This is a genomic window from Pseudomonas sp. BRM28, from assembly GCF_002939405.1.
Lineage (GTDB): Bacteria > Pseudomonadota > Gammaproteobacteria > Pseudomonadales > Pseudomonadaceae > Aquipseudomonas > Aquipseudomonas palmensis.
Genome location: NZ_PEFV01000001.1, coordinates 5,228,519 through 5,896,626 on the forward strand (window position 1 = coordinate 5,228,519; position 668,108 = coordinate 5,896,626).

General features: G+C 65.8%; 557 protein-coding genes, 1 rRNA gene and 17 pseudogenes (1 of these 575 cut by a window edge). 265 read left to right on the plus strand and 310 right to left on the minus strand.

Going from position 1 to position 668,108, the window contains the following annotated elements:
- Window positions 1-99, minus strand: the 5' end (the start) of a protein-coding gene (locus CR917_RS24105; protein ID WP_043862978.1) for a recombinase family protein. The gene continues 465 nt to the left of window position 1, outside the view; 99 of the gene's 564 nt are visible here — the first part of the coding sequence; its start codon is at window positions 97-99; the stop codon falls past the left edge of the window.
- Between the two features lie 297 nt (window positions 100-396).
- On the opposite strand from CR917_RS24105, the gene CR917_RS24110 reads away from it, so the two are divergent.
- Window positions 397-1,464 (plus strand): fatty acid desaturase, encoded by a 1,068-nt coding sequence (locus CR917_RS24110; RefSeq protein WP_104573066.1) that lies wholly within the window; start codon window positions 397-399, stop codon window positions 1,462-1,464.
- A gap of 187 nt (window positions 1,465-1,651) precedes the next feature.
- A complete protein-coding gene (locus CR917_RS24115) occupies window positions 1,652-2,797 on the plus strand; it encodes a serine hydrolase domain-containing protein (RefSeq protein ID WP_104573067.1) in 1,146 nt (381 codons plus the stop codon).
- Window positions 2,798-2,842: 45 nt separating this feature from the next.
- On the opposite strand, the gene CR917_RS24120 is transcribed toward CR917_RS24115, so the two are convergent.
- The 8 genes from CR917_RS24120 to gcvA (CR917_RS24155) form a co-directional block, all read right to left on the minus strand.
- Complete coding sequence (locus tag CR917_RS24120) at window positions 2,843-3,430, minus strand: NTP transferase domain-containing protein (protein ID WP_104573068.1); 588 nt, start codon at window positions 3,428-3,430, stop codon at window positions 2,843-2,845.
- Window positions 3,414-4,460 (minus strand): XdhC family protein, encoded by a 1,047-nt coding sequence (locus CR917_RS24125; RefSeq protein WP_104573069.1) that lies wholly within the window; start codon window positions 4,458-4,460, stop codon window positions 3,414-3,416. The genes CR917_RS24120 and CR917_RS24125 overlap by 17 nt, the downstream gene beginning before the upstream one ends.
- A gap of 53 nt (window positions 4,461-4,513) precedes the next feature.
- Window positions 4,514-5,863 carry a cytochrome c gene (locus CR917_RS24130; protein WP_104573070.1) on the minus strand — a complete coding sequence of 450 codons (1,350 nt, stop codon included), beginning with the start codon at window positions 5,861-5,863 and terminating at the stop codon, window positions 4,514-4,516.
- A gap of 24 nt (window positions 5,864-5,887) precedes the next feature.
- Window positions 5,888-8,146, minus strand: coding sequence for a xanthine dehydrogenase family protein molybdopterin-binding subunit (locus CR917_RS24135; RefSeq protein WP_104573071.1), 2,259 nt, complete (start codon window positions 8,144-8,146; stop codon window positions 5,888-5,890).
- Window positions 8,146-8,604: a (2Fe-2S)-binding protein gene (locus CR917_RS24140; RefSeq protein ID WP_043862972.1), complete on the minus strand. Its 459-nt coding sequence runs from the start codon at window positions 8,602-8,604 to the stop codon at window positions 8,146-8,148. The genes CR917_RS24135 and CR917_RS24140 overlap by 1 nt, the downstream gene beginning before the upstream one ends.
- Before the next feature lie 128 nt (window positions 8,605-8,732).
- Window positions 8,733-9,641, minus strand: coding sequence for a YncE family protein (locus CR917_RS24145; RefSeq protein ID WP_104573072.1), 909 nt, complete (start codon window positions 9,639-9,641; stop codon window positions 8,733-8,735).
- Window positions 9,642-9,810: 169 nt separating this feature from the next.
- Window positions 9,811-11,061, minus strand: coding sequence for an aspartate aminotransferase family protein (locus CR917_RS24150; RefSeq protein WP_054915403.1), 1,251 nt, complete (start codon window positions 11,059-11,061; stop codon window positions 9,811-9,813).
- Window positions 11,062-11,151: 90 nt separating this feature from the next.
- Entirely contained in the window at window positions 11,152-12,042 is an 891-nt protein-coding gene (gene gcvA / locus CR917_RS24155) for a transcriptional regulator GcvA (RefSeq protein WP_043862969.1), read from the minus strand.
- 334 nt (window positions 12,043-12,376) lie between these two features.
- Here gcvA (CR917_RS24155) and CR917_RS24160 point away from each other — a divergent pair, with 334 nt between their 5' ends.
- Complete coding sequence (locus CR917_RS24160; RefSeq protein WP_043862968.1) at window positions 12,377-13,777, plus strand: amino acid permease; 1,401 nt, start codon at window positions 12,377-12,379, stop codon at window positions 13,775-13,777.
- 90 nt (window positions 13,778-13,867) lie between these two features.
- Here the strand turns inward: CR917_RS24160 and CR917_RS24165 are convergent, their stop codons facing one another.
- From CR917_RS24165 to CR917_RS24180, 4 genes are all read right to left on the minus strand, one after another.
- Complete coding sequence (locus CR917_RS24165; protein WP_104573073.1) at window positions 13,868-14,455, minus strand: biliverdin-producing heme oxygenase; 588 nt, start codon at window positions 14,453-14,455, stop codon at window positions 13,868-13,870.
- Window positions 14,456-14,759: 304 nt separating this feature from the next.
- Complete coding sequence (locus tag CR917_RS24170) at window positions 14,760-15,449, minus strand: N-acetyltransferase (RefSeq protein WP_104573074.1); 690 nt, start codon at window positions 15,447-15,449, stop codon at window positions 14,760-14,762.
- A gap of 234 nt (window positions 15,450-15,683) precedes the next feature.
- On the minus strand, window positions 15,684-16,376 hold the full coding sequence (locus CR917_RS24175; RefSeq protein ID WP_104573075.1) for an N-acetyltransferase: 693 nt from the start codon (window positions 16,374-16,376) through the stop codon (window positions 15,684-15,686).
- Window positions 16,377-16,513: 137 nt separating this feature from the next.
- On the minus strand, window positions 16,514-17,227 hold the full coding sequence (locus CR917_RS24180) for a GNAT family N-acetyltransferase (protein ID WP_229589264.1): 714 nt from the start codon (window positions 17,225-17,227) through the stop codon (window positions 16,514-16,516).
- Window positions 17,228-17,596: 369 nt separating this feature from the next.
- Here CR917_RS24180 and CR917_RS24185 point away from each other — a divergent pair, with 369 nt between their 5' ends.
- The gene (locus CR917_RS24185; RefSeq protein ID WP_104573076.1) at window positions 17,597-18,790 is read left to right on the plus strand and encodes a sugar transporter; all 1,194 of its coding nucleotides are present in this window, start codon (window positions 17,597-17,599) and stop codon (window positions 18,788-18,790) included.
- A gap of 5 nt (window positions 18,791-18,795) precedes the next feature.
- Here the strand turns inward: CR917_RS24185 and CR917_RS24190 are convergent, their stop codons facing one another.
- Window positions 18,796-20,319: an FAD-dependent oxidoreductase gene (locus CR917_RS24190; protein WP_058541110.1), complete on the minus strand. Its 1,524-nt coding sequence runs from the start codon at window positions 20,317-20,319 to the stop codon at window positions 18,796-18,798.
- 112 nt (window positions 20,320-20,431) lie between these two features.
- Between CR917_RS24190 and CR917_RS24195 the strand changes: the two genes are divergently transcribed.
- Window positions 20,432-20,884: a GNAT family N-acetyltransferase gene (locus tag CR917_RS24195; RefSeq protein ID WP_104573077.1), complete on the plus strand. Its 453-nt coding sequence runs from the start codon at window positions 20,432-20,434 to the stop codon at window positions 20,882-20,884.
- On the opposite strand, the gene fdhE (CR917_RS24200) is transcribed toward CR917_RS24195, so the two are convergent.
- The 5 genes from fdhE (CR917_RS24200) to CR917_RS24220 all read right to left on the minus strand — a co-directional run bounded on the left by fdhE (CR917_RS24200) (window position 20,881) and on the right by CR917_RS24220 (window position 26,881).
- Window positions 20,881-21,771 carry a formate dehydrogenase accessory protein FdhE gene (gene fdhE, locus CR917_RS24200; RefSeq protein WP_043862961.1) on the minus strand — a complete coding sequence of 297 codons (891 nt, stop codon included), beginning with the start codon at window positions 21,769-21,771 and terminating at the stop codon, window positions 20,881-20,883. The genes CR917_RS24195 and fdhE (CR917_RS24200) overlap by 4 nt on opposite strands.
- Complete coding sequence (locus CR917_RS24205; protein WP_043862960.1) at window positions 21,768-22,415, minus strand: formate dehydrogenase subunit gamma; 648 nt, start codon at window positions 22,413-22,415, stop codon at window positions 21,768-21,770. The genes fdhE (CR917_RS24200) and CR917_RS24205 overlap by 4 nt, the downstream gene beginning before the upstream one ends.
- Entirely contained in the window at window positions 22,412-23,302 is an 891-nt protein-coding gene (gene fdxH / locus CR917_RS24210) for a formate dehydrogenase subunit beta (protein ID WP_269210608.1), read from the minus strand. The genes CR917_RS24205 and fdxH (CR917_RS24210) overlap by 4 nt, the downstream gene beginning before the upstream one ends.
- 19 nt (window positions 23,303-23,321) lie before the next feature.
- Window positions 23,322-26,372 carry a formate dehydrogenase-N subunit alpha gene (gene fdnG / locus CR917_RS24215; protein WP_078480172.1) on the minus strand — a complete coding sequence of 1,017 codons (3,051 nt, stop codon included), beginning with the start codon at window positions 26,370-26,372 and terminating at the stop codon, window positions 23,322-23,324.
- Between the two features lie 230 nt (window positions 26,373-26,602).
- Window positions 26,603-26,881, minus strand: a complete 279-nt coding sequence (locus CR917_RS24220; protein WP_116054465.1) for a YceK/YidQ family lipoprotein — start codon at window positions 26,879-26,881, stop codon at window positions 26,603-26,605.
- 171 nt (window positions 26,882-27,052) lie between these two features.
- Between CR917_RS24220 and CR917_RS24225 the strand changes: the two genes are divergently transcribed.
- A complete protein-coding gene (locus CR917_RS24225) occupies window positions 27,053-27,403 on the plus strand; it encodes a hypothetical protein (RefSeq protein WP_043862958.1) in 351 nt (116 codons plus the stop codon).
- Here the strand turns inward: CR917_RS24225 and CR917_RS24230 are convergent.
- The 11 genes from CR917_RS24230 to CR917_RS24280 form a co-directional block, all read right to left on the minus strand.
- A complete protein-coding gene (locus CR917_RS24230) occupies window positions 27,400-27,651 on the minus strand; it encodes a hypothetical protein (RefSeq protein WP_043862957.1) in 252 nt (83 codons plus the stop codon). The two genes, CR917_RS24225 and CR917_RS24230, sit on opposite strands and share 4 nt — an antisense overlap.
- 30 nt (window positions 27,652-27,681) lie before the next feature.
- Window positions 27,682-27,864, minus strand: a complete 183-nt coding sequence (locus tag CR917_RS24235; RefSeq protein ID WP_146095039.1) for a hypothetical protein — start codon at window positions 27,862-27,864, stop codon at window positions 27,682-27,684.
- A 59-nt stretch (window positions 27,865-27,923) separates the two neighbouring features.
- Window positions 27,924-29,009: a helix-turn-helix transcriptional regulator gene (locus tag CR917_RS24240; RefSeq protein WP_043862955.1), complete on the minus strand. Its 1,086-nt coding sequence runs from the start codon at window positions 29,007-29,009 to the stop codon at window positions 27,924-27,926.
- A gap of 118 nt (window positions 29,010-29,127) precedes the next feature.
- Complete coding sequence (locus CR917_RS24245; RefSeq protein WP_043862954.1) at window positions 29,128-30,186, minus strand: autotransporter outer membrane beta-barrel domain-containing protein; 1,059 nt, start codon at window positions 30,184-30,186, stop codon at window positions 29,128-29,130.
- Window positions 30,187-30,504: 318 nt separating this feature from the next.
- Window positions 30,505-32,670, minus strand: a complete 2,166-nt coding sequence (gene glgX, locus CR917_RS24250) for a glycogen debranching protein GlgX (protein ID WP_054915395.1) — start codon at window positions 32,668-32,670, stop codon at window positions 30,505-30,507.
- A gap of 102 nt (window positions 32,671-32,772) precedes the next feature.
- On the minus strand, window positions 32,773-33,075 hold the full coding sequence (locus CR917_RS24255; RefSeq protein ID WP_043862952.1) for a DUF2934 domain-containing protein: 303 nt from the start codon (window positions 33,073-33,075) through the stop codon (window positions 32,773-32,775).
- A complete protein-coding gene (locus CR917_RS24260; RefSeq protein ID WP_104573078.1) occupies window positions 33,072-35,876 on the minus strand; it encodes a malto-oligosyltrehalose synthase in 2,805 nt (934 codons plus the stop codon). The genes CR917_RS24255 and CR917_RS24260 overlap by 4 nt, the downstream gene beginning before the upstream one ends.
- The gene (gene malQ / locus CR917_RS24265) at window positions 35,873-37,945 is read right to left on the minus strand and encodes a 4-alpha-glucanotransferase (RefSeq protein WP_054915393.1); all 2,073 of its coding nucleotides are present in this window, start codon (window positions 37,943-37,945) and stop codon (window positions 35,873-35,875) included. Before malQ (CR917_RS24265) ends, CR917_RS24260 begins: the two co-directional genes overlap by 4 nt.
- Complete coding sequence (gene treZ / locus CR917_RS24270) at window positions 37,938-39,710, minus strand: malto-oligosyltrehalose trehalohydrolase (protein WP_256589754.1); 1,773 nt, start codon at window positions 39,708-39,710, stop codon at window positions 37,938-37,940. Before treZ (CR917_RS24270) ends, malQ (CR917_RS24265) begins: the two co-directional genes overlap by 8 nt.
- Before the next feature lie 13 nt (window positions 39,711-39,723).
- Entirely contained in the window at window positions 39,724-41,286 is a 1,563-nt protein-coding gene (gene glgA, locus CR917_RS24275) for a glycogen synthase GlgA (RefSeq protein WP_104573080.1), read from the minus strand.
- A gap of 430 nt (window positions 41,287-41,716) precedes the next feature.
- On the minus strand, window positions 41,717-42,373 hold the full coding sequence (locus tag CR917_RS24280) for an HAD family phosphatase (RefSeq protein ID WP_043862947.1): 657 nt from the start codon (window positions 42,371-42,373) through the stop codon (window positions 41,717-41,719).
- Between the two features lie 91 nt (window positions 42,374-42,464).
- Here CR917_RS24280 and lexA (CR917_RS24285) point away from each other — a divergent pair, with 91 nt between their 5' ends.
- Genes lexA (CR917_RS24285) through CR917_RS24300 form a run of 4 tightly spaced genes read left to right on the plus strand, consistent with a single transcriptional unit; the run spans window position 42,465 to window position 48,198 of the window.
- Complete coding sequence (gene lexA, locus CR917_RS24285) at window positions 42,465-43,082, plus strand: transcriptional repressor LexA (protein WP_054915390.1); 618 nt, start codon at window positions 42,465-42,467, stop codon at window positions 43,080-43,082.
- On the plus strand, window positions 43,082-43,699 hold the full coding sequence (gene imuA / locus CR917_RS24290; protein WP_104573081.1) for a translesion DNA synthesis-associated protein ImuA: 618 nt from the start codon (window positions 43,082-43,084) through the stop codon (window positions 43,697-43,699). The genes lexA (CR917_RS24285) and imuA (CR917_RS24290) overlap by 1 nt, the downstream gene beginning before the upstream one ends.
- Window positions 43,700-43,705: 6 nt before the next feature.
- On the plus strand, window positions 43,706-45,124 hold the full coding sequence (locus CR917_RS24295; protein ID WP_104573082.1) for a DNA polymerase Y family protein: 1,419 nt from the start codon (window positions 43,706-43,708) through the stop codon (window positions 45,122-45,124).
- Window positions 45,100-48,198 (plus strand): error-prone DNA polymerase, encoded by a 3,099-nt coding sequence (locus tag CR917_RS24300; RefSeq protein WP_218278986.1) that lies wholly within the window; start codon window positions 45,100-45,102, stop codon window positions 48,196-48,198. The genes CR917_RS24295 and CR917_RS24300 overlap by 25 nt, the downstream gene beginning before the upstream one ends.
- On the opposite strand, the gene CR917_RS24305 is transcribed toward CR917_RS24300, so the two are convergent.
- Window positions 48,199-49,020, minus strand: a complete 822-nt coding sequence (locus CR917_RS24305) for an aldo/keto reductase (RefSeq protein WP_104573084.1) — start codon at window positions 49,018-49,020, stop codon at window positions 48,199-48,201.
- Between the two features lie 206 nt (window positions 49,021-49,226).
- Here CR917_RS24305 and CR917_RS24310 point away from each other — a divergent pair, with 206 nt between their 5' ends.
- The 4 genes from CR917_RS24310 to CR917_RS24325 all read left to right on the plus strand — a co-directional run bounded on the left by CR917_RS24310 (window position 49,227) and on the right by CR917_RS24325 (window position 54,558).
- Window positions 49,227-49,925 (plus strand): CoA transferase subunit A, encoded by a 699-nt coding sequence (locus tag CR917_RS24310; protein WP_104573085.1) that lies wholly within the window; start codon window positions 49,227-49,229, stop codon window positions 49,923-49,925.
- A 36-nt stretch (window positions 49,926-49,961) separates the two neighbouring features.
- Window positions 49,962-50,618: a CoA transferase subunit B gene (locus CR917_RS24315; RefSeq protein WP_054915387.1), complete on the plus strand. Its 657-nt coding sequence runs from the start codon at window positions 49,962-49,964 to the stop codon at window positions 50,616-50,618.
- Between the two features lie 143 nt (window positions 50,619-50,761).
- Window positions 50,762-52,180 (plus strand): short-chain fatty acid transporter, encoded by a 1,419-nt coding sequence (locus tag CR917_RS24320; protein WP_104573086.1) that lies wholly within the window; start codon window positions 50,762-50,764, stop codon window positions 52,178-52,180.
- A gap of 149 nt (window positions 52,181-52,329) precedes the next feature.
- A complete protein-coding gene (locus tag CR917_RS24325) occupies window positions 52,330-54,558 on the plus strand; it encodes a TonB-dependent siderophore receptor (RefSeq protein ID WP_104573087.1) in 2,229 nt (742 codons plus the stop codon).
- A gap of 83 nt (window positions 54,559-54,641) precedes the next feature.
- Here the strand turns inward: CR917_RS24325 and CR917_RS24330 are convergent, their stop codons facing one another.
- Window positions 54,642-55,526, minus strand: a complete 885-nt coding sequence (locus CR917_RS24330; RefSeq protein ID WP_043862937.1) for a dihydrodipicolinate synthase family protein — start codon at window positions 55,524-55,526, stop codon at window positions 54,642-54,644.
- Between the two features lie 25 nt (window positions 55,527-55,551).
- On the minus strand, window positions 55,552-56,334 hold the full coding sequence (locus tag CR917_RS24335; RefSeq protein ID WP_043862936.1) for an aldolase: 783 nt from the start codon (window positions 56,332-56,334) through the stop codon (window positions 55,552-55,554).
- 161 nt (window positions 56,335-56,495) lie between these two features.
- On the opposite strand from CR917_RS24335, the gene CR917_RS24340 reads away from it, so the two are divergent.
- Window positions 56,496-57,044, plus strand: a complete 549-nt coding sequence (locus CR917_RS24340; protein ID WP_043862935.1) for a helix-turn-helix domain-containing protein — start codon at window positions 56,496-56,498, stop codon at window positions 57,042-57,044.
- On the opposite strand, the gene CR917_RS24345 is transcribed toward CR917_RS24340, so the two are convergent.
- Complete coding sequence (locus CR917_RS24345; protein ID WP_078480160.1) at window positions 57,041-57,592, minus strand: RNA 2'-phosphotransferase; 552 nt, start codon at window positions 57,590-57,592, stop codon at window positions 57,041-57,043. The two genes, CR917_RS24340 and CR917_RS24345, sit on opposite strands and share 4 nt — an antisense overlap.
- A gap of 136 nt (window positions 57,593-57,728) precedes the next feature.
- Between CR917_RS24345 and CR917_RS24350 the strand changes: the two genes are divergently transcribed.
- The gene (locus CR917_RS24350) at window positions 57,729-58,511 is read left to right on the plus strand and encodes an AraC family transcriptional regulator (protein WP_104573088.1); all 783 of its coding nucleotides are present in this window, start codon (window positions 57,729-57,731) and stop codon (window positions 58,509-58,511) included.
- A gap of 65 nt (window positions 58,512-58,576) precedes the next feature.
- On the opposite strand, the gene CR917_RS24355 is transcribed toward CR917_RS24350, so the two are convergent.
- Window positions 58,577-59,170, minus strand: a complete 594-nt coding sequence (locus tag CR917_RS24355) for a LysE family translocator (protein WP_104573089.1) — start codon at window positions 59,168-59,170, stop codon at window positions 58,577-58,579.
- 269 nt (window positions 59,171-59,439) lie between these two features.
- On the opposite strand from CR917_RS24355, the gene CR917_RS24360 reads away from it, so the two are divergent.
- Window positions 59,440-61,011, plus strand: a complete 1,572-nt coding sequence (locus tag CR917_RS24360; RefSeq protein WP_043862931.1) for a TerC family protein — start codon at window positions 59,440-59,442, stop codon at window positions 61,009-61,011.
- Here the strand turns inward: CR917_RS24360 and rarD (CR917_RS24365) are convergent.
- Both rarD (CR917_RS24365) and CR917_RS24370 read right to left on the minus strand, forming a co-directional pair.
- Window positions 60,974-61,861 carry an EamA family transporter RarD gene (gene rarD, locus CR917_RS24365; protein WP_043862930.1) on the minus strand — a complete coding sequence of 296 codons (888 nt, stop codon included), beginning with the start codon at window positions 61,859-61,861 and terminating at the stop codon, window positions 60,974-60,976. The genes CR917_RS24360 and rarD (CR917_RS24365) overlap by 38 nt on opposite strands.
- A gap of 50 nt (window positions 61,862-61,911) precedes the next feature.
- The gene (locus CR917_RS24370; RefSeq protein WP_173925067.1) at window positions 61,912-63,471 is read right to left on the minus strand and encodes an EAL domain-containing protein; all 1,560 of its coding nucleotides are present in this window, start codon (window positions 63,469-63,471) and stop codon (window positions 61,912-61,914) included.
- Window positions 63,472-63,876: 405 nt separating this feature from the next.
- Here CR917_RS24370 and hppD (CR917_RS24375) point away from each other — a divergent pair, with 405 nt between their 5' ends.
- The gene (hppD, locus tag CR917_RS24375) at window positions 63,877-64,953 is read left to right on the plus strand and encodes a 4-hydroxyphenylpyruvate dioxygenase (protein ID WP_054915379.1); all 1,077 of its coding nucleotides are present in this window, start codon (window positions 63,877-63,879) and stop codon (window positions 64,951-64,953) included.
- Window positions 64,954-65,020: 67 nt separating this feature from the next.
- Here hppD (CR917_RS24375) and CR917_RS24380 read toward each other — a convergent pair whose 3' ends face one another.
- On the minus strand, window positions 65,021-65,827 hold the full coding sequence (locus CR917_RS24380) for a CSS-motif domain-containing protein (RefSeq protein WP_043862927.1): 807 nt from the start codon (window positions 65,825-65,827) through the stop codon (window positions 65,021-65,023).
- Between the two features lie 140 nt (window positions 65,828-65,967).
- Window positions 65,968-66,672, minus strand: a complete 705-nt coding sequence (locus CR917_RS24385) for a type 1 glutamine amidotransferase domain-containing protein (RefSeq protein ID WP_043862926.1) — start codon at window positions 66,670-66,672, stop codon at window positions 65,968-65,970.
- A 147-nt stretch (window positions 66,673-66,819) separates the two neighbouring features.
- Here CR917_RS24385 and CR917_RS24390 point away from each other — a divergent pair, with 147 nt between their 5' ends.
- Window positions 66,820-67,281, plus strand: coding sequence for a nucleoside deaminase (locus CR917_RS24390; RefSeq protein WP_256589755.1), 462 nt, complete (start codon window positions 66,820-66,822; stop codon window positions 67,279-67,281).
- 23 nt (window positions 67,282-67,304) lie between these two features.
- Window positions 67,305-69,386: an ATP-binding protein gene (locus tag CR917_RS24395; RefSeq protein WP_256589756.1), complete on the plus strand. Its 2,082-nt coding sequence runs from the start codon at window positions 67,305-67,307 to the stop codon at window positions 69,384-69,386.
- On the opposite strand, the gene CR917_RS24400 is transcribed toward CR917_RS24395, so the two are convergent.
- The 14 genes and pseudogenes from CR917_RS24400 to CR917_RS24460 all read right to left on the minus strand — a co-directional run bounded on the left by CR917_RS24400 (window position 69,338) and on the right by CR917_RS24460 (window position 89,160).
- Window positions 69,338-70,306, minus strand: coding sequence for a lysylphosphatidylglycerol synthase domain-containing protein (locus CR917_RS24400; RefSeq protein ID WP_058540675.1), 969 nt, complete (start codon window positions 70,304-70,306; stop codon window positions 69,338-69,340). The two genes, CR917_RS24395 and CR917_RS24400, sit on opposite strands and share 49 nt — an antisense overlap.
- A complete protein-coding gene (gene clsB, locus CR917_RS24405) occupies window positions 70,303-71,514 on the minus strand; it encodes a cardiolipin synthase ClsB (protein ID WP_104573090.1) in 1,212 nt (403 codons plus the stop codon). Before clsB (CR917_RS24405) ends, CR917_RS24400 begins: the two co-directional genes overlap by 4 nt.
- A complete protein-coding gene (locus CR917_RS24410) occupies window positions 71,511-72,293 on the minus strand; it encodes an endonuclease/exonuclease/phosphatase family protein (RefSeq protein ID WP_043862922.1) in 783 nt (260 codons plus the stop codon). The genes clsB (CR917_RS24405) and CR917_RS24410 overlap by 4 nt, the downstream gene beginning before the upstream one ends.
- Complete coding sequence (locus CR917_RS24415) at window positions 72,290-73,918, minus strand: response regulator (RefSeq protein ID WP_088515376.1); 1,629 nt, start codon at window positions 73,916-73,918, stop codon at window positions 72,290-72,292. The genes CR917_RS24410 and CR917_RS24415 overlap by 4 nt, the downstream gene beginning before the upstream one ends.
- Window positions 73,919-74,035: 117 nt before the next feature.
- Window positions 74,036-75,088 carry a lipopolysaccharide assembly protein LapB gene (locus CR917_RS24420; protein ID WP_054915374.1) on the minus strand — a complete coding sequence of 351 codons (1,053 nt, stop codon included), beginning with the start codon at window positions 75,086-75,088 and terminating at the stop codon, window positions 74,036-74,038.
- 113 nt (window positions 75,089-75,201) lie between these two features.
- A complete protein-coding gene (locus tag CR917_RS28260; protein ID WP_370409184.1) occupies window positions 75,202-76,065 on the minus strand; it encodes a methyl-accepting chemotaxis protein in 864 nt (287 codons plus the stop codon).
- Window positions 76,057-76,776, minus strand: a pseudogene (locus tag CR917_RS28265) (HAMP domain-containing protein); the annotation flags it as partial. The gene CR917_RS28260 and the pseudogene CR917_RS28265, both read right to left, overlap by 9 nt.
- Before the next feature lie 129 nt (window positions 76,777-76,905).
- On the minus strand, window positions 76,906-79,365 hold the full coding sequence (locus tag CR917_RS24430) for a TonB-dependent siderophore receptor (RefSeq protein WP_058540677.1): 2,460 nt from the start codon (window positions 79,363-79,365) through the stop codon (window positions 76,906-76,908).
- 60 nt (window positions 79,366-79,425) lie between these two features.
- Window positions 79,426-81,657 carry a TonB-dependent receptor gene (locus tag CR917_RS24435; RefSeq protein WP_104573091.1) on the minus strand — a complete coding sequence of 744 codons (2,232 nt, stop codon included), beginning with the start codon at window positions 81,655-81,657 and terminating at the stop codon, window positions 79,426-79,428.
- Window positions 81,658-81,905: 248 nt separating this feature from the next.
- Complete coding sequence (locus tag CR917_RS24440; RefSeq protein ID WP_043862916.1) at window positions 81,906-82,964, minus strand: ABC transporter substrate-binding protein; 1,059 nt, start codon at window positions 82,962-82,964, stop codon at window positions 81,906-81,908.
- Window positions 82,961-84,109, minus strand: a complete 1,149-nt coding sequence (locus CR917_RS24445; protein ID WP_104573092.1) for an LLM class flavin-dependent oxidoreductase — start codon at window positions 84,107-84,109, stop codon at window positions 82,961-82,963. Before CR917_RS24445 ends, CR917_RS24440 begins: the two co-directional genes overlap by 4 nt.
- A gap of 183 nt (window positions 84,110-84,292) precedes the next feature.
- Window positions 84,293-86,116: an ABC transporter ATP-binding protein gene (locus CR917_RS24450; protein WP_054915370.1), complete on the minus strand. Its 1,824-nt coding sequence runs from the start codon at window positions 86,114-86,116 to the stop codon at window positions 84,293-84,295.
- Window positions 86,109-87,887, minus strand: coding sequence for an ABC transporter ATP-binding protein (locus tag CR917_RS24455; protein ID WP_104573093.1), 1,779 nt, complete (start codon window positions 87,885-87,887; stop codon window positions 86,109-86,111). The genes CR917_RS24450 and CR917_RS24455 overlap by 8 nt, the downstream gene beginning before the upstream one ends.
- Before the next feature lie 55 nt (window positions 87,888-87,942).
- Window positions 87,943-89,160, minus strand: coding sequence for an acyl-CoA dehydrogenase family protein (locus tag CR917_RS24460; protein ID WP_058540681.1), 1,218 nt, complete (start codon window positions 89,158-89,160; stop codon window positions 87,943-87,945).
- A 290-nt stretch (window positions 89,161-89,450) separates the two neighbouring features.
- Here CR917_RS24460 and CR917_RS24465 point away from each other — a divergent pair, with 290 nt between their 5' ends.
- The 7 genes from CR917_RS24465 to CR917_RS24495 are packed head-to-tail and all read left to right on the plus strand — an operon-like array spanning window position 89,451 to window position 97,744.
- Complete coding sequence (locus CR917_RS24465; protein WP_104573094.1) at window positions 89,451-90,506, plus strand: ABC transporter substrate-binding protein; 1,056 nt, start codon at window positions 89,451-89,453, stop codon at window positions 90,504-90,506.
- 15 nt (window positions 90,507-90,521) lie between these two features.
- On the plus strand, window positions 90,522-91,256 hold the full coding sequence (locus CR917_RS24470; protein ID WP_043860481.1) for a class II aldolase/adducin family protein: 735 nt from the start codon (window positions 90,522-90,524) through the stop codon (window positions 91,254-91,256).
- A gap of 10 nt (window positions 91,257-91,266) precedes the next feature.
- Window positions 91,267-92,442, plus strand: coding sequence for an LLM class flavin-dependent oxidoreductase (locus tag CR917_RS24475; RefSeq protein WP_104573095.1), 1,176 nt, complete (start codon window positions 91,267-91,269; stop codon window positions 92,440-92,442).
- A 10-nt stretch (window positions 92,443-92,452) separates the two neighbouring features.
- Window positions 92,453-94,027, plus strand: a complete 1,575-nt coding sequence (locus CR917_RS24480; RefSeq protein WP_104573096.1) for an ABC transporter substrate-binding protein — start codon at window positions 92,453-92,455, stop codon at window positions 94,025-94,027.
- On the plus strand, window positions 94,020-95,081 hold the full coding sequence (locus CR917_RS24485) for an ABC transporter permease (protein WP_104573097.1): 1,062 nt from the start codon (window positions 94,020-94,022) through the stop codon (window positions 95,079-95,081). Before CR917_RS24480 ends, CR917_RS24485 begins: the two co-directional genes overlap by 8 nt.
- A 12-nt stretch (window positions 95,082-95,093) precedes the next feature.
- Window positions 95,094-95,912, plus strand: coding sequence for an ABC transporter permease (locus tag CR917_RS24490; RefSeq protein ID WP_104573098.1), 819 nt, complete (start codon window positions 95,094-95,096; stop codon window positions 95,910-95,912).
- The gene (locus CR917_RS24495; RefSeq protein ID WP_104573099.1) at window positions 95,909-97,744 is read left to right on the plus strand and encodes an ABC transporter ATP-binding protein; all 1,836 of its coding nucleotides are present in this window, start codon (window positions 95,909-95,911) and stop codon (window positions 97,742-97,744) included. The genes CR917_RS24490 and CR917_RS24495 overlap by 4 nt, the downstream gene beginning before the upstream one ends.
- Here the strand turns inward: CR917_RS24495 and CR917_RS24500 are convergent.
- From CR917_RS24500 to argC, 6 genes are all read right to left on the minus strand, one after another.
- The gene (locus tag CR917_RS24500; RefSeq protein ID WP_104573100.1) at window positions 97,638-98,924 is read right to left on the minus strand and encodes a benzoate/H(+) symporter BenE family transporter; all 1,287 of its coding nucleotides are present in this window, start codon (window positions 98,922-98,924) and stop codon (window positions 97,638-97,640) included. The two genes, CR917_RS24495 and CR917_RS24500, sit on opposite strands and share 107 nt — an antisense overlap.
- A 60-nt stretch (window positions 98,925-98,984) precedes the next feature.
- The gene (locus CR917_RS24505; protein WP_054915361.1) at window positions 98,985-100,508 is read right to left on the minus strand and encodes a PLP-dependent aminotransferase family protein; all 1,524 of its coding nucleotides are present in this window, start codon (window positions 100,506-100,508) and stop codon (window positions 98,985-98,987) included.
- 85 nt (window positions 100,509-100,593) lie between these two features.
- Complete coding sequence (locus CR917_RS24510) at window positions 100,594-101,052, minus strand: GNAT family N-acetyltransferase (RefSeq protein ID WP_054915360.1); 459 nt, start codon at window positions 101,050-101,052, stop codon at window positions 100,594-100,596.
- A gap of 113 nt (window positions 101,053-101,165) precedes the next feature.
- Complete coding sequence (locus tag CR917_RS24515; protein WP_104573101.1) at window positions 101,166-103,529, minus strand: DUF262 domain-containing protein; 2,364 nt, start codon at window positions 103,527-103,529, stop codon at window positions 101,166-101,168.
- Window positions 103,526-105,301, minus strand: a complete 1,776-nt coding sequence (locus tag CR917_RS24520) for a DUF262 domain-containing protein (protein WP_104573102.1) — start codon at window positions 105,299-105,301, stop codon at window positions 103,526-103,528. The genes CR917_RS24515 and CR917_RS24520 overlap by 4 nt, the downstream gene beginning before the upstream one ends.
- Before the next feature lie 1,301 nt (window positions 105,302-106,602).
- Window positions 106,603-107,526, minus strand: coding sequence for an N-acetyl-gamma-glutamyl-phosphate reductase (argC, locus tag CR917_RS24525; RefSeq protein WP_100633949.1), 924 nt, complete (start codon window positions 107,524-107,526; stop codon window positions 106,603-106,605).
- A gap of 111 nt (window positions 107,527-107,637) precedes the next feature.
- Here argC and CR917_RS24530 point away from each other — a divergent pair, with 111 nt between their 5' ends.
- The 3 genes from CR917_RS24530 (at window position 107,638) to CR917_RS24540 (ending at window position 110,345) form a co-directional block, all read left to right on the plus strand.
- Window positions 107,638-108,522, plus strand: a complete 885-nt coding sequence (locus CR917_RS24530) for a LysR family transcriptional regulator (protein ID WP_043860492.1) — start codon at window positions 107,638-107,640, stop codon at window positions 108,520-108,522.
- A 74-nt stretch (window positions 108,523-108,596) separates the two neighbouring features.
- Window positions 108,597-109,316 (plus strand): GNAT family N-acetyltransferase, encoded by a 720-nt coding sequence (locus tag CR917_RS24535; protein WP_104573103.1) that lies wholly within the window; start codon window positions 108,597-108,599, stop codon window positions 109,314-109,316.
- A 177-nt stretch (window positions 109,317-109,493) separates the two neighbouring features.
- Window positions 109,494-110,345: a CAP domain-containing protein gene (locus CR917_RS24540; protein ID WP_043860494.1), complete on the plus strand. Its 852-nt coding sequence runs from the start codon at window positions 109,494-109,496 to the stop codon at window positions 110,343-110,345.
- 85 nt (window positions 110,346-110,430) lie between these two features.
- On the opposite strand, the gene CR917_RS24545 is transcribed toward CR917_RS24540, so the two are convergent.
- From CR917_RS24545 to CR917_RS24555, 3 genes are all read right to left on the minus strand, one after another.
- Window positions 110,431-110,898: a GNAT family N-acetyltransferase gene (locus CR917_RS24545; protein WP_104573104.1), complete on the minus strand. Its 468-nt coding sequence runs from the start codon at window positions 110,896-110,898 to the stop codon at window positions 110,431-110,433.
- 16 nt (window positions 110,899-110,914) lie between these two features.
- Window positions 110,915-111,874, minus strand: a complete 960-nt coding sequence (locus CR917_RS24550; RefSeq protein WP_058540720.1) for a DMT family transporter — start codon at window positions 111,872-111,874, stop codon at window positions 110,915-110,917.
- Between the two features lie 77 nt (window positions 111,875-111,951).
- Window positions 111,952-112,680, minus strand: a complete 729-nt coding sequence (locus tag CR917_RS24555; RefSeq protein WP_104573105.1) for an AraC family transcriptional regulator — start codon at window positions 112,678-112,680, stop codon at window positions 111,952-111,954.
- A gap of 171 nt (window positions 112,681-112,851) precedes the next feature.
- Between CR917_RS24555 and CR917_RS24560 the strand changes: the two genes are divergently transcribed.
- The 5 genes from CR917_RS24560 (at window position 112,852) to CR917_RS24580 (ending at window position 116,233) form a co-directional block, all read left to right on the plus strand.
- Window positions 112,852-113,985, plus strand: coding sequence for a GGDEF domain-containing protein (locus tag CR917_RS24560; RefSeq protein ID WP_104573106.1), 1,134 nt, complete (start codon window positions 112,852-112,854; stop codon window positions 113,983-113,985).
- Window positions 113,986-114,060: 75 nt separating this feature from the next.
- Entirely contained in the window at window positions 114,061-114,303 is a 243-nt protein-coding gene (locus tag CR917_RS24565) for a hypothetical protein (protein ID WP_054915353.1), read from the plus strand.
- A 17-nt stretch (window positions 114,304-114,320) separates the two neighbouring features.
- Window positions 114,321-115,109, plus strand: a complete 789-nt coding sequence (xth, locus tag CR917_RS24570; RefSeq protein WP_043860499.1) for an exodeoxyribonuclease III — start codon at window positions 114,321-114,323, stop codon at window positions 115,107-115,109.
- Window positions 115,106-115,831, plus strand: a complete 726-nt coding sequence (locus tag CR917_RS24575; protein ID WP_088515363.1) for a DUF72 domain-containing protein — start codon at window positions 115,106-115,108, stop codon at window positions 115,829-115,831. The genes xth and CR917_RS24575 overlap by 4 nt, the downstream gene beginning before the upstream one ends.
- 72 nt (window positions 115,832-115,903) lie before the next feature.
- Entirely contained in the window at window positions 115,904-116,233 is a 330-nt protein-coding gene (locus tag CR917_RS24580; RefSeq protein ID WP_043860501.1) for a hypothetical protein, read from the plus strand.
- On the opposite strand, the gene CR917_RS24585 is transcribed toward CR917_RS24580, so the two are convergent.
- Window positions 116,230-116,532 carry a hypothetical protein gene (locus tag CR917_RS24585; protein ID WP_043860502.1) on the minus strand — a complete coding sequence of 101 codons (303 nt, stop codon included), beginning with the start codon at window positions 116,530-116,532 and terminating at the stop codon, window positions 116,230-116,232. The genes CR917_RS24580 and CR917_RS24585 overlap by 4 nt on opposite strands.
- Window positions 116,533-116,645: 113 nt before the next feature.
- Here CR917_RS24585 and CR917_RS24590 point away from each other — a divergent pair, with 113 nt between their 5' ends.
- On the plus strand, window positions 116,646-117,116 hold the full coding sequence (locus CR917_RS24590; protein WP_104573107.1) for an FAD/FMN-containing dehydrogenase: 471 nt from the start codon (window positions 116,646-116,648) through the stop codon (window positions 117,114-117,116).
- Window positions 117,117-117,256: 140 nt separating this feature from the next.
- Here the strand turns inward: CR917_RS24590 and CR917_RS24595 are convergent, their stop codons facing one another.
- Window positions 117,257-117,733, minus strand: coding sequence for a hypothetical protein (locus CR917_RS24595; RefSeq protein WP_043860504.1), 477 nt, complete (start codon window positions 117,731-117,733; stop codon window positions 117,257-117,259).
- A 27-nt stretch (window positions 117,734-117,760) separates the two neighbouring features.
- A complete protein-coding gene (locus tag CR917_RS24600) occupies window positions 117,761-118,888 on the minus strand; it encodes a GlxA family transcriptional regulator (RefSeq protein ID WP_238596423.1) in 1,128 nt (375 codons plus the stop codon).
- A gap of 46 nt (window positions 118,889-118,934) precedes the next feature.
- On the opposite strand from CR917_RS24600, the gene CR917_RS24605 reads away from it, so the two are divergent.
- The 3 genes from CR917_RS24605 (at window position 118,935) to CR917_RS24615 (ending at window position 123,479) form a co-directional block, all read left to right on the plus strand.
- Window positions 118,935-119,924: an ABC transporter substrate-binding protein gene (locus CR917_RS24605; RefSeq protein WP_104573108.1), complete on the plus strand. Its 990-nt coding sequence runs from the start codon at window positions 118,935-118,937 to the stop codon at window positions 119,922-119,924.
- A gap of 66 nt (window positions 119,925-119,990) precedes the next feature.
- Window positions 119,991-121,109, plus strand: a complete 1,119-nt coding sequence (locus CR917_RS24610; protein WP_043860506.1) for an aryl-sulfate sulfotransferase — start codon at window positions 119,991-119,993, stop codon at window positions 121,107-121,109.
- 81 nt (window positions 121,110-121,190) lie between these two features.
- Window positions 121,191-123,479 carry a TonB-dependent receptor gene (locus CR917_RS24615; RefSeq protein ID WP_104573109.1) on the plus strand — a complete coding sequence of 763 codons (2,289 nt, stop codon included), beginning with the start codon at window positions 121,191-121,193 and terminating at the stop codon, window positions 123,477-123,479.
- A gap of 10 nt (window positions 123,480-123,489) precedes the next feature.
- Here CR917_RS24615 and CR917_RS24620 read toward each other — a convergent pair whose 3' ends face one another.
- Window positions 123,490-124,821: a PLP-dependent aminotransferase family protein gene (locus tag CR917_RS24620; protein WP_054915346.1), complete on the minus strand. Its 1,332-nt coding sequence runs from the start codon at window positions 124,819-124,821 to the stop codon at window positions 123,490-123,492.
- 105 nt (window positions 124,822-124,926) lie between these two features.
- On the opposite strand from CR917_RS24620, the gene CR917_RS24625 reads away from it, so the two are divergent.
- The gene (locus CR917_RS24625; RefSeq protein WP_054915345.1) at window positions 124,927-125,817 is read left to right on the plus strand and encodes a DMT family transporter; all 891 of its coding nucleotides are present in this window, start codon (window positions 124,927-124,929) and stop codon (window positions 125,815-125,817) included.
- Window positions 125,818-126,096: 279 nt separating this feature from the next.
- On the opposite strand, the gene CR917_RS24630 is transcribed toward CR917_RS24625, so the two are convergent.
- Genes CR917_RS24630 through CR917_RS24640 form a run of 3 tightly spaced genes read right to left on the minus strand, consistent with a single transcriptional unit; the run spans window position 126,097 to window position 128,996 of the window.
- Window positions 126,097-127,299 carry an MFS transporter gene (locus CR917_RS24630; protein WP_058540697.1) on the minus strand — a complete coding sequence of 401 codons (1,203 nt, stop codon included), beginning with the start codon at window positions 127,297-127,299 and terminating at the stop codon, window positions 126,097-126,099.
- Window positions 127,277-127,900 carry a glutathione S-transferase family protein gene (locus tag CR917_RS24635; RefSeq protein ID WP_043860541.1) on the minus strand — a complete coding sequence of 208 codons (624 nt, stop codon included), beginning with the start codon at window positions 127,898-127,900 and terminating at the stop codon, window positions 127,277-127,279. The genes CR917_RS24630 and CR917_RS24635 overlap by 23 nt, the downstream gene beginning before the upstream one ends.
- Window positions 127,901-127,937: 37 nt before the next feature.
- Window positions 127,938-128,996, minus strand: coding sequence for an NAD(P)-dependent alcohol dehydrogenase (locus CR917_RS24640; protein WP_058540721.1), 1,059 nt, complete (start codon window positions 128,994-128,996; stop codon window positions 127,938-127,940).
- A gap of 156 nt (window positions 128,997-129,152) precedes the next feature.
- Between CR917_RS24640 and CR917_RS24645 the strand changes: the two genes are divergently transcribed.
- Window positions 129,153-129,470 (plus strand): DUF2388 domain-containing protein, encoded by a 318-nt coding sequence (locus CR917_RS24645; protein ID WP_043860539.1) that lies wholly within the window; start codon window positions 129,153-129,155, stop codon window positions 129,468-129,470.
- 107 nt (window positions 129,471-129,577) lie between these two features.
- On the opposite strand, the gene aceE is transcribed toward CR917_RS24645, so the two are convergent.
- Complete coding sequence (aceE, locus tag CR917_RS24650; protein WP_104573110.1) at window positions 129,578-132,250, minus strand: pyruvate dehydrogenase (acetyl-transferring), homodimeric type; 2,673 nt, start codon at window positions 132,248-132,250, stop codon at window positions 129,578-129,580.
- 131 nt (window positions 132,251-132,381) lie between these two features.
- Here aceE and CR917_RS24655 point away from each other — a divergent pair, with 131 nt between their 5' ends.
- Window positions 132,382-132,828, plus strand: coding sequence for a MarR family winged helix-turn-helix transcriptional regulator (locus CR917_RS24655; RefSeq protein ID WP_088515354.1), 447 nt, complete (start codon window positions 132,382-132,384; stop codon window positions 132,826-132,828).
- Here CR917_RS24655 and CR917_RS24660 read toward each other — a convergent pair.
- Both CR917_RS24660 and mrdA read right to left on the minus strand, forming a co-directional pair.
- Window positions 132,817-133,887 carry a pyruvate dehydrogenase gene (locus tag CR917_RS24660; protein ID WP_256582875.1) on the minus strand — a complete coding sequence of 357 codons (1,071 nt, stop codon included), beginning with the start codon at window positions 133,885-133,887 and terminating at the stop codon, window positions 132,817-132,819. The two genes, CR917_RS24655 and CR917_RS24660, sit on opposite strands and share 12 nt — an antisense overlap.
- A gap of 101 nt (window positions 133,888-133,988) precedes the next feature.
- Window positions 133,989-135,881: a penicillin-binding protein 2 gene (gene mrdA, locus CR917_RS24665; protein ID WP_058540702.1), complete on the minus strand. Its 1,893-nt coding sequence runs from the start codon at window positions 135,879-135,881 to the stop codon at window positions 133,989-133,991.
- Window positions 135,882-136,161: 280 nt separating this feature from the next.
- On the opposite strand from mrdA, the gene CR917_RS24670 reads away from it, so the two are divergent.
- The 4 genes from CR917_RS24670 to CR917_RS24685 all read left to right on the plus strand — a co-directional run bounded on the left by CR917_RS24670 (window position 136,162) and on the right by CR917_RS24685 (window position 139,924).
- The gene (locus tag CR917_RS24670; protein WP_054915341.1) at window positions 136,162-137,382 is read left to right on the plus strand and encodes a putative DNA modification/repair radical SAM protein; all 1,221 of its coding nucleotides are present in this window, start codon (window positions 136,162-136,164) and stop codon (window positions 137,380-137,382) included.
- Window positions 137,379-138,224, plus strand: coding sequence for a TIGR03915 family putative DNA repair protein (locus CR917_RS24675; RefSeq protein ID WP_054915340.1), 846 nt, complete (start codon window positions 137,379-137,381; stop codon window positions 138,222-138,224). Before CR917_RS24670 ends, CR917_RS24675 begins: the two co-directional genes overlap by 4 nt.
- Before the next feature lie 178 nt (window positions 138,225-138,402).
- Window positions 138,403-138,933 carry a glyoxalase superfamily protein gene (locus tag CR917_RS24680; protein ID WP_088515352.1) on the plus strand — a complete coding sequence of 177 codons (531 nt, stop codon included), beginning with the start codon at window positions 138,403-138,405 and terminating at the stop codon, window positions 138,931-138,933.
- A gap of 97 nt (window positions 138,934-139,030) precedes the next feature.
- On the plus strand, window positions 139,031-139,924 hold the full coding sequence (locus CR917_RS24685) for a sterol desaturase family protein (protein WP_088515351.1): 894 nt from the start codon (window positions 139,031-139,033) through the stop codon (window positions 139,922-139,924).
- Here the strand turns inward: CR917_RS24685 and CR917_RS24690 are convergent.
- Window positions 139,907-140,530, minus strand: a complete 624-nt coding sequence (locus tag CR917_RS24690; RefSeq protein WP_236066322.1) for an AraC family transcriptional regulator — start codon at window positions 140,528-140,530, stop codon at window positions 139,907-139,909. The two genes, CR917_RS24685 and CR917_RS24690, sit on opposite strands and share 18 nt — an antisense overlap.
- A gap of 99 nt (window positions 140,531-140,629) precedes the next feature.
- Window positions 140,630-141,082: an Lrp/AsnC family transcriptional regulator gene (locus CR917_RS24695; RefSeq protein WP_043860530.1), complete on the minus strand. Its 453-nt coding sequence runs from the start codon at window positions 141,080-141,082 to the stop codon at window positions 140,630-140,632.
- 148 nt (window positions 141,083-141,230) lie between these two features.
- Here CR917_RS24695 and CR917_RS24700 point away from each other — a divergent pair, with 148 nt between their 5' ends.
- Entirely contained in the window at window positions 141,231-141,848 is a 618-nt protein-coding gene (locus CR917_RS24700) for a LysE family translocator (RefSeq protein WP_043860545.1), read from the plus strand.
- A 36-nt stretch (window positions 141,849-141,884) separates the two neighbouring features.
- Window positions 141,885-142,367, plus strand: a complete 483-nt coding sequence (locus tag CR917_RS24705) for a MaoC family dehydratase (RefSeq protein ID WP_054915335.1) — start codon at window positions 141,885-141,887, stop codon at window positions 142,365-142,367.
- Window positions 142,368-142,388: 21 nt separating this feature from the next.
- Here CR917_RS24705 and CR917_RS24710 read toward each other — a convergent pair whose 3' ends face one another.
- Window positions 142,389-142,886: a hypothetical protein gene (locus tag CR917_RS24710; protein ID WP_043860528.1), complete on the minus strand. Its 498-nt coding sequence runs from the start codon at window positions 142,884-142,886 to the stop codon at window positions 142,389-142,391.
- A 38-nt stretch (window positions 142,887-142,924) separates the two neighbouring features.
- The gene (locus tag CR917_RS24715; protein WP_054915334.1) at window positions 142,925-143,488 is read right to left on the minus strand and encodes a helix-turn-helix domain-containing protein; all 564 of its coding nucleotides are present in this window, start codon (window positions 143,486-143,488) and stop codon (window positions 142,925-142,927) included.
- Between the two features lie 123 nt (window positions 143,489-143,611).
- Here CR917_RS24715 and CR917_RS24720 point away from each other — a divergent pair, with 123 nt between their 5' ends.
- The gene (locus CR917_RS24720; RefSeq protein WP_104573111.1) at window positions 143,612-144,496 is read left to right on the plus strand and encodes a DMT family transporter; all 885 of its coding nucleotides are present in this window, start codon (window positions 143,612-143,614) and stop codon (window positions 144,494-144,496) included.
- Between the two features lies 1 nt (window position 144,497).
- On the opposite strand, the gene CR917_RS24725 is transcribed toward CR917_RS24720, so the two are convergent.
- Window positions 144,498-145,295 (minus strand): helix-turn-helix domain-containing protein, encoded by a 798-nt coding sequence (locus CR917_RS24725; RefSeq protein WP_104573112.1) that lies wholly within the window; start codon window positions 145,293-145,295, stop codon window positions 144,498-144,500.
- 105 nt (window positions 145,296-145,400) lie between these two features.
- On the opposite strand from CR917_RS24725, the gene CR917_RS24730 reads away from it, so the two are divergent.
- Entirely contained in the window at window positions 145,401-146,210 is an 810-nt protein-coding gene (locus CR917_RS24730; RefSeq protein ID WP_100633983.1) for a sulfite exporter TauE/SafE family protein, read from the plus strand.
- Here the strand turns inward: CR917_RS24730 and CR917_RS24735 are convergent, their stop codons facing one another.
- Entirely contained in the window at window positions 146,211-147,671 is a 1,461-nt protein-coding gene (locus CR917_RS24735; RefSeq protein WP_104573113.1) for a transporter, read from the minus strand.
- A 130-nt stretch (window positions 147,672-147,801) separates the two neighbouring features.
- Here CR917_RS24735 and CR917_RS24740 point away from each other — a divergent pair, with 130 nt between their 5' ends.
- From CR917_RS24740 to CR917_RS27840, 3 genes are all read left to right on the plus strand, one after another.
- Window positions 147,802-148,284, plus strand: a complete 483-nt coding sequence (locus CR917_RS24740) for an Lrp/AsnC family transcriptional regulator (protein ID WP_043860522.1) — start codon at window positions 147,802-147,804, stop codon at window positions 148,282-148,284.
- A gap of 138 nt (window positions 148,285-148,422) precedes the next feature.
- Window positions 148,423-149,154: a carbon-nitrogen hydrolase family protein gene (locus tag CR917_RS24745; protein ID WP_104573114.1), complete on the plus strand. Its 732-nt coding sequence runs from the start codon at window positions 148,423-148,425 to the stop codon at window positions 149,152-149,154.
- Entirely contained in the window at window positions 149,151-149,273 is a 123-nt protein-coding gene (locus tag CR917_RS27840) for a hypothetical protein (protein ID WP_256589758.1), read from the plus strand. Before CR917_RS24745 ends, CR917_RS27840 begins: the two co-directional genes overlap by 4 nt.
- 3 nt (window positions 149,274-149,276) lie before the next feature.
- Here the strand turns inward: CR917_RS27840 and CR917_RS24750 are convergent, their stop codons facing one another.
- Together CR917_RS24750 and CR917_RS24755 are read right to left on the minus strand one after the other, a co-directional pair.
- Window positions 149,277-150,323, minus strand: coding sequence for an LLM class oxidoreductase (locus tag CR917_RS24750; protein ID WP_104573115.1), 1,047 nt, complete (start codon window positions 150,321-150,323; stop codon window positions 149,277-149,279).
- A 22-nt stretch (window positions 150,324-150,345) separates the two neighbouring features.
- Window positions 150,346-150,981 carry a glutathione S-transferase family protein gene (locus CR917_RS24755; RefSeq protein ID WP_256589759.1) on the minus strand — a complete coding sequence of 212 codons (636 nt, stop codon included), beginning with the start codon at window positions 150,979-150,981 and terminating at the stop codon, window positions 150,346-150,348.
- Between the two features lie 129 nt (window positions 150,982-151,110).
- Between CR917_RS24755 and gcvA (CR917_RS24760) the strand changes: the two genes are divergently transcribed.
- Entirely contained in the window at window positions 151,111-151,998 is an 888-nt protein-coding gene (gcvA, locus tag CR917_RS24760) for a transcriptional regulator GcvA (RefSeq protein WP_104573117.1), read from the plus strand.
- A 10-nt stretch (window positions 151,999-152,008) separates the two neighbouring features.
- Here the strand turns inward: gcvA (CR917_RS24760) and CR917_RS24765 are convergent, their stop codons facing one another.
- From CR917_RS24765 to CR917_RS24785, 5 genes are all read right to left on the minus strand, one after another.
- Window positions 152,009-152,170, minus strand: coding sequence for a DUF2986 domain-containing protein (locus CR917_RS24765; protein WP_104573118.1), 162 nt, complete (start codon window positions 152,168-152,170; stop codon window positions 152,009-152,011).
- A 1,547-nt stretch (window positions 152,171-153,717) separates the two neighbouring features.
- Complete coding sequence (locus CR917_RS24770; protein WP_104573119.1) at window positions 153,718-156,183, minus strand: TonB-dependent siderophore receptor; 2,466 nt, start codon at window positions 156,181-156,183, stop codon at window positions 153,718-153,720.
- Between the two features lie 97 nt (window positions 156,184-156,280).
- Window positions 156,281-157,261, minus strand: coding sequence for a FecR domain-containing protein (locus CR917_RS24775; RefSeq protein ID WP_100634000.1), 981 nt, complete (start codon window positions 157,259-157,261; stop codon window positions 156,281-156,283).
- Window positions 157,258-157,773, minus strand: a complete 516-nt coding sequence (locus CR917_RS24780) for a sigma-70 family RNA polymerase sigma factor (RefSeq protein ID WP_256589760.1) — start codon at window positions 157,771-157,773, stop codon at window positions 157,258-157,260. Before CR917_RS24780 ends, CR917_RS24775 begins: the two co-directional genes overlap by 4 nt.
- 165 nt (window positions 157,774-157,938) lie before the next feature.
- Window positions 157,939-158,247 (minus strand): DUF6124 family protein, encoded by a 309-nt coding sequence (locus tag CR917_RS24785; RefSeq protein WP_100634002.1) that lies wholly within the window; start codon window positions 158,245-158,247, stop codon window positions 157,939-157,941.
- 157 nt (window positions 158,248-158,404) lie between these two features.
- Between CR917_RS24785 and CR917_RS27200 the strand changes: the two genes are divergently transcribed.
- From CR917_RS27200 to CR917_RS24795, 4 genes are all read left to right on the plus strand, one after another.
- A complete protein-coding gene (locus CR917_RS27200) occupies window positions 158,405-159,148 on the plus strand; it encodes a hypothetical protein (RefSeq protein WP_146095040.1) in 744 nt (247 codons plus the stop codon).
- A 304-nt stretch (window positions 159,149-159,452) separates the two neighbouring features.
- Window positions 159,453-160,046 (plus strand): hypothetical protein, encoded by a 594-nt coding sequence (locus CR917_RS27205; protein WP_146095041.1) that lies wholly within the window; start codon window positions 159,453-159,455, stop codon window positions 160,044-160,046.
- 126 nt (window positions 160,047-160,172) lie between these two features.
- A complete protein-coding gene (locus CR917_RS24790; RefSeq protein WP_146095042.1) occupies window positions 160,173-160,364 on the plus strand; it encodes a Plug domain-containing protein in 192 nt (63 codons plus the stop codon).
- A 116-nt stretch (window positions 160,365-160,480) separates the two neighbouring features.
- Window positions 160,481-163,927 (plus strand): DUF6531 domain-containing protein, encoded by a 3,447-nt coding sequence (locus CR917_RS24795; protein WP_256589761.1) that lies wholly within the window; start codon window positions 160,481-160,483, stop codon window positions 163,925-163,927.
- A 42-nt stretch (window positions 163,928-163,969) separates the two neighbouring features.
- On the opposite strand, the gene CR917_RS24800 is transcribed toward CR917_RS24795, so the two are convergent.
- The 3 genes from CR917_RS24800 to CR917_RS24810 form a co-directional block, all read right to left on the minus strand.
- Window positions 163,970-165,189 (minus strand): IS3 family transposase gene (locus tag CR917_RS24800; RefSeq protein WP_104571780.1). Its coding sequence is split into 2 segments (ribosomal slippage): window positions 163,970-164,841 and window positions 164,841-165,189, totalling 1,221 coding nucleotides; the frame shifts between segments, so codons are not numbered across the junction.
- A gap of 100 nt (window positions 165,190-165,289) precedes the next feature.
- A complete protein-coding gene (gene cheR / locus CR917_RS24805) occupies window positions 165,290-166,117 on the minus strand; it encodes a protein-glutamate O-methyltransferase CheR (protein WP_043861780.1) in 828 nt (275 codons plus the stop codon).
- Window positions 166,118-166,166: 49 nt separating this feature from the next.
- Window positions 166,167-167,096, minus strand: a complete 930-nt coding sequence (locus CR917_RS24810; RefSeq protein WP_043861779.1) for a chemotaxis protein CheV — start codon at window positions 167,094-167,096, stop codon at window positions 166,167-166,169.
- Between the two features lie 68 nt (window positions 167,097-167,164).
- On the opposite strand from CR917_RS24810, the gene flgA reads away from it, so the two are divergent.
- The 4 genes from flgA (at window position 167,165) to CR917_RS24830 (ending at window position 169,742) form a co-directional block, all read left to right on the plus strand.
- A complete protein-coding gene (flgA, locus tag CR917_RS24815) occupies window positions 167,165-167,917 on the plus strand; it encodes a flagellar basal body P-ring formation chaperone FlgA (RefSeq protein WP_043861778.1) in 753 nt (250 codons plus the stop codon).
- 175 nt (window positions 167,918-168,092) lie between these two features.
- The gene (gene flgM, locus CR917_RS24820) at window positions 168,093-168,404 is read left to right on the plus strand and encodes a flagellar biosynthesis anti-sigma factor FlgM (RefSeq protein ID WP_104573120.1); all 312 of its coding nucleotides are present in this window, start codon (window positions 168,093-168,095) and stop codon (window positions 168,402-168,404) included.
- A gap of 46 nt (window positions 168,405-168,450) precedes the next feature.
- Window positions 168,451-168,918, plus strand: a complete 468-nt coding sequence (locus tag CR917_RS24825; protein WP_043861776.1) for a flagella synthesis protein FlgN — start codon at window positions 168,451-168,453, stop codon at window positions 168,916-168,918.
- Between the two features lie 80 nt (window positions 168,919-168,998).
- The gene (locus CR917_RS24830; protein ID WP_043861775.1) at window positions 168,999-169,742 is read left to right on the plus strand and encodes a flagellar brake protein; all 744 of its coding nucleotides are present in this window, start codon (window positions 168,999-169,001) and stop codon (window positions 169,740-169,742) included.
- 137 nt (window positions 169,743-169,879) lie between these two features.
- Here CR917_RS24830 and CR917_RS24835 read toward each other — a convergent pair whose 3' ends face one another.
- The 3 genes from CR917_RS24835 to bkdR all read right to left on the minus strand — a co-directional run bounded on the left by CR917_RS24835 (window position 169,880) and on the right by bkdR (window position 173,362).
- Complete coding sequence (locus CR917_RS24835) at window positions 169,880-171,220, minus strand: MFS transporter (protein ID WP_043861774.1); 1,341 nt, start codon at window positions 171,218-171,220, stop codon at window positions 169,880-169,882.
- Between the two features lie 173 nt (window positions 171,221-171,393).
- Window positions 171,394-172,635, minus strand: coding sequence for a glutamine synthetase family protein (locus CR917_RS24840; RefSeq protein WP_173925107.1), 1,242 nt, complete (start codon window positions 172,633-172,635; stop codon window positions 171,394-171,396).
- Between the two features lie 235 nt (window positions 172,636-172,870).
- Window positions 172,871-173,362 carry a Bkd operon transcriptional regulator BkdR gene (gene bkdR, locus CR917_RS24845; RefSeq protein WP_043861772.1) on the minus strand — a complete coding sequence of 164 codons (492 nt, stop codon included), beginning with the start codon at window positions 173,360-173,362 and terminating at the stop codon, window positions 172,871-172,873.
- 199 nt (window positions 173,363-173,561) lie between these two features.
- Here bkdR and CR917_RS24850 point away from each other — a divergent pair, with 199 nt between their 5' ends.
- From CR917_RS24850 to lpdA, 4 genes are read left to right on the plus strand one after another with little or no spacing between them, the layout of a single operon-like run.
- Window positions 173,562-174,794, plus strand: a complete 1,233-nt coding sequence (locus CR917_RS24850; protein ID WP_043861771.1) for a 3-methyl-2-oxobutanoate dehydrogenase (2-methylpropanoyl-transferring) subunit alpha — start codon at window positions 173,562-173,564, stop codon at window positions 174,792-174,794.
- Window position 174,795: 1 nt separating this feature from the next.
- Window positions 174,796-175,854 carry an alpha-ketoacid dehydrogenase subunit beta gene (locus CR917_RS24855; protein WP_043861770.1) on the plus strand — a complete coding sequence of 353 codons (1,059 nt, stop codon included), beginning with the start codon at window positions 174,796-174,798 and terminating at the stop codon, window positions 175,852-175,854.
- Window positions 175,855-177,150 carry a dihydrolipoamide acetyltransferase family protein gene (locus CR917_RS24860; protein ID WP_104573121.1) on the plus strand — a complete coding sequence of 432 codons (1,296 nt, stop codon included), beginning with the start codon at window positions 175,855-175,857 and terminating at the stop codon, window positions 177,148-177,150.
- A 2-nt stretch (window positions 177,151-177,152) separates the two neighbouring features.
- The gene (gene lpdA, locus CR917_RS24865; protein WP_104573122.1) at window positions 177,153-178,535 is read left to right on the plus strand and encodes a dihydrolipoyl dehydrogenase; all 1,383 of its coding nucleotides are present in this window, start codon (window positions 177,153-177,155) and stop codon (window positions 178,533-178,535) included.
- 37 nt (window positions 178,536-178,572) lie between these two features.
- Here lpdA and CR917_RS24870 read toward each other — a convergent pair whose 3' ends face one another.
- Window positions 178,573-179,577 (minus strand): sensor domain-containing diguanylate cyclase, encoded by a 1,005-nt coding sequence (locus tag CR917_RS24870; protein WP_104573123.1) that lies wholly within the window; start codon window positions 179,575-179,577, stop codon window positions 178,573-178,575.
- Between the two features lie 316 nt (window positions 179,578-179,893).
- On the opposite strand from CR917_RS24870, the gene CR917_RS24875 reads away from it, so the two are divergent.
- The gene (locus CR917_RS24875) at window positions 179,894-180,436 is read left to right on the plus strand and encodes a hypothetical protein (RefSeq protein WP_078480290.1); all 543 of its coding nucleotides are present in this window, start codon (window positions 179,894-179,896) and stop codon (window positions 180,434-180,436) included.
- Between the two features lie 122 nt (window positions 180,437-180,558).
- Here the strand turns inward: CR917_RS24875 and rrf are convergent.
- A 5S ribosomal RNA gene (rrf, locus tag CR917_RS24880) occupies window positions 180,559-180,674 on the minus strand.
- 20 nt (window positions 180,675-180,694) lie between these two features.
- Here rrf and CR917_RS27845 point away from each other — a divergent pair.
- The 17 genes and pseudogenes from CR917_RS27845 to CR917_RS24945 all read left to right on the plus strand — a co-directional run.
- Window positions 180,695-180,853 (plus strand): annotated as a pseudogene (locus CR917_RS27845) (cytochrome C oxidase Cbb3); the annotation flags it as partial.
- Window positions 180,833-181,166 (plus strand): annotated as a pseudogene (locus CR917_RS28270) (RHS repeat domain-containing protein); the annotation flags it as partial. The pseudogenes CR917_RS27845 and CR917_RS28270, both read left to right, overlap by 21 nt.
- Window positions 181,167-181,579: 413 nt before the next feature.
- Window positions 181,580-182,272, plus strand: coding sequence for a hypothetical protein (locus tag CR917_RS27210; RefSeq protein ID WP_146095043.1), 693 nt, complete (start codon window positions 181,580-181,582; stop codon window positions 182,270-182,272).
- A 106-nt stretch (window positions 182,273-182,378) separates the two neighbouring features.
- A pseudogene (locus CR917_RS28275) lies at window positions 182,379-182,690 on the plus strand (hypothetical protein); the annotation flags it as partial.
- 340 nt (window positions 182,691-183,030) lie between these two features.
- Window positions 183,031-183,571 (plus strand): annotated as a pseudogene (locus CR917_RS28280) (RHS repeat domain-containing protein); the annotation flags it as partial.
- 358 nt (window positions 183,572-183,929) lie between these two features.
- Window positions 183,930-184,673 carry a hypothetical protein gene (locus tag CR917_RS27215; protein WP_146095044.1) on the plus strand — a complete coding sequence of 248 codons (744 nt, stop codon included), beginning with the start codon at window positions 183,930-183,932 and terminating at the stop codon, window positions 184,671-184,673.
- A 117-nt stretch (window positions 184,674-184,790) separates the two neighbouring features.
- Window positions 184,791-185,496 (plus strand): annotated as a pseudogene (locus CR917_RS24900) (RHS repeat domain-containing protein); the annotation flags it as partial.
- A 342-nt stretch (window positions 185,497-185,838) separates the two neighbouring features.
- Window positions 185,839-186,189, plus strand: coding sequence for a hypothetical protein (locus CR917_RS27220; protein WP_146095045.1), 351 nt, complete (start codon window positions 185,839-185,841; stop codon window positions 186,187-186,189).
- Window positions 186,190-186,215: 26 nt separating this feature from the next.
- Window positions 186,216-186,824: a hypothetical protein gene (locus tag CR917_RS27225; protein WP_146095046.1), complete on the plus strand. Its 609-nt coding sequence runs from the start codon at window positions 186,216-186,218 to the stop codon at window positions 186,822-186,824.
- A gap of 14 nt (window positions 186,825-186,838) precedes the next feature.
- Window positions 186,839-187,138: pseudogene (locus tag CR917_RS28285) on the plus strand (hypothetical protein); the annotation flags it as partial.
- A 7-nt stretch (window positions 187,139-187,145) separates the two neighbouring features.
- A complete protein-coding gene (locus CR917_RS24910; RefSeq protein WP_371920458.1) occupies window positions 187,146-187,880 on the plus strand; it encodes a DUF2345 domain-containing protein in 735 nt (244 codons plus the stop codon).
- The gene (locus CR917_RS24915) at window positions 187,877-191,536 is read left to right on the plus strand and encodes a DUF6531 domain-containing protein (protein WP_256589765.1); all 3,660 of its coding nucleotides are present in this window, start codon (window positions 187,877-187,879) and stop codon (window positions 191,534-191,536) included. Before CR917_RS24910 ends, CR917_RS24915 begins: the two co-directional genes overlap by 4 nt.
- A gap of 1,324 nt (window positions 191,537-192,860) precedes the next feature.
- Window positions 192,861-194,636: a DUF262 domain-containing protein gene (locus tag CR917_RS24925; RefSeq protein WP_104573102.1), complete on the plus strand. Its 1,776-nt coding sequence runs from the start codon at window positions 192,861-192,863 to the stop codon at window positions 194,634-194,636.
- Window positions 194,633-196,996: a DUF262 domain-containing protein gene (locus CR917_RS24930; protein ID WP_104573101.1), complete on the plus strand. Its 2,364-nt coding sequence runs from the start codon at window positions 194,633-194,635 to the stop codon at window positions 196,994-196,996. The genes CR917_RS24925 and CR917_RS24930 overlap by 4 nt, the downstream gene beginning before the upstream one ends.
- A 113-nt stretch (window positions 196,997-197,109) precedes the next feature.
- Window positions 197,110-197,568 carry a GNAT family N-acetyltransferase gene (locus CR917_RS24935; RefSeq protein ID WP_054915360.1) on the plus strand — a complete coding sequence of 153 codons (459 nt, stop codon included), beginning with the start codon at window positions 197,110-197,112 and terminating at the stop codon, window positions 197,566-197,568.
- Window positions 197,569-197,653: 85 nt separating this feature from the next.
- The gene (locus CR917_RS24940; protein WP_054915361.1) at window positions 197,654-199,177 is read left to right on the plus strand and encodes a PLP-dependent aminotransferase family protein; all 1,524 of its coding nucleotides are present in this window, start codon (window positions 197,654-197,656) and stop codon (window positions 199,175-199,177) included.
- Window positions 199,178-199,237: 60 nt separating this feature from the next.
- Complete coding sequence (locus CR917_RS24945) at window positions 199,238-200,524, plus strand: benzoate/H(+) symporter BenE family transporter (RefSeq protein WP_104573100.1); 1,287 nt, start codon at window positions 199,238-199,240, stop codon at window positions 200,522-200,524.
- Here CR917_RS24945 and CR917_RS24950 read toward each other — a convergent pair.
- From CR917_RS24950 to CR917_RS24980, 7 genes are read right to left on the minus strand one after another with little or no spacing between them, the layout of a single operon-like run.
- A complete protein-coding gene (locus CR917_RS24950) occupies window positions 200,418-202,253 on the minus strand; it encodes an ABC transporter ATP-binding protein (protein ID WP_104573099.1) in 1,836 nt (611 codons plus the stop codon). The genes CR917_RS24945 and CR917_RS24950 overlap by 107 nt on opposite strands.
- Window positions 202,250-203,068: an ABC transporter permease gene (locus CR917_RS24955; protein WP_104573098.1), complete on the minus strand. Its 819-nt coding sequence runs from the start codon at window positions 203,066-203,068 to the stop codon at window positions 202,250-202,252. The genes CR917_RS24950 and CR917_RS24955 overlap by 4 nt, the downstream gene beginning before the upstream one ends.
- 12 nt (window positions 203,069-203,080) lie before the next feature.
- A complete protein-coding gene (locus tag CR917_RS24960; RefSeq protein ID WP_104573097.1) occupies window positions 203,081-204,142 on the minus strand; it encodes an ABC transporter permease in 1,062 nt (353 codons plus the stop codon).
- Window positions 204,135-205,709 carry an ABC transporter substrate-binding protein gene (locus CR917_RS24965; RefSeq protein ID WP_104573096.1) on the minus strand — a complete coding sequence of 525 codons (1,575 nt, stop codon included), beginning with the start codon at window positions 205,707-205,709 and terminating at the stop codon, window positions 204,135-204,137. Before CR917_RS24965 ends, CR917_RS24960 begins: the two co-directional genes overlap by 8 nt.
- A gap of 10 nt (window positions 205,710-205,719) precedes the next feature.
- Window positions 205,720-206,895: an LLM class flavin-dependent oxidoreductase gene (locus CR917_RS24970; protein WP_104573095.1), complete on the minus strand. Its 1,176-nt coding sequence runs from the start codon at window positions 206,893-206,895 to the stop codon at window positions 205,720-205,722.
- A 10-nt stretch (window positions 206,896-206,905) separates the two neighbouring features.
- On the minus strand, window positions 206,906-207,640 hold the full coding sequence (locus CR917_RS24975) for a class II aldolase/adducin family protein (protein WP_043860481.1): 735 nt from the start codon (window positions 207,638-207,640) through the stop codon (window positions 206,906-206,908).
- A 15-nt stretch (window positions 207,641-207,655) separates the two neighbouring features.
- The gene (locus CR917_RS24980; RefSeq protein WP_104573094.1) at window positions 207,656-208,711 is read right to left on the minus strand and encodes an ABC transporter substrate-binding protein; all 1,056 of its coding nucleotides are present in this window, start codon (window positions 208,709-208,711) and stop codon (window positions 207,656-207,658) included.
- Window positions 208,712-209,001: 290 nt separating this feature from the next.
- Between CR917_RS24980 and CR917_RS24985 the strand changes: the two genes are divergently transcribed.
- The 14 genes and pseudogenes from CR917_RS24985 (at window position 209,002) to CR917_RS25045 (ending at window position 228,824) form a co-directional block, all read left to right on the plus strand.
- The gene (locus tag CR917_RS24985) at window positions 209,002-210,219 is read left to right on the plus strand and encodes an acyl-CoA dehydrogenase family protein (RefSeq protein WP_058540681.1); all 1,218 of its coding nucleotides are present in this window, start codon (window positions 209,002-209,004) and stop codon (window positions 210,217-210,219) included.
- 55 nt (window positions 210,220-210,274) lie between these two features.
- Entirely contained in the window at window positions 210,275-212,053 is a 1,779-nt protein-coding gene (locus CR917_RS24990) for an ABC transporter ATP-binding protein (RefSeq protein ID WP_104573093.1), read from the plus strand.
- Entirely contained in the window at window positions 212,046-213,869 is a 1,824-nt protein-coding gene (locus tag CR917_RS24995; RefSeq protein WP_054915370.1) for an ABC transporter ATP-binding protein, read from the plus strand. Before CR917_RS24990 ends, CR917_RS24995 begins: the two co-directional genes overlap by 8 nt.
- Before the next feature lie 183 nt (window positions 213,870-214,052).
- On the plus strand, window positions 214,053-215,201 hold the full coding sequence (locus CR917_RS25000; RefSeq protein ID WP_104573092.1) for an LLM class flavin-dependent oxidoreductase: 1,149 nt from the start codon (window positions 214,053-214,055) through the stop codon (window positions 215,199-215,201).
- Complete coding sequence (locus CR917_RS25005) at window positions 215,198-216,256, plus strand: ABC transporter substrate-binding protein (protein WP_043862916.1); 1,059 nt, start codon at window positions 215,198-215,200, stop codon at window positions 216,254-216,256. The genes CR917_RS25000 and CR917_RS25005 overlap by 4 nt, the downstream gene beginning before the upstream one ends.
- Before the next feature lie 248 nt (window positions 216,257-216,504).
- Window positions 216,505-218,736 (plus strand): TonB-dependent receptor, encoded by a 2,232-nt coding sequence (locus CR917_RS25010; RefSeq protein WP_104573091.1) that lies wholly within the window; start codon window positions 216,505-216,507, stop codon window positions 218,734-218,736.
- Window positions 218,737-218,796: 60 nt separating this feature from the next.
- Entirely contained in the window at window positions 218,797-221,256 is a 2,460-nt protein-coding gene (locus CR917_RS25015) for a TonB-dependent siderophore receptor (RefSeq protein ID WP_058540677.1), read from the plus strand.
- A gap of 195 nt (window positions 221,257-221,451) precedes the next feature.
- Window positions 221,452-222,105 (plus strand): annotated as a pseudogene (locus CR917_RS28290) (HAMP domain-containing protein); the annotation flags it as partial.
- The gene (locus CR917_RS28295) at window positions 222,097-222,960 is read left to right on the plus strand and encodes a methyl-accepting chemotaxis protein (protein WP_370409184.1); all 864 of its coding nucleotides are present in this window, start codon (window positions 222,097-222,099) and stop codon (window positions 222,958-222,960) included. The pseudogene CR917_RS28290 and the gene CR917_RS28295, both read left to right, overlap by 9 nt.
- Window positions 222,961-223,073: 113 nt before the next feature.
- Window positions 223,074-224,126, plus strand: coding sequence for a lipopolysaccharide assembly protein LapB (locus tag CR917_RS25025; RefSeq protein ID WP_054915374.1), 1,053 nt, complete (start codon window positions 223,074-223,076; stop codon window positions 224,124-224,126).
- Window positions 224,127-224,243: 117 nt separating this feature from the next.
- Window positions 224,244-225,872 carry a response regulator gene (locus CR917_RS25030; RefSeq protein ID WP_088515376.1) on the plus strand — a complete coding sequence of 543 codons (1,629 nt, stop codon included), beginning with the start codon at window positions 224,244-224,246 and terminating at the stop codon, window positions 225,870-225,872.
- Complete coding sequence (locus CR917_RS25035) at window positions 225,869-226,651, plus strand: endonuclease/exonuclease/phosphatase family protein (protein WP_043862922.1); 783 nt, start codon at window positions 225,869-225,871, stop codon at window positions 226,649-226,651. Before CR917_RS25030 ends, CR917_RS25035 begins: the two co-directional genes overlap by 4 nt.
- The gene (clsB, locus tag CR917_RS25040; RefSeq protein WP_104573090.1) at window positions 226,648-227,859 is read left to right on the plus strand and encodes a cardiolipin synthase ClsB; all 1,212 of its coding nucleotides are present in this window, start codon (window positions 226,648-226,650) and stop codon (window positions 227,857-227,859) included. Before CR917_RS25035 ends, clsB (CR917_RS25040) begins: the two co-directional genes overlap by 4 nt.
- Window positions 227,856-228,824, plus strand: coding sequence for a lysylphosphatidylglycerol synthase domain-containing protein (locus CR917_RS25045; RefSeq protein WP_058540675.1), 969 nt, complete (start codon window positions 227,856-227,858; stop codon window positions 228,822-228,824). The genes clsB (CR917_RS25040) and CR917_RS25045 overlap by 4 nt, the downstream gene beginning before the upstream one ends.
- Here CR917_RS25045 and CR917_RS25050 read toward each other — a convergent pair.
- Both CR917_RS25050 and CR917_RS25055 read right to left on the minus strand, forming a co-directional pair.
- A complete protein-coding gene (locus CR917_RS25050; RefSeq protein WP_256589756.1) occupies window positions 228,776-230,857 on the minus strand; it encodes an ATP-binding protein in 2,082 nt (693 codons plus the stop codon). The genes CR917_RS25045 and CR917_RS25050 overlap by 49 nt on opposite strands.
- Window positions 230,858-230,880: 23 nt before the next feature.
- The gene (locus CR917_RS25055; RefSeq protein WP_256589755.1) at window positions 230,881-231,342 is read right to left on the minus strand and encodes a nucleoside deaminase; all 462 of its coding nucleotides are present in this window, start codon (window positions 231,340-231,342) and stop codon (window positions 230,881-230,883) included.
- Window positions 231,343-231,489: 147 nt separating this feature from the next.
- Here CR917_RS25055 and CR917_RS25060 point away from each other — a divergent pair, with 147 nt between their 5' ends.
- A complete protein-coding gene (locus CR917_RS25060; RefSeq protein ID WP_043862926.1) occupies window positions 231,490-232,194 on the plus strand; it encodes a type 1 glutamine amidotransferase domain-containing protein in 705 nt (234 codons plus the stop codon).
- Window positions 232,195-232,334: 140 nt separating this feature from the next.
- Entirely contained in the window at window positions 232,335-233,141 is an 807-nt protein-coding gene (locus CR917_RS25065) for a CSS-motif domain-containing protein (RefSeq protein WP_043862927.1), read from the plus strand.
- A gap of 67 nt (window positions 233,142-233,208) precedes the next feature.
- On the opposite strand, the gene hppD (CR917_RS25070) is transcribed toward CR917_RS25065, so the two are convergent.
- A complete protein-coding gene (gene hppD / locus CR917_RS25070) occupies window positions 233,209-234,285 on the minus strand; it encodes a 4-hydroxyphenylpyruvate dioxygenase (protein ID WP_054915379.1) in 1,077 nt (358 codons plus the stop codon).
- A gap of 405 nt (window positions 234,286-234,690) precedes the next feature.
- Here hppD (CR917_RS25070) and CR917_RS25075 point away from each other — a divergent pair, with 405 nt between their 5' ends.
- The gene (locus CR917_RS25075; protein ID WP_173925067.1) at window positions 234,691-236,250 is read left to right on the plus strand and encodes an EAL domain-containing protein; all 1,560 of its coding nucleotides are present in this window, start codon (window positions 234,691-234,693) and stop codon (window positions 236,248-236,250) included.
- 50 nt (window positions 236,251-236,300) lie between these two features.
- A complete protein-coding gene (rarD, locus tag CR917_RS25080) occupies window positions 236,301-237,188 on the plus strand; it encodes an EamA family transporter RarD (RefSeq protein ID WP_043862930.1) in 888 nt (295 codons plus the stop codon).
- On the opposite strand, the gene CR917_RS25085 is transcribed toward rarD (CR917_RS25080), so the two are convergent.
- Complete coding sequence (locus CR917_RS25085) at window positions 237,151-238,722, minus strand: TerC family protein (RefSeq protein ID WP_043862931.1); 1,572 nt, start codon at window positions 238,720-238,722, stop codon at window positions 237,151-237,153. The two genes, rarD (CR917_RS25080) and CR917_RS25085, sit on opposite strands and share 38 nt — an antisense overlap.
- 269 nt (window positions 238,723-238,991) lie before the next feature.
- On the opposite strand from CR917_RS25085, the gene CR917_RS25090 reads away from it, so the two are divergent.
- Window positions 238,992-239,585 (plus strand): LysE family translocator, encoded by a 594-nt coding sequence (locus CR917_RS25090; protein WP_104573089.1) that lies wholly within the window; start codon window positions 238,992-238,994, stop codon window positions 239,583-239,585.
- 65 nt (window positions 239,586-239,650) lie between these two features.
- Here CR917_RS25090 and CR917_RS25095 read toward each other — a convergent pair whose 3' ends face one another.
- Complete coding sequence (locus tag CR917_RS25095; RefSeq protein ID WP_104573088.1) at window positions 239,651-240,433, minus strand: AraC family transcriptional regulator; 783 nt, start codon at window positions 240,431-240,433, stop codon at window positions 239,651-239,653.
- Window positions 240,434-240,569: 136 nt separating this feature from the next.
- On the opposite strand from CR917_RS25095, the gene CR917_RS25100 reads away from it, so the two are divergent.
- On the plus strand, window positions 240,570-241,121 hold the full coding sequence (locus CR917_RS25100) for an RNA 2'-phosphotransferase (RefSeq protein WP_078480160.1): 552 nt from the start codon (window positions 240,570-240,572) through the stop codon (window positions 241,119-241,121).
- Here the strand turns inward: CR917_RS25100 and CR917_RS25105 are convergent.
- The gene (locus CR917_RS25105; protein ID WP_043862935.1) at window positions 241,118-241,666 is read right to left on the minus strand and encodes a helix-turn-helix domain-containing protein; all 549 of its coding nucleotides are present in this window, start codon (window positions 241,664-241,666) and stop codon (window positions 241,118-241,120) included. The two genes, CR917_RS25100 and CR917_RS25105, sit on opposite strands and share 4 nt — an antisense overlap.
- 161 nt (window positions 241,667-241,827) lie before the next feature.
- Here CR917_RS25105 and CR917_RS25110 point away from each other — a divergent pair, with 161 nt between their 5' ends.
- Window positions 241,828-242,610: an aldolase gene (locus CR917_RS25110; RefSeq protein ID WP_043862936.1), complete on the plus strand. Its 783-nt coding sequence runs from the start codon at window positions 241,828-241,830 to the stop codon at window positions 242,608-242,610.
- A 25-nt stretch (window positions 242,611-242,635) separates the two neighbouring features.
- Entirely contained in the window at window positions 242,636-243,520 is an 885-nt protein-coding gene (locus tag CR917_RS25115) for a dihydrodipicolinate synthase family protein (protein WP_043862937.1), read from the plus strand.
- An 83-nt stretch (window positions 243,521-243,603) separates the two neighbouring features.
- Here the strand turns inward: CR917_RS25115 and CR917_RS25120 are convergent, their stop codons facing one another.
- The 4 genes from CR917_RS25120 to CR917_RS25135 form a co-directional block, all read right to left on the minus strand.
- Window positions 243,604-245,832, minus strand: coding sequence for a TonB-dependent siderophore receptor (locus CR917_RS25120; protein ID WP_104573087.1), 2,229 nt, complete (start codon window positions 245,830-245,832; stop codon window positions 243,604-243,606).
- A gap of 149 nt (window positions 245,833-245,981) precedes the next feature.
- Window positions 245,982-247,400 (minus strand): short-chain fatty acid transporter, encoded by a 1,419-nt coding sequence (locus tag CR917_RS25125; protein WP_104573086.1) that lies wholly within the window; start codon window positions 247,398-247,400, stop codon window positions 245,982-245,984.
- A 143-nt stretch (window positions 247,401-247,543) separates the two neighbouring features.
- On the minus strand, window positions 247,544-248,200 hold the full coding sequence (locus tag CR917_RS25130) for a CoA transferase subunit B (RefSeq protein WP_054915387.1): 657 nt from the start codon (window positions 248,198-248,200) through the stop codon (window positions 247,544-247,546).
- Between the two features lie 36 nt (window positions 248,201-248,236).
- Window positions 248,237-248,935, minus strand: a complete 699-nt coding sequence (locus CR917_RS25135; RefSeq protein ID WP_104573085.1) for a CoA transferase subunit A — start codon at window positions 248,933-248,935, stop codon at window positions 248,237-248,239.
- A 206-nt stretch (window positions 248,936-249,141) separates the two neighbouring features.
- Here CR917_RS25135 and CR917_RS25140 point away from each other — a divergent pair, with 206 nt between their 5' ends.
- Window positions 249,142-249,963 carry an aldo/keto reductase gene (locus CR917_RS25140; RefSeq protein WP_104573084.1) on the plus strand — a complete coding sequence of 274 codons (822 nt, stop codon included), beginning with the start codon at window positions 249,142-249,144 and terminating at the stop codon, window positions 249,961-249,963.
- Here the strand turns inward: CR917_RS25140 and CR917_RS25145 are convergent, their stop codons facing one another.
- From CR917_RS25145 to lexA (CR917_RS25160), 4 genes are read right to left on the minus strand one after another with little or no spacing between them, the layout of a single operon-like run.
- Window positions 249,964-253,062: an error-prone DNA polymerase gene (locus CR917_RS25145; protein ID WP_218278986.1), complete on the minus strand. Its 3,099-nt coding sequence runs from the start codon at window positions 253,060-253,062 to the stop codon at window positions 249,964-249,966.
- Window positions 253,038-254,456 (minus strand): DNA polymerase Y family protein, encoded by a 1,419-nt coding sequence (locus tag CR917_RS25150; RefSeq protein ID WP_104573082.1) that lies wholly within the window; start codon window positions 254,454-254,456, stop codon window positions 253,038-253,040. Before CR917_RS25150 ends, CR917_RS25145 begins: the two co-directional genes overlap by 25 nt.
- A 6-nt stretch (window positions 254,457-254,462) precedes the next feature.
- Window positions 254,463-255,080 (minus strand): translesion DNA synthesis-associated protein ImuA, encoded by a 618-nt coding sequence (imuA, locus tag CR917_RS25155; protein ID WP_104573081.1) that lies wholly within the window; start codon window positions 255,078-255,080, stop codon window positions 254,463-254,465.
- On the minus strand, window positions 255,080-255,697 hold the full coding sequence (lexA, locus tag CR917_RS25160) for a transcriptional repressor LexA (RefSeq protein WP_054915390.1): 618 nt from the start codon (window positions 255,695-255,697) through the stop codon (window positions 255,080-255,082). The genes imuA (CR917_RS25155) and lexA (CR917_RS25160) overlap by 1 nt, the downstream gene beginning before the upstream one ends.
- A gap of 91 nt (window positions 255,698-255,788) precedes the next feature.
- Here lexA (CR917_RS25160) and CR917_RS25165 point away from each other — a divergent pair, with 91 nt between their 5' ends.
- From CR917_RS25165 to CR917_RS25215, 11 genes are all read left to right on the plus strand, one after another.
- Entirely contained in the window at window positions 255,789-256,445 is a 657-nt protein-coding gene (locus CR917_RS25165; RefSeq protein ID WP_043862947.1) for an HAD family phosphatase, read from the plus strand.
- Window positions 256,446-256,875: 430 nt separating this feature from the next.
- Entirely contained in the window at window positions 256,876-258,438 is a 1,563-nt protein-coding gene (glgA, locus tag CR917_RS25170) for a glycogen synthase GlgA (RefSeq protein ID WP_104573080.1), read from the plus strand.
- A gap of 13 nt (window positions 258,439-258,451) precedes the next feature.
- The gene (gene treZ, locus CR917_RS25175; RefSeq protein WP_256589754.1) at window positions 258,452-260,224 is read left to right on the plus strand and encodes a malto-oligosyltrehalose trehalohydrolase; all 1,773 of its coding nucleotides are present in this window, start codon (window positions 258,452-258,454) and stop codon (window positions 260,222-260,224) included.
- A complete protein-coding gene (gene malQ, locus CR917_RS25180) occupies window positions 260,217-262,289 on the plus strand; it encodes a 4-alpha-glucanotransferase (RefSeq protein ID WP_054915393.1) in 2,073 nt (690 codons plus the stop codon). The genes treZ (CR917_RS25175) and malQ (CR917_RS25180) overlap by 8 nt, the downstream gene beginning before the upstream one ends.
- Window positions 262,286-265,090, plus strand: coding sequence for a malto-oligosyltrehalose synthase (locus tag CR917_RS25185; RefSeq protein ID WP_104573078.1), 2,805 nt, complete (start codon window positions 262,286-262,288; stop codon window positions 265,088-265,090). Before malQ (CR917_RS25180) ends, CR917_RS25185 begins: the two co-directional genes overlap by 4 nt.
- On the plus strand, window positions 265,087-265,389 hold the full coding sequence (locus tag CR917_RS25190) for a DUF2934 domain-containing protein (protein ID WP_043862952.1): 303 nt from the start codon (window positions 265,087-265,089) through the stop codon (window positions 265,387-265,389). The genes CR917_RS25185 and CR917_RS25190 overlap by 4 nt, the downstream gene beginning before the upstream one ends.
- Window positions 265,390-265,491: 102 nt before the next feature.
- A complete protein-coding gene (gene glgX / locus CR917_RS25195; protein WP_054915395.1) occupies window positions 265,492-267,657 on the plus strand; it encodes a glycogen debranching protein GlgX in 2,166 nt (721 codons plus the stop codon).
- A gap of 318 nt (window positions 267,658-267,975) precedes the next feature.
- Window positions 267,976-269,034 (plus strand): autotransporter outer membrane beta-barrel domain-containing protein, encoded by a 1,059-nt coding sequence (locus CR917_RS25200; RefSeq protein ID WP_043862954.1) that lies wholly within the window; start codon window positions 267,976-267,978, stop codon window positions 269,032-269,034.
- A gap of 118 nt (window positions 269,035-269,152) precedes the next feature.
- Complete coding sequence (locus CR917_RS25205; protein ID WP_043862955.1) at window positions 269,153-270,238, plus strand: helix-turn-helix transcriptional regulator; 1,086 nt, start codon at window positions 269,153-269,155, stop codon at window positions 270,236-270,238.
- A 59-nt stretch (window positions 270,239-270,297) separates the two neighbouring features.
- Window positions 270,298-270,480 (plus strand): hypothetical protein, encoded by a 183-nt coding sequence (locus CR917_RS25210; protein ID WP_146095039.1) that lies wholly within the window; start codon window positions 270,298-270,300, stop codon window positions 270,478-270,480.
- A 30-nt stretch (window positions 270,481-270,510) separates the two neighbouring features.
- Window positions 270,511-270,762 (plus strand): hypothetical protein, encoded by a 252-nt coding sequence (locus CR917_RS25215; RefSeq protein ID WP_043862957.1) that lies wholly within the window; start codon window positions 270,511-270,513, stop codon window positions 270,760-270,762.
- Here the strand turns inward: CR917_RS25215 and CR917_RS25220 are convergent.
- Complete coding sequence (locus tag CR917_RS25220; RefSeq protein ID WP_043862958.1) at window positions 270,759-271,109, minus strand: hypothetical protein; 351 nt, start codon at window positions 271,107-271,109, stop codon at window positions 270,759-270,761. The two genes, CR917_RS25215 and CR917_RS25220, sit on opposite strands and share 4 nt — an antisense overlap.
- Window positions 271,110-271,280: 171 nt before the next feature.
- Here CR917_RS25220 and CR917_RS25225 point away from each other — a divergent pair, with 171 nt between their 5' ends.
- The 5 genes from CR917_RS25225 to fdhE (CR917_RS25245) all read left to right on the plus strand — a co-directional run bounded on the left by CR917_RS25225 (window position 271,281) and on the right by fdhE (CR917_RS25245) (window position 277,281).
- On the plus strand, window positions 271,281-271,559 hold the full coding sequence (locus CR917_RS25225; RefSeq protein ID WP_116054465.1) for a YceK/YidQ family lipoprotein: 279 nt from the start codon (window positions 271,281-271,283) through the stop codon (window positions 271,557-271,559).
- A 230-nt stretch (window positions 271,560-271,789) separates the two neighbouring features.
- On the plus strand, window positions 271,790-274,840 hold the full coding sequence (fdnG, locus tag CR917_RS25230) for a formate dehydrogenase-N subunit alpha (protein WP_078480172.1): 3,051 nt from the start codon (window positions 271,790-271,792) through the stop codon (window positions 274,838-274,840).
- Between the two features lie 19 nt (window positions 274,841-274,859).
- Entirely contained in the window at window positions 274,860-275,750 is an 891-nt protein-coding gene (fdxH, locus tag CR917_RS25235; RefSeq protein WP_269210608.1) for a formate dehydrogenase subunit beta, read from the plus strand.
- Window positions 275,747-276,394 (plus strand): formate dehydrogenase subunit gamma, encoded by a 648-nt coding sequence (locus CR917_RS25240; protein ID WP_043862960.1) that lies wholly within the window; start codon window positions 275,747-275,749, stop codon window positions 276,392-276,394. Before fdxH (CR917_RS25235) ends, CR917_RS25240 begins: the two co-directional genes overlap by 4 nt.
- Window positions 276,391-277,281 carry a formate dehydrogenase accessory protein FdhE gene (fdhE, locus tag CR917_RS25245; RefSeq protein ID WP_043862961.1) on the plus strand — a complete coding sequence of 297 codons (891 nt, stop codon included), beginning with the start codon at window positions 276,391-276,393 and terminating at the stop codon, window positions 277,279-277,281. The genes CR917_RS25240 and fdhE (CR917_RS25245) overlap by 4 nt, the downstream gene beginning before the upstream one ends.
- Here fdhE (CR917_RS25245) and CR917_RS25250 read toward each other — a convergent pair.
- Window positions 277,278-277,730 (minus strand): GNAT family N-acetyltransferase, encoded by a 453-nt coding sequence (locus CR917_RS25250; RefSeq protein WP_104573077.1) that lies wholly within the window; start codon window positions 277,728-277,730, stop codon window positions 277,278-277,280. The two genes, fdhE (CR917_RS25245) and CR917_RS25250, sit on opposite strands and share 4 nt — an antisense overlap.
- A 112-nt stretch (window positions 277,731-277,842) precedes the next feature.
- Here CR917_RS25250 and CR917_RS25255 point away from each other — a divergent pair, with 112 nt between their 5' ends.
- Window positions 277,843-279,366, plus strand: a complete 1,524-nt coding sequence (locus tag CR917_RS25255; RefSeq protein ID WP_058541110.1) for an FAD-dependent oxidoreductase — start codon at window positions 277,843-277,845, stop codon at window positions 279,364-279,366.
- Window positions 279,367-279,371: 5 nt separating this feature from the next.
- Here the strand turns inward: CR917_RS25255 and CR917_RS25260 are convergent, their stop codons facing one another.
- Window positions 279,372-280,565, minus strand: a complete 1,194-nt coding sequence (locus tag CR917_RS25260; protein ID WP_104573076.1) for a sugar transporter — start codon at window positions 280,563-280,565, stop codon at window positions 279,372-279,374.
- A gap of 369 nt (window positions 280,566-280,934) precedes the next feature.
- On the opposite strand from CR917_RS25260, the gene CR917_RS25265 reads away from it, so the two are divergent.
- From CR917_RS25265 to CR917_RS25280, 4 genes are all read left to right on the plus strand, one after another.
- Complete coding sequence (locus tag CR917_RS25265; protein ID WP_229589264.1) at window positions 280,935-281,648, plus strand: GNAT family N-acetyltransferase; 714 nt, start codon at window positions 280,935-280,937, stop codon at window positions 281,646-281,648.
- A gap of 137 nt (window positions 281,649-281,785) precedes the next feature.
- Window positions 281,786-282,478, plus strand: coding sequence for an N-acetyltransferase (locus CR917_RS25270; protein ID WP_104573075.1), 693 nt, complete (start codon window positions 281,786-281,788; stop codon window positions 282,476-282,478).
- 234 nt (window positions 282,479-282,712) lie between these two features.
- Window positions 282,713-283,402: an N-acetyltransferase gene (locus CR917_RS25275; protein ID WP_104573074.1), complete on the plus strand. Its 690-nt coding sequence runs from the start codon at window positions 282,713-282,715 to the stop codon at window positions 283,400-283,402.
- Between the two features lie 304 nt (window positions 283,403-283,706).
- Entirely contained in the window at window positions 283,707-284,294 is a 588-nt protein-coding gene (locus CR917_RS25280) for a biliverdin-producing heme oxygenase (RefSeq protein WP_104573073.1), read from the plus strand.
- A gap of 90 nt (window positions 284,295-284,384) precedes the next feature.
- Here CR917_RS25280 and CR917_RS25285 read toward each other — a convergent pair whose 3' ends face one another.
- Window positions 284,385-285,785 carry an amino acid permease gene (locus CR917_RS25285; RefSeq protein WP_043862968.1) on the minus strand — a complete coding sequence of 467 codons (1,401 nt, stop codon included), beginning with the start codon at window positions 285,783-285,785 and terminating at the stop codon, window positions 284,385-284,387.
- Window positions 285,786-286,119: 334 nt separating this feature from the next.
- Between CR917_RS25285 and gcvA (CR917_RS25290) the strand changes: the two genes are divergently transcribed.
- From gcvA (CR917_RS25290) to CR917_RS25325, 8 genes are all read left to right on the plus strand, one after another.
- On the plus strand, window positions 286,120-287,010 hold the full coding sequence (gene gcvA / locus CR917_RS25290) for a transcriptional regulator GcvA (protein WP_043862969.1): 891 nt from the start codon (window positions 286,120-286,122) through the stop codon (window positions 287,008-287,010).
- A 90-nt stretch (window positions 287,011-287,100) separates the two neighbouring features.
- Window positions 287,101-288,351, plus strand: coding sequence for an aspartate aminotransferase family protein (locus CR917_RS25295; protein WP_054915403.1), 1,251 nt, complete (start codon window positions 287,101-287,103; stop codon window positions 288,349-288,351).
- Window positions 288,352-288,520: 169 nt separating this feature from the next.
- Window positions 288,521-289,429 carry a YncE family protein gene (locus tag CR917_RS25300; protein ID WP_104573072.1) on the plus strand — a complete coding sequence of 303 codons (909 nt, stop codon included), beginning with the start codon at window positions 288,521-288,523 and terminating at the stop codon, window positions 289,427-289,429.
- Between the two features lie 128 nt (window positions 289,430-289,557).
- A complete protein-coding gene (locus tag CR917_RS25305; RefSeq protein WP_043862972.1) occupies window positions 289,558-290,016 on the plus strand; it encodes a (2Fe-2S)-binding protein in 459 nt (152 codons plus the stop codon).
- Window positions 290,016-292,274, plus strand: coding sequence for a xanthine dehydrogenase family protein molybdopterin-binding subunit (locus CR917_RS25310; RefSeq protein WP_104573071.1), 2,259 nt, complete (start codon window positions 290,016-290,018; stop codon window positions 292,272-292,274). The genes CR917_RS25305 and CR917_RS25310 overlap by 1 nt, the downstream gene beginning before the upstream one ends.
- Window positions 292,275-292,298: 24 nt before the next feature.
- Window positions 292,299-293,648 carry a cytochrome c gene (locus CR917_RS25315; protein WP_104573070.1) on the plus strand — a complete coding sequence of 450 codons (1,350 nt, stop codon included), beginning with the start codon at window positions 292,299-292,301 and terminating at the stop codon, window positions 293,646-293,648.
- 53 nt (window positions 293,649-293,701) lie between these two features.
- Entirely contained in the window at window positions 293,702-294,748 is a 1,047-nt protein-coding gene (locus CR917_RS25320) for an XdhC family protein (RefSeq protein ID WP_104573069.1), read from the plus strand.
- Window positions 294,732-295,319, plus strand: a complete 588-nt coding sequence (locus CR917_RS25325; protein ID WP_104573068.1) for an NTP transferase domain-containing protein — start codon at window positions 294,732-294,734, stop codon at window positions 295,317-295,319. Before CR917_RS25320 ends, CR917_RS25325 begins: the two co-directional genes overlap by 17 nt.
- Before the next feature lie 45 nt (window positions 295,320-295,364).
- On the opposite strand, the gene CR917_RS25330 is transcribed toward CR917_RS25325, so the two are convergent.
- Together CR917_RS25330 and CR917_RS25335 are read right to left on the minus strand one after the other, a co-directional pair.
- Window positions 295,365-296,510, minus strand: a complete 1,146-nt coding sequence (locus CR917_RS25330) for a serine hydrolase domain-containing protein (RefSeq protein WP_104573067.1) — start codon at window positions 296,508-296,510, stop codon at window positions 295,365-295,367.
- A 187-nt stretch (window positions 296,511-296,697) separates the two neighbouring features.
- Window positions 296,698-297,765 carry a fatty acid desaturase gene (locus CR917_RS25335; RefSeq protein WP_104573066.1) on the minus strand — a complete coding sequence of 356 codons (1,068 nt, stop codon included), beginning with the start codon at window positions 297,763-297,765 and terminating at the stop codon, window positions 296,698-296,700.
- 297 nt (window positions 297,766-298,062) lie between these two features.
- Here CR917_RS25335 and CR917_RS25340 point away from each other — a divergent pair, with 297 nt between their 5' ends.
- On the plus strand, window positions 298,063-298,626 hold the full coding sequence (locus CR917_RS25340) for a recombinase family protein (RefSeq protein ID WP_043862978.1): 564 nt from the start codon (window positions 298,063-298,065) through the stop codon (window positions 298,624-298,626).
- A 56-nt stretch (window positions 298,627-298,682) separates the two neighbouring features.
- On the opposite strand, the gene CR917_RS25345 is transcribed toward CR917_RS25340, so the two are convergent.
- On the minus strand, window positions 298,683-300,176 hold the full coding sequence (locus CR917_RS25345; RefSeq protein ID WP_043862979.1) for a DUF1254 domain-containing protein: 1,494 nt from the start codon (window positions 300,174-300,176) through the stop codon (window positions 298,683-298,685).
- A gap of 33 nt (window positions 300,177-300,209) precedes the next feature.
- Window positions 300,210-301,664 (minus strand): DUF1254 domain-containing protein, encoded by a 1,455-nt coding sequence (locus CR917_RS25350; RefSeq protein WP_104573065.1) that lies wholly within the window; start codon window positions 301,662-301,664, stop codon window positions 300,210-300,212.
- Between the two features lie 175 nt (window positions 301,665-301,839).
- Between CR917_RS25350 and CR917_RS25355 the strand changes: the two genes are divergently transcribed.
- From CR917_RS25355 to CR917_RS25395, 9 genes are all read left to right on the plus strand, one after another.
- Window positions 301,840-304,014 carry a TonB-dependent siderophore receptor gene (locus tag CR917_RS25355; protein WP_104573064.1) on the plus strand — a complete coding sequence of 725 codons (2,175 nt, stop codon included), beginning with the start codon at window positions 301,840-301,842 and terminating at the stop codon, window positions 304,012-304,014.
- Between the two features lie 562 nt (window positions 304,015-304,576).
- Window positions 304,577-306,118: a class I adenylate-forming enzyme family protein gene (locus CR917_RS25360; RefSeq protein ID WP_104573063.1), complete on the plus strand. Its 1,542-nt coding sequence runs from the start codon at window positions 304,577-304,579 to the stop codon at window positions 306,116-306,118.
- A gap of 16 nt (window positions 306,119-306,134) precedes the next feature.
- Entirely contained in the window at window positions 306,135-307,169 is a 1,035-nt protein-coding gene (locus CR917_RS25365; protein ID WP_043862982.1) for a hypothetical protein, read from the plus strand.
- Between the two features lie 91 nt (window positions 307,170-307,260).
- Window positions 307,261-308,343, plus strand: coding sequence for an acyl-CoA dehydrogenase family protein (locus tag CR917_RS25370; RefSeq protein WP_256589753.1), 1,083 nt, complete (start codon window positions 307,261-307,263; stop codon window positions 308,341-308,343).
- Between the two features lie 36 nt (window positions 308,344-308,379).
- A complete protein-coding gene (locus CR917_RS25375; protein ID WP_043862984.1) occupies window positions 308,380-308,766 on the plus strand; it encodes an ectoine synthase in 387 nt (128 codons plus the stop codon).
- Window positions 308,767-308,814: 48 nt separating this feature from the next.
- Complete coding sequence (locus CR917_RS25380; RefSeq protein ID WP_104573061.1) at window positions 308,815-310,041, plus strand: MFS transporter; 1,227 nt, start codon at window positions 308,815-308,817, stop codon at window positions 310,039-310,041.
- 111 nt (window positions 310,042-310,152) lie between these two features.
- On the plus strand, window positions 310,153-310,785 hold the full coding sequence (locus CR917_RS25385) for a hypothetical protein (protein ID WP_104573060.1): 633 nt from the start codon (window positions 310,153-310,155) through the stop codon (window positions 310,783-310,785).
- A gap of 197 nt (window positions 310,786-310,982) precedes the next feature.
- Window positions 310,983-311,549, plus strand: coding sequence for a hypothetical protein (locus tag CR917_RS25390; protein WP_104573059.1), 567 nt, complete (start codon window positions 310,983-310,985; stop codon window positions 311,547-311,549).
- 412 nt (window positions 311,550-311,961) lie between these two features.
- A complete protein-coding gene (locus CR917_RS25395; protein ID WP_043862986.1) occupies window positions 311,962-312,945 on the plus strand; it encodes an LLM class oxidoreductase in 984 nt (327 codons plus the stop codon).
- A gap of 38 nt (window positions 312,946-312,983) precedes the next feature.
- Here the strand turns inward: CR917_RS25395 and CR917_RS27860 are convergent.
- From CR917_RS27860 to CR917_RS25420, 5 genes and pseudogenes are all read right to left on the minus strand, one after another.
- Window positions 312,984-313,163 (minus strand): annotated as a pseudogene (locus CR917_RS27860) (potassium transporter); the annotation flags it as partial.
- A gap of 197 nt (window positions 313,164-313,360) precedes the next feature.
- Window positions 313,361-313,663 carry a putative quinol monooxygenase gene (locus CR917_RS25405; RefSeq protein WP_043862987.1) on the minus strand — a complete coding sequence of 101 codons (303 nt, stop codon included), beginning with the start codon at window positions 313,661-313,663 and terminating at the stop codon, window positions 313,361-313,363.
- A gap of 228 nt (window positions 313,664-313,891) precedes the next feature.
- Window positions 313,892-314,992 (minus strand): low temperature requirement protein A, encoded by a 1,101-nt coding sequence (locus tag CR917_RS25410; protein ID WP_104573058.1) that lies wholly within the window; start codon window positions 314,990-314,992, stop codon window positions 313,892-313,894.
- A 98-nt stretch (window positions 314,993-315,090) separates the two neighbouring features.
- Entirely contained in the window at window positions 315,091-315,630 is a 540-nt protein-coding gene (locus CR917_RS25415) for a thioredoxin domain-containing protein (protein ID WP_012051936.1), read from the minus strand.
- 11 nt (window positions 315,631-315,641) lie between these two features.
- Window positions 315,642-316,184 carry a redoxin domain-containing protein gene (locus CR917_RS25420; RefSeq protein WP_043862990.1) on the minus strand — a complete coding sequence of 181 codons (543 nt, stop codon included), beginning with the start codon at window positions 316,182-316,184 and terminating at the stop codon, window positions 315,642-315,644.
- A 558-nt stretch (window positions 316,185-316,742) separates the two neighbouring features.
- Between CR917_RS25420 and CR917_RS25425 the strand changes: the two are divergent.
- A pseudogene (locus CR917_RS25425) lies at window positions 316,743-317,303 on the plus strand (GNAT family N-acetyltransferase); the annotation flags it as partial.
- Between the two features lie 338 nt (window positions 317,304-317,641).
- Here CR917_RS25425 and CR917_RS25430 read toward each other — a convergent pair.
- Both CR917_RS25430 and CR917_RS25435 read right to left on the minus strand, forming a co-directional pair.
- The gene (locus CR917_RS25430) at window positions 317,642-320,722 is read right to left on the minus strand and encodes an AAA family ATPase (RefSeq protein WP_104573057.1); all 3,081 of its coding nucleotides are present in this window, start codon (window positions 320,720-320,722) and stop codon (window positions 317,642-317,644) included.
- Window positions 320,722-322,536 (minus strand): hypothetical protein, encoded by a 1,815-nt coding sequence (locus CR917_RS25435; protein WP_256589752.1) that lies wholly within the window; start codon window positions 322,534-322,536, stop codon window positions 320,722-320,724. Before CR917_RS25435 ends, CR917_RS25430 begins: the two co-directional genes overlap by 1 nt.
- A 640-nt stretch (window positions 322,537-323,176) precedes the next feature.
- Between CR917_RS25435 and CR917_RS25440 the strand changes: the two genes are divergently transcribed.
- The gene (locus tag CR917_RS25440; RefSeq protein ID WP_078480193.1) at window positions 323,177-323,485 is read left to right on the plus strand and encodes a DUF3077 domain-containing protein; all 309 of its coding nucleotides are present in this window, start codon (window positions 323,177-323,179) and stop codon (window positions 323,483-323,485) included.
- Window positions 323,486-323,611: 126 nt separating this feature from the next.
- On the opposite strand, the gene CR917_RS25445 is transcribed toward CR917_RS25440, so the two are convergent.
- Window positions 323,612-324,580, minus strand: coding sequence for an AraC family transcriptional regulator (locus CR917_RS25445; protein WP_104573056.1), 969 nt, complete (start codon window positions 324,578-324,580; stop codon window positions 323,612-323,614).
- Window positions 324,581-324,683: 103 nt separating this feature from the next.
- Between CR917_RS25445 and CR917_RS25450 the strand changes: the two genes are divergently transcribed.
- Window positions 324,684-325,931: an MFS transporter gene (locus CR917_RS25450; RefSeq protein WP_104573055.1), complete on the plus strand. Its 1,248-nt coding sequence runs from the start codon at window positions 324,684-324,686 to the stop codon at window positions 325,929-325,931.
- Between the two features lie 94 nt (window positions 325,932-326,025).
- Here CR917_RS25450 and CR917_RS25455 read toward each other — a convergent pair whose 3' ends face one another.
- The 18 genes and pseudogenes from CR917_RS25455 to paaF all read right to left on the minus strand — a co-directional run bounded on the left by CR917_RS25455 (window position 326,026) and on the right by paaF (window position 345,326).
- Window positions 326,026-326,415 carry a hypothetical protein gene (locus CR917_RS25455; protein ID WP_146095038.1) on the minus strand — a complete coding sequence of 130 codons (390 nt, stop codon included), beginning with the start codon at window positions 326,413-326,415 and terminating at the stop codon, window positions 326,026-326,028.
- Window positions 326,416-326,543: 128 nt separating this feature from the next.
- A complete protein-coding gene (locus CR917_RS25460; protein WP_043862995.1) occupies window positions 326,544-327,410 on the minus strand; it encodes a transporter in 867 nt (288 codons plus the stop codon).
- Window positions 327,411-327,498: 88 nt separating this feature from the next.
- Entirely contained in the window at window positions 327,499-329,592 is a 2,094-nt protein-coding gene (locus CR917_RS25465) for a PQQ-dependent dehydrogenase, methanol/ethanol family (RefSeq protein ID WP_104573054.1), read from the minus strand.
- 235 nt (window positions 329,593-329,827) lie between these two features.
- On the minus strand, window positions 329,828-331,882 hold the full coding sequence (gene paaZ, locus CR917_RS25470) for a phenylacetic acid degradation bifunctional protein PaaZ (protein ID WP_104573053.1): 2,055 nt from the start codon (window positions 331,880-331,882) through the stop codon (window positions 329,828-329,830).
- A gap of 32 nt (window positions 331,883-331,914) precedes the next feature.
- Complete coding sequence (locus tag CR917_RS25475) at window positions 331,915-333,156, minus strand: OprD family porin (protein WP_043862998.1); 1,242 nt, start codon at window positions 333,154-333,156, stop codon at window positions 331,915-331,917.
- A gap of 31 nt (window positions 333,157-333,187) precedes the next feature.
- A pseudogene (locus CR917_RS25480) lies at window positions 333,188-334,756 on the minus strand (cation acetate symporter); the annotation flags it as partial.
- Window positions 334,747-335,055, minus strand: coding sequence for a DUF485 domain-containing protein (locus CR917_RS25485; protein ID WP_043863000.1), 309 nt, complete (start codon window positions 335,053-335,055; stop codon window positions 334,747-334,749). The pseudogene CR917_RS25480 and the gene CR917_RS25485, both read right to left, overlap by 10 nt.
- A 118-nt stretch (window positions 335,056-335,173) precedes the next feature.
- Window positions 335,174-336,250 (minus strand): 1,2-phenylacetyl-CoA epoxidase subunit PaaE, encoded by a 1,077-nt coding sequence (gene paaE, locus CR917_RS25490; RefSeq protein ID WP_043863001.1) that lies wholly within the window; start codon window positions 336,248-336,250, stop codon window positions 335,174-335,176.
- A 31-nt stretch (window positions 336,251-336,281) separates the two neighbouring features.
- Window positions 336,282-336,815 (minus strand): 1,2-phenylacetyl-CoA epoxidase subunit PaaD, encoded by a 534-nt coding sequence (paaD, locus tag CR917_RS25495; RefSeq protein ID WP_054915435.1) that lies wholly within the window; start codon window positions 336,813-336,815, stop codon window positions 336,282-336,284.
- The gene (gene paaC, locus CR917_RS25500) at window positions 336,802-337,566 is read right to left on the minus strand and encodes a 1,2-phenylacetyl-CoA epoxidase subunit PaaC (RefSeq protein WP_078480199.1); all 765 of its coding nucleotides are present in this window, start codon (window positions 337,564-337,566) and stop codon (window positions 336,802-336,804) included. Before paaC ends, paaD begins: the two co-directional genes overlap by 14 nt.
- A gap of 8 nt (window positions 337,567-337,574) precedes the next feature.
- The gene (paaB, locus tag CR917_RS25505) at window positions 337,575-337,856 is read right to left on the minus strand and encodes a 1,2-phenylacetyl-CoA epoxidase subunit PaaB (protein ID WP_043863004.1); all 282 of its coding nucleotides are present in this window, start codon (window positions 337,854-337,856) and stop codon (window positions 337,575-337,577) included.
- A gap of 25 nt (window positions 337,857-337,881) precedes the next feature.
- Complete coding sequence (gene paaA / locus CR917_RS25510) at window positions 337,882-338,871, minus strand: 1,2-phenylacetyl-CoA epoxidase subunit PaaA (RefSeq protein ID WP_054915436.1); 990 nt, start codon at window positions 338,869-338,871, stop codon at window positions 337,882-337,884.
- Window positions 338,872-339,100: 229 nt separating this feature from the next.
- The gene (paaK, locus tag CR917_RS25515; RefSeq protein ID WP_054915437.1) at window positions 339,101-340,417 is read right to left on the minus strand and encodes a phenylacetate--CoA ligase PaaK; all 1,317 of its coding nucleotides are present in this window, start codon (window positions 340,415-340,417) and stop codon (window positions 339,101-339,103) included.
- Between the two features lie 82 nt (window positions 340,418-340,499).
- A complete protein-coding gene (gene pcaF / locus CR917_RS25520) occupies window positions 340,500-341,705 on the minus strand; it encodes a 3-oxoadipyl-CoA thiolase (RefSeq protein WP_078480200.1) in 1,206 nt (401 codons plus the stop codon).
- Window positions 341,698-342,147 (minus strand): hydroxyphenylacetyl-CoA thioesterase PaaI, encoded by a 450-nt coding sequence (gene paaI, locus CR917_RS25525; protein WP_043863008.1) that lies wholly within the window; start codon window positions 342,145-342,147, stop codon window positions 341,698-341,700. Before paaI ends, pcaF begins: the two co-directional genes overlap by 8 nt.
- Window positions 342,140-343,714, minus strand: coding sequence for a 3-hydroxyacyl-CoA dehydrogenase PaaH (paaH, locus tag CR917_RS25530; RefSeq protein ID WP_104573052.1), 1,575 nt, complete (start codon window positions 343,712-343,714; stop codon window positions 342,140-342,142). The genes paaI and paaH overlap by 8 nt, the downstream gene beginning before the upstream one ends.
- Window positions 343,715-343,716: 2 nt before the next feature.
- Window positions 343,717-344,508 (minus strand): 2-(1,2-epoxy-1,2-dihydrophenyl)acetyl-CoA isomerase PaaG, encoded by a 792-nt coding sequence (gene paaG / locus CR917_RS25535; protein WP_043863010.1) that lies wholly within the window; start codon window positions 344,506-344,508, stop codon window positions 343,717-343,719.
- 44 nt (window positions 344,509-344,552) lie between these two features.
- Window positions 344,553-345,326 (minus strand): 2,3-dehydroadipyl-CoA hydratase PaaF, encoded by a 774-nt coding sequence (gene paaF / locus CR917_RS25540; protein WP_104573217.1) that lies wholly within the window; start codon window positions 345,324-345,326, stop codon window positions 344,553-344,555.
- A gap of 261 nt (window positions 345,327-345,587) precedes the next feature.
- On the opposite strand from paaF, the gene paaY reads away from it, so the two are divergent.
- From paaY to feaR, 3 genes are all read left to right on the plus strand, one after another.
- Window positions 345,588-346,184 carry a phenylacetic acid degradation protein PaaY gene (gene paaY / locus CR917_RS25545; protein ID WP_043863012.1) on the plus strand — a complete coding sequence of 199 codons (597 nt, stop codon included), beginning with the start codon at window positions 345,588-345,590 and terminating at the stop codon, window positions 346,182-346,184.
- Window positions 346,185-346,257: 73 nt separating this feature from the next.
- Window positions 346,258-347,181 (plus strand): phenylacetic acid degradation operon negative regulatory protein PaaX, encoded by a 924-nt coding sequence (gene paaX, locus CR917_RS25550; protein WP_054915441.1) that lies wholly within the window; start codon window positions 346,258-346,260, stop codon window positions 347,179-347,181.
- A gap of 66 nt (window positions 347,182-347,247) precedes the next feature.
- Complete coding sequence (gene feaR, locus CR917_RS25555) at window positions 347,248-348,156, plus strand: transcriptional regulator FeaR (protein WP_104573051.1); 909 nt, start codon at window positions 347,248-347,250, stop codon at window positions 348,154-348,156.
- 23 nt (window positions 348,157-348,179) lie between these two features.
- Here the strand turns inward: feaR and CR917_RS25560 are convergent, their stop codons facing one another.
- From CR917_RS25560 to CR917_RS25590, 7 genes are all read right to left on the minus strand, one after another.
- Complete coding sequence (locus CR917_RS25560; protein ID WP_104573050.1) at window positions 348,180-349,679, minus strand: aldehyde dehydrogenase family protein; 1,500 nt, start codon at window positions 349,677-349,679, stop codon at window positions 348,180-348,182.
- Between the two features lie 179 nt (window positions 349,680-349,858).
- Window positions 349,859-350,287 (minus strand): MarR family winged helix-turn-helix transcriptional regulator, encoded by a 429-nt coding sequence (locus CR917_RS25565; protein ID WP_043863016.1) that lies wholly within the window; start codon window positions 350,285-350,287, stop codon window positions 349,859-349,861.
- Window positions 350,280-351,365 (minus strand): uroporphyrinogen decarboxylase, encoded by a 1,086-nt coding sequence (gene hemE, locus CR917_RS25570; protein ID WP_054915444.1) that lies wholly within the window; start codon window positions 351,363-351,365, stop codon window positions 350,280-350,282. The genes CR917_RS25565 and hemE overlap by 8 nt, the downstream gene beginning before the upstream one ends.
- A gap of 27 nt (window positions 351,366-351,392) precedes the next feature.
- Window positions 351,393-352,079 carry a ribulose-phosphate 3-epimerase gene (rpe, locus tag CR917_RS25575; protein WP_043863018.1) on the minus strand — a complete coding sequence of 229 codons (687 nt, stop codon included), beginning with the start codon at window positions 352,077-352,079 and terminating at the stop codon, window positions 351,393-351,395.
- Between the two features lie 12 nt (window positions 352,080-352,091).
- Window positions 352,092-353,018, minus strand: coding sequence for an alpha/beta fold hydrolase (locus tag CR917_RS25580; RefSeq protein ID WP_104573049.1), 927 nt, complete (start codon window positions 353,016-353,018; stop codon window positions 352,092-352,094).
- Between the two features lie 58 nt (window positions 353,019-353,076).
- Window positions 353,077-354,654 carry a class I adenylate-forming enzyme family protein gene (locus tag CR917_RS25585; protein ID WP_104573048.1) on the minus strand — a complete coding sequence of 526 codons (1,578 nt, stop codon included), beginning with the start codon at window positions 354,652-354,654 and terminating at the stop codon, window positions 353,077-353,079.
- Window positions 354,641-356,257 carry a phosphopantetheine-binding protein gene (locus tag CR917_RS25590; RefSeq protein ID WP_104573047.1) on the minus strand — a complete coding sequence of 539 codons (1,617 nt, stop codon included), beginning with the start codon at window positions 356,255-356,257 and terminating at the stop codon, window positions 354,641-354,643. The genes CR917_RS25585 and CR917_RS25590 overlap by 14 nt, the downstream gene beginning before the upstream one ends.
- Before the next feature lie 451 nt (window positions 356,258-356,708).
- On the opposite strand from CR917_RS25590, the gene ccoN reads away from it, so the two are divergent.
- Together ccoN and CR917_RS25600 are read left to right on the plus strand one after the other, a co-directional pair.
- Entirely contained in the window at window positions 356,709-358,136 is a 1,428-nt protein-coding gene (gene ccoN, locus CR917_RS25595) for a cytochrome-c oxidase, cbb3-type subunit I (RefSeq protein WP_043863022.1), read from the plus strand.
- Window positions 358,137-358,146: 10 nt separating this feature from the next.
- Entirely contained in the window at window positions 358,147-358,359 is a 213-nt protein-coding gene (locus tag CR917_RS25600) for a cbb3-type cytochrome c oxidase subunit 3 (protein WP_371920445.1), read from the plus strand.
- Between the two features lie 272 nt (window positions 358,360-358,631).
- Here the strand turns inward: CR917_RS25600 and CR917_RS25605 are convergent, their stop codons facing one another.
- A complete protein-coding gene (locus CR917_RS25605; protein WP_058541135.1) occupies window positions 358,632-359,714 on the minus strand; it encodes an ABC transporter substrate-binding protein in 1,083 nt (360 codons plus the stop codon).
- Window positions 359,715-359,942: 228 nt separating this feature from the next.
- Here CR917_RS25605 and CR917_RS25610 point away from each other — a divergent pair, with 228 nt between their 5' ends.
- The gene (locus tag CR917_RS25610; RefSeq protein WP_043859916.1) at window positions 359,943-361,601 is read left to right on the plus strand and encodes a nitrite/sulfite reductase; all 1,659 of its coding nucleotides are present in this window, start codon (window positions 359,943-359,945) and stop codon (window positions 361,599-361,601) included.
- The gene (locus CR917_RS25615; protein ID WP_043859917.1) at window positions 361,585-362,079 is read left to right on the plus strand and encodes a DUF934 domain-containing protein; all 495 of its coding nucleotides are present in this window, start codon (window positions 361,585-361,587) and stop codon (window positions 362,077-362,079) included. The genes CR917_RS25610 and CR917_RS25615 overlap by 17 nt, the downstream gene beginning before the upstream one ends.
- 53 nt (window positions 362,080-362,132) lie before the next feature.
- On the opposite strand, the gene CR917_RS25620 is transcribed toward CR917_RS25615, so the two are convergent.
- Window positions 362,133-367,055 (minus strand): NEL-type E3 ubiquitin ligase domain-containing protein, encoded by a 4,923-nt coding sequence (locus tag CR917_RS25620; protein ID WP_104573046.1) that lies wholly within the window; start codon window positions 367,053-367,055, stop codon window positions 362,133-362,135.
- 69 nt (window positions 367,056-367,124) lie between these two features.
- Complete coding sequence (gene sohB / locus CR917_RS25625; RefSeq protein WP_054915449.1) at window positions 367,125-368,141, minus strand: protease SohB; 1,017 nt, start codon at window positions 368,139-368,141, stop codon at window positions 367,125-367,127.
- 197 nt (window positions 368,142-368,338) lie between these two features.
- On the opposite strand from sohB, the gene CR917_RS25630 reads away from it, so the two are divergent.
- From CR917_RS25630 to CR917_RS25650, 5 genes are all read left to right on the plus strand, one after another.
- The gene (locus tag CR917_RS25630) at window positions 368,339-369,049 is read left to right on the plus strand and encodes a histidine phosphatase family protein (RefSeq protein WP_104573045.1); all 711 of its coding nucleotides are present in this window, start codon (window positions 368,339-368,341) and stop codon (window positions 369,047-369,049) included.
- 55 nt (window positions 369,050-369,104) lie between these two features.
- Window positions 369,105-369,422 (plus strand): SCP2 sterol-binding domain-containing protein, encoded by a 318-nt coding sequence (locus CR917_RS25635; RefSeq protein WP_043859921.1) that lies wholly within the window; start codon window positions 369,105-369,107, stop codon window positions 369,420-369,422.
- A 178-nt stretch (window positions 369,423-369,600) separates the two neighbouring features.
- Window positions 369,601-370,668, plus strand: a complete 1,068-nt coding sequence (locus tag CR917_RS25640; protein ID WP_054915451.1) for a phosphotransferase family protein — start codon at window positions 369,601-369,603, stop codon at window positions 370,666-370,668.
- Window positions 370,669-370,696: 28 nt separating this feature from the next.
- The gene (locus tag CR917_RS25645; RefSeq protein WP_043859923.1) at window positions 370,697-371,464 is read left to right on the plus strand and encodes an SDR family oxidoreductase; all 768 of its coding nucleotides are present in this window, start codon (window positions 370,697-370,699) and stop codon (window positions 371,462-371,464) included.
- Between the two features lie 166 nt (window positions 371,465-371,630).
- Window positions 371,631-372,410, plus strand: coding sequence for a TSUP family transporter (locus tag CR917_RS25650; protein WP_043859924.1), 780 nt, complete (start codon window positions 371,631-371,633; stop codon window positions 372,408-372,410).
- On the opposite strand, the gene nudC is transcribed toward CR917_RS25650, so the two are convergent.
- The 5 genes and pseudogenes from nudC to gnd all read right to left on the minus strand — a co-directional run.
- Window positions 372,378-373,208: an NAD(+) diphosphatase gene (nudC, locus tag CR917_RS25655; RefSeq protein ID WP_058541138.1), complete on the minus strand. Its 831-nt coding sequence runs from the start codon at window positions 373,206-373,208 to the stop codon at window positions 372,378-372,380. The two genes, CR917_RS25650 and nudC, sit on opposite strands and share 33 nt — an antisense overlap.
- A gap of 30 nt (window positions 373,209-373,238) precedes the next feature.
- Window positions 373,239-374,051, minus strand: coding sequence for a crotonase/enoyl-CoA hydratase family protein (locus tag CR917_RS25660; protein WP_043859926.1), 813 nt, complete (start codon window positions 374,049-374,051; stop codon window positions 373,239-373,241).
- A 134-nt stretch (window positions 374,052-374,185) separates the two neighbouring features.
- Window positions 374,186-375,985, minus strand: a complete 1,800-nt coding sequence (locus tag CR917_RS25665) for a glycoside hydrolase family 15 protein (RefSeq protein WP_104573044.1) — start codon at window positions 375,983-375,985, stop codon at window positions 374,186-374,188.
- 10 nt (window positions 375,986-375,995) lie between these two features.
- The gene (gene zwf, locus CR917_RS25670; RefSeq protein ID WP_104573043.1) at window positions 375,996-377,495 is read right to left on the minus strand and encodes a glucose-6-phosphate dehydrogenase; all 1,500 of its coding nucleotides are present in this window, start codon (window positions 377,493-377,495) and stop codon (window positions 375,996-375,998) included.
- Window positions 377,492-378,478, minus strand: a pseudogene (gene gnd / locus CR917_RS25675) (phosphogluconate dehydrogenase (NAD(+)-dependent, decarboxylating)); the annotation flags it as partial. The pseudogene gnd and the gene zwf, both read right to left, overlap by 4 nt.
- Window positions 378,479-378,669: 191 nt before the next feature.
- Between gnd and CR917_RS27505 the strand changes: the two are divergent.
- Complete coding sequence (locus CR917_RS27505) at window positions 378,670-378,840, plus strand: DUF6026 family protein (protein ID WP_221181553.1); 171 nt, start codon at window positions 378,670-378,672, stop codon at window positions 378,838-378,840.
- On the opposite strand, the gene CR917_RS25680 is transcribed toward CR917_RS27505, so the two are convergent.
- Window positions 378,837-379,445 (minus strand): LysE family translocator, encoded by a 609-nt coding sequence (locus CR917_RS25680; RefSeq protein WP_043862636.1) that lies wholly within the window; start codon window positions 379,443-379,445, stop codon window positions 378,837-378,839. The genes CR917_RS27505 and CR917_RS25680 overlap by 4 nt on opposite strands.
- A 120-nt stretch (window positions 379,446-379,565) precedes the next feature.
- Here CR917_RS25680 and CR917_RS25685 point away from each other — a divergent pair, with 120 nt between their 5' ends.
- A complete protein-coding gene (locus tag CR917_RS25685; protein ID WP_104573042.1) occupies window positions 379,566-380,447 on the plus strand; it encodes a LysR family transcriptional regulator in 882 nt (293 codons plus the stop codon).
- Window positions 380,448-380,680: 233 nt separating this feature from the next.
- On the opposite strand, the gene CR917_RS25690 is transcribed toward CR917_RS25685, so the two are convergent.
- The 4 genes from CR917_RS25690 to CR917_RS25705 form a co-directional block, all read right to left on the minus strand.
- The gene (locus CR917_RS25690) at window positions 380,681-382,903 is read right to left on the minus strand and encodes a TonB-dependent receptor (RefSeq protein ID WP_104573041.1); all 2,223 of its coding nucleotides are present in this window, start codon (window positions 382,901-382,903) and stop codon (window positions 380,681-380,683) included.
- Window positions 382,904-383,143: 240 nt separating this feature from the next.
- A complete protein-coding gene (locus CR917_RS25695; protein WP_104573215.1) occupies window positions 383,144-385,582 on the minus strand; it encodes a TonB-dependent siderophore receptor in 2,439 nt (812 codons plus the stop codon).
- A gap of 84 nt (window positions 385,583-385,666) precedes the next feature.
- Window positions 385,667-386,641, minus strand: coding sequence for a FecR domain-containing protein (locus CR917_RS25700; protein WP_104573040.1), 975 nt, complete (start codon window positions 386,639-386,641; stop codon window positions 385,667-385,669).
- The gene (locus tag CR917_RS25705) at window positions 386,638-387,144 is read right to left on the minus strand and encodes a sigma-70 family RNA polymerase sigma factor (RefSeq protein WP_043860201.1); all 507 of its coding nucleotides are present in this window, start codon (window positions 387,142-387,144) and stop codon (window positions 386,638-386,640) included. Before CR917_RS25705 ends, CR917_RS25700 begins: the two co-directional genes overlap by 4 nt.
- Before the next feature lie 132 nt (window positions 387,145-387,276).
- On the opposite strand from CR917_RS25705, the gene CR917_RS25710 reads away from it, so the two are divergent.
- Window positions 387,277-387,723, plus strand: coding sequence for a GNAT family N-acetyltransferase (locus CR917_RS25710; RefSeq protein ID WP_104573039.1), 447 nt, complete (start codon window positions 387,277-387,279; stop codon window positions 387,721-387,723).
- Between the two features lie 79 nt (window positions 387,724-387,802).
- On the opposite strand, the gene CR917_RS25715 is transcribed toward CR917_RS25710, so the two are convergent.
- From CR917_RS25715 to CR917_RS25725, 3 genes are all read right to left on the minus strand, one after another.
- Entirely contained in the window at window positions 387,803-388,354 is a 552-nt protein-coding gene (locus CR917_RS25715) for a DUF4174 domain-containing protein (protein ID WP_043860195.1), read from the minus strand.
- A gap of 243 nt (window positions 388,355-388,597) precedes the next feature.
- Window positions 388,598-390,958, minus strand: a complete 2,361-nt coding sequence (locus tag CR917_RS25720; RefSeq protein WP_104573038.1) for a DNA polymerase II — start codon at window positions 390,956-390,958, stop codon at window positions 388,598-388,600.
- 54 nt (window positions 390,959-391,012) lie between these two features.
- The gene (locus CR917_RS25725; RefSeq protein WP_104573037.1) at window positions 391,013-392,227 is read right to left on the minus strand and encodes an MFS transporter; all 1,215 of its coding nucleotides are present in this window, start codon (window positions 392,225-392,227) and stop codon (window positions 391,013-391,015) included.
- A gap of 117 nt (window positions 392,228-392,344) precedes the next feature.
- Between CR917_RS25725 and CR917_RS25730 the strand changes: the two genes are divergently transcribed.
- The 5 genes from CR917_RS25730 to CR917_RS25750 all read left to right on the plus strand — a co-directional run bounded on the left by CR917_RS25730 (window position 392,345) and on the right by CR917_RS25750 (window position 395,950).
- Window positions 392,345-393,298, plus strand: coding sequence for a LysR family transcriptional regulator (locus CR917_RS25730; RefSeq protein ID WP_078480214.1), 954 nt, complete (start codon window positions 392,345-392,347; stop codon window positions 393,296-393,298).
- A gap of 36 nt (window positions 393,299-393,334) precedes the next feature.
- Complete coding sequence (locus tag CR917_RS25735; RefSeq protein WP_043860192.1) at window positions 393,335-394,021, plus strand: hypothetical protein; 687 nt, start codon at window positions 393,335-393,337, stop codon at window positions 394,019-394,021.
- Window positions 394,022-394,104: 83 nt separating this feature from the next.
- Entirely contained in the window at window positions 394,105-394,803 is a 699-nt protein-coding gene (locus CR917_RS25740; protein WP_058541146.1) for an AzlC family ABC transporter permease, read from the plus strand.
- Window positions 394,800-395,123, plus strand: coding sequence for an AzlD domain-containing protein (locus tag CR917_RS25745; protein WP_043860190.1), 324 nt, complete (start codon window positions 394,800-394,802; stop codon window positions 395,121-395,123). The genes CR917_RS25740 and CR917_RS25745 overlap by 4 nt, the downstream gene beginning before the upstream one ends.
- Window positions 395,120-395,950: an AraC family transcriptional regulator gene (locus CR917_RS25750; protein ID WP_058541147.1), complete on the plus strand. Its 831-nt coding sequence runs from the start codon at window positions 395,120-395,122 to the stop codon at window positions 395,948-395,950. Before CR917_RS25745 ends, CR917_RS25750 begins: the two co-directional genes overlap by 4 nt.
- A gap of 69 nt (window positions 395,951-396,019) precedes the next feature.
- Here CR917_RS25750 and CR917_RS25755 read toward each other — a convergent pair whose 3' ends face one another.
- From CR917_RS25755 to CR917_RS25775, 5 genes are read right to left on the minus strand one after another with little or no spacing between them, the layout of a single operon-like run.
- Entirely contained in the window at window positions 396,020-396,772 is a 753-nt protein-coding gene (locus CR917_RS25755) for an ABC transporter permease (RefSeq protein WP_054916072.1), read from the minus strand.
- Window positions 396,772-397,971: an ABC transporter substrate-binding protein gene (locus tag CR917_RS25760; protein WP_104573036.1), complete on the minus strand. Its 1,200-nt coding sequence runs from the start codon at window positions 397,969-397,971 to the stop codon at window positions 396,772-396,774. The genes CR917_RS25755 and CR917_RS25760 overlap by 1 nt, the downstream gene beginning before the upstream one ends.
- A complete protein-coding gene (locus tag CR917_RS25765) occupies window positions 397,937-398,785 on the minus strand; it encodes an ABC transporter ATP-binding protein (RefSeq protein ID WP_043860186.1) in 849 nt (282 codons plus the stop codon). The genes CR917_RS25760 and CR917_RS25765 overlap by 35 nt, the downstream gene beginning before the upstream one ends.
- Window positions 398,782-399,849 (minus strand): acyl-CoA dehydrogenase family protein, encoded by a 1,068-nt coding sequence (locus CR917_RS25770; protein WP_058541149.1) that lies wholly within the window; start codon window positions 399,847-399,849, stop codon window positions 398,782-398,784. Before CR917_RS25770 ends, CR917_RS25765 begins: the two co-directional genes overlap by 4 nt.
- 51 nt (window positions 399,850-399,900) lie before the next feature.
- Complete coding sequence (locus tag CR917_RS25775; RefSeq protein ID WP_043860184.1) at window positions 399,901-400,461, minus strand: carboxymuconolactone decarboxylase family protein; 561 nt, start codon at window positions 400,459-400,461, stop codon at window positions 399,901-399,903.
- Between the two features lie 106 nt (window positions 400,462-400,567).
- On the opposite strand from CR917_RS25775, the gene CR917_RS25780 reads away from it, so the two are divergent.
- Window positions 400,568-401,479: an AraC family transcriptional regulator gene (locus CR917_RS25780; protein WP_043860183.1), complete on the plus strand. Its 912-nt coding sequence runs from the start codon at window positions 400,568-400,570 to the stop codon at window positions 401,477-401,479.
- 127 nt (window positions 401,480-401,606) lie between these two features.
- Window positions 401,607-403,232, plus strand: coding sequence for a methyl-accepting chemotaxis protein (locus CR917_RS25785; protein WP_104573035.1), 1,626 nt, complete (start codon window positions 401,607-401,609; stop codon window positions 403,230-403,232).
- 53 nt (window positions 403,233-403,285) lie between these two features.
- On the opposite strand, the gene CR917_RS25790 is transcribed toward CR917_RS25785, so the two are convergent.
- From CR917_RS25790 to CR917_RS25840, 11 genes and pseudogenes are all read right to left on the minus strand, one after another.
- Window positions 403,286-404,254 (minus strand): LysR family transcriptional regulator, encoded by a 969-nt coding sequence (locus CR917_RS25790; RefSeq protein WP_104573034.1) that lies wholly within the window; start codon window positions 404,252-404,254, stop codon window positions 403,286-403,288.
- A gap of 54 nt (window positions 404,255-404,308) precedes the next feature.
- Entirely contained in the window at window positions 404,309-405,265 is a 957-nt protein-coding gene (locus CR917_RS25795; protein ID WP_058541152.1) for a peptidylprolyl isomerase, read from the minus strand.
- A complete protein-coding gene (locus CR917_RS25800; RefSeq protein WP_043860180.1) occupies window positions 405,262-405,738 on the minus strand; it encodes a YbjN domain-containing protein in 477 nt (158 codons plus the stop codon). Before CR917_RS25800 ends, CR917_RS25795 begins: the two co-directional genes overlap by 4 nt.
- Before the next feature lie 17 nt (window positions 405,739-405,755).
- Complete coding sequence (locus CR917_RS25805; protein WP_043860179.1) at window positions 405,756-406,415, minus strand: hypothetical protein; 660 nt, start codon at window positions 406,413-406,415, stop codon at window positions 405,756-405,758.
- Between the two features lie 24 nt (window positions 406,416-406,439).
- Window positions 406,440-408,122, minus strand: coding sequence for a putative porin (locus CR917_RS25810; RefSeq protein ID WP_104573033.1), 1,683 nt, complete (start codon window positions 408,120-408,122; stop codon window positions 406,440-406,442).
- Window positions 408,123-408,175: 53 nt separating this feature from the next.
- Window positions 408,176-408,850: an energy transducer TonB gene (locus tag CR917_RS25815; protein ID WP_371920444.1), complete on the minus strand. Its 675-nt coding sequence runs from the start codon at window positions 408,848-408,850 to the stop codon at window positions 408,176-408,178.
- Between the two features lie 8 nt (window positions 408,851-408,858).
- Window positions 408,859-409,284: a biopolymer transporter ExbD gene (locus CR917_RS25820; RefSeq protein ID WP_043860333.1), complete on the minus strand. Its 426-nt coding sequence runs from the start codon at window positions 409,282-409,284 to the stop codon at window positions 408,859-408,861.
- Between the two features lie 10 nt (window positions 409,285-409,294).
- Window positions 409,295-411,100 carry a DUF2341 domain-containing protein gene (locus CR917_RS25825; RefSeq protein WP_054916079.1) on the minus strand — a complete coding sequence of 602 codons (1,806 nt, stop codon included), beginning with the start codon at window positions 411,098-411,100 and terminating at the stop codon, window positions 409,295-409,297.
- A gap of 30 nt (window positions 411,101-411,130) precedes the next feature.
- Window positions 411,131-412,669, minus strand: coding sequence for a ShlB/FhaC/HecB family hemolysin secretion/activation protein (locus tag CR917_RS25830; RefSeq protein WP_088515468.1), 1,539 nt, complete (start codon window positions 412,667-412,669; stop codon window positions 411,131-411,133).
- A gap of 87 nt (window positions 412,670-412,756) precedes the next feature.
- Window positions 412,757-413,071: pseudogene (locus tag CR917_RS28300) on the minus strand (transposase); the annotation flags it as partial.
- A 531-nt stretch (window positions 413,072-413,602) separates the two neighbouring features.
- Window positions 413,603-414,229: a LysE family translocator gene (locus CR917_RS25840; RefSeq protein ID WP_078481895.1), complete on the minus strand. Its 627-nt coding sequence runs from the start codon at window positions 414,227-414,229 to the stop codon at window positions 413,603-413,605.
- A gap of 135 nt (window positions 414,230-414,364) precedes the next feature.
- Between CR917_RS25840 and CR917_RS25845 the strand changes: the two genes are divergently transcribed.
- A complete protein-coding gene (locus CR917_RS25845) occupies window positions 414,365-414,862 on the plus strand; it encodes an Lrp/AsnC family transcriptional regulator (protein ID WP_058541157.1) in 498 nt (165 codons plus the stop codon).
- A gap of 48 nt (window positions 414,863-414,910) precedes the next feature.
- Here CR917_RS25845 and CR917_RS25850 read toward each other — a convergent pair whose 3' ends face one another.
- The 9 genes from CR917_RS25850 to gspG (CR917_RS25890) form a co-directional block, all read right to left on the minus strand.
- On the minus strand, window positions 414,911-427,543 hold the full coding sequence (locus CR917_RS25850; protein ID WP_256589751.1) for a filamentous hemagglutinin family protein: 12,633 nt from the start codon (window positions 427,541-427,543) through the stop codon (window positions 414,911-414,913).
- Window positions 427,544-427,748: 205 nt separating this feature from the next.
- Complete coding sequence (locus tag CR917_RS25855) at window positions 427,749-428,891, minus strand: substrate-binding domain-containing protein (RefSeq protein WP_043860338.1); 1,143 nt, start codon at window positions 428,889-428,891, stop codon at window positions 427,749-427,751.
- Between the two features lie 349 nt (window positions 428,892-429,240).
- On the minus strand, window positions 429,241-430,446 hold the full coding sequence (gspF, locus tag CR917_RS25860) for a type II secretion system inner membrane protein GspF (protein ID WP_054916085.1): 1,206 nt from the start codon (window positions 430,444-430,446) through the stop codon (window positions 429,241-429,243).
- Window positions 430,446-431,864: a type II secretion system ATPase GspE gene (gene gspE / locus CR917_RS25865; protein ID WP_058541159.1), complete on the minus strand. Its 1,419-nt coding sequence runs from the start codon at window positions 431,862-431,864 to the stop codon at window positions 430,446-430,448. Before gspE (CR917_RS25865) ends, gspF (CR917_RS25860) begins: the two co-directional genes overlap by 1 nt.
- Complete coding sequence (gspD, locus tag CR917_RS25870) at window positions 431,861-434,212, minus strand: type II secretion system secretin GspD (RefSeq protein WP_058541160.1); 2,352 nt, start codon at window positions 434,210-434,212, stop codon at window positions 431,861-431,863. The genes gspE (CR917_RS25865) and gspD (CR917_RS25870) overlap by 4 nt, the downstream gene beginning before the upstream one ends.
- Window positions 434,209-434,727 carry a type II secretion system protein GspM gene (gene gspM, locus CR917_RS25875; RefSeq protein WP_104573128.1) on the minus strand — a complete coding sequence of 173 codons (519 nt, stop codon included), beginning with the start codon at window positions 434,725-434,727 and terminating at the stop codon, window positions 434,209-434,211. Before gspM (CR917_RS25875) ends, gspD (CR917_RS25870) begins: the two co-directional genes overlap by 4 nt.
- Window positions 434,717-435,664, minus strand: a complete 948-nt coding sequence (gene gspL / locus CR917_RS25880) for a type II secretion system protein GspL (protein WP_104573031.1) — start codon at window positions 435,662-435,664, stop codon at window positions 434,717-434,719. Before gspL (CR917_RS25880) ends, gspM (CR917_RS25875) begins: the two co-directional genes overlap by 11 nt.
- Entirely contained in the window at window positions 435,661-436,593 is a 933-nt protein-coding gene (gspK, locus tag CR917_RS25885) for a type II secretion system minor pseudopilin GspK (protein ID WP_100633789.1), read from the minus strand. The genes gspL (CR917_RS25880) and gspK (CR917_RS25885) overlap by 4 nt, the downstream gene beginning before the upstream one ends.
- A gap of 35 nt (window positions 436,594-436,628) precedes the next feature.
- Window positions 436,629-437,072 carry a type II secretion system major pseudopilin GspG gene (gene gspG / locus CR917_RS25890; protein ID WP_054916090.1) on the minus strand — a complete coding sequence of 148 codons (444 nt, stop codon included), beginning with the start codon at window positions 437,070-437,072 and terminating at the stop codon, window positions 436,629-436,631.
- 139 nt (window positions 437,073-437,211) lie between these two features.
- On the opposite strand from gspG (CR917_RS25890), the gene gspI (CR917_RS25895) reads away from it, so the two are divergent.
- Window positions 437,212-437,595, plus strand: a complete 384-nt coding sequence (gene gspI, locus CR917_RS25895) for a type II secretion system minor pseudopilin GspI (RefSeq protein ID WP_058541165.1) — start codon at window positions 437,212-437,214, stop codon at window positions 437,593-437,595.
- Here the strand turns inward: gspI (CR917_RS25895) and CR917_RS25900 are convergent.
- Complete coding sequence (locus tag CR917_RS25900; RefSeq protein ID WP_104573030.1) at window positions 437,582-438,013, minus strand: type II secretion system protein N; 432 nt, start codon at window positions 438,011-438,013, stop codon at window positions 437,582-437,584. The two genes, gspI (CR917_RS25895) and CR917_RS25900, sit on opposite strands and share 14 nt — an antisense overlap.
- Before the next feature lie 118 nt (window positions 438,014-438,131).
- Between CR917_RS25900 and CR917_RS25905 the strand changes: the two genes are divergently transcribed.
- Both CR917_RS25905 and CR917_RS25910 read left to right on the plus strand, forming a co-directional pair.
- Window positions 438,132-438,575, plus strand: coding sequence for a GspH/FimT family pseudopilin (locus CR917_RS25905; protein WP_104573029.1), 444 nt, complete (start codon window positions 438,132-438,134; stop codon window positions 438,573-438,575).
- Window positions 438,572-439,183 (plus strand): type II secretion system protein J, encoded by a 612-nt coding sequence (locus tag CR917_RS25910; RefSeq protein ID WP_043860349.1) that lies wholly within the window; start codon window positions 438,572-438,574, stop codon window positions 439,181-439,183. The genes CR917_RS25905 and CR917_RS25910 overlap by 4 nt, the downstream gene beginning before the upstream one ends.
- Here the strand turns inward: CR917_RS25910 and CR917_RS25915 are convergent.
- Genes CR917_RS25915 through CR917_RS25925 form a run of 3 tightly spaced genes read right to left on the minus strand, consistent with a single transcriptional unit; the run spans window position 439,176 to window position 441,307 of the window.
- A complete protein-coding gene (locus tag CR917_RS25915) occupies window positions 439,176-440,087 on the minus strand; it encodes a DUF4880 domain-containing protein (protein ID WP_196932333.1) in 912 nt (303 codons plus the stop codon). The two genes, CR917_RS25910 and CR917_RS25915, sit on opposite strands and share 8 nt — an antisense overlap.
- A gap of 39 nt (window positions 440,088-440,126) precedes the next feature.
- Entirely contained in the window at window positions 440,127-440,657 is a 531-nt protein-coding gene (locus tag CR917_RS25920) for a sigma-70 family RNA polymerase sigma factor (protein WP_043860351.1), read from the minus strand.
- Window positions 440,658-440,677: 20 nt separating this feature from the next.
- Window positions 440,678-441,307 (minus strand): STN domain-containing protein, encoded by a 630-nt coding sequence (locus CR917_RS25925; protein WP_229589303.1) that lies wholly within the window; start codon window positions 441,305-441,307, stop codon window positions 440,678-440,680.
- A gap of 138 nt (window positions 441,308-441,445) precedes the next feature.
- Between CR917_RS25925 and CR917_RS25930 the strand changes: the two genes are divergently transcribed.
- Window positions 441,446-441,766 (plus strand): hypothetical protein, encoded by a 321-nt coding sequence (locus CR917_RS25930; RefSeq protein ID WP_054916095.1) that lies wholly within the window; start codon window positions 441,446-441,448, stop codon window positions 441,764-441,766.
- Window positions 441,767-442,125: 359 nt separating this feature from the next.
- On the opposite strand, the gene CR917_RS25935 is transcribed toward CR917_RS25930, so the two are convergent.
- On the minus strand, window positions 442,126-443,424 hold the full coding sequence (locus tag CR917_RS25935; protein WP_054916096.1) for an ATP-binding protein: 1,299 nt from the start codon (window positions 443,422-443,424) through the stop codon (window positions 442,126-442,128).
- Between the two features lie 15 nt (window positions 443,425-443,439).
- Complete coding sequence (locus CR917_RS25940) at window positions 443,440-444,141, minus strand: response regulator transcription factor (protein ID WP_043859689.1); 702 nt, start codon at window positions 444,139-444,141, stop codon at window positions 443,440-443,442.
- Window positions 444,142-444,296: 155 nt separating this feature from the next.
- Here CR917_RS25940 and CR917_RS25945 point away from each other — a divergent pair, with 155 nt between their 5' ends.
- The 3 genes from CR917_RS25945 to mobA (CR917_RS25955) are packed head-to-tail and all read left to right on the plus strand — an operon-like array spanning window position 444,297 to window position 449,254.
- A complete protein-coding gene (locus tag CR917_RS25945; protein ID WP_043859688.1) occupies window positions 444,297-445,475 on the plus strand; it encodes an efflux RND transporter periplasmic adaptor subunit in 1,179 nt (392 codons plus the stop codon).
- 11 nt (window positions 445,476-445,486) lie between these two features.
- Complete coding sequence (locus CR917_RS25950) at window positions 445,487-448,615, plus strand: efflux RND transporter permease subunit (RefSeq protein ID WP_043859687.1); 3,129 nt, start codon at window positions 445,487-445,489, stop codon at window positions 448,613-448,615.
- Between the two features lie 60 nt (window positions 448,616-448,675).
- Window positions 448,676-449,254: a molybdenum cofactor guanylyltransferase MobA gene (gene mobA / locus CR917_RS25955; protein WP_043859686.1), complete on the plus strand. Its 579-nt coding sequence runs from the start codon at window positions 448,676-448,678 to the stop codon at window positions 449,252-449,254.
- Window positions 449,255-449,317: 63 nt separating this feature from the next.
- Here mobA (CR917_RS25955) and CR917_RS25960 read toward each other — a convergent pair whose 3' ends face one another.
- The 19 genes from CR917_RS25960 to CR917_RS26050 form a co-directional block, all read right to left on the minus strand.
- Entirely contained in the window at window positions 449,318-450,895 is a 1,578-nt protein-coding gene (locus CR917_RS25960) for a diguanylate cyclase (protein WP_104573213.1), read from the minus strand.
- 257 nt (window positions 450,896-451,152) lie between these two features.
- Window positions 451,153-452,985 (minus strand): long-chain-acyl-CoA synthetase, encoded by a 1,833-nt coding sequence (locus CR917_RS25965; protein WP_043859799.1) that lies wholly within the window; start codon window positions 452,983-452,985, stop codon window positions 451,153-451,155.
- Window positions 452,986-453,124: 139 nt separating this feature from the next.
- The gene (locus tag CR917_RS25970) at window positions 453,125-453,787 is read right to left on the minus strand and encodes an iron-containing redox enzyme family protein (protein WP_043859798.1); all 663 of its coding nucleotides are present in this window, start codon (window positions 453,785-453,787) and stop codon (window positions 453,125-453,127) included.
- Window positions 453,788-453,856: 69 nt separating this feature from the next.
- A complete protein-coding gene (locus CR917_RS25975; protein ID WP_043859797.1) occupies window positions 453,857-454,255 on the minus strand; it encodes an ester cyclase in 399 nt (132 codons plus the stop codon).
- A 38-nt stretch (window positions 454,256-454,293) separates the two neighbouring features.
- Entirely contained in the window at window positions 454,294-454,923 is a 630-nt protein-coding gene (locus CR917_RS25980) for a hypothetical protein (RefSeq protein ID WP_229589306.1), read from the minus strand.
- Window positions 454,924-455,258: 335 nt separating this feature from the next.
- Entirely contained in the window at window positions 455,259-455,705 is a 447-nt protein-coding gene (locus tag CR917_RS25985; protein ID WP_043859795.1) for an HIT family protein, read from the minus strand.
- Window positions 455,706-456,024: 319 nt separating this feature from the next.
- Complete coding sequence (locus CR917_RS25990) at window positions 456,025-457,029, minus strand: CDP-6-deoxy-delta-3,4-glucoseen reductase (RefSeq protein ID WP_043859794.1); 1,005 nt, start codon at window positions 457,027-457,029, stop codon at window positions 456,025-456,027.
- Between the two features lie 14 nt (window positions 457,030-457,043).
- The gene (gene dmpG / locus CR917_RS25995) at window positions 457,044-458,078 is read right to left on the minus strand and encodes a 4-hydroxy-2-oxovalerate aldolase (RefSeq protein ID WP_054916102.1); all 1,035 of its coding nucleotides are present in this window, start codon (window positions 458,076-458,078) and stop codon (window positions 457,044-457,046) included.
- A gap of 10 nt (window positions 458,079-458,088) precedes the next feature.
- The gene (locus tag CR917_RS26000; RefSeq protein WP_043859792.1) at window positions 458,089-459,030 is read right to left on the minus strand and encodes an acetaldehyde dehydrogenase (acetylating); all 942 of its coding nucleotides are present in this window, start codon (window positions 459,028-459,030) and stop codon (window positions 458,089-458,091) included.
- The gene (locus CR917_RS26005) at window positions 459,027-460,886 is read right to left on the minus strand and encodes a feruloyl-CoA synthase (RefSeq protein WP_088515453.1); all 1,860 of its coding nucleotides are present in this window, start codon (window positions 460,884-460,886) and stop codon (window positions 459,027-459,029) included. The genes CR917_RS26000 and CR917_RS26005 overlap by 4 nt, the downstream gene beginning before the upstream one ends.
- Window positions 460,887-460,990: 104 nt before the next feature.
- Window positions 460,991-461,773, minus strand: coding sequence for a 2-keto-4-pentenoate hydratase (locus CR917_RS26010; protein ID WP_058541174.1), 783 nt, complete (start codon window positions 461,771-461,773; stop codon window positions 460,991-460,993).
- 29 nt (window positions 461,774-461,802) lie between these two features.
- Window positions 461,803-462,774 carry a nitronate monooxygenase family protein gene (locus CR917_RS26015; protein WP_043861080.1) on the minus strand — a complete coding sequence of 324 codons (972 nt, stop codon included), beginning with the start codon at window positions 462,772-462,774 and terminating at the stop codon, window positions 461,803-461,805.
- 31 nt (window positions 462,775-462,805) lie between these two features.
- A complete protein-coding gene (hcaB, locus tag CR917_RS26020; RefSeq protein ID WP_104573028.1) occupies window positions 462,806-463,618 on the minus strand; it encodes a 3-(cis-5,6-dihydroxycyclohexa-1,3-dien-1-yl)propanoate dehydrogenase in 813 nt (270 codons plus the stop codon).
- A 10-nt stretch (window positions 463,619-463,628) separates the two neighbouring features.
- The gene (locus tag CR917_RS26025) at window positions 463,629-464,159 is read right to left on the minus strand and encodes a 3-phenylpropionate/cinnamic acid dioxygenase subunit beta (protein ID WP_043861078.1); all 531 of its coding nucleotides are present in this window, start codon (window positions 464,157-464,159) and stop codon (window positions 463,629-463,631) included.
- A gap of 10 nt (window positions 464,160-464,169) precedes the next feature.
- Window positions 464,170-465,519: an SRPBCC family protein gene (locus CR917_RS26030; RefSeq protein ID WP_043861077.1), complete on the minus strand. Its 1,350-nt coding sequence runs from the start codon at window positions 465,517-465,519 to the stop codon at window positions 464,170-464,172.
- Between the two features lie 38 nt (window positions 465,520-465,557).
- A complete protein-coding gene (locus CR917_RS26035) occupies window positions 465,558-465,911 on the minus strand; it encodes a non-heme iron oxygenase ferredoxin subunit (protein ID WP_043861076.1) in 354 nt (117 codons plus the stop codon).
- A complete protein-coding gene (locus CR917_RS26040; protein WP_104573027.1) occupies window positions 465,908-466,759 on the minus strand; it encodes a protocatechuate 3,4-dioxygenase in 852 nt (283 codons plus the stop codon). Before CR917_RS26040 ends, CR917_RS26035 begins: the two co-directional genes overlap by 4 nt.
- A gap of 4 nt (window positions 466,760-466,763) precedes the next feature.
- Window positions 466,764-467,060: an extradiol ring-cleavage dioxygenase gene (locus CR917_RS26045; RefSeq protein WP_104573026.1), complete on the minus strand. Its 297-nt coding sequence runs from the start codon at window positions 467,058-467,060 to the stop codon at window positions 466,764-466,766.
- 6 nt (window positions 467,061-467,066) lie between these two features.
- Window positions 467,067-467,882: an alpha/beta fold hydrolase gene (locus CR917_RS26050; RefSeq protein ID WP_054916107.1), complete on the minus strand. Its 816-nt coding sequence runs from the start codon at window positions 467,880-467,882 to the stop codon at window positions 467,067-467,069.
- Between the two features lie 294 nt (window positions 467,883-468,176).
- Between CR917_RS26050 and CR917_RS26055 the strand changes: the two genes are divergently transcribed.
- The 6 genes from CR917_RS26055 to CR917_RS26080 all read left to right on the plus strand — a co-directional run bounded on the left by CR917_RS26055 (window position 468,177) and on the right by CR917_RS26080 (window position 475,271).
- Window positions 468,177-468,758, plus strand: a complete 582-nt coding sequence (locus CR917_RS26055; RefSeq protein ID WP_043861072.1) for a TetR/AcrR family transcriptional regulator — start codon at window positions 468,177-468,179, stop codon at window positions 468,756-468,758.
- A gap of 447 nt (window positions 468,759-469,205) precedes the next feature.
- Entirely contained in the window at window positions 469,206-470,243 is a 1,038-nt protein-coding gene (locus tag CR917_RS26060) for a branched-chain amino acid ABC transporter permease (RefSeq protein ID WP_043861071.1), read from the plus strand.
- Window positions 470,243-472,009: an ATP-binding cassette domain-containing protein gene (locus CR917_RS26065; protein ID WP_052504234.1), complete on the plus strand. Its 1,767-nt coding sequence runs from the start codon at window positions 470,243-470,245 to the stop codon at window positions 472,007-472,009. The genes CR917_RS26060 and CR917_RS26065 overlap by 1 nt, the downstream gene beginning before the upstream one ends.
- A 5-nt stretch (window positions 472,010-472,014) precedes the next feature.
- Window positions 472,015-472,773 (plus strand): ABC transporter ATP-binding protein, encoded by a 759-nt coding sequence (locus CR917_RS26070; RefSeq protein ID WP_229589366.1) that lies wholly within the window; start codon window positions 472,015-472,017, stop codon window positions 472,771-472,773.
- Between the two features lie 48 nt (window positions 472,774-472,821).
- On the plus strand, window positions 472,822-473,958 hold the full coding sequence (locus tag CR917_RS26075) for an ABC transporter substrate-binding protein (RefSeq protein ID WP_043861069.1): 1,137 nt from the start codon (window positions 472,822-472,824) through the stop codon (window positions 473,956-473,958).
- Between the two features lie 32 nt (window positions 473,959-473,990).
- A complete protein-coding gene (locus CR917_RS26080; protein ID WP_054916110.1) occupies window positions 473,991-475,271 on the plus strand; it encodes an OprD family porin in 1,281 nt (426 codons plus the stop codon).
- Between the two features lie 215 nt (window positions 475,272-475,486).
- On the opposite strand, the gene CR917_RS28305 is transcribed toward CR917_RS26080, so the two are convergent.
- From CR917_RS28305 to CR917_RS26090, 3 genes and pseudogenes are all read right to left on the minus strand, one after another.
- Window positions 475,487-476,320 carry a methyl-accepting chemotaxis protein gene (locus CR917_RS28305; protein ID WP_371920459.1) on the minus strand — a complete coding sequence of 278 codons (834 nt, stop codon included), beginning with the start codon at window positions 476,318-476,320 and terminating at the stop codon, window positions 475,487-475,489.
- 30 nt (window positions 476,321-476,350) lie between these two features.
- Window positions 476,351-477,124: pseudogene (locus tag CR917_RS28310) on the minus strand (cache domain-containing protein); the annotation flags it as partial.
- A 145-nt stretch (window positions 477,125-477,269) separates the two neighbouring features.
- The gene (locus CR917_RS26090; protein ID WP_104573025.1) at window positions 477,270-478,157 is read right to left on the minus strand and encodes an SDR family oxidoreductase; all 888 of its coding nucleotides are present in this window, start codon (window positions 478,155-478,157) and stop codon (window positions 477,270-477,272) included.
- Window positions 478,158-478,270: 113 nt separating this feature from the next.
- Between CR917_RS26090 and CR917_RS26095 the strand changes: the two genes are divergently transcribed.
- The 16 genes from CR917_RS26095 (at window position 478,271) to CR917_RS26170 (ending at window position 494,665) form a co-directional block, all read left to right on the plus strand.
- The gene (locus CR917_RS26095) at window positions 478,271-479,248 is read left to right on the plus strand and encodes a LysR family transcriptional regulator (protein ID WP_088515457.1); all 978 of its coding nucleotides are present in this window, start codon (window positions 478,271-478,273) and stop codon (window positions 479,246-479,248) included.
- 42 nt (window positions 479,249-479,290) lie between these two features.
- Window positions 479,291-479,995, plus strand: coding sequence for a GntR family transcriptional regulator (locus tag CR917_RS26100; protein WP_058541363.1), 705 nt, complete (start codon window positions 479,291-479,293; stop codon window positions 479,993-479,995).
- Between the two features lie 152 nt (window positions 479,996-480,147).
- Window positions 480,148-481,080: a 4-hydroxyproline epimerase gene (locus tag CR917_RS26105; RefSeq protein ID WP_054916112.1), complete on the plus strand. Its 933-nt coding sequence runs from the start codon at window positions 480,148-480,150 to the stop codon at window positions 481,078-481,080.
- Complete coding sequence (locus tag CR917_RS26110; RefSeq protein ID WP_104573024.1) at window positions 481,077-482,192, plus strand: FAD-binding oxidoreductase; 1,116 nt, start codon at window positions 481,077-481,079, stop codon at window positions 482,190-482,192. Before CR917_RS26105 ends, CR917_RS26110 begins: the two co-directional genes overlap by 4 nt.
- Complete coding sequence (locus tag CR917_RS26115) at window positions 482,185-482,421, plus strand: 2Fe-2S iron-sulfur cluster-binding protein (RefSeq protein ID WP_088515459.1); 237 nt, start codon at window positions 482,185-482,187, stop codon at window positions 482,419-482,421. The genes CR917_RS26110 and CR917_RS26115 overlap by 8 nt, the downstream gene beginning before the upstream one ends.
- On the plus strand, window positions 482,418-483,674 hold the full coding sequence (locus CR917_RS26120; RefSeq protein WP_104573023.1) for an FAD/NAD(P)-binding oxidoreductase: 1,257 nt from the start codon (window positions 482,418-482,420) through the stop codon (window positions 483,672-483,674). Before CR917_RS26115 ends, CR917_RS26120 begins: the two co-directional genes overlap by 4 nt.
- Window positions 483,675-483,748: 74 nt before the next feature.
- Window positions 483,749-484,498 carry an AraC family transcriptional regulator gene (locus CR917_RS26125; RefSeq protein WP_043861061.1) on the plus strand — a complete coding sequence of 250 codons (750 nt, stop codon included), beginning with the start codon at window positions 483,749-483,751 and terminating at the stop codon, window positions 484,496-484,498.
- Window positions 484,499-484,746: 248 nt separating this feature from the next.
- Window positions 484,747-485,565 (plus strand): transporter substrate-binding domain-containing protein, encoded by an 819-nt coding sequence (locus tag CR917_RS26130; protein ID WP_043861060.1) that lies wholly within the window; start codon window positions 484,747-484,749, stop codon window positions 485,563-485,565.
- Window positions 485,566-485,575: 10 nt separating this feature from the next.
- A complete protein-coding gene (locus CR917_RS26135; RefSeq protein ID WP_078480793.1) occupies window positions 485,576-487,357 on the plus strand; it encodes an aconitase X in 1,782 nt (593 codons plus the stop codon).
- Complete coding sequence (locus CR917_RS26140) at window positions 487,350-488,015, plus strand: amino acid ABC transporter permease (protein WP_043861058.1); 666 nt, start codon at window positions 487,350-487,352, stop codon at window positions 488,013-488,015. Before CR917_RS26135 ends, CR917_RS26140 begins: the two co-directional genes overlap by 8 nt.
- Window positions 488,016-488,025: 10 nt before the next feature.
- On the plus strand, window positions 488,026-488,676 hold the full coding sequence (locus CR917_RS26145) for an amino acid ABC transporter permease (RefSeq protein WP_043861057.1): 651 nt from the start codon (window positions 488,026-488,028) through the stop codon (window positions 488,674-488,676).
- Entirely contained in the window at window positions 488,669-489,391 is a 723-nt protein-coding gene (locus tag CR917_RS26150; RefSeq protein WP_054916116.1) for an amino acid ABC transporter ATP-binding protein, read from the plus strand. Before CR917_RS26145 ends, CR917_RS26150 begins: the two co-directional genes overlap by 8 nt.
- A 116-nt stretch (window positions 489,392-489,507) precedes the next feature.
- Window positions 489,508-490,536, plus strand: a complete 1,029-nt coding sequence (locus CR917_RS26155) for a proline racemase family protein (protein ID WP_104573022.1) — start codon at window positions 489,508-489,510, stop codon at window positions 490,534-490,536.
- A gap of 124 nt (window positions 490,537-490,660) precedes the next feature.
- Window positions 490,661-491,578: a dihydrodipicolinate synthase family protein gene (locus tag CR917_RS26160; protein WP_043861054.1), complete on the plus strand. Its 918-nt coding sequence runs from the start codon at window positions 490,661-490,663 to the stop codon at window positions 491,576-491,578.
- 81 nt (window positions 491,579-491,659) lie between these two features.
- On the plus strand, window positions 491,660-493,051 hold the full coding sequence (gene abaF, locus CR917_RS26165; protein ID WP_078480790.1) for a fosfomycin efflux MFS transporter AbaF: 1,392 nt from the start codon (window positions 491,660-491,662) through the stop codon (window positions 493,049-493,051).
- Between the two features lie 27 nt (window positions 493,052-493,078).
- Complete coding sequence (locus tag CR917_RS26170; protein WP_104573021.1) at window positions 493,079-494,665, plus strand: aldehyde dehydrogenase (NADP(+)); 1,587 nt, start codon at window positions 493,079-493,081, stop codon at window positions 494,663-494,665.
- 58 nt (window positions 494,666-494,723) lie between these two features.
- Here the strand turns inward: CR917_RS26170 and CR917_RS26175 are convergent, their stop codons facing one another.
- The 4 genes from CR917_RS26175 to CR917_RS26190 all read right to left on the minus strand — a co-directional run bounded on the left by CR917_RS26175 (window position 494,724) and on the right by CR917_RS26190 (window position 500,965).
- A complete protein-coding gene (locus CR917_RS26175) occupies window positions 494,724-495,731 on the minus strand; it encodes an Ldh family oxidoreductase (protein WP_104573020.1) in 1,008 nt (335 codons plus the stop codon).
- A 218-nt stretch (window positions 495,732-495,949) separates the two neighbouring features.
- Window positions 495,950-497,785, minus strand: a complete 1,836-nt coding sequence (locus tag CR917_RS26180) for an NAD(P)/FAD-dependent oxidoreductase (protein WP_104573019.1) — start codon at window positions 497,783-497,785, stop codon at window positions 495,950-495,952.
- Window positions 497,786-497,934: 149 nt separating this feature from the next.
- The gene (locus CR917_RS26185; RefSeq protein ID WP_058541185.1) at window positions 497,935-500,007 is read right to left on the minus strand and encodes a PQQ-dependent dehydrogenase, methanol/ethanol family; all 2,073 of its coding nucleotides are present in this window, start codon (window positions 500,005-500,007) and stop codon (window positions 497,935-497,937) included.
- 34 nt (window positions 500,008-500,041) lie between these two features.
- On the minus strand, window positions 500,042-500,965 hold the full coding sequence (locus CR917_RS26190; RefSeq protein ID WP_052504233.1) for a transporter: 924 nt from the start codon (window positions 500,963-500,965) through the stop codon (window positions 500,042-500,044).
- A gap of 358 nt (window positions 500,966-501,323) precedes the next feature.
- On the opposite strand from CR917_RS26190, the gene CR917_RS26195 reads away from it, so the two are divergent.
- Window positions 501,324-502,814 (plus strand): aldehyde dehydrogenase, encoded by a 1,491-nt coding sequence (locus CR917_RS26195; RefSeq protein ID WP_043861048.1) that lies wholly within the window; start codon window positions 501,324-501,326, stop codon window positions 502,812-502,814.
- Between the two features lie 78 nt (window positions 502,815-502,892).
- On the opposite strand, the gene CR917_RS26200 is transcribed toward CR917_RS26195, so the two are convergent.
- Both CR917_RS26200 and CR917_RS26205 read right to left on the minus strand, forming a co-directional pair.
- On the minus strand, window positions 502,893-503,198 hold the full coding sequence (locus CR917_RS26200; RefSeq protein WP_043861047.1) for an NIPSNAP family protein: 306 nt from the start codon (window positions 503,196-503,198) through the stop codon (window positions 502,893-502,895).
- A 117-nt stretch (window positions 503,199-503,315) separates the two neighbouring features.
- Window positions 503,316-503,693: an SH3 domain-containing protein gene (locus CR917_RS26205; RefSeq protein ID WP_104573018.1), complete on the minus strand. Its 378-nt coding sequence runs from the start codon at window positions 503,691-503,693 to the stop codon at window positions 503,316-503,318.
- A 96-nt stretch (window positions 503,694-503,789) separates the two neighbouring features.
- Here CR917_RS26205 and CR917_RS26210 point away from each other — a divergent pair, with 96 nt between their 5' ends.
- Complete coding sequence (locus CR917_RS26210) at window positions 503,790-504,104, plus strand: hypothetical protein (RefSeq protein ID WP_043861086.1); 315 nt, start codon at window positions 503,790-503,792, stop codon at window positions 504,102-504,104.
- A gap of 97 nt (window positions 504,105-504,201) precedes the next feature.
- Here CR917_RS26210 and CR917_RS26215 read toward each other — a convergent pair whose 3' ends face one another.
- Both CR917_RS26215 and ggt (CR917_RS26220) read right to left on the minus strand, forming a co-directional pair.
- Window positions 504,202-504,669, minus strand: a complete 468-nt coding sequence (locus CR917_RS26215) for a YbaK/EbsC family protein (RefSeq protein WP_043861044.1) — start codon at window positions 504,667-504,669, stop codon at window positions 504,202-504,204.
- 76 nt (window positions 504,670-504,745) lie between these two features.
- On the minus strand, window positions 504,746-506,524 hold the full coding sequence (gene ggt, locus CR917_RS26220) for a gamma-glutamyltransferase (RefSeq protein WP_104573212.1): 1,779 nt from the start codon (window positions 506,522-506,524) through the stop codon (window positions 504,746-504,748).
- A gap of 234 nt (window positions 506,525-506,758) precedes the next feature.
- On the opposite strand from ggt (CR917_RS26220), the gene CR917_RS26225 reads away from it, so the two are divergent.
- Together CR917_RS26225 and CR917_RS27865 are read left to right on the plus strand one after the other, a co-directional pair.
- On the plus strand, window positions 506,759-507,946 hold the full coding sequence (locus CR917_RS26225; RefSeq protein ID WP_043861043.1) for an MFS transporter: 1,188 nt from the start codon (window positions 506,759-506,761) through the stop codon (window positions 507,944-507,946).
- A gap of 36 nt (window positions 507,947-507,982) precedes the next feature.
- Entirely contained in the window at window positions 507,983-508,447 is a 465-nt protein-coding gene (locus CR917_RS27865; protein WP_235384191.1) for a hypothetical protein, read from the plus strand.
- 90 nt (window positions 508,448-508,537) lie between these two features.
- Here the strand turns inward: CR917_RS27865 and CR917_RS26235 are convergent, their stop codons facing one another.
- A complete protein-coding gene (locus CR917_RS26235; RefSeq protein ID WP_043861042.1) occupies window positions 508,538-508,720 on the minus strand; it encodes a hypothetical protein in 183 nt (60 codons plus the stop codon).
- A 335-nt stretch (window positions 508,721-509,055) separates the two neighbouring features.
- Between CR917_RS26235 and CR917_RS26240 the strand changes: the two genes are divergently transcribed.
- From CR917_RS26240 to CR917_RS26250, 3 genes are all read left to right on the plus strand, one after another.
- A complete protein-coding gene (locus CR917_RS26240) occupies window positions 509,056-510,039 on the plus strand; it encodes a DUF1852 domain-containing protein (protein WP_104573017.1) in 984 nt (327 codons plus the stop codon).
- Between the two features lie 28 nt (window positions 510,040-510,067).
- Window positions 510,068-511,099 (plus strand): methionine synthase, encoded by a 1,032-nt coding sequence (locus CR917_RS26245; protein WP_043861040.1) that lies wholly within the window; start codon window positions 510,068-510,070, stop codon window positions 511,097-511,099.
- A gap of 85 nt (window positions 511,100-511,184) precedes the next feature.
- The gene (locus CR917_RS26250) at window positions 511,185-511,694 is read left to right on the plus strand and encodes a flavin reductase family protein (protein ID WP_054916127.1); all 510 of its coding nucleotides are present in this window, start codon (window positions 511,185-511,187) and stop codon (window positions 511,692-511,694) included.
- 20 nt (window positions 511,695-511,714) lie between these two features.
- On the opposite strand, the gene CR917_RS26255 is transcribed toward CR917_RS26250, so the two are convergent.
- The 3 genes from CR917_RS26255 to CR917_RS26265 are packed head-to-tail and all read right to left on the minus strand — an operon-like array spanning window position 511,715 to window position 515,187.
- Complete coding sequence (locus CR917_RS26255) at window positions 511,715-513,034, minus strand: aspartate aminotransferase family protein (protein WP_104573016.1); 1,320 nt, start codon at window positions 513,032-513,034, stop codon at window positions 511,715-511,717.
- Window positions 513,031-514,098, minus strand: a complete 1,068-nt coding sequence (locus CR917_RS26260; protein ID WP_104573015.1) for a phosphotransferase — start codon at window positions 514,096-514,098, stop codon at window positions 513,031-513,033. Before CR917_RS26260 ends, CR917_RS26255 begins: the two co-directional genes overlap by 4 nt.
- A 57-nt stretch (window positions 514,099-514,155) precedes the next feature.
- Complete coding sequence (locus CR917_RS26265; protein WP_054916130.1) at window positions 514,156-515,187, minus strand: ABC transporter substrate-binding protein; 1,032 nt, start codon at window positions 515,185-515,187, stop codon at window positions 514,156-514,158.
- Window positions 515,188-515,372: 185 nt separating this feature from the next.
- Between CR917_RS26265 and CR917_RS26270 the strand changes: the two genes are divergently transcribed.
- The 4 genes from CR917_RS26270 (at window position 515,373) to CR917_RS26285 (ending at window position 517,929) form a co-directional block, all read left to right on the plus strand.
- On the plus strand, window positions 515,373-516,107 hold the full coding sequence (locus CR917_RS26270; RefSeq protein WP_043861035.1) for an SDR family NAD(P)-dependent oxidoreductase: 735 nt from the start codon (window positions 515,373-515,375) through the stop codon (window positions 516,105-516,107).
- Window positions 516,108-516,174: 67 nt separating this feature from the next.
- A complete protein-coding gene (locus tag CR917_RS26275; RefSeq protein ID WP_088515149.1) occupies window positions 516,175-516,843 on the plus strand; it encodes a GntR family transcriptional regulator in 669 nt (222 codons plus the stop codon).
- A gap of 207 nt (window positions 516,844-517,050) precedes the next feature.
- Window positions 517,051-517,329 carry a hypothetical protein gene (locus tag CR917_RS26280; protein WP_146095037.1) on the plus strand — a complete coding sequence of 93 codons (279 nt, stop codon included), beginning with the start codon at window positions 517,051-517,053 and terminating at the stop codon, window positions 517,327-517,329.
- A 300-nt stretch (window positions 517,330-517,629) separates the two neighbouring features.
- On the plus strand, window positions 517,630-517,929 hold the full coding sequence (locus CR917_RS26285) for a hypothetical protein (protein WP_043861032.1): 300 nt from the start codon (window positions 517,630-517,632) through the stop codon (window positions 517,927-517,929).
- An 865-nt stretch (window positions 517,930-518,794) separates the two neighbouring features.
- On the opposite strand, the gene CR917_RS26295 is transcribed toward CR917_RS26285, so the two are convergent.
- Window positions 518,795-519,595 (minus strand): class I SAM-dependent methyltransferase, encoded by an 801-nt coding sequence (locus CR917_RS26295; RefSeq protein WP_043861030.1) that lies wholly within the window; start codon window positions 519,593-519,595, stop codon window positions 518,795-518,797.
- 1,570 nt (window positions 519,596-521,165) lie between these two features.
- Between CR917_RS26295 and CR917_RS27875 the strand changes: the two genes are divergently transcribed.
- From CR917_RS27875 to CR917_RS26315, 3 genes are all read left to right on the plus strand, one after another.
- Window positions 521,166-521,525, plus strand: coding sequence for an IS5 family transposase (locus tag CR917_RS27875; protein ID WP_256589791.1), 360 nt, complete (start codon window positions 521,166-521,168; stop codon window positions 521,523-521,525).
- A gap of 465 nt (window positions 521,526-521,990) precedes the next feature.
- A complete protein-coding gene (locus tag CR917_RS27560) occupies window positions 521,991-522,878 on the plus strand; it encodes a DUF2345 domain-containing protein (RefSeq protein WP_256589766.1) in 888 nt (295 codons plus the stop codon).
- Complete coding sequence (locus CR917_RS26315; protein WP_256589767.1) at window positions 522,875-526,804, plus strand: DUF6531 domain-containing protein; 3,930 nt, start codon at window positions 522,875-522,877, stop codon at window positions 526,802-526,804. Before CR917_RS27560 ends, CR917_RS26315 begins: the two co-directional genes overlap by 4 nt.
- On the opposite strand, the gene CR917_RS26320 is transcribed toward CR917_RS26315, so the two are convergent.
- The 4 genes from CR917_RS26320 to CR917_RS26335 form a co-directional block, all read right to left on the minus strand.
- Window positions 526,695-528,917 carry a TonB-dependent receptor gene (locus CR917_RS26320; RefSeq protein ID WP_104573041.1) on the minus strand — a complete coding sequence of 741 codons (2,223 nt, stop codon included), beginning with the start codon at window positions 528,915-528,917 and terminating at the stop codon, window positions 526,695-526,697. The genes CR917_RS26315 and CR917_RS26320 overlap by 110 nt on opposite strands.
- Window positions 528,918-529,157: 240 nt before the next feature.
- Window positions 529,158-531,596, minus strand: a complete 2,439-nt coding sequence (locus CR917_RS26325; RefSeq protein WP_104573215.1) for a TonB-dependent siderophore receptor — start codon at window positions 531,594-531,596, stop codon at window positions 529,158-529,160.
- Window positions 531,597-531,680: 84 nt separating this feature from the next.
- On the minus strand, window positions 531,681-532,655 hold the full coding sequence (locus CR917_RS26330; RefSeq protein ID WP_104573040.1) for a FecR domain-containing protein: 975 nt from the start codon (window positions 532,653-532,655) through the stop codon (window positions 531,681-531,683).
- A complete protein-coding gene (locus CR917_RS26335) occupies window positions 532,652-533,158 on the minus strand; it encodes a sigma-70 family RNA polymerase sigma factor (RefSeq protein ID WP_043860201.1) in 507 nt (168 codons plus the stop codon). The genes CR917_RS26330 and CR917_RS26335 overlap by 4 nt, the downstream gene beginning before the upstream one ends.
- 132 nt (window positions 533,159-533,290) lie before the next feature.
- Here CR917_RS26335 and CR917_RS26340 point away from each other — a divergent pair, with 132 nt between their 5' ends.
- Window positions 533,291-533,737, plus strand: a complete 447-nt coding sequence (locus CR917_RS26340) for a GNAT family N-acetyltransferase (RefSeq protein WP_104573039.1) — start codon at window positions 533,291-533,293, stop codon at window positions 533,735-533,737.
- A 79-nt stretch (window positions 533,738-533,816) separates the two neighbouring features.
- Here the strand turns inward: CR917_RS26340 and CR917_RS26345 are convergent, their stop codons facing one another.
- The 3 genes from CR917_RS26345 to CR917_RS26355 form a co-directional block, all read right to left on the minus strand.
- Entirely contained in the window at window positions 533,817-534,368 is a 552-nt protein-coding gene (locus tag CR917_RS26345) for a DUF4174 domain-containing protein (protein WP_043860195.1), read from the minus strand.
- Between the two features lie 243 nt (window positions 534,369-534,611).
- Complete coding sequence (locus tag CR917_RS26350) at window positions 534,612-536,972, minus strand: DNA polymerase II (protein WP_104573038.1); 2,361 nt, start codon at window positions 536,970-536,972, stop codon at window positions 534,612-534,614.
- Window positions 536,973-537,026: 54 nt separating this feature from the next.
- A complete protein-coding gene (locus CR917_RS26355; RefSeq protein WP_104573037.1) occupies window positions 537,027-538,241 on the minus strand; it encodes an MFS transporter in 1,215 nt (404 codons plus the stop codon).
- A 117-nt stretch (window positions 538,242-538,358) separates the two neighbouring features.
- Here CR917_RS26355 and CR917_RS26360 point away from each other — a divergent pair, with 117 nt between their 5' ends.
- From CR917_RS26360 to CR917_RS26380, 5 genes are all read left to right on the plus strand, one after another.
- Window positions 538,359-539,312 carry a LysR family transcriptional regulator gene (locus tag CR917_RS26360; protein WP_078480214.1) on the plus strand — a complete coding sequence of 318 codons (954 nt, stop codon included), beginning with the start codon at window positions 538,359-538,361 and terminating at the stop codon, window positions 539,310-539,312.
- Window positions 539,313-539,348: 36 nt separating this feature from the next.
- The gene (locus tag CR917_RS26365; RefSeq protein WP_043860192.1) at window positions 539,349-540,035 is read left to right on the plus strand and encodes a hypothetical protein; all 687 of its coding nucleotides are present in this window, start codon (window positions 539,349-539,351) and stop codon (window positions 540,033-540,035) included.
- An 83-nt stretch (window positions 540,036-540,118) separates the two neighbouring features.
- On the plus strand, window positions 540,119-540,817 hold the full coding sequence (locus tag CR917_RS26370; protein WP_058541146.1) for an AzlC family ABC transporter permease: 699 nt from the start codon (window positions 540,119-540,121) through the stop codon (window positions 540,815-540,817).
- Entirely contained in the window at window positions 540,814-541,137 is a 324-nt protein-coding gene (locus tag CR917_RS26375; protein WP_043860190.1) for an AzlD domain-containing protein, read from the plus strand. Before CR917_RS26370 ends, CR917_RS26375 begins: the two co-directional genes overlap by 4 nt.
- The gene (locus CR917_RS26380) at window positions 541,134-541,964 is read left to right on the plus strand and encodes an AraC family transcriptional regulator (protein WP_058541147.1); all 831 of its coding nucleotides are present in this window, start codon (window positions 541,134-541,136) and stop codon (window positions 541,962-541,964) included. Before CR917_RS26375 ends, CR917_RS26380 begins: the two co-directional genes overlap by 4 nt.
- Window positions 541,965-542,033: 69 nt before the next feature.
- On the opposite strand, the gene CR917_RS26385 is transcribed toward CR917_RS26380, so the two are convergent.
- Genes CR917_RS26385 through CR917_RS26405 form a run of 5 tightly spaced genes read right to left on the minus strand, consistent with a single transcriptional unit; the run spans window position 542,034 to window position 546,475 of the window.
- Window positions 542,034-542,786, minus strand: a complete 753-nt coding sequence (locus CR917_RS26385) for an ABC transporter permease (protein ID WP_054916072.1) — start codon at window positions 542,784-542,786, stop codon at window positions 542,034-542,036.
- The gene (locus CR917_RS26390; RefSeq protein ID WP_104573036.1) at window positions 542,786-543,985 is read right to left on the minus strand and encodes an ABC transporter substrate-binding protein; all 1,200 of its coding nucleotides are present in this window, start codon (window positions 543,983-543,985) and stop codon (window positions 542,786-542,788) included. The genes CR917_RS26385 and CR917_RS26390 overlap by 1 nt, the downstream gene beginning before the upstream one ends.
- The gene (locus CR917_RS26395) at window positions 543,951-544,799 is read right to left on the minus strand and encodes an ABC transporter ATP-binding protein (protein ID WP_043860186.1); all 849 of its coding nucleotides are present in this window, start codon (window positions 544,797-544,799) and stop codon (window positions 543,951-543,953) included. Before CR917_RS26395 ends, CR917_RS26390 begins: the two co-directional genes overlap by 35 nt.
- Window positions 544,796-545,863: an acyl-CoA dehydrogenase family protein gene (locus CR917_RS26400; protein ID WP_058541149.1), complete on the minus strand. Its 1,068-nt coding sequence runs from the start codon at window positions 545,861-545,863 to the stop codon at window positions 544,796-544,798. Before CR917_RS26400 ends, CR917_RS26395 begins: the two co-directional genes overlap by 4 nt.
- Window positions 545,864-545,914: 51 nt before the next feature.
- Window positions 545,915-546,475 (minus strand): carboxymuconolactone decarboxylase family protein, encoded by a 561-nt coding sequence (locus tag CR917_RS26405; protein WP_043860184.1) that lies wholly within the window; start codon window positions 546,473-546,475, stop codon window positions 545,915-545,917.
- 106 nt (window positions 546,476-546,581) lie between these two features.
- Between CR917_RS26405 and CR917_RS26410 the strand changes: the two genes are divergently transcribed.
- Both CR917_RS26410 and CR917_RS26415 read left to right on the plus strand, forming a co-directional pair.
- Complete coding sequence (locus CR917_RS26410; RefSeq protein ID WP_043860183.1) at window positions 546,582-547,493, plus strand: AraC family transcriptional regulator; 912 nt, start codon at window positions 546,582-546,584, stop codon at window positions 547,491-547,493.
- A 127-nt stretch (window positions 547,494-547,620) separates the two neighbouring features.
- On the plus strand, window positions 547,621-549,246 hold the full coding sequence (locus tag CR917_RS26415) for a methyl-accepting chemotaxis protein (RefSeq protein ID WP_104573035.1): 1,626 nt from the start codon (window positions 547,621-547,623) through the stop codon (window positions 549,244-549,246).
- Window positions 549,247-549,299: 53 nt separating this feature from the next.
- On the opposite strand, the gene CR917_RS26420 is transcribed toward CR917_RS26415, so the two are convergent.
- The 11 genes and pseudogenes from CR917_RS26420 to CR917_RS26470 form a co-directional block, all read right to left on the minus strand.
- Entirely contained in the window at window positions 549,300-550,268 is a 969-nt protein-coding gene (locus CR917_RS26420) for a LysR family transcriptional regulator (protein WP_104573034.1), read from the minus strand.
- A 54-nt stretch (window positions 550,269-550,322) separates the two neighbouring features.
- Complete coding sequence (locus CR917_RS26425; protein WP_058541152.1) at window positions 550,323-551,279, minus strand: peptidylprolyl isomerase; 957 nt, start codon at window positions 551,277-551,279, stop codon at window positions 550,323-550,325.
- Complete coding sequence (locus tag CR917_RS26430) at window positions 551,276-551,752, minus strand: YbjN domain-containing protein (protein WP_043860180.1); 477 nt, start codon at window positions 551,750-551,752, stop codon at window positions 551,276-551,278. Before CR917_RS26430 ends, CR917_RS26425 begins: the two co-directional genes overlap by 4 nt.
- A gap of 17 nt (window positions 551,753-551,769) precedes the next feature.
- Window positions 551,770-552,429 (minus strand): hypothetical protein, encoded by a 660-nt coding sequence (locus tag CR917_RS26435; protein ID WP_043860179.1) that lies wholly within the window; start codon window positions 552,427-552,429, stop codon window positions 551,770-551,772.
- A 24-nt stretch (window positions 552,430-552,453) separates the two neighbouring features.
- Complete coding sequence (locus CR917_RS26440) at window positions 552,454-554,136, minus strand: putative porin (protein WP_104573033.1); 1,683 nt, start codon at window positions 554,134-554,136, stop codon at window positions 552,454-552,456.
- Between the two features lie 53 nt (window positions 554,137-554,189).
- Window positions 554,190-554,864: an energy transducer TonB gene (locus CR917_RS26445; protein ID WP_371920444.1), complete on the minus strand. Its 675-nt coding sequence runs from the start codon at window positions 554,862-554,864 to the stop codon at window positions 554,190-554,192.
- Window positions 554,865-554,872: 8 nt separating this feature from the next.
- The gene (locus CR917_RS26450; RefSeq protein WP_043860333.1) at window positions 554,873-555,298 is read right to left on the minus strand and encodes a biopolymer transporter ExbD; all 426 of its coding nucleotides are present in this window, start codon (window positions 555,296-555,298) and stop codon (window positions 554,873-554,875) included.
- 10 nt (window positions 555,299-555,308) lie between these two features.
- Window positions 555,309-557,114 carry a DUF2341 domain-containing protein gene (locus CR917_RS26455; RefSeq protein ID WP_054916079.1) on the minus strand — a complete coding sequence of 602 codons (1,806 nt, stop codon included), beginning with the start codon at window positions 557,112-557,114 and terminating at the stop codon, window positions 555,309-555,311.
- Window positions 557,115-557,144: 30 nt separating this feature from the next.
- A complete protein-coding gene (locus CR917_RS26460) occupies window positions 557,145-558,683 on the minus strand; it encodes a ShlB/FhaC/HecB family hemolysin secretion/activation protein (RefSeq protein ID WP_088515468.1) in 1,539 nt (512 codons plus the stop codon).
- An 87-nt stretch (window positions 558,684-558,770) separates the two neighbouring features.
- Window positions 558,771-559,085, minus strand: a pseudogene (locus CR917_RS28315) (transposase); the annotation flags it as partial.
- Between the two features lie 531 nt (window positions 559,086-559,616).
- Window positions 559,617-560,243, minus strand: coding sequence for a LysE family translocator (locus tag CR917_RS26470; RefSeq protein WP_078481895.1), 627 nt, complete (start codon window positions 560,241-560,243; stop codon window positions 559,617-559,619).
- 135 nt (window positions 560,244-560,378) lie between these two features.
- On the opposite strand from CR917_RS26470, the gene CR917_RS26475 reads away from it, so the two are divergent.
- Window positions 560,379-560,876, plus strand: a complete 498-nt coding sequence (locus tag CR917_RS26475; RefSeq protein ID WP_058541157.1) for an Lrp/AsnC family transcriptional regulator — start codon at window positions 560,379-560,381, stop codon at window positions 560,874-560,876.
- 48 nt (window positions 560,877-560,924) lie between these two features.
- Here the strand turns inward: CR917_RS26475 and CR917_RS26480 are convergent, their stop codons facing one another.
- The 9 genes from CR917_RS26480 to gspG (CR917_RS26520) all read right to left on the minus strand — a co-directional run bounded on the left by CR917_RS26480 (window position 560,925) and on the right by gspG (CR917_RS26520) (window position 583,086).
- Window positions 560,925-573,557 (minus strand): filamentous hemagglutinin family protein, encoded by a 12,633-nt coding sequence (locus tag CR917_RS26480; RefSeq protein ID WP_256589751.1) that lies wholly within the window; start codon window positions 573,555-573,557, stop codon window positions 560,925-560,927.
- 205 nt (window positions 573,558-573,762) lie between these two features.
- Complete coding sequence (locus CR917_RS26485) at window positions 573,763-574,905, minus strand: substrate-binding domain-containing protein (RefSeq protein ID WP_043860338.1); 1,143 nt, start codon at window positions 574,903-574,905, stop codon at window positions 573,763-573,765.
- 349 nt (window positions 574,906-575,254) lie between these two features.
- Window positions 575,255-576,460 carry a type II secretion system inner membrane protein GspF gene (gene gspF, locus CR917_RS26490; protein ID WP_054916085.1) on the minus strand — a complete coding sequence of 402 codons (1,206 nt, stop codon included), beginning with the start codon at window positions 576,458-576,460 and terminating at the stop codon, window positions 575,255-575,257.
- On the minus strand, window positions 576,460-577,878 hold the full coding sequence (gene gspE, locus CR917_RS26495) for a type II secretion system ATPase GspE (RefSeq protein WP_058541159.1): 1,419 nt from the start codon (window positions 577,876-577,878) through the stop codon (window positions 576,460-576,462). Before gspE (CR917_RS26495) ends, gspF (CR917_RS26490) begins: the two co-directional genes overlap by 1 nt.
- On the minus strand, window positions 577,875-580,226 hold the full coding sequence (gene gspD, locus CR917_RS26500) for a type II secretion system secretin GspD (RefSeq protein ID WP_058541160.1): 2,352 nt from the start codon (window positions 580,224-580,226) through the stop codon (window positions 577,875-577,877). The genes gspE (CR917_RS26495) and gspD (CR917_RS26500) overlap by 4 nt, the downstream gene beginning before the upstream one ends.
- A complete protein-coding gene (gene gspM / locus CR917_RS26505; RefSeq protein WP_104573128.1) occupies window positions 580,223-580,741 on the minus strand; it encodes a type II secretion system protein GspM in 519 nt (172 codons plus the stop codon). Before gspM (CR917_RS26505) ends, gspD (CR917_RS26500) begins: the two co-directional genes overlap by 4 nt.
- Window positions 580,731-581,678 (minus strand): type II secretion system protein GspL, encoded by a 948-nt coding sequence (gene gspL / locus CR917_RS26510; RefSeq protein ID WP_104573031.1) that lies wholly within the window; start codon window positions 581,676-581,678, stop codon window positions 580,731-580,733. Before gspL (CR917_RS26510) ends, gspM (CR917_RS26505) begins: the two co-directional genes overlap by 11 nt.
- Complete coding sequence (gene gspK, locus CR917_RS26515) at window positions 581,675-582,607, minus strand: type II secretion system minor pseudopilin GspK (protein WP_100633789.1); 933 nt, start codon at window positions 582,605-582,607, stop codon at window positions 581,675-581,677. Before gspK (CR917_RS26515) ends, gspL (CR917_RS26510) begins: the two co-directional genes overlap by 4 nt.
- A 35-nt stretch (window positions 582,608-582,642) precedes the next feature.
- Window positions 582,643-583,086: a type II secretion system major pseudopilin GspG gene (gene gspG / locus CR917_RS26520; protein ID WP_054916090.1), complete on the minus strand. Its 444-nt coding sequence runs from the start codon at window positions 583,084-583,086 to the stop codon at window positions 582,643-582,645.
- 139 nt (window positions 583,087-583,225) lie between these two features.
- On the opposite strand from gspG (CR917_RS26520), the gene gspI (CR917_RS26525) reads away from it, so the two are divergent.
- A complete protein-coding gene (gspI, locus tag CR917_RS26525) occupies window positions 583,226-583,609 on the plus strand; it encodes a type II secretion system minor pseudopilin GspI (protein ID WP_058541165.1) in 384 nt (127 codons plus the stop codon).
- On the opposite strand, the gene CR917_RS26530 is transcribed toward gspI (CR917_RS26525), so the two are convergent.
- Window positions 583,596-584,027, minus strand: a complete 432-nt coding sequence (locus tag CR917_RS26530) for a type II secretion system protein N (protein WP_104573030.1) — start codon at window positions 584,025-584,027, stop codon at window positions 583,596-583,598. The two genes, gspI (CR917_RS26525) and CR917_RS26530, sit on opposite strands and share 14 nt — an antisense overlap.
- Before the next feature lie 118 nt (window positions 584,028-584,145).
- Here CR917_RS26530 and CR917_RS26535 point away from each other — a divergent pair, with 118 nt between their 5' ends.
- Both CR917_RS26535 and CR917_RS26540 read left to right on the plus strand, forming a co-directional pair.
- Window positions 584,146-584,589 (plus strand): GspH/FimT family pseudopilin, encoded by a 444-nt coding sequence (locus CR917_RS26535; RefSeq protein ID WP_104573029.1) that lies wholly within the window; start codon window positions 584,146-584,148, stop codon window positions 584,587-584,589.
- Entirely contained in the window at window positions 584,586-585,197 is a 612-nt protein-coding gene (locus CR917_RS26540; RefSeq protein WP_043860349.1) for a type II secretion system protein J, read from the plus strand. Before CR917_RS26535 ends, CR917_RS26540 begins: the two co-directional genes overlap by 4 nt.
- Here CR917_RS26540 and CR917_RS26545 read toward each other — a convergent pair.
- From CR917_RS26545 to CR917_RS26555, 3 genes are read right to left on the minus strand one after another with little or no spacing between them, the layout of a single operon-like run.
- Complete coding sequence (locus CR917_RS26545; RefSeq protein WP_196932333.1) at window positions 585,190-586,101, minus strand: DUF4880 domain-containing protein; 912 nt, start codon at window positions 586,099-586,101, stop codon at window positions 585,190-585,192. The genes CR917_RS26540 and CR917_RS26545 overlap by 8 nt on opposite strands.
- Window positions 586,102-586,140: 39 nt before the next feature.
- Window positions 586,141-586,671, minus strand: a complete 531-nt coding sequence (locus tag CR917_RS26550) for a sigma-70 family RNA polymerase sigma factor (RefSeq protein ID WP_043860351.1) — start codon at window positions 586,669-586,671, stop codon at window positions 586,141-586,143.
- Between the two features lie 20 nt (window positions 586,672-586,691).
- Window positions 586,692-587,321, minus strand: a complete 630-nt coding sequence (locus CR917_RS26555) for an STN domain-containing protein (RefSeq protein WP_229589303.1) — start codon at window positions 587,319-587,321, stop codon at window positions 586,692-586,694.
- A gap of 138 nt (window positions 587,322-587,459) precedes the next feature.
- Here CR917_RS26555 and CR917_RS26560 point away from each other — a divergent pair, with 138 nt between their 5' ends.
- Window positions 587,460-587,780 (plus strand): hypothetical protein, encoded by a 321-nt coding sequence (locus CR917_RS26560; RefSeq protein ID WP_054916095.1) that lies wholly within the window; start codon window positions 587,460-587,462, stop codon window positions 587,778-587,780.
- A gap of 359 nt (window positions 587,781-588,139) precedes the next feature.
- Here the strand turns inward: CR917_RS26560 and CR917_RS26565 are convergent, their stop codons facing one another.
- Both CR917_RS26565 and CR917_RS26570 read right to left on the minus strand, forming a co-directional pair.
- A complete protein-coding gene (locus CR917_RS26565; RefSeq protein WP_054916096.1) occupies window positions 588,140-589,438 on the minus strand; it encodes an ATP-binding protein in 1,299 nt (432 codons plus the stop codon).
- Window positions 589,439-589,453: 15 nt separating this feature from the next.
- Window positions 589,454-590,155 (minus strand): response regulator transcription factor, encoded by a 702-nt coding sequence (locus CR917_RS26570; protein WP_043859689.1) that lies wholly within the window; start codon window positions 590,153-590,155, stop codon window positions 589,454-589,456.
- A 155-nt stretch (window positions 590,156-590,310) separates the two neighbouring features.
- Between CR917_RS26570 and CR917_RS26575 the strand changes: the two genes are divergently transcribed.
- From CR917_RS26575 to mobA (CR917_RS26585), 3 genes are read left to right on the plus strand one after another with little or no spacing between them, the layout of a single operon-like run.
- Window positions 590,311-591,489: an efflux RND transporter periplasmic adaptor subunit gene (locus tag CR917_RS26575; RefSeq protein WP_043859688.1), complete on the plus strand. Its 1,179-nt coding sequence runs from the start codon at window positions 590,311-590,313 to the stop codon at window positions 591,487-591,489.
- A gap of 11 nt (window positions 591,490-591,500) precedes the next feature.
- Window positions 591,501-594,629, plus strand: coding sequence for an efflux RND transporter permease subunit (locus CR917_RS26580; RefSeq protein ID WP_043859687.1), 3,129 nt, complete (start codon window positions 591,501-591,503; stop codon window positions 594,627-594,629).
- Window positions 594,630-594,689: 60 nt separating this feature from the next.
- Window positions 594,690-595,268, plus strand: a complete 579-nt coding sequence (mobA, locus tag CR917_RS26585) for a molybdenum cofactor guanylyltransferase MobA (protein WP_043859686.1) — start codon at window positions 594,690-594,692, stop codon at window positions 595,266-595,268.
- 63 nt (window positions 595,269-595,331) lie between these two features.
- Here mobA (CR917_RS26585) and CR917_RS26590 read toward each other — a convergent pair whose 3' ends face one another.
- From CR917_RS26590 to CR917_RS26680, 19 genes are all read right to left on the minus strand, one after another.
- Window positions 595,332-596,909, minus strand: coding sequence for a diguanylate cyclase (locus CR917_RS26590; RefSeq protein WP_104573213.1), 1,578 nt, complete (start codon window positions 596,907-596,909; stop codon window positions 595,332-595,334).
- Window positions 596,910-597,166: 257 nt separating this feature from the next.
- Entirely contained in the window at window positions 597,167-598,999 is a 1,833-nt protein-coding gene (locus tag CR917_RS26595; protein WP_043859799.1) for a long-chain-acyl-CoA synthetase, read from the minus strand.
- Window positions 599,000-599,138: 139 nt separating this feature from the next.
- Window positions 599,139-599,801, minus strand: a complete 663-nt coding sequence (locus CR917_RS26600) for an iron-containing redox enzyme family protein (RefSeq protein ID WP_043859798.1) — start codon at window positions 599,799-599,801, stop codon at window positions 599,139-599,141.
- 69 nt (window positions 599,802-599,870) lie between these two features.
- Complete coding sequence (locus CR917_RS26605) at window positions 599,871-600,269, minus strand: ester cyclase (RefSeq protein WP_043859797.1); 399 nt, start codon at window positions 600,267-600,269, stop codon at window positions 599,871-599,873.
- A gap of 38 nt (window positions 600,270-600,307) precedes the next feature.
- Entirely contained in the window at window positions 600,308-600,937 is a 630-nt protein-coding gene (locus CR917_RS26610; protein ID WP_229589306.1) for a hypothetical protein, read from the minus strand.
- Between the two features lie 335 nt (window positions 600,938-601,272).
- A complete protein-coding gene (locus CR917_RS26615; protein ID WP_043859795.1) occupies window positions 601,273-601,719 on the minus strand; it encodes an HIT family protein in 447 nt (148 codons plus the stop codon).
- Window positions 601,720-602,038: 319 nt separating this feature from the next.
- A complete protein-coding gene (locus CR917_RS26620) occupies window positions 602,039-603,043 on the minus strand; it encodes a CDP-6-deoxy-delta-3,4-glucoseen reductase (RefSeq protein WP_043859794.1) in 1,005 nt (334 codons plus the stop codon).
- 14 nt (window positions 603,044-603,057) lie between these two features.
- Window positions 603,058-604,092, minus strand: a complete 1,035-nt coding sequence (gene dmpG / locus CR917_RS26625) for a 4-hydroxy-2-oxovalerate aldolase (RefSeq protein WP_054916102.1) — start codon at window positions 604,090-604,092, stop codon at window positions 603,058-603,060.
- A 10-nt stretch (window positions 604,093-604,102) separates the two neighbouring features.
- A complete protein-coding gene (locus CR917_RS26630; protein ID WP_043859792.1) occupies window positions 604,103-605,044 on the minus strand; it encodes an acetaldehyde dehydrogenase (acetylating) in 942 nt (313 codons plus the stop codon).
- Complete coding sequence (locus tag CR917_RS26635) at window positions 605,041-606,900, minus strand: feruloyl-CoA synthase (protein ID WP_088515453.1); 1,860 nt, start codon at window positions 606,898-606,900, stop codon at window positions 605,041-605,043. The genes CR917_RS26630 and CR917_RS26635 overlap by 4 nt, the downstream gene beginning before the upstream one ends.
- A 104-nt stretch (window positions 606,901-607,004) precedes the next feature.
- Window positions 607,005-607,787, minus strand: a complete 783-nt coding sequence (locus tag CR917_RS26640) for a 2-keto-4-pentenoate hydratase (protein ID WP_058541174.1) — start codon at window positions 607,785-607,787, stop codon at window positions 607,005-607,007.
- 29 nt (window positions 607,788-607,816) lie between these two features.
- Complete coding sequence (locus CR917_RS26645) at window positions 607,817-608,788, minus strand: nitronate monooxygenase family protein (RefSeq protein WP_043861080.1); 972 nt, start codon at window positions 608,786-608,788, stop codon at window positions 607,817-607,819.
- 31 nt (window positions 608,789-608,819) lie between these two features.
- The gene (gene hcaB, locus CR917_RS26650; protein WP_104573028.1) at window positions 608,820-609,632 is read right to left on the minus strand and encodes a 3-(cis-5,6-dihydroxycyclohexa-1,3-dien-1-yl)propanoate dehydrogenase; all 813 of its coding nucleotides are present in this window, start codon (window positions 609,630-609,632) and stop codon (window positions 608,820-608,822) included.
- A 10-nt stretch (window positions 609,633-609,642) separates the two neighbouring features.
- Window positions 609,643-610,173 carry a 3-phenylpropionate/cinnamic acid dioxygenase subunit beta gene (locus CR917_RS26655; protein WP_043861078.1) on the minus strand — a complete coding sequence of 177 codons (531 nt, stop codon included), beginning with the start codon at window positions 610,171-610,173 and terminating at the stop codon, window positions 609,643-609,645.
- Window positions 610,174-610,183: 10 nt separating this feature from the next.
- Window positions 610,184-611,533 carry an SRPBCC family protein gene (locus CR917_RS26660; RefSeq protein ID WP_043861077.1) on the minus strand — a complete coding sequence of 450 codons (1,350 nt, stop codon included), beginning with the start codon at window positions 611,531-611,533 and terminating at the stop codon, window positions 610,184-610,186.
- 38 nt (window positions 611,534-611,571) lie between these two features.
- Window positions 611,572-611,925: a non-heme iron oxygenase ferredoxin subunit gene (locus CR917_RS26665; protein ID WP_043861076.1), complete on the minus strand. Its 354-nt coding sequence runs from the start codon at window positions 611,923-611,925 to the stop codon at window positions 611,572-611,574.
- Window positions 611,922-612,773: a protocatechuate 3,4-dioxygenase gene (locus CR917_RS26670; RefSeq protein WP_104573027.1), complete on the minus strand. Its 852-nt coding sequence runs from the start codon at window positions 612,771-612,773 to the stop codon at window positions 611,922-611,924. Before CR917_RS26670 ends, CR917_RS26665 begins: the two co-directional genes overlap by 4 nt.
- 4 nt (window positions 612,774-612,777) lie before the next feature.
- Window positions 612,778-613,074: an extradiol ring-cleavage dioxygenase gene (locus tag CR917_RS26675; RefSeq protein ID WP_104573026.1), complete on the minus strand. Its 297-nt coding sequence runs from the start codon at window positions 613,072-613,074 to the stop codon at window positions 612,778-612,780.
- A 6-nt stretch (window positions 613,075-613,080) separates the two neighbouring features.
- Window positions 613,081-613,896, minus strand: coding sequence for an alpha/beta fold hydrolase (locus tag CR917_RS26680; protein WP_054916107.1), 816 nt, complete (start codon window positions 613,894-613,896; stop codon window positions 613,081-613,083).
- A 294-nt stretch (window positions 613,897-614,190) separates the two neighbouring features.
- On the opposite strand from CR917_RS26680, the gene CR917_RS26685 reads away from it, so the two are divergent.
- The 6 genes from CR917_RS26685 to CR917_RS26710 all read left to right on the plus strand — a co-directional run bounded on the left by CR917_RS26685 (window position 614,191) and on the right by CR917_RS26710 (window position 621,285).
- Window positions 614,191-614,772 carry a TetR/AcrR family transcriptional regulator gene (locus CR917_RS26685; RefSeq protein ID WP_043861072.1) on the plus strand — a complete coding sequence of 194 codons (582 nt, stop codon included), beginning with the start codon at window positions 614,191-614,193 and terminating at the stop codon, window positions 614,770-614,772.
- Window positions 614,773-615,219: 447 nt separating this feature from the next.
- Complete coding sequence (locus CR917_RS26690) at window positions 615,220-616,257, plus strand: branched-chain amino acid ABC transporter permease (protein ID WP_043861071.1); 1,038 nt, start codon at window positions 615,220-615,222, stop codon at window positions 616,255-616,257.
- Window positions 616,257-618,023, plus strand: coding sequence for an ATP-binding cassette domain-containing protein (locus tag CR917_RS26695; RefSeq protein WP_052504234.1), 1,767 nt, complete (start codon window positions 616,257-616,259; stop codon window positions 618,021-618,023). The genes CR917_RS26690 and CR917_RS26695 overlap by 1 nt, the downstream gene beginning before the upstream one ends.
- Window positions 618,024-618,028: 5 nt before the next feature.
- Complete coding sequence (locus CR917_RS26700; RefSeq protein ID WP_229589366.1) at window positions 618,029-618,787, plus strand: ABC transporter ATP-binding protein; 759 nt, start codon at window positions 618,029-618,031, stop codon at window positions 618,785-618,787.
- 48 nt (window positions 618,788-618,835) lie between these two features.
- Window positions 618,836-619,972, plus strand: a complete 1,137-nt coding sequence (locus CR917_RS26705; RefSeq protein ID WP_043861069.1) for an ABC transporter substrate-binding protein — start codon at window positions 618,836-618,838, stop codon at window positions 619,970-619,972.
- A 32-nt stretch (window positions 619,973-620,004) separates the two neighbouring features.
- Window positions 620,005-621,285, plus strand: a complete 1,281-nt coding sequence (locus CR917_RS26710) for an OprD family porin (RefSeq protein WP_054916110.1) — start codon at window positions 620,005-620,007, stop codon at window positions 621,283-621,285.
- Between the two features lie 215 nt (window positions 621,286-621,500).
- On the opposite strand, the gene CR917_RS28320 is transcribed toward CR917_RS26710, so the two are convergent.
- The 3 genes and pseudogenes from CR917_RS28320 to CR917_RS26720 form a co-directional block, all read right to left on the minus strand.
- On the minus strand, window positions 621,501-622,334 hold the full coding sequence (locus CR917_RS28320) for a methyl-accepting chemotaxis protein (RefSeq protein ID WP_371920459.1): 834 nt from the start codon (window positions 622,332-622,334) through the stop codon (window positions 621,501-621,503).
- A gap of 30 nt (window positions 622,335-622,364) precedes the next feature.
- Window positions 622,365-623,138 (minus strand): annotated as a pseudogene (locus tag CR917_RS28325) (cache domain-containing protein); the annotation flags it as partial.
- A gap of 145 nt (window positions 623,139-623,283) precedes the next feature.
- Window positions 623,284-624,171, minus strand: coding sequence for an SDR family oxidoreductase (locus tag CR917_RS26720; protein WP_104573025.1), 888 nt, complete (start codon window positions 624,169-624,171; stop codon window positions 623,284-623,286).
- Between the two features lie 113 nt (window positions 624,172-624,284).
- Between CR917_RS26720 and CR917_RS26725 the strand changes: the two genes are divergently transcribed.
- From CR917_RS26725 to CR917_RS26800, 16 genes are all read left to right on the plus strand, one after another.
- The gene (locus tag CR917_RS26725) at window positions 624,285-625,262 is read left to right on the plus strand and encodes a LysR family transcriptional regulator (protein ID WP_088515457.1); all 978 of its coding nucleotides are present in this window, start codon (window positions 624,285-624,287) and stop codon (window positions 625,260-625,262) included.
- Between the two features lie 42 nt (window positions 625,263-625,304).
- Complete coding sequence (locus tag CR917_RS26730) at window positions 625,305-626,009, plus strand: GntR family transcriptional regulator (RefSeq protein ID WP_058541363.1); 705 nt, start codon at window positions 625,305-625,307, stop codon at window positions 626,007-626,009.
- Between the two features lie 152 nt (window positions 626,010-626,161).
- Window positions 626,162-627,094 carry a 4-hydroxyproline epimerase gene (locus tag CR917_RS26735; RefSeq protein WP_054916112.1) on the plus strand — a complete coding sequence of 311 codons (933 nt, stop codon included), beginning with the start codon at window positions 626,162-626,164 and terminating at the stop codon, window positions 627,092-627,094.
- Window positions 627,091-628,206, plus strand: coding sequence for an FAD-binding oxidoreductase (locus CR917_RS26740; RefSeq protein WP_104573024.1), 1,116 nt, complete (start codon window positions 627,091-627,093; stop codon window positions 628,204-628,206). Before CR917_RS26735 ends, CR917_RS26740 begins: the two co-directional genes overlap by 4 nt.
- Window positions 628,199-628,435, plus strand: coding sequence for a 2Fe-2S iron-sulfur cluster-binding protein (locus CR917_RS26745; protein ID WP_088515459.1), 237 nt, complete (start codon window positions 628,199-628,201; stop codon window positions 628,433-628,435). The genes CR917_RS26740 and CR917_RS26745 overlap by 8 nt, the downstream gene beginning before the upstream one ends.
- Window positions 628,432-629,688 carry an FAD/NAD(P)-binding oxidoreductase gene (locus tag CR917_RS26750; RefSeq protein ID WP_104573023.1) on the plus strand — a complete coding sequence of 419 codons (1,257 nt, stop codon included), beginning with the start codon at window positions 628,432-628,434 and terminating at the stop codon, window positions 629,686-629,688. The genes CR917_RS26745 and CR917_RS26750 overlap by 4 nt, the downstream gene beginning before the upstream one ends.
- Window positions 629,689-629,762: 74 nt before the next feature.
- Window positions 629,763-630,512: an AraC family transcriptional regulator gene (locus CR917_RS26755; RefSeq protein WP_043861061.1), complete on the plus strand. Its 750-nt coding sequence runs from the start codon at window positions 629,763-629,765 to the stop codon at window positions 630,510-630,512.
- Window positions 630,513-630,760: 248 nt separating this feature from the next.
- Window positions 630,761-631,579 (plus strand): transporter substrate-binding domain-containing protein, encoded by an 819-nt coding sequence (locus CR917_RS26760; RefSeq protein WP_043861060.1) that lies wholly within the window; start codon window positions 630,761-630,763, stop codon window positions 631,577-631,579.
- 10 nt (window positions 631,580-631,589) lie between these two features.
- A complete protein-coding gene (locus CR917_RS26765) occupies window positions 631,590-633,371 on the plus strand; it encodes an aconitase X (RefSeq protein WP_078480793.1) in 1,782 nt (593 codons plus the stop codon).
- On the plus strand, window positions 633,364-634,029 hold the full coding sequence (locus CR917_RS26770; protein WP_043861058.1) for an amino acid ABC transporter permease: 666 nt from the start codon (window positions 633,364-633,366) through the stop codon (window positions 634,027-634,029). Before CR917_RS26765 ends, CR917_RS26770 begins: the two co-directional genes overlap by 8 nt.
- A 10-nt stretch (window positions 634,030-634,039) precedes the next feature.
- Entirely contained in the window at window positions 634,040-634,690 is a 651-nt protein-coding gene (locus CR917_RS26775) for an amino acid ABC transporter permease (RefSeq protein WP_043861057.1), read from the plus strand.
- The gene (locus CR917_RS26780; RefSeq protein WP_054916116.1) at window positions 634,683-635,405 is read left to right on the plus strand and encodes an amino acid ABC transporter ATP-binding protein; all 723 of its coding nucleotides are present in this window, start codon (window positions 634,683-634,685) and stop codon (window positions 635,403-635,405) included. The genes CR917_RS26775 and CR917_RS26780 overlap by 8 nt, the downstream gene beginning before the upstream one ends.
- A gap of 116 nt (window positions 635,406-635,521) precedes the next feature.
- Complete coding sequence (locus CR917_RS26785; protein WP_104573022.1) at window positions 635,522-636,550, plus strand: proline racemase family protein; 1,029 nt, start codon at window positions 635,522-635,524, stop codon at window positions 636,548-636,550.
- A gap of 124 nt (window positions 636,551-636,674) precedes the next feature.
- Window positions 636,675-637,592, plus strand: coding sequence for a dihydrodipicolinate synthase family protein (locus CR917_RS26790; protein WP_043861054.1), 918 nt, complete (start codon window positions 636,675-636,677; stop codon window positions 637,590-637,592).
- An 81-nt stretch (window positions 637,593-637,673) separates the two neighbouring features.
- Window positions 637,674-639,065, plus strand: coding sequence for a fosfomycin efflux MFS transporter AbaF (gene abaF / locus CR917_RS26795; protein ID WP_078480790.1), 1,392 nt, complete (start codon window positions 637,674-637,676; stop codon window positions 639,063-639,065).
- A gap of 27 nt (window positions 639,066-639,092) precedes the next feature.
- Window positions 639,093-640,679: an aldehyde dehydrogenase (NADP(+)) gene (locus CR917_RS26800; RefSeq protein WP_104573021.1), complete on the plus strand. Its 1,587-nt coding sequence runs from the start codon at window positions 639,093-639,095 to the stop codon at window positions 640,677-640,679.
- A 58-nt stretch (window positions 640,680-640,737) separates the two neighbouring features.
- On the opposite strand, the gene CR917_RS26805 is transcribed toward CR917_RS26800, so the two are convergent.
- The 4 genes from CR917_RS26805 to CR917_RS26820 all read right to left on the minus strand — a co-directional run bounded on the left by CR917_RS26805 (window position 640,738) and on the right by CR917_RS26820 (window position 646,979).
- Window positions 640,738-641,745, minus strand: coding sequence for an Ldh family oxidoreductase (locus CR917_RS26805; protein ID WP_104573020.1), 1,008 nt, complete (start codon window positions 641,743-641,745; stop codon window positions 640,738-640,740).
- Window positions 641,746-641,963: 218 nt separating this feature from the next.
- Complete coding sequence (locus CR917_RS26810) at window positions 641,964-643,799, minus strand: NAD(P)/FAD-dependent oxidoreductase (protein ID WP_104573019.1); 1,836 nt, start codon at window positions 643,797-643,799, stop codon at window positions 641,964-641,966.
- 149 nt (window positions 643,800-643,948) lie between these two features.
- The gene (locus tag CR917_RS26815) at window positions 643,949-646,021 is read right to left on the minus strand and encodes a PQQ-dependent dehydrogenase, methanol/ethanol family (RefSeq protein ID WP_058541185.1); all 2,073 of its coding nucleotides are present in this window, start codon (window positions 646,019-646,021) and stop codon (window positions 643,949-643,951) included.
- A 34-nt stretch (window positions 646,022-646,055) separates the two neighbouring features.
- Window positions 646,056-646,979, minus strand: a complete 924-nt coding sequence (locus CR917_RS26820) for a transporter (protein ID WP_052504233.1) — start codon at window positions 646,977-646,979, stop codon at window positions 646,056-646,058.
- Window positions 646,980-647,337: 358 nt separating this feature from the next.
- Between CR917_RS26820 and CR917_RS26825 the strand changes: the two genes are divergently transcribed.
- Window positions 647,338-648,828 carry an aldehyde dehydrogenase gene (locus CR917_RS26825; RefSeq protein ID WP_043861048.1) on the plus strand — a complete coding sequence of 497 codons (1,491 nt, stop codon included), beginning with the start codon at window positions 647,338-647,340 and terminating at the stop codon, window positions 648,826-648,828.
- A gap of 78 nt (window positions 648,829-648,906) precedes the next feature.
- Here CR917_RS26825 and CR917_RS26830 read toward each other — a convergent pair whose 3' ends face one another.
- Together CR917_RS26830 and CR917_RS26835 are read right to left on the minus strand one after the other, a co-directional pair.
- The gene (locus CR917_RS26830) at window positions 648,907-649,212 is read right to left on the minus strand and encodes an NIPSNAP family protein (protein WP_043861047.1); all 306 of its coding nucleotides are present in this window, start codon (window positions 649,210-649,212) and stop codon (window positions 648,907-648,909) included.
- A gap of 117 nt (window positions 649,213-649,329) precedes the next feature.
- Window positions 649,330-649,707, minus strand: a complete 378-nt coding sequence (locus CR917_RS26835) for an SH3 domain-containing protein (RefSeq protein ID WP_104573018.1) — start codon at window positions 649,705-649,707, stop codon at window positions 649,330-649,332.
- Window positions 649,708-649,803: 96 nt separating this feature from the next.
- Here CR917_RS26835 and CR917_RS26840 point away from each other — a divergent pair, with 96 nt between their 5' ends.
- Window positions 649,804-650,118 carry a hypothetical protein gene (locus CR917_RS26840; RefSeq protein ID WP_043861086.1) on the plus strand — a complete coding sequence of 105 codons (315 nt, stop codon included), beginning with the start codon at window positions 649,804-649,806 and terminating at the stop codon, window positions 650,116-650,118.
- A 97-nt stretch (window positions 650,119-650,215) separates the two neighbouring features.
- Here CR917_RS26840 and CR917_RS26845 read toward each other — a convergent pair whose 3' ends face one another.
- Together CR917_RS26845 and ggt (CR917_RS26850) are read right to left on the minus strand one after the other, a co-directional pair.
- Window positions 650,216-650,683, minus strand: coding sequence for a YbaK/EbsC family protein (locus CR917_RS26845; RefSeq protein WP_043861044.1), 468 nt, complete (start codon window positions 650,681-650,683; stop codon window positions 650,216-650,218).
- Between the two features lie 76 nt (window positions 650,684-650,759).
- Window positions 650,760-652,538 (minus strand): gamma-glutamyltransferase, encoded by a 1,779-nt coding sequence (gene ggt, locus CR917_RS26850; RefSeq protein ID WP_104573212.1) that lies wholly within the window; start codon window positions 652,536-652,538, stop codon window positions 650,760-650,762.
- 234 nt (window positions 652,539-652,772) lie between these two features.
- On the opposite strand from ggt (CR917_RS26850), the gene CR917_RS26855 reads away from it, so the two are divergent.
- Window positions 652,773-653,960 (plus strand): MFS transporter, encoded by a 1,188-nt coding sequence (locus tag CR917_RS26855; protein ID WP_043861043.1) that lies wholly within the window; start codon window positions 652,773-652,775, stop codon window positions 653,958-653,960.
- 36 nt (window positions 653,961-653,996) lie between these two features.
- Window positions 653,997-654,461: a hypothetical protein gene (locus CR917_RS27880; RefSeq protein WP_235384191.1), complete on the plus strand. Its 465-nt coding sequence runs from the start codon at window positions 653,997-653,999 to the stop codon at window positions 654,459-654,461.
- A 90-nt stretch (window positions 654,462-654,551) separates the two neighbouring features.
- Here the strand turns inward: CR917_RS27880 and CR917_RS26865 are convergent, their stop codons facing one another.
- Window positions 654,552-654,734: a hypothetical protein gene (locus CR917_RS26865; protein WP_043861042.1), complete on the minus strand. Its 183-nt coding sequence runs from the start codon at window positions 654,732-654,734 to the stop codon at window positions 654,552-654,554.
- A gap of 335 nt (window positions 654,735-655,069) precedes the next feature.
- Between CR917_RS26865 and CR917_RS26870 the strand changes: the two genes are divergently transcribed.
- From CR917_RS26870 to CR917_RS26880, 3 genes are all read left to right on the plus strand, one after another.
- Window positions 655,070-656,053, plus strand: a complete 984-nt coding sequence (locus tag CR917_RS26870) for a DUF1852 domain-containing protein (RefSeq protein ID WP_104573017.1) — start codon at window positions 655,070-655,072, stop codon at window positions 656,051-656,053.
- 28 nt (window positions 656,054-656,081) lie between these two features.
- Complete coding sequence (locus CR917_RS26875; RefSeq protein WP_043861040.1) at window positions 656,082-657,113, plus strand: methionine synthase; 1,032 nt, start codon at window positions 656,082-656,084, stop codon at window positions 657,111-657,113.
- Between the two features lie 85 nt (window positions 657,114-657,198).
- Window positions 657,199-657,708, plus strand: coding sequence for a flavin reductase family protein (locus tag CR917_RS26880; RefSeq protein WP_054916127.1), 510 nt, complete (start codon window positions 657,199-657,201; stop codon window positions 657,706-657,708).
- 20 nt (window positions 657,709-657,728) lie between these two features.
- Here CR917_RS26880 and CR917_RS26885 read toward each other — a convergent pair whose 3' ends face one another.
- The 3 genes from CR917_RS26885 to CR917_RS26895 are packed head-to-tail and all read right to left on the minus strand — an operon-like array spanning window position 657,729 to window position 661,201.
- Entirely contained in the window at window positions 657,729-659,048 is a 1,320-nt protein-coding gene (locus CR917_RS26885; RefSeq protein ID WP_104573016.1) for an aspartate aminotransferase family protein, read from the minus strand.
- Window positions 659,045-660,112, minus strand: coding sequence for a phosphotransferase (locus CR917_RS26890; RefSeq protein WP_104573015.1), 1,068 nt, complete (start codon window positions 660,110-660,112; stop codon window positions 659,045-659,047). The genes CR917_RS26885 and CR917_RS26890 overlap by 4 nt, the downstream gene beginning before the upstream one ends.
- A gap of 57 nt (window positions 660,113-660,169) precedes the next feature.
- Entirely contained in the window at window positions 660,170-661,201 is a 1,032-nt protein-coding gene (locus CR917_RS26895; RefSeq protein ID WP_054916130.1) for an ABC transporter substrate-binding protein, read from the minus strand.
- Between the two features lie 185 nt (window positions 661,202-661,386).
- On the opposite strand from CR917_RS26895, the gene CR917_RS26900 reads away from it, so the two are divergent.
- The 4 genes from CR917_RS26900 (at window position 661,387) to CR917_RS26915 (ending at window position 663,943) form a co-directional block, all read left to right on the plus strand.
- Window positions 661,387-662,121: an SDR family NAD(P)-dependent oxidoreductase gene (locus CR917_RS26900; RefSeq protein WP_043861035.1), complete on the plus strand. Its 735-nt coding sequence runs from the start codon at window positions 661,387-661,389 to the stop codon at window positions 662,119-662,121.
- 67 nt (window positions 662,122-662,188) lie between these two features.
- Entirely contained in the window at window positions 662,189-662,857 is a 669-nt protein-coding gene (locus CR917_RS26905) for a GntR family transcriptional regulator (RefSeq protein WP_088515149.1), read from the plus strand.
- Window positions 662,858-663,064: 207 nt separating this feature from the next.
- The gene (locus tag CR917_RS26910; protein ID WP_146095037.1) at window positions 663,065-663,343 is read left to right on the plus strand and encodes a hypothetical protein; all 279 of its coding nucleotides are present in this window, start codon (window positions 663,065-663,067) and stop codon (window positions 663,341-663,343) included.
- 300 nt (window positions 663,344-663,643) lie between these two features.
- On the plus strand, window positions 663,644-663,943 hold the full coding sequence (locus tag CR917_RS26915; RefSeq protein ID WP_043861032.1) for a hypothetical protein: 300 nt from the start codon (window positions 663,644-663,646) through the stop codon (window positions 663,941-663,943).
- 865 nt (window positions 663,944-664,808) lie between these two features.
- On the opposite strand, the gene CR917_RS26925 is transcribed toward CR917_RS26915, so the two are convergent.
- Window positions 664,809-665,609: a class I SAM-dependent methyltransferase gene (locus CR917_RS26925; RefSeq protein ID WP_043861030.1), complete on the minus strand. Its 801-nt coding sequence runs from the start codon at window positions 665,607-665,609 to the stop codon at window positions 664,809-664,811.
- Between the two features lie 1,570 nt (window positions 665,610-667,179).
- Here CR917_RS26925 and CR917_RS26935 point away from each other — a divergent pair.
- Window positions 667,180-668,035: pseudogene (locus CR917_RS26935) on the plus strand (IS5 family transposase); the annotation flags it as partial.
- Window positions 668,036-668,108 lie beyond the last annotated feature (73 nt).

Genomic DNA, 668,108 nt, shown 5'->3' on the forward strand with positions numbered 1-668,108 from the left:
AAACACCGCGTCGAAGGCATCGGGGCTGGCTGGGCTGGGTACGCTGGCGTCTGGTTTCGGTGAGGCGAGCCGGCAATATCTGATGCGATGCAATCTCATGGTGCCTCCTTGGCAATACTTGTACGGCGTCGTTTTATAACTGTACAACCTGTAACTAAATTAAAAATCCTTACACGTAACTGTCACGCTGAACCCACCCAAAATACACAGTTGCAAAGACTTTTACTTGCCTTATCATTTTGAAGCTTGAAAGGATCTTAACAAGCTTCACGCAAACAGTCGATTTGCGTTCATATAATGCGCGCATGCATTCACCTACCCGTTGTATAGCCCGAACAATTGACGCGGCCGGTTTGTCCTGGCGGGGGATTGTCCGACACAAACAGAGGATGAGGTATGAAAGTCTTGGAGGCAGCAATGGAACTTGAACGCCCCACTACCGATCAGCAAAAGATTGATCATGTTACCCGGCGTATTACCGAACATGGTAATTACCTGCGCCAGCGCTATCCGATCCTGCAACATCAGAATGCGCTGGGTGCAGGTGTCATGGCGGTGTCCCTGATCGGCATGGTGGTGAGTGGGGGGCTCTACCTGCAGGGGGCCATTCCTGCCTGGGGCTGCATTCTGATCAACGCGCTGCTGACCTCGTTCATTCATGAAATAGAACACGATCTGATTCATCGTCTTTATTTCAGAAAACAGCCGCTGGCGCACAATGCCATGATGTTTTTATGCTGGTTGGCTCGGCCGGGAATGCCCAGCCCCTGGTTAAGGCGAAGTTTGCACTTTCATCACCATAAAGAGTCAGGCACCGAGACGGATGTGGAAGCCTGGATCACCACCAGTGGCAGCCCCTGGGGTGTATTGCGGTTGTTGAAACTGGTGGACGGGTTCATCTTCGGTTTTCTCAATGCGGTATTTGCCCCAGGCTGGCGGGAGAAAGTCCGCTTGCTGGTCAAGATCGTCCGGCTCAATACACCCTTCGGGCTGTTGTACTGGGGTTGCTGGTATGTGTTTCTCGGCTACCACCTGTATGCCTGGCTTGGCGCGGTCAGCGGGCACGAGGTGCACAGTTCCGCGACCACCCTGGCGGTGATGGACGTGGTCAACAGTGTGGTCGTGATTCTGGTCGCGCCCAACCTGATCCGGCAGTTCTGCCTGTTTTTCATCAGTTCGAACATGCACTATTACGGTGATGTGGCACCGCGCAATGCGCTGCAGCAAACTCAGGTCATGAACGCCTGGTGGCTATGGCCGTTTCAATTGTTCTGCTTCAACTTCGGCAGCACCCACAGTATTCACCACTTCGTTGTCAGGGACCCGTTCTACCTGCGCCAGATGACCGCGCCTTATGCGCATCAAGTCATGGCCGAGGCCGGTGTTCGGTTCAATGACTTCGGCACCTATAAACGCGCGAACCGTTATTCCCTGGCACACACGCACACGCGCTCGCGTGGATGAACGTTCCATCAACCTGTGTGTTTGAGGGGGCGCCCCAGGGGGCGCAGTCGATAGTCAGGTTCACGAGCCAACAGTAATGCGTTCGGGTCTGTCAGGCGCCGAGACAATCATTGTCGCCTGGCAGGTCTGCTACGCAGCAACGTCGCTCGGTTACAGGGCAACATTTCAACGACGAGGAAGACGAGGCATGAAAGCGCAAGGGATATGTGCCCAGCCCTTCGAGGCGGTCCGGCAGGCCTTCGAAGCGATGTTCGATGATCCGCAGGAGCGGGGTGCCGGGCTCTGTGTGCAGGTGGACGGGGAGCGGGTCGTCGACCTGTGGGCCGGTGTGGCGGACCAGGAGGGCGGCAGGCCCTGGACGCACGACACGCTGGCCAACACCTTCTGTGTTGTAAAACCCTATGTGGCAGTGGCCATCCTGATGCTGGTCGAGGCGGGCCGGCTGGAACTGGATGCGCCGGTGGCCCGCTACTGGCCCGAGTTCGCCCGCAACGGCAAGGCCAGGGTCAGTGTGCGTCAGGTGATGAACCACACCGCCGGCCTGCCGGCGCTGCGGGGCCCCGACCATAACCCGATGATGTATGACTGGGAGCACATGGTGCGGGTGCTGGAAGACGAGCCGCTGTGGTGGGAACCGGGCACCGACCTGGGCTACGGCACCACCACCTTTGGCTGGATTCTGGGCGAGCTGATTCGTCGGGTGGACGGGCGCGACCCCTGCGCCTTCATCCATGAACAGATGCTGGACCCTCACGGCCTGGACGTGCACCTTGGGGTGGACGAGACGCAGTTTCACCGTATCGCTCGCTTCGACAGTGCCACCGGGCGCGTTGGCGACCCCTACTCGCAAGCGCTGCGCACGGTGGTGAAGACCGAGCCCTCGCATATCGCCACATTCGCATTCACCAACCCCGGCATGGTGCCCCGGCGCACCAGTGACCCGCGCTGGTGGGCCTATCGGCAACCGGGGGTGTGTGGCCATGCCACCGCTCACGGCCTGGCCGGTTTCTACAGTGCGCTGCTGGCGGGCCACTTCATCGGCCCTGAACTGCTCGACGAATTCACCCGAGAGCACAGTCATGGCATGGATCGGGTATGGATGCGGCCAATGCGCTACGGGCTGGGCTGCATGCTGGAGCAGCAAATCGACCCGGCGGCTACCCACGCCATGGGCCCGGACACCTTCGGCCATATCGGGCTTGGCGGCCCGATCAGCTTTGCCGACCCCGAGCGGCGCGTGAGTTTCGGTTTCGTCACCACGACCTCGGGCGGCCACAGCATGATCGATCCGCGCCCCGGCCGGCTGTCAGCCCTTGTCTATGCGGCGCTTTGAGCGCGGCGCCAGCGTGCAGCGGCAGTTGCGCGCGGGTGGCGTCGCTCACCTCGAGCCAGCCGGGATGTCCCGCGGCTGATCCACATCCCTGATGACGCCCGCATCTTCCACCGGCACCTGGACGCAGGCGTCGTGCGCGCCGCGCACGATGTCCTTGCCGCCCTGATCGCCCTGCAGGCATGCCAGGGCCGGCCAGAACTGTCGACCGAAGATCACCGGATGCCCACGCACCCCGTGATGCAGCGGCAGCACGATCTGCCGGGCGTTGTACAGGGCCTTCAACTGCTTGAGCGTCTGCCCCTGCACCCAGGGCATATCGCCCAGCAACACCGCCACGGCCGGGGCCGGTGACTGTTCCAGCGCACGCACCCCGGCTGCCAGGCTGCTGCCCATGCCCTGGTCGGCCTGCTCGGCCCACAGAACCCGTACCCGCCCGTCAATTGCCAGGTTCGCGGGATCGTCCCCGGGCCTGAGCACCACCCGGACGTCGTCGAACGCCTCCAGTGCCCGTGCCAGCGTGGCTGCCAGCAGCGTTTGCCCCGACGCCAGCCGTGCCAGGCGTTTGTCGCTGCCAAAGCGCCTGGCACGGCCTGCAGCCAGCACCAGGGCGATGCAGTCACCCTGGGTGCGCACAACACGATGCCTGAGTCAGTGGCGGGTGCTCCACCCGGGGCTGGGTCGGCCCCGCGCCGACAGCGCCGGGCAGGGGCACGCCGTTCTTCACCGCCAGCACCTCGGCCATCACGCTCACCGCAATCTCCCCTGGGGTCTTGCTGGCGATATAGAGCCCGATGGGCCCATGCAGGCGCCGCAGCGATTCCGGCGTCTGGCCAAAATGCCCGATCAAGCGCTGGCGGCGGCTCTCGCTGTTGCGCCGCGAGCCAATCGCCCCGATGTACATCGCCGGCCCGCGCAGCGCTTCGATCAGCGCCAGGTCATCCAGCCTGGGGTCATGGCTCAGGGCAATCACGCAGGTGCGAGCATCCACCGCAAACGCGCGCACCACGTCGTCCGGCATGCCCATCAGCTTCTCTACCCCGGCGACCGTCCACACGTCCATGTGCTCGGGCCGCGGATCACACACCGACACCTTGAACCCGTTGAACAGCGCCATCACCGCCACGTACTCGGCCAGCACACCGGCGCCGATCAGCAGCATCCGGTAAGCCGGCCCCAGCGGGTTGCTCATGCGCTGCCCATCGAAGCTGAACGGTGCATGGGGCTGGTCGGCCCGCACCGTCACCTCACCCGAGGCCAGGTCAAGCTCGCGGCGCATCAGTACTCCCTCATCGAGAAGCCCCAGCAATCGGCCCAGCGCCTGCGCGCAGGGTGCGAACTCCAGCACCAGTTCCAGGGTGCCGCCACATGGCAGGCCGAACCGGTGCGCCTCGTCCGCACTCACGCCGTAGCGCACCACCTGGGGCGCGCCGCCTGGCATCCCCGGCCCGCCATGGAGGCTGCTGTACCGGTCAATCAGGTCGTCCTCGATGCACCCGCCCGACACACTGCCCACCGCGCGCCCGTCCTGCCTGAGCACCATCATCGAGCCCACCGGTCGCGGCGACGAGCCCCAGGTGCGCACCACGGTGGCCAGCAGGCAGCGCTCGCCGCCGGCAAGCCACTCCCGGGCAGTTCGCAGCACCAGCAGGTCAATGCTTTCCATGGGGCGTCCTCGACAGGCGTTGCAATGGCATGGGGGCTTCCTGGTTGTGATGCTCAACGCATCTGCAAGATGATCGGGTTGCTGCTGGCCGGCCCGGTGTGCTCGCGCAGCTTGCCCACCGCCTTGGCCTCTACCGCGCCACCGTGATTGCCCCAGGTGCTGCGCACAAAACTCAGCACCTCGGCAATTTCCCGGTCCGACAGCTGTTCGCGAAATGCCGGCATGCGGTAGGCGTCCGGCACGCCCGCGGCGACGATGCGCTGCGAGCCGTTCAGGGTGATGTTGATGGCCGATGCGTCCTCCCTGGCCAGCGCCGAGGTGGCGCCGGCCAGGGGTGGCATCCACTCGGCCTGGCCGCGCCCGTCCAGGCCATGGCAGGTCGCGCAGCGGCTCACGTAGGTGCGCGCGCCGGGGGCCGTGGATGCGGCCGACAGCTCGCTCGCCTGGTACTGCCATGCCGGCCCGTCGCGGCTGGGGTCGCCGGGCAGCGACTTGAGGTAGTGCGCGATCGCGCCCAGGTCTTCGTCGCTCATGAACTGCGTGGAATTGTTGAACGCCTCGGTCATCGAGCCGTACACCACCGCGTGCCGGTTGCGCCCGTGCTTGAGGAAGCTGACGATATCCGCCTCGTTCCAGCGCCCAAGCCCGGTGTTGGGGTCGTTGCGCAGGCTCGGCGCATACCAGCCATCCAGCAGCCCGCCGGCCAGGTACGTCTTGCTGGCCTCGCTCAGGCCCTTCTCGTTGAAGGCCAGGCCGCGCGGCGTATGGCAACTGCCGCAGTGGCCCGGCCCCTGCACGATGTAGGCGCCGCGGTTCCACTGCGCATCCTGGTCCGGCTTGGCCGGGTAGGGCGCGGGGTCGGTGAACAGGCCGTTCCACAGCGCAATCGGCCAGCGCAGGCTCAGTGGCCAGGGGATTTCGCTGGGCTTGTTGGCCTGCGCCGCCGGGCTCACCCCGTGCATGAAGAAGGCATACAGCGCGCGGATATCGTCGTCACTGAGCTTGGCGTACGAGGGGTAGGGCATGGCCGGGTACAGCCGGCGACCGTCCGGGGTCACCCCATGGCGCACGGCGCGGTCGAAGTCGGCCAGGCTGTAGGCGCCGATGCCGGTGGCGCGGTCGGCGGTGATGTTGGTGGCGTAGATCGCGCCCAGCGGGGTGGCCATCTTCAACCCGCCGGTAAACGGCGCCGCCTCTGGCAGGCTGTGGCAGGCCACGCAGTCGCCCAGCCGCGCCACGTACTCGCCGCGTTGCACCAGGGCCGGGTCTGGCGGTGCGGCACTGGCCTGGGCAGCGAAGGGCGAGGCCGGTGTGCGGGTGACGTACCAGGCCATTGCGGCGGCCACCACGAGGCACAGCAGCGCGAAACAGCCCAGCGTTGTTGCGAGTCGACTCTTGGTCATGTGCGCGATGTCCCTGATCGAGGCCTAGCTGAAGGTGTAGCGCGACAGCGGCATGCTGCGGATGCGCTGGCCGGTCAGGTGCGCCACCGCGTTGGCCACCGCCGGGGCCACCGCCGGCAATGGCGGCTCGCCGATACCGCCCATCTTCGCGCCGCTCTCGACGATGCGTACATGCACCCGTGCCATGCGCTGCGCCGACAGGATCGGGTACAGGTCATAGTTGCGCGCGCGCGGCTGGCCGTTCACGTACACCGCTTCCTCCACCAGTGCCTGCGACAGCCCAAGCGACACCGCGCCATTGACCTGCGCCTCGATGATCGCCGGGTTGACGATGCTGCCGGGGTCGATGGCCTCCCAGATATCGTGCACCTTCACCTGGCCCTGCTCGATGGACACCTCGGCGATCACCGCCGCCTCCGAGCCGAACGGCGAGGCCATGGCCACACCCCGAGCGCGCCGCGAGCCGTCCTCGGCGGTGAACGGGCCACGCTTCCAGCCACCGGACAGATCGCCCACCGCCTGCAGCAGGTTGGTCAGGCGCTGGTTGTCGCGCAGCAGGTGCAGGCGCAGTTCGAACGGGTCCTGCTTGCCCTTGTCGGCCAGCTCATCGAGGAACGCCTCATAGAAGAAGTCATTCAGCGAGTTGCCCACCGAACGCCAGTAACCGAGCATCGCCGGGCCTTTCACATAGACCTGGGCGATACGTTTGCTGGGGATGGCGTAGGCCTTGCCCGACAGCCCTTCGAGTGCCGTGGGGTCGATTTTCTCGCCCTGCTTGCCGGCGATGGCTTCGGTGGGGCCTTCGGTGGCGCTGACTGCCTCGATGGCCACCGGCAGGCCCTGGGCGTCGAGTGCGGCGCGGAACTTGACCACGGCCATGGGGCGCAGCACGTCACGCAGAAACTCCTCTTCGCGGCTCCAGATCAGCTTGACCGGGCGCCCGACTGCCTTGGCCAGCAGGATCGCCTGCGGGTAGGGGTTGGCGCTGTCGTACAGGAAGTGGCGGCCGAAAAAGCCGCCCAGCAGCGGCGAATGCAAGGTGATCTGCGCCGGGTCCAGGCCGGTGCGCTTGGCCATGTCGGCGCGGAACATGTCGGGCGCCTGGTTGGGCAGCCACACCTCCAGCGTGCCGTCGGGGTTGAAGCGCGCCAGGGCCGAAGGCGGCTCCAGCTGCGCATGGTTGAGGAACTGGTTGTGGTAGGTGGCCTCCACCTGGGTGGCGGCGTCGGCAAAGGCTTTGCCGAAGTCGCCTTCATTCTCTTCGTCGCGGGCCGGGCCGGTGGCCGCGGCCAACTGGTCGCGAAAGGCGTCACTGGAAAAGTCCGCAGGCATCTGGCGCACCTTCGCGTCGGCCGATGCCTCCAGCCACTGCACCTGCACGGCCTCCACCGCGCGCTTGGCGTGCCACCAGCGCTCGGCCACCACGGCCACCGCACCGGGCAGCCGATGCACCGAATGCACGCCCTTCATGGCTTTCACCTGCGCCTCGTTGCGCAGCTCGCCCACGCGCATGCCCAGGCGCGGTGCATGCTGCACCGCGGCATGCAGCATGCCGTCGACCTTCACGTCGATGCTGTACACGGCCTTGCCGGTGGACTTGTCATAGGCGTCCACCCGTTGCACTGGCTTGCCGATCCAGCGGAACTGGCTGGGGTCGCGCAGCGTCACGCTGGCAGGGTCTGGCACGGGCAGGTCCATGGCCTGGGCTGCCAGTTCGCCATAGCCCAGCGTGCGCCCCGACGCGGCGTGTATCACCCGGCCGGGCTCGGTGCTCAGGTCGCCCACCGGCACGCCCAGGCGCTCGGCAGCGGCCTGCAGCAGCATGGCGCGGGCCAGGGCGCCGAGGCGGCGCATGGTCGGGTAGCTGGTGCGCACCGACATGCTGCCGCCGGTGATACGCATGCCGTTGTCCATCACCACGTACTGCTCGCCGGGCGGTGCGCTGTCGATCAAAAAGGTGGCGGGGTCGGCATCGAGCTCTTCGCCCACGATCTGCGCCATGGCCGTGAAGATGCCCTGGCCGCCCTCCATGAACGGGCTGAGCAGGCGGATGCGGCCGTCCGGGCGGATCTCCAGGAAGGCCGGCACCTGGGTGCCGGGCGCCGGTGCGTTGCCCGTGGCGGCCTGCACACGGCTCAGGCCCAGGGGCAGGCCGAAGCCCAGCACCAGTGCGCCCACTGCCGTGCCGGCGCTTGCCAGCAGAAAGCTGCGGCGGGAGATATTGACCGGCTCGCCCACAGGGAAGGGCTGGGCCACGCCGGTAACGCGCAGGCTGTCGTTCATCAGGCGTTCTCCTGCGCGGCGGCCACGTCGTGCACGGCGGCATGGATGGCGTTGTAGGTGCCGCAACGGCACAGGTTGACCATTGCGGCAGCAATCTGGGCATCGCTCGGGTGCGGGGTGTGCTTGAGCAGGGCGGTGGCCGCCATCACCTGGCCCGACTGGCAGTAACCGCACTGGGCCACCTGGTGCTTGACCCAGGCGCTGACCACGCGCTTGCCCACGGCGTCGGCCTCCACGGCTTCGATGGTGGTGATTTCGCGCCCCACCACGCCGGCCACCGGGGTCACGCAGGCACGCACCACGGCGCCGTCCACCAGCACCGAGCAGGCGCCGCACTGGGCCAGGCCGCAGCCGTACTTGGTACCGGTCAGGCCCAGGTCATCGCGGATCACCCACAGCAGGGGCGTGTCCGCGTCAGCATCGACCTCGTAGGTCGTCTGGTTGATTCGCAGTTGCATGGCTCACCCGTCATCAGTCGGTCAGGTCTTGATTTCTTATGGGCGTGGCCGTGCGCAAGGCGCAGGCCACCCATAGACGCTAGCACACGGGGCGGCGGGGGCCGTTGAAGGGGCGGGTCAGGTGACGATCAGCAGGGGCTGGCCAGGTCCAGCTTGGCCACGAAGGCGCCGGTGAAGAAGTCCACCACCTCGCCACGATGGCTCAGCACGTGGTCGCCAAACCAGTCAGCGGCCAGTCGCGCCTTGGGCATGATGGTGGTCTCGGTATGGCCGGTGGCGGTTGCGATGATGAGATTGCCGGTGAGCGTGGAGCTGTCGGTGGGCGAGGTCGGCAGGCACAGGTGGCTGCCGGATTCGTTGAACAGGATCCGGCCCGAGCCGACATGGCCATACGCACTGACGTCTTTGGTCCATACCGTTGCGCCCTCGCGGTCGCAGCACAACAGCCGGTTGTTTTCCCCGGTCACGAACAGGTACTGCCCGTCGCGGGAAAAGCGCAGGCTGCGCACCTTTGCCTCCAGCGGCACGCTGACCCTGCCGACTTCGCCGCTGGCGCAATCGACCGTCAGCACGCCATTGCGGGCACGCTCGTCGGGGGCCCAGAGCCTGCCCAGCAGCGGGTCGATGCTGCCGAACCTGGCGTCCACGTCACGCTCCACAGGGTCGCTGTGTTCACCGCTGTCCAGGTCGATGATCACCGGGCGTTTCTTGCCATTGGCCACGCTGACCAGCGCGTAGCGGGCGCTGGGGTCGAAGCGTGCCCAGTACGACAGCAGGTTCTGGGTTGCATGCAGCGGCGCGCCGTCGTGCACAAGGTTCAGCCGCGAGCGGCTGGCCCCGCGCACCACCAGCCACTTGACCCCGCTCAGCGCGATGCGGCGTTGGTCGCGCGCGATGTCCCACACGCTGTCGTCGGGCTGGGCGAAAGTCGGCCGGCTCAGGGTGCCGGTGTCGGGATGGTACTGCACGAGGCAGGGCGGGCGAACGGTGTCGTCCTTGTCGAAGAACACCAGGCGGCGCGGTACATCGATGTACATTGGGACTCCCAGGGCCAGCGTGCGAAACGATGCAGGATAAAGCCTGATTGCGCTGGGCAAAAGCACTTGTCGGCTGGCCAGCCTCCGTAACGCGCGGGCGCACGTACGGATTGCTGGCTATGGCATCAAGACACGGGATGGGAGGTCGTGATCAGCGGGCGGGTCAGTTTTATGACAGTTCTGCCAGGCAGCGCTCCAGGATATCCAGCCCGCGCTCCAGCACGTCTGCCTCGGCGGTCAATGGCGCCAGCAACCTGATGATGTGCCGCGCCTTGCCCGCCGGCATTAGCAGCAGCCCGGCCGCGCGTGCCTTCTCCAGCACCTCGGCCAGCTGCGCGGTGGCCGGCTTGCCTTGTGGCGTGACCAGCTCGATGCCGCGCATGGCGCCCACACCGGTCAGGCGCCCGAGGTACGGCGTCAACCCGCGGGCCTTCCACGCTTCATACCGCCCGACGATGGCGCGCTCCTGCAACTCGCCCCAGGTCGCCAGGTTGGCATCGCTCATCAGTTCCAGGGTCGCCAACCCTGCCGCACAGGCCAGCGGGTTGCCCGAATAGGTGCCGCCCAGGCCACCCTTGGGCAGGCTGGCCATCAGCTCGCGCCGGCCTACCACCGCTCCCAGCGGCACGCCGCCGGCAATGCTCTTGCCCAACAGCAGCAGGTCCGGCTCGATGCCCAGCCGCGGGAAGCCGAAGCGCTGGCCGGTGCGGCCAAAGCCCGACTGGATCTCGTCGATGATGATCAGGATGCCGTGTGCATCGCAGAACGTGCGCAGGGCCTGGGCAAAGGTGGGGTCCATTGCCAGGAAGCCGGCTTCGCCCTGCACCGGCTCGAAGATGAAGCAGGCCACTTCGTTGACGTCGATCTCGACGCTGAACAGGCGCTCCAGCGCCTGCATCGCCTGCTCGCCGGTCACGCCGTTGTCGGCGCTGGGGTAGGGCAGGTGGAACACCGGGCCGGGCAGCACGCCGACCTTCTGCTTGTAGGGCGCCACCTTGCCATTGAGGTTGAGCGTGGCCAGGGTACGTCCGTGGAAGCCGCCATCGAAGGCCACCACCGCCGTACGCCCGGTGGCGGCGCGCGCCACCTTCAGGGCGTTCTCCGCCGCCTCGGCGCCACTGTTGGTGAGCATGCCTGCCATCGGGTAGCTCAGTGGCACGAACGCCTCCAGGCGTTGCATGAACTGCACATAGGGCCCGTGCGGGACGGCGTTGAACGCCGCATGGGTCAGTTGCGTGGCCTGGTGCTGGATGGCGCTGACGATCGCCGGGTTGCAATGCCCCAGGTTGAGTACGCCGATACCGCCCACGAAGTCGATGTAGTGCTTGCCATCGGTATCCCACACCTGGGCATTGCGCCCGTGTGAAAGTGTAATGGGATGCACAATGGAAAGAGATCGGCTGATTGTTTCGTGCGTCATGGGCAAGTACCTGGGTGACGGAAGTTTTTATATATCTAAGCCAACATCCGGCAAACGCCACAAGCGAAATAAAGTCGAGCAATCATTCCGTCAAATCGTGATCCTGCCCTGTATCCACTCGACGAACGCCTTCACCTTCGGCACCTGCGCCGCATGCTCGGCATGGGCGATGAAGTGCGCGCCCTCGCTGGGCATGGTGTGCGCCCAGGCCACCACCAGCTTGCCCTCGGCCAGTTCTTCGGCCACCAGGTAGCGTGGCACCAGGGCGATGCCGCAGCCGGCCTGGGCCGCGCGGATGCACAGGTAGAAGGTGTCGAAGCGCGGCCCGTGGTAGCTGTGCTGGGACTGCAGGTCCTGCTGCAGGAACCACTCGTGCCAGGCCTCCGGGCGCGAGGTGCATTGCAGCAAGGGGTGGCGGGCGAGGTCTTCGGCACTGCGTGGCAGCGCTGCCGCGATCAGCTCGGGGTGACACACCGGCACCACCTCTTCATGGAACAGCTCGATGCAGGTGGCCCCCGGCCAGGTGCCCTGGCCGAAGAAAAACGCGATGTCGGCCTTGTTGTTGAGCAGGTCGAAGGGTTCCAGCTCGCTCTTGATGTCCAGATGGATGTTCGGGTGCTGCCGGCTGAAACCGTGCAGGTTGGGCACCAGCCAGCGTGCGCCGAAGGTGGGCTGGGTGGCCACGGTCAGCACCTGGGTCTCGCCGCCGTAGGTCAGGATGTAGCGGCTGGAGATGTCCAGCTGGGTGAGGATCTTGTTCACCTCGGCCAGGTACAGCGAGCCTGCAGGGGTCAGGTGCAGGCGTCGGCGCACGCGCTGGAACAGGTTGTGGCAGAGCATTTCCTCGAGTTGCGCCACCTGCTTGCTCACCGCGCTCTGGGTCAGGTGCAGCTCCTGCGCGGCGCGGGTGAAGCTCAGGTGGCGGGCCGCCGCCTCGAAGCATTGCAGGGTGGTGGTGGAGGGCATCAAACGCTTGGACATCGAGGGCACCGGGCAGATGAAAAGGACTGAGTTCATTCCATGGAGGAATCATGTGGTGATAAAAGGTCGTTTGTAAGCAGCCTGTTCGCAGATTAATACTGACCTGCGTCAATCATTTCAACTGCTAGTTTCGATGCCCCGAGGGACCGGGAAAAGTGCGTCCGAAACTTATCGAAAAGAGGCCGATCAGTACCCGTTACATTACGTTTGATGCCCAAAAAACAATAACGGCTCCTTACATTTCTGCTGCCGCACACTTTCCATGAAGACCTTGGCCTGACCTGCGCGGTCATCGCGCAACCAGGTGCAGCAGGCATTGGCCAGAGAGGCAACCATGTCGTCCCTACAAGAAAAACCGCAACGCTCGCTCAAGCACGGCCTGACCTCGCGTCAGGTCTCGATGATCTCCATCGCCGGCATCATCGGCGCCGGTTTGTTCATCGGTTCGTCCAACGCCATCGCCAAGGCCGGTCCGGCCATCCTCATCTCCTACATGATTACCGGCCTGCTGGTGCTGCTGGTGATGCGCATGCTCGGCGAAATGGCCATCGCCGACCCCAACAGCGGCTCGTTCTCCACCTACGCCGGGCGGGCCATCGGGCCATGGGCAGGCTTCACCATCGGCTGGCTGTACTGGTGGTTCTGGGTACTGATCATTCCGGTCGAGGCAATCGCCGGTGCCGACATCCTGCACGCCTGGTACCCCGACGTGCCGTCCTGGGCCTTTGCCTTCCTGATCATGATCGTGCTGTCGTGCAGCAACCTGATCAGCGTGAAGAACTTCGGCAAGTTCGAGTACTGGTTCGCCCTGGTCAAGGTGGTGGCGATCATCGGCTTTTTGGTGGTGTGCCTGATGGGGGTGAGCGGTGTATGGCCGCTGGCGCAGACCTCGGGCGTCGAGAACCTGTGGTCCAATGGCGGCTTCATGCCCAACGGCTTCGGCGCCGTGCTGGCCGGCGTGCTGGTGACCATCTTCTCGTTCTTCGGTGCCGAGATCGTCACCATTGCCGCCGACGAAACCGCCAACCCGAAAGACAAGATCCGCCGCGCCACCAACCTGGTGGTGTACCGCATCGCGATCTTCTACGTGTTCTCGATCTTCTTCATCGTCGCGCTGGTGCCGTGGAATGACCCGCGCCTGCTGCAGGTGGGCTCGTTCCAGCGCGCGCTGGAAATCCTCAACGTGCCGGGTGCCAAGTTCCTGATCGACGTGGTGGTGCTGGTGGCGGTCACCAGTTGCATGAACTCGGGGCTGTATACCGCTTCGCGCATGCTCTATTCGCTGGGCGCGCGCGGTGAGGCGCACCCGCTGACCAAGCGTATTTCCGGTAGCGGCGTGCCCACCGTGGCGGTGCTGTTGTCGACCCTGGCCGGGTTTGTCGGTTGCTTCGTGAACTTCGCCTTCCCGGGCAAGGTGTTCGGCTTCCTGCTGTCGACCACCGGGGCCATCGCGCTGCTGGTGTATCTGGTGATCGCCGTGTCGCAGCTGCGCATGCGTGCAATCGTCGAGCGCGAGGGCACCGAGCTGGCGTTCAAGATGTGGCTGTTCCCGTGGCTGACCTGGCTGGTGATCGTGGTGATTTCGCTGGTGCTGGGCTACATGCTGTTCAGCCCCGACTACCGCTACGAGACCTTGATGACGGCGGCGGTGACGGCGTTGATCCTGGGCATCGCGTTCTACCGCAAGCGGGCGCGTATCGAGCATCAGCCGCAGGCGATGACCGACCAGGGTTAGCGAGCGCTGCGCACTCGATCGCCGTCAAGGCCGGCTCCTGCAGGATCATCGTGACCCCTGCAGGAGCCGGCGAAGACGTCGCCACAAGCCTCAGCCGAAAATGTCGCGCACGCTGCTGCGATAGAACTCGAACGCCGCCAGCGCCCCATCCACCGCCTGGCGCTCCTGTTCCTCACTCAGCACCAGTGCATCGATCAACCCCACGAACTGGCGCCACTGCAGCGCACGCCCGTCCGGGTGCGGCGCCAGATGCCGGGCGCCACGCTGCGCGTCCAGCCCCAGTTGCTGGGTCTGCCTGAACAGAAACGCCGCCCCCAGGTTCGAGCCCTCGCTGCAGTACAGCCAGCCCAGTGCTTCAGCTGGCGCAGACAGCTGCACAGGGGCCGGTACACCGGGCACCGGCAGGCCAAGGTCGCGCAGGTCGGCCTGCACTGCCTCGAACCGCGACAGCGCCGCCAGCCCGGGCAATGTGCGGTTCAACTGCGCATCGCCATACAAGGCTTGAAGGCTGCCATGAAAGCGGTGCTGCACCTGCAGAAACAATGCATAGCGCTCGCGGCTCTCGAACGGTCGAACGCCCAGCAACAGCGTATCGACACTGTCGTGCTCGCGGCGGCTGGCGGCCTTGAGGCGTTGGCAGCGGCCGGTTTCGGGCGCAGGGGAGGCGGGGGCATTCATGGTCGGGGTCTCATGTCGGCAGTGAGCAGGCATTGGTAATGCCAATGCCTAGACTCTCTCGCGCCATCGTCGTTCCGTGCAGCACCCGGCCTGCCAGGCGAGCGTCTTCAATGCGTGGATCTGCAATGGAATCTTCATCCCGGGGCATTCGTCTCTGAACTGCATTCGTGGGCGTTATGGCCGGCGGATGCTTGCATGCGCTCCAGGTACGGTCAAGCGCCGCGCAGGGCGGGTAGATGCGGGGTTGAGCAGGGGTGTCGAGCAGGCCCCTGCACCCGCAGCGCGGGCGCAGAGGCTGGCAGGTTCATGCCGGTGCGGCGGCTGTCTTGACTGCCCGCGGCTTGCGCAGCTGTTCCAGGCGTGAACCGCTGTAGGTGGTCTCGCGGAAGAACTTCCAGCGCCCGAACAGGCAGTACACGTGCGCCACGCGCCCCTGTTCGTGATAACCCATGCGCAGGTGCAGCTTCATGGCCGGTACGTTGTGCGTCTCGACCACGTCCACCACCTTGTTGCAGCCCTGGGCCTGCATGGCCGCCCACAGGTTGACCTGGGCATCCACCGACAGCCTGGTGCCGAAGTACGACGGGGTCATCTCGCCGCCGAACTCGAAGAACTCGCCCTCCTTGACCGGGAAGGTGCAGCCGTAATAGTGACGGTCCAGGTAGTCGCGCTTGCTGCCCCAGATGAACGCCACCGCATTGTCGGCATCGTCCAGGTACATGTGCCCGGTGTGGCCTTCGCGGGCAAGCTCGGCCATGGTTTGCACACGGTCGCCGAAGTGGCGGGCAAAGGCGACGGCGTTGTCCTCGGTGATGGTCACCAGGCGCACCGGCTTGTGCGGTCGCAGGTTGTGCGGCGGTACCGCACTGACCAGGTCGCGCTCCATCCACAGCAGTTCCCAGTGATAGAACACATGGCGTTCCCAGAGGGTTCTGGCGACGCGGCGCAGGCCTTTTCTTCTGATCTTGTCGCGCAGGTTCTGCAAAGCACCCATGGTGCCTCCTTGCCGGATAGGGCAGATGAAACGGTGGGTTTGATGAAATCTTTTTCATGGTATAGCCCAGCGTTTTGACGGCGTGTCAAAAAGCCATCGCAGCGGTTGTTTCAAAATATGTGTAACAAGGGTGAACCGCTCTACACCGGAGGTTACCGGCATAGAGCAGTTGATCGGAAAGGTCTGACGCTTTTTTGACGATTTAATGGCGCCTGAATCAAGGCGCGGTTCTGCTCAGGCGATGAAGGTGTCAGGGGTCCGTGGCCGGGCCCGCGGCGCCAGGTGAGCGAGGCGCTTGCCGCTGTAGTGGGTGGTGCGCGAGAACCGCCAGCAACCGAACACTCTGTAGGCGTGGGTGATGCGACCCTGTTCTTGATAATCCAGCTGCAGGTGCATCTTCACCGCCTGCACGTTGTCCAGCGCCACCACATTGACGATGCGCGTACACCCCTTGGCCAGCATGGCGGACCACAGGTCGAGCTGGGCCTGGGTCGACAGGCCTGTACCGAAGTAGGCGCGGTCGACTTCCCCGGCAAACTGGAAGTATTCGCCCGGCTGCACCGGGAAGGTGCAGCCGTAGTAATGGCGGTCGTGGTAATCGCGGGTGCTGGCCCACACCATCGCCACCGCGTTGCCGTGGCTGTCCACGTACATGTGGCCGGTGTGGCCCTGTTCGGCGAGGTCGGTCATGGCCTGCACCTGGCCAGGGAAGTAACGGCTGAAGGCCTCGGTATTGTGGGGTGTTATCGCTACCAGGCGCACTGGCGGGCAGGTGCGCCTGCGTTGCGCGGCGACGGGCGCAAGGGGGCTGCGCTGCAACCACACCAGTTGCCAGTGCGAGAAGATGTAGCGGCGCCACAGCGGGCGAAGCGCACGCAGCAAGCCTTTTTGTCTGATACGCTGGTGGGCGATTTCGATCAATTGCATGAGAACTCCGACAGGTTTTATTCCAGGAGCTCCGATTAGGCGTCCACCGGCAGTTGCATGCCATCGGCCTTCTCTACAGCCCCGGTAAGCTGAAGGTCATGCGCGCTGCATGACCTTGCAACCCGGGGCGTAGGCGCTCAGGCGTCGGTGTCGTGCAGCTGCGGCGCCGGCTCGCTGTCGGCCTTGCGTCTGGCTCGCGGGGCCAGGTGGGCCAGGCGTGAGCCGCTGTAGTGGGTCACGCGGGAGAAGTACCAGCGCCCGAAGAACCTGTACGCGTGGGTGATGCGACCCTGTTCGTGGTAGTCCAGGTGCAGGTGCATCTTGACTGCCTGTGCGTTGTCCAGCGCCACCACCACCACGATGCGCGTGCAGCCTTTGGCGAGCATGGCCTCCCACAGCTCGGTCTGTACCCGCGTGGACAGGCCGGTGCCGAAGTAGGCGCGCTCGACTTCGCCGGCGAACTGGAAGTATTCGCCGGGCTGTACCGGGAAGGTGCAGCCGTAGTAGTGCCGGTCGTGATAGTCACGGGTGCTGGCCCACACCATCGCCACCGCGTCACCGGCTTCGTCCAGGTACATGTGGCCGGTGTGGCCTTCGCGTGCAAGGTCGTTCATGGCCTGCAACTGGCCGGGGAAATGGCGCGCGAACGCGTCGGTGTTGCTCGGGGTGATCTGGACGAGCCGCACGGGAGGGCAGGGGCGGGTGCGTTGTCGAGGCACCCTGGCCAACGGGTCGCGGTCCAGCCACACCAGTTGCCAGTGCTGGAACACGTGGCGTTGCCATAGCGGGCGCAAGGCGCGACGCAGGCCTTTTTGTCTGAGACGTTGGAGCAGTTGCGAAACTAGGCGCATACGGCCTCCTGGCAGATCCGGTACTCAAGGGACCCCGATTAGGCGTGTGTCGGTAAACCCTGACCATCGGACAATGCTGCAGCCCTTGTCAGGCTTTGCACTACTACGGGCTCATGACAAAGACACTGCATGTCCGTGGCAAGTTTCATCGGTGGGGCCGGCGCGGCGCGGCGAGCGTTATTGTCGCCCCCCCGACGCATGACGTACCATCGGGCCTGCGACCCGCACCTACCTATAACAACCTTCTGCAGCGCAACACCCAGGCCGCCGGCCCAGGGGTGGCTTTTGCCTGCGCGCCTTTTGCCGCGCAGGTTTCATTGAACCCAGGGTCGCGTCTGACGCGCCCGCCCCGGAGCCTTGCCCCGTCCGATGAACAACCCCGCAGATACCCGTAATGGCAGCTGGCTCAGCGTTTTCGCGCTGGCCCTGGCTGCATTCATCTTCAACACCACCGAGTTCGTGCCGGTGGCCCTGCTCAGCGATATCGGCCGCAGCTTCGACATGCCCACCGCCCAGGTCGGGCTGATGCTGACCATCTATGCCTGGGTGGTGTCGCTGGCCTCGCTGCCGATGATGCTGATGACCCGCAACATCGAGCGGCGCAAGCTGCTGGCGTTCCTGTTCGTGCTGTTCATTGCCAGCCATGTGCTGTCGAGCATGGCCACCAGCTTCGGCATGCTGCTGTTCAGCCGCATCGGTATCGCACTGGCACACGCGGTGTTCTGGGCCATCACCGCGTCGCTGGCGGTGCGGGTGGCGCCGCCGGGCAAGCAGGCCAAGGCCCTCGGGGTGCTGGCCACCGGCACCACCCTGGCCATGGTGCTGGGCATTCCGCTGGGGCGAGTGGTGGGCGAGGCGCTGGGCTGGCGCACCACCTTCATGGGCATCGCCGGGGTCTCGGTACTGACGTTGCTGTGGCTGATGCGCTCGCTGCCGCGCCTGCCCAGCCAGAACTCCGGTTCGCTGCGCAGCCTGCCGATGCTGCTCAAGCGGCCGGCGCTGCTCTCGGTGTATGCGTTGGTGGTGCTGGGCATCACCGCGCAGTTCACCGCCTACAGCTACATCGAGCCGTTCAGCCAGCAGGTCGCGGCGATGAGCGGCGAGATGACCACCATCCTGCTGTTGCTGTATGGCGGGGCGGGCATCTTCGGCTCGATCCTGTTCAGTCGCTACAGCGAGCGTTTCCCGCGGGGGTTCGCGATTGGCGCGATCGGCGCCATCGCCCTGAGCCTGTTGCTGCTGGCCCCGCTGGCAGTCAACCCGGCCCTGCTCTGCGCGCTGAGCATGGTGTGGGGCATGGCGATCATGTGTTTCAGCCTGGCCCTGCAATCGAAGGTACTGGTGCTGGCTTCGGATGCCACCGACGTGGCCATGGCCATGTTCTCGGGGCTGTACAACGTGGGCATCGGTGGCGGGGCATTGCTGGGCAGCCTGGTCAGTACCCACATGGGCCTTGGCGACATCGGCCTGGTGGGCGGCGCGGTCGCGGTCAGCGGCCTGGTGCTGTGTTGCGTGACCACCTACCGCTATGCCGGGGTGCTGGGCGCCGACAAACCGGCGTAAGCACCTCACCAGGGGCGCAGGCCCCGCTCGCTGAAGTAGCGCTCCACGGCGGCGGTGGAGGCCGAGGGTTCGGCCAGCGCCACGTAGCTGTCGGGGCGCAGCAGGTACAGCGCGTTGCGTGCCAGGCCGGCGGCCGTGCAGGCGGCCGACCAGGGGTAAACCTGCAGTGGCAGCTGGCGTGCGGCGCACCAGGCGCTCAGTTCCTTGCTGGCCAGGCCGTACACGTGCACCTGCCAGCCCAGGTGCGACAGCGCGCTGAAATTGTCGTGTTCCTGCGTCACCACCCAGGGCAGGCGGTCGCCGCCCTGCACATGGCCGGCGCTGCCGAAGCTCAGCGGCATCAGGCGGTAATTCAGGCCCAGCTGCGAGACCGTGCGAAACAGCAGGCTGCGCGCCTTGGCGAATGCCGCCATGCGCGGTATCAGCACCGGTGCCAGGCGGGTACGCAACAGGTTGGCGATGCTGCCATCGGCGGTAGCGAAGGTGAACACCTGGTCGGTGGTGGCCACCAGGCGCCGGGCGAAGGCCATGCGCTCGACCGGGTAGCTGTCGAGCAGGTCGTCGTGGGCCTTGCCCTTGAGTACGCTGCACAGCTTCCAGGCCAGGTTGATTGCATCGCCGATGCCGGTGTTCATGCCCTGGCCGCCGGCCGGGCTGTGCACGTGCGCGGCGTCGCCGAGCAGGAAGGCGCGCTGCTGGCGGAAATGCCCGGCCACGCGATGGTGTACGCGGTAGGTGGAAAACCAGTTGACCTTGAGCACCTGCAGTTGCAGGTGCTCGATGGCGCGTTGGCTGACATCCTCGAAACGCAGTTGCTCGGGGTGTTCGGCGCGTGCGTCGCGCACCGTGCCGATCAACCGCGCGCGGCCTGTGCCGGCCAGCGGGAACACCGCCAGAAAGTCCGCCTCGTCCAGGTCCACGTGCAGCTCGCCGTTCATGGGCGGGCCGCTGGCATCCACGTCGGCCACATAGAACAGCTGCTGGTAGGTGCCGCCGGGGAAGTCGACATGCAGGCCGTTGCGCACGGCCGAATGGGCGCCGTCGCAGCCGGCCAGGTAATGCGTCTCGCAGTCTTGCTCGCTGCCGTCGGGCAGGCGCAGGCGTGCGCTGACGGTGGTGTCGTGCTGGGTGAAACCGAGCAGTTCGGTGCTGCGTTCGACCTCCACGCCAAGGCCGCGCAGGCGCTCGATCAGCAGGTTCTCGTGCTGGTCCTGCGGGTAGATTTCGAGAAAGGGGTAGGGCGTGAGGTTGGCGCCGATGCTGTCCAAAGGCAGCCGTGCGGCGGGCTCGCCCTTGACCCAGAGGTTGGCGGCGGGCACCTGGTGGCCGGCGCCAACGACCGCGTCGGCCAGGTCCAGCTGGCGGTACAGCTCCAGGGTGCGGGCTTGCACGGCGAGCGCGCGGGAGGTGGTGCCGGCGGCGCTGGTCCTGTCGAGGATACGTACCGAGATGCCCAGCTTGCTCAGCCACAGGGCCAGGACCAGGCCGGTGGGCCCGGCGCCGATGATCAGGACGTCAGAGTGGGGCATGGCGCGGTCCTCCGGGAAGGTGCGGTGGCACTGACAAGTGTAGATGCAGGTGGCCACACCCCTCATCCAATTCGGTGTACCTTTGCATCCCCCCAACGCCCAGAGCACACCCATGATCGACTGGCTCAGCAACCACCCACACCACAGCGATACCCTGGCCCGCTGGCTGCACGAGCAGTTCGCCTACGAATACGCCGATGTACCGCTGGCCCAATGGCAACAGGAATTCGCCCATGGCCAGACTGACGGCAGCCTGTACAGCCTGCTGGCGCTGGATGACGGCAACCTGCTGGGCAGCGCTTCACTGGCGCGCGACGACCTGCCCCTGCGGCCCGACCTGAGCCCCTGGCTGGCCTGCGTGTTCGTCAGCCCGCAAGCCCGCGGCCAAGGCCTGGCCGAAACGCTGATCGAGGGCATCTGCACCAAGGCCGGGGCCCTGGGGCACACGCACCTCTACCTGCACACCCACGACCGCGCCGAGTACTACCACAAGCGGGGGTGGCAGTACCTCGAGCAGTTCCAGGCCTGGGGAAAATCACACTGGCTGATGCAGTACCCGCTCTAGCCCGGGAACAGAAACGGGTTCACGCCGCTGCGATCGAACCCCTGGCGCTCCACCTCGGCATCCAGCGCGATCGAGGCCAGGTCATCGGCCACCAGCTCAAGGTCGCGCTCGTGCTCGGGGTAGAACACTTTCAGGTAGCTGTGGCAGTCGTCGCAGCTCTCGGCCTTGATCGCGGTTTCATGGGTATCCAGCGACCAGTAGTCCAGGCTGCCGGTCTCTTCGCAGTTGCTGCACTTGAGCCGCACCATGTGCCAGCGGCTCTCGCACAACCCGCAGTGCAGGTAGCGCAGCCCGGCCTGGGCACCGGTCATGATCACGCTGGCCACCGGCGCCCCGGTGCACACCGGGCAATGCTGGCGCTGCTCGCCCACGCCGGCATTGCCGATGGCGGGCAGGTGCGCCGCCAGCTGGGTGAAGTACAGCGACAGGGCCGCCCACAGGAACAGCGCCTGACCGCTGTCGATCTCGCTGAAGCGGCCTGCCAGCAATGCATCGGCCGCCACGTCCAGGGCGGCCTCGCCCTGCGCACACAGGCCCTGCAGGGTGGCGTGTTCGATGTGCTCGCCAAGCCCGCGCAACAGTTGCTGCCAGTAGGCATCGCGCGGCAGGCTGGCCCAGGCCAGCGGCGCCTTGCCGGCGGCTACCCGCCCGGCCAGGCTGCTCACCAGCGTTGCCGGCAGCGGCAGGCGTTCGAGCAATTGCTGCTGGGCATCGGCCACCTGTGCCACGAACCGCAGGTAGTCGGCCATCGGGTGCCCCTCGGCCAGCTGACGCAGGCGGGTGGCGCGCTGGCGGTAGCGCTCGCCCAGGGTCGGCAGCAGCACGGCAGGTATTTCGCCAACGCCGGCGCTACGCTGCTCGGCAGGGGTCATCTGGATGCTGTTCATTGCTGCTTGCCACTCCCGCTCTGCTTGTTGCTGATCTGCCGGTACCAGCGGTCATGGTGGGTCTTGGCCCAGCTGCGGCTCACATACCCGGTGACCATGCCGCGAATCGAACCCTTGACCCAGAACGCCAGGTACGCATGGCCGATGATCAGCAGGATCAGGCAGATGCCGGCAATGGCGTGTACCAGCAGGCCGATGCGAATCGACGGGATGCTGAACCACGGCGCGAAGTAAGGCCGCCAGATCACCACGCCACTGACCAGCAGCACGCTGATCAGGCCCATGATTCCCCAGAACAGGATCTTCTGCCCGGCGTTGTACTTGCCGATCTGCAGCGCCGGCTCGTGCTCGCCGGCCAGCACCTGGCGCACGTTCCTGAACCACGCGAGGTCTTCACGCTCGGGCAGGTTGTACTTGACGAAGCGCACGAACAGGAACGCCAGCAGCAGGAACACCACCACCCCGAAGAACGGGTGCAGGATGCGCGCCAGCTGCGGGGTGCCGAACACGGCGTTGAGCCCGTTGAGCGACGGGAAGAACCACGACAGCCCCGACAGGGCCACGGCAAGGAAGCACAGCACCATTACCCAGTGGCTGGCACGCTCGATGAAGCGGGTGCGCAGGATCAGTTTGTCCTTGTTCATGCGTGGGTGTCCTCCTCGTGTTTCTCGTCGGCTTCCTCGACCTCGTTCGGCCCCACGCCTACGTAGTGGAACAGGGTGCCGGCCAGGGTAGCGAAGAAGGCCACGGCCGCCACCGGCTTGAGCCAGCCCTTCCAGCCATGGATGGCGCTGCTGATGCGCGGGTCGGTGGGCAGCTTGTGGTACAGGTGCGGCTTGTCGGCGTGCTGCAGCACGTACACCACGTGGGTGCCGCCCACGCCCTGCGGGTCGTAGATGCCGGCGCCGGCAAAGCCGCGGCCCTGCAACTCGGTCACGCGCTCGCTGGCCTGGTGCAGCATGTCCTGCTTGCTGCCGAAGTTGATCGCCCCGGTGGGGCAGGTCTTGACGCAGGCCGGCTCCTGGCCGACCGACACGCGGTCCACGCACAGGGTGCACTTGTAGGCCTTGTTGTCCTTCTTGCTGATGCGCGGCACATCGAACGGGCAGCCGGCGATGCAGTAGCCGCAGCCGATGCAGTGGTCGGACTGGAAGTCGACGATGCCGTTGGCGTACTGGATGATCGCCCCCGGTTGCGGGCAGGCCTTCAGGCAGCCCGGGTCGGCGCAGTGCATGCAGCCGTCCTTGCGGATCAGCCATTCGAGCTTGCCGCTTTCATCTTCGACTTCATCGAAGCGCATCAGCGTCCAGGTTTCGGCCGACAGGTCGGCCGGGTTGTCGTACACGCCGACGTTGTGGCCGACCTCGTCGCGCAGGTCGTTCCACTCGTTGCAGGCCACCTGGCAGGCCTTGCAGCCGATGCAGATGCTCACGTCGATCAGCTTGGCCACTTCGGCCTGGTGGTCGCGCGCACGCGGCGCCGGGGTCAGCACGTTGGTGGCCGAGCGCTTGATGATGTCTTGGGATTGCATGGACATGAAGTTCGCTCCCTCAGGCCTTTTCGATGTTCACGAGAAACGCCTTGTATTCCGGCGTGTGGGTATTGGAATCGCCCACCCCCGGGGTCAGGGTATTGGCCAGAAAGCCCTTGCGCGTGGTGCCTTCATAGCCCCAGTGGCAGGGGATGCCGATGGTGTCGACGTCCTGCCCGTCGATGGCCAGGCGGCGGATGCGCTTGGTCACCACGGCCTTGGCCTTGATGTAGCCACGCTGGGTGCTGACGCGCACCAGGTCGCCCTGCACGATGCCCTTGTCGGCGGCCAGCTTCTCGCCGATCTCGATGAACTGCTCGGGCTGCACGATGGCGTTGAGCCGCGCATGCTTGGTCCAGTGGCGGAACAGCTCGGTGATCGAGTAGGTGGTGGCCACATACGGGAACTGCTCACGGCTGCCCATGCGCTTGCGATCGCTTTCGTACACCCGCGCGGTGGGGCTGTAGGTCACGTTCGGGTGCAGCGGGTTGTTCGCCAGCGGGCTTTCGGTGGGCTCGTAGTGTTCGGGGAACGGCCCGTCGTTCATCGCGCCCACCGAGAACAGCCGGCCCAGGCCTTCAGGCAGCATGATGAACGGGTTGGTGTTGCTGCCCGGTGCAGCGGTGACGGCGAAGTCCGGCACGTCCACGCCGCTCCAGCGCGCCCCGTCCCAGCCAATCAGCTTGCGCTTGGGGTCCCACGGCTTGCCCTGGGGGTCGGCCGAGGCGCGGTTGTAGAGAATGCGCCGGTTCTGCGGCCACGCCCAGGCCCAGCCCGGGGTGCAACCCAGGCCGCTGTCGGCGTTGTCGCGCCGTGCCATCTGGTTGCCCTTTTCGGTCCAGGAGCCGGCGAAGATCCAGTTGAAGCTGGCAGTGGTGCCGTCGTCGCGCAGCTGCGAGAAGTCGTCGAGCAACTGGCCCTTGCGCAGAATCAGGTTGCCCTGTTCGTCGTGCAGGTCGGCCAGGGCGCGGCCGTTGGATTCCTTGGCCACTTCCTCGGGCTTGGGGTCGAACGGGTCGGCGTAGTCCCAGGCCATGTTGAGGATCGGCGCGGGGTTGGCACCGCCTTCCTTCTCGTACAGCTCGCGGATCTTCAGGAACAGGTGGCCGAGGATCTTGCCGTCGTGCCAGGCCTCGCCGGGCGGCGCAGCGCCGGCCCAGTGCCATTGCAGCCAGCGCCCGGAGTTGACGATCGAGCCGTCTTCCTCGGCAAAGCACGAGGAGGGCAGGCGGAACACTTCGGTCTGGATCGCCGCGGTGTCCACGTCGTGCTCCTCGCCGTGGTTCTGCCAGAAGCTCGAGGTCTCGGTGGCCAGCGGGTCGATGATCACCAGGAACTTGAGTTTCTCCAGCGCGGCCTGGGCCTTGTTCTTGTCCGGGAACGCCGCCACCGGGTTGAAGCCCTGGGCGATGTAGCCGTTGACCTTGCCCTCGTACATGCGGTTGCTGTAGTTGAGCACGTCGTAGCTGTCGTCCCACTTGGGCAGCCAGTCGAAGCCCCAGTCGTTGTCCTTGGTGGCCTTGTCGCCCCACAGGCTCTTCATCAGGCTGACGAAGAACTTGGGGGTGTGCTTGTAGTAGTTGACCTGGTCGGGCAGCACCGCGCTGGGCGTGGTCTGCTTGAGGTAGGTGGCCAGGTCGGTCTGCGCATCCGATGGCAGGTTCATGTAGCCGGGCAGGCGCAGCGAGAGCAGGCCCAGGTCGGTGTAGCCCTGGATGTTGGAGTGGCCGCGCAGGGCGTTGACCCCGCCACCGGCCATGCCGATGTTGCCCAGCAGCAGCTGGATCATGCCCGAGCCTCGGATCATCTGCGCGCCGTTGGTGTGGTGGGTCCAGCCCAGGGCGTAGAGGAAGGTGGCGGTCTTGTCCGGGGCACTGGTGGTGCCGAGGATTTCGCAGATCTGCAGGAAGTCGGCCTTGGGCGTGCCGCAGATGTTGGTGACCATGTCCGGGGTGTAGCGGCTGACGTGGGCCTTGAGCAGGTTCCACACGCAGCGCGGGTGGCTCAGGGTCATGTCGCGCCTGGCGAAGCCGTCGGCGTCCAGCTCGTAGGTCCAGGAGCTGCGATCGTAACTGCGCTTGGCCGGGTCGTAGCCGCTGAACAGGCCGTCGTCGAAGCTGTAGTCCTCGCGCACGATCAGGCTGGCGTTGGTGTAGGCGCGCACGTAGTCGTGCTGGATCTTGTCGTGGGTGATCAGGTAGTTGACCACGCCCATCAGGAAGGTCACGTCGGAGCCGGCGCGAATCGGCGAGTAGATGTCGGCCACGGCGGCGCTGCGGTTGAAGCGCGGGTCCACCACGATGACCTTGGCGCCATTGCGGATCTTGGCCTCGATCACCCACTTGAAGCCCACCGGGTGCGCCTCGGCGGGGTTGCCGCCCATGATCAGCACCACGTTGGCGTTCTTGATGTCGACCCAGTTGTTGGTCATGGCGCCGCGCCCGAAGGTCGGCGCCAGCGCCGAGACGGTAGGGGCGTGGCACACGCGGGCCTGGCTGTCGGTGCCCAGGATGCCCAGGGCGCGGGTGAAGCGCTGGTCCAGCGAGCCTGTTTCGCTGCTGGCGGCCGAGCTGCACAGCATGCCGGTGCTCAGCCAGCGGTTGACCGTGGTGCCCTTGTCGTTCTTCTCGATGAAGTTGGCGTCACGGTCGTCCTTCATCAGGCGTGCGATGCGCTCGATGGCGTGATCCCAGCTGATGCGCTGCCATTTGTCCGAGCCAGGGGCGCGGTATTCGGGGTAGAGCAGGCGTTGTTCGCTGTGGATGTAGTCCACCAGGCCCGCGCCCTTGGGGCACAGCGAGCCGCGGCTGACCGGGTGATCGGGGTCGCCTTCGATGTGGAAGATACGCGCCTTGGCGTTCTTGGCGCCGTCGCCAAGGCTGTACATCAGCACGCCGCAACCCACCGAGCAGTAGGTGCAGTTGTTGCGGGTTTCCTTGGCGCGCAGCAGCTTGTACTGGCGTGATTGGGTGGCCTGGGCCATGCCCGGGGCGAAGCCCAGGCTGGCCGCAGTGGCGGTGGCAGCGCCGACGGTGCACAGCTTGAAGAACTGTCTTCTGCCCAGTCCCATGGTTATCTCCTTGTACAAACGAGCTCCAGAATCGGCCGCGCACGCGCAGGCCCGCCGAGATCAGCGTCAGGATCGGTAAGTGGTATGCAGGCTAGTCACAGAGGGTGCGCGCCAAGACCCTTTCTATCGTGGGTGAATTGCGCGCATTCGGGGGCAGTTTATGCCCTTACTTAATTTGTGACTAATCGACCTTGTCGATGAACCTATAGAGGGATTCGATTGTTTGGCACTCAGCGCGAGAGGTCGGCGGGGATCATCGCGGTATCGATCACGATATCCACGGGCGCGGTGACGATAAACGCCAGCGGGCACACGATCAGCGGCCAGCAGAACTGCGCCGAGGTGGCGCTGAACAGGAACGAGAAGTTGTTGCGCACGCCCCGGTACATGCCTGGGGATGCACATTCGGCGCAGTACCCACCGCGCATCATGGTGCCGCAGCTGGTGAGGGCGAGGGTGGAGACGATGAGGGCGAGCGAGAGGATTCGGATGGTGCTGTTCCTTGGCACAGGGGGAGGGTCCGTTTTTCTGCGCGGCATTCTCTCACCGGGGGCCGGGGCAATGCTACAGTCGCTCCTTTTTCAATCAGCAGGCCAGGCCTCTTCGCTGGCAAGGCCAGCTTCTGCAGGGCCAGCGAAGAGCCCGGTGCTGCCGACACACAACCAACGGGAGAGACAACCATGCGCGCAGCAATGCTATTGGGTACGGCACTGGTGCTGGCCGGATGCGCCTCGTCGACGATGAACCAGGCTCGCCTGGGCGCACCGCACAAGACCTTCACCTCGGCCAAGGCCGAGCCGCTGGTGGCCGAGTGCATCCAGTTCGGTTGGCAGGACGAAGCCGTCTTCGGCGTGGATGCCAGCGGCTACCTCGACGCCGGCCCCAACGGTGGGGCCACGGTGTCGACACGCGATGCCGAATACTTCGCCGATGTGCGCGCCGAAGCCGGCGGCACGGTGGTCAAGTTCTACACCCTCAAGGACGATGCATTGGCCCAGCGGCGCATGGCGGCGTTGGCCACCTGCCTCTAGCCACGCCCCTCGAAACGCCCGGTGATGCGCTCGCGCCAGCTCAGCGGGCGCGCAACGTGTTCATGCGCGCCGATCTCAACCAGGGTGAAGGCGCAGCGCACGATATCGCTCACTTCCTGATCGGCCAACCGTGCGCAGGCTTCGCGGTGCGCCTGTGCCTGATCGCGACCTGCCAGGCTGTGCACCTCGAAGCCAAGGTTGCGTTTGGTGATATGCCAGTGGTGAAACACAGCGACAAAGCGGCTCATGTGCGCCCCGCAGTCAGATCAGGGATGGGGTCATGCATGCAGCTTGCCCGTGATGCGCTCTAGCCAGCTCAGGCGCCGGGGCGCCAGGGCAGTGCTGGCAATCTCGATCACGGTGAAGTCGCAGGTCTGATCGTCCTGGTAGCCCTGTTCATTGCGTATGTCGCCCGCTTCAAGGTGCGCATCGGCATGATTGTCGCTGTGTAGCGCGTGCACCTTGAAGCCCCTGTCCACGGCATGCCGGCTTCGCAAGTGAAACACCCCCACGAAGCGGCTCATGCCTGCGAAGCCCCGCGCTGTGCTTCAAGCGCCTCGATACGTGCCTGCAGGCGTTCGCGTTCCTGGCGTTCGGCGCCGATGTCCTCGAACACGCTGATCAGATGCTGCGGCTGGCCGTCCTGGCGGCGCTGCAGGGCGGTACGTGCACGTACCCAGATGTAGTGGCCCTGCTTGTGGCGCACGCGCTTTTCCACTTCGTAGCGCTCGATCTCGCCGGCCAGCAGGCGCTGCAGCAACTGCAGGTTGGCGGCCAGGTCGTCGGGGTGGGTCAGTTGCTGGAAGGTCATGCCGTACAGCGTTTCGGCGCTGTAGCCCAGCAGCTCGCAGAAGCTGCCGTTGACCCGCTGCCAGGTGCCGTCCGGGTCGATGTAGGCCAGCGCGCCCCAGGCCAGTTCGAAGATGGCGCGAAAACGTTCCTCGCTGTTGCGCAGTTGCTCTTCGGCGACCTTGCGCTCGGTGTTGTCCATGCTGATGCCGACCATCTTCACCGCGCGCCCGGCGCTGTCGCGCACCACCGTGGCGCGGGAGGCGATCCAGCGCATCTCGCCGTCGGGGCGATAGATGCGAAAGTCGCACTCGCAGCCTTCGCCTTCGAGCAGGGTCTTGCTGTACAGCGCCTGCAGCATCTCGACGTCCTCGGGGGGCAGGTGCACCCAGAAGTCTTCGTTGCGGATCACCTGCCAGCCGTACACGGCCTCGACGTTGGGCGAGTAGGTGAGTTCGTCGCTGATCAGGTTCCATTCCCAGGTCACGATGCGGGCGCCTTCCTGGGCCAGCTTCATGCGGGTTTCGCTCTCCATGATCTCGGCGGTGTAGCGCCGGCGCAGGTCGGTCATCGGCAGCTCCACCACCTGGGTCTGCTGCACGTCCTGCAGGGCTTCTTCGCCGTAGCGCAGCCAGATCCAGTTGACCTTGAGAAAGTCGGCCAGCTTGCGCAGGTTGGCATAGTCGATCTCGCCGCCGCGGGTCCATTTGTGCACGGCGGTGCGCGAGATCCCCAGGGCCGTGCCTACCGCCTGCAGCGTCAGCTTGTGGTGTTCGAGCAGTTCCTTGAGGCGAAAGGCGAAGCTGTTTTCGGTCATGCGCTGGGGTGTCCTTGGCGAGGGCATGGCCGGCCAGTATACATAAGCTGTCAACCTCAGGTTGACGGGGGTATGCGTGTCGCATCGCGGGCCTGACCCGCGATGCATTCAGCGCCGCTCACCAGCGCACACGCACCCCCAGATTGCCGATCAACCCGTTCAAGTCGTTGTCGTCCACGTCGCTGCTGTAATCGGCACTGACAAACAGCGCCACCTTGGGCGTCACCCGTGCCACCAGGCCCAGGCCCACCTCCACGGTGGTGGCGTTGCGTCCGCTGCTGATCTTGTCGACCTTGTCCAGGCTCACCGTGTCGGCGTTCGAGAAGTCGTACCACACGTTGGTGCGCACATAGGGTTCGATGGGCATGCCGCGCACCTCGTAGCGGGCCGACAGCTTCGCGCCCACCCGGCCGGTCCAGCTCGGCTGGCTGTCATAGGCCTGCAGGGTCTGGGCCTGGGCGTCGTTGCCGGGGTAGTACTGCTGGTTGATCAACTGCGCCTGGGGCTCGATCACCCAGTGCTTGCCCAGGCCGATGGGGAAGCCGCCCTCCACCGAGAATGTCAGCGCGTGGCCGTTGCCATCGAGCCGTTCGCCGTCGCTGCCGCGCCCGCTGGCGTCGAAACGGGTGCCCATGGCCACCGCATCCACATGCCAGCCCTGGTCATGCTGCAGGCTCCAGTACATGCCCAGGCTTTGCCCTTCCAGGCGCACGGCGTTCTGCTTGTCACCCAGCTGTGGCCGGCGATTGTCCAGGCCGCCCTGCAGGTTGCTGTGGCCCATGAAGATCCCGGCGCGGTGGGTGTTGCCGCCGGCGGTTTCCCGCACGAACAGGTCGGGGGCGATCTGCAGGTTCTGGTTGGGGGCATCCAGGCGTTGCGGGGCAGTCCTGACCGGGGTGGGAAAGAACTGCGCCCACTGGCTGGCAATGCCTTCGTCGCCGAACACCGCCGTGCGCTCTGCCAGGCGTTCGGAAAACGCCCCCAGCGTGCCCAGGCTCAGCCCCGACACGCTGGCCGGGACCAGCGACGGCAGCGCCAGGCCGTGTGCCGGGTTGAACATCGGGTCGTCGTCTTCCAGCCCCGCCGCCAGGCTTTCCAGCGGGGTTGCCAGCAGCAGCGACGTCGACAGTGCGTAGAAAACATACTCGAGCCCCGAAGGGCAGGGTGCGCTTTTCATGGCCGATCTCCTCTGTGTGTTACAGCCAAAGGTCTGGCCTGATGTCACGGGCTGTAAGGCAGGAACAGAGAGCGACCCAAACCAGCAAACCTGCCCCATGGCGCGCGCAAAGCCGCGTGCCAGAGGCCCGGAATGAAGTTGAACACGGTGGTTCTAGGTGTAGCTAAGGAGAGTCGCAGGCAGGCGTCAAGATTGTGTGATTATTTTGTGATGCCCGTGTTGGAGGGGGTAAGCGGTTGAAAAATAGCGGTTACTGAATGGGCATAGCCGCGTTGCGAATGACAACGCGGCTGGCTATTTCGAATGATTGCTAAAGCGTCAGGCATCCTCGTCCCGTTGCAGTTCCAACAGCAGCAACGAGCGTCCGGTGACGTTGAACACGCTGCCGAATTCCAGGCGCTGGGCCTTGCGCAGCTGCGGCCGGTCGGTGTCGATCAGGCAGTTCCAGTACTCGCCCTCGGGCACGTCGGGCAGGGTGAAGTCCACGCCGTCGTGGTGCGCGTTGACGATCAGCAGCAAGGTGGCGTCTGCCCCCGGGCGCAGGATGCCGCTGACCTGCGCGCGCCCGTCCATGAGCATGCCCAGGCAGCGCCCTTGCGGGTCTTCCCACTGTTCCACGCTCATCTCGCTGGCGTCCGGCGCCAGCCAGGTCACGTCCTTGACCCCGATCGCCTCGTTGTAGTCGCCCACCAGGAAGCGGCTGCGGCGCAGGATCGGGTAGGCCAGGCGCAGCTTGGTCAGGCGCTTGACGAACTTGAGCAGGGCGCTGCCTTGCTCGTCCAGGTCCCAGTTGATCCAGCCGATCTCGCTGTCCTGGCAGTAGGCGTTGTTGTTGCCGTGCTGGGTGCGGCTGAACTCGTCGCCGGCCACGATCATCGGCGTGCCCTGGGCCAGCAGCAGGGTGGCGAAGAAGTTGCGCATCTGGCGCTGGCGCAGGCTGTTGATCTCGGGGTCGTCGGTGGGCCCCTCGACCCCGTGGTTCCAGGAGATGTTGTTGTTGCTGCCGTCCTGGTTGTTCTCGTCGTTGTCCTCGTTGTGCTTGTCGTTGTACGACACCAGGTCGCGCAGGGTGAAGCCGTCGTGGGCGGTGATGAAGTTGACCGAGGCATAGGGGCGCCGGCCGCGGCGGTTGAACAACTCGCCGGAGGCGGTCATGCGCGCGGCAAAGTCGGCCAGCTGGCCTTCGTCGCCTTTCCAGAAGGCGCGCACGGTGTCGCGAAAGCGGTCGTTCCATTCGGCCCAGCCCGGCGCGAAGTTGCCCACCTGGTAGCCACCGGGGCCGCAGTCCCAGGGTTCGGCAATCAGCTTGACCTGGCTCAGCAGCGGGTCCTGGCGACAGGCCACCAGAAAGCTGTGCCGCTCGTCGAAGCCTTCGTGGTAGCGGCCCAGGATGGTCGCCAGGTCGAAGCGAAAGCCATCAACGTGCATCTCGCCTGCCCAGTAGCGCAGCGAGTCGGTGACCAGTTGCAGTACGCAGGGGTGGCTCAGGTCCAGGGTGTTGCCGGTGCCCGAGTCGTTGATGTAGTAGCGCTTGTCGTCGGGCATCAGGCGGTAGTACGAGGCGTTGTCGATACCGCGCATCGACAGCGTGGGGCCCTGCTCGTTGCCTTCGGCGGTGTGGTTGTAGACCACGTCCAGAATCACCTCCAGGCCGGCGTCGTGCAGGTGCGCAACCATCTCCTTGAACTCGGCGATCTTGCCGTTGGCCAGGTAGCGCGGGTGGGGCGCGAAGAAGGCGATGCTGTTGTAGCCCCAGTAGTTGTTCAGGCCCTTTTGCAGCAGGTGCTGGTCGTTGACGAAGGCGTGGATCGGCAGCAGCTCGATGGAGCTGACGCCCAGGCCCTTGATGTGCCCCAGCAGCTCGTCGTTCATCAGCCCGGCGAAGGTACCGCGCGCCGCTTCCGGCACCGCCGGGTGACGCATGCTGATGCCGCGCACGTGCGCTTCGTAGAACACGGTACGGTCCCACGGCACGCCCACGCGCTGGTCGCGGCCCCAGGTGTAGGCCGGGTCGATGACCTTGCACTTGGGCACGAACGGCGCACTGTCACGCTCGTCGAAACTGAGGTCGCCATCGGGGTGGCCGATGGTGTAGCCGAACAACGCCTCGGACCAGCGCAGCTCGCCGACCAGCTGCTTGGCATACGGGTCGATCAGCAGCTTGTTGGGGTTGAAACGGTGCCCGTTCTGCGGCTCGTAGGGGCCGTACACGCGGTAACCGTAGATCTGCCCCGGGTGCGCGTCGGGCAGGTAGCCGTGGTAGATCTCGTCGGTGTACTCGGGCAGTTCGATGCGCTCGAGCTCATGTTCGCCGCTGGCGTCGAACAGGCACAGTTCGACCTTGGTGGCGTTGGCCGAGAACAGTGCGAAGTTCACACCCAGGCCGTCCCAGGTGGCGCCCAGGGGGAAGGGCAGGCCCTCGCGGATGCGCGAAGGTTCAACGGCGTCGGGCTGGGTGTTGTGTTTGGACTTGGGCTGGGTCATGGCAATCCTTGTAGCGATCCTTGGGGGGCGAAAGGCGACGCACTGGGCGCCGGGGCAGCGTTGCGCTGCCCCGGGGCGGTAGTGACGCAAGGTACGGCGGCGTCAGGGCGTGGCGGGCTTCTTCGCGGTACGCGGCTTCTTTGCCGGGTCGGGCTTGGCCGCAGGGGCCGGCGGCTTGGCCTTGGACGCGGCGGCGCCGGGCTTTGGCTTGGCGCCAGGGGCTACCGGCGGTGCGCCTGGCGGGGTGGTACGGGGCTTGCGCGGGGCGGCCTTGGGCGCAATGGCCTCGGCTTCGGCCAACTTGCGCGCCATCTCCCAGTGGCGCTCCTCCTGGCCTTCGGGTTTACCTTCCGACTCCCAGATCTGGTAGGCGAATTCGCGGATACGTTTTTCCTCAGCACTCATCTCGACGCTCCTGATGACTCAGTCTGTTCTATGAAGAGATTGACGGGGAAGGCTTTGAGCGCAGTGCTCAGCCACAGCTCGTTAGAGGGTGTGACTGCGCCCTGGGCGAAAAGTCCCGTGCAATTGGCAGCGCACAAGGCGAACGGTAAAAGCACACGGGTATCGTCCCAGTTCTGTGCCGGGATCAAGGGTTGCGTGGCGTTGCCCAGCAGGCCCGAGGCCAGCCGCGGCACCACCACCACCGCACGTTGCGCCTCGCCGATACGGGCAAAGGCGAGCACCCGCTCGGCGTGTTTGCCGCGTACCTCCAGGGGTTGGTAGCGGCCGTGGCGAAACAGCTCGGGGTAGGCCCGGCGCTGCTCCAGCAGCTGGGCGATCAGGGCCTGCTTGACCCGCCCGTCCTGCCAGTGCCCGAGCAGTTCGGCGGGGGGCAGGCTGTCGTCCAGGGCCTGGCGGCGCGCGGCGTAGTCCACCGCGCGGCGGTTGTCCGGGTCGACCAGGCTCAGGTCCCAGCATTCGTTGCCCTGGTACAGGTCGGGCACCCCCGGCACGGTCATGCGCAGCAGGCTCTGCACCAGGCTGTTGAGCGCGCCCGGGCAGGCCAGGGCCTGCGCCGCCTCGGCCACCGACTGGCGCAGCTGCTGGCATTGCGGCTCCAGCAGCAGGGCGTCGATGAAGCGTGCGCAGGCCTGCTCGTAGGCCTCGTTGGGGGCGCTCCAGCTGCTGCGCAGCTTGGCCTCGCGCAGGGCTTTGCGCTGCCATTGGCGCAGGCGTTCGGCGTAGCCGCGCAAGGCGTGGGTGTCATCGCAGCGCAGCGTCATCGGCCAACTGCCGAGCAGGGTCTGGTACAGCAGCAGTTCATCACCGGCACTCGGTGCCACGCCATCGGCCAGTTGTGTGCGCAGGGGCGAGGCCAGTTCACGCCACAGCTCCACGCGCTGGCAGAACCAGTGGCTGCGTTCGCTGATCACCGCCAGGCGTGCGCGGCAGTCTTCGCCACGCTTGTGGTCATGGGTGGCGGTGGCCAGCAGGTTGTCGGGGAAGTGCGCCAGGCGTTGCTGGCAACTGGCATGGAAGGCCTCGGCCGGCGCGCTGAAGCGCTCGGCGTCGAAGCCCACGTCGTTGCGCGACAACAGCACCGCCGAGCGATAGAAGGCGGTGTCTTCGACGGCCTTGGCGGCGGTGGGCGAGGTCAGCTGCTGGAAGCGCACGCAGGCGTGGCGCAACTGCTTGCGCGCCCGCCCCGGGCCCAGCTCGCGCCAGGGCTGGCCGCCCAGCCAGCGCTGCAGGTAGTCCAGCAGCGGCCAGTCGGCTTCGCCCAGGCTCGAACGCGCATCGGCCAGGGCCTGCTGGAAGAACCCCTCGTCCATCGCCGGGCGCCCGCAGGCATTGATGTAGGTGCGGTACACCGGGTAGTGCTCCACCAGCGCCTGCAACGCGCGGCGGATGGCGCCCAGGGTCAGGTCGCGGCTCATGATGTCGTTGCGCGCCACCTGCAGCAGGGCCTGGGCCACCGATTCGAAGTCGCCGGCCAGGCTGGCATTGAGCACCAGCTGGCGGGCCAGGCGCAGTTCCTCGACGAACGCCGGGCGCTCGCTCAGGTCGTGCCACAGCGCGGTCAGTTCGGCTTCGCCCTGCGGGTCATGCTGCAGCAGCGAGACCTGGTTCATGAATTCGTAGCCGGTGCTGCCGTCCACCCGCCAGTCGTCGTGCAGGCGCTCGCCGGGGCCGAGGATCTTCTCCACGTAGATCGGAAAGTGCTCGAGCGCAGCGCTCAGCGGCCGGCGTGGGAGCAGGCCGTCGACGCGTCGGCGCAGCTTGCGGCAGTAACCGCGTGGGTCGGCCAGGCCGTCGATGTGGTCGATGCGCAGGCCGTCGACCAGGCCGCGCTCGATCAGCTCGAACACCTTGGCATGGGTGGCCTCGAACACCGCCGGGCGCTCCACGCGCAGGCCGCCCAGCTCGTTGACGTCGAAAAAGCGCCGCCAGTTGATGTCGTCACCGGCGGTGCGCCAGCTGGCCAGGCGGTAGTGCTGCTGTTCGAGCAGTTGATGCAGGTGCTCGAAACCGCTGGGGGTGCGCCCGTCGAAGGCGGCCAGCACCTGTTCGATGGCCTGGCCGATGCGCGGCTCGCGGGCCAGTTCGGCCAGGGCCTGGTGCACCGCCTCGACGTTGGCCGGGGCGTGGCGCTGGCCCTCGAAGGCGGCAAAGCGTGCCCCCAGCTCGCTCAGCTCGGGGTGGCCGCTGACGCACAGGATGCGCGCATAGTCCGGCGGGCTGATCGGGAAGCGGTGTTCGTGGTGCTCGATGTGAAAGCGCCCGTGGCGGGCGTCGAAACGCAGCGGGATTTCCCCGGCCTGCAGCACTGCGCCATAGTCGCTGGCCAGGAACGGCAACAGCAACTGGCCTTTGAGCAACGGGTCGGGCGAATGCCACTGGATGTCGAAGAACTCGGCGTAGGGGCTGCGCCGGCCCCAGGCCAGCAGGTCCTGCCACCAGGGGTTGTGTGCGCCGCCCACGGCCATGTGGTTGGACACGATGTCCAGGATCAGGCCCATGCCGTGCTGGCGCAGCGCGGCCACCAGGCGTTCCAGCGCCGCCTCGCCACCCAGTTCGGGGCTCACCCGGGTCGGGTCGACCACGTCGTAGCCGTGGCGCGAACCGGGCCGCGCCTGCAACAGGGGCGAGGCGTACAGGTGGCTGATGCCCAGCCGGGCGAAGTAGGGCACCAGCGGCACCGCATCGTCGAGGCTGAAGTCGGCATGAAATTGCAGGCGCAGTGTGGCGGTGAGGCTGTTCATCGGTCACGCTCGAAGGCTTGTTCACGGGCCTGGGCCAGCAGCTCGAGGCGTCGCGCCGCATCGCTGTCGTCCAGCAGCTGTGCGGCGGGCAACGCGAAGCGGCGGCGCCAGTTGGGGTGGGTGTCGACGGTGCCGGGCAGGTTGGGTTGTTCGTCCACGCCCAGCAGGTCTTCCAGCGGTACCAGCACCAGCGGCGCGCGGGTATGCCCGAGCAGGCGCAGGCTGGCGTCGATCAGGGTGTCGGCTTCGCTGCTGGTGTCGCCGTAGCTGCTGTGCAGCAGGCGACGCAGGCCCTGGATTTCATGCTGGCGGCTGTCGCGCCAGTCGCGCTCGGTGATCGCGTCGATCGCCCCCAGGCGCTGGCCCCAGTCGATGTCGCGAGCCTGCAGCCAGCCTGCCAGCGGGGGCAGGTCGTGGGTGCTGGTGGTGGCCAGGGCGTTGTCGGGCCAGTCGAGGATGGGGGTGAACTGCCCGGGCGGGTCCTGCTCGAACAGCAGCACACGCATGCCCAGGATCGCGCGGGCCGCGAGCTTTTCGCGCAGGCCTTCGGGCACCGTGCCCAGGTCTTCGCCGAGCACGATGGCCTTGTGGCGCACCGACTCCAGGGCCAGCAGGCGCAGCAGGTCGTCCAGTGGGTAGTGCAGGTAGGCGCCTTCGCTGGGGGCGGCGCCCTGGGGGATCAGCCACAGGCGCTGCAGGCCCATTACATGGTCGATGCGCAGGCCCCCGGCGTGGGCGAAGTTGGCCCGCAGCATCTCGATGAAGGCGCGGTAGCCGTTGCGGCGCAGGCCCTCGGGGGAGAACGCGCAGATGCCCCAGCTTTGCCCCGATCGGTTGAGGATGTCGGGCGGGGCGCCGACGTGCAGCTCGGCCAGCAGCTCGTCCTGGCGGCTCCAGGCCTGGCTGCCGGTACCGTCGGCCCCCACTGCCAGGTCGGCGATCAGGCCCACCGCCATGCCGCTGCCGCGCGCCGCTTCCTGGGCACGCTCCAGGCTGCGCGCGATCAGCCACTGGCAGAAGGCATAGAAGCCGATCTGCTCGACGTGGTCGGCGGCAAACGCGGCAATCTCGGCGCTGCGCGGGTCGAGCCAGGCGGCCGGCCACTGGCGCCAGTCCTGGCTTTCGCCGCGTTCGGCGGCGGCATCGAGCAGCGCTTCGAAGCGGCAGTGGTCTTCCAGCGCCTGGCCGCCGGCGTGGCGAAAGCTGTCGAAGTCGGCGCGCTGCGGTTGCTCGCCCTTGATAAAGCCCTGGTACAGCGCCTGCAATATCTGCTGGCGTGCCCCGGCCGCCCGTGGCCAGTCGATCAATGGCAGGCCTTCGAGCTGTTCGAGCTGGGCCTCAAGGCCCAGGGCCTGGACCGTGATGCGCACCGTGCGCTCGTCGATCACCGCCTGGGGGCTGGCATACAGGCTGTTCAGAAACAGCCGGCTGGACGGCGAATACGGGCTGTAGCTGGGGTGGTTGCGGGTGAACATGGCGTGCACCGGGCTGATGGCCAGGGCCGTGGCGCCACGCTCGGCGGCGCTGCGTGCCAGGCCCTCCAGTGCCAGGCAGTCGCCCAGCCCGCCGTCGCCCGGGCGGCGCAGGCTGTACAGCTGGGCACTCAGGCCCCAGCACCGTGGGTGCGGGGTGCCCAGCGCATCGGCCAGGCTGTAGCACTGCGCCGGGGCCACGGCCAGGGTGAAGGTGGTGGCGTCGATATGCAGCTGGTGATACCCCAGTGGCAGCCCTGGCGGCAGCAGGGCCTGGGCATCCAGCTGCAGCTGCTGGCGGGTGCCGTCCTCGTGCTGCACCTCGCAGCGGCTGTTGGCCGCGAAGTAGCGCGACAGGTCCAGCGGCTGGTGCTGGTCGACCGTCAGCAGTGGCGGCAGGTGACGGGAATCGTGGGCTTTTTCCAGGGCCTTGAGGCTGTTGGCGATGGCGATGTCGTCGGCGGCCGGGTGGCCAAGGGCGGCCAGGATGCGCCGCAGGACCGGTTCGCTGACACGCTGGGCGCGCCCGTTGGCGTCGATCCAGTCCACCGCCAGGCCAGCGCGTTCGGCCAGTTGCAGCAAGGGTAGGTCAGGCATGCACAGGCTCCGTGGGGCAGGAAGGGGTCAGGCTCACCACGCAGCTCAACGGCGGCAGGCAGGGTGGGCCCGGGGGCAGTTCGCAACTTTCGAACAGGTGCCGCTCGCGGGCCGGCAGGTCCAGGGCCAGTGGCTGCTGGCCGAGGTTGAGGTCGATGCGCAGCTCGCTGCCATCGCCCAGTTGCCAGCGGGCGCTCACGCCCTGGCCGTCGACCACCTGGGCGCCCAGGGCGCGGGTGCCCGGCAGGCGCGGGATGATGTGCTGGTGGCGCAGGTACAGCAGGCGACGGTACAGCGCCACCCACTGCTCGCTGTCCTCGCCCCATTGCGGTTGCGAGTCGAGGAAGGTCTGGGCGGCGTTCGGGTCGGGGATGCGCGCCCGTTGCTCGGGGTCGGCGAAGGCCTTGAACCCCTTGAACTCGGCGCGTCGGCCTTCGCGCACGGCGGTGGCAAGGTCGTCGTGGTGATCGGTGAAGAACAGGAAGGGCTGGCGGCACCCCCAGTCATCGCCCATGAACAGCAGCGGGATCATCGGTGCCAGCAACAGCAGCCCGGTGGCGGCGCGCAGGGCCTGGGGCGGGCACAGGCGCTCGAGCCGCTCGCCCAGCGCGCGGTTGCCGATCTGGTCATGGTTCTGCAGAAACAGCACGAAGGCACTGGGCGGCAGGTGGCCGCTGGCTTCGCCACGCGGTTCGCCGTTGCGGTCCGGCTGGCCCTGGAACACGAACCCCTGGCTCAGGCAACGCGCCAGCTTGTTCAGCGGCGCCTCGTGGTAATCGACGTAGTAGCCTTCCTGCTCGCCGGTCAGCAGCACGTGCAGGGCGTTGTGGCCATCGTCGTTCCACTGGGCGTCGTAGCCCTCCTGAAGCAGGTGCGCCTGGTTGCGCTCGTTCTCGAGGGTGAGCCACACCTGCCGGCCCGGTGCGGTGCTGGCGCGCACGCGGCGGGCCAGCTCATGCAGAAAGTCAGGGTCGTCGATGGCGTGCACCGCATCCAGGCGCAGGCCGTCGAAGCGGTAGTCGTGCAGCCACATCAGGGCGTTCTCGATGAAGAAGTCGCGCACCTGGCGGCGACGAAAATCGATGGCCGCGCCCCAGGGCGTATGCCGGTCTTCGCGAAAGAAGCCCTGGGCATAACGGTGCAGGTAATTGCCGTCGGGGCCGAAGTGGTTGTACACCACATCCAGCAGCACCATCAGCCCCAGCGCGTGGGCCTGGTCGATCAGCGCCTTGAGTTGCTGCGCAGTGCCATAGCTCGCTTGCGGGGCGAACGGCAGCACGCCGTCATAGCCCCAGTTGCGCTGGCCGGGAAACTGCCCGATGGGCATCAGCTCGATGGCGGTCACGCCCAGTGCGGCCAGGCGCGGCAGGTGCCTGGCCACGCCGGCGTAACCGCCCAGCAGGCCCACGTGCACTTCATAGATGACTGCCTCGTGCCAGGGGCGGCCCTGCCAGTCGGGGTGTTGCCAGGCATATTCGGTGCCCAGCACCTGGCTGGGGCCGTGCACGCCGTCGGGCTGGGCACGGCTGGCCGGGTCGGCGACCGACAGGTCGCCGTCGATACGGTAGCGATAGCGCGTACCGGCCGGGCAGGGCAGGCGCAGCACGAACCAGCCGTCGTCACTGCGCTGCATGGGTTGCGGGGCGGCGTTTTCACATTCCACCTCCACCTGCCGGGCATCGGGCGCCCAGAGGGCGAAGCGGGTGGTGTGGCTGTCCAGCATCACGGCCCCGTGGGTCGCGTGTTCCTGTGACCTGAAGGGCATACGGCAGTTCTCCTCAGCCTGCGTTGAGCGTGGCGCGCGTCACCAGTTCCTCGTACAGGTGGGCATAGGGTTCCACGGCCTGACACCAGTTGAATGGCTGGGTCATGGCCAGGCAGCGCATGGCATTGAGCAAGTGTTTCTTGCCGTATACGTAGAAGGCCCGCGAGAGTGCTTCGCGGTAGCTCTCCACGCTCGATTCGTCGAACAGAAAGCCGGTGACGCCATTCTCGATGGTGTCGGCCAGGCCGCCGGTGTTGCGCGCCACCGGCAGCGAGCCGAAGCGCTGCGCGTACATCTGGCTCAGGCCGCAGGGCTCGTAGCGCGAGGGCATCAGCAGAAAGTCGCTGCCGGCGAACATGCGCCGTGCGTCGGTCTCGTTGAAGCCGATGCGCACCCCCACGCGGCCCGGGAAGCGGCTGGCCAGCTCGCGCATGGCTTGTTCTTCCTCCGGTTCGCCGCGGCCGATGATGGCGATCTGGCCGCCCTGTTCGACGATGTACTCGGCCACCCCCAGGGTCAGGTCCAGGCCCTTCTGGTACACCAGGCGCGAGACCACGGCGAACAGCGGGCCGGTGGAGGGCTCCAGCTCGAACAGCTCGCGCACCTGGCTGCTGTTGGCCGCCTTGCCTTCCCAGTCGTTGATGCTGAAGCGGTGGGTCAGGTGGGTGTCGGTGGCCGAATCCCAGCTTTCGTCGATGCCGTTGGGGATGCCGCTGAGCAGGCCCTGCTGCGCCTTGCTGCCAAGAAAACCGTCGAGCCCGCAGCCGAAGGCCGGGGTGGTGATTTCCCGGGCATAGGTGGCGCTGACCGTGGTGATGTGGCTGGAGTAGGCCAGGCCGGCCTTGAGAAACGACAGCTTGCCGTAGAACTCCATGCCTTCCTGTTGCAGGGCGTGTTCGGGAATCGCCAGTTCCGGGCAGCAGCCGCGGCTGACCACCCCCTGGTAGGCCAGGTTGTGGATGGTGAACAGGGTGGGGGTGTTCAGGCCGCGCCAGTGCATGTAGGCCGGGGCCAGGCCGGCAGGCCAGTCGTGGGCGTGCACCAGATCGGGCTTCCAGTGCACCATGCCCTCGCCCGCGGCGATTTCGGCGGCGGCCAGGCCCAGGCGGGCGAAGCGGATATGGTTGTCGGGCCAGTCACGGCCATTGTTGGCGCCGTAGGGGGTGCCTTCGCGCTGGTACAGCTCGGGGCAGATCAGTACATAGATGACCAGACCGTCGGCCAGGTCCATGCGCCCGATCTTGCACGGGGGCAGTGCGGCATGGCCGCCCAGCTCGCCCACCAGGTGGATCGGGTTGTCGCTTTCGAGTACCTGCGGGTAGCCGGGGATCAGCACGCGTACATCGTGCAGGTGGCGCATGGCGCGGGGCAGGGCGGCGGAGACGTCGCCCAGGCCGCCGGTCTTGACCAGGTCGGCGATTTCCGAGGTCACGAACAGCACCTTGCGCTTGTTCGGGTTGCGCCGGGTATCGAGGGCAGGGGCCTTGGCTGTCGTGACGATCTGGGCAGCACGCACCTGCGCGCTGGTATCCGGGTTGAAATGCTCTACATGAGGTTCGACAGCGGCGCTGATCATACTTGTCTCCGTCCCTTGTTCTGCGGGCGTATCCCACCCGCTGCATGTCTGTACTGTTGTTCTCGCTATGTCATGTGATGCGGTGAAACGCCCCGGACACACGTGCAAGCGCTACGCCAGCCGGCGCTCCTGCCGATGGCGTGCTGACGAGTGGGGGGTGGGCTGCGCCTGGGTAACCAGAGTCGTTGGCCTACTTAGTTGCTGACCTACCGGGTTTGCAGAAGTTTCGACTATTTTCGATCGAGTTTTCCGGACGGTATCAGGTCGATTGAACAGTGTAGGAGAGGGGCGGGATAAATGTGACCCGTTGGTCATGTTTTGTGAATTGGCCGGCTCAGGGGTGCACCGACAGCGAACGTGCACCGCTCGAAGGTGACCCCCGATGGTGCACGTGCCAGCCTGGCTGGCGAAACCGGCGCGGTGGGTGGCTTCAGCCGCTCATCTGCGCAATCAGTTGCCACAGGCGCTCATCGTCGAAGTTCTTCACCACCAGCTGCGCACCGGCCTCCAGCAGCACCTGCGGCGCCTGGCTGGTCGACAGGCCCACGGTAAGGATCCCCGCGCGGCTCGCTGCCGTCACGCCCGGCACCGAATCCTCGAACGCCAGCGCATGGTCTGCCCTGGCCCCCAGGCGTTCCAGGCCGGTGAGGTAGGGCAGGGGATCGGGCTTGGCCCGTGCCAGTTCCTCGGCCACCAGCACATGCTCGAAGCGCTGGGCCAGGCCCATGGCTGCCAGCATGTGCTGCGCATTGGCCCGTGGCGCATTGGTGACCACGGCCATGCCGATGCCGCGGCGCTCGGCATGCGCCAGCAGGCGTTCGAGGCCGGCAGTGGGCTGCAAGGTCGGCGACAGCGCACGAAAGCGCGCCTCCTTGCGGTCGGCGAACGCCTCATGCTCGGCCACCGGGCGCCCGGGGAACAGGTAGCGGCACATGTCGGCGTTGGCCCGGCCACTGACGTGGGCGTCGAACTCGGCCTCGCTCAGTTCGCGACCCTGCTCACGCAGCAACTGCTGCAGTGCCTGCAAATGCAGGGTATCGGTGTCGGTCAGGGTGCCATCGAGGTCGAACAGCAGGGCTTCAAGCATGGGGCGCGGTTTCCATTGCACGGCGGGCCATCATAACCATTTTGCCGTGGCGATCAGCGGGGCTGGTCAGATAAACCCGAAAAGAGTACAAATGTGCTCCATGAACAGACTATCGCCCAAACGTGCCGCCATCCTGACCTTCATCCGCGACCGCATCGCGCAGCAAGGGCAGCCCCCGAGCCTGGCCGACATCGCCCAGGCCTTCGGTTTTGCCTCGCGCAGCGTGGCGCGCAAGCACATCCAGGCGCTGTGCGAGGCCGGCTTCATCGAAGTCACCCCCAACCAGGCGCGCAGCATCCGCCTGGCCGGTGCGCTGCGCCGCCCCGAGGTGCTGGAGATCCCGGTACTGGGCCAGGTGGCCGCCGGCCGCCCGATCGGGCCCGACGTGGACATCCACGAACAGCTGATGCTCGATGCGCACCTGTTCAGCCGTACCCCCACCTACCTGCTGAAGGTGCGCGGCGACTCGATGATCGACGACGGTATCTTCGACGGCGACCTGGTGGGCATTCACCAGCAGCCCGATGCCCGCGACGGGCAGATCGTGGTGGCCCGGCTCGATGGCGAGGTCACCATCAAGCGCTTCCAGCGCGCAGGCACGCACTACCGCCTGCTGCCGCGCAACCCGGCCTATGCACCGATAGACGTGGGGCCCGAACGCGACTTCGTGATCGAAGGGGTGTTCTGCGGCCTGTTGAGGCGCGACTGATGGGCGCGGTGGTCAGCCTCGACGGGCTGCTCGACGAGCGTCGGGTCTGGAAGGGGCGCCCGCTGGCCCAGCCCCGGGGCCTGCAACCCACCGGGCATGCCGCGCTGGACGCGGTGCTGCCCGGCGGCGGCTGGCCACCGGGTGCGCTCAGCGAACTGCTGCTGGCTGCCGAGGGCGCCGGCGAGCTGCACCTGCTCTGGCCGAGCCTGGCGCGCCTGACTGCCAGCGGCGAACGGGTGGTGCTGGTGGCGCCGCCGTTCATTCCGTACCCGCCCGCCTGGCTGGCAGCCGGTGTCGACCTGCGCTGGCTGTCGCTGATCCAGGCCTCCCGCATCGAGGCCCTGTGGGCCGCCGAGCAGTGCCTGCGCTCGGGCAGTTGCGGCGCGGTGCTGTGCTGGCCGCAGCAGGTCGACGACCGCGCCTTGCGCCGCCTGCAGGTGGCTGCCGAAACCGGCCAGACCCTGGCCTTTGCCTGCCGCCCGCAGCAGGCGGCACTCAACCCGTCGCCGGCCGCGCTGCGCATTGCCGTCGACCTGCACCCGGCCCAGTGGCGGGTGCTCAAGTGCCGTGGCGGGCTGGCCCCGGCCACCCCGATCGCCATGGCCGGGCGAGGGTGATGGGCGATGCTGTGGGCCTGCATCCTGCTGCCGCAACTGGCACTCGACAGCGTGCTGCGCGGTCGCGACGACCCCCAGGCACCGCTGGTGCTGCTCAGCGGCCCGGCGCAGCGGCGCGTATTGCAGGCGGTCAACCCGGCGGCCCGGGCCCTGGGGCTGCGCGCCGGGCAGAGCCTGAGCACCGCGCAGGCCCTGGCCAGCAGTTTTACCTGCGTCGAGCATGACCCGGCGGCGGTCGAGCAGTTGCAGCAATTGCTGGCCGCCTGGGCCTACCAGTTCAGTTCGCAGGTCAGCCTGCATTACCCACGCACCGTGTTGCTCGAAGTCGAATCCAGCCTGGGCCTGTTCGGGCCCTGGTCGCTGTTCGAGGCCCGCCTGCGCAAGGAGCTGGGCGAGCTGGGGCTGCGTCATCGCATCGTGCTGGCCAGCAACCCGGTGGCGGCGCGCATGCTGGCCAACGCCCATGACGGGCTGGCACTGAACGACCCCCAGACCACCCGCGCCGCCCTTGCGCAGATGCCCGTGGACCGCATCGGCCTGCCGGTGGAGGCCGCCACGGCCTTGTCGCGCATGGGCCTGCGCGACCTTGGGCAGGTGCTGGGGTTGCCGCGCGACACCCTGGCCAGGCGTTTTGCCGCCAGCGTGCAGGTGCACCTGGATCGCCTGCTGGGCCTGCGCCCCATGGCGCTGGCGTGCTACCGGCCGCCGGACCGGTTCGAGGCGCGCCTGGAACTCAACTTCGATGTGGAATCGCACCAGGCGCTGTTGTTTCCGTTGCGCCGGCTGATTGCCGACCTGGCGGCGTTCCTGGCCAGCCGTGACGGCGGCGTGCAGCGTTTTACCCTGCACCTGGAACATGCCCGGGGCGTCGCCACGCCGGTGGTGGTCGGCCTGCTGGCCGCCGAACGCGAGGCGGGCATGCTGTTCGAGCTGGCACGCGGGCGCCTGGAGCAGTTGAGCCTGCCCGCACCGGTGCGCAGCGTGCGCCTGGTGGCCGACGACCTGCCGGCGTTCGTGCCGCAACCGGGCGAGCTGTTCAATGCGCGGCCCCAGCAGCAACAGGGCTGGGAGCAGTTGCGCGAGCGTTTGCGTGCACGCCTGGGCGATGAGAGCGTGCGGGCTGTGCAGGCTTTTGCCGACCACCGCCCCGAGTGCGCCTGGCAGGCGGCAGGCGGCGCCCCGCCGCTGGCCCGTGCGCCGGGCGGGCCGCCGCGCCCGGGCTGGCTGCTGGCCGAGCCGCAGGCCTTGGCGCCCGAGGGCCTGCGCCTGCTGGCCGGGCCCGAGCGGATCGAATCCGGCTGGTGGGATGGCGGCGATGTGCGGCGTGACTACTACCTGGTCGAAACCCCGGCTGGCCAGCGCGGCTGGGCCTACCGGCCACTGGGCGAAGGCGGGCCGTTGTGGCTGCAGGGCTGGTTCGCATGAGCGTGGGCTATGCCGAGCTGCACTGCCTGTCGAACTTCACCTTCCAGCGCGGGGCCTCGAGTGCCCGCGAGCTGTTCGAGCGGGCGCACCAGCAGGGCTACCAGGCCCTGGCGATCACCGACGAATGCACCCTGGCCGGTATCGTGCGCGCCTGGCAGGCGGCCAGGGAGACGGGCCTCAAGCTGATCGTCGGCAGCGAGGTGCGGGTGCACGACGGCCCCAGGCTGGTGCTGCTGGTCGAAAACCTGAGCGGCTACCAGCACCTGTGTCGGCTCATCACCCTGGCGCGGCGCCGGGCGAAAAAGGGCGAATACCAGCTGCTGCGCGAAGACTTCGCCGGCCCGTTGCACGGCCTGCTGGCGCTGTGGGTGCCGGACGAGCCGTTGCAGGCCGGCCCCGGCCTGTGGCTGCGCGAGGTGTTCGGCGAGCGCCTGTGGCTGGCGGTGCAACTGCATCGCGGTGCCGACGACCATCAGCGCCTGCAACAACTGCAGGGGTTGGCCGCGAGCCTGAACCTGCGCACCGTGGCCTGTGGCGACGTGCACATGCATGCGCGTGGGCGGCGCGCGCTGCAGGACTGCATGAGCGCGCTGCGCCATCACAGCACCGTGGCCGGTGCCGGGCAGCACCTGTTCGCCAATGGCGAGCGGCACCTGCGGCCCCTGGCGCAGCTGGCCGAGCTGTACCCGGCCCACCTGCTTGAGGCCACCCTGGAGATTGCCCGGCGCTGCACCTTCGACCTCGGCCAGTTGCGCTACCAGTACCCGCGCGAAGTGGTGCCCGAGGGGTACACGCCGACCGGCTGGCTGCGCACGCTGTGCGAACGCCAGGTGCCGTGGCGCTGGCCGGGGGGAATCGAGCCGGCCGTGCGCCAGACCCTCGAACACGAACTGGCACTGATCGCCGAGCTGGGTTACGAGAGCTACTTCCTGACCGTCTACGACATCGTTCATTTTGCCCGTGGCCAGGGCATTCTGTGCCAGGGCCGGGGCTCGGCAGCCAACTCGGTGGTGTGCTTCGTGCTGGGCATCACCGAGCTGGACCCGACCCGCACGCACCTGCTGTTCGAGCGCTTTTTATCGCGTGAACGCGACGAGCCGCCGGACATCGACGTGGACTTCGAGCACGAACGGCGCGAAGAGGTGCTGCAATACGTGTTCAACCGCTATGGCCGCCACCGCGCCGCCCTGACGGCCGTGGCCAGCACCTACCATGCCGCCGGGGCGGTGCGCGACATTGCCCGGGTGCTGGGGCTGCCGCCCGACCAGATCAACGCCCTGGCCGATTGCTGCGGGCGCTGGACCGACCGCATCCCGCCGCCGGAGCGGTTGCGCGAAGCCGGTTTCGACCCCGACAGCCCGCTGCTGCACCGGGTGCTGACCTTGACCGGCGAGCTGATCGGCTTCCCCCGGCACCTGTCGCAGCACCCTGGTGGCTTCGTGATTTCCGAGCAGCCACTGGACACCCTGGTGCCGGTGGAAAACGCCGCCATGGACGAACGCACGGTGATCCAGTGGGACAAGGACGACCTGGACATGGTCGGCCTGCTCAAGGTCGATATCCTGGCCCTGGGCATGCTCAGCGCCTTGCGCCGCTGCTTCGACCTGGTGCGCTACCACCGCGGGCGCGAGCTGACCATCGCGACCCTGCCGCCGGACGATGTCCCCACCTACGACATGATCGGCCGTGCCGATACCGTGGGGGTGTTCCAGATCGAGTCACGGGCGCAGATGGCCATGCTGCCGCGGCTCAAGCCACGCGAGTTCTACGACCTGGTGATCGAGGTGGCCATCGTGCGCCCCGGGCCGATCCAGGGCGACATGGTGCACCCGTACCTGCGCCGGCGTAACAAGCAGGAGCAGGTGACCTACCCGTCGGATGCGCTGAAGAAGGTCTTCGAGCGCACCCTGGGTGTGCCGCTGTTTCAGGAACAGGTGATGGAGCTGGCCATGGTGGCCGCCGACTATACGGCGGGCGAGGCCGACCAGTTGCGCCGTTCGATGGCCGCCTGGAAACGTCACGGCGGCCTGGAGCCACACCGCGAGCGGCTGACCCGGGGCATGCTGAACAACGGCTACAGCGTCGAGTTCGCCGAGCGCATCTTCGAGCAGATCAAGGGCTTTGGCAGCTACGGGTTCCCCGAGTCCCACGCGGCCAGCTTTGCCTTGCTGACCTACGCCAGTTGCTGGCTCAAGTGCCACGAGCCGGCGATCTTCGCCTGTGCGCTGATCAACAGCTGGCCGATGGGCTTCTACAGCCCGGACCAGATCCTGCAGGACGCGCGCCGCCACCGCATCCAGATTCGCCCGGTGGATGTGCAGCACAGCCAGTGGGACTGCAGCCTGGAGCCGGTGGGCGGCGATGAACTGGCGCTGCGCCTTGGCCTGCGCCAGGTGCGCGGCTTTCGCCAGGACGATGCCCTGCGCCTGGCACAGGCCAGGGCGCAGCGGGCGTTCGGCGATGTGGCCGACCTGTGCCTGCGTGCCGGCCTGGATGCGCGGGCGCGGGCGCTGCTGGCCGATGCCGGGGCCCTGGGCGCCCTGGCCGGGCACCGTTATCAGGCGCGCTGGGAAGTGGCGGCGGTGCAGGCGCAACTGCCGCTGTTCGCCGGGGTGGAGCCGCCCCGTGAAGCGCCGGTGAACCTGCCGGTGCCCAGCGTGGGCGAGGACCTGTTTGCCGACTATGCCAGCGTCGGCACCACATTGGGCCCGCACCCGCTGAGCCTGCTGCGCCGACGCCTGAATGGCCTGGGCTGTCGCAGTTCGCAGGCCCTGGAGGGGGCCGAACACGGCGATGCGGTGAGCGTGGCGGGGCTGGTCACCGGGCGCCAGCGGCCAGGCACTGCCAGCGGCGTGACCTTCGTGACCCTGGAGGATGAGTTCGGCATGGTCAACGTGGTGGTGTGGCGCGAGCTGGCCGAGCGTCAGCGCCGGGTGCTGGTGGGCTCGCAGCTGCTGCGGGTGATGGGTACGCTCGAATGCGCCGACGGCGTGCGCCACCTGATCGCGAAGCGCCTGGAAGACCTCAGCCCGCTGTTGCACGGGCTGGATGTGCGCAGCCGCGACTTTCGCTGATCACACCATCGCCAGGCGCTGCTTGCGGGTGGGCGGCGGGAAGGCGCGGTCGATGGCGCGCAGGTCTTCGCTGCTCAAGGTCAGGCTGGCCGCGGCGGCATTGAGCTGCACATGGCGCTTGTCCACCGCCTTGGGGATCGCGATCACGCCGTCTTCACGGGTTACCCAGGCCAGCGCCACCTGGGCCGCGGTGGCGCCATGGCGTTCGGCGATCTGGTTGAGGGTCGCGTTTTTGAGCAGGCGTCCGGCCTGGGCCAGCGGGCAGTAGGCCATGGTTGGCAAGTGGCGCTTGTGGCTGTAGGGCAGCAGGTCGAACTCGATGCCGCGCTGCTCGGGGTTGTACAGCACCTGGTTGGTGGCGCAGGCCGGGTTGTCCAGCTCGCGCAGGTCATCGGTATCGAAGTTGGACATGCCCCAGCGCCGGATCTTGCCGGCCTCGCGCAGGCGCTCGAAGGCTTCGACGGTTTCCTCCAGCGGGTACTGGCCGCGCCAGTGCAGCAGGTACAGGTCGATATGGTCGGTGCCCAGGCGCTGCAGGCTGCGCTCGCAGGCGGCGGGGATGCCGCTGCGGCTGGCGTTGTGCGGGTACACCTTGCTGACCACGCAGACCTGCTCGCGACGCCCCTGGATGGCCTGGCCCACCACCCGCTCGGCGCCGCCCTCGGCATACATTTCGGCGGTGTCGATCAACGTCAGGCCCAGGTCGATGCCGTGCTGCAGGGCGGCGACCTCGGCTTTCTGCTGGCCGGGGTCTTCGCCCATGTACCAGGTGCCCTGGCCGATGACGGGTACGGTGGAGTCGCCGAGTTCGAGCGTACGCATGGAAGGCTCCTGCAAAGTGGGGAGGGTGGTCTACTGTCCTTTAGGGTTTTGTGGCGGGTCAAGCCTACCCGCGTCGACATTGATTTGAATAACCAATCAATCCATCAAAAAAACAAAATTAACAAATGAGTGGCCAAGGGTGAAGATGGCCCCAGACGCTCTCCGACGACCCTCGTCGGTTCTACAACTACAAAAGGCGAATCAGCATGGCCGGACTGGACAAGCGCGTAGCGACCTATGAAGAGGCCCTCGAAGGCCTTGCCGACAACATGACCGTACTGGCAGGCGGCTTCGGCCTGTGCGGCATCCCTGAAAACCTCATTGCCGAGATCAAGCGCCGTGGCGTGCGCGGCCTGACCGTGGTGTCCAACAACTGCGGCGTCGACGGCTTCGGCCTGGGCGTGCTGCTCGAAGACCACCAGATCCGCAAGATGGTCGCCTCGTATGTGGGCGAAAACGCCGAGTTCGAGCGTCAGCTGCTCAGCGGCGAGCTGGAAGTGGAACTTACCCCGCAAGGCACCCTGGCCGAGAAGATGCGCGCCGGCGGCGCCGGCATCCCGGCCTTCTTCACCGCCACCGGCTACGGCACCCCGGTGGCCGAAGGCAAGGAAGTGCGCGAATTCAACGGGCGCAAGTACATCCTCGAAGAAGCCATCACCGGTGACTTCGCCATCGTCAAGGGCTGGAAGGCCGACCACTACGGCAACGTGGTGTACCGCAACACCGCGCAGAACTTCAACCCGCTGGCCGCCACCGCCGGCAGGATCACCGTGGTGGAGGTCGAGGAGATCGTCGAGCCAGGCGTGCTGCTGCCTACCGAGATCCATACCCCGGGCATCTACGTCGACCGGGTCATCGTCGGCACGTTCGAGAAGCGTATCGAAAAACGCACCGTCAAAGCCTGACCCGACCCCGCGCAGAACAACAAAGAGAACCTGAGCATGGCACTTACCCGCGAACAAATGGCACAACGTGTAGCCCGTGAACTCAAGGACGGCTACTACGTCAACCTTGGCATCGGCATCCCGACCCTGGTGGCCAACTACGTCCCGGCGGATATGGACGTGATGCTGCAATCGGAGAACGGCCTGCTGGGCATGGGGGAATTCCCCACCGAAGCGCAGCTGGACGCCGACATGATCAACGCCGGCAAGCAGACCGTGACCGCCCGCACCGGCGCGTCGATCTTCAACTCGGCCGAGTCCTTCGCGATGATCCGTGGCGGCCACGTCGACCTCACCGTGCTGGGGGCGTTCGAGGTGGACGTGGAGGGCAACATCGCCTCCTGGATGATCCCGGGCAAACTGGTCAAGGGCATGGGCGGGGCGATGGACCTGGTGGCCGGTGCCGAGAACATCATCGTCACCATGACCCATGCCTCCAAGGACGGCGAGTCCAAGCTGCTGTCGCGTTGCAGCCTGCCGCTGACCGGTGCCGGCTGCATCCGCAAGGTGCTGACCGACCTGGCCTATCTTGAGATCGAGAATGGCGCGTTCATCCTGCGCGAGACAGCGCCGGGGGTGAGCGTGGAAGAGATCGTCGCCAAGACCGCCGGCAAGCTGATCGTGGCCGATGATGTGAAAGAGATGACGTTCTAGGCTGATAACCGCCTTGCCTGTGCTGGCCTCTTCGCCGGCAAGGCCGGCTCCTGCAGGGAACCACGCATTCCTGTGCAGGAGCCGGCCTTGCCGGCGAAGGGGCCTTCAGCCGTTCAAAAAAAATCAATAAGAAGGAAAATCCCGTGGCCGCCGAACTCCAAGACAGCCGCTCCGCCCGCTTTGCCCTGCGTTGCTCCAACTGGGCCGAACGCTGGTTCCCCGACTCCTGGGTGTTCGCCGCCCTGGCCGTGGTGCTGGTGTCACTGGCCGCCCTGGCCATGGGCGCCAAACCCCTCGATACCGCCACCGCCTTCGGTGACGGGTTCTGGAGCCTGATCCCCTTCACCATGCAGATGGCCTTCGTGGTCATCGGCGGCTATGTGGTGGCCAGCTCGCCGCCGGCGGTGAAACTCATCGACCGCCTGGCGCGCATTCCGAAGAACGGCCGTTCGGCCGTGTGCTGGGTGGCGCTGATATCGATGGTCGCCTCGCTGCTCAACTGGGGCCTGTCGCTGGTGTTCGGCGGCCTGCTGGTACGCGCCCTGGCGCGCCGTACCGACCTGAAGATGGACTACCGCGCCGCCGGTGCCGCCGCCTACCTGGGCCTGGGCGCCGTATGGGCCCTGGGCCTGTCCTCGTCGGCCGCGCAGCTGCAAGCCAACCCGGCCAGCCTGCCGCCGTCGATCCTGGCGATCACCGGGGTGATCCCGTTCACCGAAACCATCTTCCTCTGGCAGTCGGGCGTGATGCTGGCGGCGCTGGTCATCGTGTCGCTGATCGTGGCCTACGCCACTGCACCCGGCCCGCAGAGTGCCCGCGATGCCCAGGCCTGTGGCATCGACCCCAGCTTCAGCGCACCACCACCGGCGCAGCGCACGCGCCCGGGTGAATGGCTGGAATACAGCCCGGTGCTGACCCTGCTGCTGGTGGCCCTGGCGGCTGGCTGGCTGTACCACGAGTTCTCGACCAAGCCGGCCATCACCGCGATCTCGGGGCTCAATACCTACAACTTTCTGTTCATCATGCTCGGCGCCTTGCTGCACTGGCGCCCGCGCAGCTTCCTGGATGCGGTGAGCCGTGCGGTGCCGACCACCACCGGGGTACTGATCCAGTTCCCGCTGTACGGCTCGATCGCGGCCATCCTCACCCAGGTCAAGGGCGTGGACGCGCAAACCCTGGCGCACCATATCTCCACCTTCTTCGTGCAGATCGCCTCGCATGACACCTACGCCTTGCTGATGGGCGTGTACTCTGCGGTGCTGGGCTTCTTCATTCCCTCCGGTGGCGGCAAGTGGATCATCGAGGCGCCCTACGTGATGCTGGTGGCCAACGACCTGCAGTACCACCTGGGCTGGGCGGTGCAGATCTACAACGCCGCCGAGGCGCTGCCCAACCTGATCAACCCGTTCTACATGCTGCCGCTGCTGGGCGTGCTGGGGCTCAAGGCGCGCGACCTGATCGGCTTCTCGTTCGTGCAGTTGCTGGTGCACGTGCCGCTGGTGCTGTTCTTGCTCTGGGCGCTGGGCACCACGTTGCAGTACACGCCACCTGTGATGCCGTAGCGCATCCGGCGGGTAAAAAAGGCGATCTTCGGATCGCCTTTTTCATGCCTAAATTAAATCAATAAGCATTCGTATTAAGGGTGATCCGATGATGTCCCGCTGTGTACTTCTAAACGGAATTTCCCGTCGTAAACAAGGAGAAGGCCGCGATGTTCGCGCCGATTACCCGTTCCATGACGTTGACACTGGGCCAGTGCGGCACCGCCTGCAGCGCCGTCGCACTGGCTGACAACGAACCTCTGCCCGACGCCGCCCCCCAGGCGCTGGAGCTGGGTTCGACCAACGTGAATGCCCAGGGCCTGGGCAGCACCACCGAAAACACCGGGGCCTACACCACCGGCAGCATGAGCACCGCCACCCGCCTGAACCTGTCGATCAAGGACACCCCGCAGTCGATGTCGGTGCTGACCCGCCAGCAGCTGGACGACTTCCAGCTCGACAACCTCTCCGAAGCCATGGGCCAGGTGACGGGCGTGGTGGTGCAGCGCAACGACTCCGAGCGCCCCACCTACAACTCGCGCGGCTATGCCATCGACAACTTCCAGATCGACGGCATGCTCAACACCTTCTCGGGGCTCAAGTCCGACTCGGACACCATCATCTACGACCGCATCGAAGTGGTGCGTGGCGCCACCGGGCTGACCACCGGCGCCGGCGACCCGTCGGGCACCATCAACATGATGCGCAAGCGCCCCACCCATGAACTGGCGGTGAAAACCGGCCTGCGTGGCGGCAGCTACGACAACTACTACAGCTATGTCGACGTGGGCGGGCCGCTGGCCTTCGACGGTCGTCTGCGCGGGCGCAGCGTGCTGGCCTACCGCGACGCCCATTCGTTTCGCGACCGCTACCAGACCCAGCGCGAGGTGGCCTACGGCATTCTCGAGGGTGACCTGAGCGACGACACCGTGCTGGCGGTGGGGTACGACTACCAGAACAAGCATGTACAGGGTGCCTCGTGGGGCACCGTGCCGTACTGGAACGCCTCCGGTGGCAAGGCCAAGCTGCCGCGCTCGAACAACATCTCGGCGCCGTGGAGTTCGTGGCCGCTCAAGGACGAGACCGTGTTCGCCACCCTCGACCAGCGCCTGGGCGGCGACTGGCACCTCAAGGCGGCCTACACCTACCGCCAGAGCGAAACCGACGGCAAGGTGTACTTCGGTGGCCAGGGCTTCCCCGAGGCCGACCGCAGCGGCATGAATGCCTGGGTCAGCCACTTCATCGGCGACGAGAAAATGAGCGCCGCCGACCTCAACCTGGGCGGGCCCTTTGCGCTGCTGGGGCGCGAGCACGAATTCATGATCGGCTATGGCGAGTCGCAGCGGCGCAACAGCGCGCCGCTCAAGCGGCCCCTGGACCTGCCGCCCGGCTACACGACCATCCCCGACTGGAAGTACCTGGGCGGGGTAGACAAGTTCGCCGATACCGTGACCAACCTGGATGGTTCGCGCGATACCACGCAGCAGAAGGCCGGCTATGTCGCCACCCGGCTGAACGTGACCGATGCACTGCACCTGGTGCTGGGCAGCCGCTACGGCAGCTGGAAGGTCACGGGGCGCTCATGGGCATTCGATGCGGCGGGGCAGGTGGTGGAGAACCCGCGCTCCAGCCGCACCCACAATGACGTGTGGACACCCTATGCGGGCGTTCTGTACGACATCACCGACCAATACACCGTGTACGCCAGCTATACCGACATCTTCAAGCCGCAGAACTACAAGGATGTCGACGACAAGTACCTGGAACCGGTGGTGGGCAGCAACTACGAGGTGGGCCTGAAGGGCAGCCTGCTGGACGAGCGCCTGAACCTGTCGACGGCGGTGTTTCGCAGCAAGCAGGACAACGTGGCCGAGGTGGACGATTCCATTCCGGTAGGGCCCAACGGCGAGCAGTATTACAAGTCCGGCGGCAAGGGCAATACCGTGGAGGGCTTCGAGGCGGAGGTCGCTGGCGAGGTGATGGCGGGGTGGAACATGACCCTGGGCTACAGCTACACCCACTCGCTGGATGCCGAGCACAAGCGGCGCAACACCACCCAGCCGTTGAACATGGTGCGCTGGAACAGCACCTACAGGGTGATGGACAGGTTGACCGTGGGTGGGTCGGTGGATTGGCAGAGCGACATCTACCGCAGCGGCAATCGTCCGGTGGGGCGAGGCAGCGATGGCCGGATCATCACGGCGCCGGCTGACATTCGCCAGCGGTCCTACACGGTGGTGGGGTTGATGTCCCGTTACGAGTTCGACGAACACCTGTCGGCGTCCTTGAACGTGAAGAACCTGCTGGATACCAGGTACTACAACAACGTGGGGTTCTACAACGGGGTGTACTGGGGTGATCCGCGCACGCTGACGGTGAGCCTGGATTGGCGGTTGTAGCGCCCTGAAGCCGAGCCAACAGGGCTGGCGATGCATGCCCTGTTGGCCGTGGCAATCCCGTGCGCTGAGGCCGTGAGAAGGCCTTACCCCATCTGTTCGAGCAACCCGCGCAACCGCTCACGCCCGGCGTCATCCAGCCCGAACACCGGCCTGCGCGGCTCGCCCACCTCCAGCCCGGTCAACGCCAACCCTGCCTTCACCGTCGCCGGCAAGCCGCCCTTGAGGATGAACTCCAGCAATGGCAACTGCCGGTAGAACAGCGCCCGCGCCGCCTCAAGGTCGTTACCCAGCACGGCCTGGTACAGCTGCTGGTTGAGCGCCGGAATCAGGTTGGCTGCCGCCGTGCACCAGCCCGTGGCACCGGCCACGAACGCTTCCAGGGCCAACGGGTTGCAGCCGTTGTAGAACGGCACCTGGCCTTCGCCCAACTGCTGCAGCTTGTGCATGCGCTGGATGTCGCCGGTACTCTCCTTGACCATGGTCACGTTCTCGACCTGGCGCACGATGCGCATGATCAGCTCCACCGACAGGTCGGTGCCGCTGGTGGCCGGGTTGTTGTAGAGCATGATCGGCACGCCGATGCAGTCGCCGATGCTCTGGTAGTGCTGCAGGATCTCGGCTTCGCTCAGCTTCCAGTAGGCCGCCGGCAATACCATCACCGCATCTGCCCCATGGGCCTCGGCAAAGCGCGCGCGGCGCATGGCGCTGGCGGTGGTCAGGTCCGAGACGCTGACAATGGTCGGTACCCGCCCGCCAATGTGCGCCAGGCTGAACTCGGCCACCTGGTCCCACTCGCGGTCGCTCAGGTAGGCGCCTTCGCCCGTGCTGCCCAGGGGCGCGATGGCCTGTACGCCACCTTCGATCAGCCGATCGATGGAGCGGCCAAGGGCCGTCAGGTCGAGCTGGGTGCCGTCGGCGCTGAACGGGGTGATGGTGTAGCCGATGATGCCGTGAAAAGTCGTGGACATGAAAAACACTCCGCAGAAAACAGGTTCAGTTCAGGCAATCGGCATGCTGACGCAGGCACTGCCGGGCATAGTAGGCGAACGCCGCGCCGTGGCGCTTGGGGCGGGCGATCCAGTCGTGCGCTTCGCGCCCCAGCACCGGCTCGATGGGCTTGATCTGGCCGGCTGACATCGCCAGCAACTGCAGGCGCGCCGCGCGCTCGATCAACTGCGCGATCACACAGGCTTCCTCGATGCTGGCGCCGGTCGACAGCTGGCCGTGGTGCGAGAGCAGGATGGCGCGCTTGTCGCCCAGCGCCGCGCTGATCAGCTCGCCTTCCTCGTTGCCCACCGGCACCCCGGGCCAGCCTTCGAGAAACGCGCAGTCCTCGTACAGCGGGCAGAGGTCCATGTGCGACACCTGCAACGGTACCTCGAGCATCGACAGCGCGGCGATGTGGGTCGGGTGGGTGTGGATGATGCAGTTCACATCCGGGCGTGCGCGGTACACCCAGCTGTGAAAGCGATTGGCCGGGTTGGGCATGCCGCTGCCTTCGAGCACCTCCAGGTCCTCGTTGACCAATAGCAGGTTGCTGGCGGTGATTTCATCGAAGCCCAGCCCTAGTTGCTGGGTGTAGAAGGTGCCCGGTTGCGGGCCGCGGGCACTGATCTGCCCGGCCAGGCCGGAGTCGTGGCCGTTGTCGAACAGGATTCGGCAGGTCAGCGCCAGCTTTTCACGCACAGTCCACGTATTATCGGCAAGCGAGCCCTGCATCTGTTCCAGGGCCTGCTTGACCAGTTGGTCCTTGGGGAGTGCTAATGTCTTGGCCATTGGGGTTTCCTCGGTGGCGGATCGGACGTCAGGGCTGGCCCGCCCCGGTTGCTTGGAAGGTGAGCGGGGTGGTCAACCTTATGACACAAACAAGGCTATATGACACAAAGTGTCATTGGCAAGGGAAAGGTTGCCCATTGCACCGGGAATAGCGGCGTTAAATGTCTATCCGATTGAAAGTATTAAGAAAAAAACTTGGGCTGACGCTTGAGACGCTGGCCGAGAAAACGGCCATGACCAAGAGCTACCTGTCCAAGGTGGAACGGGGTCTGAACACGCCTTCGATTGCGGCGGCGCTGAAACTGGCGCGGGCGTTGAACGTGAACGTGGAAGAACTGTTCGCCGAAGACCAGCCTGCGCAGGCGCGCTACAGCCTGGTACGCCGGGGTGAGCGCCAGGCGTTGTCCGGCAGCGCCGAAGGGCCGGGCTACGCGGTGCTGGCCCAGCATATCGGCCAGCGCAGCCTGCTGCCGTTCATCATCTGCCCGCCGGCGGACTTCAGCGACTCGACGTTCAAGGAGCACCTGGGCGAAGAGTTCCTGTTCGTGCACGAAGGGCAGGTGGAAGTGGACTTCATGCACGAGCGGGTGTTGCTCGAGCGCGGTGATGCGCTGCACTTCAATGCCCAGACGCCGCACCGGCTACGCTCGGTCGGGGCGGTGCAGGCGCAGTTGCTGGTGGTGGTGCACGACGCCGACTCGCCGGTTTAACCGGGCTGTCGAATGAACGCAACCGGCACGTGGGCCGTCAGCCATACGCCATTGTCGGCCTGGAAGAACGCCAGGCCCTGGGCGTGCATTGCCGCTGCATCGATGTGCAGCAGTACCGGTGAGCCGTAACGCTGGCCGACCGCAATGGCCGTGGCAGGGTCGTGGGACAGGTGCACGTGGTGACGGTTGCCGGCGATCAGGCCCTGTTGGGCAATCGAGTCGAGAAAGCGCGTTGCCGTACCGTGGTACAGCTCGGCAGGCGGCGCCTTGGGCGCGTACTGGAGCTCGACCGTCGCTGTCGAGTGCCCCTGTACGGCGCGAATCCTGCGGCCATCGTCCGACAGGCCGAAGCGTTTCTTGTCGCTGCTGGCCACCACCGCCTGCAGGTGCGCCAGGTCCAGCGCGCGGCCCTGGCGGGCGGCGCCGGCAATCAGTGCATCGACATCGCCCCAGCCTTCGCTGTCCAGTTGCAGATCGATGGATTCGGGGGCGTGACGCAGCACGTAGCTGAGAAATTTGCTGGTTTCGGTGAAGCGCTTGCTGCTCATGCGGGTCTTCCTTGAACGGTCTGCGCGGCAGCTTATCAGGGCGCGCAAGCGGCGACGAGCGGTGCGCAAGGGGCAGTGGCACGCCCTGAAGCCTGATAGAGTGCGGGTTGTTCCACTGCCCACAGGCCCGCACGCGATGACCACCACCTCGTATTTCTGGCGTGACCCGGCGTTGCCCTTCATCGAGGCGCGCGGGGTCGCAGACGGTCGCAAGGTCTGCTATGCGCGCCATTCCCATGCCGGGTTTTCCATCGGTGCGATCACTGCCGGGCGTAGCTCCTACCTCAGCGGGCACACCTGGCGCGAGGTCGAGACCGGCACGGTGGTGATGATGAACCCCGGTGTGGTGCATGCCTGCAACCCGATCGCCGACCAGCCGTGGTCGTACCTGATGCTGTACGTGGACATGCCGTGGCTGACCCGGCTTGGCTTCGCACCGGTCGCTGCCACCCTGAGTACCGCCCCGGCCCTGTTCGAGGCCCTGTTGCAGCTGTACGACATGCTCATCGACAACCAGCGTGGCACGGCGTGCAAGGCGGCGGCTGCCGAAGCGTTCTTCGGCGACCTGCGCCAGCAGCTGGAGGCAGCGCCACCGCCGCTGGCCAGGCCGGATGCGCGGCTGGAGCGGGCGGCGGCATTCATTCGCGCACATTGCACCGAACCGCTCAAGCTCGAAGACATCAGCCAGGCGGCCGGCTTGTCCACCTCGTATCTGATCCGCACCTTCAAGCAGCATTACGGCCTGACCCCGCACGGCTTTGTGCTGGACTGCCGCGTGCAGTACGCCCGCGCCCAGTTGCGCCAGGGCCGGCTGATCGCCGAGGTGGCGCTGGAGGCCGGGTTTGCCGACCAGGCGCATCTGCAACGGGCATTCAAGCAGCACCTGGCTGCGACGCCCGGGCATTACCGCTCAGCCTAGGCGCTGTACGAAAAGCCTTGATACTCGGTGATGCTGCGTTGAAAACAGCCTGACCTTCGTCTTTTTCATACAGACCCCTGCATCAGGTACAGCGCACTCAGCACCAGCAGGGCGGCCAGGCTGCGATTGAACAGGCGCAGGCGCCGCGGGTTGTCGAGGTAGCTGCGGATCAGGCTGCCGGCCAGCGCCCAGCAGCCCAGCGAGAGGTAGCAGATCACCAGGTAGATCAGGCTGAACTGGCCCAGCAGGGCGGTTTCGCCCTGGCCCACGAAGGCTCCGATGCCCGCCACGCAGGCCAGCCAGGCCTTGGGGTTGAGCCATTGCATGGCAGCGCCGCGCAGCAGGCTGGGTGCGTGGGTATCACGCCCTTCACCGAGCGCGCCGTCGTCGCGGGACAGTTTCCATGCCATGTACAGCAGAAACAGCACCCCGGCCCAGTGCAGGGCAACGGCAAGACCTGGCCAGTGGCGCAGCACCTCGTGCAGGCCCAGGCCGATCAGTACCAGCAGCAGGATGAACCCCAGGGTGGCGCCGGTAACGTGGCGCATGGCCGGGCGCAAGCCATGCCGTGCGCCGGCGCCCAGGGCAACGATGTTGACCGGGCCAGGGGAAATGGAGGCGGCCAGGGCGAAGGCGGCCATGGAAAGGCTGAGGCTCATGCGGCAGATCCTTGAGGGGGAGGGTGCAGCGAGGGTAGGCGGGAAGGTCGGTGGGGTATTGAAGGAAATTGCCCTGTGCCGCAGCGGGTGTTTTGCCACAGATTGAAATAATTTCACGCTGTGAGAAAAGTCAGCTGAAATTGTAGGATCACCGTCCCTAATTGACCCAAGGTTGATATGACTTCGTTCTCGGAGCCTCCCAGTACCCGGCCGTCCTGGCCATCCTCCCTTTCCCGTCCCCGTGACGTTTCCCGCCTGAGTACCTGCCCATGGAATGGCTAGCCGACCCCACGGCCTGGCTGGGCCTTGCCACGCTGATCGTGCTCGAGCTGGTACTGGGTATCGACAACCTGGTGTTCATCGCGATTCTCGCCGACAAGCTGCCGCCCCATCAGCGCGACCGCGCGCGGGTGATCGGCCTGTCGCTGGCGCTGATCATGCGCCTGGGCCTGCTGGCCAGCATCTCGTGGATGGTGACGCTGACCGCGCCGCTGTTCGAGGTGTTCGACAAGAGCTTCTCGGGCCGTGACCTGATCATGCTGTTCGGCGGTGTGTTCCTGCTGTTCAAGGCCACCATGGAGTTGCACGAGCGTCTCGAGGGGCATGTCGCCCACCATCAGGGCCCGGCGCGCCATTCGGCGTTCTGGCCGATCGTGGCGCAGATCGTGGTACTCGATGCAGTGTTCTCGCTGGACGCGGTGATTACCGCCGTGGGCATGGTCGAGCACCTGTCGATCATGATGATCGCGGTGATCTTCTCCATCGGCATCATGATCGTCGCGAGCAAGCCGCTGACCCGCTTCGTCAACGCCCACCCCACGGTGATCATGCTGTGCCTGGGTTTTCTGATGATGATCGGCTTCAGCCTCACCGCCGAGGGCCTGGGCTTTCATATACCCAAGGGGTACCTGTACGCGGCAATCGGCTTCTCGATCCTGATCGAGCTGTTCAACCAGCTGGCCCGCGCCCGGCGCAAGCGCAGCCTGCAACAGCACCGGCCATTGCGCGAGCGCACCGCCCACGCGGTGATGCGCATGCTGGGTGGGCGCCGGTTGCAGGCCGACGAGGTGGGTGAGGACATCGCCGACCTGGTCGAGGATGGCGATGAACAGGTGCTGTTCGACCGCCGCGAACGGGTGATGATCAGCGGCGTGCTGAACCTGGCCGAACGCCCCATCAGAACGCTGATGACAGTACGCGCCAAAGTTGACTTCATCGACCTGGCGCAACCGCCGGAGGCGATCCGTACCGCGCTGATGCATTCGTCCTACTCGCGCCTGCCGCTGATTCGCCAGGGGCGGGTGGAGGAGCCGCTGGGCTTCGTGCACAAGAAGGAGCTGCTCAGGGAGCTGCTGGCCGGTCACGAGCCGGACCTGGAGCGCCTGGCGCGCACGCCGCTGAACCTGCTGGAGAGTTTCAGCATCCTCAACGCGCTGGAGCAGATGCGCAGCCAGTCGACCCACATCGCCTTCGTGGTCAACGAATTCGGCGACTTCACCGGCGTGCTGACCATGACCGATATCCTCGAGTCCATCGCCGGCGAGCTGCCTGATGCCAGTGAAGTCGAAGGGCCGGGCATCGTGCAGGCGCCGGACGGCTACCTGGTCAACGGCGCGCTGAACCTGCGCCAGATCCAGGCGCAGATCGGCTTTGCGGCCAAGCCCACCGAGGACTACCAGACCCTCGCTGGCCTGGTCATGAGCCTGCTCGACCGCCTGCCGCGGGTGGGCGATCAACTGACCTGGGGCGACTGGCTGATGACCGTCGAGGCCGTGCAGGAGCGCCGGGTGCGGCAGGTACGGCTTACACCGAACGCCGCCGCTGACGCAGCAGGTGCCTGACCCCCTCGAGCACCAGCACCACCACGGCCAGCCAGATCGGCAGGTAGGTCAGCCACTGGTCCGGGGCGATGCTCTCGCCCAGGATCAGGGCCACCGCCACCAGCAGCACCGGTTCCACATAGCTGAGCAGGCCGAACAGGCTGAACGCCAGCAGACGGCTGGCCATCACGTAGGTGACCAGCGCCAGGGCGCTGATCACCCCCAGGATCGGGATCAGCACATAGAGCTGCGGGTGGGCCAGCAGGTCGGCTGCGCTCAGCGGGCCCTGCACGATGAAGTACACCGAGGGCGGCATCATCAGGCACATGTCGGCCCACAGCCCGCCCAGGTGATCGGTGCGCAACTTGCGCCGCAAGATGAAGTAGAACGGGTAGCCGCCGGCCACCAGCAGGGTTTCCCAGGCGAACGAGCCATGGCGTATCAGTTCATGCCCCACCCCCACCACGGCGCAGGCCACGGCGACCTTCTGCAGGCGTGACAGGCGCTCGCCGTACACCACCCGCCCGGTCAGCACCATGGTCAGCGGCAGCAGGAAGTACCCCAGCGACACCTCCATGCTGCGCCCGTGCAGCGGTGCCCACAGGAACACCCACAGCTGCAGACCCATCAATGTCGAGGTACCCACCAGCCCCAGCAACAGCAGCGGGTTGCGCCGGATGCGCTGCAGTACGCCGATTGCCAGTGGCCAGTCCTTGGACAGCAGCATGAACAGCGTGATGCACGGCAGGGTCAGCAGCATGCGCCAACCGAAGATCTCCTCGCCGTCGAGGGGGGTGAGCAGGGAGGTGTAGTAGTACATCAGGGCGAACAGACACGACGCCATGACCGATGAAACGATGCCTCTGGACAAGGGGGCCTCGGGAGCACGAAGGGGTAGGGAAGTGGTGAGCGCGCATGATCTCAGGGGCGCGTCACCTGGGCAACCGGCTGTGTGCCCAATGCAGCCACGAACTCGGCCAACGGCATCGGCCGGGCGAACAGGTAGCCCTGCTGGAAGTCCACCCGGTGCCGGGCCAGGTAGTCGCGCTGGGCGATGGTCTCCACGCCCTCGGCGACGATGCCCAGGCCCAGCTTGCCCGACAGCTCGATGATGCTGTCGAGGATATGCAGCGACAGGGCATCGACGCCGATCATGGCCACGAAGCTCTGGTCGATCTTCAGGTAGTCGACCTTGAACTGGCGCAGGTAGCCCAGGCTCGACTGGCCGGTGCCGAAATCATCGATGGCGATCATCACCCCCAGGGCCTGCAGCCTTGCGAACAGCTGCTCGGTGGTGTCGCTGGGTACCACCAGCTTGCGCTCGGTCAGCTCCAGGGTCAGGATCACCCGGCCAGGCGGGAAGGCGGCGAGAAAATCGCGGCAGTCGTCATACAGGGCCATGTCCTGGCAGTGATCGGCAGTGATGTTGATGCCCACATGAAAGCCGTCGCCAAAGGTCTCGGCGTGGGGCGCCAGGCCTTCGGCCACGCGCTGCATCAGGCGCCGGGTCATGGGCACGATCTGGCCGCTGTGCTCGGCATAGGGAATGAACAGGTCTGGGCGCACCATGCCTTCGCGCGGGTGCTGCCAGCGCATCAGCACCTCGGCGCCGGCCCAGCGGTAGTCACCCTCGCGCACCACCGGCTGGAAGTACGGGATGAACTCGTCGGCCTCCAGTGCCCGTTGCAGCTCCACCCGTGGCGAACTGGCCCTGCGCAGCTGCCAGCGGCAGGCCGCGCCGGCCATCACGCCCAGCAGGGTTACCAGGCCGAACAGCCCCGGGTACTCGGCGCGCATCAGGCGCCAGGGCTCGCCAGCGGCATAACCGCTGTGCACCGAAAAACGATAGCGCTGCGAGGCCTGCTGCGTCGGCGCCACGGCAAACACCGGGGGCGGGCCCTGGTGCACCACGCCGTCTTCGCCCATCCAGTTGGGGCCTACCTGCAGCACCAGGGTGGTGCCCTGGTCGAGCAGCTCCAGGGCGCTGCTCAGGTGGTCGCCATCGACGGTGGTGATGGCGCCGTCGTTGCCCTTGCTGAGCCGGTAGGCCAGCAGCGCATGGCCGGGCGTCACCGAGTTGCCGTTCATCAGCCACAGGCTGCCATCCACATAGTCCTTGGCATCCACCGGCTCGCTGAAGTTGCCAAACAGCGAACTGCAGTACAGGTCATTGTCACGAAACAGGTTGCTGGAGCGTACGAACGAGCCGCGTGTCACCTGTTCGCGCAGCGCCAGCGTGGCCTCTGCGCAGGGTTGGCGGGTCAGGGGCAGCAGGGCCTGGGCGGCGCCGGCGATGTTGTCGAGGATGCGTTCGAAGTGCCCGGTGACCAGGGCGGCCGTGTTCACGGCCCTGGCCTCGAGCTCACGCTGTGCCTGCCAGTGCATGATCAGCACGCCGGACACCACCGGTATCGCCCCCACCAGCCATGGCAGCAGGGCTCGCAGGGTCCAGCGACCGGGGCGTTTTTTCGTGAGGGGCATGGTGTCTACCTGTGCGGGATGAGCGCGGATGATTTCAAGGGCAGGGTTTCCCTGGTACCCCTGAGCGCACAGCATAGCCGTTCATCGGCCCGTATACAGCTGGGGCGTCAGCCTGATGTACTGCAGGGGAGGCTGCCGCTGTCGGCAGGCCCGGGCACTAAAGTACTTACAATTTTTCTTACGCCCTGTAGAATCGCGTTACGCATACAATAATAAGGTCCTTCGCCACTGGAGGATCAGACGGCCGAGAATAGGTCCCATATGAAGTGTCATGGGTTCAAACTGATTTATGGTGACTACCTCGCCCGCAGTGTGAGGGGCATCTCCTGCGCGCCGCCACGTTCGCTCCACATCGACAGCAAGCTACCCCTGTGATTTGAACGCTTTGATGATGAGGAAACGAACATGGCAGATATCTTCGAAAACCCGATGGGCCTGATGGGCTTCGAGTTCATTGAACTGGCCGCACCTGTCCCGGGTACCCTGGAGCCGATCTTCCAGATCATGGGCTTCACCAAGGTTGCCAGCCACCGCTCCAAGGACGTGCACCTGTACCGTCAGGGCGGCATCAACCTGATCCTGAACAACGAACCCAAGAGCGTGGCGTCCTACTTTGCCGCCGAGCATGGTCCGTCGGTGTGCGGCATGGCCTTCCGTGTGCGCAATGCCCATGAAGCCTATGCCCGTGCCCTGGAGCTGGGTGCCCAGCCGGTCGAGATCGAGACCGGGCCGATGGAACTGCGCCTGCCGGCGATCAAGGGTATCGGCGGCGCGCCGCTGTACCTGATCGACCGCTTCGAGGAAGGCAGCTCGATCTACGACATCGACTTCAAGTGGATCGAAGGCGTGGACCGCAACCCGGTCGGCGCCGGCCTCAAGATCATCGACCACCTGACCCACAACGTGTATCGCGGGCGCATGGCCTACTGGGCCGGCTTCTACGAGAAGCTGTTCAACTTCCGCGAGATCCGCTACTTCGACATCAAGGGTGAGTACACCGGCCTGACCTCCAAGGCCATGACCGCCCCCGACGCGATGATCCGTATCCCGCTGAACGAGGAGTCCTCCAAGGGCGCCGGTCAGATCGAAGAGTTCCTGATGCAGTTCAACGGCGAGGGCATCCAGCACGTCGCCTTCCTCACCGACGACCTGATCAAGAGCTGGGACGCGCTGAAAAAGCTCGGCATGCGTTTCATGACCGCACCGCCGGACACCTACTACGAAATGCTCGAAGGCCGTCTGCCGAACCACGGCGAGCCGGTGGGCGAGCTGCAGTCGCGGGGCATTCTGCTGGACGGCTCGTCCGAGGCGGGCGACAAGCGCCTGCTGCTGCAGATCTTCTCCGAAACCCTGATGGGCCCGGTGTTCTTCGAGTTCATCCAGCGCAAGGGTGACGACGGCTTCGGCGAGGGCAACTTCAAGGCCCTGTTCGAATCCATCGAGCGCGACCAGGTTCGCCGCGGTGTACTGACCGCCGAATAAACGCGGTGCGTATGCAAAAAGGCCATCGAGCATTCCTCGATGGCCTTTTTTTGTGCCTGCGCCGGCCTCAACCGTAACGACGGACCGATGGCGCGCGGCGGTTGCGAAACAGCGTCCAGTACACCGCTGCCGAGGTCATGACGCCGACCAGCAGCAACGACGGGATGATGGCCTGGGCGTTGGACAGCATCGCCTGCCAGATATGGCCGTCCGGGTAGCCGCCATGGATGGTGTACCCGTAACTGGCGGACAGCACGCGGACATGCTGTTCGGAGTGATCGGGCAGCACGTCGTCGAAGGTGCTGCCCTCGCTCCACAGGTAATCGTCACCGAACTGCAGCACCAGGTTGGCGCTGGCCTTTACCCGCTGCATCGTGGCTTGCAGGGTCTTGGCGTCGACCAGGGCCAGCACGCCGAGCGGGTACTCCTGCAGGCGGTAATACAGGATGGCCGAGTCCGGGGTCACATCGTTGCCCGGCTCCAGGCGCAGGCGCTGGTTGAAGAAGCTGCCCGGGTCGACCAGCAGCTGGTATTCGCCGTGCACCGTGCTGCAGTAGGCCCGGTTCTCGCGCACCAGCACCAGCGAGCGCAGCTCGGGGCGCATCACCACTTCGGTACGCAGGCTGGGCAGGGCCCGTGGGCAGGGGAAGTCCGCCAGGTTGAGCACCTTGTTGCTGGCATTGTGCAGCGAGTCGAGGATGCGATCGATGTCCTGCTGGGTGTGCTGGATCGAGACCAGGGTCGACTCGGCCAGCATCTTTTCCACCTGCCAGCTCATGATCAACAGGCCGCACCCCACAGGGGTCAGGCCGATCAACAGGATGACCAGCAGTTCCAGCAGCACACGGCCAGCGCGAAATTTGTGACGGGGCATGATTCACCTATGTTGACAGAGCGGGCCGCAGGGGCGCGCGGGCATCTTGAGCGGATGCCGTTCAGCATAAGTGAGGGGCGTAGTTTGCCCTTGTAAGACGCGACGACATTGGCCGTGCTATTCGTCGACACTCCGGGGGGCTAGCCTGCCTTCGATGCGGCCAGTACTGCCAGCACCTGGCGTGCGACAGCGGCCGAGGAGGCGGGGTTCTGCCCGGTGATCAGGCGCCCCTCGCGCTGGTCGCGCACCACGTATTCCTGCCAGGGGTCCTCGGCCTTGCTGTACAGGCCACCGCGCGCGGCCAGTTCGTTCTCGGTCAGAAACGGCACCACCTTGTCCAGTTCGACCAGTTGTTCCTCGACGTTGGAGAACCCGGTAACCTCGCGGTCCTTGAGCAGCAGGGTGTTGTCACTGAGCTTGATGTTGAGCAGGCCGACCGCGCCATGGCACACCGAGGCCACCACGCCGCCGGCCTCGAAGATCTGGCGCGCCAGGCCCTGCAATGCCGTGTTGTCGGGGAAGTCCCAGATCACCCCGTGGCCGCCGGTGAAATAGATCGCGTGGTAGTCCTGCGCCTTGACCTGGTCAGGGGCCAGGGTGGCGCCCAGGCGGTTCATGAACGCCTTGTCGTCGTACCACTGCCAATCCAGGTCCGGGGCCATGCTCAGGCTGTGCGGGTCGATCGGCACGTAGCCGCCGGCAGGGCTCACATAGTCCACCTTGTAGCCGGCCTTCTCGATCACCGCAACGAAGTGCACTGCTTCGCCCAGCCACAGCCCGGTGGCGCGCTTGAGGCTCGGATACCTGGCGGTATTGGTCAGCACTACCAGTACTTTCTTGCTCATTGCAGCGTTCCTCTGGTGATCGGGCGCGGGGAGAGGTGGGGCGAAGCAAACCTATAGAGCATAGTCGCGGCCGCAAAACCCGCCATCGCCCAGGGCGTTGTGCTAGTTTCCACCCATACAGCCGCTGTCACAGGAGTCACCGCCATCATGTCCACACACCCCGACCCGTTCATGCAGGCCGCCATCGACGAAGCGCGGAAGAGCCTGGCAGAAGGTGGCATTCCCATCGGCTCGGTGATCGTGCACCAGGGCAGGATCATCGGACGCGGCCACAACCGCCGGGTGCAACAGGGCAGCGCGATACTGCACGGTGAAATGAGCGCGCTCGAAGATGCCGGGCGCCAGCCCGCCAGCGTGTACGCCGACGCCACCCTCTATACCACCCTGTCACCCTGCGCCATGTGCAGCGGCGCCATCCTGCTGTACGGCATCAAGCAGGTGGTGATCGGCGAGCACCACACCTTCCTGGGCGAAGAGGACCTGCTGCAGAGCCGTGGCGTGAACCTGCAGGTGCTGCATGACGCCACCTGTACCGGCCTGATGCGCAGATTCATCGAGGACCACCCCCAGCTCTGGAACGAAGATATCGGCGAGCAGTCCGAGCCTTGAGCCCCAAGGAAGCGCACCCGATCATGCACACCCCCCACTCTGAAGCGGCCCCGAACCTGTCGGGCGGCATGAGCGATGCGGTACGCCAGTTCGACTGGAGCCGCACCGCCCTGGGGCCGGCGCCGCAATGGCAGGCTTCGCTGCGCATCGCCGTGGACATGCTGCTGGCTTCCAAGTTTCCGGGTTGCCTGGTGTGGGGCCCCGAGCTGATCAGCATCCACAACGACGCGTTCGTGCCCTTGCTCGGCGCCAAGCCGGCGCCGCTGGGCAAGCCGCTGAGCGTGATCTGGAGCGACGTGTGGGACGATATCAGCGCCCTGGCGCAGCGGGCCTACGCCGGCGAAGCGGTGTTCATGGAAAACTTCGCGCTCGATACCGACCGCAACGGGGACGTGGAGCGGGCGTACTTCACCTTCTGCTACAGCCCGGTGCGCGACGAGTCCGGCCAGGTGGCGGGCTTTCTGAACACCGTGTTCGAAACCACCGAGACGGTCAGAAACGAGCAGGTGTGGCGCGAACGCGCCGATGCCTTCGAACAGAAGATCATGGAGCAGACCGCAGACCACGAACGCATCTGGGAGCTGTCCAGCGACATCATGATGCTGGTGCGCGAAGACCTGCAGATCTACGCCATCAATGCCTGCGGTCGCGAGCTGCTGGGCTGGGACGATTCGTTCATCGGCAGGCCGGTGCTGGAGCTGTGCCATGTCGACGACCGGCCGGGCATCGAAGCGGTGCACCAGCAACTGCGGGCCGGGCAGACCGTGCAGGGCTTCAAGTGCCGCTACCGTCACCGTGACGGCCATTACCGCTGGTTCAACTGGTCGATCGTGCCCAGCACCGGCATCTATACCGCCATCGGCCACGACATCACCCTGGACCAGGAGCGCGCCGCGGCCCTGGTGCAAGCCGAGGAACTGCTGCGCCAGAGCCAGAAGATGGATGCCGTGGGCCAGTTGACCGCCGGCATGGCACACGACTTCAACAACCTGCTGACCGGCATTAGCGGCAGCCTGGAAATGATCGAGCGGCGTATCGGCAGTGGCCAGCTGGACGGCCTGGATCGCTACATCGCCGCCGCCAAGGAGGCGTCCCAGCGCGCGGCGGTGCTCACCCACCGCCTGCTGGCGTTCGCCCGGCGCCAGCCCCTCGACCCGCGCCCGGCAGACCTCAATGCCCTGGTGCACGGCATGGACGCCCTGATCCGCCAGACCCTGGGCCCGGACATCGCCCTGCAGCTGAAGGTCGAGCCGCAGCTGTGGCGCACCCTGGTGGACGCCAACCAGCTGGAAAACGCCTTGCTCAACCTGTGCATCAACGCACGCGATGCGATGCGCGCCGGCGGGCGGCTGACCATCAGTACCGGCAATGAACGCTACGATGCCCGGGTCGCAGGCAGGGACGGCCTGCCCCCTGGCGACTACTGCTCGCTGACGGTCGAGGACGACGGCCAGGGCATGAGCCCCCAGGTGATGGAGCGCGCCTTCGAACCCTTCTTCACCACCAAGCCCGTGGGCCAGGGCACCGGCCTGGGCCTGTCGATGGTGTACGGTTTCGTGCGCCAGTCGGGCGGGCGGGTGTGGATCGAGGCGTCCGATACCGGCGGCACCCGCATCAGGCTGGTGCTGCCACGCTACTGTGGCGCCGACAGCCAGCCTGCAGCCAGCGTACCGGTGCCGGCCAAGGTCAGCGTGCCGGGCAAGGGGCGGATCCTGCTGATCGATGACGAACCGACCCTGCGCATGCTGATCAAGGAGGTGCTGCAACAGGAAGGCTACGACGTGATCGAGGCCGTGGATGGCCGTTCAGGCCTGGCGGCGTGCCTGGCCGGCCCGCCGGTCGACCTGCTGATCACCGACATCGGCCTGCCCGGCGGTTTCAGTGGGCGCCAGGTGGCCAGCGAGGTGCGCCGGCACAACCCGCAGCAGAACATACTGTTCATCACCGGCTACACCGATGAAGCCATCGCCCAGCGCGACACCCTCGAGGCGGGGGTGGAACTGCTGACCAAGCCGTTCCCGCTGGACCGCCTGCAGCGCAAGGTCAAGGCCATGCTTCAACGCGCCGAGTCGCGCGGGCCGGGGGCCGGCACGCCGGCGCCCTGACTGGCCACGCGCTCCAGCAGCAGGTAGACGACGCAGGCCACCAGCAGCGGCAGCAGAAAGTACAGTACGCGGTAGGCAATCAGCGCCGCCAGCAGGGTGCCCTTGGCGTACTGGCCCTGCAGCAGGGTGATGAACACCGTCTCCAGCACCCCCAGGCCTGCCGGAATATGCGTGATCACCCCGGCAATGCTGCTGATCATCAGCACCCCGACGATGCTCGGGTAGCCCACCTTGTCCGGCAGCAGGGTGTAGATCACCAGCCCCATCAGCAGCCAGTTGCATGCCCCCATGACGGCCTGCAGCAGTGCCAGGCGGATGCCCGGCAGCGTGAGCACCTGCCCGCGCACCTGCCAGCTGCGGCGCCTGGCGAACGCGCAGGCGCCCAGGTAGGCCGCAGCGGCCAGCAGCATCAGCACACCGATCACGCGCAGCCCGCCGGTGCCGATCTCCATCCCCGCCGGCAGGCGCGGCAGGCCACAGGCGAACAGGCTGCCGGCCACCAGCAGGTAGCCCAGCCAGTTGGTCACCAGGCCCAGCCCGAGCAGGCGGCTGATGGTCGGTACATCCAGCCCCAGGCGCGAATACAGGCGATAGCGCAGGGCAACCCCGCCCACCCAGGCACTCAGGTTCAAGTTGAACGCGTAGCACACGAAGGCCAGCGGCACGACCTGGCGCGCCGGCAGCTGGTGGCCGGTGTAGCGCCGCCCCAGCAGGTCATAGCAGCTGAACAGCACGAAGCTGCACGCCGCAATCGCCCCGCCCAGCAGCAACACCCCGGGCGGGTAGGACACCAGGGCGTGACGCACCTCGCCCCAGTCCTGGTTGCGCAGCAACATGAACAGCAATGTCGGTATCAGGATGAAGAACGCCAGGGTCAGGGCCCGGCGCGCCCATTGCCAGTGTGTGCCGGAAAGCTTCATGACAGCGGCTCCTGCAGCGCCGCTGGCGGCTGCAGCGGCTTGAGCCGGGGCTGGTGCGCAGGCAGCCAGCCGACGATGGCCGGGAACAGCCGGGTGAAGTGGAACGCCATGAAGATCAGCGGCGCGCGCCACCAGTAGCCGCGCAGCACCCGTTGCAGGGTCACCGGCTTGCATTGGCTGTTGGCCAGCGCCTGCAGGTGCTCGCCCAGCAGCTGGTTGAAGGCCTGGTCGCGGATCACCAGGTTGGCCTCGAGGTTCAGCGACAGGCTCAGCGGGTCGAGGTTGCTCGACCCAACCGTGGACCACTCGCGGTCCACCACCGCGACCTTGCCGTGCAGCGGGCGCTCGCAGTACTCGTGAATGCGCACGCCGTCGCGCAGCAGGTAGTTGTAGAGCATGCGCGAGCACAGCCGTACCAGCGGCATGTCGGGCATGCCCTGCAGGATCAGGGTGACGTCCACGCCACGCCGGGCCGCATTGCGCAGGGCCCGCAGCATCCGGTAGCCGGGGAAGAAATAGGCGTTGGCGATGATGATCCGTTCGCGCGCGGTGACGATGGCGCGCATGTAGTGCTGCTCGATGTCGGTGGGGTGCTCGGCGTTGTCGCGGATGCACAGGCACATGCGCGCCTGCACGCTGTCGGCACTGATCGGCGGCGCCCGGCGCCACCAGCCCCGGGGCCGCACAGGGCGGGCGCGCTGGGCGTCGAGCAGGGTCAGGGTGGCCTGCTGCAGGTCGGCCACGATCGGCCCCCGTACCCGCACGGCGTAGTCCTGCTTGGCCATCGGCCCGAAGTCGGCCAGGTGGTCGGCGCTGTAGTTGATTCCGCCGACAAAGGCAGTGTGCCCGTCGATCACCAGGATCTTGCGGTGCAGGCGGCGGAACAGGTTGGTGCGCAGCCCCAGCCGCCGCGGGCTCGGGTCGAACGCCTGCAGGTGCACACCGGCCTGGCTCAGCGCCAGCAGAAAGGCGCTGCTCAGGTCGGCGGTGCCATAGCCGTCCACCAGCACCTCCACCTGCACGCCGCGTTGCGCTGCCTCGATCAATACCTGTTGCAGCTGCTTGCCGACCTTGTCTTCGAAAATGATGAAGGTCTCCAGCAGCACCTGCTCACTGGCATTGGCAATCGCCTCGAAGGCGGCCGGGAAGTACGCCTCGCCATTGATCAGCAATTGCACCTCGTTATCCTCGCGCCAGTCGGCCTTCATAGCAGTACCTCCACGAACAGCGGCAAGTGGTCTGACAGGTGCGACCAGGGTTTGCGCCCCATCACCCGGGGTTGCCGGGCCTGGGCGTTGCGCACATAGATACGGTCCAGGCACAGCAGCGGCCAGCGCGCCGGAAAGCTGCGTGCGGGGCGCCCGTGGGCCTGGGTGAACACCTCCACCAGGCCGCAGCCGGCCAGGTGCTGGTCGGCGCGCTGGCGCCAGTCATTGAAGTCGCCCGCCACGATCACCGGCGCCTCGGCGGGCAGGCTGTCCAGCAGCCGGCACAGCAGGCGCAACTGCTTGACGCGCTGGCGCTCGTCCAGCCCCAGGTGCGCGCACACGGTGTGCAGCGGACGCTGGCCGGGTACATCGAGCACGGCGTGGAGCAGGCCGCGGCGCTCGCTGCCGGTCACGCTCACATCGAGGTTTTCGTAATGCCGGATGGCGAACTTGGACAGCAGCGCATTGCCGTGCTCGCCGTCCGGGTACACCGCGTTGCGCCCGTAGGCGTACTGCGGCCACAGGCTGTCGGCCAGGAACTCGTACTGCGGCACGTGGGACCAGTCCGGGTGGCGGCTGGCATGGCCACGGTGGCTGCCCAGCACCTCCTGCAGAAACACCAGGTCGGCGTCCTGGCTGCGCACGGCCTCGCGTAGCTCGGGCAGCACATAACGCCGGTTGAACGCGCTGAAGCCCTTGTGCACATTCACCGTAAGCACCCGCACGGCGTGCTCGGTGACCTGCCGGCCGGCCACCGGCGGGGGCTGGGGCAGGCTCATGGGGCGTTGCCCGGGCCGAGCATCTGCGCCACCTTGCGCGTCAGCTGGGTGAACTTGAATGGCTTGTTGATCATCTGCATGCCCGGGTCGAGAAAGCCCCGGCACGAGGTGGCGTTTTCAGCGTAGCCGGTGATGAACAGCACCTTCAGCCCCGGGCGCAGCTTGCGCGCGATCTCCGCCAGCTGGCGCCCGTTCATCCCCGGCAGCCCCACATCGCTGATCAGCAGGTCGATCGGCCGGTCGGAGCGCAGAACCGACAGTGCCAGGCTGGCGTCGGCCACCTCGCAGCACTGGTAGCCCTGCTCGGCGAGGGTCTCGTGGACCAGCTGGCGCACCGTGTGGTCGTCTTCCACGATCAGCACGCGGTTGCTGCCATTGGCCTCCGGCGGCGGGCCGGGGGCGGGCGCTGGCGCGCCCTGTACATCCCCCACATGACGCGGCAGGTAGAGCTCGACCTGGGTGCCATGGCCGATGCTGCTGTACAGCGCCACGTGCCCCTGTGACTGGCGACTGAAGCCATACACCATCGACAGGCCCAGCCCGGTGCCCTGGCCGATGGGCTTGGTGGTGAAGAAGGGATCGAAGGCGCGGTCCACGCTGCTTTGCGGCATGCCGCAGCCGTTGTCGTGCACGCTCAGCAGCACATAGTCGCCGCTGGCCAGCGGATGCCCGCCAGGCAACGGCTTGCCCTGGCGACGGTTGCCGGCGTGGATGCGCAGCTCACCGCCGTTGGGCATGGCATCACGGGCATTGCTCAGCAGGTTGTCGATGGCTTCGCGCAACTGCTGCGCGTCCACCTCGATGTGCCACAGGTCGGCGTCGAGGCTGACCTGCAGGTCGATCTGCGGGGTCAGCAGGGCGCGCAGCTGGTCGCCGTCCAGCAGGCTGGCCAGGCTGACCGGGCCCGCATCCAGCGGCTGACGGCTGGAGAATGCCAGCAGCCGGTGGGTCATGCTGGCGGCGCGCTGCACCGCCCCCAGGCTCATGTCGATAAGCTTGGGCAGGTCTTCCTGGCGGCCCTGGGCAAGGCGCCGGCGGATCAGCTCCACGCTGCCGCCGATGCCGGTAAGCAGGTTGTTGAAGTCGTGGGCCACACCGCCGGCCAACTGGCCGATGGCTTCCATCTTCTGCGTGTGGCGCAGCTGTTGTTCGTCTTCGCGCAGGTGGCGCAGTTGCTCTTCCACCCGTTGCTCCAGGTCCTGCAGGCGGGCCGCGCTGTACTGGGCCTGGTACTGGCGACGGCGTGCGCGCAGCGAAGCGTGGGTCAGGGCCAGCAGGCCGCTGGGCTGGAACGGGCATGCCAGCAGGAACAGGTTGCCCAGCGCCGTGTGCAGGTCGGCGTCCGGCGCCCGGGCCGGGCTGGTCAGCAGCACCACCGGCAGGTCCGACCAGGCGGGCTGGGTACGCAGGTAGTTGTGCACGGGCGACTGCACGAAGCCGCCCAGGGACTCGTCGGCGATGATGGCCAGCCCCGCGCCCTGGCCCAGGGCATCGGCCATCTCGTCCAGGTCGCGGGTGGCCAGCGCCTGTATGCCGGCTTCGTCGAACAGGTTCAGCGCCAGGCGGCTGAGGGTGGGCGGGGCAAGTATCAGTGCGCGTTCGCCGTTTGGCACCGAATTGTTCACGGGCGATCTCCTTTGATAACGCACAGCCAGGCGATTGCCTTTTTATCCATGCACTATCACTGGACACGCCACTTTCGGCGGGGTTCAAAACGCTTGCGGGAGCCCGGACGAGGGGCCTCAGAGGCCTTGCTGCACCAGCGGATCGTCCGGGTTCTGCTGCTCCAGCTGGGCCAGCAGCACCTGCACGTTCTGCAGCTGGCCGGTCTCTTTCCAGTAGCCGATCAGCAGCACCCGCGCCTTGCGGTTGGCCGGCTGGCGGGCGAGCAGGGTTTCGAGCTGCTTCTGCGCCACCTCGACCTGCTCCAGGCTGTGCAGGGTCAACGCCAGGGTATAGCGATACTCGGCGTTGTCCGGGTCCAGCGCCAGGGCCCGGTCGAACGCCAGCAGCGCGTATTCGTGCTGGTCGTGGCGCATCAGCCACAGGCCCAGCTCGTGTTGCAGGAAGGCCGAGTCGGGGTGGCGCTTGAGCGCCTGGGCCAGCAGCTCGCGGGAGGCATCGGCGTGGCCCTGGCTGTCGAGCAGGCGCACCTTGGCCGCCAGTGCCTCGAGGTCGTCGGGGGCCAGCGCCAGCGCTCGCTCCAGTGCCTGCGCCGCCTCGTCGTCATGGCCCTCGTGCACGTACAGCCGGGCCAGGTGCACCTGGGCGGCGGCATCGTCGAGCTGCTTGAGCAAGGCCTGCTGGTACTGCTCCAGTGCCTGCTGCAGCGGGCCGTAGTACAGGCCGACATCGTCCGGGCCCAGCCCCAGCAGCGCATCGACCGCGGCAAAGCGCACGCTCTGCTCGGGGTCTTCGAGCATCGGCCCCAGCAGCACGCTGCGCTGCGGCGCCGGCACCAGCGCGCTGATGCTGGCGATCGCCGCGCGGCGCACCAGCGGGTCGTCGTGGCTCAGGTCCTGGTCGGCCAGCTTCAGCGCCAGCGGCGAAGGGTAGTTGGGCAGCTCGGCATGCAGGCTGGCGCGGCGAATGCCCGACAGGTCGGCGCGCGCCAGTTGCTGGTACAGCACCCGCGCCGCCCCCGGCTGCCCTTCATGGGCCATGGTCAGCGCCTTGGTGTAGCCATGGCTGGGGGCCGGCGCGGGGGCCGGGGCGTCACCCAGCCAGCCGTAGCCCAGCCCGATGACGAGCAGCACGAGCAGGCTGAGCAGTGTATAGAGGCGCGGTTTTGACATGCGGCATCCGGGCAGGCGGGGTGGGGCAAGCTTGGGTCAGCCAGGAAACGGAGTCAATCCGTTTTCCCCCTTCACCTGCCCGCGCCCTGCGCCGCAGCCCGTGCCGCGAGCCGTCAGGTGCGAAAATGCACCACCAGGCTCTGCAGGTCGCTGCCCAGGCGCGCCAGTTCGACGCTGGAGCTGGCGATCTCGCTGCTGGCCAGTGCCGACTGGTCGGCGGTTTCGCGCACATGCAGCACGTTGCGGGTGATTTCCTCGACCACCGTGGTCTGTTCTTCGGCGGCGCTGGCGATGCGCAGGCTCATCTGCTGGATGTCCGAGACCTGCCGGGTGATCGCCGCCAGCGCATCGCCGGTGTTGCGCACCCCGGTCACGGTCGACTGGGTCTGCTCCACGCTGGACTGCATGATCTGCGTGCTCTCGTTGGCAATGCGCTGCAACTCGCCGATCAGGTGCTCGATCTCCTCGGAAGACTGCTGGGTACGCTGGGCCAGGCTGCGCACCTCGTCGGCCACCACCGCGAAGCCGCGCCCGGCCTCGCCGGCACGCGCCGCCTCGATGGCGGCATTGAGCGCCAGCAGGTTGGTCTGCCCGGCCACGGCCTTGATCACCCCGAGCACGCTGGCGATACGGTCGATTTCCTGGTGCAGGCGGCTCATCGACTCGGCCGACACCCCGACCTCGCCGGCCAGCGCCTCGATCTGCACGATGGCATTGCGCGAGATGCCCGAGGCGCCGCTGGCTTCCTCGTCGGCCTGGCGGGCCGCTTGGGCCGCGTCTTCGGAGTTGCGCGCCACGGCCTGCACCATCGAGGTCATCTGGTTCATGGCGGTGGCGACCCGGTCGGTGTCGCTGCGCTGGCTGTCGGTGCCGGCCTGGGTCTGGGTGGTGATGGTGGCCAGCTGGCTGGCCGATACCGCCAGTTGCGAGGAGCCGTGACCAATGCGCGTGATCACCTCGCGCAGACGCTGGCTCATGTCGCCGATGGCGCGCAGCAGCTGGCCCAGTTCGTCACGCCGATGGCTGTCCAGCTGCACGGTGAGGTCGCCGTGGGCGATGCGCTCGGCCGCCTCCAGGCTCTGGCGCAGCGGGCGCACGATCTGCCGGCCGATCAGCCAGGCGATCAGGGTGCCCAGCACCAGGGTCGCGACGGTCACGCCCAGCAGAATCGAGACCACCGTGGCCACGCTGGCGGCAGCGCGCTCCTCTTCCTTCTTGTACAGCACGTTGATGCTGCCCTGCAGGTCGGCCAGCAGGGCGTTGGCCTGCACCACCCGGGCGCTGTCGGGCGGGTCCAGGGCCAGGGCGGCCTGGTGGGTGGTGATGTAGCCCTGCAGGCCGTCGGCCAGTTGCTGCACGGTCTGCAGGTCTTCGGCGGGCCAGGCGCCGCGCTGCACGTCCTCGAGCACCGCGTTCAGTGCGCTGTGCAAGGCCTGCTGGTGGGTCTGGTGGGTGTCCAGGTGGGCGGCCTGGGGCGCCAGCGCGTACTGGTAGTTGGCCTCGCGGGCAAACACCGTTTCGTCGAACAGGGTGCTCAGTCGGTTGATCCGCTCGAACGAAGTCTTGTCGTTGTGCAACCCCTTGAGGCCGGTGGCGGCCAACCACACCGCCAGGGCCAGCATCAGCCCGAAGCCCAGTGCCAGTTTGCGGGTGACGGTGAGGTTTTCCAGTGAAAGTACGCGCAGCATGAACGCTCCTTAGAGTGGGGGGAACGTGGTTCCCGCCACACTATAGAAGCGCTGTCGCAGTGGATGAAGGCTAAGTGCCATACATCACGCCAAACGTTGATCCAGCTCAATTTTATTGTCGGACAAAACTCAGAAGTCGTAACTCAGGCTGGTGTAGTAGAACGCGCCCTGGGCGCCCTCGGGCGAGGTGATCGAGTACTTCTGCACCCCGTACAGGGTCTGGCCTTCGAGTTTGTCGGGGTGGCTGTCGAACAAGTTGATCGCACCCACCGAGACCTTCAGCCCCTGGTCGAAGCGGTAGCTCAGGTCCAGGTCGGTGATCCACTGCGCGCTGAAGGTCTGGTCCAGGTCGGGGTTGCTGGCATTGAGGCTCTGCCATTCACCGTAGCGGCGCTGGGTCAGGGTCACGCCCCAGTTCTGGTACAGCCAATTTGCGCTGAGGGTCAGCTTGGTGTCGGGGGTGCCGTGCTCGATCAGGCCCTGGGTGGCGCGCCCGACGATCTGGTTGCCGGCAATGCCGCCGGCATCGCGCAGTTCGGTGATGCGCGTGCGGGTCTTGGCGAAGCCGGCGTTCAGGTCCAGCCGGCCGTACTGCGCCAGGTCCCACTGGTACTGGCCGGCCAGCTCGATGCCGTCGGTGCGGGTGTCGGCAATGTTGGTATAGAACGCCGCACTCTGGATGTTGGCATACGGCGTACCGGCGAAGATCGGCCCCACCACGCTGGCCGGCAACTGGTCGGACAGGGTGATGCGGTTGTCGATGTCGATGCGGTAGGCGTCCACAGTCACCGAGGCGTTGGCCAGCGGGCGCCACACCAGGCCCAGGGAGTAGTTGGTCGACTCTTCGGGCTTGAGCGCGCGCCCGCCCAGCAGCGCGGCCTCGGGGCTGTCGGCACGCAGGGTGCGCTGCTGCACCTCGACCCAGTTGCCGCTGCCAGGTGGCTGCTCCACCACCTGCACGCTGAACGAGGACAGCCCGCTCTGCACCAGCGAAGGGGCGCGGTAGCCGGTGCTGAGGCTGCCGCGTGCGGCGATCTGCGGGGTGAAGTCGTAGCGCAGCGACAGCTTGCCGTTGGTGGTGTCGCCAAAGTCCGAGTAATGCTCCGAGCGCAGCGCCACGCCGGCCTGGAACTTGTCGGTGAGCTGCCCTTCGAGGTCGACATAGGCGCCGAACACCTTTCGCTCCAGCGACGCGGCATCGACGTTGGTGATGCCCGAGTAGTAACCGGGGATCGGCCGCCCGCTGACCGGGTCCAGGCTGCCGAACAGCGGCCCGTTCTGCCAGCCGGCCGCCTCGCCGGCGCCCAGGTGGTAGTTCTCCTTGCGCCAGGCCAGGCCCGCCGACAGGGTCAGCGGCCTGGCCAGCAGGTCGGTGGGGAAGTCGCGCACCCAGTCCAGGGTCAGGTTGGTCTGTTGGTTCTCGCGCTCGCCGGTGTAGATGCTCGACGGGCTGGCCGTGCCCCAGCTGGGGTTGATGGCGTTGCGGTCGGTGGACTTCAACGTGTCGTTGCCGTAGTTGGCAGCCAGGTCGAACGTGCCCAGGGTTTCGTCCTCCCAGCGCAGGCCGCCGGTCACGGCATAGTCTTGCAGGTTGTAGCGGGTGACCGGCAGGCGCCCGTCCGGGTAGCGGCGCAGCGCATCGCTGCCGTAGTTGCGGGCCAGGGTAGTGGGCGGGTCGAAGAAGCCGTCGGCGTCGGTGTTCTTGTGCGCATAGGTGGCAAAGCCATAGGCGGTCAGCCCTTCGCCCAGGCCGATTTCGCTGTTGGCCACCAGGTTGTACTGGTCCGAGACATTGCCCGAGCCCCAGCGCCAGGTGCGGTAGCGGTTGTTCTGCTCGCGTGGGGTATCGGTGCTGGTGCTGCCGGGGTAGAAGATCCGGTTGTCGGGGTTGGTGTCGCTGGCCGGGTCCTGGCTGCCGGCATCGAAGCTCAGGGTCAGGAAGCCATCGTTGGGCAGGGCCAGGCCCTTCCAGCCGCTGAGCTTGCGCTGCAGGCCGTCGCCCTTGTCGTAGCCGCCGAAGCGATAGCCCACGTTGCCGCCGTCGTCGTTCTCCTTGAGCACGATGTTGATCACCCCGGCGATGGCGTCCGAGCCGTACTGGGCGGCGGCGCCGTCGCGCAGGATCTCCACCCGCGACACCGCGCTGAGCGGGATCAGGCTCAGGTCCACGGCCGCTGCGCCACGCCCGTTGGCCAGGCCCTGGCGGGTCACGTTGGCGCTGGTATGGCGGCGCTTGCCGTTGACCAGCACCAGCACCTGGTCCGACGCCAGGCCGCGCAGCGAGGCGCCCTGGGCGATGGAGCCGGCGAACGCGCCCTGGGGCGACTGCGGGAAGCTGAACGAGGGCGACAGGGCGGTCAGCGCACCGGACAGGTCGCTGGCGCCGGTGTCCTGCAGCTTTTCGGCGCTCAGCACATCCACCGGGGCTGCGCTTTGCAGCGCGGTGACGTCGCTGCGGCGGGTGCCGACCACGACCACGGTATCGAGCTTGTCATCCGCGCCGGGTGCGGCCTGGGCAGAGCATTCGGGCACGGCAACGCTGCCGATGACCAGCGCGATGGCGCCGGCCAAGGGGGTGGGACGCAACATGGGGTGTACTCCTTGCAAGGCAGTTGAAGTGCGCCGGCAGCCTGCCGCCGGCGCGGTCGATCAGAATCGGCTGGTGACGCTGACGCCGACCGTGCGCGGGTCGCCGTAGGTCAGCACGTACTGGCCCTGGGGGCCGTTGGGCCGGCCGTGCACCTGGTAGCGGCGGTCGGTGAGGTTGTTGACGAAGCCGGTCACGCTGAGCTTTTCATCCGCGCTGAACCAGGTCAGGCGGCTGTTGGCCAGGGTGTAGTGGGGCTGGCTGAGGGTCGGCTCGGCGCTGCTCTGGCGGTTGGCCAGAAAGTACTCCTTGTCGCGAAAACTCACGTCGGCGCCGGCCACCAGCTTGCCGCCGATCGCCAGCGGGATGGTGTAGTCGGCGCCCAGCGACACCACGTTGCGCGGCGAGCGCACGAAGCTGTTGCCGCTGTAGTCGGCGGTCACTTCGCCGGTGGTGGGGTTGACGTTCTTGAAGTCGGTGTACTCGGTGTCCAGGAACGACACCGCCGCGCGCAGGTGCAGGTAGTCGGTGGGCTGGCCCTCGATCTCCAGCTCCGCGCCCTTGACCTTGCCCTTGGCACCGTTGGTGAGCGCGGTGGTGAGCACGCCGCTGTTGACCGTCAGCAGGTTGACCTGGATGTCCTGGTAGTCGTAGTAGAACAGGTTGGCGTTGACCGTCAGGCGGTGGTCGAACCACTCCGATTTCAGGCCCAGCTCGTAGGCATCGAGCTGTTCCGGGTCGACCGTGGTCAACTGCGCCAGGTTGCTCGACAGGCCGGTGTTGAAGCCGCCGGAGCGAAAGCCGTGGGCATAGCGAAAGAACACCCGCAGGTTGTCGTTGATGCGGTACTCGGGCGTCACATCGTAGGTCCAGGCGTCCCAGCGCTTGCTCTCGTCGCGGTTGCCGTTGGCGCCCGCAGCGCCCAGCGGCACCAGCGGGCCGTTGGCGCTGGTACGGGTGAACTGGGCCAGGTCCAGGTCGATGCTCTTTTTCTCGGTGGTCCAGCGCAGCCCGCCGGTCACGGTGAAGTTGTCGCTCAGGTCATAGGCCAGGTTGCCGAACAGCGCGTAGCTGTCGGTCTTGTGGGTGTAGTCGAGGCTGCTCAGGTCGACCCCGCCGATCTGGTTGGAGCCGGTGCCGTTGGGCGTCGGGCCCGGCGTCACGAAACGCCGGTCGGTGCTGTCGAGGGTTTCGTGAAAGTAATGGGTGCCGAGCATCCAGCGCAGGGTTTCCTGCTGCGGGGAGGCCAGGCGAAATTCCTGCGAGTACTGGTCGTAGCGGTTGTCGGTGTCGCTCGCGCCGTTGACCTCGTAGGGGGTGTAGTCGGCGTCGGTCAGCGACTGCTGGCGGATAGAGTCGTAGGCGGTGATGGAGGTCAGCCGGTAGTCGCCGATGTCCCAGTTCAGGGTCAGCGAGGTGCCGTCGTGGTCGAGTTTGGAGTGCTCGTCCACGTTCAGCTCGATGCGACGCTCCTGCGGGCGCTGGTAGCCGACGTTGTAATAGGTGCCCAGCGGCAGCGAACCGCTGCTGCCATCGCCCTTGAACTGGCGCCCGTGGAGCTTCCACAGCGCCTCCAGGTCCGGGTTGAGCCTGGCCAGGAACTGCACGCGCACGGCCTTTTTGTTGACGTCGCCATAGGTCTGGTCGTTGGTCAGGTTGTGGGTGAAGCCGTCGCGCTCCTCGGAATACAGCGACACCCGGCCGGCCAGGCGTTCGTCCACCAGGGTGCCGCCCAGGGCGCCGTTGAGGATGCGTTCGTTCTTGCTGCCAAAGCCGATGGTGCCGAAGCCGTCGGTGTCGAAGGTGGGCTTTTTCGAGATCACGTTGACTGCCCCCGCCGTGGTGTTCTTGCCGTACAGGGTGCCTTGCGGGCCGCGCAGCACCTCGATGCGCTCCAGGTCGAACAGCGGGCCGCCGCCGGCGACGGGGGCGTTGAGGTAGACGTCGTCGGCATAGATGCCCACCGGGTAGACCGTGGCGGCGCCGGTGTCGCCGGTGCCCAGGCCGCGGATGTACCAGCGCGGGCGGCCATCGCCATCGGGGTTCTTGGCCGAGGCGTTGGGGATGAAGGTGGTGATGTCGCCCATGGCGCGCACGCCGTCGGCGGTGATACTGGTGCCCTGGACCGCGCTGACCGCCACCGGCACTTCCTGCAGGGTTTCTTCGCGGTGTTGTGCGGTGACGGTGACGGTCTTGAGTGCCGGCGTGGTGCTGTCGTCGGCGTGGGCGGTGCTGGTGCCTGCGAGCAGCAGGCCCAGGCCGATGCCCCTGGCCAGTGGATGAAGCTGATGCATGGTGTGGCTCCCCGAGTGTGGCTGATACGGGGCTAGAGCAGGGTTTGTGCCATATTTGCAAGGTATTGATTTACATGGGGTTTATCGGGTGTTTCGGGGCGGGTTGCTAGTGGTGCAGCAGGGGGCTGTGGAATGCCTGCTGCTGCAGCAGCAACCGGTTTGAAAAGCTTCGCCAGCAAGGCTGGCTCCTACAGGGGGTGAGGCCTGTGTAGGAGCCAGCCTTGCTGGCGAATGGGGCGGCACGATTTTCAGGTGGCCACCCGCGACGTCGACCCGATCACCGCCTCCAGCACACTGAAATCGATCCAGTCGCGCACATCGAAGCGCCGCGCAATGAAATGCCACCGATGCAGAAAATCGGTGAAATCCTGCAGCGCCTCGATCGAGCGACTGTCCAGCGTGGTGCGCAGGCGCCGGTGCGCGTCCTCGCCATACGCCGCCGCCACCCAGTACTCGCTGGTGTTGAGCTCGCGCGCCAGGTAGCGCCGGGTTTCATCGGGGTTGGCCCAGGCCCACTGCTCGGTACGCAGCACCACGTCGACGATGCGCGTGCACGCGCCGAAATGCTGTTGCAGCAGGTTCAGGTCAACAGTCAGGGTGCGCGGCGTGCCGTTGTTGGAACGGATCAGCGGGTCGGGGTGCGAGCCGGTGTCGATCACCACCCGCAGGCCGAACTCGTGGGCCAGTTGCAAGGCCGAGGCCCCCTTGAGGAAGATCGCGTCGATGTCGCCGCGCAGCAACCCGATCAGTTCGTTGTTGCGCCGGCTCACCCGGTTCATGCCCAGGGTCACCGTGGCGCCATGCACATGGGTGACCTGCTCGTCGCTGTGGGTGCCGCCGTAGGGGTAGTCCACCAGCTCAACATCGGCCACGTCCAGGCCTTCGAGCCTGAGCGCGTTTTCCAGCCCGCGCAGGGCCTGGGCGCGGGTGAAGTCGATCTGCACGTTGGCCCACTTGGGCAGGCCGAAGCGGCGGTTCTTGAGGTCGCGCACGCTTTTCACGCCGCTGTCCTCGGTGGTCAGGATCAACTGCACCTCATCGGCCCAGCTCAGCCCCAGCACGCGGGTCTGCACGCCGCTGGCGTAGGCCCAGATCGCCGGAATGTTGCCGCCGTGGCGCACCGAGTTGGGCAGGTGATGGTCGTAGTGGGCTTCGCGCACTTCGCGCTCGCTGGACTCGCGCAGCGACTGGATCGAGGTGCCCAGCGGCTGGAACGCCTCGGCCAGGCGCCCGGTCTGCACGGCGATGCCAAGGCCGGTCGGCACCGGGCTGTGGGTGTACCAGAGGGTATCGAGAGGGGTGGTCATAGGGGCATCGGGTCCTTGATGGGTTGTCGTTGTTGCACCAGCGGCAGCACTTCCTGGCCGATGCGCAGGGCTTCTTCCAGGTGCGGGTTGCCGGCCAGGATGAAGGTCGAGAAGCCGGCGTCGCGGTACTCGGCCAGGCGTTCGGCGATGTTCTGGTGGCTGCCCACCAGGCCCACGGTGGGGCCGGGCTTGGCCTTGGCGAAACCGGCCCACAGGTTTGGCCCCAGAATCAGGTCGTCGAAGCGCTGGATGTTCTGGTGATAGGCGCTCTGGCGGGCGCCGCCGACCGAGTCGCTGGCAGTGCTGAAGGTGCTGGAGAGGGCGCTGGGCCTGCCGTCGAGCCTGTCGAACTGGCGGCGCAGGTCGCGCCAGGCGGCCTCTTCGGTTTCGCGGGCGAACAGGTCCACGCGCAGGCCGAAGCGCACCGTGCGGCCCTGCCTGTCCGCCAGCTCGCGCACGCGCTCGATATGCGGCCTGAGTTGCTCGATCGGCTCGGCCCAGTTCAGGTACACGTCGGCGTGGCGTGCAGCCACGTCCAGGGCCGGGTCGGAGAAGCCGGAGAAGTACACCCCCGGCTTGCGCACATGGCCCAGGTGCTCGGGCAGGGCGCCGTTGTCCAGTTGATAGACCTCGCCCTGGTAGCTGAAGTGCTCGTTGCGCCACAGGCCGTCGATGATGTCGAGAAATTCGCCGGTGCGCCGGTAGCGCTGGTCGTGGTCGAGAAAGTCGCCTTGTGCGCGCTGGCTGGCGGGGTTGCCGCCGGTGATGATGTTCCAGTCCAGGCGGTCGTGGCTCAGGTGCTGCAGGATGGCGGCCTGCTGTGCGGCGTAGGCGGGCAGGGTCCAGGCGGCCTGGAAGGCGATAAGAAAGCGCAGGCGGCGGGTTTCGCGGGCCAGTGCGGCGGCCACGATCCAGGGTTCGGGGCCGGTGGGCAGCAGGGCGCCTTCGAAGCCGGCCAGTTCGGCGGCCTTGGCCACCTGGGCGATGTAGTCGATATAGGTGAAGCCGTCGGGGCGGCCGTCTGCCAGCCGGCCGGGTGCGATATGGCCGTGCTGGTGGCTGAAGCTGCCACGGTTGTGCCGGTCGGTGCTCAATTGCGGCCCGTCGGTGCCCAGGGGCAGGCGCCAGAAGAATTCGGTGCTCATGGCTGTTCCTCGGTGAATGTGCCAGAGGTGGTGCAACCGTCATGCCACGCGGTGCGGGCCCGGTTTTGCGGGGGGTGGGAGGCTGCACTGCTGCCAGGGCAGCAGTGCAGCAGCAGTGGGTGCGGCGGTTGCAGCACCAGAGCAATGCCCCCCTGTGGGAGCGGGCTTGACCCGCGATTGGCCCTAACCGGCCCGCGCATAGCTGCGATGCAGCGCCGCATACGCCCCACCCCTGGCCAGCAACTGCGCATGCGGCCCTTGCTCCACCAGGCGGCCCTGGCCGATCACCACGATGCGGTCCGCCTCGCGAATGGTCGCCAGCCGATGCGCGATGATGATCGCCGTGCGCCCCTCGCACAGCCGACGCAACGCCCGCTGGATGCGTCGCTCGGTATGTACGTCCACCGCCGAGGTGGCTTCGTCCAGCACCAGCACCGCGGGGTCTGCCAGGTACGCCCGCACCAGGCACACCAGCTGGCGCTGCCCATGGCTCAGGTGCGCGCCCAGCGCCCCCACTTGGGTCGCGTACTGGTGCGGCAGGCGCTCCAGCACTTCATCGGCGCCCAGCTCGCGGGCCGCCGCGATCAGCGTCGCATCGTCCGCCCCCGGTGCTGCCAGGCGCAGGTTGTCGAGGATGCTGCCGGCAAACAGCACGTTGTCCTGCAGCACCACACCCACGTGCCGGCGCAACTGCTGCTGGCTCAACTGGCGAACATCGATGCCATCGAGCTTCACTGCGCCGCCGTCCACGTCATAGAAGCGCGTGAGCAACTGCACCAGCGTGCTCTTGCCATGCCCCGACGGCCCGACCAATGCCAGCACCTCGCCGGCCCGTATGTGCAGGTCCAGCCCGTCGATCACCGGCGTTGGCGCCTGACGCTCATAGGCAAAGCGCACCTGCTCGAAGCGCACCTCGCCACGCGCCCTGGGCAACGCCACGGGCACCTGCGGGTCGAGAATCTGCGGCGCGGTGTCCAGCAGCAGAAAGATCCGCTGCGCCGAAGCCGAACCGGTGGCATAGCGTTCGAACAGGTCGGTCAGCTCCTGCAACGGCCCCAGAAACAGCATCACGTAGAACAGGCTTTCACCCACCTGGCCTACCGTCACCGAACCCTCGGCCAGCCCGTAGCCACCCACCAGCACCAGCACCGCCATGCCCATCGCGGCCAGCAGCGCGGTGAACGGCGCGAACCAGCCCGAGCGCAGGCTGCCCAGAATCAGCGCGCGGTTGAAGTCGTCCAGCAGGCCCTGGTAACGCTGCAGGTTGGTCTGCTGCCGGCCGGTCTGCTGCAGCAGGCGCACGCCGCTGACGCTCTCCACCAGGTGGGCGGTGAAGCGGCTGCGGTTTTCCGCGACCTTCGCCCAGTTGCGCTGGGCGATACGCTTGAAGCCCCAGGTGGCGAGCAGCAGCAACGGCACGCTGCCGATCAGGCTGAAGAAGAACAGCGGCTCGATCAGCCACAGCATCACCGCCGCCAGGCTGCAGCGCAGCAGGGCGCCGAGCAGTTCGGGCGGGCCCTGGATCAGCAGCGGTTCAAGCGCGTCCACGTCGCGGTCGGCCCGCGAAATGATGCGCCCGGCGCGGGTGCGGTCGAAGTAGCCCACGCTCAGCGCCTGCACGTGCGCAAACACCCGCACGCGCAGGTCGTTGAGCACGCTGATCGCGGCGCTGCCGGCGATGTACTGCGACAGCCCCGCCAGCACGAAGCGCCCCAGCCAGCTTGCCGCCAGGCCCGCGCCCAGCCACAGCACCAGCGGCGGGTCCAGCAGCCAGGCGTTGCCGTCATGGATCAGCCCGTGATCGAGCAGCTCGCGCACGAACCACGGGCGCAGAAACACGGTGAACACCAGCACCAGCTCCAGGCCGATCACCCAGCCGATCTGCCGGCGCACCGGGCGCAGCAGCGGCAGCAGGCGCCGGAACATGCTGCGGTCCAGGGCCTTTCTTGCCAGCAATTCTTCTATCTCGATATCGCTCAGGGCAGTGCCCGCTTGCGGCTTAGCCATGCTCGATCCCCAGCAGTTCACGGTAGGTCGGGTTGCGTTGCAGCAGCTGCGCATGGCTGCCGCTGTCGGCGATGCCGGTACTGCTCAGCAGCAGCACGCGGTCGGCCAGTTGCACGGTGTTCAGCTTGCTGGCGATCAGCAGCAGGGTCGGTGCATGCCCATCGCTGCGGCGCTGGCGCAGGGTGTCGAGCACACGCTGTTCACTGATCGCGTCCAGCGCGCTGGTGGCGTCGTCCAGGCACAGGATGTCGGGGGCCGCCAGCAGGGCGCGGGCCAGGCACAGGCGCTGGCGCTGGCCGCCCGAGAGGGTCACGCCACGGTCGCCCAGCGGCGTGTCCAGGCCCTGGGGCAGGCGCGCCAGCACGTCCTCGGCGCTGGCCTGGCGCAGTGCATCGAGCAGTTGCGCGTCGCTGGCCGTGGGCGCACCCAGGCGCAGGTTGGCAGCCAGGCTGTCGGCGAACAGAAAGCTCTCCTGGGGCAGCACATGCACGCGCCGGCGCAGTTCATCCAGCGCCAGGGTGCGCACGTCGTGCCAGCCCCGTGCAGCGCTGCCCAGCAGCACGCGGCCCTGGTCGGCCTCGGTCAGGCGCGGCAGCAGGCTGGCCAGCAGGCTCTTGCCGGTGCCCGTGGCGCCCACCAGCGCGACCACCTCGCCGGGTTCTATCTGCAACGAGCACTGGCTGAGCACCGCCTGCCCACCGCCGGGCGCTGCCACGCCGACAGCCTCCAGCTTCAGGCCCAGCGGCCCCGGGGGCAGCGACTGCTGACCGCTGACGATGTGTACCGGCGCATCGAGCAACTGCCAGATACGCTCGGCCGAGGCGCGCGCGTCGGCGAAGGTCTGCATCACCCGGCCGATGCCTTCGATGCGAAACACCAGGGTGGTGGCGATCAGCAGCGAGGTCACCAGCTCGCCGATGCCGATGCGCCCCTGGGCCACCAGCTGCGCACCGACCACCAGGATCCACACATGCCCCAGCGCCACCACCGCCTGCGGCAGCGGTATGCGCGAGCTGGCGTAGGCCAGCGCCTGGCGTGCATGCCCGGCAAACACCTGCACCTGCGCGGCAAAGCCCTCGATGCGCTGGGCCTGCAGGCCGAACGACTTGATCACCCGTACCGCGCCGATGCCTTCGGCCAGGTCCTGGTTGACCCGGTCGTAGGCGGCGCCCACGGCACGGTCCAGTGCCACCAGGCGCTCGGTCTGGTGCACGAAGATGCCCAGCCCGAGCGCGGTCAGCAGCAGCGGCCCCAGGGCCAGCCACGGGTCGTACCAGGCCAGCAGGCCGACGGTGGCCAGCACCACCAACGGGGTTTCCACCAGTTGGCGCCAGAAGCTGATCAGCGCATCGCGCACCTTGTCCGCATCGCGGGTGGTGCGGGTGACCATCTCGCCCATGCCGTGCTGCCAGTGGTAGCCCAGGTGCAGGGCCTGCACCTGGGCCAGCAGGCGCTCGCGCAGGCGCGTGAGCAGCGCCTGGCCGAGCACCAGCGAGCCGATGGCCGCGGCGTACTGCAACACCGCGCGGCCCAGCGCCACCGCGCCTATCAGCCAGAACCAGTGCCAGGCCAGGCGTGCATCCAGGCTGCCATCGGCCAGGCGCACCACGGCGGCGCCGGCACTCACGTCGTTCAGCGCATGGCCGATCAGCCATTGCTGCCAGACCAGCCCCAGGTTGATGAAAACGAACAGCCCGGCGACCAGGGCGAAACGCCAGGGCATTTCGCGGTAGATCGCCAGGCTGCGCAGCAGCGGGTGTCGAGGGCTCATGGAAAACTCGAGACAAAGGGGAAAGCAGGCGCAGGGCAGGCCCCGCGCCCGGTGTTCAGCGGCTGGCGCCCGCGCTCTGCCTGGCGGCGAGAATGGCGGTGTATTCGCCCGGGTCAATGCCGTTGAGGTAGTAGTTGCCCACGTGGTGCAGGCGCCAGCGGATCGGGTCGTGGGTGGTGTGCACCCGCGCATTGCGCCAGAAGCGGTCCAGGTTCCATTTGCTCAGCGAGGCGCTGGCCCCCAGCAGCGAGAAGATGTCGCTGGAGATCTTCAGCGAGGCGGCATCCGAGTGCGCCCGCGCGGTGGCTACCGAGAGAATCAGCTCGTCCTGCAGGGCCTTGTCGTCGGGGGCCAGCTCGTGCGCATCGAAGGTCCGTGCGGCATCGCGCAGCAGCGATTCGGCGGCGCGCAGGGCCACGGCGTATTCACCGACCTGGCGGATGATGTGCGGCTCTTCGCTGGCGCGCTCCACCTCGCTCTCTACCCACGGGCGCGCGTGCTGGTTGAGGTAGTCGATGCCGGCCTGCAGGGCGCCGGCGGCGATGCCGGTGTCGATGGCCGCGTGCAGTATCTGCGGGAAGGTCAGCCCGGTGCGCTTCATCGGGCCCTGGCGGCGCAGCACATAGCGCTCGTCCAGCTCGATGTTGTCGAACTGCACCGTGCCGCTCACCGAGTTGTTCTGGCCGAATGCGTCCCAGTCGTCGAGCAGGGTCAGGCCCGGCGTGTCGCGGTGCAGCAGCACCCCGGCGCCGCCGTCGTCGCTGGCGGCGGTCAGCGAGATCCATTCGGCCAGGTACGAGCCGGTGGAGTAGAACTTGCTGCCGTTGAGCACCAGCTTGCCGTCTTCGCGGCGCTCGATGCGGGTCTTGAGGGCGAACTTGTTCTTGCCGCCGACCTCGGCCAGGGCGTTGCCCAGGCGCTTGCCGGCCAGCAGGTCGGCAATCAGGCGCTCGCGCACTTCATCCGGGTAGCCGCTGAGCACACCGCGCAGCATCACGTTGTGAATCTGCAGCAGTTGCCCGACACCGCCGTCGGCGGCGGACACGATGCGCACGGTCTCGACGATGGTCTGTACCGAAGCGCCCAGCCCGCCGAACTGCGCGGGCACGCCGATGGCGGTCAGGCCGCTGTCGGACAGCAGCTGGGCCTGGCGACGCGGCAACTGGCGGTTGTTGTGCCGGTCGCGGGCCAGCTCGGCGATCTGGCCGGCGATTTCATGGGCGGCGGCGATGGCCTGGGCGGCGCTTTCCAGGCGGCGGGGCGGGGTACTCATGCGGGGGCTTCCTTGAATGAACAGGTTTCAGGCCCTTGAGCAGGTTCTGTGCCACACACCGCAAAGCCTTGTGCCACAAGGACTGCGGCCAGGTACGGGCGGCGGGGTGCTGCTGGGGCAGCAGCGGGGCGCCGATTGTTGCTCTGGCAGCAGCAGGGCAGCTGCAACACTGCTGCCAGGCCAGCACCCGGTGTTCAGAAGGTCTTTAAAAAACCAACAAAAACAATGAGTTGGTGAGTTGGCACGGGCGCTGCAATGGCATGGCTACCTTCGCTTGATGGAACATGCCCATGTCAATCGCCGCTACCTTGCCGTTGCCTGCCGCACCGGCCCTCGAACAGATCTGGTTCACCCGCTGCCCGGTGCCGACCGCCTCCGGCATCGCCTACACCCTGGGCTGGCTGGGCGAGGAATTCGCCGCCGACGGCCTGCCGGTGGAGACCCTGCAGGAGGCCCGCCAGCTCGGCCATCACCACTACGATCACCAGTTGCCCGGGCTGTTTCGCGAGGGCGGCAACGTGCCGGCCCTGGCCGCCCGCGCCGCCGGTTCGCCCAGCCGCCTGATCGGCCTGACCTGGATCGAGGAATGGCAGACCGTCCTGGTACGCCCCGACTCCGGCATCCGCAGCGCCCGGGACCTCAAGGGCAAGCGCCTGGCGCTGCCGGCCTGGGGCGACAACCGCCCGGGCAGCATCGCCCGCGCCATGAGCCTGCATGGTTACAAGGGCGCGCTGAGCCTGGCCGGCCTGAGCTTCGACGATGTCGAACTGGTGGAAGTGGCGCTGCACAACCAGGATGACGCCCCCACCCCCGAGCAGGGCCTGCAGCGCCTGTGGTCGGGGCTGGACTACCTGGCCCGTGGCGAGGTCGACGCGGTGTACGTCAAGGGCGCCGCCGCTGCCGATGCAGCGCGCCGCCTGGGCCTGGTGGTGGGCATCGACCTGGACCAGATCAGCGACCCGCGTTACCGCATCAACAACGGCACGCCACGGCCGATCACCGTGCACCAGAGCCTGCTGGACAACCACTTCGACCTGGTGGTGCGCTTCCTCGCGCAGACCCTGCGCGCCGCCGACTGGGCCAGCCACAACCGCGAGGCGCTGCTGCGCATCCTGCAGGACGAGACCCGCGCCGGCGCCCAGGGCGTGGACGAAGCCTACCGTGGCGACTTCCACACCACCCTGGCCCCGGACCTCTCGGCCCAGCGCCTGGGCTACCTGGACATCCAGAAGACCTTCCTCAACCTGCATGGCTTTCTCGAAGCCGATTTCAACCTGGCCGACTGGGTCGACCCGCGTCCACTGCAAGCTGCCCATCAACTGCTGGCCCGGCGCGCCCGCGCCTGAACCAAGGAGTTCGCCATGACCGTACTGACCACCGAGCACCTGATCGACGCCGACCTCAAGGCCTTCATCGAGCAGGTGCTGCACGAGGCCGAACAGGCCTTCACCGTGTTCCGCGAAACCAACACCATCACCGCCGCCGGCACCGTGGGCTTCATCGAGCGCGTACCGGGCCGCGAGCTGCTGGTGTCGGTCAACTACCCAGGCCCGTGGGACTACCGCAAGCCGCTGCAGGCCACGGTCAGCGACTTTGCCGGCAACCTGGTGCATGGCCAGGGCAAGGGCGGGCTGGGCCGCTACACCCGGCTGTTTCGCGAAGACGCCGGCATCACCACGGTGTCCCACGTGCACACCCCGTACCTGGGCGCCTGGGCGCAGACCCAGCGCAGCCTGCCGTTCCACTACGTGCCGGTGCAGCGCTACCAGCTGGCCCGCGAGCTGCCGGTGTACATCGACCGGCGCCAGGACGAGGTCGACTTCATTCTCGAGCGCCTGGCCGAGAACCCCTACACCCCGGCGATTCTCGAAGCCAACGGCGGTGCGACCGTGTGGGGGCGCCAGGGCCTGCGCGCCACCGCCGAATTCATCCTGCTGCTGGAGGAGGGCGCGCAACTGCAACTGCTGGCCGAGTCCATCGGCGGCTCGCGCCCCTACGGCCCCGGCGTGCTCACCCAGCAATGGAACATGAGCAAGCTGATCGACCGCGCCCACGCGCTGGGCCTGGTCCCGGCCATCGACCGCCCACGCGCCTGAGGAACCTGCCATGGCCATCAAGATCCTGTGGTACCTCACCAGCCCCGACGGCCCCTACCCGTGGGAGCCCCAGGGGCGCTGGAAAACCGATTTCGCCCACCTCAGGCAACTGGCGGTGGCCAGTGACCGCCTGGGGTTCTACGGCGCCCTGCTGGGTTCAAGCCCCAACGAGAGCCTGGCGGTGTCGGCGGCACTGATCGATGCCACCGAGCGCCTGCGCTTTCTGGTGGCGCAGCACCCGGGCGAGCTGTCGCCGGCGGTGCTGGCCAAGTGGGCGCTGACCTTCGACGAGTTCTCCAACGGCCGCCTGCTGTGCAACGTGGTCAATGGCAGCGACGCGGGCCTGGCCACCCTGGGTGTGCATTACCCGCACGATGAGCGCTACCAGTTCAGCCTGGAGTACTGGCGCGCCTTCCAGCGCATCTATGCCGGCGACACCGGCGGTTTCGACGGCCAGTACGTGAAGCTCGCGCCACGCCCGGCTGCGGCGGCGCGCCATCCGCTGGGCGGCTGGCACCCGCCGCAGCGCCTGGCGGTACCCCTGTGGGGCGCCGGCACCTCGGACGTGGGCGTGGCGCATTCGGTGCAACTGCTGGACGTGTACCTGAGCTTTGCCGACACCCCGCCCCGGCTGGGCGACAAGTTCCGCCGCGTGGCCGCCGAAGCGGCGAAGTTCGGCCGCGAACTGACCTACGGCACGCGCCTGCAGGTCATCGTGCGCGAGACCGAGGCCCAAGCCTGGGTGCATGCCGAGAAGCTGCTGCAACAGACCTCCCTGGCCACCGCCCGCGCCGCCATCGAGCGCCGCCTGCCGCCGGGCCAGACCCTGGACACCTTCCACAGCGACAACGCGCAGGTGCAGCGCAACGTGCAGAGCATCCGCGACGGGCGCCTGCCCACTGCGCGCGAGCTTGAGATCTACCCCAACGTGTGGACCGGCCCCAGCCTGTTCGGCTTCGACATCCTCGGCCCGTCGTCCGGCACCTACCTGGTGGGCAGTGCCGAGCAGGTGGCCGAGCGCATTCGCGAGTACCAGCAGCAGGGCACCTCGGCGTTCATTCTCTCGGGCTTTCCGCTGATCGATGAAGCGCACCGGGTGGCCGACCTGCTGTTCCCGCTGCTGGAACTGGACCACGGGTTCGAGATCCCGCGCCTGGGTGCGCGCACCGCTGCCGAGCCGGCCTAAGGAGCTGCCCATGCCTCATGAATTCTCGCGCCGGATCTTCCTCGGCAACAGCCTGGCCGTCGGCGGCGGCCTGTTGCTGGGCTCCAGCCTGCTGGGCGGCTGCGATGCCGGCGGGCCTGCCAGCAACGCGGCGGCCAGCGCACGCCCGGGCACCCCGGTGCACGGCGGGCGCCTGCGCGTCGGCATCATCGACGGCGACCAGGCCGGCAACCTGGATGCACACAAGCCTTCCGGTGGCGGGATCATTCGCGGCTGGGCGCTGTACAGCAAGTTCTGGGAATGGAACGACGACGTCAGCACGCGCCTGGGCCTGGCCGAATTTGTCGAGCCCAATGCCGATGCCAGCGCCTGGACCATTCGCATCAAGCCGGGGCTGGAGTTCCACCACGGCAAGAGCATCGGCGCCGACGACATGCTGTTCTCGATCCTGCGCCTGACCGACCCGAAACTTGCCTCGCCATTTGCCGGGCTGGTGGGCGCCATCGACCGCCAGGCGCTGCGCAAGCTCGACGAGCGCACCATCGAGATCCGCTTCAAGCAGGGCCGCAGCTTCTTCCCGCTGGACGAGACCCTGATTGCCTTCGGCGGCATCGTGCCCACCGACTACGACCCAGCCAGCAACCCGGTGGGCGCCGGCCCGTACCGGCTTAAAAGTTTCGTGCCGGGCCAGCGTGCGCTGTTCAGCCGTTTCGAAAACTACTACAAGCCCAACCAGCCGTACGCCGACGAGCTGGAGATCATCGAATTCAAGGACCAGGTATCGCGCGTGGCCGCCCTGCGTGCCGGGCAGATCGACATCGCCAGCGGCGTGCAGGCCGAGCACAGTGCCTTGCTCAAGGCCGACCCGCGCCTGCAACTGGTGGTGTCGCCCACCACCTCGTTCAGTGGCTTCAACCTCAACACCGCCAAGGCGCCGTTCCAGGACGAGCGGGTACGCCAGGCCTTCCGCCTGCTGGCCGACCGCCAGGAGCTGGTGGGCCGTGGCCTCAACGGTTTCGGGCGCATCGCCAACGACCTGTATTCGCCAACCGACCCCACCTACAACCATGCCATCGCCCAGCGCCCCTTCGATCTGGACCAGGCCCGTTCGCTGCTGCGCCAGGCCGGGCAGACCGACCTGCGCATAGAGCTGACCACCACCGCCAACGAAATCAACGCTGCCCTGGTGTTCGCCCAGCAGGCGAAGAAGGCCGGGGTCCAGGTCAAGGTCACGCCGGTGGACGCCTCGGTATTCAACGGCCCGCAGAAGGAGCAGTGGCTGATGTCGCCCGGCTCGACACCGGCCCGCGGCTTTCTGGCCACCGGCCTGCACAACGATGCACCGCTGGCGATCTACAACCGCAGCAACTTCCGTGACGAGCGCTTCAGTGCGCTGTTCACCCAGGCCCTCGGCCAGCCGGATCTGGCGCAGCGCAAGCAACTGGTACACGAGGCGCAGGCCATTCAGCACCAGCGCGGCGGCCTGCTGATCTGGGGCTTCACCGACGTGCTGGACGCCGCCTCGAACAAGGTCGGCGGCCTGCACGGCGAACAGACCACCTTCGCCTCCTGGCGCTTTGACAGCCTGTGGTTGAACCATGCCTGAACCGTGCGCAACCTCTCATCGACTGCCGGCCTGGCTGCCCTGGTTCATCGGGCGCCTGGGCTACGGCCTGCTCACCGCCTGGGTCATCAGCCTGGTGGTGTTCATCGCCACCCAGGCGCTGCCCTCGGACCCGGCGCGGGTGATCCTGGGCCCCGACGCGCCGCTGGAGAGCATCCAGACCCTGCGCGAGCAACTGGGCTTGAACCGGCCGATCATGCTGCAGTACCTGAGCTGGCTGGGGCAGGTGCTGCACGGCGACCTGGGCATCTCGCTGGATTCGAACCAACCGGTGGCCGGCATCATTCTCGCGCGTTTTGGCAATACCCTGGCGCTGCTGGGCGGCGTGCTGCTGGTGGTGGTGCCGCTGGCGTTGAGCATCGGCGTGAGCCTGGCGCTGCGGCGTGACAGCCGGCTGGACCGCTGGGCGCTGTCGGCGCTGATCTTTCTCAAGGCCACCCCGGGTTTTCTGCTGGCCATCGGGCTGGTGCTGCTGTTTTCCATGCCACAGTTCAGCCTGCTGCCGGCGGTGTCGATCCTCGACCCGGACAAGCACCTGTGGCAGCAGCTGGAGTTTCTGCTGCTGCCGATCCTGGCCCTGAGCCTGTCGTCGCTGCCGTACCTGGCGCGGCTGGTACGCGCCTCGATGATCGAGGCGCTTGAATCCGACTACGTGAGTGCGGCGCGCCTGCGCGGGGTGCCCGAATGGCGCATCGTGTGGCGCCACACCTTGCCCAACGCGCTGGTGCCGGCGGTGCAGGGCGTGGCCCTGACCTTGCGCACGCTGATCGGCGGCGCGCTGCTGGCCGAGGTGATCTTCAGCTACCCCGGCATCGGCACCCAGCTCAACACCGCGATCCAGATGCGCGACCTGCCGCTGATCCAGGGCGTGGTGCTGGTGATCACCCTGGGCGTAGTGGCGATCAACCTGCTGGCCGACCTGCTCACCGTGCTGCTGACCCCCAGGCTGCGCACCGCGCGGCGGGCCACGCTGATCCAGCGCAACCGTCGCGGCATCCAGAGCTGGTGGCGCCGCCCGGCAGCCAAGGCCCCTTGAGAGGAAGAGAGCATGTTCAGTGCAAGTGTCTGGCGTGAGCCGCAAATTCGTCGGGGTGGGCTGGTGACCCTGGCCATCGTGCTGCTGGCGCTGCTGGGCCCGTGGCTGGCGCCGCATGCGCCCACCGACATGGTTGGCGGGGTGTACGGCCCGCCCAGCGGCGAGGCGCCGTTGGGGCATGATTTTCTGGGCCACGACGTGGTGTCGCGGCTGCTCAGTGGCGGTGTGTCGATCCTGTGGATGTCGCTGGCGGCCGCTGCCATTGCGCTGGTGCTGGGCACGGCGCTGGGGCTGCTGGCCGGGTTGTCGCGCCAGCGCCTGGACCAGGCCATCACCTGGCTGGCGGATGTGTGGCTGGCGTTTCCGGACCTGATCCTGGTGCTGCTGATCGTGTCGATGCTGGGGCGCGCGCCGTGGCTGATCGTGATGACCGTGGCAATTGCCTTTACCCCCGGCGTGATCCGCCTGGCGCGCGGCAGTGCGGTGGCGGTGGCCAGCCAGGAGTTCGTGGAGGCGGCGCAGATGATGGGCTTTTCGCGCACGCGGATTCTGCTGCGCGAGATCCTGCCCAACGTGCTCACGCCGCTGCTGGTGCACTTTGGCAACATGCTGACCTGGGGCGTGGGCATGTTGTCGGGCCTGAGCTTTCTGGGTTACGGCGTGGCGCCGCCGGCGGCGGACTGGGGGCTGATGATCAACGAGAACCAGGCCGGGCTGCTGGTGCAGCCGTGGGCGGTGCTGGCACCGGCGCTGCTGATCGGGGTGTTCGCCTACGGCACCAATATTCTGGCCGAGGGCATTGCCCGGCACAGTGCGGGAGAACGCAAATGAATGCGCATGCCTTGATGGCCTCTTCGCCGGCAACGCCGGCGCCTACAGGTTTTGCACCGTCTGTAGGAGCCGGCGTTGCCGGCGAAGCGTTGCGGGTCGAGAACCTGCGGGTCGAACTCGCCAGCGGCGCCGATATCATCGACCACATCCACTTCAGCCTGGCCCCCGGTGAAATCCTCGGCCTTGTCGGCGAGTCCGGCTCGGGCAAGACCACCCTGGCCACCGCGCTGCTGGCCCATGCCCGGCGCGGTGCGCAGATTGCCGGCGGGCGCATCGACATTGCCGGCGCGTCGCTGCTCGAGCTCAAGGGCGATGCCCTGCGCCGCGCCCGCGGCGGGCTGATCGGCTATGTCGCGCAAGACCCGGCCATGGCCCTCAACCCGGCGCTGCGCATCGGCAACCTGCTGCGCGAAACCCTGCAGGCCCACGAGCCGCAGCTTGCCCGCGCGGCCCAGGCCGACCGCCTGCAGCAGACCCTGGTAGACGTCGGCCTGCCCGGCGATCGCGAGTTTCTCAGGCGCTTCCCCCATCAACTGTCCGGCGGCCAGCAGCAACGGGTGATGCTGGCCCTGGCCTTCGTGCTGCGCCCGCGCCTGATCGTGCTCGACGAACCCACCACCGCCCTCGACGTCGGCACCCAGGCGCACATCCTGCAAACCCTGCGCAGGCTGTGCAAGGAGCAGGGGGTGGCGGCGGTGTACGTGTCCCACGACCTGGCCGTGATCAAGGACCTGGTCGACCGCGTGATGGTGATGTACGCCGGGCGCATCGTCGAGGTGGCGCAGCGCGAACGCCTGTTCGCGCGGCCCGCGCACCCGTACACCCTGGGCCTGCTGGCGGCGATTCCGGACGTGGCCCGCCAGCGCCCGTTGCAGGCGATTGCCGGCCATGCCCCGGCGCCCGGTCAGCGCCCGCAAGGCTGCGCCTTCGCCCCGCGGTGCGCGCGCCGCAGCGCTGCCTGCACCTCGCTGGAGCCGTCGCTGAATGCGCTGGACAGCGCGCAGCAGGTCGCCTGCCTGCACCCGCAACTGACCGCCGTGGCCGCGCCGGCGGTGGTGCCGGCAACGGTGCTCAGCTGCGCTGACACGCCGCTGCTGAGCCTGCGCGACCTCAACCTGAGCTACGACCGCCAGGTGCTGTTCGACCTGTCGCTGGACCTGTACAAGGGCGAATGCCTGGCGGTGGTGGGCGAGTCGGGCTCGGGCAAGACCAGCCTGGCGCGCACCCTGGCGGGGCTGGGCGATACCGCCCAGGCCGAGCTGACCTTCGACGGGCAGCCGCTGAGCCTGCTGGCGCGCCAGCGGCCCGCGGCCACGCGCCACCGTATCCAGTACATCTTCCAGAACCCGTACCGCGCCCTGAACCCGCGCCAGACCGTGGCGCAGTGCCTGCAAGCGCCGCTGGAGCACTTCTTCGGCCTCAAGGGCGCGGCCTGCCGGGCGCGTATCGACGCGGCGCTGGCACGGGTCGCGCTGCCCCCGGATGCGGCGCACAAGTACCCGCATCATCTGTCGGGTGGCGAGCGCCAGCGCGTGGCGATTGCCCGCGCGCTGGTGTGCGAGCCTTCGGTGCTGATCTGCGACGAGGTGACCTCGGCCCTGGACGTGTCGGTGCAGGCGGCGATCCTGGCGCTGCTCAAGCAGTTGCAGGGCGAGGGCATGACCCTGCTGTTCGTCACCCACGACCTGGGCGTGGTGCGCGCCATCGCCGACCGCGTGGTGGTGGTCAGGGAAGGGCGGATTGTCGAGCAGGGGCCGGCGCAGGATGTGCTGGACCACCCCCAGGCGGCGTACACCCAGGGCTTGCTGGCGCACTCGCCACGGCTGGGCTGAGCGGGCGGCCGGCGTGCATCAGCGCATGCACCAGCAGGCCGGTCAGCAACCCCCAGAACGCGCCGCCGATACCCAGCAGGGTGACATTGGCGGCGGTGGCCAGAAAGGTGATCAGCGCGGTCTCGCGGGTACGCGCATCGCCCATCGCGCTGGCCAGGCTGCCACCGATGGCGCCCAGCAGGGCCAGCCCGGCGAGGGTGGTGACGAAGGTGCGCGGCAGCACCATGAACAGGCTGGCCAGGGTCACGCCGAAAACCCCCACGGTGACGTAGAACACCCCGCAGGCGATGCCGGCGAGGTAGCGCCTGGCCGGGTCGGGGTGCGCGTCCTTGCCGGTGCAGATGGCCGCAGTGATGGCGGCCACGTTGAACGCATGGGCGCCAAACGGCGCCATCAGCAGCGACCCCAGCCCGGTGACCGTGATGATCGGGTTGGCGCTGGTGGTGTAGCCGTCGTTGCGCAGCACCAGCATGCCCGGCATGTACTGCCCGGTGAGGGTGATGACGAACAGCGGCAGCGCCACGCCGAACAGCGCGCCAAGGCTGAACTGCGGAGTTTCGAACACCGGCAGCGCCATGCTCAGGTGCACGCCGTGCAGGTCCAGGCGCTGCTGGGCCAGCAGCATGGCCAGGCCCGCCACCAGCACCCCGACCACGGCAAAGCGCGAGGTGAAGCGGCGCAGCACGGCGTAGGTGAGCACCAGCACGATCACCAGCAGCGGGTCGGCGCTGGCCCCGCCGAAGGCGTTGACCCCGAACTGCAGCAGGATGCCTGCCAGCAGCCCGGCGGCGATGCCGGCCGGTATCCAGCGCACCAGCCGCTCGAACACCCCCGACAGCCCCAGCAGGATGAAGCCGATGGCGCACAGCACGTAGGCGCCGATCACCTCGCCATAGGGTGTGAACGGCATGACCGTGGCCAGGAACGCCACCCCCGGGGTGGACCAGGCGGTGATGATCGGCGCGCGGTAGCGCCAGCTCAGCCAGGCCCCGGTCAGGCCCACGCCGATGCTCACCGACCACACCCACGAGGCGGTTTGCGCGGCGGTCAGGTTGCCCAGTTGCGCGGCCTGGAACACCAGCACGAAGGTGCCGCCATAGTTGACCATGACGCTGATCAGGGCGGCCAGGGTGGGTGAGACGAGGTCACGCGGGTGCAGGCGCGAAGCGGTTCGGTTCATGGGCAGGTCCTTGCGGGATGGGCTGGGGTGCCGAGCGTATCCGCGCCAGGGGTGGCCCGATCAGTCCACCTCGCTGGCCTGCGCCAGACCGCTGCGCACGCCGGGGCGCAGGGCCTTGGCCAGGCGTGCCACGGCACTGCCGATCTGGTGCGGGGTGAGCGCTGCGAAGCCCAGCAGCCAGCCGCCCTGTGCCGGCGGCGTGGCGTACAGGCGGCTGAGGCCGGGCAGGTGGATGCCCGCCCGCGCGGCCTGGCGGATCGTCTCGGCCTCGCTCCAGCCATGCTCCAGGCGGCACAGCATCTGCAGGCCGCCCGGTGGCAGCTGCGCGCTGGCGATGCCGCCCAGGTGCTGGTGCAGTGCCTCGGCCATGGCCTCGCGGCGCACGGCATACAGCGTGCGCATGGCGCGAATGTGCGCGGCGAAATGGCCGTCTTCGATAAACCGCGCCAGGGTCAACTGGGCCAGTTGCGGGGTGTGCCCGTCGAGCATGCTGCGCGCGTGGCTCATGGGCGCGACCAGGGCCGGCGGCAGCACCATGAAACCCATGCGCAGGCCGGGGTACAGCGACTTGGCGAAGGTGCCCAGGTAGATCGTGCGCTGCGCGTTGTCCAGGCCCTGCACGCAGGCGGTGGGCAGGCCGTCGTAGTGGAACTGGCTGTCGTAGTCGTCCTCGATGATCCAGCCATTGCGCTCGGCGGCCCAGGCAATCAGGTCCAGGCGCCGTTCCAGGGCCAGGGTGACGCCGGTGGGGTACTGGTGCGACGGGGTGACGTAGACGGTGTTGGCGCCGCTGCGGTCGGCACGCAGCAGGTCGGTGCGCAGGCCGTGCTCATCCACGGCCACGGGCACCACCTGCAGCTGGGCCATCTCGAAGGCCTTGCGCGCGCCAAAGTAACCCGGGTCTTCGAGCAGGATCGGCCCGCCGGGGTCGGCCAGCACCTGCGCGCACAGGTACAGCGCCTGGCGCGCGCTGCTCAGCACCAGCACCTGGTCGGCGTGCACCCTGGCGCCGCGTTCCAGGTTCAGGTAGCGGGCGATGGCCTGGCGCAGCGGCGCGGCACCCAGCGGGTCGCCATGCAGCAGCACCTGGGCGCGGTAGTCCTTCTGGGCCTGGCGTTGCAGGCGGTCCCAGGTGTCGAGGGGGAAGTTGCGCGTCTCGGGCAGGCCGGTGGCGAAGGCCTTGACCTGCTGCTGGTCGCTGACCCCGCCGCTGGCCAGGATCGCCGCGCCACGGGCGCTGAGGCCGACGGTGGCAGGCGCGTGCTGCGGCGCGCCGGTGCGCGGGGGGCGTGCACCCAGCAGACGCGGCCCCAGGTGCTCGGCCACATAGCTGCCCGAGCCTGGGCGGCGGCAGATGCAGCCCTCCAGCTGCAGTTGCACATAGGCCATCTCCACGGTGTCGCGAGACAGTCCCAGGGAACTGGCCAGGGTGCGGGTGGCGGGCAGGCGGCAACCCGGCGGCAGTTCGCCGGCAAGAATGAGTTCGCGCAGGGCGCGCTGTACCCGCACGCGCAGCTCCAGCGGGGCCAGCTCGGCGGCGGCCAGGCGGATCTTCAGGGTGTCGAGTTGAAAACTGTGGGCCATGACGTCTGTGCAGTGAAGAAGGGCAGGCCGGCATGCTGACCTGCCAGGGCCCGGCTGTCCATGCCTGCCCTTGAACGGGGGAAGGTTACAGCGCGATCTGGTAGAGGATCGTGCCGGGGTTGACGGCCACACGGTTGTACAGCTGCTGGGCGCGATGGTTGGTCTGGTGGGTGTGCCAGTACAGGCGTGTGCACTGCTGCTGGTCGGCGGCGGCCTTGACCCAGGCGATCAGGTGCTCGCCGGTACCCTGGCCGCGCATCTGCGGGGCGACGTAGAGGTCTTCGAGGTAGCAGTAGTGGGTGGTCGACCAGGTAGAGCGGTGGATGACCCAGGTGACCATGCCGACCAGCTCGCCGTCGTACTCGGCCACTGCGGCGAACACGGGCTCGTCGGGGTCCAGAAAGCGCTTGAAGGTGGTGGCGTTGACGGCTTCGCCCAGGTCGACCTGGTAGAAGTCCTGATAGGCCAACCAGAGCGGCAGCCAGGCCTCGAAGTCGGTGGGCTGGATGGGGCGGATGGCGAGTGATGCGGTACTGCTGGTCATCGCTGATGGTCCTCGTTGATGGCAAGGCTGCATGCCTCGCGACCTGCCCAAGCATAGGGGCAGGGCGCGGGCATCAACCGACCACTTGGAGGGCGGCGGGCAGTCCGCGTGCCTCAGGCCGCCAACACGCCGGCCAGCGCGACCAGCCGCTGTTCGACCGTGTCGCGGGGGCAGTGGCTCTGCAGGTAGCCGGCCTCGACGACAAAGTCGAAGTCCTGCTGCAGGGCATGGGCCAGGGCGTCGCGCCCGAGCAGTTCATCGACATCGATCTGCAGCAGGAAGCCATGCGGCGTGGAGGTGACATAGAGATGGGTGTGCACCTGCGGGCTGGGCCTGTGCAGCAGGTAGAAGTAGGGTTCGTCGGCACTGCCGGAAACCGGCACGTAGCCTTCGACCGACAGCGGTGCCAGTTGCGCCAGCCGCTGCGGGGTTTGCAGCCGTTGATGCAGGGCGAAGCTGAACAGCTCGGCATGGCTGCCACTCATGCGTTCCCTGGCCAGCAGGTACACCTGGTCGCGTTCGAAGCGCAGTTGGCGCAACGCGCAGTACCCGAGGGCCGAGGGGGTCTGGATCAGCACCTGGCGCCACGGCTCCCGCACCCGGGCCTGGTCGATGATGCGTTGCAACTGGGCCGGCAGCGGGCGGGTTTCGTCCAGTCGGTTCCAGAGGCAGAACAGCGTCACGCGCATGCCGTCTTCATTGGCCAGCAGGCGTTTCCAGGTGCCAGGGCCCGTGAGACCGTCGCCAAGGAACGAATGGTTGTAGCCGCGTTTGAGCAGGTAATCACCCTCGCTCAACAGCGCGCGCTCCCAGAGGAAGTCATCGATTGCGCGTAGCCCGTGGTCGTCGAACATCTGCTCGGCCAGCGCAAGGCTGCTGGCAAAGTGTTCCTGCCAGGTGGCGTGCGCGTGGCTTTGCAGCGCCCAGGCGGCGCTGCTGTGGTCGAGCAGAAAATCGATCTGGCCCTGGAAGTAGCCGTGCTGCTCGGCGTGTTCGAGCAGCGGCCGCCATTGGCTGTCGGCGACGATCAGTTTCGCCTTGGTGATTTCCTCGCGCACCTGGGTACCGCGAAAGCCGCCGACGGGCCTGTCGACGCTGGCAAAGTGCGCGAGGATGTCCAGCGCCTGCTCCAGCATTTCGCCGAGCCCGCTGACGCTGCGCTTTACATCGTCCGGCCCGTCGTAGCTGGCATTGACCGACAGGTTGACCACCAGTCGCATCCACTCGCCAAATGCCTGCGGTTGGCTGCTGCCATGGCGGCGCAGGAACATCGCATAGCCGCAGAACTGCACCAGGCGGGTGTAGTTCAGTGGCTGGTCGCTGATGGCGTGGTTGAAGAAGGCGACCTCGTCGAAGTAGTGCGCCGTGGGCAACTGGGTGGTGAAACTGTCGGGCCCTTCGCTCCAGGCCTCGAGCAGCAGCATCAGGGTTTCGGAAAACGCATCATCGAGCCAGCCGTTGTCCTCGTACACCTGGTAGCTCAGGCGCTGCTGGCGGTTGCGCAGCTTGAGCAGTTCGGCTTCGTAGCTCGGCGCATCGACGGCGCGGGTGGCCGCGGCGACCATCTGCAACAGGTTCATCACCGCCTGGTCGAACAGGCGCATGGTCGCGGGGGCCGAGGCGTCATTGCGGGCGTTGCTGAAGTTCCAGAAAAAATCCGCCCAGCGCGTGTCCATGCGCCAGGCGAAGAAGGTCGCGGTGCTGACCGGCTTGCCGTGCATCTGCCGGGGGTGACCGTCGAACTGGGTGTGCAGGTGCCGTTCATAGCGCGCCTTGAACGTCTCGAAGGCGGTCAGCGGCATGCCGCGGGCGTTCATCTTGATGTACAGGTCGTCGGCCAGGCCGAAGTCGTCCAGGTCGAGGATCTGGAAGCTGATCACCGGCTGCTGCACATCGATCAGGCGGGCAAAACGGGCGGTGGCGGCGTTGTGAAAGCGCTCGTGCATGGCCTGCAGCATGGTCAGGCATGACTGGATGGTGGGGTCCAGGCGCCAGTGGCGAAAGTACCAGGGCTGGTCGGTGAGGTGCTCGATCAGCGAGTCGTCGGCACCCAGCGCGGGCGAGGGCGCATGCTGGCTGAGGGCGTCGAAGAACTCGCTGCTGCTGGGCCTGACGCTGTAGGCGAATCGGGCGCTGCCGTTGGCGTTGCAGAACAGCTGGGCGAAGGCTGCCAGCTCACCGTCGCGTTGCGCCAGGTACCAGTGCAGCAGAAACAGCGTGGTCAGGCGCTGCTGGCCGTCGAGCGGGACGAACTGGCGCTGGGGGTTCAGCGTGCCGTAGACGAAGTCCAGGTTCAGCGGCAGGCTCGGGTCGTCGGGCGGCAGTGCCAGGGCGTGGGCCAGGGCACCGAGGAATTCGCTGCGCACCTCTTCGGTATCGGCCCTGCCCTGGGCGTAGTCGCGCTGGATCAGCGGGATGCGGGTGCCGGCGTAGCGCTCGAACAGCTGGCCGAAGATGATCTGGCTGTTGGCGCTCATGCGTGCTGCTCCTGCGGGTCGGCGAAGAAGGCTATCAGGGTGTGCAAGAGCGCAAGCGCGTAGCCCTTGCGGTCCTGTTCGCCCCAGAACAGCAGGTGCTTGACGTCAGGGCTGTAGCATTTGAGGAACAGGTTGCGCGTGCACAGCGGCACGAACACGCCGCCCTGGTCCAGGGCCAGCAGGCGCTCGCGCTTGACCGCGAAGATCGCGTTCTTGTAGCTGCGGTTGGTCTTCTGGTCGAGCAGCGTGAGGTTGCCGATGCTGTCGTCGACCTCCTGGTTTTCGCCGAACGCCTCCAGCACTGCCTGGTGGAGCGCGTTGAAAGCCTCATCGTCTGCACCCTTGGGGTCGCCAATGAATGCCTCCAGGGCCTCGCGCAGAGGCCGGGTTTCGGTCTTGTCCGGCAGGTGCGGCAGGCAGCGCTGCAGCCATTGCTGTTTTTCCTCGGCGCCGTTGAAGCGGTGGGCGGTGACCGAGCGCACATGTTCGATGTCCCAGCGCTCCTTCTTGAAGCTGTCGAACTGGAAGCGCACGTTCGATTGCGGGTTCTGCAGCAGGCTGGCGAGGTTGAACAGCAGCAGGGTCGCGCGAATGGCCGATCTGTCCCGCTGTGAGTAGTCCAGGCCGGCGAGGAAGGGCGAGAGCGCATCGGTAATGGCGTCGCGGGTAGCCGGCTGGGGCAGGGGCGAGCCGGTCAGTTGCATGAACACGCGCTGGCGCAGGCGCTGTTCGAACTGGCTCTTGGGCAGGCCTTGCGACAGGGCAAACAGCTCGGCCACGGCGACACCCTGTTGCACCAGAAAACCGATGATGTGGTAGAGCCGGCGGTCCTCGAACCATTCCTCCAGCAGCATGCAGGTGTTCTTGACCTGCTGCCATAGCGGTTGCGCCGAGGCGTCGGGGGCAGCCAGCCGGCGACTGTAGTGATGGAACACGGAGTAGCGCTGTCGGGCTGGCGCGCTTGCGCCTTCCAGCCGGGCTACCAGCTGGAACAGGAAGCCGATGCGGTTCTGCCCGGTGCTTGGCTGCTCGTTCAGGAAGTACCAGAGCGCGTCGTTCTGCAGGGCCTTTTCGAGTTGATCCCATTCGTGGGCGATGCGCAGTTGCTGGGGCGTTTCGCCCGAGGCGTCGTCGGCGTTGCGCTTGAGAAACAGCGCACGGATCAGCTCGTCGTCGGTCAGGGGGATCTTGCCGATGTTCAGGCGCGTGAAGGCGTCCACCGGGTTCTCGCTGGCGGCCAGCTCGTACCAGATGACCTTGGTGCGGTTGAGCAGGGTGGACTTGAAGTCGTCGACTTCGTTGTCGTGCTGATCGAACCAGTGCTCGATGCTGTGCATGGCCTGGTACAGGTGGAAGAAATCGACATTGCCGCGGGCCTGTTCGGCCGAGGGCTCGAGCAGAAAATCCGGCAGGTGCGGGCGGGTTTCGTAGCTGAGTTCGAACACCGGTGCGCGGTGTCTTTCGGTGAGCCGCTGGTTGAAGAAACGCAGAATCAGCAGCAGCGTGGTGAGGCGCTGCTGGCCGTCGACCACTTCATACTGGCCATTGTCGCGGGCCTTTAGCACCAGCGGCTGCAGGCAGTAGAAGTCGTCGTTCTGCGGGTTCTTGCGGTAGGCGAACTCGAGGATGTCTTCCAGCAGTTGTTGCACCTGCTCGGGTTTCCAGCGGTAGCCGCGCTGGTAGGCGGGGATCCAGAAGCGATTGACCGGGCTTTGCCTGTCCTCCCTGATCAGCTGGTGGACGGGCTTGGGCCGAAAATCGGGTGAGGTCATTGCAATGGTCCTTATTGCCGAGGGTGCGCAACAGCCGAGCGATGGCAGAGTGCCTTGGTGGGGCGAGGTTGGCAACGGAGTGGGCAGAAAAACCGCGTGGGCAGGTTTTGCTGGCGCTGCGCGCCAGATCGCGGGTCAAGCCCGCTCCCACGGCCTGGCGGCCAGAGGCAGAGTCTGCCCGAAGGGTGTAGGAGCCGGCGTTGCCGGCGAATGAGCGCGAAGCGGTCGCAAAGCCTGAGGGCGCGGTGTACCAGGCAGACCGCATGTGCAGGTTTTACTGGCGCTGCGCACCAGATCGCGGGTCAAGGCCCGCTCCTACGGCCTGGCGGCCAGAGGCGGAGTCTGCCCGCAGGGCGTAGGAGCCGGCGTTGCCGGCGAACGAGCGCGAAGCGGTCGCAAGGCCTGAGTGCGCGGTGTATCAGGCAGACCGCATGTGCAGGTTTTACTGGCGCTGCGCACCAGATCGCGGGTCAAGGCCCGCTCCCACGGCCTGGCGGCCAGAAGCGGAGTCTGCCCGAAGGGTGTAGGAGCCGGCGTTGCCGGCGAACGAGCGCGAAGCGGTCGCAACGCCTGAGTGCGCGGTGCATCAGGCAAACCGCATGTGCAGGTTTTACTGGCGCTGCGCACCAGATCGCGGGGCAAGGCCCGCTCCCACGGCCCGGCGGCCAGAAGCGGATTCTGCCCGAAGGGTGTAGGAGCCGGCGTTGCCGGCGAACGAGCGCGAAGCGGTCGCAAGGCCTGAGGGCGCGGTGTATCAGGCAGACCGCATGTGCAGGTTTTACTGGCGCTGCGCACCAGATCGCGGGCAAGGCCCGCTCCTACGGCCTGGCGGCCAGAGGCGGAGTCTGCCCGCAGGGCGTAGGAGCCGGCGTTGCCGGCGAATGAGCGCGAAGCGGTCGCAAGGCCTGAGTGCGCGGTGTGTCAGGCGAACCGCATGTGCAGGTTTTACTGGCGCTGCGCACCAGATCGCGGGCAAGGCCCGCTCCCACGGCCTGGCGGCCAGAGGCAGCATCTGCCCGCAGGGCGTGGGAGCGGGCTTGACCCGCGAATCGAGCGCGAAGCGGTCGCAGCGCCTGAATGCACGATGTATCAGGCAGATCGCGTGTTCAGTTTTACTGGCGCTGCGCACCAGATCGCGGGCAAGGCCCGCTCCCACGGCCTGGCGGCCAGAGGCAGCATCTGCCCGTAGGGCGTAGGAGCCGGCGTTGCCGGCGAACGAGCGCGAAGCGGTCGCAGGGCCTACATGCACAATGCAGGCTTTTGCTGCGAGGCCACCGCGCCAATCGCCAGGGAAGTGCCCCTCACTCACCCCCCATCATCAGGTCCAGATTCTGCACCGCCGCCCCCGCCGCGCCCTTGCCCAGGTTGTCGAACACCGCCGCCAACAGCACCTGCTCGCCATTCTCGAACACCATCAGGCGCAGGTCGTCGGTGCCGTTCATCACCTGCGGGTCCAGGTACGTCAGCGCCTTGGCCTGCTGCAACGAAAGCACCTCGACGTGCTGCAATTGCGCATAGTGTTCGGCCAGGCACGCATGCAAGCGCTCCCCGGTAACACCCGGCGCCAACAGCCGCAGTTGCACCGGGATGGTCAGCACGATGCCCTGGCGGAACGCCCCATAGGCCGGCATGAACATCGGCCGCTGGCCCAGCCCGCTGTACTGCTGGATCTCCGGCACGTGCTTGTGCGCAAGCCCCAGCCCATACGCCTGGTATGCCGGCGCCCCGGCCGCATCCGGCCCCTCGTACAGCTCGACACCGGCGCGCCCGGTGCCCGAGTAGCCCGACACGGCATGCAGGCTGGCAGGGTAGTCCTGCGGCAACAGGCCGGCATCGATCAACGGCTTGAGCAGGCCGATGGCCCCGGTCGGGTAGCACCCGGGGTTGCTCACCCGCTTGGCTGATGCAATGCGCTCGGCCTGCTGCGGGCTCATCTGGGCGAAACCATAGACCCACTCCGGGTGGGTACGGTGCGCGGAACTGGCGTCGATCACCCGCACCGCCGGGTTGCGGATGCTGGCTACCGCCTCGCGCGCGGCATCGTCGGGAAGGCACAGCATGGCGATGTCGCAGGCGTTGATCGCCTCGGCGCGGTGCTGCGGGCTCTTTCTGTGTTCGGCGGGCAGGGTCAGCAACTGCAGGTCGGTTCGGCCCTGCAGGCGCTGGTGGATCTGCAACCCGGTGGTGCCCTGGTCGCCATCGATGAATACAACGGGTGTGGCCATGAGTGTGCTCGCACGTGAAAAAGGTCAGGGCTTATCTTCGATGCCCGGTTAAGATAGGAAAAGTTGAATTTGACAAAGGTCAGGTTCAGTTTTACTGAAGAGGCAACACCCATGCGTGAAATCAGCCTGGACCGTTTGCGTACCCTGGTGGCGATTGCCGACCTGGGGTCGTTCGCCGAAGCCGCGCGGGTGCTCAACCTGGCGCCGCCCACGGTCAGCCTGCATGTCGCCGAGCTTGAAGCACGGGTGGGCGGCACCCTGCTTTCGCGCACCCGTGGCAACGTGCAGCCCACTGCCATCGGCGAAACCCTGGTGGAGCGCGCCCGCCGCCTGCTGGCCGACGCGCAGCAGGCACTGGACGACGTGCAGCGCCAGGTGCTGGGCCTGGCCGGGCGCGTGCGATTGGGGGCGTCCACCGGGGCGATTGCGCAACTGATGCCCCAGGCGCTGGAAACCCTGGGCCATGCACACCCCGGCATCGATGTGCAGGTGGCGGTGCTGACCTCGCGCGAAACGCTCAATAAGCTCGCCGAGGGCTCGCTGGACATCGGCCTGGTGGCCCTGCCGCAAAGCCCGGTGAAGGGGCTGAGCATCGAGCCCTGGCGGCGCGACCCGGTCATGGCGTACCTGCCGGCACGCTGGGACTGCCCGGCGCAGGTCACGCCCGAGTGGCTGGCGACCCAGCCGCTGATTCTCAACGACAGCAGCACCGGGCTGTCACGCCTGACCTCGGAGTGGTTCAACGCGGCCGGCCAGCAGCCGGCGCCGCGCATCCAGCTCAACTACAACGATGCGATCAAGAGCCTGGTGGCTGCCGGCTACGGCGCCACCCTGCTGCCCAACGAAGGCTCCACGCCGCTGGCCGATGCGCGCATCGTGATGCGCCCGTTGCAGCCGCTGCTGTGGCGCCAGCTGGGCATCGCGCACCGCAGCGGCGAGGTGGAGCGTGCCACCGGCCATGTGCTGCAGGTGCTGTGGGGCTTGAGCGCGGGGTAGGGCGGGGCCGCGCAGACCTGTAGAATCCCCGCCAGGACCGCAAAGGTCACCCTGTTTCCGGAGCCAGACGCCGCATGCCTGTCATCACCCTGCTGCAAACACCCCCCGACGAACCGATCAAGGGCCAGATCCTGCAGATGGTGGTCGACTACCTGACCGACATCAGCAGCGTGGCCCTGCCGCCGAGCAACCCGCTGTACAGCCTCTACCAGTACGGCATCGGCTATGAGGTGCACCTGTACCTGGAGGCCCTGAGTGGCGCGCGCGGCATCCCGGTGGAGCTGCTGGTGGCCACCGACGAGCAGGACCCCTCGCGGCTGCTGGGGTTCGTGCTGTACCTGCCGGTGCAGGACGACCCCCAGGCCTGCGCGGTGGCGTACATGGCGGTACTGGCCAAGCACCGGCGCCAGGGCATCGCCCGGGCGCTGCTGGGGCAGGTGCGCGAGCGCTACCCGCACGTGGAGCTGGCCTGCGCCGTGGGCAAGGTGGCGTATTTCGAGGCGATGGGCTTTCAGGTGCTGGGGGCACGCGGGCCGCAGGTATTGATGAACACCCGCGATCACGCCACCGAGGGGCTGCTGGCGGTGCTCGACGTGGCGCCGATCTACCGCACCCTTGAGGTCCAGCAGATTCACGCCTACCTGCTCAAGCAGCACGGCAAGCGGGCCATGGTGGACGCCGAAAAGCAGCGCGACCGTCATCTGGATCAACTCACCCGCCAGGCCAGGGCATTCGTGCAGCAGCGCCTTGGCGACACGGGCGCGCAGGCCGCTGCCAGCCTGCGGCTGGTGTGAGGGTAGGGGCGTCAACCGGTGGATTTGTGCGCAGGGCAAGGAACGCCGGCCGGCACTGCGCATCCAAGCTCGATAGCGACGCACAGGCAGGTATTGATAATGCGTCGCATCCCGTGGTGCTACGAAAGCAACACGAAATCACGCATCATGGGCGCAGTTTGTTCAAGGGAGAGTTACATGCACGACTTATCATCCAGGCTGCGTCTGGGCGCGTTGGCGCTGGGCATGCTTGTCACCACGCTGGCGGTGGCGAGCGACGAGACGCAACTGGTCGAGTCGATCAATGGCTATCGCAGCCAGTCGCAACGTTGTGCCGAGCAGGTGTCGCTGGAGCTGCCGCCGCTGGCCAGCGACCCGCGCCTGGTGCTCCCGGCCAACGGTGTCGGTGACTTGCAGCAGGCGCTGGTGAAGGCCTCGTACCCGATGGTCAGCGTGCAGGCCATCAGCCTGTCGGGGCCGCGCGATGCAGCGGCAGCGATGAAGGCGATCCAGGAGAGCTTCTGCAAGGTGGTGCTCGACCCGCAGTTCGTCGATGTGGGCGTGAGCCGCGAAGGGCGTGACTGGCGCATCGTGCTGGCGCGCCCACTGCTCAGTGCCAAGCTGGCGGAGTCGCAGGTGGAGGGGCAGAAGCTGCTCGATGCGATCAACAGTGCGCGGGCCCAGCCGCGCCAGTGCGGCGCCCAGGCCTATGCGGCCAGCGCGCCGCTGGCCTGGAATACCACCCTGGCAGAGGCCTCCCAGGGCCATACGCGGGCCATGGCCAACGGCAATTTCTTCGACCACCGCGACCGTGACGGGCGCATGCCGGGCGACCGCGCCGAGTTGCAGGGCTACAGCTATCAGCTGATCGGGGAAAACATTGCCGCCGGGCAGGACAACGTGCGCAAGGTGGTCGATGGCTGGCTGGCCAGTGCCGGGCATTGCGCCAACCTGATGAACCCGCAGTTCAAGGAGCTGGGCGCGGCTTATGCGGTGGACCCCAAGAGCGATGCGGGGATCTACTGGACGGCGATGTTCGGGACGAAGTGACAGCATCGCGGGTCAAGCCCGCTCCCACAAGGCACACCGCCATCCTTGTGGGAGCGGGCTTGACCCGCGAGAGGCCGGCGCCGACCTATACCAGTACCTTGGTCATGGGCACACACGCCAGGTCGATGCCCCGGGGTGAGTGATAGAGCGCTGTCGCTTCGCCCACATAACCACACTGTCGATAGAAGGCTGCTGCGTTCAGCGTGGCGTCCAGGTTCACCTGCGCCAGCCCCAGGTTGCGCGCCAGCGCTTCAAGAAACGCCAGCATCTGTTTGCCCAGGCCTTGCTGCATGTACCCCGGCAACACGAAGATCGCCCCGATTTCACGGGCATTCACATCCAGCATGCCGGTTGCCACCGGCTCACCTTCGATGCACCCCATGTAGAAGTGACTGGTCATAAGGCTGGCGTAGCCATCCTCGGCCGTGCCCGCCGTCCAGGCCAGCATCTGTTCTGCCGGGTAGGCCCCGATGCAGTGATGACGGACTGCCTCCCGACGTATGTCGTAGGCCACCTGGGCATCGGCGCTGGTAGCGGGTCTGATGGTGAGCATTTCACAGTCCATTGGTTCAGGAGGAGGTTGCGGTGGCACTGGCAGTATCGCTGCGGTGGCAGTTCAGGCACCAGACCACGCCACCGACCAGCAGCGCAATAGCAACCAGCTCCAGCGCACCGGGCAGCCGCTGTTCCCACAAAAAGCCGAACAGCAGCGCCGCCAGGGTTTCCACCACCAGCACCTGGCCGCTGAGCGCCAGCGGCAGCAGCCGGCTGGCCTGGTTCCAGAAGGCGCCGCCGACCACCGACGATAGCAGCGCCACGCCCGCGGCCACCAGCACGAAGTGAACCCAGGTTGCCGCGCCATGGGCCGCCACTTCAGGGCCCAGCACCGGGATCGCCAGCACCAGCGCCTGTGCGCCGGTCATCAGGCCCGTGAGCAAGGCCCAGTCGTGGGAGGACACGCCGCCGACCAGGGCCAGTCGACGGGCGTTGGCCACCGCGTACCAGCTCCAGCTCACCAGCGCGCCCACGGCGCACAGCAGGCCGGCTATCACCTGGCCGCTGCTGGTGCGGGTGTCGGCGCCGCTGTGCAACGCATCGAGGCTGATCAGGGCCACGCCGGCCATCGCCAGCGTCAGCGAGGGGATCAGCCGCCGCACAGGCACCGCGTTGGCGTCATGGCGCCCCGCCAGGGTCACCAGCACCGGGATCAGACCGACGATCAACGAGGTGGTGGCGATGCCGACCAGTTGCACGCCGCTGCCCACCAGCGAGTAGTACACCAGGTTGCCCACCAGGCTCAGCCAGAACAGCGAGACCCAGTCGGCACGGGTGAGCTGCGCGCATACCCGCTGCAGGCGCGGCATCAGCAGCACCAGCGAAAACAGCCCGTAACACAGGAACCGCAGTACCGCGAACTGCACCCCGCTCAACCCTGGGGTGAGTTCGGGGCCCAGGAAGATCACGCCCCAGCACACCCCGGCCGCCACGCCGTAGCCAAGCCCCTTTACCAACGAACGATCAGCGAACATCGCACCACCCCTGCCGTGAAAGGTGCCCAGCATGCGGGTTTTGCCAGTGGTGGTATTGGCGCCGACTGCGGGTTTTTTTACCCAGGCTGTTGCTGGCGCCTGCGGTAGGCGGCGGGGGTGATGCCGCCCACCCGCTGCATGGCGCGGGTGAGGGCGGCCTGGTCGCTGAAGCCGCTGCGCAGGGCAATCTCGGCAATCGCCAGGTGGCTGTCGCCCAGCCAGCGCTGCGCCTGCTCGATCCTTACGCGGGTCAGCCAGCCCTGCGGGGTGCAGTCATGCAGCTCGCGAAAGCGCTGATGCAGCTGGCTGAGGCTCATGCCCGCGACATGGGCCATGCGCTCGTTGCTCCAGGCGGCGGCTGGACGGGCGTGTACCTGGGCAATCAGGCGGTTGAGGCCGGGGTTCGGCTGCACCGGCAGGGCGGCCAGCGACGCCAGCAGCAAGGGCGCCAGGTGCGTTGCAGTGGCCGCCAGCTGGTCACGGCCGATGAGCTCGGCATATTCGATCAGGCGCCGGGTAGCGGGCGGGATGGTGACATAGGTGCGTTGCGCCAGCGCCGTGAACGGCTGGCCGTGCAGTGCATCGGGGGCACAGTCGAGCACCAGGAAGCGACTGCCGGGCTGCGCCAGCTGCGCGTGCTGCGAACCGGGCCGCACCAGCGCCGCCAGGGCATTGTCGATGCTGCCGCCACGGCCATCCACGTCGATTTCCATGCGCCCGCAGATGGGCAGCACCAGTTGCGTGAAGTCATGCTGGTGATGAGCGCTTTCAGCCTGATAGCTGCGAATATCGAGGTTCAAGACCAATGGTGCACTCCTGGCGTCAGACGTCGGCATGGCCGCCGTGCGCACAGGCTATCCTCGACCCTCTGAACATTCAATCGCACGTGCGCGCCCCAGCCGACAGCCGGCTGTTCGAGATGATCGCACAGTGCCACAATGCGGCTTACCAGCGCTTCACCATAGCGGGCATAGCCAATGGATCATCCCTTTTCGCACCCTGATGCCACTGTGGCGCAACTGGCCCGTACCGACCGTTTGCAGTTGCTGTTCCGTCAGTCGCTGACCGCGGTCTACGGCAGCTTTCTTGGCGCAGTGATGCTGTGCTGGCTGTGCTGGGACTACATCGAACACAACGTCGCGTTGAGCTGGATCGGCGTGCTGAGCGTGGCGACCCTGTCGCGCATCGTGCTGTTCACCGCTTACTACCGCAGCCCCGAGACCAGCCATACCCCCTCGCGCTGGGAACGCAGATACTGGGTCACCCTGGTGTTCAGTGCCGGCGTGTGGGGCCTGGGGGCGCTGGCGGTGATGCCGCACAACAGCCTGCTGGCCCAGGCGATCGTGCTGTTGTTCGCCGTGGGCATGTCGGGCAGCGCGGTGTCCTGCTATTACGCCTACCGCTCGATGACCCTGGCCGCCATCGGCCTGGTGCTGCTGCCCTGCACGCTGTGGCTGCTGTTTCAGCCCTCGCAGCTGCAGACCGGCATGGCCCTGGCGGTGCTGGTGTTTTCCTCGTTCATGCTGCGCGCCACCGGCAAGCTCTGCGCGGCGCTGGAGAAGGCGTTATGCCTGACCCACGAGATGGAACGCGCGCACCACATCGCCAGCAGCGCGGCGCAAACCGATGAGCTGACCGGCCTGAAGAACCGCCGGGCGTTCTTCGAACATGCCCAGCAGTTGTACTCCCACAGCCAGCGCGAGCAGCGCCCGCTGTGCGCATTGATGCTGGACATCGATCACTTCAAGCGCATCAACGACACCTACGGTCATCAGGTCGGCGACGAGGTGCTGCGCCAGATCGGCGGGGTGATCAAGGCCTCGTTCCGCGACACCGACGTGTACGGTCGGCTGGGCGGGGAGGAGTTCGCGGTGCTGCTGGCCGACACCCCGATGGACACGGCGCTGGGCATCGCCGAACAGTTGGCGCAAGCCATCGCCCAATTGCAGTTCGTGCACCACAGCGACGGCCGCCAGGGCATGACGGCCAGCTTCGGCGTGGCGGTGGCCAGTGCGGCGCACAGCGACCTGCACACCTTGCTCAACAGCGCCGACCAGGCGATGTACCGCGCCAAGGCCCAGGGGCGCAATCAGGTGGTGGCGGCCGACTGACCGCCTGTGCACTGCAACTGAACGTTCGGCCACGCCCGGCACTCACTAGAGCTGAGTGACCCAGAGGACAATGCCATGTCGGTTGACCGCAATACGCCTGAACTCAAAGCCTGGTATGCCGTGCTGGACGATCAGAGTTACCGGCTGGAATCGCCGGATGCCTACCACCAGGCCCTGGTCAGCCTGGCCCAGGCGCTGCTGGACGACGGTGCCATCGAATGGGACGACTGGCTGGCGCTCAAGGCCATGGCCGATGAGGCGAACACGCACGCCATCGAAGCGGCCGTGGAGGCCAAGGTCGACGACCCGGATACCTGATCGCCAGGGAGGTGCGGATGAAAACGCTGAAGATCGCCACATTCAACATCAACGGCCTGCGGGCGCGGCTGCCCAACCTGCTGGCCTGGCTGGAGCGGGAACAGCCCGACATCGCCTGCCTGCAGGAGCTCAAGGCGGTAGACAGCGCGTTCCCTGTGGCTGACTTCGAAGCCCTCGGCTATGGCTGCCTGCACCATGGCCAGGCGTCGTGGAACGGCGTGGCGATTCTGGCCCGTGACGCGCAACCGCTGGAGGTGCGCCGCGGCTTGCCGGGAAGCGAGGACGATACGCAAAGCCGGTATCTCGAAGCGGCGGTGCTGGGCATTCAGGTCGGCTGCCTGTACCTGCCCAATGGCAACCCGCAACCGGGGCCCAAGTTCGACTACAAGCTGGCCTGGTTCGAACGCCTGATCGCCCACGCCCAGGGCCTGGTGAACAGCGAGCACCCGGTGCTGCTGGCCGGCGACTTCAATGTGGTGCCCACCGACCTGGATATCTACAACCCGCGCTCCTGGCTCAAGGACGCGCTGCTGCAGCCCGAAAGCCGCGAATGCTACCAGCGCCTGCTGGCCCAGGGCTGGACGGACGCTATCCGCCACCTGTACCCGGACGAGCGGGTGTACACCTTCTGGGACTATTTTCGCCAGCACTGGCAGAAGAACTCGGGGCTGCGCATCGACCACCTGCTGCTCAACCCGCCGCTGGCCAGGCGCCTGAAAAACGCCGGGGTCGACGCCTGGGTGCGCAACGAAGCGCATGCCAGCGACCATGCACCCACCTGGATCGAACTCAAGGCCGCTCGATGAGCCCCTTGTTGCGCATCGGCTGTGCCGGCTGGAGCCTGCCGCGCGCGTACTGGCCGGCGTTCGCCGAGCAGGGCACGCACCTGCAGCGATATGCGTCGCGCCTGCCGGCCGTGGAAATCAACAGCTCGTTCTACCGCCCGCACCAGCCCGCCACCTATGCGCGCTGGGCTCAGGCGGTACCGCCAGGCTTCGCATTCTCGGTCAAGGTGCCCAAGCAGATCACCCATGTGCAACGCCTGCATGACTGCGCCGGGTTGCTGGATGCGTTTGTGCAGCAGTGCACGCAGTTGGGCGAGCGCCTGGGATGCCTGCTGGTGCAGACCCCGCCATCGCTGGCCTGCGAGCCGCAGGTGGCGCAGGCGTTCTTCGGTGCACTGCGTGAGCGCTACGCCGGCGCGGTGGCGTTCGAGCCGCGCCATGCCTCCTGGGCCGACGCCGGGGCGCTGCTCGAACGCTGGCGCATTGCCCAGGTGGGGGCCGACCCCAGCCCCATCGGTGCCGTGCAGCCAGGTGGCTGGGCCGGCTTGCGCTATTGGCGTCTGCACGGCTCGCCACGCCTCTATCACAGCGCCTATGGGCACGAACGCCTGGCACTGCTGGCCCAGGACATACGCCAGGCCCTGGAGGCCGGTGTGGAGTGCTGGTGCATCTTCGACAACACCGCCAGCGGCGCTGCGGTAGGCGATGCACTGGGCCTGCTGCAACTGCTGGAGGACACATAAGGCAATTTGCTGGCCCCGACGCCTTTTCATCCTTGGCAAACTCGCCGCCTTTCAACGGGTTAGGATGACTTCATGCGAGGTTTCGTGATGACCGTGGCCGTGTGCGCACTGGCCACCTTCTCGCTGGCGACGCACGCCAAGGCGCTGAACAAGAATGACCGCTTCGTGTGCAGCTGGGGTTCGGAGATTGCCGCCGGCGCGCAGCAGTCCAAGCTGTCCGGGGTCACGCTGTATGCCGCGCGCAAGCGCCTGCAATCGCGCAAGTTCCCCAAGCCGTGGATGCGCATGACGGCCATGGGCATTACCGAACAGACCTACAACAGCCGCTCGCGGCTCAAGCCGCCAGCCATCAAGCAGACCTACTACGAACAGTGCGCGCGCCATGCCATGGCGCAGCGCTAGGCGCCGAGCAGGCGCTCGATCCGGGCCAGTTCCCAGGTGCTGAGCAGGTAGACCGGGTCGGTGCCGTAGCGCAGGCCAGGCTCGTACACCCGGCCATCCGGGCTCTGGCAGCGCTGGCAGTGGTGCAGGTGGCCGTGTTCGACATCCAGGCTCAACTGCCAGCCGTCGATCTGCACCTGCATCACGCCACTGGCCGGTTGCGCCTGCAGGCACTGCAGGCTGGCCAGCCCCAGGGCGGCGTCACGTAGCTGCTGGCACACCTCGCGGGCGGTGAGGGTGTGGTCAGTGGGCGCGTTCATCCATACCTCCCGGAAAAAAGCGTCACTTTATGCGGTGGCGCGGGCGATGTCTTCGCCTGCCTGAGTCGCGCTATAGTCGCCGGCTTGTCGAAGCCCAATGAACGAGGTGTGGTGTGAGAGTGCTGATCGTGCTGTTGCTGGGCCTGATGCCCATCGTTGCCCAGGCGCTTGAGGTGGGCGAGCGCGTGGCCCCGTGGACCCTGCTCGACCAGTTCGAGCAGCCGTATACCCTCAACGACGACACTGCCCTGGTGCTGGTGGCGCGCAGCATGGAGGGTGGCAAGCTGGTCAAGGCGGTGCTGGAGGGGCAGCCCAAGGGCTACCTGGAGGCGCGCAAGGGTGTGTTTGTCGCCGACGTGCAGCGCATGCCGGCGCTGATCGCCAAGCTGTTCGCCATCCCGGCCATGCGCGACTACAGCTACCGCGTGCTGCTGGACCGCGAGGGGCGGGTGGCCTCGCGTTACCCGGGCGCCGAGGGCACGGTGCTGTTGCTGCAACTGGAGCACGGGCGCGTGACGGCCAAGCAGGAAGTGGCCGATGCACAGGCACTGCGCGAGGCGCTGGCCGAGGTGAAGGCGCGTTGAAGATCCCCGCTGAGTTCATCGTTCACGAAACCGCGCACTGGGATCGCGGGCCAAGCCCGCTCCCACAGAAGCAGCGCAAACCTGTGGGAGCGGGCTTGACCCGCGATCGGGTGCGCAGCACCAGCAGGCAACTACGCCCCTCACTTCACCGGATGCGCCGCCACCGCCACCTTCAACGCCTCGGTCACCAGCTCGATCAGCACCGGCCTGGCACTGGCCTGCATGGCCTTGCCGATGTCTGGCTGCTTGCTCATTACCTTGTCGGCATACTTGGATTCGCGACCTTCGCTGGCCAGTGACGCCAGCTCCTTCGCCGAAAACGACTGGCTGTAGGCCTCGACCAGGTGCTGGTCCCACTGCGGCTGGTACTTGGGCAGCAACCCCTTGATGGCCGCCGTCACGCTCTTTTCCGCTTGCTGGCTGCCGACCTGCGCAGTCAGCAGGCCGTAGGTGTTGGTGCGCATGGCCGCCGACAGCGCAATCGGCCCCAGGTTGGCCCCGGCCTGGCTCTTGACCACGAACTCGCGCGCCGCCTCTGCGGCCGGTGCCTTGGCATAGGCGGTGCCACCCAGTCCGCTCAACGCCAGCAGGGCAAGCAGGGTATACAGAACTTTCATGATCACTCCGTTCTCGACAATCCGAATCTACTGCGCCAGATGCTCCAGCGCGATGCCCGGCCGCTCCACATGGCGGTAGCCGGTCTGGCCGGCCACCGGCACGGGCACGCCCGGTTGCGGGGCCCTGGCCTGGGTACGATAACCCAGCGGGCTGGTGCCCAGCTCTTTCTGAAACACCCGGCGCATGCGTTCTTCGCGGCCGAAGCCGACGGTTTCGGCAATGCGCTTGATCGGCTCGCGGGTGGTCTCCAGCAGGCGGCACGCCGCTTCAAGGCGCAATGTTTCCACCGCCTGGGCCGGCGTGTCACCCGTGGCCGCCACATAGGCCCGGGCAAAATGCCGCGGGCTCATGCCGAACTGCTCGGCCAGGCGCTCCACCCGCAGGTCGCCATCCAGGTTGGCGGCGATCCAGGCATGCAGCCGGGCCAGGCGCACATCCGGTGCGGTGCGCAGCGCGTTGGACTGTGCCTGCAACGAGGCACTGAGTTGCGGTTGCCCGGCCGAGCGCCACAGAAACACCGTGAAGTAGCGTGCCAGCGCCAGGGCCGCGTGGGGGCCGAGGTCCTGCTCCACCAGTGCCAGCGCCAGGTCGATGCCCGCCGTGGCGCCGCCGCAGGTCCACAGGTTGGCGTCGTTCAGGTACAGCGCGTCGGGCTGGCACTGCACGCTGGGGTAGCGCGCCTGCAACTCGTCATTGAACTTCCAGTGGGTCACCACCCGACGGCCATCGAGCAGGCCCGCAGCCGCCAGCGCGAAGGTGCCGGTGCCCACCGAGCACAGCCGGCGAATCTGCCCATGGCGCCGGCGCAGCCAGTCGCACGCGCGCGGGTCTGCTTCCAGTGCGGCCACCCCAGGGCCGCCGGCCACGATCAGGGTGTCGATGTCGCGCAGCTCCAGGTCCAGCTGCGCCAGTGAACGGGTCATCACCTCGATGCCCGACACCGTGCTGATCAGGCCGCCCTCGGGCGAGGCCAGTACCAGGCGATAGGGCGGGTGCTGTGCGAACGCGCCGGCCAGCAGGCGCGGCACGGCGCCGAACACTTCCAGCGGGCCGGCCGCATTGAGCAGCAACGCATCGTCGAAACCCAGCACCACCACCGTGCGGGGCGCGGGTGGCGTGGCAGCAAAGGAGGGGTGTTTGGCATGGAGTTGCACGGGGGGCCTCGACATACTGGGTTCAACACGAAACAAGGGGACGACAATGCCGTTATTCGCTGCTGCTGCCAAGCACCTGCACGCCCGCCGCACCACCTTGCGCGCCGTGGCGCTGTGCGCCGGCATGGTGCTGGCCCAGGCCGTCAGCGCCGCACCTGCCGCGCTGCGGGTCGGCGACCAGAGCGGGCTGGTACAAACCCTGCTGCAGGCCGCCGGGGAGGCTGAGCCCCTGACCTTGCCCCTGAGCTGGCACCCGTTCCCGGCCGGCCCGGCCTTGCTCGAGGCGCTGAGTGCCGGGGCGGTGGATGTGGGGGTGGTGGGCAATGCGCCGCCGGTGTTTGCCCAGGCCGGTGGTTTCGACATCAGTATCATCGGCGTGGCCGACGGCGCTCAGAACAACAATGCGCTGCTGCTGCCACAAGGCTCGACGGTGCAACAGGTGGCCGACCTCAAGGGCCGGCGCGTGGCGGTGGCCAAGGGCTCCAGCGGCCACTACCTGCTGCTGGCCGCGCTGCGCCAGGCCGGGCTGAGCCCTCGCGAGGTGAAGATCGCCTATGCCAGCCCCATCGATGCGCAAAACGCCTTTGCCAGTGGCCACCTGGACGCCTGGGCGGTGTGGTACCCCTTTGTCGGGCAGGCCACCGCCCACGGCGCCCGGGTGCTGGTGGACGGCTCGGCCTGGCCCGAGACCGGCCTTAACTTCACGGTCGCCAGCGGCCAGGCCCTGGCCGACCCGCAGCGTGCTCGACAGCTGGGCGAGCTGATGGTGCGCCTGGCCAGGGCGCAGGCCTGGGCCACCGCCCACCCGGATGCCTGGGCCCAGGCGCTGGCAGGCAGCACGCGCCTGCCCCTTGAGCTGGTGCGCGAGATGCTGGCGCACCAGCACCTGCGCTATGTGCCCATCGACCCTTCGATCATCGCCTTGCAGCAACGCCTGGCCGATGCCTTCGCCGCCGAGCGCCTGATCCCAAAACCGCTGCAGGTTGAACAGGTATTCGATAGCCGTTTCAACAGTTTGCTGCCACAACCTGACTAAACACTTCAACTCGACCTGCCATGCCGACCTGCCGTCGGCAGGGCACCACTCACCCGGAGAAACGTCATGACTGCCCTGCACACCCCGACCCTCAAACGCCACAGGACCGGCCTGGTTGCCGTGGACCACGCCCGCAGCGCCGGGGGTTACACCCTGTTCGCACCGCAGACCGCCGACGGCAACGTGTTCCTGATCGACCTGGACGGCGAAGTGGTACACCGCTGGAAGCTGCCCCAGCGCCCCGGTCGCGACGCCGTGATACTGCCCAACGGCAACCTGGGCTACAACGGCAACCACCCCGACTCCCCCGAGCTGTTCCCCGGCTGGTCGGTATGGCACGGCGGCGCCTTCAGTGAAGTCACCGCGCAAGGCGAGGTGGTGTGGCAGCACACCGACCTGCTGCACCACCACGATGCCCAGTGGCTGGACAACGGCCACCTGTTGTACACCACGGTCGAGCCCCTGAGCCCCGAGCTGGCCAGCCGCGTGGTGGGCGGTATTCCCGGCAGCGAGGCGGCGGGCGGGGTGATCTATGCCGATGTGGTCAAGGAGGTGGATCGCCAGGGCCAGGTGGTGTGGGAGTGGCGCAGCTGGGAGCACCTGCGCCCCGAGGACTACCCGCTGCACGACACCTTCGAGCGCTACCACTGGCCCATGACCAACGCGGTGACCCCGGGTCGCGATGGCAAGGTGATCCTCAGCCTGCGCAGCGTGTCGTCGGTGATCGCCGTGCAGCGCGGCAGCGGCGAGGTGCTGTGGCGTCTGGGCCACGATCTGGTGGCGCAGCAGCATTGCCCGAGCGAGCTGGAGAACGGCCGCATCCTGGTATTCGACAACGGTATTTCGCGGCCACACGTGTCGATGCCGCACTCGCGCATCCTGGAGATCGACCCGCTGACCCGGCGCATCGAATGGCAGTACGCCGATACCCCCGGCTATGCCTTCTTCACCCCGTTCATGGGCGGTGCGCAGCGCCTGCACAACGGCAACACGCTGATCACCGAGGCCAACTTCGGCCGCCTGTTCGAAGTGACGCCGGCCGGCGAGGTGGTGTGGGAGTACATCAACCCGCATTTTGCCGCCTACCCCGATGCGGCCTCGCGCCGCTACCTGCCGGGCGAGAACAACGCGATCTTCCGCGCGCACCGTTACCAGCGCGACGACATTCCCTGGCTGAAAGCCTGAACACAGCGCACCAGCACCCACCCTCACGCTCACGCACACCACGCGCAGCGAGGTACCGCCATACCCCCAAAGGAATCGATGATGAAGCTGCCTTATCCACGCCCCCTGTGCCTGGCCGCACTGGGCCTGCTGTCACTGCCTGCGTCAGCCACTGAGCCGGCCCCCACCGACGCCCCGACCCTTGCCCCGGTGACGGTCGAGGCGCGCCGGCGCAGCGAAGAGGCGCAGCACGTGCCCACCCCCATGAGCGTGCTGGGCGCCCAGGCCCTGGAGGCCCAGCGGCTGTATCGCCTGCAGGACCTGCAACAGGCCATGCCCAGCGTCAACGTGGCGTTCATGAACCCGCGCCAGTCGAGCCTGTCGATTCGCGGGCTGGGCAACAACCCGGCCAGTGACGGCCTGGAAGGCAGCGCCGGGATCTACCTCGACAACGTCTACCTGGGCCGCCCCGGCATGGCCGTGTTCGACCTGCTGGACATCGAGCAGATCGCCTTGCTGCGCGGCCCGCAAGGCACCCTGTTCGGCAAGAACACCACGGCCGGGGTGCTCAACATCGCCACCCGCCAGCCCACCTTCACCCCGCAGGGCAACGTTTCGACGTCGCTGGGCGAGGACGGCTACCGGCAGGTGCAGGGCGGTGTGTCGGGGCCGTTGACCGACACGCTGGCCGGGCGGGTGGCGGCCTACCGCACCGACGAGAACGGCTACGTGGAGAACCGGTTCGACGGCGACACCCTGGGCGGCGGCCGACGCCAGGGCTTTCGCGGGCAGTTGCTGTTCAAGCCGCAGGAAGACTTCAGCCTGCGCTGGATCGGCGACTACAACGAGGAGCACTCCAGCGCCGGCACGCGCTCGCTGTTCAGCACCGGGCCGACCATCAACGGGGTCAACCGCTATGAGCAGCGGGCCCAGGCGGTGGGCGCGACGCTGGTCGACGGGCGCAGGGTCAACCTCGATGCCGACCAGCGTGTCACGGTGTTCCAGGGCGGCACCTCGCTGGAGGCGAACTGGGGGCTGGCCGATGGCTTCACGCTGACGTCGATCAGCGCCTACCGCTGGTGGGACTTCACCCCGCGCAACGACGACGAACTGAACGTGGACGTGATGCACAACGTCGGTCAGTCGGCCCGCGACAAGCAGTATTCGCAAGAGCTGCGCCTGGCCTCGCCGCTGGGTGAGCGGTTCGATTACGTGGTGGGCGGCTATTACTTCGGCCAGCAGATGCAGAACCGCGTGTTCACCGAATATGGGCCGCTGGCCGACACCTGGAACGGCACCCCGCAGGGCGCATTGAACGATGTGAACAGCGTGGGCCACGGCAGCATCGACACCGACAGCTTCGCCACCTTTGCCCAGGGCACCTGGCACCTGACCCCGCGCCTGGACCTGAGCCTGGGCCTGCGCGGTACCTACGAGCGCAAGCAGGCCAGGGTGACGCGCGATGCCCCGGTGGGTGGCGCGAGCGTGACGGGTGCAGCGGCAGCGGTAAGGCAGGGGCGTGTCGGCGCCTATGATTCGGGCGACCTCAGCCTCTACAGCTTCAGCCCGTCTGCGCTGGCCAGCCTGGCCTGGCGGGTGAACGACCAGGTGTTGGCGTATGGCTCGTTGTCCCATGGGGAGAAGTCCGGCGGGGTCAACCTCAGCGTGGCCAGCGCCCCGGTGGCCGGCGCCGACTCGCTGCTGATCGGCAGCGAACGGGCCAACGACGCCGAACTGGGCATCAAGACCACGCTGCTGGATCAGCGCCTGCAACTCAATGCCAACCTGTTCTGGACGATTGTGCACGGCTACCAGACCAACGCCTACGACGACGCCAAACTCACCAGCTACCTGACCAACGCCGGCAGCGTGCGCAGCCGTGGCCTTGAGCTGGACAGTACCTGGCGGGTGAGCCGTGGCCTGACCCTGAGCCTGAACGGCTCTTGGAACGATGTGCGCTACCTGTCCTACGACAACGCCCCATGCCCGGCGGAGGTGGCCTTGCGCCCCGGCGCCCCGGCCGCCTGCGACCTCAGCGGGCATAACGTGGTGGGCGCGGCCAAATGGATTGCCAACACCAGCGCCAGCTACCAGTGGGACCTGGACAACGGCCTGCAACCCTACGTGAACGGCAACTACGCCTGGCGCTCGCAGGCGGTGGGCACGGTGGACGATTCGCGCCTGGCGCAGTTGCCGGGGTATGCGCTGGTCAACCTGTCGGCGGGGGTGCGCGGCGACTGGGGCCAGGGCCAGTGGGACGTGTCGCTGTGGCTGAAGAACGCCTTCGACAAGACCTACTACACCACCCTGTGGAACTCGCCCAACGGCGCCTACACTGGGGTGCTGGGTACGCCGCGCACCCTGGGCATGAGTGCACGCTACGACTTCTGAGGCGTGGGCTTCAGGAGTACGCCTGCACCACCCAGCGTACCTTCGCCAGCGCCGCGCGCAGCGTGTCCAGGTCCACCGAGCCCAGCGCCAGCCTGAGTGCACGCGGCACGTGACTGGTGGTGGCGAACGGCTGTGCGGTGGACACCGCCACCTGTTCGCGCATCAGGGCGGCGGCGATCTGTTCGGCGCGGGCGTCATCGGCCAGCGGTAGCCACAGAAAATACGAAGTGGGGTGGGTGACGCAAGGCATGCCCGCCAGTACTTCGCGGGCGATGGCCTGCCTGGCCTGGGCATCGGCGCGCTTCTCGGCTTCCAGGCGCTCCACCGTGCCGTCCTCGATCCAGGCGCAGGCAATGGCGGTCATCACCCCGGGGGTATTCCAGGTGGTGGCGCGAATGGAGCGCTCCAGCGCGGCAACCTGGTGCGGCGGCGCGGCAATGAAGCCCACGCGCAGGCCGGTGGCGATGTTCTTCGACAGGCCTGACACGTACAGCGTGCGCTCCGGTGCCAGCTGGGCCAGGGGCGGCGGCGCGTCGTCGGCCAGGAAGGCGTAGGCGGCGTCCTCGATCAGGTGCAGGTTGTGGGTGCGGGCAATCGACACCAGTTGTTCGCGCTGCTCCAGGCTCATCACCCAGCCCAGCGGGTTGTGCAGCGTGGGCATGCTGTACACCGCGCGTACCGGGCGGCTGCGGCACAGCCGCTGCAGGGCGCCGAGGTCCGGCCCGTGGGGCGTGACCGGAATCGGCAGCATCTCGAGGCGCAACGCCTCGGCCAGCACCTTGAACCCGGAGTAGGTGAGGGCGTCGACCGCGATCACGTCGCCGGGCTGCAGCAGGGCCATCAGCACCACGGCCAACCCGTGCTGGGCGCCGCTGACGATCAGTACCTGCTCTGGATTCACCTCTAGCCCGCAACCGAGCAGGTGCCGGGCGATGCAGGCGCGTTCATGGGCGCGCCCGGCATGGGGCTGGTAGCGCAGCAGCGCCTCCAGGTCGCCGCTCAGTGCCAGCTGGCGCAAGCCGCTGCGCAGCAGGTCGGCCTGGCCGGGCAATGCCGGGTAGTTGAAGTTCAGGTCGGCCATGCCGGCGGCCACCACCTGCTGGTCGACGCCCAGGTCGGGCGGCAGCGAGGTTTCGCGCACGAAGGTGCCGCGCCCGGTCTCGCCGCTCACCAGGCCCATCTGCTCGAGTTCGGCATATACCCGTGACGCGGTGACCAGGGCCAGGCCATGGGTCGCGGCCAGGTGACGGTGGGTGGGCAGGCGGGTGCCAGGGGCGAGCCTGCCGTCACGAATGTCTGCGGCAAAGGTATCGACCAGGGCCTTGTAGCGCGAGCGAGGCATGTGCAGATGTATCCATGACGATTTTTTGATTGTGCTGATCGTCGGCCCTAGCATGGTTTTTGGCAAGCGTGCCCTTACCCCTGCAACCTGTCGAGCGTGACTTCAATGGAACAGACTCTCAAACCTCGTACCCTGGACGACGCCACCCGTGGCTGGATCAACGGCCTGATCGGCGTGGTGATTTTCAGCGGCTCCTTGCCGGCCACGCGCCTGGCGGTGCTGGAATTCGACCCGGTGTTCCTCACCGTGGCGCGTGCCGCCATTGCCGGTGTACTGGCGCTGGCCTTGCTGATGCTGCTCAGGCAACCGCGCCCGACCCGGGCTCAGGTAATGCCCTTGATCGTGGTGTCGCTTGGGGTGGTGGTGGGGTTTCCGCTGCTGACCGCGCTGGCCTTGCAGTACGTGACCTCGGCGCATTCGATCGTGTTCATCGGCATGCTGCCGCTGGCCACCGCGGTGTTTGGCGTGCTGCGCGGGGGCGAGCGCCCGCGCCCGGTGTTCTGGCTGTTTTCGGTGCTGGGGTGCTTGATGGTGGTGGGCTTTGCCTTGTCGCAGGGCTTGGCGGCGTCGCCCCAGGGTGACCTGCTGATGCTGCTGGCGGTGGTGGTGTGCGGCCTGGGTTATGCCGAGGGGGCGCGGTTGTCGCGGGCGCTGGGCGGTTGGCAGGTGATCTGCTGGGCGCTGCTGGTGTCGTTGCCGGTGATGCTGGTGCTGACCTGGTACCTGGCGCCGTCGACGTTTGCGGGTATCAGCCTGCCGGCGTGGGTGAGCCTGGGGTATGTGTCGCTGTTCAGCATGCTGATCGGCTTCGTGTTCTGGTACCGCGGCCTGGCCCAGGGCGGGATTGCGGCAGTGGGGCAGTTGCAGCTGCTGCAGCCGTTCTTTGGCCTGGCCTTGGCGGCGGGGTTGCTGGGCGAGCAGGTCAGCCCGGGTATGCTGGGGGTGACGGTGGGGGTGATCCTGTGTGTGGCGGGGGCGAGGCGGTGGGCGCGGTAGACGGTTGCGCCCAGCCTGGGCTTTTGAGCCGAACTCATCTGATCCGCTTTTTGCCTCGCTAGCTGCATCTGTTTCCAGATCAGAAGGGGGCAGACAATGTGGCCTTCGACAGCCGCACCCCCTCAGTTAGGAGCTCCCATGGGCAAGATGGCAATTTTTGTATTCGGCTTTCTGGTATTGGCCTTCGCAATCGGAGCACTGGGTACCATCTCCCCCCTGTAACCCCCGCCACACCCCGCACAGAACCAGGAAGGCGCCGAGACTCCCGCGCCTTCTTTTCTATTCTGTCACCAAGCCCTTGTTCACCCGCCACGCCAGCGGCAGCGTGAGCAGCAGCGTGGCCGCCAGCACCACCACAGCCGTGGGCACCCCGGTAACGTCCCCCAGCCGCCCGAACACCACCGGTGCCAGCGCGCCGCCACCGATGGTGCCGGTGTAGAACAGCGCGAAGGCCTGCTCGTGCTTGCCGGCAGCCGCCAGCTCCGGCACCACGCCATACAGCACCGACGAGGTGCCGTTCAGCGCCAGGCCCAGCAACGGCAGCATCACCAGCGTGGCCGAATACGGCAGCACCACCGCCAGCACGATCAACAGTGCAGTCCCCGCTTCGGTGAGCGAGACGGTTTTCAGCAGGCCGATGCGAGCGCCCAGGTAGCCGCACAGCAGCTTGCCGAAGGCCCCGCCCACGAACAGCAGCGTCAGCGCCAGGCCGATACCGGCGGTGCCGGCGCCCTTGAGCCTGAGCAGAAACGGCAGGAAGGTCAGAAACCCCATGCGCACCGCGCTGTCGAGCATGCCCAGCATCAGCAGGGCACGCAGGCCGCCCGGCGAGCCGTTTCCGGTGGCCAGCTTCGGCGCCTTGCCGCCCGCCGCCAGGGCCTGGGCCCGGGAGGGGATCAGCCACCACAGCAACACCGCCGCAGCCACCCCCAGCACGCCCAGCAGCGTTGCACCGGTACGCCAGCTGACGGCCACCAGCAGCACGCCCATCAGGCCCGGAATGACCGCCTTGCCGATATCGCCCGCGAAGTTGTAGTGCGACAGCGCCTGCTTGACCCCGCCGCCCGCCGCGTGGCTGTCGGTGATCATCGAGGAGGCCAGCGGGTGCTGGGTACTGGCGCCCAGCCCGCCCAGCATCAGCGCCACCAGCAGCACACCCAGGCCCGTGGCCTGGCCGGCGACCAGGTAGGCCACGCCGGCCAGCAGCGTGCCGCCCACCAGCAGGCGCTCGCGGCCAAAGCGCCGGGCCGCGCGGCTGGCCAGCAGCTGAAAGCCGGCCATCATCCCGGAATAGGCCCCGCGCAACAGGCCCACCTGGGCCAGGCTGAGGCCGAACTGCGCCTGCCACAGCGGCAGCAGCACGTAGATCACGTCGGTGAGCCCGTCGTGCACCGCGTGGGCGCTGCAGCCGGCCAGCAGCGAGCGGCGGCGCACCGAGGTTTCGGTGGTGACGGTGGCGTTACGGGGTACCGTTTCTTCCATGGATGACAAACCCTTCGCGTTCGGTCAGACGCTCGTAGTATGCCCGAACCGCTGCAAAATCCGGATGCTCCAGCGGGGTTTCGAACCAGCGATTGACCGACAGGCCGATGGCGATGTCCGCCAGTGAAAAGTCCTGGCCACTGACGTAGGCGCCGGTCGATTCGAGCTGGCGGTCGAGGATCTGCAGGTTGGTGGTCCACTGCCTGCATGCCGCCGCCAGTGCCTCGGGGTCCTGATGGTCGGGGGAATGGCGCACCAGCGACAGGAAGGGGTAGGTCCAGGACTTGTTGAGGTCGGTGGCCTGCCAGTCCATCCACTGGTCCACCCGTGCGCGCACCCGGGGCTCGGCGGGGTAGAGGTGCTGCCCGTGGTACTGGTTGGCCAGGTAGCGCAGGATGCTGTTGGACTCCCACAGCACGAAGTCGCCGTCCTTGATCACCGGCACCATGGCGTTGGGGTTGAGGGCCAGGAACTGCGGGCTGAAGGTGGACCTGAAGCCCGAGCCCCAGTCCTCGCGCTCGAAGGCGATACCCAGCTCGGTGCAGGCCCATAGCACCTTGCGTACATTGATGGAGGAAGCTTTGCCGAGTATCTGCAGCATGGGAGGCCCTTGTGGTTCGGTAGGGGAGTGAGGCGCGTCAGGCGCCGGTGGTGTCGTCGAGCGAAGCCATGTCGATCACGAAGCGGTAGCGCACATCGGAGCGCTGCATGCGTTCGAACGCCTCGTTGATCTGGTCCATGCGGATCATTTCACACTCCGGCAGAATGTTCTTCTTCGCGCAGAAGTCGAGCATCTCCTGGGTTTGCGCAATCCCGCCAATCGGCGAGCCGGCCAGGCGCCGCCGGCCGAGGATGAACGGCACGGTCAGTTGTTCGTCGATCGGCCCCACCTGGCCGACGATCACCAGGGTGCCGTCCACGTCCAGCAGCGACATGTAGGGCGACACGTCATGGCGCACCGGCACCGTGTCGATGATCAGGTCGAAGCTGGAGCGCGCGGCGGCCATGGCCTTGGCGTCGGACGATACCAGCAGCTTGTCGGCGCCCAGCGCCCGCGCATCATCGAGTTTGTCGGGGGTGCGGCTGAGCACCGTGACGTCGGCACCCAGGCCCGCCGCCAGCTTCACGGCCATGTGCCCCAGCCCGCCCAGGCCGATGACCGCGACGCGGCTGCCGGGCCCGGCATTCCAGGTGCGCAGCGGCGAATAGGTGGTGATGCCGGCGCACAGCAGCGGCGCGGCCTTGGCCAGGTCCAGGCCGTCGGGCACGCGCAGCACGAACTCCTCGCGCACTACAAGGTGCTTGGAATAGCCGCCGTAGGTGGGTTCGCGGGTGATGCGGTCCAGGCTGTTGTAGGTTTGCGTGTTGTTCTCGCGGCACAGCTGTTCCTCGCCCTTGCGGCACTGGTCGCACTGCTGGCAGGAGTCGACCATGCAGCCCACCGCCACGGCGTCACCGACCTTGTAGCGGGTGACCTGGCTGCCCACCTCGGTCACGCGCCCGACGATCTCGTGGCCGGGCACGATCGGGTAGCGGCTGAAACCCCAGTCGTCGCGGGCCTGGTGCAGGTCGGAGTGGCATACGCCGCAGTACAGGATCTGCATCGCCACGTCGTTGGGGCGCAGGGCGCGGCGTTCGAACTTGAAGGGTGCCAGCGGTGCTTCGCGGTGCTGCGCTGCATAGCCAATGGTGTACATGTTCACCTCTCGTCACGCTCGGGAATGGGGACCAGGGTTTCAATATAGCCAGCATGGCGGGCTTCGGTGGGCGGGTAGGGATATTGGCGGGAACTCTTGGCCTGGGGGGCCTATCCTAATGAATGTAGGTTCCCCCCCCATCACGGAGGCATCGTCATGCGCCGTTTACTGCTGGTTTCTTCCCTTGTGCTCTGCCTGCCTTTGGGCACGGCCCTGGCCCGTGTGGATGGTCGCGATGTCGCCACCTCCGCCGGGGTTTCCGCCTCGTTGTACTCGACCTTCAAGGACGACAAGTTGGTGATTCCGGCGCGCGATGATGCTTCGACGTTCATCGCCAGCGGCGGCGAAATTCGCGGTGTGTACCTGGAGTCGATGCTGCAGCGTATCCGTCAGCAGAACCCTGGGTTGCAGGCCAGTGACGAAGACCTGGCCAAGGCGATACTGACCCAGGATGAGCTGGGGGCGGGGCAGTAAGGCGCCGCAGGCAAGGTGAGCCCATCGCGGGTCAAGCCCGCTCCCACAGGGATCTTCATGGTCTTTGTGGGAGCGGGCTTGACCCGCGATGGGTACGCCGCGATCTATCAGACTGAAGCCGGATCAACCTTGCCAGGGTCGATGCCCAGCGCTTCGATCGCGCCGGCCACCACCTCGCGCTCGATCACCCCGTCCGCCGCCAGCGCATTCAGCGCCGCCAGCACGATGAACTGGCGGTCCACCTCGAAATGCCGGCGCAGCGCCTCGCGTGTGTCCGACTGGCCGAAGCCGTCGGTGCCCAAGGCCACGAAACGCCTTCCGCTCACCCACGGCCGGATCTGGTCGGCATGGATCTTCATGTAGTCCGTGGCCACCACCACCGGCCCCGCATGCCCCTGCAGCAGCGTTTCGATGTATGGCGTCTTCGGCGCCTGCAGCGGGTGCAGCAGGTTCCAGCGCTCCACCGCCTGCGCCTCGCGCCGCACCTCGGTCAGGCTGGTGGCGCTCCACACCTCGCTGCTGACGCCGAAATCACGCTGCAGAATCTCCGCCGCCGCCAGCACCTCGTTCAGTATCGAGCCGCTGCCCATCAACTGCACATGCCGCTCGCCCTGCGGCGGTTTTTCCACCGGCAGGCGGTACAGCCCCTTGAGAATGCCTTGCTCTGCGCCTTCGGGCATGGCGGGGTGGGCGTAGTTCTCGTTGAGCACGGTGATGTAGTAGTACACGTCCTCCTGCTCGGCATACATGCGGCGCATGCCGTCCTGGATGATTACCGCCAGCTCGTAGGCATAGGTGGGGTCGTAGGAGACGCAGCACGGCACGGTGGCCGACATCACGTGGCTGTGCCCGTCGTCATGCTGCAAGCCTTCGCCCATCAACGTGGTGCGCCCGCTGGTGGCGCCCAGCAGAAACCCCCGTGCGCGCGCATCGCCCGCCGCCCACAGCAGGTCGCCCACTCGCTGGAAGCCGAACATCGAATAGAAGATGTAGAACGGCAGGGTCATCACGCCATGGTTGGCGTAGGCGGTGCTGGCGGCAATCCACGACGAGGTGGCGCCGGACTCGTTGAGCCCTTCCTGCATGATCTGGCCGTCGGTGCTCTCCTTGTAGTAGCTGAGCGTGCCGGCATCCTGCGGCGTGTACAGCTGGCCCACATGGGAGTGGATGCCGATCTGGCGGAACAGCCCCTCCATGCCGAAGGTGCGTGATTCGTCGGGCACGATCGGTACGACGAGGCGGCCGACCTGCGGGTCCTTGAGCAGGGTGCCGAGAATGCGCACGAACGCCATGGTGGTGGAGATGGCACGGTCACCGGTGCCCTTGAGCTGGCTGTCGAAGGCCTCCAGGGCCGGCACCTGCAACGGCTCGACCCTGGCCTGGCGCGCCGGCACATGCCCGCCCAGGCGATCACGGGCCACCTGCAGGTAGCGCGCATCGGCGCTGTCGGGGGCGGGCTTGAGGTAGGGGATCTCGCCGAGGCGCTCATCACTCAGGTCCAGGCCGAAGCGGTCGCGGAAGGCCTTGACCGCCTCGTCGCCCATCTTCTTCAACTGGTGGTTGATGTTCTGGCCTTCGCCGGCTTCGCCCATGCCGAAGCCCTTGACGGTCTTGGCCAGGATCACCGTTGGCCGCCCCGTGTGACGCACGGCCGCCGCGTAGGCGTTGTACACCTTGACCGGGTCGTGCCCGCCGCGAGCCAGCTTCCAGATGTCGTCATCGCTCAGGTCGCTGACCATCGCCAGCAGTTCCGGGTACTTGCCGAAGAAGTGCTCGCGCACGTAGGCGCCGTTCTGCGACTTGTAGGTCTGATACTCGCCGTCCACGCACTCCATCATGCGCTGGCGCAGGATGCCGCTGCTGTCCCTGGCAAGCAGCGCATCCCAGCCGCTGCCCCACACCACCTTGATCACGTTCCAGCCGGCAGCACGGTACAGGCTCTCGAATTCCTGGATCACCTTGGCGTTGCCACGTACCGGGCCGTCCAGGCGCTGCAGGTTGCAGTTGACCACGAAGATCAGGTTGTCGAGTTTTTCGCGCCCGGCCAGCGAGATGGCCGCCAGCGACTCGGGCTGATCCATTTCGCCGTCACCGAGAAACGCCCACACCTTGCGGCCCTGGCGTGGGGTGAGGTCGCGGTCTTCGAGGTAGCGCATGAAGCGCGCCTGGTAGGCCGCGGTGATCGGCCCCAGGCCCATGGACACGGTGGGAAACTGCCAGAACTCGGGCATCAGCCGCGGGTGCGGGTAGGACGACACGCCATCGCGGTCGGTCTCGCGGCGAAAGTTGTCCAGCTGCGCCTCGCTCAGGCGCCCTTCGAGGTAGGCCCGGCCATAGATACCCGGCGCCGAGTGGCCCTGGATGTACACCATGTCGCCGGCAAACTGCGCGGTGCGCCCGCGAAAGAAATGGTCGAAGCCCACGTCATACAGCACCGCCGCCGAGGCGTAGGTGGCGATATGCCCGCCCACCCCCGAATGCTTGCCGGCGCGCAGCACCATGGCCAGTGCGTTCCAGCGGATATAGGCATTCAGGCGCTGCTCGGTGGCCAGGTCGCCGGGGTAGGGCAGTTCGCGCTCGGGGCCGATGGTGTTGACGTAGGGGGTGTTGACGCGGCCACGAAAGTCGCCGTGCAGCGACACGTCCAGGTCCAGCATCTGGTCGATCAGGAAGTGCGCACGCGAGCGCCCCTCCACCTCGACAACGGTGGCCAGGGACTCAAGCCATTCCTGGGTCTGCTCGGGATCTGGGTCGTTCAACAGAGGGGGCTGCTGTTGCATCGGTAATCCTCCTGCGGGGTTGTGGCGGGCAGTGCCGGCAGGTCTGCCGGGTAGTAGTTGCATTTGCAATTGATTCTAGGCATGCGCCCCGTATGATTGCAAATGCAATAACTTTGACCCGAGGAACCCTCATGGCTGCACCCACCGCTGACCTCTGGTTCAGCTTCATTCGCGCCCACCGCAACCTGATTCGCGAAATCGAACGTCGCCTGGCCGACCAGGGCCTGCCCGTGTACGCCTGGTATGACGCGCTGTGGGGCATCGAGAGCGGCCCCGATGGCTGCCGGCGCATGCACGAGCTGGCCGATGTGATGGCCATCGAGCGTTACAACCTGACCCGCCTGGTCGACCGCCTGGAGGCCGAAGGGCATGTGGTGCGCAAGAAGGTCGCGGGCGACGGGCGCGGCGCCCTGGCGTGCATCACCGACAGCGGCAAGGCGCTGCGCAAGCGCATGTGGGCGGTGTACAAGCAGGCAGTGGACGAGCTGTTTCTGAGCCAGTTCACGCCCGAGCAACAGTCGCTGTTCGCCCAGGCGCTGGAACAGTCGAGCTTCAAGGCCCGGGCGTCATTCGCCTAGGCCCAGCCGGGCCTGTGCGGCGGGTAGCGCCTGGGTGTCGAACAGGCCCTGGCCGGCCAGTGCCTGCAACGCGCTGAAGGCTATCCAGCGCCGATCCAGGCAGTTGCCCGGCGCCAGGCTGTCGGCGCCCAGTGCGGTGAAGGGCGCCGTGACATGCGGGGCAAGCTGGTCGGCGATGTGCTGGGCATAGCCGGTCACGGCGATCACCGGCGTGCTGGCCGACATCAGGCAGTACTGCAGGTAGCTCTTGCGTGGCGCGGCCTCGGGGTGCAGGCGGTTCCAGCGAGCGGCATCGTCGCTGTCACGGGCCAGGCGCGTGTAGCTGGGGCAACTCCACAACTGGCTGGCGATGCCCCAGTGCGTGTCGAGCAGCATCGCGGCGGCGCGCACCTCCCGGAGCATGGCGCCGGCACCCAGCAGGCGTACCTGGGGGCGGGCAGCGCTGGTGGGCTGCAACGGGTACATGCCCAGGAATGCATCGCTGCAATCGTCGTGTGCCGGTTCATCGGCTGCCGGCGGCTGGTCGTGCAGGGTCATGTAGTAGAAGCCGTGGCGCCCCTGTACGTACAGCTCGTCCAGCGCCGCCAGCAGGATGGCCTGGGCCTCGGCAGCGCTGGCGGGGTCGTACGGGCGGCACTGGGCGTTGGCCGACAGCCACAACGGCAGCCACGGGTGCGCGCCCTTGGGCCAGCGCGAGGCGGCCGATTCCAGGTCGTTGAACACGATGCCGCGGTGGCCGATCTGCTCGGCCAGCATCGACACGCGGGCCGAGCTCGGCGATTGGGTGAGGTAGATCAGCGGGCGTTCGCGGCTGGGCGCCTGCTGGCGAAACCAGATGCCCCAGGGGCTGACCACCTCGCTCGCGCTGTCGGCGCGATCATTGATCACCCACAGGTTGCCCGCCACGGCCGGGTCGTGCTCGATGCGGTGCACGGTCTGCAAAATCTGCAACAGCGGCGAGTGCGACGCTGCGCCGGTCGACGGCAGGCCGGCCTCGATGCTGCGAATGCAGGCGTGGGCGGCCAGTCGGGCAGGGGGGATGGCAGGCAGTGAATCCACGGGGCAGCTCCATGATCGGTCCTTGGCAGAAGCGCAAGGGATACTGCAATCTGATTGCAAATGCAATCAGATGCTGTCGACACGATCAGGGCGCTGCGCTTTCAGGTATGGGGCACCGCGGCGGCGGCTGCGTTGCCGGCGTACTGGGGCTTGAGGTGGCCTTGTTCGTCCAGCAGGTAGGCGTCCATGATTTCCCGGACCACCGGCCCGGCCACGCGCCCACCGGCCTCGCCGTTCTCGATCATCACCGCGATGGCGATGCTCGGGTGGTCGGCGGGGGCAAAGCCCACGAACAACGCGTTGTCGCGGTGGCGCTCCAGGGTCTTGTCGCGGTTGTAGCGTTCCCCCTGCTTGATCGCCACCACCTGCGCGGTGCCGCTCTTGCCGGCGATGCGGTACTGCGCCCCGGCAGCGGCGGCGCGGGCGATGCCGCGCGGGGCGTGCATGACCATCTGCATGCCCTGGTTGACCTGGTCCCAGGCGTGGCGGTCATGCAGCACGATGTCGGGCATGGGGTTGGGGTCTACCGGCGGCTCGTCGCCGATGCTCATGGCCAGGTGCGGGCGGTGCCACACGCCCTTGCTGGCCAGCAGGCTGGTGGCCTGCGCCAGTTGCAGCGGGGTGACCTGCATGTAGCCCTGGCCGATGCCCAGGATCAGGGTTTCGCCGGGGTACCAGGCCTGGCGCCGGTTGGCGCGCTTCCAGGCGGGTGAGGGCATCAGGCCGGGTGACTCTTCGAACATGTCCAGCGAGACCTTCTGGCCCAGGCCGAATTCGCTCATGTAGTCGTGCAGGCGCTCGACCCCCAGCTTGTGCGCCAGGTCGTAGAAGTAGGTGTCGTTGGAACGCATGATGGCGCTGTACATGTCCACCCAGCCGTCGCCGCTGCGGTTCCAGTTGCGGTACTTGTGGTCGTAGTTGGGCAGCTCGTAGTAGCCGGGGTCGAACACCCGGCTGGCCGGGGTGATCACGCCGCTGTCGAGGCCGGCGATGGCCACCTCGGGCTTGATCGTCGAGCCCGGGGCGTACAGGCCGCGCAGCACGCGGTTGAACAGTGGCCGGTCGATGGAATCGCGCAGCTCGGCGTACTGCCTGAAGCTGATGCCCTTGACGAACAGGTTGGGATCGAAGCTGGGGTTGCTGACCATCGCCAGCACCTCGCCGGTGGCCGGGTCCAGCGCCACCACCGAACCACGGCGATCGCCCAGGGCCTTTTCGGCGGCCAGCTGCAGGTGCGCGTCCAGGCTCAGGGTGATGTTCTTGCCGGGCACCGGATCGTGGTGGCGCAGCACGCGCATGATGCGGCCCTGGGCGTTGGTCTCGACCTCTTCGTAGCCCACCTGGCCGTGCAGCTGGGCCTCGTAGAAGTGCTCGATGCCGGTCTTGCCGATGGACTGGGTGCCACGGTACTCGGTGGCATCGAGGGTCTTGGCTTCTTTCTCGTTGATGCGCCCCACGTAGCCCACCGAGTGGGCAAAGTGCGCGCCCATGGGGTATTCACGAATGAACTGCGGCTCCACGTCCAGCCCCGGCAGACGGAACTGGTTGACCGCGATCAGGGCGATCTGCTCTTCGCTCAGGCCGAACATCAGCGTCACCGGCTCGAACGGCTTGCGGCCACGGCGCAGGTCCTTCTCGAAGCCCTGGCGGTCCTCCTCGCCCAGGCCCAGGATCTGCACCAGGCTGTCGAGCACCCTGGGCGTGTCGCCAGCACGCTCGCGGGTCATGGTGAGGTTGAAGCTGGGCTTGTTGTCAGCCAGCACCTCGCCGTTGCGGTCGTAGATCAGCCCGCGCTCGGGGGCGATGGGCAGCACGTGCACGCGGTTGTTCTGCGACACGGCGGCATGGTAGTCGTGCTGCACCACCTGCAGCACGTACAGCCGCCCCACCAGCACCGCCACCAGCACCAGTACCAGCAGCGCACACGCGATCAGCCTGCGGTTGACCAGGTGCGTTTCTTTCTCGTGGTCCTTGAGGGGGATAGGCTGGGGCATGTGCAGGCTCTTGCGGAAAACGGATACACCACCGGCCTGGGAGCAGGCAGTGAACGGGCGCGATGGCGTGAATGAACGGCGATCCTACGCAAGCTGCTGCGGTGCCTCAAGGCCGGTTGTCCGCAGGCGGGCGAGGGTGCGCCGAGGTTCCCCGGTTAGCGGGGCGCAGCGTTCATGAAGATTTTTTCATGAAGGCCGCGGCGGCCCGGTCGACAGGCTGCGCTTGCATGCGTGGCGATCTGCGAATACTGTATGGATAATCAGTATCGAGGTGAACCCCATGCAGCTCATCGCCAAGCTCGGCATCCTGGCCGATGCCGCCAAGTACGACGCCTCGTGCGCCAGCAGCGGCGCCCCCAAGCGCAGCTCGCGCGGTCGCGACGGCCTGGGCGCCACCGATGGCATGGGCATCTGCCACAGCTACACCCCCGACGGGCGCTGCGTGTCGCTGCTCAAGGTGCTGCTGACCAACTTCTGCCTGTACGACTGCCAGTACTGCGTCAACCGCCGCTCCAGCAACGTGCCGCGGGCACGCTTCACGCCTGAGGAGGTGGTGCGCCTGACCCTGGATTTCTACCGGCGCAACTGCATCAGCGGGCTGTTCCTCAGCTCGGGCATCATCCGCTCCGCCGACTACACCATGGAACAGTTGATTCGCGTGGCGCAGCTGCTGCGCGAAGAGCACAACTTTCGCGGCTACATCCACCTCAAGACCATCCCCGACGCCGACCCGCTGCTGATCGAGCAGGCCGGGCGGCTGGCCGACCGCCTCAGCGTGAACATCGAGCTGCCCACCGAAGCCAGCCTGCAGCGCCTGGCGCCGGAGAAGCAGGTGCGTACCATTCGCCAGGCCATGGGCACCATCCACCACGGCCAGCAGGCGGTGGCCGGTGAAGTCAACGCACCGCGCTTCACCCCTGCCGGGCAGAGTACCCAGATGATCGTGGGCGCCGATGCCACCGACGACCACACCATCCTGGGCAATGCCGAATCGCTGTACCAGGGCTATGGCCTGCGGCGTGTGTACTACTCGGCGTTCAGCCCGATCCCCGACAGCCCCACCAGCGTACCCCTGGCCGCGCCGCCGCTGCTGCGCGAGCACCGCCTGTACCAGGCGGACTTTCTCATGCGCGGCTATGGCTACAAGGCCGGCGAACTGCTGGGCGGCGCGGGCAACCTGGCGCTGGACATCGACCCCAAGCTGGCCTGGGCCCTGGCCAACCGCGAGGTGTTTCCGCTGGATGTGAACCGCGCCGAGCCGGCGCTGCTGGCGCGCATTCCCGGCATCGGGCTGCGCAGCGTGCAACGCCTGGTGGCGCTGCGCCGTGAACGGCGCATTCGCTATGACGACCTGATCCAGCTGCGCTGCGTGCTGGACAAGGCGCGCCCGTTCATCGTCACCAGCGACTATCGCCCGCCCCAGTCGGAAACCCGCAGCGGCCTGCTGCGCGAACGCCTGCGCGAGCCGCAGGCACCGGTGCAGATGGGGTTGTGGGGATGATCGCGCTGGACTGCGACGAGCACTTCGACACCTGGCGCGACCAGGCCCGCGTGCTGCTGGGCCACGGCATCGACCCCACCGAGGTGGTGTGGGCCCATGGCCCGGTGCACGATCTGCTGGCGGTGCCGGCGGTGTTGCCGCAGGGCCCCGGGCCGTTTCGCACACGGGTGCCGGCCGCCTTGCTGGATCAACTTGAGCAGGCCGCCCGCTACCGTGGCGAGCAGCGCTGGAACCTGCTGTATGAAGTGCTGTGGCGCGTGGCCCATGGCGACCGCACCGCCATGCTGGCGGGCGACCGGCTGGGCAGCGAGCTGCAGCGGCGCATCAAGCAGGTCAGCCGCGAGGCCCATCACCTGCATGCCTTCGTGCGCTTCGTGCCATTGCCGGCGGCACTGGCCGAGCAACTGCAACTGGACCTGGTGGCCTTCCATGAACCGGCCCACGACATTCTGCAAAGCGCCAGCGGCCACTTTGCCGACCGGCTGGGCCGCCAGCGCTGGCTGATCGCCACGCCACGCGATGGCATCCGTTTCGATGGCAGCACCCTGGACTACCGACGGCACTGCCCCGAGCAATGGCGCCAGTGGGCCTGCCACGCCGACGACCCTGGCGCCGAGCTGTGGCGCACCTACTACCGGCACACCTTCAACCCGGCACGGGTCAACCCCGATGCCATGCGCCAGCACATGCCGGGGCGCTTCTGGCGTCATTTGCCCGAAGGCCCGCTGATCGCGCGGCTGGTGGGCCAGGCGCGCCAGGGCAAGCAGCGCGACGGCCAGGCGCAGGAGGTGGGGCAGCAGGGCGGCAAGCGCATCGGGCGCGGGGATTCGCCAACGCGCTGAGGGCCGCCTTTCCATATGCCACCCTGGCTGTGTATGATCGGCGCGGGCCGATGCTGCCCGCCGCTCGCTCCCGTTGGGAAAGGTGAAAGCATTGCAGTTACCCCTGACGCGATCATTCTCTTGAACGTCGAGGCCTGGCAACGCGAGCCCCACACTGCCTCGGCACCAGGAGCACATGATGATCTCGATCGAACAGGCCAAACAGATGGCCAAGCGTCTGCGTACCGCCCTGCAGGCGCAGAGCCCGCCGCTGACCCACTCCGGTGCGCTGGAGCTGGTGGCGCAGCAGTTGGGCTACAAGGACTGGAACACCGCCTCGGCCCTGCTTGCCCCCGCCATCCCTGCAAGCGAAGTGAGCTTCGACAAGCCTATCCCCATCCTGCGCATGTTCGACGAAGCCAAGGCGCGCGAGTTCTACCTCGACTTCCTGGGCTTCAGCCTGGAGTTCGAGCACCGCTTCGAAGCCGACCTACCGCTGTACCTGGGCATCGTACGCAATGGGCTGCAACTGCACCTGTCCGAGCACCACGGCGACGCGAGCCCTGGCTCGACGGTGTTCATCCCCATGCACAACATCGAGCAATTGCGCGACGAGCTGCTTGCCAAGCGCTACGGCTATGGCCGCCCGGACATCGTCGAGCAGGGCTGGGGCAAGGTGCTTGAGGTGTACGACCCGTTCGGCAATCGCATTCGCTTCTGCCAGGGCTGACCGGCCTTTCCCCCCGGCTGAAGATGCGCCGTTTGTTCAAGCGGAGCAGGCTGCGGCTACACGAAACTCCAGGCTCTGACCTGCCTGGAGTTTCACGATGCGAACCCTGTACGCCCCTGTATTTTTCCTTGGATTCATCGGCTCGGCCGTGTGGCTGCTGGACGAGGGCGCAAGCCTTGGCTGGTTGCCGGTTCTGCTGTTGCTGGCGATTGGCGTGTCGCTGCTGTGCGAGCGGCTGTGGCCCTATCGCGAGCGTTGGAATGTAAGCCAGGGCGATGGCACCCGGGACGTGATTCACGCGGGGGTGAACGAGGCGCTCAACGCGGCCGGCATTGCCGCTATCCCCCTGATTGCCCTGGTGCTGCCCGATACCGGCCTGTGGCCGAGTGACTGGCCGCTGGCGCTGCAGCTGTTGCTGGCGTTGCCGGTGGCAGACCTGGGCATCACCCTGGTGCATTACGCCAGCCACCGCCTGCCGTTGCTGTGGCGCCTGCACGCCGTGCATCACAGCGTGACCCGAATGTACGGCTTCAACGGGCTGATGAAGCACCCGCTGCACCAGATGCTCGAAGCGCTGGGCGGCACCTTGCCCTTGCTGCTGTGCGGGTTGCCGCTGGATGTGGCGGCCTTGCTGGCGTTCAGCATATCCATCCAGCTGCTGTTGCAGCACAGCAACGTCGACATGCGCATCGGCTGGCTGCGCCATGTGTTTGCCTGGGCGCCGGTGCACCGGCTGCATCACCTCAAGTACGGCACCACGGGGGATGTGAACTTCGCGCTGTTCTTCAGCGTTTGGGACCGCCTGCTGGGTACCGCCTTGCACCTGCCGCACTATCACCTGGCGGACGACGACCTGGGTATCGGCGACTTTCCGGACTACCCGGTGGGCTACGGCGCGCAGTTGCGCCAACCCTTTCGCCGCGACCAGCCCGAGCATCCACCTGCCGTACTGCCCGATGCTCTGAGCCGTGCGCTAGTCCAGCAGCCTTAGGCGCAGGTGGCGCAGGGTACGGTCGGCACGGATGCCGAACTGCTGGCGCACGCTGCGTGACAGGTGGGCCGAGTCGGCAAAGCCTGCGCAGGTGGCTGCCTCGGTCAGGCTGCTACCGCCCAGTGCCAGCTGCAAGGCCACGCGCAGGCGTTGCCACAACACCAGGCGGCGCACCGACAGCCCCAGTTGACCGCTGAACAGGCGCTCCAGCTGGCTGAGCGACAGCGCCGCCTCACTGGCCAGCTGCGCGGCGGGCAGGGTGTTTTCATCCAGTGCACGCACCCGTTGCAAGGCGGTGGCCAGGCGCGGATGCAAAGGGCGCCGGGGCAGGGCGCGCAAGCGTTGGTTCAGGCCCTCCAGGTCTGCGCCGGCGTCTTCGCAGAGCTGGCGCAGCACCGGCAGTTCGAAAGCCAATGGCTCGGCAAACAGCGTGATCGCCGGTTGCTCGCTGAGAATCGCATGCGGCTGGCCGGAGGCAATGAGCAGCAGCGGCCCGCACTCGACCTGGCCCTGGATCGACGCCTGCACCGGGGCAGCGCAGGCGATCAACACCTGGTGGGCATAGTGGGCGTGGGCCTGGGTTTGCCCGACCTGCCCGGCCACCAGGCAGTAGTCGGTGGCCAGCCACAGGTCGCCTTGCCAGGGTTCGTTGGGTGTGCGGTGGATAGTGGTGCTCCTGAGTGAGGGTGAAGGCGGGCGGCGAGGTTACAACGGCAAGGGCCGGTCCTGCACCACGCGCTTCATCACCAGGGTGGAGGTGAGCCGCTGCACGTTGGGCAGCGACGACAGGCTTTCATCATAGAGCCGCTGGAAGGCCGGCAGGTCCTGGGTGATCACGTGCAGCAGGTAGTCCGGCTCGCCGAACAGGCGCTGCGCATCCACCACCTGTGGCAACGCCACCAGCGCGTTCTCGAACGCCTCGACCGCCGTGCGATCGCCCTCGCGAAGGGTGACGAAGACCATGGCGGAAAAGGTCAGGCCCAGGGCAATGGGGTCCAGTTTCGCCCGATAGCCCAGCAGCACCCCCGATTCTTCCAGGGCACGCACCCGCCGGTGGCAGGGGGAGAGGCTCAACCCCACCCGCTCGGCCAGTTCGGTGATCGAAAGGCGCCCGTCTTTTTGCAGTTCGGCAAGAATGTTCCGGTCGATGCGGTCCATCTGGAAGGATCTTCCCCTATTGGCCTATGTCGCGATTATCTTCGAAAGAAAATTCTAGCAAGATTTCATTATTGTTCCCTGCACCAATTTGCTTGTGGAGCAGGACGATGCAGCCAACCGTGTACACATCCCTGACGTGGGTAGCGCCATGACCCTGAGTGTTTTCGTGGCGTTCTGGGCGGTGTCGATGTTGTTCATCATCACGCCGGGTGCGGACTGGGCCTATGCGATATCGGCCGGGCTGAAGGGGCGGGTGGTATTGCCCGCCGTGGCCGGGCTGTTGTCGGGGCATCTGATCGCGACACTGATCGTCGCCGCCGGGGTGGGCACGCTGGTGGCGGGGCATCCGTTTGCGCTGTCGGTGCTGACGGTGGCCGGGGCCGGGTACCTGCTATGGTTGGGGATCGGCATGCTGCGGCACCCGACTGTGCCCCAGGCGGACCAGGTGCAGGTAGCCGGTGCGTGGCAGCGCTGGGCGGTGAAGGGCCTGTGTGTGAGCGGCCTGAACCCCAAGGTGTTCCTGCTGTTTCTGGCATTGCTGCCACAGTTCACCGACGCCACGGCGCCGTGGCCGGTACCGCTGCAGATCGTGGCGCTGGGGCTGGTGCATGCGCTCAGCTGCGGGGTGATCTACCTGCTGGTGGGCTTTGGTTCGCAGGCCGTGCTGGGCGCGCGGCCTGCGGCGGCGCTGTGGGTCAGCCGGGTGTCGGGGGCGGCGATGGTCATCATCGCGCTGGTGCTGCTGGGCGGGCAGCTACCCAGGTAGGCAGAATGTACGCGGCAATCGAACAGGGGGAGTGCCATGAAGAGCTTGAGAGCACGGGCCGTACAGGGCCTGGAGGTGGGGGCGCAACTGAGCGTGACCCGGTGCTTCACCGATGAGGACATCCGCTGCTTTGCGCAGCTTTCGCGGGACTACAACCCCGTGCACTACGATGCCGCCTCGGCCGAACTGCGCAGGTTCAGGTCGATCATCTCCCATGGCCTGCTGACGGCCAGCCTGGTGACCGAGATCGGCGGGCAGATCGGCTGGCTGGCGACCAGCATGAGCTTCGAGTTCAAGCGGCCGGTGTATGCCGGCGATGCAATCACCTGCCACTGGCTGATCGTGGACAAGGACGAGCGCGGGCATGCGCGGGCGCAGTTGAGCATCGTCAACGCGCAGGGCGAAACCGTGCTGGAAGGCATGACCACCGGGGTATTGCCGAACGCAGCGGCGCGTGAACGCATGGCGCAGCTGTTGGCCGAGGGCGACCCCGGCAACCTGGCTGCGGCAGGTGCCTAGGGCGCCGGCACGCGGCAGGGTTCAATTGCGAAAGTACAGCTCGTCCAGCTGGCGCCGACGGATCGCCACGTACTGCTCCCACACCTTGGGGAACTCCGCTTCGCGGATGAACGGGAAGGTGAGGTACACGAATCGCCCCTTCACCTGAATGTACTGGCGTGCACGCTGGAAGGCCGGCTGCTCGGTCAATGCGATGCTCTCGTCGTAGCCGTCGTGGTAGTGACGAATATCCACCCGGTGCGGGGCAAGCATGCCGCGGGCAAAGTCGATCACCCAGCCGGTGCCCACCGAGGTGCTCAGGTAACCGTAGACGCCATCCTCCGACAGCTGCAGGCACGCCTTGGCCTGCGTGCCGTCGTCATCGTTCACCAGCACGATCTGGTCATTGAAGTACTGGATGGATTGCCCCTGCGGCCCGTGCAGCACCAGGTTCCAGCCTTCGGCATCCATGCGGAACTCGCCCTGGTTGGCAAACTCGGCGATCCATCCGTTTGACAGCTCGATTCTGTGGTTGGTCATGGGGGTGGGGGTCCTGAGGGATAGGGCAGGCAGTTGCTTCAGCTGTGCTCGATCAGCATGACAGCAACGGTATCGGGCTCCAAGGCTTCGAACACATGGGGCTGGTTGGCCGGGTAGCGCAGGTAGTCGCCGGCATGCAACAGCACCGGTGCACTGGCCGGGCCTGCGCTGGCGGCCCCCTGGCACACGAATACATGCTCGAAAGTGCCCGCCGGGTGCGCCTGGGAATGGTGGGGCTGCCCGGGCTGGGCATGCACGCGGTACAGGTCCCGGCGTATGCCGGGCGGGCAGTCGGCGAGCAGGGTCGCCGCGTAGTCGGCGTCGTCGGCCTTGAGCGCCGCACCTTCGCCTGCGCGAATCACCGTGACCGTCTGCGCCGGCTGCTCGAAGAACCGCGTGACCTGAATGCCCAGTGCCGTGGCCAGCGCCCACAGGGTCTCGATGCTGGGGTTGCCAAGGCCGGACTCCAGCTGCGATAGCGTGGATTTGGCCACGCCGGCGCGGCGCGCCAGATCGCTGACGGACATCCCCGACTGCAAGCGCTCGCGCCTGATGGCCTGGGCCAGAATCATGATCGGCGCATCGTTCGATATAATGGTCATTTGTTCGTTATGAGTTGACTGGGAGAGAGGGCGGCGGACATTATGGCACCCACTTGTTCGTTTTGATGGATTTTGTTCGATGACACAGCCTTCTGTTTTTGCCTCGACGGGACACCGCGCGCCATGAATGCACGTTCACGCGGCACCCTCGAAATGGTCACCGCCATGTGCATTTCTGGCACTGTCGGCTGGTTCGTGGTGCAGTCGGGCCAGTCGCCTTCGTCGATGGTGTTCTGGCGCTGCCTGTTCGGCGCCGCCGTGATGGCCCTGGCGTGCTGGGCGCTGGGGGTGTTTGGCACGCTGCGCCCGACCCGCGCGCAGTGGGGGTGGATGCTGCTGGGTGGCGTTGCGCTGGCCTGCAACTGGCTGCTGCTGTTCAGCGCCTACAGCCAGGCCTCCATCGCGGTGGCCACGGTGGTCTACCACACGCAACCCTTCATGCTGGTGGGGCTGGGCGTGCTGCTGTTCGGCGAGCGGATTTCGGCCAGTGGTGCCGGCTGGTTGGGCCTGGCGTTTGTCGGCATGCTGCTGATTGTGACGGCCAAGACGGGGGCGGCCGGGGAAAACTACCTGATAGGTGTGATGCTCGCGCTGGCGTCGGCCTTGCTGTACGCGATTGCGGCGATCATCGCCAAGCGCCTGCAGGGCGTGCCGCCGCACCTGATCGTGCTGGTGCAACTGCTGGTGGGCGCGGCCATGCTCTGGCCCTGGGCGCAGGTGCCGGACATGACCGCACAGCCCCAGGCCTGGGCCTACCTGCTGACCATTGGCGCGGTGCATACCGGGCTGATGTCGACCCTGCTGTACGGCGCCATCCAGAAACTGCCCACGGCGCTGATCGGCGCCCTGTCGTTTCTGTACCCGGCGGTGGCCATCCTGGTCGACTGGCTGGCCTTCGATCACCCCCTCAGCGGGCTGCAGGCAGCCGGGGCGCTGGCCATATTGCTGGCGGCGGCCGGCATGAACCTGGGCTGGCGCCTGGGCTCAAAGCCGGCCCTGAATACCTGAGTTAGACCACCGCATGCCCTGGGCCGCACTGGTCGAGCGTGGCCAGGTAAACACTGGGCGGGGCGCCCAATTGGCGGTGGAACATGCTGGAAAAGGCGCTGGGGCTGTCGTAGCCCAGCTCCAGCGCGACCCGTGTGACCGAGGCGCCGGCCGCCAGGCGGGTGACGGCAGCCATCAGGCAGGCCTGCTGGCGCCAGGTGCCGAATGAAAGCCCGGTTTGCTGGCGGAACAGGCGGCTGAAGGTTCTTGCACTGCAATGCAGGGCACTTGCCCAGGACTCGGCGCTGGTGTCGATGCGGGGTTGGCGCAGGAAGTTGCGACATAGTTCGGCCAGCCGCGGGTCGTTTGGCAAGGGTGCGAACAGCGGCAGGTTCGGCGCGCTGCGCAGCTCGTGCAGTACCAATTGAATCAGATGCCCGTCGCGACCGTGTGTTTCATACAGTGCGGGTACGTGCGCCGTGGCCAGCAACAGGTGGTGGAGCAGGGGCGAGACCACCAGGGCCTGGCACTGCGAGGTATCACGCACCGGCTGCGCCGGCTCTATGTACAGGCTGCGGGTGCTCACCCCGCGCATAAGCACCTGGTGCGGCTTGCCGGCGGGTATCCACACCCCGCTACCGGGCGGAATCACCCAACTGCCGTCCTGGGTTTGGACCTCCATCAGGCCACTCATGCCATACAGAAACTGTGCGCGCCGATGCACATGGGTGGGCAGCAGTGTGTCGGGCGGGTAGTCGGTACCGATGGCGAGCACCGGGCGGGCGACGGCGTCGACGCTGGCGAGCGGAATATTGAGCATGTGAAGCACCTTGGCCGGAACGCGAGGATTATTGGCCAATTCGCGAGGGCTGGCCACATGTCTGGCCGTTAACGTGTGGCTTCCCCCTTGTGTTGGAAGCGATGCATGTTCTGGTTTCTGCTGTGTGCGTTCGGTGTGGTAGCCGGCGTGACGACTGTGCTGTTCGGCTTTGGTGGCGGCTTTGTGGCGGTGCCGCTGCTGTTCGCCCTTATCAGTGTGAGCCATGCGCCGGGGTCGGCCATCGGCGAGGCCGCGATGCATATCGCCGTGGCCACCTCCACGGCGGCGATGATCTTCGGCGCAGGCCTTTCGACCTTGCGCCATGCCCGTGCGCGCACCTTGCAGTGGCCGGTGGTGCGGCCGTTGCTGGGTTACGTTGCGCTGGGTGCAGTACTGGGCGCATGGGCCGCCACGCAGGTGCAAGGGGCGTGGATACGCTGGCTGTTCATCGGCTACCTTGGCCTGACCATTCTTGATGCCGTGTTGCGCCCGGGGTTTACCGTGAGCACAAGCGATGGCATGCGCCCGCTGGGCCGTCGAGCCAGCGCCGTGATCGGTGTCGGCATGGGCGCCGTGGCCGCATTCCTGGGTGTAGGCGGCAGCGTGATGAGCGTGCCGCTGATGCGCAGGCGTGGGGCGAGCATGGCCGTGGCGACGGCGTCGGCCAACCCGCTGTCGCTGCCGATGGCGATTGCCGGTACTGCCGCCTACGCCGTGCTTGCGTGGCGCACCGAAGTGCTGGGGCCCTGGTTTGCCGGCTATATCGACGTGCGTGCCCTGGCCGTGCTGGTGCTTGGCTCGTGGTGCGGCATTCGCCTGGCCGCGCCGTGGATCGGGCGCATGCCCGACGCGCTGCATGTGAAGTGCTACCTGGCCCTGCTGGGGGTGGTGCTGGTGGTGATGGTGGTTGCCTGACTAGCCCAGCCAGACGCTCAGCAACACCGCAGCCAGCGCGACCAGTGCCGTGTTGAGGCACACCAGCGCAAAGCCGAAGCGCACCAGTTCGCCTTCTTCACTGGTGCTGGTTCTGGCCAGGCCCAGGATCAGCATCACGATCGACAGCGAGCCCAGCGCCGCATGCCCCGCCGCGCTGTTCTGCGCCGCCGCGAGCAACAGGCGGCCGTGTTCGGGCAGCATGGCGATGGCGGGCATGAAGATCGCATTGCCGCCCACGTTCGAGCCGGTCATGTAGCCGGACAACCCGCCCAGCAGGGCGACCAGCAACGAGGCGGCGGCCGGTGCCAGGCCGGTCAGCAGCTGCATCAGGCCCGCCAGAAAGCCGGCCTTGACCATCAACTGCGACATGGCGAGAAAAAAGAAGATCGTCAGCAGGGGCCGCTTCGCCCGGGCCAGCAGTGCGGTGCCGATGCGGGTGCCCGGCACCGGCAGGGACGGTGCGCTTCGCGCGTGAAACCCCAGGCCCACCAGCACCAGGATCAGTGCCACGCCCGGCGAGGCAAGCGGCTTCCAGGTGACCTGGGCGCCCTGGACGACCCACAGGTTCTGCCAGCCGGTGATGGCCCACAGCGCCTTGAGCGCGACGATGCTGGTGATCAGCACCAGGTAAGGCCACGCCTGGCGCGGCCATTGTCGCGCCCCGCGTGTGCCGCCGTGGTTGTGCAGGCGCCACAGCCCGCTGGCCAGTACGACGGCTGCGCTCACCAGGCCCGCCGCCACGCCGGCTACCTCCGGCCCCAACCCGCGGCTGCTGCTATAGAGCACCCCCACGAATACCAGCCAGCCAGCGCCCAGCACCATCCATTCGCGCAAGGTGCGAACCTCGGCCAGGTACAGCGCCATCGCCCCGAGCGCGAGAAACACCGGTGCGCTGGTCAGCGCCGAAGTGGCTGCCAGCGCCGCAGCATCCAGCTGGGCCAGGGAAGCGCCGATCACCGATGCCAGGCCCAGCGTGCCCCACGGCATGATCGCCATGCCGGCCAACGCGATACGCAGCGCCACCCGGCGGTCGAACAGGCTGAGCAGCAGCGGCACGGTGGCGATCAACGACACGCCAAAGCCGGTCATGGCTTCGAGCAACGGGGCCAGCCCGAGCACGATGAACACCACCTGGTCGCCGCGCCCGAGCCCGAGCGAGCGTACCCACTGGCTGAATGCCAGGTTCACGCCCATGCGCTCGATGAAGATCACGAAGGCCAGCCCCGGTACGATCACGAACGCGGTGCTGGCAAACAGCACGGCAGTGTCCTGGGCGGCCGCCACCAGGCTGCCCAGGCGCCACGTATCGGCAGCACCGACCAGCCACAGCACCATTACCAGCAGCGTACCGGCGATGGCGGCGTGCACGGGTGGGCGGCGCAGCACCACCAGCATGGCCGTGACCAGCAGCACGGGCGACAGATGAAACAGTGCGAGCATGCGAGCAATATCCTGTGTGAGTCCCGACCAGGGCTGCGGCTGCAGGCTGGGGCTCGATAATATTTCTCGCCGTCAGATAAAGGGGCGCGGATTTCTGGTAGTTTTCGAGAAAATTTCTCGCAGGGTTTCCATGGCCATTCACGATGTAGCGGCTGAGCCGCTGGACAAGTTCGACCGCGCCATTCTTGACCTGGTGCAGCGCGACAACACCGTGCCGCTACGGTTGGTGGCCGAGCAGGTCAACCTGTCCACGGCGGCGGTGCAACGGCGCATCAAGCGCATGGAGGAGCGGGGCGTCATCACCGCCAATGTCGCCGTCGTCGACCCTACTGCGGTGGGTCGGCCGATCACCATCATCGTGGAGGTGATGGCCGAGCGCACCAGCCTCGATGCGCTGGAGGCCATGAAGGCGCACTTTGCGGTGCCTGAAGTGCAGCAGTGCTACTACGTCACTGGCGAGGTGGATTTCGTGCTGGTGCTGACCGTGGCCAGCATGCAGGAGTACCAGGCGTTGGCGCGGCGGTTGTTTGCCGAGAACGCCAATGTCACCTGGTTCAAGACCATTGTGGCGCTGGACCGGGTGAAGGTCGGGTTGCAGGTGCCCAGCCTGTAGGAGCGGGCCTTGCCCCGCGATCTGGCGCGCAGCGCCAGCAGAACCTGCGACGCGATCAGCCTGAAACACCGCACACTTTCCAAGGTAACGATGTTGGTGCAGCATAGGCCCGCGTCGACAAAGGGACATGAGACTCGAATGAAGCTTATCGCTGCGCAAATCTCGGCCACCCCGGGCGATGTCGAAAAGAACCTCGCCCAACACATCGACGCTATCCACGCCGCTGCAAGCCAGGGAGCCGATGCGGTGGTCTTCCCCGAACTTTCGCTGACCGGCTACGAACCCGAACTGGCCGGTGGCCTGGCGATGGCGCCCACCGACAGCCGCCTCGATGCGTTCCAGGCCTTGAGCGATCGCTACACCCTGCTCATCGCCGTGGGTGCGCCAACCCAGGGGAGGGAGGGCACCCAGATCAGCATGATCGCCTTCCAGCCAGGGCTGCCACGTGTGGTGTATTCCAAGCAGCTTCTGCACGCCGACGAACTGCCATTCTTCACGCCTGGTACCCAGCAGCAGGTGTTCCGCCAGGGCGGGCATGTTCTGGTGCCCGCGATCTGCTATGAATCCTTGCAACCCGCCCATGCAGACCAGGCCGCCGCGGCAGGTGCCCAGGTGTACCTGGCCAGCGTGGCCAAGTCGCAGAAGGGCGTGGACCTGGCCTGCAACCATTACCCGGCAATGGCCCGCAAGCATGGCATGACCGTGATCATGGCCAACTGCGTAGGCCCCGCCGACAACTTCATCGGTGCAGGCCAGTCCGCGGTCTGGAACCCGAATGGCGAGCGCGTCTGCACTGCCGACGCCACCCGGCAAGCCCTGATCGCATATGACACACGCACGGGAGAAGCGGGTACTGTCAGCCTGGCTTGAATCACCATCGCCACCCCAATTCGCTGACCACCGACCTGGTGGCCGCGCTCAACCCGGACCTGGACTTTGCCGAGGCGGCGGCCTCGGCTGTCGAAACGGGCTACCCCTGCGCCGGATAAGTGCTACCACCCCTGGGCCAGCGGCGCTGGCCCTTGCAAGGTGGGGAACAGCGGCAACACTTCTTTGGCCAATTCCTGAATGACCTCGTCAACCGGCCGCCGGGCCATCTGAATGCCCAGCGCCGCATGATTGACGCCCGCTGCCTTCCATTCGCCAAGCAACGCGATCAGCCCGTTGCGCCCGGTCTTGAGCACATACCCACCTTGCAACGGCGTGCGCGGGAAGTCGGGGTCTTCGTCCAGGTCGATCCACTCGTTGGTCATGTGCGGGCGAAACCCGCCGTTGGGGATCTGCGAGCGCCACGCCCGAACCTTTTCTGCCAGGCGAAGCGGGCCCTGCGCCGTGTGGGTGGCGTCCGGGTAGGTCAGCCAGCCATCGGCCTGCTCACCCAGCCACTGCAGGGATTGACGCGACGACCCCGTCACGATCAGCGGAATGCGCCCGGTGACCGGTTGTGGCAGTAGCTGCGTGCCGTTCGTCTGGCCCAGCGGCGAGCGGATGGTCGCAGGGCCCTGCGCCAGCAATTGCCGAAAGTAGTCCACGCTGTGGGCAAAGCGCTCACCGCGCTGGTCATGGGCCAGGCCGTAGGCCGGGAACTCCACGGCCCTGTCCCCCGACGCGATGCCCATCACCAACCGGCCGCCCGACAGGCGATCGAGGCTGGCGGCAGACTTGGCCAGGTCGATGGGGTGGCGCAAGGTGAAGATGGCGCTGCCGGTGACCAGCGCGATGTGCCGGGTATGGGCGGCCAGGTAGCCCAGGTACACGAAGGGGTCGAACACCTGGCCGGCATCGCCGAAGGCCGGGTCGAACAAGGGCACGTCGCGCACCCATACGGCAGCAAAGCCCAGGCGCTCGATCTCGCTCACACGCTGCGCCTGGGCGTGAAGCACCGCCATGTCGCCCTGGTAGAAGCGCAGTGGCAGAAAGATGCCCAGTGTCAGGTGATCGGCGGCGAACATGCGCCGGTAGCCGGGGTGGTGGGCGAAGGCTTCGGCGTTCGCGCCGCAGGTGACGGCGGGTGCAGTGGGGTGGGTCATGGTGTTCATGCCTGTTCCTTGGTGTCGGGGTTCATGGGCCGGTGGCAGGGGCGGGCAGGCGAATGCCGCGTTGCACCGCAGGGCGCTGCTCTACCTGCGCGTACCATTGGCTCAACCAGGGCTGCTGGCTGAAGTCGAAGCCCACCAGCTGCGCGATATGCAGCCAGGCGAAGGTGGCGATGTCTGCAATCGAATAGGTGGCGCCACCCAGCCACAGCTGGTTTGCCAGGTGCTGATCGAGGGTGACGAAGGTGGCTTCGGTGAGGGTCCTGTAGCGCTGGATGGCGGCAGGGTTGGGCACGCTGTCGAAGCATTCGAAGTGCACGCGCTGGCCCAGCAACGGCCCCATGCTGGCGCTGTGAAACATCAGCCAGGTGATGCATGCCCAGCGCTCGGGGGCGTCGTGGCCAAGCAACTGGCCGCTCTTGTCCGCCAGGTACAGCAGGATGGCGGCGGACTCGAACAGGGTGATGCCGGTGGCGCGGTCGATCAGCACCGGAATGCGACCGTGCGGGTTGAGCGCAAGAAACTCGGGCCGCTGGTGCTCGCCCTCATCGATGCGCACATGGCGCAGGCTGTAGGGCAGGCCCATTTCTTCCAGGGCGATGGTGATCTTGAAGCCGTTTGGCGAACTGTCGGTGTAGAGAATCAGGTCAGGATCGGACACAGGGCACATACCTCAGGCAGACTAATGCTTGTTGCGTGGTGTGGGTGCCATGCTAGTGAGTGATTGCCTGGGACAAAAACGATTAGTCCTGCGCTTTGACGTTAGATTTTCTAAACCAGGGAATACGCCATGGGCGCCGTTCTACCCTTGCTGGCGCTGCGCGCCTTTACCGAAGCTGCACGGCTGGGCAGCCTCAAGGCGGCGGCCGAGCACATGGGCGTCACCCCCGGCGCCATCAGCCAGCAGATCCGCCAGCTGGAAGACCGCCTGGGCGTCACGCTGCTGGTGCGGGGGCGGCATGGGGTGCAGCTCAGCGATGCCGGCGCACGTCTTTTCCCCGGGTTGTCGCGGGGCTTTGGGCAGATCGAGAACGCGCTACTCGAACTTGAGTCGTTCACCCACGAGCAAACGCTTACCATCAGCACCGTGCCGTCGTTCGCGTCCACCTGGCTGGTGCCGCGCCTGGGTGACTTCAGTGCCCGGCATCCTGACATCGAAGTGCGGGTGGAGGCGTCGGCAAGGCTGGTGGATTTCCAGCGCGAGCGCATCGACATTGCGCTGCGCCATGGCCTGGGCCAGTACCCGGGGCTGGAGTCGATCCCGCTGATGGCGCCGGTGCTGCTACCGGTGGCCAGCCCTCGGCTGCTGGCCGAGGGGCCGCCTATCAACAGCCCGCAGGATTGCCTGAACTACCCGCTGCTGCACGATACCGAGCGAGCGGATTGGCCGCTGTGGCTGCAGGCGCATGGCGTGGAGGCTGACAGCCGTAGCCAGCGCGGTGCCAGTTACGATGAAGACCTGTTGCTGCTGCGCGCGGCGGCGAGCGGGCAGGGCATCGCCCTGGTGCAGGACAACCATGCCCAGGAAGATCTGCACAACGGCAGGCTGGTGGTGGCGCTGGACAGGCCGTGGCCGTCGCGATTTGCGTACTACCTGGTAACGCGCAAAGAGGCCTTGAAGCGGGCGCAGGTGCAGGCGTTCATCGAGTGGATAACGCAGCAGGCGGGCGCTGCGTGACAGGTGTGGCTCAGCCTTCGGCGGCGGAGGTCGGGGTTTCGGCGGCTTCTGTAGCCAGCTTCAGTCGGTCGGCCTTGCAGATGTATTTGGGTTTGCTTTTGGGGGCCAGCTTGGCACTGGCCTTCTTGGCGTTGGCCTTGAGTATCTGCTTGATCTTCTTTTGGCGGTTCATGGTTCTGCTGGGCCTGTAGATGCTTGAAAGCGGTGCGATGGCGGGGAGGTTGCAGGTGTTCTGCAGAGCCTTGCCGGTATTGCCGGTGGGGCGAGTTTACTAAAGGTTGCGCTGCAAGCGTGAGCGTTGTGCGTGGGGGGCTTTGAGGGCGCGTTCGCAGGCTTTGCTGGCGCTGCGCGGCAGATTGCGGGACAAGGCCCGCTCCTACGGCCTGGCGGCCAGAGGCGGAGTCTGCCCGCAGGCCGTAGGAGCCGGCGTTGCCGGCGAACGAGCGCGAAGCGGTCGCAACGCCTGAGTGCGCGGTGTGTCAGGCGAACCGCATGTGCAGGTTTTGCTGGTGCTGCGCACCAGATCGCGGGTCAAGGCCCGCTCCTACGGCCTGGCGGCCAGAGGCGGAGTCTGCCCGAAGGGCGTAGGAGCCGGCGTTGCCGGCGAACGAGCGCGAAGCGGTCGTAAAGCCTGAGTGCGCGGTGTGTCAGGCGAACCGCACGTGCAGGTATTGCTGGCGCTACGCACCAGATCGCGGGGCAAGGCCCGCTCCCACGGCCTGGCGGCCAGAGGCGGAGTCTGCGCAGGGTGTAGGAGCCGGCGTTACCGGCGAACGAGCGCGAAGCGGTCGCAAGGCCTGAGTGCGCGGTGTGCCAGGCGAACCGCATGTGCAGGTTTTGCTGGCGCTGCGCGCCAGATCGCGGGTCAAGTCCGCTCCCACGGCCTGGCGGCCAGAAGCAGCATCTGCCCGAAGGGCGTAGGAGCCGGCGTTGCCGGCGAACGAGCGCGAAGCGGTCGCAACGCCTGAGTTCGCGGTGTATCAGGCAGACCGCGTGTGCAGGTTCTACTGGCGCTACGCACCAGATCGCGGGCAAGGCCCGCTCCCACGGCCTGGCGGCCAGAGGCAGCATCTGCCCGCAGGCGTAGGAGCCGGCGTTGCCGGCGAACGAGCGCGAAGCGGTCGCAAGGCCTGAGTGCGCGATGTATCAGGCAGACCGCATGTGCAGGTTTTACTGGCGCTACGCACCAGATCGCGGGGCAAGGCCCGCTCCTACGGCCTGGCGGCCAGAGGCGGAGTCTGCCCGCAGGGCGTAGGAGCCGGCGTTGCCGGCGAACGAGCGCGAAGCGGTCGCAAGGCCTGAGTACGCGGTGTATCAGGCAAACCGCATGTGCAGGTTTTGCTGGCGCTGCGCACCAGATTGCGGGTCAAGCCCGCTCCCACGGCCTGGCGGCCAGAGGCAGAATCTGCCCGCAGGGCGTAGGAGCCGGCGTTGCCGGCGAACGAGCGCGAAGCGGTCGCAACGCCTGAGTGCGCGGTGTGTCAGGCAGACCGCGTGTGCAGGTTTTGCTGGTGCTGCGCGCCAGATCGCGGGTCAAGCCCGCTCCCACGGCCTGGCGGCCCGAAACAGATCATCGAGCCATGCATAATCCGCTTCTGCCCGCAGGGCGTGGGAGCGGGCTTGACCCGCGAATCGAGCGTGAAGCGGTCGCAGCGCCTGAATGCACGGTGCAGCAGTCAATCTGCATATGCCGGCAATCACGCTGACCCCGGCGCATCATCAGAAGCTGTACTTCGCCGTAACCATCAAGTTGCGCGGGTCGCCAAACACGTCATATGGGCTCCACGTGGAGTTGCTGGCGATGCCCTGGTAGTACTTCTTGTCGAACACGTTGTTGATGTTCAACTGCGTGTCCAGATGCTTGTTGACCTGGTAACCCGCCATCAACCCGACCAGCGCATACGCCTCCTGCTCGACATGGTAGTTGCCGAACACATTGCTGCCCTTGTTGAAGGTCGCGCTCTGGCTATAGAGGTTGGCCCCCACACGCCACTGCTTCAGATCACCCTGCAACTGGTACGTGGTACTGGCCTTGAACATATGACGCGGCAGGTCGGTGTCGAACAGCCGGCCTTCCTTGGCCTTGTCGGCATCCTTCTCGTACTTGGCCTGGGCGAACGTATAGCCGGCGCCCACTTGCCAGTTGGGCGTCAGCGCACCATTGATCTCGAACTCGATGCCCTGGCTGCGCACCTTGCCGGCCGCTTCATAGCACCCGTAGCTACCCACCGGGATGACCTTGCACAGGCTTGCATCCGCCACCTCGGCCGCGCGGTTGAGCTGGTCGATCTGGAACAGCGAAGCACTGGCATTCAGCGCGCCGCCAAAATACTCACCCTTGATACCCACTTCGTAGTTTTCGCCGGTAATAGGCTCGATGCCTTTGCCTTGGCCGTCCTTCTCGGTCTGCGGCTGAAAGATATCGGTGTAGCTGGCATACACCGAATGGTTGTCGTCCAGGTCATAGATAACCCCGGCATAACGGGTGACGTTGCGCCCCACCTTGGTCTTGCCCGAGGTGTAGTACTGGTCGTTGATCTGGTCATAGATGGCCGTGGCGTCGTACCAGTCCAGGCGCGCACCGAGTATCACCTTCAGCGGGTCGGCCAGGTTCCAGCGCGTGGTGAGGTAGAGGCCTTCCTGATCGACCTTGTCGTCGATGGAGTAGATGTCCGGCACGTTCGGTCTGGCAAGGCCACCCGGGTTGAAGCGGTTGATGTCCGGCACATCGACGAACACCGTGCCACCGGTGGCTTCGGTCTTGAGCTGGCGCTTGCTGGCGCCGACCACCAGTTCATGCTCGCGCCCCAGCAGTGTGAACGGGCCTGTGGCGTAGACATCGTAGGTGGACTGATCGAAGTCGCGGTTCTGGTTGAAGATGCGCTGGCGGTAGGTGGCGTCGTTGTTGCGCTCCAGCACGCCGCCCATCATCTTGAATTCGGACCAGTTTTTCGACGCGCCCAGGTGAAGGCGCCAGTCGTTGTCGAAGCGCTGGTCGAGCTCGACGAACACCGTCTTGTTCTCGACGTCCTGGTGCGACCAGCTGTAGCCGAAGGTCTTGGAGCGAGAAAAACCCATGTGGCTGCCATCGGGGTTCACCGGCAGGCCGCCCCAGTTGATGTTGTTATTGTCGTTCTGGTCGGACGCGCCCACGGTCAGGGTGGTGCTGTCGGTGAGGTCGAACTCGCTGATGCCGTAGAACACCCCGCGCTCGCGCCCGGCGTAATCCTGATAGCTGCCCTTGTCGTTGTACGCGCCGACGATGCGGCCACGCACGCTGGCGCTGTCGTTCAGCGGGCCGGACACATCCAGCTCGCTGCGGTAGTTGTCCCAGCTGCCGGCGCTGCCGGTCACGCTGGCCTGGAACGCCTGGGTAGGGCGCTTGCGCACCATGTTGATGGCGGCCGACGGGTTGCCGGCCCCTTGCATCATGCCGGTGGCGCCGCGCACCACTTCGACGCGGTCATAGGGGGCCAGGTCGGCGGTGGCCACCCAGTCTGCGTTGTAGGTGGTGGGCAGGCCGTCGAACATCAGGTTGGTGATGGGGAAGCCGCGGGCGAAGAACTCGCTGTTGGCCGGGCGCGCGGCCGACAGGCGCAGCCCGGGCGTGGCCTGCACCACGTCGTCGAGGCTGCGCATGCCCTGGTCGTCCATGCGCTGGCGGGTAATCACCGTGACCGACTGCGGTGTTTCGCGCAGCGACAGCGGCAGCTTGGTGGCGGTCTGCATGGCGCCGGTGGTGTACGAACCGCTGTGCTCGGTGGTCGAGCCCAGGCCCAGGCCGCTGATGGTGGTGGCGCCCAGTTCCAGTGCATCTGCGCTTTGGCTACGGGCAATCAGCAGGTAATTGCCGCTGGCGGTGCGGGTAACCGTGAGGCCGCTGCCGGCCAGCAGGCGTTCGAGGCCATCCTGCACGGCATAGTCCCCACGCAGTGCCGGGGCGCGCTTGCCCTGCACCAGCGCCGGGTCGAACGGCAGGCTGATGCCGGCCACCTGGGCAAAGCTGTTGAGCGACTCTTCCAGCGGGCCGGCCGCCAGCTCGTAGTGGCGGCTGCTTGCCTCGGCGGCCTGCGCGGCCGCACTGGCCAGCGACACGCTGGTGGCACCGGCCAGCAACATACTGCGCAGGGTCAGTGCCAGCACGCTGCGCTGCAAAGGCCGGGTGGGGATAAAAGCAGAAGACATGGACGGCGTGCTCCTTTCGAATGACGAGGTGTATTGCATGTCTGTCGAAGAGGGCGGCAAAACCCGTAAAAGTTTTTGAGATTTCTTCTCATCAGCCTTACCGGGCGACGATACGGGTCCATAACGGGGTAAAGCGTTCCACCCGCACCGGCAGCGAATCGCTCAGGGCGCTGAGGGCCTGGTCGATGTCATCGAGCTGGAACACGCCCGACACCTCCAGGTGCGCGATGGCCGGGTCGCAGCGCAGCCAGCCGTGGCGATAGCGCGCCAATTCTGCGGTCAGCTCGCGCAGTTGCATGCGCTTGGCCACCAGTTGCCCGCGCGCCCAGGCGCTGGCGTCGAGTGTGCTGGTTTCGAACCGCTGGCTGCCGATTGCATCGATCAGGTATTGCTCCCCGGCGGCAACCATCACCGGCTGGCCCTTGCCCTGAATCGCCACCACCCCATCCTCGACCCGCAACCGCGTGCCGCTGGCTTCATCACGCACCGCAAAGGCCGTACCGATGGCCTGCAACTGCGCATGCCGCGTGCTGACCCAGAAGCTGCGACGCCCGCCCGCCGTGGCGGCGTCCTTGCCGGTGTCGATAAAGATTTCGCCGCGCCGCAGCACGATCAACCGGCGCTGGGCGGTGAACTGCACGTCCACTGCACTGGCTGTGTTCAGTTGCAGGCGGGTGCCGTCGTCCAGCAAAAACTGACGGCGCTCGCCCACCTCGGTGGCGTAGTCCGCGCCCCAGGGCACCAGCGTGCTGTCACGCATCGACCAGCCGGTAACGCCGCTGGCCAGCAGCCCCACGCCCAGCAGCTTGAGCGCCTGGCGCCGGCTGTGACGACCGCCTTGCAGGCGTTGCAGGGTGTCCCGCGCCACCGAGCCGGGCAGTGCGGCCAGGCCCTGGAAGGTGGCATCGCTTTTCTGCAGCGCTTGCCAGGCCACCTCATGCAGCGCGTGCGCCTGACGCCAGCGTTGGCAGGCCTCCAGCAGTTGCGGGTTGGCGCCGTCGGACTCGATGCGCACCAGCCAGCCGATGGCCTGGTCCAGCACGTTGTCGGGCAGTTCGGGCAATGGCGGGCGGCTCATCGCTGGGCCAGGTAGCAATGGCGAATGGCGCTGGCCATGTACTTCTCCACCGAACTCAGGCTTACCGCCAGGCGCTCGGCGATCTCCTTGTAGCTCAGGCCCTCCAGGCGCGACAGCAGAAAGGCCATGCGCACCTTGGGCGGCAGGCCGTTGAGCACGGCGTCCACACGGGTCAGGGTTTCCAGCAGTATCAGCTGCGACTCGGGCGACGGCACCTCGGCTTCGGGCAGGTGTGCGATGGCCTCCAGATACGCCCGCTCGACCCGCTGGCGGCGCACGCGATCCACCAGCAGCCCGTGGGCCACGGTGCTCAACCAGGCACGCGGCTGACGCAACTGCTGCAGCTGCTCCGGCTTGCCGAGGATGTGCACGAAGATGTCGTGGGCCAGGTCCGCCGCGTGGTCGCCGTGGCGCATGCGCTTGCGCAACCAGCCCAGCAACCAGGCGTGATGGTTGATGTACAGCGCACGAACATCGGCATGAGGGGTGCGGGAAGTGGATGGCGACGACACGGAAAACCTCAGCATGATAGCCAGGTGCATTTGAGAATTTGTCGCATCCTAGTGCCAGTGGGCCGTGGACAGCAAGGGGAGAGTGCGTGATGTTGGGGGGCAGGTGGGGTTTTGGTGGGCGGAGCGAGCTCGGTAGGCCGCGTGTGCGGCCCGTGTGTTGCGTCGTTACTCGGGTGTCGCGTTTGCTTCCATGCCGTCCAGCACGGTGTCGATCAGTACGGTGCTCATTTCCAGCGATTGCTGTGCGGCGATCAGCAGCGTCTTGAACTGCTCGTCGGCGCGTTCGCAGGCTTGGGCGGTGGTGTCCTTGGCGCATTGGATCTGGAGCGACAGGTGAACCAGGGCGTCTTCCAGTTCGATGCCTTCGCAGACTGAAAACAGGGGCGGGTGATTGCCGTTGCAACAGCCGAAGGCGGTGTAGATGCGTTTGCGGGGTTGAGTAGTAAGCGGGGGATTGGAGACGGTTTTGACCATTGTGCAGCTCCCTTTTTGAGTGGAACCGCCATCTGATGTTCAGGTGGCGCAGTTGCGCCTTTTGCATTAGCGGGCCGCGACGCCCGGTCGCTGGATTGACAGCGACGTCGCAAGATTAGCGGGGTTGGGGTGGGGATTCAAGGCGTTCTACAGCGGTATGCGCACCCCCCATGAAGCGGGAGCCGGATGCTTGTGCATTATTGCTCAGGCAGCAAGGCTGGATCCGCTCGATGCAACTGGCAAAGTTGACAGTTGTGACAAGCAAAATGACGTAGCAAGCTATCCAGGAGCACATAGCCGAGTGCCTTTCCTGGGAGCATCGATCATGAGTGCAACATCCTTCAGCGTACAACTCCAAAACGAAATGGAAGGTAAGATCAATTATTTCCACTACCAAAAGTTCGGCGACCCCGCCTCGGGTACAAAATCCGCATTAACATCGCCCCAAACTACTTATGACTTCAATCTCTACCCCGGCGGAAAGTTTATAGCGACGACCGCCGAGTCCTACCAAACGCAGCTTGAAGATCCAAAACTTCTTCGATTCAAATTTACAAATAATTCAGGTTTTCCTGTCGGGTTGCTCCGCGTATACGGTGAGCCCCCTTATCCCGACTGGGTAATAGCCGCGCTGGAGGACATTCCGGGGGACGAAAGTGAGGAAGACGTTCAATCTCAGCGCGAGTTAATAATCGATAGATACAACCAAATGGTTGGGGGGGTGAATACAGGACCGAAGCGGTTTCCAGGGGGGGTACTACGGCGCTGGATCGACTACGAACCTCGCCGTGGCGACCCCTCTAAATGGTACGCATGGCTGCTACGTCCAGGAAGGTCAACTAGTGTGGCGGTAATCGAAGGAAGCGTATGGGCGGTGAGCGAAGCAAAAAACGAAGACTGACCTTTTCCCCTGGCAGCGCAACGGGGAGCTTGGGTGCTGTACAGAACTCAAGTGACCCTAGTTCAGCTCTCGCGTCGTCAGCATTTTTAAGTAGTGCATGCGTTGAACAGAGGAGGGTGATTGCCGTTGCAACACCCTCCCTTTTTGAGTGGAGCTGCCATCTGATGTTGGGGTGGCGCAGTAGCAGTGCGCGAGGACCGTTCGCTGGATTGCCTGCGAGCTCGCAAGGTTTGCGGGTTGGGCGCGGGGCTTCTACACGCTCTACACCTGTATGCGCACCCCCCATGAAGCGGGAGCCGGATGCTTGTGCATTATTGCTAAGGCAGCAAGGCTGGATCGGCTCGATGCAACTGGCAAAGTTGACAGTTGTGACAAGCAAAATGACGTAGCAAGCTATCCAGGAACACAAAGCCGCGTGGCTATCCTGGGAGCATCGATCATGAGTGCAAAAATCTCCAGCGCAACATCCTACAGCGTACAACTCCAAAACGAAATGGAGGGTAAGATCAATTATTTTCACTACCAAAAATTCAACGACCCCACCACGGGTACAAAATCCCCATTGAATTCGCCCCAAACCATTTATGACTTCGTTCTCTACCCCGGCGGAAGGTTTATAGCGACGACCGCCGATTCCTTAACTGCGCCACCTGAAGATCCAAAAAATCTTCTATTCAAATTGACAAATAATTCAGATTTTGACTTCTGTCTGATTGAGCTGAATTCTACCGACGCTTCCATTAAGAAATGGCTCAACTCAGACAATCCTACGGAGCAACCCGCCTACAAGACAAAGTATAGACAGAGGCCAGTGTTGTCCAAACAGTCTGTGACGTTGGACTTCCCCAATGGAGGCCACTGGTATGTGGGCGAGATGCCAGATCGGAAACGCACATAGCCGCGCAATGGGGAGCTTGGCTTTGTAGAAAACTGAAGTGACGATAAATGCAGCGCTCGAGCTGTCAGCACCTGCCACATAAGTTCCAAACATTGGAGGTAGGCAACGCAAGTCAATGGGAAGTAGGTGACGTGCTGGATGGGGCGCTCTAGGCACTGTACGAAAAGTACTGTCTTAACTGTCGCCAGCACGTTCACCCGGGCCCCCGGCGTCAACCTGGGCTACATCGGTGGTCGCGCCGAGCAGGTGGTGTTCGTGCGCGGCTTCGACCGCCTGCCGGTGCCGGTGTATATCCGCGGCATCTACATCTTTATGTGACACATCCCACACAACTCCAGGAAGTTTCTCCATATCTGAGAATTCCTTGCCCTCGTACCCTTTGCCTTCATGGACCACCCAGGGCGCTTCGCCCCTGCCTAGGAAGGCTATTCCCGATGTCTGCTTCCCCCACCGGGTCCACGCCCAGCGAGCGTGAGATCCAGATTGCGATTGCCCCACTCGAAACCCTGCTCAGTGAAGACCTCGGCGCTGCCGCCGTCTCTGTCGACCACTGGCTGCGCGAGGCCACCTACGGCCTGGTGAACCTGCAACTGCTGCGCCAGACCGGCGAAAATGTGCCGGTGGTCTGTAATGCCCTGGCCGGTGTGGATGTACTGATCGACATCCTCACGCTGCTGGAAAGCCCGTCCCCCGACCCGCTCGACTGGGTCAGCCTGGGCATCAACCTGATCGGCGTCTTGCCGTTTCCCCCTGGGCTGGCCAAGGCGCGCATGGTGCTGCGCCCGGTGCTGCAATTGACCCGCCAGACCCTGCGCCGTCGCCCGGGGGCGAACATCGGCGCGGTGATCCTGGAGATCATCGACGGCCACCTGCATGCCAACATCCGCGGCGCCCTGGAACACTACGTACGCGAGGCGCTGGCCCAGTTGCCGGCCATGCTCGGCGAGGCCGCCGACACCGCGCGCCTGTTGTTCACCACGCTGGCCAGGGCCATAGAAGCCGCTGCCCGGGGCCAACTCGACGCCGCAGCCAGCCACCAGTTGTCACGCACCCAGATGACCCAGGCGGCGCTGTACGACTCGCTGCTGAGCACTGATGCCTGGCGCCTGGCGCTGTCGGCCTTGGCCAATGCCTCCGAGGGCAACCTCAAGGCGGCCTACAACCATGTCGCCAGCCACTTCGGCGAGGCGCTGGAAAGCCTGCTGCGCCCGCTGGTGCACACGCTCGACGGGTTGGCCGCGTCGGTGCCGGATCGCCTCGAAGCCCTGGGCGCCCCTGGCATGCAAAACAGCATTGCCTGGCTGCTGAGCCGCCTGCTGGAAACCGTGCTGGCACACCCCGCCAGGCGCGGCGTTGCCACCAGCATTCGCCCCGGGGTCACCCAGCAGGCGCGGCACATACACAGTGAAGGCCCGACCGAGGTGGTCAGCCGCCAGGTCAGGGCCAAAAAGGCCCCCAATACCGACAAGAATGGTATCTGTCCCTGTACCGGCCACAGCATCGGCCATGTGCTCGGCGACGAGACCGTCGTTCATCAGGACTTCGCGTTGTCCGGCCCGTTCCCGGTGGATTGGACCCGGGTCTACAACTCGCGGCTCGACGCGCTGGATAGCGGCACCATAGGCGCACGCTGGATCACCGAGTTCACCACCTGCATCGATGTGGTCGACAAGAGGCTGGTGCTGCATGACAGCGATGGACGCAGCCACGACTTCCCGTGGCTCGAGGTCGACACCTGGCACCACGACCCCATCGAATACCTGACCCTCAAGCGCACCCGTGCACAGCAGCTGACCCTGGTGCGGGGCCAGGAGCGGTTCGAAACCTATGCCCAGGTCGGCGAGCGCTTTTACCTGACCCACATTCGCCTGCGCAGCGGTGCCGGTGCCATGCTGCATTACGAGCATCGCCACAACGGCCAGCCGGTGCTGTCCGATATCAACACCTACCAGAACGACGACCCGAGCAAGGTGCACCTGCAACTGGGCACCCTGCTGGATGAGCAGGGGCATATCCAGGGTGTGTGGCAGGTGGTCGATGGCAAGCCGCTGCGCCAACTGTGCGCCTATCACTACGACGGCGCGGGTGACCTGGTAGCGGCTCAGGATGAAAACGGTGCCGCCTGGCACTATGAGTATCAGCATCATCTGATCACCCGTTACACCGACCGCACCGGCCGTGGCCTCAACCTCGAGTGGGATGGCACAGGCCCGCACGCCAAGGCGATTCATGAATGGGCGGATGACGGCAGCTTCGAGACCCGTCTGGCGTGGGACCCGAACATCCGCCTGACCTACGTCACCGACGCCCACGGCCAGGAAACCTGGTACTACTACGACGCCCTTGGCTATACCTACCGCGTCGTACATCCCGATGGCCGCGAGCAATGGCTGTTCCGTGATGCACGCAAGAACATCATCCGCCACGTGCACCCCGACGGTAGCCAGGACCGCTACAGCTTTGATGAGCGCAGCAACCTGCTGCAGCACATCCGTCCCGACCACAGCACGCTGCACTACGCCTACGACGACCATGACCAGCTGATTAAGATCCGCGATGCCGAGGGTGGCCTTTGGCTGCGCGACTACGACGAGCGCGGCAACCTGGTAGAGACGGTCGACCCGCTGGGCAACAAGACCGAATTTGCCTACACCCCAAGCGGCCTGGTAAGTGCGATCAAGGACGCCAACGGCAACCAGAAGGCGCTGGCCTACAACGACGCCGGGCAACTACTCGAGTACGTCGACTGCTCCGGCAAGACCAGCCAGTGGGCCTACAACGACTTCGGCCAGCTGGTGCAGTTCGCCGACGCAGCGGGCAACAAGACCGCCTATGAGTACAAGGCCGGGCAACTGTCCAGGGTCACCCACCCCGACAACACCGAAGAGCGCTTCGAACGTGATGCCGAGGGCCGTCTGCTGGCGTACCTCGACGCGCTCGACCGCTGCACCACCTGGACCTATTCCGGCGCCGGGCTTCTGGCCGAGCGCGTCGACGCCAACGAGCACACCCTGCGCTACCGCTGGGACAAACTGGGCCGGCTGATTGGCCTGGAAAACGAAAACACCAGCCAGGCGAGCTTCGTGTACGACCCGGTCGGTCGCCTGTTGCAGGAGACCGGCTTCGATGGCCTGACCACCCGCTATCAATACGACCCGTACAGCGGTCGCCTGGCCTCGACCCAGGTCGGCCAGCGCCGCATCGACCTGCGTTTCGACCCCATGGGTCGGCTGGCCGAGCGTACCGCCAGGCTGGGTGATCAGTCCCAGACCGAGCGCTTTGCCTATGACGGCAACGGCAGGCTGATCCAGGCGATCAACGCGGCAAGCCAGCTGCAGTGGTTCCATGACGAGGCGGGCAATCTGACCCGCGAGCATCAGCATTACCTGGGGTTGCAGCAGCCGATGGTGGCGGTGTGGACGCACAAGTACGACGTGCTCAACCAGCGCATCGCGACCGTGCGCCCCGATGGCCATACGGTCAGCTGGCTGACCTACGGCAGCGGCCACCTGCTGGGCATGAAGCTCGACCAGCACGACATGCTCAGCTACGAGCGCGATGACCTGCACCGTGAAGTGGCGCGCCGTCAGGGCAACAAGCTGATGCAGACCCAGGCCTGGGACCCGGCCGGACGGCTGCAGGAGCAACTGCTAGGCAGCCACGACGGCAAGTCCACGTTGCTCAAGCGTCAGTACCAGTACGATGGCGCCGGGCAACTCACCGACATTCACGACAGCCGACGTGGTCAGTTGGCCTACCAGTACGACCCTGTCGGTCGCCTGTTGCAGGCCACCAGTCGCCTGGGGGTGGAGACATTCGCGTTTGACCCGGCCGGTAACCTGCTGGACGAGAAGACGCAGCAGCTCAACCGCCCTGTCTAGTCCTGAAATAGGTTTACACCTGTTCAGGTAGGCCGATAGGCCTCAAAACGCCCGATGCACCGCATCGGGCGTTTTGTTTTTCAGGGCCATATGGGGCCGTTCTGTGTTGTAGATCTGCACTGCCTCATCAACCATCTGCCTCGCTTGCTCCAGATCTTCAGGTCTGCTTAACAGCAGCTCCATCTTGAGGATTCCGTTGATTCGCTCAGCCAGCGCGTTCTGGTAGCAGTCATACCCATCAGTCATGGAGCACTGAACGCCGTGCCGTTGGTGCAGTGACTGGTATAGCGCCGAGCAATATTGGATGCCTCGATCCGAATGGTGGACTAATGGCTGGCGACGACGTCGCTTTCGTAAGGCCTGCTTGAAGGCTTGCGCTACTGACTCGGCATGCAGGCTTTCATGGACGTGGTGACCAACAATTTTCCTGGAGTACGCGTCCGTTACCAGGCTCAGGTACAGCGGGCCGTTACGTGCGGGCAGATAAGTAATGTCGGCAACCCAGACGTGCTCCGGCCTTGTCGGAACGACTTGGCTTGGACCGGGCTTGATTAAGTTGGGATGGCGGTAGAAGCGATGAAAGCTCTGTGTTGTCTTGTGGTATGCCCGCTTGGGCAGTACCAGCAAACGGCGCTCTCCCAAGACCTGAAACAGCCTATCTCGGCCGACCTGGAATCGTTTGTCAGGTTGGCAATGCAGCAAATAGTGCAGCTTACGGGTACCCAGACGGGGCTGGCGCAGCCGGACTTGCTGAACAAACTGAACCACCCGATCTGCCTGGCGCTCTTTGCCATCAGCAGCTCGGTTGCGCTTGTAGTAAGCCTGTCGACTGATGCCTAGAAACTGACAAGCCCTGGCAATGCTCAGTCCTGCGACTTGACCTTGCGAGAGGACTTGCCGGATCGCTTTTTTACGACCGAGACACCATAGTCATTTTTCAGAACATCAACGACCGTTTCAAAGAACTGGGCCTTCTGGCTCATCAGCTCAAGCTGCTGCTCAAGCTCTTTGATTCGCTGCTCTGGAGTGAGCATTTTGGGGTCAGACATCGCGCAGCTCCTCTCGTCGCGGATCGAGGCCCCCTGGCTCCAATCCTGCCGACCGTGCTTACGCAACCATACCAGAACCGTCGACCGTCCCTGGATGCCATACCGCACCTGGGCCTGCTTGTAGGTCAGTTCGCCTTTTTCAATCTGATCAACCACCGCCAATTTAAAAGACAGTGAGTAATCACGCTGTGTGCGCTTTACACCTTGCTCCATCTGACTCTCCGGAAATTCGGGATGGGAGGTGTAAACCTTATTCAGGACGGGACAGCTGCATGAAAAAGGCCGGTGTCTCGCGACACCGGCCTTTTTCGTTTCACTTGGCCTGGTAGATGATCCCCGGGCTGCACTGCACCATCTGGTAATGGTCGGGCAGCCCGTTGAGCGCCTCGGACGCCCCCAGGAACAGGTAACCGCCGGGCTTGAGCGTGCCGTGAATGCGCAGCAGGATGTCCTTCTTCACCTGGGCGGAGAAGTAGATCAGCACGTTGCGGCAGAACACGATGTCGAACTTGCCCAGGCTCGCGTAGCTGTCGAGCAGGTTGAACGAACGAAACTCGACGCGGCTGCGGATCGGGGCCTTGACTGCCCAGCGCCCCGGCCCCTTGGGGTCGAAATAGCGTTGCAGGCGCTCCTGGGACAAGCCACGGGCAATGGCCAGGCTGTCGTACTCACCGGTCTTGCAGTTGGCCAGCATCGAGCCGGACAGGTCGGTGGCGACGATCTGCGCCCCCATCTTCAATTGCCCGATGTTGCTGCGCTCGAACTCATCGATGGCCATGGAGATCGAGTACGGCTCCTGCCCCGACGAACAGGCCGCCGACCAGATGCGCAGGCGCTGGCCAGGGTTGGCCTTGATCTGCTCGGGCAAGACCTTGTTCTTGAGCACCTCGAACGGATAGTTGTCGCGAAACCACAGGGTTTCGTTGGTGGTCATCGCATCGACCACCTGCTCGCGCAAGCCGCTGCGCGGCTGGGTCTGGATCCGCTGCACCAGCTCGCTCAACGATTTGATGCCCTGCTGTTCCATCAGCTTGTTGAGACGGCTGGAGACCAGATACTGCTTGTTTTCGCCCAGCAGGATGCCACAGGCTTTTTCCAGGAAGACCCGGAATTGTTCGAAATCCAAATTACCCGTAGACAATGATGCCGCCTCTTAAATCATGTGTAACGCCAGGGACGAGCCCTGGCCGTTAGTGGGTGGCCTTGATCCGGTCGACCACGCGTTGCGCCAGGTCATCCGGCCGGAACTTGGCGAGAAAATCATCCGCGCCCACCTTCTTGACCATGGCCTGGTTGAAGACGCCGGAAAGCGAAGTATGCAGGATGATGTGCAACTTTTGCATGCGCGGGTCGTTGCGGATTTCTGCAGTCAGGGTATAGCCGTCCATTTCCGGCATCTCGATGTCGGAAATCATCATCAGGAATTCCTCTTCCGGATGCTTGCCCTCATCGACCATCTTGCGCAGGTAATCCAGCGCCTGCCGGCCGTCGTTGAGCGCCACCACCTCGACCCCCACCGTCTGCAGGCAACGGCTGACCTGCTTGCGTGCCACCGAGGAGTCATCCACGGTGAGCACGCGCAGCGACACGGCCTTGACCTGCACTTCTTCGTCGACCACACCCAGGGAGATCGCCTCGGAGGTCGGCGAGACCTCGGCGAGGATCTTCTCCACGTCGATGATCTCGACCATCTTGCCGTCCACCCGGGTCACGGCCGTCAGGTAATGGTCACGACCGGTGCCCTTGGGTGGCGGATGGATCTCCTCCCAGTTCATGTTGACGATGCGTTCGACCGAGTGCACCAGAAACCCCTGGGTCTTGGTGTTGTACTCGGTGATGATCACGAAGCTCTTGCTGACATCTTCACTCAGACCGGGCATGCCGGTCGCCATCGCCAGATCCAGGATCGGGATGGTTGCCCCACGAATATTCGCCACACCGCGCACCACCGGGTTGGACTTGGGCATCACGGTCAGGTTCGGGCATTGCAGCACCTCCCGCACCTTGAACACGTTGATCCCGTACAGCTGCTCGCCATTGAGGCGGAACAACAGCAGTTCGAGACGGTTCTGCCCTACCAGTTGTGTGCGCTGGTTAACCGAATCCATTACACCAGCCATGCCAGACTCCTCGACCAAATGCTCGAGCGTCGTACCGCAGTCGGCACGCGCCTTGCTTTTTTAACTGTATGAACACGAAAACGACATTTTTCCGACGCCTGACCCGCCCCTTGCCCGGCATCCTTGCTGCGCTGTGCCTGCTGGCCCCCGGCGTTCGAACTCTGGCTGACGCTTTCACCTTGCCTGAACAGCTTATCGGTGTCACTCAGGGGTTTCTTGAATTCACGGTCGAGGATTACCTGGCGACCAGCCAGACCGAAGGGCGCTTCGAGATCCAGGTCAACAGCCTCGACCCGCGCCTGCGCATGCCACTGTGCGACCAGCAACTGGGCGCCACCCTGGAAAGCCCGGCGCAACCGCTGGGCAGGGTGACCGTGCGGGTGCGCTGCGATGGCAGCTCCCCGTGGACGGTGTTCGTGCCGGCCCAGGTACGGCTGTTTCGCAATGTGGTGACCGTGGCGCGTCCGCTCAAGCGCGACAGCGTGGTCGGCGAACAGGACGTGAGCCTGCGCGAGCGGGACGTGGGCATGCTCAACCAGGGCTACCTGACCAGCCTGGAGCAGGCCGTGGGCCTGAAGGTCATCCGACCGACGGTCATCGATCAGGTGCTCACGCCGCTGCATCTGGAGCAGGCCGAAGTGGTCCGCAAGGGCGATCATGTGGTCATCATCGCCCGCAGCGGCACGCTGAGCGTGCGCATGCCGGGAGAAGCCTTGAGCAAGGGCGGCATCAGTGAACAGATACGGGTACGCAATCTGAACTCCAAACGGGTGGTGAAGGCACGGGTCACTGGACCAGGGCAGGTGGAAGTCGCGATGTGAAGCGGGTCACGACGCCAGAACAAACAAGGCTGGCGGTCAGGAACCGCTTTTCCTAAACTGTGTCGAACCGGGTTGATGGGCTGGCCGCGCAAGCTGCACTGCATTTGCGTCTAAAGTTTCTTTCGGGTTGGCCGAAAACAAGGCAAGCGTCCAAACACCCAGAGGTTTTCTGATCATGGTCATCGACTTCAGTCGTTTGAATAATTCCCCGTCCGTGACGGGCGCCGTGCGCACTGGCAACAGCCAGGAAAGCACGGCCACTGTTCGCACCGCCACCAGCGCTACCGAGGCTGGCCAGAGCGGAGAAGCCGTACACCTGAGCCACGAGGCCCAGCAGTTGCAACAGGTCAGCGACAAGCTGCGCGATCAACCGGTTGTCAACAGCGCCCGCGTGGCCGAGTTGAAACAGGCCATCGCCGACGGCAGCTACCAGGTGGACGCCCAGCGCGTCGCCAGCAAACTGCTTAATTTCGAAGCCCAGCGCTAGCCCTCTGGCGCGCTGACTTCAGGACGCTAGAACCAAGAGCCAGCCAATGCACGACACTACTCTGCTGCAACTGATCGAAGATGATATTGCTCCAGCGCAACAACTGCTCGAGTTGTTGCAGGCTGAAGCCGTGGCCCTGCATGGCCGCGACATGCCCTTGCTGGAAAATATTCTGGCCCGCAAGCAATCGCTGGTGGTGCTGCTCGATCAAGGCGGACAACGACGTAGTGCGCTGCTTGCGAACCTGGGCCTGCCGCAAAGCCGCGAAGGTGTAGTGGCCATGGCCGAGCAATCGGACCTGGGCTCCCTGCTCATCGAGCAGCTCGATGTGCTGGCTGCGCTGATGAATGATTGCCAGGCGGTCAACGCACGCAACGGCCAGGCGATCCAGCTTCAGCAGTACACCACCGAAAACCAGATCAAGATCCTCATGGGTGGCGAATCACCGTCGCTCTACGATGCCCGTGGCACTACATCGCCGCTTTCAAAGCCTCGTGCACTCAGCCAGGCGTGACCCCCTCTATCAAGGCACGATTCATGCTGGCAGAATGCCAGCAATTGCCTGTGTCGTTTTTGCCTGGAGATTCATCAACCGTGTTCAATGACGAAGAAGCTCCTCAGCCTCCGAAGGTGCTGACTACGCCTTTGGAAATTGCCGCTCATTTGCGGATGTTGCTAGAGAGCCATGACCCACTGATCATCACGTTCCCCGAACGCAGCCAGCGCTTCCAGAGTTATGTGGTGGAGGTAGACCGGGACAGCAACAGCATGGCCCTGGACGAAATGATCCCGCGCGATGGCGAACGCTTCCTCGAAAATGGCGAACCATTCCGTATCGAAGGCTTCCATGACGGCGTGCGCATTGCCTGGGACTGCACTACCCCGCTGAGCATCAGCACCTCTGACGGCTCACGCTGCTACCGCGGCAGCCTGCCCACGGAAGTTACCTATCACCAGCGTCGCAATGCGTTTCGCGCAGCACTGAAGCTGTCGCAACTGGTCGACGTGATTTTCGACGGCGAGAAACTGCGTGGCGAGCACCCGCTCAAGGGCAAGCTGCTGGATATTTCGGCTACTGGCTGCAAGCTTCGCTTCGAGGGCGATATCGAGGAGCGGTTGCAGTTGGGCCAGGTCTACGAGAAGTTTGCTACCGGCCTGCCGCTGGGGCTTTCTCAGGTAATGGTCGAGCTGCGCCACCTGCACTATGAAGAGCGCTTGAACGCCACCTTCGCCGGCATTCGCTTTCATAACGTGACAGGACAGATGGCGCGCAAGATCGAAAGCTTTGTGTACCAGCTGCAACGTGAAGCGCGACGCTTCGACAAAGACGATTACTGATAGACATCACGCTTCACATTTCCAAGGGTTGCTACCCATTCAGCGGCAACGGATTCATCCGCAAAGGGGCGCCTGGCGCCCCGCCTGCCAGCGGAACTCAGACGCAGCCCTTCGCCACTATCTGCCCCCCACGCCACTCACACTTCTGGCGCAGGCTTGACAGGTTCGACGCCCTCAGCCTCCCCGGGCGTGCCCTCCTCCTCGGTATCTTCGGCACCTACCGGTGCCTGCATCTGATCCTGCACCACCTGCTCATCAACCCGCGGGTCGAGCGCCGCAGACAGCGGTGAACCTGCCGCCGGCATCGCTACGTGAAGCAATGGCGCATCCTCGACCTGATGCAGGTTGGTAACCGCTTTGGGACGGATGCGCCACACCAGCACCAGCGCGAAGAAACAGAAGAACGCGTAAAGCATCTGGTCGCCCAGGGTCTTCATCAGCACACCGGCCACCAGCGGCCCGATGCTCGCCCCCACGCCATAGGTCACCAGCAGCATCGCGGTGAGCGAGACCCGTCGCTCGCTTTCAACGTGGTCGTTGGAAAACGCCACCGCCAGCGGGTAGAGGCAGAACTGCAGCAGCGAGACCGCAAAACCGGTGATGAACAGCACCTCGAGCGGCACGCTAGGCAGCAGCGCCAATGGCAGGGAGGTGACGGCCAGCCCCACTGCCACACTGCGAATCAGCACGGCCCGGTCGTAACGGTCCGACAACCAGCCCAATGGCCACTGCACCAGCAGGCCGGCAAAGATGCAGCAGCCCATGAACACACCGACCTGTTCTGTACTGAGCCCCTGCTTGGAGGCGTACAGAGGCGCCAGACCATAGAACGACCCCACGATCAGCCCCGCCCCGAGTACCGTACTCAGCGACTGCGGGACGCGCTTGATGAAGAACCGCGGCTCCATGGGGGCCGGACGCAGCGGTGCGGGGTGGATGCGCCGGGTCAGGGCCACCGGAACCAGGCACAGCGCAAAGCACATGGCCACCAGCATCAGCAGCTCCAGGCCCAGCTGCGGGTGAACCACCAGAATCAGCTGGCCCAGTACCAGGCCCAGATAGGAGGCGATCATGTAACCGCTGAACACCGCCCCACGCTGCTTGGCGTCGGCCTGTTCGTTGAGCCAGCTCTCGATCACCATGTACTGGCACATCATGCCCAGGCCGACGATCACCCGCAGCAGCAGCCAGGCCGGCAACCAGCTGACCAGACCATGACCAAGCACCGCTGCGCCGACGATGCCGGCACACGTAGCGTAGGCGCGGATATGCCCCACCCTGGCGATCAGCCGGTGACCGATCTTGCCCCCCAGCGCCAGGCCGAAATAGTTGGCCGCCATCAGCGCACCGACCCACAGGCTGTCGACCTGATCGGCCGCCAGTCGCAGGGCCAGGTAGGTGCTCAACAGGCCGGAACCGATCAACATCATCAATGCGGCGAAATACAGCGCGCGAAAAGACTTCCAGATACTTCGCATCGACGTCCCTGAGGGCCCCTTGAGCAGGTGAAAAAACTGCTTGAAAGCATAAGTGAAAAAAACGCCGACGCGGCGGGCCGGGCATAAAAAAACAGGTGACAAACCATGATCTCGATCATGGCTGCCACCTGCCTCCGCTTACCCTGGCGCCAGGCGGCATTGCCGCCCCGCAGTTACGCCTGTGCCGCCAGCACGCGCCGCTCCCACGGGGTGATCTCGTCGAAGAAGCTGGTCAGTTCCAGGGTCTTGGACGCGATGTAACCTTCGATGAACTCAGTCCCGAACAGTTCCCTCGCCAACTGGCTGCGCTTGAGACGCTCCAGTGCCGCGTGCAGCGTGCAGGGCAGTGACAGGTTGTCGGGCACCTCGAATTCGCCCTGGATCGCCGGCGCCGGCTCCAGCTGCTGTTCGATACCGTACAAGCCGGCCGCCAGGCTGGCGGCGATGGCCAGGTAGGGGTTGGTATCGGCCCCGGGCAGGCGGTTCTCGACCCTGCGCGCTACCGGTGCGCTGGCAGGGATACGCAGGCCCGCAGCGCGGTTGTCCTGCGACCAGCAGGCATTGTTGGGCGATGCATAAGGGTGGCACAGGCGCTGGTAGGAGTTGACGTTGGGTGCGAACAACGCGGTGAAGTCGGCCATGCATGCCTGCTGGCCACCGATGAAGTGATAGAAGGCAGGAGTTGGCTGCCCCTGCGCATCGCTGAACACGTTACGGCCGTTGTCGATCTCGACCACGCTCTGGTGAATGTGCATCGAACTGCCTGGGGTTCTGGCCAGCGGCTTGGCCATGCACACCACATTCAGGCCATGCTTGAGCGCAACCTCCTTGAGCAGGTGCTTGAACAGGAAGGTCTGGTCGGCAAGCAGCAGCGGGTCACCGTGCAGCAGGTTGATCTCGAACTGGCTGACGCCCATCTCGTGCATGAAGGTGTCGCGCGGCAGGCCCAGGGCCTCCATGCAACGGTAGACCTCGCTGAAGAACGGGCGCAGGCCATTGTTGGAACTGACGCTGAACGCCGAATGGCCGTCCTCGCGCCGACCGTCCAGCCCGGTGGGCGGCAGGAACGGCTGGCTCGGGTCGGGATTGGGAGCGAACACGAAGAACTCGAGCTCGGTGGCCACCACTGGCGCCAGGCCGTGCGTGCGATACCGCTCGATCACCGCCTTGAGCTGGCCGCGGGTGGACAAGCCCGAGCTCTGTCCATCGAGCTCATTGGCATCGCAGATCGCCAGTGCCCTTGGTTCGTCGCTCCAGGGCAGGCGGTAGATATGCAGGGGGTCGGCCGCCAGGGCAAGGTCGCCGTCGTCGCTGCCATAGAAGCGTGCCGCAGGGTATCCGCCCATGATGCACTGCAGCAGCACGCCGCGTGCCATCTGCAGGCGCCGCCCTTCCAGGAACCCCTCGGCGGTCATCACCTTGCCGCGAGGCACGCCATTAAGGTCGGGGGTGACGCATTCGATTTCATCAATGCCCGTCAATCGCTCGGCGAGAGAACGTTGGCCATTGGTCGTCATGACTTGATCCTTGTTATTTTTAACAAGCCGCGAACGGCGACCCGAACAACATAGTCCGGGGGTGTTAAAAATATCAAGCACCATATAGTCCCGATCGCTGGACGAACGCCGCCAGCCAACCCGTAGAAGCTGTCTACACTGTGCCTGGCAGCGTAATACCGTTGGCCGGCAGCGGCAGCGCAGTCTTGTAGCGCACCTGCTTGAGGGCGAAGCTGGAGCGAATATTGGCCACCCCGGGCAAGCGGGTGAGGTAGTCCAGAAACCGCTCCAGGGCCTGGATGCTCGGCAGCAGTACACGCAGCAGGTAATCCGGGTCGCCGGTCATCAGGTAGCACTCCATCACTTCCGGGCGCTCGGCGATTTCCTCTTCGAAGCGGTGCAGCGATTGCTCCACCTGTTTTTCCAGGCTGACGTGGATGAACACGTTCACGTCCAGCCCCAGCACTTCGGGCGACAGCAAGGTCACCTGCTGGCGAATCACGCCAAGCTCCTCCAGCGCCTTGACCCGGTTGAAACAGGGGGTGGGCGACAGGTTCACCGAACGGGCCAGCTCGGCGTTGGTGATGCGGGCATTGTCCTGAAGGCTGTTGAGAATGCCGATGTCAGTACGATCCAGTTTGCGCATGAGACAAATTCACCTGCTTCTTGTTCTTTTGAAGAATGTTTATCCGCAAGCCCCCCCAAAGGCAATGAACTTGAGAAAAATATTCTTCCGCCAGCGGAATATGATGTAGGCAAGACTGACTCTCCGGTCACAAGCCGGGTTCAGTAGCGACCGCTTCAAAGCTCAACAAAAACACAAGACAGAGCGAGCGTAAAAAAGCATGAACGAGTACGCCCCCCTGCGTCTGCATGTGCCCGAGCCTACAGGCCGGCCAGGCTGCCAGACCGATTTTTCCTACCTGCGTCTGAATGACGCCGGTCAGGTCCGCAAACCCGCCATCGATGCCGAACCCGCCGGTACCGCCGACCTTGCCTACGGGCTGATCCGCGTGCTCGACGAACAGGGCCGTGCGCTTGGCCCCTGGGCCGAGGACATCGGCCCCGAAGTGCTGCGCCAAGGCATGCGCGCGATGCTCAAGACCCGGCTGTTCGACAGCCGCATGGTCGTGGCGCAGCGCCAGAAGAAGATGTCCTTCTACATGCAGAGCCTGGGCGAGGAAGCCATCGGCAGCGGCCAGGCACTGGCCTTGAACCGTAGCGACATGTGCTTCCCCACCTACCGCCAGCAGAGCATCCTGATGGCCCGCGACGTGTCGCTGGTGGAGATGATCTGCCAGCTGCTGTCCAACGAGCGCGACCCGCTCAAGGGGCGCCAGCTGCCCATCATGTACTCGGTGCGCGAAGCCGGCTTCTTCACCATCAGCGGTAACCTGGCGACCCAGTTCGTGCAGGCGGTCGGCTGGGCCATGGCCTCGGCCATCAAGGGCGATACCAAGATCGCTTCGGCCTGGATCGGCGATGGTGCTACGGCCGAGTCGGACTTCCACACCGCGCTGACCTTCGCACACGTGTATCAGGCCCCGGTGATTCTCAACGTGGTCAACAACCAGTGGGCCATCTCCACCTTCCAGGCCATCGCCGGTGGTGAGTCCACCACCTTCGCCGGCCGCGGCGTTGGCTGTGGCATCGCTTCGCTGCGGGTCGACGGCAACGACTTCATCGCGGTGTACGCGGCCTCGCGCTGGGCCGCCGAACGTGCCCGCCGCGGCCTGGGCCCGACCCTGATCGAATGGGTGACCTACCGCGCCGGGCCGCACTCCACCTCGGACGACCCATCCAAGTACCGTCCAGCCGACGACTGGAGCCACTTCCCCCTCGGCGACCCGATCGCCCGCCTCAAGCAGCACCTGGTGGCCATCGGGCACTGGTCGGAGCAAGAGCATCAGGCGGTGACTGCTGAGCTGGAAGCCGAAATCATCAGTGCGCAGAAGGAAGCCGAGCAGTACGGCACCCTGGCCGGCGGGCAGATGCCCAGCCCGGCGAGCATTTTCGAGGATGTGTACAAGGAAATGCCGGAACACCTGCGGCGCCAGCGCCAGGAACTGGGGATCTGACATGAACGATCACAACACCACTATCCAGTTGGAAACCGCCATGGCGACTACCACCATGACCATGATCCAGGCCCTGCGCTCGGCCATGGATATCATGCTTGAGCGCGATGACAATGTTGTCGTCTATGGCCAGGACGTCGGTTACTTCGGCGGCGTGTTCCGCTGCACCGAAGGGCTGCAGAACAAGTACGGCAAGTCGCGGGTGTTCGACGCACCGATCTCCGAAAGCGGTATCGTCGGCACCGCCGTGGGCATGGGTGCCTATGGCCTGCGCCCTGTGGTGGAAATCCAGTTTGCCGACTACTTCTACCCTGCCTCGGACCAGATCGTCTCGGAGATGGCCCGCCTGCGCTACCGCTCTGCCGGCGAGTTCGTGGCCCCGCTGACCCTGCGCATGCCGTGCGGTGGCGGCATCTACGGCGGCCAGACCCACAGCCAGAGCCCGGAGGCGATGTTCACCCAGGTCTGCGGCCTGCGTACCGTGATGCCTTCGAACCCCTACGACGCCAAGGGCCTGTTGATCGCCTCGATCGAAAACGACGACCCGGTGATCTTCCTGGAGCCCAAGCGCCTGTACAACGGCCCTTTCGACGGGCACCACGACCGGCCGGTAACGCCCTGGTCCAAACACCCCGCCAGCGCCGTACCGGATGGCTACTACACCGTGCCACTGGACAAGGCTGCCATCACCCGCCCAGGCAATGCGGTGACGGTACTGACCTACGGCACCACGGTGTATGTATCCCAGGTGGCTGCCGAAGAGACCGGCATCGACGCCGAGGTCATCGACCTGCGCAGCCTGTGGCCGCTGGACCTGGAGACCATCGTCGAGTCGGTGAAGAAGACCGGCCGCTGTGTGGTCGTGCACGAAGCCACCCGCACCTGCGGCTTTGGCGCCGAGCTGGTGGCGCTGGTACAGGAGCACTGCTTCCATCACCTCGAAGCCCCGATCGAACGTGTCACCGGTTGGGACACCCCCTACCCGCACGCGCAGGAATGGGCGTACTTCCCCGGCCCATCGCGAGTGGGTGCAGCATTGAAACGGGTCATGGAGGTCTGAATGGGCACGCACGTCATCAAGATGCCGGACATCGGCGAAGGCATCGCACAGGTTGAGCTGGTGGAATGGTTCGTAAAGGTCGGCGATACCATCACCGAAGATCAGGTGGTCGCCGACGTCATGACCGACAAGGCCACCGTGGAAATTCCTTCGCCGGTCACCGGCAAGGTGCTGGCCCTGGGCGGCCAGCCCGGTGAGGTCATGGCCGTAGGCAGCGAGCTGATTCGCATCGAGGTCGAAGGGGCCGGCAACTATCAGGAAGGCGCCGGCAAGCCGGCAGCAGCCACGCCGCCTGCGGTAGCTGCCGCACCGAAGGCCAGCGTACCCGAAGCCCAACCCCAGCCCGCCGTCGTGTCTACCCCGGCAGCGGCACCTTCAGGCAACGCACAGCGTTCACCGACGATCGTGCCACGTGAGGCCAACGAGCGTCCGCTGGCCTCCCCGGCGGTGCGCAAGCGCGCGCTGGATGCGGGCATAGAGCTGCGCTATGTGCATGGTAGTGGCCCTGCCGGGCGCATCCTGCACGAAGACCTGGACGCTTTTCTCGTTCAACCGAGCACCAGCAGTGCATCGGGCCCCGGTGGCTATGCAAGGCGTGACGACAGCGAGCAGGTGCCTGTGATCGGCCTGCGCCGTAAGATCGCGCAGCGCATGCAGGATGCCAAGCGCCGCGTCGCGCACTTCAGCTATGTCGAGGAAATCGACGTGACCGCGCTGGAAGAACTGCGCGTGCACCTGAACAAGAAGCATGGTGACAGCCGCGGCAAGCTGACCCTGCTGCCCTTCCTGGTACGGGCAATGGTGATCGCCGCGCGCGAATTCCCGCAGATCAACGCCACCTATGACGACGAAGCCCAGCTCATTACCCGCCATGGTGCAGTGCATGTGGGTATCGCCACCCAGGGCGACAACGGGCTGATGGTACCGGTGCTGCGCCATGCCGAGGCCGGCAGCCTGTGGAGCAATGCCAGCGAGATCGCCCGGGTAGCCAACGCCGCCCGCAACAACAAGGCCAGCCGTGAAGAGCTGTCCGGCTCGACCATTACGCTCACCAGCCTCGGCGCACTGGGCGGCATCGTCAGCACACCGGTGGTGAACACGCCGGAGGTGGCCATTGTCGGGGTCAACCGCATCGTCGAGCGGCCAATGGTGGTCAACGGCCAGATCGTGGTGCGCAAGATGATGAACCTGTCCAGTTCGTTCGACCATCGTGTGGTCGACGGCATGGACGCCGCGCTCTTCATCCAGGCCATCCGCGGCCTGCTCGAACAACCTGCCAGCCTGTTTGTGGAGTGACCATGCAGACTCTCAATACCACCCTGCTGATCATTGGGGGCGGCCCCGGCGGTTATGTCGCGGCGATTCGTGCCGGTCAACTGGGCATCCCCACTGTACTGGTCGAAGGCCAGGCACTGGGCGGCACCTGCCTGAACATCGGCTGTATTCCATCCAAGGCACTGATCCATGTAGCGGAGCAGTTCCACCAGACTTGTCAGCACAGCCAGCACTCCAGCCTGGGCATCAAGGTACAGGCTCCCAGCCTGGACATTACCCAGAGCGTGGCCTGGAAGGACGGCATCGTCGACCGCCTGACCAGCGGCGTTGCCGCCTTGCTGAAGAAACACGGCGTGACGGTGATTCATGGCTGGGCAAAGATCGTCGACGGCAAAACCGTCGACGTCGAAGGCCAGCGCATTCAGTGCGAGCACCTGCTGCTCGCCACAGGCTCCAGCAGTGTGGAGCTGCCCATGCTTCCACTGGGCGGCCCGATCATCTCGTCCACCGAAGCCCTGGCCCCGCAACGCCTGCCAAGGCGCCTGACGGTGGTGGGTGCAGGCTATATCGGCCTGGAGCTGGGTATTGCCTACCGCAAGCTGGGGGTCGAGGTAAGCGTGGTGGAAGCGCGCGAGCGTATCCTGCCTACGTATGACAGCGAGCTCACTCAGCCGGTAGCCGAGTCGCTGAAGAAACTGGGCATGACGCTGTACCTCAAGCACAGCGTCGAAGGCTTCGATAACGCCACCCAGTGCCTGCAGATCAGGGACCCGCATGGCGAACAGTTGACGCTGGAAACCGATCAGGTGCTGGTTGCCGTAGGACGTCGACCACGCACTCAAGGGTTCAACCTGGAAACCCTGGAGCTCAAGATGAATGGCTCTGCCATTGCCATCGATGAGCGTTGCCAGACCAGCATGCGCAATGTGTGGGCAATCGGCGATCTGAGCGGCGAGCCGATGCTGGCCCACCGCGCCATGGCCCAGGGCGAGATGGTGGCCGAACTCATCGCCGGCAAGCAGCGGGTTTTCGATCCGGTGGCCATCGCGGCAGTGTGCTTTACCGACCCCGAGGTGGTGGTGGCAGGCAAGACACCCGAGGCCGCACAACAGCAAGGCCTGGATTGCATCGTTGCGCAGTTCCCGTTCGCGGCCAATGGCAGGGCCATGACGCTGGAATCCAAAAGCGGCTTCGTACGCGTGGTGGCGCGTCGCGACAATCATCTGATCCTGGGCTGGCAGGCTGTCGGCGTGGGGGTTTCGGAACTGTCTACCGCGTTTGCACAATCACTGGAGATGGGCGCCCGGCTCGAGGATGTGGCCGGAACCATCCATGCCCACCCTACCCTCGGAGAGGCTGTGCAGGAGGCTGCATTGCGTGCCTTGGGGCACGCGTTGCACCTGTAGCCAGAACCACTGGGCGTCGATCATCGACGCCCAGGCATCAGGCGATCTGGTTCTTGCCGCCGGCCTTGGCGCGATAGAGCGCCTGGTCGGCACGGGCGACCAGTTGCTCCGGGCGCTCGCCGCCACGCCACTGGGCGATGCCAAAACTCAATGTGACGCGGTGCTCGCCAATTGGGGGCAACCTCAACACCTGCTGGCGGATGGCATCGGCTACCGCCATTGCTGCCTGCAGGTCACTCCCTGGCATCAACACCATGAACTCGTCACCCCCCCATCGGGCAAGCAGGTGCTCGGGGCCGACACACTTACGGATCTGTTCGACCACCTCTACCAGGGCGGTATCGCCACAGGCGTGGCCGTAACGATCATTGATCGGCTTGAAATCGTCGAAATCCATCAGGATCAGGCTCAAGGGCAAACGAAAGCGGCCGGCACGTTCGCATTCCTGAAGCAGGGCCTTTTCCAGGCGATAACGATTGGCCGCCAGGGTCAACGAGTCGCGCTCGGCCAGGTCACGGTTCTCATCGAGCTGACGTTTCAGTTGCTCGTTCACCCAGCACAGTTCCCGGGTCCGTTCGGCAATCAGTGACTCCAGCGAGCTGTTGCGCTGCTCCAGATGGGCAACCAGGCGCTTGCGGTCGTCGATGTTGCGGTGTGCACCGAACATCCTGGCCACCGAGCCATCAGGGTTGCGCGCAACCACATGCCCGCTGTCCTCGATCCACAGGTAGCTGCCATCCTTGCAACGGCAACGGTACTCCACCTGGTAGCTTGGCGCGCGCTGGCTCAGGTAGTCCTCGAAGCAGGCCATCACCCGCGGGTAGTCCTCGGGGTGAATGACGTTTTCCCAGGTGAACACCGTATTGTCCAGCGAGTGGCTGGGGTAGCCCAGCATGCGATACCAACCCGGGTTGCGATAGACATGGCCGGTGTTGGCGTTCCAGTCCCAGATGCCATCACTGACCAGGTCCAGGAGGGTTTGCAGTTGCTCTTGCCCCAGGTCGCTCAATGGCGCCATCACGCAAGCGGTATTCTCACTCATGGACACTCTCCCCTGTCCAGCAACTACGCCCCAGCTCAATGATGGTGCTGCCGATTGTTATGCGCCAAAGCCTGCGCGAAATTTCGAACAATATACTCGCGAAAGAATGGAAGCGGCAGGCGGAACCGACCGCACGTCCAACTGCAAGCCTTGGCTGTTGCCGCCTGCGGCAATCATCCTCCTCTTTGGGGCAACAGCGTGCCAGAGTAAACGGCCGAGCATTGCTGCCCCCTTGTAATACAGAGGGTTCAGAGCGTGAGGTAACTGGCACAGCCCTTGCTCTTCCCTGCTCTGCACAGTATCGGGAGACCTTCAGGTGAGCATCATCAATGATTATGGTTGGCAGGTAGCCGCTACCACTCAGCAACGTAGCAGTGTTTCTACAGACAGCGATGCTGTGCCGTATGTACCTGTTTCAGTTGCCATCCAGTCGACGTCCGACACGCGCGGGAGTGCCAGTCACTCCGAGCAGCGCTTTCACGACAACCAGCAAGAAGCGTTCGCAAAGTTCAAGGTCAGTCTGCAGAACCTGGAAGAGATCTTTGACACGAAGGAACCAGAGAGCACTGCCTTGCAAGAGTTTCGCGACTACATGGCACTGTCTCCCGAGCAGAAAATTCGCGAGAAGATGCTGCGCGAACTTGGGCTGAGCCTTGAAGAATACGAAGAGTTACCCCCTGAGAAGAAGGAGCTGATCGACAAGCAGATCGCTCAACGCATCAAGGAAGAAATGGAGATAAAAACCATGGCCAAGCTGCAACCGCCTCAACAGATGGATGCGGTCAGTGCACTGGCAGGTTCACAGACACTGTCGGCAGAAGGCACCAACGAAAAGGACAGGACGGACCCGCTGGCCTGAATCGTATTACGTAAAAAAACCACCTCCCAAGGTGGTTTTTTTATGCCCGCCTTGCAGGAAACTTTCAGCCCACAAAGACAAAACCCCTACCTGCAGATGCAGATAGGGGTTTCGGAATTTAATCTTGACGATGACCTACTCTCACATGGGGAAACCCCACACTACCATCGGCGATGCATCGTTTCACTACTGAGTTCGGGATGGGATCAGGTGGTTCCAATGCTCTATGGTCGTCAAGAAATTCTGTTGCCAGAAGGGATCAACGGCATGATGACCCTCTCGGGCGCCTGGCATAAGCTGCGCAGCGACCCGATCCTGCGCTTTCTGGTGGTGTCGCTGGCGTTCTACGGCATGTCGACCTTCGAAGGCCCGATGATGGCGATCAAGACCGTCAACATTGCCTGGTACCAGTGTGACCACCTGGGTACGCCGATGGAGCTGACCGACCACAACGGCGACGTGGCGTGGTCGGCGCAGTACAAGGCGTGGGGTGAGGCGAAACAAGAACGTTCGGCCTGGGCGAAACAGGTGGGGTTGAACAACCCGATCCGCTTCCAGGGGCAGTATCACGATCATGAGACCGGGCTGCATTACAACCGGTATCGGTACTATGATCCGGAGGTTGGTCGGTTTATTGGGCAGGATCCGATCAAGTATCTGGGCGGGGCAAACTTGTTTGCTTATGCCCCGAATCCAATCTTCTGGATTGACCCGCTGGGGCTGGCGAAGAAGCAACCGGTAAGGGAGGTCAATGGGTGTCCGATTATTGGTACGGGGCAGAAAACTGGTGGGGAAGGGCATGCGCAGATGTCGGAAGACATCGCGGAACAGATGGCCATGAGTGGGAATTATGAGCGGGTGGGTGTGAACGTTGCTGTTAAAACTGTGACTGGTGTTCCTACAGATCCGATTACACGTCCTGATGTGACGGGGCTGCGTAAGGATGGCAAGGTAGATATCGTTGAGGTGCCATCGCCTACCGATCAGTCACACAAGCTAAGAGCGAAGGGACAGAACACCTTGCAAGGCTTAGGTGATCGTGCTGGTGCATACAGAGAAACGGAAAAAACACGTCGGAGTAATTAAATGGTTACAGCTTACAATTTTCTAGTGGCTCATCCTCGGCCCGGCCACGATTTGAGTATGTCTATGTCGTACTCAGTGATGAAAGAGTGGATGCAGAAAATGGGAGGCAGGATTGATCGCTATGGCGGGAAAAATGGCGGTGTGATTAAGTTTAGTGAAGGAAAGTTAATTAAGGAGTTGGGAGGGGGCAAGATAGAATCGATTGAACTATATTCTGAGCGTATTTTGGAAAAGGGGGAGGTGCGTGAGACACTGAATTGTGAATGCTCTGCTGTACTAGCAAAAGATGTAGGTCTGGTTCTTTCAGTTTCTTCAGGAAGATCGAATATTTCAAATTTGGTAAATTCGTTTTTCGAGTATTCTGAATGGTGTGCGTCATTTGATTATGCTTACGCCTATTCCGAAAATCATGCGTATGGGTTTGGTTATGCGCAAGGTATACATACAGTTGATGAGAGTCACCCGTTAACATGGTCAGGCGGGGATGAGGTTATTATGTGGTTGAAGATGCAGTGGGCTGGAAAGCAAGATTTTTATATTCGAGATGTTTATGCGGTAAATCTATTTTCTCCTCGAAAATTGGGCGCGCTGCCTTCTAACAAACTGCATCAGCTTAAGTCTGCCATGGTTCGATATGGTGAATGCTCCGTCAAGGAGGGTTTCACTGTGTGGATATTGAACGAAAGCGAGCGAGAGATGGCTCGAAAAGAGCTCGCTGAAGTCGAGCTTCTGGCAGCGTGTATGGCATAGATTATTGAATCACCTTTTCAGGCTTGAATTGCTAAAGCGCACCATCGACCGCACGACGGCGTGCGGTCCCAGTATCTGGGGCCTTTTCGACTAACTGCACCACTACTACAACGATGACAAGCTCAAGGTCGAGTACAGCTATGACGCCCTCGGGCGACGGTTGCACAAGCATTCGACGGCGCATTACTGGAACAAGCCTCAGGTGGGGGCCGGCTGGAATGAGCTGGAGCGAGCCAAGCGCCAACGCGAGCTGAACTGCGGTTTCACCCTGTTCGGCTGGGACGGCGACACCCTCGCCTGGGAAAGCTCGCCTGCGCAGGATGAAGGTGGCACCGGGCGCACGGTGCACTACCTGTACGAGCCTGGCAGCTTTGTGCCTGTGGCACAGGCTCTGCGCAAGGCCCCGATACGGTTGTACAAGGAGCCGGACTGGAGCAACCGCCCCTACGACATCGACCAGGACCCNGGAAAGCTCGCCTGCGCAGGATGAAGGTGACACCGGGCGCACGGTGCACTACCTGTACGAACCCGGCAGCTTTGTGCCGGTGGCGCAGGCTCTGCGCAAGGCCCCAATACGGTTGTACAAGGAGCCGGACTGGAGCAACCGCCCCTACGACATCGACCAGGACCCTCTCNCCCGATACGGTTGTACAAGGAGCCGGACTGGAGCAACCGCCCCTACGACATCGACCAGGACCCGCTCTGGCAGCAAGCGGCCTCGCCACAACCCTTTGATGCGATTNATACGGTTGTACAAGGAGCCGGACTGGAGCAACCGCCCCTACGACATCGACCAGGACCCTCTCTGGCAGCAAGCGGCCTCGCCACAACCCTTTGATGCAATTGCCTGGTACCAGTGTGACCACCTGGGTACGCCGATGGAGCTGACCGACCACAACGGCGACNTACGACATCGACCAGGACCCGCTCTGGCAGCAAGCGGCCTCGCCACAACCCTTTGATGCGATTACCTGGTACCAGTGTGACCACCTGGGTACGCCGATGGAACTGACCGACCACAACGGCGACGTGGCGTGGTCGGCGCAGTACAAGGCGTGGGGTGAGGTGAAACAAGAACGTTCGGCCTGGGCGAAACAGGTGGGGTTGAACAACCCGATCCGCTTCCAGGGCCAGTATCACGACCATGAGACTGGGCTGCATTACAACCGGTATCGGTACTATGATCCGGCGGTTGGGCGGTTTGTTGGGCAAGATCCGATCAAGTACCTGGGCGGGGCAAACCTGTTTGCTTATGCCCCCAATCCAATCTTCTGGATTGATCCGCTGGGGCTGGCCAAGAAGCAGCCTGTACGGATGGTCAATGGTTGTCCAATTATTGGTACGGGGCAAAAGACAGGGGGCGATGGCCATGCGCAAATGTCGGAAGATATTGCGGAACAGATGGCGATGAGTGGGGATTATGAGCGGGTGGGTGTGAACGTTGCGGTGAAGACAGTTACGGGGGTTCCTACAGATCCCAATACACGTCCTGATGTAACTGGGCTGCGTAAAGATGGGAAAGTGGATATTGTTGAGGTGCCTTCGCCTACTGATAAATTCCGTGAGTTGGATAGCAAGGCTGAGAATACGTTAAGTGGCCTTGGAGCGCGAGCTGGTGATTACTCTAGAACACCTAGGACGATGAGGGTGAAGTAATATGGATGGTAAATGCAGTTTCTTGGTCGGAGATGCAGTGTGCACTCCTTTAGATGTTCTGCAGGATAGTCAGTATTTGAAACTATGGTTTGAGAGTATTGGGTCAAGAATAGATAGATTTGGGGGGGCGCGTGGTAAAGTAATAAAATACACGAGTTCTAGTTTTGAGAGAAATATAAGATTGATGGATTCGGTAGAGTTATTTTCGGAGCGGCTTTGGGCAAAGGGTGAGCAAGATGAACCATTCAACTGCGCATTTTCTGCTGTCCTATCAAGTGCCACAGGATTGCTGTTGGCTGCTAATAGCGAACAGGTTGATGTGACTGATTTGCTGGAATTTGTGTTGTTGTATGAGTTTTTTTATGCGAAATTTGGGTACATTTATTTATACCGAGAGTCACAGGTTTACGGTGCGGCGTATGGGATGGGGTACTATTCTCCAGATGAATGTCATCCAATGTTCTGGTCTCGTAGGAGTGAAGCTGGTAAGTGGGCGAAGGCAAAGAGAATGTCTCTTGATTATTTATATTTGAGAGATGTTTTTGATTTGAATTGTCTTGGTCAAAGTAAAATAAAGGCATTTCCAGAGGTTCAGCGTAAAGTTTTGGAGGATGTTGTTGGGCGGTATGGGGAAGTAGAAGAGCGTAATGGCTTTGTATGCTGGGCCTTGAGTGGAGATGCACAAGAGGCCGCAAGGGATGAGTTGATTTATCATGGTCTGTTAGCTTCGCATGCGATTGATTAAAAATGTAAGTTCTGATAGCGAGTTGGAGAGATATTAATAGGTCTTGAAAGGTTCGCCAATATGATTTGCGGGTTGAAGGGGGAGTTTAAAATTATAAAAATATAATTATGATCATTCTTCGACCCCGTAGGCCGCCTGAATTCCCGCGTGGCCAGCCAGGGTGACCAGCGCGAGGAAGAAACCTTTGCCTACGACGGCAACGGCAGGCTGATCCAGGCCATCAACGCCGCGAGCAAACTGCAGTGGTTCCATGACGAGGCCGGCAACCTCGTTCGTGAACACCAGCACTACCTGGCCACCGGCACCCCGATGGTCGCGGTGTGGCAGCACGAGTACGACGCCCTCAACCTGCGTACCTCCACCACTCGTCCGGACGGGCACAAGGTCAGCTGGCTGACCTACGGTAGCGGTCATCTGTTGGGCATGACGGTCGATCAGCATGAACTGCTGGCCTACGAGCGCGATGACCTGCACCGCGAGGTTGTGCGGCATCAGGGCAACAGGTTGAGCCAGACTCAGGCNGCCGATGGAGCTGACCGACCACAACGGCGACGTGGCGTGGTCGGCGCAGTACAAGGCGTGGGGCGAGGTGAAACAAGAGCGTTCGGCCTGGGCGAAACAGGTGGGGTTGAACAACCCGATCCGCTTTCAGGGCCAGTATCACGACCATGAGACGGGTCTGCACTACAACCGGTATCGGTACTATGATCCGGCGGTTGGGCGGTTTGTTGGGCAGGATCCGATCAGCTATGCGGGTGGGTTGAACTTATTCGTATACGCACCAAACCCTATTGATTGGATCGACCCTTGGGGGCTGGCGCGGATCAAAAACGCAGTTGAGGGAGATAGGCGGCATCAGGAGTTTAATGCGGAAATGAGAATTAAGCATCCAAATGCCACTATTCAAAGTGAATGCTACTTACGGGACTCGAATGGCAGATCTGTGAAGGATCCTGAGACGGGAGAGCGACGTAGAGTTGATACTGCAATCATTGAAGGCGGCGCTGCCACAACTCATGAGGTTACTAGTATGAGCGCAGATAAACGCGATCAAATTGATAAGGAACGTCGGATTCGCGAAGCCGGTGGGGTGTTTGTCAAAGATCGAAGTACGGGGGAATTGGTCCCTGTATTAGGAATTTCAACAGTTGAAAGGAGAATCTAAATGTATTCGGATTATACAGTCTGGGATATTGACGGCGTGTTGGAGGCGTATCGTGAAGTTCCTGAGTGGAGAGAAAGTGTAGAGATTGGTTATAAGTCGCTTTTTTTGTTTATGGAGAGAAATGGTCTTCTTAATTGTAAGGTGAGTAATGAACTGGGTGAAGTGGTTAAGCGCTCTATTAAAGCAAGCGAAATAACTGAAGAGGGACGACTCCTAACACGAGGGCCAAAAAATCCAGTGGGGAAATGGATGAGATCTAAGGGGGGGCAGAAAAATCCTCCCGACATGAAAATTCTAGAAAAAGCACTAGCAGAAATACGCGCTAGTAAGGCTGCTGAAAAAAAATCTTGACTTTATGAGGTTTCGAGAGGGGCGGAATGTGGTTACTAAGAAATGATGTTAGGTCGGGTGATGTTTTTTATATTCCGGACATGTCAAAAGATGGGCGTGTAGGCTTTGTTCTGGCACGGTTAATTGAACACGTCGAGTGCAATCTTGGTGCTCTGATAGAAGTATTCAAGAACTTCTATTTGGAACCACCGAAAAATATTCATGAGGTTGATTTATCAGAGAGATTGTTTCGCCCTATCTTATGCTCACTTCGGTTTTCCGAAATACCGAGGTGGAAGATTTTGTTCAGTGATCCAGAGTATGTAAGAGAGGATTCAAATTATAAGGATATAGTTATCGAGCTCCATTCAGCATGTTGGGTTGGTGGAAAGAGTGTTCCTAAAGCAATCGGGGATCGTGGTTTCTCTCGTTCTGCTAGTTGTGAGGGAGCGACTTGTTGGAGAATGCACCGTATTATTTTTCGTGTGAATGCGCATCTGTCAGGAATTCTAGGTGGCCAAGATCAATTTTTGATGGAAAAACTTCCTGAAAATATGAGGATTGGTAACAGCGAAGCTGAGCAGAAAGTTATTGGCTTAGCTAACGAGGTGGACACTTTGTTTAGATCGTGGTCAACCAGGAAGAGAACTAAATAGAAGGATGAGTGCATTTGCTGGGCAGCCAGGACGGCAAATCGACCCTGCTCAAGCGTGAGTATCAGTGCGACCCGATTGGCCGCCTGTTGCAGGCCACCAGCCGCCTGGGCGTGGAGACCTTCGCCTTCGACCCGGCCGGCAACCTGCTGGATGACAAGCACCACGAGCCGACGCGGCCGCTGGAGCGCACGCCCAGGCGTAACCGGTTGATGGACAACCTGCTGCGCGAGTATGCGGGCACGCATTACACCTATGACGAGCGGGGCAACCTGAGCCANGGGCGACATCGATATCAAAGCGCTGAAAGACAACATCAACCTGCTGGCCAAGCTCGACATCACTGCCAATGCCGACCGCATCACGCTGACAGCCAAGACCGAACTGGTGGTACAGGGCGGCGGCAGTGCCACCACCTACAACGCCAGCGGCATCACCCACGTGACCACCGGGCCGTACACCGCGCACGCGGCGAACTTCGCCCATGTGGGGCCCAAGAGCCTGGCCGGGACCTTCCCCGAGCCGCCCAAGCCGGGCAAGGGCAGCCTGGAGCTGTTCAACCTGTACGCCAATGCCAAGGGCATCCAGGCCGGCGATTACGAAGTGACCGATGCGCTGGGTACGGTGCTCAAGGGCAGCCTCGATGGCCAGGGGTTCAATGCCGTGTCGGGGGTGGCACCGGGGCCGGCGTGGGTCAGGTTCGGACGCGACCCGACCCCGCCGTGGACACCGAGCAGCTACATCGGTTTGGTCAACTGGCCGTTGCAGCTACCTGACCCCAGCCACTCGCCCACGGTAGTGGCAACGCTGGTCGACAAGCTGGTGCTGCCCAACGATGGCAAGGGCAGTCTTTTTGGCAGTGCCAGGCAACTGGTCAGTGCCGCCAGCTCTGCCCTGCCTGCTGCCTCGGTCGCCCTGGGCGAGGCCGACCAGGCGGGCGCTGCACTCAAGGGCGCCAGGGCCAGCCTGCCCACGCTGCCGGCCCTCTCACTGACCGACCTCAAGGCTCCAGGCCTGAATACCGTTACCGATCTGCTGCCAGGTGAACTGATCTCATGAGCGACAACACCCCCGCCAAACAACGGCCACCACAGGCCGCAGTCGTTCCCCTGGATCAGATCGGCATCGAGGACGTGAGTAGCGGCGCCGCCGTGTTCGACGCCTGGCTGCGGGATATCAGCGGTGGCTACGTCAACCTCGAGCGCCTCAAGGAGGTGGCTGAGGTGCTGCCGGTCATCGGCAACATCATCGCCCTGGTCGATGCGGTCGGCGACGTTGTCAACCTGGCCTCCAGCGACAAGCCCGACCCGCTCGACTGGGTCAGCCTGGGCATCAACCTGATCGGCGTGATTCCCACGCCACCGACCATGGCGGCTGCGCGCAAGAGCCTGCGGCCGATGCTGGTGCTGGCCCGTCAGGAAGGCAAGCAGATGCTCGGCGACTCGTTGATCGAGATCATCGTCGGCCACCTCAATGCCACCTTGCTTGGCGAAATCGATGCCTTTCTGGCTGACGCAGAAGGGCAGTTGGAGGCGATCCTCAAGGAGTGCGCCGACGTCGGTGAGAAGCTGGTCAACAACACGGCCAACGCGATCGATGCCGTGATTACCGGCAAGCTCGACAGCGCCGCGAATCTGGAGGCTGCCGGGCGCAGCGCCATTGCAGCAAAGAACGCGTTGCGTTCCGACCCCTCGGTGGTCTTCGAAAACGCCTTCGCCGCCCTCAGCGATGCCTACGCCGCGATGGGCAAGGGCGCCGCCAACATGATCATGCGCAATGCCGTGCCCGAGGGGGTACAGCATGAAGTGCTGGCCCGTACCCGGGCCCTGCGTAGCCTGGCGCCACAGATGCGTACGCAACTGATGAGCATGACCAGTGCAGCCAACCCGCAATCCATCGAGAGCATGCGCCTTATCCTGCACAACAGCAGTGTGCTCTGGCACAAGCGCAATCCCAAGGCACTCGGCAGCACGGTCAAGGGCGACAAGACCACCCAGGCCAGGCATCAGGATGCCAAGGGCGAGACCGAGGCCATTACCCGGCAGGCGTCGGCCAAACAAGCGGCCAACGACAGCAAGAACGGCACCTGTGCCAGCAGTTGCAACCGTATCAACTTCGCCCTTGGCAGCGAGTCGCTGGACCACACCGACTTCAGCCTGCCAGGCCCGTTTCCCGTCATCTGGACCCGTACTTACAATTCGCGTCTCGAGCGCCTCGACAACCCCAGCCTCGGTGCCCGTTGGCTCACCGAGTTCACCACCTGCATCGACGTGGTCGGCCAGGGCCTGGTGCTGCTTGACTTCGATGGGCGCAGTCACGATTTTCCAATGCCCGAAAAGGGCAAGCCCCACTACGACGCTGTCGAGTACCTCACCCTGGTGCGCACCGGCGAACAGCAACTGGTACTGCTGCGTGGCCTGGATCGCCGGGAGACCTATGCGCGCCATGGCGATCGTTTCTATCTGACGCACATTCAGCTACGCAGCGGCGCGGGCGCCATGCTGCACTACGAGCATCGCCACAACGGCCAGCCGGTGCTGTCCGACATCAACACCTACCAGGACGACGACCCCAGCAAGGTACACCTGCAACTGGGAACGCGGCTCGACGCGCACGGGCATATCCAGGGTCTCTGGCACGTGGTCGACGGCAAGCCGCTGCGCCAACTGTGCGCCTATCACTATGACGGCGCGGGTGACCTGGTGGCGGCTCAGGATGAAAACGGTGCCGCCTGGCACTATGAGTACCAGCATCATCTGATCACCCGTTACACCGACCGCACCGGGCGCGGTTTCAACCTGGAGTGGGACGGCAACGGCCCGCATGCCAGGGCCATCCATGAGTGGGCAGATGACGGCAGCTTCGAAGTGCACCTGGAGTGGGATGAGCGTATCCGCCTCACCTATGTGACCGACGCCCATGGCCAGGAAACCTGGCACTACTACGACATCCAGGGCTACACCTACCGCATCCGTCATCCGGACGGCAATTCGGAGTGGCTGTTCCGGGATGAGCGCAAGAACGTCATCCGCCACGTGCACCCCGACGGTAGCCAGGACCGCTACAGCTTTGATGAGCGCAGCAACCTGCTGCAGCACATCCGTCCCGACCACAGCACGCTGCACTACGCCTACGACGACCATGACCAGCTGATTAAGATCCGCGATGCCGAGGGTGGCCTTTGGCTGCGCGACTACGACGAGCGCGGCAACCTGGTAGAGACGGTCGACCCGCTGGGCAACAAGACCGAATTTGCCTACACCCCAAGCGGCCTGGTAAGTGCGATCAAGGACGCCAACGGCAACCAGAAGGCGCTGGCCTACAACGACGCCGGGCAACTACTCGAGTACGTCGACTGCTCCGGCAAGACCAGCCAGTGGGCCTACAACGACTTCGGCCAGCTGGTGCAGTTCGCCGACGCAGCGGGCAACAAGACCGCCTATGAGTACAAGGCCGGGCAACTGTCCAGGGTCACCCACCCCGACAACACCGAAGAGCGCTTCGAACGTGATGCCGAGGGCCGTCTGCTGGCGTACCTCGACGCGCTCGACCGCTGCACCACCTGGACCTATTCCGGCGCCGGGCTTCTGGCCGAGCGCGTCGACGCCAACGAGCACACCCTGCGCTACCGCTGGGACAAACTGGGCCGGCTGATTGGCCTGGAAAACGAAAACACCAGCCAGGCGAGCTTCGTGTACGACCCGGTCGGTCGCCTGTTGCAGGAGACCGGCTTCGATGGCCTGACCACCCGCTATCAATACGACCCGTACAGCGGTCGCCTGGCCTCGACCCAGGTCGGCCAGCGCCGCATCGACCTGCGTTTCGACCCCATGGGTCGGCTGGCCGAGCGTACCGCCAGGCTGGGTGATCAGTCCCAGACCGAGCGCTTTGCCTATGACGGCAACGGCAGGCTGATCCAGGCGATCAACGCGGCAAGCCAGCTGCAGTGGTTCCATGACGAGGCGGGCAATCTGACCCGCGAGCATCAGCATTACCTGGGGTTGCAGCAGCCGATGGTGGCGGTGTGGACGCACAAGTACGACGTGCTCAACCAGCGCATCGCGACCGTGCGCCCCGATGGCCATACGGTCAGCTGGCTGACCTACGGCAGCGGCCACCTGCTGGGCATGAAGCTCGACCAGCACGACATGCTCAGCTACGAGCGCGATGACCTGCACCGTGAAGTGGCGCGCCGTCAGGGCAACAAGCTGATGCAGACCCAGGCCTGGGACCCGGCCGGACGGCTGCAGGAGCAACTGCTAGGCAGCCACGACGGCAAGTCCACGTTGCTCAAGCGTCAGTACCAGTACGATGGCGCCGGGCAACTCACCGACATTCACGACAGCCGACGTGGTCAGTTGGCCTACCAGTACGACCCTGTCGGTCGCCTGTTGCAGGCCACCAGTCGCCTGGGGGTGGAGACATTCGCGTTTGACCCGGCCGGTAACCTGCTGGACGAGAAGACGCAGCAGCTCAACCGCCCAGCGGGCTTGACCCGCGATAAGGCCCTCAAGCCCGACCTCAGTTCGAACAGGCGGTGGCAACGGGGGATGCCTACTACCTGGCATGGCCGGTGGGCAGTGCGTGGCGCGAGAGTATCGAGCGGCTACGGGTGTACCTGCTGGGGCAGTTGCCGGCCTGAAAAACTTCGCGGGGCAAGCCCGCTCCCACANCAACCTGCTGCGCGAGTATGCGGGCACGCATTACACCTATGACGAGCGGGGCAACCTGAGCCATCGGTTGCACAACGGTGTGCAGGCCCGGTTCACCTGGGACCTGTTCGACCGTTTGCAGGCTTACAGCGACGACAAGCTCAAGGTCGAGTACAGCTATGACGCCCTTGGGCGACGGTTGCACAAGCACTCGACGGCGCATTACTGGAACAAACCTGAAGCCGGTACTGGCNTCGCGGGGCAAGCCCGCTCCCACAGGTACGGCGCTGGTTTCGAGAACGGCGCTGTACCTGTGGAAGCGGGCTTGACCCGCGATAAGGCCCTCAAGCCCGACCTCAGTTCGAACAGGCGGTGGCAACGNCTCTGGCCGCCAGGCCGTGGGAGCGGGCCTTGCCCGCGATCTGGTGCGCAGCGCCAGTAAAACCTGCACATGCGGTTCGCCTGACACACCGCGCACTCAGGCCTTGCGACCGCTTCGCGCTCATTCGCCGGCAACGCCGGCTCCTACGCCCTGCGGGCAGACTCCGCCTCTGGCCGCCAGGCCGTAGGAGCGGGCCTTGCCCGCGATCTGGTGCGCAGCGCCAGTAAAACCTGCACATGCGGTCTGCCTGATACACCGCGCCCTCAGGCCTTGCGACCGCTTCGCGCTCGTTCGCCGGCAACGCCGGCTCCTACACCCTTCGGGCAGAATCCGCTTCTGGCCGCCGGGCCGTGGGAGCGGGCCTTGCCCCGCGATCTGGTGCGCAGCGCCAGTAAAACCTGCACATGCGGTTTGCCTGATGCACCGCGCACTCAGGCGTTGCGACCGCTTCGCGCTCGTTCGCCGGCAACGCCGGCTCCTACACCCTTCGGGCAGACTCCGCTTCTGGCCGCCAGGCCGTGGGAGCGGGCCTTGACCCGCGATCTGGTGCGCAGCGCCAGTAAAACCTGCACATGCGGTCTGCCTGATACACCGCGCACTCAGGCCTTGCGACCGCTTCGCGCTCGTTCGCCGGCAACGCCGGCTCCTACGCCCTGCGGGCAGACTCCGCCTCTGGCCGCCAGGCCGTAGGAGCGGGCCTTGACCCGCGATCTGGTGCGCAGCGCCAGTAAAACCTGCACATGCGGTCTGCCTGGTACACCGCGCCCTCAGGCTTTGCGACCGCTTCGCGCTCATTCGCCGGCAACGCCGGCTCCTACACCCTTCGGGCAGACTCTGCCTCTGGCCGCCAGGCCGTGGGAGCGGGCTTGACCCGCGATCTGGCGCGCAGCGCCAGCAAAACCTGCCCACGCGGTTTTTCTGCCCACTCCGTTGCCAACCTCGCCCCACCAAGGCACTCTGCCATCGCTCGGCTGTTGCGCACCCTCGGCAATAAGGACCATTGCAATGACCTCACCCGATTTTCGGCCCAAGCCCGTCCACCAGCTGATCAGGGAGGACAGGCAAAGCCCGGTCAATCGCTTCTGGATCCCCGCCTACCAGCGCGGCTACCGCTGGAAACCCGAGCAGGTGCAACAACTGCTGGAAGACATCCTCGAGTTCGCCTACCGCAAGAACCCGCAGAACGACGACTTCTACTGCCTGCAGCCGCTGGTGCTAAAGGCCCGCGACAATGGCCAGTATGAAGTGGTCGACGGCCAGCAGCGCCTCACCACGCTGCTGCTGATTCTGCGTTTCTTCAACCAGCGGCTCACCGAAAGACACCGCGCACCGGTGTTCGAACTCAGCTACGAAACCCGCCCGCACCTGCCGGATTTTCTGCTCGAGCCCTCGGCCGAACAGGCCCGCGGCAATGTCGATTTCTTCCACCTGTACCAGGCCATGCACAGCATCGAGCACTGGTTCGATCAGCACGACAACGAAGTCGACGACTTCAAGTCCACCCTGCTCAACCGCACCAAGGTCATCTGGTACGAGCTGGCCGCCAGCGAGAACCCGGTGGACGCCTTCACGCGCCTGAACATCGGCAAGATCCCCCTGACCGACGACGAGCTGATCCGTGCGCTGTTTCTCAAGCGCAACGCCGACGACGCCTCGGGCGAAACGCCCCAGCAACTGCGCATCGCCCACGAATGGGATCAACTCGAAAAGGCCCTGCAGAACGACGCGCTCTGGTACTTCCTGAACGAGCAGCCAAGCACCGGGCAGAACCGCATCGGCTTCCTGTTCCAGCTGGTAGCCCGGCTGGAAGGCGCAAGCGCGCCAGCCCGACAGCGCTACTCCGTGTTCCATCACTACAGTCGCCGGCTGGCTGCCCCCGACGCCTCGGCGCAACCGCTATGGCAGCAGGTCAAGAACACCTGCATGCTGCTGGAGGAATGGTTCGAGGACCGCCGGCTCTACCACATCATCGGTTTTCTGGTGCAACAGGGTGTCGCCGTGGCCGAGCTGTTTGCCCTGTCGCAAGGCCTGCCCAAGAGCCAGTTCGAACAGCGCCTGCGCCAGCGCGTGTTCATGCAACTGACCGGCTCGCCCCTGCCCCAGCCGGCTACCCGCGACGCCATTACCGATGCGCTCTCGCCCTTCCTCGCCGGCCTGGACTACTCACAGCGGGACAGATCGGCCATTCGCGCGACCCTGCTGCTGTTCAACCTCGCCAGCCTGCTGCAGAACCCGCAATCGAACGTGCGCTTCCAGTTCGACAGCTTCAAGAAGGAGCGCTGGGACATCGAACATGTGCGCTCGGTCACCGCCCACCGCTTCAACGGCGCCGAGGAAAAACAGCAATGGCTGCAGCGCTGCCTGCCGCACCTGCCGGACAAGACCGAAACCCGGCCTCTGCGCGAGGCCCTGGAGGCATTCATTGGCGACCCCAAGGGTGCAGACGATGAGGCTTTCAACGCGCTCCACCAGGCAGTGCTGGAGGCGTTCGGCGAAAACCAGGAGGTCGACGACAGCATCGGCAACCTCACGCTGCTCGACCAGAAGACCAACCGCAGCTACAAGAACGCGATCTTCGCGGTCAAGCGCGAGCGCCTGCTGGCCCTGGACCAGGGCGGCGTGTTCGTGCCGCTGTGCACGCGCAACCTGTTCCTCAAATGCTACAGCCCTGACGTCAAGCACCTGCTGTTCTGGGGCGAACAGGACCGCAAGGGCTACGCGCTTGCGCTCTTGCACACCCTGATAGCCTTCTTCGCCGACCCGCAGGAGCAGCACGCATGAGCGCCAACAGCCAGATCATCTTCGGCCAGCTGTTCGAGCGCTACGCCGGCACCCGCATCCCGCTGATCCAGCGCGACTACGCCCAGGGCAGGGCCGATACCGAAGAGGTGCGCAGCGAATTCCTCGGTGCCCTGGCCCACGCCCTGGCACTGCCGCCCGACGACCCGAGCCTGCCGCTGAACCTGGACTTCGTCTACGGCACGCTGAACCCCCAGCGCCAGTTCGTCCCGCTCGACGGCCAGCAGCGCCTGACCACGCTGTTTCTGCTGCACTGGTACCTGGCGCAACGCGACGGTGAGCTGGCAGCCTTCGCCCAGCTGTTCTGCAACGCCAACGGCAGCGCCCGATTCGCCTACAGCGTCAGGCCCAGCAGCAGCGAGTTCTTCGACGCCCTCAGCCAGCATGCGCCCTCGCCCGCGCTGGGTGCCGACGACTCGCTGATCGAGCACCTCACCGACCAGCCCTGGTACTTTCGCCACTGGCGCCTGGACCCCACCATCCAGTCATGCCTGACCATGCTGCAGGCCATGCACGAGCGCTTTCACAACGCCGCCACCGCCCGTTTTGCCCGCCTGATCGATGTGCAGCAGCCGGTGATCAGCTTCCAGATCCTCGACCTGGACGACTTCGGCCTGGCCGACGACCTGTACATCAAGATGAACGCCCGCGGCATGCCGCTGACCGCCTTCGAGACGTTCAAGGCGCGCTATGAACGGCACCTGCACACCCAGTTCGACGGTCACCCCCGGCAGATGCACGGCAAGCCGGTCAGCACCGCGACCTTCTTCGCCTGGCGCATGGACACGCGCTGGGCGGATTTTTTCTGGAACTTCAGCAACGCCCGCAATGACGCCTCGGCCCCCGCGACCATGCGCCTGTTCGACCAGGCGGTGATGAACCTGTTGCAGATGGTCGCCGCGGCCACCCGCGCCGTCGATGCGCCGAGCTACGAAGCCGAACTGCTCAAGCTGCGCAACCGCCAGCAGCGCCTGAGCTACCAGGTGTACGAGGACAACGGCTGGCTCGATGATGCGTTTTCCGAAACCCTGATGCTGCTGCTCGAGGCCTGGAGCGAAGGGCCCGACAGTTTCACCACCCAGTTGCCCACGGCGCACTACTTCGACGAGGTCGCCTTCTTCAACCACGCCATCAGCGACCAGCCACTGAACTACACCCGCCTGGTGCAGTTCTGCGGCTATGCGATGTTCCTGCGCCGCCATGGCAGCAGCCAACCGCAGGCATTTGGCGAGTGGATGCGACTGGTGGTCAACCTGTCGGTCAATGCCAGCTACGACGGGCCGGACGATGTAAAGCGCAGCGTCAGCGGGCTCGGCGAAATGCTGGAGCAGGCGCTGGACATCCTCGCGCACTTTGCCAGCGTCGACAGGCCCGTCGGCGGCTTTCGCGGTACCCAGGTGCGCGAGGAAATCACCAAGGCGAAACTGATCGTCGCCGACAGCCAATGGCGGCCGCTGCTCGAACACGCCGAGCAGCACGGCTACTTCCAGGGCCAGATCGATTTTCTGCTCGACCACAGCAGCGCCGCCTGGGCGCTGCAAAGCCACGCGCACGCCACCTGGCAGGAACACTTTGCCAGCAGCCTTGCGCTGGCCGAGCAGATGTTCGACGACCACGGGCTACGCGCAATCGATGACTTCCTCTGGGAGCGCGCGCTGTTGAGCGAGGGTGATTACCTGCTCAAACGCGGCTACAACCATTCGTTCCTTGGCGACGGTCTCACGGGCCCTGGCACCTGGAAACGCCTGCTGGCCAATGAAGACGGCATGCGCGTGACGCTGTTCTGCCTCTGGAACCGACTGGACGAAACCCGCCCGCTGCCGGCCCAGTTGCAACGCATCATCGACCAGGCCCGGGTGCGGGAGCCGTGGCGCCAGGTGCTGATCCAGACCCCCTCGGCCCTCGGGTACTGCGCGTTGCGCCAACTGCGCTTCGAACGCGACCAGGTGTACCTGCTGGCCAGGGAACGCATGAGTGGCAGCCATGCCGAGCTGTTCAGCTTCGCCCTGCATCAACGGCTGCAAACCCCGCAGCGGCTGGCGCAACTGGCACCGCTGTCGGTCGAAGGCTACGTGCCGGTTTCCGGCAGTGCCGACGAACCCTACTTCTACCTGCTGCACAGGCCCAGCCCGCAGGTGCACACCCATCTCTATGTCACCTCCACGCCGCATGGCTTCCTGCTGCAGATCGATGTCGATGAACTGCTCGGGCGCGACGCCCTGGCCCATGCCCTGCAGCAGGACTTCGACTTTGTCGTCGAGGCCGGCTACCTGCAGAGCCACTGCCCCCGCGACACGGTCGAACAGCGGCTGGTCGCGCTGGCCGGCGTGTTGGCGGCCTGAGGCACGCGGACTGCCCGCCGCCCTCCAAGTGGTCGGTTGATGCCCGCGCCCTGCCCCTATGCTTGGGCAGGTCGCGAGGCATGCAGCCTTGCCATCAACGAGGACCATCAGCGATGACCAGCAGTACCGCATCACTCGCCATCCGCCCCATCCAGCCCACCGACTTCGAGGCCTGGCTGCCGCTCTGGTTGGCCTATCAGGACTTCTACCAGGTCGACCTGGGCGAAGCCGTCAACGCCACCACCTTCAAGCGCTTTCTGGACCCCGACGAGCCCGTGTTCGCCGCAGTGGCCGAGTACGACGGCGAGCTGGTCGGCATGGTCACCTGGGTCATCCACCGCTCTACCTGGTCGACCACCCACTACTGCTACCTCGAAGACCTCTACGTCGCCCCGCAGATGCGCGGCCAGGGTACCGGCGAGCACCTGATCGCCTGGGTCAAGGCCGCCGCCGACCAGCAGCAGTGCACACGCCTGTACTGGCACACCCACCAGACCAACCATCGCGCCCAGCAGCTGTACAACCGTGTGGCCGTCAACCCCGGCACGATCCTCTACCAGATCGCGCTGTAACCTTCCCCCGTTCAAGGGCAGGCATGGACAGCCGGGCCCTGGCAGGTCAGCATGCCGGCCTGCCCTTCTTCACTGCACAGACGTCATGGCCCACAGTTTTCAACTCGACACCCTGAAGATCCGCCTGGCCGCCGCCGAGCTGGCCCCGCTGGAGCTGCGCGTGCGGGTACAGCGCGCCCTGCGCGAACTCATTCTTGCCGGCGAACTGCCGCCGGGTTGCCGCCTGCCCGCCACCCGCACCCTGGCCAGTTCCCTGGGACTGTCTCGCGACACCGTGGAGATGGCCTATGTGCAACTGCAGCTGGAGGGCTGCATCTGCCGCCGCCCAGGCTCGGGCAGCTATGTGGCCGAGCACCTGGGGCCGCGTCTGCTGGGTGCACGCCCCCCGCGCACCGGCGCGCCGCAGCACGCGCCTGCCACCGTCGGCCTCAGCGCCCGTGGCGCGGCGATCCTGGCCAGCGGCGGGGTCAGCGACCAGCAGCAGGTCAAGGCCTTCGCCACCGGCCTGCCCGAGACGCGCAACTTCCCCCTCGACACCTGGGACCGCCTGCAACGCCAGGCCCAGAAGGACTACCGCGCCCAGGTGCTGCTGCATGGCGACCCGCTGGGTGCCGCGCCGCTGCGCCAGGCCATCGCCCGCTACCTGAACCTGGAACGCGGCGCCAGGGTGCACGCCGACCAGGTGCTGGTGCTGAGCAGCGCGCGCCAGGCGCTGTACCTGTGCGCGCAGGTGCTGGCCGACCCCGGCGGGCCGATCCTGCTCGAAGACCCGGGTTACTTTGGCGCGCGCAAGGCCTTCGAGATGGCCCAGCTGCAGGTGGTGCCCGTGGCCGTGGATGAGCACGGCCTGCGCACCGACCTGCTGCGTGCCGACCGCAGCGGCGCCAACACCGTCTACGTCACCCCGTCGCACCAGTACCCCACCGGCGTCACCCTGGCCCTGGAACGGCGCCTGGACCTGATTGCCTGGGCCGCCGAGCGCAATGGCTGGATCATCGAGGACGACTACGACAGCCAGTTCCACTACGACGGCCTGCCCACCGCCTGCGTGCAGGGCCTGGACAACGCGCAGCGCACGATCTACCTGGGCACCTTCGCCAAGTCGCTGTACCCCGGCCTGCGCATGGGTTTCATGGTGCTGCCGCCGGCCCTGGTCGCGCCCATGAGCCACGCGCGCAGCATGCTCGACGGGCACACCCCGCAACTGGCCCAGTTGACCCTGGCGCGGTTTATCGAAGACGGCCATTTCGCCGCGCACATTCGCGCCATGCGCACGCTGTATGCCGTGCGCCGCGAGGCCATGGCCGAGGCACTGCACCAGCACCTGGGCGGCATCGCCAGCGCGCAGCTGCCACCGGGCGGCCTGCAGATGCTGTGCCGCCTGGAGCATGGCTGGAGCGAGGCCGAGACGATCCGCCAGGCCGCGCGGGCGGGCATCCACCTGCCCGGCCTCAGCCGCCTGTACGCCACGCCGCCGGCACAGGGCGGCTGGCTGCTGGGCTTCGCAGCGCTCACCCCGCACCAGATCGGCAGTGCCGTGGCACGCCTGGCCAAGGCCCTGCGCCCCGGCGTGCGCAGCGGTCTGGCGCAGGCCAGCGAGGTGGACTGATCGGGCCACCCCTGGCGCGGATACGCTCGGCACCCCAGCCCATCCCGCAAGGACCTGCCCATGAACCGAACCGCTTCGCGCCTGCACCCGCGTGACCTCGTCTCACCCACCCTGGCCGCCCTGATCAGCGTCATGGTCAACTATGGCGGCACCTTCGTGCTGGTGTTCCAGGCCGCGCAACTGGGCAACCTGACCGCCGCGCAAACCGCCTCGTGGGTGTGGTCGGTGAGCATCGGCGTGGGCCTGACCGGGGCCTGGCTGAGCTGGCGCTACCGCGCGCCGATCATCACCGCCTGGTCCACCCCGGGGGTGGCGTTCCTGGCCACGGTCATGCCGTTCACACCCTATGGCGAGGTGATCGGCGCCTACGTGCTGTGCGCCATCGGCTTCATCCTGCTGGGGCTGTCGGGGGTGTTCGAGCGGCTGGTGCGCTGGATACCGGCCGGCATCGCCGCCGGGCTGCTGGCAGGCATCCTGCTGCAGTTCGGGGTCAACGCCTTCGGCGGGGCCAGCGCCGACCCGCTGCTGGTGATCGTGCTGGTGCTCACCTACGCCGTGCTGCGCCGCTTCACCTCGCGCTTTGCCGTGGTCGGGGTGCTGGTGGCGGGCCTGGCCATGCTGCTGGCCCAGCAGCGCCTGGACCTGCACGGCGTGCACCTGAGCATGGCGCTGCCGGTGTTCGAAACTCCGCAGTTCAGCCTTGGCGCGCTGTTCGGCGTGGCGCTGCCGCTGTTCGTCATCACCCTCACCGGGCAGTACATGCCGGGCATGCTGGTGCTGCGCAACGACGGCTACACCACCAGCGCCAACCCGATCATCACGGTCACCGGGCTGGGGTCGCTGCTGATGGCGCCGTTTGGCGCCCATGCGTTCAACGTGGCCGCCATCACTGCGGCCATCTGCACCGGCAAGGACGCGCACCCCGACCCGGCCAGGCGCTACCTCGCCGGCATCGCCTGCGGGGTGTTCTACGTCACCGTGGGGGTTTTCGGCGTGACCCTGGCCAGCCTGTTCATGGTGCTGCCGCGCACCTTCGTCACCACCCTCGCCGGGCTGGCCCTGCTGGGCGCCATCGGTGGCAGCCTGGCCAGCGCGATGGGCGATGCGCGTACCCGCGAGACCGCGCTGATCACCTTTCTGGCCACCGCCGCCAATGTCACCCTGCTGGGTATCGGCGGCGCGTTCTGGGGGTTGCTGACCGGCCTGCTGGTGCATGCGCTGATGCACGCCGGCCGCCCGCTCAGCCCAGCCGTGGCGAGTGCGCCAGCAAGCCCTGGGTGTACGCCGCCTGGGGGTGGTCCAGCACATCCTGCGCCGGCCCCTGCTCGACAATCCGCCCTTCCCTGACCACCACCACGCGGTCGGCGATGGCGCGCACCACGCCCAGGTCGTGGGTGACGAACAGCAGGGTCATGCCCTCGCCCTGCAACTGCTTGAGCAGCGCCAGGATCGCCGCCTGCACCGACACGTCCAGGGCCGAGGTCACCTCGTCGCAGATCAGCACCGAAGGCTCGCACACCAGCGCGCGGGCAATCGCCACGCGCTGGCGCTCGCCACCCGACAGATGATGCGGGTACTTGTGCGCCGCATCCGGGGGCAGCGCGACCCGTGCCAGCGCCGCGTCGATACGCGCCCGGCAGGCCGCGCCCTTGAGGCCGAAGAAGTGCTCCAGCGGCGCTTGCAGGCACTGCGCCACGGTCTGGCGCGGGTTCAGGGCGCGGTACGGGTTCTGGAAGATGTACTGGATACGGTGGCGCGTGGCCGCGGGCCGCTGGCGCGCCAGCAGGCTCAGCGGCTGCCCGTCGAAGGTCAGCTCGGCCTGGGCGGTATCGCCCAGCCCCGCCAGGGTGCGCGCCAGGCTGGTCTTGCCCGAGCCCGACTCGCCCACCACCGCCAGGCATTCGCCCTTGTACAGGTCCAGCGACAGGTCGAACAGCACCTGGCGGTCGTAGCTCAGGTTGAGGTCGCGCAGGCTCAGCAGCGGCGTGTCAGCGCAGCTGAGCACCGTTGCCGGCACCACCGCCGGCGCGGCCACGGCGGTCAGTTGCGGGTGCAGGCAGGCGACCTGCTGCGCGCTGTCCAGCGCATTCAGCGACGGCTCCAGCGAGGTGCAGGCAGCGCTGCGGCGCGCGCACCGCGGGGCGAAGGCGCAGCCTTGCGGGCGCTGACCGGGCGCCGGGGCATGGCCGGCAATCGCCTGCAACGGGCGCTGGCGGGCCACGTCCGGAATCGCCGCCAGCAGGCCCAGGGTGTACGGGTGCGCGGGCCGCGCGAACAGGCGTTCGCGCTGCGCCACCTCGACGATGCGCCCGGCGTACATCACCATCACGCGGTCGACCAGGTCCTTGATCACGGCCAGGTCGTGGGACACGTACACCGCCGCCACCCCCTGCTCCTTGCACAGCCTGCGCAGGGTTTGCAGGATGTGCGCCTGGGTGCCGACGTCGAGGGCGGTGGTGGGTTCGTCGAGCACGATCAGGCGCGGGCGCAGCACGAAGGCCAGGGCCAGCATCACCCGTTGCTGCTGGCCGCCGGACAGTTGATGGGGGAAGCGCCTGAGAAACTCGCGATCGCCGGGCAGGCCGACGTCTACCAGGGTCTGCTGCAGGCGGTCGGCCTGGGCCGCGCGGGCAAGCTGCGGCTCGTGGGCCTGCAGGGTTTCGCGCAGCAGGTTGCCGATGCGCAGCGCCGGGTTGAGGGCCATGGCCGGGTCTTGCGCGACATAGCCGATCAGCCCGCCGCGGGCGCGGCGCAGGGCATCGCCCTTGAGCTCGAGCAGCGACGCGCCGGCAATGTCGATGCGCCCGCCGGCAATCTGCGCACCGCGCCGGGCATGGGCCAGCAGCGCGGTGGCCAGGGTGGTCTTGCCCGAGCCGGACTCGCCGACAAGGCCGAGGATTTCACCGGGGGCCAGGCTGAAGTGGATGTGGTCGATGATATCGGCGCCGCTGGCGAGTTCGACCCGCAGGTTCTCGACCCGCAACGCTTCGCCGGCAACGCCGGCTCCTACAGACGGTGCAAAACCTGTAGGCGCCGGCGTTGCCGGCGAAGAGGCCATCAAGGCATGCGCATTCATTTGCGTTCTCCCGCACTGTGCCGGGCAATGCCCTCGGCCAGAATATTGGTGCCGTAGGCGAACACCCCGATCAGCAGCGCCGGTGCCAGCACCGCCCACGGCTGCACCAGCAGCCCGGCCTGGTTCTCGTTGATCATCAGCCCCCAGTCCGCCGCCGGCGGCGCCACGCCGTAACCCAGAAAGCTCAGGCCCGACAACATGCCCACGCCCCAGGTCAGCATGTTGCCAAAGTGCACCAGCAGCGGCGTGAGCACGTTGGGCAGGATCTCGCGCAGCAGAATCCGCGTGCGCGAAAAGCCCATCATCTGCGCCGCCTCCACGAACTCCTGGCTGGCCACCGCCACCGCACTGCCGCGCGCCAGGCGGATCACGCCGGGGGTAAAGGCAATTGCCACGGTCATCACGATCAGCCACGGCGCGCGCCCCAGCATCGACACGATCAGCAGCACCAGGATCAGGTCCGGAAACGCCAGCCACACATCCGCCAGCCAGGTGATGGCCTGGTCCAGGCGCTGGCGCGACAACCCGGCCAGCAGCCCCAGCGCCGTGCCCAGCACCAGCGCAATGGCAGCGGCCGCCAGCGACATCCACAGGATCGACACACCGCCACTGAGCAGCCGCGACACCACGTCGTGGCCCAGAAAATCATGCCCCAACGGCGCCTCGCCGCTGGGCGGGCCGTACACCCCGCCAACCATGTCGGTGGGCGCATGCGGCGCCAGCCACGGGCCCAGCAGCGCCAGCAGCACGATGGCCAGGGTCACCAGCCCACCCCGACGAATTTGCGGCTCACGCCAGACACTTGCACTGAACATGCTCTCTTCCTCTCAAGGGGCCTTGGCTGCCGGGCGGCGCCACCAGCTCTGGATGCCGCGACGGTTGCGCTGGATCAGCGTGGCCCGCCGCGCGGTGCGCAGCCTGGGGGTCAGCAGCACGGTGAGCAGGTCGGCCAGCAGGTTGATCGCCACTACGCCCAGGGTGATCACCAGCACCACGCCCTGGATCAGCGGCAGGTCGCGCATCTGGATCGCGGTGTTGAGCTGGGTGCCGATGCCGGGGTAGCTGAAGATCACCTCGGCCAGCAGCGCGCCGCCGATCAGCGTGCGCAAGGTCAGGGCCACGCCCTGCACCGCCGGCACCAGCGCGTTGGGCAAGGTGTGGCGCCACACGATGCGCCATTCGGGCACCCCGCGCAGGCGCGCCGCACTCACGTAGTCGGATTCAAGCGCCTCGATCATCGAGGCGCGTACCAGCCGCGCCAGGTACGGCAGCGACGACAGGCTCAGGGCCAGGATCGGCAGCAGCAGAAACTCCAGCTGCTGCCACAGGTGCTTGTCCGGGTCGAGGATCGACACCGCCGGCAGCAGGCTGAACTGTGGCATGGAAAACAGCAGCACCAGCCCGATGGCCAGCAGAAAACCCGGGGTGGCCTTGAGAAAGATCAGCGCCGACAGCGCCCAGCGGTCCAGCCGGCTGTCACGCCGCAGCGCCAGGCTCACGCCGATGCTCAACGCCAGCGGCACCACCACCAGCAGCACGCCGCCCAGCAGCGCCAGGGTATTGCCAAAACGCGCGAGAATGATGCCGGCCACCGGTTGGTTCGAATCCAGCGAGATGCCCAGGTCGCCGTGCAGCACCTGCCCCAGCCAGCTCAGGTACTGCAGCATGATCGGCCGGTTCAAGCCCAGTTGCTCGCGCAGGGTCTGGATGCTCTCCAGCGGCGCGTCGGGGCCCAGGATCACCCGCGCCGGGTCCGAGGGCAGCGCCTGGGTGGCGATGAACACCACCAGGCTGATGACCCAGGCGGTGAGCAGGCCGTAGCCCAGGCGCCCGATGAACCAGGGCAGCCAGGCCGGCAGTCGATGAGAGGTTGCGCACGGTTCAGGCATGGTTCAACCACAGGCTGTCAAAGCGCCAGGAGGCGAAGGTGGTCTGTTCGCCGTGCAGGCCGCCGACCTTGTTCGAGGCGGCGTCCAGCACGTCGGTGAAGCCCCAGATCAGCAGGCCGCCGCGCTGGTGCTGAATGGCCTGCGCCTCGTGTACCAGTTGCTTGCGCTGCGCCAGATCCGGCTGGCCGAGGGCCTGGGTGAACAGCGCACTGAAGCGCTCGTCACGGAAGTTGCTGCGGTTGTAGATCGCCAGCGGTGCATCGTTGTGCAGGCCGGTGGCCAGAAAGCCGCGGGCCGGTGTCGAGCCGGGCGACATCAGCCACTGCTCCTTCTGCGGGCCGTTGAATACCGAGGCGTCCACCGGCGTGACCTTGACCTGGACCCCGGCCTTCTTCGCCTGCTGGGCGAACACCAGGGCAGCGTTGATTTCGTTGGCGGTGGTGGTCAGCTCTATGCGCAGGTCGGTCTGCCCGGCCTGGCGCAGCAGCGAACGGGCCTGGTCCAGATCGAAGGGGCGCTGGGCGATGGCATGGTTGTAGGTGGGGTCGGTTGGCGAATACAGGTCGTTGGCGATGCGCCCGAAACCGTTGAGGCCACGGCCCACCAGCTCCTGGCGGTCGGCCAGCAGGCGGAAGGCCTGGCGTACCCGCTCGTCCTGGAACGGCGCCTTGGCGGTGTTGAGGTTGAAGCCACTGAACGAGGTGGTGGGCGACACCACCAGTTGCAGGCGCGGGTCGGCCTTGAGCAAGGCACTGTGCTCGGCCTGCACGCCGCTGGCGATGTCGATCTGCCCGGCACGCAGGGCGGCCACGCGCGATACCTGGTCCTTGAATTCGATGATCTCCAGCTCGTCGGCGTACGGCTGGTTGGGCTTGTAGTAGTTTTCGAAACGGCTGAACAGCGCACGCTGGCCCGGCACGAAACTTTTAAGCCGGTACGGGCCGGCGCCCACCGGGTTGCTGGCTGGGTCGTAGTCGGTGGGCACGATGCCGCCGAAGGCAATCAGGGTCTCGTCCAGCGGGAAGAAGCTGCGGCCCTGCTTGAAGCGGATCTCGATGGTGCGCTCGTCGAGCTTGCGCAGCGCCTGGCGGTCGATGGCGCCCACCAGCCCGGCAAATGGCGAGGCAAGTTTCGGGTCGGTCAGGCGCAGGATCGAGAACAGCATGTCGTCGGCGCCGATGCTCTTGCCGTGGTGGAACTCCAGCCCCGGCTTGATGCGAATGGTCCAGGCGCTGGCATCGGCATTGGGCTCGACAAATTCGGCCAGGCCCAGGCGCGTGCTGACGTCGTCGTTCCATTCCCAGAACTTGCTGTACAGCGCCCAGCCGCGAATGATCCCGCCACCGGAAGGCTTGTGTGCATCCAGGTTGCCGGCCTGGTCGCCGTCGATGATGCCGACGCGCAGGCGCCCGCCGTGCACCGGGGTGCCCGGGCGTGCGCTGGCCGCCGCGTTGCTGGCAGGCCCGCCGGCATCGCAGCCGCCCAGCAGGCTGGAGCCCAGCAACAGGCCGCCGCCGACGGCCAGGCTGTTGCCGAGGAAGATCCGGCGCGAGAATTCATGAGGCATGGGCAGCTCCTTAGGCCGGCTCGGCAGCGGTGCGCGCACCCAGGCGCGGGATCTCGAACCCGTGGTCCAGTTCCAGCAGCGGGAACAGCAGGTCGGCCACCCGGTGCGCTTCATCGATCAGCGGAAAGCCCGAGAGAATGAACGCCGAGGTGCCCTGCTGCTGGTACTCGCGAATGCGCTCGGCCACCTGCTCGGCACTGCCCACCAGGTAGGTGCCGGACGACGGGCCGAGGATGTCGAAGCCGAACAGGCTGGGGCCGGTCCACACGTTGGGGTAGATCTCAAGCTCGCGCGCAGTGGGCAGGCGCCCGTCGCGGATGCTCTGCACGTTGCGCTGCACCTGCGCGTTGTCGCTGTGGAAGGTGTCCAGGGTCTGGCCCGGCGGCAGGCGGCGCTCGATGGCGGCGCGGGCGGTGGCCAGGGAGGTCTGTTGCAGCAGCTTCTCGGCATGCACCCAGGCTTGGGCCTCGGTCTCGCGCACGATGACCTGCAGGCGCGTGCCGTAGGTCAGTTCGCGGCCGAACTTCGCCGCTTCGGCGGCCACGCGGCGGAACTTGTCGCCCAGCCGGGGCGGGGTGTCGGCAAAGCTCAGGTACACGTCCAGCAGTTGCACCGAATGCGCCACGCCCACGTCCGAGGTGCCGGCGCCCCACAGGGGTACCGCCAGGCGCTGCGGCGGGTGCCAGCCGCCCAGCGGATGGCGCGCCGCCGCAGCCGGGCGTGGCGCGAGCTTCACGTACTGGCCGTCGAAACCGCCGGTGTCGCCGGCATAGATGCGCTGGAAGGCGCGCCAGTACTCCAGGCTGAACTGGTAGCGCTCATCGTGCGGGTAATGCACACCCAGGGTGGCCAGGCCCGCGTCGCTGCCATTGACCACGTTGCACAGCAGGCGGCCGTTGGAGAACTCGTCGAAGGTCAGCGCCCACTTGGCCAGCACCGCCGGCGACAGCTCGCCCGGGTGCTGCGCCACCAGAAAGCGCAGGCGCTCGGTGGCATCGATCAGTGCCGCCGACACCGCCAGGCTCTCGTTGGGGCTTGAACCCAGCAGGGCGCCGTAGAACCCCAGGCGGTCACTGGCCACCGCCAGTTGCCTGAGGTGGGCGAAATCGGTTTTCCAGCGCCCCTGGGGCTCCCACGGGTAGGGGCCGTCGGGGCTGGTGAGGTACCACAGGATCTTGATGGCCATGGCAGGTTCCTCAGGCGCGTGGGCGGTCGATGGCCGGGACCAGGCCCAGCGCGTGGGCGCGGTCGATCAGCTTGCTCATGTTCCATTGCTGGGTGAGCACGCCGGGGCCGTAGGGGCGCGAGCCGCCGATGGACTCGGCCAGCAGTTGCAGTTGCGCGCCCTCCTCCAGCAGCAGGATGAATTCGGCGGTGGCGCGCAGGCCCTGGCGCCCCCACACGGTCGCACCGCCGTTGGCTTCGAGAATCGCCGGGGTGTAGGGGTTCTCGGCCAGGCGCTCGAGAATGAAGTCGACCTCGTCCTGGCGCCGGTCGATGTACACCGGCAGCTCGCGGGCCAGCTGGTAGCGCTGCACCGGCACGTAGTGGAACGGCAGGCTGCGCTGGGTCTGCGCCCAGGCGCCCAGGTACGGGGTGTGCACGTGGGACACCGTGGTGATGCCGGCGTCTTCGCGAAACAGCCGGGTGTAGCGGCCCAGCCCGCCCTTGCCCTGGCCATGCACCAGGTTGCCGGCAAAGTCGCTGACCGTGGCCTGCAGCGGCTTGCGGTAGTCCCACGGGCCTGGGTAGTTGACCGACACCAGCAGCTCGCGGCCCGGTACGCGCTCGATGAAGCCCACGGTGCCGGCGGCGGTGATGGTGTTGGTTTCGCGGAACACGGTGAAGGCCTGTTCGGCCTCGTGCAGCACCTGCTCGATGAAGGCCTTGAGGTCGGCGTCGATCAGGTGCTCGGTGGTCAGTACGGTCATGGCGAACTCCTTGGTTCAGGCGCGGGCGCGCCGGGCCAGCAGTTGATGGGCAGCTTGCAGTGGACGCGGGTCGACCCAGTCGGCCAGGTTGAAATCGGCTTCGAGAAAGCCATGCAGGTTGAGGAAGGTCTTCTGGATGTCCAGGTAGCCCAGGCGCTGGGCCGAGAGGTCCGGGGCCAGGGTGGTGTGGAAGTCGCCACGGTAGGCTTCGTCCACGCCCTGGGCGCCGGCGCGGGTCTCGTCCTGCAGGATGCGCAGCAGCGCCTCGCGGTTGTGGCTGGCCCAGTCGGCGGCGCGCAGGGTCTGCGCGAGGAAGCGCACCACCAGGTCGAAGTGGTTGTCCAGCAGGCTCTGGTGCACGGTGATCGGCCGTGGCGTGCCGTTGTTGATGCGGTAACGCGGGTCGCTGATCTGGTCCAGGTCGATGCCCACCACCAGGCCCAGGCGGCGCGCTGCATCGGCAGCGGCGGCGCCCTTGACGTACACCGCGTCGACCTCGCCACGGGCCAGGTAGTCCAGCCCCGACCACAGGCGCTGCAGGCCCTGCTCGGGGGTGGGGGCGTCATCCTGGTTGTGCAGCGCCACTTCCACCAGTTCGACATCGTCGAAGCTCAGGCCGGCCAGGCTCAGCGCGCCCTTGTAACCATGCAGGCTCATGGCGCGGGCGATGCTGCCCGGGCGGTTGTCGCCCCAGGCCGGCAGCGCCAGGCGCTTGCCCTTGAGGTCCCGGGCGCTGCGGATGCCGGAGTCGGGGCGTACCAGGACGGTCTGCCATTCCTCGATCCAGGTCAGGCCGATCAGGCGGCTGGGCGAACCGGCGGCGCGGGCGGCCAGGGCCGGCACGTTGCCGCCCTCGCGAAACAGCCCGGGCAACTGGTGATCGTAGTGGTGATGGCCGAGCTGGCGGGCCTCCTGCAGGGTCTCCACCGGCAGGCCGTCGGCGGCGAATTCCTCGCCCAGCCAGCCCAGGGTGTAGGCGATGCCGGAGGCGGTCGGCACCGGGCAGCGGGTGAACCAGATCTGTTCGAGGGCCGGTGCGGCAGGCAACGGCAAGGTAGCGGCGATTGACATGGGCATGTTCCATCAAGCGAAGGTAGCCATGCCATTGCAGCGCCCGTGCCAACTCACCAACTCATTGTTTTTGTTGGTTTTTTAAAGACCTTCTGAACACCGGGTGCTGGCCTGGCAGCAGTGTTGCAGCTGCCCTGCTGCTGCCAGAGCAACAATCGGCGCCCCGCTGCTGCCCCAGCAGCACCCCGCCGCCCGTACCTGGCCGCAGTCCTTGTGGCACAAGGCTTTGCGGTGTGTGGCACAGAACCTGCTCAAGGGCCTGAAACCTGTTCATTCAAGGAAGCCCCCGCATGAGTACCCCGCCCCGCCGCCTGGAAAGCGCCGCCCAGGCCATCGCCGCCGCCCATGAAATCGCCGGCCAGATCGCCGAGCTGGCCCGCGACCGGCACAACAACCGCCAGTTGCCGCGTCGCCAGGCCCAGCTGCTGTCCGACAGCGGCCTGACCGCCATCGGCGTGCCCGCGCAGTTCGGCGGGCTGGGCGCTTCGGTACAGACCATCGTCGAGACCGTGCGCATCGTGTCCGCCGCCGACGGCGGTGTCGGGCAACTGCTGCAGATTCACAACGTGATGCTGCGCGGTGTGCTCAGCGGCTACCCGGATGAAGTGCGCGAGCGCCTGATTGCCGACCTGCTGGCCGGCAAGCGCCTGGGCAACGCCCTGGCCGAGGTCGGCGGCAAGAACAAGTTCGCCCTCAAGACCCGCATCGAGCGCCGCGAAGACGGCAAGCTGGTGCTCAACGGCAGCAAGTTCTACTCCACCGGCTCGTACCTGGCCGAATGGATCTCGCTGACCGCCGCCAGCGACGACGGCGGCGCCGGGGTGCTGCTGCACCGCGACACGCCGGGCCTGACCCTGCTCGACGACTGGGACGCATTCGGCCAGAACAACTCGGTGAGCGGCACGGTGCAGTTCGACAACATCGAGCTGGACGAGCGCTATGTGCTGCGCCGCCAGGGCCCGATGAAGCGCACCGGGCTGACCTTCCCGCAGATACTGCACGCGGCCATCGACACCGGCATCGCCGCCGGCGCCCTGCAGGCCGGCATCGACTACCTCAACCAGCACGCGCGCCCGTGGGTAGAGAGCGAGGTGGAGCGCGCCAGCGAAGAGCCGCACATCATCCGCCAGGTCGGTGAATACGCCGTGGCCCTGCGCGCCGCCGAATCGCTGCTGCGCGATGCCGCACGGACCTTCGATGCGCACGAGCTGGCCCCCGACGACAAGGCCCTGCAGGACGAGCTGATTCTCTCGGTAGCCACCGCGCGGGCGCACTCGGATGCCGCCTCGCTGAAGATCTCCAGCGACATCTTCTCGCTGCTGGGGGCCAGCGCCTCGCTGAGCAAATGGAACCTGGACCGCTTCTGGCGCAATGCGCGGGTGCACACCACCCACGACCCGATCCGCTGGCGCCTGCACCACGTGGGCAACTACTACCTCAACGGCATTGACCCGGGCGAATACACCGCCATTCTCGCCGCCAGGCAGAGCGCGGGCGCCAGCCGCTGAACACCGGGCGCGGGGCCTGCCCTGCGCCTGCTTTCCCCTTTGTCTCGAGTTTTCCATGAGCCCTCGACACCCGCTGCTGCGCAGCCTGGCGATCTACCGCGAAATGCCCTGGCGTTTCGCCCTGGTCGCCGGGCTGTTCGTTTTCATCAACCTGGGGCTGGTCTGGCAGCAATGGCTGATCGGCCATGCGCTGAACGACGTGAGTGCCGGCGCCGCCGTGGTGCGCCTGGCCGATGGCAGCCTGGATGCACGCCTGGCCTGGCACTGGTTCTGGCTGATAGGCGCGGTGGCGCTGGGCCGCGCGGTGTTGCAGTACGCCGCGGCCATCGGCTCGCTGGTGCTCGGCCAGGCGCTGCTCACGCGCCTGCGCGAGCGCCTGCTGGCCCAGGTGCAGGCCCTGCACCTGGGCTACCACTGGCAGCACGGCATGGGCGAGATGGTCACCCGCACCACCCGCGATGCGGACAAGGTGCGCGATGCGCTGATCAGCTTCTGGCGCCAACTGGTGGAAACCCCGTTGGTGGTGCTGGCCACCGTCGGCCTGCTGGCCTGGTACGACCCGTGGCTGGCCCTGGGGCCGCTGCTGCTGACCGCGCTCGGGCTGGGCATCTTCGTGCACCAGACCGAGCGCCTGGTGGCACTGGACCGTGCCGTGGGCGCCGCCTACGACCGGGTCAACCAGGACCTGGCCGAAGGCATCGGCGCGGTACGGGTGATCAAGTCGTTCGGCCTGCAGGCCCAGCGCATCGAGGGCTTTGCCGCGCAGGTGCAGGTGTTTGCCGGGCATGCACGCCAGGCGCTGGCCTACGCCAGCTCGCGCATACCGCTGCCGCAGGCGGTGGTGGCGCTGGGGCATGTGTGGATCCTGGTGGTCGGTGCGCAGCTGGTGGCCCAGGGGCGCATCGGCATCGGCGAGCTGGTGACCTCGCTGCTGATCGCCACCACCCTGGTGTTTCGCATCGAAGGCATCGGCCGGGTGATGCAGACCTTCGCCGACGCGCGCGCCTCGGCCGAGCGTATCTGGCAGTTGCTCGATGCGCCGGTACACATCGTCAGCGGTCAGCAGTCGCTGCCCCCGGGGCCGCTGGGCCTGAAGCTGGAGGCTGTCGGCGTGGCAGCGCCCGGCGGTGGGCAGGCGGTGCTCAGCCAGTGCTCGTTGCAGATAGAACCCGGCGAGGTGGTCGCGCTGGTGGGCGCCACGGGCACCGGCAAGAGCCTGCTGGCCAGCCTGCTGCCGCGCCTGACCGAGGCCGACCAGGGCCGCGTGCTGCTGGGCAGCGCTGCACGGGGCTGGCACGACGTGCGCACCCTGGCGCTGGATGAACTGCGCCGGCGCGTGCATGTGCTGCCCCAGGAGAGCTTTCTGTTCGCCGACAGCCTGGCTGCCAACCTGCGCCTGGGTGCGCCCACGGCCAGCGACGCGCAACTGCTCGATGCACTGCGCCAGGCCAGCGCCGAGGACGTGCTGGCGCGCCTGCCCCAGGGCCTGGACACGCCGCTGGGCGACCGTGGCGTGACCCTCTCGGGCGGCCAGCGCCAGCGCCTGTGCCTGGCCCGCGCCCTGCTGGCGGCCCCCGACATCCTGTGCCTGGACGACGCCACCAGCGCGCTGGACGCGATCAGTGAACAGCGTGTGCTCGACACCCTGCGCCAGCGCCGCAGCGATGGGCATGCACCGACCCTGCTGCTGATCGCCAGCAAGCTGAACACCGTGCAACTGGCCGACCGCGTGCTGCTGCTGAGCAGTACCGGCATCGCCGACAGCGGCAGCCATGCGCAGCTGCTGCAACGCAACCCGACCTACCGTGAACTGCTGGGGATCGAGCATGGCTAAGCCGCAAGCGGGCACTGCCCTGAGCGATATCGAGATAGAAGAATTGCTGGCAAGAAAGGCCCTGGACCGCAGCATGTTCCGGCGCCTGCTGCCGCTGCTGCGCCCGGTGCGCCGGCAGATCGGCTGGGTGATCGGCCTGGAGCTGGTGCTGGTGTTCACCGTGTTTCTGCGCCCGTGGTTCGTGCGCGAGCTGCTCGATCACGGGCTGATCCATGACGGCAACGCCTGGCTGCTGGACCCGCCGCTGGTGCTGTGGCTGGGCGCGGGCCTGGCGGCAAGCTGGCTGGGGCGCTTCGTGCTGGCGGGGCTGTCGCAGTACATCGCCGGCAGCGCCGCGATCAGCGTGCTCAACGACCTGCGCGTGCGGGTGTTTGCGCACGTGCAGGCGCTGAGCGTGGGCTACTTCGACCGCACCCGCGCCGGGCGCATCATTTCGCGGGCCGACCGCGACGTGGACGCGCTTGAACCGCTGCTGATCCAGGGCCCGCCCGAACTGCTCGGCGCCCTGCTGCGCTGCAGCCTGGCGGCGGTGATGCTGTGGCTGATCGAGCCGCTGTTCTTCTTCAGCCTGATCGGCAGCGTGCCGTTGCTGCTGCTCGCCACCTGGGGCTTCAAGCGTATCGCCCAGCGCAACTGGGCGAAGGTCGCGGAAAACCGCAGCCGCTTCACCGCCCACCTGGTGGAGAGCGTCAGCGGCGTGCGCCTGCTGCAGCAGACCGGCCGGCAGCAGACCAACCTGCAGCGTTACCAGGGCCTGCTGGACGACTTCAACCGCGCGCTGATTCTGGGCAGCCTGCGCTCGGGCTGGTTCGCGCCGTTCACCGCGCTGCTGGCCGCGATGGGCATGGCGGTGCTGGTGCTGGTGGGTGGCTACGGGCTGGCCGAGGGTTCGGTGACGGTAGGCCAGGTGGGTGAAAGCCTGTTCTACGTGATGCTGTTTCTGGGGCCGTTGCAGGAGCTGACCGACCTGTTCGAACGCTATGCCACCGGTTCGGCTTCGGCGCAGCGGATCTTTCTGCTGCTGGACACCGCGCCGCAGATTCTCGACCCGCAGGTGCCCGTGGCGTTGCCCAGGGCGCGTGGCGAGGTGCGCTTCGAGCAGGTGCGCTTTGCCTATGAGCGTCAGGCGCCAACGCCGGTGATCGACGGGCTGGACCTGCACATACGGGCCGGCGAGGTGCTGGCATTGGTCGGGCCGTCGGGGCATGGCAAGAGCACGCTGGTGCAGTTGCTCACGCGCTTCTATGACGTGGACGGCGGCGCAGTGAAGCTCGATGGCATCGATGTTCGCCAGTTGAGCCAGCAGCAGTTGCGCCGGCACGTGGGTGTGGTGCTGCAGGACAACGTGCTGTTTGCCGGCAGCATCCTCGACAACCTGCGCCTGGCAGCACCGGGGGCGGACGATGCGACGCTGATCGCGGCGGCCCGCGAGCTGGGCGCCGATGAAGTGCTGGAGCGCCTGCCGCACCAGTACGCGACCCAAGTGGGGGCGCTGGGCGCGCACCTGAGCCATGGGCAGCGCCAGCTGGTGTGCCTGGTGCGGGCGTACCTGGCAGACCCCGCGGTGCTGGTGCTGGACGAAGCCACCTCGGCGGTGGACGTACATACCGAGCGACGCATCCAGCGGGCGTTGCGTCGGCTGTGCGAGGGGCGCACGGCGATCATCATCGCGCATCGGCTGGCGACCATTCGCGAGGCGGACCGCATCGTGGTGATCGGCCAGGGCCGCCTGGTGGAGCAAGGGCCGCATGCGCAGTTGCTGGCCAGGGGTGGGGCGTATGCGGCGCTGCATCGCAGCTATGCGCGGGCCGGTTAGGGCCAATCGCGGGTCAAGCCCGCTCCCACAGGGGGGCATTGCTCTGGTGCTGCAACCGCCGCACCCACTGCTGCTGCACTGCTGCCCTGGCAGCAGTGCAGCCTCCCACCCCCCGCAAAACCGGGCCCGCACCGCGTGGCATGACGGTTGCACCACCTCTGGCACATTCACCGAGGAACAGCCATGAGCACCGAATTCTTCTGGCGCCTGCCCCTGGGCACCGACGGGCCGCAATTGAGCACCGACCGGCACAACCGTGGCAGCTTCAGCCACCAGCACGGCCATATCGCACCCGGCCGGCTGGCAGACGGCCGCCCCGACGGCTTCACCTATATCGACTACATCGCCCAGGTGGCCAAGGCCGCCGAACTGGCCGGCTTCGAAGGCGCCCTGCTGCCCACCGGCCCCGAACCCTGGATCGTGGCCGCCGCACTGGCCCGCGAAACCCGCCGCCTGCGCTTTCTTATCGCCTTCCAGGCCGCCTGGACCCTGCCCGCCTACGCCGCACAGCAGGCCGCCATCCTGCAGCACCTGAGCCACGACCGCCTGGACTGGAACATCATCACCGGCGGCAACCCCGCCAGCCAGCGCGCACAAGGCGACTTTCTCGACCACGACCAGCGCTACCGGCGCACCGGCGAATTTCTCGACATCATCGACGGCCTGTGGCGCAACGAGCACTTCAGCTACCAGGGCGAGGTCTATCAACTGGACAACGGCGCCCTGCCCGAGCACCTGGGCCATGTGCGCAAGCCGGGGGTGTACTTCTCCGGCTTCTCCGACCCGGCCCTGGACGTGGCTGCACGCCACGCCGACGTGTACCTGAACTGGGCCGAGCCGATCGAGCAACTCAGGCCGCATATCGAGCGCGTGCGCGAGCTGGCGGACAGGCAGGGCCGCACGGTGCGCTTCGGCCTGCGCGTGGACCTGTTCGCCCGCGAAACCGAAGAGGCCGCCTGGCGCGACCTGCGCCGCCAGTTCGACAGGCTCGACGGCAGGCCCAGCGCCCTCTCCAGCACCTTCAGCACTGCCAGCGACTCGGTCGGCGGCGCCCGCCAGAGCGCCTATCACCAGAACATCCAGCGCTTCGACGACCTGATTCTGGGGCCAAACCTGTGGGCCGGTTTCGCCAAGGCCAAGCCCGGCCCCACCGTGGGCCTGGTGGGCAGCCACCAGAACATCGCCGAACGCCTGGCCGAGTACCGCGACGCCGGCTTCTCGACCTTCATCCTGGCCGGCAACCCGCACCTGGAAGAAGCCCTGCGCATCGGCCAGGAAGTGCTGCCGCTGGTGCAACAACGACAACCCATCAAGGACCCGATGCCCCTATGACCACCCCTCTCGATACCCTCTGGTACACCCACAGCCCGGTGCCGACCGGCCTTGGCATCGCCGTGCAGACCGGGCGCCTGGCCGAGGCGTTCCAGCCGCTGGGCACCTCGATCCAGTCGCTGCGCGAGTCCAGCGAGCGCGAAGTGCGCGAAGCCCACTACGACCATCACCTGCCCAACTCGGTGCGCCACGGCGGCAACATTCCGGCGATCTGGGCCTACGCCAGCGGCGTGCAGACCCGCGTGCTGGGGCTGAGCTGGGCCGATGAGGTGCAGTTGATCCTGACCACCGAGGACAGCGGCGTGAAAAGCGTGCGCGACCTCAAGAACCGCCGCTTCGGCCTGCCCAAGTGGGCCAACGTGCAGATCGACTTCACCCGCGCCCAGGCCCTGCGCGGGCTGGAAAACGCGCTCAGGCTCGAAGGCCTGGACGTGGCCGATGTTGAGCTGGTGGACTACCCCTACGGCGGCACCCACAGCGACGAGCAGGTCACCCATGTGCATGGCGCCACGGTGACCCTGGGCATGAACCGGGTGAGCCGGCGCAACAACGAACTGATCGGGTTGCTGCGCGGCGACATCGACGCGATCTTCCTCAAGGGGGCCTCGGCCTTGCAACTGGCCCACGAGTTCGGCCTGCGGGTGGTGATCGACACCGGCTCGCACCCCGACCCGCTGATCCGTTCCAACAACGGCACGCCGCGCACCCTGACTGTTGACCTGAACCTGCTGCAACAGCATTTCGGCGCGTGCACGCGCATCGTCGACGTGGTGCTGCGTACCGAGCAGTGGGCCTGGGCCAACCCCGATGAAACCCGGCGCTACCTGGCGCGCGAGCTCAACACCAGCGAGTACTGGGTGGCGGCGGCGTATGGCGAGGACGCGCACCGGCGCCTGCGCACCACGCTGGACAGTCGCTCGATCGAGGCGCTGCAGGATTTCACCGATTTTCTGCATCGGTGGCATTTCATTGCGCGGCGCTTCGATGTGCGCGACTGGATCGATTTCAGTGTGCTGGAGGCGGTGATCGGGTCGACGTCGCGGGTGGCCACCTGAAAATCGTGCCGCCCCATTCGCCAGCAAGGCTGGCTCCTACACAGGCCTCACCCCCTGTAGGAGCCAGCCTTGCTGGCGAAGCTTTTCAAACCGGTTGCTGCTGCAGCAGCAGGCATTCCACAGCCCCCTGCTGCACCACTAGCAACCCGCCCCGAAACACCCGATAAACCCCATGTAAATCAATACCTTGCAAATATGGCACAAACCCTGCTCTAGCCCCGTATCAGCCACACTCGGGGAGCCACACCATGCATCAGCTTCATCCACTGGCCAGGGGCATCGGCCTGGGCCTGCTGCTCGCAGGCACCAGCACCGCCCACGCCGACGACAGCACCACGCCGGCACTCAAGACCGTCACCGTCACCGCACAACACCGCGAAGAAACCCTGCAGGAAGTGCCGGTGGCGGTCAGCGCGGTCCAGGGCACCAGTATCACCGCCGACGGCGTGCGCGCCATGGGCGACATCACCACCTTCATCCCCAACGCCTCGGCCAAGAACCCCGATGGCGATGGCCGCCCGCGCTGGTACATCCGCGGCCTGGGCACCGGCGACACCGGCGCCGCCACGGTCTACCCGGTGGGCATCTATGCCGACGACGTCTACCTCAACGCCCCCGTCGCCGGCGGCGGCCCGCTGTTCGACCTGGAGCGCATCGAGGTGCTGCGCGGCCCGCAAGGCACCCTGTACGGCAAGAACACCACGGCGGGGGCAGTCAACGTGATCTCGAAAAAGCCCACCTTCGACACCGACGGCTTCGGCACCATCGGCTTTGGCAGCAAGAACGAACGCATCCTCAACGGCGCCCTGGGCGGCACCCTGGTGGACGAACGCCTGGCCGGCCGGGTGTCGCTGTATTCCGAGGAGCGCGACGGCTTCACCCACAACCTGACCAACGACCAGACCTATGGCGACGTCAACAAAAAGGCCGTGCGCGTGCAGTTCCTGGCCAGGCTCAACCCGGACCTGGAGGCGCTGTGGAAGCTCCACGGGCGCCAGTTCAAGGGCGATGGCAGCAGCGGTTCGCTGCCGCTGGGCACCTATTACAACGTCGGCTACCAGCGCCCGCAGGAGCGTCGCATCGAGCTGAACGTGGACGAGCACTCCAAACTCGACCACGACGGCACCTCGCTGACCCTGAACTGGGACATCGGCGACTACCGGCTGACCTCCATCACCGCCTACGACTCTATCCGCCAGCAGTCGCTGACCGACGCCGACTACACCCCCTACGAGGTCAACGGCGCGAGCGACACCGACAACCGCTACGACCAGTACTCGCAGGAATTTCGCCTGGCCTCCCCGCAGCAGGAAACCCTGCGCTGGATGCTCGGCACCCATTACTTTCACGAAACCCTCGACAGCACCGACCGGCGTTTCGTGACGCCGGGCCCGACGCCCAACGGCACCGGCTCCAACCAGATCGGCGGGGTCGACCTGAGCAGCCTCGACTACACCCACAAGACCGACAGCTACGCGCTGTTCGGCAACCTGGCCTATGACCTGAGCGACAACTTCACCGTGACCGGCGGGCTGCGCTGGACCACCGAGAAAAAGAGCATCGACCTGGACCTGGCCCAGTTCACCCGTACCAGCGCCAACGGCCCGCTGGTGCCGCTGGGCGCTGCGGGCGCCAACGGCAACCGCGACGAGAGCAAGCGCTGGGACGCCTGGACCTACGATGTGACGCCCGAGTACCGCATCAACGACAACCTGCGGGTGTTCTTTCGCTATGCCCACGGCTTTCGCTCCGGCGGCTTCAACACCGGCCTGTCGAGCAACCTGGCGCAGTTGACCACGGTCGACCCGGAACAGCTCGATGCCTACGAGCTGGGCCTGAAATCGGAGTGGTTCGACCACCGCCTGACGGTCAACGCCAACCTGTTCTACTACGACTACCAGGACATCCAGGTCAACCTGCTGACGGTCAACAGCGGCGTGCTCACCACCGCGCTCACCAACGGTGCCAAGGGCAAGGTCAAGGGCGCGGAGCTGGAGATCGAGGGCCAGCCCACCGACTACCTGCACCTGCGCGCGGCGGTGTCGTTCCTGGACACCGAGTACACCGACTTCAAGAACGTCAACCCCACCACCGGCGAAGTGACCGCCGACTACAGCGGCAACAGCTTCGTGCGCTCGCCGCGCAACGTGGTGTCGCTGGGCGCCGACTACACCATCCCGCTGGCGATCGGCGGCAAGCTGGTGGCCGGCGCCGACGTGAGTTTTCGCGACAAGGAGTACTTTCTGGCCAACCGCCAGAGCAGCGCCGAGCCGACCCTCAGCCAGCCCCACTACACCCTGGCCAACAGCCGCCTGACCTGGTTCAGCGCGGATGAAAAGCTCAGCGTGACCGGCTTCGTCAACAACCTCACCGACCGCCGCTACCAGGTGCACGGCCGGCCCAACGGCCCCCAGGGCCAGTACGTGCTGACCTACGGCGACCCGCGCACGGTCGGCGTCAGCGTCACCAGCCGATTCTGATCGACCGCGCCGGCGGCAGGCTGCCGGCGCACTTCAACTGCCTTGCAAGGAGTACACCCCATGTTGCGTCCCACCCCCTTGGCCGGCGCCATCGCGCTGGTCATCGGCAGCGTTGCCGTGCCCGAATGCTCTGCCCAGGCCGCACCCGGCGCGGATGACAAGCTCGATACCGTGGTCGTGGTCGGCACCCGCCGCAGCGACGTCACCGCGCTGCAAAGCGCAGCCCCGGTGGATGTGCTGAGCGCCGAAAAGCTGCAGGACACCGGCGCCAGCGACCTGTCCGGTGCGCTGACCGCCCTGTCGCCCTCGTTCAGCTTCCCGCAGTCGCCCCAGGGCGCGTTCGCCGGCTCCATCGCCCAGGGCGCCTCGCTGCGCGGCCTGGCGTCGGACCAGGTGCTGGTGCTGGTCAACGGCAAGCGCCGCCATACCAGCGCCAACGTGACCCGCCAGGGCCTGGCCAACGGGCGTGGCGCAGCGGCCGTGGACCTGAGCCTGATCCCGCTCAGCGCGGTGTCGCGGGTGGAGATCCTGCGCGACGGCGCCGCCGCCCAGTACGGCTCGGACGCCATCGCCGGGGTGATCAACATCGTGCTCAAGGAGAACGACGACGGCGGCAACGTGGGCTATCGCTTCGGCGGCTACGACAAGGGCGACGGCCTGCAGCGCAAGCTCAGCGGCTGGAAGGGCCTGGCCCTGCCCAACGATGGCTTCCTGACCCTGAGCTTCGATGCCGGCAGCCAGGACCCGGCCAGCGACACCAACCCCGACAACCGGATCTTCTACCCCGGCAGCACCAGCACCGATACCCCACGCGAGCAGAACAACCGCTACCGCACCTGGCGCTGGGGCTCGGGCAATGTCTCGGACCAGTACAACCTGGTGGCCAACAGCGAAATCGGCCTGGGCGAAGGGCTGACCGCCTATGGCTTTGCCACCTATGCGCACAAGAACACCGACGCCGACGGCTTCTTCGACCCGCCCACTACCCTGGCCCGCAACTACGGCAGCGATGCGCTGCGCCGCTACCCGGACGGGCGCCTGCCGGTCACCCGCTACAACCTGCAAGACTATGCCGTGACCGGCGGCCTGCGCTGGGAGGACGAAACCCTGGGCACGTTCGACCTGGCTGCCAACTACGGCAACGACACGTTGAAGTCCACCGACCGCAACGCCATCAACCCCAGCTGGGGCACGGCCAGCCCGTCGAGCATCTACACCGGCGAGCGCGAGAACCAACAGACCAACCTGACCCTGGACTGGGTGCGCGACTTCCCCACCGACCTGCTGGCCAGGCCGCTGACCCTGTCGGCGGGCCTGGCCTGGCGCAAGGAGAACTACCACCTGGGCGCCGGCGAGGCGGCCGGCTGGCAGAACGGGCCGCTGTTCGGCAGCCTGGACCCGGTCAGCGGGCGGCCGATCCCCGGTTACTACTCGGGCATCACCAACGTCGATGCCGCGTCGCTGGAGCGAAAGGTGTTCGGCGCCTATGTCGACCTCGAAGGGCAGCTCACCGACAAGTTCCAGGCCGGCGTGGCGCTGCGCTCGGAGCATTACTCGGACTTTGGCGACACCACCAACGGCAAGCTGTCGCTGCGCTACGACTTCACCCCGCAGATCGCCGCACGCGGCAGCCTCAGCACCGGCTACCGCGCCCCTTCGCTGGTGCAGAGCGGGCTGTCCTCGTTCAGCGTGCAGGTGGTGGAGCAGCCACCTGGCAGCGGCAACTGGGTCGAGGTGCAGCAGCGCACCCTGCGTGCCGACAGCCCCGAGGCCGCGCTGCTGGGCGGGCGCGCGCTCAAGCCCGAAGAGTCGACCAACTACTCCCTGGGCCTGGTGTGGCGCCCGCTGGCCAACGCCTCGGTGACTGTGGACGCCTACCGCATCGACATCGACAACCGCATCACCCTGTCCGACCAGTTGCCGGCCAGCGTGGTGGGGCCGATCTTCGCCGGTACGCCGTATGCCAACATCCAGAGTGCGGCGTTCTATACCAACATTGCCGACACCCGCACCGACGGCATCGAGCTGGCCGGCCAGTACCAGTGGGACCTGGCGCAGTACGGCCGGCTGGACCTGAACGCCGGCTTCGCCAAGACCCGCACGCGCATCACCGAACTGCGCGATGCCGGCGGCATTGCCGGCAACCAGATCGTCGGGCGCGCCACCCAGGGCCTGATCGAGCACGGCACCCCCGACACCAAGCTGACCCTCAGCGCAAATTGGCTGTACCAGAACTGGGGCGTGACCCTGACCCAGCGCCGCTACGGTGAATGGCAGAGCCTCAATGCCAGCAACCCCGACCTGGACCAGACCTTCAGCGCGCAGTGGATCACCGACCTGGACCTGAGCTACCGCTTCGACCAGGGGCTGAAGGTCTCGGTGGGTGCGATCAACTTGTTCGACAGCCACCCCGACAAACTCGAAGGCCAGACCCTGTACGGGGTGCAGAAGTACTCGATCACCTCGCCCGAGGGCGCCCAGGGCGCGTTCTACTACACCAGCCTGAGTTACGACTTCTGAGTTTTGTCCGACAATAAAATTGAGCTGGATCAACGTTTGGCGTGATGTATGGCACTTAGCCTTCATCCACTGCGACAGCGCTTCTATAGTGTGGCGGGAACCACGTTCCCCCCACTCTAAGGAGCGTTCATGCTGCGCGTACTTTCACTGGAAAACCTCACCGTCACCCGCAAACTGGCACTGGGCTTCGGGCTGATGCTGGCCCTGGCGGTGTGGTTGGCCGCCACCGGCCTCAAGGGGTTGCACAACGACAAGACTTCGTTCGAGCGGATCAACCGACTGAGCACCCTGTTCGACGAAACGGTGTTTGCCCGCGAGGCCAACTACCAGTACGCGCTGGCGCCCCAGGCCGCCCACCTGGACACCCACCAGACCCACCAGCAGGCCTTGCACAGCGCACTGAACGCGGTGCTCGAGGACGTGCAGCGCGGCGCCTGGCCCGCCGAAGACCTGCAGACCGTGCAGCAACTGGCCGACGGCCTGCAGGGCTACATCACCACCCACCAGGCCGCCCTGGCCCTGGACCCGCCCGACAGCGCCCGGGTGGTGCAGGCCAACGCCCTGCTGGCCGACCTGCAGGGCAGCATCAACGTGCTGTACAAGAAGGAAGAGGAGCGCGCTGCCGCCAGCGTGGCCACGGTGGTCTCGATTCTGCTGGGCGTGACCGTCGCGACCCTGGTGCTGGGCACCCTGATCGCCTGGCTGATCGGCCGGCAGATCGTGCGCCCGCTGCGCCAGAGCCTGGAGGCGGCCGAGCGCATCGCCCACGGCGACCTCACCGTGCAGCTGGACAGCCATCGGCGTGACGAACTGGGCCAGCTGCTGCGCGCCATCGGCGACATGAGCCAGCGTCTGCGCGAGGTGATCACGCGCATTGGTCACGGCTCCTCGCAACTGGCGGTATCGGCCAGCCAGCTGGCCACCATCACCACCCAGACCCAGGCCGGCACCGACAGCCAGCGCAGCGACACCGACCGGGTCGCCACCGCCATGAACCAGATGACCTCGATGGTGCAGGCCGTGGCGCGCAACTCCGAAGACGCGGCCCAAGCGGCCCGCCAGGCCGACGAGGAAGCCAGCGGCGCCTCGGGCATCTCGCGCAATGCCATCGTGCAGATCGAGGCGCTGGCCGGCGAGGTCGGGGTGTCGGCCGAGTCGATGAGCCGCCTGCACCAGGAAATCGACCGTATCGCCAGCGTGCTCGGGGTGATCAAGGCCGTGGCCGGGCAGACCAACCTGCTGGCGCTCAATGCCGCCATCGAGGCGGCGCGTGCCGGCGAGGCCGGGCGCGGCTTCGCGGTGGTGGCCGACGAGGTGCGCAGCCTGGCCCAGCGTACCCAGCAGTCTTCCGAGGAGATCGAGCACCTGATCGGCGAGTTGCAGCGCATTGCCAACGAGAGCACGCAGATCATGCAGTCCAGCGTGGAGCAGACCCAGTCGACCGTGACCGGGGTGCGCAACACCGGCGATGCGCTGGCGGCGATCACCCGGCAGGTCTCGGACATCCAGCAGATGAGCCTGCGCATCGCCAGCGCCGCCGAAGAACAGACCACGGTGGTCGAGGAAATCACCCGCAACGTGCTGCATGTGCGCGAAACCGCCGACCAGTCGGCACTGGCCAGCAGCGAGATCGCCAGCTCCAGCGTCGAACTGGCGCGCCTGGGCAGCGACCTGCAGAGCCTGGTGGTGCATTTTCGCACCTGACGGCTCGCGGCACGGGCTGCGGCGCAGGGCGCGGGCAGGTGAAGGGGGAAAACGGATTGACTCCGTTTCCTGGCTGACCCAAGCTTGCCCCACCCCGCCTGCCCGGATGCCGCATGTCAAAACCGCGCCTCTATACACTGCTCAGCCTGCTCGTGCTGCTCGTCATCGGGCTGGGCTACGGCTGGCTGGGTGACGCCCCGGCCCCCGCGCCGGCCCCCAGCCATGGCTACACCAAGGCGCTGACCATGGCCCATGAAGGGCAGCCGGGGGCGGCGCGGGTGCTGTACCAGCAACTGGCGCGCGCCGACCTGTCGGGCATTCGCCGCGCCAGCCTGCATGCCGAGCTGCCCAACTACCCTTCGCCGCTGGCGCTGAAGCTGGCCGACCAGGACCTGAGCCACGACGACCCGCTGGTGCGCCGCGCGGCGATCGCCAGCATCAGCGCGCTGGTGCCGGCGCCGCAGCGCAGCGTGCTGCTGGGGCCGATGCTCGAAGACCCCGAGCAGAGCGTGCGCTTTGCCGCGGTCGATGCGCTGCTGGGGCTGGGCCCGGACGATGTCGGCCTGTACTACGGCCCGCTGCAGCAGGCACTGGAGCAGTACCAGCAGGCCTTGCTCAAGCAGCTCGACGATGCCGCCGCCCAGGTGCACCTGGCCCGGCTGTACGTGCACGAGGGCCATGACGACGAGGCGGCGCAGGCACTGGAGCGAGCGCTGGCGCTGGCCCCCGACGACCTCGAGGCACTGGCGGCCAAGGTGCGCCTGCTCGACAGCCAGGGCCACGCCGATGCCTCCCGCGAGCTGCTGGCCCAGGCGCTCAAGCGCCACCCCGACTCGGCCTTCCTGCAACACGAGCTGGGCCTGTGGCTGATGCGCCACGACCAGCACGAATACGCGCTGCTGGCGTTCGACCGGGCCCTGGCGCTGGACCCGGACAACGCCGAGTATCGCTATACCCTGGCGTTGACCCTGCACAGCCTGGAGCAGGTCGAGGTGGCGCAGAAGCAGCTCGAAACCCTGCTCGCCCGCCAGCCGGCCAACCGCAAGGCGCGGGTGCTGCTGATCGGCTACTGGAAAGAGACCGGCCAGCTGCAGAACGTGCAGGTGCTGCTGGCCCAGCTGGAGCAGCAGAACCCGGACGATCCGCTGGTGCAGCAAGGCCTCTGAGGCCCCTCGTCCGGGCTCCCGCAAGCGTTTTGAACCCCGCCGAAAGTGGCGTGTCCAGTGATAGTGCATGGATAAAAAGGCAATCGCCTGGCTGTGCGTTATCAAAGGAGATCGCCCGTGAACAATTCGGTGCCAAACGGCGAACGCGCACTGATACTTGCCCCGCCCACCCTCAGCCGCCTGGCGCTGAACCTGTTCGACGAAGCCGGCATACAGGCGCTGGCCACCCGCGACCTGGACGAGATGGCCGATGCCCTGGGCCAGGGCGCGGGGCTGGCCATCATCGCCGACGAGTCCCTGGGCGGCTTCGTGCAGTCGCCCGTGCACAACTACCTGCGTACCCAGCCCGCCTGGTCGGACCTGCCGGTGGTGCTGCTGACCAGCCCGGCCCGGGCGCCGGACGCCGACCTGCACACGGCGCTGGGCAACCTGTTCCTGCTGGCATGCCCGTTCCAGCCCAGCGGCCTGCTGGCCCTGACCCACGCTTCGCTGCGCGCACGCCGTCGCCAGTACCAGGCCCAGTACAGCGCGGCCCGCCTGCAGGACCTGGAGCAACGGGTGGAAGAGCAACTGCGCCACCTGCGCGAAGACGAACAACAGCTGCGCCACACGCAGAAGATGGAAGCCATCGGCCAGTTGGCCGGCGGTGTGGCCCACGACTTCAACAACCTGCTTACCGGCATCGGCGGCAGCGTGGAGCTGATCCGCCGGCGCCTTGCCCAGGGCCGCCAGGAAGACCTGCCCAAGCTTATCGACATGAGCCTGGGGGCGGTGCAGCGCGCCGCCAGCATGACCCACCGGCTGCTGGCATTCTCCAGCCGTCAGCCGCTGGATGCGGGCCCGGTCAGCCTGGCCAGCCTGCTGGACGGCGACCAGCTGCGCGCCCTGCTGACCCCGCAGATCGACCTGCAGGTCAGCCTCGACGCCGACCTGTGGCACATCGAGGTGGACGCGCAGCAGTTGCGCGAAGCCATCGACAACCTGCTGAGCAATGCCCGTGATGCCATGCCCAACGGCGGTGAGCTGCGCATCCACGCCGGCAACCGTCGCCAGGGCAAGCCGTTGCCTGGCGGGCATCCGCTGGCCAGCGGCGACTATGTGCTGCTGAGCGTGCACGACAACGGCTGCGGCATGCCGCAAAGCAGCGTGGACCGCGCCTTCGATCCCTTCTTCACCACCAAGCCCATCGGCCAGGGCACCGGGCTGGGCCTGTCGATGGTGTATGGCTTCAGTCGCCAGTCACAGGGGCACGTGGCGCTGTACAGCAGCATCGGCCATGGCACCCAGGTCGAGCTCTACCTGCCGCGTCATGTGGGGGATGTACAGGGCGCGCCAGCGCCCGCCCCCGGCCCGCCGCCGGAGGCCAATGGCAGCAACCGCGTGCTGATCGTGGAAGACGACCACACGGTGCGCCAGCTGGTCCACGAGACCCTCGCCGAGCAGGGCTACCAGTGCTGCGAGGTGGCCGACGCCAGCCTGGCACTGTCGGTTCTGCGCTCCGACCGGCCGATCGACCTGCTGATCAGCGATGTGGGGCTGCCGGGGATGAACGGGCGCCAGCTGGCGGAGATCGCGCGCAAGCTGCGCCCGGGGCTGAAGGTGCTGTTCATCACCGGCTACGCTGAAAACGCCACCTCGTGCCGGGGCTTTCTCGACCCGGGCATGCAGATGATCAACAAGCCATTCAAGTTCACCCAGCTGACGCGCAAGGTGGCGCAGATGCTCGGCCCGGGCAACGCCCCATGAGCCTGCCCCAGCCCCCGCCGGTGGCCGGCCGGCAGGTCACCGAGCACGCCGTGCGGGTGCTTACGGTGAATGTGCACAAGGGCTTCAGCGCGTTCAACCGGCGTTATGTGCTGCCCGAGCTACGCGAGGCCGTGCGCAGCCAGGACGCCGACCTGGTGTTTCTGCAGGAGGTGCTGGGCAGCCACCGTGGCCATGCCAGCCGCCACCCGGACTGGTCCCACGTGCCGCAGTACGAGTTCCTGGCCGACAGCCTGTGGCCGCAGTACGCCTACGGGCGCAACGCGGTGTACCCGGACGGCGAGCACGGCAATGCGCTGCTGTCCAAGTTCGCCATCCGGCATTACGAAAACCTCGATGTGAGCGTGACCGGCAGCGAGCGCCGCGGCCTGCTCCACGCCGTGCTCGATGTACCCGGCCAGCGTCCGCTGCACACCGTGTGCGCGCACCTGGGGCTGGACGAGCGCCAGCGCGTCAAGCAGTTGCGCCTGCTGTGCCGGCTGCTGGACAGCCTGCCCGCCGAGGCGCCGGTGATCGTGGCGGGCGACTTCAATGACTGGCGCCAGCGCGCCGACCAGCACCTGGCCGGCTGCGGCCTGGTGGAGGTGTTCACCCAGGCCCACGGGCGCCCCGCACGCAGCTTTCCGGCGCGCTGGCCGCTGCTGTGCCTGGACCGTATCTATGTGCGCAACGCCCAGGCCCGGCAACCCCGGGTGATGGGGCGCAAACCCTGGTCGCACCTGTCAGACCACTTGCCGCTGTTCGTGGAGGTACTGCTATGAAGGCCGACTGGCGCGAGGATAACGAGGTGCAATTGCTGATCAATGGCGAGGCGTACTTCCCGGCCGCCTTCGAGGCGATTGCCAATGCCAGTGAGCAGGTGCTGCTGGAGACCTTCATCATTTTCGAAGACAAGGTCGGCAAGCAGCTGCAACAGGTATTGATCGAGGCAGCGCAACGCGGCGTGCAGGTGGAGGTGCTGGTGGACGGCTATGGCACCGCCGACCTGAGCAGCGCCTTTCTGCTGGCGCTGAGCCAGGCCGGTGTGCACCTGCAGGCGTTCGACCCGAGCCCGCGGCGGCTGGGGCTGCGCACCAACCTGTTCCGCCGCCTGCACCGCAAGATCCTGGTGATCGACGGGCACACTGCCTTTGTCGGCGGAATCAACTACAGCGCCGACCACCTGGCCGACTTCGGGCCGATGGCCAAGCAGGACTACGCCGTGCGGGTACGGGGGCCGATCGTGGCCGACCTGCAGCAGGCCACCCTGACCCTGCTCGACGCCCAGCGCGCCCGCCCTGTGCGGCCCCGGGGCTGGTGGCGCCGGGCGCCGCCGATCAGTGCCGACAGCGTGCAGGCGCGCATGTGCCTGTGCATCCGCGACAACGCCGAGCACCCCACCGACATCGAGCAGCACTACATGCGCGCCATCGTCACCGCGCGCGAACGGATCATCATCGCCAACGCCTATTTCTTCCCCGGCTACCGGATGCTGCGGGCCCTGCGCAATGCGGCCCGGCGTGGCGTGGACGTCACCCTGATCCTGCAGGGCATGCCCGACATGCCGCTGGTACGGCTGTGCTCGCGCATGCTCTACAACTACCTGCTGCGCGACGGCGTGCGCATTCACGAGTACTGCGAGCGCCCGCTGCACGGCAAGGTCGCGGTGGTGGACCGCGAGTGGTCCACGGTTGGGTCGAGCAACCTCGACCCGCTGAGCCTGTCGCTGAACCTCGAGGCCAACCTGGTGATCCGCGACCAGGCCTTCAACCAGCTGCTGGGCGAGCACCTGCAGGCGCTGGCCAACAGCCAATGCAAGCCGGTGACCCTGCAACGGGTGCTGCGCGGCTACTGGTGGCGCGCGCCGCTGATCTTCATGGCGTTCCACTTCACCCGGCTGTTCCCGGCCATCGTCGGCTGGCTGCCTGCGCACCAGCCCCGGCTCAAGCCGCTGCAGCCGCCAGCGGCGCTGCAGGAGCCGCTGTCATGAAGCTTTCCGGCACACACTGGCAATGGGCGCGCCGGGCCCTGACCCTGGCGTTCTTCATCCTGATACCGACATTGCTGTTCATGTTGCTGCGCAACCAGGACTGGGGCGAGGTGCGTCACGCCCTGGTGTCCTACCCGCCCGGGGTGTTGCTGCTGGGCGGGGCGATTGCGGCGTGCAGCTTCGTGCTGTTCAGCTGCTATGACCTGCTGGGGCGGCGCTACACCGGCCACCAGCTGCCGGCGCGCCAGGTCGTGCCGCTGGCCTTCGTGTGCTACGCGTTCAACTTGAACCTGAGTGCCTGGGTGGGCGGGGTTGCCCTGCGCTATCGCCTGTATTCGCGCCTGGGGCTGGATGTACCGACCATCAGCCGCCTGCTCGGGCTGGGCCTGGTGACCAACTGGCTGGGCTACCTGCTGGTGGCCGGCAGCCTGTTCGCCTGTGGCCTGCCGCGCCTGCCGGCGGGGATGGAGATCGGCACCGGCGGGCTGCGCGTGATCGGTGTGCTGATGCTGCTGGCCGCTGCGGCCTACCTGGGCGCCTGCGCGTTCGCCAGGCGCCGCAGCTGGCAGGTGCGCGGGCAGGTGCTCACGCTGCCGGGCATCCGCCTGGCACTGCTGCAGGCCGTCATGGGGGCATGCAACTGGCTGCTGATGGGGCTGGTGATCTACACCCTGCTGCCGGACAAGGTGGGCTACCCGAGCATCGTCGGGGTGCTGATGATCAGCAGCATTGCCGGGGTGATCACGCATATTCCGGCAGGCCTGGGGGTGCTGGAGACGGTGTTCATCACCCTGCTGCAGGGCCAGTACGCCAAGGGCACCCTGCTGGCGGCGCTGATTGCCTACCGCGTACTGTACTTTCTGCTGCCGCTGCTGGTGGCCTGCGTCGTCTACCTGCTGCTGGAGCGCGTGGCCAGTCAGGGCGCCGGCGTGCCGGCCCCCGGCCCGCGCGACTCGGCGCGTTGAAGCATGGCCTTGACCTTGCGCTGCAGGCGGTCCAGCGGGAACGGCTTGGTCAGCAGTTCCACCCCCGCCTCGAGGGTGTCGCGCTGGGCGATGGCTTCATCGGTGTAGCCGGTGATGAACAGTATGTTCTGCTGCGGGTTGTGCCGGCGCACCTCGCTGGCCACCTGGCGCCCACTGAAACCGCCGGGCAGGCCGATGTCGGTGATCAGCAGGTCGACCGGCGGGCCGGCCAGGCACGCCGCCAGGCCTGAACGGCCATCCACGGCCTCGATCACGTCGTAGCCTTCCTGTTGCAGCACCTCCTTGATCAGCATGCGCAGGGTCGGTTCGTCATCGATCAGCAGGATCCGCCCCTTGCCCGGCACGCTGACCTTGGCCGGCACCGGTACGCTGGCTGCAGGCTGGCTGTCGGCGCCACAGTAGCGTGGCAGCACCAGCCTGATGCGGGTGCCGCCGGTATCGGACGCCTCGATCCACACCCGCCCGCCCGACTGGCGCACGAAACCGTACACCATCGACAGGCCCAGGCCGGTGCCCTGGCCCACGGGCTTGGTGGTGAAGAAGGGTTCGAAGGCGCGCTCCATCACCTGGGGGCTCATGCCCTGGCCGTCGTCCTCGACCGTCAGCGAGCAGTAGTCGCCAGGGGGCAGGCCGTCCCTGCCTGCGACCCGGGCATCGTAGCGTTCATTGCCGGTACTGATGGTCAGCCGCCCGCCGGCGCGCATCGCATCGCGTGCGTTGATGCACAGGTTGAGCAAGGCGTTTTCCAGCTGGTTGGCGTCCACCAGGGTGCGCCACAGCTGCGGCTCGACCTTCAGCTGCAGGGCGATGTCCGGGCCCAGGGTCTGGCGGATCAGGGCGTCCATGCCGTGCACCAGGGCATTGAGGTCTGCCGGGCGCGGGTCGAGGGGCTGGCGCCGGGCGAACGCCAGCAGGCGGTGGGTGAGCACCGCCGCGCGCTGGGACGCCTCCTTGGCGGCGGCGATGTAGCGATCCAGGCCGTCCAGCTGGCCACTGCCGATACGCCGCTCGATCATTTCCAGGCTGCCGCTAATGCCGGTCAGCAGGTTGTTGAAGTCGTGTGCCATGCCGGCGGTCAACTGGCCCACGGCATCCATCTTCTGGCTCTGGCGCAGCAGTTCCTCGGCTTGCACCAGGGCCGCGGCGCGCTCCTGGTCCAGGGTGATGTCGTGGCCGATGGCGGTATAGATGCCGGTGCTGGGCACGATCGACCAGTTGAACCAGCGGTAATGGCCGTCACGGTGACGGTAGCGGCACTTGAAGCCCTGCACGGTCTGCCCGGCCCGCAGTTGCTGGTGCACCGCTTCGATGCCCGGCCGGTCGTCGACATGGCACAGCTCCAGCACCGGCCTGCCGATGAACGAATCGTCCCAGCCCAGCAGCTCGCGACCGCAGGCATTGATGGCGTAGATCTGCAGGTCTTCGCGCACCAGCATCATGATGTCGCTGGACAGCTCCCAGATGCGTTCGTGGTCTGCGGTCTGCTCCATGATCTTCTGTTCGAAGGCATCGGCGCGTTCGCGCCACACCTGCTCGTTTCTGACCGTCTCGGTGGTTTCGAACACGGTGTTCAGAAAGCCCGCCACCTGGCCGGACTCGTCGCGCACCGGGCTGTAGCAGAAGGTGAAGTACGCCCGCTCCACGTCCCCGTTGCGGTCGGTATCGAGCGCGAAGTTTTCCATGAACACCGCTTCGCCGGCGTAGGCCCGCTGCGCCAGGGCGCTGATATCGTCCCACACGTCGCTCCAGATCACGCTCAGCGGCTTGCCCAGCGGCGCCGGCTTGGCGCCGAGCAAGGGCACGAACGCGTCGTTGTGGATGCTGATCAGCTCGGGGCCCCACACCAGGCAACCCGGAAACTTGGAAGCCAGCAGCATGTCCACGGCGATGCGCAGCGAAGCCTGCCATTGCGGCGCCGGCCCCAGGGCGGTGCGGCTCCAGTCGAACTGGCGTACCGCATCGCTCATGCCGCCCGACAGGTTCGGGGCCGCTTCAGAGTGGGGGGTGTGCATGATCGGGTGCGCTTCCTTGGGGCTCAAGGCTCGGACTGCTCGCCGATATCTTCGTTCCAGAGCTGGGGGTGGTCCTCGATGAATCTGCGCATCAGGCCGGTACAGGTGGCGTCATGCAGCACCTGCAGGTTCACGCCACGGCTCTGCAGCAGGTCCTCTTCGCCCAGGAAGGTGTGGTGCTCGCCGATCACCACCTGCTTGATGCCGTACAGCAGGATGGCGCCGCTGCACATGGCGCAGGGTGACAGGGTGGTATAGAGGGTGGCGTCGGCGTACACGCTGGCGGGCTGGCGCCCGGCATCTTCGAGCGCGCTCATTTCACCGTGCAGTATCGCGCTGCCCTGTTGCACCCGGCGGTTGTGGCCGCGTCCGATGATCCTGCCCTGGTGCACGATCACCGAGCCGATGGGAATGCCACCTTCTGCCAGGCTCTTCCGCGCTTCGTCGATGGCGGCCTGCATGAACGGGTCGGGGTGTGTGGACATGATGGCGGTGACTCCTGTGACAGCGGCTGTATGGGTGGAAACTAGCACAACGCCCTGGGCGATGGCGGGTTTTGCGGCCGCGACTATGCTCTATAGGTTTGCTTCGCCCCACCTCTCCCCGCGCCCGATCACCAGAGGAACGCTGCAATGAGCAAGAAAGTACTGGTAGTGCTGACCAATACCGCCAGGTATCCGAGCCTCAAGCGCGCCACCGGGCTGTGGCTGGGCGAAGCAGTGCACTTCGTTGCGGTGATCGAGAAGGCCGGCTACAAGGTGGACTATGTGAGCCCTGCCGGCGGCTACGTGCCGATCGACCCGCACAGCCTGAGCATGGCCCCGGACCTGGATTGGCAGTGGTACGACGACAAGGCGTTCATGAACCGCCTGGGCGCCACCCTGGCCCCTGACCAGGTCAAGGCGCAGGACTACCACGCGATCTATTTCACCGGCGGCCACGGGGTGATCTGGGACTTCCCCGACAACACGGCATTGCAGGGCCTGGCGCGCCAGATCTTCGAGGCCGGCGGCGTGGTGGCCTCGGTGTGCCATGGCGCGGTCGGCCTGCTCAACATCAAGCTCAGTGACAACACCCTGCTGCTCAAGGACCGCGAGGTTACCGGGTTCTCCAACGTCGAGGAACAACTGGTCGAACTGGACAAGGTGGTGCCGTTTCTGACCGAGAACGAACTGGCCGCGCGCGGTGGCCTGTACAGCAAGGCCGAGGACCCCTGGCAGGAATACGTGGTGCGCGACCAGCGCGAGGGGCGCCTGATCACCGGGCAGAACCCCGCCTCCTCGGCCGCTGTCGCACGCCAGGTGCTGGCAGTACTGGCCGCATCGAAGGCAGGCTAGCCCCCCGGAGTGTCGACGAATAGCACGGCCAATGTCGTCGCGTCTTACAAGGGCAAACTACGCCCCTCACTTATGCTGAACGGCATCCGCTCAAGATGCCCGCGCGCCCCTGCGGCCCGCTCTGTCAACATAGGTGAATCATGCCCCGTCACAAATTTCGCGCTGGCCGTGTGCTGCTGGAACTGCTGGTCATCCTGTTGATCGGCCTGACCCCTGTGGGGTGCGGCCTGTTGATCATGAGCTGGCAGGTGGAAAAGATGCTGGCCGAGTCGACCCTGGTCTCGATCCAGCACACCCAGCAGGACATCGATCGCATCCTCGACTCGCTGCACAATGCCAGCAACAAGGTGCTCAACCTGGCGGACTTCCCCTGCCCACGGGCCCTGCCCAGCCTGCGTACCGAAGTGGTGATGCGCCCCGAGCTGCGCTCGCTGGTGCTGGTGCGCGAGAACCGGGCCTACTGCAGCACGGTGCACGGCGAATACCAGCTGCTGGTCGACCCGGGCAGCTTCTTCAACCAGCGCCTGCGCCTGGAGCCGGGCAACGATGTGACCCCGGACTCGGCCATCCTGTATTACCGCCTGCAGGAGTACCCGCTCGGCGTGCTGGCCCTGGTCGACGCCAAGACCCTGCAAGCCACGATGCAGCGGGTAAAGGCCAGCGCCAACCTGGTGCTGCAGTTCGGTGACGATTACCTGTGGAGCGAGGGCAGCACCTTCGACGACGTGCTGCCCGATCACTCCGAACAGCATGTCCGCGTGCTGTCCGCCAGTTACGGGTACACCATCCATGGCGGCTACCCGGACGGCCATATCTGGCAGGCGATGCTGTCCAACGCCCAGGCCATCATCCCGTCGTTGCTGCTGGTCGGCGTCATGACCTCGGCAGCGGTGTACTGGACGCTGTTTCGCAACCGCCGCGCGCCATCGGTCCGTCGTTACGGTTGAGGCCGGCGCAGGCACAAAAAAAGGCCATCGAGGAATGCTCGATGGCCTTTTTGCATACGCACCGCGTTTATTCGGCGGTCAGTACACCGCGGCGAACCTGGTCGCGCTCGATGGATTCGAACAGGGCCTTGAAGTTGCCCTCGCCGAAGCCGTCGTCACCCTTGCGCTGGATGAACTCGAAGAACACCGGGCCCATCAGGGTTTCGGAGAAGATCTGCAGCAGCAGGCGCTTGTCGCCCGCCTCGGACGAGCCGTCCAGCAGAATGCCCCGCGACTGCAGCTCGCCCACCGGCTCGCCGTGGTTCGGCAGACGGCCTTCGAGCATTTCGTAGTAGGTGTCCGGCGGTGCGGTCATGAAACGCATGCCGAGCTTTTTCAGCGCGTCCCAGCTCTTGATCAGGTCGTCGGTGAGGAAGGCGACGTGCTGGATGCCCTCGCCGTTGAACTGCATCAGGAACTCTTCGATCTGACCGGCGCCCTTGGAGGACTCCTCGTTCAGCGGGATACGGATCATCGCGTCGGGGGCGGTCATGGCCTTGGAGGTCAGGCCGGTGTACTCACCCTTGATGTCGAAGTAGCGGATCTCGCGGAAGTTGAACAGCTTCTCGTAGAAGCCGGCCCAGTAGGCCATGCGCCCGCGATACACGTTGTGGGTCAGGTGGTCGATGATCTTGAGGCCGGCGCCGACCGGGTTGCGGTCCACGCCTTCGATCCACTTGAAGTCGATGTCGTAGATCGAGCTGCCTTCCTCGAAGCGGTCGATCAGGTACAGCGGCGCGCCGCCGATACCCTTGATCGCCGGCAGGCGCAGTTCCATCGGCCCGGTCTCGATCTCGACCGGCTGGGCACCCAGCTCCAGGGCACGGGCATAGGCTTCATGGGCATTGCGCACACGGAAGGCCATGCCGCACACCGACGGACCATGCTCGGCGGCAAAGTAGGACGCCACGCTCTTGGGTTCGTTGTTCAGGATCAGGTTGATGCCGCCCTGACGGTACAGGTGCACGTCCTTGGAGCGGTGGCTGGCAACCTTGGTGAAGCCCATGATCTGGAAGATCGGCTCCAGGGTACCCGGGACAGGTGCGGCCAGTTCAATGAACTCGAAGCCCATCAGGCCCATCGGGTTTTCGAAGATATCTGCCATGTTCGTTTCCTCATCATCAAAGCGTTCAAATCACAGGGGTAGCTTGCTGTCGATGTGGAGCGAACGTGGCGGCGCGCAGGAGATGCCCCTCACACTGCGGGCGAGGTAGTCACCATAAATCAGTTTGAACCCATGACACTTCATATGGGACCTATTCTCGGCCGTCTGATCCTCCAGTGGCGAAGGACCTTATTATTGTATGCGTAACGCGATTCTACAGGGCGTAAGAAAAATTGTAAGTACTTTAGTGCCCGGGCCTGCCGACAGCGGCAGCCTCCCCTGCAGTACATCAGGCTGACGCCCCAGCTGTATACGGGCCGATGAACGGCTATGCTGTGCGCTCAGGGGTACCAGGGAAACCCTGCCCTTGAAATCATCCGCGCTCATCCCGCACAGGTAGACACCATGCCCCTCACGAAAAAACGCCCCGGTCGCTGGACCCTGCGAGCCCTGCTGCCATGGCTGGTGGGGGCGATACCGGTGGTGTCCGGCGTGCTGATCATGCACTGGCAGGCACAGCGTGAGCTCGAGGCCAGGGCCGTGAACACGGCCGCCCTGGTCACCGGGCACTTCGAACGCATCCTCGACAACATCGCCGGCGCCGCCCAGGCCCTGCTGCCCCTGACCCGCCAACCCTGCGCAGAGGCCACGCTGGCGCTGCGCGAACAGGTGACACGCGGCTCGTTCGTACGCTCCAGCAACCTGTTTCGTGACAATGACCTGTACTGCAGTTCGCTGTTTGGCAACTTCAGCGAGCCGGTGGATGCCAAGGACTATGTGGATGGCAGCCTGTGGCTGATGAACGGCAACTCGGTGACGCCCGGCCATGCGCTGCTGGCCTACCGGCTCAGCAAGGGCAACGACGGCGCCATCACCACCGTCGATGGCGACCACCTGAGCAGCGCCCTGGAGCTGCTCGACCAGGGCACCACCCTGGTGCTGCAGGTAGGCCCCAACTGGATGGGCGAAGACGGCGTGGTGCACCAGGGCCCGCCCCCGGTGTTTGCCGTGGCGCCGACGCAGCAGGCCTCGCAGCGCTATCGTTTTTCGGTGCACAGCGGTTATGCCGCTGGCGAGCCCTGGCGCCTGATGCGCGCCGAGTACCCGGGGCTGTTCGGCCTGGTAACCCTGCTGGGCGTGATGGCCGGCGCGGCCTGCCGCTGGCAGCTGCGCAGGGCCAGTTCGCCACGGGTGGAGCTGCAACGGGCACTGGAGGCCGACGAGTTCATCCCGTACTTCCAGCCGGTGGTGCGCGAGGGTGACTACCGCTGGGCCGGCGCCGAGGTGCTGATGCGCTGGCAGCACCCGCGCGAAGGCATGGTGCGCCCAGACCTGTTCATTCCCTATGCCGAGCACAGCGGCCAGATCGTGCCCATGACCCGGCGCCTGATGCAGCGCGTGGCCGAAGGCCTGGCGCCCCACGCCGAGACCTTTGGCGACGGCTTTCATGTGGGCATCAACATCACTGCCGATCACTGCCAGGACATGGCCCTGTATGACGACTGCCGCGATTTTCTCGCCGCCTTCCCGCCTGGCCGGGTGATCCTGACCCTGGAGCTGACCGAGCGCAAGCTGGTGGTACCCAGCGACACCACCGAGCAGCTGTTCGCAAGGCTGCAGGCCCTGGGGGTGATGATCGCCATCGATGATTTCGGCACCGGCCAGTCGAGCCTGGGCTACCTGCGCCAGTTCAAGGTCGACTACCTGAAGATCGACCAGAGCTTCGTGGCCATGATCGGCGTCGATGCCCTGTCGCTGCATATCCTCGACAGCATCATCGAGCTGTCGGGCAAGCTGGGCCTGGGCATCGTCGCCGAGGGCGTGGAGACCATCGCCCAGCGCGACTACCTGGCCCGGCACCGGGTGGACTTCCAGCAGGGCTACCTGTTCGCCCGGCCGATGCCGTTGGCCGAGTTCGTGGCTGCATTGGGCACACAGCCGGTTGCCCAGGTGACGCGCCCCTGAGATCATGCGCGCTCACCACTTCCCTACCCCTTCGTGCTCCCGAGGCCCCCTTGTCCAGAGGCATCGTTTCATCGGTCATGGCGTCGTGTCTGTTCGCCCTGATGTACTACTACACCTCCCTGCTCACCCCCCTCGACGGCGAGGAGATCTTCGGTTGGCGCATGCTGCTGACCCTGCCGTGCATCACGCTGTTCATGCTGCTGTCCAAGGACTGGCCACTGGCAATCGGCGTACTGCAGCGCATCCGGCGCAACCCGCTGCTGTTGCTGGGGCTGGTGGGTACCTCGACATTGATGGGTCTGCAGCTGTGGGTGTTCCTGTGGGCACCGCTGCACGGGCGCAGCATGGAGGTGTCGCTGGGGTACTTCCTGCTGCCGCTGACCATGGTGCTGACCGGGCGGGTGGTGTACGGCGAGCGCCTGTCACGCCTGCAGAAGGTCGCCGTGGCCTGCGCCGTGGTGGGGGTGGGGCATGAACTGATACGCCATGGCTCGTTCGCCTGGGAAACCCTGCTGGTGGCCGGCGGCTACCCGTTCTACTTCATCTTGCGGCGCAAGTTGCGCACCGATCACCTGGGCGGGCTGTGGGCCGACATGTGCCTGATGATGCCGCCCTCGGTGTACTTCATCGTGCAGGGCCCGCTGAGCGCAGCCGACCTGCTGGCCCACCCGCAGCTCTATGTGCTGATCCCGATCCTGGGGGTGATCAGCGCCCTGGCGCTGGTCACCTACGTGATGGCCAGCCGTCTGCTGGCGTTCAGCCTGTTCGGCCTGCTCAGCTATGTGGAACCGGTGCTGCTGGTGGCGGTGGCCCTGATCCTGGGCGAGAGCATCGCCCCGGACCAGTGGCTGACCTACCTGCCGATCTGGCTGGCCGTGGTGGTGCTGGTGCTCGAGGGGGTCAGGCACCTGCTGCGTCAGCGGCGGCGTTCGGTGTAAGCCGTACCTGCCGCACCCGGCGCTCCTGCACGGCCTCGACGGTCATCAGCCAGTCGCCCCAGGTCAGTTGATCGCCCACCCGCGGCAGGCGGTCGAGCAGGCTCATGACCAGGCCAGCGAGGGTCTGGTAGTCCTCGGTGGGCTTGGCCGCAAAGCCGATCTGCGCCTGGATCTGGCGCAGGTTCAGCGCGCCGTTGACCAGGTAGCCGTCCGGCGCCTGCACGATGCCCGGCCCTTCGACTTCACTGGCATCAGGCAGCTCGCCGGCGATGGACTCGAGGATATCGGTCATGGTCAGCACGCCGGTGAAGTCGCCGAATTCGTTGACCACGAAGGCGATGTGGGTCGACTGGCTGCGCATCTGCTCCAGCGCGTTGAGGATGCTGAAACTCTCCAGCAGGTTCAGCGGCGTGCGCGCCAGGCGCTCCAGGTCCGGCTCGTGACCGGCCAGCAGCTCCCTGAGCAGCTCCTTCTTGTGCACGAAGCCCAGCGGCTCCTCCACCCGCCCCTGGCGAATCAGCGGCAGGCGCGAGTAGGACGAATGCATCAGCGCGGTACGGATCGCCTCCGGCGGTTGCGCCAGGTCGATGAAGTCAACTTTGGCGCGTACTGTCATCAGCGTTCTGATGGGGCGTTCGGCCAGGTTCAGCACGCCGCTGATCATCACCCGTTCGCGGCGGTCGAACAGCACCTGTTCATCGCCATCCTCGACCAGGTCGGCGATGTCCTCACCCACCTCGTCGGCCTGCAACCGGCGCCCACCCAGCATGCGCATCACCGCGTGGGCGGTGCGCTCGCGCAATGGCCGGTGCTGTTGCAGGCTGCGCTTGCGCCGGGCGCGGGCCAGCTGGTTGAACAGCTCGATCAGGATCGAGAAGCCGATTGCCGCGTACAGGTACCCCTTGGGTATATGAAAGCCCAGGCCCTCGGCGGTGAGGCTGAAGCCGATCATCATCAGAAAACCCAGGCACAGCATGATCACCGTGGGGTGGGCGTTGACGAAGCGGGTCAGCGGCTTGCTCGCGACGATCATGATGCCGATGGAGAAGATCACCGCGATCATCATGATCGACAGGTGCTCGACCATGCCCACGGCGGTAATCACCGCGTCCAGCGAGAACACTGCATCGAGTACCACGATCTGCGCCACGATCGGCCAGAACGCCGAATGGCGCGCCGGGCCCTGATGGTGGGCGACATGCCCCTCGAGACGCTCGTGCAACTCCATGGTGGCCTTGAACAGCAGGAACACACCGCCGAACAGCATGATCAGGTCACGGCCCGAGAAGCTCTTGTCGAACACCTCGAACAGCGGCGCGGTCAGCGTCACCATCCACGAGATGCTGGCCAGCAGGCCCAGGCGCATGATCAGCGCCAGCGACAGGCCGATCACCCGCGCGCGGTCGCGCTGATGGGGCGGCAGCTTGTCGGCGAGAATCGCGATGAACACCAGGTTGTCGATACCCAGTACCAGCTCGAGCACGATCAGCGTGGCAAGGCCCAGCCAGGCCGTGGGGTCGGCTAGCCATTCCATGGGCAGGTACTCAGGCGGGAAACGTCACGGGGACGGGAAAGGGAGGATGGCCAGGACGGCCGGGTACTGGGAGGCTCCGAGAACGAAGTCATATCAACCTTGGGTCAATTAGGGACGGTGATCCTACAATTTCAGCTGACTTTTCTCACAGCGTGAAATTATTTCAATCTGTGGCAAAACACCCGCTGCGGCACAGGGCAATTTCCTTCAATACCCCACCGACCTTCCCGCCTACCCTCGCTGCACCCTCCCCCTCAAGGATCTGCCGCATGAGCCTCAGCCTTTCCATGGCCGCCTTCGCCCTGGCCGCCTCCATTTCCCCTGGCCCGGTCAACATCGTTGCCCTGGGCGCCGGCGCACGGCATGGCTTGCGCCCGGCCATGCGCCACGTTACCGGCGCCACCCTGGGGTTCATCCTGCTGCTGGTACTGATCGGCCTGGGCCTGCACGAGGTGCTGCGCCACTGGCCAGGTCTTGCCGTTGCCCTGCACTGGGCCGGGGTGCTGTTTCTGCTGTACATGGCATGGAAACTGTCCCGCGACGACGGCGCGCTCGGTGAAGGGCGTGATACCCACGCACCCAGCCTGCTGCGCGGCGCTGCCATGCAATGGCTCAACCCCAAGGCCTGGCTGGCCTGCGTGGCGGGCATCGGAGCCTTCGTGGGCCAGGGCGAAACCGCCCTGCTGGGCCAGTTCAGCCTGATCTACCTGGTGATCTGCTACCTCTCGCTGGGCTGCTGGGCGCTGGCCGGCAGCCTGATCCGCAGCTACCTCGACAACCCGCGGCGCCTGCGCCTGTTCAATCGCAGCCTGGCCGCCCTGCTGGTGCTGAGTGCGCTGTACCTGATGCAGGGGTCTGTATGAAAAAGACGAAGGTCAGGCTGTTTTCAACGCAGCATCACCGAGTATCAAGGCTTTTCGTACAGCGCCTAGGCTGAGCGGTAATGCCCGGGCGTCGCAGCCAGGTGCTGCTTGAATGCCCGTTGCAGATGCGCCTGGTCGGCAAACCCGGCCTCCAGCGCCACCTCGGCGATCAGCCGGCCCTGGCGCAACTGGGCGCGGGCGTACTGCACGCGGCAGTCCAGCACAAAGCCGTGCGGGGTCAGGCCGTAATGCTGCTTGAAGGTGCGGATCAGATACGAGGTGGACAAGCCGGCCGCCTGGCTGATGTCTTCGAGCTTGAGCGGTTCGGTGCAATGTGCGCGAATGAATGCCGCCGCCCGCTCCAGCCGCGCATCCGGCCTGGCCAGCGGCGGTGGCGCTGCCTCCAGCTGCTGGCGCAGGTCGCCGAAGAACGCTTCGGCAGCCGCCGCCTTGCACGCCGTGCCACGCTGGTTGTCGATGAGCATGTCGTACAGCTGCAACAGGGCCTCGAACAGGGCCGGGGCGGTACTCAGGGTGGCAGCGACCGGTGCGAAGCCAAGCCGGGTCAGCCACGGCATGTCCACGTACAGCATCAGGTACGACCACGGCTGGTCGGCGATCGGGTTGCAGGCATGCACCACACCGGGGTTCATCATCACCACCGTGCCGGTCTCGACCTCGCGCCAGGTGTGCCCGCTGAGGTAGGAGCTACGCCCGGCAGTGATCGCACCGATGGAAAACCCGGCATGGGAATGGCGCGCATAGCAGACCTTGCGACCGTCTGCGACCCCGCGCGCCTCGATGAAGGGCAACGCCGGGTCACGCCAGAAATACGAGGTGGTGGTCATCGCGTGCGGGCCTGTGGGCAGTGGAACAACCCGCACTCTATCAGGCTTCAGGGCGTGCCACTGCCCCTTGCGCACCGCTCGTCGCCGCTTGCGCGCCCTGATAAGCTGCCGCGCAGACCGTTCAAGGAAGACCCGCATGAGCAGCAAGCGCTTCACCGAAACCAGCAAATTTCTCAGCTACGTGCTGCGTCACGCCCCCGAATCCATCGATCTGCAACTGGACAGCGAAGGCTGGGGCGATGTCGATGCACTGATTGCCGGCGCCGCCCGCCAGGGCCGCGCGCTGGACCTGGCGCACCTGCAGGCGGTGGTGGCCAGCAGCGACAAGAAACGCTTCGGCCTGTCGGACGATGGCCGCAGGATTCGCGCCGTACAGGGGCACTCGACAGCGACGGTCGAGCTCCAGTACGCGCCCAAGGCGCCGCCTGCCGAGCTGTACCACGGTACGGCAACGCGCTTTCTCGACTCGATTGCCCAACAGGGCCTGATCGCCGGCAACCGTCACCACGTGCACCTGTCCCACGACCCTGCCACGGCCATTGCGGTCGGCCAGCGTTACGGCTCACCGGTACTGCTGCACATCGATGCAGCGGCAATGCACGCCCAGGGCCTGGCGTTCTTCCAGGCCGACAATGGCGTATGGCTGACGGCCCACGTGCCGGTTGCGTTCATTCGACAGCCCGGTTAAACCGGCGAGTCGGCGTCGTGCACCACCACCAGCAACTGCGCCTGCACCGCCCCGACCGAGCGTAGCCGGTGCGGCGTCTGGGCATTGAAGTGCAGCGCATCACCGCGCTCGAGCAACACCCGCTCGTGCATGAAGTCCACTTCCACCTGCCCTTCGTGCACGAACAGGAACTCTTCGCCCAGGTGCTCCTTGAACGTCGAGTCGCTGAAGTCCGCCGGCGGGCAGATGATGAACGGCAGCAGGCTGCGCTGGCCGATATGCTGGGCCAGCACCGCGTAGCCCGGCCCTTCGGCGCTGCCGGACAACGCCTGGCGCTCACCCCGGCGTACCAGGCTGTAGCGCGCCTGCGCAGGCTGGTCTTCGGCGAACAGTTCTTCCACGTTCACGTTCAACGCCCGCGCCAGTTTCAGCGCCGCCGCAATCGAAGGCGTGTTCAGACCCCGTTCCACCTTGGACAGGTAGCTCTTGGTCATGGCCGTTTTCTCGGCCAGCGTCTCAAGCGTCAGCCCAAGTTTTTTTCTTAATACTTTCAATCGGATAGACATTTAACGCCGCTATTCCCGGTGCAATGGGCAACCTTTCCCTTGCCAATGACACTTTGTGTCATATAGCCTTGTTTGTGTCATAAGGTTGACCACCCCGCTCACCTTCCAAGCAACCGGGGCGGGCCAGCCCTGACGTCCGATCCGCCACCGAGGAAACCCCAATGGCCAAGACATTAGCACTCCCCAAGGACCAACTGGTCAAGCAGGCCCTGGAACAGATGCAGGGCTCGCTTGCCGATAATACGTGGACTGTGCGTGAAAAGCTGGCGCTGACCTGCCGAATCCTGTTCGACAACGGCCACGACTCCGGCCTGGCCGGGCAGATCAGTGCCCGCGGCCCGCAACCGGGCACCTTCTACACCCAGCAACTAGGGCTGGGCTTCGATGAAATCACCGCCAGCAACCTGCTATTGGTCAACGAGGACCTGGAGGTGCTCGAAGGCAGCGGCATGCCCAACCCGGCCAATCGCTTTCACAGCTGGGTGTACCGCGCACGCCCGGATGTGAACTGCATCATCCACACCCACCCGACCCACATCGCCGCGCTGTCGATGCTCGAGGTACCGTTGCAGGTGTCGCACATGGACCTCTGCCCGCTGTACGAGGACTGCGCGTTTCTCGAAGGCTGGCCCGGGGTGCCGGTGGGCAACGAGGAAGGCGAGCTGATCAGCGCGGCGCTGGGCGACAAGCGCGCCATCCTGCTCTCGCACCACGGCCAGCTGTCGACCGGCGCCAGCATCGAGGAAGCCTGTGTGATCGCGCAGTTGATCGAGCGCGCGGCGCGCCTGCAGTTGCTGGCGATGTCAGCCGGCCAGATCAAGCCCATCGAGCCGGTGCTGGGGCGCGAAGCGCACGACTGGATCGCCCGCCCCAAGCGCCACGGCGCGGCGTTCGCCTACTATGCCCGGCAGTGCCTGCGTCAGCATGCCGATTGCCTGAACTGAACCTGTTTTCTGCGGAGTGTTTTTCATGTCCACGACTTTTCACGGCATCATCGGCTACACCATCACCCCGTTCAGCGCCGACGGCACCCAGCTCGACCTGACGGCCCTTGGCCGCTCCATCGATCGGCTGATCGAAGGTGGCGTACAGGCCATCGCGCCCCTGGGCAGCACGGGCGAAGGCGCCTACCTGAGCGACCGCGAGTGGGACCAGGTGGCCGAGTTCAGCCTGGCGCACATTGGCGGGCGGGTACCGACCATTGTCAGCGTCTCGGACCTGACCACCGCCAGCGCCATGCGCCGCGCGCGCTTTGCCGAGGCCCATGGGGCAGATGCGGTGATGGTATTGCCGGCGGCCTACTGGAAGCTGAGCGAAGCCGAGATCCTGCAGCACTACCAGAGCATCGGCGACTGCATCGGCGTGCCGATCATGCTCTACAACAACCCGGCCACCAGCGGCACCGACCTGTCGGTGGAGCTGATCATGCGCATCGTGCGCCAGGTCGAGAACGTGACCATGGTCAAGGAGAGTACCGGCGACATCCAGCGCATGCACAAGCTGCAGCAGTTGGGCGAAGGCCAGGTGCCGTTCTACAACGGCTGCAACCCGTTGGCCCTGGAAGCGTTCGTGGCCGGTGCCACGGGCTGGTGCACGGCGGCAGCCAACCTGATTCCGGCGCTCAACCAGCAGCTGTACCAGGCCGTGCTGGGTAACGACCTTGAGGCGGCGCGGGCGCTGTTCTACCGGCAGTTGCCATTGCTGGAGTTCATCCTCAAGGGCGGCTTGCCGGCGACGGTGAAGGCAGGGTTGGCGTTGACCGGGCTGGAGGTGGGCGAGCCGCGCAGGCCGGTGTTCGGGCTGGATGACGCCGGGCGTGAGCGGTTGCGCGGGTTGCTCGAACAGATGGGGTAAGGCCTTCTCACGGCCTCAGCGCACGGGATTGCCACGGCCAACAGGGCATGCATCGCCAGCCCTGTTGGCTCGGCTTCAGGGCGCTACAACCGCCAATCCAGGCTCACCGTCAGCGTGCGCGGATCACCCCAGTACACCCCGTTGTAGAACCCCACGTTGTTGTAGTACCTGGTATCCAGCAGGTTCTTCACGTTCAAGGACGCCGACAGGTGTTCGTCGAACTCGTAACGGGACATCAACCCCACCACCGTGTAGGACCGCTGGCGAATGTCAGCCGGCGCCGTGATGATCCGGCCATCGCTGCCTCGCCCCACCGGACGATTGCCGCTGCGGTAGATGTCGCTCTGCCAATCCACCGACCCACCCACGGTCAACCTGTCCATCACCCTGTAGGTGCTGTTCCAGCGCACCATGTTCAACGGCTGGGTGGTGTTGCGCCGCTTGTGCTCGGCATCCAGCGAGTGGGTGTAGCTGTAGCCCAGGGTCATGTTCCACCCCGCCATCACCTCGCCAGCGACCTCCGCCTCGAAGCCCTCCACGGTATTGCCCTTGCCGCCGGACTTGTAATACTGCTCGCCGTTGGGCCCTACCGGAATGGAATCGTCCACCTCGGCCACGTTGTCCTGCTTGCTGCGAAACACCGCCGTCGACAGGTTCAGGCGCTCGTCCAGCAGGCTGCCCTTCAGGCCCACCTCGTAGTTGCTGCCCACCACCGGTTCCAGGTACTTGTCGTCGACATCCTTGTAGTTCTGCGGCTTGAAGATGTCGGTATAGCTGGCGTACACGGTGTATTGGTCGGTGATGTCGTACAGAACGCCCGCATAGGGTGTCCACACGTCATTGTGGGTGCGGCTGGAGCGCGGGTTCTCCACCACCTGCCCCGCCGCATCGAATGCCCATGAGCGCCCCGTGACCTTCCAGCTGCCGTAGCGGCTGCCCAGCACCAGGTGCAGTGCATCGGTCACGTTCAGCCGGGTGGCGACATAGCCGGCCTTCTGCTGCGTGGTATCGCGCGAACCATCCAGGTTGGTCACGGTATCGGCGAACTTGTCTACCCCGCCCAGGTACTTCCAGTCGGGGATGGTCGTGTAGCCGGGCGGCAGGTCCAGGGGCCGCTTGAGCGGCGCGCTGTTGCGCCGCTGCGACTCGCCATAGCCGATCATGAATTCGTGCTCGCGCCCCAGCAGCGCAAAGGGCCCGCCCAGGTTGAGGTCGGCGGCGCTCATTTTCTCGTCGCCGATGAAGTGGCTGACCCAGGCATTCATGCCGCTGCGGTCGGCCTCGGGGAAGCCCTGGCCACCGAAGTACACCTTGCCGTCGGTTTCGCTCTGGCGGTAGGTGTAGGCCGCCTTGAGGTGCCAGTCGCCGCCCAGGCGCTGGTCGAGGGTGGCGAACACGGTCTCGTCCTTGAGCGGCCACGAACTCCACGGCGCCGAGATGTTGTTCGAGCGCGGCAGCTTGGCCTTGCCACCGGAGGCGTTCCAGTACGGCACGGTGCCCCACGAGGCACCCTGTACATGCTTGTTCTGGTAGTCGTACCCCACCGCCAGCACGGTGTCGTCGCTCAGGTCACCCTCGAGAATGCCGTAGGCCACCTCGCGCTGGGTCTGGTAGCGGTCGCGAAACGAATGGGCGTCGCGGTAGGCCAGCACGCTGCGCCCGCGCAGACGACCGTCGAAGGCCAGCGGCCCGCCCACGTCGACATAGCTGTAGTAGTTGTCGTAGCTGCCGCCACGCAGGCCGGTTTTCACCGCCAGTTCATGGGTGGGGCGCTTGCGCATCATGTTGATGGTGCCCGACGGGTCGCCGGCGCCGGTGGTCAGCCCGGTGGCGCCACGCACCACTTCGATGCGGTCGTAGATGATGGTGTCCGAGTCGGACTTGAGCCCCGAGAAGGTGTTGAGCATGCCGTCGATCTGGAAGTTGTCGATGGCATAGCCGCGCGAGTTGTAGGTGGGGCGCTCGGAGTCGTTGCGCTGCACCACCACGCCCGTCACCTGGCCCATGGCTTCGGAGAGGTTGTCGAGCTGGAAGTCGTCCAGCTGCTGGCGGGTCAGCACCGACATCGACTGCGGGGTGTCCTTGATCGACAGGTTCAGGCGGGTGGCGGTGCTCATGCTGCCGGTGGTGTAGGCCCCGGTGTTTTCGGTGGTGCTGCCCAGGCCCTGGGCATTCACGTTGGTCGAACCCAGCTCCAGCGCCTGGGGGGCGGCGTCGGGCAGAGGTTCGTTGTCAGCCAGTGCGACGGCGCTGCAGGCGGTGCCGCACTGGCCCAGTGTCAACGTCATGGAACGGGTAATCGGCGCGAACATCGCGGCCTTCTCCTTGTTTACGACGGGAAATTCCGTTTAGAAGTACACAGCGGGACATCATCGGATCACCCTTAATACGAATGCTTATTGATTTAATTTAGGCATGAAAAAGGCGATCCGAAGATCGCCTTTTTTACCCGCCGGATGCGCTACGGCATCACAGGTGGCGTGTACTGCAACGTGGTGCCCAGCGCCCAGAGCAAGAACAGCACCAGCGGCACGTGCACCAGCAACTGCACGAACGAGAAGCCGATCAGGTCGCGCGCCTTGAGCCCCAGCACGCCCAGCAGCGGCAGCATGTAGAACGGGTTGATCAGGTTGGGCAGCGCCTCGGCGGCGTTGTAGATCTGCACCGCCCAGCCCAGGTGGTACTGCAGGTCGTTGGCCACCAGCATCACGTAGGGCGCCTCGATGATCCACTTGCCGCCACCGGAGGGAATGAAGAAGCCCAGCACCGCAGAGTACACGCCCATCAGCAAGGCGTAGGTGTCATGCGAGGCGATCTGCACGAAGAAGGTGGAGATATGGTGCGCCAGGGTTTGCGCGTCCACGCCCTTGACCTGGGTGAGGATGGCCGCGATCGAGCCGTACAGCGGGAACTGGATCAGTACCCCGGTGGTGGTCGGCACCGCACGGCTCACCGCATCCAGGAAGCTGCGCGGGCGCCAGTGCAGCAAGGCGCCGAGCATGATGAACAGAAAGTTGTAGGTATTGAGCCCCGAGATCGCGGTGATGGCCGGCTTGGTCGAGAACTCGTGGTACAGCCAGCCAGCCGCCAGGGCCACCAGCAGCAGGGTCAGCACCGGGCTGTATTCCAGCCATTCACCCGGGCGCGTGCGCTGCGCCGGTGGTGGTGCGCTGAAGCTGGGGTCGATGCCACAGGCCTGGGCATCGCGGGCACTCTGCGGGCCGGGTGCAGTGGCGTAGGCCACGATCAGCGACACGATGACCAGCGCCGCCAGCATCACGCCCGACTGCCAGAGGAAGATGGTTTCGGTGAACGGGATCACCCCGGTGATCGCCAGGATCGACGGCGGCAGGCTGGCCGGGTTGGCTTGCAGCTGCGCGGCCGACGAGGACAGGCCCAGGGCCCATACGGCGCCCAGGCCCAGGTAGGCGGCGGCACCGGCGGCGCGGTAGTCCATCTTCAGGTCGGTACGGCGCGCCAGGGCGCGTACCAGCAGGCCGCCGAACACCAGCGACAGGCCCCAGTTGAGCAGCGAGGCGACCATCGATATCAGCGCCACCCAGCACACGGCCGAACGGCCGTTCTTCGGAATGCGCGCCAGGCGGTCGATGAGTTTCACCGCCGGCGGCGAGCTGGCCACCACATAGCCGCCGATGACCACGAAGGCCATCTGCATGGTGAAGGGGATCAGGCTCCAGAACCCGTCACCGAAGGCGGTGGCGGTATCGAGGGGTTTGGCGCCCATGGCCAGGGCGGCCAGTGACACCAGCACCACGGCCAGGGCGGCGAACACCCAGGAGTCGGGGAACCAGCGTTCGGCCCAGTTGGAGCAACGCAGGGCAAAGCGGGCGGAGCGGCTGTCTTGGAGTTCGGCGGCCACGGGATTTTCCTTCTTATTGATTTTTTTTGAACGGCTGAAGGCCCCTTCGCCGGCAAGGCCGGCTCCTGCACAGGAATGCGTGGTTCCCTGCAGGAGCCGGCCTTGCCGGCGAAGAGGCCAGCACAGGCAAGGCGGTTATCAGCCTAGAACGTCATCTCTTTCACATCATCGGCCACGATCAGCTTGCCGGCGGTCTTGGCGACGATCTCTTCCACGCTCACCCCCGGCGCTGTCTCGCGCAGGATGAACGCGCCATTCTCGATCTCAAGATAGGCCAGGTCGGTCAGCACCTTGCGGATGCAGCCGGCACCGGTCAGCGGCAGGCTGCAACGCGACAGCAGCTTGGACTCGCCGTCCTTGGAGGCATGGGTCATGGTGACGATGATGTTCTCGGCACCGGCCACCAGGTCCATCGCCCCGCCCATGCCCTTGACCAGTTTGCCCGGGATCATCCAGGAGGCGATGTTGCCCTCCACGTCCACCTCGAACGCCCCCAGCACGGTGAGGTCGACGTGGCCGCCACGGATCATCGCGAAGGACTCGGCCGAGTTGAAGATCGACGCGCCGGTGCGGGCGGTCACGGTCTGCTTGCCGGCGTTGATCATGTCGGCGTCCAGCTGCGCTTCGGTGGGGAATTCCCCCATGCCCAGCAGGCCGTTCTCCGATTGCAGCATCACGTCCATATCCGCCGGGACGTAGTTGGCCACCAGGGTCGGGATGCCGATGCCAAGGTTGACGTAGTAGCCGTCCTTGAGTTCACGGGCTACACGTTGTGCCATTTGTTCGCGGGTAAGTGCCATGCTCAGGTTCTCTTTGTTGTTCTGCGCGGGGTCGGGTCAGGCTTTGACGGTGCGTTTTTCGATACGCTTCTCGAACGTGCCGACGATGACCCGGTCGACGTAGATGCCCGGGGTATGGATCTCGGTAGGCAGCAGCACGCCTGGCTCGACGATCTCCTCGACCTCCACCACGGTGATCCTGCCGGCGGTGGCGGCCAGCGGGTTGAAGTTCTGCGCGGTGTTGCGGTACACCACGTTGCCGTAGTGGTCGGCCTTCCAGCCCTTGACGATGGCGAAGTCACCGGTGATGGCTTCTTCGAGGATGTACTTGCGCCCGTTGAATTCGCGCACTTCCTTGCCTTCGGCCACCGGGGTGCCGTAGCCGGTGGCGGTGAAGAAGGCCGGGATGCCGGCGCCGCCGGCGCGCATCTTCTCGGCCAGGGTGCCTTGCGGGGTAAGTTCCACTTCCAGCTCGCCGCTGAGCAGCTGACGCTCGAACTCGGCGTTTTCGCCCACATACGAGGCGACCATCTTGCGGATCTGGTGGTCTTCGAGCAGCACGCCCAGGCCGAAGCCGTCGACGCCGCAGTTGTTGGACACCACGGTCAGGCCGCGCACGCCACGGCGCTTGATCTCGGCAATGAGGTTTTCAGGGATGCCGCACAGGCCGAAGCCGCCTGCCAGTACGGTCATGTTGTCGGCAAGGCCTTCGAGGGCCTCTTCATAGGTCGCTACGCGCTTGTCCAGTCCGGCCATGCTGATTCGCCTTTTGTAGTTGTAGAACCGACGAGGGTCGTCGGAGAGCGTCTGGGGCCATCTTCACCCTTGGCCACTCATTTGTTAATTTTGTTTTTTTGATGGATTGATTGGTTATTCAAATCAATGTCGACGCGGGTAGGCTTGACCCGCCACAAAACCCTAAAGGACAGTAGACCACCCTCCCCACTTTGCAGGAGCCTTCCATGCGTACGCTCGAACTCGGCGACTCCACCGTACCCGTCATCGGCCAGGGCACCTGGTACATGGGCGAAGACCCCGGCCAGCAGAAAGCCGAGGTCGCCGCCCTGCAGCACGGCATCGACCTGGGCCTGACGTTGATCGACACCGCCGAAATGTATGCCGAGGGCGGCGCCGAGCGGGTGGTGGGCCAGGCCATCCAGGGGCGTCGCGAGCAGGTCTGCGTGGTCAGCAAGGTGTACCCGCACAACGCCAGCCGCAGCGGCATCCCCGCCGCCTGCGAGCGCAGCCTGCAGCGCCTGGGCACCGACCATATCGACCTGTACCTGCTGCACTGGCGCGGCCAGTACCCGCTGGAGGAAACCGTCGAAGCCTTCGAGCGCCTGCGCGAGGCCGGCAAGATCCGGCGCTGGGGCATGTCCAACTTCGATACCGATGACCTGCGCGAGCTGGACAACCCGGCCTGCGCCACCAACCAGGTGCTGTACAACCCCGAGCAGCGCGGCATCGAGTTCGACCTGCTGCCCTACAGCCACAAGCGCCACTTGCCAACCATGGCCTACTGCCCGCTGGCCCAGGCCGGACGCCTGCTCAAAAACGCGACCCTCAACCAGATCGCCGAACGCCATGGCGCCACCGCGGCCCAGGTGGCGCTGGCCTGGGTAACCCGTGAAGACGGCGTGATCGCGATCCCCAAGGCGGTGGACAAGCGCCATGTGCAGCTCAATGCCGCCGCGGCCAGCCTGACCTTGAGCAGCGAAGACCTGCGCGCCATCGACCGCGCCTTCCCGCCGCCCACCCGCAAGCAGCGCCTGGCGATGGTGTGATCAGCGAAAGTCGCGGCTGCGCACATCCAGCCCGTGCAACAGCGGGCTGAGGTCTTCCAGGCGCTTCGCGATCAGGTGGCGCACGCCGTCGGCGCATTCGAGCGTACCCATCACCCGCAGCAGCTGCGAGCCCACCAGCACCCGGCGCTGACGCTCGGCCAGCTCGCGCCACACCACCACGTTGACCATGCCGAACTCATCCTCCAGGGTCACGAAGGTCACGCCGCTGGCAGTGCCTGGCCGCTGGCGCCCGGTGACCAGCCCCGCCACGCTCACCGCATCGCCGTGTTCGGCCCCCTCCAGGGCCTGCGAACTGCGACAGCCCAGGCCATTCAGGCGTCGGCGCAGCAGGCTCAGCGGGTGCGGGCCCAATGTGGTGCCGACGCTGGCATAGTCGGCAAACAGGTCCTCGCCCACGCTGGGCACCGGCAGGTTCACCGGCGCTTCACGGGGCGGCTCCACCCCGGCGAACAGCGGCAGTTGCGCCTGCACCGCCGCCACTTCCCAGCGCGCCTGATAACGGTGCCCGGCCAGGGCGCCCAGGGCCCCGGCATCGGCCAGCAGCGCCCGCGCCCGCGCATCCAGGCCGGCACGCAGGCACAGGTCGGCCACATCGCCGAACGCCCGCTGCGCCCTGGCCTGTGCCAGGCGCAGGGCATCGTCCTGGCGAAAGCCGCGCACCTGGCGCAGGCCAAGGCGCAGCGCCAGTTCATCGCCGCCCACCGGCTCCAGGCTGCAGTCCCACTGGCTGTGCTGCACATCCACCGGGCGAATCTGGATGCGGTGGCGGCGCGCGTCCTGCAGGATCTGGTCCGGGCTGTAGAAGCCCATCGGCCAGCTGTTGATCAGCGCACAGGCGAAGATCGCCGGCTCGTGGCACTTGAGCCAGCAACTGGCGTAGGTCAGCAAGGCAAAGCTGGCCGCGTGGGACTCGGGGAACCCGTAGCTGCCAAAGCCCTTGATCTGCTCGAAGATGCGCTCGGCGAACTCGACGCTGTAGCCGTTGTTCAGCATGCCCCGGGTCAGCCGCTCGCGGTGTGGCTCCAGGCCGCCGTGACGTTTCCAGGCGGCCATCGAACGGCGCAACTGGTCGGCCTCGCCCGCCGTATAGTCGGCGGCCACCATGGCCAGCTCCATCACCTGTTCCTGAAACAGCGGCACACCCAGGGTGCGCTCGAAGACCTTCTTCAGCGCATCCGACGGGTAGGTCACCTGCTCCTGCTTGTTACGCCGGCGCAGGTACGGGTGCACCATGTCGCCCTGGATCGGCCCGGGGCGCACGATGGCCACCTCGATCACCAGGTCGTAGAACTCGCGTGGCTTGAGCCGCGGCAGCATGGCCATCTGCGCCCGTGACTCGATCTGGAACACCCCCACGGTATCGGCACGGCCGATCATGTCGTAGGTGGGGACATCGTCCGGCGGCAGGGTCGCGATGGTCAGCTCGCGCCCGCGGTGGTAGCGCACCAGGTCGAAGCAGCGGCGCAAGGCGCTGAGCATGCCCAGGGCCAGGATATCGACCTTGAGCAGGCCGACCATGTCCAGGTCGTCCTTGTCCCACTGGATCACCGTGCGTTCGTCCATGGCGGCGTTTTCCACCGGCACCAGGGTGTCCAGTGGCTGCTCGGAAATCACGAAGCCACCAGGGTGCTGCGACAGGTGCCGGGGGAAGCCGATCAGCTCGCCGGTCAAGGTCAGCACCCGGTGCAGCAGCGGGCTGTCGGGGTCGAAACCGGCTTCGCGCAACCGCTCCGGCGGCGGGATGCGGTCGGTCCAGCGCCCGCAGCAATCGGCCAGGGCGTTGATCTGGTCGGGCGGCAGCCCCAGCACCCGGGCAATGTCGCGCACCGCCCCGGCGGCATGGTAGGTGCTGGCCACGGCCGTCAGGGCGGCGCGGTGGCGGCCATAGCGGTTGAACACGTATTGCAGCACCTCTTCGCGCCGTTCGTGCTCGAAGTCCACGTCGATGTCCGGCGGCTCGTCGCGTTCACGCGATAAAAAGCGCTCGAACAGCAGGTGCGTGCGGGTCGGGTCCAGCTCGGTGATGCCCAGCACGAAGCACACCACCGAGTTGGCTGCCGAGCCCCGGCCCTGGCACAGAATGCCCTGGCCACGGGCAAAATGAACGATGTCGTAGACGGTCAGGAAGTAGCTCTCGTAACCCAGCTCGGCGATCAGTGCCAGTTCGTGTTCGAGGGTCTGGCGCACGGCCGGCTCGATTCCCCCCGGCCAGCGCCACGGCACCTGGCGTTCGCACAGCGTGCGCAGCCAGCCGGTCGGCGTGTACCCCTCGGGCACCACTTCGCGCGGGTACTGGTAGCGCAACTGGCCGAGGTCGAAGGTGCAGCGCCGGGCAATCTCCAGGGTGGCCTCAAGCAGGTGGGCCGGGTACAGCTCGGCCAGCTGCGCCAGGGGCCGCAGGTGCCGCTCGCCATTGGCGAACAGGTGCTGCCCGGCACCGGCCACGGTGCTGTGATGGCGCAGCGCGCTCATGCAGTCCTGCAGCGCGCGCCGCCCACGCGCATGCATGTGCACGTCGCCACAGGCCACGGTGCGCAGGTTCAGGCTCGCGGCCAACCCCTGCAGTTGTTGCAGGCGCTGATGGTCGTCGGCACCGCGATGCAGTTGCACCGCCAGCCACAGGCGCTCGCCGAACACCTCGCGCAGCCACAGGCCGGGGCCGGCCTGCAACGGCTCGTCCGGCACCCACAGCGCCAGCAGGCCGTGCAACGGGCCGGCGAAGTCTTCGCGCAGCAGCTGGTATTCGCCCTTTTTCGCCCGGCGCCGCGCCAGGGTGATGAGCCGACACAGGTGCTGGTAGCCGCTCAGGTTTTCGACCAGCAGCACCAGCCTGGGGCCGTCGTGCACCCGCACCTCGCTGCCGACGATCAGCTTGAGGCCCGTCTCCCTGGCCGCCTGCCAGGCGCGCACGATACCGGCCAGGGTGCATTCGTCGGTGATCGCCAGGGCCTGGTAGCCCTGCTGGTGCGCCCGCTCGAACAGCTCGCGGGCACTCGAGGCCCCGCGCTGGAAGGTGAAGTTCGACAGGCAGTGCAGCTCGGCATAGCCCACGCTCATGCGAACCAGCCCTGCAGCCACAACGGCCCGCCTTCGCCCAGTGGCCGGTAGGCCCAGCCGCGCTGGCCAGCCGGGGTTTCGACCAGGTAGTAGTCACGCCGCACATCGCCGCCATCCCACCAGCCGGATTCGATCCGCTCGGGCCCGGCCAGCAGGCGCAGGCCCTCGGGCGCCAAGGCCTGCGGCTCGGCCAGCAGCCAGCCCGGGCGCGGCGGCCCGCCCGGCGCACGGGCCAGCGGCGGGGCGCCGCCTGCCGCCTGCCAGGCGCACTCGGGGCGGTGGTCGGCAAAAGCCTGCACAGCCCGCACGCTCTCATCGCCCAGGCGTGCACGCAAACGCTCGCGCAACTGCTCCCAGCCCTGTTGCTGCTGGGGCCGCGCATTGAACAGCTCGCCCGGTTGCGGCACGAACGCCGGCAGGTCGTCGGCCACCAGGCGCACGCTGCGCACCGGTGCGGGCAGGCTCAACTGCTCCAGGCGCCCGCGTGCCAGCTCGAACAGCATGCCCGCCTCGCGTTCGGCGGCCAGCAGGCCGACCACCACCGGCGTGGCGACGCCCCGGGCATGTTCCAGGTGCAGGGTAAAACGCTGCACGCCGCCGTCACGGCTGGCCAGGAACGCCGCCAGGTCGGCAATCAGCCGGCGCAACGGAAACAACAGCGCCTGGTGCGATTCCACATCGAAGTTGAGTTCCAGGCGCGCCTCGAACCGGTCCGGCGGCCGGTAGCACGCCAGCGCCATGGGGCGCAGGCCCAGCAGGCGATCCAGGTGCACCTGCACGCTGGCGGCAAAACGCCTGGCCAGGGTGTCGCGCGGCAACCCCAGCACCTGCCCAAGGTCGCGCAGGCCCATGCGCGACAAGGCCGTGGCGGCCTCCACCGGCAGGCCGATGCGGTCCACGGGCATCTGCGCAAGGGCGGCGCGGGTGGTCTGGGGGTCGTTCAGTGCCAGCCCGTCATGGGCGTTGGCCAGCATGCGCGCCGCCACCGGGTTGCTGGCCAGCACGATGCGATGACGCAGCCCCAGCTCGCCCAGCTCCTTGCGCAGGCGGGCCTCGAACAGCGACCAGGGCCCGAACAGGCCCAGGCTGGATTCGACTTCGAGCAACACGGTGCGTGGGTAATGCAGGCTGACCTGCGAACTGAACTGGTAGGCCCAGGCGGCCAGCAATTGCTGCAACTGCTCGACCGCCGCCGGGTCATGCTCGACGCAGGTAAAACTGCTGGCCAGGGCCTGCGCGGTGCTCAGGCTCTGCCCGGCGCGCAGCCCCAGGGCCCGGGCCGCCGGGTTGACCGCCTGCAATACGCGCCGCTGCGCCGGGCCGCTGAGCAGCACCAGCGGTGCCTGGGGGTCGTCGCGACCGCGCAGCACGCTGTCGAGTGCCAGTTGCGGCAGCAGGATGCAGGCCCACAGCATCGCCCATCACCCTCGCCCGGCCATGGCGATCGGGGTGGCCGGGGCCAGCCCGCCACGGCACTTGAGCACCCGCCACTGGGCCGGGTGCAGGTCGACGGCAATGCGCAGCGCGGCCGGCGACGGGTTGAGTGCCGCCTGCTGCGGGCGGCAGGCAAAGGCCAGGGTCTGGCCGGTTTCGGCAGCCACCTGCAGGCGGCGCAAGGCGCGGTCGTCGACCTGCTGCGGCCAGCACAGCACCGCGCCGCAACTGCCCGAGCGCAGGCACTGCTCGGCGGCCCACAGGGCCTCGATGCGGGAGGCCTGGATCAGCGACAGCCAGCGCAGGTCGACACCGGCTGCCAGCCAGGCGGGCGGGTACGGAATGAACGGCGGCGCCACCAGCACCACCCGTTCGCCGCTGGCAGTCAGGCGCGCCAGGCTCGGCCAGAGCAGGTGCAGCTCGCCGGCGCCCTCGGCAGCCAGCAGCAGTTCGCTGAGCGCACCCGGTGGCCAGCCGCCGCCGGGCAGCACCGCGTCCAGCGCGGCATGCCCGGTGGGTTGCAGGCCCCGGGGCTGGGCCAGCGGGCGCCCCTTCCAGACCCGACGCTCGTCGAGCAGCCCGTCGAGGCTGACCACCGCGCCCATCAGTCGCGCCTCAACAGGCCGCAGAACACCCCTTCGATCACGAAGTCGCGTTCGGGCCCCACGTCTATCGGTGCATAGGCCGGGTTGCGCGGCAGCAGGCGGTAGTGCGTGCCTGCGCGCTGGAAGCGCTTGATGGTGACCTCGCCATCGAGCCGGGCCACCACGATCTGCCCGTCGCGGGCATCGGGCTGCTGGTGAATGCCCACCAGGTCGCCGTCGAAGATACCGTCGTCGATCATCGAGTCGCCGCGCACCTTCAGCAGGTAGGTGGGGGTACGGCTGAACAGGTGCGCATCGAGCATCAGCTGTTCGTGGATGTCCACGTCGGGCCCGATCGGGCGGCCGGCGGCCACCTGGCCCAGTACCGGGATCTCCAGCACCTCGGGGCGGCGCAGCGCACCGGCCAGGCGGATGCTGCGCGCCTGGTTGGGGGTGACTTCGATGAAGCCGGCCTCGCACAGCGCCTGGATGTGCTTGCGCGCCACGCTGCGCGAGGCAAAACCGAAGGCCTGGGCGATGTCGGCCAGGCTCGGGGGCTGCCCTTGCTGCGCGATGCGGTCGCGGATGAAGGTCAGGATGGCGGCACGTTTGGGCGATAGTCTGTTCATGGAGCACATTTGTACTCTTTTCGGGTTTATCTGACCAGCCCCGCTGATCGCCACGGCAAAATGGTTATGATGGCCCGCCGTGCAATGGAAACCGCGCCCCATGCTTGAAGCCCTGCTGTTCGACCTCGATGGCACCCTGACCGACACCGATACCCTGCATTTGCAGGCACTGCAGCAGTTGCTGCGTGAGCAGGGTCGCGAACTGAGCGAGGCCGAGTTCGACGCCCACGTCAGTGGCCGGGCCAACGCCGACATGTGCCGCTACCTGTTCCCCGGGCGCCCGGTGGCCGAGCATGAGGCGTTCGCCGACCGCAAGGAGGCGCGCTTTCGTGCGCTGTCGCCGACCTTGCAGCCCACTGCCGGCCTCGAACGCCTGCTGGCGCATGCCGAGCGCCGCGGCATCGGCATGGCCGTGGTCACCAATGCGCCACGGGCCAATGCGCAGCACATGCTGGCAGCCATGGGCCTGGCCCAGCGCTTCGAGCATGTGCTGGTGGCCGAGGAACTGGCACGGGCCAAGCCCGATCCCCTGCCCTACCTCACCGGCCTGGAACGCCTGGGGGCCAGGGCAGACCATGCGCTGGCGTTCGAGGATTCGGTGCCGGGCGTGACGGCAGCGAGCCGCGCGGGGATCCTTACCGTGGGCCTGTCGACCAGCCAGGCGCCGCAGGTGCTGCTGGAGGCCGGTGCGCAGCTGGTGGTGAAGAACTTCGACGATGAGCGCCTGTGGCAACTGATTGCGCAGATGAGCGGCTGAAGCCACCCACCGCGCCGGTTTCGCCAGCCAGGCTGGCACGTGCACCATCGGGGGTCACCTTCGAGCGGTGCACGTTCGCTGTCGGTGCACCCCTGAGCCGGCCAATTCACAAAACATGACCAACGGGTCACATTTATCCCGCCCCTCTCCTACACTGTTCAATCGACCTGATACCGTCCGGAAAACTCGATCGAAAATAGTCGAAACTTCTGCAAACCCGGTAGGTCAGCAACTAAGTAGGCCAACGACTCTGGTTACCCAGGCGCAGCCCACCCCCCACTCGTCAGCACGCCATCGGCAGGAGCGCCGGCTGGCGTAGCGCTTGCACGTGTGTCCGGGGCGTTTCACCGCATCACATGACATAGCGAGAACAACAGTACAGACATGCAGCGGGTGGGATACGCCCGCAGAACAAGGGACGGAGACAAGTATGATCAGCGCCGCTGTCGAACCTCATGTAGAGCATTTCAACCCGGATACCAGCGCGCAGGTGCGTGCTGCCCAGATCGTCACGACAGCCAAGGCCCCTGCCCTCGATACCCGGCGCAACCCGAACAAGCGCAAGGTGCTGTTCGTGACCTCGGAAATCGCCGACCTGGTCAAGACCGGCGGCCTGGGCGACGTCTCCGCCGCCCTGCCCCGCGCCATGCGCCACCTGCACGATGTACGCGTGCTGATCCCCGGCTACCCGCAGGTACTCGAAAGCGACAACCCGATCCACCTGGTGGGCGAGCTGGGCGGCCATGCCGCACTGCCCCCGTGCAAGATCGGGCGCATGGACCTGGCCGACGGTCTGGTCATCTATGTACTGATCTGCCCCGAGCTGTACCAGCGCGAAGGCACCCCCTACGGCGCCAACAATGGCCGTGACTGGCCCGACAACCATATCCGCTTCGCCCGCCTGGGCCTGGCCGCCGCCGAAATCGCCGCGGGCGAGGGCATGGTGCACTGGAAGCCCGATCTGGTGCACGCCCACGACTGGCCTGCCGGCCTGGCCCCGGCCTACATGCACTGGCGCGGCCTGAACACCCCCACCCTGTTCACCATCCACAACCTGGCCTACCAGGGGGTGGTCAGCCGCGGCTGCTGCCCGGAACTGGCGATTCCCGAACACGCCCTGCAACAGGAAGGCATGGAGTTCTACGGCAAGCTGTCGTTTCTCAAGGCCGGCCTGGCCTACTCCAGCCACATCACCACGGTCAGCGCCACCTATGCCCGGGAAATCACCACCCCGGCCTTCGGCTGCGGGCTCGACGGTTTTCTTGGCAGCAAGGCGCAGCAGGGCCTGCTCAGCGGCATCCCCAACGGCATCGACGAAAGCTGGGATTCGGCCACCGACACCCACCTGACCCACCGCTTCAGCATCAACGACTGGGAAGGCAAGGCGGCCAACAGCAGCCAGGTGCGCGAGCTGTTCGAGCTGGAGCCCTCCACCGGCCCGCTGTTCGCCGTGGTCTCGCGCCTGGTGTACCAGAAGGGCCTGGACCTGACCCTGGGGGTGGCCGAGTACATCGTCGAACAGGGCGGCCAGATCGCCATCATCGGCCGCGGCGAACCGGAGGAAGAACAAGCCATGCGCGAGCTGGCCAGCCGCTTCCCGGGCCGCGTGGGGGTGCGCATCGGCTTCAACGAGACCGACGCACGGCGCATGTTCGCCGGCAGCGACTTTCTGCTGATGCCCTCGCGCTACGAGCCCTGCGGCCTGAGCCAGATGTACGCGCAGCGCTTCGGCTCGCTGCCGGTGGCGCGCAACACCGGCGGCCTGGCCGACACCATCGAGAATGGCGTCACCGGCTTTCTGTTCGACGAATCGAGCGTGGAGAGCTACCGCGAAGCACTCTCGCGGGCCTTCTACGTATACGGCAAGAAACACTTGCTCAATGCCATGCGCTGCCTGGCCATGACCCAGCCATTCAACTGGTGTCAGGCCGTGGAACCCTATGCCCACCTGTACGAGGAACTGGTGACGCGCGCCACGCTCAACGCAGGCTGAGGAGAACTGCCGTATGCCCTTCAGGTCACAGGAACACGCGACCCACGGGGCCGTGATGCTGGACAGCCACACCACCCGCTTCGCCCTCTGGGCGCCCGATGCCCGGCAGGTGGAGGTGGAATGTGAAAACGCCGCCCCGCAACCCATGCAGCGCAGTGACGACGGCTGGTTCGTGCTGCGCCTGCCCTGCCCGGCCGGTACGCGCTATCGCTACCGTATCGACGGCGACCTGTCGGTCGCCGACCCGGCCAGCCGTGCCCAGCCCGACGGCGTGCACGGCCCCAGCCAGGTGCTGGGCACCGAATATGCCTGGCAACACCCCGACTGGCAGGGCCGCCCCTGGCACGAGGCAGTCATCTATGAAGTGCACGTGGGCCTGCTGGGCGGTTACGCCGGCGTGGCCAGGCACCTGCCGCGCCTGGCCGCACTGGGCGTGACCGCCATCGAGCTGATGCCCATCGGGCAGTTTCCCGGCCAGCGCAACTGGGGCTATGACGGCGTGCTGCCGTTCGCCCCGCAAGCGAGCTATGGCACTGCGCAGCAACTCAAGGCGCTGATCGACCAGGCCCACGCGCTGGGGCTGATGGTGCTGCTGGATGTGGTGTACAACCACTTCGGCCCCGACGGCAATTACCTGCACCGTTATGCCCAGGGCTTCTTTCGCGAAGACCGGCATACGCCCTGGGGCGCGGCCATCGATTTTCGTCGCCGCCAGGTGCGCGACTTCTTCATCGAGAACGCCCTGATGTGGCTGCACGACTACCGCTTCGACGGCCTGCGCCTGGATGCGGTGCACGCCATCGACGACCCTGACTTTCTGCATGAGCTGGCCCGCCGCGTGCGCGCCAGCACCGCACCGGGCCGGCAGGTGTGGCTCACCCTCGAGAACGAGCGCAACCAGGCGCACCTGCTTCAGGAGGGCTACGACGCCCAGTGGAACGACGATGGCCACAACGCCCTGCACGTGCTGCTGACCGGCGAGCAGGAAGGCTACTACGTCGATTACCACGAGGCGCCGCTGAACAAGCTGGCGCGTTGCCTGAGCCAGGGGTTCGTGTTCCAGGGCCAGCCGGACCGCAACGGCGAACCGCGTGGCGAAGCCAGCGGCCACCTGCCGCCCAGTGCCTTCGTGCTGTTTCTGCAGAACCATGACCAGATCGGCAACCGCGCGCTGGGCGAGCGGCTCGAGCGCCTGTGCCCGCCCCAGGCCCTGCGCGCCGCCACCGGGCTGCTGTTGCTGGCACCGATGATCCCGCTGCTGTTCATGGGCGATGACTGGGGGTGCCGCCAGCCCTTCCTGTTCTTCACCGATCACCACGACGACCTTGCCACCGCCGTGCGCGAAGGCCGACGCGCCGAGTTCAAGGGGTTCAAGGCCTTCGCCGACCCCGAGCAACGGGCGCGCATCCCCGACCCGAACGCCGCCCAGACCTTCCTCGACTCGCAACCGCAATGGGGCGAGGACAGCGAGCAGTGGGTGGCGCTGTACCGTCGCCTGCTGTACCTGCGCCACCAGCACATCATCCCGCGCCTGCCGGGCACCCGCGCCCTGGGCGCCCAGGTGGTCGACGGCCAGGGCGTGAGCGCCCGCTGGCAACTGGGCGATGGCAGCGAGCTGCGCATCGACCTCAACCTCGGCCAGCAGCCACTGGCCCTGGACCTGCCGGCCCGCGAGCGGCACCTGTTCGAAAGTTGCGAACTGCCCCCGGGCCCACCCTGCCTGCCGCCGTTGAGCTGCGTGGTGAGCCTGACCCCTTCCTGCCCCACGGAGCCTGTGCATGCCTGACCTACCCTTGCTGCAACTGGCCGAACGCGCTGGCCTGGCGGTGGACTGGATCGACGCCAACGGGCGCGCCCAGCGTGTCAGCGAACCGGTCCTGCGGCGCATCCTGGCCGCCCTTGGCCACCCGGCCGCCGACGACATCGCCATCGCCAACAGCCTCAAGGCCCTGGAAAAAGCCCACGATTCCCGTCACCTGCCGCCACTGCTGACGGTCGACCAGCACCAGCCGCTGGACCTGTCGCGCTACTTCGCGGCCAACAGCCGCTGCGAGGTGCAGCACGAGGACGGCACCCGCCAGCAGCTGCAGCTGGATGCCCAGGCCCTGCTGCCGCCAGGGCTGCCACTGGGGTATCACCAGCTGCATATCGACGCCACCACCTTCACCCTGGCCGTGGCCCCGGCGCAGTGCTACAGCCTGGCCGATGCGCTGGGCACCCCGCACCCACGGTGCTGGGGCCTGAGTGCCCAGCTGTACAGCCTGCGCCGCCCGGGCGACGGCGGGCTGGGCGACTGCCTGGCACTGGAGGGCCTGGCACGCAGCGCCGCCGAGCGTGGCGCCACGGCCCTGGCCATCAGCCCGGTGCACGCCATGTTCACCCGCAACCACCCCAGCTACAGCCCGTATTCGCCGTCCAGCCGGCTGTTTCTGAACAGCCTGTATGCCAGCCCCCAGGCGGTGATCGACGAGCGCACGGTGCGCATCACGGTCCAGGCCCTGGGCCTTGAGGCCCAGCTCGAACAGCTCGAAGGCCTGCCATTGATCGACTGGCCACGGGCGGCCGGGGCACGCCAGCAGATATTGCAGGCGCTGTACCAGGGCTTTATCAAGGGCGAGCAACCGCAGCGCGCCGACTTCGACAGCTTTCGCCACGCCGGCGGCCAGGCGCTGGAAGACCACTGCCGCTTCGAAGCGCTGCTCGATGCCGCCGCCGAACGCGGCGAAAGCCAGGACTGGCGCCAGTGGCCGGCCGCCTGGCTCGACCCGCGCAGCGCCGAGATTGCCGCGTTTGCCGCCGACCACGTCGAGCAGATCGGCTTCTATGCCTTCTGCCAGTGGCTGATCGCGCGCAGCCTGGAGCGTGCCCAGGAAGCGGCGCGCGGCAGCGGCATGGCGGTGGGCCTGATCGCCGACCTGGCAGTGGGGGCCGACGGTACCGGCAGCCAGGCCTGGAGCCGCCAGGACGAGCTGCTGGCCGAGCTGCACGTCGGCGCCCCGCCCGACATCCTCAACCGATCGGGGCAAAGCTGGGGCATCTGCGCGTTCTCCCCCGAGGGCCTGCGCCGCAACGGCTACCGCGCCTTCATCGAGATGCTGCGGGCCAACTTCGCCCACGCCGGGGGCCTGCGCATCGACCATGTAATGGGCCTGCAGCGCCTGTGGCTGATCCCCCAGGGCGCCGCCCCCAGCGAAGGCGCCTACCTGCACTACCCACTGGACGACCTGCTGCGCCTGCTGGCCCTGGAGTCGGTGCGCCACAAGGCCATCGTGCTCGGCGAAGACCTGGGCACGGTGCCCGAAGGCCTGCGCGAAAAGCTCGCGGCCCGCGCGATCCTGGGCATGCGTGTGCTGCTGTTCGAGCAGGACCCGCCCGGGCAGTTCACCCCCATCCTCGACTGGCCCGACAACGCCCTGGCCACCACCAGCACCCACGACCTGCCCCCGCTGGCAGGCTGGCTGCAGGCTCGCGACATCGACTGGGGCCAGCGCCTGGGGGCGATCGACGCGATCACCGAGCGCGACTGGCGCGACAGCCGCCAGCATGAAATCCAGGGCCTGCGTCGCCTGCTGCACAGCAGCTACGGCGACACCAGCAGCGAAGCCGACACCCTGATCGACGCCAGCCTGCGCCTGCTCGGGCATACCCGCGCGCCGCTGGTGCTGGTACCGCTGGAAGACCTGCTGGGCGTGGACGAACAACCCAACCTGCCCGGCACCGTCGACACCCACCCCAACTGGCGCCGCCGCTTCGCGTTGCCCGCCGCACAGCTGCTGGACGACAGCGATGCGGCGCGACGCCTCGAGCTGCTGGCCCAGGCCCGTGAACAAGCCTTCGAGCGTGACCGATGAACAGCCTCACCGCCACACTGCGCCTGCAATTTCATGCCGACTTCAGCCTCGACGATGCGGTGCCGCTGGTGCCCTACTTCGCCCGGCTGGGCATCAGCCACCTGTACGCCTCGCCCCTGTTGCAGGCGCGGCCCGGTTCGCGCCACGGCTACGACGTGGTCGACCCGACCCGGGTGAGCCCCGAACTGGGTGGCGAGGCGGCGCTGGAACGCCTGGTGGCCGCGCTGCGCCAGCACGGCATGGGCCTGATCCTGGACATCGTGTCCAACCACATGGCCGTGGGCGGCGCACACAACCCCTGGTGGCAGGACCTGCTGGCCTGGGGCCGGCGCAGCCCCTACGCCGAGTTCTTCGACATCCAGTGGCATTCGCCCGACCCGTTGCTCAAAGGCCAGTTGCTGTTGCCGTTCCTGGCCAGCGACTATGGCGCAGTGCTGCAGGCCGGGGAAATCCCGCTGCGTTTCGACGCCCGCCACGGGCGCTTTCACATCGAGCACCACGAACACCGCTTCCCGATCAGCCCGCCGGACTATGCGCGCATCCTGTGCGTCAGCGGCCACCCCGAGCTGAGCGAGCTGGGGGCACGCTTTGCCGCCTTCGAGGGCCAGCGCCACGCCCCGGCCAACGTCGAGGCGGTGCACCAGGCCCTGGCCGAACTGGCCCGCGAGCCGCGCATCGGCCAGGCCATCGAACAGGTGCTGGCCGCCTTCGACGGGCGCACCCCCAGCGGTTTCGAGCACCTGCATCAACTGCTCGAACAGCAGCACTACCGCCTGGCCAGCTGGCGCACCGCCGGTGACGACATCAACTGGCGGCGCTTTTTCGACGTCAACGAGCTGGGCGGCCTGCGCGTGGAGCGCCCGGCGGTGTTCGAGGCCACCCATGCCAAGGTGTTCGAGCTGATCGAGCGCGGCCTGGTCGACGGCCTGCGCATCGACCACATCGACGGCCTGGCCGACCCACGCGGTTACTGCCGCAAGCTGCGCCGACGCGTCGACGGCCTGCTCCCACGCCGGCCGCTGAGCGCTGCGCTCGAGCACTTTCCGATCTACGTGGAGAAGATCCTCGGCCCCGGCGAGCGCCTGCACGACGACTGGCGGGTGGACGGCAGCACCGGCTACGAATTCATGAACCAGGTCTCGCTGCTGCAGCATGACCCGCAGGGCGAAGCCGAACTGACCGCGCTGTGGCACGACCTGAGCGAGCGCCCGGCGTTCGTCGAGGAACTGCGCCTGGCCCGCCAGCTGGTGCTCAATGCCAGCCTGGCCGGCGACTTCGAATCGGTGGCCCAGGCCCTGCTGCAGGTGGCGCGCAACGACATCATGAGCCGCGACCTGACCCTGGGCGCCATCCGCCGCGCGTTGCAGGCGCTGGTGGAGCACTACCCGGTGTACCGCACCTACATCAATGCCTGCGGGCGCCCGGCGATGGACGAGGGGTTCTTCCAGCAGGCCCTGGCCGATGCGCGTTCGAGCCTGGGCGAAGCCGACTGGCCGCTGCTGGACTACCTGCAGCGCTGGCTGGGCGGCCAGCCCTGGCGCGAGCTGGGCCCGGGGCGGGCGCGCAAGCAGTTGCGCCACGCCTGCGTGCGCTTCCAGCAGCTGACCTCGCCCACCGCCGCCAAGGCCGTCGAAGACACCGCCTTCTATCGCTCGGCGGTGCTGTTGTCGCGCAACGACGTGGGCTTCGACGCCGAGCGCTTCAGCGCGCCGGCCGAGGCCTTCCATGCCAGTTGCCAGCAACGCCTGGCGCACTTCCCCGACAACCTGCTGGCCACCGCCACCCATGACCACAAGCGTGGCGAAGACTGCCGCGCACGCCTGGCGGTGATCAGCGAACGCAGCCACTGGTTCTGCCAGCGCGTGGAGCTGTGGCGTGAACTGGCCTCGCCCCTGCGCACACAACTGGCCGATGGCGTGGCACCGAGTGCCGGTGATGAACTGCTGCTGTACCAGACCCTGCTCGGCAGTTGGCCGATGACGCTGCGCTGCGATGACACCCACGCCTTGCGCGGCTACGCCGAACGCCTGCGCCAATGGCAGCGCAAAGCCCTGCGCGAGGCCAAGCTGCGCAGCAGCTGGAGCGCCCCCAACGAGGCCTACGAGCAGGCCTGCGCACGCTTCATCGACGCCCTGCTGCTGGAGCCGCAATGCCAGCAGCTGCGCCAGTCGGTGGCCGAGGCGGCGCAGGCCCTGGCCTGCCCGGGCGCGCTCAACAGCCTGGTGCAGAGCCTGCTGCGCATGACCGTGCCGGGGGTGCCCGACCTGTACCAGGGCAACGAATGCTGGGACCTGAGCCTGGTCGACCCGGACAACCGCCGCGCGGTGGACTACGCCGCGCGCCGCCAGGCCCTGGACGACAGCCTGCCCCCCGCCGAACTGCTCGGGCACTGGCAGGACGGGCGGGTCAAGCAGGCCCTGATCGCCCAGCTGCTGGAGCAGCGCCGGGCCTACCCCGAGCTGTTTCGCCACGGCCGCTACCAACCCCTGGAGGTACGCGGCAAACACGCCGAGCGGGTGCTCGCCTTTGCCCGTATCGGCGAGGCGCAACGTGCGGTGGTGGTGGTGCCGCGGCTGGCCTCGGGCCTGCTGGGCAACGCCACGCAACCCTTGATCCCGGCACAGAACTGGGACGATACCCGTGTGCTTTTACCGTTCGCCTTGTGCGCTGCCAATTGCACGGGACTTTTCGCCCAGGGCGCAGTCACACCCTCTAACGAGCTGTGGCTGAGCACTGCGCTCAAAGCCTTCCCCGTCAATCTCTTCATAGAACAGACTGAGTCATCAGGAGCGTCGAGATGAGTGCTGAGGAAAAACGTATCCGCGAATTCGCCTACCAGATCTGGGAGTCGGAAGGTAAACCCGAAGGCCAGGAGGAGCGCCACTGGGAGATGGCGCGCAAGTTGGCCGAAGCCGAGGCCATTGCGCCCAAGGCCGCCCCGCGCAAGCCCCGTACCACCCCGCCAGGCGCACCGCCGGTAGCCCCTGGCGCCAAGCCAAAGCCCGGCGCCGCCGCGTCCAAGGCCAAGCCGCCGGCCCCTGCGGCCAAGCCCGACCCGGCAAAGAAGCCGCGTACCGCGAAGAAGCCCGCCACGCCCTGACGCCGCCGTACCTTGCGTCACTACCGCCCCGGGGCAGCGCAACGCTGCCCCGGCGCCCAGTGCGTCGCCTTTCGCCCCCCAAGGATCGCTACAAGGATTGCCATGACCCAGCCCAAGTCCAAACACAACACCCAGCCCGACGCCGTTGAACCTTCGCGCATCCGCGAGGGCCTGCCCTTCCCCCTGGGCGCCACCTGGGACGGCCTGGGTGTGAACTTCGCACTGTTCTCGGCCAACGCCACCAAGGTCGAACTGTGCCTGTTCGACGCCAGCGGCGAACATGAGCTCGAGCGCATCGAACTGCCCGAGTACACCGACGAGATCTACCACGGCTACCTGCCCGACGCGCACCCGGGGCAGATCTACGGTTACCGCGTGTACGGCCCCTACGAGCCGCAGAACGGGCACCGTTTCAACCCCAACAAGCTGCTGATCGACCCGTATGCCAAGCAGCTGGTCGGCGAGCTGCGCTGGTCCGAGGCGTTGTTCGGCTACACCATCGGCCACCCCGATGGCGACCTCAGTTTCGACGAGCGTGACAGTGCGCCGTTCGTGCCCAAGTGCAAGGTCATCGACCCGGCCTACACCTGGGGCCGCGACCAGCGCGTGGGCGTGCCGTGGGACCGTACCGTGTTCTACGAAGCGCACGTGCGCGGCATCAGCATGCGTCACCCGGCGGTGCCGGAAGCGGCGCGCGGTACCTTCGCCGGGCTGATGAACGACGAGCTGCTGGGGCACATCAAGGGCCTGGGCGTCAGCTCCATCGAGCTGCTGCCGATCCACGCCTTCGTCAACGACCAGCACCTGCTGCAAAAGGGCCTGAACAACTACTGGGGCTACAACAGCATCGCCTTCTTCGCGCCCCACCCGCGCTACCTGGCCAACGGCAAGATCGCCGAGTTCAAGGAGATGGTTGCGCACCTGCACGACGCCGGCCTGGAGGTGATTCTGGACGTGGTCTACAACCACACCGCCGAAGGCAACGAGCAGGGCCCCACGCTGTCGATGCGCGGTATCGACAACGCCTCGTACTACCGCCTGATGCCCGACGACAAGCGCTACTACATCAACGACTCGGGCACCGGCAACACCCTGGACCTGAGCCACCCCTGCGTACTGCAACTGGTCACCGACTCGCTGCGCTACTGGGCAGGCGAGATGCACGTTGATGGCTTTCGCTTCGACCTGGCGACCATCCTGGGCCGCTACCACGAAGGCTTCGACGAGCGGCACAGCTTTCTGGTGGCCTGTCGCCAGGACCCGCTGCTGAGCCAGGTCAAGCTGATTGCCGAACCCTGGGACTGCGGCCCCGGTGGCTACCAGGTGGGCAACTTCGCGCCGGGCTGGGCCGAATGGAACGACCGCTTTCGCGACACCGTGCGCGCCTTCTGGAAAGGCGACGAAGGCCAGCTGGCCGACTTTGCCGCGCGCATGACCGCCTCCGGCGAGTTGTTCAACCGCCGCGGCCGGCGCCCCTATGCCTCGGTCAACTTCATCACCGCCCACGACGGCTTCACCCTGCGCGACCTGGTGTCGTACAACGACAAGCACAACGAGGACAACGACGAGAACAACCAGGACGGCAGCAACAACAACATCTCCTGGAACCACGGGGTCGAGGGGCCCACCGACGACCCCGAGATCAACAGCCTGCGCCAGCGCCAGATGCGCAACTTCTTCGCCACCCTGCTGCTGGCCCAGGGCACGCCGATGATCGTGGCCGGCGACGAGTTCAGCCGCACCCAGCACGGCAACAACAACGCCTACTGCCAGGACAGCGAGATCGGCTGGATCAACTGGGACCTGGACGAGCAAGGCAGCGCCCTGCTCAAGTTCGTCAAGCGCCTGACCAAGCTGCGCCTGGCCTACCCGATCCTGCGCCGCAGCCGCTTCCTGGTGGGCGACTACAACGAGGCGATCGGGGTCAAGGACGTGACCTGGCTGGCGCCGGACGCCAGCGAGATGAGCGTGGAACAGTGGGAAGACCCGCAAGGGCGCTGCCTGGGCATGCTCATGGACGGGCGCGCGCAGGTCAGCGGCATCCTGCGCCCGGGGGCAGACGCCACCTTGCTGCTGATCGTCAACGCGCACCACGACGGCGTGGACTTCACCCTGCCCGACGTGCCCGAGGGCGAGTACTGGAACTGCCTGATCGACACCGACCGGCCGCAGCTGCGCAAGGCCCAGCGCCTGGAATTCGGCAGCGTGTTCAACGTCACCGGACGCTCGTTGCTGCTGTTGGAACTGCAACGGGACGAGGATGCCTGACGCTTTAGCAATCATTCGAAATAGCCAGCCGCGTTGTCATTCGCAACGCGGCTATGCCCATTCAGTAACCGCTATTTTTCAACCGCTTACCCCCTCCAACACGGGCATCACAAAATAATCACACAATCTTGACGCCTGCCTGCGACTCTCCTTAGCTACACCTAGAACCACCGTGTTCAACTTCATTCCGGGCCTCTGGCACGCGGCTTTGCGCGCGCCATGGGGCAGGTTTGCTGGTTTGGGTCGCTCTCTGTTCCTGCCTTACAGCCCGTGACATCAGGCCAGACCTTTGGCTGTAACACACAGAGGAGATCGGCCATGAAAAGCGCACCCTGCCCTTCGGGGCTCGAGTATGTTTTCTACGCACTGTCGACGTCGCTGCTGCTGGCAACCCCGCTGGAAAGCCTGGCGGCGGGGCTGGAAGACGACGACCCGATGTTCAACCCGGCACACGGCCTGGCGCTGCCGTCGCTGGTCCCGGCCAGCGTGTCGGGGCTGAGCCTGGGCACGCTGGGGGCGTTTTCCGAACGCCTGGCAGAGCGCACGGCGGTGTTCGGCGACGAAGGCATTGCCAGCCAGTGGGCGCAGTTCTTTCCCACCCCGGTCAGGACTGCCCCGCAACGCCTGGATGCCCCCAACCAGAACCTGCAGATCGCCCCCGACCTGTTCGTGCGGGAAACCGCCGGCGGCAACACCCACCGCGCCGGGATCTTCATGGGCCACAGCAACCTGCAGGGCGGCCTGGACAATCGCCGGCCACAGCTGGGTGACAAGCAGAACGCCGTGCGCCTGGAAGGGCAAAGCCTGGGCATGTACTGGAGCCTGCAGCATGACCAGGGCTGGCATGTGGATGCGGTGGCCATGGGCACCCGTTTCGACGCCAGCGGGCGCGGCAGCGACGGCGAACGGCTCGATGGCAACGGCCACGCGCTGACATTCTCGGTGGAGGGCGGCTTCCCCATCGGCCTGGGCAAGCACTGGGTGATCGAGCCCCAGGCGCAGTTGATCAACCAGCAGTACTACCCCGGCAACGACGCCCAGGCCCAGACCCTGCAGGCCTATGACAGCCAGCCGAGCTGGACCGGCCGGGTGGGCGCGAAGCTGTCGGCCCGCTACGAGGTGCGCGGCATGCCCATCGAACCCTATGTGCGCACCAACGTGTGGTACGACTTCTCGAACGCCGACACGGTGAGCCTGGACAAGGTCGACAAGATCAGCAGCGGACGCAACGCCACCACCGTGGAGGTGGGCCTGGGCCTGGTGGCACGGGTGACGCCCAAGGTGGCGCTGTTTGTCAGTGCCGATTACAGCAGCGACGTGGACGACAACGACTTGAACGGGTTGATCGGCAATCTGGGGGTGCGTGTGCGCTGGTGAGCGGCGCTGAATGCATCGCGGGTCAGGCCCGCGATGCGACACGCATACCCCCGTCAACCTGAGGTTGACAGCTTATGTATACTGGCCGGCCATGCCCTCGCCAAGGACACCCCAGCGCATGACCGAAAACAGCTTCGCCTTTCGCCTCAAGGAACTGCTCGAACACCACAAGCTGACGCTGCAGGCGGTAGGCACGGCCCTGGGGATCTCGCGCACCGCCGTGCACAAATGGACCCGCGGCGGCGAGATCGACTATGCCAACCTGCGCAAGCTGGCCGACTTTCTCAAGGTCAACTGGATCTGGCTGCGCTACGGCGAAGAAGCCCTGCAGGACGTGCAGCAGACCCAGGTGGTGGAGCTGCCGATGACCGACCTGCGCCGGCGCTACACCGCCGAGATCATGGAGAGCGAAACCCGCATGAAGCTGGCCCAGGAAGGCGCCCGCATCGTGACCTGGGAATGGAACCTGATCAGCGACGAACTCACCTACTCGCCCAACGTCGAGGCCGTGTACGGCTGGCAGGTGATCCGCAACGAAGACTTCTGGGTGCACCTGCCCCCCGAGGACGTCGAGATGCTGCAGGCGCTGTACAGCAAGACCCTGCTCGAAGGCGAAGGCTGCGAGTGCGACTTTCGCATCTATCGCCCCGACGGCGAGATGCGCTGGATCGCCTCCCGCGCCACGGTGGTGCGCGACAGCGCCGGGCGCGCGGTGAAGATGGTCGGCATCAGCATGGACAACACCGAGCGCAAGGTCGCCGAAGAGCAACTGCGCAACAGCGAGGAACGTTTTCGCGCCATCTTCGAACTGGCCTGGGGCGCGCTGGCCTACATCGACCCGGACGGCACCTGGCAGCGGGTCAACGGCAGCTTCTGCGAGCTGCTGGGCTACAGCGCCGAAACGCTGTACGGCATGACCTTCCAGCAACTGACCCACCCCGACGACCTGGCCGCCAACCTGCAGTTGCTGCAGCGCCTGCTGGCCGGCGAGATCGAGCGCTACGAAGTGGAAAAGCGCGTGCGCCACAAGCAGGGCCACTACATCTGGGTACGTGCACGTACCGCCCTGCAGCGCCGCCAGGACGGCCAGCCGCAGCATCTGATCAGCGTGTTCGAGGACATCGGCGCCGAACGCCAGGAACGCGAACGCCTGCAGGCACGTATCGAGGCGCTTGAAGCACAGCGCGGGGCTTCGCAGGCATGAGCCGCTTCGTGGGGGTGTTTCACTTGCGAAGCCGGCATGCCGTGGACAGGGGCTTCAAGGTGCACGCGCTACACAGCGACAATCATGCCGATGCGCACCTTGAAGCGGGCGACATACGCAATGAACAGGGCTACCAGGACGATCAGACCTGCGACTTCACCGTGATCGAGATTGCCAGCACTGCCCTGGCGCCCCGGCGCCTGAGCTGGCTAGAGCGCATCACGGGCAAGCTGCATGCATGACCCCATCCCTGATCTGACTGCGGGGCGCACATGAGCCGCTTTGTCGCTGTGTTTCACCACTGGCATATCACCAAACGCAACCTTGGCTTCGAGGTGCACAGCCTGGCAGGTCGCGATCAGGCACAGGCGCACCGCGAAGCCTGCGCACGGTTGGCCGATCAGGAAGTGAGCGATATCGTGCGCTGCGCCTTCACCCTGGTTGAGATCGGCGCGCATGAACACGTTGCGCGCCCGCTGAGCTGGCGCGAGCGCATCACCGGGCGTTTCGAGGGGCGTGGCTAGAGGCAGGTGGCCAACGCCGCCATGCGCCGCTGGGCCAATGCATCGTCCTTGAGGGTGTAGAACTTGACCACCGTGCCGCCGGCTTCGGCGCGCACATCGGCGAAGTATTCGGCATCGCGTGTCGACACCGTGGCCCCACCGTTGGGGCCGGCGTCGAGGTAGCCGCTGGCATCCACGCCGAAGACGGCTTCGTCCTGCCAACCGAACTGGATGCACTCGGCCACCAGCGGCTCGGCCTTGGCCGAGGTGAAGGTCTTGTGCGGTGCGCCCAGGCGAGCCTGGTTCATCGTCGACGAGGCGCATCCGGCCAGCACCAGTGCCGTACCCAATAGCATTGCTGCGCGCATGGTTGTCTCTCCCGTTGGTTGTGTGTCGGCAGCACCGGGCTCTTCGCTGGCCCTGCAGAAGCTGGCCTTGCCAGCGAAGAGGCCTGGCCTGCTGATTGAAAAAGGAGCGACTGTAGCATTGCCCCGGCCCCCGGTGAGAGAATGCCGCGCAGAAAAACGGACCCTCCCCCTGTGCCAAGGAACAGCACCATCCGAATCCTCTCGCTCGCCCTCATCGTCTCCACCCTCGCCCTCACCAGCTGCGGCACCATGATGCGCGGTGGGTACTGCGCCGAATGTGCATCCCCAGGCATGTACCGGGGCGTGCGCAACAACTTCTCGTTCCTGTTCAGCGCCACCTCGGCGCAGTTCTGCTGGCCGCTGATCGTGTGCCCGCTGGCGTTTATCGTCACCGCGCCCGTGGATATCGTGATCGATACCGCGATGATCCCCGCCGACCTCTCGCGCTGAGTGCCAAACAATCGAATCCCTCTATAGGTTCATCGACAAGGTCGATTAGTCACAAATTAAGTAAGGGCATAAACTGCCCCCGAATGCGCGCAATTCACCCACGATAGAAAGGGTCTTGGCGCGCACCCTCTGTGACTAGCCTGCATACCACTTACCGATCCTGACGCTGATCTCGGCGGGCCTGCGCGTGCGCGGCCGATTCTGGAGCTCGTTTGTACAAGGAGATAACCATGGGACTGGGCAGAAGACAGTTCTTCAAGCTGTGCACCGTCGGCGCTGCCACCGCCACTGCGGCCAGCCTGGGCTTCGCCCCGGGCATGGCCCAGGCCACCCAATCACGCCAGTACAAGCTGCTGCGCGCCAAGGAAACCCGCAACAACTGCACCTACTGCTCGGTGGGTTGCGGCGTGCTGATGTACAGCCTTGGCGACGGCGCCAAGAACGCCAAGGCGCGTATCTTCCACATCGAAGGCGACCCCGATCACCCGGTCAGCCGCGGCTCGCTGTGCCCCAAGGGCGCGGGCCTGGTGGACTACATCCACAGCGAACAACGCCTGCTCTACCCCGAATACCGCGCCCCTGGCTCGGACAAATGGCAGCGCATCAGCTGGGATCACGCCATCGAGCGCATCGCACGCCTGATGAAGGACGACCGTGACGCCAACTTCATCGAGAAGAACGACAAGGGCACCACGGTCAACCGCTGGCTGAGCACCGGCATGCTGTGCAGCTCGGCCGCCAGCAGCGAAACAGGCTCGCTGGACCAGCGCTTCACCCGCGCCCTGGGCATCCTGGGCACCGACAGCCAGGCCCGCGTGTGCCACGCCCCTACCGTCTCGGCGCTGGCGCCGACCTTCGGGCGCGGCGCCATGACCAACAACTGGGTCGACATCAAGAACGCCAACGTGGTGCTGATCATGGGCGGCAACCCCGCCGAGGCGCACCCGGTGGGCTTCAAGTGGGTGATCGAGGCCAAGATCCGCAATGGCGCCAAGGTCATCGTGGTGGACCCGCGCTTCAACCGCAGCGCCGCCGTGGCCGACATCTACTCGCCGATTCGCGCCGGCTCCGACGTGACCTTCCTGATGGGCGTGGTCAACTACCTGATCACCCACGACAAGATCCAGCACGACTACGTGCGCGCCTACACCAACGCCAGCCTGATCGTGCGCGAGGACTACAGCTTCGACGACGGCCTGTTCAGCGGCTACGACCCGGCCAAGCGCAGTTACGATCGCAGCTCCTGGACCTACGAGCTGGACGCCGACGGCTTCGCCAGGCGCGACATGACCCTGAGCCACCCGCGCTGCGTGTGGAACCTGCTCAAGGCCCACGTCAGCCGCTACACCCCGGACATGGTCACCAACATCTGCGGCACGCCCAAGGCCGACTTCCTGCAGATCTGCGAAATCCTCGGCACCACCAGTGCCCCGGACAAGACCGCCACCTTCCTCTACGCCCTGGGCTGGACCCACCACACCAACGGCGCGCAGATGATCCGAGGCTCGGGCATGATCCAGCTGCTGCTGGGCAACATCGGCATGGCCGGTGGCGGGGTCAACGCCCTGCGCGGCCACTCCAACATCCAGGGCTACACCGACCTGGGCCTGCTCTCGCTGCGCCTGCCCGGCTACATGAACCTGCCATCGGATGCGCAGACCGACCTGGCCACCTACCTCAAGCAGACCACGCCCAGCGCGGTGCTGCCCGACCAGGTCAACTACTACAAGCACACCCCCAAGTTCTTCGTCAGCCTGATGAAGAGCCTGTGGGGCGACAAGGCCACCAAGGACAACGACTGGGGCTTCGACTGGCTGCCCAAGTGGGACGACAGCTACGACGTGCTCAACTACAGCAACCGCATGTACGAGGGCAAGGTCAACGGCTACATCGCCCAGGGCTTCAACCCGGTGGCGGCGTTCCCGGACAAGAACAAGGCCCAGGCCGCGCTGGAGAAACTCAAGTTCCTGGTGATCATCGACCCGCTGGCCACCGAGACCTCGAGCTTCTGGCAGAACCACGGCGAGGAGCACGACGTGGACACCGCGGCGATCCAGACCGAAGTGTTCCGCCTGCCCTCCTCGTGCTTTGCCGAGGAAGACGGCTCGATCGTCAACTCCGGGCGCTGGCTGCAATGGCACTGGGCCGGCGCTGCGCCGCCCGGCGAGGCCTGGCACGACGGCAAGATCCTCGGCCACCTGTTCCTGAAGATCCGCGAGCTGTACGAGAAGGAAGGCGGTGCCAACCCCGCGCCGATCCTCAACATGGCCTGGGACTACGCCGACCCGTTCGACCCCAAGCCCGAGGAAGTGGCCAAGGAATCCAACGGCCGCGCCCTGGCCGACCTGCACGACGAACAGGGCAACCTGATTCTGCGCAAGGGCCAGTTGCTCGACGACTTCTCGCAGCTGCGCGACGACGGCACCACTGCCAGCTTCAACTGGATCTTCGCCGGCTCCTGGACCGAAAAGGGCAACCAGATGGCACGGCGCGACAACGCCGACAGCGGCCTGGGTTGCACCCCGGGCTGGGCCTGGGCGTGGCCGCAGAACCGGCGCATTCTCTACAACCGCGCCTCGGCCGACCCCCAGGGCAAGCCGTGGGACCCCAAGCGCAAGCTGATTGGCTGGGACGGGGCGCGCTGGAGCGGCGTGGACGTGCCGGACTTCGCCGTCACCGCTGCACCGGGCAGCAACACCAACCCGTTCATCATGCTGCCTGAAGGCCTGGGCCGGCTGTTCTCGGTGGGCGCGATGAACGACGGGCCGTTCCCCGAACACTACGAGCCCACCGAAAGCCCGCTGGCGAACAACCCGCTGCACCCGAACGTGACCTACAGCCCCACCGCGCGGGTGTACGAAAGCGATCGCAAGCGCATGGGCAGCCGTGAGCAGTTCCCGTATGTGGCCACCACCTACTCGATCACCGAGCTGTTCCGCCACTGGACCAAGCATGCGCGGCTCAACGCCATCGTGCAGCCCGAGCAGTTCATCGAGATCGGCGAGAAGCTGGCCGCCGACAAGGGCATCGTGCAGGGCGACCTGGTGCGCGTCAGCACCCAGCGTGGCTACATCAAGGCCAAGGCCGTGGTGACCAAGCGCATCCGCCGCCTGGCCATCGACGGGCAGGACGTCGACACCATCGGCATCCCCTGCCACTGGGGCTATGAAGGCACCACGCGCAAGGGCTTTCTGGCCAATACCCTGACCCCGGGGGTGGGCGATTCCAATACCCACACGCCGGAATACAAGGCGTTTCTCGTGAACATCGAAAAGGCCTGAGGGAGCGAACTTCATGTCCATGCAATCCCAAGACATCATCAAGCGCTCGGCCACCAACGTGCTGACCCCGGCGCCGCGTGCGCGCGACCACCAGGCCGAAGTGGCCAAGCTGATCGACGTGAGCATCTGCATCGGCTGCAAGGCCTGCCAGGTGGCCTGCAACGAGTGGAACGACCTGCGCGACGAGGTCGGCCACAACGTCGGCGTGTACGACAACCCGGCCGACCTGTCGGCCGAAACCTGGACGCTGATGCGCTTCGATGAAGTCGAAGATGAAAGCGGCAAGCTCGAATGGCTGATCCGCAAGGACGGCTGCATGCACTGCGCCGACCCGGGCTGCCTGAAGGCCTGCCCGCAACCGGGGGCGATCATCCAGTACGCCAACGGCATCGTCGACTTCCAGTCCGACCACTGCATCGGCTGCGGCTACTGCATCGCCGGCTGCCCGTTCGATGTGCCGCGCATCAGCAAGAAGGACAACAAGGCCTACAAGTGCACCCTGTGCGTGGACCGCGTGTCGGTCGGCCAGGAGCCGGCCTGCGTCAAGACCTGCCCCACCGGGGCGATCAACTTCGGCAGCAAGCAGGACATGCTGCACCAGGCCAGCGAGCGCGTGACCGAGTTGCAGGGCCGCGGCTTTGCCGGCGCCGGCATCTACGACCCGCAGGGCGTGGGCGGCACCCACGTGGTGTACGTGCTGCAGCACGCCGACAAGCCGCACCTGTACCACAAGCTGCCCACCGACCCGCGCATCAGCAGCGCCATCCATGGCTGGAAGGGCTGGCTCAAGCCGGTGGCGGCCGTGGCCTTCTTCGCTACCCTGGCCGGCACCCTGTTCCACTACGTAGGCGTGGGGCCGAACGAGGTCGAGGAAGCCGACGAGAAACACGAGGAGGACACCCACGCATGAACAAGGACAAACTGATCCTGCGCACCCGCTTCATCGAGCGTGCCAGCCACTGGGTAATGGTGCTGTGCTTCCTTGCCGTGGCCCTGTCGGGGCTGTCGTGGTTCTTCCCGTCGCTCAACGGGCTCAACGCCGTGTTCGGCACCCCGCAGCTGGCGCGCATCCTGCACCCGTTCTTCGGGGTGGTGGTGTTCCTGCTGCTGGCGTTCCTGTTCGTGCGCTTCGTCAAGTACAACCTGCCCGAGCGTGAAGACCTCGCGTGGTTCAGGAACGTGCGCCAGGTGCTGGCCGGCGAGCACGAGCCGGCGCTGCAGATCGGCAAGTACAACGCCGGGCAGAAGATCCTGTTCTGGGGAATCATGGGCCTGATCAGCGTGCTGCTGGTCAGTGGCGTGGTGATCTGGCGGCCTTACTTCGCGCCGTGGTTCAGCATCCCGTCGATTCGCATCGGCCTGCTGGTACACGCCATTGCCGGCATCTGCCTGATCCTGCTGATCATCGGCCATGCGTACCTGGCGTTCTGGGTCAAGGGTTCGATTCGCGGCATGGTCACCGGGTATGTGAGCCGCAGCTGGGCCAAGACCCACCATGACCGCTGGTACCGGCAGATCAGCAACAAGCAGAGCGGGAGTGGCAAGCAGCAATGAACAGCATCCAGATGACCCCTGCCGAGCAGCGTAGCGCCGGCGTTGGCGAAATACCTGCCGTGCTGCTGCCGACCCTGGGCGAGCGCTACCGCCAGCGCGCCACCCGCCTGCGTCAGCTGGCCGAGGGGCACCCGATGGCCGACTACCTGCGGTTCGTGGCACAGGTGGCCGATGCCCAGCAGCAATTGCTCGAACGCCTGCCGCTGCCGGCAACGCTGGTGAGCAGCCTGGCCGGGCGGGTAGCCGCCGGCAAGGCGCCGCTGGCCTGGGCCAGCCTGCCGCGCGATGCCTACTGGCAGCAACTGTTGCGCGGGCTTGGCGAGCACATCGAACACGCCACCCTGCAGGGCCTGTGTGCGCAGGGCGAGGCCGCCCTGGACGTGGCGGCCGATGCATTGCTGGCAGGCCGCTTCAGCGAGATCGACAGCGGTCAGGCGCTGTTCCTGTGGGCGGCCCTGTCGCTGTACTTCACCCAGCTGGCGGCGCACCTGCCCGCCATCGGCAATGCCGGCGTGGGCGAGCAGCGCCAGCATTGCCCGGTGTGCACCGGGGCGCCGGTGGCCAGCGTGATCATGACCGGTGCCCAGGCCGGGCTGCGCTACCTGCACTGCGGGTTGTGCGAGAGCCGCTGGCACATGGTGCGGCTCAAGTGCAGCAACTGCGAAGAGACCGGCAGCCTGGACTACTGGTCGCTGGATACCCATGAAACCGCGATCAAGGCCGAGAGCTGCGACGACTGCCACAGCTACCTGAAAGTGTTCTACCCCGAGCACGAGCGCGACCTTGAGCTGGTGGCCGATGACCTGGCCTCGATCGCGCTGGATGCCGAGGTGGAGCGCCAGGGGTTCGATCGCAGCGGCGTGAACCCGTTTCTGTTCCCGGGCTAGAGCGGGTACTGCATCAGCCAGTGTGATTTTCCCCAGGCCTGGAACTGCTCGAGGTACTGCCACCCCCGCTTGTGGTAGTACTCGGCGCGGTCGTGGGTGTGCAGGTAGAGGTGCGTGTGCCCCAGGGCCCCGGCCTTGGTGCAGATGCCCTCGATCAGCGTTTCGGCCAGGCCTTGGCCGCGGGCTTGCGGGCTGACGAACACGCAGGCCAGCCAGGGGCTCAGGTCGGGCCGCAGGGGCAGGTCGTCGCGCGCCAGTGAAGCGCTGCCCAGCAGGTTGCCGTCATCCAGCGCCAGCAGGCTGTACAGGCTGCCGTCAGTCTGGCCATGGGCGAATTCCTGTTGCCATTGGGCCAGCGGTACATCGGCGTATTCGTAGGCGAACTGCTCGTGCAGCCAGCGGGCCAGGGTATCGCTGTGGTGTGGGTGGTTGCTGAGCCAGTCGATCATGGGTGTGCTCTGGGCGTTGGGGGGATGCAAAGGTACACCGAATTGGATGAGGGGTGTGGCCACCTGCATCTACACTTGTCAGTGCCACCGCACCTTCCCGGAGGACCGCGCCATGCCCCACTCTGACGTCCTGATCATCGGCGCCGGGCCCACCGGCCTGGTCCTGGCCCTGTGGCTGAGCAAGCTGGGCATCTCGGTACGTATCCTCGACAGGACCAGCGCCGCCGGCACCACCTCCCGCGCGCTCGCCGTGCAAGCCCGCACCCTGGAGCTGTACCGCCAGCTGGACCTGGCCGACGCGGTCGTTGGCGCCGGCCACCAGGTGCCCGCCGCCAACCTCTGGGTCAAGGGCGAGCCCGCCGCACGGCTGCCTTTGGACAGCATCGGCGCCAACCTCACGCCCTACCCCTTTCTCGAAATCTACCCGCAGGACCAGCACGAGAACCTGCTGATCGAGCGCCTGCGCGGCCTTGGCGTGGAGGTCGAACGCAGCACCGAACTGCTCGGTTTCACCCAGCACGACACCACCGTCAGCGCACGCCTGCGCCTGCCCGACGGCAGCGAGCAAGACTGCGAGACGCATTACCTGGCCGGCTGCGACGGCGCCCATTCGGCCGTGCGCAACGGCCTGCATGTCGACTTCCCCGGCGGCACCTACCAGCAGCTGTTCTATGTGGCCGACGTGGATGCCAGCGGCCCGCCCATGAACGGCGAGCTGCACGTGGACCTGGACGAGGCGGACTTTCTGGCGGTGTTCCCGCTGGCCGGCACAGGCCGCGCGCGGTTGATCGGCACGGTGCGCGACGCACGCGCCGAACACCCCGAGCAACTGCGTTTCGAGGATGTCAGCCAACGCGCCATCGAGCACCTGCAACTGCAGGTGCTCAAGGTCAACTGGTTTTCCACCTACCGCGTACACCATCGCGTGGCCGGGCATTTCCGCCAGCAGCGCGCCTTCCTGCTCGGCGACGCCGCGCACGTGCACAGCCCGGCCGGCGGCCAGGGCATGAACACCGGCATCGGCGATGCAATCAACCTGGCCTGGAAGCTGTGCAGCGTACTCAAGGGCAAGGCCCACGACGACCTGCTCGACAGCTACCCGGTCGAGCGCATGGCCTTCGCCCGGCGCCTGGTGGCCACCACCGACCAGGTGTTCACCTTCGCTACCGCCGATGGCAGCATCGCCAACCTGTTGCGTACCCGCCTGGCACCGGTGCTGATACCGCGCATGGCGGCATTCGCCAAGGCGCGCAGCCTGCTGTTTCGCACGGTCTCGCAGCTGGGCCTGAATTACCGCCTGATGCCGCTGAGCTTCGGCAGCGCCGGCCATGTGCAGGGCGGCGACCGCCTGCCCTGGGTGGTGACGCAGGAACACGACAATTTCAGCGCGCTGTCGCACCTGGGCTGGCAGGTGCACGTGTACGGCCTGGCCAGCAAGGAACTGAGCGCCTGGTGCGCCGCACGCCAGCTGCCACTGCAGGTTTACCCCTGGTCGGCCGCCTGCACGGCCGCCGGCCTGGCACGCAACGCGCTGTACCTGCTGCGCCCCGACAGCTACGTGGCGCTGGCCGAACCCTCGGCCTCCACCGCCGCCGTGGAGCGCTACTTCAGCGAGCGGGGCCTGCGCCCCTGGTGAGGTGCTTACGCCGGTTTGTCGGCGCCCAGCACCCCGGCATAGCGGTAGGTGGTCACGCAACACAGCACCAGGCCGCTGACCGCGACCGCGCCGCCCACCAGGCCGATGTCGCCAAGGCCCATGTGGGTACTGACCAGGCTGCCCAGCAATGCCCCGCCACCGATGCCCACGTTGTACAGCCCCGAGAACATGGCCATGGCCACGTCGGTGGCATCCGAAGCCAGCACCAGTACCTTCGATTGCAGGGCCAGGCTGAAACACATGATCGCCATGCCCCACACCATGCTCAGCGCGCAGAGCAGGGCCGGGTTGACTGCCAGCGGGGCCAGCAGCAACAGGCTCAGGGCGATGGCGCCGATCGCGCCAATCGCGAACCCCCGCGGGAAACGCTCGCTGTAGCGACTGAACAGGATCGAGCCGAAGATGCCCGCCCCGCCATACAGCAACAGCAGGATGGTGGTCATCTCGCCGCTCATCGCCGCGACCTGCTGGCTGAACGGCTCGATGTAGCTGTAGGCGGTGAACTGCGCGGTGATGCCCAGCACCACCAACGCATACACCGAGAGCAGCGCCGGCCGCTTGAGCAGCATCGGCAGGCTGCGCAGCGAACCGGAGTTCTGGCTGGGCAGGCGCGGCAGCGAGCGCATCAGCCACAGCAACGTCAGTACCGAGACCCCGGCGATGCCCATGAAGGTGGTGCGCCAGCCCAGCGCCTCGCCCACCACTCGCCCCAGCGGAATGCCCAGCACCATGGCCAGGGTGGTGCCGGTGGCCAGCACCCCGAGGGCCTTGGCCTGCTTGCCCGGCGGCGCCACCCGCACCGCCAGCGACGCGGTGATGGCCCAGAACACCGCGTGTGCCAGTGCGATACCGATGCGGCTGAACAGCAGCATGCCGAAGCTGGTGGCCATGCTCGACAGCACATGGCTGGCAATGAACAGCACGAACAGGAACGCCAGCAGCTTGCGCCGCTCGATGTTGCGGGTCATCAGCATCATCGGCAGCGAGGCCAGCGACACCACCCAGGCATAGATGGTCAGCATCAGCCCGACCTGGGCGGTGGGCATGTCGAAGCTGCGGCCGATATCGCTGAGCAGGGCCACCGGCACGAACTCGGTGGTGTTGAAGATGAATGCAGCCAGGGCCAGCGCGAAAACGCTGAGCCAGCTGCCATTACGGGTATCTGCGGGGTTGTTCATCGGACGGGGCAAGGCTCCGGGGCGGGCGCGTCAGACGCGACCCTGGGTTCAATGAAACCTGCGCGGCAAAAGGCGCGCAGGCAAAAGCCACCCCTGGGCCGGCGGCCTGGGTGTTGCGCTGCAGAAGGTTGTTATAGGTAGGTGCGGGTCGCAGGCCCGATGGTACGTCATGCGTCGGGGGGGCGACAATAACGCTCGCCGCGCCGCGCCGGCCCCACCGATGAAACTTGCCACGGACATGCAGTGTCTTTGTCATGAGCCCGTAGTAGTGCAAAGCCTGACAAGGGCTGCAGCATTGTCCGATGGTCAGGGTTTACCGACACACGCCTAATCGGGGTCCCTTGAGTACCGGATCTGCCAGGAGGCCGTATGCGCCTAGTTTCGCAACTGCTCCAACGTCTCAGACAAAAAGGCCTGCGTCGCGCCTTGCGCCCGCTATGGCAACGCCACGTGTTCCAGCACTGGCAACTGGTGTGGCTGGACCGCGACCCGTTGGCCAGGGTGCCTCGACAACGCACCCGCCCCTGCCCTCCCGTGCGGCTCGTCCAGATCACCCCGAGCAACACCGACGCGTTCGCGCGCCATTTCCCCGGCCAGTTGCAGGCCATGAACGACCTTGCACGCGAAGGCCACACCGGCCACATGTACCTGGACGAAGCCGGTGACGCGGTGGCGATGGTGTGGGCCAGCACCCGTGACTATCACGACCGGCACTACTACGGCTGCACCTTCCCGGTACAGCCCGGCGAATACTTCCAGTTCGCCGGCGAAGTCGAGCGCGCCTACTTCGGCACCGGCCTGTCCACGCGGGTACAGACCGAGCTGTGGGAGGCCATGCTCGCCAAAGGCTGCACGCGCATCGTGGTGGTGGTGGCGCTGGACAACGCACAGGCAGTCAAGATGCACCTGCACCTGGACTACCACGAACAGGGTCGCATCACCCACGCGTACAGGTTCTTCGGGCGCTGGTACTTCTCCCGCGTGACCCACTACAGCGGCTCACGCCTGGCCCACCTGGCCCCGCGAGCCAGACGCAAGGCCGACAGCGAGCCGGCGCCGCAGCTGCACGACACCGACGCCTGAGCGCCTACGCCCCGGGTTGCAAGGTCATGCAGCGCGCATGACCTTCAGCTTACCGGGGCTGTAGAGAAGGCCGATGGCATGCAACTGCCGGTGGACGCCTAATCGGAGCTCCTGGAATAAAACCTGTCGGAGTTCTCATGCAATTGATCGAAATCGCCCACCAGCGTATCAGACAAAAAGGCTTGCTGCGTGCGCTTCGCCCGCTGTGGCGCCGCTACATCTTCTCGCACTGGCAACTGGTGTGGTTGCAGCGCAGCCCCCTTGCGCCCGTCGCCGCGCAACGCAGGCGCACCTGCCCGCCAGTGCGCCTGGTAGCGATAACACCCCACAATACCGAGGCCTTCAGCCGTTACTTCCCTGGCCAGGTGCAGGCCATGACCGACCTCGCCGAACAGGGCCACACCGGCCACATGTACGTGGACAGCCACGGCAACGCGGTGGCGATGGTGTGGGCCAGCACCCGCGATTACCACGACCGCCATTACTACGGCTGCACCTTCCCGGTGCAGCCGGGCGAATACTTCCAGTTTGCCGGGGAAGTCGACCGCGCCTACTTCGGTACAGGCCTGTCGACCCAGGCCCAGCTCGACCTGTGGTCCGCCATGCTGGCCAAGGGGTGTACGCGCATCGTCAATGTGGTGGCGCTGGACAACGTGCAGGCGGTGAAGATGCACCTGCAGCTGGATTATCAAGAACAGGGTCGCATCACCCACGCCTACAGAGTGTTCGGTTGCTGGCGGTTCTCGCGCACCACCCACTACAGCGGCAAGCGCCTCGCTCACCTGGCGCCGCGGGCCCGGCCACGGACCCCTGACACCTTCATCGCCTGAGCAGAACCGCGCCTTGATTCAGGCGCCATTAAATCGTCAAAAAAGCGTCAGACCTTTCCGATCAACTGCTCTATGCCGGTAACCTCCGGTGTAGAGCGGTTCACCCTTGTTACACATATTTTGAAACAACCGCTGCGATGGCTTTTTGACACGCCGTCAAAACGCTGGGCTATACCATGAAAAAGATTTCATCAAACCCACCGTTTCATCTGCCCTATCCGGCAAGGAGGCACCATGGGTGCTTTGCAGAACCTGCGCGACAAGATCAGAAGAAAAGGCCTGCGCCGCGTCGCCAGAACCCTCTGGGAACGCCATGTGTTCTATCACTGGGAACTGCTGTGGATGGAGCGCGACCTGGTCAGTGCGGTACCGCCGCACAACCTGCGACCGCACAAGCCGGTGCGCCTGGTGACCATCACCGAGGACAACGCCGTCGCCTTTGCCCGCCACTTCGGCGACCGTGTGCAAACCATGGCCGAGCTTGCCCGCGAAGGCCACACCGGGCACATGTACCTGGACGATGCCGACAATGCGGTGGCGTTCATCTGGGGCAGCAAGCGCGACTACCTGGACCGTCACTATTACGGCTGCACCTTCCCGGTCAAGGAGGGCGAGTTCTTCGAGTTCGGCGGCGAGATGACCCCGTCGTACTTCGGCACCAGGCTGTCGGTGGATGCCCAGGTCAACCTGTGGGCGGCCATGCAGGCCCAGGGCTGCAACAAGGTGGTGGACGTGGTCGAGACGCACAACGTACCGGCCATGAAGCTGCACCTGCGCATGGGTTATCACGAACAGGGGCGCGTGGCGCACGTGTACTGCCTGTTCGGGCGCTGGAAGTTCTTCCGCGAGACCACCTACAGCGGTTCACGCCTGGAACAGCTGCGCAAGCCGCGGGCAGTCAAGACAGCCGCCGCACCGGCATGAACCTGCCAGCCTCTGCGCCCGCGCTGCGGGTGCAGGGGCCTGCTCGACACCCCTGCTCAACCCCGCATCTACCCGCCCTGCGCGGCGCTTGACCGTACCTGGAGCGCATGCAAGCATCCGCCGGCCATAACGCCCACGAATGCAGTTCAGAGACGAATGCCCCGGGATGAAGATTCCATTGCAGATCCACGCATTGAAGACGCTCGCCTGGCAGGCCGGGTGCTGCACGGAACGACGATGGCGCGAGAGAGTCTAGGCATTGGCATTACCAATGCCTGCTCACTGCCGACATGAGACCCCGACCATGAATGCCCCCGCCTCCCCTGCGCCCGAAACCGGCCGCTGCCAACGCCTCAAGGCCGCCAGCCGCCGCGAGCACGACAGTGTCGATACGCTGTTGCTGGGCGTTCGACCGTTCGAGAGCCGCGAGCGCTATGCATTGTTTCTGCAGGTGCAGCACCGCTTTCATGGCAGCCTTCAAGCCTTGTATGGCGATGCGCAGTTGAACCGCACATTGCCCGGGCTGGCGGCGCTGTCGCGGTTCGAGGCAGTGCAGGCCGACCTGCGCGACCTTGGCCTGCCGGTGCCCGGTGTACCGGCCCCTGTGCAGCTGTCTGCGCCAGCTGAAGCACTGGGCTGGCTGTACTGCAGCGAGGGCTCGAACCTGGGGGCGGCGTTTCTGTTCAGGCAGACCCAGCAACTGGGGCTGGACGCGCAGCGTGGCGCCCGGCATCTGGCGCCGCACCCGGACGGGCGTGCGCTGCAGTGGCGCCAGTTCGTGGGGTTGATCGATGCACTGGTGCTGAGTGAGGAACAGGAGCGCCAGGCGGTGGATGGGGCGCTGGCGGCGTTCGAGTTCTATCGCAGCAGCGTGCGCGACATTTTCGGCTGAGGCTTGTGGCGACGTCTTCGCCGGCTCCTGCAGGGGTCACGATGATCCTGCAGGAGCCGGCCTTGACGGCGATCGAGTGCGCAGCGCTCGCTAACCCTGGTCGGTCATCGCCTGCGGCTGATGCTCGATACGCGCCCGCTTGCGGTAGAACGCGATGCCCAGGATCAACGCCGTCACCGCCGCCGTCATCAAGGTCTCGTAGCGGTAGTCGGGGCTGAACAGCATGTAGCCCAGCACCAGCGAAATCACCACGATCACCAGCCAGGTCAGCCACGGGAACAGCCACATCTTGAACGCCAGCTCGGTGCCCTCGCGCTCGACGATTGCACGCATGCGCAGCTGCGACACGGCGATCACCAGATACACCAGCAGCGCGATGGCCCCGGTGGTCGACAGCAGGAAGCCGAACACCTTGCCCGGGAAGGCGAAGTTCACGAAGCAACCGACAAACCCGGCCAGGGTCGACAACAGCACCGCCACGGTGGGCACGCCGCTACCGGAAATACGCTTGGTCAGCGGGTGCGCCTCACCGCGCGCGCCCAGCGAATAGAGCATGCGCGAAGCGGTATACAGCCCCGAGTTCATGCAACTGGTGACCGCCACCAGCACCACCACGTCGATCAGGAACTTGGCACCCGGCACGTTGAGGATTTCCAGCGCGCGCTGGAACGAGCCCACCTGCAGCAGGCGCGGGTCATTCCACGGCACCAGCGCGACGATGAAGAAGATCGAGAACACGTAGAAGATCGCGATGCGGTACACCACCAGGTTGGTGGCGCGGCGGATCTTGTCTTTCGGGTTGGCGGTTTCGTCGGCGGCAATGGTGACGATCTCGGCACCGAAGAACGAGAAGATGGTCACCAGCACGCCGGCCAGCACGGCGCCGAAGCCGTTGGGCATGAAGCCGCCATTGGACCACAGGTTCTCGACGCCCGAGGTCTGCGCCAGCGGCCATACACCGCTCACCCCCATCAGGCACACCACCAAAAAGCCGATGATCGCCACCACCTTGACCAGGGCGAACCAGTACTCGAACTTGCCGAAGTTCTTCACGCTGATCAGGTTGCTGCACGACAGCACGATCATGATCAGGAAGGCAAAGGCCCAGGACGGCACGTCGGGGTACCAGGCGTGCAGGATGTCGGCACCGGCGATTGCCTCGACCGGAATGATCAGTACCCAGAACCACCAGTACAGCCAGCCGATGGTGAAGCCTGCCCATGGCCCGATGGCCCGCCCGGCGTAGGTGGAGAACGAGCCGCTGTTGGGGTCGGCGATGGCCATTTCGCCGAGCATGCGCATCACCAGCAGCACCAGCAGGCCGGTAATCATGTAGGAGATGAGGATGGCCGGACCGGCCTTGGCGATGGCGTTGGACGAACCGATGAACAAACCGGCGCCGATGATGCCGGCGATGGAGATCATCGAGACCTGACGCGAGGTCAGGCCGTGCTTGAGCGAGCGTTGCGGTTTTTCTTGTAGGGACGACATGGTTGCCTCTCTGGCCAATGCCTGCTGCACCTGGTTGCGCGATGACCGCGCAGGTCAGGCCAAGGTCTTCATGGAAAGTGTGCGGCAGCAGAAATGTAAGGAGCCGTTATTGTTTTTTGGGCATCAAACGTAATGTAACGGGTACTGATCGGCCTCTTTTCGATAAGTTTCGGACGCACTTTTCCCGGTCCCTCGGGGCATCGAAACTAGCAGTTGAAATGATTGACGCAGGTCAGTATTAATCTGCGAACAGGCTGCTTACAAACGACCTTTTATCACCACATGATTCCTCCATGGAATGAACTCAGTCCTTTTCATCTGCCCGGTGCCCTCGATGTCCAAGCGTTTGATGCCCTCCACCACCACCCTGCAATGCTTCGAGGCGGCGGCCCGCCACCTGAGCTTCACCCGCGCCGCGCAGGAGCTGCACCTGACCCAGAGCGCGGTGAGCAAGCAGGTGGCGCAACTCGAGGAAATGCTCTGCCACAACCTGTTCCAGCGCGTGCGCCGACGCCTGCACCTGACCCCTGCAGGCTCGCTGTACCTGGCCGAGGTGAACAAGATCCTCACCCAGCTGGACATCTCCAGCCGCTACATCCTGACCTACGGCGGCGAGACCCAGGTGCTGACCGTGGCCACCCAGCCCACCTTCGGCGCACGCTGGCTGGTGCCCAACCTGCACGGTTTCAGCCGGCAGCACCCGAACATCCATCTGGACATCAAGAGCGAGCTGGAACCCTTCGACCTGCTCAACAACAAGGCCGACATCGCGTTTTTCTTCGGCCAGGGCACCTGGCCGGGGGCCACCTGCATCGAGCTGTTCCATGAAGAGGTGGTGCCGGTGTGTCACCCCGAGCTGATCGCGGCAGCGCTGCCACGCAGTGCCGAAGACCTCGCCCGCCACCCCTTGCTGCAATGCACCTCGCGCCCGGAGGCCTGGCACGAGTGGTTCCTGCAGCAGGACCTGCAGTCCCAGCACAGCTACCACGGGCCGCGCTTCGACACCTTCTACCTGTGCATCCGCGCGGCCCAGGCCGGCTGCGGCATCGCCCTGGTGCCACGCTACCTGGTGGCCGAAGAACTGGCCGAGGGCAAGCTGGTGGTGGCCTGGGCGCACACCATGCCCAGCGAGGGCGCGCACTTCATCGCCCATGCCGAGCATGCGGCGCAGGTGCCGAAGGTGAAGGCGTTCGTCGAGTGGATACAGGGCAGGATCACGATTTGACGGAATGATTGCTCGACTTTATTTCGCTTGTGGCGTTTGCCGGATGTTGGCTTAGATATATAAAAACTTCCGTCACCCAGGTACTTGCCCATGACGCACGAAACAATCAGCCGATCTCTTTCCATTGTGCATCCCATTACACTTTCACACGGGCGCAATGCCCAGGTGTGGGATACCGATGGCAAGCACTACATCGACTTCGTGGGCGGTATCGGCGTACTCAACCTGGGGCATTGCAACCCGGCGATCGTCAGCGCCATCCAGCACCAGGCCACGCAACTGACCCATGCGGCGTTCAACGCCGTCCCGCACGGGCCCTATGTGCAGTTCATGCAACGCCTGGAGGCGTTCGTGCCACTGAGCTACCCGATGGCAGGCATGCTCACCAACAGTGGCGCCGAGGCGGCGGAGAACGCCCTGAAGGTGGCGCGCGCCGCCACCGGGCGTACGGCGGTGGTGGCCTTCGATGGCGGCTTCCACGGACGTACCCTGGCCACGCTCAACCTCAATGGCAAGGTGGCGCCCTACAAGCAGAAGGTCGGCGTGCTGCCCGGCCCGGTGTTCCACCTGCCCTACCCCAGCGCCGACAACGGCGTGACCGGCGAGCAGGCGATGCAGGCGCTGGAGCGCCTGTTCAGCGTCGAGATCGACGTCAACGAAGTGGCCTGCTTCATCTTCGAGCCGGTGCAGGGCGAAGCCGGCTTCCTGGCAATGGACCCCACCTTTGCCCAGGCCCTGCGCACGTTCTGCGATGCACACGGCATCCTGATCATCATCGACGAGATCCAGTCGGGCTTTGGCCGCACCGGCCAGCGCTTCGGCTTCCCGCGGCTGGGCATCGAGCCGGACCTGCTGCTGTTGGGCAAGAGCATTGCCGGCGGCGTGCCGCTGGGAGCGGTGGTAGGCCGGCGCGAGCTGATGGCCAGCCTGCCCAAGGGTGGCCTGGGCGGCACCTATTCGGGCAACCCGCTGGCCTGTGCGGCAGGGTTGGCGACCCTGGAACTGATGAGCGATGCCAACCTGGCGACCTGGGGCGAGTTGCAGGAGCGCGCCATCGTCGGGCGGTATGAAGCGTGGAAGGCCCGCGGGTTGACGCCGTACCTCGGGCGCCTGACCGGTGTGGGCGCCATGCGCGGCATCGAGCTGGTCACGCCACAAGGCAAGCCGGCCACCGCGCAGCTGGCCGAGGTGCTGGAGAAGGCACGCGCGGCCGGGCTGCTGCTAATGCCGGCGGGCAAGGCGCGGCACATCATCAGGTTGCTGGCGCCATTGACCGCCGAGGCAGACGTGCTGGAGCGCGGGCTGGATATCCTGGAGCGCTGCCTGGCAGAACTGTCATAAAACTGACCCGCCCGCTGATCACGACCTCCCATCCCGTGTCTTGATGCCATAGCCAGCAATCCGTACGTGCGCCCGCGCGTTACGGAGGCTGGCCAGCCGACAAGTGCTTTTGCCCAGCGCAATCAGGCTTTATCCTGCATCGTTTCGCACGCTGGCCCTGGGAGTCCCAATGTACATCGATGTACCGCGCCGCCTGGTGTTCTTCGACAAGGACGACACCGTTCGCCCGCCCTGCCTCGTGCAGTACCATCCCGACACCGGCACCCTGAGCCGGCCGACTTTCGCCCAGCCCGACGACAGCGTGTGGGACATCGCGCGCGACCAACGCCGCATCGCGCTGAGCGGGGTCAAGTGGCTGGTGGTGCGCGGGGCCAGCCGCTCGCGGCTGAACCTTGTGCACGACGGCGCGCCGCTGCATGCAACCCAGAACCTGCTGTCGTACTGGGCACGCTTCGACCCCAGCGCCCGCTACGCGCTGGTCAGCGTGGCCAATGGCAAGAAACGCCCGGTGATCATCGACCTGGACAGCGGTGAACACAGCGACCCTGTGGAGCGTGACGTGGACGCCAGGTTCGGCAGCATCGACCCGCTGCTGGGCAGGCTCTGGGCCCCCGACGAGCGTGCCCGCAATGGCGTGCTGACGGTCGATTGCGCCAGCGGCGAAGTCGGCAGGGTCAGCGTGCCGCTGGAGGCAAAGGTGCGCAGCCTGCGCTTTTCCCGCGACGGGCAGTACCTGTTCGTGACCGGGGAAAACAACCGGCTGTTGTGCTGCGACCGCGAGGGCGCAACGGTATGGACCAAAGACGTCAGTGCGTATGGCCATGTCGGCTCGGGCCGGATCCTGTTCAACGAATCCGGCAGCCACCTGTGCCTGCCGACCTCGCCCACCGACAGCTCCACGCTCACCGGCAATCTCATCATCGCAACCGCCACCGGCCATACCGAGACCACCATCATGCCCAAGGCGCGACTGGCCGCTGACTGGTTTGGCGACCACGTGCTGAGCCATCGTGGCGAGGTGGTGGACTTCTTCACCGGCGCCTTCGTGGCCAAGCTGGACCTGGCCAGCCCCTGCTGATCGTCACCTGACCCGCCCCTTCAACGGCCCCCGCCGCCCCGTGTGCTAGCGTCTATGGGTGGCCTGCGCCTTGCGCACGGCCACGCCCATAAGAAATCAAGACCTGACCGACTGATGACGGGTGAGCCATGCAACTGCGAATCAACCAGACGACCTACGAGGTCGATGCTGACGCGGACACGCCCCTGCTGTGGGTGATCCGCGATGACCTGGGCCTGACCGGTACCAAGTACGGCTGCGGCCTGGCCCAGTGCGGCGCCTGCTCGGTGCTGGTGGACGGCGCCGTGGTGCGTGCCTGCGTGACCCCGGTGGCCGGCGTGGTGGGGCGCGAAATCACCACCATCGAAGCCGTGGAGGCCGACGCCGTGGGCAAGCGCGTGGTCAGCGCCTGGGTCAAGCACCAGGTGGCCCAGTGCGGTTACTGCCAGTCGGGCCAGGTGATGGCGGCCACCGCCCTGCTCAAGCACACCCCGCACCCGAGCGATGCCCAGATTGCTGCCGCAATGGTCAACCTGTGCCGTTGCGGCACCTACAACGCCATCCATGCCGCCGTGCACGACGTGGCCGCCGCGCAGGAGAACGCCTGATGAACGACAGCCTGCGCGTTACCGGCGTGGCCCAGCCCTTCCCTGTGGGCGAGCCGGTCAATATCTCCCGCCGCAGCTTTCTGCTGGCAAGCGCCGGCACGGCAGTGGGCGCACTGGTGCTGGGCTTCGGCCTGCCCCTGGGCCTGAGCCGTGTGCAGGCCGCCACGGGCAACGCACCGGCGCCCGGCACCCAGGTGCCGGCCTTCCTGGAGATCCGCCCGGACGGCCGCATCCGCCTGCTCAGCCCGTTCATGGAGGGCGGCCAGGGCATCTTCACGGCCATGGCGCAGATCGTGGGCGAAGAGCTCGATGCCGACCCCGCCACCTTTTTGATCGACAGCGCACCGCCCGGCGAGCAGTACGTGGTGATGGACAACGGCATGCGTATCACCGGCGGCAGCATGTCGGTGCGCACCAGCTACCCGACCATGCGCCGCCTCGGCGCCCTGGCCCGCGCCATGCTGCTGCAGGCCGCTGCCGAGCGCCTGGGCGTGCCGGTGGGCGACCTGAGCACCGAGCCCGGCCGGGTGATACACGCCGCGTCGGGGCGCACGCTGGGCTATGGCGAACTGGCAGCCCAGGCCATGGACCTGCCCGTGCCAGACCCTGCCAGCGTGACGCTGCGCGACCCCAGCCAGTTCCGCTGGATCGGCAAGCCAGTGCAACGGGTGGACGCCTATGACAAGTCCACCGGCAAGGCCGTGTACAGCATCGACGTGAAGGTCGACGGCATGCTGCATGCCGCGGTGCAGCATGCACCGCGCCTGGGCATGCGCGTGGGCGAGCTGCGCAACGAGGCGCAGGTGAAAGCCATGAAGGGCGTGCATTCGGTGCATCGGCTGCCCGGTGCGGTGGCCGTGGTGGCCGAGCGCTGGTGGCACGCCAAGCGCGCGGTGGAGGCCGTGCAGGTGCAGTGGCTGGAGGCATCGGCCGACGCGAAGGTGCGCCAGATGCCTGCGGACTTTTCCAGTGACGCCTTTCGCGACCAGTTGGCCGCGGCCACCGGCCCGGCCCGCGACGAAGAGAATGAAGGCGACTTCGGCAAAGCCTTTGCCGACGCCGCCACCCAGGTGGAGGCCACCTACCACAACCAGTTCCTCAACCATGCGCAGCTGGAGCCGCCTTCGGCCCTGGCGCGCTTCAACCCCGACGGCACGCTGGAGGTGTGGCTGCCCAACCAGGCGCCCGACATGTTCCGCGCCGACATGGCCAAGCGCACCGGCCTGGACCCGGCGCAGATCACCTTGCATTCGCCGCTGCTGGGCGGCTTTTTCGGCCGCCACTTCCTGTACGACAGCGCCAACCCCTACCCGCAGGCGATCCTGCTGGCCAAGGCAGTCGGGCGCCCGGTCAAGCTGATCTGGAGCCGCGAAGAGGAGTTTCTGCGTGACGTGCTGCGCCCCATGGCCGTGGTCAAGTTCCGCGCCGCACTCGACGCCCAGGGCCTGCCGGTGGCCATCGAGGCAGTCAGCGCCACCGAAGGCCCCACCGAAGCCATCGCCGGCAAGCAGGGCGAGAAAATCGACCCCACGGCACTCGAAGGGCTGTCGGGCAAGGCCTACGCCATCCCCAGCAAACGTATCGCCCAGGTCTATGTGAAAGGCCCGGCGATGCTCGGTTACTGGCGTTCGGTGGGCAACTCGCTGAATGACTTCTTCTATGAGGCGTTCCTCGATGAGCTGGCCGACAAGGGCAAGCAGGACCCGTTCGAACTGCGCCTGCACCTGCTGCGCGACAACCAGCGCCTGACCAACCTGCTGCAGGCGGTGGGCGATCTGTCCGGTGGCTGGAAGCGTGGCCCGTTCACCGCCGAGGACGGCTCGCGGCGCGCTCGGGGTGTGGCCATGGCCTCGCCGTTCGGCTCGGAGGCGGCGGTGATCGCCGAGGTGTCCATCGAGCAGGGCCAGGTGAAGGTGCACGATATCTGGGAGGCCATCGACCCCGGCAGCATCGTCAACCCGGCGATCATCGAGGCGCAGGTCAATGGCGCGGTGTCGCTTGGGCTGTCGCAGGCACTGGTGGAGGAAGCGGTGTACGTGAACGGCCAGCCGCGCGCGCGCAACTATGACCTGTACCCGATCCTGTCGGCGCAGCGCATGGCACGGGTGCATGTACGCATCGTCGAGAGCGGCGCGAAGATGGGCGGTATCGGCGAGCCGCCATTGCCGGCGGTGGCCCCGGCGGTGGCCAACGCGGTGGCGCACCTGACCGGCCAGCGCATCCGCAGCATGCCGCTGTCGCGCTACACCTTCAGCTAGGCCTCGATCAGGGACATCGCGCACATGACCAAGAGTCGACTCGCAACAACGCTGGGCTGTTTCGCGCTGCTGTGCCTCGTGGTGGCCGCCGCAATGGCCTGGTACGTCACCCGCACACCGGCCTCGCCCTTCGCTGCCCAGGCCAGTGCCGCACCGCCAGACCCGGCCCTGGTGCAACGCGGCGAGTACGTGGCGCGGCTGGGCGACTGCGTGGCCTGCCACAGCCTGCCAGAGGCGGCGCCGTTTACCGGCGGGTTGAAGATGGCCACCCCGCTGGGCGCGATCTACGCCACCAACATCACCGCCGACCGCGCCACCGGCATCGGCGCCTACAGCCTGGCCGACTTCGACCGCGCCGTGCGCCATGGGGTGACCCCGGACGGTCGCCGGCTGTACCCGGCCATGCCCTACCCCTCGTACGCCAAGCTCAGTGACGACGATATCCGCGCGCTGTATGCCTTCTTCATGCACGGGGTGAGCCCGGCGGCGCAGGCCAACAAGCCCAGCGAAATCCCCTGGCCACTGAGCCTGCGCTGGCCGATTGCGCTGTGGAACGGCCTGTTCACCGACCCCGCGCCCTACCCGGCCAAGCCGGACCAGGATGCGCAGTGGAACCGCGGCGCCTACATCGTGCAGGGGCCGGGCCACTGCGGCAGTTGCCATACGCCGCGCGGCCTGGCCTTCAACGAGAAGGGCCTGAGCGAGGCCAGCAAGACGTACCTGGCCGGCGGGCTGCTGGATGGCTGGTATGCGCCGAGCCTGCGCAACGACCCCAACACCGGGCTTGGGCGCTGGAACGAGGCGGATATCGTCAGCTTCCTCAAGCACGGGCGCAACCGGCACGCGGTGGTGTACGGCTCGATGACCGAGGCGTTCAACAATTCCACGCAGTTCATGAGCGACGAAGACCTGGGCGCGATCGCGCACTACCTCAAGTCGCTGCCCGGCGACCCCAGCCGCGACGGGCCGGCATGGCAGTACCAGGCGAGCGAGCTGTCGGCCGCATCCACGGCCCCCGGCGCGCGCACCTACGTGAGCCGCTGCGCGACCTGCCATGGCCTGGACGGGCGCGGCCAGGCCGAGTGGATGCCACCCCTGGCCGGCGCCACCTCGGCGCTGGCCAGGGAGGACGCATCGGCCATCAACATCACCCTGAACGGCTCGCAGCGCATCGTCGCCGCGGGCGTGCCGGACGCCTACCGCATGCCGGCATTTCGCGAACAGCTGTCGGACCGGGAAATTGCCGAGGTGCTGAGTTTTGTGCGCAGCACCTGGGGCAATCACGGTGGCGCGGTAGAGGCCAAGGCGGTGGGCAAGCTGCGCGAGCACACCGGGCCGGCCAGCAGCAACCCGATCATCTTGCAGATGCGTTGAGCATCACAACCAGGAAGCCCCCATGCCATTGCAACGCCTGTCGAGGACGCCCCATGGAAAGCATTGACCTGCTGGTGCTGCGAACTGCCCGGGAGTGGCTTGCCGGCGGCGAGCGCTGCCTGCTGGCCACCGTGGTGCGCACCTGGGGCTCGTCGCCGCGACCGGTGGGCTCGATGATGGTGCTCAGGCAGGACGGGCGCGCGGTGGGCAGTGTGTCGGGCGGGTGCATCGAGGACGACCTGATTGACCGGTACAGCAGCCTCCATGGCGGGCCGGGGATGCCAGGCGGCGCGCCCCAGGTGGTGCGCTACGGCGTGAGTGCGGACGAGGCGCACCGGTTCGGCCTGCCATGTGGCGGCACCCTGGAACTGGTGCTGGAGTTCGCACCCTGCGCGCAGGCGCTGGGCCGATTGCTGGGGCTTCTCGATGAGGGAGTACTGATGCGCCGCGAGCTTGACCTGGCCTCGGGTGAGGTGACGGTGCGGGCCGACCAGCCCCATGCACCGTTCAGCTTCGATGGGCAGCGCATGAGCAACCCGCTGGGGCCGGCTTACCGGATGCTGCTGATCGGCGCCGGTGTGCTGGCCGAGTACGTGGCGGTGATGGCGCTGTTCAACGGGTTCAAGGTGTCGGTGTGTGATCCGCGGCCCGAGCACATGGACGTGTGGACGGTCGCCGGGGTAGAGAAGCTGATGGGCATGCCGGACGACGTGGTGCGCGCGTTTGCGGTGGATGCTCGCACCTGCGTGATTGCCCTGAGCCATGACCCCAGGCTGGATGACCTGGCGCTGATCGAAGCGCTGCGCGGGCCGGCGATGTACATCGGGGCGATTGGCTCGCGGCGCAACAGCGAGAGCCGCCGCCAGCGCTTGATCGGGCATTTTGGCCAGACGCCGGAATCGCTGCGGCGCCTGCATGGGCCCATCGGGCTCTATATCGCCAGCAAGACCCCAGGGGAGATTGCGGTGAGCGTGATGGCCGAGGTGCTGGCGGTGAAGAACGGCGTGCCCCTGCCCGGCGCTGTCGGCGCGGGGCCGACCCAGCCCCGGGTGGAGCACCCGCCACTGACTCAGGCATCGTGTTGTGCGCACCCAGGGTGACTGCATCGCCCTGGTGCTGGCTGCAGGCCGTGCCAGGCGCTTTGGCAGCGACAAACGCCTGGCACGGCTGGCGTCGGGGCAAACGCTGCTGGCAGCCACGCTGGCACGGGCACTGGAGGCGTTCGACGACGTCCGGGTGGTGCTCAGGCCCGGGGACGATCCCGCGAACCTGGCAATTGACGGGCGGGTACGGGTTCTGTGGGCCGAGCAGGCCGACCAGGGCATGGGCAGCAGCCTGGCAGCCGGGGTGCGTGCGCTGGAACAGTCACCGGCCCCGGCCGTGGCGGTGTTGCTGGGCGATATGCCCTGGGTGCAGGGGCAGACGCTCAAGCAGTTGAAGGCCCTGTACAACGCCCGGCAGATCGTGCTGCCGCTGCATCACGGGGTGCGTGGGCATCCGGTGATCTTCGGTCGACAGTTCTGGCCGGCCCTGGCATGCCTGCAGGGCGATCAGGGCGGCAAGGACATCGTGCGCGGCGCGCACGACGCCTGCGTCCAGGTGCCGGTGGAAGATGCGGGCGTCATCAGGGATGTGGATCAGCCGCGGGACATCCCGGCTGGCTCGAGGTGAGCGACGCCACCCGCGCGCAACTGCCGCTGCACGCTGGCGCCGCGCTCAAAGCGCCGCATAGACAAGGGCTGACAGCCGGCCGGGGCGCGGATCGATCATGCTGTGGCCGCCCGAGGTCGTGGTGACGAAACCGAAACTCACGCGCCGCTCGGGGTCGGCAAAGCTGATCGGGCCGCCAAGCCCGATATGGCCGAAGGTGTCCGGGCCCATGGCGTGGGTAGCCGCCGGGTCGATTTGCTGCTCCAGCATGCAGCCCAGCCCGTAGCGCATTGGCCGCATCCATACCCGATCCATGCCATGACTGTGCTCTCGGGTGAATTCGTCGAGCAGTTCAGGGCCGATGAAGTGGCCCGCCAGCAGCGCACTGTAGAAACCGGCCAGGCCGTGAGCGGTGGCATGGCCACACACCCCCGGTTGCCGATAGGCCCACCAGCGCGGGTCACTGGTGCGCCGGGGCACCATGCCGGGGTTGGTGAATGCGAATGTGGCGATATGCGAGGGCTCGGTCTTCACCACCGTGCGCAGCGCTTGCGAGTAGGGGTCGCCAACGCGCCCGGTGGCACTGTCGAAGCGAGCGATACGGTGAAACTGCGTCTCGTCCACCCCAAGGTGCACGTCCAGGCCGTGAGGGTCCAGCATCTGTTCATGGATGAAGGCGCAGGGGTCGCGCCCGTCCACCCGACGAATCAGCTCGCCCAGAATCCAGCCAAAGGTGGTGGTGCCGTAGCCCAGGTCGGTGCCCGGTTCCCACCACAGCGGCTCGTCTTCCAGCACCCGCACCATGTGCTCCCAGTCATACATCATCGGGTTATGGTCGGGGCCCCGCAGCGCCGGCAGGCCGGCGGTGTGGTTCATCACCTGACGCACACTGACCCTGGCCTTGCCGTTGCGGGCGAACTCGGGCCAGTAGCGGGCCACCGGCGCATCCAGTTCCAGCCGGCCCGCCTCGACCAGCATCAGGATGGCCACTGCCACATAGGGTTTTACAACACAGAAGGTGTTGGCCAGCGTGTCGTGCGTCCAGGGCCTGCCGCCCTCCTGGTCCGCCACACCGGCCCACAGGTCGACGACCCGCTCCCCGTCCACCTGCACACAGAGCCCGGCACCCCGCTCCTGCGGATCATCGAACATCGCTTCGAAGGCCTGCCGGACCGCCTCGAAGGGCTGGGCACATATCCCTTGCGCTTTCATGCCTCGTCTTCCTCGTCGTTGAAATGTTGCCCTGTAACCGAGCGACGTTGCTGCGTAGCAGACCTGCCAGGCGACAATGATTGTCTCGGCGCCTGACAGACCCGAACGCATTACTGTTGGCTCGTGAACCTGACTATCGACTGCGCCCCCTGGGGCGCCCCCTCAAACACACAGGTTGATGGAACGTTCATCCACGCGAGCGCGTGTGCGTGTGTGCCAGGGAATAACGGTTCGCGCGTTTATAGGTGCCGAAGTCATTGAACCGAACACCGGCCTCGGCCATGACTTGATGCGCATAAGGCGCGGTCATCTGGCGCAGGTAGAACGGGTCCCTGACAACGAAGTGGTGAATACTGTGGGTGCTGCCGAAGTTGAAGCAGAACAATTGAAACGGCCATAGCCACCAGGCGTTCATGACCTGAGTTTGCTGCAGCGCATTGCGCGGTGCCACATCACCGTAATAGTGCATGTTCGAACTGATGAAAAACAGGCAGAACTGCCGGATCAGGTTGGGCGCGACCAGAATCACGACCACACTGTTGACCACGTCCATCACCGCCAGGGTGGTCGCGGAACTGTGCACCTCGTGCCCGCTGACCGCGCCAAGCCAGGCATACAGGTGGTAGCCGAGAAACACATACCAGCAACCCCAGTACAACAGCCCGAAGGGTGTATTGAGCCGGACGATCTTGACCAGCAAGCGGACTTTCTCCCGCCAGCCTGGGGCAAATACCGCATTGAGAAAACCGAAGATGAACCCGTCCACCAGTTTCAACAACCGCAATACACCCCAGGGGCTGCCACTGGTGGTGATCCAGGCTTCCACATCCGTCTCGGTGCCTGACTCTTTATGGTGATGAAAGTGCAAACTTCGCCTTAACCAGGGGCTGGGCATTCCCGGCCGAGCCAACCAGCATAAAAACATCATGGCATTGTGCGCCAGCGGCTGTTTTCTGAAATAAAGACGATGAATCAGATCGTGTTCTATTTCATGAATGAACGAGGTCAGCAGCGCGTTGATCAGAATGCAGCCCCAGGCAGGAATGGCCCCCTGCAGGTAGAGCCCCCCACTCACCACCATGCCGATCAGGGACACCGCCATGACACCTGCACCCAGCGCATTCTGATGTTGCAGGATCGGATAGCGCTGGCGCAGGTAATTACCATGTTCGGTAATACGCCGGGTAACATGATCAATCTTTTGCTGATCGGTAGTGGGGCGTTCAAGTTCCATTGCTGCCTCCAAGACTTTCATACCTCATCCTCTGTTTGTGTCGGACAATCCCCCGCCAGGACAAACCGGCCGCGTCAATTGTTCGGGCTATACAACGGGTAGGTGAATGCATGCGCGCATTATATGAACGCAAATCGACTGTTTGCGTGAAGCTTGTTAAGATCCTTTCAAGCTTCAAAATGATAAGGCAAGTAAAAGTCTTTGCAACTGTGTATTTTGGGTGGGTTCAGCGTGACAGTTACGTGTAAGGATTTTTAATTTAGTTACAGGTTGTACAGTTATAAAACGACGCCGTACAAGTATTGCCAAGGAGGCACCATGAGATTGCATCGCATCAGATATTGCCGGCTCGCCTCACCGAAACCAGACGCCAGCGTACCCAGCCCAGCCAGCCCCGATGCCTTCGACGCGGTGTTTTACGATGCCCCTGCAGACACGGCCACCCACCGCGCAGGCTTTGAAAAGCTGCTGCGTTACCTGCAGTGCGGGGATACCGTGATCGTGGACAGCATGGCCTCGCTTTCGGCCAATACCGAGCAGTTGTGCAACTTCATTCGCCGCTTGATCGAAAAACAGGTCACGCTCAAGTTTGTGGATGAAAACCTGACATTCCGAGATGACGGCCGTGAAGTTGCGGGCCCCATCGTCGCGGCCATGGAGTTGCTTGCAGAGTTCGAGCGCGCGGCACTGCGCGAAAAACAGGCCGCCGGTATTGCAACTGCAAGAAATCGGGGTTCCTACCGAGGTCGAAAGAAGAAACTGTCCGACAATCAGGTTGTAAGTTTAATTGAGCGCGCCCGCGCGGGAGAAAGTAAATCCCGGCTGGCGCGTGATTTCGATATCAGTCGCCAGACGTTATATCGGTATTTGAAATCGACCTAGGGCTCTTCAGAAGAAGAGCCCTGGGTACTAGTTGTTCCAGGCCGCCTGGGCTACCCTCACTGCTTGACCAGGTCGCTCGGCTTCCAGCTCTGGTCGAAGAACGCCTGTTTGGGCCCATACAACCGCACGATCACCAGAAAGCCCTTGTCTGGCAGGGTCTTGATCCAGTTCTTGCCCTCGCCCGGCGAGGTGGGGCCGAAGTAGATGTCGGTGGAGCCGTCGCTGTTGGGCGTCGGCTTGTCCATCTGGTTGAGCGACGGGAACGGCTGGCCGTTGTCCAGGCCCGATGCCGTGAGGTTGTCGTAGGCGGTAACCGACCAGAACAAGGCCGCCGGCACGTTCGCCGGCAGGTTGAGCTTGTAGGTGTGGGCACCGTCGAGGAACTTGCCCTCGGCATCGCGGGTGGTGGCCGGGTATTTGGCACCGGCGCCGACCAGGTTCATCACCATGCCCGGGCTGTCCGAATAGGCCGAGGTGAAGAACGCCACGCGCTGCTCCAGGTTGGTGAAGGTGCCACTGGCCTGGAACTCGGTGTTCTCCCCGGCAAAGGTGTTCACGAACTGGCGATCCTTGTAGTACAGGCCGCCAGGCTCTTTGGGCAGCAGGTGGCTGGTGACCACCTTGCTCATCTTGAACGCGGTGCGCGCCGCTTCATCGAGCAACTTGCGCCGTTCGGCATCCGGGGCGAAGGGCTTGCCCTTCTCGATGCCCAGGGTGTGCAGGAACCCGCGCATGTCCATGTCGGCCGGGTCCACCGCTTCGGCGTCGATGAAGCGCGACAGCATGTCGAAGTAGCGACCGTCCTCGGGGAACAGCATGTTGATCGGTGCGCCGGTGGCATCGGGAAACTGCATCGCCAGTGCCGAGTCCTTCTTGCCCAGCGGATAGATCCTGGTGCGCTCGACCTCGGCCACCGGCACGCTGAGGTCGTTGGGGTCCTTGAAGAAGGTGCGCCAGAACAGGAACACGTTGTTGGTGCGCGAGCGATAGACGTAACCCTCGGTCGGCTCCGGGCCATTGTAGCCCGGCGGCAACAGCACGTAGGTGCCACCCTTGCCCTTGTCAGGGCCGGCCAGGCCCACGTCGCCGCGCCAGGTCTTGCCGTCGATGGTCGGGCCGACGATGGGGCGCTGGAAGAAGTCGTCGAACATGCCCTGCACCCCAGGCGGGGCTTCGACCACCAGCGGGCCGTACTTGGCCAGGTCCAGGTAGCTCATGGCGTAGACCAGGTCGGAGTTGGGCGTGGTCACCAGTGTCTTGGCGTTGATGCGTTTCTTCCAGGTGGGCAGGATGTTGTAGCCGGCGCCGAAGTGCTTCTCGGAGGCCTCCTTCATCGACCAGATGTTGATCGCCGGCAACGCCCACAGGTACGACTGCACGGCGCGCTGGAACACCAGCTCGTCGATGAGGCTGCGTGCGGTTGCTTCGGTCGGGAAGCCCTTTTCGAAGGGCTGGTTGGCCAGTTCTTCGTAACGGGTGGCGGCATTGGCCACGCTGCTCAGGGAAATGGCTACGGCCAGGGCCGTCACGGTGCTGCTCAAACGGTTCATGAGGTGTCCTCGTGGCGCGATGGGGTAATCCGTTCAGTTGACCTTGACCACGGCCGGCGGCGTCCACTGGCCGTTCATCGCCGCCGCCTGTGGCCAATAGGCCCGCACGTAGAGCGAGAAGTCGGCCCCCTTGGGCGCGGGCAGCCAGTTGCTCTCCTTGTCCGCGCCGGGCGAATCGCTTTGTACGTAGAGCGTCAGCGAGCCATCGGGGTTGGTCTTGAGCGACGTGTTCTTGGTACCCAGGGAGTAGCGCCCCAAGGGGTTTTCGGCGAAGAAGTGCTGCTGGTTGTACAGCGTCAACGACCAGAACCCCTTGACCGGCGGCAGCGCGCCCTTGGGGAAGGTCACGCTGTAGCGCTGGCCACCGTTGAGCCGGGTGCCGGAGGCATCCAGGTCCTGGTAGAAGTACTTGGTCTCGATCTGCTTGTTGACGAAGATGTTCGAACGGGCCACCGCGGTGCGCAGGAAATAATCGGTGCCGAACGCCGCGCCGTTGCTGATGGTGCTCCAGTGGTGGGGCAACTGCTGGCCGTAGTTGCGAAATTGCAGCAACGGCTTGACCACCTCGCTGTCAGCCTTCTGCGCCTCGTCGATCATGGCTTTCTTCAGCTCGGGATCGCGCTGGGCTATCTGCGCCAGCACCGTCAGTTGCGCATAGCGCGCCTCTTCGCCGGGCAGCGGCCTGGCATCCTTGAGAATCGCCGGCAGCTCGTCGAAGAAGGTTTCCGGGAACACCCAGCGGGTTTCCTCTTCACCCGCCGCCTCGGCCGGGAATTTCGGCGACTGGCTCCAGTCACGCTGCTTGGGCTTGCCGTCGTACTTGGACAAGGGGTACATGTCGATGCCCGACAGATAGTGCTGGATGGCCTTGCGATCGTCGTCGGTATCGTCCTGGAACACCCGTGGAATCACGAACCCGGTGTTGGTGCTGGCGCGGAACACCTGGGTGATGCCCTGTGGCACCTTGCCGTTCCAGTCCGGGCCCACCAGCAGGTAGAAGCCGGGCTTGGTGCCGTACATCTTGCCCAGCTCGGCAAAGCTGTCGGAGCGCAGGTCCACCATCTGGTACACCCAGAAACGGTCGCCGAAGTCCGGTACCTGGATCACCACGGGTTCGATGTCCAGGGCGATGCTGCCTGCGCCATACACCACATCCTGGTTGGGGCAGGCCACGAGCCGTTCCCCGGGCGAGATGTAGTCGGTGAGCATCGACAGGTGGTTGATCGGCGCCACAGGCACGATGCCGCCCATCAACCCCGCCTCGGGCAGGTCCTTGAACTTCTGCCGGCGGTTGAAGATGTTGGCCATGGGCCAACCCCAGAAGTACGCCTCCCTGGCCATCATCCGCACGTAGGTTTCCGTGACCTTCACATCCGCTTCGGGCCCGGAAACCTGCACTACCGGCTGGGTCTGTGCCTGGGCCGCTGTGCTACCGAACAGTACCGCGGTAGCGAGCAATCCACTGAAAAACAGGGGTGTCTTGTTCATCGGGTGCTTCCTTGCCTGTATGCCTGGGGGTGGGGTGACAAAAGGTGATGGTTAGAAACCTAGCAGAGGACGCGGCATCGGCCAGAACGCCGCTATTTATTGCGACACACCTTGACACATCATTTGGTAACGATTCTCATATGTATTATATTTATCACTACCACTGGGACCCTTCATGTCGCGCCCTACCCCGCCGCATTGCTCCGGCCTGCCCCGCAATCTGTTGGCCATGGCCATCTGCATGGCCACCCTGACCCCCGCCCTGGCCGATGACAGCTCTGCGACACCGCAGCCAGCCAAGGCTGCGACCCTGGAGCTGGGCGCCACCGAAATCGTCAACACTCAACTGGGCAGCACCACCGAAGGCACCCAGTCATACACCACCGGCGCCATGTCGACCGCGACCAAGCTGCCGCTGACCCTGCGCGAAACGCCCCAGGCCGTTACCGTGATTACCCGCCAGCGCATGGACGACCAGGCCATGACCAGCATCAACGACGTGGTAAAGGCCACCCCGGGGCTGTTCCTCGACTTCTCCAGCGGCCCTGGCCGGCAGACGTACTCGGCGCGCGGTTTCGACATCGACAACCTGATGTACGACGGCATCCCCAGTGGCTACCAGGGCTGGACCGTGGGCGCCCAGCCGAACCTGGCGATGTTCGACCGGGTGGAGGTGGTGCGCGGCGCCACCGGGCTGGTGACCGGTGCGGGCAACCCTTCGGCAGCCATCAACCTGGTGCGCAAGCGCCCGCTGGCCGAACAGAAGGTCACCCTCACCGGTGCGGCCGGCAGCTGGGACGACTACCGCGGCGAGGTCGATGCCTCCAGCCCGCTCAACGACAGCGGCACCCTGCGCGGTCGGGTGGTGACGTCCTACCGCGACAGCAACAGCTTCGTCGATGGCGTGGACGAGACCCACGGCCTGTTCTACGCCATCACCGAGGCGGACCTGAGCGACGACACCACCCTGACCCTCGGCTTCTCCAACCAGAAGGACAAGACCAACTACTTCTGGGGCGCCTCGATGATCGGCCTGGACGGCCATCACCTGAACCTGCCGCGCTCGTACAACCCGGGTACCCCCTGGGAGAACAAGGACCAGGAGATCAACACCGTCTTTGCCGAGGTACGCCAGCGCCTGGCCAACGACTGGAAGCTGCAGGTCAACGCCAACTATTCCGAGCAGAACGCGCTGTTCTCCGGCTCGTACCAGTCGCGCTGGGTCAACAACACGCTGGCACGCACCGTGTACCAGTCGGCCCACGATGAAAACCAGGCCGGCGTGGATGCCTTTGTCAGCGGGCCCTTCGAAGCGCTGGGGCGCACCCATGAACTGGTGGTGGGTGCCAGCAAGCGCATCTACGACATGACCACCCACAACTATGCCCCCTACGACCCCAACTGGCCGATCGATGCCGGCAAGCCGAACTTCACCCACACCGGCAACAGCCGCGAAGTGACCACCCAGGATGGCGTGTACCTGACCACCCGCCTGAGCCTGGCCGACCCGCTCAAGCTGATCCTGGGCGGGCGCCTGGACTGGTATGACTACGACAACCGCGATGGCGACGGCGACTACAAGGTCACCCGCAACGTCACCCGCTATGCCGGGCTGATCTACGACCTGGACGAGCATCACTCGGTCTACGTCAGCTACAGCGACATCTTCACCCCGCAGAGCAGCAAGGGCACCTCCGGCACCCCGGTCAAGCCGATCGTGGGCAAGAACTACGAGGTGGGCATCAAGGGCGAGTACTTCGAGGGTGCGCTCAACGCCAGCCTGGCGCTGTTTCGCATCGACCAGGAAAACCGTGCGGTGCAGGTGTTCGTGCCGAACTGCCCGCAGACCGAATGCTACGAGGCCTCGGGCGAGATCCGCAGCCAGGGTATCGACTTCGAGCTGCAGGGTGCGCTGACCGAGAACTGGCAGGTGGGCGGTGGCTACACCTATGCCCGCGTGCACACCCTCAAGGACGCCGCCAACCCGCAGAACGTCAACCAGCGCTTTGACACCGACACGCCCGAGCACCTGTTCAAGCTGACCACCACCTACCGCTTCCAGGGCCCGCTGGAGAAACTGCGCGTGGGCGGCAACGTGTCGTGGCAGAGCCGCCTGTACAACGACGTGGCGCTGGCCAACGGTGGCAGCTATCGCCTGGAACAGGGTGGCTACGCCGTCACCGACCTGATGGCCGGCTACCGGCTGACCCGCAACCTGGACCTGCAGCTCAACGCCAACAACGTGTTCGATCGCAAGTACTACTCGTCCATCTCCAACTCGACCAGCTACGGCGGCGACACCTACGGCACACCGCGCAACATGATGCTCACGGCCAAGTACAGTTTCTGATGTGAAGTGGCGCAGGGATGCGCCGTGTTGTTGTCTGTACGCAGTGCGCCACGCACGTCCTGCCGTTCGATCAAACCGTCCCTGCCCTTCAACCATTGCGCGTGGGTTTTCTGGGGCGACATCCTCAATCCGTGATGACTTAACTGTTGCGGTCCATCCGCTTTAGATAATGTCACCTTTCACTTCAATCAAAATATCTCGCAACTACTGAACGCCACTTAACACAATATCTGAATCAAACAAGCTATCAATCATAGGAAACTTCCTACCACTGCAGCAACCAACACCTCTCGACCAAAAACACCATTAACACTCAAAACTTAAGTACGTCACCGGGCAGTGACAAAATAACTTCTGCCCAGTCGCACCGCGACTTGACAGGCCTGCCCGCCAGATGGAAGTATATTTTTCATCACGTAGCCGCCCGGCACTTTTAAATAACCACCACCCCATAATAAATATAGAACTGCCTCGTCATCCGGAAGAGCCAAGGCTGATGAAAGCCTTGCTGCATAACAAACCGAAGTAACTGCCAACGTTGAGTCTGAAAGGATGTTCAGCCATGCAGCTTCTCCATCACGTCATTGCAGATAATGCTACTAAATACCCTACCAAGTCGGCCATTGTGCTGGATGGCATCACAACGCCTTATCAAGTGCTGCAACAGCATGCGGATGACGTCGCCTCCTTGCTGCAGACGGTGGGCATTGCAACAGACGACCGTGTGGGTCTGTACTCAGCCATTTCCGTCGAGCTGATCGCTGCTTATCTGGCCATCCTGCAAGTCGGGGCAATCACCGCTGCAACTCATCACACACTAAGTCGCGAGAAGCTGGTTCATCAGCTCAAGGATTCAGGCACGCGTGTGCTGATTACCGACTGTACCGAGGGTCTGCCGGATCTGATTGAGGAAGTCGGACTGGAGCTGATTTTGCTCACCGGTCCGGTATTCGCGGCTGCGCCAAAGGTCATCCGACTGGCTGATGCCATCGCCTCGTACAGGGATCAGAATGCCCCGGCCGCTATGCCGCTAGTCATGGACTCCGAGCAACCCACCTCGATCTTCTATACCTCGGGTTCGAGCTTCAATCCCAAAGGGGTGCTGGTCAATCATCGGATCATGCTAGCGGCCTGCAGCCGGGTCACCGAGTACCTGCAGATCAAACCCGACGACCGCATCCTCAGCTATTCGACGCTGGGTTCCGACTATGGCGTCTACAACGTGGTGATGCCGCTGTTCGCCGGCGCCACCAGCGTCATAGAAAGCCGCCCCGCCAGCACCGCCGACGATGTGCTCGCGGTTGTCGAGCGCGAGGCAGTCACGGCGATGCATGTCTTCCCCCCGGTATTTTCCCTGCTAGCCAATGCTGGCCCTGAATGGCAGGTTCGGGTCCCCAGCCTGCGCTACATTTCCAGCAGCGGACAGGCCTTGCACGTCCGCCAAATTCAGCAGGTACGCAATGTGCTGCCCAGGGTGAAGCTCTTTTCCAGCTACGGGCTCACAGAGTGCAAGCGCGTCAGCTACCTGCCCCCCGGGCAAATCGACGAGCGCCCAACTTCAGTGGGCAAACCCCTGCCTGGCATCAGCATTTGCCTTGTGGACGAACAGGGTCGAGCCATCGACCAGCCCGGCCAAATCGGTGAGCTGCTGGTAACCAGCGACTACCTGATGCTCGAGTACTGGAACATGCCCGAGGCCAATGCCAAAGCCTTCGTACACGATGCCTTCGGTCATTCTCGGATGTTCCGCACTGGCGATCTGTTCAAGCAGGACGCTCAGGGTTACCTCTACTACGTGGCCCGCAAGGACGATGTGTTCGCACGCAATATCTGGATGGTCAACCCGCTGGAAATCGAGCAGTGCCTGGCCGCGCACCCAGCGGTGGCCGAGGTGCTGGTTGTGCCTGTCGCCGACGAATCGGCCGGCCACGTGCCAAGGGCCTGCATCGTGCTTGCAGCGGGCCATGACCAGACCAGCGAGCAAGCTCTGCTCGATCACTGCAAAGCCCGGCTGGACTGGCACATGGTGCCCACCCACTTCGTATTCCTCGAAGCTTTGCCGAGAACCGACTCAGGCAAGTTCACCACCCAAGGACTGATCTGATGGCAGGAATGACAAAATGACCACTTGTACCCAGCCTCTACTGGACGACGCCATTCTGGACCAGGACCTGCAACAAAGCGCCATGCTCAAATTGGCCGGCCACTTCCATAGCCTGGCAACAGGCGCCAGCCAAGTGCCCTTGCAATCCCTGCACAGCCATCTGAAGTCGAAGATCGAAGACCCACGAGTCCTTGACTACCATGACCGCTTGATAGAGGGTGCGGGGCCACTCTTTTCTCATTTCCTCGCCAGTGTTCCATACATTCTCGAAGAGCTGTCCAGGGTTGGCGTAGCCCTGACCCGCCTGGCCCAGGCCCGCACCACAGAAGCCGGCCAGACCTTCAGCCTGTTCGAAGTAGATGCCTTTGATGGCAGTAACGGCCGTGCTCTGGCCGGCCATTCGCAAGGCCTGATCCGCAGCTTCACCTCATCTCCCAATCGGGCGAACCAGATCACCTTCGACAGGCACGCAGACCCGGCATTGTCGCGGTTCTATCCGCAGTCTTTCTTCAAGGTGTGCCCGCCCCTCTTGCAAAGCCCCGAATACGAGAGCTTCAACCTGGGTTTTGAGTTCATTTATGAAATGGCCGCGTTCCAGTTCTATAGCCGTGACCGCAATCGGCAAATCAGCCATATCAAGCAATTTCTCAAACCTGGGGGGTTGGCATTTTTTCTTGAGAAGCTTAACCACCCCGACCCTATGGAATACCTGCGTCGGGAGCGCATCAAGGACGAGGTGTTCAAAGCTCGCTACTTCAGCGAAGAAGAAATTCGCTGGAAACGCCAACAGATGCTCCAACAGATGCAAAACGGCCAGGTCACCTTGGAAGAGTTAGTCAGCACCCTCTCGACCCATTTCAATCACGTTCACCTCCTCTGGAGCAGCAGTAACTTCTGCGAATTCGTCGCCTCTGACGACCCGGAGAAAATCGAACACTTCCTCAGTCTGCTGGGCCCGGTGGTGCAACCCGCAGACTTCAGCTTTGAAAGCACGCGCCTGGGCGCCATTTCGTCCTCGCCGAGCGATGATGGGGGCTCGGGTAATGTTTGATTTCGCTGAACAGATGCCTCACCAGGCGGCCCTGCCCGCACTCTGTCAACGAGCCCGACAACACCTGCCAGGCTGGCGGGAACGAGCGAGCGTGGCAGAAAAAAACCGCCGCTTGAACAGCGCTACGTTCACCGAGCTGTTTGCTGGCGGTTGGCTGGACCTGCTGTCACCCCGCGCCCCGGCCACCAGCAGCGGGCACTGGCCAACACTGGTGGAGAGCGCGCGCATCGCAGCCATGGGCTGTGCCTCCACGGGCTGGATGCTGGCCCTGGTGGGCGGCCACAGCTGCATCGCTCGGCGCCTGCCTCCATCCTGCCAAGCCCGGCTATACGCCGAAGGCCCTCGACAGCTGTTCGCCTCAGCTTCCAACAGCGCAGACAGCCAGTTGTCATTCGAGGCCGAGGGCGTTCGGGTTAGCGGGCGCTGGCGCTTCAGCTCGGGCATCGAGAACGCCACGTGGTTGATACTCAATGCCCCCTGCCCGAACCACCCGGATGCCGAGCGGACCCCGCGTTTCCTACTGCTGGTCGCTGCGCACAAGGTCCAGAAGCTGGACAGCTGGGATAGCTACGGCATGGCGGCAACCGGTTCGCACGATGTGCTGGCCCACCAGTTGCTGGTGCCCCACGAACAGGCCTTCCCCTTGAACGAAATATTTGGCCAGCGCCCGCTCGCACCCGGCGCCGACTATATCGACGGGCTTCCGCTAGCACCCTACCTCACTACCTCCATCATCGGCCCGCTACTGGGTTGTGCCGAGGGCGCGCATGCCGAATATGTGGCGACCCTGGCCGGATCGCCTCTGTCCAGCGATCCACGCTACGCCGAAAAGGTGTCCCACTCCTCGGCGCAGCTCTACAGCGCCAGGCTGCTGTATGACTCGCTGATTTCCCGGTTGCATGACGCCGGTATTCGTAGCCACGCTCTGGACGCAGCGCAACTGTTGCTGCTCAAACGCGACCGCGCCTATCTGGCACGACAATGCGTGCAGGTGGTGCAGCGCCTGGTCGAGCGGCTGGGCGCCTCGTCGCTGGTGACTGGCAATCCGCTTCAGCGTCACTGGCGCGATATTCAGGCCATGGCCGCGCACCGCGACCTGGTCTGGAGCGACGCGATGCTGGCCTGCGGCAAAAACATCCTGCTTCCCGTCAGTACAAATACAGAACCGGCCTGACTCCTTCTTAATCCCTGCATTGCCAGAGAGGCCTATATGTTCGTTCGCAACAAATCCGACGTCGAGAAAACCCCGTACTTTGTCGAATGGGGCGCCGGCACAAGCCATCGCCTGCTCACCGAGCGGGACGCCATGGGTTTTACCCTGTGCCACACCTTGGTCCGTGCTGGCACTGAATCACTGCTGCAGTATCGCAATCACCTGGAGGCGTGTTACTGCATCGCAGGGGAAGGCGAAGTCGAAGACATGCAGGGTAATGTCTATCCGATTCGACCCGGTGACGTGTATGTGCTCGACCAGCATGATCGCCATTACCTGCGCGGGGGCAAGCAACAGGATCTGATTCTGGTGAGCGTTTTCAACCCGCCCTTGCGCGGTGACGAGCGACATAACCTCAACGACAACTCGGGCTCTGCCTATTGATGTAGCGGCATGCCGTCACGCCACGCCGCCAAGCGGCAGGAGGTTGTTGTGCGTAAGGACTACCTGGCTTTTTTCACCTCACTGTTCTTCTCTCGACTGGCAGACCAGATACTTCTGTTCATCGTGCCGCTGGTGGTGTTTCAGGTCACCGACAGTGCGTCCTGGGCCGGGCTCGCTTTTTTCGTTGAATCACTGCCACGCTTTCTGGCGTTTCCTGTGTGCGGGGCCCTGTGCGACAAGTTCTGCCCCATCAGGATCCTGCACATCAGCCAGATCTACCGAGCGCTTCTGTGCGTGCTGGCGGTGGTGTTCTACGCCCTTTTCGGCGGCATTGCCTGGCTGGTGGTGCTGTCGGCGCTGTGTGGGGTACTGACCACGCAGGGCATCATGGCCAGAGAGGTGCTGATGCCGCATATCTTCCAGCACTACAGCTACGCCAAGACCCTGGCCTACTCGCAGATAGCCGACCAGACCGGGCTGGTGCTCGGGCCGCTGGTGGCAGCGCTGTTACTGGAAGTCTGGGCCTGGCATTGGGTGGTGCTTGGGGTGGCCGTGCTGTTCTTGCTGGCCGACATCGGCATGCTGGTGTGGCAACGTCTAAGCCGCATCACGCTGGGAGTGTTCGAGCAGCATCAGGATATCTGGCTGCAGCCACTGCGCATCGCCTTCGGGCATATCCGCGCATTGGCGGAGCTGAAAAAGATCATCGTGCTAGCGGTTGGGGTCAACCTGATCGTCGGGGTCACCTTGGCCACCTCGGCGGCCATGGTGCTCGGCGAGTACAGCGCCGGCAAGGATGACTACGCAGGGCTGCAGACAGTTGGCGCAGTGACCACCATCGTGATTCTGTTTTTTCTCGCCCGGGTGGTGTTGTCTTTAGGTGTAATGGGGGGCGTGGCCTATTCGATGATCGTCGCAGGCGCGTTCATCAGCGCCTGGAGCCCAGATCTGATCGGTTACGTGGTGGGGTTTCTGCTGATCGTCGGCTTCGACAAGATGTTCAACGTCTACATGCGCAGTATCCGTCAGCGGGTCATCGCGCCTCAGGACTTTGGCAAGACGGTGGGGGTGATCACCTTGCTCAACAATCTGTCGCAGCCCCTGGCCGGCTTGCTGGTGGCATTGTTGGCTGCCCCTTTGGGCACGCAAGGGGTGATTCTGATGCTGGCTGTGTCGGCTACGTTGCTGGGTGCGGGGGCGCTGTGGTGGTTTGGAAAGGCACCGGGCCAGCTCGACGCATCGGCACTGGAGGCAGGCCAAGATCCCGGCAAGTGAGTGAGGGGGCGCATTGACTGAGGTTGATTTTGCTATTAGTTAAATTTACAACTCTATCGTGCACTGGCTAGAATCAAGTAAACTTTAAAAAACCATGCCCTGGGCGAGCTCATGAAAAGTATCAACATTGCATATATCCTGTTCGGCTCCGTGCTTTCTTTAAAAGTGATGGCGAGCGGGCTAGACGTCGAGCACACACTAATTGAGCATCGCTGGTACACTTTTGAAGACGTGATAGAAAAGAGAAAAATATACAACAGGGTGGATATTTCGCGAGGGTACATCGAATACCATTTCGAGGGTGATGAATATAAACCCAAGCAGCCAGAAGAGAAATTGACGCCCCGTCAAAAATTCTATTCCAACCATGGCAGCGTTGGAACCTACGCGGCTGCTGATTATGAGACCGCGCTAGACAAGGAGTGCATAGATGTTGTCTCCGGTTCTTTAGGATCATTTATAGGGGACTATGAAAATTCCAAAAGACCTGACAGACAAAAATACAAGCGTACCGTTGTTGGCATAAAATCCTTAATGTACAAAGGCCCTGAGTATAACTTCAAGAGCCCTTCATCCTGGTCGCCTGCAGCGTTGCCCAAGAACAACAAAAGTCTTCTTTGTGAAATCTATGAAGTCAAGAGCAAAGAAAGTGATGTGAAATACATTGTTTATGCTGCTTCAGTGGCAACCGCTATGTTTGACGAAATTCATACGGCCCCATTGCCAGGTAAAAAGGTCGAGTAATTAAAGGACTTCGCACTCATGCTGCGGCCCACTGCTGCGGCACTGGCCGAATGCGGCCCTTCGTGAATGGCTGCTATGGGTCGATTGCTGCCACACGTAGACTGAATAGATGTCAACCCTGACCCTATTCGCCGTCATCGAACCGCTGGGGTAAGCTTCGCGCCAGAGGCTTTACCCACCAAGGAGAATAAACGGCGATGGGCTTGTTCAGTCGATTGTTCGGCGATCGCTTCACACAACCCCCACCCGATGAACCAAGGTTGAGCGATGCCGCGATTATGCGTGAGCTTTATCCATTCGGTGCGCAACTGAAAACGTTCACCCAGGCCCTGTTGGCGCGGCTGCCTGAAAAGGAACGTGCGCGTCTCTTGAGAAGGGTGTCGCGCTATTACAACCTAGGTGAAGACCCGGCCACCGCGTTGGTCAGTGGTCTTTTGGACGCTGATAAAGGCCAGTTACTCAATAATCTGGTTCTAATGGCCGTGGACGTGCACGGCTTCGATGATTTCAAGTACCTGGCACCGAAACTGATTGAAGCCAGCGGCATTGACCAGATTTATGCCTACAAGCTGGAAGAGACGCCATCACTGATGCAAGTGCTGATCGATTTCGATCAATGGCTGACCGGGTTCGGGAAGCGCTTTCTGCATGTGGATACAGGCGGCGCCGATTATGTGGGTTGCATCATTGAGCAAGATTGCGTCGAAAACCTGATCTCGCTGGCTAAGCAGGCTGGCATCGACGCACGGCTCGATCCCTTTTGAGACACGTTGGCTGACCGCTATCGGCCAATAGCGGTCGTTCTGGAATGGCAGGAAACGACCGATAACTGCCTTCGATACGCGACTTTCGCCCACCAGCGGCTCGATTGTAAGAATATGGCGGAGAGCTGCAAAACCGCCTACGCTTATAGAATGATTCCTCGAACGCCTTGCCCATCTGGTGGTATAGAGCCGAGAGATCTGACTTCCTTTGACCGTCCGCTTAACACCCACCCGGACCAACCCGCGCCTATCGCCAGCAACTGCCCCCTGAGTCCGGTCCACACGACCAGCAGTACGGCGCAACGGGTAAAAGCCAGACCCAGTCCCCCCACCTGCTGTTCAAAAGCGACCGATGCCGCAGCACCTCTGGAAACGGGGGCGCTGTTCACGTTCTGCCATGAGGTCAATCCGTATGTATCGGCCGAGCACGATTCCTTACCAGCAGCATCGAGGGTTCAGCCGAACCTTCACTCAGGGGCATTTGAGCCTTGGATTATTCTTTCCCATGGAGGCGTTCGACGGGGACACTCCGAGCATGCTCAACCAGGTCACACTGGCTAAACAAGCCGAGGCGCTGGGCTTCTGCGCGCTCTGGTTTCGCGACGTGCCGCTTCGCGACCCTGGCTTCGGCGATGTCGGCCAAGTCTTCGACCCCTGGGTTTACCTGGGTTATATGGCCGCCCATACCTCGGAGATTGCACTTGGCACCGCCTCCATCGCCATCCCGCTGCACCATCCCCTGCACACGGCCAAGGCGTCTGCCAGCGTAGATCAGTTGAGCACTGGTCGCTTGATTCTGGGGGTTGCTTCGGGAGATCGGCCAGTGGAGTTTTCGGCATTTGGCGTCGATCCCGAAAGGCGCGGAGAGATCTTTCGAGAACACTACGAAGTGATTCGCCGCGCCCACAGCACCAGTTTTGAGCCCATCCACTGGAGCACTGGTGAAATGCAAGGCGCAGACCTGATTCCGAAACCGACCACCCAATTCATTCCAATGCTCGTGACCGGCAACAGTCGCCAGTCACTGGATTGGATCGCGCGTGAGAGCAACGGATGGATCAACTATCCACGCATTCCGAACATGCAGCGGCTGGTCGTGGAAGATTGGCGACTGGAGGTCACGAAACAATGTGGTTCTGTGTATAAGCCCTTTACTCAGTCGCTGTACATCGATCTCGATGAGAATCCGTCAACGCCACCCACACGTATCCATTTGGGGTTCAGACTTGGACGTTACCATCTACGTTTTTTGCTGGAGTCGCTTGAGGAAATCGGCGTGGACCACGTCATTCTCAATCTCAAATACGGCAAGCGCCCTGCGGTGGAAGTTATTGAGGAATTGGGTACGCACATCGTTGCGCAGTTCGGAGTGCAGCCGCGTCAGGCAGCTCATTGAACATCGGTCACTGCTACGCCGACGAATGCTCACTTGACGAAACCATAAGGTGTCACGGCGCGGATGACCTCCGGTTCTATATCAATGATGGAGATCTTCGCGCCATGAGCGACCGGTGCCCGGCAAACAATCTACCCTACCCAGCCTAAACCCGTGATGAGCACGTTGCCTTGCATATTCTGTGCGGCTTCCACGCCGTCCCTGGACACGATTTGCGCGCATATCCTTTCACTTATACCGAGCGCGCAAGCATGGCATGAATCCTGGACACGGCACTTTAGCCATGACATTTATCTTCAATACAAGTGTTTTGATTGATCACCGCCCGGAACAGCAGCAGGCCCAGGCTATCCTGATTTTCACAAAATACATCGTGGGCCTCCCAGTACTGACTGGAGCTTCCTATTGGGTTTGCTTAGCTGGGTAGCTTGGCCGCAAGGACGTCAACCTTCTCGATTGATGGCGGTTCGGCAAATAGCTCGGCAGCGTTTGCCATGAGCGCCGCCGCGACCTTGCCCGAAAGATGAGCCTGCCGGCCCGCTTCATCCGGGAATGCGTCAAAGATGCCAAAGGTGGACGGCCCCAAGCGGATTCCAAACCAGGCTGTAGTGGCTGGCTCCTCCTCCACTAACCGAAGGCCACCCAAAAGAAAGCTCTCTACATCCTTTTCTTTCCCGGGTTTTGCTTTTAGGCGAACGAACAACGCTACTTTGACCATGATGTGGCTCCTGTTGTTACGATGCGGCTGGCGCTATCAGATCGCGATAGCTAAGAGGGGCATCCGAGACTCTTAACTATGGTCGACGATACCAGGATTACAAACCCAAATAGACCAAGGGTAGCGGCGAGTAGCGCACGAGCAGTGAGAACGACGTAGTGGGCAGCATGTAACCGCAAGTCAGCCACTTGCTCACTTGGTCCCACCCTCTGGTCTGATAATGATGATTCAACGATATCTGAAATTTAGAAAAACATAAGAGATCATGGTTGCTGTCAGGCCGACCAATATGTACTCGACGCGGGGTAAAAACACGACTAACCCGCCCAAAGAAAACACTATCAACGTGTTTTGTAGGATGTATTCCCTTATTCTACTCACGGCTATGAAATAGCCATATTGCTTACCTAGGAAAAACAAGGCCATGCCGGTGATCGACATAATCTGGAAATCGCGTATCGCAATGTCGTTCAGGATCGCATGCCTAATCAAATTTGCCAGAAGTGCCAGCCCCATAAAAAGAAAAAGGTGCGAGTAGATTAAGGCGTGCCCACTCATCCTGCTTTGATGTTTGTTCAGCAAGTAAAAACTATCAAAATAGATCCACCAGATACTGCAAATCATGATAAATCCGGTGATGGCCGCCATCACATTATAATAACCCCATTGAATGTTAGATAAGCCTCCGGAAAGGCTAATAATTGACTCCCCCAATAAGATTAGGGTGAGTAGGCCTATGCGCTCAACCAAGTGCTCTGTGTGTGCTGGCAACGGTTTTAGTTTAGTCCAGAAAAATACAGGAAACAGAATATCAAGAACAATCCCAATATAAGCAACAAGGTAACGCAAGGGCGGGTCAAAAATAACGGATGAAAGGCTAATAACTGCGCTAACTAATAGGGCGAAGCCAAGCCTTGAGGAAAGTTCGCCGCGAGAACCGAGTTTACTAATGGATGAAATATACATAACACTGATGATTGCACGTATACCAGAATAGCAGACAATAATGAGCGGGTAGTTCACTTCCAAGTCTTCCCCGATCCGTGCCGATAGCACAATGAGCAGGAGCATTATGAATAATGTTGCCAAACGGTGAAGATTGCTGTCTGTATCGAACCTGTTGGAATAAATCGTGTGACTGGACCAGATCCACCACAACGGCACAAAAAGCAGTAAGAATGTCCATAATTGCTTATGTTCAAAGTGCCCATCATGAACATGTCCGAGAGTGTGCGTAACTTGACCTATCGTAACAACGAAAGTCAGGTCAAAAAACAACTCCAACCATGTGGCGTGTCGATTTTCTTCATAATACTTCAAAGATTTCATTAGTTGCCGGCTCCGTGCCCACCTCTTTAATGTAAAAGGAAGCTAACGTTGGTTTTTCCCCGGCTCCGATGTGGGTGATGCCAAGCCGATTTGGCTCTCTAGCGATTTCGTCCACGCACTAACAAAAGCTCAATCATCTGACTCATCCCGATGAACTCTGGAACTCCGTCATACCGAAGCCCGTCAATGTAAAACGCTGGGGTGCCATTCACGCCGCTGCGTACACCGCCATTGAAATCGGCTTGTATTTTGGGAATGTAAGTATCCTCTTGCATTGCAAGATCGAATTCCTCCCTGGAAAGGCCGTGTTTGAGAACGATGGCGCGATACAGCGGCAGGCCCAATCGATCCTGATTTTCGTACAATCCGTCGTGGGCCTCCCAGAAGAATCCTCGACTCCCGGCATACTCAGCGGTGACCGCTGCACCCAATGCATGGGGGTGAGCGGTGGTCAGAGGGAAGTTACGGAACACAAACAGCAAGTCATCGCGAAAATGCTGTTGCAGATTCTTGACCATCCAATAAGCTTCACCGCAATAGGGACATTCATAGTCGCCAAATTCGACCAAGGTGACCTTGGCATGCGCACTTCCCTGGCGATGGTCGTCGGCACTTACCGGGACTTTGAGAGTGGCCATCTAATCACCTGTTAATTTTTGGTTGGCGTGCTTTGTGGCGAATTCGCCAAAGCATCCAGCGCATCCAGAATACCGTCCGCACCAGGGTTGATTGCCATCGGGGAGACGTAGCTCCAGGCAACCATCCCGTCCTTGTCAATCACGAACAGCGCACGCTTACAAACCCCGAGCTGGGACTCGTACGCTCCATACTGTCGTGCCACAGCCCCTTTGGGCTCGAAATCGGCCAGCAGGCTGAAGTGAAAATTCCGATCTTTGGCAAAGGCCTGATGACACCAGGCGCTGTCAACCGAGATACCCAGTAGCGCCGCACCGTATTCTCTGAATGTGGGTAGCAACTGGTTGTACAAAGTCAGTTGGTCACCACACACCGAAGTCCAGTCAGCGGGATAAAACGCCAATATCACGGTATTTCCCTTTAGCTCACGCAGCGACAACTGTTGATCAGGGGTTGCTTGAAGAGTGAAGTCGGGCGCGACAGTGCCGGCCGGCAGCGGCCCCTGAACCCGGTCGCCATTGGTTTTTTGTGCATCATCGAACTCTAAAGTATTCATAGCTTGAACCTTGATAGATGGGTGGTTGGGACGTGCTCAGTGGGATGCGACGTGCCCGGCGGGATAACTCCATCCACCATCAAGGGGTTCAAAAAAAGACAACGCTACCTCGATCTCAGCCTGAGCCTGAGTGATTTCGGCAGCGAAACGTTCACGTTCCGCATCAAGGAACACAAGAAGATCCGCCGTGTAATCGCGGAATTGGATTAGGCCAGGTTGGCAGGGGAATGGTCAGATTCGCTCTGGCTCACCAATGACTATAGTCGTTGATGACGCTTACCGTAGTAGCTGAACGATTTTTCGCTACCCTCCAGTGCCAACAACACTCACGCGCTTATCTTGCTGCCATTTCAGGCGGCGTTTTAACACGATGATTTTGGCAGCTATTTCGCCACTTCAGACAAATTTACATCTGCTTTCTGGACGACAACTGCTGCCCCTTACGACAAGCAGAAATCGACCAGAGGCAGACACTGAAACCGCCTTCAGGTCTACAGAATGAAGGTTGCTATGGGAAATGCTCTGGACAAACGAGTCGTTGTCATTAGTGTGTTGATGTTGCAAGGCTTGCCTGAGCGCCAGCAAGAACAATTGATCCAAGCCATGAGACAGATCCAGACTCAATTGGGCGACGGTGATCATTCCTACATCCTGCGCGATTCACAAGCGGGCGATATGGGTATCGTTGTTCAGCAACAAGCGCAACTCTATGCCCGCGAATACGGTTGGAATATGGAGTTCGAAGCGCTGGTGGCGGAAATCGTCGCCAACTACCTTCGTGAGTTCGACCCGTCCTGCGAGCGATGCTGGATCGCGGAAAAAGAGGGCACAGTTATCGGTTCGGTCTTTGTCGTCAAACATGACCAGACGACCGCCAAGCTGCGGATGCTCTACGTTGACGCGAGCGCCAGGGGCATGGGAATCGGCAATCGGTTGCTGGAAGAGAGTATTCGGTTTGCGCGGCTCGCGGGCTACAAGCACATGATCCTCTGGACAACCAGTGTGCTTGTCGATGCCCGAAAGCTCTATCAGAAAGCAGGTTTCCATTTGGTCGAAGAAGAACAGGTACACAGCTTCGGAAAAGACCTCGTCAGCCAGACTTGGGCTCGGGAACTGTAAGTGTCGGGAGCACTGGCCGCGAGGGATCGAAATCTGCCAGTGCTGAACGGCTGCAATGGGTCGGGAGCGGTCAGTCCGGAGCGGCGGCTTTCGACCCAAAGCGGCCCTTCGCCGAGGTCGGCAATCGGCCAAAAGAAGCCGTCTGAGCCAGCAAGCAATTTTTTGTGTTAAGCGTACAAAAGGAAGCTAAGGAAAAAATTCTTTGCCTTAGCTTCATGCCGAATCTACCCTGTAAACGCGGCCAGCGATTCCGACTACGTGGCTGGCAGCGTCGCCCGGTTCCAATGCTCATCACGGCTTAGCAGGACGGCACTAGAGCGACCCTCGCTTGCTCTTTGTCACGAAGCTCGCGACAGTCGCAGTTCCTTAAAGTCATCCTGCAGGAATCGGAACTTGTGACGAAACAGCCCTGCAAGCTTGTTGTCCGCTGTTGCAAAGAAGATTTGACGCGAACCGCTGATTGCCAGATCTCGCAGGTGATCAAGGAATGACAACATGTTGATATCGTCGATGTGTGCCACCGGGTCATCGAAGAGCAAAATAGGTGGCCCTGACTGCAGGCGGCCATTCATTGCCAAGAACAGCGACAAGGCGAAGGCAGCCCGCTGGCCGGTACTCATTTGATGAAGCTGAACCTCTGCACCGTTGCTCCTGCGAATAATTACAAGCTTGCCTTGATCAGTCTTTAACTCAAACTCGTTGGGCATGTGGATGCTTGCAAATGTGCGGGCGATCTCCGCAGCGTTTTCAGTCAAAATCTGGTTGGTCAACTCCCCTCCCGAACGCTGTTGAGCAAGCTCCCCCAGCACTGCTTCGGCTTCAACTGCACGCCTTATTTGCGTGTCCAATTCGCCAATCTTGGTATCGAGCTCAGCGATGGTCGATGCCTCTTGATTGAGCTCCGTATCGTTTGAGGTCTCAACAGCTTCCGCTGTGGCGACGTTGATAAGCATTTGCCGCATTGTGGCAAGGTTGATACCAATCTGTTCGGCGGTCGATTCAGTATCGATTGTTAGGATCGAAGTTAAGGTCTGTCGAGCACCCAAAGCAGCATCCAAATCCTGAAACTGCTTTTTGACGGCCTGAGCGAACTGCTCGGGATCGTCTAGCACTTCAATCGATAAGCGAGCAGCCAAGGCTTCACTTTCTTGCCTTACCTCATTCAACTCCTCAATTGCGGAAGCTGAGGCAGCCTGAGTGGCATTTAGCAATTCTTTTTTATCAGCCTGAACTTGGAGCAGCGCATCTAGAGACGTTAATTCAGACAGTCCTGCGATCAGTAATTTTCGGGAAAGGTCTTCACTAGAAAGACCTTCTGCCGAGAGCAGATTGATTTTCGATAGGCTGGCATCAAGCTCGTATCGGTCTTGCTCCAACTTCCTTTTTTCCTCATCAATCAACCGGAGCGCCTCTTCGACGGTGATGAGCAGATCAGAATTGCCGAAAAACGATTTCACTGAAGTCAGAGTCGCCATAGTCACTTTGGCTTTAGCCAGCTCGTCGCTTTCGAACGTGATCGTCGCTTGCAACATCGCTGCGTGCTCCGATGTGCTGCCTTCAATATCTGACATCATGCGGGCAAGTAACTGACCTTCCTCAAACTCTGTTTTGCACAGCGGGCAATGATTAGGATCAACCTGAACTTGCAGTAATTCCTGGGCAGCTACCAGAAGTCGCTGCTTCAAAACGGTCATGGCGCTTTGGGTCTTTTCAAAAGCCTGAAGAGACAACCGCGCTGATTCAAGTCGGCGCCCAGACTCCTCTACTTGACCGGTTATCGAAGCAATCACAGCTGCCAGTGGCTGGTTCAGATACGTCTGGATCGGCTGCATATCGATGAGGCTGGGAGTGGTGGCTAATCTCGCGCTCGAAGCACGCACACGCCCTTGAAGATCCTGTGTATCTTGAATCAAACGTGAAAAGTCGGTGCGAGCATACGCCAGTAGTGACTCTGTTACGGCGATCGACTCCAAGGTGGCCTGCGCTTCCCTGTTCGCATTGGATTGCGCCAGCCGAGCGGCCTGGGCGCGCTGATCTAGCGCATCTGCTTTTCTGGCCTCGTCCTCCAGGCTTGCAAGGATCATTTGAGCGTCACTGAAATTACTGTGAAGTGCATCGATCGATGATCGCCGGATAAGCGCGACTGCGGATGTGGCCTTTTGAAGTTCATCCCTGAACGCCTCGAGGTGCCCCTTTTCTGCCGGTGGCTGAATCCAGCCCGACGCTCGGGTTGCCGTCAGTAACTCCAAGAACAAACTGTCAGACAGCTTGGGGATTGTTTTGAGATAGTCCAGGCGCTTTTGAGATGACTCTTTTAACCGCTGATTTGTAGAATTTTCTCGGCGAGAACCCTTCAGCTCGTCCTGCAACTGCGTAAGGACGCGGCGCAACCGATCCCCAAGCTGTTCTGACGCGGCGCCGAGCACCAACCGAGTTACATCTTCACCGATTTGATCCGAACTCGAAGTAACGCTGAGCTCGACGGCTGCGTCGGTGTCGAGAAAGTTAAACTTCGCAAAGCTGTGCTGAATAGTGGCGTTCTTTAGGTCGGTTTTGGCGTACCAGTTTGAGTGTCGCGCACGCAGGCGCGTCGTATTCGTGGTCGAATTTAACTTTTCTCCCGTATCCCCAAAATCCAGAACCACAGATGTTTTCGGGAGAACGGGAGATTCCCGACGATTCGTTCCGCAATAAGCGAACTCAATTGCCTCGAGCAGTGAAGTTTTTCCAACTCCGTTACTGCCGACTATCAGGTTGACCCGGCCAAGCTCATGAACCTTTTGCTCAGGGTGAGAGCGAAAACCTGTGATGGCCAGGCTCTGGATAAAATTATCGACTGCGGCCTCTTCGCCGGAAAGCAAGGAAACCGGAGAAACGGCCTTCCCCACCGTGTCGGTTGCACCAGCGACAATTCTGCGTACCGCCTCGGGAACCGTGATGTCACTGTCAAGGATGAAGTTCAGCTTATGCTGGGATAGCGCCTCCGACCATATTGTCGCGAGGTCGACGGGCATGGTTCTTACAGCCTGCGGTGTAGCGGCATCTGCAAGCAGTGGAGCGATCTCATCTTCTTGAATGACTCGCTTTCTAGCATATTCCCGATCTGCTTCGATCGTTGCTTTCAGCCGACCGAACTCACCACCTTGAGCCTCTTCATCACTGGTGACGAAGTACAGATAATGGCTCCAGCGCAGATCCGTCGAGACATCACTCGAGAAGTACATCCCGGAGAGAACGTCTTCCTGGTAACTCTTGAGAGAGGCCGCAGCTTGCGCAAGCTGATCATTCAGATCAAAGTAGCGCACGGCATAGTCACGCTCACCGAAACGGTCAACGCCTCGAAATATGCCATTTCCAACATGCTCAAGATCAGGGTATCGGTTCTTGAGCATCGCCTCGACACGTTGCGCATTGATCATTATCTATCCTCTGAAAAATCCACCGGAGACGCGCTGGCGGGTGTGTCGATGAGATTCATTCCCTCAGGGCCTCTAGCGCCGTATTGATTGTCCCTGCGGAACACGACACAAAGTCTGTCAGGAGCGCGTACGATGGCATCGTTCATGGCTTCGGAGTCCAGGCCTGCGCGTGCAGCATCAATGGACGCTTGTTCAACGAGCGCTAAGCGAAGCATACGGTGTGCACTTTCGATGGCAGCATCGTTCGCTTGGTCAGAGAGGTAGACAAGTGCCGCAGAACCGAGGCCACCGGACGTGGGTTCAATGTTGTGATGCGGAGCTTGTCGGCGCCACGAGAATTTGAAACCTTGGGCCAAGTCACGAACCGCCGCCGGCCAGGGAACGGCAGACTGGGCAAGCCCAATTGCATCGTGTGCGCGCTGCAATCTTTGAGTGCGATACGACACTCCAGGCCGGTTCACGTCCTTATCCTGATGGACTGTCACGCGGCGAATGGATTCTTCATCCCTATCGAGGCGCAGAGCATCCAATTCCTTAGTGGTGTACCACGTGGATGGTTTGCCTCGAGGCCCCATGAGAATCTCAATTGCACGCTCCACTGCAAGTGGGCTAGCCGTAGATGCTAGAAGTAAATCTGCACTGATCGACCGATACCCCACCAGCGCTTCGGCAAAACCGTCATTTGCGACGGAGCCGGGTAGCCAACTGCTGGTGTCCGCGTTCCAGGCCCAGCGCTCTTCAACCCTGATGAAGTTTTTTGTAACCAGTGCTTGCTCACCCGGAAACAGGAGCTTCTGCTTTTGCAGAAGAATGACCTGTCCTTCGTAGTTCAGGAAGAAGGCATGCCACCGTTGATCAAGCAGGCAGTAGTACAAACCACCACGATGAAGCTCATCAATCAGACCATCATCAGCGCTGAACTTTGCCGGAGGAGCATACCAAGCTGATCCTGCAACGTTGTTCCATTCAGAAAACCTACCTGCACCTTTGGCTTCCTTGACGTTCTGAGCCCAGTTCAAGCACAGAAGCTCTACGTGACTGTTCGATCCAACAGAACAAAGCCTGGTGCGATAGCTTGCATAATCAGCATGTGCTGGCTTGGGATTGAGCTGGATATGGATCAGAAGACAGTTAGTATGGAGGTGATCTACGTGCTCCGTGAAATCGAAGGCGTCGGAACATATGATGGAGGCAAGGCACATGTTTCCGACTGCACGATTGAAGACATACACCGCTTGCCCTAAACACAACGAGGATTGCTCTACATCCAGAGAGTCTCGACACGCGACAGTCTTTAGTTGTACTAAAAGCACTAGCACGGATTGACCATTTTGGTCATGAGCCCAGAAGACGTAGAGCAGTGGATCGACATAGCGTCGTTGCGCCGCCTGTCTTGGATCGAGCGGCTCATGAAGAAATACGCAATGGTCTGCAGCCTGAAAACGATTTCCCAAGTCCTGCAAAGCATTCGGGGAAATACTCTCGCATCCAAGCACCCATATAGAGCCTTGTGGCGGTCGATAGCGTCCGGCAACTATTTCCTCTACGACAGTCCAAGGAACACAGTATTCGGGGGCGACCACCAAATCCGCATGCTGTTGAACGGCGGACTCGAGAAAGCCGCTACAAAGGGCATGCCCAATCTCCCTGTCCGCATGGCCAATACGCTGTTCGTTGGCTTCAATCACGCCGGTAGGTTGGAGAAGGATAGCCCTATAGGGTTCGCGGGCTGGGTTTAGCGCCTGCAAGCTCATCAGCCAAAGGGGAATCGCTTGCTCCCGCAGCACTTGTTCTACTTCTACGATCCTTATCACCAACCAATCTCCCGGACCAGATGCCGACGAATAACTTTCGGTACACGCGAAGTGCTCAGGTGACTCAGCATCCTTCTGTCAGTCGAGTGTAACAAAGAGCAAAGGGGTTTCGCCGAATCGTGGAGTGATCGCTTTTGGCCGACTGCTGCCCTTGGCGAAGGGCAGCTTAGGGTCGTAAGCGGTCTTTCACCCAAGACCGCATACGGCCAGAATCTCTAGCTGCCGCAACAGACTGCAACGTATTGGTCAGCCTCAAGCGCAGGCCGCTCTGCGCGCCTTAAACCTTTGAATTCAAAAGCAAGCCAGATCGTCAAAATGAATGCATCAGCACTCAGACGGTAACGCCTCCTCCTTCCCTCTGCCAGAAACTTGAATCCCCACCCCAACCCCGTTAACCTTGCTCAGTCGCTGTAAATCCAGCGTCCAGGTTTGGTCACCTGAGATAAATCAAGGCGCACAAAGCGCCGCATCCGAATCAGTGGCGCTTTTTTGTGTCTGCTGTTTCGTGTTATGGCGGCTGTGCGTGGGGCGCATTCGTGCGCGCCGGGTTCCTTGATTCCCGGTTGACCAACCTGCGTACAGCCGCCACCCATCGTTTGGTCACGATGCTGGTCGGCTCCACCAATCAAGGAGCTGCACAATGACAAAAATCGTCCCTGATCCCCCACTCCCCAACACCCCGCGCAAACCCGCCTACACCTCCTTCGGCTGTTGCCACGGCGATCACCCTCCCCTGTTTTCCGTGCGCGAAGACATCAAGCTCGAAGATGCGCTGGTCTACCTGTCGATCATGATCCAGTGTGCAAGGGACACCACCGCACAAGCCTGCGAACGCGCCGATGAGCAGTTCAAAAGCCTGCTGATGGCCTCGCAACATTCGCTGGAATTGAGCAACGCATTGATCGAGTCGGTGCTTGATGGCATGGAGGCGAAAGCGGTCAGTAACTGATGACGCAACACACGGGCCGCACACGCGGCCTATCGAAAGCAAAGAGGTGCGAGCGACCGCGTTCGGCCTTGTCTCAAATAGTGCCAAGGCCGCCCAAGATGGCCCACTCGCCCATCCCACTCAGCTTCAGACGGCAGCCGACTGCCTCAACCTGCGACTCAACCCAGGCGTCTTACCCGTAACACGCTTGAACGCCCGACTGAACGCCGCCTGAGACGTATAGCCCAAACGCTGCGCGACCTCTTCAATAGGCAACCTTTCCAGCGTCAGCCACTGGCTGGCAAGCCGCATTCGCACTTCGGTGACGTAGCGCAGCGGGGTCATGCCAATCGTCAATTGAAAACGCTCCGCAAAGACCGAGCGGGACGTATTGCATTGCTCCGCCAACTGCTCGACGGTCCAGTCGCGGCCCGGCTGTTGATGCAGCGCCAGCAGTGCACCAGCCAGGCGCGGATCGCGCAGGGCGGCAACCAGGCCAGAGGCGTTACCGCAGGCGCACTCGACCCAACCTCGAACGACCATGGCGGCGACCACGTCGGCCAACCGCGCGAGGATGCCGGCGAAGCCGATGCGTGCGGCGCTGACCTCGCGCTCCATGGTGGTGAGAATCGGCACCAGCCCGGGGTAACGCTGGCCGCCGGCATCAATCAGCATCAGGCCCGGCATCAGCTTGCCAAGGCCATGCAGGCTGCCCAATTCGAACTCCATGCAGCCACTGAACAAAAGCGTGGTCGGCATGGCACCGACATCGGTTCCGGTGTCCACCGCGCTGACGGCGTCGCCCAGCGGCTCGCCGTCCAGAAGGTCGATTTGCTGCACGGGCACGTGTGTATCCGAGAGCAATTGATGGGCCGCGCCATGGGAGATGAAGACGGCGTTACCGGCGCACAGCGCATAGGTTGTGCCGTCTTCGATGCGCAGCACCGCGTTGCCGACCGCCAGGAAGTGGAACCAGGCATGCCCGGGTTTGGCAGCGAAGCCCAAGCCGAAGGCCGGGCCCGCCTGGATACGCCGGTAGTCGACACCGCGCAGGCGCATGCCGCGCAACAGCTCGTTGATGAGATCGGAAGAGAAGGCAGAGGGGTCCGTCGGCATGATTCAGGTGTTCTGGTCAAAAAATCGAGTTTTTCGATCATAGATCATCCGGGTTCTCGCGCCTAGACTGCGGGTCGCAATTGAAGATTGGGAGATCCGTGCAATGACTGACCTTGTTTGCAATGCCGTACCCGACAGCCGTCCCGGCGCCGGGCCGGATGCAGAACCTGCAACCCCCGCGTGGATGGCCGTGTTCTCGCTGGCCATGGGCGTGTTCGGCTTGCTGACCGCGGAGTACCTTCCGGCCAGCCTGTTGACGCCAATGGCGACCGAGCTGGGGGTATCCGAAGCGCTGGCTGGCCAGGCGGTAACGGTGACAGCCGTGGTGGCGCTGTTCGCCGGCCTGTTGGTGCCAGGCCTGACTCGCAGTATCGATCGCCGCTGGGTGTTGCTGGGTTTTTCCACGTTGATGATCGCGTCCAATCTGTTGGTCGCCGTTTCCTCCAGTTTCGTGGTGCTGTTGTTGATGCGTATCTTGCTGGGCATCGCGCTTGGCGGGTTCTGGAGCATGGCGGCGGCGGTGGCGATGCGTCTGGTGCCGGGGGCTTTGTTGCCGCGAGCGCTCTCGATCATTTTCAGTGGCATCGCCATCGGGACGGTGGTTGCGGTCCCGCTGGGTAGTTATCTGGGTGGGCTATATGGCTGGCGCAGCGCGTTCTTTGCAGCGGCGGCGGTGGGGGTGGTGACCCTGGCGTTCCAGTCAATCACGCTGCCGAGCCTTGCGCCGCGCCGCCCGGCACGCCTGCGCACGGTGCTTGAAGTATTGCTGCGCCCAGGCATTGCCATGGGGATGTTCGGTTGTGTGCTGGTGCACAGCGGCCACTTCGCGATGTTCACGTATGTTCGGCCATTCCTCGAAGGCACGACCGGCATTGGCCCGCAAGGGCTGTCGCTGATGTTGCTGGGTTTTGGTGTGGCGAACTTTGTCGGCACCCTGGTGGCCGGGTGGATGCTTGCTCGTTACCCGCTGGCCACCCTGGTGTCGATGCCCGCGCTGGTGGGCGTTGCGGCACTGGCGCTGGTCCTGTTGCCGGCGTCGGTGCCAGGGCAGGCCGTACTGCTGGCGGTGTGGGGCCTGGCCTTTGGCGGTGTGCCGGTGGCGTGGTCGAACTGGGTCGCCAACGCGGTCCCTGACCAGGCGGAAAGCGCCGGGGGCATGGTGGTAGCGTCGGTACAGTCGGCCATCGCCACAGGCGCAGCCGCGGGTGGGGCAATGTTCAGCCTCGGTGGCAGCGCAGGCGTATTCGTGGCGGCGGCCGTGCTGATGCTGCTGGCCGCGGTGCTGATTGCACTGCGGGTGCGAGTACCTTCGGTAGAGGGCGCTGTGCTGAACCGGTCGGCGCGCCACTGATGATTCAGCTCTGCGGCGCGATCCGCGATAGCGCCTTGCGCGCCGCCCTCCCCTTGGTCGATACACGCCAGGCGACGCGGCAGCGAAGAATCGGTCAGCGGCCCCGGGGGCTATCTGCGAGCCAGTAATAGTCTGGCCAGTAAGGCCAGACATGGCGGTCGCGATGCACATGCTTGAGCGACAGGGTCTGGCCCGGGTGAAAGTGATCAGCCGGGTACTGACCTGACAACAGAACGGTGCGCGTTGTTGCGATCAGCGACTGGCAATAGTCACGCGCGGCTTTGTCGGCCCCCAGCACCTGACTGTGCGCAATTGAAAAGCCGAAGGCCGTCATCGGATGCCCGTCATTTTTCAGCCGGGTGAAGACAGGGGTCGGCTGCCGATACTCGGCAACGGGAACGATCTTGCCACCCAGTTGGCAGGCAAACTCCTGGGCCAACAGCGGTGGGCAGACAAGCAGCAGCAGGCACAGTTTGAGCTTCATGTTCACGTCACAGTTCAAGTGTCCGGCCCGGCGCGTGGCGACTGACAGGCCCAAGCCACGCAGTCTAAGCCCGGCCATGGCGTGTGACCACACCGGGTGCCCCTCACCCGGTGTGCGTCAGGCTCGCCTCAGTAGATATACGCCAACCTGAACTGCAGCGAATGGTCGGTCATCGGCCCCGAGCGCACGTCCACATCCCGCCAGTACTGCCCCATTACCTGCCACTGCTTGCCCAGCATGGTGGTCGCCGACAGCCCGACGGTGCCGTTGTTGTGGCTGGTTTCCAGGGTCTGCCCGTCCAGCGTCTCGCGCGAGCCCCAGTTGTGCCGGTACGACAGCGCCACCGAGGTGGCCGGGGTGAAGTTGTAGCGCAGGTGGTTGTGCAGCTGGATCAGCGGGTCACGGTGCGCACCGGTGTCGCGCTGCTCCTGGTAGAACTCGGTCTCGGCGATCACGTCCCACGTCCAGCGTTCGTTGAAGCCGTGCACATAGCCCACCTGGAAGTCCGCCGCCCAGCGGTTGCCGCTCAGGGCAAAGCCCTGGTTCTTGTCGGCGCCGGTGGGCGCGGTGACGAACAGCGACCAGCCCAGGTGGCGGTTGCGCTCCATGTCGGCCAGGCTCCACACCGTGGCGCCGAAGGTGATGTCGCCCAGGCCGCTGTTCTTCTGGCCGGTGGCGCCGATTTCCTGATGGCCGTAGGGGATGATGATCTGCGGGTCCCAGATCAGGCCGGTGTTGAAGAACTCGGTGAAGTGCACCAGACGCAGCACGCCCACGGTCAGGTCCAGGTCGAGGTTGTCGGCGGCGCGCTTGCCGCCCATGTACGAGCGGTCGATACGCGGGTTCTGCTGGTACAGCAAGGCCAGGTCGGTGCCCGGTGGCAGCGCGGCATAGTCGCCGGAGTCGGGGCGTACATCGGCCAGCGCGGGGCTGGCGCACAGGGCAAGGAACAGCGAGCACGGCAATGCGCCGCCTTTGTGCAAAAGCGCTTTCATGGGGGTCACCTGTCTACCGGTTAATTGTTATTGGAACGGGTTGAGGCTGCCCCGCTCGCACGCCTGGCGAGCGGGGTCGAGGGGTGGCTTACTGCGCCGCAGTGGCGTCGGCGGCGGCGCGCAGGTCAAGGCTGCGCTTGATGATGTATTGCTGGATCAGTTGCATCTGCGGCATGTCCAGCACCCCGGCAAAGCTCGGCATGCCCTTGCTCATGAACGCACCGCTGACGATGCCGACGAAGGCCTGGTGCTTGTCCGGGCTCAGGTAGCGCAGGTCGGGGATCACCCCGCCGCTGGCGGCGTTGAGGCCGTGGCAGGCACCGCACATGCCGTTGAACAGGGTGCGGCCCTGGGCGATTTCATCCGCCGAGGCGGTCAGCGCGGGCACTTGCGGTGGCCGCACCGGCGCCTTGCGCGGCGGCGGCAGTTCGCCCTTGGCGCCGAGCTTGAACACCAGCACGCGGGACTCTGGCTGGACCTTGCCCTTGTCGGTCAGGCCGCCTGCGATCAGCGGCATGATGCCGCCCCAGCCGGCCATGAACGCCACGTACTGCTCGCCCTTGACCTCATAGGTGACCGGCCCGCCGAGCACGCCGGAGTTGGCGCGGTGCTCCCACAGCTGCTTGCCCTTGTCGGCGCTGAAGGCCATGACGCGGCCGTCCGAGGTGCCCTGGAACACCAGGTTGCCGGCGGTGCTGAGGGTGCCGCCGTTGCCGGACTCGACATAGTCGTGGGTCCAGGCGGCCTGCTGTTTGACCGGGTCCCAGGCAATCAGGTGGCCGCGCCAGGCGCTGCGGATCTGGTTGAACACTTTCGGGTCTTCCGGCAGGTCGGGCACGTCCAGGCCGAAGTTCACCACCGACTTGGTCGGCAGGAACAGTGGCTTGTCGGCGGCCTTGAGTTCGGCCACGGTGTCCTGGGCCGGAATGTACACATAGCCGGTGTTGGGGTTGTACGACATCGGGTGCCAGCTGTGGCCGCCGAGGAAGCTTGGCTGTATCACCTTCGGCGCCTTGGCGTAGTCGGCCTGGTCGGTGAGGATGGGGCGCCCGGTCTTGGGGTCCAGGCCGCTGGCCCAGTTCACCTGCACGAAGTTGTTGCCCGAGATGAACTCGCCGTTGGTGCGGTCGATCACGTAGAAGAAACCGTTCTTGGGTGCCTGCATCAGCACCTTGCGGGTCTTGCCGTCGATCTGGATGTCGGCCAGCACGATCTGCTGGGTGGCGGTGAAGTCCCAGCGATCGCCGGGCGTCACCTGGAAGTGCCACACGTACTCGCCGGTTTCCGGGCGCAGCGCGACGATCGACGACAGGTACAGGTTGTCGCCCTCACCCTGGCTGCGGAACTGGTAGTTCCACGGCGAGCCGTTGCCGGTGCCCACGTACAGCAGGTCCAGCTCGGGGTCGTAGGACATCGAGTCCCATACGGTGCCGCCACCGCCCCACTTGACCCAGCCATTGCCCTTCCAGGTTTTCATGGCCTTGGCCATGGCCTCGTTTTCCGGTGGCAGCGCCGGGTCGCCGGGCACGGTGAAGAAGCGCCAGGCCTGCTTGCCGGTCTCGGCATCGTAGGCGGTGATATAGCCGCGCACGCCGAACTCGGCGCCGCCGTTGCCGATCAGCACCTTGCCTTTGACGATGCGCGGGGCGCCGGTGATGGTGTAGCTCTTGTTGGGGTCCAGAACGGTGTCGACGCTCCACACCTCCTTGCCGGTGGCCGCATCGAGGGCGATCAGGCGCCCATCGAAGCTGCCCACGTAGACCTTGCCCTGCCACACGGCCACACCGCGGTTGACCACGTCGCAGCAGCCCTGGCTGAGTTTCTCCATGGGGATCTTGGGGTCGTACTTCCACAGCGGCTTGCCGCTGGCGGCGTCGAAGGCATACACGATGCTGAAGGCACCGGTGGTGTACATCACGCCGTCGACCACGATGGGGGTGGCTTCGGTACCGCGATCGATGTCGAGCTTCTGCGTCCAGGCCAGGCCAAGCCCGGCGACGTTCTGGTCGTTGATGCGGGTCAGCGGGCTGAAGCGTTGTTCGTCGTAGGTACGCCCGTGGGCGAGCCAGTTGGCGGCGTCCTGGTTGGCGTTGAGCAGTCGGTTGGCGTCGATGTTGCCGGGCGTGCCGGCGTGGGCGAGCGTTGACACGTAGAGCACGGCAAGCGGCATCAAGCGTTTCATTTTTTATTGTTATCCCGTTCTGGGTGGATCAATGAGTGGCGTGGCAGGCCATGACGGGATTAGAGCAAAGTCGGAGGGGGTAAAGCGCTTGCGTGTGTGCCAGGTATTTTTGTGTGCGTGCCATATTGCGGAGGCTGCTGCGTAGCCCATCGCGGGTCAAGCCCGCTCCCACAGGGACGGCGATAATCCTTGTGGGAGCGGGCTTGACCCGCGATCGAGCGCGCAGCGCTCGGCGTTACACCGGGCGCTTGAGCACCAGCGTCAGGATGTCGTAGCTGGCCACCAGCTCACCCAGCTGGTTGGTCACTTCCACATCCCACGCCACCACCCCTTGCGGCTGGCCCAGCGGGCTGGATTTGCCCTGATCGATCTTGCGCTTGCAGGTCAGGCGCGCCTGGATGGTGTCGCCAATGCCCACCGGGCTGATGAAACGCAGGGTGTCCAGGCCATAGTTGGCCAGCACCGGCCCCTCGCCCGGCGACACGAACAGCCCCGCCGCCGCCGACAGCACGAAGTAGCCATGCGCAATGCGTTTGCCGAACTGCGATTGCCTGGCCGCAATGTCGTCGAAGTGCATGTAGAAATGATCCCCCGACAGGCAGCCGAAGTTCACCAGGTCCGCCTCGGTCACGGTACGCCGATGGGTCAGCAGCGACTCGCCGATGCGCAGCTCTTCGAAGTGACGACGGAACGGGTGCACCTCGCTCTCGTACACCTGGGCACCGCGCACATACTCGCCGGTCACCGCCATCAGCATGCTCGGCGAACCCTGCACTGCCGCACGCTGCAGGTAGTGCTTGACCGCCCGCAGCCCACCCAGCTCTTCACCGCCACCGGCACGCCCAGGGCCGCCGTGCTTGAGCTGCGGCAAGGGCGAACCGTGCCCGGTGGACTCCGCCGCCGCCTCGCTGTCGAGGATCAGCAACCGACCGTGCCAGGCTGCAGCCACCGGAATGGCCTTGGCTGCCACCTCGCGGTCGGCGGTCACCAGGCTGGCCACCAGGCTGCCCTTGCCGCGCGCGGCCAGCGCCAGCGCTTCGTCCAGGTCGTGGTAGGCCATCAGCGTGCTCACCGGGCCGAAGGCCTCGATGTCATGGGCACCGCCATCGGCGTGCGGGTCGCGTGCCTGCAGCAGGGTCGGCGCAAAGAACGCCCCTTCGCTCACGCCCTCGCCCCGTGGCTCGAAACCATCGCTGGCGCCGAACAGCTGGTCGCAGCTCTGCAGCAGGCTGCGCACCCGCTCGCCCACGTCGCGCTGCTGGTCATGGGAAGCCAGCGCGCCCATGCGCACGCCCTCCACCGACGGGTCGCCCACCACCACCTTGCTCAGGCGCTCGCGCAGGCGCGTGGCCACGGCGTCCAGGTGCTTGGCCGGCACGATGGCGCGGCGGATGGCGGTGCACTTCTGCCCCGCCTTGGTGGTCATCTCGCGCACCACTTCCTTGATGTACAGGTCGAACTCGGCATCGTCCGGCTTCACGTCCGGGCCCAGGATCGCGCAGTTGAGCGAGTCGGCCTCGGCGGTGAACGGCACCGAGTGGCGGATCAGGTTCGGGGTCACCCGCAGCTTGGCCGCGGTATCGGCAGAACCGGTGAAGGTCACCACGTCCTGGCCTTGCAGGCGGTCGAGCAGGTCGCCGGTGCTGCCCACCACCAGTTGCAGGCTGCCGGCCGGCAGCAGGCCGGACTCATCCATCAGGCGCACCACCGCCTCGGTCAGGTAGCTGGTGGAGGTGGCCGGCTTGACGATGCACGGCATGCCGGCCAGAAAGGTCGGCGCGAACTTTTCAAGCATGCCCCAGATCGGGAAGTTGAACGCGTTGATGTGCACCGCAAGCCCCGCACGCGGCACCAGGATGTGGCTGCCGGCGAAGGTGCCCTGCTTGCCCAGCGGGATGGCCGGGCCTTCGTGCAGCAGGTTGCCCGAGGGCAGTTCGCGGCTGCCGATGCCGGCATAGGCGAACAGCGTGGCGTTGCCGCCCTCGATGTCGATCCAGCTGTCGGCGCGGGTTGCGCCGCTGTGGTGGGACAGTGCGTAGAGCTGTTCCTTGCGCTCGGCCAGGTACAGCGCCAGGGCCTTGAGCCGCGCGGCACGCTGCTGGAAGTCCATCGCCATCAGGCTGCGCAGGCCCTCACGGCGCGCATGCTCGATGGCTTCGGCAAAGTCGGGCCGCTCTTCATGGCTGTATGCCAATACGTGCCCGTCCAGGGCGCTGCGCAGCGGCTGCGCGCCATGCTGGCCGAGCCAGCGGCCGGCGATGAAGCTTTGCAAGGTTGGGGCAACAGACATGAGGTGTCCTCCGGTTCTTTTAAGGGGCGCGCTTACCACAGCGCCAGGGTGTAGCCGATGATCAGGCGGTTCTCGTCCAGGCTGTTGGTCAAGCCGTTGCCTGAGCGGAAGGTGACGTTGCGCCAGCGCAGGCTGACGTTCTTCAACGGGCCGCTCTGCACCACGTAGGTGATGTCGGTGTCGCGTTCGCGCTCGCGGCCGTTGTCCACGGTCGCGGTCCTGGCATGACGCCCGTCGGTGTAGCGGGTCATGAAGCTCAGGCCCGGAATGCCCAGGGCGACGAAGTCGTAGTCGTAGCGCAGTTGCCAGGAGTCGAGCCCGGCGCGGGTGTAGGTGTTGTAGGTCACCAGGTTGACGGTGTACGGGTCGCCGCCGTTGAGGAACGGGAAGGCGCTGTCGCCCGACATCTGCTGGAAGGTGGCACTGACCTTGTGCGCGCCGCTGGCCAGGGTGAACATGCCGTTGAAGTTGCGGTTGTCGATGCGCCCTGCCCGCTCGGCGCCGTCACCACGGCTGTCGAAATAGCGCAGGTCGCTGCGCAGGCTCAGGCCCTCGCCCAGCGGCTGGGTGTGCACCAGGCCGACGAACTGCTGACGGTAGATCTGGTCGAGCTTGGCGTAGTAGTAGGTCAGGTTCAGTTGCGGGGTGAAGGCATAGGTGCCGCCACCAAAATCGAAGCGGTCGCTGCTGGCCGCGCCGTAGCCGATGTCGTCGCGGCTGGACGAATCGCGCAGGTTGGCCTTGGTCAGCCGCCCGGCGTTGAACGTCAGGCCGTCGATCTCCTGGCTGGTCAGCAGGCCGCCCTGAAAGCTTGCGGCCAGCAGGCGGGTGTCGTTGTACACCACCACCGGCAGGATCGGCTGCAAGGTACCCAGGCGCAGCACGCTCTTTGAGGCGCGCAGCTTGGCGGTCAGGCCCAGCTCGCTGTAGTCGTCGGCCGGTTCCAGGCTGTCTGGCCCGAACGGCAGCAGCCCGGTGCCGCGCCGATCACGGCTGGAGTCGAGCTTGATGCCCAGTTGCCCCATGGCGTCGACGCCTACCCCGATCGGGCCATCGGTGAAGCCGGACTCGAACTTCACGGTAAAGCCCTGGGCCCACTCCTCGGCCTTGGATTGCGGCGCGTTGCTCTGGCGAAAATCGCGGTTGATGTAGTGGTTGCGCAACTCGACCTTGGCATGGCTGTCGTCGATGAAGTCGGCCAGGGCCGGCGCGGCGACCAGGGGCAAGGCGAAGCCGGCCAGCAGCGAAGCCGGCATGAAGCGAATGTGGTTCATTATTTTTATACCCGACAATCGTTTTGGTTTATTAGTGTTTGCTTGCGCCTGCGGCACCGATGCCGGTCATCGAGCGGATGAACTGCGCCAGGTAGCGGCCGCGTTCCTGCGCCGCCCGCTCCGAGGTGTCGGTGACCGAGAACACCCAGGCGCCCAGGAACGCCAGGCTCATGGAGAACAGCGCCGGGTTGCTATAGGGGAACAGCGCCGTTTCGTTGTGCAGCACGTTGACCCACACCGCCGGGCTGAGCACCAGCAGCACGATGGCCGAGACCAGCCCGCTCATGCTGCCGATCACCGCGCCACGGGTGGTCAGGCCCTTCCAGTACATCGAGAGGAACAGCACCGGGAAATTCACCGAGGCGGCAATCGCCAGCACCAGCCCGGACAGGAACGCGATGTTCTGCGACTCGAACATCAGGCCCAGGATGATCGCCAGCACGCCGATGGCCAGAGTGGCGATTCGCGACACGCGCATCTCTTGCTTCTCGGTGGCCTGGCCCTTGCGGATCACGCAGGCGTACAGGTCGTGGGACACCGCCGAGGCGCCGGACAACGCCAGCCCGGCCACCACCGCCAGGATGGTGGCGAAGGCCACGGCCGAGATGAAGCCCAGGAACAGGTTGCCGCCCACGGCCTGGGCCAGGTGCACGGCGATCATGTTGCCGCCGCCGATGATCGCGCCGTTGACGTCGCGGTAGCTTGCGTCGGTGCCGACCATCACGATGGCGCCGAAACCCACCATGATCAGCAGCAGGTAGAAGTAGCCGATGAAACCGGTGGCGTAGAACACGCTCTTGCGCGCTTGCTTGGCGTCACTCACGGTGAAGAAGCGCATCAGGATATGCGGCAGCCCGGCGGTGCCGAACATCATGCCCAGGCCCAGGGAAATCGCGTCGATGGGGTTGGACAGCAGCCCGCCCGGGGCCATGATCGCGGTGCCCTTGGCGTGCACCTCGGTGGCGGCGCTGAACATCGCCTCGGTGCTGAAACCAAAGTGCTTGAGCACCATGAACGCCATGAAGCTGGTGCCCGAGAGCAGCAGCACGGCCTTGATGATCTGTACCCAGGTGGTGGCGAGCATGCCGCCGAAGGTCACGTAGAACACCATCAGCACGCCCACCAGCATCACCGCATACAGGTAGCTGATGCCGAACAGCAGCTCGATCAGCTTGCCGGCGCCGACCATCTGCGCCACCAGGTACATCAGTGCCACGGTCAGGGTGCCCAGGGCCGAGGTCAGGCGCACCGGGGTCTGGTCCAGGCGGTACGACACCACGTCGGCGAAGGTGTACTTGCCCAGGTTGCGCAGGCGCTCGGCAATCAGGAACAGGATGATCGGCCAGCCGGCCAGCACGCCCAGGGCGTACAGCAGGCCGTCATAGCCGTTGAGGAACATCATCGCGGAGATGCCTAGGAACGAGGCGGCGCTGATCATGTCGCCGGCGATGGCCAGGCCGTTCTGAAAGCCGGTGAGGCCGCCGCCTGCGGTGTAGAAGTCACTGGCCGAACGGGTGCGCTGTGCGGCCCAGCGGGTGATACCCAGGGTGAACACGACGAACAGCAGGAACATGCTGATGGCTGTCCAGTTCATTTCGCGCACTCCTGGCGGACCTTGTCGTTGAGCGGGTCGAGCACGTTGTTGGCGCGGTACACGTAGATCCCGGTGAGGCCGAAGGACACCAGCACCACCAGTACGCCGACCAGCATGCCGACGGTGGTCACGCCGCCGCTGAGCGATTGCCCCAGGGTGCTGGGGGAGAACGCCACCAGCAGCACGAAGCCGTAGTAGATGACCAGCATGGCCAGGGTCAGCGACCAGTTCAGGCGCTGCTTGCGCCGTACCAGTTGCTTGAAGTCGGGGTGCTTGCAGATGCTGTCGATGTCTTCGGGGGTCATTGGGGCGCTCTCTTGGTGTTGTTGTTTTAGTTTTCAGGGCACACAGGTGTTGCGGTGTTCAGGCGGGCCTCATCGCCGTGTAGGAGCCGGCCTTGCCGGCGATGGGACCGACGCGTTATCAGACCTGATCGAAGTCCAGCACCACCCTGTCGCTGACCGGGTACGTCTGGCACGACAGCACATACCCCGCCGCCACTTCGTAATCCTCCAGGGCGTGGTTGCTGTCCATCTCCACCTCCCCTTCGATGACCTTGCACTTGCAGGTCGAGCACACCCCGGCCTTGCACGAGTACGGCAGCTCGGCGCCGATGGCATTGCCGGCATCCAGCACGCTGACGGTGTTGCGCGGCAGGTCGAAGGCCAGCGCCCGACCGTCGCTGATCACGGTGATCTGGCTGACGGCGGCGTCCAGCTGGCGTGCCGCCTCGCGGGCTTCACGCTTGCGTTCGTCGCCCGCCGCTGCAAACAGCTCGAAATGGATCTTCTCCCCCGCCATGCCATTGGCCTTGAGGCTGTCGCGCACGGTCTCGGTCATCGCCTGCGGGCCGCAGATGAAGGCGGCGTCCAGCGCCCTGGGGTCGAGCCAGCGCGAGAACAGCTGACCGCACTTGTCGGCGTCGATGCGCCCGTTGTACAGGTCCACGTCCTGCTGCTCGCGGCTGAACACGAAGATCAGGTTCAGGCGTTGCAGGTAGCGGTTCTTCAGGTCTTCGAGCTTGTCGCGAAACAGCGCGCCGGAGCTTGAGCGGTTGCCGTAGAGCAAGGTGAAGCGGCTGTCGGGTTCGCGCTCCAGGGTGGTCTTGATGATCGACAGGATCGGCGTGATGCCGCTGCCCGCCGCCACCGCCAGGTAGTTGCCGCGACGGGTCGGGTCCAGTGGCACATGGAAGCTGCCCGAAGGCGGCATCACTTCGAGGCTGTGGCCGACCTTGAGCACCTCGTTGGCAAACGCCGAGAAGCGCCCGCCGGCCACGCGCTTGATCGCCACGCGCAGCTCGCCGTCTTCCACGCCGCTGCAGATCGAGTACGAACGGCGCACTTCCTCGTCGTCCAGTTGCGTGCGCATCACCAGGTACTGGCCCTGGGTGAAACGGAAATCGTCCTGCAGGTGCGCCGGCACCTCGAAGGCAATCGACACCGCATCGCGGGTCTCGGCGCGCACATCCTTGATGGTCAGGCTGTGAAATTGACTCATGCTGTTCTCCCGCTGCACGGCGCCAGCGCGCTCAGATGCATTTGAAATAGTCGAAAGGTTCCAGGCACTCGCGGCACCGGTACAGGGCCTTGCAGGCCGTGGAGCCGAACTGGCTGAGCAGCTCGGTGTGGCTGCTGGCGCACACCGGGCACAGCACCTGCGGGCTTTCGCCCAGCAGGCTGCGCTTGCTGGCACTGCCCACGGGCGGCGCGATGCCATAGGCACGCAGGCGCTCGCGCCCCTGCTCGGTGATCCAGTCGGTGCTCCAGGCCGGCGTCAGGCGCCGCTCCAGGCACGGCGCGGCGAACCCGGCCTGCTCCAGCGCCTGGCGGATATCGCCCTCGATCACCTCGGTGGCCGGGCAGCCCGAATAGGTCGGCGTGACCACAAGGTGCAGGTGGCCGGCCTGCCAGTGCAGGTCGCGCACTATCCCGAGGTCGACCACGCTGACCACTGGCACCTCCGGGTCCATCACCTGCTCCAGCACCGTCCAGGCGTGGCTCAGGTCATCGGCCCGCAGTGCCCGCGCACCGTGGTCGCTGGCGATCAGCTCACCAGGTTGCATCGGGGTAGGCCCGTGGCAAAAACTGCATTTCGGCCAGCAGGATGCCCAGGTGCTCGGTGTGCATGCCGGTACGTCCGCTGAGGTAGAAGTGGCTGGCCGCAGGCGGCAGCGGCAGTTCGACCGAGGCGAAGGTGGCCTCGACCTGGTGCAGCCATGCCGCGCCGACCTGCGCCGGGTCGACGCCGATGCCCGCTGCGGCCAGGCGGGTTTCAGCCTCGCTGCCGCTGGCCAGCTCCACGGTGAAGCGCCACACCTGCGCGATGGCCGCGAGCATGCGCCGGCGACTTTCGTCGGTGCCGCCACCCAGGCGCTGCACCCATTCACTGGAGCGACGCAGGTGGTAGGTGACCTCCTTGAGCGCCTTGGCGGCGATGCCGGCGATGCGCAGGTCGGTGGAGTCGCACAGGCCCTTGAGCACCTGCAGGTGCCAGGCGTCGAACAGGAACTGCTTGGCCATGGTCACGGCGAAATCGCCGTTGGGCTGCTCCACCAGCAGCAGGTTGCGGTAGGCGCGCTCGTCGCGGCGAAACGCCAGGTCGTCGGCATCGCGGCCGTCGGCCAGCAGCTCGGCGGCGTAGTCCAGCCAGTTGCGCGCCTGGCCCACCAGGTCCAGGCCGACGTTCATCAGCGCCAGTTCTTCTTCGATGGCCGGTGCCTTGCCGCACCACTCGCACAGGCGCTGGCCCTGGATCAGGGCGCTGTCGCCCAGCAGCAGCAGGTAATGGATCAGATCGTCTTGGGTGCTGTTCATGGTCGACCTCACATGTGTCCGACTTCGTCGGGCAGCTCGTAGAAGCTGGCGTGCCGGTAGACCTTGTCGTCGGCCGGGTCGAATAGCGGGTCCTTCTCGTCCGGCGAGGAGGCCACGATCAGCGCCGAGGGCACCACCCACAGGCTTACACCTTCGCTGCGGCGGGTGTACAGCTCGCGGGCGTTCTCGATGGCCATGGCGTCGTCGGCGGCATGCACACTGCCCACATGCTTGTGGTTCAGGCCGTGCTTGCTGCGCACGAACACTTCGTAGAGGGTCCAGACAGACATCGTGTATCTCCCATCAGTCGCCGGTTCAGGCGGCGTTCTTGTTCTGTTGTTTGCGGGCGTAGGCGACGGCGGCTTCACGCACCCAGGCGCCGCTTTCGATGGCATTGCGTCGGGTGGCCAGGCGTTCCTGGTTGCACGGGCCGTTGCCCTTGAGCACGTCGAAGAATTCCTGCCACTGGATGGCGCCGAAATCGTAGTGGCCGCGCTCGGCGTTCCACTTCAGATCGGGGTCGGGGGCGGTGCAGCCCAGCAGTTCGAGCTGCGGGATGGTCTGGTCGACGAAGCGCTGGCGCAGTTCGTCGTTGCTCTGGCGCTTGATCTTCCAGGCCATCGACTGCGCGCTGTTGGGCGAGTTGTCGTCGCTGGGGCCGAACATCATCAGCGCCGGCCACCACAGGCGGTTGATCGCGTCCTGCACCATGTCCTTCTGGGCCTGGGTGCCGTGGCGCATCATGGTCAGCAGAATCTCGTAGCCCTGGCGCTGGTGAAAGCTCTCTTCCTTGCAGATGCGCACCATGGCCCGTGCGTAGGGGCCGTAGGAGGTGCGCTGCAGCACCACCTGGTTGACGATGGCCGCGCCATCCACCAGCCAGCCCACTGCGCCCATGTCGGCCCAGTTGAGGGTCGGGTAGTTGAAGATGCTGGAGTACTTGGCCTTGCCGCTGTGCAGCTTGGCGATTTCTTCGTCGCGATCGGCGCCCAGGGTTTCCATGGCGCTGTACAGGTACAGGCCGTGGCCGGCTTCGTCCTGGATCTTGGCCATCAGCTGCAGCTTGCGCTTGAGGGTCGGGGCACGGGTGACCCAGTTGCCCTCGGGCAGCATGCCGACGATCTCGGAGTGGGCGTGCTGGGAAATCTGGCGGATGAGGGTCTGACGGTAGGCGTCGGGCATCCAGTTCTTGGCTTCGATCTTGATTTCGGCGTCGATCTTTTCCTGGAAGGCACGTTCCTGGGGCGACATCTCGTCCAGGGACTTGATGCGTTTGACGCCGGTTTCGACAAGCTGTGCGTACATGTTCGGGCTCCCGCCTCAAGGCTGGTTGGGCATGGGAGTATTTATAAGCGATACACAATTCAATATCAAACAGCTTTTTAGTGTATCTAATGTTTTTTTGTATCGCTTTGCACTGAAAGCGGACCGCTACGCGCTCCATCGCGGGTCAAGCCCGCTCCCACAGGAACACGCTTTACCCAAGAACAAAAAAAAGCCCCGACCAGGTCGGGGCTTCGGCAGCCATCAGCTATCAGCTGGCCAGACGCTTGTCATACACATGACAGGCCTTGCCTTCCGAACGTTTCAGCGTGCCCAACGGCTGCAGCACAATGCGCGTGCTGATGCCGATGTAGGTCTTGATCTGCTTGCCCAGCTCGGCGGTCAGCAGCCTGCGCTGGGCCTCGTCGTAGTGCTGGCATTCGGCGCGCAGTTCCACGTGCACATCCACCGTGTCGAGATTTCCATCGCGATACAGATAAATCTCATAGCACTCTGAAAACTGTTTTATTTTCAGAACCTGTTCCTCGACCTGGGTCGGGAACACGTTGACCCCGCGCACGATGAGCATGTCGTCGCTGCGCCCGGTGATCTTGTCGATGCGCCGCATTGGCCGCGCGGTGCCGGGCAACAGTCGCGTCAGGTCGCGGGTACGGTAGCGGATCATCGGCAGCGCCTCCTTGCTCAGCGAAGTGAACACCAGCTCGCCCATCTGCCCGTCGGGCAGCACCGCACCGGTCACCGGGTCGATGATTTCGGGGTAGAAGTGGTCTTCCCAGAGGGTCGGCCCGTCCTTGGTCTCGGCGCACTCCATGGCCACGCCCGGGCCCATGATTTCCGACAGCCCGTAGATATCCAGCGCAGTGATACCCATGCGCTGCTCGATGGAGCGGCGCAGCTCGTCGGTCCACGGCTCGGCACCGAAGATCCCCAGGCGCAGCGCCAGCTTGTGCGGGTCCAGCCCCTGGCGCTCGATCTCGTCGGCCAGGTTGAGCATGTACGAGGGCGTGACCATGATGATGTCCGGCTGAAAGTCGTTGATCAGCTGCACCTGCTTCTCGGTCTGCCCGCCCGACATCGGGATCACCGTGCAGCCCAGGCGTTCGGCGCCGTAATGCGCGCCCAGCCCGCCGGTGAACAGCCCGTAGCCATACGACACATGCACCTTGTCGCCCTTGCGCCCGCCCGCGGCGCGGATCGAGCGCGCCACCACGTTGGCCCAGGTGTCGATATCGTTCTGCGTGTAGCCCACCACCGTCGGCTTGCCGGTGGTGCCGCTGGAGGCGTGCACCCGCACCACGTCATGCATGGGCACGGCGAACATGCCGTAGGGGTAGTTGTCGCGCAGGTCGGTCTTGGTGGTGAAAGGGAATCGGGCCAGGTCGTCCAGCGAACGCACCTCGTCGGGGTGCACCCCCAACTGGTCGAAGCGCTGGCGGTACAGCGGCACGTTCTGGTAGGCGTGGGACAGGCTCCAGCGCAGGCGGTCAAGCTGGTGCTGGCGCAGTTCATCGATGCTGGCGGTCTCCAGCGGGTCGAGTACAGCAGTGTTCAAGGCGGCCATGTTCATGTGTTCACTCTGATTCTTTTTATGGTTCAGCCCCTGACGGGCCCGAGTGTGGGAGCTGCACGGCTCCCGCTGTGTTGCCGGCTCAGGTTCGCTCGATGATCATCGCGATACCCTGCCCCACGCCGATGCACATCGTGCACAGCGCGTACCGCCCGCCGCGCTGCTCCAGTTCCACCAGTGCGGTGGTCACCAGGCGAGCGCCGCTCATGCCCAGCGGATGCCCCAGGGCGATGGCGCCACCATTGGGGTTGACCCGCGGGTCGTCGTCAGCCAGCCCGAGCTCGCGCAGCACCGCCAGGCCCTGCGCGGCGAAGGCTTCGTTCAGCTCGATGACATCCATGTCGGCCAGGTTCAGGTTGGCCAGTTCCAGCACCTTGCGCGTGGCCGGCACCGGGCCGATGCCCATGATGCGCGGCTCGACGCCGGCCGTGGCCATCGCCACCACCCGCCCACGGGCCTTGAGCCCGAAGCGCGCAGCCTGCGCCGGGCTTGCCAGCAGCAGCGCACAGGCACCGTCGTTGACCCCCGAGGCATTGCCCGCCGTGACACTGCCGCCCTCGCGAAACGGCGTACCCAGGCGTTGCAGCATCTGCAGCGTGGTGTCGCCACGCGGGTGTTCGTCGTGCTCGACGCGCCTGGGCTCGCCCTTGCGCTGGGCAATCGACACCGGCACGATCTCCTGCGCCAGGCGCCCGCTGGCCTGGGCAGCCGCCGCACGTTGCTGGCTGCGCAGGGCGAAGGCGTCCTGGTCGGCACGGGAAATGCCGAACTGTGCGGCGACGTTTTCGGCAGTCTCCGGCATCGAGTCGATACCATACGCCTTTTCCATCGCGGCGTTGACGAAGCGCCAGCCAATGGTGGTGTCGTACAATTGCGCCTGGCGCGAGAAGGCCTGTTCGGCCTTGCCCATCACCAGCGGGGCGCGTGACATCGACTCCACCCCGCCCACCAGCAGCAGGCCGGCTTCGCCACTGCGGATCGAGCGTGCGCCCAGGCCGATGGCGTCCATGCCCGAGCCGCACAGGCGGTTGACCGTGGTGCCCGGCACTTCCATCGGCAGGCCGGCCAGCAGCGCCGACATGCGCGCCACGTTGCGATTGTCTTCGCCGGCCTGGTTGGCGCAGCCGAACAGCACGTCGTCCACCTGCGACCAGTCCACCTGCGGGTGGCGCGCCATCAGCGCACGCAGCGGCACCGCGCCCAGGTCGTCGGCACGTACCGTGCTCAGCGCGCCGGCATAGCGCCCGATGGGGGTGCGCACGGCGTCGATGATAAGGGCGTCATTCATCTGCGGTCTCCTGGGCAAGCACTGTGCCTTGCACCTTGTAAGATTTGCCATGGAACAGCGCGATCAGCTGCCCGTTCTGGTTTTCCACACGCACGTCGTAGTTGCCGGTGCGTCCACCACGGCTCTGCTCGACGCAACTTGCATTGAGCGTGTCGCCCATCAGTGCCGGGGCGATGTAGTCGATGCTGCAGCCCAGGCCGATGGTGACCTGGTTGTAGGTGTTGCAGGCCACGGCAAACGCCGAGTCGGCCAGGGTGAAGATGTAGCCGCCGTGGCAGGTGCCATGGCCCTGGATCATGTCGGCGCGCACCGGCATGCTCAGGCGCGCCCTGCCCGGCGCGACGCTCAGCAGTTGCATGCCCAGCGCGAGGCTGGCGCGGTCACGGGCGAGCATGGCCTGGGCACATTGGCTGGCAAGCTCGGTGGCGTTCAGGTCAGTCATGCAATGCCCTCCCCTCGGCGACCGTGCGCCGCAGCAGCAGTGATGGCCGGTAGCGGCTTTCGCCGTAGGCGGCCTGCAGATTGTCGAGTACCGCCAGCACCTGCGTCGGGCCGATGGCGTCGGCCCAGGCCAGCGGGCCTTGGGGGTAGTTCACGCCCTTGCGCATGGCCAGGTCGACATCCGCCGCCGTGGCCACGCCCTGCAGCACCGCGTCGGCGGCTTCGTTGGCAAGCATGGCCACGGTGCGCATCACCAGCAGCCCCGGCACGTCGGCCAGCGGGCTGACCACCAGGCCCGCGGCCTGCAGCAAGGCCACGGCCTGGTCGCGGGCAGCGGGGGTGGTGTCGGCGGACCAGCTGATGCCGATGCGCCCGGCGGTGGCGTAGTCCAGCGCCAGGTCGAACAGCACGAGGTTGTGCAAGCCTTCGTCGCGGGCACGCTGGCTGGCCAGGCGACCGTCGGTCAGGGCCAGCACGGCGTCGCCCACGCGTATGACTGCGTGCCCGCATCGCGGGTCAAGCCCGCTCCCACAACGACCGGTGGGCGCGGGCTCGACCCGCGACGGGGCCCGCGACACCTTGATGCCGTGCGCCTCGATACGCGCCAGCAAGCCCTGCGCAACGCCCAGGTCGCCTTCGACTTCGCAGGCCTCGATGCGCAAACCACTGCGCAGCTCGCTGACCACCGGGCGCGCGGCCGAGGGCCCATAGTCATAGAACCCCTGCCCGCTCTTGCGCCCCAGCCGGCCGGCATCCACCAGCGCCGCCTGGATCAGCGACGGCTGGAAGCGCATGTCGCCGTAATAGGCATCGAACACCGAACAGGTGACCGCGTAGTTGACGTCATGCCCGATCAGGTCGGTCAGCTCGAACGCGCCCATGCGAAAGCCGCCGGCCTCGCGCATCAGCGCATCCAGCGTGGCGCACTCGGCCGCACCCTCCTGCAACAGGCGCAGGCTTTCGGCATAGAACGGGCGCGCCACGCGGTTGACAATGAAGCCCGGGCTGGAGCTGGCATGCACCGGCGCTTTGCCCCAGGCCCTGGCCGTTGCATACAGGCTGGCTGCTACCTGCGGCGCCGTGGCCAGCCCCGAGACGATCTCGACCAGCGCCATGACCGGCGCGGGGTTGAAGAAGTGCACCCCCACGAACCGCTCGGGCCGCGCCAGGCCGGCCGCGATGCGGGTGATCGACAGCGACGAGGTGTTGCTGGCCAGCACGCAGTCGGCCGTGCAGATTGCCTCCAGGCGCGCAAACAGCTCGCGCTTGGCGTCGAGGTTCTCGACGATGGCCTCGATCACCAGCCCCGCATCCGCCAGCTCGTCGAGCGCCTGCACCGCGTGCAGGCGCGCCAGGGTGGCCTCGCGCTGCGCGGGGTCGAGCTTGCCCTTCTCCACCCGCTTGCCCAGTTGCACACCCAGCCCCTCGATGGCCGCGCTCGCCGCCCCCGGGCGGCTGTCGTGCAGCAGCACCGGATGCCCGGCTTGCGCCGCCACCTGGGCAATGCCGGCGCCCATGGCCCCGGCACCGATCACCGCCACCACAACGCTTGTGTCCAGTGCGCTCATGCTCAGCACCCCTTGAACACGGGGGCGCGCTTGGCCATGAAGGCGGCCACGCCCTCGCGGTAGTCCTCGCTGCGCCCGGCCAGGCGCTGCAGGTCGCGCTCCAGGTCCAGTTGCTGGTCAAGGCTGTTGTCCAGGCTGGCATTGAGCCCTCGCTTGATCAGTGCCAGGCCCGAGGTGGGCTGTGTCGCCAGCTGTCGCGCCAGGCCCAGGGCCTCGTCGCGCAGGGCCTCGTCGTCGACGCAGCGGTAGATCAGCCCCCACTGCTCGGCCTGCTCGGCCGACAGCTTGTTGCCCAGCAGCGCCAGGGCCTTGGCCCGCGCCACGCCGACCAGCCGCGGCAGGAACCAGGTACCGCCCGAGTCGGGCACCAGGCCGAGTTTGCAGAACGCCTGGATGAAGCTGGCCGACCGCGCCGCCAGCACCAGGTCGCAGGCCAGCGGGATGTTCGCCCCGGCGCCGGCGGCCACGCCGTTGACCGCGCAGATCACCGGCAGCGGTAAATCGCGCAGGGCGCGAATCAGCGGGTTGTAGAATTTTTCGATGGACTCGCCCAGGTCGGGCATCTGCGCACCGGGCGCAACGTTGCGGTCGGACAGGTCCTGCCCGGCACAGAAGCCGCGCCCTTCACCGGTAAGCAGCAGCACACGCACCTGGGCATTGGCGCGTACCTGCTTGAGCGCCTCCTTCACTTCGGCGTGCATCTGCGCGTTGAAGCTGTTGAGTTGCTCGGGACGGTTCAGGCGCAGAAAGGCCACGCCGTCGTCTATGTCGAAAAGAATGTGCTCGAAGGTCATGACCAGTACCGCTCGCAAGGTTGAAGTAAAAGGGGCCGGCGCACTCAGCGGCCGGTGAACACCGGTGCGCGTTTTTCGCGAAAGGCATTGATGCCCTCGCGCCGGTCATCGGTGGCGGCCAGCACGGTGAAGGCGTGGCGCTCGAAACGCAGGCCGCTGGCAAGGTCGGTATCCATGGCCTTGAGCAGCGATTCCTTGGCCAGGCGCACGGCCAGCGGGGCCTTGCGCGCGATGGCCTGGGCGATCTGCACGGCGCGCTCGACGGTGAATTCGGGTTGGGTGATTTCGCTGACCAGGCCGGCCTGTTGCGCGGTGCGCGCATCGATGGGCTCGCCGGTGAGCACCATCTGCATGGCCATGGACTTGCCCACCGCGCGCAGCAGACGCTGGGTACCGCCGGCGCCAGGCATGATGCCCAGGTTGATTTCCGGCTGGCCGAAGCGCGCATCCACGCCCGCCACGATGATGTCGGCGTGCATCGCCAGCTCGCAGCCACCGCCCAGGGCAAAGCCGTTGACGGCCGCCACCAGGGGCTTGCTGAAGCGGCTGATCTGCTGCCAACAGGCAACACGCGGGTCGTTGAGGATGCCCACCGCATCGCGCTCGGCCATCTCGTTGATGTCGGCGCCGGCGGCAAACGCCTTGCGGCTGCCGGTGAGCACCACGGCGCGGCAGCTGTCGTCACGCTCCAGGCGCTCGAGTTCGGCTGCCAGCTCGCCGAGCAGGCGGGTGTTGAGGGCATTGAGCACCTCGGGGCGGTGCAGCGTCACCAGGCAGATGCCGGCGTGGGAGTTATCAAGCAACAGGGTGTCAGGCATGACGGTCACCGCACGGGCCAGTCGAGGCTGGCTGTTATTGTTGGGTCGAGGCCGATTGCGGCAGAGTATAGCCACAATACGATACACAAAATCAACATTACTGCGACTTGTCTGTGTCTATTTGTTTTCCATGCGTGCCAAATAAACCCAGCAAACACTGCGCTTATAGCGAGTAAAGCGCCAGGAAGCGATACATCGAAGCATTGCAAACAAGTAACAATACGTTATATTCGCTGTCATCCCCGTCCACAGGAAACCGACATGACCTGCTACAGCCTTGGCGGAATCACCCCGGTCATCGACCCCAGCGCCTACGTGCACCCTTCGGCGGTGCTGATTGGCGACGTGATCGTCGGCCCCGACTGCTATGTAGGCCCGCTGGCCAGCCTGCGCGGCGATTTCGGACGCATCATTCTCGAACAGGGCGCCAACCTGCAGGACACCTGCGTGATGCACGGCTTCCCCGACAGCGACACGGTGATCGAGCGCAACGGGCACGTGGGCCACGGCGCCGTGCTGCACGGCTGCCGCATCGGTGCCGATGCGCTGGTGGGCATGAATGCGGTGGTCATGGACGGCGCCGTGATCGGTGCCTGCTCGATCGTCGGTGCCACCGCCTTCGTCAAGGCCGGCTTCGACTGCCCGCCCCGCTCGCTGGTGGTGGGCTCGCCGGCCCAGGTCAAACGCAGCCTGAGCGACGCTGAAGTGCACTGGAAGCAGGGCGGCACGGGCGAGTACCACGCACTGACCCGGCGCTGCCTGGAGCAGATGGTGGAATGCAGCCCCTTGAGCCAACCCGAACAGGACCGCAGACGTGTCAGCGACAGTACGTTCCGCCCGAAAAACCACACGGCCTGAAGTGCCGGCGGCAACGCTGGCCTTGAAGGACAAACGGCAGTTATATTCCGGGGTTTCACCCAGCGGATCCTCCATGTCGTCGCTCGCGCCCCTCAATCAGCTCGTCACCCGTTTCCAGGAACAGATCCCGATCCGTGCCAGTTCGCTGATCGTCACCCTGTATGGCGATGCCATCGAACCCCACGGCGGCACCGTGTGGCTGGGCAGCCTGATCCAGTTGCTCGAGCCCTTCGGCATCAACGAGCGGCTGATCCGCACCTCGATGTTCCGCCTGACCAAGGAAGGCTGGCTGACCGCCGAAAAGGTCGGCCGGCGCAGCTACTACAGCCTCACCGGTGCCGGGCGGCGGCGTTTCGACAAGGCTTTCAAGCGGGTGTACAGCTCGGTGGTGCCGCAGTGGGATGGCTCCTGGCACCTGGCGATGCTCACCCAGCTGTCTGCCGACAAGCGCAAGCAGGTGCGCGAAGAGCTCGAATGGCAGGGCTTTGGCGCCATCTCGCCGGTGGTGCTGGCCAGCCCGCGGGCCGACCGCACCGACATCAACGCCACCCTGCTGGACCTGGACGCGCTGGAAGACACCATCCTGTTCGAGACCACCGGCCAGGACGTGATGGCCTCCCGCGCCTTGCGTGCCCAGGTGCGCGAAAGCTGGCGTATCGAGGAGCTGGGGGCGCAGTACAGCGAGTTCATCCAGCTGTTTCGCCCGGTGTGGCAGGCGCTGCGCGAGCAGGACAGCCTGCAGCCGATGGACTGCTTCATGGTGCGCCTGCTGCTGATTCACGAGTACCGCAAGCTGCTGCTGCGCGACCCGCACCTGCCCGACGAACTGCTGCCGGGCGACTGGGAGGGCCGCGCCGCACGCCAGCTGTGCCGCAACCTGTACCGACTGACCTGTGCCCCGGCCGAACAGTGGCTGAGCAGTGCGATGGAAACCGCAGACGGCCCGCTGCCCGATGCCAGCGAAAACTTCTACCGGCGCTTCGGCGGGCTGCGCTAACCTGCAGCGCGTGCCCCCAGCCATCACATGCACCCTAACAACAATGCCAGGTGTGAGGTGTGACCCATGAATACCGCTACTGCCCAGCAGCACTTCCAGCAATGGCTGGCCGACATCAACCATGCCTGCGGCGAGTTCGACGGTGCCGCGCTGGGGGATGCGTTCAGCGGTGAGATTCGCCCCCGCCAGCTGGGCGCCCTGCGCTTCAGTCACGTGAGCAGCTCTCACGCGCGGCTGCTGCGCACGCCGCGCGAGGTGCAGCGCAGCAGCGAACACAAGTACTTTGCGGTGTTCCAGCTCAAGGGCATGGCCAACATGGCCCAGGACGACGCCCGCGAAGTGCTGATGCCGGGGGACATCCTGCTGATCGACAGTGCACGCCCCAGCGACTTCACCTTTGGCGATACCTCCCAGCAGATCTCGCTGATACTGCCCCACGACCGGGTCGACCAGCTGCTGCGCTTCACCCCGGTGGAGATCGGGCGCAAGATCCCGGCCGGTTCGCCGGTCGCCCTGCTCGCCCAGCAGATGCTGTTGTCCTCGACCCAGCTGGACGAGGTGAGCCTGGCCGAAAGCGAAGCGGTGATCGATGCGCTGATCAGCCTGATGCGCCCGGCACTGTGCGGCAGCGACAGCAACCCCGACCCGCATGAACGCATCTTTCGCAAAAGCCTGGCGCTGATCGAGACGCACATTGCCGACGAGGCGCTGTGCCCGGAGATGATCGCGCGCGACATCGGCGTGTCGATGCGCGGGTTGTACCGGGTGTTCGCCAAGAAGGGCCTGGTGATCGCGCAGTACATCAAGAACCGGCGCCTGGACATCTGCGCCGAAACCCTGCGCAACCCGCAGTCGACCCTCAAGCTGTCGGCGCTGGGGTACACCTGGGGCTTCTCCAACAGCAGCTACTTCACCACTGCGTTCAAGCAGCGCTTTGGCGTGTCGCCCGGCGAGTACCGCAAGCGCTACAGCTGAGCGCCTGCGGCCTGCCAGCCGCCTCAGTGGCGGATGCACACCGACTTGGTCTCGGTGAAGGCGTCCAGCCAGTCGACGCCGAAATCACGCCCGGTACCGGATTGCTTGAAGCCGCCAAACGGCATGTTGGCATCGATCAGGGTGTGGCTGTTGACCCACACGGTGCCGGCCTCGATGCGCGGGGTGAGGTCCATGGCCGACTTGAGGCTGGTGGTCCACAGGCTGGCGGTCAGGCCATAGTCGCTGTCGTTGGCGCGGGCCAGCGCTTCTTCCACATCGGCCACGCGGGTCAGGCTCAGCACCGGGCCGAACACTTCGCTGCGGGTCAGGCGCAGGTTGTCGTCGGGGTTGAGGATCAATGACGGGCTGACGTAGTAGCCATTGGCATCCGGCGCGCTGGCACCGCTGATGATCTGCGCGCCCTGCTCGCGGGCATCGGCCAGGTAGGCCTGCACCGACTGCTGGTGCGCGCCGGAAGCCACGGCGTTGATCTGCGCGCTGGGATCCAGGCCCGGGCCTACGCTCAGCCCCTTGATCGCCTGCTCGAAGTCCGCTGCCAGGCGGTCGAACAGCGGCGCCTCGACATAGATACGCGAACTGGCGGCGCACACCTGCCCCTGGTTGAGGAAGCTGCCCATCATCAGGCCTTCGATCACCTGCTGCGGATCGGCGTCGGCCAGCACGATGGCCGGGTTCTTGCCACCCAGCTCCAGTGACAGGCGCGTCAGGCGGTCGACCGCCGAACGGGCAATGTGCTTGCCGGTGGCGGTAGAGCCGGTAAAGCTGATCTTCGCCACCCGCGGGTGGCTGGTGAGGGCGCTGCCGCATACGCTGCCGCTGCCGGTGATCAGGTTGAACACGCCGTCCGGAATGCCGGCCTCGGTGGCCAGCTCGGCCATGCGCATCAGGGTCAACGGGGTGATCTCGGAGGGCTTGATGACGATCGAGCAGCCGGCCGCCAGGGCGGGCATCACCTTCCACATGCCGATCATCAGCGGGAAGTTCCACGGCACGATGCCAGCCACCACGCCGACCGGCTCCTTGCGCGTATAGGCGGTGTAGCGGGCACCTTCGGGCACCGGGATCGACACATCCAGGGTGCGCCCGCAGATCTTGGTGGTGAGGCCGGCGGTGTAGCGCATCCAGTTCAGGGTACTGCCGACTTCGAAGGCGCGGGCGATGTTGATCGACTTGCCTTGTTCCAGGGTTTCGAGCTGGGCCAGCTCTTCACCGTGCTGTTCGAGCAAATCGGCGTAGCGCAGCAGGATACGCTCGCGCTCGGCCGGGGCGCGGCGCGCCCACACGCCACTGACGAATGCCCGATGCGCCGATTGCACGGCCTGGTCGACATCCTCGGCGCTGGCATCGGGGGTCACGGCAATGGGTTGGCCGTTGGCCGGGTTGAAGACGGTAAGGGTCTGGCTGGAGGTGGACGGCCGCCAGCCGCCATTGATGTACAGGCCGTGTTGGCGTCCGAGAAAACGCTGGACACTGGCTAGCAGGGGTACGGTGCCGGCAGTCATGAACACTCCTTTTGTTATGGTTGGGAACATCCCAGGAGAGTGTATGGCGCCGCCGCAGGCGGGATGTTTCGCTGGCTGCCAGGGTGGTTGGCGAGTGTGCCAATGTGGTGGGTGGTGTGGCTGTTCGCCAGCAAGGCTGGCTCCTACAGGAGCAGGCCTTGCTGGCGAATGGGTGCGGGTCAGCGCAGGCGGGTACGGATCCGGTGGCACACGTTGAGCACCTGCTCCACCTCGCCCTCGCCCAGGTCGATCTTGCACGCCATGTTGCTGAACACCTGCGCCGCCTCGGCCTTGAGCTCACGGCCCTTGTCGGTCAGCAGCAGGTTGCGTCGGCGCCGGTCGCTGGGGTCCAGGTACACGGTGATGAACCCCGCATCCGCCAGGCGCTTGACGATTGGCGTCAACGTGCCCAGGTCGAACAGGGTGAGCTCGCTCAAGGCGCTGATCGACACATCATCCTTGCCCCACAACCCGGCCATCACCAGCAGTTGCGGGTAGGTGACGCCACGTCGCTTGAGCGGTTCGGCATAGTCCCGAACCATGGCGTTGGCTGTCGAATACAGCGAGAAACACAGCATCTTGTCGAAGTCGAACGTCGGGTCAAGCATGCACACCTCCCGCGACGCGGCTGTAGTGATGCACCGCGTCGACCAGTACTGCAACCGCCTCTGGCGAAGTGGCCGGCGAAATGCCCTGCCCCAGGTTGAACACATGGCCGAAACCGGCCGCCGGTGGTCCGAACGTCTGCAGGGTGCGTCGCACCTCGCGGCGAATGCTCGCCTCGTCTGCCAGCAGCACGGCCGGGTCGAGGTTGCCCTGCAGCGCCACGCAGTTGCCCACCAGCTGGCGTGCCAGCGCCAGGTCACACGTCCAGTCCAGGCCCAGCGCATCGGCGCCGCTGTCGGCCAGCGGGCTGAGCCACTGGGCGCCACCACGGGTATGCACGATGGAGGGAATGCGCACGCCATGCTGGGTCTTGTGCAGGCGCGCCAGCACTTCACGCAGGTAATACAGGGAGAAACGCCGATAGGCAGCGTCGGCCAGCACACCGCCGAAGCTGTCCACCAGCATCACCGCCTGGGCGCCGGACTCGATCTGTGCATTGAGGTCGGCAGCCACCGCGTGACCGAGCACCTTGAGCAACCGGTGCAGCAGTTCCGGGCGACGGTAGAGCATCTTCTTGATCAACTGGCAGTCGCCCGGCGGGCCACCCTCGACCATGTAGCAGGCCAGGGTCCAGGGGCTTGCGGCAAAGCCCACCACCGGCACCTTGCCCTCCAGTTCGTGACGCACCTGGGCAAGGGTCTGGTAGGTGTGCTCCAGCGCCTCGGGTTCGGGCACGCGCAGGCGCTCGATGGCCGCCTCGTCACGCAAGGGGTGACGAAAGCGCGGGCCATCGCCGTTCACGCAGTACAGGCCCAGCCCCATGGCGTCGGGCAGGCTGAGCATGTCGGCGAACACCACGGCGGCATCCAGGCTGAAACGGCGCAGCGGTTGCAGGCTGGCCTCGGTGGCCAGGTCCGGGTTCTTCACCAGGTCCAGGTACGAGCCGGCCCTGGCACGCAGGGCACGATGCTCGGGCAGGTAGCGGCCGGCCTGGCGCATCAGCCAGACAGGCGTATGCGCCGTGGGTTGGCGCAGCAAGGCCTTGATAAACGTATTATTGTGCAAGGACGGGTAACTCATGCTGGTTCGCGAAATTCACTGCACAGCTCATGACTGGCGCCGCGGGGCGGCATCGGCAATCGTGCTGCGCAAGGCGTGGAGCGTGGCGCGGTAATCGGGCTGGGAAAAGATCGCCGTACCGGCCACGAACATGTCGGCACCGGCCGCAGCGACCTGGCCGATGGTGTGAAGGTTGACCCCGCCATCCACTTCCAGGCGGATGTCACGGCCACTGGCATCGATCAGCTTGCGCGCTGCTTCGATCTTGGGCAAGACCGCCGGGATGAACGACTGCCCGCCGAAGCCGGGGTTGACCGACATCAGCAACAACAGGTCGAGCTTGTCGAACACATACTTGCATTCCTCCAGCCCTGTTGCCGGATTGAAGGCCAGGCCCGCCTTGCACCCCAGATCCTTGATCAGTTGCAGGGAGCGGTCCAGGTGAACGGTGGCCTCGGGGTGAATCGAGATGTAGTCGGCACCCGCCTCGGCAAATGCCTGGATCATCGGGTCCACGGGGGTGACCATCAGGTGCACATCCAGCGGCGCGGTGATGCCGTAGCTGCGCAGGGCCTTGCAGAACTGCGGCCCCATGGTCAGGTTGGGTACGTAGTGGTTGTCCATCACGTCGATGTGGATGACGTCGGCACCGGCAGCCAGAACCCGCTCGGCTTCCTCGCCCAACCGGGCAAAATCGGCCGCCAGCATCGACGGGGCAATCCAGAACTCTTTCACACGCCTACTCCGTTACTCATTGGCTATTCGTCGCACCGGGCCCTGCTCGTTTTGCGCAAGGGCGGTGTTGATCTGTGCGATCAGGCTGTCACTTGCCGCTTCGAGATGAAAATGGTGCCCGCCATCATGCCAGTGCACACGGCTGGCCCAGGGCAACGCTTTTTTGCGCTTGTCGAATTCCGGGCCGGCAAACAGGCCCTGGCGCCCGAGCATCACATGCAGCGGGCAACTGATCTGACGCAGGAAGTCGCAGGCCTGACGCTCGGTCAGCTGCATCGGTTCGGGCAGCACCAGCCGCGGGTCGTGACGCCAGCGGTAGCCATCCCCCACGCTGAGCAGGTCGCGCATGGCCAGCAGGCGTGCCGAGGCCGGCGAGAGCAGGCCGTCGATACTGTTGCGCCGCTCGTTGACCGCCGCCTCGACGCTGCTGAACTGCACGCTGTCGGGGGCCGAGAACCCATGCAGGCGGGTGCGCAGGGCCAGGCGCATCAGGCGATGGGCCTTCTTCAGGTGCTCCACGGTGTCTTCTTCGGCGATGGTGAACGGAGCGCCCATGCCATCGAGGAAGATCATGCTGTCGATGGACTTGTTCATCGCCCCCAGGATCGACGCGATGCCGCTGCCCATGGAATGGCCGATCACCGAAAAGCGCTTCCAGCCCATGCACTCGACCAGGGTATTCATGTCGTCGGCATGTTCCCACAGATAGTAGCCACTGTCGGCACGCCGATGGTCCGAGCGTCCGTGCCCGGCGAGGTCCGGTGCCACCACGAAGCAATCCTTCAGGTACGGCGCCACCTGTTCGAAGGAGGCGGCGTTGTCCAGCCAGCCATGCACGGCCAATACCGGATGAGCCCCCTCCTCGCCCCAGACCCGCAGGGCAAACGTCTGCCCGTTGACGTCCAGGGTCTGGTCCCTGCTTTTATTGCCAAGACGCATGTAGATACTCCCTGCGTAAGCATTGTTTCGAGGTAACGGGCAACACCCGCAGCGCCTGTCAGCCGGCGGCCGCCAGCTGTGCCGAGCGTGCCGTGTGTTGCAACTGCTTGAGGTCGAACTTGCCGTTGGCGGTGCGCGGCAAGGTGAGCTCGATACTGATTGCCAGTGGCACCTTGTGCGGCTCGAGCCCGGCGCGGCAGCGTTCGAGCAACTGCTCGGCGCTGAGCGTGACGCCCTGGCTCAAGGTCACGAAAGCCCACAGCCCTTCGCCGGCCGCAGCATCCTCGACACCGACCACCGCTGCCGCGTCGATGCCTGCCATGGCGTAGAAGAAGTCTTCCACTTCCGCCGGGCTGACCTTCATGCCGCGGGACTTGATCACGTGATCCATCCGGCCTTCGAAATACAGGTAGCCGTCTTCGTCCAGGTGGCAGTAGTCGCCGGTATGCAGCACGCTCTCCCCGGGATAGGGGCCGGGCTTGAGCTTTTTCGCCGTGGCCTGCGGGTTGCGCCAGTAGCCGGCCATGACCGTGGCGCCGCGAATCACCAACTGGCCCACCTGGTGGGCCTGGTCGATGCGCTGGCCGTGCTCGTCGATCAGCCACAACTCGGTGTTGGGAATGGCGATGCCGACGCTGCCCGGCTTGCTGTCGATGTCCTCTGGCGGCAGGTAGGTGCAGCGCTTGCACTCGGTCAGGCCGTACATGGAGAAGATCTGCGCCTGCGGAAACAGCGCCTTCATCTGCGCAATGTGCGGCGGCTTGAGCGCCGCGCCGGTATTGGTGACCATGCGCACGTGCTCGAAACTGGCGTTGCGCTTGCTCGCGTACTCATGCAGCAGCATGAGCATGGTGGGCACGAACGGGATGACCGTGATCTGGTACTGGCGGATCTTCTTGATCAGGAAGATCGGCCAGGTGAATTCCTTTTCCAGTACCAGGGTGGCGCCCGCGCTCAGCGCCATGATCATCTGGTACAGGCCATAGTCGAACGACAGCGGCAACGAGCAGAGCACGTGGTCGCTGTCGTTGTAGCCCAGGTAGGTGTGCAGCGACGACAGCGCCGCGAGCATGTTGCGATGGGTCAGCATCACGCCCTTGGGCTCGCCGGTGGACCCGGAGGTATAGATGATCGCGGCCAGGTCCAGGTCCAGCGTGCCGCAAGGCACCGGAGCTCCGTTGCCCTGCATCAGCACACCCTCGAAGGTGCGTGTCAGCGCCGAGTCGGCCTCGCCGTCCAGCAGCACGATGGTGCGCAGGTACGGCAGGCTCGGGGTGTCCACCGACAGGCTGGCGAACTTCTCCGAGGTGGTGATCAGCACCGAGGCCTCGGCGTCCCGCACGATGTAGTCAAGGCCGTCGGCGTGGGTCTCCAGGCCGACATTGACCACCACGCCACCGGCCTTGAGCACACCCCAGAAGGCACAGATGGTTTCTACCCGGTTGCCCAGGCACAGCACCACCCGTTCCTGACGCTGCAGGCCACAGGCCTGCAAGCCCGAGGCCAGCCGCGAACTGGAATCGTCGAGGTCGGCATAGGTGTAGGTTTCATCGGCATAGATGACTGCCGCCTTGCGCGGGTACAGGCCGTTGCTGGCCTCCAGTACCTGCTGCAGGAGCACGCTAGACCGGCTCATACTGTACCTCTGGCTGGCCTTGCGAGGCGGTTTCGGGGGCGTTCTGGCGGTTGGCGTCGATGTACTGCGCCAGCGTCGTCACGGTATTGAAGTGCCCGGGGGCAATGGTGTCGGGGTTGACGAAGAAGCCTTCGATCTCGTCCTCCAGGCTGACCAGCAGCTCCATCGAGGTGAGCGAGTCGAGCCCCAGGTGGTCACGCAGGTGCGAGTCGGCACGCACCTCGGTACTGGCTGGCAGCTTGAGCACCACCCGCAGGATCTCGATCAGTTGCGCCTGCGTGGCGCCGCTGGCCGTCACGCCCGGTGCGCTGCTGGCAGCAGGTGCGCTGGCCGGGGCGGCGAGCATGTCGTCCAGCGCCACGTCGGCGTGGCTGTCGCGGATCTCCAGTGCGGTCTGACGGGCCCTGGCCAGGAACAGGCGGCCGTGGCTGACGATCACCTCGGCCGGGTGACCATGGCTGTGGAACAGGGTGGGCGAGGCCGTGGGGCCATAGGCACCGGAGGCCGTCACCGCCAGCAGGTCGCCTTCGCTCAGGGTCTCGATGCGCACGTCACGCCCCAGCAGGTCGTCGGGGCTGCACAGCGGGCCGGAGATATGGTACTCGCGCAGCGGCGCGCCATTGCTGCCGGTGGCGTGCACGATGCGGAAGTTGCGCTTGAGCACCTGGCCGCTGCCCGCCGCGGCACCGTGGCAGTTGGTGCCGCCGTCGGTCACGGCGAAGGTCTTGCCGTGGTTGTGCTTGATGTTGTCGACGGTGACCAGCAGCGCGCCGCATTTGCCGGCCACGAAACGGCCGGACTCGACGATGATGCGGGTACGCGGGAACTGGCGATGGAAACTGTCGAACAGCGGCGCCAGCAGCTGCTTGAGCTGACGGGTGTCGAGTTCCTTTTCGTTCTCGTAGTACTTGATGCCCAGGCCGCCGCCGACGTCGACCATGCTCAGGTCCAGGTCGTAGCGAAGGGTGAGGTTGCGGTACAGGTCGAGGATGTAGCTGGCATTGTCATACACCGACTGGGCGTCGAGGATCTTGGTGCCGTTGTAGACGTGAATGCCCTTGATATGCAGGTTGGGCAGCGCCAGGTACTGGCCGAAATTGGCCACTGCGGTGTCTTCCTCGATACCGAAGTGGGTCGGGCGCCCGCCCATCTTCCAGGGCGAGCCCGAGGCCGAGAAATTGGGATTGATGCGAATGGCCACCGGTGCGGTACAGCCCAGCGAGCCGGCCAGGGCAGAAAGCGCGCGCAGTTCGGTTTCGGATTCGACGACGATGGCGTACACCCCCACTTCCAGCGCCCGGCGGTGTTCCTCGGGCTTCTTATAGGGGCCCAGGAAAATGATGTCCTGGGGTGCAACGCCCGCCTTCAGGGCGATTTCCAGCTCGCCCAGCGAACAGACCTCGGTGTTGCCGCCGTACGAACGGATCAGCTTCACCAGCGACAGATTCGGATTGACCTTGAGCGCGTAGAAGATATCCACGCAGTCGGGCAAGGCGTCGCGCAGTTCATTGAAACTGCTGCGCAGCACCGCCTCGTCATACAGGTAGGTAGGCGTACCGAATGTCGCCTTTGCCTGGAGGACCAATTCTTTGGAAAGCTTCATCTGTTGCTCCCTTCGTTATTATATTTTCCGGTGCCGAATGCGTGCGCGGGATGCGCACCTGCGTCGTCCCGTTAGCCCTGGCGCGTTAAGTGTCGTATCGGATCGCGCAACGCCTGCAACAACGACAGAAAGCCCCTGCCTGCAAAACTTTGCGCGCAAAGTTTGTGAAATTCTCTACTGCGTTTCGCGGTGATGTCAAGATAATTCCAATGAACCCTGGCTGCGGCCGATGGTCACCCCGTTGACGGCGATTTAGGCCGCATAACAGCGTTCAAATGTCGCAGCTGTTACAGATCAGTAGCGCTTTTGCCCAATGAATACAGGGCTTTTATCTGATCCGTATATAAGGCCTGTTTCTGAGTCTGTTTTGTCTGCGGCAGGCTTTCTAGAGTCAGCGCCTGTGCTCGTCCCGTCGGGGGGTGGGCTAGGAAGGAAACGCGGATAAACAGCCATGAGTACTCATCAACAGGCACAGGCCTACAACTACAAGGTGGTCCGGCAGTTCGTGGTCATGACGGTGGTGTGGGGCATCGTCGGCATGGCCATGGGCGTATGGATCGCCTCGCAACTGGTCTGGCCGGAGCTCAACCTGGACCTGCCCTGGACCACCTTCGGCCGCCTGCGCCCCCTGCACACCAGCCTGGTGATCTTCGGTTTCGCCGGCAGCGCGCAATTTGCCGCCAGCTACTACGCGGTGCAGCGCACCTGCCAGGTACGCCTCTACAGCGACTGGCTGACGGCCTTCACCTTCTGGGGCTGGCAGGCAACCATCGTGATCATGCTGCTGAGCCTGCCCCTGGGCCTTACCACCACCAAGGAATACGCCGAGATCGAATTCACCGGCGCGGTGTGGATGGCGATCGTGTGGGTGGCCTATGGCGTGGTGTTCTTCGGCACCCTGCTGCGCCGCAAGGGCACGCACATCTATGTCGGCAACTGGTTCTTCGGGGCCTTCATCGTGGTCATCGCGATGCTGCACGTGGTCAACCACCTGTCGATTCCGGTCAGCTGGTTCAAGTCCTACCCGGTGTACGCGGGGGCCACCGATGCGATGGTGCAGTGGTGGTACGGCCACAACGCGGTCGGCTTCTTCCTGACCACCGGCTTCCTGGGGATGATGTACTACTTCGTGCCCAAGCAGGTCGGCAAGCCGGTGTATTCCTACCGCCTGTCGATCGTGCACTTCTGGGCGCTGATCACCCTGTACATCTGGGCAGGCCCGCACCACCTGCACTACACCGCCCTGCCCGACTGGGCGCAGTCGCTGGGCATGGCGATGTCGATCATCCTGCTGGCCCCGAGCTGGGGCGGCATGATCAACGGCATGATGACCCTCTCGGGCGCCTGGCATAAGCTGCGCAGCGACCCGATCCTGCGTTTCCTGGTGCTGTCGCTGGCGTTCTACGGCATGTCGACCTTCGAAGGGCCGATGATGGCGATCAAGACCGTCAACGCCCTGTCGCACTACACCGACTGGACCATCGGCCACGTGCATGCGGGTGCGCTGGGCTGGGTGGCGATGATCACCTTCGGCGCGCTGTACCACATGATTCCCAAGGTGTTCGGCCGCGAGAAGATGTACAGCATCGGGCTGATCAACCTGCACTTCTGGCTGGCCACCATCGGTACCGTGCTGTACATCGCCTCGATGTGGGTCAACGGCATCACCCAGGGCCTGATGTGGCGCGCCATCAACGACGACGGCACCCTCACCTACTCGTTCGTGGAGGCACTGGTGGCCAGCCACCCGGGCTTCATCGTGCGCTTCGTCGGTGGCGTGTGCTTCCTGAGCGGGATGCTGCTGATGGCCTGGAACACCTGGCGCACGGTACGCGTGGCAGACCCGAAACTGGCACTGGACAACGCGCAGATGGCGTAAGGGGCAGCGAATGAACGGCTGGGCATATGGGTTGTATTGCGTGACCGGACTGATGTTCTTCTACCTGATCACCAGCGCCTGCCTGAGGCGCCATAGCGACCAGGTGGATGACCAGGCAAGCCTCATACCCTTTGCCGATGACCCGGTGGTGGCGCGCCGGGTCGAGCAGGCCATCGGGCGACCGGTGCCTGCCGAGGCACCGGAGGCTTTGCTGAAGGCTTGAGGGTGGTGCTGTACCGGCATGTCCGCAAGAGCGGGTTGATTCGCTCTTGCGGCTTGGCCTATTGGTGACTGACCCAGTAAACCGCCGTCACGACCACCAGTACAATCAGGCAGAGTATCGCCCACGCATCGACACTGCTGTCCGGCTTGCTTGCCTTGCTTGGATTTCCCATTGCATTGCCTCTTGTTGTGGTTATGGGAATGCACTGCACCTGATGCAGTTAAGTCCAGCAATGCCCTTTGCTCAAGCAGGGTTTTTGTACAGCTCGTCGGTTAGTAGTCCATCGCGTCCTTCAGGAACGGGTATCGATACCCTGGCGCCTTGCCAACGGCGCTGAACCCCTTGAAATCCAGCCCATAGTCGCCCTGCTGTTCAAGCGTGAGCCAGCGCCGTGCCTTGACCGCATCGATCAGCTGAAGCACCGGCACCGGCCGCGGCCGGGCGAGCAACTGACCGATCGGCACGCCCTGCGCATCATCGTGCAGCAGCACCATGGCCCACCCGCCCAGAGAAAAGTGCCCGCCCATCAACACGCTCAATCGACCCTCGATTCGCGCCTGCAGGGCCTGTGGCGAACTGTTCACCGCACTGAACAGCACATCCCGGCCCGGCACCCGCCCGGCCTCCTCGAATGCCTGCATCGCGCCGAACGCCATCTCGTCATTGGCCGACCACACCAGCTGCGTACGCGGATAACGCGCACCCAGCAACTGCGCCTGCTCATAGGCGCGCTGGCGACTCCATTCCCCATACACCAGCTGGCGCAGGTGCACGCCGGGCAACTCGGCCAACGCCCGGTGCATGCCCTGCTCACGCAACTGCGCTGCCGGGGTGTGCTTCAACCCCGAGAACGCCAGCAGGTCCACGCCCTGCTCTAGGGCAGCGGGCGGCAACTGCTCGACCAGCGTCTTGAGCATGCGGTAGCCGGCCTCCTCGTCGTTGCCGGTCAGGGTGCCGAGGACCGGCGGATAACGGTCCGGATACTCGTGCACCTGCCGCGCCTGGTCGACCGTCAGGCCGTTGTTGACCAGAAACAGCCTGACCCCGCTGCCGCGCGACAGGCGGATGATCTCCGGCGCCACGTACTGCTCGTTGACCAGCACCAGGTAGTCCGGCCGCTGCGGCCCCTGAAGCGCCTGTCGCGCCTGATGCAGCACACGCTGGCGATCACGCCCGCTGTACTCGACTCGCAGGGACATGCCCAGGTTCTGCGCGGCGCCTTGCATGAAACGCGAGTAACTGACCCAGAAGGTCTCGTCGGCATTGCCCGGATTGAGAAACACCACCGAGGCCGCCTGGGCGCCACTCACCAGCGACAGGCCCAGCCACACCGACAGGCACAAGGCCTTGAGCATTCGAGTACGCTCCTGCAACGCAAAGCGCCGAGTATAACCGCGACGGCACGGGCAACGCTCAGGTGACAGCCAAACGCTAGCCAGTCTCACTTAGTCCATATAGTTCTTTTCATATGCAAAAACATCACTTTTGCGCATAAACGCAAACTGCTATCTTGCCTCGGCTCCGCCCCGGAGTGCGCGGCCGTGCGCGCGATTAGCTGCAAGCAGCCTGAGAACAGGACCCCTATGTACGTATACGACGAGTACGATCAGCGGATCATCGAGGACCGCGTCAAGCAGTTCCGAGACCAGACCCGACGCTACCTGGCCGGTGAGCTGAGCGAAGAAGAGTTCCGCCCCCTGCGCCTGCAAAATGGCCTCTATATTCAACGTTTTGCCCCGATGTTGCGGGTAGCCGTGCCCTACGGCCAGCTGACGTCGCGCCAGACCCGGATGCTGGCCAAAATCGCTCGCGACTACGACAAGGGCTACGCGCACATCAGTACCCGGCAGAACGTGCAGTACAACTGGCCAGCCCTGGAGGACATCCCCGAGATTCTCGCCGAGCTGGCCACGGTGCAGATGCACGCGATCCAGACCAGCGGCAACTGCCTGCGCAACGTCACCACCGACCAGTTCGCCGGCGTTGCCGCGGACGAAGTGATCGACCCGCGCCCATGGTGTGAAATCGTGCGTCAGTGGACCACCTTCCACCCCGAGTTCGCGTACCTGCCGCGCAAGTTCAAGATCGCCATCAATGGCTCGGCCAGCGACCGTGCGGCCATCGAAGTGCACGACATCGGCCTGGAGCCGGTGCACAACGCGGCCGGCGAACTGGGCTTTCGCGTGCTGGTCGGCGGCGGCCTGGGCCGTACCCCGGTGGTGGGCGCCTTCATCAACGAATTTCTGCCCTGGCAGGACCTGCTCAGCTACCTGGACGCGATCCTGCGCGTGTACAACCGTTACGGTCGCCGTGACAACAAGTACAAGGCGCGCATCAAGATCCTGGTCAAGGCCCTCACGCCGGAGGTGTTCGCCCAGAAGGTCGACGCCGAAATGGAGCACCTGCGCGGCGGCAGCACCACCCTGACCGATGCCGAAGTGCATCGCGTGGCCAAGCACTTCGTCGACCCCGACTACCTGGCGCTGGACAACCTCGACAGCCAGCTGGCCGAGCTCGACCAGCAGCACCCGGGCTTCGCCCGCTGGCGCACGCGCAATACCCTGGCGCACAAGAAGCCGGGCTATGTGGCCGTTACCCTGTCGCTCAAGCCGACCGGCGTGGCGCCGGGCGACCTGACCGACAAGCAGCTGGACGCGGTGGCCGACCTTGCCGAACGCTACAGCTTCGGCCAGTTGCGCACCTCCCACGAGCAGAACATCATCCTGGCCGACGTCGAGCAGCGCCAGCTGCACGCGCTGTGGCTGGAGCTGCGTGAAAACGGCTTCGCCACGCCGAACATCGGCCTGCTGACCGACATCATCTGCTGCCCGGGCGGCGACTTCTGCTCGCTGGCCAACGCCAAGTCGATCCCGATCGCCGAATCCATCCAGCGCCGCTTCGACGACCTGGACTACCTGTTCGACATCGGCGAACTGGACCTGAACATCTCCGGCTGCATGAACGCCTGCGGCCACCACCACGTCGGCCATATCGGCATTCTCGGGGTGGACAAGAAGGGCGAGGAGTTTTACCAGGTGTCCCTGGGTGGCAGCGCCAGCCGCGACGCCAGCCTGGGCAAGATCCTCGGCCCCTCGTTCGCCCAGGACGACATGCCGGACGTGATCGAGAAGCTGATCGATGTGTACGTCGAGAAACGTACTGAAGACGAGCGCTTCATCGACACCTACCAACGTATTGGCATCGACCCTTTCAAGGAGCGCGTCTATGCAGCGAATCATTAAGGGCAACCAGATCGTCGACGAAACCTGGCACCTGCTGCCCAAGGACGTCACCCTGGACGAACTGACCAACTGCGACGACTATATCGTGCCGCTGCACCTGTGGCGCGAGCACGCCCATGCCCTCAAGGCCCGCGACGGCGGCCTGGGCGTGTGGCTGGATGCCGACGAGGAAGCCGAGGAAATCGGCGATGACGTGGCCAGCTTCCAGGTCATCGCGTTGAACTTCCCGGCCTTCACCGACGGGCGCAACTACTCCAATGCGCGCCTGCTGCGTGACCGCTACAAGTTCACCGGCGAGCTGCGTGCCATCGGCGACGTGCTGCGCGACCAGCTGTTCTACATGAAGCGTTGCGGTTTCGACGCCTTCGCCCTGCGGGCCGACAAGGACCCGGTCGAAGCGCTGCAGAGCCTGCAGGACTTCTCGGTGACCTACCAGGCCGCCACCGACGAGCCGCAGCCGCTGTTCCGTCGACGCTGAACACCGCCCCATGAAAAAGGCCCCTTGCGGGGCCTTTTTTTGTGGCGTCGAATTTACAACCGGGTGACCTGGTCAGGCACGCTGTTCCAGATTTCTGCCGTCAGCGTCTCCAGCAACTTTTTCTCCTCCTTGGCCAGGTTGGCTTGCAGTACGTGGCTCTGGCGCAGGTACGCCGCTTCGGTGATGTGCCCGGCATCGGCATCTGCCTGCAAGGCCTCCATGCGGGCGTGCAGCGGCTTGGCGATGCGCTGATAGCGCTCGGCATACTGCACCTTCAGGTAGCTGACCCAGAAGTCGCGCTGGGCAATCGAAGCCTTGAGCACTGCCGGCGTCTCGCCCTCTTCGATCTCCTTCTGCGCAGCCTTGATATCGGCATCGCTGACCTGGGCAGTGGCTCGGTAGCGCATGGTGTTGGGCTGCCCCGGCAGCTCGAGCGGCTCGGTCAGCGCGGTACGGTAAGCCAGCCGCACTTCGACCTCGTCCACCATCGTGCCAGCACGCACACGTGCATCGATGACCCGCTGGGCAATCAGCTCGACCTGCTCCAGACGATACAGCCCGCGCGCCAGCTTCATCAGTGACCACTCGGCACCCAGCTGGGTACCCAGCGCCAGGGCCTGATTGATCAGCACCTGCACCTCAAGCTGGCTGAACACCAGGATCACCGCATCGCCACAGTTGCGCACGCTGTCCAGGGTCTGCAGTACCTCCTCGCGCAGCGCCGTGTTGGCGCTCACTGCCTTGATCAGCGCCCACACCCGCTGTTTGAGGTCGTCGTAGGTCTCGCGAAAATCGGACGTCTCCCCCAGGTCATCGAACAGCCGGAACAGTTCGTCGGTGCCCGGTTCGGCCTTGAGCGCATCCCACATCGCCTGCAGTTCGGCCGCCTGCACCGCATCTGCACCGGCAAGCCAGGCCGTGGCACCAGCAGCCATCGGCTCGGGCGCAAAATGGACGCGCAGGTTCGGCGTCACGCCAAAGCTGATACGCGTGCGCTGACGATAGACCGTCAGCCTGACCTGGCTGTCGGCATCGATCGGGTTGCCGTGCAGGCTGGTGACCCGATTGATCCTCAACACCCGATCGACACGCTCGGCTGCGGGCGCCAGCACGTCCTGCGGCACCACCTGAATGTTGTTGGCGCGCAGGTCGACCTCTTCGAGCATGTCAAGGTCCATCAGGCCGGTCGGCCAGGTACTGATGCCCGTGTGCTGCAGCCTGAGCCCGCGCAGGTCGACCAGGGTCGAAACATCGGGCGCGGTTATCAAGGGGTTGTGGTCCAGGTTGAGGATTCTCAGGCGAGCCAGTTTGGCCAGCACCGCATTGGCAGCAGCATCCATGACCAGGCTGTTGTAGCTGAACGTCAGCCGGGTGATGCGCGGTATGGCTTCCAGCGCGGCAGGCAGGGTGCTGAACAGGTTGTTGGAAAGGTTGAGCCAGCGCGTATTGGCAAACTGCTCGACAAAGGCTTCGGGCAATTCGCTCAACTGCATGTCGCGCATGAACAGCGACGCCACATGGCTGAAATCGGCACTCAGAATCGGCAGACCTTCAAGGCGCGTCTCCGACAGGTTGAGGGTGTAGCCGACGGTTCGCCCTTCAAAGGTTACCACCGGGCTGGTCTGGCGCCGCCAGCAACGCTCGATGCGATCGGCCGCCACCTCCCGGTGGCGACGGGTGGCGAAACTCACGGACTGATCGTTGCGCCAGGCGGTCAGCTCATCGATCAGCTTGAACAGTTCCTGGCGACGCCCCTCAAGCTTGACCAGCAGCTCCTCCTCACTGAGCCCCTCACCTAGCTCCTGCAAAAAGGCCTGCACCTCGTCCACCGCCAGGTCGGGGTACAGCGCCCGGGCCCGCTGCATCGGCGTCTGCGGCCTGCCGAACGGGCGCCGGCCACTGAGCGGATAACCGATCTGGCCATCGAGCATGCGCATTGGCGGCTTGAACCAGCGCGTGCGCGGACGCACGCCGATGCTGCTACGCACCGCAGCCGTATCCTTGGCGGCATTCTCGGCCAACATCAGGCGCAACGCGTCGGCCTGGTTGATGTTCAGGCCCAGCAGCACGCGCTCGCTGTCGGGCAGCGCATGCAGCATGGCGGCGCACAACGGCTCCACCCCGCCCAGCGCGTTATGCTCGCTGTCATAGGCCTGATAGCCTTCGTCCAGCCGCGCGAGAATACGCTTGGTGCCGGTGGCCGTGCTGCTCCCGACCGCCTTGAGCTCATCGCCCCACGGGCTGCCCTCACGTACCTGCAACAGCACATCGCCAGACCAACCCGGCAAGGCCTGCAACTGGTCCATGGCAACCTTCAGGCAGTCCAGGCGATCGGTGTAGCCCAGGTAGAGGCCCTCACGGGCACGCACCACGCGCACCTGCTCCGCCAGCCAGCGGGCCTGTTCGGCCAGGCGCAACGGCACCCGCGGCGGGTTGGCGGTGAGCTGCGCTCGCTCGCTGACGCTGGCACTCTCGACCAGCTCTCTGGCCTGCCGCCACGCCAGCCCGGCAAACTGCTTGCGTACCACCGCCATGCCCGCCACCTCCTGCACCGGGTCGGCGCGGTAGAGGCTGTCGAACACCTGGCTGCGGTTGACGCTGGCGTAAAGGGCATAGGCTTCACGCAATTGCGTCAGGCGACCAGCCTCGGTCCTGGCCAGGTAGGGGCCGAACAGGGCCTTCTCTTCCTGTTCGGTCAAGCCCTGCAGCAGCGTTGTCAGGAAGCGACCGTCGACCAGTTCCTGGCGCGTGATCGACAGGGTCCGGTTGTCGGCGCTCAGCGGCGTACCGTACTCCTTGACCAGCTGCCCGTCCTCCATCACCCGCACCAGCACACCGGCCGGCCAACCCGGCATGCGTGTGAGCAAGGCCAGGGGCAAGGCATCGAGCTCGGTGGCCAGTGGTTGCCCGTCGCGCATGGCCGCAATCACATCCGCCACCCTGCGGCTCATCTGCCAGCGCACCAGGCTGTCGCCGAGCAACGCCGGCAAAGGCTCGTTGTTGCTGTGCAGGCGGCGCAGGCGTGCCTCGTCGATGCCGGTGATGGCGGCCATGTTCAGCAGGTCCTCGTCACCCATGCCGTCCACCAGATGGCCCAGGCGCCGCCACAACGTCAGGCCTTCCCACTGCTGCGGGTCTTCGGCCTCGAGGCGCCAGGCCCCGGCGCCGTTGTGCACCACCGGCGGCTGGTAGGCGTCATCGCGAGGATGGCGGACCTGGTACTGGCCCGCTTCGGTGCCGACCACCTCGTAGGCGCGGCCCTGCACACGAATGTAGGTCTTGTCGCCCACGCTGTAGCGCCCCTGAAGGTCCGGCACGACCCCCGACAGATCGACATCCGCGGCATAGGGCTCCAGCTGCGGCTTCCACAGCCGGTACTGCCCGTTGGCCAGCCTGATCTGGACTGTGCCTTCCAGCAACTCGCTGCCCGGCCCGACGGCCAACGGCTTGAGGGCAAGCCCCAGGCCCACGGCGAATGCAATGTTCAGTGCCACCGACTGCAGGTGCGCCATGGCCAGCTCGCGATCACCCACCTCCCAGTCTTCGATGCCCTCGACCACCTCCCCGATCAACTGGCCGGCCGCCACCACCGCCATCACCTCCCCCAGCCCGGGTACGAAGAAGGCGGCGCTGTTGAGCACGTTCAGACCGATGCTTTCCCAGTACGCCAGGCGCGCCTCGCGGGCCGCTTCGTCCGCGTCGGCACTGGGCACGGCCAGGTGCCGCGCATCAGCCTTGGCCTTCTCGATCAGGCGTCGATGCTGCAACTCGAACAGGTCATCTTCCACACGGTGTTCACGCAGGTACAGGTCCGCCTCCAGGTTGGGCTGGCGCTCCAGCAGCCCGTGCTGGCCATCGACCAGGTGAAACAGATTGCTTTCCAGCAGCCCGAAGAAGCGCTCTTCATCGGCCCGGGCCACACAACCGCGCATGGCCTGCTGATAGGCGGGCGAAATCAGGTTGATGCGCAGGTCGCGCTTGAACGCCTCGATGCTCGGGTATTCCTTGAGCGGGTACAGGGGCGCGCCAGGCACATACACCAGCACAGGCTCGGTCTGCTCGCTGAGCAGGCGGTCGGCACTGGCCACCCAGATACCGGACAAGCCAATGCCGAACATTTCCAGGGTGCTGAACACCAGGGGCTTGCCGTTGTACTGGGCGGCACCGGTGCCATCGAGCCAGCCGAGCAAGGCGCTGCGGGCAGCCTCGCCAATCTCGCCCTTCATCGCCGCAATCCAGGTGCGCACGCGCAGGCGCGCCTTGTAGGCCTCGATGGACTGCCGGCGAACCCGATCATGGGTGGCCGGCGCCTCGTACACTGCAGCCAGGTGGTCCTGGTACTGCTTGCCCAGGTCCAGCTCATGGCACACACGGGCAAAGTCGCGCGGGGCCACCGCCAGCTTGCTGCTGTAAACGTAGCGATAGCGCGGCGCGTGCTCGCTGCCAGGTACCAGAGCCATGGAAAATGCGCCCTTGGCCGCCAGGGCCGTACCGGCGTCGAATTCGGCATCCCGGGCAAAGTTCTGCAGCGCCGCCTGCAGCAGGCTCTGGCGCCTGGGCACCACGCGCACCAGCGCACCCAGCAGTTCGGTGTCGTGGGTAACGTGCACGAATTCGTGGGTGTTGACGTCGTCGTCGCGCTGCAAGTCGCGCTTGAGCCTGGCCTTGAGCAGCGGCTCGGCGAACTCGACGATGCCTTTGAGGGGGCGCAGGGTACGCGCCAACGCGTCGGCGCAGGCGCGGGCGTGCTGCTGGCAGGCGAGCAGTGCCTGGCGCTGGTCCTCGCGGGCATTGCTGAACCAGGGCGCCGGCGCATCCCCTGCGCCCTGGTGCTGTTCGGCGCCCCAGGGCTGGCTCAGGGCCGCGAAACTTGCAGGGGTGGAGTGCTTGAGCCAGTCAGGCATGCGCTGATGGATGAAGGGGCCGTGCGGCCCCGGGGTGACATAGGTGTCGGTGGAATCGGTGGGAGTGGTCATGATGGTCCTCGGGGTAGATTGAACCCCAAGCAGACCCCATCATGACGCAGGTGAAGTGCTACATATTGCTCAGCGCCAGCGGCCCAGACGGCTCCACAAGCCCACCAGGGTGTTCTCGATGGAGGCGCTGGCAGCCAGGCCAACGCGCTCCTGCAGGCTCTTGCGTTCGGCAAAATGCAGGTGATACAGGTTCGAATCGCGAGCGCGTTCGCTCAGGTATTCGTCACTGGTGCGCAGCTCGTCCACCAGTTGCTTGTTCAGTGCCGCCACACCCAGCCAGACCTCGCCGGTGGCCACCTCATCGATGTGCAACTGCGGGCGGTAACGCGAGACGAAATCCTTGAACAGCTGATGGGTCACGTCCAGGTCTTCCTGGAACTTCTCGCGGCCCTTCTCGGTGTTTTCGCCAAACACGGTCACGGTGCGCTTGTACTCACCCGCCGTGAACACCTCGAAGTCTACATCGTGCTTTTTCAGCAGGCGGTTGACGTTGGGCAACTGCGCCACCACCCCGATGGAGCCCAGAATGGCGAAGGGCGCACTGACGATCCTGTCACCGATGCAGGCCATCATGTAGCCGCCGCTGGCCGCCACCTTGTCGATGCACACCGTCAGCGGCACGCCGGCCTGGCGGATACGCGCCAGCTGCGAGGAGGCCAGGCCATAGCTGTGCACCATGCCGCCACCGCTTTCAAGGCGCAGTACCACTTCGTCCTTGGGCGTGGCGAGGGTCAGCAGCGCGGTGATTTCATTGCGCAGGCTCTCGGTGGCCGAGGCCTTGATGTCGCCGTCGAAATCCAGCACGAACACCCGCGGCTTGTCCTCGGGCTTTTTCTTCTGCTGCTTGTCGCGCTTGGCCTGCTGCTTGCGCAGGGCCTTGAGCTGGGCCTTGTCGAGCAGACCCGACTCCAGGCGCTCGCGCAGGTCCTTGTAGAAATCGTTGAGGCGAGTCACATGCAACTGCCCCCCGGCCTTGCGCCGGCCCTTGCCGCGCAACCCGGCAATGGCCGACAACACCACCAGGAGCGCGATCACCAGGGTCGCGGTCTTGGCCAGAAAGCTGGCGTATTCAGCAAGAAAATCCACAGTAGCTCCTTAACATGTCTGCGCCCGTACGGCGCCAAACGTGGCCCAAGCATACCGGCGCGGCCACGCCTCCACCAGCGTGGGCAACGCCCCGAAACGCAGTTCAAACGACCTTTTCAAACGCTTGTATGTTTTTTCGTTGACAGGCCGCCATCGGCCACCTACCCTCGCCAGAACCTTCACTCCAGGCATACGACGTGGGCAGCATCTACCTCATTCGACATGGCCAGGCCTCCTTTGGTGCCGACGACTACGACGTGTTGTCGCCGACCGGCATTGCCCAGAGCGAAGCACTGGGCGATCACCTCGCCCAGCTGGGCCTGCGCCTGGATCGCTGCGTGGCCGGCGACCTGCGCCGCCAGCAGCACACCGCACGCCTGGCCCTGGCCCGCCTGCAGGCTACCGGCAGCGCGGTACCCAGCCTGGAAACCGACCCTGCCTTCAACGAATTCGACGCCGACGCCGTCATCCGCGCGCTGCTGCCCGGCCTGCTGCCGGACGAGCCCGAGGCGCTGCACATCCTGCGCAATGCCCGCAACAACCGCAGCGAGTTCCAGCGCCTGTTCGCCCTGCTGGTGCAGCGCTGGCACGGCGGCGAGCACGATGTCGACGGCCTGCAAAGCTGGCAAGGCTTCGTCGAGCAGGTGCACGACGGCCTGCAACGCCTGCTGCGCGAGGCCGGGCAAGGCGACAACATTGCCATCTTCACCTCCGGCGGCACCATCACCGCCCTGCTCCACCTGATCACCGGCATCACCCCCAGCCAGGCGTTCGCGCTGAACTGGCAGATCGTCAACACCTCGCTCAGCCATCTGAAGTTTCGTGGCCGCGAGGTGGCGCTGGCTTCCTTCAACAACCAGGCCCACGTGCAGTTGCTGAGGGTGCCGGCGCTCATCACCTACCGATGAGCACCGGCCTGTTGCGGCCCCAGGGTCGCTTACATCACTTAATAAGGAATACACCATGACCGACGTAGCTAAAGCCGTTCAAGCCATGCAAGAGAAGTTCAACCCTGCCGCCGCTGCCGGCCTGGACCTGGTGTTCGGCTTCAACATCACCGACGAAGACAAGCACTTCTCGCTGATCGTCAAGGACGGCACCTGCGACCTGCAGGAAGGCGAAAACCCTGACGCCAACTGCACCCTGGTGCTGGACAGCGAAACCCTCAAGGGCATCGTCAGCGGCGAAACCGACGGCATGCAGGCCTTCATGGGCGGCAAGCTGCGCGTCGAAGGCGACATGATGCTGTCGATGAAACTCAGCGAGCTGTTCCCGGCCTGAGCCTTGCGCTGATGCCGACCAGAACCGAAGCCTTGTGCTTCGGTTTTTTTTCGCCCGGCATCAGGGGTGGTGATCGTGGTGCAACACGCTGGCCTATAACACAGTCAAACACTTGTTCGGTTTATCCGCGAGAATTAGATTAAACAATAATCAGCGACTTTCAGAATAAGGGAAAAGCATGACGCTCACCGACCAGTCGACCCAGGTTCGCCCCGGCGAAGAACTCGATGCCGCCCTCATCGACCCTTATCTCAAGGCCAGCATTCCAGGCCTGAGCGGCACGCCGGTGATCAGCCAGTTCCCCGGTGGCGCGTCCAACCTCACCTACCTGCTCAGCTACCCGGACCGCGAGTTCGTGCTGCGCCGCCCGCCGTTCGGGCAAAAGGCCAAGTCGGCCCACGACATGGGCCGCGAGTTTCGCATCCTCAACCAGCTCAACAGCGGCTTCCCCTATTGCCCCAAGGCCTACGTGCACTGCACCGACGAATCGCTGATCGGCGGCGAGTTCTACGTGATGGACCGGGTCAAGGGCATCATCCTGCGCTCGGACCTGCCCCCCGAACTGGGCCTGGATAGCCAGCGCACCGAAGCCCTGTGCAAGAGCTTCATCGACCGCCTGGTCGAGCTGCACCAGGTGGACTACACCGCCTGCGGCCTGGCCGACCTGGGCAAGCCCGAAGGCTATGTGCAGCGCCAGATCGAAGGCTGGAGCGCACGTTATGAAAAGGCCCTGACCCCGGATGCACCGCGCTGGGAAGCGGTGATCGCCTGGCTGCGCGAGAAGATGCCGGCCGACCACCCACGCCCCGCCATCGTGCACAACGACTACCGCTTCGACAACGTGATCCTCGACGCCGACAACCCCATGCGCATCATCGGCGTGCTGGACTGGGAAATGACCACCCTCGGCGACCCGCTGATGGACCTGGGCAATACCCTGGCCTACTGGATCGAAGCCGGCGACCCTGCGCCCGTGCAACTGATGCGTCGCCAGCCGAGCAACGCACCGGGCATGCTCACCCGGCGCCAGTTCGTCGACTACTACGCCGAACGTGCCGGGCTGCAGATCGACAACTTCGACTTCTACTACACCTACGGCCTGTTCCGCCTGGCCGGCATCGTGCAGCAGATCTACTACCGCTTCTTCCATGGCCAGACCCAGGACAAGCGCTTCGCCCAGTTCGTGCACATGAACAAGCTGCTGGAGCACATGAGCCTCCAGGTCATCGGCAAATCCACGCTCTGACGCCCTACAACTACAAGGAACCCGCCCCATGTCCAAGACCCAGTTGTTCGACCTCGACGGCAAGATCGCCTTCGTGTCCGGCGCCAGCCGCGGCATCGGCGAGGCGATTGCCCACCTGCTGGCCCAGCAGGGTGCCCACGTGATCGTGTCCAGCCGCAAGCTCGACGGCTGCCAGCACGTGGCCGACGCGATCATCGCCGCCGGCGGCAAGGCCACGGCGGTGGCCTGCCACATTGGCGAGATGGAACAGATCGGCGCGGTGTTCGCCGGCATTCGCGAGCAGTTCGGGCGCCTGGACATCCTGGTCAACAACGCCGCCACCAACCCGCAGTTCTGCAACGTGCTGGACACCGACCTGAGCGCCTTCCAGAAGACCGTCGACGTGAACATCCGCGGCTACTTCTTCATGTCGGTCGAGGCCGGCAAGCTGATGCGCGAAAACGGCGGCGGCAGCATCATCAACGTGGCATCGATCAATGGCGTATCGCCGGGGGTGTTCCAGGGGATCTACTCGGTGACCAAGGCGGCGGTGATCAACATGACCAAGGTGTTCGCCAAGGAATGCGCCCCCTTTGGCATCCGCTGCAATGCGCTGCTGCCGGGGCTGACCGACACCAGGTTCGCCTCGGCGCTGGTCAAGAACGAAGCGATCCTGAACACGGCGCTGCAGCAGATCCCGCTCAAGCGCGTGGCCGATCCGAAGGAGATGGCGGGCGCGGTGCTGTACCTGGCCAGCGATGCGTCCAGCTACACCACCGGTACGGCGTTGAATGTGGATGGGGGGTTCCTGTCCTGATACCGCATAGCGGGTCAAGCCCGCTCCCACAAGGATCACCGCTATTTCTGTGGGAGCGGGCTTGACCCGCGATAGGGCCCTGACAGGCACGCACCATCTCCTTTACCATAGCGCCCCTCAGGCGCAGCTTTACCGTTCTGCGCCCCAGTCGAATAAGCCCAACACCATGCCCTTCGAACTCAGCGTAGATCTCACCACCCTAGCCATTCTTGCCGCCGTGGCCTTCGTGGCCGGGTTCATCGACGCCATCGCCGGCGGCGGCGGCCTGCTCACCACCCCCGCTCTGCTCACCGCCGGCATGCCGCCGCACCTGGTGCTGGGCACCAACAAGCTCAGCTCCACCTTCGGCTCGGCCACCGCCGGCTTCACCTACTACCGGCGCAAGCTGTTCCACCCCGCACAGTGGCGACATGCCCTGGTCGGTACCCTGGTAGGGGCCTTCATCGGCGCCATCGTTGCCCACTACCTGCCGGCCGAATGGCTGAACAAGATGCTCCCGGTGGTGGTGTTCGCCTGCGGCGTTTACCTGCTGTTCGGCGGCACGCCAAAGGCGCCGCTGGACGCCGATGCGCCGATCAAGAAGAAGTGGCAACTGCCCCAGGGCTTGACCCTGGGTTTCTATGACGGCGTGGCCGGCCCGGGCACCGGCGCGTTCTGGACCGTCAGCACCCTGCTGCTCTACCCCATCGACCTGGTCAAGGCCAGCGGCGTGGCGCGCAGCATGAACTTCGTGAGCAACGCCGCAGCACTGTCGGTGTTCATCTTCTCCGGCCAGGTGGACTGGGCGGTGGGCCTGGCCATGGGCTCGTCGCTGATGGTCGGCGCGTTCTTCGGCGCACGCACCGCCATCAGCGGCGGCAGCAAGTTCATCCGCCCGGTGTTCATCACCGTGGTGCTGGCCCTGACCGTGCGCCTAGCGTGGCAGCACTGGTTCGGCCAGGCCTAGGCGGCGCGCCACGTACAGGTCGATCAGGTAACGCGCAATCGAGCGGCCCGCCGGCAACGGCGGCAGCGCATGCACGCTGAACCACTGGGCATCCTCGATCTCGTCGGCCTGCATCACGATCTCGCCGCCGGCGTATTCGGCATGAAAGCCCAGCATCATCGAATGCGGGAACGGCCAGCACTGGCTGCCCACGTACTGGAGGTTCTTCACCTCCAGCGCCACCTCTTCACGCACCTCACGCACCAGGCAGTCCTCGGCCGACTCGCCCGGCTCGGCAAACCCGGCCAGGGTGCTGTACACGCCGGTCACGAAGCGTGGCGAGCGCGCCAGCAGTATCTCGTCGCCACGGGTGATCAGCACGATCATGCTCGGCGAAATGCGCGGGTAGCTGCGCAGCTCGCAGCCGGCGCAGTACATCGCGCGCTCCCACTGGATCTGCACCATCGCCTGCCCGCAACTGCCGCAAAAGCGGTGCTCGCGGGCCCAGGTGGCGATCTGCGCGGCATAACCAAGGAGGGTGTAGGTATCGGAATCGCCTTCCAGCATGAACTGGCGCAGGCCGCGCCAGCTGCAGCCCTGGGGCGCCTGTGCCGAGCGCAGTTCGAGCAGAAACACCGGCTGGCCGTCGAAGTGGCCGATGCCGTGCTCGCACACCACGTCCAGGTCCTGGCGCCTGAGCCAGTCCCGCGGGAACAGCGCGCCGTTGGCGTCCACCAGAAAGCCCTCGGCACAGTGGGCGACGGCCAGGCCGCCGGGGGTGTTGGGGTCCAGTACTGCAGTGGTCCAGCGCGCTGACATGTTGCGTTCCTTGAGGGTTCGCGACCGGGCTCAGTCGTCGAACTGCGGTTTCTGTTTGCTCATGCTGGCGGCCATCGCCACCCGCAGGTCGGTGGATTGCAACATGGCAGCGTTCCAGGTGGCAATGTATTCCAGCCCGTCGTCGATGCGGTGATCGCGCATGTAGCTGAGCATCTCCTTGGTGCCGGCCACGGCAATCGGGGATTTGCCCGCGATCTCGGCGGCAATCGCAAAAACCCCGTCCAGCAGGCTGGCCTGATCGTCGAAGGTGCGGTTGACCAGGCCGATCTGGCGCGCCTCGTCGGCGCCGACAGTGCGCCCGGTGTAGGCCAGCTCGCGCAGCATGCCGTCGCCGATGATGCGTGGCAGGCGCTGCAGGGTGCCGACGTCTGCGGCCATGCCCATGTCGATTTCCTTGATCGAGAACTGCGCATCGGCAGCCGCGTAGCGCATGTCGCAGGCGGCGATCAGGTCGATCGCGCCGCCCAGGCAGTAGCCCTGGATGGCTGCCAGCACCGGCTTGCGGCAAGTATCCACGGCATTGAACGAGGCCTGCATCTGCAGGATCTTGCGCCGCAGCAGGCGCGCGTTGCGGCCTACGTCCTTGCCCATTTCGTTGGCCACCGAGGCCAGCAGCATCAGGTCGATGCCGGAAGAAAAATGCTTGCCGGCGCCGCTGATCACCACCACGCGCACCGCGTCGGTCTCGTCGATCCACTGGAAGATCTCGACGATCTCGCTCCAGAACGCGGCATTCATGGCGTTGATCTTTTCCGGGCGGTTGATCTGGACGTGGGCGATGCTGTTCGACAGTTCGACCTTGAACGCGGTGTAGTCGGTCACGTGGCACTCCTTGGGCTGACGCGGGATGGGGTGGCTGGACTATATCGCAGACCATAGGCGGCGCTTGTGCCAAAGGCTGGGCTGTTGCTCCTGCACTGCAGGATCCGGCCTTGCCGGCGAAGCGGCCGCCGCAGTCACCCGCAGCGGGCCCTGTCGCGCACCGGACACTGCGCCCGGTGCAGGTTCAGCGCCGTGTTGATGATGCCGATATGGCTGAAGGCCTGCGGGAAATTGCCCAGCATGCGGCCACCTTGCGGGTCGTACTGCTCGGCCAGCAGCCCCACATCGTTGCACAGCCCGCACAGGCGCTCGAACAACGCCTGGGCCTCTTGCTGGCGCCCCAGCAGCACGTACACGTCCGCCAGCCAGAACGAGCACACCAGAAACGTACCTTCCCCCGGCGCCAGCCCATCGCAGCCGCTGTCGCTGTCGTAGCGGCGCACCAGCCCGTCATGCAGCAGGCGCTTCTCGATCTGCGCCAGGGTTGCCAGAAACCTCGGGTCGTCGGCTGGCAGAAAACCGGTCAGGGCAATCTGCAGCAGGCTCGCGTCCATCTCCTGCGAGCCATAGGCCTGCACAAAACAGCCCAGTTGCGCATCGACGCCCTGCTCGCACACCTGGCGATGGATCTGCGCGGCCACCTCGCGGTAGTGCGCAGCCTGGGCCTTGCCCTCCTCGGTCGGCTCGCTCAGGCTGGCCGCCCGATCGAACGCCACCCAGGCCATCACCTTGGAGTGGGTGAAATGCTGCTGCGGCCCGCGCACCTCCCAGATGCCCTCGTCGGGTTGGCGCCAGATGGTCTCCAGGTACGGCATGATCACCCGCCCGATCGCCGCACTGCGCGGCAAGCGCGGCAGGCCGCCGCGCATGGCCTGACACAGCGCATCGGCCACCTCGCCATAGATGTCCAGCTGGTGCTGCACCGCCGCGGCATTGCCCACCCGCACCGGCTGCGAACCGGCATAGCCGGCCAGCCAGGGCAGCTCGTACTCCGGCAGCCGGCGCTCGCCGGCCAGGCCGTACATGATCTGCATCTGCTCGGGGTTGCCCGCCACCGAGCGCAGCAGCCATTCGCGCCAGGCCTGGGCCTCCTCGAAGTAGCCCAGGTTCATGAACGCCAGCAAGGTCATGGTGGCATCGCGCAGCCAGCAGTAGCGGTAATCCCAGTTGCGCTCGCCACCCAGGTGCTCCGGCAGCGAGGTGGTGGCCGCGGCCACGATGCCGCCGGTGGGCGCATAGGTCAGCGCCTTGAGGGTGATCAGCGAGCGCTTGACCCGCGCCGTGTGCTCGCCCACCTGCGGGCAGCGCGCAGCAAACTCGCGCCACTTGTGCGCGGTGTCCAGCAGCGCCTGCTCCGGCTCGAAGGCCGGCTGCAACGGCAGGTGCGATGGCTGGTGGCTCAGGTTGAAGGTGTGGCGCTGACCGGCCTTCACGCTGAAGCGGCTGCCGGTATGGTGATCGCGTGCGTGGGTGCTCACCGTGCTGCGCAGGGTCAGGCGGTCCGGCCCGGCCACGGCGGTCAAGGTCAGCGGGTCGAGCTTCTCGACCCAGGGCACGCTGCTGCCATAGTCGAAGCGCATCACCAGGTCCATGTCGAAGGCCACCTCGCCCTCCAGCCCCTCGACGATGCGCAGCACGCTGTGGTGCGCATCGTCCAGCGGCATGCAGTCGATCAGCCGCGCACGGCCGCTGGCAGTCACGAAGGTGGTGTGCAGGATCAGGGTGTCCTGCTGGTACTCGCGGGTTACCTCCAGTGGCGCTTCGCGCGGCGCGATCTGCCAGCGCCCGTTTTCTTCGTCGCCCAGCAGCGCGGCAAAGCAGGCCGGCGAGTCGAAGCGTGGAAAGCACAGCCAGTCCAGCGAGCCGTCACGGCCCACCAGTGCTGCGCTGCGGCAATTGCCCAGTAGTGCGTAGTCTTCGATGGCGCCCGTCATGAACCTCCCGTCAACCAATGCTGTGCCAGACCCGCCGATCGCGGGCCAGCAGTTCGTCGGCCGCCTGCGGCCCGTCTTCCCCGGCCGCATACGGCTGCACCTCACCGCCCTGCGCCCAGGCGTCCAGGAACGGCTGCACCGCACGCCAGCCGTTCTCGATGTTGTCGGCACGCTGGAACAGCGTCTGGTCGCCCGTCAGGCAGTCGTAGATCAGGGTTTCGTAGCCCGTGGAGGGCTGCATCTTGAAGAAGTCCTTGTAGGCAAAACCCAGCTCGACGTTCTCCATGGCCAGGGTCGGCCCCGGGCGCTTGGCCTGCAGGTCGAACCACATGCCTTCATTGGGCTGGATCTGGATCTTCAGGTAGTTGGGCTTGGGCCGCTCGGCGTCGCTGTCGCGAAACTGCGCATAGGGCGCTGGCTTGAAGCAGATGGCGATCTCGGTGTCACGCACGCTCATGCGCTTGCCGGTGCGCAGGTAGAACGGCACGCCCACCCAGCGCCAGTTGTCGATCATCACCTTGAGCGCCACGTAGGTTTCGGTCTGGCTGTCGGGGTCTACACGAGGCTCCTGGCGGTAGCCGGCCAGCTTCTTGCGCCCCTGCTTGCCGGCGGTGTACTGCCCGCGCACCGAGTTCTTCAGGGCCATGGCCTTGGACCACGGGCGAATCGCACCGATCACCTTGGCCTTTTCACTGCGCACCGCGTCCGCGCCAAAGGCGGCGGGCGGCTCCATCGCCACCATCGCCAGCAGCTGGAACAGGTGGTTGGGCACCATGTCGCGCAGTGCCCCGGTGGTGTCGTAGAAGGCGCCACGGGTTTCCACGCCCACCGTCTCGGCAGCGGTGATCTGCACGTGATCGATGTAGTGGTTGTTCCAGAACGCCTCGAACAGGCCGTTGGAAAAACGGCTGACCAGGATGTTCTGTACCGTCTCCTTGCCCAGGTAGTGGTCGATGCGGTAGATCTGCTTTTCGCTCATCACCTTGAGCAGGCAGGCGTTCAGCGCCTCGGCGCTGGCCAGGTCCGAACCGAAGGGCTTCTCCACCACCACCCGACGAAAGCCGTTGGCCTCGTCCAGCAGCCCGGCCGCCCCCAGTTGCTGCACCACGCCGCTGAAAAAACGCGGCGAGGTGGCCAGGTAGAAGATCGCGTTGCCGGTGCGCCCCTTATCGATGCGCTCGGCGATGGCCTGGTAGGTGGAGGGCTCCATGAAGTCGCCGGTGAGGTAGCCGATGCCCTTGGCCAGGCGCTTCCACAGCTTGTCGTCCAGGCACCGGGTGGCGCCCTCGCCCTGGTCGCGTTCACGCATGAAGGTTTCCAGGCGCTCGGCGAATTCGCCGTCGGTGGCCGGGTTGTGGTCGACCCCGACGATGCGCATGCCTTTGTCCAGCAGGCCGTCGCGGTGCAGGTTGTACAACGCTGGCATCAGCAGGCGTTTGACCAGGTCGCCATTGGCGCCAAACAGGAACAGGGTACAGGCTGGTGCCGCTTCGACGTCGTGTTCACTCATTCGGGCTTCTCGACATGGCCACCAAAACCGAAGCGCATCGCCGACAGCAGCTTGTCACCGTAGGTGCCCTGCTGCTGGCGTGAACGAAAGCGCGCGAACAGTGCGCTGGACAACACCGGTACCGGCACCGCCTGCTCCACCGCCGCATCGATGGTCCAGCGCCCTTCGCCGCTGTCGGACACCGAGCCGCTGTAGCTGCCCAGCTGCGGGTCGGCCACCAGTGCATCGGCGGTCAGGTCCAGCAGCCACGAGGTGACCACGCTGCCGCGGCGCCACACCTCGGCGATTTCGGGCAGGTTGAGGTCGAAGCGCTGGTCGGCCGGCAGGCTCTCGCTGGCCTTGGTCTTGAGAATGTCGAAGCCCTCGGCATAGGCCTGCATCAGGCCGTACTCGATGCCGTTGTGGATCATCTTGACGAAATGCCCGGCGCCGGGTGGCCCGGCATGGATATAGCCCTTTTCGGCGCGCTCGCTGGGGCCGGTTCGGCCACGGGTACGTGGAATGTCGCCCTCACCCGGTGCCAGGGTGGCGAACAGCGGCTCGAGGCGTTCGAAAATCGCCTGCTCGCCGCCGATCATCATGCAGTAGCCGCGCTCAAGGCCCCACACGCCACCGGAGGTGCCGACGTCCACGTAGTGCAACTGGCGCTCGGCCAGGTGCTGGGCGCGGCGGATGTCGTCCTTGTAGAAGGTATTGCCGCCGTCGATGATCACATCGTCCGCCTCCAGCAGGTCGGCCAGTTGCGCGATGGTCTGCTCGGTGGCCTCGCCCGCCGGCAGCATCACCCAGACCGCGCGCGGCGCGTCCAGTTGCTGCACCAGTGCGGCCAGGTCGGCGGCGCCTGTGGCGCCCTCGGCCACCAGCGTATCGATGGCGGGCGCGTTGCGGTCATGCACCACGGTGTGGTGCCCCTCGCGCATCAGGCGCCTTGCAATATTGCCGCCCATGCGGCCCAGCCCCACGATTCCCAGTTGCATGTGCCGATGCTCCGTAAAGTGTAGAAAGCCTGCTCAGGCCTTCAAGGTTAGTCCAGGCAGGCCCGGGTTGGTTTCATCGACCAACGGCACGACAGCGATAAACAAAAAAGTTCCCATGACAGGAAAAAGAATTCAGAATCGCGGCCGATCGAGCGTCTACGCTCAAACCATGTACCAAACCAATTGCGAGGTGTGCAATGGGAACCTTGATGTCAGCGAGCCCACCCCAGACCCTTTACGTGAGCGTGCGCCGCGACGAACTGCGCCGCCTCAAGGAAGAACGCGACCAGTTGCAGCGTCAGGTGGCGCAGCTGAGCCTGCTGTTGCAACAGGCCCAGGGCAGCGACAAGGCCGTGGTCACTCTCTAGGCGGCCAGCAGCGCCCGCGCCGAATACACAGCGCCGGCCACCGCCACCAGCAACAGCACCAGCCCCGACAGCCGGGCCACCAGCGCCCGGTGCCGCTGCGCCAGGGCGCCGCGCATCAGCGCGATGTACAGCGCCAGCACCCCCAGGTCGACCACCAGCCACAACGCCGCCAGCACCCCGATGCTGGTGCCGAACGAGGCCGTGACGTGGATGAACTGCGGGAAGAACGCCACGAAGAACAGAATGTCCTTGGGGTTGGCGATACCCACCGCAAAGCCGTGCCACCAGCCACTTGCCCTGGGCGGCGGCGCATCCTCCACGGCTGGCGCACGCAGCGCCCCCAGCCCCAGCCAGGCCATGAACACGCACCCCACCAGCGCCACCGCATTGAGAACCACCGGGCTGAGTGCCAGGCTGCCGGCCAGGATCAGCGCAGCGGCGGCCACCAGCACCAGGGAGGCGGCATTGGCCCCCAGCGCCGTGCGTATGGCCGCCCCGGTGCCCGAACGCCCGCTGGTGCCGACCACCAGCGCCACCACCGGCCCAGGGGTGGCGATCAGAATGAGTACAGTGCCCAGGTAGGCCAACAGCAGCGTGGTGTTCAAAAGAGGCTCCTTTGTCGTCAATGCAGGTCAGGTGCAAAGTGTGCGCAGCTGCATGGCCCTTGAAAAACGCAAAATGCTCTGCCCTACTACGACAAATACTCATCATGGACTGCCCCTGGCATGGTTGAACGTCTGCCCCCGTTGTATGCACTGCGCGCCTTTGAAGTGGCGGCGCGCACCTGTTCGTTCACCCGCGCCGGGGAAGAGCTGGCGCTGACCCAGAGCGCCATCAGCCGCCATATCCGCACCCTGGAGGCCCAGTTCGGTTGCCGCCTGTTCGAGCGCCACGGCCCGCGCCTGCGCCTCACCGACGCCGGGCGGCGCCTGGCCGAGCAACTGGGGGCGGGCTTTGCCCTGATCGAACAGGCCTGCCAGCCGTTTCGCAGCGCTTCGCGCCACCTGCGCCTGAAGGCGCCCTCCACCCTGACCATGCGCTGGCTGCTGGGCTGCATCCAGCGTTACGCCCAGGCCGACACCGTGCAGCTGGCAAGCGTGTGGATGGACGTCGACAGCGTGGATTTTGCCAGCGAGCCCTACGACTGCGCGGTGCTGCTGGGCAATGGGCAGTTCGGTGGGCAGGTCGAGGTGTGCAGGCTGTTCGATGAGCGATTGATCCCGATCTGTGCGCCGGGGTTGCTGGGGGATGGCGTGTGGGATGCGCAGCGGCTGGCCGGGGTGGCGTTGCTGCACCCGTCCAATGACCGGCGGGACTGGCAGCGCTGGCTGCGCGGGGCGGGCCTGCTCGAGCAGGTCGACCTGCAGCGCGGCACGCTGTTCGATACGCTGGAGCAAGGGATTGCGGCGGCCATGGCCGGGCATGGCGTGTCGATCGGCGACCTGGCGCTGGTGAGCGACGATGTCCGCGCCGGGCGGCTGGCGTTGCCGTTCGAACAGGCGGTGGCAACGGGAGATGCCTACTACCTGGTGTGGCCGGTGGGCAGTGCGTGGCGCGAGAGCATCGAGCGATTGCGGGTGTACCTGCTGGGGCAGTTGCCGGCCTGAAAAACTTCGCGGGGCAAGCCCGCTCCCACANTCAAGCCCGACCTCAGTTCGAACAGGCGGTGGCAACGGGAGATGCCTACTACCTGGTATGGCCGGTGGGCAGTGCGTGGCGCGAGAGCATCGAGCGATTGCGGGTGTACCTGCTGGCCTCTTCGCCGGCAAGGCCGGCTCCTACAGACGGCGCAACCTTGTAGGAGCCGGCCTTGCCGGCGAAGAGGCCCGCAAGAGCGACCTCAGAACCGCGTCGTGGCACTCACCCCGAACGTCCTGCGATCCCCCCGCGCATCCCACGCCACATCGAACGGCAGCGGCACGCTGTCGGTCTTGTACTGCTTGTCGGTGAGGTTGTTCACGTAGGCGGTGAAGTCCAGGTCATATTGCCCGCCCACATGGTACGTGGCGCTGGCATTGCCCAATGTGTAGCCACCCTGCGACACGCTGTGGTCGGCCTGCGCGGTGGGCAGAAAGAAGATCCGGCTCTGGTAGCGCCAGTCGGTGCCCAGGGTGATGTCGTCGCCGTTCTCCAGCGCAATGCGATAACTGCCCCCCACCGCCAGTGTGCGCGACGGCGAACGTGCAATGCGGTTGCCCGAGTAGTCCACACCCCCCGATTCGAAGTCCTGCAACTCGGTGTGCAGTAGCCCCAGCGAGCCATGCAGTTCCAGGTTGGCCAAGGGCAGCGCCTGCAACTCGAACTCCGCACCGCGTATCACGCCCTGGCCGCTGTTGGTCAGCAGCGACACCACCTGCCCGTTGCGCACCGACACCGCGTTCACCTGGATGTCCGAATAGTCGTAGTAGAACACGTTGGCATTGGCGATCAGGCGCTCGTCGAACCACTCGCTCTTGACCCCCAGTTCGTAGGCGTCGACGTTCTCCGGCGCCACCACCGAGGCCTCGGCCTGCACCTGCGCCCCGCCGCTGAAGCCGCCGGAACGAAAGCCCTTGGCATAACGAAAGTACACCCGCGCGTTGTCGTTGAGCTGGTATTCGGGGGTGAAATCATAGGTCAGCTTGTTCCAGGTGCGTTTCTCGTCCTGCACCACCGTGGTCACCAGCGGCCCGCTGTAATGCTTCCACCAGTCGTTGCGGTTGCTGAAGTCGACACTGGCAGCATCCGGCGCGGCCACCCGGCGCAGGTCGATGTCCTTGGTTTCGCGGGTCCAGCGCAGGCCGGCGGTGAAGCTCAGGTCGTCGGTGGCCTGCCAGGTGCTGCTGCCGAACAGCGCGAAGCTGTCGGTCTTCTGGTCGATGTCGGTACGCCCGAAGTCGGCCACGCCGAAGGCCTGGTTGTAGGCTTCGGGGAACAGCGCATTGCTGTTGTGGCTGTCGAGCTGTTCGTGGAACAGGTGGGTGCCGACGATCCAGCTCACCGGCTGGTTCTTCGCCGACGACAGGCGCAGCTCCTGCGACACCTGCTTCCAGCGGTCGTCGTTATAGCCACGGCCGAACTCGTAGATGCTCATGTTCGGGCTCTGGGCCTTTTCGTGCACGTCGTCGAAGGCGGTGATCGAGTCCAGCTGCAGCTCGCCAAGGTCCCACTTGAGCGCCAGTTGCAGGCCGTTGTGCTCGATGCGGTCATCGGCCTTGCCGGTGAAGGCGACCTTGTCGGAGGCAGGCTTGGGCGCGGGCCCGAACAGCGTGCTGCCGCCCGGCCCGGCACCCCAGGCGCGGGCCACGATACCTTGCCCCTTGTAGTCACGGGCGTGCAGCTGCAGGGTGGCCTGCAGGTCGTCGTTGACCTGGGCCAGCAGTTGCAGGCGCAGGGCCTGGTCATGGATGTCGCCGGCAGTGTGGCCATCGACCTCGTTCTTGAGCTGGCCGTCGCTGCTCTGGTCGATGAACGCCACCCGCGCGGCCAGGCGGTCCTTGACCAGGGTATCGCCGTAGGCACCTTCGTACAGGCGCGAATTGTAGTTGCCCAGGTCGAGCTTGAAGTAGCCGTTGGCGCCGTCTTCGAAGCTTGGCTTGCGCGACACGAAGTTGATCGCGCCACCGGTGGTGTTCTTGCCCCACAGCGTGCCTTGCGGGCCGCGCAGCACCTCGACGCGCTCCATGTCGTAGAGCGGGAAGCCGGTGGCCACGTGCGGGTCGATGTACACGTCATCGGTATAGATGCCCACCGGGTACACGGTGGTCGAGGCCATGTCGCCCGAGCCCATGCCGCGGATGTACCAGCGCGGGCGCTGGTGCCCGGCGAACTCGGGGGCGATGGCGTTGGGCACGTTCTGCAGGGCCTTGCCGGCACTGAAGCCGCCGCCGCTGCGGTCGATCTGGCGGTCACTGACCACCGAGATCGCCGAGGGTACGTCCTGTACCGATTCTTCGCGCTTCTGCGCGGTCACGGTGACGGTGGGCAAGGCGTCGGCGGGCGGTGCGGCGGCCAGGGCGGCGGTGCCGTGCAACGTGGCGGCAATGGCCAGCGCAAGGGGTAGATAGGCGGTAGGGGCAGGCATGGCGGGGGTTCCGATAAGTCAGGGTAAGCGGACTATCGCAAGCAGCGTGCCAATGCTTTATGTAGTTGAATTATATGAATTTTATGGATTATTCGAACAGCGGCTGCTGACCAGGCAACAGTGTGGCAGCAGCGGGTTGTGTGCTGGGCATCAGGGCTGCTGCGCAGCCCATCGAGGGTCAAGCCCGCTCCCAAAGTGATCACCGCCACCCTGCAAGAGCGGGCTTGACCCGCGAAGCTTTTACCAGTCGTAGGTCAACTCAAGCGCCGCCGTACGCTCCTGACCGTAATAGCAGCCAAACGCATACACGCACGTCGACACATACTCCCGGTCGAACAGATTCTGCACGTTCAGGCTCGCCTGCAGGCCCTTCAACCCCAGCTGCGCCAGGTCGTAGTTGATCGTTGCGTCATACACCACGAACGACGGTGTCTTGAAGGTGTTCGCCGAGTCCCCGTAGTTCTTGCCGGTGTACCTGGCCCCTGCCCCTACTGTCAGCCCGGCCAGGCTGTCGTCGAAATGCCAGGCCACCCAGCTGCTGGCCGACCACGGTGCCTGCGCCGCGTTGCGGTTGCCCTCGTCGCCGTCGGCGCTCTTGGTGCGGAACGAATCCAGGTACGACAGCGCCAGCAGCAGGTCCACCTGCCCCACGCTGCTCTTGGCCTCCAGTTCGATACCGCGCGAGCGGATCTCGCCATCCTGGGTCTGGTACATCGGGTCGTCGCGGTCGGTGGTCAGCACGTTCTTCTGCTTGATCTGGTACACCGACGCCGTGATCAGGGTGTTGTCCTGCGGCTGGTACTTGACCCCCACTTCATACTGCTCGCCCTCGATCGGCTTGAACGAACTGGCACCACGCGCCGGTGAGCTCTTGCCCACCGACGGCATGAACGATTCGGCATAGCTCACATAGGGCGCCAGGCCGAACTCGGTGACGTAGGTCAGGCCCACTCGCTTGGTGAACTTCTTGTCCTTCTGCGGCACCTTGCGCTCTGCCGGGCTTTGCGCCAGCAGGTCACGGTTCTCGACCTCGGCCCAGTCCTGGCGCCCGCCCAGGGTCAGGATGAAGCGGTCGAAGCGGATCTGGTCCTGCACGTACAGGCCGGTCTGCTTCACCGTGTTGTCCCACTTGGTGGTCAGGGTCGGCACGCCGTCGGTGTGGTAGTTGGTGGGGTTGTACAGGTCGATGATCTCGGCGTTGTAGAGGTTGTAGCCCTGGTAGCGACGGGTGAACTTGCGGTAGTCCACGCCGCCCAGCAGGGTGTGCTCCAGCGCCCCGGTGCTGAACGTGCCCTCCAGGTTGTTATCGATGCTGTAGGTGGTGTTGTGCTGGCGCCAGTCCAGCTTGGTGCGGGTGGCGCGGGTATCGTCGACCACGCCGTTGGCATCGGTGACGAAGCGGTTCAGGTAGAAGCCGCGGTAGCGATCGTTGACGTCGATGTAGCGTGCACTCTGACGAAACTTCAGGTTGTCGTTGAACACGTGCGCCAGGTCGTAGCCGAACACCTGCTGGTCGCGGGTGTAGGCGTTCCAGTCGCTGTCGCCCAGGAACACGTCGCGGTCGATATGCTGGCCGCGGCTGTTGCGATACAGCGTGCCGATGACCGGCAGCGCCTGATAGTCCGCCGCGCCCTTGTCGCGCTGGATCTGCGCGTAGGCGGTGAACTCGGTCTGCTCGTTTGGCGCCCAGGTCAGGCTCGGCGCGATCAGCGTGCGCGACTCGTCGGCATGCTCGACCTGCTCGTTGCCGCTCTTGGCCAGGCCCACCAGGCGATAGCTCAGGGTCTTGTCGGCGTCCAGCGCACCGCCCACGTCGAAGGCACCCTTGACCCGGTCATAGCTGCCATAGCTGAGCTTGACCTGATGATGGTCCTCGGTGCCCGGGCGCTTGGACACCAGGTTGATCATGCCGCCCGGCTGGTTCTGGCCGTACAGCACCGAAGCCGGGCCCTTGAGCACTTCGATGCGTTCAAGCAGGTAGGGGTCGATCTGCGGCGCGCCGCCCAGGCTGCCGGCATACGGCAGGTAGGCGCCATCCAGGTACAGCAGGGTCGGCGCAAAGCCGCGGCTGCCGATCTCGTCGGCGATGGTGTTGCGGTCGGTGTAGCCGTTGGTACTCAGCCCCGGCGTATAGCGCAACGCCTGGGTCAGGTTGCGAGCGCCCTGGGTCTGCACCTGGGCGGCGGTGACCACGTTGACTGCCTGGGGGATTTCGAGGATCGGCGTGTCGGTCTTGGTGGCCGTGGCGCTGCGGGTGGCCACGTAACCTTCCACCGGGCCGCGCGCGTCTTCCAGGCTGCGGCCATCGATGGCGGTGGGCGCCAGGTTGAGCGCGGCGCCATCGCTCAACGGGTACAGGCTCCAGGTGCCGCCGCGGGTGCTGCCCAGCCCCAGGCCAGTGCCGGTCAGCGCCTGGCGCGCGGCCTGTTCGGCAGTGAAATTACCGCGTACCGCAGCGGCACGCTTGCCCTCCAGCAGCGCCGGGCTTACCGACAGGGTGTGCCCGCCTTCGCGAGAGATACGGCTGAGCGTCTCGCCCAGCGGCCCGGCCGGCAGGTCGAAACGGTGCACGACACTGCTGGCCGCGATGGCGTTGTCGGCCTGCGCAGGCATCGTCGACAGCGGGCCAAGGGCGATGGCCAGGGCCAGCAGCCCTGGGCGGAAAGTCATGTGTGACATGGTGGCAAGGTGCTCGTTGTAGGTTGGCATTCAACGAGCAAGACCGACGAAAACGCCAACCCCCTCACACCGGGTGCAAAAAAATCAGCGCGCCTCTATTCGGGTCAGCCAGCCGCCGTACTGCTCCAGGCGAATCGGCAAGGTCTCGGCCAATGCGTGCAGGGTGGCATCGCTGTCATCCAGGCTGAACACCCCGAACACCCGCACCTGCGCCGCCTGCGGGCTTATGCGCAGCAGCCCCGGACGATAGCGGCGCAGCACTTCGACCACCTCGCCCAAGGGCTCGTCGTGTACCACCAGTTGCCCGCTCTGCCAGTCGGCGCGGCTGCGCAGCGACACTGCTTCGGGGTGGATACCCTGCGCATCGAAACGCGCCGCCTGGCCCTGTTCGACAACGCTGCTGGCGCCCCCACGGGTGGTCAGTCGCACGCTGTGCTGCTGCACTGCCACCAGGCTGTGGTCACGGCTCTGGCGCACCAGGAACTGCGTACCCAAGGCACGCGCCTCGCCGTGCGCCGTGGCAATCACGAAGGGCCTCGCGGCATCGGCCGCCACCCTTACCAGCACCTCACCTTCACGTATCAGCACACGGCGCTGCGCAGCGTCGAAGCGAATGTCCACGGCGCTACGCGCGTTGAGCAACAGTTCGCTGCCATCGGCCAGGGTCACGCGCTTGCGCTCACCCGTGGCACTGTGCAGATCGGCAAACAGGCCTTCGAGCGGTGTCAGACGGTTGGCGATGCCGCCTGCACCCAGCCCCAGCAGCAGCATCGCCAGGCCGCCACCCAGCACCTTGCGCCGGCCGTGCACGGGCGCCGCCAGCAAGCTGCGACTGGCGGCCTGGCGCTGGCCGGGGCTGCGCGCCTCGGCTTCTTCGAGGCTGGCCAGCGGCTGGCTGAGCAGTGCATTGACCCGCTGCCAGGCGTGGCGGTTGGCCGGGCTGGCCGACAGCCAGGCTTCGAAGGCCTGATGCCGCGCATCGCCAGGCGGTACCGACTCCAGCCGCAGCAACCAGTCGACCGCCGACTGGGTGGCCGAATCCACCTTGGGCACGCTCATGGGCCCACCACGCTCAGGCAATGCACAAAGGCGCGGCGCAGGTCGCGCTCCACCGTCGCCAGCGACACGCCCAGTTGCTCGGCTATTGCCGGCTGCGACAGGCCTTCCAGACGATGCAGCACGAACGCCTGGCGCACCCGCAGCGGCAGGCCCGCCAGCAGACGGTCGATGCTCTCGATGGCCTCGCGCACCAGGGCCAGGTCTTCTTCAGAGGGGCTGAAGCTGTCGGGCAGCAAAGCCAGCTGCTCCAGGTAGGCGCGCTCCAGGCTGCGGCGGCGCCACAGGTTACGCAGCAGATGGCGCGCCACGGTGGCCAGGAAGGCCCGCGGCTGCTCCAGCTGTGGCAACTGCTGCGAGCCCAGAGCGCGCACGAACGTGTCCTGGGTCAGGTCGGCGGCATCCTGCGGGCAGTGCAACTGGCGATACAGCCAGCCGCGCAGCCAGCGGTAGTTGTCGCTATAGAGCGCGGTGAACAGGGCGTTGGGGTCTGAAGGCGTGGGCACGCTGGGCAAATCCGACACGAATGGTAATTTGTCTCATTATCATGTTGATGTTTTGCCATGAAAGCAATGCTGCCCTGCGACAACGCCTTGATTTAAGGTAGGCGCTTGCTGCCACCCACCAGGAGCCTGCCGATGATCCGCCCCGCCACCGCCCACGACGTTGCACCTGTACAGGCACTGATCGAGGCTGCCTATGCGCTGTACATTCCACGCATCGGTGCCAGGCCGGGGCCGATGCTGGAGGATTACGCCGCGCTGATCGCCCAGGGTCGGGTCGAGGTGTTCGAAGAGCAAGGTCAGGTGCTCGGTGTGCTGGTGCTGATCGCCCAGGCCGATGGCCTGTTGCTCGACAATGTCGCGGTAAGCCCGGCCGCTCAGGGCCGCGGGCTTGGGCGACAACTGATGGCGCATGCCGAAGCGCGTGCCCGGCAGCTGGGGCTGGAGGTGGTGCGGTTGTACACCAATGAAGCGATGAGCGAAAACCTGGGGCTGTATGAGCGGCTGGGTTATCGCGAAACCCACAGGGCCGTGCAGGCGGGGTTTCGGCGGGTGTTCATGGAGAAGCGGCTGGGCGGCTGAAGTGCCTGGCCGGCAAGGCCGACGCCTACAGGCGTAGCGCTGAACCTGTAGGCGCCGGCCTTGCCGGCGAAGGGGTGTCTCAGTCTTCCAGCGGCTTGGGCGGCGCAGCCGGCTTGGCGGGCTTGGCCGGCTTGGCATGCTTGCCCGGCTTGCCCTCTGGCGCAGGCTCGGCGGCGGGCGCTGCGACCGTCGGCGCCACAATGGCCTTTTCGCTGGCCGGCAACTGGTCGACCGCCGCGAAGATCTGCTCCGGCTCCACCGTGCCGTCATGCTCGATGATGTGCTTCTCGCCGTCCTTGCCCACCAGCACCACCTGGGTGCCCTTGCGCGCGCCCAGGCTGAGTTCGCGAATCAGCGCCATGGTGGTCTGCTGCTCGAGGTTCTTGTCGTCACGCTTGCCGACCATGCCCGCCACGCTGTAGAGCACCAGGTTGCGCTCCTCGAACTTGCTCTTGGTCGCCGGGTCCTTGAGGGCCTCGTTCAGGGTGCGCAAGGTCGGGTCGGCGGTGCTGGGGGCAATCACGATCAGGGGTCTGGACTTGCCCAGGTCAACGGCCAGGGGCGCGTCATCGGCGAGCAGCGGGCTGGCGACTGCCAGCAGGGTGGCGAAGGTCAGTGACCGAACAAGCATGTGCATCTCCTTCTTGTTTCCATGCACCAAAGACTACAGATCAAAGCGAAAGATCCGAGCGAGCCTAAACGACTGCCCGCGTGTGTGGACGTTTACAAAAGTAACTTTCGGTTTCAAGGGTAGCTGTGCATGTGCAGAGGATAGCTGAAGGTCAGGGATGTGTCGGGCCACTGGCCCCTTCGCCGGCCAGGCCGGCTCCTGCAGGTTCGCTCAATGGTGGTGTGCAGGGGCGCAACAGCCCCATCAGAACAACCCCATCTGCCGATCGATCAGGGTGCTGAAGTCATCCCCCACAAACGGCAGTATCGCATCGGCCACCGGCTGCAGCTGCCGGGTCAGGTAATGCTCGTAGTCGATGCCGTTGCGCCGGTTTTCCAAAGGCTCGGGCCCGGCCAGGGTCATCACGTAGCTGATCCACCCGCCATTCTGGTACTGGCGTGGCCGCCCCTGGCTGTCGTTGAACTCGTCGGCCATGCGTGCCGCCCGCACATGCGGCGGCACGTTGCGCTGGTAGTCGTCCAGGGGCCGGCGCAGGCGCTTGCGGTAGACCAGTTGATCGTCCAGCTCCCCGGCCAGGGTGCGCTGCACGTAGTCCTTCACATAGGCCTGGTGCGGCCTGCGCTCGAAAATGCGCTGGTACAGCTCCTGCTGAAAGTGCTGGGCCAGCGGCGACCAGTCGGTGCGCACGGCCTCCAGGCCCTTGTAGACCATCTCGTCGGGCCCGCCCTCGCGGTGCACCAGGCCTGCATAGCGCTTCTTGCTGCCCTCCTCGGCACCGCGGATGGTGGGCATCAGAAAGCGCTTGTAGTGGGTTTCGTACTGCAGCTCCAGCGCACTGTCCAGGCCGTACTCATCGCGCAGGTGCTCGCGCCACCACTGGTTGACCTGCTGCACCAGGGCACGCCCGATCTCCCCGGCCTGCGCCTCGTCATGGGCCCGCTTGAGCCACACGAAGGTCGAGTCGGTATCGCCGTAGATCACCGTGTAGCCCTGGGCCTCGATCAGCTCGCGGGTGCGGCGCATGATCGCGTGCCCGCGCATTGTGATCGACGACGCCAGGCGCGGGTCGAAAAAGCGGCAGCCACTGGAACCAAGCACCCCGTAGAAGGCGTTCATGATGATCTTCAGCGCCTGCGACAGCGGCGCATTGTGTTCGCGCTTGGCCTGCTCGCGGCCCTGCCACACGTGCTCGACGATGGCCGGCAGGCAATGCCGTGTGCGCGAGAAGCGTGCGCCGCGAAAACCCGGCACCGAGTGTTCGTCATCCGGCTCGCGCAGGCCCTCGACCAGGCCGATGGGGTCGATCAGGAAGGTGCGGATGATCGACGGGTACAGGCTCTTGTAGTCCAGCACCAGCACCGACTCGTACAGGCCGGGGCGCGAATCCATCACGAAGCCGCCGGGGCTGGCCTCGTCCGGGCGCCCGCCCAGGCTTGGGGCGACAAAGCCCTGGCGGTGCATCAGCGGTATGTACAGGTGACAGAACGCCGCCACCGAACCGCCGCTGCGGTCGGCCGGCAGGCCGGTGACCGTGGCGCGTTCGAGCAGAAAGGTCAGCAGCTCGGTCCTGGCGAAGATGCGCGTGACCAGCTCGCAGTCCTTGAGGTTGTAGCGCGCCAGGGCCGGCTTGTCCTCGGCGAACATGCGGTTGATTTCGTCCATGCGCTGGTACGGCGTATCGATGGCCTTGCCTTCGCCGAGCAGGGTCTGGGCGACGTTCTCCAGGCTGAACGAGGGGAAGCTCCAGGTCGCCGACCGCAGCGCCTCGATGCCGTCGATGATCAGGCGCCCGGCAGCGGCGGCAAAAAAGTGCGTGCGGCTGCCGTGCTCGCGCCATTCCATCACCTCGCCGCCGCGCCCCAGGCGCAGCGGCACCTGCAACTGCTGGGCATGGGCGTGCAGCACGCGCAGGTCGAACTGCACCAGGTTCCAGCCGATGATCGCGTCGGGGTCGTGCCGGGCCATCCAGTCGTTCAGGCGCTCCAGCAGCTGGGCACGGCTGGCGCAGTACTCCAGGTCGAAGTCCACGCCACTGGCGTCGCCGTTGGCCGGGCCGAGCATGTACACCTGGCGCTGGCCACAACCTTCCAAGGCAATCGAATACAGCTCGCCGCGCTCGGTGGTCTCGATGTCCAGCGACACCAGGCGCAGGTTCGGCCGGTAGTCCGGGGCCGGCTTGAGCTGGGCGTCGAGCAGCAGGCCGTCGGCATCGGGGCGGCCGCTGAACGTCACCGGGGCAGTGATGAAGCGCTCCATCAGGTAGCGCTCGGGCGGGCGGATGTCGGCTTCCAGCAGGTCGACGCCCGCGGCGCGCAGGCGTTTTTCCAGCTGCATCAGCTGGCGATGCTGGCGGCAGTACAGGCCCAGCACCGGTCGGTGGCGGAAGTCGCACAGCGCCAGCTCGCGCAGCTCGACGTCGCGTTCGGTGCGCAGCACCGCCTCGACATGGGCACGCTGGGTGGCGGCGACGAACGCCACCGACGTCTGCACGGGCAGGCGCAACTGGCGCGGGCCCTGGTCGGTCGCCAGCCAGAACTCCACGCATGTGCCCTCTGGCGTATCCCGCCAGTGCCGGGTCAGGACAAAGCCCTGTTGAACCTCCACCGCTGCAACCTCGTACCCCTGTCAATGCGCCGATTCTACCTGATAGTGCCGGGCTTACCCGGCATTGCGCCGCCCCAGCGGAAAACCGTGCCGGTGCGAACGCAGGGTCAGGGTCAACGCCAGCCCCACCAGCGCCAGCAGCAGCCACGGGAAACTCTGCACGCCCCAGTGGCTCAGCAGCACGCCGCCCACCAGCCCGGCCACGGCGATGGCCAGGTTCCACACGGTGACGATCATCGACTGCGCCACGTCCGCACCCTCGCCCGCCGCATCGGCACTGGCGGTCTGCAGCAGGGTGCCGGCGCCGCCGAAGCTCAGGCCCCACAGCGCCACACTGAAGTACACCAGCAGCGGCGCACCGGTAGCCAGGCCCAGCAGCACCGACGCCACGCCGAAACCGACCAGGCTGCCCAGCACCAGCCGGCGCAGGTGGCGGTCGATCAGCACGCCCACCACGCCAATCCCCACCAGCGCGGCGCAGCCGAACAGCAGCAGTACCGGGCCGGTGCTGCCGGCCATGCCGCCGGCCTGCAGAAACGGCACGATGTAGGTGTACAGCACGTTGTGCGCCAGCACCCAGGTGAAGATCACCGCCAGCACCGCGCTCACCCCGGGGGTGGCCAGCACCTGGCCGATGGCGGCACGCCTGCCGGCCGGCAGGCCGTCGAAGTCCGGCACGCTGAGCAGCACCCAGCCCATCAGCACCAGGGTCGCCAGCGACACCAGCACGAAGGTGCTGCGCCAGCCCAGCAGGTCGCCCAGCCAGGTGCCCGCCGGCACCCCCAGCGACAGCGCCAGGGGCGCGCCGATCATGGCCACCGCCATCGCCCGGCCCTGCTGGCTCACGCTGACCATGCGCCGTGCGTACCCGGCGATCACGCCCCACGCCAGGCCGGCCGCCACCCCGCACATGAAGCGCGCCACCAGGGTCAGGGTGTAGTGCTCGGACACCGCCGTCACCGTGTTGAACACCCCGAAGCCGAGCACCGCCAGCATCAGCACCCTGCGTCGGCGCCAGCCCTGGGTCAGGGTCACCAGCGGGATCGCCGCCAGCAGCGAGCCCAGCGCATAGGCCGTGACCAGTTGCCCGGCCATCGCCTCGCTGACCTGCAGGCCGCTGGCGATGTGCCCCAGCAGGCCGGCCGGCAGGGTCTCGGTGAGAATCGCGATGAAGCCGGCCATCGACAACGCCAGCAGGCCGGACAACGGGAACGCCGGTTCGGCCTCCACCCCTGCTGCGGCCTGGGCCGGGCAACTGCTCTGGGACATGGTGCAAACTCCTGAAATAAAAAAGTGACTGCACGGTAATCCTTCCCGCCACTGCGGAAAAAGACGGGTAGAATTCCGCACAATCCGGACACACCTGTCCGCAATCGGAGAACGACCATGGACAGCCTCAGCGGCTTCGTGGTGTTTGTGAAAGTGGCCGAAACCCGCAGTTTCGTGGCCGCCGGCAAGGCCCTGGGGGTCAGCGCCTCGGCGGTGGGCAAGCGCGTGGCGCGGCTGGAGAGCCGGCTGGCGGTACGCCTGTTCCACCGCAGCACCCGCAGCATCACCCTCACTGCCGAGGGCGCGCTGTTTCTGGAGCGCAGCCGGCGCATCCTGGCCGAAATCGAAGCCACCGAAGCCGAGCTGTCCCAGGCCAGCCAGGCCCCGCGCGGCAAGCTGCGGGTGAGCCTGCCCCAGGTCAGCAGCATGATCGTGCCGCTGCTCAGCGACTTCATCGGGCAGTACCCGCAGATCGAACTGGACCTGGACTTCAGCGACCGCATGGTGGATATCGTCGGCGAAGGTTTCGACGTGGTATTGCGGGCCGGCGAACCCTCCGATTCGCGTCTCAATGCCCGCCGCCTGGGCGACTTCCGGCATGTGCTGGTGGGCTCGCCGGCCTACTTCGCCGAGCACGGCACACCGCGCCATCCCCGCGAGCTGGCCCGTCACGCCGGGCTGCACTACCGCTTCCTGACCACCGGCAAACTCCAGCGCTGGCCACTGCGCCGCGCCGACAACGGCGCCGACCACGAGGTGCCGGTGTCGATGGTGTGCAACCACCTGGAAACACGCATCTGCTTTGCCATGCGCGGCCACGGTATCGCCTGCCTGCCGGACTTCACCATCACCCAGCAACTGGAACGCGGCGAATTGGTGACGGTACTGGATGAACACCTGGACCACGGCGGTTGTCTGTACCTGTTGTGGCCATCGGGGCGACAGATGTCGCCCAAGCTGCGGGTATTCATCGACTTCATGGAGCAACGGCTGTTTGCCCCGGTGCCGCCAACCGCTAGAATGCCGACCCAGGAGCCCCACCCAACCATGGATAGCCGGATACCGACATGACCAGCGCTGCCCTTTTTTCGCGGATGGAACGTTAACGTGTTTTCTGCCTGTCGCTACATCAGCCTGCTCTGTCTGCTGCCCGCCCTGGCCCTGGCCGATGAGGTGCGCATCGACCCCCACGCCGACCTGCTGTACCGCCAGGCCCTGCCGTTTCTGGAGCAGGCCGATGCACGCAGCCGTGCCCTGCCACTGACCCCCGAGCCCGGCGACCAGGAGCTGATCGGCGAGGTCGAGGCGCTGGGGCGCATCCTGGAACCGGCGGTGGCGCTGCTGCGCAAGGCGGCCGAACTCGACCACCCGGTGGCGCAGTACCGCCTGGCGCTGTTCTACATCACCTACCTGCCGCAGAACGACATCGCCAGGTCCGCCTGCCCGCTGCTCGAAGCCAGCATTCGCCAGGGCTTCGCCCCGGCCGCCCTGGGCATCACCACCTGGTGCCCGGCCTTCAGCGACAGCGCCGACTACCGCCAGGCGCTGGAACGCATACCGCTGAACAACACCCTGTACGCCCCCTATTACCCGCAGCCGGCGGTGCGCCTTGAATGCAATCGCCAGCAGCCCCAGGGGCTGAACATGCAGTGGGGGCGCCAGCGTGACTTCCAGGCCGAGGTCTACCGCCTGCTGGGCACCATCGACCCGGGCCAGCGCCTTACCTACTACCAGAAGGCCGTCGACATCAACGGCTGCCTGCCGGCGCAGCGACGCCTCACCAGCCAGCGCTGAAGTACGCGGGCACCGCAAGATCGTACAAGGCAAGCGCCCACGGCTCTGGCATCCTGTGCAACCGACCCCAAGCGTGTGTTGTCATGTCCCGTTCTGCCGTTGCCCGCACTGCCTACATCCAAGGCGCGATCGCCTGCCTGCCGCTGTCGCTGGCGGTGGCCCCCTGGGGGCTGCTGGCCGGTTCCATGGCCATCGAGGCCAACCTCACCCCGCTCGAAGGCCAGGGCCTGTCGGCCATCGTGTTCGCCGGCGCCGCGCAACTGGTGGCCATTGGCATGCTCAAGGGCGGCGCCAACCTGTTCTCGATCCTGCTCACCACCCTGCTGCTGACCTCCCAGCACCTGCTGTACGGCCTGTCGATGCGCCCGGTGATCGCCGACCTGCCGCTGCGCTGGCGGCTGGGCCTGGGCTTTCTGCTGACCGACGAATTCTTCGCCCTCACCAGCCAGTACGACCGCCAGCAGTTCAACCGCTGGTACGCGCTGGGTGTGGGCCTGACCTTCTACATTGCCTGGAACCTGTTCACCCTGGCCGGCATCGTGCTGGGGCGCAACATCCCGCACCTGGACCAGCTGGGCCTGGACTTCTCCATCGTCGCCACCTTCGTGGCGCTGATCGCGCCGCTGGTACGCAACCTGGCCACCGTGGTTTGCGTGGCGGTGGCCCTGTTCAGCTCGGTGCTGTTCAGCTACTGGCACTGGGAAACCGCGCTGGTGCTGGCCGGGCTGCTGGGCATGAGCGCAGGCTTCATCTGCCAGAAACTGACCGGAGCACGCACATGATCATGCTGCTGATCGTTGCCATGGGCCTGCTGGTGTTTCTCAACCGCTACGCCTTTCTCGAACCCCGCCTGCCGTTGCGCCTGAGTTCCAATGCGCGGCAGTTCCTGGGGTTTGCCGTGCCGGGCATGCTCACCGCCATCTGCGGGCCGATCGTGTTCATGCCTGACCACCAGCTCGACCTGAGCCTGGCCAACCCCTACCTGCTGGGCGCGATCGTGGCCGTCGTGCTGGTGCTGTGGACCCGCAGCGTGCTGCTCAGCATGTTGCTGAGCATGGGGTTGTTCTTCGTGCTGCGCTGGTGGTTGAACGGCGCCCCATGAAAACCGTGCTGCGTGAACAGACCCGCCTGTGGCAGGCCCAGGCGCTGGGCGACATCGAGATGCTGCATGCGCGCTACGTGCAGCAGCGCTTCGCCCCGCATGTGCACGAAGGCTACGTGATCACCATCATCGAGTCCGGTGCACAGCGCTTCTGGCACCGTGGCAGCGAGCACCTGGCGCCCGAGGGCAGCATGGTGCTGATCAACCCGGACGAGCTGCACACCGGTGCCAAGGCGCATGCCCACGGCTGGCGCTACCGTGGCTACTACCCCGAGCAGGAGCGCATCACCTCGGTGCTGGACGAGCTGGAGCTCAAGCGCGGCGGCCTGCCCATCTTCAAGGCCAGCGTGCTGCACGACCCGCAGCTGGCGCGTGCCTTCAGTGGCTTGCACAGCCTGGCCGAGCATGGCGCCAGTGCGCTGGAGCAGCAGACCGCCTGGCGCGAGGCGGTGTTGCTGCTGGTGCAGCGTCATGCCGGGGCGCGCGAGGCGCGGGCACCGGGGCAGGAGCCGCAGTCGGTGGCCAGGGCCAAGGAGCTGATGGAAAGCCGGCTGGCCTACCCGCCGTCGCTGGAGGAGTTGGCGCTTGCGGTGGGGTTGTCGCCGTTTCATTTTGCCCGGGTGTTTCGCCAGGCTACCGGCCTGCCGCCGCATGCCTGGCTCAAGCAGCGCCGGCTGAGCCGTGCACGGGAATTGCTCAAGGCTGATTGCCTGCCGTTCAACGTTGCGTTTGCGCTGGGGTATTCGGACCAGAGTCATCTGAACCGGCAATTCAAGCAGGCGTACGGCGTGACGCCGGGGGAGTATCGGCGGGCGTGTTCGATGTGAGGTGCCGGGCTGCCCCCACGACCTGGAGCCAATGCAGGAGCCGGCCTTGCCGGCGAAGGGGTCAGCCCCTCACCCATGCACCCAGCGCCGATGCAGCCCTCGCGCCAGTGCATCCAGCATGAAGCCCAGCACCCCGATCACCAGCACCATCGCCATCAGCTCCGAGTACGCCAGCCGGTCGCGGGTATCCAGAATGAAATACCCCAGCCCCGCACTCACCCCGAGCATCTCGCACGGCACCAGCACGATCCACAATATGCCGATGGCCAGCCGCACGCCGGTCAGCACATGCCCCACCACCCCCGGCAGGATCACCTTGCGCAAGGTCTCCCAGCGCGTGGCGCTCAGGCTGCGGCTCAACTGCAACCAGCGCGGGTCGAGCTGACGCACACCCGCCGCCGTGTTGAGCAAGATCGGCCACAACGCGGCAAACGCCAGCAGGAAGTAGATCGGCGCATCACCCACCCCCATCAGCATCACCACCACCGGCATCCACGACAGCGGCGAGATCATGCGCAGGAACTGGAACGCCGGGGTGGTCGCCGCGTCCAGGCGCCGGTAGCTGCCCACCAGCAAACCCAGCGGCACGCCCACCAGCAACGCCAGCACCAACCCCACCAGAATGCGCTTGAGGCTCACCGCCACATGCTCGTACAGCTCGGCATGCCCCAAAAGCTCCAGCAGGCTGGCAAAGGTGGCCTGCGGCGCAAACCGCAAGGCCAGCCCGTCACCGCCGAACAGCACGATCCCACCCCACCACAGCAACAACAGCACCAGCAGCCCGGCGATACCCAGGGCCGCGTGTTTGACTGGCTTGACCATCAGACCGCGAACTCCTCGCTGCGCTCGAAGCTGTCGGGCAAGCCGAAGGCCTTGAGCCCGCCGACGGCACCGATGGCGTTGCGCACGAAGCGGTCATCCACCAGGTCGCGGGCGGTCTGTTGCGGGTCCAGTGCGGCCAGGAAGCCCTTGTCGCCTTCGATCAGGGTGTCCTTGAGGCGGCGCACCAGTTCCTCGGTGTAGCTGGGGAACGGGTACGGCTGGAAGTCGATGCGCTGCTCGTCCCACTGCGCATGCCGGATCGCCCCGCTCTGCACATACTGTTCGCGGCTGTCGGCAGCCGGCGTGAGCACCCGGCCCAGCACCTCGGGGGCATGCGGGGTATAGCGATTGGCGCCACTCTTGGACAGAATCTGCGCCGCCTCGGCGCGGTGGTCGCGGGTCCACAGCTGGGCCTTGACGATGGCGTTGACCACCTTCTGCGACCACTCGGGGCGGTTGTTCAGGTCGTGCTCGTGCATGAACACCACGCAGCATGCATGGTTGCGCCACACGTCCCCGGTAAAGCGCTGCACGCGCCCGACCTTGAGTTCCTCGGCCAGGGCATTGAACGGCTCGGCGACGATGTAGCCGGCAATGCGCTTGCTGGCCAACGCCGGCGGCATGTCCGAAGGCGGCAGTACCACCAGGTTGACCTCGTTGGCCGCCACCGCAGCCGTAGCCGCCCGCGACACCGGCTCCAAGCCGTTATCACGGAACAGTTGCTGCACCACCACGTTGTGAATGGAGTACCAGAACGGGATCGCCACCGTCTTGCCGCCCAGCTGCTTCACCTCGGTGATGTCCGGGGCCACGGTCAGCCCCGAGCCGCCCACGTGGTTCCAGGCCACCACCTTGGCCGGCACCTTGCTGCCGTAACGCGCCCACACGGTCATCGGCGACAGCAGGTGGATCACGTTGACCTGCCCGGAAATGAACGCCTCGATCACCTGCGCCCAGCTGCGCAGCAGCACCGGGCGCTCGGCCTTGATGCCCTCGGCCTCGAACAGGCCGTTGTTGTGCGCCACCAGCAACGGCGTGGCGTCGGTGATCGGCAGGTAGCCGATGCGCACCGGCGCATCCGGCTCGGCGGCGGCACGCGCCTGCAGGCTGCTCAGCAGCGGCATCGCACCGGCGGCACTGAGCACCGCGCTGAGTTTGAGAAAATCACGACGAGTGTGGGTGAAGTCGTCCAGGCACATGGGCAGTCTCCGACGGCGTAGGCAAAGAATCGGTTGGGGAAGTGTGGGTGCGGCTCGCCCGCCGAAGGGTCTTGAGAATCTCGATGCGCAACGCGCCCAGCGCCTCGACCTGCTGCTCACGCGGGTGCGCCAGGTCGATGGGCCATTGGCCGAGGGTCCGCGCCGGGTGGTCGCCCAGTAGCAGGATGCGGTCGGACAACAGCAGGGCCTCGTCGATATCGTGGGTGATCAGCACCGCAGCGGTGCCGTGTTCGGCGATCACGCTCAGCAGCAGTTGCTGCATGTCGGCGCGGGTCACTTCGTCCAGCGCGCCAAAGGGCTCGTCCAGCAGCAGTACATGGGGCTGGCGCGCCAGGCAGCGCGCCAGCGCGGTGCGCTGGGCCATGCCGCCGGACAACTGCGCCGGGTAATGCTGGCGTGCATGCTGCAGGCCCACGGCGGCGATCGCATGGTCGATGCGCGCCTCGCGCTCGGCCTTGGCCAAACGCGGCTGGCGAGCGAAATCCAGGCCGAAGGCGACGTTGCTTTCCAGGCTCAGCCAGGGCAGCAGGCTGGGGTCCTGGAACGCCACCGCCACCCGTGGATGCGGGCCGTCCAGCGGCTCGCCGAGCAGGCTCACGCGACCATCGCGCGCCGCCTGCAAGCCGGCCAGTACCCGCAGCAGGCTGGACTTGCCCACCCCGCTGGGGCCCAGGATCGACACCACTTCGCCCGGCGCCAGGTCCAGGTCGAAGCCTTCGAGCAGGGTTTGCCAGCCCTGTTCGCGGGCGTAGCCCAGGCTGATACCGCGGGCCTGCAGTACCACCTTGCTCATGCTGCGCGTGCCTGGCGTTGCAGCTCGGCGCGCAGTTGCACCAGGCTCGGGGTCACGATCGGCACGAACGCCGACTCGCGCCAGCGCCGCGCAAAGCCTGCGCCGTACTCGCTCAGGTAGGCCTTGCCGCCGCTGGCCTGCAGCTCCAGTTGCAGCGCCTCGCCAACGATCTCGGCCAGGCTGATGCGCACCTTGAACAGCGACGCCGGGTTGCCCAGGAAGCGCCCGTCGAGCAGGCCGGCCTTGAGCTCGCTCACCACATCGGCCAGCAGCTCGCGCTGCGCCTCGAGGGTTTGCGCCAGCACCGAACGCACCCCCTGCAGGTGCCCCTGCGCTTCCTGCAAGGCGCGCCGCGCCAGGCCGATGGCCATGCCGCACTGCAGGCCCAGGAACGCCGGGCGCACCGCCGGCAGGAACTGCCGGGCATCCTCATGCAGCAGCCAGTCGCGGCCCAGGGCCACCTGATCGAAATCCAGCGCGGCGGTATTGCTCGACTGCAGCCCCATCAGTTGCAGGTCGGGGGAGCGCTGCACCCCCGCGATGCCGTCGGGGATCGCCACCACGAACGGTGCACCGCCTTCGGCGCGGTCGATGGCGGCGGCCACCACGAAGCCGCCCTTGCGCAGGTTGGTGACCCAGTGCAGGCGCCCGTTGAGCGCCCAGCCCTGCTCGCCGCGCGCCGTGGCGCTGACCTGCAGCGACTCGATGCCGGACAGAAACTTCATTGCGTTGGAGAGCCCGGTGGCACCGGCCAGCTCACCGCTGAGCAACGACGGCAGCAGGCGCTCGCGCAGGGCGCTGTTGGGGCTGTGCAGCAGGTATTCGATAAAGGCCCGCTGGCCCCAGAACACGAAGGCGGCGGCCAGCGAATAGCTGGCAACGCTGGCCACGGTTTCCACGGCGTCGGCCACACTGGCGCCGCTGCCGCCCTGACGCGGGTCCACACCCACACCCAGCACCTTGGCTGCGGCCAGTTGCCCCAGCACCTGCTGCGGGTCGCACCGGCCCTGGTCGAGCGCCTCGGCATTGGCCTCCAGCCAGTGCTGCAATACGGGATCAAGCATGTTCTTTCCTCCTTAGAACAGGGCGCCAGCCACACACTGGCGCCACGGGGCTCACTGAGCGTCGGCCTGCCAGCGATACTTGGCCAGCTCGTCATTGAGCGGCGTGCGCGCAAACACGTTGGCGAAATTGCACAGCGTGGCCAGGCTCACCCCCAGGATAACTTCCAGGGCATGGCCTTCGGTGTAACCGGCCTCGCGAAACTCAGCGTAGGTGGCATCGCTCACATTGCCACGGGTGGCAATCACTTCGCGGGCAAACTTCGCCAGGGTTTCGAGCCTGGGCGATGGTAACTCGCCGCGCGCACGCAGGGCCTGCACCACTTCTTCGGGCAGCTTGGCCTTGTTCAGCGCCACCGCCGTATGGCCGGCCACGCAGAAGTCGCAGCCGTGCTGGGTGGCGGCAATGAGCTGCACCACTTCGCGCTCGGCCAGGCTCAGCTCGGCCTTGCCATTGAGCGCCGAAACCGTCACATAGGTTTCCAGCGCGGCCGGCGCGTTGGCCAGCACGCCCAGCAGGTTGGGAATGAAGCCGGAATTCTTCTGCGCGTTCTCCAGGAACGGGCGCGCGGCTTCCGGGGCGCTTTGCACGGTGTGTAGAGTGATGCGTGACATGGCGTGGTCTCCTGCATACTGAAGGTGTTCGCCAAGTCTGTTGGTTATAAGAAAACCGATCCATATTCTACAGTCGCGATTACTTGCTCCTGAGTGTTTCCATTAGATGATTTCTTCCAGCGTTTTGGTCGATTGGTTATTAGAGCGTCTGGAACTGGACGCCAGCCTGTTCCATGTGGGGCGCTACTGCGGTGGCTGGCACGCCAGCACCCAGGGCCTGGCCCGGGCCAGCTTTCATGTGGTGGTGCAGGGCCACTGCTGGCTGCACATCGACGGCCAGCCCGAGCCGCAGCGGCTGGAGGCCGGCGAGGCGGTGTTCCTGCTGCGCGACCTGCCCTATCGCCTGTCCGACAGCGCCGACAGCGACACCGCGCGCTGCCAGCCGCGCATCCCGATGCAGGCACTCGACAGCCAGGCGGCGGATGGCGTGGGGCTGGTGTGCGGGTTCTTTCACTTCCAGCCGGGGCTGTCGTCGCTGATGGCCGAGTCGCTGGCCGACTGGATCATCCTGCGCACCGGCGACCCGTCGCTGCAGGCGGCGCGGGCGCTATTCGAACTGATCCTGGAGGAATGCCAGCGCACCCCCGCACCCTCCTCCACCCTGCTGGAGCGCCTGAGCCAGTTGCTGTTCTTGTACGTGCTGCGCCAGCAGGTGAGCGACAACCAGGACCTTGGCGGCCTGGTCGCCCTGGCCCGTCACCCCGCGTTCGCCCCGCTGCTGGAGCAGTTGATCGAACACCCCGAACAGCCCTGGTCGCTGGAGAGCATGGCCGCCTGCACAGGGCTGTCGCGCTCGGCCTTCTTCAAGCGTTTCAACGAGCTGGCCGGCCAGTCGCCGGGCCAGGTGCTGCTGGCGCTGCGCATGCGTCACGCCTGCCAGTTGCTCAAGGCCAACAACACCGTCGAGCAGGTCTGCGCAGCGGTGGGCTACCAGTCCATCGCCGCCTTCACCCGGGCGTTCGGCAAGGCCATCGGCGTGCAGCCCGGCGCCTACCGCCGCCAGCACGAGGGCCGCTGAAACAAAGGCTGTGCGGTAATCGAACAGAACCCGTCGTCGCCCCCTAAAGTCATGCGCCGCGCCTCCGATAGCAGCCTACCCACCGCACAGAGTGGGGGTATTTTTTACTGCCAGGAGTAATGCCCGCATGCTTGCCGACCTCAAGATCCGCACCGGAATGTTCTGGGTGCTGCTGCTGTTCAGCGCCACCCTGCTGTTTTCCACCGTCAGCGCCTGGCGGGCGGCGGTGGGCAGCGACGCGCAGATCAACGAGCTGGACCAGACCGCCCAGCAGTCCGACCGCCTCAATAACGCGCTGCTGATGGCGATTCGCGCCAGTGCCAACGTGTCGTCGGGCTTTATCGAGCAGCAAGGCGGCCACCTCGACAGTGCCAAGGCGCGCCTGGCCATGTCGCAAAAGCTGCTGGGCGACAGCCAGGCGCTGGTCGACGCCTTCGTCACCAACACCCATGAGCCGGCGCAAAAGGCCCTGGCCCAGGACCTGCAGCGCACCTTCGCCGACTACGCCAACGCCGTGGCCGGGCAGCGCGCCGCCACGCTCAAGGGCTCGCTGGACGACTACTTCACCGTCAACGTGGATGCCGGCAACGCCATGCGTGGCCTGCAGGCGCTGCGCCAGCAACTGGTGGCAGCCCTGGCCGAGCGCAGCCGGCAGATCATGGCCGAGTCCGACCAGCGCCTGGCCACGGCCCAGTGGCTGAGCGTGCTGCTGGGGCTGTTGACCCTGGTGCTGGCCGCCGTGTGCTGGGCCTTTATCGTCGCCCGTGTGCTACGCCCGCTGCGCGAGGCCGGCGTGCATTTTCAGCGCATTGCCGGGGGCGACCTGAGCGTGCCGGTGACGGTGCGCAGCCACAACGAGATCGGCCAGCTGTTCGCCGAACTGGAGCGCATGCAGCACAGCCAGCGCGATACCCTGGGGCAGATCACCGCCTGCGCCACGCAGCTGTCCAGCGCCGCCCAGGCCCTGGACAGCGTGACCGAGCAGAGCACCCAGAGCCTGCGCCAGCAGGACCAGGAGCTGGAACAGGCCGCCACGGCGGTTACCGAGATGACCACGGCGGTCGAGGAAGTGGCGCGCAATGCGGTGTCCACCTCCCAGGCGGCCAGTGCCTCCAATGCCTTGGCCGAACAGAGCCGCCAGCAGGTGGCCGACAACATCGACGGCACCCAGGCCATGGCTCGCGAAGTGGCGATCAGCGGCGAGCGCCTGCAACAGCTGGCGGTGCAGATTCGCGAGATAGGCACGGTGCTGGAGGTGATCCGTTCGGTGTCGGAGCAGACCAACCTGCTGGCGCTCAATGCCGCCATCGAGGCGGCGCGTGCCGGCGAGGCCGGGCGCGGGTTTGCGGTGGTGGCCGATGAGGTCAGGACCCTGGCCTACCGCACGCAGCAATCGACCCAGGAAATCGAGCAGATGATCAACAGCGTGCAACAGGGCACCCAGGCGGCGGTGGACTCGATGCAGGCCAGTACCGGCCGCGCGCAGTCCACGCTGGGCATCACCCAGGCGTCAGGCCAGGTGCTGGAGGGCATCTACACGGCCATCGGCCAGATCAACGAGCGCAACCTGGTGATTGCCAGCGCGGCAGAGGAGCAGGCCCAGGTGGCCCGCGAGGTGGATCGCAACCTGCTGAACATTCGTGAATTGTCGGGCCGCTCGGCGGCGGGCGCCGAGCAGACCCGCGTCGCCAGCCATGCGCTGTCGCAGCTGGCCACGCAACTGACCACGCTGGTCACGCGTTTTATCGTCTGAGGTGCGGCGCCGGTTCGCCGGCAAAGCCGGCGCCTACAGGGCACCGCGCCCCTTCAGAACCACTCCCGACGCTCCTCGAACGCGGCCCGGATCATGGTCACCAGCACCTGCACCAACGCCGCCTGCGCCGCACGCTCATGCACCGCCAGCCACACCGTGCGGCGCATCGGCGCCTCCAGCAACCCCGGCAATGCCAGCAGGCCACGGTCCAGCTGCGCCGCATAATGCGGCAGCAAGCCGATGCACGCGCTGCACTTGATCAACTGGCTGAACAGGCCGTAGCCCGGCACCCGCGTCACCCCCGCCTCGCGCTCGTTCAACAGGCGGTTCCACGGCGCCAGCGCCGCCACCTGGGCCTCGCCCTGCCACTGCACCAGCATGTAGTCGCGCAGGTCGTCCCGGCACACCGGCCGGTTGCTCTCGCGCGAATAGCGCTTGGCAATGTGCGGGTGATACTCCAGCTGCGCCAGGCGCGTCGGCGCCTCGCCGGCAAACCCCGGCAGCGGCACGCTGCCCGCCTCGTCATCGAGCCACAGCACTACATCGGCCTGCGCCAATCCCTGTGCATCCAGGCCGCTGACGTCCAGGCGGATCCCGGCGTTCTGGCGCACGAAGGCCACCAGGTTGCGCGCCAGAATGTCCTGCATGATCGGTTCGGCCACCGCCAGGTGCACCAGCACCGGCGCATCCAGCGCGGTCATGGCCTGTGGCTTGCTGCTCAGGCTCGACTGCAGCAACGCCTGCAACTGGCGCCCCTCGCGGCTGAGCACCAGGGCATGGCCGCGGTTGACGAACAATGGATACCCCACCCGCGCTTCCAGCTGCGCCAGCTTCTTGCGCAACAGGGTGGACTTGAGGTTGAGGCTGCGCGCAGCCTGCATGAAGCAGCCGCACCGCGCACTGGCCAGAAAACAGCTGAGCATCTGCTCGTCCTGCACCCAGCCCAGCCCGGCCCGCACCTTGGCCAGCGGCTCGGCCGGCGGATAATCGGGCACGTAGTGCGGCATATCGAACATCGGCATCCTCGCCTCCTGCCGGGCCCCGGCCAGGGCCCGCTCTTCCTTGATCGACGCCGCCTAGCGGCTGGCGTCCATGACCTGATTGAGCGCAGCGCCATCGATACTCAGCGTCGCGCTGTTGAACATGCCGTCCACGTAGGCCCGGGCCACCTGTTCCTGGCGCTGGGCCCGCAACAGGTCACGCAGGCTGTCGCGCACCTCGTCCAGGCTGGCCACACGCGGCGGCTGCACCTCGATGAGCTTGACGATGTGAAAGCCCGCCGCACTCTGCAACGGCTCGCTCACCGCCCCTTCCTTGAGCTGCGGCACCGCATCGCGCACCTGCGGCAGCAACTGGCTCAGCGGCTGCAGACCACTGTCGCCGCCACGCTGCGCACTCTCGCGGTCCTGCGAGTTGGCCCTGGCCAGCGCGGCAAAGTCGGCATTGGCAGCCTGGGCCTGCTTGCTCAGGGCCAGCGCCTGCTTGCGCACGCGTGCCACCGACTGCTCGTCCGGCACCGCCAGGAAGATCTGGCTCAGGTGATAGCGCGTGGGCAGTTGCAGGCTGGCCTTGCCGTTCTCGTAGGCCGCCTGCAGTTCAGCCTCGCTGGGATAGTCGGCCGGTACCTGGCTGACCGAGTTCAGGTAGTCGCGCAGCACGATCTGCTCCACCACCGCATGGGTCTGCGCCTGCACATCGGGACGCTCCGACCAGCCCTGGGCCTGGGCCTGCTGGTACAGCGCCTTTTCCGCCAGGCGCGAGCGAATCCAGCCCTCCAGGGCCTGGCGATTGCCGCTCAGTTCCTCGCGCGCCGGCGCCGGCAGCTTGGCGAACAGCGCCTTGAGCTCCTCCACGCTGACCTGCTGGTCGCCCAGGCGCGCCAGCGCCGGCCCCGCATCGCTCGCCACAGCGGCAACCGCCGGCGCTTTCGCGCTGGCTGCCACCGGGTCATCCCCCGTGCGCAGTGCCAACACCACTGCCACGCCCAGAACGGCCAGCGCGCCCGCGCCGGCCCACAGCGTACGTCGAGTCACGAAGCGCTCACCGCTTCAGCCCCGGCCACCGCCTCGTCCTGCACCTGGGCCACGTTGCGGCTGTAGTCGCGCAGGTACACGATGAACTCCTGCAGCAGGCGGTCCCACAGCACCAGGCTGCCCAGCAGGTGCTTGTGGCTGACGCCGTCGGCCACCATCACGTCCATCTCCATCACCAGGAACTCGCCCTGCACCGACAGCCGCGCGAAGCGGCGCGACACGTTCCAGCGTTCGGCCAGCCCGGCCGGCAGCTCACCCTGGATGCGCAGGGCGCAGCTGTAGGTGAAGTCGAGGAACTCGCCCTCGCGCTCGGCACGGTTGCCAAAGCGCACCGCATAGCCCACGCCCTGGCTGGCACTGAGCAGTTGCACCACGGCATTCTGCTCGCTGCGATTGACTCGGCAACCTGCATCCTGCAACAGGGTGGTCAGAGAGTCGGCGCTGACGGTTTCGATCAGTTGGTTGTCGCTCATGGCTTCGCTTCCTTGTGTCAATTGACTTGCGGTTTGCTGCCGCCCTGCGCGGCATCGAACTGGGTCTGGTACAGCTGATCGCCGTAGGCCTGGGCAAGTTCCTCGAACTTCACCCGGGCGCCCCCGGCAAAGGGTTGGCGCATCTTCATCACATCCGCCACATCGATCTTTTCGTAGGCCGCAAGAATCCCCTTGGCGACCCCGTACATCTGCTGATTCTTTGCCGAACACGCCAGCACCTGCTGCTCGCGCTCGGCCAGGCTGGCGGCCAGGCGCGCACGCTCGGCTTCCTTGGCCTTGGCCATGCCCAGCAGCTCGTCGTAGGCCTGCTTGTACTTGCCCAGTTGCGCGTTGCTGCTGGCCACCAGCGCCTGCGCCTGGCCGTGCAGGGCCTGCTGCTGGCCCAGCAGCTGCTCGGCCTGGCCACGGGCCTGGGCCAGTTGCGCGGTCAGTTGCTGCACCTGGGCCTGGGCCGCATCGCGTTGCTGCTCGGCGCTCTGGCGCGCCGCCGAAGCCTGCGCCTGTTCGCTCTGCAGCGCCTGCAACTGCTGGGTGGTACTGCGCAGCTGGGTGCGCAGGCGCTCTTCCATGCCTTCGGCCGCAGCCACCCCCGCCCAGCTCACGCCCAACGCCACCAGCAGGTACGAACAACAGGCCCGATAGGCTCGCTTGTTCATGCTCTTTCTCCCTGTGCGCGCCTGCTAGAAGCGCGTGTTGACTTCAAGTTGTAGCACATCGATATCGAACGGCGCGCCGTACACCGCCTCGGTACTCATCCAGCGCGCCGTGGCGTACACGTTCTGGTCCAGGCCGTAGTTGGCACCGAGGATGTAGCCCTTGGCGTTGGTGCCGCCCAGGTGGAACGAGGAATCGTTGAAGCCGTCGGGCAAGGCATCGGGCTGGATGTGCTTGTAGCCGGCGAACAGGTTCCAGTCGCCCTGCTTTTTCAGCTCCAGCGCGTTGCCCAGGGTGAACTGCACCATCCACGCATTGGCACCGCTCTTGATGTTGCCGTCGCTGTCGAGGTTGTTGGCCAACTGGCCGGCCGAACGCTTGCGCATCTCGCCTTCGTCGTAGGCCAGGTTGTGGATGTAGTTGGCCTGGCTGCGCAGCTTGAAGTCGTGCGGCAGCTCGGTGTCCCATACCGCGTTCAGGTCCAGCAGGTTGAACTCCGACGCCAGCCCCACGAACTGCGGCTGCGGGGTGGCGGCCGGGTTGGCCGGGTTGGGCGTGATGTCGCGCAGCAGGAACAGCGTGTTGCCCTTCTGCATGAAGGTCGGGCGGCTGCCGTCACTGTCGCAGCCAGGGTCGCCGTTCCACGGCTCGCATGCCCCGGAGCGTTCGCCGGCAATGTCGTCGAAGCGGTAGTAGGCCAGCGCGCCCTTGAGCCGGTTGCTGTCGTTGATCTGCCAGTTGGCGCCCAGCTGCGCGCCGTACAGCCACTTGTTGTCGCTGCTCTCCTTGTCCAGCCCGTTGCTGCTGGCGGTGTCGGCGCTGTACTCCACCGGGAACGCGCCGAGGGTCCCGAACAGGCTCAGGCTGTCGCTCAGCGGCTGGTTGAACAGGGCCGCCACGCCGTCGAAGTTGAGGTCGTTGGAATACAGCATGTCGGTGGACATGAACGGGTTGGCGATACGCCCGCCGGTCAGGGTCACGCGCTCGCTGGCCACCCAGCTCAGGTAGCCCTGGTCGAGCCACAGGTCCTTCTTGCCGAAGCCGCCGCCCAGGGTCTGGGTGGTGGACACCGGGCCGTTGTCGCTGCCGGTGCCGATGCGGATACCCGCCGTCCAGCTCGGCGACAGCACCGCCTTCAGGCCCAGGCGCGCGCGCAGGCGCAGCAGGTTCTCGCGGTCTTCGCGGGTATTGAGCAGCGGCGGCAGGTTGCGCCCGTTGTTGGGGTTGACGTCGTAGGGGCCGTCGGCGTTGAGCTTGGCGAAATCGATGATCTCGTTGCTGTTGTTGCCCGAGAAGTAGCGCGACTCGTCGCGCAGGCGCACGTCGCCATCGAAGCTGATGCGCGAGGCCCAGTCGGGGAAGGTGTTGGGCGCGGCCCAGTTCTCCTGCCTGGCCTGGGCCATCACCTCGGCCTTGACCTCGTCGCGGATCTGGTCGCGCACGATGGCCGGCACATACTGCACGCGCACCTCGCCATTGGCCGCCGGCACCGCCGCCACGCTGGCGCGGGCCTGCACCGCCTCGCTTTCGGCCTGGTCGATCAGGGCCTGGGCCTGGTCCTGCTTGAGCACACCCTGCTGCACCAGCAGGCGGATCAGGTTGATCGTCGCGTTCTGCGACGGCGCCGGGGTCTGCGCCACGGCCGGACCGACCGCCGCGGCGACCACCAGGCCGACTGCCAGGGTCAATCGGTTCACTGAGCACATCATGGATTTACCGCTCCTGTTGGTAAGTCGTGCGTCGTAGGGATCGGGCGCCGGGTTCATCCGCGGCGCCCCTGCAAGGCGATGCGCACCGGCAGGGTCAGGCTCGCCGGCGGGCGCTGGGTCATGGCCGGGGCGGCGCGCAACGCGGCCAGCACCTGGGCGTCCACCGCGGCATCGCCGCTGGAGCGCACCAGCTCGACGCGGGTCACCTCGCCGGTTTCGCTGAGCCAAACATCGCCCTGCAGGTTGAAGGTCAGGTTGCGCAGCTCGGGGTTGTCGCGCAGCAGGCGCTGGAAGGCATACGCCAGGAACTGGCCGTAGCTGCCGCTACCCAGCCCGCCACCGCCGCCGGCCATGCCGCCGCCCTTGCCGGCACCGATGTTGAAAGCGTCCCCGCCGGCCTGTGCATCGCCGTCGATCTGCATCGGGTTGGCCATGTCATCGGCCGGGCTCGGCGGCGCCTCCTCGGCCGGCTTGACCTCCTCGGCCTCGGGCACCGGCTGCGGCTCGACAATCTTCTCTTCCACGGGCGGCTCCGGTTCCTTGGGGGGCTCGGGGGGCGGCGGCGGTGGGGGGGGCGGCAGCGGAATGATCGCGGGGATCTTCGGTGCCTCGCGGCGCACCCCGCTCATGTCGTTGGCCCACTGCCACAGCAACCAGGCCAGGCCCGCGCCCACCAGTGCCACGGCGCCCCACTTGAGCAGGCGCCGGCTATCGAACTTCTGGTTCATGGGCATCCTCAACCCTGGTTCGGCTTGCCGGTCACCAGCCCGACCTGGGCCAGCTCCAGCCGACGCAACAGGTCGAGCACCTCGACCACCTTCTGGTACTGCACCGCCGCGTCGCCGCGCACGATGATCGGGAAGTCCGGGCTGCGCGCCTTCTCGCTGCGCAGGCGCTCTTCCAGTTCGGCCAGGGTCACCGGGTAGGCGTCGAGAAACACCTGCCCGGCATCGTTGACCGAGATCGCCTTGGTCTTGGGCTGGGACAGCGACACCGAGGCACTGGCCTTGGGCAGCTGGATCTGGATGCCCGACACCTGCGCGGTGGCGGTGAGGATGAACATCACCAGCACCACCATCAGCACATCCACCAGCGGGGTGACGTTGATGCTGTCGACGGCCGCGTCGTCGTCATCGTCGTGGGAAGCATTCATGGCTGCCATGGCGCTCTCCTCAGGCCGGTACGGACGGGTGGGCAGCGTGGGCAGCACGCCGGTGGCTGGCCTCGCCGGCCTGGCCTTCGCCATGCAGCTCGGCCAGGCGAGTGATGAACTCGTCGACGAACACGCGCATGTCGGCGCTGACCTCCTTGTTGCGGGTGATCAGGCGGTTGTAGCCAAACAGCGCGGGGATCGCGACGAACAGGCCCATGGCGGTGGCCAGCAACGCCGCGGCCATGCCGGGGGCGATGGCGTTGATGTTCACGTCACCGGCCATCGCGGTGCCCAGGAACACCACCATGATCCCCAGCACGGTGCCCAGCAGGCCGATGTAAGGGCCGCCGGCAATCGCGTTGGACAGGCTCGACAGCTTCGAGCCCAGCGCCTGGTTCTCGCGGGTGCGCACCCCGTCCATGGAGCAGCGAATGGCCTCGATGGTGGCCGCCGACACCGCCGAGGTGTCGAAGCCCTGGGCGCGGCGGGTACGGATCTCCTTGACCGCCACCAGGTACAGGCGCCACAGCGACGAGTGCGTCAGGCGCTCGCCCAGGGCGGTGTCGTCGGCGAACATCTCAAGGCGCGTGCCGATGTTGGCGAACTGCTCGCGAAACAGCCGGTTGGCCTGGCTGACGTGGTTGAGGGTGCGGTTCTTGCGTAGCATGATCACCCACGACTGCACCATCATCAGCACCAGCACCGCGATGATGATCCAGGCGTCCAGCGGCACCGCCTTGAGCAGAAAGCCCAGGCTGCCGAAACCGAAACCGGACTGCTCTTCATCCACCCCGTACACCACCAGGCGCGACTCGGCGCCCTGGGCCAGCGCGTCGGCCTGCAGCACCGGCACGGCGCGGGCGATGCGCGACAGGCGCAGCTCGTCCATCGCCCCCACGAACGGCACATAGGCGCCGGCTGGCTGACCCTCGGCCGGCGGCAGGTCGGCGCCGATGGCCAGGGTCGAATTGAACGCCGGCACCGCCGCGGTCAGGCTGGCGACCTGGCGCCCGTCCACCAGCAGGCTGAGCGTACCGCCCTCGCCCACCAGCGCCAGGTGTTGCCACTGGCCGGCATCGAGCACCTGGCCGGCAGCGCTGCGCAGGCCGTTGACCTCGACGAACGGCAGGCCCTGGCTCACACCCAGCAGCAGGCGGTTTTCGCCTTCATGGCGGGCCAGCAGCAACTGATCGCCCAGCAGCTGGTCCTGGCGTACCCAGGCGCTGAAGGTGAAGGCGGCGCCAGCCGGCAGTTGCAGCGACGGGCTGGGTGCCAGCAGCAGCGGCTGGCCGTTGAACTGGATGGCGCGACCGATGATGCCCTCGATGCTCGCCGCACTGCCCTGGGCCTGGTTGCCGTAGGGGCTGGCGTCACGCGGTGCGGCGCCGTCGAAGTGCATCAGCAGGGTGTAGTCGGCATCGAAGGCCGGTTGCGCATTGGCCGGCTGCGCCTTGGGGTTGCCGTAGTACATCCACAGGTCCTGGCGCTGGCCGCCCTGCACGTCCGGCACGTCGACCCAGATCAGCGCCATGCCCATCAGCGGGTCGAAGCTTTCGATCTGGTGGTTGAGCACGGTCTTGTCGTCGCTGGCCACGAAGCGGATGTCCGCGCCGTTTTCATTGACCCCGTCAAAGCTGAAATTGCCGGTGTGCAGGCGTACCAGCAGTGCCGTGCGGCCCAGCGACTGGGTCAGCGCCGCGCCCTGGGGCGTGGTGTCGACGGAAATCTGCTTGCGGAACTGCCAGTCGTCCTGCCACCAGGCACTGGCGCTGCCCGGCAGGGCAAAGCCCAGGCAAATGAGCAGGGTCAAGATGAGGCGTTGCATGGAATGTCTCCAGGGTCGATGCCGATGGGGTCAGAAGGTTGCCTGTACGCTGAAGTGCAGACGCGAGTGGTTTTTCTCGGTGTTCGCGCCGTCCTTGAGCGGCAGGCCCCAGTCCAGGCTGCCGGACAGCCAGTCGTTGAGGGTGGCGCGGGTGCCCAGGCCGACGCTGGCCAGGCTGAAGTGGTCGTCCTGCTCGGGCAGCGGGTCCTGCAGCGACAGCTGCGCGCCTTCGGCGAACACATAGAAGCGCCAGTCGCTGATGTAGCTGCCCACGTAGCGGCCCAGCGAGGGCGTGCGCAGTTCCTGGGAGAACAGCAGGCCGTCGTCGCCGGTGCGTTCGGCGGCCAGGTAGCCGCGCACCGAGGTGGCGCCGCCGGCAGCGAACTGTTCGTTGGACACCAGGGCCCCGGAGGCCAGTTGAAAGCCCAGCTTGGTTGCGCTCTGCCAGTCGCCGGCAAACGTGAAGGTGTAGTTCGCATCGCCCTTGAGCGCGGCGAAACTGGAGTCGGCGCGGTAGCGCTTGTAGTCGAAGGCCTCGTCGTCGCTGCCGTAGCCGAACAGCCGGCGTGTGCCGGCCACCAGGCTCAGGCCCAGCCCCAGTTGCGAGGCTTCGGTGTAGCGAAAGCCGTTGTAGGCCAGGGTGATCGGTGCGTACTTGAGCGGCACGGTATCGCGCTCGCCGCCCAGTTCGACCTGCTCGTCGAAGTCCTTGAAGTCGATGCCCACGGAAAACGAGTTGGCCCAGTTGCCGTCCGGCACCAGTGAGTAGATCGCCGACAGCCCGTAGGAATGGCCCTTGCCCAGCACGTTGCTGCCGCCCACGGTGGCCACGCTGCTGTCGGACTTGTAGCCGCTGGCCTGCAGGGTCCAGCGCGGGTTCAGGGGCGCGCTGTATGAACCGGACCACACCTGCGCGTTGTCGGTGTCCTGGGGGGCGGTGAACCAGGTCAGCGACACGCTGTGACCCAGTTGCCAGAGGTTGTTGTAGCCCACGGTGGCCACGCTGCGCAGCTTTCTGGTGTCGGCGCTGTAGTCGTTGTTCAGGCCGATGCTGGCGTGCCAGGGCTGCTTGTCTTCGACCTGCAGGTCGACGTCCAGGGTGCCGGGGCGCTGGCCTTCGCGCACCAGTGGCATCACCTGGCGCCCGGGGCCGCGGTTGAGTGCGGCCAGTTCGCCCTGGACCTTGGCAAAGTCCGGTACCTGGCCCTCGCTCAGGGCCGGCACCTGCTCGCGGATCTCCACGGGCGAGTAATGCCTGGCGCCGACCACTCGTACCCGGCCGACCCTGGTTTCGCTGACCTGCAGGTACACCACGCCGCCTTCGACCTGCTGCTCGGGCAGCTCGACGAACACCGACTGATAGCCCAGCGCCTGATAGCGTTTCTGCAGGGCCTCGCGGGCGCCTTCCAGATCCACCAGGGTCTTCTGCGGGCCGAGGTAGGGGTACACCGCCTCCTCGATGGCGCGGGCATCGAGCACCGTGTTGCCGCGCACCACGTACTCGTTGATGTCGACGCGACGCTCGGCCTGTTCGGCGCTTGCGTGGTGGGTTCCCAGGGCCAGCAGCATCACTGCGCCGGCTCGCCACCCGTTGAAAAACAAATGCTCCACACCGCCCCCTCGTTCAAGGAAATCCGTCTGGCCCAGGGCCGTGTCTTATGAATGGTTGTCTGCGCCGCCGTGACCGGCGTGGCGGGCCAGCCAGCTGTGCAGCTGGGCCAGGTTGAGGCTGAACTCGGGCATCTGCGCCAGGCCCGCGTTGCACACCTCGTTGACGATCGACTGCAGCAGGCGCGTGGCCTGCTGGCAGGCCAGCAGTGCGTTGAGGTCGTGGCTGAACAGGTTGAAGCTCCACACCCGCGACTTGAGTTCCAGGCCCACGAACCAGCGGAACAGCAGGTTGTAGTTGAGCTGTTCGTAGAGTTGTTTTTCGCTGGGGACCGAATACAGCAGCTGCAACAGCAGCAGGTGCATCAGGGTGTGCGGGGCGATGCTCATCGCGTTGCGCCGGGCCAGGTCGGCCAGCTCCTGCGCGTGGGCGGCCAGCAGTTCCTCGACCCTGGGCTTGAGCATCACCAGCGAATGGCCTGGCGGGATGCAGCTGGAGACTTCCTTGAGCGCGCTTTGCCAGTCGTCCTGGGACACGATCCACACCCAGGGTGCGCCGTAGCGGTACACCGACACCGGTTGCTTGCGCGCGGCTTCGACGATCTTCGCCAGGCGTTGATCGAGTTCCTGCATTCCGACTTTTGCGTAGCGTTCCATGGTTCCCATCGCTCCACTCCCTTCGTCCCTGTGCGGCTGCGCAGTGACTGCACATACCCATGACGGGGGTGGCGCTTTGCTACCGAACTTTTGTCACCAAAGCTTCATGAAGAGAGATGCAGGGCCTGGGCTATCCAGTGCCCTCAGGGTCGTGCGCCGCCTGCGCGGCGCTCGGTTTGAAGAGCGCCACAACTTCATCGACTGGCGCCTGCCGGGCCCGCCCCAACCGCCCGCCCCTCACCCCTGCTGCACCCAGACCAACCGAACCGCAAACCCCACCAGCAGCCCACCAAACACCCACTGCTGAACCTTCTGCGCCAGCGCGCGCTGCTCCAGTTGGCGCCCGACCCACCCGCCGGCCAGTGCATACACCCCATCGAACATCATCCCCATCACCACCAGCACCAGCCCCAGCAGCGCGAACTGCTCACCCACCGCCCCCTGTGCGGGGTGGATGAACTGCGGCAACAGCACCGAGCAGAACAGCAAGGCCTTGGGGTTGAGCAGGTTGGTCAGAAAGCCCTGCGCTATCGCCGCCCTCCACGTGCCCCGCACCGCTGCACCCCCCGGGCCCTGCACTGCACCCGCCACGGGCCTGAACATCTTCACCCCCAGCCACAGCAGGTAGGCCGCCCCGGTGTACTTGACCACCTCGAACGTCCAGGGCAGTACCTTGAACAGCGTCGCCAGCCCGACGGCGGCCAGGGTCACGTGGCACGCACGGGCAACCGCCAGCCCCAGCACGGTCGCCAGCGCCGCGCGGCGCCCCTGGCGCGCACCGGTCTGCAGCAGCAGGATCATGTCCGGGCCCGGCATCAGGTAGATCATCGTCAGGGCAGTCAGGTAGAGCAGTTTTTCGTCCATTTCAACGACCTCAGGCTGGGGCAACAGAGTGAAAATTCTATGCCGGAAGGTCGAGGCAGGTGCTTGCGTTATGCGCCCGCAACGGGGCTATTATTGGCAGGATGTACCAATTCGATACCTAGCCACAGGCCACTTATGCCAAACCACGACCCAACCTACCCCAAGCTGGACGGTTACGACCAACGCATCCTTGGCGCACTGCAGCGCGACGGGCGCCTCACCAACGTGCAACTGGCTGAAGAAATCGGGCTGTCGGCTTCGCCGTGCCTGCGACGGGTGAGGCTGCTGGAAGAAGCCGGGGTGATCCGCGGCTACCATGCCAGTCTCGAAGCCGAGGCAGTCGGCCTGGGGTTGACGGTGTTCGTGGGGGTGAAGGTCGAGCGGCACCATGAGGTCGAAGCGGAAAACTTCCGCCTGGCCGTGCTGGCCCTGCCCGAGGTGGTCAGCGCCTTTCTGGTGTCGGGCGAGTCGGATTTCCTGTTGCATGTGGTGGTGCCGGATCTGCGCGGCTATGAGCGGTTCCTGACCGACACGCTGCTCAAGCTGCCGGGGATCCGGGATATCCGCAGCAACTTCGCAATCAAGACGATCAAGCCGCAGGGGGCGCTGCCGCTGGGGCACCTGGGGCGGTAAGCGGGTAGCAACGACCGGCCCACCCGCCCCGAACCGAACCTGGCAACCCTACAGCACCAGATTCCCGCGCTCCTCCTCCGTCAACCGCCCCCGCGCCTGCTCATCCAGCGCCCCGGCCCCCAGCACCTGCACCGGGCTCTGCGGGTTGTACTGCGGCCCCAGGCTCGCGCCCTCCTTGCCCGGCACCAGGCGCTCGGTACCAAACCCCAGCACCTGCACGGTGATCACCGACGGCTGACGCTGGCGGGCCGCGGCCTGCTGCTGGCGCACCGCATCTTCGGCGGCCTGGGTCGCCGACGACGCCGCCGCACTCGCCGACGAGATCGCGCCGGTGTTCACCGCCGCCACCACCGGCATGCCCTTGGCATCACCCTGCACCTGGATGTTGGCCGCGTTCACCACCTGCAACGCGGCAATGTTGACGTTGCCCGACACCCGGATGCCCGCCTCCCCCGCATCGATGGTGCCCAGCGGCGCAATCAGGTCGATGTCCCCCGGCGGCACTTCCACCACCGGCGCCAGGGTGGCGATACCCGCACCGGTACTCGGCACCGTGGGCGACAGGCTGCTGTTGCCCCAGGTGTCGTACAGCCGGCGCGGCGGGGTGTAGACCACCGTGGTCTTGGAACCACGCCCGGCGTTGATGTCGCCCTCGGCCGACCAGCCCAGAATCGACCCGCCAAAGGTGGTCATGATGCGGCTCTGCCCCAGCAGGATGCTGCCACGCGCGTACAGCTGGATATCGCCGTTGCCCTGGGTGATCACCCCGGCGCCGGCCGGCGGCGCCTCGCCCTCCACGCCGAACACCTGCTGGCCACCGGGGGTGAGCATCTGGATCGCGCCCCCCACCTGGGTACGCACCCCGGCCCCGCCGAACATCAGGATGTCGCCGTCGTAGCGGATCGGGTTGCCGGCCACGTCCTGCTCGGGGAACAGCGCCGCGATCGCATTGCGCCCGCGCAGGTAGCTGCCCTGGCGCGGCCCGCCCACGGTGTTGTACTCCAGGCCGCCGGCACGCAGCTCGGCAAAGTACACCTGGCGCGCAAACACCGCCTGCTCGGTCGCCGGCAGGCTGGCGAACCGCGCCCGCGCCTGGGCCGCATCGCCCTCGAAGGCGTAGCGCTCGGCCAGCCATTGACGCAACTCCTCGGCGTAGGTCTTGGCCACCTTGCCCGGCTGCGCCGCCAGGCTCTGGTTGCTGTCGGCAAGGTTGGCCGGGTTCAGGTACAGCTCGGCAAAGCGCGCATACCCTGGCCCCTGGGCGCCCACACCGGCCTGCAACACCAGGCTTGCGCCGGGGCGGTTGTCGCCGGTGACGATGGCGCCCAGGCTGGTGATGGCCGCGCGGTCCTCCTGGCGCAGGTCACGCCCGGCACTGACGGTGAGCGTGCCGGGGCCGGCCACGTTCAGGCCACTGAACAGGATGTCGCGCCCAGCTACCACCTGCGAATGATCGGTGGCGTGGTTGTGCACGAACAGGTTGCCGCTGGACAGCGCCAGCGCACCGACGATGTCCGACATCATCGCCGGCACGTAGGTGGTCTCGCCAAGGCCGGTACCGCTGTACACGATGTCGCGCCCCGCCATCATCCACACCGGTGCGGCGCCCTCGTACCAGACGGCCCCATTGCGCGCATTGCCGAAGTTCAGGACCTCGCCCGAGCGCACCCCCACCAGGTCGCCGCTCACGGCGTAGATGCGCGCCGGCTGCAACTGCCCGTAGGCATTGGCGGTGCTGGTGCTGCCAAAGGCGAACAGCGGGAAGCGACCCGCTTCCAGGTCTGCCGCAATCCCGTCTGGCCTCTGGTTGCTGACGCTGTGGCCGTTGTAGCTGCCGATGAAACCCGGGTTGAACGGCGTGGCCAGGGCCGACGGTGCGGCGCCGGACTGGTTGATCGCATAGCCACCGGCGTAGATCGAACCCTGCGCCACAAGCTGCAACTGGGCATTGGCCGAAGGTGCCAGCAGCAACGAGTAGCCACTCGCGCCCTGCAGCCGGTTCTTCTCCCGGTACTGCGCGGAGTTCCCGTAGTACAGGTTGCCGGAGGCCGCCACCGCACGCAGGATCGACGGGTAGACAAAGCGCCCGTCGGTGGGCGAGGTATCCAGGCCGGACAGCGCATCACCGCTGACCGGCTGGGTCAATTCGATCAGTTGGGTGCTGGGGGTCAGGTCACCGCCCGCCGAGAACAGGTCGATGGCAGTGTTGGCCGTCCACAGGCTGAACCAGCTGTTGCCGCCCCCCGCCGCCGTGCCGAACGGCGTGGTGTTGAGCGTGGGCACACGGCCCGGGTCGGCCGCCGCCCCCAGCACCAGGTCGCCCCGGGTGCTCAGTTGCACCGTGGCGTCGCCGGGCACCACCACCAGGCCGCCTTTGGCGCTGGCCAGGGTGGCCTGGAACGGGTCGTAGGCGCGGGTTTCGTGGCTGTCCTGCTGTATCCCGAGCGCGCCGTAGGCACGGTCGATACCGCCCAGGGCCGCTGCCGACACCTGCAGGTTGCCGCGCAGGTTGACCAGGGTACCCTGCAGGTCATGGGCGGCCACGCCCAGTACATCGGCGTTGTCGCCACGCCCCAGGGCCGCCTGGGTCGGGTTGACGGCGCCGCCGACCTTCAGGTTCAGGTCGCCGCCACCGCCCAGCGTCAGGCTGCCATCGCGGCCCACGCGGCCGGTGCTGCCCACTGCCAGCTGCAGGGCCTGGGTACGTGCGCTGTCGTCCCACTGCGTGCGGTACTGGTCAGCGGTATTGCCGATCACATCGAGGGTGCCGGCCTGCCCGCCCACCGTGACATCGAGGTTGCCCCCGCCCAGGGTGCCGAAGCCGGTGAAGCCGGCCACCACACTGTTGCGCTGGTAGCGCACATAGGTGCCAAAGTTGATCCACCAGGCCGTGGGTATCTGCTCGTCTGCCGCCAGCGCGTTGCCACTGCCCTGGCGCCACAGCCAGTTGCCGACCTGTGCAGTGGGCAACTGGTAGGCCAGGCGGGTCAGGCTGCCATATTCGCGGCTGAGGGAGTTGCCCGTCAGGTTGTCCCCCACCGTCAACAGCAGGTTGCCACCCTGCTCCGGGTACCAGGCCTGATACAGGCTCTGCGCGCCGCCATCGACCAGCGCCTCGTAGCCGCCGAGAAACTCCGGCAGCACCTGCCCGTCATTGGCCTGCCCGCGTGCCAGTTGATAGGCGGCTGGCACCGGGGTCGCCGTACCGGCGGTGTACACGCCGAACAGCGTGGTCATGTCCAGGTTGCCGGCGGCGATCAGGTCCAGGTCACCGGTACCGGTACGCAGCACGCTGTAACGCGAGGCGCCGCCGGGCACCGTGTCGTGCTCGGTGTTGCCCGGCGCGGTCATCACGCACCAGGTGGGGAACTCATCGCACAGGGTGGGGTAGCCAATCGCATCGAAGTCGATCAGATCGCCCGGCCTGGCATCTGCGCCAAACCCGTCGATGCCTTCCTGGGTCCAGGCCAGGCCACCGCCGGCGGCCGGTGCCCTGGCGCACCAGGTGGGGAACTCGTCGCACAGCGTGGGGTAGCCGATGGCGTCGAAATCGATCAGGTCACCGGGCCTGGCGTCCACGCCAAAGCCGTCGATGCCTTCCTGGGTCCACACCAGGCCGCCGCCGGCAGCCGGTGCCCGGGCGCACCAGGTGGGGAACTCGTCGCACAGCGTGGGGTAGCCGATGGCATCGAAGTCGATCGGGTCGCCGGGCTTGGCGTCCACACCAAACCCATCGATGCCTTCCTGGGTCCACACCCAGCCGGCACTGGCGCCTACCGCCAGCATGCCCACGTGGTGGTCGGCCAGGCGCAGGCGCCCGCTGGCGTTCGGGTCGGCCAGGCGCGGGTCGGCCGCCGTGGTATCGGCACCGGCCACCACGCGTAGGTTCCACGACTGCGAACCGGCCGGCAGCATGCTGGCGACCGCCCAGTTGGTGCCCTTGCCCTCGCTGCGCAGCGCCACCGAGCCCACGCCCCCCAGCTTGATATCGGTGCGCGGCGGAATGATCGCGCCGCGTTGCAGCACCAGGTTGCCCGCCAGCAGCACCAGGTCATCGGCGCCACCGTTCAGCAGGTGGCCCGGATCGGACGGCAGTGCCACGCCTTTTGGCCAGGTCATGGCCGTGACAGGCGTGTTGACCACCAGCCGCGTGCCGGCACCCAGTTGCATGCCCGCTTCCAGGCGCAGCGGGGCCTCCAGGCGGGTGCCCGCCGCCAGTGCCTGGCTGCCGTCGGCGTTGTAGAGCGCCGCCGAGAGCACGGTGCCAGCCGGCAGCTCGATCGCGGCCGAAAGGGTTGCACGCACTGGCAGCACAGCGCCCGAGGCCAGCACGCGCGCCTGTATCGGCAGGTCGTAGTTGAGCACCTGGCCGGCCAGAAAACCGGTGCCCTCGTGCAGCTCGACCCCGCCGTTGGGCACCACCACCTGGGCGCCATAGGCCAGGCGCCCTTCCAGCAGCACCCAGCCGCCGTCGTCCTGGGTCTCGGGTGGCGGCGCAAAGCCGTCGTTGATGCTGCCCAGCACCTCCACGTCGCCACCGGCACGCAGGCTCAGGCTGCCGGCCTCGCCCGAGCCGTACACCGCGCCGGTCTTGTGCACGTTGGGGTTGAGGCTGGCATAGCGGTAGCGCGACAGGTCGAGGTCGCCGCTGACCACCAGGTCGCCGTCGGTGATCACTTCAAGCCCCGGGCGCAGGTGGAACTGCTGGGCGTAACCCTTGACCAGGCCGGCGAGCTTGCCATTGACCAGCGCCGTGTTGGCCAGGGCGCTGTCGATGAACTGCACGCTTTGCGCGTGGCGTGCGTCGAGGTAGGCCTGGTCGATCTGGACATAGGGCTTGCCGCTGACATGCGGGTCGACGCCCTGCGGGGCCGCATGATCGCGCGCCATGGCGAACAGGTCGATGCGCTGCGCACCAAGAATCGACAGCGCCTGCGAGGCGTCGATGGCGATGTCGCCATGGGTCGGGTCGTCGGCCCGCAGCCGCGGCGCATACAGCGCCAGGGTGCCGCGCTCGCGGCCATCGTGCTGGCCGGCGGCGCCGCCCAGTGGTGCGTCGGTGCCATGGCGCAGGTCGATACGCACGCCACGCGCCAGGGTCAGTTGCCCGGCACCGGCATTCAGCTCCACCGTAGCCCGGTTGGGGCTGTCGATGATCTTGCCGTAGCTGTCCACGCGCAGCACGCTGCCATGTGCATCGAGCACCGCGCCCTGGGCCAGGGTCAGGCCATTGCCGGCGGCCAGGCGAATGCTGCCGACACGCTCGCCGCTGGCATCGATCAGGCCGTTGACACGCAGATGGCCGTTGTCCAGCGACACCTGCACCTGGTTGGCGCGCACCCCGTTGCCGATCTGCAGGTCGCCCTGCTTGAACTGGAAGCGCCGGCTGCCATGCACGCCGCCGTCGTTCAGGCGCTGGTTGAGCGTGGCGAAGGCACTGCTCAGGTCACCGGCCAGCCCCTGGGCACGCAGGGTGAAACCCGCACCCGCGTAGGGCACCTGGGTGCCCCCGGCATCGTAGTGGCCGGAGCTTGCGCCCAGGAGGCGGCCTTGCAGGTCGACCTGGCCGGCACTGGCGTCCAGCGCCACCACCTCCAGGCTGCCGGCCTGGTTGTGTTCGGCGTGCAGGTCGATGATCGAGCCGGCCGCCTGGTGGATGTTGCCGTGCTGGCTGCGCAGGATCACGTCACCGCCCCAGCTGTACTTGTCCAGGTCGTTGAGGCTGACCTTGCGCCCGGCCAGGTCCAGTTGCGCCGCCTGGCCCAGGCGCAGGTCGCCCTGGCTGTCGAGGGTCAGCTTGCCGCTGGGCAGTGCCACGCGGGTGTCGAGGTCGATGCGCTGCGCGCTGAACGACCATTCGGCGCCCAGCGCCCCGGCCTTGAGCTGCGCGTCGGCGGTGCTCGGCGCCGCCCCCGCGAGCATCTGCAGGGCACCACCGACGCGCACCTGGTTGACCGAACCGGCTTCACCGGTCACCAGCGGGGTGCGCACCAGCAGGTTGCCGCCGCTGTAGCGGTAGCCTTCACCGGTCACATACTCGCCGCGTGACTGATACACCGACAGGCTGCCACGGTGGTTGGCAGTCAGGCGTTCGCTGGCCAGCAGCGCCACGTCGCTGAAGCCCAGCGCCAGGCGCTCGAACGCCGGCTGGCTGCTGCTCTGCGCCTGCGGGCCATACCCCAGTTCGATGCGCCGGGCTTCGATCTGCAGCCGCCCGCTGCCGGTGCCGGCACCGTTGCCGAGCAGGGCCGGCGCGGCCTGGGTGGCGCCACTCCAGATCAGGTTGCCGGTACGAATGCTGGCCACGTCAGTGGCCGCGCCATGCCCGTAGATCGCCGGGGTGCCCAGCACCAGGTTGCTCAGGCGCGACTTGCCGGTCGCCGGGTCGAGGGTGTCGAGCGCGGTGGTGCCGAAGAAGTTGAGGCTGTCCTGCACGGTCAGCGTCAAGGTTTCCAGGGCCGGCGCGCCACGGCGGGTATCGCCCTGCAGCAGGCGGTCGAGCACCTGCTGGTTGAGGGTCAGGCCGCTGGGCAGGTAGCCCGCCGCAGCGGCGGCGGCCAGGCTTTGCGCACTGCCGACGTTGATCGCGCCCACCGCCAGGGTCAGGTTGCGGGTGCCGAAGCGCACCTGGTCGTCGAGGCTGAAGCGGTTGTTGGTGGCGGCGGCAATGGTGCCTTCGGAATACAGCTCGGTCTGGCCGCTGCACCGCGTCAGGCAGCCGCCGATCAGGATGCTGCCCGGCCCGGTGATCGTCCCGCTGGGCGCTTGCGGCGCCAGCACGTCGACCCAGCCATTGGACACGATCAGCAGGCTGCTGTTGTGCGGGTTGTAGAGGTAGCCGTCGCGGCTGTCGTAGGCGGGTGCGCCCTGCCCGAGCGTATCGATGCTCGCGCCTTGCTCTATGTTGATGGCGCCGGCGATGCGCCCGGTAACCATCAGCACTTCGGCGGCCTTCAGGTGGGCGCCACCCTTGAGCACGATGCTGGTGCCCCTGGCATCACCGAACAGCAGCTGGTTGCCACCCTGCCCGTACACCCGCTGCCCGGCATGGCCGATGCGCAGGCTGCTGGCACCCAGGGCGTTGAGCTGCGACGCGGCAATGGCGGTTTCGCCGGCACCCGGTGTGGCGGGCGCGTTGTCGCCGTGGATCACCAGGGTGTCGCCGAACAGCACCGTGGCGATGCTGCCGTGGCCCTTGTCCGCCGGTTTGTTCAACAGCACGCCCTGCATGCTGAAGCCGGGCCGCGTGGTGTCGTTATGGCCCAGGTCCAGGGTCAGGCCCTTGGCATCGATGGGCAGCGCGGCACGCGGGATACCCAGGCGTGCGGCATCGTCGAGCAGGAACTGGCTGAAACTGGTTTCGTTGTACTGCGAGTACCGACGCAAGGTGTCGGCACCGGTCAGTATCAGGTGCTGCGACAGGGCATCGCCCAGCCCGCTGCCGGCGATCGAGCGCTTGCCGGTCAGGCCCCATGAGCCATTGCGCAGCGCCGTGGCACCTGCCTGCGGCGCGCCGACGCTGGCCTGGCCGTTGACCTCGACACGGTAGGCCCCCGGCAACAGCGCATAACTGGCCGGCAGCAAGGTGTAGGTGCCGGCGGGCAGGCCCGGTACCCCGGCGTCCAGGGTGATCTGCTGGCCCACCAACGGCATCGAACCCGATGGCTCGCCCGCCACCGCTTCGGGCGCCACGCTGGCCTGCACACCGGGCACGATGGCGTACACCGGGTTGTTCGCCAGGCCCGGCAGGCTGAAGCTGCCATCGGGGTTGTTGCGCACCAGCGGGTGATAGCGGGCATCGGTGGAGCCGCCGCGCCCGGAGATGAAGCCGGCGCCGCGCACATCGCCACCGCCGGACAGGTCGATTACCGCACCGGGTTCGACCGCGATGCTGCCACCGCCCAGGGTCACGTTGAGCCAGCCGTTGGGCAGGCTCTGGCCCAGCACCGTGCTGTTCAGCGACTGGCCGGCGAAGTTGTACACCAGGCCATCTACGGTGCCGCCATAAGGCATCACCAGGCCGGCGGCACTGACCGAAGTCAGGCTGCCAGGGCGCAGGGTCACTTCGCGGGTGCTGGCGGTGCCCAGTACCAGGGCGCCGAGGGGCGCGCGCAGCACGCCCTGCTGGTCGATGGTGTCGGCCTGTATCGACAGCGCGCCAAACAGCGAATAGGGCTGGGCAGGCGTGGCCGCGCTGCTGCGCGCAATCTTCACATGCTCGGCCTTGATCACTGCCACGGCATTGGTGCCAGGGTAGATCTGCGCCGCGCTCAGGGTCAGCGTGCCCGGCGCCACCAGCCGCGTGTCGTTACCGCCCAGTGTCTTGAGCAGGCGCAGATCGCCGCTGCTGTTCAGGCTGACCTGATGGAAGCCGCGTCGATCGATGCTCAGCGCTTCACTCACCCCCGTGCCGAACTTCAGGGTATTGCGTACGTCGATCAGCGCCGCATCCACCTGCAGCATGGCCTGATCGGCTTGCGACGAAAGCGCGATACCGATCTGATTGTTGGTGAGGCCCGGCCCGGCCGGCGGCAGGCTGGTGTACCCGGCCAGACGCACATGCGCAGCCGACAGGCGCACCCGGGTATCGGCGCGAGCCCCTTCGGCCAGCCCCAGTGCACCGGCATACAGGTGCAGGCTGCGCGCCGGTTGCAGCGTCACGTCGTCGGTAAAGCTGATCACGCCGCGACTGAACAGCGTCAGTGCATCGAACCCGCCCTGCGCCACCTGGGCCACGCTGAGGTGGCCATGGCCATGTTCCAGCTTACCGGCCTGGTTGGCGAAGGCTTCCCCGCGCGGGCTGATACGCAGCTCGCGCTGGCGGATGGCCTCGGCATAGGCCGGGGTGATCGGGTAGGTACCGCTCTCCAGCGCAAGGGTCAGGCTGCCGCCCGCCACGCCAGCGCCACCCGCCGCTGCGCGCAGCTCGCCGTCCACGTACAGGCCATTGATCGAACTCAGGCTGATGCTGCCGCCTTGGCTGGCCAGCCGAGTCGCGCCAACCCCGGGTACATCGACGCTCATCTGGCTGCCGGACGCATCCAGTACAGCGCCGCGCTCGACCACCACGAACAGGTCGGGGGCCAGCGCGCCACCCAGGTTGGGGTCGAAGGTGCTGCCGATGACGATACTGCCGCCCTGGCGCAGTTCGCCATAGCGCTCGCCACGCGCGTCCACGGCGGTGACGGCACGGGCCGATACGTCGAGCAGCGCCCCGGCGCCGACCCGGATCGCCCGTTGATGCGGCTCGAACCGCACCGCACTGGTCAAGGCCTCCTGCACAACAGTGTCAGCCAGGGTGATCTGCCCGCCGTGTGCCACCAGGCTGCCGTCAACCTGCAGGCCACCGGGGCTGCGCAACGTGATGGATTGCCCGTCATCGACCTGGATACGGCTGCCGCTGGCTACCTGCAGCCAGCGTGACGCCACCTGCTGGGCCGACTGGTCCAACTCGCTGCCCGCCTGCAGCAGCAGGCTGGCACCGGCGCGCTGGGTCAGAACGCCCTTGGCGGCGTTCTCCAGATACTGCGGTGGCGTCCACAGCTCCAGCGCCTCGGCCGCCGAACGGGCATCGCCACGCAGGCGGTACACCGGCCGCGTCACCTGCACCTGGCTGTCGGCCGCCACCTCCAGGCGCTGGTTGCCCACCACCTCGTAGCGGGCAAAGCCCTTGGCGAAGAAATCGCTACCCAGGTTCAGGCTGGCCGCCGGGGTGTCGGCGCCGATGCTCACGGTGTCGCCGCGCAGGGCCAGCGTGCCGGCACCCGTGGTGCCGTACCCGCGCAGCTCGCCGCCCAGCAGCAACTGCCCACCGGCCCCGCCCGAGGTCAGGCTGGCCAGGCTCAGGTCGCCACCGGCACCCCCGCGCCAGTTGCCGTCGGGGGTGCGCGCCGCGCCGCTTTCCACACTCAGCACACTGCCCTGGCCCAGGCGAATGTCGCCGGTGCCACGCAGGGCCAGCGAACCGCCGTCCAGCCAGGCCGACAGGTCGGCGGGCTGCGCATTGACGCCGTCCTGGCGCCGGCCGCTGGCCTCCACGCGAACCCCGTCGGCCACCTCGATACGCGCGGCCAGGCCGGCATTGCCGACCCGCAGGCTGTCCGAGCCGCGTTGCAGGTTGCCCAGCAGCAGGTCGCCGCCGTGGCTGACCAGGTCGGCGTTTATCTGCACCTGTGGCGCCAGCAGGCTCAGGCCGGCGCCGTCGGCCAGGTTCAGCGCCTGCTCCAGGCGGATGCTCTCATACGCGGCCACCTGCAGGCCGCCAAGCTCGCGCAGGCGCTCGGCCTCCAGGCGCAGGACGCCTTCGCGCTCGGCCTCGACCGGGGCGTCGAGGGTCAGTGAGCCGCCCTGCACCTGCGAGCCGATCACCACCTGGTGCAGGTTGCCCGCGCCGGCGTTGAGCACGCTGCCCGTGGCGGTGGGCCGGTAGTCGCCAACGATCAGCTGTGCGCCGCGGGCCTGGCTCAGCTGGCTTTGCCGGTAGCCGTCGAGGCCGGCCTGCGGGGCCTGCAGCTGGTGGTCGCCCTTGAAGGTTTCGCCCAGGATCTCACCGCCCAGCTGCGCATTGGCGGTGCCGACCACCAGCCGCCCGGCATCGCGGCCAACGGTGTAGCCGTTCTCCAGGCGCTCGCGCGGGGCGATCAGCGGGCTGTAGAAGTAGCGGGTCTGGCCCCAGCGTGCGCTGTGCTGCTCGTAGCCCTTGTACACGCCCTGGTACAGCACGTCGCCAGGGGCACGCGAGAGGTTGTACAGGCGCCCGTCGGCGCCCTTGAGCCAGGTCTGCTTGAGGTAGCCGGTGGCCACGTCCAGCGTGCCGCCCGAGAGGTTGACCAGCGAGCCGGCCTGGGTCACCAGGTCACCCCCGGTGAAGCTCACCGTGCCGCCCTGGGCCAGCCACTCGCCCAGCCCGTGGCTGCGCGTGCCGAGGTAGCCGCCCACTTCCAGCAGGCCGCCGGCGGTGTACCAGCGCTCGCCCTCGTAGCCGTTGGTGCCGGCGGCCACGTGCACCAGCTCGCGGATGTCGACCCACACATCGGTGCTGTTGAGCGCGCCGCTGTCGCGGTTGCCCGCCGCGTCGCGCTGCTCGTTGCCCTGGATGTTGACCTTGATGCTGTTGCTGTCCATGGCCAGCTTGACCCCGACCGCGCCCGCCACGTCCAGCACCGCGCCGTCGCGCAGCAGGCTGCGCTGGCCGGCACTCACCGCCACCTGGCCGCCGGTGGCCAGGGTCAGCGAGCCGCCCTGGAAGTCCACCGTGCCGCCACTGACGATCTCCACCCGCGACAGGCTGCGGTCATCGGCCACCGCGCTGAGGTTGTCGAACGCGCCGTTGCGCTGGTTGACCTGCCCGCCCAGGTCCTTGCGCACCGCCTCGCGCTGGCTGTCCAGTGCGCTGCCGGGGTTGGCGTCGATGACGATGGCAGTGGTGCTGCCGGCGGCCAGGGTCACGTTGCCGGTGCGGTCGCTGGCCGCGTTGAGCAGGTGGATGGTGCCGCGGTTGTCGATCGAGCTGGTGGCCACGGCCACGCCCTGCTGGCGCACCTGATGCCCGGTCAGGGTGATGTCGCCCTGGCTGGCCTGGATCAGCCCGCTGTTGCTCACCGTGCCGGCCGTGCTGCCGGCCTTCAGCGTGGTGGCTACCTCGTTGCCGCGGGTGGTGGAGTACGGGTTGCCCGCCGTGCCGACGCCCTTGCGGATGTAGAAGGTATCGCCCGCCGCCAGGGTCGCCTGGCCCTTGGCGTTGATCAACTGGCCGGCGTTCTCCACCTCGTGGCCCAGCAGCAGGGTGTAGCCACCGCCCTGGGTGGAGCTGGCCGGGGCGTGGGTCTGGATCAGCGCGCCGCGCTCGACCATGACCTTGCCGGCGGCATCGGTGAAGGTCGGCTGGCTGCCCAGGCTGTCCACGTACAGGCCGCGCTCGGTGAACTGCTGGTCGCTGATGGTGGCGGCGGCCGCCGTCAGGTTGCGCACGTTGATCTGGCTGCTGCCGCTGAACACGATGCCATTGCGGTTGACGATCATCAGCGTACCGTCGGCCTTGATCGTGCCCTGGATCTGGCTGGGCGCGACGCTGTTGCCGACGCGGTTGAGCAGTGCCCAGTTGGCGTCCTGCTGGAAGGTCAGCTGGGTGTCGCGGCCGACGTTGAAGGTTTCCCAGTTGAGAATCGCCTTGTCGGCGGTCTGCTTGATCGTCACCTGGGTGGTGCCGCCCTTCTGCGTCTGTACCGGAGCCTCGGCGTTGGTGAACAACGGCTTGCCATTGGCATCGAGCAGCGGGTTCAGGCCATTGCCGCCCAGGCCGTTGTGGATGCTCGAGGGCGCCGCCAGCGCGGCGGCGCGGCCGGCCGCCTGGGCAGCCTGTTGCGCGGCGATGGCGGCCACGGTGTTGTTGAGGTTTTGCAGCGAACGCTGCAACTGGGCATTGGCACGCTGCTGCTGGGCCAGCGGCGGTGGCAGCCCCGGCAACTGCACCGCACCGCCCTGCCCGCCCGTACCGCCGGCCTGCGGCGCGCTGCCCTTGGCCGCGAACCAGGCCGAACTGAACGCCGCAGGCGCCGCCTGCACGCTGCCGGCCAGGGCCAGCAGCGCAATCACCTGGGCCAGCGGCTTGAGCCGCAGCAGGGGCATATCGGCCTGACGGTGGGTACGGTGGGAGGGCGAAGCAGCAGTGCCAAGGCGCATTGCAATCAATCCTTTTCTGGTCCATCGCGGTAATGGGATGCCACACGCCGGTGCGGCCGGTGACCTATGACATAGGCGGTTGCACGGGCGGCAGACCGAACCTTTGTCACGCAAAGTTCATGTGATCGGTGGCGTTCTGAAACGCAAAAGCCGGTAACGGCGCGAGCCGTTACCGACGGGGTACAGCGACAGGCGTCGGCGCGGCTTAGGCCGGGCGACCCTGGGTGTTGCACACGCTGAGGTTGTTCACGCCCAGTGCGCCGGACTGGTTGGCGAACTGCAGGCGAACGGCGTTTTTCCAGGCTGGGCTCAACGGGATCAGCTTCTGCGCGATGATGGCCGCATCGTTGTTGGTGGTGGCGCCGTAATGACGGTTCAGGAAGGCGACGACGGCGGTGCCGTCTGCGGCGTCCTTGTAGCACTGACCGAAGATCAGGTTGGTGTAGGCAACGATGGAGTAGCCGGTGGCCGGGTTGGCCAGCACCGGGGCCCAGTTCTGCGGAATCGCGCGTGCGGCGGCGGTGGCCGGTGGCGCGGCGTTGGCCAGTGCAGTCTGCACGTTGCCGACGGTTGGCAGCAGGTTGTTGACGCGAGCGACCTTCGCGTTGTTGGTGGCATCCACGTCTTCAGGGCCTACATAGCCGATGGCGTCTTCGGTGCCGTACACCGAGGTCACGATATCGCCGCTCAGGGCAACACCCTGGAACGTGGCAGGCTCTGCACCGACCTGAGCGGTGGTGAAGGTGCTGCTGACGCCGAACTGGGTCGGGCACTGGCTGTTCAGGTGACGGGTGAAGATCTCGGAGGTGCCGCTGCTGCCGCTGCGGTAGAACACCTTGATGGCCTTGTTCGGGTAGCTGGCGTCGATCTGGTTCCAGTTGCTGATCGAACCCGAGAAGATCCCGCACAGCTGGGCGCTGGTCAGGTTCAGGTCGTTGACGGCAGTGCCGTTGGCCAGCTTGAGGTTGTACGGGATGGTGACCGAGGTGGCTGCCGACGGAACCTGGATCAGCGGGCCCCACTTGTTGGCGACGTCGTTGCCGGCGCTGTTGTGGTCCAGGTTGTAGGTGTTGATTTCCGCATCGGAAAGGATCGAGTCGCTGCCTGCGAAATCGACGGTCACACCGGCGGGCTTGTTGATATCGGCGGCACGGTTGAACAGGAAAGCCGACTTGCCTTTACCGCTGCCAACACCGGTGTAGGTGTCGAAACCGGCGCCCAGTACGCCTGGGGTGGTGTACAGGCCTTGTGGCAGGGTGGCACCGCCACCGACAACCGCTGCCATCGATTGAGCCGAAGCCAGTGCGGCAACAGCCAGCGAGGCTGCGATCATAGTGCGCTTAAACATGAAGAAGCTCCTTTCGTCGTGTTCGTACGTTGAGGTGAGTCGCGCTTGCATGTCACGATGGCGTGGCGCAGCGCCTTGATCCAGAGGGCTTGCTGGCCGATCCACGAGGCTTAGGTTGGCAGTGCGCGGTGACAGTCAGAGGAAAAAACATCGGGAGCTTGGCGGGGGATTTCTCGGGTGTTTTCAAGGCCGCAGTGCGGTCCTTCGCCGGCAAGGCCGGCTCCTACAGGGGTTGGTGTGATCCTGTAGGAGCCGGCCTTGCCGGCGAAGGCGTCAGCCGCAACACCGCAGCAACCTCCCGGATTCACCACCCGGCCGACTCGGGTGTTCACCCCGCGCAAGAAACAATTCACTGCACCAGCTGGTTGATCTCGATGATCGGCAGCAGCACCGCCATCACGATCAGCAGCACCACCGCACCCATCACCACGATCATCAGCGGCTCCAGCAATGCGGTCATGCCCATCGCTCGGCGCTCGATGTCCTTGGCCAGGCTCTGCGCCGCGCGGTCGAGCATCGGCGGCAGGTTGCCGGTCTTCTCGCCGCTGGCGATCAGGTGGATCAGCAAGGGCGGGAACACCTTCTCCACCGCCAGCGCCGACGCCAGCCCCACGCCTTCGCGCACCCGCGCCGTGGCCTCGCTCACGCACTGGTCGAGGCGGTCGTTGGCCAGGGTCTGGCGCGCCGCCTCCAGGGCCCGCAGCAACGGCACCCCGGCACTGCCCAGAATCGCCAGGGTCGAGGCGAAGCGTGCGGTGTTCAGGCCCAGCACGAAGCGCCCCAGCAACGGCAGGCGCAGCACCCGGCTGTGCCAGGCCAGGCGTGCCGACGCGCCGCGCAGGTACACACGCCAGCCCCATGCCCCGGCCACCAGCACGATGAAACACAGCCAGCCCCAGGCCCGGATGAAGTCGCTGGCGTTGAGCATCGCCAGGGTCAGCCCCGGCAGGTCCTGGCGCGCCTGGGTGAAGGCGCTGACCACCTGCGGCACCACGTAGCTGAGCAGAAAGATCACGATGCCGATCGACACCAGCCCGACCACGCCGGGGTAGATGAACGCGGTGAGGATCTTGCCGCGCAGGGTGTTGCGGTCTTCGATGTAGTCGGCCAGGCGCTCCATCACCTGGGCCAGGTCGCCGGACTCCTCCCCCGCCGCGATCAGTGCGCGGTAGATCTCGGGAAAGTCCCGCGGGCGCGCCGCCAGTGCGTCGGCCAGGCGCATGCCGCTGCGCACGTCGCCGCGCACCGCGCCCAGCACCTGGGCGATGTGCTTGCGTTCGGCCTGCTCCAGGGTCGCGCTCAGGGCGCCCTCCAGCGGCAGCCCGGCGGCCAGCAGGCTGGCCAGCTGGCGCGTGGTCCAGGCCAGGTCCGCATCCGACAGCTTGCTGGCGAACAACCCGCCGCCGGCACTGGCGGCAGGCTCCGGCTCGACCTGCAAGGCGCTCAGGCCCAGCCCGCGCAATTGCCCGATCACCGCCGCCGGGCTGTCGGCCTCCAGCTGGCCACGGCTGATGCGCCCCTGGGCATCGGCGGCTTCATAACGGTATCGGCTCATCAGGCGTCCCGGGTCACACGCAGGATTTCTTCCACGGCGGTACTGCCGCTGTCGACCCAGCGCTGGCCGTCCTCGCGCATGCTCAGCATGCCGGCCTGGCGCGCTGCGGCGCGCAGGGCCTGTTCGTCGGCGCCCTGGTGGATCAGGCCGCGAATCGGGTCATCGATGCAGAACAGCTCGTGGATCCCGGTACGCCCGCTGTAGCCGGTGTGGTTGCAGTTGGCGCAGCCATGGGGGCGAAACTGGCCGGGGGCATTCGGGTCGGGCTGACGGCAGTGCGGGCACAGCCGCCGTACCAGGCGCTGGGCCAGCACGCCGAGCAGCGCCGAGGCCAGCAGAAAGGGTTCCACGCCCATGTCGAGCAGGCGGTTGACCGCCGACACGGCGTCGTTGGTGTGCAGCGTGGCCAGCACCAGGTGCCCGGTGAGCGAGGCCTGCACCGCGATCTGCGCAGTCTCCAGGTCGCGGATCTCGCCGATCATGATGATGTCCGGGTCCTGGCGCAGGATCGCGCGCAGGGCCACGGCAAAGGTCATGTCGATGCGCGCATTCACCTGGATCTGGCTGATACCCGGCAGGTCGTATTCCACCGGGTCCTCGACGGTGAGGATGTTGCTGACGCTGGCATCGAGCCGCGCCAGCGCCGCGTACAGGCTGGTGGTCTTGCCGCTGCCGGTGGGCCCGGTGACCAGCACGATGCCGTGCGGCTGGCGAATCAGCACGTCCAGGCGGGCCAGCAGCGCCGGGGCCATGCCCAGGGTTTCCAGTTGCAGACGCCCGGCCTGCTTGTCCAGCAGGCGCATCACCACCCGCTCGCCATGCCCGGTGGGCACGGTGGACACACGGATATCGATGGGCCGGCCAGCCACGCGCAGGGCGATGCGCCCGTCCTGGGGCAGGCGTTTTTCGGCGATGTCCAGCTGTGCCATGATCTTGATCCGCGACACCAGCGCCGCGTGCAGCGCCTTGCGCGGCGAGACCACGTCGCGCAGGGTGCCGTCGACCCGGTAGCGCACCACCGAGTGGGTCTCGAAGGGTTCGATGTGGATGTCGCTGGCCTCGTCGCCGGCAGCCTGGGTCAGCAGCGCGTTGATCATGCGGATCACCGGCGCGCCGTCCTGGGTGTCGAGCAGGTCGGTGATCTCGGGCATGTCCTGCATCAGGCGGTCGAGGTCGACATCGTTCTCGGCCGCGCCGACCGCCGCTGCGGCGCCGCCGTTGTCGCTGTAGGCGCTGGTCAGCAGGCGGTCGAGCTCGTCTTCGCTGACCTGCTCGGCGGCCTGCTCGCCGAACTGGCGGCGCACCTCGCCCAACGCCCAGGCCGGGGTCGAGGGGCACAGGCGCAGCGGCGCGGCGTGCTCGCCGGCCAGCAGCACCACACGCTGGGCCTTGGCCCAGGCGTACGGCAGGCGGCTCACCGGGCAACCCCGACTTCATCCAGCGGCACGGCGCGGATCGCCGCACGCGGGGTGCCGATGGCCGCGCCCGCGCGCGGTACGCCCTGCTCGGCGCTGGGCAGCAGCGGCATCTGCGCGTCCGGCAGTGCCCAGGAATGGGCCGGCTTGAGCCCGCCCTGGGCACGGCGGATGAAATCGTAGCGGTTGAGGGTGATGCTGCGCCCCACCTCGGCATCGCGAATGATGTAGGGGCGCAGGAACACCATCAGGTTGGTCTTGCTGGTGGCGCGGCGCTCGTTGCGAAACAGCACGCCCACCCCCGGCAGGCTGGAAAGAAACGGAATGCCGTCGTTGGCCTGGGTGTAGCCGTCCTGCAGCAGGCCGCCGAGCACCATGATCTGGCCGTCGTCGAGCAGGATGCTGGTGTCGATGGCGCGCTTGTTGGTGACCGTGCCGGCGGCACTGGAGGCGCGTTCGTCGACGCTGCTGACCTCCTGGTAGATGTCGAGCTTGACCGTGCCGCCTTCGGAGATCTGCGGGCGCACGTTGAGCTTGAGCCCCACCTCTTCGCGCTGGATGGTCTGGAACGGGTTGTTGCTGGTGCCGCCGCCATCGGTGACGTACTGGCCGCTGACAAAGGGGATGGTCTGGCCGACGAAGATGCTCGCCGCCTCGTTGTCCAGGGTCAGCAGGTTGGGCGTGGACAACACGTTGCTGCCGCCCTTGCTGGTCAGGGCGCGGGCCAGCACCTTGAGGTCGAGCACCTCGCCGATGCCGGGGATGTTCACCGTGCCGTCCACCACGCCCACGCTCAGGCCGGGGGGCAGCGCGTCGATGCTGTTCCTGGCACCGCGATTGAACCCGGCACCGCCCAGGTTGGCGCCGCCGAACACGCCGTTCTTGCCCAGGTTGCCGGCCTGCCACTGGATGCCGAATTCGTTGGCGTCGTCTTCGCTGACCTCGACGATCAGGCTTTCGATCACCACCTGGGCGCGGCGCTGGTCGAGCAGGTCGATCACCTCGCGCAGGTTGCGGTACAGCGGGTCGGGTGCCGAAATCAGCAGGGTGTTGGTGGTGGCGTCGGCCTGGATGGTCACCCCGCCGGCGGAAAACGCGGTGTTCTGCTCGCTGCCCTGCGAACCGTTGCCATAGGCGTTGCCGGCCTGGCCGAGGCTGGCCCCGTAGGTGGCGGCTGGCGGGGTGGCGCTGGTGGTCTGCGCGGTGTTCGCCGCCGCGCCGCTGCCGTTCTGCTTGCCTGCCAGCAGGCCACCGCCGCTGAGCCTGGCGCGGGCGTCGTCACCGCTGCTGCTGTCGCTCTCGCCGGTGAGCAGCCCGCGCAGGGCCTGGGCCAGCTTGCCGGCCTGGGCGTTGCGCAGGTACACCACGTGCAGGTTGCTGGGGTTGTTCTGTGCGTTGTCGAGCTTGTAGATCAGGTCGCGGGCCAGTTGCGTGCGCTCGGGGCTGCCGGCGCGGATCACCACGCTGTTGGAGCGTGGGTCGCCGATCACGCTGATCTTCTGGGTGGGATCGTTGCCCTGGGTTTCGAGCAGCTCCGAGACCATGGCCGCGATGTCGCTGGCGATGCCGTTCTGGATCGCCACCACGTCGGTGTCGATGGCGCTGGGGATGTCGATGCTGTCGAGCAGCCGGGCCACACGCTCGAGGTTCTCGGCATAGTCGGTGACCACCACGGTGTTGTTGCCGGGGTAGGCGTTGATCGGGTTGTTGGGCGACACGATGGGGCGCAGCACCGGGATCACGTTGACCGCGTTCTCGTATTGCAGGCGGAAGGTGCGGGTGAGCATGCCGGTGCCGGCATCCTTGCTGTTGATCGGCCCGCCCAGCAGCTTGGCGTCGGCCTCGGGCACCACCTGGCTGACCCCGCCCACGTCGACCACGCTGAAGCCCTGCATGCGCAGGGCTGCCAGCAGCATGGCGTAGGCACGTGTGGCCGGCACCTCGCCTTCGGACACCAGGGTCAGCTGGCCCTTGACCCGCGGGTCGACCAGAAACTGGCGCCCGGTGGCCCGCGACAGGGCGCGCACCACGGCCTGGATGTCGGCGTCGACGAAGTTCAGCTGCACCGGCTGGTCGCCCAGCGGGTTGCCCGGTGCGGCACTGGCGCTGCCATCGCTGTGGGGCCTGGCGCGGTGGGCGGGGGCACGCGGGGTCGGGCGCTGTGGCTCGACCCGCGCCTGCAGGCCGTGGCGTTCCAGGCTGGTCGGCCCGGGCTGCACGTTGGCCAGCGGTCGGCCCAGCTCGCTGCTGGCCAGTGGCTGCGCAGGCTGCTGGCTGCAACCGGCCAGGGCCAGTGCCAGTACCAGGGGAGCCAGGCCGGCCAGTCGGCGCGGCAGTTGGGTGCACATCATGACGATTCCTTAGCGCCTTGCGCCTGGTCCAAGCGAACGATTCCGGAGAACGACGCCGTGGCCGAGGGGTCGGCCAGCGGGTCGCGTTGCAGGCGGCTGTGCACCACCGTCAGGCCCAGTTGTGCGGGGGCCTGCAGCAGCCAGGCGGTGGCGGCCTCGGCGGGGGCCTGGGCAAGATCGAGCTGCCAGCCGCCCTCCACCGCCTGAAGCTGGTAATGGCCGCTGAGCCCGGCGTGCTCCAGGCTCTGGCGCAGGGCCGGCGCCTGTTGCGCGGCGCCCGGCAGTGAGGGGGCGTGGGCGAGCAGGCCGTCGAGGGTTTGCGCCTGGCTGCGCAGCCTGGGCGTTTCGGCCTCCCAGTGGGCGATGCGCGCCAGTGCCGGCTGCACCAGCACCAGCCACCACAGCGTGGTGCCCAGCAGCAGTGCGGTCAGGGCCACGGCGCGGCGCTCGCGCGCACTCAGGCCGTGCCACCAGGGGCGCAGGCGGCGCAGGGGGTGCCGTGCCTTACTCAACATTGGCCACCTCCTCGCCCGTGGCGGTCGCCGGGCGCAGGGTCCAGCCGTGGTCGCTGCTGCTGGCCTCGATGCCCTGTGCCGCCAGCCGGGTTTGCCAGGCGTTGTCGGCCGGGGGCCGTGCGGCGCCGGGCAGTGGCTGCAGGTCGAGCACGCCGTCGTGGTAGGTCAGTTGCTCGACTGCGCCGGCCAGAAACGGCATGGCGCTGCCGGCGGCCTGCAGCAGGTGGTTGAAGGGTGCGACCGCGCCATTGTCGCCGGCGGCGAGCTGCTGGCGTACCTGTTGCAGCGGGTTGAGGATCACCTGCAACTGCGGGTAGGCAGCGCGTACCTGCTGGTGCATGTGCTGGCGCAGTTGCTGGCCGGTGTCGGCCAGCCGCGCGGCGTAGAGGTTCAGGCCCAGGGTCCAGATCATGGCGGCGCTGGCGCACAGGGCGAGTGCCCGTGGCCAGCCGTGCTGTGCGGCGCCAGGGGCGCGCAGGCCGCTGTGCAGGCTCGCCACCGGGCATGCGCCGGCCCTTGCCGGGGTCGGGTACAGGCCCCGGGGTTTGAGGCCGGCATTCGACAGCCACTGCGCCAGGCCCTGCAATGCCGCCTGCCCCAGCCATGCCACCGCCACCTTCCCGTCCGCTGCCCGTGGCCCGTGGGCGATATGCACGGCGCGCACATCGCCCAGTATCAGGCCCTGCGCCGCGCACTGCACCGCCGCCCCCAGGCGCGCTGCCGGCAACGGCGGCAGTACCAGCTCGGTGCACAGGCTGTCGTCCGGGTGCAGCCACGCCAGCACCTCGCGGCCCCGCGCCAGGCTCTTGAGCTGCGCCTGCGCCGCCTCGCCCTCGGCCTCGGTCCGGCCCTGGCGGTCCAGTTGCCGATAGCCGACCCGCGCCCCGTCCTCAAGCGCCGCCAGCCGCGGCAATGCCATGTGCAGTTGTGCCTTCATGCGCCCACCCGTGCCCAGACAACCTGTGCCAGGGGCGCCTGCCCGCGCAGCAGCAGCGCCTCCAGGCGCACCTCGCGCGAGCCGCTGCGGGCCACGCCGTGCAGGCGGAACCAGTCGCTGGTAATGCCCACCGGCACGCTTTCGAGCACCACGTGGGGCATCTGCAGGCGGTTGACGAAATCCCCGCGGTTGACGAACCAGCGCCCGCCGTCGCGCTCGGCGATCAGCTGGCGCGCCTTGTCTACGCTCAAGCCCGGCACCTGCGCCGCCAGCACCTCGGCCGACGCGGTGTTGCCATTGATCCAGGTGTTGGCCGGCAGCACCGTGGCCACTCGGCGCAGGCGCGCCAGCCCTTCGGCATCCAGCCCCGGCACGGCCAGCTGGTCGAGGCTGCGCAGCATCGGCCGGCGTGCCGGCACCGGGCGCGAGGCGGCACCCGGCGAGGTTGCGCGGCCACTGTCGAAGCCGTGCACCGCCTCGGCCACGGGCGCCTGCCGGCGCGGGTAGCCGTCGATCACCCGCGCCGCGATCGCCTGCGCCACCGGCGCGGCCAGGCCGATCAGTGCACACAGGCGCTCGAAGGTGGCCAGGGCCTGCGCGTCGGGTTGCTCTTCGACCACCAGGTTGCGCAGGTTGAACTTGCCCTGCTCGTCTTCCAGCCGGCCCTGAAACACCGCGCCGTGCTCGCCCACCGGCAGGCCGGCGATGGGGCGCGCCCAGCCCTGGTCGAGGCGTACCAGCGGGTCGACGCGGCGCTGCTCGGCCAGTACCTCACGGCTCCAGGCCAGGCCCGCCTGCAGCACGCCCTGCCCCTGGGCACGCTGCTGCAGGCTTTCCAGCTCACGGGTGAATACGCTCTGGCGGCTGATCATGCCCGCTGCGATCACCGCCACCACGGCGGCTATCAGCAAGGCACTGATGATCGCCATTCCGCGTTGCTGCGCGGACGGTCTCATCACGGCGCCTACAGCTGCCAGGAGCCGATATCGGCGTTCACGCCGTCGCCGTCAGGCTCGCCATCGGCGCCCAGCGAGAACACGTCGATCTCGCCGTTGGCACCGGGGTTGAGGTAGTGGTAGGGACGGCCCCAGGGGTCGTTGGGCAGGCGCTCCAGGTAGGCGCGCCAGGTGCCGGGCTTGGCCGAGGCGGGTTTTTCCACCAGTACCTTGAGGCCCTGGGCGGCGCTGGGGTAGCTGCCGTTGTCCAGGCGGTAGAGCTTGAGCGCCTGCATCAGCCCGGCGATGTCCTGGCGGGCGGCGGTGGCACGCGCCTGGTCGGGGCGGTCGAGCACCTTGGGCACCACCATCGCTGCCAGGATCCCGAGGATGACCACCACCACCATGATCTCGATCAGGGTGAAACCGCGTTGGCGACGGGGGGCAGAACGGCGTGGGCAGGTAAGCGACATCTCGGCATTCCTTGGCGGGATTCGGGGGCCGATTGTGGCAAGGGCATATGTCAGTGGTATTGAAAATCCTCGGGAGTTCCGGTCGCCAATCGGTCAGACAGACCCCCTAGGATGCAGCTTTGCCCACACCGAGATGCCCATGCGCAGACGCCGCCCGCAACAGGCCGGTTTTACCCTGATCGAAGTGCTGGTGGCGCTGGCCATCGTGGCCGTGGCGATGGCCGCTGCAGTGCGCGCGGCCGGGCTGATGACCCAGGGCAATGGCCTGCTGCGCGACAAGTCGCTGGCCCTGCTCTCGGCCCAGGCGCGCCTTGCCGAACTGCGCCTGGAAGGCCAGGCAACCCCGGGCCTGCGCCGCTTGGAGTGCGACCAGGGGCGCCTGCGCCTGCGCTGCGAGCAGCAGGTCGACAGCCGCCCCGGTGGGCTGCTGCAGGTGCGCCTGGAGGTGTTCGAGCGTGACCGTGAAGGCCCGCCGCTGGCGCGCCTGGAGAGCTGGCTGGGCCAGGCGCCTAGGGCCGAATGAGGCGCGGCAGCGCAGGGCCTTCGGGCAGTCGGGCGATGCCGATGCGGCTGCGCTCCCCGGCGCGTTCGATCACCAGCGCATCGGCTTCTATGGCCACCAGTTGCCCCCCCTGCGCCAGTTGCTCGCCCACCCGCACGGCCTGTGGCGCGCCGCCGTTGAGCGAGACGATGGCCACTGCACCGGCACTGCCGGCCAGCAGCCCGCTGAGGCTGATGTCGACCTGCGCCGGCAGGTTGGCGAACCACTGCCCGGCGGCGGCCGGGGGTGCCGATAGGGTCTGCTCCATGGCAGCCGGCACCGGTTGGGGGGTGGGCGTCCAGAGCAACGTGGCCCAGGTCGCGAGCCCGGCCAGCGCCGCGAGCAGCGCCGCGCCCTGGACCAGTTGCGGGGCAGCCACGGGTTTGAATGCTAGTGCCATGGGGAACGGTCTCCGTGTGGTTCCTGGCCCGAGCATACGCGCCGATTCTCACGCTTTTGTTTCACACGACGATCATCTTCGCCGTGCACGCTGTCACCAGCCAAGGAGGCATCGCCCCATGCAATGCAGCCATCCACAACAGGGCTTTACCCTGATCGAACTGATGGTGGTGCTGGTGATCGTCGGCATCGCCAGCGCCGCCATCAGCCTGAACATCCGCCCCGACCCGGCCAGGGCGCTGCGCGAAGACGCCGAGCGCCTGGCGCAATTGCTGCTGGTGGCCCAGAGCGAGGTGCAGGCCGATGGCCGCGCCCTGGTCTGGCAGGCCGACCGCGACGGCTACCGTTTTGTGCGGGCCGGCGCGGCGCTGGACGGCGACCCGCTGCTGCGCCCGCGCCCCTGGCAGGCCGCGCCGGTGACGGTGCAGCGCACCCCGCAGCGGGCCGTGCGCATCGACCCGGAATGGATCGGCGAGCCGCTGACCCTGCGCCTGGTCAGCGGCCAGCAGCAGATCGAGGTGCGCCGCGATGCCGCCGGCCGCGTCGAGGTGCACCAGCCATGAGGCGCCACCCGCAAGGCGGGTTCACCCTGATCGAGGTGATGGTGGCGATCCTGTTGATGGCCATCGTCAGCCTGGTGGCCTGGCGCGGGCTGGACAGCGTCAGCCGCGCCGACCGCCACGTCAAGGACAGCACCGAACAGGCCCGCGCCCTGCTGCGGGTGTTCAACCAGCTGGAGCGCGACCTGGCGTTGCGTGCCAGCAGCGAACTGGTCGAGCCGGTGCTGGCGGGCATGGACCCGCCCAGCGAAAAACCGCTGCCTGCGGTGCGGGTGCAGGCCAGCGACGGGCGCCCGGCGCGCCTGGAGCTGATTCGCAGCAGCGCCGCCGACGACGGCCTGATGCGCGTGCGCTGGTGGTTGCAGGGTGGCACGCTGTACCGCGCCGCGGCGCCGGCACGCGATCGCTTCCCGCTACCGGCGCCTGCCGGCCGGGTGGCGGTACTGGAGGATGTGGCTGAATTCAACCTGCGGGTGTGGGAGCCGGGCAAGGGCTGGCGGCACCTGACCGGCGAGGCCCGGGACAATCCGCCGGGGCTCGAGATCGAACTGCTGCGCCAGAGCGCGCAGGGCCCGCAGCGTTACCGCCAGGTACTGGGGCCGCTCAACTGAGCAGCACCACGCCACCGGGCAGTTCGGTGCAGCGTGCGCCGTAGGCGTCGCGGATCAGCTGCGCCACCCCTGGCAGTTGCGCCAGGCTGAAGCGCGCCTGCACCTTGCGTCGTCCCAGGCTGGGGTTGAGCAGCACCAGCATGCCGGGGCGGTAGCGGTTGATTTCGTCGATCACCTGGCTCAGCGGCGCGTCATGGAACACCAGCCGCTGCTCGCGCCAGGCCATTACCTGTTCGGCATCGAACGGCTGCGCGCTGCCGGCGCTGCGGGCGTCGTAACGCAGCTGCTGGCCGGCGGGCACGGGCAAGCTGCGGCCCTGCCAGAGAATCTGCACCTGGCCCTGCAGGCAGGTGACGCACACGGCCGAATCGGTGTGGCGCACATTGAAGCGCCCGGCCTGGGCCGACACCCAGGCCTGCCCGGCCTGCACCTGCACCGGGGCCTGGGCCAGCACCTCGACCTCGCCTTCGAGCAGGGCGATCGCTTCGCCGCTGCGGTTGATGCGGGTCTGGGTGTTGAGCTCCAGCGCGATGCCCTGGGTCAGGTCGATGCGACGCTGCTCGCCAACGCCGGTGTGAAAGTCTGCCGCTGGCGTGCCGAGCCCGTCCACCAGGTTGCTGCGCAGCAGCACGAAGGCTGCCGAGGCCGCCAGCGCGCCACCCAGGAACGCGCGGCGCCCCAGGGTACGCAGGGGCACCACGCGCTCGGCCTGGCGCGCCGCCGGCTCCAGCTGCTGCCACAGCTGGCGGGCCTGCTCGAAGGCCTGGGCGTGCGCCGGGCTCTGTGCGCACCACTGGCGCAGGGCGCGTGCGTCGGCGACGGTGGCGCGCCCGGAGGTAAGCAGCAGCAACCAGTCCTGGGCCTGGCTGTGCAGGCTGGGTTCAGCCGAAGTCTGGGGTGTCATGGTCTGAGGGGCCTGCATCAAAATGGCGCTGTGTATTGTTCAAGACGGTTTTCCCGCACCGGGACCGAACCGCTGGAACACTTTTCTTTCCAGCCGCGTGGCGCAGTAACCCAGTGCGGCCTTGAGCTCCTTCTCGACCATGCGCGTGGAGATGCCGAAGCGCTGGGCGATTTCCAGGTGCGAGGCTTCCTCCAGGCGCGCGGCAATGAAGATACGCCGGCGCCGTGCCGGCAGTTCGTAGAGTGCGCCGAGCAGGCACTGGATTTCCTGCTGGCCGCCGACGATGCGCGCCGGGTCCTGGTCTTCGGCCACCTGCAGCAGGTCTTCGACCTCGGCGCCGGTGAGCAGCCGGGCGTCGGCCTGGCGCCGGTCGGCGGCGATGTTCAGGGCCATGCGGTACAGGTAGGCGTTGGGCTTGTGCAGCGCGTGGGTGGCCTGCATGCGGTCGACCCGCAGGTAGGTTTCCTGGAGCACGTCGCAGGCCAGGTCGTCCGAACCCAGGCGGCGTTTGAGGCGCACCTTGAACTCGTCGTAAGAGGTCAGGAACAACGTGACCAGAGGTGTATTCATACTGCCTAGCCTCCATGCGATTAAGGGCAGTCCATGCGTGTATCGGGCAACAGCAGCAGCGTCACCGGTTGCGCCAGCGCCGAGGGCGGTGGCCGCTCCAGGCGCAGGGCACGCAGGCTTTCGACCAGCGCGCTGTCACGCCGGTGATCGCCGGTGGAGGCCAGCAGGCGGCTCTGGGCCAGCACCCCGCGGGCGTCGATCCATACCTGCACCGCGGCCCGGTAATGGCCTGGGCGTGCCAGCGCGCTGGCACACAGCGCCTGTTCCACGGCGCGTTGCAGCGTGCGCGCATAATTGCCGGCCGCGCCGGCCCCGCCTGTGGCACGCGGGTTAGGCGCGGCTGCCGGCAGTGCCACGCGCTGCACGGTGAAGGCCTCGGCGCCGCTGTAGCGGGCCATCAGCCCGGTGCCTTCGAGCAGCCTGCGCAGGCCGTCGCGGGCGCTGAACGCGCCGCTCAGCGGCATCGAGCGCTGGCGTGCGGTCAGCTCCCGGTCCACCAGTACCGCCATGCCGCTCTGCTGGCCGAAGGCGTGCAGCGCCTCGTCCAGTGGCTGGGCCGGTATGTCGAAACGGATCGGGCCTGCGCCGTGCACCGGCATCGCCAGCACGGCCAACAGCAGCACGGCGATTCTGGCAAGGCAGTGGCGCAAACCGGTGTCTCCCCCGAAAGTCGCCATCGTGGGGCCTGTGTATGAATCTGATGTGACAGCGGTAGGCAAAAAACCTTAACGATGTGGGAAGTCGCCTGGGGCTAGACTGGGGGAAACCGCTTCAGGGAGGGCATGGACATGGGCTGTCGAATCGCGGGGTTGTGGCTGGTTGCCGGTCTGCTGAGTGGCCTGTCGAGTGGCGTGGTGCAGGCGGGTCAGGACGAGGGTTGCATCGACGTGCAGGTGGGCCAGGCGCGGGCGCTGGCGTACGACTGCCTGACGCGCCAGTTGCAGAACGGCAACGGGCAGCGCGCGGCGCAGGCCAACCGCAAGGCGATGGAGGTGGATGTGAGCCGGCGCGCGCCGAACCAGCTGGGGTTGTTCAACCAGTCGGCCACGGGGCAGCGCATGGGCAATGCGTTCGGGGTGTCGGTGCGGCCGCAGCGGCCGGGGCCGTGATCGGCGCAGTTGCATTCCTGCAGGCCATGGTTCGTTGCAACCAATGTAGGAGCCGGCGTTGCCGGCGAAGCGCCGCGCGGGCGGCGCTCGGTTTTGGGAGCACCGGTGGATTCAAGACAGGCACCTTCCAGCCCGAATGAATTTCAAGGCTGATGATTGAAGGGGTGAGCGAGAAAACCAGCCAGCAATGGCGGTGGACGACTAGTGCCAACCGATGCCCTTGCAGCGCTCTCAGGATCGAGCGCCGCAAGCGCGGCGCTTCGCCGGCAAGGCCGGCTCCTACACGGGGCGGTATTGCCAGCCTCGGTGTGTTCGACACCCGATTGCAGTGAATCCACCTGACATCAGACTTGTCGCCCCTACCGCCCCCGCGGCAAGCAGATGCGAAACTGCGCCCCCCCCAACGCCGACTGCCCCACCGTCAGGGTGCCACCCTGCCCCTCGATCACCCGACGGCTGATCGCCAACCCCAGGCCAAACCCGCCCGTGGCACGGTCCCGACTGCGATCCAGGCGGTAGAACGGCTGGAAGATGCGCTCGCGCTCCTCCTGCGGAATGCCAATGCCGTCATCCTCGACGGTCAGCACGCACGCGCCCTTGGCATCCACGCTCAGGCGCAGCAGGATGCGCTGCCCGCAATAACGCATGGCGTTGCGGATCAGGTTCTGCACCGCCCGCGCCGTCAACCGCGGGTCCAGCACAAAGCGCGGCAGATCCGGCTCGGCACGCACCTCCAGGCTCACCCCGCGCCCATCCAGCTCTTCGGCATAGCTGCCCAGGATGCTGTCGACGAACTCGGGCAGCGCCACCTCCACCCGCTCGCCACCCTGGCCATTCTGCAAGCGGTTGTACGACAGCAGCTCAAGCACAAGCGCATCCAGCTCGCGCACGTGCCCCACCAGTTCCAGCAGGCGCTTGCGACTGGCCGGGGGCATTTCGTCGTACAGCAGCACCAGGCCGAAATCCAGGCGGGTCAGCGGCGTGCGCAGCTCATGCGACACCGCATTGAGCAACTCGCGCTGCTGGGTCAGCAGGCATTCGATATCCGCCGCCATGGTGTCGAACACCTTGGCCAACGCGCCGATGTTCGAGCGTGGCGAGATCAGCGTGCGCTCCGCCAGGTTGCCTTCGCCCAGGCGCTGCGCCGTGGCCTTGAGCCGCTGCAGGTCACGCCAGTGCGGGCGCACCCAGAACAGCAGGCAGCCCAGCAGCGCCGCACCGATCAGCACGGTGATGCCCCACGACAGCAGGTAGATGTCCGCCGGGTCCGGCGGGTTGCGCAGCACCACCATCCACTCGCTGTCCAGCGGCGCCAGGGCGGTTTCGTAATAGCCCCACTCCCCCAGGCGCACCACGTACTGGCCGGCCTGCAGGTGCGCCTGCTCCTCGGCGTTCAGGTCCAGGTCGGCGCGCCGGCGCAGCTCGATGCTGAGGGGGGCGAAATCGGTATTCAGCGCCTCGGCCACCTGGGGCCAGCTGTCGCGGTGCTTGAGGTGGAACTGGTTGACGATCAGGCGCTGCACGCCCCGCGCCTGGTCCTGGTTGTAGGCGATGTAGCGGTCATGGAACACATGCAGGATGAGTTCGGGGATCAGGAAGATCGACCCGGCATACGCGACGATGGTCACCAGATACAGGCGTACCAGAATTTTCAGCATGGCCGTGGCCGCTCCTCAGAATTCCCACTCGACTCGGCTGAACAGGTAGCCCTTGCCCCACACCGTCTTGATCTTGCGCGCCTCGCCGGCGCTGTCGTCGAACTTGCGCCGCAGCTTGGATATGGCCACGTCCACCGAGCGGTCGGTGCCGTTGAACTCGATGCCGCGCAACTGCTGCAGGATGCAGTCGCGGCTGAGCACGCTGCCGGCATTGCGCGCCAGCACCACCAGCAGGTTGAACTCGCCGCTGGACAACTCCACCGTCTGGTCGCGCCACAGCACGGTGCGTTCGGCCAGGTCGATGCGCAGCCCGCCGATCACGATCAGGTCGCTCTCGAGATGCGGCTCGTTGATGCTGCTGCGCCGCAGCAGGGTACGCACCCGCGCCAGCAGCACGCGCGGCTCGCACGGCTTGCTGACATAGTCGTCGGCGCCCATCTCCAGGCCCAGCACCTGGTCGTGGCTGTCGTCGCGGGCGGTGAGCATGAGGATCGGCAGCAGCAGCGATTCGGCGCGCAGCTGCCGGCACACCTGCAGGCCGTCCAGGCCCGGCAGCATCAGGTCGAGGATCACCAGGTCGGGTTTGCTGCGCCGCGCCTCTTCCAGCACGTGGTCCCCCCGCGCAATCACGCTGACGCTGAAACCATTGCGTTGCAGGTAGCTGGCGATCAGTTCGCTCAGGGCGCAGTCGTCTTCGACCAGAAGGATAGTGGGCATGGGTAGTTTGAAAGGCCGGGAAAGTCAGGCAGGATATAGCGCTTATTCGCAGGTCGCGAAATTCTTCACACTTTTTCACACTCGCCCTACATAGCTTAACAACTGCCTGTAGCGCGGCTGCCTTAGCATTGCCGGGTCATTTATGGAAGATCCGCATGCCCAGTTCAAGCCCCGTCCGTCTGCGTACCCTGGCGCCCCTGTTGCTGCTGAGCCTGGCCCTGGCCGGCTGCGACAGCAAGCCGCCCGCCGAAGAACAAGCCCCCAAGCCCGCCGTCAGCGTCGAAACCGTGCGCGAGCAACCCCTGGCCATCAGCACCGAGCTGTCGGGGCGCATCCTGGCGCCACGCATCGCCGAGGTGCGCGCGCGGGTGGCCGGGGTGGTGCTCAAGCGGGTGTACCGTGAGGGCAGCGACGTGAAACAGGGCGACGTGCTGTTTCGCATCGACCCGGCACCATTCAAGGCCGACTACGACAGCGCCCGCGCCAACCTGGCCAAGGCCGAGGCCACGCGCTTTCAGGCGCGCCTGCAGGACCAGCGCTACGCCGAGCTGATTTCGATCGACGCGATCAGCCGCCAGGAGCACGACAACGCGCGCGCCGCCGCCATGCAGGCCGACGCCGAAGTGGCAGCGGCCAAGGCCGCGCTCGAGCGTGCGCGCCTGAACCTGGGCTATGCCACCGTGACCGCGCCGATTTCCGGGCGCGTGGGCCGTGCCCTGGTGACCGAGGGCGCGCTGGTGGGGCAGAACGAATCGACCCCGCTGGCGATCATTCAGCAGCTCGACCCGATCCATGCCGACCTGACCCAGTCGACCCGCGAGATCAACGCCCTGCGCCGTGCCCTGCGTGCCGGCGAGCTCAAGCAGGTGGGCCAGGACCAGGCCCGCGCCACGCTGATCCAGGATGACGGCACCCCTTACCCGCTGGCGGGCAAGCTGCTGTTCTCCGACATCAGCGTGGACCCGAGCACCGGCCAGATCACCCTGCGCAGCGAGTTCCCCAACCCCGACCTGGACCTGCTGCCCGGCAGCTTCATCCGCGTGCGCCTGGAACAGGCGGTGCAGCCCAAGGGCATCAGCGTGCCGCAGCAGGCCATCCTGCGTGACAGCGCGGGCCTGCCGCGGGTGCTGCTGGTGGACGCCGAGCAGCGCGTGAGCGAGCGCGCCGTGGTGCTGGGCAGCGTGCAGCAGGACCGCTGGATCGTCACCGAGGGCCTGGCCCCGGGCGATCGCATCGTCACCGAAGGCCTGCAGCACGTGAAGGTGGGTGACCAGGTGAGCGTGACCCCCGCCACCGACACGGCTGCCCCCATCGCCCAGACCACCGCCCAGTGAGGCCCTGATCCATGCCGCAGTTCTTTATTGACCGCCCGGTGTTCGCCTGGGTGGTCGCGCTGTTCATCCTGCTCGGCGGTGCGCTGGCCATCCCGCAGTTGCCGGTGGCCCAGTACCCCAACGTGGCGCCGCCACAGATCGAGGTGTACGCGGTATACCCCGGTGCCTCGGCGCAGACCATGGACGAGAGCGTGGTCAGCCTGATCGAGCAGGAGCTCAACGGCGCCGATCACCTGCTGTACTTCCAGTCCACCAGCAGCCTGGGCAGCGCCACGGTAACGGCGACCTTCCAGCCGGGCACCAACCCGGAACTGGCCCAGGTCGATGTGCAGAACCGCCTGAAGATCGTCGAGTCGCGCCTGCCGCGGGCGGTGACCCAGCAGGGCCTGCAGGTGGAGAAGATCTCCACCGGGTTCCTGATGCTGGTGACCCTGACCGCCGACGATGACCGCCTAGACGAAACCGCGCTGAGCGACTTTCTGGCGCGCAACGTGATGAACGAGGTGCGCCGCGTACCGGGTGTGGGCAAGGCGCAGCTCTATGGCTCGGAACGCGCCATGCGTATCTGGCTCGACCCGCAGAAGCTGATCGGCTTCAACCTCACCCCCGAGGATGTGAACCTTGCGATTGCCGCGCAGAACGCCCAGGTGGCCCCTGGCAGCATCGGCGACCTGCCCGGCAGCCCGACCCAGGAAATCACTGCCAACGTGCTGATCAAGGGCCAGCTGTCGACGCCCCAGGAGTTCGCCGACATCGTGCTGCGTGCCAACCCGGATGGCTCGCGGGTCACCGTGGGTGATGTGGCGCGGGTCGAGATCGGCGCCCAGGAGTACCAGTACGGCACGCGCCTGAACGGCAAGCCGTCCACCGCCTTCAGCGTGCAGCTGGCGCCCGGTGCCAACGCCATGCAGACCGCGACCCTGGTCAAGGCCAAGATGGACGAGCTGTCGCGCTACTTCCCGCCCGGGGCGGTGTACGACATCCCGTATGACACCTCGCCGTTCGTCAAGGTGTCGATCGAACAGGTGATCAACACCCTGATCGAGGCCATGGTGCTGGTGTTCCTGGTGATGTTCCTGTTCCTGCAGAACATCCGCTACACGCTGATCCCGACCCTCGTGGTGCCGGTGGCGCTGATGGGCACCTTCGCGGTGATGCTGACGCTGGGCTTCTCGATCAACGTGCTGACCCTGTTCGGCATGGTGCTGGCCATCGGCATCCTGGTGGACGACGCCATCGTGGTGGTGGAGAACGTCGAGCGGATCATGGCCGAGGAAGGCCTGCCGCCCAAGCAAGCCACGCGCAAGGCCATGCAGCAGATCAGCGGCGCCATCGTCGGCATCACCGTGGTGCTGGTGGCGGTGTTCGTGCCGATGGCGTTCATGCAGGGCTCGGTGGGGGTGATCTACCAGCAGTTCTCGGCGTCGATGGCGGTATCGATCCTGTTCTCGGCGTTCCTTGCCCTGAGCCTGACCCCGGCGTTGTGCGCCACCCTGCTCAAGCCGATCGCCAAGGGCGAACACCACGTCAAGCGCGGTTTCTTCGGCTGGTTCAACCGCAAGTTCGAAGGCATGAGCAACGGCTACCAGCGCTGGGTGATGCACGCGATCCAGCGCAGCGGCCGCTACCTGGTGGTGTATGGCCTGCTGCTGGTGGCGCTGGGCTGGACCTTCAGCCAGCTGCCCTCCTCGTTCCTGCCTACCGAAGACCAAGGCTACACCATCACCGACGTGCAGCTGCCGCCCGGCGCCAGCCGCAACCGTACCGTGCAGGTGGCCGAGCAGATCGAGGCGCACAGCGCAGGCGAACCTGGCGTGGGCAACACCACGGTGATCCTGGGCTTCAGTTTCTCGGGCAGCGGGCAGAACGCGGCGCTGGTGTTCACCACGCTCAAGGACTGGTCCGAGCGCACCGCCAAGGACAGCGCCGAGGCCATCGCCGAGCGCGCCAACATCGCCTTCAGCCAGTTCAAGAACGCGGTGGCCTATGCGGTGCTGCCGCCCTCGGTGGATGGCCTGGGCACCTCGACCGGTTTCGAGTTCCGCCTGCAGGACCGTGCCGGCGTGGGCCATGCCGGGCTGATGGCGGCGCGTGACCAGTTGCTGGCCGAGGCCGCGAAAAGCCCGGTGCTGGCCAACGTGCGCGAGAGCGCCCTGGCCGAAAGCCCGCAGGTGCAGTTGCTGATCGACCGCAAGCAGGCCAACGCGCTGGGCGTGTCGTTCGACGACATCGGCACGGTGCTCAACACGGCCATCGGCTCGACCTACGTCAACGACTTCCCCAACCAGGGCCGCATGCAGCGGGTGGTGGTGCAGGCCGAGGGCGACCAGCGCAGCCAGGTCGAGGACCTGCTCAAGATCCACGTGCGCAACACCAGCGGCAAGATGGTGCCGTTGTCGGCCTTCGCCCAGGCGCAGTGGGTATCGGGGCCGGTGCAACTGACCCGCTACAACGGCTACCCGGCCATTGCCGTGTCGGGCGAGCCGGCACCGGGCTACAGCTCGGGCGCGGCGATGGCCGAGGTGCAGCGCCTGGTCGATGCCCTGCCGCTGGGCTTTGGCCTGGAATGGACCGGGCTGTCGCTGCAGGAGCAGTTGTCCGGGGCGCAGGCACCGATGCTGATGGCGCTGTCGCTGCTGGTGGTGTTCCTGTGCCTGGCGGCGCTGTACGAAAGCTGGTCGATCCCTACCTCGGTGCTGCTGGTGGTGCCGCTGGGCGTGCTCGGTGCGGTGCTGGCGGTGACCCTGCGCGACATGCCCAACGATGTGTTCTTCAAGGTCGGCCTGATCACCCTGATCGGCCTGTCGGCGAAGAACGCGATCCTGATCATCGAGTTCGCCAAGAGCCTGGTGGACGAAGGGCATGACCTGGTCGAGGCCACCGTACAGGCCGCGCGCCTGCGCCTGCGGCCCATCGTGATGACCTCGCTGGCGTTCATCCTGGGCGTGGTGCCGCTGGCGATTGCCACCGGCGCCAGCTCGGCGAGTCAGCAGGCCATCGGCACCGGGGTGATCGGCGGCATGCTCAGCGCCACGCTGGCGATCGTGTTCGTGCCGGTGTTCTTCGTGGTGGTGATGCGCGTGACCGGCTGGCGCCGGCGTGACGCCCAGGCCGACACTGCGGTGGTCGAACAAAGCTGATGGACAGCCGCGCGGCGGTCATGGGATGGTGCTAGCCCGCTTATGGACTGGAACCCTGCAATGACCGCCGCCGTACTTCCCCCCTGCTCCATTCTTTTGCTGGCCGGCGGCCGTGGCCAGCGCATGGGCGGGCAGGACAAGGGCCTGCTGTCCTGGCAGGGCCGCCCGCTGATCGCGCACGTGCACGCCGTTGTACGTGACCTGAGCGATGACCTGATCCTTTCCTGCAATCGCAACCAGCACGCCTATCGGGCGTTTGCCGACCAGTTGGTGGGCGATGCCGAGCCTGGGTTTCCCGGGCCGCTGGCCGGGGTGCTGGCCGGGCTCGCGGTGGCGCGGCATGCCTGGCTGGTGGTGCTGGCGTGTGATGCACCGCTGATCGAGCGCGGGTTGCTCGAGCAGCTGCTGAGCGTGGCGGTGACCGGGGACTGCGCGGCGATGGTGCGCCAGGGCCAGCAGTGGCAGCCGATGTTCTGCGTGATCCCGGTGCGCCAGCAGGCGAGCTTGCAGGCGGCATGGCAGGCCGGTGAGCGCAGCCTGCTGCGGGCGTTGCTGGAGCATCCGTTGCAGGCAGTGGAGTGTGCAGAGGAGGACCGGCGCCTGAGCAACTTCAATACGCCGCAGTGGTTGGGGCAATAAGGCTTTTTGTGTCGTCTGTGAGGGCCTCTTCGCGGGCCAAGCCCGCTCCTACAGAGGCTTGCTCTACCCCTGTGGGAGCGGGCTTGACCCGCGATGGGCGGCACCGCCCCCCTCGAACACCACACACCGATTACGCCCCGCCGCCTTGGCCGCATACAGCGCCTGATCGGCCGCCGCCACCAGCGTCAGGGGCGTTTCGCCCTGCCCCGCCATGCCTGCCACGCCGATACTCACCGACACCCGCCCGAACGGGCTGCCAGCATGCACGATGTTCAGCTCGGCCAACCGCGCCAGCACCGTCTCGGCCACCACTACCGCGCCCGCCACCTCGGTATTGGGCAGCACCATCGCCAGCTCTTCCCCGCCATAACGCGCCACCACATCCGTCGGGCGGCGCACGCACTCGCGCAGCAAGGCGCTCACCGCCTTGAGGCATTCATCACCGCCAATGTGCCCGTAGGCGTCATTGAAGCGTTTGAAATGATCGATATCGATCAGCAGCAACGCCAGCGGCTGGGCCTCGCGCTGGGCACGCCGAACTTCGCTGGCCAGCACCTCGTCGAAACGCCGGCGGTTGGCCAGCCCGGTGAGCGTGTCGTGGGTGGCCAGCACCGCCAGCTGCCGGTTGGTGGCCAGCAGTTCTTCGCGCGCCACCAGCAGCTGCGCATCCATCTCGGCACGATGGCGCATGTCACGGATCAGCAGCCGGCCAATCACCGCGATCACCCCCTGCAACGCCAGCACCAGCCCCACCGTCAGCCACGCTTCCATGCGCCAGGCGTCCAGGGCCTCGCGCTTGCCGATGGCCACGGTGGTCACCAGTGGCAGGTGCTCGTTCTTGCGAAACGCATACAGGCGCTCCACCCCATCCAGGCTCGAGGCAAACGAAGCCGTGCCCACCGAGTTTTCCACCAGGTAACGGGTGTAGATCGGCGACCGGGAAAAGTCGCGGCCCATGTCCTGCTCGCGAAACGGGTAGCGCACCAGGATGCGCCCACTGGTGTAGGTGAGCGCGATCGCACCGTCCTTGCCCACGTCGATCTTGCCGAACAGGCGCAGAAAGTTCTCCACCCCCAGGGTCACCGCGATCACCCCGGCGAACTGCCCCCCGGGCTGCTCGAAACGCCGGCTGACGGTGATCACCCAGTCCTGGGTGGAGCGGCTGCGGATCGGCGGGCCGATGAACACCTCGCGGGACGGGTTGTCGCGATGGTGGATGAAGAACTCGCGGTCGGCGCTGTTCGCACCGTCCGGAATCGGGCCGTTGGTCGACATCAGCCATTCGCCCGTCGGGCCATAGATGGTCAGCCCATGCAGTTGCGTCAGCAGTTCGTTCTGCTCCTCCACCAGCCCGGCCAGGCGCGCCAGTTGCTGCGGCCCGCCGCCATCGACTTCGAGCCGCTCGCTCAGGCCCAGCAGCATCATCGAACTCTGGCGGATGATGCCCTCAGCATAGGTGTCCAGTGCCTGGGTCAGGTTGAGGCTGTGTACCTGAACCTCGTTCAGCGCGCGCTGACGTGCAGCCCATATCTTCCAGGCCGTCAGCGATGCCAGCGATACGCAGATCACCAGCAACAGCAGCACGGCCAGGCGCACGTCACGCTTGTGCGGCAGCGGCACCGGCAGTAAGGGGGTCGACATCATGAAACGCTCCTGCGATGCCACAACTGAAGGCATCCTGCCATCAGCTGTACTCCGGAATGCCCTGTACCGCAAGGGGCAGAGCATCAGGCGCGCAATCAAGCGGTGGGGGTCACGACGGGCTGCTGCAGAATCCGGCAGGCAGAAGTTGCAGGGCAGTGAAGCTGAAAGTGGGACGCAAGGCCGCCCGCTCCAGTGAGCAGCCTTGCGCATGCATGCAGGCAGGCCTTGCGGTGCGCCGCTGGCGCGGTTGCCCTTCAGTAGCGGAACTTGCCGCCATGAATGTCCTGCAGCACCTGATCGGTCACCCGCACGTAGGTTTCGGTGCCCGGCAGCCAGGCATACACCGGGTCTTCGCCGGTCTGGCTGGGGTCGAAGGCTTCGCTTCTGAGCTTGGTCTTCTGGTACTTGAAGGTGCCGGTGGTTTCCATGCAGGTCTTGACGCGCAGGAACATCGGCACCGCGTAGTGAGGCATCTGGCTCTTGACGAAGCGCAGCAGGTCGCAGAAATCCAGCTGCTCCAGCGGCGCCGACGGGGTGATGGCGGCCATCCCGGCGCGACCGTTGGTGTTCTTGATTTCCACCCCGTAGGCCACGGCTTCGGCAATGTGGGGGTGCTGCACCATGATGTTCTCGACTTCGGTGGTGGAGACGTTCTCGCCCTTCCAGCGGAAGGTGTCCCCCAGGCGGTCGACGAACTGGGCATGGCCAAAGCCGATATCGCGAATCAGGTCGCCGCTGTTGAAGTAGCGGTCGCCCTTTTCGAACACGTCGTAGAGCACCACCTTCTTGCTCTTCTCCGGGTCGGTGTAGCCATCGAACGGGGCGTCGTCGTCGATCTTGGCCAGCAACAGGCCCTGACCGCCCTTGCCGACCTTCTGCATGAATCCGTCGGCGTTGCGCCGTGGTTCGCCGGTGTCGTGTTCGTACTCCACCAGCGACCAGGCGTTGATGGCAAAGCCGATGGTGTTCTCGAAATTGAGGATGTTGGTAAAGCCGATGTTGCCGTCACTGGCGGCGTAGAACTCGCAGACCCGCTCGATGTTGAAGCGTTTCTTGAAGTCGAGCCACACGCCCGGACGCAGGCCGTTGCCGATCATCTTCACCACCGGGTTGTCGCCATCGTTGCCGGCCGCAGGCTGATCGATCAGGTAGCGGCACAGTTCACCGACGTAGCAGATGGTGGTGGCCTTGAATTTTCGCGTGTCTTCCCAGAACTGGCTGGCGCTGAACTTGCGGCGGATGGCGAAGCCCGAGGCACCGGCCAATGCCGAACCCCAGCTCACGCACAGGCCGGTGCCGTGATACAGCGGCAAGGTGCAATAGACGATGTCATCGGGGCGCATGTCCAGGGCGATCATGCCGAAGCTGCCGTAGACCTTCATCCAGCGCCCATGCTTGAACACCCCGGCCTTGGGCAGGCCGGTGGTACCGGAGGTGTAGATGTAGAAGCAGGCGTCGTCGAGGTAGACCTGCTGGGTAGTCGCCGGATTGGCCGTAGCGTGCCCCTGACTGGCAAGGGTCAGGTTGACGTAGCCCTCGGGGGCGGTGCCGGCATCGCGCGTGGTGTCGGTGTCGGCCAGGAAAAAGGTGCGCTGCCTGTCGATGGCCACCTCGTCGCGCACCGCCTCGAACGATGGCACCAGCTCCTGGCCGACGATGATCGCCGACGGGTTGACCAGGCCCAGGCTGTGGATCAGCACGTTGTTGGTCTGCGAGGTGTTGAGCATGGCGCAGATGCCGCCGATCTTGCTCACGGCCAGTACGCTGACCAGCAATTCGGGGCGGTTCTCGATGAAGATGCCTACCACATCGCCTTTTTTCAGGCCACGGGCCAGCAGGTAGTGGGCGAAACGGTTGGCCCACTGGTTGACCTGTTCGTAACTGAAGCGCGTGTCCTTGTAGAGCAGCGCCGGCCCTTGAGGGTTGCGCGCAACCGCCTGTTCGAAGGCCCAACCCAGGCCACAGGGCTGATCGGCCTTGAGTTTGGAAACCTTGAGGCCCCTGACGAGCCGAGGAATGGCCCGAGTGATCGAGGGAATTTTGCGCAGCATCATGCCCCAGGTAATCATGTCGCTATTACTACTCATGGCACCTCCTGGTGGATTGACCGTGGCCGCCAGGCGGTTCGACAAACGCCATGACCAGCCAATCGTTTTTATTGTTGTGCACGCCATGTGAAAAAGTCCTCGCGCAGCGGGGTGCGCGAGGACGCCTGGTGCCGAACAATCAGAACTCGTCGGCGACCGACTCGAGGATCTTGCCCATCAGGTAGACCGTGGTGCGGGCCACTTGCTTGACCGCCTCTTTTTCTTCATCGGTCACGACCCAGCGGTCGATGGCGGCGTTGACCTGCTCGGAGTGCTTCTCGTCGATGATCGCGTGGGCGACGAAGAAGGTCAGTTGCTGATCGGTCAGCTTGAGATGGTTCTTGCACACGTCCATCAGGGGTTCGAGGTGCTCATAGCAGTCCTCGGCCCAGAAGCTGTAGCCCAGGCGCGGAATGATGCCGCGGCATACGGAAACGAAGTCCAGGTAGCCGTAGAACGCCTCGGTGGCCGGCAGCATCGGTTTCTCGAACTCCGACGGGTCCACGCCAATGGCGATCAGGTCGTTGTACGCCATGTTTTCGTGGCCCAGCTCTTCCAGCGCATGCTTCATCGCGAAACGCAGCAGGCCGACCTTCTTGTGGTCCTGGTTCCAGCACGCCACCGCCTGGTTGATCGCGTTGTTCTTGGTGTAGTGGTACACCTGGACAATCGACTTGATGTACAGCTCACGCTGCAGTTCGGGACGCTTCATCATCTGGAAGAAACGGCCGGCCTTGATCTTTTCCCATTCGGCGTCACAGATGGCTTTGAGCTCTTTGCGAAACGCGGTCACTTCAGTCATTTCACTCTCTTCCTTGGCGTGTTGATAAATCGTTCATGACACGTGTTATACGGTCAGGCGAATACGGCGTTACAGGCGCAGCACGGACTTGATGATGTAGATGAACTTGGAAAAGAAGCCCAGGCCTTCGATAGTGTCCCAGTGTTCCATCAGCACACCATTTTCAACACGGTAGATATCGATCACCTTGTAGTTCACCGTGAAGAACCTGTGCTTGGCCCAGTGCTTGGCATACAGGAAGACATAATCGCCTTCGGCGCAGACCCGCTCGATACTGGTACCCGACTCGGGGAACGTTTTGAAGAACTGCGTGAAGTAGGTCTTGAAGCCTTCGCGGCGCGGGGGAATGAACACGTTGTTGTGCTGCACGTAGTCCTCGGCAATCAAGGTATCGGCAACCGCCAGTTCACGCTGACCAAACATGCGCTCGTAAAACTCGATGACCACTTCTTTGTTCCTGGCTTCCATCTTGGATCAACCTCAATGTTGTCGTTATTGTGTGATGCTTATCCCGCCAGTGACTGCCTCGCGTGACGGGCGGCCAAGGTATGGCGAATCAGGTCATCGACGTCCTTCAGGTCTGCCGGGCAGCTGGGCAGGCCGAAGAAGGGCGTCACCGAGGGCATCAGATCGCCTTTGTACAGGGCGTAGTAATGATCGCCACGGGCCTTGATCTGGAAGAAGATGCCGTCCTGATCGAACACGAAGCTGTCGAACTTCGGCGCCAGCCGTGGCTTCACATAGGTGATGAACGTCTTGTAGCCGCCTTGCAGGGCCACCAGCGAGGCACCGGTCATGGCCAGCCCGTTGACCACGTTCTTGACCGGGGCATGCTTGTCGACGATCAGGCGTGAAAGTTCGACGCACTCGTGCTCGTAGTTGGGCCCGGAGAACTGCACCAGTTGTTCATGGCTGATGAACTCACCCGACTCGTGAGGGAACGGCGTAATACGCTGAGTGCCGATGATTTCACCATCATGATAAAAGGCAAACACATAGGAACGCGGGTCGTATTCATCCAGGCACACGGTATTGTCGACCGAGTTACCAAACAGCGTCTTGTAATAGATCTTGCGCTGCCCATACAACCGGCTACGGGCACGAGAAAGTTCGATGAATTGCGCAGGCGTTACCACCTGCCTGACCTTTACCTTGTCAGACTGGCACAACTCCTGGAGGACTGAATCATAGAAACTGTAGATGGCCGAACCGGCGGAATCATCCTTGACCAACTGCATACTTGCCGAAGGCAAGTCAGCCTTGTTACTGGCGAGTGACGGCATGAGAAATCCCTTCTTATTGTGATCTGTAGTATTCAACTCAGCCCAGCGCACGACTTAAGTTTCCACAGGACAATACATAGCTTCGCCTCCTTGCGTAGATAGCCATAGGTTGTTGATTTACGGGCTGCGCACAGCCAGACACTCACCCGCTAGTGGCGGGCGTGCCGTTGAACCAGAGCGAGGTACAGTCAGTTCGGTGGTAGCGAGGCCAAGGCTCGGCGGATCTGCTCGGCGCGCTCGCCCAGCACCTGTGGCGTGGCGATCGGGAGGTCCGCATGACCCAGGTTGAAACCGTCACCGACAAAGCGGGCCAGCACATGCAGGTGCGCGTGACCTACGGTCTGCCCGGCCACTGCGCCATCGCACAGCAGCAGGTTGATACCTTCACAGGGCTGTTCTTCGAGGCTCAGGCCGCTTTCACGCAGGGCGGCCGCCATCCGTTGACCCACACGCATCATGTGGCCACAGGTTTGAGGAGGGATATCACCCAGGCCGCTTGCGTGGGCCTTGGGAATGACCAGGACATGGCCAGGAGTGATCGGCTGAATCGAGAGAAAGGCCAGGCACTGCTCGTCTTCGTAGACAACGGCAGCCGGTGCTTCTTTCTTGGCGATTGCACAGAAAATGCAGTTCACGGATAGCTCCCTCTATTGTTGTAGGTGCAACCCCGGTGGAGGCATGAAGATCCGGGATGCTACAGGCTGCATTCCATTGCAGAGTTGACCGCGCAGCTTGTAGGAGAAATTACCCCTGGCCTTCCTCAGCTGTACACGGGAGTTTTGAAATTTTTTGTATCTGAATCCCGTAAATTTCCTAATGGTTTGATTTGAATGGGTTTTCCCAAGGTAACTTTTTGTATCCGGGCTGCATGGGTGCGTCACCGGCCAGGGCCATGAGGGCCGAGGACGGTGACGCCATCACCCACCCGCTGTGCGTGGGCTCGCCCGGCCTGAGCTACACGAACGCATCGGCATGAAAATGTGCGGGCTCCAGCCCCCGCTGCTCGACGAAATCGCGTCGCGCCGAGTCGACCACGATCGGCGCACCGCAGGCATAGACCTCGAAGTCCTTGAGGCTATGGAAGTCCTGCAGCACCTGGCGGTGCACGAAGCCGGTGGCACCCTGCCAGTCGCAGGCCGGGCCCGGCTCGGACAGCACCGGGGTGTAGCGCAGCCACGGCAACTGCGCCTCCCAGGCCAGCAGCTGTTCATGCCGGTAGAGGTCCTCACGGCGCCGCCCGCCCCAGTACAGGTACACCGGGCGGCGGTTGTCGCCGCGCTCGCGCAGTTGCTCGAGCAGCGCCTGCACCGGGGCAAAGCCGGTGCCGCTGGCCAGCAATACTATCGGCCGTTGGCTGTCGCGCAGGTAGAACGAACCGAACGGCCCCTCCATGCGCAGGATCGCCCTGGGCTGCAACGCATTGAACACATGCCCGCTGAACACCCCGCCCGGCATGTGCCGGATGTGCAGCTCAAGCTGGTTGTCGCGCGCCGCTGCGGTGGCCATCGAGTAGCTGCGCCGGCTGCCGTCCTTGAGCAGCACCTGCACGTACTGCCCCGGCAGGTAGGCGAATGCGGCGCCCGGCGCGAGCATCAGGCGCAGCACCGCCACGTCGTGGCTGACCTTGTCGAGGCTGGCCACGCGCACGCCCATCTGCTGGATGCCGATGCCGCGCAGCTCGGTGACTTCCGGCGCGTCGATGACCAGGTCGGAACGTGCCCTGGCGCAGCAGAACAGCGCCAGGCCCTGGGCCCGCTCGGCTTCGCTGAGCACTGCCAGCGGGCTGTCGGCGTGGTCCACCTCGCCGCTGAGCACCTGGCCCTTGCAACTGCCACAGGTGCCGGTGCGGCAGCTGTGCTTGAGCATCAGGCCATCGGCCAGGGCAGCGTCGAGCACGCTCTGCCCGGCGTTGACCGGGCAGCTCAGGCCGACCGGCTGGATCTGCAGGGTGAAGCTCATGTGCGTACCCTCCGTCACTGCGCGCGTCCGGCGGCGGCCAGCAGGTCCAGCGCCACGTCGACGATCATGTCCTCCTGGCCGCCGACCATGCGCCGCTTGCCCAGCTCGACCAGGATGTCGACGGTTTTCAGGCCATAGCGCGCCGCGGCGATTTCGGCGTGGCGCAGGAAGCTGGAGTAGACCCCGGCATAGCCCAGCGCCAGCGATTCGCGGTCGACCCGCACAGGACGGTCCTGCAACGGGCGCACGATGTCGTCGGCTGCATCCATCAGCGTGTAGAGGTCGGTGCCGTGGTTCCAGCCCAGGCGCTCGGCGGCGGCGATGAACACTTCCAGGGGCGCGTTGCCGGCGCCCGCGCCCATGCCGGCCAGGCTCGCATCGATGCGATCGCACCCCTCCTCCACCGCGGTGATCGAGTTGGCGACCCCGAGGCTGAGGTTGTGGTGGGCATGCATGCCGGTTTCGGTCTCGGGCTTGAGCACGGCCTTGAACGCGCGAAAGCGATCACGCACGTCCTGCATGTTCATCGCCCCACCGGAGTCGGCCATGTACACGCAGGTGGCGCCGTAGCTTTCCATCAGCTTGGCCTGGGCGGCCAGCTGCTCGGCCGGGATCATGTGGCTCATCATCAGAAAGCCCACGGTGTCCATGCCCAGCCCGCGCGCATATTCGATGTGCTGGCGGGCCACGTCGGCCTCGGTGCAGTGGGTGGCCACGCGCACCACGCGGGCGCCGGCGTCATATGCGGCCTTGAGGTCGTGCACCGTGCCGATGCCGGGCAGCAGCAGGGTGGTGATCCTGGCGTGGCTGATCACGTCGGCCACGGCCTCGATCCACTCCAGGTCGGTGTGGGCGGCAAACCCGTAGTTGAAGCTGGAGCCCTGCAGGCCATCGCCGTGGGCCACTTCGATGGAATCGACCCTGGCCTTGTCCAGCGCACGGGCGATGTCCTGCACGTTCTGCAGCGAGTACTGGTGGCGCACCGCGTGGCTGCCGTCGCGCAGGGTCACGTCGCTGATGTAGAGCTTCTTGGCGGGATTGAACGTCATGCGGGCATCCTCAGTTGTGCGCCATGGCCTGGGCCATGCGCTCGGCGGTCGCCATCGCGGCGGACGTCATGATGTCGAGATTGCCGGCGTAGGCCGGCAGGTAGTGGGCGGCGCCTTCGACTTCGAGAAACACCGAGGTCTTGAGCCCGCTGAAGCGGCCCAGGCCCGGGATCAGCAGCGGCGCCTGGGGCTCGATCACCTCGAACTGCACCTGCTGCTTGAGCCGGTAGCCCGGCACGTAGGCCTGCACCGCCTGGGCCATCTCGTGGATGGAGGCCTGCACGCGGGCCTGCTCGCAGGCTTCGGAGAGCACGAACACGGTGTCGCGCATGATCAGCGGCGGCTCGGCCGGGTTCATCACGATGATCGCCTTGCCCCTGGCTGCACCGCCGATGGCTTCGATGGCCTTGGAGGTGGTTTCGGTGAACTCGTCGATGTTGGCGCGGGTGCCGGGGCCGGCGGACTTGCTGGCAATCGAGGCGACGATTTCGGCGTAGTGCACCTTGGCCACCCGCGACACCGCGGCCACCATCGGGATGGTCGCCTGGCCGCCGCAGGTGACCATGTTGACGTTCAACTGCGCCAGGTTCTGCTCCAGGTTCACCACCGGCACGCAGTACGGGCCGATGGCTGCCGGGGTCAGGTCGATCAGGCGGATGCCGGGCTTGCGTGCGCGCAGGTAGGCGTCGTTGCGTACATGGGCGCCGGCCGAGGTGGCATCGAACACGAAGTCGATATCGGCGAACTCGGGCATGCGCGCCAGGCCCTCGACCCCTTCGTGGGTGGTGGCCACGCCCAGGCGGCGGGCGCGTTCCAGGCCGTCGGAGGCCGGGTCGATGCCGACCATCACGGCCATTTTCAGGTGCTTGCCGTGGCGCAGCAGCTTGATCATCAGGTCGGTGCCGATATTGCCGGAGCCGATGATGGCGACATTGAATTTTGCAGGGTTCATACGGCTTCTCCGTAGACTTCGGCGAGGAGGATGACGCTCGGGTCGAGGCTGTCGGCGTACAGGCGCTGCACGGCCTCGGCGCGCAGGCTCAAGGCGGTGCGCTGGTTGATGTAGCCCTTGTCGGTGATCTCGCCGTCGTTGAGGCTGGGCGGCGAATCGAGGATCACCAGGCGCACGGCATGCTGGGACGAGGCCGGGTATTCCCGGGCCAGTGCCTGCAGGCCCGCGCACAGCGCCAGGCGCACCTCGGGCTGCAGCGCCAGCTGTGCACCGCTCATGTGCTGGCCCTCGGCGCCGAGCAGGTCGCGCAGGGCCTGGGACGGGTAGACCAGCGCGCCGATCATGTCGCGGTCATGCCCGCCGATCACGCAGTCGCTGGCATACGGCGCCAGCGCGCTGACCAGGCGTGGGCGCAGCGTGCCCACCGACACCCAGGTGCCGCTGCTGAGCTTGAAGTCCTCGGTCACGCGGCCGTCGAACTGCACGCCCAGCTCGGGGCGCGCCGGGTCGACCAGGCGCCCGGCGTCGCCGATACGGTAGAAGCCCTCTTCATCGAACGCCGCCAGGGTGCTGGCCGGGTCGCCCAGGTAGCGCGGGAACACCGAGGGGCCGCGCACGCGCATCTCCAGCTTGTCGCCGGCCGGCACGAACTTGAGCTCGGTGCCCGGTACCGGCAGGCCGATGATGCCGGCCTTGTCGGCGGCAAAATGCACGCTGGTGACCACCGGCGAGGTTTCGGTGGAGCCCCATTCGGTGGCGAAGAACAGCGGCGTGTCGCGCACCTTCCCGGCACACGCCACCAGCCGGCTCCAGCTGCTTTGCGGCAGGGCGGCAGCGGCATAGAACAGCATGCGCAGGCGCCCGAACAGGGCCTGGGCCAGCGCCGGGTCGCGCTCCAGGTGAGGCAGCAGCATCTCGTAGCCGCGCGGCACGTTGAAGAACAGCGTGGGCCTGACCGAGCGGATGTTCTCCAGCGTACGGTCGATCTGCCCCGGCACCGGCAGGCCGTCGTCGATGTACAGGGTGCCGCCGTTGCGCAGCACCAGGTTGAAGTTGTGGTTGGCGCCGAACACGTGGCTCCAGGGCAGCCAGTCGAGCACGATCAGTTCGCCCTGCTCCAGAAAGCGCCAGCACTGGGCAATCGCCTGCTGGTTGGCGCAGAGCATGCCGTGGGTGTTGACCACGGCCTTGGGCGCACCGGTGGAGCCGGAGGTCATCAGGTAGCGCGCCGGGGTGTCGCCATCCAGGCGCGCGAAGGCGGCCATCACCGCCGGGGTCTCGGCCTTGTACAGGTGCGGCAGGGCCAGCGCACCGGGGATTTCCTGGGCGTTGCGCGCCGCCACCACCGGGCAGTCCGGGTCGACCAGGGCGATGGCGCGGCCATAGGCATCGCCGTCGTTGACGAATATCAGCCCCGGCTTGAGCACCTCGACAATCGCCTTGAGCTTGGCGCAGCCGCTGCCGGTATTGCGCGAGTAGGCCACCGAGATGGTCGACACCGGGATGCCCACGTGCATCGCCGCCAGGGTCAGCAGCGCCTGGTCCAGGTCGTTTTCCGAGAGCATCAGCAGCGGCCGGCCGGCTGCGATGTCCAGTTCCAGCAGGCCCTGGGCCAGGGCGCCGACGCGCTGGCGCACCTGCTCGTAGGTCAGGCTGAACCAGCCCGCGCCGCGCCGTTCGGCCAGGTAGGCACGCTGCGGCGCCTGCTCGGCCCAGTGTTCCAGCCACTGGCCGATGCAGCGCGCATAGGGTTGCAGCGGCTCGGGCGAGCTGAGCACGAAGCTGCCGTCGGCACGCGGTTCGTACAGCACCTGGGCGGGGGCCAGCTGGGTGGGGTCGTTGAAGAAGTCGTACATTGCACGCCCTCGTGAGCGCGGCAGGCCGTCGGCCCGCTGCTCACTGGTTTTATTGTTGTAGGTACCGGCGGTCGGTCAGGCCGCCGGGTTCAAGCCGGCACGGCTCAGGTGAAGCGACAGCTCACTTCGCCCAGGCGGGTCAGGCGCAGGCGCAGGCTGTCGCCCGCCACCACCGGCACCATCGGCCCCAGCGCGCCGGACAGCAGCACGTCACCGGCCTGCAGCGGGCGCCCGGCCAGGGCCATGGTGCGCGCCAGCCACAGGCAGGCATCCAGGGGGTTGCCCATGCAAGCGGCGCCCACGCCGATGGCGGCCTGGGCACCGTTCTTCTCCAGCAGCATGCCTTCCAGGGCCAGGTCCAGGCCGTGCAGGCTGACCGGGGTCTTGCCCAGCACGTAGAGGCCCGAGGAGGCGTTGTCGGCCACGGTGTCGACCAGGGTGATCTTCCAGTCCTCGATGGCCGAGTCGACGATCTCCAGCGCCGGCAGCACATGGTCGACCGCGCGCAGCAGCTCGCCCAGGGTGGTGTCGGGGTCGGGCAGGTCGCGCCCCAGCACGAACGCGATCTCGCCCTCGGCCTTGGGCTGGATCAGCCGCGTGCTGTCGATGGCCTGGCCATCGTGGCATTCCATGTCGGCGAACAGCATGCCGAAGTCGGGCTGGTCGACGCCCAGTTGCTGCTGCACCGCCAGCGAGGTGAGGCCGACCTTGCGCCCGCTCAGGCGCCGGCCGGCGGCCAGCGCGGCCTGGGTGGCGAGTTCCTGCACGGCGTAGGCGTCGTGCAGCGACTGGATGTCGAAACGCTCGGAAATGCGCCCGCACGGGGTGCGGGTCGAGCGGGCCTGGGCCAGCGCTGCGGCGGCGGCCTGAAGGTTGGGGTGGGTCATGGGGTTGCTCCTGAACGGGTCCGGTTGGCTTACAACGCGCGCGCGCGACTCTGGCGATAGCCCTGGTGCAGTTCGTCGACCAGCTCGGCCACGCTGCAGGTGCGGGTGATCTGGCCCACGCCCTGCCCCGCCGACCACACGTGTTTCCACGCCTTGTTGGCGGTGGCGATGTCGCCGGAGAAGTCGATGCTGGGGCGGGTTTCGCTGCGCGGGTCGATGCCGGCCTTGTCCAGCGACGGCTGCATCCAGTTGGCCAGCACACCGCTGACCGCCTTGGTGGTGGTCACCTGGTCCAGCGAGCACTCCACCAGCATGTCGCGGTAGGCGTCCTCGACCAGGCTTTCGTGGGTGGCGATCAGGCGCGTGCCCACCAGCGAGAAGTCGCAGCCCAGCACCTGCGCGGCATGGATGTCGCGCCCGTTGGAGATCGCCCCGGCCAGGCCCAGCGGGCCGTCCCAGAACTCGCGCACTTCGGCGACGAAGGCGAACGGATTGTAGTTGCCTGTATGCCCGCCGGCGCCGTTGCACACCAGCACCAGGCCATCGACGCCGGCGGCCACGGCCTTGCGTGCCAGGGCCGGGCTGATCACGTCGGCGATCACCACCCCGCCATAGGCGTGCACGGTGTCGAGCACGCGCTTGGGGCTGCCCAGGGCGGTGGAGACGATCGGCGGCTGGTAACGGCGCACCAGTTCAAGCTCGGCCTCGAAGCGGTCGTAGGTGCTGTGCACGATCATGTTGAGCATCCACGGCGCCCACTGCTCGCCACGCTGCTGCGCGGCGTCACGCTCGCCGACGATCTGTTCCAGCCATTGCTGCAGTTGCTCGACGGTGCGCGCATTGGGCGCCGGCAGGCTGCCGACGATGCCGGCCTGGCAGCTGGCGGCGAGCAGGCGCGGGCCCGACACCAGGAACATCGGCGCGGCCAGCACCGGCAGGTCGAGCCCGGCGAACAGGTTCAGGAGTTGCTGTTGCGGTGCACTCAGGCTTGTTGTTGTCATCACGCATCTCTCTTGTTCTGGTTATCAAGGCTCAGGCCTTGCGCGACCGCGTGGGGCCGGCGCTGCGAATCTCCCAGCCGCCATCGCTGTGGATGATGTTGGCGGTGGTCAACCCGGCATTCTCGCGCGAGGCCAGCAGCACGTAGTGCCCGGTGTGGTCCTCGGGCTCGGCAATCCGTTGCAGGGGCACAGCCTGCGCGGCACCGGCCTCGAACCCGGGGATCTGGTTGAGCGGTACGCTGCGGCTGTTCAGGCCATCCAGGCTTTTCATCGGCGTGTTGGTCGCCCCCGGCGCCACGCCGTTGACCCGGATGTCCGGCGCCAGCTCGTAGGCCAGCTGGCGGATCATGCCCACCAGCGCATGCTTGGCGGTGACGTACAGAATGCCACCACCGCCGGCATAAAAGGCACTGTTGGACAAGGTAAAGATCATGCTGCCACGGGTTTGGCGCAACGCCTCGATCGACGCCTGCGCGCCGAGCAGGTAGCCCTGCACGTTGGTGGCGAAGAGTTTCTGGAACGCACCCTCGAAATCAGGCGGGGCGATGCGGTCCAGGCGGGTGAAATAGTCGAACACCGCGGCGTTGCCGACGAAGGTGTCGAGCCTGCCGAACGCCTCCAGGGTGGCGGCCACGGCGCGCTGGTTATCCTGATAGCGCGCCACGTCGCCCTGCACGGTGATCACCGCATCGCCCAGCTCGGCAGCCAGCGCCGCCAGTTGCGCCGTGTCGCGGCCCATTACCGCGACCCTGGCGCCTTCGGCCACGTAGCGGCGCACGATGGCGCTGCCGATGCCGCCGGTACCGCCGGTGACCAGTGCCACCTGCCCTTTCAACCAAGCCATGTGCAGGCCCTCATAGGAACGTGTTGATGTTCTTGCACAGCAACATCGCGTTGGGGATCAGAATCTTGCGCTTGAGCAGCTTGAGGCCCTCGGCCTCCAGGCGCAGCACGTCCTCGCGCCGCCCGGCCAGCTGGGCGTGTTCGTCCAGGCCGCGGCTGCGCACGTTGACGAAGCACGAGTACGCCAGGTACTCGCCCGGCTCGGCGCCGGCATACACCTCAATGTTGCTGACCAGGTGCACGTTGCGCGTGGGCGGGTTCTCGGCCCAGGCCGAGGGCTGCTTGAAGCGCGCCACGCGGCGCTTGAGCTCGCGCATGCCGTCATCGAAGAAGGCCATGTGCTCCAGGCGGTAGGGCCCGGACTTGTCTTCGCGGCGACGGTTCTCGATGCCGGGCATCCAGTAGTGGATGGCTTCGCTCAGGCTCAGCAGCCATTGGTCCCAGCACTCGTTGTCGAGCAGGCGCGCCTCGCGCAGCAGAAACTGTTCGACCCGGCGGGCCTCGTCGATGGACACCGGGGTGTCCTGCAGTTGGTGTGTCATCTCGCCCCCCTCAGCGCAGCGTGCCGTTGCGGTCTGGTACGTCGGCCCAGGTCGGTGCCTGCAGCAGGTCTTTCCAGCGTTGGTAGAACGCCCGCGCGTTGCATTCGTTGAGCTGGCCCTTGAACACGTTGCCCGGCAGCTCGCTGTCGTCCAGGCGGGTGTGCATGCCCAGGCCCACGTACAAGTCCTGGTAGCGCGTGACCACGCCCCGGCTGGTCTTGGTGCAGTACTCCCAGTTCTCGCCGTCGTCCATCTCGAACACGCCGGTGGGCGAGAAGGTCATCATCGCGCCACGGCGCCATTTGTCCTTGATGTCCTGCGGGGCGTTCTTGTTGACGATGACCCAGGTGAACAGCTCGATCTTGTGCGGGCCACGCGGCTGCCAGATGCGCACGGTGTTCTGCCCCGGCAGGAACGAGAAGTTGGGGAACACGGTGAACGAGGAGATCGCGCCGATCAGCTTTGAGCGGAACTCGCCCAGGCGCTCGGCGACCTTGGGGCGCAGCACATGCAGGTACTTGTTGATGTCCTTTTCGCCCAGGGTGGCGGCGTTGCCGACCACGTCGGTGGCGAACTCGTAGCCGTGGCCGTTCCAGTTCACCGAGTAGGATTCGGGCAGTTCGCCGACATTGGCCACCGGGCCGCCGAGCATGGCCTTGGCCGCCGAGTCGTGGGTCCAGCCGCCGTGCAGGATGTCGCCGACGAAGTTTTCGGCGGCGATCTTCCAGTTGCACTCGATGGTGGAGCGGATGCAGCCGCCCAGGAACTCGCTGCCGCCCTCGTCCATGTCGAGCATCACGTCCATGTACCAGGTCATCGGCCCGAGGTACTCCTCCAGGGTCGGCGCATCGCTGGCAAAGGTGGCGAACACCAGGCCCTTGTAGCTGGCCACGCGGGCTTCGCGCAGGCCATGCCTGGACTTGTCGAACTGGCTTTCTTCGTAGCACTTGGATTCGTGCATGCCCATCAGGCGCCCGCCATCGGCGCCGAACGACCAGCCGTGGTAGTTGCAGATGAAACCGCGGGCGTTGCCGGCCTCGGCAAAGCACACCTTGTTGCCGCGGTGCGGGCAGGCATTGAGGAACACCTTGATCGAGGCGTCCTTCTGGCGTACCACCAGCACTTCGTCTTCACCCATCGAGGTGGTCAGGTAGTCGCCGGACCTGGGCAGCTGGGATTCGTGGGCGACGAACAGCCAGCAGCGCGCGAAGATCTTCTCCAGCTCCTGCTCGTAGATCGCCTCGTCCCAGAACACCTTGCCCGACAGGCGCCCCTCCTGCATGTCGCAGAGGCGGTCGAGGTTGCCCAGGGCGGGCGTGCTTTCGAGGGTTCTGAGCGGTATGTGCTTGTTGTTATCCATGGTTCAGACTCACAGGTATGCGGTTGGACGGCGCCCGGTCAGACCGGGCTGTCGGCGTCGGCCAGCGCCTCGTCGGCTTCCAGGGCCGTGTCGGCATACACCTCGCGGTCGGTGACAATGACCTTGTAGGTGCGCAGGTGCCGTTCGCAGGGGAAGGTCACGGCCTTGCCGCTGGGGATATGGAACTGGCCCCAGTGCACCGGGCAGGTGATCAGGTCGTCTTCCATGTCGCCTTCGGCCAGCGAGGCGGTGGCGTGGGTGCACATGTCGGTGGTGGCGTAGAAGGTGCCGCCCAGGTTGTAGACGCACAGGGCATCGCCATCGCCGTTGGCGACCTTCTTCAGTTCGCCCGGCGCCAGCTCGTCACGCTGGCAAAGCAGTACGCGGCTCATGCCGGCTCCTCGTTGTTGAGTTGCACAAAGCCCAGGCCGGTGACCCAGGCGGGCACGGCTTCATAGGCGATCACTTCACCGCGCGGACGCTCCAGGGCGGCCATGGCGCAGGCGAAGTTGCGGATTTCCATCGCGCCGTTGCCGGCCCGACGCAGGATGTCTTCGTCGCGGTAGGCGCACAGTGCCTGCAGGTCGCCGTTGACCCCGTGGGCAAGGATTTCGCGGTCGAAGTCCTCGGCCACCTGGCCCATCTCGACGGTGCCTACCCAGTGGCTGATGCCGCCGCTGCCGATGATCACCACGCGCTCGTCGGCGTCGAACGTCTCGACTGCCGCGCGCAGTTGCCGGCCCAGGTCGGCCGAGCGCTCCAGCGAGATGTACGGGTCGACGCCGCACGCCAGGTACACCGGGATGCTCGGCAGCTCACGGCCCAGCAGGGCCTCGGCCGGCTTGACCACCAGCTGGTGCGGGATCGAGAACGAATGGTCGACGGTGAAGCTGCGCGCCACGGTCCAGTCCACGCCCTGCCCTTCACCGTGATGGACGATGTGCTCGGCCAGCGCCTGGTGGTTGCGCACCACGCCCCGGTCCAGGCCCGGCAGGCGGTCGATGGGGCCGTCCACGTCGCCGGTGCCGATCACGTAGCGCGGCAGGCAATGGGGGCCGAACAGGATGTAGTGATCGCAGCCGACGATGATCACCGCCGTGGGCTGCAAGGCGGCCAGGCGCTCGGCGCATTGGGCATAGGCGCCCCATACGGCATCGCGTTGTGCGGCCGGTGGCGCTTCGGGCGCCACGAACATCACCGGGTCATGCGGCATCCAGAAGCCGCCCACTATCTTGCCCATCGGTTCACCCCTTGAGCGCGGCGGAAAACCCCGCGCCTTGTTCATCGGTACAGCCCAGGCGCTGCTTGTAGACGCGCATGCTGCATTGCGGCGAAAGCTCCTGCCAGAAGCCCATGGTCAGCATCGGGTTGACCCCGGCCGCCTGCAGGCCGGCCACGTCGAAGTCGAGGATCATCTGCGCCTCGTCGGGGGCCAGGGCAAAGCGCTGCACGAAGCCTGCGGCGTCTTCACGAAAGCGCTGCTTGGCCGCGCGCTCCACGCACAGCTGCCACAGCACCCGCTCCATCACGTTTCTGCTCATGCCGGACTACTCGCCGAGAAAGTCGCGAACCAGCGCGGCAAAGCGCCGTGGCTGTTCGCTCTGGACCCAGTGACCGCAGCGCCCGAACAGGTGCAGGTCGGCGTCGGCAATGCTGTTGGCGATCAGCAGCCCGCACTCCGGCGGCACCACACGGTCTTCACGACCGTGTACCACCAGCGTCGGCGCCACGATCTTGGCCAGCGCGGCGGCGGGGAAGCCCTTGACCATCGTCTGGCCTTCGGCGGCGGGCTGCGGGATCAGCTTGCGCAAGGCGGCCTGGGCACCGGGCCGGGCACTGGCCTCGTAGCGGGCCTGCACCATGGCGTCGGTGATCAGCGCCTTGTCGTAGGGGAACAGCTCCATCAGCTGACGCATGTTGGCCAGCGACGGCTCGTACTCCCAGGCACCGCGCAGGCCGGGGGTCTGCACGAACTCGCCGGCCGGGGTGCCGAGCAGCACCAGCTTGTTGACGCGCTCGGGGGCGAACACCGCCAGGCCGATGGCCAGGGCGCCGCCGAACGAGTTGCCGATGAAGGAGGCCTTCTGGATATCCAGGGCATCCATGATGCCGATCAGGTGGCTGACCCACAGCTTGATGTCGTACCGGGCGTCATCCTTGAACTCGGTGAAACCGAAGCCGGCGATGTCCGGCACGATCACCCGCCAGCGGTCGGCGAACACCGGCACGCTGGCGGCCCAGTTGGCCCAACCCGAAACACCCGGGCCCGAGCCGTGCAGCAGGAACAGCGGCTCGCCCTGGCCGGCCTCGTGGTAGTGGGTGTGGTGCCCTGCTGCGAGCAGAGTCTTTGCAGTTGCGCTCATGTCGGCCTCCGGTTTTTATTCTTAACATACAGTTGTGTATCTGCATGCTATTTACCGTTTTGACCTGAGTCAATGAAAAAACATGACTATTTTCAAATAATGAGCAACCGTACCTACACCTATGTACTGTCATGTATGGCAGGATGCGGACACCCGGCACTGGCCTTGTGGCCAATGCCGGCAATAGCTTCGCCGTTGCGGCGGGCGTTAGAATGACGGTTTGCTGCCAAGGCCAAGCGTCGAACCCTGCGCTGCCCTGGCGCTTATCCAGCTTGTTGGACAAGGCCCTACACAATGTCATCACGCACCAACCTCACGCGGGAAGATTGGATTCATGCGGCACAGGAAGTGCTTGTCACCAGCGGCGTCGACGCCGTGCGCGTCGACACCCTGGCCAAGGAACTGAAGATCACCCGTGGCAGTTTCTACTACCACTTCAAAAGCCGCGGCGAACTGCTCGAAGGCATCCTGGGCAACTGGCGCGCACGCGCCACCGAGGATGTGATCCTCAACCTGCGCACGGCCCACAGCTCGCCGCTGCAGCAGTTGCAGCGCCTGCTGGAGCTGCCTTCCCACGGCCAGACCGCCAAGGACGCCGCCTCGATCGAACTGGGCATCCGCGGCTGGGCGCGGCGCGACAAGCAGGCGCGCCAGGCCATCGACGAGGTGGACAGCCATCGCCTGAACTACATCGAGGGGCTGCTGATTCAGGCCGGCGTGCCCAGCGACGAAGCCCAGGACCGCGCCTACCTGATCTACGCCTACCAGATCAGCCTGTCGCTGCTGCACAGCGAAGACACCCCGCAACAACGCCTGGCGCGCAGCCAGCGCATGGCCGGCATCCTCCTCCCCGCGTGCAGCCACGCCCCGGCCTGAGCGCCTGTGCCGACCCGTTCGGCACATTGCAAATACACAAATGTATCTTTGTATATCCAATACCCGCCATCCAGCGGGTATTGGCACGCTCGTCTTGAAAAATATTTATTCAATAAATTCAAATAGATAATCGAATAAATCGGCGAATGCAGGCGCGCCGCTGCGGCGCCTGTTGACAAGCCGCCCACCTTCCCGCGTAGTCTATACATACACATGCACATGTGTATTTAAACGCCTTGCATGTTGCCCTGCCCCGGGCAGGGGCGCACCACAATAAGAATAGAAAACGAGTACTTCACTATGCACGCGCCTGCACGCTCTCGCCGGGTCCCGCCCTGCGCGCCCGACCCGTCACGCCCCCGGTACGGCACCGCCGCACCGACGCCGACCGCCCTCTGCGACCGGCATCCCACCTCCCCCTTGCCCACTGCTCGCTGAGGCCTGCCCATGGATTTCTCGATACTGGCGTTTCTTGCCCAGGACGGCCTGACCACGGGCGCGATCTACGCACTGGTGGCGCTGGCCCTGGTGCTGGTGTTCTCGGTGACGCGCACCATCCTGGTGTGCCAGGGCGACTTCGTCACCTACAGCGCCCTGACCCTGGCCACCCTGCAGCTGGGCCTGATGCCCGGCACCGTGTGGCTGCTGCTGGGCTGCTCGCTGGCCGCCTGCGCACTGGACTGCACCGACGCCGCACGGCGCCGTCAATGGCGCCGGCTGCCGGGCCTGCTGGCGCGCTACCTGAGCCTGCCGCTGCTGTTGTGGGCGGTGCTGGGCAACCTCGACCTGGCGAGCCTGCCGGCGCTGCTGCAGATTCTGCTGACCCTGGCCCTGGTCACGCCGCTGGGGCCGTTGCTGTACCGCCTGGTGTACCAGCGGGTGGCCGAGACCTCGGTGCTGTTGCTGTTGATCGTGTCGGTGGCGGTGCATATCGCGCTGGTGGGCGTGAGCCTGCTGATGTTCGGCGCCGAGGGCGTGCGCACCGAAGCCCTGGCCGAGTCGGTGTTCATGCTCGGCGAGCTGCCGGTGGGCCTGCAGAGCCTGCTGGTGATCGGCAGCGCGCTGCTGCTGATCGGCCTGCTGTATGCCTTCTTCGGCCACAGCCTGTACGGCAAGGCGCTGCGTGCCACTGCGCTCAACCGTACCGGCGCGCAGCTGGTGGGCATCCCCACCCAGCTGGCCGGCAAGGCCGCGTTCGGCCTGGCCGCGCTGATCGGCGCGATCTCCGGGGTACTGATCGGCCCGCTGACCACGCTGTATTACGACTCGGGCTTTCTGATCAGCCTCAAGGGCTTTGTGGCGGCGATCTTCGGCGGCCTGGCCAGTTACCCGATAGCCGCGGCCAGTGCGTTTTTCGTCGGCGTGCTGGAGAGCTTCGCCAACTTCGGCGCCTCGGCCTACAAGGAGGTCATCGTGTTCACCGTGGTGATCCCGGTGCTGCTGTGGCTGTCGCTGAAAAACCCGCACCTGGAGGAGCAACACTGATGGCCCTGCGACTGATCCCCCTGTTGGCCCTGCTGCTGGTGGCGGGCCTGGCGCCGCTGGTGCTGCCCGCGTTTCACGTGACCCTGCTCAACTACATCGGCCTGTACAGCCTGGTGGCCCTGGGCCTGGTGCTGCTGACCGGCATCGGCGGCATGACCTCGTTCGGCCAGGCCGCATTCGTGGGCATTGGCGCCTACGCCAGCGCGGTGCTCACCACCCAGTACGGCCTGTCGCCGTGGCTGGGCCTGCTGGCGGGGCTGGCGATCACCCTGGTGGTGGCCACCAGCCTGGGCCTGCTGACCCTGCGCCTGGCCGGGCACTACCTGCCCATCGGCACCCTGGCCTGGGGCCTGGCGCTGTTCTACCTGTTCGGCAACCTGCCGGGCCTGGGCGGCTTCGGCGGCCTGCAGAACCTGCCGAACATCGAGCTGCTGGGCTGGCAGATCAGCGGCTCGGCCGATTTCGCCGTGCTGATCGGGTTGTTGCTGGCGGCCAGCCTGTGGCTGCTCGACAACCTGCTGCACAGCCGCCAGGGCCGTGCCATCCGCACCCTCAAGGAATCGGCCGGGATGGCCGAGGCGATGGGCATCGATACCGCACGCAGCCGCCTGCAGGTGTTCATCATCGCCGCCCTGCTGGCGGCCCTGTCGGGCTGGCTGTACGCGCACCTGCAGCGGGTGGTCAACCCCACGCCGTTCTCGGTGGTGATGGGCATCGAGTACCTGTTCATGATCGTGCTGGGCGGCGTCGCCAGCCTGTGGGGCGCGCTGCTGGGCGCAGCGTTGCTGACCCTGATCAAGCAGGTGCTGCAGGACGTGCTGCCGCAGCTGTTCGGGCACGCCGACAACGTCGAGATGATCTTCTTCGGCGTGCTGGTGATCCTGGTGCTGCAGTACGCCCGCGGCGGCCTGCTGCCGGTGCTGCGCAGCGTGCTGCCGGCCAGCCGCCCGCGCACCCTGGCGCTGGATGACGCGCCGGCCCTGCCCCGGCGCAGCATGCCGGCGGCCGGCAAGCCGCTGATGGTGGCCCAGGGGCTGCTCAAGCAGTTCGGCGGGCTGGTGGCCAACAAGAACATGGGCCTGTCGGTGAATGCCGCCGAGGTGACCGCGCTGATCGGCCCCAACGGCGCCGGCAAGTCGACCCTGTTCAACCTGCTGTCGGGGGTGCTGACGCCCAATGCCGGGCAGATCACCTTCAACGGCCAGCGCATCGAAGGCCTGTCGCCGCGCGCCATTGCCCACCTGGGCGTGAGCCGCACCTTCCAGCACGTGCGCCTGCTGGGCGAGATGAGCGTGCTGGAGAACGTCGCCCTTGGCGCCCATGCCCGGGGCAAGGCCGGGTTGCTGCGCTCGATGCTGCACCTGGAACGCAAGGAAGAAGCCGCCCTGCTCGCCGAGGCCACGCGTCAGATCCAGCGGGTGGGCCTGGGCGAATACCTGCACACCCCGGCCGGCAGCCTGCCGCTGGGCCAGCAGCGCATCGTCGAGATCGCCCGCGCGCTGTGCAGCGACCCGTTGCTGTTGCTGCTCGACGAACCCGCCGCCGGCCTGCGCCATGGCGAGAAACAGGCGCTGGCGCAACTGCTCGAGCAGTTGCGTGGCGAGGGCCTGGGCGTGCTGCTGGTGGAGCACGACATGGAGTTCGTGATGGGCCTGGCCGACCACATCGTGGTGATGGAATTCGGCCAGCCCCTGGCCAGCGGCACCCCGCTGCAGATCCAGCAGAACCCTGCGGTGCTGGCCGCCTACCTCGGAGGTGTCGAATGAGTCGCCTGCTGGATGTGCGCAACCTGTCGATCAACCACGGCAAGGTCGAGGCGGTACGCAACCTCGACCTGCACCTGGAGGAAGGCCAGATCGTCAGCCTGATCGGCCCCAATGGCGCCGGCAAGACCACCCTGATGGCGGCGCTGATCGGCCTGCTGCCCTGCCAGGGCCAGGTGACCTACGCCGGCCAGGCGTTGCTGGGCCACCACGACGTGGCCCAGCGCATCGACCAGGGCATGGTGCTGGTGCCCGAGAGCCGCGAGCTGTTCGGCCTGATGAGCGTGGAGGACAACCTGCGCCTGGGCGCCTTCAGCCGCCACCGGCGCGGTTTTCGCGACCATCAGCAGACCCTCGACGAGGTGTTCGGGCTGTTCCCGCGCCTGCTCGAACGGCGCCAGCAGGCCGCCTGCACGCTGTCGGGCGGCGAGCGCCAGATGCTCGCCATCGGCCGCGCGCTGATGGCCAAACCGCGCCTGCTGATGCTCGACGAACCGAGCCTGGGCCTGGCGCCGCGGGTGATCGGCGAGATCTTCACCATCTTCGACACCCTGCGCCAGAGCGGCGTGTCGATCCTGCTGGTGGAGCAGAACGCCCGCGCTGCGCTGAAGATTTCCGACTACGGCTACGTGCTGGAGGTCGGCGAGATCGTGCTTGAAGGCGACGCCCAGGCGTTGGCCAGCAACCCCCGGGTGGTCGAAAGCTACCTGGGCCGCGCACCCGCGCCCACCGCCACCACGGAGGTGATCAGCGCTACCGGCACGTAGCGCCCCGCAGCACTTGCCACACCCATAAAAACAATATCAGGAGCTTGCATGAAACCTATTCTTCCCTTGCTGTTGCTGGCCACGCTGTCGACCGCTGCACAGGCCGACATGACCGTCGGCGTGATTCTCTCCACCACCGGCCCGGGGGCCTCGCTGGGCATCCCCGAGCGCAATACCGTGGCGCTGCTGCCCAGGGAGATTGCCGGGCAGGCCGTGAAATACGTGGTACTGGACGATGCCAGCGACAGTACCGCCGCGGCCAAGAACGCGCGCAAGCTGGTCAGCGAGCACAAGGTCGACCTGCTGATCGGCTCGACCACCGTGCCCACCTCGGCAGCAGTCGCGCAGATCGCCAAGGAGAGCCAGACCGCGCAGATCGCCCTGGCACCGTTCAGCCCCGCCAGCGGCGAGCAGAGCTGGATCTTCACCATCGCCCAGACCAACACCCTGATGGCCCAGGCGCTGATCGAGCACATGCAGCAGAACGGTGTGAAGACCCTCGCCTACATCGGCTACAACGATGTGTGGGGCGAAGACTGGCACAAGGTGCTCAGCGAAATGGCGCCGGCGGCAGGCATCACGCTGGTGCGCGACGAGCGCTTCAACCGCACCGACTCGTCGGTCAGCGGCCAGGCGCTGAAGGTGATGAGCAGCAAGCCCGACGCGGTGCTGATCGGCGCCACCGGCACCCCGGCGGCGCTGCCGCATACCGAGCTGCGCCGGCTGGGCTACAAGGGCACCGTGTACCACACCCACGGCGCGGCCAACAGCGCGTTCCTGCGCATCGGCGACAAGGCGCTCAACGGTGCGATACTGCCGGTGGGCCCGGTGGTGGTGTGGGACAAGCTGCCCGCCAGCCACCCCTCCAAGGCCATCGCCAGCCAGTACGCGCAGGACTACCAGGCCAAGTACGGCGACAACAGCCTGTCGCCGTTCGGCGCCTACCTGTACGACGCCATGCTGCTGGTGCAGGCGGCCACCCCGGCGGCGCTCAAGGGTGCCGAGCCCGGCACCGCGCAATTTCGCCAGCAACTGCGCGACCAGCTGGAGCAGACCCGCGACGTGGTCGGCACCCATGGCGTGTACAACCTCAGCGCCACCGACCATTTCGGCCATGACCAGCGCGCGCGTGCACTGGTGAGCGTGCAGGACCAGCAATGGGTCCTGCTGCATGCCCCTGAATAAACCCCCACAACAATAATAAAAAAGGTAGATCCATGAGCACTCTGAAACGGGTCAACACCACCCTCGCCCTCGGCACCCTGTGCGGGCTCAGCCCGGCACTGCTGGCCCAGGGTTTCATCGAAGACAGCAAGGCCACCCTGACCGCGCGCAACTACTACTTCGACCGTGACTACAAGGGCGAATCGGCGCAGTCGGCGACGCGCGAATGGGCCCAGGGCTTCATCCTGCGCTTCACTTCCGGCTACACTCCGGGCACTGTCGGCTTCGGCCTGGATGCCCAGGCCATGCTGGGCCTGAAACTGGACTCCAGCCCCGCGCGCACCGGCACCGGGCTGCTGCCGTTCGACCCCAGGGACCGCGACCCGCGCGACGATTATTCGGAGCTGGGCCTGACCGGCAAGGTCAAGGTCTCCAGGACCGAACTGCAGGCCGGCACCCTGGCACCGTTTTCGCCGATACTGTTCGCCAGCCCCACGCGCCTGCTGCCGCAGACCTTTCGCGGGGTGCAGTTCAAGTCCCAGGACATCGACAACCTGACCCTCAGCGGCGGGCGCCTGGACCGCATGAACCAGCGCGATTCCACCAACTACCAGAAGATCACCGTCGCCGCGCCCAACCGGCGCTTCAATGGTGCGGCCGAGTCGGACAGCTTCACCTATGGCGGCGGCGACTATCAGTGGTCCGAGCAGCTGGTGCTCAAGTACTACCATGCGCAGCTGGAGGACATCTATCGCCAGGACTACGTCGGCTTCGTCGACAACCGTGCGGTGGCGAACGGGCGCCTGAAGACCGATGTGCGTTACCACATCAGCGGCGAGGACGGCCCGGCCAGGGCCGGCAAGGTCGACAACCGTACCTTCGGCGTGATGAGCACCTACAGCCTGGGCGCACACAGCCTGGGGCTGGGCTACATGCAATTGAGCGGCGATACGGCGATGCCGTACATCGCCGGGTCCGAGCCGATGGTGGTGAGCGAGGGCGCATTGAGCAGCGAGTTCCTCAACCCCAAGGAGCGTACCTGGCAGGTGCGCTATGACTACGACTTCGTCGCCCTGGGCGTACCGGGGCTCAAGGGCATGCTGCGTTACCTGGACGGCAGCCGCATCGAATTGCCGAATGCGCTGGGCGGCAGCGGGCGCAGCGAGAGCGAGAAGGACATCGAGTTGTCGTACGTGGTGCAGAGCGGCACGTTCAAGAACGTTGCATTGCGGTTGCGCCATGCGTGGTACCGCAATGACTTTGCCTCGACTGCGGCGTTCAGGGATGACAACGAGCTGCGGGTGAACGTGGATTACACCGTGGCGCTTTGGTAACGCGCTGGCATCGTGTGTAGATGAACAAACGCCCCGGCTTGCCGGGGCGTTTTGCGTTGGCAGCGTCGAATCACCGCGGTACCTGTAGGAGCCGGCCTTGCCGGCGAACGGGCGCGCTGCGCTCGCGGGGCAGTCAGGCCGCCTGTGCCGGTCCTGCTGGTGCTTCGCACCAGTTCGCGGGGCAAGGCCCGCTCCTACACGTCCGTTGCCGCGCCCTACCCCGTAACCACCTGCCCCACCTGCTCCTCCAGCTGCTGCGCCAACGCCCTCAGCTCATCACACGACTGGCGCGTCTGCTCGATGGTGCGCGCGCTCACCGTCGAGGCGTCGTGGATGCGCGTGACGCTGCGGTTGATACCGTCTGCCGTGGCCGCCTGCTGCTCCGCCGCACTGGCAATCTGCAAGGTCATCTGGCTCACCGTGGACGCCGACGCATCGATCAACGCCAGCGCCTGCCCGGCCCGCGCCGAGGCGGCCACCGGCTGCTGCGCCGACTCGACGTTGGCGCCGATCTGCGCCGCCGCCTGGCTGGCACCGGCCTGCACGCGGTTGATGATCTGCTGGATCTCCAGCGTCGACTGCTGCGTACGCCGCGCCAACGTGCGCACCTCGTCCGCCACCACCGCAAAGCCACGCCCGTGCTCACCTGCACGCGCCGCCTCGATGGCAGCATTCAACGCCAGCAGGTTGGTCTGCTCGGCAATCGCGGTGATCACGTCCAGTACGCGCCCGACACTGCCCGAGTCGGTGGCCAGTTGGTCCACCACGCTGCGGCTGTGCTCCAGCGCCTCGGCCAGCGCACCAATCGCCTCACCGGCATCGCGCACCGTGGCGCTGCCGGCCGTGGCCTGTTGCTCGGCATCGCGGGTGGCGCTGGCGGCGACGCTGGCGTTGTGCGCCACGTCCTGCACGGTGCTGACCATCTCGCTCATGGCCGTGACCACGCTGTCGGTCTCCAGTTGCTGGGCCTGCATGCTGCGCTGCGCCGCCTCGGTGATCTGCCCCAGGCTGTCGCTGGTGCTGGAGATGCGCTGGCTGGCCTTGGCCATGCTGCGGGTGACGCGGTGCGCAGCCTCCACCAGGCGGTTGAAGCTGTGCGCCACCTGGGTCAGCTCGTCGAAGCCGTCGGTGGGCAGGCGCAAGGTCAGGTCGGTGTGGCCATCGGTGGCGCGGGCCAGCGCCTGCACGGTGTGGTTGAGCGGCCGAGTGATGCTGCGAATCAGCAGCCAGGCGCACAGCGCCATGCCGAGCAACGCCACCAGCACCAGCAACGCCGGCATGCGCAGCACCGTGTTCACTTCGTGGCGCACGTCCTGCGGGTGGATGCCGCTGGCCAGCACCCAGCCCCAGGGCTTGAACAGCACCACCTCGGACACCTTGAATTCCGGCGCCTGCCCGGCTGCCCGCGGGAACCAGTACTCGACCGTGCCGCGCCCCTGGGCCACGGCCCGGTCGATCATTTCACGGGCGAACGGCTTGCCGTTGACGTCCTTGAAATCGGCCTGCGACTTGCCCACCAGGGCGGGTGCCTTGGGGTGCATGAGCATGCGGTGCTGCAGGTCGAGAATCAGCAGGTAGTTGTCGCCCAGGTAGCGAATGCGGCTGACCATTTCTGCCGCCTGGCGCTGCGCCTCGGCGCGGCTCAGGTGGCCTTCCTCGGCCTGCTTCTCATAATGCGCCAGCAGGGTGGATGCGGTGTCCAGCGCAGTGCCGACACCGGCCATCTTCTCCTGCAGCAGGCTGCGTTGCAGGGTCAGCCCCAGCCAGCCACTGAGCAACACGACAAACAGGGTGATACCGATCACCAGCACGGTGATGCGGGTGCTGATACGCAGATGTCTCAACCCGATCATAGGGGGCAATACCTCATTTTATTGTTATGCACGACGGCGCAAGGCGCACCGCGCACAAACATACACTATTGTATTTTAAAATGAAGATTGACCCGCCTCTAATCTGGCATTTACCTCTTACAAAAAGATTCAGAAATGTATTCTATCAGTAGGCGAATGCAGCCCGGTGCTTGCGCACGAAATCCACCCAGCGCACCGGCTCGCGGCCGGTGATGGCCTGGAAGTTGTCGAACACCTGGTCGACCCCGGGGATGGTGCCGGCGGCCATGCGCGTGAAGTTGTCGTGCACGCAGCTCATGTAGGCCATCTCGGCGCCGGCGGCGCGCATGTTTTCGAGAAACACGTCGGGTGATTGCGCGTCATAGCGAAACGGCTGGCCGAGTACCTCGCTCATCACCTGTGCCACCTCGTCGTAGGACTTCACGTCGTAGCCCAGGCGGTAGGTCTGCCCGGCATGGCGCTGCGGGTGCAGCAGGGCCTGCGCCGCCACCCGCGCCACGTCTTCGCCGTCGACCCAGCTGAACCGCGTGTGGCCGGTGTACTGTTCGATCACGCCGTTGCGCACGGCCTGGGTGCCGTCGTAGCTGAGCAGGTTCTGCATGAAGCACTCCGGGCGCAGGTGGGTGAAGCTGAAGCCGCACCATTGCACATAGCGCTCCACGAACTGGTGCCAGGCCCAGTGGCCGATGGTGGCGTGGTCGTCGCCACAGGCCCCCAGGTGCACCACGTGCTGCACCCCGGCGTGGCGTGCGCGGTCGAGAAAGGCCTTGCTCTGGCGCAGCATGTCGACGCTGTAGCCGGTCACCAGCAGCACCCGGTCGACACCCTGCAGGGCCGGCGCCAGGGTGTGCTCGTGGTCGAAGTCCATGATCACCGTGCGGATGCCACGGGCCTCGAAGGGCTGCGCCTTGGCCGGCGAACGCACGGCGGCCACCAGTTCGATGGTGTCGTCGCCTTGCAGAAAGCGCAGGGTGTCGCCGCCGATCTGGCCGGTGGCGCCGGTGATGAGGACGGTGGGCTTGGTGTCGTGCATGGTCGCAACCTGTTGTGCAGTAGAGGTTGAATCAGGCTACTCGGGAACAAACGGCGTATTGGCGATATGTTTTACCGGGTAAAGTGACTGCAATTCATCAATGGGGTGGGCACATGTATTCTTCGGAACGCCTCAAGGGCATCGACGTGTTCGTCTGCGTGGCCGACCTGGGCAGCTTCAAGGCCGCGGCCGAGCGCCTTAACCTGACCGGCTCGGCAGTCAGCAAGAGCGTCGCGCGGCTCGAGGCGCGGCTGCACACGCGCCTGTTGGCACGCACAACACGGCGCGTGGCGCTGACCGAAGCCGGGGCGGCGTTCTATCGCACCTGCACCGGCGTGCTGGCCGAGCTGGAAGAGGCGGAGCTGGCGCTGAGCACCCAAGACGCCGAGCCACGCGGCCGGGTACGCATCGACCTGCCGGCGGCCTTCGGGCGCCTGCACGGGCTGCCGGCGATTCTGGCCTGCGTGCGCGAGCATGCGCTGCTGATGCCGCACGTGACCTTCTCCGACCGCTTCGTGGACCCGGTCGAGGCCGGCATCGACCTGTTCGTGCGCATCGGCGGGCCGCAAAGCTGGCCGGCGGCGGTGGGGCACCATTACCTGGGCTCGCAGCGCGTGGTGTTCTGCGCCGCCCCCGCGTACCTGGAGCGTCATGGCGAGCCCGGCAACGAGCTCGAACTGGAACGCCACAGCTGCATCGTGTACGGGCTCAATGACGGCATGGTCGGCCCGTGGCACTTCCCTACCGCCCGCCCCGGGCATACCGAGCGTCGGATCATGCCGGCACGCATGGCGGTGGGCGATGCCGAGGGCCAGGTGGCCGCAGTGCTGGCCGGGCATGGCATCGCACAGCTGCCGACCTGGCTGATTCGTCGTCAGCTGGAAGACGGCAGCCTGGTGCAGGTGCTGGCGCCGCTGGCCACCGACGGCCTGCCGATTCACCTGGCGTGGCTCAAGAGCCGGCAGGCGCAGCCCAAGGTCGCGACGCTGCTGACGCACCTGCGCCAGTGCCTGTCGGGGGACGGTTTCGAGCCGCCGTCGCCGTCATCGTGTGGCAACGCGTCGCGCTCCCGGGCGAACGTTTCCAGATAATTCGTATACCATATCCCTAAATCCCCTCGAATGATTGCCACCGTGAACCTACCCAAACTCAACGCGCCGGACCTGGGCAACACGCCCTCCACGTCCGAGATCATCACCCGGCACCTGCGCGATGCCATCGTGGCCGGGCACTTCGACGAAGACGAGCCGATTCGCCAGGACGACATCGCGCGTCAGTTCAACGTCAGCAAGATCCCGGTGCGCGAGGCGCTCAAGCGGCTTGAGGCCGAGGGGTTGGTGATGTTCCAGCGCAACCGGGGGGCGATGGTCACGCGCTTGTCGGACTTCGAGTTGGCGCAGATGTTCGAGGTGCGCATGTTGCTGGAGGACAAGGTGTTGCGCCTGGCCATCCCGAACATGACCGAGGCCACGTTCGAACAGGCCGAGCGCATCTGCCAGGAGTTCATTGGCGAGAACGACGTGGGGCGCTGGGCGCAGTTGAACTGGGAGTTGCATGCGTGCCTGTACGAGCCGGCGCAGCGACCGTTTCTGGTGAGCATGATCCGTTCGGTGAACGACAAGCTGGAGCGGTACCTGCGCATGCAGATGAGCCTGTCGGCGGGCAAGGAGCGTGCCGACCACGAACACCGCGAGATCCTCGATGCATGCCGGGCGGGTGATGTGGAGCGCGCGGTGGGCTTGCTGGATGAGCATATTGCGGGGGTGTGCGAGACCTTGCTGGAGCACTTGCCGATGGCCAAGCCCCACCCCGGTCTGGAGCCGGGCCAACAGGGCTGACCTCTCAAAACCCCCAGGCCATGGCGCGTTGCAACAGTTCGGACATGTCATGGCCCTATGCCGATTTCGTCATCCACACCGCGCAATTCCATCAAGACGCCACCCCCCACCAACCGCCACCCTTGCGTCCATACCCCCAACGGACGCGCCCCATGAAACGCATCACCGTGATCGACTCCCACACCGGCGGCGAACCCACGCGCCTGGTCACCGCAGGCTTCCCCGACCTGGGCCACGGCAGCATGGCCGAACGCAGGCAACAGCTGGCCGAACACCACGATCAGTGGCGCGCCGCCTGCATGCTCGAACCCCGCGGCAATGATGTGCTGGTGGGCGCACTGCTCTGCGAACCGGTCGACCCCAGCGCCTGCGCCGGGGTGATCTTCTTCAACAACACCGGCTACCTGGGCATGTGCGGCCACGGCACCATCGGCCTGGTGATCTCGCTGGCCCACCTGGGCAGGATCGGCCCCGGCACCCACACCCTCGAAACCCCCGTGGGCAACGTGCAAGCCACCCTGCACGACGACCACTCGGTCAGCGTGCGCAATGTACCCGCCTACCGCTATCGTCACGCCGTCAGCGTGCAGGTGCCCGGCATCGGCGAAGTGACCGGCGATATCGCCTGGGGCGGCAACTGGTTCTTCCTGGTGGCCGAGCACGGCCTGCGTATCAGCGGCGACAACCTCGACGCGCTCACCGCCTACACCGTGGCCGTGCAGCAGGCCCTGGAAGATCAGGGCCTGCGCGGCGAGGACGGCGGCCTGATCGATCACGTCGAGCTGTTCGCCGACGACCCCGACGCCGACAGCCGCAACTTCGTGCTGTGCCCCGGCAAGGCCTATGACCGCTCGCCCTGCGGCACCGGCACCAGCGCCAAGCTGGCGTGCCTGGCCGCCGACGGCAAGCTGCAACCGGGCCAGATCTGGCGCCAGGCCAGCGTGATCGGCAGCCAGTTCGAAGGCTCGTTCGAAACCGCCGGCGATCGCATCGTGCCGACCATTCGCGGCCGCGCGCATATCAGCGCCGAAGCCACGCTGATCATCGAGCAGGACGACCCGTTCGCCTGGGGCATCCGCCTGTGACCCAGGGCCTGGCCGCCGATGTGATCGTGGTGGGCGCCGGCATCATCGGCGCGGCCTGCGCCCAGGCCCTGGCCCGGCGCGGCCTCGACGTGCTGGTGCTGGATGCCGGGCTGCCCGGCGCCACCGCCGCCGGCATGGGCCACCTGCTGGTGCTGGACGACAACCCCGCCGAACTGGCCCTGAGCCAATACTCGCTGCAACGCTGGCGCGACATTGCGCGCAACCTGCCAGAAGGCTGCGCCTACCGCAGCAACGGCACCCTGTGGCTGGCCGCCAACGCTGAAGAAATGGCCGTGGCCGAGCACAAGCATGCCAACCTGCGCGCCCATGGGGTGATCTGCCAGCTGGTCGGCGCACCTCGATTGCGCGAACGCGAACCGCTGCTGCGCGAAGGGCTGGAGGGCGGCCTGCTGATCGAGGACGACGGCATTCTGTATGCCCCGGCCACCGCACGCTGGATGCTCGACCAGCCGCGCATTCGCCAGCGCCAGGCACGGGTCGCCGAGGTGGATGACGCCCGCGTGCGCCTGGACGACGGCCAGTGGCTGGCCGCCACGGCCGTGGTGCTGGCCAACGGTATCCAGGCCACCGAACTGTGCCCCGAACTGCCGATACAACCCAAGAAGGGCCACCTGCTGATCACCGACCGCTACCCCGGCCAGGTCACCCACACCCTGGTGGAACTGGGCTACGTGACCAGTGCGCACAACGCCAGCGGCCCGTCGGCCGCGTGCAATATCCAGCCGCGCCCTACCGGCCAGCTGTTCATCGGTGCCTCACGCCAGTTCGGCACCACCGACCCGCAGGTGGAAGGCTGGATGCTTGCCAGGATGCTCAAGCGCGCCACCGAATACGTGCCGGCGCTGGCCCAGCTCAATGCGATTCGCGCCTGGACCGGCTTTCGCGCCGCCAGCCCCGACGGCCTGCCGCTGGTGGGCCAGCACCCGCAACGCCCCGGCCTGTGGCTGGCGGTGGGGCATGAAGGGCTGGGCGTGACCACGGCCCCGGCCACCGCCGACCTGCTGGTGGCGCAACTGTTCGACGAACACCCGCCCCTGGCCGCACAGGCCTACCTGCCACAGCGTTTTCTCGGAGAACCGACCCATGCCTGAACTGACCCTGGACGGACGTGCCCTGCGCGTGGCCGAAGGCACCAGCGTGGCCGCTGCACTGGCCCTGGCTGGCGACGGCTGCACGCGTACCTCGGTGAGCGGCCAGCGCCGCGCACCGCTGTGCGGCATGGGCATCTGCCAGGAATGCCGGGTGAGCATCGACGGCCGGCGCCGCCTGGCCTGCCAGACCCTGTGCCGCGACGGCATGCAGGTGGAGACCCACGCATGAGCGCCCATGCCGACGTACTGATCATCGGCGCCGGCCCGGCCGGCCTCAATGCCGCACTGGCCGCTGCCCCCAGCGGTGCACGCATCGTGCTGCTGGACGACAACCCATGGCCCGGCGGGCAGATCTGGCGCGACGGCCCGCAGGCCAGCGTGCCGACGCAGGCACAGCGCCTGCGCGAGCACGTGGGCGCCTTGAACAATGTGCAGCACCACCTGCAGACCCGCGTGATCGCCGCCACCGGCCCGCGCCAGTTGCTGGTGGAAGACGCCGAGCGCGGCTGGGTGATCGACTACGACACGCTGATCCTGTGCACCGGCGCACGCGAACTGCTGCTGCCCTTCCCCGGCTGGACCCTGCCCGGCGTGACCGGTGCCGGTGGCCTGCAGGCACTGATCAAGGGCGGCCTGCCGGTACGCGACCAGCGCGTGGTGATCGCCGGCAGCGGCCCGCTGCTGCTAGCCAGCGCTGCCACGGCGCGGCACAACGGCGCGCAGGTGGTAGGCGTCGCCGAACAGGCAACCCGCGGCGCGGTGGCGGGTTTTGCCGCACAACTGCCGCGCTGGCCAAACAAGCTGCTGCAAGCGTTCGGCCTGTTCGACCGCCACTACCGCACCGACAGCCATGTGGTGGAGGCACTCGGCAGCGAGCGCCTCGAAGGCGTGCGCCTGCGCCAGCACGGCAAGCTGGTCGAGCTGGCCTGCGAGCGCCTGGCCTGCGGCTTCGGCCTGATTCCCAACAGCCAGCTCGGCCAGGCCCTGGGCTGCACACTCCACGGCCAGGCGCTGGCCGTGGATGCGTGGCAGGCCACCAGCGCGCCGGGCCTGTTCGCGGCGGGGGAATGCACCGGTTTTGGGGGCAGCGAACTGGCGCTGGTGGAAGGCACCATTGCCGGGCTGGCGGCCGTGGGCGACCGCCAGGGCGCCGCCCGCCACTGGCCGCAGCGAGCGCGCTGGCAGGGCTTCGCCAAGGCGCTCAACCACGCCTTCGCCCTTGCCCCGCAGCTCAAGCAACTGGCGCGCCCCGACACCCTGGTATGCCGCTGCGAGGACGTGCCCTACAGCAAGCTCGCCGGCCAGCGTGACTGGCGCGAGGCCAAGCTGAGCAGCCGCTGCGGCATGGGCGCCTGCCAGGGCCGGGTGTGCGGCGCCGCAGCGCAGCACCTGTTCGGCTGGCAGCCCTCGGCGCCGCGCCCGCCGTTCAGCCCGGCACGCATCGAGACCCTGCTGTGCCTGGACGACACCCCGCCCGCATGAAACGCAGCCCGGGGCTTTCGAGGCGGGCGCCGGATCTCTATGATCCCGAAGGTGCCCACCAGACCGCCAGCGCCATGTACGTATCGCTCAACAGCTTCCAGCCCTGCGACCTGCCCAGCCTGCTGAGCAGCCTGCAGCCGATCGCGCCGCTGCTCGATACGCTGAGCGACGTGGTGTTCTTCATCAAGGACACCCAGGCCCGCTACGCCTTCGTCAACCACACCCTGGCGCGGCGCTGCGGCTTCAGGCACAGCCACGAGCTGCTGGGGCTGACCGCCGACAGCGTGTTCCCCGAGCGCTTCGGCCCGCTGTACACCGCGCAGGACCGCCGCGTGCTCGACAGCGGCCGCGAGCTGGCCGACCAGCTCGAACTGCACCTGTACTTCGGCAACCAGCCGGTGTGGTGCCTGACCCACAAGCTGGCACTGTTCGACACCCAGGGCCAGATCGTCGGCCTGGCCGGCATCTCCCGCGACCTGCAGGCGCCCCAGGCCAGCCACCCCGGCTTCGATCGCCTGGCGGCGGTGGATGCGCACATTCGCGAGCACTTCGCACGGCCCGTGAGCCTGGCCGAGCTGACCGCGATTGCCGGGTTGTCTGCCGCGCAGCTGGAGCGCAACTGCAAGCGCGTGTTCCAGCTCACCCCGCGCCAGATGATCCACAAGGTGCGCCTTGAAGAAGCCTCGCGGCTGCTGCACCACAGCGACCTGCCGATCACCGAGATCGCCCTGCGCTGCGGCTACACCGACCACAGCGCGTTCAGCCGCCAGTTCCGCGCCCTCACCAGCCTGTCGCCAAGCCAGTACCGCGATACCCGCCGCTAGACGCAGTGTGTTCCTTTAGGGTGCGCCGCCGCGCCCACTGCTCCCATATGTAACACCGCCGGCACCGGGCAGCGTTTCCTGCGCACCGCCCGCCTGCCCTGCCGGATTCAACGCAAGTCCTCTGGCTCAAGGGCCGCAAAGCAATTGCATCGCCCGGGCAAAAACAGGCACGCGCATTGCTATAAAAATATCGTATACGAAATTCACAATACGCCCGCTACCAGCACCTTCCGACAAACGAGGCTTCCATGAAAAACCCCGCTTTTGTTGTAGCTCTCAGCGCTGTGCTCAGTACCTCCTTCATCGCCACCGCCCAGGCCGACAAGCTCGATGACATCATCGGCTCCGGCAAGCTGCGCTGCGCCGTGACCCTGGACTTCCCGCCCATGGGCTTTCGCGACGACGCCAACAAGCCGGCCGGCTTCGACGTCGACTACTGCAACGACCTGGCGAAGGTCCTCGGGGTTGATGCCGAGATCGTCGAGACGCCGTTCCCGGACCGTATCCCGGCGCTGGTCTCGGGGCGGGCCGACGTGATCGTGGCGTCCACCTCCGACACCCTGGAGCGGGCCAAGACGGTCGGCCTCACGGTGCCCTACTTTGCCTTCCAGATGGTCGTGCTGACCCGCGACAACACCGGCATCAACAGCTTCGACGACATCAAGGGCAAGGCCCTGGGCAACACCAGCGGCACCTATGAAGCCATCGCGCTGGAGAAGGACGTGAAGCAGTGGGGCAGCGGCAGTTTCCGCGCCTACCAGTCGCAGAACGACACCATCCTGGCCGTGGCCCAGGGGCACATCGATGCCACCGTGGTGACCAACACCGTGGCCGCCGCCACGCTCAAGTCGGGCAAGTACAAGAACCTGAAGATCGCCGGCAACGCACCCTACGTGATCGACTACGTGTCGCTGGGAGCCAAGCGCAACGAGTACGGCCTGCTCAACTACCTCAACCTGTTCGTCAACCAGCAGGTACGTAGCGGCCGCTACAACGAGCTGTTCGTCAAATGGGTAGGCACCGATATCCCGCCGACCGACCTGACCGTGCCGAAGGTCTACTACTGAGGTGCCCGGCATGCCCAGCCCTTCCACTGCCCTGAACGGGCGTAGCCTGGTCGATGGCGCGGCCAGTGGCGAGTTGCTGTTCGCCGACATCGGCCTGAGTTTCTGGGGCGGTGTCGACGCCTTCAGCGGCGAGGTCATCGACCGCCATCACCCGCTCAGCGGCGCACACCTGGCCGGCCGCGTGCTGGCCATTCCCAGCGGGCGCGGCTCGTGTACCGGCAGCAGTGTGATGATGGAGCTGATCAGCAACGGCCATGCACCGGCGGCACTGGTGCTGGCCGAGCCGGATGAGATCCTGACCCTGGGCGTGCTGGTGGCGCAGTTGCTGTTCGGGCGCTCGCTGCCGGTGCTGTGCATCGGCCAGCAGGCCTTTGCCGCCCTGCGCGGCAAGGCCTTTGCGCAGGTGCAGGGCGAGCGCCTGGTGCTGTTCGACCAGGCCCCCGCCGAGGCGCTGCCGGCAGCCCCCGCCAGCCCGCCGGCGGCGACGCGCCCGACCACCCTCACCCTTACCGACCACGACCAGGCCTTGCTCGCGGGCGACCTGGGCAAGGCCGCGCAGGTGGCGATGCAGATCGTGCTGCGCATGGCCGAGCTGCAGGGCGCACACAGCCTGGTGGACATCAGCCAGGCGCATATCGACGGCTGCATCTACACCGGCCCCGCCAGCCTGCGCTTTGCGCAGCAGCTGGTGCAGTGGGGCGCCAGGGTGCGGGTGCCGACCACCCTCAACTCGATTTCCGTGGACCAGCGCCGCTGGCGCGAACTGGGTATCGACGCGGCGCTGGGCGAACCTGCCAGTGCGCTGGGCGATGCCTACATGGCGATGGGCGCGCAGATGAGCTTTACCTGCGCCCCCTACCTGCTAGACAGCGCGCCGAAGCTCGGCGAGCAGATCGTGTGGGCCGAGTCCAACGCCGTGGTGTACGCCAACAGCGTGCTCGGCGCGCGTACCCTGAAGTACCCCGACTACCTGGATATCTGCATCGCCCTGACCGGCCGCGCGCCGCTGATCGGCTGCCACCTGGAGGCCCAGCGCAAGGCGCGGGTGCAGATCGACCTGCCGGCGCTGACCCACCTGGACGATGCGTTCTACCCGCTGCTGGGCTATCACATCGGCGCCATGGTCGGCAGCCGGATCCCGCTGGTGACAGGCCTGGAGCGTTTTGCCCCGACCCACGACGACCTCAAGGCCTTCGGCGCCGCGTTCGCCACCACCTCGGCGGCGCCGCTGTTCCATATCGCCGGGGTCACACCCGAAGCGCTGGACCCAGCCCAGGCGGTCAGCGCGGGCGAGGTGCTGCCGGTAAAACGCATTGCCCTGGCCGACCTGCTGGTGAGCTGGCGCGAGCTGAACAGTGCCCGTGACAGCCAGGTGGACCTGGTGTCGCTGGGCAACCCGCACTTCTCCCTGGGCGAGTTCGCGCACCTGGCACAGCTGTGCCGCGGGCGCACGCGCAACCCGGCGGTCAGCCTGGTGATCACCTGCGGCCGTGCGGTGCTGGAGCAGGCCCGTGACGCCGGCCACCTTGCCCCGATCGAAGCCTTCGGCGCGGTGCTGGTGACCGACACCTGCTGGTGCATGCTCGGCGAGCCGGTGATCCCGCCCGCCGCCCGCACACTGATGACCAACTCGGGCAAATACGCCCACTACGCCCCCGGGCTGGCGGGCCGGGCGGTGCATTTCGCCAGCCTTGGCGAGTGCGTCGAGGCCGCCTGCACCGGCAGCGCCAGCGGTCGCCTGCCGGCCTGGCTGCAGCCGGCCGCCCCACAGGAGAGCCCCGCGCATGTTTGACTACACCTTCCAATGGCGCTCGGCCCTGCGCGCCCTGCCCGACATGCTGGCCGGCGCCTGGGTCACCTTCGAGACCGCCGCGCTGTCGATGATCTTCGGCGTGCTGATCGCCCTGGCCTTGACCGTGATGCGTGAAGCGCAGCAGCCGGTGTTGCGCGGCATCGGCAATGCCTGGGTATCGATTGCGCGCAACACCCCTTCGCTGTTCCAGATCTACATCCTGTACTTCGGGCTTGGCTCGCTGGGGCTGCACGTGAGTTCGTGGTTCGCGCTGCTGGCCGGCATCACCTTCAACAACGCCGGGTACCTGGCGGAGAACTTTCGCGGCGGGCTCAAGGCAGTGCCGACCACGCAGATGCGCGCGGCACGCTCGCTGGGCATGAGCGCGTTCCAGGCCTACCGCATGATCATCGTGCCGCAGCTGCTGCGGGTGGTGTTCTACCCCTTGAGCAACCAGATGGTGTGGGCGGTGCTGATGACCTCGCTGGGGGTGATCGTGGGGCTCAACAACGACCTCACCGGCGTGACCCAGGACTACAACGTCAAGACCTTCCGCACCTTCGAGTACTTCGCCATTGCAGCGGTGCTGTATTACCTGATCGCCAAGCTGATCGTCGCGGTGGCCCGGCTGATGGCCTGGCGGCTGTTCCGTTACTGAGGAGCTGTCCATGTTTTCTACAAGCTTTACCTGGAACGACATGCTGTTCCTGCTCGACGGGGCCTGGGTCACCCTGCAACTGACCTTCTGGTCGATCATGCTGGGCTCGGTGGCCGGGCTGGTGTTCGGCCTGCTGCGTGCGCTGCTGCCACGCGCCAGCCTGCCGCTGGCCTGGGTGCTGGATGTGTTTCGCAGCGTGCCACTGCTGATCCAGTTCGTGCTGTTCAACTCGTTCAAGAGCATCGTGGGCCTGAACATCAGCGCCTTCAGCGTGGGCTGCATCGTGCTGGGGGTGTACGCCGCGGCGTACTTCACCGAGATCGTGCGCAGCGGTGTGCTGGCGGTACCGCCCAGCGTGCGCCGGGCCAGTCGGTCGCTGGGCCTGAGCTACCTGCAGGACCTGCGCTGGATCGTGCTGCCGATGGCCTCGCGGGTGGCCTTTCCGGGCTGGCTGAACCTGGTGCTGAGCGTGATGAAGGACACCGCGCTGGTGATGTGGATCGGCATCGTCGAATTGCTGCGCGCCTCCCAGACCATCGTCACACGGATTCAGGAACCCCTGCTGGTGCTGTGCATCGCGGGCCTCATCTATTACGTCATGAGCCTGGTGGTCGCACGCCTGGGCGCCCGACTGGAAAGAAGGTGGCAAGAAAATGATTGAGATCGACAACGTACACAAATCCTTCGGCGACCTGGAAGTGGTCAAGGGCGTGAGCCTGACGGTGAACAAGGGCGAGGTGGTGTCGATCATCGGCGGTTCGGGCTCGGGCAAGTCGACCCTGCTGATGTGCATCAACGGCCTGGAGCCGATCCAGAAGGGCAGCATTCGCGTGGATGGCATCGAAGTGCACAACCGCGCCACCGACCTCAACCGCCTGCGCCAGAAGATCGGCATCGTGTTCCAGCAGTGGAATGCCTTCCCGCACCTGACGGTGCTGGAGAACGTGATGCTGGCGCCGCGCAAGGTACTGGGCAAGAGCCGCGAGGAAGCCGAGGCTCTGGCGATCCAGCAGCTGACCCACGTGGGGCTGGGCGACAAGTTCAAGACCTTCCCCGGCAAGTTGTCCGGTGGCCAGCAGCAGCGCATGGCGATTGCCCGGGCGCTGGCGATGTCGCCGGACTACATGCTGTTCGACGAGGCCACCTCGGCGCTCGATCCGCAACTGGTGGGTGAAGTGCTGGACACCATGCGCATGCTTGCCGAAGACGGCATGACCATGGTGCTGGTGACCCACGAGATCCGCTTTGCGCGGGATGTGTCGGACCGGGTGGCGTTCTTTCGCAACGGGCTGGTGCACGAGATCGGCTCGCCGGACCAGGTGATCGGCAACCCGCAGCAGCCGGAGACGGCGGCGTTTCTCAAGTCAGTGAAGTAACCAGGGGCCTCATCGCGGGTCAAGCCCGCTCCCACACAGATCAGCCCATACCCTGTGGGAGCGGGCTTGACCCGCGATGGGCTGCGCAGCAGCCCCAATCAATCAGGAGCCAGGCAATGCGTTCATCAAAGGTGATACATGTAATCAGCTGCCACGCCGAAGGCGAGGTCGGCGATGTGATTGTCGGTGGCGTCGCGCCGCCACCGGGCGACACCCTGTGGGAACAGTCGCGCTGGATCGCGCAGGACGACACCCTGCGCAATTTCGTGCTCAACGAACCGCGTGGCGGCGTGTTCCGTCACGTCAACCTGCTGGTGCCGCCCAAGAACCCGGCCGCGCAGATGGGCTGGATCATCATGGAGCCGGCCGACACCCCGCCGATGTCCGGCTCCAACTCGCTGTGCGTGGCCACGGTGCTGCTCGACAGCGGCATCCTGCCGATGACCGAGCCGCAGACCCGCCTGGTGCTCGAAGCCCCCGGCGGCCTGATCGAGGCCGTGGCCGAATGCCGGGACGGCAAGGTGCAGCGCGTGGAGGTCAGGAACGTGCCCTCCTTCGCCGACCGCCTGGACGCCTGGATCGAGGTCGAGGGCGTGGGCTCGCTGCAGGTCGACACCGCCTATGGCGGCGACAGTTTCGCGATTGTCGATGCCCAGCGCCTGGGCTTCGCCATTCGCCCCGACGAGGCCGCCGACCTGGTGGAGGTGGGCCTGAAGATCACCCGCGCCGCCAACGAACAACTGGGTTTTGTGCACCCGCTCAACCCCGGCTGGTCGCATATCTCGTTCTGCCAGATCGCCGCGCCCGTCGTGATGGAGAATGGCGTGGCCACCGGTGCCAACGCGGTGGTGATCCAGCCCGGCAAGATCGACCGCTCCCCCACCGGCACCGGCTGTTCGGCGCGCATGGCCGTGTTGCAGGCCAAGGGCCTGATGCAGGTGGGCGAACGCTTCATCGGCCGCTCGATCCTGGGCTCGGAGTTCCACTGTCGCATCGATTCGCTGACCGAAGTGGCCGGGCGCGCCGCCATCTACCCGTGCATTTCGGGGCGTGCCTGGATCACCGGTACCCATCAGTTGCTGCTCGACCCCGCCGACCCGTGGCCACAAGGCTACCGACTGTCGGACACCTGGCCCGGCGCCTGATCGCTAAGCCCTTGATTCACAAACCCTAAGCAAAAAGACCAGCAAAAACCCCGAAATAACGCTGGTCTGCTTCACACACATAAAATATCGTATACGAAATACTAACAACCACCGGAGACAACCAATGAGCAAGCGCATCAACTGGAGTGGCGTGTTCCCTGCGGTCACCACCCAATTCAACGACGACTTCTCCATCAACCTGGAAAAAACCCACCAGGTGATTTCCAACGTGATCCGCGACGGCGTGTCGGGCCTGGTGGTGTGCGGCTCGGTGGGCGAGAACACCTCGCTGACGGCCGAAGAAAAGATTGCCGTGACCGAAGTGGCGGTGGATGCCTCGCGTGGGCGTGTGCCGGTGATCTGCGGCGTGGCCGAGTTCACCAGCGTGCAGGCCGCCAAGGTGGCCAACGCGGTGCGCAAGGTGGGCGTGGACGGGGTGATGCTGATGCCGGCGCTGGTGTACGGCTCCAAGCCGTTCGAGACCGCCGAGCACTACCGTTACGTGGCCAAGCATGCCGACGTGCCGCTGATGGTCTACAACAACCCGCCGATCTACAAAAACGACGTGACCCCGGACATCCTGATTTCCCTGGCCGACTGCGACAACGTGGTGTGCTTCAAGGATTCCTCCGGCGACACCCGCCGCTTCATCGACGTGCGCAACGAGGTGGGTGACCGCTTCGTGCTGTTCGCCGGCCTCGACGACGTGGTGCTCGAAAGCATCGCGGTGGGCGCCGAGGGCTGGGTGTCGGGCATGTCCAACGTGTTCCCCAAGGAGGGCGAGACGATCTTCCGCCTGGCCAAGGCCGGACGCTTTGCCGAGGCCATGCCGATCTACGAGTGGCTGATGCCGATCCTGCACCTGGATGCCCGCGCCGACCTGGTGCAGTGCATCAAGCTGTGTGAAGCCATTGCCGGTCGCGGCAGCGCGCTGACCCGTCCACCGCGCCTGGCCCTGCCAAAGGACGACCGCGAGTTCGTCGAGCAGATCATGGCCAAGGCCCTGGCCAACCGCCCTGAACTGCCGGATGTCGGCCTCTGAGTGAGTGCCGGGCGGGCCTCTCTGCGGGGCCCACCCGGCGCGCCTGTTTTTCTGTCTTGCGCCTGCACAGGAAACGCCAGCATGAGCACTGCACACCCCTCTCCCCGCGCAACCACCGCCCCGGCGGGCCTCAAGCGTGTGGTAGCGGCCGCCATGGCCGGTACCGTCGCCGAATGGTATGAATTCTTTCTCTACGGTACGGCCTCGGCACTGGTGTTCGGCCAGTTGTTCTTTCGCCAGACCGACAGCCCCATCGACGGCATCATCGCCGCCTTCGCCCTTTACGCCGTAGGTTTTCTGGCCCGCCCGCTGGGCGGCCTGGTGTTCGGCCACTATGGCGACAAGTTCGGGCGCAAGCGCCTGCTGCAACTGAGCCTGGTGGTGGTCGGCATCACCACCTTTCTGATGGGCTGCCTGCCCGGTTTCGACAGCATCGGCTACGCCGCGCCCATCCTGCTGGTGCTGCTGCGCCTGATCCAGGGGTTCGCCTTTGGCGGCGAATGGGGCGGCGCGATCCTGCTGGTGTCCGAGCACTGCCCGGACAACCGTCGCGGCTTCTGGGCCAGCTGGCCGCAGGCCGGCGTACCGGCCGGCAACCTGCTGGCCACGGTGGCGCTGCTGGCGCTGTCGAGCACCCTGAACGAGGAGCAGTTCCTGGCCTGGGGCTGGCGCGTGGCGTTCTGGCTGTCGGCACTGGTGGTGCTGATCGGCTACTGGATCCGCACCAGCGTGGATGATGCCCCGATCTTCAAGCAGGCCCAGGCCCGCCAGGCGCAGCACAAGGTGCAGCAGCTGGGTGTGGTGGAAGTGCTGCGCCATCACTGGCGTTCGGTACTGGTGGGCATCGGCGCCCGGTTTGCCGAGAACATCCTGTACTACACCGTGGTGACCTTCTCGATCACCTACCTCAAGCTGGTGGTGCACAAGGACACCTCGCAGATTCTGCTGCTGATGTTCGGCGCGCACCTGCTGCACTTCTTCCTGATCCCGCTGATGGGCTACCTGTCGGACCTGGTGGGGCGCAAGCCGGTGTACCTGACCGGTGCGGTGCTGACCGCGTTCTGGGGCTTCGTCGGCTTCCCGATGATGGACACCGGCAACAACTGGCTGATCATGGCGGCGATCACCCTGGGCCTGGCCATCGAGTCGATGACCTATGCGCCCTACTCGGCGCTGATGGCCGAGATGTTCCCCACCCATGTGCGCTACACCGCCTTGTCGCTGTGCTATCAGGTGGCGCCGATTTTCGCCGGCTCCCTGGCACCGCTGATCGCCATCACCCTGCTCAACAAGTACAACAGCTCGACGCCGATTGCCTGGTACCTGGTGGGCGCCGCGGCGATCTCCATCGTCGCCGTCGGCCTGACCCGTGAAACCCGTGGCAAGTCGCTGCACCTGGTCGACGCCGAGTCGGCCGAGCGGGTTGCCGCCAGCACCGACACCGCCAGCGCTCGCGGCAACTCGCTGGCCTGAGCCCAACCCTTTCAACAGGAGGTCTGCATGACCGAGATCATCGGCCACAACTACATCGGCGGTGCGCGCAGCGCGGCCGGCAGCATCACCCTGCACAGCCATGACGCCACCACCGGCGACGCCCTGCCGTACCGTTTCACCCAGGCCACCGCCGAGGAAGTGGACGCTGCCGCCCGCGCCGCAGCGGCGGCCTACCCGACGTTTCGCAACCTGCCGGCCGGGCGCCGGGCGGAGTTTCTGGAGGCCATAGCCGAGCAGCTGGACGCGCTGGACGATGACTTCGTCGCGCTGGTAACCCGCGAAACAGCCTTGCCCACGGCACGGATCAAGGGCGAGCGCGGCCGCACCAGCGGGCAGATGCGCCTGTTTGCCCAGGTGCTGCGCCGGGGCGACTTCTACGGTGCGCGCATCGACCGCGCATTGCCCGAGCGCCAGCCGCTGCCACGGGTGGACCTGCGCCAGTACCGTATCGGCGTGGGGCCGGTGGCGGTGTTCGGCGCCAGCAACTTTCCGCTGGCGTTCTCCACCGCCGGGGGCGATACCGCAGCGGCGCTGGCGGCCGGCTGCCCGGTGGTGTTCAAGGCCCACAGCGGGCACATGGCCACGGCCGAGCACGTGGCCAACGCGATCATTCGCGCCGCCGAGCGCACCGGCATGCCCGAGGGCGTGTTCAACATGATCTATGGCGCCGGGGTGGGCGAGGCGCTGGTCAAGCACCCGGCGATCCAGGCCGTGGGCTTTACCGGTTCGCTCAAGGGCGGGCGCGCGCTGTGCGACATGGCGGCGGCGCGGGCGCAGCCGATCCCGGTGTTTGCCGAAATGAGCAGCATCAACCCGGTGCTGGTGCTGCCGCAGGCGCTGCAGGTGCGCAGCGAGAAAATCGCCACGGAGCTGGCGGCGTCGGTGGTGATGGGCTGCGGGCAGTTCTGTACCAACCCCGGGCTGGTGATCGGGCTGCGCTCGCCGCAGTTTTCGGCGTTTGTGGCGCAATTGGCGGCGACGCTGGGCGAGCAGCCGGCGCAGACCATGCTCAATGCCGGCACCCTGCGCAGTTATGCCAAGGGCGTACAGGCGTTGCAGGCGCACCCTGGGGTGAGCCATCTGGCGGGCAGTGAACAACAGGGCAACCAGGCGCAGCCGCAGCTGTTCAAGGCAGAAGTGAGCTTGCTGCTCGACGGTGATGCGCTGTTGCAGGAGGAGGTGTTCGGGCCGACCACGGTGGTGGTGGAAGTGGCCGATGCGGACCAGTTGCACAGCGCGCTGGCGAGCCTGCATGGGCAGTTGACCGCCACCCTGATTGCAGAAGCCGACGACCTGGCGCAGTTTGCCCAGGTGCTGCCGCTGCTGGAGCAGAAGGTTGGGCGGGTGCTGTTCAACGGCTACCCGACCGGTGTTGAAGTGTGCGATGCGATGGTGCATGGCGGGCCCTACCCGGCCACCTCGGATGCGCGGGGGACATCGGTGGGGAGCCTGGCGATCGATCGGTTCCTGCGGCCGGTGTGTTACCAGAACTGCCCGGATGATCTGCTGCCGGCGGCGTTGCAGGATGGCAACCCGTTGGGGATTGTGCGGTTGGTGGAGGGGGTGCAGAGCCGGGAGGCAGTGGCAGGCTGACGGGCCTCTTCGCCGGCAACGCCGGCTCCTACAGGAGCTGGCGTTGCCGGCGAAAGGATCAGTTCAGCAATGCCTTGAGGTCGTTGTACAGCGCCTCGGGGATCTGCACGCCCTCCTCCAGGCTGCGCTTGCGCGCCTCGAAGCGGCGCTGTGACGGCAGCCGCGCACCCTGCCCCTCGATGCCCGCAAACACCGCCTCCGCCCGCGCCAGGTGCGCCTCGGCGCCCGCCCCCAGAAACCGCTGCGGGTCCAGCGCGAGGATCAGCTCGCCATGGTACGGCGAGGACTTGCTGCCCGCGTCATAGGCCAGCGACTCGGCACTGGTCAGGTCGCCGATCAGCGGCCCGGCAATCAGCTCGACCATCGCCGCCAGCGCCGAGCCCTTGTGCCCGCCAAAGGTCAGCATGGCGCCACTGTCGAGCACCACGTTCGGGTCGGTGCTCGGCTGCCCCTGGGCATCCACGCCCCAGCCTTCGGGGATGGCCTTGCCGGCGCGCCGATGCAGCTCGATGTCGCCGCGCGCAATCGCGCTGGTGGCAAAGTCGAACACGAACGGGTTGGTGCCCGCACGCGGCCAGCCGAACGCGATGGGGTTGGTGCCAAACACCGGCTGGCTGCCCCCGGCCGGCGCCACCCAGGCATGGCTGGGGTTGCACGCCAGCGCCACCAGGCCGGCCTCGGTCAGTTGTTCGATCTCGACCCACAACGCCGAAAAGTGCACGCAGTGGTTGATGGCCAGGGCCGCGATGCCGTTGCTGCGGGCCTTGGCCTGCAGCATCGGCAAGCCGGCCTGGAACGCCAGCTGCGAGAAGCCGCCAGCAGCATCCACACGCACGATCGAGGGCACCTGGTCGATCACCTGCGGCTCGGCCGCCGCCGACACCTTGCCGGCCTTGAGCGAGTTCACACAGCCGATCACCCGGTACAGCCCATGGGAGGCGCAGCCATCGCGCTCCCCGGCGACCACCGTGGCCGTCACCGCTGCGGCGTGCGCCGCGTTGAAACCGTTGTGCAGCAGGATCGACTCTGCCAGTTCATGGGCTTGGGTAAGGGTCAGTCGAATCATGGTCAGCTCCTTGGACAGACCGTCCATCGTGCCCCATCGACCGGGGCCGGGCTTGATCGATTCGGACCACGGGCATGACGAACTTGGCACAGTGGCCAACAGCCCCCGACGCATACCCAGGGAAGCTGTTCAGTTTGTAATCAAACTGACGCAGCCCTTGTGGTACGCAGCGTGTAGCGCTTTATCCACAGAGCTACCCACTTTTTTTGTGGATAGCTTCAGCGCAGTTCGACCGGTTGCAGGTCGGCCCAGGATTCCACCGGGCCGGGGTTGCGCGGGTCGCTCGCGCCGCCCAGGCACACGGCAATCTTGTTCACGGCATTGAGTGCGCTGGTGACCGCGCCCTCGGCCCAGCCACCGGTCCAGGACACGTCGTCGCCGGCCAGCACGAAGCCGTAGGGCGTGGCATCGCCCACCCCGGTCATGAACTGCGCGAAGAGCCTGCGCTGGTAGGCGTACTGCCCGGGCAGGTTCATCTTGAAGGCGCCCAGATAGTGCGGCTGGTCCTCCCAGTTGAACTCGACGAAGGTGTTGCTGGCACTGTAGTGCGCGGCGAGGTCCACGTTGGGGTAGATGGCCTGCAGCAACGTGGTGCACAGCTGGGCATGCTGCGGCGCCGGCCTGGCGCGGTCGCCCAGGAACTTCAGCGCATCGTCGTTCCAGGTGTACGACAGGAAGATGCCGCTGCCGCGGTAGCCGCTTGGCGCCTGCGCGTAATCGACCAGGTAGGTGCCACGGGTGAGGCCATCGGACAGCGTCACGCTCAGCGTGCGTTCCTGCATCGGCCCCGGTCGTTCGTGCCAGAAGGGCCGCCGGGTGGCCGCGAAGATCTTTGCCGACTGCATGTAGTGAGTGTATTTGACGGCCTCCCAGGTCGCGCTGGGCAGCAGCGCGTCCATGGCCTTAAGTTGTTGCACGTTGCCGCTGGCGCGCAGCTTGTCGAGCACCCGCAGGTGCGGGGTGTAGACCACGTGGCCGATGGTCAGCCAGGCACTGGTATCGCGCTTGAGGTCGTGGACCAGTACCGAGAACTCACCGTTCGCCAGCGGGCTGATATGCCGGACTTCCTGGTTGAACGGCTCGGCGAATACCTGGCGGGTCATCGACTCGACGCTGCTGTCGCCCTGGCCGTTGGCGCAGGGGTCGCCCAACGCAGTGGGCGATTGCGTCCACAGCGCCCTGGGCAGTGCATCGGCGCCCTGGTACATGAGCCGGTGGCTGGCATCCAGCCCGGTGTACAGCACCCGCAGCACTTCGAGGATGCTGTTGGGGTAGTCGGTGTTCCAGCCACCGGTGCCGAAGCCGATCTGGCCGAACAGGTTGATCTGCTCGCGGCTCCACCCCGACTCCTGCAGCAGCGCCTGATAGAAACTGACGTCGTCCCAGCTGCGGCCGGCGCCGCAGTGGACGATGGCATTCCACAGGCGCTTGATGGCTTTCTGGTCGATGCTGCCTTCGGTCATGGCGGTTTCCAGTTCATGGAAGTGGAACGGCGCGCCCGCCAGAAAGGTGTCGAAGAACTGCTCTTCGAGCTGCAGGTACTCCGGTGGCACGGGGAACACCGGGCTGTCGTGCTCGTAGTACTTCACGCGGCCCTGGTAGTCGACCACGGTGCTGACTGCGGCCGCTGTGCCGGGGTTGGGAAAGTCCGCCGACTGCGCGGTCATGCCCACCTTGTCGAAGTAGTGGAACAGCGCCTTGCCGGATACCGGAAAGCGCATGGCGCCCAGCTCGCAGATAACCTCGGCGCCGGGGTCGCCCATGACCCTGGAATACAGCCGCCCGCCGATGCGCTCGCCGGCCTCCAGCACCACCGGGTGCAGGCCCATCTTCAGCAGTTCGTAGGCCGCCACCAGGCCGGCGATACCGGCGCCGACCACCAGCACCTTGCGGCCCCAGCACTCGGGCGGCACGCGGCACAGCGGCTGGCCGGCGGCACGAGCGGCGGCGAGGTAGTCGGCGTAGTGGAACGGGAAGTCCGGGACCAGCGCGGTCACGTCCTTGTTGCGGGCAAGTGGCGTCCTGCGGGGGCTGCGCGAAGGGATGGCGGACATGGCAGTGGCTCCTGAGGTAGTCGGGTTCTTCCGTTGAAGTCACAAAGACTGCCAGCGATGTGACTACTTTCAGAAAAGACCAGATCGACCCGGAGCACCAACACGCACCCGACCGGCGGCCTGTGACGTACACAGGCCGCCGGCGCGATTCAAGGTGCGGCTTTGTGGCGCGCCATGTAGTCCTCGTACTCGCGCGACATCACGTAGAGCTTGATCTGCTCGACCTCCTCGGGCTTGAGCGAATCGTCGAACGACGGCATGCCCAGTGGCTTGAGCGCGCCCTGCAGGACGATCTGCTGGAAGTGCTCGCGGGTGGCGTCGCTGGACTGGCGCAGGTCGGGGATCAAACCGCCGCTGATGGTGCCCATGCCGTGGCACACGCTGCAGAACTGGCCATACAACTGCTTGCCGGCCTGCACCTGCTCGGGTGCTGCGGTGACGGGCTGGGGCACGCGCTCGACCTTGGCGGGCGCCGGGGCCGGTGGCGGCAACTGCGCCTTGCCATCGAGGGCGAACACCAGCAGGCGGCTGCGGTTCTTCATGCCCGGCAGGTTCATCGACTCGCCGCCGGTCAGGGTGGCCACGCCGCCCCAGCCGGCCATGATCGCCACGTACTGACGCCCGGCCAGTTCGAAGGTCATGGGCGCGGCAACGATGCCGCTTTGCGCCTCGAACTGCCACAGCGCCTCGCCCTTGTCGGCGGAATAGGCATGCATCTGCCCCGCCGCAGTGCCCTGGAACACCAGGTTGCCGGCGGTGCTCAGGGTGCCGCCGTTCCAGTGCGTGGGGTATGGCACCTTCCAGGCGGCCTTCTGTTTGACCGGGTCCCAGGCCAGCAAGGCGCCGCTGACCACGGCGGCCGGCACGTCGGTGGCGTCGGCAAAGCCGGCGGCGGTGTTGAATGCCTTGCGGGTGACGAAGTCCTTGCCTTCGTTGCGGTACACACCGGGCACTTCCTGGTAGGGGATGTACACCAGGCCGGTGCCGGGGTTGAACGACATCGAATGCCAGTTGTGCGCGCCGAAGGGGCTGGGCCACATCACGATGGGCTCTTTTTCGTAGCGCACCCCAGGGGCCTCGACCGGCCGGCCGGTGGCGAGGTCGACCTTCTCGGCCCAGGTGACCTTGCCGAACTTCTCGGCCGAGATCAGCTTGCCGTTGGTGCGGTCGAGCACGTAGAAGAAGCCGTTTTTAGGCGCCTGCATCAGGACCTTGCGCGGTTTGCCGTCGATGTTCAGCTCGGCCAGGGTGATCTGCTGGGTGGCGGTGAAGTCCCAGCTGTCGCCCGGGGTGACCTGGTAGTGCCAGGCCAGCTTGCCGGTGTCGGGGCGGATGGCGAGGATCGACGACAGGTACAGGTTGTCGCCACCGCCCGGGCTGCGCACCTCGCGGTTCCACGGCGAACCGTTGCCGGTGCCGACGTAGAGCAGGTCCAGCTCGGGGTCGTAGGCCATGCTGTCCCACACCGTGCCGCCACCGCCGAGCTTCCAGTACTGGTCGCCCTGCCAGGTCTTGGCCGCTTCGCGCAGTTCGGGGTGCTCGTAGGGCAGCGCCGGGTCGCCCGGTACGGTGTAGAAGCGCCAGGCCAGTTTGCCGGTGTCGGCGTCATAGGCCGAGACGAAGCCGCGCACGCCGTATTCGGCGCCGCCGTTGCCGATGATGACCTTGCCTTTGACCACCCGTGGCGCGCCGGTGATGCTGTAGGGCTTGGCCGGGTCGGTGGTCTGCTGGCTCCAGATGGCCTTGCCGGTCTTGGCGTCGAGGGCGATCAGACGCCCGTCCAGGGTGCCGACGTAGACCTTGTCGCCCCACAGGGCCACGCCGCGGTTGACCGCGTCGCAGCACGAGGTACGGGCCTTGACCTTGGCCACCTCGGGGTCGTAGCGCCACAGCTCCTTGCCGCTGGCGGCGTCGACCGCGATCACCCGGCTCCAGGACATCGAGGTGTAGATCACCCCGTCGTGGAACAGCGGCGTCGCCTCCAGGCCGCGGGTGTTGTCCAGGTCCATGTACCAGGCCAGGCCCAGTGACCTGACGTTGCTGGCGTCGATCTGTTTGAGCGGGCTGAAGCGTTGTTCGGCATAGGTGCGGCCGTGGCTGAGCCACTCGCCGCCGGCCTGTTCGGTGGCGCGGATGGCGGCCTCGTCCACCCCGGCGGCAAGGGCTGCCAGCGGGGTGGCCAGGCACAGCATCAGCAATGAAGTACGCAAAGGTTTTTTCATGTTCGGTGTCCTCGGTGATGGCTGCAGGTGCGGGTCAGAACACCTGCATCAGGCGTACGTTGAAGCGGTCGCCTTCCTTGAAACCGTTTTCCACCGACTGGTCACGGCCATAGTTGAACAGCAGCTGGGTCTTGGGCGTGACGAACCAGCCTGCGCCCACCAGAAACTTGGCGGTGTCGGGTTTGTCGTGCTGGTCGACGCCGTCCAGGCGGGTTTCGCCGCCCCACAACCTGGAGTAGCCCACGCGCAGGTCCAGGCTCGGGGTGAGCTGGTAGCGCAGGAACGCCTGGCCCTGGTACAGCGCGGACTGGCGCAGGGTCAGGCCGGCGGAGGTGGCGTCGTCGTTCTTGCCGAACCAGGTGACGTCGCCGATCAGGTCCAGCCACCACTTGTCGCCCAGGCCCTGGATGTAGCCGGCCTGCAGCGCGAACTTCCAGCGGTTCTCGCCGATGTTGAGCGCGTCGTCGCGGTCGTAGCGGCCGGTGGGCACGTAGAGGAACGGGGTGATGCCGAAATAGGTCTTTTCTTCCGGGCGCTCCACCAGCCACACGGTGGAGGCCAGGATCAGGTCGCCGATGCCGCCATCGCTCTTGCCCAGGCCCGAGGTGTCGCGCTTGCCTTCGAGCTGGCCGAAGGGCAGCAGGAACTGCGGGTCGATGGTGAACCCGCCCAGCTTCATGAAGTGCACGCCCCTGAGAATGCCGATGTCGGAGTTCAGCCCGGCACGCACCGGCTGCTTGTGGCCACCGGAGTACAGCGAGCGACGTTCGGCATGCTGGTAGTAGACCATGCCCAGGTTGGTGCCTTCGGGCAACGCGGTGTAGTCCCCGGCGTCCACATCCACGGCGTGCGCCTGGCTGCCCAGGCAGCCGGCGAGGCCCAGCGTCCAGGCCTGTGCCCAGCCCAATGCAGTACGACGGCGGTGTGCCGGCACGCTTGACAGTACGGTCTTGCTCATCGAGTCACCTGTTTATTGTTTTTGTCGGATGAGCCACCCAATGGGCGGCACACAGGCCGTAGCAGGCTTCGTGCCAACGAAATTAATCCATTGATATCAATTGGTTGCGCTTTGAGGGCGTCAACCTGCGGTGAAGTGCCCGGCTGCCACCTGCCCCGTTGCAGGCCCGGTTTGCAAGGCTTTGCGGGATTTCTCAGGGGCGTCTCATGTGTCTCACCGTTTGTCTCGACCTAATACGCACAGAACCGGCGAAAGCCCTCCAAACCCCTGAAAAACAAGTACTTTGGTAGTAGAAAAAAGCTGGCACAAGGGTTGCTGAATGCCTCGGGTTCCTTTCAATAACAAGAGAGCCACACCCATGACCCATGCCTTCCCGGTTCACAGTGATACCCAGGCGTTCGTGCAGCGCCAGCACCGCATGCTGATCGGTGCCGACTGGCGCGGCGCCAGCGATGGCGCCACGCTGCAACTGCTCAACCCGGCCAACGGCCAGGCGCTGGCCCAGGTGCCTGCCGCCACGGTCGAGGATGTCGACCAGGCGGTACGTGCCGCGCGCCAGGCGTTCGATGACTCGCCCTGGAGCCGCATGCGCCCGCGCGAGCGCCAGAACCTGCTGTGGAAGCTGGCCGACCTGATCGAGCGCGATGCCCAGGTGTTCGCCGAGCTCGAATGCCTGAACAACGGCAAGAGCGCGCAGGTGGCGCGGGTGATGGACGTGCAGATGGCCATCGACTCGCTGCGCTACATGGCCGGCTGGGCAACCAAGATCGAAGGCACCACGGTCGACCCGTCGCTGCCGCTGTTCGACGGCGAGTTCCATGCCTATGTGCGCCGCGAGGCGGTGGGTGTGGTGGGTGCCATCGTGGCGTGGAACTTCCCCCTGCTGCTGGCCTGCTGGAAGCTGGGGCCGGCGCTGGCCACCGGGTGCAGCGTGGTGCTCAAGCCGGCGGACGAGACCCCGCTGAGTGCGCTCAAGCTGGCCGAACTGGTACTGGAGGCCGGCTACCCGGCGGGCGTGTTCAACGTGGTCACCGGCGTGGGCGCGGTGGCCGGTGCGGCGCTGTCGGCGCACCCGCTGCTGGACAAGGTGACCTTCACCGGCTCGACCGAGGTGGGCAAGCTGATCGGCAAGGCGGCGATGGATTCGATGACGCGGGTGACGCTGGAGCTGGGCGGCAAATCGCCGACCATCATCCTGGCCGACGCCGACCTTGAGGTGGCCGCTGCCGGTGCCGCCAGCGCGATCTTCTTCAACCAGGGGCAAGTGTGCTGCGCGGGGTCGCGCCTGTATGTGCACCGCAAGCATTTCGACCGCGTGGTGGCCGATATTGCCGGCATCGCCAACGGCATGAAGCTGGGCAATGGCCTGGACCCGAGCATCGACATGGGCCCGTTGATCTCGGCCAAGCAGCAGGCACGGGTGGGCCGCTACATCGACATGGGCCGCGAGCTGGGTGCCAAGGTGGCGTGTGGCGGCGAGTACTACGGGCCAGGGTATTTCGTGCAGCCGACGGTGATTGCCGACGTCGACCAGCAGTGCCCGCTGGTGCAGGAGGAGATTTTCGGGCCGGTGCTGGTGGCGATTCCGTTCGACGACATGGACGAGGCGATTCGCCTGGCCAACGACAGTGCCTATGGCCTGGGCGCGAGCATCTGGTCCAACGACCTGGCGCAGGTGCACCGCATGGTGCCGCGCATCAAGTCGGGCTCGGTGTGGGTCAACTGTCACAGTGCGCTGGACCCGGCGCTGCCGTTTGGCGGCTACAAGCTGTCGGGCGTGGGGCGCGAGATGGGCGCGGCGGCCATCGAGCATTACACCGAGCTGAAGTCGGTGGTAATGAAGCTGTAGGCGGCAGTTGGGGCCGCTCTGCGGCCCGATCGCGGGTCAAGCCCGCTCCCACAGGAGGGGGCTTGCGCCGTGATGGGGTCAGCCCAGTACAGGGCGGAAGAAACTGCGCTCGTAGCTGATGATGCACCGGGTGTCTTCGGCGTACTTGAACGCGGCGATGCACTCGGCGTCGGTTTTCGATTGTTCGCGGTAACGTTCGTACGCTGCCAGGCTCGGGAACGAGAACATCGCCAGGGCGACGTTGTTGGCGCCTTCGCTGGGCAGGAAGTAGCCATGGTGCTGGCCGCCGAATTTCTCTACCAACGGTATCCACATGCGCCCGTAGGCTTCGAACTCTTGCAGCTTGTAGGCATCGACGATGTAGCGCAGGTAGCAGGTAACCATTGCAGCACTCCATGAAAGGGACCGGCAGCGAGCCTAGTGGGCGTCACGGGCGGGCGTCAATACGCGACAGGTGCAGCGAGCATCAGCGCTCGCACCGTTGAACCCGCGTGCAGCCCTTCAGCGGGTCGGTGCCGCCGGCGCCTGTTCGATGTGGCGCAGATGGCTTGAAGGCACCCAGCCGGCCTGCGCGTCGCGCGGCCTTGTGCACCAGGACCAGCCGTTGAGCGACCTCACGCAGAGCACTTCATCGCCAATGTCCACGTCCAGCTCCCTGGCGGTGTAGTCCTCGCGCGCGCGGCCTGCCTGCTCGCCCAGCCTTTCGATCACCTGCGCCGGCACCCAGCCACCCTGCTGGCCGGGCGTGGTGCAGAAGTACCAGTTGTTCCATCCTTCATCGCCCTGGTACACCTCCCCCACCTCCAGCACGGCCCCCTTGGCAAAGGTGATGGGCTGAGGGAATTCGCTGCGGTGCGCTTTAATCACGCGGTATTGCATGTGTCTTCTCCTTGGTGAACTGAAGCCGGTGCCCACCCAGCGGCGCGGCTGTGCGAAAATAGCGCCTTTGTTATCAACAGGTTGGAGATGTACGGTTTGGTTACACACTATTCGGCGAACGGCGCCAATGCCGCCTGCGGGCGTACCAGTCAGACCCTCAACAGCACTCAGGCAGCGGATCAGGTGTCGTGCAAGTCCTGCCTGCGCTCGCTGGCTGCCCCCGACTCGGCAGCCGTGGCCGCCAAGGCCAAGACCCCTTCGCTGGCCGAACTGCGCAAGCAGCGCCAGCAACAGGCCGCGCCGGCGCCGGTGCCCGCGTTCAGCGTCAAGGCCAGCTGGCAGGCCCGCCTGAGCAGCCAGGCCGACCGTTGCCGCCTGCCACGCGGTGCGCGCAAGCAGATCTGCGTGTGACCCCCGGGCAGGCCGGCTTGCTGTGGCAAGTCGGCCTGCCCGCCGCTGCCCTGCAACGGATAATCGAGCGGTTTTCATAACCGCGCGCCTGACGACTTCAGGCCAGTGGCTGGATCACGTCGACCCACTGCGCGTTGACCAGGGTGGCCAGGCGCTCGGGCTCGATGCGCACCGCCGCATTGACCGCACCGCCGGCGGGGAAGACCACCTCGAAGTCCTTCAGCGACTCGTCGCAGTACACCCGCAGCGGCTGGCTCAGGCCGAAGGGGCACACGCCGCCGATGGGGTGGCCGGTGTGCTGCTCGACCTGCTCGGCCTCGAGCATGCGTGCCTTGACGCCGAACTGCTGCTTGTACTTGCGGTTGCACAGGCGCGCATCGCCGCGTACCACCAGCACGATCACCTCCTCGCCCACGCGCAGCGAGAGCGACTTGGCGATCTGCCCCGGCTCGACCGCCAGCGCCTCGGCGGCCAGGGCGACGGTGGCGGTGCTGGACGCCAGTTCCAGCACCTGCAGGTCGGGTGAATGGTGGGAGAAAAACGCTTTGACTGACTGCAGACTCATCTTCGCTTGATCCTCTGAAAAAACAGCCCTGGCGGGATACCGTTGCGTACCCTACCAGCTTGGGCAGGCAAAAAACTCAGTCGCCCAACGCTACGCCCTCGCGACGTGGGTCGGCACCGGCCGACCAGCCCTGCCCATCACGCACGATGACCTGCGTGCCGCTGGTCATCTCGATGGGCGATACCGCATGCCCGCGGGCCTTGAGCTGCTCGATCAGGGCAGGGCCGACCAGCCCGGCCTCCACTTCGGTGCCGACGTTGCGGCTGCCGAAGTTGGGCAGGTCGACGGCCTGCTGCGGGTCGAGCTTCCAGTCCAGCAAGCCGATCAGCGCCTTGTTCACGTACTCGATGATCTGCGAGCCGCCGGGCGAGCCGAGGGCAGCCACCAACTGGCCGCTGGCCTGGTCGAACACCAGGGTCGGCGCCATCGAGGAGCGCGGCCGCTTGCCCGGTGCGATGCGGTTGGCCACCGGCTTGCCGTTCTCCTCGGGGATGAACGAAAAGTCGGTCATCTGGTTGTTGAGCAGAAAGCCCTTGACCAGCACATGAGAGCCGAACGCCGCCTCGACCGAGGTGGTCATCGACAGCGCGCCGCCCTGATCGTCCACCGCGACGATCTGCGAGGTGGAAATGCGCAATGGCGAGCGGTCAGGCGCCCACGCCAGGGGCATGCCGGGCGGCACACCGGCAGTGGCGACGCCCATGCTCCGATCACCGATCAGCGTGGCGCGCTGGGCCAGGTAAGCCTTGCTGGTGAGCCCTGGCACATTGACCGGCACCTGGTCGCTGTCGGCCAGGTACAGGGCGCGGTCGGCATAGGCCAGGCGCTCGGCTTCGGCAATCAGGTGCACGGCCTGGGCGGAGGGTTGCATGACGCCCCCGGGGCGAGCTTTTTCGGGCGCCATCGCGGCCAGGTCCAGTGCCGGTTTCTGGCGCTGCAGCGCCTCCAGAATGCCCAGCGTCTGCAGTACCGCGACGCCACCGGACGACGGTGGCGGCATGCCGCATACCGTCCACTGCTTGTACGGCCCGCATACCGGCGCGCGCACCTTGGCCCGATAGCCTGCAATGTCGCTCAGCGACAACGTGCCGGGGTTACTGTGGGTATTGACCTGCTGCACCATCGCCTCGGCGATGGGCCCGTGGTAGAAGGCGTCCGGGCCCTGGTTGGCGATGGCCTCCAGGGTTTGCGCCAGCTCGGGGTTCTTCAGCAGCGTGCCCACGGGCAAGGGCTGGCCCTGGGGCGTGAGCAGGTAGCGGGCCAGTGCAGGCGACTGCGGTATCGAGGTGGAGGCGGCAATCAGGGCGTGCAGCCGCGCAGACACGGGGAAGCCGTCGCGGGCCAGGTCGATGGCCGGCTGGAAAAGCGCGCGCCAGGGCAGCTTGCCGTGTTGCTGGTGCGCCATCTCCAGAGCCCTGAGTACACCGGGCACGCCCACCGAGCGACCGCCGATCTGGGCGTCCTTGAATCCCATCGGCGTACCGTCCGGCTTCAGGAACAGGCGGCTGTCGGCCCCTTGGGGCGCCGTCTCCCGCCCATCGAACGCCTGCACCTGCTTGCCATCCCAGTACAGGATGAAGGCGCCGCCGCCGATGCCGCTGGACTGCGGCTCCACCAGGGTCAACACCGCCTGCATGGCAATGGCGGCATCGATCGCAGACCCGCCCTTGCGCAACATCGCCTGGCCGGCGGCGCTTGCCAGGGGGTTGGCTGCCGCGGCCATGTGGTGCTGTGCCTGTACCGGGGCCATGCCTGTGCGGTAGCCCGAGGCGACTTCCGGGGCGGCGGGCAAGGCGGTGCTGGATGGCGCAGGCGGGGTTGCGCTGGTACAGGCGCCGAGCAGCAACGCTGCCATCGAGAAGCCGAGGGCGTGCATCAGGTGTTTGCGGGTGGTTGGGTAACCGGTCAAGACCAACTCCATTGAGCGTTTGGGGAACGCGGGCAATGGTAGCGTGATTGACGCGAGCAGGCCCGGTACTCACCGCGGCTTGTGCGGCGATTCCAATGCGCGTGCCCTGATTCTCGACGCGTAGGGTGCAGATTGATTAAGCTTCCCGCTTTAACGTTTCAGTTTGTTTCAAGGATTCAGATGACCATTCAGCAAGCGCCGCCACTCGCCTATTCCAGAGCCACCGTCGGCAAGATGGAAGCCGCCATGGCCCTGGGAAGTTTTGCCATCGGTACCGGCGAGTTCGCGATCATGGGGCTGATGCCCGACATCGCCAGCAACCTGCACCTGAGCGAGCCCCAGGTGGGCCATGCCATCAGCGCTTATGCCCTGGGCGTGATGGTGGGTGCGCCGGCCCTGGCGATTCTGGGCGCCAAGCTGCTGCGCAAGCACATGCTGCTGTTGCTGATGGCGCTGTATGCGATCGGCAACCTGGCCACGGCCTTCACGCCCTCCTTCGCCGGGCTGGTGGCGTTTCGCTTTATCAGCGGCCTGCCCCACGGCGCCTACTTCGGCATCGCGGCGGTGGTGGCCTCGAGCATGGTGGCCACCGACCAGCGCGCGGGCGCGGTGGCACGGGTGATGATGGGGCTCACCCTGGCGATGCTGCTGGGCAACCCGGTGGCGACCTTCCTGGGGCAGTTCTTCGGCTGGCGTGCGGCGTTCGTGCTGGTGGGCGCGATTGCGCTGTGCACCATCGGGCTGGTGTGGCGCTACGTGCCGCAGCGTCACGATGAAGTACGCAGCGACCCGCGCAAGGAGCTCCAGGCGTTTCGCCTGCCGCAGGTGTGGATGGCGCTGGCTATCGCCTCGATCGGTTTTGCCGGCATGTTCTGCGTGTTCAGTTACCTGGCGCCGACCATGCTGCAGGTGACCAAGGTGTCGCCACAGTGGATTCCATTCGGGCTGGCGGCGTTCGGGGTGGGCGGCATCATCGGCAACATCGCGGGCGGCAAGCTGTTCGACCGCCTGCAGTTTCGCGCGGTGGGGTTGGTGCTGGTATGGTCGATTCTCGTGCTGAGCCTGTTCCCCTTCGCGGCCAGTTCGCCGTGGGGCGTGCTGCTGGGCTGCGGGCTGGTCGGCACCATGATCGCACTGGCCGCCCCCTTGCAGATTCGCCTGATGGACATTGCACATGAAGCGCCGAGCCTGGCGGCGGCATCGAACCATGCGGCGTTCAACCTGGCCAATGCGCTGGGGCCATGGTTTGGCGGCATGGCGATTACTGCGGGGTTCGGCTGGACCAGTACCGGCTACATTGGCGCGGCGACTGCGCTGGTGGGGTTGGGGATCTACCTGGTAGCGCGGCGGATGAAGGGCGGGCACTGAGGGCCTGCCAGGTTTTGCCAAAGGAAAGAAACCAACGTGAACCAGCTTTCAATCGCCAGCTTCAAATCGAAGTACAGCCAGGGCTTCTACTCGACCTTCGCCATCGATGGCGCGCCGCTGGAAGTCTGGCTGCCAACACGAGACCCCGCTGCACAGCTTCATCTGGTGGCAGCGCATGCCGGCCTCTACGGCGAAGACGATAATGAACTGGTGTGGGACCGCAGCTACTCCACTGCCCCTGGGTGGACCACCCTGGTGCCGCTGCTGGTGTGCTCCGATGACCTGGACCTTAGCTGCACGGTCATCGTCGTGGAGCAACACGCCCATGAGGACCACATCCACTGGCGGCGCTTCGGCCTGCTGCACGAGGTGATCACCCTGGAGCAGCCCCGCGTCAGCTGGTTCGAGGCCGCTTGCACCGCCACCTTTGAACGCGCCGAATTCCACCGCACACTGGATGAATTTCGCCGGCTGGAAGGCGTGGTGATGGCCTGGGACTAGGGTCTGTATGAAAAGTCTTGAGACGAAGGTCAGGCTGTTTTCAACGCAGCATCATCGAGTATCAAGGCTTTTCGTACAGAGCCTAGGCCGCTATCGAAGCCTGGACTGTTCGCATGCAGCCTTGAGGCGCTGCATGGCATCGGGCGCCATGGGCGCGGTCACCATGGCGTGATAGTTCATGCATTCCCGGGTTTGCTGCTCAGCCGTGGGAGCGCCGCTGGAGGTACAGCCGGCGAGGATGAACAGCGCAAGGGCCGTGATCAGTGGTTTCATTTATATATCCGCAACAAGTGACGCCGTGGCCTTCAGCGCCTTGAGGCCTCAATGGTCACCATGGCCTGCGCGCATCTTGAAAAAGCGAACCTGCCGCTTATTGGCCAAGGTGGAAAATAATAATCAAAAGCCCTGCAGATGAGCATCATGAGGGTGGCTAACGTTCCCATGAAATCAATTCAATTTAACTCGTTCGATGCCCGGACATAAAATACGCCCCAATTAAGGAACACTTCAAGACGCCCGAGCAAAAAAACCTACAACGAATCAAACTTGCCGAAGAGGGCAAATGTAGATTCGGTTTTTATCTCGGACCATCAGGGCACCCGATTAAAATGAGCACAGCATTTACATTCTCGATCAAGCGTATTCGTTTCGACGAACATTATCGCCCCGCTGAAAACACCCGCACGACCACCAACTTCGCAAACCTGGCGAGGGGGCAGCGTCGCCAGGAAAACCTGCGCAACACCCTGACGATGATCGACAATCGTTTCAATGCCCTGGCGCACTGGGACAACCCGAAAGGCGACCGCTACAGCGTCGAACTTGAAATCATTTCCGTGGAAATGAACATGGATGTCGAGCACAGGGACACCGCCCTGCCGCTGATTGAAATACTGCAGACCACCATTGTGGATCGCAAAACACGCGAACGCATCGAGGGTATCGTAGGCAACAACTTCTCCTCGTACGTGCGCGATTATGACTTCAGCGTGCTGTTGCTGGGGCACAACAAGAACCAGCAGGGGTTCAGCACGCCGGATGATTTCGGCGAGCTGCACGGCAAGCTGTTCAAGCATTTTGTAAACTCGAGCACTTATAAAGAACACTTCAAAAAACCACCGGTCATCTGCCTGAGTGTTTCAAGCAGCAAGACTTATCAGCGCACCGAAAACCAGCACCCGGTATTGGGCACCGAATACCAGCAGGACGAATATTCCCTGACCGATGAGTACTTCCGGAAGATGGGCCTGAAGGTTCGCTACTTCATGCCTGCCAACAGCGTGGCACCGCTGGCGTTCTACTTTGCGGGGGACCTGCTTGGGGATTACACCAACCTTGAACTGATCAGCACCATCAGCACGATGGATACCTTCCAGAAGATCTATCGCCCTGAAATCTACAACGCGAATTCAGCAGCAGGTCGATCCTATCAGCCGAGCTTGAATCACCAGGATTACTCGTTGACCCGCATTGTCTACGATCGAGAAGAGCGCAGTCACTTGGCCATCGAACAGGGCAGGTTTGTTGAAGAGCACTTCATCAAGCCCTACCAGACCGTGCTTGAGCAGTGGTCCGCCCAATACGCGCTTTGATCATTCAGAACATACAAGGTCATCTATCGTGAAAAAACTGCTACCCACCTCCACTGCTGGCAGCCTGCCCAAACCGTCCTGGCTTGCACAACCCGAGACGCTCTGGTCGCCCTGGAAGCTGCACGGCGAGGAGCTGCTCGAAGGCAAGCAGGACGCCTTGCGCCTGGCCCTGCAGGAACAGCAACACGCAGGCATTGATATCGTCAGCGACGGCGAACAGACCCGCCAGCATTTCGTTACCACCTTTATCGAGCACCTGAGCGGAGTGGATTTCGAAAAGCGCGAAACCGTCAGAATTCGTGACCGCTATGACGCAAGCGTGCCGACCGTTGTGGGTGCTGTTGCCAGGCAAAAACCGGTGTTTGTCGAAGATGCCAGGTTTCTGCGCCAGCAGACCAGCCAGCCCATCAAATGGGCCCTGCCCGGCCCCATGACCATGATCGACACGCTGTATGACAGCCACTACAAAAGCCGGGAAAAGCTGGCTTGGGAATTTGCCAAGATCCTCAATCAGGAAGCCCGAGAGCTGGAGGCGGCGGGCGTGGACATCATCCAGTTCGACGAGCCTGCCTTCAACGTGTTCTTCGACGAGGTGAATGACTGGGGCGTGGCCACCCTGGAACGGGCGATCGAAGGGCTCAAATGTGAAACGGCCGTGCATATTTGCTACGGCTACGGCATCAAGGCCAATACCGACTGGAAAAAGACGCTTGGTTCGGAGTGGCGCCAGTATGAGGAAGCCTTCCCCAAGCTGCAGAAATCCGGCATCGATATCATCTCGCTGGAGTGCCACAACTCCCATGTCCCGATGGACCTGATCGAGCTGATTCGCGGCAAGAAAGTGATGGTGGGGGCCATCGATGTGGCGAACCACGCCATCGAAACCCCCGAGGAAGTGGCCAACACCCTGCGCAAAGCGCTGCAGTTCGTGGACGCCGACAAGCTCTACCCGTGCACCAACTGCGGCATGGCCCCTCTGCCCCGCGAGGTGGCGCGCGGCAAGCTGAACGCCTTGAGCGCCGGCGCGGACATCGTGCGCAGAGAGCTCTTGAACCGATAAGGGTGCAGGAGGGGTTGCAGCGCTGATCGAGCGGCTTGCCCCCTCCCCACCGCCTTTGGATCCGCCCCTTCAGCCAGGACCTACCATGTCACGTTCCAGTACTGCCATCGAGCCATTGCGCTTTCGCGAAGCGCTCGGGCACTACGCATCCGGTATCACGGTGATCACGTCGCAGATCGAGGAGGAGCCGGTCGGCTTTACCTGCCAGTCGTTCTATAGCGTGTCGATGAGCCCGCCGCTGGTGTCGTTCAGCGTGATGGCCGGTTCGGCCAGCTACCCCAGGATCCGCCAGGCAGGCCGCTTCGCGGTCAATATCCTGTCCGGTGAACAGGTCGGGATCTCCAACCAGTTCGCCCGACGAGGTACCGACAAGTGGCAGGGCGTGCAATGGCAGGCATCGCCACTGGGCAACCCGATCATTGCCGGCAGCCTGCACTGGCTCGATTGCGAGATCCACGCCGAACACGTCGCCGGTGATCACCTGATCGTGATTGGCGAAGTGAAGGCGCTGAACCTGCAGCAAACTGCCGCCACACAGCCCTTGCTGTACTTCAAGGGGCAATACTGCAACCTCGCCGCCCACGGTGCAGGCTGAGGAACAGGGGCCTGGCCTTCTCAACAAGCCCCTTGCATCGCGGTATCGACCGCTTCCACAAGCATCTGCGCATGCTCTTCGGTAAACGCCAGCAGCGGACGGATTTTGAGCACGTTCTGGTGCGGACCAGCGGCGCTGATCAGTACGCCCTGCTCGCGCATCGCGTTGACCACCTGGCGGGCCTGCCTGGCTGCGGGTGCCCTGGTGGCGCGGTCGGTGACCAGCTCAACCCCAAGGAACATGCCGGCCCCCCTGACGTCGCCGATCAGTTCATGGCGCCGGGCAAGCCGTGTCAGGCCGTCCAGCAGATAGCTGCCAATGTGATGGGCCCTCTGCTGCAGGTGTTCTTCGCGGATGACGTCCAGCACCGCCTGGCCTGCCGCGCACGAGACCGGGTTGCCGCCAAAGGTATTGAAGTAGCGCATGCTCCTGCCGAAGTGATCGACCACCTGGGAGCGCCCGACGATGCCGGCAATGGGCTGGCCATTGCCCATGGGCTTGCCGAGGGTGACGAGGTCCGGGCGCACGTTGTGCCTGGTATACCCCCACATGTTAAGGCCGGTACGCGCAAAACCCGGCTGTACCTCATCGGCGATGTACAGCAGGCCTTCGGCCTGGGCCAGCGCCACACCCTCGGCGATACAGCCCGCCGGCCCGGGCAGCACGCCGTCGCTGGAGAAGATGCCATCCAGCAGGATTGCCGCCGGGCGGATGCCGTGCGCCTTGAGGTCATCGATTGCGGCGCGCACTTCTGCGGCGAACATCGACGCCACGTTTTCGGCCCCCAGACGGTAAGCGTCAGGTGCGCGAACGGTGCGCACATGCACCGGGAGCACCATGGCGCTGCCAAGCGATGGTGAAAGCTCGGCGATGTCTGCGGTGACGCCGTGGTAGGCGAACCGGGTGATGATGACGCCGGTGCCACCGGTGCAGTGCCTGGCGATACGCAGCGCCAGATCATTCGCCTCGCTCCCGGAGCAGGTGAACATGACGCGATCCAGGTCATCGGTGAAGGTACCGAGCAACTGCTCGGCATAGTCGAGAATGCCCTCCTGCAGGTAACGGGTGTGCGTGTTCAGCACCTGCGACTGCCGATGCATCGCCTCGACCACCCGGGGATGGCAGTGACCGATGGAGGCAACGTTGTTGTAGGCGTCCAGGTAACGACGGCCCTGCTCGTCGAAGAGCCATACGCCCTCCCCTCGAACGGTGTGCAGCGGTCGCTCGTAGAACAGGCGGTATGCCGGGCCCAGTAGCCGCTCGCGGCGCTCGATCAGGCGTCGCTGCGATGCCGAAAGCCGGGTGGCGTCAGCTGACGTGAAGCCGTTGATCATGCTCATGCTCGATTTGCTCGCAGGCAGGCCGAAGCAATTCGGTCTTCTGTTTCAGCGCGAGGCAGCGCCGACAGTGCCTTCAGGTTTGCCCAGGCACGCTGGGTGTTTCGAAGGATGTACTGGCGATTGTCCGGATGCAGTTCGGCGCGCCAGGAGTTGATGCACAGGGCCAACGCCAGGCGCGTGGCCAGCAGCTCGGGCAGCAGCGCCAGCTCCTGCTGGTTCAGGGGGTTGCACTGGTGGTAGCCGACAATCACATCCAGGGCCGGCTCCAGTACATCGCCTACCTGCCCAAGGTGGTAGGAAGCGGCAACCGCGACCTCGTTGACCAGGGGCGCATGCACCATGTCACCGAAATCGAGGATGCTGCGCAGCACATCGGGGTTGTGGGCATCCACGATGATGTTGTGCGGGTTGGTGTCATTGTGAATGACCTGCTTGCGCAGCCCGGGGATGCTGGGCACCACCACCGACGCATACTGTTCGAGGCTGCGCTGCACCAGGCTTCGTCCGGGGCCGGGTTCGATGTGCACCAGCAGCGGTCGAAGGTGCGCGGCGTGCTGCATGTCCCACAGCAGCGCATGCCCGGCGGCGGGGTGGGCAAACCCTTGCAGCGCCACGTCAAGCCGGGCGATGGACTGCCCGATGACCCGGCGAAACGTCGGTGTGGGGTGACTCACGCAGTGAAGGGGCATGCCATCTTCGAAGGACAGCAGCCGCGCCAGCATGCGCTGCCCGTCGATCTCGACGAAGGTGGCGTACTGGCCCTCAAGCGAGGGGTGCACGCGCTGAACCGCAAGCCCGGGATCGCGAAGCTCGATTCTTCGCATCGCCTGGTTGTGGAAGTCGACCACATCGGGGTTTTCAAGCGGGTGGGAGAGCTTGAACAACCGGGATGAGCCGTCTTCGAGCATCACGCGGAAATTGAGGTCGCGCTCGCCGCCCAGTTTTTCGAGCGTGCCGCTCAAACCGAATTGCTGGCGCAGCACTGCACACGCCTGCGCATCGGTGACCCGTGCCGGAGCAGCTTCGAGCAGGCTGTCATCGACAGCCAGATTTTCAAGGGGCATGACTCGCATCCTTATACGGCCTTTGAATGGCGCCCCCGGTTTCAGGGGCGCCATGCATCACTTGTTGACCCAGGCGTTGAAGCGTTCCTCCAGATCCTCACCGTGGTCGATCCAGAACTCGGCGTCGGTGGCACGGGCGTTTTTCAGGTTTTGCGGGGCGGTGGGCAGTTTTTCGCCCACGCGCTTGTCCAGCAGGTCCATCGCGCCGGTGTTGCTGGGCCCGTAGGGGATGGCCTCGACGAAGTTCTTCTGTTGCATGGGCTCGCTGGCGAACGCGATGAAGCGCTCGGCCAGTTCCTTTTTCGGCGCCCCTTTCACGATGGCCCAGTGATCGAGATCGTAGAGGCTGCCATTCCATTGCATCGCAAACGACTGGCCTTCCTCCTGGGCAGAGGTGACACGGCCGTTGTAGGCGGAGGTCATGACCACGTCACCGGCGATCAGCCATTGCAGCGGCTGCGCGCCGGAGTCCCACCACTGGATGCTGGACTTGATTTCATCGAGCTTCTTGAACGCACGTTTGACACCCTCTTCAGTACCCAGCAGCGTGTAGAGGTCCTTGTTGTCTACCCCATCGGCGAGCAGCGCGAACTCCAGCGTGAACTTCGCGCCGCGGCGCAGGCCGCGCTTGCCGGGGTACTTCTTCAGGTCCCAGAAGTCGGCCCAGCCTTGCGGGCTGGAGGCGAGCTTCTTGGGGTCGTAGGTCAGCACGGTGGACCAGATGAAGATGCCGACACCACAGTCGCTGACGGCCGCAGGAATGAAGTCTTCCTTGTTGCCTATCCGGCTCCAGTCCAGCGGTTCGAACACCCCTTCGCTGCAACCACGGATGAGCTCGGGCGATTCGACCTCCACCACATCCCAGCTGGTTTTGCCGGTGTCGGCCATCACCTTGATCTTGGCCATTTCGCCGTTGTAGTCGTCGGCGGTGATGGCCACGCCGGTCTGGGCGGTGAAGGGTTTGTAGAACGCCTTCTCCTGCGCCTGGCGGTTGTTGCCGCCGAAGGACACCACGGTCAGCTTTTCAGCGGCATACAGCGGGCTTGCGATGGTTGCGAGCAAAAGTACAGCTGCGATTTTCTTATTCATGCGTCTCTCCAGGTCAGCTACGGGTCGTGGGCAGCTTTAAAGGGATGGCAGTTTTCTTGTAGTGGCAGCAATCGATCGAACGTGACGCTTCCCCGGTGGGGACGGGACGCATTAAAACACATAATAAATATGATGCATCATATTTTACGCTACACTTGCCCTCACCAATGAACAGGGAACCCGCCATGACCGATCAACGTACGCTGCTTCTCACCGGTGCCAGCCGGGGCATCGGCCACGCCACCGTGAAACATTTCAGTGCTGCGGGTTGGCGCGTGTTTACCGCCTCGAGGCAGGACCTGGGCGAAGGCTGCCCCTGGGCCGAAGGCATCGCCAACCACATTCACCTCGACCTGGGGAGCGTGGAGGACATACAGCGCAGGCTTCCGGAAATCCGGGAAAAACTCGGGGGGCGGCTGGATGCGTTGGTCAACAACGCCGGCGTTTCACCCAAAGGCCCGGATGGGGAGCGACTGGGGGTGCTGGAGTCCGACTACTCGACCTGGCTGAACGTGTTCAACGTGAACATCTTCTCGACGGCCCTGCTGGCGCGGGGGTTGTTCGAGGAGCTCAAGGCGGCAAAGGGCTCGGTGATCAACGTCACCTCCATTGCCGGTTCGCGGGTGCACCCGTTCGCAGGGGTGGCGTATGCCTGCTCCAAAGCGGCGCTGTCGGCGCTGACGCGCGAGATGGCGCACGACTTCGGGCCCTATGGGGTTCGGGTGAACGCGATCGCCCCGGGGGAGATCGACACCTCCATCCTGTCCGCTGGCACCGAGCTGATCGTGGAGCGATCGATCCCGATGAAACGCATGGGCAAGCCCGAGGAAGTCGCGGCGTTGGTGCATTTTCTCTGCACGCAGGGCGCTTCGTACGTCAATGGCGCAGAAATCCATGTAAACGGTGGGCAACATGTTTGAGTTACTCGATAATCGCTGCCGGTAGCCTCCCCTCTCCCGCCGGGCCTGCGCCGCACACGAGTACGCGATGAATTATCCGATTGAGCACCTGAAACACTCCTACCTTGGCAGCGGTATCTATGGCCTGCTGCGCGAAGCCCTGATTACAGGGCGCTTCCAGCCTAACGACCGGCTGCGCATACGCGACCTTGCCGAACAGCTGGGTACGAGTGTCACACCAGTGCGGGACGCGATTCTTCAACTGGCAAAGGAGCAGGCGCTGGTTCTGAAGACACCGCGGGACATTCGTGTGCCGGTACTGACTTCCAAGCAGTACCTGGAGATCAGGAGCATCCGGCTCTCGCTCGAGGGGTTGGCGGCCGAAACAGCTGCATCGCTGGCGACCGAGGAGCAAGTGGCGCGGCTGCAAACCTGCATTCAGAACAACCTGGTGGCGATCAAGGACAATGACTTGAGGTCCGCGCTGACCTTCAACCACGAGTTTCACTTCAGTTTGGCGGAAATCGCCGATATGCCGGTGCTGGTCAGCCTGCTGGATGGGTTGTGGATGCGTACCGGGCCGCTGATTGCCCGGGCCTACGGCGGGTTCAACGAGCGCATGGCGATTGATCATCACTGGGATGTGCTGGAGGCGTTGAAGCAGCGCGATGGTGCGGCGGCTCGCCTGGCGATCTGCAGTGACATTTTGGATGGGAGCCAGAAGATGCTGGAGTATGTTCAGATGGAGCATGACTGAAGGGGCGTGGTGCTGGCGATAACTCGGCATGCGACAGGCCGCATGCTGCAAGTGGCGCCGCTGGCGTTCTGAAACCGATTCTCACCCCTGTTCCGGCGTCCTGCCGACCGAAAAAATCCCCCTCCCCGTGCAATTCGTCGCCTCGGCTCGCCGCGCTCGCTCGACTGGATTACTGTATATACAAACAGTACCCATATGGTGGCGGAAATGACCCAAGACATTGAAGACTTTGACGGCTTCGGAGCGCCCACTGAGCTGGAGATGTGGAAGCACCAGGTGGTGCTCATTACGAATGAGGCCGAATACCTGACCCGAGAGCTGGGCAAGGCGCGCAGGAACATTGCCAAGCTTGTGGCGATGAACCAGGGGCTGACGAAGGACCTGCACGACCTGCAACTGAAATCGACAGGGCGAGTGCTCCCCACGAGCTGCGCACTCAGTGGCAGCCCGGCACAGGAAATCGCGGAACTTCATAAAAACTCATAAGGCGTGTCGTCACCGTAAAACTTAGCGGGAAAGGCAGGAAACTTACACGGTGCACGAACCCATTAAAGTGAGAGCGAAACTTTTTTTGAACAAGAAATAAATTGTAACAATGACCTATTGAAATATTTTAAATACCAGGAACCCAACCTTTATTGACCAAAAAATGTGAAGCCGTGCGTTTTTATAGCTGGATGGAAACCCAGTTCAATAAAACCTCACCCGATGGTAACGTATGCTTTCGCATTGCTCAGAATAATAAAAAACATGAGCAAACTTGTTGGTTGAATAAAGGATTAACGAATGACTATCGAGCGAGAGATTTTCTCGGCCCTTATCGCGCAGAACGCATTCCAAGGTGAAAAGCCGAGCGTACAAAGCTACGCCCAGCTAGCCGTAGACAAGGGGTTCAGAGCGCTTACGTCAAGGCAGCAGGCGGTGGTGAGCCCCTTCCTGAAGAAACAATGCGAGGGGATGAGAAAACCAAACGAAAAACACAACAACTGCCAAAACACGATAGCCGGTCGTGATCTGGTTGCAGCGCTTGAAAAAGCCGAAAGTTACAAGGGATGGCGCTGCGAAAGCTGCCGGAGTGCATCTTAAAAGCCAGAAAGCACCGTAAAAAGAGTAGCCCTCCAGAAAAGCTGTAAAGTAAAAAACACTATTGCACTCGCTACTCCTGACTGTTATTGCAGCAGGCCGCCATGGCCTGCTCGCAAGTTTTTCTTTTTAGGCCCTGATCAGCCCACCCGCCAATCGTCGTTCACTCGTCACGCACCTGAGCGCCTTGAAAAAATAGTGCACGAAACAGCCCGATTATTTTGCGCGGCTAACTTTTTTCAGAGAGAAAATAAGTGTCTATCTACCAGGCAGCACTACTGGTTGTGCGCCGGGTCATCGCTTACAGTGAGGCCAGCATCCTCGACAGCGATGTTCGGTGCGGGCGGGCTGGCACTCGTAGCCAGACCAATTAGCGGGCCTACCAAGAGCTGGCGAGTGCTTCAATGACGACGCTGCCCGTCAGAGCATCAACGCTTCCGGTGCAGTTCGGGTGACCAGGCGCTGCTCAGGACGATAACCCCGAAGATCACCAGGTACAGCCAGTATTGGCTCGGGTACGAGAAAGAGCCCACTTGGGCGACCACAAACACGCCGCCACCAACAACTAACCGCTGCCGACGCGTGAACCTCTGCCTGAGCGCTACCAGCTTGCTTCTCCACCCCATTGCCACGCTCCCTGTTTGGTCAGCGGCAAAGCATATCACCCCTATTCAATGATTCCGCCTCGCGCCAGATGCTCGACGCACCGCTGTGCGCTGAGCAGCTCATGGAGCTTGCGGAAGACAGGCAGGTGCCACGACCTCGGTATCAGGGCCAAGGGCGTGGCCAGAGAGATTTGAACGTATCGAATGTCATTGCAAAGACCGGATGTTGCTGGCTCCGCACTTTTAGCGGGGCCAGACAAAAGCTACCCCGGCTTGACGGAACACGTTGCGATGAATGTTGGCATGTAGTTGTCGATCAGAAATCGGGGCACCGGCTGAAAAGCTTCTTCGAAGCCTGTTAGCAGCAAGCCCGCCTCCAGCTGCCCGCTTATTTGCTCCGCTAACGTGTGACCAAATACGAATGCCTCACCTCTCGCTATCTTACCCTCAATTTCGTCAGCATTCAGATCGGTTATGTCTGCGTAAGGCAGTGTGAAGCGCGGTTTCATCAAACCGCTTTTAGCCAGGTCAGTAGAGCGGTCGAAAATGAATACTACCGGATTGTAAAAGCTGCTGAGCAGCTTTCCTCCCTTACCGAGTACGCGATAACATTCAGCCCATACTTTACGAATATCGGGCACATACAGATTCGAGATCGGATGAAAAATCAGGTCAAATGACTCATCATCAAATTCAGACAAGTCCTGCATATCTCCCAAGACCGTGCGTAGAGAAAGATCGTCTCGCTTTGCAACCATATCATCCAATGCCAGCTGATCGCGAGAGGCATCCATCACAACCACTTCAGCCCCCGCAGCCGCCAACACGGGGGCTTGCTGCCCTCCGGAAGCAGCTAGGCACAAAATGCGCTTCCCTTGCACATCGTTAAGCCACGCTGTCGGGAGCTCTGCGGGGATAAGTTGTATTTTCCACTCCCCTCTTCGAGCAGCTTGAATAACTTCGGCAGAAACTGGCTTCGACCAATCACAACCTTCGCGAGCAAGTCGATTCCAGACATTCTGATTATGATCATAAACATCTTTTGAGGAGAATCGGGCAGTCATCGTTACTTATCCCTACAGAAGAGAACAACGCCAAACAGTAAAGCAAGAAGGCTTTATTAGCCGTCACCATCGATCAATTCAAGGTAACAGGCCATATCAACTCAAACAATTACGTGCTTTGACTTTTGGCAAATCCGCAAAAAGCAAATACGCATTAATTATTCATTTCGGGAGAATCTCGATGCAAGATTAATTCAATGAAGACTTTTGAACATAACTGCCCAAGCCGATTCATGCAAGTATCACATTTCGGATACAAGATGGACTCTAGATAGAAACCAGGTCGGCAGCTACGAGATCATACGCACACACAGCGGTTACTCCAGCGCCAACTGCACCTCATCCAGCTCAAGTGATAGCGGTTCGAGCTTCAGCTGCGACTACCTCCTCCCCGCCTCCGCCACCATTTGCGACGTGGGGCTTATCCCACGTAAATCGAAATACTCCTGGACAACGAGCTGGCTGAGCTGACCGGCTAGAAGGTAGCTACCAGCGCGGCTGGCTTGAAGAGCTCCATTGGCACTTCACCGAACGCCGCAGCAGATGACTATTGGTTGGCAGCCAGTACGCCCGAATGAAACTGGGTATAACGCTTCAAGCCATGCTGTCCATGGATCTGGCGTATCTGACAGGACAGCGTCCTGCGGACGTGCGGGTGCTGAGGAGGAACTACATCGAGGGCGTTGCCCTGGGCGTGAAGCAGCAGAAGACACACAAAAAGCTGCGGGCCCTGCTTGAGGTTACGGATTAGAGCGCAGTTTAGTGGCCATGATCAGCATCATCCTGGCTCAGAATGAACAATAGGGGGGACAATGCGAAAGAAAAGAATTCCCAAGTATGTTTCCAAGGCCTTTTTCCCTACCCTCAGAAACGCAAAAAGCCCTGAATAATCAGGGCTTTAGAAGTGGCGGAAGCGTAGAGATTCGAACCCTTCTCTAAGGAGAGCCCCCTTATACGGGTGGTTCGCTCTTTTCACTGCTCACCTTGAAAACAAGCTTAACCCAATAAAACCGGGCCTTTCAAGCTTTTTCATTTTCTCGCCCAGAAAGACGCAACTAGTTGCAGCTTAGGGTGTTGCATCTTACCGAACGGCTAAACGCTTGACTGCGCCCCTCGGCATTAACGGAGCGCGAGATGATGGTCTTGGCTGGACATCTGGACATCTGCCCATCAGGTCATCACCTCGTTGCCAGCCCAATCGCGCACCTCTCAAAGGAAACGCTCCTAATCTATTCTCAGTAGCGTTCCATCGCGATAAGACGTACTGCTCTCGGCTGCTACACCCAGTTGGTTGAGGCCGCGATCCATTAAGTGTGGACTCCATCGGGGTTAAACCACCAACCCGGCTACCCCTCCCCCACCCCAGACAACAGGGAGAGATGTCTTGTCACGGCTTTCTTATAGATCCTCCCCTCCTCAGCCGAGGATCCCACTCTCAGGGCACTCATTGGGGCTGCCATGGGCTGAAATCAAGCTAGGCTCTGTACGAAATCCCGAGAAACCTAATCGGCGTCCCTCGGAAGCTGATTTTTTGTAAGGTTTCCAACCATCTACGGAAAGGAATCCTGTGATGGCAAAGCGTTACGAACTTTCGGATGAGGCTTGGGCTGTGGTTGCTGATCTCTTCACCGAAACCCATGGCCGGGGGCGGCCCCGCCTGAGCGACCGCCTGATGCTCGATGGCGTGCTCTGGGTGCTCCGCTCAGGTGCTGCGTGGCGAGATATGCCGGAGCGCTTTGGCCCGTGGTCAACGGTGTATCAACGGTTTCGGGTTTGGCGAAAACAAGGCACGTTCGATCAGATGCTCATACGCTTGCACCTGAGGTTCAATGAGCAAGGTTTGATTGATCTACAGACCTGGATGATCGACTCAACTGCTGTACGCGCAACCCGAGCCTCATCAGGCGCCGGAAAAAAAAAGGGGGCCTGACGAGCCTGCCGATCACGCTCTAGGCCGCAGTCGCGGTGGCCTGACAACCAAAATCCACATGCTCTGCGACGCCAACGGGACACCGTTGTGCTTCCTCCTCTCTGGCGGTCAAGCCAGTGACATCAGCTACGCCCAACCCCTGTTGGACGAGGTCAGCATTCCATTGAGCCAACGTGGCCGCCCGCGTAAACGCTGTAAATGGTTGCTTGCCGACAAGGGCTACGATGCCGAAGCGCTACGCCGTTATTGCGACCGATATCGAATGCAACCCGTCATCCCGCTGCGCTCGATGAAGCGCAAACCCAAGCCTGGCTTACCAAGGCTGTTTGATCGGCCCAAGTACCGACAGCGCAACATCATCGAGCGCATGTTTGACTGGCTGAAAGAGAACCGACGCATCGTGACGCACTTCGACAAGCTCGCGAAAAGCTATGCCGCTATGGTCTCGCTGGCTTGTTCCATGCGGTGTTTGCGACATCTCTTTTCGTACAGAACCTANCAAGCCCGCTCCCACAGGTACGGCGCTGGTTTCGAGAACGGCGCTGTACCTGTGGGAGCGGGCTTGACCCGCGATNGGGCGACATCGATATCAAAGCGCTGAAAGACAACATCAACCTGCTGGCCAAGCTCGACATCACTGCCAATGCCGACCGCATCACGCTGACAGCCAAGACCGAACTGGTGGTACAGGGCGGCGGCAGTGCCACCACCTACAACGCCAGCGGCATCACCCACGTGACCACCGGGCCGTACACCGCGCACGCGGCGAACTTCGCCCATGTGGGGCCCAAGAGCCTGGCCGGGACCTTCCCCGAGCCGCCCAAGCCGGGCAAGGGCAGCCTGGAGCTGTTCAACCTGTACGCCAATGCCAAGGGCATCCAGGCCGGCGATTACGAAGTGACCGATGCGCTGGGTACGGTGCTCAAGGGCAGCCTCGATGGCCAGGGGTTCAATGCCGTGTCGGGGGTGGCACCGGGGCCGGCGTGGGTCAGGTTCGGACGCGACCCGACCCCGCCGTGGACACCGAGCAGCTACATCGGTTTGGTCAACTGGCCGTTGCAGCTACCTGACCCCAGCCACTCGCCCACGGTAGTGGCAACGCTGGTCGACAAGCTGGTGCTGCCCAACGATGGCAAGGGCAGTCTTTTTGGCAGTGCCAGGCAACTGGTCAGTGCCGCCAGCTCTGCCCTGCCTGCTGCCTCGGTCGCCCTGGGCGAGGCCGACCAGGCGGGCGCTGCACTCAAGGGCGCCAGGGCCAGCCTGCCCACGCTGCCGGCCCTCTCACTGACCGACCTCAAGGCTCCAGGCCTGAATACCGTTACCGATCTGCTGCCAGGTGAACTGATCTCATGAGCGACAACACCCCCGCCAAACAACGGCCACCACAGGCCGCAGTCGTTCCCCTGGATCAGATCGGCATCGAGGACGTGAGTAGCGGCGCCGCCGTGTTCGACGCCTGGCTGCGGGATATCAGCGGTGGCTACGTCAACCTCGAGCGCCTCAAGGAGGTGGCTGAGGTGCTGCCGGTCATCGGCAACATCATCGCCCTGGTCGATGCGGTCGGCGACGTTGTCAACCTGGCCTCCAGCGACAAGCCCGACCCGCTCGACTGGGTCAGCCTGGGCATCAACCTGATCGGCGTGATTCCCACGCCACCGACCATGGCGGCTGCGCGCAAGAGCCTGCGGCCGATGCTGGTGCTGGCCCGTCAGGAAGGCAAGCAGATGCTCGGCGACTCGTTGATCGAGATCATCGTCGGCCACCTCAATGCCACCTTGCTTGGCGAAATCGATGCCTTTCTGGCTGACGCAGAAGGGCAGTTGGAGGCGATCCTCAAGGAGTGCGCCGACGTCGGTGAGAAGCTGGTCAACAACACGGCCAACGCGATCGATGCCGTGATTACCGGCAAGCTCGACAGCGCCGCGAATCTGGAGGCTGCCGGGCGCAGCGCCATTGCAGCAAAGAACGCGTTGCGTTCCGACCCCTCGGTGGTCTTCGAAAACGCCTTCGCCGCCCTCAGCGATGCCTACGCCGCGATGGGCAAGGGCGCCGCCAACATGATCATGCGCAATGCCGTGCCCGAGGGGGTACAGCATGAAGTGCTGGCCCGTACCCGGGCCCTGCGTAGCCTGGCGCCACAGATGCGTACGCAACTGATGAGCATGACCAGTGCAGCCAACCCGCAATCCATCGAGAGCATGCGCCTTATCCTGCACAACAGCAGTGTGCTCTGGCACAAGCGCAATCCCAAGGCACTCGGCAGCACGGTCAAGGGCGACAAGACCACCCAGGCCAGGCATCAGGATGCCAAGGGCGAGACCGAGGCCATTACCCGGCAGGCGTCGGCCAAACAAGCGGCCAACGACAGCAAGAACGGCACCTGTGCCAGCAGTTGCAACCGTATCAACTTCGCCCTTGGCAGCGAGTCGCTGGACCACACCGACTTCAGCCTGCCAGGCCCGTTTCCCGTCATCTGGACCCGTACTTACAATTCGCGTCTCGAGCGCCTCGACAACCCCAGCCTCGGTGCCCGTTGGCTCACCGAGTTCACCACCTGCATCGACGTGGTCGGCCAGGGCCTGGTGCTGCTTGACTTCGATGGGCGCAGTCACGATTTTCCAATGCCCGAAAAGGGCAAGCCCCACTACGACGCTGTCGAGTACCTCACCCTGGTGCGCACCGGCGAACAGCAACTGGTACTGCTGCGTGGCCTGGATCGCCGGGAGACCTATGCGCGCCATGGCGATCGTTTCTATCTGACGCACATTCAGCTACGCAGCGGCGCGGGCGCCATGCTGCACTACGAGCATCGCCACAACGGCCAGCCGGTGCTGTCCGACATCAACACCTACCAGGACGACGACCCCAGCAAGGTACACCTGCAACTGGGAACGCGGCTCGACGCGCACGGGCATATCCAGGGTCTCTGGCACGTGGTCGACGGCAAGCCGCTGCGCCAACTGTGCGCCTATCACTATGACGGCGCGGGTGACCTGGTGGCGGCTCAGGATGAAAACGGTGCCGCCTGGCACTATGAGTACCAGCATCATCTGATCACCCGTTACACCGACCGCACCGGGCGCGGTTTCAACCTGGAGTGGGACGGCAACGGCCCGCATGCCAGGGCCATCCATGAGTGGGCAGATGACGGCAGCTTCGAAGTGCACCTGGAGTGGGATGAGCGTATCCGCCTCACCTATGTGACCGACGCCCATGGCCAGGAAACCTGGCACTACTACGACATCCAGGGCTACACCTACCGCATCCGTCATCCGGACGGCAATTCGGAGTGGCTGTTCCGGGATGAGCGCAAGAACGTCATCCGCCACGTGCACCCCGACGGTAGCCAGGACCGCTACAGCTTTGATGAGCGCAGCAACCTGCTGCAGCACATCCGTCCCGACCACAGCACGCTGCACTACGCCTACGACGACCATGACCAGCTGATTAAGATCCGCGATGCCGAGGGTGGCCTTTGGCTGCGCGACTACGACGAGCGCGGCAACCTGGTAGAGACGGTCGACCCGCTGGGCAACAAGACCGAATTTGCCTACACCCCAAGCGGCCTGGTAAGTGCGATCAAGGACGCCAACGGCAACCAGAAGGCGCTGGCCTACAACGACGCCGGGCAACTACTCGAGTACGTCGACTGCTCCGGCAAGACCAGCCAGTGGGCCTACAACGACTTCGGCCAGCTGGTGCAGTTCGCCGACGCAGCGGGCAACAAGACCGCCTATGAGTACAAGGCCGGGCAACTGTCCAGGGTCACCCACCCCGACAACACCGAAGAGCGCTTCGAACGTGATGCCGAGGGCCGTCTGCTGGCGTACCTCGACGCGCTCGACCGCTGCACCACCTGGACCTATTCCGGCGCCGGGCTTCTGGCCGAGCGCGTCGACGCCAACGAGCACACCCTGCGCTACCGCTGGGACAAACTGGGCCGGCTGATTGGCCTGGAAAACGAAAACACCAGCCAGGCGAGCTTCGTGTACGACCCGGTCGGTCGCCTGTTGCAGGAGACCGGCTTCGATGGCCTGACCACCCGCTATCAATACGACCCGTACAGCGGTCGCCTGGCCTCGACCCAGGTCGGCCAGCGCCGCATCGACCTGCGTTTCGACCCCATGGGTCGGCTGGCCGAGCGTACCGCCAGGCTGGGTGATCAGTCCCAGACCGAGCGCTTTGCCTATGACGGCAACGGCAGGCTGATCCAGGCGATCAACGCGGCAAGCCAGCTGCAGTGGTTCCATGACGAGGCGGGCAATCTGACCCGCGAGCATCAGCATTACCTGGGGTTGCAGCAGCCGATGGTGGCGGTGTGGACGCACAAGTACGACGTGCTCAACCAGCGCATCGCGACCGTGCGCCCCGATGGCCATACGGTCAGCTGGCTGACCTACGGCAGCGGCCACCTGCTGGGCATGAAGCTCGACCAGCACGACATGCTCAGCTACGAGCGCGATGACCTGCACCGTGAAGTGGCGCGCCGTCAGGGCAACAAGCTGATGCAGACCCAGGCCTGGGACCCGGCCGGACGGCTGCAGGAGCAACTGCTAGGCAGCCACGACGGCAAGTCCACGTTGCTCAAGCGTCAGTACCAGTACGATGGCGCCGGGCAACTCACCGACATTCACGACAGCCGACGTGGTCAGTTGGCCTACCAGTACGACCCTGTCGGTCGCCTGTTGCAGGCCACCAGTCGCCTGGGGGTGGAGACATTCGCGTTTGACCCGGCCGGTAACCTGCTGGACGAGAAGACGCAGCAGCTCAACCGCCCAGCGGGCTTGACCCGCGATAAGGCCCTCAAGCCCGACCTCAGTTCGAACAGGCGGTGGCAACGGGGGATGCCTACTACCTGGCATGGCCGGTGGGCAGTGCGTGGCGCGAGAGTATCGAGCGGCTACGGGTGTACCTGCTGGGGCAGTTGCCGGCCTGAAAAACTTCGCGGGGCAAGCCCGCTCCCACANTCAAGCCCGACCTCAGTTCGAACAGGCGGTGGCAACGGGAGATGCCTACTACCTGGTATGGCCGGTGGGCAGTGCGTGGCGCGAGAGCATCGAGCGATTGCGGGTGTACCTGCTGGCCTCTTCGCCGGCAAGGCCGGCTCCTACAGACGGCGCAACCTTGTAGGAGCCGGCCTTGCCGGCGAAGAGGCCCGCAAGAGCGACCTCAGAACCGCGTCGTGGCACTCACCCCGAACGTCCTGCGATCCCCCCGCGCATCCCACGCCACATCGAACGGCAGCGGCACGCTGTCGGTCTTGTACTGCTTGTCGGTGAGGTTGTTCACGTAGGCGGTGAAGTCCAGGTCATATTGCCCGCCCACATGGTACGTGGCGCTGGCATTGCCCAATGTGTAGCCACCCTGCGACACGCTGTGGTCGGCCTGCGCGGTGGGCAGAAAGAAGATCCGGCTCTGGTAGCGCCAGTCGGTGCCCAGGGTGATGTCGTCGCCGTTCTCCAGCGCAATGCGATAACTGCCCCCCACCGCCAGTGTGCGCGACGGCGAACGTGCAATGCGGTTGCCCGAGTAGTCCACACCCCCCGATTCGAAGTCCTGCAACTCGGTGTGCAGTAGCCCCAGCGAGCCATGCAGTTCCAGGTTGGCCAAGGGCAGCGCCTGCAACTCGAACTCCGCACCGCGTATCACGCCCTGGCCGCTGTTGGTCAGCAGCGACACCACCTGCCCGTTGCGCACCGACACCGCGTTCACCTGGATGTCCGAATAGTCGTAGTAGAACACGTTGGCATTGGCGATCAGGCGCTCGTCGAACCACTCGCTCTTGACCCCCAGTTCGTAGGCGTCGACGTTCTCCGGCGCCACCACCGAGGCCTCGGCCTGCACCTGCGCCCCGCCGCTGAAGCCGCCGGAACGAAAGCCCTTGGCATAACGAAAGTACACCCGCGCGTTGTCGTTGAGCTGGTATTCGGGGGTGAAATCATAGGTCAGCTTGTTCCAGGTGCGTTTCTCGTCCTGCACCACCGTGGTCACCAGCGGCCCGCTGTAATGCTTCCACCAGTCGTTGCGGTTGCTGAAGTCGACACTGGCAGCATCCGGCGCGGCCACCCGGCGCAGGTCGATGTCCTTGGTTTCGCGGGTCCAGCGCAGGCCGGCGGTGAAGCTCAGGTCGTCGGTGGCCTGCCAGGTGCTGCTGCCGAACAGCGCGAAGCTGTCGGTCTTCTGGTCGATGTCGGTACGCCCGAAGTCGGCCACGCCGAAGGCCTGGTTGTAGGCTTCGGGGAACAGCGCATTGCTGTTGTGGCTGTCGAGCTGTTCGTGGAACAGGTGGGTGCCGACGATCCAGCTCACCGGCTGGTTCTTCGCCGACGACAGGCGCAGCTCCTGCGACACCTGCTTCCAGCGGTCGTCGTTATAGCCACGGCCGAACTCGTAGATGCTCATGTTCGGGCTCTGGGCCTTTTCGTGCACGTCGTCGAAGGCGGTGATCGAGTCCAGCTGCAGCTCGCCAAGGTCCCACTTGAGCGCCAGTTGCAGGCCGTTGTGCTCGATGCGGTCATCGGCCTTGCCGGTGAAGGCGACCTTGTCGGAGGCAGGCTTGGGCGCGGGCCCGAACAGCGTGCTGCCGCCCGGCCCGGCACCCCAGGCGCGGGCCACGATACCTTGCCCCTTGTAGTCACGGGCGTGCAGCTGCAGGGTGGCCTGCAGGTCGTCGTTGACCTGGGCCAGCAGTTGCAGGCGCAGGGCCTGGTCATGGATGTCGCCGGCAGTGTGGCCATCGACCTCGTTCTTGAGCTGGCCGTCGCTGCTCTGGTCGATGAACGCCACCCGCGCGGCCAGGCGGTCCTTGACCAGGGTATCGCCGTAGGCACCTTCGTACAGGCGCGAATTGTAGTTGCCCAGGTCGAGCTTGAAGTAGCCGTTGGCGCCGTCTTCGAAGCTTGGCTTGCGCGACACGAAGTTGATCGCGCCACCGGTGGTGTTCTTGCCCCACAGCGTGCCTTGCGGGCCGCGCAGCACCTCGACGCGCTCCATGTCGTAGAGCGGGAAGCCGGTGGCCACGTGCGGGTCGATGTACACGTCATCGGTATAGATGCCCACCGGGTACACGGTGGTCGAGGCCATGTCGCCCGAGCCCATGCCGCGGATGTACCAGCGCGGGCGCTGGTGCCCGGCGAACTCGGGGGCGATGGCGTTGGGCACGTTCTGCAGGGCCTTGCCGGCACTGAAGCCGCCGCCGCTGCGGTCGATCTGGCGGTCACTGACCACCGAGATCGCCGAGGGTACGTCCTGTACCGATTCTTCGCGCTTCTGCGCGGTCACGGTGACGGTGGGCAAGGCGTCGGCGGGCGGTGCGGCGGCCAGGGCGGCGGTGCCGTGCAACGTGGCGGCAATGGCCAGCGCAAGGGGTAGATAGGCGGTAGGGGCAGGCATGGCGGGGGTTCCGATAAGTCAGGGTAAGCGGACTATCGCAAGCAGCGTGCCAATGCTTTATGTAGTTGAATTATATGAATTTTATGGATTATTCGAACAGCGGCTGCTGACCAGGCAACAGTGTGGCAGCAGCGGGTTGTGTGCTGGGCATCAGGGCTGCTGCGCAGCCCATCGAGGGTCAAGCCCGCTCCCAAAGTGATCACCGCCACCCTGCAAGAGCGGGCTTGACCCGCGAAGCTTTTACCAGTCGTAGGTCAACTCAAGCGCCGCCGTACGCTCCTGACCGTAATAGCAGCCAAACGCATACACGCACGTCGACACATACTCCCGGTCGAACAGATTCTGCACGTTCAGGCTCGCCTGCAGGCCCTTCAACCCCAGCTGCGCCAGGTCGTAGTTGATCGTTGCGTCATACACCACGAACGACGGTGTCTTGAAGGTGTTCGCCGAGTCCCCGTAGTTCTTGCCGGTGTACCTGGCCCCTGCCCCTACTGTCAGCCCGGCCAGGCTGTCGTCGAAATGCCAGGCCACCCAGCTGCTGGCCGACCACGGTGCCTGCGCCGCGTTGCGGTTGCCCTCGTCGCCGTCGGCGCTCTTGGTGCGGAACGAATCCAGGTACGACAGCGCCAGCAGCAGGTCCACCTGCCCCACGCTGCTCTTGGCCTCCAGTTCGATACCGCGCGAGCGGATCTCGCCATCCTGGGTCTGGTACATCGGGTCGTCGCGGTCGGTGGTCAGCACGTTCTTCTGCTTGATCTGGTACACCGACGCCGTGATCAGGGTGTTGTCCTGCGGCTGGTACTTGACCCCCACTTCATACTGCTCGCCCTCGATCGGCTTGAACGAACTGGCACCACGCGCCGGTGAGCTCTTGCCCACCGACGGCATGAACGATTCGGCATAGCTCACATAGGGCGCCAGGCCGAACTCGGTGACGTAGGTCAGGCCCACTCGCTTGGTGAACTTCTTGTCCTTCTGCGGCACCTTGCGCTCTGCCGGGCTTTGCGCCAGCAGGTCACGGTTCTCGACCTCGGCCCAGTCCTGGCGCCCGCCCAGGGTCAGGATGAAGCGGTCGAAGCGGATCTGGTCCTGCACGTACAGGCCGGTCTGCTTCACCGTGTTGTCCCACTTGGTGGTCAGGGTCGGCACGCCGTCGGTGTGGTAGTTGGTGGGGTTGTACAGGTCGATGATCTCGGCGTTGTAGAGGTTGTAGCCCTGGTAGCGACGGGTGAACTTGCGGTAGTCCACGCCGCCCAGCAGGGTGTGCTCCAGCGCCCCGGTGCTGAACGTGCCCTCCAGGTTGTTATCGATGCTGTAGGTGGTGTTGTGCTGGCGCCAGTCCAGCTTGGTGCGGGTGGCGCGGGTATCGTCGACCACGCCGTTGGCATCGGTGACGAAGCGGTTCAGGTAGAAGCCGCGGTAGCGATCGTTGACGTCGATGTAGCGTGCACTCTGACGAAACTTCAGGTTGTCGTTGAACACGTGCGCCAGGTCGTAGCCGAACACCTGCTGGTCGCGGGTGTAGGCGTTCCAGTCGCTGTCGCCCAGGAACACGTCGCGGTCGATATGCTGGCCGCGGCTGTTGCGATACAGCGTGCCGATGACCGGCAGCGCCTGATAGTCCGCCGCGCCCTTGTCGCGCTGGATCTGCGCGTAGGCGGTGAACTCGGTCTGCTCGTTTGGCGCCCAGGTCAGGCTCGGCGCGATCAGCGTGCGCGACTCGTCGGCATGCTCGACCTGCTCGTTGCCGCTCTTGGCCAGGCCCACCAGGCGATAGCTCAGGGTCTTGTCGGCGTCCAGCGCACCGCCCACGTCGAAGGCACCCTTGACCCGGTCATAGCTGCCATAGCTGAGCTTGACCTGATGATGGTCCTCGGTGCCCGGGCGCTTGGACACCAGGTTGATCATGCCGCCCGGCTGGTTCTGGCCGTACAGCACCGAAGCCGGGCCCTTGAGCACTTCGATGCGTTCAAGCAGGTAGGGGTCGATCTGCGGCGCGCCGCCCAGGCTGCCGGCATACGGCAGGTAGGCGCCATCCAGGTACAGCAGGGTCGGCGCAAAGCCGCGGCTGCCGATCTCGTCGGCGATGGTGTTGCGGTCGGTGTAGCCGTTGGTACTCAGCCCCGGCGTATAGCGCAACGCCTGGGTCAGGTTGCGAGCGCCCTGGGTCTGCACCTGGGCGGCGGTGACCACGTTGACTGCCTGGGGGATTTCGAGGATCGGCGTGTCGGTCTTGGTGGCCGTGGCGCTGCGGGTGGCCACGTAACCTTCCACCGGGCCGCGCGCGTCTTCCAGGCTGCGGCCATCGATGGCGGTGGGCGCCAGGTTGAGCGCGGCGCCATCGCTCAACGGGTACAGGCTCCAGGTGCCGCCGCGGGTGCTGCCCAGCCCCAGGCCAGTGCCGGTCAGCGCCTGGCGCGCGGCCTGTTCGGCAGTGAAATTACCGCGTACCGCAGCGGCACGCTTGCCCTCCAGCAGCGCCGGGCTTACCGACAGGGTGTGCCCGCCTTCGCGAGAGATACGGCTGAGCGTCTCGCCCAGCGGCCCGGCCGGCAGGTCGAAACGGTGCACGACACTGCTGGCCGCGATGGCGTTGTCGGCCTGCGCAGGCATCGTCGACAGCGGGCCAAGGGCGATGGCCAGGGCCAGCAGCCCTGGGCGGAAAGTCATGTGTGACATGGTGGCAAGGTGCTCGTTGTAGGTTGGCATTCAACGAGCAAGACCGACGAAAACGCCAACCCCCTCACACCGGGTGCAAAAAAATCAGCGCGCCTCTATTCGGGTCAGCCAGCCGCCGTACTGCTCCAGGCGAATCGGCAAGGTCTCGGCCAATGCGTGCAGGGTGGCATCGCTGTCATCCAGGCTGAACACCCCGAACACCCGCACCTGCGCCGCCTGCGGGCTTATGCGCAGCAGCCCCGGACGATAGCGGCGCAGCACTTCGACCACCTCGCCCAAGGGCTCGTCGTGTACCACCAGTTGCCCGCTCTGCCAGTCGGCGCGGCTGCGCAGCGACACTGCTTCGGGGTGGATACCCTGCGCATCGAAACGCGCCGCCTGGCCCTGTTCGACAACGCTGCTGGCGCCCCCACGGGTGGTCAGTCGCACGCTGTGCTGCTGCACTGCCACCAGGCTGTGGTCACGGCTCTGGCGCACCAGGAACTGCGTACCCAAGGCACGCGCCTCGCCGTGCGCCGTGGCAATCACGAAGGGCCTCGCGGCATCGGCCGCCACCCTTACCAGCACCTCACCTTCACGTATCAGCACACGGCGCTGCGCAGCGTCGAAGCGAATGTCCACGGCGCTACGCGCGTTGAGCAACAGTTCGCTGCCATCGGCCAGGGTCACGCGCTTGCGCTCACCCGTGGCACTGTGCAGATCGGCAAACAGGCCTTCGAGCGGTGTCAGACGGTTGGCGATGCCGCCTGCACCCAGCCCCAGCAGCAGCATCGCCAGGCCGCCACCCAGCACCTTGCGCCGGCCGTGCACGGGCGCCGCCAGCAAGCTGCGACTGGCGGCCTGGCGCTGGCCGGGGCTGCGCGCCTCGGCTTCTTCGAGGCTGGCCAGCGGCTGGCTGAGCAGTGCATTGACCCGCTGCCAGGCGTGGCGGTTGGCCGGGCTGGCCGACAGCCAGGCTTCGAAGGCCTGATGCCGCGCATCGCCAGGCGGTACCGACTCCAGCCGCAGCAACCAGTCGACCGCCGACTGGGTGGCCGAATCCACCTTGGGCACGCTCATGGGCCCACCACGCTCAGGCAATGCACAAAGGCGCGGCGCAGGTCGCGCTCCACCGTCGCCAGCGACACGCCCAGTTGCTCGGCTATTGCCGGCTGCGACAGGCCTTCCAGACGATGCAGCACGAACGCCTGGCGCACCCGCAGCGGCAGGCCCGCCAGCAGACGGTCGATGCTCTCGATGGCCTCGCGCACCAGGGCCAGGTCTTCTTCAGAGGGGCTGAAGCTGTCGGGCAGCAAAGCCAGCTGCTCCAGGTAGGCGCGCTCCAGGCTGCGGCGGCGCCACAGGTTACGCAGCAGATGGCGCGCCACGGTGGCCAGGAAGGCCCGCGGCTGCTCCAGCTGTGGCAACTGCTGCGAGCCCAGAGCGCGCACGAACGTGTCCTGGGTCAGGTCGGCGGCATCCTGCGGGCAGTGCAACTGGCGATACAGCCAGCCGCGCAGCCAGCGGTAGTTGTCGCTATAGAGCGCGGTGAACAGGGCGTTGGGGTCTGAAGGCGTGGGCACGCTGGGCAAATCCGACACGAATGGTAATTTGTCTCATTATCATGTTGATGTTTTGCCATGAAAGCAATGCTGCCCTGCGACAACGCCTTGATTTAAGGTAGGCGCTTGCTGCCACCCACCAGGAGCCTGCCGATGATCCGCCCCGCCACCGCCCACGACGTTGCACCTGTACAGGCACTGATCGAGGCTGCCTATGCGCTGTACATTCCACGCATCGGTGCCAGGCCGGGGCCGATGCTGGAGGATTACGCCGCGCTGATCGCCCAGGGTCGGGTCGAGGTGTTCGAAGAGCAAGGTCAGGTGCTCGGTGTGCTGGTGCTGATCGCCCAGGCCGATGGCCTGTTGCTCGACAATGTCGCGGTAAGCCCGGCCGCTCAGGGCCGCGGGCTTGGGCGACAACTGATGGCGCATGCCGAAGCGCGTGCCCGGCAGCTGGGGCTGGAGGTGGTGCGGTTGTACACCAATGAAGCGATGAGCGAAAACCTGGGGCTGTATGAGCGGCTGGGTTATCGCGAAACCCACAGGGCCGTGCAGGCGGGGTTTCGGCGGGTGTTCATGGAGAAGCGGCTGGGCGGCTGAAGTGCCTGGCCGGCAAGGCCGACGCCTACAGGCGTAGCGCTGAACCTGTAGGCGCCGGCCTTGCCGGCGAAGGGGTGTCTCAGTCTTCCAGCGGCTTGGGCGGCGCAGCCGGCTTGGCGGGCTTGGCCGGCTTGGCATGCTTGCCCGGCTTGCCCTCTGGCGCAGGCTCGGCGGCGGGCGCTGCGACCGTCGGCGCCACAATGGCCTTTTCGCTGGCCGGCAACTGGTCGACCGCCGCGAAGATCTGCTCCGGCTCCACCGTGCCGTCATGCTCGATGATGTGCTTCTCGCCGTCCTTGCCCACCAGCACCACCTGGGTGCCCTTGCGCGCGCCCAGGCTGAGTTCGCGAATCAGCGCCATGGTGGTCTGCTGCTCGAGGTTCTTGTCGTCACGCTTGCCGACCATGCCCGCCACGCTGTAGAGCACCAGGTTGCGCTCCTCGAACTTGCTCTTGGTCGCCGGGTCCTTGAGGGCCTCGTTCAGGGTGCGCAAGGTCGGGTCGGCGGTGCTGGGGGCAATCACGATCAGGGGTCTGGACTTGCCCAGGTCAACGGCCAGGGGCGCGTCATCGGCGAGCAGCGGGCTGGCGACTGCCAGCAGGGTGGCGAAGGTCAGTGACCGAACAAGCATGTGCATCTCCTTCTTGTTTCCATGCACCAAAGACTACAGATCAAAGCGAAAGATCCGAGCGAGCCTAAACGACTGCCCGCGTGTGTGGACGTTTACAAAAGTAACTTTCGGTTTCAAGGGTAGCTGTGCATGTGCAGAGGATAGCTGAAGGTCAGGGATGTGTCGGGCCACTGGCCCCTTCGCCGGCCAGGCCGGCTCCTGCAGGTTCGCTCAATGGTGGTGTGCAGGGGCGCAACAGCCCCATCAGAACAACCCCATCTGCCGATCGATCAGGGTGCTGAAGTCATCCCCCACAAACGGCAGTATCGCATCGGCCACCGGCTGCAGCTGCCGGGTCAGGTAATGCTCGTAGTCGATGCCGTTGCGCCGGTTTTCCAAAGGCTCGGGCCCGGCCAGGGTCATCACGTAGCTGATCCACCCGCCATTCTGGTACTGGCGTGGCCGCCCCTGGCTGTCGTTGAACTCGTCGGCCATGCGTGCCGCCCGCACATGCGGCGGCACGTTGCGCTGGTAGTCGTCCAGGGGCCGGCGCAGGCGCTTGCGGTAGACCAGTTGATCGTCCAGCTCCCCGGCCAGGGTGCGCTGCACGTAGTCCTTCACATAGGCCTGGTGCGGCCTGCGCTCGAAAATGCGCTGGTACAGCTCCTGCTGAAAGTGCTGGGCCAGCGGCGACCAGTCGGTGCGCACGGCCTCCAGGCCCTTGTAGACCATCTCGTCGGGCCCGCCCTCGCGGTGCACCAGGCCTGCATAGCGCTTCTTGCTGCCCTCCTCGGCACCGCGGATGGTGGGCATCAGAAAGCGCTTGTAGTGGGTTTCGTACTGCAGCTCCAGCGCACTGTCCAGGCCGTACTCATCGCGCAGGTGCTCGCGCCACCACTGGTTGACCTGCTGCACCAGGGCACGCCCGATCTCCCCGGCCTGCGCCTCGTCATGGGCCCGCTTGAGCCACACGAAGGTCGAGTCGGTATCGCCGTAGATCACCGTGTAGCCCTGGGCCTCGATCAGCTCGCGGGTGCGGCGCATGATCGCGTGCCCGCGCATTGTGATCGACGACGCCAGGCGCGGGTCGAAAAAGCGGCAGCCACTGGAACCAAGCACCCCGTAGAAGGCGTTCATGATGATCTTCAGCGCCTGCGACAGCGGCGCATTGTGTTCGCGCTTGGCCTGCTCGCGGCCCTGCCACACGTGCTCGACGATGGCCGGCAGGCAATGCCGTGTGCGCGAGAAGCGTGCGCCGCGAAAACCCGGCACCGAGTGTTCGTCATCCGGCTCGCGCAGGCCCTCGACCAGGCCGATGGGGTCGATCAGGAAGGTGCGGATGATCGACGGGTACAGGCTCTTGTAGTCCAGCACCAGCACCGACTCGTACAGGCCGGGGCGCGAATCCATCACGAAGCCGCCGGGGCTGGCCTCGTCCGGGCGCCCGCCCAGGCTTGGGGCGACAAAGCCCTGGCGGTGCATCAGCGGTATGTACAGGTGACAGAACGCCGCCACCGAACCGCCGCTGCGGTCGGCCGGCAGGCCGGTGACCGTGGCGCGTTCGAGCAGAAAGGTCAGCAGCTCGGTCCTGGCGAAGATGCGCGTGACCAGCTCGCAGTCCTTGAGGTTGTAGCGCGCCAGGGCCGGCTTGTCCTCGGCGAACATGCGGTTGATTTCGTCCATGCGCTGGTACGGCGTATCGATGGCCTTGCCTTCGCCGAGCAGGGTCTGGGCGACGTTCTCCAGGCTGAACGAGGGGAAGCTCCAGGTCGCCGACCGCAGCGCCTCGATGCCGTCGATGATCAGGCGCCCGGCAGCGGCGGCAAAAAAGTGCGTGCGGCTGCCGTGCTCGCGCCATTCCATCACCTCGCCGCCGCGCCCCAGGCGCAGCGGCACCTGCAACTGCTGGGCATGGGCGTGCAGCACGCGCAGGTCGAACTGCACCAGGTTCCAGCCGATGATCGCGTCGGGGTCGTGCCGGGCCATCCAGTCGTTCAGGCGCTCCAGCAGCTGGGCACGGCTGGCGCAGTACTCCAGGTCGAAGTCCACGCCACTGGCGTCGCCGTTGGCCGGGCCGAGCATGTACACCTGGCGCTGGCCACAACCTTCCAAGGCAATCGAATACAGCTCGCCGCGCTCGGTGGTCTCGATGTCCAGCGACACCAGGCGCAGGTTCGGCCGGTAGTCCGGGGCCGGCTTGAGCTGGGCGTCGAGCAGCAGGCCGTCGGCATCGGGGCGGCCGCTGAACGTCACCGGGGCAGTGATGAAGCGCTCCATCAGGTAGCGCTCGGGCGGGCGGATGTCGGCTTCCAGCAGGTCGACGCCCGCGGCGCGCAGGCGTTTTTCCAGCTGCATCAGCTGGCGATGCTGGCGGCAGTACAGGCCCAGCACCGGTCGGTGGCGGAAGTCGCACAGCGCCAGCTCGCGCAGCTCGACGTCGCGTTCGGTGCGCAGCACCGCCTCGACATGGGCACGCTGGGTGGCGGCGACGAACGCCACCGACGTCTGCACGGGCAGGCGCAACTGGCGCGGGCCCTGGTCGGTCGCCAGCCAGAACTCCACGCATGTGCCCTCTGGCGTATCCCGCCAGTGCCGGGTCAGGACAAAGCCCTGTTGAACCTCCACCGCTGCAACCTCGTACCCCTGTCAATGCGCCGATTCTACCTGATAGTGCCGGGCTTACCCGGCATTGCGCCGCCCCAGCGGAAAACCGTGCCGGTGCGAACGCAGGGTCAGGGTCAACGCCAGCCCCACCAGCGCCAGCAGCAGCCACGGGAAACTCTGCACGCCCCAGTGGCTCAGCAGCACGCCGCCCACCAGCCCGGCCACGGCGATGGCCAGGTTCCACACGGTGACGATCATCGACTGCGCCACGTCCGCACCCTCGCCCGCCGCATCGGCACTGGCGGTCTGCAGCAGGGTGCCGGCGCCGCCGAAGCTCAGGCCCCACAGCGCCACACTGAAGTACACCAGCAGCGGCGCACCGGTAGCCAGGCCCAGCAGCACCGACGCCACGCCGAAACCGACCAGGCTGCCCAGCACCAGCCGGCGCAGGTGGCGGTCGATCAGCACGCCCACCACGCCAATCCCCACCAGCGCGGCGCAGCCGAACAGCAGCAGTACCGGGCCGGTGCTGCCGGCCATGCCGCCGGCCTGCAGAAACGGCACGATGTAGGTGTACAGCACGTTGTGCGCCAGCACCCAGGTGAAGATCACCGCCAGCACCGCGCTCACCCCGGGGGTGGCCAGCACCTGGCCGATGGCGGCACGCCTGCCGGCCGGCAGGCCGTCGAAGTCCGGCACGCTGAGCAGCACCCAGCCCATCAGCACCAGGGTCGCCAGCGACACCAGCACGAAGGTGCTGCGCCAGCCCAGCAGGTCGCCCAGCCAGGTGCCCGCCGGCACCCCCAGCGACAGCGCCAGGGGCGCGCCGATCATGGCCACCGCCATCGCCCGGCCCTGCTGGCTCACGCTGACCATGCGCCGTGCGTACCCGGCGATCACGCCCCACGCCAGGCCGGCCGCCACCCCGCACATGAAGCGCGCCACCAGGGTCAGGGTGTAGTGCTCGGACACCGCCGTCACCGTGTTGAACACCCCGAAGCCGAGCACCGCCAGCATCAGCACCCTGCGTCGGCGCCAGCCCTGGGTCAGGGTCACCAGCGGGATCGCCGCCAGCAGCGAGCCCAGCGCATAGGCCGTGACCAGTTGCCCGGCCATCGCCTCGCTGACCTGCAGGCCGCTGGCGATGTGCCCCAGCAGGCCGGCCGGCAGGGTCTCGGTGAGAATCGCGATGAAGCCGGCCATCGACAACGCCAGCAGGCCGGACAACGGGAACGCCGGTTCGGCCTCCACCCCTGCTGCGGCCTGGGCCGGGCAACTGCTCTGGGACATGGTGCAAACTCCTGAAATAAAAAAGTGACTGCACGGTAATCCTTCCCGCCACTGCGGAAAAAGACGGGTAGAATTCCGCACAATCCGGACACACCTGTCCGCAATCGGAGAACGACCATGGACAGCCTCAGCGGCTTCGTGGTGTTTGTGAAAGTGGCCGAAACCCGCAGTTTCGTGGCCGCCGGCAAGGCCCTGGGGGTCAGCGCCTCGGCGGTGGGCAAGCGCGTGGCGCGGCTGGAGAGCCGGCTGGCGGTACGCCTGTTCCACCGCAGCACCCGCAGCATCACCCTCACTGCCGAGGGCGCGCTGTTTCTGGAGCGCAGCCGGCGCATCCTGGCCGAAATCGAAGCCACCGAAGCCGAGCTGTCCCAGGCCAGCCAGGCCCCGCGCGGCAAGCTGCGGGTGAGCCTGCCCCAGGTCAGCAGCATGATCGTGCCGCTGCTCAGCGACTTCATCGGGCAGTACCCGCAGATCGAACTGGACCTGGACTTCAGCGACCGCATGGTGGATATCGTCGGCGAAGGTTTCGACGTGGTATTGCGGGCCGGCGAACCCTCCGATTCGCGTCTCAATGCCCGCCGCCTGGGCGACTTCCGGCATGTGCTGGTGGGCTCGCCGGCCTACTTCGCCGAGCACGGCACACCGCGCCATCCCCGCGAGCTGGCCCGTCACGCCGGGCTGCACTACCGCTTCCTGACCACCGGCAAACTCCAGCGCTGGCCACTGCGCCGCGCCGACAACGGCGCCGACCACGAGGTGCCGGTGTCGATGGTGTGCAACCACCTGGAAACACGCATCTGCTTTGCCATGCGCGGCCACGGTATCGCCTGCCTGCCGGACTTCACCATCACCCAGCAACTGGAACGCGGCGAATTGGTGACGGTACTGGATGAACACCTGGACCACGGCGGTTGTCTGTACCTGTTGTGGCCATCGGGGCGACAGATGTCGCCCAAGCTGCGGGTATTCATCGACTTCATGGAGCAACGGCTGTTTGCCCCGGTGCCGCCAACCGCTAGAATGCCGACCCAGGAGCCCCACCCAACCATGGATAGCCGGATACCGACATGACCAGCGCTGCCCTTTTTTCGCGGATGGAACGTTAACGTGTTTTCTGCCTGTCGCTACATCAGCCTGCTCTGTCTGCTGCCCGCCCTGGCCCTGGCCGATGAGGTGCGCATCGACCCCCACGCCGACCTGCTGTACCGCCAGGCCCTGCCGTTTCTGGAGCAGGCCGATGCACGCAGCCGTGCCCTGCCACTGACCCCCGAGCCCGGCGACCAGGAGCTGATCGGCGAGGTCGAGGCGCTGGGGCGCATCCTGGAACCGGCGGTGGCGCTGCTGCGCAAGGCGGCCGAACTCGACCACCCGGTGGCGCAGTACCGCCTGGCGCTGTTCTACATCACCTACCTGCCGCAGAACGACATCGCCAGGTCCGCCTGCCCGCTGCTCGAAGCCAGCATTCGCCAGGGCTTCGCCCCGGCCGCCCTGGGCATCACCACCTGGTGCCCGGCCTTCAGCGACAGCGCCGACTACCGCCAGGCGCTGGAACGCATACCGCTGAACAACACCCTGTACGCCCCCTATTACCCGCAGCCGGCGGTGCGCCTTGAATGCAATCGCCAGCAGCCCCAGGGGCTGAACATGCAGTGGGGGCGCCAGCGTGACTTCCAGGCCGAGGTCTACCGCCTGCTGGGCACCATCGACCCGGGCCAGCGCCTTACCTACTACCAGAAGGCCGTCGACATCAACGGCTGCCTGCCGGCGCAGCGACGCCTCACCAGCCAGCGCTGAAGTACGCGGGCACCGCAAGATCGTACAAGGCAAGCGCCCACGGCTCTGGCATCCTGTGCAACCGACCCCAAGCGTGTGTTGTCATGTCCCGTTCTGCCGTTGCCCGCACTGCCTACATCCAAGGCGCGATCGCCTGCCTGCCGCTGTCGCTGGCGGTGGCCCCCTGGGGGCTGCTGGCCGGTTCCATGGCCATCGAGGCCAACCTCACCCCGCTCGAAGGCCAGGGCCTGTCGGCCATCGTGTTCGCCGGCGCCGCGCAACTGGTGGCCATTGGCATGCTCAAGGGCGGCGCCAACCTGTTCTCGATCCTGCTCACCACCCTGCTGCTGACCTCCCAGCACCTGCTGTACGGCCTGTCGATGCGCCCGGTGATCGCCGACCTGCCGCTGCGCTGGCGGCTGGGCCTGGGCTTTCTGCTGACCGACGAATTCTTCGCCCTCACCAGCCAGTACGACCGCCAGCAGTTCAACCGCTGGTACGCGCTGGGTGTGGGCCTGACCTTCTACATTGCCTGGAACCTGTTCACCCTGGCCGGCATCGTGCTGGGGCGCAACATCCCGCACCTGGACCAGCTGGGCCTGGACTTCTCCATCGTCGCCACCTTCGTGGCGCTGATCGCGCCGCTGGTACGCAACCTGGCCACCGTGGTTTGCGTGGCGGTGGCCCTGTTCAGCTCGGTGCTGTTCAGCTACTGGCACTGGGAAACCGCGCTGGTGCTGGCCGGGCTGCTGGGCATGAGCGCAGGCTTCATCTGCCAGAAACTGACCGGAGCACGCACATGATCATGCTGCTGATCGTTGCCATGGGCCTGCTGGTGTTTCTCAACCGCTACGCCTTTCTCGAACCCCGCCTGCCGTTGCGCCTGAGTTCCAATGCGCGGCAGTTCCTGGGGTTTGCCGTGCCGGGCATGCTCACCGCCATCTGCGGGCCGATCGTGTTCATGCCTGACCACCAGCTCGACCTGAGCCTGGCCAACCCCTACCTGCTGGGCGCGATCGTGGCCGTCGTGCTGGTGCTGTGGACCCGCAGCGTGCTGCTCAGCATGTTGCTGAGCATGGGGTTGTTCTTCGTGCTGCGCTGGTGGTTGAACGGCGCCCCATGAAAACCGTGCTGCGTGAACAGACCCGCCTGTGGCAGGCCCAGGCGCTGGGCGACATCGAGATGCTGCATGCGCGCTACGTGCAGCAGCGCTTCGCCCCGCATGTGCACGAAGGCTACGTGATCACCATCATCGAGTCCGGTGCACAGCGCTTCTGGCACCGTGGCAGCGAGCACCTGGCGCCCGAGGGCAGCATGGTGCTGATCAACCCGGACGAGCTGCACACCGGTGCCAAGGCGCATGCCCACGGCTGGCGCTACCGTGGCTACTACCCCGAGCAGGAGCGCATCACCTCGGTGCTGGACGAGCTGGAGCTCAAGCGCGGCGGCCTGCCCATCTTCAAGGCCAGCGTGCTGCACGACCCGCAGCTGGCGCGTGCCTTCAGTGGCTTGCACAGCCTGGCCGAGCATGGCGCCAGTGCGCTGGAGCAGCAGACCGCCTGGCGCGAGGCGGTGTTGCTGCTGGTGCAGCGTCATGCCGGGGCGCGCGAGGCGCGGGCACCGGGGCAGGAGCCGCAGTCGGTGGCCAGGGCCAAGGAGCTGATGGAAAGCCGGCTGGCCTACCCGCCGTCGCTGGAGGAGTTGGCGCTTGCGGTGGGGTTGTCGCCGTTTCATTTTGCCCGGGTGTTTCGCCAGGCTACCGGCCTGCCGCCGCATGCCTGGCTCAAGCAGCGCCGGCTGAGCCGTGCACGGGAATTGCTCAAGGCTGATTGCCTGCCGTTCAACGTTGCGTTTGCGCTGGGGTATTCGGACCAGAGTCATCTGAACCGGCAATTCAAGCAGGCGTACGGCGTGACGCCGGGGGAGTATCGGCGGGCGTGTTCGATGTGAGGTGCCGGGCTGCCCCCACGACCTGGAGCCAATGCAGGAGCCGGCCTTGCCGGCGAAGGGGTCAGCCCCTCACCCATGCACCCAGCGCCGATGCAGCCCTCGCGCCAGTGCATCCAGCATGAAGCCCAGCACCCCGATCACCAGCACCATCGCCATCAGCTCCGAGTACGCCAGCCGGTCGCGGGTATCCAGAATGAAATACCCCAGCCCCGCACTCACCCCGAGCATCTCGCACGGCACCAGCACGATCCACAATATGCCGATGGCCAGCCGCACGCCGGTCAGCACATGCCCCACCACCCCCGGCAGGATCACCTTGCGCAAGGTCTCCCAGCGCGTGGCGCTCAGGCTGCGGCTCAACTGCAACCAGCGCGGGTCGAGCTGACGCACACCCGCCGCCGTGTTGAGCAAGATCGGCCACAACGCGGCAAACGCCAGCAGGAAGTAGATCGGCGCATCACCCACCCCCATCAGCATCACCACCACCGGCATCCACGACAGCGGCGAGATCATGCGCAGGAACTGGAACGCCGGGGTGGTCGCCGCGTCCAGGCGCCGGTAGCTGCCCACCAGCAAACCCAGCGGCACGCCCACCAGCAACGCCAGCACCAACCCCACCAGAATGCGCTTGAGGCTCACCGCCACATGCTCGTACAGCTCGGCATGCCCCAAAAGCTCCAGCAGGCTGGCAAAGGTGGCCTGCGGCGCAAACCGCAAGGCCAGCCCGTCACCGCCGAACAGCACGATCCCACCCCACCACAGCAACAACAGCACCAGCAGCCCGGCGATACCCAGGGCCGCGTGTTTGACTGGCTTGACCATCAGACCGCGAACTCCTCGCTGCGCTCGAAGCTGTCGGGCAAGCCGAAGGCCTTGAGCCCGCCGACGGCACCGATGGCGTTGCGCACGAAGCGGTCATCCACCAGGTCGCGGGCGGTCTGTTGCGGGTCCAGTGCGGCCAGGAAGCCCTTGTCGCCTTCGATCAGGGTGTCCTTGAGGCGGCGCACCAGTTCCTCGGTGTAGCTGGGGAACGGGTACGGCTGGAAGTCGATGCGCTGCTCGTCCCACTGCGCATGCCGGATCGCCCCGCTCTGCACATACTGTTCGCGGCTGTCGGCAGCCGGCGTGAGCACCCGGCCCAGCACCTCGGGGGCATGCGGGGTATAGCGATTGGCGCCACTCTTGGACAGAATCTGCGCCGCCTCGGCGCGGTGGTCGCGGGTCCACAGCTGGGCCTTGACGATGGCGTTGACCACCTTCTGCGACCACTCGGGGCGGTTGTTCAGGTCGTGCTCGTGCATGAACACCACGCAGCATGCATGGTTGCGCCACACGTCCCCGGTAAAGCGCTGCACGCGCCCGACCTTGAGTTCCTCGGCCAGGGCATTGAACGGCTCGGCGACGATGTAGCCGGCAATGCGCTTGCTGGCCAACGCCGGCGGCATGTCCGAAGGCGGCAGTACCACCAGGTTGACCTCGTTGGCCGCCACCGCAGCCGTAGCCGCCCGCGACACCGGCTCCAAGCCGTTATCACGGAACAGTTGCTGCACCACCACGTTGTGAATGGAGTACCAGAACGGGATCGCCACCGTCTTGCCGCCCAGCTGCTTCACCTCGGTGATGTCCGGGGCCACGGTCAGCCCCGAGCCGCCCACGTGGTTCCAGGCCACCACCTTGGCCGGCACCTTGCTGCCGTAACGCGCCCACACGGTCATCGGCGACAGCAGGTGGATCACGTTGACCTGCCCGGAAATGAACGCCTCGATCACCTGCGCCCAGCTGCGCAGCAGCACCGGGCGCTCGGCCTTGATGCCCTCGGCCTCGAACAGGCCGTTGTTGTGCGCCACCAGCAACGGCGTGGCGTCGGTGATCGGCAGGTAGCCGATGCGCACCGGCGCATCCGGCTCGGCGGCGGCACGCGCCTGCAGGCTGCTCAGCAGCGGCATCGCACCGGCGGCACTGAGCACCGCGCTGAGTTTGAGAAAATCACGACGAGTGTGGGTGAAGTCGTCCAGGCACATGGGCAGTCTCCGACGGCGTAGGCAAAGAATCGGTTGGGGAAGTGTGGGTGCGGCTCGCCCGCCGAAGGGTCTTGAGAATCTCGATGCGCAACGCGCCCAGCGCCTCGACCTGCTGCTCACGCGGGTGCGCCAGGTCGATGGGCCATTGGCCGAGGGTCCGCGCCGGGTGGTCGCCCAGTAGCAGGATGCGGTCGGACAACAGCAGGGCCTCGTCGATATCGTGGGTGATCAGCACCGCAGCGGTGCCGTGTTCGGCGATCACGCTCAGCAGCAGTTGCTGCATGTCGGCGCGGGTCACTTCGTCCAGCGCGCCAAAGGGCTCGTCCAGCAGCAGTACATGGGGCTGGCGCGCCAGGCAGCGCGCCAGCGCGGTGCGCTGGGCCATGCCGCCGGACAACTGCGCCGGGTAATGCTGGCGTGCATGCTGCAGGCCCACGGCGGCGATCGCATGGTCGATGCGCGCCTCGCGCTCGGCCTTGGCCAAACGCGGCTGGCGAGCGAAATCCAGGCCGAAGGCGACGTTGCTTTCCAGGCTCAGCCAGGGCAGCAGGCTGGGGTCCTGGAACGCCACCGCCACCCGTGGATGCGGGCCGTCCAGCGGCTCGCCGAGCAGGCTCACGCGACCATCGCGCGCCGCCTGCAAGCCGGCCAGTACCCGCAGCAGGCTGGACTTGCCCACCCCGCTGGGGCCCAGGATCGACACCACTTCGCCCGGCGCCAGGTCCAGGTCGAAGCCTTCGAGCAGGGTTTGCCAGCCCTGTTCGCGGGCGTAGCCCAGGCTGATACCGCGGGCCTGCAGTACCACCTTGCTCATGCTGCGCGTGCCTGGCGTTGCAGCTCGGCGCGCAGTTGCACCAGGCTCGGGGTCACGATCGGCACGAACGCCGACTCGCGCCAGCGCCGCGCAAAGCCTGCGCCGTACTCGCTCAGGTAGGCCTTGCCGCCGCTGGCCTGCAGCTCCAGTTGCAGCGCCTCGCCAACGATCTCGGCCAGGCTGATGCGCACCTTGAACAGCGACGCCGGGTTGCCCAGGAAGCGCCCGTCGAGCAGGCCGGCCTTGAGCTCGCTCACCACATCGGCCAGCAGCTCGCGCTGCGCCTCGAGGGTTTGCGCCAGCACCGAACGCACCCCCTGCAGGTGCCCCTGCGCTTCCTGCAAGGCGCGCCGCGCCAGGCCGATGGCCATGCCGCACTGCAGGCCCAGGAACGCCGGGCGCACCGCCGGCAGGAACTGCCGGGCATCCTCATGCAGCAGCCAGTCGCGGCCCAGGGCCACCTGATCGAAATCCAGCGCGGCGGTATTGCTCGACTGCAGCCCCATCAGTTGCAGGTCGGGGGAGCGCTGCACCCCCGCGATGCCGTCGGGGATCGCCACCACGAACGGTGCACCGCCTTCGGCGCGGTCGATGGCGGCGGCCACCACGAAGCCGCCCTTGCGCAGGTTGGTGACCCAGTGCAGGCGCCCGTTGAGCGCCCAGCCCTGCTCGCCGCGCGCCGTGGCGCTGACCTGCAGCGACTCGATGCCGGACAGAAACTTCATTGCGTTGGAGAGCCCGGTGGCACCGGCCAGCTCACCGCTGAGCAACGACGGCAGCAGGCGCTCGCGCAGGGCGCTGTTGGGGCTGTGCAGCAGGTATTCGATAAAGGCCCGCTGGCCCCAGAACACGAAGGCGGCGGCCAGCGAATAGCTGGCAACGCTGGCCACGGTTTCCACGGCGTCGGCCACACTGGCGCCGCTGCCGCCCTGACGCGGGTCCACACCCACACCCAGCACCTTGGCTGCGGCCAGTTGCCCCAGCACCTGCTGCGGGTCGCACCGGCCCTGGTCGAGCGCCTCGGCATTGGCCTCCAGCCAGTGCTGCAATACGGGATCAAGCATGTTCTTTCCTCCTTAGAACAGGGCGCCAGCCACACACTGGCGCCACGGGGCTCACTGAGCGTCGGCCTGCCAGCGATACTTGGCCAGCTCGTCATTGAGCGGCGTGCGCGCAAACACGTTGGCGAAATTGCACAGCGTGGCCAGGCTCACCCCCAGGATAACTTCCAGGGCATGGCCTTCGGTGTAACCGGCCTCGCGAAACTCAGCGTAGGTGGCATCGCTCACATTGCCACGGGTGGCAATCACTTCGCGGGCAAACTTCGCCAGGGTTTCGAGCCTGGGCGATGGTAACTCGCCGCGCGCACGCAGGGCCTGCACCACTTCTTCGGGCAGCTTGGCCTTGTTCAGCGCCACCGCCGTATGGCCGGCCACGCAGAAGTCGCAGCCGTGCTGGGTGGCGGCAATGAGCTGCACCACTTCGCGCTCGGCCAGGCTCAGCTCGGCCTTGCCATTGAGCGCCGAAACCGTCACATAGGTTTCCAGCGCGGCCGGCGCGTTGGCCAGCACGCCCAGCAGGTTGGGAATGAAGCCGGAATTCTTCTGCGCGTTCTCCAGGAACGGGCGCGCGGCTTCCGGGGCGCTTTGCACGGTGTGTAGAGTGATGCGTGACATGGCGTGGTCTCCTGCATACTGAAGGTGTTCGCCAAGTCTGTTGGTTATAAGAAAACCGATCCATATTCTACAGTCGCGATTACTTGCTCCTGAGTGTTTCCATTAGATGATTTCTTCCAGCGTTTTGGTCGATTGGTTATTAGAGCGTCTGGAACTGGACGCCAGCCTGTTCCATGTGGGGCGCTACTGCGGTGGCTGGCACGCCAGCACCCAGGGCCTGGCCCGGGCCAGCTTTCATGTGGTGGTGCAGGGCCACTGCTGGCTGCACATCGACGGCCAGCCCGAGCCGCAGCGGCTGGAGGCCGGCGAGGCGGTGTTCCTGCTGCGCGACCTGCCCTATCGCCTGTCCGACAGCGCCGACAGCGACACCGCGCGCTGCCAGCCGCGCATCCCGATGCAGGCACTCGACAGCCAGGCGGCGGATGGCGTGGGGCTGGTGTGCGGGTTCTTTCACTTCCAGCCGGGGCTGTCGTCGCTGATGGCCGAGTCGCTGGCCGACTGGATCATCCTGCGCACCGGCGACCCGTCGCTGCAGGCGGCGCGGGCGCTATTCGAACTGATCCTGGAGGAATGCCAGCGCACCCCCGCACCCTCCTCCACCCTGCTGGAGCGCCTGAGCCAGTTGCTGTTCTTGTACGTGCTGCGCCAGCAGGTGAGCGACAACCAGGACCTTGGCGGCCTGGTCGCCCTGGCCCGTCACCCCGCGTTCGCCCCGCTGCTGGAGCAGTTGATCGAACACCCCGAACAGCCCTGGTCGCTGGAGAGCATGGCCGCCTGCACAGGGCTGTCGCGCTCGGCCTTCTTCAAGCGTTTCAACGAGCTGGCCGGCCAGTCGCCGGGCCAGGTGCTGCTGGCGCTGCGCATGCGTCACGCCTGCCAGTTGCTCAAGGCCAACAACACCGTCGAGCAGGTCTGCGCAGCGGTGGGCTACCAGTCCATCGCCGCCTTCACCCGGGCGTTCGGCAAGGCCATCGGCGTGCAGCCCGGCGCCTACCGCCGCCAGCACGAGGGCCGCTGAAACAAAGGCTGTGCGGTAATCGAACAGAACCCGTCGTCGCCCCCTAAAGTCATGCGCCGCGCCTCCGATAGCAGCCTACCCACCGCACAGAGTGGGGGTATTTTTTACTGCCAGGAGTAATGCCCGCATGCTTGCCGACCTCAAGATCCGCACCGGAATGTTCTGGGTGCTGCTGCTGTTCAGCGCCACCCTGCTGTTTTCCACCGTCAGCGCCTGGCGGGCGGCGGTGGGCAGCGACGCGCAGATCAACGAGCTGGACCAGACCGCCCAGCAGTCCGACCGCCTCAATAACGCGCTGCTGATGGCGATTCGCGCCAGTGCCAACGTGTCGTCGGGCTTTATCGAGCAGCAAGGCGGCCACCTCGACAGTGCCAAGGCGCGCCTGGCCATGTCGCAAAAGCTGCTGGGCGACAGCCAGGCGCTGGTCGACGCCTTCGTCACCAACACCCATGAGCCGGCGCAAAAGGCCCTGGCCCAGGACCTGCAGCGCACCTTCGCCGACTACGCCAACGCCGTGGCCGGGCAGCGCGCCGCCACGCTCAAGGGCTCGCTGGACGACTACTTCACCGTCAACGTGGATGCCGGCAACGCCATGCGTGGCCTGCAGGCGCTGCGCCAGCAACTGGTGGCAGCCCTGGCCGAGCGCAGCCGGCAGATCATGGCCGAGTCCGACCAGCGCCTGGCCACGGCCCAGTGGCTGAGCGTGCTGCTGGGGCTGTTGACCCTGGTGCTGGCCGCCGTGTGCTGGGCCTTTATCGTCGCCCGTGTGCTACGCCCGCTGCGCGAGGCCGGCGTGCATTTTCAGCGCATTGCCGGGGGCGACCTGAGCGTGCCGGTGACGGTGCGCAGCCACAACGAGATCGGCCAGCTGTTCGCCGAACTGGAGCGCATGCAGCACAGCCAGCGCGATACCCTGGGGCAGATCACCGCCTGCGCCACGCAGCTGTCCAGCGCCGCCCAGGCCCTGGACAGCGTGACCGAGCAGAGCACCCAGAGCCTGCGCCAGCAGGACCAGGAGCTGGAACAGGCCGCCACGGCGGTTACCGAGATGACCACGGCGGTCGAGGAAGTGGCGCGCAATGCGGTGTCCACCTCCCAGGCGGCCAGTGCCTCCAATGCCTTGGCCGAACAGAGCCGCCAGCAGGTGGCCGACAACATCGACGGCACCCAGGCCATGGCTCGCGAAGTGGCGATCAGCGGCGAGCGCCTGCAACAGCTGGCGGTGCAGATTCGCGAGATAGGCACGGTGCTGGAGGTGATCCGTTCGGTGTCGGAGCAGACCAACCTGCTGGCGCTCAATGCCGCCATCGAGGCGGCGCGTGCCGGCGAGGCCGGGCGCGGGTTTGCGGTGGTGGCCGATGAGGTCAGGACCCTGGCCTACCGCACGCAGCAATCGACCCAGGAAATCGAGCAGATGATCAACAGCGTGCAACAGGGCACCCAGGCGGCGGTGGACTCGATGCAGGCCAGTACCGGCCGCGCGCAGTCCACGCTGGGCATCACCCAGGCGTCAGGCCAGGTGCTGGAGGGCATCTACACGGCCATCGGCCAGATCAACGAGCGCAACCTGGTGATTGCCAGCGCGGCAGAGGAGCAGGCCCAGGTGGCCCGCGAGGTGGATCGCAACCTGCTGAACATTCGTGAATTGTCGGGCCGCTCGGCGGCGGGCGCCGAGCAGACCCGCGTCGCCAGCCATGCGCTGTCGCAGCTGGCCACGCAACTGACCACGCTGGTCACGCGTTTTATCGTCTGAGGTGCGGCGCCGGTTCGCCGGCAAAGCCGGCGCCTACAGGGCACCGCGCCCCTTCAGAACCACTCCCGACGCTCCTCGAACGCGGCCCGGATCATGGTCACCAGCACCTGCACCAACGCCGCCTGCGCCGCACGCTCATGCACCGCCAGCCACACCGTGCGGCGCATCGGCGCCTCCAGCAACCCCGGCAATGCCAGCAGGCCACGGTCCAGCTGCGCCGCATAATGCGGCAGCAAGCCGATGCACGCGCTGCACTTGATCAACTGGCTGAACAGGCCGTAGCCCGGCACCCGCGTCACCCCCGCCTCGCGCTCGTTCAACAGGCGGTTCCACGGCGCCAGCGCCGCCACCTGGGCCTCGCCCTGCCACTGCACCAGCATGTAGTCGCGCAGGTCGTCCCGGCACACCGGCCGGTTGCTCTCGCGCGAATAGCGCTTGGCAATGTGCGGGTGATACTCCAGCTGCGCCAGGCGCGTCGGCGCCTCGCCGGCAAACCCCGGCAGCGGCACGCTGCCCGCCTCGTCATCGAGCCACAGCACTACATCGGCCTGCGCCAATCCCTGTGCATCCAGGCCGCTGACGTCCAGGCGGATCCCGGCGTTCTGGCGCACGAAGGCCACCAGGTTGCGCGCCAGAATGTCCTGCATGATCGGTTCGGCCACCGCCAGGTGCACCAGCACCGGCGCATCCAGCGCGGTCATGGCCTGTGGCTTGCTGCTCAGGCTCGACTGCAGCAACGCCTGCAACTGGCGCCCCTCGCGGCTGAGCACCAGGGCATGGCCGCGGTTGACGAACAATGGATACCCCACCCGCGCTTCCAGCTGCGCCAGCTTCTTGCGCAACAGGGTGGACTTGAGGTTGAGGCTGCGCGCAGCCTGCATGAAGCAGCCGCACCGCGCACTGGCCAGAAAACAGCTGAGCATCTGCTCGTCCTGCACCCAGCCCAGCCCGGCCCGCACCTTGGCCAGCGGCTCGGCCGGCGGATAATCGGGCACGTAGTGCGGCATATCGAACATCGGCATCCTCGCCTCCTGCCGGGCCCCGGCCAGGGCCCGCTCTTCCTTGATCGACGCCGCCTAGCGGCTGGCGTCCATGACCTGATTGAGCGCAGCGCCATCGATACTCAGCGTCGCGCTGTTGAACATGCCGTCCACGTAGGCCCGGGCCACCTGTTCCTGGCGCTGGGCCCGCAACAGGTCACGCAGGCTGTCGCGCACCTCGTCCAGGCTGGCCACACGCGGCGGCTGCACCTCGATGAGCTTGACGATGTGAAAGCCCGCCGCACTCTGCAACGGCTCGCTCACCGCCCCTTCCTTGAGCTGCGGCACCGCATCGCGCACCTGCGGCAGCAACTGGCTCAGCGGCTGCAGACCACTGTCGCCGCCACGCTGCGCACTCTCGCGGTCCTGCGAGTTGGCCCTGGCCAGCGCGGCAAAGTCGGCATTGGCAGCCTGGGCCTGCTTGCTCAGGGCCAGCGCCTGCTTGCGCACGCGTGCCACCGACTGCTCGTCCGGCACCGCCAGGAAGATCTGGCTCAGGTGATAGCGCGTGGGCAGTTGCAGGCTGGCCTTGCCGTTCTCGTAGGCCGCCTGCAGTTCAGCCTCGCTGGGATAGTCGGCCGGTACCTGGCTGACCGAGTTCAGGTAGTCGCGCAGCACGATCTGCTCCACCACCGCATGGGTCTGCGCCTGCACATCGGGACGCTCCGACCAGCCCTGGGCCTGGGCCTGCTGGTACAGCGCCTTTTCCGCCAGGCGCGAGCGAATCCAGCCCTCCAGGGCCTGGCGATTGCCGCTCAGTTCCTCGCGCGCCGGCGCCGGCAGCTTGGCGAACAGCGCCTTGAGCTCCTCCACGCTGACCTGCTGGTCGCCCAGGCGCGCCAGCGCCGGCCCCGCATCGCTCGCCACAGCGGCAACCGCCGGCGCTTTCGCGCTGGCTGCCACCGGGTCATCCCCCGTGCGCAGTGCCAACACCACTGCCACGCCCAGAACGGCCAGCGCGCCCGCGCCGGCCCACAGCGTACGTCGAGTCACGAAGCGCTCACCGCTTCAGCCCCGGCCACCGCCTCGTCCTGCACCTGGGCCACGTTGCGGCTGTAGTCGCGCAGGTACACGATGAACTCCTGCAGCAGGCGGTCCCACAGCACCAGGCTGCCCAGCAGGTGCTTGTGGCTGACGCCGTCGGCCACCATCACGTCCATCTCCATCACCAGGAACTCGCCCTGCACCGACAGCCGCGCGAAGCGGCGCGACACGTTCCAGCGTTCGGCCAGCCCGGCCGGCAGCTCACCCTGGATGCGCAGGGCGCAGCTGTAGGTGAAGTCGAGGAACTCGCCCTCGCGCTCGGCACGGTTGCCAAAGCGCACCGCATAGCCCACGCCCTGGCTGGCACTGAGCAGTTGCACCACGGCATTCTGCTCGCTGCGATTGACTCGGCAACCTGCATCCTGCAACAGGGTGGTCAGAGAGTCGGCGCTGACGGTTTCGATCAGTTGGTTGTCGCTCATGGCTTCGCTTCCTTGTGTCAATTGACTTGCGGTTTGCTGCCGCCCTGCGCGGCATCGAACTGGGTCTGGTACAGCTGATCGCCGTAGGCCTGGGCAAGTTCCTCGAACTTCACCCGGGCGCCCCCGGCAAAGGGTTGGCGCATCTTCATCACATCCGCCACATCGATCTTTTCGTAGGCCGCAAGAATCCCCTTGGCGACCCCGTACATCTGCTGATTCTTTGCCGAACACGCCAGCACCTGCTGCTCGCGCTCGGCCAGGCTGGCGGCCAGGCGCGCACGCTCGGCTTCCTTGGCCTTGGCCATGCCCAGCAGCTCGTCGTAGGCCTGCTTGTACTTGCCCAGTTGCGCGTTGCTGCTGGCCACCAGCGCCTGCGCCTGGCCGTGCAGGGCCTGCTGCTGGCCCAGCAGCTGCTCGGCCTGGCCACGGGCCTGGGCCAGTTGCGCGGTCAGTTGCTGCACCTGGGCCTGGGCCGCATCGCGTTGCTGCTCGGCGCTCTGGCGCGCCGCCGAAGCCTGCGCCTGTTCGCTCTGCAGCGCCTGCAACTGCTGGGTGGTACTGCGCAGCTGGGTGCGCAGGCGCTCTTCCATGCCTTCGGCCGCAGCCACCCCCGCCCAGCTCACGCCCAACGCCACCAGCAGGTACGAACAACAGGCCCGATAGGCTCGCTTGTTCATGCTCTTTCTCCCTGTGCGCGCCTGCTAGAAGCGCGTGTTGACTTCAAGTTGTAGCACATCGATATCGAACGGCGCGCCGTACACCGCCTCGGTACTCATCCAGCGCGCCGTGGCGTACACGTTCTGGTCCAGGCCGTAGTTGGCACCGAGGATGTAGCCCTTGGCGTTGGTGCCGCCCAGGTGGAACGAGGAATCGTTGAAGCCGTCGGGCAAGGCATCGGGCTGGATGTGCTTGTAGCCGGCGAACAGGTTCCAGTCGCCCTGCTTTTTCAGCTCCAGCGCGTTGCCCAGGGTGAACTGCACCATCCACGCATTGGCACCGCTCTTGATGTTGCCGTCGCTGTCGAGGTTGTTGGCCAACTGGCCGGCCGAACGCTTGCGCATCTCGCCTTCGTCGTAGGCCAGGTTGTGGATGTAGTTGGCCTGGCTGCGCAGCTTGAAGTCGTGCGGCAGCTCGGTGTCCCATACCGCGTTCAGGTCCAGCAGGTTGAACTCCGACGCCAGCCCCACGAACTGCGGCTGCGGGGTGGCGGCCGGGTTGGCCGGGTTGGGCGTGATGTCGCGCAGCAGGAACAGCGTGTTGCCCTTCTGCATGAAGGTCGGGCGGCTGCCGTCACTGTCGCAGCCAGGGTCGCCGTTCCACGGCTCGCATGCCCCGGAGCGTTCGCCGGCAATGTCGTCGAAGCGGTAGTAGGCCAGCGCGCCCTTGAGCCGGTTGCTGTCGTTGATCTGCCAGTTGGCGCCCAGCTGCGCGCCGTACAGCCACTTGTTGTCGCTGCTCTCCTTGTCCAGCCCGTTGCTGCTGGCGGTGTCGGCGCTGTACTCCACCGGGAACGCGCCGAGGGTCCCGAACAGGCTCAGGCTGTCGCTCAGCGGCTGGTTGAACAGGGCCGCCACGCCGTCGAAGTTGAGGTCGTTGGAATACAGCATGTCGGTGGACATGAACGGGTTGGCGATACGCCCGCCGGTCAGGGTCACGCGCTCGCTGGCCACCCAGCTCAGGTAGCCCTGGTCGAGCCACAGGTCCTTCTTGCCGAAGCCGCCGCCCAGGGTCTGGGTGGTGGACACCGGGCCGTTGTCGCTGCCGGTGCCGATGCGGATACCCGCCGTCCAGCTCGGCGACAGCACCGCCTTCAGGCCCAGGCGCGCGCGCAGGCGCAGCAGGTTCTCGCGGTCTTCGCGGGTATTGAGCAGCGGCGGCAGGTTGCGCCCGTTGTTGGGGTTGACGTCGTAGGGGCCGTCGGCGTTGAGCTTGGCGAAATCGATGATCTCGTTGCTGTTGTTGCCCGAGAAGTAGCGCGACTCGTCGCGCAGGCGCACGTCGCCATCGAAGCTGATGCGCGAGGCCCAGTCGGGGAAGGTGTTGGGCGCGGCCCAGTTCTCCTGCCTGGCCTGGGCCATCACCTCGGCCTTGACCTCGTCGCGGATCTGGTCGCGCACGATGGCCGGCACATACTGCACGCGCACCTCGCCATTGGCCGCCGGCACCGCCGCCACGCTGGCGCGGGCCTGCACCGCCTCGCTTTCGGCCTGGTCGATCAGGGCCTGGGCCTGGTCCTGCTTGAGCACACCCTGCTGCACCAGCAGGCGGATCAGGTTGATCGTCGCGTTCTGCGACGGCGCCGGGGTCTGCGCCACGGCCGGACCGACCGCCGCGGCGACCACCAGGCCGACTGCCAGGGTCAATCGGTTCACTGAGCACATCATGGATTTACCGCTCCTGTTGGTAAGTCGTGCGTCGTAGGGATCGGGCGCCGGGTTCATCCGCGGCGCCCCTGCAAGGCGATGCGCACCGGCAGGGTCAGGCTCGCCGGCGGGCGCTGGGTCATGGCCGGGGCGGCGCGCAACGCGGCCAGCACCTGGGCGTCCACCGCGGCATCGCCGCTGGAGCGCACCAGCTCGACGCGGGTCACCTCGCCGGTTTCGCTGAGCCAAACATCGCCCTGCAGGTTGAAGGTCAGGTTGCGCAGCTCGGGGTTGTCGCGCAGCAGGCGCTGGAAGGCATACGCCAGGAACTGGCCGTAGCTGCCGCTACCCAGCCCGCCACCGCCGCCGGCCATGCCGCCGCCCTTGCCGGCACCGATGTTGAAAGCGTCCCCGCCGGCCTGTGCATCGCCGTCGATCTGCATCGGGTTGGCCATGTCATCGGCCGGGCTCGGCGGCGCCTCCTCGGCCGGCTTGACCTCCTCGGCCTCGGGCACCGGCTGCGGCTCGACAATCTTCTCTTCCACGGGCGGCTCCGGTTCCTTGGGGGGCTCGGGGGGCGGCGGCGGTGGGGGGGGCGGCAGCGGAATGATCGCGGGGATCTTCGGTGCCTCGCGGCGCACCCCGCTCATGTCGTTGGCCCACTGCCACAGCAACCAGGCCAGGCCCGCGCCCACCAGTGCCACGGCGCCCCACTTGAGCAGGCGCCGGCTATCGAACTTCTGGTTCATGGGCATCCTCAACCCTGGTTCGGCTTGCCGGTCACCAGCCCGACCTGGGCCAGCTCCAGCCGACGCAACAGGTCGAGCACCTCGACCACCTTCTGGTACTGCACCGCCGCGTCGCCGCGCACGATGATCGGGAAGTCCGGGCTGCGCGCCTTCTCGCTGCGCAGGCGCTCTTCCAGTTCGGCCAGGGTCACCGGGTAGGCGTCGAGAAACACCTGCCCGGCATCGTTGACCGAGATCGCCTTGGTCTTGGGCTGGGACAGCGACACCGAGGCACTGGCCTTGGGCAGCTGGATCTGGATGCCCGACACCTGCGCGGTGGCGGTGAGGATGAACATCACCAGCACCACCATCAGCACATCCACCAGCGGGGTGACGTTGATGCTGTCGACGGCCGCGTCGTCGTCATCGTCGTGGGAAGCATTCATGGCTGCCATGGCGCTCTCCTCAGGCCGGTACGGACGGGTGGGCAGCGTGGGCAGCACGCCGGTGGCTGGCCTCGCCGGCCTGGCCTTCGCCATGCAGCTCGGCCAGGCGAGTGATGAACTCGTCGACGAACACGCGCATGTCGGCGCTGACCTCCTTGTTGCGGGTGATCAGGCGGTTGTAGCCAAACAGCGCGGGGATCGCGACGAACAGGCCCATGGCGGTGGCCAGCAACGCCGCGGCCATGCCGGGGGCGATGGCGTTGATGTTCACGTCACCGGCCATCGCGGTGCCCAGGAACACCACCATGATCCCCAGCACGGTGCCCAGCAGGCCGATGTAAGGGCCGCCGGCAATCGCGTTGGACAGGCTCGACAGCTTCGAGCCCAGCGCCTGGTTCTCGCGGGTGCGCACCCCGTCCATGGAGCAGCGAATGGCCTCGATGGTGGCCGCCGACACCGCCGAGGTGTCGAAGCCCTGGGCGCGGCGGGTACGGATCTCCTTGACCGCCACCAGGTACAGGCGCCACAGCGACGAGTGCGTCAGGCGCTCGCCCAGGGCGGTGTCGTCGGCGAACATCTCAAGGCGCGTGCCGATGTTGGCGAACTGCTCGCGAAACAGCCGGTTGGCCTGGCTGACGTGGTTGAGGGTGCGGTTCTTGCGTAGCATGATCACCCACGACTGCACCATCATCAGCACCAGCACCGCGATGATGATCCAGGCGTCCAGCGGCACCGCCTTGAGCAGAAAGCCCAGGCTGCCGAAACCGAAACCGGACTGCTCTTCATCCACCCCGTACACCACCAGGCGCGACTCGGCGCCCTGGGCCAGCGCGTCGGCCTGCAGCACCGGCACGGCGCGGGCGATGCGCGACAGGCGCAGCTCGTCCATCGCCCCCACGAACGGCACATAGGCGCCGGCTGGCTGACCCTCGGCCGGCGGCAGGTCGGCGCCGATGGCCAGGGTCGAATTGAACGCCGGCACCGCCGCGGTCAGGCTGGCGACCTGGCGCCCGTCCACCAGCAGGCTGAGCGTACCGCCCTCGCCCACCAGCGCCAGGTGTTGCCACTGGCCGGCATCGAGCACCTGGCCGGCAGCGCTGCGCAGGCCGTTGACCTCGACGAACGGCAGGCCCTGGCTCACACCCAGCAGCAGGCGGTTTTCGCCTTCATGGCGGGCCAGCAGCAACTGATCGCCCAGCAGCTGGTCCTGGCGTACCCAGGCGCTGAAGGTGAAGGCGGCGCCAGCCGGCAGTTGCAGCGACGGGCTGGGTGCCAGCAGCAGCGGCTGGCCGTTGAACTGGATGGCGCGACCGATGATGCCCTCGATGCTCGCCGCACTGCCCTGGGCCTGGTTGCCGTAGGGGCTGGCGTCACGCGGTGCGGCGCCGTCGAAGTGCATCAGCAGGGTGTAGTCGGCATCGAAGGCCGGTTGCGCATTGGCCGGCTGCGCCTTGGGGTTGCCGTAGTACATCCACAGGTCCTGGCGCTGGCCGCCCTGCACGTCCGGCACGTCGACCCAGATCAGCGCCATGCCCATCAGCGGGTCGAAGCTTTCGATCTGGTGGTTGAGCACGGTCTTGTCGTCGCTGGCCACGAAGCGGATGTCCGCGCCGTTTTCATTGACCCCGTCAAAGCTGAAATTGCCGGTGTGCAGGCGTACCAGCAGTGCCGTGCGGCCCAGCGACTGGGTCAGCGCCGCGCCCTGGGGCGTGGTGTCGACGGAAATCTGCTTGCGGAACTGCCAGTCGTCCTGCCACCAGGCACTGGCGCTGCCCGGCAGGGCAAAGCCCAGGCAAATGAGCAGGGTCAAGATGAGGCGTTGCATGGAATGTCTCCAGGGTCGATGCCGATGGGGTCAGAAGGTTGCCTGTACGCTGAAGTGCAGACGCGAGTGGTTTTTCTCGGTGTTCGCGCCGTCCTTGAGCGGCAGGCCCCAGTCCAGGCTGCCGGACAGCCAGTCGTTGAGGGTGGCGCGGGTGCCCAGGCCGACGCTGGCCAGGCTGAAGTGGTCGTCCTGCTCGGGCAGCGGGTCCTGCAGCGACAGCTGCGCGCCTTCGGCGAACACATAGAAGCGCCAGTCGCTGATGTAGCTGCCCACGTAGCGGCCCAGCGAGGGCGTGCGCAGTTCCTGGGAGAACAGCAGGCCGTCGTCGCCGGTGCGTTCGGCGGCCAGGTAGCCGCGCACCGAGGTGGCGCCGCCGGCAGCGAACTGTTCGTTGGACACCAGGGCCCCGGAGGCCAGTTGAAAGCCCAGCTTGGTTGCGCTCTGCCAGTCGCCGGCAAACGTGAAGGTGTAGTTCGCATCGCCCTTGAGCGCGGCGAAACTGGAGTCGGCGCGGTAGCGCTTGTAGTCGAAGGCCTCGTCGTCGCTGCCGTAGCCGAACAGCCGGCGTGTGCCGGCCACCAGGCTCAGGCCCAGCCCCAGTTGCGAGGCTTCGGTGTAGCGAAAGCCGTTGTAGGCCAGGGTGATCGGTGCGTACTTGAGCGGCACGGTATCGCGCTCGCCGCCCAGTTCGACCTGCTCGTCGAAGTCCTTGAAGTCGATGCCCACGGAAAACGAGTTGGCCCAGTTGCCGTCCGGCACCAGTGAGTAGATCGCCGACAGCCCGTAGGAATGGCCCTTGCCCAGCACGTTGCTGCCGCCCACGGTGGCCACGCTGCTGTCGGACTTGTAGCCGCTGGCCTGCAGGGTCCAGCGCGGGTTCAGGGGCGCGCTGTATGAACCGGACCACACCTGCGCGTTGTCGGTGTCCTGGGGGGCGGTGAACCAGGTCAGCGACACGCTGTGACCCAGTTGCCAGAGGTTGTTGTAGCCCACGGTGGCCACGCTGCGCAGCTTTCTGGTGTCGGCGCTGTAGTCGTTGTTCAGGCCGATGCTGGCGTGCCAGGGCTGCTTGTCTTCGACCTGCAGGTCGACGTCCAGGGTGCCGGGGCGCTGGCCTTCGCGCACCAGTGGCATCACCTGGCGCCCGGGGCCGCGGTTGAGTGCGGCCAGTTCGCCCTGGACCTTGGCAAAGTCCGGTACCTGGCCCTCGCTCAGGGCCGGCACCTGCTCGCGGATCTCCACGGGCGAGTAATGCCTGGCGCCGACCACTCGTACCCGGCCGACCCTGGTTTCGCTGACCTGCAGGTACACCACGCCGCCTTCGACCTGCTGCTCGGGCAGCTCGACGAACACCGACTGATAGCCCAGCGCCTGATAGCGTTTCTGCAGGGCCTCGCGGGCGCCTTCCAGATCCACCAGGGTCTTCTGCGGGCCGAGGTAGGGGTACACCGCCTCCTCGATGGCGCGGGCATCGAGCACCGTGTTGCCGCGCACCACGTACTCGTTGATGTCGACGCGACGCTCGGCCTGTTCGGCGCTTGCGTGGTGGGTTCCCAGGGCCAGCAGCATCACTGCGCCGGCTCGCCACCCGTTGAAAAACAAATGCTCCACACCGCCCCCTCGTTCAAGGAAATCCGTCTGGCCCAGGGCCGTGTCTTATGAATGGTTGTCTGCGCCGCCGTGACCGGCGTGGCGGGCCAGCCAGCTGTGCAGCTGGGCCAGGTTGAGGCTGAACTCGGGCATCTGCGCCAGGCCCGCGTTGCACACCTCGTTGACGATCGACTGCAGCAGGCGCGTGGCCTGCTGGCAGGCCAGCAGTGCGTTGAGGTCGTGGCTGAACAGGTTGAAGCTCCACACCCGCGACTTGAGTTCCAGGCCCACGAACCAGCGGAACAGCAGGTTGTAGTTGAGCTGTTCGTAGAGTTGTTTTTCGCTGGGGACCGAATACAGCAGCTGCAACAGCAGCAGGTGCATCAGGGTGTGCGGGGCGATGCTCATCGCGTTGCGCCGGGCCAGGTCGGCCAGCTCCTGCGCGTGGGCGGCCAGCAGTTCCTCGACCCTGGGCTTGAGCATCACCAGCGAATGGCCTGGCGGGATGCAGCTGGAGACTTCCTTGAGCGCGCTTTGCCAGTCGTCCTGGGACACGATCCACACCCAGGGTGCGCCGTAGCGGTACACCGACACCGGTTGCTTGCGCGCGGCTTCGACGATCTTCGCCAGGCGTTGATCGAGTTCCTGCATTCCGACTTTTGCGTAGCGTTCCATGGTTCCCATCGCTCCACTCCCTTCGTCCCTGTGCGGCTGCGCAGTGACTGCACATACCCATGACGGGGGTGGCGCTTTGCTACCGAACTTTTGTCACCAAAGCTTCATGAAGAGAGATGCAGGGCCTGGGCTATCCAGTGCCCTCAGGGTCGTGCGCCGCCTGCGCGGCGCTCGGTTTGAAGAGCGCCACAACTTCATCGACTGGCGCCTGCCGGGCCCGCCCCAACCGCCCGCCCCTCACCCCTGCTGCACCCAGACCAACCGAACCGCAAACCCCACCAGCAGCCCACCAAACACCCACTGCTGAACCTTCTGCGCCAGCGCGCGCTGCTCCAGTTGGCGCCCGACCCACCCGCCGGCCAGTGCATACACCCCATCGAACATCATCCCCATCACCACCAGCACCAGCCCCAGCAGCGCGAACTGCTCACCCACCGCCCCCTGTGCGGGGTGGATGAACTGCGGCAACAGCACCGAGCAGAACAGCAAGGCCTTGGGGTTGAGCAGGTTGGTCAGAAAGCCCTGCGCTATCGCCGCCCTCCACGTGCCCCGCACCGCTGCACCCCCCGGGCCCTGCACTGCACCCGCCACGGGCCTGAACATCTTCACCCCCAGCCACAGCAGGTAGGCCGCCCCGGTGTACTTGACCACCTCGAACGTCCAGGGCAGTACCTTGAACAGCGTCGCCAGCCCGACGGCGGCCAGGGTCACGTGGCACGCACGGGCAACCGCCAGCCCCAGCACGGTCGCCAGCGCCGCGCGGCGCCCCTGGCGCGCACCGGTCTGCAGCAGCAGGATCATGTCCGGGCCCGGCATCAGGTAGATCATCGTCAGGGCAGTCAGGTAGAGCAGTTTTTCGTCCATTTCAACGACCTCAGGCTGGGGCAACAGAGTGAAAATTCTATGCCGGAAGGTCGAGGCAGGTGCTTGCGTTATGCGCCCGCAACGGGGCTATTATTGGCAGGATGTACCAATTCGATACCTAGCCACAGGCCACTTATGCCAAACCACGACCCAACCTACCCCAAGCTGGACGGTTACGACCAACGCATCCTTGGCGCACTGCAGCGCGACGGGCGCCTCACCAACGTGCAACTGGCTGAAGAAATCGGGCTGTCGGCTTCGCCGTGCCTGCGACGGGTGAGGCTGCTGGAAGAAGCCGGGGTGATCCGCGGCTACCATGCCAGTCTCGAAGCCGAGGCAGTCGGCCTGGGGTTGACGGTGTTCGTGGGGGTGAAGGTCGAGCGGCACCATGAGGTCGAAGCGGAAAACTTCCGCCTGGCCGTGCTGGCCCTGCCCGAGGTGGTCAGCGCCTTTCTGGTGTCGGGCGAGTCGGATTTCCTGTTGCATGTGGTGGTGCCGGATCTGCGCGGCTATGAGCGGTTCCTGACCGACACGCTGCTCAAGCTGCCGGGGATCCGGGATATCCGCAGCAACTTCGCAATCAAGACGATCAAGCCGCAGGGGGCGCTGCCGCTGGGGCACCTGGGGCGGTAAGCGGGTAGCAACGACCGGCCCACCCGCCCCGAACCGAACCTGGCAACCCTACAGCACCAGATTCCCGCGCTCCTCCTCCGTCAACCGCCCCCGCGCCTGCTCATCCAGCGCCCCGGCCCCCAGCACCTGCACCGGGCTCTGCGGGTTGTACTGCGGCCCCAGGCTCGCGCCCTCCTTGCCCGGCACCAGGCGCTCGGTACCAAACCCCAGCACCTGCACGGTGATCACCGACGGCTGACGCTGGCGGGCCGCGGCCTGCTGCTGGCGCACCGCATCTTCGGCGGCCTGGGTCGCCGACGACGCCGCCGCACTCGCCGACGAGATCGCGCCGGTGTTCACCGCCGCCACCACCGGCATGCCCTTGGCATCACCCTGCACCTGGATGTTGGCCGCGTTCACCACCTGCAACGCGGCAATGTTGACGTTGCCCGACACCCGGATGCCCGCCTCCCCCGCATCGATGGTGCCCAGCGGCGCAATCAGGTCGATGTCCCCCGGCGGCACTTCCACCACCGGCGCCAGGGTGGCGATACCCGCACCGGTACTCGGCACCGTGGGCGACAGGCTGCTGTTGCCCCAGGTGTCGTACAGCCGGCGCGGCGGGGTGTAGACCACCGTGGTCTTGGAACCACGCCCGGCGTTGATGTCGCCCTCGGCCGACCAGCCCAGAATCGACCCGCCAAAGGTGGTCATGATGCGGCTCTGCCCCAGCAGGATGCTGCCACGCGCGTACAGCTGGATATCGCCGTTGCCCTGGGTGATCACCCCGGCGCCGGCCGGCGGCGCCTCGCCCTCCACGCCGAACACCTGCTGGCCACCGGGGGTGAGCATCTGGATCGCGCCCCCCACCTGGGTACGCACCCCGGCCCCGCCGAACATCAGGATGTCGCCGTCGTAGCGGATCGGGTTGCCGGCCACGTCCTGCTCGGGGAACAGCGCCGCGATCGCATTGCGCCCGCGCAGGTAGCTGCCCTGGCGCGGCCCGCCCACGGTGTTGTACTCCAGGCCGCCGGCACGCAGCTCGGCAAAGTACACCTGGCGCGCAAACACCGCCTGCTCGGTCGCCGGCAGGCTGGCGAACCGCGCCCGCGCCTGGGCCGCATCGCCCTCGAAGGCGTAGCGCTCGGCCAGCCATTGACGCAACTCCTCGGCGTAGGTCTTGGCCACCTTGCCCGGCTGCGCCGCCAGGCTCTGGTTGCTGTCGGCAAGGTTGGCCGGGTTCAGGTACAGCTCGGCAAAGCGCGCATACCCTGGCCCCTGGGCGCCCACACCGGCCTGCAACACCAGGCTTGCGCCGGGGCGGTTGTCGCCGGTGACGATGGCGCCCAGGCTGGTGATGGCCGCGCGGTCCTCCTGGCGCAGGTCACGCCCGGCACTGACGGTGAGCGTGCCGGGGCCGGCCACGTTCAGGCCACTGAACAGGATGTCGCGCCCAGCTACCACCTGCGAATGATCGGTGGCGTGGTTGTGCACGAACAGGTTGCCGCTGGACAGCGCCAGCGCACCGACGATGTCCGACATCATCGCCGGCACGTAGGTGGTCTCGCCAAGGCCGGTACCGCTGTACACGATGTCGCGCCCCGCCATCATCCACACCGGTGCGGCGCCCTCGTACCAGACGGCCCCATTGCGCGCATTGCCGAAGTTCAGGACCTCGCCCGAGCGCACCCCCACCAGGTCGCCGCTCACGGCGTAGATGCGCGCCGGCTGCAACTGCCCGTAGGCATTGGCGGTGCTGGTGCTGCCAAAGGCGAACAGCGGGAAGCGACCCGCTTCCAGGTCTGCCGCAATCCCGTCTGGCCTCTGGTTGCTGACGCTGTGGCCGTTGTAGCTGCCGATGAAACCCGGGTTGAACGGCGTGGCCAGGGCCGACGGTGCGGCGCCGGACTGGTTGATCGCATAGCCACCGGCGTAGATCGAACCCTGCGCCACAAGCTGCAACTGGGCATTGGCCGAAGGTGCCAGCAGCAACGAGTAGCCACTCGCGCCCTGCAGCCGGTTCTTCTCCCGGTACTGCGCGGAGTTCCCGTAGTACAGGTTGCCGGAGGCCGCCACCGCACGCAGGATCGACGGGTAGACAAAGCGCCCGTCGGTGGGCGAGGTATCCAGGCCGGACAGCGCATCACCGCTGACCGGCTGGGTCAATTCGATCAGTTGGGTGCTGGGGGTCAGGTCACCGCCCGCCGAGAACAGGTCGATGGCAGTGTTGGCCGTCCACAGGCTGAACCAGCTGTTGCCGCCCCCCGCCGCCGTGCCGAACGGCGTGGTGTTGAGCGTGGGCACACGGCCCGGGTCGGCCGCCGCCCCCAGCACCAGGTCGCCCCGGGTGCTCAGTTGCACCGTGGCGTCGCCGGGCACCACCACCAGGCCGCCTTTGGCGCTGGCCAGGGTGGCCTGGAACGGGTCGTAGGCGCGGGTTTCGTGGCTGTCCTGCTGTATCCCGAGCGCGCCGTAGGCACGGTCGATACCGCCCAGGGCCGCTGCCGACACCTGCAGGTTGCCGCGCAGGTTGACCAGGGTACCCTGCAGGTCATGGGCGGCCACGCCCAGTACATCGGCGTTGTCGCCACGCCCCAGGGCCGCCTGGGTCGGGTTGACGGCGCCGCCGACCTTCAGGTTCAGGTCGCCGCCACCGCCCAGCGTCAGGCTGCCATCGCGGCCCACGCGGCCGGTGCTGCCCACTGCCAGCTGCAGGGCCTGGGTACGTGCGCTGTCGTCCCACTGCGTGCGGTACTGGTCAGCGGTATTGCCGATCACATCGAGGGTGCCGGCCTGCCCGCCCACCGTGACATCGAGGTTGCCCCCGCCCAGGGTGCCGAAGCCGGTGAAGCCGGCCACCACACTGTTGCGCTGGTAGCGCACATAGGTGCCAAAGTTGATCCACCAGGCCGTGGGTATCTGCTCGTCTGCCGCCAGCGCGTTGCCACTGCCCTGGCGCCACAGCCAGTTGCCGACCTGTGCAGTGGGCAACTGGTAGGCCAGGCGGGTCAGGCTGCCATATTCGCGGCTGAGGGAGTTGCCCGTCAGGTTGTCCCCCACCGTCAACAGCAGGTTGCCACCCTGCTCCGGGTACCAGGCCTGATACAGGCTCTGCGCGCCGCCATCGACCAGCGCCTCGTAGCCGCCGAGAAACTCCGGCAGCACCTGCCCGTCATTGGCCTGCCCGCGTGCCAGTTGATAGGCGGCTGGCACCGGGGTCGCCGTACCGGCGGTGTACACGCCGAACAGCGTGGTCATGTCCAGGTTGCCGGCGGCGATCAGGTCCAGGTCACCGGTACCGGTACGCAGCACGCTGTAACGCGAGGCGCCGCCGGGCACCGTGTCGTGCTCGGTGTTGCCCGGCGCGGTCATCACGCACCAGGTGGGGAACTCATCGCACAGGGTGGGGTAGCCAATCGCATCGAAGTCGATCAGATCGCCCGGCCTGGCATCTGCGCCAAACCCGTCGATGCCTTCCTGGGTCCAGGCCAGGCCACCGCCGGCGGCCGGTGCCCTGGCGCACCAGGTGGGGAACTCGTCGCACAGCGTGGGGTAGCCGATGGCGTCGAAATCGATCAGGTCACCGGGCCTGGCGTCCACGCCAAAGCCGTCGATGCCTTCCTGGGTCCACACCAGGCCGCCGCCGGCAGCCGGTGCCCGGGCGCACCAGGTGGGGAACTCGTCGCACAGCGTGGGGTAGCCGATGGCATCGAAGTCGATCGGGTCGCCGGGCTTGGCGTCCACACCAAACCCATCGATGCCTTCCTGGGTCCACACCCAGCCGGCACTGGCGCCTACCGCCAGCATGCCCACGTGGTGGTCGGCCAGGCGCAGGCGCCCGCTGGCGTTCGGGTCGGCCAGGCGCGGGTCGGCCGCCGTGGTATCGGCACCGGCCACCACGCGTAGGTTCCACGACTGCGAACCGGCCGGCAGCATGCTGGCGACCGCCCAGTTGGTGCCCTTGCCCTCGCTGCGCAGCGCCACCGAGCCCACGCCCCCCAGCTTGATATCGGTGCGCGGCGGAATGATCGCGCCGCGTTGCAGCACCAGGTTGCCCGCCAGCAGCACCAGGTCATCGGCGCCACCGTTCAGCAGGTGGCCCGGATCGGACGGCAGTGCCACGCCTTTTGGCCAGGTCATGGCCGTGACAGGCGTGTTGACCACCAGCCGCGTGCCGGCACCCAGTTGCATGCCCGCTTCCAGGCGCAGCGGGGCCTCCAGGCGGGTGCCCGCCGCCAGTGCCTGGCTGCCGTCGGCGTTGTAGAGCGCCGCCGAGAGCACGGTGCCAGCCGGCAGCTCGATCGCGGCCGAAAGGGTTGCACGCACTGGCAGCACAGCGCCCGAGGCCAGCACGCGCGCCTGTATCGGCAGGTCGTAGTTGAGCACCTGGCCGGCCAGAAAACCGGTGCCCTCGTGCAGCTCGACCCCGCCGTTGGGCACCACCACCTGGGCGCCATAGGCCAGGCGCCCTTCCAGCAGCACCCAGCCGCCGTCGTCCTGGGTCTCGGGTGGCGGCGCAAAGCCGTCGTTGATGCTGCCCAGCACCTCCACGTCGCCACCGGCACGCAGGCTCAGGCTGCCGGCCTCGCCCGAGCCGTACACCGCGCCGGTCTTGTGCACGTTGGGGTTGAGGCTGGCATAGCGGTAGCGCGACAGGTCGAGGTCGCCGCTGACCACCAGGTCGCCGTCGGTGATCACTTCAAGCCCCGGGCGCAGGTGGAACTGCTGGGCGTAACCCTTGACCAGGCCGGCGAGCTTGCCATTGACCAGCGCCGTGTTGGCCAGGGCGCTGTCGATGAACTGCACGCTTTGCGCGTGGCGTGCGTCGAGGTAGGCCTGGTCGATCTGGACATAGGGCTTGCCGCTGACATGCGGGTCGACGCCCTGCGGGGCCGCATGATCGCGCGCCATGGCGAACAGGTCGATGCGCTGCGCACCAAGAATCGACAGCGCCTGCGAGGCGTCGATGGCGATGTCGCCATGGGTCGGGTCGTCGGCCCGCAGCCGCGGCGCATACAGCGCCAGGGTGCCGCGCTCGCGGCCATCGTGCTGGCCGGCGGCGCCGCCCAGTGGTGCGTCGGTGCCATGGCGCAGGTCGATACGCACGCCACGCGCCAGGGTCAGTTGCCCGGCACCGGCATTCAGCTCCACCGTAGCCCGGTTGGGGCTGTCGATGATCTTGCCGTAGCTGTCCACGCGCAGCACGCTGCCATGTGCATCGAGCACCGCGCCCTGGGCCAGGGTCAGGCCATTGCCGGCGGCCAGGCGAATGCTGCCGACACGCTCGCCGCTGGCATCGATCAGGCCGTTGACACGCAGATGGCCGTTGTCCAGCGACACCTGCACCTGGTTGGCGCGCACCCCGTTGCCGATCTGCAGGTCGCCCTGCTTGAACTGGAAGCGCCGGCTGCCATGCACGCCGCCGTCGTTCAGGCGCTGGTTGAGCGTGGCGAAGGCACTGCTCAGGTCACCGGCCAGCCCCTGGGCACGCAGGGTGAAACCCGCACCCGCGTAGGGCACCTGGGTGCCCCCGGCATCGTAGTGGCCGGAGCTTGCGCCCAGGAGGCGGCCTTGCAGGTCGACCTGGCCGGCACTGGCGTCCAGCGCCACCACCTCCAGGCTGCCGGCCTGGTTGTGTTCGGCGTGCAGGTCGATGATCGAGCCGGCCGCCTGGTGGATGTTGCCGTGCTGGCTGCGCAGGATCACGTCACCGCCCCAGCTGTACTTGTCCAGGTCGTTGAGGCTGACCTTGCGCCCGGCCAGGTCCAGTTGCGCCGCCTGGCCCAGGCGCAGGTCGCCCTGGCTGTCGAGGGTCAGCTTGCCGCTGGGCAGTGCCACGCGGGTGTCGAGGTCGATGCGCTGCGCGCTGAACGACCATTCGGCGCCCAGCGCCCCGGCCTTGAGCTGCGCGTCGGCGGTGCTCGGCGCCGCCCCCGCGAGCATCTGCAGGGCACCACCGACGCGCACCTGGTTGACCGAACCGGCTTCACCGGTCACCAGCGGGGTGCGCACCAGCAGGTTGCCGCCGCTGTAGCGGTAGCCTTCACCGGTCACATACTCGCCGCGTGACTGATACACCGACAGGCTGCCACGGTGGTTGGCAGTCAGGCGTTCGCTGGCCAGCAGCGCCACGTCGCTGAAGCCCAGCGCCAGGCGCTCGAACGCCGGCTGGCTGCTGCTCTGCGCCTGCGGGCCATACCCCAGTTCGATGCGCCGGGCTTCGATCTGCAGCCGCCCGCTGCCGGTGCCGGCACCGTTGCCGAGCAGGGCCGGCGCGGCCTGGGTGGCGCCACTCCAGATCAGGTTGCCGGTACGAATGCTGGCCACGTCAGTGGCCGCGCCATGCCCGTAGATCGCCGGGGTGCCCAGCACCAGGTTGCTCAGGCGCGACTTGCCGGTCGCCGGGTCGAGGGTGTCGAGCGCGGTGGTGCCGAAGAAGTTGAGGCTGTCCTGCACGGTCAGCGTCAAGGTTTCCAGGGCCGGCGCGCCACGGCGGGTATCGCCCTGCAGCAGGCGGTCGAGCACCTGCTGGTTGAGGGTCAGGCCGCTGGGCAGGTAGCCCGCCGCAGCGGCGGCGGCCAGGCTTTGCGCACTGCCGACGTTGATCGCGCCCACCGCCAGGGTCAGGTTGCGGGTGCCGAAGCGCACCTGGTCGTCGAGGCTGAAGCGGTTGTTGGTGGCGGCGGCAATGGTGCCTTCGGAATACAGCTCGGTCTGGCCGCTGCACCGCGTCAGGCAGCCGCCGATCAGGATGCTGCCCGGCCCGGTGATCGTCCCGCTGGGCGCTTGCGGCGCCAGCACGTCGACCCAGCCATTGGACACGATCAGCAGGCTGCTGTTGTGCGGGTTGTAGAGGTAGCCGTCGCGGCTGTCGTAGGCGGGTGCGCCCTGCCCGAGCGTATCGATGCTCGCGCCTTGCTCTATGTTGATGGCGCCGGCGATGCGCCCGGTAACCATCAGCACTTCGGCGGCCTTCAGGTGGGCGCCACCCTTGAGCACGATGCTGGTGCCCCTGGCATCACCGAACAGCAGCTGGTTGCCACCCTGCCCGTACACCCGCTGCCCGGCATGGCCGATGCGCAGGCTGCTGGCACCCAGGGCGTTGAGCTGCGACGCGGCAATGGCGGTTTCGCCGGCACCCGGTGTGGCGGGCGCGTTGTCGCCGTGGATCACCAGGGTGTCGCCGAACAGCACCGTGGCGATGCTGCCGTGGCCCTTGTCCGCCGGTTTGTTCAACAGCACGCCCTGCATGCTGAAGCCGGGCCGCGTGGTGTCGTTATGGCCCAGGTCCAGGGTCAGGCCCTTGGCATCGATGGGCAGCGCGGCACGCGGGATACCCAGGCGTGCGGCATCGTCGAGCAGGAACTGGCTGAAACTGGTTTCGTTGTACTGCGAGTACCGACGCAAGGTGTCGGCACCGGTCAGTATCAGGTGCTGCGACAGGGCATCGCCCAGCCCGCTGCCGGCGATCGAGCGCTTGCCGGTCAGGCCCCATGAGCCATTGCGCAGCGCCGTGGCACCTGCCTGCGGCGCGCCGACGCTGGCCTGGCCGTTGACCTCGACACGGTAGGCCCCCGGCAACAGCGCATAACTGGCCGGCAGCAAGGTGTAGGTGCCGGCGGGCAGGCCCGGTACCCCGGCGTCCAGGGTGATCTGCTGGCCCACCAACGGCATCGAACCCGATGGCTCGCCCGCCACCGCTTCGGGCGCCACGCTGGCCTGCACACCGGGCACGATGGCGTACACCGGGTTGTTCGCCAGGCCCGGCAGGCTGAAGCTGCCATCGGGGTTGTTGCGCACCAGCGGGTGATAGCGGGCATCGGTGGAGCCGCCGCGCCCGGAGATGAAGCCGGCGCCGCGCACATCGCCACCGCCGGACAGGTCGATTACCGCACCGGGTTCGACCGCGATGCTGCCACCGCCCAGGGTCACGTTGAGCCAGCCGTTGGGCAGGCTCTGGCCCAGCACCGTGCTGTTCAGCGACTGGCCGGCGAAGTTGTACACCAGGCCATCTACGGTGCCGCCATAAGGCATCACCAGGCCGGCGGCACTGACCGAAGTCAGGCTGCCAGGGCGCAGGGTCACTTCGCGGGTGCTGGCGGTGCCCAGTACCAGGGCGCCGAGGGGCGCGCGCAGCACGCCCTGCTGGTCGATGGTGTCGGCCTGTATCGACAGCGCGCCAAACAGCGAATAGGGCTGGGCAGGCGTGGCCGCGCTGCTGCGCGCAATCTTCACATGCTCGGCCTTGATCACTGCCACGGCATTGGTGCCAGGGTAGATCTGCGCCGCGCTCAGGGTCAGCGTGCCCGGCGCCACCAGCCGCGTGTCGTTACCGCCCAGTGTCTTGAGCAGGCGCAGATCGCCGCTGCTGTTCAGGCTGACCTGATGGAAGCCGCGTCGATCGATGCTCAGCGCTTCACTCACCCCCGTGCCGAACTTCAGGGTATTGCGTACGTCGATCAGCGCCGCATCCACCTGCAGCATGGCCTGATCGGCTTGCGACGAAAGCGCGATACCGATCTGATTGTTGGTGAGGCCCGGCCCGGCCGGCGGCAGGCTGGTGTACCCGGCCAGACGCACATGCGCAGCCGACAGGCGCACCCGGGTATCGGCGCGAGCCCCTTCGGCCAGCCCCAGTGCACCGGCATACAGGTGCAGGCTGCGCGCCGGTTGCAGCGTCACGTCGTCGGTAAAGCTGATCACGCCGCGACTGAACAGCGTCAGTGCATCGAACCCGCCCTGCGCCACCTGGGCCACGCTGAGGTGGCCATGGCCATGTTCCAGCTTACCGGCCTGGTTGGCGAAGGCTTCCCCGCGCGGGCTGATACGCAGCTCGCGCTGGCGGATGGCCTCGGCATAGGCCGGGGTGATCGGGTAGGTACCGCTCTCCAGCGCAAGGGTCAGGCTGCCGCCCGCCACGCCAGCGCCACCCGCCGCTGCGCGCAGCTCGCCGTCCACGTACAGGCCATTGATCGAACTCAGGCTGATGCTGCCGCCTTGGCTGGCCAGCCGAGTCGCGCCAACCCCGGGTACATCGACGCTCATCTGGCTGCCGGACGCATCCAGTACAGCGCCGCGCTCGACCACCACGAACAGGTCGGGGGCCAGCGCGCCACCCAGGTTGGGGTCGAAGGTGCTGCCGATGACGATACTGCCGCCCTGGCGCAGTTCGCCATAGCGCTCGCCACGCGCGTCCACGGCGGTGACGGCACGGGCCGATACGTCGAGCAGCGCCCCGGCGCCGACCCGGATCGCCCGTTGATGCGGCTCGAACCGCACCGCACTGGTCAAGGCCTCCTGCACAACAGTGTCAGCCAGGGTGATCTGCCCGCCGTGTGCCACCAGGCTGCCGTCAACCTGCAGGCCACCGGGGCTGCGCAACGTGATGGATTGCCCGTCATCGACCTGGATACGGCTGCCGCTGGCTACCTGCAGCCAGCGTGACGCCACCTGCTGGGCCGACTGGTCCAACTCGCTGCCCGCCTGCAGCAGCAGGCTGGCACCGGCGCGCTGGGTCAGAACGCCCTTGGCGGCGTTCTCCAGATACTGCGGTGGCGTCCACAGCTCCAGCGCCTCGGCCGCCGAACGGGCATCGCCACGCAGGCGGTACACCGGCCGCGTCACCTGCACCTGGCTGTCGGCCGCCACCTCCAGGCGCTGGTTGCCCACCACCTCGTAGCGGGCAAAGCCCTTGGCGAAGAAATCGCTACCCAGGTTCAGGCTGGCCGCCGGGGTGTCGGCGCCGATGCTCACGGTGTCGCCGCGCAGGGCCAGCGTGCCGGCACCCGTGGTGCCGTACCCGCGCAGCTCGCCGCCCAGCAGCAACTGCCCACCGGCCCCGCCCGAGGTCAGGCTGGCCAGGCTCAGGTCGCCACCGGCACCCCCGCGCCAGTTGCCGTCGGGGGTGCGCGCCGCGCCGCTTTCCACACTCAGCACACTGCCCTGGCCCAGGCGAATGTCGCCGGTGCCACGCAGGGCCAGCGAACCGCCGTCCAGCCAGGCCGACAGGTCGGCGGGCTGCGCATTGACGCCGTCCTGGCGCCGGCCGCTGGCCTCCACGCGAACCCCGTCGGCCACCTCGATACGCGCGGCCAGGCCGGCATTGCCGACCCGCAGGCTGTCCGAGCCGCGTTGCAGGTTGCCCAGCAGCAGGTCGCCGCCGTGGCTGACCAGGTCGGCGTTTATCTGCACCTGTGGCGCCAGCAGGCTCAGGCCGGCGCCGTCGGCCAGGTTCAGCGCCTGCTCCAGGCGGATGCTCTCATACGCGGCCACCTGCAGGCCGCCAAGCTCGCGCAGGCGCTCGGCCTCCAGGCGCAGGACGCCTTCGCGCTCGGCCTCGACCGGGGCGTCGAGGGTCAGTGAGCCGCCCTGCACCTGCGAGCCGATCACCACCTGGTGCAGGTTGCCCGCGCCGGCGTTGAGCACGCTGCCCGTGGCGGTGGGCCGGTAGTCGCCAACGATCAGCTGTGCGCCGCGGGCCTGGCTCAGCTGGCTTTGCCGGTAGCCGTCGAGGCCGGCCTGCGGGGCCTGCAGCTGGTGGTCGCCCTTGAAGGTTTCGCCCAGGATCTCACCGCCCAGCTGCGCATTGGCGGTGCCGACCACCAGCCGCCCGGCATCGCGGCCAACGGTGTAGCCGTTCTCCAGGCGCTCGCGCGGGGCGATCAGCGGGCTGTAGAAGTAGCGGGTCTGGCCCCAGCGTGCGCTGTGCTGCTCGTAGCCCTTGTACACGCCCTGGTACAGCACGTCGCCAGGGGCACGCGAGAGGTTGTACAGGCGCCCGTCGGCGCCCTTGAGCCAGGTCTGCTTGAGGTAGCCGGTGGCCACGTCCAGCGTGCCGCCCGAGAGGTTGACCAGCGAGCCGGCCTGGGTCACCAGGTCACCCCCGGTGAAGCTCACCGTGCCGCCCTGGGCCAGCCACTCGCCCAGCCCGTGGCTGCGCGTGCCGAGGTAGCCGCCCACTTCCAGCAGGCCGCCGGCGGTGTACCAGCGCTCGCCCTCGTAGCCGTTGGTGCCGGCGGCCACGTGCACCAGCTCGCGGATGTCGACCCACACATCGGTGCTGTTGAGCGCGCCGCTGTCGCGGTTGCCCGCCGCGTCGCGCTGCTCGTTGCCCTGGATGTTGACCTTGATGCTGTTGCTGTCCATGGCCAGCTTGACCCCGACCGCGCCCGCCACGTCCAGCACCGCGCCGTCGCGCAGCAGGCTGCGCTGGCCGGCACTCACCGCCACCTGGCCGCCGGTGGCCAGGGTCAGCGAGCCGCCCTGGAAGTCCACCGTGCCGCCACTGACGATCTCCACCCGCGACAGGCTGCGGTCATCGGCCACCGCGCTGAGGTTGTCGAACGCGCCGTTGCGCTGGTTGACCTGCCCGCCCAGGTCCTTGCGCACCGCCTCGCGCTGGCTGTCCAGTGCGCTGCCGGGGTTGGCGTCGATGACGATGGCAGTGGTGCTGCCGGCGGCCAGGGTCACGTTGCCGGTGCGGTCGCTGGCCGCGTTGAGCAGGTGGATGGTGCCGCGGTTGTCGATCGAGCTGGTGGCCACGGCCACGCCCTGCTGGCGCACCTGATGCCCGGTCAGGGTGATGTCGCCCTGGCTGGCCTGGATCAGCCCGCTGTTGCTCACCGTGCCGGCCGTGCTGCCGGCCTTCAGCGTGGTGGCTACCTCGTTGCCGCGGGTGGTGGAGTACGGGTTGCCCGCCGTGCCGACGCCCTTGCGGATGTAGAAGGTATCGCCCGCCGCCAGGGTCGCCTGGCCCTTGGCGTTGATCAACTGGCCGGCGTTCTCCACCTCGTGGCCCAGCAGCAGGGTGTAGCCACCGCCCTGGGTGGAGCTGGCCGGGGCGTGGGTCTGGATCAGCGCGCCGCGCTCGACCATGACCTTGCCGGCGGCATCGGTGAAGGTCGGCTGGCTGCCCAGGCTGTCCACGTACAGGCCGCGCTCGGTGAACTGCTGGTCGCTGATGGTGGCGGCGGCCGCCGTCAGGTTGCGCACGTTGATCTGGCTGCTGCCGCTGAACACGATGCCATTGCGGTTGACGATCATCAGCGTACCGTCGGCCTTGATCGTGCCCTGGATCTGGCTGGGCGCGACGCTGTTGCCGACGCGGTTGAGCAGTGCCCAGTTGGCGTCCTGCTGGAAGGTCAGCTGGGTGTCGCGGCCGACGTTGAAGGTTTCCCAGTTGAGAATCGCCTTGTCGGCGGTCTGCTTGATCGTCACCTGGGTGGTGCCGCCCTTCTGCGTCTGTACCGGAGCCTCGGCGTTGGTGAACAACGGCTTGCCATTGGCATCGAGCAGCGGGTTCAGGCCATTGCCGCCCAGGCCGTTGTGGATGCTCGAGGGCGCCGCCAGCGCGGCGGCGCGGCCGGCCGCCTGGGCAGCCTGTTGCGCGGCGATGGCGGCCACGGTGTTGTTGAGGTTTTGCAGCGAACGCTGCAACTGGGCATTGGCACGCTGCTGCTGGGCCAGCGGCGGTGGCAGCCCCGGCAACTGCACCGCACCGCCCTGCCCGCCCGTACCGCCGGCCTGCGGCGCGCTGCCCTTGGCCGCGAACCAGGCCGAACTGAACGCCGCAGGCGCCGCCTGCACGCTGCCGGCCAGGGCCAGCAGCGCAATCACCTGGGCCAGCGGCTTGAGCCGCAGCAGGGGCATATCGGCCTGACGGTGGGTACGGTGGGAGGGCGAAGCAGCAGTGCCAAGGCGCATTGCAATCAATCCTTTTCTGGTCCATCGCGGTAATGGGATGCCACACGCCGGTGCGGCCGGTGACCTATGACATAGGCGGTTGCACGGGCGGCAGACCGAACCTTTGTCACGCAAAGTTCATGTGATCGGTGGCGTTCTGAAACGCAAAAGCCGGTAACGGCGCGAGCCGTTACCGACGGGGTACAGCGACAGGCGTCGGCGCGGCTTAGGCCGGGCGACCCTGGGTGTTGCACACGCTGAGGTTGTTCACGCCCAGTGCGCCGGACTGGTTGGCGAACTGCAGGCGAACGGCGTTTTTCCAGGCTGGGCTCAACGGGATCAGCTTCTGCGCGATGATGGCCGCATCGTTGTTGGTGGTGGCGCCGTAATGACGGTTCAGGAAGGCGACGACGGCGGTGCCGTCTGCGGCGTCCTTGTAGCACTGACCGAAGATCAGGTTGGTGTAGGCAACGATGGAGTAGCCGGTGGCCGGGTTGGCCAGCACCGGGGCCCAGTTCTGCGGAATCGCGCGTGCGGCGGCGGTGGCCGGTGGCGCGGCGTTGGCCAGTGCAGTCTGCACGTTGCCGACGGTTGGCAGCAGGTTGTTGACGCGAGCGACCTTCGCGTTGTTGGTGGCATCCACGTCTTCAGGGCCTACATAGCCGATGGCGTCTTCGGTGCCGTACACCGAGGTCACGATATCGCCGCTCAGGGCAACACCCTGGAACGTGGCAGGCTCTGCACCGACCTGAGCGGTGGTGAAGGTGCTGCTGACGCCGAACTGGGTCGGGCACTGGCTGTTCAGGTGACGGGTGAAGATCTCGGAGGTGCCGCTGCTGCCGCTGCGGTAGAACACCTTGATGGCCTTGTTCGGGTAGCTGGCGTCGATCTGGTTCCAGTTGCTGATCGAACCCGAGAAGATCCCGCACAGCTGGGCGCTGGTCAGGTTCAGGTCGTTGACGGCAGTGCCGTTGGCCAGCTTGAGGTTGTACGGGATGGTGACCGAGGTGGCTGCCGACGGAACCTGGATCAGCGGGCCCCACTTGTTGGCGACGTCGTTGCCGGCGCTGTTGTGGTCCAGGTTGTAGGTGTTGATTTCCGCATCGGAAAGGATCGAGTCGCTGCCTGCGAAATCGACGGTCACACCGGCGGGCTTGTTGATATCGGCGGCACGGTTGAACAGGAAAGCCGACTTGCCTTTACCGCTGCCAACACCGGTGTAGGTGTCGAAACCGGCGCCCAGTACGCCTGGGGTGGTGTACAGGCCTTGTGGCAGGGTGGCACCGCCACCGACAACCGCTGCCATCGATTGAGCCGAAGCCAGTGCGGCAACAGCCAGCGAGGCTGCGATCATAGTGCGCTTAAACATGAAGAAGCTCCTTTCGTCGTGTTCGTACGTTGAGGTGAGTCGCGCTTGCATGTCACGATGGCGTGGCGCAGCGCCTTGATCCAGAGGGCTTGCTGGCCGATCCACGAGGCTTAGGTTGGCAGTGCGCGGTGACAGTCAGAGGAAAAAACATCGGGAGCTTGGCGGGGGATTTCTCGGGTGTTTTCAAGGCCGCAGTGCGGTCCTTCGCCGGCAAGGCCGGCTCCTACAGGGGTTGGTGTGATCCTGTAGGAGCCGGCCTTGCCGGCGAAGGCGTCAGCCGCAACACCGCAGCAACCTCCCGGATTCACCACCCGGCCGACTCGGGTGTTCACCCCGCGCAAGAAACAATTCACTGCACCAGCTGGTTGATCTCGATGATCGGCAGCAGCACCGCCATCACGATCAGCAGCACCACCGCACCCATCACCACGATCATCAGCGGCTCCAGCAATGCGGTCATGCCCATCGCTCGGCGCTCGATGTCCTTGGCCAGGCTCTGCGCCGCGCGGTCGAGCATCGGCGGCAGGTTGCCGGTCTTCTCGCCGCTGGCGATCAGGTGGATCAGCAAGGGCGGGAACACCTTCTCCACCGCCAGCGCCGACGCCAGCCCCACGCCTTCGCGCACCCGCGCCGTGGCCTCGCTCACGCACTGGTCGAGGCGGTCGTTGGCCAGGGTCTGGCGCGCCGCCTCCAGGGCCCGCAGCAACGGCACCCCGGCACTGCCCAGAATCGCCAGGGTCGAGGCGAAGCGTGCGGTGTTCAGGCCCAGCACGAAGCGCCCCAGCAACGGCAGGCGCAGCACCCGGCTGTGCCAGGCCAGGCGTGCCGACGCGCCGCGCAGGTACACACGCCAGCCCCATGCCCCGGCCACCAGCACGATGAAACACAGCCAGCCCCAGGCCCGGATGAAGTCGCTGGCGTTGAGCATCGCCAGGGTCAGCCCCGGCAGGTCCTGGCGCGCCTGGGTGAAGGCGCTGACCACCTGCGGCACCACGTAGCTGAGCAGAAAGATCACGATGCCGATCGACACCAGCCCGACCACGCCGGGGTAGATGAACGCGGTGAGGATCTTGCCGCGCAGGGTGTTGCGGTCTTCGATGTAGTCGGCCAGGCGCTCCATCACCTGGGCCAGGTCGCCGGACTCCTCCCCCGCCGCGATCAGTGCGCGGTAGATCTCGGGAAAGTCCCGCGGGCGCGCCGCCAGTGCGTCGGCCAGGCGCATGCCGCTGCGCACGTCGCCGCGCACCGCGCCCAGCACCTGGGCGATGTGCTTGCGTTCGGCCTGCTCCAGGGTCGCGCTCAGGGCGCCCTCCAGCGGCAGCCCGGCGGCCAGCAGGCTGGCCAGCTGGCGCGTGGTCCAGGCCAGGTCCGCATCCGACAGCTTGCTGGCGAACAACCCGCCGCCGGCACTGGCGGCAGGCTCCGGCTCGACCTGCAAGGCGCTCAGGCCCAGCCCGCGCAATTGCCCGATCACCGCCGCCGGGCTGTCGGCCTCCAGCTGGCCACGGCTGATGCGCCCCTGGGCATCGGCGGCTTCATAACGGTATCGGCTCATCAGGCGTCCCGGGTCACACGCAGGATTTCTTCCACGGCGGTACTGCCGCTGTCGACCCAGCGCTGGCCGTCCTCGCGCATGCTCAGCATGCCGGCCTGGCGCGCTGCGGCGCGCAGGGCCTGTTCGTCGGCGCCCTGGTGGATCAGGCCGCGAATCGGGTCATCGATGCAGAACAGCTCGTGGATCCCGGTACGCCCGCTGTAGCCGGTGTGGTTGCAGTTGGCGCAGCCATGGGGGCGAAACTGGCCGGGGGCATTCGGGTCGGGCTGACGGCAGTGCGGGCACAGCCGCCGTACCAGGCGCTGGGCCAGCACGCCGAGCAGCGCCGAGGCCAGCAGAAAGGGTTCCACGCCCATGTCGAGCAGGCGGTTGACCGCCGACACGGCGTCGTTGGTGTGCAGCGTGGCCAGCACCAGGTGCCCGGTGAGCGAGGCCTGCACCGCGATCTGCGCAGTCTCCAGGTCGCGGATCTCGCCGATCATGATGATGTCCGGGTCCTGGCGCAGGATCGCGCGCAGGGCCACGGCAAAGGTCATGTCGATGCGCGCATTCACCTGGATCTGGCTGATACCCGGCAGGTCGTATTCCACCGGGTCCTCGACGGTGAGGATGTTGCTGACGCTGGCATCGAGCCGCGCCAGCGCCGCGTACAGGCTGGTGGTCTTGCCGCTGCCGGTGGGCCCGGTGACCAGCACGATGCCGTGCGGCTGGCGAATCAGCACGTCCAGGCGGGCCAGCAGCGCCGGGGCCATGCCCAGGGTTTCCAGTTGCAGACGCCCGGCCTGCTTGTCCAGCAGGCGCATCACCACCCGCTCGCCATGCCCGGTGGGCACGGTGGACACACGGATATCGATGGGCCGGCCAGCCACGCGCAGGGCGATGCGCCCGTCCTGGGGCAGGCGTTTTTCGGCGATGTCCAGCTGTGCCATGATCTTGATCCGCGACACCAGCGCCGCGTGCAGCGCCTTGCGCGGCGAGACCACGTCGCGCAGGGTGCCGTCGACCCGGTAGCGCACCACCGAGTGGGTCTCGAAGGGTTCGATGTGGATGTCGCTGGCCTCGTCGCCGGCAGCCTGGGTCAGCAGCGCGTTGATCATGCGGATCACCGGCGCGCCGTCCTGGGTGTCGAGCAGGTCGGTGATCTCGGGCATGTCCTGCATCAGGCGGTCGAGGTCGACATCGTTCTCGGCCGCGCCGACCGCCGCTGCGGCGCCGCCGTTGTCGCTGTAGGCGCTGGTCAGCAGGCGGTCGAGCTCGTCTTCGCTGACCTGCTCGGCGGCCTGCTCGCCGAACTGGCGGCGCACCTCGCCCAACGCCCAGGCCGGGGTCGAGGGGCACAGGCGCAGCGGCGCGGCGTGCTCGCCGGCCAGCAGCACCACACGCTGGGCCTTGGCCCAGGCGTACGGCAGGCGGCTCACCGGGCAACCCCGACTTCATCCAGCGGCACGGCGCGGATCGCCGCACGCGGGGTGCCGATGGCCGCGCCCGCGCGCGGTACGCCCTGCTCGGCGCTGGGCAGCAGCGGCATCTGCGCGTCCGGCAGTGCCCAGGAATGGGCCGGCTTGAGCCCGCCCTGGGCACGGCGGATGAAATCGTAGCGGTTGAGGGTGATGCTGCGCCCCACCTCGGCATCGCGAATGATGTAGGGGCGCAGGAACACCATCAGGTTGGTCTTGCTGGTGGCGCGGCGCTCGTTGCGAAACAGCACGCCCACCCCCGGCAGGCTGGAAAGAAACGGAATGCCGTCGTTGGCCTGGGTGTAGCCGTCCTGCAGCAGGCCGCCGAGCACCATGATCTGGCCGTCGTCGAGCAGGATGCTGGTGTCGATGGCGCGCTTGTTGGTGACCGTGCCGGCGGCACTGGAGGCGCGTTCGTCGACGCTGCTGACCTCCTGGTAGATGTCGAGCTTGACCGTGCCGCCTTCGGAGATCTGCGGGCGCACGTTGAGCTTGAGCCCCACCTCTTCGCGCTGGATGGTCTGGAACGGGTTGTTGCTGGTGCCGCCGCCATCGGTGACGTACTGGCCGCTGACAAAGGGGATGGTCTGGCCGACGAAGATGCTCGCCGCCTCGTTGTCCAGGGTCAGCAGGTTGGGCGTGGACAACACGTTGCTGCCGCCCTTGCTGGTCAGGGCGCGGGCCAGCACCTTGAGGTCGAGCACCTCGCCGATGCCGGGGATGTTCACCGTGCCGTCCACCACGCCCACGCTCAGGCCGGGGGGCAGCGCGTCGATGCTGTTCCTGGCACCGCGATTGAACCCGGCACCGCCCAGGTTGGCGCCGCCGAACACGCCGTTCTTGCCCAGGTTGCCGGCCTGCCACTGGATGCCGAATTCGTTGGCGTCGTCTTCGCTGACCTCGACGATCAGGCTTTCGATCACCACCTGGGCGCGGCGCTGGTCGAGCAGGTCGATCACCTCGCGCAGGTTGCGGTACAGCGGGTCGGGTGCCGAAATCAGCAGGGTGTTGGTGGTGGCGTCGGCCTGGATGGTCACCCCGCCGGCGGAAAACGCGGTGTTCTGCTCGCTGCCCTGCGAACCGTTGCCATAGGCGTTGCCGGCCTGGCCGAGGCTGGCCCCGTAGGTGGCGGCTGGCGGGGTGGCGCTGGTGGTCTGCGCGGTGTTCGCCGCCGCGCCGCTGCCGTTCTGCTTGCCTGCCAGCAGGCCACCGCCGCTGAGCCTGGCGCGGGCGTCGTCACCGCTGCTGCTGTCGCTCTCGCCGGTGAGCAGCCCGCGCAGGGCCTGGGCCAGCTTGCCGGCCTGGGCGTTGCGCAGGTACACCACGTGCAGGTTGCTGGGGTTGTTCTGTGCGTTGTCGAGCTTGTAGATCAGGTCGCGGGCCAGTTGCGTGCGCTCGGGGCTGCCGGCGCGGATCACCACGCTGTTGGAGCGTGGGTCGCCGATCACGCTGATCTTCTGGGTGGGATCGTTGCCCTGGGTTTCGAGCAGCTCCGAGACCATGGCCGCGATGTCGCTGGCGATGCCGTTCTGGATCGCCACCACGTCGGTGTCGATGGCGCTGGGGATGTCGATGCTGTCGAGCAGCCGGGCCACACGCTCGAGGTTCTCGGCATAGTCGGTGACCACCACGGTGTTGTTGCCGGGGTAGGCGTTGATCGGGTTGTTGGGCGACACGATGGGGCGCAGCACCGGGATCACGTTGACCGCGTTCTCGTATTGCAGGCGGAAGGTGCGGGTGAGCATGCCGGTGCCGGCATCCTTGCTGTTGATCGGCCCGCCCAGCAGCTTGGCGTCGGCCTCGGGCACCACCTGGCTGACCCCGCCCACGTCGACCACGCTGAAGCCCTGCATGCGCAGGGCTGCCAGCAGCATGGCGTAGGCACGTGTGGCCGGCACCTCGCCTTCGGACACCAGGGTCAGCTGGCCCTTGACCCGCGGGTCGACCAGAAACTGGCGCCCGGTGGCCCGCGACAGGGCGCGCACCACGGCCTGGATGTCGGCGTCGACGAAGTTCAGCTGCACCGGCTGGTCGCCCAGCGGGTTGCCCGGTGCGGCACTGGCGCTGCCATCGCTGTGGGGCCTGGCGCGGTGGGCGGGGGCACGCGGGGTCGGGCGCTGTGGCTCGACCCGCGCCTGCAGGCCGTGGCGTTCCAGGCTGGTCGGCCCGGGCTGCACGTTGGCCAGCGGTCGGCCCAGCTCGCTGCTGGCCAGTGGCTGCGCAGGCTGCTGGCTGCAACCGGCCAGGGCCAGTGCCAGTACCAGGGGAGCCAGGCCGGCCAGTCGGCGCGGCAGTTGGGTGCACATCATGACGATTCCTTAGCGCCTTGCGCCTGGTCCAAGCGAACGATTCCGGAGAACGACGCCGTGGCCGAGGGGTCGGCCAGCGGGTCGCGTTGCAGGCGGCTGTGCACCACCGTCAGGCCCAGTTGTGCGGGGGCCTGCAGCAGCCAGGCGGTGGCGGCCTCGGCGGGGGCCTGGGCAAGATCGAGCTGCCAGCCGCCCTCCACCGCCTGAAGCTGGTAATGGCCGCTGAGCCCGGCGTGCTCCAGGCTCTGGCGCAGGGCCGGCGCCTGTTGCGCGGCGCCCGGCAGTGAGGGGGCGTGGGCGAGCAGGCCGTCGAGGGTTTGCGCCTGGCTGCGCAGCCTGGGCGTTTCGGCCTCCCAGTGGGCGATGCGCGCCAGTGCCGGCTGCACCAGCACCAGCCACCACAGCGTGGTGCCCAGCAGCAGTGCGGTCAGGGCCACGGCGCGGCGCTCGCGCGCACTCAGGCCGTGCCACCAGGGGCGCAGGCGGCGCAGGGGGTGCCGTGCCTTACTCAACATTGGCCACCTCCTCGCCCGTGGCGGTCGCCGGGCGCAGGGTCCAGCCGTGGTCGCTGCTGCTGGCCTCGATGCCCTGTGCCGCCAGCCGGGTTTGCCAGGCGTTGTCGGCCGGGGGCCGTGCGGCGCCGGGCAGTGGCTGCAGGTCGAGCACGCCGTCGTGGTAGGTCAGTTGCTCGACTGCGCCGGCCAGAAACGGCATGGCGCTGCCGGCGGCCTGCAGCAGGTGGTTGAAGGGTGCGACCGCGCCATTGTCGCCGGCGGCGAGCTGCTGGCGTACCTGTTGCAGCGGGTTGAGGATCACCTGCAACTGCGGGTAGGCAGCGCGTACCTGCTGGTGCATGTGCTGGCGCAGTTGCTGGCCGGTGTCGGCCAGCCGCGCGGCGTAGAGGTTCAGGCCCAGGGTCCAGATCATGGCGGCGCTGGCGCACAGGGCGAGTGCCCGTGGCCAGCCGTGCTGTGCGGCGCCAGGGGCGCGCAGGCCGCTGTGCAGGCTCGCCACCGGGCATGCGCCGGCCCTTGCCGGGGTCGGGTACAGGCCCCGGGGTTTGAGGCCGGCATTCGACAGCCACTGCGCCAGGCCCTGCAATGCCGCCTGCCCCAGCCATGCCACCGCCACCTTCCCGTCCGCTGCCCGTGGCCCGTGGGCGATATGCACGGCGCGCACATCGCCCAGTATCAGGCCCTGCGCCGCGCACTGCACCGCCGCCCCCAGGCGCGCTGCCGGCAACGGCGGCAGTACCAGCTCGGTGCACAGGCTGTCGTCCGGGTGCAGCCACGCCAGCACCTCGCGGCCCCGCGCCAGGCTCTTGAGCTGCGCCTGCGCCGCCTCGCCCTCGGCCTCGGTCCGGCCCTGGCGGTCCAGTTGCCGATAGCCGACCCGCGCCCCGTCCTCAAGCGCCGCCAGCCGCGGCAATGCCATGTGCAGTTGTGCCTTCATGCGCCCACCCGTGCCCAGACAACCTGTGCCAGGGGCGCCTGCCCGCGCAGCAGCAGCGCCTCCAGGCGCACCTCGCGCGAGCCGCTGCGGGCCACGCCGTGCAGGCGGAACCAGTCGCTGGTAATGCCCACCGGCACGCTTTCGAGCACCACGTGGGGCATCTGCAGGCGGTTGACGAAATCCCCGCGGTTGACGAACCAGCGCCCGCCGTCGCGCTCGGCGATCAGCTGGCGCGCCTTGTCTACGCTCAAGCCCGGCACCTGCGCCGCCAGCACCTCGGCCGACGCGGTGTTGCCATTGATCCAGGTGTTGGCCGGCAGCACCGTGGCCACTCGGCGCAGGCGCGCCAGCCCTTCGGCATCCAGCCCCGGCACGGCCAGCTGGTCGAGGCTGCGCAGCATCGGCCGGCGTGCCGGCACCGGGCGCGAGGCGGCACCCGGCGAGGTTGCGCGGCCACTGTCGAAGCCGTGCACCGCCTCGGCCACGGGCGCCTGCCGGCGCGGGTAGCCGTCGATCACCCGCGCCGCGATCGCCTGCGCCACCGGCGCGGCCAGGCCGATCAGTGCACACAGGCGCTCGAAGGTGGCCAGGGCCTGCGCGTCGGGTTGCTCTTCGACCACCAGGTTGCGCAGGTTGAACTTGCCCTGCTCGTCTTCCAGCCGGCCCTGAAACACCGCGCCGTGCTCGCCCACCGGCAGGCCGGCGATGGGGCGCGCCCAGCCCTGGTCGAGGCGTACCAGCGGGTCGACGCGGCGCTGCTCGGCCAGTACCTCACGGCTCCAGGCCAGGCCCGCCTGCAGCACGCCCTGCCCCTGGGCACGCTGCTGCAGGCTTTCCAGCTCACGGGTGAATACGCTCTGGCGGCTGATCATGCCCGCTGCGATCACCGCCACCACGGCGGCTATCAGCAAGGCACTGATGATCGCCATTCCGCGTTGCTGCGCGGACGGTCTCATCACGGCGCCTACAGCTGCCAGGAGCCGATATCGGCGTTCACGCCGTCGCCGTCAGGCTCGCCATCGGCGCCCAGCGAGAACACGTCGATCTCGCCGTTGGCACCGGGGTTGAGGTAGTGGTAGGGACGGCCCCAGGGGTCGTTGGGCAGGCGCTCCAGGTAGGCGCGCCAGGTGCCGGGCTTGGCCGAGGCGGGTTTTTCCACCAGTACCTTGAGGCCCTGGGCGGCGCTGGGGTAGCTGCCGTTGTCCAGGCGGTAGAGCTTGAGCGCCTGCATCAGCCCGGCGATGTCCTGGCGGGCGGCGGTGGCACGCGCCTGGTCGGGGCGGTCGAGCACCTTGGGCACCACCATCGCTGCCAGGATCCCGAGGATGACCACCACCACCATGATCTCGATCAGGGTGAAACCGCGTTGGCGACGGGGGGCAGAACGGCGTGGGCAGGTAAGCGACATCTCGGCATTCCTTGGCGGGATTCGGGGGCCGATTGTGGCAAGGGCATATGTCAGTGGTATTGAAAATCCTCGGGAGTTCCGGTCGCCAATCGGTCAGACAGACCCCCTAGGATGCAGCTTTGCCCACACCGAGATGCCCATGCGCAGACGCCGCCCGCAACAGGCCGGTTTTACCCTGATCGAAGTGCTGGTGGCGCTGGCCATCGTGGCCGTGGCGATGGCCGCTGCAGTGCGCGCGGCCGGGCTGATGACCCAGGGCAATGGCCTGCTGCGCGACAAGTCGCTGGCCCTGCTCTCGGCCCAGGCGCGCCTTGCCGAACTGCGCCTGGAAGGCCAGGCAACCCCGGGCCTGCGCCGCTTGGAGTGCGACCAGGGGCGCCTGCGCCTGCGCTGCGAGCAGCAGGTCGACAGCCGCCCCGGTGGGCTGCTGCAGGTGCGCCTGGAGGTGTTCGAGCGTGACCGTGAAGGCCCGCCGCTGGCGCGCCTGGAGAGCTGGCTGGGCCAGGCGCCTAGGGCCGAATGAGGCGCGGCAGCGCAGGGCCTTCGGGCAGTCGGGCGATGCCGATGCGGCTGCGCTCCCCGGCGCGTTCGATCACCAGCGCATCGGCTTCTATGGCCACCAGTTGCCCCCCCTGCGCCAGTTGCTCGCCCACCCGCACGGCCTGTGGCGCGCCGCCGTTGAGCGAGACGATGGCCACTGCACCGGCACTGCCGGCCAGCAGCCCGCTGAGGCTGATGTCGACCTGCGCCGGCAGGTTGGCGAACCACTGCCCGGCGGCGGCCGGGGGTGCCGATAGGGTCTGCTCCATGGCAGCCGGCACCGGTTGGGGGGTGGGCGTCCAGAGCAACGTGGCCCAGGTCGCGAGCCCGGCCAGCGCCGCGAGCAGCGCCGCGCCCTGGACCAGTTGCGGGGCAGCCACGGGTTTGAATGCTAGTGCCATGGGGAACGGTCTCCGTGTGGTTCCTGGCCCGAGCATACGCGCCGATTCTCACGCTTTTGTTTCACACGACGATCATCTTCGCCGTGCACGCTGTCACCAGCCAAGGAGGCATCGCCCCATGCAATGCAGCCATCCACAACAGGGCTTTACCCTGATCGAACTGATGGTGGTGCTGGTGATCGTCGGCATCGCCAGCGCCGCCATCAGCCTGAACATCCGCCCCGACCCGGCCAGGGCGCTGCGCGAAGACGCCGAGCGCCTGGCGCAATTGCTGCTGGTGGCCCAGAGCGAGGTGCAGGCCGATGGCCGCGCCCTGGTCTGGCAGGCCGACCGCGACGGCTACCGTTTTGTGCGGGCCGGCGCGGCGCTGGACGGCGACCCGCTGCTGCGCCCGCGCCCCTGGCAGGCCGCGCCGGTGACGGTGCAGCGCACCCCGCAGCGGGCCGTGCGCATCGACCCGGAATGGATCGGCGAGCCGCTGACCCTGCGCCTGGTCAGCGGCCAGCAGCAGATCGAGGTGCGCCGCGATGCCGCCGGCCGCGTCGAGGTGCACCAGCCATGAGGCGCCACCCGCAAGGCGGGTTCACCCTGATCGAGGTGATGGTGGCGATCCTGTTGATGGCCATCGTCAGCCTGGTGGCCTGGCGCGGGCTGGACAGCGTCAGCCGCGCCGACCGCCACGTCAAGGACAGCACCGAACAGGCCCGCGCCCTGCTGCGGGTGTTCAACCAGCTGGAGCGCGACCTGGCGTTGCGTGCCAGCAGCGAACTGGTCGAGCCGGTGCTGGCGGGCATGGACCCGCCCAGCGAAAAACCGCTGCCTGCGGTGCGGGTGCAGGCCAGCGACGGGCGCCCGGCGCGCCTGGAGCTGATTCGCAGCAGCGCCGCCGACGACGGCCTGATGCGCGTGCGCTGGTGGTTGCAGGGTGGCACGCTGTACCGCGCCGCGGCGCCGGCACGCGATCGCTTCCCGCTACCGGCGCCTGCCGGCCGGGTGGCGGTACTGGAGGATGTGGCTGAATTCAACCTGCGGGTGTGGGAGCCGGGCAAGGGCTGGCGGCACCTGACCGGCGAGGCCCGGGACAATCCGCCGGGGCTCGAGATCGAACTGCTGCGCCAGAGCGCGCAGGGCCCGCAGCGTTACCGCCAGGTACTGGGGCCGCTCAACTGAGCAGCACCACGCCACCGGGCAGTTCGGTGCAGCGTGCGCCGTAGGCGTCGCGGATCAGCTGCGCCACCCCTGGCAGTTGCGCCAGGCTGAAGCGCGCCTGCACCTTGCGTCGTCCCAGGCTGGGGTTGAGCAGCACCAGCATGCCGGGGCGGTAGCGGTTGATTTCGTCGATCACCTGGCTCAGCGGCGCGTCATGGAACACCAGCCGCTGCTCGCGCCAGGCCATTACCTGTTCGGCATCGAACGGCTGCGCGCTGCCGGCGCTGCGGGCGTCGTAACGCAGCTGCTGGCCGGCGGGCACGGGCAAGCTGCGGCCCTGCCAGAGAATCTGCACCTGGCCCTGCAGGCAGGTGACGCACACGGCCGAATCGGTGTGGCGCACATTGAAGCGCCCGGCCTGGGCCGACACCCAGGCCTGCCCGGCCTGCACCTGCACCGGGGCCTGGGCCAGCACCTCGACCTCGCCTTCGAGCAGGGCGATCGCTTCGCCGCTGCGGTTGATGCGGGTCTGGGTGTTGAGCTCCAGCGCGATGCCCTGGGTCAGGTCGATGCGACGCTGCTCGCCAACGCCGGTGTGAAAGTCTGCCGCTGGCGTGCCGAGCCCGTCCACCAGGTTGCTGCGCAGCAGCACGAAGGCTGCCGAGGCCGCCAGCGCGCCACCCAGGAACGCGCGGCGCCCCAGGGTACGCAGGGGCACCACGCGCTCGGCCTGGCGCGCCGCCGGCTCCAGCTGCTGCCACAGCTGGCGGGCCTGCTCGAAGGCCTGGGCGTGCGCCGGGCTCTGTGCGCACCACTGGCGCAGGGCGCGTGCGTCGGCGACGGTGGCGCGCCCGGAGGTAAGCAGCAGCAACCAGTCCTGGGCCTGGCTGTGCAGGCTGGGTTCAGCCGAAGTCTGGGGTGTCATGGTCTGAGGGGCCTGCATCAAAATGGCGCTGTGTATTGTTCAAGACGGTTTTCCCGCACCGGGACCGAACCGCTGGAACACTTTTCTTTCCAGCCGCGTGGCGCAGTAACCCAGTGCGGCCTTGAGCTCCTTCTCGACCATGCGCGTGGAGATGCCGAAGCGCTGGGCGATTTCCAGGTGCGAGGCTTCCTCCAGGCGCGCGGCAATGAAGATACGCCGGCGCCGTGCCGGCAGTTCGTAGAGTGCGCCGAGCAGGCACTGGATTTCCTGCTGGCCGCCGACGATGCGCGCCGGGTCCTGGTCTTCGGCCACCTGCAGCAGGTCTTCGACCTCGGCGCCGGTGAGCAGCCGGGCGTCGGCCTGGCGCCGGTCGGCGGCGATGTTCAGGGCCATGCGGTACAGGTAGGCGTTGGGCTTGTGCAGCGCGTGGGTGGCCTGCATGCGGTCGACCCGCAGGTAGGTTTCCTGGAGCACGTCGCAGGCCAGGTCGTCCGAACCCAGGCGGCGTTTGAGGCGCACCTTGAACTCGTCGTAAGAGGTCAGGAACAACGTGACCAGAGGTGTATTCATACTGCCTAGCCTCCATGCGATTAAGGGCAGTCCATGCGTGTATCGGGCAACAGCAGCAGCGTCACCGGTTGCGCCAGCGCCGAGGGCGGTGGCCGCTCCAGGCGCAGGGCACGCAGGCTTTCGACCAGCGCGCTGTCACGCCGGTGATCGCCGGTGGAGGCCAGCAGGCGGCTCTGGGCCAGCACCCCGCGGGCGTCGATCCATACCTGCACCGCGGCCCGGTAATGGCCTGGGCGTGCCAGCGCGCTGGCACACAGCGCCTGTTCCACGGCGCGTTGCAGCGTGCGCGCATAATTGCCGGCCGCGCCGGCCCCGCCTGTGGCACGCGGGTTAGGCGCGGCTGCCGGCAGTGCCACGCGCTGCACGGTGAAGGCCTCGGCGCCGCTGTAGCGGGCCATCAGCCCGGTGCCTTCGAGCAGCCTGCGCAGGCCGTCGCGGGCGCTGAACGCGCCGCTCAGCGGCATCGAGCGCTGGCGTGCGGTCAGCTCCCGGTCCACCAGTACCGCCATGCCGCTCTGCTGGCCGAAGGCGTGCAGCGCCTCGTCCAGTGGCTGGGCCGGTATGTCGAAACGGATCGGGCCTGCGCCGTGCACCGGCATCGCCAGCACGGCCAACAGCAGCACGGCGATTCTGGCAAGGCAGTGGCGCAAACCGGTGTCTCCCCCGAAAGTCGCCATCGTGGGGCCTGTGTATGAATCTGATGTGACAGCGGTAGGCAAAAAACCTTAACGATGTGGGAAGTCGCCTGGGGCTAGACTGGGGGAAACCGCTTCAGGGAGGGCATGGACATGGGCTGTCGAATCGCGGGGTTGTGGCTGGTTGCCGGTCTGCTGAGTGGCCTGTCGAGTGGCGTGGTGCAGGCGGGTCAGGACGAGGGTTGCATCGACGTGCAGGTGGGCCAGGCGCGGGCGCTGGCGTACGACTGCCTGACGCGCCAGTTGCAGAACGGCAACGGGCAGCGCGCGGCGCAGGCCAACCGCAAGGCGATGGAGGTGGATGTGAGCCGGCGCGCGCCGAACCAGCTGGGGTTGTTCAACCAGTCGGCCACGGGGCAGCGCATGGGCAATGCGTTCGGGGTGTCGGTGCGGCCGCAGCGGCCGGGGCCGTGATCGGCGCAGTTGCATTCCTGCAGGCCATGGTTCGTTGCAACCAATGTAGGAGCCGGCGTTGCCGGCGAAGCGCCGCGCGGGCGGCGCTCGGTTTTGGGAGCACCGGTGGATTCAAGACAGGCACCTTCCAGCCCGAATGAATTTCAAGGCTGATGATTGAAGGGGTGAGCGAGAAAACCAGCCAGCAATGGCGGTGGACGACTAGTGCCAACCGATGCCCTTGCAGCGCTCTCAGGATCGAGCGCCGCAAGCGCGGCGCTTCGCCGGCAAGGCCGGCTCCTACACGGGGCGGTATTGCCAGCCTCGGTGTGTTCGACACCCGATTGCAGTGAATCCACCTGACATCAGACTTGTCGCCCCTACCGCCCCCGCGGCAAGCAGATGCGAAACTGCGCCCCCCCCAACGCCGACTGCCCCACCGTCAGGGTGCCACCCTGCCCCTCGATCACCCGACGGCTGATCGCCAACCCCAGGCCAAACCCGCCCGTGGCACGGTCCCGACTGCGATCCAGGCGGTAGAACGGCTGGAAGATGCGCTCGCGCTCCTCCTGCGGAATGCCAATGCCGTCATCCTCGACGGTCAGCACGCACGCGCCCTTGGCATCCACGCTCAGGCGCAGCAGGATGCGCTGCCCGCAATAACGCATGGCGTTGCGGATCAGGTTCTGCACCGCCCGCGCCGTCAACCGCGGGTCCAGCACAAAGCGCGGCAGATCCGGCTCGGCACGCACCTCCAGGCTCACCCCGCGCCCATCCAGCTCTTCGGCATAGCTGCCCAGGATGCTGTCGACGAACTCGGGCAGCGCCACCTCCACCCGCTCGCCACCCTGGCCATTCTGCAAGCGGTTGTACGACAGCAGCTCAAGCACAAGCGCATCCAGCTCGCGCACGTGCCCCACCAGTTCCAGCAGGCGCTTGCGACTGGCCGGGGGCATTTCGTCGTACAGCAGCACCAGGCCGAAATCCAGGCGGGTCAGCGGCGTGCGCAGCTCATGCGACACCGCATTGAGCAACTCGCGCTGCTGGGTCAGCAGGCATTCGATATCCGCCGCCATGGTGTCGAACACCTTGGCCAACGCGCCGATGTTCGAGCGTGGCGAGATCAGCGTGCGCTCCGCCAGGTTGCCTTCGCCCAGGCGCTGCGCCGTGGCCTTGAGCCGCTGCAGGTCACGCCAGTGCGGGCGCACCCAGAACAGCAGGCAGCCCAGCAGCGCCGCACCGATCAGCACGGTGATGCCCCACGACAGCAGGTAGATGTCCGCCGGGTCCGGCGGGTTGCGCAGCACCACCATCCACTCGCTGTCCAGCGGCGCCAGGGCGGTTTCGTAATAGCCCCACTCCCCCAGGCGCACCACGTACTGGCCGGCCTGCAGGTGCGCCTGCTCCTCGGCGTTCAGGTCCAGGTCGGCGCGCCGGCGCAGCTCGATGCTGAGGGGGGCGAAATCGGTATTCAGCGCCTCGGCCACCTGGGGCCAGCTGTCGCGGTGCTTGAGGTGGAACTGGTTGACGATCAGGCGCTGCACGCCCCGCGCCTGGTCCTGGTTGTAGGCGATGTAGCGGTCATGGAACACATGCAGGATGAGTTCGGGGATCAGGAAGATCGACCCGGCATACGCGACGATGGTCACCAGATACAGGCGTACCAGAATTTTCAGCATGGCCGTGGCCGCTCCTCAGAATTCCCACTCGACTCGGCTGAACAGGTAGCCCTTGCCCCACACCGTCTTGATCTTGCGCGCCTCGCCGGCGCTGTCGTCGAACTTGCGCCGCAGCTTGGATATGGCCACGTCCACCGAGCGGTCGGTGCCGTTGAACTCGATGCCGCGCAACTGCTGCAGGATGCAGTCGCGGCTGAGCACGCTGCCGGCATTGCGCGCCAGCACCACCAGCAGGTTGAACTCGCCGCTGGACAACTCCACCGTCTGGTCGCGCCACAGCACGGTGCGTTCGGCCAGGTCGATGCGCAGCCCGCCGATCACGATCAGGTCGCTCTCGAGATGCGGCTCGTTGATGCTGCTGCGCCGCAGCAGGGTACGCACCCGCGCCAGCAGCACGCGCGGCTCGCACGGCTTGCTGACATAGTCGTCGGCGCCCATCTCCAGGCCCAGCACCTGGTCGTGGCTGTCGTCGCGGGCGGTGAGCATGAGGATCGGCAGCAGCAGCGATTCGGCGCGCAGCTGCCGGCACACCTGCAGGCCGTCCAGGCCCGGCAGCATCAGGTCGAGGATCACCAGGTCGGGTTTGCTGCGCCGCGCCTCTTCCAGCACGTGGTCCCCCCGCGCAATCACGCTGACGCTGAAACCATTGCGTTGCAGGTAGCTGGCGATCAGTTCGCTCAGGGCGCAGTCGTCTTCGACCAGAAGGATAGTGGGCATGGGTAGTTTGAAAGGCCGGGAAAGTCAGGCAGGATATAGCGCTTATTCGCAGGTCGCGAAATTCTTCACACTTTTTCACACTCGCCCTACATAGCTTAACAACTGCCTGTAGCGCGGCTGCCTTAGCATTGCCGGGTCATTTATGGAAGATCCGCATGCCCAGTTCAAGCCCCGTCCGTCTGCGTACCCTGGCGCCCCTGTTGCTGCTGAGCCTGGCCCTGGCCGGCTGCGACAGCAAGCCGCCCGCCGAAGAACAAGCCCCCAAGCCCGCCGTCAGCGTCGAAACCGTGCGCGAGCAACCCCTGGCCATCAGCACCGAGCTGTCGGGGCGCATCCTGGCGCCACGCATCGCCGAGGTGCGCGCGCGGGTGGCCGGGGTGGTGCTCAAGCGGGTGTACCGTGAGGGCAGCGACGTGAAACAGGGCGACGTGCTGTTTCGCATCGACCCGGCACCATTCAAGGCCGACTACGACAGCGCCCGCGCCAACCTGGCCAAGGCCGAGGCCACGCGCTTTCAGGCGCGCCTGCAGGACCAGCGCTACGCCGAGCTGATTTCGATCGACGCGATCAGCCGCCAGGAGCACGACAACGCGCGCGCCGCCGCCATGCAGGCCGACGCCGAAGTGGCAGCGGCCAAGGCCGCGCTCGAGCGTGCGCGCCTGAACCTGGGCTATGCCACCGTGACCGCGCCGATTTCCGGGCGCGTGGGCCGTGCCCTGGTGACCGAGGGCGCGCTGGTGGGGCAGAACGAATCGACCCCGCTGGCGATCATTCAGCAGCTCGACCCGATCCATGCCGACCTGACCCAGTCGACCCGCGAGATCAACGCCCTGCGCCGTGCCCTGCGTGCCGGCGAGCTCAAGCAGGTGGGCCAGGACCAGGCCCGCGCCACGCTGATCCAGGATGACGGCACCCCTTACCCGCTGGCGGGCAAGCTGCTGTTCTCCGACATCAGCGTGGACCCGAGCACCGGCCAGATCACCCTGCGCAGCGAGTTCCCCAACCCCGACCTGGACCTGCTGCCCGGCAGCTTCATCCGCGTGCGCCTGGAACAGGCGGTGCAGCCCAAGGGCATCAGCGTGCCGCAGCAGGCCATCCTGCGTGACAGCGCGGGCCTGCCGCGGGTGCTGCTGGTGGACGCCGAGCAGCGCGTGAGCGAGCGCGCCGTGGTGCTGGGCAGCGTGCAGCAGGACCGCTGGATCGTCACCGAGGGCCTGGCCCCGGGCGATCGCATCGTCACCGAAGGCCTGCAGCACGTGAAGGTGGGTGACCAGGTGAGCGTGACCCCCGCCACCGACACGGCTGCCCCCATCGCCCAGACCACCGCCCAGTGAGGCCCTGATCCATGCCGCAGTTCTTTATTGACCGCCCGGTGTTCGCCTGGGTGGTCGCGCTGTTCATCCTGCTCGGCGGTGCGCTGGCCATCCCGCAGTTGCCGGTGGCCCAGTACCCCAACGTGGCGCCGCCACAGATCGAGGTGTACGCGGTATACCCCGGTGCCTCGGCGCAGACCATGGACGAGAGCGTGGTCAGCCTGATCGAGCAGGAGCTCAACGGCGCCGATCACCTGCTGTACTTCCAGTCCACCAGCAGCCTGGGCAGCGCCACGGTAACGGCGACCTTCCAGCCGGGCACCAACCCGGAACTGGCCCAGGTCGATGTGCAGAACCGCCTGAAGATCGTCGAGTCGCGCCTGCCGCGGGCGGTGACCCAGCAGGGCCTGCAGGTGGAGAAGATCTCCACCGGGTTCCTGATGCTGGTGACCCTGACCGCCGACGATGACCGCCTAGACGAAACCGCGCTGAGCGACTTTCTGGCGCGCAACGTGATGAACGAGGTGCGCCGCGTACCGGGTGTGGGCAAGGCGCAGCTCTATGGCTCGGAACGCGCCATGCGTATCTGGCTCGACCCGCAGAAGCTGATCGGCTTCAACCTCACCCCCGAGGATGTGAACCTTGCGATTGCCGCGCAGAACGCCCAGGTGGCCCCTGGCAGCATCGGCGACCTGCCCGGCAGCCCGACCCAGGAAATCACTGCCAACGTGCTGATCAAGGGCCAGCTGTCGACGCCCCAGGAGTTCGCCGACATCGTGCTGCGTGCCAACCCGGATGGCTCGCGGGTCACCGTGGGTGATGTGGCGCGGGTCGAGATCGGCGCCCAGGAGTACCAGTACGGCACGCGCCTGAACGGCAAGCCGTCCACCGCCTTCAGCGTGCAGCTGGCGCCCGGTGCCAACGCCATGCAGACCGCGACCCTGGTCAAGGCCAAGATGGACGAGCTGTCGCGCTACTTCCCGCCCGGGGCGGTGTACGACATCCCGTATGACACCTCGCCGTTCGTCAAGGTGTCGATCGAACAGGTGATCAACACCCTGATCGAGGCCATGGTGCTGGTGTTCCTGGTGATGTTCCTGTTCCTGCAGAACATCCGCTACACGCTGATCCCGACCCTCGTGGTGCCGGTGGCGCTGATGGGCACCTTCGCGGTGATGCTGACGCTGGGCTTCTCGATCAACGTGCTGACCCTGTTCGGCATGGTGCTGGCCATCGGCATCCTGGTGGACGACGCCATCGTGGTGGTGGAGAACGTCGAGCGGATCATGGCCGAGGAAGGCCTGCCGCCCAAGCAAGCCACGCGCAAGGCCATGCAGCAGATCAGCGGCGCCATCGTCGGCATCACCGTGGTGCTGGTGGCGGTGTTCGTGCCGATGGCGTTCATGCAGGGCTCGGTGGGGGTGATCTACCAGCAGTTCTCGGCGTCGATGGCGGTATCGATCCTGTTCTCGGCGTTCCTTGCCCTGAGCCTGACCCCGGCGTTGTGCGCCACCCTGCTCAAGCCGATCGCCAAGGGCGAACACCACGTCAAGCGCGGTTTCTTCGGCTGGTTCAACCGCAAGTTCGAAGGCATGAGCAACGGCTACCAGCGCTGGGTGATGCACGCGATCCAGCGCAGCGGCCGCTACCTGGTGGTGTATGGCCTGCTGCTGGTGGCGCTGGGCTGGACCTTCAGCCAGCTGCCCTCCTCGTTCCTGCCTACCGAAGACCAAGGCTACACCATCACCGACGTGCAGCTGCCGCCCGGCGCCAGCCGCAACCGTACCGTGCAGGTGGCCGAGCAGATCGAGGCGCACAGCGCAGGCGAACCTGGCGTGGGCAACACCACGGTGATCCTGGGCTTCAGTTTCTCGGGCAGCGGGCAGAACGCGGCGCTGGTGTTCACCACGCTCAAGGACTGGTCCGAGCGCACCGCCAAGGACAGCGCCGAGGCCATCGCCGAGCGCGCCAACATCGCCTTCAGCCAGTTCAAGAACGCGGTGGCCTATGCGGTGCTGCCGCCCTCGGTGGATGGCCTGGGCACCTCGACCGGTTTCGAGTTCCGCCTGCAGGACCGTGCCGGCGTGGGCCATGCCGGGCTGATGGCGGCGCGTGACCAGTTGCTGGCCGAGGCCGCGAAAAGCCCGGTGCTGGCCAACGTGCGCGAGAGCGCCCTGGCCGAAAGCCCGCAGGTGCAGTTGCTGATCGACCGCAAGCAGGCCAACGCGCTGGGCGTGTCGTTCGACGACATCGGCACGGTGCTCAACACGGCCATCGGCTCGACCTACGTCAACGACTTCCCCAACCAGGGCCGCATGCAGCGGGTGGTGGTGCAGGCCGAGGGCGACCAGCGCAGCCAGGTCGAGGACCTGCTCAAGATCCACGTGCGCAACACCAGCGGCAAGATGGTGCCGTTGTCGGCCTTCGCCCAGGCGCAGTGGGTATCGGGGCCGGTGCAACTGACCCGCTACAACGGCTACCCGGCCATTGCCGTGTCGGGCGAGCCGGCACCGGGCTACAGCTCGGGCGCGGCGATGGCCGAGGTGCAGCGCCTGGTCGATGCCCTGCCGCTGGGCTTTGGCCTGGAATGGACCGGGCTGTCGCTGCAGGAGCAGTTGTCCGGGGCGCAGGCACCGATGCTGATGGCGCTGTCGCTGCTGGTGGTGTTCCTGTGCCTGGCGGCGCTGTACGAAAGCTGGTCGATCCCTACCTCGGTGCTGCTGGTGGTGCCGCTGGGCGTGCTCGGTGCGGTGCTGGCGGTGACCCTGCGCGACATGCCCAACGATGTGTTCTTCAAGGTCGGCCTGATCACCCTGATCGGCCTGTCGGCGAAGAACGCGATCCTGATCATCGAGTTCGCCAAGAGCCTGGTGGACGAAGGGCATGACCTGGTCGAGGCCACCGTACAGGCCGCGCGCCTGCGCCTGCGGCCCATCGTGATGACCTCGCTGGCGTTCATCCTGGGCGTGGTGCCGCTGGCGATTGCCACCGGCGCCAGCTCGGCGAGTCAGCAGGCCATCGGCACCGGGGTGATCGGCGGCATGCTCAGCGCCACGCTGGCGATCGTGTTCGTGCCGGTGTTCTTCGTGGTGGTGATGCGCGTGACCGGCTGGCGCCGGCGTGACGCCCAGGCCGACACTGCGGTGGTCGAACAAAGCTGATGGACAGCCGCGCGGCGGTCATGGGATGGTGCTAGCCCGCTTATGGACTGGAACCCTGCAATGACCGCCGCCGTACTTCCCCCCTGCTCCATTCTTTTGCTGGCCGGCGGCCGTGGCCAGCGCATGGGCGGGCAGGACAAGGGCCTGCTGTCCTGGCAGGGCCGCCCGCTGATCGCGCACGTGCACGCCGTTGTACGTGACCTGAGCGATGACCTGATCCTTTCCTGCAATCGCAACCAGCACGCCTATCGGGCGTTTGCCGACCAGTTGGTGGGCGATGCCGAGCCTGGGTTTCCCGGGCCGCTGGCCGGGGTGCTGGCCGGGCTCGCGGTGGCGCGGCATGCCTGGCTGGTGGTGCTGGCGTGTGATGCACCGCTGATCGAGCGCGGGTTGCTCGAGCAGCTGCTGAGCGTGGCGGTGACCGGGGACTGCGCGGCGATGGTGCGCCAGGGCCAGCAGTGGCAGCCGATGTTCTGCGTGATCCCGGTGCGCCAGCAGGCGAGCTTGCAGGCGGCATGGCAGGCCGGTGAGCGCAGCCTGCTGCGGGCGTTGCTGGAGCATCCGTTGCAGGCAGTGGAGTGTGCAGAGGAGGACCGGCGCCTGAGCAACTTCAATACGCCGCAGTGGTTGGGGCAATAAGGCTTTTTGTGTCGTCTGTGAGGGCCTCTTCGCGGGCCAAGCCCGCTCCTACAGAGGCTTGCTCTACCCCTGTGGGAGCGGGCTTGACCCGCGATGGGCGGCACCGCCCCCCTCGAACACCACACACCGATTACGCCCCGCCGCCTTGGCCGCATACAGCGCCTGATCGGCCGCCGCCACCAGCGTCAGGGGCGTTTCGCCCTGCCCCGCCATGCCTGCCACGCCGATACTCACCGACACCCGCCCGAACGGGCTGCCAGCATGCACGATGTTCAGCTCGGCCAACCGCGCCAGCACCGTCTCGGCCACCACTACCGCGCCCGCCACCTCGGTATTGGGCAGCACCATCGCCAGCTCTTCCCCGCCATAACGCGCCACCACATCCGTCGGGCGGCGCACGCACTCGCGCAGCAAGGCGCTCACCGCCTTGAGGCATTCATCACCGCCAATGTGCCCGTAGGCGTCATTGAAGCGTTTGAAATGATCGATATCGATCAGCAGCAACGCCAGCGGCTGGGCCTCGCGCTGGGCACGCCGAACTTCGCTGGCCAGCACCTCGTCGAAACGCCGGCGGTTGGCCAGCCCGGTGAGCGTGTCGTGGGTGGCCAGCACCGCCAGCTGCCGGTTGGTGGCCAGCAGTTCTTCGCGCGCCACCAGCAGCTGCGCATCCATCTCGGCACGATGGCGCATGTCACGGATCAGCAGCCGGCCAATCACCGCGATCACCCCCTGCAACGCCAGCACCAGCCCCACCGTCAGCCACGCTTCCATGCGCCAGGCGTCCAGGGCCTCGCGCTTGCCGATGGCCACGGTGGTCACCAGTGGCAGGTGCTCGTTCTTGCGAAACGCATACAGGCGCTCCACCCCATCCAGGCTCGAGGCAAACGAAGCCGTGCCCACCGAGTTTTCCACCAGGTAACGGGTGTAGATCGGCGACCGGGAAAAGTCGCGGCCCATGTCCTGCTCGCGAAACGGGTAGCGCACCAGGATGCGCCCACTGGTGTAGGTGAGCGCGATCGCACCGTCCTTGCCCACGTCGATCTTGCCGAACAGGCGCAGAAAGTTCTCCACCCCCAGGGTCACCGCGATCACCCCGGCGAACTGCCCCCCGGGCTGCTCGAAACGCCGGCTGACGGTGATCACCCAGTCCTGGGTGGAGCGGCTGCGGATCGGCGGGCCGATGAACACCTCGCGGGACGGGTTGTCGCGATGGTGGATGAAGAACTCGCGGTCGGCGCTGTTCGCACCGTCCGGAATCGGGCCGTTGGTCGACATCAGCCATTCGCCCGTCGGGCCATAGATGGTCAGCCCATGCAGTTGCGTCAGCAGTTCGTTCTGCTCCTCCACCAGCCCGGCCAGGCGCGCCAGTTGCTGCGGCCCGCCGCCATCGACTTCGAGCCGCTCGCTCAGGCCCAGCAGCATCATCGAACTCTGGCGGATGATGCCCTCAGCATAGGTGTCCAGTGCCTGGGTCAGGTTGAGGCTGTGTACCTGAACCTCGTTCAGCGCGCGCTGACGTGCAGCCCATATCTTCCAGGCCGTCAGCGATGCCAGCGATACGCAGATCACCAGCAACAGCAGCACGGCCAGGCGCACGTCACGCTTGTGCGGCAGCGGCACCGGCAGTAAGGGGGTCGACATCATGAAACGCTCCTGCGATGCCACAACTGAAGGCATCCTGCCATCAGCTGTACTCCGGAATGCCCTGTACCGCAAGGGGCAGAGCATCAGGCGCGCAATCAAGCGGTGGGGGTCACGACGGGCTGCTGCAGAATCCGGCAGGCAGAAGTTGCAGGGCAGTGAAGCTGAAAGTGGGACGCAAGGCCGCCCGCTCCAGTGAGCAGCCTTGCGCATGCATGCAGGCAGGCCTTGCGGTGCGCCGCTGGCGCGGTTGCCCTTCAGTAGCGGAACTTGCCGCCATGAATGTCCTGCAGCACCTGATCGGTCACCCGCACGTAGGTTTCGGTGCCCGGCAGCCAGGCATACACCGGGTCTTCGCCGGTCTGGCTGGGGTCGAAGGCTTCGCTTCTGAGCTTGGTCTTCTGGTACTTGAAGGTGCCGGTGGTTTCCATGCAGGTCTTGACGCGCAGGAACATCGGCACCGCGTAGTGAGGCATCTGGCTCTTGACGAAGCGCAGCAGGTCGCAGAAATCCAGCTGCTCCAGCGGCGCCGACGGGGTGATGGCGGCCATCCCGGCGCGACCGTTGGTGTTCTTGATTTCCACCCCGTAGGCCACGGCTTCGGCAATGTGGGGGTGCTGCACCATGATGTTCTCGACTTCGGTGGTGGAGACGTTCTCGCCCTTCCAGCGGAAGGTGTCCCCCAGGCGGTCGACGAACTGGGCATGGCCAAAGCCGATATCGCGAATCAGGTCGCCGCTGTTGAAGTAGCGGTCGCCCTTTTCGAACACGTCGTAGAGCACCACCTTCTTGCTCTTCTCCGGGTCGGTGTAGCCATCGAACGGGGCGTCGTCGTCGATCTTGGCCAGCAACAGGCCCTGACCGCCCTTGCCGACCTTCTGCATGAATCCGTCGGCGTTGCGCCGTGGTTCGCCGGTGTCGTGTTCGTACTCCACCAGCGACCAGGCGTTGATGGCAAAGCCGATGGTGTTCTCGAAATTGAGGATGTTGGTAAAGCCGATGTTGCCGTCACTGGCGGCGTAGAACTCGCAGACCCGCTCGATGTTGAAGCGTTTCTTGAAGTCGAGCCACACGCCCGGACGCAGGCCGTTGCCGATCATCTTCACCACCGGGTTGTCGCCATCGTTGCCGGCCGCAGGCTGATCGATCAGGTAGCGGCACAGTTCACCGACGTAGCAGATGGTGGTGGCCTTGAATTTTCGCGTGTCTTCCCAGAACTGGCTGGCGCTGAACTTGCGGCGGATGGCGAAGCCCGAGGCACCGGCCAATGCCGAACCCCAGCTCACGCACAGGCCGGTGCCGTGATACAGCGGCAAGGTGCAATAGACGATGTCATCGGGGCGCATGTCCAGGGCGATCATGCCGAAGCTGCCGTAGACCTTCATCCAGCGCCCATGCTTGAACACCCCGGCCTTGGGCAGGCCGGTGGTACCGGAGGTGTAGATGTAGAAGCAGGCGTCGTCGAGGTAGACCTGCTGGGTAGTCGCCGGATTGGCCGTAGCGTGCCCCTGACTGGCAAGGGTCAGGTTGACGTAGCCCTCGGGGGCGGTGCCGGCATCGCGCGTGGTGTCGGTGTCGGCCAGGAAAAAGGTGCGCTGCCTGTCGATGGCCACCTCGTCGCGCACCGCCTCGAACGATGGCACCAGCTCCTGGCCGACGATGATCGCCGACGGGTTGACCAGGCCCAGGCTGTGGATCAGCACGTTGTTGGTCTGCGAGGTGTTGAGCATGGCGCAGATGCCGCCGATCTTGCTCACGGCCAGTACGCTGACCAGCAATTCGGGGCGGTTCTCGATGAAGATGCCTACCACATCGCCTTTTTTCAGGCCACGGGCCAGCAGGTAGTGGGCGAAACGGTTGGCCCACTGGTTGACCTGTTCGTAACTGAAGCGCGTGTCCTTGTAGAGCAGCGCCGGCCCTTGAGGGTTGCGCGCAACCGCCTGTTCGAAGGCCCAACCCAGGCCACAGGGCTGATCGGCCTTGAGTTTGGAAACCTTGAGGCCCCTGACGAGCCGAGGAATGGCCCGAGTGATCGAGGGAATTTTGCGCAGCATCATGCCCCAGGTAATCATGTCGCTATTACTACTCATGGCACCTCCTGGTGGATTGACCGTGGCCGCCAGGCGGTTCGACAAACGCCATGACCAGCCAATCGTTTTTATTGTTGTGCACGCCATGTGAAAAAGTCCTCGCGCAGCGGGGTGCGCGAGGACGCCTGGTGCCGAACAATCAGAACTCGTCGGCGACCGACTCGAGGATCTTGCCCATCAGGTAGACCGTGGTGCGGGCCACTTGCTTGACCGCCTCTTTTTCTTCATCGGTCACGACCCAGCGGTCGATGGCGGCGTTGACCTGCTCGGAGTGCTTCTCGTCGATGATCGCGTGGGCGACGAAGAAGGTCAGTTGCTGATCGGTCAGCTTGAGATGGTTCTTGCACACGTCCATCAGGGGTTCGAGGTGCTCATAGCAGTCCTCGGCCCAGAAGCTGTAGCCCAGGCGCGGAATGATGCCGCGGCATACGGAAACGAAGTCCAGGTAGCCGTAGAACGCCTCGGTGGCCGGCAGCATCGGTTTCTCGAACTCCGACGGGTCCACGCCAATGGCGATCAGGTCGTTGTACGCCATGTTTTCGTGGCCCAGCTCTTCCAGCGCATGCTTCATCGCGAAACGCAGCAGGCCGACCTTCTTGTGGTCCTGGTTCCAGCACGCCACCGCCTGGTTGATCGCGTTGTTCTTGGTGTAGTGGTACACCTGGACAATCGACTTGATGTACAGCTCACGCTGCAGTTCGGGACGCTTCATCATCTGGAAGAAACGGCCGGCCTTGATCTTTTCCCATTCGGCGTCACAGATGGCTTTGAGCTCTTTGCGAAACGCGGTCACTTCAGTCATTTCACTCTCTTCCTTGGCGTGTTGATAAATCGTTCATGACACGTGTTATACGGTCAGGCGAATACGGCGTTACAGGCGCAGCACGGACTTGATGATGTAGATGAACTTGGAAAAGAAGCCCAGGCCTTCGATAGTGTCCCAGTGTTCCATCAGCACACCATTTTCAACACGGTAGATATCGATCACCTTGTAGTTCACCGTGAAGAACCTGTGCTTGGCCCAGTGCTTGGCATACAGGAAGACATAATCGCCTTCGGCGCAGACCCGCTCGATACTGGTACCCGACTCGGGGAACGTTTTGAAGAACTGCGTGAAGTAGGTCTTGAAGCCTTCGCGGCGCGGGGGAATGAACACGTTGTTGTGCTGCACGTAGTCCTCGGCAATCAAGGTATCGGCAACCGCCAGTTCACGCTGACCAAACATGCGCTCGTAAAACTCGATGACCACTTCTTTGTTCCTGGCTTCCATCTTGGATCAACCTCAATGTTGTCGTTATTGTGTGATGCTTATCCCGCCAGTGACTGCCTCGCGTGACGGGCGGCCAAGGTATGGCGAATCAGGTCATCGACGTCCTTCAGGTCTGCCGGGCAGCTGGGCAGGCCGAAGAAGGGCGTCACCGAGGGCATCAGATCGCCTTTGTACAGGGCGTAGTAATGATCGCCACGGGCCTTGATCTGGAAGAAGATGCCGTCCTGATCGAACACGAAGCTGTCGAACTTCGGCGCCAGCCGTGGCTTCACATAGGTGATGAACGTCTTGTAGCCGCCTTGCAGGGCCACCAGCGAGGCACCGGTCATGGCCAGCCCGTTGACCACGTTCTTGACCGGGGCATGCTTGTCGACGATCAGGCGTGAAAGTTCGACGCACTCGTGCTCGTAGTTGGGCCCGGAGAACTGCACCAGTTGTTCATGGCTGATGAACTCACCCGACTCGTGAGGGAACGGCGTAATACGCTGAGTGCCGATGATTTCACCATCATGATAAAAGGCAAACACATAGGAACGCGGGTCGTATTCATCCAGGCACACGGTATTGTCGACCGAGTTACCAAACAGCGTCTTGTAATAGATCTTGCGCTGCCCATACAACCGGCTACGGGCACGAGAAAGTTCGATGAATTGCGCAGGCGTTACCACCTGCCTGACCTTTACCTTGTCAGACTGGCACAACTCCTGGAGGACTGAATCATAGAAACTGTAGATGGCCGAACCGGCGGAATCATCCTTGACCAACTGCATACTTGCCGAAGGCAAGTCAGCCTTGTTACTGGCGAGTGACGGCATGAGAAATCCCTTCTTATTGTGATCTGTAGTATTCAACTCAGCCCAGCGCACGACTTAAGTTTCCACAGGACAATACATAGCTTCGCCTCCTTGCGTAGATAGCCATAGGTTGTTGATTTACGGGCTGCGCACAGCCAGACACTCACCCGCTAGTGGCGGGCGTGCCGTTGAACCAGAGCGAGGTACAGTCAGTTCGGTGGTAGCGAGGCCAAGGCTCGGCGGATCTGCTCGGCGCGCTCGCCCAGCACCTGTGGCGTGGCGATCGGGAGGTCCGCATGACCCAGGTTGAAACCGTCACCGACAAAGCGGGCCAGCACATGCAGGTGCGCGTGACCTACGGTCTGCCCGGCCACTGCGCCATCGCACAGCAGCAGGTTGATACCTTCACAGGGCTGTTCTTCGAGGCTCAGGCCGCTTTCACGCAGGGCGGCCGCCATCCGTTGACCCACACGCATCATGTGGCCACAGGTTTGAGGAGGGATATCACCCAGGCCGCTTGCGTGGGCCTTGGGAATGACCAGGACATGGCCAGGAGTGATCGGCTGAATCGAGAGAAAGGCCAGGCACTGCTCGTCTTCGTAGACAACGGCAGCCGGTGCTTCTTTCTTGGCGATTGCACAGAAAATGCAGTTCACGGATAGCTCCCTCTATTGTTGTAGGTGCAACCCCGGTGGAGGCATGAAGATCCGGGATGCTACAGGCTGCATTCCATTGCAGAGTTGACCGCGCAGCTTGTAGGAGAAATTACCCCTGGCCTTCCTCAGCTGTACACGGGAGTTTTGAAATTTTTTGTATCTGAATCCCGTAAATTTCCTAATGGTTTGATTTGAATGGGTTTTCCCAAGGTAACTTTTTGTATCCGGGCTGCATGGGTGCGTCACCGGCCAGGGCCATGAGGGCCGAGGACGGTGACGCCATCACCCACCCGCTGTGCGTGGGCTCGCCCGGCCTGAGCTACACGAACGCATCGGCATGAAAATGTGCGGGCTCCAGCCCCCGCTGCTCGACGAAATCGCGTCGCGCCGAGTCGACCACGATCGGCGCACCGCAGGCATAGACCTCGAAGTCCTTGAGGCTATGGAAGTCCTGCAGCACCTGGCGGTGCACGAAGCCGGTGGCACCCTGCCAGTCGCAGGCCGGGCCCGGCTCGGACAGCACCGGGGTGTAGCGCAGCCACGGCAACTGCGCCTCCCAGGCCAGCAGCTGTTCATGCCGGTAGAGGTCCTCACGGCGCCGCCCGCCCCAGTACAGGTACACCGGGCGGCGGTTGTCGCCGCGCTCGCGCAGTTGCTCGAGCAGCGCCTGCACCGGGGCAAAGCCGGTGCCGCTGGCCAGCAATACTATCGGCCGTTGGCTGTCGCGCAGGTAGAACGAACCGAACGGCCCCTCCATGCGCAGGATCGCCCTGGGCTGCAACGCATTGAACACATGCCCGCTGAACACCCCGCCCGGCATGTGCCGGATGTGCAGCTCAAGCTGGTTGTCGCGCGCCGCTGCGGTGGCCATCGAGTAGCTGCGCCGGCTGCCGTCCTTGAGCAGCACCTGCACGTACTGCCCCGGCAGGTAGGCGAATGCGGCGCCCGGCGCGAGCATCAGGCGCAGCACCGCCACGTCGTGGCTGACCTTGTCGAGGCTGGCCACGCGCACGCCCATCTGCTGGATGCCGATGCCGCGCAGCTCGGTGACTTCCGGCGCGTCGATGACCAGGTCGGAACGTGCCCTGGCGCAGCAGAACAGCGCCAGGCCCTGGGCCCGCTCGGCTTCGCTGAGCACTGCCAGCGGGCTGTCGGCGTGGTCCACCTCGCCGCTGAGCACCTGGCCCTTGCAACTGCCACAGGTGCCGGTGCGGCAGCTGTGCTTGAGCATCAGGCCATCGGCCAGGGCAGCGTCGAGCACGCTCTGCCCGGCGTTGACCGGGCAGCTCAGGCCGACCGGCTGGATCTGCAGGGTGAAGCTCATGTGCGTACCCTCCGTCACTGCGCGCGTCCGGCGGCGGCCAGCAGGTCCAGCGCCACGTCGACGATCATGTCCTCCTGGCCGCCGACCATGCGCCGCTTGCCCAGCTCGACCAGGATGTCGACGGTTTTCAGGCCATAGCGCGCCGCGGCGATTTCGGCGTGGCGCAGGAAGCTGGAGTAGACCCCGGCATAGCCCAGCGCCAGCGATTCGCGGTCGACCCGCACAGGACGGTCCTGCAACGGGCGCACGATGTCGTCGGCTGCATCCATCAGCGTGTAGAGGTCGGTGCCGTGGTTCCAGCCCAGGCGCTCGGCGGCGGCGATGAACACTTCCAGGGGCGCGTTGCCGGCGCCCGCGCCCATGCCGGCCAGGCTCGCATCGATGCGATCGCACCCCTCCTCCACCGCGGTGATCGAGTTGGCGACCCCGAGGCTGAGGTTGTGGTGGGCATGCATGCCGGTTTCGGTCTCGGGCTTGAGCACGGCCTTGAACGCGCGAAAGCGATCACGCACGTCCTGCATGTTCATCGCCCCACCGGAGTCGGCCATGTACACGCAGGTGGCGCCGTAGCTTTCCATCAGCTTGGCCTGGGCGGCCAGCTGCTCGGCCGGGATCATGTGGCTCATCATCAGAAAGCCCACGGTGTCCATGCCCAGCCCGCGCGCATATTCGATGTGCTGGCGGGCCACGTCGGCCTCGGTGCAGTGGGTGGCCACGCGCACCACGCGGGCGCCGGCGTCATATGCGGCCTTGAGGTCGTGCACCGTGCCGATGCCGGGCAGCAGCAGGGTGGTGATCCTGGCGTGGCTGATCACGTCGGCCACGGCCTCGATCCACTCCAGGTCGGTGTGGGCGGCAAACCCGTAGTTGAAGCTGGAGCCCTGCAGGCCATCGCCGTGGGCCACTTCGATGGAATCGACCCTGGCCTTGTCCAGCGCACGGGCGATGTCCTGCACGTTCTGCAGCGAGTACTGGTGGCGCACCGCGTGGCTGCCGTCGCGCAGGGTCACGTCGCTGATGTAGAGCTTCTTGGCGGGATTGAACGTCATGCGGGCATCCTCAGTTGTGCGCCATGGCCTGGGCCATGCGCTCGGCGGTCGCCATCGCGGCGGACGTCATGATGTCGAGATTGCCGGCGTAGGCCGGCAGGTAGTGGGCGGCGCCTTCGACTTCGAGAAACACCGAGGTCTTGAGCCCGCTGAAGCGGCCCAGGCCCGGGATCAGCAGCGGCGCCTGGGGCTCGATCACCTCGAACTGCACCTGCTGCTTGAGCCGGTAGCCCGGCACGTAGGCCTGCACCGCCTGGGCCATCTCGTGGATGGAGGCCTGCACGCGGGCCTGCTCGCAGGCTTCGGAGAGCACGAACACGGTGTCGCGCATGATCAGCGGCGGCTCGGCCGGGTTCATCACGATGATCGCCTTGCCCCTGGCTGCACCGCCGATGGCTTCGATGGCCTTGGAGGTGGTTTCGGTGAACTCGTCGATGTTGGCGCGGGTGCCGGGGCCGGCGGACTTGCTGGCAATCGAGGCGACGATTTCGGCGTAGTGCACCTTGGCCACCCGCGACACCGCGGCCACCATCGGGATGGTCGCCTGGCCGCCGCAGGTGACCATGTTGACGTTCAACTGCGCCAGGTTCTGCTCCAGGTTCACCACCGGCACGCAGTACGGGCCGATGGCTGCCGGGGTCAGGTCGATCAGGCGGATGCCGGGCTTGCGTGCGCGCAGGTAGGCGTCGTTGCGTACATGGGCGCCGGCCGAGGTGGCATCGAACACGAAGTCGATATCGGCGAACTCGGGCATGCGCGCCAGGCCCTCGACCCCTTCGTGGGTGGTGGCCACGCCCAGGCGGCGGGCGCGTTCCAGGCCGTCGGAGGCCGGGTCGATGCCGACCATCACGGCCATTTTCAGGTGCTTGCCGTGGCGCAGCAGCTTGATCATCAGGTCGGTGCCGATATTGCCGGAGCCGATGATGGCGACATTGAATTTTGCAGGGTTCATACGGCTTCTCCGTAGACTTCGGCGAGGAGGATGACGCTCGGGTCGAGGCTGTCGGCGTACAGGCGCTGCACGGCCTCGGCGCGCAGGCTCAAGGCGGTGCGCTGGTTGATGTAGCCCTTGTCGGTGATCTCGCCGTCGTTGAGGCTGGGCGGCGAATCGAGGATCACCAGGCGCACGGCATGCTGGGACGAGGCCGGGTATTCCCGGGCCAGTGCCTGCAGGCCCGCGCACAGCGCCAGGCGCACCTCGGGCTGCAGCGCCAGCTGTGCACCGCTCATGTGCTGGCCCTCGGCGCCGAGCAGGTCGCGCAGGGCCTGGGACGGGTAGACCAGCGCGCCGATCATGTCGCGGTCATGCCCGCCGATCACGCAGTCGCTGGCATACGGCGCCAGCGCGCTGACCAGGCGTGGGCGCAGCGTGCCCACCGACACCCAGGTGCCGCTGCTGAGCTTGAAGTCCTCGGTCACGCGGCCGTCGAACTGCACGCCCAGCTCGGGGCGCGCCGGGTCGACCAGGCGCCCGGCGTCGCCGATACGGTAGAAGCCCTCTTCATCGAACGCCGCCAGGGTGCTGGCCGGGTCGCCCAGGTAGCGCGGGAACACCGAGGGGCCGCGCACGCGCATCTCCAGCTTGTCGCCGGCCGGCACGAACTTGAGCTCGGTGCCCGGTACCGGCAGGCCGATGATGCCGGCCTTGTCGGCGGCAAAATGCACGCTGGTGACCACCGGCGAGGTTTCGGTGGAGCCCCATTCGGTGGCGAAGAACAGCGGCGTGTCGCGCACCTTCCCGGCACACGCCACCAGCCGGCTCCAGCTGCTTTGCGGCAGGGCGGCAGCGGCATAGAACAGCATGCGCAGGCGCCCGAACAGGGCCTGGGCCAGCGCCGGGTCGCGCTCCAGGTGAGGCAGCAGCATCTCGTAGCCGCGCGGCACGTTGAAGAACAGCGTGGGCCTGACCGAGCGGATGTTCTCCAGCGTACGGTCGATCTGCCCCGGCACCGGCAGGCCGTCGTCGATGTACAGGGTGCCGCCGTTGCGCAGCACCAGGTTGAAGTTGTGGTTGGCGCCGAACACGTGGCTCCAGGGCAGCCAGTCGAGCACGATCAGTTCGCCCTGCTCCAGAAAGCGCCAGCACTGGGCAATCGCCTGCTGGTTGGCGCAGAGCATGCCGTGGGTGTTGACCACGGCCTTGGGCGCACCGGTGGAGCCGGAGGTCATCAGGTAGCGCGCCGGGGTGTCGCCATCCAGGCGCGCGAAGGCGGCCATCACCGCCGGGGTCTCGGCCTTGTACAGGTGCGGCAGGGCCAGCGCACCGGGGATTTCCTGGGCGTTGCGCGCCGCCACCACCGGGCAGTCCGGGTCGACCAGGGCGATGGCGCGGCCATAGGCATCGCCGTCGTTGACGAATATCAGCCCCGGCTTGAGCACCTCGACAATCGCCTTGAGCTTGGCGCAGCCGCTGCCGGTATTGCGCGAGTAGGCCACCGAGATGGTCGACACCGGGATGCCCACGTGCATCGCCGCCAGGGTCAGCAGCGCCTGGTCCAGGTCGTTTTCCGAGAGCATCAGCAGCGGCCGGCCGGCTGCGATGTCCAGTTCCAGCAGGCCCTGGGCCAGGGCGCCGACGCGCTGGCGCACCTGCTCGTAGGTCAGGCTGAACCAGCCCGCGCCGCGCCGTTCGGCCAGGTAGGCACGCTGCGGCGCCTGCTCGGCCCAGTGTTCCAGCCACTGGCCGATGCAGCGCGCATAGGGTTGCAGCGGCTCGGGCGAGCTGAGCACGAAGCTGCCGTCGGCACGCGGTTCGTACAGCACCTGGGCGGGGGCCAGCTGGGTGGGGTCGTTGAAGAAGTCGTACATTGCACGCCCTCGTGAGCGCGGCAGGCCGTCGGCCCGCTGCTCACTGGTTTTATTGTTGTAGGTACCGGCGGTCGGTCAGGCCGCCGGGTTCAAGCCGGCACGGCTCAGGTGAAGCGACAGCTCACTTCGCCCAGGCGGGTCAGGCGCAGGCGCAGGCTGTCGCCCGCCACCACCGGCACCATCGGCCCCAGCGCGCCGGACAGCAGCACGTCACCGGCCTGCAGCGGGCGCCCGGCCAGGGCCATGGTGCGCGCCAGCCACAGGCAGGCATCCAGGGGGTTGCCCATGCAAGCGGCGCCCACGCCGATGGCGGCCTGGGCACCGTTCTTCTCCAGCAGCATGCCTTCCAGGGCCAGGTCCAGGCCGTGCAGGCTGACCGGGGTCTTGCCCAGCACGTAGAGGCCCGAGGAGGCGTTGTCGGCCACGGTGTCGACCAGGGTGATCTTCCAGTCCTCGATGGCCGAGTCGACGATCTCCAGCGCCGGCAGCACATGGTCGACCGCGCGCAGCAGCTCGCCCAGGGTGGTGTCGGGGTCGGGCAGGTCGCGCCCCAGCACGAACGCGATCTCGCCCTCGGCCTTGGGCTGGATCAGCCGCGTGCTGTCGATGGCCTGGCCATCGTGGCATTCCATGTCGGCGAACAGCATGCCGAAGTCGGGCTGGTCGACGCCCAGTTGCTGCTGCACCGCCAGCGAGGTGAGGCCGACCTTGCGCCCGCTCAGGCGCCGGCCGGCGGCCAGCGCGGCCTGGGTGGCGAGTTCCTGCACGGCGTAGGCGTCGTGCAGCGACTGGATGTCGAAACGCTCGGAAATGCGCCCGCACGGGGTGCGGGTCGAGCGGGCCTGGGCCAGCGCTGCGGCGGCGGCCTGAAGGTTGGGGTGGGTCATGGGGTTGCTCCTGAACGGGTCCGGTTGGCTTACAACGCGCGCGCGCGACTCTGGCGATAGCCCTGGTGCAGTTCGTCGACCAGCTCGGCCACGCTGCAGGTGCGGGTGATCTGGCCCACGCCCTGCCCCGCCGACCACACGTGTTTCCACGCCTTGTTGGCGGTGGCGATGTCGCCGGAGAAGTCGATGCTGGGGCGGGTTTCGCTGCGCGGGTCGATGCCGGCCTTGTCCAGCGACGGCTGCATCCAGTTGGCCAGCACACCGCTGACCGCCTTGGTGGTGGTCACCTGGTCCAGCGAGCACTCCACCAGCATGTCGCGGTAGGCGTCCTCGACCAGGCTTTCGTGGGTGGCGATCAGGCGCGTGCCCACCAGCGAGAAGTCGCAGCCCAGCACCTGCGCGGCATGGATGTCGCGCCCGTTGGAGATCGCCCCGGCCAGGCCCAGCGGGCCGTCCCAGAACTCGCGCACTTCGGCGACGAAGGCGAACGGATTGTAGTTGCCTGTATGCCCGCCGGCGCCGTTGCACACCAGCACCAGGCCATCGACGCCGGCGGCCACGGCCTTGCGTGCCAGGGCCGGGCTGATCACGTCGGCGATCACCACCCCGCCATAGGCGTGCACGGTGTCGAGCACGCGCTTGGGGCTGCCCAGGGCGGTGGAGACGATCGGCGGCTGGTAACGGCGCACCAGTTCAAGCTCGGCCTCGAAGCGGTCGTAGGTGCTGTGCACGATCATGTTGAGCATCCACGGCGCCCACTGCTCGCCACGCTGCTGCGCGGCGTCACGCTCGCCGACGATCTGTTCCAGCCATTGCTGCAGTTGCTCGACGGTGCGCGCATTGGGCGCCGGCAGGCTGCCGACGATGCCGGCCTGGCAGCTGGCGGCGAGCAGGCGCGGGCCCGACACCAGGAACATCGGCGCGGCCAGCACCGGCAGGTCGAGCCCGGCGAACAGGTTCAGGAGTTGCTGTTGCGGTGCACTCAGGCTTGTTGTTGTCATCACGCATCTCTCTTGTTCTGGTTATCAAGGCTCAGGCCTTGCGCGACCGCGTGGGGCCGGCGCTGCGAATCTCCCAGCCGCCATCGCTGTGGATGATGTTGGCGGTGGTCAACCCGGCATTCTCGCGCGAGGCCAGCAGCACGTAGTGCCCGGTGTGGTCCTCGGGCTCGGCAATCCGTTGCAGGGGCACAGCCTGCGCGGCACCGGCCTCGAACCCGGGGATCTGGTTGAGCGGTACGCTGCGGCTGTTCAGGCCATCCAGGCTTTTCATCGGCGTGTTGGTCGCCCCCGGCGCCACGCCGTTGACCCGGATGTCCGGCGCCAGCTCGTAGGCCAGCTGGCGGATCATGCCCACCAGCGCATGCTTGGCGGTGACGTACAGAATGCCACCACCGCCGGCATAAAAGGCACTGTTGGACAAGGTAAAGATCATGCTGCCACGGGTTTGGCGCAACGCCTCGATCGACGCCTGCGCGCCGAGCAGGTAGCCCTGCACGTTGGTGGCGAAGAGTTTCTGGAACGCACCCTCGAAATCAGGCGGGGCGATGCGGTCCAGGCGGGTGAAATAGTCGAACACCGCGGCGTTGCCGACGAAGGTGTCGAGCCTGCCGAACGCCTCCAGGGTGGCGGCCACGGCGCGCTGGTTATCCTGATAGCGCGCCACGTCGCCCTGCACGGTGATCACCGCATCGCCCAGCTCGGCAGCCAGCGCCGCCAGTTGCGCCGTGTCGCGGCCCATTACCGCGACCCTGGCGCCTTCGGCCACGTAGCGGCGCACGATGGCGCTGCCGATGCCGCCGGTACCGCCGGTGACCAGTGCCACCTGCCCTTTCAACCAAGCCATGTGCAGGCCCTCATAGGAACGTGTTGATGTTCTTGCACAGCAACATCGCGTTGGGGATCAGAATCTTGCGCTTGAGCAGCTTGAGGCCCTCGGCCTCCAGGCGCAGCACGTCCTCGCGCCGCCCGGCCAGCTGGGCGTGTTCGTCCAGGCCGCGGCTGCGCACGTTGACGAAGCACGAGTACGCCAGGTACTCGCCCGGCTCGGCGCCGGCATACACCTCAATGTTGCTGACCAGGTGCACGTTGCGCGTGGGCGGGTTCTCGGCCCAGGCCGAGGGCTGCTTGAAGCGCGCCACGCGGCGCTTGAGCTCGCGCATGCCGTCATCGAAGAAGGCCATGTGCTCCAGGCGGTAGGGCCCGGACTTGTCTTCGCGGCGACGGTTCTCGATGCCGGGCATCCAGTAGTGGATGGCTTCGCTCAGGCTCAGCAGCCATTGGTCCCAGCACTCGTTGTCGAGCAGGCGCGCCTCGCGCAGCAGAAACTGTTCGACCCGGCGGGCCTCGTCGATGGACACCGGGGTGTCCTGCAGTTGGTGTGTCATCTCGCCCCCCTCAGCGCAGCGTGCCGTTGCGGTCTGGTACGTCGGCCCAGGTCGGTGCCTGCAGCAGGTCTTTCCAGCGTTGGTAGAACGCCCGCGCGTTGCATTCGTTGAGCTGGCCCTTGAACACGTTGCCCGGCAGCTCGCTGTCGTCCAGGCGGGTGTGCATGCCCAGGCCCACGTACAAGTCCTGGTAGCGCGTGACCACGCCCCGGCTGGTCTTGGTGCAGTACTCCCAGTTCTCGCCGTCGTCCATCTCGAACACGCCGGTGGGCGAGAAGGTCATCATCGCGCCACGGCGCCATTTGTCCTTGATGTCCTGCGGGGCGTTCTTGTTGACGATGACCCAGGTGAACAGCTCGATCTTGTGCGGGCCACGCGGCTGCCAGATGCGCACGGTGTTCTGCCCCGGCAGGAACGAGAAGTTGGGGAACACGGTGAACGAGGAGATCGCGCCGATCAGCTTTGAGCGGAACTCGCCCAGGCGCTCGGCGACCTTGGGGCGCAGCACATGCAGGTACTTGTTGATGTCCTTTTCGCCCAGGGTGGCGGCGTTGCCGACCACGTCGGTGGCGAACTCGTAGCCGTGGCCGTTCCAGTTCACCGAGTAGGATTCGGGCAGTTCGCCGACATTGGCCACCGGGCCGCCGAGCATGGCCTTGGCCGCCGAGTCGTGGGTCCAGCCGCCGTGCAGGATGTCGCCGACGAAGTTTTCGGCGGCGATCTTCCAGTTGCACTCGATGGTGGAGCGGATGCAGCCGCCCAGGAACTCGCTGCCGCCCTCGTCCATGTCGAGCATCACGTCCATGTACCAGGTCATCGGCCCGAGGTACTCCTCCAGGGTCGGCGCATCGCTGGCAAAGGTGGCGAACACCAGGCCCTTGTAGCTGGCCACGCGGGCTTCGCGCAGGCCATGCCTGGACTTGTCGAACTGGCTTTCTTCGTAGCACTTGGATTCGTGCATGCCCATCAGGCGCCCGCCATCGGCGCCGAACGACCAGCCGTGGTAGTTGCAGATGAAACCGCGGGCGTTGCCGGCCTCGGCAAAGCACACCTTGTTGCCGCGGTGCGGGCAGGCATTGAGGAACACCTTGATCGAGGCGTCCTTCTGGCGTACCACCAGCACTTCGTCTTCACCCATCGAGGTGGTCAGGTAGTCGCCGGACCTGGGCAGCTGGGATTCGTGGGCGACGAACAGCCAGCAGCGCGCGAAGATCTTCTCCAGCTCCTGCTCGTAGATCGCCTCGTCCCAGAACACCTTGCCCGACAGGCGCCCCTCCTGCATGTCGCAGAGGCGGTCGAGGTTGCCCAGGGCGGGCGTGCTTTCGAGGGTTCTGAGCGGTATGTGCTTGTTGTTATCCATGGTTCAGACTCACAGGTATGCGGTTGGACGGCGCCCGGTCAGACCGGGCTGTCGGCGTCGGCCAGCGCCTCGTCGGCTTCCAGGGCCGTGTCGGCATACACCTCGCGGTCGGTGACAATGACCTTGTAGGTGCGCAGGTGCCGTTCGCAGGGGAAGGTCACGGCCTTGCCGCTGGGGATATGGAACTGGCCCCAGTGCACCGGGCAGGTGATCAGGTCGTCTTCCATGTCGCCTTCGGCCAGCGAGGCGGTGGCGTGGGTGCACATGTCGGTGGTGGCGTAGAAGGTGCCGCCCAGGTTGTAGACGCACAGGGCATCGCCATCGCCGTTGGCGACCTTCTTCAGTTCGCCCGGCGCCAGCTCGTCACGCTGGCAAAGCAGTACGCGGCTCATGCCGGCTCCTCGTTGTTGAGTTGCACAAAGCCCAGGCCGGTGACCCAGGCGGGCACGGCTTCATAGGCGATCACTTCACCGCGCGGACGCTCCAGGGCGGCCATGGCGCAGGCGAAGTTGCGGATTTCCATCGCGCCGTTGCCGGCCCGACGCAGGATGTCTTCGTCGCGGTAGGCGCACAGTGCCTGCAGGTCGCCGTTGACCCCGTGGGCAAGGATTTCGCGGTCGAAGTCCTCGGCCACCTGGCCCATCTCGACGGTGCCTACCCAGTGGCTGATGCCGCCGCTGCCGATGATCACCACGCGCTCGTCGGCGTCGAACGTCTCGACTGCCGCGCGCAGTTGCCGGCCCAGGTCGGCCGAGCGCTCCAGCGAGATGTACGGGTCGACGCCGCACGCCAGGTACACCGGGATGCTCGGCAGCTCACGGCCCAGCAGGGCCTCGGCCGGCTTGACCACCAGCTGGTGCGGGATCGAGAACGAATGGTCGACGGTGAAGCTGCGCGCCACGGTCCAGTCCACGCCCTGCCCTTCACCGTGATGGACGATGTGCTCGGCCAGCGCCTGGTGGTTGCGCACCACGCCCCGGTCCAGGCCCGGCAGGCGGTCGATGGGGCCGTCCACGTCGCCGGTGCCGATCACGTAGCGCGGCAGGCAATGGGGGCCGAACAGGATGTAGTGATCGCAGCCGACGATGATCACCGCCGTGGGCTGCAAGGCGGCCAGGCGCTCGGCGCATTGGGCATAGGCGCCCCATACGGCATCGCGTTGTGCGGCCGGTGGCGCTTCGGGCGCCACGAACATCACCGGGTCATGCGGCATCCAGAAGCCGCCCACTATCTTGCCCATCGGTTCACCCCTTGAGCGCGGCGGAAAACCCCGCGCCTTGTTCATCGGTACAGCCCAGGCGCTGCTTGTAGACGCGCATGCTGCATTGCGGCGAAAGCTCCTGCCAGAAGCCCATGGTCAGCATCGGGTTGACCCCGGCCGCCTGCAGGCCGGCCACGTCGAAGTCGAGGATCATCTGCGCCTCGTCGGGGGCCAGGGCAAAGCGCTGCACGAAGCCTGCGGCGTCTTCACGAAAGCGCTGCTTGGCCGCGCGCTCCACGCACAGCTGCCACAGCACCCGCTCCATCACGTTTCTGCTCATGCCGGACTACTCGCCGAGAAAGTCGCGAACCAGCGCGGCAAAGCGCCGTGGCTGTTCGCTCTGGACCCAGTGACCGCAGCGCCCGAACAGGTGCAGGTCGGCGTCGGCAATGCTGTTGGCGATCAGCAGCCCGCACTCCGGCGGCACCACACGGTCTTCACGACCGTGTACCACCAGCGTCGGCGCCACGATCTTGGCCAGCGCGGCGGCGGGGAAGCCCTTGACCATCGTCTGGCCTTCGGCGGCGGGCTGCGGGATCAGCTTGCGCAAGGCGGCCTGGGCACCGGGCCGGGCACTGGCCTCGTAGCGGGCCTGCACCATGGCGTCGGTGATCAGCGCCTTGTCGTAGGGGAACAGCTCCATCAGCTGACGCATGTTGGCCAGCGACGGCTCGTACTCCCAGGCACCGCGCAGGCCGGGGGTCTGCACGAACTCGCCGGCCGGGGTGCCGAGCAGCACCAGCTTGTTGACGCGCTCGGGGGCGAACACCGCCAGGCCGATGGCCAGGGCGCCGCCGAACGAGTTGCCGATGAAGGAGGCCTTCTGGATATCCAGGGCATCCATGATGCCGATCAGGTGGCTGACCCACAGCTTGATGTCGTACCGGGCGTCATCCTTGAACTCGGTGAAACCGAAGCCGGCGATGTCCGGCACGATCACCCGCCAGCGGTCGGCGAACACCGGCACGCTGGCGGCCCAGTTGGCCCAACCCGAAACACCCGGGCCCGAGCCGTGCAGCAGGAACAGCGGCTCGCCCTGGCCGGCCTCGTGGTAGTGGGTGTGGTGCCCTGCTGCGAGCAGAGTCTTTGCAGTTGCGCTCATGTCGGCCTCCGGTTTTTATTCTTAACATACAGTTGTGTATCTGCATGCTATTTACCGTTTTGACCTGAGTCAATGAAAAAACATGACTATTTTCAAATAATGAGCAACCGTACCTACACCTATGTACTGTCATGTATGGCAGGATGCGGACACCCGGCACTGGCCTTGTGGCCAATGCCGGCAATAGCTTCGCCGTTGCGGCGGGCGTTAGAATGACGGTTTGCTGCCAAGGCCAAGCGTCGAACCCTGCGCTGCCCTGGCGCTTATCCAGCTTGTTGGACAAGGCCCTACACAATGTCATCACGCACCAACCTCACGCGGGAAGATTGGATTCATGCGGCACAGGAAGTGCTTGTCACCAGCGGCGTCGACGCCGTGCGCGTCGACACCCTGGCCAAGGAACTGAAGATCACCCGTGGCAGTTTCTACTACCACTTCAAAAGCCGCGGCGAACTGCTCGAAGGCATCCTGGGCAACTGGCGCGCACGCGCCACCGAGGATGTGATCCTCAACCTGCGCACGGCCCACAGCTCGCCGCTGCAGCAGTTGCAGCGCCTGCTGGAGCTGCCTTCCCACGGCCAGACCGCCAAGGACGCCGCCTCGATCGAACTGGGCATCCGCGGCTGGGCGCGGCGCGACAAGCAGGCGCGCCAGGCCATCGACGAGGTGGACAGCCATCGCCTGAACTACATCGAGGGGCTGCTGATTCAGGCCGGCGTGCCCAGCGACGAAGCCCAGGACCGCGCCTACCTGATCTACGCCTACCAGATCAGCCTGTCGCTGCTGCACAGCGAAGACACCCCGCAACAACGCCTGGCGCGCAGCCAGCGCATGGCCGGCATCCTCCTCCCCGCGTGCAGCCACGCCCCGGCCTGAGCGCCTGTGCCGACCCGTTCGGCACATTGCAAATACACAAATGTATCTTTGTATATCCAATACCCGCCATCCAGCGGGTATTGGCACGCTCGTCTTGAAAAATATTTATTCAATAAATTCAAATAGATAATCGAATAAATCGGCGAATGCAGGCGCGCCGCTGCGGCGCCTGTTGACAAGCCGCCCACCTTCCCGCGTAGTCTATACATACACATGCACATGTGTATTTAAACGCCTTGCATGTTGCCCTGCCCCGGGCAGGGGCGCACCACAATAAGAATAGAAAACGAGTACTTCACTATGCACGCGCCTGCACGCTCTCGCCGGGTCCCGCCCTGCGCGCCCGACCCGTCACGCCCCCGGTACGGCACCGCCGCACCGACGCCGACCGCCCTCTGCGACCGGCATCCCACCTCCCCCTTGCCCACTGCTCGCTGAGGCCTGCCCATGGATTTCTCGATACTGGCGTTTCTTGCCCAGGACGGCCTGACCACGGGCGCGATCTACGCACTGGTGGCGCTGGCCCTGGTGCTGGTGTTCTCGGTGACGCGCACCATCCTGGTGTGCCAGGGCGACTTCGTCACCTACAGCGCCCTGACCCTGGCCACCCTGCAGCTGGGCCTGATGCCCGGCACCGTGTGGCTGCTGCTGGGCTGCTCGCTGGCCGCCTGCGCACTGGACTGCACCGACGCCGCACGGCGCCGTCAATGGCGCCGGCTGCCGGGCCTGCTGGCGCGCTACCTGAGCCTGCCGCTGCTGTTGTGGGCGGTGCTGGGCAACCTCGACCTGGCGAGCCTGCCGGCGCTGCTGCAGATTCTGCTGACCCTGGCCCTGGTCACGCCGCTGGGGCCGTTGCTGTACCGCCTGGTGTACCAGCGGGTGGCCGAGACCTCGGTGCTGTTGCTGTTGATCGTGTCGGTGGCGGTGCATATCGCGCTGGTGGGCGTGAGCCTGCTGATGTTCGGCGCCGAGGGCGTGCGCACCGAAGCCCTGGCCGAGTCGGTGTTCATGCTCGGCGAGCTGCCGGTGGGCCTGCAGAGCCTGCTGGTGATCGGCAGCGCGCTGCTGCTGATCGGCCTGCTGTATGCCTTCTTCGGCCACAGCCTGTACGGCAAGGCGCTGCGTGCCACTGCGCTCAACCGTACCGGCGCGCAGCTGGTGGGCATCCCCACCCAGCTGGCCGGCAAGGCCGCGTTCGGCCTGGCCGCGCTGATCGGCGCGATCTCCGGGGTACTGATCGGCCCGCTGACCACGCTGTATTACGACTCGGGCTTTCTGATCAGCCTCAAGGGCTTTGTGGCGGCGATCTTCGGCGGCCTGGCCAGTTACCCGATAGCCGCGGCCAGTGCGTTTTTCGTCGGCGTGCTGGAGAGCTTCGCCAACTTCGGCGCCTCGGCCTACAAGGAGGTCATCGTGTTCACCGTGGTGATCCCGGTGCTGCTGTGGCTGTCGCTGAAAAACCCGCACCTGGAGGAGCAACACTGATGGCCCTGCGACTGATCCCCCTGTTGGCCCTGCTGCTGGTGGCGGGCCTGGCGCCGCTGGTGCTGCCCGCGTTTCACGTGACCCTGCTCAACTACATCGGCCTGTACAGCCTGGTGGCCCTGGGCCTGGTGCTGCTGACCGGCATCGGCGGCATGACCTCGTTCGGCCAGGCCGCATTCGTGGGCATTGGCGCCTACGCCAGCGCGGTGCTCACCACCCAGTACGGCCTGTCGCCGTGGCTGGGCCTGCTGGCGGGGCTGGCGATCACCCTGGTGGTGGCCACCAGCCTGGGCCTGCTGACCCTGCGCCTGGCCGGGCACTACCTGCCCATCGGCACCCTGGCCTGGGGCCTGGCGCTGTTCTACCTGTTCGGCAACCTGCCGGGCCTGGGCGGCTTCGGCGGCCTGCAGAACCTGCCGAACATCGAGCTGCTGGGCTGGCAGATCAGCGGCTCGGCCGATTTCGCCGTGCTGATCGGGTTGTTGCTGGCGGCCAGCCTGTGGCTGCTCGACAACCTGCTGCACAGCCGCCAGGGCCGTGCCATCCGCACCCTCAAGGAATCGGCCGGGATGGCCGAGGCGATGGGCATCGATACCGCACGCAGCCGCCTGCAGGTGTTCATCATCGCCGCCCTGCTGGCGGCCCTGTCGGGCTGGCTGTACGCGCACCTGCAGCGGGTGGTCAACCCCACGCCGTTCTCGGTGGTGATGGGCATCGAGTACCTGTTCATGATCGTGCTGGGCGGCGTCGCCAGCCTGTGGGGCGCGCTGCTGGGCGCAGCGTTGCTGACCCTGATCAAGCAGGTGCTGCAGGACGTGCTGCCGCAGCTGTTCGGGCACGCCGACAACGTCGAGATGATCTTCTTCGGCGTGCTGGTGATCCTGGTGCTGCAGTACGCCCGCGGCGGCCTGCTGCCGGTGCTGCGCAGCGTGCTGCCGGCCAGCCGCCCGCGCACCCTGGCGCTGGATGACGCGCCGGCCCTGCCCCGGCGCAGCATGCCGGCGGCCGGCAAGCCGCTGATGGTGGCCCAGGGGCTGCTCAAGCAGTTCGGCGGGCTGGTGGCCAACAAGAACATGGGCCTGTCGGTGAATGCCGCCGAGGTGACCGCGCTGATCGGCCCCAACGGCGCCGGCAAGTCGACCCTGTTCAACCTGCTGTCGGGGGTGCTGACGCCCAATGCCGGGCAGATCACCTTCAACGGCCAGCGCATCGAAGGCCTGTCGCCGCGCGCCATTGCCCACCTGGGCGTGAGCCGCACCTTCCAGCACGTGCGCCTGCTGGGCGAGATGAGCGTGCTGGAGAACGTCGCCCTTGGCGCCCATGCCCGGGGCAAGGCCGGGTTGCTGCGCTCGATGCTGCACCTGGAACGCAAGGAAGAAGCCGCCCTGCTCGCCGAGGCCACGCGTCAGATCCAGCGGGTGGGCCTGGGCGAATACCTGCACACCCCGGCCGGCAGCCTGCCGCTGGGCCAGCAGCGCATCGTCGAGATCGCCCGCGCGCTGTGCAGCGACCCGTTGCTGTTGCTGCTCGACGAACCCGCCGCCGGCCTGCGCCATGGCGAGAAACAGGCGCTGGCGCAACTGCTCGAGCAGTTGCGTGGCGAGGGCCTGGGCGTGCTGCTGGTGGAGCACGACATGGAGTTCGTGATGGGCCTGGCCGACCACATCGTGGTGATGGAATTCGGCCAGCCCCTGGCCAGCGGCACCCCGCTGCAGATCCAGCAGAACCCTGCGGTGCTGGCCGCCTACCTCGGAGGTGTCGAATGAGTCGCCTGCTGGATGTGCGCAACCTGTCGATCAACCACGGCAAGGTCGAGGCGGTACGCAACCTCGACCTGCACCTGGAGGAAGGCCAGATCGTCAGCCTGATCGGCCCCAATGGCGCCGGCAAGACCACCCTGATGGCGGCGCTGATCGGCCTGCTGCCCTGCCAGGGCCAGGTGACCTACGCCGGCCAGGCGTTGCTGGGCCACCACGACGTGGCCCAGCGCATCGACCAGGGCATGGTGCTGGTGCCCGAGAGCCGCGAGCTGTTCGGCCTGATGAGCGTGGAGGACAACCTGCGCCTGGGCGCCTTCAGCCGCCACCGGCGCGGTTTTCGCGACCATCAGCAGACCCTCGACGAGGTGTTCGGGCTGTTCCCGCGCCTGCTCGAACGGCGCCAGCAGGCCGCCTGCACGCTGTCGGGCGGCGAGCGCCAGATGCTCGCCATCGGCCGCGCGCTGATGGCCAAACCGCGCCTGCTGATGCTCGACGAACCGAGCCTGGGCCTGGCGCCGCGGGTGATCGGCGAGATCTTCACCATCTTCGACACCCTGCGCCAGAGCGGCGTGTCGATCCTGCTGGTGGAGCAGAACGCCCGCGCTGCGCTGAAGATTTCCGACTACGGCTACGTGCTGGAGGTCGGCGAGATCGTGCTTGAAGGCGACGCCCAGGCGTTGGCCAGCAACCCCCGGGTGGTCGAAAGCTACCTGGGCCGCGCACCCGCGCCCACCGCCACCACGGAGGTGATCAGCGCTACCGGCACGTAGCGCCCCGCAGCACTTGCCACACCCATAAAAACAATATCAGGAGCTTGCATGAAACCTATTCTTCCCTTGCTGTTGCTGGCCACGCTGTCGACCGCTGCACAGGCCGACATGACCGTCGGCGTGATTCTCTCCACCACCGGCCCGGGGGCCTCGCTGGGCATCCCCGAGCGCAATACCGTGGCGCTGCTGCCCAGGGAGATTGCCGGGCAGGCCGTGAAATACGTGGTACTGGACGATGCCAGCGACAGTACCGCCGCGGCCAAGAACGCGCGCAAGCTGGTCAGCGAGCACAAGGTCGACCTGCTGATCGGCTCGACCACCGTGCCCACCTCGGCAGCAGTCGCGCAGATCGCCAAGGAGAGCCAGACCGCGCAGATCGCCCTGGCACCGTTCAGCCCCGCCAGCGGCGAGCAGAGCTGGATCTTCACCATCGCCCAGACCAACACCCTGATGGCCCAGGCGCTGATCGAGCACATGCAGCAGAACGGTGTGAAGACCCTCGCCTACATCGGCTACAACGATGTGTGGGGCGAAGACTGGCACAAGGTGCTCAGCGAAATGGCGCCGGCGGCAGGCATCACGCTGGTGCGCGACGAGCGCTTCAACCGCACCGACTCGTCGGTCAGCGGCCAGGCGCTGAAGGTGATGAGCAGCAAGCCCGACGCGGTGCTGATCGGCGCCACCGGCACCCCGGCGGCGCTGCCGCATACCGAGCTGCGCCGGCTGGGCTACAAGGGCACCGTGTACCACACCCACGGCGCGGCCAACAGCGCGTTCCTGCGCATCGGCGACAAGGCGCTCAACGGTGCGATACTGCCGGTGGGCCCGGTGGTGGTGTGGGACAAGCTGCCCGCCAGCCACCCCTCCAAGGCCATCGCCAGCCAGTACGCGCAGGACTACCAGGCCAAGTACGGCGACAACAGCCTGTCGCCGTTCGGCGCCTACCTGTACGACGCCATGCTGCTGGTGCAGGCGGCCACCCCGGCGGCGCTCAAGGGTGCCGAGCCCGGCACCGCGCAATTTCGCCAGCAACTGCGCGACCAGCTGGAGCAGACCCGCGACGTGGTCGGCACCCATGGCGTGTACAACCTCAGCGCCACCGACCATTTCGGCCATGACCAGCGCGCGCGTGCACTGGTGAGCGTGCAGGACCAGCAATGGGTCCTGCTGCATGCCCCTGAATAAACCCCCACAACAATAATAAAAAAGGTAGATCCATGAGCACTCTGAAACGGGTCAACACCACCCTCGCCCTCGGCACCCTGTGCGGGCTCAGCCCGGCACTGCTGGCCCAGGGTTTCATCGAAGACAGCAAGGCCACCCTGACCGCGCGCAACTACTACTTCGACCGTGACTACAAGGGCGAATCGGCGCAGTCGGCGACGCGCGAATGGGCCCAGGGCTTCATCCTGCGCTTCACTTCCGGCTACACTCCGGGCACTGTCGGCTTCGGCCTGGATGCCCAGGCCATGCTGGGCCTGAAACTGGACTCCAGCCCCGCGCGCACCGGCACCGGGCTGCTGCCGTTCGACCCCAGGGACCGCGACCCGCGCGACGATTATTCGGAGCTGGGCCTGACCGGCAAGGTCAAGGTCTCCAGGACCGAACTGCAGGCCGGCACCCTGGCACCGTTTTCGCCGATACTGTTCGCCAGCCCCACGCGCCTGCTGCCGCAGACCTTTCGCGGGGTGCAGTTCAAGTCCCAGGACATCGACAACCTGACCCTCAGCGGCGGGCGCCTGGACCGCATGAACCAGCGCGATTCCACCAACTACCAGAAGATCACCGTCGCCGCGCCCAACCGGCGCTTCAATGGTGCGGCCGAGTCGGACAGCTTCACCTATGGCGGCGGCGACTATCAGTGGTCCGAGCAGCTGGTGCTCAAGTACTACCATGCGCAGCTGGAGGACATCTATCGCCAGGACTACGTCGGCTTCGTCGACAACCGTGCGGTGGCGAACGGGCGCCTGAAGACCGATGTGCGTTACCACATCAGCGGCGAGGACGGCCCGGCCAGGGCCGGCAAGGTCGACAACCGTACCTTCGGCGTGATGAGCACCTACAGCCTGGGCGCACACAGCCTGGGGCTGGGCTACATGCAATTGAGCGGCGATACGGCGATGCCGTACATCGCCGGGTCCGAGCCGATGGTGGTGAGCGAGGGCGCATTGAGCAGCGAGTTCCTCAACCCCAAGGAGCGTACCTGGCAGGTGCGCTATGACTACGACTTCGTCGCCCTGGGCGTACCGGGGCTCAAGGGCATGCTGCGTTACCTGGACGGCAGCCGCATCGAATTGCCGAATGCGCTGGGCGGCAGCGGGCGCAGCGAGAGCGAGAAGGACATCGAGTTGTCGTACGTGGTGCAGAGCGGCACGTTCAAGAACGTTGCATTGCGGTTGCGCCATGCGTGGTACCGCAATGACTTTGCCTCGACTGCGGCGTTCAGGGATGACAACGAGCTGCGGGTGAACGTGGATTACACCGTGGCGCTTTGGTAACGCGCTGGCATCGTGTGTAGATGAACAAACGCCCCGGCTTGCCGGGGCGTTTTGCGTTGGCAGCGTCGAATCACCGCGGTACCTGTAGGAGCCGGCCTTGCCGGCGAACGGGCGCGCTGCGCTCGCGGGGCAGTCAGGCCGCCTGTGCCGGTCCTGCTGGTGCTTCGCACCAGTTCGCGGGGCAAGGCCCGCTCCTACACGTCCGTTGCCGCGCCCTACCCCGTAACCACCTGCCCCACCTGCTCCTCCAGCTGCTGCGCCAACGCCCTCAGCTCATCACACGACTGGCGCGTCTGCTCGATGGTGCGCGCGCTCACCGTCGAGGCGTCGTGGATGCGCGTGACGCTGCGGTTGATACCGTCTGCCGTGGCCGCCTGCTGCTCCGCCGCACTGGCAATCTGCAAGGTCATCTGGCTCACCGTGGACGCCGACGCATCGATCAACGCCAGCGCCTGCCCGGCCCGCGCCGAGGCGGCCACCGGCTGCTGCGCCGACTCGACGTTGGCGCCGATCTGCGCCGCCGCCTGGCTGGCACCGGCCTGCACGCGGTTGATGATCTGCTGGATCTCCAGCGTCGACTGCTGCGTACGCCGCGCCAACGTGCGCACCTCGTCCGCCACCACCGCAAAGCCACGCCCGTGCTCACCTGCACGCGCCGCCTCGATGGCAGCATTCAACGCCAGCAGGTTGGTCTGCTCGGCAATCGCGGTGATCACGTCCAGTACGCGCCCGACACTGCCCGAGTCGGTGGCCAGTTGGTCCACCACGCTGCGGCTGTGCTCCAGCGCCTCGGCCAGCGCACCAATCGCCTCACCGGCATCGCGCACCGTGGCGCTGCCGGCCGTGGCCTGTTGCTCGGCATCGCGGGTGGCGCTGGCGGCGACGCTGGCGTTGTGCGCCACGTCCTGCACGGTGCTGACCATCTCGCTCATGGCCGTGACCACGCTGTCGGTCTCCAGTTGCTGGGCCTGCATGCTGCGCTGCGCCGCCTCGGTGATCTGCCCCAGGCTGTCGCTGGTGCTGGAGATGCGCTGGCTGGCCTTGGCCATGCTGCGGGTGACGCGGTGCGCAGCCTCCACCAGGCGGTTGAAGCTGTGCGCCACCTGGGTCAGCTCGTCGAAGCCGTCGGTGGGCAGGCGCAAGGTCAGGTCGGTGTGGCCATCGGTGGCGCGGGCCAGCGCCTGCACGGTGTGGTTGAGCGGCCGAGTGATGCTGCGAATCAGCAGCCAGGCGCACAGCGCCATGCCGAGCAACGCCACCAGCACCAGCAACGCCGGCATGCGCAGCACCGTGTTCACTTCGTGGCGCACGTCCTGCGGGTGGATGCCGCTGGCCAGCACCCAGCCCCAGGGCTTGAACAGCACCACCTCGGACACCTTGAATTCCGGCGCCTGCCCGGCTGCCCGCGGGAACCAGTACTCGACCGTGCCGCGCCCCTGGGCCACGGCCCGGTCGATCATTTCACGGGCGAACGGCTTGCCGTTGACGTCCTTGAAATCGGCCTGCGACTTGCCCACCAGGGCGGGTGCCTTGGGGTGCATGAGCATGCGGTGCTGCAGGTCGAGAATCAGCAGGTAGTTGTCGCCCAGGTAGCGAATGCGGCTGACCATTTCTGCCGCCTGGCGCTGCGCCTCGGCGCGGCTCAGGTGGCCTTCCTCGGCCTGCTTCTCATAATGCGCCAGCAGGGTGGATGCGGTGTCCAGCGCAGTGCCGACACCGGCCATCTTCTCCTGCAGCAGGCTGCGTTGCAGGGTCAGCCCCAGCCAGCCACTGAGCAACACGACAAACAGGGTGATACCGATCACCAGCACGGTGATGCGGGTGCTGATACGCAGATGTCTCAACCCGATCATAGGGGGCAATACCTCATTTTATTGTTATGCACGACGGCGCAAGGCGCACCGCGCACAAACATACACTATTGTATTTTAAAATGAAGATTGACCCGCCTCTAATCTGGCATTTACCTCTTACAAAAAGATTCAGAAATGTATTCTATCAGTAGGCGAATGCAGCCCGGTGCTTGCGCACGAAATCCACCCAGCGCACCGGCTCGCGGCCGGTGATGGCCTGGAAGTTGTCGAACACCTGGTCGACCCCGGGGATGGTGCCGGCGGCCATGCGCGTGAAGTTGTCGTGCACGCAGCTCATGTAGGCCATCTCGGCGCCGGCGGCGCGCATGTTTTCGAGAAACACGTCGGGTGATTGCGCGTCATAGCGAAACGGCTGGCCGAGTACCTCGCTCATCACCTGTGCCACCTCGTCGTAGGACTTCACGTCGTAGCCCAGGCGGTAGGTCTGCCCGGCATGGCGCTGCGGGTGCAGCAGGGCCTGCGCCGCCACCCGCGCCACGTCTTCGCCGTCGACCCAGCTGAACCGCGTGTGGCCGGTGTACTGTTCGATCACGCCGTTGCGCACGGCCTGGGTGCCGTCGTAGCTGAGCAGGTTCTGCATGAAGCACTCCGGGCGCAGGTGGGTGAAGCTGAAGCCGCACCATTGCACATAGCGCTCCACGAACTGGTGCCAGGCCCAGTGGCCGATGGTGGCGTGGTCGTCGCCACAGGCCCCCAGGTGCACCACGTGCTGCACCCCGGCGTGGCGTGCGCGGTCGAGAAAGGCCTTGCTCTGGCGCAGCATGTCGACGCTGTAGCCGGTCACCAGCAGCACCCGGTCGACACCCTGCAGGGCCGGCGCCAGGGTGTGCTCGTGGTCGAAGTCCATGATCACCGTGCGGATGCCACGGGCCTCGAAGGGCTGCGCCTTGGCCGGCGAACGCACGGCGGCCACCAGTTCGATGGTGTCGTCGCCTTGCAGAAAGCGCAGGGTGTCGCCGCCGATCTGGCCGGTGGCGCCGGTGATGAGGACGGTGGGCTTGGTGTCGTGCATGGTCGCAACCTGTTGTGCAGTAGAGGTTGAATCAGGCTACTCGGGAACAAACGGCGTATTGGCGATATGTTTTACCGGGTAAAGTGACTGCAATTCATCAATGGGGTGGGCACATGTATTCTTCGGAACGCCTCAAGGGCATCGACGTGTTCGTCTGCGTGGCCGACCTGGGCAGCTTCAAGGCCGCGGCCGAGCGCCTTAACCTGACCGGCTCGGCAGTCAGCAAGAGCGTCGCGCGGCTCGAGGCGCGGCTGCACACGCGCCTGTTGGCACGCACAACACGGCGCGTGGCGCTGACCGAAGCCGGGGCGGCGTTCTATCGCACCTGCACCGGCGTGCTGGCCGAGCTGGAAGAGGCGGAGCTGGCGCTGAGCACCCAAGACGCCGAGCCACGCGGCCGGGTACGCATCGACCTGCCGGCGGCCTTCGGGCGCCTGCACGGGCTGCCGGCGATTCTGGCCTGCGTGCGCGAGCATGCGCTGCTGATGCCGCACGTGACCTTCTCCGACCGCTTCGTGGACCCGGTCGAGGCCGGCATCGACCTGTTCGTGCGCATCGGCGGGCCGCAAAGCTGGCCGGCGGCGGTGGGGCACCATTACCTGGGCTCGCAGCGCGTGGTGTTCTGCGCCGCCCCCGCGTACCTGGAGCGTCATGGCGAGCCCGGCAACGAGCTCGAACTGGAACGCCACAGCTGCATCGTGTACGGGCTCAATGACGGCATGGTCGGCCCGTGGCACTTCCCTACCGCCCGCCCCGGGCATACCGAGCGTCGGATCATGCCGGCACGCATGGCGGTGGGCGATGCCGAGGGCCAGGTGGCCGCAGTGCTGGCCGGGCATGGCATCGCACAGCTGCCGACCTGGCTGATTCGTCGTCAGCTGGAAGACGGCAGCCTGGTGCAGGTGCTGGCGCCGCTGGCCACCGACGGCCTGCCGATTCACCTGGCGTGGCTCAAGAGCCGGCAGGCGCAGCCCAAGGTCGCGACGCTGCTGACGCACCTGCGCCAGTGCCTGTCGGGGGACGGTTTCGAGCCGCCGTCGCCGTCATCGTGTGGCAACGCGTCGCGCTCCCGGGCGAACGTTTCCAGATAATTCGTATACCATATCCCTAAATCCCCTCGAATGATTGCCACCGTGAACCTACCCAAACTCAACGCGCCGGACCTGGGCAACACGCCCTCCACGTCCGAGATCATCACCCGGCACCTGCGCGATGCCATCGTGGCCGGGCACTTCGACGAAGACGAGCCGATTCGCCAGGACGACATCGCGCGTCAGTTCAACGTCAGCAAGATCCCGGTGCGCGAGGCGCTCAAGCGGCTTGAGGCCGAGGGGTTGGTGATGTTCCAGCGCAACCGGGGGGCGATGGTCACGCGCTTGTCGGACTTCGAGTTGGCGCAGATGTTCGAGGTGCGCATGTTGCTGGAGGACAAGGTGTTGCGCCTGGCCATCCCGAACATGACCGAGGCCACGTTCGAACAGGCCGAGCGCATCTGCCAGGAGTTCATTGGCGAGAACGACGTGGGGCGCTGGGCGCAGTTGAACTGGGAGTTGCATGCGTGCCTGTACGAGCCGGCGCAGCGACCGTTTCTGGTGAGCATGATCCGTTCGGTGAACGACAAGCTGGAGCGGTACCTGCGCATGCAGATGAGCCTGTCGGCGGGCAAGGAGCGTGCCGACCACGAACACCGCGAGATCCTCGATGCATGCCGGGCGGGTGATGTGGAGCGCGCGGTGGGCTTGCTGGATGAGCATATTGCGGGGGTGTGCGAGACCTTGCTGGAGCACTTGCCGATGGCCAAGCCCCACCCCGGTCTGGAGCCGGGCCAACAGGGCTGACCTCTCAAAACCCCCAGGCCATGGCGCGTTGCAACAGTTCGGACATGTCATGGCCCTATGCCGATTTCGTCATCCACACCGCGCAATTCCATCAAGACGCCACCCCCCACCAACCGCCACCCTTGCGTCCATACCCCCAACGGACGCGCCCCATGAAACGCATCACCGTGATCGACTCCCACACCGGCGGCGAACCCACGCGCCTGGTCACCGCAGGCTTCCCCGACCTGGGCCACGGCAGCATGGCCGAACGCAGGCAACAGCTGGCCGAACACCACGATCAGTGGCGCGCCGCCTGCATGCTCGAACCCCGCGGCAATGATGTGCTGGTGGGCGCACTGCTCTGCGAACCGGTCGACCCCAGCGCCTGCGCCGGGGTGATCTTCTTCAACAACACCGGCTACCTGGGCATGTGCGGCCACGGCACCATCGGCCTGGTGATCTCGCTGGCCCACCTGGGCAGGATCGGCCCCGGCACCCACACCCTCGAAACCCCCGTGGGCAACGTGCAAGCCACCCTGCACGACGACCACTCGGTCAGCGTGCGCAATGTACCCGCCTACCGCTATCGTCACGCCGTCAGCGTGCAGGTGCCCGGCATCGGCGAAGTGACCGGCGATATCGCCTGGGGCGGCAACTGGTTCTTCCTGGTGGCCGAGCACGGCCTGCGTATCAGCGGCGACAACCTCGACGCGCTCACCGCCTACACCGTGGCCGTGCAGCAGGCCCTGGAAGATCAGGGCCTGCGCGGCGAGGACGGCGGCCTGATCGATCACGTCGAGCTGTTCGCCGACGACCCCGACGCCGACAGCCGCAACTTCGTGCTGTGCCCCGGCAAGGCCTATGACCGCTCGCCCTGCGGCACCGGCACCAGCGCCAAGCTGGCGTGCCTGGCCGCCGACGGCAAGCTGCAACCGGGCCAGATCTGGCGCCAGGCCAGCGTGATCGGCAGCCAGTTCGAAGGCTCGTTCGAAACCGCCGGCGATCGCATCGTGCCGACCATTCGCGGCCGCGCGCATATCAGCGCCGAAGCCACGCTGATCATCGAGCAGGACGACCCGTTCGCCTGGGGCATCCGCCTGTGACCCAGGGCCTGGCCGCCGATGTGATCGTGGTGGGCGCCGGCATCATCGGCGCGGCCTGCGCCCAGGCCCTGGCCCGGCGCGGCCTCGACGTGCTGGTGCTGGATGCCGGGCTGCCCGGCGCCACCGCCGCCGGCATGGGCCACCTGCTGGTGCTGGACGACAACCCCGCCGAACTGGCCCTGAGCCAATACTCGCTGCAACGCTGGCGCGACATTGCGCGCAACCTGCCAGAAGGCTGCGCCTACCGCAGCAACGGCACCCTGTGGCTGGCCGCCAACGCTGAAGAAATGGCCGTGGCCGAGCACAAGCATGCCAACCTGCGCGCCCATGGGGTGATCTGCCAGCTGGTCGGCGCACCTCGATTGCGCGAACGCGAACCGCTGCTGCGCGAAGGGCTGGAGGGCGGCCTGCTGATCGAGGACGACGGCATTCTGTATGCCCCGGCCACCGCACGCTGGATGCTCGACCAGCCGCGCATTCGCCAGCGCCAGGCACGGGTCGCCGAGGTGGATGACGCCCGCGTGCGCCTGGACGACGGCCAGTGGCTGGCCGCCACGGCCGTGGTGCTGGCCAACGGTATCCAGGCCACCGAACTGTGCCCCGAACTGCCGATACAACCCAAGAAGGGCCACCTGCTGATCACCGACCGCTACCCCGGCCAGGTCACCCACACCCTGGTGGAACTGGGCTACGTGACCAGTGCGCACAACGCCAGCGGCCCGTCGGCCGCGTGCAATATCCAGCCGCGCCCTACCGGCCAGCTGTTCATCGGTGCCTCACGCCAGTTCGGCACCACCGACCCGCAGGTGGAAGGCTGGATGCTTGCCAGGATGCTCAAGCGCGCCACCGAATACGTGCCGGCGCTGGCCCAGCTCAATGCGATTCGCGCCTGGACCGGCTTTCGCGCCGCCAGCCCCGACGGCCTGCCGCTGGTGGGCCAGCACCCGCAACGCCCCGGCCTGTGGCTGGCGGTGGGGCATGAAGGGCTGGGCGTGACCACGGCCCCGGCCACCGCCGACCTGCTGGTGGCGCAACTGTTCGACGAACACCCGCCCCTGGCCGCACAGGCCTACCTGCCACAGCGTTTTCTCGGAGAACCGACCCATGCCTGAACTGACCCTGGACGGACGTGCCCTGCGCGTGGCCGAAGGCACCAGCGTGGCCGCTGCACTGGCCCTGGCTGGCGACGGCTGCACGCGTACCTCGGTGAGCGGCCAGCGCCGCGCACCGCTGTGCGGCATGGGCATCTGCCAGGAATGCCGGGTGAGCATCGACGGCCGGCGCCGCCTGGCCTGCCAGACCCTGTGCCGCGACGGCATGCAGGTGGAGACCCACGCATGAGCGCCCATGCCGACGTACTGATCATCGGCGCCGGCCCGGCCGGCCTCAATGCCGCACTGGCCGCTGCCCCCAGCGGTGCACGCATCGTGCTGCTGGACGACAACCCATGGCCCGGCGGGCAGATCTGGCGCGACGGCCCGCAGGCCAGCGTGCCGACGCAGGCACAGCGCCTGCGCGAGCACGTGGGCGCCTTGAACAATGTGCAGCACCACCTGCAGACCCGCGTGATCGCCGCCACCGGCCCGCGCCAGTTGCTGGTGGAAGACGCCGAGCGCGGCTGGGTGATCGACTACGACACGCTGATCCTGTGCACCGGCGCACGCGAACTGCTGCTGCCCTTCCCCGGCTGGACCCTGCCCGGCGTGACCGGTGCCGGTGGCCTGCAGGCACTGATCAAGGGCGGCCTGCCGGTACGCGACCAGCGCGTGGTGATCGCCGGCAGCGGCCCGCTGCTGCTAGCCAGCGCTGCCACGGCGCGGCACAACGGCGCGCAGGTGGTAGGCGTCGCCGAACAGGCAACCCGCGGCGCGGTGGCGGGTTTTGCCGCACAACTGCCGCGCTGGCCAAACAAGCTGCTGCAAGCGTTCGGCCTGTTCGACCGCCACTACCGCACCGACAGCCATGTGGTGGAGGCACTCGGCAGCGAGCGCCTCGAAGGCGTGCGCCTGCGCCAGCACGGCAAGCTGGTCGAGCTGGCCTGCGAGCGCCTGGCCTGCGGCTTCGGCCTGATTCCCAACAGCCAGCTCGGCCAGGCCCTGGGCTGCACACTCCACGGCCAGGCGCTGGCCGTGGATGCGTGGCAGGCCACCAGCGCGCCGGGCCTGTTCGCGGCGGGGGAATGCACCGGTTTTGGGGGCAGCGAACTGGCGCTGGTGGAAGGCACCATTGCCGGGCTGGCGGCCGTGGGCGACCGCCAGGGCGCCGCCCGCCACTGGCCGCAGCGAGCGCGCTGGCAGGGCTTCGCCAAGGCGCTCAACCACGCCTTCGCCCTTGCCCCGCAGCTCAAGCAACTGGCGCGCCCCGACACCCTGGTATGCCGCTGCGAGGACGTGCCCTACAGCAAGCTCGCCGGCCAGCGTGACTGGCGCGAGGCCAAGCTGAGCAGCCGCTGCGGCATGGGCGCCTGCCAGGGCCGGGTGTGCGGCGCCGCAGCGCAGCACCTGTTCGGCTGGCAGCCCTCGGCGCCGCGCCCGCCGTTCAGCCCGGCACGCATCGAGACCCTGCTGTGCCTGGACGACACCCCGCCCGCATGAAACGCAGCCCGGGGCTTTCGAGGCGGGCGCCGGATCTCTATGATCCCGAAGGTGCCCACCAGACCGCCAGCGCCATGTACGTATCGCTCAACAGCTTCCAGCCCTGCGACCTGCCCAGCCTGCTGAGCAGCCTGCAGCCGATCGCGCCGCTGCTCGATACGCTGAGCGACGTGGTGTTCTTCATCAAGGACACCCAGGCCCGCTACGCCTTCGTCAACCACACCCTGGCGCGGCGCTGCGGCTTCAGGCACAGCCACGAGCTGCTGGGGCTGACCGCCGACAGCGTGTTCCCCGAGCGCTTCGGCCCGCTGTACACCGCGCAGGACCGCCGCGTGCTCGACAGCGGCCGCGAGCTGGCCGACCAGCTCGAACTGCACCTGTACTTCGGCAACCAGCCGGTGTGGTGCCTGACCCACAAGCTGGCACTGTTCGACACCCAGGGCCAGATCGTCGGCCTGGCCGGCATCTCCCGCGACCTGCAGGCGCCCCAGGCCAGCCACCCCGGCTTCGATCGCCTGGCGGCGGTGGATGCGCACATTCGCGAGCACTTCGCACGGCCCGTGAGCCTGGCCGAGCTGACCGCGATTGCCGGGTTGTCTGCCGCGCAGCTGGAGCGCAACTGCAAGCGCGTGTTCCAGCTCACCCCGCGCCAGATGATCCACAAGGTGCGCCTTGAAGAAGCCTCGCGGCTGCTGCACCACAGCGACCTGCCGATCACCGAGATCGCCCTGCGCTGCGGCTACACCGACCACAGCGCGTTCAGCCGCCAGTTCCGCGCCCTCACCAGCCTGTCGCCAAGCCAGTACCGCGATACCCGCCGCTAGACGCAGTGTGTTCCTTTAGGGTGCGCCGCCGCGCCCACTGCTCCCATATGTAACACCGCCGGCACCGGGCAGCGTTTCCTGCGCACCGCCCGCCTGCCCTGCCGGATTCAACGCAAGTCCTCTGGCTCAAGGGCCGCAAAGCAATTGCATCGCCCGGGCAAAAACAGGCACGCGCATTGCTATAAAAATATCGTATACGAAATTCACAATACGCCCGCTACCAGCACCTTCCGACAAACGAGGCTTCCATGAAAAACCCCGCTTTTGTTGTAGCTCTCAGCGCTGTGCTCAGTACCTCCTTCATCGCCACCGCCCAGGCCGACAAGCTCGATGACATCATCGGCTCCGGCAAGCTGCGCTGCGCCGTGACCCTGGACTTCCCGCCCATGGGCTTTCGCGACGACGCCAACAAGCCGGCCGGCTTCGACGTCGACTACTGCAACGACCTGGCGAAGGTCCTCGGGGTTGATGCCGAGATCGTCGAGACGCCGTTCCCGGACCGTATCCCGGCGCTGGTCTCGGGGCGGGCCGACGTGATCGTGGCGTCCACCTCCGACACCCTGGAGCGGGCCAAGACGGTCGGCCTCACGGTGCCCTACTTTGCCTTCCAGATGGTCGTGCTGACCCGCGACAACACCGGCATCAACAGCTTCGACGACATCAAGGGCAAGGCCCTGGGCAACACCAGCGGCACCTATGAAGCCATCGCGCTGGAGAAGGACGTGAAGCAGTGGGGCAGCGGCAGTTTCCGCGCCTACCAGTCGCAGAACGACACCATCCTGGCCGTGGCCCAGGGGCACATCGATGCCACCGTGGTGACCAACACCGTGGCCGCCGCCACGCTCAAGTCGGGCAAGTACAAGAACCTGAAGATCGCCGGCAACGCACCCTACGTGATCGACTACGTGTCGCTGGGAGCCAAGCGCAACGAGTACGGCCTGCTCAACTACCTCAACCTGTTCGTCAACCAGCAGGTACGTAGCGGCCGCTACAACGAGCTGTTCGTCAAATGGGTAGGCACCGATATCCCGCCGACCGACCTGACCGTGCCGAAGGTCTACTACTGAGGTGCCCGGCATGCCCAGCCCTTCCACTGCCCTGAACGGGCGTAGCCTGGTCGATGGCGCGGCCAGTGGCGAGTTGCTGTTCGCCGACATCGGCCTGAGTTTCTGGGGCGGTGTCGACGCCTTCAGCGGCGAGGTCATCGACCGCCATCACCCGCTCAGCGGCGCACACCTGGCCGGCCGCGTGCTGGCCATTCCCAGCGGGCGCGGCTCGTGTACCGGCAGCAGTGTGATGATGGAGCTGATCAGCAACGGCCATGCACCGGCGGCACTGGTGCTGGCCGAGCCGGATGAGATCCTGACCCTGGGCGTGCTGGTGGCGCAGTTGCTGTTCGGGCGCTCGCTGCCGGTGCTGTGCATCGGCCAGCAGGCCTTTGCCGCCCTGCGCGGCAAGGCCTTTGCGCAGGTGCAGGGCGAGCGCCTGGTGCTGTTCGACCAGGCCCCCGCCGAGGCGCTGCCGGCAGCCCCCGCCAGCCCGCCGGCGGCGACGCGCCCGACCACCCTCACCCTTACCGACCACGACCAGGCCTTGCTCGCGGGCGACCTGGGCAAGGCCGCGCAGGTGGCGATGCAGATCGTGCTGCGCATGGCCGAGCTGCAGGGCGCACACAGCCTGGTGGACATCAGCCAGGCGCATATCGACGGCTGCATCTACACCGGCCCCGCCAGCCTGCGCTTTGCGCAGCAGCTGGTGCAGTGGGGCGCCAGGGTGCGGGTGCCGACCACCCTCAACTCGATTTCCGTGGACCAGCGCCGCTGGCGCGAACTGGGTATCGACGCGGCGCTGGGCGAACCTGCCAGTGCGCTGGGCGATGCCTACATGGCGATGGGCGCGCAGATGAGCTTTACCTGCGCCCCCTACCTGCTAGACAGCGCGCCGAAGCTCGGCGAGCAGATCGTGTGGGCCGAGTCCAACGCCGTGGTGTACGCCAACAGCGTGCTCGGCGCGCGTACCCTGAAGTACCCCGACTACCTGGATATCTGCATCGCCCTGACCGGCCGCGCGCCGCTGATCGGCTGCCACCTGGAGGCCCAGCGCAAGGCGCGGGTGCAGATCGACCTGCCGGCGCTGACCCACCTGGACGATGCGTTCTACCCGCTGCTGGGCTATCACATCGGCGCCATGGTCGGCAGCCGGATCCCGCTGGTGACAGGCCTGGAGCGTTTTGCCCCGACCCACGACGACCTCAAGGCCTTCGGCGCCGCGTTCGCCACCACCTCGGCGGCGCCGCTGTTCCATATCGCCGGGGTCACACCCGAAGCGCTGGACCCAGCCCAGGCGGTCAGCGCGGGCGAGGTGCTGCCGGTAAAACGCATTGCCCTGGCCGACCTGCTGGTGAGCTGGCGCGAGCTGAACAGTGCCCGTGACAGCCAGGTGGACCTGGTGTCGCTGGGCAACCCGCACTTCTCCCTGGGCGAGTTCGCGCACCTGGCACAGCTGTGCCGCGGGCGCACGCGCAACCCGGCGGTCAGCCTGGTGATCACCTGCGGCCGTGCGGTGCTGGAGCAGGCCCGTGACGCCGGCCACCTTGCCCCGATCGAAGCCTTCGGCGCGGTGCTGGTGACCGACACCTGCTGGTGCATGCTCGGCGAGCCGGTGATCCCGCCCGCCGCCCGCACACTGATGACCAACTCGGGCAAATACGCCCACTACGCCCCCGGGCTGGCGGGCCGGGCGGTGCATTTCGCCAGCCTTGGCGAGTGCGTCGAGGCCGCCTGCACCGGCAGCGCCAGCGGTCGCCTGCCGGCCTGGCTGCAGCCGGCCGCCCCACAGGAGAGCCCCGCGCATGTTTGACTACACCTTCCAATGGCGCTCGGCCCTGCGCGCCCTGCCCGACATGCTGGCCGGCGCCTGGGTCACCTTCGAGACCGCCGCGCTGTCGATGATCTTCGGCGTGCTGATCGCCCTGGCCTTGACCGTGATGCGTGAAGCGCAGCAGCCGGTGTTGCGCGGCATCGGCAATGCCTGGGTATCGATTGCGCGCAACACCCCTTCGCTGTTCCAGATCTACATCCTGTACTTCGGGCTTGGCTCGCTGGGGCTGCACGTGAGTTCGTGGTTCGCGCTGCTGGCCGGCATCACCTTCAACAACGCCGGGTACCTGGCGGAGAACTTTCGCGGCGGGCTCAAGGCAGTGCCGACCACGCAGATGCGCGCGGCACGCTCGCTGGGCATGAGCGCGTTCCAGGCCTACCGCATGATCATCGTGCCGCAGCTGCTGCGGGTGGTGTTCTACCCCTTGAGCAACCAGATGGTGTGGGCGGTGCTGATGACCTCGCTGGGGGTGATCGTGGGGCTCAACAACGACCTCACCGGCGTGACCCAGGACTACAACGTCAAGACCTTCCGCACCTTCGAGTACTTCGCCATTGCAGCGGTGCTGTATTACCTGATCGCCAAGCTGATCGTCGCGGTGGCCCGGCTGATGGCCTGGCGGCTGTTCCGTTACTGAGGAGCTGTCCATGTTTTCTACAAGCTTTACCTGGAACGACATGCTGTTCCTGCTCGACGGGGCCTGGGTCACCCTGCAACTGACCTTCTGGTCGATCATGCTGGGCTCGGTGGCCGGGCTGGTGTTCGGCCTGCTGCGTGCGCTGCTGCCACGCGCCAGCCTGCCGCTGGCCTGGGTGCTGGATGTGTTTCGCAGCGTGCCACTGCTGATCCAGTTCGTGCTGTTCAACTCGTTCAAGAGCATCGTGGGCCTGAACATCAGCGCCTTCAGCGTGGGCTGCATCGTGCTGGGGGTGTACGCCGCGGCGTACTTCACCGAGATCGTGCGCAGCGGTGTGCTGGCGGTACCGCCCAGCGTGCGCCGGGCCAGTCGGTCGCTGGGCCTGAGCTACCTGCAGGACCTGCGCTGGATCGTGCTGCCGATGGCCTCGCGGGTGGCCTTTCCGGGCTGGCTGAACCTGGTGCTGAGCGTGATGAAGGACACCGCGCTGGTGATGTGGATCGGCATCGTCGAATTGCTGCGCGCCTCCCAGACCATCGTCACACGGATTCAGGAACCCCTGCTGGTGCTGTGCATCGCGGGCCTCATCTATTACGTCATGAGCCTGGTGGTCGCACGCCTGGGCGCCCGACTGGAAAGAAGGTGGCAAGAAAATGATTGAGATCGACAACGTACACAAATCCTTCGGCGACCTGGAAGTGGTCAAGGGCGTGAGCCTGACGGTGAACAAGGGCGAGGTGGTGTCGATCATCGGCGGTTCGGGCTCGGGCAAGTCGACCCTGCTGATGTGCATCAACGGCCTGGAGCCGATCCAGAAGGGCAGCATTCGCGTGGATGGCATCGAAGTGCACAACCGCGCCACCGACCTCAACCGCCTGCGCCAGAAGATCGGCATCGTGTTCCAGCAGTGGAATGCCTTCCCGCACCTGACGGTGCTGGAGAACGTGATGCTGGCGCCGCGCAAGGTACTGGGCAAGAGCCGCGAGGAAGCCGAGGCTCTGGCGATCCAGCAGCTGACCCACGTGGGGCTGGGCGACAAGTTCAAGACCTTCCCCGGCAAGTTGTCCGGTGGCCAGCAGCAGCGCATGGCGATTGCCCGGGCGCTGGCGATGTCGCCGGACTACATGCTGTTCGACGAGGCCACCTCGGCGCTCGATCCGCAACTGGTGGGTGAAGTGCTGGACACCATGCGCATGCTTGCCGAAGACGGCATGACCATGGTGCTGGTGACCCACGAGATCCGCTTTGCGCGGGATGTGTCGGACCGGGTGGCGTTCTTTCGCAACGGGCTGGTGCACGAGATCGGCTCGCCGGACCAGGTGATCGGCAACCCGCAGCAGCCGGAGACGGCGGCGTTTCTCAAGTCAGTGAAGTAACCAGGGGCCTCATCGCGGGTCAAGCCCGCTCCCACACAGATCAGCCCATACCCTGTGGGAGCGGGCTTGACCCGCGATGGGCTGCGCAGCAGCCCCAATCAATCAGGAGCCAGGCAATGCGTTCATCAAAGGTGATACATGTAATCAGCTGCCACGCCGAAGGCGAGGTCGGCGATGTGATTGTCGGTGGCGTCGCGCCGCCACCGGGCGACACCCTGTGGGAACAGTCGCGCTGGATCGCGCAGGACGACACCCTGCGCAATTTCGTGCTCAACGAACCGCGTGGCGGCGTGTTCCGTCACGTCAACCTGCTGGTGCCGCCCAAGAACCCGGCCGCGCAGATGGGCTGGATCATCATGGAGCCGGCCGACACCCCGCCGATGTCCGGCTCCAACTCGCTGTGCGTGGCCACGGTGCTGCTCGACAGCGGCATCCTGCCGATGACCGAGCCGCAGACCCGCCTGGTGCTCGAAGCCCCCGGCGGCCTGATCGAGGCCGTGGCCGAATGCCGGGACGGCAAGGTGCAGCGCGTGGAGGTCAGGAACGTGCCCTCCTTCGCCGACCGCCTGGACGCCTGGATCGAGGTCGAGGGCGTGGGCTCGCTGCAGGTCGACACCGCCTATGGCGGCGACAGTTTCGCGATTGTCGATGCCCAGCGCCTGGGCTTCGCCATTCGCCCCGACGAGGCCGCCGACCTGGTGGAGGTGGGCCTGAAGATCACCCGCGCCGCCAACGAACAACTGGGTTTTGTGCACCCGCTCAACCCCGGCTGGTCGCATATCTCGTTCTGCCAGATCGCCGCGCCCGTCGTGATGGAGAATGGCGTGGCCACCGGTGCCAACGCGGTGGTGATCCAGCCCGGCAAGATCGACCGCTCCCCCACCGGCACCGGCTGTTCGGCGCGCATGGCCGTGTTGCAGGCCAAGGGCCTGATGCAGGTGGGCGAACGCTTCATCGGCCGCTCGATCCTGGGCTCGGAGTTCCACTGTCGCATCGATTCGCTGACCGAAGTGGCCGGGCGCGCCGCCATCTACCCGTGCATTTCGGGGCGTGCCTGGATCACCGGTACCCATCAGTTGCTGCTCGACCCCGCCGACCCGTGGCCACAAGGCTACCGACTGTCGGACACCTGGCCCGGCGCCTGATCGCTAAGCCCTTGATTCACAAACCCTAAGCAAAAAGACCAGCAAAAACCCCGAAATAACGCTGGTCTGCTTCACACACATAAAATATCGTATACGAAATACTAACAACCACCGGAGACAACCAATGAGCAAGCGCATCAACTGGAGTGGCGTGTTCCCTGCGGTCACCACCCAATTCAACGACGACTTCTCCATCAACCTGGAAAAAACCCACCAGGTGATTTCCAACGTGATCCGCGACGGCGTGTCGGGCCTGGTGGTGTGCGGCTCGGTGGGCGAGAACACCTCGCTGACGGCCGAAGAAAAGATTGCCGTGACCGAAGTGGCGGTGGATGCCTCGCGTGGGCGTGTGCCGGTGATCTGCGGCGTGGCCGAGTTCACCAGCGTGCAGGCCGCCAAGGTGGCCAACGCGGTGCGCAAGGTGGGCGTGGACGGGGTGATGCTGATGCCGGCGCTGGTGTACGGCTCCAAGCCGTTCGAGACCGCCGAGCACTACCGTTACGTGGCCAAGCATGCCGACGTGCCGCTGATGGTCTACAACAACCCGCCGATCTACAAAAACGACGTGACCCCGGACATCCTGATTTCCCTGGCCGACTGCGACAACGTGGTGTGCTTCAAGGATTCCTCCGGCGACACCCGCCGCTTCATCGACGTGCGCAACGAGGTGGGTGACCGCTTCGTGCTGTTCGCCGGCCTCGACGACGTGGTGCTCGAAAGCATCGCGGTGGGCGCCGAGGGCTGGGTGTCGGGCATGTCCAACGTGTTCCCCAAGGAGGGCGAGACGATCTTCCGCCTGGCCAAGGCCGGACGCTTTGCCGAGGCCATGCCGATCTACGAGTGGCTGATGCCGATCCTGCACCTGGATGCCCGCGCCGACCTGGTGCAGTGCATCAAGCTGTGTGAAGCCATTGCCGGTCGCGGCAGCGCGCTGACCCGTCCACCGCGCCTGGCCCTGCCAAAGGACGACCGCGAGTTCGTCGAGCAGATCATGGCCAAGGCCCTGGCCAACCGCCCTGAACTGCCGGATGTCGGCCTCTGAGTGAGTGCCGGGCGGGCCTCTCTGCGGGGCCCACCCGGCGCGCCTGTTTTTCTGTCTTGCGCCTGCACAGGAAACGCCAGCATGAGCACTGCACACCCCTCTCCCCGCGCAACCACCGCCCCGGCGGGCCTCAAGCGTGTGGTAGCGGCCGCCATGGCCGGTACCGTCGCCGAATGGTATGAATTCTTTCTCTACGGTACGGCCTCGGCACTGGTGTTCGGCCAGTTGTTCTTTCGCCAGACCGACAGCCCCATCGACGGCATCATCGCCGCCTTCGCCCTTTACGCCGTAGGTTTTCTGGCCCGCCCGCTGGGCGGCCTGGTGTTCGGCCACTATGGCGACAAGTTCGGGCGCAAGCGCCTGCTGCAACTGAGCCTGGTGGTGGTCGGCATCACCACCTTTCTGATGGGCTGCCTGCCCGGTTTCGACAGCATCGGCTACGCCGCGCCCATCCTGCTGGTGCTGCTGCGCCTGATCCAGGGGTTCGCCTTTGGCGGCGAATGGGGCGGCGCGATCCTGCTGGTGTCCGAGCACTGCCCGGACAACCGTCGCGGCTTCTGGGCCAGCTGGCCGCAGGCCGGCGTACCGGCCGGCAACCTGCTGGCCACGGTGGCGCTGCTGGCGCTGTCGAGCACCCTGAACGAGGAGCAGTTCCTGGCCTGGGGCTGGCGCGTGGCGTTCTGGCTGTCGGCACTGGTGGTGCTGATCGGCTACTGGATCCGCACCAGCGTGGATGATGCCCCGATCTTCAAGCAGGCCCAGGCCCGCCAGGCGCAGCACAAGGTGCAGCAGCTGGGTGTGGTGGAAGTGCTGCGCCATCACTGGCGTTCGGTACTGGTGGGCATCGGCGCCCGGTTTGCCGAGAACATCCTGTACTACACCGTGGTGACCTTCTCGATCACCTACCTCAAGCTGGTGGTGCACAAGGACACCTCGCAGATTCTGCTGCTGATGTTCGGCGCGCACCTGCTGCACTTCTTCCTGATCCCGCTGATGGGCTACCTGTCGGACCTGGTGGGGCGCAAGCCGGTGTACCTGACCGGTGCGGTGCTGACCGCGTTCTGGGGCTTCGTCGGCTTCCCGATGATGGACACCGGCAACAACTGGCTGATCATGGCGGCGATCACCCTGGGCCTGGCCATCGAGTCGATGACCTATGCGCCCTACTCGGCGCTGATGGCCGAGATGTTCCCCACCCATGTGCGCTACACCGCCTTGTCGCTGTGCTATCAGGTGGCGCCGATTTTCGCCGGCTCCCTGGCACCGCTGATCGCCATCACCCTGCTCAACAAGTACAACAGCTCGACGCCGATTGCCTGGTACCTGGTGGGCGCCGCGGCGATCTCCATCGTCGCCGTCGGCCTGACCCGTGAAACCCGTGGCAAGTCGCTGCACCTGGTCGACGCCGAGTCGGCCGAGCGGGTTGCCGCCAGCACCGACACCGCCAGCGCTCGCGGCAACTCGCTGGCCTGAGCCCAACCCTTTCAACAGGAGGTCTGCATGACCGAGATCATCGGCCACAACTACATCGGCGGTGCGCGCAGCGCGGCCGGCAGCATCACCCTGCACAGCCATGACGCCACCACCGGCGACGCCCTGCCGTACCGTTTCACCCAGGCCACCGCCGAGGAAGTGGACGCTGCCGCCCGCGCCGCAGCGGCGGCCTACCCGACGTTTCGCAACCTGCCGGCCGGGCGCCGGGCGGAGTTTCTGGAGGCCATAGCCGAGCAGCTGGACGCGCTGGACGATGACTTCGTCGCGCTGGTAACCCGCGAAACAGCCTTGCCCACGGCACGGATCAAGGGCGAGCGCGGCCGCACCAGCGGGCAGATGCGCCTGTTTGCCCAGGTGCTGCGCCGGGGCGACTTCTACGGTGCGCGCATCGACCGCGCATTGCCCGAGCGCCAGCCGCTGCCACGGGTGGACCTGCGCCAGTACCGTATCGGCGTGGGGCCGGTGGCGGTGTTCGGCGCCAGCAACTTTCCGCTGGCGTTCTCCACCGCCGGGGGCGATACCGCAGCGGCGCTGGCGGCCGGCTGCCCGGTGGTGTTCAAGGCCCACAGCGGGCACATGGCCACGGCCGAGCACGTGGCCAACGCGATCATTCGCGCCGCCGAGCGCACCGGCATGCCCGAGGGCGTGTTCAACATGATCTATGGCGCCGGGGTGGGCGAGGCGCTGGTCAAGCACCCGGCGATCCAGGCCGTGGGCTTTACCGGTTCGCTCAAGGGCGGGCGCGCGCTGTGCGACATGGCGGCGGCGCGGGCGCAGCCGATCCCGGTGTTTGCCGAAATGAGCAGCATCAACCCGGTGCTGGTGCTGCCGCAGGCGCTGCAGGTGCGCAGCGAGAAAATCGCCACGGAGCTGGCGGCGTCGGTGGTGATGGGCTGCGGGCAGTTCTGTACCAACCCCGGGCTGGTGATCGGGCTGCGCTCGCCGCAGTTTTCGGCGTTTGTGGCGCAATTGGCGGCGACGCTGGGCGAGCAGCCGGCGCAGACCATGCTCAATGCCGGCACCCTGCGCAGTTATGCCAAGGGCGTACAGGCGTTGCAGGCGCACCCTGGGGTGAGCCATCTGGCGGGCAGTGAACAACAGGGCAACCAGGCGCAGCCGCAGCTGTTCAAGGCAGAAGTGAGCTTGCTGCTCGACGGTGATGCGCTGTTGCAGGAGGAGGTGTTCGGGCCGACCACGGTGGTGGTGGAAGTGGCCGATGCGGACCAGTTGCACAGCGCGCTGGCGAGCCTGCATGGGCAGTTGACCGCCACCCTGATTGCAGAAGCCGACGACCTGGCGCAGTTTGCCCAGGTGCTGCCGCTGCTGGAGCAGAAGGTTGGGCGGGTGCTGTTCAACGGCTACCCGACCGGTGTTGAAGTGTGCGATGCGATGGTGCATGGCGGGCCCTACCCGGCCACCTCGGATGCGCGGGGGACATCGGTGGGGAGCCTGGCGATCGATCGGTTCCTGCGGCCGGTGTGTTACCAGAACTGCCCGGATGATCTGCTGCCGGCGGCGTTGCAGGATGGCAACCCGTTGGGGATTGTGCGGTTGGTGGAGGGGGTGCAGAGCCGGGAGGCAGTGGCAGGCTGACGGGCCTCTTCGCCGGCAACGCCGGCTCCTACAGGAGCTGGCGTTGCCGGCGAAAGGATCAGTTCAGCAATGCCTTGAGGTCGTTGTACAGCGCCTCGGGGATCTGCACGCCCTCCTCCAGGCTGCGCTTGCGCGCCTCGAAGCGGCGCTGTGACGGCAGCCGCGCACCCTGCCCCTCGATGCCCGCAAACACCGCCTCCGCCCGCGCCAGGTGCGCCTCGGCGCCCGCCCCCAGAAACCGCTGCGGGTCCAGCGCGAGGATCAGCTCGCCATGGTACGGCGAGGACTTGCTGCCCGCGTCATAGGCCAGCGACTCGGCACTGGTCAGGTCGCCGATCAGCGGCCCGGCAATCAGCTCGACCATCGCCGCCAGCGCCGAGCCCTTGTGCCCGCCAAAGGTCAGCATGGCGCCACTGTCGAGCACCACGTTCGGGTCGGTGCTCGGCTGCCCCTGGGCATCCACGCCCCAGCCTTCGGGGATGGCCTTGCCGGCGCGCCGATGCAGCTCGATGTCGCCGCGCGCAATCGCGCTGGTGGCAAAGTCGAACACGAACGGGTTGGTGCCCGCACGCGGCCAGCCGAACGCGATGGGGTTGGTGCCAAACACCGGCTGGCTGCCCCCGGCCGGCGCCACCCAGGCATGGCTGGGGTTGCACGCCAGCGCCACCAGGCCGGCCTCGGTCAGTTGTTCGATCTCGACCCACAACGCCGAAAAGTGCACGCAGTGGTTGATGGCCAGGGCCGCGATGCCGTTGCTGCGGGCCTTGGCCTGCAGCATCGGCAAGCCGGCCTGGAACGCCAGCTGCGAGAAGCCGCCAGCAGCATCCACACGCACGATCGAGGGCACCTGGTCGATCACCTGCGGCTCGGCCGCCGCCGACACCTTGCCGGCCTTGAGCGAGTTCACACAGCCGATCACCCGGTACAGCCCATGGGAGGCGCAGCCATCGCGCTCCCCGGCGACCACCGTGGCCGTCACCGCTGCGGCGTGCGCCGCGTTGAAACCGTTGTGCAGCAGGATCGACTCTGCCAGTTCATGGGCTTGGGTAAGGGTCAGTCGAATCATGGTCAGCTCCTTGGACAGACCGTCCATCGTGCCCCATCGACCGGGGCCGGGCTTGATCGATTCGGACCACGGGCATGACGAACTTGGCACAGTGGCCAACAGCCCCCGACGCATACCCAGGGAAGCTGTTCAGTTTGTAATCAAACTGACGCAGCCCTTGTGGTACGCAGCGTGTAGCGCTTTATCCACAGAGCTACCCACTTTTTTTGTGGATAGCTTCAGCGCAGTTCGACCGGTTGCAGGTCGGCCCAGGATTCCACCGGGCCGGGGTTGCGCGGGTCGCTCGCGCCGCCCAGGCACACGGCAATCTTGTTCACGGCATTGAGTGCGCTGGTGACCGCGCCCTCGGCCCAGCCACCGGTCCAGGACACGTCGTCGCCGGCCAGCACGAAGCCGTAGGGCGTGGCATCGCCCACCCCGGTCATGAACTGCGCGAAGAGCCTGCGCTGGTAGGCGTACTGCCCGGGCAGGTTCATCTTGAAGGCGCCCAGATAGTGCGGCTGGTCCTCCCAGTTGAACTCGACGAAGGTGTTGCTGGCACTGTAGTGCGCGGCGAGGTCCACGTTGGGGTAGATGGCCTGCAGCAACGTGGTGCACAGCTGGGCATGCTGCGGCGCCGGCCTGGCGCGGTCGCCCAGGAACTTCAGCGCATCGTCGTTCCAGGTGTACGACAGGAAGATGCCGCTGCCGCGGTAGCCGCTTGGCGCCTGCGCGTAATCGACCAGGTAGGTGCCACGGGTGAGGCCATCGGACAGCGTCACGCTCAGCGTGCGTTCCTGCATCGGCCCCGGTCGTTCGTGCCAGAAGGGCCGCCGGGTGGCCGCGAAGATCTTTGCCGACTGCATGTAGTGAGTGTATTTGACGGCCTCCCAGGTCGCGCTGGGCAGCAGCGCGTCCATGGCCTTAAGTTGTTGCACGTTGCCGCTGGCGCGCAGCTTGTCGAGCACCCGCAGGTGCGGGGTGTAGACCACGTGGCCGATGGTCAGCCAGGCACTGGTATCGCGCTTGAGGTCGTGGACCAGTACCGAGAACTCACCGTTCGCCAGCGGGCTGATATGCCGGACTTCCTGGTTGAACGGCTCGGCGAATACCTGGCGGGTCATCGACTCGACGCTGCTGTCGCCCTGGCCGTTGGCGCAGGGGTCGCCCAACGCAGTGGGCGATTGCGTCCACAGCGCCCTGGGCAGTGCATCGGCGCCCTGGTACATGAGCCGGTGGCTGGCATCCAGCCCGGTGTACAGCACCCGCAGCACTTCGAGGATGCTGTTGGGGTAGTCGGTGTTCCAGCCACCGGTGCCGAAGCCGATCTGGCCGAACAGGTTGATCTGCTCGCGGCTCCACCCCGACTCCTGCAGCAGCGCCTGATAGAAACTGACGTCGTCCCAGCTGCGGCCGGCGCCGCAGTGGACGATGGCATTCCACAGGCGCTTGATGGCTTTCTGGTCGATGCTGCCTTCGGTCATGGCGGTTTCCAGTTCATGGAAGTGGAACGGCGCGCCCGCCAGAAAGGTGTCGAAGAACTGCTCTTCGAGCTGCAGGTACTCCGGTGGCACGGGGAACACCGGGCTGTCGTGCTCGTAGTACTTCACGCGGCCCTGGTAGTCGACCACGGTGCTGACTGCGGCCGCTGTGCCGGGGTTGGGAAAGTCCGCCGACTGCGCGGTCATGCCCACCTTGTCGAAGTAGTGGAACAGCGCCTTGCCGGATACCGGAAAGCGCATGGCGCCCAGCTCGCAGATAACCTCGGCGCCGGGGTCGCCCATGACCCTGGAATACAGCCGCCCGCCGATGCGCTCGCCGGCCTCCAGCACCACCGGGTGCAGGCCCATCTTCAGCAGTTCGTAGGCCGCCACCAGGCCGGCGATACCGGCGCCGACCACCAGCACCTTGCGGCCCCAGCACTCGGGCGGCACGCGGCACAGCGGCTGGCCGGCGGCACGAGCGGCGGCGAGGTAGTCGGCGTAGTGGAACGGGAAGTCCGGGACCAGCGCGGTCACGTCCTTGTTGCGGGCAAGTGGCGTCCTGCGGGGGCTGCGCGAAGGGATGGCGGACATGGCAGTGGCTCCTGAGGTAGTCGGGTTCTTCCGTTGAAGTCACAAAGACTGCCAGCGATGTGACTACTTTCAGAAAAGACCAGATCGACCCGGAGCACCAACACGCACCCGACCGGCGGCCTGTGACGTACACAGGCCGCCGGCGCGATTCAAGGTGCGGCTTTGTGGCGCGCCATGTAGTCCTCGTACTCGCGCGACATCACGTAGAGCTTGATCTGCTCGACCTCCTCGGGCTTGAGCGAATCGTCGAACGACGGCATGCCCAGTGGCTTGAGCGCGCCCTGCAGGACGATCTGCTGGAAGTGCTCGCGGGTGGCGTCGCTGGACTGGCGCAGGTCGGGGATCAAACCGCCGCTGATGGTGCCCATGCCGTGGCACACGCTGCAGAACTGGCCATACAACTGCTTGCCGGCCTGCACCTGCTCGGGTGCTGCGGTGACGGGCTGGGGCACGCGCTCGACCTTGGCGGGCGCCGGGGCCGGTGGCGGCAACTGCGCCTTGCCATCGAGGGCGAACACCAGCAGGCGGCTGCGGTTCTTCATGCCCGGCAGGTTCATCGACTCGCCGCCGGTCAGGGTGGCCACGCCGCCCCAGCCGGCCATGATCGCCACGTACTGACGCCCGGCCAGTTCGAAGGTCATGGGCGCGGCAACGATGCCGCTTTGCGCCTCGAACTGCCACAGCGCCTCGCCCTTGTCGGCGGAATAGGCATGCATCTGCCCCGCCGCAGTGCCCTGGAACACCAGGTTGCCGGCGGTGCTCAGGGTGCCGCCGTTCCAGTGCGTGGGGTATGGCACCTTCCAGGCGGCCTTCTGTTTGACCGGGTCCCAGGCCAGCAAGGCGCCGCTGACCACGGCGGCCGGCACGTCGGTGGCGTCGGCAAAGCCGGCGGCGGTGTTGAATGCCTTGCGGGTGACGAAGTCCTTGCCTTCGTTGCGGTACACACCGGGCACTTCCTGGTAGGGGATGTACACCAGGCCGGTGCCGGGGTTGAACGACATCGAATGCCAGTTGTGCGCGCCGAAGGGGCTGGGCCACATCACGATGGGCTCTTTTTCGTAGCGCACCCCAGGGGCCTCGACCGGCCGGCCGGTGGCGAGGTCGACCTTCTCGGCCCAGGTGACCTTGCCGAACTTCTCGGCCGAGATCAGCTTGCCGTTGGTGCGGTCGAGCACGTAGAAGAAGCCGTTTTTAGGCGCCTGCATCAGGACCTTGCGCGGTTTGCCGTCGATGTTCAGCTCGGCCAGGGTGATCTGCTGGGTGGCGGTGAAGTCCCAGCTGTCGCCCGGGGTGACCTGGTAGTGCCAGGCCAGCTTGCCGGTGTCGGGGCGGATGGCGAGGATCGACGACAGGTACAGGTTGTCGCCACCGCCCGGGCTGCGCACCTCGCGGTTCCACGGCGAACCGTTGCCGGTGCCGACGTAGAGCAGGTCCAGCTCGGGGTCGTAGGCCATGCTGTCCCACACCGTGCCGCCACCGCCGAGCTTCCAGTACTGGTCGCCCTGCCAGGTCTTGGCCGCTTCGCGCAGTTCGGGGTGCTCGTAGGGCAGCGCCGGGTCGCCCGGTACGGTGTAGAAGCGCCAGGCCAGTTTGCCGGTGTCGGCGTCATAGGCCGAGACGAAGCCGCGCACGCCGTATTCGGCGCCGCCGTTGCCGATGATGACCTTGCCTTTGACCACCCGTGGCGCGCCGGTGATGCTGTAGGGCTTGGCCGGGTCGGTGGTCTGCTGGCTCCAGATGGCCTTGCCGGTCTTGGCGTCGAGGGCGATCAGACGCCCGTCCAGGGTGCCGACGTAGACCTTGTCGCCCCACAGGGCCACGCCGCGGTTGACCGCGTCGCAGCACGAGGTACGGGCCTTGACCTTGGCCACCTCGGGGTCGTAGCGCCACAGCTCCTTGCCGCTGGCGGCGTCGACCGCGATCACCCGGCTCCAGGACATCGAGGTGTAGATCACCCCGTCGTGGAACAGCGGCGTCGCCTCCAGGCCGCGGGTGTTGTCCAGGTCCATGTACCAGGCCAGGCCCAGTGACCTGACGTTGCTGGCGTCGATCTGTTTGAGCGGGCTGAAGCGTTGTTCGGCATAGGTGCGGCCGTGGCTGAGCCACTCGCCGCCGGCCTGTTCGGTGGCGCGGATGGCGGCCTCGTCCACCCCGGCGGCAAGGGCTGCCAGCGGGGTGGCCAGGCACAGCATCAGCAATGAAGTACGCAAAGGTTTTTTCATGTTCGGTGTCCTCGGTGATGGCTGCAGGTGCGGGTCAGAACACCTGCATCAGGCGTACGTTGAAGCGGTCGCCTTCCTTGAAACCGTTTTCCACCGACTGGTCACGGCCATAGTTGAACAGCAGCTGGGTCTTGGGCGTGACGAACCAGCCTGCGCCCACCAGAAACTTGGCGGTGTCGGGTTTGTCGTGCTGGTCGACGCCGTCCAGGCGGGTTTCGCCGCCCCACAACCTGGAGTAGCCCACGCGCAGGTCCAGGCTCGGGGTGAGCTGGTAGCGCAGGAACGCCTGGCCCTGGTACAGCGCGGACTGGCGCAGGGTCAGGCCGGCGGAGGTGGCGTCGTCGTTCTTGCCGAACCAGGTGACGTCGCCGATCAGGTCCAGCCACCACTTGTCGCCCAGGCCCTGGATGTAGCCGGCCTGCAGCGCGAACTTCCAGCGGTTCTCGCCGATGTTGAGCGCGTCGTCGCGGTCGTAGCGGCCGGTGGGCACGTAGAGGAACGGGGTGATGCCGAAATAGGTCTTTTCTTCCGGGCGCTCCACCAGCCACACGGTGGAGGCCAGGATCAGGTCGCCGATGCCGCCATCGCTCTTGCCCAGGCCCGAGGTGTCGCGCTTGCCTTCGAGCTGGCCGAAGGGCAGCAGGAACTGCGGGTCGATGGTGAACCCGCCCAGCTTCATGAAGTGCACGCCCCTGAGAATGCCGATGTCGGAGTTCAGCCCGGCACGCACCGGCTGCTTGTGGCCACCGGAGTACAGCGAGCGACGTTCGGCATGCTGGTAGTAGACCATGCCCAGGTTGGTGCCTTCGGGCAACGCGGTGTAGTCCCCGGCGTCCACATCCACGGCGTGCGCCTGGCTGCCCAGGCAGCCGGCGAGGCCCAGCGTCCAGGCCTGTGCCCAGCCCAATGCAGTACGACGGCGGTGTGCCGGCACGCTTGACAGTACGGTCTTGCTCATCGAGTCACCTGTTTATTGTTTTTGTCGGATGAGCCACCCAATGGGCGGCACACAGGCCGTAGCAGGCTTCGTGCCAACGAAATTAATCCATTGATATCAATTGGTTGCGCTTTGAGGGCGTCAACCTGCGGTGAAGTGCCCGGCTGCCACCTGCCCCGTTGCAGGCCCGGTTTGCAAGGCTTTGCGGGATTTCTCAGGGGCGTCTCATGTGTCTCACCGTTTGTCTCGACCTAATACGCACAGAACCGGCGAAAGCCCTCCAAACCCCTGAAAAACAAGTACTTTGGTAGTAGAAAAAAGCTGGCACAAGGGTTGCTGAATGCCTCGGGTTCCTTTCAATAACAAGAGAGCCACACCCATGACCCATGCCTTCCCGGTTCACAGTGATACCCAGGCGTTCGTGCAGCGCCAGCACCGCATGCTGATCGGTGCCGACTGGCGCGGCGCCAGCGATGGCGCCACGCTGCAACTGCTCAACCCGGCCAACGGCCAGGCGCTGGCCCAGGTGCCTGCCGCCACGGTCGAGGATGTCGACCAGGCGGTACGTGCCGCGCGCCAGGCGTTCGATGACTCGCCCTGGAGCCGCATGCGCCCGCGCGAGCGCCAGAACCTGCTGTGGAAGCTGGCCGACCTGATCGAGCGCGATGCCCAGGTGTTCGCCGAGCTCGAATGCCTGAACAACGGCAAGAGCGCGCAGGTGGCGCGGGTGATGGACGTGCAGATGGCCATCGACTCGCTGCGCTACATGGCCGGCTGGGCAACCAAGATCGAAGGCACCACGGTCGACCCGTCGCTGCCGCTGTTCGACGGCGAGTTCCATGCCTATGTGCGCCGCGAGGCGGTGGGTGTGGTGGGTGCCATCGTGGCGTGGAACTTCCCCCTGCTGCTGGCCTGCTGGAAGCTGGGGCCGGCGCTGGCCACCGGGTGCAGCGTGGTGCTCAAGCCGGCGGACGAGACCCCGCTGAGTGCGCTCAAGCTGGCCGAACTGGTACTGGAGGCCGGCTACCCGGCGGGCGTGTTCAACGTGGTCACCGGCGTGGGCGCGGTGGCCGGTGCGGCGCTGTCGGCGCACCCGCTGCTGGACAAGGTGACCTTCACCGGCTCGACCGAGGTGGGCAAGCTGATCGGCAAGGCGGCGATGGATTCGATGACGCGGGTGACGCTGGAGCTGGGCGGCAAATCGCCGACCATCATCCTGGCCGACGCCGACCTTGAGGTGGCCGCTGCCGGTGCCGCCAGCGCGATCTTCTTCAACCAGGGGCAAGTGTGCTGCGCGGGGTCGCGCCTGTATGTGCACCGCAAGCATTTCGACCGCGTGGTGGCCGATATTGCCGGCATCGCCAACGGCATGAAGCTGGGCAATGGCCTGGACCCGAGCATCGACATGGGCCCGTTGATCTCGGCCAAGCAGCAGGCACGGGTGGGCCGCTACATCGACATGGGCCGCGAGCTGGGTGCCAAGGTGGCGTGTGGCGGCGAGTACTACGGGCCAGGGTATTTCGTGCAGCCGACGGTGATTGCCGACGTCGACCAGCAGTGCCCGCTGGTGCAGGAGGAGATTTTCGGGCCGGTGCTGGTGGCGATTCCGTTCGACGACATGGACGAGGCGATTCGCCTGGCCAACGACAGTGCCTATGGCCTGGGCGCGAGCATCTGGTCCAACGACCTGGCGCAGGTGCACCGCATGGTGCCGCGCATCAAGTCGGGCTCGGTGTGGGTCAACTGTCACAGTGCGCTGGACCCGGCGCTGCCGTTTGGCGGCTACAAGCTGTCGGGCGTGGGGCGCGAGATGGGCGCGGCGGCCATCGAGCATTACACCGAGCTGAAGTCGGTGGTAATGAAGCTGTAGGCGGCAGTTGGGGCCGCTCTGCGGCCCGATCGCGGGTCAAGCCCGCTCCCACAGGAGGGGGCTTGCGCCGTGATGGGGTCAGCCCAGTACAGGGCGGAAGAAACTGCGCTCGTAGCTGATGATGCACCGGGTGTCTTCGGCGTACTTGAACGCGGCGATGCACTCGGCGTCGGTTTTCGATTGTTCGCGGTAACGTTCGTACGCTGCCAGGCTCGGGAACGAGAACATCGCCAGGGCGACGTTGTTGGCGCCTTCGCTGGGCAGGAAGTAGCCATGGTGCTGGCCGCCGAATTTCTCTACCAACGGTATCCACATGCGCCCGTAGGCTTCGAACTCTTGCAGCTTGTAGGCATCGACGATGTAGCGCAGGTAGCAGGTAACCATTGCAGCACTCCATGAAAGGGACCGGCAGCGAGCCTAGTGGGCGTCACGGGCGGGCGTCAATACGCGACAGGTGCAGCGAGCATCAGCGCTCGCACCGTTGAACCCGCGTGCAGCCCTTCAGCGGGTCGGTGCCGCCGGCGCCTGTTCGATGTGGCGCAGATGGCTTGAAGGCACCCAGCCGGCCTGCGCGTCGCGCGGCCTTGTGCACCAGGACCAGCCGTTGAGCGACCTCACGCAGAGCACTTCATCGCCAATGTCCACGTCCAGCTCCCTGGCGGTGTAGTCCTCGCGCGCGCGGCCTGCCTGCTCGCCCAGCCTTTCGATCACCTGCGCCGGCACCCAGCCACCCTGCTGGCCGGGCGTGGTGCAGAAGTACCAGTTGTTCCATCCTTCATCGCCCTGGTACACCTCCCCCACCTCCAGCACGGCCCCCTTGGCAAAGGTGATGGGCTGAGGGAATTCGCTGCGGTGCGCTTTAATCACGCGGTATTGCATGTGTCTTCTCCTTGGTGAACTGAAGCCGGTGCCCACCCAGCGGCGCGGCTGTGCGAAAATAGCGCCTTTGTTATCAACAGGTTGGAGATGTACGGTTTGGTTACACACTATTCGGCGAACGGCGCCAATGCCGCCTGCGGGCGTACCAGTCAGACCCTCAACAGCACTCAGGCAGCGGATCAGGTGTCGTGCAAGTCCTGCCTGCGCTCGCTGGCTGCCCCCGACTCGGCAGCCGTGGCCGCCAAGGCCAAGACCCCTTCGCTGGCCGAACTGCGCAAGCAGCGCCAGCAACAGGCCGCGCCGGCGCCGGTGCCCGCGTTCAGCGTCAAGGCCAGCTGGCAGGCCCGCCTGAGCAGCCAGGCCGACCGTTGCCGCCTGCCACGCGGTGCGCGCAAGCAGATCTGCGTGTGACCCCCGGGCAGGCCGGCTTGCTGTGGCAAGTCGGCCTGCCCGCCGCTGCCCTGCAACGGATAATCGAGCGGTTTTCATAACCGCGCGCCTGACGACTTCAGGCCAGTGGCTGGATCACGTCGACCCACTGCGCGTTGACCAGGGTGGCCAGGCGCTCGGGCTCGATGCGCACCGCCGCATTGACCGCACCGCCGGCGGGGAAGACCACCTCGAAGTCCTTCAGCGACTCGTCGCAGTACACCCGCAGCGGCTGGCTCAGGCCGAAGGGGCACACGCCGCCGATGGGGTGGCCGGTGTGCTGCTCGACCTGCTCGGCCTCGAGCATGCGTGCCTTGACGCCGAACTGCTGCTTGTACTTGCGGTTGCACAGGCGCGCATCGCCGCGTACCACCAGCACGATCACCTCCTCGCCCACGCGCAGCGAGAGCGACTTGGCGATCTGCCCCGGCTCGACCGCCAGCGCCTCGGCGGCCAGGGCGACGGTGGCGGTGCTGGACGCCAGTTCCAGCACCTGCAGGTCGGGTGAATGGTGGGAGAAAAACGCTTTGACTGACTGCAGACTCATCTTCGCTTGATCCTCTGAAAAAACAGCCCTGGCGGGATACCGTTGCGTACCCTACCAGCTTGGGCAGGCAAAAAACTCAGTCGCCCAACGCTACGCCCTCGCGACGTGGGTCGGCACCGGCCGACCAGCCCTGCCCATCACGCACGATGACCTGCGTGCCGCTGGTCATCTCGATGGGCGATACCGCATGCCCGCGGGCCTTGAGCTGCTCGATCAGGGCAGGGCCGACCAGCCCGGCCTCCACTTCGGTGCCGACGTTGCGGCTGCCGAAGTTGGGCAGGTCGACGGCCTGCTGCGGGTCGAGCTTCCAGTCCAGCAAGCCGATCAGCGCCTTGTTCACGTACTCGATGATCTGCGAGCCGCCGGGCGAGCCGAGGGCAGCCACCAACTGGCCGCTGGCCTGGTCGAACACCAGGGTCGGCGCCATCGAGGAGCGCGGCCGCTTGCCCGGTGCGATGCGGTTGGCCACCGGCTTGCCGTTCTCCTCGGGGATGAACGAAAAGTCGGTCATCTGGTTGTTGAGCAGAAAGCCCTTGACCAGCACATGAGAGCCGAACGCCGCCTCGACCGAGGTGGTCATCGACAGCGCGCCGCCCTGATCGTCCACCGCGACGATCTGCGAGGTGGAAATGCGCAATGGCGAGCGGTCAGGCGCCCACGCCAGGGGCATGCCGGGCGGCACACCGGCAGTGGCGACGCCCATGCTCCGATCACCGATCAGCGTGGCGCGCTGGGCCAGGTAAGCCTTGCTGGTGAGCCCTGGCACATTGACCGGCACCTGGTCGCTGTCGGCCAGGTACAGGGCGCGGTCGGCATAGGCCAGGCGCTCGGCTTCGGCAATCAGGTGCACGGCCTGGGCGGAGGGTTGCATGACGCCCCCGGGGCGAGCTTTTTCGGGCGCCATCGCGGCCAGGTCCAGTGCCGGTTTCTGGCGCTGCAGCGCCTCCAGAATGCCCAGCGTCTGCAGTACCGCGACGCCACCGGACGACGGTGGCGGCATGCCGCATACCGTCCACTGCTTGTACGGCCCGCATACCGGCGCGCGCACCTTGGCCCGATAGCCTGCAATGTCGCTCAGCGACAACGTGCCGGGGTTACTGTGGGTATTGACCTGCTGCACCATCGCCTCGGCGATGGGCCCGTGGTAGAAGGCGTCCGGGCCCTGGTTGGCGATGGCCTCCAGGGTTTGCGCCAGCTCGGGGTTCTTCAGCAGCGTGCCCACGGGCAAGGGCTGGCCCTGGGGCGTGAGCAGGTAGCGGGCCAGTGCAGGCGACTGCGGTATCGAGGTGGAGGCGGCAATCAGGGCGTGCAGCCGCGCAGACACGGGGAAGCCGTCGCGGGCCAGGTCGATGGCCGGCTGGAAAAGCGCGCGCCAGGGCAGCTTGCCGTGTTGCTGGTGCGCCATCTCCAGAGCCCTGAGTACACCGGGCACGCCCACCGAGCGACCGCCGATCTGGGCGTCCTTGAATCCCATCGGCGTACCGTCCGGCTTCAGGAACAGGCGGCTGTCGGCCCCTTGGGGCGCCGTCTCCCGCCCATCGAACGCCTGCACCTGCTTGCCATCCCAGTACAGGATGAAGGCGCCGCCGCCGATGCCGCTGGACTGCGGCTCCACCAGGGTCAACACCGCCTGCATGGCAATGGCGGCATCGATCGCAGACCCGCCCTTGCGCAACATCGCCTGGCCGGCGGCGCTTGCCAGGGGGTTGGCTGCCGCGGCCATGTGGTGCTGTGCCTGTACCGGGGCCATGCCTGTGCGGTAGCCCGAGGCGACTTCCGGGGCGGCGGGCAAGGCGGTGCTGGATGGCGCAGGCGGGGTTGCGCTGGTACAGGCGCCGAGCAGCAACGCTGCCATCGAGAAGCCGAGGGCGTGCATCAGGTGTTTGCGGGTGGTTGGGTAACCGGTCAAGACCAACTCCATTGAGCGTTTGGGGAACGCGGGCAATGGTAGCGTGATTGACGCGAGCAGGCCCGGTACTCACCGCGGCTTGTGCGGCGATTCCAATGCGCGTGCCCTGATTCTCGACGCGTAGGGTGCAGATTGATTAAGCTTCCCGCTTTAACGTTTCAGTTTGTTTCAAGGATTCAGATGACCATTCAGCAAGCGCCGCCACTCGCCTATTCCAGAGCCACCGTCGGCAAGATGGAAGCCGCCATGGCCCTGGGAAGTTTTGCCATCGGTACCGGCGAGTTCGCGATCATGGGGCTGATGCCCGACATCGCCAGCAACCTGCACCTGAGCGAGCCCCAGGTGGGCCATGCCATCAGCGCTTATGCCCTGGGCGTGATGGTGGGTGCGCCGGCCCTGGCGATTCTGGGCGCCAAGCTGCTGCGCAAGCACATGCTGCTGTTGCTGATGGCGCTGTATGCGATCGGCAACCTGGCCACGGCCTTCACGCCCTCCTTCGCCGGGCTGGTGGCGTTTCGCTTTATCAGCGGCCTGCCCCACGGCGCCTACTTCGGCATCGCGGCGGTGGTGGCCTCGAGCATGGTGGCCACCGACCAGCGCGCGGGCGCGGTGGCACGGGTGATGATGGGGCTCACCCTGGCGATGCTGCTGGGCAACCCGGTGGCGACCTTCCTGGGGCAGTTCTTCGGCTGGCGTGCGGCGTTCGTGCTGGTGGGCGCGATTGCGCTGTGCACCATCGGGCTGGTGTGGCGCTACGTGCCGCAGCGTCACGATGAAGTACGCAGCGACCCGCGCAAGGAGCTCCAGGCGTTTCGCCTGCCGCAGGTGTGGATGGCGCTGGCTATCGCCTCGATCGGTTTTGCCGGCATGTTCTGCGTGTTCAGTTACCTGGCGCCGACCATGCTGCAGGTGACCAAGGTGTCGCCACAGTGGATTCCATTCGGGCTGGCGGCGTTCGGGGTGGGCGGCATCATCGGCAACATCGCGGGCGGCAAGCTGTTCGACCGCCTGCAGTTTCGCGCGGTGGGGTTGGTGCTGGTATGGTCGATTCTCGTGCTGAGCCTGTTCCCCTTCGCGGCCAGTTCGCCGTGGGGCGTGCTGCTGGGCTGCGGGCTGGTCGGCACCATGATCGCACTGGCCGCCCCCTTGCAGATTCGCCTGATGGACATTGCACATGAAGCGCCGAGCCTGGCGGCGGCATCGAACCATGCGGCGTTCAACCTGGCCAATGCGCTGGGGCCATGGTTTGGCGGCATGGCGATTACTGCGGGGTTCGGCTGGACCAGTACCGGCTACATTGGCGCGGCGACTGCGCTGGTGGGGTTGGGGATCTACCTGGTAGCGCGGCGGATGAAGGGCGGGCACTGAGGGCCTGCCAGGTTTTGCCAAAGGAAAGAAACCAACGTGAACCAGCTTTCAATCGCCAGCTTCAAATCGAAGTACAGCCAGGGCTTCTACTCGACCTTCGCCATCGATGGCGCGCCGCTGGAAGTCTGGCTGCCAACACGAGACCCCGCTGCACAGCTTCATCTGGTGGCAGCGCATGCCGGCCTCTACGGCGAAGACGATAATGAACTGGTGTGGGACCGCAGCTACTCCACTGCCCCTGGGTGGACCACCCTGGTGCCGCTGCTGGTGTGCTCCGATGACCTGGACCTTAGCTGCACGGTCATCGTCGTGGAGCAACACGCCCATGAGGACCACATCCACTGGCGGCGCTTCGGCCTGCTGCACGAGGTGATCACCCTGGAGCAGCCCCGCGTCAGCTGGTTCGAGGCCGCTTGCACCGCCACCTTTGAACGCGCCGAATTCCACCGCACACTGGATGAATTTCGCCGGCTGGAAGGCGTGGTGATGGCCTGGGACTAGGGTCTGTATGAAAAGTCTTGAGACGAAGGTCAGGCTGTTTTCAACGCAGCATCATCGAGTATCAAGGCTTTTCGTACAGAGCCTAGGCCGCTATCGAAGCCTGGACTGTTCGCATGCAGCCTTGAGGCGCTGCATGGCATCGGGCGCCATGGGCGCGGTCACCATGGCGTGATAGTTCATGCATTCCCGGGTTTGCTGCTCAGCCGTGGGAGCGCCGCTGGAGGTACAGCCGGCGAGGATGAACAGCGCAAGGGCCGTGATCAGTGGTTTCATTTATATATCCGCAACAAGTGACGCCGTGGCCTTCAGCGCCTTGAGGCCTCAATGGTCACCATGGCCTGCGCGCATCTTGAAAAAGCGAACCTGCCGCTTATTGGCCAAGGTGGAAAATAATAATCAAAAGCCCTGCAGATGAGCATCATGAGGGTGGCTAACGTTCCCATGAAATCAATTCAATTTAACTCGTTCGATGCCCGGACATAAAATACGCCCCAATTAAGGAACACTTCAAGACGCCCGAGCAAAAAAACCTACAACGAATCAAACTTGCCGAAGAGGGCAAATGTAGATTCGGTTTTTATCTCGGACCATCAGGGCACCCGATTAAAATGAGCACAGCATTTACATTCTCGATCAAGCGTATTCGTTTCGACGAACATTATCGCCCCGCTGAAAACACCCGCACGACCACCAACTTCGCAAACCTGGCGAGGGGGCAGCGTCGCCAGGAAAACCTGCGCAACACCCTGACGATGATCGACAATCGTTTCAATGCCCTGGCGCACTGGGACAACCCGAAAGGCGACCGCTACAGCGTCGAACTTGAAATCATTTCCGTGGAAATGAACATGGATGTCGAGCACAGGGACACCGCCCTGCCGCTGATTGAAATACTGCAGACCACCATTGTGGATCGCAAAACACGCGAACGCATCGAGGGTATCGTAGGCAACAACTTCTCCTCGTACGTGCGCGATTATGACTTCAGCGTGCTGTTGCTGGGGCACAACAAGAACCAGCAGGGGTTCAGCACGCCGGATGATTTCGGCGAGCTGCACGGCAAGCTGTTCAAGCATTTTGTAAACTCGAGCACTTATAAAGAACACTTCAAAAAACCACCGGTCATCTGCCTGAGTGTTTCAAGCAGCAAGACTTATCAGCGCACCGAAAACCAGCACCCGGTATTGGGCACCGAATACCAGCAGGACGAATATTCCCTGACCGATGAGTACTTCCGGAAGATGGGCCTGAAGGTTCGCTACTTCATGCCTGCCAACAGCGTGGCACCGCTGGCGTTCTACTTTGCGGGGGACCTGCTTGGGGATTACACCAACCTTGAACTGATCAGCACCATCAGCACGATGGATACCTTCCAGAAGATCTATCGCCCTGAAATCTACAACGCGAATTCAGCAGCAGGTCGATCCTATCAGCCGAGCTTGAATCACCAGGATTACTCGTTGACCCGCATTGTCTACGATCGAGAAGAGCGCAGTCACTTGGCCATCGAACAGGGCAGGTTTGTTGAAGAGCACTTCATCAAGCCCTACCAGACCGTGCTTGAGCAGTGGTCCGCCCAATACGCGCTTTGATCATTCAGAACATACAAGGTCATCTATCGTGAAAAAACTGCTACCCACCTCCACTGCTGGCAGCCTGCCCAAACCGTCCTGGCTTGCACAACCCGAGACGCTCTGGTCGCCCTGGAAGCTGCACGGCGAGGAGCTGCTCGAAGGCAAGCAGGACGCCTTGCGCCTGGCCCTGCAGGAACAGCAACACGCAGGCATTGATATCGTCAGCGACGGCGAACAGACCCGCCAGCATTTCGTTACCACCTTTATCGAGCACCTGAGCGGAGTGGATTTCGAAAAGCGCGAAACCGTCAGAATTCGTGACCGCTATGACGCAAGCGTGCCGACCGTTGTGGGTGCTGTTGCCAGGCAAAAACCGGTGTTTGTCGAAGATGCCAGGTTTCTGCGCCAGCAGACCAGCCAGCCCATCAAATGGGCCCTGCCCGGCCCCATGACCATGATCGACACGCTGTATGACAGCCACTACAAAAGCCGGGAAAAGCTGGCTTGGGAATTTGCCAAGATCCTCAATCAGGAAGCCCGAGAGCTGGAGGCGGCGGGCGTGGACATCATCCAGTTCGACGAGCCTGCCTTCAACGTGTTCTTCGACGAGGTGAATGACTGGGGCGTGGCCACCCTGGAACGGGCGATCGAAGGGCTCAAATGTGAAACGGCCGTGCATATTTGCTACGGCTACGGCATCAAGGCCAATACCGACTGGAAAAAGACGCTTGGTTCGGAGTGGCGCCAGTATGAGGAAGCCTTCCCCAAGCTGCAGAAATCCGGCATCGATATCATCTCGCTGGAGTGCCACAACTCCCATGTCCCGATGGACCTGATCGAGCTGATTCGCGGCAAGAAAGTGATGGTGGGGGCCATCGATGTGGCGAACCACGCCATCGAAACCCCCGAGGAAGTGGCCAACACCCTGCGCAAAGCGCTGCAGTTCGTGGACGCCGACAAGCTCTACCCGTGCACCAACTGCGGCATGGCCCCTCTGCCCCGCGAGGTGGCGCGCGGCAAGCTGAACGCCTTGAGCGCCGGCGCGGACATCGTGCGCAGAGAGCTCTTGAACCGATAAGGGTGCAGGAGGGGTTGCAGCGCTGATCGAGCGGCTTGCCCCCTCCCCACCGCCTTTGGATCCGCCCCTTCAGCCAGGACCTACCATGTCACGTTCCAGTACTGCCATCGAGCCATTGCGCTTTCGCGAAGCGCTCGGGCACTACGCATCCGGTATCACGGTGATCACGTCGCAGATCGAGGAGGAGCCGGTCGGCTTTACCTGCCAGTCGTTCTATAGCGTGTCGATGAGCCCGCCGCTGGTGTCGTTCAGCGTGATGGCCGGTTCGGCCAGCTACCCCAGGATCCGCCAGGCAGGCCGCTTCGCGGTCAATATCCTGTCCGGTGAACAGGTCGGGATCTCCAACCAGTTCGCCCGACGAGGTACCGACAAGTGGCAGGGCGTGCAATGGCAGGCATCGCCACTGGGCAACCCGATCATTGCCGGCAGCCTGCACTGGCTCGATTGCGAGATCCACGCCGAACACGTCGCCGGTGATCACCTGATCGTGATTGGCGAAGTGAAGGCGCTGAACCTGCAGCAAACTGCCGCCACACAGCCCTTGCTGTACTTCAAGGGGCAATACTGCAACCTCGCCGCCCACGGTGCAGGCTGAGGAACAGGGGCCTGGCCTTCTCAACAAGCCCCTTGCATCGCGGTATCGACCGCTTCCACAAGCATCTGCGCATGCTCTTCGGTAAACGCCAGCAGCGGACGGATTTTGAGCACGTTCTGGTGCGGACCAGCGGCGCTGATCAGTACGCCCTGCTCGCGCATCGCGTTGACCACCTGGCGGGCCTGCCTGGCTGCGGGTGCCCTGGTGGCGCGGTCGGTGACCAGCTCAACCCCAAGGAACATGCCGGCCCCCCTGACGTCGCCGATCAGTTCATGGCGCCGGGCAAGCCGTGTCAGGCCGTCCAGCAGATAGCTGCCAATGTGATGGGCCCTCTGCTGCAGGTGTTCTTCGCGGATGACGTCCAGCACCGCCTGGCCTGCCGCGCACGAGACCGGGTTGCCGCCAAAGGTATTGAAGTAGCGCATGCTCCTGCCGAAGTGATCGACCACCTGGGAGCGCCCGACGATGCCGGCAATGGGCTGGCCATTGCCCATGGGCTTGCCGAGGGTGACGAGGTCCGGGCGCACGTTGTGCCTGGTATACCCCCACATGTTAAGGCCGGTACGCGCAAAACCCGGCTGTACCTCATCGGCGATGTACAGCAGGCCTTCGGCCTGGGCCAGCGCCACACCCTCGGCGATACAGCCCGCCGGCCCGGGCAGCACGCCGTCGCTGGAGAAGATGCCATCCAGCAGGATTGCCGCCGGGCGGATGCCGTGCGCCTTGAGGTCATCGATTGCGGCGCGCACTTCTGCGGCGAACATCGACGCCACGTTTTCGGCCCCCAGACGGTAAGCGTCAGGTGCGCGAACGGTGCGCACATGCACCGGGAGCACCATGGCGCTGCCAAGCGATGGTGAAAGCTCGGCGATGTCTGCGGTGACGCCGTGGTAGGCGAACCGGGTGATGATGACGCCGGTGCCACCGGTGCAGTGCCTGGCGATACGCAGCGCCAGATCATTCGCCTCGCTCCCGGAGCAGGTGAACATGACGCGATCCAGGTCATCGGTGAAGGTACCGAGCAACTGCTCGGCATAGTCGAGAATGCCCTCCTGCAGGTAACGGGTGTGCGTGTTCAGCACCTGCGACTGCCGATGCATCGCCTCGACCACCCGGGGATGGCAGTGACCGATGGAGGCAACGTTGTTGTAGGCGTCCAGGTAACGACGGCCCTGCTCGTCGAAGAGCCATACGCCCTCCCCTCGAACGGTGTGCAGCGGTCGCTCGTAGAACAGGCGGTATGCCGGGCCCAGTAGCCGCTCGCGGCGCTCGATCAGGCGTCGCTGCGATGCCGAAAGCCGGGTGGCGTCAGCTGACGTGAAGCCGTTGATCATGCTCATGCTCGATTTGCTCGCAGGCAGGCCGAAGCAATTCGGTCTTCTGTTTCAGCGCGAGGCAGCGCCGACAGTGCCTTCAGGTTTGCCCAGGCACGCTGGGTGTTTCGAAGGATGTACTGGCGATTGTCCGGATGCAGTTCGGCGCGCCAGGAGTTGATGCACAGGGCCAACGCCAGGCGCGTGGCCAGCAGCTCGGGCAGCAGCGCCAGCTCCTGCTGGTTCAGGGGGTTGCACTGGTGGTAGCCGACAATCACATCCAGGGCCGGCTCCAGTACATCGCCTACCTGCCCAAGGTGGTAGGAAGCGGCAACCGCGACCTCGTTGACCAGGGGCGCATGCACCATGTCACCGAAATCGAGGATGCTGCGCAGCACATCGGGGTTGTGGGCATCCACGATGATGTTGTGCGGGTTGGTGTCATTGTGAATGACCTGCTTGCGCAGCCCGGGGATGCTGGGCACCACCACCGACGCATACTGTTCGAGGCTGCGCTGCACCAGGCTTCGTCCGGGGCCGGGTTCGATGTGCACCAGCAGCGGTCGAAGGTGCGCGGCGTGCTGCATGTCCCACAGCAGCGCATGCCCGGCGGCGGGGTGGGCAAACCCTTGCAGCGCCACGTCAAGCCGGGCGATGGACTGCCCGATGACCCGGCGAAACGTCGGTGTGGGGTGACTCACGCAGTGAAGGGGCATGCCATCTTCGAAGGACAGCAGCCGCGCCAGCATGCGCTGCCCGTCGATCTCGACGAAGGTGGCGTACTGGCCCTCAAGCGAGGGGTGCACGCGCTGAACCGCAAGCCCGGGATCGCGAAGCTCGATTCTTCGCATCGCCTGGTTGTGGAAGTCGACCACATCGGGGTTTTCAAGCGGGTGGGAGAGCTTGAACAACCGGGATGAGCCGTCTTCGAGCATCACGCGGAAATTGAGGTCGCGCTCGCCGCCCAGTTTTTCGAGCGTGCCGCTCAAACCGAATTGCTGGCGCAGCACTGCACACGCCTGCGCATCGGTGACCCGTGCCGGAGCAGCTTCGAGCAGGCTGTCATCGACAGCCAGATTTTCAAGGGGCATGACTCGCATCCTTATACGGCCTTTGAATGGCGCCCCCGGTTTCAGGGGCGCCATGCATCACTTGTTGACCCAGGCGTTGAAGCGTTCCTCCAGATCCTCACCGTGGTCGATCCAGAACTCGGCGTCGGTGGCACGGGCGTTTTTCAGGTTTTGCGGGGCGGTGGGCAGTTTTTCGCCCACGCGCTTGTCCAGCAGGTCCATCGCGCCGGTGTTGCTGGGCCCGTAGGGGATGGCCTCGACGAAGTTCTTCTGTTGCATGGGCTCGCTGGCGAACGCGATGAAGCGCTCGGCCAGTTCCTTTTTCGGCGCCCCTTTCACGATGGCCCAGTGATCGAGATCGTAGAGGCTGCCATTCCATTGCATCGCAAACGACTGGCCTTCCTCCTGGGCAGAGGTGACACGGCCGTTGTAGGCGGAGGTCATGACCACGTCACCGGCGATCAGCCATTGCAGCGGCTGCGCGCCGGAGTCCCACCACTGGATGCTGGACTTGATTTCATCGAGCTTCTTGAACGCACGTTTGACACCCTCTTCAGTACCCAGCAGCGTGTAGAGGTCCTTGTTGTCTACCCCATCGGCGAGCAGCGCGAACTCCAGCGTGAACTTCGCGCCGCGGCGCAGGCCGCGCTTGCCGGGGTACTTCTTCAGGTCCCAGAAGTCGGCCCAGCCTTGCGGGCTGGAGGCGAGCTTCTTGGGGTCGTAGGTCAGCACGGTGGACCAGATGAAGATGCCGACACCACAGTCGCTGACGGCCGCAGGAATGAAGTCTTCCTTGTTGCCTATCCGGCTCCAGTCCAGCGGTTCGAACACCCCTTCGCTGCAACCACGGATGAGCTCGGGCGATTCGACCTCCACCACATCCCAGCTGGTTTTGCCGGTGTCGGCCATCACCTTGATCTTGGCCATTTCGCCGTTGTAGTCGTCGGCGGTGATGGCCACGCCGGTCTGGGCGGTGAAGGGTTTGTAGAACGCCTTCTCCTGCGCCTGGCGGTTGTTGCCGCCGAAGGACACCACGGTCAGCTTTTCAGCGGCATACAGCGGGCTTGCGATGGTTGCGAGCAAAAGTACAGCTGCGATTTTCTTATTCATGCGTCTCTCCAGGTCAGCTACGGGTCGTGGGCAGCTTTAAAGGGATGGCAGTTTTCTTGTAGTGGCAGCAATCGATCGAACGTGACGCTTCCCCGGTGGGGACGGGACGCATTAAAACACATAATAAATATGATGCATCATATTTTACGCTACACTTGCCCTCACCAATGAACAGGGAACCCGCCATGACCGATCAACGTACGCTGCTTCTCACCGGTGCCAGCCGGGGCATCGGCCACGCCACCGTGAAACATTTCAGTGCTGCGGGTTGGCGCGTGTTTACCGCCTCGAGGCAGGACCTGGGCGAAGGCTGCCCCTGGGCCGAAGGCATCGCCAACCACATTCACCTCGACCTGGGGAGCGTGGAGGACATACAGCGCAGGCTTCCGGAAATCCGGGAAAAACTCGGGGGGCGGCTGGATGCGTTGGTCAACAACGCCGGCGTTTCACCCAAAGGCCCGGATGGGGAGCGACTGGGGGTGCTGGAGTCCGACTACTCGACCTGGCTGAACGTGTTCAACGTGAACATCTTCTCGACGGCCCTGCTGGCGCGGGGGTTGTTCGAGGAGCTCAAGGCGGCAAAGGGCTCGGTGATCAACGTCACCTCCATTGCCGGTTCGCGGGTGCACCCGTTCGCAGGGGTGGCGTATGCCTGCTCCAAAGCGGCGCTGTCGGCGCTGACGCGCGAGATGGCGCACGACTTCGGGCCCTATGGGGTTCGGGTGAACGCGATCGCCCCGGGGGAGATCGACACCTCCATCCTGTCCGCTGGCACCGAGCTGATCGTGGAGCGATCGATCCCGATGAAACGCATGGGCAAGCCCGAGGAAGTCGCGGCGTTGGTGCATTTTCTCTGCACGCAGGGCGCTTCGTACGTCAATGGCGCAGAAATCCATGTAAACGGTGGGCAACATGTTTGAGTTACTCGATAATCGCTGCCGGTAGCCTCCCCTCTCCCGCCGGGCCTGCGCCGCACACGAGTACGCGATGAATTATCCGATTGAGCACCTGAAACACTCCTACCTTGGCAGCGGTATCTATGGCCTGCTGCGCGAAGCCCTGATTACAGGGCGCTTCCAGCCTAACGACCGGCTGCGCATACGCGACCTTGCCGAACAGCTGGGTACGAGTGTCACACCAGTGCGGGACGCGATTCTTCAACTGGCAAAGGAGCAGGCGCTGGTTCTGAAGACACCGCGGGACATTCGTGTGCCGGTACTGACTTCCAAGCAGTACCTGGAGATCAGGAGCATCCGGCTCTCGCTCGAGGGGTTGGCGGCCGAAACAGCTGCATCGCTGGCGACCGAGGAGCAAGTGGCGCGGCTGCAAACCTGCATTCAGAACAACCTGGTGGCGATCAAGGACAATGACTTGAGGTCCGCGCTGACCTTCAACCACGAGTTTCACTTCAGTTTGGCGGAAATCGCCGATATGCCGGTGCTGGTCAGCCTGCTGGATGGGTTGTGGATGCGTACCGGGCCGCTGATTGCCCGGGCCTACGGCGGGTTCAACGAGCGCATGGCGATTGATCATCACTGGGATGTGCTGGAGGCGTTGAAGCAGCGCGATGGTGCGGCGGCTCGCCTGGCGATCTGCAGTGACATTTTGGATGGGAGCCAGAAGATGCTGGAGTATGTTCAGATGGAGCATGACTGAAGGGGCGTGGTGCTGGCGATAACTCGGCATGCGACAGGCCGCATGCTGCAAGTGGCGCCGCTGGCGTTCTGAAACCGATTCTCACCCCTGTTCCGGCGTCCTGCCGACCGAAAAAATCCCCCTCCCCGTGCAATTCGTCGCCTCGGCTCGCCGCGCTCGCTCGACTGGATTACTGTATATACAAACAGTACCCATATGGTGGCGGAAATGACCCAAGACATTGAAGACTTTGACGGCTTCGGAGCGCCCACTGAGCTGGAGATGTGGAAGCACCAGGTGGTGCTCATTACGAATGAGGCCGAATACCTGACCCGAGAGCTGGGCAAGGCGCGCAGGAACATTGCCAAGCTTGTGGCGATGAACCAGGGGCTGACGAAGGACCTGCACGACCTGCAACTGAAATCGACAGGGCGAGTGCTCCCCACGAGCTGCGCACTCAGTGGCAGCCCGGCACAGGAAATCGCGGAACTTCATAAAAACTCATAAGGCGTGTCGTCACCGTAAAACTTAGCGGGAAAGGCAGGAAACTTACACGGTGCACGAACCCATTAAAGTGAGAGCGAAACTTTTTTTGAACAAGAAATAAATTGTAACAATGACCTATTGAAATATTTTAAATACCAGGAACCCAACCTTTATTGACCAAAAAATGTGAAGCCGTGCGTTTTTATAGCTGGATGGAAACCCAGTTCAATAAAACCTCACCCGATGGTAACGTATGCTTTCGCATTGCTCAGAATAATAAAAAACATGAGCAAACTTGTTGGTTGAATAAAGGATTAACGAATGACTATCGAGCGAGAGATTTTCTCGGCCCTTATCGCGCAGAACGCATTCCAAGGTGAAAAGCCGAGCGTACAAAGCTACGCCCAGCTAGCCGTAGACAAGGGGTTCAGAGCGCTTACGTCAAGGCAGCAGGCGGTGGTGAGCCCCTTCCTGAAGAAACAATGCGAGGGGATGAGAAAACCAAACGAAAAACACAACAACTGCCAAAACACGATAGCCGGTCGTGATCTGGTTGCAGCGCTTGAAAAAGCCGAAAGTTACAAGGGATGGCGCTGCGAAAGCTGCCGGAGTGCATCTTAAAAGCCAGAAAGCACCGTAAAAAGAGTAGCCCTCCAGAAAAGCTGTAAAGTAAAAAACACTATTGCACTCGCTACTCCTGACTGTTATTGCAGCAGGCCGCCATGGCCTGCTCGCAAGTTTTTCTTTTTAGGCCCTGATCAGCCCACCCGCCAATCGTCGTTCACTCGTCACGCACCTGAGCGCCTTGAAAAAATAGTGCACGAAACAGCCCGATTATTTTGCGCGGCTAACTTTTTTCAGAGAGAAAATAAGTGTCTATCTACCAGGCAGCACTACTGGTTGTGCGCCGGGTCATCGCTTACAGTGAGGCCAGCATCCTCGACAGCGATGTTCGGTGCGGGCGGGCTGGCACTCGTAGCCAGACCAATTAGCGGGCCTACCAAGAGCTGGCGAGTGCTTCAATGACGACGCTGCCCGTCAGAGCATCAACGCTTCCGGTGCAGTTCGGGTGACCAGGCGCTGCTCAGGACGATAACCCCGAAGATCACCAGGTACAGCCAGTATTGGCTCGGGTACGAGAAAGAGCCCACTTGGGCGACCACAAACACGCCGCCACCAACAACTAACCGCTGCCGACGCGTGAACCTCTGCCTGAGCGCTACCAGCTTGCTTCTCCACCCCATTGCCACGCTCCCTGTTTGGTCAGCGGCAAAGCATATCACCCCTATTCAATGATTCCGCCTCGCGCCAGATGCTCGACGCACCGCTGTGCGCTGAGCAGCTCATGGAGCTTGCGGAAGACAGGCAGGTGCCACGACCTCGGTATCAGGGCCAAGGGCGTGGCCAGAGAGATTTGAACGTATCGAATGTCATTGCAAAGACCGGATGTTGCTGGCTCCGCACTTTTAGCGGGGCCAGACAAAAGCTACCCCGGCTTGACGGAACACGTTGCGATGAATGTTGGCATGTAGTTGTCGATCAGAAATCGGGGCACCGGCTGAAAAGCTTCTTCGAAGCCTGTTAGCAGCAAGCCCGCCTCCAGCTGCCCGCTTATTTGCTCCGCTAACGTGTGACCAAATACGAATGCCTCACCTCTCGCTATCTTACCCTCAATTTCGTCAGCATTCAGATCGGTTATGTCTGCGTAAGGCAGTGTGAAGCGCGGTTTCATCAAACCGCTTTTAGCCAGGTCAGTAGAGCGGTCGAAAATGAATACTACCGGATTGTAAAAGCTGCTGAGCAGCTTTCCTCCCTTACCGAGTACGCGATAACATTCAGCCCATACTTTACGAATATCGGGCACATACAGATTCGAGATCGGATGAAAAATCAGGTCAAATGACTCATCATCAAATTCAGACAAGTCCTGCATATCTCCCAAGACCGTGCGTAGAGAAAGATCGTCTCGCTTTGCAACCATATCATCCAATGCCAGCTGATCGCGAGAGGCATCCATCACAACCACTTCAGCCCCCGCAGCCGCCAACACGGGGGCTTGCTGCCCTCCGGAAGCAGCTAGGCACAAAATGCGCTTCCCTTGCACATCGTTAAGCCACGCTGTCGGGAGCTCTGCGGGGATAAGTTGTATTTTCCACTCCCCTCTTCGAGCAGCTTGAATAACTTCGGCAGAAACTGGCTTCGACCAATCACAACCTTCGCGAGCAAGTCGATTCCAGACATTCTGATTATGATCATAAACATCTTTTGAGGAGAATCGGGCAGTCATCGTTACTTATCCCTACAGAAGAGAACAACGCCAAACAGTAAAGCAAGAAGGCTTTATTAGCCGTCACCATCGATCAATTCAAGGTAACAGGCCATATCAACTCAAACAATTACGTGCTTTGACTTTTGGCAAATCCGCAAAAAGCAAATACGCATTAATTATTCATTTCGGGAGAATCTCGATGCAAGATTAATTCAATGAAGACTTTTGAACATAACTGCCCAAGCCGATTCATGCAAGTATCACATTTCGGATACAAGATGGACTCTAGATAGAAACCAGGTCGGCAGCTACGAGATCATACGCACACACAGCGGTTACTCCAGCGCCAACTGCACCTCATCCAGCTCAAGTGATAGCGGTTCGAGCTTCAGCTGCGACTACCTCCTCCCCGCCTCCGCCACCATTTGCGACGTGGGGCTTATCCCACGTAAATCGAAATACTCCTGGACAACGAGCTGGCTGAGCTGACCGGCTAGAAGGTAGCTACCAGCGCGGCTGGCTTGAAGAGCTCCATTGGCACTTCACCGAACGCCGCAGCAGATGACTATTGGTTGGCAGCCAGTACGCCCGAATGAAACTGGGTATAACGCTTCAAGCCATGCTGTCCATGGATCTGGCGTATCTGACAGGACAGCGTCCTGCGGACGTGCGGGTGCTGAGGAGGAACTACATCGAGGGCGTTGCCCTGGGCGTGAAGCAGCAGAAGACACACAAAAAGCTGCGGGCCCTGCTTGAGGTTACGGATTAGAGCGCAGTTTAGTGGCCATGATCAGCATCATCCTGGCTCAGAATGAACAATAGGGGGGACAATGCGAAAGAAAAGAATTCCCAAGTATGTTTCCAAGGCCTTTTTCCCTACCCTCAGAAACGCAAAAAGCCCTGAATAATCAGGGCTTTAGAAGTGGCGGAAGCGTAGAGATTCGAACCCTTCTCTAAGGAGAGCCCCCTTATACGGGTGGTTCGCTCTTTTCACTGCTCACCTTGAAAACAAGCTTAACCCAATAAAACCGGGCCTTTCAAGCTTTTTCATTTTCTCGCCCAGAAAGACGCAACTAGTTGCAGCTTAGGGTGTTGCATCTTACCGAACGGCTAAACGCTTGACTGCGCCCCTCGGCATTAACGGAGCGCGAGATGATGGTCTTGGCTGGACATCTGGACATCTGCCCATCAGGTCATCACCTCGTTGCCAGCCCAATCGCGCACCTCTCAAAGGAAACGCTCCTAATCTATTCTCAGTAGCGTTCCATCGCGATAAGACGTACTGCTCTCGGCTGCTACACCCAGTTGGTTGAGGCCGCGATCCATTAAGTGTGGACTCCATCGGGGTTAAACCACCAACCCGGCTACCCCTCCCCCACCCCAGACAACAGGGAGAGATGTCTTGTCACGGCTTTCTTATAGATCCTCCCCTCCTCAGCCGAGGATCCCACTCTCAGGGCACTCATTGGGGCTGCCATGGGCTGAAATCAAGCTAGGCTCTGTACGAAATCCCGAGAAACCTAATCGGCGTCCCTCGGAAGCTGATTTTTTGTAAGGTTTCCAACCATCTACGGAAAGGAATCCTGTGATGGCAAAGCGTTACGAACTTTCGGATGAGGCTTGGGCTGTGGTTGCTGATCTCTTCACCGAAACCCATGGCCGGGGGCGGCCCCGCCTGAGCGACCGCCTGATGCTCGATGGCGTGCTCTGGGTGCTCCGCTCAGGTGCTGCGTGGCGAGATATGCCGGAGCGCTTTGGCCCGTGGTCAACGGTGTATCAACGGTTTCGGGTTTGGCGAAAACAAGGCACGTTCGATCAGATGCTCATACGCTTGCACCTGAGGTTCAATGAGCAAGGTTTGATTGATCTACAGACCTGGATGATCGACTCAACTGCTGTACGCGCAACCCGAGCCTCATCAGGCGCCGGAAAAAAAAAGGGGGCCTGACGAGCCTGCCGATCACGCTCTAGGCCGCAGTCGCGGTGGCCTGACAACCAAAATCCACATGCTCTGCGACGCCAACGGGACACCGTTGTGCTTCCTCCTCTCTGGCGGTCAAGCCAGTGACATCAGCTACGCCCAACCCCTGTTGGACGAGGTCAGCATTCCATTGAGCCAACGTGGCCGCCCGCGTAAACGCTGTAAATGGTTGCTTGCCGACAAGGGCTACGATGCCGAAGCGCTACGCCGTTATTGCGACCGATATCGAATGCAACCCGTCATCCCGCTGCGCTCGATGAAGCGCAAACCCAAGCCTGGCTTACCAAGGCTGTTTGATCGGCCCAAGTACCGACAGCGCAACATCATCGAGCGCATGTTTGACTGGCTGAAAGAGAACCGACGCATCGTGACGCACTTCGACAAGCTCGCGAAAAGCTATGCCGCTATGGTCTCGCTGGCTTGTTCCATGCGGTGTTTGCGACATCTCTTTTCGTACAGAACCTANAGCGGCTACGGGTGTACCTGCTGGGGTAGTTGCCGGCCTGAAAAACTTCGCGGGTCAAGCCCGACCTCAG

Bases quoted from the DNA above. Each gene is read 5' to 3' on its own strand.
- CR917_RS24205 (WP_043862960.1), bottom strand. From the start codon at position 22,415: ATGAACAAGGACAAACTGATCCTGCGCACCCGCTTCATCGAGCGTGCC.
- CR917_RS26250 (WP_054916127.1), top strand. From the start codon at position 511,185: ATGTCACGTTCCAGTACTGCCATCGAGCCATTGCGCTTTCGCGAAGCG.
- CR917_RS25355 (WP_104573064.1), top strand. From the start codon at position 301,840: ATGTCGCGCCCTACCCCGCCGCATTGCTCCGGCCTGCCCCGCAATCTG.
- CR917_RS25010 (WP_104573091.1), top strand. From the start codon at position 216,505: ATGCATCAGCTTCATCCACTGGCCAGGGGCATCGGCCTGGGCCTGCTG.
- CR917_RS25410 (WP_104573058.1), bottom strand. From the start codon at position 314,992: ATGAAATCTTTGAAGTATTATGAAGAAAATCGACACGCCACATGGTTG.
- CR917_RS26825 (WP_043861048.1), top strand. From the start codon at position 647,338: ATGACCCATGCCTTCCCGGTTCACAGTGATACCCAGGCGTTCGTGCAG.
- CR917_RS26785 (WP_104573022.1), top strand. From the start codon at position 635,522: ATGCGTTCATCAAAGGTGATACATGTAATCAGCTGCCACGCCGAAGGC.
- CR917_RS24935 (WP_054915360.1), top strand. From the start codon at position 197,110: ATGACCAGCAGTACCGCATCACTCGCCATCCGCCCCATCCAGCCCACC.
- CR917_RS24260 (WP_104573078.1), bottom strand. From the start codon at position 35,876: ATGAACAGCCTCACCGCCACACTGCGCCTGCAATTTCATGCCGACTTC.
- CR917_RS25130 (WP_054915387.1), bottom strand. From the start codon at position 248,200: ATGGCACTTACCCGCGAACAAATGGCACAACGTGTAGCCCGTGAACTC.
- CR917_RS24150 (WP_054915403.1), bottom strand. From the start codon at position 11,061: ATGACGCACGAAACAATCAGCCGATCTCTTTCCATTGTGCATCCCATT.
- CR917_RS26455 (WP_054916079.1), bottom strand. From the start codon at position 557,114: ATGCAACGCCTCATCTTGACCCTGCTCATTTGCCTGGGCTTTGCCCTG.
- CR917_RS26010 (WP_058541174.1), bottom strand. From the start codon at position 461,773: ATGACCCACCCCAACCTTCAGGCCGCCGCCGCAGCGCTGGCCCAGGCC.
- CR917_RS24580 (WP_043860501.1), top strand. From the start codon at position 115,904: ATGCGAGGTTTCGTGATGACCGTGGCCGTGTGCGCACTGGCCACCTTC.
- CR917_RS25275 (WP_104573074.1), top strand. From the start codon at position 282,713: ATGGGTGCTTTGCAGAACCTGCGCGACAAGATCAGAAGAAAAGGCCTG.
- CR917_RS25975 (WP_043859797.1), bottom strand. From the start codon at position 454,255: ATGGAAGCCAGGAACAAAGAAGTGGTCATCGAGTTTTACGAGCGCATG.
- CR917_RS26265 (WP_054916130.1), bottom strand. From the start codon at position 515,187: ATGAATAAGAAAATCGCAGCTGTACTTTTGCTCGCAACCATCGCAAGC.
- CR917_RS26720 (WP_104573025.1), bottom strand. From the start codon at position 624,171: ATGCACGACACCAAGCCCACCGTCCTCATCACCGGCGCCACCGGCCAG.
- CR917_RS25240 (WP_043862960.1), top strand. From the start codon at position 275,747: ATGAACAAGGACAAACTGATCCTGCGCACCCGCTTCATCGAGCGTGCC.
- flgM (WP_104573120.1), top strand. From the start codon at position 168,093: ATGGTCATCGACTTCAGTCGTTTGAATAATTCCCCGTCCGTGACGGGC.
- gcvA (WP_043862969.1), bottom strand. From the start codon at position 12,042: ATGTCCAAGCGTTTGATGCCCTCCACCACCACCCTGCAATGCTTCGAG.
- CR917_RS24710 (WP_043860528.1), bottom strand. From the start codon at position 142,886: ATGACCAACCACAGAATCGAGCTGTCAAACGGATGGATCGCCGAGTTT.
- CR917_RS26170 (WP_104573021.1), top strand. From the start codon at position 493,079: ATGACCGAGATCATCGGCCACAACTACATCGGCGGTGCGCGCAGCGCG.
- CR917_RS26645 (WP_043861080.1), bottom strand. From the start codon at position 608,788: ATGACAACAACAAGCCTGAGTGCACCGCAACAGCAACTCCTGAACCTG.
- CR917_RS27875 (WP_256589791.1), top strand. From the start codon at position 521,166: ATGGCAAAGCGTTACGAACTTTCGGATGAGGCTTGGGCTGTGGTTGCT.
- CR917_RS25620 (WP_104573046.1), bottom strand. From the start codon at position 367,055: ATGACCACTCCCACCGATTCCACCGACACCTATGTCACCCCGGGGCCG.
- CR917_RS25065 (WP_043862927.1), top strand. From the start codon at position 232,335: ATGCCCCGTCACAAATTTCGCGCTGGCCGTGTGCTGCTGGAACTGCTG.
- CR917_RS26055 (WP_043861072.1), top strand. From the start codon at position 468,177: ATGTCATCACGCACCAACCTCACGCGGGAAGATTGGATTCATGCGGCA.
- argC (WP_100633949.1), bottom strand. From the start codon at position 107,526: ATGGCCACACCCGTTGTATTCATCGATGGCGACCAGGGCACCACCGGG.
- CR917_RS25035 (WP_043862922.1), top strand. From the start codon at position 225,869: ATGAGCCTGCCCCAGCCCCCGCCGGTGGCCGGCCGGCAGGTCACCGAG.
- CR917_RS26835 (WP_104573018.1), bottom strand. From the start codon at position 649,707: ATGCAATACCGCGTGATTAAAGCGCACCGCAGCGAATTCCCTCAGCCC.
- glgX (WP_054915395.1), top strand. From the start codon at position 265,492: ATGACCCAGCCCAAGTCCAAACACAACACCCAGCCCGACGCCGTTGAA.
- CR917_RS24500 (WP_104573100.1), bottom strand. From the start codon at position 98,924: ATGAACCGAACCGCTTCGCGCCTGCACCCGCGTGACCTCGTCTCACCC.
- CR917_RS25650 (WP_043859924.1), top strand. From the start codon at position 371,631: ATGCCCTTCGAACTCAGCGTAGATCTCACCACCCTAGCCATTCTTGCC.
- CR917_RS25255 (WP_058541110.1), top strand. From the start codon at position 277,843: ATGCCCCACTCTGACGTCCTGATCATCGGCGCCGGGCCCACCGGCCTG.
- CR917_RS24745 (WP_104573114.1), top strand. From the start codon at position 148,423: ATGAAGCTTATCGCTGCGCAAATCTCGGCCACCCCGGGCGATGTCGAA.
- pcaF (WP_078480200.1), bottom strand. From the start codon at position 341,705: ATGAATGACGCCCTTATCATCGACGCCGTGCGCACCCCCATCGGGCGC.
- CR917_RS26530 (WP_104573030.1), bottom strand. From the start codon at position 584,027: ATGGCACTAGCATTCAAACCCGTGGCTGCCCCGCAACTGGTCCAGGGC.
- CR917_RS24485 (WP_104573097.1), top strand. From the start codon at position 94,020: ATGCCTGAACCGTGCGCAACCTCTCATCGACTGCCGGCCTGGCTGCCC.
- CR917_RS26185 (WP_058541185.1), bottom strand. From the start codon at position 500,007: ATGAAAAAACCTTTGCGTACTTCATTGCTGATGCTGTGCCTGGCCACC.
- CR917_RS26065 (WP_052504234.1), top strand. From the start codon at position 470,243: ATGGCCCTGCGACTGATCCCCCTGTTGGCCCTGCTGCTGGTGGCGGGC.
- CR917_RS25215 (WP_043862957.1), top strand. From the start codon at position 270,511: ATGAGCCGCTTTGTCGCTGTGTTTCACCACTGGCATATCACCAAACGC.
- CR917_RS24810 (WP_043861779.1), bottom strand. From the start codon at position 167,096: ATGGCTGGTGTAATGGATTCGGTTAACCAGCGCACACAACTGGTAGGG.
- CR917_RS26240 (WP_104573017.1), top strand. From the start codon at position 509,056: ATGAGCACAGCATTTACATTCTCGATCAAGCGTATTCGTTTCGACGAA.
- abaF (WP_078480790.1), top strand. From the start codon at position 637,674: ATGAGCACTGCACACCCCTCTCCCCGCGCAACCACCGCCCCGGCGGGC.
- CR917_RS24325 (WP_104573087.1), top strand. From the start codon at position 52,330: ATGTTCGCGCCGATTACCCGTTCCATGACGTTGACACTGGGCCAGTGC.
- dmpG (WP_054916102.1), bottom strand. From the start codon at position 458,078: ATGACGTTCAATCCCGCCAAGAAGCTCTACATCAGCGACGTGACCCTG.
- CR917_RS25455 (WP_146095038.1), bottom strand. From the start codon at position 326,415: ATGAAGCTCAAACTGTGCCTGCTGCTGCTTGTCTGCCCACCGCTGTTG.
- CR917_RS26075 (WP_043861069.1), top strand. From the start codon at position 472,822: ATGAAACCTATTCTTCCCTTGCTGTTGCTGGCCACGCTGTCGACCGCT.
- CR917_RS24775 (WP_100634000.1), bottom strand. From the start codon at position 157,261: ATGAGCCGCCCGCCATTGCCCGAACTGCCCGACAACGTGCTGGACCAG.
- mrdA (WP_058540702.1), bottom strand. From the start codon at position 135,881: ATGCCCCAGCCTATCCCCCTCAAGGACCACGAGAAAGAAACGCACCTG.
- CR917_RS24495 (WP_104573099.1), top strand. From the start codon at position 95,909: ATGAATGCGCATGCCTTGATGGCCTCTTCGCCGGCAACGCCGGCGCCT.
- CR917_RS24795 (WP_256589761.1), top strand. From the start codon at position 160,481: ATGTCTGCTTCCCCCACCGGGTCCACGCCCAGCGAGCGTGAGATCCAG.
- fdxH (WP_269210608.1), top strand. From the start codon at position 274,860: ATGCAATCCCAAGACATCATCAAGCGCTCGGCCACCAACGTGCTGACC.
- CR917_RS26580 (WP_043859687.1), top strand. From the start codon at position 591,501: ATGCCGCAGTTCTTTATTGACCGCCCGGTGTTCGCCTGGGTGGTCGCG.
- CR917_RS25640 (WP_054915451.1), top strand. From the start codon at position 369,601: ATGACGCTCACCGACCAGTCGACCCAGGTTCGCCCCGGCGAAGAACTC.
- CR917_RS26790 (WP_043861054.1), top strand. From the start codon at position 636,675: ATGAGCAAGCGCATCAACTGGAGTGGCGTGTTCCCTGCGGTCACCACC.
- CR917_RS26190 (WP_052504233.1), bottom strand. From the start codon at position 500,965: ATGAGCAAGACCGTACTGTCAAGCGTGCCGGCACACCGCCGTCGTACT.
- glgA (WP_104573080.1), top strand. From the start codon at position 256,876: ATGATCAGCGCCGCTGTCGAACCTCATGTAGAGCATTTCAACCCGGAT.
- CR917_RS26420 (WP_104573034.1), bottom strand. From the start codon at position 550,268: ATGCCGATGTTCGATATGCCGCACTACGTGCCCGATTATCCGCCGGCC.
- CR917_RS25940 (WP_043859689.1), bottom strand. From the start codon at position 444,141: ATGCCCACTATCCTTCTGGTCGAAGACGACTGCGCCCTGAGCGAACTG.
- CR917_RS25350 (WP_104573065.1), bottom strand. From the start codon at position 301,664: ATGAACAAGACACCCCTGTTTTTCAGTGGATTGCTCGCTACCGCGGTA.
- malQ (WP_054915393.1), top strand. From the start codon at position 260,217: ATGCCTGACCTACCCTTGCTGCAACTGGCCGAACGCGCTGGCCTGGCG.
- gspI (WP_058541165.1), top strand. From the start codon at position 437,212: ATGCGCAGACGCCGCCCGCAACAGGCCGGTTTTACCCTGATCGAAGTG.
- CR917_RS25305 (WP_043862972.1), top strand. From the start codon at position 289,558: ATGCAACTGCGAATCAACCAGACGACCTACGAGGTCGATGCTGACGCG.
- CR917_RS25060 (WP_043862926.1), top strand. From the start codon at position 231,490: ATGAGCAAGAAAGTACTGGTAGTGCTGACCAATACCGCCAGGTATCCG.
- CR917_RS25740 (WP_058541146.1), top strand. From the start codon at position 394,105: ATGTCCCGTTCTGCCGTTGCCCGCACTGCCTACATCCAAGGCGCGATC.
- CR917_RS27220 (WP_146095045.1), top strand. From the start codon at position 185,839: ATGTATTCGGATTATACAGTCTGGGATATTGACGGCGTGTTGGAGGCG.
- fdhE (WP_043862961.1), bottom strand. From the start codon at position 21,771: ATGAACAGCATCCAGATGACCCCTGCCGAGCAGCGTAGCGCCGGCGTT.
- CR917_RS26635 (WP_088515453.1), bottom strand. From the start codon at position 606,900: ATGTACGACTTCTTCAACGACCCCACCCAGCTGGCCCCCGCCCAGGTG.
- CR917_RS24315 (WP_054915387.1), top strand. From the start codon at position 49,962: ATGGCACTTACCCGCGAACAAATGGCACAACGTGTAGCCCGTGAACTC.
- CR917_RS25755 (WP_054916072.1), bottom strand. From the start codon at position 396,772: ATGGTCAAGCCAGTCAAACACGCGGCCCTGGGTATCGCCGGGCTGCTG.
- CR917_RS26050 (WP_054916107.1), bottom strand. From the start codon at position 467,882: ATGAGCGCAACTGCAAAGACTCTGCTCGCAGCAGGGCACCACACCCAC.
- CR917_RS26410 (WP_043860183.1), top strand. From the start codon at position 546,582: ATGATTTCTTCCAGCGTTTTGGTCGATTGGTTATTAGAGCGTCTGGAA.
- CR917_RS26360 (WP_078480214.1), top strand. From the start codon at position 538,359: ATGGACAGCCTCAGCGGCTTCGTGGTGTTTGTGAAAGTGGCCGAAACC.
- hppD (WP_054915379.1), bottom strand. From the start codon at position 234,285: ATGGCAGATATCTTCGAAAACCCGATGGGCCTGATGGGCTTCGAGTTC.
- CR917_RS25050 (WP_256589756.1), bottom strand. From the start codon at position 230,857: ATGCACACCCCCCACTCTGAAGCGGCCCCGAACCTGTCGGGCGGCATG.
- CR917_RS28320 (WP_371920459.1), bottom strand. From the start codon at position 622,334: ATGGCCAAGGCCAGCCAGCGCATCTCCAGCACCAGCGACAGCCTGGGG.
- CR917_RS26155 (WP_104573022.1), top strand. From the start codon at position 489,508: ATGCGTTCATCAAAGGTGATACATGTAATCAGCTGCCACGCCGAAGGC.
- paaB (WP_043863004.1), bottom strand. From the start codon at position 337,856: ATGTCTGTCTGGACCCTCTACGAAGTGTTCGTGCGCAGCAAGCACGGC.
- CR917_RS24685 (WP_088515351.1), top strand. From the start codon at position 139,031: ATGCGAACCCTGTACGCCCCTGTATTTTTCCTTGGATTCATCGGCTCG.
- CR917_RS26570 (WP_043859689.1), bottom strand. From the start codon at position 590,155: ATGCCCACTATCCTTCTGGTCGAAGACGACTGCGCCCTGAGCGAACTG.
- CR917_RS26205 (WP_104573018.1), bottom strand. From the start codon at position 503,693: ATGCAATACCGCGTGATTAAAGCGCACCGCAGCGAATTCCCTCAGCCC.
- CR917_RS26600 (WP_043859798.1), bottom strand. From the start codon at position 599,801: ATGACTGAAGTGACCGCGTTTCGCAAAGAGCTCAAAGCCATCTGTGAC.
- CR917_RS25320 (WP_104573069.1), top strand. From the start codon at position 293,702: ATGGAAAGCATTGACCTGCTGGTGCTGCGAACTGCCCGGGAGTGGCTT.
- CR917_RS24465 (WP_104573094.1), top strand. From the start codon at position 89,451: ATGTCAATCGCCGCTACCTTGCCGTTGCCTGCCGCACCGGCCCTCGAA.
- CR917_RS25265 (WP_229589264.1), top strand. From the start codon at position 280,935: ATGCGCCTAGTTTCGCAACTGCTCCAACGTCTCAGACAAAAAGGCCTG.
- CR917_RS26595 (WP_043859799.1), bottom strand. From the start codon at position 598,999: ATGAGTAGTAATAGCGACATGATTACCTGGGGCATGATGCTGCGCAAA.
- CR917_RS24855 (WP_043861770.1), top strand. From the start codon at position 174,796: ATGAACGATCACAACACCACTATCCAGTTGGAAACCGCCATGGCGACT.
- CR917_RS26325 (WP_104573215.1), bottom strand. From the start codon at position 531,596: ATGTCACACATGACTTTCCGCCCAGGGCTGCTGGCCCTGGCCATCGCC.
- CR917_RS26550 (WP_043860351.1), bottom strand. From the start codon at position 586,671: ATGAATACACCTCTGGTCACGTTGTTCCTGACCTCTTACGACGAGTTC.
- CR917_RS26905 (WP_088515149.1), top strand. From the start codon at position 662,189: ATGAATTATCCGATTGAGCACCTGAAACACTCCTACCTTGGCAGCGGT.
- paaE (WP_043863001.1), bottom strand. From the start codon at position 336,250: ATGAGTCAATTTCACAGCCTGACCATCAAGGATGTGCGCGCCGAGACC.
- CR917_RS24305 (WP_104573084.1), bottom strand. From the start codon at position 49,020: ATGCGTACGCTCGAACTCGGCGACTCCACCGTACCCGTCATCGGCCAG.
- CR917_RS25810 (WP_104573033.1), bottom strand. From the start codon at position 408,122: ATGATGTGCTCAGTGAACCGATTGACCCTGGCAGTCGGCCTGGTGGTC.
- CR917_RS24725 (WP_104573112.1), bottom strand. From the start codon at position 145,295: ATGCTCAATATTCCGCTCGCCAGCGTCGACGCCGTCGCCCGCCCGGTG.
- aceE (WP_104573110.1), bottom strand. From the start codon at position 132,250: ATGCAACAGCAGCCCCCTCTGTTGAACGACCCAGATCCCGAGCAGACC.
- CR917_RS25790 (WP_104573034.1), bottom strand. From the start codon at position 404,254: ATGCCGATGTTCGATATGCCGCACTACGTGCCCGATTATCCGCCGGCC.
- fdxH (WP_269210608.1), bottom strand. From the start codon at position 23,302: ATGCAATCCCAAGACATCATCAAGCGCTCGGCCACCAACGTGCTGACC.
- CR917_RS24545 (WP_104573104.1), bottom strand. From the start codon at position 110,898: ATGCTCACCATCAGACCCGCTACCAGCGCCGATGCCCAGGTGGCCTAC.
- CR917_RS24560 (WP_104573106.1), top strand. From the start codon at position 112,852: ATGGATCATCCCTTTTCGCACCCTGATGCCACTGTGGCGCAACTGGCC.
- CR917_RS25800 (WP_043860180.1), bottom strand. From the start codon at position 405,738: ATGAGCGACAACCAACTGATCGAAACCGTCAGCGCCGACTCTCTGACC.
- gspD (WP_058541160.1), bottom strand. From the start codon at position 434,212: ATGATGTGCACCCAACTGCCGCGCCGACTGGCCGGCCTGGCTCCCCTG.
- CR917_RS26880 (WP_054916127.1), top strand. From the start codon at position 657,199: ATGTCACGTTCCAGTACTGCCATCGAGCCATTGCGCTTTCGCGAAGCG.
- CR917_RS24515 (WP_104573101.1), bottom strand. From the start codon at position 103,529: ATGAGCGCCAACAGCCAGATCATCTTCGGCCAGCTGTTCGAGCGCTAC.
- CR917_RS26630 (WP_043859792.1), bottom strand. From the start codon at position 605,044: ATGAACCCTGCAAAATTCAATGTCGCCATCATCGGCTCCGGCAATATC.
- gspD (WP_058541160.1), bottom strand. From the start codon at position 580,226: ATGATGTGCACCCAACTGCCGCGCCGACTGGCCGGCCTGGCTCCCCTG.
- CR917_RS24750 (WP_104573115.1), bottom strand. From the start codon at position 150,323: ATGAACACCATGACCCACCCCACTGCACCCGCCGTCACCTGCGGCGCG.
- CR917_RS25105 (WP_043862935.1), bottom strand. From the start codon at position 241,666: ATGTCTATCCGATTGAAAGTATTAAGAAAAAAACTTGGGCTGACGCTT.
- CR917_RS24195 (WP_104573077.1), top strand. From the start codon at position 20,432: ATGATCGACTGGCTCAGCAACCACCCACACCACAGCGATACCCTGGCC.
- CR917_RS25150 (WP_104573082.1), bottom strand. From the start codon at position 254,456: ATGCTGTGGGCCTGCATCCTGCTGCCGCAACTGGCACTCGACAGCGTG.
- hcaB (WP_104573028.1), bottom strand. From the start codon at position 609,632: ATGGCTTGGTTGAAAGGGCAGGTGGCACTGGTCACCGGCGGTACCGGC.
- CR917_RS24825 (WP_043861776.1), top strand. From the start codon at position 168,451: ATGCACGACACTACTCTGCTGCAACTGATCGAAGATGATATTGCTCCA.
- CR917_RS25405 (WP_043862987.1), bottom strand. From the start codon at position 313,663: ATGGTCAAAGTAGCGTTGTTCGTTCGCCTAAAAGCAAAACCCGGGAAA.
- gspF (WP_054916085.1), bottom strand. From the start codon at position 430,446: ATGAGCCGATACCGTTATGAAGCCGCCGATGCCCAGGGGCGCATCAGC.
- CR917_RS25310 (WP_104573071.1), top strand. From the start codon at position 290,016: ATGAACGACAGCCTGCGCGTTACCGGCGTGGCCCAGCCCTTCCCTGTG.
- CR917_RS24230 (WP_043862957.1), bottom strand. From the start codon at position 27,651: ATGAGCCGCTTTGTCGCTGTGTTTCACCACTGGCATATCACCAAACGC.
- CR917_RS25165 (WP_043862947.1), top strand. From the start codon at position 255,789: ATGCTTGAAGCCCTGCTGTTCGACCTCGATGGCACCCTGACCGACACC.
- CR917_RS24385 (WP_043862926.1), bottom strand. From the start codon at position 66,672: ATGAGCAAGAAAGTACTGGTAGTGCTGACCAATACCGCCAGGTATCCG.
- CR917_RS24850 (WP_043861771.1), top strand. From the start codon at position 173,562: ATGAACGAGTACGCCCCCCTGCGTCTGCATGTGCCCGAGCCTACAGGC.
- CR917_RS26130 (WP_043861060.1), top strand. From the start codon at position 484,747: ATGAAAAACCCCGCTTTTGTTGTAGCTCTCAGCGCTGTGCTCAGTACC.
- CR917_RS24520 (WP_104573102.1), bottom strand. From the start codon at position 105,301: ATGACCTCACCCGATTTTCGGCCCAAGCCCGTCCACCAGCTGATCAGG.
- CR917_RS25585 (WP_104573048.1), bottom strand. From the start codon at position 354,654: ATGAGCCGGTCTAGCGTGCTCCTGCAGCAGGTACTGGAGGCCAGCAAC.
- CR917_RS26460 (WP_088515468.1), bottom strand. From the start codon at position 558,683: ATGCTGCTGGCCCTGGGAACCCACCACGCAAGCGCCGAACAGGCCGAG.
- CR917_RS25965 (WP_043859799.1), bottom strand. From the start codon at position 452,985: ATGAGTAGTAATAGCGACATGATTACCTGGGGCATGATGCTGCGCAAA.
- CR917_RS24490 (WP_104573098.1), top strand. From the start codon at position 95,094: ATGTTCAGTGCAAGTGTCTGGCGTGAGCCGCAAATTCGTCGGGGTGGG.
- CR917_RS26885 (WP_104573016.1), bottom strand. From the start codon at position 659,048: ATGAGCATGATCAACGGCTTCACGTCAGCTGACGCCACCCGGCTTTCG.
- CR917_RS24740 (WP_043860522.1), top strand. From the start codon at position 147,802: ATGGCCATTCACGATGTAGCGGCTGAGCCGCTGGACAAGTTCGACCGC.
- CR917_RS25710 (WP_104573039.1), top strand. From the start codon at position 387,277: ATGATCCGCCCCGCCACCGCCCACGACGTTGCACCTGTACAGGCACTG.
- CR917_RS24160 (WP_043862968.1), top strand. From the start codon at position 12,377: ATGTCGTCCCTACAAGAAAAACCGCAACGCTCGCTCAAGCACGGCCTG.
- CR917_RS24255 (WP_043862952.1), bottom strand. From the start codon at position 33,075: ATGAGTGCTGAGGAAAAACGTATCCGCGAATTCGCCTACCAGATCTGG.
- CR917_RS25385 (WP_104573060.1), top strand. From the start codon at position 310,153: ATGAAAAGTATCAACATTGCATATATCCTGTTCGGCTCCGTGCTTTCT.
- paaY (WP_043863012.1), top strand. From the start codon at position 345,588: ATGACCTGCTACAGCCTTGGCGGAATCACCCCGGTCATCGACCCCAGC.
- CR917_RS24925 (WP_104573102.1), top strand. From the start codon at position 192,861: ATGACCTCACCCGATTTTCGGCCCAAGCCCGTCCACCAGCTGATCAGG.
- CR917_RS25340 (WP_043862978.1), top strand. From the start codon at position 298,063: ATGAGATTGCATCGCATCAGATATTGCCGGCTCGCCTCACCGAAACCA.
- CR917_RS26900 (WP_043861035.1), top strand. From the start codon at position 661,387: ATGACCGATCAACGTACGCTGCTTCTCACCGGTGCCAGCCGGGGCATC.
- CR917_RS25135 (WP_104573085.1), bottom strand. From the start codon at position 248,935: ATGGCCGGACTGGACAAGCGCGTAGCGACCTATGAAGAGGCCCTCGAA.
- CR917_RS25780 (WP_043860183.1), top strand. From the start codon at position 400,568: ATGATTTCTTCCAGCGTTTTGGTCGATTGGTTATTAGAGCGTCTGGAA.
- CR917_RS24655 (WP_088515354.1), top strand. From the start codon at position 132,382: ATGGCTGCACCCACCGCTGACCTCTGGTTCAGCTTCATTCGCGCCCAC.
- CR917_RS25610 (WP_043859916.1), top strand. From the start codon at position 359,943: ATGTACGTATACGACGAGTACGATCAGCGGATCATCGAGGACCGCGTC.
- CR917_RS24785 (WP_100634002.1), bottom strand. From the start codon at position 158,247: ATGGTCAAAACCGTCTCCAATCCCCCGCTTACTACTCAACCCCGCAAA.
- CR917_RS26140 (WP_043861058.1), top strand. From the start codon at position 487,350: ATGTTTGACTACACCTTCCAATGGCGCTCGGCCCTGCGCGCCCTGCCC.
- CR917_RS26590 (WP_104573213.1), bottom strand. From the start codon at position 596,909: ATGTCGACCCCCTTACTGCCGGTGCCGCTGCCGCACAAGCGTGACGTG.
- CR917_RS25270 (WP_104573075.1), top strand. From the start codon at position 281,786: ATGCAATTGATCGAAATCGCCCACCAGCGTATCAGACAAAAAGGCTTG.
- CR917_RS25820 (WP_043860333.1), bottom strand. From the start codon at position 409,284: ATGGCAGCCATGAATGCTTCCCACGACGATGACGACGACGCGGCCGTC.
- CR917_RS26235 (WP_043861042.1), bottom strand. From the start codon at position 508,720: ATGAAACCACTGATCACGGCCCTTGCGCTGTTCATCCTCGCCGGCTGT.
- CR917_RS24675 (WP_054915340.1), top strand. From the start codon at position 137,379: ATGATCGCGCTGGACTGCGACGAGCACTTCGACACCTGGCGCGACCAG.
- CR917_RS27200 (WP_146095040.1), top strand. From the start codon at position 158,405: ATGCGCACCCCCCATGAAGCGGGAGCCGGATGCTTGTGCATTATTGCT.
- CR917_RS24170 (WP_104573074.1), bottom strand. From the start codon at position 15,449: ATGGGTGCTTTGCAGAACCTGCGCGACAAGATCAGAAGAAAAGGCCTG.
- CR917_RS25930 (WP_054916095.1), top strand. From the start codon at position 441,446: ATGGGCTGTCGAATCGCGGGGTTGTGGCTGGTTGCCGGTCTGCTGAGT.
- CR917_RS26565 (WP_054916096.1), bottom strand. From the start codon at position 589,438: ATGCTGAAAATTCTGGTACGCCTGTATCTGGTGACCATCGTCGCGTAT.
- CR917_RS24635 (WP_043860541.1), bottom strand. From the start codon at position 127,900: ATGCTGCAGATACTCGGCAAAGCTTCCTCCATCAATGTACGCAAGGTG.
- CR917_RS24475 (WP_104573095.1), top strand. From the start codon at position 91,267: ATGGCCATCAAGATCCTGTGGTACCTCACCAGCCCCGACGGCCCCTAC.
- CR917_RS26800 (WP_104573021.1), top strand. From the start codon at position 639,093: ATGACCGAGATCATCGGCCACAACTACATCGGCGGTGCGCGCAGCGCG.
- gspK (WP_100633789.1), bottom strand. From the start codon at position 436,593: ATGGCGATCATCAGTGCCTTGCTGATAGCCGCCGTGGTGGCGGTGATC.
- CR917_RS25375 (WP_043862984.1), top strand. From the start codon at position 308,380: ATGTTCGTTCGCAACAAATCCGACGTCGAGAAAACCCCGTACTTTGTC.
- CR917_RS24985 (WP_058540681.1), top strand. From the start codon at position 209,002: ATGAGTACCCCGCCCCGCCGCCTGGAAAGCGCCGCCCAGGCCATCGCC.
- CR917_RS24715 (WP_054915334.1), bottom strand. From the start codon at position 143,488: ATGACCATTATATCGAACGATGCGCCGATCATGATTCTGGCCCAGGCC.
- CR917_RS24680 (WP_088515352.1), top strand. From the start codon at position 138,403: ATGATCTCGATCGAACAGGCCAAACAGATGGCCAAGCGTCTGCGTACC.
- CR917_RS26390 (WP_104573036.1), bottom strand. From the start codon at position 543,985: ATGTGCCTGGACGACTTCACCCACACTCGTCGTGATTTTCTCAAACTC.
- CR917_RS26415 (WP_104573035.1), top strand. From the start codon at position 547,621: ATGCTTGCCGACCTCAAGATCCGCACCGGAATGTTCTGGGTGCTGCTG.
- CR917_RS24180 (WP_229589264.1), bottom strand. From the start codon at position 17,227: ATGCGCCTAGTTTCGCAACTGCTCCAACGTCTCAGACAAAAAGGCCTG.
- CR917_RS26660 (WP_043861077.1), bottom strand. From the start codon at position 611,533: ATGGATAACAACAAGCACATACCGCTCAGAACCCTCGAAAGCACGCCC.
- CR917_RS25695 (WP_104573215.1), bottom strand. From the start codon at position 385,582: ATGTCACACATGACTTTCCGCCCAGGGCTGCTGGCCCTGGCCATCGCC.
- CR917_RS25565 (WP_043863016.1), bottom strand. From the start codon at position 350,287: ATGCTTGACCCGACGTTCGACTTCGACAAGATGCTGTGTTTCTCGCTG.
- CR917_RS24280 (WP_043862947.1), bottom strand. From the start codon at position 42,373: ATGCTTGAAGCCCTGCTGTTCGACCTCGATGGCACCCTGACCGACACC.
- CR917_RS27225 (WP_146095046.1), top strand. From the start codon at position 186,216: ATGTGGTTACTAAGAAATGATGTTAGGTCGGGTGATGTTTTTTATATT.
- ggt (WP_104573212.1), bottom strand. From the start codon at position 652,538: ATGGCAGCGTTGCTGCTCGGCGCCTGTACCAGCGCAACCCCGCCTGCG.
- CR917_RS26485 (WP_043860338.1), bottom strand. From the start codon at position 574,905: ATGTTTAAGCGCACTATGATCGCAGCCTCGCTGGCTGTTGCCGCACTG.
- CR917_RS25765 (WP_043860186.1), bottom strand. From the start codon at position 398,785: ATGAGCAAGGTGGTACTGCAGGCCCGCGGTATCAGCCTGGGCTACGCC.
- CR917_RS25285 (WP_043862968.1), bottom strand. From the start codon at position 285,785: ATGTCGTCCCTACAAGAAAAACCGCAACGCTCGCTCAAGCACGGCCTG.
- CR917_RS25785 (WP_104573035.1), top strand. From the start codon at position 401,607: ATGCTTGCCGACCTCAAGATCCGCACCGGAATGTTCTGGGTGCTGCTG.
- CR917_RS24400 (WP_058540675.1), bottom strand. From the start codon at position 70,306: ATGAAGCTTTCCGGCACACACTGGCAATGGGCGCGCCGGGCCCTGACC.
- CR917_RS24310 (WP_104573085.1), top strand. From the start codon at position 49,227: ATGGCCGGACTGGACAAGCGCGTAGCGACCTATGAAGAGGCCCTCGAA.
- CR917_RS24145 (WP_104573072.1), bottom strand. From the start codon at position 9,641: ATGTACATCGATGTACCGCGCCGCCTGGTGTTCTTCGACAAGGACGAC.
- CR917_RS25015 (WP_058540677.1), top strand. From the start codon at position 218,797: ATGTTGCGTCCCACCCCCTTGGCCGGCGCCATCGCGCTGGTCATCGGC.
- CR917_RS24940 (WP_054915361.1), top strand. From the start codon at position 197,654: ATGGCCCACAGTTTTCAACTCGACACCCTGAAGATCCGCCTGGCCGCC.
- gspG (WP_054916090.1), bottom strand. From the start codon at position 437,072: ATGTCGCTTACCTGCCCACGCCGTTCTGCCCCCCGTCGCCAACGCGGT.
- CR917_RS24175 (WP_104573075.1), bottom strand. From the start codon at position 16,376: ATGCAATTGATCGAAATCGCCCACCAGCGTATCAGACAAAAAGGCTTG.
- CR917_RS26000 (WP_043859792.1), bottom strand. From the start codon at position 459,030: ATGAACCCTGCAAAATTCAATGTCGCCATCATCGGCTCCGGCAATATC.
- CR917_RS26320 (WP_104573041.1), bottom strand. From the start codon at position 528,917: ATGCCTGCCCCTACCGCCTATCTACCCCTTGCGCTGGCCATTGCCGCC.
- CR917_RS26810 (WP_104573019.1), bottom strand. From the start codon at position 643,799: ATGTCCGCCATCCCTTCGCGCAGCCCCCGCAGGACGCCACTTGCCCGC.
- CR917_RS24965 (WP_104573096.1), bottom strand. From the start codon at position 205,709: ATGCCTCATGAATTCTCGCGCCGGATCTTCCTCGGCAACAGCCTGGCC.
- gspF (WP_054916085.1), bottom strand. From the start codon at position 576,460: ATGAGCCGATACCGTTATGAAGCCGCCGATGCCCAGGGGCGCATCAGC.
- CR917_RS26285 (WP_043861032.1), top strand. From the start codon at position 517,630: ATGACTATCGAGCGAGAGATTTTCTCGGCCCTTATCGCGCAGAACGCA.
- CR917_RS28305 (WP_371920459.1), bottom strand. From the start codon at position 476,320: ATGGCCAAGGCCAGCCAGCGCATCTCCAGCACCAGCGACAGCCTGGGG.
- CR917_RS26400 (WP_058541149.1), bottom strand. From the start codon at position 545,863: ATGCTTGATCCCGTATTGCAGCACTGGCTGGAGGCCAATGCCGAGGCG.
- CR917_RS25045 (WP_058540675.1), top strand. From the start codon at position 227,856: ATGAAGCTTTCCGGCACACACTGGCAATGGGCGCGCCGGGCCCTGACC.
- gspM (WP_104573128.1), bottom strand. From the start codon at position 434,727: ATGTTGAGTAAGGCACGGCACCCCCTGCGCCGCCTGCGCCCCTGGTGG.
- CR917_RS24955 (WP_104573098.1), bottom strand. From the start codon at position 203,068: ATGTTCAGTGCAAGTGTCTGGCGTGAGCCGCAAATTCGTCGGGGTGGG.
- CR917_RS25840 (WP_078481895.1), bottom strand. From the start codon at position 414,229: ATGGACGAAAAACTGCTCTACCTGACTGCCCTGACGATGATCTACCTG.
- CR917_RS26545 (WP_196932333.1), bottom strand. From the start codon at position 586,101: ATGACACCCCAGACTTCGGCTGAACCCAGCCTGCACAGCCAGGCCCAG.
- CR917_RS25950 (WP_043859687.1), top strand. From the start codon at position 445,487: ATGCCGCAGTTCTTTATTGACCGCCCGGTGTTCGCCTGGGTGGTCGCG.
- paaG (WP_043863010.1), bottom strand. From the start codon at position 344,508: ATGACCTTCGAGCACATTCTTTTCGACATAGACGACGGCGTGGCCTTT.
- glgX (WP_054915395.1), bottom strand. From the start codon at position 32,670: ATGACCCAGCCCAAGTCCAAACACAACACCCAGCCCGACGCCGTTGAA.
- CR917_RS26475 (WP_058541157.1), top strand. From the start codon at position 560,379: ATGCCAAACCACGACCCAACCTACCCCAAGCTGGACGGTTACGACCAA.
- CR917_RS26135 (WP_078480793.1), top strand. From the start codon at position 485,576: ATGCCCAGCCCTTCCACTGCCCTGAACGGGCGTAGCCTGGTCGATGGC.
- CR917_RS24330 (WP_043862937.1), bottom strand. From the start codon at position 55,526: ATGTCCACGACTTTTCACGGCATCATCGGCTACACCATCACCCCGTTC.
- gcvA (WP_043862969.1), top strand. From the start codon at position 286,120: ATGTCCAAGCGTTTGATGCCCTCCACCACCACCCTGCAATGCTTCGAG.
- CR917_RS24960 (WP_104573097.1), bottom strand. From the start codon at position 204,142: ATGCCTGAACCGTGCGCAACCTCTCATCGACTGCCGGCCTGGCTGCCC.
- CR917_RS24530 (WP_043860492.1), top strand. From the start codon at position 107,638: ATGCGTGAAATCAGCCTGGACCGTTTGCGTACCCTGGTGGCGATTGCC.
- CR917_RS24455 (WP_104573093.1), bottom strand. From the start codon at position 87,887: ATGAGCCCTCGACACCCGCTGCTGCGCAGCCTGGCGATCTACCGCGAA.
- hppD (WP_054915379.1), top strand. From the start codon at position 63,877: ATGGCAGATATCTTCGAAAACCCGATGGGCCTGATGGGCTTCGAGTTC.
- lexA (WP_054915390.1), bottom strand. From the start codon at position 255,697: ATGTGCTCCATGAACAGACTATCGCCCAAACGTGCCGCCATCCTGACC.
- mobA (WP_043859686.1), top strand. From the start codon at position 594,690: ATGACCGCCGCCGTACTTCCCCCCTGCTCCATTCTTTTGCTGGCCGGC.
- CR917_RS25440 (WP_078480193.1), top strand. From the start codon at position 323,177: ATGACAAAAATCGTCCCTGATCCCCCACTCCCCAACACCCCGCGCAAA.
- CR917_RS25110 (WP_043862936.1), top strand. From the start codon at position 241,828: ATGGCCAAGACATTAGCACTCCCCAAGGACCAACTGGTCAAGCAGGCC.
- CR917_RS26855 (WP_043861043.1), top strand. From the start codon at position 652,773: ATGACCATTCAGCAAGCGCCGCCACTCGCCTATTCCAGAGCCACCGTC.
- CR917_RS24115 (WP_104573067.1), top strand. From the start codon at position 1,652: ATGAAAGCGCAAGGGATATGTGCCCAGCCCTTCGAGGCGGTCCGGCAG.
- CR917_RS25580 (WP_104573049.1), bottom strand. From the start codon at position 353,018: ATGCGTCTTGGCAATAAAAGCAGGGACCAGACCCTGGACGTCAACGGG.
- CR917_RS26295 (WP_043861030.1), bottom strand. From the start codon at position 519,595: ATGACTGCCCGATTCTCCTCAAAAGATGTTTATGATCATAATCAGAAT.
- CR917_RS25910 (WP_043860349.1), top strand. From the start codon at position 438,572: ATGAGGCGCCACCCGCAAGGCGGGTTCACCCTGATCGAGGTGATGGTG.
- CR917_RS24390 (WP_256589755.1), top strand. From the start codon at position 66,820: ATGTCCACACACCCCGACCCGTTCATGCAGGCCGCCATCGACGAAGCG.
- CR917_RS26450 (WP_043860333.1), bottom strand. From the start codon at position 555,298: ATGGCAGCCATGAATGCTTCCCACGACGATGACGACGACGCGGCCGTC.
- CR917_RS26890 (WP_104573015.1), bottom strand. From the start codon at position 660,112: ATGCCCCTTGAAAATCTGGCTGTCGATGACAGCCTGCTCGAAGCTGCT.
- CR917_RS24345 (WP_078480160.1), bottom strand. From the start codon at position 57,592: ATGAGCAGCAAGCGCTTCACCGAAACCAGCAAATTTCTCAGCTACGTG.
- CR917_RS26270 (WP_043861035.1), top strand. From the start codon at position 515,373: ATGACCGATCAACGTACGCTGCTTCTCACCGGTGCCAGCCGGGGCATC.
- CR917_RS26560 (WP_054916095.1), top strand. From the start codon at position 587,460: ATGGGCTGTCGAATCGCGGGGTTGTGGCTGGTTGCCGGTCTGCTGAGT.
- CR917_RS25935 (WP_054916096.1), bottom strand. From the start codon at position 443,424: ATGCTGAAAATTCTGGTACGCCTGTATCTGGTGACCATCGTCGCGTAT.
- CR917_RS25700 (WP_104573040.1), bottom strand. From the start codon at position 386,641: ATGAGCGTGCCCAAGGTGGATTCGGCCACCCAGTCGGCGGTCGACTGG.
- CR917_RS25100 (WP_078480160.1), top strand. From the start codon at position 240,570: ATGAGCAGCAAGCGCTTCACCGAAACCAGCAAATTTCTCAGCTACGTG.
- CR917_RS26150 (WP_054916116.1), top strand. From the start codon at position 488,669: ATGATTGAGATCGACAACGTACACAAATCCTTCGGCGACCTGGAAGTG.
- CR917_RS24735 (WP_104573113.1), bottom strand. From the start codon at position 147,671: ATGCTCGCACTGTTTCATCTGTCGCCCGTGCTGCTGGTCACGGCCATG.
- gcvA (WP_104573117.1), top strand. From the start codon at position 151,111: ATGGGCGCCGTTCTACCCTTGCTGGCGCTGCGCGCCTTTACCGAAGCT.
- CR917_RS26035 (WP_043861076.1), bottom strand. From the start codon at position 465,911: ATGAGCCGCGTACTGCTTTGCCAGCGTGACGAGCTGGCGCCGGGCGAA.
- CR917_RS25365 (WP_043862982.1), top strand. From the start codon at position 306,135: ATGACCACTTGTACCCAGCCTCTACTGGACGACGCCATTCTGGACCAG.
- CR917_RS25260 (WP_104573076.1), bottom strand. From the start codon at position 280,565: ATGAACAACCCCGCAGATACCCGTAATGGCAGCTGGCTCAGCGTTTTC.
- CR917_RS24980 (WP_104573094.1), bottom strand. From the start codon at position 208,711: ATGTCAATCGCCGCTACCTTGCCGTTGCCTGCCGCACCGGCCCTCGAA.
- CR917_RS25730 (WP_078480214.1), top strand. From the start codon at position 392,345: ATGGACAGCCTCAGCGGCTTCGTGGTGTTTGTGAAAGTGGCCGAAACC.
- gspL (WP_104573031.1), bottom strand. From the start codon at position 581,678: ATGAAGGCACAACTGCACATGGCATTGCCGCGGCTGGCGGCGCTTGAG.
- CR917_RS24370 (WP_173925067.1), bottom strand. From the start codon at position 63,471: ATGCCCCTCACGAAAAAACGCCCCGGTCGCTGGACCCTGCGAGCCCTG.
- paaF (WP_104573217.1), bottom strand. From the start codon at position 345,326: ATGCCTGACACCCTGTTGCTTGATAACTCCCACGCCGGCATCTGCCTG.
- CR917_RS25115 (WP_043862937.1), top strand. From the start codon at position 242,636: ATGTCCACGACTTTTCACGGCATCATCGGCTACACCATCACCCCGTTC.
- CR917_RS26225 (WP_043861043.1), top strand. From the start codon at position 506,759: ATGACCATTCAGCAAGCGCCGCCACTCGCCTATTCCAGAGCCACCGTC.
- gspK (WP_100633789.1), bottom strand. From the start codon at position 582,607: ATGGCGATCATCAGTGCCTTGCTGATAGCCGCCGTGGTGGCGGTGATC.
- CR917_RS26195 (WP_043861048.1), top strand. From the start codon at position 501,324: ATGACCCATGCCTTCCCGGTTCACAGTGATACCCAGGCGTTCGTGCAG.
- CR917_RS26090 (WP_104573025.1), bottom strand. From the start codon at position 478,157: ATGCACGACACCAAGCCCACCGTCCTCATCACCGGCGCCACCGGCCAG.
- CR917_RS26680 (WP_054916107.1), bottom strand. From the start codon at position 613,896: ATGAGCGCAACTGCAAAGACTCTGCTCGCAGCAGGGCACCACACCCAC.
- CR917_RS26725 (WP_088515457.1), top strand. From the start codon at position 624,285: ATGTATTCTTCGGAACGCCTCAAGGGCATCGACGTGTTCGTCTGCGTG.
- CR917_RS26385 (WP_054916072.1), bottom strand. From the start codon at position 542,786: ATGGTCAAGCCAGTCAAACACGCGGCCCTGGGTATCGCCGGGCTGCTG.
- CR917_RS26105 (WP_054916112.1), top strand. From the start codon at position 480,148: ATGAAACGCATCACCGTGATCGACTCCCACACCGGCGGCGAACCCACG.
- bkdR (WP_043861772.1), bottom strand. From the start codon at position 173,362: ATGCGCAAACTGGATCGTACTGACATCGGCATTCTCAACAGCCTTCAG.
- CR917_RS24125 (WP_104573069.1), bottom strand. From the start codon at position 4,460: ATGGAAAGCATTGACCTGCTGGTGCTGCGAACTGCCCGGGAGTGGCTT.
- CR917_RS26040 (WP_104573027.1), bottom strand. From the start codon at position 466,759: ATGGGCAAGATAGTGGGCGGCTTCTGGATGCCGCATGACCCGGTGATG.
- CR917_RS26805 (WP_104573020.1), bottom strand. From the start codon at position 641,745: ATGATTCGACTGACCCTTACCCAAGCCCATGAACTGGCAGAGTCGATC.
- CR917_RS26275 (WP_088515149.1), top strand. From the start codon at position 516,175: ATGAATTATCCGATTGAGCACCTGAAACACTCCTACCTTGGCAGCGGT.
- CR917_RS24705 (WP_054915335.1), top strand. From the start codon at position 141,885: ATGAAGAGCTTGAGAGCACGGGCCGTACAGGGCCTGGAGGTGGGGGCG.
- CR917_RS26605 (WP_043859797.1), bottom strand. From the start codon at position 600,269: ATGGAAGCCAGGAACAAAGAAGTGGTCATCGAGTTTTACGAGCGCATG.
- CR917_RS25090 (WP_104573089.1), top strand. From the start codon at position 238,992: ATGAGCCTCAGCCTTTCCATGGCCGCCTTCGCCCTGGCCGCCTCCATT.
- paaH (WP_104573052.1), bottom strand. From the start codon at position 343,714: ATGAGCGCACTGGACACAAGCGTTGTGGTGGCGGTGATCGGTGCCGGG.
- CR917_RS26370 (WP_058541146.1), top strand. From the start codon at position 540,119: ATGTCCCGTTCTGCCGTTGCCCGCACTGCCTACATCCAAGGCGCGATC.
- CR917_RS26375 (WP_043860190.1), top strand. From the start codon at position 540,814: ATGATCATGCTGCTGATCGTTGCCATGGGCCTGCTGGTGTTTCTCAAC.
- CR917_RS24625 (WP_054915345.1), top strand. From the start codon at position 124,927: ATGGAACAGACTCTCAAACCTCGTACCCTGGACGACGCCACCCGTGGC.
- CR917_RS26395 (WP_043860186.1), bottom strand. From the start codon at position 544,799: ATGAGCAAGGTGGTACTGCAGGCCCGCGGTATCAGCCTGGGCTACGCC.
- lpdA (WP_104573122.1), top strand. From the start codon at position 177,153: ATGCAGACTCTCAATACCACCCTGCTGATCATTGGGGGCGGCCCCGGC.
- gspI (WP_058541165.1), top strand. From the start codon at position 583,226: ATGCGCAGACGCCGCCCGCAACAGGCCGGTTTTACCCTGATCGAAGTG.
- malQ (WP_054915393.1), bottom strand. From the start codon at position 37,945: ATGCCTGACCTACCCTTGCTGCAACTGGCCGAACGCGCTGGCCTGGCG.
- CR917_RS24970 (WP_104573095.1), bottom strand. From the start codon at position 206,895: ATGGCCATCAAGATCCTGTGGTACCTCACCAGCCCCGACGGCCCCTAC.
- CR917_RS27215 (WP_146095044.1), top strand. From the start codon at position 183,930: ATGGATGGTAAATGCAGTTTCTTGGTCGGAGATGCAGTGTGCACTCCT.
- CR917_RS24110 (WP_104573066.1), top strand. From the start codon at position 397: ATGAAAGTCTTGGAGGCAGCAATGGAACTTGAACGCCCCACTACCGAT.
- CR917_RS25915 (WP_196932333.1), bottom strand. From the start codon at position 440,087: ATGACACCCCAGACTTCGGCTGAACCCAGCCTGCACAGCCAGGCCCAG.
- CR917_RS26710 (WP_054916110.1), top strand. From the start codon at position 620,005: ATGAGCACTCTGAAACGGGTCAACACCACCCTCGCCCTCGGCACCCTG.
- CR917_RS26005 (WP_088515453.1), bottom strand. From the start codon at position 460,886: ATGTACGACTTCTTCAACGACCCCACCCAGCTGGCCCCCGCCCAGGTG.
- CR917_RS25295 (WP_054915403.1), top strand. From the start codon at position 287,101: ATGACGCACGAAACAATCAGCCGATCTCTTTCCATTGTGCATCCCATT.
- CR917_RS26430 (WP_043860180.1), bottom strand. From the start codon at position 551,752: ATGAGCGACAACCAACTGATCGAAACCGTCAGCGCCGACTCTCTGACC.
- CR917_RS25745 (WP_043860190.1), top strand. From the start codon at position 394,800: ATGATCATGCTGCTGATCGTTGCCATGGGCCTGCTGGTGTTTCTCAAC.
- CR917_RS26125 (WP_043861061.1), top strand. From the start codon at position 483,749: ATGTACGTATCGCTCAACAGCTTCCAGCCCTGCGACCTGCCCAGCCTG.
- treZ (WP_256589754.1), bottom strand. From the start codon at position 39,710: ATGCCCTTCAGGTCACAGGAACACGCGACCCACGGGGCCGTGATGCTG.
- CR917_RS26655 (WP_043861078.1), bottom strand. From the start codon at position 610,173: ATGACACACCAACTGCAGGACACCCCGGTGTCCATCGACGAGGCCCGC.
- CR917_RS24140 (WP_043862972.1), bottom strand. From the start codon at position 8,604: ATGCAACTGCGAATCAACCAGACGACCTACGAGGTCGATGCTGACGCG.
- CR917_RS25805 (WP_043860179.1), bottom strand. From the start codon at position 406,415: ATGAACAAGCGAGCCTATCGGGCCTGTTGTTCGTACCTGCTGGTGGCG.
- CR917_RS24950 (WP_104573099.1), bottom strand. From the start codon at position 202,253: ATGAATGCGCATGCCTTGATGGCCTCTTCGCCGGCAACGCCGGCGCCT.
- fdnG (WP_078480172.1), bottom strand. From the start codon at position 26,372: ATGGGACTGGGCAGAAGACAGTTCTTCAAGCTGTGCACCGTCGGCGCT.
- CR917_RS26280 (WP_146095037.1), top strand. From the start codon at position 517,051: ATGACCCAAGACATTGAAGACTTTGACGGCTTCGGAGCGCCCACTGAG.
- CR917_RS26440 (WP_104573033.1), bottom strand. From the start codon at position 554,136: ATGATGTGCTCAGTGAACCGATTGACCCTGGCAGTCGGCCTGGTGGTC.
- CR917_RS24670 (WP_054915341.1), top strand. From the start codon at position 136,162: ATGCAGCTCATCGCCAAGCTCGGCATCCTGGCCGATGCCGCCAAGTAC.
- CR917_RS25465 (WP_104573054.1), bottom strand. From the start codon at position 329,592: ATGAAACGCTTGATGCCGCTTGCCGTGCTCTACGTGTCAACGCTCGCC.
- CR917_RS24460 (WP_058540681.1), bottom strand. From the start codon at position 89,160: ATGAGTACCCCGCCCCGCCGCCTGGAAAGCGCCGCCCAGGCCATCGCC.
- CR917_RS24535 (WP_104573103.1), top strand. From the start codon at position 108,597: ATGCCTGTCATCACCCTGCTGCAAACACCCCCCGACGAACCGATCAAG.
- CR917_RS26830 (WP_043861047.1), bottom strand. From the start codon at position 649,212: ATGGTTACCTGCTACCTGCGCTACATCGTCGATGCCTACAAGCTGCAA.
- CR917_RS26760 (WP_043861060.1), top strand. From the start codon at position 630,761: ATGAAAAACCCCGCTTTTGTTGTAGCTCTCAGCGCTGTGCTCAGTACC.
- CR917_RS26535 (WP_104573029.1), top strand. From the start codon at position 584,146: ATGCAATGCAGCCATCCACAACAGGGCTTTACCCTGATCGAACTGATG.
- CR917_RS24575 (WP_088515363.1), top strand. From the start codon at position 115,106: ATGAGCCCCTTGTTGCGCATCGGCTGTGCCGGCTGGAGCCTGCCGCGC.
- CR917_RS26915 (WP_043861032.1), top strand. From the start codon at position 663,644: ATGACTATCGAGCGAGAGATTTTCTCGGCCCTTATCGCGCAGAACGCA.
- CR917_RS26445 (WP_371920444.1), bottom strand. From the start codon at position 554,864: ATGAACCAGAAGTTCGATAGCCGGCGCCTGCTCAAGTGGGGCGCCGTG.
- CR917_RS25590 (WP_104573047.1), bottom strand. From the start codon at position 356,257: ATGAAGCTTTCCAAAGAATTGGTCCTCCAGGCAAAGGCGACATTCGGT.
- CR917_RS25900 (WP_104573030.1), bottom strand. From the start codon at position 438,013: ATGGCACTAGCATTCAAACCCGTGGCTGCCCCGCAACTGGTCCAGGGC.
- CR917_RS25205 (WP_043862955.1), top strand. From the start codon at position 269,153: ATGACCGAAAACAGCTTCGCCTTTCGCCTCAAGGAACTGCTCGAACAC.
- CR917_RS26015 (WP_043861080.1), bottom strand. From the start codon at position 462,774: ATGACAACAACAAGCCTGAGTGCACCGCAACAGCAACTCCTGAACCTG.
- CR917_RS28295 (WP_370409184.1), top strand. From the start codon at position 222,097: ATGAGCCAGCGTCTGCGCGAGGTGATCACGCGCATTGGTCACGGCTCC.
- CR917_RS25815 (WP_371920444.1), bottom strand. From the start codon at position 408,850: ATGAACCAGAAGTTCGATAGCCGGCGCCTGCTCAAGTGGGGCGCCGTG.
- CR917_RS25560 (WP_104573050.1), bottom strand. From the start codon at position 349,679: ATGACTGCCGGCACCGTACCCCTGCTAGCCAGTGTCCAGCGTTTTCTC.
- CR917_RS26815 (WP_058541185.1), bottom strand. From the start codon at position 646,021: ATGAAAAAACCTTTGCGTACTTCATTGCTGATGCTGTGCCTGGCCACC.
- CR917_RS24720 (WP_104573111.1), top strand. From the start codon at position 143,612: ATGAATGCACGTTCACGCGGCACCCTCGAAATGGTCACCGCCATGTGC.
- CR917_RS25600 (WP_371920445.1), top strand. From the start codon at position 358,147: ATGAACGGCTGGGCATATGGGTTGTATTGCGTGACCGGACTGATGTTC.
- CR917_RS24135 (WP_104573071.1), bottom strand. From the start codon at position 8,146: ATGAACGACAGCCTGCGCGTTACCGGCGTGGCCCAGCCCTTCCCTGTG.
- CR917_RS26670 (WP_104573027.1), bottom strand. From the start codon at position 612,773: ATGGGCAAGATAGTGGGCGGCTTCTGGATGCCGCATGACCCGGTGATG.
- lexA (WP_054915390.1), top strand. From the start codon at position 42,465: ATGTGCTCCATGAACAGACTATCGCCCAAACGTGCCGCCATCCTGACC.
- CR917_RS26780 (WP_054916116.1), top strand. From the start codon at position 634,683: ATGATTGAGATCGACAACGTACACAAATCCTTCGGCGACCTGGAAGTG.
- CR917_RS26160 (WP_043861054.1), top strand. From the start codon at position 490,661: ATGAGCAAGCGCATCAACTGGAGTGGCGTGTTCCCTGCGGTCACCACC.
- CR917_RS26735 (WP_054916112.1), top strand. From the start codon at position 626,162: ATGAAACGCATCACCGTGATCGACTCCCACACCGGCGGCGAACCCACG.
- CR917_RS24990 (WP_104573093.1), top strand. From the start codon at position 210,275: ATGAGCCCTCGACACCCGCTGCTGCGCAGCCTGGCGATCTACCGCGAA.
- CR917_RS25635 (WP_043859921.1), top strand. From the start codon at position 369,105: ATGACCGACGTAGCTAAAGCCGTTCAAGCCATGCAAGAGAAGTTCAAC.
- CR917_RS24190 (WP_058541110.1), bottom strand. From the start codon at position 20,319: ATGCCCCACTCTGACGTCCTGATCATCGGCGCCGGGCCCACCGGCCTG.
- CR917_RS25190 (WP_043862952.1), top strand. From the start codon at position 265,087: ATGAGTGCTGAGGAAAAACGTATCCGCGAATTCGCCTACCAGATCTGG.
- CR917_RS24730 (WP_100633983.1), top strand. From the start codon at position 145,401: ATGTTCTGGTTTCTGCTGTGTGCGTTCGGTGTGGTAGCCGGCGTGACG.
- CR917_RS25250 (WP_104573077.1), bottom strand. From the start codon at position 277,730: ATGATCGACTGGCTCAGCAACCACCCACACCACAGCGATACCCTGGCC.
- CR917_RS24995 (WP_054915370.1), top strand. From the start codon at position 212,046: ATGGCTAAGCCGCAAGCGGGCACTGCCCTGAGCGATATCGAGATAGAA.
- CR917_RS25280 (WP_104573073.1), top strand. From the start codon at position 283,707: ATGAATGCCCCCGCCTCCCCTGCGCCCGAAACCGGCCGCTGCCAACGC.
- CR917_RS25970 (WP_043859798.1), bottom strand. From the start codon at position 453,787: ATGACTGAAGTGACCGCGTTTCGCAAAGAGCTCAAAGCCATCTGTGAC.
- CR917_RS26330 (WP_104573040.1), bottom strand. From the start codon at position 532,655: ATGAGCGTGCCCAAGGTGGATTCGGCCACCCAGTCGGCGGTCGACTGG.
- CR917_RS25920 (WP_043860351.1), bottom strand. From the start codon at position 440,657: ATGAATACACCTCTGGTCACGTTGTTCCTGACCTCTTACGACGAGTTC.
- CR917_RS25140 (WP_104573084.1), top strand. From the start codon at position 249,142: ATGCGTACGCTCGAACTCGGCGACTCCACCGTACCCGTCATCGGCCAG.
- dmpG (WP_054916102.1), bottom strand. From the start codon at position 604,092: ATGACGTTCAATCCCGCCAAGAAGCTCTACATCAGCGACGTGACCCTG.
- CR917_RS25200 (WP_043862954.1), top strand. From the start codon at position 267,976: ATGAAAAGCGCACCCTGCCCTTCGGGGCTCGAGTATGTTTTCTACGCA.
- CR917_RS25330 (WP_104573067.1), bottom strand. From the start codon at position 296,510: ATGAAAGCGCAAGGGATATGTGCCCAGCCCTTCGAGGCGGTCCGGCAG.
- treZ (WP_256589754.1), top strand. From the start codon at position 258,452: ATGCCCTTCAGGTCACAGGAACACGCGACCCACGGGGCCGTGATGCTG.
- CR917_RS26665 (WP_043861076.1), bottom strand. From the start codon at position 611,925: ATGAGCCGCGTACTGCTTTGCCAGCGTGACGAGCTGGCGCCGGGCGAA.
- CR917_RS26120 (WP_104573023.1), top strand. From the start codon at position 482,418: ATGAGCGCCCATGCCGACGTACTGATCATCGGCGCCGGCCCGGCCGGC.
- CR917_RS24595 (WP_043860504.1), bottom strand. From the start codon at position 117,733: ATGAAAGTTCTGTATACCCTGCTTGCCCTGCTGGCGTTGAGCGGACTG.
- gspM (WP_104573128.1), bottom strand. From the start codon at position 580,741: ATGTTGAGTAAGGCACGGCACCCCCTGCGCCGCCTGCGCCCCTGGTGG.
- paaD (WP_054915435.1), bottom strand. From the start codon at position 336,815: ATGCAACCTGGTGAGCTGATCGCCAGCGACCACGGTGCGCGGGCACTG.
- CR917_RS26355 (WP_104573037.1), bottom strand. From the start codon at position 538,241: ATGTCCCAGAGCAGTTGCCCGGCCCAGGCCGCAGCAGGGGTGGAGGCC.
- CR917_RS25460 (WP_043862995.1), bottom strand. From the start codon at position 327,410: ATGAAAGCGCTTTTGCACAAAGGCGGCGCATTGCCGTGCTCGCTGTTC.
- paaI (WP_043863008.1), bottom strand. From the start codon at position 342,147: ATGACTGACCTGAACGCCACCGAGCTTGCCAGCCAATGTGCCCAGGCC.
- CR917_RS24185 (WP_104573076.1), top strand. From the start codon at position 17,597: ATGAACAACCCCGCAGATACCCGTAATGGCAGCTGGCTCAGCGTTTTC.
- CR917_RS25685 (WP_104573042.1), top strand. From the start codon at position 379,566: ATGGTTGAACGTCTGCCCCCGTTGTATGCACTGCGCGCCTTTGAAGTG.
- CR917_RS28260 (WP_370409184.1), bottom strand. From the start codon at position 76,065: ATGAGCCAGCGTCTGCGCGAGGTGATCACGCGCATTGGTCACGGCTCC.
- CR917_RS24860 (WP_104573121.1), top strand. From the start codon at position 175,855: ATGGGCACGCACGTCATCAAGATGCCGGACATCGGCGAAGGCATCGCA.
- CR917_RS24470 (WP_043860481.1), top strand. From the start codon at position 90,522: ATGACCGTACTGACCACCGAGCACCTGATCGACGCCGACCTCAAGGCC.
- CR917_RS26025 (WP_043861078.1), bottom strand. From the start codon at position 464,159: ATGACACACCAACTGCAGGACACCCCGGTGTCCATCGACGAGGCCCGC.
- CR917_RS24765 (WP_104573118.1), bottom strand. From the start codon at position 152,170: ATGAACCGCCAAAAGAAGATCAAGCAGATACTCAAGGCCAACGCCAAG.
- CR917_RS26060 (WP_043861071.1), top strand. From the start codon at position 469,206: ATGGATTTCTCGATACTGGCGTTTCTTGCCCAGGACGGCCTGACCACG.
- imuA (WP_104573081.1), top strand. From the start codon at position 43,082: ATGGGCGCGGTGGTCAGCCTCGACGGGCTGCTCGACGAGCGTCGGGTC.
- CR917_RS24975 (WP_043860481.1), bottom strand. From the start codon at position 207,640: ATGACCGTACTGACCACCGAGCACCTGATCGACGCCGACCTCAAGGCC.
- CR917_RS24565 (WP_054915353.1), top strand. From the start codon at position 114,061: ATGTCGGTTGACCGCAATACGCCTGAACTCAAAGCCTGGTATGCCGTG.
- CR917_RS26575 (WP_043859688.1), top strand. From the start codon at position 590,311: ATGCCCAGTTCAAGCCCCGTCCGTCTGCGTACCCTGGCGCCCCTGTTG.
- CR917_RS26750 (WP_104573023.1), top strand. From the start codon at position 628,432: ATGAGCGCCCATGCCGACGTACTGATCATCGGCGCCGGCCCGGCCGGC.
- CR917_RS25000 (WP_104573092.1), top strand. From the start codon at position 214,053: ATGAGCACCGAATTCTTCTGGCGCCTGCCCCTGGGCACCGACGGGCCG.
- CR917_RS25220 (WP_043862958.1), bottom strand. From the start codon at position 271,109: ATGCGCGCAGCAATGCTATTGGGTACGGCACTGGTGCTGGCCGGATGC.
- CR917_RS24355 (WP_104573089.1), bottom strand. From the start codon at position 59,170: ATGAGCCTCAGCCTTTCCATGGCCGCCTTCGCCCTGGCCGCCTCCATT.
- fdhE (WP_043862961.1), top strand. From the start codon at position 276,391: ATGAACAGCATCCAGATGACCCCTGCCGAGCAGCGTAGCGCCGGCGTT.
- CR917_RS26345 (WP_043860195.1), bottom strand. From the start codon at position 534,368: ATGCTTGTTCGGTCACTGACCTTCGCCACCCTGCTGGCAGTCGCCAGC.
- CR917_RS25830 (WP_088515468.1), bottom strand. From the start codon at position 412,669: ATGCTGCTGGCCCTGGGAACCCACCACGCAAGCGCCGAACAGGCCGAG.
- CR917_RS25450 (WP_104573055.1), top strand. From the start codon at position 324,684: ATGACTGACCTTGTTTGCAATGCCGTACCCGACAGCCGTCCCGGCGCC.
- CR917_RS26690 (WP_043861071.1), top strand. From the start codon at position 615,220: ATGGATTTCTCGATACTGGCGTTTCTTGCCCAGGACGGCCTGACCACG.
- CR917_RS24130 (WP_104573070.1), bottom strand. From the start codon at position 5,863: ATGACCAAGAGTCGACTCGCAACAACGCTGGGCTGTTTCGCGCTGCTG.
- CR917_RS26925 (WP_043861030.1), bottom strand. From the start codon at position 665,609: ATGACTGCCCGATTCTCCTCAAAAGATGTTTATGATCATAATCAGAAT.
- CR917_RS25485 (WP_043863000.1), bottom strand. From the start codon at position 335,055: ATGACCCCCGAAGACATCGACAGCATCTGCAAGCACCCCGACTTCAAG.
- CR917_RS26045 (WP_104573026.1), bottom strand. From the start codon at position 467,060: ATGAGCAGAAACGTGATGGAGCGGGTGCTGTGGCAGCTGTGCGTGGAG.
- CR917_RS25005 (WP_043862916.1), top strand. From the start codon at position 215,198: ATGACCACCCCTCTCGATACCCTCTGGTACACCCACAGCCCGGTGCCG.
- CR917_RS24380 (WP_043862927.1), bottom strand. From the start codon at position 65,827: ATGCCCCGTCACAAATTTCGCGCTGGCCGTGTGCTGCTGGAACTGCTG.
- CR917_RS25690 (WP_104573041.1), bottom strand. From the start codon at position 382,903: ATGCCTGCCCCTACCGCCTATCTACCCCTTGCGCTGGCCATTGCCGCC.
- CR917_RS24870 (WP_104573123.1), bottom strand. From the start codon at position 179,577: ATGAGTGAGAATACCGCTTGCGTGATGGCGCCATTGAGCGACCTGGGG.
- CR917_RS24770 (WP_104573119.1), bottom strand. From the start codon at position 156,183: ATGTCTTCTGCTTTTATCCCCACCCGGCCTTTGCAGCGCAGCGTGCTG.
- CR917_RS25960 (WP_104573213.1), bottom strand. From the start codon at position 450,895: ATGTCGACCCCCTTACTGCCGGTGCCGCTGCCGCACAAGCGTGACGTG.
- gspG (WP_054916090.1), bottom strand. From the start codon at position 583,086: ATGTCGCTTACCTGCCCACGCCGTTCTGCCCCCCGTCGCCAACGCGGT.
- CR917_RS26770 (WP_043861058.1), top strand. From the start codon at position 633,364: ATGTTTGACTACACCTTCCAATGGCGCTCGGCCCTGCGCGCCCTGCCC.
- CR917_RS25395 (WP_043862986.1), top strand. From the start codon at position 311,962: ATGTATCGGCCGAGCACGATTCCTTACCAGCAGCATCGAGGGTTCAGC.
- CR917_RS24360 (WP_043862931.1), top strand. From the start codon at position 59,440: ATGGAATGGCTAGCCGACCCCACGGCCTGGCTGGGCCTTGCCACGCTG.
- CR917_RS26470 (WP_078481895.1), bottom strand. From the start codon at position 560,243: ATGGACGAAAAACTGCTCTACCTGACTGCCCTGACGATGATCTACCTG.
- CR917_RS25025 (WP_054915374.1), top strand. From the start codon at position 223,074: ATGTCAAAACCGCGCCTCTATACACTGCTCAGCCTGCTCGTGCTGCTC.
- CR917_RS25855 (WP_043860338.1), bottom strand. From the start codon at position 428,891: ATGTTTAAGCGCACTATGATCGCAGCCTCGCTGGCTGTTGCCGCACTG.
- CR917_RS25420 (WP_043862990.1), bottom strand. From the start codon at position 316,184: ATGAATACTTTAGAGTTCGATGATGCACAAAAAACCAATGGCGACCGG.
- CR917_RS25725 (WP_104573037.1), bottom strand. From the start codon at position 392,227: ATGTCCCAGAGCAGTTGCCCGGCCCAGGCCGCAGCAGGGGTGGAGGCC.
- CR917_RS24430 (WP_058540677.1), bottom strand. From the start codon at position 79,365: ATGTTGCGTCCCACCCCCTTGGCCGGCGCCATCGCGCTGGTCATCGGC.
- flgA (WP_043861778.1), top strand. From the start codon at position 167,165: ATGAACACGAAAACGACATTTTTCCGACGCCTGACCCGCCCCTTGCCC.
- CR917_RS26865 (WP_043861042.1), bottom strand. From the start codon at position 654,734: ATGAAACCACTGATCACGGCCCTTGCGCTGTTCATCCTCGCCGGCTGT.
- CR917_RS24835 (WP_043861774.1), bottom strand. From the start codon at position 171,220: ATGCGAAGTATCTGGAAGTCTTTTCGCGCGCTGTATTTCGCCGCATTG.
- CR917_RS26145 (WP_043861057.1), top strand. From the start codon at position 488,026: ATGTTTTCTACAAGCTTTACCTGGAACGACATGCTGTTCCTGCTCGAC.
- CR917_RS25095 (WP_104573088.1), bottom strand. From the start codon at position 240,433: ATGACCACCACCTCGTATTTCTGGCGTGACCCGGCGTTGCCCTTCATC.
- glgA (WP_104573080.1), bottom strand. From the start codon at position 41,286: ATGATCAGCGCCGCTGTCGAACCTCATGTAGAGCATTTCAACCCGGAT.
- CR917_RS24440 (WP_043862916.1), bottom strand. From the start codon at position 82,964: ATGACCACCCCTCTCGATACCCTCTGGTACACCCACAGCCCGGTGCCG.
- CR917_RS26095 (WP_088515457.1), top strand. From the start codon at position 478,271: ATGTATTCTTCGGAACGCCTCAAGGGCATCGACGTGTTCGTCTGCGTG.
- CR917_RS25300 (WP_104573072.1), top strand. From the start codon at position 288,521: ATGTACATCGATGTACCGCGCCGCCTGGTGTTCTTCGACAAGGACGAC.
- CR917_RS24620 (WP_054915346.1), bottom strand. From the start codon at position 124,821: ATGCCTCGCTCGCGCTACAAGGCCCTGGTCGATACCTTTGCCGCAGAC.
- ccoN (WP_043863022.1), top strand. From the start codon at position 356,709: ATGAGTACTCATCAACAGGCACAGGCCTACAACTACAAGGTGGTCCGG.
- CR917_RS25760 (WP_104573036.1), bottom strand. From the start codon at position 397,971: ATGTGCCTGGACGACTTCACCCACACTCGTCGTGATTTTCTCAAACTC.
- CR917_RS27505 (WP_221181553.1), top strand. From the start codon at position 378,670: ATGGGAACCTTGATGTCAGCGAGCCCACCCCAGACCCTTTACGTGAGC.
- CR917_RS25390 (WP_104573059.1), top strand. From the start codon at position 310,983: ATGGGCTTGTTCAGTCGATTGTTCGGCGATCGCTTCACACAACCCCCA.
- CR917_RS24640 (WP_058540721.1), bottom strand. From the start codon at position 128,996: ATGTACACCATTGGCTATGCAGCGCAGCACCGCGAAGCACCGCTGGCA.
- CR917_RS25990 (WP_043859794.1), bottom strand. From the start codon at position 457,029: ATGAGCTTCACCCTGCAGATCCAGCCGGTCGGCCTGAGCTGCCCGGTC.
- CR917_RS24295 (WP_104573082.1), top strand. From the start codon at position 43,706: ATGCTGTGGGCCTGCATCCTGCTGCCGCAACTGGCACTCGACAGCGTG.
- CR917_RS24505 (WP_054915361.1), bottom strand. From the start codon at position 100,508: ATGGCCCACAGTTTTCAACTCGACACCCTGAAGATCCGCCTGGCCGCC.
- CR917_RS26845 (WP_043861044.1), bottom strand. From the start codon at position 650,683: ATGAGTCTGCAGTCAGTCAAAGCGTTTTTCTCCCACCATTCACCCGAC.
- paaC (WP_078480199.1), bottom strand. From the start codon at position 337,566: ATGAACAGCACCCAAGACGATCTGATCCATTACCTGCTGCTGCTGGGC.
- CR917_RS25445 (WP_104573056.1), bottom strand. From the start codon at position 324,580: ATGCCGACGGACCCCTCTGCCTTCTCTTCCGATCTCATCAACGAGCTG.
- CR917_RS26540 (WP_043860349.1), top strand. From the start codon at position 584,586: ATGAGGCGCCACCCGCAAGGCGGGTTCACCCTGATCGAGGTGATGGTG.
- CR917_RS24540 (WP_043860494.1), top strand. From the start codon at position 109,494: ATGCACGACTTATCATCCAGGCTGCGTCTGGGCGCGTTGGCGCTGGGC.
- CR917_RS25415 (WP_012051936.1), bottom strand. From the start codon at position 315,630: ATGGCCACTCTCAAAGTCCCGGTAAGTGCCGACGACCATCGCCAGGGA.
- CR917_RS24700 (WP_043860545.1), top strand. From the start codon at position 141,231: ATGACCCTGAGTGTTTTCGTGGCGTTCTGGGCGGTGTCGATGTTGTTC.
- CR917_RS24350 (WP_104573088.1), top strand. From the start codon at position 57,729: ATGACCACCACCTCGTATTTCTGGCGTGACCCGGCGTTGCCCTTCATC.
- CR917_RS25850 (WP_256589751.1), bottom strand. From the start codon at position 427,543: ATGCGCCTTGGCACTGCTGCTTCGCCCTCCCACCGTACCCACCGTCAG.
- CR917_RS26180 (WP_104573019.1), bottom strand. From the start codon at position 497,785: ATGTCCGCCATCCCTTCGCGCAGCCCCCGCAGGACGCCACTTGCCCGC.
- CR917_RS26260 (WP_104573015.1), bottom strand. From the start codon at position 514,098: ATGCCCCTTGAAAATCTGGCTGTCGATGACAGCCTGCTCGAAGCTGCT.
- CR917_RS26745 (WP_088515459.1), top strand. From the start codon at position 628,199: ATGCCTGAACTGACCCTGGACGGACGTGCCCTGCGCGTGGCCGAAGGC.
- CR917_RS26620 (WP_043859794.1), bottom strand. From the start codon at position 603,043: ATGAGCTTCACCCTGCAGATCCAGCCGGTCGGCCTGAGCTGCCCGGTC.
- CR917_RS24610 (WP_043860506.1), top strand. From the start codon at position 119,991: ATGACTGCCCTGCACACCCCGACCCTCAAACGCCACAGGACCGGCCTG.
- CR917_RS24615 (WP_104573109.1), top strand. From the start codon at position 121,191: ATGAAGCTGCCTTATCCACGCCCCCTGTGCCTGGCCGCACTGGGCCTG.
- CR917_RS24645 (WP_043860539.1), top strand. From the start codon at position 129,153: ATGCGCCGTTTACTGCTGGTTTCTTCCCTTGTGCTCTGCCTGCCTTTG.
- CR917_RS25715 (WP_043860195.1), bottom strand. From the start codon at position 388,354: ATGCTTGTTCGGTCACTGACCTTCGCCACCCTGCTGGCAGTCGCCAGC.
- CR917_RS24420 (WP_054915374.1), bottom strand. From the start codon at position 75,088: ATGTCAAAACCGCGCCTCTATACACTGCTCAGCCTGCTCGTGCTGCTC.
- clsB (WP_104573090.1), top strand. From the start codon at position 226,648: ATGAAGGCCGACTGGCGCGAGGATAACGAGGTGCAATTGCTGATCAAT.
- CR917_RS25750 (WP_058541147.1), top strand. From the start codon at position 395,120: ATGAAAACCGTGCTGCGTGAACAGACCCGCCTGTGGCAGGCCCAGGCG.
- CR917_RS24165 (WP_104573073.1), bottom strand. From the start codon at position 14,455: ATGAATGCCCCCGCCTCCCCTGCGCCCGAAACCGGCCGCTGCCAACGC.
- mobA (WP_043859686.1), top strand. From the start codon at position 448,676: ATGACCGCCGCCGTACTTCCCCCCTGCTCCATTCTTTTGCTGGCCGGC.
- gspL (WP_104573031.1), bottom strand. From the start codon at position 435,664: ATGAAGGCACAACTGCACATGGCATTGCCGCGGCTGGCGGCGCTTGAG.
- CR917_RS24930 (WP_104573101.1), top strand. From the start codon at position 194,633: ATGAGCGCCAACAGCCAGATCATCTTCGGCCAGCTGTTCGAGCGCTAC.
- fdnG (WP_078480172.1), top strand. From the start codon at position 271,790: ATGGGACTGGGCAGAAGACAGTTCTTCAAGCTGTGCACCGTCGGCGCT.
- CR917_RS26675 (WP_104573026.1), bottom strand. From the start codon at position 613,074: ATGAGCAGAAACGTGATGGAGCGGGTGCTGTGGCAGCTGTGCGTGGAG.
- CR917_RS25085 (WP_043862931.1), bottom strand. From the start codon at position 238,722: ATGGAATGGCTAGCCGACCCCACGGCCTGGCTGGGCCTTGCCACGCTG.
- xth (WP_043860499.1), top strand. From the start codon at position 114,321: ATGAAAACGCTGAAGATCGCCACATTCAACATCAACGGCCTGCGGGCG.
- CR917_RS26685 (WP_043861072.1), top strand. From the start codon at position 614,191: ATGTCATCACGCACCAACCTCACGCGGGAAGATTGGATTCATGCGGCA.
- CR917_RS26480 (WP_256589751.1), bottom strand. From the start codon at position 573,557: ATGCGCCTTGGCACTGCTGCTTCGCCCTCCCACCGTACCCACCGTCAG.
- CR917_RS25075 (WP_173925067.1), top strand. From the start codon at position 234,691: ATGCCCCTCACGAAAAAACGCCCCGGTCGCTGGACCCTGCGAGCCCTG.
- CR917_RS24480 (WP_104573096.1), top strand. From the start codon at position 92,453: ATGCCTCATGAATTCTCGCGCCGGATCTTCCTCGGCAACAGCCTGGCC.
- CR917_RS24240 (WP_043862955.1), bottom strand. From the start codon at position 29,009: ATGACCGAAAACAGCTTCGCCTTTCGCCTCAAGGAACTGCTCGAACAC.
- CR917_RS25645 (WP_043859923.1), top strand. From the start codon at position 370,697: ATGTCCAAGACCCAGTTGTTCGACCTCGACGGCAAGATCGCCTTCGTG.
- CR917_RS25335 (WP_104573066.1), bottom strand. From the start codon at position 297,765: ATGAAAGTCTTGGAGGCAGCAATGGAACTTGAACGCCCCACTACCGAT.
- CR917_RS25665 (WP_104573044.1), bottom strand. From the start codon at position 375,985: ATGACGGGCGCCATCGAAGACTACGCACTACTGGGCAATTGCCGCAGC.
- CR917_RS25430 (WP_104573057.1), bottom strand. From the start codon at position 320,722: ATGATCAATGCGCAACGTGTCGAGGCGATGCTCAAGAACCGATACCCT.
- CR917_RS24435 (WP_104573091.1), bottom strand. From the start codon at position 81,657: ATGCATCAGCTTCATCCACTGGCCAGGGGCATCGGCCTGGGCCTGCTG.
- CR917_RS25845 (WP_058541157.1), top strand. From the start codon at position 414,365: ATGCCAAACCACGACCCAACCTACCCCAAGCTGGACGGTTACGACCAA.
- imuA (WP_104573081.1), bottom strand. From the start codon at position 255,080: ATGGGCGCGGTGGTCAGCCTCGACGGGCTGCTCGACGAGCGTCGGGTC.
- CR917_RS27210 (WP_146095043.1), top strand. From the start codon at position 181,580: ATGTCTATGTCGTACTCAGTGATGAAAGAGTGGATGCAGAAAATGGGA.
- CR917_RS26820 (WP_052504233.1), bottom strand. From the start codon at position 646,979: ATGAGCAAGACCGTACTGTCAAGCGTGCCGGCACACCGCCGTCGTACT.
- CR917_RS26030 (WP_043861077.1), bottom strand. From the start codon at position 465,519: ATGGATAACAACAAGCACATACCGCTCAGAACCCTCGAAAGCACGCCC.
- CR917_RS25775 (WP_043860184.1), bottom strand. From the start codon at position 400,461: ATGTCACGCATCACTCTACACACCGTGCAAAGCGCCCCGGAAGCCGCG.
- CR917_RS24450 (WP_054915370.1), bottom strand. From the start codon at position 86,116: ATGGCTAAGCCGCAAGCGGGCACTGCCCTGAGCGATATCGAGATAGAA.
- CR917_RS24395 (WP_256589756.1), top strand. From the start codon at position 67,305: ATGCACACCCCCCACTCTGAAGCGGCCCCGAACCTGTCGGGCGGCATG.
- zwf (WP_104573043.1), bottom strand. From the start codon at position 377,495: ATGAGTGAACACGACGTCGAAGCGGCACCAGCCTGTACCCTGTTCCTG.
- CR917_RS26765 (WP_078480793.1), top strand. From the start codon at position 631,590: ATGCCCAGCCCTTCCACTGCCCTGAACGGGCGTAGCCTGGTCGATGGC.
- feaR (WP_104573051.1), top strand. From the start codon at position 347,248: ATGAATACCGCTACTGCCCAGCAGCACTTCCAGCAATGGCTGGCCGAC.
- CR917_RS26755 (WP_043861061.1), top strand. From the start codon at position 629,763: ATGTACGTATCGCTCAACAGCTTCCAGCCCTGCGACCTGCCCAGCCTG.
- CR917_RS25905 (WP_104573029.1), top strand. From the start codon at position 438,132: ATGCAATGCAGCCATCCACAACAGGGCTTTACCCTGATCGAACTGATG.
- abaF (WP_078480790.1), top strand. From the start codon at position 491,660: ATGAGCACTGCACACCCCTCTCCCCGCGCAACCACCGCCCCGGCGGGC.
- CR917_RS25345 (WP_043862979.1), bottom strand. From the start codon at position 300,176: ATGAACCGTTTGAGCAGCACCGTGACGGCCCTGGCCGTAGCCATTTCC.
- CR917_RS25185 (WP_104573078.1), top strand. From the start codon at position 262,286: ATGAACAGCCTCACCGCCACACTGCGCCTGCAATTTCATGCCGACTTC.
- CR917_RS24695 (WP_043860530.1), bottom strand. From the start codon at position 141,082: ATGGACCGCATCGACCGGAACATTCTTGCCGAACTGCAAAAAGACGGG.
- CR917_RS26255 (WP_104573016.1), bottom strand. From the start codon at position 513,034: ATGAGCATGATCAACGGCTTCACGTCAGCTGACGCCACCCGGCTTTCG.
- ggt (WP_104573212.1), bottom strand. From the start codon at position 506,524: ATGGCAGCGTTGCTGCTCGGCGCCTGTACCAGCGCAACCCCGCCTGCG.
- CR917_RS24550 (WP_058540720.1), bottom strand. From the start codon at position 111,874: ATGTTCGCTGATCGTTCGTTGGTAAAGGGGCTTGGCTACGGCGTGGCG.
- CR917_RS26200 (WP_043861047.1), bottom strand. From the start codon at position 503,198: ATGGTTACCTGCTACCTGCGCTACATCGTCGATGCCTACAAGCTGCAA.
- CR917_RS26340 (WP_104573039.1), top strand. From the start codon at position 533,291: ATGATCCGCCCCGCCACCGCCCACGACGTTGCACCTGTACAGGCACTG.
- CR917_RS24445 (WP_104573092.1), bottom strand. From the start codon at position 84,109: ATGAGCACCGAATTCTTCTGGCGCCTGCCCCTGGGCACCGACGGGCCG.
- CR917_RS26215 (WP_043861044.1), bottom strand. From the start codon at position 504,669: ATGAGTCTGCAGTCAGTCAAAGCGTTTTTCTCCCACCATTCACCCGAC.
- clsB (WP_104573090.1), bottom strand. From the start codon at position 71,514: ATGAAGGCCGACTGGCGCGAGGATAACGAGGTGCAATTGCTGATCAAT.
- CR917_RS25945 (WP_043859688.1), top strand. From the start codon at position 444,297: ATGCCCAGTTCAAGCCCCGTCCGTCTGCGTACCCTGGCGCCCCTGTTG.
- CR917_RS26640 (WP_058541174.1), bottom strand. From the start codon at position 607,787: ATGACCCACCCCAACCTTCAGGCCGCCGCCGCAGCGCTGGCCCAGGCC.
- CR917_RS26175 (WP_104573020.1), bottom strand. From the start codon at position 495,731: ATGATTCGACTGACCCTTACCCAAGCCCATGAACTGGCAGAGTCGATC.
- CR917_RS24225 (WP_043862958.1), top strand. From the start codon at position 27,053: ATGCGCGCAGCAATGCTATTGGGTACGGCACTGGTGCTGGCCGGATGC.
- CR917_RS24340 (WP_043862935.1), top strand. From the start codon at position 56,496: ATGTCTATCCGATTGAAAGTATTAAGAAAAAAACTTGGGCTGACGCTT.
- CR917_RS26380 (WP_058541147.1), top strand. From the start codon at position 541,134: ATGAAAACCGTGCTGCGTGAACAGACCCGCCTGTGGCAGGCCCAGGCG.
- CR917_RS26910 (WP_146095037.1), top strand. From the start codon at position 663,065: ATGACCCAAGACATTGAAGACTTTGACGGCTTCGGAGCGCCCACTGAG.
- hcaB (WP_104573028.1), bottom strand. From the start codon at position 463,618: ATGGCTTGGTTGAAAGGGCAGGTGGCACTGGTCACCGGCGGTACCGGC.
- CR917_RS25615 (WP_043859917.1), top strand. From the start codon at position 361,585: ATGCAGCGAATCATTAAGGGCAACCAGATCGTCGACGAAACCTGGCAC.
- CR917_RS25825 (WP_054916079.1), bottom strand. From the start codon at position 411,100: ATGCAACGCCTCATCTTGACCCTGCTCATTTGCCTGGGCTTTGCCCTG.
- CR917_RS26435 (WP_043860179.1), bottom strand. From the start codon at position 552,429: ATGAACAAGCGAGCCTATCGGGCCTGTTGTTCGTACCTGCTGGTGGCG.
- CR917_RS26080 (WP_054916110.1), top strand. From the start codon at position 473,991: ATGAGCACTCTGAAACGGGTCAACACCACCCTCGCCCTCGGCACCCTG.
- CR917_RS24245 (WP_043862954.1), bottom strand. From the start codon at position 30,186: ATGAAAAGCGCACCCTGCCCTTCGGGGCTCGAGTATGTTTTCTACGCA.
- CR917_RS26870 (WP_104573017.1), top strand. From the start codon at position 655,070: ATGAGCACAGCATTTACATTCTCGATCAAGCGTATTCGTTTCGACGAA.
- CR917_RS25315 (WP_104573070.1), top strand. From the start codon at position 292,299: ATGACCAAGAGTCGACTCGCAACAACGCTGGGCTGTTTCGCGCTGCTG.
- CR917_RS24840 (WP_173925107.1), bottom strand. From the start codon at position 172,635: ATGACCGCCGAGGGGTTCCTGGAAGGGCGGCGCCTGCAGATGGCACGC.
- CR917_RS25475 (WP_043862998.1), bottom strand. From the start codon at position 333,156: ATGAACCACATTCGCTTCATGCCGGCTTCGCTGCTGGCCGGCTTCGCC.
- CR917_RS25055 (WP_256589755.1), bottom strand. From the start codon at position 231,342: ATGTCCACACACCCCGACCCGTTCATGCAGGCCGCCATCGACGAAGCG.
- hemE (WP_054915444.1), bottom strand. From the start codon at position 351,365: ATGAGTTACCCGTCCTTGCACAATAATACGTTTATCAAGGCCTTGCTG.
- CR917_RS24510 (WP_054915360.1), bottom strand. From the start codon at position 101,052: ATGACCAGCAGTACCGCATCACTCGCCATCCGCCCCATCCAGCCCACC.
- CR917_RS26115 (WP_088515459.1), top strand. From the start codon at position 482,185: ATGCCTGAACTGACCCTGGACGGACGTGCCCTGCGCGTGGCCGAAGGC.
- CR917_RS24945 (WP_104573100.1), top strand. From the start codon at position 199,238: ATGAACCGAACCGCTTCGCGCCTGCACCCGCGTGACCTCGTCTCACCC.
- CR917_RS25120 (WP_104573087.1), bottom strand. From the start codon at position 245,832: ATGTTCGCGCCGATTACCCGTTCCATGACGTTGACACTGGGCCAGTGC.
- paaA (WP_054915436.1), bottom strand. From the start codon at position 338,871: ATGTACGCACAGCTTGTCGAAACCGGCGTCAAACGCATCAAGTCCCTG.
- CR917_RS26895 (WP_054916130.1), bottom strand. From the start codon at position 661,201: ATGAATAAGAAAATCGCAGCTGTACTTTTGCTCGCAACCATCGCAAGC.
- CR917_RS25360 (WP_104573063.1), top strand. From the start codon at position 304,577: ATGCAGCTTCTCCATCACGTCATTGCAGATAATGCTACTAAATACCCT.
- CR917_RS25605 (WP_058541135.1), bottom strand. From the start codon at position 359,714: ATGCTCAAGGCCTTGTGCCTGTCGGTGTGGCTGGGCCTGTCGCTGGTG.
- CR917_RS26405 (WP_043860184.1), bottom strand. From the start codon at position 546,475: ATGTCACGCATCACTCTACACACCGTGCAAAGCGCCCCGGAAGCCGCG.
- CR917_RS24335 (WP_043862936.1), bottom strand. From the start codon at position 56,334: ATGGCCAAGACATTAGCACTCCCCAAGGACCAACTGGTCAAGCAGGCC.
- CR917_RS26705 (WP_043861069.1), top strand. From the start codon at position 618,836: ATGAAACCTATTCTTCCCTTGCTGTTGCTGGCCACGCTGTCGACCGCT.
- CR917_RS25770 (WP_058541149.1), bottom strand. From the start codon at position 399,849: ATGCTTGATCCCGTATTGCAGCACTGGCTGGAGGCCAATGCCGAGGCG.
- CR917_RS24585 (WP_043860502.1), bottom strand. From the start codon at position 116,532: ATGAACGCGCCCACTGACCACACCCTCACCGCCCGCGAGGTGTGCCAG.
- paaK (WP_054915437.1), bottom strand. From the start codon at position 340,417: ATGAACATGGCCGCCTTGAACACTGCTGTACTCGACCCGCTGGAGACC.
- CR917_RS26695 (WP_052504234.1), top strand. From the start codon at position 616,257: ATGGCCCTGCGACTGATCCCCCTGTTGGCCCTGCTGCTGGTGGCGGGC.
- CR917_RS26775 (WP_043861057.1), top strand. From the start codon at position 634,040: ATGTTTTCTACAAGCTTTACCTGGAACGACATGCTGTTCCTGCTCGAC.
- CR917_RS24410 (WP_043862922.1), bottom strand. From the start codon at position 72,293: ATGAGCCTGCCCCAGCCCCCGCCGGTGGCCGGCCGGCAGGTCACCGAG.
- CR917_RS24630 (WP_058540697.1), bottom strand. From the start codon at position 127,299: ATGGAAGAAACGGTACCCCGTAACGCCACCGTCACCACCGAAACCTCG.
- paaX (WP_054915441.1), top strand. From the start codon at position 346,258: ATGTCGTCGCTCGCGCCCCTCAATCAGCTCGTCACCCGTTTCCAGGAA.
- nudC (WP_058541138.1), bottom strand. From the start codon at position 373,208: ATGTCAGCGCGCTGGACCACTGCAGTACTGGACCCCAACACCCCCGGC.
- paaZ (WP_104573053.1), bottom strand. From the start codon at position 331,882: ATGTCTGTTGCCCCAACCTTGCAAAGCTTCATCGCCGGCCGCTGGCTC.
- CR917_RS24605 (WP_104573108.1), top strand. From the start codon at position 118,935: ATGCCGTTATTCGCTGCTGCTGCCAAGCACCTGCACGCCCGCCGCACC.